Source organism: Moritella sp. Urea-trap-13 (genome assembly GCF_002836355.1).
Lineage (GTDB): Bacteria > Pseudomonadota > Gammaproteobacteria > Enterobacterales > Moritellaceae > Moritella.
In genome coordinates this window covers 115,344-1,038,089 of sequence record NZ_PJCA01000031.1, presented here as the reverse complement: position 1 = coordinate 1,038,089, position 922,746 = coordinate 115,344, and the positions used below count along the sequence as shown (strand labels likewise).

General features: G+C 40.3%; 805 protein-coding genes, 3 tRNA genes, 3 pseudogenes, 2 riboswitches and 1 other annotated feature (1 of these 814 cut by a window edge). Of the genes and pseudogenes, 496 read left to right on the top strand and 315 right to left on the bottom strand.

Annotated elements, in window-relative coordinates:
- The first annotated feature begins 3 nt into the window (after window positions 1-3).
- The 7 genes from CXF93_RS12675 (at window position 4) to CXF93_RS12645 (ending at window position 7,732) form a co-directional block, all read left to right on the top strand.
- Window positions 4-1,836: an ABC transporter ATP-binding protein gene (locus tag CXF93_RS12675; protein WP_101062856.1), complete on the top strand. Its 1,833-nt coding sequence runs from the start codon at window positions 4-6 to the stop codon at window positions 1,834-1,836.
- Between the two features lie 300 nt (window positions 1,837-2,136).
- On the top strand, window positions 2,137-2,364 hold the full coding sequence (locus tag CXF93_RS12670) for a FeoA family protein (protein WP_101062855.1): 228 nt from the start codon (window positions 2,137-2,139) through the stop codon (window positions 2,362-2,364).
- Window positions 2,364-4,676 (top strand): Fe(2+) transporter permease subunit FeoB, encoded by a 2,313-nt coding sequence (gene feoB / locus CXF93_RS12665; RefSeq protein WP_101062854.1) that lies wholly within the window; start codon window positions 2,364-2,366, stop codon window positions 4,674-4,676. The genes CXF93_RS12670 and feoB overlap by 1 nt, the downstream gene beginning before the upstream one ends.
- Window positions 4,639-4,875: a FeoC-like transcriptional regulator gene (locus CXF93_RS12660; protein WP_101062853.1), complete on the top strand. Its 237-nt coding sequence runs from the start codon at window positions 4,639-4,641 to the stop codon at window positions 4,873-4,875. The genes feoB and CXF93_RS12660 overlap by 38 nt, the downstream gene beginning before the upstream one ends.
- A gap of 185 nt (window positions 4,876-5,060) precedes the next feature.
- Window positions 5,061-6,263 carry an NnrS family protein gene (locus CXF93_RS12655; RefSeq protein WP_101062852.1) on the top strand — a complete coding sequence of 401 codons (1,203 nt, stop codon included), beginning with the start codon at window positions 5,061-5,063 and terminating at the stop codon, window positions 6,261-6,263.
- A 67-nt stretch (window positions 6,264-6,330) separates the two neighbouring features.
- Complete coding sequence (locus CXF93_RS12650; protein WP_101062851.1) at window positions 6,331-6,675, top strand: metalloregulator ArsR/SmtB family transcription factor; 345 nt, start codon at window positions 6,331-6,333, stop codon at window positions 6,673-6,675.
- A gap of 175 nt (window positions 6,676-6,850) precedes the next feature.
- Window positions 6,851-7,732 carry an RNA polymerase sigma factor RpoD/SigA gene (locus CXF93_RS12645; protein WP_101062850.1) on the top strand — a complete coding sequence of 294 codons (882 nt, stop codon included), beginning with the start codon at window positions 6,851-6,853 and terminating at the stop codon, window positions 7,730-7,732.
- 54 nt (window positions 7,733-7,786) lie between these two features.
- Here CXF93_RS12645 and CXF93_RS12640 read toward each other — a convergent pair whose 3' ends face one another.
- Window positions 7,787-8,686: a hypothetical protein gene (locus CXF93_RS12640; RefSeq protein ID WP_101062849.1), complete on the bottom strand. Its 900-nt coding sequence runs from the start codon at window positions 8,684-8,686 to the stop codon at window positions 7,787-7,789.
- Window positions 8,687-8,933: 247 nt separating this feature from the next.
- On the opposite strand from CXF93_RS12640, the gene CXF93_RS12635 reads away from it, so the two are divergent.
- Window positions 8,934-9,380, top strand: coding sequence for an AAA family ATPase (locus tag CXF93_RS12635; protein WP_101062848.1), 447 nt, complete (start codon window positions 8,934-8,936; stop codon window positions 9,378-9,380).
- 149 nt (window positions 9,381-9,529) lie between these two features.
- On the opposite strand, the gene CXF93_RS12630 is transcribed toward CXF93_RS12635, so the two are convergent.
- On the bottom strand, window positions 9,530-12,055 hold the full coding sequence (locus CXF93_RS12630; RefSeq protein ID WP_101062847.1) for a VolA/Pla-1 family phospholipase: 2,526 nt from the start codon (window positions 12,053-12,055) through the stop codon (window positions 9,530-9,532).
- 520 nt (window positions 12,056-12,575) lie between these two features.
- Here CXF93_RS12630 and chrA point away from each other — a divergent pair.
- The 5 genes from chrA (at window position 12,576) to CXF93_RS12605 (ending at window position 17,631) form a co-directional block, all read left to right on the top strand.
- Window positions 12,576-13,727 (top strand): chromate efflux transporter, encoded by a 1,152-nt coding sequence (gene chrA, locus CXF93_RS12625; RefSeq protein ID WP_101062846.1) that lies wholly within the window; start codon window positions 12,576-12,578, stop codon window positions 13,725-13,727.
- A 152-nt stretch (window positions 13,728-13,879) separates the two neighbouring features.
- Window positions 13,880-14,701 carry a cobalamin-binding protein gene (locus CXF93_RS12620; protein WP_101062845.1) on the top strand — a complete coding sequence of 274 codons (822 nt, stop codon included), beginning with the start codon at window positions 13,880-13,882 and terminating at the stop codon, window positions 14,699-14,701.
- Between the two features lie 16 nt (window positions 14,702-14,717).
- Window positions 14,718-15,158 carry a DUF5522 domain-containing protein gene (locus tag CXF93_RS12615; protein ID WP_232784194.1) on the top strand — a complete coding sequence of 147 codons (441 nt, stop codon included), beginning with the start codon at window positions 14,718-14,720 and terminating at the stop codon, window positions 15,156-15,158.
- Window positions 15,159-15,198: 40 nt separating this feature from the next.
- Window positions 15,199-15,870: an ATP-binding protein gene (locus CXF93_RS12610; RefSeq protein ID WP_101062843.1), complete on the top strand. Its 672-nt coding sequence runs from the start codon at window positions 15,199-15,201 to the stop codon at window positions 15,868-15,870.
- A gap of 201 nt (window positions 15,871-16,071) precedes the next feature.
- Window positions 16,072-17,631 carry a methyl-accepting chemotaxis protein gene (locus CXF93_RS12605; protein ID WP_101062842.1) on the top strand — a complete coding sequence of 520 codons (1,560 nt, stop codon included), beginning with the start codon at window positions 16,072-16,074 and terminating at the stop codon, window positions 17,629-17,631.
- Window positions 17,632-17,761: 130 nt separating this feature from the next.
- On the opposite strand, the gene CXF93_RS12600 is transcribed toward CXF93_RS12605, so the two are convergent.
- Entirely contained in the window at window positions 17,762-18,157 is a 396-nt protein-coding gene (locus CXF93_RS12600; protein ID WP_101062841.1) for a DUF1090 domain-containing protein, read from the bottom strand.
- A gap of 285 nt (window positions 18,158-18,442) precedes the next feature.
- On the opposite strand from CXF93_RS12600, the gene CXF93_RS12595 reads away from it, so the two are divergent.
- Window positions 18,443-18,985, top strand: a complete 543-nt coding sequence (locus CXF93_RS12595; RefSeq protein ID WP_101062840.1) for a DUF3332 family protein — start codon at window positions 18,443-18,445, stop codon at window positions 18,983-18,985.
- A 181-nt stretch (window positions 18,986-19,166) separates the two neighbouring features.
- On the opposite strand, the gene CXF93_RS12590 is transcribed toward CXF93_RS12595, so the two are convergent.
- Window positions 19,167-20,456: an O-acetylhomoserine aminocarboxypropyltransferase/cysteine synthase family protein gene (locus CXF93_RS12590; protein ID WP_101062839.1), complete on the bottom strand. Its 1,290-nt coding sequence runs from the start codon at window positions 20,454-20,456 to the stop codon at window positions 19,167-19,169.
- Between the two features lie 279 nt (window positions 20,457-20,735).
- On the opposite strand from CXF93_RS12590, the gene CXF93_RS12585 reads away from it, so the two are divergent.
- Window positions 20,736-20,930, top strand: coding sequence for a DUF6435 family protein (locus CXF93_RS12585; protein ID WP_101062838.1), 195 nt, complete (start codon window positions 20,736-20,738; stop codon window positions 20,928-20,930).
- Window positions 20,931-21,055: 125 nt separating this feature from the next.
- Here CXF93_RS12585 and CXF93_RS12580 read toward each other — a convergent pair whose 3' ends face one another.
- The 3 genes from CXF93_RS12580 to CXF93_RS12565 all read right to left on the bottom strand — a co-directional run bounded on the left by CXF93_RS12580 (window position 21,056) and on the right by CXF93_RS12565 (window position 24,601).
- Window positions 21,056-21,499: a phosphate-starvation-inducible PsiE family protein gene (locus CXF93_RS12580; protein WP_101063350.1), complete on the bottom strand. Its 444-nt coding sequence runs from the start codon at window positions 21,497-21,499 to the stop codon at window positions 21,056-21,058.
- Between the two features lie 85 nt (window positions 21,500-21,584).
- The gene (locus tag CXF93_RS12575; protein ID WP_101062837.1) at window positions 21,585-22,556 is read right to left on the bottom strand and encodes a universal stress protein; all 972 of its coding nucleotides are present in this window, start codon (window positions 22,554-22,556) and stop codon (window positions 21,585-21,587) included.
- Window positions 22,557-23,239: 683 nt separating this feature from the next.
- Window positions 23,240-24,601 carry a methyl-accepting chemotaxis protein gene (locus tag CXF93_RS12565; RefSeq protein WP_232784193.1) on the bottom strand — a complete coding sequence of 454 codons (1,362 nt, stop codon included), beginning with the start codon at window positions 24,599-24,601 and terminating at the stop codon, window positions 23,240-23,242.
- A gap of 294 nt (window positions 24,602-24,895) precedes the next feature.
- On the opposite strand from CXF93_RS12565, the gene CXF93_RS12560 reads away from it, so the two are divergent.
- Window positions 24,896-25,099 (top strand): cold-shock protein, encoded by a 204-nt coding sequence (locus CXF93_RS12560; RefSeq protein WP_017219859.1) that lies wholly within the window; start codon window positions 24,896-24,898, stop codon window positions 25,097-25,099.
- Between the two features lie 132 nt (window positions 25,100-25,231).
- Here the strand turns inward: CXF93_RS12560 and CXF93_RS12555 are convergent, their stop codons facing one another.
- The 3 genes from CXF93_RS12555 to CXF93_RS12545 form a co-directional block, all read right to left on the bottom strand.
- Window positions 25,232-26,590 (bottom strand): sigma-54 dependent transcriptional regulator, encoded by a 1,359-nt coding sequence (locus tag CXF93_RS12555; protein ID WP_101062835.1) that lies wholly within the window; start codon window positions 26,588-26,590, stop codon window positions 25,232-25,234.
- Window positions 26,583-29,129, bottom strand: a complete 2,547-nt coding sequence (locus tag CXF93_RS12550; RefSeq protein WP_101062834.1) for a PAS domain S-box protein — start codon at window positions 29,127-29,129, stop codon at window positions 26,583-26,585. Before CXF93_RS12550 ends, CXF93_RS12555 begins: the two co-directional genes overlap by 8 nt.
- 150 nt (window positions 29,130-29,279) lie before the next feature.
- Complete coding sequence (locus tag CXF93_RS12545) at window positions 29,280-31,601, bottom strand: HEAT repeat domain-containing protein (RefSeq protein WP_232784192.1); 2,322 nt, start codon at window positions 31,599-31,601, stop codon at window positions 29,280-29,282.
- A 349-nt stretch (window positions 31,602-31,950) separates the two neighbouring features.
- Here CXF93_RS12545 and CXF93_RS12540 point away from each other — a divergent pair, with 349 nt between their 5' ends.
- The 5 genes from CXF93_RS12540 (at window position 31,951) to CXF93_RS12520 (ending at window position 37,999) form a co-directional block, all read left to right on the top strand.
- Window positions 31,951-33,042, top strand: a complete 1,092-nt coding sequence (locus CXF93_RS12540; protein WP_101062832.1) for a cytochrome c peroxidase — start codon at window positions 31,951-31,953, stop codon at window positions 33,040-33,042.
- 10 nt (window positions 33,043-33,052) lie between these two features.
- On the top strand, window positions 33,053-34,303 hold the full coding sequence (locus CXF93_RS12535; protein ID WP_198551653.1) for a cytochrome-c peroxidase: 1,251 nt from the start codon (window positions 33,053-33,055) through the stop codon (window positions 34,301-34,303).
- The gene (locus tag CXF93_RS12530; protein WP_101062831.1) at window positions 34,300-34,920 is read left to right on the top strand and encodes an arsenate reductase (azurin) small subunit; all 621 of its coding nucleotides are present in this window, start codon (window positions 34,300-34,302) and stop codon (window positions 34,918-34,920) included. The genes CXF93_RS12535 and CXF93_RS12530 overlap by 4 nt, the downstream gene beginning before the upstream one ends.
- A 2-nt stretch (window positions 34,921-34,922) precedes the next feature.
- The gene (locus CXF93_RS12525; RefSeq protein ID WP_101062830.1) at window positions 34,923-37,619 is read left to right on the top strand and encodes an arsenate reductase (azurin) large subunit; all 2,697 of its coding nucleotides are present in this window, start codon (window positions 34,923-34,925) and stop codon (window positions 37,617-37,619) included.
- A gap of 83 nt (window positions 37,620-37,702) precedes the next feature.
- Entirely contained in the window at window positions 37,703-37,999 is a 297-nt protein-coding gene (locus CXF93_RS12520; protein WP_101062829.1) for a cytochrome c, read from the top strand.
- Window positions 38,000-38,038: 39 nt separating this feature from the next.
- On the opposite strand, the gene CXF93_RS12515 is transcribed toward CXF93_RS12520, so the two are convergent.
- Entirely contained in the window at window positions 38,039-38,512 is a 474-nt protein-coding gene (locus CXF93_RS12515; RefSeq protein ID WP_101062828.1) for a glycine zipper 2TM domain-containing protein, read from the bottom strand.
- A gap of 315 nt (window positions 38,513-38,827) precedes the next feature.
- Here CXF93_RS12515 and def point away from each other — a divergent pair, with 315 nt between their 5' ends.
- The 3 genes from def (at window position 38,828) to CXF93_RS12500 (ending at window position 41,063) form a co-directional block, all read left to right on the top strand.
- Complete coding sequence (def, locus tag CXF93_RS12510) at window positions 38,828-39,331, top strand: peptide deformylase (protein ID WP_101062827.1); 504 nt, start codon at window positions 38,828-38,830, stop codon at window positions 39,329-39,331.
- 34 nt (window positions 39,332-39,365) lie between these two features.
- Complete coding sequence (locus tag CXF93_RS12505) at window positions 39,366-40,028, top strand: cold-shock protein (RefSeq protein WP_101062826.1); 663 nt, start codon at window positions 39,366-39,368, stop codon at window positions 40,026-40,028.
- Window positions 40,029-40,253: 225 nt separating this feature from the next.
- Window positions 40,254-41,063 (top strand): Cof-type HAD-IIB family hydrolase, encoded by an 810-nt coding sequence (locus tag CXF93_RS12500; RefSeq protein ID WP_101062825.1) that lies wholly within the window; start codon window positions 40,254-40,256, stop codon window positions 41,061-41,063.
- A 192-nt stretch (window positions 41,064-41,255) separates the two neighbouring features.
- Here CXF93_RS12500 and CXF93_RS12495 read toward each other — a convergent pair whose 3' ends face one another.
- Window positions 41,256-41,435: a hypothetical protein gene (locus CXF93_RS12495; RefSeq protein ID WP_101062824.1), complete on the bottom strand. Its 180-nt coding sequence runs from the start codon at window positions 41,433-41,435 to the stop codon at window positions 41,256-41,258.
- Window positions 41,436-41,513: 78 nt separating this feature from the next.
- Here CXF93_RS12495 and CXF93_RS12490 point away from each other — a divergent pair, with 78 nt between their 5' ends.
- Window positions 41,514-42,212 carry a metal-dependent hydrolase gene (locus tag CXF93_RS12490; protein WP_101062823.1) on the top strand — a complete coding sequence of 233 codons (699 nt, stop codon included), beginning with the start codon at window positions 41,514-41,516 and terminating at the stop codon, window positions 42,210-42,212.
- A 66-nt stretch (window positions 42,213-42,278) separates the two neighbouring features.
- Here the strand turns inward: CXF93_RS12490 and CXF93_RS12485 are convergent, their stop codons facing one another.
- Window positions 42,279-42,638: a DUF2750 domain-containing protein gene (locus CXF93_RS12485; RefSeq protein WP_101062822.1), complete on the bottom strand. Its 360-nt coding sequence runs from the start codon at window positions 42,636-42,638 to the stop codon at window positions 42,279-42,281.
- A gap of 295 nt (window positions 42,639-42,933) precedes the next feature.
- Between CXF93_RS12485 and CXF93_RS12480 the strand changes: the two genes are divergently transcribed.
- The 3 genes from CXF93_RS12480 (at window position 42,934) to CXF93_RS12470 (ending at window position 45,971) form a co-directional block, all read left to right on the top strand.
- Window positions 42,934-43,024 (top strand) — tRNA-Ser (locus CXF93_RS12480).
- Window positions 43,025-43,146: 122 nt separating this feature from the next.
- The gene (locus CXF93_RS12475) at window positions 43,147-44,634 is read left to right on the top strand and encodes an MATE family efflux transporter (RefSeq protein ID WP_101062821.1); all 1,488 of its coding nucleotides are present in this window, start codon (window positions 43,147-43,149) and stop codon (window positions 44,632-44,634) included.
- A gap of 143 nt (window positions 44,635-44,777) precedes the next feature.
- Entirely contained in the window at window positions 44,778-45,971 is a 1,194-nt protein-coding gene (locus CXF93_RS12470) for an iron-containing alcohol dehydrogenase (RefSeq protein ID WP_101062820.1), read from the top strand.
- A gap of 142 nt (window positions 45,972-46,113) precedes the next feature.
- On the opposite strand, the gene CXF93_RS12465 is transcribed toward CXF93_RS12470, so the two are convergent.
- Window positions 46,114-46,452 (bottom strand): FKBP-type peptidyl-prolyl cis-trans isomerase, encoded by a 339-nt coding sequence (locus tag CXF93_RS12465; protein ID WP_101063348.1) that lies wholly within the window; start codon window positions 46,450-46,452, stop codon window positions 46,114-46,116.
- 243 nt (window positions 46,453-46,695) lie between these two features.
- Here CXF93_RS12465 and thpR point away from each other — a divergent pair, with 243 nt between their 5' ends.
- Entirely contained in the window at window positions 46,696-47,232 is a 537-nt protein-coding gene (thpR, locus tag CXF93_RS12460; protein WP_157824449.1) for an RNA 2',3'-cyclic phosphodiesterase, read from the top strand.
- Between the two features lie 93 nt (window positions 47,233-47,325).
- Entirely contained in the window at window positions 47,326-47,658 is a 333-nt protein-coding gene (hspQ, locus tag CXF93_RS12455; protein WP_101062818.1) for a heat shock protein HspQ, read from the top strand.
- Window positions 47,659-47,700: 42 nt separating this feature from the next.
- Here the strand turns inward: hspQ and murQ are convergent, their stop codons facing one another.
- Window positions 47,701-48,594 carry an N-acetylmuramic acid 6-phosphate etherase gene (gene murQ, locus CXF93_RS12450; protein WP_101062817.1) on the bottom strand — a complete coding sequence of 298 codons (894 nt, stop codon included), beginning with the start codon at window positions 48,592-48,594 and terminating at the stop codon, window positions 47,701-47,703.
- Between the two features lie 81 nt (window positions 48,595-48,675).
- Between murQ and CXF93_RS12445 the strand changes: the two genes are divergently transcribed.
- Both CXF93_RS12445 and CXF93_RS12440 read left to right on the top strand, forming a co-directional pair.
- The gene (locus tag CXF93_RS12445) at window positions 48,676-50,802 is read left to right on the top strand and encodes an ExeM/NucH family extracellular endonuclease (RefSeq protein ID WP_101062816.1); all 2,127 of its coding nucleotides are present in this window, start codon (window positions 48,676-48,678) and stop codon (window positions 50,800-50,802) included.
- Window positions 50,803-50,950: 148 nt separating this feature from the next.
- Window positions 50,951-51,988, top strand: coding sequence for a GGDEF domain-containing protein (locus CXF93_RS12440; protein ID WP_101062815.1), 1,038 nt, complete (start codon window positions 50,951-50,953; stop codon window positions 51,986-51,988).
- A gap of 55 nt (window positions 51,989-52,043) precedes the next feature.
- On the opposite strand, the gene CXF93_RS12435 is transcribed toward CXF93_RS12440, so the two are convergent.
- From CXF93_RS12435 to CXF93_RS12420, 4 genes are all read right to left on the bottom strand, one after another.
- Entirely contained in the window at window positions 52,044-53,687 is a 1,644-nt protein-coding gene (locus tag CXF93_RS12435; RefSeq protein ID WP_198551677.1) for an alkaline phosphatase, read from the bottom strand.
- 156 nt (window positions 53,688-53,843) lie between these two features.
- On the bottom strand, window positions 53,844-54,470 hold the full coding sequence (locus tag CXF93_RS12430; RefSeq protein WP_101062814.1) for a TetR family transcriptional regulator: 627 nt from the start codon (window positions 54,468-54,470) through the stop codon (window positions 53,844-53,846).
- Window positions 54,470-55,231 (bottom strand): SDR family oxidoreductase, encoded by a 762-nt coding sequence (locus CXF93_RS12425; RefSeq protein WP_101062813.1) that lies wholly within the window; start codon window positions 55,229-55,231, stop codon window positions 54,470-54,472. Before CXF93_RS12425 ends, CXF93_RS12430 begins: the two co-directional genes overlap by 1 nt.
- A 446-nt stretch (window positions 55,232-55,677) precedes the next feature.
- Window positions 55,678-56,706 (bottom strand): tyrosine-type recombinase/integrase, encoded by a 1,029-nt coding sequence (locus CXF93_RS12420; RefSeq protein ID WP_101062812.1) that lies wholly within the window; start codon window positions 56,704-56,706, stop codon window positions 55,678-55,680.
- Between the two features lie 480 nt (window positions 56,707-57,186).
- On the opposite strand from CXF93_RS12420, the gene CXF93_RS12415 reads away from it, so the two are divergent.
- The 7 genes from CXF93_RS12415 (at window position 57,187) to CXF93_RS12385 (ending at window position 62,713) form a co-directional block, all read left to right on the top strand.
- Window positions 57,187-57,447: a hypothetical protein gene (locus CXF93_RS12415; RefSeq protein WP_157824448.1), complete on the top strand. Its 261-nt coding sequence runs from the start codon at window positions 57,187-57,189 to the stop codon at window positions 57,445-57,447.
- A gap of 109 nt (window positions 57,448-57,556) precedes the next feature.
- Complete coding sequence (locus tag CXF93_RS12410; RefSeq protein ID WP_101062810.1) at window positions 57,557-57,979, top strand: hypothetical protein; 423 nt, start codon at window positions 57,557-57,559, stop codon at window positions 57,977-57,979.
- A 901-nt stretch (window positions 57,980-58,880) separates the two neighbouring features.
- Entirely contained in the window at window positions 58,881-60,023 is a 1,143-nt protein-coding gene (locus CXF93_RS12405; protein WP_101062809.1) for a DUF3800 domain-containing protein, read from the top strand.
- Window positions 60,024-60,068: 45 nt separating this feature from the next.
- Window positions 60,069-60,407, top strand: a complete 339-nt coding sequence (locus CXF93_RS12400) for a hypothetical protein (protein WP_101062808.1) — start codon at window positions 60,069-60,071, stop codon at window positions 60,405-60,407.
- A 109-nt stretch (window positions 60,408-60,516) separates the two neighbouring features.
- A complete protein-coding gene (locus tag CXF93_RS12395) occupies window positions 60,517-61,287 on the top strand; it encodes a HEPN domain-containing protein (protein WP_101062807.1) in 771 nt (256 codons plus the stop codon).
- A gap of 169 nt (window positions 61,288-61,456) precedes the next feature.
- Window positions 61,457-61,954 (top strand): DUF4236 domain-containing protein, encoded by a 498-nt coding sequence (locus CXF93_RS12390; RefSeq protein WP_101062806.1) that lies wholly within the window; start codon window positions 61,457-61,459, stop codon window positions 61,952-61,954.
- A 51-nt stretch (window positions 61,955-62,005) separates the two neighbouring features.
- Window positions 62,006-62,713: an ion transporter gene (locus CXF93_RS12385; RefSeq protein WP_101062805.1), complete on the top strand. Its 708-nt coding sequence runs from the start codon at window positions 62,006-62,008 to the stop codon at window positions 62,711-62,713.
- Between the two features lie 89 nt (window positions 62,714-62,802).
- Here the strand turns inward: CXF93_RS12385 and CXF93_RS12380 are convergent, their stop codons facing one another.
- Entirely contained in the window at window positions 62,803-63,405 is a 603-nt protein-coding gene (locus CXF93_RS12380; protein ID WP_101062804.1) for a helix-turn-helix domain-containing protein, read from the bottom strand.
- A gap of 85 nt (window positions 63,406-63,490) precedes the next feature.
- Here CXF93_RS12380 and CXF93_RS12375 point away from each other — a divergent pair, with 85 nt between their 5' ends.
- The 9 genes from CXF93_RS12375 (at window position 63,491) to CXF93_RS12340 (ending at window position 69,880) form a co-directional block, all read left to right on the top strand.
- The gene (locus CXF93_RS12375; RefSeq protein WP_101062803.1) at window positions 63,491-63,694 is read left to right on the top strand and encodes a Rha family transcriptional regulator; all 204 of its coding nucleotides are present in this window, start codon (window positions 63,491-63,493) and stop codon (window positions 63,692-63,694) included.
- Between the two features lie 197 nt (window positions 63,695-63,891).
- Entirely contained in the window at window positions 63,892-64,410 is a 519-nt protein-coding gene (locus CXF93_RS12370; protein ID WP_101062802.1) for a phage regulatory CII family protein, read from the top strand.
- 14 nt (window positions 64,411-64,424) lie between these two features.
- Window positions 64,425-64,688: a hypothetical protein gene (locus CXF93_RS12365; protein ID WP_101062801.1), complete on the top strand. Its 264-nt coding sequence runs from the start codon at window positions 64,425-64,427 to the stop codon at window positions 64,686-64,688.
- 9 nt (window positions 64,689-64,697) lie between these two features.
- A complete protein-coding gene (locus CXF93_RS12360; RefSeq protein ID WP_101062800.1) occupies window positions 64,698-64,988 on the top strand; it encodes a hypothetical protein in 291 nt (96 codons plus the stop codon).
- Window positions 64,985-65,371 carry a hypothetical protein gene (locus CXF93_RS12355; protein WP_101062799.1) on the top strand — a complete coding sequence of 129 codons (387 nt, stop codon included), beginning with the start codon at window positions 64,985-64,987 and terminating at the stop codon, window positions 65,369-65,371. The genes CXF93_RS12360 and CXF93_RS12355 overlap by 4 nt, the downstream gene beginning before the upstream one ends.
- On the top strand, window positions 65,368-65,595 hold the full coding sequence (locus CXF93_RS12350; RefSeq protein ID WP_101062798.1) for a hypothetical protein: 228 nt from the start codon (window positions 65,368-65,370) through the stop codon (window positions 65,593-65,595). The genes CXF93_RS12355 and CXF93_RS12350 overlap by 4 nt, the downstream gene beginning before the upstream one ends.
- Entirely contained in the window at window positions 65,592-68,018 is a 2,427-nt protein-coding gene (locus tag CXF93_RS12345; RefSeq protein ID WP_101062797.1) for a replication endonuclease, read from the top strand. The genes CXF93_RS12350 and CXF93_RS12345 overlap by 4 nt, the downstream gene beginning before the upstream one ends.
- Before the next feature lie 97 nt (window positions 68,019-68,115).
- Window positions 68,116-68,250: a hypothetical protein gene (locus CXF93_RS22370; protein ID WP_255418836.1), complete on the top strand. Its 135-nt coding sequence runs from the start codon at window positions 68,116-68,118 to the stop codon at window positions 68,248-68,250.
- Between the two features lie 457 nt (window positions 68,251-68,707).
- Complete coding sequence (locus CXF93_RS12340; RefSeq protein WP_157824447.1) at window positions 68,708-69,880, top strand: RelA/SpoT domain-containing protein; 1,173 nt, start codon at window positions 68,708-68,710, stop codon at window positions 69,878-69,880.
- A 101-nt stretch (window positions 69,881-69,981) separates the two neighbouring features.
- Here the strand turns inward: CXF93_RS12340 and CXF93_RS12335 are convergent, their stop codons facing one another.
- Window positions 69,982-70,233, bottom strand: a complete 252-nt coding sequence (locus CXF93_RS12335; RefSeq protein WP_101062795.1) for an ogr/Delta-like zinc finger family protein — start codon at window positions 70,231-70,233, stop codon at window positions 69,982-69,984.
- 759 nt (window positions 70,234-70,992) lie between these two features.
- Between CXF93_RS12335 and CXF93_RS12330 the strand changes: the two genes are divergently transcribed.
- Genes CXF93_RS12330 through CXF93_RS12320 form a run of 3 tightly spaced genes read left to right on the top strand, consistent with a single transcriptional unit; the run spans window position 70,993 to window position 72,599 of the window.
- Window positions 70,993-71,523 (top strand): DUF488 family protein, encoded by a 531-nt coding sequence (locus CXF93_RS12330; protein WP_101062794.1) that lies wholly within the window; start codon window positions 70,993-70,995, stop codon window positions 71,521-71,523.
- Window positions 71,524-71,526: 3 nt separating this feature from the next.
- Complete coding sequence (locus tag CXF93_RS12325) at window positions 71,527-72,003, top strand: DUF488 domain-containing protein (RefSeq protein ID WP_101062793.1); 477 nt, start codon at window positions 71,527-71,529, stop codon at window positions 72,001-72,003.
- Window positions 72,000-72,599, top strand: a complete 600-nt coding sequence (locus CXF93_RS12320; protein WP_157824446.1) for a hypothetical protein — start codon at window positions 72,000-72,002, stop codon at window positions 72,597-72,599. The genes CXF93_RS12325 and CXF93_RS12320 overlap by 4 nt, the downstream gene beginning before the upstream one ends.
- 127 nt (window positions 72,600-72,726) lie before the next feature.
- Here the strand turns inward: CXF93_RS12320 and CXF93_RS12315 are convergent, their stop codons facing one another.
- Genes CXF93_RS12315 through CXF93_RS12300 form a run of 4 tightly spaced genes read right to left on the bottom strand, consistent with a single transcriptional unit; the run spans window position 72,727 to window position 76,341 of the window.
- Window positions 72,727-73,176 carry a hypothetical protein gene (locus CXF93_RS12315; RefSeq protein ID WP_101062791.1) on the bottom strand — a complete coding sequence of 150 codons (450 nt, stop codon included), beginning with the start codon at window positions 73,174-73,176 and terminating at the stop codon, window positions 72,727-72,729.
- Window positions 73,173-73,496, bottom strand: coding sequence for a hypothetical protein (locus CXF93_RS12310; RefSeq protein WP_101062790.1), 324 nt, complete (start codon window positions 73,494-73,496; stop codon window positions 73,173-73,175). The genes CXF93_RS12315 and CXF93_RS12310 overlap by 4 nt, the downstream gene beginning before the upstream one ends.
- The gene (locus CXF93_RS12305; RefSeq protein WP_101062789.1) at window positions 73,496-74,536 is read right to left on the bottom strand and encodes a phage portal protein; all 1,041 of its coding nucleotides are present in this window, start codon (window positions 74,534-74,536) and stop codon (window positions 73,496-73,498) included. The genes CXF93_RS12310 and CXF93_RS12305 overlap by 1 nt, the downstream gene beginning before the upstream one ends.
- Complete coding sequence (locus tag CXF93_RS12300) at window positions 74,536-76,341, bottom strand: terminase large subunit domain-containing protein (RefSeq protein ID WP_101062788.1); 1,806 nt, start codon at window positions 76,339-76,341, stop codon at window positions 74,536-74,538. The genes CXF93_RS12305 and CXF93_RS12300 overlap by 1 nt, the downstream gene beginning before the upstream one ends.
- A gap of 190 nt (window positions 76,342-76,531) precedes the next feature.
- On the opposite strand from CXF93_RS12300, the gene CXF93_RS12295 reads away from it, so the two are divergent.
- The 26 genes from CXF93_RS12295 to CXF93_RS12165 all read left to right on the top strand — a co-directional run bounded on the left by CXF93_RS12295 (window position 76,532) and on the right by CXF93_RS12165 (window position 97,875).
- Window positions 76,532-77,482 (top strand): GPO family capsid scaffolding protein, encoded by a 951-nt coding sequence (locus CXF93_RS12295; RefSeq protein ID WP_101062787.1) that lies wholly within the window; start codon window positions 76,532-76,534, stop codon window positions 77,480-77,482.
- Window positions 77,483-77,499: 17 nt separating this feature from the next.
- Window positions 77,500-78,585 (top strand): phage major capsid protein, P2 family, encoded by a 1,086-nt coding sequence (locus CXF93_RS12290; protein ID WP_101062786.1) that lies wholly within the window; start codon window positions 77,500-77,502, stop codon window positions 78,583-78,585.
- Between the two features lie 95 nt (window positions 78,586-78,680).
- Entirely contained in the window at window positions 78,681-79,433 is a 753-nt protein-coding gene (gene gpM, locus CXF93_RS12285) for a phage terminase small subunit (protein WP_101062785.1), read from the top strand.
- A 135-nt stretch (window positions 79,434-79,568) separates the two neighbouring features.
- On the top strand, window positions 79,569-80,033 hold the full coding sequence (locus CXF93_RS12280; protein WP_101062784.1) for a head completion/stabilization protein: 465 nt from the start codon (window positions 79,569-79,571) through the stop codon (window positions 80,031-80,033).
- Window positions 80,030-80,545 (top strand): phage tail protein, encoded by a 516-nt coding sequence (locus CXF93_RS12275; RefSeq protein WP_101062783.1) that lies wholly within the window; start codon window positions 80,030-80,032, stop codon window positions 80,543-80,545. Before CXF93_RS12280 ends, CXF93_RS12275 begins: the two co-directional genes overlap by 4 nt.
- Window positions 80,542-81,192 (top strand): phage virion morphogenesis protein, encoded by a 651-nt coding sequence (locus CXF93_RS12270; protein ID WP_101062782.1) that lies wholly within the window; start codon window positions 80,542-80,544, stop codon window positions 81,190-81,192. Before CXF93_RS12275 ends, CXF93_RS12270 begins: the two co-directional genes overlap by 4 nt.
- 5 nt (window positions 81,193-81,197) lie before the next feature.
- Window positions 81,198-82,313 carry a DUF2586 domain-containing protein gene (locus CXF93_RS12265; protein ID WP_101062781.1) on the top strand — a complete coding sequence of 372 codons (1,116 nt, stop codon included), beginning with the start codon at window positions 81,198-81,200 and terminating at the stop codon, window positions 82,311-82,313.
- Entirely contained in the window at window positions 82,310-82,765 is a 456-nt protein-coding gene (locus CXF93_RS12260) for a phage protein (RefSeq protein WP_101062780.1), read from the top strand. The genes CXF93_RS12265 and CXF93_RS12260 overlap by 4 nt, the downstream gene beginning before the upstream one ends.
- 4 nt (window positions 82,766-82,769) lie before the next feature.
- Window positions 82,770-82,985: a TraR/DksA C4-type zinc finger protein gene (locus CXF93_RS22475; RefSeq protein WP_101062779.1), complete on the top strand. Its 216-nt coding sequence runs from the start codon at window positions 82,770-82,772 to the stop codon at window positions 82,983-82,985.
- Window positions 82,982-83,404: a DUF5675 family protein gene (locus CXF93_RS12250; RefSeq protein WP_101062778.1), complete on the top strand. Its 423-nt coding sequence runs from the start codon at window positions 82,982-82,984 to the stop codon at window positions 83,402-83,404. Before CXF93_RS22475 ends, CXF93_RS12250 begins: the two co-directional genes overlap by 4 nt.
- A gap of 2 nt (window positions 83,405-83,406) precedes the next feature.
- Window positions 83,407-83,925: a hypothetical protein gene (locus tag CXF93_RS12245; protein ID WP_101062777.1), complete on the top strand. Its 519-nt coding sequence runs from the start codon at window positions 83,407-83,409 to the stop codon at window positions 83,923-83,925.
- 11 nt (window positions 83,926-83,936) lie between these two features.
- Window positions 83,937-84,173, top strand: coding sequence for a hypothetical protein (locus tag CXF93_RS12240; protein ID WP_101062776.1), 237 nt, complete (start codon window positions 83,937-83,939; stop codon window positions 84,171-84,173).
- Complete coding sequence (locus CXF93_RS12235; RefSeq protein ID WP_101062775.1) at window positions 84,170-84,433, top strand: putative phage tail assembly chaperone; 264 nt, start codon at window positions 84,170-84,172, stop codon at window positions 84,431-84,433. Before CXF93_RS12240 ends, CXF93_RS12235 begins: the two co-directional genes overlap by 4 nt.
- A 194-nt stretch (window positions 84,434-84,627) precedes the next feature.
- Entirely contained in the window at window positions 84,628-86,961 is a 2,334-nt protein-coding gene (locus tag CXF93_RS22130) for a phage tail tape measure protein (RefSeq protein WP_232784191.1), read from the top strand.
- A complete protein-coding gene (locus CXF93_RS12225; protein ID WP_101062774.1) occupies window positions 86,958-87,287 on the top strand; it encodes a DUF2590 family protein in 330 nt (109 codons plus the stop codon). Before CXF93_RS22130 ends, CXF93_RS12225 begins: the two co-directional genes overlap by 4 nt.
- The gene (locus CXF93_RS12220; RefSeq protein WP_101062773.1) at window positions 87,284-88,465 is read left to right on the top strand and encodes a baseplate J/gp47 family protein; all 1,182 of its coding nucleotides are present in this window, start codon (window positions 87,284-87,286) and stop codon (window positions 88,463-88,465) included. Before CXF93_RS12225 ends, CXF93_RS12220 begins: the two co-directional genes overlap by 4 nt.
- Window positions 88,458-89,039: a phage tail protein gene (locus CXF93_RS12215; protein ID WP_101062772.1), complete on the top strand. Its 582-nt coding sequence runs from the start codon at window positions 88,458-88,460 to the stop codon at window positions 89,037-89,039. The genes CXF93_RS12220 and CXF93_RS12215 overlap by 8 nt, the downstream gene beginning before the upstream one ends.
- A 2-nt stretch (window positions 89,040-89,041) precedes the next feature.
- Complete coding sequence (locus CXF93_RS12210; RefSeq protein WP_198551652.1) at window positions 89,042-91,165, top strand: phage tail protein; 2,124 nt, start codon at window positions 89,042-89,044, stop codon at window positions 91,163-91,165.
- A 39-nt stretch (window positions 91,166-91,204) separates the two neighbouring features.
- On the top strand, window positions 91,205-92,098 hold the full coding sequence (locus tag CXF93_RS12205; protein WP_101062770.1) for a hypothetical protein: 894 nt from the start codon (window positions 91,205-91,207) through the stop codon (window positions 92,096-92,098).
- The gene (locus CXF93_RS12200) at window positions 92,095-92,649 is read left to right on the top strand and encodes a hypothetical protein (protein ID WP_101062769.1); all 555 of its coding nucleotides are present in this window, start codon (window positions 92,095-92,097) and stop codon (window positions 92,647-92,649) included. The genes CXF93_RS12205 and CXF93_RS12200 overlap by 4 nt, the downstream gene beginning before the upstream one ends.
- Window positions 92,646-94,283 carry a hypothetical protein gene (locus tag CXF93_RS12195; RefSeq protein ID WP_101062768.1) on the top strand — a complete coding sequence of 546 codons (1,638 nt, stop codon included), beginning with the start codon at window positions 92,646-92,648 and terminating at the stop codon, window positions 94,281-94,283. Before CXF93_RS12200 ends, CXF93_RS12195 begins: the two co-directional genes overlap by 4 nt.
- 1 nt (window position 94,284) lies before the next feature.
- Window positions 94,285-94,482 (top strand): hypothetical protein, encoded by a 198-nt coding sequence (locus CXF93_RS12190; protein WP_101062767.1) that lies wholly within the window; start codon window positions 94,285-94,287, stop codon window positions 94,480-94,482.
- 361 nt (window positions 94,483-94,843) lie between these two features.
- Window positions 94,844-95,059: a hypothetical protein gene (locus CXF93_RS12185; protein WP_101062766.1), complete on the top strand. Its 216-nt coding sequence runs from the start codon at window positions 94,844-94,846 to the stop codon at window positions 95,057-95,059.
- A 42-nt stretch (window positions 95,060-95,101) separates the two neighbouring features.
- On the top strand, window positions 95,102-95,749 hold the full coding sequence (locus CXF93_RS12180; protein WP_101062765.1) for a hypothetical protein: 648 nt from the start codon (window positions 95,102-95,104) through the stop codon (window positions 95,747-95,749).
- A 780-nt stretch (window positions 95,750-96,529) separates the two neighbouring features.
- Window positions 96,530-97,189, top strand: a complete 660-nt coding sequence (locus CXF93_RS12170; protein ID WP_101062764.1) for a hypothetical protein — start codon at window positions 96,530-96,532, stop codon at window positions 97,187-97,189.
- A gap of 110 nt (window positions 97,190-97,299) precedes the next feature.
- Window positions 97,300-97,875, top strand: a complete 576-nt coding sequence (locus CXF93_RS12165) for a hypothetical protein (RefSeq protein WP_101062763.1) — start codon at window positions 97,300-97,302, stop codon at window positions 97,873-97,875.
- 347 nt (window positions 97,876-98,222) lie between these two features.
- Here the strand turns inward: CXF93_RS12165 and CXF93_RS22285 are convergent, their stop codons facing one another.
- Window positions 98,223-98,492 (bottom strand): hypothetical protein, encoded by a 270-nt coding sequence (locus CXF93_RS22285; RefSeq protein ID WP_232784190.1) that lies wholly within the window; start codon window positions 98,490-98,492, stop codon window positions 98,223-98,225.
- Between the two features lie 298 nt (window positions 98,493-98,790).
- On the opposite strand from CXF93_RS22285, the gene CXF93_RS12150 reads away from it, so the two are divergent.
- Window positions 98,791-99,081 carry a hypothetical protein gene (locus CXF93_RS12150; protein ID WP_101062762.1) on the top strand — a complete coding sequence of 97 codons (291 nt, stop codon included), beginning with the start codon at window positions 98,791-98,793 and terminating at the stop codon, window positions 99,079-99,081.
- A gap of 349 nt (window positions 99,082-99,430) precedes the next feature.
- On the opposite strand, the gene CXF93_RS22280 is transcribed toward CXF93_RS12150, so the two are convergent.
- Window positions 99,431-99,607 (bottom strand): hypothetical protein, encoded by a 177-nt coding sequence (locus tag CXF93_RS22280; protein ID WP_232784189.1) that lies wholly within the window; start codon window positions 99,605-99,607, stop codon window positions 99,431-99,433.
- Between the two features lie 59 nt (window positions 99,608-99,666).
- Here CXF93_RS22280 and CXF93_RS12140 point away from each other — a divergent pair, with 59 nt between their 5' ends.
- The 7 genes from CXF93_RS12140 (at window position 99,667) to CXF93_RS12105 (ending at window position 103,590) form a co-directional block, all read left to right on the top strand.
- Window positions 99,667-100,083 carry a hypothetical protein gene (locus CXF93_RS12140; RefSeq protein WP_101062761.1) on the top strand — a complete coding sequence of 139 codons (417 nt, stop codon included), beginning with the start codon at window positions 99,667-99,669 and terminating at the stop codon, window positions 100,081-100,083.
- Between the two features lie 134 nt (window positions 100,084-100,217).
- On the top strand, window positions 100,218-100,790 hold the full coding sequence (locus CXF93_RS12135; protein ID WP_101062760.1) for a hypothetical protein: 573 nt from the start codon (window positions 100,218-100,220) through the stop codon (window positions 100,788-100,790).
- A gap of 378 nt (window positions 100,791-101,168) precedes the next feature.
- The gene (locus CXF93_RS12125; protein ID WP_101062758.1) at window positions 101,169-101,705 is read left to right on the top strand and encodes a nucleotidyltransferase family protein; all 537 of its coding nucleotides are present in this window, start codon (window positions 101,169-101,171) and stop codon (window positions 101,703-101,705) included.
- A gap of 109 nt (window positions 101,706-101,814) precedes the next feature.
- Window positions 101,815-102,120: a DUF2007 domain-containing protein gene (locus tag CXF93_RS12120; protein WP_101062757.1), complete on the top strand. Its 306-nt coding sequence runs from the start codon at window positions 101,815-101,817 to the stop codon at window positions 102,118-102,120.
- 270 nt (window positions 102,121-102,390) lie between these two features.
- A complete protein-coding gene (locus CXF93_RS12115) occupies window positions 102,391-102,762 on the top strand; it encodes a hypothetical protein (RefSeq protein ID WP_101062756.1) in 372 nt (123 codons plus the stop codon).
- A gap of 61 nt (window positions 102,763-102,823) precedes the next feature.
- The gene (locus CXF93_RS12110; protein WP_101062755.1) at window positions 102,824-103,171 is read left to right on the top strand and encodes a DUF6404 family protein; all 348 of its coding nucleotides are present in this window, start codon (window positions 102,824-102,826) and stop codon (window positions 103,169-103,171) included.
- Window positions 103,172-103,248: 77 nt separating this feature from the next.
- Window positions 103,249-103,590, top strand: a complete 342-nt coding sequence (locus tag CXF93_RS12105; protein ID WP_101062754.1) for a hypothetical protein — start codon at window positions 103,249-103,251, stop codon at window positions 103,588-103,590.
- Window positions 103,591-103,657: 67 nt separating this feature from the next.
- Here CXF93_RS12105 and CXF93_RS12100 read toward each other — a convergent pair whose 3' ends face one another.
- A complete protein-coding gene (locus tag CXF93_RS12100; RefSeq protein ID WP_101062753.1) occupies window positions 103,658-104,851 on the bottom strand; it encodes a DEAD/DEAH box helicase in 1,194 nt (397 codons plus the stop codon).
- Between the two features lie 352 nt (window positions 104,852-105,203).
- On the opposite strand from CXF93_RS12100, the gene CXF93_RS12095 reads away from it, so the two are divergent.
- The 4 genes and pseudogenes from CXF93_RS12095 (at window position 105,204) to CXF93_RS12080 (ending at window position 109,062) form a co-directional block, all read left to right on the top strand.
- Entirely contained in the window at window positions 105,204-107,012 is a 1,809-nt protein-coding gene (locus CXF93_RS12095; RefSeq protein WP_101062752.1) for a YdiU family protein, read from the top strand.
- 76 nt (window positions 107,013-107,088) lie between these two features.
- The gene (locus tag CXF93_RS12090; protein WP_101062751.1) at window positions 107,089-107,664 is read left to right on the top strand and encodes a YdeI family protein; all 576 of its coding nucleotides are present in this window, start codon (window positions 107,089-107,091) and stop codon (window positions 107,662-107,664) included.
- A 202-nt stretch (window positions 107,665-107,866) separates the two neighbouring features.
- A pseudogene (locus tag CXF93_RS12085) lies at window positions 107,867-108,004 on the top strand (IS3 family transposase); the annotation flags it as partial.
- 179 nt (window positions 108,005-108,183) lie between these two features.
- On the top strand, window positions 108,184-109,062 hold the full coding sequence (locus CXF93_RS12080; RefSeq protein ID WP_101063346.1) for an SDR family oxidoreductase: 879 nt from the start codon (window positions 108,184-108,186) through the stop codon (window positions 109,060-109,062).
- A 161-nt stretch (window positions 109,063-109,223) separates the two neighbouring features.
- On the opposite strand, the gene CXF93_RS12075 is transcribed toward CXF93_RS12080, so the two are convergent.
- Window positions 109,224-110,132: a LysR substrate-binding domain-containing protein gene (locus tag CXF93_RS12075; protein ID WP_101062750.1), complete on the bottom strand. Its 909-nt coding sequence runs from the start codon at window positions 110,130-110,132 to the stop codon at window positions 109,224-109,226.
- A gap of 122 nt (window positions 110,133-110,254) precedes the next feature.
- Between CXF93_RS12075 and CXF93_RS12070 the strand changes: the two genes are divergently transcribed.
- The 22 genes and pseudogenes from CXF93_RS12070 to CXF93_RS11955 all read left to right on the top strand — a co-directional run bounded on the left by CXF93_RS12070 (window position 110,255) and on the right by CXF93_RS11955 (window position 125,537).
- The gene (locus CXF93_RS12070) at window positions 110,255-110,701 is read left to right on the top strand and encodes a DoxX family protein (RefSeq protein WP_101062749.1); all 447 of its coding nucleotides are present in this window, start codon (window positions 110,255-110,257) and stop codon (window positions 110,699-110,701) included.
- A gap of 100 nt (window positions 110,702-110,801) precedes the next feature.
- Entirely contained in the window at window positions 110,802-111,497 is a 696-nt protein-coding gene (locus CXF93_RS12065) for a pirin family protein (RefSeq protein WP_101062748.1), read from the top strand.
- 1 nt (window position 111,498) lies between these two features.
- Window positions 111,499-112,229, top strand: a pseudogene (locus tag CXF93_RS12060) (sulfite exporter TauE/SafE family protein).
- Between the two features lie 344 nt (window positions 112,230-112,573).
- A complete protein-coding gene (locus CXF93_RS12055; RefSeq protein WP_101062747.1) occupies window positions 112,574-113,314 on the top strand; it encodes a pirin-like bicupin family protein in 741 nt (246 codons plus the stop codon).
- Between the two features lie 45 nt (window positions 113,315-113,359).
- Entirely contained in the window at window positions 113,360-113,983 is a 624-nt protein-coding gene (locus tag CXF93_RS12050; protein WP_101062746.1) for a malonic semialdehyde reductase, read from the top strand.
- A gap of 120 nt (window positions 113,984-114,103) precedes the next feature.
- Window positions 114,104-115,087, top strand: a complete 984-nt coding sequence (locus CXF93_RS12045; protein ID WP_101062745.1) for a glutathione S-transferase family protein — start codon at window positions 114,104-114,106, stop codon at window positions 115,085-115,087.
- 36 nt (window positions 115,088-115,123) lie between these two features.
- The gene (locus tag CXF93_RS12040) at window positions 115,124-115,615 is read left to right on the top strand and encodes a hypothetical protein (protein ID WP_101062744.1); all 492 of its coding nucleotides are present in this window, start codon (window positions 115,124-115,126) and stop codon (window positions 115,613-115,615) included.
- A 94-nt stretch (window positions 115,616-115,709) separates the two neighbouring features.
- A complete protein-coding gene (locus CXF93_RS12035) occupies window positions 115,710-116,117 on the top strand; it encodes a VOC family protein (protein ID WP_101062743.1) in 408 nt (135 codons plus the stop codon).
- A gap of 54 nt (window positions 116,118-116,171) precedes the next feature.
- Window positions 116,172-116,804 carry a type B chloramphenicol O-acetyltransferase gene (gene catB, locus CXF93_RS12030; protein ID WP_101062742.1) on the top strand — a complete coding sequence of 211 codons (633 nt, stop codon included), beginning with the start codon at window positions 116,172-116,174 and terminating at the stop codon, window positions 116,802-116,804.
- A gap of 114 nt (window positions 116,805-116,918) precedes the next feature.
- Window positions 116,919-117,479 carry an NnrU family protein gene (locus CXF93_RS12025; protein WP_101062741.1) on the top strand — a complete coding sequence of 187 codons (561 nt, stop codon included), beginning with the start codon at window positions 116,919-116,921 and terminating at the stop codon, window positions 117,477-117,479.
- A gap of 270 nt (window positions 117,480-117,749) precedes the next feature.
- Complete coding sequence (locus CXF93_RS12015; protein ID WP_198551651.1) at window positions 117,750-118,541, top strand: PhzF family phenazine biosynthesis protein; 792 nt, start codon at window positions 117,750-117,752, stop codon at window positions 118,539-118,541.
- Between the two features lie 59 nt (window positions 118,542-118,600).
- Complete coding sequence (locus tag CXF93_RS12010) at window positions 118,601-119,197, top strand: glutathione S-transferase family protein (RefSeq protein ID WP_101062739.1); 597 nt, start codon at window positions 118,601-118,603, stop codon at window positions 119,195-119,197.
- A gap of 83 nt (window positions 119,198-119,280) precedes the next feature.
- Window positions 119,281-119,688 (top strand): GFA family protein, encoded by a 408-nt coding sequence (locus CXF93_RS12005; protein ID WP_101062738.1) that lies wholly within the window; start codon window positions 119,281-119,283, stop codon window positions 119,686-119,688.
- A gap of 90 nt (window positions 119,689-119,778) precedes the next feature.
- Window positions 119,779-120,348 (top strand): class I SAM-dependent methyltransferase, encoded by a 570-nt coding sequence (locus tag CXF93_RS12000; RefSeq protein ID WP_101063345.1) that lies wholly within the window; start codon window positions 119,779-119,781, stop codon window positions 120,346-120,348.
- A gap of 81 nt (window positions 120,349-120,429) precedes the next feature.
- The gene (locus CXF93_RS11995; protein ID WP_101062737.1) at window positions 120,430-120,951 is read left to right on the top strand and encodes a DUF4823 domain-containing protein; all 522 of its coding nucleotides are present in this window, start codon (window positions 120,430-120,432) and stop codon (window positions 120,949-120,951) included.
- Window positions 120,952-121,070: 119 nt separating this feature from the next.
- On the top strand, window positions 121,071-121,631 hold the full coding sequence (locus CXF93_RS11990) for a sugar O-acetyltransferase (RefSeq protein WP_101062736.1): 561 nt from the start codon (window positions 121,071-121,073) through the stop codon (window positions 121,629-121,631).
- 517 nt (window positions 121,632-122,148) lie between these two features.
- A complete protein-coding gene (locus CXF93_RS11980) occupies window positions 122,149-122,487 on the top strand; it encodes a DUF805 domain-containing protein (protein ID WP_101062734.1) in 339 nt (112 codons plus the stop codon).
- Window positions 122,488-122,638: 151 nt separating this feature from the next.
- Window positions 122,639-122,926: a diguanylate cyclase gene (locus tag CXF93_RS11975; protein WP_101062733.1), complete on the top strand. Its 288-nt coding sequence runs from the start codon at window positions 122,639-122,641 to the stop codon at window positions 122,924-122,926.
- Window positions 122,927-122,928: 2 nt separating this feature from the next.
- Window positions 122,929-123,180 (top strand): type II toxin-antitoxin system Phd/YefM family antitoxin, encoded by a 252-nt coding sequence (locus CXF93_RS11970; RefSeq protein WP_101062732.1) that lies wholly within the window; start codon window positions 122,929-122,931, stop codon window positions 123,178-123,180.
- Window positions 123,177-123,437 (top strand): Txe/YoeB family addiction module toxin, encoded by a 261-nt coding sequence (locus CXF93_RS11965; RefSeq protein ID WP_101062731.1) that lies wholly within the window; start codon window positions 123,177-123,179, stop codon window positions 123,435-123,437. The genes CXF93_RS11970 and CXF93_RS11965 overlap by 4 nt, the downstream gene beginning before the upstream one ends.
- Before the next feature lie 260 nt (window positions 123,438-123,697).
- Complete coding sequence (locus tag CXF93_RS11960; protein WP_101062730.1) at window positions 123,698-125,200, top strand: NAD(P)/FAD-dependent oxidoreductase; 1,503 nt, start codon at window positions 123,698-123,700, stop codon at window positions 125,198-125,200.
- A gap of 139 nt (window positions 125,201-125,339) precedes the next feature.
- A complete protein-coding gene (locus tag CXF93_RS11955; RefSeq protein WP_101062729.1) occupies window positions 125,340-125,537 on the top strand; it encodes a CPXCG motif-containing cysteine-rich protein in 198 nt (65 codons plus the stop codon).
- A gap of 65 nt (window positions 125,538-125,602) precedes the next feature.
- Here the strand turns inward: CXF93_RS11955 and CXF93_RS11950 are convergent, their stop codons facing one another.
- The gene (locus tag CXF93_RS11950; protein ID WP_101062728.1) at window positions 125,603-126,028 is read right to left on the bottom strand and encodes a septal ring lytic transglycosylase RlpA family protein; all 426 of its coding nucleotides are present in this window, start codon (window positions 126,026-126,028) and stop codon (window positions 125,603-125,605) included.
- 280 nt (window positions 126,029-126,308) lie between these two features.
- Between CXF93_RS11950 and CXF93_RS11945 the strand changes: the two genes are divergently transcribed.
- Window positions 126,309-127,523, top strand: coding sequence for a GGDEF domain-containing protein (locus CXF93_RS11945; RefSeq protein ID WP_101062727.1), 1,215 nt, complete (start codon window positions 126,309-126,311; stop codon window positions 127,521-127,523).
- A gap of 69 nt (window positions 127,524-127,592) precedes the next feature.
- Entirely contained in the window at window positions 127,593-128,003 is a 411-nt protein-coding gene (locus CXF93_RS11940; RefSeq protein ID WP_101062726.1) for a GFA family protein, read from the top strand.
- A gap of 56 nt (window positions 128,004-128,059) precedes the next feature.
- Here the strand turns inward: CXF93_RS11940 and CXF93_RS11935 are convergent, their stop codons facing one another.
- Window positions 128,060-128,980, bottom strand: coding sequence for an MBL fold metallo-hydrolase (locus CXF93_RS11935; protein WP_101062725.1), 921 nt, complete (start codon window positions 128,978-128,980; stop codon window positions 128,060-128,062).
- A gap of 227 nt (window positions 128,981-129,207) precedes the next feature.
- On the opposite strand from CXF93_RS11935, the gene CXF93_RS11930 reads away from it, so the two are divergent.
- The 5 genes from CXF93_RS11930 (at window position 129,208) to CXF93_RS11910 (ending at window position 133,828) form a co-directional block, all read left to right on the top strand.
- The gene (locus CXF93_RS11930; RefSeq protein ID WP_101062724.1) at window positions 129,208-130,233 is read left to right on the top strand and encodes a DUF2157 domain-containing protein; all 1,026 of its coding nucleotides are present in this window, start codon (window positions 129,208-129,210) and stop codon (window positions 130,231-130,233) included.
- Between the two features lie 129 nt (window positions 130,234-130,362).
- Window positions 130,363-130,752: a YkgJ family cysteine cluster protein gene (locus CXF93_RS11925; RefSeq protein ID WP_101062723.1), complete on the top strand. Its 390-nt coding sequence runs from the start codon at window positions 130,363-130,365 to the stop codon at window positions 130,750-130,752.
- Window positions 130,753-130,897: 145 nt separating this feature from the next.
- Entirely contained in the window at window positions 130,898-131,722 is an 825-nt protein-coding gene (locus CXF93_RS11920; RefSeq protein ID WP_101062722.1) for a phytanoyl-CoA dioxygenase family protein, read from the top strand.
- A gap of 97 nt (window positions 131,723-131,819) precedes the next feature.
- On the top strand, window positions 131,820-132,281 hold the full coding sequence (locus tag CXF93_RS11915) for a cupredoxin domain-containing protein (protein ID WP_198551650.1): 462 nt from the start codon (window positions 131,820-131,822) through the stop codon (window positions 132,279-132,281).
- A 191-nt stretch (window positions 132,282-132,472) separates the two neighbouring features.
- Complete coding sequence (locus tag CXF93_RS11910; RefSeq protein ID WP_101062721.1) at window positions 132,473-133,828, top strand: hypothetical protein; 1,356 nt, start codon at window positions 132,473-132,475, stop codon at window positions 133,826-133,828.
- A gap of 62 nt (window positions 133,829-133,890) precedes the next feature.
- Here CXF93_RS11910 and CXF93_RS11905 read toward each other — a convergent pair whose 3' ends face one another.
- Window positions 133,891-135,561 (bottom strand): AMP-binding protein, encoded by a 1,671-nt coding sequence (locus tag CXF93_RS11905; protein WP_101062720.1) that lies wholly within the window; start codon window positions 135,559-135,561, stop codon window positions 133,891-133,893.
- Between the two features lie 233 nt (window positions 135,562-135,794).
- On the opposite strand from CXF93_RS11905, the gene CXF93_RS11900 reads away from it, so the two are divergent.
- Window positions 135,795-136,733: a LysR family transcriptional regulator gene (locus CXF93_RS11900; protein ID WP_101062719.1), complete on the top strand. Its 939-nt coding sequence runs from the start codon at window positions 135,795-135,797 to the stop codon at window positions 136,731-136,733.
- Window positions 136,734-136,950: 217 nt separating this feature from the next.
- Window positions 136,951-138,150 carry a NupC/NupG family nucleoside CNT transporter gene (locus tag CXF93_RS11890; RefSeq protein ID WP_101062718.1) on the top strand — a complete coding sequence of 400 codons (1,200 nt, stop codon included), beginning with the start codon at window positions 136,951-136,953 and terminating at the stop codon, window positions 138,148-138,150.
- 167 nt (window positions 138,151-138,317) lie between these two features.
- Here the strand turns inward: CXF93_RS11890 and purT are convergent, their stop codons facing one another.
- Window positions 138,318-139,499, bottom strand: coding sequence for a formate-dependent phosphoribosylglycinamide formyltransferase (purT, locus tag CXF93_RS11885; protein WP_101062717.1), 1,182 nt, complete (start codon window positions 139,497-139,499; stop codon window positions 138,318-138,320).
- A gap of 187 nt (window positions 139,500-139,686) precedes the next feature.
- The gene (locus CXF93_RS11880) at window positions 139,687-140,106 is read right to left on the bottom strand and encodes a 5'-phosphoribosylglycinamide transformylase (RefSeq protein ID WP_101062716.1); all 420 of its coding nucleotides are present in this window, start codon (window positions 140,104-140,106) and stop codon (window positions 139,687-139,689) included.
- A 175-nt stretch (window positions 140,107-140,281) separates the two neighbouring features.
- Here CXF93_RS11880 and pepT point away from each other — a divergent pair, with 175 nt between their 5' ends.
- Entirely contained in the window at window positions 140,282-141,508 is a 1,227-nt protein-coding gene (gene pepT / locus CXF93_RS11875; protein ID WP_101062715.1) for a peptidase T, read from the top strand.
- 30 nt (window positions 141,509-141,538) lie between these two features.
- Here the strand turns inward: pepT and CXF93_RS11870 are convergent, their stop codons facing one another.
- The 3 genes from CXF93_RS11870 to punR form a co-directional block, all read right to left on the bottom strand.
- Window positions 141,539-141,865 carry a hypothetical protein gene (locus CXF93_RS11870; protein ID WP_101062714.1) on the bottom strand — a complete coding sequence of 109 codons (327 nt, stop codon included), beginning with the start codon at window positions 141,863-141,865 and terminating at the stop codon, window positions 141,539-141,541.
- A gap of 301 nt (window positions 141,866-142,166) precedes the next feature.
- A complete protein-coding gene (locus tag CXF93_RS11865; protein WP_101062713.1) occupies window positions 142,167-145,364 on the bottom strand; it encodes a DUF748 domain-containing protein in 3,198 nt (1,065 codons plus the stop codon).
- 72 nt (window positions 145,365-145,436) lie between these two features.
- A complete protein-coding gene (gene punR, locus CXF93_RS11860) occupies window positions 145,437-146,339 on the bottom strand; it encodes a DNA-binding transcriptional activator PunR (protein WP_101063343.1) in 903 nt (300 codons plus the stop codon).
- Window positions 146,340-146,493: 154 nt separating this feature from the next.
- Between punR and punC the strand changes: the two genes are divergently transcribed.
- Window positions 146,494-147,687 (top strand): purine nucleoside transporter PunC, encoded by a 1,194-nt coding sequence (gene punC / locus CXF93_RS11855; protein WP_198551649.1) that lies wholly within the window; start codon window positions 146,494-146,496, stop codon window positions 147,685-147,687.
- Between the two features lie 136 nt (window positions 147,688-147,823).
- Here punC and ansA read toward each other — a convergent pair whose 3' ends face one another.
- Both ansA and sppA read right to left on the bottom strand, forming a co-directional pair.
- Window positions 147,824-148,834: an asparaginase gene (gene ansA / locus CXF93_RS11850; RefSeq protein WP_101062711.1), complete on the bottom strand. Its 1,011-nt coding sequence runs from the start codon at window positions 148,832-148,834 to the stop codon at window positions 147,824-147,826.
- A gap of 242 nt (window positions 148,835-149,076) precedes the next feature.
- Entirely contained in the window at window positions 149,077-150,939 is a 1,863-nt protein-coding gene (gene sppA / locus CXF93_RS11845) for a signal peptide peptidase SppA (protein ID WP_101062710.1), read from the bottom strand.
- A 387-nt stretch (window positions 150,940-151,326) separates the two neighbouring features.
- Here sppA and CXF93_RS11840 point away from each other — a divergent pair, with 387 nt between their 5' ends.
- From CXF93_RS11840 to CXF93_RS22125, 7 genes are all read left to right on the top strand, one after another.
- Window positions 151,327-153,357, top strand: coding sequence for an NADPH-dependent 2,4-dienoyl-CoA reductase (locus CXF93_RS11840; RefSeq protein ID WP_101062709.1), 2,031 nt, complete (start codon window positions 151,327-151,329; stop codon window positions 153,355-153,357).
- 239 nt (window positions 153,358-153,596) lie between these two features.
- Window positions 153,597-154,151, top strand: coding sequence for an NAD(P)H nitroreductase (locus CXF93_RS11835; RefSeq protein ID WP_101062708.1), 555 nt, complete (start codon window positions 153,597-153,599; stop codon window positions 154,149-154,151).
- A 33-nt stretch (window positions 154,152-154,184) separates the two neighbouring features.
- Complete coding sequence (locus CXF93_RS11830; protein WP_101062707.1) at window positions 154,185-154,718, top strand: lecithin retinol acyltransferase family protein; 534 nt, start codon at window positions 154,185-154,187, stop codon at window positions 154,716-154,718.
- A 138-nt stretch (window positions 154,719-154,856) separates the two neighbouring features.
- Window positions 154,857-155,153 (top strand): polyhydroxyalkanoic acid system family protein, encoded by a 297-nt coding sequence (locus CXF93_RS11825; protein WP_101062706.1) that lies wholly within the window; start codon window positions 154,857-154,859, stop codon window positions 155,151-155,153.
- 22 nt (window positions 155,154-155,175) lie between these two features.
- Window positions 155,176-156,570: a wax ester/triacylglycerol synthase domain-containing protein gene (locus CXF93_RS11820; protein WP_101062705.1), complete on the top strand. Its 1,395-nt coding sequence runs from the start codon at window positions 155,176-155,178 to the stop codon at window positions 156,568-156,570.
- A 194-nt stretch (window positions 156,571-156,764) separates the two neighbouring features.
- Complete coding sequence (locus CXF93_RS11815; protein WP_101062704.1) at window positions 156,765-157,676, top strand: alpha/beta hydrolase; 912 nt, start codon at window positions 156,765-156,767, stop codon at window positions 157,674-157,676.
- A gap of 255 nt (window positions 157,677-157,931) precedes the next feature.
- Window positions 157,932-158,081, top strand: a complete 150-nt coding sequence (locus CXF93_RS22125) for a hypothetical protein (RefSeq protein WP_198551648.1) — start codon at window positions 157,932-157,934, stop codon at window positions 158,079-158,081.
- A 175-nt stretch (window positions 158,082-158,256) separates the two neighbouring features.
- On the opposite strand, the gene asnS is transcribed toward CXF93_RS22125, so the two are convergent.
- The 3 genes from asnS to bioA form a co-directional block, all read right to left on the bottom strand.
- Window positions 158,257-159,657, bottom strand: coding sequence for an asparagine--tRNA ligase (asnS, locus tag CXF93_RS11810; protein ID WP_101062703.1), 1,401 nt, complete (start codon window positions 159,655-159,657; stop codon window positions 158,257-158,259).
- Window positions 159,658-159,826: 169 nt separating this feature from the next.
- Entirely contained in the window at window positions 159,827-160,189 is a 363-nt protein-coding gene (locus tag CXF93_RS11805; protein WP_101062702.1) for a hypothetical protein, read from the bottom strand.
- A 192-nt stretch (window positions 160,190-160,381) separates the two neighbouring features.
- Window positions 160,382-161,680 carry an adenosylmethionine--8-amino-7-oxononanoate transaminase gene (gene bioA, locus CXF93_RS11800; protein WP_101062701.1) on the bottom strand — a complete coding sequence of 433 codons (1,299 nt, stop codon included), beginning with the start codon at window positions 161,678-161,680 and terminating at the stop codon, window positions 160,382-160,384.
- 91 nt (window positions 161,681-161,771) lie between these two features.
- Between bioA and bioB the strand changes: the two genes are divergently transcribed.
- The 12 genes from bioB (at window position 161,772) to kdsB (ending at window position 175,908) form a co-directional block, all read left to right on the top strand.
- Window positions 161,772-162,839 (top strand): biotin synthase BioB, encoded by a 1,068-nt coding sequence (gene bioB, locus CXF93_RS11795; protein ID WP_101062700.1) that lies wholly within the window; start codon window positions 161,772-161,774, stop codon window positions 162,837-162,839.
- Window positions 162,839-163,966: an 8-amino-7-oxononanoate synthase gene (gene bioF / locus CXF93_RS11790; protein WP_101062699.1), complete on the top strand. Its 1,128-nt coding sequence runs from the start codon at window positions 162,839-162,841 to the stop codon at window positions 163,964-163,966. Before bioB ends, bioF begins: the two co-directional genes overlap by 1 nt.
- Entirely contained in the window at window positions 163,959-164,756 is a 798-nt protein-coding gene (gene bioC, locus CXF93_RS11785) for a malonyl-ACP O-methyltransferase BioC (protein WP_101062698.1), read from the top strand. The genes bioF and bioC overlap by 8 nt, the downstream gene beginning before the upstream one ends.
- Before the next feature lie 79 nt (window positions 164,757-164,835).
- Window positions 164,836-165,555, top strand: coding sequence for a dethiobiotin synthase (gene bioD / locus CXF93_RS11780; RefSeq protein ID WP_101062697.1), 720 nt, complete (start codon window positions 164,836-164,838; stop codon window positions 165,553-165,555).
- A 120-nt stretch (window positions 165,556-165,675) separates the two neighbouring features.
- The gene (locus tag CXF93_RS11775) at window positions 165,676-167,052 is read left to right on the top strand and encodes a hypothetical protein (protein WP_101062696.1); all 1,377 of its coding nucleotides are present in this window, start codon (window positions 165,676-165,678) and stop codon (window positions 167,050-167,052) included.
- Between the two features lie 249 nt (window positions 167,053-167,301).
- Entirely contained in the window at window positions 167,302-168,321 is a 1,020-nt protein-coding gene (locus tag CXF93_RS11770; RefSeq protein ID WP_101062695.1) for an AraC family transcriptional regulator, read from the top strand.
- A gap of 143 nt (window positions 168,322-168,464) precedes the next feature.
- Entirely contained in the window at window positions 168,465-169,658 is a 1,194-nt protein-coding gene (locus CXF93_RS11765; RefSeq protein ID WP_101063342.1) for a YCF48-related protein, read from the top strand.
- 1 nt (window position 169,659) lies between these two features.
- Window positions 169,660-172,026, top strand: coding sequence for an RND family transporter (locus tag CXF93_RS11760; protein ID WP_101062694.1), 2,367 nt, complete (start codon window positions 169,660-169,662; stop codon window positions 172,024-172,026).
- 170 nt (window positions 172,027-172,196) lie between these two features.
- Window positions 172,197-173,939, top strand: coding sequence for a lipid A export permease/ATP-binding protein MsbA (gene msbA / locus CXF93_RS11755; RefSeq protein ID WP_232784186.1), 1,743 nt, complete (start codon window positions 172,197-172,199; stop codon window positions 173,937-173,939).
- A gap of 49 nt (window positions 173,940-173,988) precedes the next feature.
- The gene (gene lpxK, locus CXF93_RS11750; RefSeq protein ID WP_101062692.1) at window positions 173,989-174,981 is read left to right on the top strand and encodes a tetraacyldisaccharide 4'-kinase; all 993 of its coding nucleotides are present in this window, start codon (window positions 173,989-173,991) and stop codon (window positions 174,979-174,981) included.
- Window positions 174,965-175,153, top strand: a complete 189-nt coding sequence (locus tag CXF93_RS11745) for a Trm112 family protein (protein ID WP_101062691.1) — start codon at window positions 174,965-174,967, stop codon at window positions 175,151-175,153. Before lpxK ends, CXF93_RS11745 begins: the two co-directional genes overlap by 17 nt.
- Window positions 175,150-175,908 (top strand): 3-deoxy-manno-octulosonate cytidylyltransferase, encoded by a 759-nt coding sequence (kdsB, locus tag CXF93_RS11740; RefSeq protein ID WP_101062690.1) that lies wholly within the window; start codon window positions 175,150-175,152, stop codon window positions 175,906-175,908. The genes CXF93_RS11745 and kdsB overlap by 4 nt, the downstream gene beginning before the upstream one ends.
- A 181-nt stretch (window positions 175,909-176,089) precedes the next feature.
- Here kdsB and CXF93_RS11735 read toward each other — a convergent pair whose 3' ends face one another.
- Window positions 176,090-177,826, bottom strand: coding sequence for a sodium:solute symporter family protein (locus CXF93_RS11735; protein ID WP_101062689.1), 1,737 nt, complete (start codon window positions 177,824-177,826; stop codon window positions 176,090-176,092).
- Window positions 177,827-178,078: a DUF4212 domain-containing protein gene (locus CXF93_RS11730; RefSeq protein ID WP_017222232.1), complete on the bottom strand. Its 252-nt coding sequence runs from the start codon at window positions 178,076-178,078 to the stop codon at window positions 177,827-177,829.
- 288 nt (window positions 178,079-178,366) lie between these two features.
- Here CXF93_RS11730 and CXF93_RS11725 point away from each other — a divergent pair, with 288 nt between their 5' ends.
- From CXF93_RS11725 to CXF93_RS11705, 5 genes are all read left to right on the top strand, one after another.
- Complete coding sequence (locus CXF93_RS11725) at window positions 178,367-180,223, top strand: DUF294 nucleotidyltransferase-like domain-containing protein (protein WP_101063341.1); 1,857 nt, start codon at window positions 178,367-178,369, stop codon at window positions 180,221-180,223.
- A gap of 98 nt (window positions 180,224-180,321) precedes the next feature.
- Complete coding sequence (locus CXF93_RS11720; protein WP_101062688.1) at window positions 180,322-181,026, top strand: exonuclease domain-containing protein; 705 nt, start codon at window positions 180,322-180,324, stop codon at window positions 181,024-181,026.
- Window positions 181,027-181,130: 104 nt separating this feature from the next.
- Window positions 181,131-181,793: a response regulator transcription factor gene (locus CXF93_RS11715; protein WP_101062687.1), complete on the top strand. Its 663-nt coding sequence runs from the start codon at window positions 181,131-181,133 to the stop codon at window positions 181,791-181,793.
- 4 nt (window positions 181,794-181,797) lie between these two features.
- Entirely contained in the window at window positions 181,798-182,235 is a 438-nt protein-coding gene (locus CXF93_RS11710; RefSeq protein ID WP_101062686.1) for a hypothetical protein, read from the top strand.
- Between the two features lie 131 nt (window positions 182,236-182,366).
- The gene (locus CXF93_RS11705) at window positions 182,367-185,807 is read left to right on the top strand and encodes a PAS domain-containing hybrid sensor histidine kinase/response regulator (RefSeq protein WP_101062685.1); all 3,441 of its coding nucleotides are present in this window, start codon (window positions 182,367-182,369) and stop codon (window positions 185,805-185,807) included.
- A gap of 243 nt (window positions 185,808-186,050) precedes the next feature.
- Here CXF93_RS11705 and CXF93_RS11700 read toward each other — a convergent pair whose 3' ends face one another.
- Entirely contained in the window at window positions 186,051-187,340 is a 1,290-nt protein-coding gene (locus tag CXF93_RS11700; RefSeq protein WP_101062684.1) for a citrate synthase, read from the bottom strand.
- Between the two features lie 383 nt (window positions 187,341-187,723).
- Between CXF93_RS11700 and sdhC the strand changes: the two genes are divergently transcribed.
- The 14 genes from sdhC to CXF93_RS11630 all read left to right on the top strand — a co-directional run bounded on the left by sdhC (window position 187,724) and on the right by CXF93_RS11630 (window position 203,596).
- Window positions 187,724-188,110: a succinate dehydrogenase cytochrome b556 subunit gene (gene sdhC, locus CXF93_RS11695; RefSeq protein WP_017222225.1), complete on the top strand. Its 387-nt coding sequence runs from the start codon at window positions 187,724-187,726 to the stop codon at window positions 188,108-188,110.
- The gene (gene sdhD / locus CXF93_RS11690) at window positions 188,104-188,448 is read left to right on the top strand and encodes a succinate dehydrogenase, hydrophobic membrane anchor protein (RefSeq protein ID WP_017222224.1); all 345 of its coding nucleotides are present in this window, start codon (window positions 188,104-188,106) and stop codon (window positions 188,446-188,448) included. Before sdhC ends, sdhD begins: the two co-directional genes overlap by 7 nt.
- A complete protein-coding gene (gene sdhA, locus CXF93_RS11685) occupies window positions 188,449-190,230 on the top strand; it encodes a succinate dehydrogenase flavoprotein subunit (protein ID WP_101062683.1) in 1,782 nt (593 codons plus the stop codon).
- Window positions 190,231-190,245: 15 nt separating this feature from the next.
- Window positions 190,246-190,962 carry a succinate dehydrogenase iron-sulfur subunit gene (locus tag CXF93_RS11680; protein ID WP_101062682.1) on the top strand — a complete coding sequence of 239 codons (717 nt, stop codon included), beginning with the start codon at window positions 190,246-190,248 and terminating at the stop codon, window positions 190,960-190,962.
- 116 nt (window positions 190,963-191,078) lie between these two features.
- Window positions 191,079-193,895, top strand: coding sequence for a 2-oxoglutarate dehydrogenase E1 component (gene sucA / locus CXF93_RS11675; RefSeq protein WP_101062681.1), 2,817 nt, complete (start codon window positions 191,079-191,081; stop codon window positions 193,893-193,895).
- Window positions 193,896-193,916: 21 nt separating this feature from the next.
- A complete protein-coding gene (gene odhB / locus CXF93_RS11670; RefSeq protein ID WP_101062680.1) occupies window positions 193,917-195,095 on the top strand; it encodes a 2-oxoglutarate dehydrogenase complex dihydrolipoyllysine-residue succinyltransferase in 1,179 nt (392 codons plus the stop codon).
- A 93-nt stretch (window positions 195,096-195,188) separates the two neighbouring features.
- Window positions 195,189-196,355 carry an ADP-forming succinate--CoA ligase subunit beta gene (sucC, locus tag CXF93_RS11665; RefSeq protein ID WP_101062679.1) on the top strand — a complete coding sequence of 389 codons (1,167 nt, stop codon included), beginning with the start codon at window positions 195,189-195,191 and terminating at the stop codon, window positions 196,353-196,355.
- Window positions 196,356-197,225 (top strand): succinate--CoA ligase subunit alpha, encoded by an 870-nt coding sequence (gene sucD / locus CXF93_RS11660; protein ID WP_101062678.1) that lies wholly within the window; start codon window positions 196,356-196,358, stop codon window positions 197,223-197,225. It abuts the gene before it with no gap.
- Window positions 197,226-197,389: 164 nt separating this feature from the next.
- A complete protein-coding gene (locus CXF93_RS11655; protein ID WP_101062677.1) occupies window positions 197,390-197,725 on the top strand; it encodes an STAS domain-containing protein in 336 nt (111 codons plus the stop codon).
- Window positions 197,726-197,747: 22 nt separating this feature from the next.
- Entirely contained in the window at window positions 197,748-198,881 is a 1,134-nt protein-coding gene (locus CXF93_RS11650) for a hypothetical protein (protein WP_101062676.1), read from the top strand.
- On the top strand, window positions 198,878-200,998 hold the full coding sequence (locus CXF93_RS11645) for an SLBB domain-containing protein (protein ID WP_101062675.1): 2,121 nt from the start codon (window positions 198,878-198,880) through the stop codon (window positions 200,996-200,998). The genes CXF93_RS11650 and CXF93_RS11645 overlap by 4 nt, the downstream gene beginning before the upstream one ends.
- Window positions 200,995-201,714, top strand: a complete 720-nt coding sequence (locus tag CXF93_RS11640) for a cellulose synthase operon protein YhjQ/BcsQ (protein WP_101062674.1) — start codon at window positions 200,995-200,997, stop codon at window positions 201,712-201,714. Before CXF93_RS11645 ends, CXF93_RS11640 begins: the two co-directional genes overlap by 4 nt.
- Window positions 201,714-203,204: a SpoIIE family protein phosphatase gene (locus tag CXF93_RS11635; RefSeq protein WP_101062673.1), complete on the top strand. Its 1,491-nt coding sequence runs from the start codon at window positions 201,714-201,716 to the stop codon at window positions 203,202-203,204. The genes CXF93_RS11640 and CXF93_RS11635 overlap by 1 nt, the downstream gene beginning before the upstream one ends.
- Before the next feature lie 47 nt (window positions 203,205-203,251).
- Window positions 203,252-203,596, top strand: coding sequence for an Hpt domain-containing protein (locus tag CXF93_RS11630; protein ID WP_101062672.1), 345 nt, complete (start codon window positions 203,252-203,254; stop codon window positions 203,594-203,596).
- Here the strand turns inward: CXF93_RS11630 and yvcK are convergent.
- The 4 genes from yvcK to narQ all read right to left on the bottom strand — a co-directional run bounded on the left by yvcK (window position 203,568) and on the right by narQ (window position 207,707).
- Window positions 203,568-204,479, bottom strand: a complete 912-nt coding sequence (yvcK, locus tag CXF93_RS11625) for a uridine diphosphate-N-acetylglucosamine-binding protein YvcK (protein WP_101063340.1) — start codon at window positions 204,477-204,479, stop codon at window positions 203,568-203,570. The two genes, CXF93_RS11630 and yvcK, sit on opposite strands and share 29 nt — an antisense overlap.
- A gap of 151 nt (window positions 204,480-204,630) precedes the next feature.
- Window positions 204,631-205,206 (bottom strand): LON peptidase substrate-binding domain-containing protein, encoded by a 576-nt coding sequence (locus tag CXF93_RS11620; protein WP_101062671.1) that lies wholly within the window; start codon window positions 205,204-205,206, stop codon window positions 204,631-204,633.
- A gap of 142 nt (window positions 205,207-205,348) precedes the next feature.
- On the bottom strand, window positions 205,349-205,996 hold the full coding sequence (gene narL, locus CXF93_RS11615; protein ID WP_101062670.1) for a two-component system response regulator NarL: 648 nt from the start codon (window positions 205,994-205,996) through the stop codon (window positions 205,349-205,351).
- Window positions 205,989-207,707: a nitrate/nitrite two-component system sensor histidine kinase NarQ gene (gene narQ / locus CXF93_RS11610; protein ID WP_101062669.1), complete on the bottom strand. Its 1,719-nt coding sequence runs from the start codon at window positions 207,705-207,707 to the stop codon at window positions 205,989-205,991. The genes narL and narQ overlap by 8 nt, the downstream gene beginning before the upstream one ends.
- Window positions 207,708-207,865: 158 nt before the next feature.
- Window positions 207,866-208,012, top strand: a riboswitch (molybdenum cofactor riboswitch).
- On the opposite strand from narQ, the gene moaA reads away from it, so the two are divergent.
- The 12 genes from moaA to moaE all read left to right on the top strand — a co-directional run bounded on the left by moaA (window position 208,000) and on the right by moaE (window position 216,434).
- A complete protein-coding gene (gene moaA, locus CXF93_RS11605; RefSeq protein WP_101062668.1) occupies window positions 208,000-208,977 on the top strand; it encodes a GTP 3',8-cyclase MoaA in 978 nt (325 codons plus the stop codon). (Overlaps the previous riboswitch by 13 nt.)
- Before the next feature lie 355 nt (window positions 208,978-209,332).
- On the top strand, window positions 209,333-209,815 hold the full coding sequence (napF, locus tag CXF93_RS11600; protein WP_101062667.1) for a ferredoxin-type protein NapF: 483 nt from the start codon (window positions 209,333-209,335) through the stop codon (window positions 209,813-209,815).
- Between the two features lie 46 nt (window positions 209,816-209,861).
- Window positions 209,862-210,134 carry a chaperone NapD gene (locus CXF93_RS11595; protein WP_101062666.1) on the top strand — a complete coding sequence of 91 codons (273 nt, stop codon included), beginning with the start codon at window positions 209,862-209,864 and terminating at the stop codon, window positions 210,132-210,134.
- Complete coding sequence (napA, locus tag CXF93_RS11590; RefSeq protein WP_101062665.1) at window positions 210,131-212,617, top strand: periplasmic nitrate reductase subunit alpha; 2,487 nt, start codon at window positions 210,131-210,133, stop codon at window positions 212,615-212,617. Before CXF93_RS11595 ends, napA begins: the two co-directional genes overlap by 4 nt.
- An 87-nt stretch (window positions 212,618-212,704) precedes the next feature.
- Window positions 212,705-213,172 carry a nitrate reductase cytochrome c-type subunit gene (locus tag CXF93_RS11585; RefSeq protein ID WP_101062664.1) on the top strand — a complete coding sequence of 156 codons (468 nt, stop codon included), beginning with the start codon at window positions 212,705-212,707 and terminating at the stop codon, window positions 213,170-213,172.
- An 18-nt stretch (window positions 213,173-213,190) separates the two neighbouring features.
- The gene (locus CXF93_RS11580) at window positions 213,191-213,763 is read left to right on the top strand and encodes a NapC/NirT family cytochrome c (protein ID WP_101062663.1); all 573 of its coding nucleotides are present in this window, start codon (window positions 213,191-213,193) and stop codon (window positions 213,761-213,763) included.
- A 21-nt stretch (window positions 213,764-213,784) separates the two neighbouring features.
- Window positions 213,785-213,922 carry a TIGR02808 family protein gene (locus tag CXF93_RS11575; RefSeq protein ID WP_101062662.1) on the top strand — a complete coding sequence of 46 codons (138 nt, stop codon included), beginning with the start codon at window positions 213,785-213,787 and terminating at the stop codon, window positions 213,920-213,922.
- Between the two features lie 205 nt (window positions 213,923-214,127).
- Window positions 214,128-214,637: an RNA methyltransferase gene (locus CXF93_RS11570; protein WP_101062661.1), complete on the top strand. Its 510-nt coding sequence runs from the start codon at window positions 214,128-214,130 to the stop codon at window positions 214,635-214,637.
- A 74-nt stretch (window positions 214,638-214,711) separates the two neighbouring features.
- Complete coding sequence (gene moaB, locus CXF93_RS11565; RefSeq protein WP_101062660.1) at window positions 214,712-215,218, top strand: molybdenum cofactor biosynthesis protein B; 507 nt, start codon at window positions 214,712-214,714, stop codon at window positions 215,216-215,218.
- A gap of 16 nt (window positions 215,219-215,234) precedes the next feature.
- Window positions 215,235-215,711, top strand: coding sequence for a cyclic pyranopterin monophosphate synthase MoaC (gene moaC / locus CXF93_RS11560; RefSeq protein WP_101062659.1), 477 nt, complete (start codon window positions 215,235-215,237; stop codon window positions 215,709-215,711).
- An 18-nt stretch (window positions 215,712-215,729) separates the two neighbouring features.
- Window positions 215,730-215,975, top strand: a complete 246-nt coding sequence (gene moaD, locus CXF93_RS11555; protein WP_101062658.1) for a molybdopterin synthase sulfur carrier subunit — start codon at window positions 215,730-215,732, stop codon at window positions 215,973-215,975.
- A gap of 3 nt (window positions 215,976-215,978) precedes the next feature.
- The gene (gene moaE / locus CXF93_RS11550; protein WP_101062657.1) at window positions 215,979-216,434 is read left to right on the top strand and encodes a molybdopterin synthase catalytic subunit MoaE; all 456 of its coding nucleotides are present in this window, start codon (window positions 215,979-215,981) and stop codon (window positions 216,432-216,434) included.
- A gap of 121 nt (window positions 216,435-216,555) precedes the next feature.
- Here the strand turns inward: moaE and CXF93_RS11545 are convergent, their stop codons facing one another.
- Both CXF93_RS11545 and gshB read right to left on the bottom strand, forming a co-directional pair.
- Entirely contained in the window at window positions 216,556-218,535 is a 1,980-nt protein-coding gene (locus tag CXF93_RS11545) for a flavohemoglobin expression-modulating QEGLA motif protein (RefSeq protein ID WP_101062656.1), read from the bottom strand.
- Entirely contained in the window at window positions 218,519-219,547 is a 1,029-nt protein-coding gene (gshB, locus tag CXF93_RS11540) for a glutathione synthase (protein ID WP_101062655.1), read from the bottom strand. The genes CXF93_RS11545 and gshB overlap by 17 nt, the downstream gene beginning before the upstream one ends.
- Window positions 219,548-219,716: 169 nt before the next feature.
- Here gshB and CXF93_RS11535 point away from each other — a divergent pair, with 169 nt between their 5' ends.
- Window positions 219,717-220,580 carry a LysR family transcriptional regulator gene (locus tag CXF93_RS11535; protein WP_101062654.1) on the top strand — a complete coding sequence of 288 codons (864 nt, stop codon included), beginning with the start codon at window positions 219,717-219,719 and terminating at the stop codon, window positions 220,578-220,580.
- Window positions 220,581-220,717: 137 nt separating this feature from the next.
- Here the strand turns inward: CXF93_RS11535 and CXF93_RS11530 are convergent, their stop codons facing one another.
- Window positions 220,718-222,058: a DEAD/DEAH box helicase gene (locus tag CXF93_RS11530; protein ID WP_101062653.1), complete on the bottom strand. Its 1,341-nt coding sequence runs from the start codon at window positions 222,056-222,058 to the stop codon at window positions 220,718-220,720.
- Between the two features lie 207 nt (window positions 222,059-222,265).
- Here CXF93_RS11530 and CXF93_RS11525 point away from each other — a divergent pair, with 207 nt between their 5' ends.
- From CXF93_RS11525 to CXF93_RS11515, 3 genes are all read left to right on the top strand, one after another.
- The gene (locus tag CXF93_RS11525) at window positions 222,266-222,904 is read left to right on the top strand and encodes a deoxynucleoside kinase (RefSeq protein ID WP_101062652.1); all 639 of its coding nucleotides are present in this window, start codon (window positions 222,266-222,268) and stop codon (window positions 222,902-222,904) included.
- Between the two features lie 135 nt (window positions 222,905-223,039).
- Window positions 223,040-224,773 (top strand): autotransporter assembly complex family protein, encoded by a 1,734-nt coding sequence (locus CXF93_RS11520; protein ID WP_101062651.1) that lies wholly within the window; start codon window positions 223,040-223,042, stop codon window positions 224,771-224,773.
- A complete protein-coding gene (locus CXF93_RS11515; protein ID WP_101062650.1) occupies window positions 224,773-228,558 on the top strand; it encodes a translocation/assembly module TamB domain-containing protein in 3,786 nt (1,261 codons plus the stop codon). The genes CXF93_RS11520 and CXF93_RS11515 overlap by 1 nt, the downstream gene beginning before the upstream one ends.
- A 103-nt stretch (window positions 228,559-228,661) precedes the next feature.
- Here CXF93_RS11515 and cspD read toward each other — a convergent pair whose 3' ends face one another.
- On the bottom strand, window positions 228,662-228,883 hold the full coding sequence (gene cspD, locus CXF93_RS11510; protein WP_101062649.1) for a cold shock domain-containing protein CspD: 222 nt from the start codon (window positions 228,881-228,883) through the stop codon (window positions 228,662-228,664).
- 264 nt (window positions 228,884-229,147) lie between these two features.
- On the opposite strand from cspD, the gene clpS reads away from it, so the two are divergent.
- The 3 genes from clpS (at window position 229,148) to CXF93_RS11495 (ending at window position 232,232) form a co-directional block, all read left to right on the top strand.
- Window positions 229,148-229,462 carry an ATP-dependent Clp protease adapter ClpS gene (clpS, locus tag CXF93_RS11505; RefSeq protein WP_101062648.1) on the top strand — a complete coding sequence of 105 codons (315 nt, stop codon included), beginning with the start codon at window positions 229,148-229,150 and terminating at the stop codon, window positions 229,460-229,462.
- Between the two features lie 48 nt (window positions 229,463-229,510).
- Window positions 229,511-231,787: an ATP-dependent Clp protease ATP-binding subunit ClpA gene (gene clpA / locus CXF93_RS11500; protein WP_101062647.1), complete on the top strand. Its 2,277-nt coding sequence runs from the start codon at window positions 229,511-229,513 to the stop codon at window positions 231,785-231,787.
- 79 nt (window positions 231,788-231,866) lie between these two features.
- A complete protein-coding gene (locus CXF93_RS11495; RefSeq protein ID WP_101062646.1) occupies window positions 231,867-232,232 on the top strand; it encodes a hypothetical protein in 366 nt (121 codons plus the stop codon).
- A 141-nt stretch (window positions 232,233-232,373) separates the two neighbouring features.
- On the opposite strand, the gene CXF93_RS11490 is transcribed toward CXF93_RS11495, so the two are convergent.
- Window positions 232,374-233,222, bottom strand: a complete 849-nt coding sequence (locus tag CXF93_RS11490) for a S1 RNA-binding domain-containing protein (protein ID WP_101062645.1) — start codon at window positions 233,220-233,222, stop codon at window positions 232,374-232,376.
- Window positions 233,223-233,483: 261 nt separating this feature from the next.
- Here CXF93_RS11490 and rluF point away from each other — a divergent pair, with 261 nt between their 5' ends.
- Window positions 233,484-234,674, top strand: coding sequence for a 23S rRNA pseudouridine(2604) synthase RluF (rluF, locus tag CXF93_RS11485; protein WP_101062644.1), 1,191 nt, complete (start codon window positions 233,484-233,486; stop codon window positions 234,672-234,674).
- A gap of 9 nt (window positions 234,675-234,683) precedes the next feature.
- Window positions 234,684-235,340 (top strand): hypothetical protein, encoded by a 657-nt coding sequence (locus tag CXF93_RS11480; protein ID WP_101062643.1) that lies wholly within the window; start codon window positions 234,684-234,686, stop codon window positions 235,338-235,340.
- Window positions 235,341-235,466: 126 nt separating this feature from the next.
- On the opposite strand, the gene CXF93_RS11475 is transcribed toward CXF93_RS11480, so the two are convergent.
- Complete coding sequence (locus CXF93_RS11475; RefSeq protein WP_101062642.1) at window positions 235,467-236,519, bottom strand: hypothetical protein; 1,053 nt, start codon at window positions 236,517-236,519, stop codon at window positions 235,467-235,469.
- Between the two features lie 3 nt (window positions 236,520-236,522).
- Entirely contained in the window at window positions 236,523-237,002 is a 480-nt protein-coding gene (locus CXF93_RS11470) for a hypothetical protein (protein ID WP_101062641.1), read from the bottom strand.
- 131 nt (window positions 237,003-237,133) lie between these two features.
- On the opposite strand from CXF93_RS11470, the gene CXF93_RS11465 reads away from it, so the two are divergent.
- The gene (locus CXF93_RS11465) at window positions 237,134-239,803 is read left to right on the top strand and encodes an ATP-binding protein (RefSeq protein ID WP_232784183.1); all 2,670 of its coding nucleotides are present in this window, start codon (window positions 237,134-237,136) and stop codon (window positions 239,801-239,803) included.
- Window positions 239,804-239,819: 16 nt separating this feature from the next.
- On the opposite strand, the gene CXF93_RS11460 is transcribed toward CXF93_RS11465, so the two are convergent.
- Window positions 239,820-240,611 carry an ion transporter gene (locus tag CXF93_RS11460; RefSeq protein WP_101062639.1) on the bottom strand — a complete coding sequence of 264 codons (792 nt, stop codon included), beginning with the start codon at window positions 240,609-240,611 and terminating at the stop codon, window positions 239,820-239,822.
- A 192-nt stretch (window positions 240,612-240,803) separates the two neighbouring features.
- Here CXF93_RS11460 and CXF93_RS11455 point away from each other — a divergent pair, with 192 nt between their 5' ends.
- Window positions 240,804-241,127 (top strand): NGG1p interacting factor NIF3, encoded by a 324-nt coding sequence (locus CXF93_RS11455; protein WP_101062638.1) that lies wholly within the window; start codon window positions 240,804-240,806, stop codon window positions 241,125-241,127.
- A 46-nt stretch (window positions 241,128-241,173) separates the two neighbouring features.
- Here the strand turns inward: CXF93_RS11455 and CXF93_RS11450 are convergent, their stop codons facing one another.
- Window positions 241,174-241,911 (bottom strand): copper homeostasis protein CutC, encoded by a 738-nt coding sequence (locus tag CXF93_RS11450; RefSeq protein ID WP_101062637.1) that lies wholly within the window; start codon window positions 241,909-241,911, stop codon window positions 241,174-241,176.
- A 156-nt stretch (window positions 241,912-242,067) separates the two neighbouring features.
- On the opposite strand from CXF93_RS11450, the gene CXF93_RS11445 reads away from it, so the two are divergent.
- Window positions 242,068-243,093 carry an AraC family transcriptional regulator gene (locus CXF93_RS11445; protein WP_232784182.1) on the top strand — a complete coding sequence of 342 codons (1,026 nt, stop codon included), beginning with the start codon at window positions 242,068-242,070 and terminating at the stop codon, window positions 243,091-243,093.
- Here the strand turns inward: CXF93_RS11445 and CXF93_RS11440 are convergent.
- A complete protein-coding gene (locus CXF93_RS11440; RefSeq protein ID WP_101062635.1) occupies window positions 243,090-244,505 on the bottom strand; it encodes a 3-oxoacyl-ACP reductase in 1,416 nt (471 codons plus the stop codon). The two genes, CXF93_RS11445 and CXF93_RS11440, sit on opposite strands and share 4 nt — an antisense overlap.
- A gap of 296 nt (window positions 244,506-244,801) precedes the next feature.
- Between CXF93_RS11440 and CXF93_RS11435 the strand changes: the two genes are divergently transcribed.
- Window positions 244,802-246,082: an acetyl-CoA C-acetyltransferase gene (locus tag CXF93_RS11435; protein ID WP_101062634.1), complete on the top strand. Its 1,281-nt coding sequence runs from the start codon at window positions 244,802-244,804 to the stop codon at window positions 246,080-246,082.
- Between the two features lie 313 nt (window positions 246,083-246,395).
- Here the strand turns inward: CXF93_RS11435 and asnB are convergent, their stop codons facing one another.
- Entirely contained in the window at window positions 246,396-248,063 is a 1,668-nt protein-coding gene (gene asnB, locus CXF93_RS11430; RefSeq protein WP_101062633.1) for an asparagine synthase B, read from the bottom strand.
- 553 nt (window positions 248,064-248,616) lie between these two features.
- On the opposite strand from asnB, the gene lpxM reads away from it, so the two are divergent.
- The 15 genes from lpxM (at window position 248,617) to CXF93_RS11345 (ending at window position 281,049) form a co-directional block, all read left to right on the top strand.
- Window positions 248,617-249,558 carry a lauroyl-Kdo(2)-lipid IV(A) myristoyltransferase gene (gene lpxM, locus CXF93_RS11425; RefSeq protein WP_101062632.1) on the top strand — a complete coding sequence of 314 codons (942 nt, stop codon included), beginning with the start codon at window positions 248,617-248,619 and terminating at the stop codon, window positions 249,556-249,558.
- A 393-nt stretch (window positions 249,559-249,951) separates the two neighbouring features.
- Window positions 249,952-251,364 carry a pyruvate kinase PykF gene (pykF, locus tag CXF93_RS11420; protein ID WP_101062631.1) on the top strand — a complete coding sequence of 471 codons (1,413 nt, stop codon included), beginning with the start codon at window positions 249,952-249,954 and terminating at the stop codon, window positions 251,362-251,364.
- A 104-nt stretch (window positions 251,365-251,468) separates the two neighbouring features.
- Window positions 251,469-252,326 (top strand): patatin-like phospholipase family protein, encoded by an 858-nt coding sequence (locus CXF93_RS11415; RefSeq protein ID WP_101062630.1) that lies wholly within the window; start codon window positions 251,469-251,471, stop codon window positions 252,324-252,326.
- 136 nt (window positions 252,327-252,462) lie between these two features.
- Window positions 252,463-252,681 carry a VF530 family DNA-binding protein gene (locus CXF93_RS11410; RefSeq protein ID WP_101062629.1) on the top strand — a complete coding sequence of 73 codons (219 nt, stop codon included), beginning with the start codon at window positions 252,463-252,465 and terminating at the stop codon, window positions 252,679-252,681.
- Between the two features lie 213 nt (window positions 252,682-252,894).
- Window positions 252,895-253,296 carry a thioesterase family protein gene (locus CXF93_RS11405; protein ID WP_101062628.1) on the top strand — a complete coding sequence of 134 codons (402 nt, stop codon included), beginning with the start codon at window positions 252,895-252,897 and terminating at the stop codon, window positions 253,294-253,296.
- 791 nt (window positions 253,297-254,087) lie between these two features.
- The gene (locus CXF93_RS11400; protein ID WP_101062627.1) at window positions 254,088-262,913 is read left to right on the top strand and encodes a type I polyketide synthase; all 8,826 of its coding nucleotides are present in this window, start codon (window positions 254,088-254,090) and stop codon (window positions 262,911-262,913) included.
- Window positions 262,914-263,122: 209 nt separating this feature from the next.
- On the top strand, window positions 263,123-265,804 hold the full coding sequence (locus CXF93_RS11395) for a PfaB family protein (RefSeq protein WP_101062626.1): 2,682 nt from the start codon (window positions 263,123-263,125) through the stop codon (window positions 265,802-265,804).
- An 86-nt stretch (window positions 265,805-265,890) separates the two neighbouring features.
- Complete coding sequence (locus CXF93_RS11390) at window positions 265,891-271,824, top strand: beta-ketoacyl synthase N-terminal-like domain-containing protein (RefSeq protein WP_101062625.1); 5,934 nt, start codon at window positions 265,891-265,893, stop codon at window positions 271,822-271,824.
- Between the two features lie 258 nt (window positions 271,825-272,082).
- Entirely contained in the window at window positions 272,083-273,711 is a 1,629-nt protein-coding gene (locus CXF93_RS11385; RefSeq protein ID WP_101062624.1) for a PfaD family polyunsaturated fatty acid/polyketide biosynthesis protein, read from the top strand.
- Window positions 273,712-274,122: 411 nt separating this feature from the next.
- Window positions 274,123-274,980, top strand: coding sequence for a hypothetical protein (locus tag CXF93_RS11380; protein ID WP_101062623.1), 858 nt, complete (start codon window positions 274,123-274,125; stop codon window positions 274,978-274,980).
- 106 nt (window positions 274,981-275,086) lie between these two features.
- Window positions 275,087-276,436 carry a toll/interleukin-1 receptor domain-containing protein gene (locus tag CXF93_RS11375; RefSeq protein ID WP_101062622.1) on the top strand — a complete coding sequence of 450 codons (1,350 nt, stop codon included), beginning with the start codon at window positions 275,087-275,089 and terminating at the stop codon, window positions 276,434-276,436.
- A gap of 804 nt (window positions 276,437-277,240) precedes the next feature.
- On the top strand, window positions 277,241-277,903 hold the full coding sequence (locus CXF93_RS11360) for a hypothetical protein (RefSeq protein WP_101062620.1): 663 nt from the start codon (window positions 277,241-277,243) through the stop codon (window positions 277,901-277,903).
- A gap of 289 nt (window positions 277,904-278,192) precedes the next feature.
- Window positions 278,193-278,546, top strand: coding sequence for a tRNA-binding protein (locus CXF93_RS11355; protein WP_101062619.1), 354 nt, complete (start codon window positions 278,193-278,195; stop codon window positions 278,544-278,546).
- Window positions 278,547-278,618: 72 nt separating this feature from the next.
- Complete coding sequence (locus CXF93_RS11350) at window positions 278,619-280,436, top strand: YdiU family protein (RefSeq protein WP_101062618.1); 1,818 nt, start codon at window positions 278,619-278,621, stop codon at window positions 280,434-280,436.
- Window positions 280,437-280,656: 220 nt separating this feature from the next.
- Window positions 280,657-281,049, top strand: a complete 393-nt coding sequence (locus CXF93_RS11345; protein ID WP_101062617.1) for a 3TM-type holin — start codon at window positions 280,657-280,659, stop codon at window positions 281,047-281,049.
- A 151-nt stretch (window positions 281,050-281,200) separates the two neighbouring features.
- Here CXF93_RS11345 and CXF93_RS11340 read toward each other — a convergent pair whose 3' ends face one another.
- The gene (locus CXF93_RS11340) at window positions 281,201-281,392 is read right to left on the bottom strand and encodes a hypothetical protein (RefSeq protein WP_101062616.1); all 192 of its coding nucleotides are present in this window, start codon (window positions 281,390-281,392) and stop codon (window positions 281,201-281,203) included.
- Between the two features lie 785 nt (window positions 281,393-282,177).
- On the opposite strand from CXF93_RS11340, the gene CXF93_RS11335 reads away from it, so the two are divergent.
- The gene (locus CXF93_RS11335; RefSeq protein ID WP_101062615.1) at window positions 282,178-282,927 is read left to right on the top strand and encodes an SDR family oxidoreductase; all 750 of its coding nucleotides are present in this window, start codon (window positions 282,178-282,180) and stop codon (window positions 282,925-282,927) included.
- 155 nt (window positions 282,928-283,082) lie between these two features.
- On the opposite strand, the gene CXF93_RS11330 is transcribed toward CXF93_RS11335, so the two are convergent.
- The gene (locus CXF93_RS11330) at window positions 283,083-283,676 is read right to left on the bottom strand and encodes an NADPH-dependent FMN reductase (RefSeq protein ID WP_101062614.1); all 594 of its coding nucleotides are present in this window, start codon (window positions 283,674-283,676) and stop codon (window positions 283,083-283,085) included.
- Between the two features lies 1 nt (window position 283,677).
- Window positions 283,678-284,583 (bottom strand): EamA family transporter, encoded by a 906-nt coding sequence (locus tag CXF93_RS11325; protein ID WP_101062613.1) that lies wholly within the window; start codon window positions 284,581-284,583, stop codon window positions 283,678-283,680.
- A 132-nt stretch (window positions 284,584-284,715) separates the two neighbouring features.
- Here CXF93_RS11325 and CXF93_RS11320 point away from each other — a divergent pair, with 132 nt between their 5' ends.
- The 9 genes from CXF93_RS11320 to yqfB all read left to right on the top strand — a co-directional run bounded on the left by CXF93_RS11320 (window position 284,716) and on the right by yqfB (window position 291,725).
- Window positions 284,716-285,201 (top strand): MarR family winged helix-turn-helix transcriptional regulator, encoded by a 486-nt coding sequence (locus tag CXF93_RS11320; RefSeq protein ID WP_101062612.1) that lies wholly within the window; start codon window positions 284,716-284,718, stop codon window positions 285,199-285,201.
- 149 nt (window positions 285,202-285,350) lie between these two features.
- Window positions 285,351-285,884: an AAA family ATPase gene (locus tag CXF93_RS11315; RefSeq protein WP_101062611.1), complete on the top strand. Its 534-nt coding sequence runs from the start codon at window positions 285,351-285,353 to the stop codon at window positions 285,882-285,884.
- A 431-nt stretch (window positions 285,885-286,315) separates the two neighbouring features.
- Complete coding sequence (locus CXF93_RS11310) at window positions 286,316-286,897, top strand: sugar O-acetyltransferase (protein ID WP_369832213.1); 582 nt, start codon at window positions 286,316-286,318, stop codon at window positions 286,895-286,897.
- Window positions 286,898-287,402: 505 nt separating this feature from the next.
- Complete coding sequence (locus CXF93_RS11305; protein WP_101062610.1) at window positions 287,403-287,663, top strand: hypothetical protein; 261 nt, start codon at window positions 287,403-287,405, stop codon at window positions 287,661-287,663.
- 304 nt (window positions 287,664-287,967) lie between these two features.
- A complete protein-coding gene (locus CXF93_RS11300) occupies window positions 287,968-288,450 on the top strand; it encodes a GNAT family N-acetyltransferase (RefSeq protein ID WP_232784181.1) in 483 nt (160 codons plus the stop codon).
- Between the two features lie 298 nt (window positions 288,451-288,748).
- Window positions 288,749-289,324, top strand: coding sequence for a helix-turn-helix transcriptional regulator (locus CXF93_RS11295; protein ID WP_232784180.1), 576 nt, complete (start codon window positions 288,749-288,751; stop codon window positions 289,322-289,324).
- Window positions 289,325-289,393: 69 nt separating this feature from the next.
- Window positions 289,394-290,125: a transglutaminase family protein gene (locus tag CXF93_RS11290; RefSeq protein WP_101062608.1), complete on the top strand. Its 732-nt coding sequence runs from the start codon at window positions 289,394-289,396 to the stop codon at window positions 290,123-290,125.
- 152 nt (window positions 290,126-290,277) lie between these two features.
- Window positions 290,278-291,123: an MBL fold metallo-hydrolase gene (locus tag CXF93_RS11285; protein ID WP_101062607.1), complete on the top strand. Its 846-nt coding sequence runs from the start codon at window positions 290,278-290,280 to the stop codon at window positions 291,121-291,123.
- Window positions 291,124-291,404: 281 nt separating this feature from the next.
- A complete protein-coding gene (yqfB, locus tag CXF93_RS11280; protein ID WP_101062606.1) occupies window positions 291,405-291,725 on the top strand; it encodes a N(4)-acetylcytidine aminohydrolase in 321 nt (106 codons plus the stop codon).
- A 322-nt stretch (window positions 291,726-292,047) separates the two neighbouring features.
- Here yqfB and CXF93_RS22425 read toward each other — a convergent pair whose 3' ends face one another.
- Window positions 292,048-292,536 (bottom strand): prepilin-type N-terminal cleavage/methylation domain-containing protein, encoded by a 489-nt coding sequence (locus tag CXF93_RS22425; protein ID WP_101062605.1) that lies wholly within the window; start codon window positions 292,534-292,536, stop codon window positions 292,048-292,050.
- A gap of 710 nt (window positions 292,537-293,246) precedes the next feature.
- Between CXF93_RS22425 and CXF93_RS21985 the strand changes: the two genes are divergently transcribed.
- From CXF93_RS21985 to CXF93_RS11210, 12 genes are all read left to right on the top strand, one after another.
- Window positions 293,247-293,429, top strand: a complete 183-nt coding sequence (locus CXF93_RS21985) for a hypothetical protein (protein ID WP_157824445.1) — start codon at window positions 293,247-293,249, stop codon at window positions 293,427-293,429.
- Between the two features lie 121 nt (window positions 293,430-293,550).
- A complete protein-coding gene (locus CXF93_RS21980) occupies window positions 293,551-293,889 on the top strand; it encodes a hypothetical protein (protein WP_157824444.1) in 339 nt (112 codons plus the stop codon).
- 303 nt (window positions 293,890-294,192) lie between these two features.
- Window positions 294,193-294,813: a hypothetical protein gene (locus tag CXF93_RS11255; protein WP_101062604.1), complete on the top strand. Its 621-nt coding sequence runs from the start codon at window positions 294,193-294,195 to the stop codon at window positions 294,811-294,813.
- A gap of 177 nt (window positions 294,814-294,990) precedes the next feature.
- Window positions 294,991-295,569 carry a tellurite resistance methyltransferase TehB gene (gene tehB, locus CXF93_RS11250; RefSeq protein ID WP_101062603.1) on the top strand — a complete coding sequence of 193 codons (579 nt, stop codon included), beginning with the start codon at window positions 294,991-294,993 and terminating at the stop codon, window positions 295,567-295,569.
- A 449-nt stretch (window positions 295,570-296,018) separates the two neighbouring features.
- A complete protein-coding gene (locus CXF93_RS11245) occupies window positions 296,019-296,348 on the top strand; it encodes a hypothetical protein (protein ID WP_101062602.1) in 330 nt (109 codons plus the stop codon).
- Window positions 296,349-296,782: 434 nt separating this feature from the next.
- A complete protein-coding gene (locus CXF93_RS11240; protein ID WP_101062601.1) occupies window positions 296,783-298,918 on the top strand; it encodes a peptidase domain-containing ABC transporter in 2,136 nt (711 codons plus the stop codon).
- Window positions 298,918-300,303 (top strand): HlyD family type I secretion periplasmic adaptor subunit, encoded by a 1,386-nt coding sequence (locus CXF93_RS11235; RefSeq protein WP_101062600.1) that lies wholly within the window; start codon window positions 298,918-298,920, stop codon window positions 300,301-300,303. Before CXF93_RS11240 ends, CXF93_RS11235 begins: the two co-directional genes overlap by 1 nt.
- Window positions 300,303-302,501 carry a type I secretion system permease/ATPase gene (locus CXF93_RS11230; RefSeq protein WP_198551647.1) on the top strand — a complete coding sequence of 733 codons (2,199 nt, stop codon included), beginning with the start codon at window positions 300,303-300,305 and terminating at the stop codon, window positions 302,499-302,501. Before CXF93_RS11235 ends, CXF93_RS11230 begins: the two co-directional genes overlap by 1 nt.
- A gap of 84 nt (window positions 302,502-302,585) precedes the next feature.
- Window positions 302,586-302,930, top strand: coding sequence for a peptide chain release factor 1 (locus tag CXF93_RS11225; RefSeq protein ID WP_101062599.1), 345 nt, complete (start codon window positions 302,586-302,588; stop codon window positions 302,928-302,930).
- Window positions 302,931-302,947: 17 nt separating this feature from the next.
- Complete coding sequence (gene rtxC, locus CXF93_RS11220; protein WP_101062598.1) at window positions 302,948-303,409, top strand: RTX toxin-activating lysine-acyltransferase RtxC; 462 nt, start codon at window positions 302,948-302,950, stop codon at window positions 303,407-303,409.
- A gap of 22 nt (window positions 303,410-303,431) precedes the next feature.
- Window positions 303,432-318,167, top strand: a complete 14,736-nt coding sequence (rtxA, locus tag CXF93_RS11215) for an MARTX multifunctional-autoprocessing repeats-in-toxin holotoxin RtxA (protein WP_101062597.1) — start codon at window positions 303,432-303,434, stop codon at window positions 318,165-318,167.
- Between the two features lie 349 nt (window positions 318,168-318,516).
- Window positions 318,517-319,401 (top strand): metal-dependent hydrolase, encoded by an 885-nt coding sequence (locus CXF93_RS11210; protein WP_101062596.1) that lies wholly within the window; start codon window positions 318,517-318,519, stop codon window positions 319,399-319,401.
- Window positions 319,402-319,516: 115 nt separating this feature from the next.
- Here the strand turns inward: CXF93_RS11210 and CXF93_RS11205 are convergent, their stop codons facing one another.
- Window positions 319,517-319,972: an L-alanine exporter AlaE gene (locus tag CXF93_RS11205; protein ID WP_101062595.1), complete on the bottom strand. Its 456-nt coding sequence runs from the start codon at window positions 319,970-319,972 to the stop codon at window positions 319,517-319,519.
- Window positions 319,973-320,280: 308 nt separating this feature from the next.
- Entirely contained in the window at window positions 320,281-321,105 is an 825-nt protein-coding gene (locus CXF93_RS11200) for a DUF2797 domain-containing protein (RefSeq protein WP_101062594.1), read from the bottom strand.
- A 354-nt stretch (window positions 321,106-321,459) separates the two neighbouring features.
- On the opposite strand from CXF93_RS11200, the gene thrS reads away from it, so the two are divergent.
- From thrS to ihfA, 8 genes are all read left to right on the top strand, one after another.
- Window positions 321,460-323,394 carry a threonine--tRNA ligase gene (thrS, locus tag CXF93_RS11195; RefSeq protein WP_101062593.1) on the top strand — a complete coding sequence of 645 codons (1,935 nt, stop codon included), beginning with the start codon at window positions 321,460-321,462 and terminating at the stop codon, window positions 323,392-323,394.
- Window positions 323,391-323,933: a translation initiation factor IF-3 gene (infC, locus tag CXF93_RS11190; RefSeq protein ID WP_101062592.1), complete on the top strand. Its 543-nt coding sequence runs from the start codon at window positions 323,391-323,393 to the stop codon at window positions 323,931-323,933. Before thrS ends, infC begins: the two co-directional genes overlap by 4 nt.
- Before the next feature lie 84 nt (window positions 323,934-324,017).
- On the top strand, window positions 324,018-324,212 hold the full coding sequence (gene rpmI / locus CXF93_RS11185) for a 50S ribosomal protein L35 (RefSeq protein ID WP_101062591.1): 195 nt from the start codon (window positions 324,018-324,020) through the stop codon (window positions 324,210-324,212).
- Window positions 324,213-324,239: 27 nt separating this feature from the next.
- Window positions 324,240-324,596, top strand: coding sequence for a 50S ribosomal protein L20 (gene rplT, locus CXF93_RS11180; protein WP_019439702.1), 357 nt, complete (start codon window positions 324,240-324,242; stop codon window positions 324,594-324,596).
- 264 nt (window positions 324,597-324,860) lie between these two features.
- Complete coding sequence (locus CXF93_RS11175; protein ID WP_101062590.1) at window positions 324,861-327,749, top strand: EAL domain-containing protein; 2,889 nt, start codon at window positions 324,861-324,863, stop codon at window positions 327,747-327,749.
- Between the two features lie 90 nt (window positions 327,750-327,839).
- The gene (gene pheS / locus CXF93_RS11170; protein ID WP_019439700.1) at window positions 327,840-328,823 is read left to right on the top strand and encodes a phenylalanine--tRNA ligase subunit alpha; all 984 of its coding nucleotides are present in this window, start codon (window positions 327,840-327,842) and stop codon (window positions 328,821-328,823) included.
- Window positions 328,824-328,837: 14 nt separating this feature from the next.
- Window positions 328,838-331,225, top strand: coding sequence for a phenylalanine--tRNA ligase subunit beta (gene pheT / locus CXF93_RS11165; protein ID WP_101062589.1), 2,388 nt, complete (start codon window positions 328,838-328,840; stop codon window positions 331,223-331,225).
- Window positions 331,226-331,228: 3 nt separating this feature from the next.
- Entirely contained in the window at window positions 331,229-331,522 is a 294-nt protein-coding gene (ihfA, locus tag CXF93_RS11160; RefSeq protein ID WP_017223241.1) for an integration host factor subunit alpha, read from the top strand.
- Between the two features lie 132 nt (window positions 331,523-331,654).
- Here the strand turns inward: ihfA and CXF93_RS11155 are convergent, their stop codons facing one another.
- Both CXF93_RS11155 and rne read right to left on the bottom strand, forming a co-directional pair.
- The gene (locus CXF93_RS11155) at window positions 331,655-333,214 is read right to left on the bottom strand and encodes a SulP family inorganic anion transporter (RefSeq protein WP_101062588.1); all 1,560 of its coding nucleotides are present in this window, start codon (window positions 333,212-333,214) and stop codon (window positions 331,655-331,657) included.
- A 158-nt stretch (window positions 333,215-333,372) separates the two neighbouring features.
- Window positions 333,373-336,861, bottom strand: a complete 3,489-nt coding sequence (rne, locus tag CXF93_RS11150) for a ribonuclease E (protein WP_232784179.1) — start codon at window positions 336,859-336,861, stop codon at window positions 333,373-333,375.
- Between the two features lie 542 nt (window positions 336,862-337,403).
- Here rne and rluC point away from each other — a divergent pair.
- Window positions 337,404-338,357, top strand: coding sequence for a 23S rRNA pseudouridine(955/2504/2580) synthase RluC (gene rluC / locus CXF93_RS11145; protein WP_101062587.1), 954 nt, complete (start codon window positions 337,404-337,406; stop codon window positions 338,355-338,357).
- Between the two features lie 92 nt (window positions 338,358-338,449).
- On the opposite strand, the gene CXF93_RS11140 is transcribed toward rluC, so the two are convergent.
- A complete protein-coding gene (locus CXF93_RS11140; protein ID WP_101062586.1) occupies window positions 338,450-339,037 on the bottom strand; it encodes a nucleoside triphosphate pyrophosphatase in 588 nt (195 codons plus the stop codon).
- A 104-nt stretch (window positions 339,038-339,141) separates the two neighbouring features.
- On the opposite strand from CXF93_RS11140, the gene yceD reads away from it, so the two are divergent.
- From yceD to CXF93_RS11080, 12 genes are all read left to right on the top strand, one after another.
- On the top strand, window positions 339,142-339,690 hold the full coding sequence (gene yceD, locus CXF93_RS11135; RefSeq protein WP_101063335.1) for a 23S rRNA accumulation protein YceD: 549 nt from the start codon (window positions 339,142-339,144) through the stop codon (window positions 339,688-339,690).
- A gap of 16 nt (window positions 339,691-339,706) precedes the next feature.
- Window positions 339,707-339,877, top strand: coding sequence for a 50S ribosomal protein L32 (gene rpmF / locus CXF93_RS11130; protein ID WP_006033904.1), 171 nt, complete (start codon window positions 339,707-339,709; stop codon window positions 339,875-339,877).
- 10 nt (window positions 339,878-339,887) lie between these two features.
- Window positions 339,888-340,901 carry a phosphate acyltransferase PlsX gene (plsX, locus tag CXF93_RS11125; RefSeq protein ID WP_101062585.1) on the top strand — a complete coding sequence of 338 codons (1,014 nt, stop codon included), beginning with the start codon at window positions 339,888-339,890 and terminating at the stop codon, window positions 340,899-340,901.
- 133 nt (window positions 340,902-341,034) lie between these two features.
- Complete coding sequence (gene fabD, locus CXF93_RS11120) at window positions 341,035-341,958, top strand: ACP S-malonyltransferase (protein WP_101062584.1); 924 nt, start codon at window positions 341,035-341,037, stop codon at window positions 341,956-341,958.
- Window positions 341,959-341,974: 16 nt separating this feature from the next.
- Window positions 341,975-342,709 carry a 3-oxoacyl-ACP reductase FabG gene (gene fabG, locus CXF93_RS11115; protein WP_101062583.1) on the top strand — a complete coding sequence of 245 codons (735 nt, stop codon included), beginning with the start codon at window positions 341,975-341,977 and terminating at the stop codon, window positions 342,707-342,709.
- 141 nt (window positions 342,710-342,850) lie between these two features.
- Window positions 342,851-343,087 (top strand): acyl carrier protein, encoded by a 237-nt coding sequence (gene acpP / locus CXF93_RS11110; protein WP_067049274.1) that lies wholly within the window; start codon window positions 342,851-342,853, stop codon window positions 343,085-343,087.
- A 118-nt stretch (window positions 343,088-343,205) separates the two neighbouring features.
- Window positions 343,206-344,450 (top strand): beta-ketoacyl-ACP synthase II, encoded by a 1,245-nt coding sequence (gene fabF / locus CXF93_RS11105; RefSeq protein WP_101062582.1) that lies wholly within the window; start codon window positions 343,206-343,208, stop codon window positions 344,448-344,450.
- Window positions 344,451-344,627: 177 nt separating this feature from the next.
- The gene (mltG, locus tag CXF93_RS11100) at window positions 344,628-345,626 is read left to right on the top strand and encodes an endolytic transglycosylase MltG (protein WP_101062581.1); all 999 of its coding nucleotides are present in this window, start codon (window positions 344,628-344,630) and stop codon (window positions 345,624-345,626) included.
- 16 nt (window positions 345,627-345,642) lie between these two features.
- Window positions 345,643-346,287 (top strand): dTMP kinase, encoded by a 645-nt coding sequence (gene tmk, locus CXF93_RS11095; RefSeq protein ID WP_101062580.1) that lies wholly within the window; start codon window positions 345,643-345,645, stop codon window positions 346,285-346,287.
- A gap of 4 nt (window positions 346,288-346,291) precedes the next feature.
- A complete protein-coding gene (gene holB / locus CXF93_RS11090; protein ID WP_101062579.1) occupies window positions 346,292-347,263 on the top strand; it encodes a DNA polymerase III subunit delta' in 972 nt (323 codons plus the stop codon).
- Window position 347,264: 1 nt separating this feature from the next.
- Window positions 347,265-348,038 carry a TatD family hydrolase gene (locus CXF93_RS11085; RefSeq protein WP_101062578.1) on the top strand — a complete coding sequence of 258 codons (774 nt, stop codon included), beginning with the start codon at window positions 347,265-347,267 and terminating at the stop codon, window positions 348,036-348,038.
- Window positions 348,039-348,253: 215 nt separating this feature from the next.
- A complete protein-coding gene (locus CXF93_RS11080) occupies window positions 348,254-348,505 on the top strand; it encodes a DUF2960 domain-containing protein (RefSeq protein WP_101062577.1) in 252 nt (83 codons plus the stop codon).
- Between the two features lie 58 nt (window positions 348,506-348,563).
- Here the strand turns inward: CXF93_RS11080 and CXF93_RS11075 are convergent, their stop codons facing one another.
- The 7 genes from CXF93_RS11075 to CXF93_RS11045 all read right to left on the bottom strand — a co-directional run bounded on the left by CXF93_RS11075 (window position 348,564) and on the right by CXF93_RS11045 (window position 359,710).
- Window positions 348,564-351,374, bottom strand: a complete 2,811-nt coding sequence (locus tag CXF93_RS11075) for an Hsp70 family protein (RefSeq protein WP_101062576.1) — start codon at window positions 351,372-351,374, stop codon at window positions 348,564-348,566.
- A 69-nt stretch (window positions 351,375-351,443) separates the two neighbouring features.
- A complete protein-coding gene (locus tag CXF93_RS11070) occupies window positions 351,444-353,273 on the bottom strand; it encodes an Hsp70 family protein (protein WP_198551646.1) in 1,830 nt (609 codons plus the stop codon).
- Window positions 353,270-353,914 carry a DUF2760 domain-containing protein gene (locus tag CXF93_RS11065; RefSeq protein ID WP_101062575.1) on the bottom strand — a complete coding sequence of 215 codons (645 nt, stop codon included), beginning with the start codon at window positions 353,912-353,914 and terminating at the stop codon, window positions 353,270-353,272. Before CXF93_RS11065 ends, CXF93_RS11070 begins: the two co-directional genes overlap by 4 nt.
- A 316-nt stretch (window positions 353,915-354,230) precedes the next feature.
- Complete coding sequence (gene rsmF / locus CXF93_RS11060) at window positions 354,231-355,691, bottom strand: 16S rRNA (cytosine(1407)-C(5))-methyltransferase RsmF (protein ID WP_101062574.1); 1,461 nt, start codon at window positions 355,689-355,691, stop codon at window positions 354,231-354,233.
- 93 nt (window positions 355,692-355,784) lie between these two features.
- Window positions 355,785-358,505: a PqiB family protein gene (locus tag CXF93_RS11055; protein ID WP_101062573.1), complete on the bottom strand. Its 2,721-nt coding sequence runs from the start codon at window positions 358,503-358,505 to the stop codon at window positions 355,785-355,787.
- Window positions 358,492-359,115 carry a paraquat-inducible protein A gene (locus tag CXF93_RS11050; RefSeq protein ID WP_101062572.1) on the bottom strand — a complete coding sequence of 208 codons (624 nt, stop codon included), beginning with the start codon at window positions 359,113-359,115 and terminating at the stop codon, window positions 358,492-358,494. Before CXF93_RS11050 ends, CXF93_RS11055 begins: the two co-directional genes overlap by 14 nt.
- Window positions 359,102-359,710 (bottom strand): paraquat-inducible protein A, encoded by a 609-nt coding sequence (locus CXF93_RS11045; protein WP_101062571.1) that lies wholly within the window; start codon window positions 359,708-359,710, stop codon window positions 359,102-359,104. The genes CXF93_RS11050 and CXF93_RS11045 overlap by 14 nt, the downstream gene beginning before the upstream one ends.
- Before the next feature lie 268 nt (window positions 359,711-359,978).
- Here CXF93_RS11045 and CXF93_RS11040 point away from each other — a divergent pair, with 268 nt between their 5' ends.
- From CXF93_RS11040 to rmf, 12 genes are all read left to right on the top strand, one after another.
- Window positions 359,979-360,290 (top strand): YebG family protein, encoded by a 312-nt coding sequence (locus tag CXF93_RS11040; RefSeq protein WP_101062570.1) that lies wholly within the window; start codon window positions 359,979-359,981, stop codon window positions 360,288-360,290.
- Window positions 360,291-360,494: 204 nt separating this feature from the next.
- Window positions 360,495-361,127, top strand: coding sequence for an RNA chaperone ProQ (gene proQ / locus CXF93_RS11035; protein WP_101062569.1), 633 nt, complete (start codon window positions 360,495-360,497; stop codon window positions 361,125-361,127).
- A 113-nt stretch (window positions 361,128-361,240) separates the two neighbouring features.
- Window positions 361,241-363,241, top strand: coding sequence for a carboxy terminal-processing peptidase (prc, locus tag CXF93_RS11030; protein ID WP_101062568.1), 2,001 nt, complete (start codon window positions 361,241-361,243; stop codon window positions 363,239-363,241).
- Window positions 363,242-363,332: 91 nt separating this feature from the next.
- Entirely contained in the window at window positions 363,333-365,945 is a 2,613-nt protein-coding gene (gene pepN / locus CXF93_RS11025; protein WP_101062567.1) for an aminopeptidase N, read from the top strand.
- 262 nt (window positions 365,946-366,207) lie between these two features.
- Window positions 366,208-371,058: an NAD-glutamate dehydrogenase gene (locus tag CXF93_RS11020; protein ID WP_101062566.1), complete on the top strand. Its 4,851-nt coding sequence runs from the start codon at window positions 366,208-366,210 to the stop codon at window positions 371,056-371,058.
- Window positions 371,059-371,148: 90 nt separating this feature from the next.
- Entirely contained in the window at window positions 371,149-372,159 is a 1,011-nt protein-coding gene (pyrD, locus tag CXF93_RS11015; RefSeq protein ID WP_101062565.1) for a quinone-dependent dihydroorotate dehydrogenase, read from the top strand.
- Window positions 372,160-372,259: 100 nt separating this feature from the next.
- Window positions 372,260-372,820, top strand: a complete 561-nt coding sequence (locus tag CXF93_RS11010; protein WP_101062564.1) for a cell division protein ZapC domain-containing protein — start codon at window positions 372,260-372,262, stop codon at window positions 372,818-372,820.
- 165 nt (window positions 372,821-372,985) lie between these two features.
- Window positions 372,986-375,118 (top strand): bifunctional 23S rRNA (guanine(2069)-N(7))-methyltransferase RlmK/23S rRNA (guanine(2445)-N(2))-methyltransferase RlmL, encoded by a 2,133-nt coding sequence (gene rlmKL, locus CXF93_RS11005; RefSeq protein WP_101062563.1) that lies wholly within the window; start codon window positions 372,986-372,988, stop codon window positions 375,116-375,118.
- Complete coding sequence (locus CXF93_RS11000; RefSeq protein ID WP_101062562.1) at window positions 375,118-375,354, top strand: glutaredoxin family protein; 237 nt, start codon at window positions 375,118-375,120, stop codon at window positions 375,352-375,354. The genes rlmKL and CXF93_RS11000 overlap by 1 nt, the downstream gene beginning before the upstream one ends.
- A gap of 161 nt (window positions 375,355-375,515) precedes the next feature.
- A complete protein-coding gene (locus CXF93_RS10995) occupies window positions 375,516-377,420 on the top strand; it encodes an ABC transporter ATP-binding protein (RefSeq protein WP_101062561.1) in 1,905 nt (634 codons plus the stop codon).
- Window positions 377,421-377,435: 15 nt separating this feature from the next.
- The gene (locus tag CXF93_RS10990) at window positions 377,436-379,211 is read left to right on the top strand and encodes a DUF3466 family protein (protein ID WP_101062560.1); all 1,776 of its coding nucleotides are present in this window, start codon (window positions 377,436-377,438) and stop codon (window positions 379,209-379,211) included.
- A gap of 154 nt (window positions 379,212-379,365) precedes the next feature.
- Window positions 379,366-379,542, top strand: coding sequence for a ribosome modulation factor (gene rmf / locus CXF93_RS10985; RefSeq protein ID WP_101062559.1), 177 nt, complete (start codon window positions 379,366-379,368; stop codon window positions 379,540-379,542).
- Between the two features lie 255 nt (window positions 379,543-379,797).
- Here the strand turns inward: rmf and CXF93_RS10980 are convergent, their stop codons facing one another.
- Window positions 379,798-380,766: a tyrosine-type recombinase/integrase gene (locus tag CXF93_RS10980; protein WP_101062558.1), complete on the bottom strand. Its 969-nt coding sequence runs from the start codon at window positions 380,764-380,766 to the stop codon at window positions 379,798-379,800.
- A 514-nt stretch (window positions 380,767-381,280) separates the two neighbouring features.
- On the opposite strand from CXF93_RS10980, the gene CXF93_RS10975 reads away from it, so the two are divergent.
- The 4 genes from CXF93_RS10975 (at window position 381,281) to CXF93_RS10960 (ending at window position 385,645) form a co-directional block, all read left to right on the top strand.
- Window positions 381,281-382,414, top strand: coding sequence for an alpha/beta hydrolase (locus CXF93_RS10975; protein WP_101062557.1), 1,134 nt, complete (start codon window positions 381,281-381,283; stop codon window positions 382,412-382,414).
- 107 nt (window positions 382,415-382,521) lie between these two features.
- The gene (locus tag CXF93_RS10970) at window positions 382,522-383,310 is read left to right on the top strand and encodes a hypothetical protein (protein WP_101062556.1); all 789 of its coding nucleotides are present in this window, start codon (window positions 382,522-382,524) and stop codon (window positions 383,308-383,310) included.
- 227 nt (window positions 383,311-383,537) lie between these two features.
- Window positions 383,538-384,896 carry an AAA family ATPase gene (locus CXF93_RS10965; protein ID WP_101062555.1) on the top strand — a complete coding sequence of 453 codons (1,359 nt, stop codon included), beginning with the start codon at window positions 383,538-383,540 and terminating at the stop codon, window positions 384,894-384,896.
- Window positions 384,893-385,645 (top strand): HNH endonuclease, encoded by a 753-nt coding sequence (locus CXF93_RS10960; RefSeq protein ID WP_101062554.1) that lies wholly within the window; start codon window positions 384,893-384,895, stop codon window positions 385,643-385,645. The genes CXF93_RS10965 and CXF93_RS10960 overlap by 4 nt, the downstream gene beginning before the upstream one ends.
- A 174-nt stretch (window positions 385,646-385,819) precedes the next feature.
- Here the strand turns inward: CXF93_RS10960 and CXF93_RS10955 are convergent, their stop codons facing one another.
- Window positions 385,820-386,545 carry a helix-turn-helix transcriptional regulator gene (locus tag CXF93_RS10955; RefSeq protein ID WP_101062553.1) on the bottom strand — a complete coding sequence of 242 codons (726 nt, stop codon included), beginning with the start codon at window positions 386,543-386,545 and terminating at the stop codon, window positions 385,820-385,822.
- Between the two features lie 128 nt (window positions 386,546-386,673).
- Here CXF93_RS10955 and CXF93_RS10950 point away from each other — a divergent pair, with 128 nt between their 5' ends.
- From CXF93_RS10950 to CXF93_RS10910, 9 genes are all read left to right on the top strand, one after another.
- Window positions 386,674-386,895 carry a hypothetical protein gene (locus tag CXF93_RS10950; protein ID WP_101062552.1) on the top strand — a complete coding sequence of 74 codons (222 nt, stop codon included), beginning with the start codon at window positions 386,674-386,676 and terminating at the stop codon, window positions 386,893-386,895.
- Between the two features lie 195 nt (window positions 386,896-387,090).
- Window positions 387,091-387,609, top strand: coding sequence for a phage regulatory CII family protein (locus CXF93_RS10945; RefSeq protein ID WP_101062551.1), 519 nt, complete (start codon window positions 387,091-387,093; stop codon window positions 387,607-387,609).
- 11 nt (window positions 387,610-387,620) lie between these two features.
- Window positions 387,621-387,914 carry a hypothetical protein gene (locus CXF93_RS10940; protein ID WP_101062550.1) on the top strand — a complete coding sequence of 98 codons (294 nt, stop codon included), beginning with the start codon at window positions 387,621-387,623 and terminating at the stop codon, window positions 387,912-387,914.
- Window positions 387,915-387,923: 9 nt separating this feature from the next.
- Window positions 387,924-388,214, top strand: a complete 291-nt coding sequence (locus tag CXF93_RS10935; protein ID WP_101062549.1) for a hypothetical protein — start codon at window positions 387,924-387,926, stop codon at window positions 388,212-388,214.
- Window positions 388,211-388,597, top strand: a complete 387-nt coding sequence (locus CXF93_RS10930; protein WP_101062548.1) for a hypothetical protein — start codon at window positions 388,211-388,213, stop codon at window positions 388,595-388,597. Before CXF93_RS10935 ends, CXF93_RS10930 begins: the two co-directional genes overlap by 4 nt.
- The gene (locus CXF93_RS10925; protein WP_101062547.1) at window positions 388,594-388,821 is read left to right on the top strand and encodes a hypothetical protein; all 228 of its coding nucleotides are present in this window, start codon (window positions 388,594-388,596) and stop codon (window positions 388,819-388,821) included. Before CXF93_RS10930 ends, CXF93_RS10925 begins: the two co-directional genes overlap by 4 nt.
- Entirely contained in the window at window positions 388,818-391,250 is a 2,433-nt protein-coding gene (locus CXF93_RS10920; protein ID WP_101062546.1) for a replication endonuclease, read from the top strand. The genes CXF93_RS10925 and CXF93_RS10920 overlap by 4 nt, the downstream gene beginning before the upstream one ends.
- A 185-nt stretch (window positions 391,251-391,435) precedes the next feature.
- Window positions 391,436-392,713 (top strand): nucleotidyltransferase, encoded by a 1,278-nt coding sequence (locus tag CXF93_RS10915; RefSeq protein ID WP_101062545.1) that lies wholly within the window; start codon window positions 391,436-391,438, stop codon window positions 392,711-392,713.
- A 2-nt stretch (window positions 392,714-392,715) separates the two neighbouring features.
- Entirely contained in the window at window positions 392,716-393,414 is a 699-nt protein-coding gene (locus tag CXF93_RS10910; RefSeq protein WP_157824443.1) for an SLATT domain-containing protein, read from the top strand.
- Window positions 393,415-393,462: 48 nt separating this feature from the next.
- On the opposite strand, the gene CXF93_RS22365 is transcribed toward CXF93_RS10910, so the two are convergent.
- From CXF93_RS22365 to CXF93_RS10890, 4 genes are all read right to left on the bottom strand, one after another.
- Complete coding sequence (locus CXF93_RS22365; RefSeq protein ID WP_101062543.1) at window positions 393,463-393,657, bottom strand: ogr/Delta-like zinc finger family protein; 195 nt, start codon at window positions 393,655-393,657, stop codon at window positions 393,463-393,465.
- 20 nt (window positions 393,658-393,677) lie between these two features.
- Window positions 393,678-394,748: a hypothetical protein gene (locus CXF93_RS10900; protein ID WP_101062542.1), complete on the bottom strand. Its 1,071-nt coding sequence runs from the start codon at window positions 394,746-394,748 to the stop codon at window positions 393,678-393,680.
- Window positions 394,749-395,029: 281 nt separating this feature from the next.
- On the bottom strand, window positions 395,030-395,323 hold the full coding sequence (locus tag CXF93_RS10895; RefSeq protein ID WP_101062541.1) for a hypothetical protein: 294 nt from the start codon (window positions 395,321-395,323) through the stop codon (window positions 395,030-395,032).
- Between the two features lie 76 nt (window positions 395,324-395,399).
- Window positions 395,400-395,651 carry an ogr/Delta-like zinc finger family protein gene (locus CXF93_RS10890; protein WP_101062540.1) on the bottom strand — a complete coding sequence of 84 codons (252 nt, stop codon included), beginning with the start codon at window positions 395,649-395,651 and terminating at the stop codon, window positions 395,400-395,402.
- 373 nt (window positions 395,652-396,024) lie between these two features.
- On the opposite strand from CXF93_RS10890, the gene CXF93_RS10885 reads away from it, so the two are divergent.
- Both CXF93_RS10885 and CXF93_RS10880 read left to right on the top strand, forming a co-directional pair.
- Entirely contained in the window at window positions 396,025-396,279 is a 255-nt protein-coding gene (locus CXF93_RS10885) for a hypothetical protein (protein ID WP_101062539.1), read from the top strand.
- Between the two features lie 171 nt (window positions 396,280-396,450).
- Window positions 396,451-396,852, top strand: coding sequence for a hypothetical protein (locus tag CXF93_RS10880; RefSeq protein WP_101062538.1), 402 nt, complete (start codon window positions 396,451-396,453; stop codon window positions 396,850-396,852).
- A 46-nt stretch (window positions 396,853-396,898) separates the two neighbouring features.
- On the opposite strand, the gene CXF93_RS10875 is transcribed toward CXF93_RS10880, so the two are convergent.
- Together CXF93_RS10875 and CXF93_RS10870 are read right to left on the bottom strand one after the other, a co-directional pair.
- The gene (locus tag CXF93_RS10875; protein ID WP_101062537.1) at window positions 396,899-397,933 is read right to left on the bottom strand and encodes a phage portal protein; all 1,035 of its coding nucleotides are present in this window, start codon (window positions 397,931-397,933) and stop codon (window positions 396,899-396,901) included.
- Window positions 397,933-399,738, bottom strand: a complete 1,806-nt coding sequence (locus tag CXF93_RS10870) for a terminase large subunit domain-containing protein (protein WP_101062536.1) — start codon at window positions 399,736-399,738, stop codon at window positions 397,933-397,935. The genes CXF93_RS10875 and CXF93_RS10870 overlap by 1 nt, the downstream gene beginning before the upstream one ends.
- A gap of 190 nt (window positions 399,739-399,928) precedes the next feature.
- On the opposite strand from CXF93_RS10870, the gene CXF93_RS10865 reads away from it, so the two are divergent.
- The 22 genes from CXF93_RS10865 (at window position 399,929) to CXF93_RS10760 (ending at window position 417,713) form a co-directional block, all read left to right on the top strand.
- The gene (locus CXF93_RS10865; RefSeq protein WP_101062535.1) at window positions 399,929-400,879 is read left to right on the top strand and encodes a GPO family capsid scaffolding protein; all 951 of its coding nucleotides are present in this window, start codon (window positions 399,929-399,931) and stop codon (window positions 400,877-400,879) included.
- A gap of 17 nt (window positions 400,880-400,896) precedes the next feature.
- Window positions 400,897-401,982: a phage major capsid protein, P2 family gene (locus CXF93_RS10860; RefSeq protein WP_101062534.1), complete on the top strand. Its 1,086-nt coding sequence runs from the start codon at window positions 400,897-400,899 to the stop codon at window positions 401,980-401,982.
- Window positions 401,983-402,018: 36 nt separating this feature from the next.
- Window positions 402,019-402,828, top strand: a complete 810-nt coding sequence (gpM, locus tag CXF93_RS10855) for a phage terminase small subunit (RefSeq protein WP_232784178.1) — start codon at window positions 402,019-402,021, stop codon at window positions 402,826-402,828.
- 87 nt (window positions 402,829-402,915) lie between these two features.
- The gene (locus tag CXF93_RS10850; protein ID WP_232784177.1) at window positions 402,916-403,416 is read left to right on the top strand and encodes a head completion/stabilization protein; all 501 of its coding nucleotides are present in this window, start codon (window positions 402,916-402,918) and stop codon (window positions 403,414-403,416) included.
- On the top strand, window positions 403,413-403,928 hold the full coding sequence (locus tag CXF93_RS10845) for a phage tail protein (protein WP_101062533.1): 516 nt from the start codon (window positions 403,413-403,415) through the stop codon (window positions 403,926-403,928). The genes CXF93_RS10850 and CXF93_RS10845 overlap by 4 nt, the downstream gene beginning before the upstream one ends.
- Before the next feature lie 11 nt (window positions 403,929-403,939).
- Window positions 403,940-404,563 carry a phage virion morphogenesis protein gene (locus CXF93_RS10840; protein ID WP_101062532.1) on the top strand — a complete coding sequence of 208 codons (624 nt, stop codon included), beginning with the start codon at window positions 403,940-403,942 and terminating at the stop codon, window positions 404,561-404,563.
- Window positions 404,563-405,675 carry a DUF2586 domain-containing protein gene (locus CXF93_RS10835; RefSeq protein ID WP_101062531.1) on the top strand — a complete coding sequence of 371 codons (1,113 nt, stop codon included), beginning with the start codon at window positions 404,563-404,565 and terminating at the stop codon, window positions 405,673-405,675. The genes CXF93_RS10840 and CXF93_RS10835 overlap by 1 nt, the downstream gene beginning before the upstream one ends.
- The gene (locus CXF93_RS10830) at window positions 405,672-406,127 is read left to right on the top strand and encodes a phage protein (RefSeq protein ID WP_101062530.1); all 456 of its coding nucleotides are present in this window, start codon (window positions 405,672-405,674) and stop codon (window positions 406,125-406,127) included. Before CXF93_RS10835 ends, CXF93_RS10830 begins: the two co-directional genes overlap by 4 nt.
- A 3-nt stretch (window positions 406,128-406,130) precedes the next feature.
- Window positions 406,131-406,346 (top strand): molecular chaperone DnaK, encoded by a 216-nt coding sequence (locus tag CXF93_RS10825; protein WP_101062529.1) that lies wholly within the window; start codon window positions 406,131-406,133, stop codon window positions 406,344-406,346.
- Window positions 406,343-406,765 (top strand): DUF5675 family protein, encoded by a 423-nt coding sequence (locus CXF93_RS10820; RefSeq protein ID WP_101062528.1) that lies wholly within the window; start codon window positions 406,343-406,345, stop codon window positions 406,763-406,765. The genes CXF93_RS10825 and CXF93_RS10820 overlap by 4 nt, the downstream gene beginning before the upstream one ends.
- A 2-nt stretch (window positions 406,766-406,767) precedes the next feature.
- Complete coding sequence (locus CXF93_RS10815) at window positions 406,768-407,286, top strand: hypothetical protein (protein ID WP_101062527.1); 519 nt, start codon at window positions 406,768-406,770, stop codon at window positions 407,284-407,286.
- A 12-nt stretch (window positions 407,287-407,298) separates the two neighbouring features.
- Window positions 407,299-407,535 (top strand): hypothetical protein, encoded by a 237-nt coding sequence (locus CXF93_RS10810; protein WP_101062526.1) that lies wholly within the window; start codon window positions 407,299-407,301, stop codon window positions 407,533-407,535.
- A complete protein-coding gene (locus CXF93_RS10805) occupies window positions 407,532-407,795 on the top strand; it encodes a putative phage tail assembly chaperone (RefSeq protein WP_101062525.1) in 264 nt (87 codons plus the stop codon). Before CXF93_RS10810 ends, CXF93_RS10805 begins: the two co-directional genes overlap by 4 nt.
- 195 nt (window positions 407,796-407,990) lie before the next feature.
- On the top strand, window positions 407,991-410,324 hold the full coding sequence (locus CXF93_RS10800; protein ID WP_232784176.1) for a phage tail tape measure protein: 2,334 nt from the start codon (window positions 407,991-407,993) through the stop codon (window positions 410,322-410,324).
- The gene (locus tag CXF93_RS10795) at window positions 410,321-410,650 is read left to right on the top strand and encodes a DUF2590 family protein (protein ID WP_101062523.1); all 330 of its coding nucleotides are present in this window, start codon (window positions 410,321-410,323) and stop codon (window positions 410,648-410,650) included. Before CXF93_RS10800 ends, CXF93_RS10795 begins: the two co-directional genes overlap by 4 nt.
- Window positions 410,647-411,828 carry a baseplate J/gp47 family protein gene (locus CXF93_RS10790; protein WP_101062522.1) on the top strand — a complete coding sequence of 394 codons (1,182 nt, stop codon included), beginning with the start codon at window positions 410,647-410,649 and terminating at the stop codon, window positions 411,826-411,828. The genes CXF93_RS10795 and CXF93_RS10790 overlap by 4 nt, the downstream gene beginning before the upstream one ends.
- Entirely contained in the window at window positions 411,821-412,405 is a 585-nt protein-coding gene (locus CXF93_RS10785; protein ID WP_101062521.1) for a phage tail protein, read from the top strand. The genes CXF93_RS10790 and CXF93_RS10785 overlap by 8 nt, the downstream gene beginning before the upstream one ends.
- Window positions 412,405-414,396, top strand: a complete 1,992-nt coding sequence (locus CXF93_RS10780; RefSeq protein ID WP_198551645.1) for a phage tail protein — start codon at window positions 412,405-412,407, stop codon at window positions 414,394-414,396. The genes CXF93_RS10785 and CXF93_RS10780 overlap by 1 nt, the downstream gene beginning before the upstream one ends.
- 39 nt (window positions 414,397-414,435) lie before the next feature.
- On the top strand, window positions 414,436-415,329 hold the full coding sequence (locus tag CXF93_RS10775) for a hypothetical protein (RefSeq protein ID WP_101062519.1): 894 nt from the start codon (window positions 414,436-414,438) through the stop codon (window positions 415,327-415,329).
- The gene (locus CXF93_RS10770) at window positions 415,326-415,880 is read left to right on the top strand and encodes a hypothetical protein (RefSeq protein ID WP_101062518.1); all 555 of its coding nucleotides are present in this window, start codon (window positions 415,326-415,328) and stop codon (window positions 415,878-415,880) included. The genes CXF93_RS10775 and CXF93_RS10770 overlap by 4 nt, the downstream gene beginning before the upstream one ends.
- Entirely contained in the window at window positions 415,877-417,514 is a 1,638-nt protein-coding gene (locus CXF93_RS10765; protein ID WP_101062517.1) for a hypothetical protein, read from the top strand. The genes CXF93_RS10770 and CXF93_RS10765 overlap by 4 nt, the downstream gene beginning before the upstream one ends.
- 1 nt (window position 417,515) lies before the next feature.
- The gene (locus CXF93_RS10760) at window positions 417,516-417,713 is read left to right on the top strand and encodes a hypothetical protein (protein WP_101062516.1); all 198 of its coding nucleotides are present in this window, start codon (window positions 417,516-417,518) and stop codon (window positions 417,711-417,713) included.
- Window positions 417,714-418,223: 510 nt separating this feature from the next.
- Here the strand turns inward: CXF93_RS10760 and fabA are convergent.
- The 4 genes from fabA to CXF93_RS10740 all read right to left on the bottom strand — a co-directional run bounded on the left by fabA (window position 418,224) and on the right by CXF93_RS10740 (window position 422,557).
- The gene (gene fabA, locus CXF93_RS10755) at window positions 418,224-418,742 is read right to left on the bottom strand and encodes a bifunctional 3-hydroxydecanoyl-ACP dehydratase/trans-2-decenoyl-ACP isomerase (RefSeq protein WP_198551672.1); all 519 of its coding nucleotides are present in this window, start codon (window positions 418,740-418,742) and stop codon (window positions 418,224-418,226) included.
- A gap of 94 nt (window positions 418,743-418,836) precedes the next feature.
- Window positions 418,837-420,807, bottom strand: a complete 1,971-nt coding sequence (locus tag CXF93_RS10750) for an AAA family ATPase (protein WP_232784175.1) — start codon at window positions 420,805-420,807, stop codon at window positions 418,837-418,839.
- A gap of 217 nt (window positions 420,808-421,024) precedes the next feature.
- Entirely contained in the window at window positions 421,025-421,564 is a 540-nt protein-coding gene (locus tag CXF93_RS10745) for a DUF2058 domain-containing protein (RefSeq protein WP_101062513.1), read from the bottom strand.
- Window positions 421,565-421,723: 159 nt separating this feature from the next.
- On the bottom strand, window positions 421,724-422,557 hold the full coding sequence (locus CXF93_RS10740) for a Tim44 domain-containing protein (RefSeq protein ID WP_101062512.1): 834 nt from the start codon (window positions 422,555-422,557) through the stop codon (window positions 421,724-421,726).
- Between the two features lie 316 nt (window positions 422,558-422,873).
- Between CXF93_RS10740 and CXF93_RS10735 the strand changes: the two genes are divergently transcribed.
- Both CXF93_RS10735 and CXF93_RS10730 read left to right on the top strand, forming a co-directional pair.
- Window positions 422,874-423,911 (top strand): trypsin-like serine protease, encoded by a 1,038-nt coding sequence (locus tag CXF93_RS10735; protein WP_232784174.1) that lies wholly within the window; start codon window positions 422,874-422,876, stop codon window positions 423,909-423,911.
- An 88-nt stretch (window positions 423,912-423,999) separates the two neighbouring features.
- Entirely contained in the window at window positions 424,000-424,917 is a 918-nt protein-coding gene (locus CXF93_RS10730) for a L,D-transpeptidase family protein (RefSeq protein WP_101062511.1), read from the top strand.
- A 116-nt stretch (window positions 424,918-425,033) separates the two neighbouring features.
- Here the strand turns inward: CXF93_RS10730 and CXF93_RS10725 are convergent, their stop codons facing one another.
- Window positions 425,034-425,318 carry an Lpp/OprI family alanine-zipper lipoprotein gene (locus CXF93_RS10725; RefSeq protein ID WP_101062510.1) on the bottom strand — a complete coding sequence of 95 codons (285 nt, stop codon included), beginning with the start codon at window positions 425,316-425,318 and terminating at the stop codon, window positions 425,034-425,036.
- 213 nt (window positions 425,319-425,531) lie between these two features.
- Window positions 425,532-425,900 carry a PilZ domain-containing protein gene (locus CXF93_RS10720; RefSeq protein ID WP_101062509.1) on the bottom strand — a complete coding sequence of 123 codons (369 nt, stop codon included), beginning with the start codon at window positions 425,898-425,900 and terminating at the stop codon, window positions 425,532-425,534.
- 347 nt (window positions 425,901-426,247) lie between these two features.
- On the opposite strand from CXF93_RS10720, the gene CXF93_RS10715 reads away from it, so the two are divergent.
- On the top strand, window positions 426,248-427,897 hold the full coding sequence (locus CXF93_RS10715) for a bifunctional diguanylate cyclase/phosphodiesterase (protein ID WP_101062508.1): 1,650 nt from the start codon (window positions 426,248-426,250) through the stop codon (window positions 427,895-427,897).
- A gap of 115 nt (window positions 427,898-428,012) precedes the next feature.
- On the top strand, window positions 428,013-428,714 hold the full coding sequence (locus CXF93_RS10710; RefSeq protein ID WP_101062507.1) for an oxidative stress defense protein: 702 nt from the start codon (window positions 428,013-428,015) through the stop codon (window positions 428,712-428,714).
- A 78-nt stretch (window positions 428,715-428,792) separates the two neighbouring features.
- Here the strand turns inward: CXF93_RS10710 and CXF93_RS10705 are convergent, their stop codons facing one another.
- The 4 genes from CXF93_RS10705 to CXF93_RS10685 form a co-directional block, all read right to left on the bottom strand.
- Window positions 428,793-429,857, bottom strand: coding sequence for a polysaccharide lyase (locus CXF93_RS10705; RefSeq protein WP_232784173.1), 1,065 nt, complete (start codon window positions 429,855-429,857; stop codon window positions 428,793-428,795).
- A gap of 131 nt (window positions 429,858-429,988) precedes the next feature.
- Complete coding sequence (locus CXF93_RS10695) at window positions 429,989-430,909, bottom strand: polysaccharide lyase (RefSeq protein WP_101062506.1); 921 nt, start codon at window positions 430,907-430,909, stop codon at window positions 429,989-429,991.
- Between the two features lie 513 nt (window positions 430,910-431,422).
- Window positions 431,423-432,007, bottom strand: a complete 585-nt coding sequence (locus CXF93_RS10690) for a porin family protein (protein WP_101062505.1) — start codon at window positions 432,005-432,007, stop codon at window positions 431,423-431,425.
- 136 nt (window positions 432,008-432,143) lie between these two features.
- Window positions 432,144-433,028, bottom strand: a complete 885-nt coding sequence (locus CXF93_RS10685) for a DMT family transporter (RefSeq protein ID WP_101062504.1) — start codon at window positions 433,026-433,028, stop codon at window positions 432,144-432,146.
- A gap of 1,064 nt (window positions 433,029-434,092) precedes the next feature.
- Here CXF93_RS10685 and CXF93_RS10680 point away from each other — a divergent pair.
- Window positions 434,093-434,488, top strand: coding sequence for a hypothetical protein (locus CXF93_RS10680; protein ID WP_101062503.1), 396 nt, complete (start codon window positions 434,093-434,095; stop codon window positions 434,486-434,488).
- Between the two features lie 209 nt (window positions 434,489-434,697).
- Here the strand turns inward: CXF93_RS10680 and CXF93_RS10675 are convergent, their stop codons facing one another.
- Window positions 434,698-435,783 carry a tyrosine-type recombinase/integrase gene (locus CXF93_RS10675; protein WP_101062502.1) on the bottom strand — a complete coding sequence of 362 codons (1,086 nt, stop codon included), beginning with the start codon at window positions 435,781-435,783 and terminating at the stop codon, window positions 434,698-434,700.
- A 314-nt stretch (window positions 435,784-436,097) separates the two neighbouring features.
- Between CXF93_RS10675 and CXF93_RS10670 the strand changes: the two genes are divergently transcribed.
- Together CXF93_RS10670 and CXF93_RS10665 are read left to right on the top strand one after the other, a co-directional pair.
- A complete protein-coding gene (locus CXF93_RS10670) occupies window positions 436,098-436,553 on the top strand; it encodes an MEKHLA domain-containing protein (protein WP_101062501.1) in 456 nt (151 codons plus the stop codon).
- A 76-nt stretch (window positions 436,554-436,629) separates the two neighbouring features.
- Window positions 436,630-436,729, top strand: a riboswitch (purine riboswitch).
- A gap of 71 nt (window positions 436,730-436,800) precedes the next feature.
- Window positions 436,801-437,808 (top strand): adenosine deaminase, encoded by a 1,008-nt coding sequence (locus CXF93_RS10665; protein ID WP_101062500.1) that lies wholly within the window; start codon window positions 436,801-436,803, stop codon window positions 437,806-437,808.
- 72 nt (window positions 437,809-437,880) lie between these two features.
- Here CXF93_RS10665 and CXF93_RS10660 read toward each other — a convergent pair whose 3' ends face one another.
- From CXF93_RS10660 to CXF93_RS10650, 3 genes are all read right to left on the bottom strand, one after another.
- Complete coding sequence (locus CXF93_RS10660) at window positions 437,881-438,120, bottom strand: plasmid replication protein RepB (RefSeq protein ID WP_101062499.1); 240 nt, start codon at window positions 438,118-438,120, stop codon at window positions 437,881-437,883.
- 234 nt (window positions 438,121-438,354) lie between these two features.
- Complete coding sequence (locus CXF93_RS10655; RefSeq protein ID WP_101062498.1) at window positions 438,355-439,902, bottom strand: sodium:alanine symporter family protein; 1,548 nt, start codon at window positions 439,900-439,902, stop codon at window positions 438,355-438,357.
- A 479-nt stretch (window positions 439,903-440,381) separates the two neighbouring features.
- Window positions 440,382-440,963 (bottom strand): TetR/AcrR family transcriptional regulator, encoded by a 582-nt coding sequence (locus CXF93_RS10650; RefSeq protein WP_198551644.1) that lies wholly within the window; start codon window positions 440,961-440,963, stop codon window positions 440,382-440,384.
- Window positions 440,964-441,146: 183 nt separating this feature from the next.
- Between CXF93_RS10650 and CXF93_RS10645 the strand changes: the two genes are divergently transcribed.
- Window positions 441,147-442,199, top strand: coding sequence for an alkene reductase (locus CXF93_RS10645; RefSeq protein WP_101062497.1), 1,053 nt, complete (start codon window positions 441,147-441,149; stop codon window positions 442,197-442,199).
- An 87-nt stretch (window positions 442,200-442,286) separates the two neighbouring features.
- Here CXF93_RS10645 and CXF93_RS10640 read toward each other — a convergent pair whose 3' ends face one another.
- On the bottom strand, window positions 442,287-443,108 hold the full coding sequence (locus tag CXF93_RS10640; RefSeq protein ID WP_101062496.1) for an AraC family transcriptional regulator: 822 nt from the start codon (window positions 443,106-443,108) through the stop codon (window positions 442,287-442,289).
- 183 nt (window positions 443,109-443,291) lie between these two features.
- On the opposite strand from CXF93_RS10640, the gene CXF93_RS10635 reads away from it, so the two are divergent.
- The 9 genes from CXF93_RS10635 to CXF93_RS10595 all read left to right on the top strand — a co-directional run bounded on the left by CXF93_RS10635 (window position 443,292) and on the right by CXF93_RS10595 (window position 452,989).
- Window positions 443,292-443,777 (top strand): YHS domain-containing (seleno)protein, encoded by a 486-nt coding sequence (locus tag CXF93_RS10635; protein ID WP_101062495.1) that lies wholly within the window; start codon window positions 443,292-443,294, stop codon window positions 443,775-443,777.
- A gap of 9 nt (window positions 443,778-443,786) precedes the next feature.
- Window positions 443,787-444,065, top strand: coding sequence for a DUF2282 domain-containing protein (locus tag CXF93_RS10630; protein ID WP_101062494.1), 279 nt, complete (start codon window positions 443,787-443,789; stop codon window positions 444,063-444,065).
- 16 nt (window positions 444,066-444,081) lie between these two features.
- Window positions 444,082-445,050 carry a DUF692 family multinuclear iron-containing protein gene (locus tag CXF93_RS10625; RefSeq protein WP_232784172.1) on the top strand — a complete coding sequence of 323 codons (969 nt, stop codon included), beginning with the start codon at window positions 444,082-444,084 and terminating at the stop codon, window positions 445,048-445,050.
- Window positions 445,043-445,903 carry a DNA-binding domain-containing protein gene (locus CXF93_RS10620; RefSeq protein WP_232784171.1) on the top strand — a complete coding sequence of 287 codons (861 nt, stop codon included), beginning with the start codon at window positions 445,043-445,045 and terminating at the stop codon, window positions 445,901-445,903. The genes CXF93_RS10625 and CXF93_RS10620 overlap by 8 nt, the downstream gene beginning before the upstream one ends.
- A complete protein-coding gene (locus tag CXF93_RS10615) occupies window positions 445,900-446,409 on the top strand; it encodes a DoxX family protein (RefSeq protein ID WP_101062492.1) in 510 nt (169 codons plus the stop codon). Before CXF93_RS10620 ends, CXF93_RS10615 begins: the two co-directional genes overlap by 4 nt.
- A gap of 118 nt (window positions 446,410-446,527) precedes the next feature.
- The gene (locus CXF93_RS10610; RefSeq protein ID WP_101062491.1) at window positions 446,528-448,153 is read left to right on the top strand and encodes a methyl-accepting chemotaxis protein; all 1,626 of its coding nucleotides are present in this window, start codon (window positions 446,528-446,530) and stop codon (window positions 448,151-448,153) included.
- 146 nt (window positions 448,154-448,299) lie between these two features.
- Complete coding sequence (locus tag CXF93_RS10605; RefSeq protein ID WP_101062490.1) at window positions 448,300-450,381, top strand: alpha-amylase; 2,082 nt, start codon at window positions 448,300-448,302, stop codon at window positions 450,379-450,381.
- A 266-nt stretch (window positions 450,382-450,647) separates the two neighbouring features.
- Window positions 450,648-452,327: a methyl-accepting chemotaxis protein gene (locus CXF93_RS10600; RefSeq protein ID WP_101062489.1), complete on the top strand. Its 1,680-nt coding sequence runs from the start codon at window positions 450,648-450,650 to the stop codon at window positions 452,325-452,327.
- A gap of 77 nt (window positions 452,328-452,404) precedes the next feature.
- The gene (locus CXF93_RS10595) at window positions 452,405-452,989 is read left to right on the top strand and encodes a TetR/AcrR family transcriptional regulator (protein WP_101062488.1); all 585 of its coding nucleotides are present in this window, start codon (window positions 452,405-452,407) and stop codon (window positions 452,987-452,989) included.
- Window positions 452,990-453,231: 242 nt separating this feature from the next.
- On the opposite strand, the gene CXF93_RS10590 is transcribed toward CXF93_RS10595, so the two are convergent.
- A complete protein-coding gene (locus CXF93_RS10590) occupies window positions 453,232-453,774 on the bottom strand; it encodes a carboxymuconolactone decarboxylase family protein (protein WP_101062487.1) in 543 nt (180 codons plus the stop codon).
- Window positions 453,775-454,035: 261 nt separating this feature from the next.
- Between CXF93_RS10590 and CXF93_RS10585 the strand changes: the two genes are divergently transcribed.
- Window positions 454,036-454,305, top strand: a complete 270-nt coding sequence (locus CXF93_RS10585) for a DUF3081 domain-containing protein (protein ID WP_101062486.1) — start codon at window positions 454,036-454,038, stop codon at window positions 454,303-454,305.
- A gap of 13 nt (window positions 454,306-454,318) precedes the next feature.
- Entirely contained in the window at window positions 454,319-454,534 is a 216-nt protein-coding gene (locus CXF93_RS10580) for a TIGR02450 family Trp-rich protein (RefSeq protein WP_101062485.1), read from the top strand.
- A 36-nt stretch (window positions 454,535-454,570) separates the two neighbouring features.
- Here CXF93_RS10580 and CXF93_RS10575 read toward each other — a convergent pair whose 3' ends face one another.
- Window positions 454,571-455,014: a DMT family transporter gene (locus CXF93_RS10575; RefSeq protein ID WP_101062484.1), complete on the bottom strand. Its 444-nt coding sequence runs from the start codon at window positions 455,012-455,014 to the stop codon at window positions 454,571-454,573.
- 2 nt (window positions 455,015-455,016) lie between these two features.
- Window positions 455,017-455,484 carry a DMT family transporter gene (locus CXF93_RS10570; protein ID WP_101062483.1) on the bottom strand — a complete coding sequence of 156 codons (468 nt, stop codon included), beginning with the start codon at window positions 455,482-455,484 and terminating at the stop codon, window positions 455,017-455,019.
- Between the two features lie 95 nt (window positions 455,485-455,579).
- Here CXF93_RS10570 and CXF93_RS10565 point away from each other — a divergent pair, with 95 nt between their 5' ends.
- The 5 genes from CXF93_RS10565 to CXF93_RS10545 all read left to right on the top strand — a co-directional run bounded on the left by CXF93_RS10565 (window position 455,580) and on the right by CXF93_RS10545 (window position 461,098).
- On the top strand, window positions 455,580-456,494 hold the full coding sequence (locus CXF93_RS10565) for a LysR family transcriptional regulator (protein ID WP_101062482.1): 915 nt from the start codon (window positions 455,580-455,582) through the stop codon (window positions 456,492-456,494).
- A gap of 154 nt (window positions 456,495-456,648) precedes the next feature.
- A complete protein-coding gene (locus tag CXF93_RS10560; protein WP_101062481.1) occupies window positions 456,649-457,923 on the top strand; it encodes a DEAD/DEAH box helicase in 1,275 nt (424 codons plus the stop codon).
- Between the two features lie 192 nt (window positions 457,924-458,115).
- The gene (locus tag CXF93_RS10555) at window positions 458,116-458,469 is read left to right on the top strand and encodes a tRNA-binding protein (RefSeq protein ID WP_101062480.1); all 354 of its coding nucleotides are present in this window, start codon (window positions 458,116-458,118) and stop codon (window positions 458,467-458,469) included.
- A 57-nt stretch (window positions 458,470-458,526) separates the two neighbouring features.
- Window positions 458,527-458,931 carry a GNAT family N-acetyltransferase gene (locus CXF93_RS10550; RefSeq protein ID WP_101062479.1) on the top strand — a complete coding sequence of 135 codons (405 nt, stop codon included), beginning with the start codon at window positions 458,527-458,529 and terminating at the stop codon, window positions 458,929-458,931.
- 214 nt (window positions 458,932-459,145) lie between these two features.
- Complete coding sequence (locus CXF93_RS10545) at window positions 459,146-461,098, top strand: transglycosylase SLT domain-containing protein (RefSeq protein ID WP_101062478.1); 1,953 nt, start codon at window positions 459,146-459,148, stop codon at window positions 461,096-461,098.
- A 19-nt stretch (window positions 461,099-461,117) separates the two neighbouring features.
- On the opposite strand, the gene CXF93_RS10540 is transcribed toward CXF93_RS10545, so the two are convergent.
- Entirely contained in the window at window positions 461,118-462,128 is a 1,011-nt protein-coding gene (locus CXF93_RS10540) for a hypothetical protein (protein WP_101062477.1), read from the bottom strand.
- A gap of 341 nt (window positions 462,129-462,469) precedes the next feature.
- On the opposite strand from CXF93_RS10540, the gene CXF93_RS10535 reads away from it, so the two are divergent.
- Complete coding sequence (locus tag CXF93_RS10535) at window positions 462,470-463,783, top strand: MATE family Na+-driven efflux transporter (protein ID WP_101062476.1); 1,314 nt, start codon at window positions 462,470-462,472, stop codon at window positions 463,781-463,783.
- 187 nt (window positions 463,784-463,970) lie between these two features.
- Here CXF93_RS10535 and CXF93_RS10530 read toward each other — a convergent pair whose 3' ends face one another.
- Window positions 463,971-464,471, bottom strand: a complete 501-nt coding sequence (locus CXF93_RS10530) for a Spy/CpxP family protein refolding chaperone (RefSeq protein ID WP_232784170.1) — start codon at window positions 464,469-464,471, stop codon at window positions 463,971-463,973.
- Window positions 464,472-464,994: 523 nt separating this feature from the next.
- Here CXF93_RS10530 and CXF93_RS10525 point away from each other — a divergent pair.
- Window positions 464,995-465,246, top strand: coding sequence for a hypothetical protein (locus CXF93_RS10525; protein WP_101062474.1), 252 nt, complete (start codon window positions 464,995-464,997; stop codon window positions 465,244-465,246).
- Between the two features lies 1 nt (window position 465,247).
- Complete coding sequence (locus tag CXF93_RS10520; protein WP_101062473.1) at window positions 465,248-465,526, top strand: hypothetical protein; 279 nt, start codon at window positions 465,248-465,250, stop codon at window positions 465,524-465,526.
- Between the two features lie 393 nt (window positions 465,527-465,919).
- Here the strand turns inward: CXF93_RS10520 and CXF93_RS10515 are convergent, their stop codons facing one another.
- Complete coding sequence (locus tag CXF93_RS10515) at window positions 465,920-466,375, bottom strand: TerB family tellurite resistance protein (RefSeq protein ID WP_101062472.1); 456 nt, start codon at window positions 466,373-466,375, stop codon at window positions 465,920-465,922.
- A gap of 367 nt (window positions 466,376-466,742) precedes the next feature.
- Here CXF93_RS10515 and CXF93_RS10510 point away from each other — a divergent pair, with 367 nt between their 5' ends.
- From CXF93_RS10510 to CXF93_RS22120, 3 genes are all read left to right on the top strand, one after another.
- Window positions 466,743-468,470 (top strand): diguanylate cyclase, encoded by a 1,728-nt coding sequence (locus tag CXF93_RS10510; protein WP_232784169.1) that lies wholly within the window; start codon window positions 466,743-466,745, stop codon window positions 468,468-468,470.
- 61 nt (window positions 468,471-468,531) lie between these two features.
- Complete coding sequence (locus tag CXF93_RS10505) at window positions 468,532-470,328, top strand: ABC transporter transmembrane domain-containing protein (protein WP_101063327.1); 1,797 nt, start codon at window positions 468,532-468,534, stop codon at window positions 470,326-470,328.
- A gap of 128 nt (window positions 470,329-470,456) precedes the next feature.
- On the top strand, window positions 470,457-470,630 hold the full coding sequence (locus CXF93_RS22120) for a hypothetical protein (protein ID WP_198551643.1): 174 nt from the start codon (window positions 470,457-470,459) through the stop codon (window positions 470,628-470,630).
- A gap of 70 nt (window positions 470,631-470,700) precedes the next feature.
- On the opposite strand, the gene CXF93_RS10500 is transcribed toward CXF93_RS22120, so the two are convergent.
- Both CXF93_RS10500 and CXF93_RS10495 read right to left on the bottom strand, forming a co-directional pair.
- Window positions 470,701-471,261 (bottom strand): hypothetical protein, encoded by a 561-nt coding sequence (locus tag CXF93_RS10500; RefSeq protein ID WP_101062470.1) that lies wholly within the window; start codon window positions 471,259-471,261, stop codon window positions 470,701-470,703.
- A gap of 132 nt (window positions 471,262-471,393) precedes the next feature.
- The gene (locus tag CXF93_RS10495; RefSeq protein ID WP_101062469.1) at window positions 471,394-474,051 is read right to left on the bottom strand and encodes a beta-N-acetylhexosaminidase; all 2,658 of its coding nucleotides are present in this window, start codon (window positions 474,049-474,051) and stop codon (window positions 471,394-471,396) included.
- Window positions 474,052-474,679: 628 nt separating this feature from the next.
- Here CXF93_RS10495 and CXF93_RS10490 point away from each other — a divergent pair.
- Window positions 474,680-475,813: a porin gene (locus CXF93_RS10490; protein ID WP_101062468.1), complete on the top strand. Its 1,134-nt coding sequence runs from the start codon at window positions 474,680-474,682 to the stop codon at window positions 475,811-475,813.
- A 165-nt stretch (window positions 475,814-475,978) separates the two neighbouring features.
- Complete coding sequence (locus CXF93_RS10485) at window positions 475,979-476,203, top strand: hypothetical protein (protein ID WP_157824442.1); 225 nt, start codon at window positions 475,979-475,981, stop codon at window positions 476,201-476,203.
- Window positions 476,204-476,333: 130 nt separating this feature from the next.
- Here the strand turns inward: CXF93_RS10485 and CXF93_RS22255 are convergent, their stop codons facing one another.
- Entirely contained in the window at window positions 476,334-476,543 is a 210-nt protein-coding gene (locus CXF93_RS22255; protein ID WP_304442118.1) for a helix-turn-helix transcriptional regulator, read from the bottom strand.
- 384 nt (window positions 476,544-476,927) lie between these two features.
- Here CXF93_RS22255 and CXF93_RS10475 point away from each other — a divergent pair, with 384 nt between their 5' ends.
- Both CXF93_RS10475 and CXF93_RS10470 read left to right on the top strand, forming a co-directional pair.
- Window positions 476,928-478,310, top strand: coding sequence for an MATE family efflux transporter (locus CXF93_RS10475; protein WP_101062466.1), 1,383 nt, complete (start codon window positions 476,928-476,930; stop codon window positions 478,308-478,310).
- Between the two features lie 188 nt (window positions 478,311-478,498).
- Window positions 478,499-480,109 (top strand): glycoside hydrolase family 16 protein, encoded by a 1,611-nt coding sequence (locus CXF93_RS10470; RefSeq protein ID WP_101062465.1) that lies wholly within the window; start codon window positions 478,499-478,501, stop codon window positions 480,107-480,109.
- Window positions 480,110-480,234: 125 nt separating this feature from the next.
- On the opposite strand, the gene CXF93_RS10465 is transcribed toward CXF93_RS10470, so the two are convergent.
- The 3 genes from CXF93_RS10465 to CXF93_RS10455 all read right to left on the bottom strand — a co-directional run bounded on the left by CXF93_RS10465 (window position 480,235) and on the right by CXF93_RS10455 (window position 484,650).
- Window positions 480,235-482,241 carry a methyl-accepting chemotaxis protein gene (locus tag CXF93_RS10465; protein ID WP_198551642.1) on the bottom strand — a complete coding sequence of 669 codons (2,007 nt, stop codon included), beginning with the start codon at window positions 482,239-482,241 and terminating at the stop codon, window positions 480,235-480,237.
- A gap of 164 nt (window positions 482,242-482,405) precedes the next feature.
- Entirely contained in the window at window positions 482,406-483,293 is an 888-nt protein-coding gene (locus CXF93_RS10460; protein WP_157824441.1) for a MalM family protein, read from the bottom strand.
- 94 nt (window positions 483,294-483,387) lie between these two features.
- Window positions 483,388-484,650, bottom strand: a complete 1,263-nt coding sequence (locus tag CXF93_RS10455; RefSeq protein WP_101062463.1) for a carbohydrate porin — start codon at window positions 484,648-484,650, stop codon at window positions 483,388-483,390.
- Window positions 484,651-485,098: 448 nt separating this feature from the next.
- Between CXF93_RS10455 and CXF93_RS10450 the strand changes: the two genes are divergently transcribed.
- Window positions 485,099-486,100 (top strand): LacI family DNA-binding transcriptional regulator, encoded by a 1,002-nt coding sequence (locus CXF93_RS10450; RefSeq protein WP_198551641.1) that lies wholly within the window; start codon window positions 485,099-485,101, stop codon window positions 486,098-486,100.
- Window positions 486,101-486,191: 91 nt separating this feature from the next.
- Here CXF93_RS10450 and CXF93_RS10445 read toward each other — a convergent pair whose 3' ends face one another.
- The 10 genes from CXF93_RS10445 to ppiC form a co-directional block, all read right to left on the bottom strand.
- Window positions 486,192-486,617, bottom strand: a complete 426-nt coding sequence (locus CXF93_RS10445; RefSeq protein WP_101062462.1) for a hypothetical protein — start codon at window positions 486,615-486,617, stop codon at window positions 486,192-486,194.
- An 8-nt stretch (window positions 486,618-486,625) separates the two neighbouring features.
- Window positions 486,626-490,069, bottom strand: coding sequence for a hypothetical protein (locus tag CXF93_RS10440; RefSeq protein WP_101062461.1), 3,444 nt, complete (start codon window positions 490,067-490,069; stop codon window positions 486,626-486,628).
- Window positions 490,070-490,176: 107 nt separating this feature from the next.
- Entirely contained in the window at window positions 490,177-491,163 is a 987-nt protein-coding gene (locus CXF93_RS10435) for an ABC transporter ATP-binding protein (RefSeq protein WP_198551640.1), read from the bottom strand.
- Between the two features lie 7 nt (window positions 491,164-491,170).
- Window positions 491,171-492,127, bottom strand: a complete 957-nt coding sequence (locus CXF93_RS10430; RefSeq protein WP_101062459.1) for an ABC transporter ATP-binding protein — start codon at window positions 492,125-492,127, stop codon at window positions 491,171-491,173.
- Window positions 492,124-493,104, bottom strand: coding sequence for an ABC transporter permease (locus CXF93_RS10425; RefSeq protein ID WP_101062458.1), 981 nt, complete (start codon window positions 493,102-493,104; stop codon window positions 492,124-492,126). Before CXF93_RS10425 ends, CXF93_RS10430 begins: the two co-directional genes overlap by 4 nt.
- Before the next feature lie 9 nt (window positions 493,105-493,113).
- Window positions 493,114-494,088: an ABC transporter permease gene (locus CXF93_RS10420; RefSeq protein ID WP_101062457.1), complete on the bottom strand. Its 975-nt coding sequence runs from the start codon at window positions 494,086-494,088 to the stop codon at window positions 493,114-493,116.
- A gap of 52 nt (window positions 494,089-494,140) precedes the next feature.
- Complete coding sequence (locus CXF93_RS10415) at window positions 494,141-495,784, bottom strand: ABC transporter substrate-binding protein (protein ID WP_101062456.1); 1,644 nt, start codon at window positions 495,782-495,784, stop codon at window positions 494,141-494,143.
- Between the two features lie 381 nt (window positions 495,785-496,165).
- The gene (locus CXF93_RS22470; protein ID WP_157824440.1) at window positions 496,166-496,387 is read right to left on the bottom strand and encodes a glycoside hydrolase family 30 beta sandwich domain-containing protein; all 222 of its coding nucleotides are present in this window, start codon (window positions 496,385-496,387) and stop codon (window positions 496,166-496,168) included.
- A 24-nt stretch (window positions 496,388-496,411) separates the two neighbouring features.
- Complete coding sequence (locus tag CXF93_RS10405; protein ID WP_101062454.1) at window positions 496,412-497,401, bottom strand: glucosylceramidase; 990 nt, start codon at window positions 497,399-497,401, stop codon at window positions 496,412-496,414.
- Window positions 497,402-497,700: 299 nt separating this feature from the next.
- Entirely contained in the window at window positions 497,701-497,982 is a 282-nt protein-coding gene (gene ppiC / locus CXF93_RS10400) for a peptidylprolyl isomerase PpiC (RefSeq protein WP_101062453.1), read from the bottom strand.
- A 250-nt stretch (window positions 497,983-498,232) separates the two neighbouring features.
- Here ppiC and pgm point away from each other — a divergent pair, with 250 nt between their 5' ends.
- The 12 genes from pgm to ttcA all read left to right on the top strand — a co-directional run bounded on the left by pgm (window position 498,233) and on the right by ttcA (window position 510,289).
- On the top strand, window positions 498,233-499,870 hold the full coding sequence (gene pgm, locus CXF93_RS10395; protein WP_101062452.1) for a phosphoglucomutase (alpha-D-glucose-1,6-bisphosphate-dependent): 1,638 nt from the start codon (window positions 498,233-498,235) through the stop codon (window positions 499,868-499,870).
- A 455-nt stretch (window positions 499,871-500,325) separates the two neighbouring features.
- Entirely contained in the window at window positions 500,326-501,753 is a 1,428-nt protein-coding gene (gene ccoN, locus CXF93_RS10390; protein ID WP_101062451.1) for a cytochrome-c oxidase, cbb3-type subunit I, read from the top strand.
- Between the two features lie 13 nt (window positions 501,754-501,766).
- Window positions 501,767-502,369 (top strand): cytochrome-c oxidase, cbb3-type subunit II, encoded by a 603-nt coding sequence (ccoO, locus tag CXF93_RS10385; RefSeq protein WP_101062450.1) that lies wholly within the window; start codon window positions 501,767-501,769, stop codon window positions 502,367-502,369.
- A 10-nt stretch (window positions 502,370-502,379) separates the two neighbouring features.
- Entirely contained in the window at window positions 502,380-502,559 is a 180-nt protein-coding gene (locus CXF93_RS10380; protein WP_101062449.1) for a CcoQ/FixQ family Cbb3-type cytochrome c oxidase assembly chaperone, read from the top strand.
- A gap of 12 nt (window positions 502,560-502,571) precedes the next feature.
- On the top strand, window positions 502,572-503,483 hold the full coding sequence (gene ccoP, locus CXF93_RS10375; RefSeq protein WP_198551639.1) for a cytochrome-c oxidase, cbb3-type subunit III: 912 nt from the start codon (window positions 502,572-502,574) through the stop codon (window positions 503,481-503,483).
- A gap of 96 nt (window positions 503,484-503,579) precedes the next feature.
- Entirely contained in the window at window positions 503,580-504,071 is a 492-nt protein-coding gene (locus tag CXF93_RS10370; protein ID WP_101062447.1) for a FixH family protein, read from the top strand.
- Window positions 504,071-506,464, top strand: a complete 2,394-nt coding sequence (locus CXF93_RS10365; protein WP_101062446.1) for a heavy metal translocating P-type ATPase — start codon at window positions 504,071-504,073, stop codon at window positions 506,462-506,464. The genes CXF93_RS10370 and CXF93_RS10365 overlap by 1 nt, the downstream gene beginning before the upstream one ends.
- The gene (ccoS, locus tag CXF93_RS10360) at window positions 506,464-506,652 is read left to right on the top strand and encodes a cbb3-type cytochrome oxidase assembly protein CcoS (RefSeq protein ID WP_101062445.1); all 189 of its coding nucleotides are present in this window, start codon (window positions 506,464-506,466) and stop codon (window positions 506,650-506,652) included. Before CXF93_RS10365 ends, ccoS begins: the two co-directional genes overlap by 1 nt.
- Window positions 506,642-507,328: a sulfite exporter TauE/SafE family protein gene (locus CXF93_RS10355; protein WP_101062444.1), complete on the top strand. Its 687-nt coding sequence runs from the start codon at window positions 506,642-506,644 to the stop codon at window positions 507,326-507,328. Before ccoS ends, CXF93_RS10355 begins: the two co-directional genes overlap by 11 nt.
- Before the next feature lie 44 nt (window positions 507,329-507,372).
- Window positions 507,373-508,119 (top strand): FNR family transcription factor, encoded by a 747-nt coding sequence (locus tag CXF93_RS10350; RefSeq protein WP_101062443.1) that lies wholly within the window; start codon window positions 507,373-507,375, stop codon window positions 508,117-508,119.
- Between the two features lie 209 nt (window positions 508,120-508,328).
- The gene (gene uspE, locus CXF93_RS10345) at window positions 508,329-509,240 is read left to right on the top strand and encodes a universal stress protein UspE (protein ID WP_101062442.1); all 912 of its coding nucleotides are present in this window, start codon (window positions 508,329-508,331) and stop codon (window positions 509,238-509,240) included.
- A 119-nt stretch (window positions 509,241-509,359) separates the two neighbouring features.
- Window positions 509,360-510,289, top strand: a complete 930-nt coding sequence (ttcA, locus tag CXF93_RS10340; RefSeq protein ID WP_101062441.1) for a tRNA 2-thiocytidine(32) synthetase TtcA — start codon at window positions 509,360-509,362, stop codon at window positions 510,287-510,289.
- Window positions 510,290-510,401: 112 nt separating this feature from the next.
- On the opposite strand, the gene CXF93_RS10335 is transcribed toward ttcA, so the two are convergent.
- A complete protein-coding gene (locus CXF93_RS10335) occupies window positions 510,402-511,052 on the bottom strand; it encodes a DUF2987 domain-containing protein (RefSeq protein WP_101062440.1) in 651 nt (216 codons plus the stop codon).
- Between the two features lie 265 nt (window positions 511,053-511,317).
- On the opposite strand from CXF93_RS10335, the gene potA reads away from it, so the two are divergent.
- The 4 genes from potA to CXF93_RS10315 all read left to right on the top strand — a co-directional run bounded on the left by potA (window position 511,318) and on the right by CXF93_RS10315 (window position 515,171).
- Window positions 511,318-512,421 (top strand): spermidine/putrescine ABC transporter ATP-binding protein PotA, encoded by a 1,104-nt coding sequence (gene potA, locus CXF93_RS10330; RefSeq protein ID WP_101062439.1) that lies wholly within the window; start codon window positions 511,318-511,320, stop codon window positions 512,419-512,421.
- Window positions 512,414-513,271, top strand: a complete 858-nt coding sequence (gene potB / locus CXF93_RS10325) for a spermidine/putrescine ABC transporter permease PotB (protein WP_101062438.1) — start codon at window positions 512,414-512,416, stop codon at window positions 513,269-513,271. The genes potA and potB overlap by 8 nt, the downstream gene beginning before the upstream one ends.
- Window positions 513,264-514,040, top strand: a complete 777-nt coding sequence (gene potC, locus CXF93_RS10320) for a spermidine/putrescine ABC transporter permease PotC (protein WP_101062437.1) — start codon at window positions 513,264-513,266, stop codon at window positions 514,038-514,040. Before potB ends, potC begins: the two co-directional genes overlap by 8 nt.
- A gap of 96 nt (window positions 514,041-514,136) precedes the next feature.
- Window positions 514,137-515,171 carry an extracellular solute-binding protein gene (locus CXF93_RS10315; RefSeq protein ID WP_101062436.1) on the top strand — a complete coding sequence of 345 codons (1,035 nt, stop codon included), beginning with the start codon at window positions 514,137-514,139 and terminating at the stop codon, window positions 515,169-515,171.
- Window positions 515,172-515,275: 104 nt separating this feature from the next.
- On the opposite strand, the gene CXF93_RS10310 is transcribed toward CXF93_RS10315, so the two are convergent.
- The gene (locus CXF93_RS10310) at window positions 515,276-516,001 is read right to left on the bottom strand and encodes an NAD-dependent deacylase (protein ID WP_101062435.1); all 726 of its coding nucleotides are present in this window, start codon (window positions 515,999-516,001) and stop codon (window positions 515,276-515,278) included.
- Window positions 516,002-516,338: 337 nt separating this feature from the next.
- A complete protein-coding gene (locus CXF93_RS10305; RefSeq protein WP_101062434.1) occupies window positions 516,339-516,998 on the bottom strand; it encodes a phasin family protein in 660 nt (219 codons plus the stop codon).
- 243 nt (window positions 516,999-517,241) lie between these two features.
- Between CXF93_RS10305 and CXF93_RS10300 the strand changes: the two genes are divergently transcribed.
- Together CXF93_RS10300 and radA are read left to right on the top strand one after the other, a co-directional pair.
- The gene (locus tag CXF93_RS10300) at window positions 517,242-518,468 is read left to right on the top strand and encodes a threonine/serine exporter ThrE family protein (protein ID WP_101062433.1); all 1,227 of its coding nucleotides are present in this window, start codon (window positions 517,242-517,244) and stop codon (window positions 518,466-518,468) included.
- Window positions 518,469-518,553: 85 nt separating this feature from the next.
- Window positions 518,554-519,948, top strand: coding sequence for a DNA repair protein RadA (gene radA, locus CXF93_RS10295; RefSeq protein ID WP_101062432.1), 1,395 nt, complete (start codon window positions 518,554-518,556; stop codon window positions 519,946-519,948).
- A gap of 151 nt (window positions 519,949-520,099) precedes the next feature.
- Here radA and CXF93_RS10290 read toward each other — a convergent pair whose 3' ends face one another.
- Genes CXF93_RS10290 through CXF93_RS10270 form a run of 5 tightly spaced genes read right to left on the bottom strand, consistent with a single transcriptional unit; the run spans window position 520,100 to window position 522,751 of the window.
- Window positions 520,100-520,342 carry a DUF2492 family protein gene (locus CXF93_RS10290; RefSeq protein WP_101062431.1) on the bottom strand — a complete coding sequence of 81 codons (243 nt, stop codon included), beginning with the start codon at window positions 520,340-520,342 and terminating at the stop codon, window positions 520,100-520,102.
- A gap of 14 nt (window positions 520,343-520,356) precedes the next feature.
- The gene (locus CXF93_RS10285) at window positions 520,357-520,791 is read right to left on the bottom strand and encodes a YcgN family cysteine cluster protein (protein ID WP_101062430.1); all 435 of its coding nucleotides are present in this window, start codon (window positions 520,789-520,791) and stop codon (window positions 520,357-520,359) included.
- An 11-nt stretch (window positions 520,792-520,802) separates the two neighbouring features.
- Window positions 520,803-521,474, bottom strand: a complete 672-nt coding sequence (locus tag CXF93_RS10280; protein ID WP_101062429.1) for a fumarylacetoacetate hydrolase family protein — start codon at window positions 521,472-521,474, stop codon at window positions 520,803-520,805.
- Window position 521,475: 1 nt separating this feature from the next.
- Window positions 521,476-522,438 carry a lytic transglycosylase domain-containing protein gene (locus CXF93_RS10275; protein ID WP_101062428.1) on the bottom strand — a complete coding sequence of 321 codons (963 nt, stop codon included), beginning with the start codon at window positions 522,436-522,438 and terminating at the stop codon, window positions 521,476-521,478.
- Window positions 522,439-522,472: 34 nt separating this feature from the next.
- Window positions 522,473-522,751: a YcgL domain-containing protein gene (locus tag CXF93_RS10270; RefSeq protein ID WP_101062427.1), complete on the bottom strand. Its 279-nt coding sequence runs from the start codon at window positions 522,749-522,751 to the stop codon at window positions 522,473-522,475.
- Window positions 522,752-522,879: 128 nt separating this feature from the next.
- Here CXF93_RS10270 and minC point away from each other — a divergent pair, with 128 nt between their 5' ends.
- From minC to minE, 3 genes are read left to right on the top strand one after another with little or no spacing between them, the layout of a single operon-like run.
- Window positions 522,880-523,596 (top strand): septum site-determining protein MinC, encoded by a 717-nt coding sequence (gene minC / locus CXF93_RS10265; RefSeq protein WP_101062426.1) that lies wholly within the window; start codon window positions 522,880-522,882, stop codon window positions 523,594-523,596.
- Between the two features lie 15 nt (window positions 523,597-523,611).
- Window positions 523,612-524,421: a septum site-determining protein MinD gene (gene minD / locus CXF93_RS10260; RefSeq protein ID WP_101062425.1), complete on the top strand. Its 810-nt coding sequence runs from the start codon at window positions 523,612-523,614 to the stop codon at window positions 524,419-524,421.
- 1 nt (window position 524,422) lies between these two features.
- The gene (minE, locus tag CXF93_RS10255) at window positions 524,423-524,686 is read left to right on the top strand and encodes a cell division topological specificity factor MinE (RefSeq protein ID WP_101062424.1); all 264 of its coding nucleotides are present in this window, start codon (window positions 524,423-524,425) and stop codon (window positions 524,684-524,686) included.
- A gap of 57 nt (window positions 524,687-524,743) precedes the next feature.
- On the opposite strand, the gene rnd is transcribed toward minE, so the two are convergent.
- From rnd to CXF93_RS10230, 5 genes are all read right to left on the bottom strand, one after another.
- A complete protein-coding gene (rnd, locus tag CXF93_RS10250) occupies window positions 524,744-525,871 on the bottom strand; it encodes a ribonuclease D (protein ID WP_101062423.1) in 1,128 nt (375 codons plus the stop codon).
- A 108-nt stretch (window positions 525,872-525,979) separates the two neighbouring features.
- Window positions 525,980-527,635 carry a long-chain-fatty-acid--CoA ligase FadD gene (fadD, locus tag CXF93_RS10245; protein ID WP_101062422.1) on the bottom strand — a complete coding sequence of 552 codons (1,656 nt, stop codon included), beginning with the start codon at window positions 527,633-527,635 and terminating at the stop codon, window positions 525,980-525,982.
- A 228-nt stretch (window positions 527,636-527,863) separates the two neighbouring features.
- Window positions 527,864-528,751: an alpha/beta hydrolase gene (locus CXF93_RS10240; protein WP_101062421.1), complete on the bottom strand. Its 888-nt coding sequence runs from the start codon at window positions 528,749-528,751 to the stop codon at window positions 527,864-527,866.
- A gap of 6 nt (window positions 528,752-528,757) precedes the next feature.
- Window positions 528,758-529,462 (bottom strand): tRNA (adenosine(37)-N6)-threonylcarbamoyltransferase complex dimerization subunit type 1 TsaB, encoded by a 705-nt coding sequence (tsaB, locus tag CXF93_RS10235; RefSeq protein WP_101062420.1) that lies wholly within the window; start codon window positions 529,460-529,462, stop codon window positions 528,758-528,760.
- A 12-nt stretch (window positions 529,463-529,474) separates the two neighbouring features.
- Complete coding sequence (locus CXF93_RS10230) at window positions 529,475-531,385, bottom strand: ATP-dependent DNA helicase (RefSeq protein WP_101063324.1); 1,911 nt, start codon at window positions 531,383-531,385, stop codon at window positions 529,475-529,477.
- Window positions 531,386-531,989: 604 nt separating this feature from the next.
- On the opposite strand from CXF93_RS10230, the gene CXF93_RS10225 reads away from it, so the two are divergent.
- On the top strand, window positions 531,990-533,093 hold the full coding sequence (locus CXF93_RS10225) for a phosphoribosylaminoimidazolesuccinocarboxamide synthase (RefSeq protein WP_101062419.1): 1,104 nt from the start codon (window positions 531,990-531,992) through the stop codon (window positions 533,091-533,093).
- 120 nt (window positions 533,094-533,213) lie between these two features.
- Here CXF93_RS10225 and CXF93_RS10220 read toward each other — a convergent pair whose 3' ends face one another.
- On the bottom strand, window positions 533,214-534,830 hold the full coding sequence (locus CXF93_RS10220; RefSeq protein WP_101062418.1) for an NAD(P)/FAD-dependent oxidoreductase: 1,617 nt from the start codon (window positions 534,828-534,830) through the stop codon (window positions 533,214-533,216).
- A 223-nt stretch (window positions 534,831-535,053) separates the two neighbouring features.
- Between CXF93_RS10220 and fdxA the strand changes: the two genes are divergently transcribed.
- The 23 genes from fdxA (at window position 535,054) to hisIE (ending at window position 556,891) form a co-directional block, all read left to right on the top strand.
- On the top strand, window positions 535,054-535,377 hold the full coding sequence (gene fdxA, locus CXF93_RS10215) for a ferredoxin FdxA (protein ID WP_101062417.1): 324 nt from the start codon (window positions 535,054-535,056) through the stop codon (window positions 535,375-535,377).
- Window positions 535,378-535,635: 258 nt separating this feature from the next.
- Complete coding sequence (locus CXF93_RS10210; RefSeq protein WP_101062416.1) at window positions 535,636-537,120, top strand: L,D-transpeptidase family protein; 1,485 nt, start codon at window positions 535,636-535,638, stop codon at window positions 537,118-537,120.
- Window positions 537,121-537,295: 175 nt separating this feature from the next.
- Window positions 537,296-537,493 (top strand): Flp family type IVb pilin, encoded by a 198-nt coding sequence (locus CXF93_RS10205; protein ID WP_101062415.1) that lies wholly within the window; start codon window positions 537,296-537,298, stop codon window positions 537,491-537,493.
- A 72-nt stretch (window positions 537,494-537,565) separates the two neighbouring features.
- A complete protein-coding gene (locus tag CXF93_RS10200; RefSeq protein ID WP_369832211.1) occupies window positions 537,566-538,159 on the top strand; it encodes a prepilin peptidase in 594 nt (197 codons plus the stop codon).
- 37 nt (window positions 538,160-538,196) lie between these two features.
- Window positions 538,197-539,582 carry an AAA family ATPase gene (locus CXF93_RS10195; protein ID WP_101062413.1) on the top strand — a complete coding sequence of 462 codons (1,386 nt, stop codon included), beginning with the start codon at window positions 538,197-538,199 and terminating at the stop codon, window positions 539,580-539,582.
- Window positions 539,583-539,602: 20 nt separating this feature from the next.
- A complete protein-coding gene (gene cpaB, locus CXF93_RS10190; protein WP_101062412.1) occupies window positions 539,603-540,421 on the top strand; it encodes a Flp pilus assembly protein CpaB in 819 nt (272 codons plus the stop codon).
- Between the two features lie 27 nt (window positions 540,422-540,448).
- Window positions 540,449-541,930: a type II and III secretion system protein family protein gene (locus CXF93_RS10185; protein WP_101062411.1), complete on the top strand. Its 1,482-nt coding sequence runs from the start codon at window positions 540,449-540,451 to the stop codon at window positions 541,928-541,930.
- Window positions 541,931-541,978: 48 nt separating this feature from the next.
- Window positions 541,979-542,242 carry a hypothetical protein gene (locus CXF93_RS10180; protein WP_101062410.1) on the top strand — a complete coding sequence of 88 codons (264 nt, stop codon included), beginning with the start codon at window positions 541,979-541,981 and terminating at the stop codon, window positions 542,240-542,242.
- A 12-nt stretch (window positions 542,243-542,254) separates the two neighbouring features.
- A complete protein-coding gene (locus CXF93_RS10175) occupies window positions 542,255-543,607 on the top strand; it encodes a pilus assembly protein TadG-related protein (protein WP_101062409.1) in 1,353 nt (450 codons plus the stop codon).
- 8 nt (window positions 543,608-543,615) lie between these two features.
- Window positions 543,616-544,086 (top strand): TadE/TadG family type IV pilus assembly protein, encoded by a 471-nt coding sequence (locus tag CXF93_RS10170; protein ID WP_101062408.1) that lies wholly within the window; start codon window positions 543,616-543,618, stop codon window positions 544,084-544,086.
- On the top strand, window positions 544,086-544,574 hold the full coding sequence (locus CXF93_RS10165; RefSeq protein WP_101062407.1) for a TadE/TadG family type IV pilus assembly protein: 489 nt from the start codon (window positions 544,086-544,088) through the stop codon (window positions 544,572-544,574). The genes CXF93_RS10170 and CXF93_RS10165 overlap by 1 nt, the downstream gene beginning before the upstream one ends.
- A gap of 43 nt (window positions 544,575-544,617) precedes the next feature.
- Window positions 544,618-545,844, top strand: a complete 1,227-nt coding sequence (locus tag CXF93_RS10160) for a hypothetical protein (protein ID WP_101062406.1) — start codon at window positions 544,618-544,620, stop codon at window positions 545,842-545,844.
- Window positions 545,844-547,169, top strand: coding sequence for a CpaF family protein (locus CXF93_RS10155; RefSeq protein ID WP_101062405.1), 1,326 nt, complete (start codon window positions 545,844-545,846; stop codon window positions 547,167-547,169). Before CXF93_RS10160 ends, CXF93_RS10155 begins: the two co-directional genes overlap by 1 nt.
- 11 nt (window positions 547,170-547,180) lie before the next feature.
- Complete coding sequence (locus CXF93_RS10150) at window positions 547,181-548,149, top strand: type II secretion system F family protein (protein WP_101062404.1); 969 nt, start codon at window positions 547,181-547,183, stop codon at window positions 548,147-548,149.
- Window positions 548,150-548,151: 2 nt separating this feature from the next.
- Window positions 548,152-549,129, top strand: a complete 978-nt coding sequence (locus CXF93_RS10145) for a type II secretion system F family protein (RefSeq protein WP_101062403.1) — start codon at window positions 548,152-548,154, stop codon at window positions 549,127-549,129.
- On the top strand, window positions 549,126-550,121 hold the full coding sequence (locus tag CXF93_RS10140) for a lipopolysaccharide assembly protein LapB (RefSeq protein WP_101062402.1): 996 nt from the start codon (window positions 549,126-549,128) through the stop codon (window positions 550,119-550,121). The genes CXF93_RS10145 and CXF93_RS10140 overlap by 4 nt, the downstream gene beginning before the upstream one ends.
- Before the next feature lie 180 nt (window positions 550,122-550,301).
- Window positions 550,302-550,421 (top strand) — a sequence feature (His leader region).
- A gap of 37 nt (window positions 550,422-550,458) precedes the next feature.
- Window positions 550,459-551,370, top strand: coding sequence for an ATP phosphoribosyltransferase (gene hisG / locus CXF93_RS10135; protein WP_101063323.1), 912 nt, complete (start codon window positions 550,459-550,461; stop codon window positions 551,368-551,370).
- 39 nt (window positions 551,371-551,409) lie between these two features.
- Complete coding sequence (hisD, locus tag CXF93_RS10130) at window positions 551,410-552,705, top strand: histidinol dehydrogenase (protein WP_101062401.1); 1,296 nt, start codon at window positions 551,410-551,412, stop codon at window positions 552,703-552,705.
- Window positions 552,702-553,769, top strand: coding sequence for a histidinol-phosphate transaminase (hisC, locus tag CXF93_RS10125; protein ID WP_101062400.1), 1,068 nt, complete (start codon window positions 552,702-552,704; stop codon window positions 553,767-553,769). Before hisD ends, hisC begins: the two co-directional genes overlap by 4 nt.
- 42 nt (window positions 553,770-553,811) lie before the next feature.
- Window positions 553,812-554,885 (top strand): bifunctional histidinol-phosphatase/imidazoleglycerol-phosphate dehydratase HisB, encoded by a 1,074-nt coding sequence (hisB, locus tag CXF93_RS10120; RefSeq protein ID WP_101062399.1) that lies wholly within the window; start codon window positions 553,812-553,814, stop codon window positions 554,883-554,885.
- Window positions 554,885-555,505, top strand: coding sequence for an imidazole glycerol phosphate synthase subunit HisH (hisH, locus tag CXF93_RS10115; RefSeq protein ID WP_101062398.1), 621 nt, complete (start codon window positions 554,885-554,887; stop codon window positions 555,503-555,505). The genes hisB and hisH overlap by 1 nt, the downstream gene beginning before the upstream one ends.
- Before the next feature lies 1 nt (window position 555,506).
- Window positions 555,507-556,280, top strand: a complete 774-nt coding sequence (hisF, locus tag CXF93_RS10110; protein WP_101062397.1) for an imidazole glycerol phosphate synthase subunit HisF — start codon at window positions 555,507-555,509, stop codon at window positions 556,278-556,280.
- Window positions 556,277-556,891, top strand: coding sequence for a bifunctional phosphoribosyl-AMP cyclohydrolase/phosphoribosyl-ATP diphosphatase HisIE (gene hisIE / locus CXF93_RS10105; protein ID WP_101062396.1), 615 nt, complete (start codon window positions 556,277-556,279; stop codon window positions 556,889-556,891). The genes hisF and hisIE overlap by 4 nt, the downstream gene beginning before the upstream one ends.
- 153 nt (window positions 556,892-557,044) lie before the next feature.
- Here hisIE and CXF93_RS10100 read toward each other — a convergent pair whose 3' ends face one another.
- Window positions 557,045-557,692, bottom strand: coding sequence for a lysophospholipid acyltransferase family protein (locus tag CXF93_RS10100; protein WP_198551638.1), 648 nt, complete (start codon window positions 557,690-557,692; stop codon window positions 557,045-557,047).
- Window positions 557,693-558,039: 347 nt separating this feature from the next.
- On the opposite strand from CXF93_RS10100, the gene CXF93_RS10095 reads away from it, so the two are divergent.
- The 6 genes from CXF93_RS10095 (at window position 558,040) to cydC (ending at window position 565,156) form a co-directional block, all read left to right on the top strand.
- A complete protein-coding gene (locus CXF93_RS10095) occupies window positions 558,040-558,603 on the top strand; it encodes a GbsR/MarR family transcriptional regulator (RefSeq protein ID WP_101062395.1) in 564 nt (187 codons plus the stop codon).
- A 20-nt stretch (window positions 558,604-558,623) separates the two neighbouring features.
- The gene (locus CXF93_RS10090; protein WP_101062394.1) at window positions 558,624-560,213 is read left to right on the top strand and encodes a cytochrome ubiquinol oxidase subunit I; all 1,590 of its coding nucleotides are present in this window, start codon (window positions 558,624-558,626) and stop codon (window positions 560,211-560,213) included.
- Between the two features lie 11 nt (window positions 560,214-560,224).
- Complete coding sequence (gene cydB / locus CXF93_RS10085) at window positions 560,225-561,364, top strand: cytochrome d ubiquinol oxidase subunit II (RefSeq protein WP_101062393.1); 1,140 nt, start codon at window positions 560,225-560,227, stop codon at window positions 561,362-561,364.
- Window positions 561,365-561,374: 10 nt separating this feature from the next.
- The gene (cydX, locus tag CXF93_RS10080) at window positions 561,375-561,497 is read left to right on the top strand and encodes a cytochrome bd-I oxidase subunit CydX (protein ID WP_101062392.1); all 123 of its coding nucleotides are present in this window, start codon (window positions 561,375-561,377) and stop codon (window positions 561,495-561,497) included.
- A gap of 147 nt (window positions 561,498-561,644) precedes the next feature.
- Window positions 561,645-563,396, top strand: a complete 1,752-nt coding sequence (cydD, locus tag CXF93_RS10075) for a thiol reductant ABC exporter subunit CydD (RefSeq protein ID WP_101062391.1) — start codon at window positions 561,645-561,647, stop codon at window positions 563,394-563,396.
- Complete coding sequence (gene cydC, locus CXF93_RS10070) at window positions 563,393-565,156, top strand: thiol reductant ABC exporter subunit CydC (RefSeq protein ID WP_101062390.1); 1,764 nt, start codon at window positions 563,393-563,395, stop codon at window positions 565,154-565,156. The genes cydD and cydC overlap by 4 nt, the downstream gene beginning before the upstream one ends.
- 144 nt (window positions 565,157-565,300) lie before the next feature.
- On the opposite strand, the gene CXF93_RS10065 is transcribed toward cydC, so the two are convergent.
- The 5 genes from CXF93_RS10065 to CXF93_RS10045 form a co-directional block, all read right to left on the bottom strand.
- Window positions 565,301-565,780 carry a DUF1499 domain-containing protein gene (locus CXF93_RS10065; protein WP_101062389.1) on the bottom strand — a complete coding sequence of 160 codons (480 nt, stop codon included), beginning with the start codon at window positions 565,778-565,780 and terminating at the stop codon, window positions 565,301-565,303.
- Window positions 565,781-565,882: 102 nt separating this feature from the next.
- Window positions 565,883-568,183 (bottom strand): polysaccharide biosynthesis tyrosine autokinase, encoded by a 2,301-nt coding sequence (locus CXF93_RS10060; protein ID WP_101062388.1) that lies wholly within the window; start codon window positions 568,181-568,183, stop codon window positions 565,883-565,885.
- Complete coding sequence (locus CXF93_RS10055) at window positions 568,183-568,701, bottom strand: polysaccharide biosynthesis/export family protein (protein WP_101062387.1); 519 nt, start codon at window positions 568,699-568,701, stop codon at window positions 568,183-568,185. The genes CXF93_RS10060 and CXF93_RS10055 overlap by 1 nt, the downstream gene beginning before the upstream one ends.
- Window positions 568,702-568,710: 9 nt before the next feature.
- Complete coding sequence (locus tag CXF93_RS10050; protein WP_101062386.1) at window positions 568,711-569,901, bottom strand: outer membrane beta-barrel protein; 1,191 nt, start codon at window positions 569,899-569,901, stop codon at window positions 568,711-568,713.
- A 59-nt stretch (window positions 569,902-569,960) separates the two neighbouring features.
- On the bottom strand, window positions 569,961-571,355 hold the full coding sequence (locus tag CXF93_RS10045; protein WP_101062385.1) for an undecaprenyl-phosphate glucose phosphotransferase: 1,395 nt from the start codon (window positions 571,353-571,355) through the stop codon (window positions 569,961-569,963).
- A gap of 282 nt (window positions 571,356-571,637) precedes the next feature.
- Here CXF93_RS10045 and CXF93_RS10040 point away from each other — a divergent pair, with 282 nt between their 5' ends.
- Complete coding sequence (locus CXF93_RS10040) at window positions 571,638-572,654, top strand: acyltransferase (protein ID WP_157824439.1); 1,017 nt, start codon at window positions 571,638-571,640, stop codon at window positions 572,652-572,654.
- 51 nt (window positions 572,655-572,705) lie between these two features.
- On the opposite strand, the gene CXF93_RS10035 is transcribed toward CXF93_RS10040, so the two are convergent.
- Window positions 572,706-574,145: a lipopolysaccharide biosynthesis protein gene (locus CXF93_RS10035; protein WP_101062383.1), complete on the bottom strand. Its 1,440-nt coding sequence runs from the start codon at window positions 574,143-574,145 to the stop codon at window positions 572,706-572,708.
- A 29-nt stretch (window positions 574,146-574,174) separates the two neighbouring features.
- Window positions 574,175-575,425, bottom strand: a complete 1,251-nt coding sequence (locus tag CXF93_RS10030) for an O-antigen ligase family protein (RefSeq protein WP_101062382.1) — start codon at window positions 575,423-575,425, stop codon at window positions 574,175-574,177.
- A 189-nt stretch (window positions 575,426-575,614) separates the two neighbouring features.
- On the opposite strand from CXF93_RS10030, the gene CXF93_RS10025 reads away from it, so the two are divergent.
- Window positions 575,615-576,718 carry a right-handed parallel beta-helix repeat-containing protein gene (locus tag CXF93_RS10025; protein ID WP_198551637.1) on the top strand — a complete coding sequence of 368 codons (1,104 nt, stop codon included), beginning with the start codon at window positions 575,615-575,617 and terminating at the stop codon, window positions 576,716-576,718.
- Between the two features lie 39 nt (window positions 576,719-576,757).
- Here the strand turns inward: CXF93_RS10025 and CXF93_RS10020 are convergent, their stop codons facing one another.
- A complete protein-coding gene (locus CXF93_RS10020) occupies window positions 576,758-577,300 on the bottom strand; it encodes a DUF882 domain-containing protein (RefSeq protein ID WP_198551636.1) in 543 nt (180 codons plus the stop codon).
- A 70-nt stretch (window positions 577,301-577,370) separates the two neighbouring features.
- Complete coding sequence (locus tag CXF93_RS10015) at window positions 577,371-578,684, bottom strand: L,D-transpeptidase family protein (RefSeq protein WP_198551635.1); 1,314 nt, start codon at window positions 578,682-578,684, stop codon at window positions 577,371-577,373.
- Window positions 578,685-578,806: 122 nt separating this feature from the next.
- Here CXF93_RS10015 and CXF93_RS10010 point away from each other — a divergent pair, with 122 nt between their 5' ends.
- The 3 genes from CXF93_RS10010 to CXF93_RS10000 all read left to right on the top strand — a co-directional run bounded on the left by CXF93_RS10010 (window position 578,807) and on the right by CXF93_RS10000 (window position 580,333).
- Window positions 578,807-579,262: a YaiI/YqxD family protein gene (locus CXF93_RS10010; RefSeq protein ID WP_198551671.1), complete on the top strand. Its 456-nt coding sequence runs from the start codon at window positions 578,807-578,809 to the stop codon at window positions 579,260-579,262.
- 51 nt (window positions 579,263-579,313) lie between these two features.
- Complete coding sequence (locus CXF93_RS10005; protein ID WP_101062379.1) at window positions 579,314-579,787, top strand: NYN domain-containing protein; 474 nt, start codon at window positions 579,314-579,316, stop codon at window positions 579,785-579,787.
- A gap of 144 nt (window positions 579,788-579,931) precedes the next feature.
- Window positions 579,932-580,333 carry a GtrA family protein gene (locus CXF93_RS10000; RefSeq protein ID WP_101062378.1) on the top strand — a complete coding sequence of 134 codons (402 nt, stop codon included), beginning with the start codon at window positions 579,932-579,934 and terminating at the stop codon, window positions 580,331-580,333.
- A gap of 9 nt (window positions 580,334-580,342) precedes the next feature.
- Here CXF93_RS10000 and CXF93_RS09995 read toward each other — a convergent pair whose 3' ends face one another.
- Both CXF93_RS09995 and CXF93_RS09990 read right to left on the bottom strand, forming a co-directional pair.
- On the bottom strand, window positions 580,343-581,596 hold the full coding sequence (locus CXF93_RS09995; RefSeq protein ID WP_101062377.1) for a HAMP domain-containing sensor histidine kinase: 1,254 nt from the start codon (window positions 581,594-581,596) through the stop codon (window positions 580,343-580,345).
- A gap of 18 nt (window positions 581,597-581,614) precedes the next feature.
- Window positions 581,615-582,289, bottom strand: a complete 675-nt coding sequence (locus CXF93_RS09990; RefSeq protein ID WP_101062376.1) for a response regulator transcription factor — start codon at window positions 582,287-582,289, stop codon at window positions 581,615-581,617.
- A gap of 148 nt (window positions 582,290-582,437) precedes the next feature.
- Here CXF93_RS09990 and CXF93_RS09985 point away from each other — a divergent pair, with 148 nt between their 5' ends.
- From CXF93_RS09985 to CXF93_RS09975, 3 genes are all read left to right on the top strand, one after another.
- Window positions 582,438-583,517: a glycosyltransferase family 2 protein gene (locus CXF93_RS09985; protein ID WP_101062375.1), complete on the top strand. Its 1,080-nt coding sequence runs from the start codon at window positions 582,438-582,440 to the stop codon at window positions 583,515-583,517.
- A 7-nt stretch (window positions 583,518-583,524) separates the two neighbouring features.
- A complete protein-coding gene (locus CXF93_RS09980) occupies window positions 583,525-585,006 on the top strand; it encodes a glycosyltransferase family 39 protein (protein ID WP_101062374.1) in 1,482 nt (493 codons plus the stop codon).
- A gap of 169 nt (window positions 585,007-585,175) precedes the next feature.
- Complete coding sequence (locus tag CXF93_RS09975) at window positions 585,176-586,087, top strand: TIGR01777 family oxidoreductase (protein WP_101062373.1); 912 nt, start codon at window positions 585,176-585,178, stop codon at window positions 586,085-586,087.
- Between the two features lie 51 nt (window positions 586,088-586,138).
- On the opposite strand, the gene CXF93_RS09970 is transcribed toward CXF93_RS09975, so the two are convergent.
- Window positions 586,139-586,480, bottom strand: a complete 342-nt coding sequence (locus tag CXF93_RS09970; protein WP_101062372.1) for a hypothetical protein — start codon at window positions 586,478-586,480, stop codon at window positions 586,139-586,141.
- A gap of 13 nt (window positions 586,481-586,493) precedes the next feature.
- Entirely contained in the window at window positions 586,494-588,086 is a 1,593-nt protein-coding gene (locus tag CXF93_RS09965; protein WP_232784168.1) for a ComEC/Rec2 family competence protein, read from the bottom strand.
- Between the two features lie 28 nt (window positions 588,087-588,114).
- Here CXF93_RS09965 and CXF93_RS09960 point away from each other — a divergent pair, with 28 nt between their 5' ends.
- Window positions 588,115-588,633 carry a DUF2062 domain-containing protein gene (locus CXF93_RS09960; protein WP_101062371.1) on the top strand — a complete coding sequence of 173 codons (519 nt, stop codon included), beginning with the start codon at window positions 588,115-588,117 and terminating at the stop codon, window positions 588,631-588,633.
- A gap of 80 nt (window positions 588,634-588,713) precedes the next feature.
- Here CXF93_RS09960 and lolE read toward each other — a convergent pair whose 3' ends face one another.
- Genes lolE through CXF93_RS09945 form a run of 3 tightly spaced genes read right to left on the bottom strand, consistent with a single transcriptional unit; the run spans window position 588,714 to window position 591,899 of the window.
- Window positions 588,714-589,961 carry a lipoprotein-releasing ABC transporter permease subunit LolE gene (gene lolE / locus CXF93_RS09955; protein WP_101062370.1) on the bottom strand — a complete coding sequence of 416 codons (1,248 nt, stop codon included), beginning with the start codon at window positions 589,959-589,961 and terminating at the stop codon, window positions 588,714-588,716.
- The gene (lolD, locus tag CXF93_RS09950) at window positions 589,961-590,680 is read right to left on the bottom strand and encodes a lipoprotein-releasing ABC transporter ATP-binding protein LolD (RefSeq protein WP_101062369.1); all 720 of its coding nucleotides are present in this window, start codon (window positions 590,678-590,680) and stop codon (window positions 589,961-589,963) included. Before lolD ends, lolE begins: the two co-directional genes overlap by 1 nt.
- Window positions 590,673-591,899, bottom strand: a complete 1,227-nt coding sequence (locus CXF93_RS09945) for a lipoprotein-releasing ABC transporter permease subunit (protein WP_101062368.1) — start codon at window positions 591,897-591,899, stop codon at window positions 590,673-590,675. Before CXF93_RS09945 ends, lolD begins: the two co-directional genes overlap by 8 nt.
- Window positions 591,900-592,117: 218 nt before the next feature.
- On the opposite strand from CXF93_RS09945, the gene CXF93_RS09940 reads away from it, so the two are divergent.
- From CXF93_RS09940 to CXF93_RS09930, 3 genes are read left to right on the top strand one after another with little or no spacing between them, the layout of a single operon-like run.
- Complete coding sequence (locus CXF93_RS09940) at window positions 592,118-592,708, top strand: hypothetical protein (RefSeq protein ID WP_101062367.1); 591 nt, start codon at window positions 592,118-592,120, stop codon at window positions 592,706-592,708.
- A gap of 37 nt (window positions 592,709-592,745) precedes the next feature.
- On the top strand, window positions 592,746-596,222 hold the full coding sequence (gene mfd / locus CXF93_RS09935) for a transcription-repair coupling factor (protein ID WP_101062366.1): 3,477 nt from the start codon (window positions 592,746-592,748) through the stop codon (window positions 596,220-596,222).
- Window positions 596,219-597,622 (top strand): CsiV family protein, encoded by a 1,404-nt coding sequence (locus CXF93_RS09930; RefSeq protein WP_101062365.1) that lies wholly within the window; start codon window positions 596,219-596,221, stop codon window positions 597,620-597,622. The genes mfd and CXF93_RS09930 overlap by 4 nt, the downstream gene beginning before the upstream one ends.
- Window positions 597,623-597,630: 8 nt before the next feature.
- Here CXF93_RS09930 and CXF93_RS09925 read toward each other — a convergent pair whose 3' ends face one another.
- From CXF93_RS09925 to CXF93_RS22250, 6 genes are read right to left on the bottom strand one after another with little or no spacing between them, the layout of a single operon-like run.
- A complete protein-coding gene (locus CXF93_RS09925; RefSeq protein ID WP_101062364.1) occupies window positions 597,631-599,487 on the bottom strand; it encodes a sugar transferase in 1,857 nt (618 codons plus the stop codon).
- A 2-nt stretch (window positions 599,488-599,489) separates the two neighbouring features.
- Window positions 599,490-600,551, bottom strand: coding sequence for a glycosyltransferase (locus CXF93_RS09920; RefSeq protein WP_101062363.1), 1,062 nt, complete (start codon window positions 600,549-600,551; stop codon window positions 599,490-599,492).
- A gap of 1 nt (window position 600,552) precedes the next feature.
- Window positions 600,553-602,004: a GNVR domain-containing protein gene (locus CXF93_RS09915; protein WP_101062362.1), complete on the bottom strand. Its 1,452-nt coding sequence runs from the start codon at window positions 602,002-602,004 to the stop codon at window positions 600,553-600,555.
- Window positions 602,005-602,006: 2 nt separating this feature from the next.
- The gene (locus tag CXF93_RS09910; RefSeq protein WP_101062361.1) at window positions 602,007-602,498 is read right to left on the bottom strand and encodes a hypothetical protein; all 492 of its coding nucleotides are present in this window, start codon (window positions 602,496-602,498) and stop codon (window positions 602,007-602,009) included.
- A 30-nt stretch (window positions 602,499-602,528) separates the two neighbouring features.
- Complete coding sequence (locus CXF93_RS09905) at window positions 602,529-603,746, bottom strand: glycosyltransferase (RefSeq protein WP_101062360.1); 1,218 nt, start codon at window positions 603,744-603,746, stop codon at window positions 602,529-602,531.
- Window positions 603,743-604,447: an acyltransferase gene (locus CXF93_RS22250; RefSeq protein ID WP_232784167.1), complete on the bottom strand. Its 705-nt coding sequence runs from the start codon at window positions 604,445-604,447 to the stop codon at window positions 603,743-603,745. The genes CXF93_RS09905 and CXF93_RS22250 overlap by 4 nt, the downstream gene beginning before the upstream one ends.
- A 195-nt stretch (window positions 604,448-604,642) precedes the next feature.
- Here CXF93_RS22250 and CXF93_RS09895 point away from each other — a divergent pair, with 195 nt between their 5' ends.
- The gene (locus CXF93_RS09895; protein ID WP_101062359.1) at window positions 604,643-605,593 is read left to right on the top strand and encodes a glycosyltransferase family A protein; all 951 of its coding nucleotides are present in this window, start codon (window positions 604,643-604,645) and stop codon (window positions 605,591-605,593) included.
- A 152-nt stretch (window positions 605,594-605,745) separates the two neighbouring features.
- On the opposite strand, the gene CXF93_RS09890 is transcribed toward CXF93_RS09895, so the two are convergent.
- Window positions 605,746-606,507, bottom strand: coding sequence for a Nif3-like dinuclear metal center hexameric protein (locus tag CXF93_RS09890; RefSeq protein WP_101062358.1), 762 nt, complete (start codon window positions 606,505-606,507; stop codon window positions 605,746-605,748).
- 183 nt (window positions 606,508-606,690) lie between these two features.
- Window positions 606,691-607,896: an enoyl-ACP reductase FabV gene (gene fabV, locus CXF93_RS09885; protein WP_101063317.1), complete on the bottom strand. Its 1,206-nt coding sequence runs from the start codon at window positions 607,894-607,896 to the stop codon at window positions 606,691-606,693.
- Between the two features lie 216 nt (window positions 607,897-608,112).
- On the opposite strand from fabV, the gene CXF93_RS09880 reads away from it, so the two are divergent.
- From CXF93_RS09880 to CXF93_RS09860, 5 genes are all read left to right on the top strand, one after another.
- Window positions 608,113-608,769 (top strand): pyrimidine 5'-nucleotidase, encoded by a 657-nt coding sequence (locus CXF93_RS09880; RefSeq protein ID WP_101062357.1) that lies wholly within the window; start codon window positions 608,113-608,115, stop codon window positions 608,767-608,769.
- Between the two features lie 155 nt (window positions 608,770-608,924).
- Window positions 608,925-611,366 (top strand): YgiQ family radical SAM protein, encoded by a 2,442-nt coding sequence (locus CXF93_RS09875; protein ID WP_101062356.1) that lies wholly within the window; start codon window positions 608,925-608,927, stop codon window positions 611,364-611,366.
- Between the two features lie 222 nt (window positions 611,367-611,588).
- On the top strand, window positions 611,589-612,101 hold the full coding sequence (locus tag CXF93_RS09870; protein WP_101062355.1) for an aminoacyl-tRNA deacylase: 513 nt from the start codon (window positions 611,589-611,591) through the stop codon (window positions 612,099-612,101).
- Window positions 612,102-612,145: 44 nt separating this feature from the next.
- Window positions 612,146-612,427 carry a hypothetical protein gene (locus CXF93_RS09865; protein WP_101062354.1) on the top strand — a complete coding sequence of 94 codons (282 nt, stop codon included), beginning with the start codon at window positions 612,146-612,148 and terminating at the stop codon, window positions 612,425-612,427.
- Between the two features lie 21 nt (window positions 612,428-612,448).
- Window positions 612,449-612,970, top strand: a complete 522-nt coding sequence (locus tag CXF93_RS09860; RefSeq protein ID WP_232784166.1) for a YbaK/EbsC family protein — start codon at window positions 612,449-612,451, stop codon at window positions 612,968-612,970.
- A 90-nt stretch (window positions 612,971-613,060) separates the two neighbouring features.
- On the opposite strand, the gene mog is transcribed toward CXF93_RS09860, so the two are convergent.
- Entirely contained in the window at window positions 613,061-613,594 is a 534-nt protein-coding gene (mog, locus tag CXF93_RS09855; RefSeq protein WP_101062352.1) for a molybdopterin adenylyltransferase, read from the bottom strand.
- Window positions 613,595-613,839: 245 nt separating this feature from the next.
- On the opposite strand from mog, the gene dcuC reads away from it, so the two are divergent.
- The 3 genes from dcuC (at window position 613,840) to CXF93_RS22115 (ending at window position 616,361) form a co-directional block, all read left to right on the top strand.
- Window positions 613,840-615,207, top strand: coding sequence for an anaerobic C4-dicarboxylate transporter DcuC (dcuC, locus tag CXF93_RS09850; protein ID WP_101062351.1), 1,368 nt, complete (start codon window positions 613,840-613,842; stop codon window positions 615,205-615,207).
- Between the two features lie 196 nt (window positions 615,208-615,403).
- The gene (locus CXF93_RS09845) at window positions 615,404-616,072 is read left to right on the top strand and encodes an HAD family phosphatase (RefSeq protein WP_101062350.1); all 669 of its coding nucleotides are present in this window, start codon (window positions 615,404-615,406) and stop codon (window positions 616,070-616,072) included.
- A gap of 127 nt (window positions 616,073-616,199) precedes the next feature.
- Window positions 616,200-616,361: a hypothetical protein gene (locus CXF93_RS22115; protein WP_198551634.1), complete on the top strand. Its 162-nt coding sequence runs from the start codon at window positions 616,200-616,202 to the stop codon at window positions 616,359-616,361.
- Between the two features lie 24 nt (window positions 616,362-616,385).
- Here CXF93_RS22115 and CXF93_RS09840 read toward each other — a convergent pair whose 3' ends face one another.
- The 3 genes from CXF93_RS09840 to CXF93_RS09830 form a co-directional block, all read right to left on the bottom strand.
- The gene (locus tag CXF93_RS09840; protein ID WP_101062349.1) at window positions 616,386-616,679 is read right to left on the bottom strand and encodes a hypothetical protein; all 294 of its coding nucleotides are present in this window, start codon (window positions 616,677-616,679) and stop codon (window positions 616,386-616,388) included.
- Between the two features lie 227 nt (window positions 616,680-616,906).
- Entirely contained in the window at window positions 616,907-618,064 is a 1,158-nt protein-coding gene (locus CXF93_RS09835; protein WP_101062348.1) for an iron-containing alcohol dehydrogenase, read from the bottom strand.
- 15 nt (window positions 618,065-618,079) lie between these two features.
- A complete protein-coding gene (locus CXF93_RS09830) occupies window positions 618,080-618,760 on the bottom strand; it encodes a type 1 glutamine amidotransferase domain-containing protein (RefSeq protein ID WP_101062347.1) in 681 nt (226 codons plus the stop codon).
- Window positions 618,761-618,962: 202 nt separating this feature from the next.
- Here CXF93_RS09830 and CXF93_RS09825 point away from each other — a divergent pair, with 202 nt between their 5' ends.
- Entirely contained in the window at window positions 618,963-619,868 is a 906-nt protein-coding gene (locus CXF93_RS09825) for a LysR family transcriptional regulator (protein WP_101062346.1), read from the top strand.
- Between the two features lie 109 nt (window positions 619,869-619,977).
- Window positions 619,978-620,361 carry a hypothetical protein gene (locus tag CXF93_RS09820; protein ID WP_101062345.1) on the top strand — a complete coding sequence of 128 codons (384 nt, stop codon included), beginning with the start codon at window positions 619,978-619,980 and terminating at the stop codon, window positions 620,359-620,361.
- Between the two features lie 137 nt (window positions 620,362-620,498).
- Here CXF93_RS09820 and CXF93_RS09815 read toward each other — a convergent pair whose 3' ends face one another.
- From CXF93_RS09815 to CXF93_RS09800, 4 genes are all read right to left on the bottom strand, one after another.
- Window positions 620,499-621,356 (bottom strand): PA4780 family RIO1-like protein kinase, encoded by an 858-nt coding sequence (locus CXF93_RS09815; RefSeq protein WP_101062344.1) that lies wholly within the window; start codon window positions 621,354-621,356, stop codon window positions 620,499-620,501.
- Window positions 621,357-621,460: 104 nt separating this feature from the next.
- A complete protein-coding gene (locus CXF93_RS09810) occupies window positions 621,461-621,694 on the bottom strand; it encodes a hypothetical protein (protein WP_101062343.1) in 234 nt (77 codons plus the stop codon).
- Between the two features lie 111 nt (window positions 621,695-621,805).
- Complete coding sequence (locus CXF93_RS09805; protein WP_101062342.1) at window positions 621,806-623,941, bottom strand: 3-hydroxyacyl-CoA dehydrogenase NAD-binding domain-containing protein; 2,136 nt, start codon at window positions 623,939-623,941, stop codon at window positions 621,806-621,808.
- A gap of 2 nt (window positions 623,942-623,943) precedes the next feature.
- Window positions 623,944-625,158 (bottom strand): acetyl-CoA C-acetyltransferase, encoded by a 1,215-nt coding sequence (locus CXF93_RS09800; RefSeq protein ID WP_101062341.1) that lies wholly within the window; start codon window positions 625,156-625,158, stop codon window positions 623,944-623,946.
- Window positions 625,159-625,356: 198 nt separating this feature from the next.
- Here CXF93_RS09800 and CXF93_RS09795 point away from each other — a divergent pair, with 198 nt between their 5' ends.
- From CXF93_RS09795 to mobB, 4 genes are all read left to right on the top strand, one after another.
- Window positions 625,357-627,072 carry a DEAD/DEAH box helicase gene (locus CXF93_RS09795; protein ID WP_101062340.1) on the top strand — a complete coding sequence of 572 codons (1,716 nt, stop codon included), beginning with the start codon at window positions 625,357-625,359 and terminating at the stop codon, window positions 627,070-627,072.
- Between the two features lie 314 nt (window positions 627,073-627,386).
- Window positions 627,387-628,496 (top strand): efflux RND transporter periplasmic adaptor subunit, encoded by a 1,110-nt coding sequence (locus tag CXF93_RS09790; protein WP_101062339.1) that lies wholly within the window; start codon window positions 627,387-627,389, stop codon window positions 628,494-628,496.
- 11 nt (window positions 628,497-628,507) lie between these two features.
- Window positions 628,508-631,636 carry a multidrug efflux RND transporter permease subunit gene (locus CXF93_RS09785; protein ID WP_101062338.1) on the top strand — a complete coding sequence of 1,043 codons (3,129 nt, stop codon included), beginning with the start codon at window positions 628,508-628,510 and terminating at the stop codon, window positions 631,634-631,636.
- A gap of 165 nt (window positions 631,637-631,801) precedes the next feature.
- On the top strand, window positions 631,802-632,344 hold the full coding sequence (mobB, locus tag CXF93_RS09780) for a molybdopterin-guanine dinucleotide biosynthesis protein B (RefSeq protein ID WP_101062337.1): 543 nt from the start codon (window positions 631,802-631,804) through the stop codon (window positions 632,342-632,344).
- 27 nt (window positions 632,345-632,371) lie between these two features.
- Here the strand turns inward: mobB and CXF93_RS09775 are convergent, their stop codons facing one another.
- Window positions 632,372-632,830, bottom strand: coding sequence for a MerR family DNA-binding protein (locus CXF93_RS09775; RefSeq protein WP_101062336.1), 459 nt, complete (start codon window positions 632,828-632,830; stop codon window positions 632,372-632,374).
- Window positions 632,831-632,993: 163 nt separating this feature from the next.
- Between CXF93_RS09775 and CXF93_RS09770 the strand changes: the two genes are divergently transcribed.
- Entirely contained in the window at window positions 632,994-633,521 is a 528-nt protein-coding gene (locus CXF93_RS09770; protein ID WP_101062335.1) for a carboxymuconolactone decarboxylase family protein, read from the top strand.
- 135 nt (window positions 633,522-633,656) lie between these two features.
- Here CXF93_RS09770 and CXF93_RS09765 read toward each other — a convergent pair whose 3' ends face one another.
- From CXF93_RS09765 to queE, 4 genes are all read right to left on the bottom strand, one after another.
- Window positions 633,657-635,033 (bottom strand): DUF1329 domain-containing protein, encoded by a 1,377-nt coding sequence (locus CXF93_RS09765; protein WP_101062334.1) that lies wholly within the window; start codon window positions 635,031-635,033, stop codon window positions 633,657-633,659.
- A gap of 75 nt (window positions 635,034-635,108) precedes the next feature.
- A complete protein-coding gene (locus tag CXF93_RS09760) occupies window positions 635,109-636,929 on the bottom strand; it encodes a DUF1302 domain-containing protein (protein WP_101063316.1) in 1,821 nt (606 codons plus the stop codon).
- 285 nt (window positions 636,930-637,214) lie between these two features.
- Window positions 637,215-637,598 carry a DUF4440 domain-containing protein gene (locus CXF93_RS09755; protein ID WP_101062333.1) on the bottom strand — a complete coding sequence of 128 codons (384 nt, stop codon included), beginning with the start codon at window positions 637,596-637,598 and terminating at the stop codon, window positions 637,215-637,217.
- A 112-nt stretch (window positions 637,599-637,710) separates the two neighbouring features.
- Window positions 637,711-638,379, bottom strand: a complete 669-nt coding sequence (queE, locus tag CXF93_RS09750; RefSeq protein ID WP_101062332.1) for a 7-carboxy-7-deazaguanine synthase QueE — start codon at window positions 638,377-638,379, stop codon at window positions 637,711-637,713.
- 132 nt (window positions 638,380-638,511) lie between these two features.
- Here queE and CXF93_RS09745 point away from each other — a divergent pair, with 132 nt between their 5' ends.
- From CXF93_RS09745 to CXF93_RS09735, 3 genes are all read left to right on the top strand, one after another.
- Window positions 638,512-638,907 carry a CidA/LrgA family protein gene (locus CXF93_RS09745; RefSeq protein WP_101062331.1) on the top strand — a complete coding sequence of 132 codons (396 nt, stop codon included), beginning with the start codon at window positions 638,512-638,514 and terminating at the stop codon, window positions 638,905-638,907.
- The gene (locus tag CXF93_RS09740; protein ID WP_101062330.1) at window positions 638,904-639,593 is read left to right on the top strand and encodes an LrgB family protein; all 690 of its coding nucleotides are present in this window, start codon (window positions 638,904-638,906) and stop codon (window positions 639,591-639,593) included. The genes CXF93_RS09745 and CXF93_RS09740 overlap by 4 nt, the downstream gene beginning before the upstream one ends.
- 100 nt (window positions 639,594-639,693) lie before the next feature.
- Window positions 639,694-639,897, top strand: coding sequence for a CPXCG motif-containing cysteine-rich protein (locus tag CXF93_RS09735; protein WP_101062329.1), 204 nt, complete (start codon window positions 639,694-639,696; stop codon window positions 639,895-639,897).
- A 138-nt stretch (window positions 639,898-640,035) separates the two neighbouring features.
- Here the strand turns inward: CXF93_RS09735 and CXF93_RS09730 are convergent, their stop codons facing one another.
- Window positions 640,036-640,641 (bottom strand): riboflavin synthase subunit alpha, encoded by a 606-nt coding sequence (locus CXF93_RS09730; RefSeq protein ID WP_101062328.1) that lies wholly within the window; start codon window positions 640,639-640,641, stop codon window positions 640,036-640,038.
- A gap of 273 nt (window positions 640,642-640,914) precedes the next feature.
- Here CXF93_RS09730 and CXF93_RS09725 point away from each other — a divergent pair, with 273 nt between their 5' ends.
- On the top strand, window positions 640,915-642,291 hold the full coding sequence (locus CXF93_RS09725; protein WP_101062327.1) for an MATE family efflux transporter: 1,377 nt from the start codon (window positions 640,915-640,917) through the stop codon (window positions 642,289-642,291).
- Window positions 642,292-642,470: 179 nt separating this feature from the next.
- On the opposite strand, the gene norR is transcribed toward CXF93_RS09725, so the two are convergent.
- Window positions 642,471-644,114, bottom strand: coding sequence for a nitric oxide reductase transcriptional regulator NorR (norR, locus tag CXF93_RS09720; protein WP_101062326.1), 1,644 nt, complete (start codon window positions 644,112-644,114; stop codon window positions 642,471-642,473).
- A gap of 286 nt (window positions 644,115-644,400) precedes the next feature.
- Between norR and CXF93_RS09715 the strand changes: the two genes are divergently transcribed.
- Window positions 644,401-645,633 (top strand): NAD(P)/FAD-dependent oxidoreductase, encoded by a 1,233-nt coding sequence (locus CXF93_RS09715; RefSeq protein ID WP_101062325.1) that lies wholly within the window; start codon window positions 644,401-644,403, stop codon window positions 645,631-645,633.
- A gap of 66 nt (window positions 645,634-645,699) precedes the next feature.
- On the opposite strand, the gene CXF93_RS09710 is transcribed toward CXF93_RS09715, so the two are convergent.
- The 3 genes from CXF93_RS09710 to CXF93_RS09700 all read right to left on the bottom strand — a co-directional run bounded on the left by CXF93_RS09710 (window position 645,700) and on the right by CXF93_RS09700 (window position 647,390).
- Window positions 645,700-646,203, bottom strand: a complete 504-nt coding sequence (locus CXF93_RS09710) for a YgjV family protein (protein ID WP_101062323.1) — start codon at window positions 646,201-646,203, stop codon at window positions 645,700-645,702.
- A 139-nt stretch (window positions 646,204-646,342) separates the two neighbouring features.
- Window positions 646,343-646,801 (bottom strand): DUF3291 domain-containing protein, encoded by a 459-nt coding sequence (locus CXF93_RS09705; protein ID WP_101062321.1) that lies wholly within the window; start codon window positions 646,799-646,801, stop codon window positions 646,343-646,345.
- A gap of 88 nt (window positions 646,802-646,889) precedes the next feature.
- On the bottom strand, window positions 646,890-647,390 hold the full coding sequence (locus CXF93_RS09700; RefSeq protein WP_101062319.1) for a GNAT family N-acetyltransferase: 501 nt from the start codon (window positions 647,388-647,390) through the stop codon (window positions 646,890-646,892).
- A gap of 384 nt (window positions 647,391-647,774) precedes the next feature.
- Between CXF93_RS09700 and hmpA the strand changes: the two genes are divergently transcribed.
- The 3 genes from hmpA (at window position 647,775) to CXF93_RS09685 (ending at window position 649,218) form a co-directional block, all read left to right on the top strand.
- Window positions 647,775-648,965, top strand: a complete 1,191-nt coding sequence (hmpA, locus tag CXF93_RS09695; protein WP_101062318.1) for an NO-inducible flavohemoprotein — start codon at window positions 647,775-647,777, stop codon at window positions 648,963-648,965.
- Window positions 648,966-649,060: 95 nt separating this feature from the next.
- Window positions 649,061-649,136, top strand: a tRNA-Val gene (locus CXF93_RS09690).
- A gap of 6 nt (window positions 649,137-649,142) precedes the next feature.
- Window positions 649,143-649,218, top strand: a tRNA-Val gene (locus CXF93_RS09685).
- A gap of 175 nt (window positions 649,219-649,393) precedes the next feature.
- On the opposite strand, the gene CXF93_RS09680 is transcribed toward CXF93_RS09685, so the two are convergent.
- Window positions 649,394-650,449 (bottom strand): hypothetical protein, encoded by a 1,056-nt coding sequence (locus CXF93_RS09680; protein ID WP_101062316.1) that lies wholly within the window; start codon window positions 650,447-650,449, stop codon window positions 649,394-649,396.
- A 195-nt stretch (window positions 650,450-650,644) separates the two neighbouring features.
- On the opposite strand from CXF93_RS09680, the gene CXF93_RS09675 reads away from it, so the two are divergent.
- Both CXF93_RS09675 and CXF93_RS09670 read left to right on the top strand, forming a co-directional pair.
- Entirely contained in the window at window positions 650,645-652,024 is a 1,380-nt protein-coding gene (locus CXF93_RS09675; RefSeq protein ID WP_101062314.1) for a lyase family protein, read from the top strand.
- A 144-nt stretch (window positions 652,025-652,168) separates the two neighbouring features.
- The gene (locus tag CXF93_RS09670) at window positions 652,169-653,107 is read left to right on the top strand and encodes a hypothetical protein (protein ID WP_101062312.1); all 939 of its coding nucleotides are present in this window, start codon (window positions 652,169-652,171) and stop codon (window positions 653,105-653,107) included.
- Between the two features lie 6 nt (window positions 653,108-653,113).
- Here CXF93_RS09670 and CXF93_RS09665 read toward each other — a convergent pair whose 3' ends face one another.
- From CXF93_RS09665 to CXF93_RS09650, 4 genes are all read right to left on the bottom strand, one after another.
- Window positions 653,114-654,514, bottom strand: coding sequence for a DASS family sodium-coupled anion symporter (locus CXF93_RS09665; protein WP_369832221.1), 1,401 nt, complete (start codon window positions 654,512-654,514; stop codon window positions 653,114-653,116).
- A 379-nt stretch (window positions 654,515-654,893) separates the two neighbouring features.
- A complete protein-coding gene (htpX, locus tag CXF93_RS09660) occupies window positions 654,894-655,772 on the bottom strand; it encodes a protease HtpX (RefSeq protein ID WP_101062308.1) in 879 nt (292 codons plus the stop codon).
- A gap of 230 nt (window positions 655,773-656,002) precedes the next feature.
- A complete protein-coding gene (locus CXF93_RS09655) occupies window positions 656,003-656,188 on the bottom strand; it encodes a hypothetical protein (protein WP_101062306.1) in 186 nt (61 codons plus the stop codon).
- A 270-nt stretch (window positions 656,189-656,458) separates the two neighbouring features.
- Window positions 656,459-657,025 carry a CDP-alcohol phosphatidyltransferase family protein gene (locus CXF93_RS09650; RefSeq protein WP_101062304.1) on the bottom strand — a complete coding sequence of 189 codons (567 nt, stop codon included), beginning with the start codon at window positions 657,023-657,025 and terminating at the stop codon, window positions 656,459-656,461.
- A gap of 279 nt (window positions 657,026-657,304) precedes the next feature.
- Here CXF93_RS09650 and CXF93_RS09645 point away from each other — a divergent pair, with 279 nt between their 5' ends.
- Together CXF93_RS09645 and CXF93_RS09640 are read left to right on the top strand one after the other, a co-directional pair.
- On the top strand, window positions 657,305-657,763 hold the full coding sequence (locus CXF93_RS09645) for a cytochrome C (RefSeq protein ID WP_101062302.1): 459 nt from the start codon (window positions 657,305-657,307) through the stop codon (window positions 657,761-657,763).
- A 17-nt stretch (window positions 657,764-657,780) separates the two neighbouring features.
- A complete protein-coding gene (locus CXF93_RS09640; protein ID WP_101062301.1) occupies window positions 657,781-658,239 on the top strand; it encodes an ATPase in 459 nt (152 codons plus the stop codon).
- A gap of 5 nt (window positions 658,240-658,244) precedes the next feature.
- Here CXF93_RS09640 and CXF93_RS09635 read toward each other — a convergent pair whose 3' ends face one another.
- Window positions 658,245-660,908, bottom strand: coding sequence for an HAD-IC family P-type ATPase (locus CXF93_RS09635; protein WP_101062299.1), 2,664 nt, complete (start codon window positions 660,906-660,908; stop codon window positions 658,245-658,247).
- A complete protein-coding gene (locus CXF93_RS09630; RefSeq protein ID WP_101062297.1) occupies window positions 660,905-661,729 on the bottom strand; it encodes a formate/nitrite transporter family protein in 825 nt (274 codons plus the stop codon). Before CXF93_RS09630 ends, CXF93_RS09635 begins: the two co-directional genes overlap by 4 nt.
- A gap of 85 nt (window positions 661,730-661,814) precedes the next feature.
- Here CXF93_RS09630 and fdhF point away from each other — a divergent pair, with 85 nt between their 5' ends.
- Genes fdhF through CXF93_RS09615 form a run of 3 tightly spaced genes read left to right on the top strand, consistent with a single transcriptional unit; the run spans window position 661,815 to window position 665,921 of the window.
- A complete protein-coding gene (gene fdhF / locus CXF93_RS09625; RefSeq protein ID WP_369832210.1) occupies window positions 661,815-664,061 on the top strand; it encodes a formate dehydrogenase subunit alpha in 2,247 nt (748 codons plus the stop codon).
- The gene (locus tag CXF93_RS09620) at window positions 664,058-665,083 is read left to right on the top strand and encodes a 4Fe-4S dicluster domain-containing protein (protein WP_101062293.1); all 1,026 of its coding nucleotides are present in this window, start codon (window positions 664,058-664,060) and stop codon (window positions 665,081-665,083) included. The genes fdhF and CXF93_RS09620 overlap by 4 nt, the downstream gene beginning before the upstream one ends.
- Window positions 665,076-665,921 (top strand): FAD/NAD(P)-binding protein, encoded by an 846-nt coding sequence (locus CXF93_RS09615; RefSeq protein ID WP_101062291.1) that lies wholly within the window; start codon window positions 665,076-665,078, stop codon window positions 665,919-665,921. Before CXF93_RS09620 ends, CXF93_RS09615 begins: the two co-directional genes overlap by 8 nt.
- Before the next feature lie 16 nt (window positions 665,922-665,937).
- Here the strand turns inward: CXF93_RS09615 and ppsA are convergent, their stop codons facing one another.
- The 7 genes from ppsA to CXF93_RS09580 all read right to left on the bottom strand — a co-directional run bounded on the left by ppsA (window position 665,938) and on the right by CXF93_RS09580 (window position 674,919).
- The gene (ppsA, locus tag CXF93_RS09610) at window positions 665,938-668,436 is read right to left on the bottom strand and encodes a phosphoenolpyruvate synthase (protein ID WP_101062289.1); all 2,499 of its coding nucleotides are present in this window, start codon (window positions 668,434-668,436) and stop codon (window positions 665,938-665,940) included.
- A gap of 40 nt (window positions 668,437-668,476) precedes the next feature.
- Window positions 668,477-668,722, bottom strand: a complete 246-nt coding sequence (locus CXF93_RS09605) for an acyl carrier protein (RefSeq protein ID WP_101062287.1) — start codon at window positions 668,720-668,722, stop codon at window positions 668,477-668,479.
- Complete coding sequence (locus CXF93_RS09600) at window positions 668,719-669,939, bottom strand: dihydrolipoamide acetyltransferase family protein (protein ID WP_232784164.1); 1,221 nt, start codon at window positions 669,937-669,939, stop codon at window positions 668,719-668,721. Before CXF93_RS09600 ends, CXF93_RS09605 begins: the two co-directional genes overlap by 4 nt.
- Complete coding sequence (locus CXF93_RS09595) at window positions 669,936-670,922, bottom strand: alpha-ketoacid dehydrogenase subunit beta (protein ID WP_101062285.1); 987 nt, start codon at window positions 670,920-670,922, stop codon at window positions 669,936-669,938. The genes CXF93_RS09600 and CXF93_RS09595 overlap by 4 nt, the downstream gene beginning before the upstream one ends.
- Entirely contained in the window at window positions 670,922-671,944 is a 1,023-nt protein-coding gene (pdhA, locus tag CXF93_RS09590; protein WP_101062283.1) for a pyruvate dehydrogenase (acetyl-transferring) E1 component subunit alpha, read from the bottom strand. The genes CXF93_RS09595 and pdhA overlap by 1 nt, the downstream gene beginning before the upstream one ends.
- Window positions 671,941-673,698 (bottom strand): acetate--CoA ligase, encoded by a 1,758-nt coding sequence (gene acsA / locus CXF93_RS09585; RefSeq protein ID WP_101062281.1) that lies wholly within the window; start codon window positions 673,696-673,698, stop codon window positions 671,941-671,943. Before acsA ends, pdhA begins: the two co-directional genes overlap by 4 nt.
- 231 nt (window positions 673,699-673,929) lie before the next feature.
- Window positions 673,930-674,919, bottom strand: a complete 990-nt coding sequence (locus CXF93_RS09580; protein WP_101063314.1) for a 2-hydroxyacid dehydrogenase — start codon at window positions 674,917-674,919, stop codon at window positions 673,930-673,932.
- Between the two features lie 232 nt (window positions 674,920-675,151).
- Between CXF93_RS09580 and CXF93_RS09575 the strand changes: the two genes are divergently transcribed.
- A complete protein-coding gene (locus CXF93_RS09575; protein ID WP_232784163.1) occupies window positions 675,152-676,435 on the top strand; it encodes an MgtC/SapB family protein in 1,284 nt (427 codons plus the stop codon).
- On the opposite strand, the gene CXF93_RS21975 is transcribed toward CXF93_RS09575, so the two are convergent.
- The 3 genes from CXF93_RS21975 to CXF93_RS09560 all read right to left on the bottom strand — a co-directional run bounded on the left by CXF93_RS21975 (window position 676,436) and on the right by CXF93_RS09560 (window position 679,979).
- On the bottom strand, window positions 676,436-676,609 hold the full coding sequence (locus tag CXF93_RS21975; protein ID WP_157824438.1) for a hypothetical protein: 174 nt from the start codon (window positions 676,607-676,609) through the stop codon (window positions 676,436-676,438).
- A 330-nt stretch (window positions 676,610-676,939) separates the two neighbouring features.
- Window positions 676,940-679,201: a mechanosensitive ion channel family protein gene (locus tag CXF93_RS09565; RefSeq protein WP_101062278.1), complete on the bottom strand. Its 2,262-nt coding sequence runs from the start codon at window positions 679,199-679,201 to the stop codon at window positions 676,940-676,942.
- Between the two features lie 124 nt (window positions 679,202-679,325).
- On the bottom strand, window positions 679,326-679,979 hold the full coding sequence (locus CXF93_RS09560; protein WP_101062276.1) for a DUF3047 domain-containing protein: 654 nt from the start codon (window positions 679,977-679,979) through the stop codon (window positions 679,326-679,328).
- A gap of 526 nt (window positions 679,980-680,505) precedes the next feature.
- Here CXF93_RS09560 and CXF93_RS09555 point away from each other — a divergent pair.
- Together CXF93_RS09555 and CXF93_RS09550 are read left to right on the top strand one after the other, a co-directional pair.
- A complete protein-coding gene (locus CXF93_RS09555) occupies window positions 680,506-681,180 on the top strand; it encodes a heavy metal response regulator transcription factor (RefSeq protein WP_101062275.1) in 675 nt (224 codons plus the stop codon).
- Window positions 681,177-682,532 (top strand): heavy metal sensor histidine kinase, encoded by a 1,356-nt coding sequence (locus CXF93_RS09550; RefSeq protein WP_157824437.1) that lies wholly within the window; start codon window positions 681,177-681,179, stop codon window positions 682,530-682,532. The genes CXF93_RS09555 and CXF93_RS09550 overlap by 4 nt, the downstream gene beginning before the upstream one ends.
- A 33-nt stretch (window positions 682,533-682,565) precedes the next feature.
- On the opposite strand, the gene CXF93_RS09545 is transcribed toward CXF93_RS09550, so the two are convergent.
- Complete coding sequence (locus CXF93_RS09545) at window positions 682,566-683,183, bottom strand: plastocyanin/azurin family copper-binding protein (RefSeq protein WP_101062271.1); 618 nt, start codon at window positions 683,181-683,183, stop codon at window positions 682,566-682,568.
- A gap of 294 nt (window positions 683,184-683,477) precedes the next feature.
- Here CXF93_RS09545 and CXF93_RS09540 point away from each other — a divergent pair, with 294 nt between their 5' ends.
- The 7 genes from CXF93_RS09540 (at window position 683,478) to CXF93_RS09510 (ending at window position 688,741) form a co-directional block, all read left to right on the top strand.
- Window positions 683,478-683,891, top strand: a complete 414-nt coding sequence (locus CXF93_RS09540) for a hypothetical protein (RefSeq protein WP_101062270.1) — start codon at window positions 683,478-683,480, stop codon at window positions 683,889-683,891.
- Between the two features lie 373 nt (window positions 683,892-684,264).
- A complete protein-coding gene (locus tag CXF93_RS09535; protein WP_101062269.1) occupies window positions 684,265-686,529 on the top strand; it encodes a heavy metal translocating P-type ATPase in 2,265 nt (754 codons plus the stop codon).
- A 31-nt stretch (window positions 686,530-686,560) separates the two neighbouring features.
- A complete protein-coding gene (locus tag CXF93_RS09530; RefSeq protein ID WP_101062267.1) occupies window positions 686,561-686,914 on the top strand; it encodes a cupredoxin domain-containing protein in 354 nt (117 codons plus the stop codon).
- An 8-nt stretch (window positions 686,915-686,922) separates the two neighbouring features.
- On the top strand, window positions 686,923-687,273 hold the full coding sequence (locus CXF93_RS09525; RefSeq protein WP_101062265.1) for a P-II family nitrogen regulator: 351 nt from the start codon (window positions 686,923-686,925) through the stop codon (window positions 687,271-687,273).
- Complete coding sequence (locus CXF93_RS09520; protein ID WP_101062262.1) at window positions 687,266-687,610, top strand: DUF2933 domain-containing protein; 345 nt, start codon at window positions 687,266-687,268, stop codon at window positions 687,608-687,610. The genes CXF93_RS09525 and CXF93_RS09520 overlap by 8 nt, the downstream gene beginning before the upstream one ends.
- Window positions 687,600-688,259 carry an isoprenylcysteine carboxylmethyltransferase family protein gene (locus CXF93_RS09515; RefSeq protein WP_101062261.1) on the top strand — a complete coding sequence of 220 codons (660 nt, stop codon included), beginning with the start codon at window positions 687,600-687,602 and terminating at the stop codon, window positions 688,257-688,259. Before CXF93_RS09520 ends, CXF93_RS09515 begins: the two co-directional genes overlap by 11 nt.
- Window positions 688,260-688,363: 104 nt before the next feature.
- Window positions 688,364-688,741: a hypothetical protein gene (locus CXF93_RS09510; RefSeq protein WP_101062259.1), complete on the top strand. Its 378-nt coding sequence runs from the start codon at window positions 688,364-688,366 to the stop codon at window positions 688,739-688,741.
- A 910-nt stretch (window positions 688,742-689,651) separates the two neighbouring features.
- Here CXF93_RS09510 and CXF93_RS09505 read toward each other — a convergent pair.
- The 15 genes and pseudogenes from CXF93_RS09505 to CXF93_RS09440 all read right to left on the bottom strand — a co-directional run.
- Window positions 689,652-692,342, bottom strand: a pseudogene (locus tag CXF93_RS09505) (thrombospondin type 3 repeat-containing protein); the annotation flags it as partial.
- A gap of 1,460 nt (window positions 692,343-693,802) precedes the next feature.
- Entirely contained in the window at window positions 693,803-694,150 is a 348-nt protein-coding gene (locus CXF93_RS09500) for a DUF2956 domain-containing protein (RefSeq protein ID WP_101062256.1), read from the bottom strand.
- 168 nt (window positions 694,151-694,318) lie between these two features.
- Window positions 694,319-694,552, bottom strand: a complete 234-nt coding sequence (locus tag CXF93_RS09495) for a zinc ribbon domain-containing protein (protein ID WP_101062254.1) — start codon at window positions 694,550-694,552, stop codon at window positions 694,319-694,321.
- Between the two features lie 208 nt (window positions 694,553-694,760).
- On the bottom strand, window positions 694,761-695,720 hold the full coding sequence (locus tag CXF93_RS09490; RefSeq protein ID WP_101062252.1) for an HlyD family secretion protein: 960 nt from the start codon (window positions 695,718-695,720) through the stop codon (window positions 694,761-694,763).
- Window positions 695,720-696,046 carry a DUF3302 domain-containing protein gene (locus CXF93_RS09485; RefSeq protein WP_101062251.1) on the bottom strand — a complete coding sequence of 109 codons (327 nt, stop codon included), beginning with the start codon at window positions 696,044-696,046 and terminating at the stop codon, window positions 695,720-695,722. The genes CXF93_RS09490 and CXF93_RS09485 overlap by 1 nt, the downstream gene beginning before the upstream one ends.
- A gap of 215 nt (window positions 696,047-696,261) precedes the next feature.
- Window positions 696,262-697,290 carry a TIGR01620 family protein gene (locus CXF93_RS09480; RefSeq protein ID WP_232784162.1) on the bottom strand — a complete coding sequence of 343 codons (1,029 nt, stop codon included), beginning with the start codon at window positions 697,288-697,290 and terminating at the stop codon, window positions 696,262-696,264.
- On the bottom strand, window positions 697,281-698,738 hold the full coding sequence (locus CXF93_RS09475; protein ID WP_232784161.1) for a YcjX family protein: 1,458 nt from the start codon (window positions 698,736-698,738) through the stop codon (window positions 697,281-697,283). Before CXF93_RS09475 ends, CXF93_RS09480 begins: the two co-directional genes overlap by 10 nt.
- A gap of 139 nt (window positions 698,739-698,877) precedes the next feature.
- The gene (locus CXF93_RS09470; RefSeq protein ID WP_232784160.1) at window positions 698,878-699,519 is read right to left on the bottom strand and encodes a metal-dependent hydrolase; all 642 of its coding nucleotides are present in this window, start codon (window positions 699,517-699,519) and stop codon (window positions 698,878-698,880) included.
- An 8-nt stretch (window positions 699,520-699,527) separates the two neighbouring features.
- The gene (locus tag CXF93_RS22245) at window positions 699,528-699,839 is read right to left on the bottom strand and encodes a metal-dependent hydrolase (RefSeq protein ID WP_232784159.1); all 312 of its coding nucleotides are present in this window, start codon (window positions 699,837-699,839) and stop codon (window positions 699,528-699,530) included.
- A 263-nt stretch (window positions 699,840-700,102) separates the two neighbouring features.
- Window positions 700,103-701,410, bottom strand: a complete 1,308-nt coding sequence (locus tag CXF93_RS09465) for a DEAD/DEAH box helicase (RefSeq protein ID WP_101062249.1) — start codon at window positions 701,408-701,410, stop codon at window positions 700,103-700,105.
- A 246-nt stretch (window positions 701,411-701,656) separates the two neighbouring features.
- Window positions 701,657-702,484: a nitrite transporter NirC gene (gene nirC / locus CXF93_RS09460; RefSeq protein ID WP_101062247.1), complete on the bottom strand. Its 828-nt coding sequence runs from the start codon at window positions 702,482-702,484 to the stop codon at window positions 701,657-701,659.
- A gap of 203 nt (window positions 702,485-702,687) precedes the next feature.
- Window positions 702,688-703,014 carry a nitrite reductase small subunit NirD gene (gene nirD, locus CXF93_RS09455; protein WP_101062245.1) on the bottom strand — a complete coding sequence of 109 codons (327 nt, stop codon included), beginning with the start codon at window positions 703,012-703,014 and terminating at the stop codon, window positions 702,688-702,690.
- Complete coding sequence (gene nirB, locus CXF93_RS09450) at window positions 703,011-705,560, bottom strand: nitrite reductase large subunit NirB (protein WP_101062243.1); 2,550 nt, start codon at window positions 705,558-705,560, stop codon at window positions 703,011-703,013. Before nirB ends, nirD begins: the two co-directional genes overlap by 4 nt.
- Before the next feature lie 296 nt (window positions 705,561-705,856).
- Window positions 705,857-708,625 (bottom strand): HD domain-containing phosphohydrolase, encoded by a 2,769-nt coding sequence (locus tag CXF93_RS09445; RefSeq protein WP_304442117.1) that lies wholly within the window; start codon window positions 708,623-708,625, stop codon window positions 705,857-705,859.
- 261 nt (window positions 708,626-708,886) lie between these two features.
- A complete protein-coding gene (locus CXF93_RS09440; RefSeq protein WP_232784158.1) occupies window positions 708,887-711,718 on the bottom strand; it encodes an HD domain-containing phosphohydrolase in 2,832 nt (943 codons plus the stop codon).
- 518 nt (window positions 711,719-712,236) lie between these two features.
- Here CXF93_RS09440 and CXF93_RS09435 point away from each other — a divergent pair.
- The 5 genes from CXF93_RS09435 to CXF93_RS09415 all read left to right on the top strand — a co-directional run bounded on the left by CXF93_RS09435 (window position 712,237) and on the right by CXF93_RS09415 (window position 720,580).
- Window positions 712,237-712,557 carry an isoamylase early set domain-containing protein gene (locus CXF93_RS09435; RefSeq protein ID WP_101062237.1) on the top strand — a complete coding sequence of 107 codons (321 nt, stop codon included), beginning with the start codon at window positions 712,237-712,239 and terminating at the stop codon, window positions 712,555-712,557.
- A gap of 32 nt (window positions 712,558-712,589) precedes the next feature.
- Window positions 712,590-714,839 (top strand): 1,4-alpha-glucan branching protein GlgB, encoded by a 2,250-nt coding sequence (glgB, locus tag CXF93_RS09430; RefSeq protein ID WP_101062235.1) that lies wholly within the window; start codon window positions 712,590-712,592, stop codon window positions 714,837-714,839.
- A 54-nt stretch (window positions 714,840-714,893) separates the two neighbouring features.
- Window positions 714,894-717,392, top strand: coding sequence for a glycogen/starch/alpha-glucan phosphorylase (locus tag CXF93_RS09425; RefSeq protein WP_101062233.1), 2,499 nt, complete (start codon window positions 714,894-714,896; stop codon window positions 717,390-717,392).
- A 148-nt stretch (window positions 717,393-717,540) separates the two neighbouring features.
- Entirely contained in the window at window positions 717,541-718,857 is a 1,317-nt protein-coding gene (gene glgC / locus CXF93_RS09420; protein ID WP_101062232.1) for a glucose-1-phosphate adenylyltransferase, read from the top strand.
- Window positions 718,858-719,014: 157 nt separating this feature from the next.
- On the top strand, window positions 719,015-720,580 hold the full coding sequence (locus CXF93_RS09415) for a glycogen synthase (protein ID WP_101062230.1): 1,566 nt from the start codon (window positions 719,015-719,017) through the stop codon (window positions 720,578-720,580).
- Window positions 720,581-720,818: 238 nt separating this feature from the next.
- Here the strand turns inward: CXF93_RS09415 and CXF93_RS09410 are convergent, their stop codons facing one another.
- Together CXF93_RS09410 and aspA are read right to left on the bottom strand one after the other, a co-directional pair.
- Window positions 720,819-722,120 carry an anaerobic C4-dicarboxylate transporter gene (locus CXF93_RS09410; RefSeq protein WP_101062228.1) on the bottom strand — a complete coding sequence of 434 codons (1,302 nt, stop codon included), beginning with the start codon at window positions 722,118-722,120 and terminating at the stop codon, window positions 720,819-720,821.
- 246 nt (window positions 722,121-722,366) lie between these two features.
- Window positions 722,367-723,818 (bottom strand): aspartate ammonia-lyase, encoded by a 1,452-nt coding sequence (gene aspA / locus CXF93_RS09405; RefSeq protein WP_101062226.1) that lies wholly within the window; start codon window positions 723,816-723,818, stop codon window positions 722,367-722,369.
- A gap of 345 nt (window positions 723,819-724,163) precedes the next feature.
- On the opposite strand from aspA, the gene CXF93_RS09400 reads away from it, so the two are divergent.
- On the top strand, window positions 724,164-724,844 hold the full coding sequence (locus tag CXF93_RS09400; RefSeq protein WP_369832220.1) for a glutathione S-transferase family protein: 681 nt from the start codon (window positions 724,164-724,166) through the stop codon (window positions 724,842-724,844).
- 299 nt (window positions 724,845-725,143) lie between these two features.
- On the opposite strand, the gene CXF93_RS09395 is transcribed toward CXF93_RS09400, so the two are convergent.
- Complete coding sequence (locus CXF93_RS09395; protein WP_101062222.1) at window positions 725,144-726,031, bottom strand: cation diffusion facilitator family transporter; 888 nt, start codon at window positions 726,029-726,031, stop codon at window positions 725,144-725,146.
- A gap of 812 nt (window positions 726,032-726,843) precedes the next feature.
- On the opposite strand from CXF93_RS09395, the gene CXF93_RS09390 reads away from it, so the two are divergent.
- The 3 genes from CXF93_RS09390 (at window position 726,844) to CXF93_RS09380 (ending at window position 731,413) form a co-directional block, all read left to right on the top strand.
- The gene (locus tag CXF93_RS09390) at window positions 726,844-728,544 is read left to right on the top strand and encodes a bifunctional UDP-sugar hydrolase/5'-nucleotidase (protein ID WP_101062221.1); all 1,701 of its coding nucleotides are present in this window, start codon (window positions 726,844-726,846) and stop codon (window positions 728,542-728,544) included.
- A 156-nt stretch (window positions 728,545-728,700) separates the two neighbouring features.
- On the top strand, window positions 728,701-730,107 hold the full coding sequence (locus tag CXF93_RS09385) for an amidohydrolase family protein (RefSeq protein ID WP_101062219.1): 1,407 nt from the start codon (window positions 728,701-728,703) through the stop codon (window positions 730,105-730,107).
- A 106-nt stretch (window positions 730,108-730,213) separates the two neighbouring features.
- Window positions 730,214-731,413: a carbohydrate porin gene (locus CXF93_RS09380; protein ID WP_101062217.1), complete on the top strand. Its 1,200-nt coding sequence runs from the start codon at window positions 730,214-730,216 to the stop codon at window positions 731,411-731,413.
- Window positions 731,414-731,472: 59 nt separating this feature from the next.
- Here CXF93_RS09380 and CXF93_RS09375 read toward each other — a convergent pair whose 3' ends face one another.
- Both CXF93_RS09375 and CXF93_RS09370 read right to left on the bottom strand, forming a co-directional pair.
- Window positions 731,473-732,237 carry a hypothetical protein gene (locus CXF93_RS09375; protein WP_101062215.1) on the bottom strand — a complete coding sequence of 255 codons (765 nt, stop codon included), beginning with the start codon at window positions 732,235-732,237 and terminating at the stop codon, window positions 731,473-731,475.
- 73 nt (window positions 732,238-732,310) lie between these two features.
- Complete coding sequence (locus tag CXF93_RS09370) at window positions 732,311-733,258, bottom strand: hypothetical protein (protein WP_232784157.1); 948 nt, start codon at window positions 733,256-733,258, stop codon at window positions 732,311-732,313.
- A gap of 456 nt (window positions 733,259-733,714) precedes the next feature.
- Between CXF93_RS09370 and CXF93_RS09365 the strand changes: the two genes are divergently transcribed.
- Window positions 733,715-734,800 carry an alcohol dehydrogenase family protein gene (locus tag CXF93_RS09365; RefSeq protein WP_101062213.1) on the top strand — a complete coding sequence of 362 codons (1,086 nt, stop codon included), beginning with the start codon at window positions 733,715-733,717 and terminating at the stop codon, window positions 734,798-734,800.
- A 339-nt stretch (window positions 734,801-735,139) separates the two neighbouring features.
- Here the strand turns inward: CXF93_RS09365 and CXF93_RS09360 are convergent, their stop codons facing one another.
- Both CXF93_RS09360 and CXF93_RS09355 read right to left on the bottom strand, forming a co-directional pair.
- The gene (locus tag CXF93_RS09360) at window positions 735,140-735,499 is read right to left on the bottom strand and encodes an Imm51 family immunity protein (protein WP_101062211.1); all 360 of its coding nucleotides are present in this window, start codon (window positions 735,497-735,499) and stop codon (window positions 735,140-735,142) included.
- A 210-nt stretch (window positions 735,500-735,709) separates the two neighbouring features.
- Window positions 735,710-736,930 (bottom strand): HDOD domain-containing protein, encoded by a 1,221-nt coding sequence (locus CXF93_RS09355; protein WP_101062209.1) that lies wholly within the window; start codon window positions 736,928-736,930, stop codon window positions 735,710-735,712.
- Between the two features lie 564 nt (window positions 736,931-737,494).
- Between CXF93_RS09355 and CXF93_RS09350 the strand changes: the two genes are divergently transcribed.
- Entirely contained in the window at window positions 737,495-738,361 is an 867-nt protein-coding gene (locus tag CXF93_RS09350) for a DNA replication terminus site-binding protein (protein ID WP_101062208.1), read from the top strand.
- Window positions 738,362-738,372: 11 nt separating this feature from the next.
- Here the strand turns inward: CXF93_RS09350 and CXF93_RS22110 are convergent, their stop codons facing one another.
- Window positions 738,373-738,807 (bottom strand): TM2 domain-containing protein, encoded by a 435-nt coding sequence (locus CXF93_RS22110; RefSeq protein ID WP_198551631.1) that lies wholly within the window; start codon window positions 738,805-738,807, stop codon window positions 738,373-738,375.
- A gap of 420 nt (window positions 738,808-739,227) precedes the next feature.
- On the opposite strand from CXF93_RS22110, the gene CXF93_RS09340 reads away from it, so the two are divergent.
- Window positions 739,228-739,647, top strand: a complete 420-nt coding sequence (locus tag CXF93_RS09340; protein WP_198551630.1) for an HPP family protein — start codon at window positions 739,228-739,230, stop codon at window positions 739,645-739,647.
- Window positions 739,648-739,789: 142 nt separating this feature from the next.
- Here the strand turns inward: CXF93_RS09340 and CXF93_RS09335 are convergent, their stop codons facing one another.
- A complete protein-coding gene (locus CXF93_RS09335) occupies window positions 739,790-741,088 on the bottom strand; it encodes a multidrug effflux MFS transporter (protein ID WP_101062205.1) in 1,299 nt (432 codons plus the stop codon).
- A 124-nt stretch (window positions 741,089-741,212) separates the two neighbouring features.
- On the opposite strand from CXF93_RS09335, the gene CXF93_RS09330 reads away from it, so the two are divergent.
- Window positions 741,213-741,698, top strand: coding sequence for a MarR family winged helix-turn-helix transcriptional regulator (locus CXF93_RS09330; protein ID WP_101062203.1), 486 nt, complete (start codon window positions 741,213-741,215; stop codon window positions 741,696-741,698).
- Between the two features lie 61 nt (window positions 741,699-741,759).
- Here CXF93_RS09330 and CXF93_RS09325 read toward each other — a convergent pair whose 3' ends face one another.
- The 4 genes from CXF93_RS09325 to CXF93_RS09310 all read right to left on the bottom strand — a co-directional run bounded on the left by CXF93_RS09325 (window position 741,760) and on the right by CXF93_RS09310 (window position 745,391).
- Window positions 741,760-742,284 (bottom strand): hypothetical protein, encoded by a 525-nt coding sequence (locus CXF93_RS09325; protein ID WP_101062201.1) that lies wholly within the window; start codon window positions 742,282-742,284, stop codon window positions 741,760-741,762.
- Between the two features lie 478 nt (window positions 742,285-742,762).
- The gene (locus tag CXF93_RS09320; RefSeq protein WP_101062199.1) at window positions 742,763-743,755 is read right to left on the bottom strand and encodes a Gfo/Idh/MocA family protein; all 993 of its coding nucleotides are present in this window, start codon (window positions 743,753-743,755) and stop codon (window positions 742,763-742,765) included.
- A gap of 198 nt (window positions 743,756-743,953) precedes the next feature.
- Complete coding sequence (locus tag CXF93_RS09315) at window positions 743,954-744,673, bottom strand: tRNA-uridine aminocarboxypropyltransferase (protein WP_101062197.1); 720 nt, start codon at window positions 744,671-744,673, stop codon at window positions 743,954-743,956.
- A gap of 133 nt (window positions 744,674-744,806) precedes the next feature.
- On the bottom strand, window positions 744,807-745,391 hold the full coding sequence (locus CXF93_RS09310; protein WP_101062196.1) for a hypothetical protein: 585 nt from the start codon (window positions 745,389-745,391) through the stop codon (window positions 744,807-744,809).
- A gap of 402 nt (window positions 745,392-745,793) precedes the next feature.
- Between CXF93_RS09310 and CXF93_RS09305 the strand changes: the two genes are divergently transcribed.
- Complete coding sequence (locus CXF93_RS09305; RefSeq protein ID WP_101062194.1) at window positions 745,794-746,510, top strand: MOSC domain-containing protein; 717 nt, start codon at window positions 745,794-745,796, stop codon at window positions 746,508-746,510.
- 44 nt (window positions 746,511-746,554) lie between these two features.
- On the opposite strand, the gene CXF93_RS22105 is transcribed toward CXF93_RS09305, so the two are convergent.
- From CXF93_RS22105 to CXF93_RS09250, 12 genes are all read right to left on the bottom strand, one after another.
- On the bottom strand, window positions 746,555-746,707 hold the full coding sequence (locus CXF93_RS22105) for a hypothetical protein (protein WP_019439826.1): 153 nt from the start codon (window positions 746,705-746,707) through the stop codon (window positions 746,555-746,557).
- Between the two features lie 219 nt (window positions 746,708-746,926).
- Entirely contained in the window at window positions 746,927-748,294 is a 1,368-nt protein-coding gene (locus CXF93_RS09300; protein WP_101062192.1) for a BatD family protein, read from the bottom strand.
- Window positions 748,287-749,048 carry a hypothetical protein gene (locus CXF93_RS09295; protein ID WP_101062190.1) on the bottom strand — a complete coding sequence of 254 codons (762 nt, stop codon included), beginning with the start codon at window positions 749,046-749,048 and terminating at the stop codon, window positions 748,287-748,289. The genes CXF93_RS09300 and CXF93_RS09295 overlap by 8 nt, the downstream gene beginning before the upstream one ends.
- Window positions 749,042-750,034 carry a VWA domain-containing protein gene (locus CXF93_RS09290; protein WP_101062188.1) on the bottom strand — a complete coding sequence of 331 codons (993 nt, stop codon included), beginning with the start codon at window positions 750,032-750,034 and terminating at the stop codon, window positions 749,042-749,044. Before CXF93_RS09290 ends, CXF93_RS09295 begins: the two co-directional genes overlap by 7 nt.
- Entirely contained in the window at window positions 750,034-751,023 is a 990-nt protein-coding gene (locus CXF93_RS09285) for a VWA domain-containing protein (RefSeq protein WP_101062186.1), read from the bottom strand. The genes CXF93_RS09290 and CXF93_RS09285 overlap by 1 nt, the downstream gene beginning before the upstream one ends.
- Window positions 751,016-751,522: a DUF4381 domain-containing protein gene (locus CXF93_RS09280; RefSeq protein WP_101062185.1), complete on the bottom strand. Its 507-nt coding sequence runs from the start codon at window positions 751,520-751,522 to the stop codon at window positions 751,016-751,018. Before CXF93_RS09280 ends, CXF93_RS09285 begins: the two co-directional genes overlap by 8 nt.
- Complete coding sequence (locus CXF93_RS09275; RefSeq protein ID WP_101062183.1) at window positions 751,519-752,460, bottom strand: DUF58 domain-containing protein; 942 nt, start codon at window positions 752,458-752,460, stop codon at window positions 751,519-751,521. The genes CXF93_RS09280 and CXF93_RS09275 overlap by 4 nt, the downstream gene beginning before the upstream one ends.
- A gap of 7 nt (window positions 752,461-752,467) precedes the next feature.
- A complete protein-coding gene (locus tag CXF93_RS09270; RefSeq protein ID WP_101062181.1) occupies window positions 752,468-753,436 on the bottom strand; it encodes a MoxR family ATPase in 969 nt (322 codons plus the stop codon).
- Window positions 753,437-753,450: 14 nt separating this feature from the next.
- Window positions 753,451-755,718, bottom strand: a complete 2,268-nt coding sequence (locus CXF93_RS09265) for a cytochrome c3 family protein (RefSeq protein ID WP_101062179.1) — start codon at window positions 755,716-755,718, stop codon at window positions 753,451-753,453.
- Window position 755,719: 1 nt separating this feature from the next.
- Window positions 755,720-756,700 carry an SUMF1/EgtB/PvdO family nonheme iron enzyme gene (locus tag CXF93_RS09260; RefSeq protein ID WP_232784156.1) on the bottom strand — a complete coding sequence of 327 codons (981 nt, stop codon included), beginning with the start codon at window positions 756,698-756,700 and terminating at the stop codon, window positions 755,720-755,722.
- Entirely contained in the window at window positions 756,701-758,410 is a 1,710-nt protein-coding gene (locus tag CXF93_RS09255; RefSeq protein WP_101062178.1) for an alkaline phosphatase family protein, read from the bottom strand.
- Between the two features lie 114 nt (window positions 758,411-758,524).
- The gene (locus CXF93_RS09250; RefSeq protein WP_101062177.1) at window positions 758,525-760,024 is read right to left on the bottom strand and encodes an arylsulfatase; all 1,500 of its coding nucleotides are present in this window, start codon (window positions 760,022-760,024) and stop codon (window positions 758,525-758,527) included.
- Between the two features lie 585 nt (window positions 760,025-760,609).
- Between CXF93_RS09250 and sbcB the strand changes: the two genes are divergently transcribed.
- Window positions 760,610-762,064 carry an exodeoxyribonuclease I gene (sbcB, locus tag CXF93_RS09245; protein ID WP_369832207.1) on the top strand — a complete coding sequence of 485 codons (1,455 nt, stop codon included), beginning with the start codon at window positions 760,610-760,612 and terminating at the stop codon, window positions 762,062-762,064.
- Between the two features lie 129 nt (window positions 762,065-762,193).
- Here the strand turns inward: sbcB and CXF93_RS09240 are convergent, their stop codons facing one another.
- Entirely contained in the window at window positions 762,194-764,119 is a 1,926-nt protein-coding gene (locus CXF93_RS09240) for an AsmA family protein (protein WP_101062176.1), read from the bottom strand.
- A 745-nt stretch (window positions 764,120-764,864) separates the two neighbouring features.
- Between CXF93_RS09240 and CXF93_RS09235 the strand changes: the two genes are divergently transcribed.
- The gene (locus CXF93_RS09235) at window positions 764,865-766,256 is read left to right on the top strand and encodes a YjiH family protein (RefSeq protein ID WP_101062175.1); all 1,392 of its coding nucleotides are present in this window, start codon (window positions 764,865-764,867) and stop codon (window positions 766,254-766,256) included.
- Window positions 766,257-766,416: 160 nt separating this feature from the next.
- On the opposite strand, the gene dcd is transcribed toward CXF93_RS09235, so the two are convergent.
- From dcd to apbC, 3 genes are all read right to left on the bottom strand, one after another.
- A complete protein-coding gene (gene dcd / locus CXF93_RS09230; RefSeq protein WP_101062174.1) occupies window positions 766,417-767,019 on the bottom strand; it encodes a dCTP deaminase in 603 nt (200 codons plus the stop codon).
- Window positions 767,020-767,134: 115 nt separating this feature from the next.
- Window positions 767,135-767,779, bottom strand: a complete 645-nt coding sequence (udk, locus tag CXF93_RS09225; protein ID WP_017221396.1) for a uridine kinase — start codon at window positions 767,777-767,779, stop codon at window positions 767,135-767,137.
- A gap of 151 nt (window positions 767,780-767,930) precedes the next feature.
- Window positions 767,931-769,007: an iron-sulfur cluster carrier protein ApbC gene (apbC, locus tag CXF93_RS09220; RefSeq protein ID WP_101062173.1), complete on the bottom strand. Its 1,077-nt coding sequence runs from the start codon at window positions 769,005-769,007 to the stop codon at window positions 767,931-767,933.
- A 202-nt stretch (window positions 769,008-769,209) separates the two neighbouring features.
- Between apbC and metG the strand changes: the two genes are divergently transcribed.
- From metG to cdd, 3 genes are all read left to right on the top strand, one after another.
- A complete protein-coding gene (metG, locus tag CXF93_RS09215; protein ID WP_101062172.1) occupies window positions 769,210-771,276 on the top strand; it encodes a methionine--tRNA ligase in 2,067 nt (688 codons plus the stop codon).
- A 129-nt stretch (window positions 771,277-771,405) separates the two neighbouring features.
- Window positions 771,406-772,596, top strand: a complete 1,191-nt coding sequence (locus CXF93_RS09210; RefSeq protein WP_101062171.1) for a class I SAM-dependent methyltransferase — start codon at window positions 771,406-771,408, stop codon at window positions 772,594-772,596.
- A gap of 101 nt (window positions 772,597-772,697) precedes the next feature.
- The gene (cdd, locus tag CXF93_RS09205; protein WP_101062170.1) at window positions 772,698-773,591 is read left to right on the top strand and encodes a cytidine deaminase; all 894 of its coding nucleotides are present in this window, start codon (window positions 772,698-772,700) and stop codon (window positions 773,589-773,591) included.
- 81 nt (window positions 773,592-773,672) lie between these two features.
- On the opposite strand, the gene CXF93_RS09200 is transcribed toward cdd, so the two are convergent.
- The gene (locus tag CXF93_RS09200; RefSeq protein WP_101062169.1) at window positions 773,673-774,668 is read right to left on the bottom strand and encodes a GGDEF domain-containing protein; all 996 of its coding nucleotides are present in this window, start codon (window positions 774,666-774,668) and stop codon (window positions 773,673-773,675) included.
- Between the two features lie 463 nt (window positions 774,669-775,131).
- On the opposite strand from CXF93_RS09200, the gene CXF93_RS09195 reads away from it, so the two are divergent.
- The gene (locus CXF93_RS09195) at window positions 775,132-777,660 is read left to right on the top strand and encodes a VolA/Pla-1 family phospholipase (protein ID WP_157824436.1); all 2,529 of its coding nucleotides are present in this window, start codon (window positions 775,132-775,134) and stop codon (window positions 777,658-777,660) included.
- Window positions 777,661-777,836: 176 nt separating this feature from the next.
- On the opposite strand, the gene CXF93_RS09190 is transcribed toward CXF93_RS09195, so the two are convergent.
- Window positions 777,837-778,676 carry an isopenicillin N synthase family oxygenase gene (locus CXF93_RS09190; protein WP_101063307.1) on the bottom strand — a complete coding sequence of 280 codons (840 nt, stop codon included), beginning with the start codon at window positions 778,674-778,676 and terminating at the stop codon, window positions 777,837-777,839.
- A 256-nt stretch (window positions 778,677-778,932) separates the two neighbouring features.
- Entirely contained in the window at window positions 778,933-779,610 is a 678-nt protein-coding gene (locus CXF93_RS09185) for a peptide permease (RefSeq protein ID WP_101062167.1), read from the bottom strand.
- 706 nt (window positions 779,611-780,316) lie between these two features.
- Here CXF93_RS09185 and CXF93_RS09180 point away from each other — a divergent pair.
- Both CXF93_RS09180 and CXF93_RS09175 read left to right on the top strand, forming a co-directional pair.
- Window positions 780,317-782,233, top strand: a complete 1,917-nt coding sequence (locus CXF93_RS09180) for a methyl-accepting chemotaxis protein (RefSeq protein WP_101062166.1) — start codon at window positions 780,317-780,319, stop codon at window positions 782,231-782,233.
- A 376-nt stretch (window positions 782,234-782,609) separates the two neighbouring features.
- Window positions 782,610-784,523 carry a methyl-accepting chemotaxis protein gene (locus CXF93_RS09175; RefSeq protein WP_101062165.1) on the top strand — a complete coding sequence of 638 codons (1,914 nt, stop codon included), beginning with the start codon at window positions 782,610-782,612 and terminating at the stop codon, window positions 784,521-784,523.
- Between the two features lie 26 nt (window positions 784,524-784,549).
- Here the strand turns inward: CXF93_RS09175 and CXF93_RS09170 are convergent, their stop codons facing one another.
- The 7 genes from CXF93_RS09170 to CXF93_RS09140 form a co-directional block, all read right to left on the bottom strand.
- A complete protein-coding gene (locus tag CXF93_RS09170; RefSeq protein WP_101063306.1) occupies window positions 784,550-785,323 on the bottom strand; it encodes an EAL domain-containing protein in 774 nt (257 codons plus the stop codon).
- Between the two features lie 211 nt (window positions 785,324-785,534).
- The gene (locus CXF93_RS09165) at window positions 785,535-786,998 is read right to left on the bottom strand and encodes a diaminobutyrate--2-oxoglutarate transaminase family protein (RefSeq protein ID WP_101062164.1); all 1,464 of its coding nucleotides are present in this window, start codon (window positions 786,996-786,998) and stop codon (window positions 785,535-785,537) included.
- A gap of 53 nt (window positions 786,999-787,051) precedes the next feature.
- Window positions 787,052-788,221 (bottom strand): carboxynorspermidine decarboxylase, encoded by a 1,170-nt coding sequence (gene nspC, locus CXF93_RS09160; RefSeq protein ID WP_101062163.1) that lies wholly within the window; start codon window positions 788,219-788,221, stop codon window positions 787,052-787,054.
- Window positions 788,221-789,441, bottom strand: a complete 1,221-nt coding sequence (locus CXF93_RS09155) for a carboxynorspermidine synthase (RefSeq protein ID WP_101062162.1) — start codon at window positions 789,439-789,441, stop codon at window positions 788,221-788,223. Before CXF93_RS09155 ends, nspC begins: the two co-directional genes overlap by 1 nt.
- A 113-nt stretch (window positions 789,442-789,554) precedes the next feature.
- Window positions 789,555-791,102: an aspartate aminotransferase family protein gene (locus CXF93_RS09150; protein ID WP_101062161.1), complete on the bottom strand. Its 1,548-nt coding sequence runs from the start codon at window positions 791,100-791,102 to the stop codon at window positions 789,555-789,557.
- A 430-nt stretch (window positions 791,103-791,532) separates the two neighbouring features.
- Window positions 791,533-792,807, bottom strand: coding sequence for a hypothetical protein (locus tag CXF93_RS09145; RefSeq protein WP_101062160.1), 1,275 nt, complete (start codon window positions 792,805-792,807; stop codon window positions 791,533-791,535).
- Window positions 792,808-793,160: 353 nt separating this feature from the next.
- Complete coding sequence (locus CXF93_RS09140) at window positions 793,161-794,285, bottom strand: DNA alkylation repair protein (protein WP_101062159.1); 1,125 nt, start codon at window positions 794,283-794,285, stop codon at window positions 793,161-793,163.
- A gap of 348 nt (window positions 794,286-794,633) precedes the next feature.
- Between CXF93_RS09140 and CXF93_RS09135 the strand changes: the two genes are divergently transcribed.
- The 4 genes from CXF93_RS09135 to CXF93_RS09120 all read left to right on the top strand — a co-directional run bounded on the left by CXF93_RS09135 (window position 794,634) and on the right by CXF93_RS09120 (window position 800,256).
- Window positions 794,634-795,083 (top strand): SMI1/KNR4 family protein, encoded by a 450-nt coding sequence (locus CXF93_RS09135; protein ID WP_101062158.1) that lies wholly within the window; start codon window positions 794,634-794,636, stop codon window positions 795,081-795,083.
- 62 nt (window positions 795,084-795,145) lie between these two features.
- Window positions 795,146-796,018, top strand: a complete 873-nt coding sequence (locus tag CXF93_RS09130) for an MYG1 family protein (protein ID WP_101062157.1) — start codon at window positions 795,146-795,148, stop codon at window positions 796,016-796,018.
- Between the two features lie 78 nt (window positions 796,019-796,096).
- Window positions 796,097-799,201, top strand: a complete 3,105-nt coding sequence (locus CXF93_RS09125) for an ABC transporter transmembrane domain-containing protein (RefSeq protein ID WP_101062156.1) — start codon at window positions 796,097-796,099, stop codon at window positions 799,199-799,201.
- Between the two features lie 131 nt (window positions 799,202-799,332).
- A complete protein-coding gene (locus CXF93_RS09120) occupies window positions 799,333-800,256 on the top strand; it encodes a DUF368 domain-containing protein (RefSeq protein WP_101062155.1) in 924 nt (307 codons plus the stop codon).
- 84 nt (window positions 800,257-800,340) lie between these two features.
- Here CXF93_RS09120 and CXF93_RS09115 read toward each other — a convergent pair whose 3' ends face one another.
- The 6 genes from CXF93_RS09115 to nrfB form a co-directional block, all read right to left on the bottom strand.
- Window positions 800,341-800,787: a cytochrome c-type biogenesis protein CcmH gene (locus CXF93_RS09115; RefSeq protein WP_101062154.1), complete on the bottom strand. Its 447-nt coding sequence runs from the start codon at window positions 800,785-800,787 to the stop codon at window positions 800,341-800,343.
- Between the two features lie 10 nt (window positions 800,788-800,797).
- On the bottom strand, window positions 800,798-801,355 hold the full coding sequence (locus tag CXF93_RS09110; protein ID WP_101062153.1) for a DsbE family thiol:disulfide interchange protein: 558 nt from the start codon (window positions 801,353-801,355) through the stop codon (window positions 800,798-800,800).
- The gene (locus tag CXF93_RS09105) at window positions 801,342-803,219 is read right to left on the bottom strand and encodes a heme lyase CcmF/NrfE family subunit (protein WP_101062151.1); all 1,878 of its coding nucleotides are present in this window, start codon (window positions 803,217-803,219) and stop codon (window positions 801,342-801,344) included. The genes CXF93_RS09110 and CXF93_RS09105 overlap by 14 nt, the downstream gene beginning before the upstream one ends.
- A gap of 91 nt (window positions 803,220-803,310) precedes the next feature.
- A complete protein-coding gene (nrfD, locus tag CXF93_RS09100) occupies window positions 803,311-804,279 on the bottom strand; it encodes a cytochrome c nitrite reductase subunit NrfD (RefSeq protein ID WP_101062149.1) in 969 nt (322 codons plus the stop codon).
- The gene (gene nrfC / locus CXF93_RS09095) at window positions 804,276-804,962 is read right to left on the bottom strand and encodes a cytochrome c nitrite reductase Fe-S protein (protein WP_101062147.1); all 687 of its coding nucleotides are present in this window, start codon (window positions 804,960-804,962) and stop codon (window positions 804,276-804,278) included. The genes nrfD and nrfC overlap by 4 nt, the downstream gene beginning before the upstream one ends.
- Before the next feature lies 1 nt (window position 804,963).
- Entirely contained in the window at window positions 804,964-805,569 is a 606-nt protein-coding gene (gene nrfB, locus CXF93_RS09090) for a cytochrome c nitrite reductase pentaheme subunit (RefSeq protein WP_101062145.1), read from the bottom strand.
- Window positions 805,570-806,208: 639 nt separating this feature from the next.
- On the opposite strand from nrfB, the gene nrfA reads away from it, so the two are divergent.
- A complete protein-coding gene (gene nrfA, locus CXF93_RS09085) occupies window positions 806,209-807,645 on the top strand; it encodes an ammonia-forming nitrite reductase cytochrome c552 subunit (RefSeq protein WP_101062143.1) in 1,437 nt (478 codons plus the stop codon).
- 136 nt (window positions 807,646-807,781) lie between these two features.
- On the opposite strand, the gene CXF93_RS09080 is transcribed toward nrfA, so the two are convergent.
- Together CXF93_RS09080 and CXF93_RS09075 are read right to left on the bottom strand one after the other, a co-directional pair.
- On the bottom strand, window positions 807,782-808,363 hold the full coding sequence (locus CXF93_RS09080) for a tetratricopeptide repeat protein (RefSeq protein ID WP_101063305.1): 582 nt from the start codon (window positions 808,361-808,363) through the stop codon (window positions 807,782-807,784).
- Between the two features lie 59 nt (window positions 808,364-808,422).
- Entirely contained in the window at window positions 808,423-810,663 is a 2,241-nt protein-coding gene (locus CXF93_RS09075; protein ID WP_101062141.1) for an acetyl-CoA hydrolase/transferase C-terminal domain-containing protein, read from the bottom strand.
- A gap of 541 nt (window positions 810,664-811,204) precedes the next feature.
- On the opposite strand from CXF93_RS09075, the gene CXF93_RS09070 reads away from it, so the two are divergent.
- Complete coding sequence (locus CXF93_RS09070; RefSeq protein WP_101062139.1) at window positions 811,205-812,224, top strand: NAD-binding protein; 1,020 nt, start codon at window positions 811,205-811,207, stop codon at window positions 812,222-812,224.
- Between the two features lie 2 nt (window positions 812,225-812,226).
- On the opposite strand, the gene CXF93_RS09065 is transcribed toward CXF93_RS09070, so the two are convergent.
- Window positions 812,227-813,663 (bottom strand): PLP-dependent aminotransferase family protein, encoded by a 1,437-nt coding sequence (locus CXF93_RS09065; RefSeq protein WP_232784155.1) that lies wholly within the window; start codon window positions 813,661-813,663, stop codon window positions 812,227-812,229.
- Window positions 813,664-813,797: 134 nt separating this feature from the next.
- Here CXF93_RS09065 and CXF93_RS09060 point away from each other — a divergent pair, with 134 nt between their 5' ends.
- On the top strand, window positions 813,798-814,763 hold the full coding sequence (locus tag CXF93_RS09060; RefSeq protein WP_101062135.1) for an EamA family transporter: 966 nt from the start codon (window positions 813,798-813,800) through the stop codon (window positions 814,761-814,763).
- 15 nt (window positions 814,764-814,778) lie between these two features.
- Here CXF93_RS09060 and CXF93_RS09055 read toward each other — a convergent pair whose 3' ends face one another.
- The 3 genes from CXF93_RS09055 to CXF93_RS09045 form a co-directional block, all read right to left on the bottom strand.
- On the bottom strand, window positions 814,779-815,042 hold the full coding sequence (locus CXF93_RS09055) for a hypothetical protein (RefSeq protein WP_101062133.1): 264 nt from the start codon (window positions 815,040-815,042) through the stop codon (window positions 814,779-814,781).
- A 173-nt stretch (window positions 815,043-815,215) separates the two neighbouring features.
- Window positions 815,216-815,761, bottom strand: coding sequence for an inosine/xanthosine triphosphatase (gene yjjX, locus CXF93_RS09050; RefSeq protein ID WP_101062132.1), 546 nt, complete (start codon window positions 815,759-815,761; stop codon window positions 815,216-815,218).
- A complete protein-coding gene (locus CXF93_RS09045; protein WP_101062131.1) occupies window positions 815,762-816,253 on the bottom strand; it encodes an NlpC/P60 family protein in 492 nt (163 codons plus the stop codon).
- Window positions 816,254-816,791: 538 nt separating this feature from the next.
- Here CXF93_RS09045 and CXF93_RS09040 point away from each other — a divergent pair.
- Both CXF93_RS09040 and CXF93_RS09035 read left to right on the top strand, forming a co-directional pair.
- The gene (locus CXF93_RS09040) at window positions 816,792-818,396 is read left to right on the top strand and encodes a wax ester/triacylglycerol synthase family O-acyltransferase (RefSeq protein ID WP_101062129.1); all 1,605 of its coding nucleotides are present in this window, start codon (window positions 816,792-816,794) and stop codon (window positions 818,394-818,396) included.
- Between the two features lie 9 nt (window positions 818,397-818,405).
- Window positions 818,406-819,047, top strand: a complete 642-nt coding sequence (locus tag CXF93_RS09035) for a TetR/AcrR family transcriptional regulator (RefSeq protein ID WP_101062128.1) — start codon at window positions 818,406-818,408, stop codon at window positions 819,045-819,047.
- A gap of 49 nt (window positions 819,048-819,096) precedes the next feature.
- Here the strand turns inward: CXF93_RS09035 and CXF93_RS09030 are convergent, their stop codons facing one another.
- From CXF93_RS09030 to CXF93_RS09000, 7 genes are all read right to left on the bottom strand, one after another.
- On the bottom strand, window positions 819,097-822,192 hold the full coding sequence (locus CXF93_RS09030; RefSeq protein ID WP_101062126.1) for an efflux RND transporter permease subunit: 3,096 nt from the start codon (window positions 822,190-822,192) through the stop codon (window positions 819,097-819,099).
- Window positions 822,193-822,221: 29 nt separating this feature from the next.
- A complete protein-coding gene (locus CXF93_RS09025; RefSeq protein ID WP_101062125.1) occupies window positions 822,222-823,301 on the bottom strand; it encodes an efflux RND transporter periplasmic adaptor subunit in 1,080 nt (359 codons plus the stop codon).
- A gap of 81 nt (window positions 823,302-823,382) precedes the next feature.
- Window positions 823,383-824,105 (bottom strand): hypothetical protein, encoded by a 723-nt coding sequence (locus CXF93_RS09020; protein WP_101062124.1) that lies wholly within the window; start codon window positions 824,103-824,105, stop codon window positions 823,383-823,385.
- A 35-nt stretch (window positions 824,106-824,140) separates the two neighbouring features.
- The gene (locus tag CXF93_RS09015; RefSeq protein WP_101062123.1) at window positions 824,141-825,187 is read right to left on the bottom strand and encodes an ethylbenzene dehydrogenase-related protein; all 1,047 of its coding nucleotides are present in this window, start codon (window positions 825,185-825,187) and stop codon (window positions 824,141-824,143) included.
- 147 nt (window positions 825,188-825,334) lie between these two features.
- The gene (locus tag CXF93_RS09010; RefSeq protein WP_101062122.1) at window positions 825,335-826,222 is read right to left on the bottom strand and encodes a hypothetical protein; all 888 of its coding nucleotides are present in this window, start codon (window positions 826,220-826,222) and stop codon (window positions 825,335-825,337) included.
- A 13-nt stretch (window positions 826,223-826,235) separates the two neighbouring features.
- Window positions 826,236-827,363, bottom strand: coding sequence for a methyl-accepting chemotaxis protein (locus CXF93_RS09005; RefSeq protein WP_101062121.1), 1,128 nt, complete (start codon window positions 827,361-827,363; stop codon window positions 826,236-826,238).
- A gap of 408 nt (window positions 827,364-827,771) precedes the next feature.
- A complete protein-coding gene (locus CXF93_RS09000; RefSeq protein WP_101062120.1) occupies window positions 827,772-828,230 on the bottom strand; it encodes a c-type cytochrome in 459 nt (152 codons plus the stop codon).
- A 273-nt stretch (window positions 828,231-828,503) separates the two neighbouring features.
- Here CXF93_RS09000 and CXF93_RS08995 point away from each other — a divergent pair, with 273 nt between their 5' ends.
- Complete coding sequence (locus CXF93_RS08995; RefSeq protein ID WP_101062119.1) at window positions 828,504-829,850, top strand: magnesium transporter; 1,347 nt, start codon at window positions 828,504-828,506, stop codon at window positions 829,848-829,850.
- Window positions 829,851-830,005: 155 nt separating this feature from the next.
- Here CXF93_RS08995 and CXF93_RS08990 read toward each other — a convergent pair whose 3' ends face one another.
- On the bottom strand, window positions 830,006-831,046 hold the full coding sequence (locus tag CXF93_RS08990; RefSeq protein WP_101062117.1) for an oxidoreductase: 1,041 nt from the start codon (window positions 831,044-831,046) through the stop codon (window positions 830,006-830,008).
- 241 nt (window positions 831,047-831,287) lie between these two features.
- On the opposite strand from CXF93_RS08990, the gene CXF93_RS08985 reads away from it, so the two are divergent.
- From CXF93_RS08985 to CXF93_RS08965, 5 genes are all read left to right on the top strand, one after another.
- Window positions 831,288-831,836 (top strand): ECF-type riboflavin transporter substrate-binding protein, encoded by a 549-nt coding sequence (locus tag CXF93_RS08985; protein WP_101062114.1) that lies wholly within the window; start codon window positions 831,288-831,290, stop codon window positions 831,834-831,836.
- A 6-nt stretch (window positions 831,837-831,842) separates the two neighbouring features.
- On the top strand, window positions 831,843-833,537 hold the full coding sequence (locus tag CXF93_RS08980; RefSeq protein WP_101062112.1) for an ABC transporter ATP-binding protein: 1,695 nt from the start codon (window positions 831,843-831,845) through the stop codon (window positions 833,535-833,537).
- Window positions 833,537-834,502: an energy-coupling factor transporter transmembrane protein EcfT gene (locus tag CXF93_RS08975; protein ID WP_198551629.1), complete on the top strand. Its 966-nt coding sequence runs from the start codon at window positions 833,537-833,539 to the stop codon at window positions 834,500-834,502. Before CXF93_RS08980 ends, CXF93_RS08975 begins: the two co-directional genes overlap by 1 nt.
- A 2-nt stretch (window positions 834,503-834,504) precedes the next feature.
- Entirely contained in the window at window positions 834,505-835,338 is an 834-nt protein-coding gene (locus CXF93_RS08970) for a 4'-phosphopantetheinyl transferase superfamily protein (RefSeq protein WP_101062108.1), read from the top strand.
- A 408-nt stretch (window positions 835,339-835,746) separates the two neighbouring features.
- Window positions 835,747-837,288 carry a wax ester/triacylglycerol synthase family O-acyltransferase gene (locus CXF93_RS08965; protein ID WP_101062107.1) on the top strand — a complete coding sequence of 514 codons (1,542 nt, stop codon included), beginning with the start codon at window positions 835,747-835,749 and terminating at the stop codon, window positions 837,286-837,288.
- 121 nt (window positions 837,289-837,409) lie between these two features.
- Here the strand turns inward: CXF93_RS08965 and CXF93_RS08960 are convergent, their stop codons facing one another.
- The 5 genes from CXF93_RS08960 to CXF93_RS08940 form a co-directional block, all read right to left on the bottom strand.
- Window positions 837,410-837,646: a TIGR02647 family protein gene (locus CXF93_RS08960; RefSeq protein ID WP_101062103.1), complete on the bottom strand. Its 237-nt coding sequence runs from the start codon at window positions 837,644-837,646 to the stop codon at window positions 837,410-837,412.
- Window positions 837,647-837,855: 209 nt separating this feature from the next.
- A complete protein-coding gene (locus tag CXF93_RS08955; RefSeq protein ID WP_101062102.1) occupies window positions 837,856-838,473 on the bottom strand; it encodes a GDSL-type esterase/lipase family protein in 618 nt (205 codons plus the stop codon).
- An 85-nt stretch (window positions 838,474-838,558) separates the two neighbouring features.
- A complete protein-coding gene (locus tag CXF93_RS08950) occupies window positions 838,559-840,544 on the bottom strand; it encodes a diguanylate cyclase (RefSeq protein ID WP_101062101.1) in 1,986 nt (661 codons plus the stop codon).
- Window positions 840,545-840,777: 233 nt separating this feature from the next.
- Window positions 840,778-841,365 (bottom strand): YceI family protein, encoded by a 588-nt coding sequence (locus CXF93_RS08945; RefSeq protein ID WP_101063303.1) that lies wholly within the window; start codon window positions 841,363-841,365, stop codon window positions 840,778-840,780.
- A gap of 92 nt (window positions 841,366-841,457) precedes the next feature.
- Window positions 841,458-842,009 (bottom strand): cytochrome b, encoded by a 552-nt coding sequence (locus tag CXF93_RS08940; RefSeq protein WP_101062099.1) that lies wholly within the window; start codon window positions 842,007-842,009, stop codon window positions 841,458-841,460.
- A gap of 199 nt (window positions 842,010-842,208) precedes the next feature.
- Between CXF93_RS08940 and CXF93_RS08935 the strand changes: the two genes are divergently transcribed.
- Window positions 842,209-843,099, top strand: coding sequence for a LysR family transcriptional regulator (locus CXF93_RS08935; RefSeq protein WP_101062097.1), 891 nt, complete (start codon window positions 842,209-842,211; stop codon window positions 843,097-843,099).
- Window positions 843,100-843,250: 151 nt separating this feature from the next.
- Here the strand turns inward: CXF93_RS08935 and CXF93_RS08930 are convergent, their stop codons facing one another.
- A complete protein-coding gene (locus CXF93_RS08930) occupies window positions 843,251-843,790 on the bottom strand; it encodes an NADPH-dependent FMN reductase (RefSeq protein WP_101062095.1) in 540 nt (179 codons plus the stop codon).
- 178 nt (window positions 843,791-843,968) lie between these two features.
- On the opposite strand from CXF93_RS08930, the gene CXF93_RS08925 reads away from it, so the two are divergent.
- A complete protein-coding gene (locus CXF93_RS08925) occupies window positions 843,969-844,871 on the top strand; it encodes a LysR family transcriptional regulator (RefSeq protein ID WP_101062093.1) in 903 nt (300 codons plus the stop codon).
- A 111-nt stretch (window positions 844,872-844,982) separates the two neighbouring features.
- Here the strand turns inward: CXF93_RS08925 and CXF93_RS08920 are convergent, their stop codons facing one another.
- From CXF93_RS08920 to CXF93_RS08835, 17 genes are all read right to left on the bottom strand, one after another.
- The gene (locus tag CXF93_RS08920; RefSeq protein ID WP_101062091.1) at window positions 844,983-848,057 is read right to left on the bottom strand and encodes an efflux RND transporter permease subunit; all 3,075 of its coding nucleotides are present in this window, start codon (window positions 848,055-848,057) and stop codon (window positions 844,983-844,985) included.
- Window positions 848,057-849,172 (bottom strand): efflux RND transporter periplasmic adaptor subunit, encoded by a 1,116-nt coding sequence (locus CXF93_RS08915; RefSeq protein WP_101062089.1) that lies wholly within the window; start codon window positions 849,170-849,172, stop codon window positions 848,057-848,059. Before CXF93_RS08915 ends, CXF93_RS08920 begins: the two co-directional genes overlap by 1 nt.
- Window position 849,173: 1 nt before the next feature.
- Complete coding sequence (locus CXF93_RS08910; protein WP_101062081.1) at window positions 849,174-850,208, bottom strand: efflux RND transporter periplasmic adaptor subunit; 1,035 nt, start codon at window positions 850,206-850,208, stop codon at window positions 849,174-849,176.
- A 286-nt stretch (window positions 850,209-850,494) separates the two neighbouring features.
- Window positions 850,495-850,959 (bottom strand): GNAT family N-acetyltransferase, encoded by a 465-nt coding sequence (locus tag CXF93_RS08905; protein WP_101062079.1) that lies wholly within the window; start codon window positions 850,957-850,959, stop codon window positions 850,495-850,497.
- Window positions 850,960-851,061: 102 nt separating this feature from the next.
- The gene (locus CXF93_RS08900; protein ID WP_101062078.1) at window positions 851,062-852,627 is read right to left on the bottom strand and encodes an aldehyde dehydrogenase family protein; all 1,566 of its coding nucleotides are present in this window, start codon (window positions 852,625-852,627) and stop codon (window positions 851,062-851,064) included.
- Window positions 852,628-852,649: 22 nt separating this feature from the next.
- Complete coding sequence (locus CXF93_RS08895) at window positions 852,650-853,747, bottom strand: saccharopine dehydrogenase family protein (RefSeq protein WP_101062076.1); 1,098 nt, start codon at window positions 853,745-853,747, stop codon at window positions 852,650-852,652.
- 26 nt (window positions 853,748-853,773) lie between these two features.
- Window positions 853,774-854,637 carry a DUF1338 domain-containing protein gene (locus CXF93_RS08890; RefSeq protein ID WP_101062075.1) on the bottom strand — a complete coding sequence of 288 codons (864 nt, stop codon included), beginning with the start codon at window positions 854,635-854,637 and terminating at the stop codon, window positions 853,774-853,776.
- Between the two features lie 106 nt (window positions 854,638-854,743).
- Window positions 854,744-855,340 (bottom strand): diguanylate cyclase domain-containing protein, encoded by a 597-nt coding sequence (locus tag CXF93_RS22360; protein ID WP_255418840.1) that lies wholly within the window; start codon window positions 855,338-855,340, stop codon window positions 854,744-854,746.
- A gap of 120 nt (window positions 855,341-855,460) precedes the next feature.
- Entirely contained in the window at window positions 855,461-856,249 is a 789-nt protein-coding gene (locus CXF93_RS08880) for an alpha/beta hydrolase (protein WP_232784154.1), read from the bottom strand.
- A gap of 489 nt (window positions 856,250-856,738) precedes the next feature.
- On the bottom strand, window positions 856,739-857,095 hold the full coding sequence (locus CXF93_RS08870) for a hypothetical protein (RefSeq protein WP_101063302.1): 357 nt from the start codon (window positions 857,093-857,095) through the stop codon (window positions 856,739-856,741).
- A gap of 97 nt (window positions 857,096-857,192) precedes the next feature.
- Window positions 857,193-857,750, bottom strand: coding sequence for a GNAT family N-acetyltransferase (locus CXF93_RS08865; RefSeq protein ID WP_232784153.1), 558 nt, complete (start codon window positions 857,748-857,750; stop codon window positions 857,193-857,195).
- The gene (locus CXF93_RS08860; RefSeq protein WP_101062062.1) at window positions 857,710-858,033 is read right to left on the bottom strand and encodes a hypothetical protein; all 324 of its coding nucleotides are present in this window, start codon (window positions 858,031-858,033) and stop codon (window positions 857,710-857,712) included. The genes CXF93_RS08865 and CXF93_RS08860 overlap by 41 nt, the downstream gene beginning before the upstream one ends.
- Before the next feature lie 80 nt (window positions 858,034-858,113).
- Complete coding sequence (locus CXF93_RS08855; protein ID WP_101062061.1) at window positions 858,114-858,569, bottom strand: DUF302 domain-containing protein; 456 nt, start codon at window positions 858,567-858,569, stop codon at window positions 858,114-858,116.
- A 169-nt stretch (window positions 858,570-858,738) separates the two neighbouring features.
- A complete protein-coding gene (locus CXF93_RS08850) occupies window positions 858,739-859,614 on the bottom strand; it encodes a DMT family transporter (protein ID WP_101062060.1) in 876 nt (291 codons plus the stop codon).
- Window positions 859,615-859,701: 87 nt separating this feature from the next.
- The gene (locus CXF93_RS08845; RefSeq protein ID WP_101062059.1) at window positions 859,702-860,046 is read right to left on the bottom strand and encodes a ribonuclease E inhibitor RraB; all 345 of its coding nucleotides are present in this window, start codon (window positions 860,044-860,046) and stop codon (window positions 859,702-859,704) included.
- A gap of 121 nt (window positions 860,047-860,167) precedes the next feature.
- Entirely contained in the window at window positions 860,168-860,638 is a 471-nt protein-coding gene (locus tag CXF93_RS08840) for a GFA family protein (RefSeq protein ID WP_101062058.1), read from the bottom strand.
- A 131-nt stretch (window positions 860,639-860,769) separates the two neighbouring features.
- On the bottom strand, window positions 860,770-861,201 hold the full coding sequence (locus CXF93_RS08835) for a TerB family tellurite resistance protein (protein WP_101062057.1): 432 nt from the start codon (window positions 861,199-861,201) through the stop codon (window positions 860,770-860,772).
- 443 nt (window positions 861,202-861,644) lie between these two features.
- Here CXF93_RS08835 and CXF93_RS08830 point away from each other — a divergent pair, with 443 nt between their 5' ends.
- A complete protein-coding gene (locus CXF93_RS08830; RefSeq protein ID WP_157824435.1) occupies window positions 861,645-862,187 on the top strand; it encodes a hypothetical protein in 543 nt (180 codons plus the stop codon).
- 187 nt (window positions 862,188-862,374) lie between these two features.
- Window positions 862,375-862,971 (top strand): hypothetical protein, encoded by a 597-nt coding sequence (locus CXF93_RS08825; protein WP_157824434.1) that lies wholly within the window; start codon window positions 862,375-862,377, stop codon window positions 862,969-862,971.
- Between the two features lie 148 nt (window positions 862,972-863,119).
- On the opposite strand, the gene gyrA is transcribed toward CXF93_RS08825, so the two are convergent.
- Window positions 863,120-865,834, bottom strand: a complete 2,715-nt coding sequence (gene gyrA, locus CXF93_RS08820) for a DNA topoisomerase (ATP-hydrolyzing) subunit A (RefSeq protein WP_101062054.1) — start codon at window positions 865,832-865,834, stop codon at window positions 863,120-863,122.
- A 235-nt stretch (window positions 865,835-866,069) separates the two neighbouring features.
- Here gyrA and ubiG point away from each other — a divergent pair, with 235 nt between their 5' ends.
- The 5 genes from ubiG to CXF93_RS08795 all read left to right on the top strand — a co-directional run bounded on the left by ubiG (window position 866,070) and on the right by CXF93_RS08795 (window position 872,252).
- Complete coding sequence (gene ubiG, locus CXF93_RS08815) at window positions 866,070-866,768, top strand: bifunctional 2-polyprenyl-6-hydroxyphenol methylase/3-demethylubiquinol 3-O-methyltransferase UbiG (protein ID WP_101062053.1); 699 nt, start codon at window positions 866,070-866,072, stop codon at window positions 866,766-866,768.
- Window positions 866,769-867,346: 578 nt separating this feature from the next.
- Entirely contained in the window at window positions 867,347-869,620 is a 2,274-nt protein-coding gene (nrdA, locus tag CXF93_RS08810) for a class 1a ribonucleoside-diphosphate reductase subunit alpha (protein ID WP_101062052.1), read from the top strand.
- A gap of 89 nt (window positions 869,621-869,709) precedes the next feature.
- Window positions 869,710-870,840 (top strand): class Ia ribonucleoside-diphosphate reductase subunit beta, encoded by a 1,131-nt coding sequence (gene nrdB, locus CXF93_RS08805; RefSeq protein ID WP_017221643.1) that lies wholly within the window; start codon window positions 869,710-869,712, stop codon window positions 870,838-870,840.
- Window positions 870,840-871,115 carry a class I ribonucleotide reductase maintenance protein YfaE gene (yfaE, locus tag CXF93_RS08800; protein WP_101062051.1) on the top strand — a complete coding sequence of 92 codons (276 nt, stop codon included), beginning with the start codon at window positions 870,840-870,842 and terminating at the stop codon, window positions 871,113-871,115. Before nrdB ends, yfaE begins: the two co-directional genes overlap by 1 nt.
- A 294-nt stretch (window positions 871,116-871,409) precedes the next feature.
- Entirely contained in the window at window positions 871,410-872,252 is an 843-nt protein-coding gene (locus tag CXF93_RS08795; protein WP_101062050.1) for a DUF692 family multinuclear iron-containing protein, read from the top strand.
- A 47-nt stretch (window positions 872,253-872,299) separates the two neighbouring features.
- Here the strand turns inward: CXF93_RS08795 and CXF93_RS08790 are convergent, their stop codons facing one another.
- Window positions 872,300-872,482 carry a hypothetical protein gene (locus CXF93_RS08790; protein ID WP_101062049.1) on the bottom strand — a complete coding sequence of 61 codons (183 nt, stop codon included), beginning with the start codon at window positions 872,480-872,482 and terminating at the stop codon, window positions 872,300-872,302.
- A 64-nt stretch (window positions 872,483-872,546) separates the two neighbouring features.
- Window positions 872,547-872,753 (bottom strand): DUF3565 domain-containing protein, encoded by a 207-nt coding sequence (locus CXF93_RS08785; RefSeq protein WP_101062048.1) that lies wholly within the window; start codon window positions 872,751-872,753, stop codon window positions 872,547-872,549.
- Between the two features lie 262 nt (window positions 872,754-873,015).
- On the opposite strand from CXF93_RS08785, the gene CXF93_RS08780 reads away from it, so the two are divergent.
- A complete protein-coding gene (locus CXF93_RS08780) occupies window positions 873,016-873,759 on the top strand; it encodes a sulfite exporter TauE/SafE family protein (RefSeq protein WP_101062047.1) in 744 nt (247 codons plus the stop codon).
- A 217-nt stretch (window positions 873,760-873,976) separates the two neighbouring features.
- Complete coding sequence (locus CXF93_RS08775) at window positions 873,977-874,465, top strand: murein L,D-transpeptidase family protein (protein WP_101062046.1); 489 nt, start codon at window positions 873,977-873,979, stop codon at window positions 874,463-874,465.
- A 20-nt stretch (window positions 874,466-874,485) separates the two neighbouring features.
- On the opposite strand, the gene CXF93_RS08770 is transcribed toward CXF93_RS08775, so the two are convergent.
- Window positions 874,486-875,421, bottom strand: coding sequence for a LysR family transcriptional regulator (locus CXF93_RS08770; RefSeq protein WP_101062045.1), 936 nt, complete (start codon window positions 875,419-875,421; stop codon window positions 874,486-874,488).
- 160 nt (window positions 875,422-875,581) lie between these two features.
- Here CXF93_RS08770 and CXF93_RS08765 point away from each other — a divergent pair, with 160 nt between their 5' ends.
- Together CXF93_RS08765 and CXF93_RS08760 are read left to right on the top strand one after the other, a co-directional pair.
- Window positions 875,582-876,658, top strand: a complete 1,077-nt coding sequence (locus CXF93_RS08765; protein ID WP_101062044.1) for an efflux RND transporter periplasmic adaptor subunit — start codon at window positions 875,582-875,584, stop codon at window positions 876,656-876,658.
- Window positions 876,659-876,661: 3 nt separating this feature from the next.
- Complete coding sequence (locus tag CXF93_RS08760; RefSeq protein ID WP_101062043.1) at window positions 876,662-879,730, top strand: efflux RND transporter permease subunit; 3,069 nt, start codon at window positions 876,662-876,664, stop codon at window positions 879,728-879,730.
- Window positions 879,731-879,825: 95 nt separating this feature from the next.
- Here CXF93_RS08760 and CXF93_RS08755 read toward each other — a convergent pair whose 3' ends face one another.
- Entirely contained in the window at window positions 879,826-880,254 is a 429-nt protein-coding gene (locus tag CXF93_RS08755; protein WP_101062042.1) for a DUF4399 domain-containing protein, read from the bottom strand.
- 252 nt (window positions 880,255-880,506) lie between these two features.
- On the opposite strand from CXF93_RS08755, the gene CXF93_RS08750 reads away from it, so the two are divergent.
- Together CXF93_RS08750 and CXF93_RS08745 are read left to right on the top strand one after the other, a co-directional pair.
- Window positions 880,507-881,829, top strand: coding sequence for a BamA/TamA family outer membrane protein (locus CXF93_RS08750; protein WP_101062041.1), 1,323 nt, complete (start codon window positions 880,507-880,509; stop codon window positions 881,827-881,829).
- A gap of 106 nt (window positions 881,830-881,935) precedes the next feature.
- Entirely contained in the window at window positions 881,936-883,051 is a 1,116-nt protein-coding gene (locus CXF93_RS08745; RefSeq protein WP_101062040.1) for a hypothetical protein, read from the top strand.
- Between the two features lie 156 nt (window positions 883,052-883,207).
- Here CXF93_RS08745 and CXF93_RS08740 read toward each other — a convergent pair whose 3' ends face one another.
- Window positions 883,208-884,212, bottom strand: a complete 1,005-nt coding sequence (locus tag CXF93_RS08740) for a rhodanese-related sulfurtransferase (RefSeq protein WP_101062039.1) — start codon at window positions 884,210-884,212, stop codon at window positions 883,208-883,210.
- 220 nt (window positions 884,213-884,432) lie between these two features.
- On the opposite strand from CXF93_RS08740, the gene CXF93_RS08735 reads away from it, so the two are divergent.
- The 7 genes from CXF93_RS08735 (at window position 884,433) to CXF93_RS08705 (ending at window position 892,961) form a co-directional block, all read left to right on the top strand.
- The gene (locus CXF93_RS08735; protein WP_101062038.1) at window positions 884,433-886,259 is read left to right on the top strand and encodes an HAD-IIB family hydrolase; all 1,827 of its coding nucleotides are present in this window, start codon (window positions 884,433-884,435) and stop codon (window positions 886,257-886,259) included.
- Between the two features lie 54 nt (window positions 886,260-886,313).
- Window positions 886,314-887,543: a glycosyl transferase gene (locus tag CXF93_RS08730; RefSeq protein ID WP_101062037.1), complete on the top strand. Its 1,230-nt coding sequence runs from the start codon at window positions 886,314-886,316 to the stop codon at window positions 887,541-887,543.
- Window positions 887,544-887,572: 29 nt separating this feature from the next.
- Window positions 887,573-889,426: a sugar phosphorylase gene (locus CXF93_RS08725; protein ID WP_101062036.1), complete on the top strand. Its 1,854-nt coding sequence runs from the start codon at window positions 887,573-887,575 to the stop codon at window positions 889,424-889,426.
- 85 nt (window positions 889,427-889,511) lie between these two features.
- A complete protein-coding gene (locus tag CXF93_RS08720) occupies window positions 889,512-890,051 on the top strand; it encodes a hypothetical protein (RefSeq protein ID WP_101062035.1) in 540 nt (179 codons plus the stop codon).
- Window positions 890,052-890,447: 396 nt separating this feature from the next.
- Window positions 890,448-891,197: a glycerophosphoryl diester phosphodiesterase gene (locus tag CXF93_RS08715; protein ID WP_101062034.1), complete on the top strand. Its 750-nt coding sequence runs from the start codon at window positions 890,448-890,450 to the stop codon at window positions 891,195-891,197.
- Window positions 891,197-892,492, top strand: a complete 1,296-nt coding sequence (locus tag CXF93_RS08710) for an MFS transporter (protein ID WP_101062033.1) — start codon at window positions 891,197-891,199, stop codon at window positions 892,490-892,492. Before CXF93_RS08715 ends, CXF93_RS08710 begins: the two co-directional genes overlap by 1 nt.
- Before the next feature lie 121 nt (window positions 892,493-892,613).
- Window positions 892,614-892,961: a DUF4156 domain-containing protein gene (locus tag CXF93_RS08705; protein ID WP_101062032.1), complete on the top strand. Its 348-nt coding sequence runs from the start codon at window positions 892,614-892,616 to the stop codon at window positions 892,959-892,961.
- Between the two features lie 12 nt (window positions 892,962-892,973).
- On the opposite strand, the gene CXF93_RS08700 is transcribed toward CXF93_RS08705, so the two are convergent.
- The 4 genes from CXF93_RS08700 to CXF93_RS08685 all read right to left on the bottom strand — a co-directional run bounded on the left by CXF93_RS08700 (window position 892,974) and on the right by CXF93_RS08685 (window position 898,038).
- Window positions 892,974-893,903 (bottom strand): hypothetical protein, encoded by a 930-nt coding sequence (locus CXF93_RS08700; protein ID WP_101063300.1) that lies wholly within the window; start codon window positions 893,901-893,903, stop codon window positions 892,974-892,976.
- 152 nt (window positions 893,904-894,055) lie between these two features.
- Window positions 894,056-895,135, bottom strand: a complete 1,080-nt coding sequence (locus CXF93_RS08695) for an alpha/beta fold hydrolase (RefSeq protein ID WP_101062031.1) — start codon at window positions 895,133-895,135, stop codon at window positions 894,056-894,058.
- Window positions 895,136-895,278: 143 nt separating this feature from the next.
- Complete coding sequence (locus tag CXF93_RS08690; RefSeq protein ID WP_101062030.1) at window positions 895,279-897,114, bottom strand: alkyl sulfatase dimerization domain-containing protein; 1,836 nt, start codon at window positions 897,112-897,114, stop codon at window positions 895,279-895,281.
- A gap of 222 nt (window positions 897,115-897,336) precedes the next feature.
- Window positions 897,337-898,038: a hypothetical protein gene (locus CXF93_RS08685; protein ID WP_101062029.1), complete on the bottom strand. Its 702-nt coding sequence runs from the start codon at window positions 898,036-898,038 to the stop codon at window positions 897,337-897,339.
- Window positions 898,039-898,344: 306 nt separating this feature from the next.
- Here CXF93_RS08685 and CXF93_RS08680 point away from each other — a divergent pair, with 306 nt between their 5' ends.
- Window positions 898,345-899,808 carry a DUF3943 domain-containing protein gene (locus CXF93_RS08680; RefSeq protein ID WP_101062028.1) on the top strand — a complete coding sequence of 488 codons (1,464 nt, stop codon included), beginning with the start codon at window positions 898,345-898,347 and terminating at the stop codon, window positions 899,806-899,808.
- A gap of 11 nt (window positions 899,809-899,819) precedes the next feature.
- On the opposite strand, the gene CXF93_RS08675 is transcribed toward CXF93_RS08680, so the two are convergent.
- The 3 genes from CXF93_RS08675 to CXF93_RS08665 form a co-directional block, all read right to left on the bottom strand.
- A complete protein-coding gene (locus CXF93_RS08675; RefSeq protein ID WP_101062027.1) occupies window positions 899,820-900,203 on the bottom strand; it encodes a two-component system response regulator in 384 nt (127 codons plus the stop codon).
- Between the two features lie 71 nt (window positions 900,204-900,274).
- Window positions 900,275-903,862 carry an AAA-like domain-containing protein gene (locus CXF93_RS08670; RefSeq protein WP_101062026.1) on the bottom strand — a complete coding sequence of 1,196 codons (3,588 nt, stop codon included), beginning with the start codon at window positions 903,860-903,862 and terminating at the stop codon, window positions 900,275-900,277.
- Complete coding sequence (locus CXF93_RS08665) at window positions 903,862-905,172, bottom strand: AAA-like domain-containing protein (RefSeq protein WP_101062025.1); 1,311 nt, start codon at window positions 905,170-905,172, stop codon at window positions 903,862-903,864. Before CXF93_RS08665 ends, CXF93_RS08670 begins: the two co-directional genes overlap by 1 nt.
- A 168-nt stretch (window positions 905,173-905,340) precedes the next feature.
- On the opposite strand from CXF93_RS08665, the gene CXF93_RS08660 reads away from it, so the two are divergent.
- Window positions 905,341-909,891 carry a response regulator gene (locus CXF93_RS08660; RefSeq protein WP_101062024.1) on the top strand — a complete coding sequence of 1,517 codons (4,551 nt, stop codon included), beginning with the start codon at window positions 905,341-905,343 and terminating at the stop codon, window positions 909,889-909,891.
- 102 nt (window positions 909,892-909,993) lie between these two features.
- On the opposite strand, the gene CXF93_RS08655 is transcribed toward CXF93_RS08660, so the two are convergent.
- The 3 genes from CXF93_RS08655 to CXF93_RS08645 all read right to left on the bottom strand — a co-directional run bounded on the left by CXF93_RS08655 (window position 909,994) and on the right by CXF93_RS08645 (window position 911,810).
- Window positions 909,994-910,416, bottom strand: a complete 423-nt coding sequence (locus CXF93_RS08655) for an MAPEG family protein (RefSeq protein WP_101062023.1) — start codon at window positions 910,414-910,416, stop codon at window positions 909,994-909,996.
- 296 nt (window positions 910,417-910,712) lie between these two features.
- Window positions 910,713-911,099, bottom strand: coding sequence for an autonomous glycyl radical cofactor GrcA (grcA, locus tag CXF93_RS08650; protein WP_198551628.1), 387 nt, complete (start codon window positions 911,097-911,099; stop codon window positions 910,713-910,715).
- A 153-nt stretch (window positions 911,100-911,252) separates the two neighbouring features.
- Window positions 911,253-911,810, bottom strand: coding sequence for an NAD/FAD-utilizing enzyme (locus CXF93_RS08645; RefSeq protein ID WP_101062021.1), 558 nt, complete (start codon window positions 911,808-911,810; stop codon window positions 911,253-911,255).
- A gap of 328 nt (window positions 911,811-912,138) precedes the next feature.
- On the opposite strand from CXF93_RS08645, the gene CXF93_RS08640 reads away from it, so the two are divergent.
- Window positions 912,139-912,900 carry an enoyl-CoA hydratase/isomerase family protein gene (locus CXF93_RS08640; protein WP_101062020.1) on the top strand — a complete coding sequence of 254 codons (762 nt, stop codon included), beginning with the start codon at window positions 912,139-912,141 and terminating at the stop codon, window positions 912,898-912,900.
- A 39-nt stretch (window positions 912,901-912,939) separates the two neighbouring features.
- On the opposite strand, the gene gcvA is transcribed toward CXF93_RS08640, so the two are convergent.
- Window positions 912,940-913,866 (bottom strand): transcriptional regulator GcvA, encoded by a 927-nt coding sequence (gene gcvA, locus CXF93_RS08635; RefSeq protein ID WP_101062019.1) that lies wholly within the window; start codon window positions 913,864-913,866, stop codon window positions 912,940-912,942.
- A 142-nt stretch (window positions 913,867-914,008) separates the two neighbouring features.
- On the opposite strand from gcvA, the gene CXF93_RS08630 reads away from it, so the two are divergent.
- Together CXF93_RS08630 and CXF93_RS08625 are read left to right on the top strand one after the other, a co-directional pair.
- Window positions 914,009-914,686 (top strand): cupin domain-containing protein, encoded by a 678-nt coding sequence (locus CXF93_RS08630; RefSeq protein ID WP_101062018.1) that lies wholly within the window; start codon window positions 914,009-914,011, stop codon window positions 914,684-914,686.
- An 80-nt stretch (window positions 914,687-914,766) separates the two neighbouring features.
- Complete coding sequence (locus CXF93_RS08625) at window positions 914,767-915,888, top strand: FAD-dependent oxidoreductase (protein WP_101062017.1); 1,122 nt, start codon at window positions 914,767-914,769, stop codon at window positions 915,886-915,888.
- A gap of 90 nt (window positions 915,889-915,978) precedes the next feature.
- Here CXF93_RS08625 and CXF93_RS08620 read toward each other — a convergent pair whose 3' ends face one another.
- From CXF93_RS08620 to CXF93_RS08605, 4 genes are all read right to left on the bottom strand, one after another.
- Window positions 915,979-917,022 (bottom strand): serine hydrolase, encoded by a 1,044-nt coding sequence (locus CXF93_RS08620; RefSeq protein ID WP_157824433.1) that lies wholly within the window; start codon window positions 917,020-917,022, stop codon window positions 915,979-915,981.
- 265 nt (window positions 917,023-917,287) lie between these two features.
- Window positions 917,288-918,595: an NCS2 family permease gene (locus CXF93_RS08615; RefSeq protein WP_101062015.1), complete on the bottom strand. Its 1,308-nt coding sequence runs from the start codon at window positions 918,593-918,595 to the stop codon at window positions 917,288-917,290.
- A 117-nt stretch (window positions 918,596-918,712) separates the two neighbouring features.
- The gene (locus CXF93_RS08610; RefSeq protein ID WP_101062014.1) at window positions 918,713-919,846 is read right to left on the bottom strand and encodes a hypothetical protein; all 1,134 of its coding nucleotides are present in this window, start codon (window positions 919,844-919,846) and stop codon (window positions 918,713-918,715) included.
- Window positions 919,847-919,983: 137 nt separating this feature from the next.
- Window positions 919,984-920,904, bottom strand: coding sequence for a LysR family transcriptional regulator (locus CXF93_RS08605; protein ID WP_101062013.1), 921 nt, complete (start codon window positions 920,902-920,904; stop codon window positions 919,984-919,986).
- A gap of 97 nt (window positions 920,905-921,001) precedes the next feature.
- On the opposite strand from CXF93_RS08605, the gene CXF93_RS08600 reads away from it, so the two are divergent.
- Window positions 921,002-921,898 (top strand): glycosyltransferase family 2 protein, encoded by an 897-nt coding sequence (locus CXF93_RS08600; RefSeq protein WP_232784152.1) that lies wholly within the window; start codon window positions 921,002-921,004, stop codon window positions 921,896-921,898.
- A 118-nt stretch (window positions 921,899-922,016) separates the two neighbouring features.
- Here CXF93_RS08600 and CXF93_RS08595 read toward each other — a convergent pair whose 3' ends face one another.
- Window positions 922,017-922,746, bottom strand: partial view of an SAF domain-containing protein gene (locus tag CXF93_RS08595; RefSeq protein ID WP_101062012.1) — the 3' portion only. It continues 542 nt past the right edge of the window; the window shows 730 of its 1,272 coding nt (coding positions 543-1,272); the start codon falls outside the window, past its right edge; its stop codon occupies window positions 922,017-922,019.

The following is a 922,746-nucleotide window of genomic DNA, read 5'->3' as shown; positions in this document are numbered from 1 at the left end:
TCTATGTTTAAGTTTTTCGAAAAAATGTCCTCGGCGTTCCCTAAGCATCAGCCAGAACAGCCGCCGCAAGATCTAGTGGCTTTTTGCCGTTACTATACGCGTGGCTTTGAGTCACCTTTATTAGCGATGGCAATATTAAGTGCGATGATCGCGATATTAGAAGTATCGTTATTTGGCTTTATGGGGCAGTTGGTGGATTGGTTATCAACCCATGAACCACAAAGTTTCTTAAACGATGAAAGTGCTAACCTTATTGGCTTAAGTGCATTGATACTGGTGGGGATGCCATTATTGGTATTACTGCACTCGTTAATCATGCACCAGACATTATTGGGTAATTACCCTATGTCTATTCGTTGGTTAGCCCACCGTTATTTATTACGTCAAAGTGTGTCTTTTTTCCAAAGTGACTTTGCCGGACGTATTGCTACCAAGGTAATGCAAACAGCCTTATCAGTACGTGAAACCGTGATGAAACTGCTGGATGTATTGGTTTATATCTCAGTGTACTTCCTCGCGATGCTGGTCATGATTGGTCAAGCAGACATGCGTCTGATGCTGCCTATGCTGGCGTGGTTTGTTGGTTTTATTGCCATTCAGTTATATTTTGTACCTAAGCTTAAGAAGATCTCGACAGAGCAAGCTAATGCGCGTTCTATGATGACCGGCCGATTAGTTGATAGTTATACCAACATCACTACGGTGAAATTGTTCTCGCATAACTCCCGCGAAATGGTGTATGCCGAAGAAGGTATGGACGAATTTTTGGTGACGGTACATAAACAAATGCGTTTGGTTACGGGTTTCACCTTCTGCGTTGAATTATTGAATTACTTATTATTGTTCGGTGTCGGTGCGATATCGATCATGTTGTGGTTAGACGCTAGCTTAAGTGTCGGTATTATTGCTGTGGCGATTAGTTTAGCGCTACGTCTAAACAGTATGTCGAAATGGATCATGTGGGAAATCGGTGGCCTGTTTGAAAATATGGGTACTGTGATTGACGGCATGAACACTTTGGCTAAGCCGATTGAGATTGAAGATAAAGCCAATGCTAAACCATTAACAGTATCTGCAGGTGAAATCGAATTTGATAACATCAGTTTCCATTACGGGGAATCTGCTGGTGTGATTGATAACTTAAATCTGAAGATAAAAGCGGGTGAGAAAGTCGGTCTAGTGGGGCGTTCTGGTGCCGGTAAATCGACCTTGGTTAACTTGTTAATGCGTTTTCACGATGTTGAATCGGGTGCGATCAAAATTGATGGCCAAAATATCAGTGATGTTCAGCAAGACAGTCTACGTGGTCAAATCGGTATGGTGACGCAAGATACGTCATTATTACACCGTACTATTCGCGACAATATTATGTATGGCGATCCAGATGCGAGCGAAGCGCAATTGCTTCAAGCCACCAAGCAAGCTTGCGCGCATGAATTTATTAGCACGCTGACAGATACCTTTGGTAATAAGGGTTATGATGCGCAAGTTGGTGAACGCGGCGTTAAGCTCTCGGGTGGTCAACGCCAGCGTATCGCTATTTCTCGGGTATTATTAAAAGATGCACCCATTCTAGTATTAGATGAAGCGACATCAGCGTTAGATTCTGAAGTTGAATCAGCAATTCAAGATAGCCTAAATGAATTGATGGATGGCAAAACCGTGATTGCGATTGCTCACCGTTTATCAACCATTGCGGCGATGGACCGTTTGATTATTTTAGATGAAGGCCGAGTGATAGAGCAGGGTTCACACCAAGAACTGCTAGAACAAAAGGGTATTTATGCCAAACTTTGGGCACATCAAACCGGTGGTTTTATCGGTGAAAATGCGTAATACCTATGATCTAAAAAAATAGCGCTTAACAGGTCTTTAAATAGCACTCAAAGGCGTTCTTATAATAGTCCTCGAAAATATGCAGCTCACAAAATCGTCATAGTGGTGAGCTGCATATATTATTTTGTTTTATACCCCTCCTATATTAAATCCTCCAGTTATATAAAAATACTACTTTATGACTAATTGTAAGCCATTTTGACGATTTTATTTATACTGTATTGATTCATATCAAGAGTTATTTATACTGCCTGCGTAGAATGTTAATAATAATAGTTATCATTAGGATTAGGTGTGGATATGAAGTTAGCGTTATTAAATGATGGTGTTGTCGCTACAATTACCGATATGTCAGCTTTACCTGCTGACACACGCAAAAAATTAATGGTGATGGGCGTATTACCACAGACTGAAGTAACGTTGATGCGTCGAGCTCCTATGGGCGATCCTTTGCAAATATCTGTACGTGGCGTCTCTGTTGCCATTCGTAAGCAACTTGCGCAACAAATTGAAGTTGAGACCGTTTAATGTTGTATCAAATCCTAACCATTGGTAACCCGAATAGCGGTAAAACCACCTTATTTAATGCCTTAACCGGTGCCAATCAACGCGTTGGTAACTGGGCTGGTGTAACTGTTGATAAAAAAACAGGGCGTTATGGCCACGCCGGAGATGAGTTCTTATTAACGGACTTACCTGGTATTTATGCCTTGGACAGCAGTAATGAAGTGAACAGTGTTGATGAGATGATCGCATCGAAAGCGGCATTAAATCATGCTGCAGACCTGATCATTAATGTTGTTGATGCCTCATGTTTAGAGCGCAGTTTATACATGACACTGCAATTGCGTGAACTCGGTCGTCCCATGGTTGTGGTATTAAACAAGATGGACGTATTAGCCCGTCAACGCCAAGTCCTCGATATTAAAAAATTAGAAAAAGCCCTTGGATGCCCAGTATTGGCCTTGTCTGCAAATGCAAAAGGTGAAGTTAATAGCTTTAAACAAGATCTGCATTCGTTAGTACAAAAAGGCGTTACAACAACACCGCTAACGATGAACTATGGTCCAGAGATCGAAGCGGCGATCAGCGAATTAGACATTCATTTTTATGAGCATAATGTCGCACCACGATCGTTGGCAGTTCGTGCATTAGAAAATGACAGCTTGGTGAGTGATTTACTCAGTCTTGATATCCTTATCCAGGTATCAGAGGTTAAGAATAAAGTCGCGGAATCAGTCGAAACAGATTTCCATATTGCCAATGTGCGTTACACCTTTTTACACCAGTTATGCAATAAAGTACGTCGTCAGGAAGGTAAGTTAAGCCGTTCATTCAGTGATAAAGTCGACCAAGTAGTATTGAATAAATACATCGGTATCCCGTTCTTCTTCGCGGTAATGTATTTGATGTTTATGTTCTCGATAAACATCGGTGGCGCATTTATCGATTTCTTTGATATTAGCTTTGGTAGCGTACTGGTTGATGGCGGACATTATCTGCTGGATGGGGTATTACCAGTGTGGCTGGTGACTATTATTGCCAATGGTATTGGTGGTGGTATTCAAACCGTGGCGACATTCATACCCGTGATTGGTTGCTTGTACTTATTCCTTTCATTACTTGAAAGCTCAGGTTACATGGCGCGTGCTGCGTTTGTACTTGATAAAGTAATGCAAAAAATCGGCCTACCAGGTAAAGCTTTTGTGCCACTGGTGCTGGGTTTCGGCTGTAATGTACCGGCTATTATGGCAACGCGTACCTTAGAGCATGAACGTGAACGTCGATTAGCAGCAGCAATGGCGCCGTTTATGTCATGCGGTGCGCGATTACCTGTTTATGCCTTATTCTCTGCGGCATTCTTCCCTGAACATGGTCAGAATATTGTCTTTGCCTTATACATTATTGGTATTTTGGTGGCGGTATTCACCGGGCTATTATTACGCTGGAGCCTATATCCAGGTCGCAGTGATAGTTTTATCATGGAAATGCCTGATTACGAATTACCAACAATGCAAAACATGCTGATCATTACGTGGCAAAAACTAAAACGTTTCGTCTTTGGTGCGGGTAAAACCATTGTCTTAGTGGTGGCATTCTTAAGCTTCTTTAATTCACTGGGCACTGATGGTAGCTTTGGCAACGAAGAAACAGAAAGCTCGGTACTGTCGCAAGTAGCGCAAGTGGCAACGCCATTACTTGCGCCGATTGGTATTCAAGCAGATAACTGGCAAGCAACCGTGGGTATTATCACGGGGATCTTTGCTAAAGAAGCGGTAATTGGTACCTTGAATAGCTTGTACTCAAGCGCAGAAGGTGATGATGCTGAATTTGATTTATTAGCCAGCTTAGAAGAAGCGGTATTATCAATTCCTGCGAATCTCGCTGACTTAAGTTATTCTGACCCATTGGGTGTTGATGTCGGCGATTTGAGCGATATGAGTGCCGTTGCTGATGATCAAGAAGTTGATGTGACGCTTTTTGGTAACTTAAAAGACAGCTTCGGCTCTGATGCAGCAGCCTTTTCATTCTTACTATTTATTCTATTATACACGCCTTGTGCTGCGGCAATGGGTGCTTATGTACGTGAATTTGGTCGTCCATTTGCGGTATTCATCGCTAGCTGGACTATGTTTTTAGGTTACTTTGTGTCGACTATGTACTATCAAATTGCTGAGTTCGCATCCCACCCGGCATCAAGCATGGGCTGGATAGGTTTGTTCAGTGTGTTAATGTTGATTGTTGTTGCGCTGTTGAAAAAACAAGGTAACAAAGTAAAACTACAAGAGGAGCAGGGCCAATATGATTTTAACGCGCCTGAAAGATCATCTTGTTGCTAACGGCAAGACCAGCCGCGCTGAATTAGCCAAAAAGTTTGCTATTAGCGAAGACGGTATTGATGCCATGCTAGCGCTGTGGATAGCGAAAGGCAAAATATCGACAACCATCAGTCAGCGTCCACGACTTGGACAATTAAACTGCGATGTTTGGTATCGTTGGAACGATGACAACCAACTGGCGATTACAGTGTTGAACTGATTTGTTATTAGTAACATTTTTATGAGTAAACATTGTCCTTAGTAAAATGGTTATCAGTAAACTTTAATAGCATCAATCAAAAGGCAAATACTTGACTAATTAAGTGGGGTATTTGCCTTTTGTCAATTACAGCCCCTGTTTTTACTCATATACTTTAGTTAATTCTTATTTTAAAGGTCAAATCAATGCAAATTACTGACTTAGCTGAGGAACAAAAAATCCTCCCTGTGTTACGTCTTGGCTTCCGCCCATTCTTCTTAGCTGGCGCTTTGTTTAGTGTCATCGCTTTATTGCTTTGGGGCGCAATGTTATCCGGTTACATCACCTTTCAGCCTTATGGTGGCGGACTGTGGTGGCATATACATGAAATGCTATTTGGTTTTGGCTGCGCTATTGTTGCTGGTTTTTTGTTAACCGCGATCCAAAACTGGACGGGGATGCGCGGTATTTCCGGTTTACCTTTGCTGGGACTATTTATGCTGTGGTTAGCGGGGCGTGTGGCGCTACTGTTACCAACACTGTTGAATGACTATGTTATTATCTTGCTTGATTTGAGCTTCCTACCTGCCGTTGCTTATATCTTAGCTAAACCGTTAGTGAAAATTAAACAGTACCGTAATTTGTTTTTTGTGCCGTTATTAGTATTATTTACGGTTGCCAATATTGAAATGCATTTAGCTAAATTAGGCTTAGCTAACATGACCGTCAACCAAGCGGCTTATGCATCGGTTACCTTGATGGCGGTGTTAATGTCGGTGATGGCGGGGCGTGTTGTGCCTATGTTTACGGCGAACGGCACTAAAACGACAAAAGTATTACCTTTACCTTGGTTAGAGAAACTGGCGACGGGTAGTCTTGCTATCATCACCGCCTTGTTATTACTACAGCCGTTAATTACTGTGCCTGCAGCGGTATTTGGTACTTTGTTTATGCTCTCTGGTATATGCCAAGCAATTCGCTGGTGTCGTTGGAAACCTTGGATCACTTTTGGTGTGCCGCTGTTATGGTCAATCCACGGATCGTTGTTCTTTATCTGGGTAGGACTATTCACCGTAGGCATGAGTTACTTTATTGCAGTACCATTTGTTAGTCATTTATGGCATTTGATTACGGTTGGAGGCATGGGGGGATTAATTCTAGCGATGATATCTCGAGTGTCATTGGGTCACACGGGTCGAATGCTACAACAACCTAAAGCGATGTTTTGGGGCTTCTTAAGCATATTTATTGCTGCGACGATTCGAGTTATCGGCCCCATTTTCTGGATGCAGCATTATATTACCTTTATTAACGTGAGTATTGCATTCTGGTTAATTGCTTTTGGATTGTTCGTTTATCATTATGTACCGATGTTGTTCAAAGCGCGTGTAGACGGCCGACCAGGTTAGAACCGTTTGACAGCGAATCAAGGTTTATATACAGTGGCGACATGTGCCACCTAAAATGAACGGATTTATGGAATTACTTCAGTTTTACAAGTGCTTAGCGGATGAAACTAGGCTTAAAAGTTTATTATTAATACAACACGAACACGAGCTGTGCGTGTGTGAATTAACACACGCACTAGCCCAAAGCCAGCCGAAAGTATCTCGTCATCTGGCCTTATTACGCCAAAATAAAGTTGTTATCGACAGACGTAAGGGCCAGTGGGTACATTATAAAATTAACCCAGAGTTACCAAAATGGGCACTACAAATACTATCACTCACCTTAATAGACAATAAGGGTTGTATTACACATGAATTAGAGCGCTTGATTGAGATGTCATCGCGTCCTAACCGTGAAACAATATGTTGCTAATCCCCGCGTTATAACAGCGTTCAGAGCTATTTTTTATAATCTCTTTAAGTATTTCCCTGCCAGGTTAACTTTCTGTTTTTTTGATTTTATATTTAGTGATATTAACCACAATAAACGAGACTATGTGTCACCTTGCTGTGCTACTATGAAGTTAGTTCATAAACAGGGATGATTAATGAGTAATATTACAAGCAACGCACTTGACGTGTATTTTGATGAATTACAGCGGTTTAGTCAGTTATTGTCTAAACAGGAAGAATACGATACAGCGGTTGCTGCAGCAAATGGAGATAAGGCTGCACGAGATACTATGATCCAATCTAATCTGAGGTTGGTGCTTATGGTGGCAAAGAAATACCAGAACTACTCACTTGATTGGGACGAGATCATCCAAGAAGGTAATACCGGTTTAATGCATGCAGTAGATAAGTTCGATCCCGAACGAGGTTGTCGCTTCTCAACGTATGCAGTTTGGTGGATAAGAAATAACATCGAACAGTATATTATGAATCACGCCCGCACGATCCGGATCCCCATTCATGTTACCCGTGTTTATAAACAGATTCTCAAAGCGTCTTCTGAACTCGGTCTTGATCTTGATACCAATGAAGGTATTACTAAGATCTCGCAAGAGTTAAAGATTTCTCCCCGTAAAGTACTGAATATATTAGGTCACTATTTCAATGAAGGATCGTTGGATAAAGAGATCATCAGTGGTGACAATTTATTAGCGAGTTTAAAAGATTTGGTTGCCGCAGAGGTTAATTGTCAGCCGGATATTCGTTATGAAAAATGTGATTATTACGAATACATGGATGCGTTATTAGAATACTTACCAGTACGCAGCCAGAATATCATTCGCTTACGCTTTGGCTTTAAAGGCCAAGATCCAATGAGTTTAGAAGCAATTGCGCAATTGATGGATATTTCTCGCGAACGTGTGCGACAAATCATTCGTAATGGTCTGAGTCAAGTGAGAGAGCAATTGTGTGCGAATGACTTGGTAAAAGAAGATTTTGATTTTGAAGCTGACTCAATCTGTACGACAGGTGTGTGATCAGTGTGATGTCAGCTAGATATAACACGCGCTGACATCACTACTATTCATAGACTAAGCTTTAAACGCCATGTTCAGTAAGGAAATTAACTTAGCTGGATCATTTTGTGTTTGTGTTATCTCACCCAATGTTACCGCTTGTTCTGGGTTAACAGAAATAGTGATACTTTTAGGATCGTTGATAAACTTAATAAATGCTTCAGTGGCACTGCTCGCCAGTTTGATTTGCTCTTCACTTAATTCGTTATTCTTATTCTCAATATCTGCAGCAAGTAACGCGCTAATCTTATCTGACATATGTTGCTTTAACTCTTCAACACTAATATCTGACGATTGAGCTTCTTGCTTAAATAAACGCTCAACAAATGACTTATCTGTATAGGTAAATTCAGCTGCGTTAAGTTGGAAATTAGGGTAAGCAAATAACAGTGATACTGGCTGTTGCGGATCAAATTCAAAATTAGCGATATTCAATGAATATTCCATTTTACCCATGTCTTGTGCGCTAAGATTAAACTGCCAATCCATTACGTTATTCACGTAAGTATATTTAGTCGCTAAACTGATCAACATATTATCTTTGTAGCCGAGCTCTTGCAGCAGCATTGCTGTTTGTGGTTCGATATCATCAATGCTGATGGAAATACCGTTTAAGGCAAGGTCTAACGCGGCAGGAAAGTCTGATGAGGTATCAAATTTATTCACTGTAATTTCATTAATTGTAATCGGACTTTCACTGCCATCTGCAGGGCTGAGTACAACATCACGTAATTGAATTTTTTGAGTGATAGGTTCAACACTGATATCGCCATATTTAATATCAATCATTGGCTGAATTTCGATGATCTTGGCATCAAGTTGGGTTGCTACTTTGTCTGTCATGTAGATTTTGCCGCCAGCATAGCTTGCTGCAAGACCGGCGATTACTACGCCTGATATTAATTTAATATTCATGGTGTCACTTATTTGTTGAGATGGATTTTATTCGTGTTAAATAAAAATAGTTTATTGAATTTATTATGTATTGGATATTAAAGGATTGGAATAGTTCAGAGAGATTTAAGCAAAAAATTAAACAAAAAACTAAGGTTTATCACTAAACTGGCGTTTTTACTCGTTAAGTACTAATTCTATTGCATGCAAAGTATGAAGCCTTATACTTACACGCTTCATACTTTTCTAGTTGTTATAGCAGTCTCTTATGCCAGCATCATTACCACTAATACCTTCTTCACCTTGCTTGATTATCATCCGTGGTATCCCTGGTTCGGGTAAATCGACACTCGCGCAACACTACATGCAATCTATGCCTAATGCAGTGCACTGTGAAGCCGACCATTATTTTATCAATAAACAAGGTCAGTATTGCTATGATGGGCGTAAAATAAAAAACGCGCACGAATCTTGTCAGCAAAATATGCACAACGCATTAAGCGAAGGGCTGTCGGTGGTGGTGAGTAATACCACCATTAAACTCTGGGAACTAATCACCTTATTAGATATTGCCGCTGGTTATAATGTCGAAGCACATATCATTCATTGCTGCGGTCAGTTCACTAGCTCCCATAACGTACCTGCTGATATCGTCGCGAGAATGGCGCTGAGTTATGAACCTCATCCTGATGAAAGCCACTATATTCCAAGCTAAGTACTTTGTCTTCATCATACTGCAGTATCGGCTGTGGCATATTTACTGTGTCAGTCTTTTAAATAGGGTTCATGATTTAGCAACCAAGGTTTATCACTAAACCTTGGTTTGTGATGAGTAAGTACTCATTTTATTGTTTGATTATTGGGTTAATCAAGTAGGGTAGGGTCAATAATTTGAGTGCTAGAGCCGTCACCAGCTAAGAAGCTTGAGATTTGGCGTTGTAATTCCTCGGTTGCAATTTTTTTAGCACCTGGCGTCAACCTGTTATATGCAATTGCAGAGCTATGTTCACCGACGTTGACTAATGCCACTTTCTTGATTGTAGAATTGTCTGTAGCAATATTATCCAGACCCAGTTGTTTTATTAGTGGTGTCGTACCTGCTACAGGTGAAAAAGGCGCTGCATTTTTATTATCTGTATTCTCCCCTGTGTTCGTCGTCACAATATTGGGGATGACCATATCGCCTTTAACTTGAGCGAGGTAAATGGGTGTCGAAGCATCGATATTTCGTGCAAGTGAAAATGGGTCAACTGTCTCAAGAACCGTTTGAGCTACAGCTGCAAAGCTTTGTAATGTAGCGTCGACTGTTGCTTGAGCTCCTGGTGTATCGGCTGCGCGTTTGTAGAATTTGTTAAAACAACCCATTTCTTTACGACATGACTTATCTGCAAAGGTTTGGTAATCAGTACTTACTCCCATCATCAAGCTATGTTTAAGCGTTCCAGCAAAGATGTCTGAATTCAGCAGTAAGTATGGAATACTACCGCCTGGGTTGGCAAATACGGCTTTATCAATGGTGAAGCTATCATTAACTAACATATCATTAACTAACATATCATTAACTAACATATCATTAACTAACATATCATTACCTAATATATCATTACCTAATATATTACTGCCTAAGATAGGGCGATCAATTGTTGCTTGCAAGCCAATGCCTGTCATTGCGCCAAGTGAATGGCCGAAGAAACTGACGTGTTTTGTATCAAGAAGAGCAAATGCTGTATTTTCTATGCTTGTTGTGTTGCTTTCCTGTGCCGACCCTATCATCGCTATACCTGCACGTAAACCGAGCAGGTCAACGACGGCTTGGCGCATGTTATCACGACCCACAGGGAGATATTCAAAGTTCAGGAACACCTCTGGCTCATTAGGGGTTGTTACAATATCACCTTTAAGCGCACGTTCACCATGGAGTGGTAAATCAATGGCCAGTATTGCATAGCCCTTAGTAAGCGCCTCAGCAGAGGCTAAGATATTTTCTTTAACAGAAGTAATACCATGTTGATAGATGACCACTGGCACTTTATTTTCAGCTGTAACGGGTTCTCCATCTTTATCTGTTGTTGGTGTAATTAATAAAAAATTAACATCTTCAACGACTTTAACTTGTGGCAATGGGCTGTATTTCGTGATTAAACGCTCGCGATCAAGTGGCTTTCCATTAAGCGTGAACGATTGACCAACCAGTTTGAATTGTTCCTCGGTATCCGCAAAATTTGCTGGATTAATCCCTGCTGCAGCTAACTGTCTGCCGAGTTCTAATTTTTCTGCATCAGAGCCTGAATTTAATACGTCAGAAATAATAGCAAGACTTGGCATCGCACTTTGCCATGGCGTATTCTTCCATTTGTCATTGGCTATATCACGTTCTAGGAACGAAGGAAGCTTAATTTTACCTTTGTAAACTTTAATACCAGTCGACTCTAGCATCATTGACGCAGGTGTTACCGCCGTTAGTCCTGATATCGTAGGATCATATAAGCCTGTCAAATCTAAATTATTTGGATTTGCACTGTTAGGCAGAAGTGAATCATCTTCCAAAGGCCATATTTTATTTGCAGTTGCTTCTGTACTGATTGATTGCAGGGTTAAGGCTGTCGCTAACTTTGTAAAATATAGCGCTTCACCAGCAGAAGACGTGGTAAACCAACTGGAGTAAATAATGTTTTTATAATCGGCGATGCCGTAACGATCCATCAAGCCTTCAGCCTGCCAGACTACTTTTTGTGGTATTTCAAAGGCGTTACCAGTTTGCGCTATCCTGGTATTTTTCAATGACGCATAGTTGCTGGACATGCCGAGTTGGTCTCCAGCGCTATCGACGAGTGTATCTGTGATGGCATAAATATAGTCACTGCCGGGTTCCAGACTCCCATTAAGCGGTAATACGGTTAATGATGTACCGTCTGAAATCACCTCATAATCGACACCTGCTGTTAATATATCTACAGATGGATCTTGAATACTAAATATTTTAGCGCTTGATACGTTAATTTTAGCCACTTTAACGGCAGATTCTAATAATTCGATATCTGTTGTTAGGGTAACCTCGGCCGGTAAATTAAGTTCAATGACGAAAGGTTGCGTTGGACTCCAACCATCGGTATCACCCATCGCTACCGCTGGATTACGGCGGTCGGCAGGATCATCTTCAACGTTAAGTGGAATGTTTAACGTACCATCTGAGCTATCCATCAATAAATAAGTGGGTATCGACACGGTTTTTTTCGACGAGATTAAATCAAACGCGATACTTGATTGGCGATTAAGAGAATCTTTAATAATGTCATCGTTATTGTTGCTTAGATTTGTTTTGTCATTTCCGCAGGCTGTTAATCCAAGTACGCTTGCAATCGTAATCGCAAGCATTTTTTTATTTGTCATTTATAATCTCGATTTTTGAATGTAGAAAATTAACACTTCAGCGTTAACGAAGTGCTATATATTGGTATTGTTAAGTAGACTGGCTATGATTAATCTATAATTTAAAGTGCCACTTTTGAGGTATTCTTTGTTATATTGTTCTGGATTGAAAGGATGTTTTCATTTGTTTACAATTCACGACATTGCGTCATATAAGATCTTTTGGTTAACATTTATGTCGTGTTCGTTTCTATTTTATGTTGCGATAATCTTATTTGTGAGAGCGAAGGTTGATGTATACAGCGAGTCGACATGAGCGTAACCATTTTGGTATGTTTATCGGCTCCAGGCTCTTGATATAACGTTAATTATCTCATTATTAAGCTACTTGTTTTAAAAGAGACCAAGATAAGTGTTTCTTACGATATAACTTGCTACAAAGCATCGCTTTTGTCATATAACTGTCATAAAACTGTCATAAAACTGTCATACAATAGTGACGCGAAATTGGTATCGCATAACAGCTATAAAAGGCAACGTAATGAAGCAAGTTTTAGAAGTATTTTGGCAGTTTTTTACATTGGGGTGGATCAGTTTTGGTGGCCCAGCTGCACATATCGGTTATTTCGAAAAAACATTCGTGCAAAAACTAAAATGGATAGATAGCGAAAGCTATGCAAGGTTAATTTCGTTAAGCCAGTTTTTACCTGGTCCAGGTTCAAGTCAGATCGGTTTTGCTATCGGTTTACGTCGCGCCGGTGTTATTGGTGGTTTCACTGCCTTTATCGCATTCACATTTCCTTCGGTATTATTGCTGTATATCTTAGCAACGACCAACGCCACACAAGACGCAGCATGGTTAGTGAGTATTACCCATGGACTAAAATTGTTAGCGGTTGTGGTGGTTGCTGATGCAACGTTGAATATGTACAAAGGCTTTTGTAAAGAGCGCACGACAGTAACGATTTGTGTTGTTACGGCAGCCGTGCTGTTGCTTGTGCCAAGTCTATTAACCCAAATGCTGGTATTGATTGCAGCGGCCATCGTGGGTATGAAACTTAAACAGCCAAGTGCAATAACGTCAGTAGTCACATCAAAAGGCGGCGTTAATTACTTACCGCTTGCGATCTTTGCAGTGTTGTTTGCTGGCCTACCGTTATTAACGAACTCACCTGCATGGTTAACTATTTTTACAGACTTCTTCCAGTCGGGCAGTTTAGTATTTGGTGGCGGCCATGTGGTATTACCTATGCTGCAACAAGCCTTAGGTGACGCTATTGATACTGACCGCTTCTTAATGGGTTATGCTGCGGCACAAGCTGTACCGGGTCCGATGTTTTCACTGTCTGCATTTTTAGGTGCTGATCTCTTAGTTAACTCGCCGTTAATGGGCGCGTTGATTGCAACCGTAGCTATCTTCTTACCGGGTTTCTTACTGGTATTGGGTTTCCATGGTGCTTGGGAGTCGTTAGCGGCCAAACCGAAAGTGGCGGGTGCTGTTTGGGGTATTAATGCCGCGGTTGTTGGTTTGCTGATGTCTGCGCTTTACAGCCCGGTATTTACTTCTGCGATCATTAATCCAGTCGACATGGCTGCGGTGATTGTTGGTTTCTTTGCGCTACGCACATTGAAATTACCGATTATGGCGGTGGTTGCTGGCTTTATTGCATTTGGTTATGTACTGGGCCTGTAAGACTACGTACAGAATATAAAGTCGGTCTGTATAACGTTACCCAGCAATGAAAGCACGAATAAAGGTAGTATAACCTTATAATTGCTGGGTATTTAGTTTGTTATAAACAAGATATACTTTCGCAAATAGAATCAAATTGCGGATTAAATAAAATGAAGGACTACTACCCGAAACGGATTGTGTGTTTAACAGAAGAAACCACAGAAATGCTGTATATATTGGGCGAAGAGTCTCGTATCGCCGGTATTTCAGGTTTTACTGTTCGTCCTCCGCACGCGCGACAAGCGCACCCAAAAGTATCTGCATTTACGTCTGCAAAGATAGATAAGATCCTCGATTTAAAACCTGACCTAGTGCTTGGATTTTCTGATATTCAAGCTGATATCGCTGGCGCATTAATCAAGCAGGGTATTGCTGTGCATATCTTTAATCAGCGTTCTGTTGATGAAGTATTTAGTATGATCATGATGCTAGCCAGTCTGGTCGGCGCCAGTGATAAAGCGGCTATTTGGTTAGCTGATATTGAAAGTAAAATTGCCCGCATTAAACTCAATGCTGCTAAATACCGTAAACGTCCGAAAGTCTACTTTGAACTATGGAATGATCCATTAATGTCGGGGATCCAATGGGTTTCAGAACTTATTGAGATAGCTGGGGGAGACGAGTGTTTCCCTGATCTTGCCAAAGAGTCATTAGCGAAGAATCGTATTATTGCCGATCCAAGTATCGTGGTCGATGCTAATCCTGACATCATTATTGGCTCATGGTGTGGACGTAAGTTTCAGCCTGAGCAGGTTGCAGAACGCGATGGCTGGGATGCGATCAGCGCAGTGCAAAATAAACAATTATTTGAAGTTAAATCGGCAAATATATTACAACCGGGTCCTGCAGCTTTAACGGATGGTTTAGACCAACTTGTTGCTATTATCGAAGCATGGCAACAGCAGTACTTAAACGAAAATGAGAATGTATAACTTGGATATTGAAAGTATGACGAAATCAGTTGTTGAAGACAAAATAGTAAACATAGAAGAGAATACAGAGCAAGTGTCATCAACCGTGATTGCGCCAGTTGCGAAGCAATGTTCAGAATGCCAAGCAGAGTTTGGTTGTGGCGTCGCCTCGGCAAGCGAGCAGGGTAGTTGTTGGTGTCAAGATTTACCGGCAATAATGCCATTAGGTACACTCAGTGATTGTTTGTGTAAAACCTGTTTAGCCAAGGCTATCGGTGCTGAAATCATCAAACAGCTGAATGCAGCTGGTTCACCTAAGGCGCGCCTTGCGATTGCGGAACCGTATCGTCATCAAACCGAATTGGTCGAGAATATTGACTTTACCATTGAAGATGGCCGTTATGTTTTTAGCGAGTGGTACCATTTAAAACGTGCCCGCTGTTGTGGTAATGGTTGTCGTCATTGCGCTTATAAATAAGCGTTGAGTAGTTAATGGATAGTTGTTGGATGAGTAAATTATGGAAAAGCAAAAGACATTAATTTCATGGAGCACCGGCAAAGACGCCGCCTGGACTTGCCTGCAATTGGCGCAAGATCCAACTATCGAAGTAGTCGGTATCTTTTGTTCGGTCAATGCCCTGTATCAACGCACTGCAGTACACTCTGTGCGTATTGAGTTATTACAACGTCAGGCTGCAGCAATGAACTTGCCTTTGGATGTTATTGAAATCCCTTATCCGTGTAGTAATATTGAATACGAAGCGATAATGGATGCGTTCGTTGAACAGGCCAAACAGCGAAAAGTTGTGAATTTTGCTTATGGAGATTTGTTTTTGGCCGATATAAAAAACTACCGGGTGAATAATCTTGTTGGTACTGGTATTAACGCGATCTTCCCGTTGTGGGAATTGGATACCCAACAGCTAGCCAATGATATGGTAGCTGGTGGCCAGAAAGCGATGGTGACTTGTGTTGATCCACGCCGATTATCTGCTGATTTTGTCGGTAAAGTGTTTGATAGCGCGTTTATCGCTAGTTTACCTGAAGGCATTGACCCTTGCGGTGAGAATGGTGAATTTCATACCTTTGTGTTTGATAGTCCGCTGTTTTCAAAACCCATTGATATTAAAACCGGTGAGCTGAATAGTGAAGGGCACTATACCTGGATAGATTTGGAACTGGTTGGATAGCAAAATAAAAATAAAAATAAAAATAAAAGTAAAAGCGCTTTACCGTTGCGCTTATAATTGATTAGATTTAAATAAAATAATAGCATCGCGATCTTAAATTGAACGCTAATGTCTGTTCGAACACAGGCGTGACAGTTATACTATTTTAATTAATGCCTTCATTAGTTAAAGGGATTATTAATAACATCAAGGACGTACATAATGAAAAGAATAATACTAATAGTAGTCTTCGCAATGTTTGTCATTGCTGCGATAACGAGCATTGTGTCAACATCTTATATTTCTCATCAAGAAATAGATAAAATAATTCTAAAAAAATCACAAGAGCAAGCCTCTTTACTCGCTACAAATGTTGAATATGTGCTAGAAAAATCATCACAGCCAATCATTGATTTACAACAATTAGTTACCGAGCTGAAAGTACGTCCAGATATTTCCTATGCGATTGTTATTAACAAAGAAGTTAAAGCAGTTGCGCACAGTGATAAAGAAAAAATCAATAAAGTCTATGATGACAGTTATAGCGTAGCAGGAGCAAGCCAAGGCGTTTCACAACATTCAAAATGGTATGCCGATGTACAAGAAGTATGGGTTTACGACATCATGTCACCGATCTACGTTAATGGTGAATTGTATGGTACGGTCGATATTGGTATTCCGATTACTGAAGTAAGTGAAGCGGCAGCTGATATTTTAATCACGCAGTTAATTGCAATCTCGGGTATATTTTTCATTTGCATATGTGTCCTTATTTGGCTGATGGGCCGTCTTTTCAAACCGCTTTCTGGTTTACAATTGGCGTTGGAAGATATATCGAAAGGTGATGGCGATTTAACCGTAAGACTGCCTATAAAAGGCAATGATGAAATTGCTAATATATCTAAAGCATTCAACGCATTTGCCGGAAACATTAATGAGATCATCACACAAGTCGTTAAAACGGGCTTGGAATTAGGTCATTCAGCAACAGATGTAAGAAACCAAGCATTACGTTCTTTATCTCGCGGTGAAATGCAAAGTGAACAATCTTTATTGGTGGTAACGTCGATGAATGAAATGATCGCCACCATTAATGAGATATCTTCAAATGCATCGGGCGCCGCTGACGCCGCTAAAAATGTGAATAATGAAACGCAAGAGGGTAACAATGTATTGCAAGAGGCGGCTGGCACAATTCGTAATCTGTCCGAAGAAATTAACAGCACCTCTCTCGTCATTACTTCTTTAGCAGAAAGAACTCAATCTATCGGTTCGATACTTGAAGTGATTAATGGTATTTCAGAACAAACTAACCTGCTTGCTTTAAATGCGGCCATTGAAGCTGCTCGTGCTGGTGAAGCTGGTAGAGGCTTTGCAGTTGTTGCTGATGAAGTGAGAACGTTGGCGACTAAAACCGCTAAATCTACAGGTGAAATTCAGAATATGATTGATCAACTGCAACGTGAAGCAAAAAGCGCTGTGGACGCGATGAGTTGTAGTAAGTCTTTAACGGTTGAAGGTTCGAAGGCTACTGAAGAAGCGCAGGAAGCATTGACGAGAATATCAAATCAGGTTATCGCAATTCTTGATTTGAATACGCAAGTCGCCACGGCGACCGAAGAGCAATCTAGCGTATCTAATGAGATTAACATCAATATGGATACTGTGAATCACTCAATAGTTGAAGGCGCTGCTGCGAGTAAGGAATTAGAAGTGACGAGTAGAAATTTAACTGAACTTGCATACACTTTGGATCAACATGTAGGTTCTTTTAAAATATAGCATTTAGTTTAGATATGAACTGCTGTTGTCATGGTAGTCAGTTTATTTTGGTAATCCCCTGCTAGCTATTACATCTAGCAGGGGATTAAAATAGCAGTCTGGTAATTGATCGTATAAAGGCGCTTGCACTTTATTCCAAATCGGCTAACTCAAGCTTAAGCATTGATATCTTGTCATTTTCTTGTTTAATTTTACGTTCGTACTTTTGAACTTTATTCATTTTATTTTCTGATTCCGCCTCACTGAGGTCTGATTTATAGTCCTCAATATCCTCCATCGCATCATCTATTTTATCTTGTATATCATCACGTAAACCGCCGACTGTGCAATATTCAGTGGTATATTTTAACGCTTTATTTAAGCCATCAACCTTATGTTGATTATTATCAGATTTAGCCATCGACAATTGTTTATTAATCTCACAAACCTTTTTATCACATGCTTTTAAAGCACTGCAATCAGCGGCAAAGGCATTGGTCGATATACCGAGTAGTACACACAGAGCTAGTTTAAAGCTGGTTTTCATATAAATATCCCTCTTAATTATCATGTAACGATTTTACCAAGGTCAAATGAACTGAATATGAATAATATTCATTCTAAGACTAAGGGAGTCGCGTTGTGGATGGCTCGTAAGCGTATGTTTTTAGATAAAGAACAGTCATAAGTCTTTAGTTATTGCACTTTAGTCTTTAGTTATTGCCCTTTTAGCTAAAGTGTACATAAATATAAGAGTACTTTGAAAATATTCATCTTTAATTTATAGAAAGACTTAGGTTTATAGCAATACTTTAATTATTAGGGAATGATAATGCATAACAAATATAAAAAAATCATAATCGCGACGGCTTTGGCTTCTTCTCTTACCGGTATTACGGGTTGCGTCGGCAGTAACGCTGTCACTGCCAAGGTAATGCAATTCAATGTCGAAGTGGTTGATAATCGCTATGCTCGAGGTGGCTTGAATATCTTAATGGCCCCTGTTTATGGGATATCGGTGGCAGTCGATTACTTGATCTTTAATTCACTCGGATTTTGGACTGGCACAAACCCGCTTAATGATAAACCACACATATTTGATACTAAAGTAGATGCCACATTTAAAATAAATGACGACTTAGATCCAGCGCTGAAAGACGCACCAATTAAACCACTCGCTAATCTACGTATTATCGAAACAGGCGTGATGACGCAAGTGGACGATAATACCTTACGGATGGACATAACCTACAATAATGGCGATAAAGCAGTATTAACTGGGGTTAAGCAAGGTCAGTTAGTGACGTATTACATCGACGGTGTTGTTGTTAGCGAAACATCGATGGAACAATTACAAGCCTTTACAACGTCATAAACTTATCATCACGTTCTATTATCAATATTGCCGATGTAACTGTCGGCTTTTTCTATTTTCTTCTATTTCTTATAAAGCAAAAAGTAAAAAGTAAAAATCATAATATCGAACGAGACATGAACTGAAGATGAATACGCATAGTAGACATCAACAGATCATTATAGAATGAAGAATAGCGTTATTAACCGACTTGATCTAATGCTTGGCTCACATCAGCAATAATATCGTCTATATGTTCAATACCTACCGAAATACGAATAAGGTCTTCTGACACACCTGCTTTGGCTAGTTCTGCAGCATCAAGCTGTCTGTGCGTGGTTGACGCCGGATGACAGGCTAATGATTTCGCATCACCAATATTAACTAATCGTAAAATCATTTGCAGCGCATCAATGAAATGTCCGCCGGCTTCTTTACCGCCGCCAGCTAATGCTGATTTGATACCAAAACTGATGATACCGGACGCTTTACCACCGGTGATCTTATGGCAGTTATCTTGGTAAGGGCTATTCTCGAGTGCGGCATAATTCACCCAATTTACTTTCGGGTGCTGCTCAAGATATTTAGCTAAGGTTAATGCGTTACTGCAGTGGCGTTCCATTCTAAGCGCCAGTGTTTCGAGTCCTTGCATTAACAAAAATGCACTTTGTGGGGCAAGCGCTGCGCCGGTATTTCGCAGTGGACCTACACGACAACGACCAATAAAGGCGGCTGGACCAAATGCTTCGGTATAAACAACACCATGGTAAGACACGTCAGGTTCATTGAGTAATGCGAAACGCTTAGGCTGTGCAGCCCAATCAAATTTACCTGAATCAATGATTACGCCGCCAATGGTTGTACCGTGACCACCGATATATTTGGTTAAAGAGTGGATCACAACGTCGGCACCATGTTCAAACGGTCGGCATAACACAGGTGTCGCGACTGTATTATCAACCATTAATGGTACGCCATGTTTATGCGCAATTTCTGCTAATCGCTGCAAATCGACAATGTTGCCGGCAGGGTTACCAATTGATTCACAAAATAGCGCTTTGGTATTCTCATCAATAAGTGCTTCCAAGCCTGCAAAATCGTCAAATGCCGCCATGCGAACATCGACACCTTGACGCGGTAACGTGTGGGCAAATAAGTTGTATGTGCCACCGTAAAGTTGGCTGGTACTGACAATGTTATCGCCAACTTGTGTTAGCGCTTGAATGGCATAAGTAATTGCCGCCATGCCGGATGCGACGGCTAATGCACCAATACCACCTTCGATCGCGGCTAAGCGCTGTTCTAGTACATCGGTAGTAGGATTCATGATACGAGTATAAATATTGCCTGGCACTTTTAAATCAAACAAATCAGCACCATGCTGGGTATTATCGAAAGTATATGAGGTTGTTTGATAGATAGGTACAGCAGCTGCTTTCGTCGTTGCTTCAGATTCATATCCGTGATGAAGTGCCAATGATTCAAGTTTCATATCGATTAATCCTAATTCCTTTTGAATGAAATATAAACATATCAAACAGCCATCTAAATGTCTAAAACTATTTTAACAACTATGCAACTCTCGTTGCAGCTGTGTGATTCTATTCACATATGGTAAAGGTTTAGTACAGAAAAGTAATTGGTCATTCGCAAGGTTTTATAAAGGAGAGCAGGGGGGGCTTATCATTTAAAATGACTTAACGTGTAAATAAATGAAACTAAAATCCATTTTCATACGTATAGGTTAAGTAACTAACTGAGGAGTACGACCATGTATTCAATATTTAAACGAGATCCAGTCAAAAAACTAACTAAACTCTATAGCGCTAAACTTGAACAAGCGATGTATGCACAGCGAAATGGCGATATTAGAGCATATTCAATGCTCACTGTTGAGGCTGAAAAATTAGCCAGTGAAATCGATGCGTTAGATAGTTCAATTAAAAATAGTCCAATGAAAAAATAGTTATAATTGATAGTCCTAGATAATTATTTTAAACGATCGTGTTTAAATAACGAATCACATAATCGTTGGCTAAAATAGGTGCTTAGTACAATGCGGCCAACAATTATGCGTTATTATTTTTCATATCAGTCCTCTGGAGGAGGTGGTTTAGTGCTACTAAGTTGAACACTAAGTCCTTTTGTCGATACCACAAAATAACCTGCTACCAGGGAGAAAATAATGACCCCGATCCCGATGAGTGCGAGACCGTCATGTTTCTCAGGTTCTAAAATAATGATTTTTCGGCCAATTGCGATCAGAGCGACAGTGAAAATAACTTTCAGATCGATCCTGCCTTCAACATAATAACATTTGATGGTATCTAACAATTCAACACCGATTAGTACAAGTAGAAAAAGACCGAATATTTCCAATAAATCTTCGACTTCGAGAATTAATATTGGTGGCTTTAATATGTCTTTAGTCAAGATCCAGCCAAGTTCTATCAATGCTAAAACAACCACAATAGCCAGCATTACGATTAACGTTCCTGTAATGATACGCTCAAAGGTCTTTAGATAACCAATCATTTTCTGCTTCCTTTTAGGACCGTGAATTGAAAAGTGGTGACTGAACATCATCACTGCCTAGCACTGCAATACTTTCCATCTTGATTCAGTCTTCTAGTTCAACCGGAGTTATAAAACCAGGCGGTTTGATCGCGAGTACGGAACAATCAAGCTGATTGAGAATTGTTTCTGCGGTATTACCCATGATGAAACCGGGAATTCCGATCCGAGCGACTGTGCCCATTACGACCATGTCCGCTTCGATTCGCTTCGCCAATGCAGGGATTTCTTTGCGTGCTAATCCTTTCAGCAGATGGGTTTGTGGGGCAAGATAATCGAGGATATCATTTTGATGTTCGTGCAGGAGTGCACTCAGACTGTCAGCATGTTTTTGTCTAGTCTGCTCGACATAGGCATTAATTTCTTCCTCAGGGGTTCTTGAAAATGCACTATGGCGCAAGGTGCTTTCTCCCATGACATTCCAAGCATTTGCCACATGTAGCTCTGCAAATTCCGACAGCGCTAAAGACCCTGCCATTTGTAAAATGTGTTGATTTATGGATTGCTGTGTTTGCTGATCAACCGAAGATGACATTTCATCGATATCCACCGCGGCAAGAATACGCCCATAAGATTTTGGGGCTTCTTGTTTGATGAGCCAAACAGGGCATGGGCATTTACGTAACAGGTGCATATCATCACTGCCAAAAAACCGAGCGAATCGCTCCTGTTGTTCTGGCGTCTTAATCAGTAGGTCATGGCCATTACGCAAAACGTCGCGAATGATCATAAGAAAAGGCGTTCCAACCAACACTTTGGATTCTATTTTTATCTGCTTACGATAAGGCTCGATGAGCATTTCTAATTCTTGTGTGCGACTGTTGACCATCTCAGCTTCAAGGTTGGCTAAAAACGAGCTTCCCTTTGGCATTCTAATCCCACCCTTGACGTGCGGCATCACGCTGATAACGGTCAAGCTGGATTGATTGTTTTCCGCCAGAGCAACTGCGCGAGTCAGCACTACTTTACAGTCCTCACCTGATTCCACCACACACAAAATATCTTTAAATCGCTTCATCTTACTTACCTCCATCATTCACATTCAAAAACACGCTAACTATCTGTGTCATGTGTACTTCAATCACGACGAGTGCTACAAGTCCCAAAGTGCGGATGATGTCTAGATCCAGATTGATGCCAAGGATAATGAACTGAAGGGGGCCCTCAATTTACTTAGCAAATTGCTCTGATCGTTAACATTCACCATTCCATGCATCGAGGGTGAAAAAAATATGCAGCAAGGTAATTATAAGTATAGGAAGAATAAAAGCTTCTGGCTAACAAGGTTATTTTGAAGGGTGATCGCGTTTAATGTCTGTTTAATGATTTCTTTGGCTGTCTGAGGTTGTACGCTATATCGCTAGCCGTACGATTTGAAACTACAAGTTCGCTTAATTGAACGCAGTACACTGTGGTGAGATGGCTTTAAAGGCGGCCTTATCAAGGATTGGTTTTGCTATCCTTTCTCGTGCAGCTTACTACTCACATATAAAAGATGGCAGTCTCGTTGAATTAGCATTACCCTGCGATGCAGCGCCGTTTATATGAAATTAAGTTTCGATATTAGAACTGCTGAATAGGGCTGTGAAGAGTGTAATGAAGAGTGTAGTTAAAAGTGTCGTTAAAAGAATGATAGCTGGAATGCGTTGAACTAGTGATTCGGAGTCATTAGTTCAACACATTGTTCATCTTAACTATTTTTTAAGTGTGGTATTTCTCAAAGATACAGCCTAATGACTCAGATGCACTGACAAGCTCTTGGATCCCAGTAACTGATAGCTGCGTTGCAGTAAGTAGCACGCTTGACTGTGAGCGAATATCACTAAGGTCTGATGCAATACTATTTGCCACTGACGTTTGCTGTTCGGCGGCGGTTGCAATCTGAGTGCTCATATCCATTACTGACTGCGCTGATTCCGCAATTTCATTCACATCAGTACCAATTTCTGTAATTATCTCTCGGCTTTTATTGGCTTGATCTAAGGTTTCAGCCGTGATTTTTGAGATACCCTGAGTTTCAGCTTGTAACTTGTCAATCATATCTCGTATTTCAACAGTTGCCTGTTGTGTTCGACCTGCAAGGGTTCGGACTTCATCTGCCACGACAGCAAAGCCACGACCTTGTTCACCGGCTCTCGCAGCTTCAATTGCAGCATTCAACGCTAACAGATTGGTCTGGTCAGAAATCCCATTAATCGTGACAATCACATTATCAATTTCAGTCATTCTCTCATTCAAATTAACGACAGATACTGAAGCAGCATTGGTGTTCTCAGATAATTCGGTCACCATGAGGATAGCATCTTGGATCCTTTCGTTACTCTGGCGAATCTTAGTTGTTTCGTTATCTGCTTGGTGGGAAGCTTGTAACCCAAAACCGGCAATTTCTTTCGCAGTCGCAGACATTTCTTCCATTGCGGTCGCGACAGAATCAACAGAAGCATATTGCTGATTAACTTGTTGTTCTGAATCTTGGGCATCTTTTTCAAATGTCGTTGTCGTTCGATGAAAAGTAACTGTACTGGTTTTAACTGTTTCGACTAATTCACTAATCGTATCCATTGAGCGATCAAGCTCGAAACCGATTACTCCAAACTCGTCACGGCCAACATGAAAGCCAAGGCGTGAACTCAAATCGCCATTAGAAATACGGCAGGTCGCTTGATGTATAACCCATAGGGCACCGCTTAAATGTGTCGCGAACCAGTAGATAAATAGCCCAATTAAAGGTAACGGTAATAAAGAAAGTAAGAAACTAAGGAACGCCTGACTCTGTGCTTCAGTGTTATCCACAGAATGAGTCAGTACCGCGTAACCCTTGCCTAAAGACTGTGACACGGTTATTTCAGTGTCGCGTGTCGTCGTCGTTGGTTGGCTAAACACGCGAATATTTTGCTGTAGAAGTGCTTTTTTTAATTCACTGTTGTCTAAACCAGCGCCTTTTAGCGCATCGACTGTAGACGTTAGACGGGTTTGTGCCTGTTGGTGGTTTGCTACATCAATTCTCGCCATTTCCGCGTAATAATTACTGCCAGAGAGGCCAATGAAAGCTATTGATATCATAATGAAAAGTAGCCTAAATTTATCAGTAATGTTCATTTTGATAAACAGCTTATCTATGGTTCTGAAGTTAACTTCTCTCATTATTACGCCCCTGATATAACAAAACACTACATCATGTAATGAATTTAGCTATTAATCGTAATGCTCACATAAAGAGCCGCTAAAATAAGATTTTCCATCTAGTAAGTAGATGTAAAGCTCATTTTCATTGTCTTGTTGCTTACAAACTGGACAATAAGGCGACCTCTACTATGCTTAATTCAGTTACTAAAGTCAGTTGAGGAATAAAGCGTTATGAGTCGAGGTACAGTTAAGTGGTTTAATGCAGACAAAGGTTTTGGATTTATCACCCCAGACGAAGGCGGTAATGATTTGTTTGTGCATCATTCTGAAATCAAAACATCTGGTTATGCAACATTAGAAGATGGCCAGAAAGTTGAATTTGAAGAGGGTACAGGCCAGAAAGGGCCTTGCGCTACTAATGTAACAGCTATTTAAGTTAACCATTAGCTAAAAGGATTAATCACCACTATTTATAGTAAATTAAAGTGGGGGTTAATCCTTTTTTATTGACTTGATTTATTATAGCCCGGTATTATCTACGGGTATTATGACTGAGAACATCAACATTTAAGCTTCAATACGATCAAGTATACGTTGCAATTTAGGCCGACTTATTTTCAAAATATCACAGGCTTTACCTTTATGACCTGCGACGCGTTCGAGTACTTCGACTGTGTACTGTAATTCAAGATCTTGCAGGCTTAATTCAGCAATCCCCTGCTGTGCTAACAAGCCTAAATTGGTTGAGCTAGTATGATCAAGACCTGTCGATTGTGGCGTAATGCCTTCAAACAGATCTTGGGTTAATATTTTACCCGGGCATAAAGCCATGGCCTTGGTAAGTAAGTTCTCTAACTCTCGGACATTACCCGGCCAATCATAAGCACAAAGCGCTTCCATTGCATCTCGAGCTACCTGATTAATTTGGGTATCCAAATCACGGTTGATACGTGCTAACAGGGCAGGGATCAGTATGGGTAAATCTTCCTTACGTTCTCGCAGTGGCGGAATATGAATACGCACCACCTGTAAGCGATAAAACAGATCTTCACGAAAGGTTTTATCTTTAATTGCTTGTTTAAAATCGATATTAGTGGCGCAGATTATCCGTGCATTGGTAGTTTTCGACATCTTGCCACCAACAGACGTGAACTCCTTTTCTTGCAGCACGCGTAATAACTTAGCTTGAATAGCTCCCGCTAATTCACCCACTTCGTCCAAAAACAATGTCCCATCTTGCGCCAGTTCGAACTTCCCCATTTGGTCGTTAATAGCGCCCGTGAACGAGCCTTTCTTATGACCGAACATTTCCGACTCAAGCAAGGTCTCGACCAAGGCAGCACAGTTGATCGCCACAAAAGGTTGGGCGGTCTTATTGCCAGCATTATGGATGGCTTTAGCGACCATTTCTTTACCTGTGCCTGACTCACCAGTGATCATCACAGAGGCGTTGGTCATTGCCACTCGACCAATGTTTTTGAATATTTCTTTCATGGCTTTAGAGCAACCCACAATAGAATTACCACTGCTGTCTGGAATCGAAATTGCATCAAGAGTACTGCTATTTTGATATTGTAAAGCCGAACTCACCGCGCCATCAATTTCATCCAGATCTAACGGTTTGTGAATATATTCATCTGCGCCATTTTGCATCGCTTCAATGGTACTCTGCATGTCATGAAACGCGGTGATCATGATAATGCGGGCGTTCGGACATAACTGTTTGAATTCACTAATGCCTTCTAAACCTGATTTACCTTCCATTCTAATGTCGAGGATGATGATATTGGGCATGAAAACTTGCGCGATAGCGAGGCCATCATCAACGCTGTTTGCCGTTTTAACGTCATGGTCTTGGGTTTGAAAATGTAATTCGAGCGTACGACTGATACCTTTGTCATCGTCGACGATAAGCAATTTACACATATTCGTTAACTACGTCCTTATTCGGTGAAATCGGTTCACTGTTGTGGATAGATAACGGTAATTGTATCTGCGCTAACGTACCAACTGGATTAATGGGTTTTAACCGTACACTGCCTTTGTGGCTTTCAATGATCTTTTGTACGATAGCAAGTCCTAAGCCTGTGCCTTTTGCCTTGGTAGTATAAAAAGGTTCAAATACTTTGCTGACCATACAAGGGTCGATAGATTTTCCATTATTAGTGATATCAATTAAGATCATCGAATTGGAATCAGTAAGTAAGATGTTAGTCGTCACTGTCACTAAAGGGCAAGCCTGCTCACTGGTTTCTGCTGCCTGTAGCGCATTAACAATCAAATTCTGTAATGCTTGGCGCAATTTAATCGGGTCTGCGTACACCGTCGGTAAGTTATGCGGATAACTAAACTCAATCGCCACATCTTTTTCTTTGGCGAAACGGCGTTGACTATTCACGGCAAGCTCAACCAGTTTATTTAAATCAAGCCACTCGGGTTTAAACTGTTCCGGTCTAGAGTAGGACAGTAAATCTTCTAAAATAGCTTCCATGTAACGCACTTGCTCAAGTGAAATATCAAACAATTCATCTTGCTCTTTACGGGCATAAATCTGCAACGCCATTTTGATCGAGCTCAGTGGGTTTCTTAAATCGTGGGCGATCATATTTACCACTTTACCTACCGCGGCCAGTTTGTCTTGTTTAGCATGTAAGGCTTCTTGTTCCTGCATTTCACGGGCAAGTTGTTTCTCTTTGGTAATATCTTGTTTGACCGCAACGAAATACAGGGCATTGCCCGCGCTGTCTTTCACTGGTGATATACGCGCACGTTCCCAGAACAAATCACCGTTCTTTTTCTTATTATGGAATTCACCGCGCCATTCATCACCGCGTTTAATAGTTTGCCACAGACTGTCGTAGCCGACCTCAGGCATCTCACCTGATTGTAGAAACTTAGGGGTAATGCCTATTACTTCCTGTTTTTGATAGCCAGTAAGCTCACAGAACACCGGGTTTACATAGATAATTTCACCTGATATTTCGGTGATCATAACTGAGTTATGACTTTGTTCTACGGCGTGACTTAAGCGCTGCAGTTGATCTTGTTCCATCTTGTGTTCGGTAATATCCTCACCAATAAAGGTGGCAGTGGCTAGCTGTTTACCGTGAGCTTGAGAATAGGTACTGCTCCATGAAACCAACACTACCTCACCTGAATTTGTTTGTACTACGGTTTCAACTTTGGTTTGATCCAGCTCTTGTACTAATGCTTGCTTCAACGCTTCCGCTGCTTGCTGTTGTAGTTTCTGCGGAATAAAAGTATCAACCCAGCGCTTGCCAATGACTTGGTGTTTTTGATAGCCAACCAAGTTTAAGAAAAAGTCATTACAAAAAGTAATGATGCCGTCACTGTTAATCGATACTGCAATATACTGGATGTTCTCTAAGGTTAATCTGAACTGTTTATCGTATGCCTGTTGTTTACGTAAGATGTTGGTTTGTTGGCGATGATAGCGGAAAAGACACACGAAAAAACTGATTACTAAGGTCAGTGTTATGTACAACAACATGAATTGTTCGGTAAACGCGCTACGGGCTAAATTAAACCGTTGTTGGGGAAATACCGACACGATTGTCCAGCTGCTACTGCGATTTGAAAACGCTTGAGTGAAGGTAATGTAATTGTCTTGAAACAACAGCTGGCCTTGATGTTGGCGACTCATCAGCGCTAGTAATTCGGTACTTAATTCTTTGCTGGTATTGAATTGGAATTCTTGCGTTACAGCTGACAATTTATTTGGCGCAGCAGGCTGAGATGGCACCGCTTTTACGGGTTGAATAATCGCCACACCTTCAGCGTTGAGTATGTATAAATGCTCAATAAAATTAGGTGAGATATGTAATAAACGATTGATTAGTTTGCGGCCTTTGTAATTTAATATGATCGCGCCTATTTTTTCATCTTGGGCATTGAATACCGGTACCCCAATACGGATCGTGGGATTCAGCGGCTGTTGGATCTGACCGGCTTCGATGTTTAGGTCCATCGGCGAAATATAGACATTTCCTTGACTTAGTTGCATGGTCTTTTGGAAGTAATAACGTTTTGATTTATTCTGTAAATTTTGACTATCAACGGTATATATCTTGTTGGCGATATTATTAATACGAATACGTTCATAGCCTTGCATATCGATAAAACGTATCTGCTCATAATTGTCATCATTTTTACTTAATTCAGCAAAATAATGAGTTAAAGGCAAGTAACTGTCGTTATTGAGGGTTAATTGTTTGGCGGTATAAGACAACATCAGGGCATCAGATGTCATGCTGTTAAAGCTGTCATTCAGTAGTTTTTCGATTAACTCCACAATCACTTGTTCGTTGTGTAATGAGTATTGCTTGTCCTTTGTAATGTTTAGCGAATAGTGAATCGTCATGATAATAAAAATGACTAACCAGCAAGGTATCAGCCAATACGTGAGATCTTTGTATAATTTTTTACGATTTGTCGATATATCCATATTATTACCTATGTATTCACTGCGCTCAGTTTCCGACTTAATGAGTGTAACAAAAAATGACACCGTATCTCGATGCCATTTATTCTTGTCATGTTAAATCAATATATTAGTTGTGCTATATCATGCGAAACGACATTAAGGTCGGTTTATTTATGCAGACATTGCTAGCAACCGACCCGTTAACTGGATAGCCAGTGGTTGGCGATGATCGTCATAGTTAGCGATATTGTCCGCTAGAATTTTTAGCGTGTCTTGTTGTAGAGCAAAGAACAGTGGGGCGGCAATAATATTACTTTCTTGATCGCTGACCGCTAATTCTACCAGCACAGGTAAGTGGCTGGCCAAATCGATCTTGGCGAGTAGTTGCAAAGCTAATTTACGCACGCCGCCCGCAGGATCGTGTATTTTTCGGACCAATAGTTCGCTGGTTTGTTGCTGGTGGCGTTGTAACAAACGTTTGGTTTCTAACTGCACATTGAGCGCGGCGAGACAGCACACGCGCACGTGTTCATTTTCGTCTTCTGCACCAACGAGTAAAATTGGTAGCGCTTTGCTCAGAGGCATGTGACTTAAGAATTGTGCGGCGGATTGCTTACATAATGGATCACCATAATGCAAGGTATAACCCGCAGCGCCAATGCCATTACGTAATACTTTATAGTCGTGCCGTTTGGCAATGTGGGTGAGGGCTTGAAATAGCTCATGCTGTTCTTTTGGTGTCGCGCCGAGCATGGCTTCTATTAATAATGTTGCCGCCGCTTCTGTTTTAGTGTGGCCGAGCGCTCTAATCGCTAACGTCTTGTTATCGGTTTGCGGTAAACGGGCAATCTTTTTACGATTTAATGCGAGGTTCTCGCCAGTATCAAGATGGTCCCGGACAATATTGCGATAAGTGATAAATTCATCATCCAGACCATCCATCATTTCCATTAAGGTCTGATCATCAGGTTTATCATCCGCCGATAACAGCGTTGCTTCGACGTTAGATTGCTGAATGGCCGCCAGTGTTGATACTGGTGCATTATCAAACCCTTGGTCTTCTGGAAACTTATCGCCATGCTCAGCTAATAGTGCTTCTAGCTTAATGCGACCTGCTGTTTTTTCAGGCTGGCTATTATTTTCAACGTCAGCAGCATCAACTTGGGTAACGGCGATAGTGTCGGCTTGTGAGGCAAGGCCAAGTAACAGTTGTTTTAGCCATTGTTGATTTTCATCATTGGTTTCGCTAGTGATTGCTTCCAATGCCGATTGGCGTAGAGCAGTCTCGGTATCTTCATTCTCCAGCAATGCTTTTAATACCGGGAATGAAAGACTGGCATGCTGATCAAATTGACTTAATAGTCGCAGTAATTGTGCGCGTTGATATAGGGGTAAATGACGATCCTGTATGGCGGTTAAACAGCTACTTAATGCCGTTAAATAGACCTCTGAGTAATACAATACCTGTGCTTCTGGCAATTGTGAAAAACAGCTAATAACCGCTATTTTAATCTCGATATCACTATGTGTGAGTAATGCTTCCAGCCAATGAATATCGGCGGTATTTAATTGATTAATATGACCAGAGACGAGGTGAATGAGGCTCGGTAAACTCGACTCTGGTGCGTCTTTAGTAAACTGCATCAAGGTAGTTGTTTGTAACGCGTCTAGCTGATCAAGCTGATTGAGTGCCGATGTTGCCGCTGCTTGTACACTTGGCTCACCATCGCTAAGGCAGGTAATGATACCTGCGATGTAAGCTTGAACATCGTGTGTTTTACCGTGAGTAGCAAAGGCTTTAAGGGCAATTTTTTTAATTTCTACATCGTCACACTCTAAGCAAACCGCCATATGATCTAGTGCGGTTGTTGTTACGCTGGAGGCAAAGGCGCGGGCAAGTCTGCGCTGCTTCATTTTCCGTGCGCAGGTCCAGTGCTGTAATAATAACTGTGGGTGAAAATCGACTAACGCACGATACAGCGCCAGTTCAAGCTCAGGTTCTGGATCTTGACTTAATAATTCAATAAACAGGGTCGCAAATACATCACGGTTATGTGTTGCTTGAATTGCACTGAGTAATTGCACTGCGGTTAATTGTAGATCCCACCAATCATCCCAACCACCGCTGAGTCCCCAATCATCTTCTGCAGTGCGACCCGTTGCAAAGCGGGTGAGCGTATCGACAACACGTTGTGGTGCATTGTTATGTTGTTTCGCGATTGCTGATAACGCCGCTAATCGCGCATCGCTATCAGGATGGTTGATTACTACATCTTCTAAGCTTTCTAAATCGCCCGCACATGCCGTGGCGAGCGCCGTTGCTGCATCAGTCACAACATCAGGGTCCTGATGATATAAACAGGCATTGAGTTGCGGGGTTACTGTGGTTATTTTAGCGACACTTATCGCACGGGCTGAATGGCAACGCTGCGCTTCATCCCCGGTTTCCAGTAATTTACTTAATTCATTAATAGCTGCATTCGTCTGTGTCATGTTAGGTGTCATTCGATTCACTCTCTCTGCATTTATCTATACAAAGCCTAAAGCATAAAGCATGCCTAAATAGGTAAATTGCTGTGCAGCCTGTCTATACCTGCTCCCACCACCAATCGTGTGATTTTAACGTTTTCTTTATAAGCAGAAGAATTTAACGATCCATGCAACTAATATTTTTATTATTTAATAAAACGTTACAAAAACAGGGATGTTAACTCGATCACGCTTTAACGTAAGCCTCTGTAAATTAGCTTTTTATTTTGTTTTGTTAGTTTGGCTCAGTTTATGCAATTACCCCATTGTGATTAATGTTATTTCAATTAATAGGAAGCAAAGGAGCTTTATAATGAAAAAAATGCTGATCCTTACTGCTGCGATTTCGTTATCATTTTCAGGTTGGGCTGCAAGCAGTACCAGTGAGTTTGGTTCATTACCAACATTGAAAGTGAATGCCGCAAAAGCAGAGTTAGGTAAACGTCTATTTTATGATACGCGTTTATCGGGCGATGGCGCGTTGTCTTGCGCATCGTGCCACCAACCAGACAATGGATTTTCACACCCAGATGCGCTAGCACCTGCATACCCTGGTAGCAAGGGGTTCCGGAATGTACCAACACTGATCAATACCGCTTATAAACAAGTGTGGTTTCATGATGGTCGCCTAGGGACCAACTTAAACGATGTAACACGTGAAATGTTAACCGAAGATTGGTTAATGAATATGGATATGCGCTTGATGCAAGAGCGAGTTAAACAAGATCCTATCTACGTGAGTATGTTTAAAGCCGCAGGTTATGGCGAACCGTCTAATGGCTCCATTCGTAAAGCAATTCCTGAATTCCTGAAAACATTAACTTCCAATACTACGCCATTTGATAAAGGTGAAATGTCAGCACTGGCAAGTAAAGGCCAAGCGTTATTCACCGGTAAAGCGGGTTGTGTGCAATGCCACAATGGTTCGCTGTTAAGTGACGGCAAACCGCACAATACCGGTGTTGAAGAAAACTTCGATATCTTCCGCGACCCCCTGCGTCATCAAACCTTTATCGCTTTTAATATGTTCATGGGTAATGAAAATTACATGAATCTAAAACGCGATGTTGGCGCACATGTGCAAACGCATAAAGCAGATGGCAGTGATATGGGGAAATTTATGACTCCGACACTACGTGAATTACAACAAACAGCACCTTATATGCACAACGGTGTGATGGAAACACTTGAAGATGTGGTCGCGTTTTATAATACCGGTGGTGGTACGGACAGCAACAAAGACAGCCGTTTAAAACCATTGAATCTGACATGGCAAGAACAAAAAGCCTTAGTCGCTTTCTTGAAATCACTATCAAGTGAGCCTTTAACGACTGAACAGCATGTTTGGACTCAGTCTGATTATAACTATGCACCTATTGCCGATTGGCAAAATGCTAAAAACTAAGGAGGACGAGATGAGCAATAAAATCAACTTGTCTACAATGGCCGCGTTATTGTTGACCATCACCACTGTGCCAGCTTGTGCGCAGCAGGATGATAAGAAAAGTCAGGCAGACAAAAATGTTATCACCGCAGAGATAGTCGCTGCATCATTAAAACCAATTACCTTAAATGGCATGACATTACCTGCGTTAGCGCCATTGGGTGCAGTACCTATTCCAGCTGATAACCCAATGACAGATGAAAAAATTGCATTAGGTAAAAAGCTGTTCTTTGATGGTCGCGTTGGTGGTGATGGTTCAACACCTTGTGTCGCTTGTCATCTTCCCGATTTAGGCTGGGATGTACCGACCGATCTATCTATCGGTTACCCAGGCACAGTGCATTGGCGTAACAGTCAAACCATTATTAACTCTGCTTATTACGGTAATTTATTCTGGGCAGGTTCAAGCAAATCACTCGAAGGCCAAGCGAAGAGCGCGGCAAAAGGCGCGGTTGCGGGTAATGGCGAAGACGACATCATGGAAGCGCGATTGGCTCTTATTCCTGAATACGTGACTGGTTTTAACCAAGTATTCGGCGATAATTATCCGAAGATCAGTAATGCCTGGAAAGCTATCGCAGCATTTGAACGTACCTTAGTACAAACAGATACGCCATTAGATAACTACTTGATGGGTGATGCAACGGCGTTAACAGCACAGCAACTCCAAGGTAAAATCTTATTTGAAGGCAAAGCCCAGTGTATCGCTTGTCATAACAGTGCGTTAGCCAGTGACCAGAAATATTACAATATCGGAGTGCCAACTAACTTGCGTTGGGATTCAGAGGCACTTGCGCAGATCACGTTCCGTTATGAACTGTATGGCAAAGGCTCTAACGAGAAAATGTACCGTAAAACCAAAGCCGATCCTGGTGTATATTTCCGCGGAAAACGGAAAGAAATGAAAGGTAAGTTCCGTACTCCGAGTTTACGTTATAGCAAATATACCGCCCCTTATATGCACAATGGTACGTTAGCAACACTGAGTGATGTGATTGATTTCTATGATCGCGGTGGTATTGCTGCTGATGGTCGTTCAACTGGTTATCCTGCAACTAAGAGTCCGTTAATTAAGCCTCTGGGTCTAACCGCGGTTGAAAAATTAGACTTGTTAGCATTCCTCGATGCGTTCTCTGGCGAACGTATCACCATGGATTATCCAACATTACCCCCTTATCAGCGTCTATTCACCGAGCAACAACTTGCGGAGGCGACAAAATGATCTTTGACAGAAAAAAACGCAATGCAGAGCATAAAGATAAAATGAAGACCGAAAGTGCAGAAGAACATCAAAAATGCATGGTCTCACGTCGTGACTTCCTCATGTATACCGGTGCGCTAGCAAGTACCGCCAGTGTGGTGTCTTTGTCGTTATTCCCAGGTACCGCCCAAGCGCAAAATGTGCAGGCGCGAATAGTCGGTTATCCAAGACAGCTAATTGCCAAAGTGAGCGAGCTGAAACTCAATCAACCAGTTAACTTTAACTACCCTGATAATGGCCCTAACTCACGCGCGATTATTACCCAGATGGGCGTAAAAGCAGGTGGTGGTCTAGGTAACAAACAAGACATCGTGGCGTTTTCATTGATGTGTACTCACCAAGGTGGTCCGCTTGATGGTCAATATAAAGTGGTTGGCGAACATCGTGTATTAGGCCAATGTCCTTTCCATTTATCGACCTTCGATCTACGTCGTCACGGCATCATTGTATCGGGTCAAGCTTATGAAAGTTTGCCACAAGTATTGCTTGAACAAGATGGTGATGACATTTATGCCGTGGGCATTATGGGGCTGTTGTTTGGCCGTACCGATAATATTATTGCCATGCAAGGGGCGTAATTATGACTACTAATTTTTATATTCCAGAAGACCATGCACCATTACCACCTGCAAACGCAGAGATCATCACCACAGCATGTGATTATTGTATTGTTGCCTGTGGTTACAAGGTTTACCGTTGGCCGTTAGAAAAAGCCAATGGTGGCCAAAAAGCCAGCGAAAATGCCTTTGGTATTGATTTTCCTAGTGCGCCACTGCAAGCCTGGGTGGCACCATCGCAACATAATGTGGTGATGCACCTAGGCAAGCCGCACCATATTGTTGTCGTGCCTGATAAAGACAGCACAGTAGTGAACAAAATGGGTGACTCGTCAATGCGCGGCGGTCTATTAGCGCAAAAAGTCTATAACCCATCAACGGGTACGCGCGATCGCTTAACCCAACCGTTAGTGCGTATCGGTGGTAGCTTACAGCCTGTGCCCTGGGATTTTGCCTTGGATATTGCCGCTGAAGTCGGTAGTTACGTGATTGATAAGCATGGTACTAATGCTTATGGCGTGAAAACATTCTCGTATCAATATATTGAAAATACCTATGCCATTACTAAATATGCCCTGCGCCATATTAATACCGCGAACTTTAGTTTTCATGATACGCCATCAGATGTAACGTCTACACCGGGTTTCCGTGATGCTGGTTTTGATAACTTTGGTCCTAGTTATGATGATTGGGGCGCTGCGGATACCTTAATGGTTTGTGGTACTGACCCGTATGAAACCAAAACTATTCTGTTTACGCAGTTTATGATGCCTGCTATTCAACGAGGTATGAAAACGGTGATCTTGAATCCAAGAGAAACCGCCGGTATTGCTTACATGAAGAAACATGGCGGCTTGCATATCGATCTGAATCCGGGTTCTGACAACTTGGTGGTTGGCGCGATATTACGTGTGATCATGGACAATGGTTGGCAGGATGATGAATGGATTGATAAATGGGTAAATAACAAATGGGAATCTAACTCTGGTTTTGGTCAAGGTACCCGTAATACGCCTTGGCAGTGGCGTACCACTTGGGGAAAATTCCAAACTGATGGCTTTGACGATTATAAAAAATGGAACAAGGCCCAGTCAGAGTTCGATCCGCAATATGCCGCTAAAATGGCCGGTATTGATGTTGCTAAGATCTACAAAGCCGCTGAAATGATGGCTAAGCCAGTGAATGGCGTACGTCCAAAAACATCGATTGGCATTGAGAAAGGTTTTTATTGGTCAAACAATACCGCCAATACGAATGCCATCTCAACATTAGCAACCGTTGTCGGTGCTGGTGGTCGAGAAGGGCAGGTTGTTGGTCGTTTTGGTGGTCACCAACGTGGTGGTCAATCAGGCGGTAAATTACCGCGTAACAAGTCACCAGAGAAAGTACCGGGTCGTCGCCGCAGAGCGCTTGATACTGACCGTTATTTATATTCAGGTCATACGCGTTTTGCCCATGTTATTGGTACCACGTGGATCCAATCTATGTGTGGTAGCCAAGGCCTGCAGAAGAAGTTCTGGGAACTAGTTACGTCGAACCCGCATCAGGTCTATAGCTACGACAAACAAGAGATCATCGATACCTTGAAGAAGCGTGCTGACTCGGGTGGCATGGTGGTGATTAACCAAGACATATATCTGCGTGATCCGATTGGTGCCAAGTTTGCTGATATTGTCTTTCCTGCTGCGACGTGGGGAGAGGTGGACTTTATGCGTGCCAATGGCGAGCGCCGTCTACGCCTTTATCAAAAATTTAATGATGCCCCAGGACAAGCAAAACCCGATTGGTGGATTGTCGGGCAATTGGCTAAACGTATGGGCTTTGATGGTTTTGATTGGGAAAATTCTAACGATGTTGCAGAAGAAGCATCACGCTTTAGTCGCGGCAGTCGTAAAGATTTCAATATGATCAAAGTGGCTGCCCATGCCGAAGGTAAAACCTTACATCAGAAACTAAAAGAGTACGGTACCACAGGTATTCAAGGGCCGGTGTTCTATAACTACGATACCAAAGAGTTAGTGGGCACAAAACGTTTGCATGATACTGAAATGACGGCTGAAACATTAGCTGAAAAAGGTTTAACTAATGGTCCACAAGGTCAAAACGTATTGAAGAAACAACTTACCGCGTTTAATAGTCAAACCGGTAAGATCAATCTGCAGAAACACCCTTGGGATCTGTTCAGTGATTTTTATGCTTGGTTACAACCAAGAGAAGATGAACTGTGGTTCTCTAATGGTCGTGTAAACGAAATTTGGCAATCAGGTTTTGATGATGTTGAACGTCGTGCTTATACAGCACAACGCTGGCCTGAAAACTGGGTTGAGATCCACCCTGAAGATGCCAAGCAACGCGGTATTGAATCAGGTGATCAAGTGATGATGTATTCTGATCGTGTGGCTAATTTCAAAGATACTATTTTGGGTGTGAAAGGTGATGACTTCCAATTCAGCAGTTTGCTGAAAAACGGTCATATCCAACTGGATAAAGCCGCGGTGACGGCGGTAGCCATTGTGACATCAGCCACTAAGAAAGGGGCGCTGTATGCCAATATGATTGATATGCGCCAGCCATCGAATTCACTGACCACACGCGTAGTTGACCAGATCAGTGGTAACTACAACTTTAAGATGGGTGTATCGAAAATCAGGAAGATCGGCGAATCTAAATACAAACATGAATTCCGTGCGTTCTCTTTTGCACCGCGAAATATTGTTTAACTTTATTGCGGTTTTGGATTAAGCGTATTTGGGCTGGCAACGGCCCTTTAAAATACATGAAAATAGTAATAAGGATGATTAAAATGAAAAAACTGTCTCTCGCTATGTTATTGAGTATGTTGGCTATTCCAGTGTCCGCAGCAGACATTGATGCAGGTAAAGCGAAATCGGGCATGTGTGCAGCTTGCCATGGTGGTGCGGGGATCTCTGCGGTACCTATGTATCCGAACCTTGCAGGGCAGAAAGCAATGTACCTGACCAAGCAGCTGAAAGATTTTAAATCCGGTAAACGCCAAGACCCAACAATGAAAGGCATGTCCATGGCATTGTCTGATAGCGATATTGCTAACGTTTCTGCCTATTATGCCAGTCTTAAGTAGTTTGTAATAGGTAATAAGTAGCTAGGTGGTATTGCGTGATCAATTCAGCGGTACAACGCGCGCCGTATCACCTTGTTGGTTTACTTGAACCTGCTGGTCGACTCTAAATAGCATGTTAGGGTCGACTTCTTGTACCACTGAAATAATCTTTCCTGAATCAAGCCTAATGGTTAAATTAACCCCGTGACGTTTGGTTATGCCTTGTGCGGCTTTGTTACCTGCCACGCCGCCGATGATGGCACCCCCGATAGCTGCAATATCAGATCCAGAACCGCCACCGACTTTAGACCCCAAGATCCCCCCGACAGCGCCGCCTGCAATTGTCCCCACAGTACGACTGCCTTTATCACCTTCAATGTTCACTGGCGCGGTACTAATCACCACCCCATAATAAACTGTCTGCACTTTTCGCGTATCAGCAACATCGTAGCTGTCGCCATAAGGATTACTTGAACAGCCAAGATTAATCGTGTTTATTGCCAACAAAGGTATGAGTAGATAATATGCTTTCATCACATGTCCTATTCCGTTTATCGTATTCTAAGCGCTTTATGCTATTTAAATAATGGCTATTAATAATCCAATACGATATTGAGGTAATAATACTAAGTGTAGTTAAAAAGACATGACAGATAATGTTAATAGTTAAAAAACATGCTGTTAAGGCATAGATTTGCCATCAATATGAAACAAATATGTATAAGTTTCATATATCTCTATGTAATCGGTATTTATAAACTAGAAACTACACCCAATTGTAGGCTATAATGTGGCGCTTAAAATATGCACGTTTGTAATAAATAAACAAGAACCGGGATTTAAAAACATATGGCAGTATTAACTATTCTTACGGCACCAAACAAAAAATTAGAGATACCAGCTGAACAAGTAGCAGATGTAAGTACAGTTCAAACATTGATTGATGACATGCTTGATACAATGTACAAAACAGACGACGGTATTGGTCTTGCTTCAACGCAAGTAGGTCGTAAAGAAGCCGTTGTTGTTATTGATATTTCAGAGGGTCGTAATGAACCTATGGTATTAATCAACCCTGTTGTTGTTGAAGGTGAGAACATCGAATCAGGTCAAGAAGGCTGTTTATCTATTCCTGGTTTCTATGCTGATGTTGCACGTTATACGAAAGTGAAAGTAACGGCATTGGATCGTGAAGGTAACGCAGTTGAAATTAATGACGATGGCTTCTTAGCGATTGCAATGCAACACGAAATTGATCATCTGAAAGGTACGCTTTTTATTGATTACTTATCGCCGTTGAAAAAGAAAATGGCATTAAAGAAAGTTAAAAAAGCAATTAAAGAAATGGACTAATAAGGTCTGAGAAAGACTGAAGGAGCTAAGTTAAGTGAAAGGAAAAATTATATCGTACATTTCTGCAAAGAAGTTTGGTTTTATTTGTGGCGATGATGGCGAGAGTTATTTCTTACATGTGTCGAGCTTGCTCGATAAAGCCAATGAATCTAAATTGGTGAAGGATGTTGTCGTTGAGTTTGAACCAACAGATACACCAAAAGGCCTTGCCGCAAAACAAGTACACGTACCGGATGTTAACTTTAAAAAACAGTTAGTTGCTTTTTTTACAGCTAAAAGCAATCAACCAAGATACGGGCATGTTGTTGCAAGACATACACTGAGCACACGTTTCTTTAAAGATCAAAACGAAGGTCGTAGCCATATTAAAAAATTGGCGGCAGACATAGGTTGTAATGCTATTTTAAATACAAATGTAGAAAAGGTTACCTTCCCTGAAGGTGGCGAAGATCTTACTATGTATTCATTTAGCGGTGACTTTGCATTAGTGACAGAAGATGTTCCGTGTAATAACGATACGGAATGTAATGAGTCTGTCGCTATCATTGAAACCAATGTTGCAGCCGTAGCAGGGCAGTTCCAACGTGTAAGTAATACTGAAATTAAAGCGAAAGCGAAGCAATTACGTAAATTTAACCCGCTGCTATTAGTAGGTGCGGTTGTTATTCTAGGTGCTGTTTTCGCCATTTCTATCTAGCACGTTAATACAGAAATAGCTTAATGTTATTGAGCTAAACCTGTCTTTTGACATGATTTGAATATCAAGCGGTGGTATTGAGTTAACTCGATACCACCGTTTTTTTATGTGTATTAATTACAATAAAGTGTGACGCGCCAGCTGTATTTTGTATTTACTGCTGAACCCTCTACCCCTTTGTTGTAATATAACTACAATATGTTGTTGGTAATTTCCTGAGGTTGTATGTATAAATTAATCGCGTTAGATATGGATGGTACTTTACTTAATTCTCAAGGTGCTATTTCACCGCGTAATAAACAAGCTATTCTTGCTGCAATAGCGCAGGGTACACGTGTAGTACTGGCTTCAGGTCGACCACTTGAAGGGATGAGTTGGGCACTCGAAGAATTAGGTATGACAGGTAAAGATGATTATGTAGCTTGTTACAATGGCAGCTTAGTGTATCAAGTCGAAGATAAGACATTGTTACGCAGCCAGACGGTAACGGGCGCAGATGCCAAAAGACTTGCTGAGTTAGCGACTGAGCTAGGCGTACATGTGCATGCGTTTTCATTAAAAGCCGGTCTGATCACCCCGAAACATAATTATTATACAGATCATGAAGCTAAAATTAATGGTCTGTCGATCACTGAAGTGGACTTTAGTACCTTAAGTGATGATGAAGCAATGCTAAAAGTAATGATGATTGATGAGCCTGAAAAGCTATCAGCCGCTATTGCGCAGCTACCTGCCTCAATTTATCAGCAATATAATATTTTGCAAAGCGCACCGTTCTTTTTAGAATTCTTGCATACCGACAGTCACAAAGGTATCGGTGTTAAAGCCATTGCAGACCAGTTTGGTATCCACGCAGATAACGTGATTTGTATGGGTGATGCGGGTAACGATAAGCAAATGTTGGAATACGCCGGACTAGGTGTGGCAATGGATAATGCCAGTGATGACATTAAAGCCATCGCGGATCATATTACCGCAGGTCATAACGACGACGGTGTGGCACTGGTTATTGAAGCGTTTGTGTTAAATAAATAGCGCCTAATGAGTATCGAGCGCCAATAGCATTTAATGGGTCATGTTAGTGTAACGCGGCCGATTTACTATTAGCTCTCGATTAACTGCTCGCTAACTATGCAGTAATCATTCACTGATCACTCAGTAATCATACTGTCACTGTCCAATCGCGAGATGCAGCATGTATTGGACAGTCGCTAACTAAACCTTTAGTTAGCCTTTAATTTCTTCGAATTTTTCTATGATAGCGTCTTTATTTTCAAAAAGATCTCCAAGCTTTTCCTGTACTTGCTCGAATCCATCACTTTCTACGATACTATTTATTTCGTCAGTGTAGTTAATGCCGATATAAATACCCAGACCGATTAAAGCGATAGCGATAAGTTTAAACATAATAATTCCATTGTGATGATTAATTAATTCTTATTTATCATATAATAGCAGCATTAAACTCTATTTTAAAAGACAACAATGGCAAATTTTAATACACACCTTAATGTAGCCGCATTGATAACAGGTGTTTGTTCTGCAAGTTTAGTTGCGGCTGGCCACATTGAACTTGATACCGCTGTTTGGCTGTGGTTTCTTGGTACGATAGGTGGATTATTACCTGATATTGACTCGGACAACTCAACTTCTCTCGATACCATATTTAACCTCTTTGCGTTTGCCATCATCCTTATTATTATGCGTTATATGACCAGTGACGATTTTGATGACTTGAGTTTTGCCGAGGTTATCGTGGTACCAGTGCTGACTTATGCGGTAATGAAGTACGGATTAAGGACTATTTTTGAGCGTTTGACTGTACATAGAGGTAGTTGCCATACCTTGCTGTTTTTAGCCTTGTGTGGCTTAGCGACAACGCAGCTGATTGCTAATGTTGATGGTATTGATACTGATAAGGCGGATAGGCTAGCTTGGTTATCTGGTGGCTTTGTATTTTTAGGTGGATTAGTACATTTAATGTTAGATGAAATCTACAGCGTTGATCTCCGTAACATTCGGATTAAACGTTCATTTGGTACTGCGTTGAAATTAGTCGACTTGGACAGCAAATTATTGATGTTAGTAATGATGCTAGCGGTGGCGGCTCTTTGGAATATGACGCCTGAAGTAGGCAGTACATTGGCGATGTTGAGCGATTGGTCGATGTTTATTTTGTTTTAAACGGGGCATAAGTGCTTAACAGGTTAAGCTAAGCACTTTATTTACAGTATTAACCGATTTGGCGAATTAAAGCTTTTCGATTGCTACAACTGATTCTGTGAATGCATTGAGTTCAAGTTCTGCACATTCGCCTTCAGATTCCCAGTTAAGACCAACAATAACGTTATCTTCGTTTAGGTCTTCAATCCAAAATTCAAGTAGGTCTGAAACAGGGATAGCTGTTGGTTTGAATTCGTTCCATTCATCGCAGCAATGTACTTGTGCTAGCGCTTCAGTAGACCAAATTGGCATAGCATCTGTATTTTCGAAGTTAACCGAATCACATACAACCCAATCTTCACCTGTTTTGTCTTGTAAGCCCCAAACCTGTTGGCTTGGTTTAACGTCAGCAAAGAATTTAGTTATTATTGGATTTGTTTCTGTCATGAGATTCTCTTTGTATTGGGATAATTTGAATTACTATTATTTGTAAATAGCAGTACTGCGGGCAGTATACGGATAACAGCGCCAATAGTCAGTAAATATACTGAACCGTGGAGATTGGTAAGTTGAAGGGGCTGGCTAGAATGTTTCTGCAGGGGATGTGCGTTTAATTAATCAACACTTTGACCTAATTACAACGTGCTTAGGCTTAAAATACAACGTAAAGCGAACTGTTTGAGTTAATTAGGCTTTTGATATTTACAATGTATGCAAGCTTCTATATTATTCGAACTGCTGCGGAGGGGTGGCAGAGTGGCCGAATGCACTGGTCTTGAAAACCAGCAGGGGTTAATAGCTCCTCGAGAGTTCAAATCTCTCCTCCTCCGCCATCTAATTAGAGAAGCCGGAACTTATTCATTTAAGTTCCGGCTTTTTGCTTTCTGTATTGCGCTATGTAATACACAATGTTACTAATAGTAATTCTATTCCCCATTTATTATTCAGACTTCTTATGACCACAGCTAAGTTTACCCAAGGCTCTACTTTGTCTCATATTATTTATATGAGCTCGACAGGTGCTATCGGTTTAACCTGCCTATTTCTAGTCGATTTACTGGATCTGTTTTATCTCAGTTTACTTGGCGAACAACACTTAGCCGCCGCGGTTGGTTATGCGGGGACAGTGGCATTCTTTACCACGTCAATATCTATTGGCTTGTCTATTGCGATGGGGGCATTAGTGTCTAAAGCCTTGGGGCAGGGCAAGCGTGAGAGCGCGCGCTCTTATGTCACCAATATCAGTATCGTGACCATTTTTGTTTCCTTGCTCATCATGGTGCTAACTTGGCTTAATATTGAAACGCTATTGAGTTTACTGGGGGCAAAGGGCGAAACTTTACGTTTAGGCACAATGTATTTACAAATCTTGGTGCCTTCGATGCCACTGATGTCGGTGGCTATGTCACTGGGCGCAAGTTTACGTGCTGTCGGTGATGGTAAGTTATCTATGCTATCAACCATAGGTGGTGGTTTGGTTAACGCGGTATTAGATCCGATCTTCATTTTTACCTTAAGCATGGGCATTGAAGGCGCGGCGATTGCCAGTGTCTTAGCCCGTTGTGCGGTATTTGCCTTGTCATTTTATGGGGTCTATTCCAAGCATAAACTGCTCGGCAGTTGGTACATTGATAGTTTTAAAAAACAACTCCCCTTTATCATGGCTATCGCTTTACCGGCGATGCTCACCAATGTGGCAACCCCCATAGGTAATGCCTTTGTTACTCGTAGTATTGCCGAATTTGGTGATAGTTTCATGGCGGGTTATGCCACCATTAACCGTATTCTACCGGTTGCCTTTGGCATGATCTTCGCGTTGTCGGGGGCAATTGGTCCAATCTTAGGGCAAAACTACGGCGCTAAATTAATGCCTAGGGTACGTAAAAGCCTCAAAGACGCACTCTGGTTCTGTACCGGTTATGTGGTGATGGTTTCTTTAATTTTATTTTTAATTGAAGATTACTTGATCAGTGGTTTTAACCTGACTGGTGATGCGGTTGAAGTGGTGACCTTGTTCTGCCGTTTATTAGCGCTGACGTTTATTTTTAATGGCATGATGTTTATTGCTAACGCCAGCTTTAACAACCTCGGGAAACCGAAATACTCAACCTGGTTTAACATGGGTAAAGCGACATTGGGTACTATCCCATTTGTGCTTGTCGGTGCCGAACTTGCTGGGGTAAAAGGTATCTTAATCGGCCAAGCGCTAGGCTCGGTATTCTTCGGTATTGCTTCTATCCTGCTGGCATTTAAGTTAATCAAACAAAAAGAAGGTAAGACCGACCGCGATCAAGAATTTGCAGATAAACTGACAGAAGTGACAACGACATCGATGGTTAACCCGTTATCCTCAGGATGCTCACAGTTGGCTATGTACAGCGAAGAATATGACAGTAAAGGTTGTAATCTATTGTTGGCGGATAATGATAACAAAGCAAAATAGTAAGTATGTATACTATAAATTAGACCTGTTTAAAGCGAAGTCATTAAAAGCGGTTATCGAGCTGAATTAGGGTAATAACTTTAATCAACTGCTGTAAACTATCGTGTTACTTCGCATGACGTATTAATTAAAATGGAAAATTTATGTTGCATCAAACTGTTATAAAAATTCGCGAACAAGCAAATAAACTGGTGCCAATCCCATTACCTAAGCTGATTGAAGGCGAGGGTGCTATTACCCAAACGGCGCAGGCGTTAACAGAGCTCGGTGGTATTAAACCACTGATCGTAACAGATGCGATGTTAGTGAAGTTAGGTATCGCCAAACACTTAACGGATGTCTTGGATGCGGCCAATATTAACTATGCACTGTTTGACCAAGTGACACCCGATCCAACCTTACAATTGATTGCGAATGGCTTGCAAGAGTACAAACAACAGGGTTGTGACAGTGTAATTGCCTTAGGTGGCGGTTCACCAATGGATTGCGCCAAAGCGATAGCTGCTGCTGCGGTGAAAAATGTCGATGCCAGAAAACTAGTTGGTATGTTACGTGTGCGTAAAGCACTGCCGCCATTTATTGCTATTCCGACGACTGCAGGTACAGGCTCAGAAGCGACTGTTGTTGCTGTGGTGACAGACCCAGATAAAAAGCAAAAATTTACTATTGTGGATCCAAGTTTAGTGCCTGCTGTGGCGATCCTTGATCCGCTATTAATGCTCGGACTGCCGGTTAAGATCACCGCTGAAACGGGTATCGATGCGTTAACCCACGCAGTTGAGTCTTATATTGGTTGTCATGCCTCTGAGCAAACTAAAGCCTATGGTTATGATGCGGTAAAACGTATTTTCGCTAATCTACCAATCGCCTATGCAGATGGCAGTAATATCGAAGCACGACGTCAAATGTCAATTGCCAGCTTTAATGCTGGTGTGGCGTTTACCCGAGCATCGATTGGTTATGTGCATGCTATTGCCCATCAAATGGGCGGTTATTATCATATACCCCATGGTCTGGCTAATGCGGTTATCTTACCGCATGTACTGGAATTCTCGTTTGAAAACGCATTATGTCGTTATGCTGAATTGGCTATCGCGGCAGGGCTAGCGACCAGTGACGACTCGCAAGTTGCAGCGGCGCATAAGTTTGTTGCGGGTGTGAAAGTCTTGAACAAAACTTTGAATATTCAAGCTGATTTCCCTGAGCTTAAACAGCAGGACATTGCGGCACTGGCTAAACGCGCAGTCAGAGAAGCGTATTGTGAGTACCCTGTGCCGAAGTTGATGAACACAGCACAATGTGAGAGCTTGTTGAAGAAGTTATTACCGGTGAGTTAACTGCGCTGGGATAGATGATGCTTAATGCTATTAATTAATGTCGCGACGTAGTGATGTAGTGTGCAATACAAGGGTGATAATTACTGATTATATGAAGACATTCATCACGATATATTTATCGGTATGAATGTCTTTTTTTGTATTAGTCGTCGCGAGTTAGTACTTCAAGTAATTCAATTTCAAAACTTAAGTCTGAATGGGCAGGGATCACCGACCCCATTTGACGTTCGCCATAAGCCAACTCTGATGGTACGAACAGTTTACGTTTACCGCCCACTTTCATACCCATAATACCTTGATCCCAACCTTTAATAACACGGCCAGTACCAATCACACATTGAAACGGTTTACCTTTGTCGTAAGACGAATCAAATTGGGTACCGTCATTTAAAAATCCACGGTATTGCGTCATGATCAAAGCACCTTTCACGGCTTCTTTACCTTCGCCAATTTTGATGTCTGTTATTTGTAATTCTGTCATATAGTTCATCTCATTAAAGTGAATCTCATTAAAGTTCATCGAGGTAGATTAGAACTTTATGATGCTGGAATGAAGAGAGCTTATCATTAAATGCTTTCAGGTGTATTTAGAAATGCGCTTTCGAGATGAAAACAGACAGTCAGTTATAATTAATAGATAAGCTCCTTGTTAATTGTGAGTCTAATGATAACGCTATGTGCTATGTGCTATGTGCTATGTGCTATGTGCTATGTGGAGGGAAATATGCCAAGATTATTTACTGCGATAGAAGTCTCGAGTGATGTCGGTCATGAGTTGAATAAGCTTTTTTCTAAGACAGAGCAGATCCCTGTTCAGACTGTAAAACACATAACACTGAGATTTATCGGTAACGTCACTGAGGCAGAGGCGTCAGCTATTGAGCTCGAATTAATATCTGTAAATGTTAAACCGTTCAACTTGATGCTGACTGGTTGTCAATTTTTCAAATCTCGTGGCGCTAAGGTCATTTTCGTTACTAGTGTAATGCAAACCGAGGCACTTACTGAGCTTCATCAACTCATCTCTAGGGTATTGCTGCATCGCGGAATAAAAGTAGAGGAACGTAAATTCGTGCCACATATTACACTCGCGCGCATTAATAGACCGAGTGAGGCCTTGATTGATTTACTATTAGAAAAGGGAAAACGTGTGTCAACTGAGTTATCAGTGACTGGATTTGTATTATATTGTTCTGAGCTCGAGCCCAGACCATCATATATTAAGCGTAGGGAATATATATTCACTAAACTTAATACATGATATGTAATTAAGCCCGTATTGTTCATGATGAGATCAACATGATTGCAGCTGCGGCCATCTCACGATTCGTTTCGTTGAACTAGGGAGCAGAAAATGACAAATTCGAAATGCAATATTGTTATGACTAAGTACTCTATTGGTGATTTAGTTCATCACAAATTATTTGACTACCGCGGGGTCGTTATTGACGTAGACCCGTATTTTCAATTACCTGAAGAATGGTACGAAACGGTTGCTCGCAGTCGACCGCCGAAAGATAAACCTTGGTATCATGTACTTGTTGATGATTCGACAAGTTTGACTTACGTAGCAGAGACAAATTTGGAAGTTGACCTGAGTGGAACCAAAATAAATCACCCAATGGTTAATGAACTATTTACTGATTTACAAAATGGGCACTACATAGGTGTGAACAAAGCTAACTGATTATAGAAGATAGGACTGAGCATCATCAGTCCTATCTTGTGTTTATGACGTTAAAGCCTGGCGTAAGAAGCCCTGATTTTCTGCTAACTGTTGCGTTGCCGTCACATAATCAACCCCGTTCAGTTCCATTAAAATGGCGGATTTTACATGTTGCTTGCCTTGTACCAATAAGGCCTGCGCACGCTCGCGATCGACGCCAGTGACATCCATGATGATGTTTTCACTGCGGGTGATTAACTTTTCATTCGAGGTTTTCACATCGACCATCAAGTTTTGATAAACCTTACCAGTACGTACCATAGCGCCAGTGCTGAGCATGTTCAGCACCAATTTTTGTGCTGTGCCAGCTTTCATACGGCTTGAACCAGTTAATACTTCCGCACCGACAACTGGGGTGATGGCAATTTTAGCCAGAGTAGATATTGGCGAGTTATCATTACAGCTGATGGCGATAGTGTCACAACCGAATTTATTGGCAAAGCTTAAACCGCCAATCACATAAGGTGTGCGACCTGATGCGGCGATACCCACGACAACATCTTGCGGGGTTAATTGGATTTTCTCTAAGTCGACTTGCGCCGCGTTAATATCATCTTCTGCGCCTTCCTGGGCTTTAAACATCGCAGCTTCACCACCGGCGATAATACCTTGCACTTGCTGGTGGCCAACACCAAAGGTCGGTGGACATTCAGATGCATCTAATACTCCTAGGCGACCAGATGTACCAGCGCCAATATAAATCAAGCGTCCGTTTTGTTGAAAAGCATGGGCGATCATGTCAATTGCAGCGGCAATAAGCGGGAGTTCAAGCTTAATGGCTTGTGTGACTTTGTCATCTTCACTGTTGAATAGCTTAACAAGTTCTAATGTTGAAAGTTGATCTAGGTTAGCACTTGCTGAATTTCTTTGTTCAGAAGTAAGCGATTTTATATCCATAGTAACTACACTCATACAGCACGAGACGCAGGGTCTAATGAAAGGATTGATGGTGATGATTCTAAAACAGAAGTGTAGAGAATGCTAGGGGGTTTATTGCGCGGTGCGATCAGCATTATATTGACCATGAATGCTGCCTTAGCCGATGAGTTATTGCATAAACAGCAGCCTGTTTTATGTGTTGGTGAGAACAGCTCGATTAGTCAATTACAGGGCGAGGGCAAGCGTTCACCTTTTGTAAATAAAAACAGTAAAAAGTCCTATCGCAGTGACAAGGTATTTACTGTGCAAGGGGTGGTGACTAAATTAAAGCTGGGGCGAGAAGCGGGCTTTTTTATCCAGCAAACCACGAACACGCCACTTAGTCTGGCTTCAACAGGGATTTTTGTTAGCACGGACACGTTCAGCAATATTAAACTGGATACTAGCGTTTGTGTCAGCGGGTTTGTTGAAGAATACTATGGCATGACGCGGTTACAACCGACTGCTGACGTTCAAACCCTCGCCAGTGCGGTGAGCGTAAAGCCGACCAATATCATGGTGGCGACAGCGGATACTGACTTTAGCCAAACGCTAGAGCGTTATGAAGGCATGAAAGTACGCTTGGTCAATGCTACCGATATGCGGGTAACTAAACCGTTACATTATATTCACCGCTGGCAGCGTTACAGCATTATCCTTAGCCATCAACGGATTAATCTGCATCCCAATACCACGGCTTGGCCTGGTAGTATCGCTGCTGACCAACAAGCGTTAGCGAATAAACAGCGGCGCTTATATTTACAGCTAGCATCTGGGGAATCACTGACCTCAAGTCTAGATTACATGCGGGTTAATGACAGGGTATCGGGTATTGTCGGTGTGATCACCTTTAGTTATGGCGAGTTTAGATTACTGGTCGATGACGGATTATCGCAAGCGCGGTTTCAACATATCAGCGACAGAGAAACCTTAGCGCCACGCACTGATAATCATTTGCGTATCGCCAGTTTCAATTTATTAAATTATTTCAATAGCGCCGCGGGTGGTGGCATTAACCCATTAAGGCAAAATCGTGGCGCCAGGACTTTGTCTGCGCTGCGTAAACAAGAAGTGCAATTGCGGGATGCCATAGTGGCGCTTGATGCTGATTTTATTGGTTTGATGGAAATGGAGAATAATGGCTTTGCTAAGCAGTCGGCGATAAGGCGCTTGCTAGGGTTGGTGAATCAAGCGATAACCGAGCCAAGTAAACATTATGCCGTGCTAAAACCGCCTAAATCAACCTTACATCAAGGGCGGTTTTTGGGTACTGGCGCGATCACGGTGGCTGGGTTTTATCGTCCCACTAAGCTAAAAATGATTAATACGCGCGTTATTGAATTACCGATACAACGCAGTCACTTAGGCAATGCCTATCATCGACCAGCCCTGACCGCGACATTTATGCGTTTAAATTATGGTGTTGGTATCGATGGAGATAGAGAAGATGATCAGGAGCGAAATAGGCTGCTAACTAAGCAGAAAGGTAAACGCCTGACCATAAGTGTGAACCATTTCAAATCTAAAGGCTCTAAATGTTTCGAGGATAGGCAACGAGCGGCCATTACCAAGAAGTTAAAGCGTAACCGCAATATATATAAGCAATCATTAGACCTATGGCAACGGGCTGAGCGCGAGGTCGATAGGCAAGGACATTGCGCGCAGTTTAGAGCGACAGCGGCGAGTGTATTGGCACAAGCGTTAGCTAACGAGTCTGGTAGTAAGATTATTCTTGGTGACCTGAATAGCTATCCTCAAGAAGATCCACTGTTGCTATTAACGGACTATGATCCTGCGCGTTATGGCTATTATAATATCGCCCACAGTGAATATAATTACTCAGGAAAAAGGCTACTGACAGCTGAATCGTTAGTTGGATCTAAAGCCGTCACGGGGTTTGGTTATCATGATCCATTCGTTAATCATCCGAATGACAGTTGGACATATTCTTTCAATGCTTTGGGGCGTTTAGACTATATCTTATTAAGCCCTGATCTGGTGTCGAGCTTAGTGACTAAAAAGGTGTGGCACATCAATGCGGCGGAAAGTCGCTTGCTGAGTGATCGAGAAGTACTAAAGCAAGGTCGTTCGTGGGATAATCGTCGCGCTGGTTTAGATAGCATGATAAATATAAAACCAGTTTTTTCCTCTTCAGATCACGAACCTTTGTTTATTGAACTGAAATAAATCTGACGATATGACACGATGTTGATGATTTATAACTATAAAACTAGTTATAACCTTGTATAATGCAACTACCTACATAGGGGTGGTTAGCTATTAACTTTTAGCGAATCATTTTTAGTACTTTATTTTACTTTTTATTTGGTGTTCGATGAGCAAAAAATTAACCTATCAAGAATTAGAAGCACAAGTTACCGAGCTTAAAGCACAGAGCGTTGTTTTACAGCAGCAACTTGGGGTAGCTAACCAAATAAAAACTAAATCACTGCAAACCACGAAATTACTGCAAAGCTTAGTCGACACCATCCCTAGTCCGCTGTTTTATAAGGATGTAGACGGTATCTACCAGCAATGCAATGACGCTTTTTCGCAGACTATTTTAGGCATAGATAAAGACAAAATCATCAACAAGTCTTTGTTCGATTTAGGTGAATATATACCGCATGAACTGGCTGTAATCTATCATGCGAAAGATTTGTTGTTAATGAAAAATCCGGGTAAACAAGTCTATGAAACATCGGTGAAATGTGCCGACGGTGCAATCCGCATATTCTCGTTTCATAAAGCATCAGTACTTGATGATGATGGCGAGATCTTGGGTGTTGTTGGCGTTATGCTTGATGTGACAGAGCTGAAAAATAAAACCCGTGAATTGAAAGAAAAGAACCGCTGTTTAGAAACTTACTCCACCACTGATCCACTGACAGGACTGTATAACCGCCGTAAATTTAACACGGTATTCCCAGATAGTTTACGTGTGGCTAAACGCAGTAAGCGCTTGTTAAACTTTGCCATTATTGATATCGATAATTTCAAAAAATACAATGATAACTACGGCCACGTAGCAGGGGATAATGCCTTAGTCACTATCTCAAACTTATTACAGGGCAAGCTACTTCGTGCAGATGATTATATATTCCGCTTAGGCGGCGAAGAGTTTGGCTTATTATTTTATGCTGACGATGAAATTATGGCCTCAGAATTTGCCAGTGATATCCGTCTTGCAGTACAAGAACTAGCTATTCCACACAAAGCCAATGAGACCTACCGATATATTACTATTTCATTAGGCTTGGTGACCATTAAGCGTAACAATAAGGATATGCTTGATTTGTATAAGATGGCAGATGATTTGTTGTATAGAGTGAAACGTTCAGGCAAGAATCAGATATTAGCCAAGATTGTTTAAGGTCTAATTTACATAAACCTTAAACAAGCTTAGTTGGTGTTTACTCGATTTATGCTTATAAGAACGCATTCACCATTTTCTGGTTTAATTCTACATGATGTTGCATGGTCGAAAATTGTTTCGTGATGTTATCAGGGCCAAATGCATAGACAGGCAGTGGCGCTGCTGTATGTGTACCCGTTCCCCAAACTACATTTTGCGACGCACCTAATACACGACCAATTAAATTCGCATGGATCTCATCGCCATAAACAAAGAACTCTTTAAAGTCATTCACTTTTGGAAATTCTTTCGCGCTGAGGTATTTGTGCCCTTCAACGTAATACTCATTTTCTTCACGCAGAGTAACTGGTTTCGCTTGTTCTGGCGTTACTTTAAATTCACTGTAGTTGTTGATGGCATCTGCCCATTGCTGACCTGTGGTGTTAGTAAAGTCCCAGTCTGCGTTTACTTGATCCATCATGGCGTAGAAGGTACCGCTTTGAGCGTAAAGCTTATCGAGTTGTGACAGTTCACCAAAGTTAAAGTTTGGTTTGTATTCCTTACCCTGCATACCATTACCCGTCAGCTGTTGCGCTTCTGGTAAGTTATTACGAGAATAACTGAATCCGAAACTGCCGGTTTCATGGTCTGCGGTGATAACAACAAGTGTATCGTCACGATCTTTAACCCACTCATATACTGCCTCGACCGCTTCATCGAATTTAACTAATTCATGTAGCATCCAACCAGCGTCGTTGACATGACCAGCCCAATCGATTTGGCCACCCTCAATCATTAAGAAGAACCCGTCTTCATCCTTAGACAGTACGTCTAATGCTTTGATCGTCATATCGCGTAATGAAGGCTGTGTGCAGCTGTTGTCTTTTTTACAAGCGGTGTAAGCGATGCCGTCAGCCATACCTGAATTGGCAAATAAACCCAGCAGTTTAGTGCTGTCTGATGCTGCCAGTTGCGCTTTATCAAACGCGAGGCTGTAACCGTATTGATCTTTCGCTTCTAATACTAAGTTACGTTGATCTTTACGTTTTGATTTTTTGTAAACGCTATCTGGCGCACCTAAAGCCGCCATTTGTGCTCGACTATCTTGGTTGGTCTTTATATCCGAAGGTAAGAATACGCGCGCGCCGCCTGATAACATCACATCGACACTGCCTGAGGCAATGAGTTGTTCGGCAATCTTGGCTTCGTATGAACGATGTGGCTGGTGGGCTGCGAACGCGGCTGGTGTGGCGTGAGTAATACGCGTATCAGAAACCAGTCCTGTCGCTTTACCTTGTGCTTTGGCTTTTTCTAAAATGGTTTCAACGATATTACCTTGGTCATCTAAACCGATCATTTCAGAGCCAGCTGCGACACCTGTTGCTAGCTGCGTTGCAGAACAAGCTGAATCAACCACTAAGCTGCCATTACTGCCGTAAGGCGCGCCTAATGAAAGTCCCATTTGTCCAGCGTCGGCAAACGTTGATAATGCCGTTTTGTTGTTTTTATCGTTGTAGATAGAGTGCGGGGCACGTTGTGCGTACTCTTCTAATAAGCCGACTTGTTGTGGTCCCATACCATCACCAATCATTAAAATTACATTTTTAACTTTGCTGATTTCTGGGGTTGGTTCTGGCGCGGTGACTACTGAAGAACTATTGCAAGCACTAAGTAATACACTTGAAACGGCAAGCATTAATACACTATGTTTAATCATCATAAATCCCTGTAAATGGTTAATCTAGTTGTTTTATTGACGCTAGAGTATAAGGGAAATGTTACATTTATGTGAATTTAATAATGATATATAAATTATATTAATAATATTGTGAATTATCATTATTAATAATAGTGTTAACTTACCTTTAGATTATTACTGATAACTCCTAACAAGTCGCGTGACGTGGCGGTGTAATATATCCGCAAAGTTAAGCTCAAATATTTGTAATGGCCCTTCTTTAATTACTTCTGCGACCGCGCCAACCGAATGACTCATGTGCCAACAACCAATAATCACCTGTTGTACCTGCAATAACAACTCCGTCGCTTGCTCGATACTCAATGCGTAATGCTCGCTGAGCATGGCCGCGTATTGCTGAATAAAGTGCAATAGCGTGGTCTTGAACTCGCGCGCTTCTTCAAGGGTTAAGTTGCATTGTAGTGCGGTATGCATGATGGCACTGAGTTTACAGAATAACGGATGTTTAATGAGGGTATTGCAGATTGAATCCGTCAGCAGCGCTTGCCCCATTTCAGTTTTAGCTGTCTGTGCCAAACTCTCGAATTCTTGGGTATAGACCGCAAGGAATAAGGTTTCTTTGTTTCTGAAATAGCGATACAAGGCGGCCTTGGTAATACCAACATCGGCAGCGATATGTTTTAAGTTAACGTCTTCATAACTGAGGGTGCTGAAACGTGCCGCGGTTACGTCCATTATCTGCGTCAAGCGCAGCGCTTTTTGCTCTGGGGTAGTGGCGCGGCATTTAATAATACATTGCATTATGCTTGTAACCATCCAGCAATTTTACGGGTTACAAAACGTGGTGAAACTTTACCAAACAATACACCGACTTGGTTTTTAATACCGGTCACGACAATGGCACTGTTACGGTTGGCAAGGGCTTGTTTTGCCACCTCTGCAGATGTCATTGCGCCAGCTTTAAATAGGTTCGAGTCGGTAATGTTGGCTTCTGCGGCAAACTCAGACAGCGTTGGGCCAGGGCAGAGTGCACTAACTGCAATACCTTGAGGGCGAAGTTCTTCGTGTAATGCTTCAGAGAAAGACAGTACAAAGGCTTTAGTAGCGTAGTATACCGCCATGTTCGGGCCAGCTTGGAACGCTGCGGTTGATGCCACATTAATGATGAAGGGTTTAACCTGTTCACGCATGTTCGGTGCTAAACGGTGAGTCAGCTCGACTAAAGTGGTGACGTTTAATTGGATCATCTGCATTTGGCGTTCGAGCGGTAAATCAAGGAAGTTACCACGGTCGCCAAAACCTGCGTTGTTAATCAGGCCGTTGATAGCAAGGTTGTTAATGCTTATCTCCGTCGCTAATATTTCACTGCCTTTTGGATCGGCAAGATCCACTGCAAAGCAAACCACATTGATGCCTTGCTCCACTTGTAATGTATTTGCCAGTTCTTCTAATTTGTCTTTACGGCGAGCGACTAAAATCAAATCCTGACCTGTTTCCGCTAACTGCTTCGCGAACTCGCTACCAATACCTGCACTTGCGCCTGTGATGACTGTATAACTCATTGTAATTCCTTTTATCTGGGGGAAGAGTAATCAAAGTCAATTAAGTGACCCTGAGTTACTTAGGTTATACGGTGTTGTTTGTTTTGTAAATAACCTTGGGTTATTTAAGTTGGGTGACGCACATTAAAATGAACATCATCAGATGTGATTAATTTGATAGAGTGGTTGCTGGAAATAGAGTTTTTATAAACAACCTAAATGAAACTTTAACTTCATAAGCTACTGATTATAAGGTGTTAATTATTTTTGATTATTGTTTGGGTATTAATCAAATATGGTATCGAGGAGGGGAGTGTTTTCAAGGCTGGTTAATCCATAAAATTAACCAGTTTTTAAATAATTCTGAATAATATTGTATATTAATATTATTCGTCGCCACTTTATCGCCATCTTATTACAAAGGATTATTCGATATAGATGCTGCTTATCGCCATTTTACCGCCATTCTATAGCGCTAAATTCACCAGTGGATTGAAGGTTACCGCATCTTGTAAATGGCTTGGAGAAAAATGAGAGTATCTCATTGTTTGTGTTATGTCTGCGTGTCCTAATATCTTTTGTAATACTAAAATATTACCACCGTTTATCATGAAATAACTGGCAAAGGTGTGTCGTAAAATATGCGTTGCTTGCCCCTTTGGTAGATCGGTAAAACAATCTGAAACACCTTTCCTTATTGCTCCGTAGTTACAAGTAAATAGCTTATCAGTATTGTCCTGGTAAATTTCATTGTAAAGCTCTTCTGATATCGGAACAGTTCTGTTTTTTCGGCTTTTTGTATTTGAGAATGTGATCTTATATTTAGATAGTTGTGACCCTTTTAGATTCATCGCTTCACTGACACGGGCACCGGTGGCTAAGCAAATCTTAATTATCTGCGTTAATTGCTTCGCGTGGAACTCGTTCTGGATAGAGCTAAACAATTTTATTATTTGTTCTTGGCTTAAATAACTTAATTCTAACTCTGATTTTTGAATCAGTTTAATGCTGGTAAGTGGGTTAGGGTAGCTCCATTCATTTAATCTGATTAACTCATTGAACATTGCTCGCATACACTTCAAATCATAGTTTTGTGATGCTGGAGACAGCTCAACGACTCCATTTCGCTTACTAGCACCGACCATTCGTCTATTGGCTCTGTAGTGGGCATAATCTTTGGCGGTGATGCTAACAGCCATAGGGTTATCAAGGTGTTCACAGATTATAATCATACGTCTGTGTGCATGAGTACCACTTTTCAGGTTTTTAGCATGTAACTGCCACCACAGCTCAATCAAGTCTGATAATTTTCGTGTGTCAGGCTTATCACCTAACCAGGGCTTATCGACAACCTCGTTCATCGTGTAGCGCTCGAATGCTGTCGCTTCACCTTTTGTCGCAAAGCGTTTGCGAATACGCTTGCCGGCACTACCTTGCGGGTAGCATTCACAAAGCCAAGGTTTCTTGTGGCCATCTTTGAGATTGCGAACAGACATGCTGGGTTTCCTTATAACTCGTAAAAAGGTGTATTTGGTATTATAAAATAACAAACACTGTTTTTATATACAGTTATAAAGCAATTGTAGCAATAATCTATGTTTTATCATGCGGGCTTAAACATAGATTATTACTGTTCGAGTCTCGCATTTGATCCTGAACTTATTTTATTGCTGGTTTTTTAATCATCACCTTAGTTTTATATTATGTTATTTCTCTATTCCTTAGTTACATCACGGTTTACCACTAAAGAGTAGTTATTTTCTTTGCCGTAAGTAAAAATAGTAATAAAATCAGCCCCGTACTTACTTTTTTTTAAAATTAAAGTCTGCATATTTTTCAGCGTCGATTTTAATATCAGATTGGGATCTGATCTTAATTTTCATTCGATTAGTTGCTATTTAATCGGGTGAACAGATTTGGGGGATGGAGACGTCCTACATATAAATGTTAGGTGGTTATTTTTAAGGAGGAATATTATGAATTTTACAATTTGCCCAGATGGAAGTTTCGTTGGAGGCAGTAGCTTTACAATTTGCCCAGATGGAAGTTTTGTTGGAGGCAGTAGTTTTACAATTTGCCCAGATGGAAGTTTTGTTGGAGGCAGTAGTTTTACAATTTGCCCAGATGGAAGTTTTGTTGGAGGCCGTAGCTTTACAATTTGCCCAGATGGAAGTTTTGTTGGAGGCAGTAGCTTTACAATATGTCCAGATGGAAGTTTCGTCGGTGTAAACATCTAACAAGTCGTTTCTAACGGATAAAAAACAGTTTTTTTATTCGTTCCTCGCTAATTTTAGCTAACAATTGTATTGCCGCTTAGCAAAGCGTTAATACAATAAGGAGATTTAAGTGAAAGTTAAAATAGATTACGTAATCAAAAACTTATTAACATTAGATAGCATGGTTCAGAGTGAATCTGAAGAAATAAAGAAAGCCTTTGGACAAGGAGAACTCGGTTTAGAATATGGTTCAGAAGAATCCGTAAACATGAAGTTTGAACCTCGTCCAGTGGAGCAAGCTTATAAATACTTTTTGAGTGAGCTTCCATTAGAGAGACTATATACTGTTGTAACAGTCTACTATTTTGGACGTAATGGAACTAATAGCCCACTACTTGAGTGGGAGGAGTTAAATAGCCCAGATTTTTCACAGGAAAAGGCTTTAACGATATTACTGGGTTTAGTGAGTATTCGTGAACATTTTGAGCATGGTTTGTCTCAATTACCAATGGCTATTGAAACGCTCGAAGAAAAAATAAGAAACGAGCTCTAAAAATCGTACTAGCAAAGCAATCAAAACGATGAAAATTACACTCGGAGCTTGTGGTTCAGAGTGTAATTGGCTTTGTAAATTTAGTGTTTGCACGTTTTATTGCGGCGTTAATACCATTTATTTTCAAAAAAGTTAAATCCCCCCTTTCCCGCGTGGAGAAAGAGGGTCTTACCCCCTAAATAAACCTGCCGATACGGTATTGGATAACAAATTAATATCGATATCCCAGATATTAAGAAAAAATAAAGAATGCTGCGACCACGGATAGTAAAGAGCTGGTTGGTGGTGAGTTGCGCTCCTTTCTTAAAGGGATACTTCAGATGTACGGGGTAAAATACAGCTGTAATGTATAACGATATTAGAATGAAATTGGGACTTATGAAGTCTAGCAATGGGGGATATTTCATTGGTTATGAGGCATACAGTAAAGCTAGCAACAAAGTAAATTTAGACATACTGGTTAAGGGATTTACTTGTGAAGTTGTGAGTTTACTTACCGTTATAAATGTTAAGCCGTGATACTCCTTTATTTAATCAGGTACTAACCCTCTGATGCTTGCCCTCCGTTTTTTTAATCAAAAATCATAGTTTTATACTGTGTTATTTGTCTATTCTTTTGTTGCATCACGGATTACCACTAAAGAGTAGTTATTTTCTTTGCAGTAAGTGAAAATGGTAATAGAATCAGATGTATATTAAGTATGTCTAATAATTTACAGTATTTTAAAATAGATAATAAGAATAACACTTTCTCAAAATATATTTAAATGTCTGATTGGCTTTATCTTATTTTACATTTAATTATTCGCTATTGAGTAAGGTGAATAAGTTTGGGTGAATCGAAACATTACACTATACAAATGTTATTTCTAGCTACGCAAAATTTGGAGCGTTATATAGTATGAAATCAGAAGCAAATATATATTTTGATGAATCAGGGTTTACTGGGAATAAATTACTTGATAAACAACAGAAATATTTCAGTTATGCATCGGTAGTGAGTGATGATATTGAAGCAAAGGGGTTAGTTGAACATATAATCAGTAAATACAAAATTCAGAGCGGTGAAATTAAAGGTGGTAGTTTAGTTAAAAACCGCAAAGGACGACGAGCAATTGACGAAATAATCAAGACTATGTCAGGGCGAATAAAAGTGTCTATTTCTGATAAAAAGTATGCGCTAGCAGGAAAATTCTTTGAGTATATATTTGAGCCTTCTCTTCAAAGAAATAGTATGCTTTTCTATAATGCTAATTTTCACAAATTTGTAAGTACGATTTTATATGTCGAATTAACATCACGTGGTGCAATGGCTGAAGAAATATTTGAAGATTTTGAGAATCTAATGCGTAGCGGTGATTTTGGTGGTCTAAAGGCTTTGTTTTCAGCAACTAAAAATCCTGATATATCACCAGTTTTAGAATTGATCTTGGATTTTGCAGTAATGAATAAAAAATCAATTGTCGAAGAGTTAGAAGGTTATGCAGGCGAAGGCGCTGGGAAATGGGTTCTTGATCTAACTAATACCGCTTTATTTAGTATTCTTGCTCAATGGGGATTAGAATATGATGAATTAACTGCATATTGTGATAATTCTAAACCTTTAGATCACGATCAAGAGCTGTTTAATGCAATGGTCGGCAATACATCCAAAAAATTTACGAGTGTAGCTGGTTTTGATAGTCCAATTACATTCAATCTTAAAGAACCGATCAATTTAGTTGATTCAAAAAATGCTTATGGAGTCCAGTTAGCTGATGCTGTGGCCGCTGCATTTGTATATGCATGCGATAGCAAAAATCAGGATGAATATGCGACTAAGTGGCGTTCAATAATTGAAGACGTCGTAATTTATGGCAGTGTATTTCCAGACTTTGATCATATAGATCTAAGTCGATTAGAAGTACAGACTAATTTTGTCGTACTTAAGGAGTTGGTGGCGCGAAGTAAGAATAAGCAGTGCTTACTCGAAGGTATGCCTGATTTTATGGCTTACATGACACACGTATTACAAGCTAATCCAATGATTAAAAGAAAGGCGTAGCAAGTTGTTAATTAGCGTTAAGTTTACTTGAATTTAAGGATTTTTATGAGAATTAAAGAAAGAGTTTTACAAAGCAGATTTAACTTTTCAGAGTTTGTCGATATCTTGACCAGAGATGGCTATGTTACAGAGTATGACCAACCAGAATGTTGTTCGCTGGCTTCATCTGTTATGGAAAAAACATCAGTTCTTCAGAGTGATTTTGATGAGTTATTTGAATTTTTCTATCATGGTGAAAAAAATGAAGTGAATCTTAATTGTATTGCTACAAACACTGGGTTTCACACTCGAGGAGTATATGCATATGCTCTTTACAACGATAATGTTATTTCTTGTAAAGAAGTAGAAAAAGAGCTAATTAAACAGATTAAGCGAAGAGTGTAGACCTAACAAAGTAAATCAATCAGATGTATTACGGCTGTGATACTTTTCCCAAAAGAAGACCGACGAAAACACCGCTAACCTATAGTGTTATGCAGTGTTAGGAGTTAACGTGAGTTCTACTACAGATTATATAATAGATTTACAAGAGGAACGGGCAAGGAAGTGGATAGTTAAACAATTAGGTGATGAATCGATTTCTGATAATTCACTTGAGTGGAAAGAAGTTGAGGCTGACTATTGGTACATGATAGAGCAAAATCAGGAAGACGCTGAATGGGAAGCTGAAACGGAATGGTTATTAAAAAGTGGAACGTCGCATCTTCATAAACATTTTATTAAGCAGCTCGATGCTTTAATGGAAATGGCGGAATTAAACTTAACCGAACAGAATAAAATGCCTTTTTTATTAAATTCACATTTAGTTATCAACATGACTTATGCTTATTCTGTTACTTTGTTAGAAGCATTTCTTGGTGATACAATAAAAGCTTTAATTAATGAAAACTCGAAAGTATTAAAAAATGCTATTTCAAATGTTGAGCAATTAAAAAAGGCAAAATATAGCTTAAATGATTTTTTTTCAGAATCTGTATCTGTTGCTTCATTAGCCACCAGGAAAATTTCGGAAGAAATATTATTTCATAATATTCCTAAAGTCATGACTGTTTATGAGCAAGCAATAGGAAAAAAGTTAAATATTGATTTTTCTTCTGTAAACCAGATAACAAATATTCGGCATGACATTGTACATCGTAATGGGTATAAAATTGATGGTAGTTCGATATTTATTAGTCCTGATGATCTTAAAAAAGCTATAGAAAGCATTAAAGTTTTTGCGAATGACCTTCAGGTAGAGGTTAACAATAAACTTTCTCTATAGTTTAGCTCTTTCTGCATGGTAATTTAAAATATCTTCTTTGCTTGTTCTACATACCATATAGATAGCTGATATAGAGTCAATTAACAGCGAATGAAAAATAGTCACGTTATTTCAGACTTTATAGTTTCTTCGTGAAAACAAAAAAATAATAAATTACATAGGAAAAATTATGGGTTTTAAATTTAGAAAAAGAATAAAAATTGCTCCGGGTATTAATATAAACCTCAGTAAAAGTGGGGTAAGTACGTCTATTGGGAAACCAGGTGCGACCATTAATATAGGTAAAAAAGGTGTTAAGGCTACTGTTGGAATTCCTGGTTCAGGACTGTCATATAGCCAAAACTTGTCTGAAGGTGGCTCTCAACCATCAACACCTAAACAAGGAAGTTCGCTTTTAACTAAAATATTGATTGGGCTTAGTGTTATTTTTATGCTTTCAGTTTTATCAAATAGTGATAAAAATAATATCAAATTTGACAACAAAACAGTAATAGCCAAAAGCTTACGCGTTCGTTCTGCGCCATCAGCTGATTCAAATATTGTTAACCAACTTATTCGTGGTGATAGTGTCACTGTAGAGAAAAGTCAAAATGGTTGGTCTTTGATTGATGATGGAAAAGTTAAGGGGTGGGTAGCTTCTCGGTATTTAGCTGATGAAACTTTATAGCGTAAGCACCTTAATTTTAAAATTCGAAGTTAATTTTTAGGATAAATAATTTTGGTTACAATATTAAAAAGCACTATCGAATGTAATGATACTCGTCTTGGAAAATCCTTTGATATTTTCATCCAAGTAATGATTGTATTATCTTTGGTTAGTTTCTCTGTAGAAACTTTACCTAATATAAGTGATGAACTGAGGACGTATTTATATCGATTTGAAGTATTTAGTGTTTCTATATTTACGTTTGAATATATAGCTAGAATAATTAGTGCTGATGATAAAAAGAAGTTTATTTTTTCATTTTTTGGCATTGTGGATTTATTTGCAATATTACCTTTTTATCTATCAACGGGTCTTGATTTAAGAACGTTACGTACATTTAGGCTACTGCGTTTGGTTCGTATTCTTAAGTTAGCTAGATACAGTGCTGCTGCAAAACGTTTTCATCGAGCTTTTATTATAGCTAAAGAAGAGTTAGCTTTATTTCTATTTGCGGCCTTGATCATTCTATACCTTGCTGGAGTCGGGATATATTACTTTGAGTTCCCAGCTCAACCAGAGGTGTTCAGTTCTGTATTTCACAGTTTATGGTGGGCTGTTGCAACACTTACAACTGTTGGCTACGGTGATATTTATCCAATTACTGTTGGGGGTAAAATATTTACATTTTTCATTTTGATTCTAGGACTTGGTGTGGTTTCAATTCCGGCAGGGATGGTTGCATCAGCGCTATCAAAAGCAAGAGAAATGGAAGACGATTGATGCAAAATTCTGATATTTAATAAATGACTTAAATACCAACGAGGCCCTGAATGGGTCTCATTGGTACGGTCAATTAGGAACATTAATTACTACTCTTTTCCCATTACCAACACGACACGTCCCAGTACAACAATATCTGCTTCGGCCACTTCAACTGACGTATTGCCATAACTCATCGCTAATTTTTTACCTGGTAGACGCTGTAAATGATTTATGGAAATCGAACCGTCAATATCCAATAAATAACGTCCAGAACTAGGTGTTGTCTCTTCTGTATTAACAAACAACAAAGAACCATCAAGATCGATAACGCGAGTGATAGCTGCTGTTAGGCCATATCGCATCATAGTTATCGTATCTAAGCTCATATCGTCAGTGTTATCTAATGCGCCATTAGTGATTCTTTCAATGGTTAACTTTTCTTTTGATATAGCCACAGACGTTTCAAAAGCATCACCTTCATCAAGTAATAGCCATCTTAAAGACACTCCTTTAGATAAATGAACTCTCACTGCAATCTCAAAAGGCGATATTTCTCGTTGGTGCCAAGTCGCAATAGTCGACTTTGGGATTCCAAATGTAGTTGTGAGTCCTTGGAAGTTGACTGAATCGGTTATTGAAACCAACTTTTCAGTTACTTTTTTGCCACCTTGGTACTCAAAAGGTGGGATTAATGCTTGTAATTGTCTCATTTGCGATCTATTATCCAGTTAATGTTTAGTTATGCGATTAAATATTAACAAATACGATTTCTATTCAACTCATAAGGATACCATTATGTCGACAATTACAATACAACTTGACGTGCCTTACTGCACAAAAAAGAAATATGCCGCAGCGACAGGGCAATCAATAAGCACTATTGATCAAGCTGTTGCGAATGGAAAGCTACCTATCTGGCCAAAAGAGAATAGCAGAGGTGCTGTTCTTATTAATCTGGTCGCACTGTTTAAAAAAGCAGATGCGCAACCTTTTGTCTAATCAACCTTATACCAAACCTGAGATCACTATAAACGCCCATCAACAAGGGTTTATAGAGATTTCGACAGGTGAATTCATCGAACCAAGCATGAATAAGAAAAAGCATCGCTTCTCTTTAATCGTTAAAACAGAAGCGATCATATTCATTTGCGTACTTGGTTTGTTACTTAATCATTGCATATAAGGAGATATTCGCAATGTATGAGTCAAATGAGAGTAAACAGAGTTCAATCGAGTCTGCATGTGTTCGGTTTGCAGATATTGAAAACATAGAACAGATTGCAAACGAGTGCGGTATGCGTGGGCAGGTACTGCGCAACAAGTTAAACCCTAATCAACCACATCAATTAACGGTAAGTGAGCTAATTCGAATCACGACCGCAACTGATAATCACGACATTATCAACAGCGCGATCCTTGAGGTCGGATTAACAGCCGTTCGCTTACCGAAACAAGGTGACTCAAAACCTTTAACACTGAGTGCGATGAGTGTTGCTAGTTATACCGGTGAAATCAACCGACACATCTTAGAAGCAGAATCCGATCGCCGGCTAACCCGCACGAATAAAGACGCAATTGTTAAGAAAGCTCAAGAGGCTGTTCGTGAACTGGTCTTTCTTATGTCAGATGTTGAAAACCGCTGCGGTGGTGCAGGGCCGTTCGTGTCGATGTGCGCCGATGCCGTGATTAATGGATTGCCAATACCAGGAATGTAACAAGGAGATTATTTATGGAACAAGTACAAGCAGCTGCCGAGTCAATAGCTCAAATTCACGCGTTATTTGGTAATAGCCGTATTGGGTCTGTTTATGACAGCTTAGATTTTGATATGCGTAAAACACTCTGTTTTGCTGCTGGATTAAAGCAACGCAATATCGATATGAAACTTAGCCAATTCGATCATATCGAAAAAGTGAAGTTACACCATGCGATTAACTCGCTTGAACCAGTGATAGGCAAACTAGCCGGCCATCCAATTAACGAATTTAAGTAAGGGAATACCATGATTAAACCAAATTCAACAATGAATGATGTGATCAACGAATTGATGTTTATTGCCATTGCTAAGCCTGAAAAGGTGAGTGTATCAGTTCGTTATATTGGTCATGCCGATGCACTAGAGATTACCGCCGTTGATAAGGCCTATTTTAACTGTGCGAAAACCCCTAATACTTTGGCTACCCACAAACTGATGGACCAAACGATTTACCTAGATGGACTAACCGCATTCAAACAAGTCACTTCTGCGTATAACGAACTAAGCAATCTAATTAAAAGCGAGGTAGCGGCATGAAACGTATTTTAGCACCTGTTGAAGATGTTCGTCTGGCGCTGCACTCGCTTGGTATCAATGAAGATAAAGCGGATTGGATTATCGATTTGTTTGAATGTGTTGATGCCGGTCGCAATGACGCCCTTGCTATGCCTAGCTTTCATTTCAACCTTTACGCAACGCTAAAGCAAGAAGAGGTATTAATCACTGTATTTGCATTTTGGCAAAGCGTGGTGACTTGTTCTGAAACTAATTCAACTGAAGAACAAATTGCGCTAGGTGCTATCCGTTCTGTGTACTTTATGGCGCAAGGTTTTGCCTTAACCAAGCTCGTTGCCTGCATTGAATTGTGGTGGGAACAAACACTCGAGATCCACAATACAACTATCTGGATGGTCGCATGATGTATATAGCAATCGAACTTGGTCCTGATGGTGGTATGCGGACATTCCCTAAAACAGTTGAATATCGAACTGTAGAAATAGGCGAGTTTGATAATAAAGCTGACGCAGTGAGTAATGCGTGTCACCAGCTGAATTGTCGTCAGATTTTCCGTGGTGTGATCCGTCGCTTAAAAGGTCAGGGCGGTTACATGGTTTTGAATACACAGGACTATGCAGAAGTATGAAAGCTACTATAAAGCATTCATCTTCAGGCCCTAAAACTATTATTGGAATGATAGAAAGTGGGGAGGACTGCAGTCGCAAGCCTTCCCGTACTCCTGTGCAAGGCAAAGAATTCCAACAACCTGAAATGTCGCTTATTGAAAATGCGATGTTTCAGGTTAACCCTGAGATTGATGATCATGAATGGCGTAAACAGTTCTTTGGTGACATGCCACATTACCTTAGCCGTTATTTTGCTGAACGATATAATAAAACCTTTAAGCAACAAGGCCGCTCAGCTGCCAACTTGTACCTACTGAAAACAGTTGGTGAGAAGATAAACCCACGCTTACAGAAAGTGCTTGCTCAATATAAACGCCAATTCAAATTCAGAAATGCCTATGTGCACAACAATGACTTGTCACGCGAAAAGCTATTAGCTGAAATGGATAAGAGTGAAATTAAAAAACTAAGTCAGCAATTCGCTGATTTTTTTACAGGTAAATTAGAATCGTTAATTGAAAGCGAAAAAGCCAACCATAAAGATTATGCCAACGTGATTGTTGCTGTGTTTGAGAGTCTACAAGACGAATGCAGATCATTTGGTTATACACCTCCTTACAACAGAAACGATGGTTTGCATCAGTCTGAAGCTGAATGTGGCATTTTACGTTTAGCATGCCAACGTGCTTGGGAAAACAAGTTAAACAAAAAGCGCATGGCTATGCGAGAACATCTTGCTATTGCCGTTGGGCAAGTGCAGAAAGCGGCAAGCCCGTATTGTTCGCGTGACTGCATGCATGAATGGAAAAACCAAAAGCAACGCAACAGAGATTTCATCAAAGGTATGTCTATCTTTGATGAAGATTCTGGTGAAGAAATTGCCCTCTATGACATGTTCTATAAATCGACCGCTAACCCTGCAATTAGACGTTGTGAGTTAATGGTTCGTATGGCTGGGTATCAAGGTATTGCAACCGCAATGGGTTGTGATGGGTTGTTTCTAACGCTTACTGCACCTTCTAAATACCATAACACTCGTAAGCAAGGGGGTTTTGTTGATCAATGGTTGGGTAACAGCCCGAAAGAGGCACAACGTTATTTATGCCAAATATGGGCAAGAATACGTGCGCAACTAAAACGCGAGGAGTTGCCTGTTTTTGGTATGCGTGTTGCTGAACCTCATCATGATGGCACACCACATTGGCATTTACTGATGTTCATGCAACCAGAGCATGTTGATCGTATCCGTGAGATTTTCATTGGTTATGCAATTAATGAAGAAGTAACGGAGCTATTCCCAAAGGTTTACCGAAAACCAATTGTTGGTCCATTAGATTATCGCCCTCGCTGTGATGTGAAAATGATGGATCCAAGCAAAGGTACTGCAACGGGCTATATAGCTAAATACATCAGTAAAAACATTGATGGTTATGGCATGGATGGTGAGCTGGATGATGAAACAGGCCGTGACCAAAGAGAAATGGCCGCGCACGTTACCGCCTGGGCGAGTCGCTGGCGTATCCGTCAATTTCAACCTATTGGTGGTGCACCGGTTACCACTTACCGTGAATTACGCCGTTATGCTAATAACGATAAAAATGCCTTCAAAAGCTTTGTAACTACGTTAAGTAGTAAGCAACTGCACAACTTATTCAACGAACTATTCCCTGACCAAGACCCAACCTTTATGGGTCCTCAGTTAAATTTCCACGGCCCGCGTTTAAATTATGAAGCTATGGGCTCATTACAACGATGGGAAGTGATCACTGATAAGTACAAACCTGAATTAAAAACCAATGCAGCTGCCGCATCCGATGCAATGAAAGCGGCAGATAAAGGTGACTTCGCTGGATATGTCATGGCGCAAGGTGGGCCATTTGTATCACGTAAAGATTTACTGATCCGTAATGATTATGACACTGCCGAAATGGGCAACGAATATGGTGAATTAGTTTCTAAGCTCAAAGGCTTTCAAGTCGTCGGTGATGATGCTGTTAACACCCGTACACGTAAATGGAAGATACAACCGAAGTCACAAGCATTGCTCGATAGTGAAGCGAGCACAAGTAGCACCGAAGGTGCTGAGGTTTTGACTGGTCTTGACCTGCCTTCTCGGAGTTCTGTCAATAACTGTACGCCCTCCCAGAGCGGCAGATTAAATACTGGAATTAAAGCGCTTTTGAAAAGGCGCGGTATTCATTTAGATGATCACCTGGTCAATGTTATGGGCCAAGGTGCACAAATCAGAGTTGATAAAGACCACATCGTGAAATTGAAGCAGAGCTATTATGCTGAGAATCAATATCACCCGCCCGAACTGGTCGATATAAGGCCTGAAGAAACAGAAGTCTGGGATGGCTGGGATACTACAGGGCCTAAGACGGATAATACTGTTGATTTTGTACCTGGTTGGGAGAGCTGGGAAAGTTGGGACTGGGGCTAACCTATTGTATATATGACTACATAGTGTGAAATGCATCTGTTTACAACCGTAAATAACCACTGTATTCTTATACAGTAGTTTTTTGTTGAGGTCCGTTATGAAAGCGTTACAGGAACGTGCTAGAGATTTTGTCGTTATCGCGGCTGCACAGGATACATTGAGTGATAATACTGATGTTGTGCTGTATTTGTTGATGTTGATATCTGAAATACAAAACGAAGACGACAGTTAGCGATACCAGGAACAGCGACTATTGGAAATGTACTTTATGAACAGGCTGGATAAGCGCCATCAAATGATTGCTGGCGCAAGTCTAGAATAATACGTTTACTATTTTGAATCATGACGTATCAATCTAGAATAAATAACACCCATATCAAATTGATTTTTAGCATTTTCTGTATCTATATACAACTTTAGTTCCATACAGAATAATATTATAGTTTCATATCACAGATAAATGTTAAGTTATTGGTTAGGTTAGCTTTATCAGAGTAATATTACGATGTTAAATATTACATTGGATGTTTATTAGTTGCATAGTGAACAACTATTAAATTCTAAACAATCGAAGATCAATAATGATGAATTAAGTCATTAAGGTGATGCTTTAGATCTGGACGTTTTAGTATGGTGCTTTGTTGGATTAATGGGGTGCGTTAGGCTTTTTAATTAATATGGGTATAAAAATGAATTTAGAAGAATTTTTACATAAAAATAGGATTTCGAAAGAAAATTGGGAACTAGCTGATATCAGCGTCGAGGAACTCTCTGAAATTGAAGCCGACTATCTGGATAGCGTTCCTCACTTGAATGAAGCTGCTGAGTTTCTAGCTAAAGTGTTGCAAAAATGTAAACACGTACACTCTGTTAGATGGCGAGTAAAAGATGCCCAACATTTACTTGAAAAAATAGTTAGAAAACGATCTCAAAAAAATCCAAAGTATAAAGATATTTCCGTAGTCAATTACTCTGAAATTATAACTGATTTAGTTGGTGTTAGAGTCCTACACTTATTTAAATATGAGTGGTTTGAAATTAATCAATATATTCTTGGTTGCTGGAAACCACTTGAAACCGTTACGGCTTATATTCGTGAAGGCGATCAAGGGAGCATCATCGATAGCTATAAGGAACACAAATGTGACGTTCAAGTTCATCCAGCTGGATATCGTTCTATTCATTATATAATATCAACTCAGCCTACATTGAAAAAGATTGTTTCTGAAATTCAAATGAGAACAATTTTTGAAGAAGGTTGGAGTGAGATTGATCATAAAGTAAGATACCCCAATTTTTCTAATAATGAATTAGTATCATATTTCCTTACGATATTTAACCGGATGGCAGGTAGTGCTGATGAAATGGGAACATTCGTTAATGATTTAGTTTCTGATATATCACTTAAAGAAGTAGAACTTGGACGTAAAAATAAAGAACAAGAAGATCATATTTCTAGAATAGAAGAGTTAGCTAAAGAATTATCAAAAGAGAAAAATAAAAACAAAAATGTAGAAAGCACGGTTTTAGAATTAAATGCTGAGATTGAAAAGTTAAGAAATAGTTCATCTAATGCAACCAAAGTAAATGTACCGATAACATGGAGTGAGATTGAAAGGTTATCATCAGCTAAGCGAGAAGTATTAAAGGATGCAAGTATTGAAGCGTTCAAAAATGACATTACACTATTAAGTGTAGATAAATTTCGTAATTCACAATTAAATACAATGTCATTGACAGAGTCTATTATTTGGGGGGACAGCGCAGGTGTAGCCAGAAATTCACTTACTGATGCTGCAACTACGTTAAAAAATAAAGATACTGAAGTTAAAAAAGCAAAACCGCCTACCAAAAAAAAATAATTTAATTAATAAAGTAGTTATGTTGTTGGCTACACATAATAATTTTTTGATGGAGTACTGTGTGTTTGGTAGATTCATCGTGGCAGACCTCATTGAATGCGTTACAAAATCGAAAGCTGTAGCTGTAGTTCTTGGCGCTGTTCGGGCGCCAAACCTTTCATTAGACTAATTGCCATCTGAGTTGTTGTTTTAGCTGAAGGGCTTAACGTATGACTAAAACTAAGATTCATCACAAACGAATGACCACACTCCGCATTATTACAACTGCAATATAAATCTGTATAGCTATTCGAAATTCTATTCGTTTTTTGTATACGGCTTTTAACGCCGCACTCAGGGCAAACTACTCGCATAAACATCCACTTAATTCAAATACTGACCTATAAATTATACGATACTTAACTGTTGTTTTATACAGTTGTATGACATGTTCGTTATAATACATAGACATTGCAGATGGTTGAGTAAAATGTTTAATCATGCGCGTGAGCCCACGATAAATTCACTCCTCTTCGCCTACCGCATTTTCGCAATTTTTTTGCGTTTTTGACACAACGATGGACACGCTGATATTGCCTAAGCCTTACTTACAAAGGATCTCAACGATCATTTAAAGATCGCTAATGTCAAAGTTGTGACAGGTTTTGACACAAAGTGACAAGGCATCAAGCAAAACCTTTAGTAGAAAGTGACCTAGTTGATATACAGGAATTATAGGTTTGCTCTTTTTTACGAAATATAGATGATTTATAATGCCAAATTATCTTTATTTTACATATATGTGAAATGCAGGTAGTTGAAATTTAATGGTTTTTCTTCTTGTTTTTGTGTTTATATAGGTCAATATAAATACAATTCTTGTTTCTGCCTAAGTTTTATATGATTAGAACCGCTATTTACCACTATCTGTTTGTAATTAATAGTATATTTGGTATTGTTTGTAATAATGAAATTAAACCGGAATTCCGTATAACAAACTGTTGGACGTGGCAGCAGCCAAGTCCAACAAGCGATTGAGCTTTGCAAAGAACGCAAAGCACAATTACTAAGACGTTAGATTTACTGCATCACTATAGCGTGGTATTGTGAAAATTGAATAATTAGGAGTATTTATGTCAATTATTTCCATTGGTTATAGTCGCAGAGATATCGAGCAATTTACACAAACATTGGTGGAACATGGCGTTAAATATTTAATTGACGTAAGAACCAAACCATTTTCGAAGTATAGCCCCGACTTTAATAAAGAAAATTTACAAGCTTTTCTAAGAGATCATGGCATTAGATATGTCTTTATGGGTGACTCCGTTGGAGGACTGCCAAGTGATCCTCGCTGTTATACCGATGGTAAAGTAGATTACCGAAAGACCGCAATTAGTGATTTGTTTCAAGCTGGTTTAGAAAGGTTGATAAAAGCTAACTCTTTGCCTGTTAATGTGTCAATTATGTGTGCTGAAATGAAGCCTGAACAATGCCACCGTTCTAAGTTAATAGGGAAAGAACTAGCTAATAAAAACATCGAAATAAAGCACTTAGATGAAAAAAATGTAGTTAGAAACCAAAAAGAAATAATAGACCGAATAACAAAAGGTCAATACTCGATGTTTGATGATGAGTTTACATCAGTAAAAAGATATAGGTGATTAATGAAAATTTATACAATAGGGGTTTATGGTAAATCTGAAGAGGAGTTTTTCAGTTCTCTTATTAACAATGGGATTACATGTTTCTTTGATATAAGGCAAAGAAGGGGTGTAAGAGGGGCTAAGTATAAATTTGTAAATAGCAATTATTTACAAAAAAAACTAATTGATATAAATATTGATTACAAGCATTTAAAGCATTTAGCTCCTACTTCAGCTATTCGAGAAGTTCAAAAAAACCAAGATATTAGCTCAAATATAAAAAAAAGAGACAGAGGTTTATTAAGTAATGATTTTTGTTGTCTTTATCAAAAAGAGATTTTAGATGACTATAATTTTTCTGAAGAGTTTACAGCCATAGAACAAGGGGAATCCATTGCTTTCTTCTGTGTTGAACAAGAACATCATGCTTGTCATCGATCTCTGGTAACAAAGAATCTTATTGGTATAGATTCGTCATTGGAGGTAGTCCATCTGTGAAAAAGGTTGTTATAACGTCGAAAACTCGAATGTCGAAAGGATATTGCGTTGGAGGGTATGATGTTTCTTCTGGTAAATATGTTCGCCTTTTAACAAGTAATGGTAATAATCAGGGATATGACACTCAATTTGAAATAGGTGAATCGTGGAGAATTAGGTATGAATCTCGTCAAAATGTCACTCCGCCACACATTGAAGACGTCATGGTTAAAAAACAAATTTTTATTAAACGCATTCCAGATTTATCTACTTATATTCAAAAACGCGTAGCGCCTTTTAAAGGTTGTATTACTGGTTTATTCAACAATAAACTCGGTTTTACGAGAAATGGTTCACCTTATATAAATCAAAGTAATGGATTGCCAGATAATAGTGTTGGTTTTTGGCTCACCACAAAAGAACTATGTTTAGTCGAAGGAAAATCTCGTTATAAAGTTAAAGGTGAATATTACGAGGTGAAATATGTTGGGTTACAGCCTGCGGTTGAATCTATCCCAGTAGGGACACTCGTTCGTGTGTCTTTAGCTCGTTGGTGGAGCCCTGCCCCTGAAGAGTTTGAAGAGCGTTGTTATATGCAATTATCTGGTTGGTACTAAAATCTAACATATAAGTTGCTTAAACGGAAAAATAACAGTAGGCCATCGCTTCGCGATTATAGCCAAACATTAATTCCGCTTAGCAGGCGTTGATCGTTAAATCATCTTGAGCAGGCCAACTAAGGGGCTAACCAGCCCCTTTCGTATTCTTACTTCCCCAGAATGCCCTAAACAACCGCATCAATCCCAACGTTGAAACCGCAATACCTACAATCACAAATTCAAAGTACCAGGGCGCACCTTTATAACCCATAGCTTGCCAACCATCCGCCATATACGGCTGCAGTTGTGGTACAAAGTGCGCAATGAACAAACCTAAAAACACCGTAATAATAACTTCATCCATTATCGATTCGCGCCGGTTCTTCAACACCTGCAGATCATAATCAGCGTCGTTACCTTCCTGGTTCGCCAAGCGCTTAGCTTCTGCGTCCAACTTGGCCAGTTTAAGGTTACCTTCTGCAGTCGCAATCGATGCGGCCATCTCAGCAGCAATACGTTTACGCTCGCGATAGCTACCCGATAAATCGGCAATCGGGGCCGAAATAAAACTAAACAGAGACGTTATCCAACTCATGATTTGTTCCTCATAATAATATCTAAAAAGTGTCTAGGGTCTTTTGATACGGCTTTCGCAAGTGCATTCAACCCAGTTAAAAAATGCGGGGCGACATACGCCGCAATGCCGATAATCCCTGTTTTCAAACCATCATTAAGGCCAAGCCAAATACAAAAACTTTCCGCTATATACGCAGACAGAATTGCCATCAGCACCGACATAAAATAATGAAAAAAAGTAATACGGGTACCGGACATATACATTTGTGTTGCTGCGGCCAGTAGTGACAACAAACACAGCTGTCCCCATTGGCGAACAAATACAATCAATTCTTCCATTAATCTTCACTCCCTGGGTTTAAATCTGAATACGCTGGCACTGAAAATTCAATGTGCAGCGCGGCAGGTAAATACTCGTTAATCTCCATCATGTCCTGCTGCATCGGCACCACTTCATTGTTGTAATACGCGCGGGTGATTTTATCCAGGTCACCAAAGCCCGGACTCTCACCCGAGGTTTGCCCGCTTAATGCCTCTTGGGCGCGATGCATACTCAGCATGTCGTTTAACGTCATCTTCTTAATACGTTCAAATTCATCCTTGGTCGATATATCACCCACCGGAATAATCTTGATTGCCTTCTCGGCGTCAGCCTTACCACTGCGGTTATTAATAAACAGACTGCGGAAGTTACCCACACCGCGAGAATCTTTGATCGCCGTTTTCAAATCGGCTTCATCATCTGTCGACAAATTAGGATCTGCCATCGAAAAGATAAAACCCATGTGTGCGCCGTTTTTGTAGTACTTACGGCGGAATAGGGTGGCATCTTCATTCAATAACGCCGATTGAATACCACCATAATATTGGGGAATACCATAGATACCCTGATTCGGATCGTATTCTTTCAGGTGGATAACTTCGCCCTTATTAAACCGCAGCACTTTGCCATTACTTAAGCGCTGGGCATAAACACCTGGCGTGGATGTATAGCGCATCGAAAGTGCCGGTAAATGCCGTAATTTAATCACACTACCGAAGGCATTTTTAATCACCTGCAGGTAGGCATTCGCCGCCCAACAATAATCAAAAGCAAACTTCTTAAAGGTACGCTGGGTTAATAACGCATTCGGCTGGAACCATTTCATGATCATATTGCGTTTAAAATATAAAATAGGGCCATGCTGCGCATTCACACGCAGCAACTTAACCAGCCCAGGCAAGCTCACTGGCGGTGAATATAACCCGTCCATGTCAGCGTAAAGGCCGACATATTCAGTCATGTGGTTATCTAAACACGGCTCGGGGTCGCCAAAGCTAAAGGTATCGATAGATTTGCTTTTAGCCGGTTCAGTGGTCGTACTCTTCGTTGAAGTCATTATGCTGCATCTAATCCTATTGATGTTCTGGTACTTGAGCAGTCACCAGATAATGGTTCGTAAATCATGGCGTGCATGATTGCCCAGGCTATATCTGCATGGCCTGTGGCGGCGGTGCGGTTGGTGGCATAACTGATTTGGTCACCAACGACTTTCTTACGGATATTAATAAAGCTGCTGGCAACCATGACTGAGCCTTCGTCAAATTCAAAACGGCCCTTACCGATCACGTTTAATGCTTTAATGACCATCTTGTTTTTGTTGTGCGGGTTGTAATGAATCGGCATTGCCAGCGGGAAGAATTTTTGTATTAACTCAAATACACCTAAGCCCATGCCGGTGGTATCAACCCCGATATGCACAACATGGTATTTAAGCGTGAGTTCTTTGATTTCACTGGCCATGGTTTCAAAATCGTTACCACTTAAATTCAGTGATTCCAACAAGCGAAATTTATCATCGGGACCAAGCGGTAAACTCAACACCACAACGGATGCAATGTCGCGCGTTCGCGCTGGGTCAAAACCAATCACCACCGGCTTCATAGCATAAGGGCGTGACCAAGTAGGGTCGAAGTCAGGCCATTTTTTGCTATTACCGACGCAAGCCATTAGCTGTTTAAGGCTAAACGCACTGTGGGCATCATCAATAAACTTGCACATAAAGAGATTATCAAACTCTTCTTTGGAGTATTCATTCTCCAGCATGCTGATATCAATGCGGTCAAAACCTTGTTTCACCACATCATAAACATCGAGTTTTTGACGCCAGATACCATCATCACAAAGCCGACCATTCTTTAAGGCCTTATGGCTAACATCGATGGCAAACTCGGGATCATTACAGGCTTTGGTTTTTCGGTACCAGCGACCATTCCACAAGTCATAGGCTTCATGACTGGTTACCGATGGCGTACTGAAATAGGTAATACGAAAATCTTTATGGGTGGCCATTGCCTGAGCAAGACCGCGTAACTCTTTAAACTTGGGGATCCAAAACACTTCATCAATATACAAATCACCGGATGCCGATTGTGCTGTGCGGGCATTGGTTGATTTGAAATACAGTGTGGTGGTCTTGCCTTTGTTACGCATCGTCAGTGGTGAGCCGCTTAGCTCAATACCAAACTGTTCACGGCACAAGGCAATAATATTGGCTTTGAATATCTCCGCCTGGTCCCGCGATGCTGAAATGAAGATCTTGTTACGGCCATTCACTACCGCATCATAAAATGCTTCAAAGGCAAAGTAGAAAGTCGCACCAATCTGACGCGGCTTTAATATGAACCGGCTACGGTAATCTTGATGTTCAAACCAGTGTAATTGGTGCGGGTAGAGCAGGTTGTCTTTGAGTGTATCGAGCATTTCCTTGGTGATACTCGACACATCATTTTTAATCTTCTTCTGACGTTTCTTACTTTTACTGGTGCGCTCGCTTGTTTGTTCATTTTGAGCCGTCGCAGCTGCAGGCGTATTGCCATATTTTTTCGTGATGCCGGCACTGGGTAAGCGAGATTGATTTAACGCGCATTGCTGTTTGGTCAGAAAATCCAGTTCTTTATAGTCTGCTTCATTTTTATTGTCACGATCGGCCAATAACACAATGCGTCGTGCAATCGCTGTCTCGGCATTTAATGACGGGCACAGTTCATTCCAGCTGCCATCATCCGCCCAACGTCGTAACGAGCGTGCGCTTGGCATACCGTCCATTTCTGCAATTTCATCAAACGTCAGCCCACCAAAAACATAATGGTCACGCGCCGTTTTAATGATTTCGGGTGTATATCGGGGAGTCCTCGGTTTCATAACTGGCCTGTTGGTAAGAACAAGACCTAAGTTTATAGCCCTAAAACCCGCAATTCTTTAAGAAGATTTCCGCGTTATTCCGCTTTCGCCAAAATCGGAATAACGCGGATTTAATGTGATGGATTAAGGCCTGTTCAACGGGCAAAATTGATTCCACTTAGACTTACTTCGACATTAAACAGGAAACAACATGGCTCAATTACGCACTATTCCACTTGCCATTGCTGCCATGGGGTTAACGGTAGATGGTCGCGAAATATCAGAAAAAGATATCGACGATATTGTTGCTACTTATAACTATAAAAAGTACGGCGCTCGTATCAATTTAGACCACGAATTTAATTGGTCAGGCTGGGCAGCGAAGAACCTTTTAAACGTTGATATTAACGGCGGCATGCTCGGTGATGTGATTGAACTGAGCACGGCGAAAAATGATGAAGGCATTAAAGTTTTATACGCGGTGTTATCGCCTAATGCGTCATTTGTGCAGTTGAACCAAGCCGACCAAGCTGTGTATTTCAGTATTGAAATTAACCGTGATTTTATGAAGTCAGGGCAAACCTATTTAACTGGATTAGCCGTGACGGATTATCCCGCGAGTACCTACACCGACCGTATTCACTTTAGCCAAAATGACAACGCTGATAATACGCATGAAGCGGACCTTAATGTAAATAGCACACCCTCAGATACTGACCTATTAAAGGTGTCATTAGCATTAGCAGAAGCGGCCAAACCAACCAAGAGCCTGTTTAAAAAACTCTTTCATTTTAATAAGGATGATGACGACATGAAACGCGAAGAATTTGCCGCCGCAATGACCGACGCACTCGGTGGCCCCTTGCTGCAATTTAGCCAAGCACTGGAAGCCAATACCCAAGCAACGCAAGCCTTATTGGCTAAACAAGGCACGACAACAGCCCCGGTCGATGATGCGAATACCGACAACTTAACCGATACCAGTACGGATAAACCAACGGCTGAATTCTCGGCGATTGATGGCAAGGTTAATGGTTTGGTTGAGCAAATTGAAGCGCTGACTAAAACCGTGGCTGATGCAATCAAAGACCCTGCATCAACGACCACTGACGGTGAAGAAGAACACCTGGGTGAAAACGCTAAATACCACAACCTTCTTTAGTAACAGGAACCAAATTAATGAAGCTTAAAACAACACAGATTTTTGCCGCGGTTGTGTCTGCATTAGCGGTCAATTATGGGGTCGCTTCTGTCTCTGAACAGTTCAGTGTCGAGCCGTCGATTGAACAAACCTTGTATGACCAGGTATATCAAAGTGCTGAATTCTTACAGCGCATCGATACGCAAATGGTTGATGATTTAGTCGGTAGCTCTATCACTGCCGGTATTAGTGGTGGCGTCACTGGTCGCGCTGGTGTTGAAACGGATGAAACTAAAAGCCGTAGCACCAAAGACCCGTTAGGTTTAACCGACCGTGAATATCGTTGTTACGCGGTTGAATGTGATACCCACATTACGTGGCAACGCATGGATATGTGGGCGAAATTCCCAGATTTTCACAATCGCTTTCGTGCCCATGTTCGCCAAGCCATTGCACTGGATATAATCAAAATTGGTTGGAACGGTACCAGCGCGGCTAAGTTCACGGATATTGCGACTTATCCAATGATGGAAGATGTGAATATCGGCTGGCTGCAGCTGGTTCGCCGTGACAATGCCGCTAATGTCTTTGCTGATGGTGAGCAAAAAGACGGTGAGATCCGTATTGGCGCCGGCGGTGATTATGAAAACCTTGATCAAGCCGTGCATGATTTACTGCAAGCTATCCCTGCGCATAAACGCATTGGCTTAGTGGCGATTATTGGTGACGAGCTGTTATCCAAAGAGAAGAACAAGCTCTATGCCAAACAAGCGCATACCCCCAGTGAAAAAGACAAAATTGAACTTGAGCAGATCATTGAAACATTCGGTGGTTTGAAGGCGTATAAGGTCCCGTTCTTTGCTGAGCGTGGCATCTTGATCACCTCGTTCGACAATCTTTGCCATTACGTGCAGTCGGGTTCAACACGTACATCGATTGAAAATAACGCCAAGAAGAAACGCGTTGAAGATTACCAATCACGTAATGATTGTTACTACATCAACGACATGGAAAAGATCGCCTTTTTTGAAGCGACTAGCGTGAAGCTGGATAAAAAGAAAGATCCAGCTGTTGCAGCGGGTGACTTTGATGCCGCTAACCCTGCGCATTGGGTTTGGTCTTAGTCAGTTTTAAATTAGTAACTTGAATAAGCAGAATTAAATGTCGTACTGGCTTATCACGGTAAGCCAGTAATTTACTAAACAGAGAGTTTTTTAACATGAGCATAGTCAAACGAAATCAGTGTAAAACCCGTGCCGCGATTATCGGTGTGGATATGGCAAACGGTCCTGATCAATCTGTCTCAGTGATAGTGAAGCATGGCAAGGTCGAAGTAATCCAACCAAGTCGTAGCGAGCGCATTATGGATGAATTTGATTTTTTCAAAGCGGCCATGGATTCCGACCTTACTCAACTTAAAAAGTTTTCTCATATGGAAGACAAACTTGCATACAAGGCGCAGGCGATTGAGAACCATCAATACCTGGATTACTTACGCCGTTATCAAGCGCAAGGCACCAACCATCAGAACATGGTACTGGCTTGGGTGGTGATTTGGCTTGTTGACCTTGGACATTGGCAAACGGCCTTTGAATTTGTGCCTTTGTTAGTCGCTCAAAATCAGCGGTTACCTGGTCGTTTTAGTACGCAAGATTGGCCAACCTTTTTGATAGACCAGCTTTATGACGAAGGGGCTAAACACTTAAGTCAAGGCCGTGACGCGGTGGAACGTAGCCAAGTGATTAACTTATTCATCCAGTTTATCCAGTTGCGAGGTACGCATAAATGGCCGTTAAGCGAATTGATTGGCGGCAAGCTATACGCCATGACCGCTAAGTTAGAGCAAGTCGTTTTTAACTTCGGTAATGCTTATACCTATGGCGTGAAAGCCACCGCGTTAAACGATAAAGCGGGCGTTAAAAAAATGGTCAGAGAAATCGCAACAGTTATCGGAAAAGAAACCGAGATTTAGTTTATTGACCGTATTTGTAAAAAGAATTGTAACGACTCTCGCGCCACCGGCTCGGCTGCGTTGGTCTTATTCACAGTAGTGAAATAGGTACCTTATCGCAGTGGCTAGAGCCGACCCATTGAAAGTGAGTGACATATGTTTAGTGGCAAGACGGATACAGAGCAACAAGATACTTGCATTACCAATGATGGTTTTTGGCCGAACATTAATGCCGGTGATTTTGAAAAACGTCGCAGTGTACCGGTGGACATGGACAAAGAGACGATCGCAACTTCGGTTGTATCTGCCATTGCCCAAATCAACATTGAACTGGTTAGCGTTAAATCTGATTATGAGAGTAACGATATTAACCGCGCGGTTGATGTGGTGGGCGGTCCGAGTATCTCGGATAAGAACATGCTCGTTATTTTGTATGAAAAAGCCGTGTATGCGCGCGCTAAAGCAGAATTGTTACCCGAGTTTTCCACAACGCAAATGCGTGATGCCGGAGAGAACGTAACTCAAACTGAATCAGAAACCAAAGACAGTTTATTAGCTGAAAGTTTACAGCATATTCGCACCATTAAAGGTAAACGCAGTGCGGGAGTTGAATTGTTATGAGTGAAGAGAGCCAATACTCAGCAGGTTATTACTTAAAAGGCTTAACCCAGTGCATTAATAAAGTTGTGCCTAAACCATTGCACAAGCACTTTGATTCATGGATGGAAGATGTCGAACTGATTTTAGCGCCAAAAGAGTATGGTAATGGCCGTGATATCGGTCATTTATCTTATAAAGCGGTACTGAGCTTTGAGCGTTTTCCCTTTAAAAAATGTGCGCCTGAAATTGTGCTGGCATCAATCATGGCGTGGTTGATGGATTGTGATACCCACCGTGAAAAATTCAAATTACCAGACCCGACGGCAGACATTGAGCCAGAAAGTGAAGACTGCGTGGAAATGGTCATTGAAGTCGAGTTTCGAGAGCCGTTCATGGTTGTTGAGTCCCTTGATGGACCGATTGAGTGGGATGGTAAAAAGTGGAAAGTCGCGCCGTATGAAATATGGGTTGCTGAACATGGCGATATTATTTCGGGGAATAATCCCTCATCACCTATCGGAAGTGATACGTGATCAGAGTATCGATATTAGAGCGTGAAATATTAAGCGTTCAACAGCAATTAAAACTCATGACCTTACCGGCTGAAAAGCGGCTCAAAATATTACGGAAGTTAAGCCGGCACTTAGCCAAGCAGAATAGAAAAAATATACGAGAAAATAAAGACCCAGATGGTCGACGTTGGAAACACCGCAGTGCTGGTGATAAAAAAATGATGCGCAAAATGGGCAAACAATTAAAAACAAAAACGACCGCCAATCATGCCACGTTATTTTTCCCTGGTGTCGCGGGCAAGATAGCCAGTCAGCATCAATACGGTACAACGGAAAAGTGGAACGCAGCCAAGGCAAGAAGGGTATACGGCAGACCGAGTTATGGTGATAAGCCAACACGATTGCAGGCTAAACGCTTAAGGGAACTGGGCTACTCCATTGCCGCTAAACGCCAAGGTAAGCGTAAAGGTAAAAGCAAACGTAAAAAGCCCACGATTAAATGGATTGTTGAGAATCTAACAACCGGGCAGGCAGGATTGATAATCAGAGCACTTAAAGATAAAACCGCGCAATCGAGTTGGGAAATTAAGCTGCCTGAGCGCCAACTTTTAGGTGCCAATGTAGAAGATATTACAAATTTCATCACCGCAGAATTAGAGAAGGAATAGCGCTAATGTGGCCGACAGTTCAAGTTAATACACTCAATCAAAAGCAAGGTCCGGTAACTGAAGTGGAGCGCCACTTTTTGTTCATCGGCCTGGGCGTGACGAATACCGGTAAATTATTGTCGGTCAATACCGACAGTGATTTTGAATCGCTGCTTGGCGTAGTTGACTCCGCTCTGAAACGTAATGTAAAAGCGGCCATGGAGAATGCTGGCCAGAATTGGAGCGCCGCCGTGTATGTCATGGCGGCGGCTGAAAAATGGAATGAAGCAGCGCTTAAAGCGCAAGAAACCCAAAGCTTTGAAGCGATTGTATTGTGCGAACCCACATCAGACAAAGCCACTATTACCGCCGCGCAGACGTTATACCATACCCTGATTGCCAAATATGGCCGCTGGCAGTTCGTGGCGTTGTGTACCCCTGAAATTGATAAAGATACACAAGTCTGGTCAGATTATGAAGCCGCAACCGTGGCCATTCAAGACACGGTCGCCGCTGACGGCGTCATGCTCATCGCGCAAGTGTTCCCTGATGCCCTGGGTAAATTAATGGGGCGTTTGTGCAATCGCAGCGTATCAATTGCTGATTCACCGTGCCGCGTTAAAACGGGTGCCTTAATCGGTAGCGTTAAACTGCCCGTTGATAAAGATGGCGTTACGTTGGGCTCGGCCACACTGCAAACCCTAGAGAAAAACCGCTTGTCAGTACCGTGCTGGTATCCCGATGTTGATGGTGTTTATTGGGCTGATGGCCGCATGTTAGATGCTGAAGGGGGCGATTACCAGGTGGTTGAAAACCGCCGCGTTATCGACAAGGTAGCACGTCGAGTGCGGGTGTTATGCATTGCTGATTTGGGCGACCGTTCATTTAACAGTACCCCGTTTAGCACTAAATCAGCGCAAAACCGTTACGCCCGCCCACTGCGTGAAATGTCAAAAAGCACCACGGTTGGCGTGCAGATGTTCCCAGGTGAAATACAACCACCATCAGATGATGCAATTGTTATCACGTGGGTTAGTCGCAATAAGGTGACCATTTATATTAAGGCCAAGCCTTATGATTGCCCTAAAAACATTGTCGCTAACTTGATGTTAGACCTTAGCAATCCAGGAGATGCAGCATGAGCAAACGTTTAAGTGGCATGAATTTCGATATTGATATTTTCGGTACCGTTATCCATGTTGAAAAAGCATCGGTATCCATATCGGATGATTCCGCTGTTTCAACCACGCGCGGTGTACCCGATGGTTATACCGATGGAGCCGTCAGCGCCGACCTTGAATATGAACTTGATACCAAGAATTTTAAACTGTTGGGTCAAGCCGCAAAAAGTGCAGGCAGTTGGCGCGGGATTGAAACCCATGATTGCCTATTTTATGGCAATGCGGGCGGCGAAGAGCTCACTATTGAAGTGTTCGGCGTTAAGATCTTACTCGAAAGTATCTTAGATATTGACCCGTCATCATCCGACAAGACAACGCACAAAGTAAAAGCCTTGGTGACGAGTCCTGATTTTATCAACATTGACGGCGTACCTTATTTGAGTAAAGAAGATACGCGCGACCTGAGAGGCTAGGTGGATGGATATTTTTGATAGTGCTAGCGCATTGGAAATAAAACAAACCGCCATGGCATTGACGAACCACTTTAAAAATCAGCCTAAGCAGACTCAGTTACAGAGCGCCGAGGTATGCAATGAATGTGGTTCTGACATTCCCAAAGCACGACAAGACGCCGTCAAAGGTTGTCAATTTTGTACTCACTGCCAAGCGTTGGCAGATAAGGGAAAGCGATGAAACATTTTTCATTAAAACGCCGTTACTTTGAGCATGGCACCTATTCAATATTGCACCGCGAAGATGGCAGCAAAGTGTGTTGCTTCGCCGAGCGGCCGATGCTGAATAACAAGGCATCGAGCTCTTGCATTGTGGAAGGGACTTATATGGCCATGGTGCATGAGTCACCAAAGTTCGGTACTTGTTATGCACTTGAAGCGCCGGAACTTGGTGTTAGTCGTTATGGCCCAAGTTTGCGCACGCATATTTTGATACACAAAGCTAATTCACCGCAGGATTTAGAAGGCTGCTTGGCACCGGGTGTTGAGTTTGGTTTTGTGCATGGCGAATGGGCTGTATTGAATTCAACCGCGGCCTTTTCTGCCCTGATGGCTGAATTCGCTGGTGAGATTGTCAGTATTTCAATAACGAAGGATTAACCATGTGGGAAAATATTAAAGCATTAATCGGTAGCGCCGCGCCATTAGTGGGCACCTTAATCGGTGGGCCTGCTGGAGCGGCGGTTGGCGGGTTACTTGCCAATGCCTTAGGGGTAGAAAATACACCGGCTGCGATTGAACAAGCCATTAAACAAAACCCTGAAGCACTCGTTGCTATTCGTCGACTTGAAAGTGAAGAGCGGGTATCACTGAAAAAATTAGCATTGCAAGCATCAGCCGTTGCATTGGATGAGCGTAAAGCTGAATTGGCAGACACGCAGAATGCGCGCGTAGAGCATAAAGACCATTGGATGCCAAGCGTGATGACAATCATGCTTGCGCTGATGGTGTCAGGCATGTTTATCGCGTTGTTTGCCTTTGAACCCCCTAAGGCATATGACCAGGTGATCATCATGACGGCGGGCTCGGTATTGGGGGCATTTGGTACTGCGGTGGCATTTTGGTTAGGGAGCAGTCGCAGCAGCGCGGATAAATCCAAACAGTTAGAACTGAAGAAATAAGCGAGGTTTGAATGTCAACTTGGGTCGCTGCAATTGCCGCAGTAGCAATGTTGGTGGTGGTTATTAGTGGCGCCGTTATCACCTGGTTATCGAAGGTATCAGCTGATTTAGCCGACCATAAAACACACGTTGCTGAAACCTATGCAACGAAAGATGACGTTAAAGAATTAGGCGACCGTGTTGAACGCAACATGGACTCGGGATTCGATCGAATTTACAACTTACTTAAAGGAAATAATGCAGCATGACAAATAAAGTGATCACATTAGGTGTAGCGGGTAAAGAACTACGTTTTGAACCTTCACTGGCCGCGTACAACAAGTACATTAATGAAATGCTACCTAACGACAAAGTGGCACCAGCAACCAATTATCTGCGCCGCGTGGTGCATAAAGAAGATAAATCGGCACTGGATGAAGTGTTACAGCTGCCTGGCGCAGTGATGCGTGTTTTGCATAAAGTAAATGAGCACTTTGAAAGTGGTTTAGAAATTGAAGTAAAAAACTAATAAACCGTGCCAAGGCCATTGAGCGTAACGAGTTAGAGCAAATATTTACCTTAAAGGCTTTTTATTTGCCGCACGCGCCTGATGATACTGAAAGTTATGCCAGGGCGCTTTGGCTCGATAAATCCCAAACTGAAAAACACACCATTGCAGTTGCCAATGGTATCGCAAAAGCATTGAACGGAGAGTAGTTATTCATGAGTGCCCATATGGACAGTTTAATGATGACGGTTGGCTTGATTGACCAGGCTACTAGCCCATTGCACAGTATTGAAAATACCATTACTCAAACGGCGGATGCAGGGCGTATTGGTTGGGACAAAATGGCGGGCGGCACTGCGGGATTGGTCGCTGCTGGTTTTGCTGTACAAAGTGCATTGATGCCGGCGATTGAAATGGACCGTGTGCTTGGTGAAGTTAAATCACTCGGCGTTGTGGATGCTGACTTACAAAAATTACAGCAAACGGCGCTAGGGTTTTCTGCCGAATACGGTAAATCTGCGACTGAAGTTGTTGAGGCTGCTTATGATATCAAGTCAGCCTTTGGCAATATTAGCGGTGATGAACTGGCGGATATTACCAAAAGCTCGGCGGTGCTCGCCGCTGCAACCAAAGCAGATACCGCGACCATCACTAGCTACATGGGCACGATGTACGGCGTGTTTAAAAACCAAGCTGACATGATGGGCACGGGTATTTGGTCTAAACAAGTGGCAGGCATGACCGCTCAATCAGTGGAGATGTTTAAAACCACAGGTAAGGGCATGAGTGATGCATTTACGAGTATCGGCGCGAATGCGACGGCGTCTGGTATTGGCATGAATGAGCAAATGGCTATCCTTGGCACGTTGCAATCGACAATGTCTGGTAGCCAAGCGGGTACGCAATATAAAGCGTTTCTAGCAGGGGTGGGCAAAGCGCAAGACGAGTTGAATTTATCGTTCACTGATAGCCAGGGCGCGATGTTGCCAATGTATGACATCTTAGGCAAATTAAAAGGTCGGTTTGGCGAAACTTTTGATGTCGCTGAAAGTGACTCCTTGAAAAAAGCATTTGGTAGTGATGAAGCGGTAAGCATGATCAAGTTATTAATGGCCGACACGGATGGCCTTGCAAGTAGTATCGAAACGCTTGGTGATGTTAAAGGCATGGGAAAAGCTGAAAGCATGGCTGGCGCGATGACGGACCAATGGGAAAGGCTTGATGCCAGTTGGTATGCCATCCGCGCGGGTGTGTTTGGCCTCATATTACCATCCATTAATGGGGTTGTTGGCGCGATGGCTAATGGCATCGGCACGTTACTGGAATGGACACAGATGTTCCCTCATATAACGACCTACTTAGGGTATGCCGCGCTGGCGATTATCGGTGGCGCTGGCGCATTAGCCGCTTGGAATCTGATAGTTGGTTTATCGACATTGGTGACTGCAGGTTGGGGCTCAGCAGTGGTGATAATGAGTAGCGTCATGGCAGTCGCAAGCACGGGGTTAACGTGGATGAAAGGCGCGTTTCTTGGCTTGAACATGATGATGACAGCGAATCCTGTCTTGCTGATTGTTGCCGGTATTATCGCATTAGGTGTCGCCATTATTGGCATCATCGTTTATTGGGATGAGCTGATAGCCGCACTAAATAAAATTTGGATATTTAACCAAATCGGGCAACTGTTCACGGCCGTGGGTGAGGTGGTTATGTCGGTATTTAATGATCTAGTGTTTGCCTGGAACATATTCACGTTAGCTTTGTTAAACACCGAGTTCATGAAAGGCATTATGAGTGGTTTCAATGTGCTTTCCACTTTCTTTTCAGGTCTGTTCGCTGGTTATGTGTCTATTGCATCCGGCGCGTGGGCATTGATTGGCGCTGGCGTGAGTGCGTTATTGCTGCCATTTCAGATGGTGTTCACCAGTATCAAAGCATTCTTTAGCTTGTTGGTTGATGGACCCGCTGCAGCGCTTACCGTTCTGGGCACTATCCCTGCGTTATTTACAGGTATTACTGATTCTGTGATGAGCGGCTGGCAGCAAATTGCAACGGGTGTGTCGACTGTCATATCTCACTTGTTCACCGCCATTTTATTTTTAGCGCAGCCATTCATCCTTGTTGGACAGCAAGCCATGATGGTGTTTGGTTTAATGGCGCAAGGCTGGGCCGATTTTACGGGTTATTTAGGTGATTTATCGGTGTTTGATTTACTCGGTGACGGCCTTGATTGGTTGATTGATAAAATCAATATGATACCTGGTATTGAAATTGAATCGCGGATAAAAGAACCGTTAATGCCAGATGTTGAATCATTAAACATCGGTAATCAAAAGGCGAACCGCGAAAGAATTAACCGACCGATTAGCCGCTATTTACAAGGTGGCCAAACGGCGCAGGTGCCATCGCAGGGTTACATGCCGGTCATGGCAAAAGCCATGCAGGGTAATGGCAGTAAATCGACACATACGGGTGATATTCACATTAAACAAGAGCAGCCGTTTACCCGCGCGCAGTTGCAAGAATGGGATGAAATGGACACGCAATGACCGATAAATATTATATAGACCTGTTAGTTAACCAGGGCGGTGTTGATTTTGATGCAGGCCAGCAGCCACGTTATACCAACGATATTATGAGCATTGCCCAAGATGTGAAGCATGCGGTGTTAGAAAGTGGGTTAGTGCGTCTGCTGCAAGCCGAACGTAACCGCACCTTGCGCGAGGACGTGTTGACACGCATTGAAATGTTAATCGAAATAGACCTGCGTATTGAGCCTGGTTCAGCGTCAGCGTTAGAGCAAAGTGCCGGTGCGATCATGTTACGCGCCACAACCGTTAAATTTGGTGAATTAGCACTCGGGGTAACGTTATGAATGAACGTCCACAAGTTGATTTCCAACGCTTAATTGCAGCAGAAGGTATACCTACAACGGAAACAGCACTGGCACTTGAATTGGAAAAAGAGGTTGAAGCGGCGGGCAGTAAAGTCAGTAACGATAGCCGCATGTCACCATTTTGGCGGGTGATTAATGCGGTGGTGATTGCGCCGTCATTGTGGCTCATTAACAATTTATTGGCTAATTACGTATTACCGAACGCTTTTACCGCCACGGCTAAAAATATTTATTTGGATTTAAAAGCGTGGGAAGTCGATTTAGATCGCAAACCTGCCACGTTCACCCGAGGTGGCGTGACTTTCTTTAAAGAAAAGCCTGAGAACCCAGTGATTATTGTGGCCGGAACGGTGATAGAAACGGACCGTATTGAAAATACTGTCTATCAATTACGGGTGATTGCAGATGTATTGATCCCCGCAGGGCAAGCCAGTGGTTTGGTGCTTTGTGATGCGGTTAATGCCGGCAACGCTTTTAATCTGCCTGCGGGTTACTTTTCAATTTTGCCCAAAAGCATCAGTGGTATCACCCATGTCAGTAATCCGGTGGATTGGATCACCTCCCTTGGCGCTAATACTGAAATGGATGATGAACTGGCGTTGCGCATTCGTAATCAGTTTAGTTCAGTTGGCCGTTTTCATATCGATTCTATCTATCGCGCTATGCTGGCGAGTGTCGCGGGCATTCGTACTGATTTAATTTACTTTGAACATGACGCGCCGCGTGGACCTGCAACGGCCAATGCGTATATTTTAATGGCCGTGGGAAGCACGCCTAGTCAGCTAATCAGACAGCTAAATGATTATGTGATGAAAGAGGGTAATCACGGCCATGGTGATGATTTATTGTGTTTGGTTATGCCTGAAACACAGCATGCGATACAGGCAACGATTAAGGCGGCGCCGAATTTAAGCCCAGCACGGCAAACTGCATTAGCAAGTGATGTCGAAGATATGATACGGGCCGCGTTTCGTGAAACGGCGGATTATGCAAAGGTGACTCGAACTCTGCCATTATCGATTTTTTCATTCAGTTTACTCATCAAAGAAATACATCAGCAATTGCCTGATTTAGCGACCATTAAATTTAATGTCGACGAGATAGACAACTTGCTGGTTACTCCGCGCTTAACGGCTGTGGTGATTATCCATGATTGAACACGATAAACAGGCTGCGCCGTTACCTGCTCACAAAGTGCCTTGGTGGATGGACGGTCATACCTTAGCGGCAACATTAAAAGAACCGTACTTTCTTGCCAATGGGGTGATGAATTACTGGCAAAAAATACGTTTATGGTTGCTGTGGCCATTGGCTCAGTTAGACCCTTTAACCTGCGCTGAAAGTATTTTACCTACGCTTGCCTGGGGCCGTGATATAACGCGCTTTAATGCAGAGCCAATAGCGCTATTTCGTAAGCGTATTAAGTTTGCGTTTATTAACGCAAAAGATTCTGGCGACACAGCGGGGTTTATTCGCATATTTCAACGTTTGGGTATTGGCCATGTTGAAATTGATGAACGGGCTCAGGGGCGAGATTGGGACATTGTGACCATTCGCTTAACCGACGCGCAGTTATCAGAAAACTATGACTTGCTGACGGCCTTGCTTCAGCATTATGGGCGAACTTGTCGGCGCTATGAATTTCAAGTGATAAGCCCTGTTGAATTAAATTTAGTTGTATCGCCATTGGATTGGGACCACCAATGTTTGGCGGCAATGTTAGAGGAATAATAATGGCTCAAATGACAATTACCTTGGCGTTTGAAACGCTAAAAGCGCAGCTTGCATTAGCGGGTAAATCAATCGTACTCGATGAATTTGTGCTGGCAAATGTACCAGGGCTCGACCCGAGTACACCGATAGATAGAGCGGAAACATTGCCCCCAACGGCGCAAGTTGTGTTTACGGGTGATGTCACTCAATCGGGTTTTGTGAGTCCGAACGGTGTTATCTACTCGCTTATCATGGACACGGGTATTGGTGATTTTTCGTTTAACTGGATTGGTCTGCGCAATAAAGAGCAAAACGTACTGGCGGCTATCAGTCACATTCCGGCTATCAATAAAATCAAATCGGTTGCGGGTGTTAAAAATGGTAATTCTGTTACCCGCTCAATGATGATGAGTTATATCGGCGCGCAACAGGCCACGGGGATAACCGTTAATGCGGCCACTTGGCAGATTGATTTCACGGCGCGCTTAACGGGCATTGATAACACTGAGCGTTTAGCGAATGTTGACCACTACGGCAAGGCATCATTTTTGAATGCTGGTTACCAGGTATTTCAATCGGGTAGCAGCTATAAAACCAAAGCTGGGACTGGTTATGTTGGTGGCTTGCGCTGTCATGCGTCTGCAGAGCAGGTTATCAGTAATGTGGCTAATGGCATGGGGATTTACCTTGATGCCAGTTTGCAAGGTGGGTTAACCAGTCAGTGGCAAGCGGTTGTAAGCATTAAAGCGTCAGCGCAGGTATTAACTGACTATGTAGATAGCACGGGTCTGCAGCATTATTTAACAAAACTCGCTGATATTAACAGTGCTGGTCATGTGATTGACCAACGTTTATTAGGCGGAACGCCTGCGCTCGAGCGTAAAGATAATGCGGCCTCTAATGTCGAAATCGACAGTGAAAGTAGCGCAAATAAACACGTCAAATTAACGCAATTCTGGCGGGGTATCAGTAAAAAAATAACAGCCGCATTTGCTAATCGCACAATCAGTACAACGGGACCATTAAAGGGCGGCGGTAATTTATCGGCTAACCGTACCTTTAGTATTGATAATGCCAGCACAACAGCCACGGGGGTCGTGCAGCTATCAACCAGTACCACATCAATAGCCACCACATTAGCGGCCACGCCCTCGGCAGTTAAAGCGGCGATGGATAAAGCGAACAGCAAGTGGACGTATGTGACGGCAACCACATCACGCTACGGCGCTGTGCAATTGGAAAATGGTGTTACCTCCACATCAATCACAAAAGCGGCTACGTCTAACGCGGTTAAAAATGCCTATGACCGCGCGGTTAAAGCGGAAAGTAATGCCAATACACACACAGATAACCGCGTGGCGCAATTACTTGGCGGCGCGCCAGCTGCTGCACTTGATACGATTAAGGAGCTCGGTGATGCACTGCAAGGTAATGACAGTGAAATCGCTGCCATTAACGCCACTATTTCCACCAAGGCAGCAAAAAGCGCGTTAGCTGCCCATGTTGGTGATAAAGGCAATCCACATGGTGTAACGAAAACACATGTGGGTTTAGGGCATGTAAATAACTGGCCCGCCACAAGCGCAACGAATGATGCTAGTACCACTAAATATGCGGTTGCCGCCGCTGTTAAAACCGCGATGGATAAAGCCATCGCAGCCCTAGATAGGGCGAATGCGTCCGTGAATCAAAGTGTGATTGAGACGTTATTTCCTGTCGGCCACTTACTTATCACGGTTAACGTAGCGAACCCTACTACCTATGGATACCCTGGTGTATGGGTGATGCAGGGGGCAGACATGACCTTACTTAGTACCAAAACGGCGAGTGGTGTCAATAAAATTACAGGTACGAATACACCAGCTGTACCAGTTCCTAGGCATAGGCATACTGCCTCATTTAGTGGTAATCAATTACCAAACCATTCACATGGTATTGACGCATACGGTGGTTGGAACAATCTCACGCCTAGTTATATATCAGGTAATGTTGCGCCTAGTGGTCATAGAGTTGTTAACTCTAAACCTGCATCTGCAGGTAGACCTTCGGGCTCAGTTTCGGTCTCTGATACAGGCGTGGCTAATGCGACGTTAGATGTGAGAGGTAAGCACTTAACGGTTTATATGTGGCTGCGCACGGCATGATGACGTTCAATTATTTAATGCACTATTTCGGGGGCAAGTATGACTTGGGAAACACAACATTTTAGCTGGTCTGCGAGTGGGCAAACTATCCAGGATAAAAGTGAACAAGTATTGGGGCAAGTGGCTGGTATTATGGCGCAGGCCGCTCATCGTTTAACGCCACTTGCAGGCAAGGTGAACTTTAATCGTCATGCATTAAGCGTTGAGGCTGAAAATCTGCTGGCGTTACGTGGCCAGTTGGATAATTTGTTATGCCAGGGACAGGTGTTAAGTGTGCATCCCTATTTATTTTTAACTGATAATGTCGCCAATGCGGCCTATCACTTAACGCCGGCTAATGCAGTTCAGCATCTGGCGGATAAATTACTTGATAGCAGTGATGAGAACAGACCAACTGGACCTTGTTATGCATTAGGACTAATGATTGCAGAGCAAAATCTACCTGCGTTCGCTGCCACTACTAAAGCAGTATTTGAAGTGTTAGCGCTGCCTGAATTGGGGATGGTTTCACGCCGAGCTATGCGAGGGCTGACATTAGATAAAGATAAATTCACTCAGCCATTAACCGCCAAACAACCGCTATTTAAACCTGCCAGTGCATTAAACCCAGCGCCATTGCGCCAGGTACTCAACTGGCAAGGGGCGCAGATTGCGCAACTGGGCAGTATCGCTGCAGATAGACAAACCCCGATTGTTAAACTCCAAGCGCTAGCGATGAAACGCACCGCGCATTTAACGCAGTTACATGATGCGATTGAAAATCTAAAGCAAAGCGCCATCCAGGTTCGGGTATTTTCAACTAACGGCTCACCCGAGGCATTAAATGTAATGCTGCAGCAATCAACACCGCCAGGTTATGAACATACCCATACCTTTGCGGCCTTGTTGCTTAGCCAAACACCGTTAACCTTTATTTCGGAGCTATTCTCATGACTCAGATTGCACTTGATGGTGAGCTACTGACCTTAAAATCATCGCGCATCAATCTATCAATGGATATTAAAGATGCGGATATGAGCGGGCAGACTGCGAATACCGATAGCGCCGAGCAAGGTATTAAAGGCAAGGAAATGGCTGTTATCGGGCTGGTATCGTTTAAAAATCCAGAGATATTAAATCGGTTATTGTTATTGGCGCAGCAAACTCAAGACGGTAAACGTAAAATTTACCGTATCAGTAACGAGCTGGCCAAAGCCATGAAAATTCGCCAGGTGCGCTTCACTGGCCGCGTGAAATCGGATGAACAAGAAAACCTGATGGCATGGCGAGTCAGTTTCACATTACGTGAGTATTTGTCGGTACCGGAAGTGAAAGCCCAACGTGACGCGGAAAATCAGCCCCAAGGCAAAACCGAAACGACCGAGAATACCGCAAAGGTAACGCCAAAAGCACACCCTGCGGCGGTCAGTGATAGCCAGGCACAAACGCCGGAAGTCACCGGCTTTGCCAAAACGCTAAAATCGATTGATACGTGGTTAGCATGAAGTTAGATAAACGTTTACTCATCGATGATGAGCCGCGAATACTCAGTGATGAACATATCATTTTAGAACTTAATGCCGGTGGTCGAGCGACCTTTGTGGTGCAGGGCGCGGTAGCAAAGAAACAGTTCGTTAAGTTTGATATCGGTTATCAAGGTGACATGCGCCAATACTTTTATGGTGTTGTGACCAAGGCGCAAGTTGCTCAAACGGGTTATACCCGCATTGTGGTGCGGGAGTTATCAGGGTTACTCGCCATGCGCTGGCCTATCAGTATTCAGCATGCGAGCGTTGCGAAAGTGGTTGCTCAGTTAAGCTATGACACGGGCCTTAATTTCGTGCTGCCTGAAAAGGCAGAATACACGGACACCGTGGTTCCGCATTTCGTTTCCCAGGGCAGTGGTTACCAGGTACTTGAGAATATAGGGCATGCGTTTTCTATCGCTGATTTTTGTTGGTATCAGCAAACGGACGGTGATATTTACTTGGGCAGTTACGGTGAGAGTCGTTGGCCAAGTCGGCCAATCGAGATACCTGCTGCATTAAGTGTTGAGCAGCGCGGCGGTAATAGCATGAAGCTGGCGGTTATCCCTGCTATTCGCCCAGGTGTTATTGCCAATGGCCACCGATTAATAAAAGTTGAATTTAGCGGTCATGAAATGACGCTCTATTGGGTAAATGGTGATAATACGCCGGCTAAAAAAAGGCAGATGAATTATCTGTTTCCTGAACTTGCTGCTGGCCTGCATTTACCGCAGCTGGGTAAAGTCATGGCCATTACTGATAACGCCACGCAGGGCGATGAGAACAATGCTTTTCGTCCACGCTTTGCCGTTGATGTGCAATTGCTGAATGAACAAGGTGAATATGATACTCAGGTGCCGGTCTATAAAGCGGTGCCACTGCCCGTGCATTTTGGTGGTGCAGAGCAAGGATTATTAAGCACACCGGCTGCAGGCACTATGGTTGAAATTGCTTTTGCTTATGGGCGCAGTGACCGACCTTTTATCCGCACCATTTTAGGCTGTGACTGGTCACTACCTGATTTTAAACCGGGTGAACAATTACAGCAGCAACGGGCTGAAGTATTCGACCGTATCGATGCCGCTGGTAATAAAACCGATACTACAGACCAAAAAAAAGAAAGCCGCGCATTTGAAGAACATCAGCAAGCCGACCGCTATTTAGGGGCGTTCGGTAGTCATGAACTCAATGTTGAGCAACACAGTAAAGAAAACATCGCAGGTCAAAAGTTAATTGAAACGTTAGGCGGCTTTGAAGTGATGGCGGGTGATGATATTACCCTGGGCTCATTAGCCAATATGCATTTAATAAGTGGTGGCGACCAGGTGCAAATCATCGGGCAGTTACGCGATATTGTGATCGGTCTAAATGATCAGCTAACCGTATTGAAAGACCGCCTCCACACCATTGAACAAAACGACACGCTAACTATCAACGGCCAGCAAACTATCACCATTAAAAAAGACCAGGTCATTAAAGCCAAGAATATAACGCAAGATGCAGACACGATTAAATTAAATGGCGGTACTGGCGTGATCACCTGTGCAAGCATTTGCCCGTTCACAGGTAAGCCGCATGTCGATGGCTCCACTACTGTTTTTGCAGGGAAATAATATGGCATTAAGTAAGTCAGCATTAAAAAGTAAGATTGAAGCAGAGATGGTGAAGGGCGGTATTGTTATCACTGGAGAGCATGCCCAAGCATCGGTATTAGCACAAGCTATTGCTAACGCGGTTGTTGATGAGATACAAGTTAACGCTGAAGTCGCTGTAATAGGTGGTAGTTCGGCAGGGAAGTATAAGGTGATTTAGAGGGTAATATAAACCATCGCCACTTAATCGCCATAATTTAACTGTTAAGGTTTAAGTGGTTGATTTTAAATGATTTAAGTTGTGGGTTATATATCCTTGGGTTATTTAAGTTGTTTTTCGTTTTTTTGAGTGTCGTACATATACGTTTTAATAATTTATTTAGGGCATGTTTATTGCTTGGTTGTTTGAAAATGCATATACCTATAGTTGGATACTTACACTGGCGATGCGTTTGTAAAGTATTGATTTTTAAAGATTGGTTTTATATGTTAGAGTTTGTTTTTTGATTGGCGTTGAAAGAACTTTATTGGACGTCAGTATAATGAGTTTTAATAAAGTAATCACTAGCTAGGAGAGTAAAATGAGCCAAACTGAACTTACTTTAAATATTAACCCGTTGAAGCATCAAGAGGTTGATAATATACAAATGGGGGTTTTGCCAACAGGTGAAACATATATGTCATTACGAGGCTTATCGCGGTTTTGTGGTGTGAGTCATTCGGTAATTCAAACGTTAGCAAAAGAATGGATAGAAGGCACTCTATTCACCAAAACTCGTGGTAAAAAGATTTTATAGACCTTTGACCGAGTTACAAATGGCAAAGCCCCTCCGAATTCAATGTATGCAGTAATCGAAACAAGTAATAAACTATTCCCTATAATTCATGCTGTCCCAGAGCCTATATGCGTATCAGTTCTTCAATATTATGCACTACATGCCAAGTTAGAAGATAATTCTATAGCTATAGCTAATTTCGAACATGCCGCAGCATTCGGTTTAAGAAAATATATTTATGGTCGACTAGATTTTGATTTTGATGGAATAAAAGATCGTTGCTGGAATTTGCTAAAAGAACGAATTTTATATAATGCTGATCCTGTTGGGTATTTTACTACATTCTCTCAATCTACAAGTATTATTGCGAACTTTGTCAAACACAATATTATTGTTGACGAGAGAACCATGGTTGATGGAAGTGTTGGAATAACATGGGGGAAATATTGGACTAGCAATAAATTAGAATCCCAATATGGTGATAGAATAAAAATTACTCATAAGTTTCCTGATTCATATCCTCAAAGAGACCCTATGGTTAATGCTTACCCAACAGAGGCACTACCTGAATTTTTAAAATGGTTTAATGATGTTTACTTGACGGAAAAGTTTGGTAAGTATCTGATGGGTAAAGTTAAAAAAGGTGATATCGAGAAAGAACGTCTTCCTACGTTAGTAGAGGCTGTTCAACCTTTACGTCTAACTAATTAGTCCGACGTCTGAATTTATAAAAAATAAGAATAGGTGTCGCGCAGCAGACACCTATTCGGGGTTGAACAAGCCTGAACCCTTCTTCATATAGTAAATTACGTGTTTGATCTTGATGGGTACTTAGTCTTGGGATTAAACTCAAGACGAGCAAAATAGAGATAAATAACAGACCTGTTATTTATCAATTAACTAGGTAGTTGTACCATAAATTTAATATCTCCAATCTGTAATGTTAATGCCGTTATTCCTATTATGTTCGCCTTTCGGCTAGGTCGATCGTGTAATGCCAACGCACCTAATTTCATGCTGGCAGCAAGGACAAATACGGATTGCTTTTTGTGCTCGTAGCAACGAGCTCAGGCATACTCCAATTAAACAGATGCAGTAATAAGATTTGAATACGCAGTAGCAGTCACTTGGTATTACCGTGTAAGAAAGCATAATCAGGCACTCTCTGTAATGTGTTGAATAGAACAAGTATAGCCATCAACGGTCGCTTCCCGTTTACCTTGTAGTCTTAAATTGATAAAGTGTTGTTCATAAAGAAAATTAAATTTTTGCTGTTGTGAATAATTCATACTGAATACTTCAATAAGGCATCGCCGTAATGATCATGTTATTGGTTAGTATGAACAATGGCTTATTTACTCTGCCGCGTAGCGGCTTCGTTCAACAAGAGCTTTAAGCGGAACAAAACAGTTGGCTACCTTCCCTTAGCTCCACAATTTGAGCCAACTATTTTTGTCCGCTTAAGTGAGCGTTATACCACAAGAGAGTTATATGTCGTTAATTGAGTCTGCAAAGTTCTCCGAACGCATGAAAGGCGCTGTTTCCATCTGTTGGGAAATGTTTTCCCGAAAGGTGGGTAGCGGCCTGATTTTAGTTAATAAAGAAGCATCAATGCAGCTTCAATACGCATACTTGTTAAAGCAGATAATCCCATTAATAACAATTCATAAAAATGAATCATTTGAAGTAGAACTAGAAACTGGTGTGAAAATTGGCGACGGAACTAGAGAAATTGACTTAATGTTTCGTGGTTCATCGGGCAGCGAAAAATACTCAATAGCAATCGAAATGAAGTGCTATAAAACTCTTGCTTCATCAGGAAAACCGCGAGGAGCAACAGACATTTTCATGAAAGATGTATATTTAGATTTCTATCTACTCGAACAATACATTAATGAAAATCATGCTAATGAAGCTATTGCTCTTGTAATGAATGATATGAAAAGATTAGTACATCCTGTAAAAAAGGACGCCAAGTGCTGGGATTATGATACCTCACATGGAACCAAATTTAGTGCCAAAGAATTTGACACACCAATTGGTGGCAAGCCTGTAAACTTCTTCTTAGAGTCGAGCTATGAGCTTAACTGGTCAAAGCATGGTGACTTTTGGTTTATGGCGGCTCAAGGTGTAGAGTCAAATATGGTATAATGAGAACCTCAAGCAGACGGCTAACAGTGTCGCATTTTTAGCAAAATAGACGCAAAAAACTGCGTCAGCACGCCGCTGGTTAGGTTGGCGTTATGAGTTTTGGAGTATCCATGTACAAAATTGCCGATATTGAAATTGATATGCGTGATAGTGTTTCTAGTTTTGTCGCAGATAAACTCGAAGGACTTGTATTCGATATAACGGTCAAGGAGACTAATAGTCGTCAACTTGATTCCAATATCGATCATGTAGTGGAGCAAAAACTGTCAGAAATTGCCTCAAGAATTTTCCAAAAAAAAGATCGTTTAATAACGACAAACTCGGAAAAAGTAGGTGAACTAGACATAGCATTTGATGCGAATAATGGCCATACTTACTTCATTGAAATCGAAAAAAGTAATAAGAAAACAATTTGGTTTGATTACGTTAAATTGCTAACACTGATTCAAGAACATGATGATTCTTATGGCATTATTATTTGTCCCAAAAATTACGCACATAAGGTTGGTACTTGGGATCTTTTTAAAGAAGCCAAAGCTTATAAATCGCACTTGACTCGCGTTTTCCAATCATCTTCATTGGATCGTGTATATGTCATTGGCTATACGCAATATGCCTTCCTAGATAATAATTGGGTCAAGTTTTCACCTGAAACTGTTTTGCGGATAAAAACTCATAACATATAAGAATAGGTGCCGTGCAGTCGACACCTTATTCGGGTATTGAACAAGCCTGACACCTTCTTTATATAGTAAATAACGTGTTTTATCTTGGCGGGCACTTCGTCTTGGGATTAAACCCAAGACGAGCGAAATTGAGATACATAACAGACCTTTTATGTATCAATTAACTAGCTAGTTGAACCATAAATTTAATATCTCCAACCTGTCATGTTAATGCCATTATCCCTATTATCCCTATTATCCCTATTATCCCTATTATTCCTATTATTCCTATTATTCCTATTATTCCTATTATTTTCGCCTTTCGGCTAGGTCGTTTGCGTAATGCCAACGCACCTCATTTCATGCTGTCAGCAAGGACAAATACGGATTGCTTTTGCTGTGCTCGTTGCATTGAGCTTAGGCATGCTCCAATTAAATAGATGCAGTAAGATGACTTGAATACGTATTCGTAGCCGCTTGGCATTACCGTGTAAAACCCATAATTCCGCACTCTCTGTAATGCGTCGAATAGAACAAGTATCGCCAGCAACGGTCGCTTCCCGTTTACCTTGCAATCTTAAATTGATAAAGTGTTGTTCATAAAGAAAATTAAATCGTTGCTGTTGTGAATTATTCATACAGAATACTCCAATAAGGCACCACCAAATAGTGATGCTATTGGCTAGTATGACTGGTAGGGCAAAGACTCTGCCACGCAGCGGCTTCGTTCAACAAGCCGCTTAAGAGGGAACATTTACAGTTGGTTATTTTCACTCCGTTCAATATTTTAGCCAACACTAAATTTCCCCTTAACGGGCGGGCTATGTTCTATCGGCAATCAATGTGATTTAGGCACATGATATTGGGCTTGAATCTAGAAAGTTACGAGTATGTTCGACATAACATGCTGTTTATATTTTAAATGAGGATCTTAGTATGTTTAAATTAACCAATCGAATGACTCTAGTGGCTTTATGTATATTAAGTTTCAACGCTCAAGCCAATACATCACAGAAATCAATGGAGAGTTGCTCTAAGTTGTTACCAGAAGGACATAACTACGAAATATCAATTACTGCAAGTGTTGATAAAACCGCAGATACTCCTAATTTTACAGGTGAATTTTCTGTAACTGGAGGAACTGATGACGTTATAAATTTTGATATCACGGATTTTGTAGAGTGCGTTGGTCCATTAATAAAAAATGTAGATAAACCAGTTCAATAGAGTGAATATAACAAATAAGAATAGGTGTCGCGCCGCCGACACTTTATTCCGGTGTTGAACAAGCCTGAACCCTTCTTTATACAGTAAATTACGTGTTTGACCTTGGTAGGCACTTCGTCTTGGGATTAAACCCAAGACTAGTTATCAATTAATTAGCTAGTTGTACCATAAATTTAATATCTCCAACCTATAATGTTAATGCCATTATTCCTATTATGTTCGCCTTTCGGCTAGATCGTTCGTGTAATGCCAATGCACCTCATTTTATGCTGGCAGCAAGGACAATACGGATTGCTTTTGCTGTGCTCGTTGTAACGAGCTCTGGCGTACTCCAATTAAACAGATGCAGTCAGATGACTTGAATACGCATTCGTAGCCGCTTGGCATTACCGTGTAAAAAGCCATAATCCCGCACTATCTGTAATGCGCCGAATAGACAAGTATCGCCATCAACGGCCGCTTCCCGTTTACCTTGCAGCCTTAAATTGATAAAGTGTTGTTCATAAAGAAAATTAAATCGCTGCACAATTTTAACCAACCATTACTTAGCCTGTTATTTGGGCGTTATATTTTTAGAGAGGATTTATGAGTTCTTATATTGTAGGGCATCTCCCAGAAGAACAAGGTCCTGTAACAAGTATCTATAAAGAAGTTCGGAAAGTGCCATTCTCGTACACCAGCAAAAAGAATGAAGCAGAATTGGCATCAGAAGGTTCGAATATTTACGTAATTGTAAAAGAAAAGGTGGGTCGAAAAAATATTATCAAACTCGCTTATAGCTACAAGTGTACTGAATGCTATCGAAAAGCAGGTGGTAAATGGCTCGGAACATTTGATTTTAAAAACACAGTGAAATATGAAGCGGATGGCGAACTAAAATTATTAGATCCCCCATTAGAAATAACTGATCCTGATTTTATTAGTTGGTATAAAACTAAAGCTTTAGGAATGCGTGTAATTCCTACTGAATATGAATCCGTGTTAAAAGCTATGTTTGTGTAGCTATTGGTTCAAATATAATAAAAATAGGTGTCACGCAGCTGGCACCTTTTTTATATAGTAAATTACGTGTTTGATCTTGGTGGGCCTTCACCTTGGGATTAAATCCAAGCGTAGATATCTTAAAAGGAACGACAGTGAACCACATTTTCCCAAAACTACTTCTATTATCAACATTACTGCTTAGTGGCTGCTCTGTAATTACTTACGAATTACGTGATGAGTTGCCTGAATCTAAGCAAGTCGCGACGTGTGATATCGCATTTACTTTATCACTGCAAAGCGAAGCGAACACTAATACGTTTGGTGATGTCGAGCATGCAGATGAAGAGCGTAACAGCTTAAAGCAGAACTACATTGCTTCAACGCTAAATACCTTAGAGGAACTTGGCTGCGCAGCTACACTTGCGCCAAATACAGCAGAGAGTAACTTCTCAATTGTGGTATCACGCGAGCTGCAACTAAGCGCGCTGCCGCAAGAGTTTCTAACGGGACTGTCGCTGGGTATTATTCCAAGTTGGGGCACTAAGTATGGTCAGTACAAATATACATTCACTCGCAATAGCGGTGAGCATTATAGCTACAACATAGACCAAGACAACTATAACCACCTTGTATTGTTTCCGGTATTTTGGGTGTCGTACTTCACTGCTAATGAACAAGATATTTATAACGATGCGTTAATCAATTTCATTCGTAGCGCTCCGTAGATAGCTAGATTTCAACTTAATGCTCCAATAAGGCACACTTGTTTGTCGCACCTTAACGCGACGTTATACACTAATGGAATAGAAGCATGCATATAGTCAAATGTACTCAAGCTCACTTGGATAAGTTCGTTGATGTTTTTGAAGAATATCGACAGTTTTGTGGTTTTGGGCGAAGCCCAAATGAGACTAATGCAATACGCATAGAGCTGAAAACTGATTTAAAAAACACTACAGCTAGAAACCTTTATAAATCGATGGGTTTTATCGAGGATTCAGATTATGTTTACTATAGAGTTCCTTGCTAATTCGCGTATAACAAGACGCTAAAGCTTAGGACGCAGTAAACTGATTAGCTTAGCGTTATAACGCAGGGTGGATATGGATAGAATTATCACATTAATTGAGAAAGATGAATTAAGAGTTAAGGCTCTTGATTGTGTTCAGCAGTTCAATTTACCTCATTGTTATTTAGCTGCTGGTTTCGTTCGAAATTTGGTTTGGGATCACTTGCACCAAAAATCAGTATCAACACCTTTGAATGACGTTGACGTTATTTATTTCGATGAAACTGAACCTAACCCTGAAAACGACAAGTTAATCGAATCTAAGCTTTCAGCATTGATGCCAGAATTAAATTGGGAAGTACGTAATCAAGCTATTATGCATAAAAGAAATGGTGATAAGCCATATTTAAGTATTATCGACGCAATGAGTTATTGGCCAGAAAAAGAAACGGCGATAGCAATACGAAAATTAAATAATGATAAATACGAATGTATTTCTGCATTTGGCTTTGAATCATTGTTCAATCTACAAGTTACACATAATCCGAAACGTTCTTTGGACATCTTCAGTGACCGTGTAACGTCAAAAGGTTGGTTGGAGCATTGGTCTAAATTGATAACTGCGTTATAACAAAGCAATCAACACGATGCTTATAACATTCGGCGTTTTTAGTTTAGAGTAATTGGTTTGGAAAATTAGTCGTCAGCACGTGTTATGGCGGCGTTATGAGTATTCAATCATGAAGATGGTATATACCAACGAAAATCACTTTATCGCGAACAATGTAAAGAACCTCATTGAGGCGCAAGGAATTAATACATTTATCAAAAATGAATTTTCACAAGGTGCTGTCGGTGAAATATCTGCTTTTGATTCTTGGCCTGAAATTTGGGTTTTTGATGACTCTGATTTTGAGCGTGCAGACGAAATTGCTAAAGCATCACAAAGTAGTGGTTCAGATGTTGATTGGGTTTGTAATAATTGCTCAGAGAAGAATGATCCTTCATTTGAAATATGTTGGAATTGTCAGAGTGGAAACTCATAACAAGCTGTTCAAGTGGGAAAAATAACAGTTAGCTAAGTTCCTCCCCACATTACAAATAGCGCTAAAGATATTCCAACGCGAGCAGACCGTCGCCGACTTACGGCAATCAAATTGTTTATGCTGTGGATTATTCATACTGATAGCCCCAATTCGGCACCACAACATGGTGATGCTATTGGCTCGTATGGCCGGTAGGGTAAAAAAACTGCCAATCCAAAGCGCCGTTGTTGTAGCGTTAGCCTTTTTTACGTAACTTTTAGAATTTGGAAAATGAAAATTAAATTAAAATTTATACTCGCAATGTGTTCTCTCATGATTGGGTGTTCATCAAATTACTCTATTGAGCCAAACGAAGTTGTTCTAACTTATGGTGAGTCATCGATTTCAGCGGTAATTCAAGAAGACAATGTGTTTGAAGGGATCCATGATACGGACAAGGAAACTGTAGAGTTTTCAGGTACAGTTACAAAGCAAGATACTTGCTATTTAGTGGATGTTGTAGTCATAAGAGAAGCTAAAGCTCGCAAAGCAAGTCAAAACTTAAATACAGTTATTATGTTGCAAAGTGGGGAACCTGTGGTTATTGGCGGTATCAATAATTACTTGTTCAGCATTATGCTAAAGAAACAGATCAAGAGCTAACAAATATTTTCAAGCGGGTCATTTACAGCTTAAAATGGCGTTAGCTACAAGGAGTCATCGCGTGTCATATATTTCTAAACTAGAGAGTGCGCAAGCTGAATTGTCAAAGACTGAAATATGGAAGTCTAATTCTAATCCGCCTATTTTTAAATTATTAAGGAAATTAGGTTTTAGTGTACGCCCATCTCATTACAGCTCATTTGTGATTAATTTCATATCGTCTTCAATTTGGTTTGGTTCTGTATGGGGATTGTTAATGTGGTTTACTATCTGGAGTGAGCAACAGATTTCTACTGATCAAGCTGTGGCTAATAGTTTAATTGCTGGTTTTTTTTATGGTCTATTTATGGCTTTATATTATAAATATAGTTCTTCGAAAAATGGACTAAGTAACTGGAACGATTTGTAGCTAAAAAATAAGAATAGGTGTCGCCTATGGCGCACCTGATTTAGGCGTTATGTGAATAGCAGAAATAAGGAAATTAAATGAAAGTTATAGTTAAGGAAGCTCATAAATCAGATTACCCAAACCCCATTTCTTTTAACGAAGGTGAATCTCTAATTCTCGGCCATCTTGATACAGAGTTTATTGGTTGGATCAGAACGACCACTAGAGATGGAAATGAAGGCTGGGCACCAGTTGATTATATTGCAATGAACCAATGTAAAACCAAAGGAATAGCCAAGTGTAATTACAACGCCTTTGAACTTGATACAGAAATAAATGAACAGTTAAAGGTTCTAGCTGAATTAAATGAATGGTTTCTTGTGGTCAATACTCATGGTCAGAAAGGCTGGGTTCCGGTACAAACTGTAGTTATCGTATGAAAATAAGGTAAGGTGTCGCGCAGAAGACACCTTACTCAATCAATGCTCGTTGACCGACATCTATATCCTACCTTCTATTTCTTTTTGTAACCTTTTTCTTGGCTTTTTTAGGCGCTTCTGCAAATTCTTTATGGAAAGGCTGTTCTGTAATAACAGGGATGACTTGCCCTATGCTTTTTTCAATACTCTTTAATAGCGTTATATCATTTTCGACAGCAAATGAAATAGCCATGCCACTTTTCCCTGCTCGAGCTGTTCGCCCTATACGGTGTATGTAGTTTCTTGGATCTTCAGGCAGGTTATAGTTAATGACTAAAGTAATATTATCAACATCAATGCCACGAGCAGCCACATCAGTCGCCACTAACACTCTTAAGTTAGTATCTTTAAACTGTTGTAATGCGCTCTCTCTCGCTGCTTGTGTTTTACCACTGTGAAGGCTAGCGGCAGTTATTGATGCTTCTTCTAGAGCGTCAACAATGATGTCAGCGCCAGGCTTTGTTTTACAAAAGATGAGCACTTTTTTACAGTCAGATTCTTTCAGGATATCAAACAGCAAAGGTACTTTATTCGATTTTTCAAGATGGTATACACTTTGATTAATCAAGTCGACTGTAACCGTTTCAGCCGTAATTTGAACTTTTATTGGGTTCGTTAATATTGCTTGTGCAAGTATCTCTATTTCAGCAGGCATAGTCGCTGAAAACAATAGCGTTTGTCGGTGCTTTGGCAGTTTAGATATGATGCGTTGAACATCCTTAAAGAACCCCATATCCAACATTGTATCTGCTTCATCTAACACGAATACTTCTAACGCGTTAAAATCTATATCGCCCGTTTTAATTAAATCCAATAACCTGCCAGGGGTGGCGACTAAAATATCAAGTCCAAGTGCGATAGAGTCAACTTGCTCTTGTCTTCCTACACCACCATAAACCACCTTAGTTTTAAGCCCTAAACCATCAGCGTAGTCATCAATGTTTTGCATTATTTGCGAGGCAAGCTCTCTCGTGGGCGTTAGTATGAGGGAACGCGTGTTCTTAGCTTTGATATCAATTTTATTTCGTCCAAAATTATTGATAATAGGCAATGAAAAGGCCGCTGTTTTTCCTGTTCCCGTTTGCGCTATACCCAGAAGATCATGGCCATTAATAAGCGCTGGGATACATTCTTTTTGGATCGGAGTAGGCTGCTTGTAGCCTTTAAGGCTAACGCGGTCAATAATTGACTCTAAAAGTGAAAATTCTTTAAATTCTGACATGCTGGCTCGGTATTCTTTAATCAATAGCCTATTATTCTAACAGAATGCTTTAACATATTTAAGACGTATTCAAGGTGGTAAAAGTGAGTCTTAGTTCGTCATCAATGTGCAATGAAAATAAGATAGGGTGTCGCGCAGAAGACACCTTGTTCAAGTATTAAATCAGTCTTAATCCCTCTCGGAAATACCATCCTCTAATAACCCTGAAGTATCTGTATTAGCAGAATTAATCGAGGCACACACGTATTGGCATAAATGATCGCTGGTAGTTTACCTTATAGTCTTAAATTGATAAGGTGTTGTGTATAAAGAAAATTAAATTTTATCTTTAAGAGCCTTGGTATAAACAACTATGACAAATCGACTGCCTCAGAAAACCTCCTCGACCATCGCGACGCTCAACGAACTTGCGAAGTTGGCAAACTATTCACTCATGGACACGCTCAACTGTGATCCTGATGCGACAGAAAACGGTGCCGACCACGCGCCGCGACAAGTATTCACGGGCCATTATGTCCCCGTCAATCCTACTCCAATCAAAGATCCTGAGTATGTAGCGCACAGCAAAAACTTTTTTTCTGAGCTTGGCTTCGCCGAAAGTATGGCTGAGTCCTCCGATTTCGTCCGTATGTTCTCCGGCGACCTTTCTCAGGTGCCAGAGCCGATGCGCAAGGTCGGTTGGGCGAGTGGGTACGCACTTTCTATCTACGGTACTGAATACATCCAGCAGTGCCCGTTCCGAACTGGTAACGGATATGGAGATGGTCGTGCAATTTCTGTGCTTGAGGCCGTCATCAACGGTAGACGCTGGGAAATGCAGCTGAAAGGTGGCGGTCGCACGCCATATTGTCGCGGCGCAGACGGTCGCGCTGTCTTACGGTCTAGTATCCGCGAGTTCTTGGCTCAGGAACACATGCACGCACTGGGCGTACCCACATCACGGTCTTTAAGTTTGTACGTTTCAAAAACAGAGAAGGTGAAGCGACCGTGGTACTCACAGGGCTCGCGCTCAGAGAATCCCGACATGCTTATATCTGAAGCCGTCGCCATCTCGACACGTGTCGCACCGTCGTTCATCCGCGTCGGCCAACTCGAACTTTTCGCTCGCCGTACCCGTAAAAATGAACACCCGAAAGCGATGGAAGAACTCGAGAAGATTGTGCTGCACTTGATTGATCGTGAGTACGCTGACGTTGTCGATAGGCAACTCACCACCCCAGAAAAAGTGGTGTTGCTGGCACGCGAGTTTCGTAGCCGCCTCACGTCACTTGTGGCGAACTGGATCCGCGTCGGCTTTTGCCAGGGTAACTTCAACAGCGACAACTGCGCAGTCGGTGGCTTTACACTTGATTATGGTCCCTTTGGCTTTTGCGATGTATTTAACCCGCATTATCAGCCTTGGACGGGTGGCGGTCATCACTTCTCGTTCATGAACCAACCAAACGCAGCGCAAAGCAACTTCGGCATGTTTTGTTCGGCGTTACGGCCGTTGCTGGTATCAAATCAGGACTATTTGCTAGCGCTCGACGAGATTCAAAGTGGATTTTCGAAAGTAATGCACACGCAAATGAACAAGATGTGGGCAGCCAAGCTGGGGCTGGATCTAGATCTGGATACAGGCACTTTGAACACCGAGTCTCACCAGACACGTTGTAACGAACTGATCCGCGAGCTAGAAACACTGATGATGCAAGCGCCTATCGATTACACTATTTTCTTCCGCGAGTTGTCGTCGATACCCGACGACATTGGCCCACTCAAGAAAAGTTTCTACAATAGCTTATACGATAACTTATACAATGATGTGGCGGATGATACAGACAGCAAAGAGTTGGACAAGTACTGGGCAGAGTGGCTCGAAAAATGGAAAATGCTCCTCAACAGTTCTAGTGACGCGAATGCTACGTCGCCCCGAACCAGTGAGGAAATATCTAGGCAGATGAAGCTCGTCAACCCAAAGTACATTTTGCGAGAGTGGTTTGTTATGCCGGCTTATCAGCAAGCAACTGCGGGTAATTACTCTTTAATTCGAGAGCTGCAGGATGTGATGACACAGCCATATGCAGAGCAGTCGAAGGAGCTAGAGGATAAATACTATAGGTTGAAACCGCCTGAGTTCTTTGAGGTGGGGGGATTGTCCCATCTTAGTTGTTCGTCGTGATTCTTTGGACTAAAAAAGTAGTGCCAGAAACACCTTAATAGTGAATGCGGCGTTATGCCGAAGAGGATCTAATTAGATGCCTGAACCAGACCCATTGAGAATCATGTCATTTGCAACACCGAAAGATCTCTGCAAGTGGCTAAAGGTGAATCACGCCATTGAAAGTGAGTTGTGGGTAAAGATATTTAAGAAAAACTCTGGGATCCAAAGTGTCACTTGGAATGATGTCGTGATAGAGGTTTTGTGCTGGGGCTGGATTGACGGTGTGAAAAAGTCAATTGATGATCAAGCCTACCTTCAGCGCTTAACTCCCAGAACAAAACGAAGTAACTGGTCCAAAAGGAATACAGAGCATGTCGAACGTTTGATAAACGCAGACCGAATGCAGGCATCTGGATTTGTGCATGTTCATGCCGCAAAAGCTGACGGTCGTTGGGAAAACGCCTATGTGGTAAGTGAAATGGAAGTGCCCGCAGATTTCATTGCAGCACTAGAAAATCAGCCGATAGTAAAACAGTTTTTTGAAACGCTCAATAAATCGAGCCGTTATGTTATCGCGTACGGATTGATAAGTGCGAAGAAACCCGAAACCAGACTAAGGCGGTTTGAAAAATTCATGGACATGCTTGTTCACGAAGAAAAGCCTAAATAAGTGGGATTACAACGCCTTTGAACGTGATACCGTAAATGCTCAATTTAGTTTTAGCCTCTCTTAGAAATACCATCCTTTAATAATCTTGAAGTCTTTGTGTTAGTCGAATCGCAAGTATCGTCATCAATAGTCGTTGACCGTTTACCTTGCTGCGCAGCCGACACCTTATTCGGGTGTTGAACAAGCCCGAGCCTTTCTCTAATTTGAGTTCAGAGGTAAGCCAAAAGGCGTGATGTTCCATTCTGAGCAGGGTTGCCATTATACAAGCAGGCAGTTCTGTCAAAACCTTTGGCGACATCAGATAATGCAGAGCATGAGTCGACGCGGAAATTACTACGACGTTGTGCTGGGCGTTAGCTATACATTAACTTCAAATATTTTGAATCTATTCGTCAAATTGTTGCGTTATTTTTTATTTCATTTTTATTTTAAGATACATCCATCAACTAGATACTACTTAAAAAAAGGCGAACAGCCTTTAGGATGAATTAAATGTTAGATAAACTTTGGAGAAAAATTATGAACAATCAAACAACTTTAATTATTGGTGCTGCGGGAAATAACGGTGTTGCGACTATCGAATCTTTAGTTAAAAAACAAGATGCTAAAAATACAATTCGCGCTGCTGTACGTAGTGCTGATAAAACAGCAGAGTTAAAGAAAAAATTTCCATCAATCGAAACCGTTATTATTGACCTTGATAAGCCAGAGACGTTAACGGCCGCTTATGAAGGTGTGACTAAAGTATTTATGATACCGGGTAATGTTGAAGAAAGGGAGCAACATGCTAAAAACGCTATTGATGCAGCAGTACAAGCAGGTACAGTTCAGCAATTTTTATTCTACTCGGTTGTTGGCGCTGAATATGAAGCGATTTTATTTGCTAAGCAATTTAGAGCAGGTGAAAAATATTTAGAGCAATCAGGTCTTAATTGGACTCATCTACGTACTATTTTCTTCCAAGATAACTTTTTTGGTTGGGCAGACGGTGTTAAACAAGGAGGCTTATACTTTGGCGTTCGTGACGGTAACTTCGCCCCTTTAAATGTTGCCGATATTGGTGAAATGGCTGCAAATGTATTAACCACATCAGGACATGACAACAAAGCTTATAATGTTACAGGCCCAGAACTATTAACAGGTAAAGACATGGCAAAAGTATTTACTGATGTTACGGGTAAAGACGTGGCGTATGTTTCACCAACACCAGAGCAAACATTAGAGTCACTTTTATCGACAGGCTGGCCACAATGGCAAGCTGAAGGCATGTTAGAATTATTTGAAGTATTTGCAACGAATCAGGCGGCAGTAGTCAGCCCTGATGGAGAACAATTATTAGGACGTCCATTAACGCAATTAAAAGATTTTATTGCAGCCAACAAAGCGGCGTTTGTATAAATCACTAAAGAGTTTAGGTATTAACTGAATCCTTTATGGATAAAAAATCCAGTCTATTCACATAGACTGGATTTTTCAGTTCCAGACAAAACCTATGTACCTCCTTCCATGGAGGTAATGTCATGAACACATAGGTGTGAACAAATGGTGATTATATTATTTTACGATGGTTCGATTAACTCAGCAGCCATTTCTTGAATACTGTTAACAAACCATGCCAGCGCTTTACCTTGATTGTCTTTTCGCCAAGCCATGCTTAATTCACTGTTTCTACTCTCATCATTGGCGAGTGGTATGGTAACTAGTTCTCCTGATTCGAGTTGCGCTTCAATTCGGAAAAGTGGCAAATATCCCACACCTAAACCAAGTAAGTGAGCCTCTATCTTTTTCTCAACCGTAGGTACCGTAATACGTGATTGCCCATCAAGTAAACCAGCCGAACGACCTGGTAAATTGCGTGAGCTATCAGCCACCACGATAGAGGGATATTCTTTTATCGTTTTATTTGAAACAGGTGGCTGCTCGTTAACTAATGGATGATCATTTGCTACAGCAAAAACAAAATCAATGTCACCTAGGGGATGAACTGCAAAGTCACTATTATATGGATCGCCTGTGGCACCAATAATCAGATCAGAGCGGTCAGCCACCAATGAATCCCACGTACCACCAAAAACTTCTTCAGATACGCGAATATTAATCCATGGATATTCCTTCTGAAATTGTGCAATTAGCGTATAAATAGGCTGAAACAGTAAGACACTATCGATACAAATACGTAATTCAGACTCCCAGCCATCAGCAGATTGTTTTGCCATATGCGTTAACTCGTCAGTGGCTTTTAATATCAGCCGACCTTGCTCTATGATCATCTTTCCAACCGTCGTGAGTTCTGCTTTTCGCTTACTCCGGTCAAATAATGCGATACCCAGATCGTCCTCAAGTTTATTTACTGTATAGGAAATGGCTGATGGCACGCGAAATAATTCATCGGCAGCGGCAGCAAAACTCTTTTTCCGCTCAATGGCATCAAGCACCTTTAAAGCATCCAATGTTATTGGGGAACTCATACATCAATCCTTTTGAACTAAATGGTCAAATTTAACCGTTATTATTCATTGTTCTCTTTAAATATAATAGCTTCATTGAACAAATACAACGAACTTTAACCACAAGCTTAGGAAGACATATCATGAACATTACATTAATCAAAAAATTAGTATCAACAAACGCGGGTTATTCAACATTAGCATTGAGATTACCTATCGCAATCATTTTTATGGCACATGGCGCGCAAAAACTATTTGGCTTATTCGGTGGTTATGGTTTAGAAGGAACGGGTCAATGGATGGCATCAATTGGTTTAGAACCTGGGTATTACATGGCTTTATTAGCTGGTGGTGCGGAATTCTTAGGTGGCATCGCATTATTAATTGGTTTACTCGTTCGTCCAGCGGCTTTGATGCTAAGCATTACCATGTTAGTGGCCATCTTTAGTGTTCATTTTGCCAATGGCTTGTTTATGAGCAATAACGGTTACGAATTTGGTCTTGCGTTATTAGCGGCATCAGTTTCATTGATGTTTAGTGGCGCAGGCAAGGTAGCACTGGATAACGTATTAAAACAGCGTTTAGGCTAAACACTGAATTAACTACATAAGCCTAACAAAACTAATTTACCTCGGTCGATGTTCATCATCGGTCGATAGAATACAACAAATTTAAAGTAGAGAAATCATCATGAAATATATCAGAAATTCTGAGGATAGAGGCGTAGCCAACCATGGCTGGTTAGACAGTAAACATAGTTTTTCATTTGCTAATTATTATGATCCAAAACACATGGGCGTATCTGTATTACGTGTTATTAATGACGATACCGTTGCACCGGGGGAAGGTTTTGGTGCACACAGTCATCGCGATATGGAAATTATTTCTTATGTTACTCAAGGTTCGTTGAAGCATAAAGACAGCGAAGGTAATGAACATATAGTATCAGTAGGGGAAATTCAGCGTATGAGCGCAGGCACGGGTGTTGTGCATTCAGAATATAATGCTTCAAATACAGAAGATGTTAAATTTTTTCAGATTTGGATCGAACCCAATAAAATGGGTATTAAACCTCGCTATGAACAAAAAAATATCCCACAAAAAGGCGCTTTAACTCCGCTGATCACGGCTAATGGAAAAGACGGCTCGATTTCAATTCAACAAGAGGCAAGTTTATCTCGTTTAGTTTTACAGGAAAAAGAAATTTTCAAATTAGACTCTGGTAAACACCTTGGGTATTTACATATTATTAAGGGCGAATTAACCGTAGATGGTGAAAAGTTTGCCGCTGGAGATGCGTTTTCAGTAGAGCCGTCTGAAACACTTAAGATTGAAGCAATATCAACGCTTGAAGCAATGTGGTTTGAATTACCGACGCAACATTAATATGGACATAATAACGATTGTATTAATCGCAACCGTTGTTGTGCTGATAGGAGTTTCAAAATCAGCTTTTGCAGGGGCTCTTGGCGTTTTAGCTGTGCCTCTTTTAATGATCAAATTACCCGCAACTGAAGCCATTGCATTAATGTTGCCTTTACTCATTGTTGGCGACATATTAAGTGTAAGAAGTTATTGGAAAAATGGGACCATCGCTTATTAATGTCGCTTATTCCTGGCGCTATTCTTGGAGTAGGGGTTGCTTATCTGATCATAGATTTTATTAATGCTGAACAGCTTCAATTCATTATTGGCATCATCTGTATTGTTTTTTCACTCAAAAATATAATGTTCAAACAAGTAACACTCACCGCTTTGAATAATAAAGTGGGTGCTTTGATGATGTCGATTTTTTCAGCTATCACCAGCAGTTTAGTTCATGCAGGTGGGCCGCCTATTATTATTTATTTTAGTGCTATCGGGTTATCGCCTGCAGAATTCATTGCTACCGCTTCGGCATTCTTTGCCTTGATGAATGTTTTCAAACTCATTGGAGTAAGCGCTTTGGGGATGTTAACAGGGGAAGTTATTTTAACGGCAATGGCATTTATTCCACTGGCTTTATTTGGTAATTGGCTTGGCGTAAAAATTAACACCAAATTAAACAAACAGCTATTTTTAACCATAATGAATTATTTACTTTTACTCTTAGGTTTTTGGTTAATCATAATGAAGTAGCTTGTGCTATTGATCGTTATACCTAAAAGAAACAGCCTATTATTATAGGGTGTCATCAATTCAAATGTTTTGAACTGAATGATCATATTTTACCGTTATTATTTATTATTGCCTTTAAATATAATAACTCCATTGAACAAATACAACGAGCTTAAACACCGAACTTTAATAAAAAACTAGCTTTATTAGCCAGTCGTGGTGGCATCGCGTTATTAATTGGTTTATTGATTCGCCCAGCTGCTTTTATGCTAAGTACTTAATCAACATAATACACAATATAGTCAATCGGCCGATGTTCACCATTGGTCGATAAAGGACAACCTATTTACCCTAGAGTAATTGCCATGAAGACAACTCATCAAAAAATTAATGCTTCAGAATTATATTCTTTGTCTAGCAGTCATATGCACCCAGCAAATTCACGCTTTCATTTTTCATTTGCGAATTATCACGATCAATCACGAATGGGGTTTGGCGCATTACGTGTTTTAAACGATGATGATGTAAAACCTCGCAGTGGCTTTGGCCGTCATCCTCATAAAGATATGGAAATTATCAGTTATGTGGTTAAAGGTAAGTTAACGCATTGGGATAGTGTTTCTAAAAAAGAAGAAACTATTGGACGAGGCCACGTGCAAGCCATTTCAGCTGGCAATGGCGTGCTGCATTCAGAAATGAATAAGCAAGGTGACTGGTGTCGTTTTTTACAAATTTGGATCATGCCTCCAAAAAGAGGTGGTGCCGTTCGCTATAGTCATAAAGGGTTTACGTTAGCAGATAGAGAAAATAAATTATTACACATTGTCGGTAATCCCAAAAATAAAGGCACATCACCTTTATACATTAATACTGATGTTAATGTATATGCTTCTGAAATTACAGATTCGTGTTCTACCGTTGAATTTGAATTAAAGCCCAGTAGACAGGCTTACATTACTTGTGTTGAAGGCCGTATGCATGTTGAAGGTTACCCAGCATTGAATGAAAGAGATTCTTTGGAGTTAACGTCAGCTGGAAAAGTGAACTTTTCTTTAAAAGGCAATCATGCCCATTTCATTATTATTGAAATGAAAAAAACTGGCTAATATCAAACCATTAACCATAATTAGTATACTTTTTAGGAAATGAAAATGTCGACATTATTAGCAAGTAAATCATTAAACAACAATATTTTAGGGAATGACGCATTAGAGCAAACATTTATTAATGCACGCACTTTTAATACCTTTACCCAAGCACAAGTATCAGATGAATTATTAGCTCAGCTTTATGAATTGATGAAATGGGGGCCAACGTCAATGAACAGCCAACCAGGACATTTTGTTTTTTTGAAAACGGCTGAAGCTAAAAAGCGTTTAAACTCAACGCTTTTACCTGGTAATCAAGAAAAAAGCTTAGTAGCTCCTGTTACGGTTATTATTGCTTCAGATATGGAGTTTTTTAATCACCTGCCTGAGCAGTTTCCTGCATTACCCGATGCGAAAGGAATGTTTGAAAGCAATGAGTCTTTTACTAAAGCAACGGCAGAACGAAATAGTTCAATGCAAGGGGCTTATTTAATTATCGCAGCGCGTATGTTGGGCTTAGATTGTGGACCTATGAGCGGTTTTGATAATAATGCTGTTGATGCCGAGTTTTTTCCAGAAGGGCGATACAAGTCTAACTTCTTAATTAATCTTGGCTATGGTGACAGCACCGGAAATTACCCTCGTGGACCAAGACTTACTTTTGAAGAAGCTGTACATATTATTTGATCGTAACAGACATAACAGCGTTTATTCGTCAAAATGAAACAACATTAACGTAATCATCGTATCTCTTTATTTATATTCAATAAAGAGATACAACAACGAAATAAACTAATAGGCATTATAATGAAATCAGTAAAAAATAGCTGGGGCAGCAGCATAAAAGATGGTGAATACCAGCGTAAAGAATCACAATTTAGAAATTGGATCACCGCCGATGGCAGTGCGGGTATAACAGGACGTGAAGGTTTTCAAGCCGAAGCGGGTCGTTATCATTTATATGTATCATTGGCTTGTCCTTGGGCACATCGCACCTTGATTTTCCGCCAATTAAAAGGATTAGAAGATTTGATTACCGTTAGTGTGGTTCATCCTGTTATGCATGAAAATGGTTGGAGCTTTAAGCATGATGAAGAATCAGCAAAACTTTACGGTACAACAGGTGATGATTTATACGGTGATAACTTTATTGCTGAAAAGTACTTATCTCAAGACCCCGATTACAGTGGAGTCAATAGCGTACCTATTTTATGGGACAAAAAAGATAAAGTGATTGTAAATAATGAATCTTCTGAAATTATTCGCATGTTTAATAGCGCTTTTAACGCCATTACTGGAAATACAGAAGATTTTTACCCTGAGCAGTTAAGAGAAAAAATCGACCAAGAAAATGAGTTGGTTTATCACAAAATTAACAATGGTGTTTATAAAACAGGTTTTGCCACTACCCAAGAAGCGTATGACAAAAATGTTAAAGCGCTTTTTATCGCGCTAGAAGGTCTTGACGAAAAGTTTTCAAAACAGCGCTATTTAACGGGAGATGAAATTACCGAGGCTGATTGGCGTTTATGGGCCACATTAGTGCGTTTTGATTCTGTGTATCATACCCATTTCAAGTGTAATTTGAAGTTGATCAAAGAATTTAGCAACATCTACAACTATATGTTGGAATTGTATCAAGTACCGAATGTCGCTAAAACCGTTAATGAAGCGCATATTAAGTGTCATTATTATGCGAGCCATTTAGCGATTAACCCTTACGGCATTATTCCTGTTTCGCATAAGCAAGATTGGACTGCACCTCATAATCGCGATAAACAGTTTAGCTAACTATTTGCCGCCGCTTAATAAGGCGTTAGGTTTTATATGAAGCAAGTACTGAAATACATTTTATTATTAATAATTACCTTTTCCTTATCTGCCCATGCTGACGAGAACGAAGCATATATAGATATTGAAGAGGTTGAGTGTGAAATTAATAATGAATCAGGTATTTTAGTCGAAAACCATATATACAGCGACGGAGATACCATGGTTTCTTTTTATTTCCCTTTAATTGAACATGCCAAATTAAAAAGAGTCGAACTGCGATATGGTAACTTATCAAGTTCAAATCAATATGATATTTACACACAATTAAGTTTTGAAGAGAGCTTCCGAGAAGATTCAACTGGTTACGATACAGATATCATTTTAGCTAAAAACCACAAGCCGCTTCATATCACTGCAATTTATCACTTTGAAAAATGTCACAGCAAATTCGTCATAGATATTAAAAATAAGCAGCAAACAGACACTTTAAAATCACCTGACATGGTAACGCTGCAAATTCCTAATATGTCACATTTTTCAGAGTAAAAAAGGCACCATATTAGTTCGCCGATGTTTACGGTGTTCCCGACTATGTAAATAGGTAAATAGGTAAATAGGTAAATAGGTAAATAAGGAAATTATGACATTACGAGTAGTTCCAGAGCTTTACTGTTTCGATATAAATGTGAGTAAATCGTTCTTCGTTAATGTATTGGGGTTCGCTGTAAAATACGAACGACCGAAAGAAGAGTTCGCATATCTCACGCTTGATGGTGTTGATTTGATGCTTGAAGGAATTAACGGTAATAGCCGAAAGTGGATCTCAGATAAGCTTGAGGCTCCTTTAGGGCGTGGTGTTAATTTCCAGTGGGACGTTGAAGATATCGAAGCTTTATATCGTAATGTTAAATCACTCGCTTCAGATGCGATATATTTACACTTAGAGTCTAAGTCATATAAATGTGGTAATCATATAGAGGTTCAACAGCAATTTATCGTCCAACCCCCCGATGGTTACTTATTTCGATTTTGTCAGGACACACTTTAAAATTAAATTGCTAGCCCTTTAGTGGTATCACCTAGGCTTTAAAAAGGATTTAAGTTGAACAATTATTTCGAAAGCCCTTTTGTGGGTAAATCATTGAAAGAACAAGTGACGAACCCTAATATCATCGTGGGTGAGCACAGTTACTATTCTGGCTATTATCATAACCATAGTTTTGATGATTGCGCTCGCTATTTACTGCCTGATAGAACTGACATTGATAAGTTAATTATTGGTAGTTATTGCTCAATTGGCTCGGGTGCTGTGTTTATGATGGCGGGTAATCAAGGGCATCAAAATAATTGGGTCAGTACCTTCCCATTTTTCTACCAAGACGATGAAAATTTCTCAGATGCTAAAGATGGATTTGAACGTTCTGGCGATACGGTAATTGGTAACGATGTTTGGATTGGCACTGAAGCGATGATTATGAGCGGGGTAACGGTTGGTGACGGCGCAATTATCGCAAGCCGTGCTGTCGTAACCAAAGATGTCGCACCTTATTCAATTGTTGGTTCAAACCCAGCAAAACATATCCGTTATCGTTTTACTGAAAGTGAAATTGCGCAGTTATTAGAAATGAAATGGTGGCAATGGAGTGATGAGAAAATTAAGGGTGCAATGAGTTTAATGTGTTCGTCAGATATCAATGGTCTTTATGATTATTGGCAAAATCAGAATTGTTTATAGTAAATGCATCAACGCGATTTATTATACTCAGCATTGTTCATTTCTTGATTATAGCTAGCTATTAATTTCCGCTTAGCAAGGCGCTATGTATATTAAATTTAACAAGGAGTTCCTATGATTTATCTGTTTTCTGGACTGATGCTTTGGTCTGTCGTTCACTTTTTCCCATCAGTTTTTGCATCGAGTAAAGCTGCATTTGTTAATAGTGTAGGACAACTAATTTATATGGCTGTGTTTGTGGCTATGATTGTCTTATCGTTAGTACTCATCGTAACGGGTTGGGGTAGTTCTGTTCCAACATATTTGTATATGTTGCCTGGATTTGTCCGACCGTTGTCAGTCATTTTAATGGCGATTGCATTTATTCTATTTGTAGCCTCTAAATTGCCAACAAAAATAAAGCAGTTTATTCGCCATCCTCAATTATTAAGTGTTGTAATTTGGGCGGTGGCTCATTTACTCGTAAACGGGGATTCTCGCTCGATTTTGCTCTTCAGCTGGCTTGGTTTGTGGGCAGTGATAGAGATAGTATTAATCAATAAAAGAGAAGGGAAATGGGTCAAACCTCCTCGTGCAAGTTGGCTTCAAGACTTAGTATGTTTTGTGGTTGGTGTCGTCGTGTTTTCATCGGTGATCTTTTTGCATCCACACTTGTCAGGTGTACCGCTGCGATAATGGCAAAATCAGAATCGTTTATAGTAAATGAATCAACGCGATTTATTACAATCAGCATCAGGGACGTTGAAATATGAGTGGATATATAATTTATCACTACAATATTATCGATAGGGTGCGAATCAATGAACTTGGACCATTATCCTTACCTATCATAGAAAATACGGCGGTGAGTTGATTGTTGCTTCTACTGTGACCAGCCTTGAAAACTCGCCATATACCCAAGTTGGTTGAGTGTTTTTCAGTTATAAAGCAAAAGGAGTTCATACATTGAAAATGGATATATTCGTTGTTGATGCGTTTACAGATCAACAGTTCAAAGGTAATTCAGCAGCTGTCATTCCAGTGGATAATTGGTTAACCGCTGAATTGATGCAAAGTATCGCAGCAGAGAACAACCTATCGGAAACTGCGTTTATCAGGCTGGTTGATGGTAACCAGTACGAAATTCGTTGGTTCTCACCCCTGACAGAAATTGATTTTTGTGGTCATGCGACATTGGCGTCTGCTTTCGTGCTATTTCATGAGTTTGGTGTTGAAAACGAAATTGAGTTTATCACCTCTGAAGTTGGTACTTTAAGAGTCGTACTTAATCAGGACGATGAAATCGAAATGACTTTCCCTGCTCAAATGCCGGAGCCTATTGCTGATATACCAGAGCCGCTACTCTTAGGGCTTTCTAAAACACCAACGCAGGTGCTGAGGAATAGACAGGCCTACTTTGCTATTTTAAACAGTGAACAAGACGTATTAGATGTCACTTATGATTCAGAACAATTGAAGCAGCTTGCCCCTTATGACGTTGTCGTCACTTCAGCATCTACTCAATATGATTTCATTTCGCGTTATTTCTGGCCAGCAAACGGTGGCGATGAAGATCCTGTTACAGGCTCTATTCATGCGGGCTTGGCGCCTTATTGGGCAGATAAATTAAACAAAACTAACTTGTTGGCATACCAAGCCTCTCGCCGAGGTGGTATTTTAAATTGTCAGGTTTCAAATCAGCATGTCATTGTGTCTGGTCAAGGGGTGCTATACCTGAAAGGTACTATAAACGTTTAATATCAACGTTTAGTATAAATCTAAACTTAGTATAAGCCGAATCGTCAAGGAGGGCGAAAATGAAAGTATATGGTGATCTACAATCAGGAAATTGCTTAAAAGTGAAGATGTTATTATCGTTTTTAAGTATTGAACATGAATGGATTGATGTGAATATTTTAGCCGGTGAAACGAAAACTGATGCGTTCCGCTCTAAAAATCCAAATGGCAAGATCCCCGCTGTCGAATTAGATGATGGTCGTTACCTATGTGAATCTAACGCAATATTAGGGTATTTTGCCGAGAATACAGCTCTGCTACCAACCGATATTTACCTGAAGGCTAAGGTGTATGAATGGCTTTTCTTCGAACAATATAGCCATGAACCTTTTATTGCTGTCGCCCGTTTTATTCAAAAATATTTAGGTATGCCTAAAGAAAGGGAAGATGAATATTTTTCCCTTCAAGAGGGCGGTAATAAAGCGCTGCAATTAATGGAAAACCAGTTGGCTCAAACTAAGTTTTTAGTGGGTAATGAAATGACGATTGCTGATATTTCACTTTATGCTTATAGCCATGTTGCTGATGAGGGTGGTTTTGATTTAAACCATTATCCTGAGATTAAAAAGTGGTGCCATCGAATTCAATCAACACCTAGTTACGTCGGTATGATGTAACTGATTACATTTTTATTCTAATTTTGTTTTTGTAATTGTGGCGTTAGGCTAATTACAATCTTGGTTAATATTAAGGGGTTTAAATGTATACTGGAAGTTGTTTGTGCGGATCTATTCAGTTTGAATTGAATGGCGCAATTTCAGATCCGATTTATTGCCATTGTTCTCGCTGTCGTAAAGCAAGTGGGAGTGTCTACGCTACAAATGGATTTGTGAATGCGTCTGAACTTCACATTACCGATATTAAGAATGCACTTAAATACTATGAAAGCAGTGAGGGAAAGCGAAAGTATTTCTGCTCTACGTGTGGTTCTCCAATCTATAGCTCAAACTCGGAGAAGCCTGAAAAATTGAGAATACGTTTAGGTGTGATCGACAGTGATATCGTTGAGCGACCAATTTCCCATAATTTCATTACCTCGAAGGGAAACTGGGAGGAACTCGATGTTAAATTACCAATGCATGAAAAGCATGAGCCTTCAAGAAAGTAGTGCTCAGTAGCAAACAAGGCGAATTTGAAAATGAACATAGAGTCAAATGTATCGACTCTCTTAATTCACTCCAGATTTAAGGAACTAGGTTTGAGTAATTGGAATGATGTTGCTTATAAAGTTGAATTCAACCTTGAAATAATCAATGAACTACTGACCGATAGGCTTCCTTCTTCTAGCCAAGTGCTCGATTTTGGTTGTGGATATGGACGCATCACTAATCAGCTTCATGGCTTAGGCTTTAAAAATATCACTGGTGTTGATTCCTCATTAGAAATGATTAATCGAGGGACTAATGAATTTCCTTACCTTGAGTTGAATCACGTAATGGGGACACCTCTGCCGTTCCCTGATGAATCATTTGACGCAGTCATTAGTTGTGCTGTTTTTACCTGTATTCGAGACCAGAAAATTAGAGCAAATGTTGTTTCCGAACTATTGCGGATCTTAAAGCCAAATGGGGTGATTTATTTGGCTGAGTTTTGTGCTGATGAAAGCGTATTGTTCACGTCAGGTGTTGGTGTTCCCATGTGGCATGGCACTCAGGCAGACATTAAGAGCATAGTGAGTGAATTCAAAATAGAAAAGTCTTTGGTTATTAACAACCAAACAATGACTGGCCATAATAGTAAAGCTTGTCATGTTGTGGCTAGAAAATAATGTAACAAGTCAGCGTAGCCGCTTTGTTCAACAACCATTTGCCGCTTAATAGGGCGTTATCTGTATCACAGGAGTAAATCTATGAACCGTAATATTGTCATGTTTGGTACTGCAATTATTTTTCTTTCGGGGTGCAGTTCTTCATATAAACATAATGAATACCAGTCACCAGAAGTGAAATTAGATCAAAATTCAGGGGTTTTAATTTCAACCCCTGAAAATGGTTGGTATGACCAAACTGAATATAGAAACTCAGGGCGTATGACGGCTAATGCAATACGGAGTGCATTTTCCAAAAATACCAATAAAGTAGCTATTACTACTGACTGCAAAGATAAAAATTGTTTAGATTCTATCGACTCTAGTAAATATGGCTATTATGTAGAACCGATTATTTTACATTGGGAGGATAGGGCAACAGAGTGGTCTGGAAAAGTTGATAAAATAGAAATTCAAATTATTACTTACGACTCTAAAACAAAAACAGAAATTGGTAACATTACATATTCAGGTAAAAGCAAGTGGTTAACATTCGGAGGTGATCATCCTCAAGACCTTCTTGAAGAACCAACTCATAAGTATGTTGAAACCCTGTATAAATAACGGTGAATAAAAATACTTGCCAAGTAGATAATGTTTAATTGTCCTATATCAATACTTTGAACGTGAAATGGACGATATTGAGACTTTGGCATTCACAAACAAAATGTATTAGGAATGAAATGAGTGAATTTGAAAAGATGTGCTTAGGTATCGAATATGATGCTGATAGCCCAGAGTTTGATCTGTTGAGAAATACTGCATTTGATTTGCTGCAAAACATTAATAAACGCCAGTTTAAGGCGGCTAAACCTTACGTTGCTCAGCTATTGAATCATATCGGTGAAAATAGTGTTGTATGTTCTCCTTTCTTATGTGAATACGGTAAAACCATTTCAATAGGTAATGATACGTTTATCAATATGGGCGTTACTATGCTAGATAATGCCCCTATAACCATAGGTAATAACGTCTTAATTGGCCCAAGCACACAGTTTTATACACCAACACACCCCCTTGATTACCAACGACGCAGAAAATGGGAAGTGCAGTGCTTACCAATTGTTGTGCAAGATGATGTTTGGATTGGCGGCAATGTTGTTATTTGTCAGGGTGTTACTATTGGCGCTCGTTCTATTGTTGCTGCGGGTTCAGTGGTTACCAAAGATGTAGCACCTGATACTCTTGTTGGTGGTATGCCAGCTAAATTGATTAAAATGCTCAATATGACGGAGAGCAGTTAACAAATAAGAATAGGTGTTGCGCATCAGATACCTATTTTTATCAATAATTTAGCCAGTTTTAGTCATTAATCACTTATCCTCCCATTATTTTTAGCTCTATTGTCCTACGATTTTCAGGTTCAACCTGGGTGCTCGCCTTTCGCCTAAGTCGTTGGCGTGCTCCTCCCAATACATGTCATCTCATATTGTCAGCAAGGACAAATACGTCTAGTTTTAGCTGCCCTTTGCAATAGCGTATCCCAATTGCATAGTGGCATCAGTGCTAGTTGAATTCGCCGTACCACACGAAAATAACCATAAATGGTTATAGATCGTTTACCTTGCAGCTTTAGGTTGGTAAGATATTGTTCGTAAAGAAAATTAATTAGTGCTGTTGTGAATAATGCATACGAAATACTCCAATAAGGCATAACTATAATGGTAGTGCTATTGGTTAGTATGAACGCTGGATTGTGTACTCTGCCGCGTAGCACGACGTTAAGTTTTAAAAGTTTTATCAATAACAAGGAAAGTCTAAATGGATGATTTTATAGGCGCACTAAAAAAATATGCTGATTTCACTGGTCGAGCACGCAGAAAAGAATATTGGATGTTCATACTTATTTATTTGATTATCAATATTGTCCTAAGTGTACTTGGTTTGGATATCATTTCAGGGCTAGTAGCTCTTGGATTACTTATTCCAAGTATTAGTATTGCTGCAAGAAGGTTACATGATACTGGCCGTTCAGGATGGTGGCAGTTAATCGTATTAATACCTGTTATTGGCATCATTGTTTTAGTTTTTTTCTTAGCTCAAGATGGCCATGAAGCAAATGATTATGGTGTTAACCCTAAATCTGGTGTACCAGCATAAAATCTAATAAATCAGAGTAGGTGTCGCGCAGTCGGCACCTACTTTTGTTCTAAATCCAGGGTGTCGAACAAGTCAGATATCCATTTTGTATAGTTAATTACAATTCATAATCAATAGCTTAACGTAGTTTTGGGCTTATCTTAGCGCCATTGTGATAGCGTTATACATCATTATTGCGCGTTTTGGTGGTGAAGAGTTTTTAGTTGTACTGCCGTATTTAGAACTAGAGCAGGCGACTCGAGTTGCATCACGTGTTGATGATCTACTTTATCAAGCGAAAGCGCAGGGCAGAGCAGAGATAGGGTTGAAAATAGTCTTGTGTAGTCTTACGGACACCAAAGGTATAAACGCATTAGCATTACCTGTGCAATATATTGTACATCTTGTTTTTTATGAGTTAGACTTGTGCAATATTAAGTACAACTCAACAAAGAGGTAATTATGCGTATAGTTTCTTTTACTGAAGCCCGAAATGGTCTTAAATCTGTTCTTGATGGCGTGGTTAATGATGCAGATTGCACAGTTATCACTCGTCGAGATGCTGAAGATGCCGTAGTAATGTCTATGGACTATTACAATAGTTTAATGGAAACGATTTATTTATCTCGCTCTCCAGCTAATGCTACTCATTTAAACAAATCAATCGCTCAATACAACGCAGGACAAACTACGGAAAGAGGCTTACTTGAATGAGTCGAATGCTAGCTTGGACTGATGATGCGTGGCATGACTACTTGTATTGGCAAGGGCAGGACAAGAAGACGCTTAAACGAATTAATAAGTTAATCACCGATGCCAAGCGTTCTCCATTTGAAGGTATTGGTAAACCTGAACCATTGAAAGAAAATTTAGCTGGTTTTTGGTCACGTAGAATCGACGATACGAACCGGTTAGTTTATACGGTTAATGACGTGCATTTAACTGTAATTTCCTGTCGCTATCACTATTAATTTGAAGCGCCGTTAACAAATAAGAATAACTGTCGTGCAGCCAACACCTAATTAGGGTATTGGGCAAGTCCGAAGCCTTCCTTATATAGTAAGCTTGTAGCGGTTATTCTTCATCCGTGCCTCGTTAAAAAACCGCCGCAAATACAAACTGTATCAATAAAAAACTAAGTTTCCTCGAGTTAAACACTCATAGACCGTAATGAACGTTATAATCACAGCTTAACGATTATTCTTAAGCGGGTTAAGGGCAGGTAGCAAAGTTGAAAATTGAAGAGAACCAGTGGCACATTTGTTCAAATTGTCAGGGCCGCGGAAAAGTCAGTAAGCGTCTGCGCAAGAAAGTAAGACTCAGTTATCAGCGTGAGTTGGAACAATTTGAAAAGAATAATAGCGAAGGTATTGCGCCTGTTCGCCCTAAGCCGCACCTTGATGCCTGCTCGAACTGCAAAGGTTCAGGACTGATCCGTTCTGCTATCAAGCCTACCTCTGAGAAAGAACCTAATACAAAAAATTACCCACACCTTGCTATTATTGGCGGTGGTATCGGTGGTGTCGCGCTTGCCGTGGCTTGCCTGCACCGTGGCATTCCTTTTACCCTTTATGAGCGCGATAGCGGCTTCGAAGCACGATCTCAAGGTTATGGACTGACGTTGCAACAAGCGAGTCGAGCGATTGAAGGATTAGGTGTTGTCTCGTTAGAGGATGGTATCGTGTCAACCCGACATGTGGTGCATACCACCGAAGGTAAAGTGATTGGTGAATGGGGTATCAGAAAGTGGGTTCCTTCAGACGAGCGTAAATTACCCAAGCGTACCAATGTCCATATCGCTAGGCAGTCGTTACGTTTAGCCTTGCTTGAACAGCTAGGCGGACATGATGCAGTGCAGTGGGGACATCAGTTAGTCGATTTTAAACAATCTGCGGCTGAAGGTGTTGATTTGAGCTTTCAGGTTGATGGTGAAATACAACACGCCCATGCTGACCTTATCGTTGGCGCCGATGGTATTCGTAGTTCGGTGCGGAAATTGTTGATAGGTGATGAGGCTTCACCATTAAATTATTTAGGCTGTATCGCGATTTTGGGCATTTGCCCTCTGTCTGCTATAGGGAGTGCTATCCAAAGTTTAGGTGGTGACGAGACGCTTGACCGGACTTTACTAGACTCGGCAACTGTATTCCAAACCGCTAACGGCCATGAGCGCATCTACATCATGCCTTATGACGCAGATTCAGTGATGTGGCAGCTGAGCTTTCCAATGTCAGAAGGCGAAGCTAAAGCACTGAGTGCGCAAGGCCCTAAAGCGCTGAAAGAAGAAGCGATCCGTCGATGTCAGTGGCATGCACCTATTCCGCAGATATTAACGGCGACACCGGAAGCGCTGGTTTCTGGTTATCCGGTGTATGACCGAGCGCTACTCAAGGCTGAATTGTTAGAAAAGGGCTCGAATGCAACCTTGATCGGCGATGCTGCTCACCCTATGAGTCCATTCAAAGGTCAGGGCGCAAACCAAGCATTACTGGATGCTCTGTCGCTAGCAAGGGAAATTACCAAAGAATGTAGACCCTTATCGAAATGGCGAGATGCAGGCGTGAGGGCAAGTGTGTTAAACACTTTTGAAGCCGAAATGTTAGCGCGCAGCGCTAAGAAAGTGAAAGAGTCTGCCGAGGCTGCTGAGTTTTTGCATACCGATGTTGTGCTGCACGAGGGCAACGAACCAAGAGGTCGCTGCCTGAATAGAACTGAGGAAAAGCAAGAGCAGTAAAAACAAGTTCATAAAAACAGTACAGTAAAAATAACGCGCAACGTCACATTACTTCGCAGCATCCTTCGTTATGCTGCGAAGAGTGATTTACGCCAGCTGAGCATCATGTATTTCAGCAAACTAGGGGAGTTGTAAACAATTGAATCAATTAACCGAGACATCGATAGCATGCCCTTATTGTGGCGAGACACTTGAAGTGCTCATTGATCCTGCCGACTTGGGTCAGCAATATATTGAAGATTGCCAAGTATGTTGTAAACCGATTAACTTTTTAGTTTCTGAAAGTGCAGATGATGAGCTTGCCGTTACTGTTTATACTGACGATGAAGCGTTTTAACTAGGTTCGGACTGTTAATCGTGAATAGAAAATAGAAAAGGTGCCTCGCCACAGACACCTACCTTTTAGTGTTTGTATCTAAAGGTATTACTATCATCCAGAATGTCTATTCTGACCGGCACTACGCCTTTACTAGTATTGCCTATTTGCTCAAATGCTTTTTGAGAAAGGTCTATTATTCTGCCTCTAACAAATGGTCCTCGATCATTAATTTTCACATCAACAGATTTATTGTTCGCTGTATTAGTCACCCTCACGACTGTACCAAATGGCAGTGTTTTATGCGCTGCAGTGTATGCTCTCATATTGTATGTCTCGCCACTGGCAGTACGCTTGCCATGATATTTACTACCATACCAAGATGCTTGGCCAACAAGATCATGAGATTTTGAGTACGCTATGGTTTTCGGTGAACCGGTTGTCAATGTAGATGAACAACCTGTCAGCATGGCAAGGACGAAAATTGTGATAGTAAGACTTAATTTTTTCATGTTATGTTAATACCGCTTTTAAGTAATGTTTCATATGGTTTATGCGTCTCTTAAACTCTTTAAGGATTCATCGCGGGTGAGACATCAATATTTCAATTTTGTTCGTGATTAAATTAAAATGTTGTTCGCGGTTAAGTCAGAGCGTCGTGGTGACTAACTCGTTTTCCCCCCGTTACCTTACCTAGCCACTGTTTTTTTATTGCAGTAGATCAAAACTAGAAATACACTTTGGATTTATTATTACGGCATATAATTGGTTCGTAATATCAAGGAAGAAGTAATGCCAAACTCATCGTACTCAGAAAATGATGATCGTCGCCAGCATGTAAATAAGCCACAAAAATTGCTCAATTCAGGCAAGTCATTCTTCGCAAGCAACAGTACTATTGAAGACGTCATTTCCACAAGTCATCATTCAAAAGACTTTATTCAAACGCGTAACCAATATATTGTCGAACGTCTTAAATTAGTCTGCTTATTTTTTGCTATTAGCGTGCCACTATCATCTTTATTTGATTTTATAGCCTTTGAAAATGTGCAGGCTGAATTATTATTAGTTAATCGGTTAATACTCTCTTGTGCTCTAATCGGCCTATGCCAACTCATTCGACGTTCCAACACCGTTAATATGACTCGATTGGTATTAACACTATCATTTTTATTTCCGGTGTTATTCTATACGGCAACGGAGCTATCGTTGACTCAAACAATGGCCTACAGAGATATACCATTGAGCTTTACCCTTATACCGTACTTAATTGTTGCAATGCTAGGCTTGTTTCCGTTGACTCTCATCGGAGGCATTGCGCTTTTAAGTGTTATATCATTACCATTAACAATACTTGAGTATATTCAATACTCAGGAAACTATGCTGCAGTTATCGACAAACTATGGTTGCTAGTGTTGTTTGGCGGTATTAGTTTATGGCTACAATCTGGACAGATGGTAATGCTAATGAAACTTTATCGCGAATCTACCATCGATTCATTAACAGGATTGATCAACCGTCGAGTATTAATTCGTCAAATCGAAGCTATATCAAAAAACAGTAATGCTGTGCAAAAATCATTTAGTATAATGATGTTTGATTTAGACCACTTTAAACGTGTTAATGATACTTACGGTCACATGGTTGGTGATCAGGTTTTAGTAAAAATATCTTCACTGCTAAAATGGGAGTTAAGAAATTCCGACGTAATTGCTCGTTTTGGCGGCGAAGAATTTCTGGTTGTGATGCCGCATCTGGAATTAGAGCAAGCCACTCATGTTGCGTTGCGTGTGGCAGACGTTATCCGTAAATCGTCAGTGATGACAGATCAACAACAAGAAGTCACATTTACCACCAGCATCGGGGTCACCCAATATATTGTCGATGAGCCTATCGCTAAATTGTTTAAACGGGTTGATGATTTACTCTATCAAGCAAAAAATCAGGGAAGAGATCGGGTTGAAAATACCCCTGTGTTAGAACCTGTTGAGTTAGTCGCTAGTTAGTAAAGGTCATTTACCTTATAGCCTTAGCTTGTTTATTCTGCGGTGATTAAAACAAAGGGAATTTAAAGTATGTTGAAGCAAGTAGGGAAAACTAAGATCCAAGCTAAACATAAAGCAACCTGCCATTGTGGTTTAGTTGAGCTTGAATTATCACTACCAAATGGTATAGAAAATCCTCGCCGTTGTGATTGTTCTATTTGCCGTCGCAAAGGGGCAATTGTTGGCTCCGTTAATCTAGATGGTATTCGCATTGTAAAAGGCAGTGAATATCTAAAGTTATATGAATTTAATACTGCTACAGCGAAACATTATTTTTGTTCTAATTGTGGTATTTATACGCATCATCAGCGACGTTCCAATCCAAATGAATATGGTTTCAATATAGGCTGTTTACAAGGCGTAAATCCATTTGATTTAAGTGATGTTGTCACTAATGATGGGGTTAATCACCCTGCTGATAGGCAGCACAAATTCAATTGAATTTATGGGAGCTGAAAGCCATTATCGTTAAGTTAATGGCTTTCTATAACGAGTCGCTACTTAGCTGTATCCTGAGTTTGTAGTGATGCGGTTAAGCTGCTGTGTATAATGCCTATCCACACTTTTTCATTCAAGAAGCCATTCCCCCAGACTTTCCATTGTTCACTCAAGCCTTTTTCCTGCATCGCTTCAAGGCTCATATTTTGTTGCATCATCATTTCAACTTCGTTGCTGGTACCGACTAACATGTCTCTAAACGCGAGCAACTCTTCTTTGTTCGATATAGCACCATGGCCTGGTACGACTATGGTATCGTCAGCTATGTGATCAAGTATGCCATCAATATTTGTCACCATGCCACGGACACTGCCATTGGTACCAACATCAACAAACGGGAACATGCCATTAAATAAATGGTCACCCATATGCACTATATTGGCTTTTTCAAAAAAGATAATACTGTCGCCGTCGGTGTGACCGTTGGGTAGATGCAGCGCTTTAATGGTTTCATCGTTGAAGCGTAACGTCAGCGAGTGATCAAAGGTAATATCTGGCAATGCATCAGCTGGATAAGGTTTTGACACCATGTTGAACAGTTTCACTTCTTGATGACTATTTAGACGTTGGTAGACATTGTCATGGGCAATTATCTCTGCGCTTTTACCTAGTTCTTTATTACCTTGAGTGTGATCGCCATGCCAGTGGGTATTAAGCACATACTTTAACTCGCTTTTATACTTGGCTAGGGTTTCCAGCAACGCTGGTGTCATCTCACTGTAGTCACTGTCAACAATAAGCAGACCATCCTTACCTTCAGACAATAAGATATTACCGCCTTTGCCTTGCAGGAATTGAAACCCAGGTTTGAGCTCAGTGACTTTAAAGCTTTTCTTTTCTGAGTGGTGCTCTTCGGCTAGTGCGACGTTAGTAAAAAAAAATAATGTAGCCATAATAAATGCGGAAAATAGTTTGTTCATAGTCGAATTCCTTCCTTGAGTTAGATCGTAAACAGGTGTCTATACGGTACTCAATGAGTCTAGCAGAGTTCTGTTTATTCGAATTAGTTGACCCTCTATAAACAAGCGCTTAAGTGGGTATTGTGACAAGTGGGGGCGATAGGATACTATTCTTTAATAGCTATACTATATGGAATTGGATCAATCCAAGGGTGTTTGGATCTCCAAGCCATTGAAAGGAGTCTGAATTGAATCTAACGAAGAAAAATCTTGAAGACGCGGTAAAAGAGAATATTTTATCACTTGAACAGTCTGAGAAGTTAATTGCATTCATCAATAACCAGCCGAGTACAGGGCCTAAGTTTGATTTCACCCATGTTCTCTATTATGTGGGTGGTTTGATTGCCATCGGTGCGATGACGCTTTTTATGAATTTAGGCTGGGAGTCATTTGGTGGTGTCGGTATTGTGTTTATCTCGCTATTTTATGCGGTGATTGGACTTACATTGACCAATACATTTCAAACTAAAGGTTATGCAATACCTGCTGGAATATGTGGCACATTTGTTATTGCGTTGACCCCATTAGCAGTCTATGGATTACAACATGCATTAGGGATTTGGCCTGATGACACTGTATATCGAGATTATCATCGCTATATCAAATGGCATTGGTTGTATATGGAACTGAGCACCTTAGCCGTTGGCGCTATTCTGGTGTGGAAATATAAGTATCCATTTTTAATGATGCCAATTGCTGTGACGCTCTGGTATTTAACCATGGATCTGACGTCGATGATTTCTGGTGGTGATTTTGATTGGACGCTTAGAAAATTGGTATCTATGTACAGTGGACTACTCATGATTGCGTTAGCTTTTTGGATTGATATTCGATCTCGTAACAAAGCAGATTATGCATTTTGGATATATTTATTTGGGGTGTTCGCTTTCTGGGGCGGCATGTCGTTACAGTATTCGGATAGCGAATTAGCTAAATTTATTTACTTTACTATCAATCTATTCATGATCGCGGTTGGCGTATTACTGGTGCGGAGAGTGTTTGTTATTTTCGGTGCGCTCGGTTGTACTGGTTATATCGGCTATCTTGCGGCAGATATATTTAAAGACAGTTGGTTATTTCCAATAACATTAACAGTTCTGGGTTTATTGATTATTTATCTTGGGATCCTTTGGCAAAAACATGAACAAAGTATTACCAGTAAAGCCCGAAAAATATTACCAACACCATTACGTGAGCTACTCGATTCAAAGTAAGCTGAAAATAGACGCGAAGTAAGGTGAAAAGAGGTGGTAAATCAAGGCACGGTACTATTACAAATGTTAACATACGCAATAAATTTACAGGCATTGTCATCTTCGAGTGAAGTTAGGTAGAGAACTATCATGGTTTCGGAATACGAAAAAATAAAATTGTTATTACAGAACAATAATAAAGAAGATCTCGCTCGACTGCGAAAGCAGATCCCGACATTTGAATGTACGCCAGGTTGCCATGATTGCTGTGGACCAGTAACGACATCGGCAGAGGAAATGTCGCGCCTGCCATATAAAACAGATGCTGAGCATGAAGCCGCATTAAATGAATATAACTGCGTACATCTTGGCCCTAAAGGCTGCACTGTCTACGAAGAACGCCCGTTAATCTGCCGACTGTTTGGTACCACGCCGAAAATGCCTTGTCCAAACGATCGCCGACCAGATGAAATGATTGACGTTAAAGTCGAAGGCCAGATCCATCACTACATCAAGAACACACGACAAGTGTTGGTGTAACTAAACCAATTAAACGTTATGGAGAAGAAATGGAATTTATTCTTGAAAAACGAACGCACAACGAACTCGGCTTAATCCATAAATCTTGTCAGGTATCGAATCAAGAATAGGCAGTCGAGTTGTTATAATAAAACAGAGGTAATGGGTGTTAAAGGTAGAAAAGCAAACGCAGTTAAACAGCGAATATGACGAGCAAGGTTACTTTGTCATTAGAAATTATTTCAGTGCAGCAGAGATCTCAGCACTGAGAGAAGTAGTATCGAAATTTCATGAAGCGTGGAAAGAAGACAACATACAATTCTATCGTTCAGAAGCGTTCAATTCTTCGGTCATTACCGGTATTGACTACTTAGAATGCGACGACCGACTCAAGCTTTTCAATTTTATCAGTTCCCAAAAAATGATGGATGCTGTTGAGTCGGTGATACCTGCTAATGCTGCATTCATGAATACCCAACTATTCTTTAATCCTGTTAATCCTAAGCAAAGAGACTTCTGGCATCGAGATTGTCAGTATGACCATGAAGTTGAGCAGCAAAAAATAGCCGTTCAAGAGACGCAAGTAGTGCATCTTCGCGTGCCTTTATTTGATGAGCTCGGCATGGAATTAATCCCTGGTACGCACAAGCGCTGGGATAATGAAGAAGAATTTAATGTGCGACAGGAAATTAAAGGTAAAGTGAGTAGTGACAGTCTCTCTGATGGTAAAGTTATAAACTTAGCTGCGGGTGACTTACTGGTGTTCTCTGCTGATATGATCCACCGTGGCCTTTATGGTATGGACAGATTAGCGCTCGATATCTTAGTGTTTGATCCAGATGCTGACTTTGCCGATTATGTTGATGACGAATGTCTACCGAGTATGGCAATGATGGATAAGATTGATGATCCGAGATTATTCATGAGTACGCTCGACTTAAAGTCGGGACTTAGCTCCATCACTACATCAACAACACTCGATAAGTACTGAAGCCTAAAAAGAGTTTCTTGAGAAAAAGCATGTCTATTCTATCCTATACTCAAAGTCGTTATCGAGATTAAACTCATGACCGAAAAGAGGATAAGATATGCTTTTAAATAAGAAGATTATCGCATTGTTAGCGGGTATGCTGGCTTTGATCGCCAATACGATATCAGCGGCTGATTATATAACCGACGCTGGCGCGATTGTGAAAAAAGCCGATTGGAAAACCATGCAGACAATCACAGTCACAATGGATGAGTTTGCCTATGAACCCGACGGCCTCAAACTAAACGCGGGCCAGCCATACAAAATAGTGATTAAAAATAAAGGCAAAGTAAAGCACTACTTCACGGCACCTGAATTTTTCAAAGCTATCGCAACCCGGAAGATTCAATCAAACAAAGATGGCGAAATCAAGGCACCTTATTTTACTGCCATTGAACTTATGGTAGATGGCCAACTTGATCTGTATTTTGTCCCAGTAAAAAAAGGCTCTTACCCGGTGTTCTGTACGGTTGATGGTCACCGTGATCAGGGTATGGAAGGTATGTTGACAATCAAATAACGTGACGATATATCAAGACAGGTACGCTTTAATTCTAGTTTTTTTTAAATAGTACCTGCTTTTCATTTTAAATAATGGGTATTGAACAAGCTTATCTCCCCCACAAACTTACACTCCATACAACAATTTGACAAAAGATCATTTATAATCAGACATTAATAAATATCTATTGCCGATTTCAAAGGAATGTTATGTTTACCCCGACCTTGTTTAAAAGCCAGATTAAAACCACTTTAGGTGCACTCTTGTGTAGCAGTATGATGGTGAGTAACGCCAATGCCTGGTCTGAACACAGCCTTATTAGCTATCCAATATTAAACACTATGCCAGAAGTGGCAGAGCAAGCGCCGATTAAGGTCGAAACCTTAGCTGAGTTTGTCATTGCAGAAGCCAAAGGATTAGAAAAGCTATTAGCAAGTAATGAAACCTGGTTACGTGAAAACTTCGCCCATTATAAACCCCGTCCGGATGCATTAGCATTTGATGCTGTGAACCAAGATTTACAAACCAGCTTCATTCATGCCATACGTATCAACCCGAATGCGCGCGTTAACCCGTACATTCAGTTGTTACCTGGGCAGGATGAACAAGGCCGTCGTCGCATGGATTCGTCTGAAGTTGCGGTTTTTACTAACTTAGCCCATTACAACACCATGACTTTTGTTGAAGTCAAAAGTGGTGACATGGTCACGCCAATGGAAGTGTTAGTATCAGCCAATGATGATCCCGATAACGGCCTTGATATCGGCCTGTTTGAAGACAGTAATACCGAAGCCGGTAAGCTATATGGCTTTGGTAAACAAGCCTTTGGTAATCCCGCGTTGGAATACAGCTCGCAAGCCCCGTTTCATATGGGCTTTTATCATGAGTCGAGCATCTTATTCACCTTAGCGCCGTTTTTACGTGAGACTTTCCCTGACTATCGTGTGCATATGTACAAAGCCTTGTCTGAATATGCCTTTAGTACTGGCCATGATTATTGGGGTTGGCGCTTTATGGGGTGGGGCATGCATTACATCGGTGATATAGCGCAATCGTATCACTCAACCTTGCAACCAGGTGTGAGTACCGCATCGAGTATCTGGACTAATGCCAAAGACATCATGGGTTATCCGCAAGCTAAGATTGATGCGATCCAATTGCTGTCTAATCGCCATTTAGTATTGGAAGAGTTCCAAGAAATTATCACTAAAAAAGCCTATGAAGATAACGACTTTAGCAGTGCATTGTTTACCGCGTTAACGCAAGAGACTGCTGTGGTTGAATATAACGACAATACCTTTGTTGAAGTGTTTGCCAAAAATTCATATGACAAATCAGACAAGCTTGCCGGTTACCTTGAACGTTGGGTACCAGAGCAGCTAGTAAGCGATCCAAGTTTTGAAGTCGATGGCAGCAAAGAAATAAAAATGATTGTGCAGTTGATACGTGAGCAGCACGGTGAAGAGGGCATTACTAAGATGACGAATCTACTGGCTGAGTTTATGTTAGATCATAACGCCAATACCCGCAGTTATGTGCGTGCCATCTTAAGCCACAAATCTTAATGTAATCGAGTAGTAAACCAAAGCACGACTACATATTTGTAGTCGTGCTTTGCTGCGCAGCGCTAATCTTTTGCTGGTGTTAACAGTTCACGTTTAAGTACCTTGCCTACCGGACTCTTAGGCAGCGTATCGCGAAATTCAATATCACGTGGCACTTTATAAGCGGTTAAGTAACGGCGACAGTGGGTTTGCACATCTTTGCTGGTCAGCGCTTTATTGCTGCTACAAATGAAGGCTTTAACTTGTTCGCCTGTCACTTGATGTGGCAGGCCAATCACCGCGGCTTCTTCAATATCCGGGTGTAATCGCAGTACCTCTTCAATTTCGACCGAATAAACATTAAAGCCAGACACTAAAATCATGTCTTTTTTACGGTCAACGATAAAGAAGCAACCATCGTTGTCCATCCGCGCCATATCACCCGTCGAGAACCAGCCATCTGCATCAATAGATTCAGCGGTGGCTTGTGCTTGCTTCCAATAGCCAGCCATTACTTGTGGACCACGAACTTGTAATTCACCAACGATATTGATGCCTAATGCTTGGTTATCATCATTAACCACGCGCATTTCTGTAGATGGCAAAGGTACACCAATACCCGCGGTGTATTCTTGTTGGGTGTGAATACCACTGCAAACAACGGGTGAACACTCTGTTAGTCCATAACCTTCAACTACCGGCATGCCGGTGACTGCTTGCCATTCTTTGGCAACGTCTTCTTGGGTGGACATACCGCCAGCGATGGTGAAACGGGCATTGCTGAAATCTAACTCGCGGAATTTATCATTTTTTAACATACCGCTGAACAAGGTATTTAAGCCGAAAAAGATCGTGAAAGGGTAACCTTTTAGCTCTTTGATAAAGCCATCCATATCTCTTGGATTGGTAATTAATAAATTACGCCCGCCGATCATCATAATAAACATCAGACTGACGGAATTAGCAAAGATATGATAAAGCGGTAACGGGGTAACAACATGGTCTTCTGATAACAGGGTACGCGGTGAAAACTGTCCGTAAACTTGCAGCACGTTAGCGACAATATTACGGTGGGTTAACATGGCACCTTTGGCAACACCGGTAGTGCCACCTGTGTATTGTAGGTAGGCAATGTCTTCTGGTTTACAGTCTGGACGGTTATAAGCTAATTTACGCCCAGCGCTTAGTACCTTGCGCATGGAGATGGCATTTGCAATGTGAAAATCAGGGATCATTTTTTTCACGTATTTTATCGCGAAATTCACCATAGTACGTTTAGGCTGGTGTAATTGGTCGCCTATGTTGGTCATGATCACGTGTTCAATACTGGTTTGCGGTAATACTTTTTCGAGATTCGCGCCAAAGTTACTAATGGCGACAATCATCTTGGCACCAGAATCGGTCAGTTGATGCTGTAATTCGCGTTGGGTATACAGCGGGTTAACATTAACAGCAATTAGCCCTGCGCGCAGTATGCCAAATAGCGCAATTGGGTATTGTAATAAATTCGGCATCATAATGGCGCAACGATCGCCTGGTTGCATCTTCAGATCGTGCTGTAAATAAGCGGCAAATGCCCGGCTTTGTTGTTCAAGCTGGCGAAAGGTCAGTGTTGCACCCATGTTTAAAAAGGCGATGGAGTCAGCGTGCTTCTCGCAGCTTTGTTCGATGATATCTAAAATGCTGTTATATTGGGATAAATCAATGAACTCTGGCACATCGCTAGGATAGTTTTTTAACCAAGTTTTTTCCATGTTAAAATTCTCTGTAGGGTCATGTGTAGCATATTATCTTATAATAGGTGTGTGGAATAGTTGATAATAATCATCGGAATATCAATTTATATCACTTGTACTGATGTTTTTTAAGCCACAAACTTTATTGCATATCTATTTTTGTATACACTGCCCCCATTAAGCATCAATAACGCTGTTTATTGTTATTATTACGTAGTCACACGGACCGGACGTTACTAGGTACTTCTCATTTGATTCAAGATCGCGCTAGCCAAATGGCCCTCTTTCATACTTTAGTGCAAACAGGTAGCTTTACCGCTGCAGCGCATACCCTAAGTGTGTCAGTTTCTCATGTCAGTAAACAACTCAAATGCTTAGAAGCTGATTTAAACGTCAAGCTGGTACAGCGTTCTACCCGCAGTTTCACCTTAACCGATGCTGGTCAACAGTTTGCAGGCTATTGCGCCGAAGTGGTAAGCAGTGTGCAAGACGCTGATGTGATGATGGCGAATCTACAAGATGAAGTGGTTGGAATTCTGCGCTTGGGTGTATCGCAGTCATTTGGCACTATCCATATTATTCCCGCGATTGAACAATTTCGTAAACTGTATCCTGACCTGCATGTAGAAGTGAGTTTGTTCGATTACAAAGCTAACATGATAGATGATGGTTTGGATTTGTGGTTGACCAACATTGAAGATATTCCCGAAGGTTATGTCGCGCAGCACTTAGCCGACACGCGTTTTGTGGTGGCAGCGTCGCCCGATTATTTAATGCATCACACTGCGCCTTTACATCCCAACGAGCTTGAAAAGCATAATTGCCTTATCTACCGAAGCCGTGAACGTAACTATGGGTTGTGGTCGTTTAAACAAGGCTCGGAGTCGTTATACATTAACGTCGATGGTAATTACCGTGTTGATTTAGCCGAAGCTATTCGTGATGCGGCGATATCAGGGTGGGGGATTGCTTACTTGGCGACGTATTTACTCACCGATGAGTTTAGAACCGGCAAGTTAATCCAATTATTACCCGAATGGCAGGCGAGTCAGGTTATGCGTTTTTATGCTGTATACCCAAGCCGTAAGCATTTACCGAAGAAGATTAGTGCGGCAATTGCCTTTTTTAAAGAATATATTGGTCAACCTTCATACTGGGATCAGCAATTAAAGTCGCAGATTAAAATCTAATTTCAACAACTTATCTCCTGATGCGGAAATATCTTTTCCATATGGAAATAATACCCTAAGTATCATTATGGAATCGTTATAAAACAATAAACTAGCTAACACGACAATACCGTTGAATTTAATTGTAACAAGCAGGTAACTTACTGGACTTGCTGTAAAAGTGGCGCGTACTACAATACGCATCTTTATAATTTTAATCATTCAACAGGTTTGTTCCATGATATCTATTTTAGGCATAATAGTGATCCTATTAACGGCGTATTTTTTCTCTAACGATCGCCGTAATATCCCCCTCAGAACTGTCTCGCTCGCGTTTGCATTACAGATTACTTTTGCTTTCATCGTACTATATTTTCCTGCAGGCAAAGATGCGTTAAATGCTTTTAGTGCGGGCGTATCAAACGTGATTGATTATGGTCAGGAAGGTATCTCGTTCTTATTTGGCAGTTTAGTGGAAGGCACCTTTGTATTCGCTATTAACGTACTGGGTATTATTGTGTTCTTCTCGGCGTTAATTTCCGCGCTGTACCATATTGGTTTCATGCCTAAAGTGATTAACATTGTCGGTGGTGGTTTACAAAAACTATTAGGCACAGGTCGTGCGGAATCATTAGCGGCAACGGCAAATATCTTCGTCGGTATGGTTGAAGCGCCGTTAGTGGTTAAACCGTATTTGAAAGGCATGAGTGATTCACAGTTTTTTGCTGTGATGACGTGTGGTCTGGCTTCGGTTGCTGGTGGCACCTTAGTCGGTTACGCCATGATTGGTGTGGAAATTAAGTTTTTAGTGGCGGCATCATTTATGTCGGCACCTGCTGGTTTGTTAATGGCGAAGTTCTTGTTCCCACCATCAAAAAATGAGAACCACGCAGACGAAATTACCAAAGTAGAATTACATCGTGCAACCAACGTGGTAGAAGCACTTGCAGATGGTGCTATGGCGGGTTTAAGCATGGCAACTGCGATTGGTGCAACCTTGTTAGCCTTTGTCGGTGTTATCGCGTTACTTAATGGCATGTTAGGCGGTATCGGCAATTGGTTTGATCTGACATTAAGTTTTGAAATCATTTTAGGTTACGTGTTTGCGCCTGTTGCTTGGTTGATTGGTGTGCCGTGGAATGAAGCTATTGTAGCTGGTTCGTTGATTGGTAATAAAATTGTGGTGAATGAGTTTGTGGCGTTTATTCAGTTGATGGAAGTGAAAGATCAGCTAAGTGAACATTCTCAAGCGATCATTACCTTTGCGTTATGTGGTTTTGCTAATATCAGTACCATGGCTATCTTAATTGGTGGTTTAGGTAGCATGATCCCAGAGCGTCGTCAATTCATCGCTAAGCATGGTTTCCGCGCTATTTTCGCTGGTGTACTGGCTAACTTGATGAGTGCCGCAATTGCCGGTGTGATTTTAAGTTTGTAGCTGATAGCTCATCCTTGATCGTTAAGCGTTAATGATTGAAGGTATCGATACAGTCATTAACAGCAATAACTGATGCAAAAAAGGCTAACAAGATTAACTTGTTAGCCTTTTTTATCGCTGTAATTTATGTCTTACAGTTATCTAGCTATTGCTGAAGTTGCTTGGTATTAGTCAAAAGTCACTTCAATTGTTTTTGCTACTTCCTTGGCTTTATCAATTGCATCAATGGTATTAATACCACGAGCCAGTGCCACTCCTAAGCGACGTTGACCTGCGATCTCCGGCTTACCGAATAAACGGATTTGACTGCCAGATACACAAGCCAGTGCTGGTGCTAATTGACTAAAACCAATATTAGTTGAATGGCCTTCTGCTAGGATAACTGCAGAGGCAGACGGACCATATTGTTGAATTTGAGTGATAGGTAGACCTAATACAGCGCGTACATGCAAGGCAAATTCAGACAGGTCTTGCGATATTAATGTCACCATTCCCGTATCATGTGGACGCGGTGAAACTTCACTAAAGAACACGTCATTACCACGAATGAAGAGTTCGACGCCAAACAGACCATAACCGCCTAATTCCTTGACTACCTTAGCTGATATTTCTTGCGCTTTAGCAAGTACATCATCGCACATTACTTGTGGCTGCCATGACTCACGGTAGTCGCCATCTTGTTGACGGTGGCCAATTGGGTCGCAGAAATGAATGCCGTCGGCAGCACTGATAGTCAGTAACGTGATTTCAAAATCGAACTTAACAAAACCTTCAATAATGATACGACCTGCGCCAGCACGACCACCTTCCTGTGCATAGTCCCAAGCTTGGTCTATATCGTCTTCATCTCGAATAATACTTTGACCTTTACCTGATGAACTCATGACCGGTTTGATCACGCAAGGAATGCCTATCTGCTCGACCGCCGCAAGGTATTCAGTTTTATTATCGGTAAAGATATAAGGCGAGGTAGGTAACTGCAGGGTTTCAGCGGCAAGAAGGCGGATACCTTCGCGATCCATGGTTAATTTGGTTGCGCGTGCCGTCGGTACAATATTGACACCTTCTTGCTCTAATTCAAGCAGGGTATCGGTTGCGATAGCTTCGATTTCTGGAATAACATAGTGGGGTTTTTCAAGCTCAATAACACGTCTTAACGCCTCTCCATCAAGCATGTTGATCGTATGGCTGCGATGGGCTACTTGCATTGCTGGTGCGTTGTCATAACGATCAACGGCAATCACTTCGACACCTAAACGCTGAAACTCAATAGCGACTTCTTTCCCCAGTTCACCTGAGCCTAATAGTAATACACGTGTTGCATTTTTGCTGTTGGCAGTACCTAACATAACAGTTCCCTATTAATTGATTATAAATTTGGTGGTCAAACAAATGATAATTCACTAACTTGTTGTATTTTAAGTACTATAGTTTTTTTAACTACGTTATATAGCAGCATGATATAGCGATTTTGGTGGAAATGGAAGTTTTAACTTGTAATTAGGCTGTGACAACCAAAAGGTAGGGTTTCAATGTTTAGGTTACAATTTCACTCATGGCAAAGATTGACGTGTATAAACCAGTCAAGAGAACGATCGAAATAACACAGCGACGGCGGTGAGTGAGACCCGCTTGGGTGAGTAAACTGGGTCGAAATAAAAAGTTAATCGGGTTGAATAAGGTCTGATAACAAAACAAGGAGATACCTTCCTTTCTACCATGCGTCACTAATTGGTAAAAGTAATAGCAAAAACGCACGATTAACAGTGGAAAGGCAATGTAAATCACCGCTATAAATGCCAGCTTAATCGCTATGATTTGTACATTAAGGTCAAATATAACCCGCCAATCACGGGTGAAAGAAAGTAGCAGTATGGCACTAATAAATACGGAAACAAAAACAAACAAAAGACTGTAGCGGAATAATTTAGGCCATTCTAAGGTGGTGTATCTCATTCTAAACCTCTTCGCTGTTGCTGAAACGCATGCAGGGTTTTGTGCTTTATAAATAACATCCTTGAAGTAAAATTTAATAGCCATTAATGATTAAGGACAATCTATCGTCACTTTTTATGATGCATAATATCCTTACATCATAACTACTTACTTTTTTATTCATTAAGGCTTTATTATGACAACATTGATTGAACGTTTTTTACGTTATGTAAGTTTTGATACCCAATCTGATCATACCCTTGCTACTTGTCCCAGTACCCCAGGGCAAACTGTGTTTGCGAAACAATTACAGCAAGAGTTAATTGCACTGAATTTAGATGACGTAAAACTCGATAGCAATGGTTACTTAACGGCACGTCTACCGAGTAATATTAGCACAACTGTACCAACTATTGGTTTTATTGCCCATATGGATACCGCGCCAGATGCATCTGGTCAGCATGTTAAACCACAAATTGTCGAAAATTATCAAGGTGGTGATATTCGTTTAAGCGACACTGAAAAACTGTCACCAGCCATGTATCCAGAACTCGAGCAATTACAGGGTCAGACCCTCATCACCACCGATGGGTCGACATTGCTTGGTGGCGATAACAAAGCCGGGATTGCGGAAATTATAACGGCTATCGCGTATTTGCAAGCCAACCCTGAAATTGAACACGGCGACATTTGTATTGGGTTTACCCCCGATGAAGAGATTGGTCGTGGCGCAGACCTGTTTGATGTAAAAGGCTTTAATGCGCAGTGGGCTTACACCATTGATGGTGGTCCCGTTGGTGAATTAGAGTATGAAAATTTTAATGCTAGCTCCGCAGATGTTATTTGTCGCGGTGTTAACGTACACCCTGGGTCAGCAAAAGGTAAGATGGTTAACAGCATGGGTATGGCGGCGAAATTCCAAATGCTAATGCCTGCCGATGAAACGCCAGAGTGTACCGGAGGTTACCAAGGTTTCTATCACTTAAATGCCATGCAAACGAGTGTCGCTAAAACCACGCTAAGTTATATTATTCGTGATTTTGATCAAACTGGATTAGCGCATCGTAAAGCATTTATGCAGCAAAAAGTCGCTGAACTAAATAACGAACTTGGTTGTGAACGCATAGAGATTAAAATAAGCGACAGTTATAACAATATGCGTGAAATGGTAGAACCTCATGTACATATCATTGAACTGGCTACGCATGCGATGATTGAGTGTGATATACAGCCGGACATTAAACCTATTCGTGGAGGCACTGATGGGGCGCGATTATCCTTTATGGGCTTACCTTGCCCAAATATCTTCACTGGCGGTTATAACTTTCATGGTATCCATGAGTTTATCACGGTAGAAGGGATGGAAAAATCAGTGCAGGTGATTGTTAAACTAGCGGCGTTAACGGCAAAGAAATACCAGTAGTACTCTAATTAAAAACTCGAGTTAACTACGCTAATTAGGCCTGATGCCAATGCAGTCGTCAGGCATATCAAGTTGTCCTTGTAAAAACTGTATGCAATGATCTAGTTTGCGATTCAGCTCTTTATCATGCAATAACGCGACTTCATCTTGAATTTGCAGCTCGAAGACTAAGTACCAAAATATTTGTTCTCTTGAGCTCGCAATCTTACTATCGACTATGTTTAAACGCTGCCAATCTTGTAATATCTCCCAACTGTAATCCATGAGTATGTTGTAGCTGAGCTTGTTGTGCATAAATTGATGAATGTGCCTTATTAGCAGCTCAGACTTTACTGTGATGAAATTGCCTTCAAGCATAAATCGACCTCCAATTACTTATCACTGAAGTTTTATTCATCAGTAAATTGTAAACAGCTTGGCATTCAAATTTGCTTTGCTTTTTTTAACTCAAACATAGTGACATATTTTGTAAAGCATGGTGCAAATATTTGTAAATATAGTGTAAGCATAAGTCATGATCTGGGATTTGTATATTTATCGGCGGTAGGCTTGATAGGGCAATATGAGGGTGGGGTACAGACCTCATTGATTTTAATAGTACAAATCAACGAGGTCTATTTTTCAGCTTACTTTGTAATTCATTCTGTGATTTATTTAGCTATTTAACTACCATAGTCAGTGTTGTCTGGGTCGTTGTTGATGGTACATTGCTTTGATGACTTAACACAAAGACACGCCCCGCCTCGACTTTACTGACATCACGCAAATGTGACTTAATAATGTTTGCGCGTGATTTTGCCAATCTTCTTAATTGTTTATCAGTAACGACCTGCTGCTTGCTGGTCTCGGTATACAAACTATGCAACCAAACTTGTTCCAACTCTGCCTCAGCAAGTGCTGGCTGCTGTGTCGCAATCAGAGTGCGTAATGCATCCGCTTTGCCTTTGGTTTCTAATTCATACAAGCTAACCAGTGCACCGGTCATATTTGCCGATACGGCTAGCTCTGCAGTATTGCTATCGTCCGCAATGACGATGCCAGTTGCTTGACTCAACTTAGCGTTTAATGTGCTATTTTGCAGCGCTTGTTTATCCAAGTTGGCGTCATAACTGCCTTTGATATTGAGTTTTATTTCTGGGCGTTGTGCTAATGCTTTGGCTAATGTATCTAGTTTACTTTGTTCTGTTAGTGCTAGCGTTGTTGAACCATTGGCAAAACTCACCTTATCTAAATCTTCAGTGGTATCCACTAGGCTAGCTAATAACGTAAAGGGTGATGTTACTGCTTTCATAATAATGTTACTTAATGATTTCAGTACAATCTCGCCAACATTAAAGCTTGGGTCATCAATATTACCGGATACGTTAACGCCTAAATCAATTGCACCACTGCTATCTTTTAATAATGGGATAGCTAGGGTAATAGGCAGTATGCTGCCTGCGTCACTGTCTTTAGTATCATTCATATCTAATTGATCAATTAAAATATGGTTACTGCCTTCTAGGTGACTTTTTTCTAGTTTGTATTTAAGCGCAAGAGAAAGTTGGCCTTCATCAATATCTAAACCAGCATAGGTACCAGAGTAGGGTGTCATTGAGGGTAACTCAAAGTTATTAAATACAAATTCAACATTAATAAAAGGTTCTGGGATTAACGGATTAACCACACCTTTTAAGGTCATCGGCGCGTATTTGTTGACGATAGCTTTGATATCGATTTCTGCATTTTTGGTTGTTGTTGATGATAATTTACCAACATGACCTTCTATATTTTCGATGACTGCTTCAAAGCTTGGTTTAAGTACGTCATCGGTATAGTCCACCTTACCTGCGACTAGCGTGAACTTGTTTAATTCAATCAACATGGCATCTGCACTTGCTGTTGTTGTTGCTGATTGTGCTTTTTCTTTTTCTGCTGCAGCCGTTACTTCGGTGCTTTCATTAGCCGATTTCTGCTCAATCACTAAGTCAGATAGGTTGGAGCTTTTATCTGCTGCCACGATAACTTGTGCATAAGGTTGGGTTAATTCGATGTGATCGATGAGTAAGCTATTAGCTTGTTGATCGAGTGCAATATTGTTAATGGTAAAGTCTTGCCATTTAAGCAGCGATTTATTGAGCTTCTTGTCATTGATCGCCAGTTTTTCAACTTGAACTTCACCGTTGAAACGCGCAGTACCTTTGCTATCAGCAACAAGGTCGCCTTTGGTGGTGAAAAGGCCACTCTCCATGGTGATATTCAGATAAGGAGTAATATAAGGCTGAAATTGAGTCAAATTCAGTTTTTCTAGACTGATGTGGGCATCAATTGATTGCTGTTTAATGTCGATGCTGCCCTGTGAAGCAAAGCTACCGTTATCATTAATACTTAGCGCTAGCTCATAGTCGATAGGGGCATCATAGCTACTTGATATTGCTTTGGTACTGAAGTTCAGTGGTGCGATGCGCCATTTTGTCGCCTTCGTTATCCACGAGTCAACGATGTTGATATCATAATTGGTTAAATTGAATTCCCCAAGATTCACCACCCATACTCGTGCGTCTGCTCTGGCTTCAATTGCGGCCACTTGTTCAACGACTGTTTCCACTTCTATTTCAGCGACAGTCTCGATGACATCGACGACTGAACTTACTACGGAATCTTTTTCTGCTGTGGCTTGCTCAGTTACCGTTGGAACGACAACTACGACGCTAGGAGCTTGTTCGCTAGCTAATGCTTGCTGGTTAGTTATTGATTGTGGGGTTAATAATGCGGCTAAATCTACTTCGCCTTTATTAATGCTGGCATGGAGTTGCAAGCCATCGGTACTGACGTTATCGATACCCACGAGTTGCTGTTGTAAATCTAGCGTTATACCTGCAGCGGTAAACAAGGGCAAGTTGATGAGTTCGTTATCGACAGCAGAAAATATCAGTGAACGTAATGCAAACTCGCCGGTGTCGGTAATGAATTGTGGTGTCGGCGTATCTGTTGTCGGGGTCGTATCGCTAATAAAGCGGTAGTTTGTGGCTAAATCAATAGTACCAGATTCTAACTCTGCACGAATCTCTTTGGCAATAAATGGCCAGAATGTGGTGAGTTTAATGTGCTTAAGTGCGAGTTCACCTTGCGCTTCCAATGGTGTTAACTGGAATCGACCTGCAGTTGTAACAGCACTTTCATCGCTACCTTCAATACTTAGATCGAAACTGTTGTAAGTTGGTGTCGGGGCATTGCTCTGCTGTTTATTCTCTAACATGGCAATACTATTGAATTTAGTCAGTGAAACATTGATTGCTGGATAGTCGAGTTCAGAGCCTGTTGGACGGTCTTTAAAATTAAACGCGGTATTAGTGATACTTATATTAGCAATTTGCATATGCGGCAAGTCGGTGCCTTGATCCGTTTCTTCTACGATTGCGTCTACGGTAACAAAACGTTTAGCTTGTTCTTCCATATATTCTGGAATATCGGAGAAGCTATAGCGAATTTGATCTAATTTTTCGATATTTATATTAGCCTGATCGATCTCTACCGTTTCAAGGTTAATACTGCCATTGAACAAACTCTTCCAGAGGTTGGCTTGCAATGTTATACGACCAAGGCTGATGAATTCTTGTTGTTCATGGGTCAGGATCTCAAAACCTTTAATTTCAAATTTGAGGGTAAAAGGATTAATGGATACATCTTCTAGCAAAACTGGGCGATTAATTAACGCGCTGGCTTTTTCGGGGGCGATGCTTTTGACCAAGTAAGGGACGAGTAAGCCTAACAGTAAGGCATACAAGAAATAGGCAACGAGTGCATAACTACAGAGGCGTTGATAGCGCGGTGCACGTGAAAAGCGTAGACGAAAATTTGCGAATGAAGTTGCCATTGGAAATGTAAATCCTTTTAAATACAATCAATAGAATTAATTATAGAATATCAATGGCAAGCATAACAGCTATTATTCCAACCATTGTTGATGTAATTGGTCACTATCACCTAAATAATCTAATAACCATGTCACGGCAGGGCTCATGCGTTTGGTATTCCAGGCTAAGCAACAATCGCTAACTGGTAGGGCTGTAATAACTTCCTTTTCTATTAGATCCCCTGTTAGGATTAATTTATTGGCCATATGTGCGGGCATAATGGCAATGCCTAAACCGCCTTTGAGTAGCTGTGTTGCACTGTGCCAGTTAGGAACGACAAGCCGGCGTTGATTATCAAGTAACCAAGTTGTGCGCTTGGGAAGCTTGCGGGCGGTGTCTTCCAAACAAATTACTGGGTATTGTGCGAGCGCTTCATTACTGATTGGTTGCTGAACTTGGGCGAGCGGGTGATTGGGACTGATCACAAACGTCCACTTTAATTCACCCATACCACGGTAATCAAAGCCGCCACTGACTGGAATAGTTGCTGTCGCGCCAATGGCTATATCAGCACGTGAATCAACCAGTGCATCCCAAACCCCGTTATAGACTTCCATGGTTAATAACAGTTCCACATCCGGAAAGGCAGTATAGAAGTCACCGACCATGGTATTGATACGACCTTCATGCACTACGTTGTCTAACGCGAGGGACACGCTTTCGTTCCAGCCATGGGCCACTCGCTGGGTTTGAAACTTCATATGGGCCATTTGCTTGAGTAATTTACGCGATTCAATGACAAAGTATTCACCGGCAGGGGTAAGTTCTACCTTGCGGTGTAAACGAATAAATAACGCCACGGCTAACCGCTCTTCAATATTACGTACCGTATAGCTAATGGCACTGGGTACTTTACATAATTCATCTGCTGCAGCGGTGAAACTTCCACGTCGGGCAACAGCGTCGATAACCTGCAGATCTTGTTGGGAAAACATACACATCAAATTTTTTGAAAGCAATGATGAAATATTAGCGTTTCTCAAACGCGAACGCCAGTATTAAACTGTCAACATCATCATTAGTCTATGTAGTTAAGCAATGAACAATATTAAAAGCAATAGCACTATCAATACAAAAAAGAACGCGTCAATGAGTACTATGATCTGGTTTTCTGGATTAAGTATGTTGGGTTTTCTCGCCACTGACATGTATTTACCTGCATTCGAAACCATTCGCTCTGAGTTTGGTACCACGCAAACATTAATTAGCTTGTCACTGAGTATCTTTTTACTCGGCATGGCACTTGGTCAATTAGTGTATGGCCCTTTATCTGATCGTATCGGCCGCAAGAAAATGTTGTTTGTTGGTATGACTATTTTTGTTATATCGACGGCTGTGATCTCAGTGTCTAACAGTATTGAACTGTTTCTACTGGCTCGATTTGGCCAAGCGTTAGGTGCGTGTTGTGGTACTGTTATTTGGCAGGCGGTGGTTATTGACCGTTATCAAGGTAAAGCATCAGAGCGTATTTTTGCGACTATTATGCCACTCGTTGCCTTGTCTCCAGCATTAGCACCACTATTGGGTGCTGGCCTTGAAGAATATTTCGGCTGGCGCAGTATTTTTGTGGTACTAGTGGTGATTGGTCTCGCCCTAATGTTCGCAACAACAGGCGAACAAGAAAGTGCACCGCTGGATAAAAAACAAGAAAAAATATCAACGCAATTGACTCGTGATTATAAGCAGATTATAAAATCAAAAATATTCATGGGTAACATGTTAATATTTGCGGCGTGCTCCGCTGCTTTCTTCGCCTATTTAACCGGTTCACCTTTTATTATGACTGCGATGGGCTATTCCGGCGCGGATATTGGTCTGAGTTACTTGCCACAGACAGTTGCTTTCCTTGTGGGTGGTTATGGTTGTCGTAGCTTGTTAACCCGCTTGAGTGCCAAACAATTACTGCCTTGGTTAATCACCCTGTTTATCACGACAGTGGTAACTATGTTTGTGATTACATTTGTGACAGCACCAACGACTATTTGGCCTATCTTGATCCCATTCTGTTTCTTAGCAGTGGCTAATGGTGCAATTTATCCGTTGGTGATTAATGCTGCATTGGCTGATTTTAAAAATTGCAGTGCGACAGCGGCAGGGTTACTTAACTTCTTACAGACGATGTTTTGTTTCTTAGCAAGTAGTGTGGTTTCAGCGTTCTCTGACCAGGGTCTTTACGCAGTGACGGCAGTGATGTTGTTCCAAGGTGTGTTGATTGTAGTGGGTTATACGTTAGCTAAGCACAAGCAGGTTGCAGATGTTGTAACTGAAGCAGCAGTGGCTTAAAGCTTTATCTAGTTAGTTACTTTACAGTTATAAATGGCAGATAAAAAACGGGAAAGACAGTGACTGTCTTTCCCGTTTTTATTTGTCTGTTTTATAGCGACTAGCTAATGTAACTCTAACGCCACATTAATCGAGTTTAATGGCTTAATTCACCACGGATATTTTTCTGCATTAGTACTTTGATTTCTTCGCTTGGTAAATTCTTACTAATGAGATAATGCAGTTTGGTTAATGCTGCTTCAGTCGTCATATCAAAACCTGAGATAACGCCCACTTGTGCTAACGCATCGCCTGTTGCATAACCGCCCATGTTTACTTTACCTTTAATACACTGGGTAAGGTTAACAACTACGATACCGCGTTTGTTAGCGGCTTCCAATGCATCTAAGATATCTGCGCTTTGTGGTGCATTACCGACACCATAGCTTAGCAAGATAAGTGCTTTCACTGGTTGTAATAGGATGTTACCAATTACTTCGGTTGAGATACCAGGGTAAAGCGTTACGATCGCAATTGGTTGCGGCGTAATATTGCTCACCGTCAGGGTTTTTTCTGCAATTGGTTTTACGTCACCTAATAGTACTTCGATATTAATACCGACTTTTAATAAGGTTTCGCAATTTGGCGTTGCAAAGGCGCTGAAACCATCGGCATGAACTTTAGTTGTTCTGTTGCCACGTAATAATTGATTATTAAAGAATAAGCATACTTCGTGAACTGGGTAGTTTGCGGCAAGGTAAAGTGAGTTAAGTAAGTTACTTTGTCCGTCAGAACGAATTTCGGCTAGTGGGATTTGTGAACCAGTCACGATAACTGGTTTGCCAAGGTCTTCTAACATAAATGCTAATGCTGATGCAGTATAGGCCATGGTATCTGTACCATGTAAGATCACAAAACCATCATATTCGTCATAATTGGTTTGGATATCTTCTGCAATTTGTTGCCAATCAGACGGGGCCATATTAGAAGAGTCGATTAACGGCGAATATTCATGCAGTGTGAAATCAGGCATTTCTTCGCGGTGGAATTCAGGTAGACGCGCTAAGCAATCTGTCATGAATCCTTCCATCGGTACATAACCGTGCTCTGAATGTTGCATACCGATCGTGCCACCAGTATATGCAATGTAGATTGATTTCTTAGCCATTAATAAATTCCCTGTGCGTTTTTAAAGGGGATTATAGTGCTGAAATCAATTAATGGAATAGCTTGCTGCTAAATTACTGAATAAAACTGCAATTAAATAGGGTAATTAACGGCGGGACTAGATTTGTGCGGTAAATCGTCAATTTACCGCACAATAGGGCTACTACTTATTTAATACTGATTATTTCTTACGTATTTACTTTATTGCTTTATAACTTATTTATAAATCAGTTATAAAGGTTATTACTTAACTTCACACACTAAACATTGCACATACAGACCTTGTGGGTCCGAATAGTTGTTAAGTTGTGCAGCTTGTTGACTCATAGTCGCTAACCACGTTGCCACATGACCATCCGCGCTGATATTAAGTTGTGTTAACACTTGCGTGGCGATTGATTGTGTAAACATCGACAGTAATCGTTCACGCTCACTGCGCGGTGTTTGAATTAAGATCAATGAGTCACTTGCTACATTGGCTTGTTTGGCCGCCGCGGCAATGGCGTCATCAAGATTACCTAGGTTATCAACTAAGCCTAAACGCAATGCATCACTACCAGTCCAAACACGGCCTTGGGCGATCTCATCCACTTGCTCTGTGGTCATGTCTCGACCTTCAGCAACCACATTTAAAAAGTTACTGTAACCATTTTCAACGGTCATTTGAATGATTTGAGCCATATGCTCTGGTAACTTTCGATTAACGGATAGGCCGGTGTAATCCGTTGTGCCAACACCATCACTGTATATACCGAGTTTCGCTAGCAGTTTTTCTGTCGTTGCAAACATACCAAAAATACCAATTGAACCGGTTATTGTGGTTGGTTTAGCCCAGATTTCATCCGCAGCAGAAGCTATCCAATAACCACCTGACGCGGCAACACTGCCCATAGACACAATGACGGGCTTACCAGCTTGTTTTACTTCTAATAACGCGGTACGGATCTGTTCAGACGCAAATGCGCTGCCACCAGGGCTGTCGATACGCAGTACCAGTGCCTTAATCTGTTCATCATCTTTGGCTTCTAGCAATAGTTTACTCAGCGACTTTCCACCGATCGCACCGGCAGGCTGATTGCCATCTAAGATTTGGCCGCTTGCGAAAATGATGCCGACACCTGGCTTGTTAGCAAAACCTTGTTGCTCAAAAGGGGTTGGCTGCAGGGCAAGGTAATCTAAAAATTCAACTTTGTCGTATTTAGCCGATTCGCTGTTGAGCTTTTTAGCCAGATAACGCGAAATCTGTTCACGTGTTAATAATTGGTCGACCAACTTCTGTTGCAAAGCATATTCGGCGATATTGCCATTGACTGATTGCAGTTTGGCAATAAATACGTCTGCTTTAGGCGCTACGTCATCAGCGTTAATTGAACGGTTACTTGCCACAACACTGGTATAGGTATTCCAAAGTTGATTTAGCCAGTTTAATTTGGCTTCTTTGCTCTCTGCAGACATATCGCTACGTGTAAAGGGTTCAACAAATGACTTATAAGTACCAACACGGAACACATGTGATGACAGGTTTAATTTGTCGATCGCATCTTTGAAGTAAAGACTGTAACTACCGTAACCTTGTAATAACACACCGCCAGCTGGATTAAGTAAAATCTCATCAGCAAATGAAGCAAGGAAATATTGCTCTTGGCTAAAATAATCGCCATAAGCATAAACTGGCTTATTACTCTTTTTAAATTCCACTAAAGCATCTGAAATATCAGTGAGCTTAGTTAAACTTGCAGGTTTTAGCAGGGCCAAATCTAAGATCAGCGCGTTAATTGCATTGTCAGTCTTAGCGTTGTTAATGACGTTAACCACATCTGAAATCGCAATTTCATTAACGACGTTTTTAGAATCAACAAATTCGCTAATCACTTGATCGAATGGATCTACTAGTTTTGGTTGATCAACCAAAACACCGTTTAAGTTAAGCACTAACGCGGCGTTATCTGCGAATGTGACTGGTACTTCTTTTGTCTGCTGCAACGCGATAATAATGATTGCGATAAAAGAAATAAAAAACAGGTTCAAGATTAAATTACGGGTAAAGGTAATCGAACTGCCTATTTTAGAAAGAATGAATCCGAGTATTGAGAATAATTTTCTCATTATATATTCCTAGTAAATCCGATGGGATTAAACTGTTACAGATGTGAGAACAGATGTTGTTTGGTGTATTAAGCCATAAATATAGTTTAGATTAAAGCACTTAGAGTGTAGGGCTAAGACCGCGCATAGCGGATCTAGTTCTCATTAATTACAAATAATACTGTGTTTAGCTTAGTTTAAACAAGACTAAATGTATTGTTAATGATTGAAATGCAACGAAATCATTTGTTTATGGCTACACTTGTACGCTGCACTCGTTAAAATAGCGTTTGAAATGAACGATTAAATTAATTACTCTAAATGTTAAATAGATAACAACTGCACATCAAATAGATAGCAAATAAATATCAATCAAGTAGCAATTGTGTAACCACTGGGAGTGGAGTTATGTCTGCAAGCAATTATCCGAATATGTTAGCACCGTTAGACCTAGGTTTTACTACATTGAAAAACCGAGTATTAATGGGCTCAATGCATACAGGCTTAGAAGAAGAAAAAAATGGATTTGAAAAACTGGCCGCATTTTATGCCGAACGTGCAAAAGGCGGTGTTGGTTTAATTGTTACTGGTGGTATTTCGCCAAATTTACGTGGCCGTTTGATGCCCCATGGTATGCAGCTATCTTATAAGTGGCAGGCCAAGAAACACCAAGTTGTTACACAGGCAGTGCATGATAATGGTAGTAAGATCGCATTACAGATTTTACATGCGGGACGTTATGCCTACCATCCATTTAGCGTGAGCGCGAGTAAGAGCAAATCGCCGATTAACCCGTTTACACCAAGAGCGATGTCAAAACGTTCTATTCGCTGCACTATTGCTGACTTTGCTAAAACGGCCGAACTGGCTCAGTTTGCCGGTTATGACGGTGTTGAAGTGATGGGTTCTGAAGGTTATCTGATTAACCAATTTATTTGTCACCGCAGTAATAAGCGTACCGATGAATGGGGTGGTAGCTATCAAAACCGTATGCGCTTTCCGATTGAGATTGTTAAATCAATTCGTCAGCGTGTCGGTAATGATTTTATTATTATCTTCCGCCTATCAATGCTGGATCTGGTTGAAGACGGCAGCACCTTTGAAGAAGCGGTTGAACTAGCGCAAGCACTTGAAAAAGCGGGTGTGACTATTATTAATACCGGTATTGGCTGGCATGAAGCGCGTGTACCTACGATTGTAACCAGTGTACCGCGTGCGGCATTTAGCTGGGTAACTGAAAAAATGAAAGCCCATGTTAATGTGCCTTTAATTACCACTAACCGTATTAATACCCCTGAAGTGGCTGAACAAATTTTATCTTCAGGGCAAGCGGACATGGTATCGATGGCTCGTCCTATGTTAGCCGACCCATACTTTGTTGCAAAAGCGACAGCAGGTAAAGCAGATGAGATCAATACCTGTATCGCCTGTAACCAAGCCTGCTTAGATCATGTATTTAAAGCCAAACGCGCCTCTTGCTTGGTCAATCCACAAGCGTGTTTTGAAACTGAATTGACGTTTGAAACAGTTGCGAAATCTAAACGTATTGCGGTTGTTGGTGCGGGACCCGCTGGTTTAGCATTTGCTTGTTATGCCGCTGGACGTGGCCATCAAATTGATATTTTTGATAGTCGCTCGGAGATTGGTGGTCAGTTTAACTATGCTAAACAAATTCCCGGCAAAGAAGAGTTTTACGAGACGCTGCGCTATTATGCAAAACAGATTGAAGTACTTGGCATTAACTTACATTTAAATCAGTTAGTGACAGTGAAGACTTTGGAGGGCAAGGGTTATGATGATGTTGTTGTGGCAACAGGTATCACGCCAAGAACACCGCCTATTCCAGGGATTAAACATGAGAAAGTACTCAGTTATATTGAAGTATTACGTGATCATAAACCTGTGGGTAAACGTGTTGCCGTGATCGGTGCCGGTGGTATCGGCTTTGATGTGTCAGAGTTCTTGGTTGAAGAGCAAGGTGCTTCACCATCGACCAATACTAAGCAGTGGTTAAGCGAGTGGGGCGTAACAGAAGACAGCCAAACTGTGGGTGGTCTTGTTGCGGCCAAGGATACAGCACCTGCGCGTGAAGTATTTTTGTTACAACGTAAAGATACCAAAGTCGGCGCGGGCTTAGGTAAAACCAGTGGTTGGGTACACAGAGCCACATTACAGAAGAAAAATGTGGAAATGATCAAAGGCGCTTCTTATGACCTGATTGATGATCAAGGTTTGCATATTACTGTTGATGGCGTTAAAAAAGTACTCGACGTTGATAATGTAATTTTGTGTGCAGGACAAGAACCATTTAAAGAGTTGTTTGAGCAGTTAAAATCTGAGAAAGTGACTACTCACTTGATTGGTGGTGCATTTGAAGCGGGTGAATTGGATGCAAAACGTGCTATTCGTCAAGGCGCTGAATTGGCCGCGATGATTTAATACTAATCTAATGCAATAACATCAACCGTTATTGCTACAGTAGCTATGATTCTTGTAGTGGCTGCTACTTGTTACAGTTGGTTGATGATCGCGATGACTTCTTGTTGTAACCCGTTATTGTAAATATATATAGCCCATATTATCTATGGGCTTTTTTGATCTTAATAAATTTATCACTTGATATTTTATGGCCTACATTTAATACTTTAACTATCACTCATTGTTCAAAGTAGTAAGTAATGAACGCAATTGACCTATTAATAAATCGCCATTCTTGTAATCAGCTTTCAGCCCCAGCCCCGAGTGGTGAGGCATTGGATAATATTATTAATGCTGGATTACGCGCACCTGATCACGGCGGCTTAACCCCTTGGCGTTTTATTATTACCGAAGGTGACGGTTTAAATACTTTGTCACGCTATTTTCAAGATGCCGCATTTAACCTTGGCAAAGCAGAAAAAGATGTATTAAAAGCGGCAAATGCGCCGTTTCGAGCACCACAAATTATTACTGTTATTGCCAGAATAGAAGCGCACCCGAAGATCCCCGAAACGGAACAGTTAATGTCGGCGGGTTGTGTAGTCATGGCCATGCAAATGGCGGCGCAAGCTCAAGGTTTTAACGGTATTTGGCGAACCGGTTGGTTTGCTTACAATGACTATATAAAACAAAAGCTTGAACTTGAAGGTAAAGATGAAATAGTGGGCTTTTTATATTTAGGCACACCGGATGTATCTTGCAAGAAAATTCGTCAGTTAGATACCGAAAATTTTATAACTCGCATGGATAGCTAACGCTTTGCACGTGAATAGAGAGTAGGAATTAAGATGACAACCCAGTATCCAAAAGGACATTTACTCAGTGTACAATTTCCACTTTACCATCATGTTGGTATCTCGGATGGGTGTGGTCATGTTTTTGAGAATTCCAGAGCACGTGCTGGTCGAGGCTTAGTGACTCTACAAGATTTCTCTGACGATAAAGACATTATCGACCATGGTTTTTTACCCGGTAGTTTACCTGCCGAAGATATTATCGATAACGCGGCGCAACTGGTCGCAGACAAAAAGCGTTATCATTTGTTGAAAAATAACTGTGAGCATTTTGTCCATGAGGTGTGCGGCGTCAAAGTCACCAGTCCGCAGTTACGACGGGCGTTAATTTTAATCTCAGCGATATTAGTCAATCATTATACCAGTGGCCGGTTTCGAACGGCTTTACTGTGGAGCATTGCGTCGCAATTATCACATTTAAATGCCGCGACACTGTCTTGGTGGAAGCATGCTATTTTTACTTCCGCAGGATTTTGGTTGGTACTTTTAAGTAATACTAATCAAGATGTTGAAGATGAAAATCTGTAGCTAATACCTCTTTATTCCCCATTTCTTTTCTTCTATAGCGCTTATTGGTTTAGTAAGCGCTTTCTAGTTATTTTCCTTATAATAGTGGCCATTAGATTAACACCTCGCCAACCTTGTATTGAGCGAGTGGAGTAAATTATGGGTAGTATTGAAATTTTTCGCGATCATAGTTTGCCGCATCATCAGATTATTAGTATCGCAGATAAAGTAATGGTTGATATAGCAGAAGAATATGACCTTAAATTAGAATGGCAGGGTGATAAACTGCATATTCAGCATGCGCATACCAGAGGGTATTTACATGCTGATTCAGAAAGTATCAGAATCAAATTGAAATTAGGGATCCTGCTGTTTCCAGTCAGTTTTGTATTAAAGCAAAGCATTGAAGAAACCCTGGATGAACTGCTTCCAAGTGCAGCATGTTCGTATAGATAAAGTATGATTAAGGCTTGATATTATGGAACAATTATCACTGGTTGAAACCTCATTTTTATTAAGTGAGAGTACTGCAAGTCCTAAACATTTTTCAGGGTTGCAAATTTTTGAACCGCCCAAGGACTATGTTGGCAACTTTGCCCGCGATCTGTTCCAAAAGTTAATCATGGATCCTGCTGTAGCGACCCCATTTAACTTTAAATTGAAAAAAAGCTTCGGCGGTTTGTATTATTGGGTACATGATAGCCAGTTTGATTTTAATTATCATATTCGCATGTCGATGCTACCCGGTGAAGGTTCTGATGAGCAGCTACGTGACTTAGTTGAACGTTTACATTCGCATTTAATCGATAGAACGCGTCCGTTATGGGAAGTGTATTTGATTGAAGGTTTATCAGAAGGTCGTTTTGCTATTTTCACTAAAATTCATTATGCGATGGCTGACGGTAAAATGGCAAATAGTTGGTTGTCAGGGTATCTACAAAGTGATCAGTCAGTTAATGATTATCGCCCATTTTGGCAGCTCCCATCTTTCCGCCCTGGTTATAAAGAATCAGCTGGTGTCATCGAAAACGTATTGTCGACGTACATGAGTGGTTTAAAGCAGCTTAAATCTATTCCTGGTCTGGTCCAATTAGGGGCTCGAATGGGGCTTAAATTCCTAAATTTACGGGATAAAGGACCGGCATTACCATTTTGTGCTCCAAGAACACCATTTTCTGTACCAGCAACGCGTTCTCGTATCGTTTCTTTTGGTCGTTTACCGTTTGAAAAAATGCGTTCAATTAGCAAGATAACGGGCGTTACCTTCAATGATGTGATTTTATGTTGTGTTGATATTGGCCTAAATCGTTATTTGAAAGAAAAAGGTATTTTATTACGCAAGCCATTAGTTGCTCAGGTACCCGTTAGGATCGGCAACGGCCGTCGAAATGCATTAACCGGGGTCGAACTCGGTAATGTTGATGCAGCTCCTTTAGATCATTTAGAAACAATTTTTAAACGTACCAGCAGCGTTAAAGAAGATTTGTTTAGTTTATCGGCAGAGTCGGTGGTTAACTTTTCATTATTGCTGCAAGCAAGTGCGTCAATCTCTGAATGGTTAGGTATATCGAAGTTCTTACCGCCATTAGGCTCTGTGATTGTTTCTAATGTGCGTGGACAGCAAGAATTTGCTTACCTTGCGGGAGCGAAGCTGACCGAAGTCTATCCGGTATCAGTACTCTCCGCTGGTACAGCATTAAATATTACCTTGTACAGTTATCACGAAGAAGTGTTTTTCGGTTTAGTGGGGTGTAAAAATGAACTCCCTGATTTAGATATATTATCTCGTCATGTCGAGGCCGCTTGTGAGATCCTCTCAAATGACATTCTGGATAATGCGAAACAACATTCAGTACTAATCTCTTCACGTTAAACTAAAGGCAGCAGCTTAAGCTGCTGCCTTTATCTATGCCTTCTGTATATTTCATGCTACCTTTGATAGGTTACGTATTTGTTAAACCCTAGAGGCTTAGAAATGTGTACATAGGATTAGTATTATGTCTTAGGGCAAGGGTCTGAGTTGTATTGCTAGCATTTCTGCTATACGTATAAAAATTCGAGGTTATTTTGATTAGTTGGCAAGCCAAGGCGCTAAATTTATTTCTGAAGCAAACAGTAAAGCGCTCGATTGAAAATACTAAAGATGCAAATAAACTGCGTCTTCAGATGCGCGCGTTGGATAAATTTTCATTTGGTACTAGCTCAAAGATAGCGCGCTCTCAATCTATGCGCGCAGGTATCTTGTGCGATGACATAAAACTTAAATTTTCAAACAGCAAAACAAAATTACTGTATTTACACGGTGGCGCATTTGTATTTAAAACCCCGGCGATGCATAATAATTTCATTGCTCGTTTAGCTGAACCATTAGATTTACATGCTATCGTACCCGATTATCCCCTTGCACCTGAACATCCTTTCCCTGCAGCACTCGATTGCTGTTATATTATTTATAAGTCATTACTCGATTCTGGTACTGCGGCTGAAGATATAATATTGGCGGGTGACTCTGCGGGTGGCAATTTGGTTTTAGCTTTATTACATAGAGCGAAGCGCGATGGTCTGCCTATGCCTAAATGTGGGGTATTATTATCACCTAATGCCGATATGACACAAAGTGGCATGTCTGCTGTTGAGAATCGTTATAGTGACGCACTGTTTAGTTTAGAAGTGATGTTACATTGCCGAAACTTATATTTAGCTGGCGGTAATAACGATTTACATAATGATGAGATATCACCTTTGTTTGGTGACTTTACTGGTTTCCCGCCGTTTATGTTCCATGCCGGTAGTACCGAGTTAATGCGCGATGATTCAACCCGACTTGCGGCGTTTATGCAGGAAAAAGGTGTCGATGCTCATGTACAAATATGGCGCGAAATGCCACATGTATTTCCCTTGTTTGAGCAGCTTCCAGAAAGTAAGGCTGCGTTGATTCAGATCGTCGACTTTATAAAGAAACATCAAAACAAGCCTTAAGTAGGATTGTTTTAGTTTTTTCTATGTTTTTAGTAAGTCAGTTTATAATTAACCATAAAGATGTCAGTTTAAATGATGGGGTTTTTGCATGTTTGGTATTGTTTTATGCTGCATTTGCAGTTAAACATAATAAAATATAAATAATCATATAAAATATGTCATCTTCGGTAATTTTTCTGAAAATGATATATGTTGTTTTATAAAATTCTTTATTATAGCCACATAAACCAAGCGAAGCACAATACAGAGGCTATTATGAACAAAGAACAAGTATTACAAACAATCGAATTATTAAAAGCAGGTCACTCTTTAACGAACGTAACTAAGATTGCTAATATCAATGTTATGTACGTAAGTGTAATTCGTAAATTGATGGTGATGAACTTGATTAATATTGAAGGTTAATCGCTATAGCGCTTAACTTATTGATGACTGACTGATTAGCAATGCCATAAGCGTTGAACAAATATCACAGTCAAAAAAAAGGCTGGTAAGATAAATAATTATCTCACCAGCCTTTTTGTTTTAAGCTACTTTTTTAAATTAGACATAAATGCTAAATTAAAAATAAATACTTAAATTAGAATTCCGCCGTGCGTGGTGCACGTGGGAAAGGAATTACGTCACGGATATTTTGCATACCAGTTACATAAGACACTAAACGCTCGAAGCCTAGACCGAAACCAGAATGTGGCACTGTACCAAAACGACGTAGGTCGCGGTACCACCAGTAATCTTCTTTGTTTAGACCCATTTCTTCCATACGCTTATCAAGCATATCTAAACGTTCTTCACGTTGACTACCGCCGATGATCTCGCCGATGCCTGGTGCAAGTACGTCCATTGCAGCAACTGTTTTACCGTCTTCATTCATACGCATGTAGAATGATTTAATATCTTTCGGGTAGTTTTTAACAACAACAGGTGCTTTAAAGTGTACTTCAGCAAGGTAACGTTCGTGCTCAGAAGACATATCGATACCCCAAGAAACTGGGAATTCGAATTCTTTACCACATTCTTCTAAGATCTTAATTGCGTCAGTGTAATCAATTTGCGCAAAGTCAGATTCCACAAAGCTTTCTAAACGCGTAATCGCTTCTTTGTTGATACGTTGTGCAAAGAACTGCATGTCATCCATACGCTCTTCTAGTACAGCTTTAAAGCAATACTTAAGCATATCTTCAGCTAGTTTTGCTGCATCATCAAGATCTGCAAATGCAATCTCAGGTTCAACCATCCAGAATTCTGCAAGGTGACGCGTTGTGTTTGAGTTTTCAGCACGGAAAGTTGGGCCGAATGTATAAACTTTACCAATCGCACAAGCATAAGTTTCAGCGTTAAGTTGACCAGATACCGTTAGAAAGGTTTCTTTACCAAAGAAGTCTTCTTTGTAATCAACTTCACCTTTATCAGTTAAAGGCAGGTTATTCATATCCAGTGTACTTACACGGAACATTTCACCAGCACCTTCACAATCACTACCAGTGATAAGTGGTGTGCTTAACCAGTTATAACCATTTTCATGGTAAAAACGGTGAATAGCTTGTGATAAACAGTTACGAACACGCATAACCGCACCCATAACGTTAGTACGACCACGTAGGTGAGCGTGTTCACGAAGGTACTCGATGCTGTGACGTTTAGCTGACATCGGGTAAGTATCAGGGTCTTCTACTAAACCAAGCACAATTACTTCTGTTGCTTGGATTTCGAATGATTGACCTTTACCTGGTGATTCAACAACTACACCAGTAACTTCAACAGAACAACTAGCAGTAAGATTTAATACATCTGCTTCGTAGTTCGGTAAATCTTTGCTTACAACTGCTTGAATAGGATCGAAACACGAACCATCGTAAATAGCTAAGAAAGAAATACCAGCTTTAGAATCACGACGTGTGCGGATCCAGCCTTTCGTTGTAACTGTGCTACCTACCGGGAATTTACCGGCAAAAATATCTTTAACTGACGAATGCGTCATAGGATTATTGCTCTCCAGCATAAAAAGCTCTTGCTGAGCGAATGATGATTATTTAAGTAAGGTTATATTACCTTTGCAGTTGCAGTATACAAGTAAAAACAACGAAAAATCATTTTGTTTGCTTAATATTTAGTAAATTATCACTGATATCCAAGAATAATTAAGGATCCTAATGGTAATTAATTTGTTTTTTCTTTTGTTGTAGTAACCGTGTTTGATTTAAAAAACTACTGCTGGGTTTTATTGCGGCATTATTTGTGGGGTTTATTGTGCGTTGTTTTAAACTCTGCTCTAGTTTTTCAAAATAATTAGATTCACTAATATTGTTGTCGAGCATTAAATTGTAGCGTTCAGATAAGCCATGAGTGTCTGTTGCATGTTCGAGTTTATTGATGATGTCATGCTCAAATTTAGCTTCCTGAATATAATCTGTGATACTGCTAAGCGGTGCAATTATTTTAATATAAACAATATACGAGATCGCGGAAAAACTGATTATACTTAAACCAAAAATCAATAAATTATTGAGCATAGATGACTCCATAAACTAAGGTTGAATGAATGTAACAAGTTGGTGATGAAGCTTGTTACATTCATTATTATTAAGTTTCCATGTCACAATTGTAGACGTGGATACCTTAGCTTAGCAAAGACCATTTTGATGATATTGCAAGTCAAAACCAGAGAAAGCTAAATTGACTTTTGTTATTAATCAAAAATAGTGTTATTTAGCCCAGATGTCGGCATCAAGTACTTGCTTGATCACATTGCATAATGTATCGAGTTCTGTTGCTGAAATAATATACGGAGGCATGATATACAGCAGCTTGCCAAAAGGTCTGATCCATACGCCTAATTCAACAAATAATACCTGCGCTTTAGCTAGATCGATAGATTTCGACGTTTCAATTACGCCAATACTGCCCAGTACACGAGCATCAGTGACATTGTCATGTTCAATCAATGGTAACAATGCTTGTTGCATTTGCTGCTCAATGCCCGCGACTTGTTGTTGCCAGTCACTGGTCATTAATAAATCAATACTGGCGTTGGCGACTGCGCAGGCTAGGGGATTACCCATAAACGTGGGACCGTGCATTAACACACCGCTGGGCCCGTTGCTGATCGTTTCTGCTACGTGTCGGGTTGTTAACGTCGCGGCCAAGGTCATGTAACCACCCGTGATCCCTTTACCTAGGCACATAATGTCTGGGGTGATGTCAGCATGTTCACTGGCAAATAACTTACCGGTACGACCAAATCCGGTGGCGATCTCATCAGCAATCAGCAACACCTCATAACGTTCACAGAGTAATTTGGCTTGGCGTAAAAACTCTGGATGATAGAACTTCATGCCGCCTGCGCCTTGTACAATTGGCTCTAAAATAAACGCAGCGATATGCTGATGATTTTCAGCTAATGTGCTGGCTAAATCTTGCATCGCACTGTCTTGCCATTGTTCATCAAACTTGATGCTCGGCGCGCTAATAAAATACTGCGGAGCCAAGAAACCGGTGAATAATTCGTGCATGCCATTATCTGGGTCACAAACCGACATCGCGCCAAAGGTATCACCGTGATAACCGTTACGTATAGTGACAAACTTTTTCTTGCTCGGTTGTTGATGATGCCAATATTGGATCGCCATTTTCATGGCGACTTCGACACTCACTGAGCCTGAATCTGACAAGAACACACACTCTAAACCTGCTGGGGTGATATCAACCAATTTCTGGCATAGATTTATCGCTGGTGTATGAGTGATACCACCAAACATGACATGGGACATTTTACTTGCTTGCACCTGCATCGCTTGATTTAACGCCGGTACGTTGTAGCCATGAATCGATGCCCACCAAGAAGACATGCCATCGATGAGCTGGGTGCCGTCATTTAATGTTAAGTAAACACCACAGGCGCTATCAACGTGATAACAAGGCAAAGGTTTGGTCATTGAAGTATAAGGGTGCCAGATGTGTTGCTGGTCGAACTTCATTAAGTTATCGTGTGTTTTTTGAGTCATTGTAAACCTTGGTTTTAGCATTTGGTTGACCTTGCGGCTATGCTGGATAGACTAATCGAGTTTACGCACAAATTCAAATAAAGGATTTTAGATGACTAACCGTGTTCGCCATGATTGGCATATTGATGAGATTGAAGCACTTTTTAACCAACCGTTTAATGATTTGATGTTTCAGGCTCAAACGGCACACCGTCAACATTTTGATCCAAACAGTGTGCAGATTAGTACACTGCTATCAATCAAAACCGGCGCTTGTCCGGAAGATTGCAAGTACTGCCCGCAGAGCGCGCGTTATACCACGGGTATTGAAAAAGAACGTTTGATGCAAGTTGAAACAGTACTCACACGTGCAGCTGAAGCAAAAGAAAATGGCGCGAGTCGTTTTTGTATGGGCGCAGCGTGGAAAAACCCGCATAAACGCGATATGCCGTATTTAATCGATATGGTTAAAGGTGTTAAAGCCATGGGTCTGGAAACGTGTATGACGTTAGGTATGTTAGCACCCGACCAAGCGCAGTCATTGTCTGAAGCGGGTTTAGATTATTATAACCATAACTTAGATACGTCTGAAGAGTATTACGAACAGATTATTACGACACGTACTTATCAAGACCGTTTAGATACCTTAAGTCACGTGCGTGAAGCTGGTATGAAAGTCTGCTCTGGCGGTATCGTTGGTATGGGTGAGCAACAACAGGACCGTTTTGGTCTGCTTAAGTCACTGGCGAACTTACCGCATCATCCTGAAAGTGTACCGATTAATATGTTGGTTAAAGTGGCCGGTACACCACTTGAAGATGCGCCTGATTTAGATGCATTCGAGTTTGTCCGCACCATTGCTGTAGCACGGATCATCATGCCTAAATCGTATGTACGTTTATCGGCGGGTCGTGAGGCGATGAGTGAACAAACGCAAGCGCTGTGTTTCATGGCGGGTGCTAACTCGATTTTCTACGGTTGTAAGTTGCTAACCACAGATAATCCAGATGAAGACAGTGATAAACGTTTATTTAAAAAGTTAGGCCTACACCCTGCACGTATTCGTGAAGCGAGTGATGAAGCGCAATCTGCACAATTGCTTGATGAAATTGCCGAGCAAGCATCGCCGTCGCTGTTTTACGACGCGAGTGCTGTTGGTGAGAAGAGCGCGGCACTTTAATGGCGTTTGAATTCATTAGCCAAGCATTACGGCAGCAAGAATCTGAGTCGTTGTTACGCACGCGAGCAATCAATCATGGCGCCATTAATTTTTCTGCCAATGATTATCTGGGCCTTTCAACACACCCTGAATTAATTGCAGCATGGCAACGTGGTGCAACTGAGTATGGTGTTGGCAGTGGTGGCTCATTTCTTGTTACAGGCTATACCCATGCGCATGCGGTACTCGAAGAAAAGTTAGCTGAAATAACCGGCTATGAATCAAGTTTATTATTTAACTCGGGTTACAGTGCTAACCAAGCCCTAATTAAAGTCTTGCTGAATAAAAATGATTTACTGGTACAGGATAAGCTTAACCATGCCTCACTCATTGAGGCGGGGATGTATTCACCTGCGACGATGAAACGCTTTAAGCATAATGACAGTGTTCATCTTGCTCAGACCCTAGAGCAATATCGCGCCACACATGCTAATTCACTGGTTGTTACCGAAGGTGTGTTTAGTATGGATGGTGATATGGCCGATTTACAGGAAATTAGTCAACAATGTAAAGCCCATGACAGTTGGTTATTAGTCGATGATGCCCATGGTTTCGGGGTATTACCACAGGGCCAAAATAGTCTTAACCAACACGGTTTATTAGCTCATGATGTTGATTTGTACATGGCGACATTTGGTAAAGCCGTTGGTGTGTCAGGGGCGTTTGTCGCGGCGTCGAAAGATGTTATCGACTATTTAGTTAACTTTTCTAAGCCTTATATTTATTCGACGGCAATGCCTGCTGCGATGGCGTTGTGTATAGATAAAGCGTTAACGATCATGCTGACTGAGACATGGCGGGTAACACATTTAAACCAGCTTATTTGTTATTTCAAACAACAGTGTTCTTTACGCAATATTACCTTGATGCCATCTGATACGGCTATTCAACCTTTGCTTATTGGTGATGCCGGTAAGGCGATGAAAATAAGTCAACAGCTTGCTAGTCAAGGGCTATTAGTAAAAGCGATAAGACCGCCGACTGTGCCACCAGGTACCTCACGATTACGGATTACCTTATCTGCGAATCATAGTATTGAAGACATTGATTTATTACTGACTCGTTTACAGGAGGCGTTGCATGATTGATAAAAATGCGGTCGCCCGTTGTTTTGGTAAAGCCGCTGCCAGTTATGATCAACATGCGATATTACAGCGCTTGTCCTGTGATCGACTTTTACAGACCCTACCCAATAAAGGCAACGCGGAACGATATAACACCACTGTTGATCTGGGTTGTGGTAGCGGGGCATTATTACCGGTATTGGCGAACTGTAGTAAGCAGTTAATCGCGGTTGATTTATCCTTTGGTATGCTTACTCACGCCAAGCAGCAGCGCGAGCAACAAGATAAATTAACGCCACCTATTTATTGGTTGAACGCTGATGCCGAGGCATTACCTTTACTGTCGAGCTGTGTCGACTTGTGTGTCTCAAATTTAGCATTGCAATGGTGCGATGACTTAGCGACGCCCTTGATTGAAGCCTCACGGTGTTTAAATCAAGGTGGCTTGATGCTTTTTAGCACGCTGGTAGCTGGTAGCCTTGATGAGTTAACGCAGTCATGGTCGACGGTCAATGAGCATCGCCATGTAAATCGTTTTTTGTCTGAAGGTGAAATTAAAACCGCGTTATTAAAATCTGGTTTAAGCGTTGAAATATTTCAAGTTGAAATCCAAACCATGTACTACTCAAGCGTGAAAGAGGTAATGCAAAGCCTGAAGGGAATTGGTGCTAATCATGTCCATGACAAAGACGCTAAACCGACAACGCAAGGTGAGCTAAGGGCATTTAAAGCCAACTACGAAATGTTACGTGATAATCAAGGCTTATTACCGCTTAGCTACAAACTCGCTTACTGCTTATTGCGCAAGTGCTAACCAGCACATTTAAGACGATATTTTAAGATGAGATGAAGACTTAAGACGACATTTAAGACAATAGAAACTAAGGTCACCGATGACAATAAATTGTAAAAAAGTATTTATTACCGGCACAGATACCGATGTGGGTAAAACTGTGGTTAGCTGTGCGGTACTTGATTACGCTAACAAATTAGGCCTTAAAACGGTAGGTTTGAAGCCTATTTCAGCAGGTTGTGAATTAACACCAGGGGGTTTACGTAATGAAGATGCGGTATTATTACAACAGCATGCGTCGTATAAATTAGATTATAAAATTGTTAACCCCATTGCTTATCAAGCGCCAATCGCCCCGCATATAGCTGCGCACAATAATGGCGAGTCTATTGATTTGGCGTTAGTGGACGATTCCCTCGCTCAACTGCCTGATGATATTGATTTTGCCGTGATCGAAGGTGCTGGTGGTTGGCATCTACCGATTAGTATGAATAAAAACAATGCTGATAACAGTAACTTATTTTCATCTTGGGTAGCTGAAAATAAGTTAGATGTTATTCTTGTAGTAGGGGTTAAGTTAGGTTGTTTAAATCATGCGATATTATCAGCACAAGCCATAGCTCATTCTGGCGCGAACCTTGTAGGTTGGATCGCGAACAGTCCCACCACTGATATTGCTAATTATGATGGCATGATTGCCACCTTAAGCATGGAATTATCAGCACCATTGATGGGTGAAATGCCTTATTTTTCATCAATCGAAGATAAAAATGAAAATTCAGCTGACTATTTGGATTTAACTTCTTATTTGTCGTTGTAAAGGATAATATACTTAGCCATAAAATGCCCCTTGGTACGCAAATACATGCTCTATAATCACTAGTAGGTATTTATGACTAAGAGGTGAGAGTAAGTGTAATAACGAAAGGACAAACAAGGCGTGGCTAAGATTGTTTTAAAGCAAGAAGATAAATTATCATTTAAACTTAACCACCTTATTCCACAGGGTGATTATCGTCGTGTGGACGTGTATTTTTTATTACCTAACGAGATGGGTATTAATCCTCGAACATTAACAGAAGATGATTATTTTTACCGTGGCATTCAAGGTAAGCGTGCGTATTATTCTGAGGGTTTACACCTGCCGTTAGTGCAAAGCCGTTTTGCTAGTCGAATGAAACGTTCTCCAGACGAATATCGCGTTAACTTAAACCTCTTTGCTTACCAATTTGCTAAAGCTTTCGAAAAAGATATCCGAAATATTGAAGATCAAATTGATCCGCAATTGTTTTATGCTGCGTTAATTGAACTTAATGAGGTCGCTAAGTCGATTATTAAGAAGTTTCGTCGTAATGCCCCAAAAGATGAAAAATTAAAAGCTTATTTTAATAATGTTGATAATTACCTTTCATGGTTCAGTGAGCAATGCTGCTATAAGGCATTGTCCAAACGTAAAAAGAGTAATGAGTTTCTTGATGAACGTGCGGAAATTATTGGCTTTTGTCGAGGCGAAGCTAAGTATCGCTTCGAAAATGGTTATAACTCCGCGAATACCTTGTTAGATCCGAATCGTATAGCCAATAAAATGCGCTTGTTACGTCGTTTGATCGAACATGGCGTGATCTTTAAAGAAGAAACTCAAGCGCTCGGGGCTCATCAGAAAAAGATAGTGAAAGGCACCGCGACATCGTTAGTGATGGTGATTGTATTAAGTCTTATCTTTTTTGCTCAAGGTGAATTAAAAGGACTGACGTATGCTTTGATTGCGGTATTGTCGGTTATTTACGGTTTCAGGGAGATCTTTAAAGATGAATTTAATAACACCTTATGGCGTTGGATCCGTAAAGGGCGACCAAAATGGTCAAGACAGCTGATTGATACATCAAATAAACAAATCATTTGTAAGCAACGTATCTGGCTAGACTATATAAAACAAACTAAGTTACCAAAAGTAGTACGTGACGTTTTATATCGCCGTCGACCGCAGAACAAGCAAGAGTCAATACTCTTGCATTATCGGTTAGATACCAAGGTCAGTAGTAAAGGCTTTCAACCAGGTTATGACCGTATTCAAGAACAGGTTTATTTTAGTGTTAGACCGCTGATTCGGTATTTAGAGCGTGGTACTGGTGCTGTATATGCAGAAAATGAAAGTAAGATAACTAAAGAATCGATTGAAAGGCGCTACCAAGTTAATGTGGTTGTCGGTCTAAAGGATGACAGTGCTAAAGTCGTTTATCAACGCCATAAAATAACAGTTAACCGTTCTGGTATCCTTGATATTGAAGCTGCGGATGTTTTTAGTGAAATTTTGTAGTTAATTAGCTACGCCGATTATACAAACATAGGTATTAAATCTATGTTTAATCTAATACCTTTATAATAATTTAATCAAACGTTTGAATTATTATGATACTAAGCTCCTATTTTTGCACTAATGTTGTTGCGCAAATGTTGCCTATGTGAAATATTCGTTGTATGTCTTCTGGTTGAATTGAGATAGATATTGTCTTTTCAGCTATGATGTAATGAAGCAACGAGTAATACGAGCAAAGGAGTGCTGATAATGAATGTTCAAGGAGATGTTATTGGAGGCTGGTTAGTTGCCTTATATAAAGCGCTATTATGGAAAGGAATAGAACCTTTCGAGCTGCTATCAAAATCAGATGTAAGCATTGATGAAATAACGAATGTAGGCAGTCGCGTTCCCGTGCACCTGTGTAATAAACTCTTCGAACAATCAGTAACACTGACGGATGATCCACTTTTACCGATTAAAGTGAGTCAATGCATTGTTGCGACAACATTTCATGCATTAGGTTGTGCACTGCAAGCCTCATCATCATTACAAGACGCATTTACCCGGTTAGTGCATTATGACCGTGTATTGAGTAGTACCTGTCGTATTCATTTAACGCAAGACGAAACGCATTGTTATCTGCAGTTAAACTTAAATGAGACCGAAGACTGCATTAATCGCATTGGCGATACACTTGAATTAACCATGTTACTTTCCATCATCAAAATTTGTCGCGACCTGTCTAATCCTGGTTTTTCCCCAGTCAAGATATATACCACTGCCAATGCTCGGTGTGTCGAGCAATTTGAAACTCATACAGGCTGCAGCGTTGAGTTTAACTCAAGTAAATCTATGTTAGTGATGGATCGTAATCTGCTAGCAAAACGGCTGCCCAATTTTGCGCCAGATCTTATTTCTTTCAGTGATAAAGCGGTTGATGATTATCTTGCTGGCCTTGATTGTAATAATGTTGTCAGCCAAGTACGTTCTGAAGTTGTCTCTTTGATGGCGACCGGTGTACCAAATATTGACTTTGTCGCCGATAAATTGAACTTTAGTCAGCGTAGTTTACAGCGAAAACTCAATGATTCCGGTACCAGTTATAAAGATCTAGTTGAAAATATTCGCCAAACAACCGCTGAACAACATTTAAATCAAAACCGTTTATCGTTGGGGGAAATAAGCTACCTGTTGGGCTTTTCTAATGTGGCTAATTTTTCTCGGGCATTTAAACGTTGGAAAGGCGTGACGCCCGGTGTTTATCGAGGAGAACATTGCCATTCATAAATAGTGGTTAATACCAAAAATAGCATTGTTAATGCCAAGAGTAATATTGCTTATATCAAGCGGAAAATGGATTGCCATTTGATGACAACATTTAGGTCTTAGTGAGAAGACCTTCGTAAACTTAAGGGATTATGGTGATACAAATGCCAAGTATGGATAAAAAATCGCTTGCGCTGTTATGTGTATTAAGTTTACCAGTATACAGTGCCAGTGAAGAACAGACGTTAAAGAAAGCAAGCAGTTATGTCGGCAATAATGTGTTACAGGTTGCGGCAGAAATGAATAGCCTTGTTGAGAATAGCGTTTTTTTAGAAATTGATAATTTCCAACAGCGTCAGATAATGGTTGGAGAGTACGGACGTATTTTAGTGCGTGATAATGCGGATTCAACTTGGCTTCAGGCTAACGTACCTGTACAAACGACAATCACAGCTGTGGACTTTATTGATGATAAAGTTGCTTGGGCGGTGGGTCATCAAGGCGTGATATTAAAAACCACGGACGGCGGTCGTAACTGGATTAAAATTTTTGATGGTTTGCAGCTAACGGGGTTGTTAAAAACCAGCTTAGAACAACAAATCGTGGCGTTAACGGTTCAGTTTGAACGTGCTGAAGTCGATGGTACTCTTGATAACGACAGTATTGATGAAGATCGTCTTGATGAGTTAGAGATGCAACTCGATGATGCGACTTATAAACTTGAAGATTTAACAGTTAATGCGGGCATTGAAATTTCATTTTTTGATGTGCTATTCACCACGCCCGATTATGGCCTTGTAATTGGTGCTTATGGCGCAATGCTAGAAACCAACGATGGTGGTAATAATTGGCAATATATCGGCTATCAAGTACCTAATCCTGAAGGCTTCCATCTTAATGCATTAACGACAGATGCGGATAATAATATCTATGTGGTCGGCGAAGCGGGCCTTGGCATGGCGACCTCAGATCAAGGTAACAGCTGGCGTGCTCTGGAAATTGACTACATGGGTTCACTGTTTGGTATCGATGTTAATGGCTCGTCACTCTATAGTTACGGATTACGCGGCAATATGTTCGCTTCACAAGACCAAGGCGAGACTTGGCAGCACCTAGATACTGGGGTGACTAACCATATTTTCTCAGCTGATTGGCTAAATAACACCGAGCTGTTACTCGTTGGCGCTGGTGGATTAAAGCTAGTCTATAACGGTCATACCTTCAATAATATCTCCAAAATAACTCAACGTATTGATATCACCTCAGTCAAAATTATCGGTGATGATGTGATCACGACAGGATTACGTGGTTGGCAAAAAAATAGTCAAAATGAACTCGTACAGGGAGGTCTGAAGTAATATGGAAAAGCTTACTATTTGGATCGAAAAACAGTTATTTGGTTTTAAATATATCGTATTTGCAGTGATCGTGTTACTGACCGCTTTTTTGGGGTATAACGCCAGTCTAGTCAGGCCCAGTGCGTCATTTGAGAAAATGATCCCAGTGCAACATGAGTATGTGCAAAACTACTTAAATTACAAACAAGAGCTAGCCAGCTTAGGCAATAGCGTACGCGTTGTTATTGAAAACCAAAATGGCGATATTTTTAATGCTGAATTTCAAGATCAGATGCGTACCTTAAATGATGAACTATTTTTCATTTCCGGCGTTGACCGCTCGGGTATGAAATCAATTTGGACCGCGAATGTAACCTGGGCTGAAGTAACCGAAGACGGTTTTGTCGGTGGTACTGTGATCCCGAGTGATTATGATGGCAGTCAGCGTACCCTTGATAGATTACGTCGCAATGTGATGCTATCTGGCCAAGTCGGCTATTTAGTCGGTGATGATTTTAAATCTGCAGTATTCTTATTACCATTAATGAGTATCAACCCAGATACCGGTAAACCATTAGATTACAATCAACTGTCTACAACGTTAGAAGAAATTCGCAGTAAGTATGAAGTTAATGGCGTTAAGGTTCACATTACCGGTTTTGCTAAAGTGGTGGGTGATCTGATTGCTGGCGCGGCGCAAGTGGTGATCTTTTTCTTAACGGCCATTGTCATTACGTTTGCATTGTTGTATCTGTATAGCCGTTGTTTAAGAAGTACATTTGTGACAGTGACTTGTGCACTCGTTGCAGTTATTTGGCAATTAGGTTTACTGAATCTGTTGGGTCAGGGACTTGATCCTTACTCTATGTTGGTGCCATTTTTAGTGTTTGCGATTGCCGTGAGTCATGGTGTGCAACTTATTAGTGCGATTGGCCAGCATATGGCCGCGGGCAATAAAGCCGAGCAAGCTGCACGTCTTGGATTCAGAGCGTTAGCTATTCCTGGTTTGATTGCATTGTTAAGTGATGGACTTGGTTTTATTACCTTAAACGTGATTGAAATTGAGGTTATTCAAGATCTTGCCACTGCAGCCAGCGTGGGTGTTGCGGTTATCTTGTTAACTAACTTGATATTGTTACCTATTTTAATGTCTTGGACTGGGGTATCTCCAGCGGGTATCAAATATTTGCTAGCCGAACAATCGAAAACGCCGTTAATTGTGACGGTATTTAGTCGTTTTGCTGATGCGAAATGGGCTAAGTCGGCGCTAATATTTGGTGTGGTTTGCCTTGCGGTCGGTTTATACCAAGGCCAATCGCTGAAAATTGGTGATCTTGATGCGGGCGCCCCTGAGTTACGTGCGGACAGTCGCTATAATCTAGACAATGCTTATATGGTGAACAATTACCAAGCCAGTACCGACATCATGGTATTGATGGTGGAGACACCAGCAGAGCAGTGCAGTAGTTACCATACCTTGAATGCGGTGAATCAGTTGCAATCACATGTTGAGGGGATCGCTGGCGTACAGTCGACATTATCTGTCGCGACCATCGCTAAAAAAGCCATTGTTGGTATGAATGAAGGTAATCCTAAGTGGCAAGGTTTAAGCCCTAATCAACTGGTGCTTAACGCTGCTGTCGGCCGCGCACCTGCTGCGTTTATGAATAATACTTGCAGTATGTTGCCGTTGATTATTTATCTTGATGATCATAAAGCCAATACACTGGAAACCGTGATCGCTGATATTACCGCTTATACTGCAGCGAATAAAACCGAGGGTGTGAACTTTGCACTTGCGGCGGGTAATGCCGGAATTGAAGCCGCTACTAACAGCGTGATTGAAAAAGCCCAATACCAAATGCTGATGTGGGTATACGGTGTTGTGGCGATATTATGTTTCCTTACATTCCGCTCGGTTAAAACACTGATATGTATTATTTTACCGTTAGCATTGACCTCTATTTTGGGACAAGCGTTAATGGCGACATTAGGTATAGGCGTGAAAGTAGCAACCTTGCCTGTGATCGCGTTAGGTGTGGGTATTGGTGTCGATTATGGTATTTATATCTACAGTCAATTATCAGCTCGTTTAAAAATGGGTGATAACTTACAAGATGCTTATCAATATGCACTATCGAGTACCGGTAAAGCGGTTGCGTTTACTGGTATTACCTTAGCGATAGGGGTGTGTACTTGGGTATTATCGCCAATTAAATTTCAAGCTGATATGGGGTTGATGCTTACCTTCATGTTTATTTGGAATATGTTGGGGGCATTGTGTTTCTTACCCGCACTCGCATGGCTATTAAATATTGGTGGTAATAGGCAAGCTGTAGCGTCATCTCCGCAGACTAAAATAGAGCAAGATAATAGTAATGCGGCATAAATCGAATATATAGGTGTGTTGTTATTAAAAGGGTTGATCCATTTGGGTCAGCCCTTTTGCGTTAATATGGTTAAAAAACAGTTATTATGAGGTTCTGAGCATGGAAAGTTTGGAGTTTTGCCTAACCTAGGTTTAAAATGATCGCCTATCTCAATAACAAGACAGTTTTCATGGATCAACAGCGTACAGCTTGGCAGACGGTCAAGCGATTTTCTATTTATGTTCTCGACTTAAAAACTACCTTAGCCTTAGGTGTTCTCGCTATGCTTGGTTACGGTATTGTCGATGCAACGCTACTTAATATTTTACAGCCACTTGTCGATGATGGCTTTAACGCTGAAACTTCAGCATTCTTGAAATGGATGCCATTGTTTGTGGTCGGCATGGTGACCTTACGTGGTTTAGCGTCGTTTGGTTCAAGTTATTGCATGGCGAAAGCCGGTAATACCGTAGTAATGCGTTTACAGCGTCAGTTATTTGATCATCTTATGCATTTACCTGTGAGCTTTTTTGATAAAACTCCATCGGGTGAATTAGTATCAAAAATTATCTATGATTCCACCCAAGTATCAGGTGCAGCATCTAAAACCATTGTGAATGTATTCCGTAGTGGTGCGTTTATTCTTGGTCTGCTTATTTGGATGTTCTATCAAAGCTGGCAGTTATCTCTGGTGTTATTATTTATTGCGCCACTGGTCGGTATCATTATTGGTTCTGTGAGTCGTCGTTTTCGTGTCATCAGTCGCCGCTTACAACAAGCTATGGGTAACGTGTCATCAACAGCGCAGCAAATGCTCCATGGTCATAAAGACGTATTAATGTCTGCAGGACATGAAACAGAGCGTGAACGTTTTGGTTCTGTCAGTAATCATATTCGTCAGCAACAGATGAAAATGGCAACAACAAGTGCAGCGAGTAATGCGCTAGTACAGATTGTGGCTTCATTTGCACTCGGTGTGGTTTTATATCTTGCGTCTTTCGAATCCATTCGTGCGGAACTTACGCCAGGTAAATTCGTGGCTATTGTCGGTTCTATGATGGCGTTATTACGTCCATTACGTGACATCACTAACGTCAACTCTGAAATCCAAAAAGCAATTTCTGCGTGTAACAGCTTGTTTGATATTCTTGATCTTCAAGCAGAGAAAAATACTGGTACCTATATACCGGAACGTGTTGCAGGTAAAATTACCTTCTCAAATGTTGATTTTACTTACCCAACTGCGAGTGCACGCTTGATTGAAAATATGAACTTTACCGCGCAACCCGGTGAGATGATCGCACTTGTTGGTCGCTCAGGGAGTGGTAAATCAACATTGGCTAGTTTGATTACCCGTTTTTATGAAATAGAGAAAGGCGAGATTAGTATTGATGATGTGCCTCTTCACGACTATGAATTAAAATCGTTACGTAACCAAATTGCCTTAGTATCACAAAATGTGCATCTGTTTAATGATACGATCGCGGCAAATATTGCTTATGGTCGTATTAACGAAGTGACACGTGAAGATATTATTGAAGCCGCGACTAAAGCCAATGCATTAGAATTTATTGAAGGCTTTGATAATGGCTTTGATACTGTGGTGGGTGAAAACGGCGCTATGCTATCGGGTGGCCAACGTCAACGTCTGGCCATTGCACGTGCGTTGATACAAGATGCGCCAATCTTAATCCTCGATGAAGCTACGTCGGCACTGGATGCAGAATCAGAGAAGAAGGTTCAGCAAGCACTTGAGACATTACAAAAAGATAGAACCTCGTTAGTGATTGCTCATCGTTTAACGACGATTGAAGCGGCAGATCGTATCTTAGTTATCGAAGCGGGTTCTATTCTTGAAAGTGGTTCGCATTCAGAGCTACTTGCAAAAGGCGAGCACTACGCACAATTACACCGTTTACAACTTGGCGGTTAACCTAGTGCTTGGCGTGAAAAATAAGAACTAGCGTAAAATAGGATATAGCGTGAAAATAGAAGAGGATATTTGGTATGGTAACCATTGGTCTAAATGGTTGCTGGCACCGTTAAGTATAACGTTTGCTGCAATTACCTGTAGCCGTCGTAAACTATTTGAGCTTGGTATTAAAGCCAGTGTTAAACCCGCTGTGCCGACCATAGTTGTCGGTAATATTACGGTGGGGGGCACAGGTAAAACCCCCTTGGTTGTTTACTTATGTGAACAGCTAACGGCTGCTGGTTATAAACCAGGTATTATCAGCCGTGGTTATGGTTCGAAAGCACCACAATATCCTTATATTGTTAATAACGATTCGCCTGTTGCACACAGCGGCGACGAACCGTTTATGTTACATAAACGCACGCAATGTCCATTAGTCATTAGTCCAATTCGCACTACTGCAGCGGCACACTTATTAGCTCACTTTGATGTAGACGTGATTATCACTGATGATGGTTTACAACATTACGCAATGCAAAGAGATATTGAGCTTATCGTGATCGATGGTAAACGCCGCCTTGGTAATGGTCACTTGTTACCAATGGGCCCTTTACGTGAAGGCGCTTGGCGTTTAAAGACAGCTGACTTTGTTATTTGCAATGGTGGTAACGCTTTAGCTGGTGAGGCTAACATGCGTTTGGTTGCGGCGCCATTACGTAAAGTAAGTAATAATGCAGTAGCGACTCCGAACACCGAGTTTACCAGTGTTGCTATTGCCGGAATTGGTAACCCACAGCGTTTTTATAACACCTTAGAAAAACACGATTATGTGATTGAAGAACACCTTTCATTTCCCGATCATCATGCTTTTACTGCCGCTGATATTACTCAGTTTGCAGCAGGGCGAACCGTTATTATGACTGAAAAAGATGCTGTTAAGTGTCAGTCTTTCGCTCAGGATAATTGGTACTATTTACCGGTAAACGCAAGTTTAGATAGCGATTTTTTACCGCAGTTATTATTAACATTAAAGGAATTAAACCATGACTCTGGATCATAACTTACTTGAAATTATTGCTTGCCCTGTCTGTAAAGGTAAATTACATTTTGACAAAAGCAATAATGAACTTATCTGTAATGCAGACCGTCTTGCTTATCCTATCACAGAAGGTATTCCGGTATTACTTGAAGTGAAAGCGCGTCAGTTAACGTCTGAAGAACTAGCTAAATGAGTTTTATTGTTATTATCCCATCACGCTATCAGTCAAGCCGTTTACCCGGTAAGCCGTTAGTTGATATTTGTGGTAAAACAATGATCCAACGTGTTGCTGAGCAAGCATTGCAAAGTGGCGCGTCACGCGTTGTCATTGCGACCGATGATGCTCGAATTGAACAAGCGGTGACGGCATTAGGCTATGAAGTATGCATGACTTCACCGGACCATAATTCGGGTACCGAACGTTTAGCGGAAGTATGCAGTAAGCTCGGTTTTAATGATGATGATATCATTGTGAATGTCCAAGGTGATGAGCCTTTAATTCCACCGCGAATTATTGAGCAAGTTGCGACAAATCTGGGTAAACAAAGCGAAGCACGTATGGCGACATTATCAGTTGCTATAACTGATGTGGAAGAGGTCTTTAACCCGAACGCGGTTAAAGTTGTGACGGATAAACAGGGTTATGCTTTGTATTTTAGCCGAGCTCCGATCCCTTATCACCGTGATAACTTTATGCACCAGCCTGTGACTGAGATTAAACCTGTTTATCAACGTCATATTGGTATCTACGCATACCGCGCTGGTTTTATTCGTGATTATGTTAAGTGGCAAGAAACTGAACTGGAACAGATCGAATCACTAGAGCAGCTACGTGTACTTTGGCATGGTGAGAAAATTCATGTTGAAGAAGCGCTTGAAGCACCCGCTGCTGGTGTTGATACGCCTGAAGATTTGGTTGTGGTACGCAATATTGTCAGTGCGCAATAGTTAATACGGACTGTACTAGCTTATACAAATCTTATATCAAGAGTTGTAATAAGTGGGTAAATTGTAAATACAAAAATGCCGTTCATCAATTGATGAACGGCATTTTTATTACCTAATTTATGATCTAACTTATTACAGCAATAGCGCGATTGGATTATTTCAATCGCGCTATTGCTGGTTATTAATGGTCGGCTGCTGCGCCTGCACCGCGTGGGTAACGTAAATTTTCAACTAATTGCTGGATATGCAGTGGCGCATCACCGGTGACTTTGGTGACAGCAAATGCCACAGTAAAGTTAACAAGTGCACCTACTGAACCAAATGCGTTAGGTGAAATACCAAAGAACCAGTTTTCTTCCATGCCACCAAGGAACGAAGTACCCGGGATAAACATGATGCCTTTATGTTGGAATACATACAGCATAGTGATGCCTAAACCTGCACACATACCTGATACAGCTGCGGTGCCATTAATTTTCTTCGAGAAGATACCCATCATTAACGCTGGGAATAGCGATGAACCAGCTAAACCAAAGGCGAGGGCAACGGTACCAGCGGCGAATCCAGGCGGGTTTAAACCAAGGTAACCGGCGATGATAATAGAAATTGTCATCACGATACGACCAGCTTTTAACTCGGCTTTCTCGGTCATCTGTGGTGTTAATATCCCTTTCATTAAATCATGCGAGATGGCAGATGAAATGGCCAGTAGTAAACCTGCGGCTGTAGAGAGAGCAGCGGCTAAACCACCTGCAGCAACCAGTGCTATTACCCAGTTCGGTAAGTTTGCAATGGCTGGGTTAGCTAATACCATGATGTCACGGTCAACTTTAACCATTTCGTTTTTCACTGGGTCAGCAACATATTGAATTTTGCCATCGCCATTTTTGTCTTCAAATTTTAATAGACCGGTTTTTTCCCAATCTTTAAACCACTGTGGACGTTTTTCATATTCAAGTGGTTGACCCGCTGTTGGTTCAATGGTGTTCATTAGATTGAAACGAGCCATTGCACCGACCGCTGGTGCGACAGTATAAAGTAAGGCGATAAATACTAATGCGTAACCAGCTGATGCTCGTGCTGCTTTCACTGTAGGCACGGTGAAGAAACGCATAATTACGTGTGGTAAACCCGCTGTACCAATCATCAATGACAGGGTATAAGCGAACATATTTAACGTGCCACCCATGTTATCAGTGGTGTATTGGTTAAAGCCAAGGTCTGTTACAACCATGTCGATTTTATCCAGCAGATAAACACCGCTACCATCAGCAAGGGTACTACCTAAACCGAGTTGTGGGATTGGATTACCAGTGAGTTGTAATGAAATGAATACGGCTGGAATAGTATAAGCAAAGATAAGCACGCAATATTGTGCGATTTGCGTATAAGTAATACCTTTCATACCACCTAATACGGCATATACCCAAACGACAACCATACCTATGCCTAAGCCTAGGTCGTAATCAACTTCTAAGAAGCGAGAGAAAGCAACACCAACCCCCTTCATTTGACCGATAATATAAGTAACCGACGCGACGATTAAGCAGACAATCGCCACGACACGCGCGGTTTTAGAGTCATAGCGGTCAGCAATAAATTCTGGCACGGTAAACTTACCGTGTTTACGCATATAAGGAGCCAGTAAGGTCGCAAGCAGTACGAAACCACCCGTCCAACCCATTAAGAATACTGAGCCACCGTAACCGAGAAAGGCAATCAGACCTGCCATTGATAAGAACGACGCGGCACTCATCCAATCGGCGCCGATCGCCATACCATTTTGTAATGGGGTAATACCACCGCCTGCGGCATAGAAATCACTGGTTGTTTTAGCGCGAGCAAACCAAGCAATGGCAAAATATAAGGTAAACGAGCCGAATACGGCGATATAGGTATAGAGTTTTAATTCGGTCATTTATTCTTCCTCAACATTGTGTTTTTTGTCCAGCTTATTCATCTGTACGGCATACCAAAAAACTAAACCAACGAAGGTATAAATAGACCCTTGTTGTGCGAACCAGAAACCAAGCTTATATCCACCGAGTCTAAATTCATTCAATTGCTCGACGAATAAAATGCCACAGCCAAAAGACACCACAAACCAAATTACTAAACAGGTTAATATGAGTCGTATATTGGTTTGCCAATAGGCGTTTTCTTGTTCCATATCCTTTCTCCCAAAAAAAACGATTAAATCTTAATATATAAAATTAGATAGTTATTGATCACCTGAATAAGTTGTCCTTAACTTGAATAACAAATCGTAGGTGTTCGCACTAGCATGTTGTAAATTTAGCAATCTTTAAAAAATAACCCTATACAACTTTCGTCTATATATTATTTTAGGATGTTGACGATTTAGAGGTATAGGGTTAAAACTTAACGTACACATTAAATTGTAATGTCATTGCAATTACATATGCAGATACAAATACAAAGAGGCGAGAGTGAACATATGAACGCAGCGCTAAATGATATTGTTGATTTTATTAAAGTCATTCCGCCTTTTAATTTATTAAATGTGGCGGATTGTCATCTTATTGCGAAACGCACTTCTATCGGTTATTACCGCAATGAAACCCTATTGAATGATCATCAGAATAATCAGCTGAACGGCCAAGTCATGCTGTATATCGTTAAAAAAGGCGTGCTTGCTTATTATGATGATGCGAGTGAATTACAGGGCAAATTCTCAGAAGGTGATTTGTGCAGTGTACTATGCCGTCCAGATGCTCAAAGGTTACAGATAAGTTTACGTGCAGAAGAAGACTGCTTGTTATATGCGATTGATTTTAATGAATTGAAAGTGCTACTTGCTGAGCAGCCCAAAGCGTTACAGTTTCTATTACAGACCGCGCAGCAGCGACTACAGAACACCATGGGGGCGATAACTGAATCGGCATTAATCGCCTCGAGTTTAACCAACGCACCTATAACGGATTATTACAATAGCCCTGCTATCACGATCACAACGCAAGCCAGTATTCGAGATGCGGCTAAATACATGACTGAAAAAGGTGTATCGTGCCTCGTTATCATGGCTGATAAGCAACCTGTTGGTATTGTCACGGATAAGGATATTAGGCGACGCTGTGTCGCTGAAGGATTAAATACCCAACAAGCAGTAACAGATATTATGACTGCTAATATGGCGACTATTGATATCAACCTGTGTGGTCATGATGCATTAGCGTTAATGATAAGTCAGCGTATACATCATCTTCCAGTGACTAAACATGGGGCTCTGATTGGTATGTTAACTGCGACGGACTTAATGAATCAAGAGGGTCATCATGCGGTTAATTTAAGTTCTGTGATCCATAAAGCCAATTCTGTCGACGCCTTGGTTGAATTGAGTTTGATGTTACCTAAACTGCAAGTGAGTATGGCTAAGTTGGGTGCCAGTGCTGATTATTTAGGTAAAAATATTAGTGCACTAACAATGGCATTTACTATTCGGTTAATTGAGTTAGCAGAGTTACAACTTGGTAAAGCCCCAGTTGCTTATGCTTGGTTATGTGCAGGTTCACAAGCGCGGCAAGAGCAGTTAGTTTATTCAGATCAAGATAATGCGCTGATTATTGATGATAGTGCGACACCGCAGCAAGAAGCGTGGTTCGAAGCATTTGCGCATTTTGTCTGTGATGGACTGGCAGCCTGTGGTTATATTTATTGTCCCGGTAATATTATGGCTACTAACACCAAATGGCGACAGAAACAGCGGGTATGGCAAGGCTACTTTACTGATTGGGTAATAAAGCCAGACCCTCAAGCATTATTAAATAGCAGCGTGTTTTTTGACCTTGCTACCGTCTATGGTGACAGTACCTTGTTACAAGATGTTCGTCGTAATATGTTAGAGAAAACGCAGAAAAACACCTTGTTTCAAGCCCATCTATCGCGTAATGCGTTGTTACAGAAACCGCCGTTAGGTTTCTTTCGTGATTTTGTGCTGATTCATGATGGTAAGAATAAAAAAGGCTTGGATCTTAAGCATAATGGTTTAGCACCTATTATTAACCTGGCGCGTATTTATGCATTGGCTGAAGGTATTGAGGATGTAAATACCATCATGCGCTTAAGACTAGCGGCAGGAACGCCATCATTGAGTCGTACCGAATCGGCTAATTTGATTGATGCATTTGAGCTGTTAGGTATGCTACGTGCAGAGCATCAGGCCAAGCAATTAGCCAATGGTGAAGCGGCGGATAGTTATTTGTTACCAAAAGAGATATCTCGATTGGAACGTGAACATTTAAAAGATGCTTTCAAGGTAATTAAAGCCATGCAAAGTTATCGCCAGATGGTGTAGCGGGTAGTTATAATTTGGTAGTCGGAAGTTAGACGTTGTAAGTTGCCAGTAGCTACTGGCAGTTTGACACCGGCTACACTGATTAATAAGGACATATAATGAATCTAATACAATCATTCTTTAGTTTAGAAACACAGCGTAAACGTCTGCTGGCGAAAGCGCCAGAAGGGGCGTTGAAGCAATACTTAAGTGTGCCAATTATCGATCTTGAACAACCTATCATGGCCAGTGATATTTTAGCCGTGGATTTTGAAACAACCGGCTTGAATGCTAAACAAGATAATATTCTGAGTATTGGTTACGTGACACTGGCTGATAACCAAATTAGATTAGATAGTTGTTATCATCAAATTATCGCGGCGCACTGCCAACTACAAGATGAAAATGTGACTATTCACACCATCACAGATCAAGAAAAAGCCAGCGGACGTCCATTGGCAAGTGTAATAGAAGACTTGTTAACGGCATTAGCTGGAAAAACCATGTTGGTTCATTATGCCCAGATAGAGAAAAACTTTCTCGAACAAGCCTGTATTAAGCTATATGGCATGGCACCGGTATTTCCCATTATTGATACATTAGCATTGGCTAAAAAACGCCACGACAGGTGCAGCCAAGCTTATGCACCATCTACGTTGCATTTGACTAGTTTACGTGATGAGTATGGATTACCACATTATCCAGCACACAATGCCTTAAACGATGCTATTGCGACTGCAGAACTGTTTATGGCGAAAGTGCAACATTCAGAATTAAAGGGTAATACCAAGCTTAAGTCTTTGATCACAAGTGCTTTCGGCTAGCTAAGTCGCATGTAACGAGCGCAGCAAGTTAACTTGGTCACAGTTTGGTAACATGGTGTCATGTATAGTGGGGGTTAATTATTTGTAGTGATACATGGATGAGTATGCACGTAATGCCAGAAAAAATCATCATCGCTGATGATCACCCCCTTTTTCGCCAAGCATTGTTGATTGCCTTAAAAGAACAATTTAATACCACGCAATGGCTTGAGGCTGAAACGGTCGAAAGCATTAGTGAGTGTTTAGTCAAGAATGCCGATGCTGACCTGTTATTATTGGATCTGAACATTCCCGGTGCGCATGGGTTTGATCACCTGATCCGTATTCGTAAACAATATCCAAATATTCCTGTTGTGGTGATCTCTGCTTACAGTGATGAAACTATCATAGGTAAAGCAATGCAACACGGCGCGTCCGGTTTTGTACCTAAGTCGGAATCTGTGCCGACAATCATTACCGCTATTACGAAGGTATTATCTGGACAGTTATGGGTACCGGGAACGTTTGAAAAAGCGCAAGAAGAAGTGAGTAATATTGCTGACGAAGCTATAGCTAAGTTAACGGCACAAGAATATCGCATTCTAATGATGTTTTCTGAAGGACTGCTCAACAAACAAATTGGTGATAAACTTTGTGTTGCTGAAGCGACGGTTAAAGCCCATGCGAGTGCTATTTTTCGTAAGCTGAATGTGCGTAACAGAACGCAAGCTGCAATGATGTTGGGGCAACTCGATGTAGCGGACTACAGTGATAATTTAAAGGAATAAATTAATGAATAAACATACTAAAGTGGCGGTACTTGTAGCGCCGTTATTAGCCGTACTCGGCTATGTGGCATCGGATTATTTTATTGAAAATGATGCGGATGAGACAAAATTAATCACATTAGTGCCAGAATCTTCTTGTGCAGTACTTGCGGGAGAGTGCGTATTGATAAGCGGTGACTTTAAAGTCAACGTATTTGATAAAGCCGGTTCCACCGTTATTAACTCTACTTTCCCGTTAGATGAAGCGGTACTATTTTTGGTTGACGTAAATAATATCGCGACTGCATATCCTTTGACTCAGGTACAAAGTAATTATTATTGGCAAGCGCAAACACCCCTGCGTGAGTTGGCCGCGAACAATAATACGACAAGTTATAAATTAAGATTAATAGCCTCAATTAAAGGTGGTAATTACATTAGCGAGTTTGAAACCTTGCTGTAGTTATTTAGGATCTCTACCAAGCTACTTTACTTATAACCCCCAGCCTTTCGATAGGTTGTTTGCCGATCTTAAGTAGCTTGGATATCGATATTATTTGTTGTTGAATTTAGTCGTAGTTAGTAGGTTATGTTATGTTCGAAAATTGGCAGTTGATGCTATTAAGTTTTTTTTATATCGTATTATTATTTTTGATTGCTTATTTAGGCGATAAATATCGTCATCTGATCCAAGGGAAACGGCAAGCGTTAATTTATGCCTTTGCTGTGTCTGTTTATTGTACCTCGTGGAGTTTTCTCGGCACCACAGGGCAAGCTGCAAGCAACGTTTACTCATACTTACCTATTTATTTAGGCCCGATCTTATTACTTGTTTTCGCATGGCCGTTTTTACAACGTATTATTCAAACTAGCATTAGTTTTAATTTAACTTCTATTGCGGATTTACTCGCCGCGCGTTTTGGTAAATCCCATGCATTAGCGATTTTGGTGACGACAGTATCCCTACTTGGGACTATGCCTTATATCGCCTTACAAATTAAAGCGATTGTCTATTCCTTCCAGCAATTACAAATCCAACAAGACTTTATGCCATGGCAGCTTGGTTTAGTGACCAGTTTTGTACTGGCAGGTTTTAGTATTTTATTTGGTATTCGTAATATTGATGTAACAGAGCGTCATCCCGGTATTATGTTGGCAATCGCGTTTGAGGCGTTGGTTAAGATTATCGCTTTTGCCAGTGTCGGTATTTTTATTTGTTACATAGTCTTTGATTCACCACAAGACATTTGGCAACAAGCGAGTGCCAATGCTGACTTAGTAAGTGCATTACAATTTCCAGATTTAAGCGCTATGTTTGGCATGATCATTATTGTGATGGCAGCATTTTTTGTGTTGCCGCGCCAATTTCACGTCATGATTGTGGAGTTACGTGACGAGCAAGATGCCTGGTTGAGCCGCCGTATCTTCCCCTTGTACCTGTTGGTGTTTGCGTTTTTCTCTGCGCCACTGGGACTAGCGGGTTACTTGCTACTCGGTAATAGTGTACCTGCGGATATGTATGTATTGGTGCTACCTTGGTATCAAGATCAAACTTGGTTAACTTTGTTTGCATTTTTAGGTGCTATTTCAGCTGCCAGTTCTATGGTGATCGTATCAACGATTGCTCTGAGTACAATGCTCAGTAATGAAATCGTATTCCCGTTTCTGTTTAAAAAGAATAAGCACCCCACGCAGTACCATGCATTTAGATTAAAGCTGCTTAACATTCGCAAAGTGTTAGTGCTGTTTGTTATTTTGCTGAGTTATCTGGTTTTTCTGTTTATTCCACCAACGGCATTAGCTAGCTTAGGCGCGACAGCATTGGGCGCTTTGGCGCAACTCACGCCAGCATTGGTTGCGGCTTTTTATTGGCGTCGTGCAACATTAAAAGGTGTGTTTACAGGGATCAGTCTGGGTTTTTCATTATGGACACTGCTTAACTTTTTACCGCAGCTGGGTTTATATCAAGGGCCACTCGAAGGCACTGTATTTGCAAGTTCAACGGCGATTAACTTACTCTGCCTGACGGTTAATGTGGTAATGATGATCCTGATATCATTAGTGACCAGAACCAGTATTCAAGAACGGATCCAAGGGGCGTTGTTTTTAAAGCGACAACTATCGCCATCATTAGTTGAAAGTAAACGCAAAGCTAAGTCAAAAAGACAGGCTATATCAATCGATGAATTATTGTTACTGACCGCGCAATTTGTGGGAGACGATAAAGCTTCTAAAAGTTTTCAGGAATTTGAGCAGATCGCGATCACTTTAGGTTATACCGCCAAGGAAAAATCTGAGCATGCACTTGAACATGCCGAGAAAGTATTATCGAGTGTGATGGGATCGTCGTCGGCACGCTTAGTACTCAATTCTGCATTAGATGGGCATGATTTTGCCTTGGATGAACTGGCTACTTTAGTCGGTAACGCCTCCAGTCATCGACAAGAATTTAGTCAGAATTTGTTAAAAAGCGCGATAGAAAATACCCGAGAGGGGATCTCGATTGTCAATGATGAACTCGAACTGGTGGCTTGGAATAAGCAGTATGCGATGTTGTTTGATTATCCTGACGATATTCTGAGTGTTGGTTGTTCGGTTGAGTCATTAATTCGCTTTAATGCCGAGCGCGGGTTGTGTGGTGCAGGTGATATTGAGTCTCATGTAAAAAAACGTCTCGATTTTCTACGTTTAAGACAGTCGCATAACTCCGAACGCTTACGTGAAGACGGTAAGGTCATTAGAATCGAAGGTAACCCATTACCTGATGGTGGCTTCTTGATGGTTTTTTCCGATATTACCGTCTTTAGGCAAGCAGAGCAGGTATTAAAAGAAGCCAATCAAGATCTAGAAACAAGAGTTGCTGAGCGAACCAATAAACTTGAAAAAGCCAATAAAGAGTTAGCTAAGGCGAGGGTTGTTGCTGATGAAGCGCTAAGTAAGAAAAGTCATTATTTACAAGTATGTAGTCATGATTTATTGCAGCCACTAGAAGCGGCACGTTTGTTCACATCGGCACTAGCAAGTCAGTCGACGTTAAATGCACATCAGCAGCGCCAAGTGAAGAGTATCGACTTGTCGCTAAAAGTCGCGAATGAAATGATTGTTAATTTAGCCGAAGTTGCTCGTATCGAGAGCGGCAGTATTAAACCCCATATCGAAACATTTGCATTAAATGATCTATTTAGTCAGCTTGCGAACGAATTTTCCGCTGCGGCGAAGCAACATGGCGTCAGTTTTACTATTATGCCGACAAAGCATTGGGTTAATACCGATAAACACTTGCTACGTCGCATATTGCAAAATTTAATTGGCAATGCATTTCGCTATGCGAGTCCTGGACGAGTATTACTCGGTTGTCGCCGGAAAAGTGCTCAGCTAAGCATTCAATTATTAGACAATGGCCCAGGAATTGCGGCAAAAGATCAAGCTAAAGTATTCGAACAGTTTAGCCAATTAGAGGACAATAATGGCTCGAATGATGGGTTAGGATTAGGGCTTAGTATTTGTAACAGCTTATCGGTTTTACTGCAGCACCAGCTCAGACTTGATTCTATTGAAGGCAGAGGATGTTGCTTTAGCTTACAGTTGTGTGAGGCTACCGCATTACAACAAGAGTATGTCGCGCCTATTCTTGCTCCCACAGATCTTACTGGGACTGCAGTACTGTGTATTGATAACAACCCGGCTATTTTGGAGGGCATGCTAGAGCTCATGAGCAGTTGGGATTGTGAGGTTTACGGTGCTAATTCAATAGCCAGTGCGAAGGCGTTATTTAAGCAATGTGATTTTGATATTTTGTTGGTGGATTACCAATTAGACAATGGTGAGGATGGACTCACCTTAATCTCGGAATTAAGAGCCATAAATCCAACTACGCCTGCGATCCTTATTACCGCGACGACAGAGGCTGGCATTGCTGATAAGGCTGCAGCGGCTAAAGTTGGATTATTACGTAAACTGGTTAAGCCTGCTGCGTTAAGAGCGATGATGAGTGCGCAATTAACCGAATCACTACAAACACAGTTTATTCGATAGTAGTTTATTCGATAGCAGTTAATGGTTAGTGAGGAGTAGGGAAGTATTCCTATTCCTTCTCTATGCCTATCTTGAAATAGCCGTAATTGCCTAGCATGTTTAAACTGTTGTAGTGATTGTAGTGATTGTAGTGATTGTAGTGATTGTAGTTATGTAGGGGGCAATTGGCATGGTAATAATAAAAAAGGCTTCTGAATAAATCCAGAAGCCTTTTACATATTAGTTTAATGTATAACGTCTATATCAGTCGCGTTTAGCAAGTGATTCAAATGGACGGTGTGCTTCACCAGTATATAACTGACGAGGACGACCAATTTTCTGTCCAGGTTGACTTAACATTTCGTTCCAGTGTGCGATCCAGCCTACTGTACGGCCTAATGCAAAAATAACCGTGAACATAGAAACTGGGATACCAATTGCACGTAACGTAATGCCTGAGTAGAAATCTACATTTGGATATAGTTTCTTCTCGATGAAGTAAGGGTCTTCAAGCGCAATACGCTCAAGTTCCATTGCTACATCTAATAGTGGATCATCAATGTTTAATTCACTAAGCACTTCGTGACAGCTCTTACGCATTACTGTCGCACGTGGATCTTTGTTTTTGTAAACACGATGGCCAAAGCCCATTAGGCGGAACGGATCATCTTTGTCTTTCGCACGAGCTATAAACTCAGGAATACGATCAACGCTGCCGATTTCTTCAAGCATTGTTAGACAAGCTTCGTTGGCACCACCGTGAGCAGGTCCCCAAAGTGACGCAATACCCGCAGCAATACATGCAAATGGGTTAGCACCTGATGAACCAGCAAGTCGAACTGTAGAGGTCGATGCATTTTGTTCGTGGTCAGCGTGCAGTGTAAAGATACGGTCCATCGCTGTTTCAACAATAGGATTAACAACATATTCTTCACATGGTACTGAGAACATCATTTTTAAGAAGTTACCAGCATACGAAAGGCTGTTGTCTGGATATACAAAAGGCTGACCGATTGAATATTTGTAACACATAGCAGCAATTGTTGGCATTTTAGATAATAAACGGAATGCCGATATTTCACGGTGACGTTGGTTAGTTACGTCAAGTGAATCATGATAAAACGCTGCAAGTGCGCCAGATACACCACATAGAATAGACATTGGGTGAGAATCGCGGCGGAAACCTTTAAAGAATGACGCGAATTGCTCATGTACCATTGTATGCTTGTGTACAGTTGCTTTGAATTGCTCGTATTGTTCTTTAGTTGGTGCATCACCGTAAAGAATAATATAACAAACTTCTAAATAATCAGCATTAAATGCTAAATCATCAATAGCGTAACCGCGATGTAGTAGGATACCTTCTACACCATCAATATAAGTAATTTTAGACTCACACGATGACGTTGCCATAAAACCTGGATCATGGGTGAAATATCCTTTACTACCTAGGGTACGAATGTCGATAACATCGTGACCAGCTGTACCAGATAAAATTGGAAGTTCAACTGGCTCTTGGCCGGGTAGGTTTAACGTGGCCTTTTGATTAGCCATAGCACGTCTCCTTTGCTTATTTATAGTTAGATTTCTTCATGAAATTCGGAGTCAAAGCTACCTTTAATAATTACCAATGTCAATTTTGTTACAGAATAATCAAAGAAAAAAGACTAAAAGGTTAACCTATGTTTCAATTTTAACGTAAATGTTGCGAGAAGCCCTTTTATAATTGTAAATAAATTGTGATATAGGTATACTTATACGCGGATTAAGAGTCCTTGTTTTAATTTTGTTCTGATGATGTAAGTGCTTATAAACGTTATTTTATTTGCAGTTTGAACAAGAAATAAACAAGGGCTTTCATTTGAAAGGAATTTGTTATGAAAATAATACAATTCTGTGATCCGAATCATAATAATAATAATGCTCAATGGAGCTGAGTGAGCGATATAGTGAAAAAGCAAAGACCTGTAAATTTAGATCTGCAGACTATAAACATGCCAATCACAGCAATCGCATCGATTCTACACCGTATTTCTGGTGTAATAATGCTGTTTGCTGTGGGTATCCTTTTGTGGTTACTAGCAGAATCATTATCTTCTGAACAAGGTTTCCAAAATGCACAAGAAATTGTGTCTGGTTTCTTTGGTACATTCATTCTTTGGGGAATCCTAACTGCACTGGCATATCATATTGCTGGCGGTATCCGTCATCTATTGATGGACATGGGGTATTTTGAAGAGCTTGAATCGGGTGCATTAAGTGCGAAAGTATCTTTTGTTGCAACCGTTGTTTTATCAATTCTAGCGGGGATAATGGTATGGTAACTAACGCAGCAAGTTATGGCCGCAGTGGTACACATGATTTTATCATGATCCGTGCAACCGCCATCATCATGGCACTTTATACATTTTATTTTGTTGGTTTTGTTGCATTTAATGATCTTACATATCAAGTATGGACAGATTTTTTTGCAAGCACTGGCAATAAAGTATTCACCCTTCTTACCCTTATCGCTCTCGTCATCCACGCGTGGATTGGTGTATGGCAGGTATTAACTGACTATGTTAAATCAACCGGTTTACGTGGTGCATTACAGTTTGTTCTAACAACCACTGCATTTATTTATGCGCTTGTTGGTTTTGTTGTTCTTTGGGGGTTATAAGTGAGTATTCCAGTTCGCGAATTTGATGCAGTAGTTATTGGTGCCGGTGGTGCCGGTATGCGTGCTGCGCTATCAATATCTAAGTCAGGTAAAAGTTGTGCACTTTTATCTAAAGTTTTTCCAACTCGTTCACATACCGTATCTGCTCAAGGTGGTATTACCGTTGCTTTAGGTAATTCACATGAAGATGATTGGACATGGCACATGTACGATACTGTTAAAGGTTCTGATTATATCGGTGACCAAGACGCTATCGAATTTATGTGTAAAACGGGTCCAGAAGCAATTTTAGAACTTGAGCATATGGGTCTACCATTCTCACGTTTTGAAGATGGTACTATTTACCAACGTCCATTTGGTGGTCAGTCTTTAGCATACGGCGGCGCACAAGCGGCTCGTACAGCTGCAGCAGCCGATCGTACCGGGCATGCATTACTTCATCTTCTTTATCAACAAAACATTAAGAATGAAACGAAAGTTTTCTCTGAATGGTATGCGTTAGACCTCGTTAAAAATGACGAAGGTATCATCACTGGTTGTACAGCGATGGACATTGAAACAGGTGAAATCTGTTACTTCAAGTCAAAAGCGACTGTATTTGCTACAGGTGGCGCAGGTCGTATTTATTCTTCTACAACCAATGCACACATTAATACTGGTGACGGTGTTGGTATGGCTATTCGTGCTGGTATTCCAGTACAAGATATGGAAATGTGGCAGTTCCACCCGACCGGTATTGCAGGTGCAGGTGTACTTGTAACTGAAGGTTGTCGTGGTGAAGGCGGTTACCTACTCAATAAAGATGGCGAACGTTTCATGGAACGTTATGCGCCAAACGCAAAAGATCTTGCTGGTCGTGACGTTGTTGCTCGTTCAATGATGACTGAGATCCGTGAAGGTCGTGCGTGTGATGGTCCTTGGGGTCCACACCTTAAATTGAAACTCGATCACCTTGGCGAAGACGTACTTGAATCACGCCTACCAGGTATTTGTGAGCTATCTCGTACGTTCGCTCACGTAGATCCAGTTAAAGAACCAATTCCAGTAATCCCAACGTGTCACTATATGATGGGCGGTTTACCTGCGAATGTTAACGGTGAAGTACTAACACGCAATGAAGAAGGCAACATGGAAGTTGTTGCTGGTTTATTTGCTGTTGGTGAAATCGCTTGCGTATCAGTACATGGTGCCAACCGTTTAGGTGGTAACTCACTGCTCGACTTAGTTGTATTTGGTCGTGCTGCAGGTAACTACCTTGGTACTGCACTGGATACTATTCCAGAGCCAATGGAAGCAACTGACGCAAACGTAGATGCATCGCTTGAACGTTTAAATCGTTGGGAAAATAATCAAGACGGTGAAGATCCAGCGCAAATCCGTAAAGATTTACAACAATGTATGCAACTTAACTTCTCGGTATTCCGTGAAGGTGAATCAATGGCCGAAGGTCTTGAAGAGTTACGTACAATTCGTAAACGTTTACAAAATGCACGCTTAGATGACACATCTACAGAATTCAATACCCAACGTATTGAATGTCTAGAGCTGGATAACTTGATGGAAACTGCATATGCCACTGCGCATGCTGCAAACTTCCGTACAGAAAGTCGTGGTGCACACAGTCGTTTTGATTACCCAGATCGTGATGATGTGAACTGGTTATGCCATTCACTGTATCAACCTGAATCAGAAACAATGGTTACGCGTGAAGTGAACTTATCACCTAACTTATTGACTGAAGAACAGTTGAAACACTTTGTGCCGAAAGCACGCGTTTATTAAACATAAGGGATACCTATGCAAGTTAAATTTTCAATTTATCGCTATAACCCTGATGTTGATAGCAAACCTAAAATGAAAGAAATGAGCCTTGAAGTACCTGAAGGTTCTGACATGATGGTTCTTGATGCGCTAATTCTGTTAAAAGAAAAAGATGCGTCACTATCTTTCCGTCGCTCTTGTCGTGAAGGTGTGTGTGGCTCTGACGGTGTTAACATGAATGGCAAGAATGGCCTAGCATGTATCACGCCTTTGTCTGATTTAAATATGAACAACACGATTGTTATTCGTCCACTACCTGGTTTACCAGTGGTCCGAGATCTCGTGATTGATATGTCGCAGTTTTATGATAACTACGCACGTATTAAACCGTTCTTAATTACAGACGAAAGTGCTATTCCACCGTCTCGCGAAAACCTTCAGTCACCTGAAGAACGTGCGAAGTTGGATGGTTTATATGAGTGTATCTTATGTGCATGTTGTTCAACATCATGCCCATCATTCTGGTGGAACCCTGATAAGTTCGTGGGTCCTGCTGGTTTATTAGCGGCTTATCGTTTCTTAGTCGATAGTCGTGACTCAGCAACAGACCAACGTTTATCGGAATTAGATGATGCGTTTAGTGTATTCCGTTGTCACGGTATTATGAACTGTGTAAACGTGTGTCCTAAAGGCCTAAATCCTACAAAAGCAATCGGTAATATTAAATCTATGTTACTACAACGTGCGGTGTAGCAATGTTTTTTGTTAGTTTTTAGTTACAATGGTCATTCCGTTGGGAATGGCCAGTAATTAGAAATCTTTGCTACCATCTCTGGCGCGATGGTCATTTAAAGTAAAAAGGGCAGAGAATGCAGAATAACGTCATGAAAGCCTGGTTAGAATCCTCTCATCTAGCCGGTGCGAACCAGACATATATTGAAGATTTATATGAGCAATTTTTAGCAGATCCTGATTCAGTTGGCGAAGAATGGCAAACTGTATTTTTAGGTCTACCTAAAGTTGATAATGCGACTAAAGAAGTTCCACATGGTCCTGTGAAAGATTATTTCATTCGCCTTGCGAAAGATACCTCTCGATATGCGACTCAAGTAAGCGATCCCCATAATGATGCGAAACAAGTTAAAGTATTGCAGCTAATTAATGCTTTCCGTTTTCGTGGACATCAACATGCTAACTTAGATCCGCTAGGTATTTGGACACGTGAACGTGTACAAGATTTAGACCCTGCATATCACTCACTTTCTGATGCCGATTTTGATGCTAACTTTAATGTTGGTTCATACGCGATTGGTCAAGAAAGTATGAAGTTAAGTGACCTTTATGCTTCGCTACAAAAAACTTACTGTGGTTCAATTGCTGCTGAATATATGCACATTGTATCAACAGAAGAAAAGCGTTGGATTCAAAGTCGTTTAGAGTCTGTTGAAAGCAGCCCTGAATTTGAAAAACAAGATAAATTACGATTTTTGGAAAGCTTAACGGCTGCCGAAGGTCTAGAAAAATACTTAGGTGCTAAGTTCCCTGGTGCAAAACGTTTCTCCCTCGAGGGTGGTGATGCACTAATTCCAATGATGAAAGAATTAATTCGTCGTAGTGGTGAACAAGGTATCAAAGAAGCAGTTATTGGTATGGCGCATCGCGGCAGACTGAATATGCTGGTTAACGTACTTGGTAAAAAACCAACTGATCTGTTTGATGAATTTGCTGGTAAACACAGTGACGTATGGGGAGCGGGTGACGTTAAATATCACCAAGGTTTCAGCTCAGATTTTAATACCCCAGGCGGTAATGTTCATTTAGCACTTGCATTTAACCCATCGCATTTAGAAATTGTAAACCCAGTAGTTATGGGATCTGTTCGTGCACGTCAAGAACGTCTTGGTAGCACAAATGGTGACGAAGTACTGGCGATTACAATTCATGGTGATTCTGCAATTGCTGGTCAAGGTGTTGTGGCTGAGACATTTAATATGTCGCAAACACGTGCTTATGGCATCGGAGGTACGGTACGTATTGTTGTTAATAACCAAGTTGGTTTTACAACATCGAATCCAAAAGATATGCGCTCTACAGAATACTGTACGGATATCGCCAAAATGGTGCAAGCACCCATCTTCCATGTAAATGCAGATGATCCTGAAGCCGTTGTTCTCGTCACACAAATTGCGCTTGATTACCGTAATACATTCAAACGTGATGTTGTGATTGATTTAGTTTGTTATCGCCGCCACGGTCATAATGAAGCTGATGAGCCGAGTGCAACGCAGCCATTAATGTATAAAAAAATCAAACAGCACCCAACGCCACGTAAGATCTATGCCGATCAACTTGTTAATGAAGCTGTCATTGATGCTGCTGAAGCGACAGGTTTAATTAACGAATATCGTGATCAACTTGATCATGGTGACTGTGTTGTTAAAGAATGGCGCCCAATGCAACAACATTCAGTTGATTGGAACCCATACTTAAAACACGAATGGGATATGCCTTATCAATCTCAAGTAGCTCAAGATAAATTAACTGAGCTTGCATTGAAAATGACGGCAGTACCTGAAGGGCACCAGATCCAATCTCGCGTTCAGAAGATATATACAGATCGTGTATCAATGGCAAATGGTGATAAACCATGTGATTGGGGTTTTGCTGAAACATTAGCATATGCAACATTGCTTGATGAGCAGTATAAAGTACGTATTACTGGACAAGATGTTGGCCGTGGTACTTTCTTCCATCGTCATGCTGTTGTACACAATCAAGATAACGCAAGTACGTATACACCATTAGCTAATTTAAAACCTGAGCAAGGTGAGCTAACTATCCATGATTCAGTATTATCTGAAGAAGCGGTATTAGCATTTGAATATGGTTATGCGACAACTGAGCCAAGTGGTTTAACTATTTGGGAAGCTCAATTTGGTGATTTCGCCAATGGTGCACAAGTTGTATTCGATCAATTCCTTTCTTCTGGTGAACAGAAATGGGGTCGTATGTGTGGCCTAACAGTAATGTTACCACATGGCTATGAAGGACAAGGTCCTGAGCATTCATCTGCACGTTTAGAACGTTATATGCAAATGTGTGCTGAGCATAACTGGCAAGTATGTGTACCGAGTACACCTGCGCAAGTTTATCATATGCTTCGTCGTCAAACAGTACGTCCTATGCGTCGACCACTCATAGTGATGACACCTAAATCATTGTTACGTCACCCATTAGCTATTTCTAGTTTGTCTGAGCTAGCTGAAGGAACGTTCCAAAATATCATAGGTGAAATTGATGTGCTTGACCCAACGCAAGTTAAACGTGTTGTGATGTGTAGTGGTAAAGTGTATTTCGATTTACTCGAAACACGTCGTAAAGCGGGTCAGACTGATGTTGCGATTGTACGTATCGAACAGCTTTATCCTTTCCCACATGCGGAAATTGCAGCTGTCTTTGCTGAATATCAACATGTAGAACAGTTTGTTTGGTGTCAGGAAGAGCCTCAGAATCAGGGTGCTTGGTATTCAAGTCAGCATCACTTCTGGGAAGCAATCCCACAAGGCGCGAAGCTAAGTTACGCTGGACGTGCTGCATCAGCATCACCAGCAGTCGGTTACATGTCTGTACATACAAAACAACAGCTAGCTCTTGTTGAAGATGCTTTAACTGTTGCGCAGAAATAGTTTATTAAAGGAATTATGAAAATGACAATTGAAATTGTAGTACCTGTACTACCTGAATCTGTAGCGGACGCAGCGGTAGCGACTTGGCATAAACGCCCTGGCGATGCAGTTGAACGTGACGAAGTAATTGTAGAGATTGAAACCGACAAAGTTATTCTCGAAGTTCCAGCAGTAGAATCTGGTGTTCTTGTTGAAATTCTTGAAGATGAAGGTGCAACTGTGCTTGGTCAGCAAGTAATTGGTCGCTTAAAAGTAGGCGCTGTCGCTGGTGAAGAAACAACAGATAAACCAGCTGAAGCAAGTCAAGAATCAGTTGACGCTAGTCCCGCTGTTCGTCGTCTTATTGCTGAGAAAGGCTTAGATGCTGCTAAGATCACTGGCACAGGTAAGAATGGCTTAATTACTAAAGAAGATGTTGAAAAAGCATTAGCTCCGGCGCCAGCTCCAGTGGCAAAAGCCGCAGCACCTGCACCAATTGTTGAAGTTGCACTGCAAGCCGGTCGTACCGAAAAACGTGTTGCGATGACTCGTCTTCGTAAGCGTATCGCTGAACGTCTGCTTGAAGCTAAAAACTCAACGGCAATGTTAACAACGTTTAACGAAATCAACATGAAACCTATCATGGATATTCGTAAACAGTATAAAGACATATTTGAAGAGCGTCATGGCATCCGTTTAGGTTTCATGTCTTTCTACGTGAAAGCGGTTGTTGAAGCGCTAAAACGTTACCCTGAAGTGAACGCTTCAATCGATGGCACTGACATCGTGTATCACAACTACTTTGATGTGAGCATCGCGATTTCAACGCCGCGTGGTCTAGTAACGCCGGTATTACGCGATTGCGATACGATGAGTCTTGCTGATATTGAGAAGAACATTCGTCAATTAGCACTTAAAGGTCGTGACGGTAAACTGTCAATTGAAGATCTTACTGGCGGTAACTTCACCGTTACAAACGGTGGTGTATTCGGTTCATTGATGTCTACACCTATCATCAACCCACCGCAAAGCGCAATCTTGGGTATGCATAAAATCCAAGATCGCCCAATGGCTGTTGATGGTCAAGTTGTTATTCAACCTATGATGTACCTAGCACTTTCTTACGATCACCGTCTAGTTGATGGTAAAGAATCTGTTGGTTTCTTAGTAACAATTAAAGATTTATTAGAAGACCCAACTCGTCTTCTTTTAGATGTGTAATAGTTAGTTTAAATTTTTAAGTTGCTTGCGCCTTATGTTGAGGCGTAAGTTCCCGGGACAAGCCCTAGTGGCTATTAACATGGATATACGAGCATGAATCTGCATGAGTATCAGGCAAAACAACTTTTTGCTGAATATGGTTTGCCAGTTCCAGAAGGTTACGCAACAAACGTACCTCATGAAGCTGCAGCTTTCGCTGACAAAATTGGTGGCGATAAATGGGTTGTTAAGTGTCAAGTGCACGCGGGTGGCCGTGGTAAAGCAGGTGGCGTTAAGCTTGTAACATCGAAAGATGAAATTACTGCATTTGCTGAACATTGGTTAGGTAAGAATTTAGTTACTTTTCAGACTGATGAACACGGTCAGCCGGTTTCACAAATTTTAGTTGAAGCTGCGGGTGATATCGCCAATGAACTTTACCTTGGCGCGGTTATTGACCGTGGTTCACGTAAAGTTGTATTTATGGCATCAACTGAAGGTGGTGTTGATATTGAGACTGTTGCTGAAGAAACGCCTGAGTTAATTCACAAAGCAGCGATTGATCCACTTGTTGGTGCTCAACCTTATCAAGCTCGTGAACTTGCATTCAAACTTGGTTTACACGGTGCTCAAATCAAACAGTTTACCCAGATCTTTATGGGTCTAGCTAAAATGTTTACTGATTCAGATATGGCGCTGCTTGAAATCAACCCACTGATTGTTACTGGTGCGGGTGATCTTGTTTGTTTAGATGGTAAAATTACTATCGATTCAAATGCACTTTATCGCCAACCTAAACTACGTTTAATGCAAGATATTACTCAAGAAGATGCACGTGAAGCTCACGCTGCTAAATTTGAGTTAAACTATGTTGCTTTAGACGGTAGCATTGGTTGCATGGTAAACGGCGCTGGTCTAGCAATGGGCACCATGGATATTGTTAACATCCATGGTGGCAAACCTGCTAACTTCCTAGATGTGGGCGGCGGTGCAACAAAAGAACGTGTAGCTGAAGCATTTAAAATCATTCTTTCTGATGACAATGTGAAAGCCGTACTGGTAAACATCTTTGGTGGTATTGTTCGTTGTGACATGATCGCAGAAGGTATTATTGGTGCAGTACAAGAAGTTGGTGTAAAAGTGCCAGTTGTTGTACGTCTTGAAGGTAACAATGCAGAATTAGGCCGTGAAGTTTTAGCTAAATCTGACTTAAATATTATTGCAGCATCTAGCCTAACTGATGCAGCGCAGCAAGTTGTTGCAGCAGCGGAGGGCAAGTAAATGAGCGTTTTAATTAATAAAGATACGAAAGTGATCTGTCAAGGTTTCACCGGTGGTCAAGGTACTTTCCACTCAGAACAAGCTATTGATTATGGAACGCAAATGGTTGGCGGTGTTTCTCCTGGTAAAGGCGGCACTGTACATTTAGGTCTTCCTGTATTTAACACAGTACGTGATGCAGTAGAAACAACAGGCGCAACTGCTTCTGTTATCTATGTACCTGCTCCGTTTTGTAAAGATGCGATCTTAGAAGCAATTGATGCTGGTATCGAACTTATCGTTTGTATCACGGAAGGTATCCCGACGATTGATATGATCGAAGTTAAAGTTAAACTTGATCAACAAAACGTACGTATGATCGGTCCTAACTGTCCAGGTGTTATCACTCCAGGCGAATGTAAGATTGGTATCATGCCTGGTCACATTCACAAGCCAGGTAAAATTGGTATTGTTTCACGCTCTGGTACACTAACATATGAAGCAGTAAAACAAACTACGGATGAAGGCTACGGTCAATCAACTTGTGTTGGTATCGGTGGTGATCCAATCCCAGGTACTAACTTTATTGACGTACTTGAACTGTTTGAAAAAGACCCACAAACTGAAGCAATCGTTATGATTGGTGAAATTGGTGGTACAGCAGAAGAAGAAGCTGCCGCTTATATTAAAGCGCATGTAACTAAACCTGTTGTTTCTTACATTGCCGGTGTTACAGCTCCAGCAGGTAAGCGTATGGGTCATGCTGGTGCAATTATTGCTGGCGGTAAAGGTACTGCAGATGAGAAATTTGCAGCACTTGAAGATGCAGGCGTAGCAACTGTACGTTCATTAGCTGATATTGGCGCGGCATTACGTGCTAAATTAGGTTAACACCTGTTTTTATTATAATAAACCACCTTCGGGTGGTTTTTTTATTTGTGCATTTTCTGCTTTTAACGTCTATATTTTTAACTACGAGATTGAAAAAAATTAATGTTTATTTAACGTTAATATTTACCTCAGAGTTAACTTTGTATTCTTTAGGAGAATTTATAATGGACATAATACGGCCTTATGATGGAATCATAATTTTACCTATAGCTACAGACCTCGATACCGAACATGTCATGAGTATTCAGCCTAGCTTAGAGGCGTTGGTTGATGATCATGCTGAAAACATTATCTTAGACTTTAGCAAGGTTACCTTTATTGACTCAACGGGTATTGGCGCTATTGTATTTTTATTCAAAAGGCTGACCTCACAACGTCGCACTCTTTCTCTTCTTAAAGTCTCCGGCCAACCGCATAAATTGATGACGATGTTACGAGTCGAAAACGCAATTCCTTTTATTGAAAATATTCCTGAATATAGAGTAGATCACCCGGCATAATCAAAGAGCCGTAAGGTATTGAATGAATAGATTATTGCTATGGACAGCTATATGCGTTTTCCTTTCTAGTTGTACAAACTGGCCTAGCGAAGGCTATTTTGAAAATACCACAATCCATACTGAAGAACGAATTCAATTTAAGCAGCATTATGACTATCTGAATTTACATTTTTCAGTGGCTAATCTACGAGGTGCTAAAACGTGTACACCGGCCTATGTAAAAACAGTTGAGAATATCAATAGCCGTGTTGAAAAGGCCATTTTTGTTGAAGACCCGCAAGATATCAAAGTCGAAATAGCTATCCTAGAAAAAAATATTACTAATTTAATTGTCTATCTGAATCGAATCTCAAGTCACACCAATTGTGCACAACCACCACGTTTACTCACGGCTAATTTTGTCCACCCGTTAATTTATCAGCTCGATCTCTTGTTGTACTGCAGCCCGCAATTTGAAGTGGGTAGTGCTATTTTGACGGAAGAGTACAAGGTGTGTCTTCGCCAAGTGAGTTTTTTACTGTTAGATAATCCCGACATTGTCATTGAATACACTAAATACCAGTTGTTTGAAAATAGCGCAAGTGCAAAAGTTGGACAATCAAACATCAATTACAGCAAGGCTATTGTTACTCATAACGTTACCACTGTGGTAGTTAAAACTAGCGAAATCATGGCTGTTACAGATAACCGACGTGATGACGATTATAATGAAATAATGCGTCAGTATTTACTCTTTGACCAAGTCCCCAGCGTGAATGTGCAACAAGTATCCAGACTACAATTAAACATAGAAAAAGAGCATACACCAGTTCAAATTCATGAAACGGTTACAGCTAATGAGTCTCTTCGTAATACTAATCAATTGGCTGAAAATGATTACGCGACAAGTTTAGATGATGTTGAGTTACTTAATTTACGCACTGATGTGATCTTGAATTATGTATCTAGTATCACAGCAGACCCACAGCGGTATAAAGTTATTTATGAAGACCTAAGACTCGGTACTGTAACCTCACTAACGCCAGTGATTAGCACGCTCATGTGGCAATCACAGGGTAATAAAGACGCAGACCATAAAGTAAAACATTGGCGATTTTTACTCAGCGAAGGTGAATTGTTTAGTGATGCGGCGCTGCCGAAAGGAGTCGCTTTATGAAACGTTTATTATTGTGTTTAACTTTTTTTTTAACTCTGTGTTTTACTTTTTTATCTACTTCGTCAATTGCTTATGCTGAGGGTGACGTTATCGATTCCGGTGATCAACTGTTTATTTTTATGCCCGGTGAAAAAGATTTCGAAGAACCGTTTCAAGTCGACGCAAGTGGATTTATTCAATTACCCGAAGTAGGGCGAGTTCAAGTAAAAGGCAAAACCTTAGCGGTAGTATTACAAGAATTGAAAACGTCGTTAAGTGTTGTATTTCGAGATATATCTAAGCTGTATGTCGAATTTAGAGCGCGAGAGAAACTCGTGACCGTATTAGGTTATGTCAATAACCCACATGAAGTCGTGCTACCTGAACTTGGTAATGTTCAGATGGCATTGAATAAAGCCGGCGGCATGTTAGCGGGCGCTCAACTTGATAACATGCAGTTACAACGTGGTGCCAAGGTTATCATTTTTAACTTTAAGCGTTATTTGGAAACGGGTGATGAAAGTGTATTGCCGATGCTTAAATCTGGTGATGTAATTTTTGTGCCGTCATCCCCATTGACTGGTAATGTGCAGATGACTTTCGACGCTACTTCATTAAAATCAGGTGGTGACGCAAGTGACACGCAAAAGGCGGTGACAGTTTTTGGTGAGGTTAATGCACCGGGTACATTTTCTTATGTACCGGGTATGACGGTTATTGAAAGCTTAATGAAAGCAAACGGTGTGACTCGTTATGCTAATGTTAGCAAAATCAGAGTAATGGGGACTCAGGAACCACAATCTTTTGATTTGAAATTATATCTGGATACGGGGGATGTAGCTAAACTACCGAAAATAAAGCCCGGGACGACTATTTTTGTACCTATTCAAGTTGAAGATATCAAAGTTGGTTTGCAAGTTGTTTATGTTATGGGTCAAGTCAATAAACCGGGGGCTTACGAAGGTCGGGAAGGCATAACCTTTATGGATATGCTTGCAAATGCAGGCGGTCCCAACCGTTATGCTGATACACAGCAAATTAGAGTACTTAAAGTCAATGGTGAAACATTCCGTTTTGATTTAAAGAAATATTCAGATGATCCCGAAAATAATCCTTTTCCTGATATTGCCGGTGGTGATGTTATTTTCTTACCCGAAAAGGCCGACATGATTGAGAAATCTTGGTTAATTGAAGCGCATAATGAAGCGATTAAAATCATTGGTGCAGTTAAAAATCCTGGTCGTTATCAGTGGGATGATGATATGACATTCCTTGATCTATTGGGGCATGCCGAAGGCCCTACTGAAAAAGCAGATTTAGCTAAAATAATTATTGTTGGTAATGATGGTTTAGGGGAACGTAAATTTTTTGATTTAGAAAATTTCATGAAAGTGGGTGGCGATTACTTAACACTACCGCAGCTATCTGCTGGTGATACCGTTATGTTTAATGAATTACCTGATGACCCAACAGATAATAAATCTAAATGGATTAAACAAGAGTCCGAGTCTTCAATTTATATGCTCGGAGCTGTTGGCTCCCCAGGACGTTATGCTTTCAACAGTCGGTTAGACTTTTTAGACTTATTATCTGCTGCAGACGGGCCGACGAACGATGCTGATATTAAACATATTAAAGTGACACATCGTAATAGACGTTATGCGAAAACGTCAACACTTGACCTTGATATGTACTTTGAGACGGGTGATGAAAATCTGTTACCGCAAATATTACCCGGTGATACGATTTATATTCCAGCCAAGACTGATCAAGGGGTATTAAATAATACGGCTAATATCGTGCAAGTATTAGGAGCGGTTCACAACCCTGGCCGATACAAATATGATTCATCACTTGATGTGGTGGGGATATTGACAATGGCCGGAGGCCCAACGTCAGAGGCTTACATAGACCGGATTGTCATAGTGACTAAACGTGGTGAAATGCAACACACTGCGCGCACGTTTAATATGAAGCATTATTTTACCCAACCAGACTATCGTGATATTCCGATTATACATGCCGGCGATACCATTTATGTTCCTAACGACAAAGAATCTAATTGGAGTCAGTTAATGGATATATTAGGCAGTGCATTGAGTGTTGTTACACTCTTTATTGTAGGTTCGTCACTATGAATATATTACCGGAAACATTTATAGAAATAGAACAAATCTATCAGCTAATGATGAATGAGAATATTAAGTCGTTAGCGATAAATTGCGCCCAAGGAGGCGAGGGTACTACGGAATTGGTTTTAGCGCTTGCTCGGCGTCATAAAGCGGCTGGAAGTAGAGTCCTAATTGTAGATCTCAATACATTCAAACCTGCAATTACCAATGAATATGTTCAGGAAAAACAGTCATGGTCCCTTGATGATACTGATTTACAAACAGCCTGCATCACGGAGTTTTCTGCAATGATTGACATTTTACCTGCTCCACAAGGTGAGCAAGATCAAAATATTACCTTTCGAGACGAAAAGAAGATCAATAATGCGATCGAATTTTGGCTACAACACTATAATTTTATTATATTTGATACATGTGCAATTACTCGAACAAATTTTTCAAATATACCCGGTGAAGTTATAGCGCGGGGTTGTGATGCTAGTTTACTTGTTGTCGCACCGGGGGTTTCACTAGAGAGTCGGGTTTTAAAGACGCTCGAGATGCTGAGGCATAATAATGTGAGATTACTTGGAACCGTAATCAATGATGTTAAGTGCCCGCCGCTCGATATGCAGCTTAGAAATTCAGTGCGCAGGCGACTAAAACGCTTTCCAATACTGAAACAATGGTTACTTAATCGGATCTCTAATATTGAACTATTAAAAGGGAAAATTGGCCGCTGATGAAAACCCAACTTTTCGCCAAGCAATACCCATTAAAGCTCGATTCCATTAGCAAGGTTCGGCGTCTACTGACTGGATTGTGCTATCAATTAGCGCTTGATCAAGCTGAAATAGATCGTGTTACGTTAGTGTTGGCAGAATATCTGTCTAACCTGTATTTTCATAATCCGGACTCTGTTCACTGGTTCAGTATTGAACTCGCTGGTAGGAATGGTAATTGGTATTTTTCCGTGTGCGATAATGGAGATAGTTTCAATCCCTATCAATTTGATACTAAAGATATATTTAATGGAGAGCTACTTACTGGTGGTATGGGATTAGCGTTAATTCAAACCAATAATCCTGATGGTTGTTACGTCACTGAAAACGGCATTAATCAGCTAACCTGTCCATTGCAGCAACAGGATAAAAAACTCAAAGTTGTAATTGTTGATGATGATCGCATTTTATTATCAGCGCATCATGCTTATCTTCACAATGATTTTATCGTACACACTTTTGCTGATGCAGGTTTGGCGCTTAAATTTATAGCTCACGAAGGTTGCGATCTTATTATTGCCGACATACATATGCCAGAGATGTCTGGATTTGAATTCAGACAAAAGGTCGAAGACTTTGATAAAGGCGCATTAACACCGTTCGTATTCTTAACGGGGGATGAGAATTTATCGGTTCAAGAACAAGCCGCTGAAGTGTCTATTGACGGTTACTTAATTAAACCTATCACCAAAACGTCATTACTTGCTGTTTGTAACCGAGTAATACGGAGAACAAATCAATTAGCGTTACATTATCAACAGCGCGTTGTAGAGTCTCTAAGCAGACCTTTTAAGCCTTCACTCCCCGCATATTGTGGGCAATGGAATCTCGCCTTAGCGCATACACCTGCGACTGAAGGGGGGGGGGACTTTGTATTTTTCCATGATTTCGGAGGCTGTCAAATTATCGTGTTGGGCGACATTATGGGGCATGGTCCGGTCGCTAAATTTCATAGTTTTGCCATCATGGGATATTTGGAGGGGGTTGTAACCTCGGTTGAAACATCACCGACGGCTTTACTTGCGGGTTTATCTAATAGACTGTTTTTAAATCAGTTGCTAGAAACCAGTATGCTCACTTGTGTGGTGATCAAACTGACCGATAAGCAATGCGAAATAGCATCGGCAGGCCATCCTCAACCTTACCTACTACATGGTTCTGGTTACGAAGCCATCGACTGTAAAGGAACCGTGTTAGGCTTGTTACCTGACGAGCAATATTCATCCGTGACAGTGCAATTAGCACCAGAAGATAAACTTTTTTTCTATTCAGACGGTATTTTTGAAAACATTGACAGAAATTGTGACTGTATTGATAATATACTGGTTGATATTAAAGGGAAAACAGCTCAAAGTACATTAGATAAACTCTGGTTACGCTTTGAATCACTTTCCCCGGAACAGTTACAAGACGATGTTACTGCACTGGTGATTGAACTCAATACACTATGAGTAATGAGTAGCAACTAAAGTGATAATTTACAGTAAGAGGTAATGAAATGGAAAACACAGTTATTAATGAAACGGTATTCACCCAATTACTTGTTGATGTTGGTGAAGATATGCTACCAGCGTTAGTTGATGTTTTTAAAGAAGAAACAACAGAGCGTATTGCTGATCTACGAGCGTTAATGGCTAGCGTTGATAATGATAAAGTCGCGCAGAGCTGCCATAGCATAAAAAGTAGTGCAGGCACATATGGTGCGCTAATAGTACAACAACACGCAGAGGAGTTGGAGGTAATGGCAAAGTCAAATAGCACTGCTGAAGTGCAAGTGAAATTACCATTATTAATTAAAAGTTTAGAAGACGCGATTAGTGCGCTGACGTTAAAATGTGATTAACGACAGATTCTATCGCCGCTTTTAATTTTTGTCTATCGTGATAGTTTTTATTCACTTCTTCACGTAAATCATGGGTATAGGTCGGATAAGTCAGCTCAGATTGTTTATCTACATCCTGTATCACGGCATTTATCAACGGAAAACCGAGCGTATCTTCGCACCATTTTAAACGTTTTTGCAATGAAATCGTTGATGCAGGACCTATCTCATGCTGTAAATTACCTAAATAAATTACTTTTGCGTTTGTTCTGCGTAAGGCTTTTTGTATATCTTTAAGCAGCAGAGGTGGCATGATACTGGTGAGGAATGAACCTGGGCCTAATAATATCAACTCTGCTTTTTCAATTGCTTCTACAGCTTCAAATGTGGCAGCAACATTCGGTTGAACAGTTAATTGATGCGGAAATTCTTGCATTTTATCGACAGATACTTCGCCGTGTACATCGCTACCACAAGGCGTTACTGCGATTAAGTCACTGGGCTGTTCTGACATCGGAATAAGTTGGCATTCGACATGCAACATATTACGAATAAGGTTGACCGCATCTAACGGCCGCACACAAAGATTATCTAATGCCACAAGCATGAGATTACCTAAGTTATGGTTCTTCAGCTCCCCTTCATTTTGAAAACGATATTCAAACAATAAAGAGCCAATGTCTGGTTGAGTGACTAACTGATTAATACAATTGCGAATATCACCCCAAGCAATACAATTCTCAGAATTCCTGAGCCGACCTGTTGAACCACCATTATCAGTTGTTGTGACAATACCCGTTAATCTAGGCCCTAAAAAGGAAAGAGAAGACAGCACACGGCCGAGTCCATGACCACCGCCAATAGCGACAACCTTATTCAGATCTGAAAGTGATTTTTGCAACATATGATCAGTCAAAGTTAAATAAATTAGATAATGCATCATATCTTGAAATAAATTGTTTTGATAATTAAGTTGGATTTTTTTGACGCATTAATAAGCAAATTTTAAATGATTTAGCTATTTTGAGTTATCTGACCGTTATTTATCAACATATTTAAATTGGCATCAACTTTTTAAGTATAGCTACAGTGCTATTGCAATCTGGCTGCTGCAATAAAAGTTGTTTTTCTGTGACTGAAAGAGGCAGAAGTTCTATCCATCGTTGCGATACCCAACTTATATTAGTCATTTGTTTTAATGCATAAAGTTGGTTTATATCCGCGTGTTGAACATATATTTCTTCTAGCTTTTCAGCTAAATAAATGTCTTCTGATGTTATTTTTTGATCTGGCCAGTTGGTGATGTAGTGGACTTTTGCCATTTTCAACCCATCAGCTTCAGTGGTGATATCATCAATAATAAACCGTTGACGACCTTCAACATTAATACCTAGAAAGCCATCATCTAGAGTATAAAAATCAATTGTTTCAACATGAGTGCCAATTGTGGATATACGTCCAAAGGGGCCTGTCTGGTTAGGATCTATCATTACCACTCCAAATCCATTCATTGCTTTGGCGCTATCTTTTATCATGCGAATATAGCGTTCTTCTATGATGCGTAAAGGAAGTCTACCGTGAGGTAAAATATGTGATGTTAATGGCAGTAAAGCGAGTTGGGTCGTTTGCAAGAGCAAGCCTTAGTCAGTGGAATATAACTAATGATAGTCTTGTTTAAAGAGTCTGCATTGGGGATGGAAGTTAGCGTGAATATTGATTGGAAAATAGAAGTAAAAATATAATGAGATCTATATTTTTACTTCTATTATTTGATTATGCGCTTGTTTTATTGAACTCAAGATACATAACAGCAGCTTCAACACGTGAACTTGCTTCTAATTTTTTCAATAAACTTTTAACGTGAACTTTTACTGTGCCTTCTGAAATGTGTAGATTACTTGCAACATGTTTGTTGCTGTAACCTTTCGAAATTTCAAGCAAGATTTGATTTTCACGTTTAGTTAGCTTAGCTAACTTTTCTGCAAAATTATTATCTTCATGTAGACAATCTAAATAACCAAGTAAGCTTTCAGACAGCGCTTGTTGGCCAGATAATACATCTTGAAGTTGTGCTAATAATAGATCAGGTTCTGAATCTTTTAATAAGTAACCGTCAGCACCTGCGTTGATTAAACGGATCACATCTTGTTTGTTATCAGAAACTGTTAGAATAACCACTCGAGAGCTTAATTCTTCTGCTCGTAGTGCTTTTAAAGTATCTAACCCTGACATACCTTTCATGTTCAAATCAAGTAATACAAGATCTGGTTCATGCTGTTTGGCAAGGGTGATAGCTTCCACACCATCGCAGGCTTCACCAATCACATTGAACTTTTCTTCTAATGAAAGTAGTTGAACAATGCCTTTACGCATTAGGGGGTGATCATCAACAACTAATATTGTGTAACTATTCTCATGCATGTTTATTTTCCCTGTCGAAGGTGAGTAATACTAAGGTGCCTTTTGTTATATTATTTTTTATTTCTAGTTTAGCACCTAGTTTTGAAGCGCGTTCTCCCATTATGTTTAAACCATAATGGTTGGATTTAGCTGGATTGGCTGGTATGCCGTTCCCATTATCCGAAATTGATACTTCGATAGTACCATTTTTATTTGTGCCACAGTCAATTATTATTTCATCCGAATCGGCATGTTTGATGGAATTTAGTACAGCTTCACGAATGATTTGGAGAATATGTATATGTTGGTTCGGTTTAAATAAATGTTCTTCTAATTCATAGCTTAGGTGAATTTTGGTTGCTGTGCGCTGACGTAACTGGGCAAGCATGATAGAAATTGCTTCAGATAAGTTGGCATCGTCGAGTGTTAACCTAAATGTATTCAGTAATTCTCTTAATTGGGTATAAGACAATCTTAGATTGGTATCTATTTCTTCGACAATTTCATTGGTTGTCGTGGAGATCTCTTGATTCTTTAAATGACGCTTCAATAATGCCACTTGAATTTTTAAATAGGACAGGGCTTGGGCGAGTGAATCATGTAATTCACGTGCAATAACCGCGCGTTCTTCCATTAATAGTGAGCGCTGTGCTTCTAAATTACTTTGAGAACGATGTTGGGCACGTGAAATAATACGGCAATAACTGCGTAAATGCTCTTGGTCGGTCGCTTCGCGTTGTAAGACAGTTAAAGTACCAAAAGATTGTTCTTCGAGTTCTAATCTTAAGTCCAGTGTTTGTTCACCGTTATCTGCGCCAGCATTGAGGTAGATAGTCTCTACTTCTGAGCCCGTTAGTACCAGTTTGTAGAAACTAAGGCCATTGAGCTCAGAGACACTCTGTAGTGTTTGTTCGAGCATATCAGCATTAAGATGTGTGACATGTAATTTTTGCGATGTTGTATATAAAAAATTGATTTTATCTTTCGCTTCTTTCAACTGCTTAGTTTTAGCATCTACTTGTTGTTCTAGGGTGCTGTATAGTTGATTTAAATCATTAGCCATGTGGGAAATATTACTCGCCAATGAGCCAATTTCATTCTCATAAACAAAATCAAACGACACATCAAATTCACCACGGCGAATTTGATTAGACGCGGTGAATATTTGCTGTAACGGTTTTAATACCTGCACTTGCATTAGGCGAATAGTAATAATACAGACGGCAAAAATAAGACCGATCCCCAGCCCTTTAATAAGGGTGATGATTTTTACTTTATATTCGGAGTGATTTTGTAGGTTTTGTACAAAAGTATCAATTTGTAATACAAATTCATCTACATTTCCCAAGAACTGGCCTGGATTATCACTATGTAGAATATCTGACTGTATTTGCCATTGAGTTTCAACAGCCATGAACTCTTGTTTTAATTTTGATGTGATATCCCAATTATCAACAATGTTGTTTTTAATATGGGCAAGGGATTGATTAAAAGTATCAATATGAACTTGACGTTTGACCTCCGACTCATCTCTGGATAAATTATAAGCTATTTGATAACTTTGCATTCTTAATGCACCAGCTTTATTGATTGATGATGCATCGGACAGGCTGAGTGATAATGCCACTAAGGAAATAAAAGTGAGCAAGGAGGCAAGTGCTAGTATACTAAACATACCGCGGCCGATTAAAATGATAATAGACTGATGGGAAGGAATTATATTTTTTATCATAAGAAGTTTACTATTTAGTTAATTAAGCCGTGAATAAGACTATAATTTACAGGGCAATTTAATTTCGATCAATGATTTATCATTTTCTACTATAATTACCTGTAGCTATCCCTTTAAGTTTACTAAAAAATAGTTTAAGTTTAACGACCATAAAATTTAATATAATCAAACTCCGATCCTTAATGATCTAAATTTATAAATTTAAATATGATCTTAAGGACTCATAGCATACGCAATTGCTATAAGGGTTTAATCAGAAATGGTTAGGCCTCCCGTATTTGGAAAGGTGTTTATGCAACTTCAAGATCAGTTTTCGCGTAAATTTTATTATTTACGCTTATCAATTACCGACGTTTGTAATTTCAAATGTAACTACTGCTTACCAGATGGCTATAAAGCTGAAGGTAAACCTGAATTTTTAGGGCGTGATGAGTTACGCCGTATAGTGACAGGATTTGCTGAAATGGGCACTGAAAAAGTCCGTATTACTGGTGGTGAACCTTCATTAAGAAAAGACTTCACGGATATAATCTCAGACATTGCTGCGATCCCAAAAATTAATAAGGTCGCAACAACCACCAACGGTTTTAATCTAGAAAAGTATGCACAACAATGGCGTGATGCTGGACTTGATGCATTAAATGTCAGTATTGACAGTTTAGACGCGCGCATGTTTCGCCAGATAACCGGTAAGAATATGTTCCATAAAGTAATGGCTGGCCTTGATGCTGCTTTTACTGCTGGATTTGAAACCGTTAAAGTTAATACGGTATTGATGCGTAACTTAAATGATGTGGAACTGGATGATTTTTTAAATTGGATCAAAACCAGACCAATTCAATTACGTTTTATTGAGTTAATGCAGACGGGTGATAATCAAGCTTTGTTTGATAAACACCATGTATCTGGCGTGAGTATTCGTGACAAGTTAATATTGCAAGGCTGGGTAAGTAAAGTCAGAGGTAAGGCGGATGGACCTGCACAAGTGTTTATTCACCCTGACTATGTTGGTGAAATTGGTTTGATTATGCCCTACGAAAAGAACTTTTGTTCAACTTGTAACCGTTTACGTGTATCAACTAAAGGGCGCTTACATTTATGTTTATTTGGTGAGGCGGGGGTTGAATTACGTGATTTACTTCAAGATGATAACCAACAACAAGCGTTGATCGGTCGTGTTGTAGAACATATGTCAGAGAAAAAATCGACACATTTTCTTCAAGATGGTTTTACTGCTAACACACCTCATTTAGCGTCTATTGGCGGCTAAAAATCCTCATGTATACTGATTTACCCTTATAAGTGTTTCTATCTTCATATTCTTAAATATAGCGTAATACAAGTTTACGCTATATTTAATCCTCATAATAAAGGCGAATATTACAACTGTTAGCTATAATTTTAAGCATTTGCTGTCACAAATTGTCATAAGTTGTATTAACTTGCCTTAAATTGTCTTAAATTTGCCTATAATTATTGATCTAAATTAAGTTTTGTTCATCTTACCCACTAGTGAGTATTTGAGGCTGGAACTATATGTATCATCATGAAACAAATATCTTTATAGGCTGATGTGCGCTTTTAAACGTCACATTTAAAGATGAATTATTTTACAAGGTAGTTTTATGAGTATTAATCTAGCGCGACGTTCACTATTCCGTCGTAAAGAACAAAATAATGTTGTACGCCTACCTTGGTTAAAAGCAGATTTAGACTTTACAGAAATGTGCACTCGTTGTGGTGATTGCACCGCTGCTTGTCCTGAACAAATCATAGTAGTCGGTGACGGTGGGTTTCCTGAAATTGATTTTAGCGTATCAGAATGCAGTTTTTGTAAAGAATGTGTAAATCACTGTAAAGAAGATTTGTTTGATTTAACACAAGCACAACCTTGGGCGAATAAAGCTACTATTTCAAATAGCTGCTTGAACCTCGAGTCAGTATATTGTCGTAGTTGTGCTGAATCATGCGAGACAGAAGCTTTAGCATTTAACTTTACCAATACAACGTTCGTGAGCCCGGATGTTGTGTTAGATGCTTGTAACGGTTGTGGTGCATGTGTATCTATTTGCCCAGTAAATGCAATATTAGTTAAGCCTAACCGCTAGATTAAGTGATTAAGAATACGTTTTATAATAATTATAAGGTCATAAAATGGCAGAACAAGAAGTACATATCTCAAGTTTAATTATTCACGTGAAGCCAGAACACTTGGTTGCAGTGAAGAATAAAATTACAGCACTTCCAGATGCTGAAATTTACGGCGATAGTGAAGAGGGTAAAATTATCGTCGTATTAGAAACTACGAATCAAAAATTTGTTACTGATATTATTGATAAAATTAATAATTTCGAACATGTCTTAAGTACTTCTCTTGTTTTTCATCAAATTGAAACTATCGATCCATCATGTGAGGATGATCTATGAAATTAACCAGACGTGCGTTTGTTAAAGCAAATGCTGCAGTTTCTGCTGCCGCGATTGCTGGCGTTACTCTTCCTGCTAGTGCAACAAATCTTATTGCTGTTAGCGATGAAACAAAAATCAAATGGGATAAAGCCCCATGTCGTTTCTGTGGTACAGGTTGCTCTGTATTAGTCGGAACACAAGGCGGTAAAGTTGTTGCGACTCAAGGTGATCCTGAAGCACCGGTGAACAAAGGCCTTAACTGCGTTAAAGGCTATTTCTTGTCTAAAATCATGTACGGTAAAGATCGTCTTACGACACCTTTATTGCGAATGAGAGATGGTAAGTTTGCTAAAGATGGTGAATTTGCGCCAATTTCATGGGATCAAGCTTTTGATATCATGGCCGAGAAGTGGAAAGCCGCATTAAAAGAAAAAGGTCCCACATCTGTTGGTATGTTTGGTTCTGGCCAGTGGACTGTAATGGAAGGTTATGCAGCGGTTAAATTGATGAAAGCTGGTTTCCGTTCAAACAATATTGATCCTAATGCGCGTCACTGTATGGCTTCTGCTGTAGGTGGTTTCATGCGTACGTTTGGTATTGATGAGCCAATGGGTTGTTATGATGACTTCGAAGAGTCAGATGCGTTTGTACTTTGGGGTTCAAACATGGCTGAAATGCATCCAATTCTATGGACGCGTATCACTGACCGCCGTTTAAGTAATCCACACGTTAGAGTAAACGTATTATCAACGTATAAGCATCGTTCTTTTGAACTAGCTGATACCGGTGTTATTTTCAATCCGCAATCAGATCTAGCAATGGCTAACTTTATTGCTAACTACATCATCCAAAACGATGCTGTAAACTGGGATTTCGTTAATAAGCACACACACTTCAAACGTACAGCAACGGATATCGGTTACGGTTTACGTGACGAACATCCAATGCAAGCTAAAGCTAAAAACCCTAACTCGGGCAAAATGACAGCAATGACATTTGAAGAGTATAAGGCATCGGTTGCTGAGTATACTGTTGAGAAAGCATCTGAAATATCAGGTGTATCAGCAGAAAAGCTGATTATTCTTGCTAAACAATATGCAGATCCAAACATCAAAGTAATGTCGTTATGGACTATGGGTATGAATCAACATACTCGTGGTGTGTGGATGAACAGCCTTGTATATAACATTCACTTACTTGTGGGCAAAATCTCACAACCAGGTAATGGCCCATTCTCGCTAACGGGTCAACCATCAGCTTGTGGTACTGCACGTGAAGTGGGTACATTCTCACACCGTCTACCTGCAGATATGGTTGTTGCGAATCCAAAACATCGCGCCATTGCTGAAAAAATCTGGAAACTACCTGAAGGTACAATTCCGCCTAAACCAGGTCTACATGCTGTTGCACAAAACCGTGCACTAAAAGACGGTACATTGAACGCGTACTGGACTATGTGTAATAACAACATGCAAGCGGCGCCAAACATGATGGAAGAGGGCTTACCGGGTTACCGTAACCCAGCTAACTTCATTGTTTGTTCTGACCCGTACCCGACAGTAACTGCACAAGCATCTGATCTTATTTTACCAACTGCAATGTGGGTAGAAAAAGAAGGCGCTTATGGTAATGCTGAACGTCGTACCCAAGCTTGGTATCAACAAGTTAAATCTGTTGAAGGTGCAAAATCAGATTTATGGCAGTTAATGGAATTCGCTAAACGCTTCAAAATTGAAGAGGTTTGGGGTGAAGATCTATTAGCTAAAATGCCTGAGCATCGCGGCAAGACTATGTACGACGTACTGTACAAAAATGGTAATGTTGACGCATTCCCACTAAGCGAAGCTCAAGAGCTAAATGATGATGCACAAGATCAAGGCTTCTACGTACAAAAAGGTCTATTCGAAGAATACGCAACCTTTGGACGTGGCCATGGTCATGATTTAGCACCATATGATGTTTACCACACAGTGCGTGGTTTACGTTGGCCTGTAGTGAACGGCGTTGAAACGAAATGGCGTTTTGCAGAAGGCAGTGATCCTTACGTAGGTAAAGGCAAAGGTTTTGAGTTCTATGGTAAGCCAGATGGTAAAGCAAACATCATCTTTGCACCATATGAAGCGCCACCTGAAGTGCCAAATGAAGAATATGACATGTGGTTATGTACCGGCCGTGTTCTTGAGCATTGGCATTCAGGTTCGATGACAGCGCGTGTTCCAGAGCTATATCGTGCAATGCCGGATGCGCTTTGTTATATCCATCCTGATGATGCGAAAAAACGTAACGTGCGTCGTGGTGATGAAGTTCTTATTGAATCTCTTCGTGGTGAAGTACGCTGTCGTGTGGAAACACGTGGCCGTAACCGCCCACCGGTTGGTTTAGTATTTGTACCTTGGTTTGATGCGCGCGTATTAATTAACAAGGTATGTCTAGATGCTACCGATCCGTTATCAAAACAAACGGATTATAAAAAGTGTGCGATTAAAATTACCAAAGTGTAATTCTAACGAATATCTTTTTAATTGATTTTGCCAGCCAATTGCGCTGGCAAATAACGGATTTATTTGCCAATAGGTGGAGAACATAATATGAGAAAATTATTGGCTGTGCTGCTAGCTGCAGGGACTTTATTCTCTGTATCAGCACAAAGTACAGAAACGGCTGTTATTGAAAATGTAAATAACGGTGGTGTTGCATCATTACGTGGTATTACGGAATTAGATATAACGCGTAAAGCAGATGAACTGAAACGCGTGATCAAAGATCGTAGTCCAATCGATCGTGACTATGTATATCAACCACCACTGATCCCGCATCAAACACGCCATTATGAAGTGTCTTTAAATGCGAACAAATGTTTATCATGTCATAGTTGGAAGTACGCTGGTGAAATGGGCGCAACGAAGATTAGTGTGACGCATTACCAAGGTCGTGATGGTGAAGTATTATCGGATGTGTCACCACGTCGTTATTTCTGCCTACAGTGCCATGTAACGCAAGCTGATGCATCACCGTTAATCGACAATGACTTTAAACGTGTAGATTCATTACGCTAACGAAAAAGAGGCGATAAAATGAAATTTATTTTAAATTTTTGGCGAAAATTAACGGCACCAAGTAAAGCCGCTGTAGGTACTGTACTTGCAATGGGTTTCCTTGGCGGCATTATTTTCTGGGGTGCCTTTAACATGGGGATGGAAGCGACAAATACAGAAGAGTTTTGTTCTGCTTGTCACGCACCTATCGTTAAAGAATTAAAAGAAACAATTCACTATTCGAATCGTTCTGGTGTGCGTGCAATCTGTTCTGATTGTCATGTACCGCATAACTGGACTGATAAAATTGTACGTAAAGTACAAGCGAGTAATGAAATTGTGGCTTTCTTGATGGGTAAGATTTCGACTCAAGAAAAGTTTGAAGCGCGTCGTAAGCATTTAGCTGTGCGAGAATGGCAACGTATGAAAGAAAATGATTCACAGGAATGTCGTAACTGTCATAACTTTGAGTACATGGATTTTTCAGAACAAGGCCCACGTAGTAGAAAACAACATTCTACAGCTTTAGCATCTGGCGATAAAACATGTGTTGATTGTCATAAAGGTATTGCCCATCAACTACCAGATATGTCTGACGTACCTGGTTGGTAGATAGAAAAAGGAATCACGATTATGAGTACGTTAGAATACGTTATTTGGCATATCTTAGGATACGCAGCTATACCAACTATTTTACTCGCAGGATTTGTGGCAGTCGCTGGATTCTCAGTATTTGCTTTATCACTTACTGCAGATAAAAATAAAGCGTAATAGTCATTACGTAAAAAGATAATACTAAGGCCGTGTTCATGTAACACGGCCTTTTTTTCTCTTTTTTACGACCTTGAGCTAGCCTCGATATCCCTGTATTATAAAGCCTCTTAATATCCCGCTTGTTTTAATAAATGAATAGTTAATAAATAAAATTTAACGAATAAACATTTATAAAAATAGCGTTAACGAAATAAAGCATTGAATGAAAAATAAAAATGTATCAATTGGTTTAACCAATCCTAAAAGTCCTACTAATGTCGGTGCGGTAATGCGTGCAGCTGGTTGCTACCAAGCTGATGCGGTTTATTACACTGGTAAAAGATACGATCGCGCTTCTGCTTTTCAAACCGATACTAAAAATGTAGCGGCTACAACACCATTAACGGGTGTTGATAATTGGCTAGAGAGTATTCCTGAATCAACAAATATTGTTTGTGTCGAACTCGCAGAAGGGGCAATCCCATTACCGGTGTTTGAACATCCAGACAATGTTATCTACATTTTCGGACCTGAAGACGGCACTATAGATCAAAAAGTGATTGATCGCGCTGCTGCCGTTGTCTATGTACCGACTGTCGGTTGCATGAATCTGGCTGCGACAGTGAATGTATTGCTCTATGATCGCCTTGCCAAATCTGTGGATACCATCGCCAATGATGCGTTAATCCGTGAAAGTCGTGATAACAACAATAAAGTGAAAGTCACAAGCTGATCAAGATCAACGACCGACAAGCGTAATCTTTTATAATTACTGCGCTTACATGACCGAATTTAAAAGGAAAAATAATGAGCCATGCTGAATCAGGGTTTAAAGCTGCGAAACTGGCAGTATTGACCGTATCCGATACCCGTAATGAAGAAACAGATACTTCAGGGCGCTTTCTTGCAGAAGCGCTTGTTGCTGACGGTCATATCTTAATGGATAAACAAATCGTTATTGATGATAAATATAAGATCCGTGCCATCGTCTCGCAGTGGATTGCAGATGAAGATATTCAAGGCGTACTTATTACAGGCGGTACTGGTTTTACTGCACGTGATATGACGCCTGAAGCGGTGCAGCCATTATTTGATAAAGCAATTGAAGGTTTTGGCGAATTATTTCGCGCTGTGTCATACGACGAGATTGGTACATCAACAATTCAAAGTCGCGCTGTTGGCGGATTTGCAAATAAAACAGTTATTTTCTGTATGCCTGGTTCAACAGGCGCCTGTAAAACGGGTTGGAATAAGATCTTACGTGAGCAGCTCAATAGTTCACATCGTCCATGCAACTTTATGCCACATATCTAAGCAATAGGAATTATAAATGTCTCAACAATTTACTCATGTGAACGCTTCTGGTGAAGCTAATATGGTTGATGTAACAGAAAAAACCATCACTCAACGTGAAGCCAGAGCTGAAGCTATTGTGCGTATGTCAGCGGAAACACTGGCCTTAATTATGTCTGGTGATCATCATAAAGGCGATGTATTTGCTACCGCTCGAATTGCCGGTATCCAAGCTGCAAAGAAAACATCTGATATCATTCCGCTTTGTCATCCGTTGATGTTGACCAAGGTAACGGTTGAATTAACGCCAGAACCAGAAAATAACCTTGTTCGCATCGAAACATGTTGCAAGTTGTCGGGTAAGACAGGTGTTGAAATGGAAGCGTTAACAGCTGCATCAGTCGCAGCATTAACAATTTATGATATGTGTAAAGCGGTTCAAAAAGACATTATCATTGATGGTGTTAAGCTACTCGAAAAAACTGGTGGCAAGTCAGGTCATTTTAAAGTTTAAATTGCGCAGGGTATTATGATGATTAAAGTATTATTTTTTGCACAAATTAGAGAATTGGTTGATTGCGCAGAGTTAGAAGTGACTGGGCCGTTTGAATCAGTTAATGCTTTACGTGCAGAACTAGCCACTAAAGGCGGGAAGTGGGCTTTAGCACTGGATTCAGACAAGTTGTTAGTGGCTGTTAATCAAGAGATCTGTAGCCTAGATTCACCGGTAGAAGATGGTGTTGAAGTTGCATTTTTCCCACCTGTAACTGGGGGGTAAGTTATGTCTGCTGATGCAATTCAAATCCAAACTGAAGACTTTGATCTGGCGACTGAATATGCAGCGTTAGGTAAAAGCCATAGTACAGGTGCCGTTGTTACTTTTATTGGTAAAGTGCGCGATTTTAACCAAGGCGATAACGTGTCGGGTTTAACTCTTGAACATTATCCCGGTATGACCGAAAAATTATTAGCTAAAATCTTAGTTGAGGCTGAAACACGTTGGTCAATTCAAGGTGTTAAAGTGATTCATCGCATTGGTGAATTAGCGTTAGGTGATCAGATCGTTTTTGTTGGTGTGGCAAGTATGCACCGCGGAGATGCTTTTCAAGCATGCGAATTCATTATGGATTACTTGAAAACTCAAGCACCATTCTGGAAAAAAGAAGCGACTGAAGACGGTTCACATTGGGTTGATGCCCGTGAAACCGATACTACAGCTGCAGATCGCTGGAAATAACATTTTCTGTAAGCGAATTAATTAACATCGCCGCCAAAATATAGATATTATCAGTATATTGGCGGGATATTTGTCGTGATCAGTAGACTCGTTTGATCATAGACCCTAATGCGAAAGTTAACTAAATAGAGTCAAGAATGAATGTCATAATTGCATCTTCTTTACTTTCCATATCCAGCGCTTTTGGTACATAGAGCGGCGCTTTCAATATTCCTCTCGCAATCAATTCATCTAGTAAGCCTTTTGACTCAAAACCGGTTTTACCGATAAACAAACTAGAGATGTCACCTTGTTTGTAAATTTGCAGAGCTTCTTTTAATCCACGTAAATATAAATAATCTTTGGTAAAACCGCCACCGCGATATGCTCTTAACGTAATGGTAAAGGCATCATCAATTACGACGCTATAATCATTGATTAAATCAAGATAACATTGATTAAATGACTCACCGGCCGCCATTTTAGACACCGCAATAACGCGCAATGCGAGTGTCTTTAAACGATGTAGCGGCAAGTTACCCGATAAATATTCACATAAAATAGCTAGACCTTCTTGGGCATGCGTATTTCCTGGCAAGCCTAGCTTAAAGATGTGTAATGGCTGGACTTCTGCGTTGGCAGTCGTTAATAAATGTACCCCCAGTTCATGATGAATCAGTGCATTAAGATCTGTTTCATTAAATGAACACTCGCTATTAACCTTGATTGTACGACCACTTACCATTGCTCTGGCAATCATATTTTTAGCTTCGACCACCTTACATTTCACCCCGTATTCAACCGCGGCTTGTTGAAATGCAGTGACAGCACCAGCAGCATCAATACTGGTATTAATCACTGGCAGGTATTCGCACGCGTGTAAAATGAACTTGGCGTTACTAATATCTTCTTTGTTTGGCTCACCATAATAACGCAACGAATTATACAAGAATTGCTCGGTGCCAATGCTGGCTAACAAATCAATACGCATTGCTAACTGCTCAATGACGGTACGGTACATTTTTTGAATATCAGCATCTAAAATCGTTTCAACAGATAGCCTATATAAGTTTTCTTTAAACTTGTAGGGATCGATATCTAACTGTCGATAGGTAAAATTAGGCTGATAGGAAAATGGGTTATGTAAGAATCGTCTCTTTTCCTGCTTCAAATTTTTTGGCGTAATATAATTAAGCGTATTAATTCCACGGGCTAGGGCATATAACTCTTTATCTAATTTAACGACTTCAGTCGGTAAGCTAGAAGATAATACATGCCGTAACGGTTTTTGTTTGCCTTTACTGTAGTGTGTAATTGCTGCTGCAGCATGTTCATTTATAGCTGTTTTCATGCCTTCTTTTAGCTTTTCAATGACCAGCGGAAAGCACTCTCCACCCACTTCATTCATGTATACTTTTTTAACTTCAATCGGCATGATCAAGGTATTACGAAAGTGCTCGGTAACAAAACTTGCTTGGTAGCCGAGTCCTTTAAATACATCATTTTCAGCGACTGACACGGTGATATTAGGTAGCTCAATCTGTTTTAATTTACGTTGTAAGTTATCCAACACCTTACGCCAATGGCGACTATTGAGTTGCTGTGTACCTATGTTAAATGTCGGCGTTTTAGTGTCAATACGCTGATAATTATAAGCGTGAATATCATAAAGCAGGCATAAGCCAAACTTTGCTTCTAAGGTGCTAATCAGGCACTTTAAAATACGATAGTAGCGGCTATGCTTGGCTTTGCTTAATGCTATTTCACTTGGCGGTAAAGCGTCTGACCAGACATCTTTACCCCAGGCTGTTTTGTACACACAATCAGTTAACGGTCTATTCAGATCATATTCATAGCGCGAGTCTTCAACTTGCAAGACTATCGGCTGTGAAGAGATAAAATCACCGGTAAATGGATCTTCTTCATAATAACGCTCTTGCTCGGTCAGCAATATATGCGGACTTAATGATTCGCGTATTTGATGACCGTGATGAATCGCTGTTGCTATGTGTGGCTGATACTCACTGATCCGTAATGTTAAACTGCCATCTTCTAGCTGCGCTGTGAATGGGATCTGCTTACGGATGTTATTGAGTATCGCCTTCTCAGTAAGCCGCTGCATCTGCAATCACCTTACGGAATTCATTTTTACGGGCAATACCGATGTTCTTTGCGTTTACAACACTTTCAACAAAATCAATAATGTCTACTTGTAACTTAGTGCGGTTTAAACGGTTAATACGAGTAATACCACCTGGGCTTAATACATTTACTTCGACTAATTTACCGTTGATGACATCAAGACCAACAAGGTATAAACCATCTCTGACTAACTTAGGGCCAATGTGTTTACACAAACGTAACTCTTGTTTTGTTAGTACATGTTTTACTTCTTTACCGCCAGCGTGAATATTCGAACGCACATCACCTTCTGCTGGTACACGTTTCATTGCACCAATAGGTTGTCCGTTTAACATCATAATACGAACGTCACCTTCTTCTGCACCTTCAATATAGTCTTGCAGAATGACGTAGTTTTGATTGTCACCAATATAAAAATCAAGCAAGGATTTAACACTCGATTTAGCTTTCTTATCTAATAAGATCACACCTGAACCGCCGTAGCCATTTAATGGCTTAAGGATCATGCAGTCTTTTGTGTTTTCGGCTAGCACTGATTCGAGGTAATCACGTTGCTTTGATACATGCGTCACTGGAATAAATTCTTTATTCAAATCAGACATTGATGCCGTATACAATTTATTGTTCGCTACACGTAAACCATCAATGTCATTCATGATAAAAGTATCATCACGCACTGAATCTAAAAAGTTCAACGCCATGGTATCGAGAGGCGGATTAGAGCGCATAATAATGGCGTCAAAGCCTGCTAAAGGTAACTGTGCTTCTCTAAATTCTGCTTTACGATAAAATCCTGGAATATTTGCTGATACAGACCCTTTCTTAAGCACCTTACAAAAAGCGATCGACATGCTGTCACGCATGGTTAAATTATTCGGTGTTGTGATCGCAACAGTGTGACCGCGGCTCGCAACTTCATGGATCATGCGGAGTGTCGAATCATTTTCTGGCTCGACATTTTCCCAAGGGTACATAACAAAACAAATTTTCATAGCATTCTACCAAACTGTATAGGGGTTATTTTTCGGCGATGGTAGGGCGAGAATAGGTTTGTGTAAAACGAACAATTTTGCTGCTGACGATAAGAATATTTTGTTATTGAAAATCTCAACTATATTGTATTATGTGGTTATTTATTTTTATCGGATGAAGGCTAAACCCTTGGATACAGAGCTACTTAAAACATTTTTGGAAGTCACTAGAACAAGACATTTTGGTCGTGCGGCAGATAATTTATTTTTAACGCAATCTGCGGTAAGTTTTAGGATCCGTCATTTAGAGTCACAATTAGGCAATCCGCTATTTTCACGTCAGCGTGGGAACTTACAGTTAACAAGCGCAGGTGATCGTTTGCTGCCGTACGCCGAATCAATTTTACAAATGTGGGGGCGAGCGAAGCATGATATTGCGTTATCAGAAGAGTTATCGGTCCAAATCACATTAGGTGCCTCGGCAATGTTTTGGGAGTTTGATGGTATTTCCGATTGGATTAATCGTATTTCTAGCGCGGATCCTAGTCTTGCTCTACGATTGGAATCTGTTCCGCGGCAGCATATGTCCAAGCGCTTGCTTGATAAGAGTATTGATCTATCAATTACCAGCGAACCGCCTGTTAACGACGATTTTAATATTGTTAAAGTGCGTGATTATCAGTTGCAACTTGTTACTCATAAGCCGCATTGTGATATGAATAATATTAGTGAATTACCTTTGGTGTATTTGGATTGGAGTACACGTTTTTCTATTCTTCACAATAAAATAGAAGCGCTACAACGGACTGCGGTTGTCCATACGGACTCATGTCGTGTTGCATTAGATCATATTATAGGTAACGGCGGGGTTGGCTATTTACCCTCTCCGGTGATAGCACAGAGTGTGGATGCGGGTTTATTACATTTAGTGCTGGATGCGCCTGTAATGGACCAAGCGTTATATCTTGTGTGTCGTGCTGACCATGAAAAACAAAGCATTATTGATAATTTACTTGCGGTGCCGCTTAACAAAATAATCGAAAGTATCGATTAATTTTTAATGGTAAAAAAAAGGCCTTATTAAACTAACCAAGTGCGGTTATTTAATAAGGCCTCATTTTTTGTAACTAATCGTCTTTAACGCATTATCTTTAAAGAACTCTCTTTAAAGAATCGTCGCTACGCTGATTGTTACTTTTGTTTTGGTGCTGCCACATTACCTTTACGGTGTAGTTTAGCACTTGTTTTACGGTGCTTACCTTGGCTTGCTTTTTTCGATGGTGCAGTTGTTTTTGGCTTGTGCTCAACTTTCTCTTCACCAACCGCTTTATTACGACGAGGTTGACGACGTTCGTGTGATGCACGACCACTAATATCGGCAATTAGACGGTCACGGTTACTTACTTCATAACCCTTAACTACTTGACGTTCAATCTTATGGCCAATCATTGCTTCGATATCTGCAAGACCGTGTTCTTCTTCACGACATACGAACGATACAGCATTACCTGTTTCGCCAGCACGGCCAGTACGACCGATACGGTGAATGTAATCTTCCGCTAGGAAGGGTAAGTCGAAGTTAACAACGAATTTAAGACCTTGAACATCAAGACCACGTGCAGCAACATCGGTAGCAACTAATGCACGGATTTTGCCTTCTTTAAATTCAGTTAAAGCACGACGACGAGCGCCTTGGCCTTTATCACCATGACAAACGTCAGCGCGGATACCGTCAAGTTTTAATTCTTTAACGATGTTATTAGCTGCTTCTTTAGTGTTAACGAATACTAAAACTTGCTTCCAGTTTTTAGTACCGATTAATTCAGAAAGTAATTCTTGTTTACGACGTTGTTCAACAGGGTGGATAACATGTTTAATTGTTGTCGCTGTTGAGTTTTCTTTTGATGCAGAAACGATTACTGGTTGTGACAGTAATTCATTTGCTAAATGCTTCATCTGTTGCGATAACGTCGCAGAGAAAAGCATTGTTTGGTAATTAGTTGTCATGCATTCTAAGATCTTACGGATATCAGTGATGAAACCCATATCTAACATACGGTCAGCTTCATCTAGCACTAGGTGCTCAACGTTAGCAAGGTTAGTATTGTTAAGTTGTAAGTGCTCTAGTAAACGACCTGGAGTCGCTACTAATACATCAACACCAGCTTTAAGCTGTTTAGTTTGTGTTTCCATTTTAACGCCGCCATACACACTTATAACATTAAGTGTCATGAATTGGCTGTACGCTTTAATGTTGTCTGTTACTTGCGCTGCAAGCTCACGTGTAGGCACTAAAATAAGAGCTCGTACGTGAGACGAGTGGATTTCTTTAGGTGTGTCAGCAATCTGTTGCAATATAGGTAAAGCAAACGCGGCTGTTTTACCAGTACCTGTTTGTGCATTTGCTAGAATATCTTTACCGCGACCAGCTGCTGGAATAGCTTGCTGTTGTACAGGCGTCATTTGGTCATAATTACAAGCATCTAGCGCGCGTAAAATTTCGGGAGTAAAACTATATGATGAAAATTTCATTGAATATCCTAGCAGTTAGGCAATATGCCTCATTAGGCGGCATATTATACAGGAATAAATAACTTAGGTGAATGTATGATTTACGTTAACAGATAAAATTTTCCCGATAAATCGAATAAATTGTTTAGATGTTAAACAAGGTTGAGCTTGGAACACACTATCAATATGCTATAATCCGGCGCTTATACTAGCATCATAGGTTTTATAATGAGTAATGAGCAAACGTTTAAACTAGTCGCAATTGAAGGTAATATAGGTGTTGGTAAGTCAACATTACTGCCTTTACTGGCTAAAGAATTAACAGAAAATGACAACGCTAACTGGCAGTTAATTTTAGAAGATGTTGATTCAGACCCTGAATTCCAACGCTTACTACAAGCGTTTACGGTTGATGCTACACGCCGTATTGAATTTCAGCGCTACATTACCAATAAAAGATCGGATATCTGTAAAGACTTAGATCCTACGTTCAATTACATTATTGAGCGCTCATTATTTTCTGATCTGGTTTTCTGCCAAGCGAATCTAGCAGAAGCTTGTCGCCCTGATGGCAAAGATCTTGATTATTATTATGACATTCAAACTAAATTGAAAGATTACCCGCGTGTATCTGCTGTGGTATATCTACGCTGTGAAGCTGAAACCGCTTATAGCCGTATGCTTTCACGTGCGCGTGATGCCGAGCAAGGTACGCCACGTGATTATCTTCAGTTAATTTCTGATTGCCATGATACATTCTTACCGCATATCTGCCGTAAATATGACACCGTTTTACTGACTGAAGATTGGACAGATTTTGGTTGCCCAACTACGCTAGCTAAACGCATTATTAGCGAGGGCATTTAGTTGAAATACAATGGTGTAGTCAATACTACGCCATTGTTTTTTTATATTAATTAGACTAATCTGTAATTCATCATTTTCCTTTACGTGGAAAGTACGATTCTTTATTTGAACTGTGCTAAGTTAAGGTCTCAGTTAGTGAAATTATCAACGCTATTTGCATTGTTTCTTGTTTTATATTCTTCGGTTTTTTCTCCTGTTGTGTTCGCTGTCTCAAGTGTTGATTTTGATCTTAAAGGTGTCTCTGGCGATATCGAAGACAACGTCAATTCTTATCTGTCGACAATTTCTATTCCCAAAGGTAATAACTACAGTTATTTTGAATCTAAAGTTCGAAAAAACATCATTGAATCCATTCAAGTATACGGCTTTTATGCTCCCAAAATAGCGATTAACCTTACGCTGGATGACGATGATCTGCTCGTGTTTGTCGATATTAAGCTTGGTCAAAGGGTGAAACTTGCCAACGTTAACATTCAGGTTAACGGGGACGCGAGTGCTGATCCCATGTTCTTAAAATTACTCAATACCATGCCGCTTACCTCCGGTGGCAATTTATCCCATCAAAATTATGACAAATTTAAAGCGGATATAACTAAGCTTGCCCTCGCACGGGGTTACTTTGATGGTAAATGGCAAAAAAGTGAAGTCCGAGTCAGTATTAAAAAGAATCTAGCAGATATTGATCTTATCTTTGATAGTAAACAACGCTATGTATTTGGTGAATCCGTGTTATCTAACCAAACTAAATCAGCGTCAATTGTCTCTGAGTTAGCAACCTTTAAAGTAGGGCAAGAATTTGAGTCACATTTGGTTGCCGAATACAGCTTAGCCTTGTTTAACAGTCGTTATTTTCAGTCAGCATCGGTAGCGCCTGACTTAAATTCTAGAAAAGACGGTCAAGTCCCAATAATTATTACGGTGATTAACCACCCGAGTAATACCTATGAGGTCGGTGTTGGTTATTTGAGTGACGTTGGTGTTAGGGGCTCATTAGGTTGGAAAAAACCTTGGATTAATAGCCGTGGTGATAGTATTTCTGCTGATGTTGAATACTCGACAGTGCAGCAAGAGTTTACATTAAACTATAATATACCGATTGAAGATCCAATTACCAACATCGCCAAAGTGCAGTTTGGTTTTCAGCGTAAGGACAATAAAGATACCAAAAGTAAATTATTTACTTTTCAATTACAACGCCAATTTGAGCTCGAATCAAAGTGGTTACGAACTTGGTTTGTTAAAGTAGAACAAGAAGATTTTACTCAGGCTAGTCAAACCGATAGTAGTATTATGATACTACCGGGTGTCAGTTTTGCGAGAACTAAGCAACGCGGCGGCGTTGACCCTTATTGGGGAAATCAGCAATTGTTTAGTTTTGAAGTGGCGAGCCCTATTTGGGGCGCTGACACTGAAATGATTAAAGTACAAAGTAGAACTAAATATTTACGCTCTATTAATAGAACGCATTTCTTTACCTCGCGTGTGGATCTTGGTGCTATTTATGTCGATGAAATAGAAAGTGTACCTGCTTCAATGCGTTTCTTTGCTGGTGGTAGCCAGAGTATTCGTGGTTATGACTATGAAACTGTTACCCCTGTGGATGACGCAGATGCCTACATTGGTGGGCGTTATTTAACGGTTGGTTCGCTTGAATACGGCTATCAGTTTGCCGAGAAATGGCGTATTGGTTTTTTTGCTGACGCAGGGACTTCAACGAATGATTTCTCAGAACCAATGAGCCTAGGTATCGGTACCGGAATTCGTTGGATGACACCTATCGGGCCGGTTAAACTTGATTTTGCAGTGCCTATGAATACAGTTACTGATACCAAGTACACTTTTCACTTATACATTGGACCGGAATTGTAATGCGTGTTCTGCAATTATTTATTATTTTAATGGTATTCATCATTGGCTGCGTGATGGCTTTGTTTGGTACTCATACCGGTAACCAATACATTATTGCGAAGTTAAATAAAACCGCGTTACCGCTTCATCTGGTACTCGAAAGTGGGTCTTTATTTAATCAGGCACATTGGCAAGAGATAGACTGGCAAGGCGAGCTGCTTCAGCTTACCATCACAGATTTAGATTACGATATCGATTTATCCTGTTTGTTTGGTGCTGAGGTCTGTGTTAATTCGATTAATGCGGACTCTGTAAGTTACTTTATGCCTCTTGAAGAAGAACCTAGCACACAGTTCGGTATTGCCCTCGATGACGCTTTAACACGTATTGCGGAGCTTGATGGACAGATCAAAAACAATGATTGGCAATTATATATTCCGCTGTTAATTAGTGTCTCAAACATCGATATTCACAATATTGATGTTGATATAGCCACGACTAAAGTTCGTGCAGACCGTTTGCAAGGTTCGGTCAATCTATCTGGTAGGGATATCTCAGTTACCGAGCTGAAAACCGCCAATGTCTTTGTCCAAGTATTAACTGAGTCAGCAAATAACGATACTGGCGTTACTGATGAGTCGAAAGCTGCAGAGACAAACAATGAACAATTAACCGCCGTTTCTGCACTCCTCAACGAATTTTCGCTGTATCAAGTTGCGATTCCGTTACGTGTCGATGTTTTTGATGCTCAATTGACTCAATCTAAACTGCAAGTTAATGATCTATTCTTAGATTTCAATTCAATCGACTTAATTGGTTTTATTGATGCCGGTGAAGTTCAGATAGATAAACTTATTGTAGATATGCCGCAGGCTGATACAAATATTAAAGGCAGTATCGTATTACAACGTGATTACCCTTTATATCTCAGTGCTAAGGCGACACTCAAACAACCTGAATTATTGAAGCAACTTGTTGTGGATGCAACCGCGGTTGGTAGCCTTGATAACATCAAGCTTACTCTCAACACGGAAGGCACGATCAATACCAATGTTGTTGCTGTGTTAGCGCCATTACAACCTAGTTTACCGTTTACGATTGATGTTAATTGGCGTCATTTAAACTGGCCGTTACTGGCCCCAGCATATATGCAAACCACGGATGGAAAATTATCAGTAACAGGTGATCTCGACGCTTACGATATGACCATCTCAGGATTGTTAGACATTGATAATGCGCCAGCTTTGGATATTGAGGCAATAGCTAAAGGCAACTTGCAAGGGTTAACTTTTTCACAAATAAAAGCCAAAACCTTGGGCGGAATTGCTTCTGCTTCCGGACGCGTGAATTGGACGGATGGCTTTACGGTTAATAGTAAAATAACCACTAAAGGTGTGCATTTAGATAAGTATTGGTCAGAGGTCAAGTTACAGCCAAGTGGCTATGCAAGCGTTGATTTTAAACTTGATCCTGAAGCGAATAATGATTGGCTGGTTGATGTCCATGATATTAATCTTGACGCCGAGGTGGAAGGTTATCCAGTAACATTGCAAGGGCAACTCACGTTTAATCAAGATCTCGATTGGCATTTAAATAGCTTTTCACTTTCCCGTGGCGAGGACTCAATAAGGCTCGACGGGATTATCAATGAGCAATTTAAGTTAGGGGGAGAGGTCGATATAAAATCGTTTACACCTTATCTAACTGGCAGTAAAGGGAGTGGATTTGGTTATTTTACCGTCATAGGTAATAAAACACTGCCTTGGCTAAATTTCGATTTGTTTACCGATAACGTATCATTTGCGGCTGATACATTAAAGCGTGCTGATTTTACTGGGCGAATGAGCTTAACGGCGCGTCCAGAAGGTGTTATTTCCTTGTCGGCTGAAGAGTTAATCATTGCTGAACAAGTGATAGATAAAATTGCGTTAGATTATACTGCAAATAAAAATAGCAATGCAATCAGCCTCAATGTTGAAAATGATAACAACAATGCGTTGATTAAGTTAATTGGTGCTTGGCAGGGGGATACTTGGCTAGGCAAGGTCAGTCAGGGACGTATTAATACTGAATATGGTGACTGGATAATAGATCCCAATGTACAACTTTCTTATGTAAATACAGATAATTACCTTTCTGTTGCACAACATTGCTGGAATGAAAAACAAGCCACCCTCTGTTTGGGTTTTGATGGCAAACTTGAGAAAACCGATAAATTTGAATTTCAGTTACACGACTATGACATTAATAAATTGGGCTTAGAAACGGCGAATAATCTTGAGGTTGAAGGTTTACTTAACATTGCGAGTAGAGTGTCATGGGGTAAAGATCTACCGTTACAATTAAATTCTGAATTGAGCATCATTAATGGTTCAGCGCTTATTTATAATCAAGGAAAAAGTAATGCTGCCAATTTTGAAACACTAACAATGAAAGTCGGCTTAGATGAGTCTAGCTTGTCAGTAAAAGCGAATATTAAATCCCGTGAGTTGGGGGGCGTGACTGCTGACCTTCGTATTGATGATATATTCACTAAACGAGAGTTGAGCGGTGATATAAATATCATTGATATTGATCTGGCCTTTATTGAACCCTTGATTTACCAGATAGACGTACTTAATGGTGTTGTTTCTGGTGCAGGTATTATCGGTGGCACGCTAGATAAACCTGAAGTTATTGGTCAGTTTAATGTTAACAATGGCTATTTAGCGGGTGACGAATTACCTGTCACACTCGAAAGTTTTCAATTTAATATTGAGTCGAGTGGTCAAAACGCAAGTATTACCGGTACTACGAACTCAGGACGCGGTGTTGCGAAGATCGTTGGTAGCCTTGCTTGGGGAGAGTCGCTCAGCTATGAAGTGCTGCTCCACGGTGATAATTTTGAGTTTGATGACAATAAGGGTGTGAAATTACATTTCAGTCCTAAAATTAAAATCGAAGGAAATGACGCTGGCGCTAAAATTACGGGTGATATTGTCATACCGTATGCATTAATCAAAGTCGAGAAATTACCGCAAAGTGCTATCCAAGTTTCTAGTGATGTCATTATTATTGATGCCGATAACGTTATTGATTACCAATCTTATCCACTTGATATTAAAGTGAATATAAAGCTGTTAGACGACGTGAAAATCAATTCTTTTGGTCTTCAATCTAATATAACGGGCGCTGTAAGCATAGTGCTTGATAAAGATGGCAACTTGTTTTCTGACGGTATGTTGCAGTTTGAAAATGGCCGTTATCGTTCGTTTGGACAAGATCTTTATATTCGTCAGGGCCAAGTTGTGTTCTCTGGCTCGGTAGATAATCCGCTCATTAATGTTGAAGCGATACGGAATACCGAATTGACTGAAGATAATGTTATTGTTGGGGTGCGCCTTATTGGTCCCGCTAAAAAACCGATATTTACTATATTTTCAGAACCAGAAATGGAACAGACACGCATGATTTCGTATTTATTACGTGGGCGCGATATCGGTTCTGAAGATGAGACCAGTCAAGATGACGTGATTAAGACATTGCTTATTAGCTCAAGTCTTGGTCAAGGTGAGGGGGTTATCGGGTTTGTCGGTGATACGTTAGGGGTTAAAGATTTTGCCATTGATACGCAAGGGCAAGGAAGTGATACTCGCGTTGAAATGAGTGGTTACGTATTACCTGGCGTCCAAATCCGCTACGGAATCGGCATATTCTCAGCACTGAGTGAAGTTATTGTACGATACGAGATCTTACCAAAGCTTTATATCGAGTTGGTGAGTGGTGTCGATAGTGCTGTGGATATCTATTACAAATTTAGCCGTTAGCTATTTATAGTTGTTATTTATATTAGCTGTACGCATTAATTATTTATATAAACAACGGGGAAAATAAAAGCAGCCAAGCTGCTTTTTATCCAAAGAGAATAGGTTATTTTATTTCGCTTGCCTCATGTGCTGAAATCGAAATAGCGTGGGAGCCTTTTGGCCCTTCGTCTATTTCATAATCTACCATTTGTCCCGCCTTTAATGTGCGGTATCCATCCATCTGTATGATTGAAAAATGTGCGAACACATCATCACCTCCAGACTCAGGGCAAATGAAACCGAATCCTTTTGCATTATTGAACCACTTAACCGTACCGGTTGCCATACCTCTGCATCCTTTCTGTAATTGCAAATTGTTTGATTACTGAACTGTATCTCCCCTTTTAAGTCTAAGAGGTTATAGATGTATATAACGAACAACATACCTAGTTGCATAAATGTTAACTATATTGCACATCTTGTTAATAAATTTAGTTTATTCGCTGCTATAGTCAAGTTAATATTCCTAAAAATGATTAAAATGGGGTAAACTTAGTCGAAAGGTTGAAAGTTATTAGCCCAAATCTGTGATAGGTACTAAGATAGAATTATGAGTAAGTTAGATGAACTGATTGATTTCAAAACAAGTATAGAAAGTGAGCTCGAACTCAAACCACCTTCATTTTACAAAGTGTTTTTGATTAATGATGACTATACTCCAATGGATTTCGTTGTAGATGTACTGCAAAAGTTTTTTTCTATGGATATAGATAAGGCTAACCAAATCATGTTAACTGTGCATTATCGGGGCAGGGGGGTTTGTGGTGTATTTACTGCTGAGATAGCCGAGACAAAAGTATCACAGGTGATGCAATATGCGAAAGACAGCGAACAGTCCTTATTATGTACCATGGAACAAGCATAAGCGTAATGCTGGCAATATTACGCAACACGTAGTTATAGGGAGATGCCTATGTTAAGCAAAGATCTAGAAATTACGCTAAATGAAGCGTTTAAAACTGCACGTGAAAATCGTCATGAATTTATGACGGTCGAACACTTATTGGTTTCACTATTAAGTAATAAATCTGCCTGCGAAGCAATTAAAGGCTGTTCTGGTGATATCGATGCTATTCGTGATGAATTACTTCTTTTTTTAGAACAGACAACACCTATTTTACCTGAGTCAGACGATGACAGAGAAACGCAGCCTACGCTGGGTTTTCAGCGAGTATTACAGCGTGCGGTATTCCATGTTCAATCTTCAGGTAACAATGAAGTAACAGGCGCAAATGTACTTGTTGCTATCTTCAGTGAACAAGAATCTCAAGCCGCTTATATTTTGAAAAAATCAGGTATGAGTCGTCTCGATGTGATTAACTTTATTTCCCACGGTATCCGTAAAAACGATGAAGAGCCGGGTATTGAAGATAATAATGATGCAGCGGAACAAGCGGTTAATGACAGTGAAGATCAATCGACACAACTTGAAAACTTTTCTTCTAACTTAAATAAATTAGTAGTCGAAGGGCGAATTGATCCACTTATTGGACGTGACGAAGAGCTTAACCGTACGATTCAAATTTTGTGTCGCCGCCGTAAGAATAATCCATTATTAGTTGGTGAGGCAGGGGTAGGTAAAACCGCGATTGCCGAAGGCCTTGCATATCGAATCGTGAACGAAGAAGTGCCTGATGTGATGAAAAATACTCAAGTATTCTCCCTCGATCTTGGTGCTTTACTTGCTGGTACTAAATATCGTGGTGATTTTGAAAAACGCTTTAAGTCGTTACTTAAGCAGTTACAAAAACACGATGATGCCATTTTATTTATTGATGAGATCCATACCATCATTGGTGCGGGCGCTGCGTCAGGCGGGCAACTTGATGCCGCTAACTTAATTAAGCCGCTACTCAGTAATGGTACATTACGTTGTATTGGTTCAACGACGTATTCGGAATACAGTCAAATCTTTGAAAAAGATAGTGCTTTAGCACGACGTTTCCAAAAAGTAGACGTTGTAGAGCCATCGATCGATGATACGGTGAAGATCCTACAAGGGTTAAAATCACGTTACGAAGAGCATCATGATGTACGCTATACCGCGAAAGCGTTGCGCGCAGCCACTGAACTATCTGCTAAGTATATTAATGAACGTCAATTGCCAGATAAAGCTATTGATGTGATGGATGAAGCGGGTGCTAAACAGCGTTTGCTACCATTGGACAAACGTAAGAAAACTATTGGTGTCGGTGAAATTGAGTCGATTGTGGCGAAAATGGCACGTATACCAGAAAAATCAGTATCTTCAAATGACCGCGATGTGCTTAAGAACTTAGAGCGTAATCTGAAAATGGTTGTCTTTGGTCAAGATCCTGCTATTGAAGTACTGACTGATGCAATACGTTTATCTCGTTCTGGCCTAGGCGCAGAGAGAAAACCAATTGGTTCATTCTTATTTGCTGGTCCGACTGGTGTTGGTAAAACAGAGGTTACCCAACGTTTAGCGAAGATCATGGGTGTTGAGTTAATTCGTTTTGATATGTCTGAGTATATGGAACGTCATACCGTATCACGCTTGATTGGTGCGCCTCCTGGTTATGTTGGTTATGATCAAGGCGGCTTGCTAACGGATGCGGTTATCAAGCAACCACATGCTGTTGTACTACTTGATGAAATCGAAAAAGCGCATCCAGATGTATTTAACTTGTTATTACAAGTGATGGATAACGGTACATTAACGGATAATAATGGTCGTAAAGCTGACTTCCGTAATATTATTCTAGTGATGACGACCAATGCTGGTGCAACTGAAACGGTTCGTCAATCGATTGGCTTTAAAGAGCAAGATAATAATAGTGATGCATTAGGGGAAGTAAACAAACTGTTTGCACCTGAGTTCCGTAATCGCCTTGATAATATTATTTGGTTTAATCACCTGGATATGGATGTTATCCATATGGTTGTGGATAAATTCTTAGTTGAATTGGAAGCACAGTTAGATGATAAACAAGTTGCCTTGAATGTGTCTAATGACGCGCGTAAATGGTTAGCGAATAAAGGTTATGATAAAACCATGGGCGCAAGGCCAATGGCACGTGTTATTCAAGATAAAATTAAGCGCAACTTGGCTAATGAAATCTTGTTTGGCAAACTGTCTAATGGAGGCGCTGTTGATATTCAGTTGAAAGATGATGAGTTAACTTTTACCTATACTGATGTCAAGGTAACAGCAACAGAAACAGAATAACAGAATGTTTCTATAGGCTTGTTTTTTTTCGAATTAGTGTTACTTTGTAACTATGCTTGACTTAAAAAGGGAATGCAATATGGATATTTCCGCATTAACTAGAGTCGAAATTAGTATCCCTGAGGGGATTAGTTTTGATTCATTAGGACTCGAACTTGATGATGACGGTAGTATTTCCTTTGATATAGAAACATTGGAAGCTGTGGCATTAGAAAGTGGTATTGACGTAGCGTTACTAGATGAAGACTATGTATTACAAGTATTGTTGATTAGTTTTTATCAGTGGCACCGAGGACATGACGGCGAATTAAATAGTGTTATGGAAGATATTATTGAACAAGCTAACGACTTATCGGCTTACACTGATGATGAATTGATTATGATTCTCGGTTCAGCTGAGATGGATAAACAAGCTAATGTTGCTATCTCGCAAATTGTGCATTAATTCATTATTAATAAGCATAAAATGGCAGTAACGTAGAACGAAAAATGGAAGCCAATTGGCTTCCATTTTTATTACGACTAATTTAATTGTAGTTTTAGTACTCTCTAGTTTACTGAAAATACCTTAACTCTCTAGCCTATATTATTCGCTGTCTTTAACTTGTAAGCCTACGTTACCAGTCTTAACGATATCAATGATACCTTTCTTGAATAATTGACCTACAGCGCTTTTAAACGTTTTCTTACTCACGCCAAATAAACGCGAGATAGTTTCAGGGTCAGTTTTATCTGTCACTGGCATGAAACCACCATGTTTATTCAGTTCTGACAATAACACGTCGCTAAAGTCTGATACTTTACCGTGGCCAGGTTCATTCAGTAAGATATCAATTTTACCGTCTTCACGTACTTTTTTGATGTAGGCTTTTTGTTTCTCACCACGGTTTAATTTCTTAAACATTTCGTTTTTATAAACAACACCCCAATGGTTGTTGTTTATAATCACTTTATAACCCAATTCAGTTGGGTCAACAGGCGTGATTTCAACTTCTTCGTGTATTTTGTAACGTGCAGGCACATTATCTACGTGACGGTCTAATTTTGTTGTCGCAGTGATTCGACCGTGGATACGATCTAAATAAATAGCAACAAGGTATTCACGACCTACTTGTAATGGAGTGCGCTGTTCACTGTAAGGAACTAACAAATCTTTGTCTAAACCCCAATCAAGGAAAGCACCAACATTGTTTACTTGTTTTACTTTTAGCATGACGAATTCGCCAACTGCACCAAGTACTTTTTGTGTTGTTGCAATGATACGGTCTTCTGAATCAAGGTAGATAAATACCTCAAGCTCATCACCGATATCAATATCCAATGGTGAGTTTGTAAAAGGTAATAGTATTTCACCTAATACGCCGCCGTCCAGGTAGAAACCCGATCCAGTTTCTCTCATAATTTTTAAGGTATTTAACTTACCTAACTCTGCCATAGTTCTTTGCTCTGTCTTGAAATAATGAGGGTTATTATAGATCACCCAATAATGAGGGCAATGTACCACGAAGCGTGAAAAAAACCCAATATTTGCGGATGAATTAATATTAATTACTAGAAAGGTTAAATATATGCACTAATATTGCTTGATAATAATGCCTTCTGTTATACTTCGCGCACTTAATTGCGTTTTTCTGAAGTACAAATTCTCAAAACTTTTTCGCAATTCCCAATTCCCTTAATATTAGTATAAATTATCATGACGCAACAAGACATTAAACTAACACGACTTAATAAATATATCAGTGACACGGGTTACTGCTCTCGCCGTGAGGCAGACCGCTTAATTGAACAAGGTCGCGTAACCATCAATGGTGTCATTCCAGAGATGGGAACGAAAGTGTCAGATAGTGATGTGGTATCTGTAAATGGTAAGCCAGTAAAAGAGAAGCAAAAGCGTATCTATATTGCCTTAAACAAACCAGAAGGCATCACGTGTACAACTGAGCGCCATATTCAAGGTAATGTGATTGACTTCATTGACTACAGTACCCGTATTTTTCCAATCGGTCGTCTTGATAAACCATCTGAAGGTCTTATCTTCCTAACGAATGACGGTGATATCGTTAACAAAATTTTGCGTGCCGGTAATGCCCACGAAAAAGAGTACACAGTTAAAGTTGATAGTACGGTGACAGATAAGTTCTTAACGGATATGGCGCGTGGTGTACCAATCTTAGATACTATCACTAAGCCATGTAAAGTGACCCGTGAAAGTCGTTTTGAATTTAAAATAATTTTAACGCAAGGTCTTAATCAGCAGATTCGTCGTATGTGTGAATACTTTGGTTTTCAAGTTAAATCGCTAACACGTACACGTATTATGAACATTGATATGAAAGGCTTGAGTACTGGCCAGTGGCGTCTGCTTACTGATAAAGAAATGGCTGAAATAAACAGCATGGTTGAAAGCTCAAGCAGTACTGAAGAAGCTTCTGACTACGGACAGGAAAAGCCTAAAACAAAAGGTTTGCATTCAAAACGTGGTGTTAATAGTGCGGCGCGTCAAAAACGATTTGGTTATGGTGATTATGCACCGACAGCTGGTCAAGTTTTGAATGAAGAATCAACGTCTGATTTCTGGAGTCAAGATGAAGCAAACTCTGATCTCGATGAGCAAGCTGAACCGGTTGCGGACTTTTGGGCTCAAAATGCAGTAAAGACTGCAGTTGATAGCCAAGATGAGTCGACAGCTGATGTTTGGAAACAGGCCAAAGCGACGTCTTACTCAGATGAGCAGATTGCATCAAAAGCACGTTTTAATAAGAAAGAAAAACCAAAATCTCGTTTTTCTGATATAGCTGAAACCGAAAAAGCCAAGCAGGACTCGAATAAATCGACGCCTGTAGCGCCTCGTGTTAAAGGCACACTCTCGTTGAAAAAGAAGTAGTCCGATATAATGTCAGTCACTAATTATCCGCAGATAGATATTCCGTTTAATGCTCGCTACACATGTTTATTTTGTGGCGAGCCATCTAACGATGCTGTTAATATCCCATTTTCTGCCGACGATATACATAGCGCGCCGCATGAGCCTTTATCTGTACCTGTGTGTACCGAGTGTATAGTGGTCGTTAAAAAAGCCCGTTGTCAGTCTATTTATCAATATCGTAATGCCGTAAAAGCAGCGTTAACACGTAAATACCAAAAAGCGTTAGGCATAGGTTCAAACTGGACTGAGCAAGAGCTGGAAGAATCTGAATTTGAAGGTGCTGCATTTGAAGGTTTCAAACGCAGCGCATGGATGATGTATACAATGGCAAAGGAAAGAGTTAACTACTCTGGATGGCCACTGTGTCTTGACGGTATTCCGCTTGCTGCAGATGATGATGCTGATGGGTTTAGCTTTGATGGCACCGATTTTGTTAGTATCGAGCATGCTATAGAGCATTACATCAAAACATTCCATCTAGATGCTGTGTTGTTACCTGAACTTGTTAAGTTATTAGGTAAAGATAAGTTTGGTTATTCGGTACGTGTTAGTCGTCTATATCTGAGAATAACGGCAGCTGAACGAACGCAAATTATTGCTGATATCGTAGAGAATCAGCAATAATTTGTTATATGGATAACAGCTAATTTGAATAGCGCCACGTGGGGATGTTAAGTCATCACTACGTGGCGTTTTTAGTTGTAGTCTCAAACAATGAAACTATTATTTTCAAAATAATGAAACAAACAATTAGAAGATAAAATTAAGCATCACTGTATACAATTGCGCATCAAAATCGCCATCAGCAGGATCTGCGATTAATTCACCGTTATCCCCGCCATTCCCGTCCGTATATTTCCACTCTGCATTTAACGACACTGTTGTTGTCAAGTCATAGCGAACACCGAGTAACAGCGAATTATTTTTTTGGTAATGATGTGACTCAGCATAAGTAATATAAGGTGTAAATTTATCAATATTATACGCTAAGCTTGAATACCAATTAAAATGCAGACTATCAATGAGTACTTCAGTTGTTAACATCAATTGGTCCCATGAATGCTCAATACCTAAGGTATAAATATTGATACTATCTGCAGTGTATGGTTGTGACAATCCTTGATAATTTGACTCTACGGCATATTTAAAATGTGAATAATTAAACATGATTCGGTAATCAAAACCACTTAACTCACTGTATAAACCTACCGTCTTTTCAATGTTAAAATCATATCTCATTGGCCCAATATATACTTCGTCATCACTTTCAATGCCGATGTAAGGTGTCAGCGTTAAATAATTTTCATCGTTTAGTTCTATATCCCAGCTTCCAGAAATACCGTTATAAGACGTAATGCCTAAGACCGAGTTGTATATCTCTTGCGGTGGGCGGGCAGAAGTATAAGCTTGCCCTACATAGTAATACTCTGAGCTTAAGTATAATGGCAACCGTAGTCGGCCAACTTTTAAATTAAAATTGGATACGCTATAACCAATATATGCCCACTCTAATTCGGGTGATGACCATTCATCTTGAGGGCGTTTAACCACTTGAATTGACACATTGAAGCTATTATTAAAACGGATATTACCTTGTAATCCCAGCGTCGTATCACAATCGAAACAAGTGTCGTCTGTGATTTCATGGTTTATATATAAGGGTGTTGCATTGTCAGATTGAGTGATTGATGTCGAGCCAAAGCCACTCAATGAAATGTCATCGGTTAGATTAATTGTTGCGTTTGCTGCGAATGTTGCGAGTGATAGTGCTGTTGCCATAAAGCAAAATTTAGATATTTTCATGCTTTATTCCTCCGGGTCTAAAACGAATAAAACATTAACATTTTTTGGTAATGACTTTATGGTGGCGTAAGCAATACCATTGGGATGGTCTTCTAACCAATCAATAATGGATGCAATATCATTATTTGATATTGTCACGGGTAAGTTGCCTTTGCCTGAGAATGCTAAACTTGCTCGGTAGCCATTCATTTGAGATAGCGATTTGCCAAGTAGGTTTTGATAAAAATGAGCTTTATCATTACTTTCTTCTGTTAAATCAACAAGATCAATATGTTCCTTGTTGATTCGTTTTACTTTTCCTTTATAGATCATCCTTACTTTACTTTTACTTAGCGCTGGAAAAGAATTATTTAATGAAAACACGGCGAAATGTCTTCGCTGATCTTCAGCAATTTCTTCTTTCGCGGAGACTGAAAGTGGTGGCGAGAGCAAAATAATGAGTAGTCCGACGCAAAAATGGTGAAAGTTTAATCCTTTAAACATGTTTACCTGCTAATTTCAGTTCTGTTATCTATCATTTAAGTTAGTAAGAAAAAGAGTAAATAACAAATTAATTTTTACATGGAAGTCAAAAACTTATGCTTAATACGCTGTCGATCAAAAAACGGCTGATAATGTTATTATTATGCCCATTATTATTGCTCACGTTGTTGATTGGCGATCGAGTCAGTGAGTCAGTCTCTACGTTAAAAGAGCTTAATACGTTGCAGTCCAGAATAGAGTTGTTAACTGAATCTTTAGAGTTGAACGCATTACTGCATACTTTAAGAGTGGCTAAGCTATCTGATGATAATGCCAGTAAACAAGGCAATCTAGATGCATTCTCATCATCTATCACCAAATTGATAAAATTAGCGCCACTTGCATTACAAGATGGCAGTGATGCGATTGAATTATTATCTGACTTAGAAGGTGTTGAGGAAGAGTTTACTTATTTAGCTGCTGAAGATGTTAATGATTGGTCAAGTTGGATATCCGACTCAACAAGCCAGTTACTGCTTATATTAGAAAAAAATCACCTAGAATTTAATGATAAAGAAATAGAGGCTAACCTTGAAGTTTTATATCAACTACAGTGGCTCTATTTTTGGGCAAATGAAGAAAACTGGTATATCAATCTTATCGTCAGAGGAATTGGGGACGATGCAAAAGTATTGCTTCCCGCGATTGTAGAAAGACAACAACTTTTTATTGAACGCTTCATCGCTATAAGTGCTGATAATAATCAGATTTCTCTGCTACAGAATACTTTTTCTGATCAGGCCTTCATCGATAGTTATGCATTACGTAATTTAATCCAGAATGGCCATTTTAAAACTAATGCGAGTCATTATGATATATCTGCGTTAGATAAACGCTTAGCACTTATTAGTCAGGTTGTTTCTAATGTGGGGGTGAACTTATCAGTTAAAATTAAAGCTAAAGTTGTAGAAGCCAAAATGCATGTTGTTGCTTTTTCTATTTTTATTACTGCGCTATTACTTTGTGGCGGTTACTTAGGTTGGATGCTAATAGAGCGTATTCTTGGCAACCTAAAAGTAATTATAACCACGCTTACGCAGATCGAAGAAAAGCATGATTATTCATTAAAACTTAAAATCGATGGTGATGATGAGTTTAGTGCGTTTGCAAAAATGCTCAATAACCTTATCGAAGAGCGTTACGCCAACGAAAAACAAATCATTCAAGCTAAGGAATCAGCAGAACAAGCAAATGTTGCCAAAAGTTCATTTTTAGCGAATATGTCGCATGAGATCCGCACTCCGCTAAATGGCGTGATAGGCATGTCTAGCATTTTAGCAAATACCAAATTGACGCCAACTCAGCAGGATCACCTGGCTACGATTGAAAACTCATCGCAGACATTACTTATGTTGATTAATGATATTTTAGATTTTTCTAAAATTGAATCTGGGCACCTTGCTATTACTCGCCATAGCTGCAATTTACGCGAAGTCATTTACGATACGGTTGCGATCGTAACCCCGAGTGCCGCGGCCAAGCATCTCGATTTTATTGTTAACATTGCCGCCGAACTGCCGAATGATTTATTACTCGATGAACATCGGTTACGTCAGGTATTAATGAACTTATTGTCTAATGCCGTTAAATTTACTGATAGTGGGAAAGTTAGCTTAACACTCGGCTGCAAAGTGGTTGAAAATTCGCAAATTCAGTTGTGCTTTTCTGTTGCTGACACCGGTACTGGTATCGAAGAAGATAAGCAACAGGCTATTTTTGAACCATTTACTCAAGAAGACGGTTCTATTACGCGTGAATTTGGCGGGACAGGCTTAGGTTTAGCTATTAGCACACAGTTAGTTGAATTGATGGGAGGGGAAATCGGTATTGATTCAGTTAAAGGTCAGGGGAGTAATTTTTATTTCACGATTGAAGCAGTGTTTGTAGCTGACGATCGCGTGCAGAAAATAGTACCAACCAATACCAAAGTGACAGTTATTGCTAATGAGATGGCCTTTTGCGACGAGATATGTGCAAACCTTACACGTAATCATATTATAGATATCAACAGGGTGGCATATACACAAGATTTAGCCAGCAATTTAACGATAAATAACGCGAACGAGAAAGATGATAATCACTTGATAATATATTGTCAAAACAGTATTAAGTTGACTTTAAAGGACATAGATTTTTTAAATAAGCAGGTTATCAAATATAGCTTTGTTTTGGTGCAATCTCATACTGATGATAAGTACGATTTTGATCATAGGATTGACGGTTTGGTTACCATGCCTCTGCTTGGAAATCGCTTATTAAAAGCGATTAACTCTGCGCTGGTACATCAGGTTATACCAGTGAGTGTTGAAACTAACTCTGCCAGCGAGCACGGGACTGAGCAAGCTCAGCCGATTGAAAAGGCTAATGGTAAAACGGATAATTCGCTGATCCTGATTGTTGAAGATAACTTAATTAATCAAAAAGTAGCGTCATTACTGCTTAAACAGTGTGGCTATGATAGCCACATTGCTAACAACGGCAAAGAGGCTGTTGAGATGGTATCTTCTGGTCAGTATAAATATAAAGCTATCTTGATGGATTGTATGATGCCGATAATGGATGGCTTTACGGCGACAGAACAAATTCGACAGTGGGAAAAATTGTCTTCCCTCCCGCAAACACCGATTATAGCTTTAACGGCCAGTGTATTGGATGCAGATATTCAACGCTGCTTTGATGTCGGCATGAATGACTATGTAGCGAAGCCTTTTAAGAAAGATGTACTCGTAGAAAAAATTGAGCGGCTAGCCAGCGCCGCTTAATGAAGATGTATTGTTGTTATTTAGATTTTAAAGTATGGGATTGCTGAGTAATTAATAGCTTGAGATCAGCAATATCCTGCTTCAATTCAGTGATTTCGCTATGTAATGCGCTATCAGTTAGCGCTTGTTGTTTTGTGGCCTGATCGCCACCATCCACAAACCATGAAGAGATGAACCCGGTAAATGTCCCGAACAAACCGACACCGGCTGTCATTAGCAATGCTGCAATGATACGTCCACCAGTTGTCACTGGGTAATGATCGCCGTAACCGACCGTTGTAATCGTCACGAATGACCACCAAAGTGCATCGATACCGTTGTTGATGTTACTGCCAATTTGATCTTGTTCTAATAATAAAATACCAATAGCACCAAAGGTGACAAGGATAAATGAGATTGCAGATACCAATGAGAAGGTGGCTTTAAAACGATGTTCAAATATCATTTTAAAGAGAATCTTTGATGAGCGGATATGCTGGATAGATCTCAATACTCTGGCAATTCGGATTATGCGAATGAATTGTAGTTGCTCGACCATTGGGATACTCGATAATAAGTCAATCCAACCCCATTTCATAAACTGTAGCTTATTATCAGCTTGATAAAAACGAATGACAAAGTCAGTGAAAAAGAATAAACAAATAGTATTATCTACACTTGTTAATATTTCGGTTACGCTACTTGAAAAGGTAAAGGTAAGTTGCAGTAGCGATGAGACCACAACATGCAGAGATAAGATCAGCATGAAGATTTGAAAAGGGTTTACATCACTATTACTTTTAACATCAGTTTGGATTTTGGTTCGCACAAGTTAACTGCCTTGGTTCATTGATTTTATTAATATAAACCTTAGTACGTAGCAAAACAAAATATTTTTACAATCGTGGTAGAATCGGTATGGTCACAGTGTGGTGAATCGCTATGTTGCGAGTGTGCTGAATTGGTATAGTGCGAGTGTGGTTAATAACTATCGTGCCAGTGTAATGTGGAGAGATAATATATGTTCGTGATTATTTTTTATGTGCCGCAAGTAAATACGGAAAGGGTTAAACAAGCGCTATTTAAAGCGGGAGCGGGGACTATTGGCGATTATGACAGCTGTGCATGGCAATGTTTAGGCACGGGTCAGTTTAAACCTTTACAGGGTAGCCAACCGTATATCGGCAGGTTAGATGAAATTACGCTAGTCGACGAGTTTAGAGTTGAAATGGTCTGTCCTGCAGATAACCTAAGGGTTGCAATTAATGCGCTAATAGCTGCTCACCCTTACGAAGAACCGGCTTATCATATCCTGCAAACATTTAATCTTGATGCTTTACCTTAGGATATGATTGATCATTATTGAATGACCTTGTGCCATTGACCGTGTGTTAACCATTCACCAAGTTAACCAAGTCTGAAATCGTTTTTTTGCAAGTGATTGCTATTAAACTATCGGCTTCAGCTTCAGTGCCCATTTGCACTGTTGCATTGGGTTTCATTGTGCTTTTTCTGGTGGTTTTACCAGAAAGGTGCAATTCACTAACCCGAGTAAGTTTAATTATTTTCTTTGCATTTTCGGGATTTACGCCTGCACCGGGCATAATACTAATTCGATCACCAGCTTGGGCCACTAATGCTGTAATTAAATCGCAACCTTGTTCTGCAGTGGCCTGTTGTCCTGAGGTTAATACACGTTCGCAACCTGCGTCTATCAAGATCTCGAGTGCTGTCTGAGGATCATTACATAGATCAAATGCGCGATGGAAAGTAACGCCAATATCACGCGATGCAGTCATGAGTCGTTTTAATGCGGCTTTATCGATATCACCTTCAGGTGTTAATGCACCGATAACCACACCTTGGATGCCGAGTAATGTCATGAATTTAATATCAGAAACCATGATGTCTATTTCTTGCTCGCTATAGATAAAGTCACCTGCGCGAGGGCGAATAATGGCATAAAGGGGAACAGTGGCTAGATCAAGCGCTTTTTGCACAAAGCCTGCGTTGGCCGTTAACCCGCCTAACGGCAATGCTGAACACAACTCAATACGGTCTGCACCAGCTTGTTGAGCGGTAAGCAGCGACTCTATATTATCGACACATACCTCTATCGTAATCGTCATATGTTTCTCTTTTTCAAAAATAATAAAACTAGCATAGGTCGTTTTATTCAATATGGAAGAGTAAAAGCTAACTAAGCTCGCTTAGATCAATGATTAAGGTAAAATACTTCAACTAAACTGTGTTACTCAAACGTTTGATAATGTTAAAGTGGCTAATTGAATAAAGATTTCAGTGGAATAAATATGCAAGATGCGGGTATGTTGTTACGCATTGCTTATGAGGCAATGAAAGAGTTAGATATTGATGTGTCTGAAGTGCTCTCTCGTTGTCACATCAGCGAAGATGTATTGAATGATAAAGATTTGCGCACCCCTAATGATGCGCAGACGCATTTCTGGCAGGTCCTTGAAGATGTAACAAAAGATCCTGATATTGGTATTTCACTTGGTAAGCACATGCCTGTATTTACAGGTCAGGTTTTACAGTATCTGTTTTTGAGTAGTCCAACATTTGGTACTGGCTGGGAACGAGCAACAAAATACTTTAGGTTGATTAGTGATGCGGCAAGTGTCTCTATTCATATTGAAGGTGATATTGCGAGGTTGTCGGTGAATTTAGACGGTGTAACTGAAGCTGCTAATCGTCATTTGAATGACAGCTTGGTGATCGGCGCATTTAAGTTTTGTCAGTATGTGACTGAAGGCGAATTTAAGGCAATTAAAATAGCATTTGCTCATCCTAGTCCGAAAGATATAACTGCTTATACGACGGTATTTACCTGTCCGATTGATTTCTCAGCCGCTGATAATTACATTTATTTCGATGCTGATTTACTTGCGCGCCCTTCTTCACATGCAGAACCTGAATTATTCGCCTTACATGATCAACTTGCTAGTCGTAAAATAGCTAAGTTAGAGCTGCAAGATTTAGTTTATAAAGTGCGAACCGTTATTGCACAGCAACTTGAATCAGGTATCGTGACATTAGAAAGTATTGCCACAGAACTGGATATGAAGCCACGAATGTTAAGAGCAAAATTAGCTGATATTGATTATAATTTTAATCAAATTTTAGCTGATTTCCGTTGTGAATTGTCAAAAAAACTATTGGCGAATACCAATGAAACAATCGATCAGATCGTCTATCTCACTGGCTTTTCAGAGCCAAGTACTTTTTATCGTGCGTTTAAACGCTGGATGCAGATGACTCCTATCGAATACCGTCGTAGCAAGCGTCGCTAAGCGCCAAGTAATGATTGACCACAAATTCGAATGGTATTACCCGTGACTCCTGCAGCTTGTGGTTGCGCAAAAAAAGCAATGGCTTCGGCTACATCAATTGGCTTACCACCCTGTTTTAATGAATTCATGCGACGACCAGCTTCACGAACGGTAAAGGGAATGGCAGCGGTCATCTTCGTTTCGATAAAACCAGGGGCGACCGCATTGATGGTTATATGTTTTTCAGCTAGTGGTTTCTGCATTGCATCGACATAACCAATAACTGCAGCTTTAGAAGTAGCATAATTAGTCTGACCAAAGTTACCTGCAATCCCACTCATCGAAGACACACAAATAATGCGCCCATATTCGTTTAATAGATTCTCATTTAATAGTTGCTGATTAATTCTTTCCATTGCCGACAAATTAATATCCATCAATACATCCCAATGATTGTTGGTCATGCGAGCGAGCGTTTTATCTTTTGTTACCCCGGCATTATGGACAATAATATCGAGTGATGTTTCATGCACAAATTCAGCAATTTTGATTGGTGCATCATCAGCGGTAATATCTATCACGATGGAACTACCACCTAAGCGATGTGCTATCTTTTCAAGGTCCTGTTTTAATGCTGGAATATCTAAGCATATAACATGTGCGCCATCACGAGCCAGGGTTTCGGCTATCGCAGCGCCAATGCCACGGGATGCACCAGTGACAAGTGCTGTCTTTCCTTGCAATGGTTTGGCGAGGTTGATTGAGCCCTGGATCACGCCTGGTTTTACATGAATAACTTGTGCTGATATATAGGCCGATTTTGCCGATGTTAAGAAGCGCAGCGGGGCTTGCAACAAGGCTTCACACCCGGGTTGTACGTAGATGAGTTGGCAAGTACTGCCATTCTTGCCTATTTCCTTGGCGACACTGCGACAAAACCCTTCTAAAGATCGTTGTACAGTCGCGTAGCTTACATCGTCAAGATGTTCACTAGGGTGACCTAACACTATCACTCTGCTACATGACGAGAGTTGTTTAATCACAGGTTGAAAAAAACGGTGTAAAGCACTCAATTGCTTACTGGTCTTAATTCCTGACGCGTCGAATATAATACCGTTAAATCGATCTGATTTAGCGATTGCATTAAGGCTGATTGGCGTCGCGATTAGAGAGGTTTGGTTAAACTCAGTGTTAAGGTCAGCAAGCTGTGATGTGCTATTCGGATAAGAAATAGTGACTTCAGCATCTTTAAATGTATCAAGAATGGGCTTAATTAACTTGCTGTTGCTGGCAGCGCCGATGAGTAAGTTGCCTGAGATGAGGTCGGTTCCCTGAGCGTAGCGTGTCAACGTGACCGGTTGTGGGAGATTAAGCGCTTTAAATAAACCTGATGTCCACTTGCCATTGGCTAGCTTTGCGTATGTATCCGTCATTTTTTGATCCTTGTTATAGTGAACAGCCTTAATATCGAAGATGAGCTTGTGTTAAAAATTATCTGATGGCTATGATTTATCTGCCAACACGTAATAATAAATAGACCAGTTCATTACATCGTAAATTCGGTATAGTATAACTAAATAGTAAGTAAATTATAACGATAACACTATGATCAACAAATAACCAAATTAGAGTTTTTATTTTAAAATTGTATCAACAATGTTACATTAATGTATCTAAAGTCTAATGTGCTGCGGGCATATATAAGTCATCTTAATTAAAGGAATAAATCATGACAGGTCAAACAATAAGAAGAGTAGCAATTATCGGCGGTAACCGTATCCCGTTTGCACGTTCAAATACAGCCTATTCGAAACTAAGTAACCAAGACATGTTGACGGAATGTATTCGTGGTTTAGTGGTTAAATATGACCTCCGCGGTGAACAGCTTGGTGAAGTTGTTGCAGGTGCAGTAATTAAACACTCTCGTGATTTTAACTTAACACGTGAAGCAGTACTAAGTGCAGGTCTCGCACCTGAAACGCCTTGTTACGATATTCAACAAGCATGCGGTACCGGTCTCGCTGCAGCGATTCAAGTGGCGAACAAAATTGCCCTTGGTCAAATTGAAACGGGTATTGCTGGTGGTTCTGATACCACATCTGATGCTCCAATTGCGGTAAGTGAAGGCATGCGTAGCGTATTACTTGAGCTTAATCGTGCTAAAACAGGTAAGCAACGTTTGAAAGCGATTTCTCGCCTACGTCCTAAGCATTTCGTTCCGTTAACACCTGCAAACAAAGAACCACGAACTAAAATGGCAATGGGCGATCACTGCCAAGTAACAGCGAAAGAGTGGAATATCTCACGTGAAGCACAAGATGCATTGGCCTGTGCAAGTCATCAAAAATTAGCCGCAGCATATGAAGAAGGTTTCTTTGATACGCTAGTTTCACCTATGGCTGGTCTAACGAAAGATAATGTATTACGTGCAGACACAACTGTTGAGAAACTGGCTAAATTAAAGCCTTGTTTTGATAAAGTTAACGGCACGATGACGGCGGGTAACAGTACCAATCTTACTGATGGCGCATCTGCTGTATTACTGGCAAGTGAAGAGTGGGCCGCGGCACATAATTTACCAGTGCAAGCTTATTTAACATTTGGTGAAACAGCAGCTGTTGACTTCGTTGATAAAAAAGAAGGTCTGTTAATGGCGCCAGCATACGCAGTGCCGAAAATGCTTAAGCGTGCAGGTCTTACTCTACAAGATTTCGACTTCTATGAAATTCATGAAGCGTTCGCAGCACAAGTTTTAGCAACGTTAGCGGCTTGGGAAGACGAAAAATTCTGTAAAGAAAAACTAGGGCTTGATGCGCCGCTTGGTTCAATTGATATGACGAAGTTGAATGTGAAGGGCAGTAGTTTAGCGACTGGTCACCCATTTGCAGCTACTGGCGGTCGTGTGATCGCTACGTTAGCACAACTGCTTGACCAGAAAGGTTCAGGTCGTGGTTTAATCTCTATTTGTGCAGCTGGTGGTCAAGGTATCACGGCAATTCTAGAAAAGTAAGTTATCAGCTATAGCTAGGTAAACAGAAAATAAAAATAAACGCTAATACTGCAGAGTATTGGCGTTTTTTTATGTTCGTGTATTAATGTATTCATTTTAATCGGATAACGGCATAACTTAGATACAGCAAGCTAGAATAGGTGGTTATCTTGTGACAGTTGTGTTGAGCTTGATTGGGAAGGGTAATGCATAATGAACAATATATAGAAGTACTTGATAATATCTATATTGTGGTTCTAGTATATGGATAATAAAAAACAGCACCGAAGTGCTGTTTTGATTGAAGCTAATTTAACTCACATTTTAAGCTAGATTAATCTTCGTATGCTTCGTTATGTACACCCGCTGCACGACCTGATGGATCGGCATTGTTTTGGAAGCTTGCATCCCATGCTAATGCTTCTACAGTTGAACAGGCTACAGACTTACCAAACGGTACACATTTAGCTGCTGAGTCACCAGGGAAGTGATCTTCAAAGATTGCACGGTAGTAATAACCTTCTTTGGTATCTGGTGTATTGATCGGGAACTTGAATGCCGCACTTGCTAGCATTTGATCTGATACCGCGTCTTCAACGTGCACTTTAAGCTGGTCAATCCAAGAGTAACCAACACCATCAGAGAACTGCTCTTTTTGACGCCATACAATCTCTTCTGGTAATAAGTCTTCAAACGCTTCACGAATGATGTTTTTCTCGATGCGATCGCCCGTGATCATCTTCAATTCAGGGTTTATACGCATTGCAGTATCGACAAACTCTTTGTCTAGGAAAGGTACACGTGCTTCGATACCCCAAGCCGCCATAGATTTGTTTGCGCGTAGGCAGTCAAACATATGCAGTTTAGATACTTTACGAACAGTTTCTTCATGGAACTCTTTCGCATTAGGTGCTTTATGGAAGTACAAGTAACCACCAAACAACTCATCGGCACCTTCACCAGAAAGTACCATTTTGATGCCCATGGCTTTAATTTTACGCGCCATCAAATACATAGGTGTTGACGCACGAATAGTCGTTACATCATATGTTTCAATATGGTAAATAACATCACGTAATGCATCGATACCGTCTTGTACTGTAAACTCAATCGAGTGATGGATAGTACCCAAATGGTCTGCTACTTTTTGTGCAGCCGCTAAATCTGGAGAGCCGTTCAAGCCTACCGAGAAAGAGTGTAGTTGTGGCCACCAAGCTTCAGATTTACCACCATCTTCAATACGACGTTTTGCATACAGTTGAGTTACAGCTGAAATAACAGATGAATCTAAACCACCAGATAATAATACGCCATAAGGAACATCACACATTAGCTGACGTTTAATTGCTTGTTCTAAGCCTTTTTTAACTACCTCTTTGCTACCGCCGTTTTGTGCAACAGCATCAAACTCTTTCCAATCACGTTGGTAATAAGGTGTTACTTGACCATCTTTACTCCACAGGTAATGGCCTGCAGGGAATTCTTCAATTTGCGTACAAACAGGTACTAATGCTTTCATTTCTGATGCAACGTAGAAGTTACCGTGTTCGTCATAGCCAGTATATAGTGGAATAATACCGAGATGATCGCGACCAATCAGGTAAGCATCCTCAGTTTCGTCATATAATGCGAAAGCAAAAATACCATTTAGGTCGTCCAAGAACTGCGTACCTTTTTCTTTATATAGCGCAAGGATAATTTCACAATCCGATTCTGTTTGAAATTCAAAATCTACATTTAATGTTTTCTTTAAATCTTTATGGTTATAAATTTCACCATTAACAGCAAGTACGTGCGTCTTTTCTTCATTGTATAACGGTTGTGCACCATTATTAACATCAACAATTGCAAGGCGTTCATGAACTAAAATAGCATTATCATTAGTATAGATACCTGACCAATCTGGGCCACGGTGACGTAACAGTTTTGATAGCTCTAATGCTTTTTCACGAAGAGGTTTAATGTCTGACTTGATGTCTAAAATTCCGAATATTGAGCACATAGCTAATTCCTTCTGATGCTGCGTTTGCAGCTAACTTTCTAAATAGTGTGTCTAATTTGCCACATTCTAATTTTAATGCAATTAAAATTGATAAAACTTTTATGAAAGTTCTATTTCAATGTGGAATCGATAATTAACGAGTGCGTAAAATGACAATTCGATAATGTGGGTGCGGGAATAGACTAATGTAAGACTTAATGAGTAAAGTAAGCACGATTGAATCCATTCAACGCAATGTGGTACTAAGTAATTAACGCTAATACCTTAATAATCCACTGAAGTTAAATTTATCACGATAGATAGCTTTATCTCAATGGCAATAAGGCATAACTGTAAAATATATTTGAAATTAATGGTTTAATAGACAATTTTCGCAGCCGAAAAGGGTGAACAGGTTAATTAAGATTATATACATTGATTAATAATTTATGAAAAGTGTTCAAATAGCAGGGTAAATATAAAAAATAGTTGGATTCCAAGGCATAACTGCATAAACTAATTGGCTTGTTGTTTTGTAATACTTTTGTAATCTAAACAGGTTTGATAAAATTTTATGTCTGATAAATATAAACCGTACGACCTTTCTTTCAAAAAAACGTTTTTACTACCTAAGTTTTGGCCTGTGTGGTTTGGTGTTTTTACAATATACTTATTAGCTTTTATGCCAGTGAAACCACGCGATAAATTTGCCCGGTTTATTGCGAGTCAATTATTTAATCTAAAAACGATGGCCAAGCGTAAGAAGGTAGCAAAGATCAATTTGTCGATGTGCTTTCCTGAGATGGATGATGCAGAGCAAGACCGTATTATCATGGTCAACCTAGTTACTTTTTGTCAAACAATCTTAAGTTATGCAGAACCGAGTGCCCGTAGTCGTGCCTATAATCGTAATCGTATGATTGTTCATGGTGGCGAGAATTTGTTCCCATTACTTGAACAAGGTAAAGCTTGTATCTTATTAGTGCCACACAGTTTTGCGATTGATTTTGCAGGCTTACACATCGCTTCTTATGGCGCGCCATTTTGTACTATGTTTAATAATTCTGATAATGAACTGTTTGATTGGTTGATGACACGCCAACGCGCTATGTTTGGTGGCACTGTTTATCATCGTAAGGCAGGGTTAGGGGCTTTGGTTAAATCACTTAAAAGTGGTGAAAGCTGTTATTACTTACCTGATGAAGACCATGGACCGAAGCGTAGTGTGTTCGCACCTTTATTTGCTACACAAAAAGCCACATTACCTGTGATGGGAAAATTGGCGGAAAAAACAAATGCTGTGGTTGTTCCTGTATATGCCGCTTATAATGAGAAATTGGGTAAATTTGAAACCTTCATTCGCCCACCGATGCAAAATTTCCCATCTGAAAGCCCAGAACAAGACGCGGTCATGATGAATAAAGAGATTGAAGCCTTGATTGAATGTGGTGTTGATCAATATATGTGGACGCTAAGATTGTTAAGAACTCGTCCGGATGGTAAAAAAATCTATTAAATGCTGCTCTAAACACCATAGACTTAACTGGATATGGTGTTTACCTGCTCTTTAATACCCCTTAATTGATACTGAAAATACGCATTTATGTAACATCTAACGCTGTTTTCGCCTGAATTTGCTTTGTTTTTAGTCTAAAGAGTTAAACAAACTTGATCTAGGTACAGATTCTGTCTTTCTTTGTGTAAAGCTCTCTATTTTTTTCAATCGATACTTGTTACAATTACCTTTCATATGAAAGCGATATCGCTTCAGTAAAAGCTATATCGTTTAAATAAATAAATAAATTATTTATAGTCGCATTCTCAGTTATAACAATAACTATCTCATCTAGACTATAAGTAAGAACACGAATCTTACAAGAATATAAAATATCCCAACGGAGCTATAAGAATGAAAAAGACTAAAATTGTTTGTACAATTGGTCCAAAAACTGAATCAGTAGAGAAACTTACAGAGCTTGTTAATGCAGGCATGAACGTTATGCGTTTAAACTTCTCTCATGGTAACTTTGCTGAACACTCAGTTCGTATTCAAAATATCCGTAAAGTAAGTGAAAATCTAAATAAAAAAATCGCGGTATTACTGGATACGAAAGGTCCTGAAATCCGTACGATTAAATTAGAAAATGGCGAAGATGTAATATTGACAGTCGGTCAGTCATTCACATTTACAACAGATATTAACGTTGTCGGTAATAAAGACAGTGTTGCAGTAACGTATGCTGGCTTTGCTAAAGATCTTAATCCTGGCGCAATCATTCTTGTTGATGATGGCCTGATTGAAATGAAAGTTGTGGAAACAACTGATACCGAAGTTAAGTGTACAGTACTTAATACTGGCGCACTTGGTGAAAACAAAGGTGTTAACTTACCTAACATCAGCGTAGGTCTACCTGCATTGTCTGAAAAAGATAAAGCGGATCTTGCGTTTGGTTGTGAACAAGAAGTTGATTTTGTTGCTGCGTCATTTATTCGTAAAGCGGATGATGTAAGAGAAATTCGTGAAGTATTATTTAATCACGGCGGCGAAAACATTCAGATTATTTCTAAAATTGAAAACCAAGAAGGCGTTGATAATTTCGACGAAATTCTTGCAGAATCTGACGGTATCATGGTTGCTCGTGGTGATCTAGGTGTTGAGATCCCAGTTGAAGAAGTGATCATGGCTCAGAAAATGATGATCAAAAAATGTAATAAAGCAGGTAAAGTTGTTATTACAGCAACTCAAATGCTTGATTCAATGATCAGTAACCCACGTCCAACACGTGCAGAAGCGGGCGATGTTGCCAATGCTGTACTTGATGGTACCGATGCGGTAATGCTTTCTGGCGAAACTGCTAAAGGTAAATACCCAGTTGAAGCTGTTTCTATTATGGCTAACATCTGTGAACGTACTGATAACTCAATGACTTCGGATCTAGGTGCGAACATTGTTGCTAAAAGTATGCGTATTACAGAAGCAGTATGTAAAGGTGCGGTAGAAACAACTGAAAAATTATGTGCTCCGCTAATCGTTGTTGCTACTCGTGGTGGTAAATCAGCTAAGTCAGTACGTAAGTACTTCCCGAAAGCAAATATCTTAGCGATTACAACTAACGAAAAAACAGCACAACAATTATGCCTTACTAAAGGTGTAAGCAGCTGTATCGTTGAACAGATTGATAGCACTGATGAGTTCTACCGTAAAGGTAAAGAACTTGCGCTAGCAACTGGCCTTGCTAAAGAAGGCGATATTGTGGTTATGGTTTCAGGTGCGCTTGTACCATCTGGCACAACAAACACGGCATCAGTTCACCAACTTTAAGTTGCTATATTGATATTATAAAAAAGAGAGCGTATGCTCTCTTTTTTTATATCTACATTTTATGAACAGTTCATAAAATGTGCATGAAAAGGTTAAAGAAATCGATGGATAGTGCTAAACATAAAATTGGCTTAGTCCTTTCTGGCGGCGGCGCGAAAGGGATTGCTCATCTTGGGGTATTGAAGTACCTATTAGAGCAAGATGTAAGACCGAATGTAATCGCCGGAACAAGTGCAGGCTCTATGGTTGGCGCACTTTATTGTTCTGGATTAGAAATTGATGAAATCTTACAATTTTTTATTGATGTTAAGCCCTTCTCTTGGAAGTTTACCCGCGCCCGTGCAGGTTTTATAGACCCGGCAAAGTTATATCCTGAAGTGTTAAAGTATATCCCTGAGGATAGTTTTGAGTACCTTAATCCCGAATTACGCATTGTTGCTACCAATATGTTGCTCGGCAAAGAGCATATATTTAAAGATGGCTCCGTTATTAATGCATTACTCGCGTCGGCAAGTTATCCTTTGGTTTTTTCGCCTATGATTATTGATGAGCAAGTGTATTCAGATGGTGGTATTGTCAATCATTTCCCTGTGAGTGTAATTGAAGACGACTGCGACAAAATAATTGGCGTTTATGTATCACCTATTCGTCAGGTTGAAGCTGAAGAACTCTCGAGTATCAAAGACGTGGTATTACGTGCATTTACGCTGCAGGGCAGTGGCGCTGAGTTAGAAAAGCTATCGCAATGTGATGTGCAGATTTACCCTGAGGCGTTATTGAATTACAACACCTTTGCAACCGATGAAAAATCATTACGTGAGATCTATCAGATTGGTTATGATGCGGCAAAAGAGCAACATGACAGTATCATTGAATTAAAACAAAGTATCACTAGTAGCGATGTCAAAAAGAACGTATTTAGCAAATGGTTTGGTAACAAATTCGCTAGCAACGGCGGCTAATGACCGAGGGAACACGGATTTATACACTAGGATAGTAAGTGAAAATAGCCTCGCTGTCGTTGTGTGATGGCTAATTTTAACTAACTCTTGTGTTATACTCTTTCCTATTAACTATAAATAACTTATCACGGTACACATGACTCAAATAAATAACCCGCTTCACGGCATTACTCTCGAAAACGTAATTAACAGCCTTGTTGCTAAATATGGTTGGGACGGTCTTGGATACTACATCAATGTTCGTTGTTTTACTGAAGATCCAAGTGTTAAGTCTAGCCTTAAGTTTTTACGTAAAACCCCTTGGGCACGTGATAAAGTAGAAGCGCTATATATCAAAATGGTGACTGAAGACTAAATGTCTCCACACTAACGAGCCTCTGTTTATAGTCAATGTAGTACTATAAACAGAAACTCGTTAATTCTGCATGTGATTTTAACCTCGAGTATCTTCCACTAGTCTCAAAGCAACAGTCTCAACATAACATCCGATGACATGGCACTGTTATTTTTCACATTTATCTATATGCTATGTATTTCAAACATGTGACCATATGAGCTAATTCCTGTCATGACCAAGATATACCATCATCCAGTACAAATTTATTATGAAGATACCGATCATTCAGGTGTTGTTTATCATCCTAACTTTTTAAAATACTTTGAACGTGCGCGTGAGCATGTGATTAACAGTGATTTATTGGCTACATTGTGGAATGAACGCGGTTTAGGTTTTGCGGTGTATAAAGCCAACATGACTTTTCAGGATGGCGTTGAATTTGCTGAAATTTGCGATATCCGTACTTCTTTTGTGCTCGATGGTAAATATAAAACGGTTTGGCGTCAGGAAGTATGGCGTGCGAACGCGACTAAGCCAGCCGTTATCGGCGATATTGAAATGGTGTGTTTAGACAAAGAAAAACGCTTACAGCCTATTCCAGATGACGTATTAGCCGCAATGATAGGGGCATAATATCTTGCAGTGAACGTGCTTAATGACGGGTGAAATACAAGTCAATTACCCGCTTTTTAGCCGTTTTTTAGGCGTAAGCGCAAAGCTATAAAGAGATGTTTGTTGGTTTTATATGACCAGTTGTCACAATATTATCATCGTAAACCTATGCTGTGATTGCTTATGACAGGATTAAATAGCGTTTTTAGCCATGTTTATATCTGAGCATTTATTCTATAAATCCTTAATTTAGCCGAAATTAAAACAGTTATGTAATTGAGTGTAAATTTTTGCCTGTTTATAACTAAATAAAAATGTATAAATTTAGCCTTAAAATGAGATGTCATACAAATTTAAGCTTAATTATTTGTGATAGTTTTATATTTAATATAAGCAAAAATTAGTTGGAAGATGAGCTAATATAGTGAAAATGTAGTGAAATGATGACTAAAATTCTTAAAATGGCAGATTGGCATAACGGCTAATTTGTTATATTCAGTTATTTCCTGGTCTGACTTGTCTGAGTAGTAGGTCGAATCGCTTGTTTGTAGTGGTTTTTAAAGCTGTGTATATTATTACCAATATATATTTAAGGTATTTTGGCTTTGGCTGTACATTCCATGCTGAGTATCGAAATAAAATTTGAAACAATTAACTCTACCGAACTTATTTTGTGTGACATGAAATGACGGTAGATTTTTTTCGCACTTTAAGAGTACACTTGTACGCTCAGTTTTAACTTTGAGTACCAGTGAATATTTTAATGAGTAATGTTTTTAGTGCAATAAAGATCCTTTAGGAGCAATAACACAATGGCTAAAAAGAACACCACATCGGTTAAGCACGCCAAGGATGTGTTAAGTAGTGATGATCAGCAGTTAAATTCTCGCTTGCAAGAATGCCCGATTGCAATCATCGGTATGGCATCGGTTTTTGCTGACGCTAAAAATCTGGATCAATTCTGGGATAACATTGTCGACTCTGTGGACGCTATTATTGATGTGCCTAGCGATCGCTGGAACATTGACGACCATTACTCGGCAGATAAAAAAGCAGCAGACAAGACATACTGCAAACGCGGTGGTTTCATTCCTGAACTTGACTTTGACCCAATGGAGTTTGGTTTACCGCCAAATATCCTCGAGTTAACTGACATCGCTCAACTGTTGTCATTAATTGTTGCACGTGATGTATTAAGTGATGCTGGCATTGGCAGTGATTATGACCATGATAAAATTGGTATCACGCTAGGTGTTGGTGGTGGTCAGAAACAAATTTCGCCATTAACGTCGCGCCTACAAGGTCCAGTATTAGAGAAAGTATTAAAAGCCGCAGGTATTGATGAAGATGATCGTGGCATGATCATCGAGAAATTCAAAAAAGCTTACATCGGCTGGGAAGAGAACTCATTCCCGGGCATGCTAGGTAACGTTATTGCTGGTCGTATCGCTAATCGTTTTGATTTTGGTGGTACTAACTGTGTGGTTGATGCGGCATGCGCCGGCTCCCTTGCAGCAGTTAAAATGGCGATCTCAGACTTATTAGAATACCGCTCTGAAGTAATGATCTCGGGTGGCGTATGTTGTGATAACTCGCCATTCATGTATATGTCATTCTCAAAAACCCCCGCATTTACCACTAACGATGATATTCGTCCGTTTGATGACGACTCAAAAGGTATGCTGGTTGGTGAAGGTATCGGCATGATGGCGTTTAAGCGTTTAGAAGATGCTGAACGTGATGGCGACCGAATCTATTCTGTATTAAAAGGAATTGGCACGTCTTCTGACGGTCGTTTCAAATCTATTTATGCACCACGCCCAGATGGTCAAGCGAAGGCGCTTAAACGTGCTTATGAAGATGCTGGTTTTGCACCTGAAACATGTGGTCTAATTGAAGGCCATGGTACGGGTACTAAAGCTGGTGATGCCGCGGAATTTGCCGGTTTAACCAAACACTTTGGCGCTGCCAGTGATGAGAAACAGCATATCGCCTTAGGCTCAGTTAAATCACAAATTGGTCATACTAAATCTGCGGCTGGCTCTGCGGGCATGATCAAGGCCGCATTAGCACTACATCATAAAATTCTACCTGCCACGATTCATATCGATAAGCCAAGCGAAGCCTTGGATATCAAAAATAGCCCGTTATACCTAAACAGCGAAACGCGTCCTTGGATGCCACGTGAAGATGGTATTCCACGTCGTGCTGGTATTAGCTCATTTGGTTTTGGTGGTACTAACTTCCACATTATTCTAGAAGAGTACCGTCCGAGCCATGATAACGCTTATCGCTTAAACTCAGTGAACCAAACTGTGTTGATCTCTGCAAACGATCAACAAGGTATTATTGCCGAGTTAAATAATTGGCGTAGTAAGTTGGCAGTAGATGCCGACCATCAAGCATTTGTGTTTAACGACTTAGTGACAACGTGGCCATTAAAAACCCCATCAGTTAATCAAGCTCGTTTAGGTTTTGTTGCGCGTAATGCCAACGAAGCGATTGCGATGATTGATACGGCATTAAAACAATTTAACGCGAATACAGATAAAACGACATGGTCAGTGCCTACCGGGGTTTACTATCGTCAAGCCGGTATTGATGCAACGGGTAAAGTCGTGGCGCTATTCTCTGGACAAGGTTCGCAATATGTGAACATGGGCCGAGAATTAACCTGTAATTTCCCAAGCATGATGCACAGTGCAGCGGCAATGGATAAAGAATTCAGCGCGGCTGGCTTAGGTCAGTTGTCTGCCGTTACTTTTCCAATCCCTGTTTACACTGATGCCGAGCGTAAGTTACAAGAAGAGCAACTCCGTTTAACTCAACATGCACAACCTGCGATTGGTAGCTTGAGTGTTGGCCTGTTCAAAACTTTCCAACAAGCTGGCTTTAAGGCTGACTTTACTGCTGGTCATAGTTTCGGTGAGTTAACCGCATTATGGGCTGCTGATGTATTAAGCGAAAGCGATTACATGATGCTAGCACGTAGTCGTGGTCAAGCCATGGCAGCGCCAGAGCAACAAGATTTTGATGCGGGTAAGATGGCCGCTGTCGTAGGCGACCCACAGCAAGTAGCAGTAATCATAGCTACAATTGATGATGTCTCTATTGCTAACTACAATTCTAACAACCAAGTCGTTATTGCCGGTACTACTGCACAGGTTGCTGTTGCAGTTACTGCCTTGAGTAATGCTGGTTTCAAAGTTGTGCCACTGCCTGTATCAGCTGCCTTCCATACTCCATTGGTTGGTCATGCCCAAAAACCATTTGCTAAAGCGGTTGATAGCGCTAAATTTAAAGCGCCGAGCATACCTGTATTTGCTAATGGCACAGGTTTAGTGCATTCAACTAAACCAAATGAAATTAAGAAAAACTTGAAAAAGCATATGCTGGAGTCTGTCCATTTCAATCAAGAAATTGACAATATCTATGCAGATGGCGGTCGCGTATTTATCGAATTTGGACCGAAGAATGTATTAACTAAACTGGTTGAAAATATTCTCGATGATAAATCTGATGCTGTTGCGATTGCAGTGAATGCCAATCCAAAACAACCTGCGGATGTACAAATGCGTCAAGCTGCTCTGCAAATGGCAGTACTTGGTGTCGCATTAGGCAATATTGACCCGTACGATGCAGTTAAGCGCCCATTAATCGCGCCGAAAGCATCGCCTATGTTGATGAAACTCACTGGTGCAGCGTATGTGAGCCCGAAAACTAAAAAAGCGTTTGCAGATGCACTAACCGATGGTTGGACTGTGAAACAAGCTAAAGCGGCTCCAGTTGCAGTACCACAGCCGCAAGTGATTGAGACTATTGTTGAAAAGATAGTTGAAGTAGAACGCATTGTCGAAGTAGAACGTATCGTTGAAGTTGAAAAAATTGTCTACGTTAATGCTGACGGCTCTCCAGTTGTAACAAGTACTAGCGTTAACAATGCAGACGTAAATAGCGCTGATGCTGACCTCGTTGCTTCAATCGAACGTAGTGTCGGTCAGTTTGTTGCCCACCAGCAGCAATTATTGAACGTACATGAGCAGTTTATGCAGGGTCCTCAAGACTATGCTAAAACAGTGCAGAGCGTACTTGCTGCGCAAACTAACAATGAATTACCTGAAAGTTTAGACCGTACTCTGTCTATGTATAACGAGTTCCAATCTGAAACTTTACGTGTACATGAAACTTATCTGAACAATCAGACTAGTAATATGAATACAATGCTTACAGATAATGGACGTAACGACATCGTTGCATCAGCGCCGCAAACGATCACACTCGCTCGCTCGCCAGCAACATCGGCGGCGGTTAATGATAGTGTGGTAAAACCTGCTGTTACTCATAATGTAACTCATACCGCTAGCAATGCGGCTGTTGCTGTACAGACTGTGGCATTAGCGCCTACGCCGGTGATCGCACCTGTTGTCGCTTCACCAGCCCCTGTGTTAGCTGCGGTTGTTGCTGAACAAGTTGCAACAATTGTTGTTCCTGAGGTTGTTATTCAAGCGGCTATCGATATCAGCACAATTAGTAAAGTGATGTTAGACGTAGTTGCTGATAAAACTGGTTATCCAACTGATATGCTTGAACTGAGCATGGATATGGAAGCTGACCTAGGCATTGATTCTATCAAACGAGTGGAAATTTTAGGTTCTGTACAGGAGTTGATCCCTGATCTTCCTGAACTTAACCCTGAAGGCCTTGCTGAATTGCGTACCTTGGGTGAAATTGTCGATTACATGAAATCCAAAGCGCAAGCTGTGGCATCTACATCTACATCTACAACTACAACTACAACTACAGCAAGCGCACCTTCGCAAACAAATAGTGCTCCTGTTGTAACTGCTGGCATCGACTTAACCTACATCCAAAACGTGATGTTGGAAGTGGTTGCAGATAAAACCGGTTATCCGACTGACATGCTAGAACTTGGCATGGACATGGAAGCCGACTTAGGTATTGATTCAATCAAACGTGTGGAAATCTTAGGTGCAGTGCAGGAGATCATTACTGATTTACCTGAGCTAAACCCAGAAGACCTAGCTGAACTACGTACTCTAGGTGAAATTGTTAGTTACATGCAGAGTAAAGCACCTGCGGTAGCTGCTGTTGTAGAAAATACACCTGCAGTTGCAAGCTCAGCACCGTCTATCGATTTAAACCACATCCAAACAGTGATGATGGATGTAGTTGCAGATAAGACCGGTTATCCAACCGACATGCTAGAACTTGGCATGGACATGGAAGCCGACTTAGGTATTGATTCAATCAAACGTGTGGAAATCTTAGGTGCAGTGCAGGAGATCATTACTGATTTACCTGAGCTAAACCCAGAAGACCTAGCTGAACTACGTACTCTAGGTGAAATTGTTAGTTACATGCAGAGTAAAGCACCTGCGGTAGCTGCTGTTGTAGAAAATACACCTGCAGTTGCAAGCTCAGCACCGTCTATCGATTTAAACCACATCCAAACAGTGATGATGGATGTAGTTGCAGATAAGACCGGTTATCCAACCGACATGCTAGAACTTGGCATGGACATGGAAGCCGACTTAGGTATTGATTCAATCAAACGTGTGGAAATCTTAGGTGCAGTGCAGGAGATCATTACTGATTTACCTGAGCTAAACCCAGAAGACCTAGCTGAACTACGTACTCTAGGTGAAATTGTTAGTTACATGCAGAGTAAAGCACCTGCGGTAGCTGCTGTTGTAGAAAATACACCTGCAGTTGCAAGCTCAGCACCGTCTATCGATTTAAACCACATCCAAACAGTGATGATGGATGTAGTTGCAGATAAGACCGGTTATCCAACCGACATGCTAGAACTTGGCATGGACATGGAAGCCGACTTAGGTATTGATTCAATCAAACGTGTGGAAATCTTAGGTGCAGTGCAGGAGATCATTACTGATTTACCTGAGCTAAACCCAGAAGACCTAGCTGAACTACGTACTCTAGGTGAAATTGTTAGTTACATGCAGAGTAAAGCACCTGCGGTAGCTGCTGTTGTAGAAAATACACCTGCAGTTGCAAGCTCAGCACCGTCTATCGATTTAAACCACATCCAAACAGTGATGATGGATGTAGTTGCAGATAAGACCGGTTATCCAACCGACATGCTAGAACTTGGCATGGACATGGAAGCCGACTTAGGTATTGATTCAATCAAACGTGTGGAAATCTTAGGTGCAGTGCAGGAGATCATTACTGATTTACCTGAGCTAAACCCAGAAGACCTAGCTGAACTACGTACGTTAGGCGAAATCGTTAGCTACATGCAGAGCAAGGCTCCAGTAATGGAGACTGTGACAGCAACAGATGTTGTAGCTGATGTTGTAGTTATAAGCTCAGCACCGTCTATCGATTTAAACCACATTCAAACAGTGATGATGGATGTAGTTGCAGATAAGACCGGTTATCCAACCGACATGCTAGAACTTGGCATGGACATGGAAGCCGACTTAGGTATCGATTCAATCAAACGTGTTGAAATCTTAGGTGCAGTGCAGGAGATCATTACTGACTTACCTGAGCTAAACCCAGAAGATCTTGCTGAACTACGTACGTTAGGCGAAATCGTTAGCTACATGCAGAGCAAGGCTCCAGTAGCGGAGACTGTGACAGCAACAGACGTTGTAGCTGATGTTGTAGTTATAAGCTCAGCACCGTCTATCGATTTAAACCATATCCAAACAGTAATGATGGATGTAGTTGCAGATAAGACTGGTTATCCTGCCAATATGCTAGAACTAGCAATGGACATGGAAGCTGACCTAGGTATTGATTCAATCAAGCGTGTGGAAATTTTAGGTGCAGTACAGGAGATCATTACTGATTTACCTGAACTAAACCCAGAAGATTTAGCTGAGCTGCGTACGTTAGAAGAAATTGTACTTTATATGCAAAGCAAGGCGAGTGGTGTTATTACTAACCCTGAACAAAACGCTGTGTCAGATGCATTTATGCAAAGTAATGTTGCAACCATTACGGCTGCCGCAGAACACAAAGCGGAATTTCAACCAGCGCCTAGCGCAACAGTTGCAATTTCACGTCTAAGCTCAATCAGTAAAATCAGTCAAGATTGCCAAGGTGCTAATGCCTTAATCGTGGCAGATGGTAGTGATAACGCTGTGTTACTAGCAGAACAGTTAATTCAAACTGGCTGGAATGTAACTGCATTGCAACCAAGTTGGGTCGTAGTAACGAGTGCGAAAGCATTTAATAAGTCAGTGAACCTAGTGACTCTCAATGGCGTTGATGAAACTGAAATCAACAACATTATTACTGCTAACGCGCAACTTGATGCGGTTATCTATCTGCATGCGAGTAGCGAAATCAACCATATCGAATACCCACAAGCATCTAAGCAAGGCCTAATGTTAGCCTTCTTATTAGCGAAATTGAGTAAAGTGACTCAAGCAGCTAAAGTGCGTGGTTCTTTCATGGTGGTTACTCAGCAGGGCGGCTCACTTGGCTTTAGCAATGACGTACAAGCAGACCTAGTACAGACTGATCTAGTACAAAGCGGCTTAAACGGTTTAGTTAAAACACTGTCACACGAATGGGATAACGTATTCTGTCGTGCGGTAGATATGCCAACATCATTAGCTGCAGCGCAAGTTGCCAGTCTTGTTAGTGATGAACTGCTTGATGCTGATAGCGTGTTAACTGAAGTGGGTTATCAACAAGCAGAGCAAAATGGTGTTGTCCGCATTACTTTAACCGGTGTTACGACTGACAGTTATGCACTTACTGTTGGTAATAACATTGATGCTAATTCGGTATTCTTAGTCAGTGGCGGCGCGAAAGGCGTAACAGCGCATTGCGTAGTACGTATCGCTAAAGAGTATCAAGCTAAGTTTATCTTATTAGGACGCTCAACATTCTCAAATGATGAGCCGAGCTGGGCAAAGGGTATTAACGATGAAGCGGCATTAAAGAAAGCAGCAATGCAGGTTTTGATTGCAGCAGGTGATAAACCGACACCCGTTAAGATCGTACAGTTGATAAAACCAATCCAAGCAAATCGTGAAATTGCGCAAACCTTGTCTGCAATTACCGCTGCTGGTGGCCAAGCTGAATATGTCACTGCTGATGTGACCAATGCTGCAAGCGTACAAACTGCAGTAACTCCGGCAATCACTAAGTTCGGTGCCATCACTGGCATCATTCATGGCGCTGGCGTTTTAGCTGACCAATTCATTGAGCAAAAAACACTAAGCGATTTTGAATCTGTTTACAGCACTAAAATCGATGGTTTGTTATCGCTGTTATCAGTAACTGAAGCAAGCAACATCAAGCAATTGGTATTGTTCTCGTCAGCGGCTGGTTTTTACGGTAATCCTGGTCAATCTGATTACTCGATTGCTAATGAAATCTTAAACAAAACTGCATATCGTTTTAAATCATTGCACCCACAAGCTCAAGTATTGAGTTTTAACTGGGGTCCTTGGGACGGTGGCATGGTAACGCCAGAGCTGAAGCGTATGTTTGATCAACGTGGTGTTTACATTATTCCACTTGATGCAGGTGCGCAGTTGCTACTCAATGAACTAGCCGCTAATGATAACCGTTGTCCACAAATCCTCGTGGGTAATGATTTATCTAAAGATACCGCTAGTGATCAAAAGTCTGATGAAAAGAGTACTGCTGTAAAAAAGCCACAAGTTAGTCGTTTATCAGATGCTTTAGTAATTAAAAGCATCAAAGCGACTAACAGTGACTCTTTGCTTAACAGCGGCTCTTTACCTAATAGTGATGAGTCTGAGGTTAACGACCTTATTTTTCAAGTGAACGACAATCGCTTTTTAGCTGACCACATGATCAAAGGCAATCAGGTATTACCAACGGTATGCGCGATTGCCTGGATGAGTGATGCAGCACAAGCAACTTATAGTAACCGAGACTGTGCATTGAAATATGTCGGTTTCGAAGACTATAAATTGTTTAAAGGCGTGGTTTTTGATGGTAATGAGGCGGCGGATTATCAAATCCAACTGTTTCCTGTGACTGCTGTTTCAGAACAGGAAACAGTAATCCGTATTGCCGCTAAAGTGTTTAGCTTGAAAAGTGATGGTAAACCGGTATTTCATTATGCAGCGACGATATTGTTAGCTCCTCAGCCTCTTGATGCGGTGACGGTTCAATTACCGGTATTAGCTGCAGATATTAACAATCTGGTTAGCGATGAAGCACAAGCGTTATACAGCAATGGCACCTTGTTCCACGGTGAAAGTCTGCAGGGTATTAAGCAGATATTAGCTTGTGACGACAAGGGCCTGCTATTGGCTTGTAAGATAACCGATGTTGCAGCAGCTAAGCAGGGGACATTCCCGTTAGCTGTTAACAATATTTTTGCTAATGATTTGGTTTATCAGGCGATGTTGGTCTGGGTGCGCAAGCAATTTGGCTTAGGTAGTTTACCTTCGGTGACTGCTGCTTGGACTGTGTATCGTGAAGTGGCTGTTGATGAAGTATTTTATCTGCAACTCAATGTTGTTGAACATGATCTATTGGGTTCACGCGGCAGTAAAGCCCGTTGTGATATTCAATTGATAGCTGCAGATATGCAGATACTTGCAGAAGTTAAATCAGCGCAAGTCAGTGTCAGTGACATTTTGAACGATATGTCTTAAGCCTGTTGTTAATGAGCACTAGTCATGAGTAATGAATAAATAAAAACGGTAGGCGTCATGGTCATCATGGCGTCTATTTTTCTTAATCAGTAGTGATTAAAAAATTAACAATACTAATAGCTAAAAGTGCTGAGCTTAATTTTAGATTTAAATTTAGGGCTGTCAGCGTTTTTAGCCATTACTATTCGAAATAGGATATTAAAGAGAATATGACGGAATTAGCTGTTATTGGTATGGATGCTAAATTTAGCGGACAAGACGATATTGACCGTGTGGAACGTGCTTTCTATTTAGGCGCAAGTATCGGCACTAAAGCCAGTATTGGCACCGATGGCATTGATACTGCTGAGCAAGCTAGTGCTTCGACGACAGTATTAACCTTTTTATTAAACTCGGTGGCGTTATTAGCTGAAACGAATCAGTTGAACATAGCTGATATCGCGGTATTGCTTATTGCTGATATGAGCAGTGATGTTGATAATCAGCTTGTAGCACAAGTGGCACAACAGTGTGTGAGCTGTGTTGTTATTACTGATTTAGGCCAAGCATTAAAGCAAGCAACAGATTTAGTCGATAACCAAGACTGTGCAGTGGCTGTTATTGGTATGAATAACTCGGTTAATGTACCTAGTCATGATATTGAAGCTGCGGCGACTGCAACTGCAACTGCAACAATCAGCTTTGATGAAACCTTCAATGGTTATAACAGTGTGACTGGGTTCGCTAGTTTACTTATCGCTTCAACTGCGTTTGCCAATGCTAACCAATGTTATATATATGCCAACATTAAAGGTTTCGCTCAGTCTGATTTAAGCAGCGAGCTTAATGTTGAAAATGGTGTTGAAAATAAGGCTGCAAACATTGCTAAAACTGCAAGCATCGCATTACAGCAAGCTAACATCATAGCAGAGCAGGTTGGTTTGTTAGAAGTTTCAGCAGTCGCTGATTCGGCAATCGCATTATCTGAAAGTCAGGGCTTAATGTCTGCTTATAATCATACACAAACTTTACATACAGCTTTAAGCTGTGCGCGTAGTGTGACTGGTGAAGGCGGGGGTTTCTCGCAGGTCGCAGGGTTATTAAAATGTGTGATCAGTTTGCACCAACGTTATATCCCGGCGATTAAAGATTGGCAACAGCCGAGTGATGCTCAAATGTCGCAATGGCAGCACTCACCATTTTATATGCCTGTAGATGCTCGACCTTGGTTTCCACATGTCGATGGCTCTGCACACGTTGCGGCTTATAGTTGTGTTACGCAAGGCTCTTTATCAGAACATTTATCAGAGCAGAGCTATTGCCACATTGTCTTACAAGAAAACAAGCTTCAAACTCCTGAACAAAACCATCCAGTAGCTGATATGCGCACTAATGGTTACTTTGCATCGAGCGAGTTAGCACTAGTCATAGTACAAGGTAATAGCGAAGCACAATTACGCAGTGAATTAGAAATTATTGCTGGGCAGCTAAGTATTACCGGCATAAGTACTATCGATATTAAACAGATCGCGGCTGATTGTTATGCGCATAATGATGCTGACAAGTTATACAGTGTAGTACTTATTGCCGAAACGACTGAAGAGTTAAGCAAAGAGATAACCTTGGCATTTGCTGGTATTGCTAGCGTGTTTAATGACGATGCTAAAGAATGGAAAACCCCGAAGGGCAGTTACTTTACCGCGCTTCCTGCAAACAAAGAAGCTGCTAATAAAGACGTTGTAAATAGCGGCTCTGGTAACAATGCACAGAATGGCGTTACCTTCATGTACCCTGGTATTGGCGCCACGTATGTTGGTTTAGGTCGTGATCTATTTCACCTATTCCCGCAGATTTACCAACCTGTTGCGGCTTTAGCCGATGACATTGCTGCCACTCTAAAAGATACCTTACTTAACCCTCGCAGTATTAGTCGTTATAGCTTTAAAGAACTCAAACAGTTGGATCTAGATCTACGCGGCAACTTAGCCAATATAGCCGAAGCCGGTGTGGGTTTTGCTTGCGTGTTTACCAAGGTATTTGAAGAGGTCTTTGCCGTTAAAGCCGACTTTGCTACAGGTTATAGCATGGGTGAAGTGAGTATGTATGCGGCGTTAGGCTGCTGGCAGCAACCGGGATTGATGAGTGCACGTTTAGCGCAATCGAATACCTTTAATCACCAACTTTGTGGTGAGTTAAGAACCTTGCGTCAGCATTGGGGCATGGATGATGTTGCTAACGGCACGTTTGAGCAGATCTGGGAAACGTATACCATTAAGGCGACGATTGAACAGGTCGAGATAGCGGCAGCAGATGAAGACCGAGTGTATTGCACCATTATCAATACGCCTGATAGTTTATTGTTAGCGGGTTATCCAGAAGCGTGTCAGCGAGTCATTAACAATTTAGGCGTGCGAGCGATGGCATTAAATATGGGCAACGCCATTCACAGTGCGCCAGCTTATGCCGAATATGATCATATGGTTGAGTTATATCATATGGACGTTACACAGCGCATTAATACCAAAATGTATTCAAGCTCATGTTATTTACCTATCCCGCAGCGCAGCAAAGCCATTTCACACAGTATTGCTAAATGCTTGTGTGATGTGGTGGATTTCCCTCGTTTGGTAAATACCTTACATGACAAAGGCGCGCGGGTATTTATTGAAATGGGCCCAGGTCGTTCATTATGCAGCTGGGTAGATAAGATCCTCGCTAATGGTGATAACGGAAATCAAAAGCAAAGCCAACATGTCTCTGTACCTGTGAATGCCAAAGGCACCAGTGATGAACTTACTTATATTCGTGCGATAGCTAAGTTAATTAGCCATGGCGTGAATTTGAATTTAGATAGCTTGTTTAACGGGTCAATCCTAGTTAAAGCAGGTCATATCGCAGACGCGAACTATTAATAAATACAGATAAATAGTCAACACCGATATCTAGTCCGGATGAGTTATACCTCATCAGTTGGAATATGGATTTAAAGAGAGTAATTATGGAAAATATTGCAGTAGTAGGTATTGCTAATTTGTTCCCCGGCTCACAAGCGCCGGATCAATTTTGGCAACAATTGCTTGAACAACAAGATTGCCGCAGTAAGGCGACGGCTGTTCAAATGGGCGTTGATCCTGCTAAATATACCGCTAACAAAGGTGATACAGATAAGTTTTACTGTGTGCACGGCGGTTACATCAGTGATTTCAATTTTGATGCTTCAGGTTATCAACTCGATAATGATTATTTAGCAGGTTTGGATGATCTTAATCAGTGGGGGCTTTATGTAACGAAACAAGCGCTTACAGATGCGGGTTATTGGGGCAGTGCTGCGCTGGAAAACTGTGGTGTAATTTTAGGTAATTTGTCATTCCCAACCAAGTCATCTAATCAGCTGTTTATGCCTTTGTATCATCAAGTTGTTGATAATGCATTAAAGGCAGTATTACACCCTGATTTTCAATTGACGCATTATACAACGGCTAAAAAAACCCATGCAGATAATGCATTAGTAGCAGGCTATCCAGCTGCATTGATCGCGCAAGCTGCGGGTCTCGGTGGTTCACACTTTGCACTGGATGCGGCTTGTGCTTCATCTTGTTATAGCGTTAAGTTAGCCTGTGATTACCTGCATACGGGTAAAGCAGACATGATGCTGGCGGGTGCGGTATCAGCAGCAGACCCAATGTTCGTTAATATGGGTTTCTCGATATTCCAAGCTTACCCTGCTAATAATGTTCACGCCCCGTTTGATAAAAATTCACAAGGCCTATATGCCGGTGAAGGTGCGGGCATGATGGTATTGAAACGTCACAGTGATGCAGTGCGTGATGGTGATAATATCTACGCCATTATTAAAGGCGGCGCATTATCTAATGACGGTAAAGGCGAGTTTGTATTAAGCCCTAATACCAAGGGGCAAGTATTAGTATATGAACGTGCTTATGCCGATGCGGATGTTGACCCGAGCACGGTTGACTACATCGAGTGTCATGCAACGGGCACACCTAAGGGTGATAATGTTGAATTACGTTCGATGGAAACCTTCTTCAGTCGAGTAAATAACAAACCATTGTTGGGCTCAGTTAAATCTAACCTTGGCCATTTGTTAACAGCCGCTGGTATGCCGGGCATGACGAAAGCCATGTTAGCGCTAGGTAAAGGTCTTATTCCCGCAACGATTAATTTAAAACAACCGCTGCAATCTAAAAATGGTTATTTTACTGGCGAGCAGATGCCAACGACGACAGTGCCTTGGCCGACGACTCAGGGTGCAAAGGCAGATCGACCGCGTACCGCTGGTGTGAGTGTATTTGGTTTTGGTGGCAGTAATGCCCATTTGGTATTACAACAGCCAACACAAGTACTCGAGTCTGATGCTAGTGTGGCTAAACCACGTGAACCTCTGGCTATTATTGGTATGGACAGCCATTTTGGTAGTACTAGTAATTTAGCCCAGTTCAAAACCTTATTAAATAATAATCAAAATACCTTCCGTGAGTTACCAGAGCAACGCTGGAAAGGCATGGAAAGTAACGCTAACGTCATGCAGTCGTTACAATTACACAAAGCGCCTAAAGGCAGTTATGTTGAGCAGCTGGATATTGATTTCTTGCGTTTTAAAGTACCGCCTAATGAAAAAGATTGCTTGATCCCACAACAGCTAATGATGATGCAAGTGGCAGACAATGCCGCTAAAGATGCTGGTCTGGTTGAAGGCCGTAATGTTGCTGTATTAGTGGCGATGGGTATGGAGTTAGAATTACATCAGTATCGTGGCCGTGTTAATTTGACAACACAGATCGAAGACAGTTTATTACAACAAGGCATTAACCTTACGGTTGAGCAACGTGAAGAGCTGACTAATATTGCCAAAGACGGTGTAGCTTCGGCTGCTCAGTTAAATCAGTATACCAGTTTCATTGGTAATATTATGGCGTCACGTATTTCGGCGTTATGGGATTTCTCTGGCCCTGCTATTACGGTATCTGCTGAAGAAAACTCGGTTTATCGTTGTGTTGAATTAGCTGAAAATCTATTTCAAACCAGTGATGTTGAAGCTGTTATTATTGCTGCTGTTGACTTGTCTGGCTCAATCGAAAATATTACCTTACGTCAACACTATGGACCTGTAAGTGAAAGCAGCTCAGTAACTAACAATATTCTTGATCAGCAACAATGGCTGGTGGGTGAAGGCGCAGCGGCGATTGTCGTTAAACCGTCATCGCAAGTGACAGCTCAACAAGTTTATGCGCGTATTGACGCAGTTAGTTTTGCGCCGGGTAACGATGCTAAAGCAATTGCGATTGCGGCTGACAAAGCGCTAACGTTAGCGGGTATCATTGCTGGTGATGTAGTAAGTGTCGAAGCGCACGCAAGTGGTTTTAGTGCAGAAAATAGAGCTGAAAAAACAGCATTACCAACATTATACCCAAGTGCAAATATCAGTTCGGTGAAAGCCAATATTGGTCATACGTTTAATGCATCTGGTATCGCTAGTATTATTAAAACGGCGCTGCTCTTAGATCAACAAACGAGTCAAGCTCAACAAATGAGCTTATCGCCAGCGTCAAAAGGCAAGCATATTGCCATTAACGGTCTTGGTCGTGATAACAGCTGTGCACACCTTATTTTGTCGAGTTCAGAGCAAGCACATCAAGCAGCACCTGCGCCAGTTGGCAAGCAACGTCCGCAGCTTGTTAAAACCATTAAACTTGGTGGTCAGCTAATTAGCAACGCTATCGTCAATAGTGCGAGTGCGTCATTGGATGTTATCAAACAGCAGTTTGCAGGGAAAACCTTAGCTAAAGTGAACCAGCCTGTGGTGATGGACAACTTGGTACCTCAAGGTATTCGTGTCCGTTCAAGCAGTGAACCTGAGAGGGCCGTTATACCAGTAACTAGTCCACTCACTAATAAAGCGTCAGTAACGTCAACCATTTCTCAACATCAACATACAGCGCAGCCCTTAGCGGCCTCTAGCGTTGTTGGAGTGACAGTGAAAAGTAAAGCCAGTAACCAAATTCATCAGCAAGCGTCTACGCATAAAGCATTCTTAGAAAGCCGCTTAGCTGCACAGAAAAACCTATCACAACTTGTTGAACTGCAAGCTAAACTATCGGCGCAAACTGTAGGTGATCATACGCCTAAAAATACTGTGTTAACAACGCATGCTCCAGCGACGCCATTAACACTGGTATCTAATGTTGTTTCAAATAATGTAGTAGCGACGAATCTAACCAGTACAGAAGCAAAAGCGCAAGCAGCAGCAACACAAGCTGGTTTTCAGATAAAAGGACCTGTTGGTTACAACTATCCACCACTGCAGTTAATTGAACGTTATAACAAACCTGAAAAAGTGATTTACGATCAAGCTGATTTGGTTGAGTTCGCTGAAGGTGATATTGGTAAGGTATTCGGTGCTGAATACAATATTATTGATGGTTATTCGCGTCGTGTACGTCTGCCAACCTCAGATTATTTGTTAGTAACGCGTGTTACTGAACTTGATGCCAAGGTTCATGAATACAAGAAATCATACATGTGTACGGAATATGATGTACCTGTCGATGCACCGTTTTTAATTGATGGTCAGATCCCTTGGTCTGTTGCAGTAGAATCAGGCCAATGTGATTTGATGTTGATCTCATATATCGGTATTGATTTTCAAGCTAAAGGTGAGCGCGTTTACCGTTTACTTGATTGTGAATTAACTTTCCTTGAAGAGATGGCTTTCGGTGGCGATACTTTACGTTACGAGATCCACATTGATTCGTATGCACGTAACGGCGAGCAATTATTATTCTTCTTCCATTATGATTGTTACGTGGGTGATAAGAAGGTACTTATCATGCGTAATGGTTGTGCTGGTTTCTTTACTGACGAAGAGCTTTCTGATGGTAAAGGTGTTATTCATAACGACAAAGATAAAGCCGAATTTAGCAATGCAGTGAAATCATCATTCACGCCGTTGTTACAGCATAACCGTGGTCAATATGACTACAGTGATATGATGAAACTGGTTAATGGCGACGTTGCGAGTTGTTTTGGTCCGCAATATGATCAAGGTGGTCGTAATCCATCGTTGAAATTCTCATCTGAGAAGTTCTTGATGATTGAACGTATTACCAAGATAGATCCTACCGGTGGTCATTGGGGCTTAGGGCTGTTAGAAGGCCAGAAAGATTTAGACCCTGAGCACTGGTATTTCCCTTGTCACTTTAAAGGTGATCAAGTGATGGCGGGTTCATTGATGTCGGAAGGTTGTGGCCAGATGGCGATGTTCTTCATGCTGTCTCTTGGTATGCATACCAATGTTAACAATGCGCGTTTCCAACCGCTACCAGGTGAGTCGCAAACGGTACGTTGTCGTGGGCAAGTATTACCACAACGCAATACCTTAACTTACCGTATGGAAGTTACTGCGATGGGCATGACGCCACAGCCATTCATGAAAGCCAATATTGATATTTTGCTTGATGGTAAAGTGGTTGTTGATTTCAAAAACTTGAGCGTGATGATCAGCGAACAAGATGAGCATTCAGATTATCCAGTAACATTGCCGGGTAATGTGCAGCTTAAAACAATCTCGTCTGCTGCTGTAACGTCGAGCCCTGTTGCTTTGGCTACGACGAACAATGCTGATTTGGATGAACGTGGTGTTGAACCGTTTAAGTTTCCTGAACGTCCGTTAATGCGCGTAGAGTCAGACTTGTCTGCACAGAAAAGTAAAGGTGTGACACCGATTAAGCATTTTGAAGCGCCTGCTGTTACTGGTCACCATAGAGTACCTAACCAAGCACCGTTTACACCTTGGCATATGTTTGAGTTTGCGACGGGTAATATTTCTAACTGTTTCGGTCCTGACTTTGATGTTTATGCAGGTCGCATTCCACCTCGTACACCTTGTGGTGATTTACAAGTTGTTACTCAGGTTGTGGAAGTGCAGGGCGAACGTCTTGACTTGAAGAATCCATCAAGCTGTGTAGCTGAATACTATGTACCTGAAGATGCTTGGTACTTTACTAAAAACAGCCATGAAAACTGGATGCCATATTCATTAATCATGGAAATTGCACTGCAACCAAATGGTTTTATTTCTGGTTACATGGGTACGACGCTTAAATACCCTGAAAAAGATCTGTTCTTCCGTAACCTTGATGGCAGCGGCACGTTATTAAAACAGCTGGATTTACGCGGTAAAACGATTGTTAATAAATCAGTCTTGGTTAGTACGGCCATTGCTGGTGGCGCGATTATTCAAAGTTTCACGTTTGATATGTCAGTAGATGGCGAATTATTTTATACTGGTAAAGCGGTATTTGGTTACTTTAGTGGTGAATCGTTGACTAACCAACTGGGCATTGATAACGGTAAAACGACTAATGCTTGGTTTGTTGATAACAATACACCTGCTGCCAATATTGATGTGTTCGATTTAACGGATCAGTCTTTAGCGTTATACAAAGCGCCTGCAGGTAAACCGCATTATAAATTAGCGGGTGGCCAGATGAACTTCATCGATACTGTGTCTGTTGTTGAAGGCGGTGGTAAAGCGGATGTTGCTTATGTTTATGGTGAACGTACGATTGATGCTGATGATTGGTTCTTCCGTTATCACTTCCATCAAGATCCGGTTATGCCTGGTTCATTAGGTGTTGAAGCTATTATTGAATTGATGCAGACTTACGCGCTTAAAAATGATTTAGGTGCGCAGTTTACTAGTCCTCGCTTTGTTGCGCCGATGACGAAAGTTGATTGGAAATACCGTGGTCAAATTACGCCGCTGAATAAGCAAATGTCTCTGGACGTGCATATCACCGAGATCATTACTGAATCAGGTGAAGTAAGACTCGTTGGTGATGCGAACCTGTCTAAAGATGGCCTGCGTATTTATGAAGTTAAAAACATCGTGCTGAGTATTGTTGAAGCGTAAAGGGTCAAGTGTAACGGGGCTTAAGTTTAACGTGCTTAAGCGCCGCATTGGTTAAAGACGCTCTGCTCGCCGTGAATCCATCCATGGAGGCTTCAGGTTGGCATCCATGCCAACAAGAGCAGGCTTACTTTAATCAATACGGCTTAACAGGTTATGCGATCGCTTTAGATTATAAATGGAATAATTCAGTTGTTGAATTTAGTTATTAATTCAAATTTGAATAAAGAAGTCAGCAGCTGCAAAAAATAGGAAATAAGAATGTCGAGTTTAGGTTTTAACAATAGTAATGCGATTAATTGGGCGTGGAAAGTTGATCCAGCGTCAGTTCATACACAAGATGCAGAAATTAAAGCAGCTTTAATGGATCTGTCTAAGCCGCTTTACGTGGCGAATCGAGTTGCAAACAATGCTGCTGTAATGGGGATCGCTAACCATACGTCAATAGCAGGTACTATCAGCAATAATATCGATGTTGATGTATTAGCGTTTGCACAGAAGCTAACACCTGAAGATCTGGGTGATGATGCGTATAAAAAACAACATGGGGTTAAATATGCCTACCATGGTGGAGCAATGGCTAACGGTATTGCGTCGGTTGAACTTGTTGTCGCGTTAGGTAAAGCAGGGCTGTTATGTTCGTTCGGCGCGGCAGGTTTAGTCCCTGACGCTGTTGAAGATGCAATTCGTCGTATTCAAGCTGAATTACCAAATGGTCCTTATGCGGTTAACTTGATTCATGCGCCAGCAGAGGAAGCATTAGAGCGTGGTGCTGTTGAACGTTTCCTTAAACTTGGTGTTAAGACGGTAGAGGCTTCGGCTTACCTTGGTTTAACTGAGCATATTGTTTGGTATCGTGTTGCTGGTTTATCTAAAAACAGTGATGGGTCGGTTAATATCGGTAACAAGGTTATCGCTAAAGTATCGCGTACTGAAGTTGGTCGCCGCTTTATGGAACCTGCACCGCAAAAGTTACTGGATAAGTTATTAGCACAAAACAAGATCACCCCTGAACAAGCTGCTCTAGCACTTCTTGTGCCTATGGCTGATGACATTACCGCTGAAGCCGATTCTGGTGGTCATACTGACAACAGACCGTTTTTAACCTTGCTGCCGACTATCATTGGTCTGCGTGATGAAGTGCAAGCGAAGTATAACTTCTCTCCTGCATTACGTGTTGGTGCTGGTGGTGGTATCGGAACGCCTGAAGCAGCACTCGCTGCATTTAATATGGGCGCGGCTTATATAGTTCTGGGTTCTGTGAATCAGGCTTGTGTTGAAGCTGGCGCATCTGAATATACCCGTAAACTGTTATCTACGGTTGAAATGGCCGATGTGACTATGGCACCTGCTGCTGATATGTTTGAAATGGGCGTAAAGCTACAGGTATTAAAACGCGGTTCTATGTTCGCGATGCGTGCGAAGAAACTGTATGACCTGTATGTTACTTATGACTCGATTGAAGATATTCCAGCTGCAGAACGTGAGAAGATTGAAAAACAAATCTTCCGTTCAAACCTTGATGATATCTGGGATGGCACTATCGCTTTCTTCACTGAACGCGATCCTGAAATGTTAGCCCGTGCAATGAGCAGCCCTAAACGTAAAATGGCACTTATCTTCCGTTGGTATCTAGGTTTGTCTTCACGCTGGTCAAACACAGGTGAGAAGGGACGTGAAATGGATTATCAGATTTGGGCTGGTCCAAGTTTGGGTGCATTCAACAGCTGGGTGAAAGGTTCTTACCTTGAAGACTACACTCGCCGTGGCGCTGTAGATGTTGCTTTGCATATGCTTAAAGGTGCCGCGTATTTACAACGTGTAAACCAGCTGAAACTGCAAGGTGTTAGCTTGAGTACAGAATTGGCAAGTTATCGTACGAGTGATTAATATTGCTTGATGACACATGAACTAATGAAGCGCCTGAGGGCGCTTTTTTTATAAGTAAATTTTAAGAATTAATGTCACTGGTTTTATATACAGTTGTAATGGTCGTCGCCATAATTCATGAGTTTTTTCTGATTTATACTGCCAAATTATCTTTATTTCATATCTATAAAGAGTTTAATCGGTTGAAATATAGTGATTTATTTTCTTACCAATGGGTCTATATAAATATAATTCTGCTTTATACCTAGGTTTTACTTGATCTAGAATGGTTATTTTCGATTATCTAATTGTAATTAAAGATAAATTTGATATCGTTTGCAGTAATTTAAGTTATATGGGGTTCACATTATACAGAATTCCGTATAGTTAACTGTTATGTGCAGTACATCATCGAAAATTCGGAGTGTTCGGTTGGAATCCAAAAGCATTAAGAAATTCAAAGCAGATTTGATAAAAACCATTCCATTTTTCCCAAACAACAAGGAAACTTTGGAGGAGCTTTCTGCGCAATCTATTTCATCGATTCTTTTCCATTACATACATTGGGCATCTAGATTTATCCCTCAGAGAAAAAGAAAGATCATTATTGATCCACACCTGACCAGAGATAGGCGTTGGAAAGAGTTGAAGGGAAAAATCGAAAACGTTCTATCCGTTGTAAGGAACGGGGAAGATCTTACTCCATATTTGTCATTAAAAGCACACAAAAAAGGATACACACCAGCAGAACGAGTCAGAAACGGAGAAGCTGACAGCTGGGACGACAAAGACATGCTTTTAAGTACAATGGGCTTTCACCATTTACATCTGGGAGAAAAAATAAAAGAGGGTATCGCCGACAGAACAAATGAAGTGATTTTTGCTCATATCTCAAGAGAAGAATTCCGAGTCATGGCAATTTTTGATCACTCAGTATTTGACTCTACACAAGATGAAAATGGAAAGATGAATGCGGAACGAAGCCGCTTATGGGACATATACACAGAATACTCTTCAAGAGGAATCGATCCTGGTTCCGTATTTATCTCGAATCCAATAACGACTTCTGGGCACCCTATACATATTCATGGGATTACAAATCAATATACTCATGTGCTTAATGAAATTGATCCCAAAATTACTGATAGAGACTTTGAAAATGAAACTTATACAGAAACAAAGTTAGAAAAGCCAAAAAACAATAAGTTTATCTGGATGATGAACAATTTGGACTTAGGCATTCTCGATAAAAATAATAATTACTTTGTATTTCGCTATGGCCCAATATAAACCAAACAAGCACATAACGCCTAATTCCAGGTGACGCCTACGGCGCACCTGAATTAGGCGTTATGTTCAAAAAAGTTATTGTAAATTATTCTCGTGTGGAGTTTTTATGAAAAAGAAGTCGACTATTTTTATTTCATATAATCATCAAGATAGAAAAATTGTTGATGATATTGAGATTTTTTTCAAAGATGTTGGAGTTGAGTTATTCCGAGATATTAGACGTTTAGAATACAAAGACTCCTTAAAACAATATATGGATTCTGCCATTGAGAAAGATTATTTAATGGTAATTGTAAGTTCTGATTACTTTAGATCTGAAAACTGTCTTTATGAATTTAATCTATTGTTTGATGAAAAGCATAAAATATTGCCAATTGTTAAGGACTCAGAAACATACTCAAAAATTGTGATCACAGAAATTGCTAAATTTTGGAATGAAAAGTTCAAACAAATTGAGATGGATATTCGAGGTGTTGATGATTTAAGAATGGTCAGTCAGCTAGAGGAACAAAGAAGTAAGATTGAAAAAATAAAAAACAATATAATACCCATTGTTAAGTTTATAAAAGATACAAACTCTAAAACATATGAAGATTTTACTATGGAAGGTTTTAAATCATTATTAGAGTTTATTAAACTGCCAGAGTTATATGTGGCTAAATCCATACAAGTCATTAACAATAGAGATCCTAAAAAAGCAGCTTTTGATCAAAGTACTTTAGTTGAAATAGAAAGGGTACTAAAAAGCTCAAGTGATAAAAAAATTATACCCGAACATCTCTTTAAAAAAGCTGCGATACTTCAGCAGTATTCATATAATGATGACGCAAAAGTTGTTTATGAGCAAATTTTGAATATGCCGATGTTAGGTGTTGAGCGATTTGCTACGCTATCGAATTACGGGGCTTTACTAACAACTATGTATGCTAAATCGCATGACACAGAAATATTAACACACGCAAAAGGTATTTATGAAAAGCTTGTGAGTGAATTTCCTTCATATAAAGAAGTTAATGGTAATTACGCAGGATTTGTTCTCTTTCATTTTAATGATTATGGTACAGCAAAAATATATTATGAAAAAGAATTAAGGATTAACCCAACACACGTTGGAGCTTTACATGATTATGCCATGTTGCTATCTATGAGATTAAATAATCCTGAATTGGCAAGGGAACTTTTAGAAAAAGCCTTACAGATTAAACCTAATGACAATAAGTTAATATGTAGTTATGCATTTCTACTTTCTAATAATATAACAAACAATTTGGATGTTAATGCTGCCTCGCAAGCCTTCGAGAAGATATTAAAAACTGAAAAAATTGATAATGGCTTATTGTATGCTGCATATAAAAATTATGGAATATTTTTAAAGAATGTTCTTGGAGATTCAAAATTAGCAGAAGAGTGTGAAAAAAAAGCTCTTGTTTTAGAAGCGAAAATTCAAGGATTATAGCGAAAATTGAACAAGCCCGAGCCTTTCTTATTATAGTAAATAACGTGTTTGATCTTGATGGGTACTTAGTCTTGGGGAAGAGCAGTTGATTGTGGCGATTTAATATAGAGAGGGATTCGAACCAACGCACCAATTTTGTAACTGATTGTTTCGTTATCGTATTTTTCCCTTGGTAAATTGCTTTGACGCCCCGCACATCTTCAATATAAGCGACCTCAATAAATGATCTGTGGGTGTCCATGCTAATGAAAACTATGTTATGTTTACTCATGCTAGTCCCCACTAATATTTTCTTAACAAATATATATGGCTCTGGTTTTTAAAACTAACCCACGAAGTTGGAGGCTAGCACCTAGTGGGGACTCATTATGTCTATGTTTTGGGAGAGAACCGTGGTTTGTTCATGTTGTGAAAAAGGCATATCTAAAGATCGCCCCAGAATCTGTCCTGAATGTACGCATATATTCAAGGGTAATGGTTGGGATGGTATTGATGCTCATTGGAGAGCTAAGCATGAAGACGTAATGCCTTATAAAGAATTCTGGTACTCTTTGTGTAAAGAGCATAAAAATAGAGAATGTATTATGAGCCGAGAAAAAAGTTAGAAGAATTTGAAGCTAAGTTAGCTAAAACCATAAAATGAAGGGATGCCTCACAAGGTAAAAACAGATCAAATTATGCTATGGCAAGCACGATGATTGATTAGATAAGAAAACAAAAACAGTCACTTTAAGCGACAAAAAATAACAAACGCCTGCAATCTGACCTTCGTCTACTTGCGGGTGTTATGTCGAAAAGGAAGTTATGAACTATTGGATTATATGTGGTGCGGTTGTAACATTTATAGGCGGAGCTCTCTCTACCTATGGGTTATTTATCCAGCAACGTAGTGATTTAATGAAAGATCAGCAAATTGAAAAATTTCAGAATGAAGCAAAAAGAAGCCTCTTAGGTCTATCGGAAACAAGTACTAGCACATTAGAAACCACTAAAGCAATTAGCGATAAAATTTCTAAGTCAAGTAACCCTGAGGTTTTACTTACCGGCATTGGTATTGACAAGGAAAATAGTCAATACGTTTTTCATATAGAAAATGTAGGAGGTTCAACTGCTGAAACAGTTGAACTTCATTTGGATTACTCTGTTCCTGGCGGGAAAGGTAGAACCATAAGTAAAAATCAAGTGATATCAGGAAGGGAAACAATTATAAAAAGTGAAGTGTTACCACATTATTCCATGTTAATTAACGCGGCGGAAGGGCGATATGTTCAGTGGAAAAAGGAATATGATGACCACATTAATCAATTTAAAGCAGGTGAAAAGGCATTTGTTACTCACATTGAATTAGTTTATTTTTGGGGTGAGAAGAATACAAAATCCGAAAAATATGGTTTGGTTCATACGAGAGATGGTATTGAGTGGTATAATGACTGTTGTGGTGACACACTCAAAAAATATCAGCATTAGTGTCGACTTTGAAGTACAACATAACATGTAAGAATCGGTGTCGAGCAGGCGACTCCTATTCGAGTATTAAGCAAGCCCAGCTGATCGAAATTGAGCTAACTAACAGACCTGTTATTAGTCATGAACTAGCCAATCTTCACCATAAATCCTATATATCCATTCAACTTGTTAGAAGACTTATAGCAAGCCTCTGAATTAAAACTATCAAGGCTGTCATGCCATTTACTGCTAATCGCCTGCTAGTATATGGTTAACTAATTAGAGGGCGTTAGACTTATAAGGAGTTACTGTGAATCCAGCACCGATTAAAGAACTTATTACTTTTGATGATTTCGCTAAGTTAGACATCAGAGTTGGTCGAATTACTCTGGTTTCGGAAGTAGAAAAATCAAATAAACTAATGAAATTAACCGTCGACTTTGGTGATCATACTCGTTCAATACTTACAGGTATTAAACAGGAACGACAGGATCCTCGTGAAATTGAAGGTAAACAAGCGTTGTTCGTGGTGAATCTGCCAGAAAGAAAAATGGCGGGTGAATTATCGCAAGGAATGTTATTTGATATTGGCTATGAAGATAAGCTTACTCCTTGTTTAGCTATGCCTGAAACCGAAATGCCTAATGGTAGTCGAGCTGGTTAATATAAGCCCGACAAGTTATTAATCACACCTATGTATTTAAACTTATCTTTACGAGTCTTGGTATAAACAATTATGACAAATCGACAGCCTCAGAAAATATCAACGACCGTATTGACGCTCAATGATCTTGCTGAGTTGGCAAACTATTCTCTCATGGACACACTCAACTGTGATCCTGATGCCACAGAAAACGGTGTCGACCACCAGCCGCGACAAGTATTCTCCGGCCATTACGTGCCCGTTAATCCGACACCAATCAAAGACCCTGAGTATGTAGCGCACAGCAAAAGCTTTTTTTCCGAGCTTGGCTTTGCCGATAGTATGGCTGAGTCCTCTGACTTCGTCCGTATGTTCTCTGGCGATATGTCACAGGCTCCAGAACCGATGCGCAAGGTCGGTTGGGCTACTGGCTATGCACTATCTATCTACGGCACTGAATACATACAGCAATGCCCATTCCGAACCGGTAACGGATATGGAGACGGTCGTGCAGTTTCTGTGCTTGAGTCCGTTATTAAAGGTCAACGCTGGGAAATGCAGCTGAAAGGTGGCGGTCGCACGCCATATTGTCGAGGCGCAGACGGTCGCGCTGTCTTACGTTCTAGTATTCGCGAGTTCTTGGCTCAGGATCATATGCATGCACTGGGAGTACCTACAACACGGTCTTTAAGTTTGTACGTTTCAAAAACGGAGACAGTACAGCGACCATGGTATTCGGAGGGGTCGCGTTCGGAAAATCCTGACATGATGATATCTGAAGCTGTCGCTATCTCGACACGTGTCGCACCGTCGTTCATCCGTGTCGGCCAACTCGAACTTTTCGCTCGCCGTGGCCGTAGCAACCAACACCCGAAAGCGATGGAAGAACTCGAGAAGATTATACTGCACTTGATTGATCGTGAGTACGCTGATGTTGTCGATAAGCATCTCAGCACTTCAGAAAAAGTGGTGTTGCTGGCGCGTGAGTTTCAACGCCGCCTCACATCACTGATGGCGAACTGGATCCGTGTCGGCTTTTGTCAGGGTAATTTCAATAGCGACAACTGCGCTGCTGGTGGTTTTACACTTGATTATGGTCCTTTCGGTTTTTGCGATGTGTTTAACCCGCATTATCAGCCTTGGACGGGTGGCGGTCGTCACTTCTCGTTCATGAACCAACCAAACGCCGCGCAAAGCAACTTCGACATGTTTTGTTCTGCTTTACGGCCATTATTGTTATCGCATCAAGATTCGATGCTAGAGCTCGACGAGATCCAAAGCGGATTTTCGCAAGTCATGCAGACTAAAATGAAAACGATGTGGGCTGCCAAACTCGGGCTGGAACTGGATATAGCTGTAGAGCTAGAAATAAACAGTGGCACTTTGAATACAGCATCTCACCAGGCAAGTTGTAACGAACTCATCAGTGAGCTAGAAACTTTGATGATGCAAACGCCTGTTGATTACACTATTTTCTTCCGTGAGTTGTCGTCAATACCCGACGACATTGGTCCGCTCAAGAAAAGCTTTTACAACCCTTTATATAACTCTAACGATAGAGATGTCAAAGAGATGGATAAGCGCTGGACAGAGTGGTTGGAAAAATGGAAATCTCTGCTCAATATTTCTAGTGATACTAATGACGCGAATACTGCTTCGCCAAGAACCAGTGAGGACATCTCTAGGCAGATGAAGCTCGTCAACCCTAAATACATTTTGCGAGAGTGGTTTGTTAAGCCGGCTTATCAGCAAGCAACGGCGGGAAATTATGCTCTAATTCGAGAACTGCAGGACGTGATGACACAACCATATGCAGAGCTGTCCAAGGAGATGGAGGATAAATACTATAGGTTGAAACCAGCTGAGTTTTTTGCGGTGGGTGGCTTGTCCCATCTTAGTTGTTCGTCGTGATTCATTAGTGAATGTGGCGTTATGTAAATCAAACGGTTCTTTTGCGCTTAGCGAGGCGCGATAGACCAATCGTATCGTTAATACCATTATCCTTACTATATTCAGCCATTTCTAATACCTACCTTTTTGTAAAATAACTCAAACGAAGCGCTGTGTTGAATGGGTGTTTATATTGAATAAGCAGTGACGGTTATACTTTAATATGGAAGTTAGGTGGACTATGAGTTTTTGGACAAAAGCATTTGGTGGCGTGGCTGCAGAACCAATTGATGCATTGGGTTCTGCAGTGGATAAAATATTCACTAATGATGAAGAACGAATGCAGGCACAAGCGATGCTCGATAAAATCGCGCAGCAACCAGCCATTCTACAGACCGAGATTAATAAGATTGAAGCTCAGCATCGTTCACTATTTGTCGCCGGTTGGCGTCCTGCAATTGGTTGGGTATGCGCTATTGGTCTAGCTTTTCCATTCATCTTAAATCCGTTAATAGAGTGGGCTGGTGGCACTGGTCCTAAAATCCCAATGGATCAACTCATGGAGTTAGTCGTGGCACTACTTGGGCTTGGCACATTGCGAACATTTGAAAAGCTGGCGGGCAGGGCAAAATAACAGGCATGCGTTTACTTTGTAGCCTTTAATCGCGAGATCAAAAACGGTATCGACAATAGGTAAAAATCTAATCTCTGGCGGTTAACATTTATTAATATTAGAAACAAAAAACGCCAGCAAATGCTGGCGTTTTAAAGATTAATGTCAATTATTACATCATACCGATATCACGTAGTAGATGCGGCGATAAGCCTTTTAATTGAATATCTAATGATGTTTCTTTTTTATCACTAAATAAAATGTCTTTAGTGTGTTTAATCAGTCCTTTGATAGAAACAGCATAAGCTTTTTTATCTAAAGCCAAATCTTGTGGGATCATATTGATGTGTGCTGCGTGTGCCATATTAGCCTCTACCTGAATTTAATAATTTATGTTTTAACTGGGTGATGTATTTGCTCATCTGGTGAACATAGTAGCGCATTAAATAACCATGCAATAATGATAAAAATTATTACTAAGCATTAGTTTTACTTATGTATGTGACGCCGCCAGTAGCTTAATAAATAATCATTCACTTTAATTGCATATAAATTGGATTACTTACTCCAAAGGTAGTTAAATTAAGCACTTGTTACATTAGCGTAACAATTTTACGTTATTAAAATAGCCATAATATAGCAATAAAAAATAATTATGAGTCTTTAATATTCAACATAGATGAATTTAATTCATTAGATATACTATTGCTTTGAATTGCGGTTTACATACGTATTTCGTATATTTTTTAGTGAATTGAAATTATTTGGTCGATTTTATTAACATATAAAAGAAATAAGTGACTTGTACTTAAGTAAACGTTAATTTAGTGACATAAAATTCAGCGGAATATTCATCAATTATATGTTCACATCAGTTCGCCATACCACAACTGCTCACGTGAAGACGATTTATAGTCTGATATGAAATCATCTGTTAATGGGGTCGGTAATAATCAGATAATTAATTATCGTGATAGCTTACTGTTAAACCAAGTTCAGCATCAAGGGTAGCGATGAGATCACTATCGATATTTTATAAGTTTTAGCGCACAAAACAGAACTATTTAAAGCTCTCAAGAAGGCGATAATTTGATAATGAATTATCGCCTTGTTACTATTATGAGACTTTAAATGACTGAGATATAAGATATGACACGGAAGAACATATTGATCACAGGCGCAAGTTCAGGGTTGGGCCGAGGTATGGCCATCGAATTTGCAAAATCAGGTCATAACTTAGCACTTTGTGCACGTAGACTTGATAATTTAGTTGCACTGAAAGCAGAACTCTTAGCCCTCAATCCCCACATCAAAATTGAAATTAAAGCTCTTGATGTCAACGAACATGAACAAGTCTTCACTGTTTTCCATGAATTCAAAGCTGAATTTGGTACGCTTGATCGTATTATTGTTAATGCTGGATTAGGCAAGGGCGGATCCGTCGGTACAGGTTTTTTCAAAGCTAATCTGCAAACAGCACAAACTAATTTTATTGCGGCGCTCGCACAGTGTGAAGCGGCGCTCGAAATCTTTAGGGGGCAAAATGCTGGGCACTTAGTGACTATTTCTTCTATCAGTGCAGTACGAGGATTCCGCCGTGCGTTAACTGTGTATGCAGCCACTAAAGCAGCACTAACATCATTAACTGAAGGCATTAGGATTGACGTGATGGATACGCCAATAAAAGTGAGTTGTGTCCATCCTGGATTTATTCGCACTGAGATGAATGAAAAAGTAAAAACAGCCCCATTCATGATAGATGCTGAAGCGGGTTGCAAAGCGATAGTGAAAGCAATTAATAAAGAAAAAGCGAATAGCTATGTACCAAGTTACCCTTGGGCTATTATGCATTTACTGCTACGTGTGGCACCTACGAGTTTGATTCGAAAAATGAGTTAACACGCTATGGTTACTGCTTCAAAGGTTAATCTGGCTTCAACTCCCACCAACACATAACAGAACTAATACGAAGATGCATAGGGTACTGCGATACCCTTATCCCAATACTGAGCTAGAACCACCTGCTTGGCAGGTGACTCTAGTATTGCTAGCTGTTACATCCCATAGCGGAATGTTTTGCCGGCATTAACCATATCGCGATGTACAGGAGCGAGTGCATTGGCGTAGGCGGCGAGCAGTCGTATAGTATATTCGCTACGAGCATGCAGATGCTGGTCGGTACATTTATACTCAGCTGTCAGAATATCTTCGCAGTCACGAAAAATCAGATGATCCGGTAGAAAACACGCATGATTATTCTTGTTACCAGTCATACGTAACTCACTGATCGGATAGACACCATTGATACTGGCTGAAACGCTCACCAAAAGTGTTGCTTTGTGAGCCAGTTCCTCATCGGATGTCAGCATTAAAAAGTTCTTCAGTGCAGGCGTCGCCATTCCATGCCATTCTGGGGTAATAAAAATGAAGGCGTCTGATTGCTTAAGAATTTGAGCAACAGGTTTCCATTGATCCCACTCCTCAGTGCCTTGCCATACACCCTCATTCCAAAGCGGTAGATTCAGTTGGTGTAAGTCGAGCACCGTAGCCTTGTCAAAATGAGGTTCAGCGAGCGTTTGTAGGTAATTGGCGACATTCAAGCTTTGGGAATGCGCTCTTTGACTTCCTGATACGATAGTAATGTTCATATTAATTCCTTTTTATGGTTTGAAGTTGTAGTAAATGATTGGCTTGTGGGGATGAACGAGGCGCAGCCAGCACAATTGAAAATAAAATAACTAAAGCGCCAAGTAATTGAGGCCAAGTCAGCGTTTGATCTAGGATTAGATATCCAAGAAAGCAGGCTGAAACACTGCTTAGAAATCCGAGAAAAGAGACCGTCACCGGAGGCAGTTTTTCGATACCGCGAAACCAGAGAAAGTAACCTAAAATGGCACCAATCAGGCTCAGATATCCATAACCAAAATAGTTGATAGGCGTAAGTTGGGTTGGAACGCCTTCTAGCCAAATTGAGACCGGTAACAACATTATGCCGCCAAATAACAATTGCCAACCTGTGAATCCAAGCATTGTCATGCCTGTAGGACGGCCCCATTTTTTTGTTAGTACCACGCCTGAACCCATGCTCAACGCGCCGAGTATCGCGATCAATACGCCTTCGATATTAAGTTCAGCTGAGCTGTTTAGCACCAGTAATCCAATGCCGAGAATACCTAATCCACTCGCTGCCAACTGTTGTGGTGTGAAGTTGGTATTCAGCAGGTATCTACTCATGGTCATTACAATAAGAGGCTGGATCGACATCACCATCGATGCCATTCCACCTGGCAGATAGGTGGCTGCGAAAAATAAACAATAGAAAAATAACCCGATGTTTAGAAAACCTAGCACTGCCATACGACGCCACCATAATCCAGTAGGACATGCTCGGCTAATAAGCACCAGTAACACACCAGCTGGTAGCGCTCGTATTGTTGAAGCAATAAGCGGACTGTCTGGTGGGAGCGCTTCTGTTGTCACTATATAAGTACTGCCCCAGACAATAGGCGCAATTGCGGTTAACCCTATAGTCTTAATTTGCTGGATCCTGTTCATAATTCGCCCTGACTAATTAGTTTGTTGTCTTTAAGTAAAGTGTCTTTTGCAAAAGTTACTTTCTATAAAGTAATTGAGTTTTCATCTTTAATCAAGTATCTTTTTGAAAAGATATTTATTTGAGAGATAAAAATGTCATCAGACAAAGTAGATAAAATCCTCGCTCAATGGCTCACGGTTAGGCCTGACCTAGATTGTTCTGCAATGGGTGTTGTCGGGCGATTACGTAAAACCAGCGGTGTATGGAAGAGTAAGTTGGATCCTGTTTTTCAAGAGCATGGGCTGAGCAATATTGAATTTGATATTTTGGCTACGATGCGCCGCAGTGGTACTTCACCTGTCACACCGACTGAGTTGTATCAGACTCTGATGCTCTCCTCTGGTGCAGTCAGTACGCGTATCGAAAAGTTGGTGAAAAGTGGTTTTGTGCAGCGTATTGCCAGTGAACATGACAGACGTAGCTGTAAAGTGACACTGACCAAAGAGGGCATTGAGTTGGTGGACACAGCGTTGAATGCGCATGTTGCTAATATGGATAATATATTGGAGGTACTTAGCCACCAAGAACAGGAACAGTTGGCAAACTTGTTAAGAAAAATACTGTTGGCAGAGCAATAACGAACAGTAGCTTTTCCTTATATTTTCTAATATTAGAAATCTATTTTCGTATAACATGATTTACAGGGATGAATCGAAAACGGTGGTCAGTATTGCTTAGCCAATACAACTCGAACATAACAAGTCCATTACTAGCATGTAGAGGTAATATGAAAAAGGTTCTCATCATTGGAAACTCTGGTTCGGGTAAGAGCTGGCTGTCGGGACAGTTATCGCAGAAGCTACAGTTAAAAGAAGTCAATTTGGATGCGATTGTATGGGAGCCGGGTGGCTACAACCAAAAGCGAACTCCAGAAGTAATTGAAAATGAACTTGCTAGTTTAAGTTCGGAGCATTCTTGGGTTGTTGAAGGGGTATTTGGTGCTTTAGCTGAACAACTCATTTCCTCCGCTGATACGCTATTATTCTTGGACTTAGATTGGTCAGTGTGTGAGAGCTCTCTGCGCGCCCGAGGTTCAGAAAGCTCCAAGCAATTCAATGCCAATCAAGCTGAAAATAACTTTACTGAGCTATTAATCTGGGCTTTCGAATACTCAAATAGAACATCAAAAAGCTCACGGCAATTCCATAATCATCTTTTTAGTCATTTTTCTGGTGTCAAGGTACGCTTTACTAGACGCTCAGAGGTCAACGCCTTTATTGCGGGAACAACAACTATTCTGTCCATCAATGGCTTAGGCTGACATGGCTAAGCCGAATTTTCCCCAAAGTGGCTTAGAGTAACAGCTCACCCACAATATATTCATATCGATTTACCATACATTTTATCATGCAAAATTTACCAACTGAGTTGATCATATTTATGCATAAAGAAAACGGTTAGATAGGATGATTTTATACAGTGTTATTCGCATTTTGGTGAACGTAATCTCGAATTGTCGAAAGACAACCTGGTTTATCTTGCCAGTGAAAATTAATACCAATATAATCAGTGGTATAGCTAGTCTTGTTTATAACTTACAAGACTAAAAAATAATTTATAGGACGGAACGATTGCCGAGAAGTAATAATACTATGTTCAATATAGTATTATATTTCAGTTGCTTAATTTCATTTTTGATGGTGAATGGATTTGGGGATACGAGACGTCCTACTATATAAAGGCTATATTTTAATGAGTTTTAGCGGTAATTTTGGAAGTGAAATGAGTGAGTTAAATAAGATGATTTCGGGTGAGATTTACGATCCGAGTGATGAAACGTTGTCACAAATGCGTGCCAACGCGAGAGAGATTACTGCTAGATATAATGTAACAAACCGAGACCAAAAATCTGAAAGGGATGAACTTCTTAAAGGGTTATTTGGTCGTACAGGCAATGACATTAAAATAGAACCAAATTTCAACTGTGATTATGGGCAAAACATAATAGTCGGTGAAAATTTTTATGTGAACTTTGGCTGTGTGATATTGGATTGTGCAGAAATTACAATTGGTGACAATTGTATGATAGGACCTCAAGTTGGTATCTATACGGCTTGTCATCCCATAGATCCAATTGAGCGAATAAGTGGGATCGAGTTTGCGAAGCCAATAACCATTGGTGATAACTGCTGGATTGGCGGTCATGCGACAATAAATCCAGGTGTTATATTAGGTGATAATGTCGTTGTTGCCTCAGGTGCAGTGGTGACTAAAAGTTTTCCTGATAATGTCGTTATCGGTGGTAATCCAGCCCGAGTATTGAAAGATATATAACAAATAGCTCCAGCGGACAATTTAAAACGGCACTCGTTTTGCTTGCGTAAAAACGCGCAACTTTAAATTGCCGCTGAGCAAGGCGTTAATCTCAGTTTCGCCATACTTTTTATTATGCATCAGTTTTGTGAATGAATTGAAAACAAGCCCTGTGCTATTGCTGCTTCCATGCCCGCATATCAGATAGTCCAAGGTATTGTGACAAATACGCGATTACAGCACTCTCGTATTTAATTCGTTTAGCTTCATACTCCTTCATATTCTTTCTTGAAACTAAATGCTATTGATTTATAACAATAAAATATATTTCACTGCTCGTCGATTGTGATACAAATCCTCATAATTAGGTTACAGTGGAATAGAATAAGTAATTTTCATTGATTTCATTACTGTCGTTAAACATGTTGGCCGGTTGTGCATCGATGAATGAACCTTCTGCCGTGGCTAAATCTGGGAGTTCGTTGGGAATTTATCAGCAAGGTGTTAGCTAATACAAAGGATCTTTATGAATAAGAATGAATCAACATTGGTGTCAAGGTATTGCAAGAAATGTAAAGCTGATACAAATCATCACTTACTTATGATTTCGAATTCAGCAGTTAGACCTCAAAGCAAAAAAGAGCGTAGAAAAGCGTTTATGACCGCTTTTTTTGCAGGTTGGGGCGCTGGAAGGGCAGCTGCATTTATGGATATCCGTGATAAGCATCTAATATGTGACGTTTGTGGTACCAAAATAATAGAGAGTTTTGGTGATCAAACTGAATAGATGTATAAACCGCATAACTCAGTTATGCTCCTTTTCGTGTTAGAGCCATTGATCATTCTGAATGTGCTCATATAGGTTTCCCCATACATTTTGTTATGTTTAACTTTTGATAAGTAGAGTGTGACAGACCAACTTTATGATGAATTAAAATAGTGTAATGAGAGGTTTTTATATCGTGTGATCAATCTTTGGTAAAGCAGTCGTTTTACCTTGAACCTGTATTATAACATCAATATAATCAGTTAGGTATGTAGTATTAAATGTAATTAAAAGGGCTGTTTTTTCTCTAAAATAGGTAAAGTAAATGATGAACCTCATACAACTAGATGACATTCAGCTTAAAATGCTTATTCAGTCTGGTGATAGGCCTAAAAATCTTACATTTATTGAACATTCTATTCCGCCTATACATGTTTTGGTTCGCTCAATGGATCTTCGTCATAATTTAGTCGACGTAATTTGGGCATTTCCTTACTTCATCCAAAAAAACGATAAAATTATGGGTTGCTGTGGCTTTAAGGAATCCCCAAAAAACAGCCGTATTGAAATTGGCTATAATGTGGCTCCTGATGCCCGAGGTTTGGGAATCGCAACTGCCGCGATTAAGCAACTCAGCCAAATTGCATTTGGTTCTACTTTAGTGAATACGGTTTATGCGCTGATTGCTTCAGATAATAAAGCGTCGCTAAATGTCGTTCACAAAAATGGATTTTCATATAAAGAATTGGTCGTTGACTCAGATGGTGAACAATTAGAATGCTGGGAATTAAATAAAGGTTTCAGTTAATTAAGTTAATCCTAATTTATCTCCATTAGCCCATCATTAATTCTTATCTAGAATAATCTTAAAAAGGTAAATACTGTAGAATGCTTGCACAAAGTTTCAATGTTTCAAGTTCTAAAGGTTCGAAAAATTGATGAAGTCTAATATTTGGATCAAGGCAGGTATAGTCATCATATATGGTTCATCTATAGATGCCTCTCCTCATCGCCATCATGCAATTCAGTTGACTTGGCCCCGAGATGGTTATTGTTGCAAACTCGATAATAAGGCGATATCGACGCCTTTAATAATTGGTTCTAACGTGGAGCATCAATTAGAAATTGATGCGGGTTGGATATTGCTGGTGGAACCTACTAGTGAGCTAGGGCTGGCACTCGCTGATAAATTGTTAGACCAGCCATCAAAAACACTCAAGGTTTCCTCATCTACTTTTAACAATTCAGAACCAACCGATGACTTAACTGTATTGCTTTCCCCTTTATTCGAAGCATTAGGGCTATCAAATCAATTCCCTCTGATAAATGAAAGCAAAGTTGTGGACCATCGAATTAAGGCGTTATTGCGCGAACTTGATCAATGCCTAGATGGTGAGTGCATCAAGCCGAGTAATTGGCGTGCTTCTGAAGTTGCTGAAAACCTAGCTTTGTCGGAAAGTCGTTTTCTGCATTTGTTTAGTCAAGAACTGGGTGTTTCTTGGCGACCATATCTGTTGTGGTGTCGCATGACATGCGCAGTTAGGGCTATATTAAATGGTCATTCAGCAACAGATGCTGCGCATTTAGCTGGGTTCTCCGATAGCGCACATTTAAGTCGAACTTTTCGAAATACTTTCGGAATGACAATTCGCCAAGCAAAGGCTATTTTCCGAAAAGGTTAGCCAGTTTATTCAATTTTTTCATTAACGCTTTGGTTATGCTCCTTACATATTAAATAAAAGGAGTTAGCCATGAGCGATTTATCAAAAGAATATCGACAAGAAACCCCAATGCTGGATTTTAACCACCCGCATATACAAAGCCTGGTCGAGCAAAGAAAATGGGCAAACCTGTCTCAATATGATGCCATTGGCGCGATCTATAATTTTGTTCGAGATGAGACTCGCTTTGGCTATAACAAGGATGATCGTTTAACGGCAAGCCAAGTATTAAAAGACGGTTACGGACAATGTAATACCAAAGGTACATTATTAATGGCATTGCTTCGCGCTGTAGGCATTTCTACCCGCTTTCACGGTTTTACTATTTATAATGATCTACAGCGAGGGGCTATCCCGAACTATCTTTTCAGGGTTGCACCACCTCGTATTATCCATAGCTGGGTGGAAGTTTATCAAGATGGACGTTGGATTAACTTAGAAGGTTATATTTTAGATAAGGATTACTTAAAACAAGTTCAAAGCAATTTTTCTAATCAAAGTAAGTCATTTTCAGGTTACGGTATTGCGACGAAATGTTTATCTAATCCTGAAGTCGATTGGCAAGGCCAAGATACCTATATTCAGAATGAAGGTATTGCCGATGACTTTGGTATATACACCCAGCCTGATGATTTTTATTCAAACTATGGCAGTAATCTCTCTGGTATTAAAAAGGTGATGTTTCGTTATGTACTTCGCCACTTGATGAATTTTAATGTAAATAAAATTCGTACCAAGGGGATCAGTAATAAAAGAAAATGATGAGCACTCTTGGCTTGACTATGTACCAGTACAAGTTAGCTAACTTGAAATTACTGTTAAGTCGTTAGTCACGTTAATAAATTAGTGTAAATAGTGGTACCTTGAAATGCAGGTACAGTAGACTCGACTAAACAGTGATTTAGGACGTAGATATGATACTGACAGCGTTAATTGATAATACTCGATTAGATGATAGAACAGACCTTGCGGTTGAAAGAGGGCTATCTTTTCACATAAAAACGATGGGGCAAGAAATTCTGTTTGATGCTGGTAGCAGCAAAGCTTTTTGTGATAATGCCATTTTATTAGGTATCAAGATGGAAGATGTTGATGTTGCAATTATTTCGCATCGTCATCATGATCACTGTAATGGCGTAACTCATTTCCTCGACCGCAATTCTAAGGCTCAGGTCTATTTCCGCGAATGCACAGAAACTGATTATAGTTTCAAGGCGTTTGGCTTCAAAAGTAATGTGGGTATTGATAAAACATTATTAGACAAAGACAGTGGGCGATTCAGCTTCATTAATAAAACCACTGAGATACGTCCAAATATTTTCATCATTACAAGTTTGAGTCGTAAGCATGAGCAGCCAAAAGGTAATAAATATCTCTTTACTGATTCGGGTGATGGCTGTAAACCAGACACATTTGACCATGAGCTACTCTTAGTTATTAAAGAAGATGATGGTCTTATTGTATTTACTGGTTGTGCTCATAGCGGGGTGCTCAATATGATTGAAACCGCGATTGAATTGTTCCCGAACACGAGAATTAAAGCTGTTGTCGGTGGATTTCATTTGGTCGGATTACCTTTGTTTAATAGCATTGGCGGAACCAAGAGAGACATTGAAGCTATTGGTGAAAGCATGCTCACTTATCCAATAGATAAGCTCTATACTGGCCATTGTACTGGCATGAAAGCCTATGAAATATTAAAAGGCGTACTTGGTGATTCCCTTGAGTACTTCCCAACAGGGCGCCGCGTAATAATTTGATTTAAAATAGACTTAAATCTTTGATAGTATTGATAAGGCTTAACTTCCCCCATTCATATCATGTTATCTGTATTTTCCCTTAAAGAAGCAGGTAAAGACCTCACTCTACAAGCAATCATTTTTCATGGTATGAAATATTATTTCAAACGACATATAAAGAGTAGGTCATATTGAACCACTGTTATTGAACATGTAAGCGATTGATTTGCTCGTGTAATTTACCTGTAGACATAAGCAATTATATACTTAAGGGTAGTTCAAAATGAAGCTAGGTGTAAATGATGTATAGTTGTATTACATTTTTTCAACGATTGAAACGTTCTATTCTATCGGGTAGTAAGACGGCGACGATCCGCGATAAGTCCGATAGTCATTATGCAGTTGGTCAGATATTAGATGCCTGCACTCACGAAGATAATCGTAAAATGTGTCAAATAGAAATATTGAATATTGAGTCTGTGAAGTTTAGTGAATTAAATCGGACACATGCCAAAGCTGAAAACTTACCGTTTGTGTTTATTCTTAAGTGGATTGTTCGAAAGATATATCCGACTGAAGATGATTTATTTTTTATAAGTTTTAGAGTTTTAAGTATCGGATGAATTTTCATGTTTGTTGCGCCACCGCTCTAAGCTTTGTGAACTCCAAAGTGTATATGGAAACCTATAAACTAATAACCAGATTTACTTACCAACTTCAATATCACTGATTTAATCATTCAACATAAACTATGTTGCTATAATAAAACTAATGTTGCCTTAGATTATTAACAATGAAAAATAACAGAAAGTCTCATCAGAAGAGTTTAAAAAAGCGCATATTAGGCTATGTAGTGATTACTTTCTCCAGCTTGTTTATGGCTAGTATCATGTTGACCCTACCTTTGCGTTGGTTAAATCCTTTTACCACCACCTTTAATTCTGATTAACATTCCTCATATACCTTTGTGATAGAAAAGTAATCAGGCTTATTACCAAGAATATTTGCGTACTCGCTTTTTATTTCCAGGTAACACTTCTTGCCATAGACGACTTCTTGGTTATATTGAAAACCGTCTACTGACACATAGACAGTGTTATTAACAGGAAATCCAGCTTCTGTTAAATTAAACTCGCCTATATCCATTGCATTATTTATATTTTTAACAGTTATATCCATGTTTCCACTTTTAACGGTAATGTCAGAATCATTTAATTTCTGTGAATCATGAGAGAATTTTATCCCGTCAATTGCAGCCTTGCTCATTACAACTGTGTTAGCACTAAGGAACGCGCCTGCAAAGCCATCTAGCGTGGCCTTTCTTGCATCTGAATGTATATTCATGAACTTGGGCACTGCCGTTGCTGACAAGATGCCGAGGACAATAATTACAATAACTAATTCAACTAAGGTAAAACCATTACTTTTTTTCACTGTATTCTCGTTTTCTGATATATCCTTATTGAGTTAAGCCCTAGAGATCCGAAGCCAGGGCTTTAAAATTATATAGTGTTACGTTTTTTCTCTTCTAATACATCAAATTCTTTATATACAGTTGAGTCATTATTTGATACCCGCATGATCAGCTTCAGCGCTGATGGCAGTATAGTAATTTCTAAAGTGTTGGATACAAAAACACTCGATGCCTTGAATACTGATCTATCTGCGCGATTATATACAATAAGCAGCAAAAATAAAGAGTATTTGAAATACCCTCGAGAATTCATTTTTCAAGGTGAGTAACGTGCTAGAGAGGGGTTTAAACGAAACTAAAACAATGATTTTCGCTTCAAGAGATGCCATTGGCAATGACATAAGCAACGCCACAGAGAGTATTCACCCTGTAGGATCGCCCAGATTAAACAGGCGGAGAGTAAAAAACTAGGCCATAACCGCCATTGTTTTAATTGTTCCCACAACATTGGGATCCTTCCTACTATGATTAAACCCAATATCATAATGACGGAACCCCACAAAACATAATGGAGATTACCATCGGCTAGTACCATGATTTTAAGACATTACTCATTCACGTTCTATGAATTTAGATTTGCCATATATTTTATTATGCATCAGTTTTGTGAGTGTTTTGAAAACAAGTCCTTGTTAGTTAACCAAAGCAATATTTTAATCGATAGATTCATGTGTCAATCTTTGGTGAAAAGCTTAATGGGAATTATACATATGTAATTTATTCTTGGGATTTAAGTGAATATGATTATATAGGTGAAGGTTTTTGGTCTTGTACTGGCAGTGGCGGAACATATTCAGATTTATCTACCGTAAAATCTGAGGCTAAAAGAGAATTAGGCTTGGTAAGTAATTAAAACATAACAAGAAATTAAACAAGGAGAAAAATAGTTGGCTTTTGCTCCTTCGTCGCCATTTTAGCCAACAATTCTTTGCCTGTTAATTGGGCGTCATATGGCATAGGTAAAGGATAGTAAAATGAGAAAGTTTATATTATTCATATTCGTATCGAATCTTCTGTCTTTTAGCGCTGTTTATGTGTTTGAGTTTACTTCTGGCGACTTGAATATCTTATTTGTAAGTGATTATGCATTTTATTCGATGCTGCTACTCATTGGATTGGGAACAGTCTTTTCATTCTCAGGTCATAAGGTCGGGTATAGTGATTCGAGTAATGTCGCTGGAGTAGTTGCTAGTAGTTTAATAGAAAATAATTCACCTAAAACAACAACTATTAGCAAGTTGGAAAGTACAAATTTAGGTCATAGATTCTTCATAGCTAGTTTGTTGCCTTTAGCTTTTTGTTTCTTTGCATAAGTTGTGAAAAACCACATAACTACATGTTATTAAATTGAAGTTACCGTTTATAAGTTCAAGGGAGTTAAGGTATCAGTTGATTCGTCACCATCTTAGTGGTGAATAAATTTGGGGAGTTAAGACGTTCCACCATACTTTCTGTAATGCTATCTGTACCATTTAAAATTTAACTCTAATCCATTACTTTAATAGCCTTATTATTCTTTGCAATCGGGGTTAGCTGCGGAACATCTTTGTGATTAATGGCTTAGTCTGCCAATTCAATGCTACCTTTATAGTAAACAAACACATAAGGACATTGAAATGGATTTTGATTGGGTAGAGTGGTTTGGTTATCTGGCATCGTTAGTCGTTCTTGTTTCTCTGACAATGACGTCAATTATAAAGCTGAGGGTAATTAACTTCATTGGTTGTATTTTGTTTGCGGTGTTCGCCTATTTTATTGACTCTTACCCGACGATGATTATGAATCTGGGGATTGCCGGGATCAATGTTTACTTTTTATGGCAAATTCATTCGACTGAGGAGCAGTTCAAGTTAATTGTTGCATCGATTGATTCTGAATATTTTGAGCATTTTATTTCGACAAATCAGGCGGAAATAGAACGGCAGACATCTGTAGATGAACTGAGAGAAGCCAATATGGTGTTTTATATGCTGAGGAATAACAGCATAGCGGGTGTATTAGTGGGGAATAATAATGAACAAGGTGTGTTGTCTGTGCTATTGGACTATGTCACACCGGAATACCGTGATTTTAAATTGGCGAATTACTATTATGAGTCACACCCTGATGAACTCAAACACAGGGGCGTTAATACTCTGATGGCGAAAGCAACGACGCAGGAACACAGAGCGTACTTGCTCAAAGTGGGTTTTCAGGTTGTTGATGGAACTGAGGGGATTTATCGGAAACAACTATAACTCCGCACATTTGAAAAATTGACAGGCAGAGCGAAATAAAATTTATCAATCACAAGCACATTACCTATGTTCAGGATAACTAGTCAGAAAAAACGATGTAAATGACTATTCTCAATTTCATTGGGCAATATCAGTAGTAAGATAATAACCCTCATTTAAAATATTAAAGTGGTTACCATGACAATTGATCTAAATAGTCGTTACGGCTTAAATCCTGCGCATAGTGAAGTAGTCGAGGCGTGTAAAATTATTGAGCCGTGCGATACATTAGATATGGGCTGTTCGAATGGGCGTAATGCCTTGTATCTCGGCCAGCTTGGATTTAACGTTACCGCCATTGATATAAACCCAAGTGCAATTGATACGCTGCAAAGAATTATTGAGCAAGAAGGGATAAATAATATCAAAGCTCAGGTGCTCGACATTAACAGCGCAAGCCTAGGTAATGGCGAAGCTCAAAAATATGGTTTTATCTCTTGTACCGTAACTTTAATGTTTATCAACCCAGCGAATGTCGATGCTATTATTGCTGATATGCACAAGCGTACTCTGCCCGGCGGTTATAACCTGATTGTTTGCGCCATGAGCACGGAAGAGCACCCGTGCCCAGTTCCGTTTCCTTTTACCCTAAATACCGGACAGTTGCCTGAGGCTTATGCAGGGTGGGAACTGATTAAGTACAATGAAGATGTTGGTACTATGCACAATGGTGCGAATTTACAGTTTGCGACCATGTTGGCACGTAAACCTAGCTAAAAAAATAAGACATTAATTGTTACAGTCTATTCTGTAGATAAATCAGTAGCATCCTATAAATATGTCGATGTAAGCTAGAACACTTCTCAAAAAAGACCTCAACACTGAGGTCTTTTAGTTTTCAGATTTAAGCAGATGTATCTTCCCCATAGCGACTTATATCGGGTATTTATAAAACGTTGAAAGTTATCATTTAATCGAATTTGCCTTCGGCGTTACAAAACGTTACAAAGCGATACAAAAAGTCAGTAATTATTATCTCGTTCATGTCAGTTAGCTTCTGTATAAGCGCTCCCACCTCAATAAACCGTGATACAAACACCTGATTTCTATAATTGTAGTGTGCAATTCGATCGATTAGCGGACGGGTTGTCACCACTAAGTATTTTATAGAATATTAGCTCAACAATACTCCGTGGTAGGTTGTCAAAAAATAAAAGGAAGAAACAATGATAATCTTTACTACTGAATCAACTGATTTAATTTTTAATATTCTAAAACAAACAAACAAACAAACAAACGATTTCGAAAATGCAGAGATCTTTTTTGATGACAGTAAAACACTAAGAAAAGTGACTAACTTTGAATCCATAACAGAGCTTTTTGAATGCAATGGAACCTTAGAAGAGCATGTTACAAAGTATCTACTGACATTAAGCGACAATGTAAAACTAACCATAAGAACAGATGGAAAATCAATGTCTGTTGATAACATCAATATTGAAACTAAACGAAAAGATTATGGTATCAATATCGCAGCGTCTAAATACATGTTTTAACTAACGCAAACTGAATCTGGGATTCAGAGTCGTGGTCAATTAGATGGCAACAATAACTTCTCCATTAATGATACACGCCAGTTCTTCAACACTTGCAGTGCATAATCTGAGTCGCTACCTTCCTCACTACCCATAAATAAGTAATGATGAATTTTAAAATTAAAACCTAATAAAAACATATAGTTCAAATGTTGAGCGTTACTTGGGCGGCACATCTACGAAGTGTGATTTAAATCACACTTACGTGACTGGGTGTCATACTTATCAATGGGATATGTAGCTGAAAAGAGATCTTTACGATACTTTACGCGCCCTTACAGTATTTTATTAAACTTTATTGTTTTTTATTAATGTTTATGGGTATTTACGTTTAATTGTAATTATTTTTAGTTTTGTAATGGTTTATAGACATTCAGTGGGCGAATATTAATTTTATGCAAAATCTTACCTGTAGCGACCTTAATTCATCTGTGAAATATACAACGACAGCTTCGGCACTAGCATGCTCAGCATTGTTGTTGCAGTTGTCGGGAGCGAAGGCAAAGCCCTGTGAAAAATTTGATGATCGCTTATCTCTTAAAAAAATCATTAAGCAGTTTGCTAAAACCAACGATGTTAATTTAGGCGTTTCTAAATTAAAGCTAGCCAAAATATCAGCAAAAATGTTGCCTTTGGCTTTTAAGAATAGTGATGGTTTATATGTGGTGCTGGCGAAAATATCTGCTGACCAGGCTTTAATTCAGTCTCCAGAAGCTTCTGGCCCGACATTGTTAAGTATCGATGAATTACAGGCTCAGTGGGGAGGTGTGGTGATCACGTTACAAGGAGAAGCTCTGCGTTTCGATATATCTTGGTTCATTCCTGAGTTTGTCCGCCACCGTAAGTTACTTGCCGAAGTCCTGCTATTTTCATTGATGTTACAGTTACTCGCTTTAGCAACGCCGCTATTTTTTCAAGTAGTTATGGATAAGGTGCTCGTCCATAACGCTTTATCTACTCTTGACGTGCTGGTGGTGGTGCTGGTTATTGTTGGTATTTTTGAAGTTGTGTTGAAGGGGATGCGAGAATACTTGTTTGCGCATACCTCTAACCGTATTGATATCGAGCTGGGCATTAAGTTGTTTCGTCATCTGCTTGGCCTACCGCTCCTTTATTTCAAACATCGCCAAGTCGGCGCGATTATTACCCGAGTGCAGGAACTTGACAGTATTCGTGACTTTTTGACTGGTTCGATGCTTACCCTTTGCGTCGATGTTATGTTTACCTTTGTGTTCTTCGGTGTCATGGCTTGGTTATCGCCGCTATTGACCTGCATTGTGCTAGCAAGTCTGCCTTTTTATTTTGTACTGGCCTGGCTAAGTACCCGCCCTTTGCAAGAACGTATTGAACGCCAGTTTCAGACTTCGGCGATGAATACTTCATTTTTAAATGAGTCGGTCAGCGGTGTTGAGACGATCAAAAGCTTAGCGGTAGAGCCGAGCATGCAGCGACGCTGGGAATTGCAAACTCAAGAAATGGTCGACGCTGGCTTTCAGACGCAGACATTAAACGGGGTGATCAGCCATATTGTCACCTTGTTGCAGAAAGTCACGGGGGTGGCAGTTATCTGGGTTGGGGCAAATGAAGTGATGTCATTAGAGCTGACTATTGGTCAGTTGATTGCATTTAATATGATGACCTCGCATGTTAGCCAACCGATCGCCAAACTGGTTGAACTTTGGCAACAATTTATACAGACCCGCGTTGCTGTGGACAAGTTGGGGGACATGCTGAACCTGCCAGTAGAGCAGGACCAGGGCACTGAAGTCCCGACTGCTGTACTTTGTGGTGAGTTACAGATGCAGAATATTTCATTTAAATATCAACCTAATCTTGACCCTGTACTGTGTGATATCAATCTCCATATCCAAGCGGGTGAAAGCTTAGGTATTGTTGGTCCCTCGGGCTCTGGCAAGTCGACGTTAACACGTCTGTTGCAGAAGCTTTATACCCCACAAAGCGGCAGTATTCTCATCGATGGTATACCGCTGCACAGTCTAGCGCCAGATTACCTGCGCAGCCAAATAGGTGTTGTGTTACAGGACAATTACTTGTTCAACCGTAGCGTGCGTAACAACATCGCGATAAAAGATCCCAGTGCTTGTTTAGAAGATGTAGTGGCTGCTGCGAAGTTAGCTGGCGCGCATGACTTCATTTTACAACTTCCACTTGGTTACGACACTATTTTAGCGGAAGCCGGAAGTTCATTATCAGGTGGACAGCGACAGCGAGTCGCGATTGCTCGGGCATTAATGGCCAATCCTAAAATTCTAATTTTTGATGAAGCAACGAGTGCGCTTGACGATCAGTCACAGGCGATCATTCAGGAGAATATGCAAGCAATATCCCGCAGTCGAACCGTTATTATTGTCGCTCATCGGTTATCAACAGTGCGCCATTGCGACCGCATCATAACCCTAGAAAAAGGTCATATTACTGAATCTGGTAGTCATCAACAGTTATTAGCGCTGCAGGGATGTTATGCCCGTTTATGGCGCTTACAGCAGGAATTACGTAAGGAAACAGACTGATGTTTATCAAACACTTAAGAACAATTCGTCAAGCGTTGAAAGCACAGCGTAATGAGGCTGCAGATATTAAGCGCTCTCGTGATGAATATGAGTTTCAACCTGGCTATTTAGAAATTGTAGAACGTCCGCCAGCACCTTGGACACGACGTACGGCGCTAGCATTGACCTTGCTTCTGCTGTTGACTCTGATTTGGTCGGTGATCGGTAGGTTAGATATCCATGCTAGTGCTGCCGGACGTTTATTGGTGTCCAGCCATTCTAAAGTGATCCAATCAATTGAACCGGGAGAGGTGGTTGCTATTAATGTCCGTGATGGTCAGCAGGTCAAAAAAGGCGATGTGTTGATTGAACTGAATCCTATTGGTATTAAAGCGGGGATCCAGGAGATCCAAGAACAGTTAAATTTTAAAAAACTAGAGCAAGCCCGTTTGCAGGCGTTGTTGAGTGACGATCCGTTAAATAGCTTTGTTGTGCCAACAGGTATTAGCCCACTACAAGTAAGTGTTGCGCGTGCGCATTTACGCAGTGAATGGGCAGAAATCGAAGCCAATGTAGAGAGTATCAACGGTGAGATGAAGGTTAATTTAGCGAATCAACAGGCGCGTAAAAAAGACATCATAGGCTTGGGTGAATTGGCTGAAAATATTGACAACCGTTTAGATGCTCAGCGTACCTTAGCAAAAAACAATTTGATCCCGCGGGTGGTATTGCTGGAACAAGAAAAAGAAAAGTTAGAAATAGATCGCTCGCTGTCGCAGCAATACACCGGGATTGATGTTCTTCAAGCTGAATATAGCAGCAAACAGGAACAGCGTAACGGTTATTTGGCGAAAGTCCGTCGTGAGTATTATGACAAGCTTAATCAGGTGCAAGCTTCAATTGCGGTAATGAGACAACAATTGATTAAATTACAGGAAAAATTCCGCCTGCAAAGTCTGCTCGCCCCGGTTAGCGGTGTTATACAGCAGTTGGCTGTGCACACTCTCGGTGGTGTTGTAGAGGCTGCTAAGCCGTTGATGATTATCGTGCCTGATGATGCGGTATTAGAAATTGAAGTGAAGATCCTCAACAAGGATGTCGGGTTTGTGCATAGCGGACAAAATGTTGAAATTAAGGTCGACTCTTTCCCTTATACACGGTACGGGACCATCGCTGGCAAGGTGGCGTATGTGTCTAGAGATTCCGTGAAGGATGAGAAACTTGGTTTAGTTTTTCCAGCGCGCGTAAGGATCGCACAGCGCACTATTCTAGTTGAAGATAAAGAGGTGCCGCTGCAGGCAGGAATGAGTGTTAATGCCGAGATCCGTACTGGTGATAGGCGAGTGATTGACTACCTGCTTAGCCCTCTGCAGCAGTATCAGTCTGAAGCGATGAAGGAACGATAATGGCTGCTATCGAAACATTGGTGCCAGTAGCGGATACACCTGTAGACCATACACCTGTACAAAATGCTGCTGCATACCATATGCCAGCTAACGATGCTGTCGAAGATCCTGGTCTGGTTGCGCTAAGTAGAGCCGCTGGTCACTTTAAATTATCTGTGGATGTTGGGCAATTGACTCATCAACTGGGACGTAGGGAAGGGGTCGCAGACAGTATCGATTTATGTCGTTGTGCACTTTGGCTGGGATTACGGGCTCGTCAAACAAACTCGACTATAGACCGACTATCTGCGTTACCTTTACCAGCATTAATGCTGACAACGCAAGGTTGGATGGTATTGGAACGGGTTGAGGGCGATACGCTTACGGTATTTATACCGGGCCAAGCCGATCGTTGTGAGTATTCACGGCAGGAGTTCAATGAGTGCTGGCTGGGAGAGTTAATACTGCTGGCGGAAGCGTTGGATATTCCTAAAAAAACAAAATTTGGTTTTGCTTGGTTTGTGCCGTCTATTCGTAAGCATGCTTCGCAGTTCCGCTATGTGCTGTTGGTGTCTTTAATGCTGCAGTTAATAGCCTTGGTGACGCCGTTATTGTTTCAAAATGTTATTGATAAAGTGCTGGTCAGCCGTAGCCTTTCCAGTTTACAGGTGCTCGGAATTGCGATGCTGGTACTGGCAGTATTTGAACCTGTTTACGGTTTTCTTCGTGCTTGGCTGTTTGCCAATCTAGCCAGTAAGACTAATTCTGAATTATCCAGTCGGCTTTACCAGCATCTGATTACTTTACCGCTTAATTATTTTCAGCAACGTCAGACGGGTGAAATTATTGCGCGAGTTCGGGAAATGAGTCAAATCCGTCAGTTTTTAACGGGTTCCGCATTGAGCATGGTATTGGATTTAGCCTTTGTTGGGCTGTTTTTAGCTGTCATGTTTACGTATGCCGCTAAGCTAACTTGGCTCGTTATCGGCTCTTTGGTGCTGTATTTTATTTTTTGGCTGCTTGTCGGGCCGGCACTTCGCGCTAGGGTAACAAGAGAATATGAATTAAGTGCAGATAATACCGCCTTTTTGATTGAATCGGTTACCGGTATTGAAACCATCAAAACGACGGCTACCGAATCGGCTTTTTCACGCCAATGGGAGCGTCAATTAGCCAGTTTCGTACGCGCTTCTTTTCGCGCCAAAGTGATCGGAATATTGGCGGGGCAAGGAATTGGCTTGATTCAAAAATTGACCTCGGCATTAGTGTTGTGGTGGGGCGTTACGCTAGTGATGCAAGGCTTATTAACGCCTGGAGAACTTGTTGCATTCAATATGTTGGCAGGCAATGTGACACAGCCGATCCTACGCCTTGCCCAGATCTGGCAGGACTTTCAACATACTTTGATTTCACTGCGCCGTATTGGTGACATTCTTGATGAAGATACGGAGCAAGGCAGTGGCGGTCTAGCATCTGTACCTAAGCTGGCTGGTGGCGTGAGATTCAGTGGTGTGCGATTTCGTTATCATGCTGACGGTCAGGAAGTGTTACGCAACCTTAATCTTGATATTAAACCCGGTGAGTTTATCGGCATTACCGGACCCTCGGGTTCTGGTAAGTCAACGCTGACCCGATTGTTGCAACGTCTCTATATTCCTCAGCACGGACAGGTGCTGGTTGATGGTATCGATTTAGCGATTGCCGATCCCGTGGCACTGCGCTGTAATATGAGCGTGGTGTTACAAGAGAGCCTGCTTTTTTCCGGCACTATTGCTGAAAACATCCGCCTTTGCTGTCCCTTAGCCAGCGATGCACAAGTTCTGCAGGCTGCCACACTGGCTGGCGCCGATGAGTTTATTCGCGAACAGCCAGAAGGCTTTGACGCACAAGTAGGGGAAAAAGGCGGTCGTTTATCTGGCGGGCAACGTCAACGGGTTGCACTGGCTCGAGCGCTGCTTACAAATCCTGGTATTTTACTGCTTGATGAAGCAACTAGCGCTTTAGATTACGAGTCTGAAGCTGCGGTGATGGCAAATATGGACGCTATTTCCCAAGGGCGTACCGTGATCAGTATTGCTCACCGTCTGAATACACTGCGCTATGCGGACCGAATACTGGTAATAGATAAAGGAGAGATAGTGGAGCAAGGAACGCACCAGCAGCTACTTGATCAGGATGGCACCTACGCCAATCTGTGGAATCTGCAAGTAGCATCGTAGCCTTTTATAGGCTGTAAGTATGCCAATGACTGACTTCAAAAAGTAGTCCGCGGTAATTTTTAATTTTAAAAAGAGAGTAAATTTATGACTGAGAACTTCGTACAAACAGTATCAAGTGTTAATTACAATAAAGGTATTTTTTCATTGTATTTCGTTGGACAGAATCAACAAAATATGTCCAATGGTGTGATGGCTGAGAATGATACTGATCTGGAATTGAAACAAGTGGTACATATGCCAGCTTCTGGCTTTATGTATATGGTTTCTATGGTTAAAAACATGCTTGAGGATCCGCGTATGGCAGCTGAATTTGACAAGCTAGTTGCGGCTGGTTTTTTACCCGCAGAGCCGACGCAAGAACAACCTGCTTCTAAACCTGTAACCGTGTCAGCAGCACCAAAAAAGCCAATTGCGCGCAGCAAAAAATAACATTAAGGGGTTGATATATGAAGATTAACTATCAACCAGCAAAGCTTGATTATTCAAAAATACAGTCAATGATTGGTGGGGTGATGGTACTTAGCCAGCACTCTCCTTTGCACCGCTTTTACGTTGTTGCTGAATGGCAACAACGTATTATGCCGGCTTTTGAATTGAATCAATTTTGCTATTACGAAGATGACCAAGGCCGCCCAATTGCTTTTTGTAATTGGGCGTTTTTATCTGAGAAAAATAGAGATGAGCTACTTTCTGGTTCAAGAGATCTCTTGCCTTCGGATTGGAATTCTGGCGAGCATATCTATATCCCAGAAATGATTGCGCCATTCGGTCATGGACGCAAGATTATAAACGATCTTCGTCGTCGTGTGTTCTTGCCGTGGAAAGGACAAAAAGTGTGTACTGTCCGCGGTAAGTTAGATACACAAACCAATCTCTGCACTCGAAGTGTGCAGTGGTTTTCTATTTAAATAAACATTAAAGAGATTTGCTATGGGTAAACCATTTTGGAGAAGTGTTGAGTACTTCTTTACGGGAAATTATTCTGCTGATGATGGTAACAATAACATTGTTGCGATTGGATTTGGCGGAGAAATAAAGGCTTATGGGGGCGATGATACTATCACTGTTGGTTCTATCGGAGCCACAGTGTATACGGGTAGCGGCAATGATAACGTATATGCAGGCGCTGCTTATCTAAAAGTTGAAGACACTACAGGTAATCTAGGTGTTTATGGTGCAGCAGGCTATGCAGACATAAATAAAAATGGCGATGGTAACGTGTCTTTTGCGGGAGCCGCTGGTGGGGTATCTATTGACCATACCGGTAATCATGGCGATGTTAAGTATGGTGGTATTGCCGCTTATAATGGTCTGACTCGTAAGGGTTTGAGCGGTAATGTCACATTTGAGGGGGCTGGTGGTTATAACAGTCTTTGGCATGAAACCAATCAAGGTAATCTGTATTTCGCGGGCGCTGGTGCCGGTAATAAGCTGGACCGTACCTGGTTCAATCGTTATCAAGGCTCTCGCGGTGATGTCAGTTTTAATGGGATCGGTGCAGCAAACAGCATCAGCTCGCGAGTAGAAACCGGTAATATTTCTTTTAAAGGTGCAGGTGCCGATAACCATCTAGTGCGTAAAGGCAAGGTGGGTGATATTACTTTACAAGGTGCTGGTGCATCGAACCGTATCGAGCGTACCCGTCAGGCTGATGATGTCTACAGTGAAACCCGAGGTGATATTCGCTTTGAAGGGATCGGTGGTTACAACAGTATTTATTCGGATGTCGCTCACGGTAATATCAATTTCTCAGGTGCTGGTGCATATAATGAGATCACCCGTAAGGGCGTTAAAAATGATTTCGCAGGGGAAGGCTTAGAAAATGCTAACGCCGATGAAATTGTACTAACTAGTGCGGATTTAGGTGGTCGCTGGATCCAAGAAAGCCAAGCCGTAAGCGGTGTTAAATCAACGACAGAGGATAACACCTACCTGTTTGCTTTTGCCGACTCTACGTATACCAAAATTAGTAAAGTTAGATTGCATAATGACCCGATTACCGGAAAGCTCGGTTACTACGCAACGTCTTGGTATAAAGAGGGCAATCACTTAACAAATTTAGCAGATCAACAGATTTCATCTGCGAACGGTTTTGTGAACCTTAATATCAACGGTGCTTATACCCTTTCTAAGCTGAAAGTTGAGCATCAGCAATCGGTAACCGTTCACGCGATAGAAAAAAATCTGACGGAATACGAATGGATCACTTACGCAGGCGGTACTTCCATTGATGCAGCTGATGTTACCTTGTCTGATAGTAAAATGGGCGGCCCCTCTATTTCTACTGTTGGTACGAAGATTGATGTACAGGCCGTTAAGTCCAACAGTAAAGCAAATACTTATATTTATGCTTCATTACAGGGTCCATACACCAAAATAGTGGTGGTAGAGCTGGCTAATGATCCAAAGAGCGGAGAACTGAAATACCGAGCAACACCTTGGTATAAAACCGGCGACTATACGGCGAACCTTGCGAACGAAGATATCTCTGCGGGTAATGGCTATAGGCATGCTGGATATTCGCTCAGCGATCTGCAGTACCGTGTTGATTCTGTGAGGGTCACTTCCGATCAAGTCGCTGATATGGAGGAGTATAGTGAAAAACCATTGATTGATGCTTCGACAGACAGTGGTGAGAGTTCTGGAGATGTACGCTTTATTGGCGCAGGTGGCGGTAATGTCATCAAGTCTAATGTGACGCGTGGCAACGTGTATTTTGACGGTGCAGGTATTGCCAATGTGATAACCCACAGCTCTGACTTCGGTAATACCGAATTTAATGGTGTCGGTGCGGCAAATGTGATTGTTAAGAGCGGCCAACAAGGCGATCTAACGTTTCATGGTGCAGGTCTAGGTAATGTACTCGTCCATCAAAGTAAACAAGGTAAGATGGATGTTTGGGCTGGCGGTTTAGTCAATGTGCTGGTTCGTGTTGGCGATGGTGAATATCTAGTTCATTTACTTGCTTACGGTAATATTTCTGTACAGCAAGGCAATGGCGATAGCCGAGTCGTTATGTTCGGTGGTTATAATACGCATACGCAAATCGGTAATGGCAGCGGAACATGGGTTGCAGCTGGTGGTTTTAATGTGATGACTCAAGTAGGCGATGGTGATATTACCTCTGTTTTAGTTGGTGGTGCTAATGTACTTACTAAAATTGGGGATGGTGATTTGACTTCCGGTATGATCGGTGGCGCTAACATCATTACTCACATTAGTGGCGATGAGCAATCCTCTGATACAACTTCAGTTGCGCTTGGCGGCTTAAATGTGTTGACCAAAAAAGGTAAGGGTAATGCACTTGCGGTTATGGCTGGAGGAGGTAATGTTCTGACCCATATCGGTGATGGCAGCACTACTGGTGTAATGATTGGTGGCGCTAACGTTTTGACTAAAGTTGGTGACGGTAATACTACCGGGATCATGCTTGGTCTGGGTAACGTATTAACCCATATCGGTAATGGTCAGACTCTCGGCGTGATGGGCGCAGTTGGTAATGTATTTACTAAAGTGGGTGATGGAACCGCCATTGCCGCTATGGTCGGTGCTGCCAATATCTTTACGCATGTCGGTGAAGGTTATTCTTGGGCACTGATGGGCGGTTTGGGTAATGTATTTACCAAAATAGGCGATGGTAATGCACTAGCGCTGATGATCGCAGAAGTGAATGTGTTTACTCACATTGGTAACGGCACTACCGTTGCGCTGATGTTAGCTAAAGGCAATATTGCGACTAAAGTTGGTAATGGTATGACCATGGCAGCGATGGTGGGCAATGCCAATATTTTCACTCATGTTGGTGACGGTGATACATTTGCAGCTATGATTGGCCAGGCCAATATTTTGACCAAAGTGGGTAATGACTTAACCGCAGCGTTGATGGTAGGTCAGGCTAATGTTTACACCCATGTCGGCGATGGCACGAGTATCGGCATTTTAGCTGGTGAAGCGAATATCATGACCAAAGTGGGTGATGGTACGACGCTTGCTGCGATGTTTGGTAAAGCCAATATCATGACTCATGTAGGTGATGGTCTGAGCGGCGTTCTTGCACTTGGTCAAGCAAATATCGTTACTAAAGTGGGTGACGGCTTTATGGGGGTAGTTGCTGCTGCTAAGGCGAATGTGGTAACGCATGTCGGCGATGGTACTACAGCTGCTGTAATGCTTGGTGAAGGGAATATCTTAACCAAAGTCGGTGATGGTACGACAGTTGGTCTACTGATTTCTAAGATCGGTAACATCATGACCCACGTTGGTGATGGTATGACCATTGGCGTTGCGAAAGGCAAGGCCAACATCATTACTAAAGTCGGTGATGGACTTGGCCTTAATGTAGCCTGGGGCGAGGCAAATATACTGACGCATGTTGGTGATGGCGATCGCTATAACTTTGCCAAAGGTAAAGCCAATATCATTACCAAAGTGGGTAACGGACAAGAGGTTTCTGTTGTTCATGGTAAAGCCAATATTATTACTCATGTCGGTAATGGTGATGATTACACTGGTGCTTGGGGCGAAGCGAATATTATCACCAAAATCGGTGACGGGCGTAATGTTGTCTTAGCTAAAGGTAAAGCTAATATTGTTACGCAAATTGGTGATGGTGACAGCTTCAATGCCTTATGGAGTAAAGGTAATATTGTTACGAAAGTGGGTGACGGTATGCAAGTCACAGCGGCGAAAGGCAAGGCGAATATCGTTACGACTATTGGTAATGGCTTAAGCGTAACGGCAACCTATGGTGATTTGAATATCAATACCAAAGTCGGTGATGGTATTTCTGTCAATGTTGCTTGGGGTAAATACAACATCAACACTAAAGTGGGTGATGGCCTCAATGTTGCGGTGATGAAAGGTAAAGCTAATGCGAATATTCAAGTCGGTGACGGTTTAGGTATTAATGCCTCTTATGCCCAAAATAATGTTGCCATTAAAATTGGTAACGGCGATTTCTATAGCTTGTCTGTAGCATCAAGTAATACTAAGAGTAATAAACTGTCTTCGCTATTCGATAATATCAAACAGACGGTATTAGGCATGGCAGGCAGCCAGGGCATCAATTTCTTGGTGCAGGGTGATGATGCTTCTACATCGGCTTCCCGTAAAGGCCGCGGAGCAATTGCTACTCCGGAGATAACTAAACTCAATGGCTTCCAAATGGAAGAAATTGCAGAGGTTGGCAGTGAACTTGGTGATAGCATGTCAGGCGGTGTTACAGATGTCGAAACGCCAGATGTTGCGGCGATGAAAAGCGAATTAAATGTCGACGAAGATGCGCAATCAACAGAAAATCCAAACTTGATCGCTAACGGAGATTTTGAACAAGGTGCTCAAGGTTGGCTGTCGACCAATGGTATTGAAGCGTCGTATTCAGGCAGTGTTTACGGTGTCGATAATACAGGTCATGGTGCTATTGTTAATGAACTTGCTAGCAACGTTAATACCACTATTTATCAAGATATTCAAAGTTTGGAAAGTGGCGAAGTACTTTTACTGAGTTTTGATTTCGTTCAACGCGCAGGCCTTTCTGCTGGGCATGGTATGCAGGTTCTATGGAATGGCAGCATAGTATTCTCAGCCTCTGGTGATGAAAGTACCTGGCAGCAGCAAACATTGCAACTGACGGCTCAGACCGGTAATAACAGAATCGAATTTAAAGGCACAGGCGAAAGTAATGGCCTTGGCTATATTTTGGATAACGTGGTTGCGAAATCAGAGAAGATAGCGGCAACCAGTGCAGTCAGTGACAACGCACAGCAAAATAAAGCCGCAGCGAATGCCCAGAATGACAAAGAAAAAGCGGAAGCCGATGCGCAACGTTTACAGCAAGAGAAAGATCAACAATTAGCGGCTGTATCCGGTTCTCAAAAGCAGCTCGAAGCGACCGATCAAAACGCATTGAAAACCAATGGTCAAGCAGAACGTGAAGCGCTTGCTGTAGAACAACGAGACATAACCAAAGAACTGACAGATCTGACCCAAGGGCTTGATGCGCTTGATGGTCAAGATAATTACCAAGGTGAATCCGGTGATAGTTGGAGAGATAACTTTGCTGGTGGAATTTTAGATAACGTCCAAAGCAAACTTGATGATGCCAAGTCGAATTCAAATGAGCAGCTTGATAAAGCGGCTCAGCAAAATATACAAAATCAGCAAGATACACAAGCTGCTGTAGCTAAGTCTGAATCGGGTGTCGCTAAAGGTGAAGAAAACCAAGCTAATGCAAAGCATGACATTAATGATGCTAAAGCCAATGCCAATTCACGACAAGATGAAGCTTTAGTTAACCAGCAAGACGCGCTGCAGGCTAAAACGAACGCCAATGCTGACAGTAATCAAGCGCAGCAACGCGGAGAACAAGATAGTTCAGCCGCGCAAAATAAATCTTCGCAAGCCCAAGCTGATGCGAAAGGTACAAAGCAAGATGAAGATGACAAACCGGATCGTAATGGCGCTTCAGGAAGCGGTCTTTCTGGTAAAGCATATGAAGCGCAAGCTGCGGCTGAAAATACAAGTCATGTTGACGCGCATTCTGAAGTTGCTGCTGATGGGCGATATAGTGAAGGCTTGACGGAGCAAGAGTTAGAAGCGTTGGAGGGTGCTAAGGAAGCTGTTAACCGCCTACAAATTAATACTGGTATTCGCCCGAATAATACAGGTTCCGCAGTGACGGAGATGTTTACTCATACTGGTAGTCGTGATGTTACGGTGGAAACCGTAGTAGGTGATAGAGGCCACATAACACGCGAGACAATTGATTACGCAAAAGTTAATCTTGATGGTCTTAGCGGCGAACAAGATAACCAGCGTTTACAGCAATCAAGATCTAAGGTTGTGCCTGAGTTTAATAGCCATTTTGATACAACTTCAATCGGTATTGAAAATGAGTTGTCCGGCTTAGTTGTTGTTTTACCGAAAAATTCGACACAAAAATTTGGCTATGTACATGACGCTGAAGGTAACCCTCTATTTATGTTAACTAAAGACATGAATCAGGGCGGTTATAGTAATCCGGCGGGCATCTCAGATATTAAAGATGTCAGCAATTGGCAGACTCATACCATTGAGTTAGTTACTTACCCAAGCGAAACTAGTGATAAAAAAGCGGTTGAAAGTCGTAAAGAGGCAATGCTTTGGTTAGCCAAAGAATTTACTAGCCATATTAACGATTCAAACCACAAGAGTTTGTCTAACATTGTCAGTCAAGATAACCGTTTTACATTGGTTATTTCGAACTCTAATCATTTGGTTGCTGCTGGTAATGGTACTGCTTTGGAAGCTCATGGCCAAACTATTGGTATGACTCCTAGCGGGCAGCAAGCGACAATGGCGGTGAATGCTAAAGCGTTTGGTATGAGTTCATCACCTGAATTGAAGCTTCTGGAATCAGCTAGTTGGTATAAGTCGGGCTTACAAGATGAGTTCTCTGAGATTGCTAATAATGTGACCCTAGATGACCCGATGACAGCAAAAAATGTGTTTGCTTATCTAACCTCAATCTATTCAAAGACCGCTGATTTAGCAAAAGAGTATGGACTTTATATTAACGATTGGGACCCAGTAGCGGAAGGATTTACGCCTAATGCACAGGGACTGACTGATCCTAAAGTTAAAAATGCATGGGAAATACTACCTAGAACCAGACCTGCGAAAATGTTGGATCTTCTTAGTAAGCAAGATTCAATGTATGTCAGACAGCAGATTTCAGCAAAGTTAAAGTCGACTCATTCTGACACCCTTGCAAAGAATGTTTTTGAGTACTTTCAGTATGGTGGTGAGGTTGCAGGACACGCTATTAATAATGCCACAACCGGCAGCGCTCAATCTCCAGAACCAGCGATCTTATTTGAATTTCGTGCCGTACCAAATGAGTTAAGTGACTATGTTCCAAAGACTCAATCAACGGCAAAACTTGACGTGAAAGTGCTTGATCAGTTTGATTCGATCAACCGAAGAGCCATTATTGCAAAGGTCAACGAATTGGTTAACGGCAATGACGACTTCGATATCTGGTATCAAGCCTATCGTGAGAGTGAAGGTCTACCACCAGTGAAGAATCCTCAGCGTAGTGCTTCAGCTAATCACAAGGCTGAGTGGGTAAGATCACAAGTTCCGGAACAGTGGACAATCATAACAACGCAACATGTCAGTGATGACGCTCATTCGAAAGCGGGCGTGCCTCTGGGTACAACGACTATGCCCACAGAAGAATTGGAATCTCTGGGTTCAGGAGATAATAAAGAGGTTACACTCGATACTGAAAGCGTGTCGCAAGATAAACCTAAAACAGAGCTGATGTCTGTAGCGGATCTGCTTGAGGCGGCTTACGTCAAGGGCAAAATCCGAGGTGAGAGTTACCAAAAAGTGATTGATGCACTTGCTCATTACCATGCGGATTCAGGCGAAAACGTCGATTCTGAACTGGATGCGATGGTTAATCTGCGTCAACAAGTTGAAGGCTATTTGCTAGGGCATCCTGATTCAGGACGAGTGCCAGCTCTTAACGTGCTGTTATCTCAGGTGAGTCAAAACATTGAAGTAGATGATAACACTGTCTATCAGGATGCATTCAGCAAGCTCTATGCTCAACTTGATAATGCAAATGTTAACGATAGCAAACACCTGTATATAGATGTTAATGGTGGCTTTGTTACCAAGGGTAAAGAAAACATTACTGATGCTGAAAAGCTTGCAAGTGGTAAATTAGCGGCAGATAAGCTTAAAGTTACGGTTGCTAAGGAATATGGTCAGGCTGTTGCTGATGCTGTCTTTAATGATTTGCACAAAAATGATCTTGCTAAAGATAGTAAGGGTGTTGATGTCGCAGGACTGAAAAAAATACACCGTGCTATTGAACAACAAATATCTCCAGTTAGCGCAACTCTATTTATCTGGAAGCCGAGTGATCACAGTTCTCTTGGTCATGCAGCAATGCAGATCGGACAAGGCCGGGTTCAAGTAGATGCGCAAGATGCTCCTGATTTTAATCAGAAAAACTATGTGAGCTGGTGGCCGCTGGGCAGCAAGTCTTCGAAGATTAGCGATATTTTCAATATAGCCACATCTGAACACCCAGACCTGAAAATTCGTAAGAGTGATTTTAGTCAACCAGCACACCAAAACGACACTCTTGAGCATGACATGGTGTCTGAAGAAAATGATAACTTCGGTATGGAAGATGGAGATCGCAAACTCGAACGTTTTATAGAAAAACTGAATATTGCTAAAGGCATTGATGCCCAGTTTAAGGATATCTCTGAAGCATTTACGATGGTTGCCTTGATGAACCCTGATATGTTGGAGACATCTGGTATTCCAGAGCATGTTTCTCGACGGTTTGTCGATGAGTGGAATGATACTAGTTATGACATGATGGACGTAGCTAAACGTTTTGCTGAGGAACTGCAAAAACAAGCTCAAGCAAGCAGTGATACGGTATTAATGGAAAAACGTATTGGCAATGTGGTCCGCCAGTTTGCTGATCGTGCACTAGAAGATATTAATAACTTTAAAACTCAAGAAGCTGATTTGGGACGCGTATTCCGAATTAATTTAGAGGGTTTGGACGTTGCGGCAATGCAGGCTGAATGGAATACGATCAGCAATGACCCAGATACCCGCTATCAGCTGCTGACCAAGAACTGTTCAACTACTGTTGCAAAAGTGCTGAAAGCCGGTGGCGCGGATAAGTTGATTGGTCATACTTGGACGCCGAATGTTGGTGTCTGGACGCCAACAGCGCTGTTTAATTACGGTCAGGCGCTGCAGGAAGCTCAACTGGAAATCGCAGCGAAGAAGCAAAGTCGTCATTCAATTGATGATTTTGACGCGTTGTCCGGTAAAGATAATGTGCTGGAATCCGTCGTCATGGAAAATGATGGGAAACCACCACGTGAGAAAACATCACTTAGTCCGTTGACTCGTTTCTTCAATAATGAATTGTACGGAAGTAAAGATGCTCGCCGAAAAATTGGCGACATCACCCAAACCCTGCTTGATCACGCCGTAACTGATGGGAAGTCAGACAAGGTGACGCTGAAAGGTGAGTCAGGCCGATTGAGTGGTTATTATCATCATGGCAACACGCTTGAAGATACTGTGCAGGCTCAAGATGCTTCTCAGAAGGTGGTTTTGTTTGTACATGGTTCGGGTTCTTCAGCTGAAGAGCAGGCGAGTGCAATCCGTCAGCATTATCAGAAGCAAGGCATTGATATGCTGGCTGTTAATATGCGTGGCTACGGTGCAAGTGATGGTGGCCCTAATGAAAAAGGCCTTTACCAAGATGCTCGTACGATGTTCAGCTATTTGGTTAATGACAAAAGTATCGATCCTAGTAATATCATTATTCATGGTTACTCGCTCGGAGGACCGATTGCGGCTGATTTAGCTCGTTTTGCAGCACAGAATAATCAGGCTGTTTCCGGCTTGTTACTAGATCGTCCAATGCCAAGCATGACGAAGGCGATCACGGCACATGAGGTGGTAAACCCCGCGGGTATCGTCGGAGCATTGTCTAAAATAGTTAATGGTCAGTTTTCGGTAGAGAAGAACCTAAAAGGTTTACCGAAAGAGACGCCGATCATGTTGCTAACGGATAATGAAGGCTTGGGTAACGAAGGTGAAAAACTACGTGCCAAGCTTGCTGCGGATGGTTATCAGATATCAGGTGAAAACACCTTCTATGGACATGAAGCAAGTAATCGCTTGATGAGTCAGTATGCTAAGGAAATTGTATCTGGTTTATTTGATGCTAAACCTCAAACAGTAGAAGAGCTTGAGTCATTAGGTAATAAAGCTAAGCATTCTGCGGATTTATCAGAGGTATTCACAAAGGATCAGCTTAAGAAAAATGCCAAGGTATTTGCTAAACCTATCGGTGTGTCTTACCAGAGAATTCTGGATCAAGTTGGTCTTGTGCATCGCACTACGGGCCGTGACCAAATTGCGGCTAGTTTTGAACTGAATAAACAAATTGACGCTTATGTTGAAGCGAATCCGGCATCAGGCCGAAATCAAGCATTTAATCAGCTGAAAGGGCAGATAACGAATGCGTTATTTAACGGTGATATACAGGTAGCTAAAGAGGGTATCAGCGAAATCGCTCAGACTCGTCCTGAGCTTGCTGCGCGTATCTATATCATTGCTCAAGAAGAAGCAAACGGTAAGAATTTGGGATTGACGGACTTGATGGTTCGTTGGGCGAAGGAAGACCCGTATTTGTCTGCTAAAAATGGCTATCAGGGTGATATACCATCTGATCTTGGCTTTGAAGCAAAATTCCATGTTGAACTTGGTTCTCAGTATGCTGATTTTAAGCAGACTCTAGAGAAAGCACAAGCTGAAGGTCTACTCACTAAAGCTGTTATTGATGAGAGCACAAAGACGGTGCACTTGGGTTACACCTATCAAGAACTGCAAGATCAGACTGGTACTGAATCGGTACAAATGGCTGCTTACTTCCTGAAGGAAGCGGCTAAAAAATCCGATCCGACATCAGCAGGCTCTGCTGAAATGATCTTATTGAATAAGTTTGCGGATAAAAATTATATCGCTGAACTTGAACGTCAGCGTATGGATCAAATAGAATCAATTTATCGCAGCAGCCATGATACTGATATTGCAGGTTGGGATAAGCGTTATTCTGGTACCGCTTTGAATGAGTTAAACAGTCAGCTTGGAGCTGCAACCAGTGTGGAAGCACAACTAGCACTGTTGTTGGAAAAACGTAATGGCCTGTTGATTGGCGAAAGCCATGGTAGCGACGTCAATGGTTTACGTTTTGTCAACGAGCAGATGGATGCCCTTAAAGCACAAGGGGTTTCTGTTATTGGCCTAGAGCATTTACGTGCGGATCTTGCTCAGCCATTAATTGATAGTTACCTGTCAAGTGGTGATATGTCTTCTGAGCTACGCATCATGCTGAAAACTAAGCATCTTGATATCTCGTTATTTGAAAATGCGCGTGCGAAAGGGTTGCGTATTGTTGCACTTGATGCAAACAGTACCACTCGTCCGACTATCCAAGGTACAGAACATGGTTTGATGTATCGTGCTGGTGCGGCTAATAATGTTGCTGTAGATACGCTTTCAGGTTTACCGACTGGTGAGAAATTCGTCGCTATCTACGGTAATGCTCATTTGCAATCGCATAAAGGTATTGAAGGTTTTGTTCCTGGTATTACACACCGTCTTGATTTACCTGGTTTGAAGATCAGTGAGACGAACCAGTTCAAAGCGCAGGCTGACGATTTAAGTCAGCGTGTTATTTATGGTGATGTACTCAATAAAGCTAAAATTGAATTTACCAACAGTCTGAATTCAGATGATGGTAAGGTGCAAAAAAATAATGTTGAAAGTTGGGATAAAGTTACCGTAACACCACAGAATGACGGTGGTGATACTCGCTTTGATGGTCAACTTATTATTCAGACTGAAAACGATCCGACAGCAGCAAAAGCCGCGGCTAATTTAGCGGGTAAACATCCTGATTCAAGTGTTGTTGTACAGCTTGATGCTGACGGTAAGTATCGTGTTGTTTATGGTGATCCGTCACAACTATCGGGCAAACTACGCTGGCAAATTGTCGGCCATGGCAGAGATACAAGCGACAATAACAATACGCGATTAAGCGGTTATAGTGCAAATGAACTGGCGGCTAATCTGGTACAGTTTAGCGATGATTTTAGTCAGGCGAAAAAAATCAACAGCAAACCTGAATATATCAGTATTGTCGGTTGTTCGTTGATCAGTACAGATAAGCAGAAAGGTTTCGCTAAAACGTTTATTACTGCGATGGCAGAAAGCGACATTCGTACTGATGTTTCTGCGCGCAGTAGCGAAGTCGCTATTGATTCAACTGGCCATAAGCATACGCGTGATGCAGATGATCAATGGGCAAAGAAACTGGTCGACAACAAAGTTGTTCTTAGCTGGAATGATCAGGGTGACGTTACTGTTCGAGAAGAAACGGTGCGTAACACTATTGCTGAAGGTGATATTGATCTTAGTCGCGTTGGTTTAAATGAAAACGATGGTGTTACTCGTGGTGCGATTGCCGATAATGACGATGTCTTTACTGCGCCAGAAAAGCGCAAAGATAAAATTGAAACGAGTAGCTCGAATAAATCGGATAATAAAGTGAGTTATTCTGGCAACATCCAAGTGAACGTCGGTGATGGAGAATTTACAGCGCTCAATTGGGGCACATCAAACGTCGGTATTAAAGTCGGTACTGGTGGTTTCAAGTCGCTGGCCTTTGGTGATAATAACGTGATGGTGCATATCGGTAACGGTGATAGCAAACATAGCGTCGACATGGGCGGTTACCAAGCACTGGAAGGTGCGCAAATGTTTATCGGTAACCGTAATGTGAGCTTCAATATGGGACGCAGTAATGATTTGATCGTGATGATGGACAAATCAATCCCAACTCCGCCATTGGTTAATCCTTTTGATGGTGCAGCGCGTATTTCAGGTGTACTTCAGAGTATTTCTGCATCAGGGAAAGATCAGGATTGGTTGGCCGCTCAGGGCAGTCAATGGACATTATCGGGTGTGAGTAAATACGTTAAAGATATGTCAGGTCTGGACCAAACCAGCAGTGTTGATTATACAACTTTAGTTAATCTGGATTCTCAGCACGAACGTAGTAGCCGTGGTCTGAAAAGTGATACTGAAGCAACATTGAACAAGAAGTATAACGAATGGTTAGGCGGTAATAAGAGTTCAGACAGTAGTAAGATGAGCCGTTCAGATAAGCTCCGTCAGAAAAATGAAGAGCTGGCATTTAACCTAGCTGTAGGTGGCAGAGGCGCTGATATTCAAGTAACGACTGGTAACTGGAACTTTATGTTCGGTGATAATATTCAGTCCATTCTCGATACTAACCTCGGTTCGTTATTCGGCCTGATGACTCAGCAGTTCTCTGCAACAGGAAAAGCGGGAACAACCTTCACTTATAACCCTCAAGACTTACCTCGTCAGTTACAAAATAAGCTGTTGGGTAAACTTGCTGGCGTCGGCGCTGATACTACATTGGCTGATATTTTTGCGGTTGATTATACTGCTGATGGTCAAATAGTTGCACGTAATGGCGAGGCTGTAGATGGCGTCGCTATACTGACTGAAATGGTGGAAGTGGTTGCTGAATTTGGTGGCGAACAACTGAAATCATTCATTGATCCGTCGACATTGTTAGATAGCTTGAAATCAAGCTTAGATATGGGTAAGGATGGCCTCAACTCGTTTGTTGAAAGTCATGGTTTAAAAGACAAAGCACCGGAAGAACTGGAAAATAAAGCAACGGTCAGTGTTAATGCTGAAACAGATTCTCAGGCTAAAGCTGTAACAACAGATGAAGTTGCAGGGAAAGAAGAGCGTCCGTTTGGATTCAATGCGCTTAATTTACCTAACTTATTTGCCACTATTTTTAGTGCAGATAAACAGTCTGAAATGAAATCTCTGGTGACCAATCTGAAAGGTAACCTGACTGCAGATCTGCTTAATATGAAGGAGGCAACGTTTGATTTCCTTCGTAATAGCGGACATCTGCAAGGTGATGGTGATGTGAATGTATCTCTGGGTAATTATAATTTCAACTGGGGTGGCGACGGTAAAGATCTCGGCGCTTATCTCGGTGACAATAATAATTTCTGGGGTGGTCGCGGTGATGATGTTTATTACGCAACTGGTACGTCAAATATTTTCACTGGTGGTGAAGGTAATGATATGGGCGTGCTAATGGGCCGTGAAAATACGATGTTCGGTGGTGATGGTGATGATACTGCTGTTGTTGCTGGTCGTATTAATCATGTGTTTATGGGAGATGGTAATGACCAAGCCTTTGTCTTCGGCGAAGGAGGGACTATTGAATCCGGTTCAGGCCGAGATTATGTTGTAACATCAGGTAATTATAATTCTGTACAGGCTGGTGATGGTCAAGACTATGTGGTTACGATTGGTAATAATAATCAGATCGACTTAGGTAATGGTGATGACTTCTCGAACGTGTTCGGTAATTATAATCGGATTGACGGTAAAGCGGGCAACGATGTTATCAAATTGATGGGTTACCACGCAGTGATTGACGCTGGCGCTGATGATGATCACTTAATCGCAGCATCTATCTCTAAATTTAGTGAGATAGATGGTGGCGAAGGTAATGATCTACTCGTTCTTGGTGGTTATAGTAATAACTTCCAAGGCGGCGCCGGAATTGACAGCTTTATGGTCAATGTTAATGTAATCGACAATCAGGTTACAGACATTTCTGCAGATGATTTCATTGTCTTTAATAACGTGAACTGGAGTGATTTGTGGCTGCAGCGCAGCGGTGAGGATTTACAGATCAAGATAAACCGTAAGGCTGATTATACTTCGGCACAGGCTAAATTTGAAAGCCTCGGCTTGGTTACCTTCACTGACTACTTCGCGGATAACCGAGCTAAATTAGTGATCAGCATGGATGCCAAGCAAGAATCAGGGGAACGTGATTATACTGCGTTGTCGAATGGTGCTGTAGATAATTTAGTACAGGCCATGAGTGGTTTTGAACCATCAGCTGGTGATGCTGGGTTTATGGACCAATTAGATAACGGTGCAAAACACAACATTGCGTTAGCGTGGGGTAATGTGAATAAAGGGACTGGCAATATAGCGTAACTTTATATTATTAGCAGTGTAATTTATTGCGCTGCTAAGCATCAAATCTTTTAAATATTATACAGAGACATCCCCATTTTTGAGGTTGTCTCTTTTTTATGTCCCCATTTAAATTAAATTGCATTACAGAAACGTTCTTCACTATCAACTCATTTTATTCACCTCGCTGGTGGCGATTTAGTCAATGCTCAAAACCTCTATATTTTAGACCATCATGCATAAGTGTTAATAAATGGTGGCAAACTTTAAATCTGCATATAACTTCGCCACTATCTAATGCATCAGCAAATATTGAGTGTAAGTGGTATTATTCCCGTTATTAGTATTCTACTGTTTGAAAGGAATTTAAATGTCTGAAGTTTTAACTCATCAAGTACTCCCTACCAAGGTACTTTTTACCCAAGAAATCACCCAATCTTTAACTCAAGTTCAATGGGTTGAACAAACAGACACAGGTTCTTATGTCGTAACTGAAAATACACCTTTCCACCCAGTTAGCCATATTTGGCCAGATCATCCTGCAGACAAAGGTTTCTTAGTATTGGCTGGTACTAAATACGCTGTGATTGATTGTCTTACTGGTGCGTTTGATATTGAAAATAACAAATTACACGTAGGCGCAGATATTCCAGTGAAACGTGGTGAAGCAGGTTGGCATTTTGTTGTTGTGCACGAGTTAGCGCTTGATGCAGTGATAAACCTTAGTGATGACGTTGAATTGATTGTTGATGCAAACTATCAAGGCGCATTAAGCCGCGGCCATAGTGCAGGGCACTTAGCTTCTTTTGCATTAAACAAAGTACTTGAGCAAGCTTATTGGCGCAAAGATGCATCGCGTAAAGATGCGTTAAACAACCGTGATTTTCATTCGTATGCACAAGAATTAAGTCTAGTTTCTGAAAACCAATCAACAGACACTTACCGTTTAGGTAAAACGTTGAAAAAACGCGGGCTTAATGTCGCTGAGATGTTGACTGATCTAGCTGAGATTGAAGCTAGAGTTAATGACGTACTGGCAACTTGGCTTGCGACTAAAGCACCTGTGGTAATGAAGTGTGAAGGTGATGCGCTTACAGACTCGCGCTTTTGGTGTTGTGATTTAGGTATAGGGGAAAGTATTACGATGCCCTGTGGTGGTTCACACGTACAAAGTTTGGCTGAATATAACGCGATTAAGATTGTATTAACACTAAAGTCAGAACAAGACTTAGAGATGATCACAACGGCAAGTTAGTTGTTTGTGTTAGTTAGTATTATCGTTATATAGAAGCATAAAAATAATAAAGGCGCATTATCTGCGCCTTTGTTGATTTATTTTTTGCTGTTACTGAAGTAATAGCTAGCACTTATTAAGCACTAATACTGGCGTTGTAACCTGGTACGCGAAATAGCTTGCGACATAAATCAAGGAACTGGCCATAAAACACACCAACAAAACAAGATACAACCGCATTACTTGATACCGCTGTTACGATCTGAGCGAAGTCAGCACCGACAGATAATAAAATTAATGCGTAAACAGGTGATTGGAAAGAGACATACGCAAACGTATCACCAAACTGCTTGGTTAGTTTATTCTTAACTAATCTAGCACCGGTCTTAATAATATAGTCGCGATACAAACCATAAGGGTATGCGATCGCGATGTTCACCGGGATTGAAACTACACGAGAAGCTAAAGATCGTTCAAACGACATCCCAGAGACAAAAATCTCAATCAACATTCCCACAACAAAACTAAATACTACCATTGCGAATGTATCAGCTGCGGCATTACGTACGCAGAAAGGGGTTTTAACTTGCACTTGCTTATCTCCAATTAGGTTAATGTATCATTATAATCAACTAATCCATCACCTATAAACTGGATGTTTAACTATAAGCGGGATATGTGGGTATTAAATCACGTATTAAGCAGTTTTAATCGCTATAGTTTTGTTTGTTTTTGAGTTTTTTATATATTAAATACTGGGAATGAATGAAAAATTGAGAGTTAATGCTGGGGGCTACAAAAGACGATGTGAATTAATGTGATAAGGTTCAAATTACTGGCCGAAGTTGGTGGCCAGTATCTCGTAAGTTGGAATTACTTATTGACAGGTGGGTCAGGTAATTAAGCTGTTAAGGTAATTTCATAGCTGCTGAATTTACGGATATTGATAACACCCGTATCAAAAAACAGGTATTGGCCTTTAATGCCTTGCAATATACCTGATACAACCGGCTCTTTATCAAAGTTGTGCGACACAATTTTGATTGGATGCTGCGTGACAGGGTAATTAATAGTCACTATTTCTTCTTCAAGCTCTTCAATTGCATCCAAACCATACATCATTTCGATATTACCTAATTGCTCTTCTATTAAAGGCATTAAGCGAGCAGCTTCGGCTTTTAAATCAAGGTCTGCATTTTCACCTTTAAGCATGGTACGCCAATTAGTTTTATCACCAATGAATTCAGCTAATGCAGTTTCAACTAACCCTGATATCAGGCGAGTCTTAACTTTGAATATAGGTAGGCCCTGTGTGGCTCCTTGATCAATCCAACGTGTTGGCAGTTGTGTGTGGCGCGTAATACCGACCTTTAATGCTGATGTATTTGAAAGGTACACATAATGGTCAGTCATACAGAAATCATCAGCCCACTCTGGTTGACGGCACGTACCGTGCTCATAATGGCATGTTTCTGGCTTCATGATGCACATGTCACAACTCGCTAGCTTGCGTGTACAAACAAAGCAGTGACCCTGTGAATAGCTTTTCTTGGTTTTCTTACCGCAATTTGAGCAATGTATATTGCCGGTGTGCGTCAGAGTCAGTGATTTACCGATAAATTCGTTTAACGAAATGAGCGTATCGTCGAGTGGTAACTGGTAACTCACACTGCTATCTGCATTAAGAGTTGAAACCATTTTACTGATATGGCCTGTGTATGACATTTTGAGTATTCCATTGCTGGTGAAATTATTGGGCTTAGTCGCGATGTTAATTTACGGATTTATTCTTATTTAACCGGATAAATTCATGCAAGTTCAACAAAAGCCGTGTAATTATAATGTAATTCTATATAATACTGGGTCTGAAATTTCTTTCTAGTTATAGTTTTACTTTTGATCATTCGCTGACAATTTTGTTTTTCGATGACAGAACGTTTAACTCAAATTTCAGTTTATTAGTGGGTGTTAGTTATTTGTACTTAACACTTCACTGAACATTATCACTTGGTGTGCTACTCACACCATAATTTATGCAAACGCTGCATCGTAGGCAGCATCACTGCACAAGGATATAAAATGCCTGTTATTACTCTTCCAGATGGCGCTCAGCGTCAATTTGACAATCCAGTATCGATTATGGAAGTTGCCGCAGATATCAGTTCTGGTCTTGCTAAAGCGTGTATCGCTGGCCGCATTAATGGTGAACGTGTTGACGCATGTGACCTGATCACTGAAGACGCTGCAATTGAAATCATTACTTCTAAAGATGCCGATGGTCTAGAGATCTTACGTCACTCTTGTGCGCATTTACTTGGTCATGCTATTAAGCAATTATGGCCAAACACCAAGATGGCTATTGGTCCTACCATTGATAAAGGCTTCTATTATGACGTCGAAATGGAAGAACCAATTAGTGAAGCTGATTTAGCTAAACTAGAAAAGCACATGACTAAACTGGTTAAGACCAACTATCAAGTAATTAAGAAAGTTGTATCTTGGCAAGAAGCGCGTGATACGTTTGAAGCACGTGGTGAAACTTATAAAGTAGCTATCTTAGACGAGAACATCGGTCGAGATGAAACGCCTGCTTTATATCACCATGAAGAATACATCGATATGTGTCGTGGTCCACACGTACCAGTAATGAAGCATTGCCAGCATTTTAAATTAATGTCTGTTGCTGGTGCATACTGGCGCGGAAACTCTGACAACAAGATGTTACAACGTGTTTATGGTACAGCTTGGACAGATAAGAAAGAGCTTAAAGAATACCTACAACGCCTTGTTGAAGCAGAGAAACGTGATCACCGTAAAATTGGTAAGCAACTTGATCTTTACCATATGCAAGAAGATGCACCAGGTATGGTGTTCTGGCATAACGATGGTTGGACGATTTTCCGTGAGTTAGAAACCTTCATTCGTGAAAAGCTTCGTGACTTTAATTACCAAGAAGTGAAAGGTCCACAAATTATGGACCGTAGCTTATGGGAAAAATCAGGTCACTGGGACAAATATGCAGACGGTATGTTCTGTACTCATTCGGAAAACCGCGAATACGCGATTAAACCAATGAACTGTCCTGGTCACGTACAGATTTATAACCAAGGTTTAAAATCTTACCGTGATTTACCATTACGTATGGCTGAGTTTGGCTCATGTCACCGTAATGAACCATCAGGCTCGTTACATGGTTTGATGCGCGTACGTGGCTTTACACAGGATGATGCACACATCTTCTGTACTGAAGACCAAATACAACAAGAAGTATCTGACTGTATCAAGATGGTTTTCGAAACGTATGCAACATTTGGTTTCAAAGATATCGAAATTAAGCTGTCAACACGCCCTGAAAATCGTGTAGGTAGTGACGAAACTTGGGACAAATCAGAAAAAGCACTTGCTGATGCATTAACGGCAAGTGGCCTAAGCTATGATATACAAGAAGGCGAGGGTGCGTTTTACGGACCTAAAATTGAATTTACCCTACATGACTGTTTAGATCGTGCATGGCAATGTGGTACAATTCAGCTAGACTTCTCAATGCCTGAGAAATTAGGTGCTGAATATGTGTGTGAAAATAACGGTCGTGATACGCCTGTTATGATTCACCGAGCGATTTTAGGGTCTCTTGAGCGCTTCATCGGTATTCTAATTGAAGAATATGCCGGTCTTTTCCCTACTTGGATATCACCTGTTCAAGCTGTTGTAATGAACATTACAGACAAACAGGCTGTTTTTGCTACAGAATTTGTAGAAAAAATGAAGAAAATAGGCATTAGAGCAAAATTAGACTTGAGAAATGAGAAGATAGGCTTTAAAATCCGCGAACATACTTTGAAACGTGTGCCTTATCTTTTGGTTATCGGCGATAAAGAAGTCGAGTCAGGAGAAATTGCAGTACGTACTCGTAAGGGCGTTGATTTAGGTACTATGAAGTTAGATGACTTTATTAGTAAATTACAAACCGAAATCAATAGCCGCGGTAAAACAACTTTGGAGGATTCGTTATAAAAGGCGGAAAAAAAGGTCAACAACAGACGACCAGACAACATCGTATAAATGAAGAAATTCGTATACCTGAATGTCGCTTAAACGGTGCTGACGGTGAAGTAATTGGAATCGTATCTATAGGTGACGCTCTTGCTAAAGCAGAAGAACTAAGTCTAGATCTTGTAGAGATTAGCCCGAATGCCGAGCCTCCTGTTTGCCGTATAATGGATTACGGTAAATTTATATACGAGAAAAGTAAGTCTGTTAAAGAGCAGAAGAAAAAGCAAATTCGGGTTCAGGTTAAGGAAATAAAATTCCGTCCTGGAACTGACACTGGCGATTATCAGGTAAAACTACGCAACCTGACTCGCTTCCTCGAAGAAGGTAACAAAGCAAAAATTACGCTGCGTTTCCGAGGTCGAGAAATGGCGCACCAGAGCTTAGGCTTTGATCTTTTGAATCGTATTAAAGACGATCTAAAAGAAATTGCAGTCGTGGAGGCTTTCCCGAAAATGGAAGGTCGTCAAGCTGTAATGGTGTTAGCCCCAAAAAAGAAATAGTAGGTGCTTCCAAGTAGTATGAGTGTGTAAACACTTGTGCTCGCCTTATTATTATTCATTAATATTCAACAATGCGGAGTTATAATGCCTAAGTTGAAATCGAATAAAGGCGCTGCAAAGCGCTTTAAAAAAACCGCTAATGGTTTTAAACGCAAACAGTCTCACCTACGTCATATTTTGACCAAGAAGAGCACTAAACGTAAACGTCACCTTCGTGGTACGCAAATGGTTGCAGCATCTGATGTAGCATCTGTTAAACGTATGCTTCCATACGCTTAATTTTAGATATAAAAGAGGAAATTAGTTATGCCTAGAGTTAAACGCGGTGTTGTTGCACGTGCTCGTCACAAGAAAGTCTTAAAACAAGCTAAAGGTTATTACGGAGCTCGTTCACGAGTTTATCGTGTTGCCTTCCAAGCAGTTACTAAAGCTGGTCAATATGCTTACCGTGACCGTCGTCAACGTAAACGTCAATTCCGTCAATTATGGATTACACGTATTAACGCTGCTGCACGTCAAAATGGTATGTCTTACAGCCGTTTCATTAATGGCCTTAAACACGCCTCTATTGAAATCGATCGTAAGATCTTAGCAGACATTGCTGTATTCGATAAAGCGGCATTTACTGTACTAGTAAATAAAGCAAAAGAAGCAGTTGCTTAATTTTTTAATTAAGTAGCAGTTATCAAAAGGAGACCTCGGTCTCCTTTTTTAGCATCTGGCATCTGAACTTCATACCAACTATCTACCACGAACTAGTACTAATACCACAACTAGCCAATACGACTACCTATAAATAATTAATACGAGCGAGCTATAAAATAGCGATAACTACCTGTCTACAAAGCCTTCTATATACTTGCATAATGCTTTTCTGTAATATCAATTTACCAATTTAAAATAATTTTTAGATAGATATTCAAATTCATGCATTATTTATTATCTTTACTCCTGATCACCGTTCTTAGTTTAAATACTACGTTTGCAAAAGCAGAAGGAATCGTCATCGATTCTAATTTTGAAGTTGGTCGCCTTGGCTTAACATCAAAATACGTTGAAGATAAAACCAATTCATATAGTTTTGATTATTTGTCACAGAGACCGTCTGCTGTCCCGTGGGTTAACAGTAATCAAGCTCATTTTAACTTTGGATTCTCAGAGAGTGCTTTTTGGTTTAAAGGCGAGGTCATAAATAAAGCGGGCATTGAGAAATACCTCATTATCGATTTTGGTGATTCGTTATTAGATAACATAGATCTATATTTGATTGCTGATGATGGTAGTACGATTGCAAAAAGCCTAGGTACTCGTCGTCAAGATAACGATAATATGTCTAATGTAACATTCGCGACAGGGTTTAAGATCGGTGCTGGTGAAACCATGCATTACTTTATACGTCTTAAAACAAGTGCATTCTTACAAACACCGTTAACAATTTGGAACGCTAACGATTTTATCGATGAACAATCTCAACATAAATTAATGGTTGGTATGTTTATTGGCTTATTCTTGATGATGATATGTTACTTGACGTTTTTGTATATTCATCTTCACGAAGCCCGATTGATTCAATATATCGCATTTATAATTTGTTATTTATCAGTTGTATGGATAATAGAAGGTTTTGGGTTTGCCTATAAAGTCGATGTTATAGCGCAACATTATGATTCGATAATTGTGGTGTTAATGGGGGTTATTGGATTAAATCTGAGTTTATTTGCACAACAACTGCTGAAATTAAGATACCGTGCTTGGTTCTCACTATCTATTAAAACATTAATTGTTTACTCCGTTATTGTTATTTTAAGTCCGTTATTCTTTTCATTTAAAGCGGGTATTATATTAGTGTCTGTTTTGGCGTTGGGCATTACATTATTATCGATCGTATGTGGCTTATTTTTTATTCGTGACGAATCTAAAGATGTCCGTTTCTATGTACTGTCGTTGGTATATTTTATACTCGGTATCGATATACACATTTTAACGCGTTTCGGTGTCCTCGGCGACTTTGAGTTTGTTGATTATATTTCAGCATGTTCAGCATTAATCATATTGGTTTATTTATGCTGGAATTTCGCCAAGCAAATGGCACATGACAGAGTCGTAAAAAAAGACATTGAGAAGCAAATTACATCGGTTAATGAGCGTTATTACAGCGTGTTTCAAAATGCCGCAGAAGGTATGTTTACTACATCAATTGAAGGCAATATTTTAGCGATTAATCAGTCGATGTGTCGAATGTTAGGGTTTATTAATCTTGAAGACATGAATAAATCGGGTCATTTCAAAGCTGATGAATTCTATTCAGACCCTTGCCAGCGTGAAAAAATAATCGAGACTTTACGTATTGAAGGCGAGGTTAACAGCATAGAGATGTCTGGATATGACCGCTATGGCGAAGTATTTCATGGTGAAATTAATATGCGTTTTAATGTCCAACCAGACATCACTGTTATTGATGGCTCATTTGTTAATACGACGAAGCGCAAACAGCATGAAATAAAACTTGAGTCTATCGCTAAATATGATCAGCTCACAGGATTAGTTAATCGTATACACTTTGAGAATCTGGTTGGCGAGTCATTGGAAAGTAATCGCTCGGTACTTGAAGATAATATATTACTGTATATGGACCTTGACCAGTTCAAATTGGTTAATGATATATGTGGTCATGATATTGGTGATTCATTACTGAAGAAAATAACGCTCATTGTAAAATCATTCCTTGACGAAAATGCCATATTGGCTCGTCTTGGTGGTGATGAGTTTGGTATTCTGCTTAATCACACTAACTTTGATGATGCACTCGAAGTCGCAGATAGTATCCGTTGTGGCATTGAAAATTTTAGGTTTACACACAAAGGTCGTCACTTTGTGCTGGGTGTAAGTATTGGTATCGTGATCCTAGATGAGTCAATTGAGAACTTTGCACAAGCATTAAGTCTCGCTGATACAGCTTGTTTTACGGCAAAAGAACAAGGACGTAACCGTATTCATGTATATAGTAAATGCAATGATGTCATGTTGGGCCATCAACGTGAAATGCGTTGGATTGGGGTATTACGTGAAGCGTTAGATGAAGATAGATTTGAATTAGCATATCAAACGATAATGCCATTATCAATTGATATCAAAGAAGGTTATCGTTATGAAATATTACTTCGCTTAAGAGATGCAGAAGGTAATTTACAGTCGCCGAGTGAATTTATTGCCGCCGCTGAAAACTATAACTTTATGACACAGTTAGATCGTTGGGTTGTTAAAACATACTGTCAGTGGCTATCGTCTAATCCAACACATCTGGTCAACCTTAGCTCTGCGTCAATTAATTTATGTGGCCAATCTTTAGTAGATAGCAGTATGCACACATACATTGAAAATACGATATTAAGATACGGTATTCCACCTGAAAAATTGTGTTTTGAAATAACAGAAAGCCAAGCAATTATGGATTTTGATCAAACGATTTTGTTCATGAATAAATTTAAAGCGTTAGGATGTCGTTTTAGCCTGGATGATTTTGGTAGTGGTTTTTCTTCATATAGTTACATTAAACGATTACCCATTGATCAACTTAAAATTGATGGGGCATTTGTCGAAAATATCGAAACAGATCACATTGATTACACTATGGTTAAGTCATTTAATGATATCGCTAGGGCGGTTAATATTAAGACTGTCGCCGAATATGTTGAAAATGAAAACATCAAAAATATCTTATCAGAAATCGGCATTGATTACGTGCAAGGCTATTTAATAGCCAAACCTCGACTTTTAGTCGATTTTGTTGATAATGAACAACTTGATTCCGTTTAAGTACTAGCGCTTAAGCTTAATTTTGAGTAAAATCATCCATTACTGAATGAATCTATTCACTTTTCCTGCCAACAGGGTGATAAGAAAAACATGCAACACCTCAAAGAAATAATAGTACAGGCCGTAGAAGCCGTAGCAAACGCAACTGATCTAGCAACATTGGACACTGTTCGTGTTGAGTACCTCGGTAAAAAGGGTATTTTGACTGAACAGATGAAAACATTAGGTAAACTGCCTCCAGCAGAAAAACCTAAAGCTGGTCAAGCGATCAACATTGCTAAACAAGAAGTTCAAAAAGTCATTAACGAGAAACGTGATGCATTCCAACAAGCAGTTCTAGATGCTAAATTAGCGGAAGAAATGATTGATGTTACTGCACCAGGTCGTACCAACCTAAACGGTGGTCTACATCCTGTAACACGTACTATCGAACGTATTGAATCATTTTTTGGTGAATTAGGTTTCGCTGTTAAATCTGGTCCTGAAGTTGAAGATGATTATCACAACTTTGATGCATTGAATATCCCTGAGCACCATCCTGCTCGTGCTGATCACGATACATTTTACTTTAATCCGAAATTAGTACTTAGAACACAAACGTCTGGTGTACAGATCCGTACGATGGAAGTTGAAAAACCACCTATTCGTATCATCTCTCCAGGCCGTGTTTACCGTAATGATTACGATCAAACACACACACCAATGTTCCATCAAGTAGAAGGTCTATTTGTCGATGAAAAAGTAAGCTTTAGCGAGCTGAAAGGTGTGTTACACGATTTCCTAAACAACTTCTTTGAAGAAGATTTAGAAATTCGTTTCCGTCCTTCTTATTTCCCATTCACAGAAACTTCTGCTGAAGTAGATGTTATGGGCAAAAACGGTAAATGGTTAGAAGTACTAGGCTGCGGCATGGTTCACCCTAACGTATTAACGTCTGTTGGAATCGACCCTGAGAAATACTCTGGCTTTGCCTTTGGTATGGGTGTTGAACGTTTAGCGATGCTTCGCTATGGCGTTAACGATTTACGTTCATTTTTCGAAAATGATTTACGTTTCCTCAAGCAGTTTAAATAAGATAGGACACTATAATGAAATTCAGTAATGAATGGTTACAAACTTGGGTTAAACCAGGTCTAACAAATGAAGAGCTAGCGCATCAAATTACGATGGCTGGCCTTGAAGTAGACGGCATTGATGCTGTTGCTGGTGATTTTACGGGTATCGTTGTAGGGCACGTTGTAGAATGTGGCCAGCACCCAGATGCAGATAAATTACAAGTAACTAAAATCGATATCGGTGCTGAAGAGTTAATCGACATCGTTTGCGGAGCATCTAACTGTCGTGCAGGCCTTAAAGTTGCAGTTGCAACTGTTGGTGCTGTATTGCCAGGCGACTTCAAAATTAAGAAAGCAAAACTACGTGGTCAACCATCATTCGGTATGCTTTGCTCTGAATCTGAAATGGGTATGGCTGAATCAGCAGACGGTATCATTGAATTACCGGCTGATGCAGTTCCAGGTACTTGTATTCGTGAATTCCTTGGTCTTGATGATGTTACTATCGAAGTTGATCTAACGCCTAACCGCGCAGATTGCTTAAGTATTGCTGGTATTGCTCGTGAAGTGGGTGTGTTAAATAACATCGCTGTAACGGCTCCAGAATGGATCAATGCGACAGAAACTAGTACTGAAACTGTCAGTGTTTCTGTTGAAGCGACAGAGCAGTGTCCTCGTTACCTTGGTCGTGTGATCAGTAACTTAGATATGAACGCAACTACACCTTTATGGATGGTTGAACGTCTACGTCGTTGCGGCACTCGTTCTATTGATCCAATTGTTGACGTGACTAACTACGTATTGTTAGAACTTGGTCAACCTATGCATGCATTTGACCTTGCTACATTGACTGGTGGGATTAATGTTCGTCTTGCAAACCAAGATGAAAAATTAACCTTGCTTGATGGTAACGAAGTTAAGTTAAATGATAATACACTTGTTATTGCTGATGACAGTGGCGCTATTGCAATCGCTGGTATTTTCGGTGGTCAAAAGACAGGCGTAACGGGAGCAACAAACTCTATCTTACTTGAGTCTGCTTTCTTTAGCCCGTTAGCTATCACTGGTCGCGCTCGTTCGTACGGCTTGCATACAGACTCTTCACATCGTTTTGAACGTGGTGTTGATTCTGAACTGCAGTACCAAGCAATGGAACGTGCTACACAGTTGATCGTTGAAATTTGTGGTGGCGATGTAGCACCTGTTGTTGATGTAACAACTGAAGCTACGTTACCGACACACGCGCCAATCAATTTACGTCGTCATCAATTAGATAAAGTAATTGGTTTCCACGTTGAAGATGCGAAAGTAACTGACATTTTAAACACATTAGGTCTAGCACCTACGTTTGAAAATGATACATGGACTGTGACTTCTCCATCATTCCGTTTCGACATCGAAGTTGAAGTAGATTTGATTGAAGAAGTAGCCCGTGTATTTGGTTACAACAACATCCCAAATGTTGCACCTGTTGCACCATTGAAGATGACTGACCATAACGAAGCAATATTACCTGTTCGTCGTATTCGTGACCTAATGGTTGACCGTGGATTCCAAGAAGCAATTACATATAGCTTTGTAGATCCTAAACGTCAATTCTTACTTCACCCTGAAGCAGACCACCTAACATTACCGCACCCAATTTCGATTGAGATGTCTGTAATGCGTGTAAGTATGTTTACAGGTTTGGTTGAAGCTGTTGTAGCTAACCAAAAACGTCAACAACAACGTATTCGTTTATTTGAAACTGGTCTGACTTTTATTAAAGATGAATCAGTTGAAAACGGTGTACTACAAGTTCCTATGCTTGGAGCTATTATTGCTGGTACAGCGAATGCTGAATCTTGGGCTCAAGAAAGTAAAGCTGTAGACTATTTCGACCTTAAAGGTGATTTAGATGCATTATTAGACCAAACCTGTAATACCGATGAGTTTGTGCTTAAACGTGCAAGTCATCCTGGTTTACATCCTGGTCAAAGTGCTGAAATCTTCTATGCTGGTCGTTCTGTTGGTCATATTGGTGCTATCCATCCTTCATTAGAGAAGAAGTTAGGCCTTAATGGCTCAACTATTATTCTAGAGATCGAACTTGATACATTAACATCGCGCAAGTTACCGCAAGCTGTTGAAGTTTCTAAGTTTCCTGCTAACCGTCGTGACATCGCTATGATCGTTAAAGACGCAGTTAATGCTGGTGACGTTCTGAACTTTATCAAAAAAGTTGGCGGGAATCAGTTAGTTGGCATAAACTTGTTTGATGTATACCAAGGTACAGGTGTTGTGGAAGGTCATAAGAGCCTCGCTATCAGCTTAACCTTACAAGATATATCACGCACCTTGGAAGAAAAAGAGATATCTGAAGCAGTTAATAATATTGTTGAAGCTATTTCATCTGAATTCAATGCATCCTTGAGGGATTAATTTATGGCACTAACCAAAGCTGATATTGCAGAAACATTATTTAACGATGTTGGTCTGAGTAAACGTGAATCTAAAGAAATGGTAGAAGCTTTCTTTGAAGAGATTCGTTTATCTTTAGAAGTTAACGAACAAGTTAAAATATCTGGTTTTGGTAATTTTGACCTACGTGATAAAGGGGAACGACCAGGTCGTAATCCTAAAACAGGTGAAGATATACCAATTACAGCTCGTCGCGTTGTGACTTTTAAACCAGGTCAGAAATTAAAAGCGAAAGTAGAAACTATCGTAAAAGATTAGAGTTTCATCAGATAATAAAAAACCGGCTAATGCCGGTTTTTTTATACCTGCTATAAAATAATATTCATAACATTGATAGATATTTTCCGCCCTACAACATAATTACAAGTAGTAGGGCGGATGTGAGAGGAATTAACCGTCTAGTTTATCTGATGCAATATGGTACTCAGGATCGTCAATTAAGTTAACTTCAATCATATCGCCTGCACGCTTCATTAATTGCTTACACTCTAATGAAAGGTGACGAAGGTGTAACACTTTACCTGCAGCAACATAACGCTCAGCAAGCGTATCGATCGCTTCAATTGCAGAATGGTCACATACACGTGAGTTAGCAAAATCAATGATCACATCTCGTGGGTCACCAGCAGTATCAAATAGGTCTAAGAAGTGGCTAACAGAACCGAAGAATAATGGACCGTTAACTTTATATACTTTACTACCTGACTCTTCAGTTGAAGTCTCAGTATTGATGTGTGATGCGTGCTCCCATGCAAAACGTAACGCAGAAACGATAACACCGATGATAACTGCAACCGCTAAATCGGTGAACACAGTAACAACCGTCACCAGCACAATAACAAAGGTATCTGCTTTAGGAATTTTACGGATCACACGGAAGGTTGCCCATTCAAATGTACCAATCACAACCATGAACATAACACCAACAAGTGCAGCTAGTGGGATAACTTCAATAAGTGATGAGAGGAATAGGATGAATAGTAATAGTGAAATAGCGGCTGTAATACCCGATAAACGACCACGGCCACCTGAATTAATGTTGATCATTGATTGACCAATCATTGCACAACCACCCATAGCACCAAAGAAACCGTTTACGATGTTTGATGCGCCTTGCGCAACACATTCTTTGTTACCTTTACCACGTGTACCGGTCATTTCATCAATAACGGTTAGTGTCAGTAGTGATTCAATAAGACCAACAGCAGCAAGGATTAATGAGTAAGGCAGGATGATATAGAGTGTTTCAAGGGTAAATGGCACACTTGGAATACTGAACGTTGGTAGTGAGCCAGAGATCGTTGCATTGTCATCGCCAGTCATAGAACGAACAAAATCAACAACGGTACGGGTATCTAAGCCCATGTAATAAACAATTAGTGTTACTGCCACGATAGCAACAAGCGAAGATGGCACTGCTTTTGTTAACTTAGGTAGGAAATGAATGATTGCCATTGTCAGCGCAACGAGACCAAGCATTAAATATAGCTGTGATCCTTGTAACCAAGTAAGATCGCCGTTAGCGTCAATAAATTTGAATTGACCTAATTGTGCTAAGAAGATAACAATGGCAAGGCCGTTTACAAAGCCCATCATCACAGGGTGCGGTACAATACGAATGAATTTACCGAGTTTGAATACGCCAGCAAGTACTTGCAGTAAACCAGCAAGAACAACGGCAGCAAATAAGTATTGTACGCCATTGTCTGCGACGAGCGATACCATGACAACTGCCATTGCACCCGTTGCACCAGAGATCATACCTGGGCGGCCACCAAAGATAGCGGTAATTAAACCAACCATAAAGGCAGCATACAAGCCTACTAGAGGCTCAACACCTGCTACAAAAGCAAATGCAACCGCTTCAGGCACAAGTGCCAGTGCAACGGTTAGACCAGATAAAACATCATTCTTAACTGATGCCATGGAATATTTTGGAAATTCAAACATAAATTATAAGTTACCGAGTTGTCATTAATGAATAAAAAATAACAGGATGATGCCAATTGACATCATCCTGTTATTAAAAAATATTAAAATAAATACTAAAAAAGCCGCATTTTATGCGGCTTTTAATTTAGCTAATAGTTATTGTTTAATAATAGTTATTATTTAGCTAATGTGGTTGGCGATTTACTCTGAGATGAAGCAAATTGACTACCACCAGGTCCTGCCGCTACATCAACAGATGGGCGTTGAACAACACCAACTTTAGCAACAAAGTTACTTGTTGATGGTGCAACCTGTTGAGGTTTCGCCATTGCAACGGTGAAGTTTGTTTTCTTAGACGTCGTACCTTGTGCTTGTAGTGCAGCAACTGATGTTACGTCGATAGCTTTGTAAGCAACTGGCGTTTCAGCAACAACTGGCGTTTCAGCAACAACTGGTGTTTCAGCAACAACTGGTGTTTCAGCAACAACTGGTGTTTCAGTAACAACAGGCGTTTCAGCAACAACAGGCGTTTCAGCAACAACAGGCGTTTCAACAACAACTGGTGTTTCAGCAACAACAGGCGTTTCAACAACAACTGGCGTTTCAGCAACAACTGGTGTTTCAGTAACAACAGGCGTTTCAGCAACAACAGGCGTTTCAACAACAACTGGTGTTTCAGCAACAACAGGCGTTTCAACAACAACTGGTGTTTCAGCAACAACAGGTGTTTCAGCAACAACAGGCGTTTCAGCAACAACTGGTGTTTCAACAACTACTGGTGTTTCAGCAACAACGGGTGTTGCAACAACTACTGGTGCAGAGCCTGGACGTGTTGCTGGTGCCGTATGCATTTGACGCGTTACAGATTTAGTTTCAATCTTTACGCGTTCTGCAGATGCTTTAGCTGTTGGCGCTACGACTACTGCTGTATCTTCAACTACTGCTGCAGGTTTAGCTGCAGCAGCTGTATGCATTACAGGTCTAGCTGCTTTAGCCGTAACAGTAACAGGTTTAGCTGTTTCAGTAATAACAGGTTTAGCTACTTCAGTCGTAACAGGTTTAGCTGCTTCAGCAGTAGCAGGTCTAGTTGCTTCAGCAGTAACAGGTCTAGTTGCTTCAGCAGTAACAGGTCTAGCGGCTTTAGCCGTAACAGGTCGAGCGGCTTTAGCCGTAACAGGTTTAGCTACTTCAGCAGTAACAGGTCTAGCTACTTCAGCAGTAACAGGTTTAGCTACTTCAGCAGTAACAGGTTTAGCTGCTTCAGCCGTAACAGGTTTAGCTACTTCAGCAGTAACAGGTTTAGCTACTTCAGCAGTAACAGGTTTAGCTGCTTCAGCCGTAACAGGTTTAGCTACTTCAGCAGTAACAGGTTTAGCGGCTTCAACAGTAACAGGTTTAGCTTCTTCTACGTGCTCAGTTTTTTGAACATCAGTAGTTTTGGCATGTCTAGGGCTACGACGAGTACGCTTAGGCGATGGTGTATTTTCATCATGCTTAGGCTTATCCGAAACATCTGCCACTACAGCAACCTGTTCTGACTCTACTTTTGTTTGCTCTTCGTTATGCACTCGCACTTGTTTGCGCATATTACGGCGTTGACGACGTTCAGTTAACATAGCCTGATTTTGCGGGCTAGTCTCTTCTTTTACATCTTTAGCCGGAGCAATAGGAGTCACTTGACTTGGTTTTACATCTTTTACATCTTTTGCTTCGAACTTAGTATGCTGTTTTACTTCAACATCGACTTTTTTATTCACGTCTTGCTGTTTATTCTCAACATTTTCTGGATTACGAGGCTTACGATTACGACGATTACGTGGTTTACGCTGTTCTTCGCTATTACGGTTACTCGGCGTTTTATCCGCTACCGGTTTTTTAGGTGCTTCTTTAACAACTTCTTTAACGACAACTTTTTCTTCGCTGCTAAAGAATCCTGTAATTGCTTTACCAAGACGACTAAATACAGATTCCTTATCTATAGCAGGCTTAGCTGATTTAGCTTTTGCAGGCGTTTGAGGTTTTGTATTTGGTGTTGTTTTTTGAACAACAGGACTTGGTTTAACCGTTTTCGCTTCAGGTGTATTAATTTGTTGCACAAGCGGCTGAACTGTTTCGGTATTTACTTTTGGTTCATAACGGATAAATTCGCGAGGTTGTGCTAAATCAGTACTTGCTAAGTCGGAGTTATCATCATCCGCTTTAACACGAGAAACTTCAAAATGAGGTGTTTGTAGATTTTCATTTGGAATGATGAAACTTTTAACTTTATAGCGTTTTTCTAAACGAAGAATTGAATTACGTTTTTCATTTAGTAAGTAAGCAGCAACTGGCACTGGTACTTGCGCTACAATGTGATTGGTATTTTCTTTAAGCGATTCTTCTTCGATTAAACGTAGAATAGAAAGTGCTAAAGATTCATTATCACGGATAGTACCTTGGCCATCACAGCGTGGGCAAACATGCGTGCTTGATTCACCAAGAGAAGGGCGGATACGTTGACGAGACATTTCCATCAAACCAAATCGAGAGATACGGCCTAATTGAATGCGAGCGCGATCTTGACGTACTGCATCACGTAAGCAATTTTCTACTTCACGTTGGTTTTTAACTGGACCCATATCGATAAAGTCGATAACAACAAGACCACCAAGGTCACGAAGACGTAGTTGACGTGCAACTTCATCAGCAGCTTCTAGGTTGGTCGTAAGCGCTGTCTCTTCAATATCACTACCGCGTGTAGCACGAGCAGAGTTAATATCAATTGAAGTTAAGGCTTCAGTTGGATCAATTACGATTGAGCCACCTGAAGGTAAGCGAACTTCGCGTTGGAACGCTGATTCGATTTGAGTTTCAATTTGATAATGATTGAATAAAGGCACATCACCTTGATACAATTTAATACGGTCGATAAAGTCTGGACGTATTAATTTGATGCGGTTTTTTGCTTCTTCAAATGCTTTTGGATGATCAATTAGGATTTCGCCAATATCACGACGAAGATAGTCACGGATCGCACGTGCAATCACATTACTTTCTTGATGAATTAAGAAGGTACCTTGACGGTCTTTTGCACTATCTTGGATTGCACCCCAATGATTTAAAAGTACTTTAAGATCCCACTCTAGTTCTTCAGCAGATTTACCAACACCAGCAGTACGAACAATCAGTCCCATGCCTTCTGGTAATTCTAATGTAGAAAGTGCAGATTTTAATTCAGTACGTTCATCACCTTCAATGCGACGAGAAATACCGCCAGCGCGAGGGTTGTTTGGCATAAGAACAAGGTAACTACCAGCTAAACTAACGAATGTAGTTAATGCTGCACCTTTATTGCCACGTTCTTCTTTTTCAATCTGTACAATAACTTCAGTGCCTTCAGCAACAACATCCTTAATGCTTGGACGTCCACGTTGCTTACCAGAACCTGGCTTGAAGTAAGAGCGAGAGATTTCTTTAAGAGGAAGGAAACCGTGACGGTCTGCACCATAATCAACAAAAGCAGCTTCTAAACTTGGTTCTACACGAGTAATTTTACCTTTGTAGATGTTAGCTTTCTTTTGTTCGTGACCTGGGCTTTCAATATCTAAATCGTAAAGGCGTTGTCCATCAACTAGCGCAACGCGCAACTCTTCTTTTTGAGTTGCATTAATTAACATTCTTTTCATTTTATTATTCTTATAAATTAATTTTCATGCTTGGATAAATTAGTTAGATGTACATCAGGCCTTGTGTCTGTAAGATAATCAACCTCTCGGCTGTTTAAATTAAGGCGCTGTCAGATGCTCTAAATGTGATCAAGTGTCTTACGATTATTTCTGCACTTATTAGATTCCATCAATAACTAACGTGTATAATTGCATTGGAAAAGGTGATTTATATAGAAGTTGATATAGTGGGAGGCGGTATCCTGCTGGATAAATGAAACTCCCTATCAACGTACACCTTATATACAAAATGTATGCTAAAAATCCGCAGCAAGAATAACGACATCCTGGTTATTCTGTAATTATTGATATAAATAAATGATTATTTACCTCAATTAGCAGATATACTAAAGCCATTATCACTCTTGGCTGTATTTTTTTAGCAGTACAGAGGGTATTATCCCACTGCCTGTATTAATATAGCAAGTTAACTTTCCATTCAATTTAGAAATATGTTTCAAATTGATACCTAAACGCATTTTGAGTTAGACAATAGAATAATTATGACCGATAAAATTTCACCTAAAGTAGAATTTGTAACTATTACTGAAGATTATCAAGGCCAACGCATTGATAACTTTTTACGCACCAAATTAAAAGGTGTGCCAAAAAGTATGATTTACCGCATCATTCGTAAAGGTGAGGTGAGAGTGAACAAAGGAAGAATTAAGCCTGAGTATAAACTGCAACCAAATGATATTGTACGTGTACCGCCAGTACGTGTATCTGAAACTGAAGCTATTTCACCATCAGCGAATTTAGATTCTGTGCGTGCGCTAGAAACACAAATCATCTATGAAGATAACTATTTAATTGTTATCAACAAGCCATCTGGCATGGCTGTACACGGCGGTAGTGGATTAAGCTTTGGTCTTATTGAAGGATTACGAGCGATCCGTCCTGATAGTAAATTCTTAGAATTAGTTCACCGTTTAGATCGTGATACGTCAGGTTGTTTACTTGTCGCTAAGAAACGTAGCACGCTGAAAGCGTTACATGAGCAACTGCGTTTAAAAACAATGAGAAAAGATTACCAAGCACTTGTTGCTGGAGCATGGCCACGCAGTTCTCGAATTGTAAATGCACCACTATTAAAGAACACAGTAAGCTCAGGTGAACGACTTGTACGTGTTGACAGCGAAGGTAAGGAATCTCAAACTCGTTTCAGCATCATACAGCGTTATGAACATGGCACGCTAGTGCAAGCAAGTCCTATTACAGGTCGTACGCATCAAATTCGTGTTCACGCATTACATGCGGGCCATCCGATTGCCTGTGACGATAAATATGGCGATAAAGGCTTCACGCAACACATGAATGGCTTAGGCTTGAAGCGCTTGTTCCTGCATGCTGCACGCTTACAGTTCTTTAACCCTGGCACAGAAGAAACACAAGAAGTTGAAGCACCATTAGATATGGCACTTGTTAGAGCGTTAGAAAAAATGAAAAAGTGCTAAATATAGACATCATTAATATGTGTTAATACGTTAGCTAAAAAACAAAGCCAGTATCCTTGATACTGGCTTTGTTGTATTCGTCATATATTATTTTAATTTGATAGTACGTCGTAACCTTGTTCTTGTAGAATTTCCACTAAACTAATCAAAGGTAATCCGATCAAGGTATTCGGATCTTTGCCTTCTAATTTAGAAAATAAAGCGATACCAAGCCCTTCACACATAAAGCTGCCAGCACAATTATAAGGCTGCTCCGTCTCAAGATAGTAACTAATTTGGCTATCGGTCAACGATCTAAAGTGTACAACAAACTCTTCAACTATCGTATTTGTACGACCTGTGCATTGATTTACAACAGAAAGCCCTGTGTAAAAAGTTATATTTTGTGCAGAAACGGCAGATAATTGTGCAAAAGCTGTTTCATAATTACCAGGTTTACCTATTATTTTGTTATTTATGACACAAACCTGATCCGATCCGATGGATATTGAGTTACTATACGCTCGACTGGCAGATTGAGCTTTTTCTAGTGCTAGGCGTGATACAAGCATTTCAGCCGTTTCGTTTGGCTTGACGGTTTCATCAACTTTTGGGTTGAAGGTATCGAAAGGGCAGTTTAGTTTTTCTAAAATCTGTTTACGAAATGGCGATGTTGAAGCAAGGATTAGTTTAGGTTTCATGGTTTATCTATCATCAATTATTTAATTATTTGATGATTTTAACGGCAACTGACCTATTTTTGTAGGAAATTTTGATTTTTTTTCATTTTCCTTTTGACTCTAACATGATGAATCTATATTATCCGCAACCTATGAAAAAGGTAAAACTACCAGTAACTGTTGATCCTTATCGTACTGCTCAACAAAGATTGGATTTCAACACTCGTGTTGAAGGCAGTCTGTTGAAACGTATTACGGATGCAACGGCAGGTGAACCAAGTGATGCAGATGTATCAATATCGTTCAGCAAAGATGAACAAGGTCTTATAGTGATACAGGGTAGCGTATCATTAACTGTTAACCTTGAATGTCAGCGCTGTGGCGAGATATTTACGCAAGCTTGTGCAACCGAATTTAGATATAGTCCTGTGAAAAATGATTCCCAGGTCGACGATCTGCCAGATGCTTATGAGCCCATTGAATTGGATGCAAATGGCGAAATAAATCAAATATCATTGATTGAAGATGAAGTGATTATCAATTTACCACTTGTTGCTTTGCACGAAGTGGAAGATTGTTCAGTGAATCCAAATGACATGAGTTTTGGTGAAATCGAGCCTGCTGATGAGCAGCCCAACCCATTTGCCGCTTTATCTGAATTAAAGCGCAAGTAATCAGGAGTATAGGCCAATGGCTGTACAAAAAAGTAAAGTAACTCGCTCTCGCCGCGGTCAACGTCGTTCACATGACGCTCTAACTGCAGCAGCTACAACTGTTGACGTGACTTCAGGTGAAACTCACCTACGTCACAACGTAACAGCTGATGGTTACTACAAAGGCGTTAAAGTAATTAACAAATAAGTTATTTACTTTGCCTAATCTAACAATTGCGTTAGATGCCATGGGGGGCGATTTCGGTCCCCATGTCACTATCCCCGCCGCAATCAATATACTGAAAAAGTATAAAAACCTCTCTATTTACCTTGTCGGTAACGAAACTGAAATAATCCCATTATTGCAGAATACCTCTACGTCTATTAAATCTCGTTATACAATAATTCCTAGTCTCGATGATATACCCATGGACCTTGCTCCAGCATTAGCGCTGCGAAATTTCAAGCAATCATCTATGCGTATGGCATTGAACCTTGTTCGTGAGGGCAAAGCACAAGCGTGTGTCAGTGCTGGTAACACCGGAGCACTGATGGTGCTTTCACGACATTTACTTAAAGTCCTTCCTTTTGTTGATCGACCCGCACTTGTTTCTACATTACCCTCTGTGACTATGCAGCCTGTGTATATGCTTGATTTAGGTGTCAATGTGAGTTGTGATGCCGATGCATTACTGCAATTTGCATTGATGGGCTCTGCACTCGCGGAACATGTTGGTAATATACCAGCTCCTCGAGTGGCATTGCTTAATGTTGGCCAAGAAGACATTAAAGGTAATGATCTTGTCAAACATGCAGCTCAATTACTTTCTAAACATCATAATTTAAACTATATTGGTTTCATTGAAGGTAACGATATTTTCTCAGGTAAAGCCGATGTTATTGTCTGTGATGGTTTTACAGGCAATGTTGCACTTAAGACAAGTGAAGGTGTTGTTGACTTGGTTATTTCTCAGTTAACATCTGTATCAAATAAGAACATATTAACCAAATTGTTATCATTATTGGTCAAACCACTGATAATGAACAGTCTAAGACGTTTGAAACCCGACCAGTATAACGGAGCAACTTTGTTAGGATTACCGGGTATTGTAATTAAGAGTCATGGTAATGCTGAACAGGTTGCCTTTGAGTTTGCAATTGAACAGGCTGTAAAAGAAGTTGAAAGCGGTTTAGTAAATAAAATATCCGCAAGTCTTGATGTTATTGATTAAGATTCAATTTTTATAATTTTATTTGCCTCCTCTCTTGAAAAATTCAATCGATATCCTCATATTACTTTTTAGTTAGATAAGTTCATTTTCAAATTGATGCATGAATCTTTATTAAATTTTTTATAGGTAATTTATGTCAAAGTATGCAGTAGTATTCCCAGGTCAAGGTTCACAAACAATCGGTATGCTTGCAGACCTTGCTTCAGACCATCCAGTTGTCGAGCAGACGTTTGCCCAAGCAAGTGAAATTCTTGGTTATGATCTATGGGATTTAGTGCAAAATGGAACAGTGGAAGAATTAAGCCAAACTCATATTACGCAACCTGCATTATTGGCTACCTCTGTTGCATTGTGGCGAATCGCCGCTGCGAAAGAAAGTTTTAAACCAACATTGGTTGCTGGTCATAGCTTAGGTGAGTACTCAGCCTTGGTATGTGCTGGGGTAATTAAATTCGAAGATGCTATCGCACTTGTTGAATTGCGTGGACAATTAATGCAGCAAGCGGTACCGCAAGGTATTGGTGCTATGGCAGCTGTTATTGGATTAGATAACGATGCGATCATTGCGGCTTGTAAAAGTGCAGCTGAAGACGAAGTTGTCTCAGCTGTAAACTTTAATTCACCTGGTCAGGTGGTGATTGCGGGTAATAAAGCTGCAGTTGCTCGTGCATCTGCATTATGTGTAGAGGCGGGTGCTCGACGTGTTATGCCTTTACCAGTAAGTGTGCCTTCGCATTGCTCATTGATGAAGCCAGCTGCAGATGAATTAAAATTAGCATTAGAAAAAGTAACGTTTAATGTACCTGTCATCAAACTCATTAATAATGTGGACGTTGCAGCGCCTACTGATGCAGAAAGCATTAAAGATGCGCTTGTTCGTCAACTTTATATGCCAGTGCGCTGGACTGAAGTGATTGAAACAATCGCACAAGAAGACATTAGCGAATTATATGAATTTGGCCCAGGTAAAGTATTAACAGGCCTTGTTAAACGTATTGATAAAACTATCAAAGGTAGTGCAGTAAATAATCAAGCAACAATTGCTGATTTTGCATAACAATAGGAATAAATAAATGAGTTTTTCAGGTAAGACAGTACTTATTACAGGTGCAAGCCGTGGTATTGGTCGCGCAATCGCGGAACATTTTGCAAAGTTAGGTGCCAAAGTCATTGGTACTGCAACTTCTGCTCAAGGTGCTGAACGTATTGGTGCTTATTTAGGTGAGGCAGGTTTTGGTTTAGAACTTAACGTGACAAATCAAGATTCAGTAGATGCATTGTATGCTGAAATCAAAACCCAAGTTGGGCACATTGATATTCTAGTGAATAACGCTGGTATTACAGCCGATAATCTCTTCTTACGTATGAAAGAAGATGAATGGTGTAATGTTATTGATACTAACTTGACCTCTTTATATCGTTTATGTAAGCCTTGCTTACGTGGCATGATGAAGCAACGTTTTGGTCGTATCATTAATATCGGTTCGGTTGTTGGTACTACAGGTAATGGCGGTCAAGCAAACTATGCGGCTGCTAAGTCAGGATTGTTAGGTTTTACTAAGTCTCTTGCAAGTGAAGTTGCGTCTCGCGGCATTACTGTTAATGCAGTTGCACCTGGTTTTATCGAAACTGATATGACAGCTGAATTAACCGAAGCACAAAAACAAACAATATTAGCTCAAGTACCAACCAGTCGTCTTGGTAGTACTACAGAGATAGCTGAAACTGTTGGATTTTTAGCATCTGATGGTGCAAGCTATATCACGGGTGAAACTATCCATGTAAATGGCGGAATGTACATGGCATAGCCATTTATATTTGATTTTGTTTGTAAATTTGCGATCTTTTTCACCAATCGTGGTTTGACCACCGAGTTAAGGGTTGCAAGTTTATAAGTAATCAATAAACTACTAATCAAAAGCTTTATATTTTTTTAAAGGAAAGTAAAAATGAGTAACTTCGAAGAACGCGTAAAAAAAATCATTATTGAACAACTTGGTGTTAAAGAAGAAGAAGTTAAAAACGAAGCTTCTTTCGTTGATGACCTAGGTGCTGATTCTCTAGATACAGTTGAACTTGTAATGGCTCTAGAAGAAGAATTCGATACTGATATCCCAGATGATGAAGCAGAGAAAATCACTACTGTTCAAGCTGCAATCGACTTCGTTGTTTCTAGCGCTGAATAATTCGGCTGATTAGTTTCTCAATGAGAGATTATCAAAATAAAGTTGTTTCACAATAACTTTATAAATATATAAAAGCGGTCGCAAGACCGCTTTTTTTTTGCCTATTTGGAGAACGAGTGTGGCTAATAGAAGAGTTGTAATTACAGGATTAGGAATTGTTTCACCGGTTGGCAACACTGTTGCAGCATCATGGGAAGCGATTAAATCTGGTATCAGCGGCATTGAAAATATTGAGCACTTTGATACCACTAATTTTTCGACAAAGTTTGCTGGTCTAGTAAATGATTTCGATGCTGAAGCTGTCGGTATTAACCGTAAAGATTGCCGTAAAATGGATTTATTTATTCAATACGGTATTGCAGCTGCAGAACAAGCACTGGCAGACTCAGGTCTTGTCATTACCGATCTTAATGCAACCCGAATTGGTACTGCAATTGGTTCTGGTATCGGTGGACTTGGACTCATAGAACAAAACGTACAAAGTTTCGCTAAAGGTGGCGCGCGTAAAGTTAGCCCATTCTTCGTACCATCAACAATTGTTAATATGGTCGCTGGTCACGTTTCTATTCGAAATAATCTTAAAGGTCCTAACATTGCTATTGCTACGGCATGTACCTCTGGTACGCATTGTATTGGTCAATCAGCACGTATGATTGCATACGGCGATGCTGATGTTATGGTCGCCGGTGGTGCTGAAAAAGCATCTACTGAGATGGGCATGGCTGGTTTTGGTTCTGCGAAAGCGCTCTCTACTCGAAATGATGAACCACAGAAAGCAAGTCGACCTTGGGATAAAGATCGTGACGGTTTTGTACTTGGCGATGGCGCAGGTATATTAGTGATGGAAGAGTATGAGCAGGCCGTTGCTCGTGGCGCGACTATTTATGCTGAATTAGTGGGTTTTGGTATGAGTGGCGATGCATTTCACATGACGTCTCCACCTGAAGACGGTGCCGGTGCCGCTTTATCAATGAATAATGCTATTGCTGATGCAGGTATTACTGCTGATCAAGTTGGTTATGTAAATGCCCATGGCACATCAACACCTGCTGGCGATAAAGCTGAAACTGCTGCCGTTAAATCTGTGTTTGGTGAGCATGCTTATAAACTTGCTGTTAGTTCAACAAAATCAATGACAGGTCATCTGTTAGGTGCTGCTGGTGCTATTGAAGCGATTTTCACAATCCTGGCATTAAAAGACCAAATATTACCACCTACAATTAACTTGGAGAATCCAAGTGAAGGTTGTGATCTTGACTATGTGACTGACGGTGCTCGTCCTGTCACTATGGAATACGCGTTATCCAATTCATTTGGTTTTGGTGGCACGAACGGTTCTCTGCTATTCAAAAAAGCGGACTAATATATCAAAGACCTAACGTGAGATGCTTAATTACTCATTTTGTAATAACAAATATAATAAATAAGTGTTTTTGGTTATTTGATATTCACATGCAAGGCGATTAAAGCCGCCTTGCATGTATCAAACAATTTTTCATTGGTGTAAAATGTGCGCTGGATTTCATTTACGCATCGAGCTATGAAAAAGATAATTACTGCTATTTCCTTACTGTTTACCATCCTATTAATTGCATGCGTACTTTTCTACTCACGCTATCAATCTTTTGTGTCAGTTGAACGCGTTCAAACGGAACATATTTTAACTGTTGCTTCCGGTGATACTGCACAATCAATTGCCAATACGATGCTTGTAAAGCAGGATGTTGAATCAAAAGTGTTTTTGCGTTTATTCTTTAAACAGCATCCGTCTATAACTAATATCAAACTTGGTTCTTACAAAGTAGCTGCTGGTTGGGATTTTAAAACATTATTCGAACATCTTGTCTCTGGCGATGAATTCCAACACAAAATCACTTTCATTGAAGGCTCCACATTCAAAGAATGGCGTAAGCAATTATCAAATGCTTCAGGCGTCATTGATGATACTGCCGATTTATCTGAACAAGAGATTGCACAGTTATTAAATATAGATAATCCTAAGCTTGAAGGTTTGATGCTGCCTGAGACCTATTTTTATCCTGAAGGTACGTTAGTTTCTGCGCTGTATCTTCAGTCACATAAAAAACTCCAAGCCTATTTAAATGAAGTGTGGGAAACAAGAGACAAAAAATTACCGCTTAAAAGCCCTTATGAAGCATTGATCCTTGCCTCTATCATCGAAAAAGAGACGGGCTTAGAAAGTGAAAGAACAACTGTAGGCTCAGTATTTATCAATCGTCTGAATAAAAGAATGCGTTTACAAACAGATCCAACGGTTATTTATGGAATGGGTGATGACTACAACGGTAATATTCGTCGTAAAGATTTACGCCAAAAAACAGATTACAACACCTATGTTATTAGAGGGTTACCGCCAACGCCAATCGCTATGGTCGGTAAAACATCGATTGATGCGGCTTTACATCCAGCAAAGACAAGTTATTTGTATTTTGTTGCCAGTGGCGATGGCGGCCACTATTTTTCAAAGAATTTGAAAGAACACAATCGTGCCGTTCGTAAGTACATTTTAAAGAAATAAATTGAAGAGAGTTATTGTGCAAGCAAAATTTTTAGTAATCGAAGGCCTTGAAGGCGCTGGTAAAAGTACCGCAGTTAGTACTGTGATTCATTGGCTTGCAGAGCAGGGCATCACTGATGTGATCACCACGCGTGAACCTGGCGGCACAAAATTAGCCGAGAAGATGCGTGCTATTGTTAAAGACGTTGATAGCGAAGAACCCTTGACTGAATCAGCAGAGTTAATGTTGATGTATGCCGCTCGCGCTCAACTAGTTGAAAATGTCATTAAGCCAGCATTAGCTAAAGGTCAGTGGGTTGTTGGCGATCGCCATGACCTTTCCTCTATTGCTTATCAAGGTGGTGGCCGCGGTTTCGATATTGATGTACTGAACACTTTACGTCATGTTGCTATAGGTGATTTTAAGCCTGATTTGACGTTATTATTAGATATCGATCCTGCTGTTGGTTTAGAGCGTGCAAAAGTACGCGGTGAGTTAGATCGCATTGAATTAGAACAGCTGTCTTTCTTCCAGCGTATTGGTGCTAAATATCAAGAGCTTGCTGCCGCAGATGACAGTATCTATAGTGTTGATGCCGGTCAGAATATTGATAATGTGCAATTACAAATTCGTGATGTATTAACTGCTAATGTTGATTGTCATAACAAAAATGTAGATTGATTAGATGCTATATCCTTGGTTATTACCGCATTGGGAAAAACAGCAAATACAAATGACAGCAGGTCGTTTGCATCATGCTTTGTTTATTACCAGTGCGAGCGGCATGGGCAAATTATCTTATGCACAGACACTTGCGCAGACATTACTATGCAAAGAACCCATCGGTTGGGAACCTTGTCATCAATGTCATCCTTGCCAATTATTTGAAACAAGTGTGCACCCCGATTACTATCTGGTTGCAACTGAACCCGGTAAAATTATCGGTGTTGATCAAATAAGACAGATCAGTCAGAAGTTGAATGAATATTCACAACTGGGTGGTAATAAAGTGGTGATTATTGAGCACGCTGAAAGTTTTAATTTAGCATCTGCTAACGCTTTACTGAAAACATTAGAAGAGCCGAGTGACGGTAGTTATATCATTTTGCTTGCGGAGAATAAATCTCAGGTACTGCCAACTATTTATAGCCGCTGTCAGAAGATGCACCTACCTGCACCTCCCGAACAGGAGTCGCTTGCGTGGTTACAGCAACAGTTTCCGATAGAAAGTCCAACACTGACGGCTATCCGTATTAATCATGGCGCACCCTTACACACATTAAGTTATTTAAATAACGGTGATGACGATTTACGTAAAGAGATATTTGCTAATATTACGCTGTTAACACAGCAGCCAGCTGCTATCACACGATTATGTGAGATCATTTCGGACCGTACTTTAGAAAAGTTATCTTGGTTACAATTTATCTTACTTGATTTACAAAAAGTGGCTCGAGGGGTAGGCATTGATTATATTGTTAATACCGATCAGCTTGAATGGTTAACACATTTTTCAACGCAATTATCACCAGATAAAATTACTCAACTACAATCAGAATTAACAGAGCTTCGTCAGTTATTAATGCAGAATAATAATTTAACCGCTGAAACCTTAGTACTGTCCTTTTTAATTAAACTTAAAAGATTCATAAATTAATATGCTAGTAGATTCTCATTGCCATTTAGATGGTCTAAATTACGATACCATTCATACCGATCTTACTGACGTTGTTAACAAAGCAACAGAGCGCGGCGTGTCACATTTATTAAGTGTGTCTGTGACATTAGCGCGCTTTAAAACCATGATTGAGTTGATTGCTGACTTTGATAATATTCATGCGTCATGTGGTGTTCATCCGCTAAATCTTGAAGATGAATACCAAAAATCAGAGTTATTGGCGCTAGCACGTAATGAAAAAGTTGTGGCGATTGGTGAAACAGGTTTAGATTATTTCTATTCACCTGAAAATAAAGATATCCAGCAAGCGTCATTTCGAAATCATATTCAAGTGGCTATCGAGCTAAAAAAACCACTAATTATTCATACGCGTGGTGCAGTTGACGATACGATCCGTATCTTAAAGGAAGAAGGCGCAGAAAAAATTGGTGGTGTGATCCATTGTTTTACTGAATCTGATGCAATGGCTGCTGCTGTATTGGAAATGGGCTTCTATATTTCAATATCTGGTATTGTGACGTTCAAATCAGCAAAAGACTTGCAAGCCGTGGTTAAAACCATTCCAGCTGATAGATTGTTAGTTGAAACTGATTCACCTTACTTAGCACCTGTGCCGTATCGTGGAAAAGAAAACCAACCGGCTTATGTGCGCGCTGTCGCCGAGTTTGTTGCAGATCTACGCGGCGTGACCTTTGCTGAGCTTGCGGCAACAACAACGGACAATTACTTTAAGCTGTTTAACGCTAAAAAGTAATGTCGACTAGATATTGATATCACACTCGCTTTTGACGAACACACTCTACTTTTGACGAAAGAGTGGAGTGTGTTATTATCTTCTCAAATTTATGGATCTGCTTGATAATTTAATACGACACGTCGATAAATTAACAGTACAAGTTCGATAAACAACAGCACTATCTCGATACTCGTTTAACGAGCTATCGAATTCAATTATTATTTGGAGGCATTTTGGCCCACCTAGTTACTTATACTTATAAAAAAGAAGATAAGAAAATTCCATTTTCATACCGACAGTTTCACCATATCTATGAAGCGGTAGCTGCAGAAGAAGGCATCGACTTAACGCAATATATGATGATGGAAAAACAAGTTGAAGATGTATCGAAAGGTACTAAATCAGTAAGAGAGTTCCGTAAAAATCATTTTACTCAATTAGGTTTTACTAACGTTTGGTTTATTAAAGACGGTATTGAAGACTAGTTAAACTCAATAATAGGTGGTCAACGAAGACCACCTATTATTTAAGTATGAGTACCGATTACGACAGTAAGGTTAAACCTGTCGGTAAGCTGTCACCAAAGATACGCTTCATTACCGTTTCATCAGACGTTTGTACTTCCCGTACTAATTCTACCCAAGATCCCGATAATTTATTCTGTGTTAATTTTGCTATCACAGCCTCCCTTACCTTATCTTGCACGTCCATTTCTCTGTCACCGGTCTTTCTCGCGATCATGACGGCTGCAAAGGCAACGTGCGGTTCTTTCTGCCAATTAGCGTCAAGTAACGTATTCAGCCATGTTTCAACGATATGACGTGGAATAACATTATGCTGGCTACCATAAAAAGCCACGCGAGATGCGATACGGCCTAATGCCCACCAATGTAATTGCTGGTTTTGTGGTTTGTTTAATTTAGCCAATAAGTATTCACCAAATTCAACTTTCAGTGCCACTGGAATGTGCTCTAGTGACGCTGCAAGTCGGATAATATCATCATAACTGCGTAGTTTAGCTTGATTGATAATTTTAGCGTTTTTATTACTGTCTTCAACAAAATAGATTGAAATTGTTTCGTATATTTCGATCTGTTGCTGTTCATTCAGGCCACCAGCGATACGGCGCCATAGGTTCCACCAATCACTCCATGACTGTGTTGATTTATTGTATTGGATCGCCGATTTAAATAGCGGCCAAATTTGTTCAATACGCCAATCATCAGCAGGGTAACCAAAACCAGGACGAAGCAGGAAGCTGGTTAGTTTTAACCAATTACGTTCATGCTGTTCGGTGCGACGACGGTTTTTAGCAAATTGTAAACAAGGCGCTGCAAGCTCTCGTAATAAATCAGTATCCCAAGTATCACGTTTGCCCAGGCGTTTATCCAGATCGTTACGCAGTGATTTAACTAATTTAGGATCACTCTTTTTACTACTCGCTCCATATACAGCTTCAATTAATTGAATTGCATCGGGTAGGTTAGGGTGGCGCTGTTTAATATCATTGATATTCTTGCTGTCATCATTAGATTGTTTTTTTGCTAAACTTGGACGCACAGAGAACTCTAATGCCCAACGTTGTTTACTGTTGGTTTCGCTCACACATTCTAACTGTAAGGTACCAATACTGCTTAGCTTGCAAGACAGGTAAACAGACTCAAAACGTTTATGGTCTTTATGTTCAGGGATGGTTACCACAAAAGGTGGTAACGGGGTTTTACCTTTAAGCTCTGTTGCAAATTCGGTTTCAATAATGTCACCGGGTTTGAAATTACTTTCATGACTGGTGGTTGCAAGATTAAACCGAATTGGTTCACCGATCGTTAACGAGAATAAACGGCTATCTAGATTGATAACTTGTTCTTCTTCTGTGCCTTTAGGTAATAGACAAATAGATTGCGATTTTCCTGAGCGATCTGTTATTTCAATGAAGTAGTTACGTGGACTACCACCGCCAATTTTTTTTTGCTTACCCAGCTTAGCAAAGCCAAATTCAACGGCGCCATAAGCAACGGACAGATCAGGATTACCATTGTGCAGCATCTGAACTTTTTGTTGCTTCCAACCGGACAATACTTTTTCGATTTGCAGTTTTACTTGTTGGCTATTAAAAATGCCACCATTAACAAGTATTGCCGCTGGGACGACAGCAGGGTCGTAATCGTCTGTTGCGTCTACATCGTAATAAGTATGAATGAATTCAGCAATGTGTTTTGAAATAGCGGGATCTGACGTATAAGGTAAACCAAATTCTACAACCGCATTTTTTCTGTGTGTTGGTAATTGGTTAAAGCTGCTGTTTGGTAAGAAACCATTAAACACCATGTCGATAACTTCATTTTTTGTCAGTTCACACTTTTTCGATTGAGCTATCAGTTTTGAACCACGACCAAGTAATGTAATTGATGTGGTACTTGGCGGTTGTTCTGATAAAAACAGTTCTTTAGCTTGGCGCGTTTGCTGGATCAACTGGCCTAATGCCGCAGATTGTAAACGCTGATCAGGTGATATTCTTGATTCAACAACATGCGCTAACGCTAAATCGATGTTATCACCACCGAGCATTAAGTGGTCACCAACAGCGACACGGTTTAAATTTAATTCCCCGTGTTCTAATGACATTTCGATTAAGCTTAAATCTGTTGTACCGCCACCTATATCACAAACAAGCATGGTTTTATCTTGTTCGATCAAATCAGTTTTAGCTTGTTTATTACGGTGATACCAATCGTAACAAACAGCTTGTGGCTCTTCTAATAAGGTGACCTTAGTTAAGCCAACAAGATCTGCAGCAGCGAGTGTTAAAGCGCGAGCTGTGTCGTTAAATGAGGCTGGTACTGTGAGGGTAATGTTCTGATCGGCAAGTAAGTGCTCGGGATTGTGATAATTCCAAGCTGCCTGAAAATGAGCAAGGTAACTGGCACTGGCAATAACAGGCGATACTTTTTCAATATTATCTTCAACCGCCCAAGGTAAAATTGCAGCTTGGGCATCGATACTTGGGTGGGATAACCAACTTTTGGCACTCGATACTAAGCGCCCTTTGGTTTTAGTACCTAAATCTCTCGCCCATTGGCCGACAATGACATTATTGATTTCACCATCAAATCGCGTTGACTGCCAAGGTAACACACAATCTGTTGGGGCGATTTCATAGTCATTAAAGTGATAGCGGAATGAAGGGAGCATGGGTTTTCTTGAAACTTCGCCAGGACCAATTAATTGGTCAACGAGAAATACAGACGCACTAGATTGATAATCATCGATACTTTTGTAAGAAAGAACACTGTGGGTGGTGCCAAGATCGATGCCAATTACATATTGCGCTGTTTTGGAAACAGGTGAGGGCATTAAAAACTCCATATAATAAAACTCAGGGCTAAGTGCCCTGAGTTAAGTACATATTCATAAATTTAATATTTATTGGCGAACAGTTAGTTCAATTTCCCAAGTTTCATCACTATCATTTGCAATAGCTTCAACTTTCAGTGTACCTACTTCAGTCACAGTGACAGACAGTGATACTGGCACAACATCACCACTATTACGGTTAGCAGAGTCAAGCGTCACTTCGATGTCTGGTAGTTGTTCAAGATCATCTGGTTGCCAGAAATCAAGATGGGTACCAACAACGTCTTCACGGCGTACTGTTGAACCGAAGAATTTGAATTTAACCGGTTGACCAACAACTAAACCAAATAGATGCGTTGATACGTTGAAGTTAGTGCCTTCTTCAAGACCAAATGGGGCGATACAGACAGCTTCCAGTGGCGCTTCAAATCCTGGAATTGCTGGCATTGAGCTCTCAACACCGACATAGTATGCACTAGCGAGGCCGCCTTTAATTCGTACGCCTTTACCTTGTTTCGCATAACCGTGATAACAAGCACCATTAGCAACAGCAAGGTCTAGATCAATACCTGTTAGTAGTTTTGCTTCTTGCTCAACGTCAGCTTCAATCAACCAGTCGTTAATAATCCCGATTAACTTAGCACTGATAGCATCAGACTTAAACACGCCGCCATTAAACAATACCGCTGTTGGTTTAATGAAGTCACCGGCATCCGACGCGATAGCATCGTGCTGTTTATTCAAGAAATGGGCGATGTGTTTAGTGATCGCAGCATCTTGGGCATACGGCAAGCCAATCTGTGTTAATGCAGTACGGGTATTTTGTTGTGGCATCTCGGTCACTGCAGTCGCAGGGAAGAAACCATCTAAAATAATTTGTTTAACTTCATCGCGCGTTAGCTCTGTTTGCATTGTGCCTGCAATCAACTTAGACCCACGACTTGGAATAACAATTGGCATTGAATCAACGTCACTGTCTGATAACAGTTGTTCTTTGGCATCACGACATGCATGGGTGATGGCTTGAATTTGCCAAGGTTGTAATTGCTTACCTTCTTGCATTAATTTCATTTTTAGACGATACGCAAGCGCAAGATCCATATTGTCACCGCCAAGTAGGATATGCTCACCTACTGCAACGCGTGACAATGTCAAATTACCTTCTAATTCTTCAACAGAAATTAATGATAAATCGGTTGTACCACCACCTATGTCTACCACAAGGATGGTATCACCTACATTAACTTGGTCACGCCATTCATCACCACAGGCTTGTAACCAGCTATATACTGCCGCTTGTGGTTCTTCAAGTAGATTTAAATGCTTAAGGTTTAAATCTTGCGCCGCTTGAGCCGTTAAGTTACGTGCTGCAGGGTCAAACGATGCTGGGATGGTGATTGTTACATCTTGTTCTGAGATTGGTGCATCTGGGTGTGCATAGTTCCAAGCTTCAGCTAAGTGGCTTAAATACTGACTCGTTGCTGTGACGGGTGAGATTTTTTCAACTTCATCAGGGCTTGAGAAAGGTAAGATCGCATCATGTGGACTTACTGTGGCATGGCTTAACCAGCTTTTAGCACTAGAAACTAAACGGATAGGCGTTTTAAGGCCAAGGTTACGTGCCACATCACCAACAAGCGCAGTATTCTCGCTATTCCAAGGTAATGGCGTTTGATCTTTACTGATCTCATCTTCGTGTGCTTGATAGACAAAAGAAGGCAGTTGATATTTCTCAGTGACAGAACCGGGTGCCGATAGCTGCGGGATTGCAAATAGTTGCTTGGCTACTTGATCACCTTCTTGCTCTAAATCGATATATGATAATACGCAGTGTGTAGTACCTAAATCGATACCAATACTGTATTTTACCGCTATTTCGCTCATAGTTATGTCGCTCATAGTTCCACCTCTGCTGCAGCAACGATATTGGCGTTGTGGCCTTGTGCTAGTTTAGGTAGGTTAACGTTAGTTATTTTCCAGCCCGCGTGTACTAAGATACCACGGTAAGGCGCTGAGCCTAATACGTTACCAATTAGCTTAACTTCTGATGGATTAAAGCCTTCAGCAACGATCACTTGGCTTTCTTCTTCTTCACTACGGATTGCTGTGAAGCTAAAGTATTCATTGATTACTTTTTTGCTACCAGTATGAATAATACGTGCCGCGGCGCCGATTTGTTCATCAGTAGCGCCGGTTAGGTCTTCTTGGATAAAGTCGACGAAACGCGCTTCATTTTGTAATAAAGATAAAAGCTGACAAGCGGCTGCAGGACTAGCTTCTTGTAATGGTGCTTTGATTTCGACAATCTTTTCCACTTCAACGATTTTCTCAACGTCGACGTGTTTGATCACCTCTACAATTTTTTCAACCTCCACTTTAACTTCTACTTCTTTTTCAACAATCTTTTCTATTTCAATTGTTTTTTTACCACCTCTAACGAGTGTAATTAATAGCAGAATGAGGGTAAGAGCGAATAATGCAATATGCGCTGCATCAGGGCCAGTCGGTAGTTCAGAGATATTTGTAAGGTCGAAGTCCATATATTTTACTCAAGTTTGTATAAATTAATATTATCGGCGATTTTACCATAGTTATTAATGCTACGGCGTATAATGTGATTTTTTAGCTTATTTAGCCTGTAGTTAGGAACAAATGATTCGTACTTAGGAACAAAGAATAGCCATTTTAGCGGGAATAATTAGAAACGTATTTTTAAGCTTAGTGGTTTTTTAAAATAAATAAAAAAAAGCCCATTACAAATCCATGTAATGAGCTTAGGGAAATTGGTAACGCTGTAATATTAAATATAGTAAATTATTTACGTATATCAAATTCGCGTTATATTATTGTGCGCACTTAGTCGGTAAATAAGTTGTTATCACGCACTAGATCACGTGGGTAGTTATTTTTTAAACGTTGATTTACGCGTTTACCTAAACCCAGCACACTGCCTTCAAGCAGTACAACAAGCTCACCTTGTAGCGCATCTAGATCATCAATCTCGATATCAGAGAAGCTAATATCACGACCCATGATGTACTGTTTTGCTTGTTCAATGTTCAGTGATACCGTGTTTTTATCGCATTGATGACCAAAAGTACGCGCCCATTCATGTTGCGCTCGGAAGCCTTTCTTGAATTTCTCCGCTATTTTGATACCGATACGATCGAATTTAAATTTGCCAATGAAAGCAGGGAACTCTTTCGGGAACAACCAGATCTCACTATCACGATGATAGAACACGCCACTTTCAAATTCAAAGCTAAATGCATCACGGAAATAATCACGAATGGCGTCATTTTCGTCACGGCTAACAGGGCTGAATGGAAAGATTAAACGTTTTTTCTTTTTAATTGGACGTAAACCCTGCGATTCTTTTTTAGTGAACTTAGCAACAAAGAAACCTTCACTATCATAAATCTGTGGCCAAACGTGTAAGAAACCTTCCGCGGTTAGACTATCATTCGCAGTTGGGAATAAATCGTTTAGCGGAATAACTTCGGCATGGTCTGGATAAAGGTCGAGTAAATGCTGACAAACGGCTTGGTTTTCAGTCGTGTTTAATGTGCAGGTCGAATAGATTAACGTGCCACCGGGTTTTAATGCTTTAAATGCGCTGTCAATTAACTCTTTCTGAATGTCGGCAATGTCATTAATACTTTTTAACGACCAATTAAGCATGGCTTTGTCGTCTTTGCGGATCGCGCCTTCACCAGAACAGGGCGCATCAAGTAATACCGCATCAAACATTTCAGGTAACCAAGTGCCAAATACATTGGCGTCATAGTGGCTAAGAGCGATGTTTTTAATGCCGCAACGCTGAATATTCGCACTGAGGACTTTCAAACGGCTTGATGACAGCTCATTAGCAACGATGAAGTTGTTGTTATGACATAATGCGGCAATTTGGCTGGTCTTCGAACCTGGTGCTGATGCGCAATCAAGAATCGTGTCATATTGCGCTGCAACATCTGTTACTTGTGCTTTGAACAAGGCAGTAACAGGTAACATCGAGCTTGCTTCTTGAATGTAGAATAAGCCCGCGATGTGTTCCCAGCTATTACCTAATTTAGTCTCAGTGTTTTCTTGTTCTAACCAAAACCCTTCTAAACACCAAGGGATAGGGGTTAATAACCACTGTTTTGTTTTCGCTAACTGTTGAAATTCTTCAACAGAGATTTTCAGTGTATTAACACGAACACTGGTTTTTAATGGTGTTTTACAACAAGCAATAAAGTCATCCATAGATAGATGTTCGGGGATAATGTTACCCATTAATGTGAGGTAATCTTCAGGCAGTTTTATATTGGAATGCACTTTATAAGCTCAATTGAAAAATTAAAGGAGCATTTTATCATATACCCCAGCTACTTCAAGGTTGGGATTGGTGAAGTAGCTGGGGTGGACGGTTTACTTCGCTGGTTTATCTATCTTAGTATTCCATTTAAGCCAGTCAGGATTAACTTCTTGGGCTAAATTGAATTGCGTAAAGGGTGCGGCTAATTGGCTGCTGTTCGTTGAGTGGCTACTTGACTGCGGTGTTGCAAACGCAATACCACCAGCTAAAATCGTTTTTAATGATTCAGCTTTTAGTGTTGCGCCGGTTAGACCGATATCAACATTAAATCCAGATACAGCCCAAAACTGGCTATTATTACGTACTAAGTGCTGGAACTTAGGCTCGATGTTAAGTGTGATCAGTACTGTATCACTTTGCGGTGATAACTCTGAATGGGTGACTGAGCCGACTTCGAGCTGACGGAAATAGACCGGTGTTCCGGCAGTTAAGCCCATTAACCGCTGGCTAATGACAGTGACGGACAAACCTACATTCTCAGCGGCGATTTCAGGTGCCCCGTTTAGGACTTTAAAGCGATTGACTTTGTTGCCTTGGCCTTTCGTTACATTGATATAAGCACCTGAAAGTAGAGTGTTAGCGTTTTTAATGCCGTCTAGACCCACTTCAATCCTTTCTAACCAGTACTGACTACCTTGTTGCACGAAGTATTCTGCATAATCAGTTTCTAATTTCGCCGTTGCTTCGATATAACCTTGTGCTACTTTGAGTTTGATAGCGCTAATCTCACCAACCTTAATACCCTTGTGCTTAATCTCGGTACCGACATGAATGTCAGTCCCTGAGGTAAAGGTTAATGTTACTGTTGGGCGGTTATCAGTTGCGGCGGCAAAGCTACGGAATAATTTATAATGGCTGGCTTTAGATTTAGCTAAGCTAACTTTGTTGTTATTCACAGGTTTTATATTATCGAAGTTAATACCACCTGCGGCAATAGTCAGTAATGATTCGGTTCGTACTTTTAAATTACTCAAGCTACCAGAGATATCAATACCGGATACATCCCAAAATACACTGTTACTGTTAATTAAGTGTGCATACTGACTAAAAATATCTAAGGTGATAATAATATGCTCATTGTCAGCCGCCAAACGGAAATCTGCTACTGAACCAACGGCGAGTTTACGGTAATAAACCGGCGCACCATTGGCAATGACGTGACTAGGTTTACTCAAGAGGGTAATGGTCTTATTGGTTTTAAACGCATTACTGCCTAATTTTGCCAGCGCCAGAGAAGGGTAGAGTTGATATTGCTGATGACGACTTTTTGATTTAAATACCTTGTCATTAACCAGTTCGATACCACCACTGATCAATGCCGCAATCGGTGATGACTTGATATTAAGACCAGATACACTTGCATCTACAGACACTCCACTGATATTAATAAAACGTGTCGAGCGTTTAAGTAAATGGGCATAATCTTGGTAGATGTTAACGTTTAAATCGATGCGGTTGGTTTTAGTATTAAACGTCACGCGGCTGATGTGACCAACTGGGTAGTTTTTGTAATAGATTTTATTGCCTACTGCTAACCCGTTTGCATCATTAGCCGAAATAGCAATCTGCTGGTGTGGAATAAGATCATCGACGTTCGATACTAAATCAAATGTTGTTTGTGGTTCACCTTGACCGGGAGTGAAGAGAATGTAATTACCGGTGACAAGATTAGCCACATTTTTAGTCTCAGAAACAGAGAGTGTCGCTTTTTCAACCCAGAATTGGGTGCCTGTACGTAATAACTCAACAACGTCAGGGTCAACGTCGGCAAATGCTTTTGCCGTTGTTTGTTGTGTGTCAGGCTCAATAGATTGGGTGATGACATGGGTTACTTCACCGACCTGTTGACCGTTTAAGTAGATGTTGTTACCAATTTTAATGTCATTGGAGTTACTTAAATTAAATTCAATCTGCACCGCGCGCTCAGCATCGCTGATACTGCTATAAAGTGTATAGGCTTGGTTATCTTGTACTTGAATACCGTCAGCGGGTGAATCAAATGCCAATGCACCACTGATAATAGCTGTAAGGCTCTCTGTTTCGATTTTGACACCATCAAAACCAAACTCGGCATTGATACCACTGGCATTCCAAAAACGTGAGTTGTCTTTGACTAGATAGCTATATTGTTGATTGATTACGGCTTCAATTAATATATTGTCTGTTTCTTTATCTAGTTTAAAACTGTGCACTTGACCAACGGGGATCTTTTTATAAAAAATCTCTGAGCCAGGGCGAACGGAAGCGAGTTTATCTGCTGTTAACCGTACGATCAAACCTTGATCATCGGGTAAGTTATTCGGCGCGGTTTGTACCGCATCAAACTCAATACTGTATTCGCCATCGCCGGGTGCTAAGTCGATATAATTACCCGTAACCAGTGCATCAAGACCAGAAATTCCAGCAATTGATGCTTTCGGCGCGACTAACCAAAACTGCGTGTTTTCACGTAATATTGGTTCTGCTTTACTGTCGACTTCTGCTGTGACATAGACACTTTTAAGATCGTCATCTAAGGCAATTTTTTTCACCTTACCGACGACCAAACCTTGATACTTGATCAGGGTTTTTCCTTCAACAATACCGTTGGCATTGGAAAAATGAATACGAAATTCAATACCGGCTTGGGCAATGCTTTGATACATGAGGTAGAGCCCAAGCAAGATTGCGACAATCGGTAATAGCCAGATAGGCGACATCACATTCGGTTTATGTAATACCGGTTCAGGGGCATTACAATTTTCAGGCATTTCTGGTTCGTTATTTTCTTTCATTTTTATGGTTTAAATCCCAAATTAAACGTGTATCAAAACTTTCAGCAGCTAAGATTGTTAATACAACAACCAAACCAAAGCAAGTTGCTCCATATCCAGGATCAACTGAGAGTAAATTACCTCGGTTGATCACCGCGACCATAATCGATATAACAAACAAATCCATAATGGACCATTTACCGATCCAATGAATTGCATTAAATAATAATAACTTCCGTTTTGGGGGAATAAATATCTTATTTTGAACGGATAACAAAATAAGTATTAGCCCTATTATTTTAAATAAAGGGACTAGAATAGAAGCAACAAAAATAATGATCGCTATGCCCAGATCGTTACTTTTTGCAAGGGCGATGGTACCTGACATAATAGTGTCCGGCGTCGCCTTGCCTGTGCTTGTTAATGTGCTTATAGGTAAGAAGTTTGCCGGTATCATCATGAATGCCGCGGCAAGCAAGTAAGCCCATGTTTTTTGGATACTACTCGGAATACGAAAATGGACTTGGGTAAAGCAACGAGGACAACGTTGGCGTTTAGTATCCTCTTTAACGCTGATGAGTAGATTACACTCATGGCACTGGGCTATCTGATTTTCTTTAGCGTTTTGCATTTTTTTCCATTTTTTGCCAGAAGATTTCAAGATTTAACCTATACATGATAAGGCTAGAGACGAACATCAGAGAAACAAAACTGAGTAAACCAAATTGTAATTCGATATCTGCAATGTCTGAAAGTTTAAACACCGCGATTAAAAAGCTAACGAGGTAAACTTCTAACATACTCCATTCGGTAAAAAATTTAACGAGCTTGAGTAATAGGATAAGTTGCGGTGTATTACGTTTGGTCAGCAATAATAAGCAAGCTTGAGCGAGGCAAGATAAAAATAGAAAGGGCGCTATGAAGCTACAAAAAATAACCAATAGGCCAACGAAATAAAACTTTTTTTCAAATAATGCCCAAGCACCTTGAATCAGTGTTGCAGATTCTTCGACACCTAACATGGTGATGGTAAACATGGGGAATAGATTGGCGATAACAACAAGTATGAGGCCTGTTATTGAAAGTGCCAATATACTACTAATAGAAAAATCATTGTTTTTATAGAGTAAAGTATTACAGCGTGGGCAGTGTGCATGTCTATTTTTTGCTATAGGTACGTGTTCGACAATAAGGTCGCATTTTTTACACACGTTAATATTTGACATTCAGCCCCGCTAATTACTCATTATTTATGTTTGTAGATATGCTCTATATTATTCATTAAATGTAGCACGTTTCATAATGCGTTCATTAATAGCATTGTTTTATTGTAAATATCAACATTATCACAGATTTATGCCTCATGATTATATAAACAATATGATAATTCTGTTTTACGGGGCAGAATCAAGCATATTTATGAGTAGTGACTTGAATTAATAACGAATACTAAATACACTGTCATAATATACAGTGTATTTAGGGGATTGGTTCATGGCCGTAATAGTAAAGTATGTAGTTGAACGAAATGGTGTGGAAAAAATGACGTCTACAAGTAAAAAAGAAGCTGATGCATATGACAAGATGTTAGATGTTGCCGAAGGTCTTACCGACTTTATCAGTACATCATCTCTTGAAATCGATGATCGCCTTACGGAAGAGTTAGCATTATACCTGGCACAAAATAGCACATCGTTACAGCACATTTTAAAAGGCGGTAAGTTAAAAGAGCCAGAAGAGAAAGAACAAAAGGCACCTAAAGCTAAAAAGGCGTCAAAAACCACGGCAGAAAAAGAAGCCGCTTAATCTTTCAAACGGTTAATTATTGTTTGTGAAAGCATAAAAAATCGCCGGAATAGTTATTTTTTAACACCTTTTTGGGTTATGACGGCGGATTAAAGATAGCATTTAATTGCAATCGCTCTATAATAGCGATAAATTTTATACATGCGATATAACAAGATTACGTTTTGTTATATCTGAACAATTAGAAGTAATTTAAGGTCATTCATGGAAAACATTGAAAAGCTAAAAAATAGCAAAGAAGTTATCGCTTATTTGGTAGAAATATTCCCAAAATGTTTCACTGCAAAAGGCGAAGCTAAACCGCTAAAAATTGGCATTTTTCAAGATCTGGCTGAGCGTCTAAAAGAAGACTCTAAAGTTAGTAAAACATTGTTACGTACGGCACTTCGTCAGTATACTGCAAGCTGGCGTTACCTTCACGGCGCTAAAAAAGATGCTGTACGAGTTGACTTAGATGGCAACGAAGCAGGTGTTTTAGATGCAGAGCATATCGAGCATGCACAAAAAACACTTGAAGAAAGCAAAACTAAATTCTTCGCTGAACGTAATAAGAAAAATGCAGAACAGAAGGCTAAAGCTGAAAAGGACAAGCCTGCTGTTAAAAGAGCACCTAAAAAAGTAGTGAAAAAATCTGCACCTAAAGTAGATTCAAAACCTACAATTAAAGTTGAACGCCCAGTAAATGAAGCGGAACTTAAATCAGGCCAAGCTGTCAAAGTTGTAATTGGTAAAGCACCGGTACAAGCAACTATCGTTGAAGTATCTAAAGATGGTGTTCAAGTTCAATTACTATCAGGACTTTCTCTAAAAGTAAAAAGAGAGCACCTTTTTGTATAAAGCAATAAGAGTGTTCTGAATTTTTAGTAGTCGAGTGTCAGTTAAATATATGAAAATTAGCTGATACTTGACTATTATTAATTTAGCGTTACTTATTCTCAAAAGGATTTTTAATGAAAAAAGTTTTAAAAAGAACTTTTATCAGTGCTTCGGTACTATTAGCCACACATGCATATGCATTTGAACCTGCTATTTCAATTCAAGAACTCCCCACATTAAAGCAAGAAGCTCAGCATTCTGAAGCAAGTAAACGTCTCGTAAACCTATTCACACGCTCTCACTATAAATCAGTCGATTTTGATGACACTTTTGCTGTTGAAGTTTTCGATCGTTATTTAAAACACCTTGATGCCTATCGCACAATTTTCTTACAGAGTGATATAGATAGCTTTAATAAATACGCGCTTTCATTTAAGAATGATTTTCGTCAAGGCCGTCTTGCACCTGCTTATGATATTTATACTGTCGGTTTACAACGTCGTTATGAACGCTTTGCCTATGCATTAACCTTGCTTGACACTGAAATTAAATTCGACGCCGATGACGAGTACTATTTCGACACATCTGAATCAGAGTGGGCGAAAACGACAGCACAACTGGATGAGTTATGGCGTCAAAAAGTTAAGTATGAAGCACTTAATTTAAAATTAACCGGTAAAGACTGGCCTGAGATAAAGAAATTACTGCATAAGCGTTACGATACTGCTATCAAACGTTTGAAACAGACACAAAGTGAAGATGTTTTCCAAACATTGATGAACTCGTATGCACGTAGTATTGAGCCACACACTTCTTATTTATCCCCACGTAACGCCGACCGTTTCAAAACAGAAATGAACCTGTCACTGGAAGGTATTGGCGCGGTATTACAAACGATTGATGATTATACCGTTATTCGTTCGTTAGTTTCTGGTGGACCTGCTGATTCAACCAAACAATTAAAAGCTGAAGATAAAATCGTTGGTGTTGCCCAAGATGACAAGACCATCGTTGATATTGTAGGCTGGCGCTTAGATGACGTCGTGGACAAAATTAAAGGCCCTAAAGGTACTAAAGTTCGTCTTGAAATCGTACGCGGCGAAGGTGCAAGTGAAAAGCACAAAATTGTCGAAATCATTCGTGACAAAGTACGTTTAGAAGATCGCGCAGCAAAATCGAAAGTTATCGATGTTGACGGTGAGAAGGTTGGTGTTATCGAGATCCCAAGCTTCTACGATGGTTTAACTAAAAATGTACTGACTGAATTAACCAAGTTAAAAGAAGACAAGGTTAGCTCTATTATTGTCGACTTACGCGATAATGGTGGCGGTGCACTAAAAGAAGCAAACCTACTTTCAGGTATCTTTTTTGATTCTGGCCCGACAGTGCAAGTGCGTGATGCTCGCAATAAAGTGAATGTACTTGAAGACCGTGATGGCAAAACTTACTACGACGGCCCGCTTGTGGTATTAGTTAACCGTTATAGTGCGTCGGCATCAGAGATTTTTGCTGCCGCATTACAAGATTATGGTCGTGCATTAGTCGTTGGTGAACAAACATTTGGTAAAGGTACTGTGCAACAGCACAGAACACTCGCGCGTTTGTATGACCTCTATGACAAGCCAATTGGCAGCGTACAATATACTATTTCAAAATTCTACCGCATTAATGGTGGCAGTACCCAACTACATGGTGTATTACCAGACATTGCTTTTCCGTCTGCTGTAAAACCAGAAGATACGGGTGAGTCAATTGAAGATAATGCGTTAGATTGGGATCAGATCCGTAAAGCAAGTTATCAACAATCACTGGCTTTACAAGCAAGTGTTAGTTCGCTAACGGAAGGTCATAACAAGCGCGTTGCAATTAATCCTGAATTTAGTTATATCCAAGAAGATATTATTAAATATAAACAGGAACTTGATAGTAAAACAATTTCTTTAAAAGAGTCTGTGCGTATTAAAGAGCGTGAAGAAAACGAAGTACTTCGTTTGAAACGTTTAAATGAACGCTTAGTTCGTAAGGAATTACCAGAGGTAAAATCATTTGATGATAAACCTGAGGACTTTGAGTTTGACGATGCCTTCCTATTAGAAGCCGCGAATATTGCGATTGACTTAAGTAAATCAAGCTAAACCACTTCTATTTCTACCTCAAGTGCAGCAGGATGCTGCACTTTTTTTTCTTTATTTTACGTCTCTATCCGTCGATAGATTAGGATTATAAATGACCGTTAAGCCTAATGCTAAGCATTTAAAAGACTACACAGCCCCAAATTATTTCATTGATAATATCGATCTCGACTTTGATCTTGATGATAGCAAAACTAAAGTAGTTGCTATCAATAAAGTTCGCCGTAGTGGTAGCCATAACGATCCGCTTATCTTAGATGGCGTTGATCTTACCTTGCTAGCAGTATCTATTGATGGTCATCCAATTGATAATTACTTGGTGAAAGATAATCAGCTTATCATTTCTGATTTACCGTCTGAATGTGTACTGATCATTGAGACAGAAGTAAACCCACTGGAAAATACCAGTTTAGAAGGGTTATATAAATCAGCCGACGCTTTCTGTACGCAATGTGAATCTGAAGGTTTCCGAAAAATTACCTATTATCTTGACCGCCCGGATGTACTTGCTGTTTTTAGTACCAAGATCACAGCTGATAAAGCGGCTTTTCCATATCTTTTATCTAACGGTAACTGTGTCGATAGTGGCGAACTCGAGAGTGGTCGTCACTGGGTGCAATGGCGTGACCCATACCCGAAACCAGCCTATTTATTTGCACTTGTTGCTGGTGACTTTGATGTATTAAGAGATAAGTATATTACGACGTCAGGTCGCGATGTAAAATTAGAACTATTTGTTGATAAAGGTAATTTATCTCGTGGACATCATGCGATTGAATCACTGAAAAAATCAATGAAGTGGGATGAAGACCGTTTCGGTTTAGAATACGATCTTGATGTTTACATGATAGTGGCTGTTGATTTCTTCAATATGGGCGCAATGGAAAATAAAGGCCTAAATGTATTCAATTCTAAATACGTATTAGCGGATGCGGCTAGTGCGACAGATGTTGATTATCTCGGCATTGAAGCGGTTATTGGTCATGAATATTTCCATAATTGGACAGGTAATCGAATTACTTGTCGCGATTGGTTCCAGTTAAGTTTGAAAGAAGGTCTAACGGTATTCCGCGATCAAGAATTCAGCTCTGATCTTGGTTCGCGTGCCGTGAATCGTATTCAAAACGTGAAAGTGTTACGTTCTGCGCAATTTCCTGAAGATGCTGGTCCAATGGCGCACCCAATCCGTCCGGCTTCTGTTATCGAAATGAATAACTTCTATACCGCGACGGTTTATAATAAAGGTGCTGAAGTTATCCGTATGATCCACACGTTATTAGGTGAAGCTAATTTCCGTGCTGGTATGGATTTATACTTTAAGCGTCATGATGGTCAAGCTGTTACCTGCGATGATTTTGTTGCATCAATGCAAGATGCCTCAGGTGTTGATCTTACCTTGTTTAAGCATTGGTATTCACAATCAGGTACACCACAAGTAACCGTTACTGATCATTACAATGCCGAAACTCAAACGTATACTTTATCAATCCAGCAGCATACACCAAGTACAGCGGATCAAAAAGTTAAGCAGGTATTACATATCCCAGTTGATATTGAATTACTTGACGAGCAGGGTAATAATATCGCGTTAACCTATGCGGGAAAACCTGTTCACCATGTGTTGAACCTGACTGAAAAACAACAAGACTTTGTATTTGACAATGTAACGTCAGCACCCGTACCGAGTTTATTCAGAGAATTTTCTGCACCGGTTAAGCTTAATTATGCTTATACCAATGAGCAACTTGCGATGCTGATGGTCTATGCAACGAATGATTTTGCCCGTTGGGATGCTTCGCAGTTATTAATTAATAAACACGTGGTTGAAAATGTTGCCCGTCTTGGTGATAAGCAGGCGCTTGAGTTACCGGCTGTATTTGGCCAGGCATTCCGTGACTTAGTTGCCAATGATCAGCTTGATCCTGCGTTAAAAGCAGAGATGCTACAGTTCCCATCAACGAATAGCTTAATGGGCTTGTTTACTGAAGTGAATGTTGATGCATTGTTAACTGTTACCGGTTTTATTAAGGCGCAGATTGCGGCTAATGTTGCGACGACATGTGCGGCTATTTATGCTGCTATGCCACAACGAAAATACCAAGTAGAGCACGATCATATCGCCATGCGTTCATTAAAGAATGTATGCCTAGAATATATCGCGTTAGAGAATGTAACTGATGTTAATGAGTTGGTATTGGCGCAATTCGAGCAGTCAGATAATATGACTGATACCATGGGGGCAATCAGTGCGGCAAATAAAGCGCAGTTACCTTGCCTTAAAACGATGATGTCTGCATTTGAATCGACTTGGTCGCATGACGGTTTAGTGATGGACAAATGGTTTGTGCAAATTGGTCTTAGCCCGAGTGAAAATTGTCTAGCTGTAGTTAAAGAAACCCTGAACCATGACAGTTTTTCTTTAGTTAATCCGAATAGAACACGTTCATTAATAGGTAGTTTTTCTGCACTCAATACCAAAGCCTTCCATGCGATTGACGGCAGTGGTTATGTTTTCTTAACGGATATTCTATGTCAGTTAAACAGCAGTAACCCGCAAGTTGCTTCGCGATTAATCACACCGCTTATTGAATTTAAGAAATTTGATCCCGTTCGCCAAGGCTTAATGAAAGCACAATTGATTATATTAAGTAATATTGATGCTTTAGCAGCCGATTTGTTTGAAAAGATTGATCGTGCTTTAGCGTAATCGCACTTCAAAATAACAAATTTAACATTTAGTTAAACGCTTGTTTTATAAAAAATGGGTATATCGACCGATTTTGGCGTCATATACCCACCTTTAGTAATTTCTCAATGTTTTATTCTTAAAAACTTCCATTTATCTTTCTATCTTGTTGCCTTTGTAGCATTTTTATTACAATTATTAATGTTAGAATGCCCGCTGAATTACCGTCATAAGTTACTTTTTTAGCTAGACTTAATAAACCAAGATTTAAAGGATTGCTAGTATGTTGAATAAAACGCCTATTCCTGTGTTACTGGAAAACGTAATCAGCCTTGTAAAGACCAAAGTAGATGCGAAAAGCAATACATTAGTCGAGCAGTTTGTAACTGCATTATATGCTGGAATGAGGCAGGAAGATCTCTCTTCGCGTAGTGATAGTGATCTGTATTGTGCGGCAATTAGTTTGTGGAACCGACTAAATAGCAGTAATAATAGCGGCCCGGATATTTGTGTTTATAATCCAGAAATTAGCCTTAATGGTTGGCAATCAACACATACGATTGTTGAAATAATTGTACCGGATTCACCTTTTCTGACTGAATCTGTAATGATGGCATTATCTCGACTTGGCGTGATCTCACATTTGATGTTACATCAGCCAATTGCTTTGAAACGAGATGATAATGGCCGTGTAAACAAAATTCTAACAAATCCTAAAAATGCCAAGAATTTTACCTCTGAAACCGTATTTTTAATTGAAATCGATCGTCAAACAGAAAACAGCAAATTAGATGCTATTAGTGCTGAATTAGCTTCTGTATTAAATGAGATTGCGTTGGCTGTTAATGATTGGTCGCCAATGCATGATAAGTTACTTGCTGTTATTGAACAATTATCTGCAAAGCCAAAGAAAAAAGGTATCGACTATGCTGATACACTTAAGTTCTTAACATGGTTAGCTGATCACAACTTCACCTTGCTCGGTTACCGTCATTACGATATTGAACCGGTAAAGGGTGATTATGTGATCACGCCTGATTGTGATTCAAGCTTAGGTATCATGAAAAATTCGGTCAATAACAAAGGTTATGGCTTATCTAATTTATCAGCAGACGCCAAACGTGAAGTATTATCACAAAACACCCTAATTTTAACCAAGAGTGATGCTAAATCTCGCGTACACAGACCTGCAAATATCGATTACGTTGGTATTAAATTATTTGACGAAAATAACAATGTTATTGGTGAAGAGCGTTTTATTGGTTTATACGCGTCAGCAATTTATAATAGCAGCGCCATTGATATCCCGCTAATCAGCGATAAAATAAAGCGCGTGCTAGACGCGTCTGGTTACAACCCTGTAAATCATTCATATAAAGCATTGTTAAATATATTAGAAACCTATCCTCGAGATGAGTTGATCCAATCTAGCGAAGCAGATATTTTGCATTGCGCCTTGGGTGTCCTACACATGCAAGACCGCGACCAGATTAAACTGTTTGTGCGTAAAGACCTATTCGGTCGTTATTATTCTTGTATGGTCTACGTAACTAAAGAGCGTTACAACACGCAATTACGTGAAAAAACACAACAAGTATTGGCAGACCACTTAGGCAGTGATAAAGAAGTTGAATTTAATACCTATTTCTCTGAAGGTAATATGGCTAGAACACAATATCTTGTGCACGTTGATCAGAATGAAAAAGAAGTTAAAGTAAATCTAGCTGAGATTGAGCAGAACCTAACTGAAGCCGCTAAATCGTGGAATGATAAGCTTAAAACAGCAATCGTTAGTCATTATGGTGAAGAAAAAGGTCGTTCTCTATCCGAGAAATACATTCATGCTTTCCCTCAGTCATATAAAGAGTATGTGTTACCTAACTCTGCAGTAGCAGATATCATTAAATTAGAAACACTGTCGACTGAACATAAACTTGAAATGATTTTCTACCGGGCGCAAGAAGAGCAGCATGACTCTAATCACGTACGCCTAAAATTATTCCATAAAGATCAACCGATTCATTTGTCCGATGTACTTCCTATGTTAGAAAATATGGGCTTAAAAGTACTTGGCGAAACCCCGTTTAAAGTTAAAACAGCAGACGGAACGGTATATTGGGTACTCGATTTCACCATGCTTTATACCGGTGATAATCTACTTGATACCACTGAGCGTAGCGCGGACTTTATGTCAACGTTCCATCAAGTATGGGAAAATCGTTTAGAGAATGATGGGTTTAATAAACTAGTACTTAAAACTAATTTATCAGGTCGCCAAATTTCGGTATTGAGATCGTACGCTAAATACATGCGCCAAATTGGTAACAACTTTAGCCAAGCATATATCGAGAATACATTAGCGTCATTACCCGAATTGGCAAATAGCTTGTATTGCTACTTCCATCAAAAATTTGCAATTGATCAAGGTGAAATTGATAGCCTAGACATCATTGCTAATTTTGAAACTAAGTTAGAGCAAGTGAATAACTTGGATGATGACCGTATTATTCGTCGTTTTATTGACCTTATCACGGCAACATCGCGTACTAACTTCTACCAAGTTGATTCAAGATTAAAAACAGCAGATAAAAGTAAAGCTTATATCTCATTTAAGTTTGAGTCATCACTGATCCCTGACATGCCATTGCCTCTGCCAAAATTTGAAGTGTTTGTGTATTCACCGCAAGTTGAAGGTGTACATTTACGTGGTGGTAAAGTTGCACGTGGTGGTTTACGTTGGTCGGATCGTCGTGAAGATTTCCGTACTGAAGTACTTGGCCTAGTAAAAGCACAGCAAGTTAAAAATACCGTAATTGTCCCAGTTGGCGCGAAAGGTGGCTTTGTTTGTAAACAAATTCAACCTAATCACAGCCGTGATGAAGCATTCAATATTGGTAAAGAATGTTACCGCACGTTCATCCGTGGTTTACTTGATATCACCGATAATATTGTTGATGGTGAACTGGTTCATCCAAAAAATGTACGTTTCTATGATGAAGCCGATTCGTATTTGGTTGTAGCTGCGGATAAAGGTACTGCGACTTTCTCTGATATCGCTAATGAGATCAGTGATGAATACAACTTCTGGCTAGGTGATGCATTTGCATCAGGTGGTTCCGTGGGTTATGACCATAAGAAAATGGGTATTACTGCAAAAGGTGCGTGGGAATCTGTTAAGCGTCACTTCCGTGAAATGGGCATTAACTGTCAAGAAGAAGAGTTTACTTGTATTGCTGTTGGTGACATGGCTGGTGATGTATTTGGTAACGGCATGCTGTTATCAAAAAGCACTAAGTTAATTGCCGCCTTTAACCACATGCATATCTTCATCGATCCAAATCCGGACTGTGCAACAAGCTATGCTGAACGTGACCGCTTATTTAAGCTACCGCGTTCAAGCTGGTCTGATTATGATCGTTCTATTATGTCTAAAGGCAGTGGCATCTTCCTACGTTCAGCAAAAGCGATCACGCTAACGCCTGAAATTAAGAAAATGTTGGGTACGAAAGTATCACTAATGACCCCGACAGATTTAATTAAGGCGATCTTAACCTCACAAGCCGACTTACTGTGGAATGGCGGTATCGGTACTTATGTTAAAGCGGCAACAGAAACGAACAATGATGTTGGTGATCGTGCCAATGATCACGTGCGCATTAACGGTAGTGAACTTAACGTTAAGATTGTTGGTGAAGGTGGTAACTTAGGTTGTACACAGCTGGGTCGTATTGAATACGGGAGGAATGGCGGTCGTATTAACAGTGACTTCATTGATAACGTGGGTGGTGTAGATTGCTCTGATAATGAAGTTAATATTAAGATCCTACTGAATAGTATTGTTAGTAGCGGTGACTTGACACGTAAGCAACGTAACGAGTTATTGTACTCAATGACAGATGAAGTATCTGAAATTGTATTGAATAACGCGTACAAGCAAACGCTGTCTGTTTCTGTTACTCAAACTCGCGCAGCAGAACAGTTAAAAGAACAAATTCGTTTCATACAAATGCTTGAGCGTAGCGGTAAACTAAATCGTCAGCTTGAGTTCCTACCAAGTGAAGATGAACTAGCTGACCGTCTAGCTAAAAATGAAGGGTTAACACGCCCTGAGTTGGCGGTGTTACTGGCATACGCAAAAATGCAGTTGAAAGAACAGCTTAATTGTCCTGAAGTATTTAAAGATGAATTCTTGTCGGAATTGCTTATCACTGCTTTCCCGCAGTTGTTGCAAGATAAGTACAAAGCACAGATGCAAGATCACCCATTAAGAAATGAAATCATTGCCACCCAACTTGCCAATGAAATCATTAATGACATGGGGCTGAATTTTGTTGGCCGTATGCAAGATGAAACGGGTTCGACTATTGTTGAGATTGCCAAATGTTTTGTTATTGCTAAGCATGTTATTGGTATGGAAAACATGTGGGATATCGTGACAGGGTTAGATAACAAGGTTGATTCTGCAACACAGCTTGATATGTTATTTGAAAGTCGCCGCTATATTCGTCGTGCTTCATGTTGGTTAGTGCGTTATCGTGACCGCAACATGAGTATTTCTGATACGATTGCTTTCTATAAACCTATCTATAACGGTATGAAAGAAAATACCGAACAAGTACTTGTTGATGCGGATAAAGAAAAACAAAGCAAACGTATTAATGCATTGATTGAAAAATTAGTACCTGCAGATATCGCCGGTGAGATTGTTCATCAGAATACCTTGTTCTCGGTATTCGACATTGCAGACGTGTGTAAACAGCATCAAGTACCAATGTCGTTAGTACAATCTGTGTTCTTCTCGTTAGGGAACAAACTACAGTTGCATGACTTTATGCATCAAATTAACTTGCAACCTGTTGCTAACCATTGGCAAGCACTTGCAAGAGCTGCATTTCGTGAAGAACTTGCGCTACAACAACGTAGCTTAACATCAGTGGTGTTATCTACTTGTTCATCAACAGGTAAGTGCGATATAATCATTGACGAATGGTTATCAGACAACGACGCGCTTGTTGTTCGTTGGCTGCAAATGTTGGCTGATTTTAATATGAGCTCTTCGCATGAGTTTGCTAAATTCTCAGTAGCATTACGAGAATTGAATTTACTTCACTTAAGCTGCCGTAATGCCAGCTAATGAGTAAGTTAATGTTTGCGTAGGCACTCAATTAAAATGATTTAATTATGAAGCACTGTTGATACAGTGCTTTTTTATGAGGAATAGAAAATGTTATATCGTATTGCACGTGAATTTTTCTTTATGCAAGATCCAGAAGTAGTGCATGAAATGACAATCAAAGGGCTAAAATTAACGGGTTCTACTCCTTTAAGTTGCTTATATTCGCAGAAATTACCAAGTAAACCAGTCACTGTAATGGGACTGACGTTTGATAACCCTGTTGGCTTAGCTGCTGGCCTTGATAAAAATGGTGAATGTATTGACGCATTTGCGGCAATGGGTTTCGGTTTTATTGAAGTCGGTACTGTGACTCCGCGTCCACAAGCGGGTAATGAAAAACCACGCATATTCCGTATCACAGAAGCGGAAGCGATTATTAACCGTATGGGTTTTAATAACGAAGGTGTAGACGCGCTTGTTGAGAATGTTAAGAATGCTAAATACAAAGGTATTTTAGGTATCAACATTGGTAAAAACAAAGATACACCTATCGAAAAGGGTAACGACGATTACCTTATTTGTATGGACAAGGTTTACCAACACGCTTCTTATATTGCTATTAATATTTCGTCGCCCAATACGCCGGGGTTACGTACGCTGCAGTATGGTGAAGCATTAGATAGTTTATTAAGCTGTCTTAAAGATCGCCAATCTGAATTGACAAAAATACATGAAAAATATGTACCGTTAGCCGTTAAAATTGCCCCTGATTTAACCGATGATGAGTTAGCGCAAGTTGCTGAGTCATTAGTTAAGTATAAAATGGATGGTGTTATTGCGACTAACACAACGTTAGATAGAACATTAGTTCATGATATGCCGCATGCGTGTGAAGCCGGTGGCCTAAGTGGTCGTCCCGTTCAACATGCAAGTACAGAAATTGTGCGTAAACTTGCGGTATTGCTTGATGGCCAATTACCTATTATCGGGGTAGGCGGTATCGATTCTGTTGTGTCGGCAAAAGAAAAATTTGTTGCAGGTGCAGAATTAGTACAGGTGTACAGTGGATTTATCTACAAAGGTCCTAAATTAGTTAAAAATATTGTAAAAAGTTTGTAACTTTACCCTTGGTTTTAGTCTATATTTCTGATAAGGGTATTTACATATGGATGGGGTGTAGTTAAACTAGCGGATAGTTAATTACATTACTGGTATCAGGATGTTACTAGAACCAAGCAATAAGTGGTATTGGCAATATGACTGCGCAAGTCAAAGCATCGTGATTCAATTATCCGATGGACTTGCAATGTCTTGTCATCTAAACAAACGGAATATGAATAATCTGTGCAAAGGCCGTGTTAACTTTTGTGCAGAAGATTCAAGCTATTATTACTATTTCTTAGAAACGCTTAAAGATTTAGCTTTTAGTGTGCCTGAAAAAGTGCAAATAGCATTAAATGCAGTGACAAATTTACGTTTTCAAAAAGTAAAAATGCCGCAAAGTTGGTTTTTTGATTATCATAATTCTGCAGTTGCCTTTAGTACTGGCGACATTATTACCTTGTCTTTAAAAGGCGATAATGTGCAATTTGTGATCCTTGAAGCTGATGAACGTGTGTCCATGTGTATGTTGTTAGAAGACGCGGTACAACTTTCTGATTCTAAAGCACTAGCCAAATTTGATGTTATCCGCGTAATGAACGACCGCGTGCAGCTGCAAAAGACTGTATCAAAAGTACTAACAGATGATTCATTTTCCTACGTTCAGATCATGGCATAGCTTAATCCCTCAATAATCTTTCAATAATTCTCCGTTTATCTAATAATTTCCTCAACATGACTATGCGACTATAATGCCGCGTGGTATAGTTCGCCCCCACTAATAATCACATTGCTTACTTTCTTTTTTATTAGGAAGTATCTCGAAATAATATAGGCTTTCAAATTGACTACACTCAACACTTATTTTGCTTCTTCTCCTAAGGGTTTAGAACTTCTACTTAAAGAAGAACTAATTGAACTTGGCGCACAAGACTGCCGTGAAACAATGGCTGGTGTCGCATTTAAATCTACTCAATTAACAGCGTATAAAATTTGTTTGTGGAGCCGCTTAGCATCTCGAGTGACCTTGCAATTAAAAACATTTAAAATTTTCGATGTATTAGACCTTTACCTTGCGGTAACTGGCATGCATTGGGATAAAATCTTTGATATTGATAAGACCTTTGCAGTTTCTTGTTCTGGTACTAACGACAGCATCCGTGATACTCAATTTGGCGCGCTGAAAGTAAAAGATGGTATTGTTGACCGCTTTAGCAAATCGATGGGCGACCGTCCAAACGTAGCTAAAAACGATCCGGATGTACGCATTCATCTACACATCCGCCGTGAAGACGCGACACTGTCTCTTGATTTGTGTGGCAATGGCTTGCATCAACGTGGTTACCGTCAAGGTACGGGCGCTGCACCATTGAAAGAAAACTTAGCAGCCGCAATCATCAAACGTAGTGGTTATACTGATGGTCTATTAGTTGATCCTATGTGTGGTTCTGCAACCTTACTTATCGAAGCGGCATTAATGGCACTTAAAGTACCTGCTGGTATCTTACGTTCACGTTACTGCTTCCAACAACTGAATGATTATGATCAATCAGGTTGGGAAGAGTTAGTTGCACAAGCTAAATATCAAGCGCGTAAAAATATCGCGAATACGGATCTTAAAGTATACGGCTTTGATAAAAGCTGGCGTGTACTTGACCAAGCTAAAGCCAACGTGCGCGCAGCTGGTCTAGAGCATATTATTGAATTAGAAACCGGTGATGCTAAAAACCTCGTTAACGATTTCACCAGTGAAGGTACATTAATTTGTAACCCTCCATATGGTGAGCGTATGGGTGAACAACCTGAATTGATCGTATTACACCAAGTATTAGGTGAACGATTAAAGAGTGAGTTCTCTGGCTGGAATGTTGCGTTCTTCTCATCAAACCCTGATTTACTTTCTCGCTTAGGCATGCGTGCTAACAAGCAATATAAATTGTTTAATGGTGGACTTGAATGTTTCCTTAAACTTTACCAGATCTCATCAGTTGCACGCCAAGTTAAAGCACATATTGAAACACAGATGACTCCAGGCTTTGCGGAAGAATTCCGTAATCGCCTGAAGAAAAACATCAAACTGTTATCAAAATGGGCTAAAAAAGAGAACGTTAACTGCTACCGTTTATATGACGCTGATTTACCTAACTACAATGCTGCAATCGATTTGTATGACGATTGGATCGTAGTGCAAGAATACCAAGCACCAAAAGATGTACCTGAGCAAAAAGCCAAACAACGTATCATGGATATTGTTGCTGTTACGCTAGATGTAACCGGAATCGATCCTAACAAGTTAGTATTGAAAGTACGTCAAAAGCAGAAAGGTAGTAATCAATACGAAAAACTACAACAAGTTAAGTCGGTATTTACTGTAAGTGAATACGGCGCTCAATTTGAAGTAAACATGAAAGACTATTTAGACACGGGTCTATTTATCGATCACCGTTTAACCCGTCGTATGCTGGGTGAAATGAGCGCCGGTAAGCGTTTCTTAAACTTGTTCTCATATACAGGTAGTGCAAGTGTGCATGCTATCTTAGGTGGCGCTGAATCATCTGTAACGGTAGATATGTCTAATACTTACCTTGATTGGGCTAAACGTAACTTTGAATTAAACAATATTAGTATGCGTAAGCACGAAGTTGTGCAAGCAGATTGTTTAGCTTGGTTAGCACGTTGTGAAGACAAGTTTGACCTTATCTTTATTGATCCACCAACATTCTCGAACTCAAAGCGTATGGAAGATAGCTTTGATGTTGAACGTGATCATATCCAACTATTCACTTGGTTAGAAAATATTCTTTCTGCTCGTGGTGAAATTGTTTTCTCTAATAACAAACGTAACTTTAAATTAGATACTGAAGCGTTAGATAAACTAGGCTTGAAAGCGACAAATATCACAGAACAAAATCGTTCTAAAGATTTCGCTCGTAACAAGAACATCAATAACTGCTGGCTTGTAAAACGAGCAGACTAATGACTAAGTTTGCATTCTACACAACAGAAGGTTGTCATTTGTGTGAACAAGCTTGGGCACTTATTATTGCTCAAGACTTAGTAACCGCAATGACACAAGTTGAAATTATTCACGATGAAGCGGATGTTGCACGTTATGGCATTCGTATTCCGGTGATCAAGAACAACGACACTGGTAAGGACATCGGTTGGCCATTTGATGCTGCAGAATTAGCCGACTTTATCAAAAAATACTGATTTATTTGATTAAATCCGGGTTATTGGCAATTACAACGTGATTGTTAAGGCTCGGATTTTTTCTATTTTACAACTTTATGTTAGAATCTCACTAACTGCTTGTTTCTTCGTATATGAATTTTTAGCGAAGCAACAATACATTATTTTATTAAGGAATTACCGTGGCTGTTATCACGTTACAAAATGCTTGTCTTGCCTTTGGCGACCTGCCGTTATTAAATCATGCTGATGCTGTATTTGAACGCAAAGAACGCGTATGTCTTGTCGGTCGTAATGGTGCAGGCAAATCGACAATGATGAAAGTTATTGGTGGTGAAATTCAACTTGACGATGGTGTTCTTAGAGTAGAACAAGATGCAGTTGTTTCTCGTTTAGAGCAAGATCCACCAAAAGTAAGTGGCGTGACCATTTTTGATTTTGTTGCGGGTGGTCTAGCTGACATCGGCCAAGTGCTAAAAGACTACCATCACCAAGCGATCCTTGTGGGTGAAGATTACAGCGAAAAAGCATTAAATAAATTGATGCGTTTACAAGAAGAACTTGATAACCGTAACGGTTGGGAGTTTGAGCAAAATATTGAACAAGTACTGACACGTTTAGATTTAGACGCTGATATGATGCTTGATGATTTGTCGGGCGGTTGGTTACGCCGTGCAGCATTAGCACGTGCACTAGCAAGCAAGCCTGATATTTTATTACTTGATGAACCAACCAACCACTTGGATATTGAATCTATCTTGTGGTTAGAAGAGTTCTTAAAAGATTTCGCCGGTACTATTATCTTCGTAAGCCATGATAGAAGTTTCATTCGTTCTATGGCAACACGTATTATTGATATCGACCGCGGTAACTTAATGTCTTTCCCTGGTAACTACGATGAATACATCGTTGGTAAAGAAGAAGCACTACGTGTTGAAGACGAACAAAACGCATTATTTGATAAGCGTTTAGCACAAGAAGAAGTGTGGATCCGTCAAGGTGTTAAAGCCCGTCGTACACGTAACGAAGGTCGCGTTAAAGCACTGAAAGAAATGCGTAACGAACGTAGTGATCGTTTGAACGTACAAGGTAAAGCAAAAATTAGCGTTGATGAAACATCACGTTCAGGTAAACGTATCTTTGAAGGCGAAGACGTATCTTACGGTTTCGAGAACAAGCAAATTGTTAAAGACTTTACCTTTAACATCATGCGTGGCGATAAAATTGCATTCGTTGGTCCAAACGGTTGTGGTAAGAGTACATTAATCAAGTTATTGCTTGAAGAGTTACAACCACAAGCTGGTATCATCAAATGTGGTACTAAATTAGAAGTATCTTACTTCGATCAACATCGTACAGAGCTCGATCTTGAAAAAACAGTAATCGACAATCTGGCTGACGGTAAACAAGAAGTAGTTGTTAATGGTAAACCGCGTCATGCACTTGGTTACTTACAAGACTTCTTATTCCACCCACAACGTGCTCGTACACCGGTAAAAGTATTGTCTGGTGGTGAACGTAATCGTCTATTATTAGCTAAATTATTCCTAAAACCATCTAATCTTTTGATTATGGATGAACCAACCAATGATTTAGATATCGAAACATTGGAACTTTTAGAAGAATTACTTGCCAATTATCAGGGTACATTATTATTAGTAAGCCATGATCGTAACTTTATCGATAACACAGTAGAAAGTTGCTGGATGTTTGATGGCGAAGGTAACATCACTAACTTTGTTGGTGGTTACCATGATGCTAAGAATCAACAAGCAAATACAATATCTATGTCAGCAACACCAAAAGCTGCTGTCGTTGAAAAATCAGTAAAAAAAGAGAAACCAGCTAAAGCAGTTAAGACAAAAAAACTGCCGTATAACATACAAGTTGAACTCGAAAAACTGCCTGCAAAAATGGAGCAACTAGAAGCATTAGTTGAAACAATGCAAGCTGAAATCAATCAACCTGAATTCTTCAATAAGCCAGCTGATGAATCGAAAGCAATGCTTGAAAAACTTGCGAGTAAAGAGCAAGAACTTGAGATCGCTTTCGCTCGTTGGGAAGAGCTTGAAGAAATGAAAGGCTAAGGAAATTTAAACATAATGCTTTTAAAAAAGACTAAATTAGCAGGGATTATTAGTCTCTTATTCTGCTCGAATGCAATGGCGGTTGACATTAGTGATCCGCCTATTGCAGTTCTAGAAGACAGCAGTAGGTTTGGACCATTTGTATCAGCTATGGATACATCTAGTGCAGCAGTCGCTACTACAAACGTAGCGACTTATACGAATACTTATGCACAGTCATTTACCTATGATATAGGTGCACCTTGGACATATAACGAATATTGTGTATATGACTCTGATGTTTGTGAAATGTTTTGGGATGGCTCAAAGACAGATGGTAGTGATGGCCTTTATATTTGGCGTCGTAATATTCTAAATACGTATGGCGGCAGTTATGTATCGGATAGTACAACGTCTATTATTAATGCCGCTGCAGCTGACCCTGTAGAGTTAACTCAATCACGTAAAATAACCGCCATGGATGCTGATGTTCCAGTTGGTTATGGAACTACTAACGCTCAGTTTGTTCGACGTGGTTTTTATGGCGATGATTCATTAACCCCTTTATTCAAAGATAACGGTGGTTTTAGCTCTGCGCATGATGCAACTCAAGTCTTAGTTGAATCTACAGATGTATCTTTAGCTGGCGTTGAATTTAATAAAAAGTTAATTGTTGGTCAATCAAGTGTCGACTGGCCTAATGCTAATGGGTCTTCTGGTCGTTTTAATGCATGTTTTAATGCAGGACCTGATGATGATCGTTTTGACTATGACGATTTGTATTATTGCCCTGGCTTTAATTTACAAGCTTCTTATTGGACCGCTGATGATACTGTCACAGCTAAAATATTTACGACTAAGTGGATCAATGGTTTATCTGGCAGTGAAAGTGATGCTACTTACATTGCTAATGCTTATGCGATAAACACATCTGGTTTTGCTGTAGGATTTTCAACTCAAAATATTTTCAGTGGTGATAGTGGTGGTCGTGCTCGTGCGACTATATTTGTGCCTAAAGTTACTGGTGATGTAGCAACACCAACACTGTCTTATAGTATGTCTGAAATATTGAAGCCTAAGACTGATACTGGTAGTGATTATAACGATATTATTCGTGATACCGTTGCAATTGATATTACTGATAATACCTATAACGCTGGAGTGTTCACAAAGTTAGTTACAAATGTCGACACGCCAGAGCAAGCCTTTATCGTTGTCGGCAACCGTACGTATAACCAACCACAAAACAGAAGTTATGCAACTGAGTTTTATACTTATGATGTAAAAACTGGTGAGACGCGTTACCCATTTCAAGCTAATCCTATTAAAGGTGCTAACTCACAAGTTAGTAAAATTAATAATGATGGTTTAGTTATTGGTTGGCGTGATGCTAGAGGACAAACAAGCCCAACAGCAGAAGGCTCAGCACGTTTCCAAAGTGCATTCATCTATGATTATAAGAATAAAAAATCTGCTTATTTAGATGATTTATATTGTAACGATATCGAGGATAGTGAAGTTAAGTATCGTTTTACTAACGCAATCAGCATTACTGACAATAATAATAGTGACTCGTACACTATCGTCGCTAATGGTTTTGATTATAAAAACGTTGAAAACTATAAGAACAGAGTTGGTTCAACTCCAGTTGTATTATCAATGACTGTCACTAAAGCCGAATTGGATGCTTTTGATAATTCATCGCAATGCCCAATTAAAGCGAATGAAGACTACGAACGAAGTGGGGGAGGCATGGGTTGGTTTGTATTACTACCAACTATGATGCTTTTATTCCGCCGTTTCAAACGTTAATCATTAAGCGTTAAACAGCAATTTTGTCTCTTAAAGGCACAGTAATTTAATTACTGTGCCTTTTTTATTTGATTTGTCGAATATCTTAAACTATTACTTAACTGAGGCTTGGAAAGTCTCAGCTTTAAGTTATACATTTTTTGAGGAATCTAGAATGAAGAGACAGAAACGAGATCGTTTGGAAAGAGCATATTCGAAAGGCTATCAGGCTGGCACAGCAGGTCGCTCGAATGAAGTTTGTCCATTTCAAAGCGCAGATTCGCGAGGACAATGGTTAGGTGGGTGGCGTGAAGCACAAGAGAGCCGAGGAACAGGACTCTTCATCAAATAGTTATTGACGAATACAACAAAGCCCTAAAAATAGGACTTGTATACTAAAGTGTGATTAGCTGTATTTTTTTATTAGGTGTGGTCTATAAGTGGCCACTCCTAATTTTAAATTGTTTAATTTCAGTAACTTAATGTTGTAAAAAAGCCCCAAATAATGGGGCTAATAGAACCCCGTCACAACAGGCCTCGCCCCTGTTTACGGGGTTCTGTGCGTTTAATGAGTAGCAGTAAATGGCACTGAATAGTACTAATTTGGTCACAATGTGGACACTGGATTGTACTTCATCGCCTCATTTAAATAGTCCGGTGCAAGGTGTGAATAGGTCATTGTTTGCATTATTGTGGAGTGACCCAAAATCTTCTGTAACGTTAATATATTGCCACCGTTCATCATAAAGTGACTCGCAAACGAGTGTCGTAAAACATGCGAAGCTTGACCTTTAGGTATATCAAATTGTTGTTGTTTAAGTATGGCAAGGAATAGGGTATATGACCCATTAAATAGTCGGCCACTTTTTCCATGCGAAATCTCATTTAAAAGTTCATCAGTGATTGGAACTGTTCTGTTTCTACCATTCTTAGTATCACCAAATATCACTCGTCCGTGCACAATATCACTACTTTTCAATTCTGCTGATTCACTCCAACGCGCACCGGTGGATAAACATAACTTAGCAATATGCAATTCGTCACCACTCAAACTCGCCAATAATTGCTTTATCTCAGCTTTAGTTAAGAGCCCCATTTCTGGTGCTCGTACCTTTAATGGCCCCATGCCTTTGAAGGGATGTTCATTATGGAATTCTTCGGCTTTAATCAATGCCGTGAAAACACTACTCAACCGTGTTTGATTACGGTTGATTGATGCGGGCTTCATACCTCCTGCCATTTTATCTGCTCGATATTGCATGAAACGTTGTCGTGTTAGCTGGTCAGCTTTAAGGTTGCCTAAATCAGCGTTAATCGTGATTAAGTGTTTAAGCTCTCTAGGACCAGTCTTTAACTGTTGACCATGATAATGGTACCAAAGATGGATTAAGTCGATGAGAGGGCGTTTATCAGCGGTTTTCTCAACCCAATCCTTTTGATTTTGAGTTGATAACAGCCAACGCTCGTATTTTTGCGCTTCACCTTTGGTCGTAAACTTCTTTCTGTAGCGCTTACCGTTTCGACCTTGTGGACGGCAATCAACTTCATAGCCGTTGGTAATGGATTTTATAGACATAGTAGCTCCCAATTTAACTGGTTTTTTATACAGTGAACGGATGTATCATAAAGTTGAAAAAGTGAATGTTCAATGTTTGTTTATCGTCGGCTGATACTCTGTCTAAAAAGTGTATATTCTCAAGTATGGAGAAGTAAAAGTTAATGGTTATTTGAGTCGTTTATACGCGACCTGGGCGGGCAATATTTATGTTTAATTAAAGTGTTGTAATGGTATCGTTTTATAAAATACCATTTGTATTTTAGCTGTTTGCCAATACGCACTAGCCACAAGTAGGTGGGTTTATCTTGTAGCTGAAAATTAATATCCATATACTCAGTCACATAACTGGTCTTATATAACTAACAAGACTAAAAATCTAATTTACAGTGCTGCTCGATTTTCCTGAAACAGGTAAGGAAGTTATTTGGGATGTAATCTTATGTTCAGTTGATTGATGGCTATCTTTGATTGTGGTGAATCTTGAAAACCGAGACGTTCTACTATCACAATATTATATTTTTAAGGGGATGTTTTGTACGAGCTTTTTGAAAGAGAAAAAATAATTTTAGATTCTGCCATTTGTTATAAATGGAAAGAAGCAGAAACTAATGCCTGTATTATTTTTGTTCATGGTTTGGGTGGAGACGCAGAAGCTACATGGGGTCATTTACCTAATCTAATAATGGGAACTGCTTTTTCTCGTCATACGGACTTGATTGCTTATTCATACAATAGTAGCGCTTTTAAACCTGGAGGCCCTAAAGTTTCAGCCTTAACTGATAATTTGGTAACTTTTTGTGAAACTTTAATTGAGAGATATGAAAGAGTTTACTTTATATCTCATAGCCTTGGGTCTGTTTTAATTATAAACTCGATTCCGGAACTTTATAATAGAAATAAACGGTGGCAACAGAAAATCCGCGGGCATATTTTATTAGCTCCAGCGCTTTGGGGATCTTTGTTGGGATGGTTCCCTTTAAGTAAAACATCGTGGCAACTTCGATTTGGTTCCAAGGTTTTGGAAGATGTTCGAACCAAGTGGATAGAATATTCAAAAGAGTCAAAAATTAAGTCTTATGTGATATTTGGTACTGAAGATAAGGTAATAAAAAAGAAATCCTCTGAACTTCAATCATTAAACATAATACCTAAAAGTACCGAAAGAGATCATGTTTCAATTTCAAAAATGAGTTCAATTAATGAGGTTTCCTATAGAACGATCATGAATTGTTTGTATACATTTGACGATAGTAATCATTATGATAGTAGAAAATATATTTTACGAACTGTATTTGACTCTATTAAAAGTGATTGGGAATATGATGATCATTTATCGGAATTTATTTATGTTCCTAATTTTAAGTTAAGGATTGTTGAGTTCACTGAACGAGGTACAGGTCGAGATTTTACTGAGGGGTGGATGAAGGACTTCCCTAACAAAAAAGGGATGATGCACAATTATGCTATCTATTACCTAAATCTAAGGATCTATGATTTCACTATGATATTTTGTGATGGATATAGGTATTTAATACCAATGCCTAAATCAGTGAAAAATTTAGTAATTACAAAAGAACAATATAGTCTTGGTAAAATAATGGAAAAATCTGGTATGTATGAAAACCTTGATAGAGGCCTTAAAATCGCTGGAATTACAGTTCAATAAATCATTTCAAAGGATTAAAAATAGCTAATTCTTTTGCTCCAGCCTATTTTAGTCCACAATTTTTAGTCTCTTTAATGAGGCGTTATAAGTACAGGAAACATTCGAGTATGAAAAAGATTCCCTGGGGGCCTATAAGGTCTTCGCTAGTTAATAACTTTTCGTTTGGTAATATTAAAGAAATAGTTGGATATGCTGATATTGATATGTCTAAACTAGCTCACCTTGAACAAAAATCCCAAGGCGGAGCATCTAAGTCGCAACTATTGAGTGCCATTGATTTACAAGTTGGTAGATTTTCTGAAGAGCGCGTGAGTCAGGTTGCTTCCATATGTTGTGAAGAAATGCTTATTCGAAAATCAGATCTAGAATCTGAATTAGAAAGAGTTCTCTCAAGGGTTGGATGGAAGTTCCAGAGTAATCGTTTATTACCTGTTGATGTCTTTGATATTTCAGAGCTAAAAGATATCCCAGAGCAAGCCCATGAGGACTTACTAAAATCTGCAACGAGACTTCGTGATGGTGACTTAAGTGGTTCTTTGTCTGCGTCATGCGGGGCTATAGACTCAGTCACTTTATCAATCTATAGTGAATTCAACTTAGGCAACCCTCACAACGCGTCATTCCAAGAGCGAATAAATCAATCTTTAAAAGCGATTGGTGCAAAAGACTGTCTAGATAACGAACTACAAGCAATTAATTGGCCAGAATCAGATATAAAGCCGTTTAGTCATAATTTCAGTGGTTCTCTAAATCAAGCTGCATTTATCATGCAGAAATTACGGTCCTCTATGGGGGACGTACATGGTTCAAAACCTGTCATTACAGCGCTTGTGTATGATTCTATCAAGTGGTCTTCACTAATTTTAAGAATTTTAGTCACGAGAAAAAACGTCTAACAAGTAAATTCAGGTGACGTCTACGGCGCACCTGGTTTAGGTGTTATTCACAGTAGGCTAACCCATTACATTTAAGCTCATATACGCTCTATTTAGGAACATATTCAGCCTTGAAAAACGAGTCAAATCGCATGATTTCCAACCTAGAATAATCAGTTATGGTGGAGTTCTTTTAAGGTTAAAGTTATGGTATAGTCGTAGCAATTTTATTACTCTAATAGTGTGCAATGATTACTAGTATTGAATTAGAAAACTTTAAGCTGTTTTCCGAACAAACATACGAGTTTAACCCTGAGTTCAATCTAATAGCGGGTGTTAATGGTAGCGGTAAAAGCTCTCTTCTGAAAGCTTTAGCCATCTCCTTAGCTGGCTGGGCACATGCTTATATAAAAAGCGAAAACAATCTCCGACCAATCGAGGATAATGAGATTCGCGAAATCGAGAAAGATGGACGATTCGATTTGACTAAAAAAACGTCAATTCGCGCGAGAGGGATATTCCCTATTATCAATCGATTTGGTAATTTAATTAACGGAAAGGTAAATTGGGTTCGTTATCGAGAAGAAGGGAACTCAACCACCTATTTAGGTGGTGGCATTCGATATGAGAGTCGATATGATGGCTCATACTCGCCAACTGAATATAATCTTAATTTATCCACTCTTGGTCGTGATGTACTGCATTTCATTGAGAATGACAAGCAATTTGATTTACCAGTTATTGCATTTTATGAGTGTGATAGGTTATGGATTTCAAAGGGAAATATTGATGTAGAGAGCTCTGCTCAAAAGCAATTTTCACGATTTGATCCTTATCTAGATTGCTTTCATACAGGAGCGGATGACAAAGCAATTGGTGAATGGTTATTAAAGTTAGAATTGGCCGAGTTGCAGAAGAAAATTAAGAGTCCAATGAAATCTGCAATCGAGTTCGCAGCTAAAGCCGCAATGGAAAATTGTGTAGGATTTGGTTTTGACTTCGAAGAATCGAGAGTTATGGTACGTTTTGAGGATGGTAGTTCTACCCCTTTCGAACATCTAAGTGACGGACAAAGAACAATATTAGGGTTATTTTGTGACATAGCTCGAAGAGCTGCCATTTTAAACCCTCACTTGAAAGAAAATATTTGTTCAGAAACAAAGGGGGTCATTCTAATTGATGAGCTTGATCTTCACCTACATCCTAAATGGCAAAGAAGGGTTATTGAAGATCTTAGAAAAATATTCCCTAAAATGCAATTTATATGTACTACTCATTCTACGTTTTTAATCCAATCTTTACGCAGTAGTAGTGAGTTAATAATGATGGATGGTGAGCCATTACTAGACTATAACAATAAAGGAATTGAAGAAATTGCTCGTAATATGGGAGTATCTAGCCCAGAAGTATCGCAGTTGTATAACGATATGAAAAGTATCGCTCATGACTTTTTAAATACTTTGGATGATGAGGACTTATCACCAGAAGAGTTTCATGAACGCTTCAATGAGCAATTAGCTAGCTTAATTGCACCATATGCGAATAACCCCGCCTATCAAGCATTCTTGGAACGAAAGTATGCTTTAAAAACAGGGGAAGAGTTATGAGACCTGTATCCAAGGGGGATACACCTTTAGTTGCTGGCTTTGCAAATTATCGAGAATCATTCGATTATTTACTCGATAGAATCGGAATCGGAGAGTACCAGCAAATCCCTCTTGCTCAGTATTGCAGTTATTGTGAACGAGTAATGCATACGAACCTTGCAGTTGAGCACATCGAACCTAAGAAAGGGCTTTATGCGAAACCACTGTTGAAAAATACTTGGAGTAATTTTTTACTAGCATGTGTAAATTGTAACTCTAAAAAAGGTTCAAAAAGAATCCAATTTAATGAACTATATTTTCCTGATAGAGATAATACATTTTATGCGTTCGAGTACAGCCATACTGGTACTGTGAATCCGAGACCATCACTGAATCAAGCTCAAAAAGATATCGCGCAGAATACAATTGATTTAGTGGGATTAAACGATTCTATTTATGCAGATTTGACTGAAGTCGCTAAAGATAGACGAACGCAACGTTTAAATGTATATGCTTTGGCTTTAAATTCACTAGAGGATTTAAAAAGCGCGCCTCAGAATCAAGCTATACATAACCTTATTGTAAAGGGGATGCTGACTAGTGGTTATTTTAGTATTTGGATGAAAGTATTTCAGGGATACCCTAATATTAAAAATATGTTTATAGATTCTATTCGTGGGACACGACAGAGTGGCTGTTTTGATAACAATGCTAATCCTATATTCCCTCACCCAAATAATGATAATCTTCAATTGGGAGGTAAAATATAATTTACTTCAAGTAGTTACATGATTATTTTTTAGCTACGTTAATGACGCTAGCTGGTCTTGCATCTTATCATTCTATCTCGCATATTTACCTAAACTATTATTATGCCTTTAACGCTTTTGTGTCCAAAGGTAAAACAGACTAATTCAAATAATCGAATTATTCTGTTTTATAAATCACATCTTTTGCCCAGTCCAAACAACACGCCCAATAAGCGCTAGTTCTTCACCATCCAATTGAGATTTTGTGATCTCCCAAGGGTCATACATCGTATTATCAGACTTAACGCGAATAATGCCGCCTGGTAACATCTGAAGTCGCTTCACTAATAAGTTATTGTCATGACGCATGACATAAACCCCATCAGATAAATTATCCACATCACGATTAACCATGATCATAGAGCCGTTCTTTAATGTTGGTTGCATGCTGTCGCCGTCTACTAACATCAAAAATACATTGCTCGGACATACACCAACTTCACTACGTAACCAGTTTGGTTCAAAGCTAATTGATTTTGGACGCTCTTCAACTTCAGCCAATAAACCAACACCCGCAGATGCTGATATTTCGTAGAAAGGGAGCTGGATATGTTGGTCGTTCAAGGACTCCAATGTGGGCTTTCTATTTATGGATGTTGAGCTGAGTGTTTCCATATTGGAGTTTTCATCTGGTGTGAACTGTCCATTTTCAGGTGCGTCAACATTCTTCATTAACCAAAGTGTATACATTTCAAATTGAGGGAGACTAATTATTTTGTCAATAACAGGTAGCCCAGCATTAGAGTGGTTACTTTCTATTTTTGTCAATGTACTCAATGCTATACCTGTTATTTCAGAGAAGCTTTTCTGAGTGATCCCCAAGTTTGTTCTTAATGTTTTTATTTGCTTTCCATAATTCATGTTGACAGCTACTCATATTTGGATCTATCATCGCATTAACTACTCATAAGTGAGTTGTTGCTACCAGCAAGTAGCGATAAGGCGTACTAAGTGTGTATAACCCTAAATAATCCCATAAGGAAGTAATTATGTCGACAACAATTGTGATTCAAATGAACGATGTACCTACCATGGCGGTCGAGTTGTTCGCAGAAAGAACTGGCCAAACGGTCTGTGCTGTTACCAGTCAAATGGACAGCGGAGCCTTACCGTTTACGCAGCATAAGCCTCGTGCTACTCGTCATGTCAATATCGCGAAGCTAACTGTTATGTGTTTGGAATCAAACTCAGATAAGCCATGGTTAGCTTAAAGGTATTCAACATGCTTAAACGAATAAAATTAAGCAGCAAAGGTAAATGCACAAGACGGTGTAGTCAGTGTGAAATCAAACACGAATTCATATGCCCAGTAATCATCGTATCTGAAGTTGTCTTTGTAGTATTCATATTAACCTTCGCTGCTTTGTCAGCGTAGTTTGATCATCGCAAATAGGGAGATTTGTTCAATGTATGAAATTAATGATAGCAAACAAACCGTAATTGACGCGGCCTGTATCCGCTTTGCAGATATTGAAAACGTAGAGTCAATTGCAAAGACATGTGGTATGCGTGGCCAGATGCTACGCAACAAGTTAAACCCAAACCAACCACACCAATTAACCGTTAGTGAGTTAATCAAGATTACCAAAGCAACGGACAATCACGACATTATCAACAGTGCGATACTCGAAGTCGGTTTAACCGCCGTTCGCCTACCAAAGCAAGGTGAGTCCAAGCCACTAACCGTAAGCGCAATGAGCGTAGCAATTCATACCGGTGATATTAGTCGCCATATCTTAGAAGCAGAATCAGACCGCCGTCTTACACGCCATAAGAAAGACGCAATTATTAAAAAGGCACAATCAGCAGTCCGTGAATTGGTCTTTCTTATGTCAGACGTTGAAAACCGCTGCGGTGGTGCAGGGCCGTTCGTGTCTATGTGTGCTGATGCAGTCATTAATGGAATGCCGATACCAGGCATGTAAAGGAGATAACCATGGGACAAGTCCAATTTATACCTGAACAAAAAGTAAAAATGACAGCTGCTGAAGCCATCACCCAAGTCCGAACCATGTTTAACCGTAACCGCGTTGCCGTTATCTATAACAAATTAGGCGAAGAACCAAAGCGTATTATCTGTTTTGCTGCTGGTCTTCAGGAACGGGATAAAGAAGACCAGTTTGAAAAATATAATAAAATTCAACGAGCTTCAATTCATCTAGCTATCAAACAATTTGCTCCTGTTTTTACAGCGTTATCGCAATTTTCATTAACCGAATTTAACAAGTAAGGGAATACAGTGATTAAACTAAATCCAACAATCAATGATGTGATTAACGAGTTGATATTTATTGCCATTGCTAAGCCTGAAAAGGTGAGTGTGTCTGTTCGTTATATTGGCCATGCTGATGCGCTCGAAGTTATCGCAATTGATAAAGCTTACTTTAGCGGAGTGCAAAACCCGAATACCTGGTCTGAACACAAATTAATGGATCAAACGATTTACCTAGATGGACTAACCGCATTTAAACAAGTCACTTCTGCGTATAACGAACTAAGCAATTTAATTAAAAACGAGGTAGCAGCATGAAACGTATTTTAGCCCCTGTTGAAGATGTGCGTTCAGCGCTGCATTCGCTTGGCATCAACGAAGAAAAAACAGATTGGATCATCGATTTGTTTGAGTGTGTTGATGCTGGTCGTAATGACGCCCTTGCTATGCCGAGTTTTCATTTCAACCTTTACGCTACGCTGAAGCCCGAAGAGGTATTGATTACTGTATTTGCATTTTGGCAAAGCGTAGTGACTTGTTCTGACATTAATTCAACTGAAGAACAACTTGCACTAGGTGCTATTCGCTCTGTGTATTTTATGGCGCAAGGCTTGGCCTTAACCAAATTAGTTAGCTGCATTGAATTGTGGTGGGAAAAAACACTCGAGATCCACAATACAACAATTTGGATGGTCGCATGATGTATTTAGCAATCGAAATTGGCCCCAATGGTGGCATGCGTACACATCCTCATACGGCTGAATATAGAACGGTCGAAATCGGTGAATTTAATACTAAAGCTGATGCTGTTCGTAATGCATGTCATCAACTTAACTGCCGTCAGATTTTCCGAGGTGTGATCCGTTGTTTAACAGGTCAGGGCGGTTACGTGGTTTTGAATACACAGGACTATGCGCAAGTATGACCGCTACCATAAAGCACTTATCTTCAGGTCCTAAAACTATTATTGGAATGATAGAAAGGGGGGAGGACAGCAGTCGTAAGCCTTCCCGTACTCCAACGCAAGGCAAAGAATTCCAACAACCTGAAATGTCGCTTATTGAAAATGCGATGTTTCAGGTTAATCCTGAAATTGATGATCATGAATGGCGTAAGCAGTTCTTTGGTGACATGCCTCATTACCTTAGCAGGTACTTTGCCGAGCGATATAATAAAACCTTTAAGCAAAAAGGTCGTTCTGCTGCCAATTTGTACCTTCTAAAAACAGTCGGTGAGAAGATAAACCCACGCCTACAAAAAGTGCTTGATCAATACAGACGACAATTCAAATTCAGAAATGCCTATGTTCATAACAATGACTTGTCACGCGAAAAACTATTAGCTGAAATGGACAAGAGTGAAATAAAAAAACTAAGTCAGCAATTTGCTGATTTTTTTGTAAGTAAATTAGAACCTTTAATTGAAATCGAAAAAGCCAACCATAAAGATTATGCAGACGTAATTATCGCTGTGTTTGAAAACATGCAAGTCGAATGCAGGGAGTTTGGTTACACACCGCCGTATAACAGAAACGATGGATTGCATCAGTCTGAAGCTGAATGTGGCATTTTACGTTTAGTTTGCCAGCGTGCCTGGGAAAATAAGTTAAATAAAAAACGTATGGCTATGCGAGAACATCTTGCTATTGCTGTTGGTCAAGTGCAAAAAGCGGCAAGCCCGTATTGCTCGCGCGACTGCATGCACGAATGGAAAAACCAAAAACAACGCAACAGAGATTTTATCAAAGGTATGTCTATCTTTGATGAAGATTCTGGTGAAGAAATTGCCCTATATGACATGTTCTACAAATCGACCGCTAACCCTGCAATTAGACGTTGTGAGTTAATGGTTCGTATGGCTGGATATCAAAGTATTGCAACCGCAATGGGCTGTGATGGGTTATTTCTAACGCTGACTGCACCATCAAAATATCATAACACCCGCAAGCAAGGGGGTTTTGTTGACCAATGGCTGGGAAACAGTCCGAAAGAGGCGCAGCGTTATTTATGCCAAATATGGGCAAGAATACGTGCGCAGCTAAAACGTGAAGAATTACCTGTTTTTGGTATGCGTGTTGCTGAACCGCATCATGATGGCACACCACATTGGCATTTACTCATGTTCATGCAACCTGAGCATGTTGATCGTATCCGTGAAATTTTCATTAGTTATGCAATTAATGAAGAAGTAACGGAGCTATTCCCAAAAGTTTACCGAAAAACCATTGTTGGCCCGTTAGATTATCGCCCACGTTGTGATGTGAAAATGATGGATCCAAGTAAGGGTACTGCAACGGGTTACATTGCTAAATACATAAGTAAAAACATTGATGGTTATGGCATGAAAGGCGAACTTGATGATGAAACAGGCCGCGACCAAAGAGAAATGGCTGCACACGTTACCGCCTGGGCAAGTCGCTGGCGTATTCGTCAATTTCAACCTATTGGTGGTGCACCGGTTACGACTTATCGTGAATTACGTCGTTATGCTAATAATGATAAAAATGCCTTCAAAAGCTTTGTAACTACGTTAAGTAGTAAGCAACTGCACAATTTATTCAACGAACAATTCCCTGACCAAGACCCAACATTTATGGGTCCTCAGTTAAATTTCCACGGCCCACGTTTAAATTATGAAGCTATGGGGTCATTACAGCGATGGGAAGTGATCACTGATAAGTACAAGCCTGAATTGAAAAGCAACGCAGCTGCAGCATCCGATGCAATGAAAGCGGCAGATAAAGGCGACTTCGCCGCTTATGTGATGGCGCAAGGTGGACCGTTTGTATCTCGTAAAGATTTACTGATCCGTAATGATTATAACACTGCAGAAATGGGCAATGAATATGGTGAATTCGTTTCTAAGCTCCAAGGTTTTCAAGTCGTCGGTGGTGATGCTGTTAACACGCGTACACGTAAATGGAAGATACAACCGAAGTCACAAGCATTGCTCGATAGTGAAGCGAGCACAAGTAGCACCGAAGGTGCTGAGGTTTTGAACTTGCCCGAAGGGTCTTCTCGGAGTTCTGTCAATAACTGTACGCCCTCCAAGAACGACAGGTTAAACGCTGGAATTAAAGCGCTGTTGAAAAGGCGGGGTATTCATTTAGATGATCACCTTACCAACGTTATGAGGGAAGGTGCTCAAATCAAAGTTGGTAAAGACCTCGTTGTGAAATTGAGGCAAGGATATTACGTCGAGGGTTCTGATAAGTATCATCCGCCCGAAGTGGTCGATGTTACACCCGAAGTACAAAATATTTGGGATGGTTGGAACAGTCCTGAAATTGAAATTAAAGATACATCCAATTACACGCTTGGTTGGGAAACTTGGGAATCGTGGGATTGGGGTTAACCTATAACGCGTAAAGGATTGTAATTACGGCAGTGAGGGGTTGGTTATATAGAACAAACTAAAGGGTAGACTAAAACTCTAAGCCTACTAGTTTCACTAATTAAATCGCATTTAAACTGCTGGTGACATTGAAAAATAATAATTATCCCCCACCTTAACTTTAGGCAATTAACTAGTGGTGATGTATGACTATTCAAGCAGACTTTCAATCCTTTTTAAACAACCTTCAGATCAAGAATGCAGGTCAAATTAGTAAGCGTTATGGAAGTATAACGCGAAGACTTAATATGTTTTTTCGCAATGGAAGCGAAAATAGAACTGCAAATAGTTTACAGGTCGGTTCATATGGTCGATATACTGGTATTAGTGGTATCAGTGACTTGGATATGCTTTATATTTTGCCTGATAGCTTCTTGGTTACCTATAAAGATAATCCTTATCTAGCTTTAAAACACTGCAAAGAGCAGATCCAGCTTGTTTATGGAACGTCTAAAGTTAAGGTAGATCGAAATGTTGTCGTTGTTACTTTCAAGAATTACGTTATTGAAGTTGTGCCAACATTTAAGACTTTCGATGGTCGATACTTGTTCCCAGACACTTACGGTGATGGTAGTTGGCCGATTTGTAACCCCAGTGCTGAACTTCGCTCATTTAAAGATAAAAATGAACAGCGTAATAATAACTTAAGACGTTTGGCAAAAATGGTACGAGCGTGGCGAGCACGCGCTGGCATAAACATGAGTGGTTTCCTGATTGATACCCTATGTTATCGCTTCCTTGATAATAATACAGACTTTGACAATAAGAGTTTTGGTAGTTACGACATTTTGGTAAGAGACTTCTTTTCATTCCTTGAGAATGAGCCGGATAAAGCTTATTACCGTGCATTTGGTAGCTTTTCTCAGGTGAATGTCTATGCCAAATTTCAACTAAAAGCTAAAGAGGCAAGAGAGAATTGTGAATCCGCTATGCAGGCACGTGTTGTAGGTAAAGAGAGTAAGTGCAATCTAAAGTACAAGGCTGTATTTGGTAAGAAATTTCCGGTTATTGATAATGAAGGTGTGGCTAAAACTACCGAAGAGTTTATTCAAACCAAGCATCCAGTGAAACTTACAAACAATATAACACTTGATTGTGAGGTTAAAAAAGACGCTATGTTTGAATTTTTATCAAAGCTCCATGACCAAGGTTTACCTATTCTAACAAATAGAAAGTTGAAGTTCTCGATTGCAGACTCTGACATATTTGGCCCTTACGAACTTAAGTGGAAAGTACTTAACCGAGGTGAGGAGGCTGAACGAAGAAAAGTGATTCGAGGTCAAATTATGGATGATAAAGGTTCAAAAACCCTTGAAGAGTCAGCCGATTTCTCTGGGGATCATTATGTCGAGTGTTACGCTATACAAAATGGTGTTGTTGTGGCTCGAGATCGAATGGATGTACCAATCATAGGAGAGCTATGATTATGTCAGAACAAACAATTAAAAAGCAGATCGCAAGGGAGTTCTATAACGTAATTTATGGCGCAAAGTTGAATTTTTCATCTTTTGATATTTGTGAAAAACTGCCTAGCATTATTAGTCTGCTTTCATTGTCTATTGGTGTTTTTGGTTTAGGCTTTAAGGCATTTAACAGTACTGCTCTGTCAGTATTCCTACTGATAGTCGGTATTATAGGTATAATGCTAAAGCCGCGAGAGCTCCAGAAAGAAGCCTATTGTGAAGTAGGTGTAAAGCTCACAGGCATAAGTAAAAAGCTTGAATTGCTTCATTCAAACGTTAATGAAGCGGACGAAGAGTCCGTCATTAAAACTAGAGCTGATTTGAGCCAACTACAAGATCAACATCTTGCAATATCACAACCAGCGCCAGTATTTCTTTCTTCGTGGTTTGCTCATTACAAGGTGTTTAGTGAGCATAATAACAAGTGGATGTGTGAAGAACTAAACCTTGGGATTAAAGATAAGATACCTTTAAGTTTACGATTACCCATCATAGGATTGTTCATTGTAGGGCTTATCTATCTAAATCCTTTCTGCTTTTTCTCAAAAACTTGGGTGTGGGTCACTGAGCCATGTCCAGCTGGATGCTTTGTGGAAGAAAAGGCACCAGCTGATTTAAAGCCGTTAGCATTACCTAAAAAACTTAGCGGAGCAAGCGACTAAACAGTTCCTCATTTTTACTAATGGATTTCCTGATAGTTATGCTGGTATTTATAAAATAGAAAGTTGCTGCTGTAATTCTTGGCGTTGTTCTAGCTGCAATGCTCTCACCAAATCGATTGCTAATTGAGTTGAGCTTTTCGCCGATGGGCTCAGCGTATGACTAAAACTAAGATTCATCACAAAAGAGTGGTCACATAGCGGGCCACTACAGCTGCAATATAAATCGGTATAACTATTAGAAATCCGATCCGTTTTTTAATTCATTATGTCCGTTTTACATTTTTCATTAGCTTAGCAATTTGGTCCATACCGTCAAAAGCACTTGGTAATTTCTCTGAGTTCGAAATAATGCCACTGAAAATAATATTTTCGAATTTTTCTAGAGACACACTATCATTTTTTTTCATTTGAGCGGAATACTCTGTATAGCTTTGTATAAACTGGCAGAGTGTTTGACGTAGCTCTAGCTGCATAAGTTGTGCCTTCACTGAACGATGATTATTCAATAAGACCCTAAAAAAATAGATCAAAATCACCTCAATAGATAGTAAAGGCACAAGTATAAACATACGGTCAATACCTATGCTCTTGTTCTCATTCAAAGCCAGCCAATTTAATAAGACTTCGAGGCAAAGTGGGGCGATGATTAATAAAGCCATTACAAAAAGAGCCCAGAAACTATATTTTGCTTCTGATTCTTTTTGTGTTGATAAACTTTTAAAACCATCATTTAACCCGACAAAATTAAAAGCTGTTTTGTATTCATCTAGTTTATCTTTTAAGGCGGTAACCTCAACCTTTTTGGCATTTATTTCAACATCCCAGGTTTCTTTTAGTTTATTTGCACGATCAGCTGTTGATTCGAAATTTTCAAAGTAACTTAACTTCGGATTATTGAGGCATTCTTTAAATATATTTATAGGCATCATGTAAGATGCGTAAATCATCTGAGAATTAAATGAATGAGAAGCGTCATCGGAGTCATATATTAACTCTGATTCCATATATCTTTGTGCGTGTTCAAGATCGACGTGTAAATATGATGAAAGATCTAATTCACGTAGGAATCTGTATAATATTATATATATATCATTAATTAAATTTGACTCATTTTTGGTAAATGTCCTTAATCTTCCAATTAATTGATCTCCGATATGTTTAATATTAAATTTGCATTTTTCATCCCAAATCATTGGTAGCGTTACCATATGATTCAGTATTACAAGAGTAGATTTTAATCTATTTGAAGCTATCTCGTCATTAATTTCAATATGTTCAACTCTTTGTATAAATTGCACAATTATAGTTTTATTTTGTTCATTGGAAAAAAACATCTTTTTCTCTTTTTATGATACGGTAAGTCAGCGATATTGAAAGGTTACTCCCCATAACTCGTTGATTCAATGTTTATTACCAACTAACTATTTGAAGACTCCAATGCTTACTGTATTTATCAAAATAGGCACTTATCAATACCTACTCTTTTTTAACTTAGCAGTTATTGGGTTTGTAGAAAGAGGGTTTTGGTAAGGTTGGGCTGCTGGGTAGAGTGATTTTGGTGGGTAGTAAGATCTTGTTTCTAAAGTAGTGATCAAGTATTACATGAATTTCTGTATTACTTTAATGATGATAAGCGCCATTCAGCAGCCCTTAGCTCTTCTTTAGTGAATAACGAGCAAAAATCTGATTCAAGCATTATTGATTCAAAAGATAAATCAATACGGCCAAGACCTGATAGCTTTTTAAATCCACTCTGTATAGTACCTGATTTTATGAGTTTTTTGGCTACAGAGACTGCATCATAAGACCTCAGTATTGTAGTGATTACAGTTGGGCTATAGCCGATACGGTTCGACTCTTGAATGGCGTTGTATACCTTTAATGAAAAGTCATTAGCTAAATCTGGCATAAATTTCCTTATAATAAGTTAGGTGACTGAACTAAGTGTGCCATTCTACGCATACTCTTTACGAGTTTTTTGTTATCTACAAAATTGAAAGTTGTAGCTGTAATTCTTGGCGCTGTTCAGGCGCTAAGGTTCTCAACAACTCAAAAGCTAATTGACTTGAGCTTTTCGCTGATGGGCTCAGCGTATGGCTAAAGCTAAGATTCATTACAAATGAATGGCCACACTCCGGGCTATTACAACTGCAATATAAATCTGTATAGCTATTCGAAATTCTATTCGTTTTCTGGATACGGCTTTTAACACCGCACTCCGGGCAAAGTACTCGCATAAACATCCACTCAATTCAAATACTGACCTGTAAATTATACGATGTTTAACTGTCTTTTTATACAGTTGTATGACGTGTTAGTTATAATACATAGCTATTGCTGACGGGTGGGGGAAACATTTAATCATGCGGGCGTGCTCACGATAAATTCACTCCTCTTCGCCTACCGCGTTTTCGCGATTTTTTGACGATTTTGACACGACCATGGACACGCTTATATAGCTCATGCCTTATTGCTAAAGGATCTTGAGGATCTATAAAAGATTGCCTATGTCAAAGTTGAGACACGTTTTGACAGCAGATGACAAGCTATACGGTTTTATCGAAGCGATAAATCACCATTTACCCAAATCAGTTAAGTGATGTTAATTTTATGAAGTTTTTAACGAAAAGTTTAGAGTCAGAACAACGAGTCAATCTACTTTTACAATTCACCAAGATTGGCAGTGAGAATATCAAACGCGCTTTAATCGATCACCTTACCAAAGGTTTAACAGAAAATGATTCCGCCATGCTGAATGACGTATCACAGCAGAATTTCAACCGAGCGTTGAAGCGATTGAACATAGTGGCAGGGATCATTGAGCAGATTAAAAATCTGGATGAAGAACCATTTATTAAATATTAATACGTTATTCTATATTACGATCATTTTAGATGGTCAAATGCATGTTAAAACAATAATATTAAAGTCTTTTTTGGCTTTTTAGTTGTTGTGATCAAGCATTTTAAGAATTACTTATGCTATCGTTAACCTTCAAATTCAGAATGCTATTTTATTTTAAAATAAGGAAAGTAAATGAAAACTTGGCTCAAATTTCTACTTATTCCAATTATCACCATGTGGGTTCTTGAATTAGTTGTTGCCCTTATAGTTGGTGGTGTTTTCGGGTATGCTTCAGATACCTTTTTAGGCTTGACATCATCCTTTATAATTTACTTTTTTGGCGGTGTAGTTGTATATATGCTGGCACCTGAATCAAATAAAATTATGTATTCAATGATATTCTCAGTTATTTATATTGGAATTGGCTTGTACTTTGGAATCATCACTGACGGTAATGTTGTAGATCTAATGGGAGAAAGAGTTGTTCAAGAATTTTTTATATTCCCAGAAATAGTGAAAGCAGCAGGAATATTAATAGCAGTTTATGGTGCACATCAAAATGAGAATGATGAAAGCAACAAAGAGACTGCATAATAATTTATAGAAATTAATTCTATAAATTATTAGACCTTGTAATATACTATTTATCCATTCCCAAATCCGAATACTCAGGCACTGCAAACCCTATATGCAGTGCCTTGGGTAAATACTCGTTAATCTCCATCATATCCTGCTGCATCGGCACGACTTCATTGTTGTAATAAGCGCGAGTGATTTTATCCAAATCACCAAAGCCAGGACTGTCACCCGATGTTTGCCCACTTAATGCTTCTTGGGCGCGGTGCATACTCAACATATCGTTTAACGTCATTTTCTTGATGCGCTCAAATTCATCCTTAGTCGAGATATCACCCACCGGAATAATCTTAATTGCCTTCTCTGCGTCAGCCTTACCACTGCGGTTATTAATAAACAGGCTGCGAAAGTTACCCACACCGCGAGAATCTTTGATTGCTGTTTTTAAATCATCTTCATCATCAGTCGACAAATTGGGATCAGCCATTGAAAAGATAAACCCCATATGGGCGCCGTTCTTGTAATACTTACGGCGAAACAGGGTGGCATCTTCATTCAATAATGCCGACTGAATACCGCCATAATATTGCGGGATACCATAGATGCCCTGATTCGGATCGTATTCTTTCAGGTGTATCACTTCGCCTTTTTTAAAGCGCAGCACTTTACCATTACTTAAGCGCTGGGCATACACACCAGGCGTGGATGTATAGCGCATCGATAATGCAGGTAAATGCCGTAATTTGATCACGCTACCGAAGGCATTTTTAATCACCTGCAGGTAAGCATTCGCTGCCCAGCAATAATCAAATGCAAACTTTTTAAAGGTACGCTGTGTTAATGCCGTATTGGGTTGAAACCATTTCATGATCATATTGCGTTTAAAATATAAAATGGGACCGTGCTGCGCATTCACGCGCAGTAATTTCACCAGCCCCGGTAAACTCACGGGCGGTGAATATAACCCGTCCATGTCAGCGTAAAGGCCGACATATTCAGTCATGTGGTTATCTAAACACGGCTCAGGGTCGCCAAAACTAAATGTATCGATAGATTTACTTTTAGCCGGTTCAGTGGTCGTACTTTTGGTTGAATTCATTATGCTGCATCTAATCCTATTGATGTTCTGGTACTTGAGCAGTCACCAGATAATGGTTCGTAAATCATGGCGTGCATGATTGCCCAGGCTATATCTGCATGGCCAGTGGCGGCGGTGCGGTTGGTTGCATAACTGATTTGATCACCAACCACCTTTTTGCGAATATTAATAAAGCTGCTGGCAACCATGACTGAGCCTTCGTCAAATTCAAAACGGCCCTTACCAATTACGTTTAAGGCTTTAATGACCATCTTGTTTTTGTTGTGCGGGTTGTAATGAATTGGCATGGCCAACGGGAAGAACTTTTGTATTAACTCAAACACACCTAAGCCCATGCCGGTTGTGTCAACACCGATATGCACAACATGGTATTTAAGTGTGAGCTCTTTGATTTCACTGGCCATGGTTTCAAAATCGTTACCACTTAGATTCAGTGATTCCAACAAGCGAAATTTATCATCAGGGCCAAGCGGTAAACTCAACACAACAACAGAAGCAATGTCGCGCGTTCGGGCAGGGTCAAAACCAATAACCACCGGCTTCATGGCATAAGGGCGTGACCACGTTGGATCGAAGTCCGTCCATTTTTTGCTATTACCCACGCAAGCCATCAACTGCTTAAGGCTAAAGGCACTGTGGGCATCATCAATAAACTTGCACATAAAGAGATTATCAAACTCTTCTTTGGAGTATTCATTCTCCAGCATACTGATATCAATGCGGTCAAAGCCTTGTTTCACCACATCGTAAACATCGAGTTTTTGACGCCAGATACCATCATCACAAAGCCGACCATTCTTTAAGGCCTTATGGCTAACATCGATGGCAAACTCGGGATCATTACAGGCTTTGGTTTTTCGGTACCAGCGACCATTCCACAAGTCATAAGCTTCATGGCTGGTCACCGATGGCGTACTGAAATAGGTAATACGAAAGTCTTTATGGGTGGCCATCGCCTGGGCAAGACCGCGTAACTCTTTAAACTTCGGGATCCAAAACACTTCATCGATATACAAATCACCGGATGCCGATTGTGCTGTGCGGGCATTGGTTGATTTGAAATACAGTGTGGTTGTCTTGCCTTTGTTACGCATGGTTAGCGGTGAGCCGCTTAACTCAATACCAAATTGTTCACGACACAAGGCAATAATGTTGGCTTTGAATATCTCCGCCTGGTCCCGTGATGCTGAAATGAAGATCTTGTTACGACCATTCACTATCGCATCATAAAAGGCTTCAAAGGCAAAGTAGAAAGTCGCGCCAATCTGACGCGGTTTTAATATGAACCGGCTGCGGTAATCTTGATGTTCAAACCAGTGTAATTGGTGCGGGTAGAGCAGGTTGTCTTTGAGTGTATCGAGCATTTCTTTGGTGATACTGGACACATCATTTTTAATCTTCTTCTGACGTTTCTTACTTTTACTGCTTCGCTCACTGGTTTGTTCATTTTCGGGCGCGGCAGCTGCAGGCGTATTACCGTATTTTTTAGTGATGCCGACACTGGGTAAACGAGATTGATTTAACGCGCATTGCTGTTTGGTCAGAAAATCCAGTTCTTTGTAATCTGCTTCGCTTTTATCTTCACGGTCTGCCAATAACACAATGCGTCTTGCAATCGCTGTCTCGGCATTCAGTGACGGGCACAGTTCATTCCAGCTGCCATCATCCGCCCAACGTCGTAAAGAACGGGCACTCGGCATACCGTCCATTTCTGCAATTTCATCAAACGTCAGCCCACCAAACACATAATGGTCACGCGCCGTTTTAATGATTTCGGGTGTATATCGGGGAGTCCTCGGTTTCATAACTGGCCTGTTGGTAAGAACGAGCATCAAGTTTATAACCCTAAAACCCGTAATTCTTTAAGAAGATTTCCGCGTTATTCCGCTTTCGCCAAAATCGGAATAACGCGGATTTAATGTGATGGATTAAGCCCTGTTCAACGGGCAAAATTGGTTTCACTTAGACTTACTTCGACATTAAACAGGAAACAACATGGCTCAATTACGCACTATTCCACTTGCCATTGCTGCCATGGGGTTAACGGTAGATGGCCGTGAAATATCAGAAAAAGATATCGACGATATTGTCACGACTTACAACTATAAAAAATACGGTGCACGCATCAATTTAGACCACGAATTTAATTGGTCTGGTTGGGCAGCGAAGAACCTTTTAAACGTAGATATTAACGGCGGCATGCTCGGTGATGTGATTGAACTGACAACCGCTAAAAATGATGAAGGCATTAAAGTCTTGTATGCGGTGTTATCACCGAATGCGTCGTTTGTTCAACTAAACCAAGCCGATCAAGCGGTGTATTTCAGTATTGAAATTGACCGTGATTTTATGAAGTCAGGGCAAACCTATTTAACGGGGCTGGCCGTAACCGATTATCCGGCGAGTACCTACACCGACCGTATTCACTTTAGTCAAAATGACAACGCTGATAATACGCATGAAGCGGACCTTAATGTAAATAGCACACCCTCAGATACTGACCTATTAAAGGTGTCATTAGCATTAGACGAAGCGGCCAAACCAACCAAGAGCCTGTTTAAAAAACTCTTTAATTTTAATAAGGATGATGACGACATGAAACGCGAAGAATTTGCCGCCGCAATGACCGACGCACTCGGTGGACCCTTGCTGCAGTTTAGCCAAGCACTGGAAGCCAATACCCTCGCAACGCAAGCTTTATTGGCTAAGCAAGACACGACAACAGCACCGGTTGATGATGCGAATACCGACAACTTAACCGACACAAGTACGGATAAACCAACGGCTGAATTCTCGGCGATTGATGGCAAGGTTAATGGTTTGGTTGAGCAAATTGAAGCGCTCACTAAAACCGTGGCTGATGCAATCAAAGACCCTGCATCAACGACCACTGACGGTGAAGAAGAACACCTTGGTGACAATGCCAAATACCACAACCTTCTTTAGTAACAGGAACCAAATTAATGAAGCTTAAAACAACACAGATTTTTGCCGCGGTGGTGTCTGCATTGGCTGTTAATTACGGGGTTGCCTCCGTATCTGAACAGTTTAGTGTCGAGCCGTCGATTGAACAGACGCTGTATGACCAGGTATATCAAAGTGCTGAATTCTTACAGCGTATCGATACGCAAATGGTTGATGATTTAGTCGGCAGTTCAATTACAGCCGGTATTAGTGGTGGCGTCACTGGTCGCGCTGGTGTGGAAACGGATGAGACTAAAAGCCGTAGCACCAAAGACCCGTTAGGTTTAACCGACCGTGAATACCGTTGTTATGCGGTTGAATGTGATACCCACATTACGTGGCAGCGCATGGATATGTGGGCGAAGTTCCCTGATTTTCACAGCCGTTTTCGCGCCCATGTACGTCAAGCCATTGCACTGGATATCATCAAGATTGGTTGGAACGGTACCAGCGCCGCTAAGTTCACGGATATTGCAACGTATCCAATGATGGAAGATGTGAATATCGGCTGGCTGCAATTGGTTCGCCGTGATAATGCCGCCAATGTCTTTGCTGACGGTGAGCAAAAGGCTGGTGAAATCCGTATCGGCGCGGGCGGTGATTATGAAAATCTTGATCAAGCCGTGCATGATTTACTGCAAGCTATCCCTGCGCATAAACGCATTGGTTTAGTGGCGATTATTGGTGACGAGCTGTTATCGAAAGAAAAGAACAAGCTCTATGCCAAACAAGCGCATACCCCCAGTGAAAAAGACAAGATTGAACTTGAACAGATCATTGAAACATTCGGTGGTTTGAAGGCGTATAAGATCCCGTTCTTTCCTGACCGTGGAATTTTAATTACCTCGTTCGATAACTTGAGTCACTACGTGCAATCGGGTTCAACACGTACCTCTATTGAAAATAACGCCAAGAAGAAACGCGTCGAAGATTATCAATCACGTAATGATTGTTACTACATCAACGACATGGAAAAGATCGCTTTCTTTGAAGCGGACAGCGTGAAGCTGGACAAAGCCAAGGATCCTGCGGTTGATGCTGGTGACTTTGATGCTGATAACCCTGCGCACTGGGTTTGGTCTTAGTCGGTTTTAACTCAGTAACTGAATAAGCAGTATTAAATGAATAACGGGCTTATCACGGTAAGTTCGTTATTCCCAAACAGAGAGTTTTTTGAAATGAGCATAGTCAAACGAAATCAACGTAAAACCCATGCCGCTATTATCGGTGTTGATATGGCCAGCGGTCCTGATCAATCAGTCTCAGTAAAAGTGAAGCAGGGCAAGGTTATTGAAGTAGAGCCAAGCCGCGCCCAGGGCATTATGGAAGAGTTTGATTTTTTCAAAGCGGCCATGGATTCCGACCTTGCTCAACTTAAAAAGTTTTCTCATATGGAAGACAAAATAGCATACAAAGCGCAGGCGATTGAGAACCACGAGTATCTGGATTATTTACGCCGTTATCAAGCGCAAGGCACTAACCATCAGAACATGGTGTTGGCTTGGGTGGTGATTTGGCTTGTTGACCTTGGACACTGGAAAACTGCCTTTGATTTTCTACCTTTGTTAATGACGCAAAACCAACGTTTACCTGGTCGCTTTAGTACGCAAGATTGGCCGACGTTTTTGATTGATCAACTCTATGACGAAGGCGCTAAACACTTAAGCCAAGGGCGTGACGCAGTCGAGCGTAGCCAAGTGATCCACTTATTCACTCAGTTTATCCACTTGCTCGATACGTACCAATGGCGGTTAAGCGAATTGATTGGCGGCAAGCTATACGCTATGGCAGCCAAGTTAGAACAAAGCGTATTTAACCTGGGTAATGCCTATTCCTACGGGGTGAAAGCCACCGCGTTAAACGACAAAGCAGGCGTTAAAAAAATGGTCAGAGAAATAGCCAAGACCATTGGTAAAGAAACGGACCTTTAGTTTCTCTCATAAATTGTAACGACTCTCGCGCCACCGGCTCGGCTGCGTTGGTCTTATTCGCAATAGCGAAATAGGTACCTTATCGCAGTGGCTAGAGCCGACCCATTGAAAGTGAGTATCAATATGTTTAGTGGCAAGACGGATACAGAGCAGCAAGATACTTGTATTACAAATGATGGTTTTTGGCCGGACATTAACGCCGGTGATTTTGAAAAACGTCGCAGTGTACCGGTTGATATGGATAAAGATACGATCGCAACATCGGTTGTATCTGCCATTGCCCAAATCAACATAGAGCTAATTAGCGTTAAGTCTGGTTATGAGAGCAACGGTATTCATCGCGCGGTTGATGTGGTGGGCAGTCCGAGTATCGCCGGTAAAAACATGCTCGTTATTTTGTATGAAAAAGCCGTATATGCTCGCGCTAAAGCTGAATTGTTACCTGAATTTGCCACAACTCAAATGCGTGATGCTGGTGAGAACGTAACTCAAACTGAATCGGAAACGAAAGACTGTTTATTTGCTGAAAGTTTGCAGCACATTCGCACCATCAGAGGCAAACGCAGTACGGGAGTTGAATTGTTATGAGCACTGAGAGCCAATATTCAGCAGGTTATTACCTAAAGGGGCTAACAAGTCGTGTTAATGGTGTTGTACCCAAGGCACTGCATAAACATTTTGATTCTTGGATGGAAGATGTAGAGCTGATTTTAGCGCCGAAAGACTATGGTACTGGCCGTGATATTGGTCAGCTGTCTTATAAAGCAGTACTGAGCTTTGAGCGTTTTCCTTTTAAGAAGTGCGCCCCTGAAATTGTGCTTGCGTCAGTCATGGCCTGGTTAATGGACGTTGATGAACATCGCAACAAGTTTAACTTACCAGACCCAACTGCAGACATTGAACCGGAAAGTGAAGATTGCGTTGAAATGATCATTGAAGTGGAATTTCGAGAACCCTTCATGGTGGTTGCAGATCCAAGCGGGCTGATTGAGTGGGAAGGGAAAAAATGGAAAGTGGCGCCATATGAAATATGGATTGCTGAACACGGCGATATTATATCGGGGAATAATCCAGCATCACCTATTGGAAGCGATAAGTGATTAGGGTATCGATGTTAGAGCCTGAAATGTTAAGCGTTCAGCAGCAATTAAAGCTAATGACGCTAAACCCGAAAAAACGTACTCGGATACTCGGTAAGTTAAGCCGGCACTTAGCTAAGCAAAACAAAAAGAACATGCGGGAAAACAAAGACCCTAATGGTCGCAGTTGGCAAGGCAGAGCATCAGGCAGCAAGAAAATGATGCGCAAAATGAGTAAGCAGCTAAAGACTAAAGCTAACTCAAATGAAGCCACGTTATATTTCCCTGGTCTTGCGGGCACCATCGCCAGTAAGCATCAACACGGTGCGACTGAAAAGTGGAATGCAGTCAAAGCAAGAAAGGTATATGGCAAGCCTAACTATGATGATAAGCCAACGCGCTTGCAGGCTAAACGACTAAGAGAGCTTGGTTATACCATCGCCGCAAAACGTAAAGGCAAACGTAAAAAGCCAAGTATTAAATGGATCCTTGAAAGTTTAACCACAGGTCAAGCTGGGCTGATTATCAGGGAACTGAAGAACAAAGATGCGCAATCGAGTTGGGAAGTTAAATTACCAGAACGCCAGCTCTTAGGTGCAAAGTCAAAAGACATAACCAATTTTATTGCAGCAAAACTAGAAAAGGAACAACGCTAATGTGGCCAGTAGTTCAAGTAAACACACTTAACCAAATGCAGGGCCCAGTAACAGAAGTGGAACGCCATTTCTTGTTTATCGGTCTGGGCAGTACCAATACGGGCAAGTTATTGTCAGTTAATACTGATACCGATTTTGATCAGCAGCTCGGCGCGGATGATTCAGCACTGAAACGCAATGTGAACGCCGCCATGCTTAACGCTGGCCAGAATTGGAGTGCCGCGGTTTATGTAATGGCAGGTGCTGAAAAATGGGATGAAGCAGCACTCAAAGCCCAAGAAACCCAAAGCTTTGAAGCCGTGATCTTGTGTGACCCAACATCAGACCAAGCAACCGTGACAGCAGCGCAAGCGCTTTACCATACCTTGATTGCCAAGTATGGCCGTTGGCAGTTCATGGCGTTATGTACCCCTGAAATTGGTGAACTTCAATCATGGTCTGAGTATGAGGCTACCACCGTGGCTATCCAAGATACGATTGCCGCTGATGGTGTCATGCTTATCCCGCAAGTATTCCCGGATGCACTGGGTAAATTAATGGGGCGCTTATGTAATCGCAGCGTCTCTATTGCTGATTCACCATGCCGCGTTAAAACAGGGGCGTTAATTGGTGATGTGACACTGCCGATTGATAAAGATGGGGTAGCACTTAGCACTGCAACGTTAAAGACATTAGAACAAAACCGTTTATCGGTACCTTGTTGGTATCCAGATTATGACGGTATCTATTGGGCTGATGGGCGCATGTTAGATGTTGAAGGCGGTGATTACCAGGTGGTTGAAAATCGCCGTGTTATCGACAAAGTTGCTCGCCGAGTGCGCCTGTTATGTATTGCGGATTTAGGTGACCGGTCATTTAACAGCACACCGTTTAGTACTAAATCAGCACAAAGCCGTTACGCCCGACCACTGCGTGAAATGTCAAAAACCATCACCATAGGTAAACAGATGTTCCCTGGTGATATTCAACCACCATCAGCGGATGCCATCACTATCAATTGGGTTAATCGCAACAAGGTGGAAATTTACATTAAAGCTAAACCTTACGATTGCCCGAAAGAGATTGTTGCCAATCTGATGTTAGACCTTAGTAACCCAGGAGACGCAGCATGAGTAAACGTTTAGCTGGCATGAATTTCGATGTTGATATTTTCGGTACCGTTATTCATGTGGAAAAAGCCTCAGTATCTATTTCTGATGATTCAGCAGTATCAACAACCCGCGGTGTACCTGATGGGCATACCGACGGTGCGGTAAGTGCTGATGTTGAATATGAACTTGATACTCAAAATTTCAAGTTATTGGCTCAAGCAGCAAAAAGTGCAGGCAGTTGGCGTGGTATTGAGCCGCATGATTGTCTATTTTACGGCAATGCCGGTGGTGAAGAGCTCACCATTGAAGTGTTCGGTGTAAAACTATTACTGGAAAGCATCTTAGATGTGGATCCATCGTCATCAGATAAAACCAAACACAAAGTTAAAGGTTTGGTAACTAGTCCTGATTTTATCCATATCGACGGTATTCCTTACTTGAGTAAAGAAGATACCCGCGATTTAGTGGGGTAAGCGATGGATGTATTAGATAGTGCCTGTGCACTTGAAGCAAAGCAAACCGCGATGGCATTGTCGAACCACTTTGCTGCGCAGCCTAAGCAGACTCAATTAAAGAGCGCTGATGAATGTTATGAATGTAGTGCTGATATTCCCAAAGCACGGCAAGACGCGGTTAAAGGCTGTCAATTTTGTATCGTCTGCCAAGACCTCATCGACAAAGGAAAGCTATGAAACATTTTTCATTAAGACGTCGTTACTTTGAACAAGGTACCTATTCTACGCTACACCGTGAAGATGGCAGCAAAGTATGTTGTTTCGTTGAACGCCCAATGCTGAATAACAAAGCGTCTGAATCTTGCATTGTAGAGGGTACTTACAATGCCATGCCGCATCAGTCGCCTAAGTTCGGTGCTTGTTATGCACTTGAAGCGCCAGCACTGGGCGTCACGCGAAATGGTCCGAGTTTGCGTACGCATATTCTGATCCACAAAGCCAATTCACCGCAAGATTTACTTGGTTGCTTAGCACCTGGTGTGGCGTTTGGTTTTGTTCATAACGAGTGGGCAGTACTGAATTCAACCGCTGCTTTTAATGCCCTAATAGCTGAATTCGCTGGTGAGATTATCAGCCTTTCAATAAGTAAGGATTAACCATGTGGGACAACATTAAATCCTTGATTGGTAGTGCAGCGCCATTGGTTGGCACCTTAATCGGTGGCCCAGCGGGTGCCGCGGTTGGTGGATTACTTGCTAATGCCTTAGGTGTCGAAAATACACCTGCAGCGATTGAGCAAGCCATTAAACAAAATCCTGAAGCACTGGTTGCTATCCGTCAGTTAGAAAGTGAAGAACGGGTATCACTTAAAAAATTAGCCTTACAAGCATCGGCCATTGCATTAGATGAACGCAAAGTTGAACTGGCAGACACCCAAAACGCGCGCGCTGAACATAAAGACCATTGGATGCCGAGTGTGATGACACTCATTCTTGCGCTGATGGTGTCGGGGATGTTTATCGCTTTGTTCGCCTTTGAACCACCGAAAGCTTATGACCAGGTGATCATCATGACAGCGGGTGCGGTGTTAGGTGCGTTTGGTACCGCCGTCGCGTTTTGGCTTGGTAGTAGCCGTAGCAGTGTTGATAAATCCAAGCAATTAGGCTTGAAGAAATAAAGAGAGGTTTGAATGGCGAGTTGGGTAGCTGCGATTGCCGCAGTAGCAATGTTGGTTGTGGTTATTGGTGGCGCCGTTATCACCTGGTTATCAAAAGTTTCAGCTGATTTAGCAGAGCACAAAACACACGTTGCAGAAACCTATGCGACAAAAGATGACGTTAAAGAATTAGGCGACCGTGTTGAACGCAACATGGTCTCTGGGTTCGATCGAATTTACAACTTACTTCAAGGAAATAATGCAGCATGACAAAGAAAGCAATCGTATTAGTAATCGCGGGTAAAGAACTCCGTTTTGAACCATCACTCACAGCTTATAACAAATACATTAATGAAATGATGCCGCACGACAAAGTGGCGCCAGCAACCAATTACTTGCGTCGTGTTGTCAACAAAGATGATAAATCGGCGTTAGATGAAGTGTTGCAGTTACCTGGTGCGGTGATGCGTTTACTGCACAAAGTGAATGAACATTTTGAAGACGGTTTGGAAATTGAAGTAAAAAACTAATACGCCACGCCCAGGCTATTGAGCGTAATGAGTTAGAGCAAATCTTTACCTTAAAGGCATTTTATTTACCTCATGCGCCAGATAACACCGAAAGTTATGCCAGGGCGCTTTGGCTGGATAAATCCCAAACTGAAAAACACGCCATCGCTGTTGCCAATGGCATCGCAAAAGCATTTAACGGGGAGTAATGATTAGATGAGTTCTCATATGGATAGTTTAATGATGACGATTGGCTTGATTGATCAAGCCTCTGCGCCATTACAAGGTATTCAGAGCTCTATTACTCAAACGGCGGATGCTGGGCGTATTGGTTGGGACAAGATGGCGGGTGGTACTGCGGGATTCGTAGCCGCTGGTTTTGCGGTGCAAAGTGCATTGATGCCGGCGATTGAAATGGACCGTGTGCTCGGTGAAGTTAAATCATTGGGCGTTGTGGATGCTGACTTGCAGAAATTACAGCAAACCGCATTAGGCTTTTCTGCTGAATACGGTAAATCTGCGACTGAAGTGGTTGAAGCGGCTTATGATATCAAGTCAGCCTTTGGCAATATTAACGGTGATGAGCTTGCTGATATTACCAAGAGTTCTGCGGTCCTTGCTGCTGCAACGAAAGCAGATACCGCCACCATCACGGATTACATGGGCACTATGTACGGCGTGTTTAAAAATCAGGCCGACATGATGGGTACTGGCATTTGGTCTAAGCAAGTGGCAGGCATGACCGCGCAATCAGTGGAAATGTTTAAAACCACGGGTAAAGGCATGAGTGATGCGTTTACTTCTGTTGGCGCCAATGCAACGTCTGCCGGTATTAGTATGAATGAGCAGATGGCGATCCTCGGTACCTTGCAATCCACCATGTCGGGCAGCGAGGCCGGTACTAAATATAAATCATTCTTAGACGGTGTGGGTAAAGCGCAAGATAAGTTGAACATGAAGTTCACCGATAGTCAGGGCGCGATGCTGCCAATGCATGACATTCTAGGAAAGCTAAAAAATGAGTTTGGCGATACCTTGGATGTGGCAGAAAGCGATGCATTAAAGAATGCGTTCGGCAGTGCTGAAGCGGTGAGTATGATTAAATTACTCATGGCTGATACCGATGGCCTTGCTGCGAGTATTGAAACCCTTGGTGATGTAAAAGGCATGGGTAAAGCTGAAAGCATGGCTGGCGCAATGACTGACCAATGGGAGCGATTAGATGCAAGTTGGTATGCCATCCGAGCCGGTGTATTTGGTTTAGTGCTACCTGCGATCAATGGTCTTGTTGGTAGTATGGCTGACGGCATTGGTTCAATACTGGAGTGGACACAGATGTTCCCTCATATTACTGAGTATCTTGGCTATGCAGCATTAGCCATTATCGGTGGCGCTGGCGCCATATCGGCGTGGAACTTAATCGTCGGTTTATCAACATTGGTGACTGTAGGTTGGGGCTCCGCCGTTGTGATAATGAGTAGCGTTATGGCCGTTGCAAGTACGGGTTTAACGTGGATGAAAGGTGCGTTTCTTGGCTTAAACATGATCATGGCAGCTAACCCTGTTTTATTGATTGTAGCGGGTATTCTTGCTCTTGGTATCGCCGTTATCGGGACCATTGTTTATTGGGATGAGTTAACCGCAGCATTAAACAAAATCTGGATGTTTAACCAAATTGGCCAGATGTTCAAAGCCGTTGGCGGCAGTGTTATGTCAGTGATTAATGATCTGGTATTAGCCTGGGACATGTTTACTTTAGCCTTGTTAAATACTGGGTTCATGCAAGGCATCATGTCTGGTTTTAATACGCTGTCTAACTTCTTTTCAGGCTTATTCGCTGGTTATGTGTCTATTGCATCCGGTGCATGGGAATTAATCGGGGCAGGTGTCAGTGCATTATTGCTGCCGTTCCAGGTGGTGTTCACCAGCATTAAAGCATTCTTCAGCTTACTGATTGATGGGCCAGCTGCCGCGCTTAGCGTTCTGGGCACTATTCCTGCGTTATTTACAGGTATTGCTGATTCCGTGATGAGTGGTTGGCAGCTCATTGCATCAGGTGTGTCGACTGTCGTATCTCACTTATTTAGCGCAATTCTATTTTTAGCACAGCCATTCATCCTCGTCGGTCAGCAAGCCATGATGGTGTTCGGTTTAATGGCGCAAGGCTGGGCTGATTTCACTAATTATTTAGGGGATTTATCGGTGTTTGATTTATTGGGTGAGGGCATCGATTGGTTGATAGACAAAATCAATATGATCCCGGGCATTGAAATTGAACCATTGATTAAAGAACCATTAATACCCGATGTTGAATCATTGAATATAGGCAATCAAAAGGCCAGCAGGGAAAGAATTAACCAACCAATTAGTCGCTATTTACAAGGCACGCAGACCGCGCAAGTGCCATCGTATGGTTACATGCCTCAGATGGCAAAAGCGATGCAGGGCAATGGCAGTAAATCGACGCATACGGGTGATATTCACATTAAACAAGAGCAGCCGTTTACCCAAGCGCAACTACATGAATGGGATGAAATGAACACACCATGACCGATAAATATTATATAGATCTGTTAGTCAATCAAGGCGGTGTCGATTTTGATGCTGGCCAGCAGCCGTTTTATACCAACGACATTATGAGTATTGCTCAAGATGTAAAGCATGCTGTGTTAGAAAGTGGTCTCGTGCGTCAGCTGCAGGCTGAGCGTAACCGCACGTTGCGCGCAGATGTGTTAACGCGCATCGAAATGTTAATTGAAACCGACCTGCGTATTGAGCCTGGTTCAGCATCCGCGTTAGCGCAAAGTGCCAGTGTGATTATGCTACTTGCTACGACCGTTAAGTTTGGTGAATTAGCACTTGGGGTACAGTTATGAGTGAACGTCCATACGTCGATTTTCAACGCTTAATTGCGGCTGAAGGTATACCCACCACGGAAACCGCGCTTGCTATTGAGCTAGAAAAAGAAGTCGAAGCGGCGGGCAGTAAAGTCAGTAATGATAGCCGCATGTCGCCATTTTGGCGGGTGATCAATGCAGTGGTTATCGCACCGTCATTATGGTTGATTAATAACTTACTGGCTAACTACGTATTACCTAATGCGTTTACCGCCACGGCGAAAAATATTTATTTGGATTTAAAAGCGTGGGAAGTCGATTTAGAGCGTAAACCCGCCACGTTCACCCGAGGTGGTGTGACGTTTTTTAAAGAAAAACCTGAAAATCCGGTGATCATCGTTGCTGGGACGTTGATAGAAACAGACCGTATTGAAAATACTGTCTATCAATTACGGGTGATTGCAGATGTATTGATCCCTGCAGGGCAAGCTAGCGGTCTCGTGCTTTGCGATGCAGTTAATGCCGGCAACGCTTTTAATCTACCTGCGGGCTATTTTTCAATTTTGCCCAAAAGCATCAGTGGTATCACGCATGTCAGTAATCCGGTGGATTGGATCACATCTCTTGGTGCTAATACTGAAATGGATGATGAATTGGCTTTGCGTATTCGTAATCAGTTTAGTTCGGTGGGACGTTTTCATATTGATTCTATCTATCGCGCCATGCTGGCGAGTGTAGCGGGTATTCGTACTGATTTAATTTATTTTGAACATGATGCGCCGCGTGGACCCGCAACGGCCAATGCGTATATTTTGATGGAAGTGGGCAGTACGCCAAGTCAGCTAATCAAGCAGTTGAATGATTATGTGATGAAAGAGGGCAATCACGGCCATGGCGATGATTTATTGTGTTTGCTGATGCCGGAAACACAGCACCCGATACAGGCGACCATCAAGGGAAACCCTAATTTGAGCCAAGCAAGGCAAGGCGTGTTAGCAAGTGATGTGGAAGATATGATCCGTGCTGCATTTCGGGAAACTGCTGATTATGCTTCGGTCACTCGTACCCTGCCGTTATCTATTTTTTCATTCAGTCTACTCATCAAAGAAATACATCAACAATTACCTGATTTGGCGACAATTAAATTTAACGTAGAAGAGATAGACAGTTTGCTGGCAATCCCGCGTTTAACGTCAGTGGTGATTATTCATGATTGAACATGATAAACATGCCGCGCCGTTACCTGACCATAAAGTGCCCTGGTGGATGGACGGTGACACCTTAGCTGAAACGTTAAAAGAACCGTATTTTCTCGCGAATGGGGTTAGGAATTACTGGCAAAAAATACGTTTATGGTTGTTGTGGCCATTGGCCCAATTAGATCCACTAACCTGCGTCGAAAGTATTTTACCTACGCTTGCTTGGGGCCGAGATATCACACGTTTTAATGGCGAGCCAGTTGCGTTGTTTCGTAAGCGTATTAAGTTCGCCTTTATTAATGCTAAGGACTCCGGCGAGACGGCGGGTTTTATTCGCATATTCCAACGTTTAGGCATTGGCCATGTTGAAATTGATGAGCGGACTGAAGGGCGAAACTGGGACATTGTGACGATCCGCTTAACCGACGCGCAGTTATCAGAGAACTATGACCTGCTTACGGCCTTACTTCAGCATTATGGCCGCACTTGTCGACGTTATGAATTTCAGGTGATAAGCCCTGTTGAATTAAATTTACTTGTATCGCCACTGGATTGGGACCACCAATGTCTGGCGGCAATATTAGAGGAAATATAATGGCTCAAATGACAATTACCTTGGCGTTTGAAACGCTAAAAGCGCAGCTCGCATTAGCGGGTCAATCAATCGTACTTGATGAATTTGTGTTGGCTAATGTCCCAGGGCTCGATCCGAACACACCGATAGACAGAGCCGAAACGCTACCGCCTGCGTCGCAAATTGTATTTACTGGTGATGTGACTCAATCTGGATTTGTTAGTCCGAATGCCGTTATCTATTCGCTTATTATGGATACGGGTGTCGGTGACTTTTCATTTAACTGGATTGGTTTACGCAATAAAGAACAAGATGTGCTGGCGGCTATCAGTCATATTCCGACAATCAATAAAATAAAATCGGTCGCGGGCGTTAAAAACGGTAACTCAGTGACTCGCTCTTTGATGATGAGTTATATCGGCGCGCAAAATGCGACGGGTATGACCGTTGATGCTGCCACTTGGCAGATTGATTTCACAGCGCGCTTAACTGGCATTGATAGCACTGAGCGATTAAGTAATTTGGATCACTACGGTGATGCGGCATTTTTAGAGGATGGTTACCAAGTATTCAAATCGGCCAGCAGCTATAAAACCAAACTTGGCAGTGGTTATGTTGGCGGATTGCGCTGCGAGGCGACTGTTGAAACGGTTATCAGTAACGCGGCTAATGATATGGGGATTTATCTTGATGCAAGTTGGCAGGGAGGGTTAACCAGTCAATGGCAAACCATGGTGAGTATTAAAGCCTCTGCACAAGTATTAACGGATCATGTGGATAACACTGGCTTACAGCATTACGTGACAAAACTGGCTGATATCGACAGTGCTGGCAATGTAATTGATTGCCGAGTCTTAGGCGGTATGCCAGCCTTAGAGCGCAAAGACAACGCGGCCACAAACAGTGAGATTGATAGCAGCAGCGTGGCAGACAAGCACATTAAATTGACTCAGTTTTGGCGTGGGATAAGTAATAAAATCATGGCTGCGTTCAACGCGCGCTCAATCAATACTGCCGGTGCATTACAAGGCGGTGGGACGCTGGGTGCTAACCGCACCCTTAATATTAAAGATGCAACGATAGACCAAAAAGGGGCTGTGCAGTTGGCCGATAGTGTTGTATCCACATCCACTTCAATGGCCGCTACACCTAACTCGGTGAGGGCTGCCCATGTTCGTGCGGTTGACGCTGAGAAAAATGCCAATACACATACGGACAATCGCGTGTCGGAATTACTTGGCGGCGCGCCAGCTGAGGCTCTGGATACAATAAAAGAATTAGGGGATGCACTGCAAGAAAATGACAGTGAAATTGCCGCCATTAATGCCACCATCGCAACGAAAGCAACAAAGACTGAGTTAGCTGGCCATGTTGGGAATAACGCCAATCCACATGGGGTGACTAAAACGCAGGTCGGTTTACAACATGTAAATAATTGGCCTGCAACTAGCGCGACTGATGATGCAAGTAGCAGTAAATACGCTGTTGCTGCCGCCGTAAAAATCTCAATGGATAAAGCCATTGAGGCGCTAAACAGGGCGAACGCTTCCGTTAATCAGAGTGTGATTGATGCGTTATTTCCTGTCGGACATTTACTCATCACAGTGAATGTTGCTAGCCCTAATACCTACGGATACCCTGGTATATGGGTAATGCAGGGTGCAGACATGACCTTGCTTAGTACCAAAACGGCGGGCGGTGTCAATAAAATTACAGGTACGAATACGCCCGCTGTACCAGTTCCTATGCATAGGCATACCGCCTCATTTAGTGGTAATCAATTACCAAACCATTCACATGGTATTGACGCATATGGTGGTTGGAACAATACAACGCCTGGTTATATATCAGGTAATATTGCGCCTAATGGTCATAGCGTTGTTTACTCTAAACCTGCATCTGCAGGTAGACCGTCGGGCTCTGTCTCGGTATCTGATACTGGCGTGGCTAATGCGACGTTAGATGTGCGAGGTAAGCACTTAACGGTTTATATGTGGCTGCGGACAGGATGATGGTACTTCGCTATTTAATGCACTATTTCGGGGGCGAGTATGACTTGGCAAGTACAACATTTTAACTGGTCGGCGAGCGCGCAAACCATCCAGGGAAAAAGTGAACAAGTATTAGGGAAAATGGCTGGTATTATTGAGCAGGCGGCTCATCGTTTAACGCCTCTTGCGGATAAAGTGAGTTTTAACCGCCATGCATTAAGCGCGGAAGCTGCAAATTTGCTCGCGTTACGTGGCGAGTTAGATGATTTGTTATGCCAGGGACATGTGTTAAGTGCGCATCCTTATTTATTTTTGGCTGATAATGTTGCCAATGCGGCCTATCACTTAACGCCGGCGAATGCAGTTCAACATCTGGCGGATAAATTACTTGATAGCAGTGATGATAACAGGCCAACGGGACCATGTTACGCATTAGGTTTAATGATAGCGGAGCAAAATTTACCCGCGTTCGGGGCCAGTACCAAGGCGGTATTTGATGTATTGGCCCTGCCTGAACTGGGGATGGTCGCGCGCAGAGCGGGGCAAGGGCTTACATTAGAGCAAGATAAATTTACTCAACCATTAGCGGCTAAAAAACCGCTATTTAGACCTGCCAGCGCATTAAACTCAGCACCGCTGCGTCAGGTACTTAACTGGCAGGGGGCGCAGGTTGCGCAACTCGAAAGTATTGCCGCAGACAGACAAACCCCGATTGTTAAACTCCAAGCGCTATCGATGAAACGCACCGCGCATTTAACGCTGTTACATGATGCGATTGAAAGTCTAAAGCAAAGCGCCATCCAAGTGCGGGTGTTTTCAGCTGAAGGTTCACCCGAGGTATTAAATGCAATGCTACAGCAATCAATACCCCCGGGTTATGAACATACCCACACCTTTGCGGCCTTGCTGCTTAGTCAAACACCGTTAACCTTTATTTCGGAGCTATTCGTATGACCCAGATTGCACTTGATGGTGAGCTACTTGCCTTAAAATCATCGCGCATCAATTTATCAATGGACATTAAAGATGCGGATATGAGCGGGCAAACTGCGAATACAGACATCGCCGAACAAGGCATTAAAGGTAAAGAAATGGCGGTTAGCGCGCTGGTGTCGTTTAAAAATCCAGAAATATTAAATCGTCTGTTGTTATTGGCGCAGCAAACTGAATACGGTAAACGTAAGATTTACCGTATCAGTAACGAGTTGGCCAAAGCCATGAAGATCCGCCAGGTGCGCTTTACCGGTCGAGTGCAATCGGATGAACAAGAAAACCTGATGGCATGGCGAGTGAGCTTCACATTACGCGAATATTTGTCGGTACCGGAAGTGAAAGCGCAACGTGAAGCGGAAAATCAGCCACAGGCAAAAACTGAAACTACCGATAATACCGCTAGGGTAACGCCGAAAGCGCACCCTGCTGCGGTCAGTGATAGTCAATCACAAGCGCCTGAAGAAACTGGCTTTGTGAAAACGCTAAAATCGATTGATACGTGGTTAGCATGAAATTAGATAAACGTTTACTCATCGATGATGAGCCTCGCATAGTCAGTGAAGAGCATATCATTTTAGAACTTAATGCCGGTGGTCGAGCGACCTTTGTGGTGAAGGGCGTGGTAGCAAAGAAGCAATTCGTTAAGTTTGATATCGGTTATCAGGGGGATATGCGTCAGTATTTTTATGGGGTCGTGACTAAGGCTCAAGCAGCACAAACGGGTTATACCCGCATTATGGTGCGGGAGCTATCAGGGTTATTAGCCATGCGCTGGCCTATCAGTATGCAGCATGCGAGCGTATCTAAAGTGGTTGCCCAGTTAAGCCATGATACTGGCCTTAATTTCGTGCTGCCTGAAAATGTAGAATACACGGACACCGTGGTTCCGCATTTCGTTTCCCAGGGCAGTGGTTACCAGGTACTTGAGAATATAGGCTATGCCTTTTCTATCGCTGATTTCTGTTGGTATCAGCAAACGAACAGTGATATTTACCTGGGCAGTTACGGTGATAGTCGTTGGCCAAGTCGACCTATCACCATCCCTGATGCATTAGGTGTTGAACAGTGGGGTGGTAATAGTATGAAGCTGGCGGTTATCCCCGCTATTCGCCCAGGTGTTATTGCCAATGGCCACCGGTTAATTAAAGTTGAATTTAGCGGCCATGAAATGACACTGTACTGGCAAAATGGTGAAAATACGCCGGCTAAAAAACGGCAGATGAATTATCTGTTTCCTGAACTGGCAGCAGGTTTGCATTTACCGCAGTTGGGTAAGGTCATGGTTATCACTGATAATGCCACGCAGGGTGATGAGAATAATGCTTTTCGTCCACGCTTTGCCGCGGATGTGCAACTTCTAAATGAACAAGGTGAATATGATACTCAGGTGCCGGTTTATAAAGCGGTGCCGCTACCCGTGCATTTTGGTGGTGCAGAGCAAGGATTATTAAGTACACCGGCAGCAGGTACTATGGTTGAAATTGCATTTGCCTATGGTCGCAGTGACCGGCCTTTTATCCGCACCATTTTAGGCTGTGACTGGTCATTACCTGATTTTAAACCGGGTGAACAATTACAGCAGCAACGGGCTGAAGTATTCGATCGTATCGATGCCGCCGGTAATAAAACAGATACCACAGACCAGAAGAAAGAAAGTCGCGCATTTGAAGAACACCAGCAAGCGAACCGTTATTTAGGGGAGTTCGGTAGCCATGAACTCAATATTGAGCAGCACAGTAAAGAAAACATCGCAGGGCAAAAGCTCATTGAAACATTAGGCAGCTTTGAAGTGATGGCCGGTGATGATATTACCCTGGGCTCATTAGCTAATATGCATTTTGTGAATAGTGGCAACCATGTGCAAATCATCGGGCAGTTACGCGATATTGTGATCGGGTTAAATGACCAGCTAACCGTATTGAAAGACCGTATCCATACGATTGAACAAAACGACACGCTAACCATCAACGGTCAGCAAACTATTACGATAAAAAAAGATCAGGTAATTAAGGCAAAAAATATCAAACAAGATGCCGACACGATTAAATTAAATGGCGGCAGTGGCGTGATCACTTGTGCAAGCATTTGCCCATTCACCGGTAAGCCGCATGTCGATGGCTCCACTACCGTTTTTGCAGGGAAATAATATGGCGTTAAGCAAATCAGCACTAAAAAGTAAGATTGAAGCAGAGATGGTTAAGGGCGGTATTGTTATCGCTGGTGATTATGCTCAAGCCTCGGTATTGGCTCAAGCGATTGCTAATGCTGTTGTTGATGAGATACAAGCTAATGCCGAAGTCGGCGTGACAGGTGGGAGTTCGGCAGGGAAGTATAAGGTGGTATAATGTATATTGGATATGCTAGCGCTAACGCTCTAGTCTATGGTTTTTGATTAAACTAAAAGCTAATTAGCTTTTAGTTTAATGCTTTGTCCACAGTTATTACATTTATAAATACTGCTATAAAGTAATTTTTCAAACCATTTTCTATTCACTTTCTTCATCATTGAGTCTTTACAGCACTTCATTATTTTCCCCGTAGAATATATCTAAACACACAAAGCCAAATATTATGGTTAACATTTTACACAATGCAAATGAAAATAAGAAGTATTATCAAGTAAGGCTTTGTAAGAAAATGTTTAATTATGAAGGGCGGAAAACATTAAATAAGCTGATATGAAGGAATTGCAGATTAGTGCCATGAACATTAGGTGTGGTCAGTATGTGGACTTGAAAAAAGTAAAATTATTTAATTTCATTTACTTTCAGCTACTTATAGATACAACAAAGCCCTAAAAATAGGGCTTTGTTAATTATTCTTTTGCAATATTAATAAACTTTATTAATCAAAGTTTAAAATACAGTAGTATCTTGGAACAAGCCTACTTTTAGATCTTTAGCCGTATAGATTACTTTACCATCTACAAGCATTTCAGCGTCTGCAATACCCATCACTAAACGACGAAGTACAACACGCTTCATTACAATTCTGTAAGTCACTTTTTTATTGGTTGGTAATACTTGGCCTGTGAATTTAACTTCACCCACACCCAGAGCACGACCTTTACCTTTAGCGCCATTCCAACCTAGGAAGAAGCCAACTAATTGCCACATAGCATCTAAGCCTAAGCAGCCAGGCATAACAGGATCACTGTCGAAGTGACAGTCAAAAAACCATAAATCAGGTGTAATATCTAGTTCAGCAATGATTTCGCCTTTACCGAATTCACCGCTTGTGCTGTCAATGCTTAGAATGCGATCCATCATCAGCATATTGTCTTTTGGAAGACGGATATCAGAATCAAATAATTCGCCGTTACCACATTTAACTAAGTCTTCTTTATCGAAGCTATTGCGTTCTGTTGCTGACATAGGTACCACTTCAACCTCTAATTCATTTATCATAATAATATCCCTTTTTTCTTGAAGTCATCTTAGCGTACATCTGTACGCCTAACAAGTCCAATCAGTTGTTACTTCCCTGTTTACCCATGATTTTAGAGCATAATTGTTTAAGTTTGTTTACCAAACTATTCTCATCATCATCTAATTTGTCATTTTCTTCAGCAAGTTGATTGATGACATTGTAGAGGCTTTTGTCTTCGTCAATATTACCGGCTTTAATGTCCATCAACAGCTCAATAGCTTGGTCTATATGGGTAATCGGGTAGATAGCTAGCTGTCCGTTGTTCACCGCGGCAATGATTTTATCACTTAAATTTAAGTTGATAATATTCGCTGCTGGAATTAAAACGCCCATATCTGTTTGTTCATTTAATTCGCAGATACGTAGGAAACCTTCAAGTTTCTCATTAATACCACCGACGGCAAGCACTGTACCAAATTGGTCGATAGCGCCGGTAACCGCGAGATTTTGCGCTATTGGTCGGTGCGCGAGTACAGATAGCAAGGCACATGTCCCTGCTAATGCGGCACTATCACCATCAATTTCGCCATATGATTGCTCAAATACCAAATTTGCACTGATCGGTAAAGGTAATGGTTTTGCAAACGTATGGGTGAAGAAACCCTGAATAATCATCATCGACTTGGCGTGAATGTTACCCGCTAATTCAGCTTTACGTTCGACATCAGAGATATCACCATCACCATTTAAGTGACCCGTAGCGGTAATGCGCACTGGCTCACCAAAGCTCTCTGGATGACCATGGATTTCAAGTACTGATAATCCATTTATTTGGCCAATTTTTTTACCGTGAGTTTCCAAGATAATTTGTTTTTCTATAATACCTTCATTACTCAGACGAATATGACCATTAAGTGCTTCATGTTGCAGTGCTAACACGGTATTAATAGTGTCACTGTCAATACAATCTAACGTGTTTGTTGATGCAATTTGATGGCAATAGCTTAACAAGGTTAATAATTTAGCTTCGTTAAGACTCAGGTAGTTATTATGCTCACACCAACGACTACTTAACCGTAGTAAACGTTTTAGACCGCAGCTTGAAAGGGGAAGTAAATTAGCATCTGTAATGAGTAATTTAATATAACCGATATAGTTAGCTATATTTTTTTCGCTGATATTAAACTCAGAAGAAAAATCAATGAATGAACTCGCAATACTTGATATTTCTCTGTCACCTTCAGCAAGTTGGCTAATCGCTAGTCGATCGCCAACTAAGATAACTTTAACGTCAATGGGTGCTGGATCTGGTTTTAGCTCTGTTTGAACCGTTTTGTTACTCGACTGCCAGTTCAACGTGCCTTGTCTCAGTACTGACTTTAATTGATACCACAAGGCTGAGTTATTAATAAACTCATCTATCTTGATAACAATGTAACCGCCATGGGCTTGATGTAGTAGACCTGGAATTAACTGAGCCACACTACTGGTATAACTGCTGTTTTTATACAGCTTGTCTAAGTTACCAAACAGGGTCGTCTCATCTAAGTTTACCGCATCGACCAGACTGACAGTAGGGGATTGCTCATCCGCTAATACTTTGAAGGCTTGCTCAACATTAAATTCGTTAAGGTTGAGTAATAGCGGGACAAGGTTAGCGTATGGCTTAATAAGGCATGAACTAAGCTGTTCATCAGAAAACTCACCAGTCGCAATAATTTGTTCAATGAGTTGCTTAAACAGTACTGTTTGATCGCGCCATATTTCAAATGCATGGGCACGTCCAACTTTTGTTACATCTTCAACATAACAAATGGATTTAGCACGTTTATTTGGCATGTTTTGCAACATATCTGAGAATGATTTTATGTGGTCAAAACCGTCAAAGTCTGTTGCTACAAGTAACTTAGCAGCTGAAGTCTCATGAAATAGTGAAAATAGTTCATTATTTTCAGGAAACAATTGATCACGCGTTACTGTATCAAACTCTTCAAGTTTGCTGCGTGGGCCAAGGTTAAAGACAGGAGCAAGTTTATCAGCAGTAATTTTCTCAGTTAGCAAGGCTATCACTCATTGTAAGGTAGATAGATAAATTATATGAGATTGTCTTATAAACAGATAGGTTTATTCGCTGCATGAACCAAATAGTCTGGTTTTGAGGGGGATTAATAACCAGATTTGATACGGTTAACAAAAATAGTAAGGCTAAAATTAATTGGCATCCCTCTTGAAGATTAACACTCAGGTTACTTTAAGAGAGATGACAGAGATTAACTCATGTTGGTGATTACCACATTAAGTCATCTGGAATTTCGAAATCTGCGTACGGGTCGTCTTCGTCAACTTCTGTGGCAGTATTTTCGTTTAATACCAGCACATAGGCTTCATCAACAGCTCTAATCTTGTCTATTGCAATACCTGGCATTACATAAGATTTACCATCAAGCACACATAAACCGATTTGACCTTTGGTTAATGCATTATAGCTTGGTTGATCAACTGACAATGTTTTAACTTTATTATCAAGCACGTAGTTAAATGAAAGTTCACCGGCGAAATCAGTGATATGAAGCTGTTGAATCATTTGCTTCACTTTACCATGCTCAGATTTTAGCTCAATTTGTTCTTGAATCGCTTTATTACGCTCTGCATCTAATTGTGCTTGGGCATTTTTTTTTGCTTTGATCTCATCTTGCAAAGTCGTGTCGACATTTTGCTGGTTTTTACGCACCGCTTTATTGGTTTTATTCTTTTCTTTACGAATTTTTTTTGCTTTTTTTTCATCGCCTAAACCGGCTTTTAAAAGCTGTTCTTGTAATGATGCCATGTTTTTGAATTCCTATGATTTTCGTTTATGCGCGGATCATAGCAGTGTTAACTTTAATTCGCCAGATCCAAACAATGATAGCTATATTCATTGATTTTTAAGATCAAAAAAGGCGGTAATTAACCGCCTTTTTAACATTAATTTAGCTAATAAGCGTGATTATTGCTCAATGCCTGTAATTAACCATGGTGCGCTCGCTTGGGTTAAATCACGTTCTAAATGCCACACTTCATTGATGTCGGCTTCTACATCTTCATGACTATCACGATAGCGACCGTTAAACTTAACACTTACCTGTGAAAGTGATGCTGTTGATTCTGCACGTACTAACTCAGCGTCAAGGAACATAACCTCTGTATATTGCTCACCTTCAAGCTCTTTACGTTGAACACGGAGTTCATTGTATAGTTCGATAGACACATATTCTTGGATTGTTTCTAAATCGTTTTCATTCCAAGCTTTCTGTAACGTCTTGTAATGGCTACGAGCGCCAGTTAAGAAGTTAGTTAAATCAAAATCAGCGGGTAAGTTGAATGGTACGTCATTGCTTGAACCTGCAAAACCACCTTGCTTAGCTGAATTAAATGTTGCTTCAGGTTGTGCTTCTTGTCTAAACGCAGGACCAGATGCGGGCTGCGGTCCACCTTGCTGTGATGCCGCTTTAGCACGCATCATTCCCTTAAATAAGCGGAATAATAAGAAGGCAACACCGGCCATGATAATCATATCCATGAATTGGAAACCTTCAAAAGCGCCGCCGAACATAGATGCAATCAAACCACCCATAAGCAAACCACCAAGCATACCGCCTAGCATCCCTTTTTTGCTCATACCTGGTTTAGCAGGTGTCGCAGCTGCAGGTGTTTGTTTTTGTGGCGCTGTTTTATAGCTCTTACCAAAAGATTTACTACCACCAAATTTTTTCGCGTGAACTTCAGGTGCCGCTAATGAGAAAGCGAATACCATCATTAGAACAGTCAAAATATTTTTCATTATATCCCTTTAATTAATACATATGTCATATACATTTTTACGTAATGAGTATCATAGCAACGGTGTACTGTGCGTCAATTGCATTGGTTATTTTTTACATTAGTTGACATAAAATGTCCGATAGTTTGTTTTTTTTGATCAATAAAGTGTCCTACGCACAATTTGTTCCCATTAAATAATCGGATTAAAGGAAATGTAGTCGTTTGGATTTATTTTATGGTTATGGTTGCTGTTGTTAGCGCTATACTTATGTTTATAGAAATGATGACAGGTGACGCTTAGCCATCACTGTAATAACAAACTTGAGAGGTTCATCTTGATATTAACTAAAGTGATTACAATCTCCGCGATCATATCACTCTCATTAAGTGCTTATGCCAATGATGCTATTACACCTTATGTTGTGGGTGGTGTTGACAGTAAATCGTTAGAATTACCTTGGCAGGTATATTTAGAAATTAATAAAAATGGTGCTACATATGCGTGTGGGGGCACTCTGATCACAGATGATTGGGTTGTTACAGCTGCGCATTGTTTAAATGAAAGTGATAGTAGAACAGTATTTTCTCCCGTTAACATTAACCAAGTTACAGTTTACTCTGGCGGTATTGATAGAACGAGTAGTGGCAATATGTCAGGTAATGTAGTGACTGAGTTAATTGCTCATCCCGATTATGGACGAGTCGATGTTATCGGTGATATTGCATTGTTAAAATTATCCTTACCAGTGTCTTTACCGGCTCTTCCGATAAAACTAATGGATGATGACTCTCAAATTGATGCAGATATAGAATTTAATGCTGGGACAAGTAATAACCTTGTTGTTTCTGGATGGGGGAGAACATCTGCAGACCGAACACAAACAACTAATATTCTACAAAAAACGGTTGTGAATGGTGTAGATGATGATACCTGTGCATTGAATTGGCGTTTATTTGGCGTTGAATCGAAGTTTATTTGTGCTAACGCATATGATCGCGGTTCTTGTAACGGCGATTCCGGCGGTCCACTGATATGGCAAAATAAAAGTGCTCGAAGTGATAATGATCGCGGTTATCGGTTGGCTGGCGTTGTCAGTTTTGGTCTTTTAGATCAATGTGCAGATTACCAATATCCAGATGTTTACACTGAGGTAAATCATTACAGTGCCTGGATCAAAGCCAAGATTGAAGAAGTTGATATGCCTGGTACTTATCAATCGCCTGACTCTTCATTCACTCAAGATATCTTCTTGATGGAAGAAAGTACTCCGCCATCAGAAAGTACTCCGCCATCAGAAAGCAGTGGCGGGGGAATAAGTTATTCATTTGTGGTTTTATTAGCAGGATTCTTACTGCACCGCCGTAAGAATTGAAATAGAACGTCACCATATGTTTTATAAGGAAAGTAATATCATTAAGCCTATACTTACCCTATGAGGCATTATATATGGAGGGGTGAGTATGCTCATAAAGTCTAAACTTAAGTTCTTATCAAAACCGCTCGTGATCCTATCCTTGTTATTCGTTGAAGCTGTTAATGCTCAGCAATATACTTTACCAAGCGCTGGTTCGCGGCTGATAGGCGAACGTGTTCAGCATAAAGTACAAGTCGGTGATTATTTTCATTCTGTTTCAAAGCAATATAATATTGGACTGATAGCATTAATGGCGTCTAATCCAAGCGTAGATCCATTTTTACCATTACCAGGGACTAAATTAGACCTTCCGACGGTGATGCTATTGCCAGAAGTTGAACATAAAGGCATTGTCATTAATCTACCAGAACTGAGATTATATTACTTCCCTAAGAATACTAACAAAGTACATGTGTTTCCTGTTGGTATTGGTCGAGAAGGACGTGAAACCCCGCAGATGAAAAGTGTTGTTAAATTAAAGCTTAAAGATCCCGTTTGGACCCCCACACAAACAACGCGAGCCGAATATTTAGATAAACACAAAATGGTCCTACCGCGGGTTGTGCCTGCAGGAAAACATAATCCTTTGGGTAACTTTGCTTTGCAATTAGCTTACGGAAAAAGTAATTACCTGATTCATGGGACTAACTCAGATTTTGGTATAGGGATGCGTGTCAGTGCGGGCTGTATTCGAATGAACCCGGATGATATTGAGTGGTTATATAATAATGTTAAGGTTAATGAATCTGTAAGAATCATTAACCGACCGATAAAATTTACATTAGAACCAAATGGTGAACATTTATTGGAAGTACACTCTCCCTTGTCTTCAAAAACATTGAATAGGGACGTTGATGGAAGCAAGGTGATTAATTCGCTTAAAGATAATAATCGCGTGGATAGCAATACAGTTAAAGAAACGGTGTTACTACACTACGGCTTACCTATTAATGTCAGTATTTAACACTGTGTAGAATAACAATAAAAAGAAGGATTAAAGAAGATAGTCGATTTGAAGCAGATTCATTTAAGATAGATTAACAATAGCGATTGTTAATCTATCTTACGTTATATAAGTACTTATTTACTGTAGGATGCGGCTATATTGTCTATACGCGAATTAGCACGCTGCGCTTCTTCTTGGGCTTGCAGGGCTGCATCCGTCGCGGATTGTAGCTGTGATGCCATACCAGCATGTTCAGATTCTAAAGTTTGTACTTGAGCCGATAATTCACTGACTTCAGAGGTCAGGCTACCAACGCTCTTTTGTAGATCAGTTTTTTGTGCTTCAGCTTCGTTGCCGGCACAACCTCCAAGTAGTACTGATGTTGTAATAACACCTGCAATTAGTAATTTATTTTTCATTGAAATACCTCTTTTTTCTGTTAGTTCTTCAATATTCAAATATTTACCCGTATCGCAGTTAAGTATGTCAGAGATTTATCAATTTGCCACTTTGCTACACTATTAATCACTTACAGTTGCCTTTGTACAAAATTTTAGGCTCTCGTCGATCGGAAAAACAACCACCTCAATGTTCATCTGTCACACCGTAATAATACCAATTTTTCCTTAGGCTTAAAATTTAGGTGGTGACTGCGCAAGATGTTCTATGTCCCGGTGTAAAAGCGCTTCGTCGGCTAAATTTAACTGCACTAACCGGCGTAATTCTGAAATACTATTAATGTCAATGCGCGTACAGCGCATACCCAATACACATTCTTCATCATGAATAAGTTCGGCTTCCATAATGATCACTTGTTCAGGAGAAAGTTTAATTGATAATGTCATTAGTTGATTAATATCAAAAATGACATTTTTGGGTTTAGTACAAGAAAGTCCCCGTAAAGATAAATCGATTACATTTGTTGACCATTGATGCTCATTACATGTTAATGAAGCATCGTGGTTAAATAACACACGTTGAAATTGACGCTTATTTTTCATATTTGCACCTATAATTTAACTATATAACTTAATATTTTAGGCTAAAAAACAGCATTTTGCTGGTGGTTATATCGCAGAATTCAACTACTGTGGCGGTTATTATTTAGGCGAGTTTAGATTAATTCACAATAATGCAATATAATTGACCATACTAGTATAAATTAAAATAGAATATTCAAGTCGTAAATCATTGTTTAATTTGATTTATACCTGTTTATATTACTATTCATTGTAAATTATAATCCTTTAAAGTAGAGCTAGTTAGGTTAAACGGTATTGTTGCAAAAAAGTGCATAGTGTAAAGTGTCATAAACCAATAGTTGGTGCAGACTGACGAGTAATCCAAAATGCAGATTGAAGATTCATTTTTACCTATTTTAATTATCCGTAATGGACAAGTTAAGTCTTGTAATAAAGTGTTTTCAACATTGACTGGTCAGACCTCTACTGAGGTTGTTGACATGGAATTCAATGACTTATTGCATCTCGATGATAACGAAAACAGTATAAATACAAGTCAGTTATTTGATAATACTCGCGCAAGTGAAGCGGGGGTATTTGCTACTGGTGAGCTTGTAGATTGTAATTTTTATCATTTAAAGATCGAATTACATTGTAAAAAGCTAGACCATAACGAATTTAAGATCTGTTTTAAAGTCCTCGAAAATAAAGCCATTGATCCAATTTCTGGACTGCCTAATGGCTGGGCTATGACCGCTAGAGCGACACATTTGTTCAATACAGTTAACTCAGCGACGGCAAAAATGCGATTACTTGTCTTAAGTGTAGATAATTTTTCTACCATCAACTTTCGATATGGGTTTGATGCGGGCGATAATTACCTTGCTGTATTAGGCGGAAAATTAAAATCTGCAGTCGAGAATGATGGATTAGTCGTCCGTTTCTCTAATGCTCGCTACGGTATTTTACTTGAAAACCGACAGCATCTAGCGCTCGCCGATTTCAATGCGTATATCACCATGTTTTGCCAGGCATTGTGTGATTTATCTCGTAGTCCATTAATACTCAGCAATGGTATTACTGTGAATAAGTCCTTTAGTATCGGTATAAGCGGCGAGCACAGTGCATATGAAAGCTTTTTTGCGATGGAGATTGCAGCAGAAACAGCAATGAGAGAATCTGAACGTCACAGTAACTCTTATTACTCTTTTGCTAAGCCTGAACTGAAACCTAAATTGATGACCGATAAGCTCATTATTGATGAATTTCCGAATGCTATTGAGCAATCCTTAATTAAAATTCATTATCAACCACAATATGATCTCAGTAATAATAAATTGGTTGGATTTGAGGCGTTATCACGTTGGATACACAAAGACTTAGGCTATATTGCACCTGACGTGTTTATTCGGATTGCGGAGGAAATTGGTCTACACTTTGAATTGGATTTATGGGTATTTACCCAAGTTTGTAATCAGATCGTTAAATGGCAAGCAGAGTCTGTTTACCCGCCAAGGATAGCGATTAACATATCCTTCAAAACACTTGAAATGAATAATTTTGTGTCACGTCTTGCTGATATCATTGAATATTCAGGTTGTCCTAAACACTTACTTGAAATTGAAGTGACCGAAACAGCCTCTATCAGTAACATGATAACGTTAATCGATAATGTGAGAGCGGTAAAAGCACTGGGTATATACATCGCAATTGATGATTTTGGCACCGGTTATTCATCACTAAGTTTAGTTAGAACACTACGTTCATCCCTTGATACTTTAAAAATTGATCGTTCATTAGTTGCTGATATATGTTATTCAAAACTGGACCGTGAATTTGCGCGTAAAGTGATTGGTTTGGGTGAGGTATTGGAGGTAAAAGTACTTGCCGAAGGTGTTGAAACGCTAGCACAGCGCGACCTTTTACAACAACTGGGTTGTGATTACGCACAAGGTTATTATTTTGATAAAGCATTATCTAAACAAGATGCTGAAATTCTAATCATCAAACAAACCTGCGAGCAATCACACTATTAATAAACCCTGATATTTCCCGTTATTTATAAATATTAAGCAATGTTAGGATAATTTTCGATTTGTTACTGTCTGACTATAACAGCTAGATAAACAATGATTATTAGAGGTTATTCCTATGAACAGATATTTACTCGCCACCGTATTAACTACTAGTGCTTTAATTTCTCCAAGCCTTATGGCTGCAGACGTCAGTTTCCCTCATTTAGAAACAACAGGGATAGGGGAAATTATAACTTCGCCTGATATGGCTGTATTTTCAGTGCAAGTATCTGAAATTCGTAAATCGGCTAAAGAGGCCAAATCTGCAGTTGACGATGTCATTGCGGCTTTTAATAAACGCTTAGAAGATGAAGGTGTTGCACGAACTGATATTGAAAGTGCGAATATTATATTACGTCCAGAGTACCAGTATAAGAAAGACAGCAAACCTGAGCTTATAGGTTATCGAGCAAATCGTATCGTCAATGTTACCGTACGCGATTTAGATAAATTAAATAACTATTTAGATAGTGCGCTTGGTGATGGCATTAATAGTATTACCAATATTCAATTAAAAGTAAGTGATGAATCCAAATTTATTGAGCAAGCAAGACAAGCTGCTATAACAGACGCTAAAGAAAAAGCAGCATCGCTGGCAAAAGGTTTTGACGAAAAAGTAGAAGGTGTATGGAAGATAACATACAGAAACGCATCCCATCGACCTATGTTAATGCGCTCGATGGCAATGGATTCTACCGCTAATATTGAATCAACTTATCAAGATGCTCAAATTATTATGCGTGACCAGGTAGATGTTGTTTTTCGTCTTGAAGATTAACAATTAAAAATCAGCTATTACAAAAATGCCACACTCCTAGAGCGTGGCGTTTATTTTTATTATTTCATACTCATCTAATTAAGTTTTATAGCTTAATGGTTTAGTACTAATCGCTACATTGTCAAAGAAAGCTGTTGAATCACGATCTACAGCCCAATCGCTGCTGTTACCACCATGCCACAGCTGGAAGTATTGATAATTGATTGCGTATTTTCCGTTTTCTGAAAATGTCATATCTTTTTTATCAAGTACTTTAAAACCGTTTACGTAAATTGTCACAATACCATTCGCTTGATTCGCATCGTTCATTTTCACGTATTGCTCAATTAAATATGTTTTATCTCGTTGAAATGAAAAGTTTTTACCTTCATGTTGATAATCAATTTCATCACCACATGACTTTGTCTTATCTTGGTGATAGAAATAACCAATGGCACGGCCATCTTCACGGAACATCGAACGTAAGCTGAAACCTTCGTCTTCACCTATCGTTTTACAACCGTCTGGTTTAGCACTTACGTTTGGGTTTAATCCGGCTAAGCCAGGCATTTTACCACCCATAGAGAAGTCATAATCTTTACCAAATGTAATTTGATATGAGAAATATAACTCTTTAAATTCATTTAATTTTTTGCCTGCTGAAATCCCTTTTTTGTAATGGTCTTTAGGGTGAGTTATCGCTAACACCTTTGAACCATCTTTATCTAAAATATTGGCGCTACCAGTGATACTTTCCCATTCATTATTAAAGTCTGTGTCGAACATGTCTTCGGTGTATTCACCATTTGACCTGTGATCAAAATCAACATAGTCAAAAATTGCCGAGCTATTATAATCGATGCTTGGTACTACATCATGGATATTAGCTGGGTCTACAGGTTCAACTGGGTCTACAGGTTCAACTGGGTCTACGGGTTCAACTGGGTCTACAGGTTCAACTGGGTCTACAGGTTCAACGGGGTCTACGGGTTCAACTGGGTCTACAGGTTCAACTGGGTCTACAGGTTCAACTGGGTCTACAGGTACAACTGGAACTTCAGGTTCTACTGGTCCCGTTTGCGGTTCATCATTGCTACCACTACCACTACCACCACATGCAGTTAAAGCTAAGCTAGTAAGAATACACAGGAATATCTTTTTCAAATCTAAATTTCTCATTAATATATAAGTTACGGTAAAAGTGTTAGTTACTATCTTTTCACTTAATACTTTTACACAGGTAAAAAAATTGACCTTGTATAAACAAGGTCAATTTTAGATGATTATTTTGAAGTCTATTTTGTATAGCTAAGTGGTTGTGTACTTAGCGTAAAGTTGTCTAAATAAGCCGTTGAATTTCGGTCTACAGCCCAATCATTGCTGTTACCACCATGCCATAGCTGGGTATATTGATAATTGATTGCATATATACCATTTTCAGAAAATGTCATGTTTTTACGTTCAAGAACTTTAAAGCCATTTACGTAGATCGTTACAATGCCATTTGCTTGGTTCGCATCGTTCATTTTTACGTATTGCTCAATTAAATAAGTCTTTTCACGTTTGAACGAAAAGTTCTTACCTTCATGCTGATAATCAATTTCATCACCACATTTATTGGTTTTATCTTGATGGTAGAAGTAACCGATTGCACGGCCGTCTTCACGGAACATCGAACGTAAACTAAAACCATCGTCTTCACCGACAGAATCACAACCGTCAGGTTTAGCGCTTACATTAGAATTTAAGCCTGCTAAGCCAGGCATTTTTCCACCCATAGAGAAGTCGTAATCTTTACCGAACGTTATTTCATATGAGAAGTACAGTTCGTTAAATTCATTTAAATCCTTACCACCGGAAATGCCTTTTTTGTAATTATCTTTTGGATGAGTTACCGCTAACTGATTTGAGCCGTTTTTGTCAACGACATTAGCCTTACCTGTAACACTTCCCCATTCATTGTTAAAATCAGCATTAAACATACCGGAGGTATATTCGCCGTTTTGTTGGTTATCAAAATTTATATTATCGATAATACCCGGTGCGCTTTCATAATTGACGTATGGTACAACATCATGAATATTAGCTGGTTCTGTGGGTACGTCAGGTATCTCTGGTATTATAGGACCAGTCTGAGGACTATCATCGCTGCCACCACTACCACCACATGCAATTAAAAATGTACCAGTAAAAACGCAAAGTAATAATTTTTTCAAATGAACTCCAAACTCGTCGTTGTTTAATTTTCAAGCATACTAGCGGTAATAATCGTACAGTACAAGGTCACTTAGTCACCAGTACTGTAGCCTTAAAGTCGTAAGTCATTGGTTTGAATTTCTAAGTATTTGAAGATAAAGGGAGGAAATTATTTTAAAAATAAGTACAAATAAAAGTGTAAAATTCTATTTATGTGCTACCGAAAGGGTTTTATCTAGATATGATACTTATGTTAGCGGTAAACGCTGTTGCAGATAATGAATAGCTATTAGGGAGTAATTGCCAGTGTTGAACTAAATACGGGTTAATTTATAACGCGGAAAAAGGTGCCTTTTTATTTATTAGAAACATAGTGAGTTGGTATGATCGTTATAGATGGCTGTGTCATGATCGTTGGCGGAGGCTATAAAATGATGGGAGCAATTAATTGTAAATTAGCTTAACAAGGCTGGTGTATTAATTTATTAGAATAAATGACAACGGCAAGAACACCGTTATCATTCCTGAATATTTTAGAATTTGTAACTTGCAGCTACATATAAAGACCCTAAAACAACAGTGGTATCTGAGTAACTAAGGCCATTATCGATTTCAAATGCGTCACCTTCATAACCAGCTCGGAAGCTTACGCCAGCTAAAGCAGGTGGGGTATATTCTAAACCGGCACCAAAGCGAAGTGCTGTTGCATTGCTGTCATCAAGTGCTTTCATAGACTCATCTAGATCCAATGATGAAAGACCAATTGTAGCAAAAGGGCGTAGGCCATTTTCAAATGTGTAACCAAGATTAGCAGCTAAAGATACAGTTGTTGGAGACCACTCATATCCTTTTGTAAAATTATAAGCTAAAGGAGTCACATCACCATATTTTGTATATTGAGCTTCAATAGCTACAATACGATTAAATTGGTAACCAGCTAAAAATTTTACTGTACCGCCATCGGTATCGCTGTTAAATGAATAGCCATTAGTATCAGTGCTAATTTCAGTTGAACCAACACCAGCACCAATGTAGAAACCAGAAACGTCTTGATTTGCTTGAACATTTACAGATAATGCGATTGCAGTTAGCGCGCCTAATAGAGTTATAGTTTTCATGATTAACCTTTGTTTAATAATATATTTTATAGCGATAATTATAAAGCTAATGAAATATAAAACAATGAAACGAGTTGTTAGTCTTGTAAGTGAATGTAAGTAAGTGTAAACCTTTTTACTATAGGACAATTCCGGCTTATTTTTTATTAGTTCTAATTAATGAATATATTTTACCACTGCCACGATAAATCAATAACGACAATAGAATTAAACTGCAGCCAACGAATTTTGTTAATCCCATACTTTCGTCATACCAAAGCATACTTAAAATAACAGTCCATACAGGTTCCAAGATCATAATGATTGCTGCATTCGCGGTTGTGGTATTTTTCTGTCCCGCAGTTTGTAACGCATAACGTAAACTTGTCGCAATCAATACACTCATCGCTAACCATCCCCAAGTTTCCATGCCAATTGTTGCAGGCCAAGTTTCTGTAAATAATGAAATGAATACACCCAATACACCGGTGACAAATAACTGAATACAAGTAAGGACTAATGTTGGTATCTTTTGGGAAAAATGACTATTTAAATTGAAATGTATCGCCAGCATAAGTGCTGCAAGTACGAACCAAATTTGACTGCCTGACAATGACCAAGTGCTACCTTGAGATAAATATATCAACCCTATAATTGCGAATGGCAATGAAAACCAAAATATGCGAGGAGGACGGTTTTTAAAAAACAGCCAAGTAACGATAGGAGCGAAAAGCATAGAAAGGCTCATGATAAATGCACCTTCGCCTAATGAGTCACTTTGTGAAATAGCATAGATCCAAAGTAATATTGCAGAGCCGAGAAAGCAGCCAACACTAGAAGCTCCAATTAAAGAACGACGATCTATTGATAAAAGTCCATGGTAACAAAATGGCAGCAGTATTAACGAAGCAAGGATAAACCTTAGCCCTATAAAACCCGAGCTGGGTAAAACTTGAATTGCTTCTCTGGAAAATATCCAACCTGCAGAAGCAAGAAGTGTCGTGATCACTAATATAAAATCGGCTCTGTGATTGTTGCTCATTTTATCCCTAAAAACATGTTTTGAATTACCTAATTAAGTAATAAGTATTCTATCGCTATTTCCGTCATGTTCCCATTAAAGCTCTTAGTTAATAGTTAAATAATAAGTTTCTAAATGTCGTATTTATATCGGGAATACAAAGTCATAAGTACTGTCTTATTCTCTATTTTTACAAAGTAGTAATAATCAATGTCGTCATTACGCTATTGTTTAGTGTTTAATTGAGGAAATAGCCGACATTTAATCGATAATGGATATCACAAGGTTAACTATAACTAATTGTAATTAAAGGGTATTTATATATTTTGATAAAGTAGAGTCATATTTTTACGAGGGGGGAATAAAGGCTGTATTTATGTACAGTATTTATTGTTTTACAGATACACACCTAATGCCAAGGAATATAGCATGATTCTGGCTTATTTATGCGTCATTCAATATTAACTAATTAGGTGTTATCCCATTGATAATAAAGTGTTATATCTGTTTTGTTTGAAATATAAACGTGCGCTGTGTGAAATGTAAATTTTAGTATGGATAATGACAGCTAAAATTTAAAATAAGGGCCTAAAAGTAGGGTGTTTCCAAGAGCTTAAAATTTAACGTAGATAGCCACTTATCTGTTAATTCATAATGAAATTAATTTTGGGGACTTATTTACTAACCTTAATAAGCTTGTTGAAACTCAATTTAGAATTTTTTTGGATCAACTTTTGAATTCATTTATACATTAAATTCACCTTTAAATATAATCAATCTGGGGATGCCTGTATTTCTTTATTTCGTATAATGACCGTTAAACGAAATAAAGTACTTGATATAATAGGTTTTTCATGGTGAATATTAAGTGGGTTAACTATTACATGACAAATTTAACTATTTATAAAATTTATTAGTTAAGTTTTAATTCCACTGTGACACTATAATGATCAAGTTGGTCGGTGTCTTCTTTGATTCATTTTCTGAATTTTTAATGAGTAAGTAATTATGCTATTATGTATTCAATTTATTCCTATTTTAAAATAAATAGGTTTTTGTTAACTCATAGACTCAATGGTAAAAACATGAAGATTAAACCGGATGCAACCAGAAAGAACAGCACGATAAGAATGTACGAAGACTTGCTAGAAAAACTAGAGACCATAAGCGACCAATGTAATGTTTCAAAAAGTCAGTTTGTCGAAGGTATGCTTGCAGATGTTTTTGAGCATGGCATGAATAATCTATTGCTGGGGACGGGGATTATTACCGTACACCTAAGTAATAAGATCACGCGAAAGCATGCTGAAAATGTGTTATTGGAAAACTATCCCAAAATTAAAAACACACTGTATGTCGAGACGGATAATGATGATACTGAAATCACTGTTAACTTAAATGGTAATGAGTTTAGTCATGATGATGTAAGCTGTATGTTTCATGCCACGCTAAACGAAATGGTTTTGCTAATAGATGGCTAATGACTAGATTTGTAATTGAATATTTGATTTATAGATTGCTAATAACTTTAGAGCAGTTGTTAGCAACAATGTTATTGAGCAGCTGGGAATTGTAAAGGCGAGCTGTATTGCGATGCCCAGTCTCGAAGAATATGTAATTAACTATACGTGTTGTTTATATTATTTTTCCTTATCGAAATGACTACAGCAATAGCTACTATATCCAATCATTATGTATTGGTCATGGTTTCTAATCTTTCTCTGAATTCTCTTACTGTCGCAAATTTATTATTTACACCACGAGTATAGAGCTCGACCATTCTTAATGTTTTCCATCTACCAGCGCGCATCACTAATGAGTCATCAAAACCGGCACTAATAAGATCGCAAGATGCACCAACTCGAGCTGAGTGACCACTAAATGGTCGTTCGGGTAAATCGATATGCTGTTCGAAACTGATAGACTGATTATAGGCAGTTATTGAATGCCAGGTATTAGCAAACACCAGTTCAACAGTTTTGGTTGATATCGGTTTGTCGTATGGATTCGGACTATATTCACTTGGTTTTAACGTTTCTAATTTACCGCCGCGGGGGGTAACGCGCTTAAACAAATATTGACCGCTATGTACTGATACCTTTTGTAAATACAAAGGCAGTAATTTAGAGGTGAATTTGCTTAAATGTACAATAGAACCATCTAATGATTTATCTGTTTTAGAGTTAGTAATGTTGATGTTATACAGGCCATTCACTTTTTGGATTTGGTCGATAAATAGATTACAGGCTTCACTTTCACGTAATAAACCGTCATAACAAAAATTCAGTAATAACGCATTGCGTATAGAGATCAGCGAATTTGTATCGAGTTGGTCATTTACAAATTTCAAATGATCATAAGAAAATGCAACGGCTTGTTTACGCTTTACACCAAGTTTTACCTCTTGTTTCGATATTATCTTCAATCGAGCGGTAATAATCGTTTTGAAATAAGGGATCTCTAAACCGGCTAAACTGTGTATTTTTGAAACCGCCCAAGCATAAATGCGTAGTGTTTGGGCTTTGCATCCACGTTCATTTTCTTTTATTAGAAAAGATTCGAGTACTGTCGCGTCTTGAAGGGGTAAGGGGATCACGTTATGAGTAAGGCAATAATCATTAAATTTACTTACATGGAAATGTAACGACTTTAAGGTATTTTCTTCTAACTGTTCCTTACGATCACTAAACCTAATCAGGTTTTCAATGTGTTCTTCGTTTAGATGTCTAGACGAAACTATCGAGTTATTACTTATATTTATCAATGCTTTAGGCATTATCCATCCAAGTCTGTAAAATGATCTTAATGATTAACAGAGTAATTATAACATTAACAACTGTATATGCAAACAGTATTAATTACTTGTTTTATCGTGCGCTACGTGAAATCTGAGCGGGTGTTGTGAATCCTAGCTAGTATATTTCACGTAGCGTCACCTAAATCATTAATTCATAACCTTATTATCGAACAAAAAATAGCCAGAAGAGAGCATTGTGGAGTTAATAACGGTTTTAGCATAACAGCCAGATAATCATAGTTATGTTAGAGTAGAGTTCAACGGACATTTTTATCGTAAAGGAAAACAACATTGTGAATGATGCCAGTGTAGAAAATAACGTTATTGATGAACATGCGAAGCTTTTGGTCTCAAGCTATTATAAGTTAACCGGTAAAAACTTGATTGAAGATAACCCGTTAAAAATCGGTATCGCTGAAGCTTTGTTTAATACTAATTTAGTTGTTGTGTCGCATGGTAACGAATTAGATCCTATATTTAATTATGGGAATAAATCCGCATTACAGGCATTTGAATTGAGTTGGTCTGACTTTACTTCATTACCATCACGGCTGTCGGCTAAACCACTAGATCGGAATGAAAGAGAGGATTTACTCGCACGAGTCACCAAGTTTGGTTTTATTGATGATTATCGTGGTTTACGTATTTCCTCGACAGGCAGAATATTTTGGATCGAAGGCGCAACAGTCTGGAATGTGATTGATGAAGATGGTGTAAATCACGGCCAAGCAGCAATGTTTAACCTATAGACTTATTAAATAAGACCCTGTAATATCTATGCAAATTCAGGCGTAGTATGTAAATTTAGTGTCTAAAAGTAGACCTAATACTGTTCTGTTTTCCCTTCGTATAACCCCAATGATATGGATTGGGGGTCTCTACCAGGAACCATTAATTCCTGATTACGAAGAGTTTAGTACATCAGTACTTTTCTCTTTGTAGCATTTTTTTCTTATTAAAGAGAAGTACTTAATAACATTTATTAGGAACTTAATCATGAAACAATTTATCCAATTTTTGCCAAAAGTAGAGCTTCACTTACATATCGAAGGTACCCTTGAACCTGAATTAATGTTTGAACTTGCTGCACGTAATAATATTGAAATCCCATTCAACTCATTTGCCGAAGTGAAAGACGCATACAGTTTCCATAACCTCCAGTCGTTTTTAGATATTTACTACCAAGGAGCCAACGTACTCATCACCGAACAAGACTTTTTTGATCTTACTTGGGCTTACTTACTGCGCTGTAAAAACGATAATGTTGTGCATACTGAAGTATTCTTCGATCCGCAAACACACACCGATCGTGGCATTAGTTTTGATACCGTCGTTAATGGTATTGATAAAGCATTAACTAAAGCGGCAAAAGAACTCGATATTAGCAGTCAGTTAATCATGTGTTTTTTACGTCATCTGGATGAAGAGTCGGCATTTATTACTTTAGATCAGGCCCTTGGACATAAGGACAAGATTATTGCTGTCGGTTTAGATTCGTCAGAAAATGGTAATCCAGCCAGTAAGTTCGAGCGTGTATTTGAAAAGTCATTGAGTGAAGGTTTTTTAACTGTCGCTCATGCAGGTGAAGAAGGGTCTGCGAGTAGTATTCGCGATGCTTTAGAACTGTTGAAAATAACCCGAATCGATCATGGTGTACGCTGTTCAGATGATGATGATTTTGTAAGCGAGTTAGCTAAACTAAGAATGCCACTGACTGTTTGCCCGCTATCTAACATTAAGTTAAAAGTGTTTAAACATATGACCGAACATAATATTGTTGAGCTTTTGCGTAAAGGTGTATGCGTCACGATCAATTCTGATGATCCTGCATACTTTGGTGGTTATATGACTGACAACTTTATGGCTGTTGGGGAGGCGCATATTATGACTAAATCTGAAATTGCCCAATTTACTTTCAATGCTATTGAAGCCAGTTTCATTTCAGACCTTGAAAAAGAACGATTAATTGCGATGAATAAAGCCTATTTAGCACTAAATATGTAATCTTACCCCGTAAAAGTGCCGTTTTTACGGGGTAGGAGTTAAAGCTGTATGTATATACAGTATTAACTGTAGTTACGTGAAATCGATACTTATCTTCTTAAAACCAATCTTTTGTGCGTTTGCAGCTGCAGAATCAATCGTCTTGAATGCCCGTGGTGTGTTTGATTCTTCACGCTGAGAGGTCATCACATGCACATTTTTATTGGTTGTTTGTGCAATGAGGATATAGCCATTCATTAAAGGGGCTCGTCTTACTGTTATCTTTTTAAGACCGCCATTATCAAACAAAACCTTTAATTCTTTAAGTTCCAAGCTAATTAACCTCTATAAATGCCGTTAAATTACAGGTCATATTGTACAATCAAAACCCCATTTTTAACAATCAAATTCGTAATTTGATTGCATAAACATGTTCAGTTTTAGTAGTTTTTAAGGATATTTTTGGCATGTAAGTATTAGTTTTTAGAAAATAAAAAAAGCCCAATCAATATTATTGACTGGGCTTTTTATCTTTAAAATTATATTTTTAAAGATAAGTTGTAAACATTAGTCGTTTAACTGCTTAGTTACTAATACAGCTTCTTTACTGTAATCTTTTATTTCACCAGATTGAACGCGAGCAATAAAAGATTGTAGCTCTTTTTTCACCACCGGCATTAAGAAATACAAACCGATAATATTGAAGATAGACATTGCAAAGATAGCGGCATCAGAGAAGTCGATAACAGCACCAAAGCTAACACTTGCGCCGACTACAACAAAACAACAGAACATAATTTTGTATACAAGCTCTGTCGTTTTACCTTCGCCGAACAGGTAAGTCCATGCTTTAAGTCCATAATAAGACCATGAAATCATAGTAGAAAAAGCAAACATAACCACAGCTACAGCGAGTACGTATTGGAATATATCTGCTGTTTCGGTAAATGCAGCGGCAGTTAGTGTCACACCACTAAGTTCGCCATTATTCATACCTGAAATTGTGATAACTAAGGCTGTCATTGTACAAATAACAACAGTATCAATAAATGGTTCGAGTACAGAAACCAAACCTTCAGTGATTGGTTCTTTGGTTTTTACTGCCGCATGGGCAATCGCAGCAGAACCTACACCGGCCTCATTTGAGAATGTCGCACGCTTCATTCCTTGGATTAATGCACCAACAAAACCACCTGCAACACCGGCACCGGTAAAGGCACCATCAATGATTTGACCAAATGCATCACCAATCATAGAGGCGTTAGATATCAGCACAATAACTGACATACCGACATATAATAGCGCCATCGTAGGAACAAGCTTACCAGTCACTTTTGCAATGGATGGCATGCCACCGATAATAACAGATGCAACCATACACGCTAGAATAACACCCGTTACCCAACCATAACCCTCAGGTAGACCTAAAGTTTGCACTATCATCGCATTCGCTTGGTTACCTTGGAACATGTTGCCACCACCAAGCGCGCCTAGAATCGTCATGATAGCAAAACCTACAGCGAGAAATTTACCTAAATTTGTAAAACCACGTTCTTTTAAGCCTTTGCTCAGGTAATACATTGGACCACCTGATACGTCACCATTGGGTAGTTGATTACGATACTTAACACCAAGGGTACATTCACAAAACTTAGACGCCATACCTAACAGACCGCAAAGGATCATCCAGAAAGTTGCACCGGGACCACCAATAGCTAGGGCAGCACCAACACCGGCGATATTACCCAGTCCGACGGTACCAGACAGTGCCGTAGTTAATGCTTGGAAATGGGTAACCTGTCCTGGTTCATCTTTGTTCGGGTCTGTGAAGTCACCTTTAACGATCTTAACCGCTAAACCAAAGCGTTTGAATTGCACAAAACCGAAGTAGAATGTGAAAATAATAGCGGCGATGAATAACCAGCCAACGATGATGGGGAAGTTTGTCCCATTAACAGGGACTGATGTGAAAATTGTATTTGCGAACCAGCTGAGGTTTTCGTTAAAAAACTGATCCACAGCTTTATCAAATCCAACTTGTTCACTGGCGGCAAAAGCCGAAGAGGTAAACATGCTTAACATTACGACAATGTAGCGACTAATCTTTGTGATCATATTCAATTCCATCCATGATTTATCTAATATAAGCGACACACAATAGAATAATTCACTATTCAGCACTGTATTTCCCGCTCCATGGCAAAATAAATTAACAATATATTAAGATTAACTCAACAACCACTAAGGTGTTTATTTAGTGGTTTATATTTCTAATGTTTTATAGTTAAGTAAATTGAACTGATTTAACTGAGTAGATTAGGTTTAATATGTCGATAAAGTGTCTTTTGTCGGATTATATGTGATTAATATTTATCATTAACGATCTGTTAACGTTATCACCTTTTATCAGCATAATACTCTATAGGAGTTAGCTATTTTAGTGGTAGATACTTAGTAAGGGGTAGGTGCGAAATGCGATTTTTTAGCCTTGAATATGAATAATGTAGCTGAGAATGTAGCGTTCGTAGAAGGCCCTGTCGCTAAGTTCGCATCTGTAGGGCCAATTGAATCTGTGTACTTTTTGGATTTAGAAGCTATCGGCACACATCTTGATAAAGCTGATCCGCTAGCTGTTTGATGGTATTTCCTTTTGCGTGCGTATGCGCGAATGTACGTAAACCATATATACCCATCATCAGATAGTGCGCGCGTAAATCCGCATTTCGTTCGCTGACAATTTCTTTTTGATCAATAGCCTGTTGTAAGACGTGAGTAATAGCCAACTGCCAGTTAGCTAGGTGTTGTGTGATAATGCTATGTACTTCTTCATCTTGTTCCGCAATTTCATTCAGCGCCTTAGTCAGTAAGCAAGCACGAGAAGTATCGCAGCTCTGACATTCTAAAACGAGATTATCCAAATAGGCTTTAAGCTCAGTTAGCACTGGTCGTTTACCGGTAAAGATAGCGGTGAATTCAGCATTTCTATCTAGGCGATATTGCTCTAAAGCGGCGAGAAGTAGGCCTCGTTTATTTTCGAAAGCGCAATAGATAGAACCAGGGTGTAAACCTGTAGCCAGTTTCAGATCTTGCATACTGGTCTTGCCGTAACCTTTATCCATGAAGGAGGTCATTGCAGATCTCAGTACTTTTTCTCTATCAAATTCTGCAATACGCATGGCTAGTCATTCACTCTTATTAAGACTCTTGGTATCTGAGTCATGTTGTGCAATATGATTATTATAATCAATTTTGAACGTTTATTCAAAAATAGTTCTTGAATGATCATTCAAGAAAGGCTATCTTGAACGTGCATTCAATAATGATTGTCTATTATCCGTAACACATATACAGAGGCCGCTATGACAGCTAACTTATTCCAAACTTATGTACTTAATAAGACTTTATCTTTGAAAAATCGCATTCTCATGGCGCCGCTGACTCGTTGTATGGCTGATGATGAATTAGTCCCGACACAAGATATGGCTGACTATTATGGTCGTCGAGGTGAAGCTGGCTTAATTATTTCTGAAGCAGTGATCATTCGACCTGATGGTCAAGGTTATCCAAATACCCCTGGTATTTTTTCGCCAGCACAGATTGACGGCTGGAAAACGGTTACGGATGCGGTTCATAAAAACGGCGGCAAAATTTTTGCACAGCTTTGGCACACAGGCCGTGTAGCACATCCACACTTTTATCAAGCAACTGGTAGCCAAGATGTCATGGCGCCTTCAGCTGTAGCTGTTGAAGGCACTGTACCTAGAATGCGTGAGCTGACTTATAAGATACCTAAAGCTGTAACGGTTGAAGATATAGCACAGCTAGTAAGTGATTATTCTCAAGCTGCTGCTAACGCTATCGATGCCGGTTTTGATGGTGTTGAGATCCACGGCGCTAACGGTTATTTAATCGACCAATTCTTACATCATGACAGTAACCGTCGTAGTGATGAATATGGCGAGACACCTGAAAACATGTCGCGTTTTGCACTTGAAGTGATTGATGCTGTCGTTGCCCGTATTGGTAATGACAGAACGGCACTACGTGTATCACCTGGCGCATACTTTAATATGGCTGGTGACAGTCGTGACCGTGCTGTATTCGATTATCTTGTACCTGAGCTTGAAAAACGTGATTTAGCTTTCCTACATATTGGTGTTTTCGATGACGCAATGGAATTTGACTATTTAGATGGCCGCGCTTCAAGTTATGTACGTAGCATATATAACAAGACGCTAGTGGGTGTGGGTAGTTTTACCGCTGAAGCGGGTAGTAAAGCAATTGCAGATGACAAATTTGATCTGCTTGCGATAGGCCGACCGTTTATTGCCAACCCTGATTATGTTGAACGTGTTCGCGATGGTAAAGAGCTAATTGAATACTCAGATACTATGTTGACTAGTTTGGTTTAAGGTTAAGCACTTTTATTGTAGATAGTAATAACTGTAACTTTAGATATAAACAAAAAAAGGGTTAGCATTGTACTAGCCCTTTTTGTATTAAAGCGTTTGTTCGAGCCATTGTTTAGGTGATATACCCAGTTTCTTCTTAAATACTCTCGCTAGCGCGGAGCCATTTTCATAACCCACGGCATTCGCGACAATCGCCACCGGCTTGTTTTGTTGTAATAGCCCTTTGGCAACAATAATACGCCAATCAATTATATAGTCGCCTGGACTTTGACCTACCGTCCGCTTAAATACATCGGCAAACTTTGATCGAGACATAAGCGCGAGCGCAGCCATGTCCTCTAACCCCCATTGCCTTTCTGGCGCGTCGTGTATAGCTAACAATACCTTCGATACTTGTGGGTGGGCTAAGCCTGCCAGCAGACCATGCTGCATGATGTTGTTATCAATAACATGTCGCAGCACGTAAATAATAAAGATGTCCGTCAGGGAGTTAATCATCGGCAGGCGACCGCTATCTTCATTAAATGCCTCTTCAAACAACCACTGCGCCGTTTTCATTAACGCTGCGTTTTCACTGAGTTTGAAGCACAGTAATCTTGGCAATGCATCGGCAATCGGATTCGATGTATTTTCATTATAAATGATGTTGGCACAAACCAATTTCGGGGGATTATCTTTGCTGGCAATCACACGGTGCGCATGCTGCGTAGGAAAAAACATCACGGTTGGCTCGTCAATTAAATGCGAAACGCCTTGTTCATCAACGATAGTGATCTCGCCACTCTGCAGTAAATGCAAATGACCTTTGTTGGGCTCGCGATTGAAATTAGAAATGCCACATAGATTACCGGTAAAAAATACGTCGGTATTCATTGAGAAGCGCTGAAGAATGACTGATAACGGATCCATTATGACCTCATATAAACGGTTTGGACGATTGGGTTCAATATTAGGACTATGTCATCCCTTTAGGTTTATTGAAAGCAGTATATTTATATCCAAGGAAGACAGCCTTCAAAGACGTAGATAGATAACACTGCGCTTTTGATAAATTATTTGATTACTTATTAAAAATAATAAACGGAGAATATTATGAAGCTTTCAACATTTGTAAAATCAACATTCATGACTACAGCACTGCTAGCAAGTAGCCTCACTTTTGCAGCAAACATCGAAGTTAACGCCAACAGTAACGATATCGCAATTAGTGGTTACGATACTGTGTCTTACTTTACAAAAGGTATGCCAACGAAAGGGTCTAACGATTTCACCGCCGCTTATAATGGCGCTATTTATCAATTTTCATCTGCAAGTAACCGTGATTTATTCAAAGCTGACCCAAGTAAATACGCACCTCAATACGGCGGGTTTTGCGCTATGGGTGTCGCATTGAATCAGAAATTAGATACAGATCCGACTGCTTGGCATATTCGTGGCGATAAATTGTATTTGAACTACAACAAGACTGTGCAGAAAAAATGGAACACAGATATCCCTGGTTATATCGAAACAGCACAAGTTAATTGGATTGATATTAAAGGCTTAACGGAAGAACAAATCGAAATCGTATACGACTAAGGAAGTATCATGAATAACAAATTATTAGTAAGCGCTGCATTGGCGGCTGTTATGTCTACTGGCGTTATCGCATCGGCTGAAGCGGCAAGTAAAAAAGAAAAGTGTTATGGGGTCGCGAAAGCAGGTCAAAACGATTGTGCCAACTTGGCTGGTACACATTCATGTGCGGGGCAATCAAGCCTGAGTGATGATAAAGGTGAATGGAAACTGGTGACCAAAGGCACTTGTTCAACACTGGGTGGATTATCAAAGAAAGAAGCCAAGAAAATATATTTAGCTTCTAAATAAGAGCGTGGAGAATATTATGTCGGTAAAGAGTGCGGTACTTAGCTCGGAACATGGTTCTAAACAGAGTCCCAAACATAGCGAAGATATATTGGTAAACAATAGCGATATATTAGTGGGTGTTGGATTAAGGCATCCACACTTTACCGACATACTTACTTCTCCTAAGGAAATTGACTTTGTGGAAGTCCATTCAGAGAATTTTTTCGGCCAAGGGGGCGCTGCATTATCTGTGCTTCAACAGGTAAGAGCAACATACCCTGTTAGTTTACATTCAACATCGATGGGACTTGGTTCATTTGCTGATATCCCTGCTAGCTATTTAGCACGTTTAAAGCAATTAACTCAAACGATTGACCCTTTTCTAATGTCCGAACATGCTTGCTTTACGTGGGGGCACTTGCAAGGGCAATTGATACATAGCGGTGACTTATTAGCCATCGCACACACGCACGACAATCTAAAGCGTATGTGTGAACAGGTTGACAAAGTCCAAACCTACTTGGGACGTCAACTGATTATTGAAAATGTGTCAGCTTATGTGCAATTTGATGAAAGTGATCTATCAGAGGCTGCGTTCTTAACACAATTGTGTAAACAAACAGGCGCTAAAATACTGTTAGATATTAATAACATTGCAGTTAATAGCTTAAATTTTGAAGGTGGAGATATTCAAACATCTGTCGCGGATTATATAAATGAATTACCAGTAGATAGCGTAGCGCAAATACATCTTGCTGGTTGCAGCGCTGTAGCTGATGGTCAAATGGTCATTGACGATCACGCACGTCCTGTTTCTGATGACGTTTGGCAAGGCTATCGTCAAGCATTAACACGTTTTGGTGCTGTGCCAACATTGATTGAATGGGACTCGGATTTACCAACATGGTCAGTATTAGTTGGCGAAGCAAAAAAGGCACGTGATATAGCTAATGCTGTATTAGGTACTAATGCACAAGAGCATGTGTTGGGAGTTAATTATGAATGATATATTTGCAATAAAATCGCCTAGTAATGAACAGCAACAACTATTGGATGTTATTTGGAATGACGATCTTTCAACTGAGCTGTTTTCAACTAAAAAGCATAGATTTAACGCACAAGGCATAAACATTTATCGTCGTAACTTACTCGCTAATGCTCAGCGCGCACTCTCTATTACTTTTCCAACGGTGTTTGAATTACTTGATAGTGATGTAAGCGCAGCTTTGGTTAAACAGTTTTTGCAAACATCACCTCCAAAGCAAGGTGATTGGGCGCAATGGGGAAGTGAGTTTGCTAATTTTATCACTGCAAGCTATGTATGTGAGGATTATCCATATCTTACTGATTGTACTTCTTTGGATTGGTCTGTTCACTGTGCGCTACACGGCAGTGATCAAACTTTCAATCAAGGTTCGTTAGAGATACTAGGGCGCTGTGAACCCGAACATATATTTATAGCGTTTAATCACAATGTGCAATTGATTAAAACGTCTTTTCCAATTGCTGAAATTTTTGATGCTCATCATCATGAAAATGAAAACCAACGTAAAGCTGCATTGAATAATGCCAATCAATACTTATCGTCAGCGCTGGTGGATCATCTAGTCATGATCTATCGACCTGAATTTCAACCTCACGTAGCCAGGTTAACCAGTAGTGAAGGGCGTTTTACTCAGTCTTTAATAGACGGGTATTCACTTGCTCAGTCACTTGATGCCATAAATGGCAACGATGGTAAAGAATATGGAGAAGAACATGTTCCTGATTTTTCATTTCAGCCTTTTCCGTTTCAAGATTGGCTACTTAACGCGATAGAAAACAATTTAATTCATTATTTCAAAGAGAGTCACTCATGAACAATTCAAATTCACTATTGTCATCAGCTCATCAAGTCTATCGACGTGCAGCTGCAAAGGTGAGTATGCTAGAACCTATCACGTTATTGGCTGCTCGTGTCTATGTTGGTTGGGCATTCTTCTCATCGGGGTTAACAAAGTTAAAAAATTGGGACAGCACGTTATTTTTGTTTGAAGAAGAATATAACGTGCCATTATTACCTTATGAACTGGCAGCTTATTTAGGCACTGCTGCCGAGATAATTTTACCTTTATTGTTAATGGCCGGACTGGCGAGTCGCTTCTCTGCGTTAGGCTTATTTTTCGTTAATATTGTTGCTGTTATCAGCTTAGAAGACATCGCGGCGGCTGCATATGCTCAGCATGTATTGTGGGGAACGTTATTGTTACAAGTCGTGACCTTTAGCGGAGGACGTTTTGCATTGGATCATGTTATTAAGAGCAAGCTAGTCAAAGGTGAAATGCTGCAACAGAAATCAGTTGATACAAAAATACCAACAACCTAGCTAATAGTTTTAGCGTAATCGTCACTAAACAGTCCTTGTAACTGACTACAGAGCGTTTATACGATTATGCTATTGCATTGTGCTGGCAGTTAATTATTGTCTAAAATAGAAGTATGTCATGTCCATTTTATCTAATACTCGTATCGGTGTTCGTTTAGGCGCTAGTTTTTTAGCTATTTTATTATTACTGGCACTTATCAGCAGTGTTGCCTTGTCGCGTATGAATTCACAATCTTTAGCGTCTGCGCAGATGGTCAATCGCGATGTTTCCCGTGTAATCCAAACTAATCAAATTAAAGCCCACGCTCAAAGTGCTGCATTGATCCTATTACAAATATTGCCCACCTCAGATCGTAATGAACGCGTTAAGCTGTATAAAGAAATGGATCTGGAAAACAATAAACTAGATCAATTAATCGCGGATATTACGCTATCTTACGGTAATAACCCGCCAGCACAATTAAGCGTCTTTAATGATATGCGTGCTCACTATTTCGAGACGTTCATTGAAACTGTTGAATATATTGAAATAGATCCCGATTTTGCAATTACTCATTATCATCAGGAGACTCGTCCTGCTTTAGAAGGTCTGCTCAACGCGATTAATAAATTTCAAGAATTCGAACAACAGCGTATGAAGCATGAGCAGCATATTTCTGAAGAAGCGAATGAAATGGCCTTTAACTTAGTGATATCACTTTCTATTTCAGCCTTCGTATTAGGGGCTGTATTAGCTATTACGGTTAGTCGTAGTATTGCTCAACCAATAGCACAAGCGGTAAGTTTTGCCCGTGAAATAGCCAAAGGGAATCTACAACATCAAAAGATTGAAGACCGTCGAGATGAGATCGGTGAATTAAATGATGCGTTAGGTGAAATGCGTAATGGACTATTTAGCTTAATTTCATCGATTAGAGAGTCTTCTGAGCAGATCCAATCTTCGGCAGCCAAATTATCTGAGCCAGTTAATTCAGTAAGTCATGGTTCACTGCAACAAGTAGATTCGGTGAGGGAAATAAGCAACGCTATACTTCAATTTTCTAAGCAAAGTAATCAGTCATCGGGCGCCGCACAGAAAGCCAAAATCCAATCATCTATAGCCCGTGATCTTGCCCATGAAGGTAAAACGATGATTGAAAAAGCGTCTAGCGAGTTTGCGAATATCTCTTATACAGTAAGCCTCTCAGTTAAAGCGGTAGAGGTTTTGCAAGAGCGAGCCGAATCAGTCAGAGAGTTGGTTGTTATTGTCAGTGATATTGCAAAGCAAACGAACCTTTTAGCGTTAAATGCTGCGATTGAAGCTGCTCGTGCGGGTGAAAGTGGTCGTGGATTCTCGGTTGTGGCTGATGAGGTGCGTGCATTAGCTGGCCGTACTGCAAATGCAACCACAGAGATAAATGACGTGATAGATGCAATGGAACAAGAAACCGAAAATGTGGTAGCAAAAATAAGTGTCGGTAAGACAGAAATTGAGCAGGGTGTTTTGATGCTGCAACAAATGGTTGAGCCTTTGGCTAATTTAAATGTAGGCGCGCAGTTATCATTAGAGAGTTTGCAAATGTTAGAGGCGTCGGTGGCTGACCAAGCGAGTGAAAGTAAGCAAATAGAGCTTAATGTTAAATACATCAGTATCAAAGCCAATGAAAATCAAACCGCGATAGATATCGTCACTGATACGACACTCAATTTAAGTGCAATGGCGGATAGCTTATCTGCTCAAGTTCAGCAGTTTAAGTTAGCGTAAGTTTTGACGAAACTAAAACTTTGATCTAGTTAACAATTTGGGGCGTAGTTTGCTAGGAGGATGTTCGACCTGTGATTCCGTTTTATGATGATATTAACTAATAGAATAGCTAATAGAATAGCTAATGGAATAACTAAGGTCGGCATATGAAATTCAATAAGATAAGCCTTGTACTCTTGCTTGCTAGCCCAAGCTTGTTTGCCTCACCCAATCTCACTATTTCAACCAGTACTAATAGTCGAGACTTTCCTCTTAGTAGTGAGTCGCCGCTGGTGGTGCCCCTAACCAAAGCAAGCTACACCTTAAAAGTGACCGGTATTGAAGGAAATTGCATTGCGCAAACAGAGCAAAAGGTAAAGTTTAACCAACCTCTGAGCTTGAATTGCGCTTCTATGACTGAGCTACCGATTAAAATCAGATTTAATGGTGATTACGCCTTTACATTTGATGCAGACAATAAAACACTGTTGATAAAACGCCAGCCCAAAAAATCCACTAAGAAAGCATTCAAACGGCCTTTGCCGCAAGTGCAATGTGACAGTTATGATGGCGGCGAAGTTACTGTTCATCTTGCCGATACTTATAAAGACGGTACGCAATTAAAAGACAAATTAAGCGGACAAGTCGTTACCGTTACCAAGCAGCAAGTGATCCTAACGCCAGCAGTCAATAGTGGCGGATTAATATTATTGGAACCGTTGCATAAACCAGTCAAAGAGGCTGAATTTAACTGGCGTAATGCAAATATTTATTTTGTCATGATTGACCGGTTCAATAATGCCGATACAAGTAACGATAATAGCTATGGACGACGTAAAGACGGTAAGGACGAGATTGGTACCTTTCATGGCGGTGATTTAAAAGGCGTCATAGAGAAACTTGATTATATTAAGAGCCTAGGCACCAATGCTATTTGGCTGTCACCTATTGTAGAGCAGGTACAAGGGTTTGTGGGAGGTGGTAACGCGGGATCGTTTCCATTTTATAGTTATCATGGCTATTGGGCTCGTGATTTTACTAAAATAGATAATAACTTTGGCAATGAAGATGATCTTAAACGTCTGGTTGAAGAAGCACATAAACGCGGTATTAAAGTATTGCTCGATGTCGTTATCAATCACTCGGGATATGCAACCTTAGCGGATCTACAGGGGGATGATATACCTGTGGTTAATCCATCCTCAGATTGGCCTGCACAATGGAGTGATTGGCAGCCGAGCACTGGTCAAAGTTGGCACAGCTTCAATGACAATATCGATTATAACAACGTTGAATGGAGTCGCTGGTGGGGCGGTGATTGGGTTCGTACTGGCTTACCTAATTACCCTAAACCCGGCACTAACGATCGCACCCTGTCTCTGGCTGGTTTACCGGATTTTATAACTGAATCGAGCAAATCTGTCACACCGCCTGAATGGCTATTAAACAATCCCGGTACGCGCGTGATTAGCCGTGACAATTATACCGTTGCCGATTATCTGATTGAATGGCAAACAGACTGGGTAAGGCGTTTTGGTATTGATGGTTACCGAGTTGATACTGTCAAACACGTGTCTGGTGATGTATGGACGCGTTTAAAACAAGCGGCGACAACAAGTTTAGATGACTGGCGTGAAGAGAATGGTAAAACAGGTCAACCGTTTTGGATGATGGGTGAAGTATGGGGACATAGCGCTTACCGCAGTCCTTATTATGATGACGGTTTTGATGCCCTGATCAATTTTGATATGCAGAAAAAGATGGATCAAGGGGCTAGTTGTTTTAGTCAGATGGCTGATACTTACCAAAGTTATGCCGATACACTCAAACAAGAGCCTGATTTTAATCCTGTTAGTTATATGTCATCTCATGATACAGAACTTTTCTTTGGCCGATTTAAGTCTTTTGAAATGCAACGTAACGCAGCTAGTGCACTACTGCTCAGTCCGGGGGCGATACAAGTTTACTATGGTGATGAAGTCGCCAGAAATATTGGTCCTTATGGCGATGATTTCCATCAGGGTACGCGTTCTGATATGAATTGGTCACTCGATGCTAATCGTCAACAGTTACTCAAGCATTGGCAAATACTCGGGCAGTTTAGACAGGAACACCCGGCTATTGGCGCAGGCGAGCACCATGAGATTAAGCAACAAAAAGGTTATGCGTTTTCTCGTACGTTAGGTGCTGATAGGGTTGTCGTGGCATTTGCAGGTAATGTAACTAGTGCAGATAATACAAGCAAATAGCAATAGTTTATATGCTCTACTTCAGTGATTTAAGCTAGCGTAACATGTTGCTCAGCTAACAAATCATGGTAAAAATGTATTTAAATGGGAGTATGACAAGCGCTAAATCCTATTCAACCAAGCATTTTTTGGTGAAACGGCTTCTATTCTTCGTATACGTGATGTAGGGTTTGAAAAGTGTTAACAAAATGAGAGGTTGTTAACACTTGATTAACCATTGCCTAACCGTCATTTTTCGACAGAATTTATTAAAGCAGGGATTTAGCTTGAATTTACTTAAAAACGTAACGCTATCATTTAAAATATCTAGTCTTGTCATGGTCTTACTTTGTTCATTGCTGTTTATCTCTGTCAATCTAATCGTCAATAGTCGAGCCGTTGTCGACAATATTGTCCTCGATTCTGAAATTAGGCAATTTTATTCAAACATCAACAATAAGTGGAAGGACATTCTTAAAGCCTATCAATTCTCAGAAGATGTAGGCATGAAGTTTTCAGCCAGAGCGGTAGAACAAGAAGAACTGGAAGAAGCCACTGATAAAGTTGAAATGCTGATTAATGATTACGTAGCTAGCTTGATGACTGCGAGCAATACCCTCGAAAATGAATGGAATTCGGTACTAGCACTTAGCCAAGCGGACGGCGTATTTTATAGTCGAGACCAACTTGTTGAACAAGCTAAACACCTTAATGCCTCGTTATCAACATTAACCAATGTTTGGCTAACCAAAGCTACTTTTGTCGTGCGTAAAAAAGCGGAAAAGGCGGCTCATCAAGCTTTCCCTCCGGTTGTTGCTACTATTGACGCGATAAATAAAATGCATGATGAATTGGCTAGCATACGCTCAGAACAAATCATCGCAGCTCAAAATAAAATTGTTATCCAATCTATGATCCTCGCAGCCAGTATATTCTTTATCGTCATTATCATGTCTTTATTAATGCTCCGCAGACTGAAGAAAGATTTACAGTCTATTGTGTCTGTCACACATTCCTTAGCCGAAGGGGATCTAAGTCGTTCGATTGAAGCGGGTGATAACCGAGATGAAATTAGTGAAATCAAACGTTCCGTATTTAGCATGACTGATAATCTAAATAGCATTTTTAAATCAGTGACGTCACTGGCTAATAATTTGAATGCCTCGACAGACGGTTTGCTTAATGACAATAAGCAAAGAATTGATGACGCAGAGTTTCAACACTCACAAATGACCAAACTTTCAGGATCCGTCGATGCGCTGTATAGCGTTTCAACCCAAGTGTCTGAACATGCCGACGGCGCACTGACTAAGTCAGATGATGCGATTGAATCTGCTATAAAAGGGAAAGTCATTGTTAATGAAACAATTGCGTCTATTGAAAGCCTAGCGGGAGAAATTGAAAACTCGGTATCAGCCATTCAACAGCTGGATACTGAAGCTGACAACATTACCAGTATTCTCGAGGTCATCAAGAGTATTGCTGAACAAACCAATCTGCTGGCATTGAATGCCGCTATTGAAGCGGCGCGTGCAGGTGAGCAAGGTCGTGGTTTTGCAGTTGTGGCTGATGAGGTTAGAAACTTAGCCAAACGGACACAAGACGCGACAGCAGAAATTCAAGTCACACTCGAAACACTTAAGCGGAGTACGCTGGTGGCTGTATCAACCATTAATAACAGCCATACCAAATCACTGGAAAGTGTTAAGCATGTATCCAATGCGGGTAATGTGATCGATGAGATTAATATGTCTGTTAGCCAAATTAAAGACATTGCTAAAGATACATCGGCGGCGTCACTACTGCAGACAAATACACTTGATGAGATCCAAACCAATGTTAACGATGTGAATCAAGTCACCGCAGAAAACACCACGCGTGCTCAAGTATCAATGACCTCGGCGTCTTCATTATCAGACCTAAGCAAAGAGTTACTGAGTTCGATTAGTTACTTCAAATTAAAGTAGCGGCAAACACTTTCTTTTAACGTCTAAAATCGTTATTATTGAACATGTGTTCAAAGCTGATTGTTGAGTAACTAATTATGGCTAAAACTGCAAAATTTGATCGACAAGATGTGATTGAAAAAGCAACCAATTTGTATTGGGAAAAAGGCTTTCATGCCACGTCAATGAGAAACCTACAAGACGTAATTGATATGCGTCCGGGTAGTATTTATGCGGCATTTGGTAGTAAAGAAGGGCTATTTAAAGAAGTATTAAACAGATATACCGAGATGGGTATCGCGCAAATTGCTGAATGCAAAGCAAATACACCTTCTGCACTTGACGCATTAAAACACTTTATCACTTTGATAGTGGTAGATAGTCAGACATCTGCACCTAGCGGTATGTGTATGTTGGCTAAAACCGTGGCAGAACTGACAACCGAGAATGCAGAGTTACTCGCTGAAGCTAAGAAAATGCTCGGCATTATGGAAGCGCAGTTTGTTACCTTAATTGAAGAAGCACAACAGCAAGGTGAGTTGAGCAAAACGAAAGATCCCGCTCAGCTAGCGCGTTTTGTGCAAGTACAAATTATGGGTTTCAGATCTTATGCCATTGCCAGTAACGGGACCGCGCCACTTGTTGAGATGATTGATGAGATGTTCATTACGCTAAAAAGCTAAGCTGACGCCAATCATTAATAATGATAAATAGCAGACGCTAAAGCAAAAAAAGCCAATGATTCGTCATTGGCTTTTTTGTTGGTTGCAGTTTACTTGTGGTTATAATTCAGCGGCAAGTTCTAACAATGCTTGTTTGTACGTTCCAACTGGCTGTGTAGCGGTTAATACACTTGTACGATTAAATACACAGTCGGAACAGTTGATACCTTAAGCGCTACAACAGTGCTTCTTGATCTGTGATATTACCAAGCAAACTTTTCAAATACTTGATCTACCGGTGTTTGAGCAAGGTGGTTAGTGTAGTTGCTCATTACTTTTTGTGCCAAACCTAACACAATTTCTAACAGTTGCTGTTGGCTGTAACCCGCAGCAAAGAATGGCTGCATTTCTGCTTGAGAAATAACACCACGATTACGCACCATTAATAATGTTGTGTCGTGCAGCACTTGCAGTTTTTGTGTCGGCATTGGCTCTTGATTACGCAAGGCTTCTGTTAACTCTGGTGCTACTTTCATCATATGAGCAATACCAGTATGAGCAGGCACACAATAAGTACAGCCGTGCTCAACGTTGATTGTTTGCCATACTACGGTTAGCTCTTCTGCATTGAATGATGATTCGATGAATAGTTTGTGCAGTACTTGGTAGCCCTCAAGCAGACCTGGTGCTTCGGCCATAACAGCATGGAGGTTAGGAACTATGCCGTTAGCTTTCAGTGATTTTTCTAGGTTCGAGCGGCTTTTTTCTGGCGCTGATTCAATAGAATGAATTGTAAATGCAGTCATGGTGTATTCCTCAATTATTTAAGTGGTTTAGTACGACTCTGTGCCGATAAGAATAACTATAATTGAATTGGAACGAACGTTCAATATCTTTATTGAGCGTTCGTTCAATTTTAATTCATCCATCGAATCAAAATTTTTGTATAGATTGATCCTTTTGCCTTTTTAGTTCGTATATAACAGTGGCAATAGGTAAATAGAATCATCGATACGTGACTAAAAATTAATAAAGCCAGTGCTAAATTTCTATAAATAGGAGTAGTTATGGATGTGAACCGACTAGAAAAGCGAAATCTATTACAAGTATTTAATTTAATCACCGCTAAAGGCTGCAAGTCTGATGGCGCTTATGAGTATTCAGGTATCCGCGCATCCCATGATTTCGACGGCTATACGTGTTGGTTAACGTATAAAGATTTGACTATCACCTTGTTATTTCACGGGCCATACGATTTTGACTATAAAGACAAAGATACCGTAGACATATTTTTTAGAAAGATATCAAAGTTGTTGTCTGACCAAGACAACCTATAAAAAGGATCCAAATATGAACAGTATTAATCCTAAAGCTTTAATGCTCAGTAAATGGACCAAGGTTGATGTGAACAACAAAGAAAAGCATTTTATCGTTACGTTAGTTAAATTTGATGAACATAAAAAGGTGATTGAATGCGTGATAGAAGCGGTGATAAGTAAAAACGAGTACCCAATAGACTGGCGTGAATTGAAATTGAGTGATAAATGGCTTATTGGTTGGCAATAGTTGTCATCTAACCATTTACCAACCACTTAACTTAGGTTACGACGCAAGACTTGTGCGCTTGTGTTGTATCATTTGCTTTAAATATACCCCGATGACAATAGACATAACACTCAGTACTTTGATGAGTAACTCGCTGGGTGAGTTTGTCGATGAATCCAAAAATAATCCGAAGCACATTTGGCCACCAATAACCAAAACCATTGTATTAGTTGAGCCTAGATGACTCATGGCAAGACTGTTAATGGCCACATAAATAGCACCAATAAACCCACCGAGATAAACCCACATGTTTTGACCATCTGAAAGTTGCGGAGGTTCAAATAATAAAATCATCACAATTGAAAGGAATATAAAACCTGTAATATGATTTACATATGAAGCCTTAAATGCACCAGAATAGCTGGCTAACTGTCCGTTCCATATACGACTTATCGCGATACAAAATCCATTCAATAATGCCAGTAAAATAAAGAGAGTCATCTTTAATACCTCAGTGAAATGATTAGTATTGAACCGAAAACAACCAACGAAATAGGAAGTAGTTCTAAAAGAGTAAATGTTCTTTTTTCTAGACCAAATAGTCCCAATGTTTCACAAAATATAGAGCAGACTAATTGTCCGATTAATCCCAATGCCAGCGTTCCTGATAAACCGATAACGCTATTAACGGTTACCGAAGCTAAAATGACGGTAAATGCCCCAGGTAAACCACCTAAGTAGTATAACTTAGGTGGCTTACCTTGCATTTTAGTCAGTGGTGACCCAACAGCTTCCTTAGCTATTTGATAAAGTCCGAATGCCACAACACTCCCTAGACCATGTGCAACCCATGACGCGTTGATTGCCGATGTTTCTAACGCGAGTTGGCTGTTGATATTAATCATTAGAGCCAATAAGCCCCCTCCGGCGATAGCCAATATTGAATATCTGTTAATCTTTATTTTTTTCATTTTTTACTCTCCCTTGTTTGTTAGCACTTTAATTGATTGGCAAATGAATGATAATATCTAGTTTAGATAATCATTGGTGAGCAAAGGTTGACAATATGAAAGAGAATTTTTCGGCGATACCAGTGTTTGTTGCTGTAGTAGAGAGAGGCAACTTCTCGTTAGCAGCGGAAACGTTGGGTATGACAAAATCAGCGGTAAGTAAAAGGATATCGGTTTTAGAAGATAATCTTGGCGTGCGGTTATTTAATCGAACAACCAGAAGCATCGCTCTAACTGAAGCTGGCGAACGATTTTCGGATTATGCGAGGAATGCTGTCGTTATTGCAAACGAAGGTTTTGCTGCGTTGAATAATCTGCAAGGGATACCTAAAGGAACTTTAAAAATAAACGCCCCGATGACTTTTACACGCTTGCATATCGTACCTTACATAAAAGAATTCTTAGATTCATACCCTGATGTGAAGATTGTCTTAAGTATGGATGATCGAGTCGTAAGCTTAGTTGATGGTGGTTATGATGTCGGGATTCGAATTGGTGAACTTGAAGATTCGTCGTTGGTTGCCAAAAAACTTACTGATTGTAAAAGTGTGCTTTGTGCATCGCCAGCATATCTCGATCAACACGGTACACCATCAAAACCAGATGATTTATCTCATCATAATTGCATCAATTACAGCCTATTTCAGGCAGGCGCGGAATGGACTTTTTACAAAGATAATAAAAAGCTAAAGGTAGAACCTAAAGGCAATTTTATCGTGAATAATAGTGATGCTATATCAGAGGTATTACTGAATGGATTAGGTATTTGCCAAATGCCAACCTTTATCGTTGCAGAACACTTGAAATCAAAAAAACTTATTACATTCATGGATGAATACGCGCTGCCAAAACATGCCATATATGCTGTTTACCCAGAGAGAAAGCACCTTCCTGAAAAAGTAAGAGTATTCATTGAGTTTATTAGCCATAAATTAGGTCATGGGGTCGGTTATTGGGATGACCCTGATTAAATACCGCGACACTTGGGTACTACATCGTTTCAAACTCGGTTTATTAACTGATTGAATGACATTACGGCAGGCTTTGAACGATTTCACTAACTGAATAGGGCATAAATGCGCTAAAATACTGGGCTATTATCTTATTCTTGAGTCTTTTATATTAATGACAACTGCAACAGCACCAACTAACTTCACTGAACTGGGTCTTATTTCGCCTTTATTAACGCGATTAACTGAGCTGGAATATCAGCAACCTACACCAATTCAAGCACAAGCTATCCCAAGTGTATTAGCTGGACGTGATTTAATTGCAGGGGCTAATACTGGTTCAGGTAAGACAGCTGCTTTTGCACTGCCTATGCTGCAAGACTTATTTACAGAAAAGCAAAACAGTACTAAATCAAAAGGTAACTATGTAGCTGGACTTGTTTTGGTTCCAACTCGTGAACTTGCGATGCAGGTTGCTGACAGTATCAAATCTTATGCGTCACATTTAAACGGCGAAATTAAAACGGTTGCTGTGTTTGGTGGTGTTTCTGTTAATACCCAGATGCTTGCATTACGTGGCGGCACAGATATTTTGGTTGCAACACCAGGTCGTTTACTTGATTTGATTTCAAGCAATGCCATTAAACTAGACATGGTTAAAACCTTAGTGCTAGATGAAGCTGATCGCATGTTAAGCCTAGGCTTTACCGAAGAGCTATCTGCATTGATGGCGTTAATGCCAAAACAAAAACAGATTTTATTGTTCTCAGCTACTTTCCCTGAACAAGTAAAAGCGTTAACTGAAGAATTGCTTAACGATCCACTTGAAATTCAATTGCAAAGTGCAGACGCGAGTACGTTAGTTCAACGTGCATTTAGCGTTAACCAAGGCGAGAAAACTGCCTTATTAGCGCATTTAATCAAGAAGAACGAATGGCGCCAAGTGCTTATCTTCGTTAACTCTAAACACAGCTGTAATCACTTAGCGGAAAAACTGGCTAAACGTGGTGTTACTTCACAAGTATTCCATGGTGATAAAGGACAGAGCGCACGTATTCGAACGCTTGACGGATTTAAAGCTGGCCAGATCCACGTATTAATCGCGACAGATATTGCCGCTCGTGGTATCGATATCGACAAACTACCAGTCGTGATCAACTTTGACTTACCAAGAAGTCCAGCAGACTACATGCACCGTATTGGTCGTAGTGGCCGTGCTGGTGAAGTTGGTTTAGCATTATCACTTATCGACCATGTGGATGCGCACCATTTCAGCATCATCGAAAAGAAAAACAAAATCAAACTTGAGCGTGAACAAGAAGCTGGTTTTGAAGTCGATGAAGCTGTTGAAGCATACGTTCCTATGGCACCACCAGAAGGTAGCGGTAAGAAAAAGCGTAAAAACAAAGCGCCTATCAACGCTGACATCTGGTCAAGAGATTCAGAGTAGCGTAAAATAGAATAGAGCATCACCCTGAATATTTTGACAATCGACAGTTAAAATAGAATAGGGCGTTTGCATTAAAATCAAAAAGCCCCGTTAAAATTCATTGTTTTAACGGGGCTTTTTAGTTTTATAATAATCTCTATCAATAATTACGTATACTGTTAGGCTAAACGCCTAAACAATAAGGAATTACATATGAATCCAGCCCCTATAAAGGAATTAATTACCTTCGACGACTTTGCTAAATTAGATATACGAGTTGGTACTATCACCAAGGTTTCGGAAGTTGCTAAATCAAATAAACTGATGAAGCTAACAGTTGATTTTGGCGATCATACACGTTCTATCCTTTCAGGGATTAAACAAGAGCGAGAAAACCCTCAGGAACTTGAAGGTAAACAAGCATTATTTGTTGTTAACCTACCAGAGCGAAAAATGGCTGGAGAACTATCACAAGGCATGTTGTTTGATATTGGTTATGAAGATAAGATCACGCCATGTTTAGCGATGCCAGAGAATACAATACCGAATGGCTCGAGAGCCGGTTAGGTTAAACTTATTATCATGTAATAAATGGTCTAATTCCTTATAGAGTCTGAAACTAATATGGATATTCGCATAATTTCTTGGCAACAAGCAATCCCACTTCGCCATCAGGTATTGTGGCCAAGTAAACCACCAGAGTATTGCCATGTCGATGGCGATGTTAAGGGCTTACACTTTGGTGTTTTTATCGACGAGACCATTATTTGTGTCGCATCTGTTTATTTAGATCAAAACAAAGCGCGTTTACGTAAATTTGCGACGGATGCTAATTATCAAAATCAAGGCATTGGTTCTAAAATGTTAGCGCATATCATTCATTATCTGAAAAGCACTAAAACAGATTTTTTCTGGTGTGATGCTAGAGAATCTGCAGTCGGTTTTTATGAACGATTTGATATGAATAAATCTAGCGAACGTTTTTATAAAGCTGACGTTGCTTATTTCAAAATGGAAATAGCTTTATAAACCAGTGCAAGAGCATGCAACAAGCTTGGTTGGCAAATGAGGACATTGGTATTCAACCTATTTACTTATAAGGTACGCGGCCTGAATTAATAGCGCCATAATAACGTCTGTGTTAAGTTAATACATTGTAATTTTAGTTAGCTGCGTTTTAAGTATAATGCTTTAACAGCTATCCCTCTCTGAGTGAAAGCACAGAGTATCAGGCGGAAACACGATGAAAATATTTGTTATATCCTTGTTTTTATTTTCATTCTCAAGTGTTGCGACTTCACTTACGTGGGATCAGCAAAGAGGCCTATATACGCAAGCTGTGGATTTACAATCACAGGATATGTGGTTAGAAGCGTTACAAAAAGCAAAGCTTATCCCTGGGTATCCATTAACTTACCTCCTTGAATATAAACAGCTTAAAGCGCACTTTAGCCGCGAAAGTTTGTTTGCAGTACAATCTTTTATAAAGGATAACCTTGATCGTCGTGCCAGTTATGACCTGCAGCGAAGTTATTTATATTACTTAGCAGAAAACCAATATTGGGATGAGTATCTGTCTTTTTATCCGCGGATCCCCAACTCAGTCGACTTGAAGTGTTTTCATTTTCAGGCTCGACTAGCGAGTGACCAAGCTGATGAAATTTGGACTGATGTACAAAAAACCTGGTTAACGGGCTCTTCCTTGCCAAATGCTTGTGATAGTGTTTTGGAGTATTACCTTGATAGTAAGCAAATATCTCAGTCATTAATTTTGCAGCGTTTTCATTTAGCTTATGTGAATAATAAAACAGCCCTGATGTCCTATTTGATCACCTTGATGGACAAGAAAAATGAGCAACTGGCTGAGCAGCTATATGCACTGCATAAAACACCGGCTACTTTATTGAATAACCCTCTATTTACTAGCACTTTGTTTAAGGACTCTTTATTCAATAACAAAAAACATCCTAGCAATGACTTTTTAGCTGCAAGTATTAAACGTCTTGCTAAAAAGGATATTGAATTAGGATTAAGTGCATATCTTGCTTACGAACCTGAACTTTCTTTAACATCGGTAGAACAAGACAATTTAAAAAAGTATCTTATATCGCGCATTATGAGTCGTGATGCAATAACCTTGTTTCCTTGGTTAGATAAAACGCTTTCGGCTCTAGGGGATGTAAAACTAACGGAGCGCAGGATCCGTTATGCGATTAGATTAAATAATTGGCCCGATATAGAATATTGGCTAGCGCAACTAGGCGAGACCAAACCACTGGATAGTAAATGGCTGTATTGGCAAGCACGGGTATTGGAAAATAAACAACAACAAAGTCAGGCCGATAAACTTTATCAAGACATCGCGACGGAGCGTAATTACTACGGCTTTTTGGCCGCGCAGAAATTAGGTTTGGATTACCAATTTAATCCCAATATCGTCAGTGAACAGCAACAAGACTTAGATCACCTGAAAACACAGCTGGCACATATTGATGAACTGTATTTCCATCAACATATGTATTTACTTAAACGTGAGTGGCGAGTCTTAATTAGCAATCAAAGTATCAATTTGCAAAGGCAGTTAGGCTTATTTGCCTTTCAAAAAGGGTGGGCTCATCTTTCGGTCGTTGCAAGCATCCTTTCTAAAAGTTGGAGTGCTTTGAATATTCGTTTCCCTGCAGCTAACCCTCAGTTGTTTTATGCTAATGCTGAAAGATATGAACTCGATTCAAGCTATATTTACGCTATTACGCGCCAAGAAAGTTCTTTTGACGAGTATGCTAATTCTCCGGTCGGGGCTCGGGGTTATATGCAGCTGATGCCACAAACGGCAAAAGAGACAGCACGTAAAATCGGCTTGAAAGATTATAAGAAGAGATCACAATTAACCGATGGGGATATCAATGTACAGTTAGGCACAGCCTATTTTGATGGCCTACTTAAGCGTTATGAAGGGAATAGGGTACTTGCAACTGCGGCATATAATGCAGGTCCAAATCGAGTTGATCGCTGGCAAGGCAGTGAAGAAGGTAGGGCAGAGAAAGGCTTAACCATGGATAGTTGGATTGAAGCCATTCCCTATAAAGAAACCCGACGTTATGTCAAAAATGTTTTAGTCTATAACGTCATTTATCAGCATATTTTAGATAAACCGCTTGAGTTTCTTAAGCCTAAAGAGATCAACGCTCGGTTTTAATTTTGTATATTCGTTTCAATCATTCGCCTTTTATATCAGGTACATCCATTGTATAACTTGCGAGTCTAGTACGGCTATTACTAACAAATGAATATACGGTTCCATCGTAGTAAATTACACTTGGGAAGCTCGATTGTTCTCCCCATAATGTATATGGCGTACTATGGAATATCTTGTAAAGGCTGCGGCCAAATTGTGTTTCACTTAGTTCATTACGAACATGGACCCACTTTTTGTCATTCTTCGTATTGAAAAGTTTAACACTGCCATCTTCTTCTTTACTTAAATCGCCAGCATAGAAATGAATACGATAGGAGTCGGTACCTTTAGTCTGCCATGCGATGTCTTTATCAACTAATGCTCTTACTGGTGAGTTAACTGATACCGGAGCAAATCCGTTATTAAAGCTAACTAAGGCTACAAACTCGTCGGGTTGATAGATATAAGTTTGATTTAAGGTTGTCTGATGCGGTTTTTTGAAGTGGTGTAGTGAACGGGTTGTTTCACATCCATCGATACATTTAACGTCCCATTTCAAAGTATCGGCTAAGGCATTGATACGTTTCTGAGTCTGTTTTATCAGTGCTATTTTGGCTTCTTCTTTAGTGGTTATTGGTTCACCTTCGAAAGAGCCTTTGATCCATGCTTTGCCTGTATACTCTGAACTTCCATCAGAAAATTCACCAAAGATAAGACTTGTGGCAATGACGGCAGCTTGAACCACGTGGCCCGATTGTGAATGAAGATCTCCAGCAATAAGATGAGTAGTTGTTCCTGCAATTGATCCTTGTGTAACCGCGTTGAAACCAGTATAAATTTTGGATTTCGTAATTTTCTCTATTATTTCAGCTCGGTTGTCATCCTCCATAAGAGCTCGAGATAGATAACTTACTTTATCTATCTCATCAGAACGACTTTCATCTTCTATGCGCTCTCTTTCTGGATATGCTCTAGTGTCTTGCCTAAATGGTGTTTTAGCTGCGCAACCTGAAAGTAATATGCTTGTTGCTAATATACTGATTAAAAACAATTATTCATGAAAACCTTAAGGAATATGTATTATCAAAAATGGTTTATACCTTAAGTTAAAGTTAATTGCATGCTAAATTACTACTAATGAGGTGGTCGTCATGTTTTACCTCGAAATAGCTCATAAGTGGTTGAAAGTGGACATTAAACTGATGATTTTTTTATTATTTACGATCAAAGAATAAGCTGTTAGTTTGATACGCATATCTATAGCTCTTTGTAATCAAAAGTAAATTTTATACTGTTTATATTTATAGTAAAATTCAATAACCGTATCGATGTAAACTCATCACCAGCGGTTACATTATTTATAATTGGAAACTAATAACCTAGGGACGAAGAGTGTTTTTAAACCGAAACAAAACGATCAACTATAAACTGCTGTTGGTTCTAATACTGACTAGCTTGATCCCCTTAGTTTATTCCACAACGAGAATACATTTTCTAGGTAGTTTACCTGATGCGTGGGCGTTCAGTATCGCATCGCAAGTGGCATGGCTGAATGTCAGTTATGAAGTGTTGAGAGAAGCACTACTACTGCCACTTATGTACATTCTTGGGCAATCTATTGCGGAGGATAACTCCTACCAAAAAAGGGTATCAACTTCTTTAAGCGTTTTCGTTTTATCATATTTAGTTATGACACTGATCGTTGTTTTTTTTACTCCCGCATTAGTTAAGGCAATGCAACAGCAGGACGTTATATTCGAACAAACGGTTAACTACATCCGGTTAGAGTCCATTGCGATATTTGTTTCTAGTCTCTTTGCCTTTTTTAATCTTGTTCTTGTTTTAAAGAATAATCAAAAAGCGCTTTGTGGGCTGCTTTTTATCCAAACGGTACTGATTATTATATGTGACACAGTTTTCGTTAGTCAGTTATCGTTTTCATTGCAGCTTGGTGTAAATGGTATCGCAATGACCAACATCTGCGTAAACCTTGTCTTAGGAATCGTTTCCTATGGCTATCTTAAGAAGAGCGGCGTTAGCGTTCATAGTGTTACCTTTCTGAATCAGTCGTGGTTAAAGGAATGGCTAAAGATAGGTTCAAAGTCAGGTTTAGAGTCATTAGTTCGTAATACTGCGTTTATTGTCATGGTGCTTCAGTTGATAAACCAAGTACAACAGTCAGGTCCATTTTGGGTGACAAATAATTTTATTTGGGGATGGTTGTTATTACCTGTTCTTGCTCTAGGGCAACTGATTAAACAAGATGCGGCAACAAATAATGGTATGACAGAGCAGCGAGTTAATCACTATTTAATACTAACAGGTGGGATAGTCGTCATATGGCTTGTTACAATTCCTGCTTGGGAGAGCTTTATCCGGAATATTATGGGGGTAGGTAATTCAGAAGAAATCATGCGGATTGCTTTGTTGATGATTGGTTTCTATGTAATATTTGCATTGAATAACGTTATTGATAGCTACTTTTATGGTATTGGCCGTACGGATTTAATGCTTTATCAATCTCTGTTAGTTAACAGTCTATTCTATGGCGGAGCATTTATTGCTTATCAAGTCGGATGGTTTGAACCTACGTTAGATCGAATTGCAGTCATGTTTGGTTTGGGTATGACGATTGATGCCATAATCACATTTTTCTTATATTTCTGGTTAAGAAAGCAATCAAATAAAGTTTATGCTGTTGCTTAGCCATGCTTTTTCTGACGTCACATTCCTTTGCTAGCAGTGATAAATGTGTGCATTATCGTTTTATGTTTAATAGGCCTGCTTTGTCCTGAGATCAAAAAAGCCTCCAATGAGGAGGCCAATTTTAATAAACTACTGCAACTACACAAATTAATAACTGTGGTGATATTATTTTGTGGGTTAACAATTATTAGTTACTTTCAAATATCAATGACTTCAACGAAGATTTAAACTTAGTTTTCTGACCTTCTGTTAGTACATTATAAATATTATTTTTTAGTCGCATCTCATCCATCAGAAGCTGTTTTTGCTTACCTTGAATCATATCGATTATTGACTCTAATTTAGGTTCATCGAGTTTAGTCTGAGTAATTAAGCGTAGTTGCTCTTTTTTTAGTTCTATCACTTTTTCCACATCAATAACTGGACGAGACTCTTGATACTTATCAATAAATGAAGATATTTCATTTTTTTGATCTTCCGTTAACTCCAGAGAATCAACGATTTCCTGTAACGGAGTTTGGTTTACTTGCTGCGAGGGTGAAGCACTGACCAGTGGCACTGCAACTAAACTGGCTGAAAAAATTACTATAGAAAACATCTTATTTAAAGATCTCATTTTTATTTTCCCTTTATTATATGTTGCTACCATGAATATAAGAGGAGCATTGATAGCTTGACCGTTTAACAAATAATCCGATTATTCACAATAATTATAGAAGCATATTATTAATATGCTTCCAGGATTGTAGTGATATATGAAGTGGTAGAGTAAGTTTTGCCATAAACTAAGAGGCTAAAACCACATCGTATTACGACACGATATGACATTTAGCGTACTAACTCCTACCAAATATGATTTCAAGTGTATGGCGGCCTAGGAGTATAAAAAATAGAATAGGGCGCTTGCGTCAAAATTTCATCCATCCTCGTTAAATCATTCATTTACGGCCTATTAGCATGCTCTATATAAAAGACTTTCAGCGCTATTAACAACAAGCTCAATAAAGGTCATATTTACGATACTCTACGTGAAATCAGATCTCACGTAGCGCACGGTTTTTTGATATCAGAATGAAGTATTACAACGTTACTTTTAAACTTTTATAATGTTAAAAGTAACGTTATGATTTACTGGCGGTTCTTTAGCTGGTCACGTTGAAGAAAATGTAAATACTAGATTACTAGCACCAAGAATTGAAAATCAGACGGGCATGTGGATTCGAGAAAATGATGATGGTTCAGCACAAATAATGTCACATGGTCAGCCAGATTCTCATTGGAATTACTTTAAAGTTGAGATCTACGAGAAACAAGAACGGCTTAGTGAACAAGAGCCATTTACTTATAAATACGTTGGCCAAGAAGAAGTTTCACGATGTGAATCTAAAACTAAATTAGGTAAGCGTTGTAAGAATCGAGCCGTTACAGCTCAGGAAAATTGTCCAACACATACGGTGAAATAATATGACTGAACATGAATTAATTATCGCAAATGATCATCTATCAGACAGTGCTTTATTTTACCGTTCTGGTGAACAATGTTATCCAGTGAGCAAAGAAATTTCTATCGAGTTCGATGACATTAAAGAATCAATTTTATTCCTGCATGAAGAATTACTATCACAAGATTTTACCGATGGTGATGAACAAAACTTCATTGGTTATGCAAAAACATTCGCATGCTTGAAAGAACTAGAATACTTGAAGTCAGATAAAAACATTACTAATCAAACAGCTAAATAGAAAACGCGCTGTGTGAAATCTACAATAACTATACTGGCAAAACATTTCAGATTTCACGTCGCGCACAGGTTTTTGATATCAGAATGAAGTACCAGGGACAATATTTTGCTATCAATACCAATAATCTCAAACCGGACATCTCTATCTGGGTTTATACAACACTGCGCATAATGTATATTATGTTAAATAAGCATGACCTAGCAATAACTTCACGAACACCATTTGATTGATCTATCCTAATTTAGCCTTTCATATTTAACACTTGGTTATTTACCATAAAGTATATGATATGCATCTAAATGATTACATCATATTTTATCCAAAATATGATGTAATCAAATAGCTTCAAACATATAAAACCAAACACCGGGTTGAGATTGGTTTTATAACTGCTTATGATTGATCTGGATTCGCGACTAACTTGGCTTTTATATAATCTGTCTGTGTGACGTAAATAAGATCTGCGACTTGTCTGATTAATGATTCTTCATTTGGATCAATAACGCCATCTGCATAAGCCACACACCACATTGATTCAATGAGCTCATACCTTTGCTTGTATTCAACATTTCTTAGCTTTGATGTAAATTCATAAATAGATACTGAGTCGTCACTTTTCTTACTCGCGATAACTAGCAGCTCGTTTGCTCTGTCATTATCGATATCAAGTAACAATGACAGTTGATGTGCTTTAGCTACGGTTTCTTTGTCGTTAATATCACTATCTACGCTAGCAACTTCACATAACAATGCCGCCATAGATAACTCAAATTCATGTTTATCTATAACATTCGGTAAAGATGCGTCATCTGATAATTGCTTAAACAAATTGTGTAATGCTTTAAACATACATGTATCACTCTTATTAATAGAAGGAATTGTTGCTGTGCATTATTTTAAGACAACAAGATGTATAAAAAGTTGTGATCTATTCCCTACTTTGATTTACCACTTATTGATAGCAAGCATTGTTATATGATTGTTTGTATTCATTAATGATAAAGTGTTATTTATGCGACTAAACAACTGTTTTTTATATAAAATAATCAAATGCAGGTCATTGTTTGTTATTATTCATAACTCATTGATGGTTTATTTATAAAGTATCAATCCAATAGAGTTTGATATGGATAAATCTTCTTAGGTGAATATGTTGCATTTAAAACTACAACCCAAACTCTTCATTTCGATGATTTATCCACTTTTGGCATTGACTATGATCAGCTTAATATATGTTGGTTATTCTGATTATAAGTACATTAAAAAAAGTACTTACCAACAAGCTGAAAACAATTTAGATATTGCTAACGAATACCTGAACCAACATTTTAATGCAGTGAACAATCAGCTGTACCTGCTTGGAGAGACATATAAGTATAACTATAATCTAACCGAGTTTTTATTAAGTGCTCAACACTTACTTGATAATGAAACCAAATACTTAGAGATTGGATTGTTCACATCTAAAGGTGAGTATTACGCGACGAATTATGTTTATAACCCTGACGCTGATGATAACCGTTCTCGCGCTTGGTTTAGTGATGAAATGGATTATGACAAGTCATTTATCTCAAATCTTTATCAAAGTGAACAGACAAATAAATGGACTGTGGCAATTGTCCGTTTATTGAAGCTCAATAACGGTGGATCAGTGAGAATTGTCCTAGAACTCGATATCCTCGGTCTCTATGACAAGTTATCGCTGCTTAAGACATTGATGCACGGTTATGTTTATGCTGTTGATACTAAAACAGGAAGCATTGTCATGCACCCTGACCCATCGCGAATCTCGACCAGATCAGTCAGCGTTACCCCCGCTGTACTCGATAGTATCGTCAGCAATTCAATGTCAAAAAATACCATTAACTATACTTATCAAGGCGAAGATAAATTCAGTATTTATGGGGCGGAAAATCAATTTGGTTGGGTACTGCTGTCAAATTCAAGCAACACCTATATGACTTATAAAGCATTAAACATCGGTGCGGTATCTTTTGCCTTGTTCGCCATTTTAATGGTGATCTTAATTAGCTTCTTTATTTCTAATCGAATACACAGCAAAGGACAAGTACTGTCAGGTTCAACCAGGCTAGAAGATATTTATGTTGTCTTGTCACAAATGGCAAGTGAACTGATTCACTTTGATAACATGTTTTTCTTTATACACAACCCTTATAGCCAAGAATTTGAAGAACCAATTCAAAATATTAGGCTCAATGAAAACGATGTATTTAGTGAGGTTACTGATGACAAAGTTAACGTCTCAAAAATGGTTAATCCATTAATACCTGATATTTTATCGACACAACGTTGTGTCCGTATTCCACTTTATAATAAAGGCAATCTTGTCGGTGTTATCTACCTGACTAACAGTAATTTAAAAACGCTGCATTTCATGAATATTTTTCGTAACTACGCGCAAAGTGCACTGATCAATATGTTACTGACTCAAAAAATACGCAGTGAAGATTCAATGACACAATTGACAAATAAGGCATATCTAAGACAGCAAATGGGCACGAAGATTAAATCTAAGACTGCTGATACCTACCTAGCAATGATCGACTTAGATGATTTTAAAATAATCAATGATACCAACGGTCATCTGTTTGGTGATCTCGTCATTATTAAAACCGCCGATATGCTTAAACATTACTTTAATCATAAAACCGTTACATCTCGATATGGTGGTGAAGAGTTCGCGGTACTTTTTCATGCTGACGATGAAGATCAGGCATACAAAAAATTAGATGAATTTCGTTATGGCATTGAAACTATGATTGTCAGTTCTGAAGATAAACAATGCCAGTTCACCGTTAGTATTGGCTTTGTAAAACTACGTACAAGTGTCGACATGACTATTTATGATGCTGACAAGGCCTTGTATTTAGCCAAAAACAATAGTAAAAATAAGGTCTACCAATCAATTGAGCTTACTAATTAATTGGAGGAGCATTAATAATGCCATAGTTGATAACAGAAGCATTGATAAAAAAGGCCAAACAATGAGTTCATCATTTACCGATAAGATCAATCAAAAGCAATCGTTCATGAGTCTGCTACCGATATTCGCTTTTATCAAACCCTATAAGTTAATGGTGTTTTACGCCCTACTCGCATTATTAGTTACCGCCGCCGTGAACTTGTCGCTTGGCCAAGGCGTTAAGTTCGTTATTGATAATGGTTTTATCGCTGGCTCGGAAACTCAATTAAAAACAGCCATCTTTGCGTTGGTAATCCTTATCACTTTACTTGCCATTGGTACCTTCAGTCGTTTCTATCTAATGTCTTGGCTGGGTGAACGTGTTAGTGCAGATATAAGAAAAGCGGTGTTTAATCAGGTGATAAAATTACACCCGAGCTATTTTGAAGAAAACCGCAGTGGTGAAATTATGTCACGATTAACGACAGATACCACATTGTTACAGTCCATCATTGGTTCCTCTTTTTCAATGGCACTTCGCAGTGCTTTAATGCTGATTGGTGGCTTGGTCATGCTACTTATCACCAATATAAACCTGACACTTTGGGTTGTCGGTTTCGTGCCTTTCATCCTTATTCCTATCTTAATTTACGGTAAAAAGGTGCGGTTATTAGCTGCTAACAGTCAAGATGCTATCGCAGATATCGGTACTTACGCCGGTGAAATAATACAGAATATCAAAGTAGTACAAAGCTATACTCACGAAGAAACAGAGACAGTGGCCTTTGCTGGTGAAGTTGAAAAAGCATTTGCTGTGGCTAAGAATAGAATCAAACAACGTTCGCTATTAATCGCAATTGTCATCTTTCTTACCTTCGGTGCTATCAGTATCATGTTATGGGTTGGTGGCATGGATGTACTTAGCGGTAAGATGACTGGTGGCGAGTTAGGTGCATTTGTCTTCTATGCCATCATGGTCGCCATGTCTGTTGCCACTATTTCTGAAGTTTATGGTGAACTACAACGCGCAGCCGGTTCTGCCACGCGATTATTAGAGTTACTCGAGATAACCAGTAAAATACAAACACCAGAACAACCTAAAGATATGATCAATAATCACCGTAATATCATCGAATTCAAAAATTTGGACTTTTATTATCCATCACGCCCAAACACCGCAGCGTTAAAAAGCCTTAATTTAGTCATACCAAAAGGTAAAGTGATTGCGTTGGTTGGTCCATCTGGCGCAGGTAAAACAACTTTGTTTGAGTTACTGCAACGATTCTACGACCCGCAAGTGGGCTCAGTGCTATTTAACAATCAAAATATCAACGAATTAGCACTGAATGAAGTGCGTCAGCGAATGGGCATGGTGCCGCAGCATCCGGTATTATTCAGCTCAGACGTTTGGCACAATATCCGTTATGGCGATCCAACGGCCTCTGATGAAGCGGTAATTAAAGCCGCTAAGCTTGCTCATGCACATGAATTTATTCAACAATTACCTGAGGGTTATAATAGTTTCTTAGGTGAACAAGGGGTTCGTTTATCTGGTGGTCAAAAGCAACGTATTGCCCTCGCCCGTGCGATTTTGAAAGACCCCGAAGTATTGTTATTAGATGAAGCAACCAGTGCCCTTGATGCCGAGAGTGAACATCATGTGCAAGCTGCGCTGGAAGAGTTAATGCTAAATAGAACCACGCTTATCATTGCCCATCGATTATCAACTGTCATTAATGCCGACCTTATTTTGTTAATGGAACAAGGTCAAATCATAGCCCAAGGTACACATAACCAGTTGATTGAGTCATCGACCTTGTATCGACGCCTTTGTGAATTACAGTTTGATAATGCGGGACATAGAGCTGAAGTTAGCTAGATCTTAATTTGTATAATGAATTAATTTGGGAAACTTGTGGTTTGTTAATCACTGTCTACTATTAGGGTGTAAGACATAATACAGATAGATAAATCCCTGTATCCACTTATAAAAATAGTAGGATAAGTATGAACAAATTAATTTTAATGATCACGTTTATCATCGCTTCAGCTACATTCAGTGTGAGCGCAACTGAAGGACAAGGTTCTGGTGTATTAGGACCAGAAGTAAAATGCAAACTACAGAATGGCGATGTAATTAAAACCTATGCGCAAATATGCGTGGCACGTAAAGGCAGTTAGTTGTCAAAGCAATCACACACCAGAATGTTATAAAGCGTCAATTAGTACAAGCGTACTGCTCTTGTACTAATTACTGAGCTTGTTTAGCATCGTTTTCAATTTGACTTTGAACTTGCTCATAACCCGTCATATAAGTACCTGGCAATGTGATAACTGGGCCATGTTTACTGTTTGCTTTCTCTTGTAATTTGATCACAAGGTCATCGTTACTGTTCATTGAATCAGGAATAGAGAACGAAAACATTTGGTCAAAAATACACAATTCGTCACATGTTCTAAATGTGCCACGCTCTTGTTTTATCTTTACCGACTCCAACCCATTGATTGACACAAAACCATATTCAAAGCCAAAGTCTGTGTGCTTAACCAATAGATTAACGCGTGTATCTATTTGGTGTTTTTCGTTACTGCTTTCTCTGCCATACAGGTAAGCGTCAGCTTTAAACAACGCTTTTGTTGTCCCAGCTTCTGGCGCTAGTGTAATTGTAGGCCCTGTTATACGCTTACCTTCCCAAGTCTGTTTTACTGAAACCATGTCTTTAAATTGTGCTGAACTCGCATCTTCATAGGTATTTGAACAAGCTGCGAGAGCAAGTGGTAATAATAGTGGCGCTAAAAATTTTAATTTCATCTTAATCGTCTCTCGTTATAAATCTGAAGTTTTAATCATACGATTTTGTAATTTAATACAGCTAAGTAATATAGCAATAAAGGTGATTGAATTAATATCCAATCACCTTTTATTTTAAGTCTTTGTAAAAACTTATTTAACTGCGGTGATACGGCTGAAGCGCTTACCATCTGGTGACACTGTTCTTAATTCAGCAGACGTGACAGAAACTGGTTTTGTCCATGTTGTCCACGTTGAACCAGCATCCGTACTGTATTGTACTTCTAGTCCAGGGAAAGCGACGTTAGTTAGTAGCTTACCAGATTCAATCTTACCACCCGGTACTGGTAGACGATATTGAACGCCGGTCTTGTCTATTTTTGCAAGTTCACGTTGACCAACGATGTTTGCAAATTGGCTCCACTCTGTCTGTTGTTTATTGGCATCAACAAACGTTGTGTCGCCGCCTTTGAATTCGCGATCTTTCACGTAATCAAGTTCCCATGACGCTTTATGCCATGCTCGCTCTGCTAATGGCAAGATACGAGGGTAAACCATGTATTCAAATTGTGAATCGGTACGCACTGATTCACTCCAAAGTTGACCAGAAATACCATTGTAACCACGGTTTTCAGTATCGCCTTTTATGTTGAAGTTATTACCGTCACGGTCTTTTGATGTTTCAGCGTTCTGAGGCAAATTATTCGGTGAGAATTTAAATACCTTTTTGCTGTCGGTATAACGTGTTGCCCAGTAGTAACCGCGTTCTTTTGAGTTCACTTCATATGGGAAATCGAAATACAGGTAATCAGGATGCGATTGTACGACTTCAAAGCCTTTTTCGGTCATGTGGTTAGACGTGTTTGCCCCACCCCAATATAAGGTTTCCCATACATTAGCGACAGCTGTCAAAGGCAGATCTTTAGCGTCAACGTCTTTAAGTCCATCTTGCCATAACTGAGTTTTTTCAATACCGGCAGCGGCAATAATGTTTGCTACTTTTTTAACAAACATAGGACCAAGATCGTGTGGTGTTTCTAAGCTATCATCCGCAGCGACTTGTGCTACACACTGTGGCGATTTAGCCCAAGGCATTGATTCTTTGGTTAAGTCTTTATCACCTTTCCAGCCTGTTGTACCACCAGTCTGTTCGTAACCGTTACCGAGGTGAATGTTCTTCGCCTCATCACCACCCATGTGCCATGTTTTTAATGGCTGGCCTGCTTCTTGATGCATAGCTTGAACTTCTGCGATCACTTTGCCGATGAAGTTATAAGTCGAATCCATACAAGGGTTTAAGATACCGTCATTGTAGAATTGAATTGTGGTATAAACAGATTTGTCATCTGGATCGGCTAAACGGTATTCTTCTGCTTTTTGTAAATCTGAATCTTTGTATTTGTTATATCGCGCTTCCATTGCGACAACACCTGCACGGGCATGGGCTGGCATATCAATTTCTGGAATCACTTCAATGTTACGAGCCTGCGCATATTGTACTAACTCAATATAGTCAGCTTTGGTTAAATAACCGGTACCGCGATTGTCCGTTGTTGGCCCTGAGCCGAGTTGAGGTAATAAGCAGGTGTTCTCCTCTAAATCATGGCAACGTTTTCCACCGATATCAGTTAACTCCGGTAATCCAGGGATAGCTAAACGCCAGCCTTCATCATCGGTTAGATGTAAGTGGAATTTATTCATTTTATACGCACTCATTTGGTCGAGTAAGCGCAACAGCGATTCTTTACTGTGGAAGTTACGAGCAATATCGACTTCCATACCACGGTAATCAAAGTTCGGTGCATCTTTTACACTAACTTGTGGAATGTTTTTGTTCACAGCAAAATCAGACGGGACTAATGAAGCGATTGATTGTAGCGCATAGAGTGCACCAGCATTATCAAACGCTAACACTTCTGTGCTATCAGCTGATACGTCAAGTGTGTAACCACCTGATTTAGCGAATTCATTTTCTAGTTGTTGTGGTGCAATTGTGATATTAACTGGGTAACTACCTGCTACATTCACACCAAAATTTTCGAATCGTTGCGTAACAGCATCCAGTGAACTTTGTTTCATTGCTGGTGCATTAATGCTGATGCCTGCGCTTAAGTCCGCAAAGCCTTGCACTTTATCATCTTGCCACACTGGTGTTGGGATGATTTTGTTCGCTATTGAGGCGGCAGATAATTGTGCTGTTGCTTCATTGGCCTCAAAGCGCGTATTTGCGTTCATTACTATATTGTTATCACCGGCATGTCTTTTCAGGTTTTCACCGGTTAATGGTGTAATGATTTCTGACATGTCTTCAGTGTCAGTATTACTGATCACTTTCGGCTGTGCATTTTCTGCAGTTACATAATAACGCGGCATTACGTCAGTTTCGAATAATGACCAATATTCAGCAATGAAGTTAACATCTACAGTTGCGTTCGCGTTAAAGCCTTTAAATTCTGCTGTTGGTGTGAGTTTGTGTAAATCACCGTTGATATGCTCAATGGTAAACTCTGGAGATTTCACTTCTAGGATACGTCGAATACTGTGGAAATATATTTCCCAATCGGCTGATTCAATCGCTGAACCACTGTTGGTCAGTTGAATTGTTGCATCTTGGCAAGCCGCCCATTCTGCGCCTAGCGTCTTACATGTTGCAGCTGCATCGCCTTCAAGTTTTTGATTTACGACATAAGTTACTTGAACAGATGTAGAAATGGCGTCGACGACACTTTGTGTTGTAGCTACTGGTGATGTAGTACTACTACAACCTACTAATGCAATACTTAACCCCAGTGCAATTGCTGTTCTTTTCATATCCGACCTTCCTTTGAATGAAATCAATTAATCTAAAACTTAATACGCACTGTAAAGTAACCTGCGTATTTTACTATATTGAAATTCATTCAATGTGACAATTATCACTAATATAAGGTTCTTTATAGGAACTTGCGTGATTAATGTCATTTTAAACAAAATATTAAAATAAGATAAGTATTACAAAATGATTTAAAATTCACATCCCCTTCTATCATCGATATTGTTGTTAACCTTTACGCAACTAATTTTTTCATTTCTTTTAGATGAGTTAACAAGTAAGCGTCAAGGTATGCAATATAATGATTTAATATCAGCGCTTTAAATATCCATGAAAAATTCATTGGAATTATTTGTATCACTAATGTAAATCTTAAGTATCAGCTGCACTTTGATTTACCCTGTAAATTATTAGCGTAAATTAATCCTTTAAATTGTGGATAAATGCGATCTTTATCGTTATTTATTGTTTTATATTGAAAATATTGTGATTTTTATCACGACTGAGAACAACTTAATTTGTTTAGTGAATTAATATGGGTAGACTTCGATTCATCAAGTTTTTAAGTTCAATATAAATTTACGAAATACACCAATTAGCATTTACATCTACAAAAAGGATTTTAAAATGAACAAATTAAGTTTATCAATGGTAGCGGCAGCGGTTTCAACTGCTTTATTATCAACAGCAGCTAATGCATACGTATTAGGCACAGAAAATACAGGTAACATCGAAGTGTATGGTGTTGTCGCTGTTTCTGCTTATGGCCACACTGGTGATAAAGCCAACGGTGAATCAAACATCACAGATTACAATATTGAGAATGAAACTCGTGTTGGCTTCCGCGGCAGCAAACAAATGACCGACGGAATCAATGTAATATTCCAAGTTGAATCTGGCTATACAGATACAGATGACTGGTCTGGCGGTGGTTTAGGTTTTCGTGATACGTTCGTAGGTGTCGAAGGTGATTACGGTAAAGTAACTGTCGGTCGTCAGTTAACACCAATGTATGAAGTAGTTGATTGGCCTTTTACAAATCCAGGCCTAGGTCGTGTATTTGATCCAGCAGCAACCGGTGATATTGCTTACATGTACGATCGTACCGAATCAATTCGCTATTTTGCTCCTGCTATGGGCAACTTGAACATCAACGTTGCTACTGGCCGTGCTGGCAGTGGTGACAATGCACAATGGGTTGGTGGTGCTGCGAAGTATAAGGCATTTGATGCAATCACATTCCATGCGACTTTCGAATATGGTAATAACAGACAAAAATCAGCTGCTGTAGCAGCTGGTGTATATTCGATTGATAATGATAAAACTTCACCTACTTATGGTCAAAATGTTGCAAGCGTAGAAAAATCTGAAGTAACCGCTGATACTTTTACGTATCTCGTTGGTTTTGAAGCACCTATTGCAAGTACAGGTATCAGCATTGCTGGTGCATATAAATATGGTCAATCTGAAGATAACGCAACTAAAAGCACTGACTCACAAGGTTCTTACTCTCTAATCGCTCAATATTGGAATGGACCGCTGGGTATTAAATTAGGTTACGCAGCGACTGAAGATGTTGATTCAGATGATAATTCCAACAAGAGAGAAGGTTCTTCTGTAACATCATTACAAGTAATGGGTGTGGTTAACGGCTTTGTACCTTACGTTCGTGTTGGTATGACAGATAAACTTGGTTGGGGTGCAGTCACTTCAGAGAGCCAAGAAACATTCGCACGTGTAGGTCTTGAATACGGTTTCTAAGAATTAACAATATATAGAAGCCGGCATGCATGTCGGCTTTCTTTAAGCATGTAATTAGAGACGATCATTCTCTTCTGTTTTTGTTATCCCCCATCAGCTTTGAACTATACTGATCGATACGCAGGTTGTAATTTAACTTGTATTTTACAAATGGGAGAAATTGAAATGAAAAAAATACAGACAGCGTTAGGTGTTGGCTTATTTGTTTTTTCTATGAATATCAATGCGGCAGGAGAATCTCAATCATTGCAACAATTAAACAAAGCCTGTGAACTGAAACAAGTGGGCTATAGCTGCATAGTACCTGGTATACAAGCTAAAAATGGCGTGTGTATTGATGCAAAATGGCATGGCTATATATGTTCTGCTAAACAATCCCCTAAATTCTAGAAATTATTATTCGTTCGAATATTAAGAGAGAAGTGCACTAAAAATATGTGAGCGATCATTCACGGTAGCTCACCACTATGGTTACATCGGACTTAAAATTCATCAGCAACGTTGTTTCCAAGCACTAGCATCAACTGAATATAGCTAATACGCAGAGAATGATAATACCTTGCTGTTCAGGGTGTTCCCTATAACGACTTGGTGAACAACCAAAGCACTTCCTAAAATGGTGAGTAAAATTGTAAGGGTCTTTATAGCCCAAGCGTAGAGCAATCATAGAAATAGTCCACTCACGATATTGAAGTAAATTAGCCGCTTTTTCCATACGTAAATGAATCAACCCACTCTTGGGGACATGCTGTATAAATTTTTTGAAATCCGATTCAGTTGTTCTTCACTAATAAAGTACAATTAATTCAACACGATCTGCCCTTGTTAAAATGCCTCCCTTCTAAGGTGAAAATTAAAAAATGAACTGCAAGATCATGTCGCTCTACATGATAGCCATCAACAAGTTCGGCCATCCCAGCCATAAAAACCTCTTACTGAAATCAGACGTTGTAAGAAATCGCTCTTTGCACATATCCGATAGATAGACATCGTCATGCCATTCTGATTTAGGTTCCACTGACTAATGACGGATTTGCACAGGTTTTCTCTATTTTCGCACATTCTATTTATAGTGCTCGACACTTATAATCTGCTGCTAAAATAAGGAACAAATATGAATTTTAAAAACACCTTAATTTCGAACCAAAACACTACATCTGCCTCGATGTTAGTCAAGGTAATTAAGCTTGGATTTCCTGTGGCAATTCAAAGTGCATTACTTGCAATATTAGCACTTGCAGATGTGTTAATGGTAAGCGATCTTGGTCAAGAAGCAACTGCGTCTGTGGGAATCGCCTCAAAATGGCTTTTTGTTGCGGCCATGATAATGGGAGGAATGGCGTCTGCTAATGGTATATTAGTAGCACAATATTGGGGACGAAATGATAGACGGTCTGCTAAAACAGTCACCTTGCTAGCAATGATCAGCGGCGCAAAAATATTAGTGTTGGTTAGCTTAGTCATCACATTTTTTTCTGGCTACATAATGATGCTGCAAACAAATGATGCCACGGTTATTGAATTAGGCTCAACTTACCTCTGGTATAGCGTCCCAATATTGATTCTAACTCATTTACTCGTGATTACAGAATCTGCTTTGCGAGGGTCTGGTGATACCATGACTCCTTTATATTTTGGATCAATAACAATTGTCGTCAATATTACACTGAACTTCTGGCTTATTAAGGGTGGATTAGGTGTTCCTGCCATGGGGGTTGCAGGTGCAGCTTTAGCAACAACAATCTCACGTTTATTGCAAGTTGTGCTTACCTTTTGTGTTTTATACTCGCGCAAGCATTGGTTGTTCACCACTCAGATATTGACTGAATCCGATAAGCTGTGGTCATCTTACAAACACATTGCAATCCCCTCTACTCTCAGCGCATTAACATGGGCTGCTGGCGTGCTAGGATATCAAGTTATTTTCGGGCATATGGGAACAACGGAACTTGCAGTATTCAGTATGATTGGTCCATTTGAATCATTATGTTACTCGTTATTTTTCGGTATATCAGTTGCATGTTCAGTACTGCTTGGGCAATCACTCGGACGAGATGAATTTACCAATGCCCATGAAATATCTAAATTCTTTGTCAAAGCAGTATTTACACTTGGTTTATGTACTGGGTTGTTACTCTTTTTTGCTAAAGAAGCAATTCTGTCTTGGTTAAACCTAACAAGTGAGGAACTGTATCCATTAGCCTCTCCTGCATTAACTGTTCTGTTCTGCTTTATCTGGTTACGAATGCTCAACGCAGTCATTATCAACGGTATTTTACGTGCAGGCGGTGACAATCACTTTTGCTTACGTATGGATTTCTTTTCCGCGTGGATGGTCGGCGTACCACTTACTGCATTTGCAGCCTTTGTATTAAAATTGGATTTTCAATACATATATATGTTGATGTTAACTGAAGAATTAGTGAAATTTGCTCTTTGTTTCCACCGTTACTTAAAATGTTATTGGATGAAAAATTTAACGGTTACAACGATATAGATGAAGGCTCTTACACGCAGTTATAACAAAAAATGAAAAATTATTTTCAAATCGTTGTGGATATAAATATCTTCTTGTGATCAAAATATAACTTCCATATAAAACATCTTGTTATCAACATTTTTATCACATAGCATGAAAAGAAAGCGCTTACATTTTATATGTCATCACTATGAAGGAAAGAATAAATGATAAAAAACGCACCACTCTCAATATTCAAGCTCACTGCTGTAACATTGGCCTTGGCGCTGGCAGGTTGTTCCTCTCACAGCACAGCCTTAATGATAGATAACACGCTTGAGAAAACCTCCACCCCCAAAGCGTTGGTTCTGACTGCGGAGGAGATAACACCGAGTGCAAAATGGAAATTACTTTGGAGTGATGAATTCGATGGCAGCGAAATTGATAAAAAGAAATGGGAAACGATAGAGAACTGTTGGGGTGGAGGTAACAATGAGCAACAATGTTATACCCATCGTAAAAGTAATGCTTTTGTTAAAGATGGTAAACTGAATATCATCGCCCAAAAAGGCAACTTTACCGGACCTGATAACGCAGATGGTAATATAAGCAGCACAAAGATCTTACCTTACACCTCAGCGAAATTACGCTCGATAAGAAAAGGTAACTGGAAATATGGCCGTTTTGAAGTTCGCGCAAAACTACCTCAAGGTCAAGGTACTTGGCCTGCGATTTGGATGTTGCCAACAGATTGGGTTTACGGCGGCTGGGCGGCGTCCGGTGAAATCGATATTATGGAAGCGGTTAACCTGAAAACACCTTCTACAGAAAAAGGGGCTGCCAAGGGTGAGCTTGAGTCACGCGTTTTTGGCACCTTGCATTATGGTAAACCTTGGCCGGACAATAAATTCACAGGTCAAGCTACGCATCTGCCTGGTGATGTAAACCCTGCCGATAATTTCCATACTTATGCTATTGAATGGGAAGAAGGAGAAATCCGCTGGTATGTTGATAATGTTCATTTTGCGACTCAAAAAAAAGACGGCTGGTATAGCCAACATATGGAAGATGGCGTTTTTGTCAGTGGCGGTAAAAATGCCCCATTTAATCAGAAGTTTCATATGCTGCTGAATATTGCTGTTGGTGGTAACTGGGCTGCTAATGCCAATAATGGTGGTATTGATGAGTCCGTATTCCCGCAAACATTAGCCGTTGACTATGTACGAGTTTACCGTTGTTCAGCGGATCGTTGGAAAGGTAAAGGCTGCTCAGCAGTGTCTGATAAAGCTAAGTTAGTTGAAGGGACTCCTGAACCGGAAATTCTAATCGGTAATGGTAACTTTGGTAAAGGCCCTATTTTTGATGTTTACAAAGATGAACTGAGTGCAGGCATAGCCTTTGATGGCTACAACCCAGAGAAAGCTGTAACTCAAGAACAAGTTCAAGAAGCTGGTCGCGGCAACGTGTGGAAAATAACTAAAACAGGAAAAGTTGGCAATGTATATTTACGAGCGCCGAAAACTGATCTCAGTCACTGGATGGAGGGAGGTCAACTAGTATTTGATCTGAATGTAGAAAGTAAAGAAGATGAGACTGAACTATTAGTTAAAATGGACAGCGGCTGGCCTAATGCGAGCGATATTACCGTTACTCAACCAGCGGTAGGTACATGGCGCGAAGTACGTATTAATATCGCTGATTTAATTGCGGGTGGAAACAGATTTGCGCCGGGCAACCAGGCTGACATCAAGGCCATTGGCAATGTACTGGTTATAGAACCTTTAGGTGAAATGACCTTAAAAGTTGATAATATTCGTTTTGAATATGGGCCTAAGTAAGCAGTTAGTAAACTAAAATTTAACTTGAATGTGGTTGAATTCAACAATGAGTCAACCACATTATTTACAGAAATAAACGCTTATTCATTATTACTCCACAGGTAAGCCTACATTAAACAATCAAACTAGACGTTAAATTGATGGACCAGCTCATTCTGTTGATGTGCTAATTCATCAAGTGTGTCACTGACTTGCGCAATTTTCTCCATCGATAAATTGTTATCGTCGGCTATATTACTAATATCTTCCAGACTACGTGCAATCGAGTTGCTTGTTGAACGCTGCTCTTCTGCGGCATGCGTTATATGGTAACTCATTTTGCTGATCTCAATAATATTCGCCTGAATTTGCTCCATCGCATTATTAGCATCCGATGTTTGCGTTACGCTCTTATTCATTTCGTTTACGCAAGTTTGCATTACCGATGATGCTTGCCCTGATTTCTGTTGTAAATTTTGAATCATACCTTCAATTTCACCTGTAGATTGTGTAGTGCGTTCAGCCAGCACCCTTACCTCATCAGCGACAACAGCAAATCCCCGCCCCTGCTCACCGGCACGTGCAGCCTCGATAGCAGCATTCAATGCTAATAAATTGGTTTGGTCCGCAATATGGCGAATAACATCTAAAATAGACCCTATATCACTGCTCATCTCCTGAACTGTCGAGACTACTTTCACTGATTCATCAAGATTCTCCGATAACAGTTGAATGGTCGAGATATTATCACTCATTACATCTCGCCCCGTTTGCACTGCAGCTTCAACATCACGGACTTTATCCATCGAGCTCTGTGCACTTGCAGCAACATCTTTAACTGAATGCTCCATCTCGACCATCGCAGTGGCAACTGAAGCCGTTTGTTGACGTTGGTCATCCAGTCTAGCTCTAGATTTAGTCATCGTAGATTGGTTTTGTGCTGCTGCTTGCGCTAAATTACCAGAGGTTGTACTTAACTTTTGTAAAATATCTTGTAGGTTAGATGCTAACGTATTGATATGTTTACTAAGCTGGTTGAATTCTATAAATGTATTGCCAATAACCCGTTGCGTCATATCGCCTGCGGTTAACTCTTCAAGCGCTTTGAGAATAGAAACTAAAGGCTTGCGCACATTTTGTGCCAATAACCAGCCAAGAAATACTAGAAAAACGGTCACGCCGCCGCCCATCAAGATTGCCTGGGTATAACCCTCCGCATAGATCTGATCAGCGTTGTCAATCGCGTTATCCATCGCTTGTTCTGCTTCACTACGGAACGTTTCAAGAATCGCCATCGCTTGATCTACTTCAACCACCAGTACTGTGATATTTGCATATAAAACATGACTCGCGTTAACATACTTAAAATGCTGATCCAGTACGCCACTTTTTTTACCTACATCCTGTATGAACTGTTTAACAGGACCATCAAATGCCTCTTTAAGTGACGGTAACTGAGCAGTTAGACCACCATAAGCAAAATTAAGCCGGGTTACACTCCGCTTGTTGTCTTTCATTGCTTTGCTGATGGCTGCTATTTTATTACTAGCCAACGCATCAGAAGTAATGATTTCGGTTTTTTTAAGTTGGGTAAAATAACTTTTCGCCATTAGCTTTACAGCAATATTATCTTGACCGTTGATATATTCTTTCATACCAATTTGCAACTCGGTTTGCAGTTTTTGAAAGTGGCGAATCGCCTTTTGTCTCTCTTTCCGCATAGTAAGTTGGATTTTATAATTACTCATCGCTTTACTCGACTCAGAGAAGTAACGATCTTCTAGGGCCTCTAGCGCACTTAAATGACTATTTAATGATGTGTTATCAGCAGAGATGTGAGCTAACTTACCAAGAGCCTCGCTAAAATCTTGATGTGCCAGTGCAAATTTATTTTCATAGTCCTGCATCCGTTGCGGATCTTGAGTTGTGAGAAAATCTTTGAAAATTTTATCTGCAATCAGTAAGTTAACGCTGGTTTGATTGGCATGAGCAAGCAGTGGTAAAGCATCTTCATTCACAGATTCAAGCTGATTGTAAATACGACTTGTACCGTTCAACATTAAAGTGACAGTCGCGACAAACAATATTATCATCACCGCAAACCCCGCATACATACGTTTAATTATCGAGGTTTGCTTATTTTTTTTGAGCATGTCCTTCATTTCCATTCTGAGAGAAAACAACATTTATACTTAACTTAACAAACATTTTTTAACTGGATCTCGATCCCCCTACGGTTTAGCGCATTCTGAACCACGACTATCCAAAGCTTGAACATGGCGTTGCTTGGCATTAAAAAATGTATACAAACCAATTCTTACAGTTGTTTATCAAGCTCTTGAATATAATGTGATTTTGCTTTTGTTGAACCTGCACGCTCTGCTTCTTCAACTAAACTCTTAGCGCGCAAACCATTACCCTCTTTTATCGCTTTGCTAATCTGCTGTAAGTAAAATACTTCTGTATCACTTAATATTGTCGGGGGTTTGACAAGGGGTGCAGATTTAACCATCGTTACTTTATTCTGTTTAGTGCCTTGGTTATTAATCGCCTGCGCACTAAAAAAAACATCTTTAAATTGGATATTAAGATGCCCGATTGGAGAATGTTTAGTGTAAAGCTTAGGGAAGGATTGTTCTGAGAGCTCTCGTCCCTTGCTTAATTCATATTCACGAGCAGGATCAACAAGCTCACTTCTACCATCGAGATCACTATTCTTGCTGTAAACCAAAATATAACGGATAGCTTGTGCACTCTCGGCAGTAAACGTTCTTTCTATAGAGAAGAAACCCTTAGCGTTAAACTGCGCATTATCGATGCGTGCGATTTGCTGGTTATTTTCATTTAGAAAAACCACACTCGGTACAAAGACTGTGCGGCCAGCTTTACTTTCTAAGACAAAGGTAAAGCGATTGATAGACTCGGGCAGAAATAAAGCTGCAACAAAAGAGTTTCCTTCTGGAAAATTAATAACAGGCGAACTTGCTGTTATATCGATTTTATTATTACTATCGAGTGATGCAATTTGAAATGATAAGTTATTCAGGGAAACGGGTTTTACTTGATCGGATCTTAATTGCGCGCTGAGATGCGCAACATCGGAAAATTGGGTATCCAAAGTTCGAAAGGCGTTAGTAACAATATTGTCACTTGACGAGCAAGCAGCCAATAAACTTGTCAGCAGTACAACACATAATTTTTTCAATATTCTATCCTCTAAAAAAGGCGACAACCTTATGATCGCAGCCTTTTGGAGTGTATCACTCTATAATAATAAGTGACTGACTTAAGTTATCGGCCTACCACCAAGCTTCGAACGCTGCACCAGCGATTACTGGATGCTCTGTAACACCATTATTTGTCTCTTCACCCGCAGTCACATAGAAACGTAGCTGTGGACGAGACCAAGCTACGCCGCCAATTGCAATGTTTTGCGATAAGGTTACTTTATATGCTTCATTTTCCTCTTGATCACCGTCAAAATCGACTACTGAATAACCCGCTTCTAACCAAGTAGAGTGAATATCGTTCCATTGATACATTGGACGGACAATTGCATTAGCGGCATTCGTATCTGCAGTAGTAGCATCATCAAAATCAGTGGCAGTATAACCAAGTAGATAATCAACTGACAGGCTATCACCTAATGCCCGACCGCCTTCTAAACTAACGTAAGTTCTTGAACCATGTAGATATCCATATTGTCGATTTAGAACGTCACTAGTTGCATTATCAGAATAACGAACAAGTAGTTTTTGATTCCAAGCTTTGACTACCGCAGCAAGTATGTAAGCATCCTCTACTTCACCCGCATCACCTGGTCGTGTTGCACCAGCTGCTACAGCGTCTTGATGAGCAAAAGTATTGTCAGTTGCACCGTTGTCCCAAGCAGTTTGAGCATCAGCAGCAGCAGCTTTCGCATTATCATCAACAGAATTATTGGTAAAACCATAATGCGCGATGAGATCCAAACTAACATCATCTGATAATTTGATATCACTTAGTTTTGACGTTCCAGCAAAAAAGCCACTATTAGTATTATTAATACCATCTTGACCCGTTTGAACAAAACTTAAATCAAGATTAGCAAAACCAAGGTCTACACCGCTAACGCCAGCGCCTTGACCATCTGCCCAAATAGCTTTGTAGTCATTTAGATTCTGTAGATAACGTGCATTAAATCGTCGTCCTGCCCAAACATAAGCATTTGGTTGTGATTCAAACACATTTGAAGCACCAGCCCAAGCCTGTTTCAAGCCTGTTCCCCAGCCCCAGTTTTCATACATAACACCAATATCCCACTTAGTGCCGTTTTCGCCTTCAAGCTTTTTAAGAAAAAGAAACTCACCACCGCTCGCTTGGTTGCCTAATTTACCTACTTCATATATGTCATCATCGCTAACTCCATCCTTAGCATCAATTACTTCATTATTATCTTTCTCATAGTTAACACCAAATATAGCGTAACCGTGGAATTCAAAACTGTCATCCGCAAATGCGATTTGTGGTGCTGCTATGCCAGTTGCGACTAAGCATGTTAAAGCGATTTTTGTTAATTTCATTTTAGCTCCATTAAAAATTAATTTTCAGTCAATTGATATAGAAGAAAGAAAGCGCTTTCTTTACCTGTTAAAAAAAATGGCTCATATGAACCATGACAAACAGTAAAAACCCCTTCAGCCGACTTCTGAGACAAGTATAAAACTAAAATGGAGGTGTTAAAGTGAGCCGTATCACTAATGTAAGCGCTTTCTTTGCGTAGTGTTGAGAGTGTGAAGTATGTCTACTTAACTGATTTTATCGCTTAAAATTAATTACAGTGTTCCATTATTAACTAAAACACTGTAATTAGTTAATTTTGTCACTTGCCTGAGTATGTGAGACCTCATATAATGGCAGAATATAGATAACGTAACATAACGTAACGTAACCCAAAGTAACGTAAATAGATGTTACGAAAGCGCTTGCACCTAAAGTTCAAAATTAAAACATAAATATGATCTGGAGAGTATGTTGATCACCATTAAGGAAGTATCGGAACTCGCCAAAGTTTCTCAAGCAACAGTTTCAAGAGTGTTAAATAACCATTCGACGGTCAAAGAAGCCAATAAAATAAAGGTGTTTGAAGCAATAGAAAAATTGGGCTACAAACCAAATGCTTTTGCTCAAGCACTGGCATCTAGTCGTTCAAATAGTATCGGCATGCTGGTGGGTTCACTAGATGGACCTTTCTACGGGCCTTTGATGCATCACGCTGAAGATACCGTTCGCCAAAAGAATATGCATTTAATTGTAACCAGTGGTCAGGAATCAAAAGAAAAAGAAAAAGACTCGATTCGATTTCTTCAGTCTAGACAAGTTGATGGTTTAATTATTCATTCTGATATGTTATCAGATGAGGAGTTACTCAATATAGCCAAAGAAACACCCGCGACAATTATTCTAAATCGTTATATACCTGAGTTATCGAAACAATGTATCCGTATTGATAATGAGCTTGGCGGATATCTTGCTACCTTGTACTTACTTGAATCAGGCCATCGCAAGATTGCTTGTGTCACTGGACAACTCGGGAAAATTGACAGCCGAGATCGCCTGCAGGGATATCGAAATGCACTTGCTGAGTATGGTATTCCGTACGATGCTAACTTGGTTGAAGAAGGACGCTTTGATCATACAGGCAACCACGAAAAGCTCAGACGTTTACTCGATCGTGCGAATGAAATTACGGCTATCTTCTGCCAAAACGACAATATAGCATTAGCAGCCTATGATATATGTAATGAAAAAAATGTAATCATTGGTGAAGATATCTCGATTGTCGGTTTCGATAATGATAGTTACAGCCAACATATTAGACCTGGGCTCACTACTATTAACTTTCCTGTCAAGGATATGGGTATTGAAGCCGCGAACGGGATCTTATCTTTAATCAATAATAAAGCCTATGATCTGAAAAATAAATTATCACCAGCGTTAGTCATCCGAAAATCAGTAAAAATATTAAACTGATGGTTTTGGGAAGCATAGCTCCCTAACTTCCTCGTATTACAGTCGAAAAAAAAGGCAGATTATCTGCCTTTTTTCTTTATTCAATCAACTATTATGACCATTTTTCAGTGGTAATCTCTACCAATTGTTGACGAACACGTTTGTCGATCATTATTTTTGGCGAATTGTTATCATCAGTATCACTATTCTCCACAATTAAAACCTTAGCACCTTCACTCAGTGTATGGGTATGGTATACACCTCGTTTAATATTATAAGTTTGATTAATTTGCATATCCCAACTGACAATATCAATAATATTTTCTTTATCATCAACTTGCGCACAAAATAAAATACATTTTCCTGACAATAAGACAAATACCTCATCGGTTTCACTATGACACTGAAAGTTATCTATTTTATCTGCCTCCAGTTCATCAATGTAATTGAGCATTGCTACTCGCCATGTCTGGAAGTCAACGACGGGCGCATAGCCCACCGCATCAAATCCTGACACCTCTAATAGGTGACTTTTCACAATGACTCCTAACGTTCTTTCAATAACATAGTAACTGGGATAGAAACGTTAACCTGTTTAATACTACCGCTACGAGCAAATATTGAACTGCTTAGCTGTGAATCTAGCGCTAAGGTATTTGATTGCACAGTTTCACCATTTACCATTGTCACCACTACATTACCTACATCTGCTTCAGTAATTTCATAAACAAAGGCAACTTGACAATAAGTGAATGCTAGCGTTTTTGGTGCTAATGAGATTGTTTCATATTCACGATTGAGATTAATGAACTTAAATTCATCATTCACAGCTAAAAATTCAGTTTCTTTAAGCAGAGATGGTTGGAAATTGATTTGTCCATCTCTAACAATCAGGCCTAATTCACCAAAGCGCGTCAATATTTCCTCTTTTACTTGACCTGTCATACCAGGTTGTTGTGCTCCAGCTTGCTTAGGTGTATGCGAATATGGGTCAGTCGGGAACGCACCATACACATCAGGTGTTTTGTTAAAGCCGATACCAGCACGTACTTTGTAGTAATATTCAGCTAGTTTTTGCGTTGCTTGAGATTCTGGCGCTAGTTCCAATGCTGAAAAATAGTTTTCCTGAACTGCAAGTAATAACTTTGATACCATATGCCAATAGATGGAACCTAAGCCTTCATAACCAAACATAGTACCTGAACGGCCTGTAAATGACTGATGATTAAACACTTCTTCATAAATTTCTAGTATGTCAGCTATTGCCGCATGATCCTTAGAAGCAACGCCTTCAAGTGCAGAGGCTAAGACTCCCGCATTTTCAAAGTTCGCATTAAAGTGATAAGCACCTTGTGCATCCATTTCAATAATACGGCGATCGCCTTTTTCAACCATCTCTTTTAGCAGCTCATTACTGTTTACACGGTCAGCACTAATGTCGTTTTTATTTTCGAAACGTGTTAAATCACGATCCGGATAAAGCATAAATGTATTCTGATCTTCACGGAACATTTCGCTAGCATATAGATTATCCAGCAATGAAACCGCGTTCTCCGGTGACAGCACGCCAGCAGACAAGGCTGCTACCTGCCCTTCGAGCATAGGATATAGCAAATCAACGTTTACGCTATTGGCAGTATAATTAATAATGTTATAAGCGTTGTACAAACCATCTTTACGTTGATTACTGGCTATACTTTTATCAATAACGTCCTGACTGGCTTCAAGCATCTCTACAATTGACGCTGTATCCACAGTTACCTTGCCTGAAAAACCGTTTTTATAAACAGTTGCGCGGTAGTCAGCAGCTGTAGCGGTGAGTTGACGTAGTACGTTATTGCGAGCTTCGCTGCTCATAACGCCCTGATTAAGAATCGCATTTATTTCATTAAAAATTTTCGCAGTCGCAGCAACCCATTCAGCCAATTCAACTGAAAGCTGCACATTACCCGCATTGCCTTTTAGTAAATCTTTTAAGAAAGCAACATAACGGCGCATGTAGTACAAGGTCACCATGGAAAGGCCGGTACCAACAATTGCATTATTCGCATCATTCCACTCAGGCCGTTGCGTGTTTAACCAGATACCACCATCAACCACTAAGTTGCCGAGTTTAGCAAGCAGAGGAACCAGCAGTTTTTCGGTCAAGTTCACCATGTAGACGCTATTATCTGCATTTAACAGTAGTCGACCATCACTTCCTAACTGTGCCACACGTGATTCAATAAGCGCTTGCTTATCATTGTTGAAAATAACGGTGTTTTTAGGGTCTGAAAATAGTTTATCAACCCCTTCAATTTCATAAGGAACATTAGCATAGCTAAAAATTTCAGCGTTCAATAGCGTTTTAAGCTCTTGCGGCTGGTATTTTTTAGATAACTCGAGGAACTTTTGCAGGTAAATGATCTGATGATCACCCCAGTAGCCTATGTTGCTCCAAGCATCATTTTCCTCTAACATTTCCCAGTCAATGCCCGCTTTAGTAATGCGGTATGGATTATAACCATCGACAGTCGATGCATTAACAAACTTAGAAATAAACGACTTGATGAAGTTCGGATAGCTTAGACCTAGTGCTTCCCAATTCTGGAAGATATCACGCCAATTTCCTTGGTAAGATAGCAGACGTTCACCGTTTTCATCTTTAAGTTTGATTTCAAAATGATTCCACGGACGACTTGGATCTCCATGACGACGACCAAACGTTAACGGCAGGTATTCATGACAAAGACGCATAAGCTGCGCATCGTTTTCTTTTGATGCTAAAGTGATGAGCTGCTGGTAGTCGATACGCTCAGGCAGTTTCACAAAAAACGCGTCATTTTTTTCTGCCACAATTTTATTTGCATATGTCAGCGTTTTTACAAAATCTTGTTTTTCTACCCAATATTGATCAACAACAACACCTCCACGCATGTTGTTAAACAATACGTTAGCATAGTGATGAACTGTCGTCTCTTCTTCAGCTGTTTTCTGGTAAGCATCACTACCCGCCATCAGCATGATAAGTTCCTGATGATTCAATTCAATTGATTGTCTAATATTATTTGCAATCGCATCTTTAGCGCTTAAATTCTGCTGCAATGCAGCAATATCACTATGCGTCTTGTCAATATCAGCAACAATCTGCCAGCTGTCTTCCTGACCAGCGGCAAGCTGACAATTTTTATGTATAAAATATGCACCACGTAAACCGCGGCGTAAGGTTTCATTGCTGATTTTTTTGCCTTGACGGAAAGCACCAAGTTGTTCGCTTGAAAGTAAGATTGACTGACAGTCGTCGACAACACTAAATACCATTGTTGCACGTAATGATTCAGCCGGATCTGCGCGATCACTTAATCTGGCATATAAGCTGTAGCTTGCTAGTGACGAATCAGGTAATAATTCATTCCATTTGTAAGCGTCAAGCAGCGCGCTACTTGTTTGCATAAGTGCAAGCGGTGCATTTGGCGGTAAAATATTTTGAATACCGTCAACAATTTCGAATTCAACTGCTTGTGGAGCATTGTTTTTTACTGTCGATGTACGTACAAAACCGAATTGCTCGCTAGTCGCCCATTGATATTTAAAGGTCAGTCCCAGATCAAGGTTAATTTCTTCAAAAATAATCTGATCGCCAGCTACATTTTTATAAAGATTGCGTTGAACTTGATAAAGACTATTGTGCTGAAGATTGAATGGTTCCCATTGTCTGCAACCGTTTTCAGTCTGCACTTTAACAATGGTTTTACTGCCTGTGTTCTCTGCACTTTCGTGAATGTAATCCACAGATTTATAAGGGAATAAAGCGTTTTCAGGTCTAATTCTTCCCGCAGATAAGCTACCAGTAGATGAGATAAATAACCAATGGTCACTTGCTGATACAACACTGATAAAAAATGGCTTCATCTGATCCGCATTACTGATCTGATAGTATTTATCGCCATCTATAGACACAAATTTTCCCAACACATCATTTGATGAAGAGTTTATATTTTCGTTTTTCATGGTAAACCCGTGTAAGTAAGCGCTTTCTTTTTTGCGCGTGATATAAAAGTACTTGAATTATCAGCAAAGGCTGGCGTCAAAAGCACGTAGTAACAATAACTTGTTGCTTAAATATTGTGGCAACGGATAAAATGATCTTCCGCAATTTTAGTAATAGCGGGGAAACTACCAGTACATTTATCTAAAATACGAGGACAACGCGCAGCAAATGGGCAACCTTTACTTGTCGGTCTCCATAATGGTATTTCACCTTTTTTAGCACCCAGATCACGACGACCACTTTTACCCGCTTCAGGAACAGCTGAAAGTAATAATTGCGTATAAGGATGTTGCGGTGTTTGCGTTACTTTGTCACTATTACCCCATTCCACCATATGCCCGACATACATAACTGCAGTTTTTTCTGCAAAATATCTTGCCGTAGCAATATCATGGGTAATGTACATAAACGAAATGCCGTGTTTATCTTTAAGATCAGCCATTAAGTTTAAAATGCCAAGACGAACAGATACATCCAGCATCGAAATCGGCTCATCGGCTAAAATAACTTCAGGGTCTACAGCTAAGGCTCGGGCAATAGCAACACGTTGTCTTTGCCCGCCACTTAACTCAAATGGATATTTTTCTGCTGTTTCAACGGCAGGAAACAAACCAACCAGCTCAAGAAGCTCATAAACCAACGTCTTAACCGTTTCTTTATCTCCGCGTTTATGAATAAGCAGAGGGCGCGCAATATGATGAAAAATAGAATGCACTGGATTAAGTGATCCAAACGGGTCTTGGAAAATCATCTGCACTTGGCGTGCATATTCAAGCGTGCCATGTTCCTTAACGTACTCATCTAAAGGTTGTCCTTTAAAAATAATATCGCCACCCGTTTTATCATAAATACGCGTTAGAATTCGAGCACCCGTACTTTTACCTGAACCAGACTCGCCAACAATAGCCAGCGCTTCGCCTTTACACAAATCAAATGACACATCATTTACCGCACGCATCAAGTTCTTTTTACTATTTGATTGACCGATAGGAAAATCTTTTATCATATTTTTTACTGAAAGTACCACTTCAGGACTTTTTAACGTATCCATCATCCATTCCTTATAATTTGTGACAAGCGGCTTTGTAATCGACACTCAATTCAATTAACTGAGGTTCATCTTTTTTACAAATATCCATGCAATCATCACAACGCGGATTAAAATTACAACCTTCTGGCAAACGTAACAAATTCACCGGATCACCAGGAATGCCGTAGAGGCGCTCCTTCGGCCCATGAATCGTCGGGAATGAAGAGATCAAACCTTTGGTATAAGGATGAGATGGGTTAGTAAATACTGTCTTCGCATCACCAATTTCAATCAGATTACCGGCATACATAACGCCAATACGATCTGCAATTTCTCCCATCAAACTTAAATCATGGCTGATAAATAAAATTGAAAAACCAAATTTTTCTTTTAAATCATAAAGTTCATTTAAGATTTCGCGTTCGACCACTACATCTAATGCCGTTGTAGGCTCATCCATAATAATAAGCTTAGGTTCAAGCGCTAATGCAATCGCAATCACAACACGCTGCCTCATACCACCACTAAGTTGGTGCGGGAAGCTTTTGAGACGATCGCCAGGAAGCCCAACAATAGCAAGTAATTCAACCGCCTTCTCTGTGGCCGCTTTAACCGTAATTTTTTTATGCGCAAGAATCACATCAATAAGCTGCTCGCCGATGGTAATAACCGGGTTTAATGAATTCATCGCACTTTGGAAAACAACAGACACATCGTTCCAACGGAAACCACGTAATTCTTTATCAGACATTTTTAAAACATCTTTGCCGTTGTAAAGAATTTCCCCTTCAGGTATTAACCCCGGGGCCCTATGCAAACGTGCAATGGCAAATGCTAATGTACTTTTTCCGCAACCTGATTCCCCTGCTATTCCAAGCGTTTCACCGGGTTTAATCGATAAACTGACATTATTAACCGCTCTTGCGATACCATTTGGGGATACATAATCAACACAAAGGTTATTTATTTCTAACAGTGGCTTTTTCATACTAGACCTCTACGTTTATTTGCTTCTTTATTCAACTTTTTCCATAATTTCAGATGTGGGCCAGTTTTAAGTTTCGGATTACTAACTTGATCAATCGACATATTGATAAGTGCCAATGCACCGCCCGTTAATGCTAAAGCAATTGCCGGAACAAGCATCTCCCACCAAGCGCCAGTATATAAAGAAGAAGATACTTGCGCCCAGTACAACATTGAACCCCAGCTTACTTCAGTGGCGTCACCTAAACCGAGGAAACCAAGAGCCGCTTCAGCGCCCATTGCGTAGATAACGGTGCCAAGAAAACCACCAAATACAATCGAGATTAGATTAGGCAGAATTTCCACAAGAATAATTCGTATTTTAGACTCGCCCATCACTTCTGCTGAAATAATAAATTCTTTGCTTCTGATTGCCATCGTCTGTGAGCGTATTACCCTCGCCCCCCAAGGCCAAGACGTGACGCCGAGCAGCACGGCTATCGCTATCGAACTAACCTGTCCCAAAAAGGCTGCAAGTACAATCAATAAGGGCAGTTGTGGAAATACCAGGAATACATTAGTCGCAAAGTTCATCCATTCATCAATTCTCCCACCAAAATAACCAGAGGTAACCCCAACAGAAACAGCTATTACCGTGGCAATAACTCCAGCAAAAAGAGCAACGCTTAGCGTTTTTCTTGCGCCTTGAAGTACTTGACTAAATACATCTCGGCCATTTCGCGTTGAGCCCAAAATATGATCAGCACTTGGTGCCTCATGCGGTCTAGCGACACGCTTATCTGGATTATGCGTGGATAATACTGGCGCGAATAAAGCACCAAGCAGAATAACTGTCATTAAAAAACCACCAATAATAGCGGGCGGATTACCATGGAAAAACGCTTTGATTTTCATCCATGCAGCGCTAAATTTCTGGCCAAACTCACTGTCATGATGAATATCGGATGCATTAACATCTGGAGATATTGAATTGTTCATATCTATACCTTATTTAGAAATACGAGGGTCGAGCCATACATAAAGCAGATCGGCAATAAAGTTAGCGGTCAGCACCGCTGATACAAGAATCAGTAGTATCGCCTGAATAAGAGGATAGTCTCGCGCCATAATAGCTTTCAGTAGAATGTTACCCAAACCCTGATAGTTAAACACTACCTCTGTCATAATTGAACCTGCAAAAGAGAAACCAATCGCCATCGCGATGGCTGTTGCAACCGGCAAGATTGCATTTCGTCCTGCATATCGGTACATCACACGGAAACTGCTTAAGCCTTTTGCTTCAGCCATTGTGACGTAGTCTTCACCAAGCACATTGATCATCGCATTACGCATATTAAACACCCAAGTGGCGATACCCACTAAAATCATTGAGCCCATTGGTAAAATCGCATGTTTTGCCACACTACCGATAAATTCCCATGTAAATCCAGGATCGAGTGAAGGGTCATAGGTATATGCGAGTGGTAAAACTTCAAGCTTTAAGCCGAAGAAATAAAACAGCAATAGCGCGGTTACAATGTATGGAAAATTACTGAGAAAAGCTAAAAATGGCGGCACAAATTGTCCGAAGAAACCTTCTCGGCGATATGATGCATAGGTTCCTATCGAAACCCCAATAATTAAAGCGATAATCAATGAGCCTAATGCTAAAAACATAGTCCATGGCAACGCCATGCCGACCACTGTTGTCACATCAATAGGAAACATTAATACTGAAGGCCCAAGATCGAGTGTGAAAACACTTAGCATATATGAGATGTACTGCTCAAAAACAGAACCATCCATAAAGCCATACATCTCTCTTACTGCATCCATCTGCGCGATATCCATTTTACCCTGCGCTGCAGCAAACATCGCCTCAATCGGATCGCCCGGCATCATTCTTGGCAGCATAAAGTTAAATGAAATTGCTATCAGGAAAGCAGTGAAATAAAAACTAAGTCTACGTAGTATAAAACTCATAATTTTTCCAATAATTAAAGAGCCACAAAGTGGCTCTTTTGCTATCTCTCTGTTATTTAAGGTGAAGGTTGTTGATAATCAAGTTACGATTTCCACTACTATAAAAAACAGGTTGAACATACGGATTTTTCTCATTTGGCCAGCCAATAAATTTAGCTGTACTGTACTGGAACCATGTCGCATTTGAAAATAGTGGAATAAACGGCATATTTTCGGCTGTAAATTCTTGTAGTTGGTCCAGTATATCTTGTTGCTTCTTAGCATCGTTAGTCAGGCCGAAGCTCTTAATCAGGTTTTCAATTTCAGGTGAACGTACACCATGACCTGCATGCCAGCTTTTACCAATCTGTGAGCTTAAGAAATAGGTCTGGTAAGCCTCAATCGGATTAGTCGCAACCATTGACCAGTTAATTGACATCTTGTATTTACTGTCTTTCAAGCCACTGTCATAAACAGACCAGTCAACTGTTTTCACGTTTGCTTTGATACCAATCTCTTCATAATACTCAGTAACCATCTGGACTACTTGTATCCAGTCAGTCCAACCGTTAACAACATTGATGTCAAATTCAATGTTTTCGCCATTAGCGATCTCTCTGAACCCATCACCATCACTATCTTTATAACCAGATTGATCAAGCAGCTCATTCGCTTTTACCGGATTATAAGTTGTGATCTCTTTGTATTTTTCTGATATGTCTTTATTGATAAATTTACCATAAAGTTCACCAATACCACCCGCATTAAAGTTAGCAATCGGGTAACCATAAGCAGCGATATCAACAATTTCATCACGATTCAGCGCCATAGATAAGGCTTTACGCACATTCAAATCATCAAAAGGCTTCTCTTTAGTATTCACATAGAGATGAATTGCGTCATTTGCCGGATACCAGTAATGATTGTTTTTCGGATCTGCTGCTACGAAAGTATTGTCAATATCTGCAATAAAGTTAGATCCCCAATCAATGTCACCTTTCATTAATGCCGGTTGAATTTGTGAATTATCATTGTATGAACGGAATATCATACAATCAATATAGGGACGATTTTCAAGGTAGTAACTGTCATTACGACAAAGTTGTATCTGTTGTGCCTTAACATATTTAACATCAGTTAGCGGGCCACTGCCTACAGGATTTAGATTCATGAAGGTTGGTAAATCTTTAGCGGCAACCTTACCCCAAATATGCTCAGGTACGATATGGTACTTTGGTAGGCTCCAAATAAATGTCGAATCAGCCTTATTTAATTTAAAAACAACTGTCTTCTCATCAGTAGCTGTAACGCTTATTAAGTTACCAGTTGTCCAAATTGCTTTTTGGTCAAACGCAGGTGCAGTTTTAGTCATTGTATAACTGAATGCTACATCTTTTGCTGTCAACGGCTTACTGTCAGACCAGGTCAGTCCATCACGCAGTGTAATCGTGATTGTTTTCAGATCTTTTGAATATTCAGCGGATTTTGCTAAACGGTATTCAACTTTCCCCGTCATATTGTTAAACATCATTAATGGCTCAAACATGAGCCCATCATATAAACCAGCAGTTGTATACGGGTTGAAGTTCTCAACAAAACCTGTATTTATAATAGGTACAGTTAATGTCCCACCCTGTTTAATATCTTCAGCCATAACACCGTTGGCGGATATTAATAGGCCACATACAATCGACGCTAGAATTTTTTTACTATGCATTGAATAATCCTTTTAAATTCAAAAAAATCAGCAGAAAACAGTCACTTTTAAATGTATACGCAAATACTATACTGATGATAGATATTCCAATTCACATAAAGAAAGCGCTTTCTTTCCGTAAATACTATGCCACGATATTCACAGGTGCAACATGGTTTATTAGAAAACTGCACTTTGATCACACTTAAGCAATAGTCGACCATTATTAATGTGACCCTTAGTGGTTATAATCAGAATCAACTCACAAAGTTGATGCCTCCCCTCTGGGAATTTAATCCTTCGTAAACATGAATGATCTAACTCTAGGCAGGGTTTCACGAAGTCCACTGTAAGTTCGTAAAATCCCTTCTCCAGCCGCGTAACAACATCACTATGGATAGATTAAATTACCATGGTCTGGATAGACCTTGCAGGTATGGCGATATAGCCCCCTTTATCTATATTATGTAGTGCATACGTTAAACTTTTTTCTGAGTTATTACATACAACGATTATCTTTTCGCCATTAGGATTAATAAATCCGGTTGCTTCAATGACATCTGTTGTTGTACATACCGCGAAACGTTTTGCACCTTTCTTTATAAACTTAGAAAAGTGAGCCAAATAGTAAATTTAAATCATTAATCATTAATCATTAATCATTGAGTGTGCGTAACGTTCACCCACATTCCAATCACCAATATGCGGTCCATTTTCCTGGCAGCCCTCGGTAAACCATATTTTTTTATCCCGGTAGATATCATTGATCAATTTCAGGTTTTGGTAATTATCCCCCATATACCAGTGAATACCGATACCATAGACATATTTGCATGCAACTTCATCATCAAACATTTTCTGAGCGCGATCATAGGCCTCTGCACGATTATGATCCCAGCATACTAATTTGATATGCCCTTGGCCCCTCTTTGTCCAAAGTAGGGCCAAGGTAATCACGGACAAAATCACGTTCCTCTTCCGAAGTGATACACATGAATCCCATATTTGCGTAGCTGCTGGCTCATTCTGTATTGTTAATGCAGAGATTGTGATCCCTTCTGCATGCATCGCTTTAATATACTTACAATAATAAAGAGCCCATATTTGACGGTGTTCACCTTTTAACTTTCCGCCATGATTCATTTTCCCATTCGTTTTCATCCATGCAGGCGGACTCCAGGGTGAAGAAAAAAGAGTTATCTCTTCATTTGCTAATTCTTTAGCCCATTCAATCATCGGGATGATCTGTTGTTTATCTCGAGCAAGATTAAAATCTTTCAGTTCCGGATCTTCTGTTTCACAGCATGCCCAATTTTCCAACGAAAAATCACAGCTGTTGATATGGGTTCTGCAGAAGTTATATCCAATGCCTTTCTCAGGATGAAAATAAGCCTCCATCATTATTTTCTGCTTCTCAGGACTCATTCTATTAAACACATCTGCTGCGGACTCTGTAAAAGCACCACCAAATCCTTCCCACTCTTGAAATGTCTTAGACTCATCCATATAAATCTTATGCAGCTCACCAGCATCGGTATAGGTCGTTTCACCTTTTCGCTCATAATCTTTATGCAGATCATATAGATCCGTTTCACTTAAAAGTAAATCACTGTCTTTAACTGTTTGGTAAAGTTTCATTATTTCTCCATTAATCTATTTTATTGGAATTATAAAACAATATACTAAATACCAAAAGAAAGCGCTTACCTAGACCCTAGTTCACAATTCAAATAAAAATGAGGAGGCAATCAAATTAGGCTGATTATGGTTAGCTATCACGATATAGTAAGGCAAGAAAGCGAAAGATAAGAATGAGTAATAAAGGTTATATAATGAAAGAGGATTTTTAAGCTAGATTATGATAATTGAGGCGTTGACTAAATACGGCTCAACTGAGCCGTTCTTTAATTTGACATTTAAAAGAATTAAATGGTTTATCAAGTACGAAATAAAACCTTAATAATATGGTAACCGTGTTTTGTTTTAACTGGTCCTAGGTTCGCTAGGATTTCACCGTTAAATACTACTTTATCAAAAGCGGGAACCATAGCGCCCTTTCTAAATTCACCTAAGTTGCCACCATCTTTCTTTGATGGGCAAATAGAATGTGATTTAGCAAGTTTTTGAAAGTTGCCACCTTTTTCAAGTTTTTCTAAGATTTCATATGCTTTTTCTTCGTGCTTAACTAGGATATGCAATGCTGCAGCTGTACTCGCCATGACTAACTCTACTTTAAATAAATAATTTACAATCCCTTATTTTATCATAAGCTATCAGTCTCTGACTAGAGTCTTAATTAATCGTGTTAATTTACTGGTTATAGAAAGCGCAAAAATAACTGTTAAGACCAGTTTTTGACAAAAAAACAACCTTTCAAATGAAAGGATGTGCCAAAATTAACTTATAAGAGGTATACTGATAACAATTTAATTTATAACCGCTTTCATTTATTTAAGGACAAAATAACACATGGCAGTTCATCCAAGAGCCGGACAAAAGGCGCAAAATTCAGATCTTTGTAATATCCCCGCACTCGTGTCTAATTATTACATCAATAAACCTGATGTTACTAAGATTGCGCAGCGTGTTGCATTTGGTACTTCAGGCCATCGCGGTAATGCTTTTGCATCTTCTTTTAATGAAGACCATATTCTGGCAATTAGCCAAGCGATTGCAGAATACCGCCTAGAACGAGGTATTACCGGACCTTTATTCATCGGTAAAGATACTCATGCATTATCAGAACCTGCAAATATCTCAGTAATTGAAGTATTAGTTGCCAATGGTGTTGATGTACGTGTTCAAGCAGATGACGGTTTTACCCCTACGCCTGTTATCTCACATGCTATTTTAAGCCATAACAGTCACAGCAATATTCAAGCTGACGGTATTGTTATCACACCATCACATAATCCACCACAAGATGGCGGTATTAAATACAACCCACCACATGGCGGGCCTGCTGATGGCGATGTAACAAAAATCATTGAAAACCGTGCTAACGATATTATTGCTGAAGGGCTAGTGGCTGTTAAGCGTATTAGCTTTGCGATTGCTATCGAGTCTGCGCATTATCAAGAAATTGATTATGTAGCACCTTATGTTGCTGATTTAGAAAACGTGCTTAACCTAAAAGCCATTGCTGATGCAGGCATTAAGATCGGCGTTGATACCTTAGGCGGTTCAGGCTTTGCTTATTGGGATGTGATTGCAGCGAAATACAACTTAGATATTACTGTTGTGAATGATCGCGTTGACCCAAGCTTTTCATTTATGTGTCTAGATAAAGATGGCAAGATCCGTATGGATTGTTCATCACCGTATGCTATGGCAAGTCTGATCAGCTTGAAAGATGATTTTGATATCGCGATTGGTAATGATCCCGATTATGACCGCCACGGTATTGTTACTAAAAGCGGCTTGATGAATCCAAACCATTACCTTGCTGTTGCAATCCAATACTTATTTACCAACCGCACAAACTGGCCGGTAAATGCAAAAGTAGGTAAAACCCTAGTATCAAGCTCGATGATCGATCGCGTAGCCGCGAAGATTGAACGCCCACTTTGTGAAGTACCTGTTGGCTTTAAATGGTTTGTTGAAGGATTACACACAGCTGAATTTGCCTTTGGTGGTGAAGAAAGTGCTGGCGCATCGTTCTTACGTAAAGACGGCACAGTTTGGACGACAGATAAAGACGGCATTATTTTAGCCTTACTTTCTGCAGAGATCCTCGCAGTTACAGGTAAAGATCCAGCGCAACTGTATGCAGAGCTTACGACTGAATTCGGTTCACCTGTTTATAATCGTATCGATGCGCCAGCTTCATTTGAAGAAAAAGCGATCCTTTCTAACTTATCGCCAGAACTTGTTCAGGCAAACATGTTAGCAGGCGAAACGATTACAGCTAAATTAACAAATGCCCCAGGTAACGATGGCAAAATTGGTGGTTTAAAAGTAACAACTGAAAACGGTTGGTTTGCTGCGCGTCCATCAGGCACAGAAGCGATTTACAAAATCTATGCTGAAAGTTTCAAAAATGAAGCACATTTAGCGTTAATTTTGAGCGAAGCACAAGAAATTGTGTCAGCAGCGCTAAAAGCTTAAAAACATTACTAATAATGAATTGGAATAAATTTAAGCGTTAATAGAACTGAAAGACAGAATACTCAATTTATAGTGAGAGTGTTCTGTCTTTTTTTGCTTAACATCTGGTTAACCATACCTGAACAACATTATGTGTTTGTATGTTAATTTATACATATACAAATTGGTTTCAAAAATTCACTGCCATTTTTTGATTGATCATTATCAATTCACATGTCGAAATTCCATTTTTCACGCCCGTTTACTTGATCTAAATCAAACTAGCTTTAACGTACTATTTTTAGAACGTTTTTAACAATATAACAAACAAATTCCGCTGTTAATGTTACGAAAAATCGCGTAATATCCCCATCTGAGTATGACTGTCAATTTAGATTACCTATATTTACACATATTCATTTTGGGTATTCACGCATCGTAAGATGTTTAATAATTCGTAGCACCGGAAGCAAAATATGAGCTCTCATTCACCTATAAAAACTGACTATAACTATAAAGTTGTACGACAGTTTACTGTGATGGCTGTTATCTGGGGTATTGTTGGTATGTCAGTAGGTGTGCTAATCGCAGCACAGCTAATTTGGCCTGCACTAAACTTCGATACACCTTGGTTAACCTATAGCCGTCTTCGTCCCCTACATACCAATGCAGTAATCTTTGCATTTGGTACTTCGGCCCTAATGGCAACATCTTTTTATGTTGTTCAACGTACGTGTCAAGCGCGCTTATTCGGCGGTGTTTTACCTGCGATTGTATTTTGGGGTTGGCAACTTGTTATTCTTTCAGCGGTTATATCATTACCACTTGGGTATAACACATCAAAAGAATACGCTGAACTTGAATGGCCAATTAGTATCTTAATTGCTGTCGTTTGGGTTATCTATGCAATTGTATTCTTTGGTACCATTATTAAACGCCGTACGTCACATATTTATGTAGCGAACTGGTTCTTTGGTGCATTCATTTTAACTGTAGCTATATTACATATTGTAAACAATGCCGCTATCCCACTAAATATGATGAAGTCTTATTCTATTTACGGTGGCGCTATCGACGCAATGGTTCAGTGGTGGTACGGCCACAATGCAGTTGGCTTCCTTCTAACAGCTGGTTTCCTAGGTATGATGTACTATTTCGTGCCTAAACAAGCAAACCGCCCTGTTTACTCATACCGTTTATCGATTGTGCATTTCTGGGCATTAGTATCGCTGTACATTTGGGCTGGTCCTCACCACCTTCATTACACGGCACTACCTGATTGGACTCAATCAGTTGGTATGGTTATGTCGTTAATTTTATTTGCTCCATCATGGGGTGGTATGATCAACGGTATCATGACGCTTTCAGGCGCATGGCATAAACTTCGTTATGACCCTATCCTACGTTTCCTAATTGTATCTCTATCTTTCTACGGTATGTCTACGTTCGAAGGCCCGATGATGGCAATTAAGAGTGTAAACGCATTATCGCATTACACTGACTGGACAATTGGTCACGTACATTCAGGTGCACTAGGTTGGGTTGCAATGGTATCTATCGGTGCTATCTACCATTTAATCCCTGTGTTATTTAACCAAGGTCGTATGTATAGCATTAAGCTAATCAACGTTCACTTCTGGTTAGCAACTGTAGGTACTGTACTTTATATTGTCGCTATGTGGATTTCTGGTGTTATGCAAGGGCTGATGTGGAGAGCTGTAAATGCTGACGGTACATTAACGTATAGCTTTGTTGAGTCACTTCAAGCTTCATATCCATTCTACTTTGTGCGCTTTATTGGTGGTGTGTTCTTTGTTTTAGGTATGCTATTGATGGCATACAATGTCTTTAAGACAATCTCTGCTACAGATCACTCAATCAAAGCTGACGCTGAAGCTGCATAATTAGGAGAGAGTTATGAAACATGAATTAATTGAAAAGAACATCGGTTTACTAGCGATCTTCATCGTTATTGCTATCAGCTTTGGTGCAATGGTTGAAATTATGCCACTGTTCTGGCAAAAAGATACCACTCAACCTTTAGATACTCTACGCCCTTATACGGCACTAGAGATGGAAGGTCGTGATATCTATATCCGTGAGAACTGCTCTGTTTGCCATAGTCAAATGATCCGTCCTTTCCGTGCAGAAACAGAGCGCTACGGTGCGTATTCACTTGCTGGTGAATCTGTTTGGGAGCATCCATTCTTGTGGGGTTCTAAACGTACTGGTCCTGATCTAGCGCGTGTTGGTGGTCGTTATTCTGATGATTGGCAGCGTGCACATTTACTTGACCCACGTAGTGTTGTTCCTGAATCAAACATGCCTGCTTTCCCTTGGTTAGCTGAAAATGTATTAGATGGTTCAGAATCTGCTGCGAAACTAAGTATCTTTAAAGACTACTTTGACGTTCCTTACACAGATGCAGATATTGCTGGTGCAGAAGAAGCTGTTAAAGGTAAAACTGAACTAGACGCTTTGGTTGCTTACCTGCAATCATTAGGTCATGCATTAAAATAAGGATGTAATTATGTTTCAAGGGATTTACACCCTAGTACTGATGGCCATTTTTATCGCTATTATTGCTTGGGCTTACAGCAAACGACAAAAAAGTGCGTTTAATGAAGCTGCTAATTTAGTATTTGCTGATGAAGCCGCTCACAGTGATTCACTTCATGGAGAGCAGAAAAATAAATCTGCTCGTATTTAGGAGTTTATGATTATGAGTACTTTTTGGAGTATTTGGATCACAGTGATCACACTAGGCAGTATTTTTGCTTGCTTAGCCCTACTTTGGTACTGTAACAAAAATGATACAGGCGTTAAAGAAGGTGAATCAATGGGTCACTCTTTTGATGGTATAGAAGAGTTAAATAACCCATTGCCAACTTGGTGGAAATACTTATTTATTTTCACATGTATTGGCGGTTTTATCTATTTCGCACTTTACCCAGGTCTAGGCAGCTACAAAGGTTTACTTGGCTGGACTAGTACTAACGAGTATGAGCGTGAAGTTGAATCAGCAGATGCAAAATATGCTGCTGTTTTTAACAAGCTAGTTAAAACTGAAGAAAGCAACTTTACAGAATATCGTGAAATTGCTGACATCGCTAAAGATCCTGAAGCTGTAAAAGTAGGCCAACGCCTATTCTTACAAAACTGTTCACAGTGTCATGGTTCTGATGCACGTGGTGCTAAAGGCTTCCCTAACCTAACTGATAGTGATTGGTTATACGGCGGTACGACTGCTGATATCAAAACGACTATCATGCACGGCCGCGCTGGTGTAATGCCAGCTTGGTTACCTGTACTAGGTGATGAGAAAGTAGATCAAGTAACAACGTATGTTGTTGGTTTATCTGGCCGTAAAGTAAATGCACGTGAAGAAGCAGCAGGTAAAGAAGTATTCCTTCAAACTTGTTCAGCTTGTCACGGTGCTGATGCGAAAGGCATGACTATGCTAGGTGCACCAAACCTTACTGACAAAACTTGGTTATACGGTGGTTCAAGAAAAGCTATCGAAGAAACAATCAAGTATGGTCGTAATGGTGTAATGCCTGCATGGAGCCACATCCTTGGTGAAGATAAAGTAGTGCTATTAAGCAGTTATGTTTACAGCTTAAATGTAAAGTAACGTAATAGTGGTAATTTAAAGCTCCATTTATTGAATGGAGCTTTTTTTTTGGCTATAACTTTGTTAAATTCCACCTTTCCCTTCTTGGAGTTCATAATGAAATCTTATTGGTATAAAGAACCTTGGTTCTGGTTTGTAATCTTCTTCCCTACTGTATCCGTAATAGCGGGTGTTTCAACGTTCACTATTTTTCAAAACCATCAACCGGATATGGTATCTGAAGATTACTATAAAGATGGTAAAAAGATTAACCAAGATTTAACTAAATACCATGAAGCTTTAGCACGTAACATTACTTTTGAGCTTAAATTTGAAAATGGTAATGCGGTAATTTCTAGCGCAACTGGTGACATTACAGAGAATGAAGCATTACAAGTATCATTCTTTCATGTGACATTAGCAAAGCACGATATTTCAGTCCTCGCGACAGCGTCGGGAGATGGTAGTTATCGTGTCGAAATGCCGAAAGATATGCTAAAAGGTAAATGGCGTGTTCGTGTTGAACCTTTCGATAATGTATGGCGTGTGCAAGAATATGTTCAATATCCAAATACATCTATAATTAAGTTAGACGGCGAGCAAGACTAATGTTAAACGGTACTGATTGTTATCACTGTGGTGAAGTCGTTTTAACGGCAGATAAAAATAAATATAAAGTGTACATAGCACCTGAAGAACGTGACATGTGTTGTCCAGGTTGCCAGTCTGTCGCTGAAATGATTGTTGGATCTGGATTAAGTTCTTACTATGAACACAGGACCGATTTATCCCCCACTGCAAAGCAATTAGTACCAGATGAGTTACTTAGATTAGAAATTTATGATGATAACGAAATTCAAGATGAGTTTGTTTATCAAGATGGTCAAATAAAAGAAATAACTTTGACTGTTGAAGGTCTTTCTTGCGCTGCATGTGCTTGGTTAATCGAAAGAAGCTTTCGCAGTACTAAAGGTATCCATTTCATTAATGTGAACGCGACCAGTAACCGTATTTCGATTAAATGGGTTGATGATCAAATAAAACTCAGTGATATCTTAAAACGCATTAGTAACCTAGGCTATAGTGCATCCCCTTTTCAAGCCGACCAGCATGAACTGATGTATAACAAGCAACTTAAATCATATTTCAGGCGCTTAGGTTTAGCTGGATTAGCAACGATGCAAGTAATGATGTTTGCTGTTGCCTTATATTCAACTTGGTTCGGCGATATGGAAGATATGTACCGCGAATTTTTCCGTTGGGTAAGTTTAATCGTTGCTACGCCGGTATTACTGTATTCTGCACAACCTTTCTATTCTAACGCGCTGCGTAATTTACGGACTCGAACACTAGGTATGGACGTGCCAGTCTCGATAGCCCTACTCGGTGCTTATACCGCGTCAGCTTATGCAACAATGACGGGGACAGGTGAAGTTTATTTTGAATCTGTGTCGATGTTTACATTCTTCTTGTTGCTTGGTCGTTACTTGGAGTTAAGAGCACGGAAGAAAACTTCAGAGCTCAGTGCGAACATGGCAAAGCTTATCCCTAACATGGCACTACGTGTTAACGAGGATAAATCCGAACAACTTATTCCGACTAAACAACTTAAAATCAATGACTACGTTATTGTTAAAAGTGGTGAGGTCATCCCTTGTGACGGCATGATTATGAATGGCGAAACAAGTGTCGATGAATCTATGCTGACTGGTGAGTTTTTACCTATCGTTAAATTAGTTGATAGTGAAGTGTATACTGGTAGCCTTAATGTAGAACAAACTATTACTGTCTGTGTGACTAAAACACACAAGCATAATTTAATTTCAGAAATTATTCGCTTACAAAATACAGCACAGTCTTCTAAACCACAAATTGCTGTTTTGGCTGACCAAATATCACGTTACTTTGTACTGGCACTGTTGATCATTTCTGCAGGTACTTATTTGTTCTGGTTAGCCTACGAACCAGAGAAAGCCTTTTGGATAACCTTGTCCGTACTTGTTGCCACCTGCCCTTGTGCGTTATCACTGGCAACGCCAACAGCATTAACCTGTGCGACGAGTTTCTTATCGCAACGTGGCATTCTTATTCGCAAAGAGCATGTACTAGAATCACTCACCAAAATTGATGAAATCGCATTTGATAAAACCGGAACATTAACTAAAGGTACATTCACTCTCACCAATATTAAGTCAGATAGTGGGCTTTCAAAGGATGAGTTACTACACGTTGCGACTTCATTAGAACAGCATTCAACACATCCGATTGCAACTGCGTTTAAATCAGAAAAAGATAAAATACAATTTGATAAGACAGAAAATCACATCGGCTCAGGCATCTCGGCATTGATTGGTGATGATAGTTACAAAATTGGCTCTGCAAAATTCACACAACAAGTCAGCTTAGCGTCTGATGGTAAAGACATTGTCGTCTACCTCACTAAAAATGATGTACTTATCGCCCGTTTTTATATTCAAGATGAGATGCGCGATAACGTTGCAACGACATTAGACTACATTGCAGAATCTGGGTTAGCGGTTACCTTACTCACAGGTGATAGCGAAAACAATACCAATAAAGTCACCGAAGGCTTAGCTATCTCGAATAAAAGAACCAGTCAGTCACCAGAAAGTAAGTTAGCCTACATTAATGAACAGCAAGCCAACAACAAGATGATGTTGATGGTCGGAGATGGCGTTAACGATGCGCCGGTCTTGAGCGCCGCTACTGTATCTGTTGCTATGGGTGAAGGCTCTGATTTAGCCAAAAATAGTGCGGACGTCGTGTTATTAAGTACCGATTTTATCGCCATGAAATATATGCTGGCTACTGCCACAAAAACCTATAAAATAATCAAACAAAACTTAATGTGGGCGCTTGGTTATAATTCATTAATATTACCGTTAGCGATCTCAGGTAGTGTTCCTCCGTATATCGCAGTGATAGGCATGTCGCTTAGTTCACTGCTCGTCATTGGTAATTCATTAAGGCTGTTGAAGTAATGGAAGTTATTTTTATGTTAATCCCAATCGCGATGATTTTTGTCGCGATTGCAGTGGGTATTTTCTTTTGGGCAGTGAAGTCAGATCAATTCGAAGATTTAGAACGTGAAGGCAGTAATATATTGTTTGATGACGAAGGCAATAACGAAGCACCATTAAACAAAGATAGCAACAAACATGATAACTAGTCTTGTTGCCGCATTTATGATTGGTGTGTTAGGTGCTGGTCATTGTATTGCAATGTGTGGTGGTATTTCTGGTGCAATCGCACACGCCAACAAACAAACAACACAACCGAATACCCTCGCCCCGCTTTTTTATAATTTAGGTCGAATCACTAGCTATACTTTAATTGGGGCAATAGTCGGTTTTACTGCTCAAATAGGCTTAAATTTTGGTGCCGGTTATGATTTATTGCTGATTTTGCGTTTTGTTTCAGGTATTACACTAATACTTATTGGTTTATACATAGCACAGCTTAACTCTGCAATATTACAGCTTGAGAAAGTGGGACGCTTAGTTTGGCAGTATATTCAGCCACTTGCTCGACAATTTCTGCCATTAAAGACATCTTATCATGCCTTTCCTCTCGGTTTTCTATGGGGTTGGTTACCGTGCGGTTTAGTTTACTCGGCATTAACACTTGCGCTATCTACTGGCTCTACATTAAACGCGGCATTAACAATGTTTGCGTTTGGCTTAGGTACTTTCCCTATTATGTTTTTGGTTGGTAGTTTATCGACCAAATTCAATAGCTTAATACAAAACACCAAGTTCAAAAGGTTTAGTGGTTTACTACTGGTTTTATTCGGTTCACATGTTATTTATATAGCTTTAGTACAATTGAGTGCTTCTGGGATTTAAATTTGCTACAATATTGACATATATCAAAAGAGTTTATTGGAATTATGGCCTTAGATAAGAAGATACCAACACGAACTGCTGCAACAAAGAGTGAAATTCACTGTCAGAATTGCAGTATTAGCCAACTTTGCATACCATATTCTTTGAATGATTCAGAGCTAGATTCTCTCGACCAAATTATTGAACGCAAAAAACCTTTTCAAAAGCACGACGAAATTTTTAAAGCCGGTGATAAAGTTAAATCGCTTTATGCTATCCGTTCAGGTTCTGTTAAATCATACACAATTACTGAGCAAGGCGATGAACAAATCACAGGTTTCCATTTAGCGGGTGACTTAATCGGTTTTGATGGATTAAGTACAGGTATTCACCCAAGTTTTTCACAAGCACTTGAAACATCAATGGTATGTGAAATTCCGTATGACACACTGGATGACTTGATTGGTAAGATGCCCATGTTACGTCGTCAAGTTATGCGTTTAATGAGTGGCGAGATTGCAGCTGACCAAGAAATGATTTTATTGTTAAGTAAGAAGAATGCTGAACAGCGTCTTGCTGCTTTCTTAAATAATCTTTCTGTGCGTTTCTGTGAACGTGGTTTCTCGCCTAAAGAGTTCCGCTTAACGATGACACGTGGTGACATTGGTAACTATTTAGGCCTTACTGTTGAAACGATTAGCCGTTTACTTGGTCGTTTTCAAACCAGTGAAATGATTGAAGTAAAAGGTAAATACATCAGTATTATTGACCGTGATAGCCTGGCTTTACTTGCAGGTAAGAAAGAGTCTTAATTTGTAACTGTGAGTGAATTAAGTATTCTTACCTCACAGTTTTCTAATTTACGGCACTTGAACCACTGCTTTTGCTCTATAAATAAGAGTACATTTATGGCATCTATCACAAATTGAGATATAGTTAGATAAGTACAATTGTTGATTATGTATAATCAATATAATAAACATATACTTAATCTATATTCAATTTGTTATCAAGGTGCCTTATGAATAAATATAAAAATATTCTAGTGGTTGCAGATCCAGTCAATACACCACAAGTCGCACTATCCCGTGCTTTGTATCTCGCTTCTCAACAAGATAACGTTTCTATTTCACTTCTCCTTGTTATCTATGATCTTTCTTATGAGCTAACGTCACTATTTTCAAGTGATGAGCGTCAATCTATGCAAGATGCGATCGTTTTCGAAGAACAAAAATCGTTTACTAAGCAATTAGATCAAGACTACCCAGATGCTAAAATTAAGCTGAAATTAGTTTGGCACAAGCGCCCGTTCGAATCTATTTTAGAAGAAGCTACGCTTAATAAGCATGATTTAATCGTTAAAACTACCCACAATCACAACAAATTAAGTGCCGTCATGTTCACCCCTACTGATTGGCATTTATTACGTAAAAGCGTATGTCCGGTATTATTAGTAAAAGATCATGAGTGGCCAGTCGGTGGTAATATTGTCGCAGCTATTCAGGTACTTGAAAGCACAAGTTTAAGCTCTGAAGATGATGATTCAATTAATGAACGGATCACCCAAGAAGCATTGGAATTAAAAGACCTTTTGAATGCCAATATACATTTAGCGAATGCATATCCAAGTACTCCTGAGCATATTTCAATTGAGATACCTAACTTTGATGCTGTGGCTTATAATCAAGAGATCGAAACACATCACAAAACGGCTATGTATGCACACGCAGAAAAATTTAATGTCGCAAAAGAAAACGTGCATATACAATCAGGCGCGCCCGAAGATGTGATCGCTGATGTTGTTCAAGCCGTTGATGCTGAATTAGTCATACTTGGTGCACCAACCCGTAATGGTTTTTCTGCATTTCTGATCGGTAATACAGCTGAGATGGTTATTGATTCAATTAACTGTGACCTTTTAGCATTAAAATGATTAAAAAATAATAACCTAGATACTTAAGCGTAGCAGTACACACGGGCTCCGGAACTTGCTTTTCCGGTTTGCTTGGGTATACTGCGCTGCTTACAGCAATATTTATCCTGAGTGTCCGAATGAATCCTGAAAATCTTACCGCTTTAGAAAAAAAGCAATTTGCTAAACTGCAAAAAAAGCTGCGCCATGAAACAGGTAAAGCAATCGTTGATTATAATATGATTGAAGATGGTGACAGAGTCATGGTTTGTTTGTCTGGTGGTGCTGACAGCTTCACAATGCTCGACATTCTAATTCAACTACAAGCTGCTGCACCAATCACTTTTGATATTATCGCGGTTAACTTGGATCAAAAACAACCAGGTTTCCCTGAAGATATCTTGCCCCGCTACCTTGATAACCTAGGTATAGAATATAAGATAGTACAAAAAGATACTTACAGCATTGTTAAAGAAAAGATCCCTGAAGGCAAAACAACGTGTAGTCTTTGTTCACGTTTACGTCGTGGTATTCTTTATAACGCTGCTGTTGATCTGCGTGCGACAAAACTTGCACTGGGTCATCATGCCGACGACATCGTTGAAACATTATTCTTGAATATGTTTCATGGCGCGAAAATGAAAACAATGCCGCCGAAACTTATCTCTGATGATAAGCGCAACATTGTTATTCGCCCACTCGCGTACTGTCGTGAAGCCGATATTAAAGCTTACTCTGCTTTTAAAGCATTCCCGATTATTCCTTGTAACCTTTGTGGTTCACAAGAAAATTTACAACGCCAAGCAGTGAAAAAAATGTTAGCACAGTGGGATGAAGTTAATCCTGGTCGTGTAAATAATTGTTTCAACGCTATCCGCAGTATCGTACCTAGTCACCTTGCAGATACGAACGCATTTGATTTTGTAAATATGACTCTTGAACGTGCAGATGAATTAACTGAGTTCGATACAGCATTCGATACCGAAATTGAAATGGTACCAACTGAGCAATCTAAGTCTGGTGTTGAGAATTTCGATCCAAATGAAATGGTTACTATCATCGAATTATAATAACGCTAGAAGTTAGTTTTAGTTTTAGTTTGTAAAATAGTAAAGCACTGCGCGAAAGCAGTGCTTTTTTTTAACTAAAATATTGTTTTAGCTTATTAAATATCAATTAACGCTAATTGATTTCAGTTAGCGGAACGATGCGTAACGGCTGTTTACTGAATTTGATCCCGGCAATTTTATCGCGAATAATTTCATCTTGTGATATCGAAATTTGTTTACCACTTTTAAATAAAGTGCCACTGGTGGTATAAGCATCAACAGTGTCATCAAAAATAAACTGTACGCCCATCGTCGTTGGTAAATTCATACGGCCAAAATAACCAGCCATATTATTTAAGAACAGATCAAACTCTTCAATTTGCTTAACCAATGTTAACGATGAGTATTCAACCGTGTTATTTTCTGCCGTCATTATCTGAAAAGCGAGGTCACAACTGGCGGTATCTGTCACATTGACATGCAATTTTGCTTTGTCATCGCGTAATTGTTTGTTGTAAGGAAGTAGCAGCTCAGAATCAGCACCAACAGCTACATCTGTAATGGCACCTTCAAAATTAATAAAGGCATTTTCAATCTGACAATGTTTACCTGTCTGACTATTATTAAGAAAAACACCTATCTTTGTATTAACGTATTGTTCTTTTTTACTATTTTTGATTCTGTTATAAAAACCGTCATAACCAACGACTAATTCTTGGGCGCTTACAGAAGGAACAAGGAGACTGGAAAGCAGCACCACTTTAATGAAATGGTTATTGAACATGATCTGATCCTTAATTAATAAGTAAACGGTTAACTAAAATAAAAAGTTATATGCGCTGATTATACCTAAAATCAGCCGTAAGTTTGAGTACATATACCAATTTATTTACTTTTTAAGTTTCAAAAATGACCTGAATATGTTTTTAGTACATTTTTTTGATAGATGTGCAAATTTATGCTTCATTTATGTGAGCTATAGCATTAGAATTCATGCAAATTGTTCATCTTAATAGAATAGGTGAACCTCTTACCATTTAGGTTTATTGATGCTTAATAAAAATCAGAACTCAATCATTAGACTTGCTAACGCAAAAAAGTCATTTGATAACAAAGTTATTATTAATGACTTAACGTTAGATATTTACGATGGCGAATTCGTCACCATTTTAGGCCCTTCCGGTTGTGGTAAAACAACCGTATTACGTGTACTTGCTGGTTTAGAAACGCTAGACAGTGGTGACGTTTATCTTGATGATAAATGTATCACTCAGGTCCCTGCTGAAAAACGCAATACAAATACCGTATTTCAAGGTTATGCGCTATTCCCCCACATGACTGTATTCGAAAATATAGCCTTCGGTTTACGCATGCAGAAAATAGCCGAGCCCGAAATTAAACGACGCGTTGACGAAATGCTTGCGATTGTAAAGCTAACCGATTTTAAATATCGCCAACCGGCACAATTATCCGGTGGCCAGCAACAGCGTGTCGCAATTGCACGAGCTGTGGTTAATCAGCCAAAAGTATTACTACTGGATGAGTCGTTAAGTGCATTAGATTACAAACTGCGTAAAGAGATGCAGAACGAACTTAAGATGCTACAGCGTAAGTTAAATATTACTTTCATATTCGTGACACATGATCAAGAAGAAGCGCTGACGATGTCGGACCGTATTATTGTGATGAATAACGGTAATGTTGAACAGATTGGTACACCGCGCGAAATCTATGAAACACCGACTAATTTATTTGTCGCTAAGTTCATTGGTGAAATTAATATTTTCCCTGCGATAATTGATTCACATGTCGGTGAAGATAAGTACTTAGCCAATGTTCATGGCTGTCAGTACACGATTTCGACAGACCTTACATTAGAGAATAATCAGTCGGTTAACATCTTATTACGACCGGAAGATTTAAGAATTAAAGAAATTGATGACAAGGCAACCTCGGTACAAATTACCGGGCATATTGTTGAACGTAATTACAAAGGTATGACGTTGGACTCTGTTATCCGTTTAGATTCGGGTGAAAGAGTTCAGATTAGTGAGTTCTTTGATGAGGATGATCCTGACTTTGATCATAGTCTAGGACAGAAGGTAGCTGTATCTTGGGTTGAAAGCTGGGAGGTTATATTAACAAATGATTAATTCGTCATTGTTTAAGCGCTTTTCAATCGGGATCTTGCTCGTTTGGTTGAGTGTCTTTGTTTTAATACCTAACTTAATGATCATAGTCACGAGTTTTTTAACTCGTGACGACGCTAACTTAATTGAATTAACATTTACGTTAGACAATTATGTGCGTTTATTTGATCCGTTATATTTTAAAGTATTAACGCATTCGGTATATATGGCAAGTATCGCGACGTTCATTTGTTTGATCATCGGTTATCCGTTCGCTTATACGATCAGTCAACTACCTAAAAAAATGAGACCGATATTGTTATTTCTAATTATTGTGCCTTTTTGGACAAATTCATTAATTAGAACTTACGGCATCAAAATTTTGTTGGCTAAAAAAGGTCTGTTAAATGGCTTGTTACTCAATTTACATATTATTGATAAGCCATTGAAGATGATGTATACCGAGTTTGCGGTTATTTTTGCATTGGTATATATCTTGTTACCCTTTATGATTTTGCCTTTATATTCAAGTATTGAAAAAATTGACAAGAGTTTAATTGAAGCAGCTAAAGATTTGGGTGCATCGAAATTTACTACTTTTTTAAAGGTTGAATTACCGTTAACTATGCCAGGTATTATCGCGGGTATGTTATTGGTGTTTTTACCTGCTATGGGGATGTTTTATATTGCAGACCTTGTCGGTGGCGCTAAAAACTTACTGATTGGTAATACCATTAAAACGCAATTTTTGAATATTCGTGATTGGCCATTTGGTTCGGCAGCAAGTATTACCTTAACGGTGTTTATGGCTGGGTTACTATTTTTCTATTATAAGGTAGGAAAATCGATTAAGAATAGAGGTAATAATGCTTAAACGTCACATATCAAAAGTATTGTTATTACTGGTGTATATCTATTTATATACCCCTATTTTCATTTTGATTGGCAATTCATTTAACGCATCTAAATATGGCTTAAAATGGAATGGCTTTACCACCAAGTGGTATGAATTGCTGTGGAATAACGATACGTTATTACAGGCTGCTTTTAACTCAATTACCATCGCCGTTATAGCGTCGTCAATCGCTGTCGTTATTGGTACACTTGGCGCAGTCGCGTTGTTTAAGCACCAATTTAAAGGTAAAAAGTTTATATCTGGACTACTCTTTGTGGTGATGATGTCACCAGATATCGTGATGGCAATATCGTTATTAGCGTTATTTATTATACTAGGCTTAGATCTTGGTTTCGTTACTTTGCTTATCTCACACATTACCTTCTGTATCCCGTTTGTTGTTATCACGGTGTACAGTCGTTTAAGCAATTTTGACAATTCAATTTTAGAAGCAGGTAAAGACTTAGGCGCGACAGAGGCAACTATCTTTAAACGCATTATTTTACCGATTGCAAAACCGGCGATTATTGCGAGTTGGCTATTATCATTTACCTTATCGCTGGATGATGTAATTGTAAGCTCGTTTGTTACCGGTCCAAGTTTTGAAGTGCTACCACTGAAAATTTATTCAATGGTAAAAGTGGGTGTTTCGCCCGAGGTTAATGCATTAGCGACTATGATGATTTTAATATCAATATCGTTTGTTATTGCAGCGGCCCTAATCAATAAAAATGACAAGTCTGTTTAATTACTTTCTGTCATCGATTATGCAGTCTTGTATGTTGCTTTGTATTAAGTAATACAGTACTGCGATTGTTTACAACTAAATAGAAGAAGAATGATAATGTTTAAAACAACAGTAAAAAGCTTTGCAGTTGCCCTACTTTTTAGTAGCTCTGCTTATGCGACAACAATTAATTTTTATAACTGGTCTGAATATATCCCACCAGGTCTACTATCTCGCTTTACAGAAGAGACTGGTATTAAGGTTGTTTATTCAACTTATGAATCGAATGAATCTATGTATGCGAAATTAAAAACGTATGATAAAAACGGTTATGATTTAGTTGTACCTTCAACTTACTTCATTAGTAAAATGAAGAAAGAAGGCATGCTTCAAGAAATTGATCATAACAAGTTAACGAACTATAAAAATCTTGATCCTTCTTTATTGAATAAAGAATATGATCTAGGTAATCGCTATAGTATCCCGTATATCTGGGGTGCAACTGGCATCGGCGTTAATACTGCCGATATCGAATTAGCATCAGTAACAAGCTGGACAGATTTGTGGGATCCGAAATGGGAAGGTCAATTATTGTTAACTGATGACGCTCGTGAAATTTTCCACATGGCGTTAAAAATACAAGGTCATTCGGCAAACACGCAAGATGAAGCTGAATTAGCACAAGCTTACGAATTGTTAAAAAAATTAATGCCTAACGTGCTGGTATTTAACTCTGATACACCGGCTAACCCTTATATTGCTGGCGAAGTAGAGTTCGGCATGATCTGGAATGGCAGTACGTACATGGCGCAACAAGAAGACAGCGACATCACGATGGTTTATCCAAAAGAAGGCGCGGTATTCTGGATGGACAGCTTAGCTATCCCTAAAAATGCCAAGAACGTTGATGCTGTACATAAACTTATCGACTTCTTATTACGTCCAGAAGTCGCTGCTGAAGTGGCGCTTGAAATTGGTTACCCAACACCGAATCAAGCAGCTAAGAAACTGTTACCGAAAGAATTTACTGAAAACAAGATTGTATTTCCGGATGCAGAAACAATTGCCAATGGTGAGTTCCATTCTGATGTTGGTGAAGCGAATATCATTTACGAACGTTACTACGAAAAACTAAAAGCACAAAATCTGTAAGGTTAGTCGCTAATTAGCTGAATTTTAGATAATAAAAAGGTGCATCTTGTATGCACCTTTTTTGATCTTACTTGATCTTATTTAGTTAGACTCACATCATTAAATCAAAAAAACTGTTTATCTCGAGCCATTAACTCTTCAACCAACTCTCTCACTTCAGCCGTTGCTTTACCAACACGATGTTCTTTAAAATTATCCGATATATGAGTCGCATCAAGATTGATTTCAATTGTATGAGCGCGTGCTTTATTGGCTTCGTTAACAAAATCTGCAGCAGGATATACAGAACCTGACGTACCGATAGCAATGAACAAGTCTGCTTCGCTTAGCGTTTTGTAAATATCATTCATGAATAGCGGCATTTCATTAAACCAAACCACGTGAGGACGGAGGTTGCCTTGCTCTTTACAGCACGGACATTTTAATGATTTCGTTAGTTGCTTATATGGGAATAATTTTTGCGTCTTTTCACAGCGCGCTTTGACTAATTCACCATGCATATGAATGATGTCATTCGCCCCACCACGCTCATGTAAATTATCAATATTCTGAGTAACAATCGTCACACTACCAGTATAGTTTTTTTGTAGTTCTGCGAGTGCTACATGTGCATCATTCGGCTGGATACTTGGTAATGACAATTGATTAAATCTTTGATTATAAAAACTATAAACTAACTCAGGGTTGCGACGGTAGCCATCCAAAGTTGCTATGTCATCGATATGATGCTTAGCCCATAAACCATCACTTGCACGGAATGTTTCAATACCCGATTCAGCTGAAATACCAGAACCAGTGAGGATGACTATGTTGTTATAGGTGTCAAACATTTAACTTCTCTTTGTTATAAAACTTGTATTAACCATACCATTTTTGTGTCTTTCTCGCACGATGAAATAAGCATTTAAGATGATTTATTTGTGTAATGTGATATGAATTTACAACTTACTATTCAAATGATTACAAGTAATCTGTAACAAGTTGTTAAACTTTCAAGGCAAACATAGAATTGTATTTTTCTGGTATGATAAATTGATAAGATAGTCTAGAGGAAATGGAGTATGCCAGTGATAACGGTAGCAATAGCTGTAGTATCTATTTACTACCGTTTATCGATTTACGACTTTAAAAATCAATCAAAGTTAAGAGTAAATTAATCGATTTGTATTATTGCTTTTTTTTCGCTACGTTTTTTTTAACTCGGCGATTAGTTACTTTTTTTGCTGTTTGCTTAACCGCTGCAACTTGCTCAACGACTTCTTTTGCCACTTCCTTTACGATAGGTTGCGCAACAACAGGCGTTACTTGAGTCACAACTTCTGTTACAGCTTCGGCAACATTTTCTACAACAGCTGTCACTTCAGCTGCCACAGTTGCTACTTTCTCAGTTACTACCGCTTCAACTATGTCGATAGCTTCTTTTATAGCTTCAATTTCTGGCGCGGTATCTTGCACTTGCTCAGTTTTTGCTGCTGCAAGTGCTAATTCGATTTGCTCAATTTTATCAATAATGTTGTCGAAGGTACTTGCATCAATATTGGTTAAATTTGAAACTGCGCTATGCACTTTTCCTTGAATCGTGTCGGTTGCACTTTGGCTTACTGACGTCAGTTTATCTTTTTGGTTAAAGATAGTCTGAGTAGTATCAGATTCAAGCTTACGCCCGCGCTCGACTAGCTCATCAAAAATAGATTGGCTTTTAGTCACAGTGTTCGATGCAGATTCATAACCTTTATCATAGGCACCTAGACCAGCTAACCAGATGTTACGTGTGATTTGATCTTTTGCAGACCATACTTGTTTTGCTGCAGTAATTACTTTAGACATAAATAACCCTTTTTGAAGCCACTAATACAATATAATTCATATGTTACATATATTATCTAGGTAAATTAGAAGATACATTCCAAAGTGTTAAATCCTTAATAAGCGTCTCATTGTTTAAATTATTTTGCGATAAACATTGTTTTAACAAATTTCAACTAAATTGAAATTAATACACATTTTTGCTAACAAATTAAGTCAAATAGAACTAAAATAGACCTCTTTTGTTTCTTCCAGAATAAGACTATGCCCAGCCAAACCCATAAACTGAAAATAAATTTTATTATTAAGCTTGGACTTGCATTACATCGTTGTGGTGCAACAAGTTATCGAATTGAAAACCATTTATTGAATTTGGCAAAATTCTGGAATATTGAAGCTAGTTTTCTTGTTACGCCAACTGCTTTCACGTTTATATTTTCGAGTAACCCAGATGATCAACATACGCATATTGTTCGCGTTCAGCCGTCTGATAATGACCTTGGAAAGTTAGCTGTTATCGATGAGATTGTCGAAAAAGTGGTAGATTCACAAGTAACACTTGATGAAGCGATTGAGTTGTTAATTGAAGCAAAGCAACAACCGAGTTTTTATGGCGACAAAACCGAAGCTCTTGGCTGGTGTGTTACCGGCGGTGCATTTGCAATGCTGTTATCGTCTTCTAGCTTAGATATTATCAGTTCGTTTTTATTCTCATTTCTGGTTTTTATCTTATACAAATTATCCGCTCATTCACCACGTTTAGCATCAATTGTTGAGTTTTTTGCTCCGTTTATCTCTGCTATTTTAGCTTGTTTTATCGCCAGCCTTGGTATAACCATCAACGTGCCGTTTGTGATTTTATCATCGGTGATTATTTTTATTCCCGGCCTTGCTATCACAGTGGCGTTGAGTGAGATTGTAAATAAAGATTTGGTATCGGGCACATCAAAGCTAGTCGATGCCACGATGTTGCTGTTCAAACTGTATTTCGGTGCGTTACTCGGAATCACATTAGGTAACTTGATCTGGACTATCGATCCACAAATATTAGATATGAGCTATGCACTCCCAGACTGGAAAAACTATATTGCGGTAATGGCACTATCAACAGGTCTGGTTGTGGCCTTTAATGTGCACAAGTCAGATATGATTTGGGGGATCGCAGCTGGTTTAATCGCCTATGTTGTCAGTACGTTCGCAGCTCAGTATCTAGGCTTTACATTGGGTACCTTCGTTGGTTCGTTTACCGTTGGCTTGTTCAGTAATGTCTATGCGATCATCAAAAACAGACCTGCATCGATTGTATTAATTCAAGGTATTGTCTTGTTAGTCCCTGGTAGCCGAACCTATATGGATTTAAACACTTATATTTCAGGTCATGAAATAATAAACAACATTAATGACAGCGGTTTTGTGTTTATGATCTTCATTGCGATCCTTGCTGGTATGATCTTAGCGAATGCGGTATTACCTGCAAAGAAAAGTTTATGATGTAATCAGGTGGTCAGAATAACTGTATATACATCCATGTACTCATGCTATCATTATGGCATGAGTATTTTTTTGTAGCGAAATCATGGCCAAAACTCCCAAAACTAAAATAAGTTTCCTTTGTTCTGAATGTGGCGCTAATTTTCCACGCTGGCAAGGACAATGTAATGCCTGTAAAGCTTGGAACACGCTCGCTGAATTCAAAGAAGCGACCCTACCAAGTCAGCAGCGAAGTATTGCTTCTCAAGGTGGTTATGCCGGTACACTCGGCAACACCGTCAAAAAGATGTCTGAAGTATCACATGTTGAACTTAATAAGATTAATACCGGGATCGGTGAGCTAGACCGTGTTTTAGGTAATGGCCTTACTGTTGGTTCGATTGTATTGATTTCGGGTGATCCAGGTGCTGGTAAAACTACAATCCTAACGCAGCTATCAGCAAACCTAAGTAAGCAAATGGTGTCGATGTACTGCACAGCAGAAGAAAGCCTCGAGCAATTTAAAAGCCGGGCTATAGAGCGTTTGAAAATCGATTTCATTGAAGATAACTTATTACTCATGTCTGAGTATATCGTTTCTAATATTATGGAGCGTGCGCTCGAAGCAAAAGTTAAATTCCTTATTATTGACTCTATTCAGGCCCTTGAAAGTGAACATTGTAACGGTAGTGCGGGTTCTGTTAGCCAAGTAAAAGGTTGTGCGCAGGAGTTAAGTCGCTTTTCGAAACAGCATGGCATTACGTTAATTATTATTGGCCATGTAACTAAAGGCAGTGACTTAGCCGGACCGAAAACATTAGAACATATTGTTGATACCCTACTCCACATTGAAGTTAACGACAGTATTATACGCACCATTCGCGCGAGTAAAAACCGTTTTGGTGATGTGGACCAAGTTGGTATCTTCCAAATGCACAGTAAAGGCATGCTGTCTGTGGATAATCCGAGTAAATTGTTCCTATCTGGTGCCGATGAGACCGTAGCAGGCTCTGCTATCACTTGTATTCGCGATGGTAATCGTAATTTACTACTTGAAGTACAATGTTTAGTGTCTGAATGTGAAGCTGAGAATCAGCAACGTGTGAGTATTGGCCTGAGCTTCAACCGTTTGAAAATGATAACAGCGGTTCTACGTAAACACGGACGTATCAAACTCTTCCATGATATTTACGTTAACTTGGTTGGTGGTTTAAAATTACCAGAAACAGACACTAGTGCTGACTTAGCTATTGCAGCATCCCTTATTAGCTCACTGAATGATAAAGAGATGTCTCGTAAGCACTGCTTTATGGGTGAGATTTCGCTCAGTGGCGAAGTAAGACCAATTAACGGTGGTGTTCCCCGTGTCAACGAAGCGATCAAGCATGGTTTTGAAGTGATATATATCCCCAAAGCGAACTACCATAAGTCGATGGAGAGCAGTGGTGCTAAAATAATACAGATAGAGAAGATTGGTGATCTGTTAGAAGCTCTTAATTAACTCACCTGCTGATAAGATCATAATCTAATGTTTTGATGCGTTATGTCTAAGCGTTAGATTTAAAGTCTGTTGTTTTAAGTTACAGAAACAATTCTGCATGATGGTCTAAGTTTTTGCTAAAATATAAGGGACAAAACATGTCCCTTATATTTTATTTGTGTTTACAACCACAACTTGTTTGCGCAGTTAAGATACCATCCTGCTCTACAATACGACCTTTCGTCATCATGTTTGCTAATATTTGGTTTTTATCCATGCCTTTTACTTTGCATGTGTGGAATAAACCGACTGGAAACGTTTGCTCTACTAACGTCAGCAACACAGACTCATTCATTCCCGCTGGCTGCGCAGCTAATAATGCAACCACTTCTCTACCATGAACAGATTCAGACATAACACCCTCTAAAATTATAATTTAAACATAATAATGTGATCTTCTAGATCGCCAGCGTCAGATTCAGGCACCGCTTTACCACGAATCGAATAACCCAATTTGTGCATCTCTGATTGACTACCTGTTAGTAGTGGATGCCATTCAGGTAATTCCTTGCCTTCTAAAAGACGCTTGTAAGCACATGTTTCTGGTAACCAATGGAATGCATCAATATCATCGAGTGTGACTTTAAAACAATCAGATACGTACTTAAATCGCTTTTCATATTTTTTACAGCGACATGTTTTTGTGTTCAATAACTCACAAGCGACATTGGTAAAATGAATTTCTTCTGATTCATCTTCAATGATTTTATGTAAACAACACTTACCACATCCATCACAGAGTGATTCCCACTCTGTCTCTGTCATTTTAGCGAGTGTTTTAGTCTGCCAAAATTTTTCAACCATGTAATTAATCTCTAAATGAACTCGCAGCCGAATTTATAACGGTTTGTAAGGGTTAATGCAAGCTTATCGCCTGAATTAAGTACCCCGACTCCCGCTGGCGTGCCTGTTAATACAATATCACCGGGTAGCAAGGTAAAGCAGGTTGTTATCTCGACCAGTAATGACTCTATAGAACGCATCATATTCGCAGTGCATCCCTGTTGTCTTAACTGGTTATTCACCGCCAAAGTGAAATCGAGGTTATTAACATCTTCGAACTGACCCAGTGGGATAAAAGAGCTAATAGGGCAAGCCTTATCAAACGCTTTTGCCCTCTCCCACGGATGTCCTTGTGCTTTAAGTGATGATTGCAGATCACGTAAAGTCAAATCAAGCCCTAAACCAACACCCCAAATTAACTCAGAAAGCACGATTGGTGTGCCTTTCGTTATTGGAGACTTAATTAATAACGCCACTTCTAACTCATTGTGACATGCCCCTAAACCAACAGGTAGAGGCAACTGTTTATCAAGAGCAACTAATGAGGTAGCGGGTTTAATAAACAGTAATGCTTGTTCTGGAACGTCATTGCCAAGTTCACGAATATGATCGAGATAATTACGGCCAATACACACTACTTTGCCAACTGGCAGTCCGAGTTGTTCGTTATTTATTGTCTGGTGTTCGTAAAGAGAATCAATCATTTCAATCCCTGAATTTGATGGCATCTGATAAATGGGCAACTGATGTTGCGAAGTAATCTGAACGATTCCAACGCATGATACTTTTATAATTGTTGTACGCTAAATAAATTCGTCCCTTTTCACCATCGGGCATGATAAGTGACGCATCTAGCTCTACATTAGGTAATGCTTTACCTTCGAAGGTTCTGATACCTAATGCTTGCCATTCTGGTAACGTCTTAGTCAATTTTAATCCCGAAACGCTAGCATCATAGCCTTTTGGTAAGGTGACTTGTCGGCCCCAAGTGTAAGTATCATCCCAATTGGCTTGTTTCAGGTAATTGGCAGCAGAAGCTAATGCATCAGCTCGACTGTTCCAAATGTCCTTTTTACCATCGTTATTGTAATCGACCGCATAAGCGTTAAAAGATGAAGGCATAAATTGAACTTGGCCCATTGCGCCAGCCCAAGAGCCCTTCATATTATCGATAGAGATGTGTCCTTCATCGATAATTTTCAATGCCGCAAACAACTCTTTCTTAAAGAACGCTTCTCGTCGTCCATCATAAGCAAGTGTCGCGAGTGCGGATAAAGTAGAAAAATTACCAGTGTAATTACCGAAGTTGGTTTCAACACCCCACAACGCGATAATAAAACGAGGTTGTACACCATAGTCTTTACCAATACGCTCTAGTAATTCTATATTTTCATCATACAGCTTACGCGCTTTCGTGATCTTCCATGCTGGCACGGCTCTTGGGATATAAGCATCAAGCGTTATTTTTTTACGTTCAGGTTGAGCCTTGTCGTGAACAATGGTCTTTTCTCGATACTGCATTGAAGCAAAGGCGTCATCCAATGTTTGCTCACTCAAACCTAATGCTTGCGTCTCATTGCGTAAAGTCGATAAATACTCATCAAATGTTGGTTTAGCTGACACAGCTGTAGAGCTCAATGCAAATAATACCAATCCTGCTAATTTCATTTTATCTCCTTTAAAAGACGTTCAAACATAATAACTATTTAGTACTATCACGCCATTTTTTATATTCAACCAAGTGATCGACTGGCGGCGGTGGCATTTGTAAATAAAAGCCTTGTGACGTTAAATTTTCTAATACATTTTTTGTATCAGCAAACGCTAACGTACGCGTTTCGGTTAAATTCATTGTGACTACTAGCTTAGGTTGACCGAACATTGCTAATAAAGTTTCAGGAACCTTACTAAAATCGTCACGACGGGAAATAAATAAATACATCCCTTCTTTTTTATTTGTTTTATATATTGAACAAAGCATTGTATTTCTCTTAAGTTATAAACTTGCCTATTTTACGAGTAAAATATAACATGGCATAATGATTTATCTAAGTGCTATAACGATAAATGCTAAAACAGGCATAAAAACTAAGCAATCAGGAAAAAACCATGGCAGAACAGTCGATAAAATTTAAAGGGACAAGCTTTACACTTTCGGTAATTCATATCGAAAATGAGGCTGCAATGGCTAATCTTCACTCCTTTATTGCTGACAAAGTAGCCCAAGCGCCAGCATTCTTTAAATCTGCTCCAGTTGTCGTTAATGTTGCTAACCTTACAGGTGTCATCGATTTCAAAATGATTCAACAAGTCATTACCGATAATGGCATGAACCTTGTTGGTATCGAAGGATGTCAAACTGCTGAACAAAAACTAACAGTTCGCGAATCTGGTATTTCAGTCATTTCAAATACGGCTAAAAATACAGCAACTAAATTAGTGCCAGCTGTTGATATAAAACCTGAAATACAGACAGTTATAGTTGAAAAATCGATAACAAAGACCATAGTTCATAAAGGACAGATTCGATCTGGCCAGCAAATTTATGCTCAAGATGCATCATTAACAGTGCTTGGTAATATCAGTGCTGGGGCTGAGGTGATAGCGGATGGCTCTATTCATATATATGGCGCATTACGTGGTAGAGCAATTGCAGGCGCCAAAGGTGACGAAAGCGCACAAATATTTTGTAACAAATTAGACCCAGAATTGCTGTCAATAAATGGCACTTATATTTTAAGTGACGCAGTTCAGGGTGAGTTTATAAATGCTCAAACACAAATTAATTGTATCAATAACAAATTAGAAATTACAAAGTTCGATTAAATTCAAGGAATTAATATGGCTGAAATTATTGTCGTCACATCGGGTAAAGGTGGAGTAGGTAAAACAACTACCAGCGCTGCGATTGCTACTGGACTAGCACTAAGAGGGAAAAGAACTGTTGTTATCGATTTCGATATCGGTTTACGTAATTTAGATTTAATCATGGGCTGTGAACGCCGCGTGGTTTATGACTTTGTTAATGTAATCAATGGTGAAGCGAACCTATCTCAAGCACTAATCAAAGACAAGCGCGTTGCTAACCTCCATATCCTGCCTGCGTCGCAGACTCGAGATAAAGATGCACTGACAAAAGAAGGTGTAGGTAAAGTTTTAGACCAACTTGCTGAAAATCACGACTACATTGTGTGTGATTCTCCTGCAGGTATCGAAGCTGGCGCCATGATGGCACTATACTTCGCTGACATTGCCGTTATCACGACTAACCCAGAAGTCTCGTCTGTGCGCGACTCAGACCGTATTATAGGCATGTTACAAAGCCGCTCACGTCGTGCTGAACTTGGCCTTGAGCCAATTAAAGAACATCTACTTATTACACGTTATGTTCCAGAACGTGTAGAACGTGGTGATATGCTAAGTGTAGAAAGTATCACCGAGATTCTAGCGGTACCACTTGCAGGCGTTATTCCTGAATCAGGCGCTGTGCTTAAAGCATCTAACTGTGGCCAACCCGTCATATTAGATACAGAAAGCGATGCAGGACAAGCTTATGCTGATACCGTAGCAAGAATACTTGGTGAAGAACGCGAGTTTCGTTTTATTAATGTAGAAAAGAAAGGCTTTTTAAGCAGAATATTTGGAGGTTAAAATGGCGTTACTTGATTATTTCCGTACATCTAAACCCGATGTAAAGACAGCAAATCTAGCGAAGGATCGTTTACAGATTATCGTTGCTCATGAACGTAGTTTACGTAATAACACTCCAGATTATTTACCACAATTAAAATTAGATATTCTTGAAGTTATTAAAAAATATGTTGCAGTGACTTCAGACCAAGTAAGTGTTCAGCTTGATCAAAGAGATAACAATCTTTCAGTATTAGAGTTAAATGTTACTCTTCCTGAAGAGTAATATAAATCATAAAAAAGCGAGTGTGTAATATATTACACACTCGCTTTTTTTATATATTTATTTAGCCATTAAGCTTTCAAATATAGTATTACCAATCAGTTCCGCACGCCAATTAGATAGCATGATCGGCTTGTCCCCTACTTGTCGTTCTTCTTCTGTTAATTTCCAACACCAATTCAATAATTCGTTAATGATTTTCTTTGAACCAATTAATTCAGCAGGAATATTCGATTTTTCAGCCACAATCGCAATTTTATTACGTATGCTTTGCACTATTTTTTTATAACCAGGGTAATCAGAAATACGTGTCAATGGTTGTGGTAACTCATCGTCAGACAGTTGCTCGACCTGTTTTACAATTTCGATTATTTGTTTACCATGACGTTTTATTTCTATTGGTAACAACTCAAGCTTGTTTAAATCACGTAATGATTGAGGCTGCTGTTTTGCGACTTCAAGAATGTGAGCCTCTTTTACAACAAAGTTTACCGCCATATCACGATTTATAGCATTGTTTTCGCGCCATTCACCTAATGCTTGTAATGTGCCAAGTTGACGAGGAGACAAGAAAGATGCGTTCTTGAATTGCTTATAAACAGTACTCGGATTTTTCTTTGTCGACTTACGGCGGCGTAAATTATCTAACTCTTGTAGATAATACTCATAATAGCCTAGTTCTTTCAGCTTTGATTCCAGTTCGTTCCAGCAAGGTAACAAATGGTATACGTCGGCAGCAGCGTAGTTAAGCTGCATTTGCGTTAATGGACGTGCAAGCCAATTTGAACGCGATTCACCTTTATCCAATGTGATTTTTTGGAACTCGGAAACTAAACCACCGAAACCAAGGGAAGATCCGAGACCACAGAATGCAGCGGCGATTTGGGTATCATGGAAAAAGTCTGGAAATTTATTTGCTTCCGTCATAAATACGTCGAGGTCTTCAGAGCAAGCGTGAAGCACTACAGGATGACGGTCGAGAAGTTGCCATAATGAACTTAAGTCATCAACGGCAATTGGATCAACTAAATAAGTTTCAGTACCAGTATATAGCTGAAACAATCCAAGAATGGGGTAATAAGTACGCTGTCTGATGAATTCAGTGTCGATTGCTAAAACTTCGACGTCCGCACATTGCGCTATCATCTGCTGCAATGTTATTTGATCTTCAACTAAAATATATTCCACTTATAACCTCAAAAAAAAGCCACTTTCTTAAAATTTAGAAAGTGGCTTAATTTTAACGAAATATACGTCTAATTATAAGTGTTTTATGACTTTAAATTAGATTAATGCTTAATCACGCAATTCACGACGTAATATCTTACCAACATTACTCTTTGGTAATTCATCACGGAACTCGATAATACGTGGGATCTTATAAGCAGTAAGGTGTTCACGACAATGCGCAATAATTTCTTCTTTCGAAATTTCACCTTTCTTAACAACAAAGATTTTCACTGTTTCGCCTGATGATTCGTGAGGAACACCAATTGCTGCAGCTTCAAGAATGTTGTCATTCATTGTCAGTACATCTTCAATTTCATTAGGGAAAACGTTAAAGCCCGAAACAAGGATCATATCCTTCTTACGATCGACGATGTAGAAGAAGCCCTCTTCGTCCATACGTGCGATATCGCCGGTATTTAACCAACCATCTGTTATCACTTCTGCGGTGTCTTGTGGACGCTGCCAATAACCTTGCATCACCTGAGGACCACGTACTTGCATTTCACCAACTGCACCAGGTTTTGTTAATACGCCACCTTCGTCATCAATAATACGTACATCCGTTGATGATACAGGTAGACCAATAGAACCATTATATTCATGCAGATCGTACGGGTTTACTGTTACAAGTGGTGAACACTCCGTTAAACCATAACCTTCAAGTAAATGGCAACCTGTGATCTTCTTCCACTTCTCAGCGACTGAACGTTGAACAGCCATACCACCGCCAACAGATAGTTTCAAAGCAGAAAAATCAATTTTAGCAAAACTGTCATCATTAACCAGTGCATTAAACAGTGTATTAACACCTGTTATAGCTGTTGGTTTATGATCACTAATTTCTTTGATTAATGCAGGAAGGTCACGTGGGTTTGTAATAAGAATGTTCTTACCACCGCCCAAGAAGAATAATAAACCATTCACAGTCAGTGCAAATACATGATATAGCGGTAATGCCGTGATCACAGTTTCTGTGCCACGATCAATAATACTACCGTACGCACCTTCGGCTTGTAATACGTTAGCAAGCATATTCTTGTGCGTTAAGACTGCGCCTTTAGAAACACCTGTTGTACCACCGGTATACTGAAGAAAAGCAATATCATCGAAACCAGTTTCAACTTTAGTGAACGGCAATGAACGGCCTTTGTTCAGTACACGGTTAAATGATACTGCATTTGGCAGATTAAATTTAGGTACCATTTTCTTCACGTACTTAACAACTAAATTTGTGATAGCGCCTTTAACAGGAGAGAAAAGATCACCCAACTGCGTTAAGATAACGTGTTCAATAGGCGAATCTTTAATGACCTTTTCTAATACACTAGCGAAGTTGGAAATAATAACAATCGCTTTTGCACCTGAATCGTTTAGCTGGTGCTTCAACTCACGTGGTGTGTATAAAGGATTTACATTAACAATGACCATACCTGCACGTAATGCACCAAATAATGCTATCGGGTATTGCAGTAAGTTAGGCATCATTAACGCGACACGGTCGCCTTTAGTTAATTTAAGCTCGTTTTGAAGATAAGCTGCGAACGCTCGAGATTTCTCATCGATTTCGCCATAAGTTAATGAACAGCCCATATTTACATACGCAGGATTATCTGCATAGTTTTGAACTGTCTGATCGAATATATCGTTTAAAGAACGAAATGCACCAAAGTCAATCTCAGCGGGAACATTTTCCGGGTATCTCTTTAACCAAACCTTTTCCACCTTAACACTCCTTTTATTTAACTTTTTTAATTTAACAACACAATAGCTTTATTATTAATCCCTTAATAATTAGTTACTATTGATGAAATTATTTATTGTGAACGGATCTTAATTGATTAACACTCAATTAACAAATGAAATATCTACATTCGTCGTTTATTTAAACCTTCATAATTTAGAATTAGATAATAAAATCCTAATTTTTAGCGAAAGAATAAACTATTATATTTAATTATTAACAAATTTAACGACAGCCCTTGCGGTTTTAACGGCATTATCCATGTGGACGTGATGCCCGCCAGACAGTGTTAAAATTTTAAAGTTTTCTTTACAAAACAGTTCTAGATTTAAAGTTTGGGCAATTAAAGGAAATCCTTTATCCCCAATAATAATCAAGCAGGCTGTTGATATAGAAGATAAAATATCAATCACTTGCGATTCGCTCAAACGAACCAAAGAACCTGCTTTTAACTTAGGGTCAGAACAAAAACTAACTTCATCAGCATTAATCGTTAAGTTTCTGTTACAAATAAGTTTTGCATGTTCTTCATTCAAATCTGAGACAAAGCAACGCGCTTTCACAACCTTTTCCAACGTTAAAGCATTATCTTTACGATTCGTACTTTGGTTGATGTTTTGGTTGATACTTTTATTGTAAAGCGCTCTATTTTCAATACCTTTACGTAATTGGCTCACAGTTTGGTCAGCTTCAGCTGAAATAGCACCCAAACCTTCAATTAACACAATTCGACGTACGAGCTCAGGAAAAGTAGCAGCCAAAATAGAACTGATCATTGCTCCCATTGAATGACCAATAATACTCACTGGCCCCCAATGCTGGGTTTTAATAATTTGATATAAATCATCGACCCATTCGATAAAATTGTAATGACCTGCTTTATGATCGGAATAACCATGACCAGGTAGATCAATTGCAATCAACTGATAAGGTAGTGAACCATCTTCTAAATCATTTCGCAAAGCATTAGCAAGAGGTACAAAACTCGCGGCATTATCTAGCCAGCCATGAACAGCTAATAACACAGGTTTCGTGTTATCACCCCACTGCAAACCAGTAATAATACTACCGTTAACCTCTATACTAATGTTATTCATTAGAATTTACTCTCTACCCGGTAGTTTCTTCCAAGTAACAGTGTCTCGAACGTAAACAGGCATGGCATCTTCGACGGCAACGGCTTTACCATTGGCAAAGTCAGCAGCCGCAATCGCTAACATATCGTGTGACGTTGGGAACTGAATACCTTCACATGCAGTTAAATTTGCAACGTTTAATGCTGCAAGTTGCTCTGCATATGTAGCCCAACCAGTACCAAGTGTATAGAATTCTTGTTCGGGTTTGTTGAAATTAGCGACTAACTCATCTGCAGTAATAACCATTTCGTTACCAACTAATGTCATTACGCCAGCATTATTAAGCTGGTATTGCGCAAAGTATATTTCGCCCATACGCGCATCAATTGCGGGTAATACATCAGTAGCATTATGTAGTCGATGTGCACCTTGCGCCATTGCTGCCAATGTCGAGATTGGTAACATCGGTAAATCGGCACCAAAAGCGAGTCCTTGTGCAATACCAGTACCAATACGTACGCCAGTAAAACTGCCTGGTCCACGGCCAAATGCAAGCGCATCTAAGTCTTTCAACTTAATGCCAGCTTCAGCCAGCAGGCTATCCACCATAGGTAAAATACGCTTAGTGTGTTCACGCGGGCTTTCAAACTCTCTTACTAATATCTCACCGTTAATGCTCAGTGCGGCAGAACAATTTTCTGTTGATGTATCTAGTGCTAAAATATTACTCATAAAATTCACTTTCTAATTGTTAGTTTTCTTAATAAAAGATAAAACGCCATTTAAATCTCTGGTGCGTGGCATATCCGGTAAACTATTGATAAACGTAGCGCCATAGCCACGAGATACAATACGAGTATCACAAATAATGACACAGCCGGTGTCTTTAACGTCTCGAATTAAACGCCCGACACCTTGCTTCAAACTAATTACCGCTTTTGGGATTTGTAATTCAGCAAAAGGATCTTCGCCCTTACGCTGACAATCTTCAATACGTGCCTGTAACAGTGGATCATCTGGTGATGCAAACGGTAATTTATCAATAATAACACAACTTAAAGTTTGCCCGCGAACATCAATTCCTTCCCAAAATGAGTAAGTACCGATTAATAAAGCATTACCGTGTTCAATAAATTGATCGAGCAATACTTGTTTGTTGTCTTGACCTTGTACAAAGATGGGCATAGCCAATTGTTGCTGTAACAAACTAGCGACTTGCCTGATCATATAATGACTAGTACACAGGAAGAAACAGCGTCCTTTGTTAGCAACAATGACCGGGACTAACTTCTCAACCAAAATACGCGCTATATTAGGGTCATTAGGCTCCGGAATGTTACGTGGAACACACAACATAGCTTGGTTTTTATAATCAAACGGGCTGGCTAGAATAAGTTCTTTTGCGTTAGCCAATCCCATTTGTTGGCGATAGTGTGAAAAACAATGGTCAACAGCCAATGTTGCCGACGTAAAGATCCACGCGGCATTATTTTTTTGTTGTTCAGAACTAAAGCGTTCGGCAATATTAAGTGGCGTGATATTTAATGTAAAGTTTCGCTTAGTACATTCATACCAATAGCTCTCACCGGTATTATTTACCGCCATTATTTGTTGAAATATTGCTTTAATCTCAACCACACGGTCAAAACATTGATCGACAAGTTCTGTTCGCCCTAGCGCTAATTTAAGCACTTCATAGATAAAATCTAGTTGGTCTTGAAAACGCGTGACAGTTTTCATTACCGCTTGCTGATTAAGTAGATGACGCCAGTTGCCTCGGCCCGTTTCCATTGAAAAGCTTAAACGTAGATCTTGGGTCGCATTGGCTAAACCATTAGCGGCTTTGGTGACTTGGATCGTGTCTCTGAGATCGGTGCGGCCAAGATATTGCACATCCTTGCATAACGCTTGGATCAGTTTACTAGATAGGCTTTTACCAAAATACTCTGATGCGATATCGGGGATCTGATGGGCTTCATCAAAGACAATAACATCGGCATCAGGCAGTAAGCGTCCAAAGCCAGAATCTTTGACATTGAGATCAGCAAAATATAAATGGTGATTAACAACAACAATATCAGCATCCAAGGCTTTACGCCGTGCTTTAACTAAAAAACAATCTTCATAATCAGGGCAATCTCGCCCCAAACAGTTATCATTAGTTGATGTGACTAACGGTAAGATCTCTGCGTCGTCTTTAAGACCCGGTACCGAACTCATGTCACCGCTGATGGTAATATTAGACCAGCCCTTAATTTTAACGTAATCACTTAATATGGTTTGATTTTGATATTGTGTTTCTCGGCTTAAACGTGTTAAACGCTCTGTACAAAGGTAGTTATTTCGACCTTTTAATAATGCTGTTTTAGCTTTGCTATTTAATGCATCAATAATAAAAGGCAAATCACGGTTGAATAGCTGTTCTTGCAGGTTTTTACTACCGGTACTGATGATCGTAGTTTTGTCATTAACCAAAGCTGGAATGAGATAAGCGAACGTTTTACCTGTGCCCGTTTCTGCTTCTACAATTAAGTTGCCCTTGCTTGCGATCACATCATTAATGGCTTTCGCCATATCAATTTGCGGTTGACGAGCCGTATAGCCATCGATGACTTTGGCTAACGCGCCACCCGATAAAAAATATTGCTCTATCACAAACAAGTTCCCATTTAATATATTAGACGACATTTAATACCATCACTCATGCTAATAATCAAATTGATGTTGTATAAAGCTAAATTGATGGTTGTTTTTCAACCCTGTTAACAAAATACTATTACTTATAACTTGTTATTTTTAACAAAATTAGTCAGTAATAGTGGAATCACGCCCTACTTCTGCTAAAATCGCCCTCAAATCGACAGCAACACCTCGAATCTAGCTAAGTGAGTCCAAAGTAACTTGGAAGAGCCTTCAGGGAAATTGAAAGAAACTCTTCCAAGTTACTTAGGTACATACCCAAGCTACTTCAAGATGCACAATCAGCAAACCGAAAGGAGAGGATATTCAAGGCATGGATTCGAAGATTTAGTTATTCTAAATCAAGACTTCATAACGCCGAAAATACCACCATTCGGTTTGCCCTACGGGAGGCTAGCAGGAAAAACAGCATAGCGTTGCAATATTTGAAAATGGAATAACCATTATCTACATATTGCGCCTAATTCTGTTATCCCTGCTCGTCTCTGATATAGCATCTTGATGTAGTTTGGGTATAAAGTTTTATATAAACGATTAAACTCAATAAGGATAGTTAACAATGAGTCTTGCTGATAAAGTATTAGCCGTAAACAATGATTTACCAATCCGTACTGATAAGCCTGTACACAGTGGTAAAGTACGTTCTGTTTACTGGTTAACTGAAGCCGATAGTCGTCGTCTAATCGAAGAAAAAAGTTATGACGTAGCGGCAGATGCACCACTTGCAATTATGGTTATTAGTGATCGTATTTCTGCATTTGATTGTATTTGGCACGGTGAAGGCGGCATGCGTGGTGTACCTGGGAAAGGTGCTGCGTTAAACGCAATTTCAAACCATTGGTTTAAGTCTTTCCGTGATAACGGTTTAGCTGACAGCCATATTCTTGATATACCTCACCCATTCATTTGGATCGTTCAAAAAGCTAAGCCAGTCATGATTGAAGCGATTTGTCGCCAATACATCACAGGTTCTATGTGGCGTGCTTATAGCCAAGGTGAACGTAATTTCTGTGGTATCGAACTACCAGAAGGTCTTACTAAAGACCAGAAACTACCAGAATTACTTATCACCCCGTCGACTAAAGGTATTTTAGAAGGCATTCCAGGCGTACCTGCTGTTGATGATGTTAACATCACTCGCGAAAACATCTCTGACAACTACGAAGCATTCAATTTCAAATCACTTGACGATATTACTTATTACGAAAAACTGTTAAAAGAAGGTTTTGATGTAATTAGTGATGCACTTGCAGGTGTTGATCAAATGTTTGTTGATACTAAATTCGAATTTGGTTATGTCACAGACAGTAAAGGCCTAGACAAACTCATCTATATGGATGAAGTCGGTACGCCTGATTCATCACGTATTTGGGATGGTCCAGCATTCCGTGAAGGTAATGTTGTTGAGAATTCTAAAGAAGGTTTCCGTCAGCTATTACTTAACTACTTCCCTGAACCAGATATCTTACTTAATAAAAGCAGAATGGATGAGCGTTTAGCACTTGCTGAACATAATGCACTACCAACGTCTGTATTAATGTCTATTTCAGAAACTTACCTTAATATCGCAGAAAAAATTACCGGTAAGAAGATTGTCTTATCTGATAATCCGAAAGCTGAGATCATTGAGATATTACGTAAAGACTTTAATCTTATCGATTAATGCTACTGTGCATTAAATTAGACTGATTAAATCGTTATAATTAAAAAGGAGAGCTACTTATGATTAAAAGTAGACTCTCCTTTTTTGTATTCATGATTCACTATCAATCGTCAATCGTAATTAGTCTTCTTTTACCAGCATAGAAAGTGCCATTGCTTCTGCAACTTTAATACCGTCAATACCAGCAGATAAAATGCCACCAGCATAACCAGCACCTTCACCAGCAGGGTATAGGCCCTTAGTGCTAATACTCTGGAAGTCACGACCACGCTTAATGCTTACCGGTGATGACGTACGTGTTTCAACACCTGTTAATGTTGCATCTTTCGCTGAGAAACCTTTAATTTTCTTTTCAAAAGCAGGAATAGCTTCACGAATAGCGGCAATTGCAAAAGGAGGAAGCGTCTTGCTCAAATCAGTAAATTTAAGACCCGGTTTATATGAAGGTACTACATCACCAAATTCGCCTTCACCTTTACCAGAAAGGAAGTCACCGACTGTTTGTCCCGGTGCATCATAGTTACTACCACCGATAACGAACGCATTCTGTTCCCACTTACGTTGTAAGTCGATACCAGCTAATGGGTTACCTGGATAATCTTCTGGTGTAATACCAACAACGATAGCGCTGTTAGCATTCATTTCGTTACGTGAATACTGACTCATGCCGTTAGTTACAAGACAACCTTCTTCAGATGTTGCAGCAACAACCGTTCCGCCTGGACACATACAGAAGCTATAAACTGAACGACCACTTTTACAATGATGAACCAGCTTATAATCAGCGGCGCCTAAAAGAGGATTACCGGCATTCTTACCAAAACGTGCATCATCAATCGCAGCTTGTTTGTGCTCAATACGGAAACCAATAGAGAAAGGCTTCGCTTCTAGGTAAACACCGCGTTTTTGTAACATTTCAAATGTATCACGTGCACTATGACCAATTGCTAATGAAACATGATTCGTTTCGATAATTTCGCCACCAGCCAGTTCAACACCAGTTACTTGATCATTTTCAATTATAATATCATCTACACGGGCACTAAAACGAATTTCACCACCAAGTTCGATGATTTCTTTACGCATAGTCTCAATCATAGTAACGAGTTTAAACGTACCAATATGTGGCTTACTTAAATACATAATTTCTGCAGGCGCGCCAGCTTTAACAAATTCTGTTAAGATTTTACGAGCATGAAATTTAGGATCTTTAACTTGGCTATAAAGCTTACCGTCAGAGAATGTACCTGCGCCACCTTCACCAAATTGAACATTTGATTCTGGATTTAATATACGCTTACGCCAAAATCCGAATGTATCCTTAGTTCTTTCACGCACTTCTTTACCACGTTCTAGTACAATTGGTTTTAGTCCCATTTGTGCAAGAATTAATGCTGTAAATAAACCGCATGGACCAAAGCCAATAACAACAGGACGTTGCTCAATTTCTTCAGTCTTCTCAGCTACAAATTTGTATGACATATCAGGAGTCAAACGAACATGTTGATCTTTATCAAATTTAGCTAGAATAGCTTGTTCATCAACGCCACCAGCCAGTGTGACATCTAATGTATACATCAAGATAATTACATCACGTTTACGTGCATCATAACCACGGCGAAAAACAGTATATTCAGCTAATTGCTCAGGTTTAAGTGACAATCTCTCTAAAATATATGCATTGATTGCTTGATCGTCATGATCAAGTGGTAGTTTTACATCGGTTAAACGTAACATAGAAAATTATCCAAATATCAAAATGCTCAGCGCTGTTAGAGCACTAGCTTGTAAACTAAAATCTTAGGGCGGGTATTTTACGTTATTATGACGAAATATGCATTTTATTATTTAAAACTCGCTTGTTTTTCAAGCCGCTTTTGCCATCTTAATTGGATGTTAATTGCTTTTAGGACCTGCTTACGTATAATGCCAGCACTTTGAAATGTGAGGAACAAGCATCATGGCTTTTGTCGTAACCGAAAATTGTATTAAATGTAAACATGGTGATTGTGTTCCAGTATGCCCTGTCGACGCGTTTCATGAAGGACCTAACTTTTTAGTTATTAATCCTGAAGAATGTATTGATTGTGGGCTTTGTGAACCAGAGTGCCCTGTTAATGCGATCTTCCAAGAGGATGAAGTGCCTGAAGATCAAAAAATATTTATCGCAATTAATGAAGAGCTTGCTGAACTATGGCCTGTGATCACGGAAAAATGTGAGCCACCTGCAGATGCAGACGACTGGGCTGATGTAGAAAATAAACTGTCTTTATTAGAGCGCTAGTCATAAATCGCCAAATATTAACCCGTTTCAAATAAAGTTCCAGTACCGTAAGTAGAGAGTTCCCTATCTTCCCCAGATGGACTCTCACTTACCAGATTAACTCTAACTTAATAGCCAGAAAGTTCACCTTCTATAATCTACAACATGTTAACCCCAACCTTCCTCTCGTACTTCTCTCTCGTATAGTCAATTCACATCTAGACTTAAAAGATTAACTAATATTTAGTGCTACTTTAAAAGTAATCTAAGGATAGACTGATGCGTAATGAGAAAAATTCAATTACTAAATTAATGTTCAACATAATATCCATTACCTTAATTCTTATCACTTCCCATACATACACCTATGCAAACGATTCAAACAATGATGTATCAATCAAGACTGTGCCTATATATCCCTCCTCTCAAGATCAACAGCACCTATACGACGAGCTTAAAAGTACCAATAAAGATCAACGGCTGTTTTTTAATAATAATCGGCTAAATCTATCCGGTCTTACGCTATTGAGTTTATTAGCTGATCTAGGCATTAGAGATCACCCTATACTCACTAATGATGAAATAAGGAGTTTAGACGTAACGGATAAAGCACTTACCCTTGCGCTTTATCATATAGCTTCGCAATCACAGGGAAATCAATTAAAGTCTGCAGCAAATAAACCAGCTGATTTTAAAGCTGCGCTTAATAACGATACCCTTTCTGCCTATATTGACTCAGCAATGCCACAATTTAACGCTGTCATTCGATTAAGGCAGGCGATTAACAAATACAAGAGAATGAAGGATATAGACTGGCCACCGCTTACAGACACATTTAACCCGCAGTTAGGTCAAGGTCACGCGGAAGTTAAGATACTCAGGCATAAGTTAATGACCTTAGATGATTTGAACACTCTCCCCACGTCGAAACATAGATTAAACATATTTGACCAAAGCATCATTGACGGTATAAAGCATTTTCAGCGTCGTAATGGTTTTAAACTAACAGGTAAACTTAACGGCCATACAATTAACGTCTTAAACCAAAGCATAGATACCCGTATCAACAAGCTTCAAGTTAATTTATGGCGTTGGCTTTCTTTACCGCGTACTCCGCCAACCAAATACATCATGGTCAATATACCTGCGTTTGATTTAACGCTCATAGATAAAGGTGAGCCAGTTATGGAAATGAAAGTCATTGTCGGTAAGCCGAGTAATCAAACGCCAGTCATGATCACAGAGGTCAATTCAGTTACCCTCAATCCGACATGGACGCCTACGCGCAATATAATCAATAACGATTTGCTGCCTTTACATAACAAGAATAACACAGCGTTAAAAAGCCTTAATTTCCATCTAGCTACAGGCTATGGCGTTAATACCGTATACAAAGAGATTCCTGCTAACCTACAGGGGATGTTGAAACAATATCGTTTGGTGCAGAAATCAGGGAATAATAATGCTTTGGGCAAGGTGCGGTTTAACATTAAAAATAACAACGCTATTTTCTTACATGATACGCCAACTAAGCATCTGTTTAATAGACATAATAGAGCTTTGAGTCACGGCTGTATTCGCCTACAGAAACCTAATGACCTACTCGCCAGTTTACTCATCAGTAGCAGTAATAATAATAAACCTCAAACTAAACATGTGAGATTACCCAATTCACTGCCCGTATTTATCACTTATCAAACAGCATGGATTGATAACTTAGGGAAAATTAATTTTCGTAACGACCTGTATAAAAAGGATAAATAATAGCTGTCAACTATTATTTTAATAATTAATACAAGAAAACATAGCCGATAAGGTAATAGTGCTCTAGCTTTATGTATATGCTTCTAAAGCAAGGGAGCATTAAGAAGTTAAACTAATAAAATCAATGTATTAATCTATATTTGTGAATTTAAAGCAATTTATTGGAGTACTAAAAATGAATAAATTATCAATGTTTATCCAAGATTTTATCGAAGACGAAAGTGGTCTAACTGCGGTTGAGTATGCTATTGCCGGTGGTTTGGTTGTTGGCGGAATGGTCACAGCATTCAATACTTTAGGTACCAATGCAACAGCACAAATCAATACACTTTGTGGTGCCGCGAGTGGTAGTACGACAGCGTGTACACCTTAAGTACATTTATATAGCACAGTAAGTTGTCGTGCTACACAGTTGCATTTAAGTTTATCACTTAAAAAGGACTTTATGATGCCAAACTATGCGTTAGTAATGCCGATTATAACCGCACTATTAATTCTTTGTGTAGCTCTCTATTTTGATCTTCGCTACCAACGCATACCAAACAAACTTTGTTTATTGGCCCTATTATTCGGTATTCTGATTAATAGCTACTTTGATTCTTGGTCTGGCTTCATGGAGTCGATATTCGGGGCAAGCTTAGCATTAATACTACTTATTCCCGTTTACAAATTTAAAATGCTTGGTGCTGGTGATGTAAAATTAATGATTGGCATCGGCGCCCTTTCTGGTCCTTTAGTATTAACCTGGTCAATTGCATACGGTATTATTTTTGGTGCTTTCACAAGTATATTAATCGCAACTAAAACCGTAGGTTGGGTCGGTCTAAAAACCATGATTTCTCGTTACATCGATTGTTTATATTTAGGTGTATATTTTAAACCCGAAACAGGTGACGCAGGTGGAGTTAATGTGCCTTATGCGCCTGCATTAATGCTCGGCTGGATGTTAGCAACTTATATTAACTACGACATTTACGATTTAATGTGGACGGTAGAAGTAATGCTCAATGAAATAGGTACCAGCTTTAGCCTCATATAATTTTCTTTAATTCCCATATAAAATAACGGGTATGATTATGACGGACCAATCAATCAACGGGCTGCAAGAAAACGCACCGGAATTAAACGCTTATGACTCCCCCCTCTTTCCTGAAATAGTACCTGAACAACAAAATTATGGTACTCATGAGCACTTAGCTAAGCGCCCCACAACAATTAGCGAAACAGGCTTGCCCTCTCAACTTTTAACCGAATTATTAATTAAACATATCCATTCTATGCACGTAGCCACTATACGTGAACTAGCAGACGCTTTAGCCTTGTCTGGAGGCATAGTACAAGTACTTATCGACGTCGCAAAAGAGTCGGCTTTAATAGAAAATAGACAAAGCTTAGCGAGTGGACAAATGCGCTATGCCTTATCAAACATTGGTGAGATAGAAGCTGAGAAAGCTTTAAAATCCAGTGGCTATATTAGTGTTTCACCCGTTCCATTGACCCAGTACGTTGATATTGTGCTTAAGCAAACCAGTAGAAATACCCAAATTACGAAACAACGTATGCAAGCTAGATTTGCAGAACTCATGTTTTCAGAAGCATTAACATCTGCCATCGGCCCTGCGTTAAACTCCAATAAGCCGATATTAATTTATGGTATGCCTGGTGTAGGTAAAAGTTACCTCTGCCGTAACTTAAATTTATTATTTGGCGATGATGTATTAATCCCTTCGGCGATCGAAATAAGCGGTAATATAATTCAAGTATATGATCCGCAAGTACACATACTCAGCACTGAACAAGATAGCAAGTCACCAGCAGACGCATTATTCAGTCTAGACAGAGGCCATGACCCCCGCTGGCGGTTATGTCAACGCCCGTTAATCGTGACAGGCGGTGAGCTTACCGAAGATATGTTAGAGGTCAATTTTGACCCAAGTAGTCGCACCTATAAAGCACCTCTTCAGTTAAAAGCTAATAACGGCATCTTATTATTGGATGATCTAGGTCGTCAAAAAATGAGTCCGTTAGCTTTATTTAATCGCTGGATCATCCCACTCGAAGAACGTCGAGACTTTTTATTTTTGCCAAACGGTGTACATTTCGAAATACCTTTCGAACTTATTTTATTGTTCTCAACCAATCTCAACCCTGCAGAACTAGTCGATGAAGCCTTCCTACGTCGCTTAGGTTACAAAATTGAATTTCAACCATTAGAAGTCGATAGCTACAAGAAACTTTGGGGTAATGTATGCGAAAGTTTTAATTTAACTTGTGCAGATGTCACATTCGATTACCTTTTAAATACATATCATTATACGACTAACAAGCCATTTCTACCCTGCTATCCGCGTGATTTACTCAGTATCATCAGCGATCAAGTTAAATTTAATGAGCTCCCAAATGAAGTCGAAAAAAACTTAATAGACATTGCTTGGAAGCACTACTTTGTTAGTCAAAGCTAATAATATTAGAGGTAGCTAAAATGAATAAAAAGCCCGTAATCTCAGTCGCAATCTCCATTATGTTTGGGATTGGCGCAATTTTAATCGCGCAAAGTTGGTTAGATACCAATAAACAATCTGCACCAGAGAACCAAGTATATATTGCCTTTTCAACCATGGTGATCCCCATAGGGACGGTTATTACGCCTAAGCATGTAGAGTTGAAAGTTTTACCTGAATCTATGTCACCCGATAATACAATTGCTAATCCTGATGAGATCTATGGAATGATCGCAAAAGACACTATTTATATTGATGATATTATCAGATTAGAAAGGTTACTGGTTAAAGGTGAAGGTAGCACGCTAGCAAGTCTTATTTCGGAGAATATGCGGGCAGTGTCGATCCGTGTAGATGATGTCGTAGGTGTCGCGGGTTTCTTATTACCAGGTAACAGAGTTGATATTTTAAATACTAGTACCGGAAATTCAGGTACTGCAAATACAGAAGTAATTCTAAGAAATATTAAAATATTAGCAATTGATCAACGTGCAGCATCTACAACCGGTGAAAATAAACCGCAAATAGTACGCGCAATCACAGTTGAAGTTAATCTAGACCAAGCCGAAATATTGATGACCGCTCGTAACAAAGGTCGATTACAACTCGCACTACGTAACCCAACAGACAGTAATGCCATCGATTTTGCTAGTAATGAACAAATAAAAAGCAATAACGATGACATCATTGAAATCGCTCCTCCAGTATTTCAACCACGCCCCATTAAACAGAGAGCCAGTAAACATAAAGTCGAGATAATCCGCGGTACAGTTCAAGAATCAGTCCAACTTAAAATTTAGTTGTTCGACTATAAATAGGTGATAAATATGAATATTAACTCCCATTTTGATAAACCTGAGTCTTGGCCAAAGAATAATGTATGGACGTTAGCTATTTTAATTTTCATAACCAATTTATTCTTAGCCAGTGCAGTCTCTGCCGGCGGGCCAACAGCACTGGATGATGACAGCGTTAGGATCCCAATTTTCAAATCTAAGAATTTACAAATGGACCAACCAATACACCGTGTATCTGTAGGTAACCCAGCTATAGCGGATATCTTAATTTTGCGTAGTAGTGAGCTATATATTGTCGGTAAAAAACTCGGTACAACGAACATGATGGTATGGGATAAAGACGATAACTTGGTTGACGTACAAAACTTAGAAGTTACCCATGATTTAAATAGTCTTAGAAAGCGCCTACACAAATACTTGCCAAATGAAGATATAGGTGTAGAAACGTCACAAGGTCAATTAGTCGTTAGCGGACAGGCTACATCATTAATGAAAATGAGTACGGCAGTAGAAATAGCCCAAGGCTACGCAACTGCAGCTAATGTTGATGATAGTAATAGCACTGTTGTAAACATGATGTCAGTCGGTGGTGGCCAACAAGTAATGTTAGAAGTGACTGTCGCTGAAGTTAGCACTGAAATTGGCCGTAATTTGGACGGAAATACCGTTATAGGTGGATTCGGTTCCGATGGGTTTGGTGGCATAGGGACAGGGACAGGTAATGTACCTGCAAATATTTTAGGCGGTATCGATACTAATATTTTTGCACGTTATCTCACTGGTGACATGTTATTTAGTGTTGCTTTAGATGTAGCAAAGACTAAAGGTTTAGCTAAAGTGCTTGCAGAACCGAACCTAACAGCACTTAGTGGTCAGTCTGCCGAGTTCTTATCTGGTGGTGAGTATCCCGTGCCAGTTTCAACTGATGATGGTGTTACAATTGAATACCGCGACTTCGGTGTTGGTGTTAGCTTTGTACCAACAGTACTTGATTCTGGTAAAATAAACCTAAACCTTAAAGTGCTAGTAAGTGAAATAAGTAACGCTAATAGTGTAGCGATCTCAGCAATTGAAACTGGCTCAACGACAATCACTCCCTCTTTAGTCAAAAGATCAACTGCAACCACAGTAGAGCTTGGCGACGGCCAAACCATAGTTATAGGTGGGTTACTAAGTGATAACCTTCGTGAATCTGTCACTAAATTCCCAGGATTAGGTGATATTCCGATTCTAGGGCAGCTATTTACAAGCCAAGAGTATATTAGTGGTCAAACCGAACTCGTTATTATGGTTACACCACGCTTAGTTAGACCCTTTAATAAGGAAGGTATGATCTTACCTACTGACGGATTCGTACCCGTATCTGATATGGAATTTTATTTACTCGGGAAAATGACCCAGCAAGATAAAGATTCAGCCACAAAGAACCCAAATGACAATTCCGGCACACCATCAAGCATTGTCCCAAGCTCTGGGGGTACAGAACAACAATATGGTCATACTCTCAATTAACTTTGTATCCAAATATACTTATAGCGTAAGAAAGAATTAAGAGGAATTATGATGAAAAATTTAAGCTTAATGCTGCTCTGTAGCCTATTCTTATTCGGCTGTGTACAAGAACCAAATTACGAATTGTCTGCATCAACACAGTATATGAAAGATATACAAATCCTTGACCCAGATGCCCCTGTGAAAAATGACGGTATAACCAACGCGATTGAAGGTAAATACGGCGAAAAAGTGATCACGTCATACCATAAGAGTGCTTACGAAGCTAAATCAGCTCGTGATATTTCACAGCCATCTACCAGTAATAAATAGAAAGGCAACATTATGTGCAATAAAAAAATAACAACCTTAAAACGTAAACAGAACGGTAACGTACTCATTATGTTCACTCTGGGCTTATTTGCACTCATTTCTATGGCTTCGCTCGCTCTGGACGGTGGCCATTTATTACTAAACAAGGGGAAGTTACAAAATTTAGTCGACTCTGCAGCATTAAATGCTGCGACCGAATTAGATCAAGGCGCAACTCATGAACAAGCCAGAGCAGCTGTCGTTGCAATAATTCAGATGAACATATTGCATAACGATCACCATGAATTACAAGCTGCAATTGATCTATCTAGCGTCGATAATACGCTTGATCAAATGACTGCTCAGTTAAATGTTGAATTTTCACAACAGCCAGATCCTTTTATTATCGATAATGATGAAAGCGCCAAATATGTAAAAGTATCTTTAACAAATTTGGGACTTGATAATTTTCTCGCTGATGTTTTCAATTTCAATAAGCAGGTGTCCGCGTCAGCATTATCAGGTCCGAGCTCGGATATTAGCAATTGTTATCAAGATTTAGTTCCCATGGTTGTTTGTGCTGACACTGCAAACGCCAATGTTGACGGGGCTAATGAATATGGTTTGAAAGAATATAGCCTAAATTTGATGAAAATTGGTTCAAATGCAGACTCACCTATTGGCCCGGGTAATTTCCAATTACTTAGACTTGGCTCTAATTCCGGGGCCGCAGATATCCGAGCCGCAATGGCTGGTGAATCAAGCATAGGCACAACTTGCTTTACGCCCGGCATAAGTAACCAATCAGTACCAACAGAACCAGGGAATACAGTAGGCCCTGTAGCCCAAGGACTAAATACCCGAATGGGTGAATGGCATGGTCCTGTCAATTCAACGGTTCACCTACGAGACAGCAACATATGCGAAGGAGATACGATAGACCTTGGTGTAGACGGTTTAGACCTTGAAGCCAGTGCAGCTTCTAAATCATACACTTACAACGACTATGATTTAGACAGCGCACAGTTTTCTAGTGGAACCAACAGTTCATGTGATGCAGTTAACCCTATATCAAGTGGGGATATCATTACGGAAACTGATGCCGGATTGCAGAGGTCCAGTTATGGACGACGTATATTACAAGTCGTTATCGCAGAGTGTACTGGTACAACTAATGGCGCCAATAATCTTGATTTTCTTGATATTGGATGTTTCTTTATGACTCAAAAAGTGGGTAGTTCAGGGCCAACATCCTATGTTGTCGGTGAATTTATTAATAGCGGAGGTAACTGTACTGACAGTGGAACTCCTTCAATAACTCCAGTAGACAACGACGGTCCGTATAAAATTGTATTATTCCATGTACCAGGAAGCTCAGATTCTTAGGAGGGACTATGCATCAGTCCAGAAGCAACAATAAATGTACAAAAGGAAAGAATGAGCAAGGATTTGCAGCGATTGAATTTACTATGATTCTGCCTTTTCTATTACTGTTGATTTTCGCTACTGCTGAATTTGGTAGGTTGCTTTATCAATATAATGCCCTTAACAAGACTGTCCGTAACGCATCACGTTATCTGGCAGGCAATGCCAAACTCGGTACTGGTGTATACGAAATAAAACCTGGTATCGAAACTAAAGTCATCAGCTATATAAAATATGGTAGTCCAAACTCAGTAACCCCCCTACTACCTAACTTAACGGCTAGTACCATAGATTTAAGCTTATCAGGTGCGTTTGTCACCATAAATGTTTCTTATCCATGGCAGCCTTTATTTTCGGACATGTTCACCACTTTTGGCCTAGGTGACGATATAGATATTAGTTTTCCGCTCGTATCAACATATACAATGAGGGCGTTCTAATGATAAAAAGCAACCACAGTAAACAGCAAGGCTTATACGCTGTTGAGTTTGCGATTATAGGAAGCTTATTTTTCTTACTTTTATTTGCAGTTTTAGAGATTGGCCGATTATTCTTTGTTTGGAATGTGTTAACTGAAGTGACACGACGTGGGGCTAGATTAGCAACAGTGTGTTATTTAGATACTAGTAATATTGTCGCTTTTGATGACATGATTTCTACAGCGCTATTTAATGATAACGCAATAATTCCTAATCTATCGTCCTCTAATCTACAAATTCATTACCTAATGGATGACGGAACTCAAGTCCTAAGTTCTGTTGACGCTAATTTTATTAATTTTGTCAAAGTAGATATTATAAATTATCAACACCAACTATTAATTCCAGGACTGTTTCTCACATTAAATTCACCTTCATTCTCAACAACACTACCAAGTGAAAGTTTAGGTGTGACCCCCCATACGACAACGTTATGTACACCATCATAATTATAGTAACGACAATTAACTATTTATTGGTAAGGAATCATAAATGAATAACCAAAATTCAAATAATATAATTGGATTTAGTGAAAGTAACTCCGCCCCGATAGATCGAGATAAACTAGCGTTGCCTTTCCCACTAAATTGTTTAGTCATTTGTCAAAACCCAACAATGCGTCAGCATTTATCTACTTATCTTGCGACTGTGACAAATCTAAAAGTTGATTACTGTACAGTATTAGATAGCAATGTAAACAACCATAATTTAGTTATCTTTGTACTAGATAGTAACGACCTTAAAGCCAAAGATAATATAAAAGAAATTGCAAAACACGACATTAATTTTATTTTAGTCGCCGATAACATAAGTAACGATGTTATTCGTACTGCGGTCCACTTTAAAGTAAAAGACATTATTTCACAGCAAGATGTAGAGCAAGAATTGTTTAACTCACTACTAAACTCTGCCAATGAATTAATTCAAACAAGTAAAATAGCGCCTCTATACACGGTCATTAATGGCAAGCCTGGTTCTGGTGCCAGTTTTATTACCAGTTGCCTAGGTGAGATTAGCGCTAATATATCAAACGAAGAGATAGCTATCATAGATGCGGACCTAAATTATGGTTCGCTTGCTGACACGTTTAATTTTGATGCCAATTATTATTTAACCGATGCCTTAAATGAATTAGATAAATTAGATAATACAGCCATAAAATCAATGATGCAAAAAAGAGATAATCTAAGTCTATTGGCCAGCAAACCCTACACGCAATTAAACACAAATAGCCAAACTTTAGGGTATTTAGACCAACTTGTCTGGAAGGTTAAATTAAATCATGACCTGGTATTAGTTGACTTATCACGAGGTATTGAGCGTTTCACAATCCCATTATTGAATTTATCATCTAAAGTTCTGATTGTAGTACAACAAAATATTCTCAATCTGCGTGAAGCAAAAGTACTGATTCAACAATTAACCCAACACCTAGGGATAGATACAGATAAATTGCATATTATCGTTAATCGGTATTCAACTAAGAACAGCAATATATCTCTCGATGATATTAAGAAAGTATTAAACATCGATAAGCTATATGTCGTTAGTAACAATTATCAACTTGCCAATGCAGGCATTGATTCAGGTTCACCGTTATTAAAAGTAGCTGACCATAAAGTAATACAGGAAGAAGTATCACATATTATCGGGGAGTTATTCCCAATTGAGGTTCCAGTCAAAACGACCTTATTATCTAAAATTTTTCGGAGACTATAATGGAATTTGTCAACAGCAAAAATAATGACCCTTTCAGCATGTTAACTGCGAGCGATATGGAGACCAAACAAGAAATATTTGGTCTATTGCTAACTCAACTTGATCTCTCCGTTTTAGAAACCTTACCCGAAGAGGTTGCCAAAGAAAAAATTGCTAATTCTTGCTATCAGTTTCTGAATAAACAGACGAGACCAATTAGCCTCGAGGTTAGGCAAATTTTAATTAAATTAATCACTGACGAAATTTTAGGATTAGGTCCACTCGAAACCCTACTCGAAGATCCAACAATTGCGGATATCCTAGTCAACAGTTATGACCGAATATTTGTCGAGCGTGCAGGTAAATTAGAACAAGTATCGGTTCAATTTTATGACGATAAACATTTACTTAACATCATAGACCGCATCGTATCGGGTGTAGGCCGCAGAATCGATGAGTCATCACCTATGGTCGATGCCAGACTCAAAGACGGTAGTCGTATTAACGCTATCATTCCCCCACTTGCTCTCGATGGTCCGGCATTATCAATTCGTCGTTTTACAGTCGATAAACTTCAAGCACAACAACTTATCGACTACGGTTCGATGACACAACCAATGGCAGATCTAATTCAGGCAGCCGTATTAGGTAAGCTAAACATATTAATTTCTGGTGGTACAGGTAGTGGTAAAACCACACTGTTAAATATTTTATCAGGCTATATACCTAATGATGAAAGAATCATCACCATTGAAGATTCAGCCGAATTACAGCTACAGCAACCACATACGGTTAGATTAGAAACAAGACCGGCGAATATTGAAGGCAAAGGTGAAGTAGGTCAACGTGAGTTAGTCAAAAACTGCTTAAGAATGCGCCCAGATAGGATTGTGATCGGCGAAGTACGTGGCAGTGAAGCCATAGACATGTTGGCTGCAATGAACACGGGTCATGAAGGTTCCATGACGACACTCCACGCTAACACTCCACGTGATGGTTTAGGCCGATTAGAAAACATGGTTTGCATGGCCGGGTTTGATATGCCTGTGCATAACATTAGAACTCAAATATCCTCAGCCATTGATGTTGTAGTGCAATTACAGCGCCAAGAAGATGGTAAACGACGTATTACTAGCATCCAAGAAGTAACAGGTATGGAAGGTGACATGATCACAATGTCAGAAATATTTACTTTTAGACGCGAAGGGAAAAACGACGATGGCAGTATTAAGGGAAGATATGCTGCCACAGGAGTTGTACCGACCTTTGCTCGTAAACTCAAAGATAAAGGTATTAATATTCCTCACAGCCTATTCACTGTGGATATGCTGTCTAACGGATTTTAAGTGGTGAATTTATGAGTTCTCAAGTCATGTTTTTGCTCTTGGTATTTGTAGCTGTTGTACTGTTGTTCCAAGGTTTTTTTATCTCAGTCTATAGTCCACAACGAGCAAACTCCAAACATATACGTAAACATCTCGCCTCATTAGCTGGCGGTGATGAAGAAGCCCAAGCTGATATTTTAATTAATAAAAAAGTTGAAACACTACCCGCTTTTTTACAGTGGGTAGAATCATTACCTTTAGTTTACAGTTACACCTACAAGATGGAACTATCGGGTTCTAAAATGCTCGGCCATCAATACCTAATAATGACCATTTTATTATCTTTTGTGTTGGCCATAACAGCTTGGTTTGTGACTCTAGACATTGTATTTACGGTATTTTCTGTTATCACTGTTTTTACTATCATGCACTTAATATTAAACCGAAATATAAATAAACGCATGGAAAGGATTGAGCAACAATTCCCTGAAGCATTAGATGTATTAAAGCGCGGTTTACAAGCGGGTTATGCCTTTAGTGATTCATTGAAGCTTGTTTATGAAGAACTTGAAGGTGAATTATCTGATGAGTTTAAACTAATGTTTAACCGCATTAATTTCGGTAATGATGTACATACAGCCTTGCTAAGTTTTGTGAAACGCGTGCCTAGCACTTCAGCAATGGCCTTTTGCAGTTCAGTGTCGATCCATAAAGAGACTGGTGGTAACCTCGCAGAAAATATAGATAACTTATCGAGAATAATTAGGCAAAGATTTACCTTCAAACGTCGTGTAAAAACATTATCAGCTGAAGGTCGCCTTTCAGGCTGGGTGCTAGTTTTAACACCTTTCGTTTTATTTGCAGTACTTTATATGTCATCCCCTGATTACACCAGTATCCTAATTAATACCCCCGAGGGTTTAAACTTACTTAAATGGGGCGGAATTGGCATGTTGGTTGGAATATGGTGGATAAGCAAATTAATTAAGATTGAGGTATAATCATGAATCAAATTATACAGCTTTTTGAAACCACGTTTACCGACCCCGACATGATGAAATGGGCTATTTATCTGGTAGCTGGCGTAGCAGGTATCACACTAGCTATTGCACTGTCATCATTGATTTCGGGTTTATACTCACCAGTTAAAAAACAATTAAGCAAGCTCTCTAAGGAATCAACAGCGCATGATGATTTAGCCAAAGAATATGAGTCATCACTAGAGCATACTATTGATAAATTAAAACATATCCCCTTCATCAATAAGAATTATCAAGGTGATTCATCGACTAAAAAATTACTTATTCATGCAGGCTTCCACTCTCAAGATGCACTCAAAATATTCAACTCAATTAAACTATTATTATTATTAATTAGTGGCGGGATAGTTGTTGCCTTAATCAATAACATTTCAACTTATTCAACAACGACAGTTGTCTATATAATCGCCTTTGTACTGGGAACCGCTTACCTTCTACCCGGTATAATATTAAAGAAAATTGCCGAGCGTAGAATGACTGATTTAAAACGTTTCTTTCCCGATGCACTAGACTTACTTATCGTATGTTGTGAATCAGGACTAGGATTACTGGAATCATTTCAGCGTGTTGCAAAAGAATTACAGCTAGCCCACCCGACACTATCATTTGAGCTGAACCTAGTCTGTAGTAAAGTTAGATATGGGCTTACTCTACAGCAAGCGCTAAAAGAATTTAGCGACAGAACAGGTCTAGAAGATATTAGAGGACTAAATTCGGTTATAGTACAAAGTTTAAGACTAGGTACCGGTGTAGCGGCAACAATTCGTATTTATTCTGATGAATACCGTGAGAAAAGGTTACAGGCAGCAGAGGAAAATGCAGCAAAGTTAGGCGTTAAAATGATTTTTCCTATGATGTGCTGTATTTGGCCTTCGTTCTTTATTGTCGCTATCGGACCTGCAGTTTTAAAAGTCATGGCCGTTTGGGGAGAAGCATTTTGATAAAAAAATCATATGGAATTAATAATTGGTTATGTGCAATTATTGGCTTGACGATGTTATCTGGTTGTACAACCACCAGCAGTAATAATCAACTCGACTTTTCAGACATACCGCCTGACACAAGAGAAACCACGCTTACGCAGGCTGTCTCTGCTGAACAAAATAGCCAATTTGATAAAGCCATTGTACTCTATGCCAAAGCATTAGAAATTCAGCCGAGTGATGAAGAAAAACCAACAATAGCAATGACCAATACTGCAGTATTTTATAAAATTGGTTTACTCGAAGTAAAACAGGGAAATACCGAACTAGGCAGAAAAGCATTTAGACAAGTACTTAAAGTAGAACCATCGCATGTATTCGCTCAAACTCAACTTGGTATTATCTATTTAGCCCAAAGGAATAAACAAGATGCTTTGGTTTTATTAACTAAAGCGATAGCCACTGATCAACTGCGCCTTGCCAGCCAAGCCAACACCAAAAATACTTATTTCGCGCTTGATAAACAATCCCCAGTAAAAGCTTACATGGGACTAGCTGTTATTCATGATCTTAAGGGTGATCACGATAGAGCAATGGCATTGTTTAACTTAATAAAACCAATCACACCACAGGACCCGCTTTTATTCACGAACATCGGATACTCCCATTACCTAGTGGGTAATTTTGTTGAAGCGGAAATAAATTTTAAAAAAGCTATCGATCTTGATATGCAATTTTCAAGAGCCTGGGTAGATTTAGGCCTAGTTTATGTACGTAAAGGAATGTATAGCAAAGCACTGCAAACATTAAAACAAGTGATGCCAACTGAGCATGCTTATAATGACATCGGTTACTTCTTAATATTGGAAGGTCGTTATCGTGAAGCTGAGTACTTTCTTGAACGCGCAATCGAGCTTTCTCCAAGTTATTTTGTGAAAGCAAATATCAATCTTGAAAACCTTAAATTACACATGAACAAAGATATCGATCTTGCTTATTCAAATGAATAATCACTCTATGTTTGATTACTGTTGTGTTTAATATAAACATTTTATAAATAATAGTTATAACTAATAGTTAAAAAATCATTGCAATTTTATCCTAGATTGCTATTGTGAACTCAACCACACTTATTAGTAACAACATACTAACTGGATAAAATATATGAATAACAACCTGAAAGTAAACGTGCATCACCATCATCATATTTGATTAGCTTTCAGGCTGTTAACTGGAGGTGTATGCATGCAAACTTCCGGAACTCATTTAGAAAAACCCTCGGAAGATTTAACTTTCGGGGGTTTTTTCGTTTACAGACAATTATTTTGACAAGGTTTAAGGATGACTATGTTAGACACAAAAAATGACCAACCAAGACTAAGAATCGCGATTCAAAAATCAGGCCGTCTTAGCACTGAATCTCAAAATCTACTAAAAGCTATGGGGCTTAAAATTAACATGCGCGAACAACGTCTGATCGCACACTGTGAAAACATGCCAGTTGACCTACTTCGTGTACGTGACGATGACATTCCAGGTTTAGTTATGGATGGCGTTGCTGACCTTGGCTTCATTGGCGAAAACGAACTAGAAGAAAAAGAACTAGAGCGTCAACGTCTTGGAGAGCCTGCAGAATATAAACTGCTTAAGCGTATGACATTTGGTGGTTGCCGTTTATCTATCGCGGCGACGGAAGAGTTTGACTATCAAGGACCTCAATCACTTGAAGGCTTACGTATTGCAACGTCATACCCTGAACTACTGAAACGTTATTTAGATGAGCATGGTGTAAGCTTTAAATCAGTGATGCTTAATGGTTCCGTTGAAGTAGCGCCGCGTGCAGGCATTGCTGACGCAATCTGTGATTTGGTATCTACCGGTGCCACACTTGAAGCCAATGGCCTTAAAGAAGTACAAGATATCTTCCACTCTAAAGCTGTGTTAATTCAAGCGAAATCAGCATTATCAGCAGACAAACAAGCATTGGTTGACCGTCTAATGGTTCGTGCTCAAGGTGTAATGCAAGCAAAAGAAAGCAAATACATCATGTTACACGCACCTAAATCTCAACTAGATGCAGTCATAGCTCTTCTTCCAGGTGCAGAACACCCGACAGTATTACCGTTGGCATCAACTGACGATATAGTTGCGGTACATTTAGTCAGTACCGAGACTCTGTTCTGGGAAACCATGGAACAACTAAAACAGTTAGGCGCAAGTTCAATTTTAGTATTACCTATTGAAAAAATGCTAGGTTAGTAGCAAACATGCAAAAGCAATGTTAAGGGAGGATCAAGCATGAAAACAGTCGTATGGGATCAACTTAGTCAGGTACAGCAATCAGCATTATTAATGCGTCCTGCGATATCAAACTCAGCAAAGGTCGGTGACATTGTTACTGATATTATTGCGCAAGTTAGGAATGAAGGTGATAACGCTTTAAAAGCACTCACTGCAAAATTTGATAAAGTTGAAACGGATTGTTTACGTGTGACAGCAGCAGAAATAGCCGCAGCAAGTCAGCGCGTAGATAATGAAACCAAACAAGCTATCAAACAAGCACAACAACACATTCACCTTTTTCATGAAGCGCAAGTACAAGATACGATTCGTGTAGAAACAATGCCTGGTGTTATGTGTGAAATGCACACGGTTGCAATTGATGCTGTTGGTTTATATATCCCAGGCGGTACCGCCCCACTACCATCAACAGTGCTTATGCTTGCAACACCCGCTAACATTGCCAATTGTGAACGTATTGTATTAACGACGCCGCCACCGATTGCAGATGAAATTTTGTTTGCAGCCCAGTTATGTGGAGTCACTGAGATTTATACCCTTGGTGGTGCACAAGCAATCGCAGCCCTCGCTTATGGTTCTGAATCAATTGCCAAGGTTGATAAGATATTCGGTCCAGGTAATGCCTTTGTTACTGAAGCAAAACGCCAAGTGAGTACGGATATTAATGGCGCTGCGATTGATATGCCAGCTGGACCGTCAGAAGTACTGGTTATTGCTGATGGCGATGCTGATGCTGGTTTTATCGCGGCTGATTTATTATCTCAAGCGGAACATGGGCCTGATTCACAATCAATCTTAGTGGTGTCATCAAGCACGTTAGCAACTGAAGTGTCTGCGCAAGTTAAGCTGCAATTGGCTTGCCTTTCTCGCCAAGAGATTGCCGTACAGTCAATTGCATCAAGCTTGATTATTGTGACTAATGATACTGATACATCTATTGCCATAAGTAACTTGTATGCACCCGAACATTTAATTGTACAAACAGAAAACGCGCGTAGTTTATTACCGAAGCTTAAGCATGCTGGTTCGATCTTCTTGGGTGCTTGGTCTCCAGAGTCTGTGGGTGACTATGCAAGTGGTACCAATCATGTGCTACCAACCTATGGTTACACTAAAACATATTCAAGTTTAGGGCTTGCAGATTTCACCAAACGCTTCACGGTTCAGGAGTTAACCCAAGATGGTCTCAAAAGCTTGGCGAAGACGGTCACTTGTCTGGCTGATGCAGAAGGACTTGACGCACACAAACGTGCAGTCACAATCAGAATCGATCGTTTGGGAGAAATGCAATGAGCAGCAAGCTAACACTATTAGCAAGAAAGAGCGTGCAAGAGTTAACACCTTACCAGTCTGCGCGTAGGATTGGTGGGACAGGTGATATTTGGTTAAATGCCAATGAAGCACCTGATTCAGGTCACTACTCTCTAGATTGCAGCCGCTTAAATCGTTATCCGGAGTTCCAACCGACGTCTGTGATCAAAGGTTATGCCGCTTATGCTGGTGTAAAACCAGCGCAAGTGATAACCACCCGCGGTGCTGACGAAGCGATTGAACTGCTTATTCGGACATTCTGTGAACCGGGAGTAGATAGCATTCTAATCAACCCGCCCACTTACGGTATGTATGAGGTAAGCGCTGAAACCTGCGGCGTTAATATCATTAAGCAAGATCTTAATGCTAACTTCGACCCTGACTATGATGCGATAACAGCACAATTAGACGCGGTTAACATTGTATTTCTGTGTGCACCAAATAATCCGACTGGCAACCTGCTAAATACAGCCCGCTTAACAGAATTGTTAAGCGCAGCAAAAGACAAAGCTATTATCGTTTGTGATGAAGCTTACATTGAATTTTGTCCCGACGCATCACAAGTGTCGTTACTGCAAGATTTCGATAACTTAGTGATCTTAAGAACACTATCAAAAGCATTTGCACTGGCATCAATACGCTGTGGTTTTGCATTAGCCAGTGAAACCGTAATTGGTTTACTGTCAAAAGTAATCGCACCTTATCCTGTTCCTGAGCCGGTAGCTCAAATAGCTAGCCAAGCGTTAACAGAATCAGGGATACAGGTGATGACGGCCCGTGTTGAACAACTTAACGGTATGCGCAATGCGTTTATCGACGAACTGAATCAATTACAGGGTATCGAAAAAGTATTCCCTGCAACTGGGAATTATGTTTTAGCACAGTTTATTGATAGCCAAAAAGTGTTTAGCTTATTAGGCAAACAAGGTATTGTATTAAGAGATTTTAGTTCCAAAGCAAGATTAGAAAACTGTATTAGAATCACCTTAGGCAGCGCCACTGAAATGCACAGCACTTTAGTCGCTTTAAAGTCCGTACTCTCTTAATATAAGAGCATTAAAAGAATAATAAACAAGCAGGAGCCCGATGTGAGCAAGGAAAAATTCTTATTTATTGATCGCGATGGTACATTAATCGATGAACCGATTAGCGATAAACAAGTCGACACTTTAGAGAAACTGAAATTTGAACCATTAGTGATCCCAGCATTACTTAAGTTACAAAATGCAGGTTTCACCTTGGTCATCGTTTCTAATCAAGATGGACTCGGCAGTGATAGTTATCCACAAAGTGACTTTGACATTCCACAAAACGCTATGATGGAGTTATTTGCTTCACAAGGCGTTAACTTCGAGTCGGTGTTACTTTGCCCGCACTTTACCGAAGACAATTGTAGTTGCCGTAAACCGCATTTAGGTATGGTTAAAGAATATCTACAATCAGGTCGTATCGATTTTGCTAACTCGTATGTAATTGGTGATCGCATCACCGATATTCAGCTTGCTGAAAACATGGGTATTGAAGGCATCCTTTATAGCCGTAGCGCTCTAAACTGGCCAATGATTGAAGACAAGATCTTAGCTAAAGGCAACCGTGTTGCTAGTGTGACTCGTACGACAAAAGAAACAGACATTAAAGTAGATATTGATTTAGATAGCCAAGGTGGTAGCCAAATTGATACAGGCATGGGTTTCTTTGACCACATGCTTGACCAAATCGCGACTCATGCTGGTTTCAGATTAAAACTTAGCGTTGCTGGCGATTTACACATTGACGATCACCACACAGTGGAAGACACAGCGCTGGCGTTAGGTAATGCAATCAATCAAGCACTGGGCGATAAACGCGGCATCGGTCGTTTTGGTTTTGTATTGCCAATGGATGAATGTGAAGCCTCATGCTCACTAGATTTATCTGGTCGTGCTCACCTACAGTTTAATGCCGAATTCCCGCGTGATCACATTGGTGAATTCGCAACCGAAATGGTACCGCATTTCTTCCGTTCACTCAGTGACGGTATGGCGGCAACGTTACACCTTAAAGCCGAAGGTAAAAATACGCATCACTTAGTTGAGAGCTTATTTAAAAGCTTTGGTCGTACCCTTCGCCAATGTATTAAAGTTGAAGGTGACGAGCTTCCAAGCTCAAAAGGAGTGCTTTAATGAACCAAGTCAACGCTAAAGAAAAAGCAAACACAAATGTTGTCATTATCGATACTGGTTGTGCCAATCTTTCATCAGTCCGGTTTGCGATTGAACGTTTAGGTTATCCGGTGACAGTAAGCCGAGAACCAGCTGTATTGCGTAATGCGTCTAAATTATTCTTACCTGGCGTTGGTACTGCAAAAGAAGCAATGAAAAACTTAGCTGACCGTGAACTAATTGAATTAGTAAAAAGCCTAACTCAGCCAGTACTCGGTATTTGTCTTGGTATGCAGTTACTTGCTGAATTTTCGGCAGAAGGTAACGTTGCCACACTTGGATTAATAAGTGGCAGTATTGAGCCAATGCCAAGTGAAGGTGTTCGTTTACCTCATATGGGTTGGAACCAGATCGAACCACAACAAGATCATCCATTATTCAAGGATATTCCAAGTGGCAGTTATTTCTATTTTGTACACAGTTATGCTCTCGCTGTTGGCGATGACACGATTGCGACATGTACCCACGGCGCGCCATTTACAGCCGCTGTGAATAGAGACAATTTCTACGGCGTACAATTCCACCCTGAGCGTTCAAGTAAAGCGGGTGCGCAATTAATCAAGAATTTCTTGGAGATGTAATATGTTAGCAAAACGCATAATACCTTGTTTAGATGTTAAAGATGGTAAGGTCGTCAAAGGGGTTAAATTTCGCAATCATGAATTGATTGGTGACATAGTACCATTAGCAAAACGTTACGCTGAAGAAGGCGCTGATGAATTAGTATTTTATGATATTACAGCTAGTGCAGATGATCGTGTCGTTGATAAAAGTTGGGTAAGTCGCGTTGCAGAAGTCATTGATATTCCGTTCTGTGTTGCTGGTGGTATTAAAAGTGAAGAAGATGCCGCTCGTATTTTAGAATTTGGCGCAGACAAAGTATCAATCAACTCCCCTGCACTGGCAGATCCAAGCTTGATTAATCGCCTTGCGGCTAAATTTGGTGTGCAATGTATTGTGATTGGTATCGACAGTTATTTCGATGAAGATACCGAAGAATACAAAGTGTATCAATTCACCGGTGACGAAACACGTACACAAGTAACCAAGTGGACAACGTTTGAATGGATTAAAGAAGTTCAAAAACGTGGCGCAGGTGAAATCGTCCTCAATGTGATGAATCAAGATGGTGTGCGTGGTGGTTATGACACAGTACAATTATCCAAAGCCCGTAAAATTTGTAAAATACCATTAATCGCTTCTGGCGGTGCTGGTGAAATGAGTCACTTCAATACTGTATTTAAAGATGCAGACGTTGATGGCGCATTAGCCGCGAGTGTATTTCATAAACAAGTCATCAATATTGGTGAACTAAAAGAATATCTACGAGATCAAGATGTGGAGATCAGAAAATGATAACAAACGAACAAATTAGCCAACTTGATTGGGAAAAAGTAGATGGTTTAATGCCAGCAATCATTCAAGATTCAGTATCAGGTGAAGTACTGATGCTCGGATATATGAATGAAGAAGCCTTAACCACAACGCGTGAATTAGGTAAGGTGACTTTTTTTAGTCGTACTAAACAACGTTTATGGACCAAAGGTGAATCTTCAGAGAACTACTTGTTAGTTCAAGAAATCACTAAAGATTGTGATAACGATGCATTACTTATCACAGCTAAGCCATGTGGCCCGACTTGCCACCTTGGTACAGAAAGTTGCTTCGTCACTGAAAACAAACCAGCGCTTACTTTTATCGCTCAATTAGATAAAGTATTAGAAGAACGTAAAACGGCGGATCCAGAAGTAAGCTACACTGCGAGTTTATTTGCTCGCGGTACCAAGCGTTGTGCACAAAAAGTTGGTGAAGAAGGTGTTGAAGTAGCACTAGCTGCAGTAGCGAAAGATCGAGACGAATTAGTCAATGAAAGCTCAGATCTGCTTTATCACCTACTTGTTCTATTACAAAAAGAAGACGTGCCACTAACTGAAGTTGTACAGTGCCTTGAAAATCGCCACAAATAACTGTTTAGCTCCTTTAAGTAAGTGCTAAACATGTACTAAATAGGTATTAAACCAGTTAAAACTCAGGATTATATGGGGCCTGAGTTTTAACTGTATATATAAACAGTGTTTTTACTACCCCCGTAAAAAGCTAACCAAATAGCGTTATTTCACTTATTTTTTGAACTTAGCCAAGCAATATTTCTCTTTAAACTTCGGCTCGACATCTTTAAACACCATATCGATTGCCGCTAAATCTTTTTCAATATCCCCAGTCACATTAATCACATCACCAATAGTCACGCGCTTATTCTTATAATCTAATTGATACAAAATAATCGGCACGTTGGCTTCTAATGCAATATAGTAAAAACCTGAACGCCAAAAGTCTTGATACTTGCGCGTACCTTCTGGTGACATTGCATAAAGAAAGCGTTCTCGGTTATTAAAGATATTAACCACAGACTGCACCATATTCGTAGACTTAGAGCGTTCAATCGGCACTCCACCCAAAAATTTCAATGCATTTTTAAAAGGCCAACGAAACATTTCTGATTTACCCGCCCATTGCACATTTACTTTATTAGCGAATCGCGCGCCAATTAATAGCGGAAAGTCCCAATTAGATGTATGGGGCGCATAAGCAATAACAGCTTTGTTATATTTGGCAGGAATGGGTTCACAATACCAACCCGTTAAATCTAGAATTTTATTGGCACATGCGCTAAAAAATTCATTTTCAGAACTATCTTGGCTTTGCGTTCTATTGTTTTTGCTGTCTGCATCAATATTTGATGTCGCAGTTTCTTTCTCAACTGGCATTATTAATCCTTTCCGCGTAATTGATAAACTGACGACCGATACACATAGACTTGCTTGGTTTTTAACCAAGTTAATAGATTTTAACCTTATGTAAATTAACTTAATTTAAAATACTTTATTGAAATATTAAGTTAACTTCAATCACAATCGCCACATAACACCGCTATAGGGTGTCATTAAACTGTTTTTATAACAAGTCTTTGACTAATCAAACAAGTTATATAGCGTTTTGATATATATCAACGAATCTTTACACTCTGCGAGGTAATTCATCTCAATTTGACCTTGATCAATTACAGCCAGTGATTTAAACTTTCAGAAATTTCTGAAAGTTCGTTAGGTGGAATGTGAATATATCAACACAAAACCAATCGTTTGTTTATCACTTCGGTGAAATGGGCAGTCGATGGGGCTTCAATCGTACCGTTGGTCAGATGTATGCGCTTCTTGTAATAACAGAAGCACCCGTTTGTGCAAATGACCTTGCGAATGGTTTAAATATCTCGCGCGGTAATGTAAGTATGGGCATTAAAGAACTGCAATCATGGCAATTGATCCAAATGAGCCACATTCCTGGTGATCGTAAAGAATACTACAGCGCAATCGGTAGCATCTGGGATATGGCGAATACTGTATTCAAAGAGCGACGCAAGCGCGAAATTGATCCAACGCTGTCTTTACTGCGTACCTCTCTATTAGAGAAACCTACAGATGCAGGTGACGAGTACGCACAAAGTAAAATGCAAGAGATCCATGATCTGCTTGAAATGGTAACCGAATGGGCTGCGGAGTTACAACGTCTTAATCCAGAACAGCTGAGTAAATTAATGAAGCTAGGCGCTGGCGTTTCAAAAATGTTGTCTGTTAAAGATCAATTATTTCCAAATAAGAAAAATTCTGATGCAAATTAATCTCGAGGAGTATTCTAACAATGATTAATGAAACTTTAGTAGAGCTATCCCGTTGGCAGTTCGCCATCACAGCTCTATTCCACTTCCTATTTGTACCTTTAACAATTGGTATGACTTGGATCTTGTTTATCATGGAAGCGGTATACGTGATGACAGGACGTGTGATCTACCGTGATATGACCAAATTCTGGGGTAAACTCTTTGCGATTAACTTCGCTATCGGTGTTGCAACCGGTTTAACCATGGAGTTTGAGTTCGGTACCAACTGGTCTTATTACTCGCATTATGTCGGTGATGTTTTCGGTGCCCCACTGGCTATTGAAGGTTTGATGGCATTCTTCCTCGAATCAACCTTCGTCGGTATGTTCTTACTCGGTTGGGATAGGCTAAGTAAACGCCAGCATTTAGCGGCTACATTCTTAATGGCTTTAGGTACTAACCTGTCTGCAATGTGGATCTTAGTTGCTAACGGTTGGATGCAAAACCCTATCGGTAGTGAATTTAACTACGCCACTATGCGTATGGAAATGGTTAGCTTTTCTGAACTAGTTTTCAATCCTGTAGCACAAGTTAAATTCATTCATACGGTTGCTGCTGGCTATGTAGCTGGTGCGATGTTTGTAATGAGTATCAGTAGCTATTACTTATTAAAAGGTCGTGATGTTGCATTTGCTAAACGTTCTTTTTCTGTAGCCTCAGGTTTCGGTCTTGCCGCTATCTTTTGTGTATTACTGCTGGGTGATGAATCAGGTTATGAAGTTGGTGAAGTACAGCGCGTTAAACTTGCTGCAATTGAAGCTGAGTTTCATACCGAACCCGCACCAGCTGCGTTTACTTTAGTTGGCTTTCCAAACGAAGAAACAATGGAAACCGATTACGCAGTTAAAATTCCTTATGCGCTGGGTCTTATTGCGACACGTTCTTTAGATGGTCAAGTTACTGGTATCAGTGATTTGAAAAAAGAACATGAAGTACGTATTCGTGAAGGTATGATTGCCTACGATTACCTGCAGAAACTGCGCGGTGGTGAAGAAACACCTGAAAACATCGCGAGCTTTAACGAAGTTAAAGATGACTTAGGTTACGGTTTATTATTAAAACGTTATACCAATGATGTTATTAATGCCACTGAAGAGCAGATCCAGATGGCGGTTGATGATTCAATTCCACCTGTTGCACCTATCTTCTGGGCATTCCGCATCATGGTTGGTAGTGGTATCGTCATGTTAGGCCTATTTGTTTTAGCCTTCTACTTTAACGCTCGTCGTCAAATTCAGGATAAACGCTGGTTACTTAAAGCGATCTTATTTGCGCTACCGCTACCTTGGATTGCAATTGAAACTGGCTGGTTTGTTGCTGAAGTTGGTCGTCAGCCTTGGGCTATTAGTGAGATTTTGCCTACCTTTATGGCGACGTCAAATCATGAAGCAAGTTCGGTAGCCTTTACTATGATTGCTTTCATCCTTGTTTACGCAATTATGTTTGTTATCGAAATGTGGTTAATGATTAAATTTGCGAAAATCGGTCCAAGCTCATTACATACTGGTCGTTACCATTTTGAGCAAGAAGCTGAGCATGCATCTCCACAATTACGTCAAGACAAATACTAAGGGCTTAGATTATGTTTGATTATGAAAGCTTAAAACTTATCTGGTGGTTAGTCATCGGAATATTGCTTATCGGTTTTGCAGTTACCGATGGCATGGATATGGGCGTTGGTAGCTTACTGCCCTTCGTCGCAAAAGATGATACCGAGCGTCGTGTGGTGATTAACACAATTGCGGCGCACTGGGATGGTAACCAAGTATGGTTAATTACTGCTGGTGCATCATTATTTGCCGCTTGGCCAATGGTTTACGGTACTGCGTTTAGTGGTTTCTACTTTGCAATGATGCTAACACTGTTCTGCTTATTCTTGCGACCACTTGGTTTTGATTACCGCAGTAAAATCGATTCACCAAAATGGCGTTACAACTGGGATAAAGCATTATTTGTTGGCAGCATAGTGCCACCGTTAGTGTTTGGTATTGCGTTTGGTAATTTATTACAAGGGATTCCGTTTAACTTTGACGAGTTAATGCGTGTTTACACCACAGGTTCATTTTTCGCGCTATTTAATCCATTCGCACTATTGAGTGGTGTGGTTAGTGTTTCAATGATACTGATGCATGGCGGCACCTGGCTAAGCATGCGTACCGATGAACATGTTGCGGCACGCTCTGCAAAAGCAGCACAAATTTTTGCAGCTGTGCTTGTTGTTAGTTTTGCTCTTGCCGGTGTGATGATTGCAACTTCAATTGATGGTTATATTATTCAAAGTGCAATCGATACCAAAGGTTATGCTCAGCCAACGACTAAAATCGTGACAATGGTAACTGGCGCTTGGTTAAATAACTTTAACAGTATGCCTATACTTTGGTTATTACCTGTAACCGGTATTGTAATGGCGATAGTTGCAGGTCTACTTGCACGCTTTAAGCCAGGCGGTTTAGCGTTTACAGCAAGTGCACTATCAATTGCGGGTGTTATTTTGACTATGGGTGTATCTATGTTCCCATTCATCATGCCATCAAGCAGCACACCTAATCACAGCTTAACGCTTTGGGATTCTGTATCAAGTGAAGGCACGCTTAACTTGATGCTGATCGTGGTAGCGATATTCTTACCGATTATTCTTTGTTATACGATTTGGTGTTATAGCAAAATGTGGAGAACGGTTACGCGTTCTGAAATTGAAGAAAACACCCACTCGGCATATTAAGGAGTAAATTATGTGGTATTTCAGTTGGATTCTAGGTGTTTTGCTGGCAGTTTCTCTCGGTATCATTAATGTAATGTGGTACGAAATGGAACAGCACACGGATAACGTGGCAAAAGATCAAGATGATGAATAATAATAACAAGTAACTTTCGATAATTTAAATTATAGAAAGTTAGGATTAAGCTTTGCGCCCAAGGATGGGCGTCTGTTTTATAACCTCCAATTCCAGGTTTTATTCTTTCAATATTCTTTCAATATTCCTTCAATTTCAGGCTTACCAATGACAGAATCAGTAAATACAGAATACACTCAGAAAGAACGCTTAACTTGGCTCAAAAGCCAGCGTAGCAATGCCCAAGGCAAATTAAGTAAGGCAATTGCATTAGGCTCCCTCAATGGCATATTAATGATAGTACAAATGGCTATTCTAGCCGGCATCATCAATGAAGTCATATTCTCAAACAAAGCACTCGCAGAAATAACCCCGCTGTTATTTGGCTTAGGTGCCATCGTCATTTTTCGTACGGTATTCGGTTATATAAGTGAACGCTACAGCCGTCATGCCGCAATGTTGATTAAAGTGTCAATTAGACAACAATTATTACAACACTTATTTGCGATGGGCCCAGCTAAAACCCAAACAATTGGCAGCGCTAAAATTGCCCAGCTTCTTCATCAGGGTGTCGATTCATTAGAGGATTACTTCTCTGGTTACTTACCAATTGTGGCTTATTGCTCTGTGATCCCAAGTGCAGTGTTATTTGCAGTCTTCCCTATGGATTGGCGTTCAGGTTTAGTATTAATGCTAACAGCGCCTATGGTACCCATGTTTATGATCATTATAGGCCACAAAGCACATGATTTGAATCAACAGCATTGGACTAAACTACTACGCATGAGTAGCCATTTCCTTGATATTATTCAAGGCCTTACCCAACTTAAGATATTTAATGCATCGCGCCAAGAAATGGCGGCGGTCAAAACGATTAGTGAAGACTATGGTAATCAGACCATGGGGATCTTAAAGGTCGCTTTCCTCTCTTCATTCATGCTGGAATTTCTAGCCTCGATCGCTATTGCACTCGTTGCTGTTATCCTTGGCTTTAGACTTTATTATGGTGGTGTTGATTATTTATTAGCGCTATGGGTTCTATTGCTAGCACCAGAGTTCTACTTACCTTTCAGACAATTAGGCACTCAGTATCACGCCAAAATGGCAGGCGTCACAGCGGCTCAAGACATGCTTGAAATTCTGAACACTCCGGTTAAAGCAAGTCAAACTGAAACACAATTCAAAGCACCTTTCGACATCAGCTTAACTGATGTTAATTTTACCTATTCCGGCCGAAACAATACCCTTAGCAATATTAACCTTACCCTATCAAACCAAGGTCTGTATGCCGTTATTGGTGAAAGTGGTGCAGGTAAATCTACCTTGATTGATACCATTTTAGGCTTTAATACACCTGATAGTGGCACAATGACAATCAACGGTATTGAGCATAGCCCCACAGTGCGTGATGCTTGGTTAAATAACTGTGGTTGGATAGCTCAACAAGGTCATGTTTTCTATGGCAGTCTTGGTTTTAATATTGCTTTAACTGAAGATTATGATGCCGAAAAGATACAACAAGTATTAATCAGTGTTGGCCTAGCTGATTTTGTGTCACAACTAAAAGACGGACTCAACACCCATGTTGGTGAAGGTGGCGTGGGTATATCTGGCGGTCAATCTCAACGGTTAGCGTTAGCGCGAGCATTTTACCATCAGCCAGATGTATTGATTCTGGATGAACCAAGTAGCCATTTAGATAAAGATACCGAACAAGTGATCAGTGATTCTATCGCCGAATATGCTCAGCAGCATTTGGTTATTGTCATTGCCCATCGTTTACATACTGTGATCGATGCTAAACAGATCATTGTACTAGAACAAGGGAGCATTATCGAACAAGGTACGCATAGCGAATTACTCGCATTAAATGGAAGTTATGCCGACACCATTAATATCGATATGGAGACTAGTTTATGAATCCCTTAGTTAGATTGATGAAACTGCTTAAACCACAACTGCCCTTGATGTTGCTCGGTACCTTGTTATCTATTATTACCGTGATGGCTAATATTGGTTTACTTGCAGTATCAGGTTGGTTCATTACCATCATGGCCATTGGGGGGCTTTCAGGGGTGACCGTAAACTACTTCACGCCTGCTGCCATTATTCGTTTCCTTGCCATCGTAAGAACAGCTGGGCGATATGCCGAACGTCTACTTACTCACCGAGCAACGTTTAACACCCTTGCCGCATTGCGTTACTATTTTTATACCCGTTTAGAGCCCTTACTGCCCTACTACCGCGTCAACTTTAAGTCAGCGGATATTCTTGCGCGTTTGCAACAAGACATCGATGAGCTAGATAACTTTTATTTGCGAGTGCTACTCCCCACTTTAGTCGCTCTCTTTACTATTCCACTCGTTGGTTGGGGCGTGAGTTTCATTTCACCAGACCTTGCCCTTGTGATTGTTGGTGCGTTACTGATTGTCGGTTTTGTTTTACCAATATTAATATTATTGTTAAGTAAAAAACGCGCAAGACAACAAGCTAAGCTCTCGAGTGAATTAAAAATTGAATTAGTCGACGGCGTTGCATCGATGCGTGAATTATTGGTTTATCAAATTGCCAATCAATATCAACTGTCAATTAATCACGTATCAAAAAACTACCATCAAGCAGAACTACACTTACACCGCTTACATGCGTTAGCCACTGCGTTAACATTCTTAGCCATTAACGCGACAGTCTTTGCCAGCTTATATTTACTAGTACCCTTGGCACAAACAGGTGATTTAAAACCAGAGTTCGTTGCCAGTGCAGCGTTGCTTATTTTAGTCTGTTTTGAAACTGTAATTAATATGCCCCTTGCCTGTCAGATTTTACCTAAAGTGCATGACAGTGCCGCGCGTTTATTTGAAATTATTGACAAACCAATTCCAGATGTTGGCGGCGACACGTTAGTAACAACAGGTACAATTGAGTTTAATCATTTAAATTTCACTTATCCTGATGCCCATAGCAGTGTGTTAAACGATATTGACCTTACGATTGAGGCAGGACAGAAAGTGGCTATTATCGGTGCCAGTGGCGCAGGTAAATCAACCTTAGTTAATTTGTTAATGGGATTCTGGCCAATTCCTCAATCTAATCAGGGTTTAGGGTCAACTATCAGCGGTAACTTAAAACCTGGGATCACGATTAATAACATCGATTTAAATGACTTAAATATTGAATCGTTACGTCAACACATTGCCTTGATGAGTCAAAACAGCCATCTATTTCATGCCACGATTGCTGATAACCTGCGCTTAGCTAATCCAAATGCGACAGAGTTAGACATGCGAGAGGTTTGTACAGCAGCTGGTCTTATTGATTTCATTGATGAATTAGAAAATGGGTTGAATACTTGGTTAGGTGAGACAGGTTCGGGGTTATCTGGTGGTCAAAAACAACGTTTATGCTTAGCGCAAGTCTTGTTAAGAAAAGCTAAGGTGTTGGTATTAGATGAGCCAACCAAAGGCTTAGATCGTCGCAGCGAAAAAACCGTTATTAACAGTTTATTTGCACAGCTTGAGCAATCTCAGCAGAGCTTAGTACTCATTACGCATAAACCATTAATGTTACAGAAAATGGATAAGATCATTGTCATGGATGAAGGCACTATCGTAGCCCAAGGGGATCATAATACCTTAATAGAAACCAATGATTATTATCGTACGTTGCTTAATTATTTCTAGCCTTAGATTAAGTACTAACTTGTTATTAAGAGCCGTTATTAGGGCTCAATAACGTCAAGTTTATAGCTAAAATAAAAACGGGTAATACACAAAATGCATTACCCGTTTTTATTTTATATGGACCATTATTGATATTAACTTAAATCAACGAATCGCTTCACTCACTAAACCCTTCTCACTCAGGTATAAATATAAAGCGTCCACACGCTCTTTATTCACGCCAAAATCAGATTTTCCATATCGAGATGCTGATCTAACTGCAATAATACCGTTTTGTTCACGAAGATGAAGTTCGAAATCATCAACAAACCGCATAAACGTACTGGTACTTTCAACATACAAGTAATCGTCTAGCTCTCTGGCTATTTCCATATTACTTTGCGAGTCTAAATACAGCTTTATTTCAGACCATACCTGTGCAGAACTCGCTTCTAATTTGAATGCTGGTACATAATGACTTTCATCTAAGCTGTCACTTGATACGCAATTAGGTGTTTCAGGACAAGGCGCTAACATTGAATTAACAACCCCTAAATTATGCGGACGAGCGCCAGTACATGCAGTAAGCACTAGGCTACAAGTTAGTATTAATGTAGAACGGGTATATACACGAGACGTAAACATTTTAATCCTTTAAGCTATTAACCACTGAGTTGATTTAACCAAAAAACGCAATAAACAGCAAGTAGTTATCTCGCAATAAATACCCGTTTTTACCCCTGGCTATTATTTAGCAGGTTTCTCAGCGTATTCATCATCACTGTAATACCCATAGTAATAATCAGAGTCAGTAACACCATCAGTATTAACGTGGTTCATCACAATACCGACAAGATTGGCATCCACTTTAGCCAGACGGCGGACACCATTTTGGACTAGACGCACCCGTGTCATTTCACTTTTAATGACATAAATAATGGCATCTGTATGCAAGGATATAATCAATGAATCACTCACTGCCTGAATTGGTGGTGTATCAATAATAATGCGATCATACGACTGTCTTAAAGTTTCTAATAACTGCTTGAAACGTTTCGACGATAACAACTCTTGCGCATTTTTTGGCGTTGGACCACAGGCCATAATATGCGCACCAGATACCTTATCTACTGTAATACAATCTGATATATTCGCTTCTCCGGTGATCAATTGCGCTAGTCCAGGTTTGTCTTTTGCTATATGAAAGTTCTTTGCTAGACTAGGTTTTCGCATATCAGCATCGATAAGGATTGTTTTTTCAATTTGAGCCAACGAGAAAGCCATATTTGTCGCCGTTGTCGACTTACCTTCATTAGGTTGCGATGAAATAACGCCAATAACCTGGTTGACCCGCTGACCTTGGGCTAATAAAAAACTTGTTCGCAATGTTCTAATTGACTCTGAAAATTGACGTCCTTCTTCGTCAAAGAAATAATGCAAACCCAAATCTTGGTTACGTTTTCTTGCTATCTTAGGTAATACACCTAATACCGGCAATCCAAGTTTGGTCTCTATATCACCAACCGAGTTAAAGTTATCGGTGAAGTATTCTTTAACCAATAAATAAGTGATATGTAAAATAATAGATAATACAAATGCAATTATCACGAGTATTTTAGTACTTAAAGTAATAGGTTTATTTGGTGTATGTGCTCTGTCGGTAAAACGAGCGACTGCGGCATTAAAGTCACTGGTTAATGCAGTTTCTTTAGAACGCTCTAAAAACGTATTGAAAAGTTTTCGGTTACTTTCTACGTCGCGTACTAATTTTTGGTATTCATTATCCTTGCCAATGACGTCCTGAAATTGACCTTGAATTTTACTATATTCTCTTTCTAATGCAGCGACATTACTTTGTTTGGTTTTTAGATCTCTATTTATACCTGTTACGAGTTTAGATATCTGAGTGGTTAGATGTTTGTCGACAGTATAGAGTTCCGATTTAGCCGCAATAAGATCTGGGTGTTTACGACCATAGACTTGTGATAATTCAGATACTTTTAATTTAGCTTTCACTTTTAAAGTTTTGATATTTTGAATCACTGGATGAGAGGTTATCTCAGGTATTGATTCTAATTTACTCATGTCCTTAATGCCGTATTCCTCAACAGCTCGGACAATACTGCGTAATTGGTTCACCTCATTTTTGGCTTCAAGTAATTGGCGTGATGTCTGTTCAAGTTCATTACTGACCAATCCCGTTAATCCTCTGCCTCCACGATCTTGTAAATCAATAATATTTTGTTCTTTACGGTATATTTGTAATCGGGACTCTGATGCGTCTAGGCTAGTACGTAAATCTTCAAGTCTTGCTCTTAACCAGTGCGCAGCATTTTTATTGATTGACGATTTAACCTCAAGATCTTGGGCTATAAAAGCCTCACCAACAGCATTCGCGATCATTGCAGCCAAAGCAGGATCTTCATTGTCAAACGACAACTTAACAAGCTGTGTTTTTCTTATCGGTGTCACAACTAAGCTTTTTGAAAACTGTCTTAAACGGGCTCTCTTCTCTTTTTGGCTTTCCAACTCTTCGCGGCTGACCTCACTTCCTACTTGAGGAACACCATTGATATAACCTACACCTATATTTTCTGAAAATTCACTATCAACGTTGTCATCCATAACAAAGTAACTAAATAATGGCGTGAGTTCTAAAAGGTAGCTGAGCATCATATCTTTCCAGCTTTCACTTTTTTGGAATGATGGTTGCTGTTGTAGATTTAAGCGATCGTATACCGTTTCAGCGATTGAGTATGATTTAAGAATTTCAAACTGCGTTAAATAGTACTCTTTTCTATTAGAATCAAGTCCTTGTACTGAATCAAAGGCGACGGCTTGGACTTGGTCAGCTTCGATCAATAAAGTTGCTGAAGCACGGTATAACGGTGACTCATTTGATAGATATAATGCTGTGCATATAGACACTAGTACAGCTATAACAAGGATCCGCCATTTATATCGTTGGATAACGTGCCAGTGCGGTGAAGGTAACACAATGTCATTATTTACAGACGATTTATTGAGACTCTGTTCAAGTTTATCCATTAGAAAAACCTTTGCTTAATCAAAATGGTATCACCAGCATTAACTTTATACGTTAAGCTTGCATTTATTTGTTTTTTTTTGTTTTTGTCTTTAAATAGATATATCTTATCTTTCGATGCTCTTTCAGTTAATCCGCCCGCTAAAGCAATAGCTTGGTTTACAGTCAAGCCTGGCTGATAGGGATAACCTCCAGGCCGATTCACTTCTCCATGAATATAAAAAGGTCTGTATTCGACAACGTGGACATAGACATTAGGGTTAACCAAATAATTGCCTTTTAAGCCTTTATAAATCAATTTCTCAACTTGTTTAACCGTCAGCCCTGTTACTGTAATTTCACCAAAAAAAGGATAATTAATTTGGCCACTGTTACTTAATAAAGTTTCAACGGTAAGATCCTCTTGACCGAACACTTTAATTTCAACCTTATCGCCAGGTCCTAAAATATAAGAACTACTAGCTAAAACTGAAAATTGGATTACAACTAACAGCATACCAATAACGATTTTTTTAATCATGCTTGCCACCTAGAGCGTAAATTTGAAACTTACACCAACAACATTTTTGTCATATTCAAACACTGTATCGGTCGATTGGTTTCTATCCAATTCACCAAAAACAGCAACCGCAATATTCTGAGAAATGTCATAGTTAAATTTGACCGTCAACCCGTAAATATCGTCTTCCCGTGAAATACCGCTGTAATCATCTTTGTATTTATATATACCAACAGAAGTATAATAATACGACGCCCAATCATGCTTCCAGTCAACGTTATATTTCGTTTCGAGGACGTAATCACCATCAACATCAGGATCGTCAGTTGCCTGAGAAGTAGAAAATGTCAATTTAGAATAAGTAAGTGGGCGCCACACACCCCCAACATTCCAGCTAAAACCAGTAAAATCGTCACGGCCAGCATCATCAAACTCTTTTGCTTGTCCACCGATTTTAATGAAACCACGCACTATCGACGATGCTTCCCACTGCATACCCAAAAGTGCTGTATATACATCAGAATCTCGACGAAGCTCGCCGGGCGCATTGTAATCATAACCAATTTTTTCTGCGTTAACTTCTATGAAGGTATCTGTATGTGCTCTGGTTGCATAATAAAATGTAGAACCAAGTAACAATGAATCATAATTACTTCGTCTCGTTATATCTTCAAAATTACGATATTCTTTTTCGTAATATTTAAGGTCAAAAACAAGTCGACCTTTAGTCTGAAGCGCACCATACCCATAGGCTCCCACAAGCGTGTTTTTGCCGTATGTAATTGGCTCTTCTGTAAGTTCGAAATTCCCTTCAGATTTGCCAGTACCGCGTGATTCAGTTAACCATTCACGTTTTAGACTAAGATCAACACGATGGGTATCATTTGGCTCTATATGTGCTTTCAGCCCTAATTCTCCATCCGTGTAATTGTCATTACCTGTGGCTTCGTAAATCCCCTTTTCTGCATTCATGTCGAGACTATAATAATTGACGCCATTATCCATTTTAAAATTGACTGAAGGAATGACGGTCATGATAATGCTACCAGTACCATCGGTTTGTTCATTATGAATATTATCATCGTGAACAACGCCGATTTCCAAGGATGGTTTAACAAATAAACCGCCATCAGTAATGTGTGTATCTGGTATGTAAGCAAATGCACCTTCACTCAATAAAGCAAAACTAAAACAATAAATATTGACTTTAAATACTTTCATTTAGGCGCTCCATTTGTTTACTCATTTCAGCTTGCATCATGACTTACCCCTACGAATTGCTAATAAGTATTCTCACTTTTTAGACAGGTCAGTACAGTTAACATTAAAATTTTCAAATCAAACCAGATTGACCACTGCAAAATATAATAAAGATCAAATTCAATACGTTTTTGCATTTTATCTAATGTATCCGTTTCCCCTCGCCAACCACTTACCTGCGCCCAGCCGGTGATCCCAGGTTTTACATGATGGCGTAACATATAAAACTGAATAAGTTTACGATACTCTTCATTATGTGATACAGCATGGGGACGCGGACCCACAACAGACATGTCCCCCATCAACACATTAAAAAACTGCGGTAATTCGTCAAGAGAACTACGGCGTAGGAAACCGCCAAAAGGTGTGACACGTTTATCATCTCTCGTCACCTGAGTCACTTTCCCAACAGACTCCATGACTGTCATGCTACGAAACTTATATACAGATATTTTTTCACCACGTAATCCATATCGACTTTGTTTGAATAACACCGGTCCTGGTGATGTAAGCTTGAGCGTAATAGCAATTGACATGAACACAGGGGAAAGTAGTATTATCGCGATGAGACTAACCGTAATATCCTCGAATCGTTTTAACAAAATTTTGGAACCTAAATAAGGCGACTCAAAAATACTAAGTGCGTCGATCTTACCAATATGAGTGACCCGCCCTTGCATGACATCTGAAAGCATAAACGCTGGAACAACATATACATCGACTGTTGTGTCCGATAATAAGTTGATAATCTCAGCAATGCGCTTTTCTGCTGAAATCGGTAATGTAATAAACAAGACATCAATATCACCATTTTTGGCTTGATTGATACATTTTGATATATCACTGATAACCGTTAATCCTTCAGGTAAGCGGTCGGTCTGCCTATCGTCAAAAAAACCAACAAAATCATAACCAAATTCGTCACTATGGTGGATTTCATGATATAAGTTGGCGCCTGTTGAAGTCGCGCCTAATATAGCCATTTTTCGGAGATTTATACCCAGCTTACTGCGGACAACAGACCATTGATGTGAGGCTATTCGCCAAATTGAACAGCCCATAAATGCCAGAAAAAACCAAATATTTAAAATATGACTAGGAAAAATAAAAGCCGTTTTTAGCCATAGGCTAATACCCATCAGTATCAAAAATGAAGATGTGAATACTGCAACAACAGTCATCAGCACCATCATAAATCGACCAATCCGCCAAGCTTGATATAAATGTAGAGCTTCAGCGATATATAGAAACACCACCGAAGCTGTTAGCACCACGATGATATATTCCTGCGTCATTTCAAGATTATAGCTATTAATTACAATCACTAAAGAAAACGTGACACAACTTAAATCTAAAAGCCGATAAATAAATGAATAATTTGCGAAACTGACCTTAAATGTATTAACAGGTTTCAAAACACGATTCCTTAACAAATTTAAAGTAGACTCATTTTTAAATCAATGATCTACTGAGCCACATTACAACCAACTCGTCCGTTGAATATGTCATTGATAATCCGTTAATTAGTTTTATTTAAACACGATAGATGTATACCTTATTATTACTTATCAAATATTCCATTAACTATAGCAGCGATTTTTTATATGGCTGTAAACACATCGGCATAGCTACATACATTTAAAATATTCAAATAGTAAACTATGATATTACAATGTTGGTTAATAAAAAGAGTACGTATGTTTATTACTTCTTTTCACTATTTTCGTGGCATAGCTATACTAATAATTGTTGCTGCTCATGTTCATGTCGGTAGTGTCGAAATTGACAACCCTGTATTTACTAATTTGGTATCAGGCTCTACAGCATTATTTGTATTCATTAGTGGTTATTTATTCCAACATTTGCAAAAAAATGAATTTAACTATCCATTATATTTAACTCGGAAATTTAAATATGTAATTCTGCCCTATATTATTTGTTCAATACCTGCAATCATCAATATAGCTGCCAAGGGTAACTTTCATCCATTATTCGGAGATGTTACAGTTATGGAAGGTAGTTTGTTAAATATATTAACAGGACGGCATATCACCGCCTACTGGTATGTCCCCTGTGCAGTGTTGCTGTTCGTTAGTGCTCCGTTTATAGTACGTTTCTCTTCGTTAACCAATAGAACCCAACAGTCCATTTTATGCGCACTGTCTATCCTGGCAATGCTAGCTCACCGCCCAATTGCGGGATTGAATCCATTCCATTCTTTTATCTACTATATTGCATTTTATTTGTTAGGCGTGTATTGCGTTGTAAATAAAGATTTAATAAATAAAATAAAAAGCTATAACATATTGTTTCTACTTTTAGCCATATTACTTGCTTATATACAGGGGAATATAATAGGCACTGTTGGTAGTAGCCATAAAGATTTATTCGTTTTTTCTGGCATTGATATAATGTATATTCAAAAAGTATTATTATTACTTTTTTTCATCACATCAATCAACGCATTGGAAAACTTTAATATAAAACCTTTATCTTTTTTAGCTAAAATCTCATTCTCAATTTACTTCATTCATGGTTATGTTTTAATTCTGTTAACACGCGTATCAATTGACGAAACATTATTAAATGTCGGGTTTGGCGATACGACCGCAACATTAGTAAAGTTTATTTTAGTCATCGTAATTAGTTCATTGTTGTCAATGTGCGTAATTAAGGTTTTAGGAAAAAGAAGTCGTTATTTTATTGGTAGTTAAGGTAAGGAAAACCAATGCATATTGTGGATAGTGAGAACAATACGTAACGAATTAGCTTTTAACTTTACGCTTCATGTGAAATATAAATGCAGAAGCCGCAATAAGCATAAGAGGCAGAACTATATTGGCTATATTATAAAAACTAGTTAAATAGTTAAACGACTCGTGCGGCATGTCGTTACTTGATGTAAACAAAAGGTTAACTAAACAAAGCAAAACTAAAAAAGACAATACAATAAAATGTTTTATTTTTTTTATTTTAAATACACTATGATGTAAAACATAAAAACATTGGAAATAGTTAATGATAAAGGCGACAACCAGACTGGTACACAACACTGTCATTTCCCCCGTATAAACACCAAACATGATAGCGGAAACATTTACAATCGATGAAAAAACACCGCAGTAAAACATCTGCTTGGTCGCACCCATAGCTTGATACAACCCGCCTGTTGAACTTAAGACCATTTGGACCGGAATAGACAGTGCTAATATTTTAAGCAACTCACTCGCTGCCAACCACTGAGAACCAAATAATATAAAAATAATATCACCAGCATACCAAAACATGATGGTAGCAGTCAGTATTCCTAACACCCCTAATTTATAAGCCAATTGATAATAAGCAGTGAAAATCATATCAGGCTGACTTTTATAACGCGTTAATACAGGCTGCAGGGCTGGATTGATGGCAAAAGTAAACAATTGCAGTGGATAACGCATAAGTTGATACGTTTTTTCATAAAAACCTACAGTCGTCACCCCAAAATATTTAGCCACTAATAAAGTATCTAAATTTCTAGAGAAAAAATTAAGTATATTAAAACCAAGCTGAAATTTAGCTACCGCAAATAATGGTACGATGCTCGATATCTTAGTACCGAATTTTGCCTGGCCTAATTCAGTCAGTACTGAAAATCGATAATAAAATACAAACCGGCCTACCGGTGTGATTAACAGTTTAACTGCTAGTGCTACAACCCCAAAACCGAAAAAATAGAGTAGAATACAGACTATTAATGCAATGATTTCTGCAAATATCTCGGCTTTACCAATAATAATAAATTGGGTGTCTTTTTGTAACGAAGCCAATGGTAACATTGCAATTGCTGAAAAAAGCACATTCAAAGCTAATACATATGTTAACAAGCTAACGTGAGTTAAATTAAGCCAGTTCGCCAGTAACGGCGTAAGATAAATGAATAAAACAGATAGAGATATACCAATAATCAGTGTCGCAGTAAAGATACCATTACGCTGATCTATAGTGATTATTTCTTGGTGAATAATGGCAGGTGCGAGTCCTGATGTGGCTAACAACTGAAAAAAAAGAATAAGCACTTGTAACGCTGCTAAGGTACCAAAATCTTCTGGTGTGAATAACCGTGCTAAAATGGATAATGATGTTATTTGAAGTAGGTAAAGCGAATACTTTCCGATTAGACTATTAAGAATCCCTTTATTCAGTTCTTTATTTATTTTACTCATAAGTATATATACCAATCACGAGCCGATATTTAAATCACACTGTAGCGTTTACTTTTCACTTCGTTGCTAACGAGATAGATACCGGATGAAACAATAATCACAAGCATTAAAAACCATGCCATATTTGCATCTCTAAATATCGTTGATTCAGTTACATTATGAAAGATAGGTATAATGAGTGCCGCATGGAAGTATAGATTGTTAGATTTCAACATCGATAAAATGAAAAACATAAATATAAAACATGTTCCAACAACGCCAAATTGTAACAACAATTCTAAATAACCATTATGTGCCGATGATATATACTGTAAAAAACTATATTGATCATCTAATACGAACGGTATTATACCCACGCCAAAATAACTACCATAACCATAACCATATGTTATTTCATCAAAAAATGTAAGATCATAATATAATGCATCCCATATAACACCTCGTCCAGTAAAGAAATCGTCATCAACATATAATGCAATATGCTGATAATCATTTAAGTGATAACTAACCCCAGGTATAAAAACAAATATACTAAAAAAAACGACAGTAAAAAAAGACGTTATCACTTTAATTTTAAACAAACTAAGGTGGATCATTAAAAAATATATAATACAAAGTACAATACTTGTTTTACTTTGGGTTAAAATGAGTAAGAAAAACAGAAAGATTAACATTACATTTAAAAATTTACTGTTTATATCAAAGGATTTTACCCACATATGACTTATAATAATCAGTACCGCTAAGTTGATACCCATGGTATTTTTTGATTTTAAATAACCAGCCAATTGCATATTTTCATTAAATCCCGCGCCCTGAATAATGGCTAGCGATACCATAATTATACATATAATCACAGCCCCCTTTAGATTGAGTTCGATACTTTTATGATAATAAGAAAAGCAAAGTCCTAGCGCTACCGAAGTACAAAACAGAATCTGAAACATAGCCCGTTTCATTGAGATTATTGGATAATTTGACCAAGCAGCACTGAGTAAAGCAATAAAACAAATGGCAACTAAAATTAATATTTTATTTATTATTATTGGTTTTAATTTATTTATTTCTGTATTGATAAAGAATCTAAACGAAAAGAACATGAATACAAATACCCAAAAGACTTGTTTGAATGCATTGCTCTGGGCAAGGTTATCGGTAATCACATCTAATTCACGATCCATCATACTAATCTTATTACTAAAGTCAGGAGAGTAAACACCAAGACAAAACAATAACATAAGTAATAAACCATACTTTTCAAGCCAGATAACAACATTCATAAAGAATCCAACTGGGAGGTGATAAACCACTAAAAGACAAACATATCTAATTTAGATATTGATATAATATTAAGTAAGCATAAATATGATATTAGACGCTAGATAAGAATTTGGCATCGCACTAAATGTTAATGTGAGTCTAATGCACTATCATTAACACACTTGCATTACCCCGTTACAAGGTTCTGTATGATGTATAACCCTATAAATAGATATAAAAACAAAGTTATTTTAGTTATTTTAGTTTTACATATGGCTACATTTACAAATACAGCAAATGCTGAAGTAACAAATACAACCCAAGACTGCACAAAAATAATTTCAACCAGTAAGCACAAACCATCTCATTCAACTCCAACGTTTACCAAGTTGAGTCTTGCTTTAGAACGCTATATTGAAGGTGACGTGGTCTGTCTTGCTGATAGTTATCAGCCAGTAATTTTGATTGAAGACTTTAACAGCGGAAGTAAGCCGCTCATAATACGACCTTTACAATACCTCGGTACCACAATAAAAAGTAGGTACTACCAAGGAACAGGTTTAACAATAAAAAATTCAAACGGTATAATTATTGAAGGATTGATTATTACTGGTGGTTTAAGTGCCATATTGATACAAGATTCCTCGAACATATCAATTACATCAAACCGTGTATTTAATACTGGTAATCAAGCTATTTCAATTAAGCCTCGTCATTACGGTGGTAGTCACTACCTAATTAAAGACAACATTGTGTTTAATACTGGCATGCTGAACCCTCAATACGGAGAAGGTTTATACATTGGTGATGGGTCATACACTAAAGATAGATCTAGATTACGGATACAACATACGGTGAGAGATGTGACAATCATGAATAACATCATCCACCATACAGGCAACGAAGCCATTGATGTCAAAGCCAATGCCTATGACGTTAAAATACTGAATAACACCATCAACGATATTAACCTAAAATTCAATGCCGCGATCACAATTGCAACCGAGTCATCATTTGCAGAGTTTGGAGGCTACATAATCGAAGGTAACGTGCTCACCAATATCCATAATCGCTCAGGCTATCGCCCGATTGCGATTGCTGTTGGACATGGAGATACCGTCATCAAAGATAACATTATTGTAGATGAAGCAAAAAAGTTTGTCGCCATATGTCTCTTTACTACGTTCTTAAACCCGAAGCTGAATAAGGTTACCCTAGAACACAATATACTAATTGGCAGAGGCAGTCCTTTCTCGGCTAATTGTACTGGAGGAACGAAGGATAAAGCGAAAGCAGTGGTAACAGTAAAATGAGTGGGTTGCCTAAAGAAATTCGTTTTAGACAACCTAGTTCTACCAAAGCCTCACAGGCCCAGTATCAACATGGACAAAGCCTGACTTAGGATAATAACCAACCCCACCTAGTTTTAATGAAATAGCCGCATCGCGTAGATGAGATAGTTGCACATCAGGCATCGAAATATCAATCGCCATTCCGCGCATGTGATAGCTTTTCGTCGCTACAGCATGGCTTTTACTCGCTAACATCTGATTCGTTTTAGGCGAGCGATAGCCAGATATAACATGAAATTCTTCAGACACATTTAACGTTCTATTTAGCTGATACAATAACTCATATAAGCGGTTATCCATCGGCGCTGCTAAATTTTGTCTGTGATCTCGAAGTACATGACTAAAATTTTGGAGTGTATCGTCCTGATATAAACCATCCACCCAATAATTACCGTGCTCACGTTCTCGAGTATGGATATTGTAAAAACCAAGTTCTCTCAAACCTATTACACTTTGACTGGCGTGAACGGGTATAACTGAACATGCAGCTAATCCACCAAGACCTACTAACACCTTTCTACGTGTTGGACATACTGTTGACACTATACCACCATTGATCACTTTTTATACAGAAGCAGAGGAATGTATATGCAATCACCTATTTGATCAAGTTTTATTGCTGCAAAGCATATATGTCGTCACGGTATTGGCTTAATCCACGGTCATCAATCCAGGCAGTCCAATATACCAAATGTACTGGTAAAACATCATTTAACGGAAACCACTTAGTTGTTTTTCGTGTAAATTTAAGATGCGACCATAATTTTTTATTATCGACTAAACTATTTGCGATCCAATCTGCCAATTCATCTACTTTTTCAATACGAATACAACCAGAAGATAATGCTCTATTGGTATTATTGAATAAGTTCGTATTGGTTGTATCATGTAAATAAACACTAAAATCATTAGGAAAATAGAGTTTGTATCGTCCGAGTGCATTATTCGTACCCGGCATTTGTTCAAGACGATATGGGAATTGACCATTGGCGAGTTGCTGCCATTCTTCAGCAGATTTTTCAATTTTTTGGTTTTGGTAGTCAAATACCTTAAAATTACTCTGGGTAAAAAAATCGCCATTCTTTTGAACTTTCGGTAATAAATCGTCTTCTAAGATACTCCTTGGCACCCGCCAACTTGGGTTAATAACGATGCTTTTAATTTCACTGGTTAAAATCGGCGTTGGTTTTTTAGGTTTACCCACAATGACTCGGGATCGCAAGGCTATCTCACCGTGATCGCTAAGCAGTAGTTCATATGCAGGAATATTAACAAGTAGGTATCTGTCGCCCAAATTAGCCATAAAATGGATTTTTTCTTCCATATTTTGACTTAACAATTCAGCTCTACGTAGGGGATTAAGATTTAGCCATTTTAGCGTATCTGGACCGATGACAGCATCGGCAGTTAATCCATGTCGTCGCTGAAAATGCCGTACTGCTGTTGCTATTTCTGCAGTGTAAATATTTGATAAATGTAATTGCTCGTCGCTATCACCCAGTAATATTAACCGAGAATGAATTTCATGCACTATAGGATCTCGATCACCGATGCGTAATAACCCAGGAAATACTATATCCTCCCAGATATATTGCACAGATAGCCAGTTTAGATAACTAGCACGACTTGAAAACTGTAGCGTTTGCTTGGAAACTGTAACATCACTAACCAGATAATTTTTTGGTAAAAGATTATCTGGTTGTGTATTATTATGATTTACATATGCATAGTGTTCATTGTCGGCTGTACTGATATTACTTGTCACATTAGTCGTTCTTCCAAGTATCGAAACTTGATGAAGTGGTAGCGCGGAAACAGGATGACTAATAGGTGTTATCATGGCGATCAACAACATGAATTTTAACTTGTTGTTACAAGAGCATTTTCGTATAATTTTCAATCTCTTAAAAATATACTTTTTATACATAATAGTCTCCCTGTGAACTTAAATTAAGTATGGCTAATAAATAACAACTCACCAACATTTTTATCTTTTTATACGTTAAAATACCCCCTTTAAATAAGTATGAAGGTTATATGAAAAACAATATTACAATTTGGGTTGATGCAGATGCTTGTCCGACCCCAATGAAGGAAATTCTTTTTCGTGCTGCAGTACGTGTAAAAGTACCATTAGTGCTTGTCGCGAATCATTACATACGTGTACCAGCCTCGCCTTATATATCAATGACCCAAGTCCCTTCAGGTTTTGATGTTGCAGATGATCACATCGTATTAAAAATGTCGAAAGATGACCTCGTCATTACTTCAGATATCCCCTTAGCTGCTGAAGTGATCGAAAAAGGCGCGCACGTTATTACTTCGCGTGGCGAAAAGTACACACTAAGTAATATCCGTCAGCGTCTTAATATGCGTGATTTTATGGATACCATGCGAGCAAGTGGGGAAATGACAGGTGGGCCAGCGGCACTAGGCGTAAAAGATAAACAGGCATTTGGTAATGCGTTGGATCAGTACCTCGCTAAATACGCAAACAAAACATAATCCATTATCATGGTAATTGATAAATCTACCGCGGAAAAATAGGAATATATAGTGCAAAAAATCGCTGTGTTCGTTGACGTACAGAATATTTACTACACCACTCGCCAAACTTACGGGCGTCAGTTTAATTACCGCAAGCTCTGGCAGCATTTATTATTGCAAGGCGACGTAGTCACTGCGTATGCTTATGCGATTGACAGAAATGATGATCAGCAACGAAAGTTCCAAGATGCACTCAAACATATTGGTTTTGATGTAAAACTAAAACCCTTTATCCAACGCAGCGATGGCAGCGCAAAAGGTGATTGGGATGTTGGGATAACGATCGATGTGTTACAAGTCGCAGAGTCTGTCGATACTGTCATCCTACTCTCTGGTGATGGTGACTTTGCTATCTTGCTTGATACGATAAAAGCACGTCATCAAGTCAGAGCCGAAGTTTATGGCGTACCTGCGCTCACCGCGAATGCATTAATAAATAGTGCGACCGTATTTAACCCGATTTATGAAGATTTCTTATTGTAAGTTATTACATAATGTAAAACATAAAACTAAGTTTCGCTTTAGGTATCCAGCTCATGCACTAGCGCAACTGATTTTGTTATTCACGTTTTTTCTACATCTCAGATGTTAGGTTTACAATTTCAAACCTGTTAGCTAAGACTAAACATGAATAACAAATATATTAAATTTGCTTGTGTCGGTGGCATTGGCTTTATCGTCGATTTAAGCACTATGATATTATTCTCGACATTAATGCCTTTATTCGCTGCACGGTTACTGGCGTTTTTCTTTGCCGTAAATAGCAATTGGCTACTGAACCGTACTTTTACCTTTAAAGAGCAACAATTAGACAGTGATTCAGGATTACTTCAAGAGTGGAGTAAATTTCTATGCTCATCATGCTTCGGTGCGATCCCTAACCTACTTTGCTATTGGTTTTTAGTGTCAGCTTTATCTCTCACTGGAACTGCGGCAATCTTAGCAATCATCCCAGGTATTATATTCGGCATGCTAATTAACTATTTTTTAGCTGACCGGTGGGTATTTGCTAAACAGGTAAATCGGTAGTCAATCAATCTACAGCGATATAATCGCACTACAGCCACCAGCCTCATTATTTTTAAGCTCAAATTGCCAGTTATATTTACGACAAATATCTCTGGTAATTAACAGACCTAAACCATGCCCTTCATCATTACGTTGTTTATTATAAAGACCAATGCCAGTATCAATAACAGTAATTGAGTTGCAATCAACAACGACTTTCACTTCACCGGATTCAGTATACACAAAAGCATTTTTTAATAAATTACCCAGTAACAATTTTAACGCTACTTCAGGGATAGTCACTAGGGGCGCTTGCTTTATGATCACGTTAACAGCGACAGGTTTTGAGCTAAGTAAAGCACTGTGTGCATCCACACTCACCATGATTTCATCTTTAGTCAGCTCTCGTTTTGATAGCGCTAAGTCTTGTTCCGATTTAGTTAAAGACAGTAATGCATCAATAAAATCATTCATCTCATTTGCTGCACTTTGCAAGCGTACTTGTTGTTTTTTGATAAATTCAGGTTCATTACTATAACTCAATAAATTAGTCGCCCCTTTCATCACCATTAATGGCGTGCGTAACTCATGACTCGCCATACGATTAAAGGCGCGCTCTCGCTCAATTAACGCATTTTTCTGTTGTTGATTCTGATTATAACTATCAACAAGCTGTAATAATTCTTTAGTCGCAATGCCCGCAGGTAGTTCGATATCACTGGTATCATCCGGTGAGCGACGCGCAATCTGTTGAGCTAATACTGATATCGGTGCGGTTAGTCGGTCTGCAATACGCATAACAACTAATAAAGCGACAATGAGAAGAAACAATGAAGTCAACGACTGCCATGATTGTGTCCACATTATCTCCTCTTCGCCCATTTCAAAAGCAGGGTCACTATGGACAATGTAAATGAACGGATTGTCTTGATCCAATGTAGCAAGTTTCATCAAGAAAAATTCTGTACCTAAAGAATTATTTTGTCGAATTTCAACGGCTTCATCAATAGGAAGGTATAAATTCTCATCCACCAGCTCAGGTAAAGTGACACGGTCAATATAACCTCTTGTAAATTCATCAATCTTAAACGAACGAGCGTGTCCAGATGATTTTGATTTTTCAATAATCGATTCTTTTTGCAGTATTAATCTATTCTGAATACTTAATTGCTCAATACTTTCGAGTGTTGAATCAAGTACTGTTGCATGGATCATGATGATCGCGAACGCCACAATCGAAAAATAGATAAATGTGAGTTGTTTAGCCGAACGCACTTTCGCCATAATAATCTCTAAGCCTAACTATTTAACAGAAATAAGTTGATAACCAATTTTCGACAAGGTTTTAATGTAATGAGATTGAAAAGGCTTATCAACCTGGTTACGTAACTGATAAATGTGACTGCGTAAAATGTCACCTTCGGGTTCATCTTCACCCCAAATAGCATTTATAATTTCATTTTTCGTCACGATCTCAGGGCTGCGCATCATCAGCAATTTCAAAATCGTAAACTGAGTTGGGTTTAACTCAAAATTACAACCATTACGAGTGGCAATATGGGTTTTCAAGTCTAATGATAATTCATTAAAGGTTAATTTTTTGGCTGAATTTTTTCCACTACGACGGCGGTGTAATGCTTGCACACGGGCAGCTAGAATATCGAGATCAAAGGGTTTGATAAGGTAATCATCGGCACCACAATCGAATCCAGCCAACGTATCTTCACGGGTATCACGCGCTGTGAGCATTAAAATGGGGGTATCGTTGCCCTGCTCTCTTAACTTTTGACAAACGGTCAAACCATCCATACGCGGCATTTGAATATCTAAAATAATTAAATCATAATAATTATTACTAGCAAGTTCATAACCATGCACACCATCTTGCGCATAATCTAAGGTGTAACCTTTTATCTCAAAAAAATCAAAGATGATGCCTGCTATATCTTGATGATCTTCCACTAATAATATTTTCATTAACCGTTCAATCCAATAATTAAATACCATGTCATTATGACAAATTTGATGTCGAAATAATGTAAAAATGTCAAAAACATGTCGAAAACATTAATTCCACACAGCTTGATCTAGACTGCATGCATTGTTATCCATCTCGGAATTTACTATGCCAGCCAGTATCACATCCATTACCGAACACAGAGAGGCAAATAAAAGCACATTGCCGCCTTTATTGTCTATCGTGATCCCATTTTTTAATGAAGATGAAGTACTAACAGACTGTCACCAACGTGTTATAGCTGTCCTGAATACTCTACAGCAACCGTGCGAGATCATTTATGTCGATGACGGTAGTAATGATGATTCATGGTCACAAGTCATTGGTTTTACCGCTAACAATCATACCGTGCGTTGCATAAAGCTCAGTCGTAACTTTGGTAAAGAAGCGGCGATGACGGCGGGCATGGCAAATACAGTAGGTCGTGCGGTAATACTATTGGATGCCGACTTACAAGATCCACCCGAGTTAATTCCACAGATGATCAGCGAATGGGAAAATGGCTATGATGTCGTTAACATGCAGCGCAAAGAACGCCATGGTGAAAACTGGTTAAAACGGACAACAGCGCACCTATTTTATAAATTGATCAACCGTCTCGCTGATATTGAAATGCCGTGTAATGTTGGTGACTTCCGCTTACTTGATCGTAAAGTTGTCGACGTTATTAATAACTTACCAGAACGTAATCGTTTTATGAAAGGCTTACTCTCTTGGCCTGGCTTCAATACTTGCACGCTGCAATTTGACCGTGACGCACGTCAAGCTGGCACAACGAAGTGGAATTACACCAAACTTATCCACCTCGCTTTTGAAGGTATTACATCTTTCAGTATCAGACCCTTACGTATCGCAACTGCAGCAGGGGTGGTCACATCCATTATTTCGGTAATGATGGCAATAGTGCTGGTGAGTAAGACACTATTCTGGGGCGACCCAGTTGCTGGTTACCCTTCATTAATGACCGTCGTATTATTACTTGGCGGCATACAATTGTTGTCGATTGGTCTGATGGGTGAGTATGTCGGTCGCTTATTTATTGAATCAAAACAACGTCCCAACTTTATTGTAATGAATGAACAAACCGCAGAACCCAATATAGCTTTCAACCTAAGCAGGCATACCAATAACCCCCGACATACACACCAAGCACACCAAGCACACAATACTAATTTTAAACAAGGCTAGTCTTAACATGTCTAAAGCAGTAAACAATGTATCTTTAACCAAAATAGCGATAACACTTGTTATCGCCGCGATAGCAATAAGATTATTTACCCTTGGTTTTTTTCCTCTTATGGATACTACCGAAGCACGTTATGGTGAAATGGCTAGGATCATGGCAGAAACAGGCAACTGGATCACGCCGATGTTTGATTACAACGTACCATTTTGGGGCAAACCACCACTATTCACTTGGATGAGCGCCACAGGTATTACACTCTTTGGTTTAAATGAATTCGCAGTTAGAATACCGCACCTACTCGCTGGTGGTTTGGTGTTATTCATCGTCGCACTGCTTGCTTACAGCATCACCCCATCACATTCACGGTCAGAGCGTAAACAAGAGGCATGGCTAGCGGCAGGTATTCTGGCAACGACTGCAACATTTATCGTTGTCACAGGCGCAGTAATGACAGACACGGCACTGACACTCGGCATTACCTTAAGTATGGCTGCATTTTGGCTCAACTATAAAAACAAATCGGCATTATGGGGACATTTGTTTTTCATCGGTTTAACAATAGGTATGTTAGCGAAAGGTCCTTTATCATTAGTACTCATTGGTATGAGCTTGTTTATTTGGGCCTTGTTTAACAAAACCTGGATGAGCATGTTCCGTAGTTTACCGTGGAAAACTGGCATTCCGCTGTTCCTTGCGACGAGCCTGCCTTGGTACATTATCGCGGAGGACTCTTCACCGGGTTTCCTTAATTATTTTATTGTTGGCGAGCATATTAAACGTTTCTTAGTCAGTGGCTGGCAAGGTGATTTATACGGCACCGCACACAAAGAGATAAAAGGGACAATCTGGCTATTTGCGATTGCTTCAGCACTACCATGGACACCGTTATTTATTTATCAATGGGTTAAAAGCATACAAACGACAAAAAGAACAAAAGGTGAAACTAGAACACAACAAGACGAAGACACGGTAGAGCTAAACTACACCAGCTTCTTATGGGCTTGGTTATTAGCACCATTATTACTGTTCACATTTAGCGGTAACATTTTATCAAGTTATGTCATGCCTTGCCTACCGGCGTTCGCATTATTGATGGTGGTATATCAACGTAACAATCCCCTATCAACCAAGGTCTATAAAATAGGCTTAATAACACCGATATTAATTTTAATTGTCGCCATTTTACTACGCACGGAAATGGCGAGTAAACAATCTGAGAAAGGGTTGATGCAAACATGGTCAGCACAAGCTCAGAATAAAGAGTTAGTCTATATCGACAAACGTCCATTCTCAGCACAATTTTACTCACGTGGCGTGGCTGTTGAACGTAAAATAAAACTAGAAGTTGCAGTACAAGACATAACAAAAGACACCTATTTTGTTATACGAAAATCAAACGAGACTGAACTGCTGATCACCAGTTTACCTCAATGCAACGTCGTTGATCGTGCAAAGAAACGTGTACTGGTATTTTGTAACGCAAATTATTAATTTACAACACGTGAACATTCGCGTTATCAATGTATAAATCTGATAATAAAAAGCAAGTTAAGGTCATTATCTAACTTGCTTTTTATTACTTATAGTGACGATATTATTACTATTATAAATACCAAGTTGATCTATACTAAGCAGTAACATAACTTAAAATTTAAAACTCATGCATATATTGATAACGGGTGGCACCGGTTTCATCGGCCAAGCATTCATTAATACACACCATGAAGATTATAACTTTACGGTATTAACCCGTAATGTCAGTAATGCAAAGAAAACCTTTTCACATATCTCCACAAGTAATATTAAATTCATCTCCCAATTAGAGGAACTGCCAAGTGCCATCCATATTGATGCCGTTATCAATTTAGCGGGGTCACCTATTATGGATAAAATGTGGAGTGATAAACACAAACACATATTAGAGTCCAGTCGTTGGGAAATAACGCAGCAATTAGCCGACTTTATAGCAACAAAAACAATCACACCGGAAGTATTTATCAGTGGATCTGCGATTGGGGTTTACGGGCGTCAAGGTAGTGAGACAATTGATGAGACTCACGGTCGTCATTATCCTGAATACTCAAGTCATTTGTGTGAACACTGGGAAGAGATCGCTCGGACAGCCTGCCCTAACACACGCACTGCCATATTGCGAACTGGCATCGTGCTCGGTAAAAATAACGGTGCCTTACAAAAAATGGAATTACCCTTTAGATTAGGACTAGGTGGTCCCATAGGCAAAGGTGACCAATATATGTCTTGGATACATATCGATGATATGGTTGCCGCCATCCATTATTTAATACAGCATAAGACCTGCTCAGGAACCTTCAACCTTACATCGCCAAACCCAGTCACTAATCGTGAGTTTTCGGATAAATTAGCCGCAAGCTTTAATAACAAAGCACGTATCACTACCCCGAAGTTACTATTAAGGCTATTACTCGGTGAACGTGCCGATATTATTATATACGGTCAGCGGGTATTACCAACTCGATTACTTGATAGTGGTTTTGTGTTTCATTTTGAAACCTTAGAACGAGCACTTTCGGCCATTTATACTGACGAGTAAACAACGAATGTAGCACGTTTATGATGCGAGTTAACAAACATAAGGCTTTCTTTAATCCGCATGTTTTCTGGCAAGCTTAATAGCATCTAAAATATTGATAACCCAAACACAAAGTAACGCAAAAGTGGCAAACTGTACACCTTGCGTATCTATATTTACCATCTGCTGATTAACCAATGCAGCGATATTTTCTATGTCTAAATTACTTCGCGATCTCAATACCTTATCAACCATTAATTGTGTTTGGGTCATGGTTATATCCATTATGTAATATAACGGGATCCCAGCAGCAACCGCAAATATTGCCGCTCTTAAGTGTTTCTTTAGCAGCCATTGCCCCGCCCCCGGAAATAACAACGCAGATAGCAGTCCGGCTTTAACAGTCAGGTTCATAAACACTCCAAATTTAATTTAAATAGTTATAACCAATGATAGGTAACAATAACAAGGATAATGAATGAAATGTTACTCGCATTGGTTTAAAAATAACACTACAAATTAATAGGATAAACAAAAGCAATAAACTATTGAGCAATACCCCATTAGACACACCGCCAAACGCGACCCACACTACATCATTCGCGGTTAACCTTATCCATATACCTTGAATGTTATTTAAAAGATAATTAACAACGCCAATCAGTATCCTACTAACGCTTGGTGCAATAACAAGTAAGACCACCGCCATTAATAATACCGGTAATACGAATACACTAAAAATAGGAATGAAAATCAAATTAACCAACACAGACAGTAAACTAAATCCGGAGAAGACGGTGACTTGAATCGGCAACATCAGTAATGTGAGAAGTATCTGACTATGACAAAGATAAGCTACTTTATTCATCGAAATTTGCACAGCAAGCTTAACCCGATAAAGTAAGTCCACAACCTCCCCTTGGCCACTTACAATAATAATATGATTGAGAGTCTGCTGAGATTGTTTGTGGTTAAGCCAAACAACAACAAATACCGCCGCCATCGCTGAAAAACTTAACCAAAAACTAATTGCAAAGACAGTTAAGGGGTCAAGTACTAAAGTAACCAACAACATACTTGAAAACAGTTGCAACAAGGTAACCTTGAAATACTGGATACGATATAAACAATGAAGGCTCAACAAAATAATCGCCCGTAACGCGGGTAAAGAAAAACCCGCAATCCATGCATAAAATATTGCAGCTACCAGACTGATCGACAAACAAATAGCGAGATTATAGGGGGTTTTAAATAATCTTAACAATCGCTGTATACAGAGATAACAAAACCCAAATATAAGACCAATATGCAAACCTGAGATCGCAACAAGATGACCAATACCTAAAAGTTTAAACTGCGTCCAGAGTGCTGTACTGATATAACTTCGGTCACCAAAAGTTAATGCATACAACATAGGGTTGGGATTAGCGGGCAATACAGACTTGAATACTTGATACAAGTCGCCGCGTAAACTAAACTGAGGTTCTATTATCTCGCCTTTTGTTATTATACCGGCATAGCGTATATGGCGAGATAATAACGACGACCGCTTAGTGTTACTTAATCGTACTTTAAACCGCCAAACTTGACCAATACCAACTTCCCCCGAATAATCATAGTCTGGATTAAACCACTTTAGTTCAAGTTTAGGTTCAAGAAAGGAAGGTAAAGTATTATTGATTTTAACCACCTTTACATCAAACGAAAGTCGATTTTTTGTATTTACTAATGTTATTATTTCGGCTGTTATGATATGGTCTTGTGCTACTTTAATTGATGGTTGTTGGTGTTGGGACCTAGAATTGTAAAATAACGTATTAGCTTCATTTATCACGTTGTTTTTATACAAAATAGACCCACTTAATACGACAAAAATAAGTACCAATATAGGTGGTACTTTAGCGTAAACAAGGATGAATGCAGCGACTGTCATTATTGTGATAAATTGAATGCGTTCTATATCTACAAAGAACATACCTATTAATATGGTAATTGAAAGAATTACGGCCTTTAAGGTCATTCATTACCCCTGACATTTGATTAGAATTATGCCTAAGAATTTAATTAAAAAATATCTCCCCGATCCTGAATCAATCAAACAACATAAACACCTTAAGATATTCGGTGACCTATTACACAACGCTAATCTTTGGCACTTAAATCGCCGCTCTGCAGCAGGTGCTTTTGCGGTCGGTCTTTTTATGGCTTTTGTACCCGTGCCCTTCCAAATGTTGTTAGCCGCCGGTTTTGCTATTTTATTTCGCGTTAACTTACCTTTGTCTGTCGCATTAGTGTGGTTATCGAACCCTGTGACCATGCCCCCCATGTTTTATGCCACTTATGTTTTAGGTGCATGGATATTACAAGTTCCCGTTCACCCGTTCACTTTTGAATTGACGATGGAATGGTTAATACAGGCGATATCCTTATATGGCCCGGCATTCTTACTCGGCTGCTTTGTATCTGGTACATTCTTTTCTATTGTTGGTTATTTTAGTATTCGCTGGCTGTGGCGTTGGAAAATAATTAGCGCTTGGAAGAAGCGTTCAGCATCACGCACAAAATAAGTATTAAAAATGAGAAGGCCACATCACTTAATCAGTGATGTGGCCTTTTTTTACCGACAGAATATAAGGAGGATCGTGTATTATTTATTACCTAGCTCACGTGCAGGTTGCACTGAACAGGCTTTATTAGCTGGATAAATTGTCGCTACCACACTCATTAGCATAGCAACACCACCAACCACCAACACATCATTCAATGCCAACTGTGATGGTAAGAAGTCAATGAAATAAATATCACCAGACAAGAATTCATGACCGATCAAACCTTCGATAAACTTGATAATCACCGTTAAATTCTCGGAGATTAAAATACCCAAGATAGTACCTGATACCACACCAAGAATACCGTTAATACCACCGTGAACAATGAAGATCAGTCGCAGTAACGCATTTGAAGCGCCCATTGTTTTCAGAATCGCAATATCAGCACGCTTATCATTTACAGCCATAACCAGCGTAGTCACAATGTTAAAACACGCTACGGCAATCACTAATATCAAAATCACGTACATCAAGCTTTTAACCATCTGAATATCTTGATATAAGAATCCTTGACTAGTCATCCAACTACGAATGTAGAGGTAATGATTTAACTGATTCCCCGCTTCACGCACAATGCGGTTAGCCGCAAAGATGTCAGTAACCTTAATACTCATGCCATCAGCTTTAAACGCTTTGTCTTGAATATCTTGAGCGGCGCTCAACGGGACATAAGCGAGATTGTTATCTAATTGACCGCTAAGATGGATAATGCCGGAGACCGTAAAGTTAAAACGACGTGGCGCTTTAAAGGATTGGCCCGATTGCTGCGATAATAATACCGTGACAGAATCACCAAGCTCTAGACTCAACGCTTTCGCAATACCACGACCAATAACAACTTGTCTGTTATTAATCGGATCATCCAGGCTATCCCAGCTCCCTTGGGCAACATAACGATATACTTCAGATACTTGTTTTTCAGCCTCACGGTCAACAGCACGAAGTTGTACCGCTTTTAATTCATTACCTTTTTGTAATAAGCCATTGAGCTTAATAAAAGGCGCGGCACCGACAACTTCGGGATGCGCGAGCAGTTTATCCTGGGTGCTTTGCCAATCATTAAAGGGTTTATTTACCCCTTCCAGCTCACCATTTGGCACAACCGCTAAGATACGATTTTTGAGCTCATATTCAAAACCGTTCATTGCTGATAAACCAATGATCAATACCATCACACCGAGTGCAATACCAACTGTTGATGACGCAGAGATAAACGCAATAAAACCATTACGGCGCTTTGACGAGGTATATCTCAATCCGATATAAGCTGCTAACGGACGAAACATTACACGTCCTCCATCACAGCACTTACCTGCACCGATGCATTATCATGAGTCAAGACACCATCAGCCATGTGCAAAGTACGACCTAATCGGTTTGCAAGCTGTTCGTCATGAGTAACAATGATAAAAGCAGTATCACAAGTTTCATTTAACTCTTTAATTAAATTGAAAATAGTATCAGCACTGCTTTGATCTAAGTTTCCTGTCGGTTCATCTGCTAAGACAATATTCGGCTCGTTAATTAACGCACGTGCAATCGCAACACGTTGACGTTCACCACCAGAAAGCTCACTGGGTTTATGTTCAACACGATGCGATAAGCCGACGCGTTCTAACATAGCCAAGGCTTTTTGCTTCGCTAACGTCACCTTCATACCGCCAATTAATAACGGCATACAGACATTTTCTAACGCTGTAAATTCATTAAGCAGGTGATGAAATTGATACACAAAGCCCATATTCTGGTTGCGCATCGACGCTTGTTGTTTCTCTGACATGTTGTGAATATCGACACCGTTAAGATATACAGAACCAGACGTTGGCGTATCCAATGCCCCCATCAAATGCAACAAGGTACTCTTGCCTGAACCTGAACGGCCAACAATCGCAATCAGTTCGCCTTTTTCAACCGTCAATGACACTTGCTTTAATACATGAGTATCAAGATTACCTTCTTGGTAAATTTTTTCGAGATTATTGCAAACTAATAAAGAATTATTCATAACGTAATGCCTCGGCAGGTTTTATGTTTGCCGCTCTAAATGCAGGATAAAGTGTTGCGAGTAGACTTAATGCAATCGCACCGAAAATAATTGATGCGATCTGCGACCAATCAAATAAAACAGGTAATAGTCGTGCACCGCCAGATGCTTGCGCTAACAAGTTGAGGCCAATAAGCGACATAAACTCATTGAGGTTCGCGGCTAAAGCAATGCCCGCAAGACCACCAGCCATTGCACCCAATACACCTGTCCAAGCACCTTGGATAATAAAGATTTGTACTATGGTGGGTCTATTCATACCCAAAGTTTTCATGATAGCAACGTCCGTTTCTTTCTCTGTCACTAACATGACTAACGATGACAATATATTAAACACAGCGACGGTGATGATTAAGAACAATAATAAGCCGATCATGTTCTTTTCCATTTTTACCGCTTGGAATAATTCGCCCCGGGCAGTTTGCCAATCCAACGAATCAAAGTTACTGAAGAAATCTCGGCTGGCTAATTCATTCACTGAAAAAGGGTCGTGGACAAACACACGATGCTGCATCGGACTCGTCGGTGACAAACGCACCAACCTACCGGCATCGGTAATATTCACTAATACCTGAGTGGCTTCGACATCAGAACCGACAGAATAAATCCCAACCACGGTAAATTTACGTTGACTCGGTACACGTCCCATCGGGGTAAAAACACTACCTTTAGTAGAGATAAGTCTTATTTTATCGCCGAGTTTAGCATCCAATGATTTGGCCATGCTGCGGCCAATAATGATGTTGTACTTACCAGGTTGTAACAATGAGATATCACCAATAAGCATATTCTGGCGAATAACGTCCCATTGTGGATAAGAGGTAGGGTCGATTCCCTGTAGCTGCGCGCCTTGGATTTGGCTTTTGCTTTGCACCATGGCATCAGCTTGTAAAAAAGGCGTGACTGCCGCGACTAAAGGATCGTTTACCAATGCAGCTAAACTGTCATCGACATTGCCCGCGCCTACTTTAGGCGTCACGATGACGTGTGGAACAGCGCCAAGAATACGAACTTTTAAATCTTGCTCAAAACCATTCATTACCGATAACACAGTGATCAAGGCTAACACACCTATGGTGATACCAGCGGTCGAAAATAAGGTAATAAATGATACGAATCGGTTGTTGCGCTTCGAGCGAGTATAGCGCAACCCGATGAATAAACTCAGAGGGTAATACATAAATATAATTAAGAAGACCTTGCTAAAAACTGCTATTCATTCTAGAGACATGACTACTAATGAGCAAGTAAAATCATACCTTCAGATAAACTTGTGACCGATTAGTTATTCTGGTTTAAAACAGCGCCTTAAAAGCGCATAGCAATAAACTAATCAAGATAAATATAAATTAATATGCCACAATGACTGGTTAGCAATCTAGAAAAGGATGACAGCAAATGACGCAACAATATTTTTCTATTAAACACAGTTTATCTGTCAATATTGAACCGGTTTCGATTGATAAAGTCCCAACATCTCGATTAGCGTTGGAAAACGAAATGCCTACGCCCTTTAAAATGGCCAATGACGTTGCCGAAATCGATAGCAATGCGCTGCGATCCATCCGCAATATTGGTGAACAAGCTGATGCACTTGCTGATTTTCTACAGATGCAAAATAATAAAATCAACTTGATCATGGGTTATGTATTAGCGCAACAAGATCACCCTGAATCACGCTTTAACACCACAGTGTTTGGTGCTGGCGAAGTTAAATTTTTAGCCCATGGCGATTTAGCATTAGAACAAGCGGTACGCATTAAGATATTCTTACCCAATGATGCGTCTGCTGTTTACTGCTATGGCATCATCTCTTCGCGAGAAGTACTAGAAACTGATGATACTCTGATTGAGTACACAGCGTCGTATACACGCATCCGTGATATTGACCGCGAAATATTGATACGTGCTACATTACGTATTCAGCAGTTACAGCTTAAGCAACGCGCCGAGCAACGCCAGCAACTCGATCTGCAAGATGATCAATAACAAAATCCTCAACAATTACGATTAGATCACTTAACCTATGAAATCAAAAGCTATTCTTTCTTTACCGTTACCAAAAAAACAAGGCGACAAGATCGCCTATGGTAACCTTGTTGGCAGCAGCCTGGCATTCACGCTTGCAGAGCTGTGCACCCAAACCAGCTCCCCTATTCTTGTGGTTGTTGCAGACACTCCAAGTGCATTGAAACTCGAACAAGAAGTACGTCACTTTTTAGCCGATGACAAACCGCTAATTACGTTTCCTGATTGGGAAACACTGCCGTATGATAATTTCTCGCCACATCAAGATATTATCTCGCAACGTATTCATGCCCTACACCGCTTTCAGCAAACCACCAGTGGGCTGATTATTGTATCGGTAAATACCTTGATGCAGCGTATCGCTCCGGTTAGTTTTTTAGACCAGCACAGCTTAATTGTCAAAACTGGTGATAAGATTGATATGCATGCGATGCGCCAGCGCTTAGAAAACAGCGGTTATAATGCCGTTGACCAAGTATTAGAACACGGTGAATTTTCCGCCCGTGGCTCTATTCTTGACCTTTACCCGATGGGCAGTACCTCGCCGTTTCGCATCGACTTCTTTGATGATGAAGTGGAAGAGATCCGTGGTTTTAATACCGAGACCCAGCGCTCGGAAGAAACCCTTGAAGCGATTAACTTACTTCCCGCTCATGAATTCCCAACTGATGCTAAAGCCATTGAGCTATTCCGCCAGCAGTTTAGAGCATTGTTTACACCATCGCGTGAAGCGGAGTCGGTTTATCAGCAAGTCAGTAAAGGTTTCTTACCAACAGGTATTGAGTATTATCATCCATTATTCTTAACTGAAACGGCTACCTTATTTGATTATTTACCTAAGCAGCTAACCATCGCTCAAGTTGGTGAATTACATCAAGCATCAGAAGTATTCTTCCAAGATGTTGAAACACGCTACGAAGACCGTCGCCATGATATTCAACGTCCATTACTCGCGCCAAGTACACTTTACTTACCCGTTGCAGAATTATTCCGAGCACTTGGCCATTACAGTAAAGTCAGCTTAAGTAATACACTACTGAGTGAAAAATCTGGTAATACCAACCTGGGTTTTAGTAAATTACCAGAGATATCAGTTAATCATCAGAAGAAAGCCCCACTTGCCCCACTGCTTGAATTTATAGAAGGGTTTGACGGTAAAGTCATCTTTAGCGTTGAATCTGAAGGTCGTCGTGAAACATTATTGGAGTTACTTGAAAAAACCAAGTTAAAGCCAAAAGCGATCACCAGTATCGCCAAGTTCTTGAAAGCCAAACCTGTGATTGGTATTTGGGTTAGTCAGTGTGAAAACAGCTTTATTATTGATGAACTCAATGTCGCTATCATTTGTGAAAATGAATTACTTGGCCACAAAATCATCCAGCGTCGTCGCACCGACAAGAAAGTGCAAGCGAACAATGATGCATTAGTCAGAAACCTGACGGAGCTAAGCATAGGCCAACCTGTTGTGCATATCGAGCATGGTGTAGGCCGTTATCTGGGACTACAGATCATTACCAATGCCGGTATGGAAACTGAATTCTTAACCCTAGAATACGCCAATACAGCAAAACTTTACGTGCCAGTGTCAGCCTTACATCTTATCAGTCGTTATAGCGGTGCCGGTGAAGCATCAGCGCCGTTACATAAACTCGGTAGTGATAGCTGGGAGAAATCCAAAAGTAAAGCAATGGAGCGTGTTCGTGACGTTGCTGCAGAATTATTGGATATCTACGCACAGCGCGCCGCTAAAAGTGGTTTCCAATATAAATGCGATAAAGAATCGTACGCGGCCTTTGCTGATGGCTTTCCGTTTGAAGAAACGGACGATCAAAAAACCGCAATTCAAGATGTCATGGATGATATGCGCCAAGACAAAACCATGGACCGTCTGGTTTGTGGTGACGTAGGCTTTGGTAAAACAGAAGTTGCAATGCGTGCTGCATTCATGTCGATAATGAATGACAAACAAGTTGCCGTACTTGTGCCAACAACCTTACTTGCACAACAGCATTTTGAGAATTTCAAAGACCGTTTTGCTAACTGGCCAGTGCGTATTGAAGTTATTTCACGTTTTAAAACAGCTAAAGAACAGAAACTTATTCTAGAAGATGTTAAAAACGGTAAGGTTGATTTGCTGATTGGCACACATAAATTACTCAGTAATAAAATTGAGTTTTCTGACCTAGGATTACTGATCATTGATGAAGAGCATCGATTTGGTGTCCGTCAAAAAGAAAAAGTAAAAGCGCTGCGTGCTGACATTGATATATTAACGCTAACAGCAACACCAATCCCAAGAACGCTAAACATGGCGATGAATGGCATGCGTGATTTATCTATCATCGCCACACCACCCGCTAAGCGTTTAGCTGTTAAAACATTCGTACGCCAATATGATGACAACGTTGTAAAAGAAGCGATCATGCGTGAAATCATGCGTGGCGGCCAAGTTTACTTCTTACATAACAATGTAGATTCAATCGATAAAACGGTGGAAGCACTGGCGTTACAGATACCGGAAGCACGTATTGTTGCTGCGCACGGTCAAATGGCAGAGCGTGAATTAGAATCGGTCATGGCTGACTTTTATCATCAGCGCTTTAATGTATTAGTCTGCACCACCATTATTGAAACCGGTATCGACATTCCAAGTGCCAATACCATCATCATGGATCGCGCAGATAACCTGGGTTTAGCACAGTTACACCAATTGCGTGGTCGTGTCGGTCGTTCGCATCACCAAGCTTATGCTTATCTATTAACGCCGCATCCAAAACGTATCACCAGTGATGCTAAAAAGCGTCTTGAAGCGATAGCCTCGTTAGAAGATTTAGGTGCTGGTTTCACATTAGCCACACACGATCTTGAGATCCGTGGTGCCGGTGAGTTGTTAGGTGATGAACAAAGTGGTCAAATTAGCTCGATTGGGTTCTCGCTGTACATGGACATGCTCGACCAAGCAGTGAAAAGCATTAAAAACGGTAAGTCAGTATCACTTGAAGAAGCACTGAAAAACCAAACAGAAATTGAGTTGCGTGTACCAGCACTCATACCTGATGATTACATTCATGACGTTAATATTCGCTTATCATTGTATAAACGCATCGCCAGTTGTCAAAGTGAAGATCAGCTACGTGAGGTGCAAGTAGAGCTGATTGATCGTTTTGGTTTATTGCCTGATAACGCTAAAAATTTGATCCGTCAAACCGAGTTAAAGCTGAAAGCAGCGCCTTTAGGTATTAAACGACTTGAAATAGGCCCCGCTGGTGGCTATATTAGCTTTGGTGATGATAATCAGGTTGATGTAGGTTATCTTATCCGTCTTATCCAGCAACAACCTCGTGTTTATAGCATGGATGGACCATCAAAATTGAAGTTTGCAATCAAATCACCGGATGCAAAAGATCGCATTACACTAGTTGAAGCCATGTTAGTAGAATTTGCAAAAAATAAGATTGCAGGAGTTAAACGTTGAAAAAGTCGTTAATCAGTTTATTAGTAGGTTTATCCCTTGGTAGTTCATTTGCAGTTAATGCTGCAGATGAAGAACGTTGGTTTGAAGTTGAAGTTATTCTATTCGAACGGAATATCGATCCAGCTAAAGTGATAGAACATTGGGATCAATCTTCGTATCCAACTTATTCAAAACAGAATAAGGATCCGATGGCGTTATTTATCAATGATGATAATTTAATCACCTCGCATGGCAGTAATGACAACAATGAGCGAGGGTTAGCGAACGAAAGTAATGTCATTACTGGTGGTCAGCAGCCAACACTTATCGACGATAGTCAAACCTTACCTGTGTTTGGTAGTGATCGAGATGAATCTTTGGTACAAGATACTAATACCAATGTAGACATTATCAAAGCAACAAATGTTGTTATTGATGGTGCTAATTTAAAAGAGGATGCCAAAGATCCAACGCTACAAATTGTACCAGCAAGTGAATTGCAACTAACAGAACAATTTAATGCACTGAATAATCACGCCAATTATAATGTTGTCTTACACTCAGCATGGCGCATGCAACCACAAGATCGTAACGCAGCAATACCGATACGCTTATTTGCAGGTCAGAATTATCAACAACAGTATAAGCAAAATGGTGATGCGATTGTTCGTACACTAACACCTGCTGTATCTCCAATCATCGCAGCCGATACATCGCCAGAGTTAGCGGTCTCGGTTAGCAGTACTGTCGGTGAATCAAATATCATTGATTTGGATAACACAACAACCATAGATGATGGCGTGAGTGTACAAAAAACCAATACTCAAGCTGGTAATACGCTAGCAGGTTCAGTAGCTGTAACGCCTCCAGTACCAGCAACACCAGTGTGGAAGATTGATGGTGAGCTGACCATTTATTTGGAGCATTATCTTTATGCAAAAACAGATCTGTTTGTGCGTAAAGAAGGCACTAGAAGCATTACTGCTGAGGACATAATTGCAAGTGAGTCACAACCATCAGACCTAGCACCGAATGTTGAAAATATTGACCTATTAGAATTATTAGGGATTCATTTAGAACCGAAAGCAACTGGACATACCGAACTAACGCTCAATAATGCTAACGTTAACGTCGACCCAGCAAGTGAAGACTTTGAAATTGAAAATATCGCGGCAGCCAAAACTGAAGGTGACAATGCACTAACAGATGAAAATGGCAATCCGCTTACGGTTGAAGAAACTAATATTGTCGAACCTCAAGATAAAACGATACCTGTCTTAAATAGTTATCCGATGCAGCAACTTCGTGTTATTCGCAGTGGTGAAATTCATTATCTTGATCACCCGATGTTTGGCATGCTCATTCAAATACGCAAATATGAGCCGCCAATGTTAGAAGAAACGATAGAAACAGCGCAGTAAATACCCCATTAATTACCTTTAAACGTCACCATCGTTAAAAAAGTTCTTAATATGATCATCACATCTGCTTTGAGCCAGCGAGAAAAGCTCGTTAGGCTTAAAGCATATGAATGATCCCAGTACAGTTTATTCTGAACATCTTCTAGGCACGTATCTGCACCCTGCGATATTTGCGCTAACCCGGTGATACCCGGTCTAACACCATGCGTACGCTCTAAATAATAAGGTATTTTCTCTTCTAATTTGCCACAAAATACTGGTCGTTCAGGTCTTGGTCCTACAATCGCCATATCGCCTAGTAATACATTGATCAATTGCGGTAATTCATCAATTCTGGTTTTACGTAAGAAACGTCCTACCGATGTCACTCTGGTATCTTGTTTTTGTGCCCACACAGGTCCCGATTTAGATTCAGATTCAACACCCATGGTTCTAAACTTAATTAGCATAAACACTTCAACATATTCGTTTTTAATTTCACCCACTCGTAGCTGACGATAAAACACGGGTCCTTTAGAGTTTAATTTAATGGCCAGTGCAATCAGAGGAACAAATGGGGTAATAATAATGAGTGCTACAATCGAAATAAGGACATCGCTGAAACGCTTCGGAATGACAACACTTTTTTTCTGAAAATTAGATGTTGCTTGTTGATCTGAACTAATTTTAATCCAGGTGCCACGGTCTAAACCGAAAATGTAGCGGATACCACCATAAAAGCTAGCCATATACCCTACCGCAATATAATACAGTGATGCCCAAGGCTGTTTAACAGGCGCGGCATCAAACAATAAGCCTAGGGCTGAACCACCATACAAACAACATTGCCCTAGCCACAAAAACCAAGCTGTGTTGGCAACAACCATAGAATGACTATTAGTTAAAAAGAAAGTGCATACAAATAAAGCTAATAAATTGAATGGCATTAATGTACGCAAAAATTTACCACTGAAAAAATTAAAACCAGTCAAGCCGTTTTTCGATGAAAACAAACCGCGTAACCTCAGCACTTGCTGGACATTACCAGCACCAATACGCGTTCTGCGAGAAAAGTCATTGGTGGTATTTGTCGCTTCCATCTCGACAATCGAAATCCGTTCATCCATAACAGCCCGATAACCACGGCTCACTAGCAACATTGGAAAAACAAAATCGTCATTAATAGTATCAACCGGTATTTCTTCAAATAAGGATGCTTTGATCGCATATAAAGCACCTGGAGGGCCAATAATAGAACCCGTTATACTTTCTGCTTTACGAATATTACGTTGATAGTTCCAGTAATGTGCTTCACCTTTAGAACCATGCTCATAGAGCTGATAATCACCAGTGACAACGCCGACCCCTTCTTCGGCCATGCGATGGGCAAAGATTTGCATGGCATCAATCGAAATTAAGGCACTCACATCACTTAAGACTAAAATGTCCGATGCAGACTTATGCCGCATCAGTAATTTGTTAATCACATGAACCTTACCGTGATTATCTTCAGCAACATCTAGTTCAAGCGTTATGTTGTTTAATTGGAATTGGTCTACATATTGTCTTGCAAGGTCAACTGAATTATCGGTACAACCATCAAAACCAAGCACCACTTTAAGCTTATCTGCGGGATAATCGAGCATGAGTAAGTTGCTGAGTTTATCGCCTAAATGTTTAGCTTCGTTGTAAACAGGCATGACTATGGTGATTTTAGGCAGATCACAATCAACATCATTAGAGACATAATTACGAGATTCAAATGTATCAACCTTGTTATCTGTCTGTGTGTTTTTAGCATAATACTGCAAAAATTTAGGATACACCCAGTGATGATAAATGAACAAGTTAACCGATACGACAGAGCCAAACAGAAGCCAATCCATAGCTACTCCTTAATTAGTTGGTTATAAGCTTTAATCATCATTTTTATATCAAAGTTTTTAGTAATAAAATCACGCGGATAATACGCACTACTACGTTTCATCTGCGCTTGAATCGCAACGTGAAATTCATTAACGGTATTTAGTTTGATTAAATGCCCAGTTTGCTTACATACACCTTCATGTACTGCACCAACATCACTACAGAGGACTGGTACGTTGCAAGATTGCGCTTCTAAAATTGACAGAGGTAGCCCTTCATTAGACGAGGTTAATACAAATAAATCTAACTTATGATAAAATCCAACCATATCATCCGTATAGCCAATAAATTTAACTTTAGTTGATAGGTCTAATTCCTGCACTAAATTAGCCAAATTTTGCTTTTCAGGACCATCGCCAGCGATAGACAACTCCACGTTAGGAATATCTGCAATCGCTTTAATCAAAATATCTAATGATTTTTCCATGACTAATCTTGCCGCGCAACCTATCTTAAATACCCTTGTATTGTACTTGTATCGCTGATGACTTAAGCTCGGTGAAAATTTTTCAGTATCGATACCATTTAAGATGGTAACAGGGTCAACACCTTGACCAAGTACTCGGGACAATTGCATTCCAACAGTATCGGCATCAGCGACTAAAGTAATATGATTCAAGCGCAGCATTAGCTTTGTCATCTGTAATTGTTTATTATCGAGCAAATGCCATGCATCATGCTCTGTATGAATGTGCTGTATATTTGTTAATCTTAACGTTGCCATGACCCCATAAAGTAACGGCCCGATATGATGTGTATGTATAATTTCTGTATCCAATGTCGTTAAAACTTTACGTAACTGCTTAATCGTAGAAAGTTTAAACCCCGGTTGTTTATCCAAAAAAATCAACCGTTCTTGATAAGATTTTAGCACTGGCCATTGTGTCAAACAAACTGATTTCTCGCCTTCTAAAGCAACGATGTACACTTCGATATCGACTACTTGCAAGCGCATAATATCAAGTACTAATTTCTCGATACCACCCGGTTTTAGATGCTGAATTATTTCAACCATGATCTTCATTTTAGCTGTCCTTTTCATAATCAATGGAAGGTAATCGAGCCAGAATATTCATATCTCCAAACACACTGACTTTACTGATGTGCCACAGGGTATCGTCTAATAATTCAGCCGCCACCGTCAAACCGATACCACAGCCAATACCAGCAAACAGGCCAACAAGGATATATACCAATAAAGATGGATTGGTGGGATAACCAGGTGTGAAAGGCCTATCGATAACTTTGATTTTTTCAGGTTCTTCATGTCGACCTAACTCACCCGTCACTTTAGCCATTTCATGGCGGTTTAGCAGATCGTGATACAACTTAGTATTCACGCTCAAATCACGCTCTAGCGCACTAAGTTCTTTAGCAACATCAGCCTCCATGGCAACGTTCGAGGTTAAACGCTTAGATTGCTGCTGTAACATTGCAATTTCATTTTCCAATTGAATAACGTGTGATTGTGCTGCTTGCAGATTTTCTAACTGGGACAATAGTAGCGATGGGGTTTTGCCCTCACCATCACCATTATCAGCAACAGAAGCCAGATTCCATAATTGGTTTAACTGTGCCTCAGTTAATTCAACATTCTTACTCAGTAATCTACTTTGTTCGTTTTTTAGATTATTTAGCTGTAATTCTGCGGATTGCACTTTAGAGTGGCTGCGGGTATAACTGGCTTTTAATAATGACAGCTTTGCTTCTATTGATACTATTTGCTCTTCGACAATACCGATAACGGGATTAGTTTGCGCTAATTTTTTTTTCAAACTATTTAACTGGCCGTAGGCGCCTGAAAGTTCAATATCTTTGTTTCTAATATCACTATAAATAGAAAATAATGTCTGGTTGTTCTGAATAAATAACTCAGGTAAAACACCAATATGTTGACGACGGAAGGCGGCCATTTTTTCTTCTGAGAGCACTAATTTATCACGTCTTAACGCTAGTTGAGCAAGGAGAAACTGCTCAGATGAAATGATTGAAGCCCGACTTGGTGCCATTAAACTATCAATGAACAATTGACTAACAGAATTTAGAACTGACTTCATTTGACTTGGATCATCCCAATTCAACGTTATAATAACCAAGTCCGTACCAGATAAGGTTAATGTAATCGCAGCTGACAGTTTTTCAACAATCAAATCCCTTGCGCGATAATCACTGTTTTTATCTATGAGTGCATTTTGTTCTGCGACGGTAAATAGAATATGCCGGCTATGCACCAATACTCGTAACGCGACCATGCGGTCTTCAAGATTAAAAGACACTGATAAATCTTCTAAAAATGGATTAAGCAGTGAACTTTCCTGAACCAAAATAGAGGTATGTGAGGCATATCGTTTCGGTGTCACAATGCTAACAATTAACGCAATAGAAATACCCAATAGAACAGAGATCCCGAGGTAATAACGTCGGCGCCATATTATTTCGATAAACCTATAAATATTGCCCCAAATAATGGTACCCATATTTACAACCTAGCACTTTCAAGTACATCGATTGCTTTTTTTGTCGTTAACGCTCTATTTTCAGGTAACTTCTCTTCAATCAACACTGAGTCAAGGTCTAACAATGGATCAAAGTTAACCTGAATCACTTGTTGGTTTTTAGTCAACGCTTGCACTATGGATTGCACACGTTGATGACCAATAGATAATGCGGTGTAATCATTATCTGCTTTGGCTTTACCATAGCTAATGATCGCGCCATGCCGCCAGTCATACAGATAAAGCAAACGGTTACGTTGACCTTTGGTCAGTGCCACTTGCTTGTATTCAAATGCAAAGTTTAATTTTCTAGGTTCCACGACTGGTTTATCCGCCGAGTCGATTGGTGTAATTGCTGTCATCCCAGCCATTTGTAGCGACATATCAGCGGGAGCAGTTGCACACCCGTACAACAACAAAAACGGCATTAACAACAGTTGTACTCGGATACGTTTATAATGCTTAAGTCCGTTCATAACATTCTCCCTACGCACTTATTATTGATGCTACATGTTGCTTTTAATTGTCAATTTTTCGGCTAATCGTGCGGCCAGTAGCGTGGTAACAAGCTCACAACGAGCTTGCCAAGTTGCAGTTTTAACCATTTTTCGAGAGCGACTCTTTAGTTGCTCTAACGCCTGACTTGGCAATACCAGCGTTAGATTTAATTGGGCTAACATCTGATATTTATCATCAGCAACATAGATGCAATTTGTAAACGCTGTAACGGCAGGATAACGGGTACTTAAAATAGGATGTCCGATGGCGAGGTACTCTCTCAATTTTAATGGATTACATGCACGTATTTGCTCATTATCAACAAATGGAATAAGTGATACTTGCCAGTTAGCTGCGTATTGAATCAACTGCTCGTGGGGCATATCAGACAAATGAATAATGTTGTTATATTCAAAAATTACACAATCCGCAATCTCAATTTTACCGATAAATAAAAACGTTACATCAGGTCTAGATTGCGCAAGAAACGTGATTAACTCAAAATCGAGCCAACTGGTGATACTGCCATAATAACCAACGACCAAATCTGCATCAGGGTAATTACTAGGACGTTCAAAATTGCTGGAGAAGTGCTTTAAATCGACACCATGGGGGAGTAAATAGGTTTTCTCTTGTGGGAATTGACTCGCAATTATTTCACTTGCCGCAAAGATAACGTCAGCATGTTTAACGAGAGCCATTTCTTCAACACTCACTTGCTTATGATCAACACCATTTAATGCACTAAAATCATCTCCGGCATAATAGACTACCAAATCTTCTTCTAATGAACTAATAACGCAGCGACCCGTCGGCAATGATAACCATAATATTCTTGGTGCTTTGGTTCCGATCTCTTCGTCTTTAGTCTTATGCTTATGCTTAGCAAGTAATGCGCGCGTTTGATAGGTCAGTAACAAGCGATTAATCACATATGCAATATGACTGCCAGGCCAAGGAATTGCGACTGGAGCAAGAATACCCAAAGGTTGGGCGTCCGTCAGCAACTGAGTATCGTGCTGATTAAAATCATTACCTTTGGCATTATTTAGCTGTTTCAACTTCTCAAGAATACGTTTACCATCATGCAACCTTGGGCGTCTAAGTCCAATTGAGTTAACCCAGTAGACTTGATGTTGCGTTGCCATACACTTCATCAAGTGTTGTGTGCTACTTGGGTGACGCCCCCAATCTTCACCAAATACAATCCATTGCCAATTTATCATAATGATTTTATTACCTTAGCTGGAATACCGCCAGCAAGTACACCCGCAGGTAAATCATTAGTTACGATACTACCAGCGGCAACGATTGTGCCTTCACCGATAGTCACACCAGCCATAACACTCACGCCCGTGGCCAGCCACACATCGCGTTTGAGTATAATGTCACCGACTTGTGATTCATGATCTGCTAACCCAGCAGCACGTTCTTGAGGATCAATCGGATGACCAGGGTAACCAGCTAGAAAAACACGTCCAGATAACCTTACGTTATCTTCAATAATAATATTGCCTCCAACGGCGATATTATTCTGCCAGCTAATATCCACATTATTGCCAATTACTAAGCGCGATGGGTTACCATTCATACTTCGACCACTTAAGGTTGATATACCTGACACACGGCAGTTATCACCTAACTCAATGGTTAAATGACCAAGTACCAAGGGCATACCCGAATACAAATACAATTGACTGGATTTCGTCAGTAGTCGACTTTTAAATAATGGCGTCCAATAGGTAATTCTTAGGACATTAGCGAAGAACAGGGATATGAAGAGGTGAACTCTTAACATAAAAGGATGTAGAACAGGGATAACAGGGATCGAAAAGTGCATAACTCCTCGAATATAACGATGACAGGTTTTAGCGAGCTTACTGTCGTCATGCTTTAACCACAACTTTAATGAACCAAGCATATCCATATAATTACATTCCCTGCCATTGGTTAATCATCTAGCAAGAATAGACTATATAAAAACAATGGGTTAAATAAGATTAAAAAATGATAAGGATTAAAAATCATTAAATTTTGTAACATCTCTGCCGATATTAGTTAAATCTACTAAGCTCATTATTAATGCAAAGGATTTGTCATTTATAGATAAGTTGGGGCGAAGATGAAACCAATCGTGAGCGTCATAATTCCAAGTAAAAACTGCCTTTCCACCCTACCTCGCGCAATTGAGAGTGTTTGGCAGCAAGGTATTAACAAGATTGAAATCGTGATTGTTGATGATGGTTCAACGGATAAAAGCTGGGAATGGATATGCCAACTTTGTCGTAAACACAATAATATAATAGCCTTAAAATTAGACTCTGAAGGCAGCTCGACTGCTCGTAATCATGCAGCCCGAATTGCTAGCGGTACATATATTGCATTTCTAGATGCTGACACATTTTGGTATCAACATAAGTTACAACAACAAATAATGTTTATGGAAAAAAATCCACAAGTGGGAATTAGCTTTACTAATTGTGAGCTAATGAATGATAAAAGTGAAGTAACTCATGACCGTTTTACCAGTAGTGATTATTTCAAACAACAGACACTTCAGCATAACCAAGATGCATTTGTTATCCCTAAAGGTGCTGCCGCTATTTTCTCGGAGAATGTAATTGGTACATCTACCGTGCTTGTGAGACGAGATTTATATTTGGCACTCGATGGCTTTGATCATAATATAAAATTAGTATCAGATTGGGATCTGTGGCTAAAATTTGCATTACACACTGGTATTGGCTGTATTAAAAAACCATTAACCGCTAGCGTATGCAAAAAGATGCTGATGAGTAATCAAATAAAGCAATTAAAAGCCATGGAACAAATAATCAAACGCTATGAGAACAAGATAAAAACAATTGATCCTTACGCTGTGCATTCAGCTCATGCACACTTATCGGCGTCATATGCCAAATATTATCGCCAGAAACTATGTCCCGCCCAAGCGTTAGCTTGTGACTTCAGAGCATTGTGCGAACAACCTACACAACGTCATTTTTGCAATATATTAACCGACTTGAAACTCAGTATTCACATGACTAAAGACGATAACACCATGAATAGCTAGTTTAATAATGACAACACTGGCTTACTCATAAAGCTCTATCCCATTGCCATCACTATTAATAGAAATAATCAGTAATGACTTTATAAGTAAGCATTCATTTCAAACTGTCATCAAACTACTGCTGAGCATCATCAAACTAATGTTGAGTGTTGTTAAACTGGATTATCAATATCAATAAAGGTAACGTCTAGGCCCTTCTCTTGTGCTAACCATTCTCCTAATGCTTTAACACCATAGCGCTCTGTTGCATGATGACCAGCAGCAAAAAAACTCATACCGGCCTCACGAGCTAAATGGATTGTTTGTTCAGACGCTTCGCCACTAATAAAAGCATCAATACCCTGCTCTATCGCTAGTTCTATATAGCTTTGACCGCCACCAGTACACCAAGCTACAGATTTAATCGGCTTACCAGCATCAACGACGAGAGGCGCACGCTTGAGTTGAGTTTCAATACGTTGCGTAAGTTCTGCAGTTGAGATCTCGTCTTCAAACTTGCCCACCAAAGCAACACTGGCTTTATCCCATGGTTCTAGACCGCGGCGTACGGTAATGCCCAGTAATTTAGCTAACTCGACGTTATTACCTAATTCCGGATGAATGTCTAACGGCAAATGGTAAGCATATAAGTTGATATCATTTTTAATCAAGGTCTTAATGCGATTGTATTTAATACCGGTAATTGCTGGTGATTCATTTTTCCAGAAATAACCATGATGGACTAAAATTGCATCGGCTTGTTGTGCTACAGCAGCATCGATTAATGCTTGAGAAGCTGTGACACCCGTGATCACTTTTGTCACAGTGTCTTTACCCTGAACTTGCATACCGTTAACAGTGAAGTCACGTACGCGATGGGGTTGCATAAACTCAGTTAAGATGTTTTCTAGTTTTTTATTGTTAAGAGAGGCCATGCCCACTCCTCATATTGGTTGAATGCAGAAGATAAGGCTATAGATATACGGGAAGTTAAACAATGAAGCAAATATAAAAAAACCGCACCTATTGAATTAGATCAAAAATCTAATAACAGGCACGGTTTATACAAGTAAAGTTCAATTAATCGCTACAATCTATAACGACAATTAATCGCTAAGTTAAACTAGCGTAATTGGCTCAAAATCAACAATTGGATTAACATCAGCATCATAATCAACGCCTTCAATACCAAAGCCGAATAAAGCTAAGAACTCATCTTTGTAGTACTGATAATCTGTTGTTTCAAACAGGTTATCATCAGTCACTTCTTTCCATAACTTCACGCATGTAGCTTGAATGTCATCACGCAGTTCCCAGTCATCTAAGCGTAGACGATTTTTTTCGTCAACGATAGCGCTGCTTACACCTTGCGGATAAAGTGAACCACGGAATAAACGTGAAATTTGCTCTAAGCAACCCTCATGTAAACCATGTTCTTTCATCACGCGGAATGCAATGGCGATATATAGTGGCATCACTGGAATTGCAGCACTTGCTTGTGTTACAACACTTTTAAGTACAGCAACGTTAGCGCTGCCGCCTGTCGCTTTAAGATCTGCATCAATAGCGTGAGCAGCACGATCAAGATCTTGCTTCGCTTTACCTAATGAACCATCCCAATAGATAGGCCATGTAATTTCAGTACCGATATAACTATAGGCAACTGTTTTACAACCGTCCGCTAATACACCAGCATCAGCTAGTGCAGACATCCATAATTCCCAGTCTTCACCACCCATAACAGTGATAGTATCTTGAGTCTCTTGCTCTGTAGCCGCTTCAACACTTGCTTCAAATAAAGTGTTTTTATTGGTATCAACAGCTTTAGCCGTATATGTTTCACCAATTGGTTTTAAGCAAGAACGAACAACTTCACCTGTGCTTGGTAATTTACGTACTGGCGATGCCAACGAGTAAACAACTAGATCAATTTGACCTAAATCTTCTTTAATTAGGTTGATTGCAGTTTGCTTTGCTTGATCAGAAAAAGCATCGCCATTAATGCTCTTTGCATATAGACCTTCTTCTGCAGCATATTTTTCAAATGCAGCACTGTTATACCAACCAGCTGTACCCGGCTTTCTTTCTGTTGCCGGCTTTTCGAAAAATACACCAATCGTTGAAGCGCCACCACCGAATGCAGCAGTAATACGCGACGAAAGTCCGTAACCACTTGATGAGCCAACTACAAGAACACGTTTCGGTGCATTTTCAATTGCGCCTTGTTCTTTATTATACTGTATCTGTTCTTTAACATTAAAATCACAACCAGTAGGATGAGTAGTGGTACAGATGAAACCACGAGTTTTTGGTTTAATAATCATATTATCTTCACAATGTTGAGACACAGTAGACAGGATAAAAGTTTCTGGAAAATTAAGCACCTATTTTTTGCCATTTTTCATCTGGTTGGAGTTCTAACCACAAAAACTAGCTGGTATTTGAACAAAAAAACAAGGTGCAATATCTACTAACTAAGAGGACTATGCATGATTGTGCTTTTACACTACTATGCAGCATGATAAATAGAGAAGAGTCCTATGCAAAAAATTAATCAAGCTGAAACCTACCTATTCGATTTAGATGATACCCTTTACAATCCTTCGTTAGGCATACTAAAGCAAGTTGAATCGCGGATGCACCATTTTATTGCTAACGCCCTTTCTCTCCCATTACCAGAAGCAACGTTATTATCTAACCAATATTACAAGCAATATGGCGGCACAGTTAAAGGCTTAGTGAAGCACCACGATATTAGCCGCGATGATTTTATTCATTATTGTCACGATGTTGATATGGCGGCATTAAAAATACAGCCAAATATAATCAGTCAGATAGACCAATTATCCGGTCGTAAAATAATTTATACCAATTCACCAAAACATTACGCCACAAAGATTTTGACTAAATTAGCTTTAATAGATAGTTTTGATGCTATTTTTTCATTAGAAGATGCGAATTATGAGTTAAAACCACACAACGCTAGCTACCAACAACTTTGTGATACTCACGCGATTAATAGCCATAAAACAGTCTTCTTTGATGATCAATTGCGTAATCTAAAACCAGCTAAAGCCCTTGGTATGACTACGGTCTGGCTATCTGGTTCAGAACAAGTGGTGACGAACCTGGACTATAAAGCAGATTACGAAGCGAATAATTTAGACCAATTTTTCAACTTGTTACAAACAAGCTAAATATTTATTGCCACTTTTAATCGCAAAACAGCTTGTAAGTGGCTATAATCCGCCCTCAGTAACGACTGGCGTTCTCATTTTTGTATTTATCCCAGTCGTGAAAATAGCCTTCGCAATTAACTTTGCGCACTAAAATTAATACCCAAGAGTACTTTATGCAAACTGCCAAAGATCTTTTTTCATATCCAAAATTTCAGAATCGGGTGACAGAACCCGCACCATTTTTGCCAATGACACGCGCAGAGATGGACAAACTCGGTTGGGATAGCTGCGACGTTATTGTTGTTACAGGTGACGCGTATGTCGATCATCCAAGTTTTGGTATGGCTATTATTGGCAGAACCTTAGAAGCACAAGGTTTCCGCGTTGGTATCATTTCTCAACCAGATTGGGAAAGTGTAGAACCGTTTAAAGAGTTGGGTCGTCCAAACCTATTTTTTGGTGTTACGTCAGGTAACATGGACTCGATGATCAACCGTTATACATCAGACCTTAAATTACGTCACGATGATGCTTATACACCGGGTGATATTGGCGGTAAACGTCCTGATCGCGCCGTGTTAGTGTATACCCAACGTTGCAAGCAAGCATTTAAAGAAGTACCTGTTGTAATTGGTGGTATTGAAGCCAGTCTACGTCGTATTGCTCATTATGATTACTGGTCAGACAAAGTACGTGGCTCAGTACTACCCGATTCAAAAGCTGACATGCTTATTTATGGTAATGCCGAACGTCCGTTAATCCAAGTTGCACACCGTCTTGCTAACGGCGAATCAATTAAAGATATTCAAGATGTACGTGGTACAGGCGTGATGCTAAAAGAACCACTGCCGACTTGGAAAGGTATTGATTCACGTACATTAGACACTCCGGGCAAAATTGAACCAATTATCAGTCCATATACTGAAATTGACGAAACTTGTGCAAAACAAGATAATGACGACGTCATCGATAACTCGGATGCTGATGTAGCAAAACCAATCGTGATGCAAGCGCCTAAGCAAATGCCATGGCATGAAACTTATATTCGCCTACCAGACATGGAAACGGTGAAGAAAGATAAAATGTTATACGCGCATACTTCACGTGTATTTCATCAAGAAACCAACCCTATTTCATCACGTGCACTGATTCAAAAACACGGCGCACGGGAAGTATGGTTAAACCCACCAGCAACACCACTTGCTGAAGGTGAAATGGATGGCGTATTCGATTTAGAATATGCACGTGTTCCACACCCAAGTTATGGCGACCAAAAAATCCCAGCTTATGACATGATCAAAACATCGATTAACATTATGCGTGGTTGTTTTGGTGGTTGTTCTTTCTGCTCAATTACCGAACATGAAGGTCGCGTTATTCAAAGCCGCTCTCAAGATTCTATCGTTAAAGAAATGGAAGCGATTCGCGATAAAGTACCTGGATTTACCGGTGTCATTTCCGATCTTGGTGGCCCTACGGCTAACATGTACAAATTAGGCTGTATGAGTGCTAAAGCAGAAGCGACTTGTCGCCGCCTGTCTTGTATTTTCCCGTCAATTTGTGCACACATGGATACCGACCATACGCCAACAATTGACCTATATCGCCGTGCACGTAAAGTACCAGGCATTAAGAAGATCTTAATTGCATCAGGCGTACGTTATGATTTAGCGATTGAAGATCCGCGTTATGTGAAAGAGCTAGTAGAACATCACGTCGGTGGTTATTTGAAGATTGCGCCAGAGCATACTGAAAAATCGCCACTAGATATCATGATGAAGCCAGGCATGAGCACCTACGATAAGTTTAAAGAGATGTTTGATCGTTTCTCTGCTGAAGCAGGCAAGAAACAATATCTTATCCCTTACTTTATCTCTGCGCATCCGGGTACCAATGATGCAGACATGTTGACGTTAGCATTGTGGCTAAAACAAAATAAATTTAAGCTTGACCAAGTACAGAATTTTTATCCATCACCACTTGCTAATGCAACAGCCGTGTATCATACAGAGCTAAACTCATTGCATAAAGTACGTGAGACAGATGAAAAAGTAGTCGTACCAAAAGGTGCGCGTCAACGTCGCCTGCATAAAGCACTATTACGCTATCATGATCCAGCTAACTGGCCAATCATTCGCGAATACCTGCTTAAAACGGGTAATCGTAATTTGATTGGGCGTAGTCCACGTCACCTTGTGCCGCCAGAAAGCTTGGCAGAAAAACAAGCACAACTAAGTAATGCGAAACCGCATCTTGGTAAAGGTGGTGCTAATAGTAAGAATAAGCCAAACACCAGTAATAAAGGGGTTAAGCTACAACGTGCAGAACCAGGCACTAAGCAATTTACTAAAGCGTTAACAAAACATACCGGTCTTGCACCACAAGAAGGTGTCGGTATTAACGAAAACGGTAATAAAGCGGGTAATAAACCAAACCGTAAGAAACCTACTGTAGGTGGAAGTTCTACTAACAACACGGGTGCGAATAAAAATGCCAATGGTAGTACTAAAGGTGGTGGTTTTAAAAAACCATCAGCAAGTAGTCCAGGCGGTGCGAACAAGTCTGCAAATAATAGCGGTCAAGGCCAACAGGCTAAGCGCAGTAACAAACGCTAAGCATTAAGAAATTAATGTAACACCGAAGTATGAAACGGTTAAAGGGTAAAATGTGTATGCATTTTACCCTTTTTTTTATTCAAAAAAGTCGTTCTATTTTTCTTTCTATGAACCTTTGGTTTAATGCATCAATATAGTCATTAGCAACTATAATTAAAGCTCCTAGGTACCCCTATTGAATAAATGGGTTACTGTAATCAATACGGGAGATGGATTATGCTCATGCGAAAAATCACCCACTATTTAGATCAGGCTTATATAAACTACCAAAGTGACCATCACCCACCCGGTTATACTGCGCAACACATTGCTGAATTAAGTAAAACCAGTGGCATGTGTTTTGCAAAAACCGTCATTATCACTGCAGACACTCGGCTTGTAATGGTGGTGATGCCTGCACCCTATACCATTGATTTTGATAATATCGCGTTTTCAATTGGCGCTCGTCATGTCAATTTAGCCTATGAACATCAGTTCCGAAATATCTTCCCTGATTGTGAAACTGGTGCAATGCCGCCGTTTGGTCATCTATTTAACATGCCCGTTTTTATGTCTGATGCATTATTAGAACAAGAAGAAGTGAGTTTTAATGCCGGAGACCACAGCGAAACCATTAGAATGAAAAGCGCAGATTTAGTTGACCTAATTCAACCAACAATCATCAGCTGTGGCTTCAACAAAGCTGGTAGCGGCTATCACCATGAACACCCAAGACAAGGTAAATTGAGGCATTAAGACATGTTAAGTCCCCCTATTCACAGCCAAAGGAGCTTTAAATCATGAGGATTAGCAGCGCGTTACTAACAAGTTCAGAAAGTACATTAGCAAAAATAAAAGGTAAATCAGAATGGCGACAAGAGATAGATTCACTTGATTCAAACTCTGATGAGCAAGCTGTGATAGACATCATCACCGCAAATATAGTCCTTACAATTCAATGCAGCGGTATCACCATGATTGGCGAACTATACAAAAATATTGAAGTCTATGCTCAAGACGCAGCACAATATATTGAAGTTGATGTAGAGAATGTTATTCATAAAGTAATGCGCAATCTATAGGTTACATTTAGGAGTCACATTATGGCTATTGCAATCACACTAAAAGAATATTTCGAACACGAAAATATTCACTATGACACGATTAAACATCGCCGAGCATTCACATCACTAGATTCGTCTCGAACCGCTCACCTACCGGCAGGAAATGTCGCTAAAGCAGTTGTTCTTGAAAGTGTAACGGGTGATTACCTTATGGCATCATTACCCGCGAATAGCCGAGTCTCGTTGACTGACGTGAATGATATTATGGGTAAGTATTATTACTTAGCTAACGAACAGAAATTACAGGAATTATTTCCGGACTGTGCTAAAGGCGCAGTTCCTGCAATGGGGGCAGCATATAACATGAGTATGATTGTTGATGACAGTTTACTCACTGAAAATTCAGTTTATATAGAGTCTGGAGATCATCGAAATTTTATCAAGCTCAGTAATAATGAATACAAGGTCTTAGTTAAGGACATGTCACATGGAGACATTCGAGGTAGAAATATGGGCGCCCCAAGGATTTGGGAGCGAACCAATGTTAACTGGCGTATATGAGCGACTAATCATAAGCCATGTATTTTCATCCTAAACAATGAAAATACATGGCTTTCTAATTTATGCACATTATATTAAATATATGCTCAATTACTTCGCTTTTGGTCTGAACGGTTTAATCACCGACTCATCGCATTCAAGGAAAGGACCATCCATTAAATCAATGCAGTAAGGAATAGCAGGGAATACCGCATCTAAACATTCACGGATAGATTTAGGTTTACCCGGTAAATTCACAATTAATGAATCCGCACGTAAACCCGCAGTTTGGCGAGATAGAATAGCCGTTGGTACAAATTTTAATGACTCTGTACGCATTAACTCACCAAAACCAGGCATCATACGATCACACACAGCTTCTGTTGCTTCTGGTGTTACGTCACGCTTAGCAGGACCAGTCCCACCAGTTGTTACGATCAAACTACAATTTTGTTCATCTGCCATTTTGATCAAAGTTGCTTCAATCACATCTTGCTCGTCTGGAATAACTTCATAAACAGGTTCCCACTCAGAAGTCAGGTACTCGTTTAATACATCGATAATGGCTTTACCAGAAAGATCTTCATAAATGCCAGCACTGGCTCTATCACTTACTGTCACAATACCGATTTTAGCTTTAGTCATGTTTGTTCCATATAGCTTATTTGATTAATGCAGCAATTTTAACCGAACTGTTGTGATGTGTAAAACTAACGAGTTGATCTGCCTCAAACTATCAGGGGAGAGTTTATTAAATCCTGATTTAGATCATCATTAGTGGGGTTAGCTATCGCATAAACATCTCTTTATGGGTACATTCCTCTGTAATAAAACATTACTTTAAACGTTAAAATAATGTTAAATGCATTTAATACAATATAGAGGTCTCAATGTTAGAGTTATTCATTGGTTTAATCGTCACGGTTGCTGTTGGTTACTTCATCGTCAAGGAATATAAAGCCGCAGGTGTATTGCTCACCGCCGGTATTACACTGCTAATTATCACTGGATTACTTGGTAAGCAAATTCTTCCATCAAGTGTCGCAAGTACAGGGAATATCCTGACAGATTCCTTAGAATTTGTTAAATATATGCTGAAATATCGTGGCGGCGGTTTAGGCATGCAAATTATGTTGTTATGTGGTTTTGCTGCTTATATGACAAAAATTGATGCTAATAATGTCGTTGTTAAACAATTTTCTAAACCACTCTCATTTATAAAATCTCCTTACATCCTACTCGTTGCAGCCTATATCGTCGCTTGTTTAATGTCACTAGCGGTAAGCTCTGCGACTGGACTAGGCGTATTGCTGATGGCGACTTTATTCCCGATGATGACTGCGATGGGCATCTCTCGACCTGCTGCTGTGGCAGTTTGTGCGTCACCTGCTGCTATCATTCTATCTCCAACATCTGGTGATGTTGTTATCGCAGCCGAAAAATCAGGGTTATCGCTAGATGTATTTGCTGTTCAGACAGTACTACCTGTATCAATCTGCGCCATTATTGTAATGGCTGCCGCTGCATTTTTCTGGAATCGTTATTTAGATAAGAAAGAAAATACGCCAATGGAAAAAACGGATATATCAGAAATTGTAGTAACAGCACCAAATTATTACGCATTCCTGCCATTTTTACCTATTTTCGGTGTATTTATATTTAATGGCTCAACCATTGAAGGACTAACGCTCGATATTTATACCATTGTGGTGTTCTCTATCTTTATTAGTGCGATCGTCGATTTTATAACTAAACGCTTAAACGGCAGAGCTACATTAGAAGATTTAGAATCATGCTACGAAGGTATGGGCGATGCATTTAAAGGCGTCGTGATGCTGTTAGTTGCAGCGGGAGTATTTGCGCAAGGTCTAATGTCTCTTGGCGCCATTGATAATTTAATCGGTCTTGCTGAAGCAGCAGGTGCAGGTGGTTTTGCATTAATGCTCATGTTGACCGCTCTAACGGTTGCGGCAGCCATTGCGACCGGTTCAGGTAATGCACCATTTTACGCATTTGTTGAATTAGCCCCTGCCCTTGCAGGTAAAATGGGTCTAAATCCTGCATTCTTGATCATCCCAATGTTACAAGCATCGAACCTTGGCCGTACAATATCACCAGTTGCTGGCGTTATTGTTGCTACCAGTGGTATGGCCAAAATCAGTCCATTCGAAGTAGTTAAACGTACGTCAGTACCCGTTCTCGCTGGCTTGATAACCGTTATCGCAGGCACTATGGTACTGGTACCTATGTATGCTTAGTTTAAACGTGAACTTTACCGCTTAGGTTAAGTAAACGTAAATAGTAATAACGTCATAATTTAAAAGGCTAGGATTGAATCCCTAGCCTTTTATTTTTGGCGCTGAAAATCAAAGTAGATCTTAAATTAAATATACCGATGGGATTTGTTATACTCACCGATTAGATAAGTTAAAGCGGATAGAAGGTAAACAATAAGTGAATTATCAAGCAGCTATTTTTGATATGGATGGACTACTTCTCGACACTGAACGTGTATGCAAAGGTGTATTCGAAGAAGCATGTGCCTCATTATCAATTCCTTTTTTAGAAGATGTTTACTTAGATATTATCGGCCGTAATGCCCAAGGTATCGAGAAAGTGCTTCGCGCGGGTTACGGCAGCGACCTTGACTACCCTACTCTTCATGATGCATGGAAAGTCCGCTACAACGCAGTGGTTAAGCATCAGGCTATTCCGATAAAAGAGGGGGTTGTTGAACTATTAACCTGGCTAAAAGATAACAACATACCTACGGCTGTAGCAACGTCAACACAGAATGATGTGGCTAAAATAAAGTTGAAATTTGCAGGTCTCGATCACTTCTTTGATAACCTGACTACCGGATGTGAAGTGAAAAATGGTAAACCAGATCCTGAAATTTACTTACTTGCCGCTGACCGTTTAAATATTGAACCTGAGTATTGCTTAGCTTTTGAGGATTCCAATAACGGTGTGCTTGCAGCTGTCAGTGCCAATATGCAAACATTTCAAATACCTGATTTAGTCCAACCAAGTGCAGAAATATTAACATTAGGTCATACGGTAACCAGTTCTTTATCAAATGTCCTAGTAACACTAAAAGAAGTACAATCGACCACGACATAACAGCTTAATAATTATTACCTTTAAAATGATGATCTTAATAGTAATGACCTCAATAATTCCCCTCTAATAACACTTCTGCTTAAAATAAACTAAAATTATTAATAGCAGGTTATTAGAGGTGAATGCCATGTCTGTATTTAACGAAACCGTACGTCGTAAAGGTCAAGCCGAAGAAGATATATTCTTTGCAAAGTTAGATCTCGAACTTATTGCCGAACTACACAAAAAAAATGAAGATCCGCAACAAGCATCAGAGCAAATACCAAGTGATTCAGGTTACGAGCGTTAACGCTTAATTCACTAATGCGTTGTTCTAATCAAAAAATAAAGATACCAAATCTTTTAAAGCGCCGTTATCAACTAATGTAGCACTACCAACTGCAAAAATAATCATGCCCGCAATAAAATATTTGACTAATTGATGAAGTCCATCATCTAAGATCGTTTCTGGAGAGCTGCACTTTAATGTTTCCAAGTACAGCTGTTTATCAATATTCGTAGACACCTTTTTTTGCTGTAAATAGCGATGTAGATTGAACCTAGCGATCGCAGCAAATAAAAAACCAGACAACATGATTACACCCAACATCAATTCTAAATCAGCCATGACTCTTCCTTAAGCATAGATAACAACACGATAGATATTTAATAATTACAATATCATTAAGTTATAACATCTTTGAATTAAAAAAGTGTTAAGCAAGAGTTAATATTTAACTAATAATCATTTTATAATAAAAAAAAAAGCTGAAATGAATAATCATTCCAGCCTTTACTGTCAACCTGCTATTTACTGCTAGTTATCGCTTTAAATAAAGTCGTTACACTCAGTATTTACAGTGCAGTCTCTAAAATCTGACGGCTTACTTCCAAGGTGATATTTTTACGTTCACCCAGTGATACCATGCCGTGCTTCTCTAACTTAGCCATTAAATTGTCAATATCTGCAGATGTAATACCCGCATCAGTAAGCGTTGTAGGAACTTGCATTGCTTTAAAGAATGCTTCTGTTTTAGCTATCGCTAGATCGATTTTTTGATCTTCATCAGTAACTGCAATGTTCCAAACACGCTCTGCATATTGCAGTAATTTACTGCGTTTGTCTTCGCGCATTACTTTCATTACTGCAGGTAACACAATAGATAAACTACGCGCGTGATCAACACCATGTGCAGCAGTCAGTTCGTGACCAATCATGTGCGTAGCCCAATCATGTGGTACACCTGCACCGATAAGACCATTTAGCGCCATTGTTGCAGACCACATAATGTTACCGCGGATTTCTAGATCATCTTTAGTTTCCGGCTTTAATGCTTTTGGTCCTTCTTCAATAAGCGTCAATAATAGACCTTCAGAAAAACGGTCTTGTACTTTAGCGTTAATGCTATAAGTCATGTATTGTTCCATTGTATGAACAAACGCATCAACAACACCGTTACTGATTTGACGATCAGATAAACTCAAGCTAACAGCAGGGTCAAGGATCGCAAAACTAGGACGCACTAGTGGACTACCAAATGACAACTTACTGCCATCACGCGTAATAACAGCGCCGCCATTTGACTCAGAGCCAGTTGCAGGCAAGGTTAAAACAGCACCCAACGGCAATGCTTTAGTAATCGGCGCGTGTTTACTCAGGATATCCCAAGCATCATCACCTTCAAATACAGCCGCTGCAGCAATAAACTTGCTACCATCAACAACAGAACCACCACCGACAGCAAGAATGTAATCTACATTATGCTCATTAATAACATCGACAGCTTTAATTAGTTGGTCATATGTTGGGTTAGGTTCGATACCTGAAAATTCAACCCAATTATGCTCAGATAATGCCGCCACTACCTGATCATAAACGCCGTTTGATTTAATCGAGCCACCACCATAAGTCACTAGTACTTTAGCATCTAATGGAATTTCTTTGCTTATCGCTTTAATCTGATCATCACCGAAGTGGATCCGAGTTGGGTTTTGAAACGTGAAATTCAACATATTTATTTCCTAATATTAAGCGTGTGCGATTAGTTTTTCAGCCACTAAAGCTGAAGACGCTGGATTTTGACCTGTGATGATTAAACCATCTTGTACTGCAAACGGTGTCCAATCAGCAACTTTCTGATAGTCACCGCCACGTTTTACAAGCTCATCTTCTAATAAAAACGGTACGATATCAGTTAATTGTACCGCATCTTCTTCGGTATTTGAAAATCCTGTTACAGCTTTACCCTTAATTACATACTCACCTTCAGCGGTCTTCACGTTTAGTAGTGCCGCTGTTGCATGACAAACCGCTGATACAGGTTTGTTATTAGTAAGGAACGCAGAAATTAAATCAATTGATGTTTCATTATTCGTTAAATCCCAAAGTGGACCGTGACCGCCTGGGTAAAATACCGCATCAAAGTCTTGCTCTTTTACGTCAACAAGTTTAACCGTTGTAGCAAGCGCTTGCTGTGCAACTTTATCCGCATCAAAACGACGCGTAGCATCTGTTTGCATGCTTTCATCGGCACTTGCAGGATCAATTGGTGGCTGACCACCAGCAGGAGAAGCAAGCGTAACCTTCATGCCTGCATCAAGGAATACATAATAAGGTGCGGCTAGTTCTTCAACCCAAAAACCCGTTTTTTTGCCTGTATTACCCAAATCTGCATGTGATGTTAATACCACTAAAATATTCTTAATCATGATAATTCCTTTGACTTTAAGCGAGCTTGAATCTAGTTACTAGATAGTTGTGTAATTAAAACAAGTGCCGTTACTTGATAACAGCGAATGGAAACAGTCTATACCTCAACACAAAGCCTGACAATGCAGAGTAAACTGACTACACTGTTCAGTTTTTTGATACAATGGGTGTTCGTTATCTGCATCTATATGGCTTCTATCTATGAATGTTTCTTTTGAACAATTAAAAAGTATGGTTGTTTACGCTCAGATTGTCGAACAAGGTACGCTTTCAGCTGCTGCAAAGCATTTAAGCCTTTCTCGTGCAGTTGTCAGTTACCATCTTAAAAAGCTAGAAACCCAATTAGGGCTAAAGTTACTTAACCGAACCACACGCAGCTTTACCCTCACCGAAGCAGGCCAGCAGTATTATCAACACTGTCAAGAAATTGCCCTCCAGGCTGAAGCCGCAAATCAGCAAATAGAAAACTTTAAACACGAACCTGAAGGGTTATTAAAGATAACTTGTCCGGTCAATGTTGGATTACAGATCATTGTTCCGGCCTTAAACATGTTCAAGGTTCAATTTCCGAAGATTGAATTGGACATCATGCTTACGGATGATATCGTCAACATAATGCAAGAAGGGATTGATCTTGCGATCAGGGGGGCACCATTAGTTGACTCCGGCTTACAAGCACGAAAACTGATCTCAATGAAAACCTGTTTATGTGCATCGCCTGATTACTTAAACAAATACGGTAGACCAGTTTCCCCTACCGAACTGGTCGAACATAATTGGGTATTATATAAATTAAGCTCGAGTACCTTAACGCTTACCAAAGGGACTCGTGCTTATAGTGTTAAGCCAAAGGGTAACATCACTACCAACAATGCAGCAGCACGTACAGCATTTGTTGAGGGCGGTCATGGTATTGCACGAATTCCTCTTTACGACGCTGCGCCGAAGCTTGCCTCACACAAACTCGAGCGACTGCTGTCTGATTATGAATTAACAAACATTGACCTATACGGTGTTTTTCCGCCAGGAAGCGCAGGTTCGAAAAAACATCGTGTGTTATTGAGTTTCTTAAAGGAACATTTTAATCACTTAGCGAAAATTATGTGACCGAGATCGAACTATTACTTTTTAGGCATTATTAATCGAGTCTAAACCTCTCCAAACGAATGTTTGAGGCTAGACTTAAAATTAGTTTTAAACAAGTGGAGATAAACCAATGCAAGCAGTCGCATTTATTAATGAGAAATCAACCCTATTAACTGACAATGTGAATCAATTTCTCATGCATAAAATCAGTTACAATGTGTTAAGTAACTTGGTATGGGATGTTTTACAGGATTGGCAATCTCTGGATGTCGTTGACGAAAAAGTATCAAATGAAAAAGAACAGACATTTTGGTTTCTTATTTTTGAATTACATTATTGGGGACAGGAAAATCTAGAGAACGATACCGAGTTACGTAAAAATTTATATGCCTGTGCATTATATTTAGAACGTGGGCAAGAATTACCTAAGCATTGTATTGGTTTACGACCAAACAGATTAGTTTCAGAAGAAAACTCAACCAGCATGGAGCAAGATATAGTTACATCACGTTAGACCTTAAATTTATAGGTTACTAATAAACATGGATAATAATCAGATCCTTATTTCAATATTATAAAAAACCCCTTAGAAATTAATATCGCTAAGGGGTTCATTATTTATTTAATTCGTTGTTTTTTAGCTAACTATGACTATTCTATTTCATCAGCAAGTTGAATCCGCGCTAAACGGTCAAGTTCTTCCTCTCTTGCAGCATTAATCTCTTCTAAAATACCTTCTACATCTGCAGATTCAGTATCTTCAATAAACTCACCGGTCAACTTAACATCAATGGTTAGTTCACCTAATTCGTACAGCGCCCACATTTCTTTAGCATATTTTGTTTCAAGTAGCTCAGGTGCATATTGCCCATAATATTGAGTCATATTCTCAACGTCACGTTCGAGCATCCACTTGGCATTATTATTTGCTGATGCATCAACCGCTTGCGGTAAATCAATAATGACAGGCCCATGCTCATCAACAAGGACATTAAATTCTGATAAATCACCATGAATAAGGCCGTCGCAAAGCATTAATCTAACATAATGGATCACTTTATCATGGTCTATCACAGCTTGTTCTGGTGTTAATGAAACATCACCCAAACGCGGTGCAGCAAAACCGTTTACATCAGTCACTAGCTCCATAAGCAAAACGCCGTCAAAACAGCCATAAGGCTCTGGTACACGAACACCCGCATTATCTAAGCGATACAACGCGTCTACTTCCGCATTCTGCCATACTTTTTCTTGCTCATTTCGCCCAAAGCTAGAGCCTTTTTCCATTGCACGTGCACGTCGACTATTACGAACCTTTCGACCTTCACGATATTGTACCGCTTGTTTAAAACTACGTTGATCTGCGTCTTTATAAACTTTTGCGCAACGGATCTCTTCGCCACAACGCACAACATACACTGTTGCTTCTTTACCACTCATTAACTGACGTAATACTTCGTCAACAAGCCCGTCATCAACAAGAGGTTGTATTCTTTGAGGCACTTTCACTAATTGTTATCCCCTGATTAACCGTTACATGAATCTAGGATAATAACATTAAGTTAATTTGTTTTAAAACACCATCGCCTAATTTATACGCAGTATTCTCATGTTTACTCACTAACTCGCTCACATTTACCTTCATATACAGTACCTGTAGCTGAATTCGTCGATTTTTGCACCTGTACTTGGCTTAACTTTTGTTTCAGATTTTTAACTAGAAATGGTTTAGCAACAAAACCAACGATTAATAACATTGTAGTTAATACCAAACCGAAGCTGGTTAAAAATACGAAACTGATAAATCCAATAAAGAGTGTGATCACGTTTATAATGGTATTTTTCATCTGGAGTCCTATTGAGTCTCTGTCATTGATAACCACCATACTAATACACTTAATATGAATCAAACATGAACAAGCACAAAATACAGGCCGATAATTAGGTAATGCCTGTCACTACCACTTCGACAACACAGCTACCGATGAGAATTGTGGACCGAACTGCTCGCACAGTTGCTGTGCTCGACACTTGAAGTTATCCGCGCCATAATGCTCAACAAACTGTAAAACGCCGCCAGTCCAAGCTGGAAAACCTAACCCGAAAATAGAACCAATATTGGCATCACGAGTACTTGTTACAACGCCTTCTTCATAAGCTCGGAGTGCTTCTAAAGATTGCACAAACAACAAACGGTCTTTCACTGTTTCTATATCCCAGTTATCTTGAGTTGGAAATTCAGCAACTAAACCTGGCCATAGCTGTTTCTGCCCTTGCCTGCTGTAATCATAAAAACCTGCACCCGCTAACTTGCCAAGCCGTTTTAATGCTAAAAGCTTATCTAAAACAGTATCCGCAGGATTATCAAGTCGCTCTTTGCCTTCTGCTTTAAAATCTAATCTGGCTTGATTCCGTACATTATCAATAAGTGACAAACTCACTTCATCGATGATAGCTAAGGGACCCACAGGTAATCCAGCTTGAATTGCGGCATTCTCAATAACTTCAGCAGGAATACCCTCACTTAACATGCGCATACCTTCAGAAACATATGTAAAAAATACTCGCGAGGTAAAAAAACCGCGACAATCATTAACAACGATAGGTACTTTTCCTATTTGTAATACTAAATCATAAGCGGCAGCCAATGTCGCCGATGACGTTTTATCACCTTTTATGATCTCTACTAGCGGCATTTTATCCACCGGAGAAAAGAAGTGTAAACCAATAAAATTTTCGGGTTTTGTTGATGCCGTTGCTAAACTAGAAATTGGTAATGTCGATGTGTTTGATGCCATAATCAATCCATCACCCACTGTGGCTAATATCTCAGTGATAGCTTGAGACTTTACCTTACGATCTTCGAAAACCGCCTCAATAACCATATCGCAGCCAATTAAATCGGCGGGCTCTTTTGAGGGGATGATACGTTTTAAAATTGCGCCTTTTTCTTCGTCTGGAAGTTTACAATTAGCTAAGATCGAAGCTGTATATGACTTAGCAAAAACAGCCTTTTCGATACTGATATCTTTTAGTATCACAGTGATGCCATGACTTGCTAATGCATAAGCAATACCAGCCCCCATCATGCCCGCCCCTAATATGCCGACTTTACTGAATTGCGTCACCGCCAGATCGAGCGGCCGAGATGCACCCGCTTTGACTTCATTATATTGATGCCAAAACGTATTGATCATATTTTTAGCCACTTGACCGCGGATCACATGGAGAAAATAACGCGTTTCTAATCTTAACGCGGTTTCAACATCCACTTCAGCCGATTCAATCATGACTGATAAGATAGCTTCAGGTGCGGGTAGATTACCTTGTGTTTTTTGCTTTAGCATTGCCGGCGCTTGCACAAGCATACTAGCAATAGCAGGAGAATTAACATTACCACCGGGGAGTTGATAATCTTTTACATCAAAAGTTTGGGAAACAGCTAGTTGCTGCGATAAGATCCAGCTTGTAGCCTGCGCCATCATTTGCACATTTGATGTTGCTATTTTATCAATCAGGCCTATTTTGAAGCCCTCTTCACTGTCAAATTGCTTACCTTTAAGGAGATATGGTATTGCCGCTTTAAAACCTAATAGTCGTGTCATTCTGACAACACCACCAACACCCGGTATTAAACCTAATGTAACTTCAGGTAGACCTAGCGTTACTGCCAGCAAACCTAATTGCGCATTTTTCACCAGCGCTACGCGATAATGGCAGGCTAATGCTAATTCCCAGCCACTGCCAAGAGCAGCACCATTAATACAAGCAACAACCGGTTTCCCACACGTTTCTAGCCAGCGCATTGCCTCTTTCAACGACGACAATAACTGGAAGCTTGCTTCGATGTCTTGCTCTACGCTGTGACTTAGTTGCGTTATATCACCACCCGCAAAAAAACTGCTTTTCGCAGAACGCAGGACAACACCAGTAAACGTCATTTGTTTAAGTCTTTTAACTGTCGTCACATAGTCATCAATAAAACTGCGATCAAGTAAGTTCACCTTTGAGTCAGGTTTATCGAAAATTAAATGCACGATCCCTGCATCATCTTGCTTTACACGAATTGATGACGTACTACTAATTAATGGCATAGTTATCCCTCTACACGTTCAATAATTGTTGCTATCCCCATGCCTCCACCGACACACAAGGTTACAAGGCCACGTTTCAAATTACGTGCTTCTAATTCATCTAATAACGTCCCTAAAATAATCGCACCAGTTGCCCCCAACGGATGGCCCATAGCAATAGAGCCGCCGTTGACATTAACAATATCAGGCGAGATATTCAGTTCACTCATAAAACGCATGACAACAGCCGCAAACGCTTCATTTACCTCAAACAAATCAATATCGTTAATAGTTAGTCCTGCTAATGCTAATGCTTTTTGGGTTGCAGGCACTGGCCCAGTTAACATGATGGTAGGATCTGCGCCAACCACCGCAGTCGCGACGACTCGCGCCCTAGGTTTTAAACCCCATTGAACGCCAGCCTCAGCGCTACCCACCAGCACTAATGCTGCACCATCAACAATACCAGAAGCATTACCAGGGGTATGGACATGTTGAATTTGTCCGACTTGCGGATAACGCCGTTTAGCAACACTATCAAACACAGTCTGACCAAGATACGCAAACGCAGGTTTTAGTTTACCGAGAGAAGTAACAGAACAATCAGGTCTAACAAGCTGGTCTTTATCAAGTAATAACATACCGTTGCGATCGTGCACAGGGAGCACTGAGTTAGCGAATGCACCACGTTGCCAAGCAGCAGTGGCACGTTGGTGTGAGCGTGCTGCAAATGCGTCAACATCTTCACGGCTATAACCATCAAGTGTAGCGATTAAATCAGCACCTATACCTTGCGGCATGTAATCAGTCGCTAAACTGGTCTCAGGATCCATCGACCAAGCGCCACCATCAGCGCCCATTTTAACCCGAGACATAGATTCGATACCGCCAGCTATCACCAAATGTTCCCAGCCAGAGCGGATTTTCATCGCCGCCATATTGACTGATTCGAGTCCTGAAGCACAAAATCGATTTAAACTCACCCCCGCTACATTATCTTTCCAACCAGCAACAAGTGCCGCTGTTTTAGCTATGTCAGCACCTTGCTCACCTATCGGCGTGACACAACCTAATACGATGTCATCAACCGCATCCGTATCAAAACCGTTTCGTGCCTGTAAATGATTAAGTAAATCAGCTAAAAGATTAACCGGTTTGACTTCATGCAAAGCACCACTGGATTTTCCCAAACCGCGCGGCGTGCGAATTGCGTCATAAATGAAAGCTTGAGGGATCATGAATTACTCCTAAATACTTATTTAAGTCTCACTATACGCTTTAGCATTAACAATACGTTAGACCCACCTCAAAAATAGCACAATACTTTGCCAATTTCAGAACAAGCCATTAACATCATGAATTTTAGAACAAACATATTTACCTTTGCGCTATACTGTATGCACTTACTGTACTAACTTAATAATGACAAATTAGATATGCCTCTTCGCGATTACCAACAAGCTGCTGTCGATGCCGCTTTAGCTCACTTTAGAAAATCGGATCAACCTGCTGTTATTACACTGCCTACAGGCGCAGGTAAAAGTCATGTACTGGCGGAATTGGCCCGCCTAGCAAAACACCCGGTGCTGATCCTTGCGCATGTAAAAGAACTTGTGGAGCAAAATCACAGTAAATTTGAGCATGATGGTTTTGAAGCAGGTATCTTTGCCGCCGGATTAGGAAAAAAACAGCATGGTCTTAAAACCACCTTTGCCAGCGTGCAATCATTAAGCCGCAATCTGGATAAGTTTGATGGTTTCTTCTCCTTGCTGATTATTGATGAATGTCACCGCGTCAGCTTGAGTGAAGACAGCCAATATCAAAAAGTCATCAGCCATTTAAAAAAAACCAACCCAAAACTAAAAGTACTTGGCCTTACTGCCACACCTTACCGTTTAGACAAAGGCTGGATTTATAAAAAGCATTATCAAGGTTATGTCAGAACAGAAGACGAAACCCCCTTTGAAAGCTGTATTTTTGAATTACCACTGCGCTATTTAGTGCAAAAAGGGTTCTTAACGACACCAACCGTAATCGATGCACCTGTTGCCCGTTACCAATTCGATGACTTGCCACTGGAATATAATGAAGTACAACTGGATCAATTTTTAGCTAAGAGCCCCCGTGTAACCCATGCGATCTGTAAGCAATTAATCGAACTTGCAGCTAATCGTGAAGGCATTATGATCTTTGCCGCTAGCATTAAACATGCACAAGAAATATTTAAGCAATTACCTGATGAGCAAGCCGCGATAGTCACAGGTAAAACCACCATTAAAGAACGCGATGAACTGATCCGCCAATTCAAAGCCAAAGAAGTCAAATACTTGGTGAATGTATCGGTATTGACCACCGGGTTTGATGCCCCACATGTCGATGTGATTGCTATTTTACGCCGTACAGACTCGGTCAGTTTATATCAACAAATCGCGGGCCGTGGTTTACGTCTTGCTGAAGGTAAAACTGATTGTTTGATTATTGATTACGCGGGTAACGGATTTGATTTATACCAACCTGAGATCGGTTCAACCAAACCAAACAGCAACAGCGACCTAGTACAAGTCCCCTGCCCGAGTTGTGATTTCGCCAATCTGTTTTGGGGAATAACTGATGCCGATGGTGACATCATTGAGCATTATGGTCGCCGTTGCCAAGGATTAATCGAACTCAGTAATGGCAGTGAAGAACAATGCAATTACCGTTTCAAATATAAGCAATGCCCACAGTGTAATGCTGAAAATGATATTGCAGCGCGTGCCTGTCAGCAATGCCATGTAGATTTAATCGATCCAGACAATCAATTGAAAAAAGCACTGCAATTGAAAGATCGTAAAGTGCTGCGTTGTTCAGGGATTTCAGCACAAGCAGACGGTGATAAAGTCAAACTCAATTACCATGATGAAGACGGTGATGTCGTTAAAGAAAGCTTTTACTTCAGTAACAATAAGCAACGCCAACGTTTCTTCAGCATATTTTCAAGAACCGTGACTGGCGCACCTACCACAGCCACAACTGCAGAACAAATTGCAGTTCAAATACAAGGGTTTGTAGCACCAGATTTCGTGATAGCCAAAAAAGAAAAGTATTTCTGGAAAATTGAACATCGTATATTTGATTACAAAGGTAATTATAGAAAAGCCAATCAGCATTAGAATGTTAGCCCTAAAAAATAAAGTGCTAAAAACAGCCTTAAAAGACTAAAATTAAAGCAGTTGGCTGTCACGATTTCGACGCCATTGTCAATAAAAAAACAAGTAAAACTACCTATTTGGTAAATATACGTAAATAAATTATTTTAATAGACAAAATGCTTGATTGAGGCTGGTTAATATCTAAAATAGGTATAACAAACACACCTCTGAACGAGCTTTCAGCGAAAGTCATCTTTAACCGATACAGCGAAGACAGGCTCAGTTTCATATCAGAATTTATAATATATGTATAACACCCCGGAGTTAATCTAGTCATGAAAAAGTGGACCTTAGCCATGTTACTAATCGCACTCGCCTTGTTTGGCAGTGTGATTGGTTTTAATATTTTTAAACAGCAAAAAATTGCTGAATTTATGGCCAATAGACCTGAACCGGAATTTCCAGTTACCGTTGTTGATATCAAGACTTCAGACTGGATCCCAACTATTCAAGCTATTGGTTTTATCGAACCTAACCAAGGTGTAGAAATTTCTAACGAAATCGCGGGTAAAATCGATCGCATCTCATTTGATTCAGGTACCAAAGTAACCAAAGGTCAATTACTGGTTAATCTTGACTCTCGCGTAGAAAAAGCAAACCTAAAAAGTTCGCAAGCAAAACTAAACGCTTCTAAATCTAAATTCTTACGCTACGAAGCACTTTATAAGAAAAATGCGGTGTCAAAAGAAGCGTTGGATGAATCTGAAGCGGCTTACTCTTCACTACTTGCTGATATCGAAAGCCAAAAAGCAGTTATTGAGCGTCGCCAAATTACGGCACCGTTCGATGGCGAAGTTGGTTTACGTAATGTATTTTTAGGTGAATTTTTATCTGTAGGTACATCAATTGTACGTTTAGAAGATAGCAGTGTTATGCGTCTTCGATTCACTGTGCCACAAACTCAAATTTCAAAAGTTTATTTAGGTCAAGTGGTTGAGATTTTTGTTGATTCTTATCCTGAAACAGCATTCAGTGGTAAAATTAGTGCTATCGAGCCTGCTGTAAACTATCAAAGTGGTTTAATTCAAATCCAAGCCGATATTCCAAACAACGATTCACAACTTCGTTCAGGTATGTTTGCACGTGCAAATGTCATCTTACCAACAGTCGAAAAGCAAATTACGGTTCCACAAACAGCGATCACATTTACACTTTACGGTGACAATGTATACATCGTTCGTGAAGACGACAACGGCGACTTACGTGTAACACAATCGGTTGTCAAAGTTGGCGAACGTATTGATGCAATCGCTCATGTATTGAAAGGCGTTAAAGCCGGTGACAAAATCGTCACATCAGGTCAAGTACGTTTAAGTAATAACGCTAAAGTGCGTATTATTGAAAACGATACATTGAAAGTACCTGCTGAAACACCAATGCTTTAATCGGAGGATACATGCGCTTTACTGATATATTTATCAAGCGTCCTGTTCTAGCGGTATCTATCAGCTTTTTGATCGCATTGCTTGGTGTTCAAGCAATTTTCAAAATGCAGGTTCGAGAATACCCTGACATGACCAATACGGTTGTTACCGTAACAACTGGCTACTACGGTGCCAGCGCCGACTTGATCCAAGGCTTTATTACTCAGCCCTTAGAGCAAGCGGTAGCCCAAGCCGATAATATCGACTTTATGACGTCATCTAGTGTATTAGGTAGTTCAACAATTACCATTACGATGAAGTTAAATACCGATCCGAACGCAGCACTCTCTGATATTTTGGCCAAAACGAACTCTGTTCGTTCACAACTGCCAAAAGAAGCTGAAGATCCAACGGTGACGATGTCTACGGGTTCTACGACTGCGGTAATGTATATTGCCTTTAGCAGTGATGAACTATCTTCTAGTCAGGTAACCGATTATCTTGATCGTGTAATCAACCCTCAGCTGTTCACCATTAATGGTGTTTCTAAAGTAGACATGTACGGTGGTATTAAATACGCACTACGTGTTTGGTTAGATCCATTAAAAATGGCAGCTTATGACCTTACCGCAACCGAAATTATGGGTGTACTGAATAGTAATAACTACCAGTCTGCAACAGGTCAAGCCGTTGGTGAATTCGTGCTTTACAATGGTAATGCCGATACCCAAGTAAGCAGTGTTGAAGATCTTGAACGTCTTGTTGTTTCAACAGATAAAGGTGAAGTTATTCGCTTAAGTGACATTGCAAAAGTTACTTTAGAGAAGAGTCATGACGTTTATCGAGCATCAGCAAACGGTAAAGAAGCCGTTGTTGCCGCGGTTAATGCAGCACCAACAGCAAACCCAATTAATATCGCTGCTGACGTATTAGAATTACTACCTGAACTAGAACGTAACTTGCCAACAAACATCAACATGAACGTGATGTATGACTCAACGGTTGCGATCAATGAATCAATCAAAGAAGTAATTAAAACCATTATCGAAGCAGCACTTATCGTTATCGTGGTTATTACCTTATTTCTTGGTTCACTCCGTGCAGTAATCATTCCTATTGTAACGATTCCATTGTCACTTATTGGTGTTGCGATGGTTATGCAGATGTTTGGTTTCTCTTGGAACTTAATGACACTGCTGGCGATGGTACTGGCGATTGGTCTGGTTGTAGATGACGCGATTGTAGTATTAGAAAATATTGATCGCCATATTAAACTCGGCGAATCACCTTTCCGAGCCGCCGTAATCGGTACACGTGAAATAGCCGTACCAGTTATCGCAATGACATTAACACTGGGTGCAGTATATGCGCCGATTGCGTTAATGGGTGGTATTACAGGGGCATTATTTAAAGAGTTCGCGCTTACCTTAGCGGGTGCGGTATTCATCTCTGGTATTTTAGCACTGACATTGTCACCAATGATGTGTTCTAAAATATTGTTAGCAAACGCAAAACCAAACAGATTTGAAAAAACTGTACATGCTTTCCTTGAGCGTATGACTAATCGTTATGAGAAGATGATTAGTGCAGTAATGCACAAACGTCCAGTAATGATTGCATTTGCTCTTATCGTATTCGCAGCAATGCCAATGTTATTTAAATTTATTCCAAGCGAACTTGCACCGTCGGAAGACAAAGGTGTAATGATGATGATGGGTACTGCACCATCAAATGCTAACTTAGATTACATTGAAAACTCGATGAGTGAAGTTAACGCAAAGCTAAACGAACAACCTGAAATTGCTTATGCTCAGATCTTCTCTGGTGTACCTAGCTCAAACCAAGCATTAGGTATTGCATCGCTAGTTCCTTGGAGCCAGCGTGAAGCAAGCCAAGCTGAGGTTGTTAAACGTGTAACAGGTTTAGTTAAAGATGTACCGGGCATGTCGGTTATTGCTTTCCAAATGCCTGAATTACCAGGTGCAGGTTCAGGCCTACCCGTTCAATTTGTTATTACTACACCGAATAGTTTTGAAAGTCTATTCCAAGTAGCAACAGACGTATTGACGAAATTACAAGCTAACCCACTCTTCGTTTATTCTGATTTAGATCTTAACTACGACTCAGCAACAATGAAGATTAATATTGATAAAGACAAAGCCGGCGCTTACGGTATTACCATGCAAGACATTGGTATAACCTTAAGTACGATGATGTCTGACGGTTACGTTAACCGTATTGATTTAAATGGTCGTTCTTACGAGGTTATTCCTCAAGTTGAACGTAAATACCGTTTGAATCCGGAGTCAATGAATAGCTACTACGTACGTGCAGCTGATGGCCGCGCAGTACCACTAGGCAGCTTAATTACCATTGATGTAGTTGCAGAACCGCGTTCACTTCCTCACTTTAACCAACTTAACTCAGCAACAATTGGTGCTGTACCTAGCCCTGGTGTAGCGATGGGCGATGCAATTTCATGGTTCGAAAATACAGCTTCAACGATGCTTCCAAAAGGTTACCGTTATGACTTTATGGGTGAATCACGTCAGTTCGTAACTGAAGGTAGTGCTTTGTATATGACCTTTGCGCTTGCATTGGCTATCATTTACCTTGTACTTGCGATTCAATTTGAATCAGCGCGTGATCCTTTAGTTATCATGGTATCTGTACCACTTGCTGTATCTGGGGCGTTAGTATCTCTGGCTTGGGGTCTATCAACCATGAATATCTATTCTCAGGTTGGTTTGATTACCCTCGTCGGTTTGATTACTAAGCACGGTATCTTGATCTGTGAAGTAGCAAAAGAAGAACAGCTACATCACGGAAAGAACCGAACAGATGCTGTAATTGAAGCGGCTAAAGTACGTTTACGTCCAATTCTAATGACAACGGCAGCAATGATTGCGGGTCTTATTCCGTTAATGTATGCCACTGGTGCAGGTGCAGAACAGCGCTTTAGTATTGGTATTGTGATCGTATCTGGTCTTGCTATCGGTACATTGTTTACACTATTCATCTTACCGGTAATTTATTCATTCCTTGCGACTGAACATAAACCATTACCGACATTCGTTGAAGACGAAGAGTTGGAAGAAAGTGATAAGCAACATGCTATTGAATGTGCTAAATCCGCTGGTGAAGTAAAGCCAGCAATCTAATTTAATGATTAAAGATCATGTCTTAAGTAATTAAACTTAGATATTCATGTAAAGAGGTCGCTTATGCGGCCTCTTTTTTTATTCATACAACATAATGACTGTTATTTTTATTTCAACGTATACTTAATGTAAACAACATTATTCATACCGTTATCGAGTATTCATATGACTTCTTTAGAGCACTTCCCTATCCCACTACTTGGCTTTGCGGCGTTTAGTGGTACAGGTAAAACAACCTTAATTACGCAACTACTACCAAAATTAACCGCACATGGTTTACGTATCGGTATGGTCAAGCACAGTCATCATGATATCGAAATGGATAACCCTAACAAGGACAGTTATAAATTACGAAAAGCAGGTGCATGCCAAATGGTGTTAGCCTCACCCCATAGAACCATTCTATTTGCCGAACAAGCTGAAGCCGATGAACCTAAACTGATCACTCAGTTAAAGTGGCTGAACACAGATGAATTGGATTTGGTGTTAGTCGAAGGGTTTCGTCATGAGCCATTTACTAAAATAGAACTGCATCGCCCGAGCTTAGGTAAACCATTATTGGCTGTCGATGATCAGCACATTATCGCAATCGCCACGGATGCAGCGATTGATCAAAAGGAATTATTCGATAAAGGATTAACTTATTTAGATTTGAACGATATAAATGCAATCACTGATTTTATCATGCATTACAGTCACCAATCATAAACTCAAAAGACGATTGCTATATTATTGCTATGACTGAAGCTCAATAAACTCAAGTTTGTCGTGCTCGGTTAATTCGTCAAGGTAGTTTTGATAGCTTGATTCAATGTCGATATCGCAGGCGGTTAAGTCTTTCATCGCAATCTTTTCTAGCGTTTCAAGTTCAGTGATACTTTCTTGCAGGGCAAGTTGCTGTTCACGCAGTTCATCTAGTCGTGTTCGACTCTGATGTAGCATGTATAGCATACGAGGCGGACTATCAGGTTTATCATCATACAGGGCTAAATAATGCTTCGCAGACTCTAGACTAATGCCTAAACGCTTACTGCGTAAAATAATAATTAAACGAGCGCGTTGACGATAATCATAATACATAAACCGTCCTCGACGTTCAGATTGTAACAACCCTTTGGTCTCATAAAAACGGATAGCGCGTCGCGTGATCGAGAATTCTTCTGCAAGATCTGCCGCGGTATAATACGTCGTCATTTAGTGTGGCCCTTCTAACTCTTATTAAAATTTTATTAAACGCTGCTTTTACTTAGCAATGAATAATTTACCACAAATTTACGCTATTGCTTAATTTAAACCATAATTAGTGTTGCACTGCTTCGTCATTCGAACTGAACACAGCAAGGCATCGAGGTTAGATATGCGTATACCTAAATTACAATCAAGCCAATACTCATGGTTTATACGTCCGTTCCTATGGCTGCTAGAAAGGAAGCAAAACAAAACCTTAAAACCTGCACAACTACTGGGGCGTAGACCTAAATTATTTGCCGCTATATTTTTATTATACAAAACCATTAATAGAAAAAGTTCCCCTATTCCACCTTATATTCATGCCCTAATGAGTGTACGTGTTGCGCAGCTTAATCAATGTGAATTTACCATTGAACATGATTCTAAGGTATTGCGAAGTCTCAAAGAAAGATTAAATAAAGATAAACTATTAGATTGGCAGAATTGCAGTGATTTCAAACCACAAGAATGTGCAGTGCTGGCCTATACCGATGCGGTCACCAATACCTCTTTGCATGTCACCGACAGGCATATCGACCACTTACGTTGTTATTATAACGATGATGAAATTGTTGAATTGACTACGATTATTGTGTTCCAAAATATGACCACAAAATTTAACGCAGCACTTGATGTATGCAAAAAGACAGTTTAGGCGTCTACCACTACACATACTGCTCTTTAACCAATAAACGAAAAACGAGAGCTTTAATACTTATATTAAGTACTAAATCTCTCGTTGTCATTTCACTCTAGTGATTATCTGAGTTCAAATAATCAAATAAATAGATTAACGACCCATACGTTTTAATGCTGAAGTAGAAAAGTCTTTACGCTTCGCTTTTACATCAAACTGAATGCCTTTATTCTCTTCATTATTTAGACCCGTGACGAGGTAACGACCAGCAATAACATCATATAATGTTTCTGCAGCAAACCAGTTCACGTCGGCATTATAGTATTGTACGGAATGCGCTTCAGCAACACGCCACAGGTTTCCACGCGCGTCATAGTGATCAATAACACCTGCTTGCCAGCTATCTTCATCAATAAAGAAGTTACGTTGTGCATAAACATGACGTTGACCGTCTTTCACTTTTGCTTGCACTTCCCATACACGGTGTTTCTCGTAACGCGTGTACTCTTGGTTAATATGACCCGGCGTTACAATATCTTTGTATTCAAGATCGGTAGAAGAAAGGTTGTATGAGTTATATGGAATATAGAGCTCTTTTTTACCGACAAGCGTCCATTCATAACGGTCAGGCGCACCATTGTACATATCATAGTTATCTGACGTACGAGAACCTTCTACGCCAATACCTTCGCCATCATACGATACGTTAGGCGCACGACGAACACGACGTTGACCCGAGTTATAGATCCACGCTTTACGCGGTTCTTTTACCTGATCTACAGTTTCATGTACCAATGCAATTGTACCGGTTAAACGTGCTGGTGCAATAATACGTTGCATGTAATAGAACAAGATATTGTCATCTTTCTTGGCATCACGGCCACCCTTTAGGGCTTCTGGGATGTAGAATTTATCTTCTACTTTCACAGCAGTGTACGCGCCATTACGTTGTACTGGGATAGTCGTGATTACACGTTCTGCATGGCCACCACGGTAACGGGTAATATGGTTCCAGATAACTTCTAAGCCATTCTCTGGAATTGGAAACGGAATAGAAATATTGAAATTATCTAAGCCATTACCACCAGCCGATAACGTCGTATTTAACGCATTACCTTTAACCGTCTCATAGATATCATCTGACTGGGCGAAGCTACGACGCGTTTCATAAACAGGCATAGTGTAAGTGTCAGGGTATTTCTTAAACATAGCCAGTTGGCCAGGTGTTAAGTTGTCTTTGTACTGTTCAACATTCGCGGCAGTGATCACAAACTGTGGTTTATCTGCTGCATATGGGTTAGTAACACGATCATTTTTACCAATGTCAGTACCGAGAATGGCATTAGTAATACCACCCGTCCATGCTGGAATAGAGCCGTCAGCATTACCTGCAGCCTCCGCACCGAGTGGCGTTAATTCTTTACCTAATTTGGCCGCATCCGCTTCACTTACTTTCGCAAGAGTTGATGCCGAGAATGCCATTGCCACGGAAATGGCAGCTACGCTATATGCTTTATTGAACACTTTCATAATTAAAATCCTTTTCTAAACTTCTATTCGTTATATCCGTATTAATCATCTACAGCTTAATTTTCTTTCTAATCATTAGAATGAAATACCAACGGCAGCAGATACATAATCACGATCAGACAGTGGATTAAAATCACCACCGAATTGTGTATAGCTTACTGACATAGAATACATTTTTAAGTAATCAGCTTTCAACGCTAGATTGACACCAGTACGACCTTCTTGGAACGTACCTTGTGGTTCAGGGCTGTAACCATAGACATCATGTGACCACGCTACTGACGGTGCTAAATCTACACCAGCAAATACATTACGGTAATCAGCTTTAACAGCTAAACGATAACCGGCACTGTCTGTCGTAGTGAAACCGTCAGTATCATTACCAACGCCATCAAAACTAGTCCCGTAAACTGTAGCACGACCATATTTAATATCATCATCACCTTCTGGTAAATCCCAAACGTGGCCATAACCAAGTTCAGCAACCGTGGTAATACGATCGGTACCAAGGGCTTTATCAAAGAACTTAATTAATGTCAGTTGTGACTGGGTATAATCAAAACGATGGAAACCATCAACAGTCTCCCCTGCACCTGCTTGTGAATATTCTGGTGTTAATGGTGAATCAGGATCTGCACTTAATGCTGCAGCCAGTAAATCTGCGCCATTAATTTGTAACGGCATATCCAGACGATGACTGACTTCACCAGACACAGCCCATTCAGAAACTGTGGTATTAAAACTTAGACCAAACAACTGAATATCTTCAGGGTATGCAGTATGATATTTCGGATTATAAGCGGCTGAAAGTGGATTTGTAGCAGGTACAAATGGTGTGTTAGGTATTGCACCACTACCATTAAATTGACCCGTTTCAGGGCTAGCATAAGGAAGACGAGAGTGGTAATTCATGTAATATAAACCGAATTCAGTCGCATTCAGACTTTCAGCATAATATTTAAATGCTACACCAAATTGCCCATCATCCGACGCATCTTCATCGGTGCCTCGTTCAGCGTAAAAACCACCCGTATGCAGTTCACTATCAACTAAACTTGGAAAAGGAGCCCCTGGTTGAATAACTAATTTATCACAACCCTCGGCTAAATAATCGGCGGTAGAGAAGTAAGTCCCACAACTATCAATCACTGTTGGTTCAAATTCTAATTGATAGAATGCTTCTACACTTAAATTATCAGTCAAACCTATGTTAGCGAAAATCATGTTTACTGGTAATAAACCTTCTTTTACTTCAGCACCAGGACGACGGAAAGCGGCAGCATCAACTGGATTTACTGCGTTAATACCACCTTGGATGAATGAACTTTCACCCCAGTTAACCACTTGTTTACCAAGACGTAAGTCAACCGCAGTCTCGCCAAGGTAAAAACCAGTGAAGATATACGCATCAAGTAATGCGACACCTTGGGATTTTGTTAAGTCATTAAAATTATCATCATTAATTGGTTCATTGGCAACATAACCATTCGTCGCACTACCATGGTTCACATCATTCTGATCAAGTGCGTAATCGTACCAATATTTACCACGGACGAAAACACCAAAAGTCGACCCTTCTTCAGTCTCATACGTTAAGCCCAGATCGTGCAGTCCCTTAATCGTTTGAGTAAATGCATCACCTTTATCATAATTTAAATTACCATCATCACCAGTTGGAGTACTACCCGGTAAACCACCGTTACCGATGCCAACATTCTTAGCAGCCGCTTCTTCTACCCGCCAGCTTGAACCAGCTGTAATTTGAGAGTTGAATGAACCTTCAACATCCCCCCAATTAAACTCGATCGCTTGCGGTGCTGCGGTATAGCCTGAAACGATAAGTGCTAAAGCAATTGGCGTTGTTTTAAAAAATTTCTTCTGAGTTGTGTTTTTCATTATAGTATCCATTCTATACCCTTTAATTTGTTTTCATTCCATTAACAATTAGGTCGTAGGTATTATATTCACATAATACTTTCGTCACACAGTGTCAGATATAGGCCGAACGTGCCAAATGATTGTCTATTGAAGCCATAACGATATTTTATGCGAGCCATGTCATATATTTAGACTAATGCAAGAAACTTAATATTGGATAAGTAATCCCCCTAAAGAGGAGGTTAACAGAGTTGTAGTACTAGATAGGTAGGATAAATAAGAAGTGAGAAATGAATTTGAATGTTAGTTTTTTGTTGCTTGATGAAATTGAAGTCGCCATTGCTGATTATGATAACGCCAAATTGAACTACGTAAACTACCCGCTGCTTTTACTATGCCAGCATTAATCGAATTCGCTTGATAACAAACCAAGATGGTATCAGCAGCTAATTCTACAACTTTAAATTCCGACAACTGCCAGCGCTGTGTCGGTGACTTAGCTAATAACCAAGTTACAATTTCGTTGCGTGAGGTATAACTGCCAATTGGCGAGATTTCAAATAGCTCAGAGTGTAAGAAGTTATCTAACTGCTCTGGATATTTAGAAAAATCACTATGTAATAAGGTTTCTTCACGTTGTTTAAACTGTTCAATTAATTGCGCTGCTGATTTATTTACACTATCCATACCTGCTCCTCATTCATCTCGCTCGTCTGCTATTGTCAGGTTATCTCGCCATACCTCAGTTATGTCTCAACTATAAAAGTAAGAAAAGGTAGGCGGATATAATCGAATCAGCTTAGTCGATAAAGATATATTTATGCATCTGTACTGATAACTTCCAGTTACGCTCAATACACAGTTTAATCGCTAGCTCTGTTGCACGTTGCTGTTGCGAAATAGGCTGTAAGCACATGATCTTATTAGCAGTATCAATATCAGCGATTAGCGCATCTAGTTCATCAATGTGTTTTTCCATTGCGATCACATGCTTTATTTCATTAGCACGGCGCAATGCACTGGCTAAAACGGGTAGTTGCCCTTTCATTTGAATTTTTGGTGATACAGTTACCCAAGTCGAATCTGTGGCACGTACTTTTGATGTACCTGAGGTCTCAATTTGACAGAAATACCCTGCTTGCTCTAATTCACTTGTCAATTCAACAAGATCATATTGGCAAGGTTCACCGCCCGAGATCACAATATGTTTTGCAACAAAACCATTTTTTAGTATCATGGTAATGAATTCTTGTGCAGTAAAGTTCGCCCAATGAGGTTTATCATCGCAAGCTTTGTTCACAATCTGTTGTGATACCTCCATCTCAGGATCGACTTTCCAAGTTTGTTTGGTATCACACCAAGAGCAACCAACATCGCATCCTTGTAGGCGAATAAAGATGACGGGATAACCAGTAAAATGGCCTTCACCTTGGACTGTTTCAAAAATTTCATTAACCGGATACTGCATTTTTATAACCTAATAAACTTCAAGTAACGTTTATTGTATCATCTGCCCTATATATTTTTAACATTTTATATAGGACGCTTTCGATCGCGCAGTAATTGCTAAGCAATTGCATAATTAGTAGGTAGGTAATTAATGAAAATATGGCTGTACAATATTTTCACCATTTTTTGTTTCGTGGTTTTAGGGCGTGTCATCAGCATGTTATTACCCGTTGAATTTCCCTCAAGTATCATCGGGCTGTTATTACTCTTCGTCGCACTCAGTAGTGGCATGTTGAAACAAAAATACGTCGAAAAAGCCTGTGAGCAACTTAATCGTCACATAGGTATCTTATTTGTGCCCGCAGGTGTTGCGCTCATGGGTTATTTTGAGTTAGTACAACAAAATCTCGTCGCGCTTATTATGGCGGGACTGATTGGTACTGTCGCCATCTTCTTTGCCGTTGGCCACACCTATTGTTATTTGAACAGGGCCAGTGCAGGTAAACAAAAAGCAACGTTAACCAAGCAGCAAGGTGACGATAAATGATCTTATATTTAGCTATTCCATTAACGCTTGCAGTCTACTTTCTTGCACAATGGTTTTATAAAAAAACAGCACTGGCGATACTCAATCCTATTTTATTGTCGATTGCAGCATTAATTTGCATCATGTTGGTATTTGGATTTGAACTTGAGGAATACGAACAAGGCACAAACATCCTGACTCGTTTACTCGAACCAGCGGTGATTGCCCTTGCCTTTCCGTTATACCAACAGTTTGTGCATGTAAAAGCTAAAATTGTTCCGGTATTAGTGGCTTGCAGTGTTGGCGTGATTGTAGGTTTGGTCGTAACGACGTTTGTCGCGATAAGCTTTTCAGCATCCCCAGAGATCATAGCCTCACTTGCACCGAAGGCAGTAACCACGCCTATCGCCATGGCAATCAGCCACACTATAGGTGGTATCCCTGCGATCTCGGCCATTATGGTAATTATGGTCGGTATATTTGGTAACGTCTGCGCACCATTTCTGTTAAAACACCTACGTATTCGTACACCAGAAGCACAAGGCCTGGCAATCGGCGCAGGTTCGCATGTTATTGGTACATCAAAAGCAATGGAGTTAAGCCGCACACACGGTGCCTTCAGTACTACGGCCTTATTGATTAGCGCGGTATTGACCTCAATAATAGCCCCAGTACTCTATCCCTATCTACTAATTTGGATGCTATAACCACGATCAGTTAACACTCCATGACCTCCAAACAGGCAAAAATATAATCTTCAGCTAAAATAAGCTTAGAGGATGCGATATATAGCCTGTGGAGGTTATCATGAAACAGTTTTCTCATAGGACAGTTGTGTGTCCTCATTGTGGTCAATTTATCACCACGGATGTTGATGCCAGCAATGGCTCACAAGATTATTATGATGAATGTAGTTCCTGCTGTAACAGTATTCATTTTAAGCTATTACATGATCAGGTTAATGAGAAGTATGAATTATTTATTGATGCAGATGATGAGCAGATCTTTTAAATAGAAGATTTTAAATGCGATGCTACCAAAGATAGTGTTAAGTAGAGGTTAATCTGGAGCGATACGGCATGTTTGAATAAACATTTTAGCCTGACTATCGCTCTAATTATATTATTTTTTCATCAATAAAAACGCCTGTTACTTATTCAACATCATACGTTCGACCGTATCAACAATCGCTTGGGTCTGACTGTCAATTTCGATATTTACATATTGACCAACTTTGCGACCACCTAAATTTGTCACACCCAGTGTTTCTGGTATTAGATGTACCCAGAATTGTCCATCGGCAACATCGCCTAAGGTCAAACTGATACCATCAATCGAAATAAAGCCTTTTGGTAAAACGTATTTTTGCCATTCAGCGGCGATTTCAAAGCAGATGTCACAGTTAGTTTCTGTACGGTTAATCGTTACAATTTTAGCTTGCGTATGAACATGGCCTGATAATAAATGCCCGCCGATCTCATCACCAAACTTAGCCGCACGTTCTAGATTAACTTCATCGCCCACTTCAAGGTCAACAAGGTTCGTCACTTTCAGGGTTTCTTCAATTACATCAAAGCACACGCTGTTGTCATTGATCTTTACAACCGTTAGGCACGTTCCGTTGTTGGCGATACTTGCACCAATAACTAAACCGTCTTGATGTATTTTATCTAGCGTTACTTCCAGAGTATGTAACTGCGCTTTTTTGTCGATACTAATGATTTTTGCTTTTCTTTGTACAATGCCAGTAAACATAAATGACCTTTATTACTACTTGAACCAATATGCCTAACTATATCGTGTTAGTTTCGATAATTCATCTAGTTAATAAGCCAATATTAATATTGAATAAAATAATTCAAAATACATCTGTAAATACTAGCTATAAAGGATTATTATGCTTCTAGCTGGATCAGGTACGTCCTCACGAACTCGAATATCACTACATTCATAATCATTTCTTTCGTTTTCAGCAACATCAATTCTTAGAATACACAACATAACAACCCTAAAATATCCGGAGTACCAGTGCAGAAATATCGATCTGAGGTTTCTAACTTATTTAAATTAATGGTTCCAATTTTGATCGCTCAACTTGCGTTCACTGTCATGGGCTTTGTTGATACCGTAATGGCTGGTGCAGTAAGTGCTACAGACATGGCGGCTGTCGCAATTGCCAACAGTATTTGGTTCCCAGTGCTAATGTTTTTAGTTGGCATTTTAATGGCGATCACACCGATCGTAGCGCAGCTTTATGGCGCAAAAAGACAAAGTGAAATTGCGCAAGTTGTTCAACAAGGGATCTGGTTTGTATTAATCGTCTTCCTGCCAATGATGGCACTGCTTTATTACAGCCCAATGATCCTTGACTTTATGCACGTTGAAGATAGATTAGCCGAACTAACAACAGATTATTTACGTGTAATTTCATTAGCACTGCCGTTTGCTTGTGGTTATCAAGTATTCCGTAGTTACCATGAAGGTTTAGGTATTACTAAACCAACAATGGTAATCGGCTTAATCGGCATCATGGTCAATGTACCAGCAAACTACATCTTTATTAATGGTCACTTTGGTATGCCAGCACTCGGTGGTGTTGGTTGTGCTGTCGCGTCTGCATTAGTGTTTGTGGCTATGTGTATCTCGATGATTGCCTATAGCTATTTCCATAAAGACTTTAAAGACATCAAATTATTTGAGCAAGTTTATGCTATCAATAAAAAAGAAATGTCGCACATAATAGGTGTTGGTTTCCCAATTGCTGCATCTATGTTTTGTGAAGTAACCTTGTTTGCGGTTGTCTCTATTCTGTTAGCACCACTTGGCGCGATCACGGTAGCGGCCCATCAAGTTGCATTGAATTTCTCATCAATGGTCTTCATGCTACCGCTCAGTTTGGGCATTGCAGCGACCATTGTAGTTGGCCAATACGTAGGTGAGAAAAAGCCACTGCAGGCCAAGTTTGCCAGTATCACAGCAATGTGGATGGGTGTTGGTTTTTCTGTTATCACAGCGATCTTTACGATTTTACTGCGTAATGAAATCGCAGAAATCTATACCGATGACATTACCACAATTAACATTGCCACTGGCTTAATGCTGATTGCGGCTGTGTATCAAATCTCAGATGCGATACAAGTGATTGCGGCGGGTGCATTACGTGGTTATAAAGAAACCAAGATTATTTTTGCCATCACCCTATTCTCTTATTGGGCTGTGGGTATGACTATTGGTTATACGCTAGCATTAACAGACTTAATTGTACCTGCGATGGGTCCAGCTGGTTTCTGGATTGGCTTTATCTCAGGTTTAACCATGGCGGCAATATTGTTATCTATTAAACTTGCGAGTGTGTATAAGAAAACAACCTTAGATTATACACCAGAGCTAGCAGCGACTATCTAATAGTCGTTGATGTTTACCTAGCAGCTATAGTTTATCAAATATAGACTTAACTGATATGACTGGTAAAAAGGCGGTAGTGATTCACATCACTACCGCCTTTTTTATACGTTCTTAATTAACCTCCTCATCAACTAAGTTAAGATCCTCGATTACTGACGATTACTGACGATTACTGACGATTACTGAATGTTAAGTCGCTTCATTAACCGATGTAAGTTACTTCTATCAACCCCTATCGCACGTGCTGTTGCGGCAGAATTACTATTGTTTTCAGCTAGCATTTTACTGATAAACTGAGTTTGAAAATCATCGGTTATTTGCTTTAGGCTATTATCACGATTAAGGGTATTAATGACGATGTCGTTTTGGCTAGCATTGCGATTAACAGCGGCAGAGTCCGTACAGTCTGTTGATACTTGTGGTGATAGTAGTGGTGATAATGTACTGACATCACTTGAGGTTTGAATATCTAAATCACTACTTTCCAATACCACCACACGATCATCTTTGCGGTTACGTGCTGCAGCTCTTAATGAAGCTCGGCTTAATAGATGCTCAAGTTCTCGCACGTTCCCCGGCCATTCATATGCCAGTAATACTCGCTCTGCATCTTTTGATAGGGTTAAATTGTTGATCCCAACTTTACGTTGGATTTTAGCAAGAAAGTTACCCGCTAATAACAAAATGTCATTACCGCGTTCACGTAAACTCGGCACTTTTAATGGATACACTGTTAATCTGTGGTACAAGTCATCTCTAAAACGCCCCGCTTCGACTTCTTTAGCTAAATCGCGGTTGGTGGCGGTAATTAAGCGTACATCGACTTTATGCGGTTTATCACTGCCTAAACGTTGTAGCTCACCAAACTGAATAACCCGTAATAACTTGGCTTGAATAGACAAAGGTAGTTCACCGATTTCATCGAGAAATAAGGTGCCAGCATCCGCCAATTCAAATTTACCCAAGCGATTTTTAGTGGCGCCAGTAAAGGCCCCCGCTACATGTCCAAATAACTCACTTTCAACCATGGTTTCTGGCAAGGCCGCACAGTTTACTGTGATCAAGGCTTCCTTTGCACGTTTTGAAGCCATGTGAATTTTACGCGCTACCAGCTCTTTACCTGAGCCTGATTCACCGTATACCAAGGCAGCCAAGTCTGAGTCTGCCACTAAGTCTATTTCTAAATTCAGCATGTTCATCGCTGAACTTGTGCCGATCATTTCTTCACTGAACTTCTCGTTAATTAAGCTAGCGGTTACCTGCTCTTGTCGCTGTACTTTTTGGTCTAATGCAAAGATTAAGTTGGCGGTTTTTATCACCACTTCGGTTAAGCCAATCATTGAATTTAACATTGCGGGATCGAGTGAGTCAAAGCGTTGCGGATTAAGCGCATCCATAGTGACGATACCCCAGGGTTCATTATCAATCACTAATACCGCGCCCATGCAATCATGCACATTAAGCTGGCCATCTGGCGTTTGAATCAAACCATCATAAGGATCGGGTAATTCGCAGTCGGCATCAAAGCGGTGTACTTTTTTTTGCACTTCATTGTTACTGTCATCATCATAGTGCGCCAGTATTTGTTCTAAGCGCGGATGTTCTGCTACCGGAAAATGTCGACCCATAGCCTCGATTTGTAAGCCGTTCGCAGACTTAGGCACCAGGTTATCCCCCTCTAGCTTTAACAATACACATGCGTCACATGCAAACGTATCGCGCCATGCCTGTAACAAACGGTTGTAGCGTTGGTACTTTGGCAGCTCTCGAGATAGATCGTAAATAATAGTATCCATGCTTTCGATAAAGCGGGTGTTATCCATGGTAACAGATCCTTAAAACGGTCATTCAATGACTAACAGTTATAACACTGAGTAGTCATTGTGACAACGAGCAATCCGTCGACTACCTATATTCATACAAACCAATAGGTTAAATCATCACCTTTCAATAATAAGATCACCTATTAATATTGACTGATATCAATTAATTTTTTTGATTTACCGATAATTTTTAAACCACGATTAAACATGTGATAAAATCAGCCGATTAAATATATTACTATATAAATCTGCCGGGTCTAAACTCGACATAATAAAGGAATTCTTTGTGTCATTAACACATCCAGCTCACGTCGTTATTATCGGCGCAGGCCCTTCAGGTTCACTTGCTGCAGCACTGCTAAACAAGCAAGGCATTAATGCCACTATTATCGAAAAATCAATATTCCCACGCTTTTCCATTGGCGAAAGCTTGTTACCCGCGTGCATGGAATCGCTTAAAAAAGCTGATATGTTTGACGCTGTGAACGCGGCTGGTTTTCAGTTTAAAAATGGCGCCGCTTTTCACGCCAATGGTCAATATACTGAGTTTGATTTCACTGATAAATACACGGCTGGTGAAGGTACGACATTCCAAGTTCAACGTGGTCAGTTCGATAAGCTGCTTGCCGACTGTGCAGAACAACAAGGCGTCACGATCCATTATCAGCACGAAGTTAAAAGCATTGATATAGAAAGAGACAAACCGTTATTAACAGTCTTGGATGAAAATAAAAACAGCTATGAAATAGAAGCAGATTTCATCCTTGATGCCAGTGGTTTTGGTCGTGTTATTCCACGTCTATTAGGATTGGAAGAGCCTTCGACACTGCCACCAAGACGCGCCATTTTTACTCATATTGAAGATAACATTACTGCGGCGCATTATGACCGCAACAAGATCCTAGTTTCGGTACATCCTAAAAATAACAAAGTTTGGTATTGGTTAATTCCATTTAGTAACGGTACTTGTTCATTTGGTGTTGTTGGTGAACCAGCGTTCTTTGCTAACTACCCTGATGACCATCTTGCAGCGTTAAAACAGCTCGCGACTGAAGAAAGCAATCTTAAAACCTTACTTTCACAAGCGAGCTTTCCTAACCCTTGTGGGACGATCATGGGCTATTCTGCCAACGTGACCAAGCTATTTGATCGACACTTTGCTTTGCTGGGTAATGCGGGTGAGTTTTTAGATCCGGTATTTTCATCTGGCGTCACGATTGCGATGAAATCTGCAGAACTGGCCTCAGACTTGTTAGTGAAACAGTTCAATAATGAAACAGTTGATTGGCAAACTGAATATGCCGATACGCTGATGACAGGTGTTAACGCATTCCGTTGTTATGTTGAAGGTTGGTATACCGGTGAGTTTCAAGACGTGGTATTACATGATGATCCGAATCCGAAGATCAAACAAATGATCTGTTCGATTTTAGCGGGTTATGCGTGGGATGAAACCAATCCATTTGTGGCAGAGCCTGCACGCCGATTGAAAGCCGTTGCTGCTATTTGTAAGGCTTAATAGGCTTGAGAATCAACCCTGTAAATCAATTTATGAATTACAGGGTTTTAGCACCAATACGTTTGTTTATATCGCCACTTCTTTCTTGTAATAGTAACGATAATAACCCACCAAATTACTACAAATAAATAAGGCTTCCATGATCACCGCTGTCGGTGAACCTATTAAGTAATTGTGTACTAGCCAGAAACTTGTCCCCACGACCATCAATTCTCTTAAACGCTTGTCATCTTTATTGAACGCTGCCACGGTTTGAATGCTTGAAGCCAAGAAACTCAAAATACTAATCAGCCCAGAATAAGTTAGTACCGTCGCGATTAACGATGCAGAACCAAACAGGTACTTTAGTTTTGGTGAAGTCGAAAAAATACTGACTAAATAACGGATCGTGGCGATAACCATCAAGCTCGCCGCAGTCCATTGTTCAAGCAGAATAAAATGACTCGAAATAAGCACACCCGCACAGAATAAACAAGCGACAATCTTTTGTCTCTCTTTAAACTGAAAAGACATCAAATCGAAGCAAATCGCGATGGCGACTAATACTTGAGATATAAAAAATAACGACACTGAGGTCTCCTAAATCGTAGCCATAGTAACAATGGTATTGTCATTCCATTTTAGAGCCACAGTCTACAGTGTCATTCTTAGTGATGACAGTAAGTAACTATATCTATACTTATATTTACAAACGACTTAAGCACTACCTCTATAAACTATCCGCTATAAACTCTTCGCTACTGAAGTTACTTTTAAAGGTAAATGCAGATGGTGTGTCGCCATTATTACGCAAAAATTCTAACTTGCTAACCGCTTCTTCAATACTCGGAGTATGACCAACAGGAACCCACCACAGAACATAGCTGTCTTCTGGGATGATATCGAACCATTCCTTTTTACGACGTAGAAAGTCTCGGTGATGTGTTCTAAACATGAAGTTTTTAAGTGCATCGGGAGAATCCCAAACTGACATGTTCACAATGACATTCGGATCGAGAAAGGCTTGAATACTCGTCGCGTCACCGTTTTCGTCTTTTAAACGCCAAATAAAACCGTCACTTTTTTCTGCGGTATTATTCACCGATTCCAGATTATCAACGAACTCTTTAATCTCAGGCGCTTCTAATGCGTATTTTGCTTTAGCTATGTTCAATTGTGCTAGGTGCATATTATTCCTCCTTGATGCCTAACTGATTATTACGAATCAATTTATATACTAAACGTAATACGCCAATTAGAAAACAGGGAAAATAAATTTATAGCCACTTTTCGATTAACACTTCATCTACGTATTTACCGCAGATCTTAGCGTGTTTCTTGGCTATACCAATGATTTCGAACCCGTGCTTTAGATAAGTTTCGAGTGCATTTTTATTGTCATCACGAACATAAGCAAACAACTTCTCATAACCTTTAGACCTTGCAAGTTCAAACGTTGAATTAAACAAACTAGATGCAATGCCTTGCCTTCTATAGCTACCATCAACATATGTGCCGATAATTCCCACATGGTCAAAAGCGTGGGTATACGTCGCAAACGGTTCTACATTTTGAAAGCCAACAATGGTTGATTCTGCTGAATTTACTGCAACATTAAACACACCTCTGTCAGGGAAGTCTTGAATAAATTGCTCTTCCTCTTCGAGAGAAAATGTTGAGTCTAAAATAGTATAAAGGCCACCTTCGATGATAGGGTTCAATATATCCATGATGCCTTGCGCATCTGCTTTTTGAACATCTCTAATTATCAGTTTCATGTTTTTCCTTGAATGTCTAAGTTGTACCCTTCTGGGTGATTCGACCCCACATCTTCCTTGATCATAAAGTGGGTTTTGACTTTATTGACTTAACAATCAGGATCATAAACTATTTTATAGCGCATGCACGCCAATATAAACAAACAAATTGAGTAGATTGTAAACATCCAACTATTGCTTGTTATGTCTACTTAGTTGTTGTCATAATGACTCAAGTTGTGTTTATGACAACGCCAACCGTTGTCACAAACACAACATAACTAACAGTAAAAACATAAAGCACTTAAAATCAACAGCTTGAAAACTTGGCACGGCTACTGCAGTAGAGAATATAAATATTGATATAGATCAATTAATCTCACTAACCTATACAAGGTAGCTATTATGTTAACGCAACAAACTATAGATATTATCAAAGCGACTGTCCCTGCTGTTTCTGTTCATGCCAATGATATTACAGCGCATTTTTATCCTTTGATGTTCAGAGAATACCCAGAAGTAAAAAACTTCTTCAATCAAAGTAACCAAGCTGGTAACGCGCAACCAAAAGCACTAGCGAATGCACTTGTTGCATATGCAGGTAACATTGAAAACCTAGCTGTATTAGAAGCAGCTGTAAACCGTATTGTGAACAAGCACGTTTCGCTTAATATCCAGCCAGAACAATACGCGATTGTTGGCGAGTGTTTATTAAAATCAATCAAAGCCATACTGGGTGACGCAGCGACAGACGCTGTAATTGATGCCTGGGGACAAGCATACTGGCAGTTAGCTGATCTGCTAATCGCAGCAGAAGAAGCGACTTACGCTGCCAATGCAGAAAAAGAAGGCGGCTGGCGTGGTGAGCGTGAATTCGCTGTAACAACAAAAGTAGCTGAAAGCGACAACATCACATCGTTCTACCTAACGCCGACCGACAACAAACCTGTGACATCATTCACACCAGGTCAATTTATTGGTTTAGTATTAAGCATTGATGGTGAAGAAACACGTCGTCAATACAGCTTATCTGATTCACCAAATTCAGAATTCTTACGTATCAGTGTAAAACGTGAAGAAGGTGGTGCTGTATCTAACTACCTACACAACCGTGTTCAAGCGGGTGACACATTACGTGTACTAGCACCTGCTGGTGACTTCGTGTTAAAAGACAACAACAAACCTGTGGTGTTGGTAACTGGTGGCGTTGGTATTACACCTGCAATCAGCATGCTTAATAGCTTAAAAGCTACAAACCGCCCTATTCACTTTATTCATGCAGCAATGAACACCAAGGTTCACGCATTCCGTGACCATGTAACAAACCTTGCAGCGAATAACGCTAACATCAAACCTTACTTCGTTTACAGTGATGCAACGCCAGAATGTCAGCCAGATGCAACTGGTTTCATCAACCTAGCAATGCTTGAAGAGAAAATCGGTAATGACCGTGACGTAGAATTCTATTTCTTAGGTCCAAAACCCTTCATGCAAGCAATGAATAGCTTCGCACCGAAATTAGGTATTCCTGCTGAAAATGTACATTTTGAATTTTTTGGTCCTGCAGAAGATTTAAATATCGACCCAACTGCTTAGTTTTAAAGCAATGTACTGATATTGTTTAAAAAAGACTTGATGATAATAAGGATGCGGGATAGTATTTGATTCGTCTTAACGACATACCAAATTCTGCTCGCTTAGCTCAGTTGGTAGAGCGCTAGCTCGACATGCTAGATGTCACAAGTTCAAATCTTGTAGCGAGCACCACATTCCGCGTCCTTAGCTCAGTTGGTAGAGCGCTAGCTCGACATGCTAGATGTCACAAGTTCGAATCTTGTAGGACGCACCAAATAATGAAACCTTGCTCAATGAGCGAGGTTTTTTTATGCCTAAAATTCAGTGGTTATTATATTAGCTAACCACAACAAACTAATGTCCATGCTTTGCAGCTAACAGCAAGCTTACTAAGCCAATCGATACTCCAATATGGCCTAGCAAGGTTTCATTATTGTTTACAGCACGTATTACTCAGCGTTTAAATCCGGCATCTTTAGCAGCTCAGATAAGTAAGTATTACTATCTACCTCATTGTCCTTCAACACAGTTAACGCATCCAACAAAATAGACTTTAGCTCAGTAACTGCAGTCACGTAATCAACATCACCCTGCTGCAACGCTTGATAAGCTGGAAAGCTTAGTCTCAACTTATTCATCTTCTTATCTATGTTGTTAATCATCAACACTAAGCTGGCGTCATAGTCACTGACCAACTTATCCGCGACTTGTTTATCAATAACAGACAAACCCTGTAAGATCCCGTCTTCACCGACAAAGTGTTCGGTCATGGCAAACTCAACATCTTTATACCATTCACGCACGGCTAGTAATGGCGCAACATCAGTATTTAATCCCTGATGACAAGCAGACAAGATCGGCGCTTGTACAAACAACTCATCAAAGCATTCTTGGGCCGTCACGTATTTAATCATAGCCGGGAATAACATCTGGATGTCATCAAGCTTTAGCTGATCATTGGTTGCCAGCGTTAATGCTTGTTGCTTGGCATTACGCCATTTAGCTGAGAACCAACGAAACATCCCCGCATTACCCAAACAATGTTGAATTGAACGCAGTGTGGCCGTCGAATTAAGCGCATTAGTATTCACAAACGGCGCAAGTTTCTTCTTTAACGGCTTTAAAATGGTTAAATGCTGTTGTAATGCAGCTAAACGAAAATCCATTTCATAACAATTAAAACTATCATCCCTTAACGACCACAATGCTTGCGGTGCCCTCTGAATAAGTTGCACCAATGCGGCAAACTGCGCAGTACTTATTGCAGAGCTCTGTAAGCAAACATGTAATTCTGATGGTAAACTGGCTTTACGCTTTGCATAGCTAGCCTGTAATTGCTCACAGCTCACTAAAATAGCATTAAGCTCAAGGGTCAGGAATTCAATTGCTTCAAGTGTCATCAAACCCGAAATACCCAAGTTACTGAGCTGTTTAGCAGCACAAATACGGGTACCGTCGTTTAGAGTTTTATATTGTAGCAAACGATTCGATTCCAAAGATGACATTATTTTATCCTACTCAATTTTAGATTATGCAAATTAACCACATGTTTAGCTTAACATAATTGACTTTACATATTTAACTGACTTCAGCTTACCTTATTCCACAGACTTAATCGACCTACTTCATGTTAGCCACTATTCGCTATACTATTTAATGATATATCTTGATTTTATGACTCAAAGTAGCAGGTGACGATCATGGTTAATACTCGAATTGAACGCGATAGCATGGGTGAAGTGAATGTACCCACCAATGCCCTGTATGGCGCTCAAACCCAACGGGCGATAGATAACTTTCCTGTCAGCGGTCAAACTTTACCCGTTGATTTCATTAAATCACTGTTACTGATCAAATCTGCCGCTGCAGAAGCCAACCTAACGCTGGGATTGTTACCCGAAGATATCGCTAATGCGATCTGCACTGCGGTAAATCAATTGCTAGCCGATAAAAATATCATGCAACACTTCCCAGTTGATATTTACCAGACAGGTTCCGGTACCAGTTCAAACATGAATGCCAACGAAGTGATTGCCCATCTGGCTAGTATCTATAGTCAAACCAAAATTGATGCCAACGACCATGTAAATTATGGTCAAAGTAGCAATGACGTGATCCCCAGTGCTATCCACGTCAGTGCCGCAATCTTAGTCGACAAACAGTTATTGCCTGCACTGCATCACTTACATCAAACCATCGTAGACAAAGCGCTGAGCCTAAATCATTTAGTTAAAACTGGCCGTACCCATTTAATGGATGCCATGCCCGTGAGAATGAGCCAATCCTTATTCAGCTGGGCTGCTCAAATCGGTTACAACATTGATAATATTAAAATGCTACAAGCTAAATTACAGCGACTTGCACAAGGCGGTACTGCGGTGGGTACGGGGATCAATGCCCACCCCAATTTCGCCAGTCACTTTAATCAAAAGCTATCTGCGTTAACGGGCATCAATTTTAGCCAAGCTGATAACTTTTCATTTTTAATGGCCACACAAGATACAGCAGTGGCGCTATCCGGTCAGTTAAAGACAACCGCGGTCTCGTTAATGAAAATAAGCAATGATCTGCGTTGGATGAATTCAGGTCCATTAGCGGGATTAGGTGAAATCAGTTTACCGGCACTGCAACCGGGTTCGTCAATCATGCCAGGTAAAGTAAATCCTATCATACCGGAATCAACGGCGATGGTAGCTGCGCAAGTCATAGGCAACGATGCCGCGATCACCATAGGTGGGCAATCTGGTAACTTTGAGTTGAATGTCATGCTGCCAATGATTGCCACTAATCTAATTAACAGTATTAACCTACTTACATCCAGTTCACGGTTACTCGCCGACAAAGCAATTGCAGGTTTTGAGGTACACGAGCAACAGTTAACACAAGCACTCTATAAAAATCCGATATTGGTCACTGCACTGAACCCCATCATTGGTTACCTTAAAGCAGCGGAAATCGCCAAACAGGCTTATAAAGAGCAGCGACCAATTATCGACGTCGCAGAAGAAAATACAGTGTTAACCCGACAAGAACTAACTAAATTATTAGATCCTGGGCAATTAACACGTAATATAAAATAACCTTTCAAACGGGTATGTTAGTTGATTGCTAGTAATTAGATGTTTAAATGTTGATTAAAAACTGTTTAAATGTTGTAGCAATTATTAATAATTTTAAATTCAACACATTAATTCAAAAATTAATTCAAAGAAAAGTGGTGCTCTATGAAGACAATGCCAATGCTAGACCAGTTCATTCAACGTCACCAGTTGGATGAGGATTATTTAACGCATGCTTCAGAGTACTTTTCTAGTGCGCTGCTAAGTATCGTCGCGCACCAAAAACAAGCAAATAACACCTTTATCGTTGGTATCAACGGTTGTCAGGGATCAGGTAAATCAACCCTAGCCGATTATTTAGGTACTCGACTCAGTAGCGAATTTGATTTGAACGTGGCGGTGTTGTCTCTTGATGACTTTTACTACAGCAAAAAACAACGCAACGAACTTGCCAACCAAATTCACCCTTTATTACGTACCCGCGGTGTTCCTGGCACGCACGATATCGATCTTGCTAATGCGACATTAGAAAAACTATGCGCAGGCGCGACGGCAAGCGACCCAGTACTGCTACCACGATTTAATAAGTTTGCAGACAACCCTTACCCAAAATCACAATGGCCAATTGTCGATCGCCCTATTGATGTGATTGTCTTAGAAGGTTGGTGTTTGGGTGTGCAACCGCAACTGATGAAAGATCTGATTTATCCAATCAACAAATTAGAAGCCACAAAAGATAAATACGGTATTTGGCGCAGCTATGTAAACCAACAACTGAAACAAAATTATCAAGGGTTATATCAACGTGTTGATCATTTGTTGATGCTCAAAGCACCGAGCTTTGACAGTGTACAAGCATGGCGACTAGAACAAGAAAATAAACGTCAAGAACACTTAAAGAGTGAAGATAACACCCAAAAAGAAACCTTTATGAGCAGTGCTGAAGTACGTAATTTCACTGCTTATTTCCAACGTATTACCGAGCAATGTTTAGCGACGCTGCCCAACCGATGTGATTGGGTATATGAACTCGATAATACCCGAAATATTATTAATACCACGCAACCGGTTTTAACTAAGGAAGCCGCAATCGAAAACAATTAAAAACAGTTAAAACACGACTAGAATAACCCCATAAACCAGAGTTAAACCAGCAAGGCCCATGATAAGTCCAACTTTTGCCATATCCTTGCTGGCAACCAACCCCGTCGCATACGCCAACGAATTAGGCGGTGTTGATACGGGTAATATCATCCCGAGTGAAGCAGAACACGCCACCACCACTAACATCACCAGCAATGACAAGTCATCCATTGACATTGCCACAGCGGCCGCAATCGGCATTAACAAATTAGCTGTTGCCGTGTTGGAGATAAAGTTAGCCATCAGCCAACACACAAAAGACATCACTAACATCACTAACAAGGCTGGCAACACTGAATAATCAATCGCATTGGCCATGACTGCCGCTAGTCCTGTTTTATCTAGCGCAATACCAATGGCAATACCACCAGCAACCAGCCACAACACATCCCAGTTAATCAGTTTCAATTCTTCTTTACCTATGATGCCCGTTAGCGTAAATACCGCCAGCGGGATTATCGCCACCACATAAGTATTCATGCCGTGTAGACCCGTCGTCATCCACAGTATGATTGTTAGCGCGAAGGTAATATAAACCACTATCGCTTGCCAACTACGTTGAAAGTCACCACCAAGTTGTAAATGCAAACTGTCACCACTAAACGGGAACAACTTTTGTAACAGCCACCAAGCAAAGGCTAATAACACAACGACAAAAGGTAAACCAAGCATCATCCAATCAAGAAAGGTAACACTGTACAGGCTATCAAGATACTGCAGGGCAATCGCATTAGGTGGCGTACCAATCGGCGTCGCAATACCACCTAGGTTAGCGGCAATCGGCACACTCAAGACCAAGGCTTTAATACCCTTTTCTTCTTTCGGTACAGACATTAGAATGGGCCCTAACAAAGACAACATCATCACAGTCGTTGCCGTGTTAGACATAAACATAGAAAACAACGCAGTGATCATCATTAAGCCCAGCATGATAGAAGCCGGTTTAGTACCAAACGGCTTTAATAATACATTGGCCAGATTAGTATCAAGGGCATACTTGTTCGCGCCAATGGCTAAGGAAAATCCCCCGAGGAACAACACTATTATCGGTGACGAAAAGGCCGCGAAAATATCGTTGTAATGCATCAAGCCTTCAATACTCGTCGCGGGATCGACCCCATCATTAAACAACCGAAAGCTGTAAAGCCCTTGATCGGACAGCATGACGAGTTCAAGAGTAATGATCAAAATGGACGTCGCAAACACAGGCACAGGTTCAAGGATCCACAGCAGTGCAGCGAGCACAAAAATGGCGAGCAATCTATGCTGGATAATACTCAGGTCGTCAAAGGGTAATTGAGAGGTGGGAATTGATAGTAAAAATAACGGAATACCAAAGGCAATTAATAGCTTAACTAACCTCGCCATCAAAGATTGGCTATCCTCATGCACTGACTGTTTATTTTTACGCTCTTTTTTTATAAGTGATGCATCTATAATCTCTTTATTTTCTGGTATAGCTTCTTTATCTACTAGATCTTTGTCTACCGTTATATTCGTCATTAGCTTTCACCTCATAAGCCACTAATTCATAACATATAAAATACACTTTTTTGAAGATAATTATTCACTTGTCCATCACGTTTTTAGATTACCAATTCATTTAATTAACCATAAAGTAATAGCTAAATAAACTGGTATTATAGAAAGTAAAAAGCCCCAGAGATACAATCTTATGATGAATAAAAATTACAGTACCTATGAGGCTTTGTTCTTTAGACCATGATTTGTCTAAAACATTCGTAGTTTAAAGGTTACGTAATGCGTTAATACGGTTTTGCAGTGGTGGATGGCTCATTAATAGCTCCATCATGGTTTTCTTACCAGTAATACCAAACGCCATCATCGAACCTTCAAGCTGTGTTTCTTGGCTTGTCTTAAGACGCTCAAGTGCTGCAATCATCTTCTCTTTACCAACCAATTCTGCTGCGCCAGAGTCTGCTTTAAACTCACGTTGACGACTGAACCACATGGTTAAGAAGCTTGCTAAGAAACCGAATAGCATTTCTAACGCCATTGAGACAATGAAGTAAGTCATAAAGCTACCGCCGCCTTCACCCTCGCCTTCTTCATCATTTGATGTGAAACCACTGACTGCATTCGCAATAATACGAGATAAGAAGATAACAAAGGTATTCACCACACCTTGCATCAAGGCCATAGTGATCATGTCACCATTAGCAACGTGGTTGATTTCGTGGGCAACAACCGCTTCAGCTTCATCACGTGTCATTTGAGCTAATAAACCCGTTGATACCGCAATTAAGGCTGCATCACGTTTAGCACCAGTCGCAAAGGCATTCATCTCGGCAGCATCATAAATAGCAACATCAGGCATACCAATACCCGCTTGTTTTGCTTGTCGAGTAACAGTTTCTAATAACCAATGTTCATTAGCATTACGAGGTTGGGTGATGATCTCGCCGCCAATTGAACGGAGTGCCATTTTCTTCGACAGCATTAATGAGATTAATGAACCACCGAAACCAAACAATACCGCCATCACCAACAACCCAGACAGACTGCCTGATTGAATACCAGTAGTTGCATAGATAATGTTTAAAACAATACTAAAAACCACCATTACTGCTAGGTTGGTTGCAAGAAATAGCAAAATGCGTTTCATATATTTTTGTTCTCCAATAAAATAGAGTGACATAATATGACAAAATAAAGAAAACGCAAATAGGGAAATTGTAAAGAGAAGTAAAGAACAAAAAATGACCTTTAAACGCCCAGTGCATCTAAAGGTCAAAATCACTCTACCAGTATAAAAATATCAATGTCGCTGAGTGATGACATTGTATCTACTAAAAGAGGAGTAGCTATATCTAGTAATTAACTATCATTAGTATATTAATTAATGGCGGTTTGAATGAGATTAATTAGCTCATTTTCTGTTGCAGGCTCACGTGCTAAGTCGAGTTCAGGTCCTGCACCACCACTTAAAGAATAAACCTTCGAACCACAATGATCATAGTGATACCAAGTACCATCGATACATACGTCCGTGTAACATTTAGGATTGCGTAATAATTCCATCTTTACCACCTTAATCATGTGTTGAGTATTTTTACAACTTGTTCACATTAAATATAAACGCACATCCCTATTAACGCTATTGATGCAGATCAACGAATAACCTATTTAGTAATTCCTCACTCGTTTATTTCGCTAAATTGCAACATTGACACGAGTTATTTATTATCAAGGTAATCGAATTAAATGCAAAACGCTCATGAAAAAGAGTGTGTCTAAATTTAGATTGACGCCTATTGCCTTATTGACTTATTGACTTATTTAAGGTGCGGTTCAATCCATATGATTTTGTTGGGACAATGCCTTCGCACCCCAAATATAAACATAATGACAACCACTAATAATGACCATCAGAATGACTGACCATAACCCAATCTCAAAACTGAGTGCCGGAAGCACCGGATATACCTGCTGCGTTAATAACATCAACGCAAAAACAATCTGCACTGTAGTACTCGTTTTACCCCAGATGCTTGGTGCCACTTCATATCTTCCGAATAGTCCGTAATAGGCAAGCGCACCGCTGACAATAACCGCATCTCTCGCCACAATAACCACAGCAACCCACCAAGGCAGTAATCCCACTATGGCAAAAGCTAAATAACTACTCATCAACATAGCCTTGTCAGAAAGCGGATCGACGATTGACCCATAACGACTTTCTATATCAAGTTTACGCGCTAACCACCCATCAACAGCATCACTGACCCCCGCAATTAAAGCTATCCACAATACTGCTGAATAATTTTCATTTAAGATCAACAAACAGATAGGCACAGACAAAAGCAAACGTAACGTTGTTAGGGCATTCGGGATCTGCTTAATCACAACATTGGTCATAAAGATTATCACCCACTCTTAAATTACATGCTATACGAATATATGTAGTCAAAGTGTAGTTAATTAACCTTAGCTCGGGTTAATTAATTAAACTAAAAGCTAGCGTTGAAGATATTGATATCGATACTTTAGGTGCTATAAGGTTTTGTTTACACTCCATGATATTCCCGAACACATGTCATTAGTAAAAGTAAAAAGGAAAGCTATACTTTAGCTACTGTAGAGAGTGCTAAGTAGGATCAATCTACGCATAATCTGAATTCGAATGGGAGTATATATATGAAATATTTACAGTTATGTATGTTGACCGCCGTTGCGGCACTAATAACGGGCTGTGACAATGGCGTTGAATCACCAAGAGGATTTAGCCTGCCCGAAGGGGATGTAAACAATGGCAAATCTGTATTTATAAAGTATCAATGTTTGTCATGTCATCAGTTGGAAGGTATTGAACCGACAGGAGTAACAGATAACCCTGCGTTATCGGTTCAACTCGGCGGCAAAAGATCTGAGGTTAAAACCTACTCTGAACTTGTTACTTCTGTTATTAACCCATCACATAAAATTGCAAAGGGCTACCTAAAATCATTAGTTCAGGTTGATGGTATATCAACAATGAAAAACTATAATGATGTGATGACAGTAACTGAATTAGTTAATCTGGTGGTATTTTTGCAACCTCATTATCAGGTTTATCCAAATTTTAAATCGAAATATCCCTATTACCAAAACCCGTAAATACGAGGATGATGAGTATGCAAATTGAAACGTTAAGAGATGTCCTGCATTGGACACGTGAATTTCATCTGCAGATGGCAAACTGTTTACAGAATAGCGTTGATGAGAATGAGAGTGAGCGGGCAAAGCTGTTACTTAAGTACCTTGAGGAACATGAACAAAAGCTTGTTAATGTATTAGCTGGATTTGAAAAAGACACAAGCGAAAGCGTTCTCAATACATGGTGTTATGATTATCTTGATAAGACCCCAATTGAACGCCTACAGCAATGTGAGGTGCCATTTTCACAATTAAAATCGACTGATATTATCCCTGAAATCATCAAGCTTCATCAGCAGGTAATTGATCTTTATAACAACTTAAAGAGCAGAGCGGAATTACCTTCCACTAAGGAATTGTTAACCCAACTAGCCGACTTGGAACAGCACAAAATAATGGCAATGGTGCAAAGTGCAAACAGATTAGAAGATTTGTAAAGCCGCTAGTTTTTTTCATTCTCAGATAAACCGGGCTTATTACGTCTGCTATCAATCCACTTATGCAGTTCATCTACACCAATAAGCAGCAGCGCGATCCCCAACAGGCTTGACCATTGCGCAAATGATACCGGTTTAATTTGCAGTAACGTCTGAAGTCCCGGTGTATACATAGCAGCAATATGCACGCCTTGTGCGGCAAGCATACCAAACAGTAAAAGTTTATTACCAAAGAAATATTGCTTAAAGATCGACAATCTTTCAGAGCGACTATTTAACACATGTACGTTTTCAAATAACACCATCAGCAAAAGTGTCACATTACGGGCATCAAACTCAGATACCCCCTGATCTATCTGCCATTTAAAAAGCACAAAAGCCAGACTACCCATCACAATCGCGGTGACAACGACCCGTTCTATCATCCGGTGATTAAAAATAGCCTCATTGGGCGAACGTGCAGGCTGATCCAGCTCACTGCCTTCCTCCGGTTCAAATGCCAGAGCCTTGTCCTGAATACCATTAGTCACCAAATTAAGCCATAACAGCTGCAGTGGCAGCAGTGGTAGCGGTGTACCAAAAAGCAGTGAGAACATCACCAGTAATATTTCTGCCGCCCCGGTAGAAATTAATAGATAAATCACTTTGCGGATATTATTGTAAACAATGCGTCCCTGCAGGATACCCTGCACAATTGATGTAAAATGATCATCGGTAAGAATAATGTCAGCACTTTCCCGCGCCACATCTGTACCACGCAACCCCATCGCGATCCCCACATGGGCGTGTTTTAACGCCGGTGCATCATTAACGCCATCTCCTGTCACGGCAACAAAGTCGCCGTCATTCATAATCTGCTCAATAATTTGTTTTTTTTGATGGGGGGATACACGTGCAAATACGTTAGTACTGTGGACACATTCACTGAATTTATCTGGTCCCAACTCATAGGCGGCGTTTAATTGCAGTCCAGTGATCGCCGACATGCTTTTATCTGCAATGCCAGCCTGCACAGCCAGAGCTAATGCAGTTATAGGGTGGTCACCGGTGATCATCGCCACATTAATTCTGGCCGCTTTACACTTTTCTACCGCATTTTTAACATCAGGGCGCAAAGGATCTATCATGCCGACCATGCCAGCAAAGTTCAGATCATGCAGCGCATCTTCGGGCTTAACAGTGATCCCATTAACATCTTCGTCTATATAACCATAAGCGAGCCCAAGTACACGATAACCTTTACTCGCCAGTGTATTAGCTTGCTGCGCTATAGCAGGTTTAGTATCATCATTGCCACACATCTCCAGTAGTGTTTCGACACTGCCTTTGACAAATATACAGCTCTTACCTTGGTACCTGTTGATGCTGGCGCAGTAAGCCCGCTCGGATTCATAAGGGATCTGGGCAAGCTCAGGGTAAAGTGCCTGAGCCTCTTTGTAATCAATGCCGTATTTTGCTGCCAGTACCAAAAAGGCGACATCAACCATGTCACCCTGACCACTCCAACCAGATTCAGTTTTTTCAAGATAGGCTTCATTCGCCAGCAATCCAGCCAGCGTCAGCAATTCAACGGGTCGGTTATTATCCTGTCCATTGATCGCACGGATCTCCCCCTGCACATCAACGCCTTCACCGCTGACTTGATACTGGCAGCCGTCAGCTAACCAAATATGCTGAATAGTCATTTCATTAACCGTTAACGTGCCGGTTTTGTCTGAGGCAATGTAAGTACAAGAGCCCAGCGCCTCCACAGCCAGAAGGTTACGGATAATAACCTGCCGTTTTGCCATTCTCAGCATTCCGATGGCAAGCGCAACAGTGATAGCGGCGGGTAACCCTTCGGGGATCGCAGATACAGCTAGTGCAACCGCCAGCAAAAAGACACTGCCGAGTTCATCTCCCCGCAGCAAAGTAATAATGAAAATAAATGTGATCAAAATTAAAATGCCATAGGTTATACGCAAGGTAAACGCTTCAATACGCTGCAACAGTGGTGGCTTGGTCTGCTGGCCTTCCACATCAGTGGTTATCTTACCAATTTCAGTATTTATACCAGTAGCGGTTACGTGCCCGCTACCCCGCCCGCGCATGACGACAGTACCAGCAAAACAACACTGATTCTGACCAGTAATTGAATCGGCCTTTGCTAAACCGTTTTCAATACCCCTACCCAGGGGTTGCTTAACCGATTTATACGCGGCAACAGATTCACCGGTAAGCATTGATTCGTCAATCTGCAGACCATTATTAGTACATAAGAGGATATCTGCGGGCACCTTGTCACCAGGCACCAGCTGCACAAGATCATCAAGTACAACATCTTGGCTATGAATTTTAATCGGTTTATTGTTTCGAATTACTGTGGCATAAGAAGGCACCATTTTTTTTAGGGCGCTAGCCGCCCTTTCCGCTGAATACTCCTGAAACGTACCGATAACTGCATTAATAAATAAAACGACAAGAATAAAGAACGCATTGATTTTTTGCCCCAGAAAAAATGACAGCACAGCCGCAACTAGCAATACATAAATAAAGGGGCTTTTAAACTGGCGTAAAAATACAATGCCAATATTCGGCGGTTTGGATTCAGGTAATATGTTAGGCCCAAACTTGGTAAGATTTTTCTCCGCCTGCTCTCCAGTCAGATTGGGGGGATAAGACTGAGTCATGATTTACCAATATTTCGTCGATAAATGATGTGATAGACCAAACCCACCAGCAAACTGCCGCCAACCAGATTACCTAAGATAACCGGCACTAAATTACTTAAAAATCCGAACCAAGTAACTGCATCGGCACTGACGGCTGTGTTACCAAACGCTTTTTCCAACATCGCCAACGGGATGATATACATATTAGCAATACTATGTTCAAAACCCGCGGCGACAAAGGCTGAAATAGGAAAAATAATGGCCACTGCTTTATCTATTACGGTGCGGCCTGCAAATGCCATCCATACAGCCATACACACCAGTATATTACACAGGATGCCTTTATAAAAAGCGGTCCAAAATGGCATGCTGCATTTCAACTGTGCTATTTTTATATACTGCTCGGCAATAGCCCCATTGTTCATGTCGGTATGACCAGATAGAAAAACTAACAGGGCCAAACCTGCCGCACCAATGAAGTTGGCCAAACACACCAGCCCCCAATTTTTCAGCAGTTGTGAGGTGGTTATTTTGCCTTCCGCCCAAGCCATTGCCAGTAAATTATTACCGGTAAACAATTCAGCACCCGCTACAATAACCAGAATTAATCCTAACGAGAACGCCACTCCGCCAACTAACTGACCGGTAGCGAAACTCATCGATGCATCCGATTTTATCAACACAAAATAAAGTCCTCCCAACCCGATAAAGGCACCAGCAAGTATGCCTAACATCAAAACAGACAGCACTGGCAAATGCACCTTCGCCACCCCGACATTATTTACACGCTCAGCAATTTCTTTTGGTGAAAATGCATCTAATCCAAATAGTCCCGACATTGTAACTCCCTGATATTTGGTAACGATTATGTTTCGCATCGAAAATTAAGCATAGTCCAGTTTTTAATTTTACGAAAAACAATAAATGCCAGATTATCACCCGATATCCAGCTGCTATACTTTCAGTCTTAGCATAATGAATTTAACCGAATATTCACTCAGTTTAATACGAATAGGTTCTGCTATGACCGATACTACAATTACCGCTATGAACTTAGGGGCCGAGACAGCTCACACAACCGCGGATCTCATTAATACAATTTGTCCGTTTTGTGGTGTCGGTTGCGGCATCTGCCTAAAAATAAATATGCAGGGACAACTCATCGGCGTAGAGCCACAGCAAAATCATCCGGTTAGCCATGGTAAGTTATGTGAAAAAGGCTGGAGTACAGCTTACGCAATAGCGCCCGGTGATCGCATCACCCAACCCCTGAAGCGGATAACAAATAAATCAGGTAAAGAGCAGTTTATGCCCGTCAGTTGGTCTGAAGCACTGACAGACATTGCCAGTGAACTCAAATTGTTCATTGAAGAATCGGGCGCCAATTCTGTCGGTATTATCAGCAGTGCCAGAGCGAGTAACGAAGATAATTATGCCGCGCAAAAATTTGCCAGAGCGGTATTGAAAACCAATAACGTCGACCACTGCGCCCGAATCTGTCACAGTCCGACTGTGGCAGGTCTCTCACAATCTCTGGGGTCAGGCGCAATGACTAACAGCGCTAAAGATATTTTTGATACTGATCTCATCTTAATTTTTGGTGCTGATCCCACTGAAAATCACAGTATTTTAGGCGGCCACATCATCGAGGCCTGCCAGCAAGGTTGCGAACTTATTGTTGTTGATCCGCGAGTCACCCGCTTGGCAAAACTGACGCCCACCCATCTGCAACTTAAATTAGGCAGTAATATCGCGCTGATTAACGCCATGTTGAACGTCATAATTAAAGAACGCTGGTTTGACGAAGATTTTGTCACACAACGCTGTGTCGGTTTTGAACTATTAGCCCATCACGTCAAAGACATCACACCGGAATCGGTGGCAGCTATAACAGGAGTGGATGCCGGGTTAATTCGGTCAGCAGCAAGATCTTACAGCCAGGCAAAGCGTGCGATGATCTTTTATGGTATGGGCATTACCCAGTACATGAGTGGCACTAATAATGTGATATCGCTGGCTAATCTGGCGCTGATCTGCGGTCATATTGGTAAACTGGGCACCGGTGTCAATCCACTGCGCGGTCAGAACAATGTGCAGGGGGCCTGCGATATGGGCTGCTTACCCAACGTATATCCGGGTTATCAGGCAGTGGCAGATAGCGAAAATCAGGCAAAATTTTCTCAAGCTTGGGGCACTGACATCGCGACCAACCTCGGATTAACGTCGCTTGGTATGACCAAAGCTGCCCTAGCGACAGAATTTCGTGGATTGTTGCTGTTTGGGGAAGATCCCGTCGTTACCGATCCCGATCAAAATCACGTCAAAGCCTCACTGCATAATTTAGATCTGTTGGTTGTGGCTGAGTTAACCATGACCGAAACCGCCAAACTGGCTGACTTTATTTTACCTGCCGCTTCTTTTGCCGAAAAAGACGGCACTTTTACCAATTGTGAAAGGCGAGTACAACGCGTATCTCAGGCTTTACCGTCTCTAGGAGATGCCAAAGGTGACTGGCAATGGTTACAAGCACTAGCACAACAGATGGGCAGCCAGCTGTTAAACTGGCCAGACAGTGAAGCGGTGTTCAATGAAATGGCCTCGCTCACACCGGCTTATCAGGCGATGACCTACCAAAAAATCACTGACAACCAGGGTCTACAGTGGCCCTGTACTAAGGACAATCCAAACGGGACCAGCATTTTACATTGCTATAGTTTTCCCATCGGTAAAGCAAAACTGTTACCCGTCAACCATGTGGGAATTGATGAAGAACCAGATGAAGAATTTCCGCTTCAGCTCACCACGAACCGACTCAGTTTTCATTATGGTTGCGGTTCAATGAGCAGAAAGTCCCCTTTACTCGAACGGGAAACACCACCAGGGATCCTATTTATAAACCCCGTAGATGCAGAGCAACTTAATATTCGCCATCAGAGTCCGGTAGCTATCCGTTCACGACGGGGTTATGTCGAAACCCGCGCCATGCTCACCGATGACGTACCCGTCGGACTGGTCAGTATGCCTTATCACTTTAAAGAAGCTCCCTCTAACCAACTGACCAATACCGCGCAAGATCCGGTCACCAAAATGCCCGAGCTAAAGGCTTGTGCCGTTGCAGTCATTCCCATCGATACGGTGACGGCCAGTACGACCAGAGGAACCCCAAAATGACACCTGAAATTAAAGGTTATTTAATCGATAATCTCTGCATATTACAGCATCACCTAGCCGAGCATTACCAATTCAACCAGGTGATTAAAGACAGTAATCAACAGTGCTACTGGCAACAGATCGACAACGGAGCAACGGCACCACTACTGACGGACAAACCATTAAGCTCGCCCAAGGCATTTTTCTTTGCCGAGCGTGAGAATTTGTTGATATTTGACGGCCAATGTTTCAGAGAAACCCTACCAACACCGGCACCTTTTGTTTTATTTGGCGTGCAGAGCTGTGATCTGACTGCGATCAGTTATCAGGACCAGTTTTTTAAAGATGATCCCTATTATCAAGCAAGGCGTAACCAATGTTTATTAGTCGGTGTAGATTGTATTCACCCCTGTGAAAATGGTTTTTGCCCAACCGTTGATGCAGGCCCAGGCGTCAGAATCAATACCGCCGATCTTATTTTACATCCCTTGCCTGATGATAACTGGTTTCTGCTGGCTACCACAGATAAAGGTAAAGAGGCACTCCTTGGGCTAGAACTGGGACTCGAGCTTGCATACGGACACTATATGGCCCAACGCGAAGCCAGTCTGCAGCAGTGCGAGTCTGAATTTCCCAGCGATGTTCATATTACCGCTGGTATTAAACAATTAAACAGCAATACCATTACAGCGACTTTCTGGGACACTGTAGCAATTCAATGCCTCGCATGCTCGGGGTGTACTTCGTTGTGCCCGACCTGTTCCTGCTACAGCACTCGCGATATAGAAACGGCAGGCAAGGTTACCCAACAACGCTTCTGGGATTCTTGTCTGTACGAAGGTTTTCAACGCGAAGCCAGTTTTAACAACCCATCGGTTAATGCCGGAGCAAGAGTTCAGCGCTTTTGGAATCACAAATTCAGTGATGCCTTTGTGTCGGAATTTGGTCGTTATGGTTGTGTCGGTTGCGGTCGCTGTGAGCAGACCTGCCCAGGTGTAATTGGCGTTCATTCTATAATGAAAAGGATTGAAAAAAATGCCTAGCCATATACCCGATACCATCCAGTTAGTAGACCATGTAGAGGATAGCGAGCATACCCGCCACTATCGTTTCCGCTTTATTAACACCGATAATACTCACAACTGGCAACAGACTCTGCCGGGCCAGTTCTTTATGCTCAATGTACCTGGTGCTGGCGAAGCCCCGTTTAGTTTTACTGAGCCACCTAATGCTAATGGTGAATTTCGCGCTCTGATCCGGCGGATGGGAGTGCTAACATCAGCGCTTTTTAACATGCAGGCAGGTGACATATTGGGTGCCCGCGGTCCTTTTGGTGTGGGCTGGCCACTTGCAAAAATCCGCGATAAAAACCTGCTAATTGTTGCAGGCGGCTGTGGTCTAGCGCCTTTGGTCAGCCTGATCAACACAGTGAATTCTGGATCGAAAAAACAACCTGTCACCTTGGTATATGGCGCCAGAAATAGAACCACGCAGATGCTAAAACCAGAGCGCCTACTTTGGCAAAAAGAGGCCATTAACGTTGTTAATGTGCTGGAAGATCTATCGCCAAATGATAAGCATAGTATAAATGAATATAAAGGCACCCCAATGGATTTTCTGCCCAGCGCGGTAACGTCATTTGTTCAGGCCCCAACCATAGCGCTACTCTGTGGGCCAGAACAGATGATGCACAGCGTGGCGAATTATCTTCTCGGAGCTGGGTTTAGTGCCGATGCCATCTTTCTATCGGTCGAGCGGCGCATGCACTGTGCCCTTGGACTTTGTGGGCACTGTTATATTCATAACAAATATGCCTGTAAACAAGGGCCGACATTCAGTTGGCAAGATCTGCAGCAGCTGCGACAACAATCAATGGATTAAAAATTGACGAGCTAAATTAGCTGGTATCAGTCTCATCTTTTGCTTTAGACTGTTCAACTTTAGATGAGTCAGTTTGAGATAGCTCAGCTTTAGATAGCCCTACTTTTAATTCCTCTGCTTTCAATCCCTCAGCAGCAGCGATATGAATACTTGCAGTCGGTACGGAATCAGGGTTGAGTGAAATAGAGTCTATACCACATTCCACCAAAAACTCGGCGAATTCGGGGTGGTCAGACGGCGCCTGCCCACAGATACCGACCTTACATCCACATTCATGCGCGACCTTAATCACCTGAGCTATCATACTTTTCACTGCCGCATTTCGGGCATCGAACAGGGGTTTGAGTTCGTTTGAATCTCGGTCTATACCCAGCACCAATTGGGTCAAATCATTACTGCCGATAGAAAAACCGTCAAAACGCCGAGCAAACTCCTCTGCCAAAATAACATTCGAGGGGATTTCACACATCACATAAACCTGCAATCCATTTTCGCCCCGTATTAAACCGGCTTCGGCCATCACGGCCAGCACTTTATCCGCCTCGTCAGGTGTTCGACAAAAGGGGATCATCACGATGATGTTATCAAATCCTATCTGCTCGCGTGCGCGAATAATAGCCTGACATTCCAGTATAAATGCTTCCTTATAAAGTGGATGGTAATAACGCGATGCACCACGTAATCCCAGCATTGGATTTTCTTCTTCTATTTCAAAAAATACCCCTCCCAACAGACCGCGGTATTCGTTTGATTTAAAATCTGACATCCGCACTATCACTGGTTTCGGATATTGTGAGGCCGCTATTTTAGCTACGCCCAAAGCCAAATGAGTAACAAAGTAATCCGGTTGATGTGAATAACCACGAGTCAATTTTTGAATTTTATTCCGCACAACCGGATCGGTAACTTTCTCAGGATGCACCAATGCCATGGGGTGTACACGGATCTGACTGGAAATAATAAACTCGATTCGCGTTAAACCAATCCCAGCCACCGGCAATGACCACCAGTGAAAAATACTGTCCGGCAGAGCGGCATTAATCATGATCTCAGTCTGAGTTCTGGGGATATCAGCTAAATTAATAGCAGTGGTCTCATAAGCTAATTTACCCTCATAAACTTTACCTAGCGCGCCCTCGGCGCAGCTCAGAGTGACCTGTTGGTTATTTTTCAGCACGCTAGTTGCGTTTTCACAGCCGACAATGGTGGCAACTTTTAACTCCCGGCTGACAATGGCAGCATGGCTCGTCGGCCCACCAACATCCGTTATAATACCAGATGCCCTGCTCATTAACGGCACCCAGTCAGGATCGGTTTTTTGTGTAACCAAAATTGCACCATCAGGAAACTGGTCAATATCAGCCGGACTGGCAATGTTAAAGACAGGCCCCGTCGCGATGGCACTGCCGACGCTAGTCCCTTCAACCAGAACCTTCGATTGTTCTTTTAACTGGTAGTTTACCAGCACGCCGCTACTTTTTTGTGACTCCACCGTTTCTGGTCGAGCTTGTACCATATAAATCTTTTTCGTAACGCTGTCTTTGGCCCATTCCATATCCATTGGCCTGCAGTAATGGCGCTCAATTGCCACCGCCCATTTTGCCAGCGCCATCACTTCATCATCAGTGAGCACAAATGTAGTTCGTTCCGTGTCATCAGTCGCAACAGTCAAGGTTGACTCCGAAATGGAAGAGGAATACACCATTTTTTCCAGTTTACTGCCCTGCTTTTTTTCAATTATCGGCAACAATGCTTTATTAGTGAGCAGAGGTTTATAAACCATAAACCGATCTGGGGTAACACTGCCTTTCACTATGGTTTCACCCAGTCCCCAAGCGGCGTTAATAACAACCACATCAGGAAATCCAGTTTCAGTATCAAGGCTGAACATCACCCCGGCTGATTCGGCATTAATCATCTGTTGCACCCCGACAGAGAGCGCAACTTGCTGATGTGTAAAGCCCTGTTCTTGGCGATAGCTGATCGCCCTGTCCGTATACAGTGACGCAAAGCACTGCCTGCAGGCTTCCAGCAGATCTACTTCACCGGTAATATTCAGATAACTTTCTTGCTGACCAGCAAAACTGGCTTCAGGCAAATCTTCCGCTGTAGCTGAACTTCTTACTGCTACGCTAACATTATCACAGCCGATCTGATGACACAGTTGTCGATATGCAGAGCCGATCTGCTGTTGTTGCGATGGGCTAAATTGCCCCTCCGAGATCAGTTTTCTGATAGCAGCCCCGGCTGTCTGCAGATTTTCTGCGCCATCAGCCAGCGCCTGTATATGCTGTCCAATAGCCTGGTCAAGTGCATTTTTCTGAAGAAATTCACGAAACATATTGGCACTGGTTGCAAAACCAAAAGGCACGACAATACCCTCCAAAGCCATCTGGCTGATCATTTCTCCCAGACTGGCATTTTTACCACCAACCTGAGCAACATCTGCAATGCCGAGTTCATCAAACCAGTAGATGTCATTACCTGTTTCATGCTTTATTTTTGGGGACCGCATAGTTCGATTCCTTGTAAGATCACCAAGGTGGTAGATCTGATTATGGCAGCTTCTCAGCCAGATATTCGCACATGCTAGTGAGTGTATTGACTCTGGGGTAATCGACCTCTGCAATACTGACTCCAGTGGCATCTTTTAACGCAATGATAAAATTTAAAAAGTCTATCGAATCTAAATCACACGCTTCCCTGATATCAGCGTCTGGTTCAAGGTCATTTTTATCGATTTCTGGTGCCACCTGCTGAATAGCGGAGATAACCAGTTTTTGGATAGCATCATTGTTCATAAACATTCCGGTTGTTGTAATTGTGAGGAAAGCGCATTGAGAAACTTGCTAGCCAACATCCCATCGATAGCCCGGTGGTCGGCGCTTAAACATACGGTTATCTCATCGCCAGCAACAAGGTTACCCTCTTGTACCAGCGCTGTTTTACGCAGTTTACCAAAACCAAGAATAGCCACCTGCGGCGGATATATAATCCCATACACACAGTCTGCACCGCGGTCTCCCATATTGGTCACGGTAAAGGTCGCATCGGTAAGTTCTGAACTACGTAGATGGCCGCTACGGCTACGTGCACTAATGTCACTGACTGCCTGCATGATAGCGGTCACCGACAGCGTATCAACCTGATGGATTGCGGGCACAATTAAGCCCCCCTGCCGTAAGCTGATAACGTTACCGATATGAATATCATCAGCCAACTGTAACTGCTGATCGGTATAGAACCCATTTAACGACGGGAACTTGCGCAAAGCCATCGCGACAGCTTTCAATAATAAGGCAATCAATAACAGCCGCTGTTCCGGCGCTTTATCACTATTGACTTGCTGTAGCCAGCTCTGCGCTTTGGTCATATCTATATTTAGGCTCAGGTAAAAATGCGGTATCTTTTTTTTGGACTTTTCCATAGCAACAGCTATCGCCCTGCGCATATTAGGTAAGCCAGTGGCGGATTGCTGGGGCAGATCCTTTAACAGGATCGCACCGTGGGGGCCACTGCCGATAATATTGGTTAGATCCAACTGTTGTGCTGCCGCCATTTTTCGCACAATAGGTGACCCATTAACATTAGAATAAGCATCTACCGTTTCAACGACAGCAGGAATTATCGGCGATGGTACTGTTGATGATATTTCTGTAGGTGCTATTTCTGCTGTCAATGGTTCTGCTAGCAATGGTTCTGGTATGGACGATGCAGTTATTGACGGCACAACGTCAGGTAAAGGGAGATCGGCAGCATCGCTCATGGCTTCACACTGTAACCTTGCTAAAACGGTCCCCACTGGGGCTGCGGTAACCGGTTGCACCAGTATTTCGGCGATAGTGCCGGACTGGTAAACTTCCATATCAATGATCCCCTTATGGGTTTCTAGCTCTGCAATAATATCGCCGTTGTGGACAATGTCTCCCACTTTAACCAGCCATTTCACCAGCATTCCCTCAGTCATATCAGCACCCAACGATGGCATCGTGATATCAGTCAGTATTGGTTGAGTCATAAATGACCTGCCATTAGTGCCTGCGCCCTTGTCACAATTGTCTCGACCTGCGGTAGCGCTGCCAGCTCAAGATGACTCGGATAAGGAATTGGAACTTCAGCGGTACAAATACGCTGTACTGGCGCATCCAAACTCCAGAAGCTTTGTTCCATAATAACGGCACTCACTTCACCAGCCAAACTGCCGGTATACCAGCCCTCATCGATAATAATTACCCGATGGGTTTTTGCAACACTCGCCGTTATCGTACCTATGTCTAATGGCCGTAAACACCGCAGATCAAGTACTTCGGCGCTAATACCCAATACCGCCAATTGTTCTGCTGCCGATAATGCCTTATGCAGCGAGCCGCCATAAGTGATCAGGCTAACATCAGTTCCCTCTCTGCGTACCAACGCCTGTTCCATATCAGCTTCAGGTTTATCTAACACGTTACCTGCCTCGTTGAGCAGCATGACATGCTCAAAGATAATCACCGGATCCGGATCTCTCAACGCCTGCCCTAACATATATCGCGCATCGGTCTGCGTCGCGGGGCTGAGTACCTTTAATCCAGGAATATGAGCATACAAATTCTCCCAGCTGTGAGAGTGCTGCGCTGCTAACTGGCGCCCAGCACCGCAAGCCATTCGGATCACCAGAGGTACATTAAACTGTCCTCCGGACATGTGCCGCAAGGTAGCGGCGCTATTGACAATCTGATCCATCGCCAACAGGCTAAAATTAACGGTCATCACTTCGATAATAGGCCGCATTCCGCCCAGTGCAGCACCAATGCCTACACCAACAAAACCCGATTCACACAACGGCGTATCAATAATGCGTTCCGGACCATAACTGTCAATTAAGCCTTTGCTGACTGCGTAACAGCCGCCATAACGGCCGACATCTTCCCCCATCAAAAATACCCGTTCATCCTCCATCAGCGCCTGTTCGATACCACTGCGTAGCGCTTCTCTGTAACTCTGCTTCTGAGTAGTCATCACTGATCTTCCTTTGCTTGCTGAAGCGCTGGTACCGCATCCATTATTTTTGGGCTGTATACGTCTTTACACAGATCGGCGATCGGTTCCCATGCACCTTTGTTAGCAAAGTCGATGGCGACATCTATCTCCAGCTTGATCTCAGACTCAATGGCAGCAAGCTCTGCGTCCGTGAAATGATTGTATTGCCTTAACCACTGTTGCAATCGCTTAACCGGGCCTTTTTCTTCCCATTGTTTAACTTCTGCTTTATCACGATAAAGCTGGCCGTCAAAACTAGAATGACCGCGGAATCGATAAGTCTGGCATTCAAGAAAATAAGGTTCTCCGTTATCGCGAATGCTTGTAACGGCAGCCTGTGCAGCCACTTCCACATCCACCACATTCATGCCGTCAACCTGAGCAGAGGTCATGCCGTAGCTGTTGGCCTTTTTGGCAATATTCGTTTCGGATTCCGACAGTGCCAGCGGGGTTCCCATAGCGTAACGGTTGTTTTCACAGATAAACAATACTGGTAAATGCCATAATACCGCCAGATTCATAGCTTCATGAAACTCGCCTTCAGCAACCGCTCCCTCACCAAAAAAACAAACTGTAACAGTATTACGCTGTTGCTGTTTATTGGCCAGCGCTAACCCTGCAGCCAGCGGAAGTCCACCGCCAACAATCGCATTACCGCCATAGAAGTGCTGCTGTTTATCAAAAAGATGCATAGAGCCACCTCGGCCCCGACTGCAACCATTGGTACGACCGTACATTTCAGCTAACACACTATTCATTGACAGTCCTCGCGCTAGGGCATGACCGTGTTCGCGATAGGTAGCGACAATGTTATCCTCTGCATTCAGCGCAGCCATAACACCAACTGCGATAGCTTCTTCACCGATATAAAGGTGTAAAAATCCGCGTATTTTCTCCTGCGCATAAAGCTCAGCACATTTTTCCTCAAACCGGCGAATACGTAACATCTGTACTAACTGGTTTACAAGATGATTGCGATCGAGATGTAATTTATGCTTCATTGTTCATCACTCTCCAACGTTGAGATATCGCCTTCAGGCAAACCTAGTTCCCGTGCTTTTAATAAACGGCGCATTATTTTTCCGCTGCGGGTTTTAGGCAGGTTCTGGCGAAATGCGATTACTTTCGGAGCCACCGCGGCCCCCAAATTCTTGCGGGCAAAACCCTTTAACTCTTTTCGTAATTGTTCGGTAGCGACGACTCCCGGTTTTAAAGCGACAAAGGCTTTAACTATTTCTCCGGCGATGGGGTCAGGAATACCAATGACACCGACTTCAGCAACCGCAGCGTGTTCCATCAACGCACTTTCAACTTCGAACGGGCCAATTAAATGCCCGGAAGATTTAATCAGGTCATCAGCCCGTCCCACAAACCAGTAATAGCCATGCTCATCACGCATCGCCAAGTCACCAGTTAAATACCAGCCATTGTTAAAACATCCCTGATACTTATCCGCCTGATGTAAGTAACCGTGAAACATCGAAGGCCAGCCCTGTTTTAATGCCAGTTCACCAATCTGACCAATTTCAGATATCTCTATAACCAGCCCCTGTGCGTTTTTGCTAACGATAGCGGCGGTTATGCCAGGTAATGGCTGGCCCATTGAACCCGGTTTTATCGGCTGACTGGCATAATTGGCTATCATGATCCCGCCCGTTTCTGTCTGCCACCAATTATCGTGGAAAGGTAGTCCCAACACGGTTTCCCCCCAGATAACAGCCTCCGGATTAAGTGGTTCACCGACACTGGCAATAAAATTGAGAGCAGATAAATCATACTGATCGCGGATCTCACTACCTACTTTCATCAGCATACGAATAGCCGTGGGAGCGGTATACCAGACCGTAACCTTTTGCTCCTGTAAAATACGATACCAGCGCTCCGGATCAAATTCCGCTTCATCGACAATCATGGTGACGCCTAAACATAACGGCGCGATAATGCCGTAAGAAGTGCCCGTTACCCAGCCAGGATCTGCAGTGCACCAGTAGATATCTGAAGGATGTAGATCCAGCGCATAACGGGCTGATATTTTATGTACAACAACCGCCTGATGAACATGCATCACTCCTTTGGGTTTACCAGTGGTACCACTGGTAAAATGTAATAATGCCAGATCTTCGGGCTTGGTTTCGACACAGCTAAACTGTGGATCAGCGTTTGCCATTAACTCTGCCAACGCATAACAACCAGGATCTAATTCACCGCTACCGTCAATCAACAGTACGATCTTGAAGTTCGGTAGCGATAACTGCTTATCTTGCCACCATGGCGCTATTTTTTTCTGATATAAATGCTGTGTGGTAACAAGGACATTGGCCTCGCCTATCGCCATTCGGGAACGAATCGGTTCGGGCCCAAAAGCGGAAAATAACGGGGTAAAAACACATCCAGCTTTTAGTGTCCCAAGTGCAGCGATATATAGCTGCGGTAAGCGACCCGCAAGACTGAAGATACGAGCACCGCGTGGCATTCCCAGCATTTCAAGAGCACTGGCAAACCGACTACTTTGTTCAGCCAAATCACGATAAGTAAAATCCAGACATTGATTTTTTTTACCCAGCCAACGCAAGGCCAGCTTAGTTTCAGTAGGGGTATTGAGGTGACAATCGACCGCTTCATAGGCGATATTTATGCCTTTGGGTGATGCCAGTTCCGCCTCCTGCCAATGAAATTTCGCATAACATTGTGGATAATCAAGCAGATTCGGCAACGAATGTTCACCCTGTTTTTTTTTGATGATGATCTCGGTCATAATGAAGATGATCCCTACAGCGGTGCAAATTTATTGTCGGGTGTTAAACAGCATCCTAAGTATAGTTATCCACCTCATTTTGGCGAATGAGTTTACTGCCAAGCATTTAGCAAGAAACACCTTAAGTATCGTGATTAAAACTACAACCGTATTACCTTGTGCCATAAGAGTAGTATTCGCTGATTGGCAAGCGTAGAGCCTAACAATGACTCGTTAGGCTCTCATTCTAGATTACGTGATTACCTGATTAGCACAGATATTCCCTGCACTAATGTCGGTTAAATTATTGAGGGTCGTTTGGGCAATACTGATTAATGCTTCTTTGGTCAAAAAAGCTTGATGACCAGTAAAGATTACATTGTGACAAGCAGATAATCGTCGGAAAGTATCATCGGTAATAATTTCGCTGGAATGATCATTAAAGAATAAGTGTTCTTCCTCTTCATAAACGTCTAAACCTAACCCACCAATTCGGCCTGATTTTAACGCTTCAATAGCATCATCCGCATTTAACAAACCACCACGACTGGTATTAATAATCGTCACACCATCTTTCATTAATGCGAACGTTTTTTCATTTAATAGGTGCTTATTTTCAGTTGTTAATGGGCAATGTAAGCTGATCACATCACTGCTAGCAAACAGAGTATCTAAGTCAACATATTCAGCGCCTAACGCAATAGCATGCTCAGAAGGATAAGGGTCAAAGGCTAAAATGTTACAGCCAAAACCTCTAAAAATAGCCATGGTAGCGACACCTATTTTACCAGTACCAATAATACCAACTGTTTTACCGTGTAAATTAAACCCAACTAGGCCTTGTAACGAGAAGTTAGCGTCACGAGTGCGTTGATAAGCTTTATGAATACGACGGTTGAGCGTCATTAATAAAGCAATCGCATGCTCAGCAACAGCCTCTGGAGAATAGGCTGGAACACGTACTATGGTTATGCCAAGTGCCTTAGCACAATCTAAATCAATGTTATTAAAGCCTGCACAACGCATTGCAATGCACTTTATCCCCATTTCTTTAAGTTGATGTAACACAGGGGCACTTAAATCATCATTAACAAATGCACAAACGGCATCATATCCTCTAGCCAACATAGCTGTTTGTTGATTTAGCTGAGCATCAAAAAAATTAATACTGATCGGTTCGGAAATTAATGGTTCAAAATATTGGATATCATAACTGCGGGAACTAAACATAATCACTTTCATAAACGGTTCCGTTTCAAGATTGCTTGGGCTTAAAAACTTGGGCATAAAAAATAGTTTAGCAGTGGGCTACATATGTGACTACCTTGCTTTCAGATCGATCAAGCTCGGTTACGCCGACAGAAAACAAATAGATACATTTACACGAATTAGTAAATTGCAGAATATTTAGCATGGCCCGTAGCAACTCCGACCTCCTGTTTGAAGTGCGATTGGTAATAAGATGCTATACCTTATGACAAAACAACTTCGGACTGGAGCGATGGAAAGCAGCCTTTCTCAATTACTATTACTGGGTTCTGCTCTGGCCATCGGACTATTGGTGGGGTTGGAGCGTGGGTGGAGTAACCGTAAGCTTGCCGACGGAAAACGCGTTGCCGGACTGCGAACCTTTGGTCTGACTGGACTTCTTGGCGGTGTCTCAGGCCTGCTGGCTACGCATCTTGGCGGATTCATCCTTGGTATTATCTTTGCCGCCGTTGCCGCGCTGGTTATCGCTACTTATTTGATCAATCATCGTCACAGTTTGGATATTGGTGCCACCAGCCATGTTGCCATGCTAGTGACCTTTTTACTCGGAGCCTTGGCTGCTCTTGATCAAGTGGTCGTAGCTGCCGCTTGCGGAGTGGTCACCACACTGCTGCTGCGTTCTAAGCTTTTCCTGCACCGATTATTGCTTAAATTGTCACAACACGAATTAAATGCAGGACTAAACCTGCTTATCATTTCGCTGGTGCTGCTGCCAGCATTACCGAATAAAGGCTATGGTCCCTGGCAGGCTCTTAATCCCTATGAGATCTGGTGGATGGTAGTGCTGATCTCAGCGATATCTTTTGCTGGTTATTTTATGATCCGCATGCTGGGTGCCCAACGCGGCATTCTGATGACAGGTTTAGCCGGGGGAATGATCTCATCGACAGCACTGACTCTGCAACTATCGCGGCTCTCACGCGATCAACCGTCACTGCAACTGCTCTGTTCGGTGGGAATACTAGTGGCCTGTGGAGTGATGTTTCCGCGGATATTACTGGTGGCGGGACTTATCAATCCGGCACTAGTGGCTGATCTTTTCTTGCCTTTAGCCTTGATGCTCGGGGTTATCTTCGGCTGTACGGCGCTGATCTTTCACAACGATACTAGGCCGGTAGTTACCGATGAGGTGCGGCCGAAAAATCCACTGGAACTGAAACCGGCTCTATTGTTTGGACTCATGTTAGCGGCAGTAGCATTGCTTGTACGGGTGATGGTTGAATGGCTGGGCGAATCCGGTGTGCTGTTACTAGCCGTGGCATCGGGTATCGCCGATGTCGATGCCATCAATCTTACTCTATCCAGAATGGCGGGTGGGGATATCCCGCCTAATACAGCGGTGTTGGGCATTGTGCTAGCGAGTGTTTCCAATACCCTATTCAAGGCTTGTCTGGCAGTATTTTCCGGTGGTAAAGGGATGGTTCGCTGGGTAATGTTACCATTACTACTGGTCGCAGCGACTGGCTTGCTGACTATCTGGTTACAATGATTAAAGCAATTGAATTTGCTCAATACCAATCGATTTTAATTGTGACTCAAGTGCAATGATTGCCAATTTTCCATAACCATTATTACGGCTATTTGAGAAAATGAAAAAGTCATCAATGAAATAGTCACAACATGCAGGATATTCACTAGAAGTCATAGGTCTGAGTTGAATCATATTTAAAAACGCCTTTGTTGTTTGGAATATAACTAACTTTTGTCAAATCAAAAAATGTATGGCAAACCGAGATAGTTGATAAGTTGCAGCCTGTTCACACGGTTTTTTGTTATTCACAATGACTGAGTAGCAGCACTGGCAGTTTTGACTTAGAGCGACCACCCTAAGCCATTGATGGACAAAACCTTGTTAGAATACTTATTCTATTTATAGTTATTCAGATAAGGTTTTGTTCTGGAAAATGTCCTGCAACTATATAACTATCGATAACGGCCATGTTACAAGACTTTAACCGATTAGATATGCCGAACTTTTTTTAACAACATTTTGTCAGTCATAATCTGAATCTATTTTGTCATTCTTTTTGATCTCTGAAGATACACTTAATGCAGCAACAGCTCCCAACGTTTCAACTAATTCATCTTTTTGTTCGATGATATCTTTAAGGGGTTCTTTATTTTTATCACTATTCTGTGTCAATACATGTACAGAACGATGAGCAAACTCGATTCCATTGGTTTTTAATGATTCTTGTACGAGTCTGAATGCTTCACGACGAATAACCCACTGTTCGCCAGGTATACAAGTAAACTTCATGCGGAATATTAGTGCAGATTCTTCAACCCGGATCACCCCTTGTGATTTTAACGGCAATATAAAATGTTGTCCGTATTCAGGGTGTAATAGCATTTTTTGACCGACTTTCTTAATTAGCTTACGTACCTTTTCAACATCAGTCCGATAATCCAAACGGAACTCAAGCTTCTTCGTTATCCAGTCACGTGATAAGTTTCGCACTGTGGCAATTTCACTGAAAGGAATAGTCTGCACGGCACCAAGGTGATGACGTAATGTAATAGAACGAATAGAAATACGCTCAACTGTTCCGCGTAAACTTGCCGCTTCAATATACTCACCACTACGAAATGCATCATCAAGTAAAAAGAATATTCCCGAAATAACATCCTGTACTAACTTTTGCGCACCAAAACCGACCGCAATACCAACGATACCAGCACCAGCAAGCAGTGGCGCAATTTCAACACCAATAATATTCAGTATAAGTAGCAGCACACAAGAGAACAAAAGCATCAATAAAAATGAACGCACTAAAGGTAATAATGTTTCAGAACGAGAAGCTCCAGTCCCCCCCCCTTCGCCATCCAGCGTTGATGTACCATTATCATTACTTGGGTAAACCATATCATAAGGAAGGTGACGTTCTATAGCAGATTGAATAACTTCCCAAATCGCATAACCCAAAATAATGACAACAATAATATCAACAAACATTTGGATAAAGCCGCCAAGACTATTCCTGAATTTTTCCCACGCATGATGATCAAAGCCGGCATCAATGTGATAAAAAATAACAGCCACAAACAGAATTCTTAATGCAATCATCACTCGGCGGATAAATTTATCACAACGCATTTCATAAGAATGACTTTGTAACCAAGTGGTACGTTTTAATTGGCTTAGAATAACAAAGATTAATCGGTCTAACATTGGAACAGTAAAGGTCAGCCACCAGATTGGGGTAACGTGGTTAGCTTGCTCATAATAGCCCAAGAACTCGAATGTTGCCCAAAAGACCCAAGCGATAAATAACCAAATGGTGAAAATCATCGCCCAAGTTTGACGTAAAAAACGCGTGAATGCTGAGCTCGTTTCTTTTGCATCGATAAACATGGCTTCAATGGTTGAACGATTAAACCAAATAAAGGCAATCGATAAAACATTTAAGATCATACCAGTCGAAGGGATAATTAACGCAAATAAAATAGTATCGAGCGAAAGCAATACGAGAAAATGCCAAAATGTAGTAATAACAAGGTAGGTAGCCATGAAAATAAGGGTCGACCAATACAGACGGCTGGCAGATTCACAATTAATTTTAAACAACCGATTACCTTTAGCATAAGGCGCTAAAATCAATCGCAGTAAAATCATTAATGCACGTATTTTTACAATGAGCGCGAGTGCGTGGAGGCTTAATAAACGGAAAGGGTCCGTGTCACCGTAATGATAGAGAGAGATAAGCCCAGCAGTGACCGCAAAAATACAAATACCCACATACTTGAAAATACCACGCATCAATAAATAATCAAGATTATCCCTAAAGCTACTTCCCTTCTCTTCAGCTACCTGTTCTGAAAAAGTGTTCATTTTTACACTGGCAACACGCTCAACAACAATCCCAGAAACAAGCATTAATACAAAAATACTGAACAGTGAAGATAATCGTTCTAAACCTTGACCATTAGTTAAATTATTGATCAACTTGTCTTGATGTTCAGGCCAACGATCTAAGCTCGTTAGCAACTGATCCTTTCTATTTTTTGCATCTATTAAAAAAATGAACCTAGCCATATCAACATTTTTATATCTGTAATCACCATCTAAAGTATTAATATCGAGCTTGTTCACATTCAGACTAGCGTCACTGTGTACCACAGGACTTTGTTGCTTGAAAAAATCACCACCATACGCATAAGAAAAACTTGAATAACTCAGCATCAAACTCATAGAAATAAATAATGTGGCGAAAATTTTACGGCTAAAAACGTTTGAAAGAGCAACCTTGAGCATAGTAATAACCAACTATTGGTAGATAATTAGAGTATCAACATTTGATGATAGGCAGTGCCCATGATCATCGAAAAACATAACCATTGATATAGACAGATAAATATTTCAATTAAACTTATAAGGGTCATTTTTGAGTGAACGAGATATCGCCATAATAAGCAACCGCATTTCCTGAGCCGTTATCTGTATCTGTCATCAATGCAACAGCATCAATATATTTTATTTCTGTACCAAACATTTGTTTCAAATCTTCATAAACATTTCTTTTTTCTTCATACCAAGTATCGAGCTGGTCATCGAAAGAACGGACCGCGTACATTTGCGCATTACTGCCAGCAAAAGCATTCGGCCAAGACGTACCTTTGCGCAAGTTGCTTGACCACACGTAGTTTAGTGCTTTGGTATTCCAAAAAAAGAGCCCTCCCGAAACAATGATATATATTCTGGCCGCATAGTCATCACCTGACTTTTTCCTTTCATTCATAGGACCTAGCCTATTAGAGATTTTCCAACTCCATGTCAAATAGGGATATTTTTTAATATTAACTTTAATTTCCTTTCCTAAGCCCGAAGCGCTACCACGGCTATCCGCTTTAAGTACGAAAGTGCCGTCCTGCGGTACTAATGCATAACTCGTTTTGTCTTTGAAAATTTTAACTTCCCATCCGTCTAGATTTTTCGCTGAAAATCTGGCCACGCTAATATCATCAACTACTGCAGCCGGTGTCGCAGCGCTAAAAATAAGTAAAAATACGAACAAAAATGATTGTGTCGACATAACCGGACCTCTTAATATGTGGTTCTAAGTGCCGATACCCGCTTTGCCTGACAATCTAGTAATGGCGACGACTGACCTCGCTCCTTTGGCTATTTTTTACGGAATAAGACCATCAGTACTGTAACTTAGAATACAAAAAACCCGCAATGTTGTGGGCATATAATATAAATAGGCGTAGTGACCGTTGTATTCGTTGATTATCGATTACTGCCTTTTTCATATTATTCACTTTGATGTTGTTAAACGGTACGCCTTGAATACTAGCGTCCTAAACTGTCACAGGGATGTCGTCAATATTACAACTCTGTCAGCTTTAAATATTCTTAGTTCTCAAGGTGATTAACAACCTTTCAAGGTTAAAATGACAAAATGGTAATCCTCCTGTCAGTTTTCAGTAATGAATGTATTATACTCTTAACCAGTTTGTGATAATTAGCTCAACAAGAGTCTACGGTGTCAATGTAGTCTTACAGAAAACAATGAAATACCAATCTAACAACACAGTTACAGTTCGCATGGAAGGCTGATGAAAATTCTTATTGTCGAAGATGAAGTTAAACTAGGTAAATATCTAAAACAAGGGCTAGACGAGAGTGGTTTCAGCGTCGATCTAGTTGATAATGGTATTGGTGGTTTACATCAAACAGAAGAAGTCGATTATGATCTGGTTTTATTAGATGTAATGCTGCCGGGAATGAACGGCTGGGACGTATTAAAACGTTTACGCCTAAGAACGAAGTATTTACCCGTAATCATGCTGACGGCGCGTGACGATGTTGCCGATAGGGTCCAAGGACTAGAGCTTGGCGCAGATGATTACATGAGTAAACCTTTTTCTTTCTGTGAGTTATTAGCGCGGATCCGTAATCAGTTACGCGACAAAGGCTCAACAGACGGTTCAATCCTTACGGCCGGAGACTTAGAATTTAATTTATTAAAAAGAAAAGTAAAAAGAAGCGGTGATACCATAGATCTCACCGCGAAAGAATACGCTTTACTTGAATTTTTGCTTTCACGGCAGGGGCAAGTACTTTCTAAATCTCAAATTGCCAGTCAAGTGTGGGACATCAATTTTGATAGCGACACAAATATCATTGAAGTTGCGATCAAACGCTTGCGCAACAAAATCGATAATGGTTTTTCATCGCCACTGATTCATACGGTGAGGGGCATGGGGTATGTATTGGAACTCAGGTCGTGAAACGTTCTATTGCCACCACATTAACCGTCCATTTTACGCTCAGCTACTTTCTTATCATAGGCTCTGCGATTGCATCTTTTTGGTGGTTCAGTAACCAACACTTCAATGATATGGATAAGCAGTACATTTTCAATAAAAGTGACATGGTCATTACGGCTATAAATGATAGTGCTAGCAGTAAAGAACTCGTTTTAAGTACTATCCTTGACGATCATCCAGACACATCGGTTTTGGGCGTCGACAAAACCGGTCTATTAATCCCATCATCATCTCAGGGCATTGTTATTCCAGCTAAACTACGTAATGGTGTTCTAGGCCAGTTGGTGACTTGGCAGAATGGCATAGTTCATTATAAAGGTATCGCGAGCATAATAACAAAGACCGACGGTGAGTCGTTTCGTTTAATCGTGATAAGAGATGTCAGTAATCATGCCGAATTCTTAGGTCGTTCGACTAAAAATATGATCTTAAGCATGGGTCTGATGTGCTTTGTACTTAGCCTCATAGGGGCTTTTATTGCTTGGTATAGTTTGTCTCCGATCCGTAAATTCAGTGTTGAAACCAGCAAAATAGACGTGAACACCCTTTCAACTAGGCTTGATCCGGCTGAATATCCCCAAGAGATGCAACCATCGATTCAGGTCTTCAATCTGATGCTCAAGCGGTTAAAAAGCTCTTTCGATCAATTATCTTTTTATGCAGCAAATCTCGCCCATGAATTAAGAACGCCACTGGCATCAATGACGGTGAGGAATCAGTGTATGCTGCAAGGTGAAAGAAGTGCTCTTGAATACCAAGACACTCTTGAGTGCAACATTGAAGAATTAGAGTTCCTATCTAAGACGGTAACAGATGTCCTACTTATGGCAAAAGCAGAAAGCGAGCAGCTCACTATCAATAGTGAAATGGTCAATGTATACGAACTATCCTGTAAGCTTGCAGAATATTTTCAATTACTTGCAGATGAAAAAAATGTCGATATCGTGATCCACGGTCATGCTGAATTAGACACCGATAGTGCGCTATTACGCCGAGTTATAGGTAACTTACTATCAAATGCAGTCCGCCATGCGAATGACAATAGTAAGATAATGATCGACATTAGCGAGGAAAATGAAAATATCCAACTCTCCGTATCCAATGCCGGAAAAACGATTCCTGCAGATGACTGTAAACACTTATTCGAACGTAATTTCACCCGCAATGATAATTCAACCGTTAATATCGGGATCGGTTTAACCCTATCAAAGGCGTTAGTCAATGCACTTGGCGGTCAAATTTGGGTCGAGTCAACACAAGGTAATACACAATTTTTTATTCGTTTATCTAAAACAAGAGATATATCGTTATAGTGCTCATATAAAGACTTAACGATACACGACCTGCTAACTAGAAACATCAATCGAACTATACATCCCAGCTTGGTAATGCCCTGGGATATTACAGGCCGCTTCAATTTGCTCTGCATGCCCAAATTTCCATGTGAGCGTCATGGATTCGTTTGGCTGAATGGTAATTGAATTGCCTCCAGGTCCATGGTGCATAGCTGCGTTATTCATCATCATCTTACCATGTTTTTTCTGGTCATCTTTCGTTGCTATAGTGAATTCGTGTGTCGTTGTGCCGTTATTGGTAACAACAAACTTAATTGTTTCACCTTTTTTTACATTTAGTGGTTCATGAAAAAAGCGCATTGTATCATCTGCAATAACAGTGATAATTCGAGAAACATCACGATCTTTGCCAGGTTCACCAGCAAGGTTTCCCTCTGAACCATGTGCAGAAACGCCGGTTCCCTGCATTTTCCCATGATCCATCTCAGCCATGGAACTATGCTGTTCCTGCATTTCCCCATGGTCCATTCCAGCCATAGATTTATGTTGTTCCTGTAGAGTATTACTGTCATTACCATGTCCCATGTCTTTATGGTCCGGGGCTGCACTAACATAACCAACAGTGGTGAATGCACTACCGATAACAATGCTTAATAGTGTTTTATTCATCAATTTAGTCCTTTCATTATTTGAATTCTATAAGAATAGTTTAACGCTGCAATAAAATATTATCTAAATAGCAATTTAGCAGGCCAAACTGACAAAGAACTATCTTGAATATTACAATTCTGTAATCTCATAAAACATCTTAATAGCGCTATCAGTCATTGGCGGGAATTTATATCCTGTCCTACTATCTAGCTAGGCTCACACGACTCTCAGGCCTGCAAACGCAATCCGTAGTAACAATCGGTAATACGGCGACCAATCCATCAAGCAACTTAATATATTAAGGTGTCAAAAATGAAAAATAATCTTCTATTAGCCACTCTGTTTATTGGCTCTCTGACCAGCCTTTTCCCTATCGCTTGGGCTAATGATCACGGTCACCAGTCCAATAAAGAGGGCAATAAAATGAATTCAAGCATGATGGGGCAAGATCAGATGGCTGCTATGCAAAAAAATGTGCAAGCGATGAATCATACCATGGCAAAAATCAAGGAAACGAACGACCAAAGTCAACGTAACAAATTGATGCAAAAGCATATGGATGAAATGCAGAAAGGCATGCGTACGATGATGCATGGTGGCAAAAACACAGTAAATAGTACCCAAATGGAAATGCGTATGGATATGTTACAAAACCAGATGGGCATGATGGGACAGATGATGGACCAGATGATGCAACATCAAGCACAAATGCCTCACGCTAAGTAAGTTAAGTAATCGGTCCTTTGCAACATACTGTTGTTAACTAACCGTTCTCCTTTTGTGATACGGTTAGTGCTGTTAAGCACTCTCAAACACACCCTGCTACTTTACTCCTTGGACCGCCCTTCTGCGCCTGAATTTCACAGATAGACAGCGCTATAGCGCCAAAATGTCGGCGTGATGTATCACAATCTATTTTGGATGATATGGACTTTCAAATCACAACTCTCATTTGAAACTGTCATATTTGTCATAATCATGACACCTCGGTGACAGGTATAGAAGCTATGATTAAAGCGCAACTTCTCAATAGCACCAAGATTAAGCCAAACCTACATTGATAACGTCAACGAAACAGCAATCAATAAGGAAATGAGTAATGAAGCATAATGACTCAAAAACGATTCAGTTAATTATTGAAGGCGCCAGCTGTGCCAGCTGCGTTAGCAAAATTGAAACCGCGCTAACTCAAGTTACCGGGGTTACTACCGCAGAGATGAACTTTGCTGACAGAACGGTAATGGTAACCGCCAACACCGCTAATGACTTACTAGATTTTAACCGACAATTGATAAAAACGGTTGAAAGCGCTGGTTACCACGCCAAAGTACTGGAAGAAAGTTCTGCAGAGGATGCGCTGGATGAAAAAGAAAAAGCAGAGTGGGCCTATTATCAACGCCTGATACGGGATATGACCGTTGCCTTATTGCTGGGTGTGCCGTTGATGATTTACAGCCTGGTCGGTGGTGAAATGACAGTCACCACTACCGGCGAACGAATAGCCTGGTTGGTTGTCGGCCTATTGACGTTAGGCGTCATGTATTTTTCCGGTAAACATTTCTATGTGGGTGCTTGGCACAGTTTTAAAAATCATTCTGCCAACATGGATACGCTCATCGCTTTAGGGACAGGAACCGCCTGGTTATATTCCATGGTTGTGGTGTTTGCTCCCGATGCCATTCCCTTAATGGCGCGGCATGTTTATTTTGAAGCCACCGCGATGATCATCGGTTTAATCAACCTTGGCCTGGCGTTAGAGGTCAAAGCACGCGGAAAAACCTCCGAAGCTATCAAGCGGCTTATTGGCTTGCAGGCCAAAACCGCTAAAGTGATAAGAGACAACAAAGAAATTGATATCGAGATCGCCCAGGTCTTATTAAATGACCTTGTAAGAGTCCGCCCCGGCGAGAAAATACCGGTTGATGGTACTGTCGTCGAGGGACACACCGCGATTGATGAATCAATGCTGACAGGTGAACCCATGCCAGTGGAAAAATCCGAGCACGATGAGGTTGTGGCAGGCACAATAAACAAGAGCGGTTCCATTATTTTTAAAGCCACCCGGGTAGGTAAGGATACCGCGCTGGCACAGATCATTAATATGGTAAAACGGGCGCAAAACTCTAAACCGCCGATTGGCCGTTTAGCGGATGTAATTTCTGCTTACTTTGTGCCGACTGTCATGATAATAGCCATCGTGAGTGCGTTAGTCTGGCTTAACTTTGGCCCCGACCCTACGGTTGCATTCGCCATCGTGTCCGCTACCACTGTATTGATTATTGCCTGCCCCTGCGCACTTGGTTTGGCCACCCCGATGTCGGTCATGGTTGGTGTTGGTAAAGCCGCGGAAGCAGGTGTTTTGATCCGAAATGGCGAAGCGCTGCAAACAGCATCAAAGATCACCGCGATGGTTTTAGATAAGACAGGAACAATCACCAAAGGCGCGCCCACAGTGACCGACATCTGTTTGGCCAATGCTGACAACGAACAGACGGTGTTGCAATTGGCCGCCAGCCTAGAAGCAGGATCTGAACACCCGCTGGCCCAGGCCATTGTTGAATCTGCACTTGAGAAAGACATCGAACTAAAAAAAATTGACGGTTTTAACGCGATTGCCGGGCTCGGTGTCGAAGCCAGCTGTGAGGGTCAAGAGTTATTATTCGGTAACCAGAAACTGATGCAGGAGCGGAATATCGACATATCTGCATACCTTATAAAAGCGCAGACACTGGCAAAAGAAGCCAAAACCCCGATGTATTTTGCAGTCAATAACACATTAGCCGCCATCATTGCAGTCGCAGACCCGATCAAAGTAGATTCCATCGAAGCAATCAAACGCCTGCAGCGTAATAACATACGAGTCATCATGTTAACCGGTGACAACAGTGAAACTGCCGCAGCTGTTGCTAAAAAAGTTGGCATTACAGAGTTCTTTGCCGAAGTCCTGCCCGAAGACAAAGCCAAAAAAATTGCAGAGCTGCAGATGGAAAATGAAATCGTGGGCATGACCGGAGATGGCATTAATGATGCGCCAGCGCTCGCACTCGCCGATGTCGGTTTTGCCATTGGCACCGGCACTGATGTCGCCATTGAAAGTGCCGATATTACCTTGATGCGGGGGTCGTTACACGGACTCGCCGATGCGATTGCAGTAAGCAAGGCGACGCTCCGTAACATAAAACAAAACCTGTTTGGCGCCTTCATTTACAACGTTGCAGGCGTGCCCTTTGCTGCAGGGATCCTGTATCCGTTCTTCGGCTTGTTACTCAATCCTGTTATCGCGGGCGCTGCGATGGCCTTTTCGTCATTAACCGTAGTAACAAATGCCAACCGCTTACGTTTGTTTAAACCGACAGAACATTAACAGAACAACACCAAAACATAAGGAAATAATTATGATGTTAGTCAATATTGCAGGGTTCTTACTCATTGCAGCCATTGTTTGGTGGTTTTGGTTATACAAACCTAAGCAGGCAGCATTAGGCGAAGATGCATTGGTCATCATAGTAGAGAACGGTACATATCAACCTTCTCATATTCGGTTAAGCTCAGATCAGGCCGCAACATTAACATTCTTACGCAAAGATGAATCGCCCTGCGCGGCAACCCTGTTATTTCCAGATATGGAGATAAGTGAAAATTTACCGCTTAATCAGCCTGTAACTATCGCACTGCCGCCCATGCCAGCCGGGGAGTATCCTTTTCATTGCCAGATGCAGATGTATCGTGGCCAGCTAAAAATAGAGTGAGCTGAATTATGTCTATCAAAAAAGTAACTGCCATATTCGATGAACTACGTCTGCAAGAGGTAGAAAATGCACTGCAGCAGCACGGCATCACCGGGTTCACTATCCATAAAGCCCAGGGTCGCGGCGCTTATGTCGACAATTACAACCGAAACCAACTTTCATCTCATATTCAGATGGATATATATACAAACCAAAAGCTTGCGAAATTTATAGCCAAGCTCATCATTCGTGTTGCCCATGTCAATGCAGAAGGCGAAGGTCTGGTGAGTATAACGCCAATTGAGGCGTTGTACTGGATACACACCAAGCACGCTGTAGATGAAGCTGAATTTACCCTAAGAGGGAGCGATGATGAGTAAGCACAAAAAAAAATTCTGGTCGACTCCTACAGGTTGGTGTGCGCTGTTGTTAATCGCTGCGGTGAGCTATTTCCTGTTTATGGAACATAGAGAGCACGTATTTTCTTTTCTCCCTTTTTTAATAATTCTTTTATGCCCCCTGATGCATGTATTTATGCACGGAAAGCATGGACATGGCAAACATAACGAAGTTGATGAACCCGAACGTAAGAATGAAGATCCCGAAACATTCCAAGCATTAACGAAAAAAAATGATGCTTATCGTGAAGGTTACATTGAAGGTCTCAAAACAGCCCGACAAGGAAAAGAAGAAAAGGGGAAAAATGATGCAACATGATATTGCATATGGACTTTGGCCGCTCGTTATTATGAACTCCGCGATATTTATATTTTTCGCTTTCAGTTTTGTACGACCCAAGACCAAGACCGATTGGCGCAGCTTAGGGGCATTTTCCGCATTTATCGTCGCATTGTTTACCGAAATGTATGGTTTTCCACTTTCTATCTACCTCTTATCAGGCTGGTTAGCCGAGCAATACCCTGAGGTTAATTTTCTTGCACATGAAAATGGCCATTTATTACATACCTTATTTGGCTTTGAAGGTAATGCCCACTGGGACCCGCTGCACCTAGCCAGCAACATATTCATTATATTAGGCTTAGTGTTATTGTCTTCGGCCTGGAATGTACTTCACCAAGCTCAAAAAGCACACTGTTTAGCCTCTACCGGCTGGTACGCTCGCTGTCGTCATCCGCAATACATTGCGTTTATCATGATCATGTTTGGTTTTCTTTTACAATGGCCGACTATTCCGACTTTACTGATGTTTCCAATTTTGGTTGTTGTTTACATCAAGTTAGCCAAGCGGGAAGAAACCATTGCATTGGCAGAATTTGGGGATGAGTACCGCGACTATATGCACAAAACCCCCGCCTGGTTACCAAAGTTTAATAATCAGGCGTTAGAAAATAACAGCAAAAACTAATTAAACAAGCCAGGACAGTCAAAAGTAAACAACCTCCTGCGCCGCTCATTAGCTGTTAACCCGCATCAATAAAATAAGGGTTAACATGAAAAGAGGACGAGAACATGAATAATTTAAACCACAAAGTTGGCGTAAAAGAGCAAAATTTAGTTGTTCGAAACATAAAGCTAAGTAAATTAAATGAGCAAAATAAAACAGCCTTGTTAGAGGTTATTAACCAAACCTTCGGAGTTGATGCCGTTAATTTTAATCAAGAGAAAAGCACACTGCATCTTGCCTATGATGCAACGAATATAAATTTAGATGGCATTGAAGCCATCATCACACAACATGGGGCTGAAATTCATGATGATTGGTGGACACATATAAAAGAAGACTATTACAAGTTTATTGATCAGAACGTGAAAGACAATGCTGAACATAAACCATGGAGTTGCCACCAACCGCCCAAAAAACTAGGGCCCAAGTCAAGAACCAAGTGATAGATTAAATAACATTTGGTCGATCATAAACATAATGTTATTTCGTGCTGAAATCACGAATAAAAAACTTGAGATTCCCTTAAGTGTAATGCTTAAATTACATGAACTTTCATTAAAAGATTACTTTCATGCGTAACTTGGCTTTGGTTTTATTATTATTATTATTATTATTATTATTATTATTAATAAACTCATTTTCATTACCTCTTCAGGCAATGAATCGCCACGTTATGTCTGCAGATATCCCGTGTAACATGCAGATTGATGGCTGACATGGTGTGACGCTAACGCTGGCAACAGCTGTGAAATGAATGATATTGGCCAGTCAACACGCTGATGTAACTCAGTAAGTTAGCCCCCGGTATCACACCCGTTGTTAATATCCTGAATATCAGTGACTAGAGTGGATTCTAGTTATTTAGAACCACAAATCTCATATCCCATAAATTAACTAGACCTTGTTACATGTAACACGTGGTAATTGGTTGTTTTTTAAACATAATATCAATGTTACACTTTAAGCTATTTTTGAGTGTTAATTCAATCAATTTACTAACTTATTACACGATATTTACAGTGCCAGTAACTCACTATTGGACAAAACTGGCTTAGATCTATTGAACTAACCGATGGTAATACCGATTAGATTTTGTAAGGGGAGTAAAGGAATCGAACTGATCCCCTCACCCTATTGAATCATCAAATTCGGCACGCCACTACAATCTGCACATTTATAGGCAAGCTAAGAGTGGTGGCTCTAGTCTGAAGCTCCTGCAGCTAGATTAAGCGTAGGTGTTGCGTCAACTAATTCAAATCGCAACCGAAAACGGATCTTCACGATAAAAGAAAAACCCTACCGAAGTGGGGTTTTTCGCTCCTACCGTTCAGAAACTACGTTTCGAATCAGGTTTCACTTCTTCTTGTGAATTACAATCGAACCACCACCGACTGCTGTGGTGGGTTCTGCATCGTCAGCACCTCCCCGATTATTGTCGTAGACAACCTCGTCACCGTTGTCCTTGTCCCATATCTTGATGCGGAACATATCTACATCTGTTGACGGCGTCAGTTTTTCATCGATAGCAGATAGCATGAATCCATAGTTGCCGCTGCCATTGATCGTTCCAACCCCCTTGTATTTTGCTTGATGGCCTCCGATGATCAGCCAATCGTAGCTATCCGAGTTGAAATTCAAATCACCTGCCTTGAATTGGAACTCGGTATTGCCGCTCGGTGTCTGCTGGCCTTTCTTATACTTCGAGACGAAGCCGAAGTTGGCTTTGCCCGTCAGTCCCGGATCCGCGGTATAAGCGCCAGCTGGTGAATAGATCCAGCCGCCACCAGTAACAAATCCGCCATCCGGATCGTATACTGCGAGGAAGGTGCAGATCTCTTCGCCTACGTTGCCCGCCGCGTCCGTCCCCAAGACACACAGATTATGTACACCAGCTTCAGAAAATGCCGGAATCGGGGCTGTCACATCTTCTATGACCTCGTCGAACGTACCGTCCGCTGCCATTCCAACACTAGCGCCACCGTCTATGGTGTAATCCGCCGAGGTAATGTCGGACCCACCTGTAGCGGTGTCATCCACATTCGCAGTGAGCGTAATCACGGTGTTTATCTCAACCGGATTAGGTGTGGCAACGACATTGGATGTAATCGGAGGCTCGTCATCGCACACTCCGTTGATCACGATCCGGTTCTCACCCGCCTTGGTGAAGGTAATGCAACTCTGCTCGACCGGTCCCAGCACGGGCCCGTTGCGCGTGTAGGCGAACCCAACGTTGGACGATCCCTGTTGCCAGCTGTCCCAGTGCACATCGAAGTACTGGTTGGTGTCGATGTTATGCAGACACGTGTCATTCCCCGGCAGTAGTCTCAGATCCGGCAGTTGGCCATCGATTCGAAGATCACGGAGGTCGTTTCTGAATAAATTGGCTGTTGCACAGATTCCGCCCGCCCATTCCACCCGATCCTCGCCAAGATTGAAGACCGGACCTCTGAACGTACGGCTGATCTTCAGCTCTGGTGAGATTACGTCGAACAGCACTGGTTTAGTGAAGGTGACTGGTGCGCCTAGGCCCCCAACCTCGGTGCGAGTGTAAGAGAACTCCGGCGCACTGGAATTGGTGCAAGAGTTGGTGAATGATTGGCCATTACCGCACCCCCAGCTGTGCCAGAAGACGTCGTAGTCTACGCCTGTCGTAAGGTCGCGCAGGCAGGTATCACTTCCCGGCAGATTGTTCTCCACGCCAAACACACCGCCAACGTTTCGGAATTCATTACGGATCAAATCACGATGTGAGGAGTAAAATGTGCTCGTCGGTACCGCGCAGGTTCCTTCTGCCCATTGCGTCACATCAGACCCTATGTTGAAGACCGCATCAGACGTAGGTCGATCAAGCACGAGGTTAGCACTGATCACGTCCGTCTCCGGCGCTACCGTGTGCGTGTAACTGACCACCGCTGCGCCGCCCGTATCAATAGATTCGGTGGCCGTGACACAAAACTCGTACTCATCGTCGGCCAGCGCCGAAACATCAAGTTCTCCTGGAAGTTCCGAGTTTGCGTAGACTTCCGTCACCACTGGCGTTTGCGTCGGGCTAACCCGGGTGTAGGCGTATCCTCCCGCACCACGCGCCGACCAGCTGTCCCAGTGCACATCGTGATCTAAACCGGTCGTAAAGTTCCGCAAACAGGTGTCGCTGCCGGGCAGATTTCCCTCCACGCCAGGGGGTCGTGGGAACCGGAAGTGGGTTTGAAGGAAGCTGTTGAAATCGGTAATGAAACTGCTCGTAGGTGCCGCACACGCGCCCACGGCCCATCCAATAGAATCCGACTCGACATTCCGCACACCCTGGACGAATTCTCGGCGGATGTGCAGGTTCGGACTGATGATGTCGGTTTCACGAAGGACGAAATTGAACTCCTGTTGGGTGTAGATGACCGTCCCTCCGCCAGTATCGGTGCGCGTGTAGGAGAATCCGGCACCGCCAGCATTCGGGTCCGTGCAATTGCCACTGTTACCACAAGTCCAGCTATTCCAGAGGACGTCGTATTTATCACCGGTCGTATCATTGCTCAGACAGGTGGCGCTGCCTGGGAGGTTATATTGCACGCCAAACACAGGATTCGGTGGGCTATTCCGGAATACGTTTTGAAGCATGCTCTCGTGCGAAGAAAAGAACCCAGTGGTCGGTGCCGCGCACGTGCCCGCCGCCCATGAGACCATATCTGTACCGGCATTTTTAACGCCTCTAGGCGCGTCAGCTCTCCGGAAGAGTCTGAGTCCAGCTGAAATCGCATCGACACCTTCTGGCTGAACGAAGGTGACGGTTTCGATCGTGAGCTGCTCAACGCTGACATCGCCTTGTTGCGGCAGTGGGCTGATCAACTGAACTTGCGCCACCATGCAGACGCCCTCTGGTTCGGCCAGTGCGATACAAGCTGCAGTCTCGCCTTGCAAGGGATTGGCGATGCTCGGGCAGTTGTCGCAGACATCACCCACACCGTCACCATCACTGTCCTCCTGAAGGGGATTAGCAGTACGCGGACAGTTGTCATCGACATTGAGTATGCCGTCAGCGTCGAGGTCGGGGTCCGGATTCACCGCGATGCCATCGACCTGCGTCAAACCCGTAGAACCAAGCAGCGTGCAAGTTCCCGTGCCATCGTACGAGACCACACCATCGTTACGGTCTGTTGCGTAGAAGTTGCCTAAATTACCGATATCCATCCCGTTGATGCGTGAACTTGAGCTACAGCTCCCCCAATTGAGGGTACTCAGGCGGGCGCCGGTATCAGGGTCCAACTCATGGGCGTTCGGCTCGACGCTAACCAGAAAAAGCCGATCGTTGATAAGATCGAAGGCGATGCCACCTCCTTGGGTAGTCCCTGAGGAGAATCCGGCGAACGAGGCGGCCCCGGTCAATTTGTCGATTAAATAAAGTTGGGAGCTGCTCGTTGCGCGAGCATAGAGACGCCCGTCGGCCCGGAACGAGATATCCGAAATTCCATTAACGCCAGTTGCCCCCACTACTGTAGTAGCAGCTGTTAAATGGTCGATCGTGAATATTCTCGGTATACCAGGAGCGCCATTGGCCTCTACACCCCAAAGGATGCCCGTGGTAGGATCAAAAGCTATCCCTGTTAAGAAAACGCCAGTGGAGCCAACAGTGTTGATTACCACCCCGGTGTTCTCATCGATCTCGTACAGGTTTGAGCTATCGACCACGAAGACCTGTTCGGCTGTTGCCTCAATGGAAAAACACAGCGATAAAGCTACACTGGCGAATAAAATAGTTTTTTTCCTGAGAACTCTTCGGTAAGCATTTTTAATCAATGAAAGCATGACTGTCCCCACTTAATTACTAAAGAAGTTGCAGCACGGCGATCTTGGAGCATCCGAAGCGTCATTCATGACAACTCGGACGAAGCGAGGATCCGTGACTTTCCGCCCCTGACTTTGGTCCGGTCTGGTCTGGTTTGGTTTTTTTGTCTCCTAAGCGTAGTGGAAGTGTGAGAATTTACCATTCGGTTAACAAATTTTGACATTATTGAGTAATCAGGAATAACCGCTTGTGGACGCGGACATATTCCCCCCAAAAAAATTACTGTCATGACTCAGTGAATTTAGCTGCCTTGCAGGAGGCTTTCTTGCTCTTAAGGTAAAATAGTCCATATACAGCTTATTGAACATAAAGGTGATGTGGTTTAATTCTATCGGACACTTCTAAAAGCATTTAACAAGACAAAGCACGACTCGATTGAAATGCTTATTTCTAATGCTTTTAAATGTTGGTTACAAGTCGCTATGGGTGCGAAATTACTTTACATTATATTTACCTAGTTTAAGACTGGTTCACAATAGGGTTTGCGTGAGCAATTTTGATATGACTAATCACTCCCATTCTTTACATGAGAAAATGTATGGCGAACTGTCATGAACAAATTATGAATGAGTAAAAAATCTAACGAGAAAAGGGGCAGGAATAGCTTAGGGCAATCACCCTAAGCTATTGGTCGACGAGTGAATACTACGAAGCCGTTAAGTAATATTTAACCTATGACAAGCACGCCATTTTGTACAAGATAACCTGCAAAGCCAGCCCAGCTTAGCGCTAACAATGCCCAAGGTAGTCGGCTTGACCTTACTTGCTTTTGATCACTTTCAATCTCTACGTTATTGTCTTGTTCTGCAGCCGCTGCATTCGTTCTTATTTTTTGTTTTTTCTGTTTATCAAGCTGGCGAGATTTGGCTTTATGCTGTTTCTTGTACTCAGCGATGCCCTTCTCGATACCTGCTGCGATCAATTTAGTCTGTTCGCGGCTTTGACCTGGTTTTTTAATACCGTTAGCAATGCGTGTAGATTCAGCTTGCACTTCTGTTGATGCTTTCTGTGTCATGGATTTTACTCTTCATTCAGCACTATTATTCAGTACTATTAGCTCAGTTAACGTGATGATAAATAACTCAGGTCCATGTTGCAAGTTAGCAATATGAAATGGTAACGATTACCCAGCCACGACGCTGTACACACTAAACAATACAACGGCATTAGCATTACGCATCACTTAAGCAAGCTTGAACTGATGCGTTACACGGCTTTTCGATTTAAGTGAGTTGCAGGTATTACAAAAGTAATTGGTCGCACCACAGGCCTGTAACTTTTCTAGCTCTGCATTACAATCAGGGCAAAAACTAATCTTCTTATAATCTTGATTGCAGCTAACGCAATGATACAGCCCAGCTTTCCAAGCAAGCGGCTCATGGCATTGATTACAGTTATTTTCATTTGGGTTGGTCATATTTGAATTCCTAGTGATTTCCTAGTAATAGTCCTAACGATAGACGCACTGATCGTGAAACACCTTTCATTATACCCATAAAGATATAGCCTTAATACCAATACAGCTTTTAATATAAAAAAAGGGGCTGTAACCTAAGCTACAGCCCCCCTTTAAATCATCGTATTAGCTAGTACTATATTCCTAACTAAGCATCTATTACACAGCGTTAATGGAATGGGAAGAAGTAGTTCATCCAAGACGCCATACGTAACAATATTTTACGCATAATAGCCACATGTTCAAAATGGGTTGAATAGATAGCCGTTTGACCATACGCACCACCCATCATCACATCGCTGTATTGCTCAAAACGTGGATCATCAATTTCAAATAATACCGGAATCCGACCAGGAACACGTGCCGTTTGCACAGAGATTAACGTACCCGATGCTTGTATTTGTCCTTCAGGGATAGCAGGAATAGCACCAATCACTTTCGCACTGAATACTTTACCTGGTAGACCATCAAAGATCACTTCCGCTTTAGAGCCTTTTTCAAGACGTAGCATGCTGTTTTGGCGATACCAACCAACAAGAGTCTTATCATCTGTATGCTTGAATACCATCACTGGACGTAAAGGCAGACTCACCGCTCGCATACCAGGACGTAATGCTTGTTGCACAACATAACCATCGGTCGGCGCACGGACAATCGTACTATCAAGATCGAATAACGCCAGTTCGCGTTTAGCAGTTAAATCATCAACTTGACCACGGGTAAGATCAACATCTCGTTGTTTACCAATACCTTTAGTATACAGCTCTTTAGCACGTTTAAAGTCTGACGTCGCCACCACTAGATTTGCTTCAATTGAATCAAGCTTGTCTTCGAATGGTTTTGGGTCTAACTTGAAAAGCACGTCACCTTTCATCAATAATTGATTCGCTTTAACCGGCACTTCAATGACAGTCCCATTAACGGCAGGCACAATAGGGGTTGTCACATAGTATTCACGGCTAATTTCAGAAAATGGATGGTTATAATTCATGGTGAAAACCAGACCACCAATCAAAATGATACCACCGAGTACCGCAGTGGGTACACTCCATTTATTTAGCGGGATCTTAAATATTTTGAATATGGCGATACAAAAAGCGGTATACGTTAATATGAGTAATAAATCCATTATTCACTCCCTCCTTCTAACGCATTAAGACGTTGTTTGACTTCGGTTAGTTCAAGTTCTAACTTTTCGATGTGTTCTTTACTTGAATGGCCATCAGAGAAGCCCCAACCACGGTCTGTGCGGTATAAGGTTGCCCAAATCCACAGGAATGGCCAAAGTACATGTAAGGTAAAGAGACTTACCCAGCCAGCAACATGAATTGCATCTTGGTGTGGGTGATTTCGGTGAACTGCAATTTCGTAAGGAATATCATGTATAACAATGACACCATAAAACAGCACAATAGCAACAAACACCAGTATGACCAGCGCAACGTATTCCAACATAATTAACTCCTTTAATCGCTCAGAAACGTGCTTACTTCTTGTAAGACTTCTTGTAATAAGTGATAAGCCTATCATTAAACCTGTCATTAAACCTATCATTAAAGATAGGAAAAACAATAATATAAATAACCCTATAAGCTTCAATGATAGACTATTTCAAACGAAAATAAGGAAATTAACCGTTACAAGTACCGCCAGTCTTGGTTAGTGACGACTTAACCATTCATGCGTTGTAAGATTCGTTTGATAAAATCTTTCAATTTCGGTTTATTCTCAGCTGAAAAACTAATCGGTCGACATGCTGTCACAGCTGCTAAGCCAATACGCGCAGTATACACACCCGCACCAATACCTTGGCTTAAACGAGCGCCAGTGATACCCGCTAAGCTCGTAGTACCAAACTCTTGTAACATTTCATCCAGAGCTAACTCACTCACACCGATTAATGCTAAATAACGCAGTACACTTTTTAATAACTTGTAACGGTTCGCCAACGAAGGGCGCATACCGTATACCTGCCCTACCTCATCAATCATTTTCATGCTGCGCCATAAAGCCAGTAGCATATCAACAGCCGCCCACGGACTTGCTGCGACCACAACACCTGTTTGCACACTGTATTTCGACACCCGACGTAACGCTTCTTTATCTAATGGTGCTAAAAACACGTTTTCAAGATGCACCATAGCTTCTTTATCATTACTGTAATCAGGCATGGATTTGATACATTTAGCCAGTAACGGCGCTTGTGGTTTACCTTGATAGAACTGCGTTAACTTAGCAATAAGTCCTTTGGCTTGGCCAACATCATTGGTCGCTTTTAACTGCTCAGCTTTATCTTGTATGCCTGCTAGTGCCGCCATGTTGGCTTTATCAAATAAGAAGCTGAATACACTGCGTAATGCCAACACTGCAACGATTACAATCAAACCTGCAAAGCCTGTCGCGACAATCCAATGTAAGGCTAACGCACTTTGGAAGATGGTATATATTTGCCACAGTGACATGACCCCAAAGATACTCGCCACACCAATAACAAACGATTTTAAGCCTTTGATTGGCAATGCTTCCAGAGTCAGTCCACTGTATGTTTCATCAACACCATCGTCTGCAGTGATTGAAGCTGGTACTTGGCTTAAATCATTATCGAGATCGGGCATAAATACTTTGGCTTCACGCGTTGGCGTTACTACCACGTCATCAGCTTGCATATCGATGGTTTTACCTTGCTTAGTCATAGGCATTTGTCCCCTATTAATTCATTTAAAATACTATCAATTCGAATGTGTGGTAATACGTCTTGGTTGCTAAACGACAGTCCTTGCGGCGGATTTAATAAGGGAATCTGCCAATCTAAAAATGGCTGCCATTGTTCGCCTTCAGGAATACGGGTCGGAATAGTAGGATGAATGTAACCAATCGGCTTGCCATTCACCCCACAACCTGCAATACCACGATCGCCTTGATGTTTTATCTCTTTAGAAGATCGCACTGCTGCTGTCGCTTCACAAATCGGTTGCACGCCTTCATGCTGCGCACTCTTATAAGCCTGTTTCACAATTACGCCGAGCAGTTGTCTAACAGCATCATGATCTTCACTTAATACCTGATCTATCTTGGTTGCAGCAAATACCACTTTATCAATCTTAGGTTTAAATAATTGCACCAAGCGATTTTGATTACCATACGAAAAACTCTCGGTAATACTGGTTAATGCTTGACGCATATCATCTAAATATTCAGGGCCTGAATTTAAGGTATTCACCACATCCACCAGCACTAATTGGCGGTCGATACGACTAAAAAAATTCTTATAAAAAGGATCAACTAACTGCTTCACATAACCTTGATAATTACGCTGACAATGTTTGTAATAGCTGTTCTCAGCAGCGCCGTTGAGTTCTTCTTGGCTGTATTTCTGGCAACCCAGTAACGGCACAAAATTTAACAGTTCATTATTCTCTACCGAGCCAGGCAATAAGAAACGCCCAGGTTGGATCAGACTCAAACTGCTGTGTTTATATTTACAGTCATGCAGAAACTGCACAAATTTAGCATTCAGTGATGTTAATACTGTTTCATCAACCGCAGACATTAGGTCTAATTGACTTAATTCGTCATACAAATCGCCCATCAACTCACGTCGCGGTGATGCTTGATATTGCGCTTGGCATTGCTCACTCCAACGGGCAAAGCTCATTTCACGTAGCGGTAAATCGAGTAACCATTCACCTGGATAATCGCGGATCTCAAGGAATAAAGAAAACTGCTCGGCTTTTAACGGGTTTAAGCGTCGTCCAGCACGGGACAATCTTAATTCAAGTAAACAGCCGCTGCTATCAGTGGTTGATGCTGGCCACTTGGCTTGTGCTTGCGTTAGGCTCTGGTAGTTTTTTTCATATGGAAATACCGGAATATTAGTATCTGCTAACGGGTGCATTTTCACACCCAGCAGGCGTTCGCTCAATACCGGTGAAAAACCCGCTAAATTGGCATTCTCATGATGAATAAGTTGATTAATCAAGCTAGTGATAAAGGTCGATTTACCACTTTTACTCAACCCGGTAATACCAATACAAAAGTAACGGTTCTGCAGCTTAGCAATGCTCGCCAGCCCATCTTCTTTCAAGGATGTGGCTTTGCGGGACGCTTTATTGATTAACTTGGAAAATTTTTGGTTTGAGTCTCGCATATACCTACTTCAAGGTTAAAGGAAGGAGAACAATGATTACTATCATAATAGAACATACTTTTAGTATAAAAGTACCTTAGACAAAGTTTACTATAGATGTAGGTTAAACCAAACAATCTGAATAGAAGATGAATGGGTCTTACAGTCTTAATGGTGAAATGACTTTCCAGCCATCCGTTTCCTTCTCTGCTAATGCGAACTTGAAAGCATAACCAACATGACCGGTTTTGATTCTCAAGTCTGTCGCCACTAATTGCCCTTCAACTTCTTCTAAGCGAATAAAGCCATTGGTAAACCAATCAAGCGAGGTTAACGCAGGTGTAGTGACGTCTATCACGCCATAACCGAGGTTTTGTTTTTCCGATATATCGACAGTATTCATTAGCACATTCAAGGTCACATCATAATAAATACCGTCATCGACTACGATAGCAATCCACCAATTCAGGCTTGGATAAAGCGGCGAAAGGAATACTTTGTCGGCAGGTATACCATTACTTTTTAAAGCCAGTTCAACTTTACTCAGCATCTGAGTTTGAATTAATACACTCAGTAATAAATAACCACTACTGAGCGCTAAACCAATATGGTTTACGCGTCTTGCCTTTTGCTTACTCTCGTCGCTATTTTTACTGCGCCACAAGTAAACACAACCCACTAACAAAGGCAGTGTATACAAGGGATCAATAACAAAGATAGAAGCGATAGAAATAGGATTGCCAGCTAACGGCCAAAACAACTGTGTGCCATAACTAGTAAAAGCATCCGCAGAATACTCCATGATTCCTGTTAGTTTCCCAACGCAGAGTGAGTTAAACAACACAGCCAAAATAGCCGTTGATTGGAAATGACATCTGTTTTGAATTTCAATTTTAGTGCAGCAAAGCAAATAAACGCGAAGGGAAATAATACAAACAAAGAATGAGAGAAACTGCGGTGTTCCGTAAAGCTTGCTACGGCATCTGCGGCTGGCATAAACACATCTAAATCTGGAATTGTACCCAAGACACCACCGATAATGACAGCACTACGGCCAAGTTGTTTATGGGCTATAGCAGCTCCAATAGCACCACCTAATACAATTTGAGTTACTGAGTCCATGGATGTCCCTAACGTAAATAACCTTGAGTACTATCGTTAATTAATCTTAAATAATATAGTTAAATTAATCGCATTTTATCCACGACGCAAGCTTTGGGCTATTTTAATAAACGCGAGTAACAAATTCATCATGTTATAAAAAAAAGAATGGCCAAGGTTTCTCAACCTTGGCCATTCATATCAACTTGTCTATCTAACGCAGCTATTACCATCTAAATCTATTTATTACGATTTAAACTTACTACGTAAAGCTGCTAGCCAAATTAACGGCTTGGTTTTGACTCTTTCTTCGCACGGTTATTAGTTTTCTTACCGTAAGAGCGATTCGTCGCGCGACGTTTATCAGTAGTTCGGCTGTTGCCTTTATCTGATTTACCGCCACCCTTACCGCGACCGTCATCAACAGGTTTGCTTAGATCAGGTTCATAACCCGGTAACCATTGCGCCACTAAACGGGTATCAAGCAATGTTTCAATTTCTTCTAATAACCAGTTTTCACCGATGCTTACTAACGACGTAGCAGTACCAGATAAACCAGCACGGCCAGTACGACCAATACGGTGAATGTAGTCTTCTGCTTTAAACGGTAATTCAAAGTTGATTACATGCTTAAGCTGTTCGATATCAAGACCACGTGCAGCAACGTCTGTCGCCACTAATGCGCGTACGTTACCCGCTTTAAAATCTTCCAGACCACGTTCACGTGCGCCCTGTGATTTATCACCGTGTACAGCGATTGTCTTAATACCATCTTTACACATTTCTTTTGCTAGGCTATCTGCAGCCTGCTTAGTACGCGTAAAGATAAGTACTTGACGCCAGTTACGTGAACCAATCAAGTAAGACGTTAGTTCACGCTTACGATCAGTATCGACAGCATAAAATATTTGTTCTACTTGCTCAGCTGCTGCGTTACGCGTATCAACTTCAACTAATAATGGATCGTTTAACAAGCCTTTGCTTAGTTTAAAGATCGCATCATCAAATGTTGCCGAGAACAACATCGTCTGACGTTTTTTCGGTAGATGTTTTAAGATGCGGCGGATCTCTTCCATAAAGCCCATATCTAACATACGGTCAGCTTCATCGAATACAATCTTTTCAACAAACTCAAGTGTTAGCGTTTCACGATCTAATAGATCAAGTAAACGACCAGGTGTTGCTACTAAAATGTCAGCACCTTGAGCCAATGCTTTTACTTGTGGGTTAATGCTAACACCACCGTAAACAAGTTCAGCCGTTAGTTCGCTACCTTCGCTATACGCAACAAAGCTTTTGTGAACTTGCTGTGAAAGTTCACGCGTTGGCGTTAATACTAATGCTCGGATTTGTTTTTTAGCTGTTGTGTCATCGCTTGAGCTAGCAGTTAATTGCTGGGCCATTAACTGCTGAATGATCGGTAATGCAAACGCTGCCGTTTTACCGGTACCAGTTTGTGCACCACCCATAATGTCACGCCCTTCCAGAATAGCTGGAATAGCCTGCGCTTGAATTGGCGTAGGTGTTTCATAACCTAACTTGGTAACAGTATTAACTAAATTTTGATTAAGATTTAAAGCAGAAAAACCCATAATGACCTTACTAAACACAACAACAGAAAATATAGTCGCGCAGTGTACCAGAAGTATTACAAGATTACAGATAAAGTCGATAAAGCTATGATTTAAAGGATTAGACCAAACATGCTGCATATAAAAAAACCAAAAAAAACGCCCCCTACATTCATTACGAATACCAAGGAGGCGCTTATCAAAGTAAATCTAAACTTATCTATTGGCTCTAGACTGCTCTATTGCATAGAAAAATTAACAGACAGATTATACTTTAGCTGTGTTACCTGTCACTACTGTTACTTTATCAAGTTCTTGAGTTACTACAGGACGTTCTGCTTTTGGCGTTGAGTACCAGTAGCCTAGGCCCATGAATGCAGTACCAGAAATGATATTACCCAGTGAAACCCATAACAGGTTGTGACCAACACCAACAAGATTGAACGCTTCTTGGCTATCACCGAAGTAAGACATTGCAAAAATAGTCATGTTAGCAATTGAATGCTCGTAACCAGACGCGATGAACGCTAATAGACACCACCAGATAGCGATGAATTTACCAGTACCTTCAACACGTTGACACATCCAGATTGCTAGACATACTAACCAGTTACATAAGATACCTTTAAACAGTAGTACCATTGCTGGTGCCGTAGTTTTTGCTAACGCAACTTTATGTACCAAGCTTTCTGAATTACCTAATAATTTACCGCCACCAGCATAATAGAATAATGCTGCCACTGCGATTGAACCAATCAGGTTATATAACCATGTTTTTGGCAGAATACGTAAGTTATCACCCCAAGTAATAGCACCTGTTTTCGCGCCCAGAGCTAAAAACATAGTGTGACCAGTAAACAGTTCTGAACCAGCGATAATCACTAATGTTAATGCGATACCAAATGTCGCGCCCATCACTAATGGACGAATTGATGGATCAACCATATTACCCAAAGTGAAGATTAAAATAATGCCAAGACCTACATACGCACCAGCCATTGCACCGCTGATAAGGAAACTAATTGGATCAGTCTTGTCTAGTTTTACGATTCGCGCAGCATTAGCTGAACATTTTTTGATTGTATCTGCGTACATAAGGAATACCCTTTTTTATAATTGTTAAATTCGAAATTGATATACCAATAATGACTACACACTTGCTTACGTCATGGTGTAATTAATTATTCGTTATTGGGCTAGCAACTCACTAACTTTTTCCATATTTGAATGCCCCACTCACAACAAGTGAGGCATTATTTAATCTGTCATGATGCTATGTGAGATGTCATGCGTAATGTTTAAGCACTAATCTCGACAGCGTCTTTGTTCACTCGCACTTTATACGTAGCGAGTGATACCAGATCATTCTCTAAACACTGACCAGTGGTTAAATTGAAGCGCTGTTTCTTCAATGGGCTTGCGACCCAAAGTTGCTCGTCATGTTCACAGATGATACCGCGTGACAGCACGTTTGATTTTGCAAACGGGTCCATATTGTCGATAGCAAATAATTCTTCATTGTCACGTGGACGGAATATCGCAACTTGCTTACCATTAACCAGTGCACAAACGCCAGTTTTTGGGGTGATGTCGTTTAGCTGACAAACGTTAATCCATTTACTCATGCGTGTTCCTCCACAGTGATTGTATAAGTATCGGCTTTCTCTTCGATTGTAGCCGGACGATGTTGATCACGTGCAGCAACAAAGCGAACATTGCTGTCTTGCTCTTTAGAGTTAATAAAGTGAGCGAAACGTGTTTGCTGTTCTTCACTTTCTACCACTTCAGACCATTCACATTTGAATTCAGTGATCAGTTTGTTGATGTCTGTTTCTAGCTGTTCATTGATGCCCAGTTTATCGTTAACAACCACTTCACGTAGGTAATCAACACCACCTTCTAAGTTATCCATCCATACCGAAGTACGTTGTAACTTGTCTGCGGTACGTACATAAAACATCATGAAACGGTCTACATATTTAAGCAACGTAGCTTCGTCTAAGTCTGATGCCAATAAATCAGCGTGACGCGGGGTCATACCACCGTTACCACACACATACATATTCCAGCCTGCGTCTGTTGCGATAATACCTAAATCTTTACCCTGTGCTTCTGCACATTCACGTGTACAACCTGATACACCAAACTTCATTTTGTGTGGCGTACGAATACCTTTATAGCGGTTTTCAAGTAACACACCTAAAGCAACACTGTCTTGCACACCAAAACGACACCAGGTACTACCAACACATGTCTTCGCCATACGTAATGCTTTTGCATACGCTTGACCAGTTTCATAACCAGCAGCAATCAGTTTTTTCCAAATTGTGGGTAAATCACCTTTGTGTGCACCAAATAAACCAATACGCTGTGCACCGGTGATCTTGGTATAAAGGTTATACTCTGCAGCGACTTCAGCAAGTACCGCTAATGCTTGAGGTGTTACTTCACCACCCGCCATACGAGGGATAACTGAATAAGTACCGTCTTTTTGCATGTTACCAAGGAAGTTATCATGGGTATCTTGCAGGCCAACATTGTCGCGGCTTAATACATGGTCACCCCAGCAAGACGCTAAGATTGAACCTACAATTGGCTTACAGAATTCACAGCCGTAACCTTTACCGTATTTAGTTAATAGCTCTTCAAAGGTCTTGATGCCTTCGATACGAATAAGGTGGAATAGCTCTTGGCGAGAATATTCAAAATGACTACATAAGTGGTTTTTCACTTCGATGCCAGATTTAGCCAGTTCTGAATTCAGTACTTGAGTGATAAGCGGTACACAACCACCACAACCCGTACCCGCTTTCGTTACTGCTTTAATTTCGCCCATTGTGGTGTGACCATCAGCAACCGCTGCAGCGATCTTACCTTTGGTTACATCAAAACAAGAACACAGCACAGCTGAATCAGGTAATGAATCAACGCCCATTGCAGGCTTATCACCGCCCGCATGTGCGGGTAGAATCAAGCAGTCTGGATGTTCTGGTAAGTCCATGTCGTTTAGCTTAAGTTGTAACAAGCTACCGTAATCCGATGTGTCACCGATTAATACCGCACCTAATAACTTTTTACCGTCTTCTGAAACAATAATACGTTTGTATACTTCTTCTGTTTCATCAAGATAAACAAAGCTCTTACAACCAGGAGTACGACCATTGGCATCACCGATACTACCTACTTTCACACCAAGCAATTTCAGCTTAGCACTCATATCAGCGCCTTCGAATGCGTTGTCGTTACCTAATAGATGGTCAACAGCAACTTGTGCCATTTTGTAACCCGGAGCAACTAAACCAAAGAATTGTTCATTCCAAGATGCACATTCACCAATTGCGTAAACATCACTGTCGCTAGTAACACAATGGTCACTAATAGTGATACCACCACGACGACCCGTTGCTAAGCCTGATTGATGTGCAAGTTTGTCTTGCGGACGAATACCCGTTGAGAAGACAATGAAATCAACTTCAAGCGAGGTGCCATCGGCAAACATCATAGTGTTACGTGCAGTTTCACCTTCGGCAACAATTTCGAGAGTATTTTTACTGGTATGCACTTGCACGCCCAGTTTTTCAATTTTTTTACGGAGTTGCTCACCGCCCTCACGGTCTAGCTGCTCTGCCATCAATACTGGCGAGAACTCAATTACATGTGTTTCTACACCTAGTGCTTTCAATGCACCAGCAGCTTCAAGTCCTAATAAACCACCGCCGATAACAACACCGCTTTTACTGCGTTTGGCTGTCGCTTCAATGGTTTTTAAATCTTCGATAGTACGGTAAACAAAACAGTCTTTGCTTTCGTTACCTTTAATTGGCGGCACCCAAGGTTTTGAGCCTGTCGCCATAACCAACTTGTCGTATTTAATTTCACGACCTGAGTTTGAATAAATGATTTTCTGCGAACGGTTAATGTTGATCGCACGTTCACCAATCAATACATTGATATTATGCTTGTCGTAAAAACCTTCTTTTACTAACGATAATTCATCTGCAGTGTGGTGAGAGAAATAAGAAGAGAGGTGGACACGATCATAGGCAACGCGAGGTTCTTCACAAAACACGGTTACATCAAAATTTTCAATTTCTGCTTTTTCTACTAGATCTTCGATGTAACGGTGGCCAACCATACCATTACCGATAATAACCAGTCTGACTTTGCTCATAAGTATTCCTATATATTTATTATGTAGGTATTTTGAGGTATTACTTAAGGGATGAACATGACCTAGATCAATTCTGAATGACGATAAATGTGAACAAGATCAAAAGTGTGAAGTGAGACGTAATTTTATAACGAGAAATGGCATTATCAAGCGAATAGCCGCCTACATAATGCCATTAGTGTAATTTAAAAACAACAAAACCCGCAATAAAACTACTCATAAGTAGGTATTTACGCTATTTTTGTTATTTAATTACATTTATAACTGAGTGATAGGCAAGGTGATTGACTGAATAACTAACTAACTGCAGCTAGCGTTTTTAGATAGATAGACCTAAGCGCTGGAACATCAACAAAATCGAGTTGTTCAGCTGTTAAGTATTCGTCAGCATACTCTTGATAAACACCTTGAGTTAAAAACAAATCAAACACGTCGCCATCAAGGTGTTCATCTTTAACCATGAATGACATGATCTTCAATGAATGACTTAAGGTTTTTGCCGCTTTATAAGGGCGATCATTGGCTGTTAATGCTTCAAACACATCCGCAACCGCAATCATACGGCCACCAATAGGGATCTCTTCACCTTTTAACTGCAGCGGATAACCTTGACCATTCATTTTTTCATGATGACTACCAGCAATAAGCGGGACATTCTTAAGGTGTTCTGGGTATGGTAGCTGATCAAGCATGAGATAGGTTTGCACGATATGATCATTAATGTTGTAACGTTCTTCAGGCGTTAACGTACCACTTCTAATCATTAAATTATGCAGCTCACCGCGATTGTAACGGTGTTCAGGCTGGACCATTTTAAAGTCACGTTTACTGTTTGCTTGTAACTGTTTTTTCTCTTCCCAAACAAACAAATGCTCGGGCTTGTCGGCCAGGATTTTCTCAATCACTGGCAATGTCTTATTGGCATCACGCTTTTTCGCTAATTCTTGTTGCGACACACCAATATCATCAGGCAGTGTACGTAACCAAGTGCGCTCACCAATTTCAGCCAAACGTCGTTGCTTCTCTGGATCTAAAAATTCACTGCCCGGATTACAACTAGCAATAAAGGCAAACTCATCATCAAGCTCTTGTTTTAAATCATCGCAAATTTGTTGCGCTTGCGCTTCACTAATCCCCTCGGCAATCGATTGCCAATAGACAACGTCAGCATCACGTTTTAATACTTCATAACGCATACGAATTTCATGAATACGGTCGTAAATGGTTTCTAACTTAGTGGCCTTATCCATCACGTAATCAGGTGTCGTTACTTTACCGCAGTCATGTAACCATGCCGCGACCAACAATTCTTCCCAACCTTTTGTCGTTAATGAAAAATCAGCAAACTTATCGGTATCTGCTGCAGCCGCTTTGGCTAACATCTTGGTTATTTTAGGTACTCGCTGACAGTGTCCACCGGTATAAGGTGATTTAATATCAACAGCTGTCGCGGTCATTTCAACGAATGAATGGAATAATTCACGTTGCTCGTCTACTTTTTCTAAATGCTCTAATACGATCTCATTAAAGCCGATGAATTCACGCACAAAGCGTAAACGATTACGCGTATCATCAGTGATATCAAGGGTAAAGCCTATTAATAACGCCCCGGTATTATCATTATTACGATTGAATAACGGGATAATAAAACCTGAATGACACGACATATCCGTAAATATGTGATTCGCTTCATCCGCTGTTAGCTCATAGATAGACTGTTTAAAAGCCTTTGGATTGTGGTCATATAAACACTGTAAATTAAAATCTGCGGTGGTGCCCGACTTCGCTGACAGTGTAAACTCACCACGGCTATCGGGTGTATTAGTAAACAGCTGACAATCATCCGCCGACAAAATCTCTTTTACCTGCGTTACAATCGATTCCGATAGCTCTTCAGGTCGTGACGTGCGCGCTACACTGCGTAGGTTATTAAAGAAATCTAATAATACATTTTCCATCAAGCCCATCGCTTCATTAAGCTTATCAATTTCTTGAATATGTGAAGCTTGATAGCGTTTACGTTGAAAGCGGAAACGTTGAATATTTTCGATAGAGTCCGTTAAATAAGTCAGCGGACTAGCAATACGGCGAGCGATACACAATACAATCAGAAATGAGATAATGACGGAGATCAGCGAGATGATAATAAGATCATTACGCAGACTTGATGAGGCTTCAAACAAATCATCATGGGACACAAAGTTGACCACCCTCAACATGCTACTATCTGCAAGCGTCAACGGCGAAATCATTAATTCCCAGGTGTTGCCTTGCCAAACCACGGTTTTCGCTGACAGATTTGATTTATTTTCCGCTTCAAATTCCTTAACTAGCAGATCAAACTCAAGATCTTCAGCAGTAAATAACTCCTTACCCATCATCAGCGAGAAGAGCTGATTACTACCAATGATTTGCGCGTCAGTATTGAGTAAAAATATATTAGAGTTGGTTGAGAATTCAAAGTACTGCACTAATTTTGTCAATTTATCTAAGGTAAGATCTACCCCAATAATCGCATCGCCAGAGCGGGTTTTACGCGAAAAAGTAATGCCATCTTGTGCCGGGTTAGAGAAATTGTACGGCCCAGTCATGTAGATTTGGTCGTTATTTTTAACTTCGTTATACCAAAGTCGCTCACGAGGATCGTAATCACTGCTTATGTACTGTTCTTTCATCAATTTCATATCAGCGTCATAGAACTGAATACGCTGCGCACCGAGAGTATAATAACGCACCATTAGGCGTGCATCGACAGGCGCTGATAAGCTTTGTTTGACCTTTAGATCATAAAGAGGTTGAAACAGAAAAGCACTGCCATCATCTTTACCAAAATACATTGAATCGAGGTACTGATTTTTTTCCAGTATCGCCGTCATCGCCTCAAGCCAAGCGGGATCGGGAGTTCCCACATCGCGAGCGGTAAACCGCCCCATCGCCAAGGTGTTTAATAGCGTACTGAGTGGGGACGTCACTTTTTCAATTTTTACCGAGAGTTCTTGCGCGTAGTTAGTCACGATATCTTTCGATAAGGTTGTTGATATTTGTTGTGAGTGCTGCACACTCACATAGATTAACGCGCCACTCAGCAAAGAAATTATCGAGATAAATATACTTGCTATATATCGCCTAAATGACATCGACTTAATTATCAAACTACTACTCTTCCATCTACTAAAGTGCCGCTATAATAATGTTTCATTACCATGAAAGATATTAAATAACGGCTTAAAACCAAAGAAATATGCTTTCTATATTGCTCTTTATAAAACGATAATATTTCATTTGAAAATGCATCAAGTGTTATGTATAAATGACTACGTCTACGCTTAGCTAGACTGCAACAGCATTTTAATTGCGCATATATCAACCGTATCAAACTGTGATTTAAGTAAGTATTCATCGGCATATTGTTGATAAATACCCTGAGTAATAAACAACTCAAATAAGTTCGCATCTAAATCACCATCTGCAACCATGCTTGCCATAATCATCAGCGATTCATTTAGCGTCTTGTATGGTCGCTCTGCTGTCGTAAGCGCTTCAAACGTATCAGCAATCGCAATCATACGACCACCAAGGGGGATTTGTTCACCTTTTAATTTCAGTGGATAACCACTGCCGTTGATTTTCTCGTGATGCGAACCGGCAATAAGTGGTACATTTTTTAAATGTTCGGGGTATGGTAGTTGATCAAGCATTAAATACGTTTGAATCACGTGGTCATTGACGTTATAGCGTTCTTCTGCTGTTAATGTACCGCTGGTAACACGTAAATTATGTAATTCACCGCGATTGTATTGATGCTCAGGTTTTCTTAATTTGAATTCACGTTTGCTCTGCGATTCTAATCTTTTACTTTCCAACCAAGGATATAAATGCGTTTGCTTGTCTGCCAATATTTTTTCTGTGATCGGTAGTACTTGTATCTTTGTATCTGCTTTATCGAGTGCTTCTTGTGACAAGCCGATATTATCTGGTAATGTGCGCAGCCAAGTACGGTCTGCTATTTGCTCTAATCGCGCAATCGCTTCAGGCTGCAGTTCTTCATGGCCAGTATTACATTGGGCTATAAATTCAAACTCACTTTCTAATGCTCGCTTTTGTTCATCGCAGACTGCTTTGGCGATAATTTTATCTTGCCCTTGGGCAACAGCTTTCCAATAGATTATATCAGTGTCACGTTTTAGCACCTCATAACGCATTCTCACTTCATGGATACGGTCATAAATAGTTTCAAGTTTAGTTGCTTTGTCCATCACATAATCAGGTGTTGTCACTTTACCGCAGTCATGCAGCCATGCCGCTATCAGCAACTCCTCCCAGCCATCTTCTGTTAGTGAAAATTGTTTAAATATTTTGGTGTCTTGCTCAGCGGCTTTAGCAATCATTTTGGTGATTTTTGGCACTCGCTGGCAATGCGTTCCCGTGTAAGGAGACTTGATATCAACAGACGTCGCCATCATTTCCACAAATGCATGAAATAACGCGCGTTGCTCATGCTCTTGTTCAAGTTGTTCGAGTACAATTTCATTAAAGGCTAAAAACTCACGAACAAAATGGATTCGATTACGAGTATAGGATTTTATAAAACCTTCAACACCGACAACTAATGCACCTATATGTACATTCGCACGATTTAATAATGGAATGATAAAACCTGCCGTGCAGTGCGACCCCACAAATAAAACTTTACTATCTTTTTGTTCTAACTCGTAAATAGACTCTGAAAAAATCGTTTTGTTGCAGTCATAAAGCGATTGTAAATCAAAACACTCACCCGCTTCTGAATTTGCCGTAATTCTAAATGAATGGCGATCCATGGGTGAATTAACAAATAATTGGCATGCATCACAGGCCAGTATTTCTTTTGCTTGCGTTACGATAGACGTCGATAACTGTTCAGACTCTGTCGAACGGGCAATATCACTGAGGTTTTGAAAGAAATCTACCAGTACATTTTCCATCGAGCTCATGGCCACATTAAGATCATTTATATCGTTAATATTTGATTTTTTATAATTTTTACGCTTAAAATTAAAATGTTGAATATTTTCAAGCGATTTAGTCATATAAGTGAGTGGTTTAGCGATCTTTTCTGTCATAGTTAAAATAATCAGAAAAGAAATGAACACGGTGATTAAAGAAATAACGATCAGCTCATTGCGTAGTATTGCTGAACCATATAATAAGTCTTTATAAGCAACAAAGTTCACTAGATACAAAACATCTTCAGTGCTGATGGCTAATGGCGTGACCACCAACTCCCAATCTTGGTCTTGCCAAAATATGGTACTAAATAAGGTTTGATCTACTTTTATATTGTTGAAATCAGGTAAGAACTCCGCAATCTCAAGTTCTTCAGCAGTAAACAATTTCTCGCCATTAATTAATGCTATAGCTTGGTTACTGGAAATAATACGTTTTGATGCCGTCAGTAATAACACTTTGGAATTAGCTGAATACTCTAACTTCTGAATCATATTAGTGAGTGAATCCAAGGTAAAATCAACCGCTATAACACCTTGTTTATTCTTTAACATTCTCGAAAATGTAATACCTACTTTACGCGAAAAGTAAAATGCATAAGGTTCTGCCATGTGAATATCCATGTCATTTTTGGCGTTTTTAAACCAATCTCGCGTACGCGGATCATAATAGTTACTGTGCGAGCGTTTCGAACCAATACGACGCATTTTGTGATCGAAATAAAGAGCTTGTTGTTGGCCACTATTACGATTAATTTCGAGTATGAGCACGGTAGTATCGGGTGCAGAGTAACGCAACAGTTCAGTTTCGTTATGTATCGACCTAACAAGGTAAGAGTTACCATCGTTATTACCCACATAAAACGAGGCAATATGCTGATTTTTAGTTAACAGCATATTCATCGTTTCTAGCCATTGTGTCGGCTGTTCATTAAATTCTTTAGCAGTAAAACCAGAATTTGCCAAAGTATTAAGCATGGTAATAAGTGGGGTTGATAATTCTTCCAATTCAACTTTAAGCTCATTGGAATAATTTTTTACGATGTCTTGGGATAAAGAAACAGAAACGGTTTGAGAATGCTTCACACTCACATAGATCAGTACCGCACTCAGCAAGGATGCAATAGAAAGAAAGATACCTGAAATATACCAACGAAATGAAACCGAACGCATGCCTTGCCAACCCATAACTAAAAATACATATTAACAATTTGTTATAGAATAACCTTTAAATAACACTCGGCATATTACGTTCTGAGAATAAATGCCCAATCTACAAAGTTCCATGCGTATTTTTATATAATAATTAAGTTAATGACACTCCATGTTAATAATATCCGTGTCATGGTTAAAAAACATACCAACTATTCTTTAAAATTCCCATCTCACATGATTTTAGCTACAAGTATTTTACTCATCCGTCCAGGTATAAAGTATTACTAATTAGTTAATTTTTAATTAAAATAAATAAAAATGACTGTCCGTATATAAGAAATGACACTCAGTTACGAATGAAAGGCGATCATTGTGACGCAGATCACAAAACGCCGTTTAAAAACTTTAAACAAGCTCAGAAACCGATGATAATACCTCTATAGGAATACCCAATTAGGTTGATTATTTTGATTTGGGTACGTAAACGAAACTTGGCTTAAGTTATTAAAGCTACGACGTATAACAAGGAAGATAAAATGTTAAAAAAACGTTTTTTTAAAACCAAAACCGAAGCCGATGTAACGTTTGAATTCGCCTGTGACACAAATAACGCACTATTAAGTAGTGATACGGTTGAACTGTTTTGCGACTTTAATGACTGGCAAGCATTGCCAATGAAGTACATTAAGAAAGAAAAAGTATTTCGCGCCAAGGTTCGTTTACCAGAAAATAAGCAATTTCACTTCCGTTACTTAATTAATAGTAATGAATGGCATAACGATCATAAAGCAGACTTATATTTACCGAATACTTTCGGTACTGATAACAGCGTTGTATCTACATTACGTACAGCATAAAAGCTAACAATACGTTTAATCCAGGATGGATCATGAGTGACATTTCGACAACACCAGCAATAGCGACTCGCATTGAAGAGCGCTTTAACCATGAAATAGATGCCCTTAATCAAGGTAAACTCTATGACCCGTTTGCTTTTTTAGGTCCACACCAAGTAAGTAAAGATGAATACGAGCTTAAAGTATTCATTCCCGGTGCACAGCACGTTTATTATCAAGATAAAAGCCAGCAACGTCGTTACCAACGTGTTGGTAATAGTGATCTCTTTATCCTTAGCCTGTCAGCAAAACAATACAATGGCGATTATAAACTAACCATCGCTTATCCTTTTTCAACGGTTGTTGAGCAAGACCCTTATAAATTCTCATCGACACTTGATGCCGATGCGGTTTACTTGTTTAACGAAGGTACGTTAGAACAAGCACAACGTCATTTAGGCGCGCATTGGACTATCACCGATAATGTTGAAGGCGTCCGCTTTACTGTTTGGGCACCAAACGCCACTTCAGTAAGCTTAATTGGTAACTTTAACCATTGGAATACCACACGTCACCCGATGCGTAAGCACCTTGGTGCTGGCATTTGGGAAATATTCATTGCCGATATCGCTGACTCGGATCAGGATAACAATTACAAATTTAGTATTATCACCGAATGTGGTGAACGCTTAGAAAAAGCCGACCCTTTTGCTTCGTCAATGCAATTACGTCCGCAAACGGCCTCGTGCGTACCAACTAAAGCAACGTCTGCGACATGGCAGCAATCTCCCGCTAAAGCATGGGCGCAACGTGCTGAACGTAACGCCATAAATGCGCCAATCAGTATCTATGAAATCCATGCGGGTTCGTGGAAGCGTGACGAAAACAATCAATTTTTAAGTTACAAAGCGTTATCAGAACAGCTAGTACCTTATGTTAAAGAACTTGGTTTTACTCATATCCAGTTAATGCCAATTAGTGAGTTTCCGTTTGATGGTTCTTGGGGCTACCAACCCGTAGGATTGTTTGCGCCAACCAGTCGTTTCGGTAGCTTAGCTGACTTCCAATTCTTTGTTGATGCCTGTCACGCTGCCAACCTTGGTTTATTAATCGATTGGGTACCAGGACACTTCCCTGCCGATGCCCACGGTTTAGCTCAGTTTGATGGCTCACATCTGTTTGAACATGCGGATAAACGTCAAGGTTTCCATCCCGATTGGAATACTCACATCTTTAATTACGATCGTGCTGAAGTGCAGAGCTTCTTAATTTCCAATGCCCTTGCTTGGTTTGATAACTTTGCCATTGATGGCCTGCGTGTTGATGCGGTTGCCTCTATGTTGTATCTCGACTACAGCCGCAAAGAAGGTGAATGGATCCCGAATGAACACGGTGGTCGCGAAAACCTCGGCGCAATTGAATTATTGAAACAAGTGAACCAGCGTTGTTATAAAAATCACCCTGGTATCATGATGGTCGCTGAAGAATCAACAGCCTGGCCTGGTGTGACTAACTTTGTCGACCAAGGTGGGCTTGGTTTTGGTTACAAGTGGAACATGGGTTGGATGAATGACAGCTTAGAATACATGAGTTGTGACCCACTTTATCGTCAACATCACCACCATGAAATGACGTTCTCACTGGCTTATGCATTTAGTGAAAACTTTATCTTACCGCTAAGTCATGACGAAGTTGTGCACGGTAAAGGTTCATTGCTTAACAAGATGCCTGGCGATGATTGGCAGAAGTTTGCCAATTTACGTGCTTATTACGGCTTCATGTGGGCACACCCAGGTAAGAAATTATTGTTTATGGGGTGTGAATTTGGTCAACGAGCAGAATGGAATCATGACCAATCGCTAGACTGGCATTTACTTGAGCAACCAGAGCACCAAGGTGTGCAAGCGCTGATTAAATCACTCAATAACAGTTATTGTCATCAAACTGCCTTATTTGAGTTAGACACTGATCATCAAGGATTTGATTGGATCGACGCCAGTAACGCCGAACAGTCAGTGTTTAGTTTCTTACGTTATAACAAAAGCAAAGACCAACATGTGGTTGTGATATCGAACATGACACCCGCATGTCAGTCACACTATCGCATTGGTGTACCGAGTCTTGGTGAGTATGAAGTACTCGTCAATACCGATGATACTCAGTTTGGCGGCAGTGGTTTTGCAACACAGACAAGTTACATCGCGGAATATGTTGAGTGGCAAGGCTTTACCCAAAGTATTTGTATCCCACTACCACCACTATCAACGGTATATCTAGCGCCAAAAACGAATCGTGCTGAATAAATAGATAACGAAAAAATAACTAATTCGCCCAAATGTCATAATAAAGGAAGTTATATGTCATTAAAGAAACAAAAGTCTAAAGCAAACAAGGTTTGCACGTTAGAGACAAATAATGGGCCAGTGGTTAATGCCAGCACCTTGCCTGAAGATTTACAGCGTCATTTCCATTACACCTTAGGGCGTGATGAAGTTGGTGAGTCGCCGCAGTATTTATATCATGCGCTTGCATTAACAATCCGTGACCGCTTGATGGAAAAATCACGCGCGACCAAGAAACAACAGCAAGCACAACCTACCCGCCGCGCCGCTTACCTGTCGTTAGAATTTTTGATGGGTCGCGCACTGGGTAATGCAGTATTAAATCTTGATTTAGAAGACAGCGTACGCAAAGGCCTTAATCACTACAGTAGCGAATTAGAAACCATTGCCGAGTCAGAACACGATGCTGGTTTAGGTAACGGTGGTCTAGGTCGTCTAGCTGCCTGTTTCCTTGATAGTTGCGCAAGCTTAGCATTGCCAGTAACCGGTTATGGCATCCGTTATGAATACGGTATGTTTAACCAAAGCATTGAAAATGGTCATCAAATAGAACATCCAGATAACTGGCTACGTGACGGTCATCCTTGGGAAGTTGCCGCTCCAGAACATAACCGCAGAGTGAAGTTCTTTGGCCATGTAGAGACTTATCAAGACAAAGAAGGCCGTACTCAGCACCAATGGGTTGGTACTGAAGATGTGCTTGCCGTACCATATGATGTGCCAGTTCCCGGTTATCAAAACGGTATCGTTAATACATTACGTCTCTGGAAATCAGCGGCAACAGATGAATTTGATCTCGGAGAATTCAACGCTGGTAGTTATACCGAAGCCGTTGCCCGTAAAAACTTAGCTGAACAAATCACCATGGTACTGTATCCAAACGATGCCAGTGAAAATGGTAAAGAGCTACGTTTACGTCAGCAATACTTCCTGACTTCTGCCAGCTTACAAGACATTATTGCGGAGTGGGTAAAAGTACACGGTAGCGACTTCACTGACTTTGCTAAGTACCACGTATTCCAACTTAACGATACTCACCCAAGTGTGGCAGTTGCTGAGTTAATGCGTTTATTACTCGATGATCATGATTTAGATTGGGATGCTGCATGGCAGATCACCACATCGACTATGGCTTATACCAACCATACGTTATTGCCTGAAGCATTAGAAAAATGGTCTGTGCGCTTATTCTCACACCTACTGCCGCGTGTGCTTGAAATCATTTTTGAAATCAATGCCCGCTTCTTAACAGAAGTAGCTTGCCAATGGCCTGGTGATGTTGATAAGCAACGTGCATTATCAATTATTGAAGAAGGCGATGATCCACAAGTACGCATGGCTTATCTTGCCATTGTGGGTAGCTTCTCGGTAAACGGTGTTGCCGCATTGCATACCCAGTTATTGAGTGAAGGTTTGTTTAACGACTTCTATCAGTTGACGCCAAGCAAATTTAACAACAAAACCAATGGTGTTACCCCACGTCGTTGGTTAGCACATTGTAATCCCAAATTAAGCCAGCTGATTAGCGACAAGATCGGTAATGGTTGGACACGTGATTTAAGCGAGATCAGTAAGCTACGTCGTTACTATGACAACGAAAAGTTTCATGCTCAATGGCAAGACGTTAAACAACACAACAAACAACAACTTGCTGATTTAGTCAAAGAAGCTTGTGGTGTTGAATTCGATACCAACATGATGTTTGACGTACAAGTTAAACGTATGCACGAATACAAACGTCAGCTACTTAACATTATGCATGTTATCCATCTTTATGACCGCATTCGTCGCGGTGATACTGAAGGCATGACACCACGCTGCGTATTGATTGGTGGTAAAGCGGCGCCGGGTTACTTCATTGCTAAGTTAACGATTAAATTAATCAATAACGTGGCTGCAACGATCAATGCAGATCCGCTAGCACAACCTTGGTTACGCGTTGCCTTCTTACCAAACTACAACGTTACCGCGATGGAAACGATTTGTGCGGCAACCGACTTGTCAGAACAGATCTCGACTGCAGGTAAAGAAGCGTCTGGTACAGGTAATATGAAATTCATGATGAATGGTGCTGCAACTATCGGTACGTTAGATGGTGCCAACATCGAAATTCGTGATGCGGTTGGTGCAGATAACTTCTTCTTGTTTGGTGCGCGTAGCGAACAAGTAGCCGGTATCCGTGAACACTATAACCCAGCACAACTCATTGCCAACGACTGTAACTTAAATAACGTGATGGAATTACTTAATAGCGGTCACTTCAACTTGTTTGAAAATGGCTTATTCCAGCCGCTTATTGATTCTATTTTAAATGAACACGACCAGTGGTTAGTGGCACATGATTTCGCTGGTTACTGTAAAGCACAACAAGCTGCCGCCCTTGTCTATCAAGATAAACAAGCGTGGACACGATTAAGTATTTTGAATACTGCAGCAAGTGGCACGTTCTCAAGTGACCGTACCATTAATGAATACAACAACGACATTTGGAATCTAACACCACTGAGTGTTTAACTGACCTCAGTGTAAAAATTCATTTTAAATCAGGGCTGAAACAAGAGTTAATGCCCTGCACACTATTTATAATAGTGTTTTATTTCATCGATGATTTAAAGCACTTTATATAAACCGAATTCCGACACAAAGCTTATGGAGAAGTAATATGTCACAAGGTGCACATCGCTATATCAGTAACTTAACAAAAGATACTTACGCCCTTATCCTTGCAGGTGGCCGAGGTAGTCGTTTACATGAGTTAACTGATTGGCGCGCAAAACCAGCAGTATTTTTCGGCGGTAAATTCCGCATTATCGACTTCCCATTATCTAATTGCATTAACTCTGGGATCCGTCGTGTTGGTATTGCAACACAGTACAAATCACATTCATTAATCCGTCACGTAAACCGTGGTTGGGGACATTTCAAAAAAGAATTGTCTGAATCGGTAGAGATCTTACCGGCATCACAGCGTTACGGTAACGACTGGTATTCAGGTACTGCAGATGCCGTATTCCAAAACATGGATATTATCCGCGCTGAAAAGCCAAAATACGTAATGATCTTGTCTGGTGACCATGTATATCGTATGGATTACGGTGATCTGCTAGCCAAGCATTTGGAAAATGGCGCAGACATGACGGTGTGCTGCATTGAAGTACCAACGGAAGAAGCCGCTGGCCAATTTGGTGTAATGACAGTTGATACTGATAACCGTGTTAAACGTTTTGATGAAAAACCAGCACAGCCAAATGAGATTCCGGGTAAACCGGGTCAATGTTTAGCATCAATGGGTAACTATGTATTTAATACAGAATTCCTATTCGAACAGTTAGAAAAAGATGCCACTCGTGAAACTTCAGATCGTGATTTTGGTAATGACATCATTCCATCAATCATTGATGATCATCAAGTGTTTGCATTCCCATTCAGCGACCCTGATAGCGACAAACAACCGTACTGGCGCGATGTAGGTACACTGGATTCATTCTGGGAAGCGAATATGGAACTGGTTACACCAGAACCACAGCTTGACCTGTATGATTCAAGCTGGCCGATTTGGACGTACCAAGAACAACTACCGCCTGCTAAGTTTATTTTTGATAACGATGTACGTCGTGGTATGGCTGTTGACTCAACGGTTTCAGGTGGCTGTATTATTTCTGGATCAACGATCCGTAAATCACTATTATTCTCTAACGTACATGTGCACTCGTTCTCGACAGTTGAAGAGTCGGTGATACTACCGGGTGCTAATATCGGTGAAAACTGTCAATTACGTCGTACTATCGTTGACAGTAACTGCGAATTACCAGCAGGCTTAATCGTTGGTCATGATACAGAACAAGATATCGCTAATGGCTTCCGTGTTTCACCAAAAGGGATCACGCTAGTTACTTCAGATATGCTGAAACACATGGCAGCAAAACAAGCCAAAGCGGCATTAGAAAAAACCGCTGAACAAGCTGTAGCACTCGTTTAAAAAATAACGATGCTCAATACTTGATAAGCAATAAGCCACTTAACTAAGTGACTTATTGCTATTTTTGTTTTATAACTTTAGTTTCAAGAATACATCTAATTCTACAAGTACATCTAATAACACAACTTTACTATTCTGCTTTAAGGACAATTTATTCATGCACGTTTTAATGATAGCAGCCGAAAATGATTCGATACCTGGTGCTAAAGTTGGTGGCGTTGCTGACGTCGTTCGAGATTTACCAAAAGCCTTACCTCAACATGATGTAAGTGTCGATGTTGTGATCCCTGATTATGGCCATTACGCGGCAAAGTTTGAGTCACGTCAACTCGCTAGCGTTAATGTTGAGTTTGCAGGTCAAACAGAAACAGTCACCCTATTCGAACTTTTCTTGCCTACAAGTGCGGCTAAAGTCCGTCAATTTGTATTGCAACACCCACTATTTTCTCAAGGCGGCAGTGTTTACAGTCATGACGAAGGCAATCGCCCTTTTGCCACTGACGCAAGCAAGTACGCCTTGTTCAACCTTGCGGTATGCCAACTGCTTATCGAGTCTAAATTCACTCGTCCTGATGTATTACATTTACACGACTGGCACAGTGCAACTGTCGCAGTGTTAAGCAAATATGCGCCGCAATATGCAGAACTGGCAAACATTCATTCTGTCTACACAGTGCATAACATTGCCTTGCAAGGTATCCGCCCAATTACGGACGATGAATCAAGCTTACACCATTGGTTCCCTAGCCTTAATTTTGATCCAAGTGTTATTTGCGACCCACGTTATACCCATTGCTATAACCCAATGCGTGCTGGTATCAACTTGTGTAATAAAGTGCATGTGGTATCACCAACCTATGCAGAAGAAGTATTACACGCCAGCGATGCTGCGAATGGCTTCTTTGGTGGTGAAGGTCTAGAGCAAGACTTAGCAGCCGCAAAACAGCAAGGTCGCTTAGTTGGTATTTTAAATGGTTGTGAATACGCTGACACGGTAACTAAGAAACGCGCTAAAAAACCAGCACTCAGTACTTTCCTCGCGCCTGCACAGCAACAAGTTAAACGTTGGTTAGCACAGTCAGCACAATTGAAGACAGTACATTACCTTGCTAACGAGCAGATTAATAATTGGAACAGCCAAGCACCCTTCTCTGATTTCTTAGTGACGAGTATTGGTCGTTTAACCGATCAAAAAGCACTATTATTACGCCAGCCTTACCAAGGTAAAACGGTATTGTCGGTATTGCTTGATGATCTTGCGCGTGTGAATGGCAGGATGATTATTCTAGGCTCTGGTGATACTCAAATTGAATTTGAATTCATGCAGTTAATGGCAAGTCATGACAATTTTTTATTCTTGAACGGCTATGGCCAAGCATTATCAGATCAGATGTATCTACACGGCGATCTGTTCTTAATGCCAAGCTCGTTTGAACCTTGTGGCATCAGTCAAATGTTAGCAATGCGTGATGGTCAACCTTGCCTTGTGCATGCGGTTGGTGGTTTGAAAGATACGGTTCAGCATTTAGAAAATGGCTTTAGCTTTAATGGTTCATCACTACAAGCACAAAGTGATAACTTAATCGCTGCCTTTAATGATGCCATTAAGCTACATGCGAATAAGCCTAAGACATGGGCTAAGATTGCAGACAACGCAAAGTCAGCGCGTTTCAGTTGGCAAGAAAGTACTAAACAGTATCTAGAACTGCTTTATAAACACTAATAGACTGCGCGTTTAAACAGTTATCTGCAGCAGATATCTGTATAAAGCTCTCTACATAAAGCTTTATATATAAATAGACAAACCACCCAGCTCTACTTACATAGTTGCTGGGTGGTTTTTTATTGTCTTCAGTTTACCAAAAACGCAAAAGACGCCATTTACATTAAATGGCGTCTTTTGCGTTTAGTCTAATTTTTTTAGCTTTCGCTAACTCTCTTTTAGCTTAGGCTAGTGCCAATTAAATAATAAGCCCGCCAAACACAAAACCAAGTGCAACAGACGTTGAGATAGTCGCTACACCAGGAATAAAGAATGGGTGGTTAAAGACTAAATTACCAATACGTGTTGAGCCTGTATCATCCATTTCTACCGCGGCAAGCAATGTCGGGTAAGTTGGTAGTACAAACAGCGCACTTACAGCAGCAAAAGAAGCCACCGCCGTAATAGGTGCAACACCAATCGCAAGTGCCGCTGGCATCAGTGCTGTGGTTGTTGCGCCTTGAGAGTAAAGCAACATTGAAGCAAAGAATAACACCACCGCTAACATCCAAGGATATTGTTCAAGGATACTGGCTGAAAACTCTTTGATGTCACCGATATGAGCAGACACAAACGTATCACCAAGCCAGGCAACACCAAGCACACACACACAAGCACTCATGCCTGATTTGAATGTAGCTGCGTTAGCAATTTGCGACGCATCAATCTTAGTAAAAGTCACAATGCACGCTGCAGCAGTCAGCATTAACGCCATAATGGCTTCGTTACGACCAATTGTTGGATTTTCAATAAGACCCACACTACCACTAATCATCGTTGCATAAGCGACAACAGCAACAATAGCGGCGCAGAAAATATAAACGGATGTTTTGGCTGTCGGTAAAATTTCACGTTTACCTTCACCATTCATCTTAATCAGCCCTTTTGCGAGGCGGTCTTGATACACAGGATCGTCTTTTAGTTCACAGCCTAAAAAGTTTGCAACAAATGCACCGACCATACACGCTAAGAATGTAGATGGAATACATACCGCTAACAGCGTTAAATAATCCACACCGAGTGGCTCAAGAATACCTGAGAAGAATACGACTGCAGCTGATATTGGCGACGCAGTAATAGCAATTTGAGACGCCACAACAGCAATAGACAATGGACGCGATGGACGAATACCTTGTTCTTTTGCTACTTCTGCAATCACAGGTAACGTCGAGAACGCCGTGTGACCCGTACCCGCTAACACTGTCATGAAATAAGTCACGATAGGTGCATAGAAGGTAATGCGTTTTGGATTTTTACGTAGAAATTTTTCAGCTAAATCAACCAGCCAATCCATACCACCAGCCACTTGCATTGCTGCAATTGCCGTGATCACTGACATGATGATTAAAATAACATCGATAGGGATAGATCCCGCATCGAGACCTAAAATCATGGTTAAGACAAGTACGCCCGCACCGCCCGCAAACCCGATACCAATACCACCAATACGCGCACCTAAATAGATGAACAGCAGTACGACAAAAAGTTGTACAACAATCATAGAAAACTCCGATTAAGATTAAAAAATATGCGATAACTAAATCTGTATTTGTCGAAAACAGATTTCTACTCAGTTAACCGTTTTGTCCGTGTTCTTACACCAAGGTTTCCCGTTCAATCGCTTACGTATTTGGCCTATTCTACTTATTTCGCCTAGTAAAACGTCCGATTGAACGGTACTCCTATCATGGTTAAAATCGCGAACGGTCAATATATTTTCAACTTGATTGACTCAGTCCAACGCTGATTAAACCGTTTTCGCAAAACGTTGCCCAGTGTATTTTGGTTTCATTAGGTTTTCGATAGAGAAGATTTCATCTAACTCTGCTTCAGACAGTAACCCACGTTCCAACACCACTTCACGTACATTCTTACCTGTTTCGGCACAGATTCTACCGATAACATCACCTTCATGATGACCAATAAATGGATTTAGATAAGTGATAATACCAATTGAATTTAACACGAAGTCTTGGCATACCTTGCGATTAGCGGTAATGCCTTTAACGCATTTGTCTTGTAGCGTGAAACAGGCATTTTCTAATAACGATAATGATTCAAATAGGCATTGACCAATGACAGGTTCCATTACATTCAATTGTAATTGACCTGCTTCAGCAGCCATGGTGATGGTTAAATCGTTACCACATACTTTAAATGCAACTTGGTTAACCACTTCTGGAATAACAGGGTTTACTTTTGCTGGCATAATTGATGAACCGGCTTGCATTTCAGGTAGATTAATTTCATTTAAACCAGTACGAGGACCAGAAGAAAGCAGGCGTAAGTCGTTACAAATTTTAGATAGTTTTACCGCTAAGCGTTTTAAGCCACTCGACAACATGACATATGCGCCACAGTCAGACGTTGCTTCAACTAAATCTTCAGCAGGCACAAATGCATGACCGGTAATTTCAGCTAGTTTTTCAATCGCGAGTTCTGAATAACCAATTGGCGAGTTTAAGCCGGTACCGATTGCAGTCGCGCCGAGATTAATTTCAAGCAGTAATTCTTGGCAACGGTTAATACTTCTGATTTCTTCTTTTAACGTAATACCAAAGGCGTGGAACTCTTGACCTAATGTCATCGGTACTGCGTCTTGTAACTGAGTGCGACCCATTTTCAATACATCGTTAAATTCTTCAGCTTTGTCTAAAAAGGTTTCGCTTAATGACGTTAGCGCCACTAATACAGCATTACTGCGTTCAAACAAGGCAACGCGGAAGCCTGTAGGATAAGCATCATTGGTACTTTGACTTTTATTCACATGGTCATTTGGGTTGATGTGATTATAAGCACCTTTGGCATGGCCCATCTGCTCTAACGCGATATTGGCGATGACTTCATTGGTATTCATATTTACCGATGTACCCGCGCCACCTTGGAATGCATCAACGGGGAACTGATTGTAAAATTCGTCGCTTGCTAGCAATGTATTACACGCGTTAACAATTGCTTCACTGACTTCTTCTGGAATTGTACCGAGAATGCCGTTGGCTAATGCTGCTGCTTTTTTAGTTTTTACCATGCCGCGTACAAACTCAGGACAGTCGCCAATCTTCTCCTTACTGATTTTAAAATTTTCCATTGCTCTTAATGTGTGAATACCGTAGTAAGCGTGTGCAGGTATTTGTTTTACTCCGAGTAAATCAGTTTCTAGACGGGTTTCTAATGCGAAATCGGTTGCTAATACTGTCATGAATACACTCTGCTAATTGGATTATGTTTAAAGGATATATAAAGATTATGAGTGGATAATACGTTCTATTTTTTGTAATAAAGCGTGTTTCGATCACCTTTTAAAAACAAAAGCTTACGAAGATGAAGAATGTTTTTTTCGACCTCTGAATCAGCATGTTTTATGTATTTTTATAATTGATTCCGCCACAAACACCTACTTATGGCTAGTGAATCAATATATTTTTAAATAATCAAAAAATGGTAAGTGTTGAATTAATGTGTTTGTTTTATGAACTTTATGTTATTCGATAGGTTATTAGGCATGAAAAACAGCATTAAATACCGATGGTGATATAGTAGGTTCATTGCGCTGAACAAAAGGAGAGATATTATTTACACATTATATTGGGATCGCGGAGGGGCTAACATGGCCACTCACGCCGTATTGGAAGAATTGGGTGTGGCCTATGAATTAGTCGAGATCGACTTAGCTAAACAAATGCAACGTACTCCTGAGTATCTGGCGATCAACCCGAACGGTAAGGTGCCGACATTACAGCACCGAGGCGAGGTCATTTATGAATCAGCAGCGATCCTGATGTATATACTTGATCAGCACCCAGATAGTGGTTTGGCGCCCGCACTGCATTCACCGCAACGAGGTCACTATTACCAATTCCTCACCTGGATGTCGAACACGCTGCAAGAAGCAGCTAACCGCTGGGCTCATCCAGAGCACTATATTACTAGCGATGTCAGTGTCGGCGGCGATACTGATTTGAGCCAGGTGGTGGATAAGGCAACCCAAGACCTGAATCGCTGCTGGAGCATCATTGATGATGAACTAGGTAACAAAGGCCCGTGGCTTCTAGGCGACAACATAAGCGGCGCCGACTTTCACCTGTTTATGGTGGCCTATTGGAGCCGTCGATATGACAGTCGTGCGCAGGACTGGCCAAACTTATGTCGCCACCAGCAAGCTATGCTCCAGCGCAACTCTATTCAACAGATGATGTCTCAGGAAGGTTTAACATTCGAATGCTGACCCTAGGGTAAAATGCGCCTAAGCATCCAATAAAAATGGAAAGAACATTTACGTTTATAATTGAGTGGGGACAATTGTTATATGCAAAGTAGTGCTATTCTTCATATGCGCAATTGCATGGGAAGTCGATGAGGGATGTTGTAAGCGATATCTAACTCTGTTTGGAGAAAATTCGGCTTAGCTTTTTGCACTAAGCCAGAATTGGACAAGAGTGAGCCAGCAGTGATCCACTGACTCGGTACTAGGCCTGTGTAAATTAGCTTAGAAAAACTAAGTTAATATTAAAGCTTACAATTCGACTAAAGAGAATGATGTTCATCATTATATGGTTCTATATGAATTGTAATATCGGTTAAATTTGGCATTAAATGTAATATTTTACTTCTAAAGCCTTTAGCTATTTCATGCCCCTCTTTTACTGTTAAATGAGGCTCTACGAGCAAATGGAAATCTGCAATGACAGCGCTTCCCGAACATCGAGACCGAATAGCATGTACCTCTTTAACGTCATTGTCATTGCTCGCTAATTGCTGAATTGAATTCACGATGTCACTCCCTGCACTCTGCTCACAAAACTCAATAAATAAAGGCAAAACGATATCAAATGCCCCCTTGAGTATCATTACACTTACTAATATCGCAGCTACTTGGTCAAGATAAAAATAAGGTGGTAAAAACGGCGCCGCGATGACAGAAATTACAACGGGTATCGAGCTAAGCGCATCAGAGCGGTGATGCCATGCATTAGCTCGTAGTGCTGAAGAGCCTAGCTCTAACGAACGTTTTAGAGTCCAACGATAAAGAATTTCTTTCGCTAATATTGATATTAACGCAACCAACAAAGCTAAAAAATGTGGGTTCGTTGGATCATTAGCACCAATACGTGAGATAGAGTCGACTGTAATACCAACAGCGGTAATAATAAGCACAATTCCAATTACAAGATTAGTTACACTTTCAAACCGATGATGCCCATATGGGTGCTTATCATCTGCTGGTGCAGTCCAATAATGAGCGCCAATTAATATTGCGGCATCTGAAATCAGGTCTGAAAAGCTGTGTACTCCGTCCGCAATGAGTGCGGAGCTACTAGTTAGTATGCCTCCAATAATTTTGATAAAAGCGAGTATAATATTAACAAGTGCACCAACTAAGGTGACTTTCTTTATCGCATCTAATGTTGTCATAATTCGTCCTGAAAATATTTAAATTTAGATTAGCGCTTTGATAATTGACTAAGTGTCCGTGAAGCAACGCTTTTAGCTGTCCGCCCGAAGCTAAGCATTGGCCGGCTATTCTATGCCTGTATTCCCAGCTTGACATTTTGGGCACTTACGATGGAATACGTCAGTACCTTTTGTACCACGAGTTCTTTATCTGCGGATGACACTGTAACTCCTAACCACTCGATTGCAGTTTTTCCAGCTGATTCAAGTAACACCATATCTGCTTGCGTAAGTTTAAAACTGGGAATTGAGTTACATAGTAGTAAGATAATTGTTGAAGATTTATCGGCAAAGCTTATGAAATTATATATAGCTTAAATTCGATTGAATTATAAATAAACTTCAAACTAACAGTACAAAATTTACCCTTAATTACAATCAGATTGTGAACATATCATCACTTGAAATTACGTTGACGATTTAAATGATCCATAACAAAATATATGTCGAATCGACATGAGTATATTGTGGGTGAATAATGACTCTAAGCCACTTTGGGGCAAATTTTTTTCTACCCACTCAACAGAGAGTCGAATTGATGGGGTTGTATTAGCTGTCCGACCAGCGCTAATGCTTCAACGTCTACTAAGCCAAGTAAGTAACTGAAGAGAAACAAACATTTTCCTGTTTTTATCCGCTGAAAAATGAACATATCAGCTCTGTCACTCCAATCCCCCATTTTATTAAGCTAAATATATTCATGATAATGTCATCATTAATGCGTTACTATCAATTAAGGTATCGATTAAGCTATAGATAAAAATTGAAACATTATGATAAAGAATAATAAGCCCGTTAAAATAACACTCGCACATATAAATGATACGCACTCCTACTTTGAGCCTCAGTCACTGCAATTACAGCTTAATATTGACGGCAGAATGATATCGCCTTATGTCAGCAATGGCGGCTTTTCTCGTATCGCCACGCGCGCTAAACAGCTTAAAGCGACCGCACTGCAACATGATCGTGATTTTATATTTGTCCATGCTGGCGATTGCTTTCAAGGCACCCTCTATTTCTCGCTATTCAAAGGTAAAGCCAACTCCGATATGCTCAACGCATTAGGCATTGATGTCATGACCATTGGTAACCATGAACTCGATATGGGTAATGAGCCAGTGGCTGAATTTTTAGATCGTATTGAGTTTCCACTGCTCGCTGGCAACTGGGATCTGACTAACGAATTAACAACCAAGTCGCATTACTTAAAGGGTCGCCCTAACTTACTCTCTTATCAACCAGAGCAGCAGATTGCACGCTGGATGACGCGTGTTGTCGATGGCGAGTCCGTGGCAATATTCGGGGTATCACTGGATAAGATGGCCGATATAGCCAATGTCGATCCAGACACACCATTTGTTAATGCCATTGAAACGGCCAGAAATACCGTTCGTGCTATCCGAGAATCAGGGATTAATAAGATCATATTATTAAGTCACCTTGGTTTTACTGGGGATTGTGAGCTTGCAGAGAAAGTTGATGGCATCAGCTTGATTGTAGGTGGTCATAGCCACAACCTGCTGGGAGATTTCAGCGACTTAGGACTGAAAAAAGAAGCTGAATACGGGCATCAAGTAAATGATACTTATATTGTGCAAGCAGGATTCCACTCACAGGCGCTTGGTCACTGTGAAATTGATTTCGCTGCCGATGGTTCTGTTAGTACTTTTAAGGGCAAGAATGAACTGTTGATTGGTCGCCGACTCTGCACGGATGCAAGCTTGTTAACAGCCAATGACGATGAAATCCATGCACAGGCTAGCCTCTACCTCACGCAACATGAAAACGTAGTGATATGTAAAAAAGATCCGCAACTACAAAGTTTGCTACAGGATAAGTACATCCCGAGAGTGCGTGAGCTGCAAAGTACAGTTATTGCTAACTTAACAAAAGATATGCGTCATATCCGCGTTCCCGATCTGCAAGGCGGCAGTGAGATAGCCCCGCTAGTCGCTGAATCGTTTGCGCATATGATGAATAAAGACGGTCATCAAATAGACTTTGCCATTCATAATGCCGGTGGTGTAAGAACGTCTTTATTCCAAGGTAACATATCGATTTGTGATATCGCTGGTAAGCTACTACCCTTTGCCGTTCCCATCGGAGCTTATCGCATCAAAGGCAAATATATAGCACAGGCGCTCGAGGGTGCGATCAACAACGCTATCAATAACGGCGTTCTTGGTACTGGTTCGGGTAGTTACCCTTATACATACAACCTGGATTTTAACTATTACGCCGAACGGCCTCTGGGTAAGCGCATTGCTGAACTTATGATTAATACAGCACAAGGTGGCTGGATCAATATCGACCATGAAATGAGTTATTACGGCAGCTCTTCTGCGTATACCATGAAAGGTAAAGAAGGTTACGAAGCCTTAACAATGATGGAAGGTGACGGGGTTATTAGCCACTATTCGATGGCAGATTGCTTCATTGATTTTATTCAAAATGTTCCCTACAGGCTATAACTTAAGGGTTAAAGGCTAAGAGCTTAGCTCTTAGCCAAAATCTAAGATATTCGCGTTATTTTCATTTTTTACTACCCTTAATATTTAGTTAACTTATGCAATTAAAATAATCAAAATGCGATCAGACTGCATATTTTTAATACTTAAGGGACAAAAATGAAATTGACACATACGCTCATTAGTAAAGCCATTAGCAAAGTAGTCATGACTGCAGCTATTAGCTTATCACTCGCATCCGTAAGTATCGCCGCCGAGCAAACATTAATTAAAAACGTAAAAATTTGGGATGGTCTCTCAAAAAACCTCAGTAAAACTCAAGATGTATTAGTTGAGGGCGAATTAATTAAATCCATTGGTGCAGGCTTGAAAGTGGACGCCGATGTTGAGGTTATCGATGGTGGTGGTCGAACCTTGATGCCAGGACTTATTGAAGGACATGGGCATTTACAAATGAACGGGACTTCATTAGCCGATATCGAAAACAACAGAAACTGGGAAGAGTTAGCTGTCCGTTCAGCTGCCAAAGCTAAAATTGCGTTAATGAGTGGTTTTACAAGTTGGAGAGATGCAGGTGGTATGGGGGCTGGTCTCAAAAAAAGCATTGATACTGGTGTTGTTGATGGACCACGTATATACCCCGCGGGCGCTTTTATCGGCCCAACAGGTTCGCATGCTGATTTCAGAAATTTCACCACCCCGAACGAAACATTTTATGGTCCAAGCTCCTCAGGTGCTCGCCATGGCATGACAGTGACTGCTGATGGTGTTGATGCGATAAAAGCAGCGGCACGTCAAAACTTCATGCAAGGTGCAACACAAATTAAAATTATGTCTAGTGGTGGTGTGGCTTCGCAATTTGACCCTTGGCAATTAGATGCCTACTCAGCAGAAGAGATCCGTGCTGCAGTTGAAGTCGCGGATGCATATGGTTCTTATGTGATGTCCCATGCTTATAGCAAAAAATCGATTATACGCTGCCTTGAAAACGGCGTAAAAACCATTGAACACGGTTTTATGTTTGATGGCGACATTGCTAAGCTGATGAAAGAAAAAGGGGCGTATATGACAACAAATATGCACGCATTTTCCCCCTACTTAGGTGAGATAGAAGCAATTAAATCTAGTCCAGCATCCTCTAGAAAAGCAGCGTCAGCAACAAAGTCATTTAAAGATTACATTAAAAATGTGAATAAGTACCAGCCAAAGTTGGCATTCAATGCCGATTGTGTCGGTTTCGGCGATTCTTGTGTTAAACAGACTGATCATGAAATTTACTTAAGTGCTAAATTCTTTGGTAATCACTTTGCCCTCAAATCATTAACATCAGTAGCAGGTGAAATGGTTGCCCTTTCAGGGAGTACACTCAATCCCTATTTCAAAGGTCCTTTAGGCGTGGTAAAAGCGGGTGCTTATGCTGATTTACTACTTGTAGATGGTAATCCTCTTGAAGATATAACCGTTATCGGCGGTAATGAAAAATGGTTTGATGCACCGACACGCCAAGGTATTAAAACAATGCGTATCATAATGAAAGGCGGGGTTGTATACAAAAATACGCTATAAACCTATTTCCTTAGTAGAGACATTCAGTTACTAACTTGCAAAATATACACGTTAGTTTCCAACATGAAAAAAATTCAAACAATGTGTTTTATCTAAAGGAGAAAGCATGTTCACACAATCGTCCTTTTTGGCCCTAGCAATGATGAGTTTTTTCTCTTCATCACTCGTCTATGCAAGTGATAAAAAGGGCGTTAACTTTGGCAGCCCAGATGCGGTAGACAACCAAATAGCCGAGGATAATAAAAAATCAAAGTCTCACTTTAAAACACCATTAGAAAAAAACAACCTCAACCTAGGTGCTGATTACTCCGCTGTTTATCTTAGCTCTAATGATGTGTCGCCCGGCTCAGAAGACAATGCCGCAAGTGGTATGTTGCGTATTTACGGTAGTTGGAACCCTGTCGGTATTGGTACTAACAATACTGGCGGCTTGGTTTGGAAAGTTGAACACAGGCATTCTTATACCGACACTTCCGTAAAGAATTTTGAATTTGATACTGGTGGTCTAGGCTTAATTACACCGCCTTTTAGTGATGAAGGCACCCGTATAACCAACCTTTATTGGAAGCAACAACTGATGGACGGTAAAGCGACTGTGGTTGCGGGATTTCTAGACCTAACAGATTTTGTTGATGTGTTTGCGATGGCAAGCCCATGGACAGGGTTTATGAATTTTGCTTTTAGTACAGGGACAACGACGATTGCTCTGCCTGGAGACGCAGCGTTAGGGGTTGCTGGCGGCATGATGTTATCTGATGAGTATTATCTTATTGGTAGTTTTGCCGATATGAATTCAGATCCGACCAAAATAGCAGATGGTATTGACTCATTTTTCAATGACAGTAAATATTTTAAAAGTGTAGAACTCGGTTGGACAAAGTCTCAAGGACAAGTGTACGTTGATAATATTCACGTCACATTATGGCATGCAGATGAAAGTGAAAAACAAGGGTCAAACAAAGGTTACGGCAGTAATTTTTCAGCGTCTCGGTTAATGGATGGTCAGTGGCTGCCTTTTGTTCGTGCTGGTTATTCACAAGATGCTTGCACCTTAATGGAAAAATCCATTAGTACTGGCTTTGGGTACTATGGTCTAGGTGGTGAGTCTAACAACTTAGGCTTAGCAATAAACTGGGGAGAAGTTAAAGGCAGTGATGATCAATACACCACGGAAGTATTTTACATTATGAAACCTTTAGATTATTTGGAAGTCACTACTGATGTGCAATACATTGCTAACCCGGCATTGAATACCAATGAAAGTAGTGTATTAATATTTGGCTTGAGAATGAGACTCGCCATCTAGTATTCATTCATCGTTAAGCCGCGGCCCCTATATCAAGTCACTTTTTAACAGCTGAATTTTTAGAAATTGTAGCCATAAGCTATCGAAAATCCGCTTAAACTAAAGGTGTTTAAAATACTGTTATCTTTAAGGTGCCAAGCTAGATGGCGGTAAGTCAGTTCAACATCGCCCCAACCGCCTCCATAACCTACCCCGCCAATTAACTGGTAGGTCAAATCAGAATTGCCTGTACCAACATCGGCGTGATAAGGGATAAACCACTGATTCGTAATATTGTATTGACCCTTAAGCCCAATAACACCGTCCAAAAGTCCCTCATAAAATGTTCTTTTTCTCTGTTTAACAATATTATTTCGGTCGACTTCTACTTCAAATTCCATACTGAAATATCTTAACCCTGCAATAATATCCACAGTAAGCTCATCAGAACCAACTACAGCGTAGCCACCATAATAGGAAGACTGCCATCCCTCAAAACCAAGTTCCATTTCTCTTGAGGTGTTTAAGATGTTTACGCTTTTTGTATTGCTCATATCAAGGTAAGCAATATCGGTAAGAAATAGATATTTATCATATCTCACCTCAAAGGACCCCATCAAAGCAAGGTCTAAGGAATCAAGCACCTGATTAGGGTCAACAGGTAAAGGATCCTCTCCAGAGCCATCATTAGGTGGTACGTTAAGATTGCCACTCGCATCTATCGACGGCAGCCAAAAGTATAACGATGCACTACCACTCCATTCACTTGCATAAACTGGATTTGTAGCAAAAAGTAAAGCGCCTGAGATTAGTAACCTGCTGCACGCTGCTCTTTCATATCTCATATTCATACACCTTTAGTTGTGTCTTTATTGCGCAAGGTCTAAATCACTCTATACCACTACAACAAAACCTCAGCTAACCACCGATAGATAACACAGGGCCTATTGCGGCGTCACCGGAATCTGTCAGGCTGAGTAATATCTGTAAAACACCGAAGGTCCGTTTACTCATCAAGTCCCTGTCGTCTATATAAAACCAATAACCACGCTCGCGAATTGCCACGTAGGGCATTTCCGGCTCTTCGAGAGATGAATACACTTTTAACAAATGTCCACCGAGTCCGGTATCAACAAAAGTGGGAAAGGTTCTTCCCTCATCTATGTGTTGCTGAGGGACATCGACCAGACGCGCCAAATCGACCATCATGTCCAATATAGATAACGTCAATACGACAAGCGCATCGGGATCATTACTTATTAACCCGTACGACAACGTGAACTCCTTAGCACCCTTGCGCAAACCCAGAGTCTCCCGCAAGAAAGACAGATCTTCACGCGTCTGTTCATCAAGCTCGACATCATTAACGTACAACACAATTCTCGCCTTCTCATTCAGGTTACTACTGCGTCGCAGCGCTATAATCCGCGCTTCACGTAATCGGCTCCAAACAGACAACATTTCACGGAAACGGGGATCGGCCTGCAAAGGAGGGTTTGCATCTGCCACTCCGTTAATTTGGGCAACAGTCAGGCGAAACATAAGTTCAGTTGACCAGCCAGATTGCACCAACGCGAACAATGATTCCGGTGCAATGGGCGTTAACAAACTTTCAGAAAACTTTCTGCCGGAGATAGGACTGTAGGTGATCGTGGGGCGATCTTCCCAACGCCCACCAGCACCGAGACTACCGGTATTATTGCCGCTATTAAAACCAAGCCCCGCGTCGATGCTTCCAGATAAGGAGTACTGATTAATCACAGAAGCAACATCAACAAAGATAGGTGCCTCCATATATCGCAGGCGCACTATGTTACCGAGCAGTTGTTGCTTAATGGAAGTATTGAGGGAAAGCCCATAGTCCATACGATCCCGTTCGATGGTACTTGGGCCGAAACTAGTACAAGAGACCAGTAAAGCCGTCGACGTAATAAGTAAGGCCTGCAAACTGCGTTGTATTATCAATGCTATCCTCATTTTTATCCCTACTATTTAAACCAATGGGCTAATTTTTTTGATTCGCCTAATCCTCCTAACGATTCCCCATAACTGTCTAAGTATGTAGTGATTTAGTGAATTCGGCCTTCTTATTCGAGACTTTTTTGATCTTAAGATAAAATCATCTACATACAATCTAGATATGAGGGCGAAATGCCTTTGAAACATACCCAGGCTGAAGGATCACTCACAATAGGGTTGGCGTAAAAAATTTTTATTTACAAGTACCTCCCATTCTTCACATTAGCAAATGCATATCGTTTCCATCCTCTATCAAGTAACATAGATAAAAGTAAAAAGTATCAATAAAAGGAATTAATGAACATGCCTCAAAATTCAATGAAAGCTATCGTCACAACGGGTAACGGTGGTTATGACAAACTGGTCTGCAAAGACGTACCAATCCCAGAAGTAAATCAAGGTGAAGTGCTGATCAAAGTCCTAGCCGCTGGCGTAAACAACACTGAGATCAACACTAGACTGGGCTGGTATTCTTCAGCCGTTACCGAATCCACCAATACCACATCGGATCTGGAAGCTGCATCAACGACACAAAATTCCGACGGTGGTTGGAACAAACATACTCCTTTTCCTCTTATTCAAGGAACCGATTGTTGTGGACGAGTCGTCAGTGTTGGCAAAGATATTGACAGTAAGCTTATTGGTAAACGTGTGCTTATTCGTCCATGTATTAGCACAAACGGTTTTGACACCTTAGACAACATCTGGATGGGGTCTGATTTTGATGGCGCATTTGCCCAATATATAAAAATCCAAGCGAGCGAAGTGTTCCCAATAACATCTGACTGGTCGGATGCAGAACTTGGAACTATCCCATGTGCTTACGGCACGTCAGAGAATATGCTTCATAGAGCCGACCTTAAGGCTGGTGAAACGGTGTTGATAACGGGTGCATCTGGAGGTGTAGGATCTGCTAGTGTTCAACTTGCGAAGCGCAGAAAGGCAAAAGTTATAGCGATTGCTGGAGAGAGTAAACATAGTAAAGTTTCGCAACTGGGGGCTGATTTATTATTTGGAAGATCCGATGATCTATTAGCAGAATTAGGTGAACAATCTGTAGATGTTATCATTGATAACGTGGCTGGAGCTGGCTTTCCTACAATGCTAAAGCTGTTGAAGCGTGGTGGGAGACTTGTTTCCTCTGGTGCAATTGCAGGCCCTATTGTAGATTTAGATATGCGTGATATGTACTTAAAAGACATAACGTTAATAGGAACCACCGCTTGGGCAGAGCCTGTTTTCAACAACATTGTAAAATACATCGAACAGCAAGAAATTCAGCCAGTTTTAGCAAAGACCTTCCCACTATCTTCAATTGTGGAAGCGCAAGAAGAGTTTCTCAAGAAAATGCATGTAGGTAAGTTTGTGCTAATTCCACCAGAAAACTAAGCCCTGTCAGTTTTAACACTGCAGCTAACAGCGACAGGCAAACTGATGTGTTGATATTGTGAGTGAGTCGTAGCTTTAGCTCAAAAATAGACAAAACTAGGTTTGTCTATTTTTAATTACCTTTGTCTAATTTTGGACAAAGGTAAATATCAAAATTATTGCATATTTTCTAATAAATAAGCTTCGTTGCTCTATGAAATAATGCCCAACATGACATTGCTAGGAAAGAGCGTAACTAGACATGATGACTTAGCTCTTAAGGCTTCAAACGGAAAGGTTCGCATTACTGGAAGTATTGCTAAATTGAAATTAACGCTTAAATCAGGTACGTCTTGGATATCAGCTCGATTTACTTGTTAATTCTGGTTCAAATTCGTACTGAGCATAACGGGTGATACAAGCATCTAATAAAGCTTCATCATCATAAAATTCACTGACCATTTCAGCAATGGTATGCAATGCATCTCTATCTTCACTATGAATGGTAAACATCAGTGTTTCATCACCAAAAGTTAGTTTTTCTAATAAGCTTGGGTTCTTTTCTGAAAGCATATTTTCTATCAACAACGCCCAATCTTCACCATCGCCTAAAAAGTCATGAGATTCAAACGCTTTCCATTTTAAATCACTTAGCATCAGGCTAAGATCGCGTTTGAAAGTTGAAAACTGAAATGGGTGGAAAACATTTACTTGCTTCATAATATCTCTCTAATATGATTGGAATAGTCATTAAATAACTTCGCCTAAGAAAGCAAGAAGTTAGGATCCCTCCACCCTACTCTTTGTATTTTAATTAAATGATAGCTGCATCATGTTTTGCCTTATTGCTGTTAATAATGACACATTGAAACACCGTTATTTATGATATTTGTGAGCACCGTTATTTATGAGCAGAAAACGTTTTCTTCGTTAAAAGTCCAATTGACCGGGGTTTCTACTGCGTAAATTTTTAAAGGTACTCATCTCGATTTGATAGTGTGCTAACCAATAAGGTAAATGTTGTTTATCAAATACATTCGATTTATCCATCATATCAAAGACGGTAAAAGCCTTACCCTGCGCAAGTGCCGCGCCTAAGATACTTCGATCTAAAATAGCAACGTTATCAATATCTTCAAGAAGGGCATTTTTAATATGGATGGTATTCATATCCCAATTAAATGTTTCTATTATTTTTTTGGTTACTATGCCCTCAAACTTCTCAATGATTAACGGCATATACTCAAGTTTAGGGGTTACATCCGCACAAGAAAAATACTCATCTCTCATCTTTTTCTCTTTATAATCCATCATGACAAGCGTTAAAGCCTCGTCAAAACTCGATGTAAAGTTGTTTGCAATAATAAACAGACCTATCGATCTCATCATGCCGAGTAAAATACCGATATCCGGTTCTTTATACCCTACATCGGCCAATCTCATTCTGGTCACATTTGCAGTACTGACAGCACATTGCCAGATTTTAGGCACCATGATTTTGGTATTTTTATCTGACCATTTTAATAACTGTTTTGACATCATCACAGGGAAAATCATTCGGCAACTTTCAATGCCAATAAAACCAATCGCTGTTTTAGGATCACGAATATTCTTAACTTTTCGGCCTTTTTTTTCACAAAACTTATCGTTATTAACCAAATCCAAAATACTGTTAGATAACGAGTTACTTAAAGTACACAGGCTGCCAAGTTTGTTGAAATCAAGACTCGCACCATATGCAAAAGAAGCAAACTCTTCAAAATATGGCGTGCCAATAATGAGTTTTTTAGGATCTGAGTCATTTAACGTTTTAGATAATACGGCCTCAGCAGTCTTCATAACAACTTCAGAAACCTTTTTATAGCGTTCCTGCCGAGTCTGTGCATCAATTCTTTTTTCTTTAACACGGGCTTGCTCGCATTCCAACAGAAGCCTTTGTTGTTCGCCAACTCGTTCAGTCTCATCCAAAATAACTGAATCACAAAAATCAGATTCTCGACTTAATAAATGATCGACATCTTTCTGATGGACCAAATATCTCTGGCTAACAAGCCATTTTGTAAACCGTGATTTTACTTTGTCACTCACGCTTGCAGCATCGTCAAGTCCCGACTGTCTATAACGTTTTTCGGTATAAATCGACTTTTTCATTAAAACAAAATCCTATGTTCCAGTGAACCCTAAATTCATAATATTCTAAGTTGTCTATCTAAAGCGCAGATAACAACCCGCTATTTTAGCCTATCTATAACCCGTTAAGTAAGTTAAATAGGTCATGCCCTACCTTAGAACAATCGCTATCTAGAGAAACTCAGTGTAATGAACCGCCTGATTTAGGCACTGTGTTCATATTAAATTTTCACGTTATCGAACCAGCTTAATAATAATTATCAACGATGTAGCTCTTTCCTACGATTAAACTGACTCATCATTAATTGGCTCGATTATGGACAATGAAGTGTAAGTCACGATTGATTTTATCATTAAATAAATCAACTCAATCGAACAAAAAACAAACTAAGTGTATCTATTTTTAATTACCTTTGTCTAAATTTTAAATACTCGGCTACAACTCCCTTCAAACACCGACATTGATCAACGAATGATCGCAGTTGATCACATAGCGATCAACCAGTTAACTTGCCTATTGCATGATGGTCTACTCATTACTATGCTAGTTATCAATAACAGAGATAACTGACACTAGGATTAGACATGACTGATATTAAAAGCTTATTTGATCAACTTACCGCAAACTTGCAGCAACTAGAAAAACTATTAGCAACAACAAAACCAGTGCAAGCATTAGTCAGCCGGATCCCTGCGGTATTAAAAGGCCAAGAACAAGCGGTTATTAACCAAATCATTCCCGAGTTAGCCACCGATATGTTGGCCATGAAGTTGACTGCCGAAGCGTTTAAAGATATCCACATTAAACACCCTTTCTCGCAAAAATCAGCGCGTCGCTACGTGGGGATTATTCATTTACACCCAGAGCACAAGAATAGCGCGAAGATTGTGACGCAAATTAGCGCGATTAATACCATCAAAGCGAACATCGAACAGGCGGTTGTTAGCGAGAATGATACGCGTCAAACACGGTTCAGTGCTATTCATGATAATTGCCCTGGGGTCATGACAGTACACTTGTACCGCAAGATACATTGCTTAGAAAATGAAGGCGTTAAATCGGTACGTTTCAGTTGGCAGCGTAAAGATTCATTACACCAACCTGATAAGATAAAATTGTTAGGGGAAATAAACGCAGAGATAGACAGAGCAACGCCAGATAATCAATTGGCATTAACGCAGTTACATCAAAAAATAGCCACGACAGCAGAGCCTGAACTGCGCATACGCAGACCAGTGAAAGTGCAACCAGCGGCAAATATTGTAAGAGTAACAGGGTTAAAAACAGTAACCGCCCCATTGCCGATAATTGTGGTTCAAGAACAACCAATAGAAGCCAATGCAGTAGCTGAATTTATAGCGTCGCAAATGCGCAAGCAACGCTCAGACAAACGTAAGAATGTTATTTTAGGCACTTTTTCGGGTAAGACAATTGAAAAGGTGATGGCTTAAACAACTTGATGCTAGAACCAAGGACGGTTTTCTAGCACATAATCACGTTCAAATTCGACATCTGATTTACACACATAAATAAGGAATTCAACCATAGCAATTACCGCGATAACCATCGAAGGTAAACCCAGTAACACATAACCAAATACAAACAATAACAGCATACACAGGCCCTGTTTGTTATAGCCTAAATAGAACTTATGCGCGCCAACAGCACCAAAGAAAAAAGATAATAATACCGCCCATATTTTCTTGGATTTACCTAGAGTTGTCATCCTGATCTTAGCCAGTTGACCAGACTCTAACGTGCACTTCACTTTACTACCAACCCGAGGGCTGCTCTTATCGCGCCACTGATCCATAGTAAAGGTATAACGACATCCATCCTCATTGGAAATAATCCCTTTTTTACTTCCAATATTAAACTCCAGGATCGATCCCTTCATGACTAAAACTCCATTTATAATATATAAGTGACTAAATTATCACACAAATATCAACAATAACACCAAAATGACAGGGGGTTGTATTTTTGTTCTAAATCAATAAAGCATAATAAAAACAACAATAGTTATTCAATAAAATTTAAAATAAAGCACATCATTGTCGAATCAGTATATTTATATATTGTTTACAAACAATATATAAATACGTTTTATTTTATAAAAGCATAATTTTTGTAAGGTTTTATGATTAGTGGTTAGTTTATCGGCAGGACGCATTAAAACTTTGTTTAAAAAATAAATAAAAAGTTCTATTAACATATTGATTATTTTAAACAAAGCAATGTAGTTTTGGACTTGATTAAGTATACTTGTTATATTAGTGTGAATTGAATTAATAATAAAATAACACGGGGATAGTGTATGAAAGTAAGAGACATAATGGCGAACAATGTTATTTGTATCAGTCATAAAGCAAGTTTAAAAGACGCACATGAACTAATGCAAACTCGTGGCGTACGTCACTTACCTGTTATCTCCGAAACTGATGGTTCCTTGGTTGGTGTGCTAACCCATAAAAAGATGATCGGCGCAGTCATTTCAATGATCAACAAATACGGTACCGATTCACTTGCGAGAAAAGAACGTGGTCAGTTAATCGAAGACTTGATGGAGACAGATTTTCAAAAGCTAACTGAAGATGAACCATTGAAAGTTGTTGTTGAATACTTCATTGATAATAAGCTTGGTTGCCTACCGGTTATTGATAATGAAAATAACGTGATTGGTATTGTGACTTCATCTGATTTTGTTAAATTATGTGCGCATTTACTTAATAAATAAGTTCAAGAATACATAACTTCAAGTATAAGTACCGCGATTATTTATCATTAACCGTGGTTCATTATTCATAATAGGCTGGTCATCCTTTATCAGCCTATTACTCACTATCCGCATTAACGACAGTTAATTTATAAGTCTGAAACTACTGTGCTTGCGAGCTACGCGAATAACGAGCCGCAATTGTAGCCCCAGTCAATGCCGTGATTGATGAAATTAACATAATGATCACCACAGGTTGTACCGACCCCATACTAATAAATGCGGATAACGCACTCACAGTACCGCCCACGGTATATTGCGCTGCCCCTAATACTGCAGAAGCAGAGCCCGCATTACGACCAAAGCGCTTCATAAAACAGGCACTAGCATTGGATATAACCGCGCCGTTAGCTGAGATAGCAATAACAAAGCCAGCGACAGTCACATATAACGCGTCAGGAACCATAACAGAGGCCGTTACTAATATGATTCCACCAAGTACTTGTAAGCTCAAAAAGGCTTTTAATAACGCCTCAGGTTCAAATTTTGCTAATAAAAACGAATTGCCACGGTTAACAACAACCAAACCACAAATATTGGCAAAGAATAACACCGAAAATTGCTGTGGTGTTTGACCAAATACTTCCATGTACATCATCGAGGCATTGGTTAAAAAGATCATCATGACCGAATAAGCAAAGGCTTGGGCGACCATAAACCCTAACGCACGTTTTTCACTAAACACCGACAATAAACCAATCTTTTGCTTAATTTCACCTGGCTGCAGTGTAACTTCAACTTTATTAGTTGCCTTGGGCATGAAGCACATAACCAAAATAGCCACCAGCACAGCAATGATTGCTAATCCATAAAAGATCCAACGCCAATCCGCTACCGTCATGATAATAGTCCCCACTGTCGGGGCAATAGAAGGCGCGATCATCATAATAAGCGCGATCAATGAGAACAACTTCGCGGCTTCTTTACCACTGCAGGTATCGCGAATTGTTGCAGGTACGCCAACAACAGCCATACCACCACCAATCGCTTGCACTACTCGCCATAACCACAACACTTCTATCTGTGCTGCCGTCGTTAACAATAAACTGGCAATCGCGAATATAGCTAAACCAGTGATCATGGCAAAACCACGGCCTTTTTTGTCAGACAAAGGACCGCCAATTAACTGCCCTATCGCCAAACCAAAAATATATAAACTGACCGTAACTGACATCAAAGAGATATCAACACCCATTGCTTTTGCCATTGTCGGCATCGCAGGTAAGTAACTGTCAATCGTAAAAGGGGTTAATGCAAATACAGCAGCCAGCGTTAATATTAACGTCTTACTCATTTTTCCTGCAGTATCTGTGCTTTCAGTGTGTTCTTTATGGGTTGTATTAGTCTTGCTACCGCTAGTTACCTCATTCATGACGATTGAGGGTGTGTTGTTTTGTGTCATATCTGCACCTTTAATTTATCTTTCTGGAAAGATAATAACTAGACTTTACCTTCCTGGCAAGATATGTTGTTAATTATCTGACACAGGCAGGTATCTGTTACCGGTCCACATGGAGATATAAAACATGGCAAATGACATAAACGAGATTGTAAAAGCGATGGAAGATAACTGGCCCGAATGTGCTGAAACTGTATCACCGGCGTTATTACGCTTACTGCAAGTCAGCAACCTATGCAGTCAGCAGATGGAGACATTAGTAGGCAGTCATGAGTTACAACGTGCAGAGTTTGGGGTGTTGGCAACATTAAGACGTAGCTCTATTCCCTACTGTCTATCACCAACGGCATTGTATCAATCGATGATATTTAGCTCGGGTGGCCTCACTAAAGTATTGAATCGTTTAAGCCAGGCTGAGTTAATTGCAAGAATTGATAATCCAGAAGATAAGCGCAGCAAATTGGTGCTGCTCACCAGTAAAGGTAAGCAGTTAATTGAGACCGTTATGCCTGAGTTGCACCAAAAAGAAAGAAACACCTTAAGTGTATTATCGGCAGATGAGCTGCAACAACTCGATGCATTGATGCAGCGGGTATTAGCAAGCATCAACTAACTCCCTAATCATTAATCATTAATCAACGAGAAAACGAGTCATTACACTCAATATCCGTGGCTTAAAAAGAGTTGATAGTCATTGCTGCATTCGCATGACTTAATACCTGTAGCGCTGGCAATGATGGCATTGCCGTTGTGTCCACGTTGTTTTTAACAAACAAAGAAACTGGAAATTGTTTTGACGCGGCAAAATAAATCGACAGTAGGTGTAATCCATCATCTTGGTGTCGTGGCTGTGTTTCTAAGGCTAACGCTTCGAGTTTATCCGCGTTTTCTAACCAAGTCAGAAAGCCGTTAAAATCATCTTCAAGTACTTCATCACTGGCAAAACTAATTCTTAAAAAATCCAATTCAAGAAATGACCATAACGGCTCTATTTCTGATGCGTCACAGATATCAATCTCGATATGAATGCCATTAATACAATGGCCATAATCTGTGAGGTGACTGATCTGACTAATATCACAGGGCTGCTTCGTATTGGCAATATTAATTTTTGCATGCGGAGTTTGCTGTAATAGGGTTTCCACTTCTTGGGTGGTCGGCACGTATTCAAACATGACTTCTTTGAGGGGCGATTCCATTGCAATACCTTATTATCCATATGAACTATATTTTATTATCTGGACACTCTGTCTCATTTTTAGACTATTACATATATAAAATACGGGTAATATGTCGTTTTGAAGAAATATGAGCTAGATGACATAATAATGGAAATAAAGGGGTAGTTTTGTGATAAACCTTAGAAATTAAAATAGAAATGAAATTATTTAATTTCTCACGGTATAACATATATATAACAAGCTGGAGTAAATAAACCCTTTTACATACAGTTATTTACAGTTGTTCATAGAATATACATAAGAAATCACTTCGCTATTTGTCGCAGTACTGACCTCACAAATTGCGCTTTTAAAATACCAATTCAACCTTAATGATTTTTTAAGTTTCTCGCATTGATTACCCCCTGTTAAATGACATATTTTACTAAATAAGCAGGTATTAATTAACATCCTTAACGATGCCTATTTAGACGTCGCTAGTATGCGCTAAAAATCATTATTCTCCATGTAAGATCTGTGCCATTACCCAGCTGGTATGTAACGCCGTTTTGCCACTTGATGGATGCACTACATCATTCACCAGGTGTTCACGCATATTCTCGACATGATGTAATTGAATATTTTCGGGATTATCGATGATAAATTCTTGGCGTTCACTTAACGTTTGCAAAACAACGGCAGCCTCGTCAAACACAGAAAAACTGATTTCGCCTTTACTGCCGGTAATAACAACACGGTCTTCTCTTGTACAGCCACCAAAATTCCAGCTTCCAATGCCCGTCACGCCACTTTTATGCTGCCAGCACGCCGTTACCGCATCAAGTGATGAATACAGCCCTTGTTGATTCGTACCGAGCCCTTTAACGATATCGAAATCACCCAGCAAATAAGCAAACAAATCGAGACCATGGCTAGCAAGATCATCAAAATAGCCACCAGCAGCAACGGTTTTATCTGTTCGCCAGTTAAACTCACCCGATAAGTCTAATGCATTGGCGGGTTTATTTAAAAACGCATTAATCGTTCTTATTTGGCCAATCGCACCTGATTCAAGTAATGCTTTCACTTTGTTAAAACGCGGTAATGAACGGCGGTAATAAGCCACGAACAGCGGAATGTCTTTACCCTGAAAGGCATTAACAATTGCCAGACTGTCTGCGTAACTCGGCGCGAGCGGTTTTTCAATGCAGCAGGGTTTGCCTGCCGCGGCAACTTGTAAGGCATAAAATTTATGGCTGTCAGGTGGTGTGGCGATATACACGGCATCAATATTATCGTTGTTAATAATATCTGCCGCATCGCAAGAATACGCCTTTACCTGGTGGCGTAGTGCATAGTCTGCAGCGAGTCCAAGATCACGGCGCATCACAGCGGAGAGTTCAAAACCAGCTGTCTTTTGATAGGCAGGGCCACTTTTCAGTTCGGTTACCGAGCCACAGCCAATAATACCCCAGCGAATCGGTGCTGTTCGCGCGTTTTTTTTCTGCATATTCTATCCATCAACATTGTTTCATAAAAGCGAGATAGCAATATATGCCATTAATATAAATAAGAAAAGAACAGCAATGTTAAAAAATAGCAATAGTAAGATATATCGAGAGACAGAAAAGCGGATTGTTGAGAAATGGGTTGCACACAGATTTCGGGACAGGGCCCATGCATACAACCATAAGGTTTTTACTAACAACTAAACTGTTAACGTCTGCAAGCGTTTAAGCGCAGCGTCAACACCGACATCAATTTGCTTGGTGCCTGCCAGATAACGTTCACGAAAAACATCAAACCAGCAAGAAAGAATGTCCGCATTCAATGCTTCGCCGTGATATCCGAGTACCAGTGACGCAACTTCTGCTGTCGCCAGTTGGTTATCTTTTGCAGCCTTGCGGATCTGATACTGTGAAACCATATCAGGATCGAATGAGATCACCGGAATATCTTGCAACCAAGGGCTCTTCTTAAACATCTTCTTCGCTTCGCGCCAGCTACCATCCAATAAGATATATAACGGTCGTTTACCCTGCTCAAGCGTTAATGCACCAGTTTGCACACGTTCACGCTCAATCACGTACTCTTCCGGGAAGATAATGAATGGCTGCCAGCAATCGGTATTGATGATGTCGATCATCTCTTGACTAGGCGCTGTACGTGACCACTGATAAGCAAACGTGTCTTCAATAACATCGGCGATAAGACGGCCAGTATTACTTGGTTTAATCATTTCATAATCAAACATCACCAACATAAAACCAGCGGTTGATTTAACCAGTGGTCGATGCTCACAAATACAAAATTGCTTGCCCAACATGCAGTAATCACAACGAATTAATCGACCGCCACGGGCATTGAAAGGTTTGGTACTGTCAGCTAAACGCTGTATTGCTAATCGATGAACATTATGAATGCGCATATAGTGATACCACTTACAAATAAATACTAAATTACAGATAAAAAAATGACCCAGTACCAAGTATTATCACCACCGTCGTGGGACACACTTGCTACTGGGTCATTAACATATTTAGGTACGCGTCAAGCGTTACTTAATTATGATGCTTACGATCTTCCAATTCAGATTTAGTCGCACGAACCTGACGCATAAAGAAATTAGCCATTGACGCAGCAGCAGGTTTCTTTTCTGGCGCTGGCGCTTTTGACGTAATTACGCGTGGTTTTCTTGGTACAACTGGCGCAGCAACAACTGGCGCTACAGGTACAGCAGGTTTAACAGGCTGTGCTGCAGTTGCATGTACAGGACGAACCTGATTCGTCGCAAATTGTGACGATGCAACATGTTGTCTTTGTTGATGTGCTTGTTGTTGCACATCTGCTTGCGGACGAGTTCTAATCACTTCTATCGAGTAAAGTTTACTTGAGATAGAGTTTGTAGACTGTGAGACTTGCTCACGACGTAAGCGTTCACCCGTAGATTTGAATTCTTGGTATTGTACTGCTAACCAATTTTTCAAATGCATTAACATACCTGCTTCAACTAATTCTAGGCAAGTTCTGTTGTTATACTCAACCAATTTCGTTTCTGAAAAATATGTCTTGGCTTCTGCTTCTGAGCCGATGCGTTCGACTAGTTCGAACCATGTTGATAAACCTAATACTGTGTAATGACTCATTGTCTACCTTGCAGATAACCGGCTACATTTTAGTAGCTTTCTGTAAAAATTAGGAGGCGGATTCTATACCTTTGCCGCCGAAATTAAAAGCATATTTACGAAAAAAACATAAAAAGAATGTGTTAACTCATAAATATGCACTTTCAACTTCATTTAGACTAGACTAAATTAAATTTTTAGTGTTGCAAGTGATCAAAAAAATAACACTATTTTTTTGCCTTACTGACACGAATAAATGAGCAACGCTATTTCAGCCCTGTTTTTCAACGTAAATTGTGAATGAAGAATGGTGACTCTTAAGTAGAGAATATTGATTATTAAATAGAGAATCTTGATTGCGATTTAATATTGCTGATGTAAAATCCTGCAAACTAAATGCGTATCTATCAAGGAAATACCTATATGTCTGATTGTCTATCACCACTTACTCCGCAACACTACGCTGTTGAAATATATATAGGTCAAGTTAAGCAAAGTTATGGTTTCGTGACAGCTATTGATAAGCAGTCAGTGAGCAACAGTATCTACCTTTCTGAGCATGGGCTTAAAGATGACGAGAGTGCCGATGAAAAATACCACGGTGGCCTTGAGCGTGCTTTACACCAATACCCTGCCGAGCATTACACATTTTGGCAGCAAGTATTTACAGATAGAACAGACGAGCAACCTCGATTTGAAGCACCAGGTATGGGCGAAAATATAAGTGCGTTAGGCATGACGGAAGAAAATGTCTGTATTGGCGATCAATACCAATGGGGTGAGGCCATTATCGAAGTAAGCCAACCTCGCCTGCCTTGTTTTAATCTTAATACCCGTTGGGATGTCGCGGACATTTCAGTACAGATGCAAGATCTCAGTCGTTGCGGCTGGCTATATCGTGTAATCAAACCGGGTATGGTGAATCAAGGTGATGCACTAATCCACATTAAACGTTTAACCCCTGCGACAACGGTGAAACAAGTCTGTGAATTGTTCTTCAATGCGCCATTGGACAACGAAAACCTAACAACCTTGATTGAAATGCCTGCGTTGTCACCGTACTGGGGCGAAACAGCTAAGACTCGATTAGCCACCAACACGGTAGAGAATTGGAACTTTAGATTATTAGATCACGCTTAATCACGCTTAATCACGCGTTATCACGACTCATTTATGTCAGCATGCTATGAAGCATCCACTTTTAATAATTCCATGACCATTAATTTTCGGATTACGCTGACATACATTACATTAATACCTGCTAATTTTGCGACTGCTGTTAAGGCATGGCCTTCACGTAATAATTGTACTGTGTGCTCTACTTGTTCTTTTCTCATTATATTTCCTAACTCGGTTACGACTAAACTATATAAAATATGACCACATATTATTTGATATAAAATCACGCACTGTTTATATATAGTTTTATTGAATGACATTACCGACTAATATAAAGACCAATTAAAAATTAAACTGTCCACTATAGGACACTTGTATTCAATTTTTATAAATTGCGTGAAATAACAGCTATGGGTTAATACGGCCGTAAAACAGGTTTAAACATCATCATCCATCTGATTTAGTTGTATTTTATTTGGGTTTATAAGTAATGCTGAAACTTTACTGGTCTTTTGTTTTTTCTTTATTAATTTTTTGGCTTCGTGCATATTTAATTTTTCATCGCTGTTTTGATATGCCGCTTGTAATAGCTTATTCAGTAATACCGTATTTTCTACATCATCAAAAAAGTAGTCCTTTAAGCAAATAACGTTTTTTTGTTGGTATAACGCTGTACCAGCTTGACCAGACACCTTATTTGCATAAATAAAAAGGTAAAGCTGCTGACAAGCAATTTGCCATTGTTGATTATCAATGGCCTCTAAGAAGCTTTTTTTACAATCTCTCGATTTTTTATTGCTGACTTTTTCGTAAAAATTAACTAACCATTGTTTGTGTTTATAGCTTTGCCAGATAATAAAGCATAAAAATAGAACCATTAACAAGTTAACCATAACATTGACATTAAATGGCCAAAATGATGTGTTTCCAGGTAAATGCTGTATTGAAACAGCGTTACCTACAACCGTCCATTTACGTGCAGGTATGGTTTCACTTTCTAATTGCCCTGCTTCTGGATCCCACCAGTAAAGAGTTTGCTGGGGTAATTGATAACCCCCTGCTTGCTCAAAAATGTAAGTAACTGATTCCTCTCTTATTCCGGTGCTCGTCCCGCGGATATTTTTATCCGATATCTTTACTGGTTTTTGATAAATACTTATCCCCGCTAACTGTGTTTGTGCTAACGGCGCGATCATCATTGCGGGAACATCTTTAACCGTAAGGGTAACGGTTTCAGTTATTGCGTCACCTATTTGATACTCATTATTGATATCAAAAACACCATCAATGGCAATGGATAACGCTGGTGTCACTATATATTGCTCAATGTCTTTAAGCGCCGCAGGTTTTGATGTTTCAAACTCAATAGCCTTAGTTTGAATTGTGCCGCTCACAATACCGTCACTCTCAGTATTAATGGAAACATCTACCAGTATTGGTCCAACTTCATAAATGCCTACTTGCATTGGATAAATAACTATTTCGCGGGTTTGCACAGCCCATGTTGTGCCATTGATACGTTGAGTGCCATTTATTGCCAATTCATTGAGCGGTAAAATAACAGACTCGGCAAGCTCAACATCGTGGATCCTTGTTCCCTTAGCAAACCAACGGTTAGTTGCAACATCAATCACCAAGGTAACGGCTTGTTTGGCGACAATATTGTCTGAATCTACAATTTTTATAGTAATAGATAGCTCATTGTTTGCGATTAGCTCTTCAACCGATTTAGCAAAACTAGGCATTGAAAAGATTGACAATAAAATCAACATAAAACAGCTTAGTAACTGATTAAATTTAATCATTGCCACTGTCCTTTTGACTGTTAGTTTGCCTAATATTGTTCACCGGCAGTGGTTTCTCTTTTCGCTCATTTTGCATATAGAATTTTTGGGCTAGAAAACGTGCGGGATCTTTTTGTACTTGTCGCAACCACATTTCATTTAACTTAGGATCAAGTAACAACTGCTCTGCACTTAACTGTTCAGCCTCTTGCTTTCTAGCCTCTTTTTTATCTGCACCATCACCGGTTTGCGGTTCATCACCAAGTTCTTTTGATGAATCACCATTTTCTGCCTTTTGACTTTCAGATAATCGATTAACATCATCTATAATTGCTTGAACAATTTTTATATTATTCAATGCCGCTTTATTATTGCCATCTTTCTCCAAAATGCTTTGATATATGTTACGTGCTTTAACGTAGCGACGGTCATGGGCGAGTGCATTAGCGCGAGCTAAAACATCATCGGGCTTGGTATATTGATTATATAAAGTAGCTGATTGTTCAAACTGCTCAGCGCCATACATGCTATAAGCTTGCCAGCGGGTATCATCAAACGTCACCGACGCTTTTGCATAATAACCAAGGTTGAATAAAATTTGTCCTTGTTGATCTCGTGTTAGCCATAAATCTGCAAATTTTTGCGGTTTTAAATAAGTGAATACCGTGACAGCCAATACTAAAATAATAAAACATTTAACACGGTTTTTAATCGTCCAACTAAAGCCCTTTGATAGAAAAAGCGCAAGCTTTTTAGAAGATAAGTACGCTACCATTGCAACGTCCAGCCTTTTCTAAACCAGAGTAAAAATAATGCCGCGACTAAAAAGACAATAGGGTAACCGGCGTCATGCCATGGTCGACTTGCATCTTCAACAATCGTTAAATTGTTATTGATAAAACTATTCACTAAATAAACATCATCTTTATCATGGCTAATAGTAACTAAACGGCCATCGCTTTCACTGGCCATTAAATTCAATTGCGATAATTGTAGTGGAATAATCGTTGAATCAGCCTCCTGATTAACCACACGCTCAACATCGCCTATAGCCCAAACAACTAATTGATGAGAGGCTGATTGAAAGAACTGCTTAAACTTTTCGACGGTATCAGACGTGGCGCCATCTCCAACCAAAAGTACCGTCCCAGGCACTAATGTCGGCGCTAAAAGAGATTCAGCCAGAGGTAATATATTCTGTGGCAATTTACCAGCAGTAGGCATTAACTGTGGCTCTAGTACATCTAGAAAGTGACGGATCATTTCACTATCATTAGTAATTGGCATAACAATATGCGCCGTGCCCGAATAGGCAATCAGTGCCGTATTGGCATCTCCTCGCACGGCTAATAAATCAATTATTTTTTGTTTAGCTCTAATCAGTCGTGACGGTTGAAGGTCATTTTGTTGCATAGTTTTCGACACGTCGAGTGCAATGACCAATGCAGAATCGTCTTGGCTGAAGGGTGATGATTGCTGCTGCCAACTCGGTCCAGCCAGAACAATAACCAACAAAAAAGTAGTTAACCACGATACTCGTTTGGGTGAAATGAACCGACTGCTAGTCCCTTTTACCGTTAACTGTTCTAATATTTCATCAGACATATTCTTTCGCCAATGTGCTAAAGAGTCATCATGAGAAGCTAACGTCTGCAGTATGAACACCATAGGTACGATAAGCAGTAACCAATAAGGGCGAAGTAAATGAAAATGTTGTAATGAAGCAAAAAAAGTATATAGATCATTAGATACTAAATTCATTACCCCTCCTGCTTAGCACGACGACGAACACGAAGCGCCACAATTAATAATGCCCCGACATAACATAAGACAAACAATACAATAGGATAATGATGTGCACTGGTTCTAGGGCGAAAAGAGCGTGACTCAAACAACTCAGGCTCTAAGTTATCGATCTCTTGATAAACTTGCTGTAATTCTTGGCGATTAAGTGCGGTAAAACTTTGCCCTCCAGTGACGCTGGCTATTTCGTTTAGTACTTTTAAATCAACTAGTTCCTCACCTACCGCGAGAGGGTCACCAACAGCAATGGTGTAAATTTTTATATCATAAGCCGCCGCGACTTTTGCGGCATCAATAGGAGGTACTTTTGAAGCGGTATCATTGCCATCAGTTAAGACAATCAGTACTCGATTCTTAGATTGTGCATTTTCAAAAACATTAATAGATAGACCAATCGCATCGCCAAAAGCGGTACTTTGACCTGCCATACCGATTTCAGCTTCATTCAATAAAGCCAACCAAGTGGTTAAATCATCGGTAAAAGGGGCTTGCAAATAAGGTGCATCACCAAACAAAATCAGCCCTAAACGATCTCCTACTCTTCCTTGAACAAAGTCACTTAATACCTGTTTAACAGCCACTAATCGATTAACCACAGTACCATCAGGAGTAGTAAAGTCCTCAACTGACATTGACCCAGATAAATCAACGGTAATCATTAAATCTCGTGCTGATTTCTTTTGCATAATAGGCTCACCAACAATTTCTGGCTTTGCCATAGAAACCACCAAACAACACCAAGCAAATGCCACTAACAATCGTTGCATATTATGCCGATTAATCACTACGGCACCGCTTTGGGGAGCTTCTCCGGTAACATCAACCAAACGAGAAAAGTAAGGCACTTGAATAGATGCTTTTTTTTCTTTATAAATCGGTGAAAACCAATACACCAAAAATGGTAGAGCCAATAAAGTAAATGCCCAAGGGTATGCAAACTCAATCATGCAGCCCCCGGTGATATTTTATCCAAAGGGTTATTTCAGTCACTAAGTTATCCATCGTTTTAGCATCTATATCATAAGCTGGCACATAAGCTAATTGGTTGAGAGTAAAACTCGGTATTTTAGTAAAGCTTGTTTTTTCACATTGTTGGTCTAACCATTGCAACCATGATTTGTTCGATAATAGACATACTTCATCACGTTTATACCCAGATAAAGCCACTTTTCGTAATAAACTCGGTAACTGTCGGTAAATAGTATCTGGCTCGTTGATTCGGTAAGGAGGTAGCTTTTTCAGCCATGCTAAAGCTTCTCTTCGATAAGCATTGTTCTGATATTTTTTGATGGCGCGATAAACGTTAAACCCTATATAAACGAGCATGGCTACAAACAAAACTTGCCATGCAATTGTTTGTGGCCACCAATTGATAGCATTAGGTGCTGTTGTTTCAGCTAAATTTTTAAGTAAATAATTGCCCCAAGGCTCAGGAAACCTTATCATTTAGCCACCTGACCTAGTGCCTTTCGTAATTGCTGAACAACTGGTAAAACCGTAGTAATAGGGAGCAAGGGAATACGATATTGTCTTGCCATATGTTCATATCGACTGATTTGTTGTGCTACCGAGGATTGGTATTTCGAATGAATATTTTTGTCTTGCGATGAGAATTGAATTTGCAACTCTCCGTCACTGATCACCATTTGTGACATTTTAGGTAATGCTTGCTCAAGTGGGTCGAAAACATGACAAGCAATAATTTCATTATGCTGACTGATATTTTTAACTAATTGACTACTTTGCTCATTCCAACCATTGCCATCACCGATAAAAATAACCAACGCATTATTACGACAGAGATGATTAGCTTTTGTAAGCACTTTATTAAGCGATTCAGTAGGATGGATTGGCGTTTTACCGATTTTTAAATTTCGATTTTGCCTAACAATCTCGGTTAATACCTGGACCACATGCTGGCGACCGCGCTTCGCGGGGACAAGTTGTATCTTCTCATCACCATAAACAATAGCGCCGATACGATCTCCACTATCAACCACTTTCCAGGCTATTAATGCGGCAAGCTCTGCAGCAATCACTGACTTCATTTTATTCGTGCTACCAAAAAACATGGTTGAGCGTTGGTCCACCAGCAAATAAATATTCCGCTCTCGCTCTTCTGTGTAGACTTTTATATGCGGTTTACCTGTACGGCGAGTCGTCTTCCAGTCCATTGCACGAATATCATCGCCAGGACGATAATGGCGTAATTCTTCAAAGTTTAAACCTCGACCTCGCAGCTTAGAGCTATTTTTCCCCGACAGCAGGCTATTTACTGGTTGCTGAGGTAAAAAAGAAAAACCTTTAGCTAAATATTGTAAACGACGTAATTCATTAATATCTGCATAAATATTATGATTTAAAAGCGCTTTTGACGAAAACATACTTACGTTACGCCACGGCTACTTGACGAAGGATTTCATCAATCACTTGGTCGGCAGTAATGCCATCAGCCATAGCGTCATAACTTAAAATTAATCGATGGCGTAAAACGGAATGGACAATACTTCTAATATCTTCAGGATCAACAAAATCTTTATTATTAAGCCAAGCTTGTGCCCGCGCCGCTTTATCTAATGAAATGCTTGCTCGAGGGCTCGAACCAACACTTATCCATTGCTTTAACGGGGACTCTGGGTATCGCTCGGGTTTACGCGTTGCCATTACAATAGCAACGATATAGTCAACCATAGCATCACTGGTATGAATGTGATGCACTTCTTCTCTTGCTGCAAATATGTGTTCAGCATCGATTTGTTCACTATTTTGCTCTGCCCCCGTTTCTTCGCCACGTACTAACTTAATAATTTGGGCTTCAGCTTCATCATCTGGATACTCCAGATTTATTTTCATGATAAATCTGTCCATTTGCGCTTCGGGCAGCGGATAGGTCCCTTCTTGTTCAATCGGGTTTTGTGTTGCTAATACCATAAATAACTTCGGTAATTTATGGGTTTTACCGGCAACAGTAATTTGTCTTTCTTCCATCGCTTCAAGTAACGCAGCTTGAACTTTGGCTGGTGAACGGTTTATTTCATCCGCGAGTAATAAATTGTTAAAAACAGGGCCTTTTTGAAACGTTAATATCGGTTTCCCGTCAACTTCTTGGTAGATCTCAGTACCTGTAACATCTGAAGGTAATAAATCCGGGGTAAATTGCACGCGTCCTAAACTAGCCGATAATGTGTTAGCTAAACTTTTGATAGAACGGGTCTTTGCCGTACCAGGTAAACCTTCTAACAGCACGTTACCATTGGTAAGTAATGCAAGCAGCAATGCTTCAACAACATGCGTTTGTCCAATAACGGATTGCTCGATTTGTTTTTTAAGAGTTAAAACAGCTTGATAACTTTCACTCATGATTTATCCCGATGCTAATTTTGAATAACGCTTTGTCGTTGTTGCAATGTTGACTTTAATTGCTGGACCACATTTTCTGGCACGACTTGGCTAAGTTCATTAATACATTGATTTGCTTGAAAACTATTAAGCCGAATTTGTAATTCGCATAAGGCATATAAATGCTGTGGGTTGCCTCCAACTTGATAAGCCTTATTTAATGATTGTTGTGCTTCGTTGCTGTTAATGGATTCAATACTTAACGCATAGACATAATGATACTGAGCGTTGTTTGGTGCCTTGATGGCTGCTTGTTTTAAATTATCCACGGCTAACGATGTTTGTTTAGCGCGGATGTAGGCCAAGCCTAATTGATAATCTATACTGGCATTTTCAGGACTCGCCTTTTGTCCGGCTTTGAGTACTTCAATACTTTGATTATTCTGCTGTTGACGACGATATAACTCCGCTAAATTGGTATAAGAATTAGCAAAGTAAGGTTCTATTTTCATTCCGGTTTTGTAAGCCTTTTCTGCCGCTTGATAGTTAGCTTGATAAACAAAAACATTACCTTGATTATTATGGGCATAGCCTCTGTCGGCATTAAAATCTTGGATCTGCATATACTCATTTAAAGCGGGTGTTAAATAATTTTTATTATCTTCAGATAGCTCAAACCACAACGGCACAATAGCAAGTGCAGCTTGTGCTCTGACCGCTAATACTTCATCTTTCAATAAAGGCGCAATTACACGCCAACGCTCTGCACCGTTAAGGGCTGCTGAACCGCTGATCGCGCCTAAACGAATATTGCTATCGCTGTGTTTTGCACCACGCGCTACAGCAATAATAGTATTATTATCAGGAAAAGGCGCTAAACGATCGAGTGCTGACGCTCGTATTATATTGCTGTTAGCTTCATTTTGGGCAATATGTGATAACGCCGAAGCGACATTTGCATACCCTTGATCCGCGGCTGAGAACACTCGGGAAAAATGTCTTTCAGCGCGAGTACTTGATTGAGGAAACCATTGCTCAACCTTCTTACTACTCCACTCACTATTTTTATCTTCATGGCAGCTCAAACATGTATCAGGAGTACCCAACTGCTTAGCAATATCTGGACGAGGGATATGCCAACCATGATCAGCACGCTCATCAACTTGCATGTAAGTCGTTTCGGGCATATGGCAGTTTACACATTGAGCGCCGGCAGAATTATCTAGATGTTGGTGGTGCGTTTTCTGCGCATAAGTATCACTCTGGTGGCACTGTAAACACAGCTGTTCTTTAGGCATAATTAATTTTGTTGAATGTGGATCATGGCAATTACTACAAACCACACCATTTCTTTCCATTTTGCTTTGTAAAAATGAACCATAGACAAACGTTTCATCGTATATTTGCCCATCAGGGTAATAAAGCGGATTGTTGATCCGTGATAATAAATAACGCTCACCAAAATTATTACCTTTTACGTGGTCTTTCTCACTAATTTGTACTCGGCGGCTATGACACTGGGCACAGACTAACGTTTGTTGACTTGGATTAATGCTTTCAGCCGTAAGCGTTGCTTTATTTGCTTCTAAACGCCAATGAGAAACAGCCTTAGATAATTCGCGTTCAAAACCAGCATGCGCTTTTTTTATCGATTTTTGTTTTGTCCAGGTTATATGGTTACTGCCTGGGCCATGGCAAGATTCACAACCAACATTTATGTCACTAAACGTGGTCTTATATGTGTTACTTTTGGCATTAAAATTCTTTGCCACATTAGTCGAATGACAATCAGAGCACATGTAATTCCAATTTTGCCCAGTATTAGTCCAATAAAACTCTTGGTGTGTTTCAGTCTGATCGGGATAAAGGTCAAACCAACGCTGCCCACCCTCTTCTTGTTTTCGAGAGTCCCATGCAAATGGAATCAGTTGTACACGCCCATCATCAAACTCCACCATGTACTGCTGTAGGGGATGATAAGCAAAGGTATATTTTATTTGATAATCATTAAATTTACCGTCTGGACCAGCAATATTTACCCAAAATTGTTCGCCTTTTTTAAAAAATCGATTTTCCTTGCCCCTGAATACGAACGAAGCATCTTCAAAATTTCCAAGTACATATTCATCCGTTGCATGATTCATCGACATTTCATGGTCTGAGCCTTGCCATGCCGAGAATTGATTTTGATGGCAACTTATACATTGCTTAGTACCAACAAAATCAGCAGCCTTAATATTGGTACTATAAAATACACAAAAGCCTAAAAGTAATTTGCAACATAAAGCAGAAAAGTCACTCATTTTATTTTTTACTCATCGCTAAACGAAAGCCGATATCAGGCATGCGGACGTTATTTGTAGCACCATCACGACGGTAAACTTGTGACTCGTTAGCCGAAAATTCATAACCACCACCACGAAGTACTTTCATTGCTGGTCGGTTCATTTGTGTCATATTCCCAATTAAAGGATTAGTTCTCGTTTCTTTGCTATAAGCTTTACGGCTCATATCGTCTTGGCAAAACTCCCATACATTACCAGTCATGTCATATAGGCCAAGTTCATTAGGCATTTTTTGGCCAACATGATGACTTTTTTTATTAGCATTACCTGCATACCAGGCGACGTCGTCAATATTATTTGAGCCACTGAAGGTATAATTTTTTGATTGTTGGCCACCTTTAGCGGCGTATTCCCATTCAGCTTCAGTGGGAAAACGAAATGTTTTTCCCGTGGCATGATTCAGCTTTGCAATAAACAGCTGCATATTGAACCAACTAAGATTGTTCATCGCACATGCTGGACAAGGGTTATAGCTATAATTCCAGCCCATTAACTGCTCAAATAACGCTTGGGTAACTTCAGTTTTACCGATGTAAAATTCATCAAGCACTACGGTGTGCTCGGGCGTTTCTCGGGGGGAAGCTTCGGGTTGGTTTGATCCCATATTAAAGTCTCCGCCTTCTACCCAAATCATATCGTCTAATAATTGCTTCTTCATCTCTTCAGGTAATGAATAAACTTTATTGTGCTCTATGGCTTCTTTCTTGTTTGTTAGGTCATTATTTGTGAGATTCTGTTGAGTGGTTGCTGTGCTATCATTTTCAACTAATTCATTTTTAACCGCTTCGTGGTCAGCAAAAAGTTCAGCCATTAACTGCTCAATCTTTTTTAGTTCTTGCTGTTGTGTTGCAGTGAGTGTTTGCTCTTCCTCCTGAAAAGACGCTGCTGAATATACCGATGAGTTAAAACATAAAAGAAACAATAATAGTTTAATTTTCATTTAGTTAAATATTTCCTTTAGTATTTTCCCTTGTGATGCTGATGGCGATTTTATATTTAAAATAGCTGATAGCGTGGTTGATAAATCAACGGTTTCAACCGGACGATAAATATGTTGTGCGGGGATATTCTTGCCAGCAAGCATAACGGGAACAAAAGTATCATAAGTCCATGGAGACCCATGGGTAGAAGCGACTTTCAAACCATCCATGTCATTTATAAATTCTTGTGGTTTAAAAACGATATATATATCACCTGAACGACCGGGGTAATAGTTGTTGCTAACTAATCTATTAATGCGTGTATCAGCCAATTGACCACTGACAATTTTATTACTCGCAATCGTTGCATAAACGTCCTCTACAGAAGTTAATGCATCCGCTATTTTATTTTGGACGTCTGCTAACTCAAGTTTATGTTTAGCAATAACGTCTAAATCTAAATAGATATATGGATGGTAATATCCTTTGATTAGAGGTTCTTTAATCCCTAAAGATTTTTTAACCTTTGCCACAGGTACAGACTCATCCCACTGTTTCTTAGTTACATATTTCCCTTGTAAATTTTGCTCAGCTAAATAGCCTGGCGCTTCTGGGCTTCCATGATCAGATGCTAGTACAATAACAGTATTTTCCAACCCTATTTCTTTATCAATGAAGTTAAATAAATCAGCTAATGTCCTGTCCAAACGTAATAAATTATCTTCCATTTCTAAACTTGATACTCCAAAGAAATGACCGATATAATCAGTAGAAGACAAACTTATCGATAGATAATCGGTTATTTCGTCTTTACCAATGTTTTCATTAATGATTAACGACTTGGCAAAATCAACTGTTAATTCATCGCCTAACGGATTGAGCGTTAACAAAGTACTAAAATATTTAGACTCACCCAAAGGATGTGGAAATGTTTTACTATAACCAGCAAGATCCATTTCCCATTCATTATCATCTTTATCTTTTAAGCTGTATGTTTCTCTATTATTTAACAAATTCCATTTAGTGTTTTTATAGCTAGACGGAAGTTGCTTGGCGTTCCAATCATTAACCCACTGTGGATATTGATCATAATAATAATTACTACTAACAAATTCTTGTGTTGCTTTAGAAAACCATAATGCTTTGCCACCATGGCCAGCCATAGAAACAGCACCACGGTCTTTAATTGATACACCAAAAACTTTTGCCTGACCGGCAGTCGCAATTAAAAGCTCATCGCTAAATGTTGAAACACTAATGGTGTTTGGTGATCTACCGTCAACATTAGCCGCCTTTTGTGTTGGGTCTATTTCAGTAGATTTATCTACATCGGCGTCTTTAGATAACAAATAATAATCAGCGTCTTCAATATTATATACAGTGTTATTAATACTGCGGTCATACCAAATATTACCCACTAGACCATGTTCAGACGGATAAGCACCGGTTGCTAATGTCGCATGCCCCACAATCGTTTCGGTATTAGCATGTGCATGATGCGCGTCACGATAGACTGTGCCTTGGTTAATAAAGTAGTTAAAACCATTGTCAACAAAACGATCTTGATATCTAAAGGGTAAATCACCACGTAATTGATCTACGGTTATTTGTAATATCAACTTAGGCTTTTGAATATTAATGTTTTTTGCCGCAAGCGACAGGGGTGAATGTAACAAGCTAAGCAATGAAAAAATACAAGATAGAGTGGCAATAGTCTGGAGTTTATTCATCTGCTTTATAATCCTTTAATAAAGTAGTAAAAAATTAATCTATATACAACATGAAGTTAGTGGCCATTAATACGCTATTAATAGCCACTATTATGAATTACTGAATTTTAAGTTCTAAGGAACAAAACTACCTGGCTTTTGTCGTTGCGGGAAGTCTTTAAAAGTAGCTTTAAATTGTCCCACTTTAACCATTGATGGAGCCATTAAAAACATGTGTTCAGCCCACCATTGCGCATATCCAGCACCGTCATGATCCATACGTTCATAAGGGTCCATTCTTAAGTTAAATATTTTAGGGGCTCGTAATGTAGTCCAAGGGTCTTGCCATACTTCAATACCATGCGCGCGTTGCTCACGAAATATCATTTTATAATCACCATCACGTATAGCAACAATATCCCCTGTATCTGAAGCGTAGATAAATTCTTTACGCGGCCCTTTTATTGACGTGTCTAAAAAGTGAGGTAAAAAATTATAACCATCTAAATGAACTTTATATTTTTTACCATTAACCGTTTTACCTTTTTTCAACTCAGCAGTAACATCCTTTTGACCCGCTGCGGCTAATATAGTCGGCATCCAATCTTGCAATGAAATCATTTCATTAGATACTTGGTTAGGCTTAATTTTACCTGGCCATTTAACCATCATAGGAACACGGTAACCGCCTTCCCAATTGGTGTTTTTCTCACCTCTAAACTGCGTATAACCACCATCTGGCCATAACGCTAATTCAGCACCATTATCTGTGGTATACATAATAATGGTATTGTCAGCGATGCCTAAGTCATCAATCTTATCAAGCAATTGACCAACATGACTGTCATGTTCAACCATGCCGTCTGCATATAAACCTTGGCCAGTCACACCTTCTGATTCCGGTTTTAGACGAGTCCACACGTGCATACGAGTAGAGTTAAACCAAACAAAGAAGGGTTTTTTAGCCGCGTGCGCTTTATCGATAAACTTAAGCGCTGCACCTAAAAACTCTTCATCAACGGTTTCCATTCGTTTTTTAGTTACAGGGCCGGTATCTGTTATCTTGCCATCAGCAAAAGAATGAATTGCGCCACGCGGGCCAAAACGTTTTTTAAATGCTGGATCTTTTGGATAATCGGGATGCTCGGGTTCATCTTCGGCATTTAGATGATATAAATTACCAAAAAATTCATCAAAACCGTGGTTGGTTGGTAAATGCTCATCTTGGTCACCCAAATGATTTTTGCCAAATTGCCCCGTTACATAACCTAAGGGTTTAAGTAGCTCTGCGATGGTCGGATCTTTTTCACTTAACCCTTCTGCTGCACCAGGTAAACCTACTTTAGTTAATCCCGTTCGCATAGGGTGTTGCCCGGTAATAAAGCCTGCTCGACCTGCGGTACAGCTTTGATCGCCATAGGAATCAGTAAACAAAATCCCTTCATTGGCAATTCGGTCAATATTCGGTGTTTTATAACCCATCATACCGCGGTTATAAGCACTTATATTAAAGGGGCCTATATCATCCCCCCAAATAGCGAGAATGTTGGGTTTAGAAGTATCAGTTGTTGCTAAGACGCTTGAGGACAATACGAGTAAGCCTAATCCTAAAACTATTCTTTTACGTACGGGCATATTAATTCCTAATAAATTACGTGGTTAATTTACATTTAACCAACACCGTCAACAATGGCGATTAATACTTCGCCAGCATATTATCAACGATAGTAGTAAGGGGTTGGAAACACAATTATGTAACACCGTATTTATTTTGAAAAAAACTTACTTAAAATGAATCAAGTGAAAATATAATGGGATTAGGCATAGGCAGAATGATGGCGATATTATGACGCTAAACTAAATCCTTATTAGCCCTTGGCGCCAAATTATTAAACAAGGAATGCTCAGAATAAGTTTCACCAAGATATCTAAGGTCATCGCCGCCAAAAACAGATCTGCGAAACTTAATCACTTGCGCTCTAGCCTCGCTTAGCTTAACCTCAAGATATCGTCTGACAGACATTCACAGCTGTATTCTAAGCCGAAAAAATAAAAACTGCATGAGATGATAATCTTTCCAGAACAGGGCGCTTTAATGCTGTTTAGCTTAGTATCTGTAATACTAATAAGCCGCTCGGATGCAAAGTAAATTAAAACATGATGCACAATGAATTATCACCAGCATCTAATTAGATAAAACCATCAAAAACAAGACTTAAAATGACAAATAGCTTACATAAAACGACAACAGAAAAGATGAGTGACCAGCCGACTTTTTACTGGCACGATTATGAAACATTCGGCTTAAGTCCGTCACTGGATCGCCCTTCTCAGTTCGCAGGTATTCGCACCGACATGGACTTTAATGTCATCGGCGAACCAGATATGTTTTATTGCCGTCAATCAGATGATTACCTGCCTTCGCCTGAAGCTGCCATGATAACCGGTATTACGCCGCAGAAAACCCAAGCCGAAGGCGTCAATGAAGCTGAATTCAGTAAACGTATTGAAGCCCAGTTTAGCCAAAAAAACACCTGTATCATTGGATATAACAACATCCGTTTTGATGATGAAGTAACGCGTAATATCTTCTACCGTAACTTCTACGACCCATACGCACACACATGGAAAGACGGTAACTCGCGTTGGGATATAATCGACTTAATGCGCGCTTGCTATGCCCTGCGCCCAGAAGGTATCGTATGGCCAGAAAATGATGATGGCCTACCAAGCATGCGTCTTGAATTATTAACCAAAGCCAACGGTATTGAACATGCAAACGCGCATGATGCAACCTCTGATGTGTATGCAACCATTGCCATGGCTAAATTAGTCAAAGACAAACAGCCTAAATTATTTGATTTCCTATTTAACCTGCGTAACAAACGTAAAGTTGAATCGCTAATTGATATCATCAACATGACACCATTAGTACACGTGAGTGGCATGTTTGGTGCTGACCGCGGCTTTACTAGCTGGGTTGTGCCATTAGCTTGGCATCCGACCAACAACAATGCGGTGATCGTGGCTGACTTAGGCCAAGACATCACGCCGTTGTTAGAGCTAAGTGCTGATGAACTGCGTGAACGCTTATATACACCAAGAAAAGAACTCGGTGATCTAGCCCCTATCCCACTGAAACTTATTCATATCAATAAGTGCCCAGTGCTAGCGCCTGCTAAAACCTTGTTACCTGAAAATGCAGAACGCTTAGGCATAGATCGTAACGCTTGTTTAGCAAACCTAAAACGCTTAAAAGAAAGTAAAACGCTGCGTGAAAATGTGGTTGGTGTTTACCAAGTAGAACGAGAATATCCAAAGTCGAGCAATGTTGATGCTATGATTTATAACAGCTTCTTCAGTGCTGGCGATAAAGCCAATTTTGAAATACTACGTGAAACAGCGCCAGAGCAACTGGCTGGACTGAAACTTAAAATAAGTGATGAACGTTTCAATGAATTGTTCTTCCGCTATCGCGCCCGTAACTTCCCGCATTTACTGTCAATGCCTGAGCAACAAAAGTGGCTGAATCATTGCCGTACCGTGCTAGAAGATAGTGCTCCGCGCTATTTTGCACGATTAGATGCACTGGCAATTGAAAACAGTCATGACGAACGCAAGATGAAACTGCTGCAGCAATTGTACCTTTATGGTCAGAAGATCATTGGGGCGTAATCGCTAATTAAAGTAGCCAGTTAAAATAATGCTATTGAAATAAGGCTGTTTAAATACGCCAATAAAAAAGCCTGTTAGATTCTAATAAGAACACTAACAGGCTTTTTCTTTTAAGAGACTAATTTAACACTAGAAGAGTCTCTTAAACTCTTTAAATAGCTTGCCCTTAAGTTCATCTTTTTTCTCATCTGAACCAAGATACTTATCCATCAGCTTATCTTTTTCAAGCTCGAGTACTTGTTCAGTAATATCTCCAAAATCAAACTTAACGCTCGGCGCAGCGAAACTACCTGTTACATCAATTGGCAGACGTAAATCACGTACCGCTTTCATTGTTGAACTCGATTGACCACCAATATTCTCAGCCACAGAGGCATTGAAAGTAAAATCAAGCTTCTCACGCATCAAGTCTGCATAACCTTTACCATCGACCTTGATCGCAGGTGAAGCCAAGTCAATCTTAGTTGATGTTAACTTACCAGCACCCAGTTTAAAGTTTGCTACCATGGCGCTAAAGTCTGTTTGTTCAGCTTCATTAGTATTGTCCGCTGGCTTTTTGCTAAACATGGCAATGGCTTTACGCACTTCTTGCGCTACGTTAACCCCTAACACCGCGCCGTCGGTGAAGCTGGTATTAATTGTACCTTTGGTTGCAGATTTAAGTTTCGTCATGGTCAGGCCTTTACCGCTTACACGCACGTCAACATCAACTAACCCAGTTAACATTTTCTTACCCGCGGCGATGGTGACTAATTGCTCTGACTGTACTTTTTCTAGCGTGCTGTTCAAATTAAACGTCGCAGGTTTTTTGTTACTGTCTAACAACGCTTTAACCATTAACTTGCCTTCATATAGATCTGAAGATAACTTGGTTAACTGTAATACACCGTCTTTTAACTCACTTTGTAGCTTAATATTATCCAAGACATATTCGCCTTGCTTAATTTTAGTAATGGTTAACGTACCCTTTTGATTCACACTTGATAGCGCACTCAGGTCAGGTTCAACTTCAGGTGCAGATTTGGCTGCGCCCTTTTTAGCACTAGCCGTGCCTTTATTTGACCCTTTCACTGCACTGTTCTCATTTGTCGCAGCCGTCTTAGGTAGCCAGTCATCAACCACAAGGGTATTCATTGCTAGGTTGTATTCTAAGCTTGGTTTCGCAGACACATCGGCAGATAAATCACCGGTGATATTAAGTTCATCAACGTCTAATTTAAGTCCTGCTACTTTAATTGTCTTATCAGCATTATCGTATTTCACGTCAGCTTGCAGTGAGATATTCATTTCTGGTCGCGGTAATGACTTACCTGTTAATGCGAGTTTATTAACAAGCTGGGTTAATTTAATTTCATTAAACTGCTCATCAACCGTCAGTGTTAGGCTGGTATTTAATTTAGCCGTTAACTCATTAGTACGATAGTTCGCTGCTAACTTAACATCAACTGGCTTGTCAAAAGCAAACTCACCTACCGTTAAGCTACTATCAGACAATTTATGATAAGTACCATCTTGACGGTTGTTTAACGATAATTGTGCGTTAGTGATATTCACACCTTTAACTACAAACTTATATTCACTCTTCGCGGTCTCGCCTTCTGGCGTTACTTTAATCGCTTGAATATCTTCATTTGATAATGGCTTTTCTGCAGGCGCTAAAGTCGCTAACAATTCGTCCATGTTATTGCGGCCGTCTGCCAGTGTTTCTATATTAACGGTAAAACCATCAACTTCCACATTGGTAACCACAATAGTCTTAGTAAATAGTGACATCAGCTCAACAGCAGCTTGGATACTGCTGACTTCAATTTGTTTTGAGTCTGCATACTCATGCTTATTGAATAACGTTACTTTACCGAGCTCAAAGCCAATTTGCGGATAGAAGGTTATATTTAAGTCACCTTCAATTGAGACATCTTGTTGCGTAAATTGCTTCGCTTGTTCAATCAAATTATCTTTAATCAATTCTTCATTGACCAAAAATTTAACTGCCACAATTCCCACAACAATAATAATTGCAATGAGTCCACCTATACCAAGGAGTACTTTTTTCATCCTAAAACCACCTTATAACGATTCCTCATAACAATGACCTTAAACACCAAGGACACCACGTAGAGTATTAAATTTAGACCATCTACCTTAAGAATATCATGTAATTAGGATAAAGGCAGAAGATAAGCCAGAAAACACCTATCCTGTCGCTAAGCGACTCCAATATATAATCTGCGAACCTTAGAAAGGAGCTATTAAAATGAAATTATTTTTATATAAAATAGGTAACCACCTTGTCATCAAATCATAGCGGCTAAATGCTTATATTCTGCATGAAATCAATAATCAGCTTAAAAAGTCGGCGAAATCTAAATTCAACAACTTAATGATTATTCACTAATATAACCGAAAGGCGGAAGCTTAATCACAATTACTGCATATCTAGCATTTATCGATATATAAAACTATAAAAAACACGCCACTCAACATAAATACCCGCATTAAAAGTCTATTTTTGTGACCCTTCACACTTAAAATTCTATAAATTATTCTATTTTTATGACACTCGACACATGGTGTTAATAATATGTTTCTCACATGTATATTCACAGTTACTATCCCCAGCAATCGAGGTCATGGCAGCGTTTTCAATTGCCCTAAAATAAGATATCAGAATTTAATACATCGGATTAATGATGATTCGGTAGCTTATGACCTTAGCTAAGATTGAATATGGAATATTTAGTGATGAAGATCAGCATTCACTTGATGCTATTTCTCACACTATAAAAAAGGGAATAATTTAATGAAAGATAATAACGTTTGTGCAGAGTCACCACAAAATGCAAATCAAACCAGCTCAGGTAATAAATCGCTACTGCGATTTCTATTACCTTCGTTAATCGGCTTGTTTTTATTCATGACGCCGATGAGTTATGAAGGCCAAATGACGATCCCAGTGGCAATATTAGCCAAAGCCTTACTTGCGCTGTTGGACGGTTACTTACTCAATATCATCACAACTATCATTACGTTCATGGCTGTGGCATCCACATTGGCAGTCCTAATCAAGCCGGCATTTATAACTGAACGTGTATTTCTAAAAGAGTTATTCATGCCGACGCCACTTTGGCTAATCGTCAGACTTATCAGCTGCGTCTTTACTATCGCAACGGTTTTTCAAGTCGGTCCAGAATATATTTGGAATGAAAACACTGGTGGCCTCGTACTAAACGATTTATTACCAACGCTATTCGCGGTATTTATCTTCGCAGGCTTGCTACTACCACTACTACTTAACTTTGGTTTGTTGGAATTGTGTGGCGCGTTATGTACTAAAATCATGCGTCCTATCTTCAACCTTCCAGGACGCTCTGCGGTTGACTGTATTGCCTCTTGGTTAGGCGACGGCAGTGTGGGTATCTTATTAACGGATAAGCAATACCAAGAAAAGTTTTATACCCAACGTGAAGCAGCCGTTATTGGCACAACGTTCTCAGCTGTATCAATCACCTTTAGTCTGGTTGTTATTGCTCAGGTTAATTTAGAGCAATACTTCTTACCTTACTACATGGCGATTACATTATCAGGCATAGCTGCAGCAATCATCGTGCCTAAGCTTCCGCCTCTATGTTGGAAAAAAGATATCTATATTGATGGTACGCCAAAAAATCACGATTTAGAGTCAATCCCTGCAGAGCACTCCGTTTTTTCATGGGGTATTAACCAAGCCGTTGACCGTGCATCAAAAGTAACGTCATACCGCACTGTATTTATCGAAGGCCTAAAAAATGCGACGCATATGGTATTTGGCATCTTACCGGTAGTAATGGCAATCGGTACTATTGGTCTACTTATCGCTGAATACACATCGGTATTTGCCGTGCTTGGTAAACCGTTTATGTATTACCTTGATTTCATGAACGTACCAGAAGCTGCGCTTGCATCTGAATCGTTAGTCGTTGGTTTTGCCGATATGTTTGTACCGAGTATCCTTGCTACATCAATGGAAAGCGATATGACGCGATTCATTATTGCCGGTGTATCAGTATCCCAACTTATCTATATGTCTGAAGTGGGCGCATTATTATTGGGCAGTAAAATCCCAGTAAACATCGTCGATTTATTTATTATTTTTGTACTACGTACCATCATCACATTACCTATCATCACAGGTGTAGCACACCTTATCTTCTAAGCAGTACTGTAGATCTGCTAAGCATAAGAAAGAAATGAATAGGTAGGTAAATAGAAAACGTAAGATAAAAAAATGCCCATCACTATCACAGTGATGGGCATTTTTGTATTTGGATTAGCACGATATCAAGCATTCATTAAAGAACAATGCCTAGAGACGACTAAGAATTTTGATTTTCGTTATCATCTTGGTTAATACGACTTGAGTCAGCACCATGCTGGTTTTTATACTTGGCGTCTTTACGTTGATTGTAAGGACGTGCAGCAGGTGCAGTCAGTGTTTCAAAGTTTAACGCCGCAATCGTCATTTTAGGACGTAGTGCCAACGGTAATTTACCACTGTTATAAAATTCAAGTACGATACGACCAGACCAGCCAGGGTCAATACGATGCGCAGTTACATGCACCATAAGACCAAGACGTGCTAATGACGAACGTCCATCTAACCAACCAACGATATCTGCTGGTAAGGTTACTTTTTCAAACGTCACAGATAAAGCGAACTCACCTGGGTGTAAAATAAATGCTTCACCGTCAGGTATAACAATTTCATCACTCATAACTTTATCAAGTTGGATAGCCACTTCTTCTTTAGGGCCACTCAAATCAATATAAGGCGCATTATGTGCTTGGAATACTCGGAATTCATGGCCTAAGGTAACATCAACACTTACGCCGCTAATTTTACTTTGATCAGGCTTTGGTTCGATAGTAATTCGACCATCATCTAAATATCTTTCAATATCTGTATCGCACAGGCGCATTTTGTCTCTCTTTAATAGATGCTGTGTTCGTTATAATGCTTTAGCTTTGATACTTATATACTCAAGTTACTTCAAGATGCTATATCAGAGACTAGCTTGGGTATAAACTAATACATTAATCGTTTAATAACTGACAAATTTTTGCTTTTAATGTATCAATCGCAAAACGGTTCTTACCACCACGTGGCACAATAAGATCTGCATATTGTTTTGATGGTTCAATGAACTGTAGGAACATTGGACGTACCGTATCATTGTATTGTTCAATAACCGATTCCATTGTTCTGCCACGTTCTGCAACATCACGTTGTAAACGACGAACAAAACAAATGTCTAACGGGGTATCCATAAATATACTTGCGTGAATAATGTTACGAATAGTTGGATCTGTCAGTAATAAAATACCTTCTAAAATGATCACTTTCTTCGGCGTCAATTTAGTCGTTGTAGCCATACGCGTATGTTCTGTATAGCTGTAAGTTGGTATTTCAACTGCCTGGCCGTCACTCAAACCCTGTAAATGACTGCACAATAATTTATGGTCCATCGCTTGTGGATGGTCATAATTTGTTTTAACTCGGTCTTCCATCTCGAGGTGACTTTGATCACGGTAATAGCAATCTTCAGTAATTACTGCAATTTGAGATTCACCAAATTCTGCAACAAGTTCGCTATAGATTGTTGAAGAAAATAAGCTTTTACCAGATGCAGAAGCACCTGCGATTGCGATGATCACACAAGAGTTAGATGTATTATTCATTAATTAAATGATCCGTTAGGGCTTAAGACGCCGTTATTATAGAAATTTATAGGCCGTCATTCTAGAGTAAACCTAAAAATACCTATAATAAGTTAGAAAATACCTATAATAAGTTAGGAAACACCACTATTACGTTATAGAAATAGCAACATTAGGTTAGCTTAATTGGTATCTCTGTTGATATTGTGTGCGTTTGAAAAAACATCTTACTGACGATGTCGCTTGCAAGTTGCGCATACACAGCTGAAAACACAGAATCAGGTTGTGCTACTACCGTTGGTTTACCCGCGTCAACATCTGCACGTAAGTCAATATGAAGTGGTAACTGAGCAACGCATTCAGTATCAAAACGAGCCGCCATTTTCACTACCCCACCGGTACCAAAAATAGCTTCTTCGTGACCACAATTATTGCAGATATGGGTACTCATATTCTCGACAACACCCAATACCGGTACTTTTACTTGTCTAAACATGCTGATGCCTTTTGCTGCATCGGCAAGCGCCACATCTTGTGGAGTTGATACGATTAACGCACCTGTTACCGGAATGTTTTGGCTCAACGTCAATTGGATATCGCCCGTGCCTGGTGGCATGTCGATAAACAGATAATCGAGTTCGCCCCAATGGGTTTCGCCAAGTAACTGCATTAATGCTTTACTCGCCATTGGTCCACGCCAAATCATCGCTTGATCATTTAGTGCAATAAAACCTATGCTATTAACCGCTAAGCCATGGGCGTTAATCGCTTTCATGGTATTACCATCGTATGCTTCTGGGCGAGATTCGCTCACACCGAGCATAAGCGGGATTGATGGCCCGTAAATATCCGCATCCATAATGCCAACTTTGGCACCCATTTTAGCTAATGCCAATGCAGTATTAACGGTTGTAGTTGACTTACCTACGCCACCTTTACCCGATGCAACAGCAATTACATTCTTAACGCCAGGTATCGCAGCCGCGTCATTACAACGCGCCAATGTTGCAATATCAAGCTTGATGTTCCAATTAACTGCATCCACCCCTTTCATTAGCATCACTTTTGGCGCTAACTTGCTCTTGACTTCGTCTTCAAAATCTAAAGAAGGAAAAGGTAAGCGTAACTGAACCTCAACACAACCATCCTTGTTATTCACTGTTTCGAGTACATTACTGTCTGCTATATTTTTCAACCAACCTTTTGGCTGAAAAATACCAATAAGCTGAGTGATCTTTGTTATATCCATAACCGCCTCTTCATTTTTAGTTTTAAGTGTTTAGCTTTTAAGCATTTCGACTTTATTAATCTACTATATCAATGATAAAGCAAAGAATCACAAATAAATACGCTAAAAATAGCAGGGTTTTTAGCCTAACATCTATGCTTTATAAGCTGTATCAGGTAACATCGGATAACTTTATTTTTAACCACAAGATGAATCAGATTTCATGACATCAGAACGCAAAATCTTAGTAACAAGCGCATTACCCTATGCCAATGGTCCTATTCACTTAGGTCATATGCTTGAGTATATCCAGACTGACATCTGGGTTCGTTTCCAAAAGCAACGTGGCCACACATGTACTTATGTATGTGCGGATGACGCACACGGCACGCCAATCATGCTTAAAGCGCAAGAGCGTGGCATCACGCCGGAAGCAATGATCGCGCAAACTAAAATTGAGCATATGGCGGATTTTGCTGATTTCAATGTTGGTTTTGATAACTATCATTCAACGCACAGTGATGAAAACCGTGAACTTGCAAGCATGATCTATACGCGTCTACGCGACAATGGTCATATCAAAACACGTGTAATTTCACAGCTGTTTGATCCTGAAAAACAAATGTTCTTACCAGATCGCTTTGTCAAAGGTATCTGCCCAGAATGTAAGAGTGAAGATCAAAACGGTGATAACTGCGACAACTGTGGCGCAACTTATTCACCAACAGATTTAATCTCGCCAAAATCAGTTGTATCAGGTGCTGAACCAATTCTTAAAGATTCAGAGCATTACTTCTTCGACCTACCAGCATTCGGTGACATGTTAAAAGCATGGACACGTTCTGGTACATTGCAAGAAGAGATCGCCAACAAACTAGCAGAATGGTTTGAAGCTGGTTTGCAACAGTGGGACATCAGCCGTGATGCACCTTACTTTGGTTTCGAGATCCCTGATGCACCGGGTAAGTTCTTCTACGTTTGGTTAGACGCACCAATCGGCTACATGGGTAGCTTCAAAAACCTTTGTGATCGTCGTGATGACCTTGATTTTGATGAGTACTTCAAAAAAGATTCAACGACTGAACTTTATCACTTCATTGGTAAAGACATCGTTAACTTCCACAGCCTATTCTGGCCTGCAATGCTTGAAGGTACGGGTTTCCGTAAACCAACAGGCGTATTTGCACACGGTTTTGTTACTGTAAACGGTAAGAAAATGTCTAAGTCACGCGGTACATTTATCATGGCGCGTACTTACTTAGACAACTTAAACCCAGAATACCTACGTTATTACTACGCAGCAAAACTAAGCAACAAGATTGTTGATTTAGATTTAAATCTAGAAGATTTTGCCCAACGCGTAAACTCTGACGTTGTTGGTAAAGTAGTTAACCTTGCAAGTCGTACTGCTGGTTTCATCTACAAACGTTTTGATGCAAAACTAGCAAGCGAAATTTCAGAGCCTGAATTATTGGCTGAATTCGTTGCTGCTGGCGATACTATTGCCCAGTACTACGAAACGCGTGATTTCAGTAAAGCAATTAAAGAAATCATGGCACTGGCTGATAAAGCCAATGCTTACATTGCAGACAAAGCACCGTGGCAACTAGTCAAACAAGAAGGCTGTGAAGCAGAAGCGCATCTTGTTTGTACTATGGGCATCAACTTATTCCGTATCTTATCGGTTTATTTGAAACCTGTATTACCAGAAATGGTTGCTGAAGTTGAAACATTCTTAAATGATGAATTCAACTGGGATAGCTACAAAACAGTATTAACAGACCACGAAATCAACAAGTTCAAACCGTTAATGCAACGTGTTGAAATGGACAAAGTTGAAACTATGGTTGAAGCATCTAAGCAAAACTTAGTGGTTGCTGAAGAAGAGAAAGAAGAAGTTGTCGTTGAAGAAACGCCTGTTGATCTTGCTTCTGACAAGCACCTTAAAGAAGAGCCAATTGGTGAAATGATCGCATTTGATGATTTCGCAAAAGTTGACTTACGTATAGCTAAAATTGTTAAAGCTGAGCATGTTGAAGGCGCGAAGAAACTACTTAAGCTAACCTTAGATGTGGGCGGCGAAACGCGTCAAGTATTTGCTGGTATCAAGTCAGCTTACGAGCCAGAGCAACTGCAAGGTCGCTTAACGGTTATGGTTGCTAACTTAGCACCCCGTAAGATGAAATTTGGTATGTCAGAAGGTATGGTACTTGCTGCAGGCCCTGGCGGCAGCGATATCTTCGTACTAAATCCGGATGAAGGTTCTGAACCTGGCATGCGTGTAATGTAATTAAGCTCAGTTATCGAATGGCTATTTAAGCTATTTTCCAACTGACTTTTAAAGGGACTCACACTGAGTCCCTTTACTGTTATATAACGTATAGTTTATATATAAATATTAAAACGAAAAGAGATTTAAATGACAGCTCAAATTATCCTTGCTAAAGGCAAAGAAAAAGCACTTAAACGTAAACACCCGTGGATCTTCTCTGGCGCAGTACAGAAAGTAAAAGGCGAACCAGCAGTTGGTGAAACTGTGGACATCATGAGTGCGGGCGGCGAATGGCTAGCATCTGGTAGCTATTCACCTGAATCTCAAATTCGTGTACGCGTATGGGATTACGACCGTAGCGTAGCAATCGATCAAGCATTTTTTGAAAAACGCATCAAGCAAGCACAATCGCTACGTGATGAGTTAATCGAACAAAAAGGCTTAACTGGTTACCGTTTAATCGCAGCCGAATCAGATAGCCTTCCAGGTATCACGATCGACCGTTATAACGATTTCTTAGTATGTCAGCTATTATCAGCAGGTGCTGATTTTCACCGTGATACACTAGTTGCAGCATTAAGCGTACTTTACCCTGAATGCAGCATTTATGAACGTTCAGATGTAGCTGTACGTAAAAAAGAAGGTCTAGAACTAGTTAAAGGCGTTCTTAAAGGCGAAGAGCCACCTGAAACTGTGATTATCGAAGAAAACGGTATCAAAATTGAAGTTGATATTAAAGGTGGCCACAAAACTGGTTTCTATCTTGATCAACGTGACAACCGTAAAGCTGCTGCAAAATATGCAAAAGGCAAAGACGTACTTAACTGCTTCAGCTACACAGGTGGTTTCGGTGTTTACGCACTGCAAGCTGGCGCGAAATCAATTACTAACGTAGATTTGTCACAACCTGCGCTAGATATTGCAAAACGTAATTTAGAGCACAATGACCTAGATCTATCAAACGCTTCTTTCGAACGTGCTGACGTATTCAAAATTTTACGCCAATACCGTGAAGAAGGTCGTACGTTTGATACGATCATTCTTGATCCGCCTAAATTTGCAGAAAGTAAAGCGCAAATGAAAGGTGCTTGTCGTGGTTATAAAGACATTAACTTCGTAGCTATGCAAGTACTTAAGCCTGGTGGCACACTGTTAACATTCTCATGTTCAGGCCTAATGGAAGATGGTTTATTCCAAAAAATCGTTGCAGATGCAGCGCTAGATGCAGGCCGTGACGCTTACATCGTAGAGCGTTTATCACAAGCAGGTGATCACCCAACGGCTAGCTTCTATCCAGAAGGTTATTATCTAAACGGTTTAGTACTAAAAGTTCTATAATTGAGAGCTTTATCCTTGTAATAAGTCGGTTTTAGTTGCAAAGTGGTACTCAGATAGAATTTAATTCTCTATTCAGTGCCACTTTTAACAAGGCCAATTTTATGAAAGCAAACCTTCTTACTGCACTTTCGTGCTTACCTGAATCTCTTCAAAGCCATGTGCTACCTATTATCAGCCGTGCTGATTTTAAGGGTGTTATTAATGCTGACGATGTCGACCTATTACAGCTGCATTCCGCACTAGAAACACCTGAATTACTACTCAGTTTATTACCGTTAGCTGCAGCCTACTCTGTTGCCCCAATTTCTGATTTTAACGTCGGCGCAATAGCACGAGCAGGATCGGGAAACCTCTACTTTGGTGCCAATTACGAATTTACACATCAAGCATTATTCAACAGTGTTCATGCTGAACAAGCCGCTATTAATAATGCCTTTAGTCATCATGAATCATCTATTTTAGATATTACGGTTACCGACAGCCCTTGTGGTCACTGCCGTCAATTTATGAATGAGTTACACTGTGCACCAACGTTAAGTGTCAACTTAAAAGCAACAGGTGTTAAAACGCTCGCGACCTTACTGCCCGATTCTTTCGGTCCAATTGATCTCGGTATTAACGAATCGCTATTAGCCGCTAAACCAGTTAATTTAACCTTGCAGCAAGAAAACGCTTCATCGCTAGTACAAGCTGCACTACAAGCTGCAAATACCAGCTATGCACCTTACAGCCACTGCCATGCCGGTATTGCATTAAAAACAACAACGGGTACTGTCATCGCTGGTCGTTATATTGAAAATGCTGCCTTTAATCCGTCATTATCACCACTGCAATCAGTATTGATTAATTTAAATTTAGCAGGGTTTGCATTAACTGATATAGAGGCAATGATCTTGGTTGAAAAAGCAGAGACTAAGATGAGCCATGCACAAGCGACACAAGTGCTGGTATCAGAAATAGGTATTAACAATTACCAGCATATATATGCCAACTAAATGAAATTAATATGAAAATCAGAAGCATCCGTTGATTACTGTATACACATAATTAACCGATGCTTTCTTTTAATTTAAGCTTTATTTAAACAATTCGTGTTCATGCTCAACTACCTGCCCTGAATTATGTAAATGTTTAATTTGCCTAAAGTTTGTCACCTTATTTCGCCCTGTTCGTTTTGACTCATACAAGGCTAAATCAGCATGCTGTACAAGTGTAGATAAAATACTGCTACTTGCTAGTTCTGTAAAACCAATACTGATGGTTATCGTGCCTACTTGCGTGAAGATATGCTGCGCAATCGTCTTTCTTAAACGTTCTAATATTAATACTCCGGTATCTTCTTCTGCACATTTAAACAATACTGCAAATTCTTCACCGCCATAGCGGAAAATATAATCTTGATTACGGAAATTGGTTTTAATTAACCGCGCGATTAAGATTAACGCTTCATCACCAATGATATGGCCAAATTGGTCATTCACTTGCTTAAAATTATCTATATCTAGCATAGCCAAATACCAAGAACACTGCTTCTCGGTGTGATCACGACGTTCATTATGATCATGACCAGTGATCACTTCCATCAACTTAGTCTCAAAGGTTTGTCGGTTGAGTAGTTCAGTCAATGGATCAAGCCTATTTTTAAACAATACATGACGTTGGTTAGCATAAATATGCAGGACATTGGCGGCAGTCATAAATTGTTTAGTATCTAACGTCTCGCACTGCATATGGACAGCGACGACAAAGCCAATGACAGTATCACAGTGACAAATGGGGATATAACTCACCCTTGCCTGCTGCTGTTCAACGCAATGGATCTTGTTATCTTGTACTTTAAGATACAGTGCATCAACAGTTTCAGGCGTAAAATCTTGCTGGGTTAAGTTATCAGAAATTAAGCTAATGTTCTGTTCTTCGAGGGCATTTTCTCTGGCAAATACGGCAATTTTCTGCGTTTTTAAAATAGCTTGTAACGAGATAATAAGCCTTACGTCAAGTTGTGCTTCATCTTCCGATTCGGTTAATGAGATGAACCATTCATGTGCACAACTATTAACCGCGTTTCGCATTTACCACTACCTTTCAAGGCTATTAATACAGTGAGTTTAGTCAAAAAAACATAAAATTGAGAACAAAAAAAGCGCATAAATGCGCTTTTAACAGTATATATATTTATAACAAGAAGTTAATACCATCATTGGTTGCTCAAATTACTCCACTCATCCGACCCCTTAGGATAAAATTGTGATTAAACCGGTTTAGCACTAAGTATTATATCTACCCTTAACTAGTTATAAAATATGCATGATTTCGCTAATGTTATCATCATAAGCACATAATAATGAGATAATACCTGCTACTTTCGTCTAGCGTTATCATGAGCTAGATCACATAAAAGCTAGCATTCATGGTATTTTACGCCAATCAGTTAACATAAACGAAACAAGGTGTTCACTTTGTATGTACACGACCGCCTTGCTATTTCTATAATGTTGTCTCTTTATGTTGATTATAAAAACAAGGTTGGACAGGATGCCACGAAAAAAAATACTTGCCTCATTGATCATCTCAAGCTTTGCTCTCACTGCTTGTGATTCGGATACTGAAGTATTAGACGTTAAAGAAAATAAACTGTACACAAGTAGCCGTATACAGTTTAGTCCAGCAGATGGAATTGTGTCTTTACCTAATGATTTACTATTTAGCGGCACTACCGACGGTACATTAGAACTACCAGATGAATTAGCCGCAATCAAAGTAGCTTCGGCTGCTGGTACAACAATGACTTATGCTGATAGTACGTATGCCATTGGTGCACTTGACGGCTGGTCAACAACTCATCCTATCGTTATTGGTGTTGATTTATACGAAGATCGTACGTTAGATGTTTCAAGCATCGAACAACCTGGTGCTGTGCGAATTCTTAAAGTTTCACTTGGTGGTCCTCTATCAGCCTCTGATAATGCGAATTGTAAACTCCAAGACTCATTAACAGTTTGCGTACTTGACGGATTTGGAACCGAATTATCTTATGGTACTGACTTTATAACCACTGTTAATGGAAACTCTATAGCTGTAGTACCATTAAAACCGTTTGCTGCAAAAGCAAGTTACATGTATTTAACAACAAATTTAATTAAAGATAGTGAAGGCGAATCCGTTAACGGCAGTGTTACCTATCAACTGCTGAAAAAAGACTACGCAGAAAATCCTATCGGTGATCCCTCGAATCCGGCCGATGTATCTGCTGTGGGATTACAAAAATTAGTTAATCACTATGATAGTTTTATTCCTGCATTTGGTATTGATGCAAGTACAGTAACGCACGCTGGTGTATTCACCACACAATCAGTATTTGATGTTATTGATACCGTACAGAGCCAGATCACGTCAGCTGCTAATGCCACTTTTACTTTCACGCCTGTCGATAAAGGCTATGATACTCCTACTGCAAATGTCAGTATCCCTTCTTCAGGAGATGTATATAGTGCGTCTGCTACTCTCCCGTATTACCTCTCAAAAACATCATCAGATAGTTATTGGCAGGCTGCGGGGAGCAGTATTGCAGCCGTGGGGGTAGCTTTAGGAACACCTTATGATGACACCGACATCATGCCATTATCAGGCGCAGGTTTAGTCGGGCAAATAGCCGCTTGTCCTATCGCTGGACTAAATTCAATGGATGCAGCGGCTGTCGGCGCAATTGTAGCTGGTATCAAAACCAACCCGACTGCTGTAGCACAGTTATTACCTTACTGTGATATCAAATATGATACAGGTGCAAAAGCTGGCGACAGTATCGACCCTTTCAAACATCTTACTCGATTTAACCCATTACCAGCTGCAGGCTCACTACAAGCTCCTGTTACACAAAATATAGATATACAAATTACGTTACCTAAATCAGCAAGTGCTCCTTATCCAGTTAATATTTCTATTCATGGACTCGGCACATTAAAAGAGACAACGCTAGCAACGGCTGATGCATTTGCGCAGGCGGGTATTGCCACTATTGCTATTGATATGCCATTACACGGTAGCCGTGGTTTAAACGTCGGTACTGATGGTGTATATGAAATCAGTGCAACAGACGCTGCTGGTGCAGTTCTACTCCAAGACAGTCTATTACCAATCATTGCGGCATCGTATGCTAAGGGTAGTCCATTAGCCTTTGTTAATATCAATAGCGGTTTAACGGTGCGTGATAACTTCCGTCAAGCCATTGTAGACCTACTCACATTACGCGCTCAGCTTGGTAATTTCATCGATCCTATCGGCGGCAGTCAATTGTTCGATACAGACAAAGTCACTGTGCATGGTTTAAGCCTCGGTGCTATTACAGCCGCTTCTTTTACCACTTATGCTAATCGTGTTTCAAACACAACATTCAACGTAACCAAAGCGTCATTGGTTGCTCCAACAAGTGGTTTAGCCTGGGCCTTTGCTGAAAGCCCGTCGTTTAGACCTGCGGTTCTTGATGGTTTAGTTGCAGTCGTAGCTGAAGGGAAAAATGTTGAAAAACCGACACCTGGTTCATCGACTTATGCTGAATATTTACAGATTGCTATCGATACTTTAGAGCCAAGTCTTAAATTTGCTATACAAACGCTGGTTGATCCTATTGACCCTATTAACATGGCTTCAACATTAGTGGTAAACACACCAGCGTTGCATGTAATCGAAGTTGTGGGTGATGGATTTGATGGTGACATTTACACCCTCACTGAAGCAGGTCAACCTGCTTATGATATAAACGCCACTAATAAATCGGATCAAACCCTACCCAATTTTGGTGCAATACCAGTAACAGGTACTGAACGCTTAATCGCGAATCTAGGTTTACCTTGTGTAACAGCTACAACAGCTACTCGGGGTGCTGTAAGGTTTAAAAACGGTCATCACAGTTCATTAATTAGTACAAAGTCTGCAGCTGGCGCAACAACAGAACAAGCTGCTTATGCGACTGCTGAAATGCAAAGTCAAGTTGTGAAGTTTGCAGCATCTGGAACTATCGTTATTGATAATTCTAATGATGTGATTAATACTACATGCCCGCTTTAACCATCATAATATGTACATTTAATATGTACATTTAATATGTACAATTAAAAGCAATAATTTAACAACCAGCACTCCGGTGCTGGTTTTTTTGTACCTAAAACTTAACCTCGATATAAACGCATAAAAAAACCAACTCAATGAGTTGGTTTATAGTTTCTACATTAAGTCTTACCGAATTAAAGAACACCTAACTCACGTAATCGTTCCATTAAATACTCATCGGCAGTATAACGCTCTGATAATACAACTTCTGCTTTAGGGTGCAAGAATAGCGGTAATGATACACGCGCTTTCGTCATATCAGCACCTTTAGGATTAATAACACGGTGTGTTGTTGATGGGAAATAACCACCAGACGCTTCTTGCAGCATGTCACCAATATTAATAATGATGTTACCAAAATCACTTGGTACGTCTAACCAAGTACCATCTTGCTTAAGTACTTGTAAGCCAGGTTCGTTAGCCGCAGGAAGTACTGTAAGCATATTAATGTCTTCATGAGCAGCAGCACGGATAGCCCCTACTTCTTCATTACCTGTCATTGGCGGGTAATGTAAAACACGTAATAGTGTACGCGTGCTTGCTTCAACCATCTTTGATAGTGGCATGCTGTAGTTTGCTGATACATCCGCTGGAGAGAATTCTTCAACCCAGTCAAGTAGCTCAGCAGCAAGTGCATTAGCTTGCTCGTAATACGCGAGAATATTTTCTTTTAATGACTCAGGGATACGTCCCCAAGTGTATACATGGAAATACTCTTTAATATCTTTAACACTGTGACCTTTTGCTGTTTCAGACACTGTCGCAGGAAAGAAGCCATCTTGCGTTTCAGGTTTGAACAAAAATCCGTGTTTTTCTTCCGTTTCAAAGAATGCTTGCCATTCAGTGTAAATGGTTTGCACTAATTCTGGATTAATCGGGTGATTAGTTAATACACCAAAACCAGTTTCACGAAGCGATTTTACAAACGCTTCAGCGCTATTTTCAGCGCGGTAATCAATTGCTGCTAATGTCATTATGTATACTTCTTTATCGAAAATTGTAGCGATAATAAAATCCATTAGCGGTAATGTCTACTGTTATCAACTATTTCAACCCTATAATTTATCAATCAATCTACAAACATCCTCATTTAAGTTCACAAACGATACGATCGACTTTTGAATGAAAGTGGATATAAAAAAAGAGCTGTTGTGAATAATTCACAACAGCTCTTTAAGGATTAACACTATAGATGTATTAGCGCTTCTTCATATCAGCGACTTATCTAAATTATTTATCTAAATTGTTAAGATAAGTGATTGTTGCTGCTAAGTCTTCTAGTGTTTTATGGGCTGCAGAATTAACTAAGTATTTACCTTGAACTAAGAAAGCCGGTACAGAAGCAATGTCCGCATTAGTCACGATTGTTTCAGCTTTAACCATTTGTTGATAAACACTCTCATGTTGCGCTTCGCTTAAATCGATTGGGCTCTTCATGTTGTATTTATCAAAAATAGCGATCATCTCTGCTTTTTTCTCTGCAGGTGTCATTGCAGCAACAGGTTCTTCTTCCACTTGGCCTTCGCCATGGTCATGGTTATCTGCACCAGCACCACTTTGAGTATAAGTAAATAAGTCAGTCATCATTTCATGACTCGGTTTACCGCCATTTTGAATGGCCGCGGCATAATAAACATAGGCAGAACGTTGTGCGCTTTCATTAAAAGTTACGTGAGTTTTGGCGATATCTATTTTAGTCATATCTTCAATTGCAGGGATCATGCTTTCCATGTTTTTACAATTGCCGCACGCCAAAGAGAATATTTCAACAACATCGGGCAAATCAGACATCTGCGTCGGAATAACACTGTATTCATTGCCTTCCTTTGGACTATTGTCTTCGCTGCAACCAGCCAGCACAAACAAAGAAACAAAAACGAAGAACAGCGGTTTAAAGATAGATTTCATAAAATAGAAGACCATAAGTTGAAGATTGAAATGAAGGTTCAAAAGCCCAACAGCCTATAATGTATTAGCAGTCCTGTCGAATAAGATTACCTTGCTTTACTTTCATTATGATTTAGATCAAATTGAGCGAAAATATCCACATGACCAACTTAATATAGACATAAAACAGCGCCTTCAATAAACATGTATAAAGAGCTATTAAACCAAACATTTAAGCATTGGTGGTGATTAATGACGTCAGATACAAAATATAAGCGCCAAGTTGTAGGTAAGCCATTAGATTCCGCTAATGCCGCATTTACACCACTTAAAAACACGCAAAACTCTTAATAGTTCGCATGATCTGGCGAACAACAATACTGATTTAATGGCTATCGTAAGTCAGTTTAAGCTTAAGTAAAATTCTCACTTATAATAACGTTGGCCCTTGCTCTACTTAGGGTCAACACACTCTTCATTTCTGTATTAATCCGCATTAGTATAAAAACTTTAAATCGTATAATAGTCCGTCCGAGTCTGTATCAGAGTTTATTACTTAATGGTTATAATCGTTATATTTTTGTGACAAACATCACTCATTGATAACTTAAAATACGATATTACAATTTCCAGCCGATAAGCTAATAACAATGTAATTGCGATAGTGTTATCGCTGTTTAACGCGAGTATACGCTCTCGATTTTATTTATTATAAGGATGTACCCACGTGAATTTCTTATCAAGTTTTAAAGGCCGGATAATTACAGTAATTATGTTACTGCTCATCACGACGCTAGCAATATCGAATTTTCTTTCTTATCGCCAGCTATCTACCATGATGAAAAGCGATATCGATAACTATTCAACCCTGAAAGTCAGCAGTACATCCGATAAAGTTAACGCGTGGTTCCAAACGATCAAAGATGGTTTGGTTGGTACGGCGCCAGATTTTGCAGTTTCACGTAACGATGACCAGATTATTTTAATGGTGCAACAAATCAACGCATCAACAAAAGCATCAGACGTATTTGTGGGGTTTGAAGATGGCCGTTCATATAGTGCAAATAGCGGAGGAAAACATATTCTAGCCGAATACGACCCACGCACACGTGGTTGGTATAAAGACGCAAAACGCCAAGGTAAAACCATTATTACCCCTATGTATAAAGATGCATTTACCCAGAATTTACTGGTCAGTATCGCTGAACCCTTCTACAAGAATGGTCAATTTCAGGGTGTATTACTTGCCGACATCGAATTAAACATCCTCGAAGACATTGTAAAAGCATCAGCATTTGCACATGCAACTACGAGCTTATTTGACGAACTTGGTACTGCCATTGCGTCAACAGATAAAATTGACAAGCCAGGTGAATCAAAGCTCGCTGACAATGTTGCATTTAGCCAACTACAACAGCAGATGCTCGCTGAAGACAGCGGTAAACTAACTCTATCCGTTGATGGAAAAGAGAAGATCAGCTATTTTGAAGCGGTGAAGCTTGATGACCAATTAAGTTGGCACATATTAGTGACGTTGGACAAAGAAGCCCACCATGCCATTATTGCAGATAGCTTAGAAGACTCGTTAATCACAGCTATTATTTTGATTATTATGGTATCGCTGCTGATATATGTTGCTCTTAATAAACTTTACCAACCAATCATTGCATTAAAATCTACCATTCAAGATCTCGCACAAGGTAACGGTGATTTAACTCAACGATTGGAAGTAACAAGTAAAGATGATTTGGGCCAGATAGCCGAAGGCGTAAATACCTTTATTGCTAACCTGCAAACGATCATGATAGATATATCACAATCAACAACGCATATTTCGACAGGTATTGAACAGCTTCGTTCACAAACAGAACACAATAATACCGTGCTAATCGATCACGCCAGTGAAACAGATCAGGTTGTTGTTGCCGTTACAGAAATGAGTTCGACTGCTGATAGCGTTGCTCAAAGTGCAGCGCAAAGTGCAACTTATACACAGAAATCAACTGATGAAGCACACCAATCTAAGAGCGTTGTAGAAGGGGCTGTCAGAGGTGTTGCCGACTTAGTCAATGAAGTAGAAGCTATGGCACTCAACATTCAAACCATGAATGAAGATACTCATAAAATCAGCACGGTGTTAAGCGTCATTGGTGAGATTGCCGATCAAACGAATCTACTGGCATTAAACGCAGCAATTGAAGCGGCGCGTGCTGGCGAACAGGGCCGAGGTTTTGCGGTTGTTGCAGATGAAGTACGAACGCTTGCTGCAAGAACACAGCAAAGTACTTCTGAGATTAATGAAATGCTAACGCGCTTACGTGGCGGTGCTGATACTGTGGTGCGCGCAATGGATATCACCAAAGCAAGCTGCCAACAAACGGCTAATACCACTGCCAGTGTCAATGACAGCCTTGATTCGATGACCAGTTCAGTGATGCAGATTAATGACCTTGGTATTCAGATTGCTACCGCAGCTGAAGAGCAAAGCTCAGTCACCGAAGAAATAAACCGTAACATGACGATGATTCAGAATATGGTATCGCAATTAACTGAAAACGGTGAAAAAACCATGGACAGTACCCATACGCTTGCAAGTTCAAATCAACAGCTTGTTGCTATCGTTTCGCAATTTAAATTGAGCTAACCAACCCGGTTACCACTCTCATTGTCTTTGGCATTAGTTTAATGCCAAAGACAATTTTGCAACACGGTTTAAAACAATGATGAACTAGTGCTCATTATTATCCAATTCAAACTAAAATAAGCACTCAACGTCAACTAAATCATTAAATTAAATATCATACTTTATATTGTTTTATATCACTTTATAGGTGTAAAGTTTGGTTATTTGTTAATAAGCAAACACTTCCCGCCAAAATTTACGTTACAATCCCTTACAAAACTCTATTCCAACTTTCATATGAATGTTACGATATGCAAAAAATCGCCATAACGCTGAATATATATCCACAAATCAGCTAAATAGCAACATTCATAACCATTAAAGGGTACTTATTCACGTGAATTTTCTATCAAGTTTTAAAGGACGAATAATCTCGGTCGTTATTCTACTCTTAATAACAACCTTAACTATTTCTAACTTCTTTTCTTACCGCCAGTTGTCTTCTTCTATGTCGAGTAATATCAATGATTACTCTATAGTAAAAGTAGACACTACATCAGAAAAAATTAACACTTGGTTTCAAACCATTAAAGAAGGTTTGATGGCAACAGCGCCTGATTTTGCACAAGCGCGTGATGATGAGCAGTTACTTTTAATGGTTCGACAAATCACCGCCGCTACAAAGGCCAGTGATATTGTGGTGGGTTTTACTGATGGTCGCTCTTATGGCGCCGCAAGCGGTAAGCGAGATTTAGCAAGTTATGATCCTCGCACACGTGACTGGTATACCTTAGCAAAACAAAAGCGTAGCACTATTGTAACGGCAATGTATAAAGATGCATTAACCAAGCAACTGCTTATTAGTATTGCGGCGCCATTTTATAAAAATGGTCAATTAGAAGGTGTACTACTGGCAGATATCGAGCTAGGTGTGTTAAATGATATGGTGCGTGATTCGGCATTTGCGAATGCGGTTACCAGCTTACACGATAACCAAGGTACGACTATCGCATCAACGATGCAAATCAATAACCCAGGTCAAAGCAAGTTAGCTGATGATATGGGTTATGCGCAACTGCAACAAGAAATGTTAAGCAAAGATGAAGGTGTTACAAACTTCTCTGTTAATGGTGCTGATAAAGTGAGTTACTTTGAGAGCATTGAACTCGATGACTCTATGAACTGGCATCTATTGATTACCATCGATAAATCAGCGCATTACGCGAAATCGCAAGAGCTGTTAGAAGAAAGTCTATTTGGTGCACTGCTACTTATCATTACTGCATCTGCTATCGTTTATGTTGCACTTAACCAGCTATACCGCCCAATTCTTGCGTTAAAATCAACGGTTGTTGATCTTGCCCATGGTAACGCCGATTTAACTCAACGATTGGCAGTGAACAGCAATGATGACCTAGGTCAGATCGCTGAAGCAGTAAATCGATTCGTGATCAACTTGCAAGATATGATGCTGGAGATATCGCAATCAACAGATCATATTTCATCTGGTATTGAGCAATTAAGATCGCAAACTGAACACAACAATACAGTATTGATTGATCACGCAAGTGAGACGGACCAAGTTGTAGTTGCTGTCACTGAAATGAGTTCAACTGCGGACAGTGTTGCTCAAAATGCAGCACAATCAGCGACCTTTACACAGCAATCTGCAGATGAAGCACATCAATCAAAAACAGTGGTTGAAGGTGCAGTACACGGTGTTGCAGACTTAGTGAATGAAGTTGAAGCGATGGCTCTTAACATTCAAACCATGAATGAAGATACCCATAAGATCAGCACGGTATTAAGTGTGATAGGCGAAATCGCCGACCAAACTAACCTACTTGCATTGAATGCGGCCATTGAAGCAGCGCGCGCTGGTGAACAAGGTCGTGGTTTTGCGGTTGTTGCTGACGAAGTACGTACGCTTGCGGCACGCACACAGCAAAGTACCTCTGAGATTAACGAGATGTTAGCGCGTCTTCGTAATGGTGCAGATACAGTTGTACGAGCAATGGATATCACTAAGGCTAGCTGTCAAAAAACGGCAGCAACCACTGCAAGCGTCAATGATAACCTTGATTCGATGACTACCTCTGTGATGCAAATTAATGATCTTGGTATTCAGATTGCCACAGCTGCGGAAGAACAAAGTTCAGTAACGGAAGAAATCAACCGTAACATGACAATGATCCAAGGCATGGTTAATCAACTGACCCAAAATGGTGAAAAAACCATGGACAGTACGCGTGACCTAGCAAGTTCAAATGAACAGTTAGTTGCGATTGTTGGTCAGTTTAAATTAAGATAATGCAGCTTGCTCGGCTCTTGACTAGTTCAAGGGCCGACACTACGCATAGATATAAACTGCGGTTTAAATAGAAAACCTTGAACATAATCAATACTTAAAGCTTTTGCAAACGCTAAATCATCATCCGTTTCGACCCCCTCCAAAATCGTTTTCTTGCCTGCAGCTTTAGCATAAGCAATCAAGGCTCTAATCAATAATAAAAATTTTGCGTTATGCTTATTCAATACCACAAAACGATCAAATTTAATAAAATTAACTTGCTCTAATACTGCGGTTGAAAGCATCGACTGTTCGTTACAGACATCATCAATTGCAGTTCTTATATTGTATGACGCCATTAATTTGATCATGTTAAGACTCATTTTGGCATCGATTATCTCGGAGTTTTCAATTAGCTCTACAATTACCTCATTGTCTTTATGAGCTAAAAACAACTGAATGAAAGGATTCAATTCTTTCGCTGTTATCGACTGCTCTGCGATATCATCACCATAAGCAAAATAAGAATCTTGATCTAAGTTAACGAATAATTTAAAATTTTTCGGGGCATGCTGAAGCTGTAATTTTTTATGTGCGTATTCCACCTGAAATAAAGATAGCGGGTTGTGATGCAAAGCCTTATATACTTGGTCTGGGGCAATGGGATTATTTTTATCATCATAAAAACGTGATAAAGCTTCATAAGCAAATACTTCAAGCGTATCAAGCGCTACGATAGGTTGGTATTCAACACCATAATTCTTTGATTTTAAAATATATAATAGTAATTTAGGTGGTAGAACTGGCGCTATACTAGTCAAATCCGTTAACTCTAGCTTAAAGACAATCAAGTATACTAACACCAAATAGTAATGATTCTCAATATCATCATCTAATTCGAAATGTGTAAAAGAGTGATGACGGCCACAAAAAAGGCCTTTAGCATTGTTTTATACAGTACTAAAGGCCTTTTTATTAAACGCTGAATTGTTCGCAGTTAAGCAATTTTGTCATTAATTGAAACTTAACAGCCTAAGCAACAGAGTTAATCGCATCCGTTAAGATAGCCACAACCACATCAATCTCTGCAGGTTGAATGATCAGTGGTGGTAACATGCGGATAGTCGAACCAAAACGCCCGCCTAATTCGATAATCAAACCACGACGCAGCGCCGCTTGTTGAATCGCTTTTGCGCGAACGCCATCTTGTGGCAAGTTACCTAGCACATCACGTTCACCATTTGGATCAACAATCTCGATACCTAACATCAAACCACGGCCACGAATATCGCCAATAACAGCTGAATTAATCGCTTCTAAATCATGCTTTAACTTCGCGCCCATCGCACCTGCATGCAGATGTAATTGATTTTCAGCAAGGTGGCGCATAACCACCATGCCTGATGCCATTGCTAGCTGATTACCACGGAATGTTCCCGCGTGCGCACCTGGCTGCCATTTATCAAAATCACTGTGATACACAACTGCAGCTAGCGGTTGACCGCCGCCTAACGCTTTAGATACCACGATCACATCCGGTTCAATATCAGCGTGTTCAAATGCAAATACTTTACCCGTTCGACCCATGCCCGCTTGAATTTCATCAATAATAAGTACGATGCCGTGACGTTTAGTGATATCACGTAAACCGCGTAACCAAGTTGGATCTGCCGGTAATGAACCTGCTTCCCCCTGCACTGCTTCAACGATAATAGCCGCAGGTTTAGCAACGCCAGACTCTGGATCTGTTAGCATTGTTTCTAACTGGTAAAGACTGGCTTTAATACCTGTTTCACCTAAACCATATGGACAGCGAGGTGCATACGGGAATGGCATTATTTGTACATCCGCGCCCGTCATGCTTAATGCAGATTTAGGCCCTAAGTTACCCATCATCGCTAACGCGCCATGTGTCATGCCGTGATAAGCACCCGAGAATGCTAAAATAGAACGACGACCCGTGGCAATTTTAGCCAGCTTTAACGCCGCTTCAACTGCATCTGAACCACAAGGGCTACACATTTGAATGCGTGCATTTGCAGCCATATTACCCGGCAGTAGATCCAATAACTGCGTCATAAACTGATCTTTGACTGGCGTCATCAGATCTAACGTTTGCATTGGTACTTCTGACTGCACTGCTTCTATCAAAGCAGCTGTCACATCAGGGTGACTGTGACCCAGTGCCAACGTACCTGCAGCAGCTAAACAATCAATAAAGATCTGTTGCTGAGTATCTTCAACAAAGATACCTTGGCCGCGTTTTAACGCAAATGGCAAACGACGCGGATAGCTGCGAGCATTTGACTCACGCTGTTCTTGGCGTTGTAAATAGCTATTAGTCGCTAGCACACGTGCAGGCTGACTAAGAAACGAATCCAAGTTTAACGCGCTAGGCATTACTGCGCGCGTCACTGGTTTATCGTTATTCATTTCAGTCACATAATTTAAAACTTCGCTCACGTCGTTTTCAACCTTCTTTGATCTTTTATTCATAATTGCCACCTTGTGAAAGGTATCATTCATATTGTTGCTGACAATCGGCAAGATTAAGCTTTGCCCAAGGTCGCTTTGAAATCCTGATAATCAAATTGATTCAGGGTTTCTATTTTACCTTCAACACCGTCAATCGTCGCACGTTGAAAATAAATGCTTGGCATTTTTAGGCCGTTGAACCAGTTCAGTTTCACCATGGTGTAACCGGCTGAATCTTTAATCGTTAAACGATCACCGACTTGTAATGCCTGTGGGAAATTGGCTTCGCCAAATATATCTCCAGCCAAACATGAACAACTGCCAATAATGTAAGGATGCAAGCCATATTCAGTTGCTTCAGCAAAACTTGCCGGCTCGTTATAGATAAGGGTATCTAAACGGTGTGCTTCCGTTGCACTATCAACAATCGCTGTTTTCTTATCATTTTCAACGATGTCTAATACCGATACTACAAGGTCTGTGGTATCCGTGATAACCGCTTCACCTGGTTCAAGATACAGCTGTACTTGGTGTTTTTCAGCAAAGGCTTTCAGTGCTAATGCTAATTCAGCCACTGGATAACCAGGGTAAGTGAAGAACAACCCACCACCCAAACTCACCCAAGATACTTGATCTAAGTGCGCTGAAAACTGCTCTGAAATTGTGTTAAGGATGGTGTTATAAGCAACAAAATCCTTGTTTTCACAATTCATGTGGAACATCAAACCATCAAGTTTAGCGACAGTTTCAGCTGTTAGCCCCGCTTTTTTAACACCTAAGCGAGAATAAGCACGAGCAGGATCTGCAAGATCTTGCCCTGCGTAACTCACTTCAGGGTTAATGCGTAAACCGACACTGCTTGTAGCGTTCAACAAAGGTTGCATACGCTCAAGTTGTGAAACCGAGTTAAAAATAATCTTATCGGCAATATCACGTACCGCGATCACGTCATCTTCGCTGTAACCCACGCTGTAAGCATGTGTTTCACCGGGAAACGTCTCGTGGCCTAGCTGCACTTCATACGGACCACTGCTGGTTGTACCGTCTAAATATTTGCTGATGGTATCGAATGTTCCCCATGTAGAGAAACACTTCAACGCTAACACCAATTTCACATCCGATAGGTCTTTTAACTGCTTGCAGATCTCAAGATTACGCAACAGTTTATCTTCATGAATAATGAAATACGGGGTTTTCAGCGGCGCATTAAGCGCCCCTGCTACAGTTGTATTAACTGCCGACATTACTCGCAGTCCAGCTCTTGAACTTCCCATGTTAGACCAATGCGTGGCATCAATTCTAAGAAGTCATCTGGGTTAAGCTGTTCTACGTTGAACAAACCAACATCGCTCCACTTACCTTGGAAGTAAAGTAGTGCGGCCGTGATTGCAGGAACGCCCGTTGTGTAAGAAATCGCTTGATGCTCAACTTCTTTATATGCTTCTTCGTGGTCGCAGATGTTATATACGAATACGCTACGTGGCTTACCCGCTTTTGTACCACGAACCCATGTACCGATACATGTTTTGCCCGTGTAACCTTCTGCTAGTGACGTTGGATCTGGTAAGATCGCTTTTAATACTTTCAGTGGTTCAACCGTAATACCGTCAGTTGTTGTAACAGGTACTTGGCTTAATAAACCAATGTCGCGCATTACGTTGAAGTAGTTAAGGTAGTTATCAGAGAAACCCATCCAGAATTCAATACGTTTTGCAGGAATGAATTCTGCTAAAGAACGTACTTCATCGTGCGCCATTGAGTAAACTTTTTGCTGACCAACAACTGGGAAATCAAATTCCATTACGCGGCTGTGGCATGGAACTTGATGCCATTCTTTGTTTTCGTAGTAGAACGAGTCGCCTAAGATCTCTAACATGTTTGTTTCTGGATCAAAGTTAGTTGCAAAGCGTTGACCGTGATCACCCGCGTTTACATCCATTACGTCGATGCTGTCGATTTCATCGAATAAATGCTTGTATGCATACGTTGCGAATACGCTTACTACGCCTGGATCAAAACCAGCGCCTAGGATACCTGTGATACCCGCTTTTACGAAGTCTTCACGGAATGCCCATTGTGGATCATAAGCTTCAGGTACTTGCTGACCTTCGCTGCATAAATCCGTTGCTACCGATGTGTCTAGGTAAGCGGTTTTAGTCGCGACACACGCAGCCATGATTGCTACGTTAACCCACGGAGGACCGGCATTGATTACTAGGTCTGGATTTATTTCTTCGATAAGTGCGATTAGTTCATCTTTGTTATCAACGTTGATTTGACGAGAAACTAAGCTGCGGCTCTTGTCTTTTAAGTTGTCACGGTGGTGAACACTAGTGATGATTTTGTCACATTTAGCGATTGTGCGTGACGCAATGGTAATGTCACCAAACACGTCATTGTTTTGAGCACATTTATGCGCAATAACCCAACCAACACCACCAGCACCAATTTGTAATACAGACATATCTATTCCTTAAACTTATTCTTTTATAATTTAAATTAACCAATAAACACCGATGTTTATGGCTTAATATTGTTTTTGCTACTGCTATTAATTACTGCTATCAATTATTGCTATTAATTACAGGTATAAGCTTGCTGAGCAGCAAAGTCAGCGATTTTAGTAAACAGACTTTCAAAATCTGTTAGCTGTAAACATGGATTCAAAATTGTTAATTTAAGACAGGTATAACCATTAATTTTGGTTTCGCCTAGTACGGCTTGCCCTGCTGTTAACAGATCTAAACGCAAACGCTGATTGACCATGCTGATTTTTTCTTCATGTTCAGTACTTACGTCGCTGTTTATAGATAGATGATTGTATCTGAACAATACTGTGCTTAATTGCGGTTGTGCTAACAGTTCAAACTTATCCGTTGCAGTCACTAACGCGCCGACATCTTGCGTTAAGCTAATAAGGTGATCGTACATAGCACCAAATTTATCGGTACCCAACGCTTGCATAGACATCAGCAGTTTTAACGCATCAAAGCGTTTAGTCGTAGCAATTGATTTATCCACCAAGTTTGGCAACTCGTCAGTTTCACGATTTAAGTAATCAGCGTGATGCAGCAAGTATTTGAAGTTGTGGTTATCACGGATAAGTAATGCACCACAGCTAATCGGTTGGAAGAACAACTTGTGGAAATCGGTACTGATTGAATCAGCCAACTCAATACCAGCCAAACGATCTTTGTGTGAACTTAGGATCAATGCGCCGCCGTATGCACCATCAACATGGAACCACATATTATGTTGTTCACTAATAGCCGCAATCGCTTGCAAGTCATCAATCGCACCAAGGTCTGTGGTGCCGGCAGTACCAACAACACAGAATGGCATCAAGTCTTGTGACTGTAGATCAGCAATCGTGCTATTCAATGCGTTAATATCTAAGCAACCAAATTCATCAGTCGCGACAGTGATCACTGCACGTTCACCCAGTCCCATTAACGAGGCTGATTTTTGCACGGTAAAATGGCTGGTGTGTGAACATAGAATGCGTAGTTTTTTTGCGTAACTTGGTAAACCGTCTTTCTGAACGCTTTCACCTGAGATTTGCTCTACCGCGCGGTCACGTGCCAATAGCAGACCCATTAAGTTACTTTGCGTGCCACCACTGGTGAACACACCGTCAGCGCCATTGTTGGTCGCTGATTGCTTAAGGTCATAACCAAACAGTTCACACAACCAATCTGTCATTTTCTGTTCAACGTAAGTTGCAGAAGACGCTTGGTCCCATGAATCCATTGATTGATTTAGTGCCGAGATAATTGTTTCAGCAGCCAGCGCAGGGATTAACGGTGGCGTATGTAAATGCGCAATACAGTGCGGATGTTGCACGATAATGGCATTTTTACCGATCAGGTTAACATTGTTGGTGATAATGTCAGCTAACGGGGCAATCGGTGCTTTGCCAATTGGCATCGCCATAATTTGCTCGTTTAGCTGCGCAGGCTCAAGCCCTGAATACGGCGCTTCAACAGCGGTAAACATAGCTGATAATTCACGTGCAGAATGCTCGATAGCGTTAAGGTAATGTGGTTGTGCTTTAGGATCTAGCTGTACGAATACATCAGACCAATCACTGTTGTGATTTGAGTTTTGGTTTGGATTTTTCATCATTCTTCAAATTTTAAATAAAAAAATGCATATTCGAGAGCTAAGTCGCGCTAAAAGCGGAGGGTAAAACAAACGAACAGGTAAGTTGCGCAGAGCAACCGATAGAAAATGCTAGATTTTAGGCAAAGCGGTAAAGCGCTCGCGCTAATCAGAGATCAGAAGTACGGTAGGGAAATACGAAATGTGTGATTAATGACTTGTATCACTGTATTTTAGAGTCCATATAAAAATAAAATAATCGAGAAGCTCGATTTGATGACGGCAATTTAATTTAAATGTTATCGAGATGCAAGTTTTTTATGTTATCAGTGTGATGAATTAACCTATAAATACAAACGTGTTTGGTTATAACAACTACACCTATAACAAATAAAGCGCAGTAAGACTTTTCGCCTCGCTGCGCTTTTATGACTATTGCCGTTGATTGGTCGATTTATTCCGCAGCAGATATGACACTATTGTCTAAGGTAGTAGCTTCATCTTTAGCTTCTGCAATCACTTCTTCTGTCGCTTTTGCAATCACTTCTTCTGTGGCTTTTGCAATCGCTTCTTCTGCAGCTTTTGCAATCGCTTGTTCTGTCGCTTTTGCAATCGCTTCTTCTTTCGCTTTTGCAACCGCTTCTTCTGTGGCTTTTGCAATCGCTTCTTCTTTCGCTTTTTCAATCACTTCATTAGCTGTTTTTTCGGCTAAAACCGCTGTAGCTAGTTTTGCTTTCAGGCCGTTGATCTCGGTAGCTTGTTCAGCTAATTGGTCATTAATGTCACTTTCAAAACGTGTCATTTGCTGCGCATAAGAAAGACTTGAAACATCTTGTTCAATAACGCTAAGAGATAGCTTTTCAAAAGCGTTACGATAACGCAGTGCTATATTTTCACTGTCATCAGAATCGATACTGTTTATCCAGCTAACTTCTGCGCTGACATTGCTAGCTCTGGTCAGATCACTCTCAACAGTACTAACTAAGTTATTAATCACCTCACTGTTACGAGGTGCTAAGTTAATACTGTCATTTAATTTAACGAGAGCGCCTTTAACTTGCGCATAACTCTTAGGTATTAAGTCCTGATCTACCTTTTGTGATAGTGCTAACAGCGGTGCATAATGAGTGCTTTTAACCATTTTGATTTCAAGTTTTAACATTCTCGCTTGAATATTTGCACGGCGTGTTTCAAAACCACTTGTCTTGCCTTCATCTTCGATGTCTTCAATAATATCGTTAATGCTGTTATTAATGTTTTTAAGTTCGCTTTGCCATTGTGTCTGTATTTTTGATGATAAATAATCTGCATCCGCTAAAGATTTGGCTAAATAATTAGAAACGAGGCCTTTAATTCGACGAGCTTTGTCTAAAGATGCTTGCGTATTGTCAATCTGCGTGAGTACTTCACTCTCAGTTGGTCCACCAAAAAAACCTTGATCATTTGGATCGAATTCAGCGACAAGCGTTCGCATTTTTTTGATTGATTCATTAACGCTAGTCCAACTGGCTGGTGCGTAATAAGCGTAACGCTCATTTTGAGCTGATAAATAATTCTGTTCAACTTGCGTAGCAGACTTAGTCACTTTTTGACTAGAAAGTAACATTACGTCATTAGGCTCTATCTTATTTGTTACGCTTAAGTTTACTGATGTTTCTGGTGTTGTTGAAGCACACCCTGATAATCCCACAATGGCAATCACCGCTGTCGCTAGTATTGTCTTTTTCACTTTATATCCACATAAATTTATACACTAAGCCAAATACTACTCAATAAGCATTACCACCTCAACATATAAGTAACAGTGAATACGACAGAACTGCGATAAAAATATACCAAACAATTACAAACCAAATAATTAAGTTACAAAATGTTGATAATATAGTGTTTTAGTTTACTGTAACTGGTGAGGGAGAGTAAGAAGGCGAAATAGATAAAGTTCAATATCTTGGATCCAACAATAATAAAGCCAGTCACCCTTGCCTTGAAATCGGTTAAAAATCAAGCAGGTATTGGTAAAGCAATCTACCGATCAACTATCCCCCAAACGAGCTGATTCAATAAACTGAAGTTGAACATAAATTAATCCATTAATTCAAAACTATACAGTAGCTTTTCTTCTGAGCTAATGCCTGACTCTTGGCCATTAATGATGATAGTCAGTTTGTGTATGCCTAAATGAAATACACGAGTACTAATCACTTTAAAACTTTGATGACGGCTTAGTTGTTCTTGAGTATTCCCAGCGATTATACGTTCACTAATTTTAAATACTTTCCGCGCTAAGCTGCCATTTTTCTTGAGGTAATATAGGCCATATTCCAAACGTAATTTCTGGGGCTGATTATTGGTATTCTCAATCGTAAAATCAAAATGGAGCTTATCCCCTACTTTCACAACAGGGGTGGTTATCGCCATTGCGGTTAGCTTTATCAAGTCTTGTTGAAAACCGAACAATGCCATAATGTCTGGCTGAGCTTGTTTAAGTAAAGTGCGGCACGCATGTTTGACTAGTTTATCAGTCTCTTCGTTATGACCTAACCATTGCGTTGCAATCTGAACTACAACATCGCTGTTATCTTTAGCAATATCATTTAAGTTATTCGCCACACTGCGTCTAACCACTTCACATTCATCTTGTTTTAATGCCGTTAAAATCGGCAGTAAAGGCGAAGGGTTATTTTTTAATTCCGGCAATGCCATCGCCCAAGGCAATCGAGGTCGAGAGCCTTCACTGGCTAAGCGTCGTACATGGCGACTTTCGTGTGTCGTCCATGTTTGCATCTGTGCGAGCATTTCTGCTGAATAACGAATGATGAAAGGCCTTACAGCAAACTCACAACTGGTATATTGGGTTACAAATTCAAAACCATCAACAGCACGGTCATAATCGTCAATGCCATACATTTCGATATAAGCAGGTAGGAACATGTACTCTATACTTTGCTCTTTAATCCCCTGCTCGCGCAATTCCTCAATGATACTTTTAAGCACGCCTACTGCAATACTAAAATCAACCGGCATAAAATAATGCAGGACTTCAGCGGTATGATGCATGCGCTGTTTTAGCTCATAGTCTGCAAAGCACTCATTAAAGATCATCTGGTTAAATTTAACCGTATCAAACTCAGGTAAGACCTTGGTTAATACCCCCGAGAATTGATCATAAAATGCCGGACAATAAACGTCTTTAAATAACTCAGCCATAAGTAACTCTCATCCTAATGCTAATCAATGCGGCGATTTTCAAACTGTATAAGTAAAATCGTAGAGCTAAAACTATATAGGAAGTGTGCAATAATTAAAATATTTTAACGAGAGGGATAAGAATACAACGTAGTTTAATAGGCATAACAATCGACCGACATCCTTGAACATAACGCAATGTGGCGGTTTATAAAACGATAGCGAGATAACAGCATCCAAACTCTCGATAAATCAATAATTAATTGAATCGTATGGTTATCCTGTGTATCTTGTTTTCATTATAAAATTAAGGTGGTTTTTATCTTCAATCCCGATAATTACCTGTTAGTAGTCTTGGAGTATTCCTAAATGAATAGCATTGATCAATTTGTAAAAAACTGGGGCAGTAAAAATGCCATGGTACCAATAAATATTGATGATATTGCAGAGCTTGAACTAAAATTAAAAGGTGTTTTACCTGACTCATATAAATATTTAATATCTACCTATGGTTTGGTTCACACACCCAATGTACTAACTAAAATTTGCGATTTAAATTCAGATGTTTCTGACGTACAAGATTTCTTAAGCCTAGAAGATGTAGCGTCACTATCACAGTTATATGAAATGAGTGGCATGCCAAAGGGACACATTTTGTTTGCCTCGGATTGTAAGGGCAACATGTTTTGTTTCAAACTGAGTGATTGTGAGAGCAAGCAAACAGATGCTCCGGTATGGTTTTTTAACTATAGCGCTGGTACCGTTACCCACGTATCTTCGTCTTTCAGCGAATGGTTAGACCAATTCAATGAACTTTAATAAAATTTAATGTTGCATTTAACGAGCAGCGCCTCTTTCCCCTTTCTAAAATGACACTAAAAATGAATGATAAAACGATAGCAACTCACAACGGTAAGTTTCATGCAGATGATGTTTTCAGTATCGCAACACTGACACACATTTTCCCTTCTTTTAACCTCGTGCGTACACGTGATTTAAACGTGATTGGCGAAGCTGATATTGTGATCGATGTCGGTGGTGAATATGATCCCGAAACAGGTCGCTTTGATCATCATCAACGTGGTGGTGCAGGCCAACGCGAAAATGGTATTCCCTACTCTTCATTTGGTTTAATTTGGCAAAAATATGGCTTAGAAATATGCCAAGGGAACCAAGAGATCGCAGACGCTGTCGACGCAGGCTTAGTGTCTACGATTGATGCCATCGATTGTGGTCACGTTGAAGGTGTTGCTCAAGGTATAAGCCTTAGCCAAACGATTTCAATGTTTAACCCTACTTGGCAAGAAGATGGCGACTTTGATGCGTGTTTTGATGAAGCGGTTGCTTTTGCAGCGCGTATTCTAACCCGCTTCATCGCATCTGCTGCGGGTGGCATTAATGCAAAAGATATTGTCGCTGAAGCGATTGATAACGCCAGCGATCCAAAAGTGATTGTATTAGAGCAGTATACGCCGTGGAAAACAGCGGTTTTAACGTTAGCGCCTGAAGCTTTATTCATGGTTTATCCATCTCAGTCTGGTAAATGGACAATTCAAGCGGTACCTGTTGAACTCGGTTCATTCGAAGACAGAAAGTCACTGCCAAAACCATGGGCTGGTTTATCTGATAAGGCGTTCAAAGACATCACCGGTCTTGATGATGCTTTGTTCTGCCATAACGGTTTGTTTATTGCTGGTGCAGATTCATTTGCAAGTATCATGAAAATGGCTGCAATGGCACTGCAAGCAGAATAAAAAGTTCGATTAGTAATAGCGTCATCGTCATTAAAAGACCAGCATTGTCATAACTAACTCAGCAAGAGGACACGGAAAATGGAAAAGAGCCTTTTTCAGTTTATCTGGAAATATTCAAAACGAAATCAGCTGATTCTATCAGCTGTCACGCTCCTGACATTTCCGATCCTGTACATATCGCTAGAGCTGCCTAAGCGCATAATCAATGATGCTATTGGCGGCACTGGCGAAGATGTTTCAGTGCTTGGGGTGATATTAAGTCAGACCGAGTTCTTGATGGCGCTTTGTATTGGTTTTCTATTTGCCGTATTGGCCAATGGCTTATTGAAGATGAAGTTAAACACCATGAAAGGTGTTCTGGCGGAGCGATTATTAAGGCGCTTTCGTTTTCAACTTGTCACTCGGATTTTAAGATTTCCACGCTCATATTTCCGCACCACAAGCCAAGGTGAACTGGTGTCGATGGTGACGTCTGAAGCTGAGCCTATGGGCTCCTTAATGGGCGATATGCTGTCACGTCCTATCCTGCAAACAGGGCAGATGCTGACCATTCTAGCTTTCCTATTTGCCCAGAGCTTCTGGTTTGGCCTCGCATCTATCACGTTGATCCCATTACAGGCATGGATCATTCCCAAATTACAGCGTCAGATTAATTTGTTGAATAAAGCTCGAATACAGGAAATTCGCAAATTAGCTGCAGATATTGGCGAAACAGCTGCTGGCGTCAGCGATATTCGAATGAACGGCGGAATACGTCATCGACAGTCCTTATTTTCCAATCGTTTGGGCAACCTGTTCGGCATTCGCTTCGAGATTTATCAAAAGAAATTCTTCATGAAGTTCCTGAATAATTTCATCAATCAATTAACGCCATTCTTTTTCTACTCTGTTGGTGGTTATTTAGCGATTCAAGGAGAGATAACTGTCGGCGCACTGGTTGCCGCACTAGCCGCTTACAAAGACTTGTCATCGCCTTGGAAAGAGTTGCTGGCTTATTACAACCAAACCCAAGATATGGCGCTACGCTGGGAAGTCGTTACCGAACGCTTCTCATCAAAAACATTAGTAAACGATGCTTTATTTGATGGCGAGCCTGATACCAAAACCTGCCTTAATGGTGACATTGAACTGAAAAACGTAACGGTACGTGATGAAGATGGCCATGCCATATTAGAAGATATTAACCTGACCATCCCCAACGGTGCACGTGTTGCCATTAAGACAAATAATGAGGCTACGGCCCTCGCCTTTGCTGATTTGTTAACCCGCGAAGTTATCCCACAGCGAGGCTCCGTGACGATAGCGGGACATGAGATGAATGATTTGCATCAAACCGTCGTGGCTAATCGTATCGGCTATGCCAATTCCAAACCGTATATTTTTAAAGGTACGCTGGGTGAAAACCTGTTAATGCCATTTAATTATCAGCCTGTGCTTGGTTCGGACATTTCGGTTGATATCACCGATTGGCAACAAGAGTCTGCGCGCGCTGGTAATAGTATCGACCCATTCGAATCGAACTGGGTTGTTCCGCAAACGGCCGGTTTTCAATCATATGATGAGATCAAAGACTGGTGGTTCCAATTAGTTGAAGCTATGGGCACCGACGAGATAATCGTGCGCCGAGGATTACGTTCACGTCTTGATCCAAACACCCAAAACGAGCTGGTAGAAGCGATTGTGCAGTTGCGACCAGAAATTGCTAAGCGGTTAGCAAATGCTGGTCTCGATGATATCGTACATACCTTTCACCCTGATAAATTCAATCCAGTGACACCTTTGGGGAGCAACCTGCTGTATGCAGTTCCCACAAAGATGCTGACCCAAATAAGCTTGTCACAAGAAGATAATTTCGTACAAATGCTACAGGACGAAGGCATTGCGGACTATCTTGCACATATGTCTGCCAATCTAATCGAAGGGCTGACTGAAACCTTTGGCACCGATGGTACAGACCATCCATTATTTCGCCGTTTGAATATGGATGAAAACCTTTATCATCGTCTTAGAGTGATAGTAGCCAAACGCCGTTTAGTTGGTCAAAGTGGCTTGTCGTATGAAGATTTTGCATTGATGTTGACCGTACCTTTTGCGTTTTCTGCCGAGCAGATTGGGCCATCGTTCACTGAATTGTTCAAAGCACGGATTTTACAAATTCGTAAGAAGAGTGCGGCAGAGATGGTGGAAAAACTGGACGGTTTATTCAAGCCAATTGACCCACAACAATACTTTCCGGTTATGTCGGTACTTGGTAATGCCATTTTCGGACGAGTTTCAAGTTTGGCAGGAGCCCGAGAAAAATTAATTGAAGATACGGTTGTTGATGTTCTGAAGGAACACGGCTTAAGAAGATTGGTTGCGCAATCCTTATATGATGTTGCGACAACTCAGGGTGGAGAAAATCTGCCTGCGATTTTCAGAGAACGTCTAGCTTTCAGCCGTGCAGGGATAAAAAAACCCGATATTCTGATCCTTAGAAATGCATTAGCGAGCCACGAAGGTAATGCGCGTGCGCTAACGCGACAACGTATTAGTGAATTGATGCCTGAAACTACCCAAATTTTCATTGAAAATTACTTCCTCAGCCCAGAAAGTTTCGATTTATTCGTCGAAATTGTTGATGGACGTATTGATGGTATTGCTCGTCAAGATGAGCCTGAAGATGATGATGCGCGTCAGGATTTAAAACGCAAGTTACGCGTGGTTGCACAAACCGACTTATTTTCAGAACTGGATCTCAAACAACAACGCCTGCTGGCATTTAGTGCGCAATGGTACAAAGCAAAACCAGGACAAGTCATTTTTAGTGCGGGAGAAGAAGCGGATGCTTCTTATCTGTGTGTTAAGGGATCATCAGGTCTATATTGGCCAGCAAGTGCGGGTGAACAACGCTTGGTATCCGAAATTTTACCTGGGCGCTTAATCGGTGATTTGGCCGTTATTCATAACTCGCCACGGCTATTAGATTTAATTGCGATAGAAGACTGCGTATTTCTACGTATTGGCGCTAGTGAGTTGTTGGCCGTGATAGAAAATGACGCAATGGTGGCAGCAAACCTACTGCGTTCCGTTGCTGGGCACTTATCAGAGACAGCCACAAGCCTACGGGCAATGCGCGCATTTGCGATTGAACGTGGTGTCGATTTCACTGCATTAGATGAAAAGGATAATAACCACAATTGATAATTATCTAACTAACGCATGGTATTTGTAGTAAATACAAAAAAGTATCTACTGTTATGACATTTTTTTCACTCAAACAGTTTATAATGTTGTCAAACTTATCCCTTAATTAATAAAGCAGACGGAAAATAATGAGTAAAGTTTCTATCTTTCTAAAAGGCATGGCGATGGGTGCAGCAGACGTTGTACCAGGCGTATCGGGCGGTACTATTGCCTTCATTACCGGAATTTACGATACTCTGTTGGGTAGTATTAGTCGCATAACCCCACGTCTAATCGGTATGATCCGCAAGGACGGTTTAAAAGCAGCGTTTGATTACATCAATGGAACATTCTTGATTGTGTTATTAGCGGGTATCCTGACGAGTATTTTTACACTAGCGCGTATTATCACTTGGATGCTAAATACCCACCCCATTCCACTGTGGTCTTTCTTCTTCGGTTTAATCATCATCTCAGTCAACCACATGTTTAAGCAGGTTAAGTTCTGGAAAGTCAGCCGTATTGTGGCAGTACTTGCCGGTATTAGTTTTGCTTATAGCATTACCGTGCTGCAACCGCTTAACCTTGAACCAACATCAATCAATATCTTACTTGCAGGTTCAATTGCCATTTGTGCCATGATCTTACCGGGCATCTCAGGTAGCTTCATCTTACTGATGTTAGGTATGTATGCACCGGTCCTTGCTGCGGCAAAGTCTCTCGACATTATCACGCTAGGTACGTTTGCCGTAGGTTGTGTCATCGGTCTGCTGACATTCTCGCATGTACTTACATGGGTACTAAAACACTACCACGATATCGCGTTGACATTTTTAACCGGGTTAATGATAGGTACACTTGGAAAAGTATGGCCATGGAAAGAAACACTAACCTGGCGTACTAACTCCAGTGGTCTTGAAGTGCCGCTATTAGAGCGCAATCTTTCACCATTTAGCTTTGAACAAGTGACAGGCCAACCGGCATTATTAGCCTATGCGATTGTGGCGATGCTTATCGCGATTGGTCTTATTCTCTTACTTGAAAAAACGGCGAGTAAATCACTATCTAACTAGTTTAAATAGACGCTAAAATCATAACTAACAACCGAATAGTATTATAATTTGGTTGTTAGTTAAAAATATAAACGAAGACCCGTATCAAACCACTATCGACGCTTTTACTTTGCGGTATCCCAACCAAGCGAACAGGCCAATAAAGAACACAGGCCCAAGCCAGAGGATATAGGTTCTCGGTTCAAACTTAGGTTTATACAACACCATATCACCAAAACGACTCGTCATAAAATCAATCACTTGAGCGTCGGTCTCACCTTTATTAACCATCATATAGACCGCTAAACGTAAGTCTTTCGCTATCGGAGAATTAGACTCCATCAAGTTTTGGTTTTTACATTGCGGACAACGTAATTGGCGAGCCAAATGCATAGCCCGATTTTGTGTATCAATAGAATTAAACGCAAACACCTCGACCGATTGCGTTGCTTCAACACCCGAATCACGAGTATTACTCGCTAGTGGTTGTGCAGATAAAGGCAATGTGGTGAACATCGCTAGCATGAGCATATACGCTGATAATCGCTTCATTTAGACTCCCCTAACCTGCTTGTTGCGTTAGTAACGCTTGGATAAATGGTTGGAAATAACGTAGCCAAACTTTTTCATCCAATGCGCCAGAATAACGAAACAGCACAATACCTTGGCTATCTAACAGGTAAGTTTCCGGCGTAGCAATAACCCCCATATCCAAAGCAAGTTTGCCATCGGGATCAAAGATCGTGACCTCATAAGGATTACCCAACGTGTTTAGTACTTGATTCGCATCAGCGCGATCGTCACGATAATTTAAACCGACAATGCGTATGTCGTCTTTAACCACCAGCTGCATTAAAAAATCATGTTCACTTTGACAAACTGCGCACCAAGAAGCCCAGACATTTAATAAGGTGAACTTTTTATTCGTTTGGAACACGGTATTATTTATTAACTCCGTATTCGAACTTAAACTACTGGCGGTGAAAGTGGGGATCGATGCTCCAACCAAAACAGAAGGCGTCACTTGTTGTTCTTGGGACGTTAACGCAAACATCATCAAGGTAACAAATAGCAGCCCCAACAAACTCGGCAGTATTAACTTCAATTTATGATTTAGCATAACGCCGTCCTATCGCCAACATACCACCAAGCATCATCATCATACTCCCTGCCCATAACCAATTAATAAACGCTTTATTTTGTACTCGAATAGCATAAGCGTCGCGGTCAATCTTCTCACCCATGGTAATGTAGATATCCCGTAGCCAAGTTGAATGAATAGCAGGCTCGCTCATGTTCATCACCCGCACTGGATAATGACGTTTCTGCGGTTTCAACTGCACCCTATCTCCGTTGTTATCAACCACATCAATTACTGCTTGTTCAGCGGTATAATTAGCCGCAACCAACCATTGTGTTTCCACATAGCTAATAGTTAAATCACCTAGTTTAACAGTACTACCTGGACTCATTTTGGCACTCATCTCGGTCGAATTAAAACTCACCAGTAAGATACCTACAGCAGTAATAGCGACACCAATATGCGCGACAGTCATGGCTAAATTACCCATGCTTACACCAGCCAATAAAGTTGACATCACGATACCAACGCACAATATCAATACTAATAATACATACAGAGACAAGCTTTCATTAAACAAGTAGCTGGCGACAGAACCAATAATAACCGAGGCTAGCCACACTAATACCAGTTTAATCTTTGTGCCATTAAAATGCGTTTTTTGCCAATGAATGAAAGGCGCTATGCACATCAACATAAAACAAAGTAAAGCCAGAGGAACAAATACCGTGTTAAAGAAAGGTGCACCCACAGAAATACTCGCTAGGTTTAATACTTGAAAGATCATCGGGTAAAACGTGCCGAGCAATACCGATAATGTCGCTACGACTAGCAAACCATTCAGCACCAAAAACAGTACTTCCCGGCTAACAATGCTCTGTAATCGTAACGGTTTAATCTTACCACTTTGTAACATGAATAAGGTTAATGGCACTACAACACAAATAGCCAAGATAACTAACAGCACCAGCCCGCGCGTTGGATCGACTGCAAATGCATGTACTGACGTTAAGATCCCTGAACGAACGACAAATGTGCCCAATAAGCTTAAACTAAAGGTGAAAATAGACAGTAATAAGCTCCAGTTAATCAAAGCCTGACGCTTTTCACTGGCGATCAAGGAATGCAGCAATGCAGTACCGGTTAACCAAGGCAGTAAAGAAGCATTTTCAACGGGATCCCAGAACCACCAGCCGCCCCAACCCAGTTCATAATAAGCCCACCAAGAACCCAGCGCGACACCACCGGTTAGCATAACCCAAGCAGCAAGCGTCCAAGCCCGACTCCATTGTGGCCAAGGAATATTAATATCAGGCATGGTTAACGCTGCGACGGCAAAGGCAAAAGCGCCCGAAAATCCAACATAGCCTAAGTACAGTAAGGGCGGATGAAAAATAAGACCTACATCTTGCAACATCGGGTGCAAGTCTCGTCCTTGCATCGGTACAGGAAACAAGCGAGAAAAAGGATTCGAACCTAACAATGTAAATAAACCAAACGCAGCGGTTAATAGACTTAATACAATTAATACTCGGCTGATAAAAGCTTGGTTGTGATTGCGATTCACAAACGCAATCGCCGCCGACCATAATGACAGCGAGAATACCCAAAATAGCAGTGAGCCTTCATGCCCGCCCCATACGGCAGCGATCTTAAAAAATACCGGTAATTGAGAATTAGAATGTTGGGCAATATAATTAACAGAGAAGTCATCGACAGTGAAGCTATAAGCAAGCAGGCAGATAGAGGTAGTCACCGCGATAAACGCAGCATAACTTAATGACCATGAGTAACGGCTTAGCTGTGGTCGTTTCGTCACAATGCCAAACAATGGAATAGCGGCACCGAGAATAGCGCATAGCGTACCAAGAATAAGTGAAAATAATGCAATTTCGGGGATCATAAAGGGATCCATTGGTAATAAAAGAAAACAAAGAGAGCCCAAACGAACTCTCTTAACTTACAGTTAGCTAATCTTTTAACTAAATTTTTAACTAAACAACTGTCATCTGGCCTGCGTACAAAATAAATGTCCGCAGCATTAATACACCAACAAGGCTTAATGAGGTGACTAACAATACAAAGGCTTTGTTATGTTGCGCTTGAGTGGGTACAAAAAAGTTAAGTGCGAGTGGCACTAACATGCCTGCACCAACGACACCATACCAAAACCACGTTGCCCAGAATCCACCGCCAATTGCGGCCATTGCAGCTACTTCATTCTGACCACCACCAAAGATAAGGCCAGTAAAAAACGTCAGCAGTACAAACAGCTCGAATACCACAACCGGGCGTTCAATACTGTGGATCCATTGCACACTCTTGCTGTGGAATGACTCTTTGAAGCCAATAATACCAACTAACAAGCAGGCCGCAGCACCCGAAGACACACTCGAGAAGATAAACAGCACAGGTAGAACGGGGTTATTTAACATCGGATAAGTTTTCAATGCTGATAATAAAAAGCCAGTATAAGCCGCTAGCATCACAGCAAGCAGTGCTAAAAATAGCTCTAACGCATTCTCAAATTTAGCGATTTTGTCTACAATCGGATTAACGAAAGCTAGACGCCCTTTAAACAGCTTCTGTAGCAATACCGCTAGCTCATCTTTAAACATGATTGCGATCCAAGTAAATAAAATAATCATATAAACTTGGAATAAGATCACACCCATCGACATGACTGAGGTTGGGTTAAAGTAAACGAGGATCTTCCAAAATGCTAAAGGCTTCGTTAAGTGAAAAATCAAAATCGTTAAGCCTGATATGATCCCTAATGGCGCTAAGATTGCTGTTGCTTTGATAATACCGTTGGCAGACGCTTGACCTTCAATAACCTTACGTTTCAAATGAATAGCAATGAGTACCATACCCGCCGACATCCCAGTTAAAAACAGGTATATCGCAATGATCCAGTCCCAGACCAATGAATCAAACGTAAACGCACTTACAAATGTATTCATCGTTTTATCTCCCCTTTTGTATCCGCCACTTTGTACAGTTTTGGCTCGGTCCCTAACTCTACTTTCGAGCGGTAAACAGCATTGCTAGCAATCACTTTGTTTATCTCACTCGTCGGATCGTTAAGATCACCAAAGGTCAGTGCTTTGGTCGGACATGATTCTACACAAGCAGGTAATTTACCGGCTTTCAAATTGGTATCACGACAGAAATTACACTTATCTGCAGATTTTGTTTCTGGGTGGAAGAATCGGACTTTATATGGACAAGCTGCTAAGCAATAACCACAACCGACACACTTATCGCTATGTACATCGACAATGCCAGTTTTAAGATCAACATACGATGCGCCCGTCGGACAAACCGTTACACAGGGTGCATTATCACAATGCTGGCAAGACACACGCGTAAATGTGTAATCAACATCAGGATACTCTCCCATCGGCGCGCTACGTTCTATGGTTAGACGTGATACGCCTTCAGGTACATTGTTGGTTTCACGACATGCATCGGTACAAGCGGTACAACCAATACAAGCCGTTTCGTCAAAAACCATACCGTAGCGTTTATCACCGTCTTCTTGTGTTGCTACTAATGATTTTTTACCGAAGGCAACTTTAGAAACACCAGTAGTAAAAATTACCGCACCAGCACCGAGTAATAAATTTCGTCTAGAACAGGCCATGTCAGTCTCCCTTACCTTCTTGATTCAAGTTAAAGTCTTTATGACAATCGACGCACTGCGCAATTTGAGCCTTACGTTCTAGTGCTTGCATACCTTCTTTTTCACCATCGGCATGGATCACATGGCAAGACGAGCAAGTGGCTTTTTTAGCATGTACATCGTGTACCCAAGTTTTTTCTTGTAGTCGTTCAGGGGTATGACATTCAGTACAATTGTCCGTTGCTTTTAAGATAGCGTCAAAATCAAGCAGGGTTTTATGGGTGCCAATTTGAGATTGAGCTGCAGAGTACTTGGTAACTTGAGAGGCATTTTCGCGGTGGTTAGGACCAACTGTGTTATGGCATTCAACACATTTAAGGTCTCTACCAAGTTTAAGTGCGGTTTTTTCACCGTGCGTACCTTGGCGTGTTTCTTTCGAGTCTTTATGACATTGCGTACACGCATCATCACTATCACGAATAAACGTCACTTGGTGTCGACTATCAGTGCTTGCATTAACAGCCTGACGATCTGACGACTCCGCAGTAACACTGAAATTAAAACCATAGATACATATGAAGAGCAGAAAGCTAATCGTTGTACGTATGGTTAATTTTACATTACCCATTTTGCATCCTTCTATGAGAATTATAAAAATGTGTGTTAATTAAAAACACATTTTAATTTTCGTTAGTTTAATTATTCAGAATAAACAGATTATTAAATTAAAATTAATTCAACTTATCTATTATTTATTTTCCTGATTAACACTAATTCTTATTTATAATAATTCTTATTTATGATGCCAGCCACAACGCTTAACGAGACCACTATATTGTAAAACGCCAAAATAAAACACAAAAACAACATACCCATAATGAGTTGATTCAATATTTGAGATATACATCAACAAAGCTATAAACTTATGTTTTAAATAGATTATAGGTTAAACACGAATGTAAGTAAGTGTCAAGCACTGTAATCTAGTGTATAGATCACACTTTGTAGAGCCCATGTAATCACGTTTGCTTTAATAAAATACAGGCCGTTTTCATATCTTGATCAAAAACAATAAACGCGAGAGTAATGGCCGAATAATATATATACATAGATAGATATGAGATAGTTTAAATAAGGTATTTATATTGTTTAAACTAATCTATCTAACATAAAGATTAAATTAAAAAATATAATTACTTGCCAATTTTTATTTATTGCCTCTCTCACAACGCTTGGTCAATCTAAATAATTATAAATTGGAGACAACATGGTTAGTGTATATAAAACTCTTAAACCAACGTCAGGCGTAACAGCTCTATTAGCAACACTATTACTGAGTATGAGTACATCGGTGTTTGCTGCAGATCAAGTAACAGAAAAGTTAGAACCTCGTAATGAAAAGTTCCAACAAGCACATCCGGATCAATACAAAACCTGGAAAGCGACAAGTGAAAGTAAAGAATTAGAAGATGCATTACAAGGTGATCCAAATATGGTCATCATGTGGGCGGGTTATGGTTTCTCTAAAGACTATAACAAAGCCCGTGGGCATTTCTATGCCATTGATGACATCCGTAATACCTTGCGTACAGGTGGGCCCACGAATGCGAAGAATGGTCCGATGGTGATGTCTTGCTGGAGTTGTAAAAGTCCCGATGTAGCACGCTTTATTGAAGAAAATGGGGAAGATGCTTACTTCTCGGGTAAATGGGCTAAAGGTGGTGCTGAAGTCGTGAATGCTATTGGCTGTGCCGATTGTCACGATACCCGCAGCGACGCTTTTAAAAATGGTGAACCAGCACTTAAACTTACGCGTCCTCACGTAGAGCGTGCAATGGAAGCAATTGGTAAACCATTTGCTGAGCAAGGTCGTCTTGATCAACAAGCGCAAGTCTGTGCGCAATGCCATGTTGAATATTACTTCACTGGACCAACAAAAGCCGTTAAATTCCCTTGGGATAAAGGCACAACCGTTGATCAGATGGAAGAGTACTATGACGAGATTGGCTTTAAAGACTGGACGCATGCGGTTTCTAAAACGCCAATGCTAAAAGCACAACATCCCGGTTATGAAACATGGCGTGAAGGTATTCACGGTAAAAACAACGTGACGTGTGTTGATTGCCACATGCCGAAAGTTAAAAATGCAGACGGTACAGTGTTCACGGATCATAAAGTGGGTAACCCGTTTGATCGTTTCCAAGATACCTGTGCAAACTGTCATACACAAAGCAAAGAAATGCTCCAAGATGTGGTTAAAAGCCGTAAACAGCAAGTGACTGAAATGAAGCTATTGGCTGAAAAACAAATCATTGCAGCACATTTCGAAGCTAAAGCAGCATGGGATGCAGGCGCAACACAAGCTGAAATGGATGAGATCCAACTTAATATCCGTCATGCACAATGGCGTTGGGATTATGCTATTGCCTCTCATGGTGTGCACATGCATGCACCTGAAGTTGCCTTGCGTATATTAGGTACAGCCTTAGACCGTGCTACAGACGCGCGAACTCAGTTGATTCGTTTACTGGCTAAGAAAGGCATTACCGATCCAATCGAGATCCCTGATATCTCAACCAAAGAACTTGCACAACAAGCGCTTGGTATGGATATGGACAAGATGAAAAAAGAGAAAGCTGAATTCTTGAAAACACTTGTACCAAAATGGAAAGCTGAAGCAGAAAAACGTGAAGCGACTTATTAATCACTAACTGTGCGTAATGCGTAATGATAAAAATGCCGACATGATGTCGGCATTTTTTTTGTTTCATAAATAACGAGCTGGCTAATGGTTATTTGATAAAGTGTGCTAATAGCTATTTAATAAAGTGTACTGACCGTTATTTAATAAATTGTTTCGCTTGGTTTATTGAATTAATAATCGACACTCTATCTAATCCTTGCTGATCTGAATCGAGTAATTGCACCCAGAGATCAATTGCTTGTTGGTACCGTACATTCATAAACTCATTTGAAGCTAACATCATTAAGGCCGTTTGATTATTCGGTTCAAGCGCTAATGCTTGATCAAGCAATGCCTGTACTTCAGCTGTTAAATGCTGGCCACTTGCGTAATACAATGCAGAAGCCTGTGCTGAATAATGCATTGCCCCTGGAGTTGAGGTTAATCGGATTGAATAATCAAACACTAACAACGCATTATCATATTCACCGTTATACATGTAGGCATTGCCGAGCTGAAACCACAGTTTGGCATTTTGCTTGTCGTCATAAAGCTTGTCTTGAAGTGTAGAAATGCGCTTATCACTTATTTCAGAAGCCGAGAGCTGTTCAAAAGGTGCTGCCGCTATCACCGCTTGTTGGGTTTCTAGACGCTGATAATCGCTTAATAAATAGTAACTACCCGCACTGCCGGCAATCAGAGCTGAAACGATAATCGGCGTCCATAAAGATTTACTCATAGTCAATTTCATCTGTTGATAATGATTGTGAACAGTTTAACATTTCTACCTATTATTACTTAGTTGTTTTTTAATTCCTTACTCAGCAAATTATGGGTCATACGCTCGGAAAAATTAGCCGGGTTGGTTAGACCCATACGACTTAACAATTTTTCAATTTCAGCCGTTTTCCGTGTGGCAGTAAGACCTTGTAATAATAACTTAAGCTTTCCGTGCCTTGACGACCCCTTATTCTTCAACGATTTTAAGGCTTTCATCAATTTTAATTCAGAATCGGTAAAACTAGAACCTTGTGGGAACTCAGGGAATACGCCATGCAGCTTATGCTTGTTACAAATACCATTGATTGCCTCAGGTAAATTATTACAAAATGCGATGGGAATTTGGTAATCAGCAGCCACTTTGCCAGCGTCTTTTGCTTGTTGAAGCAATTGCGGCTGGAATCGAGAATCAGAAATTTTAATTAACTCGGTATAAACAATGTGATCGGGTTTGCTGCGTAGATTGGCAATACCATATTCAGTAATCACAATATCACGCAGCTGGCGAGGAATAGTATTATGCCCATAGTTGAACAATACGTTGGATTGAAGTTTACCATCTCTTACACACGTACTGCGTAATTTAAGAATCGATCGCGCGTCTTTCATCTGATGAGATTGGGCCACAAAATTATACTGGCCCCCTACACCACTAACCACCTGGCCATTTTCTAATCCATCGGATACGACTGAACCATCCAGTGTCACCATCATTGCAGAATTTAGAAAACGAGCTTCTTTACGTTGCATCGCTTTAATTTTTTGATCACCCAAGAAATGATCGTACAGATCATTCACATACTTGACACTTGTCATACAGAACTTAGCATGATCTTCTTCAGTCATTTCATTCAGTGCTTTATAAAATGCCTTAGGGCCAATAAAGAATGCGCCATGCATAACAATACCGCCTTTGAGCTTGTCTCCGAGGCAATGCTGTTCAATCCACAAAAGGGCATCTGCTTGACTCAAATCTGCAATACAACTTTCATCATTACTGTATAACCTGTTTTGATACAAAGTAACTGCCGATTTAAATATCCCTAATTCTTGTAGATAAGCGAGATCCTTCGTGGTTAGTTCGGTTGAAATGGCTTTATGCTTAAGTAATGTGGTAAGTGTATTTATGTTCACATCAGTCGTTATAGCGTTGTCATTCAGCAACGATTGTAATAAAACATCGGAGAAGACTTGACGAGTTAAGATCCCTGCTCGATACAAATGCATGAAACCATCGACCATTAACTCACTGCATCCATATAAACCTTGGCTGAAAATACTTCTATCGCCGACTTTAGCCACGACAGGAAATTTATCTTCAATTTTTAAATCATTGAAAATTTCATTATAACGTTCATTATTTTGGTGACGGAGTAACAAGCTATAGCTTAGTGCACTACAAAGTGAACCAATACCAAGCTGAAGTGTTCCACCATCTTTAATCAAACTACTCGCATAAAACCCAATCATATGATCTGCGTTTGAAATCGCATCTTCAGGGGTAGCAAATAATGCATAGTCTTTTTCTTGGCTTTCTAAAATAAAATTAAATGTATTAGCACTGACTTCAGCATCGTTGCGCATAAATGGCATATTAGAATTAACTTCACCTACGCAAACAAACTTTCTGCCCTCTGCCGCCTTTAACTCTTCTAACACAGGGATCATATCTAATGCTAAATCTGAGTTACTGCAAAGGCTATATGTCGTGACGTTATCAACTTGTCGCTCCGCAACAATTTGTGCAACCACGTTAACACCTTTATCTATTAAGTCTCGAACAGCATGAGTATAATTGGTACTTGTGTAATTGAGCTGCTGTGCGTTGTTTATAAAACTACCCGCTTTAAAAAAGAATTCAAAAACCGTAATATTATCTGGTAACGTTTTGTTTCGAATATCTTTCATATAATCTAGTTCTTGCACATCACTAAAATGGCGACTTACAAATGGGGCAAGAAATTTATTTTCAAGATCTGTTTTAGCACGGGGGATCTCCAACGATATAGCCGTTTCAATTTGTAACGTGATACTTGGATCGGCCTTCGCTCGTTGATATAACGCGTTGCTAAACGTAATAGCTTTACCAATTGCTATCGGCAGTCCCAAGACAATATGGTTTCCAACTTCAGCAAGTACGGCATCAACTAATTTCTCGACATCGTTTAACCTAACTGCTTCAGGTTTACTGCTGGTTTTCTTTGAATTAAAAACTTGTTTATCTGATATTGTTTTTGCTTCAATGTCTAATACAGGCATTATTATATCCTTTAATAAGCGGCAACATTAGGCTTCCACAAAATACCTAATTAATATGATGTTAGGACTAATTAAACATAACAGCAAGTCATATTTAGAGTAAAAACTTCACATTCATTTCCAAAACATTGATAACAGAATGTTACTCTTTGGTTAATTAATTATTAGTGTTTAAGGTGGTTTTTTGAGATGAAAGTGAGAGTAATACCTTCAAATGAGATAAAAATAAAACATTTATACAAACACGCTAAATTGTTAATTTAAATCAAATAATAGGAACATTCAAAGTGGTATCATATTGCAGATATGCGGGGGCAGCTCGCATTGATAACCTGAGTTAATCAACTGCCTAGATCACCTAATTTCTAAGAAATTTATTAAAAGCTATTTAAATTTAATTATGTAGCACACTTATCTATTATTGATAGTTCTAAAAGCATAATCATATTGCGACATGGATAACAAATAGCAAAAAAACACCTACAAATAGGTACTCCCAATGTGTTAAATTATTACTTTATTCGTGCTAACGAGAGTTGCTATGAAAGCAATAACACAACCACAGAAAGTCGATACGACAATAGTCCGAACTCACGCCCTGCTACATATAGCTAAATCGATTCACAGTATTCAAGGTGCAAGCGCACAAGGTATTAGCTTCTGTGAACCTACCATCGACCTTGCTGCCATCCAACATAAACTCGACCAGCTAGAATGTCTATATTACTTTAATAGTCAGTGTTATGTGGGCAGCCAAAATAGTGTAGTTAAAACAAATGAAAAAAAACAAGATAATAATGTTCTTAAACTAGCGACTAACAAGCTCGTTTGGCATTATAATGAAGCCATCGCCCTGCCCTTTATTCCTGCTAAACTGGCTGTTGTCGGTGCAGGTATTGCGGCGATTGAAATAGCCACTATCTATCAAGCCTTAGGCACAACTGTTGATATCATCATTACTGGTGATGAGGTTTTCCCTGAGCTCGATAAAGATATCAACAAAACCTTTCAACGTTATGTAAAACGCCTTTTCAAAATAAAACCCCAAGCAGAAATCAGCGCTTTTAATTTCATTGATAACCAAGTGCAGCTATCCGTCACCAGTAAAAACAAGCCATTACCAGATAGCATCTATGACGCGGTATTTATCGCCGACGCTGACGACTCACAGCATGATTTATTAACTCAGCCCTTCATGGCCACCAGCTTCCCGACCGTGACATGGTTAGGCTGGACAGAAAAGCAATTAGCAAGTAGTGAGTTAAATTATAAGGTCATCAACCTGCCTTGGCGTTCTCTCGGTCGTGCCAATACAGATGTGAACACCAACGGTTTAACCAAGCTGATCTTTAATAGCGATGACCACACCTTAATTGGTGGTGGCATGATAGGTAACAATGCCGATGAGATATTTGGTGAAGTGTGTTTAGCGATACACAATAAGTTCACCGCAAACAATATTGCTCATACTATACATGCGCATCCGACCTTGCATGAATCAATACTATTGGCGGCTGAAGTGTATCTCGGCACAGCAACAGATGTGCTGAACGAAGCATAAACTTACTTTATTACAACATTGGCGTTAATCAGCCCGCATAAAATAACAAGCTTTGCTCTTAACGCCAGTGCCTCTGCTTGTTTGTCAGCCGTGTCTTTTTCATTTGCCACAATTGTCCAGCCTATGTTTAACCTTAGGCAGTTTTGATAATACTCGAGCGTGGTAAATTCACTACCAGCACGAAATGGCACATCTTGTTTTAATGCTTCGCTAAGTACGCTTTGACTGTTCATATTTTCCAGTTGCAACCAGATAACCATACCGCCTTCGGCAACGCTGATCTTAGTATTGCTAGGCAGTAACTCCCGTAGCACGCTGTGATACTGACGCGCATGGGATGCCAAGGTCGTGGTTAACTTCTTCAAGTGTTTGGCATATTGACCAGTATTAATAAACTCGCTAACCGTATGCTGGACGATGTTATTCACCCCAAAAAACTGCACATTACGTAGTTGTAAATACGCATCAAAAAATCGGCCGGGTTCACACCAGCCTAAACGATACCCCGCGGCAATGGTTTTCGATACTGAGCTACACCACAATACCCAACCCGACTTGTCCCAGTATTTAATCGGTAACGGTGTGGTATTGGAATAACTTAATTCCAAGTAAATATCATCTTCAATCACAGGCACTTGGTAATATTCGGCAAGTTCGGCAATGCCTTGCTTCTGTTGATTACTCAGACAAAAACCTTGTGGATTAATATGGTTGGCACTGAATAGACAAGCAGCTATACGTTTGGCTTGAAGTAGTGCTTCAAGTTGTACTAAATCCAGCTGAGCGTTGAAACACGGGATCTCAATAACCAACCTTCCCATATTCTCCAGTAAGTTTAACAGACCACTGAAACAGGGCGATGATACGGCAATGGTATCACCTGGCTTAGTGGTAATCTCAATGGCACTACGAACAGCATCAATACAACCATTAGTGATAACTAGATTATCCGCTTTCAACGGAAAATGTTGCTGCGAAAAATGATCGGCCAATGCGGTGCGTAAGCGCATATCCCCTTGATAATCAGGGTAAGAAAACAGCTTAGCCCCCGCTCGCTGACTGGCGCGGCGTAAACAACGGTTCAAAGTATCTTGAGGTAACAAATCAGCAGGTAGCTGCGCGGTATAAAATGGCCCACGTAAACCTTGCTCAATGGATTTACTGGCTTTTGGCTTGCTAATATGGGCATTAAATTGTGGATATACTGGCGTACTTTGTTTATTCAGCGGCAGGGTAATAAAGTAACCAATTTGCGGCTTTGCATGTAACCAGCCCAAATCGAGTAAACGCTGGTAGCAGTTATTAGCCGTGGTCATGCTCACTTCATGTAGCTGAGTAAACTGTCTTAACGACGGCATGCGTTGGTCTACAACTAATAGACCGTTATCAATATCGCTAATAATAGAATCTGAAATTATGATATAACGTGCTGCCATCATGCTCTCCAACGATGATTATGAACTAATCCGACTCAACCCAATATACTGTACCCTAAAAATTAACACAAAGTGCATCTGTTTATTAATTATCAGCACGACATAATAGTCACACACTAAAACGACGGTATATAATTATGCACGGAAAATTAATAGCACCTATACACGGAAGAGCAATATCACCTATTCACTTAATCATTATTGTCGCAATTACTTGTCTGTGGGGATTTAACTTCTCGGTAATTAAAGCAGGTGTAGACAACATAGATCCCTTCATTTTAACCGGATTACGTTTCACCTTTGCAGCTTTTCCAGCGATCTTGTTTGTGCGTAAACCCGATGTCCGTTGGTGCTATATCGCGCTCTATGGCATCACGTTTGGTGTTGGTGTGTGGGGGATGATGTCTATGTCAATTCATTCGGGTTTATCGGCAGGCACTGCAAGTTTGATACTGGAATTCAGCGTATTTATTAGCGTGCTGATGGGCATAGTATTTTTAAAAGAGCGTATCACTAACAGCCTAAAAATAGGGCTTGTGTTATCCTTACTCGGACTGGTCTTTATTGCCAATATTACTGATGGTTCTGTTACACCGAGCGGCTTTGTGTTTGCACTCGTTGGCGCAATAAGTTTAAGCAGTATTAGTCTACTGGTTAAAAAGGTTGGCATTAAAGATATGTTTGCTTTTGTGGCCTGGTCTTGTGCATTTGCACCACTGCCGTTATTTGCAATGGCCTATCTAGTCAATGACGTCAGTCTTTATGACGAGTTAACCACACTCAATTCAACTGCCTTAGCCTCAGTATTATTTCAGGCCTATCCAACCACATTATTAGGTTATTGGGTGTGGAATAAAATGCTAAGTCAGTACCCGCTCAGTATCATGAGTCCGTTTAAGCTATTAGTGCCTATATTTGCATTATTAGGGTCTGTGATCTTTTATGATGAACAATTGGAAATAAACAAGATAATTGCGTTTTCATTGATTATGGCAGGCGTAGTCGTGCCACTGATCGTACCGTTAATTGCACCGTTAGTAATGCCATTCATCGCCCCCTTACTTAAGCCTTTTATAAAATCAACACAGTTAAAAATAAAGTAGTCGTGATACCGACTATTAGTCAGCATTAACTGCAATTAATGCTGACTCTTTACCAAGGTCAGCACGAGTTTCCACACCTTCACAATAACCACTATTGCATTGTTGTGTGCATGCTTTAGTGCAATGCACACGTTTATTACAGCTCCACAAACATAACTGCCAAACTTGCTGTTTCGACTCAGGGTCTAAACAGTTTAGATCCGCAGCGCAAAGATGACCGGCTCGGATCAACTCCGCTAATTTCTCACTCGATATACTTAAATTAACCTTATTAGCCATACTGTTATCCTTTATAAATCGACTGTAACTCCATGCTTCATCATAACCGTTATTACAAATAATTATCAATAGCGTTTATGGCTTTTATTTACACTAAATTACAAAGCGTTCAAATAACAGTCTAAAAACTAGCTACATCAAGGTTAGCGCCTATATAAGTCAGCCTATAAAGGTCATAAATTATAAAGATCAGGATATAAAAATGGCGCCATTGCTAATGTTAACGCTTGGGTATAATTGCTTTCGCGTGTTGCATGACCATTGGTTAACAAGCCAATCGCTCCACCTTTATGCTTAATATTTACTGTTTTAAATAGTTTATCCATCACCGGTCCCAATTCTTCACCATCAAGTAATGACTGATAAATAGGTGCAGGTAAAGGCAATGCAGCACTACGACCAACAGACTGCTGGTCTTTAGACGCAATAACAACGTAAGCGAATGTTGCGGGGCCATCATCGAGCAAATCTACCCCACCTTCGATAGCAATATAAAAATCCGCTTCTGCATGCTGTTGGCAATATTTCACCCGGTTAATCGCGCCATCACGGGTTTCGGCTGCATCCATTGGTTGATCCGCTACATTAGAAGGTGCGTTTAGTCCCTCACATTCTACAGTACAGTCAGGATACAATTGCGTAATTACAATACGTGACGCATTCACTTTAACCGGATTTTTAGACCCAACCACAACTTTAATTAATTTTTGTTCCATCATTTATAAATTAACTCTTCTTGATTGCCAGTAGTGGCTATGCCAATAAGGATTATCCAAACGAGATATGATCACGCCACGACTACTCGACGCATGAAAGAATTGAAATTCATCAACCATGATCCCCACGTGACGAACATTCACACCCGTTTTAAAAAACACTAAATCACCCGTGCGTAATTGCTGACGTTTAATCGAGTGTCCTACCTTAACTTGCTCTGCAGTTGTCCGCGGTAACGATAATGAGAACTGCTGCTCAAAAGTAAGTTTAACCAAACCTGAACAATCAACGCCGCGCTTACTCATACCACCCCATTTATGTGGGGTACCTCGCCAGTCCTTATATTGCGTTAACAACAGGCCCTGCACATAAGCAAGCTCGGCAGTTGGTACATTAATTTTTGGGTTGCTCTCAGGCTGTATTCTTGCAGTATGCTGGCTACAACCAGACATTAACAGCAATAATAAAGCACAACAAAGCGATTTAACTAGCATAATAGGTATCCGTTAGTATTTAACACTCTATATTTAATTATCGATATTCTACCTTTACGCTATAGTGTAAAACAACCTACTTATTGCAAGCTATCTACATTGTCATTCTGGATGGTTAAAACCTGCGCTCAATTAGCATTATTAAATAAAAGTTAAATAAAAAATTAAATAAAAATTAATCGATATGGCTATCAATCTGGTTCTGACTACTGTTACAAAACGCAGTTCAGTTACCGATAACATGAGGGCTTTCAATCGACCCAAACAGGTCAGACCTCTTTGTTTGTAAGGCTTTTTCTATAACCACATCAGATTTTTTAATTTAACAAATAATGCAAAAAAATCACCAAGTAACAACGCCTATAATATATTTAATACTATTTTCATACCCTTAAATGCAGAGTTAACACCTTGTCACTATTTACAAATGCAAAACAACAAACTAACATATACCCATATAGATATAGAAAAACTGAAAAGTAGAGCTTAGTATCTAAATACTTTATTTTATGGATTTACTGCATAGGGATTAGATAACATGCAAGCACTAACGATAGTTGATATGGGTTTCCTGTACACAGAAACAGTTGCCAGTCCTAAACATGTAGCCGGATTACAAATTTTCACTACGCCTGAGAATTACGAAGGTAACTTTACTCGTGATCTATTTGACACCTTAATGTCGCAGGATGAAATTAAACAACCATTTAATTTAAAACTCAAGAAACAACTTACTGGACAGTATCACTGGCAAGAAGATAACAATATCGATCTGTCTTACCATGTAAGATTTGCCATGCTACCGCAACCCGGCAATGAAAGTCAGCTACTGCATTTTGTTGAACATCAACATGAAACACTGCTAGATAGAAACCGACCGCTGTGGGAAATGATATTAATTGATGGCTTAGAAGATAACAAATTCGCCATTTATCTAAAAGCACACCACGCCTTCACTGACGGTGCAAAAGCCAACCAACTATTAATGTCTTATTTAAGTAAAAAGACTGATGCACCTATGACTGCATTTTGGAATATTGAACGCGAGCAAAAAGAAAAAGAGCTCGATAGCATGCTAACCTCAATTACCAAAACATCGAAAAAGCTATCAGATCAAGTTAAATCAATTCCATCGTTGACTAAATTGACAACTAAGTTGTTATTCCAAGCTGCAAATGTATATAAAGCAGATATGCCAACCCCGTTTATGGCACCAAAAACACCGTTCTCAGTTAGCCCTAAACGCGCTCGCCGTGCAGCGGTTTCTGCACTACCACTAGCACGTGTGAAACGTATTGGTAAGATGACTGGCGCGACGATTAATGATGTAGTTGTCACTATCTGTGATATGGCAATTCACAACTATCTTGCAAACAAAAATTTCAATCTTAAGAAACCACTTGTTGCGCAAATGCCAATGAGCTTACGTGAAGCTGGCGACACCGTAACCAACAACCAAGTTGCGATCAGTTTAGTTGAGTTAGCTTATCGTGGTGAGTCACCGCTTGAACGCTTAATGACCATTAAAGATTCGTGTGTCAAACTAAAAAATGAAACACGCTTACTAACCAAAGAAGCACTGACAAGCTATACCATGGCTAGTCAAGGCCTTGCTGTTGTTAGCGAGTTATTAAACTTAGACACAATATTACCGCCAATGGGTAACGTGCTTATTTCAAATATACCAGGTCCACATGAACCGTTATATATGATGGGCGCTAAAATGGATCAATGCTTCCCTATTTCGGTATTACCACCAGGAATGTCTCTGAACATTACTTTGTACAGTTATAACGGTCTAATTAATGTTGGTTTAGTATCATGTCGTTCTGCCCTACCTGATTTAACAGACCTCGCTGAATATGTAAACTGTGCGTTCACTGAACTTGAAAATGAAGTGCTAACAAGTGCAACAACATCTGTAACAGAACAAATAGCACTGCTCACTATGTCCAATGGTAACTCGGATATTAAACAAGAGAGTTTAGCTATTATTGAACAAATATTAGCGGATGCAGAAAAGCCAAAAGAAGTTAAAAAACCAGTCCTAGATTCAAAAATAACTCAGCCTGCAGAGAAAGTAGCAGCGGAAAACATAATCACCACTGATACAGCGAGTAAAACTGTACCAACATCAGCTTAGGGATAAACGATGAAAACACGTGACAGGATTTTACAGTGTAGTTTAGAGATGTTCAGCCAGTACGGACACGTAAAAGTGTCCACGGTTGAAATTGCTAATGCGTTAGAAATAAGCCCAGGCAATTTGTATTATCATTTTAATGGTAAAGACCAGTTATTAACTGAGCTGTTTTATGAGTATGAAGCGGCCATTAACAAGCTAATGTCATTCTATGAAGATGATGTGCAAGCGTTTGAAGATTACTGGGCATACCTGAATATATATGTCGGTTTAATTCAACAATATTCATTCTTCTATCGTGACATGAAAGTTATCTTCGATGAGAATAAGCTGTTGAAACGTCGCTTTATGCGTTTGGTCAATAATCATCATAGCTTTTTCTTAAAGATGCTAACGTCATTAAACGCCAGTAGTGAAATTAAGATGACAGAAGCGCAGCAAAGTTCGATGGCTGATACCATCTGCTTGATTGCGACAAATTCGTTGGACACCCAATTAGCTGAAGAAGATTACGATCTACAAGAAATAACCCAGCGCATTGTCTTGCGTATTATCATGTTAGTTGAACCTTATTTTTCTAGCGAAGCAAAAGAGAAATACCTACATGAAGTTGAGCAAAACCCGGTTGAAGCAACCAGTTTGTTTAGCTAATCAAAGCCCTAGTCAGTATCCACTCACGCTAGCTTTTTTGATAAAATAGCTAGCGTGTTTCCATGCGGATCACAAACACCAAAATGGCCGGAATAACAAAAATAGTAAATACAGTTGAAACAGCCAGGCCACCGAGAATAACACTGCCGAGGCCACGATAAAGCTCAGATCCCGGTCCAGGAAGCAGTACTAACGGTAACATGCCACAAATACTAGTGGTTGCACTCATGTAGATCGGACGCAGACGGCTACGGGTCGACTCAAGCACAGCTTGCTGATAGTCCATTCCCCCGGTGTGAAAATTGTTCAGCGCTTGATGGACGATCAAGATGGCATTGTTAACCACCACACCGACAAGAATAACGAAACCCAACATGGTTAACACGTCCATTGGTTGCGGTACGATGAAGATATTCAATAACTTGAGACCGATAAAACCACCAGCACTAGCCAACGGTACCGTCAGCATAATAATCAGCGGGTAAATAAAATTGCTGAACAACGACGCCATGAGTAAGTACGCAATAAAAATAGCCAATAAAAAATTCCACTGCAATACTTCACGAGTCTGTACTAATTTGTCTGCAGCACCGCTCATATTGACGAGCAAGCCATCGAGTAGGCTCATACTGTTCAGCTCAGGAATTATCTGTTGCTCGATGATTTCCATCGCTGTTTGTAGTGGCATTGATTTCGGCGGGGTGATTTGTAGCGTGACAGTTCTACTCCTTTCTAGATGGCGAATCAATGCCATGCCTGTGGTTTGCTGCAATCGCGCTAATGAAGAAACCGGAACGACCTTACCATTGGGTGTGGCTAAATTCGCCTGATAAAGCGCCTCCGGAGTAACAAATTCACGGTCATCAGCTTTCATGATCAGGTCTATCTTCTTTTTGCCTTCTTGTTTGTAATCACCGATAACTCTGCCATCCATGAGTACATCCAATGCAACTCCCAAATCACGAGTCGACATATCGTTAGCACGTAAACGATCATGGTCCGGCAAAATTTGCACTTCTGGATAAGTGAGTTCAATAGACGGTATAGGTCGTATCTGACTGCCTGCTAACTTAGTATTAATCATATTAAACATAGTCGCTGCTGCAGTAGCAATTTGGTTCAAATCATGGCCACTAATATTGAGTTTGATCGCTCGACCTTCACCGATTCCAGACTCAAACACTCCGGGTTGTAAACTCACGCCGTACATACCAGGAAGGCTGTAGATCAACTCGGTAAAAAAAGGCAGCAGTTCGCTGGCACGCTCCCAGTGTTCACTGATCGCCCCTGAAATGATAAATCCCTCGGCACCGACGTAAAACATATTCTTTATCGCTGGCACATCATCGACATCAGCCCCTATGTGCGGGAGGGCCATATCGAAAAAATGCTCGCCTATTTCAACCCGTTCTGCTGTCGATAATCCAGGTGGCGGTATCAATATATTAAGTACTAAATTACGATTTCCTTGTGGCAAGTACTCCATTTTCGGCGTTAATAACCAAACTGATGTGATTGCTAATCCGGTCAGTAAACAGATAGTCGAGAGCCGCGTTACCCAGTTACGTATCGCTAGCGTAACCACTACCATCACTCCGTTTGACAGCCATTGACCTAGCCTATCGAGTAATGAAGGCTTGTTGACTGTTACCTCCTTTTGACCACGAAACAACCTATAGGCAAACATCGGGATAACCGATATTGATACAAACAAACTTAACGAGACAGCGGCAACAACAGCAATAGCAATATCACGAAACAGCTGCCCAGCCTCTTCTTCAATAAAGACCACAGGTAAAAAAACGGCAACTGTAGTAATGGTTGAGGCTAGCACTGCCCCCCAGACCTCCTTGGTGCCATACAAGGCAGCATCGAATGCTGTTTTCCCCATCTGTCGGTGACGCACAATATTCTCGATAACGACAATGGCATTATCCACCAGCATACCAACGGCAAAAGCAATCCCGGCGAGACTGACAACATTGAGGTTACGTCCCAAAAAATCAAGAAAAATAAAAGTACCAATAATACTGATAGGGATAGCCGTAGCAACGACAACGGTGGCGCGGACACTGCGTAAAAAGAGCAACAACACCGCCACGGCAAGCAGTCCGCCAAACATGATATTTTGTTTGATCTGATCAATCGCGCCGTTAATGTAAAAACGCTGATCATAAACCCACTCGAGATAGAGCCCTTCTGATGCGAGGGTATTTGCATTCAACCATTGATAACGCCCTTCGACCAAATTTGTCATTTCAAGGATATTAGTGCCGGTTTCCGGACGAACACCAATGGCAATGCCCGGTATCGCATTGTGCAACACCACTGAATTTTTCTTGGCGTAGTCTTGACGGATCTCAGCTACATCACCCAGTAATACACGTTGCTGCCCAGTAGAGCGTAATACCACTGCCGCAATGTCTGCTGCCGATTTGAATTCACCTGTAGTACGAATGCGGAAATCACGCCGACCTACCCCCAACGTACCTGCTGATACGTTGGTATTTTCACTCTGGATCACCTCGATCACGCCATTGATTGTCAGCCCGTAAGCGGCGAGTTTTTCGGTACTGATGATAACGTGCATTTGCTCTTCGGTACCACTACCAATAAATAACTCAGATACCCCTTTAACCCGTTCAATATGCTGACGAACTTCATTCTCAAAAAAGGTCTTGTAGGTTTGGATCGGACGTCGATTACCGTCCTTCGTTTTCAGGATCATCCAGATCACTGGAGACGCAGTAGCACCAGAGGCATTCACCACAGGGTTATCGACTTCGGCAGGATAAGAGGCAACTTCGTTAATCTTGTTGGTAACGCGTAACAGCGCTTGCTCAACACTGGTGCCGACCTTAAAACGTAAAGTTACACTGCCTTGACCGTTGCGCGCTTCACTTTCCATCTCGATTAGGTCGGGCAAACCTTTGAGGGTGTTTTCCTGCTCTTCAATAATCTCACGCTCAATCTCGTAGGGCGTTGCACCACGCCAGTTGGTTTTTACCTGTATCTCTGGTTCGATCACCGTTGGACTCAGTTGATAAGGCAAGCGCGTCAGGCTAATGATGCCAAACATGAGCAACATGATAATACCAGCAAGAATGGTGACAGGTTTTAGAATTGAGAAGCGGATAATATCCATAAACGATCTCTGTGTGATGGGGGGTCAGCTTAAAAACGTATCGCTTGACCGTCGTGTATGCGTTCGTTACCTTTGCTAACCACTTGTTGGGATTCAGTAAGTTCAGGGCCTTGTATAGCAACGAACATGCCTTGATAACCGAGGATCTGAACGGTAACCATTTTGGCTTTTCCATCAACGGCCAGAAAAATAACCTGCTTACCAAACTGATTGATAACCGCATCCCTCGGCACTAGTAAGCTGTTGATTTTAGAACCACTGGGTAGACTAACGTACGCTTGCATACCGGCAATTAAGCCCCGCGCTTGCTCAAGCTTTAGTTTGACAGTGAAACTCCGTGTCGCGACATCACCTTGAGGCAGAAAATGCATAAACACACCGATATAATCTTGCCCAGCACTGCGAACTATAATTTGACGACCAGTATCTAAAAAATCGAGCAGGTGTCGCTGTACATCGACTTCAACCTCTAGCTGTTGATCATCAGCGATCACGGCAATTTGACCTCCGGCAGCAACCCACTCTCCTTGTTCAGTCAGTTTTGCTTGAACCAAGCCATTGAACGGTGCATTAATCTGGGTTTTTTGTATTTGTAACTGCTGATAGTCAAGAATGGCCTTGAGGGCTATGACGCGTTTCTTTTGCGCCAGAACGCGATAATAATTTTCGTCATAGAGGGATTCGGAAACAGATTTATCGGCGAATAACGCTTTGATACGGCGTAAATCCTTATCCGCACGCTCGAGTTCAAGCTGAGCCTGACGATAATTAGCACGCGTGCCTGCGAGCCTAGCTTCAAGTAAGTCTGAGCGCAATTTTACCAAAGGCTGCCCCGCTTTGACTCTAGCTCCGGCGGTAAAGTGGATGGTTTCGACAATACCTCCAATCTCAGCAGCGACCCGAGAGACTCGCGCATAACTAATACTGCCGACCAGTCCGACCATCGGCTCTGCAGTCCCGCGGGTAATTAGGCTGACTTCCACCAGCATAGGTGGTGGCCCTGAATTTTGGGATTCAGACTCTTTGTCAGGCGCGGCGTGGAGTATAACTGGGCTGAGTAATACTAATAATAAAACGTACAATGGTGACTTTAAAAAATAAAATCGCATTGCCACTCCTCTATCGCTCTAATTCGTCGCTAAACCAAAGCGAATATAACTCGAACACTCTTACATACTCGAGATACTAATTTAGCTGTTTTCACGTTTACTAATCCAAGGCACTCTGGTCCAACAATCCAATAACACCACAATCGACATAGCAGCTATCGTACTAATCAGTAACCCGCCAGTCAGTGGAATTAAGTAGCCAACAAAACTAACAAATTTAGCTAACGTCCAAAATAACACATCGCCCCACAGACCTAAGAATGCAGCACAAATCAACACATGTTTAATCCAAGTCAGAACGCCCGTCATCGATATTAAGATGCCAAGAATAAACGCCATCATACCAATAGAAAATAAATGAGTATGCGTTTCCACTGCTAACTTATTCCAAGGGATGCCTTTTTTGGTCAAGGTTTTGACTTCATCATAAGTCGTTAATGGCATTGATGTCATCGCATCCGTCATAGTGGAACTAGCGCTATGACAATCGCTACAGTCTTCACTCATAATCGGTTCTATATCTGTATCATAGTGTGCTTGAGTTGCTCCAGATTCAACCCAATCCTTCACAACTTCAATATAATCATCATCAGAAACATGATCATACATAGAGCCTCGCATTGCGCTAACAATAGCAATGCCAGCGTACTTTTGCTGCACAGTGGCCAGACTTGGAATTTGTGCGACCTGACCTGTGGTACTCAGCGATATCGTCATACCCGCATACAATATCCCGTATAAAACCGACAGGCACAGCGCAGAAATAGCCAATCGAGCGGCCGTATTCAACGATTTAATTTCCATATTAGAGCCTCGTTTCGATGATTAATTACCAGCGGCTATTTAAAGCGTAACTGTAATACACCGTCGTGATAAACATGGTTAATTTGCGAATTATCAAATACTGACACACCAAAATCATAGGCTTTAGAAAGATCGGTAAATTGAACATCTTGGATACTCGATTTATCACCTGTCGTCACCATAGCGCGGCGGATCTCTAACGTCCACATGCCATCGTTCCAAACCCCTTTCGCAGTTAAATCACCACGAGAACCAGTAAACGGCGCAGTGACAATACCGGGAATACGATTTGTCTGTTTCCAACTTGCATCAAGGGGCATTTTTTTAGCATCAAGCACCACAACTGAATCATTCGTTAGGTCGGTTTGTACAAACGCAGGCTGACCATCTTTAACATTATTACTATAACCACCGCCTGTTTTTGCATCACCAGAACGTCCCCAGTTCTTGTTGGTTTTCGGATTAATATTATCGTGAATATATTGATCGTCAGCTTGACCAACAGGGTTGGAGCGAACGCCTTTCCAATGCCACATATCAATCGTTGTACCTAATTTGGTATATTTACGTCCAGGCGCTTTATCAGCAAGGCCTTGTTGAATGCCATCTTTCGCCATATGACATGCTGCTGCACAGCCTTTTTTCTTAAAAGACTTTAGATTGATATTCCAGAGGATAGCCATTTTATCTTCATAATAAGTATTGTCATGACCAGTATCATCTTTATTCATCAGTTGTTGCCAACTGCCATCAGCTTGCTGCATCCATGGAAAGCGATTAACACTTTCTGTCGGATCCGCCCATTGAATAAGAAAGTAGATATCACCTTGCTTGCGCATCGACTGGATCGTATACGTGGTTTGCTTGATACCCTCGTAGCCGTTGTTAGGCTGATAAGGTGTTTTGTTGATATTAACCTTCAGCACAGGTGCTGCTGACCATGCTGGTTCGACAACACCATCGACAATAATCACAGTATTTGTTTCAATATTGTCGAGTGTGCCGACAACCTTGGCTAAGGCGGACGGTGTTAACAAAGCTGCGGAGATAGCAATAGATAAGAAAGAGAGTGGTAAGCGCATTGTGAATATCCTTATTATATCTAAACAAAATTATACTAAAAGCATAGTCCATAATAAGGGAATAAATAGCGGTTCCGTTTAAATCTGATTCATAATCAAATGCTTCTTGATATGAATCAAACTGCCACTATACCGAAACCAAAAAATCTAATGGCTGACAGCGGCACGATTTTCGTTTTCAGGCATTAATTTCTGTTCAAATTGTTGCAACTGTTTATCGAACTCTTGCAATATTTGCTCGACACAAGCACTCGCAAGATTAAAGAATTCTTCTGCTTTTATGCTCGGTACCGCGATAGTAATTTGCTGTACTACAACTTGTAATAACTGACGTATCTGCTCGCTGTTTTCTAGCATTAGTCCATCGTCTAAACTTTGCTGTAATGAATGGCACAAATAATTTAACCGAATACGTTCAACGCTCGTACATGAATTAGCCGCCGCAACACCGGTACCAATAGCTCTAATTTGACCTATATTTTCTGCTGTAAACAAAAGCTCCAACCACATATGGCGCATCGATTCACCTTGCGCATCGACAATTTTATATATTTGATGTTGTTCGGCAATATCATCAATAAAATATAAGATATTAAGGATCAATTTATTATGTTGCTGTAAATTATTCGCCGTCGTTAATTGATTCGCTTTTGTCGTTAACTGATCCGTTTTTATCGATAGTCGCGACCAATGCTCTGTAATCGATTCCCATCGTGGCAAAGGTTGTAATTGTTCGTCAACAGCCCCCGCTTTAAATTCTTTGTTAATACTCGCGATGCTATTACTTACTTTTAACGTTAACGGGGTTAATCTGCTTGTCAAACTCACATCACCGTTGAGTAAAGCGTTACTGATACCGCGATGTTGTTGTACATGCGTGAGTAATTCACGTAACCGAGTCACGATATTAAAGCCTGTTCTTTGTTGGATCCGCAATATATTACGTTGATGAGTTTTAACCAAATAAATGCTTATAGCAAGAAGCATAGAGCTGACGAATATAGTTAATCCGTAAACTAGAAAAGCATTGTTCATATTAATCTCCTTATTAAGTAATACTAGTGATGTGATGAAGGTGATTAGCAACATTAGCTTGCTCTGTCGACATATGGCTGTTTTGTGCGGAAAGTATCGTAAGTTGTTCAACCGCTTGAGTAATATCCTTAAGCGCATACATTTGTTGCTCTGTCGCAACAGCAACACCGTCAATATCAACCGCCATATTTTCGGTCATATTGACGATATTATTGAGATGTTCACAAGCCGACTCAACCCGAACACCACTTTGATCAATATGCCCAATAGCATCTTGCATATAGCTTTCTACAGCGTGCATATTTTCGGTTACTTCTTTGGTTTTATTGGTAATAGTCTGCGCTGATGTTTGACTACGCTGCGCTAACATTTTCATTTCACCGGCAACAACAGAAAAACCTCTACCGTATTCCCCTGCTTTTGCTGCTTCAATCGTGGCATTGATTGACAGTAAATTAGTTTGCGCGGCCATTTCGCTAATCACACTCGACATTAAAATTACCGTGTCTAATTTTTCTTTTAGTTGCTGCAAGCTCTGCTGCGTATTGATGATGACATCACTCACTTGCGAGACTTGCTGCTTACTATCAACTAGGGTTTTAAAGCTATGGTGGCAATTATCTTTAGCGTCGATCACGGCACGATTAATATCTTCAATTCGTCGTGATATATCCGTCAAACTCACATTAATCTGCGCTGTAGCAGTGGCTGTTGTTAAACAGTTCTGATGCTGAACATCCGATTGTTTCGCCGTTTCATCGGCATTATTTGCTAGCTCTTTAGCAGAATAACCAATTTCTAAATTTTGATTATTTACCTCATTGTAACCACGTTTGAACTGCTTATTAAACCCGATAATGGCAGTCAATACCGGTAATAACATGACGATATTATGTTCTACTAACAACTTATTGATGCCTGAATTCATTTTACTTTGTTGGCTAACCGCTAATATTTTCAACAAACCTTGTTGTTCTTGCTTAATTTGCTGTAACAACAAAACATAAATAAAAATTCCACCACCGAGTAATAAGCAGGCGGCAATAAAAAACTGATTACTTAATAACAACATTGCACCGATTAACAATGCAGTTAAAACAATCATGTTATTGGAGAACAATCCGGAAAATAAGAGTTTCATAGGGCGCCTTCTCAATATGATTTAATAGCAATAAATACACTATTAACACAGCAATATTGATACCAGTTTTGGAAAAATGTTTATACGATAAGGGAACGTAACCAAACAGTGATTAATAGCTTAACCTAAGCTTTAAAGGTATTTATAGGATGAATTAGTGAGATATACAGATTATTAGAATGACAATCTGTCACTTATATTGTGAGACATGCTGTCGCGCGAGCCATCGTGGTGCAACGGAAAACATTATAGTGCAAAACAATAGTGCAAGAAGATAATGCAAGAGAGCAGTACAAGAGATTAAATAACTATCCGGTCTAACGGGAATAACAGTCTGGTCGAGTCACCTAACTAGGCATACAATAACATCGCTAGTTAGGTGGGATATAAGCAAATCCCGATTCGACTTTACAGCGTTTCGTAATAACGATATTGAGTTCTCGGATAGGGAGTCAACTCATAGTTAGATTGCAGAAAAAACACCAAATCAGCCAATTCACCGACAGTCATCACATCGTTATAGTTTTTCATTTTTGAGACCCCATCCACCTGCAATAAGGATTTTGGATAACCCTTGGCGATTTTGTGTGACGGGTTAATAACAGAGGTAACGAGTTCCGCATAGGTTTTAATGCCACTTGTTTTACCACCTAACTTAACTGATAACTCAGGGTTGTTTACAACATCGGTCGGTGTAACGCCTTCCATTTGATGACATGATAAACACTGGTACTTTACAAATACTGCTTCCCCCTTGGTTACATCCCCTTCGGGTAGACTAAATCCACTTGGTGAGTCAACGCCTGATTCACAACCCGTTAGGATTAATGCAGCGGCAGTTAACATACTTAACAATAAATTTTTCATATTATAGTACTCCGATTCGAGTTCGATAACACAGACGTTACTGCTACATAACTCTGTTTATAGCAGCTAAAGTATAGCTTCCCTTGGCAAATTTAATAATTAAAACAGCCGCGACTTTGTTCTACTTGATAAATAGTACAGATATAATTCCTCAACATCGCGTATCAATCCCAGTAAAATTTCATATAAAATCTATTTACCTATAATCATTAAGGGTTGATAATCTCGTCTTACTCTTAAGATAAATATATCACAGACATATAAGGTCGGACGATGCCAGAAAATGACGTTCAAAATGCAGTTGAGGAACTACTAGCAAATAATCTTGATACATCAGCGCAGCAAGCTTTTATTGAAAAACTTGAACATGACACATCGCCTGTCGACATGGCCTTATTGTTAGAATCACTGCCCTTTTTAGAACGTTTAGAAACCTGGTCACAAATATCTGATGATATAAAGCTGCCTATATTAGTTGAAATGCGTGCAGATGCCGGTGAATCAATTGTAGATTCATTAGCGCATGCAGAATTACTGACACTTTTCACTGATATTGACGCCAACACATTAGTTGAATTACAAGATATTATTCCCGACCAGCACCTTGAAAATGTGCTGGCTAAAATGGATGAAACTCAGCTATCGCACTACTCGGCAGCGCAACAATTTAATGATGATGAAGTTGGACATTGGTGTGACCATCAACCGCTTGTGGTACCCGCAAAAACCAAAATAAAAGTGGTGTTGAGGTTAATTCGCCGTAGTAGCTCGCTACACTGTAATGTGGTATTCCTAGTCGATAACCGTGGTAACTGGCAAGGCGCTGTCCGTATTAATCAATTGTTTGGTGCAGACCCATTATTACGCGTGGCAGAGCTAATTGAAGAGGATTACCTCACTCTAAACGCCAATGAAGATATGTACATTGCCGCAGACAAAGTAGCCCAAAGCAATGAGTCCGCGTTACCTGTTATCACTACGGGCGGTTTACTCATCGGTCGCTTGGATATTGGCGCAGCTTATAAACTGCAAGCTGAACATGCTGAATCGCAAATAATGGCGACAGCGGGTCTCGATGAAAATGAAGATCTATTTTCACCGGTTCGCAAAAGTGCTAAGAATCGTGCTATTTGGCTAGGTATAAACTTGCTAACCGCATTTTTGGCATCTTGGTTTATTGGGATGTTTGAAGCGACAATTCAACAAGTTGTTGCACTAGCCGTATTAATGCCGGTGGTCGCATCCATGGGTGGCATTGCAGGAAGCCAAACGTTAACCTTGATTGTCAGGGGTTTAGCATTGGGTCATATCTCAATGGCCAACATTAGACCCTTGTTGTTCAAGGAACTAAAAGTGGCGATCCTTAATGGTATTTTATGGTCCATTGTGATTGGTTTAGTGACGGGTTATTGGTTTGACAATGTCATGCTAGGCATCGTTATCGGTTTGGCCATTGTGGCGAATATCATTACTGCGGCACTGGCGGGGGTTTTAGTGCCTGTTGCGTTAGATAAAATGAAGATTGACCCGGCATTATCAGGTTCTGTTATTTTAACAACAGTGACGGATATCATAGGGTTTGTGGTGTTCTTAGGACTCGGTACTATGCTGCTTATCTAGTTATGCTACTTATCTAACTATGTTGCTTCTCTAACTGAAGCGACTTATCTGCTCTAAGCTAAATAGCTAACGTAAAAACAGAAATCAAAAATGGCGAATAACAGTACACAATATACCGTTATTCGCCATAGTTAAAAGTACCGCTATCGTTAAGGTTATTGCGGTACCGCTAAGGTTTTACCTAAACGACTGCTTTCCATCGCCAGTACAATCAACTTAATACTCCACAACGCATCTTCAGCATTAACTGGTGCTTGGCCTTCGCTATTTATAGCCTCGGCCATCGCTTGGAAGTAATGCTGATAACCACCACGTTCAGTCGGAACGGTTTCAACTGTATCTAAAGTGTATAGATGGCCATACTGCTCAGGCGTTTCATCAGCCCAACTTGCATCAACAGGGACAACGCCTGCTTTTAAACGATCTTCTTGTGGATCTAAGCCGTATTTCTCATAACTCGCTTTATTACCTTTCACACTAAAACGTTTATTAGGTCCAGCACTGAATAAATCACAATGTAATGTGGCGACTTTATCAGGGTAATGCAGCACAAGGTTGAAGTAGTCTACGTTGGTGGAGCCTTCTCTCATGATTAAGCATTGCGCGGTGATCGCATTTGGTAATCCAAACAACTGCAATGTTTGGTCAAGTAGATGCGGCCCCAAATCAAACAGTATCCCGCCACCAGTGGCTGATTGTTCACGCCAGCGCTGACGAACTTCCGGTCTAAAGCGATCGAAATGGGATTCAAAACATTTAACCTCGCCTAAACTGCCGTCTTCTATTAGCTTTTTAACGGTGAGGAAGTCACCATCCCAGCGGCGATTATTATAGACACTTAAAATCAGTCCTTTCTCTGCCGCTAATGCAATCAAGGCTTCACCATCAGCAACGTCGATAACAAATGGCTTTTCGATAATAACGTGCTTATTTTGCTCTAATGCTGCTTTAGCTAAAGAAAAATGTACATCGTTTGGCGCTGTGATAATCACCAGTGCCGCATCTGACTGTTGTAATAAGGCTTCTGCTGTTAAGTAATGTTCTGCCTGAGGAAAACCGGTTGTCACAGCCTCACTTTGGCTGCTACTGATTGCAGTCAGCTCAAATTCAGCCAAGTGACTAATGAAAGGGATATGAAATGTTTTTGCCGAAAATCCATAACCGATAACAGCAGTTTTAATTGGTTTTAAGTTCATGCTTACTCTCTTAACAGATCCAGCTACAGCAGTTGAATATCATAGGCTTCAATCATAACCTGCTTATTCCAATTGTTAAATAACCAATGTTTAGGTTCCATTATTGCCGTATAACTAAACAGTACAGAAGGTTAAATACCGATAAATACTAAACCAACTCAAGTTTATTTCCTTAATAACCTGTATTCCGCTATAATTCGCACCTTTAATTTTTCGTATTAATTTACCCCCAAGGCTTATTATGAATCTTTCAGCTAAAACCGTTGTTGTGATTGCAATTGGTGCTGCTTTATATGGCATCGGTGGACTACCTATGTTTGGTATTCCTGTATTTGCAAACACTACACTTAAACCAGCGATGGCAGTACTTGCACTCTTCTCGGTATTATTTGGTCCATTAGTTGGTTTCTTAGTAGGTTTTATCGGTCATTGGGTGACAGATTTATTCTCTGGCTGGGGTGTTTGGTTAACGTGGGTATTAGGCTCAGGTATCGTTGGTCTTATCATCGGCTTATTCCCTAAACTGACACAAGGTCGTTTAGAGAAAGGCGAATTCTCGATGAAAGACATGGTCTTATTTATCGTGCTTGCGTTGATTGGTAATACGGTCGGCTATGGCGTATCAGCCTTACTCGATACAGTGCTGTATGCAGAACCGTTTACCAAGGTAATGACGCAACTAACCATCATTGCTGCAGGTAACACAATATTAATCGCTATCGTTGGCTATATCCTCCTGACTGCGTTTGCCAAACGCAAGAAACAAAGTCGCAACTTGACCGAGGGTTAATCAACAATGACCATCGAATTTTCTGACTTCTCTTTTAAATATGCTTCGCAGGATAAAGCGACACTACAAGGCATAAATCTAAGGATAGAGAAAGGAGAGAAAATCGTCATTATTGGTCCAAGTGGGAGTGGTAAATCGACCCTTGGACAATGCTTAAACGGCCTTATCCCGCATGCCATAAAAGGCGAACTGTCGGGAAGCTTAACCATCAATGATACGCCCGTATCTGGGTTGCGCATGCAAGACTATAGCGAATCGGTAGGCACTGTGTTGCAAGACACTGACAGCCAATTCGTTGGTTTAAGCATAGGTGAGGATATTGCGTTTGCGCTTGAGAATAACATGATTTCTCAAGCCGAAATGTTGCCTATCGTGCAGAAAACTGCCGCAATGGTTGATCTTGATGATTTACTGGATCATTCACCTTATGCATTATCAGGTGGTCAAAAGCAGCGCGTATCATTAGCAGGAATTTTAGTTGATGATACTGACATCTTATTGTTTGATGAACCACTGGCCAGCCTAGATCCAAAAACAGGCAAAGCAACAATCGAGATCATCGACCAATTGCATAAAGACACGGGCAAAACGGTTATCATTATTGAGCATCGTCTCGAAGACGTATTACATCGTCATGTCGACCGCGTGATCTTAATGGAACGCGGACAAATCATTGCCGATATGTCGCCTAATGAATTAATAGTGTCACCATTACTACAGGTGCATGGTATCCGCGAACCGCTATATATCTCAGCATTAAAAGCGGCGAACTGCCCTATTACCGTGACAGATAACCCAGCTTATATCGACAAGATGGACCTACTGCAATATCAAGCGCCATTAACTAATTGGTTTAATGCGCAAGCACCGATCATCCAACCACAAACAACAGAAACATTACTTGAGATTAACGATTTAACTTATTCTTATACTGGCGAGAAGAATGCGCTTGAAGATATTTCATTTAGTATCAATCGTGGTGAATTTGTTTCTATCTTAGGTAAAAATGGCTCGGGTAAATCAACCATCACTAAGCTGATCATGGGTGTTATAGCTCCTGATGCGGGTCAAATTAAGCTTAATGGTGAAGATATCGCTGACCTCTCTATCTTTGAGCGCGCTCAAAAAGTAGGAGTGGTGATGCAAAACCCAAATCACATGATCTCTAATCACATGATTTTTGATGAAGTCGCCTTTGGTCTACGTAACCGCGGACACGACGAAGCATTTGTTGAAGAGAAAGTACTGCACGTACTGGGTCTATGCGGTCTAATGAAATATCGTCACTGGCCAATTGAAGCGCTTAGCTACGGTCAGAAAAAACGCGTGACAATTGCTTCTATCTTAGCGTTAGAGCCTGAATTACTTATTTTAGACGAACCAACGGCGGGACAAGATCATCGTAACTACACCTCGATGCTGTCATTCATTAAGACGCTAAACAAAACACTGGGCATTACAGTGCTTATTATCTCTCATGATATGCACCTAGTATTAGAGTACACTACGCGTTCAATTGTGATCGCAGAAAGTAAATTGATAGCCAATGCGCCGGTTTCACAAGTGTTCAGCGATCCAGCTCTACTTGACCGTGCGAATTTAAAAATAACCAGTTTGTATACACTTGCCAATGCAGTTGGTATAAACAATACGGATGGTTTTATGCAGCAGTTTATTAAATCTGAAGTGGCACCGTCATAATGCAGAACAACATTAATCGCGAAAATACTCTTAATCAAAGTACTGTAAATAAAAGCAATATGAATAAAAACACGATAAAAAATACTGTTAATAACGACATTAAAAAGAGTAATAAAAGTAACGTTAATAAAACCAAGAAAATCGATTTTGGTATTAACTATGTCAATACCAACTCAGCCCTACATCAACTTAATGGTGTCACTAAGTTTGTGTTGTTTTTAGCTTGGGTAACTGTGGTATTAACAACCTTTGATTTACGCCTAATTCTTGCGCTTATTATTACTGGTTGTACGCTGCTTAAATTAACTAAAGTACCATTTCCAGTTTACCGACCTTTACTGATAGCCACGGCAAGTGTGTTAAGCATGAACGCCATATTTATGTTCTTGTTAGCACCACAGCAAGGCGTTGAATATATTGGCTCAAGCACGGTGTTATTGCCGTTATGGGGTGATTACTCCCTAACGCAAGAAACCTTATATTACTTACTGACAGTCACACTAAAATATTTCAGTATGTTCCCTATTGCGTTAGTCTTTGTGTTTACCACGCATCCGACTGAGTTTGCTGCAAGTTTAAATCGTCTCGGTGTACCCTACAAAATTGCCTACGCAGTTAGCTTAACATTACGTTATTTGCCTGATGTGAAGAACGACTTTGTTAACATCATGCATGCACAACAAGCACGAGGGGTAGATTTATCTAAGAATGTATCAGTACTGTCGCGTATTAAAAACGTCGCCAAGATCTTAGGGCCATTGATCTTCTCTAGTTTAGATCGCGCCGACGAGATCTCAAATGCTATGACGCTACGTGGTTTTGGTCATAACAAGATGCGTACTTGGTACAGCTTAAAACCAATGACCAAGCAGGATTACACTGTGATGGGGTTAATTACCTTGGTGGTAACCTTAGCTATTATCAAGCGTGTGATGGCAACCGAATTATTCTGGTATCCATTCTAGTTATGCACAGCGGCGTAAAAGATAAACTCACCCTCGCCACAAATGAAATCCATTTATGGTCGGTTGCTCCGCAAACGATCCAACAGCCTGAATTGTTAGGTGCTTATAGCCAGTTGTTATCGGCAGAAGAAATCGTAAAACAGCAACGCTTTCGGTTTGAAAAAGACCGCCATAGTGCGTTGGTTACTCGCGCTTTTGTCCGTGACTTATTATCACACTATGCTGATGTATCGCCAGTAGATTGGCAGTTTGTAAAAGGGGTGAAAGACAAACCTGAGATTGTTAATCCACCGCTAGCGCTACGCTTTAATATTAGCCATACCGATAATTTAATCATTTGTGCGGTCATGCTTAATGATGATATAGGTTGTGATGTAGAAAACATTCAGCGTAAAAGTGATGTATTGAGTATCGCTAAATATTCATTTTCGGACGTTGAGGTAAATGATTTACTTGCTCAACCTACAACGCAGCAAACTAGTCGGTTTTTTGATTACTGGACATTAAAAGAGTCCTACATCAAAGCGTGGGGGTTGGGTTTATCAATTCCGTTGAAAGACTTCAGTTTCACCCTACCCGCACGCCACCAGCCTGAACATCTACAAGAGCATCGGCACTGTATTGATGATATTAAATTAAGCTTTGCACCTCACCGTATTGATGATGCTAGTATTTGGCGTAATTGGCTGTTCTACCCCAATAACAACCATCGTGTTGCTCTGGCTGTGCGCGCGACAAGTAATAATCAACATACCGAGTATAAAATGCGCTTTTTCAATTCAACTCCACTCATTGGTATCACTGAAACAATTATTTTTAAGCCTGGTACTAAATAACTCGCGCTTTAGCGACTTATGCCCTATCTACTTTACTGTTACAGGCAGCATTAAAAACTAACCATTCATAACATTACCGATAACCGCCCCTCAATAACAAATTCATACAGTTGAATATCTTATTTTAATGCCAAAATCATGCTGCGCCAATTCTAAATATTAAATAAACATTTCAAATGTTAATTTAAACCTTTAAATTCAACTATTTAAAATTACGTCAGCAAGCCATATAAATATATCGTTTAGGTAAATTAATGTCAAAACGATATATTCCTTTGGGAGTACAAGTGTATTATGTACATAAATTCAACATCCGTGACAGTAAGTCATAACATCAAATGTGATGGTATGTGCGGTACGGCTCAATCGGACGCAAACTATCAATCTCATTAAAAATAGGAAATGACTATGGAAGCACTCACGTTAGTTGATATGGGTTTTTTATACACAGAAACAGTAACAAGCCCAAAACATGTCGCTGGATTACAAATATTCTCAACACCAGAAAACTATCAAGGCAATTTTAGTCGAGACCTATTTGATAATTTAATGTCGCAACAAGATGTTAAACAACCGTTCAACCAAAAATTAAAGAAGCAAATGACCGGGCAATACTTCTGGCAAGAAGATAACAATATAGACCTGTCATATCACGTACGTTTCGCCATGCTGCCACAACCGGGTAATGACAATCAATTGCTTAGCTTTGTTGAACACCAGCATGAAACCTTACTTGATCGTAACCGTCCATTGTGGGAAATGATCCTTATTGATGGTTTAGCAGATAACAAATTTGCTATTTACGTTAAGGTTCACCATGCATTTACTGACGGTGCCAAAGCAAATCAACTGCTAATGGCTTACTTAAGCAAAAATGCTGAATCACCAATGACAGCATTCTGGTCTGTAGAACGTCGACAAAAAGAACGCGTAGCGAAAAGTACATTAACACTGCTCACAGATACATCTAAGCTAGTCACTGGACATGTTAAATCCATACCATCATTGACTAAGTTAACAGCCAAATTACTGTTCCAAGCAACGAACATGTATAAAGCCGATATGCCGACACCATTCATGGCGCCTAAAACTCCGTTTTCAGTCAGCCCAAAACGTGCACGTCGCGCGGCAATGACATCACTACCTTTAGCACGTATAAAAACACTCGGTCGTGTTACAGGCGCAACGATTAACGACGTGATAGTCACCATTTGTGATATGGCGATACACAGCTACTTAGCAACCCATAACGTCGTACTTAAAAAACCACTAGTAGCACAAATGCCAATGAGTTTACGTGATGCCTCTGACACAGAGTCAAACAACCAAGTGGCGATTAGTTTAGTTGAATTAGCCTACGCAGGTGAGCGTCCATTAGAACGCTTAATGACAGTCAAAGAGTCATGCCAAAAGCTGAAAAGTGAAACGAAACTGTTAACCAAAGAAGCGTTAACCAGTTATACATTAGCAAGCCAAGGTTTAGCGGCTGCCAGTGAATTACTAAACTTAGATACCATCTTGCCACCAATGGGCAATGTATTAATCTCTAACGTCCCAGGGCCAAGTAAAGCCTTATACATGATGGGCGCGAAAATGGATAAGTGCTTCCCTATCTCGGTATTACCGCCAGGTATGTCACTCAACATTACCCTCTATAGCTACAACGGTTCAATTCACGTGGGACTTATTGCTTGTCGCTCCGCATTACCAGATTTAACCGAATTAGCGGATTACATTGAAGATGCTTTTACTGCACTTGAGAGTGAGGTGTTAGACAGCGCGATAGCGAGTGTTGCTGAGCATATTAATTTATTATCACCTTCAGACCTTGAGGAAGATATTAAGCAAGAAAGTATTAATAATATAACTGATATTGTTAATAACCTTGGGCAGCTAAATCCGCGTCCAGAAGTTGATATTGAAGACTCACGATTATGTGAAACAGCTTAGGTCAGTAGGTAAGTAGGTAAGTAGGTAGGTAGGTAGGTAGGTAGGTAGGTAGGGAAATAGAAAAGATTGCAGTTAGTCGACCATATCACAGCGACTAACTGCTTGAGCTAATCGCATTATTTTAGCTCAATGGTGCTAAAACTCTGTGTAGGTGATCTGCTATTTCAATACCGCTATCGGTTAAATACCCACCGTCGTCTCGTGTAATAAGACCTTTATCAAAAAGTGATTTCGCAGCACTGATGACAGAGGGGCCGGCTTCATTATGAACCTTAATGCCTTCTAAGTGAGATTTTGTTGGGAATTTAGCCAGTAATTTCATTTCTTCAAACAGTGTATCAGAATAGTTGTTAGTCATAATTGCTCGCTTTTCTTAAATAGGAGAAGTTTCATCATAGGGGCTTTAACTAAGATTGCAAAATTAATAATAGAGTTAATAGGGGTAGATCAAAAAAAACTCCAAGAAAACGAACACTTAAGTGTTATGTAGGTCAAAATTCATGCAATCATCTGTATTACACAACACTTACTGTTTATTTAATGCCTATCAACACTGACATAGTAAGATTACGACAACAAAGACAAGCTTATTACTTGATATAACAACTCGTGACCCGCACTATTTGGGTGTAAACCATCGGCCGTTAAATAGTCTTCTTTACGGTCATTGAATGGCGTGTAAACATCAATCAAATTGACACTATACTTCACCGACAAAGCCAATAATGCTTGGTTGTAGCGACGAATCGTTTCATCATTACGAATACGATTGTTTACATTCGGGATACCATCAAGGTGAGCAGCTATTGGCGTAACATTAATTAATACCACTGATGCTTCTTTCTCAAGTGCAAACTCAATACAGTGACTTAAGTTATCAATATAAGATTCGATGGTAACCAGAAATTTACCGTCTTGATTAGCAAGGTCGTTCGCACCATAACCAAACAGTACGGTATTTTTCTTATCGTCTGAAAGTCTAGTAACAAACTCATGTGGAAAACGTTGCATCAAACCATCAGTGGTTTCGCCGCTAATGCCCATATTGAAGACACTGACTCTCTCTTTAGCCGTTTCTAAAAACTGTTTAATTAAGCGAGTTTTAATGCGGTCAGCCCAACCACCATAGTCAGCGTCACTTTCACCACGAGTAATACTATCACCAAAACAAATTATGCTCGCCATATACCCTAGCTCCGAAAATATTCTTTAATTATTTGTGCAAGCAAAGTACTACAAAATCATAATAGTTAACAGTATATTCGGAGCTTTAATCTACTGCGATAATTTGATTACGGCCACTGTGCTTAGCTTTGTATAGCCGTTCATCTGCCCGCTTTATCAGCTCAGCGTGGTTCATCATTAACTGCGAAACTGAGACGTCAGTAACCGCGCCAATCGATATTGTAATATCGATATCACCAGCGACCGTGGCGACAGGCACGTCTTTTATTACCTTCCACACTTTGTGTAGCTGATCTAGACTCGAAATATCATCTTGATCTTCAATAACACAAATAAACTCTTCCCCACCCCAACGGATAATTAAACCTGACGACGGCAGCTGTAAAAGAAAACGTTTTGCGACGTTAATTAAAACGGCATCACCAACATCATGACCATAATTATCATTAATTTTTTTGAAATGATCCAAGTCCATTATAGCGATGGTGAAGTTTGAGTCTCGATACACGGAGTTATCTTGTTTTAAACTCAGTATAAACTGATCAAAATGACGGCGGTTATACAAACCAGTTAGTGCATCCCGCGTTGATAACTCAACTAAGTTGGTATTTGAATATTGCAGTAGTTGATTTTTATTCTCAATGTCGAGGTTCTTTTTAATCACATAACCTAGGGCTAGCAAGACACAAAATGTCACGCCTAAAATAACCCGAGTCACAAGCGTTTGCCCCTCTAACTCAAGGTCTTGTATTTCATTCTTGGTTTTTAACAGTGCGAATGCGTTACGTGCTGCTTCGGCATTAAATGACTCTTCAAGCAGGTATAATTCACTTTGGCGCTGATCAAATAGCACTTCCTTATCCCCTAGGTAATACAGCTTAAAATACTTCAGTGCATCGCTACTATTACCTAATTTCTCATACGCTTGTGATAACGATTTATAATTGCCAGTAATATAAGCGGTATGGGCTATTTTAATATTATCTTTAATCGAAGCATGTAAGTCTTCAATGGCAGCACTATAATTGCCCAAGGCCATATTACTGTGAGCTTTACTTTTATAACATAGCCCACGTTGCAGCGGTAATTTTTGTATACCGTCTAAACCAAGACAACGATTAGACTCAGCTATTGCAGATTCATATTGCTGCTCTAAATAAAGCACATTAGATAAGCTATTCAACACTACCGCTTGTAATCTGGCACTTGAATCTTTTTCTAGTGTCTGCCTGGCCTCAGCATAAGCCCTACGAGCTTGTAGAGTATTACCTAAACGAAAATAGACATTAGATTCATTGGTCAACAAGATCGTCATAATCGCAGGTTCTAACCGCTTATCTTGACCGTATATCTCCTTTGATTGAGCAATATATGCAATCGCCTTATTCCATTCTTCTAAGTAAATGTAAATAACAGCCAAGTTACCGATTATTTTACTGTGGTACAAATGCTTAGGATTGGTCTCAATCAGTTTTAAGCCTTGATGAAAATACTCTTGAGCTTTACTATAATCGCTCGAAAGAATACTAATCACACCCAATGAATTATAAGATTTGATTAATAGTCCTTCGTAATTAATCTCTTTTGCAATCCTTTCAGATTCATTTAAATAAGTCAGTGCAGTATCAAGGTCACCACGCTTGGTGCGTTCTATTGCCAATTCAGACAAGGCGCTTGCTTTTAGCCATTGCAATTGTTCTTGTTCAGCGAAATCAAGTAATTTTTTGGCATAAGTAGATGCATCGTCAATGCGACCTAAACGTAGCATGATGTTATTCATGGCCATGAAATAATAAGCTTGGTATAGAGGATGGTCTTTAAATGTGGGGAGCTCAGCCAACAGATTAATTTTGATTAACGCTTCATCGCCATCAAATCGGGAGAGATCGAGGATTTCAAGTAAAGCGTTGCCATGGGGTAACTTTACAAGTAACTCATCAGGGGAAAATACCACTGTGGTATCAGTTTCAACAGGCCGATCATTATCAAATAAACCAAATGGGCCCAGCATAAATAGCAATAGACTCACCCCTACGACTAAAATAATACTAACCGATTTAATTATCTTCATTATTTACGCCAAGCAATACCCAGAGCCTATATTCTATTGAATAAATAATACTATGCCAACCCAAATAAAATAAAACACGACTTAAATCTGCGTAAATATTAATGTAGCTATTTAAACAAATGTAATTTGAAAGGCTATTTAGATAAGGTCGTTGAATTTTAAAATTTTCAAACAATAAAGCCAGTAGCTACTTTATCAATTAAGTAGTTACTGGCTTATATTAATAGGCGATTTTACTGGCGTACACCTTCGAGATTCAACGTCATTTCAACATGAGTAGAGGCTGGACCAAGATTAGTCGTAATGCCGTAATCAGTTAATTTGAGGCTTGTTTGACCAGTAAAACCAACACGGTAACCACCCCAAGGATCAGAACCTTCACCGATTTTAGTCACAGGGAAAGTGATGGTTTTAGTGATACCTTTAAGGGTAAATTCACCTGTCACAGAACCATGATCAGCATCACTGAAATTCATGCTTTGACTTTGAAATGTTGCTTTCGGGAATTTTTTCACATCAAGAAAATCATCACTTTTTAAATGCTTATCACGCTCGGCATGGTTTGAATCTAAACTTGTGGTATCAATAACCATGTTGATTTGTGATTCATTTGGTGATTTAGCATCGTAAGAAAAACCACCGTCAAATGTATTAAAGCGTCCGAGTAACCAGCTGTAACCTAAATGTTTAATTTTAAACTGGACAGAAGCATGTGCGCCAGCTACATCTACTTTATAATCAGCAGCCTGAGCTACATTTGGCGCGACAGCAGCGAATAGTGAACTTGCTGCAATAGCTGCAGCTAAAATTTGTTTTTTCATTGTTTTTTCCATTTGGATTTACCTTTAATGTTTATTATTTACAGCTTTAATTACGTCTTAAAACCGATAAAGTCGCTGTTATTATTTGTTTTCTATTTTTTTACTTTCAGCATACGGACGAGCGTATTGTTCTTATTAATAAAATGATGCTTTATTGCAGCAAGCGCGTGTACACCAGCTAAGAGTACTAATGCCCATGCCAAAATTTCGTGTATCTGACCAGCAATATCCTCTTGGTTATCAACAGAGAATGGAATAGCCGGTATCGTAAAGAGCTCAAATACGCTAATACCACGGCCATCTGCTGTCGAGATCAAGTATCCAGATAGCATTAATGTAAACATAAGTAGATATAGGCCTAGATGTACTAAATGCGCACTCGTCACTTCAAACTTACTTGCATGCTGATCAGCACTGTCCGGATTGATATTTATCCCACGCCATAATGTGCGGAGTAACAATAAGCCAAGTAGTAAAATGCCGATGCTCTTGTGTAAATCGAGCGAGCCTTTATACCAGGCATCATAATAGGTCAGCTCAACCATATACAAACCTAAGCCAAACATGCCGAAAATAGCTAGCGCCATAACCCAGTGCAATAGAATTGCTATCCAACCATAAGCTGTTTTGGTATTTTTTAACATTCAAGTGTGTCCCCTACATCAGTAAGTTAATGATAATGGTATTTTGACTATTAAAAAATAGCTATTAATGCGAAACTATTGTGCATAAATGCACAGAACTTTTACATTAACTTAAATAACGCCATTTCGGTGACCTGACATAAGTGATTGTTTCATTTCAGCCTTCAATAATTAAAAACCTAATTAGAAGAATTTCCATATGAAAAATATATCTTGGGATGATTATAAAATAGCCTATCAAGTAGCCATAGATGGTAGCTTAAGCCAAGCAGGTAAATCGCTAAATATCAACCACGCGACGGTATTAAGGCGAATAAATCAGTTAGAAACAGCCTTAGAGGTTAAGCTATTCTTTCGTCATCAACGGGGCTATAAGCTCACAGATGCAGGTGCAATACTCCTTGCAGAGTTACCCGAACTGATTGCACGCTTTAGTAAACTTGAGCATCAGTTACAAAATGTAGAAAGTAATATTAGTGGCGAATTACGGATTTCCACAATCAGTTCGTATTCTTCACAACTCGCACCTGCATTAAAAGCATTTAGAGATATCTATCCAGCCATTCGTATTAAAGTGTTGTCTACTGATGATATCGTGCCATTAGAATCAGGCGCCGCTCACGTATCCTTGCGAGCTGGTCCTAAACCTAACGGCGCAGATTTAATAGTCAAAGAGTTGACGCGTTTTAAAACCAATTATTATGCTTCAAAGGATTATATAACAGAATTTGGTAAGCCAAGCACAGACAGCACCCTTAACGACCATTACTGGGTATTACCCACCGCAGATAAATATCGGATCCCCTTCGTCCGTCACATTGTTGATAACATTGATAAAGAGAGGATTGTATTTCAGAGCAATCACTTTCCTGATGTAAATCAAGCGGTGATCGAAGGGATGGGCATTGGTCCAATGGGCGAGCATCAAGCGAAACTTTATCCATCGCTAGTACAAGTGACATTAAACTCACCAGAGTCAGAAGAGGCTATGTGGTTTGTTTATCATAAAGATTCCAAGCACAGTGCCAGAGTGAAGTGTTTTTATGAGTTTTTACACTCGAGGTTAGAGCGACTATTTCATAACACTTAGATTGGCATAGTTATAAAATAAGCTATAAAAATAAGTTATTGAAGAATAAACTTTTGATATACAGAAAAGCGAGTACATGACTCGCTTTTACTCTGACAGTTAAAATCATTAGATTATCAAACACGGCAGTTACTAAATTATCGTTTGAATATTACTTCAATGTAGCAAGCGCATCTTCTAGTTGTGTCTGTATTTCTGCGTTACGTAATTGACCAGTTTCCATATCAAAGTTGTCATAAAAACTGCCAACTGAAAGAGAAGCTTTTACCTCTCCGGCAAAATAAGGTGCAGAGCCTGTTGCTGCCGCTAATACACTCCCTGCACCGCCTGGACCAGGTGAAGTAGATAACATGAGCATTTTTTTACCTTGATAAACTTTAGGGTCTATTCGCGAGGTCCAATCGAATAAGTTTTTAAATGCCGCGGTATACGAGCCATTATGCTCAGCATAAGAAATGATAATCGCATCAACACTACCAATCTTGTCGTAAAACGCTTGTGCTTGCTGTGGAATACCCGATTCTGACTCACGATCAACACTATACAGTGGCATTTCAAAGTCATTAATATCAATGACTTCAACTTCAGCGTTGGTGATTACCTTTGAAGTTAACACTTCACCGGCATAACTAACGAGTTGTTTATTAATTGATTGGCGGCTATTACTTGCTGCTAATGCTAAAACTTTCATATTGATTCCTTTTTAAACTCAATGAATAAACGACGTTTACGTCACCTAAACGGTATAGCCTCATAATAGAGTAACCACGATAAAAGATTAATAGCATGAATGGTAAATCATTATTTCCATATGACTCTTAATTGACTAAGATAGTAGTTATTCACACACTAATAGAAAAGGATTTAACTTGGCTTATAATGCGCAGTTGCTCAATGGCATGGTCACATTTGTGGAAGTCGTCAATACAGGCAGCTTTACCCTCGCAGCTCAAAGCAGTGGTCATTCGACTTCCTATATTAGTAAAGAGATTAACAAGCTAGAATCGAGACTTGGCGTGCGCCTAATGCACAGAACCACTCGATCACTACGTCTCACGCCCGAAGGTGAGATCTACTTTCTACAATGTCAGCAGATAATGAGTGATGCAGAACAAGCAGAAGAAACGCTAAACGGTCGTCAGCTAGAGCCCAAAGGTACGTTGCGCATCAGCTGCCCTACCAGCTTTGGTAACTCGCGTATGCAAGCCATTTTCTCACGGTTTCTAAGCCAATACCCACAGGTTAATCTCGAGTTAGATTTAGACAATCGTAAAGTCGATATGGTAACTGAAGGCTTTGATGTACTCATCCGCGGCTCGGCGCAGTTAGATGATTCGACCTTCATCAGCAAGAGAATATTCAGTTCTTACGGCGTAACCATCGCCTCACCAGATTATCTGCAACAACATGGTACACCACAAATACTAGCTGACCTTACTCAGCATAAAGTAATTAGTTACAGTAACCTAAAACAACCCAACATTTGGTCTTTGAAGCATAGTTCGGGACAACAACACCAGATCCAACTGACAAGCCGGGTACTGACGAATAGCTCTGAAATGGAGTTGGCTTTATGCCTTGCGGGGCACGGTATTACCAGAATGCCACGCTTTAATCTCGGTGACGAAATAGAATCCGGAAAGTTAATCGAATTATTTAGTGATTATCAACAGCAAGAAATCAATGTCTATTTGATTTATCCAAGTCGTAAATACGTCTCTTCAAAAGTAAGGCACTTCATTGATTTCGTCGCTGCAGAGTTAAAAAGCTAGGCTGCTTATATAAAAACAGGTGATATAAAATACTATATAAATAAAGTCTCACATAAAAAAACAAGCGCCATCTAGGCGCTTGTTTTTATTGCTTAATATAGATAATAAGTGTTATTTACCCACTACCTCAGGTACTTTTAAGCGATGTAACATACGATACAGTACCGGAACCACAAGTAAGGTTAATACCGTTGCAAACCCTAAACCAAACATAATGGTCACAGCCATTGGCTTAAAGAATACATCAGGTAGTAGCGGTACCATGCCTAATACCGTCGTGATAGCCGCCATACAAACTGGACGAACACGACTCACAGCAGCATCAACAACCGCTTGGTATCTTTCTTTACCACTGTGGATCTCAATCTCAATCTGATCAAGTAATACAATACCGTTTTTAACTAACATACCTGACAGACTTAAGAAACCAAGTAACGCCATGAAACCAAACGGCGTATTAAGGGCAAGTAACCCCATTGTCACACCAATAATGGCCAGAGGCACTGTCGCCCATACAATCACTGCATTTTTCACGTTGTTAAACAAGAAAATAGTGATTAAGAACATAAACAGATAACCCATTGGCATGGTCTGGAATAATGAGGCTTGTGCGTCAGCAGATGATTCATATTCGCCACCCCATTCGAGTGAATAACCCGGAGGGAAATCCATTGCTTCTACTAACGGCTGGATACGTTTTTGTAGCGTTGCAGCAGTTTCTTCACCTAATGGATCGGGATCAGCAAATATAGTCAGCATACGTTTACGGTTCTTACGCACGACAATAGGGTCTTCCCAACGCACATTAACCGCGAGTATCACTTGTTGTAACGGCACATAACCTTTGAGTACTGGACTCCAAATTTTCATGCCTTCAATGGTACTAATATCCACACGCTCATTTTCAGGTAAGCGGGCAATAATAGGCAACAAGCTAGTACCATCACGGTAAATACCAACAGTTAAGCCTGAAAATGCCATTTGCAGTAAATCATCAACATCTGACTTAGTAATACCATAGCGACGTGCCTGACTTTCGTTAAAGACAGGTTCAATCACCTTAGTTCGTTCACGCCAATCGTGACGCACATAAAATGCCCCAGGGTCTGCACGCATAATATCGATAGCTTGTTGTGCCAAGCCACGTAATACCGTTGGATCTGAGCCTACTAAACGAGCTTCAATTTTAGCGCCAGATGAAGGACCTAAGGCGATACGCTTAAGTTTATATTCAATATCCGGATGCAGAGAATCGAGGTTTTCGCTCACCTCTGCCATCATTGGCATGACGTCATCGTAGCTATCAACTCGAATAATTAACTCGCCATAAGATGCATAGCTTTTTTCTGGTGAGTAAGTCAGCATAAAGCGCTGAGAGCCTTTACCAGTGCTCGAAGATACATGCGCTACTTTTTCATTCGCACTAACCATCACTTCAAGTTCACGGAGTTTTTCGCTGGTGGCTCGAATATCAGTGCCTTCCGGTAACCAAACATCAACCATAAACATAGGCGTTGTTGATGACGGAAAGAATGATTGCTTTAACTGGGTGAAACCATACAAGCTCACTACTAACATTAAGATTAATGCAAACACGGTTGTCCACGCATATTTCATACACGTTTCTAATACACGTTTATAGGTAACAAACACTATGCCTTTATATGGGTCTACATCAGCGCTATCAGCGTCAACTTTCATACCTTTAAAGAACATATCAGCAAAGAAAGGCGTAATTGAAATGGCAGTAAACCAACTTAACATCAAGGAGATAAGTAACACTGTAAATAGCGTTCCAGTATATTCACCCGTTGAATCTTGAGATAAACCGATTGGGGCGAATGCTGTAACAGCAATAACCGTTGCACCTAACAAAGGCCATTTAGTCTGGGTGACAATATCGGTTGCGGCCTGCAGGCGAGTTCGGCCTTTTTGTACCCCAATTAAGATGCCTTCGACCACCACAATCGCGTTGTCCACCAGCATACCTAATGCGATCACCAATCCGCCAAGTGAAATACGTTGTAAATCAATGGCCATCAAGTTCATGAATACAAATGTACCCAATACCGTGAGTAATAAAATAAGGCCAATTAAGATACCAGAGCGCAAGCCCATAAATAACAGCAGCACAATGATAACAATACCAATGGCTTGGCCAAGACTCACGAGGAATCCTTTCACTGATTTATCAACTTCGTCCGGTTGGCTATAAACAGCATCAATATCAATACCGATTGGTTGCTGTTCTTTAAGTTCAGCTAAACGTTCGTAAACACCCTTGCCCATTTCAACAACATTTACGCCAGAAATAAACGACACACCGACATTAAGCGCAACCTTGCCATTAAAGGTAACAAGATTATCTGGTACTTCTTTAAAACCGCGGCTAATTGTTGCTACGTCACGTAAGTAAATGAGTCCTTGTGCCCCGGTTTCGGTAATAATCAAATCGCCGAGTGCGTCAACATCGGTAAACTCGCCTGTTGGATGAATACGGATATATTCAGAACCCACTCTCATTGCACCGGCACTTGATACTAAGTTTTGTGTTGCTAAGGTATTGTAAATAGTCGTCGGAGAAATACCTAAGCTACTTAAGCGCTGCATCGACATTTCAATAAAGACTTGTTCTTGCTGCACACCAGTCACAGATACTTTGCCGACACCGTCAACAAGTTCAATCTCTCGACGTAAATAGTCAACGTAATCGTTGAGCTCTTTATAAGAATAACCGTCACCCGTTATCGCCAGTAAAATACCGTAAACATCACCGAAGTCATCAATAATAGATGGTTCAGCCACACCAGGTGGCAGGTGTGATTTGATATCATTTACTTTACGACGTAATTCGTCCCAAATTTGTGGTAAATCATCAGGGCCATAATTGTTTTTCATCGTCACCGTGATCTGTGACAGTCCACGACTGGAAATCGAATTTACTTCATCAACATATGTTAACTGTTGTATGGCTTTTTCTAATGGGTACGTGACCTCTTCTTCTACTTGTAATGGCGTTGCTCCAGGATAAGCAGTAACAACCATTGCATCCTTAATGGTAAATTCAGGGTCTTCTAATTGGCCGAGACCGAAAAAGGCCATCGAGCCGCCAATTAAGAAGATGAGTGTGAGCATCCAACTGATCACTTTATTTTTAATAAAATAGGCTGCGATATCTTGTTTCATTATTGTCCAGCCTCTGTAGCGTTATTTGAATTAACCATTGATTCATCAAGTATCTTAATTGATTGACCTTCACGTAAGCGATTGCCACCAGCAATCACGATCTTTTCGCCAACAGCTAAACCAGAACTTAAACGCACCCCATTGTTAACCACTTTTTCTGTCACGATTTGGCGTTTACTCACTGTATTGTCACTATTCACAACCCAGACAAACTTTTGCGTCAAACTCAAGTCATCACCATCTTCATTTATGATCGCTTCAAATGGTATAAAGGGTTCATCTTTCTTATAGATGTTTAACTTTTGCGCATCAGCACGCACTTCAACAGCCATACCATCAAGAATAAATCGGTCTGTAGGCATAGGCATTGTGAGCGTAATAACGAATGAGCCAATATTAGGATCCGGTTCAGTAGTGAACTCTTTTAGATGGGCATTATATTCATGACCATCTGCGGTAACAACCTTAGCACCAGGTCTCGACTCTTCGATTTTAGTCGCAGAACTTTTCGAGTAAATAATGTCTGGCGCTTGTAATTGAATATCAACGGTCGTAGTACTATGGATATTCATCACCTGCTGGCCAATTTGCACATTTTCAAATTGTTGAACCGGCACATGAGAAATAATACCGGTGATTGGTGCTTTAAGTTCTGTAAAACTCAAGTTAAGTTTAGCGATATCCAGTCTTGCCTTGGCAATGCGACGCTGTGCTTTAAGCTCATCAAATTGTGATGGTGCAATATAACCTTGATCAACAAGTTTAGCCGAACGACGATATTGACTGTCTGCAATCGCGTACTCAGCTTTTGCATCATCGACTTCTAAACGGTAATAAGTTGGATCAAGTTGCGCAAGAACCTGACCAGCCACCACTTGGTCACCAGGTCGAACACTAACCGTTGTAACCTCGCCTTGTAAGCGAAAAGATAAGTTAGATTTATCCGCAGCAACGGTCACAGCAGGAAATGATAATCGCGCCGAGTCTTCAGCGAGCTGAACCGTGGCAATTTCAACTAGCTGTACTTTTTGTCTTGGCTCTACAATCGGTTTATCACAACCTTGTAGTATGGTCATCACACTAAGCGCCATCACGATAGAGGGTAATTTATGCATGTTACAGTCCTCGTTCCTTGATCCAAGATCGTACTTTCTGACCTTCACGTAATTCCTTAACGCCAGAGATCGCAACATTGTCACCATCATTCAGACCTTTAGACACACGTCCATGTTCATCTAATTCAATCTCTCGCTTGTGGGCAATGCCTTGATCGTCAATCTGCCATACATAATATGTATCGCCTTTTTTCATCAGCGCTTGCGGAGAGAGTGCGCCAGCATTACCTTTTGGCAGTGCAATACGGACCGCACCAGCCATGCCGGGAAGGATATTTTTACCTTCAGGGCGTTCCATAAATAAAGTTACTTTATAGCTGGAATTGGTGGCATTCGCTTCGGTATCGATTTCTTTAAATTGTGCAGGAAATTCTTCACCGGGAATTGTATCGAAAATAACGGTAGGACTACGGCTATAGTCATTGTTAAAACGCGCGAGTAGTTGTTCAGGCAGTTGGAATGTGACGTTAATAATACCGGCACGCTGAATGTGCACCACAGCTTCTTTGGCCATAACATATTCATGATTTTCTTTTAACGATAATGATAACGTACCATCATAAGGCGCTACTAAGGTCGCATAACTCAGATTAGATTCTTGTTTACTTAGCGTCGCTTGGGCTTGATTACGCTTGGCTTTAGAAGTATCGAATGCTAATTCTGAAACAACATTGGTTTTACGTAATTTCTCATCACGTTTAAATTGCACGGAAGCAAGTTCATAATTAGCTTGAGCTTGTTCAACCTGTAATGAAAACTCGTCTTGATTCAAGCTAGCAAGTTTTTGTCCTTTCACTACATTCTCACCGGGGTTCACATCCATCGACGATATAACGCCCGAAACGCGAAATGCAAGTACCGCTTTATCCCCCGCTTCTACAACACCTGGAAATGTTCGAAATGTATCTTTAATACCCACATCAACGGCTTGCAGCTTCACTGGCCGTGAATCTGGTTCGGGTATGACGACCTGTTCTTCGCTACAACCCGAAAGTAATAAGCCAGTAATAACGGCCGTTGCCATAATTCCCTTCATATAATCATCCTATTAATATCCTGTCTTATTAATGATGCTTTGCATACAAGCCAACTCGTCATAATAAACTATTACTCAACTATAGCCTTTAAAATAGTATTTACAATGACTTATCTATTATACGCATATATAACACCCAATAACCCACAATATGGAAATATCCAACATAAGCAGTACAGACCATTTTAATTACAGATAGTTCTCTGAGGATTAACTTTTTGAAGAATGAGGGAAAAGATAGGCACTAGTCTGACTAGCCCTATTGGTACTTTATTAATGCAAAACGTTATGACTCCGCATAAATTAATTCCATCGGCATATCTTTAACACCACATTTCTCACGAACGCCACTAACAGGTACAAATCCGAATTTTAGATATACATCAACTGCATTCAAGGCTGAGTTAACCGTAAACTTACCCGGATTACCCTGTTCTAAGCAGACGCTCTTCGCTTGTTCCCACAGTGTTCTTGATAATCCTTTTCCTTGCTGGCCGTCAGCAACAAATAAATGGTACAAATGCGTGTTTTCTTTCATACCGACGACAGCAATTATTTCGCCGTTTAACTCCGCAACATGGTATTCGTAACCAGCAGCTAAATAACCCGCAATACAACTTGGCGCCATAGAGTTCAAAATTAACTGCCCACCGTCTTCACTACAAGTCGGTAAAATATGCTTAATGACGAGCGTTGTGATTAGCTGACTAATCGCATCTATATCATCTAATTTGGCTTTTCTAATTATCACTAACTTTCCTTGGTGTGCTAACTGAACATTAGTCTCAAATTTACACGCTAAAAAATTGTTATTCAATAAATAAGAATAATATACCTGCTGCTAACATAACGCTTAATCACCTTTTGGCATATCAAAACTAATGCCTTGCGCCAAAGGTAACTCGTTGCCGTAATTAATGGTGTTAGTCATACGACGCATATAAGCTTTCCATGCATCGGAGCCACTTTCACGGCCACCACCGGTATCTTTTTCGCCACCAAAGGCACCTCCAATTTCGGCCCCTGAAGTACCAATATTGACATTGACGAGCCCACAATCAGAGCCTCTTACGCTGACGAAAATCTCTGCTTCAGTCATGTCTTTAGTAAAGATAGCTGAAGACAGCCCCTGGCTAACACCATTCTGTATTGCTATCGCCTGCTCAAGTGAGTCGTAAGTGTGTACATAAAGCAGAGGTGCAAAGGTCTCCTGCTGGACAACATCAGCCTTAGCATCTATATCGATAATAGCAGGCGTGATATAAAATCCGTGATCGCCTTTACCTTTATTACCTAAATTCGATACTTTTTCAGCGCCCGTAATTAGTTTTCCCCCCTGAGAAATAGCGGTTTTAATACTGGCTTTCATGGTATCGATGGCTTGCTGGTTAACCAGTGGACCCATTAAGTTATTGCCATCAAAGGGGTCGCCGATACTCACGGTTTTATAAATCGCCTCTAATTTGGTGAGTACTTGATGTTTTAGACTGCTATGCACAATCAATCGACGCAGTGTTGTACAGCGTTGACCGCTCGTGCCCAAAGCTGAGAAGGTGATCGCGCGAATAGCTAATTCAAGATCGGCACTCGGGCACACAATCATGGCATTGTTACCGCCCAGTTCTAATAGTGTACGTCCCATTCGCGCCGCAACACGACAATTAACCGCGCGTCCCATTGCACATGAACCTGTTGCTGAAACCAGAGCTATATCTTTATGATCGACTAATTGTTCGACTTGCGGTTTCTCACCGAAAACAATACTGCTAAGCGCAGGGTTAGCACCAAACTGTTTAATGGCTGATAATAGTAATTGATGGCAGGCTAATCCGCTGAGTGGTGTTTGGCTCGATGGTTTCCAAATAATACTGTTACCACAAATCAAGCTAATAGCTGCATTCCAAGCCCACACTGCCATGGGGAAGTTAAACGCGGTAATGATAACTACAGGACCAAGAGGATGCCATTGCTCCATCATTCTATGGTTAGGTCTTTCTGTCGCAATAGTTAACCCATACAGTTGTCGAGATAAACCCACTGCAAAATCACATACATCAATTAACTCTTGTACTTCACCCAAGCTTTCTTGAAAGGGCTTACCCGCTTCAATGCTAATAATAGTGGCTAATTGATGTTTCGCTACACGCGCTTTTTCCGCAAACAATCTGACTAACTCTCCACGCTGCGGGGCGGGAACACTACGCCAATGATAAAACTCGGTGGTTGCACTGCGGATCACTTTTGCAATGACATCGGGTTGTGCATGACTGATGGACACAAATTTTTGACCATCGTTAGGGCTAATCACATCCACTTTAGTATCGCTGTCAAAGCGTTGGTCACCAAGATACGCACTACCATAGTGTTTATCTTTAGCATAAAAGTCGCCAAGTACGGTTTTCAAAATTGCTTCATGCATGTGATTATCCTCGTTATTATAACTAGATACTTAATTCCGCATCACGATAGACTTGAGCAAAGTCGTTTGCTAAGAAGTCTTCGATATCTAACGTCTCTTGCTCAACAAACCCTTGTCGCTGTTCACAGCTATTTAAAATTAAATCGACTGTGGCGACTGCTGCACTGGCAGTGGCGATTTGAATGGCACTTTGCTCTGCAGTATGGCGGAGTAAGAAAGTACGACTGCATTGCCTTAATCTGTCATCGACATAGCCCGTGGCCACTACAGAGATCAGAACCAGATCTTGCATTGTCGTTGCGACTGAACTTTCAAATATCTCCATGAGCATATCTCGACGCTTACCCTCTTCACCTAGGCGTAAGTCATGAAACAAGAACTTCATTAACTTGCAATGGCCTGGATAACGGATAGTTTTATAAGTCAGTTCTCGCAGTTTTCCGTCCAAGCTATAACAAAGATTCGCCAAGCCACCTGAGGTATTAAATGCTTCGTACTCGACGCCCGAGATTGAGAATACTTCGCGACCTTCCAATGGCTCAGTTAACGTAAGAATATGATTTTTTATTGATTCACACGGATTAGCATATTCGTTGATTAAGCCTTCTGTAGACCAAGTCAGGTTGTACATCATTTGATTGGATGGGTATTCAGGTAACGCCCCAACGCGTAGTTTAAGACTATCAAGGCGGTCAAAATTATGCCTAAAGCTGTAACCCAAAATACCGATAAACCCGGGCGCTAAACCACATTGCGGCATAAATACCTGACCAAGCGCTGCTGCGATGGCTATTTCTTTAATTGCTTGCGTGCAACGGACATCTTCAGTTAAATCAAAATAGCTACAGCCATTAACTAGCGCGGCCTGTGCAACATAGGGGTTATCGTTGAATGTTAATGCTGATATAACCGCATCCTGGCCTGCCAGTAAATCATTATAATCTCGAGTATCTGCTGACGAGTTAGCTAATAACTTAGTGGTAAATTGATCACTAAAATGCGCAACGGCATTAGGGTTGATATCAGCGCCTGTGACATCATAACCATCGTGACTATTGAGGATTTGAGCAATTGCACCGCCAATGCGGCCAAGTCCTAAAACAACAATTCGTTTTGCCATTTATAACTCCCTAAGGCTGCTAACGCCTAACTTTCGTCGTCGGAGGTCGTACTACCAAGTATGGATTTCATGTTGGTCGATTCAAATATTTTATCCGCACTCATCGGTACAAACCCTTGATATAACGTCCCATCTTCTTGGTTAAAGCGCTGTGCAAATTCATAATAGCAACTGCTTATCGCTTGTTCGCCAGCATCGTGAAAATCTACCATGCAAGTATCAGCCATCGTAGCCGCTTGAATTAAGCAGTCCGATGGTGTGCCTTTGATCACACCGCCCGCCTCATTCAGCTGGTAACCTTGTTGCCGCAATAACGCCACGACTTGTGACAATTCGGGGGTGTTTTTTAAGTGATTTACGAATATGGTAAAATGGTTGGCGCGGAGCCCCCAGACCGATAGCCAAGCCGCGTATTCGGACTCTTCGGCTAAGGTTTGATAATCTGCGTAACTTGGTAATTTCCATAAGCGGCCAGCGCTTAACAATGGGCTGAGTCCCCGACTCGATTGCTCCAGTAAGGGGGATTTCAATGTCGATTTTGCCTGTTCTATAATGTCTTGAATAATAACCTGAGAGGCTTCAGATAAATACTTCCAGCGCAGCTCACTGATGAAGATTTTAGTCGGTGATTTATCATGCACATAACAGCGCGCATCCAGTTTCTTAACGTCAAACTTATAAGAGTCAAGATGTCGATAACCGAGCGCTAATACCTCATCTTCTAATATATCGATGCCAATATGAGAATCAGCGAAGGTGCGAAAAGCAACGTGATCATTCACTAGCTCTTCACCACTACTTTCAAATAATTGATGTATATCGACAGCTTGCGGACTAATGACACAGTATTGTTGCCAAAGTTTTGTGAAAAATGCATCTAACACAAGCATGGATTATCTCCTTAATTGCATTAATGTTATCAGAGGTGGTTAATACTAAGATAGGCGATGAAGTACTGTTTCGCTAGCGGGTAGGATGTTTCGCAGTGATAGTCAGTTACATTACTTCATTAACATTTAGTTCGCTAATTACGTCTGCGAACGCATAGTTATTTTTCCCTTGGCGTTTTATTTCATACATAGTTTGGTCTGCCAAGTTGACTAATTCCTGAGGACTGACCCCATGGTCAGGATATAAAGCAACACCTATGCTGGCGCCAATAGTTACCTGTTCGCCCTGTAATTTATACGGAGCAGCAACCGCTTCAATCAAATTTTCTGCGATAGCTATAATGCTACCTTTATCGGGCATATTCGTCAGTAAAATCCAGAATTCATCACCACCAACACGAGATACGGTATCAAACTCCCGAACACAAGAACAAAGCCGAACTGCAGTTTCCTTGAGAACATGGACGCCATTTTCTTGCATCGATTCGTAATCACGCCAAAAGTCATTGGTTTGCAGAAACAAAAATACGCGACCACCAGTTTGATTTCCGACTGATTTTGTCTGTTCTTCATTACTCGCTTGAGCTAAGAGTAAATTTGTTCCCGTTGAGTTCGGAGGTGATATCTGAACCCAACGCTTGCCACCACCTAAATCAGTATCTTCGATTAGCTCAAAGTTTAATTTCTTGGTATAAAATTCGATAGCATCATAATTTTAAACAACTAATGCAATATTGCCAATCTTTTGTTCAATCTGTTTTTTCATTTTAATCTCATTGTTAATTAAATATTGTTATTCTCATCCTTTCTCTCGTTACGACTCTCATTGCTCATTAAAATCAACTAGCCAGTCTTTAACTACAGCTTTAACTTGAGGTCCGACAACAACGCCCATGTGTGTCACATTAGGCAGTAGCGACACTTCTACGTCGGTGTATTGTGATATGACTGGCTCAAACTGTTCGGCAATAAAGGCATCATCAGCGCAACCACCAACAACCAATACTGGTTGGGTGATGGCGCTGAGATCTTTTTTATAATCCCGAGGGGCGTAAGCGGTATTTAGTCGATGAGAATACGCCAAGGTTTCGGTTCCATCGCGCACTGCTTTGGGCATATAAAACGAGATAGCAGTCAGTGAATCACACCAATGAATACCCATCATATTAAGCATGCTTAGTCCAACGATTCGACCTGTGTAAGGATTTGCCCAGCCACCTGAATTAGGACGCATCGTAGCCGCGTTGTATTTAAGAAAAGGCGAAAGTAACAGGTAGGCGTCTACTTGCTTGGCGTATCGACTGCCCGCAAAACGTATAGCTAATCCACCGCCAGATGAGTGACCACCGACAATCAATTTCGCGTTGGGACGAACTTTTCGAATGTGAGCAATAAGATCCGCCAGGTCATCTTCCAATTGGTCAATGTGTTCGACATCCCCGCGCCGCTCAGGTGTTGGTCCATGGCCCCGTAAATCTGGGGTATAAACCTCAGCCAGCCCACCTGCGCTGATAGACTCAGCCAAAGGCAGGAAATACTGACTATGCCAACCTGAACCATGCAGTAGGATGAGCACTATATTAGATTGAGACGGATAGTGTCGATACGTCAAGCCTTTGCCATCTCTGCTCTCGAACCTGTTCAATGGTGGCAGATTTGTATAATCGAAAGATAACTCAGTAAAGTCCAGCCCGGTTTTAGCTAGTGCAGATTTTTTTCCTTTACCAAAAACAATGAGCAGAGTGATAATACAAAATTGAACCACGACAAAGCTGGCGATAAAGTTAATGATGGTTAACAGAATATCCATAGCCTAATACTCACACTTATCTTGTTCATAGTTGAAACTACCGCTCGCATCAAGGCAAGAATCAACGAGCCAGAAAGTCGAACCGTCTAGCACAATAAAACCGGTTAAGCTGACAGTGAGCACTATAAATACCCTAACCCATTTGAGCTTATTTTTTCTAGTGTAATGCCAAACTGAAAGGATAAACGACAACATTACCACAATTCCTAAAAGGTACATTAAAACCATATTCCGTTTACCTTACCTAAATTTATCCGAACTGATTGTACTGATCACCATTTAAAGGCATAACTAATCTATTAGGCGCGGAAGTTCGTCACCTTCAACAAGATGAATATTTGTAGAATAGTAAGCAGGGCTGTATTCAATTGTGAGCGAAAAATATAAACTTTGCTTAAGATTATTTTTTATTGCGTGTTCAATTTGGTTACTTAGCTTATGCGTAAATGCATCATCTCGGTGTGGCTTAGTTAATAAAGAGATTGTCACGAGCATGTGGGGATATTTGTACTGAGAACAAGGATACGCTCTTGATTTACATTCGCCCGCACTCTTATCACTGTCAGTGATAATACCCTCTACAACATTAAATATTTTGTCGGTATCTATGTCCAAATTATCGGTATATTTGATTTCTACATGAAGCATTTCTGTATATTCCTTTGCGTATATAGCGCTGTTAAATTGAATTAATTCGTTTTTGTTGCACTTATTACTCGAATCCAGCTTCATTCACGTAATCATATTATGCGATTTTACCGTGCATAATATATTGAGGGCCAGCGGCACCGCCAAGATACTTTTCACCCGAGTCCTCAAAACCGCCTTTTTGATAGCAAATTCGGGCACCTGGATTTTTGCAATTAACAGTGAGATAAATCGATCCATAAGATGAATAATTCTGTTTTAGGTAAGGAAATAATGCTTTCACTGATGCAGATCCCAACCCCTTGCCTTGCTGATTTACATCAATAGCAAAAGCTCTCAATCCAATGCAATTTTCAATACCAAGTTCATTGCTTAATGAATACATAACGTCTATTTTGAAAAATCCAACAACGTCATCATCAAACTTGATCACGTGAAGATGTATCGTATCACTACCATCTGCAAGGAAATCTGCAGCTGTACCAGCAAACTTAACCTGCTCTTCCGCTAAAGTAACTTTAAGTACAGCTTCAGCACTCAAATTTGTAAGTTTTTCGATTGTGACCATTTGACGTCCTTTATGTCGAGTATGGATATGTTTTGTCAGGTTAAATTTATTCACCCCAGAATTTCCACCATTTATTTCTGGTTTCACTGCTGTCTTTACCTTTCTGTGAGCCTTTATCAAGCTCTTTTTGTTCTTGGTTCAATTTCTTGTCTTTTTGCTTTTCGCTGCCTTTTTCTTTATCTGTACGATCTTTCTTTTCCTTTGTTATTTTTGTACTGTCTTGCTCATCACTTTTTGCTTGCATCGCTGATTTGTGTGCTTCTTTTTGCTCTGAAGTGGGCTTCCCATTACCAGCCCACTCAGGTTTGTCTGCGAAAACAGGTAACGCTAAAGCAACAGCCAATAGTGATACTAACAATTTTATTTGCATAGATAAATTCCATTTAAGTTGATGGTCTAACGCCACAATAAACCTGTAAACGCTGCTATTACAAAACTGATATTACAATACTAATTGCTAGATATTGTGGCGATACTTAATTTACTGAGTACTGTTGAAATTTTATTGATGACTTTATCGCAGCCTTGGATATTATGACGTGCTTTAATGTATTCGGGGTTGTTATATGAAAGCCAAACCCTGTTCTCTGAATCTTCACTAATAAGTACCTTCTGAGGCAGGTCAATTGCCACATTTTGAGCACACAGCATTAACGGTGTTCCGACTTTAGGGTTGCCAAAAATAATTACTTCCGTTGCTCTTAGCTCCAAGTTCACATCAGCAGCATTTTTTTGATGATCAATCCTAGCGAACAAAGTTAAGCCTTTGTCTTTTAATATCGACTCAAACCTGTCAGCGGTTTCTTGGACGCTATAGTTACTTTCAAATGAGATAAGGCTTTCATCAGCAATGACGTAAGAAGAAGCGACCAAGGCAAAAACTGCAAAGAAAATATTTCGAATCATAAATTTACCTATTTGTTATGTTGATAGCTAATTGGCGAGATAAATGAGTAAGCGCCTAACTGTTAAGTATATGTCTATTATCTAAAAGTATGACTAGGTAAATGGAATGTTGAGCGAAACAGATTATTTCCGTCTAGGTGGCGTTTAATGATTCAAATCTGCTCGATTTTTATTTCGACTTGCTGAGAGTGAAATAATATTTTCCTGAAATCACCATTAATATACCACCAATGACGATGGCGGCTGAAATGATTAGGCGGGTTGTAATTATCTCGGACACAAATATAACCCCGCCTATTGCGGCGATCACTGGAACAGACAATTGAATAACGGCTGCTTGTGTTGAAGATAGGCCGGCAAGCGCGATATACCATATTGTGTAACCTACTCCAGATGTTATAGCACCTGATAACAACGCTAACATTATCCCTTCTGATGAATAATTTAGATTTTGTTGAGTAACAAAAGCTAATAACGTCACAAAAGGGATGGTTCTTAAAAAGTTATAAGTCGTATCCATCAGCGGATTTTTGGAGCTACGCCCTTTTAATGTATAAATACCCCATGAAATCCCAGAGACTGTCATCAGTATGAAACCGTTCACTGAAGGCGTGGTTATACTAGGCAGTATGAGATAAATAAACCCGGTGAAAGCGACGATAACACCAGCCCACTCACTAATATGCAATCGCGTACCAGAAATAAGCGACAGCAATATCATGGTAATTTGAACGGCACCAAATAGAATAAGTGCACCAGTACCGGTATCCACAGAAAGGTAAGCATATGAAAATGTTATTGCATAAAGGAACAGTATAAAACCAGCAGTCCAACTGCCTTTAGATGATACCCCTTTATTGCTTCCTCTAATGCTTAAAATAATGAACAAAGCAATAGCGCCTGATAACAATCGAATTACGGTAAAGCTTGATGCATCAATAGCACCATTACCCAAGGCTAAACGACATAGTACAGAGTTGGCTGCAAATGCAATTAACGCCGAGCCTGTAAGTAAGCTTGTTTTTAATAAAGACATATTGATCATTGATGGTGATTCTCGGACGGTTCGACAGGCTTCTATTTTTCTAAGAATAGGTGTCACCTGCGCGACACCTACTCTTACTCTTATAAATTAAGCATGGCCTAAACCAACTGCCCATGAATCACACCAACCGCCATATTGTTTCATTTGGTTTGTTACCGAGTTCTGAGTATTTACAATGAAATCGTGGTCTACTTTGCTCAATACATAAAATTGAACATAGCCAAATAAGTCACCATTATTTATGTCTGCTTCTTCAGGCTCGATCAATTCACAATTTGGATATAGTTTTTGTATTGCTTCTTTCTCATTATCAGTAAGAGGCCAATGCTTAAAATCTATATTAAACTCAACCTGAGTTTCATTGTCAAAATCAAAGCCATTTTCTTCTAGACTGCGCATTACATCGCCATCAATATCGTTTGGAAAGTTCATTGTATTCCTCATGTCCACACAACACTGCAAACAGCAGCGATTAAATTTTGCTTATATTTTTATAGCCGTTATTTTAGCAAAAATAGTGTCACCCGCAATGTGATTGATGACGTTATTGCAATTACTTTACTAAGTTTAACCTTTCATGCCATTGCGCTATGCTTTCTTCTGGATATTCTGAAAAACATTTATCATTAGCCTTAACATCAGCTTCTACCCAGCCCTTTTTACTTGATAGCATAAGATGTGTTCTTTCAGGAGGCACTGGTAATGTACTATCAATTGCTGATGCGAATGGATGTAGTAACTCTGGCCACCTAGGGTCGTAAACCCACAATGCACTGGCACAATTACGACAAAAATTTCTTTCCATCGGGCTAACCCCCCCATCCGTTTTAGCGTTGTAAATACCAATATATTCTTTGCCTTCTATTTTCAGGGATTCAGCATCGCCACTTAAATTGACCGCGTACCCACCACCACCAGCTGTTTTTCGACAAATGCTGCAATAACAAAAGTTAAACGGATAAGGATGTTTTGATTCAACTTGAAATTTAACTGATTGACAATGACATGAGCCTTTTAATAACATGATGTTTCCTTTTTGCTTACGCATAAATTTGATAGAACTAACGCAACGAACTAAGCCGTGTAATCGAATACCACGAGATATCGCGTGAACTTAGGTGAATGGCGATAATAGGTAATGAGGGCACAAATGATTTATAACGAAGTACTATCCTCACGAACGCCTAATATTTTAGCAAAACGGGTTTTCAATCTCTTTTCAAAAGAGACAAACTCATTATCTGCCCAAACAATTTCATTCATGATTTTTAACATACATTCTCTTTCTTCTGCTGATATATTTTGTTTAAGATATTCTGCAAAAGAGTCTTGAGATAAATTGTGTTCTGCTACATTTTTCGCTTTTTCAATTAATACATACGATTCGTCCAGCGTTATCTGAAAGTAACTGCACAGTTTATTTTTTATATATTTATGTTCATCATTACAGAAATCATTATCTATACATGCCAAATCGACAAGTATGACTGCCAGACTCATTCTGACATCTTCGCTGTATGTTACTTTACTGCCGAAAACATTATTAATTTGAGCTTTAATATCACTAATGACATTCCAGATATCCATCTCTTTCCCTTAAATCAATAGTTAGCATTGTCGGTATCATTGATATTCACATTTATATGATAAAACGCTATATTTACCAACTCTATCAGCTGTTACTAAGTCTAACAAAATCGCTATCTAACTGAGTATATTGGCATAAATAAAAATGACAAGTGAGACGATACTATTTACGACAAACCACGCATTAATAATAAAAATATGAATAACACTGTATACACTTAATGCTATTTTATTCACTGTACCGTTCGCCATTACCATGAAGACAAACTTCGATCTTCAGACACAGAAACAGGTAGGATCGCAGTAATACGCTCACCTTCTTATTTCATATTCTTAAGGTCTAACCCTCTCACCAACAGCCCCATAATACTAAGCAGTACATCTGCAATTAAATTAGCACCTGCTAAGATAATATAGAGTTCTATTTTAACGCAGAGGCGTATATGAAAAGATTTCTTTTAATTGTTATGAGTATTTTTTTTATCACTGCTTGCAGCTCCGGTGGCGATATAAGTAAAGAAACAGCGCCAGAGTTTGATGGCGATCCTGGTTTTATAAATCCAGGTGATCCTGAAAATCCTATTGAAAAAGATGATACCGGTTATACAGTAATTGATGATCAAATTTTTTATAATGGTGAGTTATTAGGTACCATTGAGGGTGCTCTTGAAGGTGATGGAACTAAAAATGTGACATCCCCTGACGGCAAAGTAATCGCGACGGTTCAAAATGAATATAGCGGAATATGGACTTTACATGTTATTGACCCTGAAAATCCCCACCAAGGTGGTGGAGATGTGTATAAAATCGACACTACTGGTGGCACGATTAAAATAGATTGGGCTAACTCGACAATTGATGGTCGCTACGGTGTCGATCCAGCACCTGTACCAAAACCAGATCCAGCCGTCACCAATTCTAAAATGCCCACAATTAGCAGCGATACAAAAGCTAATATAAAACCAAAAGTAAAACTAGAACGTTAACATTTCAATGAATACTTTAACTACGGTTAGCTCAAATGGCTACTTTAAATGCCACAGACTAACAAAAATATTTATAACATTTTTGTTAGTCGCTAGGTCCTGCATATCAATGCAAGGGTTTAAATTTATTAGAATCGTATTTTGTTCTTTATGCTATTTTAACTGTTCGTTCTTATGGGCAACAAGCTTGTCAACGGAAGTGAGCAGTTATAACGATAAATTAATTACAACTGTATTTGCTAGTACCGATATAACAGAGGAAGTTAATATTAATGCCGAACTGGATTCGACTGGTTATCTCGCGTTCGGCGGTAGTTATGGCATGATGCTAGGTTCATTTTATACTGAAGCCTACGGAAGTTATGGGCGTTCTGATAATGTTGATGTTTATAATTTGGGGGGGTTAATTGTTACTCAAGTAACTGAATCTTTAGTTATATATATAAATACTTCACATCAATGGCGTAAGACTAAAGGGTTCCCCATTTTAGAACTTGAAATTTTTGATAATAGAGAATGGAAAAACAGCCTCGGTGCTCGTTATGCTCTAGTACCATGGTGTGATATTGGCTACTCAGTTGGTTACGATAAGTTATTATCTGGTAATGAAGGTTGGAAAGAAGTCGAAAATGATAGTATTACCCATCAAGATTTCACCGTTACCTTTAAGCCAGTTTGGTTTGACACCTTTATTCGCTATACCACCGGAACCCATCGTGTCCGACCCGGTGAGCCCATAACTAAGCATGATTCAATTGAGCTTGGGTTTAGCAAACGGTTTTAATAAGCCATACCAACCTTCTTTTATAAATTACATGCGACCACTTGCAACTTTGTAGTAAACCGCAGCAAAAAGTAAAAAAGGCCTGTCACTCTAGGAGTAACAGGCCTTATGAAGTTAATCTAGTTCAGTACTTACGTACTAGCCTTAATTACTCTTCAGTAGCTTCTTCTGCGCTGTCTTCAGCATCAGTTGGCGTCGTTGGAACTTCTGTTGGTGCTTCTGCATTTTCTGCATCATCAACAACAATTGCGTTCTCATCAATTTCAACTTCATCGATACGTTGTAAACCAACAACTAGCTCATCTTCACCAGTACGGATCAAACGAACACCTTGTGTGTTACGACCAACCGTAGATACTTCAGAAGCACGTGTTCTTACTAGCGTGCCGCCATTAGTAATAAGCATAATCTCATCACCATCAAGTACCTGCGTTGCGCCAACAACTTTACCGTTACGTTCACTTACTTTAATTGAAACAACACCCTTAGTACCGCGACTCTTCGCTGGGTATTCTGCAAGTTCAGTTCGTTTACCGTAACCGTTTTCAGTTGCCGTTAAGATAGCACCATCGTTCTTCGGTACGATCAGAGACACAACTTTTTGACCTTCGTCAAGTTTGATACCACGAACACCCGTCGCTGTACGACCCATAGGACGCACACCTTTAAACTTGATTTCAGGCTTACCGTCTTCATCTAGAACCGGGTTACCATCTTCGTCAAGTACAGGCGTTTCTTCAAACTCGCAGAAACGTACTACTTTACCTTCATCAGAGAACAACATAATGTCGTTAGTACCATCAGTAATATCAACACCGATTAGTTCATTCCCTTCATTCAGGTTAACAGCAATGATACCGCCAGCACGAGGCTTGCTGTATGCACTTAATGCTGTTTTCTTCACTGTACCGTTCGCCGTTGCCATGAAGACAAACTTGTTATCTTCAAACTCAGACACAGGTAGGATCGCAGTAATACGCTCACCTTCTTCCAGTGGTAGTAAGTTAATAATTGGCTTACCACGGGCTTGACGACTAGCTAATGGTAATTGATATACCTTCATCCAGTACAAGCGACCACGGCTTGAGAAGCACAGAATATGATCATGTGTATTAGCAACCAACAGACGTTCAATGAAATCTTCTTCTTTCATCTTCGTTGCTGATTTACCTTTACCACCACGACGCTGAGCGTCATAATCAGTAAGAGGCTGATACTTAACATAACCTTCGTGAGACAGTGTTACTACAACATCTTCACGTTCAATTAAGTCTTCTAAATTAATATCTGCACTGCTTGCCGAGATCTCAGTACGACGTTCGTCACCAAAGTTATCTTTTGAAGCTTGTAGCTCTTCAGTGATCACTTCAAGTAAACGCGCTGGCGTATTAAGAATATGTAATAACTCAGCAATAACTTCGAGTAAATCTTTATATTCGTTAAGGATTTTCTCGTGTTCTAGACCTGTTAGTTTGTGTAAACGTAAGTCTAGGATTGCTTGTGCTTGTATCTCTGTTAAGAAATACGAACCTTCACGAATACCATACTCAGCTTCTAACCATTCAGGACGAGCAGCATTATCACCAGCACGTTCTAACATTGCAGCAACGCCGCCTAACTGCCAACCGCGGCTGATCAAGGCTTGCTTTGCTTCTGTCGATGTTGGTGATTGCTTAATTAAAGCAATAATGTCATCAATATTTGCTAGTGCAATCGCTAACGACTCAAGGATATGAGCACGTTCACGCGCTTTACGCAGTTCAAATACAGTACGACGTGTAACAACTTCACGGCGATGACGTAAAAATGCATCTAGCATTTCTTTTAACGTGAAAATCTTTGGTTGTTTGTCGATCAATGCAACCATGTTTATACCAAACACAATTTGCATTCGCGTTTGCGCATAAAGGTTGTTTAATACAACTTCACCAACAGCGTCACGCTTAACTTCAACAACCATACGCATACCATCTTTATCAGATTCGTCGCGTAAAGCACTAATGCCTTCAATTTTCTTATCTTTTACAAACTCAGCAATACTTTCAATCAAGCGTGCTTTGTTTACTTGGTACGGTAGTTCGTGAACAACGATTGTTTCTCTGCCACGTTCGTTGGTTTCAATATCTGCGCGAGCACGGATATGAATTTTACCACGACCAGTACGGTAAGCTTGCTCGATGCCAGCTTTACCATTAATGATACCGTGTGTTGGGAAATCTGGGCCTGGAATGTATTCCATTAATTCTTCAAGACTTAAGTCTGGATTTTTAATTAATGCTAAACAACCATTAATCACCTCGTTTAAACTATGAGGTGGGATATTGGTTGCCATACCTACAGCAATACCAGATGAGCCATTAACCAATAGATTAGGAATACGCGTTGGCATAACTTCCGGAATGAATTCAGTACCATCATAGTTAGGTACGTAATCAACCGTTTCCTTCTCTAAATCGGCAAGTAATTCATGCGCGATTTTTGACATTCTGATTTCGGTATAACGCATTGCGGCTGCAGAATCACCGTCAACAGAACCGAAGTTACCTTGACCATCTACCAGCATGTAGCGCAAAGAGAAAGGCTGCGCCATACGTACAATAGTGTCATAAACAGCTGTATCACCGTGTGGGTGATATTTACCGATTACATCACCAACAACACGTGCTGATTTTTTATATGGTTTGTTCCAATCATTCTTCAATTCGCTCATTGCGAATAAAACGCGGCGGTGAACTGGCTTCAAGCCATCGCGAACATCAGGAAGAGCACGACCAACAATAACGCTCATAGCGTAATCTAAATAGGAATTTTTTAATTCTTCTTCAATATTGATAGGTGTGATTTCTGTGGCTAAATTACTCATATAAGCCTTTACCCCTAAGTTTTAAAGTGCTTTCTATTATATTTTTTAGAGATTCATTCTAGCATAATATTTACCAGCAAATACAATATATAAGAAAATTAACTTACTTGTAATACGATTTTATTCACTATTTATTCACTCATCAATAAATAATACTTCTGAAATCATTTTCTCGTTATATACTGTGCCCATATTTATTATTATTCACCCTATTACTTTATCAAGAAGACTTTGTATGAATGTAGATAAACAGGAAATCGCTAAATTTGAAGCCATGGCAAGTCGTTGGTGGGATCCAGCAGGTGACTTCAAACCATTACATCAAATCAATCCATTACGCTTAGACTACATTGATGAGCGCAGTGGCGGTCTATTTGGCAAAAGAGTTCTAGATGTTGGCTGTGGTGGCGGTATCTTAACCGAAAGTATGGCTCGCCGCGGCGCACAAGCATTAGGCGTTGATATGGGTAAAGAACCCCTCAATGTGGCTAAATTGCACGCACTTGAATCAGGTACTGAAGTTGAATACCGTCAAGTATTAATAGAAGAGTTAGCAGAAGAACAGCCAAATAGCTTTGATGTCATTACGTGCATGGAAATGCTAGAGCACGTACCGGATCCCGGTTCTGTGGTTAATGCATGTATGCGTTTAGTTAAACCAGGTGGCCATGTATTTTTCTCAACGATCAATCGTAATTTAAAATCATACTTGTTCATGATTGTTGGTGCCGAGAAGATTATGAAGATGATGCCTAACGGTACCCATGACCATAAGAAGTTTATCCGCCCTTCTGAACTGCTACATTGGGTTGATCAATCAGGTCTATATTGTCATCACATGACAGGCCTGCATTACATTCCATTAGTTGACCAGTTCAAACTGGGCGAGAATGTTGACGTTAACTATATGCTGCACACACAGCTTATTGATTAATGTCATACTTAGTTCACCTGACAGCGCCTTGTTGTTAGGTGAATATATTGCCACTCCCTTATGCCTCTATTTTTCTTTTATACTTCTATATAGCATAGATACAACGCCATAAATTCAGCTCATCTCTACATCCCCATATAAGTAAACGTTTTCCACTTTGTAGGTAATATGAAACTTACTGCATACAAAATGACGTAATTGTTTGTTATAACAACCAGCTCGCATAATTATAATATAATACTTGCATGGTAGTTTTATAAACGGATTAGCTGTAAATATAATCAAAGTTTTTGAAGATCATCACATAAGCTTGGCAACACTTTTTTTTATTTTTTTTTTCACTTTAACTGTTGATTTTTGCTAACCGTAATTGATCACTGAGGCCAGAATGTAAGTCGCTACTAACTCACCAAATTATCCACATGTTATTCAGTTTACTGCTACTTGCCAAAAATCAATTATCACTCTATCTTGTATGCATGAATACAGGACAACACTACATCTTGTGTATTAACAAGAATATCAGTACTAGTGTTGGTAGACACATTCTTAACATTGTTTTAAGGTTAGTCAGCTAAATGAATAAGAATTTACTAGTTACAAAACGCAGCGGTAAGCAAGAAACGATCGATCTAGAAAAGATCCATCGTGTGATCAAATGGGCAGCTAAAGGGTTGAATAATGTATCGGTATCACTGGTTGAGTTAAAATCTCACATCCAGTTTTACGACGGTATTCGCACTGAAGATATACATGAAACCATGATCAAAGCTGCGGCGGATTTAATTAGTGAAGAGGCGCCAGATTATCAATATCTTTCAGCGCGTTTAGCTGTATTCCATTTACGTAAAAAAGCCTACGGTAAATTTGAACCGCCAGCGCTTTATGACCACGTAAAATTAAATGTTGATGCGCATCGCTATGATGCTCACCTACTTGCTGACTATACTGTTGAAGAATTTGCAGAAATGGACCTGTTCGTTGATCATTGGCGTGACATGAACTTCTCTTACGGTGCTATTAAGCAGCTAGAAGGTAAATACCTACTACAAAACCGTGTTTCTGGTGACATCTACGAAAGCCCACAGTTCTTATATATCTTAGTTGCAGCAAGCTTATTTGCGACTTACGATAAATCAGTGCGTATGGACTACATTCGTCGTTTCTACGAAGCAACATCAAGCTTTAAGATCTCACTACCAACACCAATTATGGCTGGTGTTCGTACCCCTACTCGTCAATTCAGCTCGTGTGTATTGATCGAGTGTGACGATAGCCTAGACTCTATTAATGCTGTATCTAACTCTATTGTTAAGTATGTATCGCAACGTGCTGGTATCGGCATCAATGCAGGTCGTATTCGTGCACTAGGTAGCTCAATCCGTGGTGGTGAAGCATTCCACACTGGTTGCATCCCATTCTACAAACACTTTCAGACAGCCGTTAAATCGTGCTCTCAAGGTGGTGTTCGTGGTGGTGCTGCAACATTATTCTACCCACTATGGCATTTAGAAGTTGAATCACTGTTAGTACTTAAAAACAACCGTGGTGTTGAAGAAAACCGTGTACGTCATCTTGACTACGGCGTGCAAATTAACCGTTTAATGTACCAACGTTTAATTGATAACAAAGACATTAGCTTGTTCAGCCCATCTGATGTAGATGGTTTGTATGATGCATTCTTCCAAGATCAGGATGAATTTGAGCGTCTATATAAGCTTTACGAACAAGATCCATCAATTCGTAAACAAACAATTAAAGCCAGCGAACTGTTCGGCTTAGTCATGCAAGAACGTGCAAGCACTGGTCGTATCTACATCCAAAACGTAGATCACTGTAATACCCACAGTCCATTCGACCCAGCTGTAGCACCGATTAGACAAAGTAATTTATGTCTTGAAATTGCATTACCAACAAAACCAATGCAACACCCAGGTGATGAAGAAGGTGAAATTGCACTTTGTACATTATCTGCATTCAACCTTGGTGCGATTAAAGATTTAAGTGAATTAGAAAACCTTGCAGACCTAGCAGTACGTGCACTTGATAGCTTACTTGATTACCAAGACTACCCGATGCCAGCGGCTGAAAAATCAACCATGGCGCGTCGTTCTTTAGGTATAGGCGTGATTAACTACGCATACTACCTCGCAAAAAACGGTGTTAAATACTCAGACGGTAGCGCAAACAACTTAACGCACAGAACATTTGAAGCGATTCAATTCTATCTATTGAAAGCGTCGATGAACCTGTCGAAAGAACGAGGTCCATGTTTAGCATTTAATGAAACGACTTACTCACAAGGTATCTTGCCAATTGATACTTATAAGTCAGCGCTAGATGAGATTTGTGATGAAGAATTGCACCTAGATTGGGAAACATTACGTGGCGAGATTCAAGAACACGGCTTACGTAACTCAACGCTAACAGCATTGATGCCATCAGAAACATCAAGTCAGATTTCAAATGCGACAAACGGTATTGAACCACCACGCGGTTTAATCAGTATTAAAGCAAGTAAAGACGGTATCTTGAAACAAGTTGTACCTGATTACGAGAATCTACGCGATAACTACGAGTTACTTTGGAATATTCCAAATAACACCGGTTATTTACAACTTGTTGGTTTGATGCAGAAGTTTGTTGACCAAGCTATTTCGTCAAATACTAACTATGATCCACAACGTTTCCCTGGCCAAAAAGTGCCAATGACAACGCTGTTAACGGACCTGATGTTAGCGTATAAATACGGCTTAAAAACGCTTTATTATCATAATACACGTGATGGCGCATCAGACGTTGATGTGATTAAAGAAGACGAAGGCTGTGAAGGCGGCGCATGTAAGATCTAAGTGATCGTTACATTCACCAAATAAACTGACACCTTTTCATTTGGCAGCTAATTAGGCTGCCTATTTAATGTATAAAACAGAGATAACCAATGAGCTACACTACTTTTAGCCAAACTAAAAATGATCAATTAAAAGAACCAATGTTTTTCGGCCAACCCGTTAACGTTGCTCGTTATGATCAACAAAAACATGAAATTTTTGAAAAACTGATTGAACGTCAGTTATCATTTTTCTGGCGTCCTGAAGAAGTAGATGTAAGTAAAGACCGCATTGATTATCAACAATTATCTGATCATGAAAAACACATTTTCATCAGTAATCTTAAATACCAAACATTGTTAGACAGTATTCAAGGTCGTTCTCCTAACGTGGCCTTTTTACCACTGGTTTCATTACCAGAAGTTGAAACATGGATTGAAACATGGTCATTCAGTGAAACGATTCACTCGCGCTCATACACACATATCATTCGTAATATCGTCAATGATCCAGCAGAAGTATTCGACGATATCGTTGCGAATGAAGAAATTTTAAAACGCGCCAAAGACATTGCAGGTTATTACGATAACTTAATCAATGCAACTCAGCAATTACATCAATTTGGTGAAGGCACACACGTCATCAACGGTGAAACAATTGTCGTTAGTCAACGTGCAGTGAAAAAGAAATTATACCTCGCAATGGTATCGGTAAACGTACTTGAAGCAGTTCGTTTCTATGTTAGTTTTGCTTGTTCTTTCGCTTTTGCCGAACGTGAATTAATGGAAGGTAATGCGAAAATCATCAAATTAATTGCCCGTGATGAAGCATTACACTTAACCAGCACACAGCACATTTTAAACTTGATGGCTGACGGTAAAGATGATCCTGAGATGCAAGAGATCTCAATTGAATGCTTCCAAGAAACACAACAAATCTTTATTGATGCAGCACAACAAGAAAAAGAATGGGCAGAATACTTGTTCAAAGACGGTTCAATGATTGGTTTGAATAAAGACATTCTTTGTGATTATGTTGAGTATATTACGAATACACGTATGGCTGCTGTTGGTTTGCCAATGGCGTTTGAAGTGCAAAGCAACCCTCTACCGTGGATCAATGCTTGGTTGGTATCTGATAACGTACAAGTTGCACCACAAGAATCAGAAATCAGTTCTTACTTAGTTGGTCAGATTAATGCTGAAATTAACCACGCAGATATTGGTACATTCGTTCTATAATGTCGATATCGCTGGCAACAAACTCAGGTAACTATCAGATTTCAGATCAAGATGGTTCCCTGCTCGATACGCTTGAGCGCACTGGTCATCAAATTGAATACCAGTGTCGGCAAGGCTATTGTGGCGCTTGTCGCACAACAATGACTTCCGGTTCGGTAACTTATACCACCGAACCACTAGCCACTGTCGCATCAGGTTCTATATTGCCTTGTTGCTGCAAAGCAGATAGTGATATTAAACTTGCCGTGATCGCGACAATCACTGTTGCAGCATAATCTACTCACATTTTATTAAATGGCGAGTATTAAAACCACAAAAAATATCAAGCCTTAACGAGATCCACTACGTTAAGGCTTTTTCATATCGTGACCAAGCATTCACTTTTCCACCTCATATAATGTAACTCTCAATACCTTACGAGATTGAGTGTGATTTACTTTGCAAAACCAGTAAACCTTACCCATACTCCTTTCAATAACGTATAAGCATTTTTATAGCGTACCGCACTTCAATGACGTACAAGCACTTCAATGACGTAAAGTACCACGACTTAAAAATAGGACCACTTTATGTTAGATGATTTAGTTGGGATCGGAATGCGTCCAGCGCATTATGAGCAACTCACCAATAGCCAAGTGGATATTGGTTGGCTAGAAGTACACAGTGAAAATCACTTCGAGATAAACTCAGAAGCGACTTATTACTTAGATAAAGCCAGTGACCGCTATCCTATCAGTTTACACGGAGTCGGCTTAGCACTCTCTTCTAACGAGTTGCTTGATACCACTCATATTCATCACATTAAAAAACTTGCCGACCGTTACCACCCATTTTGTATATCTGAGCATTTAGGTTGGAGTTCAATTGCTGGTCAACATTATAGCGATACATCTCCAGTACCTTATACAGAAGAGAACTTAAAACATGTAATAGGACGTATTGGGCAAGTTCAAGAAATTTTAGGTCAAGCAATTGCAATCGAAAATCCAGCCTGTTATAGCAAAAATAAAAACAACACCTTAACGGAAGCCGCTTTTTTAACCGAATTACAAGCAGCAACAAGCTGTAAAATATTACTCGATATAAACAATGTGCATATCAGTAGTCACCAGCTCGAATTTAACCCTTATGATTACTTAGCATCAATACCAAGCCATATTGTTAGCGAGATCCACCTCTCAGGTAGCAGTAAACTAATAAAAGATAACCGCATCACCTTCGACCAAGAACATGGCCAGAAAGTAACAGCGGAAGTATGGCAGCTATTTGAATATTACCTGCAACATTGCAACACAATCCCGACCTTAATTGAATGGGATACCAATATTCCAAAGCTAAGCGAACTACTACGTGAAGCATATACAGCCCAAAAAATGATACTGAAATCAAAACGCTTTAAAAACGCATGTTAGTTAGCATCGCAGCCAACAAATAGCCTAGAATCCAGCACTCACAAGATTCAACTTAATTTGCAGGGCCAATCAACTGTCGAGGCCTCAGGCAATACATCCATTAATAGCCCGCCAGTCAAATTACCCGTTGAGACGATATCTGCGTCATGCATACGTAAATCAACCGGTAATTGAATGGTACTTTTTAAATAGTAATCACAATGAGTTAACGCGTAACTATGACAAAGCATTAGTCACTACTATCGATCACACCATCGTCCACATTATCGAAATGTACGGAAATAGATTAATTCGCTAATCCTTGTCGCTAGGTGCACCCTCATCGCATTTTTTACAGTTAAGTTCATAACCTAACATCGATTCACGCCCTGCTATTGTGATAACCCAAGGACGACAAAACCAAGGCGGATTGTGACGAACATGCTGAAAATGATCACAGGCGAGTTCGGCGACCCAATCATCCTCTTCATCTTTATGATAACCAACAATTGGCTGCTGCATTATTCCCTCCTATAAAATACCCAATAAAGCCTTAAATAAAACCAGCAATAAAATCTGTAATAGTTCGAGCGATAACATCTCCATCAAATTTACACTAAATAACATCTTAAAGGATATAGAATAATTGAGTAATGGTCACATTCTCAGTACAATACAGACCACTTCGAAAATGTTAAGTAGTTACCCATAACAGCGCATTAATGCCAACTTTCATGCGTAAATACCACGAGTTCGTATCAATGACCACGATTAGGAATACATAATGCTCGTCGAAACCTTGCTGCCCTTTATGGCCATAATTGCTGTAGCGACCTACGTACAAAGTGTCGCTGGCTTTGCTTTAGGCATGATAGTCATGGGGACAGTGACCACCTTTAATTTAGTGCCTATTGCATTTACATCTGTGGTGATCAGTTTTGTAACCTTGATAAATAGCATTTTTATTCTGAAAGGCTGTTTTCAACAACTCAATCGACGCTTAGTGCTATTGACCGTTGCGGGGATGTTGCCAGGTTTAATGATCGGATTAACGTTACTTGAATACTTAAGCAATGAATATAACCAAATATTACAAAATATTCTTGGTATCGCGATTATTGGTGCTGGCATTAGCATGATTTTAAAATCACCCCACAAAGACCGTAAACAATCTCATGAAGGCATGTTCTTTGGGGCTGGTACTGCATCAGGTATTCTAACCGGACTGTTTAGCATGGGTGGGCCGCCACTGGTTTATATCTTCTATCGCCAACCTTTTACACTTAACCTTATTCGCTTATATCTATTGAGTATTTTCTTTGTTAGCTCAATTAGCCGGATTACCATGGTTGGTATCCAAGGTGGACTCACCAGCGACATGCTGCTGTTTTCATTTATTTGTATACCCGTAGTACTTAGCATGAGCTGGGTAGCGAAACATTACCCACCACCCATTAGTTTGGACACAATGCGTAAATTCGCGTTCTGTCTATTAATGGTTATCGGCACTAGCTTACTATTTGGTTAGTAAAGCCAACTGATATGATCGCACATAATAAGATATTGTATTATGTGCGATCATATAGGTATCAATCAGTTATATTCCATCAAAACTATCACTTACCACGAGTGTATTGAACCATGATCTAGATCACTCAAAACCGCGTAATAAAAATTGAACTACACGATTAAATACGGTCTAATCGCGCCAACTTTTGGCTAACTGCAAGACTATTTTTACTAAAATGATCAACTTTCTGTTCTTATCTACATTGCTTACATACTCACTCAACGGCGACGCTTCTCTACAGATCCAAGCTGATTATGTCTTGGTTAACAAATCAGCACGTACCCTGCTGCTGTTAAAAGATAACCAGATCATTAAATCTTACTTAATTTCGCTGGGTAAAAACCCAGTCGGCGCAAAAACGCAACGTGGTGATAAGAAAACCCCTGAAGGTATATACAATATTGATTTCAAAAATAGAAAAAGTAAATTCCATTTAAGCCTGCATATCAACTACCCCAATAAATTCGATAAGCAACGCTCATTCAAAGACAGTCTAGACCCAGGCGGCAGTATTTATATTCATGGTTTGCCAAATAAAAAACTCAATGCAGGGTTATTAATTGGCTCAGATTGGACCAATGGCTGCATTGCCGTCAGTAATAAAGAAATTCGCGATATCGCCAGATATGTACCGGACGGCACGCCGATAGAAATAACACCGTAGACTACACCCTAGATAAGACATTAATACCAAGCCTTACCTTTACTGCTTTTAGTACATATAGGCAGATCATTTAGCGTCAACAAGCTCAGCATATGATCAATCAAACGTTGGCTAGCCAAACTAACAAAACGGCGTGACGGATAAATTAAATAACACTTACCTTCATACGGCTGCACATCAGCAAACAATCTCACCAGCTTACCCGCTTTAATATACTCTTCACACAGCCGCTCTGGAATATAAGCAATACCACGACTAGCGAGCGCACTTTCTAATGCAAGTTGCACACTGTTAAGGCAAATATTGCCACTGACAGATAAGAATTCATTGTTACCTAAAGGCAGTTCATTAAATACTTGACCATTAGGGAAGCGGAACATTATCGAATTATGTTGGCTCATATCACTGAGTGCCGTTGGCGTTCCCGCTTTATCAAGATAGTCAGGGCTAGCCACAAAATGCAATACCTCGCTGATAATCGGACGAGCGACCATGTCGATATCAATGTGATTAAAAGCTTCATCAATCATAAACCCGATATCAATATTATGACGGATCATATCTAACGGTTCAGTGGTAACAATAAGCTCAACAGTTAACTTTGGATTAAGATCCATAAATTGATAAATACCGTTAACAATCAGCATTAAGTCTGGTACCGGAAATAGCAGAATACGTAAATGACCACTTACCTCCGCATTTTTATCTGTTATTTCGGTAATGGTTTCCTCCAGACTCGCCAGCAAAGATAAGGTTTTATCATAAAAGTGACTGCCAGCTGTGGTTAACGTCATCGCCCTATTTTGGCGGTGAAATAATTTCACTCCTAAATCATCCTCTAATCCTTGCAAGCGCCGACTGATTGTCGATTTAGGCAGGTATAATAATCCCGCAGCATCCACCAAACTGCCCGCTTCAACAATCCGGTGGAACAAGGCTATATCTTCTGTTTTCATCCAATTTCCTCTGAGAGCACAAATAAGTGTGCATTACACCACAAAATAGTTCCATTATATGCAACCGATAGTTTCATATAGATTCATTTTTATCAACCATATATGTTGTTATATTGCCCTCAATTGTATTATCAACGTCAATATGACTGGAATTAAGGTTATGAACCTCTACATAAAAACCATTGTACTATTCACCTTTGCGGCTGTTATCAGCGGCTGCAGCGCGGAATCAAAAGAACCTTTAGCGCCCTCAATAAGACCAGTTAAATTATTAACTATTGCCGACATGCAGACTGGCTCTATTCGTCGTTTTCCAGCCAAAGTAACCGCCACAGAACAAGCGAATCTGGCTTTTCGCTTACCGGGTCAGTTAGTTGAATTTTCATTAATTGAAGGTCAGCATGTTAACAAAGGTGCTGTACTTGCCCGCCTTGATGATAGAGACGCACGTAATACCTTGCTGCATCGAGAGGCCGAGCATGAACTTGCGGCGGCAGACTTTAAACGTAAAGGGAAACTGCGCGATACTCAGTTGCTCTCTCAAGCAGAATATGACCTCGCAAAAGCGCAGCTAAAATCGGCACAAGCGGCGCTTTTCACTGCCCGAGATCAACTCAGTTATACGGTATTAAATGCGCCTTACAGTGGCACGATCGCCAAGATATCAGCCGATAACTATCAGATGGTGCAAGCTAACCAAACGTTATTAGTATTACAACAAGATCGTAATATCGACATCGTCATTCAAGTATCCGAAACATTAGCGACCCGCGTGACGCAGCTGACCCCAGGTACGACCAATCAAGCGCAGGTTATATTTTCAGCGCAGCCGCATAAGTCTTATCCAGTGACATTAAAAGAATACGCCACACAAATCACCCCAGGTACACAAAGCTATGAAGTCGTATTTACCTTACCGCAACCGAGCAATAACCAGATCTTACCCGGTATGAGTGCAGAGCTGACCTTAAACATGGCCACAACAAAACAAACTGTCGCCATATTACCCACCAGCGCGGTGATGAAAAGGGATACCAACGGCCAAAGCATCATTTGGTTATACAACAGTGGAACACACACAGTAACACCGCAAACAGTAACCTTGGGCAAAGTTCGCTCACAAGGCATTGAGATAACATCGGGGATCAAAACCGGTGATCAAGTGGTCACAGCCGGTATTCAGCAATTATCTGCTGGACTCGTGGTGAAACCACTGCACTGGCAACGTGGAGTATAACCGATGAATTTCGCTCAATACTCAATCCAACATAAAGTCGTTAGCTGGATGTTCGCGTTGTTATTATTAGTTGGCGGCAGCATCTCATTTTTCGGTCTAGGGCAATTAGAGTTTCCTGAATTTACCATCAAACAAGCTTTAGTCGTCACCAGCTATCCAGGTGCATCACCGGAACAAGTCGAAGAAGAAGTAACTCTACCGTTAGAAGATGCGTTACAACAACTTGATGCCATCAAGCATATCACCTCGATTAACAGTGCTGGTTTATCACAAATCGAGATTGAGGTTAAAGAACAATATGGCGCCAACGAATTACCGCAGATATGGGATGAAGTACGCCGTAAGGTCAATGATGCCGTGAAACTATTACCTCCAGGGGTAGCGACACCCAATGTCATTGATGATTTTGGCGATGTATTTGGTATTTTAGTCAATATCACTGGCGATGGTTACAGCAATAGAGATCTACAAAATTACGCTAATTTCCTACGTCGAGAATTAGTGCTCGTGAGCGGCGTCAAAAAAATTGTTATTGCAGGTAAAGTTACCGAACAAGTCGTAGTGGAAATATCCCAACAAAAACTCTCGGCGTTGGGACTTAATCAAGATTACATTTATAGCCTTATTAACGCGCAAAACGTGGTATCGAACGCCGGTAGTATTCGCGTTGGTGATGATCGTATTCGTATTCATCCGACTGGTGAGTTTAGCGATGTAACACAAATGGAACGTCTGTTAGTCAGTGCGCCAGGCAGCACAAAACTGATTTACCTTGGTGATATTGCCAACATTTATAAAACCGCTGATGAAACACCTACAAGTCTTTATCATGGTCAGGGTGAAGCCGCCTTATCTGTCGGCATCTCTTTTTCCAGTGGCGTCAATGTTGTTGATGTCGGTGCCGCAGTAAATCAACGACTCGTGGAACTCGAAGGCGAACGTCCCATTGGTCTTGAGCTGACGACCGTTTATGACCAAAGTAAAATGGTTGATGATACCGTCAATGGTTTCTTGATTAATTTAGCCGAATCGATTGCGATTGTTATCGTGGTATTACTGGTCTTTATGGGGCTGCGTTCTGGCTTATTAATGGGGCTGGTATTACTGCTGACGATACTCGGTACCTTCATTGTCATGAACATACTCAACATTGAGTTACAAATCATCTCATTAGGTGCGCTGATTATCGCCCTAGGTATGTTAGTTGATAATGCGATTGTCGTCACCGAAGGTATTCTTATCGGGATCCAACGTGGTCAAACACGGCTAGAAACAGCTAAGCAAGTAATATCCCAAACCCAATGGCCACTACTCGGTGCTACCATTATTGCGATTATTGCTTTTGCACCGATTGGTCTTTCAGATAATGCCACGGGTGAATTTTGTGCCTCTTTATTTCAAGTCTTGTTGATCTCGCTGTTTATCAGTTGGATCACCGCGATGACACTCACTCCGTTCTTTTGCCACTTAATGTTTAAAGACGGTGATAACAAATCAACCCAAGATGATGACCCGTATAAAGGTATTATCTTTCAGTTTTATCGAAACGCTCTCACCCTCGCTATCCGTTTCCGTATTGTCACGGTTGCCATGGTAATCGCTGCGCTTATTGCCTCCGTTATCGGCTTTAGCCATATTAAAAATGTATTTTTCCCGCCCTCGAGTACACCTATATTTTTTGTCGATGTATGGATGCCTGAAGGGAGTGATATTAATGCCACTGAACAGCTTGTCGCTCGTATTGAACAAGACTTAATGCAACAGCAACAAACCAAGGATGTCGGTTTAGTTAACCTAACCAGTGTGATCGGCCAAGGTTCACAGCGCTTTGTATTATCTTATGTGCCAGAAAAAGGCTATAACGCTTATGCACAGCTACTGATTGAGATGACCAATCTCGATACCTTAAATACCTTTATGCGTAAACTAGAAATAGACCTGCTGCAGGATTATCCTGAAGCACAATTCCGCATTAAGTATATGGAAAATGGTCCCAGCCCAGCGGCTAAAATAGAGGCTCGTTTCTATGGTGAAAATCCACAAATACTACGTCAATTAGCGGCACAGGCAGAAGCCATACTAATCGCCGAACCAACTGCCACAGGTATCCGTCATAACTGGCGTAATCAAGTCACCTTAATCAGGCCACAACTGGCGTTAGCACAGGCTCGAGAAACTGGTATCAGTAAGCAAGATCTGGATAACGCCCTACTGACGAACTTTAGCGGTAAACAAGTCGGTATCTACCGTGAAAATAGCTATCTGATGCCAATCATTGCCCGCGCCCCTGCTACCGAACGGCTGGATGCCGATAGTATTTGGAAGCTCCAAGTGTGGAGCGCCGACAATAATCTGTTCGTACCTGTGACTCAGATTGTCAGCGATTTTAACTCTGAATGGGAAGATCCAATGATCATGCGTCGTGATCGTAAACGGGTATTGTCGGTATTAGCAGACCCGATTAATGGCACTGGTGAAACCGCAGATTCTGTATTTAATAAGATCCGCACTAAGGTTGAAGCGATCCCGTTACCTGCTGGTTATGATCTCGAATGGGGTGGTGAATTTGAAACGACGACAGAGGCGCAGACCTCGGTGTTTAGCTCAATTCCTTTAGGCTATTTGGCTATGTTTTTGATCACCGTCTTGCTGTTTAACTCTGTGCGTCAACCGCTGATCATTTGGTTTACTGTACCGCTAGCATTAATCGGAGTGGTATCAGGGCTATTACTTTTCGATGCCCCCTTCAGCTTTATGGCGTTATTAGGTTTACTCAGTCTGACTGGCATGATTATTAAGAATGGCATTGTACTCGTCGACCAAATAAATTTGGAGTTAAGCCAAGGTAAAGCACCTTATGCCGCAGTAGTCGATTCATCAGTAAGCCGAGTTAGGCCAGTTCTCATGGCAGCTATCACCACGATGTTAGGTATGATCCCATTACTGTCGAACGCCTTTTTCAGTTCAATGGCGATCACCATCATCTTTGGCTTAGGTTTCGCGTCGCTATTAACCTTGATAGTGTTACCCGTTACTTATACGTTAGTTTTCAAGATCCCTAATCAAGACTAAGCTGTTTTAAATTCAGCCGACACCAATTCAAAGCTTGTAGAATATGGTGTCGGCTATCCAAATAACACCTTAAATAGTGCTTTATTCTCACCCGACTACTTAACAATCACCGTTATTTTTTTCGACATAAGCGGTTGATCATGCGGTACATGCGCATAATTCCCTAACAGTAGCTGCAGAGTATGCTTACCCGGTTTTAGTGTTATTTGAGTTTCCGTTTGACCGCCACCAAAATGGCGTACTTTATCTGTCGCTTGTAGCGGTTTAGTCAAATCAGGTAACACCTTAGTATCGATAAGCAAGTGATGATGAGCGGTGTTAACACGATCGATTCCCGCCGGTGCAATGCCCATTCCACTTAAACCAAAGCGAACCGTAAATGTCGGTGAAACAGTTGCGCCATCAACCGGACTAATAATGTAAACATTAACCCCAGAAGGTGCTGAACTTGCCAGTTCCTGCTTTAATGCAAACGTATTTGAACTGATCATAAACATTATAAAAAACAATGATATTTTTAACATACTTAGCACCTCATTAATGAATATTTTCACTATCTCACATTAATTGTAGACCAAGGTTCGAAGATGCCCGACACGAATTTCTTATAAGCCACGTTAATCTAGCGCTCCTGCTTGAACATTTAATTAATAATCTTTTGATAAATCCCTAATCACTTGCATGCAAAAAAACACATGCCTAGAATACGCCCTCTTTGTGATATCCCAGTAGCAGCACAATCTTCTCGCCTATACTTGCCACTTTTTGGAGACTTCTTGTTTAAACGAATTTACTTACTTTTTCTTGTTTACGCTCCAATGATGGCGAATGCAGACCCACTCATTAAATATCAGCATTTACCTACAGATGCGACAGAGATGCCTTTTTTTTCAACAGAGCAACAAGCGCAACAACGCACCGTTGAATATAACAATGCGATTGATGAGATTGATACAGCACTCGAGCAGTGTGAATCAGCAGAATGTGACACCTTGAAACAACGCCAAAGTGATCTTGAATATGCCATTGATGATCACCAAGAAAAAAATGGTGCGTCAATCACGTCTTGGTTAGGCGGGCCTGCTTATACACCAGAAGTCGGTTTAATGGTTGCCGCAGGTGGGTTATTTTCATTTAGTACTGCTCGCGAGCAACAAGCACTGCAACGTTCAAGCGTATCTTTATTTGTTGTAGGTACTCAAGGTGATGCAGGGGTTGGTTACGGTATCCGCTCTAAGCAAAACTTGTTTTTCGACAATAATGATACGCGCTTTACAGGTACGCTGACATTCAGTGATGATGCCGAAAATTACTGGGGCGTTGGTTACGACAAGGGCAAAGCACAAGATGCGTCTGCGGATACCTTGATGCGTAATACCGCGTTAACTTATGACGCTAATCTAGCTTTTAAAAATGATTACGGTTTCTATTTTGGCCCCGCTTTAAGATTGAAATATTACCAAGCGGATGAAAACGACATTCCGCTGACAGCACAACAAGATGACGATTTTAACGAATTTAAAGACAAACCGTTATCCATAGGCCTAGGGATCACATTAAATTATGATAGCCGGGATGTGACAGTTAACGCATGGCAAGGTCAATACTTCAATTTTGAATACATTAATTATGGCTCGAATATCGGCAGCGACAATGATTATCAAAAAGTGCTGATCGATTATCGTTATTACCACAGCTTTAAGCCAGGTCGTGTCATCGCATTTTACAATGCACTACAGTGGAGTGATGGTGACGTGCCGTTTTACGATATGCCCACACTTGGTGGCAGCTTTTCACTTCGCGGCTTATACGCTGGTCGATTTAGAGATAACAACGCAATTGAACATACCGCTGAATATCGCCACACATTCTTACGTGATAACGGTAATTTATCTGCTCACGGCATGACGGTATGGACAGGTATAGGCTCTGTTGCAGGTGATACAGATACTGACAGTAACCGTTTGTATGAAGATTTATTGTATAGCTACGGGTTTGGCTATCGCTATGAATTACAGCCGAGAATGAATGTACGCATAGACTTCGGATTCAGTGCTGATGACAGTGGCTTTTTTCTGACTTTTACTGAAGCATTTTAATCACGACAGGCACTTTATACGACAGGCTTACCTGTGACAGCAGTGACTGGCTAATAACAATCAATATAGATATTTAAAATATTAATATTTTGGACTTTTCAATACGATGAAACGAATAATACTTACTTTATTAGCGGCTTTAACAGCTCCACTCACTTTTGCAAACAATACCAATTCTGTGGCACAAGCTGATACAGCAAGCAGTAATGCGTTATTCCCACCGTTATTTGAACTGCAAGATAACACTATATTTGGTTTACCGTCTCTTATGTCTCAATATATATCTCAAGAGCAAAATGCAGCATTCCTAACACAGGAGGACACTGAGAGCGAAATATCAAAATTAGAACTTTCAATAGCGGATAAAAAAACAACTTATCCAGCGAAGAAATGGGAACACGCTTTACCATTTTTTGCCGAAGACGTCATCATGAATGATTATGACTTACCATTGCCATTTGGTATCAGTATTATTTATGCCAATGTGCAACAGGATATGACTCTGACTGATTTATCGGTTGGTTACGGTGGAGGGCAAAAGTATGATATCGATTTCGTTTCGTTTGATAACACCGAGTCCAATACCCACACGCCACAGTTAAAGTTAGATGCTTGGGTATTACCATTCATGAATGTATTTGCCACAGTAGGTAAATTAACAGGAACGGTCGGCATTAACTTTGCCATTGACGGTAATCAAGCATTAGCACAATTAGGTTCGGATTGTTCATCAAAGCGAAAACCACCAGAATGCTACCTGCTGACAGATCAACGCCTTGAAGTCGAAGACATTGAAGCTAGCCTAACCGGGATGTCTTACGGTGCGGGTATGATGTTTGTCGGCGGCTGGAACAGTTATTTTATTTCCGTCCCAATCACTTTCACTTGGACCGATATGGACCGCAGTGACACCGATGGCTATGTCGTCAATGTTCTGCCGCGAGTTGGTAAACAATTTCAGTTTAATAACGGCTCAAGCTTATCACTATACGTCGGTACTAGTTATTTAAAAAGCCAGTTAACGCTGTCAGGTTCGCAGCCAATACCAACGACAGACTACAGTATTGATTATAAAGTAGAACAAGAGAACGTCGATAAATGGATGGGGCTGGTCGGCGGAAGTTATAACTTAAGTAAACACTGGATGCTAGCCTTTGAATATGGCGGTATAGGTGGTGCTAGTCGCCAGCAGTTTATTACCAACCTGTCTTATCGTTATTAACTGATTTTTCATTGTTAACTAAATATCAGCATCGACAGACGTAGTAACATGCACTTTTGAATAATAAAAAGCCGCTGTACTTCAACTGTTATTTCAAACTACAGCAAGTAACAGCGGCTTTTTAGTCTTAGCTAAACACTCAAATAAGTTTAAACCTTATTTTGAATTCTGCTCAGCTTTCTTCTTGGCTTTTTCAACACGACGTTCGTCAATGATGTGTTTAATCTCACCACCGATGTGTGACTCGCCACGTTTTTCAGCTAATTCCATTTGACGTTCACGTTCAGCAAAGCGGCTACGTTGCTCGTCTGTCACTTTATCGTGACAACGATGACAGCTAAGGCCCTTCACGTAATGTTCACTTTGCAATTCGTCTTGTGTTAACGGGTAACGACAAGCGAAACACTGGTCACATTCGCCTTGTTCTAAGTCGTGATTCACAGAAACACGGCCATCGAATACAAAGCACTCGCCTTCCCACATGGTTTCTTCTTTTGGCACTTCTTCAAGGTACTTAAGAATACCGCCTTCTAAGTGATAAACCTCGTCAAAACCTTGCTCTTTTAAATAAGCAGTCGATTTTTCACAACGAATACCACCGGTACAATACATAGCAACTTTCTTGTGTTTTTCTTTATCTAAGTTGTTTTTCACATACTCAGGAAATTCACGGAAAGTCGTTGTATTCGGGTTTACTGCGTTTTGGAATGTACCGATTTCAATTTCGTAATCGTTACGAGTATCAATCAAGATTACTTCCGGATCTGAAATAAGTGCATTCCAATCTTTCGGTTGCACATAAGTACCGACCACTTGGTTAGGGTCAATCCCTTCAACGCCCATAGTCACGATCTCTTTTTTCAACTTAACCTTAGTACGCAAGAACGGGTTCTCATCGTTATAAGATTGCTTGAAAGAGATTTCGCCCAGGCTTGGGTCTTGAGATAAAAAACTTAATACTGCATCAATACCAGCTTGTGGCCCAGCAATAGTACCGTTGATACCCTCGGCCGCTAATAACAGCGTACCGCGAACATCTTGGCTTTCCATTTTTGCTAATAAAGGCGCGCGTAATGCTTCGAAGTTTTCTAAACGTACGAATTTGTATAATGCACAAACTGTAATTTGAGCGGTATTATTGGTCGTAATTGGTGCTGACATTTGGTTATTCCCCATTGAGCTAACTGGAACGTAAATCCAGCGCTGTAGATTAAGGCGGCGATGGTAACAGAAATGCGATATTGCGACCAGTGAAATTGATCTAGGTCAAAATGTAATCCCAACACAACCGTTCAAAACAGTAAAACCTATACCTTAGAGGTATACATGGCACGGTTATTGAACAACTCATTATAAGATTCGCTCATTCAGGATGGTTTTTATGATGACAAACCCGCTATTAGCAGCATTCATTAAGCGTAATATGCTCGATACATCTTATTTAGCAAATGCGACAAAATGGTACACGACGCTCATATCGGCGATCAGAGCGCACCAATACAGTGCGAAAGACCACGCTATTACTAACATAGAAACTAGTCATCACAATCAAGCACCTGTTTTAGTTGGTATTAATGGTTGCCAGGGCTCTGGTAAATCAACGCTCGCTGATTATCTTGCGACCTATTTAACCAGCGAATATAAAATGAATGTCGCCGTACTGTCTTTGGATGATTTTTATTATAGCCACCAGCAACGTAAAAAATTGTCAGTACACGAGCACCATTTATTACAAACCCGTGGCGTACCCGGCACCCATAATTTATCGCTGGCACACGATATATTAGATAAACTGCAATCGGCGACTAACCTCTCATCGCCCGTTGCGTTGCCGCGGTTTGATAAAACCACCGATAACCCTTACCCAGAATCAGCATGGCCAGTGATTCACGGTATTGTCGATGTGATTATCTTAGAAGGTTGGTGTTTAGGCGTGCAGCCACAGACAGATGAAGCCCTGCTAGAGCCAGTCAATAACCTTGAAGCGACAAAAGATAAACACGGTATTTGGCGTCGTTATGTGAACGATCAAATAAAGTATCATTATGCTGATCTTTATAAACGGTTAGATATGTTAGTCATGCTAAAAGCACCTAGTTTTGATACTGTTTTTCAATGGCGATTAGAGCAAGAATTAAAATTAAAACAACAGGCGCTAACACTAAGTCCCCCGCTTCAGAGTGTTATGAGTGAATCTGAAGTAAAGTTGTTTACTGCTTATTTTCAACGTCTCACAGCGCATGGGTTAATCACACTACCAAATTTATGTAATTGGGTATTTGAGTTGGATGCTAAGCGTAATATGGTGCATTCATACACCCCGCAATCAATCGAACTTAATCGTTACCCTGCAATATTCACCGATCTTGATGGCACCTTGTTAGATCATGACGACTATAGTTTTACACCCGCTTTAAGTACGCTTGCCGAATTAAAAAACGCAGCAATCCCAGTGATCCCAAATACCAGTAAAACCTATGCTGAACTGCTAGAGCTAAGACATAAGCTTAATTTGAATGGGCCATTTATTGTTGAAAACGGCGCTGCTATTTACATCCCAGTTAACTATTTTAGCCATCAGCCTATCGGCACAATACAACAAGATGGCTACTGGGTTAAATCCCTTGTGCAGTCACGCGCACATTGGTTATCACTATTACAAACAGTGTCCCAACAGCAGTCTGAGTTGTTTACAGGTATGAGCATGATGACGTTTAACGACATCATTAACGCAACGGGGTTGGATGAGGCAAGTGCTGTCCTTGCAAGTCAAAGACAATATGGCGAACCCCTACTCTGGAAAGGTAATGCAGCCCAGAAACAAGTATTCATCCAGCAACTTAAAAAACAAGGCGCAACCATCTTAGAAGGCGGACGTTTCTTGCATGTCTGCGGTGATTGCAACAAAGGCAAAGCGATGGACTGGTTAATGCAGCAATTTAAATTCTTTAACCTACAACAAACGCCCTACTCTATTGCACTCGGCGACGGTAACAATGACATTGCCATGCTAGAAGCTGCGCAATACGCCGCGATTATCTTATCACCAGTACACACACCACCAAAATTAAAACGTAAACAGGGGTTAATCATCAGTAAGCATACCGGACCAACAGGCTGGGCAGAAGTATTATCGACGCTATTACCCAAGCTGTTATCTGAGCGGCTACCAACACGAGTACCAGCATTAAAACTAACAGGCGCTTAGTCAATTCAATACTTAGGCTAAATACTGCAATTCAAATATCAAGGAAGGTTTATCATGGCTGACTTCTATCAAAATGGTGTTATTACAACACTGCATAACCTAAATCAACGTCCATTAGCAGCAATGGAAGCAGAGCTCACTGAGTTTGCTAAATCACGTCCAATGTCGTTAATTCTACCCTCGTTATTCTCAGAGCTAGAAGGTGAAGCACTGCCTAACATCATTAACCATTTACAAGATGTACCGTATTTAAACGAGATTGTTATTGGTCTAGACCGTGCTAATGAAGATCAATATAAACACGCGTTAAAATTCTTTAGCGCTTTACCACAACATCATCGTATTTTATGGAATGACGGTCCTCGCCTGCAAGCTCTCGATGCTGAACTTGCCGAACTTGGTTTGGCGCCAAAAGAGTTAGGTAAAGGACGTAATGTTTGGTATTGCATGGGTTACACACTCGCCTCTGGAAAGTCTGAGTCAGTGGCATTACATGATTGTGACATTCTAACCTATGACAGATCACTGCTCGCACGCTTGATTTACCCTGTGGCAAATCCACAATTTAATTACGAATTCTGCAAAGGCTTTTATGCCCGCGTTGCTGACGGTAAGATCAATGGCCGTGTATCGCGGTTATTAATTACACCATTATTACGCTCACTAAAACGCGTTGTCGGTCATAACGATTACCTTGAATACATGGATAGTTTCCGTTATCCGCTCGCCGGTGAGTTTTCATTTCGCAAAGACGTACTCAACGACATTCGCATTCCCAGTGACTGGGGCTTAGAAATCGGGGTATTGTCCGAAATGCACCGTAACTATTCGCATAATCGATTATGCCAAGCGGATATCGCTGACGTATACGATCATAAACATCAAGACCTGTCGTTAGATAATGAAGATGGTGGTTTATCAAAAATGTCGATTGACATAACCAAGGCATTCTTCCGTAAATTAGCCACGCAAGGCCATACTTTCACCAACGAAAATTTCCGTACTATCAAAGCCACTTATTACCGTATCGCCTTAGATTTTGTTGAAACCTATTATAACGATGCGGTGATGAACGGCCTGACACTGGATATCCACGCCGAAGAAAAAGCGGTTGAAATGTTTGCCCAGAACATCATGACTGCCGGACAGAACTTCCTCGAGAACCCAATGGAAAAACCATTTATGCCCAGTTGGAACCGCGTTATCTCAGCAATGCCCGATGTATTGGAGCGCCTTAAAGAAGCCGTCGAGTTAGATAGAGCTGAATTTATCTCTCAATCATAGCGGATCAACTTATAAAATGGATGGTGACGATGTTAAATCCAAAAATTGACTTACAATTGCAGTTACAGCAACGCTTAGCACAACAGCTCAGTACTATTTATGCTGATATTAATTTGCCCATATCAATTGCCAGTTTAGTCGCAGAGTTAATGTCGACGATGCGACTAACAGAGCAGTTGCATACACCGACACCACAAGTGAATCATTGGTCAGAAAAAGACACCATCTTAATTACCTACGGCGACAGTATTGTTCATTCCGATGAAAAACCGTTACAAACACTGCATCACTTTCTCCAGCATTACTGTGCGGATACGATCAACAGTGTCCACATACTGCCTTTCTTTCCGTACAGCAGTGATGATGGTTTTTCGGTTATTGACTACGCCAGTGTTAACGAGGCCTTGGGTGATTGGAGTGATATAAAGCAGATAGCCCAAAGCCATCACCTTATGTCCGACTTAGTGATCAACCATTGCTCTAGCCGGAGTAAATGGTTTGATAATTTCATTCGCGGTGAAGGCACTGGTCATGATTATTTTTACACGGCTACCACCTATGCTAATTCGGCATATTCCAACGCCTGCGATACCATAACGCGTAGTGATGACAGTATAGAAGCCGTTGTCAGGCCGCGTACTTCGCCTTTGTTTCGGTCAACAACAACCGCCTCGGGAAAACAGCAAGTATGGTGCACATTTAGTCACGACCAAGTCGACCTTGATTTTACCAATCCCAAGGTACTCATCAACTTCGTGTCCATCATTCGTCAATACCTAGACAATGGTATCAAAATATTCCGCCTCGATGCTATTGCCTTTTTGTGGAAGAAAGCTGGCACACAGTGCATTAATCTGCCCGAAACCCACGAAATGGTGCGCCTGTTAAGAACGCTTATCGAGCACGCCCGTGCAGATGCCGTGATCATTACTGAAACCAATATACCGAACAAAGAAAACCTGACCTATTTTGGTAATGGTAACGAAGCACACTGCATCTACAATTTCGCCCTGCCGCCACTGCTGGTTAATACCTTGATCACCGGTAATTGCCAATATCTAAAACAGTGGATGATGAGTATGCCACCAGCACAAAATGGCACGGCTTACTTTAATTTTATCGCCTCGCACGATGGCATTGGTTTACGGCCCACAGAAGGTTTACTGTCTGAGCAAGAGATAAACCAGTTAGTCACTACCATGCAAGAATTTGGCGGTCGAATATCTTGGCGAACAGTCACCGTGAATGATAGCAGCACCGAAAATGCGCAAACGAAAGTTGTGCAAACTAAAAAAACACAACAACCTTACGAGTTAAACATCACCCTATACGATGCGTTGCAAGGAACAACAAAAGGCGTAGATGAATGGGGTCATGCGCGTTTCATCTGCGCACATGCCATCATGTTAGCACTGGAAGGGATCCCCGGTATTTACATTCACAGTTTACTCGGTACTAGCAATGATTATAAAAAGCTGGAACACACCAGTCATAACCGAGCCATCAATCGTCATCGATGGGATCTGGATACGCTGAGCTTAGAACTTGGTGATCCTAAAAGCCAACACGCTCGTGCATTACATGATATTAATCACCTGATCACATTACGCACTGCGCAACCGGCCTTTCATCCAAACGCGACGCAATTCACCTTACAGTTAGGCGAACAAGTCTTTGGATTTTGGCGACAAAGTATTGATCGTAGCCAAAGCGTATTTTGCATCAGTAATATTGCAGATACGCAACTTACATTACCGCTAGCCAGCGTGAACTTGATCAGCAGCGATTTTTGGTATGACTTAATTAGCGGTGATACCATTGAAGATATTAATCAAACATTAACCTTACAACCCTATCAAACCTTATGGCTAAGTAACCGTTAAAATCAGCAAACCAGATCAAAATAAAACGTGATTGAACTATACTGACAATACCTTTCCTGAACTTAATAAACAGGAGGATCGCGTGATGAAAATTACATCCTATCTCATAAGTTCAATATTACTTTGCACTACGTTTACTGTGGCTGCATATCAAGACGATAACTCAAAACACTTAATCCAAGATGCCTTAAGCGCTGCACCTATGGATATGCGTGACAAAGTGACAGTTGTTGATTGGAATAACAAGGTATTGAAAAAAGGAACCAATAACTATACTTGTTTCCCAACACCACCACATCTTACAGGTAAAGCACCTATGTGTATGGACGGTCCTTGGATGGCATGGGCTGATGCATGGATGAACAAAAAACCATTCCAAGCTAAAGCTATGGGTATCTCATACATGCTAGCGGGTGACGAAGGGGCAAGTAATATTGACGCTTATGCCAAAGCAAAAACAAGTGACAATCAATGGGTCAAAGAAGGACCACACTTAATGATTATCACCCCCGATAAAGCCCTACTCGATTCACTACCGACAGATCCACACAATGGTGGTCCCTATGTAATGTGGAAAGGCACGCCGTATGTTCATATTATGGTCCCTGTTGATACACAAAAATAAAGCAAATTTCATACTTGGGTTATCTTATGATAACCCTTATTATTGCTACAATTTAATGACATAATTGCAGCAATAATAAAAATTAACATGTCATATTAACGGCACCTAAAACATAATAATAACCGCACACTTAACGCCACATTATTTAACTTTGCCTTAACGCCTCTTACAAATACACCTATTTACACCTTCGAATGCAACCTCCAAACGAAAGTAGCGTGTTCCCTTACGTATTTGCACTAGCTAAAAAACGTTGTAATCGATTGCAAATCAACCAATTGAAACTTTTATTTGAACATTTAAACTTTCGAATGGTGATAATTGTATGCGTGTCACATTTCGTTTATATAATCTACCCTATTATCTCGCCATCATTTAGTTGCAAAAAGGTTAACAATGAAAAGATTGATTGCTCATCGTGGAATGTCATCACTGGCACCAGAAAATACATTAGCCGCATTTTCTTTATGTAAAGAACATCACATTCAATGGTTTGAGTGTGACGTCGATATTCTAAAAGACGGTACGATCATTGTTTCCCATGACGATACATTAGATCGTTGTACTGATAAGAGCGGTCAATTATGTAAAATCAGTCATGCCGATATCGACAATATTGATGCTGGTAGCTGGTTTGCAGATGAATTCATTGGTGAAAAATTGCCGACCCTGCAAGAGTTAATTGCATTAGCCAATAAGCTTGAGCTAAACATGAACATCGAACTTAAATCATGCGCGGCAAGTGCTGCCCTAAGTTATACCCTCATTGATAACTTAATTGCTGGTTTGAAAGATCTTAATCCTGAGCGTGAATTAATCGTATCAAGCTTTAACCACCTTGCGCTAACCGAATTCAAACGTCGTAGCCCAGAAACCCAAGTGGCTTGTTTATTTGAAAGCCATACCTTATGGGACGATTGGAACTCAATTCTAGATTGGTGTAACGCTGATTACATCCACCCTGAAGACAAAGGCTTAACCCAAGAAATGGTACACAAATTTAAAGCCGCTGGTTTTAAAGTAAACGTGTGGACGGTAAACGACCTTGCGCGTGCCAATCAATTATTCAACTGGGGCGTTGACGGTATTTGTACCGATATCGCTCATAAATTCCCATCAAAATACAAAATGTTAGGTAATAAATAATGAGTTTATTAAGCAAAATTGGTTTCGACTCAAAGAGCCGCTTTTACGGTTTCTTGTCTGTCGTACTATCAGGACAAATCATCTACTCTGCTTTCGAAGCATTTAAAGGTACGTTTTATAACTTACTACTGGAAGTTTTAAGCATCGACAATACACAGATGGGTGTATTATTTACCTTAATCGGTTCAGCGATGTTCTTCTACATTCCAGCAGGCTGGGTAAATAACCGTTTCTCTGTGCGCTCTATTTTGATGACCAGTATGTTCATCCGATTCTTGAGTATGATGGCCATTATCATCTTCCAACCAGAATTTACCTACTTGATCGTCATTGCCGGACTTTGGGGTCTAATTGACGCTATCTTCTGGCCTGCAGTTGTCAATGGCGTTAACTTAATGTCTGGTGATAACAACAAGGGTATGGCGTTTGGTTTATTAGAATCTATCCGCCGCGCGACAGAAATGAGTATGAACGCAATTATCGTCGGTATCATGGCGCTAGTAAGTGGTTCAATCTTAATTTTCCAAGGTGCGATCGTATTTTATACCTTACTTATCCTGCCAATGATCTTCTGTGTATGGAAATTCGTACCAGACAATCAATTAGAAGTTAAAGAAGGCGAAAGTAAAAACAAAGCGGCATTACAAGGCTTATTCTATGTATTGAAAATGCCAACAGTATGGTTAGCAGCACTTACGTCGCTAACGGTTTACTGGACTTACATTACGCTTATCTACACTGTACCGTACTTACAAGCAGTATTCGGTTTAACCACTGCTGAAGCCGCTATCTTCGGTATCATTAATACCGGTGCTATGGGTGTTGTTGCGGGTCTTGTTGCCGGTTCGATTGCTGACTTTGTGTTCAAGTCATCGATTAAAATGATGTTGTGTGCACTGGGCCTTACCGTTATCTGTTTAGGTATTACCATTATGCTACCAAAATCAGCAGAAATGTTGGTGATGAACATGGTTTTACTTATGTGTTTCTCGTTTAGTATCTTCTTAGCAAAAGGCATTATCTTAGCGCCGATTGCTGAAGCAGGTGTGCCGAAAGAATTCAGTGGCGCGGCGATGAGTGTTGGTTCATTTGCAGCTTATGCTTCAGTGTTCTGGGCTTACGCACTAAACGGTTGGATCATTGATACCTACCCTGCGATTGAAGCTTACCAAATGATCTTTGGTATCGGTTTAAGTGTGTCGGCATTTGGTATGTTCACTGCAATTTGTCTGCTGTTATTAAAACGCAAACAAGGTGATGGCGATATCTCTGCAGAAGACGCAACGCTAGCTTAATATTTGCATCTAAAAATAAAATAGCCGCAGCAATTGCGGCTATTTTTAAAGCGCTGTACACTTAATTATTAAAATAAAAATACTCTTAATTATTAAAATCAAAAAGCAGCGGCCAGACAACATGATATTCAATCATTTAAAAGTTATATTCATCTTTATTACTTGTTTAACACTTACCTCTTGTAGCTTATTCGATATCCAGCCACTAGATGACACAACCAACGTCATTAAAATTTATGATGCATACGAACATATCGCGCAATGTACATTCGTCAATGAGTTAGTCGGCTCTGAAGGTACTTGGTACAACTATTTATTCATTTCCAACACAGACCTCACGCTTGGCAGTATTCATGATTTAAAAAACCAAGCCAACGCAATGGGCGCTAACGCGATCCACATTCAATACAACTTGAGTTTTAATACATCGGTGACCTTTTTTGCTCAAGCCTATGCCTGTGCACAATAGTTCGCATTATGATTAATGACCGTAATAACTAATTAAGCTGAAGATAATACCAACTTCTGTTTTAAAGTCATTGGACTGATTAAATTCTGTAAATGGTTCTACTTCAAAGTACATCCAGGACTTATACATGAGGTTTCGATAACGAATCGAAATGAAATAATTTTCATTGGGAATATCTTCTGCATCATTACTTTTACTGTATTGAACACCACTAACGAGTAGCTGATTTTTGCCGGTAGGCTTGATGTGATAAAAACCTATCTTGCGTCTGGTGTTTGCTTCCGTCTGCAACTTTTGCCAACTGGCGGATAAAGACAAAGAACTGCTTTCCAGCGGATAAGCAGCAGCCGTTTTGATACTTGGTTCCCAACCGTCTTCTAGAAAATAAGCTAAACGAGGCTGCAAACTAAAATCAACATGCTGAACCTGCCAATTAAACTGTATTTCACTTCTTAGATATATCTGACTTCGACTAAAGCCAAGTCTATTTTTAACCTGTCTTTCTTGACCAAACCGCTTAATATATTGAAATGCAAAATTGATCCCCTCTTGCTCGTTATCAATATCCTTTGATTCATAATCTAATAAGAGTTCATCTTCATCATTATTATCAATAACCAAAGCAAACCTTTCATCCCACTTTGGTAAATTCAAAGACACTTTAAAATTAGCATCGACATCGCCTAAATCTGCGGTGCGGGGTAGCCAAGATAATTGTAAATAGCCATTAGCTGAGCCCTTGTTCCCGTTACTATCAGCGCTACCAATATCATCAACCCAAGCAGCGGTATCTTGCATCATGGTATTAAGCTGGCTTTGTAGCACATCAACCGTGGGTAAATTTTCTTCTGCCGAGGCTATTTCTTCTTCCCCTGCGGGTATCTCTTCTGACAAAGCTATAAAGGAGCTTAATAAAAAAATACTGGCAACAATTAATTTCATGTTAAGTGACATCATCCATATTTAGGCATTATCCTGATACGGTAAAGTGTATTAGCAACAAATTCGGATAGCTCCCAATTACCTATTTATGATTTTATATTTATTGTAGTAAATAAAAACGCCATAAGTGCAAAACACTCTGGCGTTTATTTTTATTTAACGTGCTTAAGAAAATCAATAAGCAGTTCATTTACTGCTTCTGGCGTTTCTTCTGGCGTTAAATGAGAAGCATCTGGGATCAAAACATTTTTATATAAATTAGGTACATTTTCTTCTAATTTATCATAAACCGCTTTACCGTATATGATGCCAGGGTCTTGTTCGCCCGCGATAAATAATGCAGGCTGTTGAATTTTGGCGCCCGCCAAAAATGACGTATTTTTCCAACCTTGATCAACGGCTCTATACCAGTTCAATGGGCCAGTAAAGCTGCTGAATTCTCCAACATAATAATCAAGTACCTGGGGGGTTAACCATTCAGGTAATTTTTTAGGTTCAACCATTTGATCTAGCATGGTTTCACCGGGCTTTAGAATAAACCCGCCACGTTCATCAGGTCCAGCCGAAGCGCTTAATGAATTAAGGGTGAAACGCATTGCGTACGCCGAATCTTTATAATCGCTGTCTTCTACACCTGGCGTTTGGAAGTAATCCTGATAGAAAACTGCACCATTAGCTCTAAATCTTTTTTCCCATACGTCAGAAGGTAGCTCATCACCACGAGGGCCATAAGGGCTACTGATCATGACCAAACCACTAATTAAATCAGGACGTACTAACGCCGTAGTCCATGCCACTGGGCTACCCCAGTCCCAACCAGCAATCACTGCATTATCAATTTTCAAGGTGTTTAACAAGCCAACAATATCACCGCTAAGTGTCGTTATATCGTAATCCTCGATGTTTTCAGGGGATTCTGTTTGTCCGTAACCACGCTGAGTTGGCACGATCACTCGATATCCTGCATCAACTAACGCAGGGATTTGATTTCGCCATGAATACCATGACAAAGGAAAACCGTGCAATAGCACAATAGCAGGGCCTTCACCTTCATCAACATAATGCATTTTAATGCCATTAACCTGAGCAAACTGGTGGTTAAATTGGCTAGGGTCATCAGGGTTAGTAATTTTTCTATCTAGCGCTTTAGCTGGACTGTTATTACCAGCTAAAGCCGATGTTGTGAACAATCCTATTAATAATATAGTTAAAAAATATTTTAATTTATTCATAGCCTAGTCCTTCCTATCTAGCGTTAAGTTTATTTAATAACTTAACTCTCTGTCAGAGCTATAATTATCTGTCAGAGGTATAAAAGGTTAAAAACATAAATACAAGAGCGTCACTTAAAGAAACGCCCTTGTTCTCATCGTGTTTATTGCAAAGTAGATGCAGGGATAAGCGCTGCTTTACTTGGATGTACTTGATCAAACATACCAAAGAAGCGTTTCACATCCGTTTTGTCGCTAGTCTTGACATCTTTGCGAACCAATAACTCATCAAGCGTAATATCACCAACAAAGTAACCAGCCCAAGCGTCCATAGACATCTTGATTGTCATATCAGGCTTTTGCGAGTATTGGCTAAGGTCTGTAATAAACTCAGCAACCCCACTTCGTACATGCATCCCCATTACGCCAGAGTTTTCATCACCCATTTCTATCGCTAATAGTTGATATTCACCATAACTCACCTTAGGGTCAAGACGAACTCGATACTGCTCAACCGTGGTTGCAGCAGGGAAGCCTAAAACAGATTCAGGACCGGTAAACATTATCGCAGGAATATGTATCTTCCCTTCCATTTCTAACGCCTTAGACAGATAATATGAACGCGGAATACTCGCTTCTGTGTTATAGCCCATTTGACGCATCGCATCCGCCAGCAATTGACGAGATTCTTGATCATTCGGCATGACTTTAACAAGATAGCCAGCTAATTCAGCCGACCAAGCATACTGTTTCGTTTCTAATGTATTTTTAAGTTCCGCTTTGACTGCTTTAGGGCCACCAAAACCTTCAATAATTTTCTGCGCTTGCTCATCAGGAGCTATGCGATTCAATACTTCGGTATCACGTCCAAACCAACCCAGCGCATAATTATAGATGTATGCTGGATAATAAGATAATTCGCCATAAGCCATTAAATTATTAGGCTGCTCAGCTAGATCTTTCGGCATTTGAACCCAATAACGTAACTCTTCAGGTGTTTTACCATGCAAAATTCCGCGTAGCGTTTGGTCATAGAGATACATAATGGCATCGTAATAACCCGACAGCGCTTGCTGGACATTTTCTTCACCACTAATGTTCACCGAGTGCGTATTAATAAGGTGCTTAGGATTAAGGTCTCGGATCAATTTGATACCACCAGCCCAATCAGTCGGGTCACGGTAAACTGAACCACGTAAGGTATAGACGTTAGGGAATGTCGGCCACAAGTGATTATTCAATACGGTTCTAGATTCAGGCAAATAAACAATCGTCTGATCATTTGTGTCACTGTCATAATCGGTATAAAAAACCATCTCAACACCATCAACCGTCATTGCTTGACCATGAGTCACTGGCGTATTAACAGGAACAAAACCTTTTGTTTTACCAACAGGCGTTGGTGCTTTAGCATCTGGCCCTTCTTCAGGTAACAGCATAGAGAACTGCTCTAAGGTTCTCGCTAATAGGGTTGGGCTTAGTTCTGGTATTGCAGCGCCTAAACCACCACTTTCGAGAATGTTCGCATTCAAAGCCGGGTGACCAATAACAGTAATGTCGTCGCCATAAGCATCGACGATAGCTTGTGTACCAAAGGCATAATGAGCATGGCTATAAATAACGGTTTTAATCGGTTTATCACTAAACGTTTTAATCAGCGTTATAATTTCTTCAGCTTCTTCGATATCGTCACCGGTATCGTAAATGATTAAGCCATTCTCACCTTCGATGACCGCTTTATAGCCCCAATGGTAGCCCACAATCGCCCATATACCATCGTCAACTTTGGTAACATAAGGTGCTTCTGGTTGCGTTAATGCTAATTTCTCAATGAGCTTTGCATTGACAATACCACCACTTTCATAAGTAGCATGGTTGACGACTTCCCCATTGTAGACACCTTGTGGGTAAGTAAAGTTAGATGCATTTTTTTCCTGTGCAATTGCTGCTGTTGCTGTTAATAAACTTGTTGTAACAACCGATAAAATAAATTTTTTCATAATATTTCCTATGTATGCGTTAACTGTTTTGTTTATTAAGGCACTAAGTTGTGTATGTGCCTTGATTGATATCCAGTATAAAGATAAGAGCATTAATTGATGTGTGTTAACGAGTGATGAATGTGTGATTTATATGTAGTGGCAACGACATTGACAACCTTGCCCCACAGAACACAGGCACATAGACGTGCCACCGCTAACACCTCATCACAAGCCTGCGAACTAAAAAGCGTAGGTATAGGCTGCCCACGTTTCTGTTTTGTTGTCTTCGTTATGGTTTAGGTGTAAACGAACATTTTGATTACCACTGAATCGATAGCCGGCAACAAATTCCATATCGAAGCTTTTGATGCGCTGGTTAGCCATGCCGTTCTTCATTTCCATATCGCTGAAACTATTCGTCCAGATGGGCGTAAAATTAGTCCAGATGTTATCGGTCCAATTATGGATAATCATCGATTGTGCCATCCAGATATTAGTGCTGCTACGAGCAAAATCATTGTTGGTATAACCTATACCAACAATAGGCACGAGCATCGTTTTTCCATCATTGAATGGCAAAACTTGCATTGCATTGATAACTAATGTTTCACTCTTACTGTCTTCAATATCGATGTGAAAATCGTTGTGCTTTATATAATCAAGCATAAAACCAGTACCAATATCATTCGCAACAGCCGCACCACGCACACGAAGCATATCGGTATTTTCACGTAATTCTAATTTGCTCAAAAATGCCCAATTGTCACTCAACTCCCCAGCCAACGTTAAACCTAATGCCACACCATCCGTGCCTGCATTCACATCAAAAGCGGAATAAACCGAGGTTGGGTTAGAAAAATCAATGTCTTCCTCTGAAACATCAGCTGAAACGTGCATAGGCAGTGACAACATAGCCAGAGATAACGTTATTTTATTAAACATGAGTTATTTACCTTTTAAATATTGAGTTAAGTTGCCAATGCTAACTGGCTATCTAAGTTGCCTTGTTAGGCTCACTAAGTTTGTTGGCGCTATCATAAAGAGCACGTGCGCTAACGTATGTGTGAATAGTGGTGGCGAATGTGTGAATCGAGGCCGAGAGTGTATGTTGCGTTTTGTGTAGCAGCCTTCTCCCCTGCCACCTTGTCAATAATGAATAAACACACATTCAAAAACAAAAAACACACATCAATGCTTATTAAATCCCTCTAGAATTAGCAACATAAAAACACTTTAGGGAAGAACAACATGAAATGTAACCGACTAAAATCCGCCATGCTTATAGCTATTATCCTCCTACCTATGCTTAGTTTTTCGCAAGATAAATACGATGAAAACACAGCAATTGATTCAATGGCGGATGATGCCAGTTGGTTTGTGCAGTCGGGCGCTTGGTTACCAGGCGTAATAAATACGACCATAGTCACCGAACAGGATGTACAACATTTGACTATTTACGCTGATGAAAAGGCAACGAACAGTGCTTGGGAAGAAGAACCACGAATGAAAAGCACTTACGATAATCCCTATCGTGTATCTCTTTTCTCACCTAAAAATGGTGAGGACAGTCAAAGGTTATGGTCTCAAACCAAGTCTATCGGTGCATATGGTTTAGGCGTAGCAGGCACCCTCGCCTTACTGCCTGAATCGGTTACACACTGGAAAAGTAATGGGGAACCGTTACATGAAAAATGGTGGGACAATGTACGCCAAGGGCCTGTATGGGACAGAGACCTTGCAGCAATTAACTATATTGGTCACCCGTATTTTGGCGGCGTGTATTACCAGTCTGCTCGTAAATCAGGTTATCGACAATGGGATGCATTTATGTACTCCACCTTGATGTCTACTTTCTATTGGGAGTATGGTGTTGAAGCCTTTGCTGAAACGCCGTCAATTCAAGATTTATTTGTAACGCCTATATTAGGCTGGGTATATGGGGAATGGGCGTACAACAAAGAACAAGAAATAAGATTAAGTGGCGGCACTGTTTGGGGGTCTTCAGCACTTGGCAACACAACGCTGTTTTTCCTCGACCCCGTCGACGGCCTTGGTAATGGGGTAAACCATCTCGCCGGAGCTCAAATATTTACCGCAGGTACTGGATTTATTGGTGTTGACGATGTTGCATTAGCCAACGGTGTATCTGAGCGTCACTACAAATTTCAAGTCCAATATGCAATAGGTGCGACATCAAGCTCATTGCAAAAGAAAACAAACTATTACTCTCATACTAACAACGATCCTGTTACTTATAGCATTGTCGGTATATCGGCAGGTATGAGTTATGTAGCACCATCAGAGTATTGGCAATTAGAGTCTGGTATGGGCGCTTCATTCTCACTTGGCTTGCACTTTTCACCCGCATTCTCAGGACACTTAACTTACACCCGAGCCGAGCTCACCGATACACAAAGCAGAGTCTCTACAACATACGAAAATTACAGCGTTAATGCGCTCTATTACTTTAATAGTGACACACCTTTAAGACCTTTCGTTACCGCTGGTATTGGTGAAAGCATGAAAGATATGGATCGTAAAAAGAAAGAGTTTCAGGTTAATTCAGGGCTAGGGTTACATTATCAAATCAACAGTAATTGGGCATTACAAGGCGACTGGCGTTACGCGATAGGCACGAGTTCAAGTACTAATGACCACGTGACGACAACTAAGCTTGTCTACCGTTTTGGTCAAGGCGAAAATCAAACCTGATGAGCAAACCGTCATTCACAGGCATGGTTATTAATACAATGGCGTATTCTGTTTTTTAACAACGTTGGGCTGATTGGCTTTAAAACAAAGTCATATGCCCCCAACGACAGGCCTTGTGCATAGTCTTGCTCACTATTAACACCTGTCACGAATATCACAGGAATATGCTGAGTTTCTTGGCACGATTTCAATTGTTTTAATACATCAAAACCGCTGATATCAGGCATAAACACGTCAAGTAATATGACAGCCGCGTCAGCGTGTTTTTTAGCTAAATCAATTGCCATGTTGCCCGTAATCGAAGCGATCACTGAGTAGTCATCTTTTAGCATTTGTACAATCATTTGTAGATTTTCGGCTTGGTCATCAATCGCGATTATTTTTATTTTCTTCATTACCTGTCTCTTATTGATTACAACGCTACAACCACCTGACTGGCTTAGGTTATAGGTCTTGGTGAATGGTCTTAGTCCGTTAACGTAGAGAGCCAATCACGACATAAAACTTTGACTTGTTCGGTATCAAAACAATTCATCGCGTCTTCAATAGCTACTGCTCTATTGTCTTCGGTCTCGACAAGCTTTTCACTTAAGTACATAGCTTCAGCATGATCTTCATCGATTGCAAAAAGCAACTCATGGAGTAACTTTTTGCATAACTCATTATACCTTTGGCTATTCATTTCAATGCTACTAGGTACTTGTTTCGTCTGTTCGTTAACCCTTGCCAAGATATTTTCACAAGTTATATGAAGGGTAGCATTAAAGGTTTTTAGCGTACTGTTATCGATCATACCAGTTGAATTGAGCTGCTGTTCAATATCACTCGCCTGTGCACTAAGCTGCACAGCACCTATGTTAGCGGAACTACCCTTGATACTATGAATAAACTGTTTCAGCGCTTTAATACTCTCGTATTGCATGCCAAATCCAGCGCTATATTGATGAGCAAATTGTTGCAGTATTTTCGTATATAAAACGGTATTGCCATTACAACGTACTAAGCCAGCGGGTATATCGATACCTGCAACAGCCATATTTGTGGCTTCGATAGTCATGTGTTCTGACGCGGTTGATGCCTGATTTAAACCATTTACAACACAGTCTTTCGGTGGCATATGCGGAGTATTTTCATGGGGTAACCACTGTCTCACCACGTTAACAAGCAAACTAGGTTCAACAGGTTTACCAATATAATCATTCATGCCTGCTAGCAGGTATTTCTTTTTGTCATCTAGCAGAGCGTGTGCGGTTAACGCAATAATAGGTAATGTATTAAGGTGTTGATATAACGGCTGCATGGCTAGTTTTTTAATTTCTTGTAAAGCTTGCTCACCACCCATCACTGGCATTTCAATATCCATGAGTACCAATTGATATGCTTTAGCTTTAATTGCGTTTAATGCCGCTAGACCATTATTCGCCACATCGACGTTTAGACCAATGCTGTGTAATAACTCGGTGACAATTTCTTGGTTAATCTCATCGTCATCCACAACAAGCACTGTCGCTGTTTGCTTATTTTTAACTGCTTGTGATTCGCTTTGAGAGTTTTGAATGAGCTGCTCAGGTTTATACAGTACCTTTAACGTCTGTGCTAAATGCCGAGCACTGCAAGGCAAGTTTAACCGCTGTTTATAACCTAAAACGCTCAGCCAGTGAGGATAACTATCACTGTGACGGAGTAAGGGAATGATCTGCAATTTCGGATGGATATGTAGCTGTTGTAATAATTCAGTTTGTGACTGTAGTTCAGCGGCACCAGCAATCAGTATATCAACATGAGTTAGCGTTTCGCAGGCTAACTCGGTTACCGAACAAACGGCAACATCGTGGCCTAATAACATTAACTGCTGCTTGATGGGCTGAATTAAAGGGCTATCTAGCAGCACTATTCTTTTAGGTTTAGACCGATATACATTTTTTATATTGTATTCTAGGTCTTGTGCTAGGACTGGCGAATCAAAGTCACATGAAAAATAAAAACAACAACCTTGTTGCGGAACACTCTTAATGTGCAGTTGCCCATGCATGATGTTTGCGAGCTTATGACAGAGTTTTAAACCAATACCCAAGGTTACCGATTGTGTAGATATACTATTAATTTCGCCTTCAAACGCGAATTCACCTATGCCCTCACCGCTGTCGCTCACCTCAAAGCCTAAGCTAAACTTTTGCCCCGCGTCATTGTTCAATGGTGCTGCATTAACAACGGGTTGCAATAACTTGATGGTTAAAGTAATGAGCCCGTGGCTGGTATATTTAATGGCATTAGTTAACAGGTTTGACAATAGTTGCGTTAATCGCAGTGGATCACCGATAACAGCAGGTAATAACACGGCAGGGTAATTCACCTGTAAAGTAAGGTTTTTATCTGCAATAGGTTGCGTGATAACCGTCACTAATTTATCAATAACATCATCAATATAAAAGGTTTCTTTGGTTAACACTAATTCATTTTTTTCGAGACGATCAATGTCGAGCATATCATTAACAATGCCATGCATATAATTGGCAACACGATTAATACGACTGACGGGGGTATTGCCATTTTGATTAAATTCTTGCTGTTGAGCAATATAACTGATGCCAAGAATACTATTTAAGTGGGTTCTTACTTCATGACTCACCCGCGCTAAAAATTCACTTTTAGCTTTATTGGCATTCTCTGCTTCGCGCTTTGCCTGTTCAACGGCTTGTAATGCCAGTTTAAGTGCCGTTTGCGCTGTTTTTCTTTGCTCTATTTCAGATTGTAATTGTTGATTCCAAACATGTACTTCTTGGCTGACTTTATCTTGGCTTGCAGAAAGGAATTGATAATCGACCTCAGATAAATGTTTGTCTTTACTCCATGTTTTCGCCGCCTCTAACGCGACACTTGGCAATAACCACTGCTCATCTGTTTGGTTCGACTGTTGCCAAAGACGCAATTTATGGCCATAGGGCCGGCTGTGGTCCAATTGCTTTTGTAACCATGTAGGATTAAAAATAGTTTGGTAAATTTGCGTTCGTGCACAGACTTTATTTCCGACATTGGCGACAAGTCCAGTGAGGTAAAGACGGTTAAAGCCATTAAGCGCTTTAACATCGACTTCACCTTCAGGCGCGGTCAGTATTTGCATCAATGTCGTTAAGTGCTGTACGCTGTTTGTTTCATCAAGCAATAATCTGTCACGAATAGTTTTTAAATGCTCAGGGTTATCATTACTTTCCCAGTTATCAATGATATTGACATGTACGAGTTCATCGACCCACAGCTGTTCATCTATGACGTTCCGATTTGGCGATTCCCGCGTCAGTAGCTGGCATATTTTTTGGGTTAGAAAAGGCTGACCATTACTCCAAAACAAAATACGCTGTAATATCTTTTTACTATCAAGATGCGTTGCAATCAGGCCTGCAGTAAAAGGAAGTGCCTCTTTATAATTAAACCCTTCTAATGCTATCGCTTTACCAATATTAAAAGGTGAACGCTTATTATCACAAATAAGATCTGAAGGCAGTGCGACACCAAAAAAAGCAAAGGTAAGGTGATTAAAACGTTTGTCATCAGCCCGCTTATTATAGAAGGCTCGGAGTAAAGAGAAAAAATCATCCGCAGCAAACGGTAAGCTAAGTATGCTGTCAATTTCGTCAAAGAAAATAGCAATTTTTTGTTCTGGGTATTGCAGCAATAATTGTTCTTCAATAAACAATGATAATTTTTGTGCGGGTGATAAATCACCTAGCGCTTGCCACCACTCAAACATCGCTCTGCCGCTGGCTAAACCAAAACCTCGCCATAATTCAGAAACAATGCCCGCGTACCATTGTTGCAGCGTAATGTTCACGCTACCAATACGACTTAAATCGATAAAACAACAAAGCACGCCATCTGCTTGCAAACGTTTTTTTACATTCAGTAATAAAGAGGACTTGCCCATTTGCCGCGAATTAAAGACATAACATAATTCGCCATCGTGGAGACTTTGATAAAGCTCATTATCTGCTGCACGTTCAACATAAATAGCGGTGTCAGCCGAAACAGTCCCCCCGACTTGATAGGCAGTGGTCATTATAAGTTGCCTCTTAAAAAATCAACCATCAGCTGACTGATTGCCACAGCCTGATCGTTTTTAATTTTAACCAGCCCCATTCGCTCAAGTAAATAGAGCTCAATACGGGTTAATGGCTGTTTGTCTAAGAACTTATTAAAAGCCTTTATCGCATTATCGTTATTGAGCATATCCAACAAAATCTGCTGTAAAAAATCACTAAATAAGCCATCCGGTTTACCCGCGGTGTCTAGCAGAGTCTTTAACGCTGATGATGGACTTTCAATGAAATCAAATTTTGTGGCGAGTTCATACAATGCCAATTGCACTAAATACGGATGACCACCCAATTTTTGTAATAACAGGGTGATGGGACTATTAGCCGTACCATCATGCGCGAAATTAAAACCATAAACACGGGTTAATTGTTCGAGTTGCTCACCTGTAAAAGGAGCAAGTTCTATCGGTAAACCGACGTTAAAAGGAGACAGGTTTATATCTAGCTGTACATAAATTTCGGTAGAGTAAATAAGTACTTGGCGTATCTTCGTCATCACCTGATTATGTTTTGACTCTTCATGCCACGAACGTAATAACGGTAAAAAATCACGGCTGACGTCATCAAAATCAAAAATGATATTGAGTTCGTTAAAAACCAATATAATCGGTTTTGATTGTTGCGTTAAAATATATTGCTGTAGATAGGTCGTGCAGCTTAACTTACTGCCGATAAGCTCATTCCAATAGTCATCAATCACCGAATCAATTCCAAGTTGACTGGTGATCTGAAAGCAAATCCAGCGCAGTAATGCGTCTAAATTACTCAGTGTACTGCGATCAGCCAATTGAAAATCGATAATGACTTTTTGATAATCTTCTACATCTGCTTGATCTAATACCCTTAACATCAACGAACTTTTGCCCATTTTCCTCGGACCTTTGATGCGAACAATACTGCCAGGGCGTTTTATTTCTTGATAAGCCAGCGCTTCTTCTTGGCTACGCTCAATATAAAATGGAGAACTAAAGGCCAATGCAGCACCAGGGTATTCAGGTGTGTCACAGTTTAACTTTCCTTCAGTGATAAGCATATCTTCAAGTAGAGGACGAAAATTACGCTTAGTAACCGAGCACGCTAGTGCTTTAGAGAGTTCTTTCCATAACTCCGAACCAGCTTTTCTCACATAGTCATGATCGTAACCAGTCTCCTCACCTATCACGTTATAGCCTTTACCCAGCCACGAAAGTCTGAAAACTTCGATTTTAATCAATGATAACGCTGATGGAGATAACTTACGTTGCAATATGTCTTTGGCTTCTTGATGATTCATTTATTTTCCAAAAAATAGCATACATAGAGTGAATAAAGTTCATTAATGGCAAAGAACGATATAATTCTTTATTGAACCTTGTCTAATAAGTTTATACCATGAAGCTATTAGGAAATGATTGATTAATTGATTATTTTTATCCAAATTAACTATTTAAGGTGTTATAGAATGCATTTTTTTTCCCCTATTCTGACCTTACGCCAACTGGTGAAATTGTTTGCAGTCCTCTCCATGCTGTTAGGCATCACTGTCATTTACGGTTGGTTAAGCCATAGCATCTCCCTCATTCAAATAAGTGCTGCTTTTGTGCCAATGCAATTTAATACCGCATTAGGTTTTTTATTGGTGGGCATTGGGTTATTTTTTCGCACAGGTAATATCACACGAATAACAGGGGCATTGACCTTGCTGTTAGGCTTGTTGACGCTATGCCAATACATTTTTGGTTTTGAATTAGCCATTGACCAATTGTTTATGGCTCATTACATCGACCATAGCGCTTCTCATCCCGGTCGTATGGCCCCGAACACCGCGCTATGCTTTATGCTATGCGGTATTATTCTGTTGGTTAACGCTATATCAACAAGCAATAACGGTAAGCAGGCTATTGTTGGTAATTTAGGTGCTGTGGTCACGTCACTTGCGATCGTGGCTTTAGGCGGTTATTTAACTGGGATAGAAACGGCCTACGGCTGGGGCGCGCTCACCCAAATGGCGTTGCATACTTCTATTGGTTTTATGTTACTCGGTATCGGTTTTATCGTACTGGCGCTACATCAAACACAACAAAGCCCGAGTTCCTCATTACATTGGCTGCCTTGGGCCGTTGCAATTACCGGTTTAACACTGACCATAGCAAGCTGGCAAGCCGTTGAGAGTTATGAAGGTTTGATTTCAAATACGCTGGGAAATGAAATTTCATTTTTGGCATCTGAAAGCTTAATGCTCATAGGCTTGTTAGCCACATTATTTTTGACACTATTAACCAAAAACACAACGCTAGATTCATCGAGTAATCAGCAACAACTGAGTGATTATAGAGTACCTTGGATCGTCGCTATTCTTGGTATTGCGTTATCATTTACGTTATTACAAATCATGCATGTAAACTTTAAAGCTAAAGTGAAATTAAACTTTGATGCGGCAGTATTAGATTACGGTAAATCACTCAAACTCAGTGTCAGTCCCTATATCGATGCATTACATGATATTCAAACCGCTCACACCGCATCAGAAAATATAACCCGCACAGAGTTTCAACAGCTAACATTAAGAGATACCCAACAACTGCCAGGTCTTATTTCATTAGAATGGGCACCAGCTACCTATCATCAAGATAGAGAAACCTTGGAAATAAAAGCATCTCAATCTTTAGACTTGCCTTTTAGCGTATCAGAGCTAAATAACGAAGGTGACTTAGTTATCTCAGCAAAGCGCGATGTCTATTATCCATTAGTGTATGTAGAGCCCTTCTCGAAGAATAAAAACACCTTAGGCTATGACATAGCATCGACCAGTACTCGCAGAGAAATACTCAAAGAAGCGGTTGATAACAATCAAATAAAAGCAACTGGTCGATTGAAGTTAATCCAGCCGAATGGCCAAGTCTTTAGTGTGGCACTTAATTTACCTATCTACAAAAAAGGTTTCCCCATTGAAAACGCGGCTCAAAGACAAGCGGCATTAAAAGGCTTTGCCATTGCAGTTATTGACGTTGGCCAATTTATTGAACATGTACTCAAGCAAAATGAAATTCGCTCCGGTATCAGTTTAAAGTTTGAAGACAGTAGCGCAGAAAAATCCGGCGAAGTGTTATACCACTATAAACCCTTCTCTAAAAAATTAACCTCCGACGAGCTCGACTTAACAGAAACGTCTGAGTTCAAATTTGCGGATCGTACTTGGCGTATTCTAGCCATCGCATCTGATAGTAAAGCGTATCCGACTTGGTCATGGAGCACTGCAATACTGCCCTTCTTTATTATAATTTTGGTGTTATTACTGTCCTTATATTTAAGGAAATCGGTACAAGGTAACCAAGAACGCGCCATATTATTAGAAGAAGTAAATCGTCAAAAACTGCATTTTAGTGCCTTAGTGGATACTATCCCAGGGACAGTGTATTCACACTTACTCGATGACAATAAAACCCTGAAATATGTCAGTGACGAGGTATTTAATTTAACTGGTTATCATCCTGAAGAGCTAATAAATAATCAACAGTTTAGCTTTAATAATTTCACCCACCCTGATGATGTTACCAGCACTTCAATCGCTGTAGAACAAGCCATTGTTGAACATAGTGATTATAAAATTGAGTTTCGAGTCGTACATAAAAATGGTGATATTCGCTGGGTAATGGCGCGAGGAAAAGCCATTTACAATAGCACTGGTGATCCAGAGATCATTCATGGTACAGCATTAGATATAACCGCAAGAAAGCACTTAGAAAACGAACTTATAGCAGAAAAATTAAATGCCGAAAAAGCGACCTCGGCAAAAAGTGAGTTTTTAGCGAATATGTCACACGAGATCCGTACGCCGATCAATTCCATCATGGGTATGTCTTATCTGGCGCTTAAAACGGCTCTAAATCCTAAACAGAAAAGCTATATAGAAAAAGTACATCGTTCAGCAGAGTCTTTACTGGGTATCATTAATGATATTTTAGATTTTTCCAAAATTGAAGCGGGAAAGTTGACGTTAGAAACCGTGGAATTTGAACTCGGTAATGTGCTTGAAGATTTAGCCAATGTTGTTGGTTTAAAAGCTGAAGAAAAAGGCATTGAGTTATTATTTGACGTAGATCCTGACGTACCGAATCTGTTAGTAGGCGATCCACTGCGTTTAAGCCAGATACTCATAAACCTTACAAATAATGCCATTAAATTCACAGAACAAGGTGAGGTTATTGTGACGATTAAAGGCCTTAAACAATGGGATGGTCTAATACAAGTCGCTTTTGCCATCAAAGATACTGGCATCGGTATATCCAAGTCGCAACAAGCCAAGTTATTTCAATCCTTTAATCAAGCGGATTCATCAACCACCCGTAAACATGGTGGTACCGGGTTAGGTCTGGCTATTTCTAAGCAATTGACTAAATTGATGGGTGGAGACATTAGCGTCACGTCTACTTTAGGGCAAGGATCCTGCTTTACCTTTGATAGTCAATTTGCTCTAGTCAGTGATGTTGCCTTACCTTCATATAAGCAAGAAACAAGCTTGGGTGCACTTAAAGTATTGGTCGTTGATGATAACGACGCTGCCAGAGAGATATTAAGCTCAATATTATTAAGTTTTGGCTTTGAAGTCGATAGTTGTAAAAGCAGTTCAACAGCAATACTAAATGTTGAACAAGCAAAAAAATCAAAGCCATACCAACTTGTGGTGATGGATTGGAAAATGCCTGATATGGATGGTATTGAAACCACCAGGCAGATCCAATCTTCGCCAGATAAAACTCAACTGCCGGTGTGCATCATGGTCACAGCACACGGCAAAGATGACGCAACAAAAGCGGCTGAAGGTCTAGATATTAAGAGCTTTTTAACCAAGCCAATCACACCATCGACATTATTTGACAGTATTATGCAGTCAATGGGTCAAAGCGTCTTGGTTCCAAATAGGCAGAATAAACTAAAGCAAGAAAACGCCGAATGGCAACAACAACTACAAGGCGCTAAAATTTTATTAGTTGAAGATAACAAGCTCAATCAAGAATTAGCCCTTGAGTTATTAGCAATGAATAATATTACCGCAGATATTGCTGAGAATGGTCAGCAAGCCATTGACATGATCCATAGTAATCATTACGACGGCGTTTTGATGGATTGTCAAATGCCGGTAATGGACGGTTATACCGCAACAGAAAAACTAAGGTCTGAGCTAAAATATAAAGACCTACCTATTCTTGCCATGACCGCAAATGCCATGGTTGGTGACCGTGAAAAAGCACTATCGTCAGGTATGAATGAGCACATCGCCAAGCCAATCGTACCAGAGCTCATGTTCAAAGCCATGGCGCGCTGGATTAACCCCGTGAAAAGATATAAATCCGATGACAGTGGTGATGTTTCAGAGGCCCAAAATTACGCCGAAGAAAATCAACCAACGTTAGCGAACTTACCTCACTTAAGTGAAGCAATAAATGTTAATCAAGGATTAATGCATTGCCATGGCAATCAGGATTTATATAAAAAATTACTGTTAAACTTCACTTATAGCCAAGCTGACTTCTACCAGGAGTTTATCAATTCCAGTATAAATAACGCTAATGCGCAAAGACTTTATTCACACAGCCTAAAAGGTAATGCCGGCAGCCTTGGTTTAACAAAAGTGTATCAAGGAGCCAATAATTTAGAGCTGGCCTGTATAGCGAATGCCAGCATCGACACTCTAGCAGACCTAGCAATGATTGTAAGTGACTCGATTAAAACAGTTATCTCTCAAATAAGTAAGCAACAAGTTATAACGCCTAAATCAAAAGCCGAGCAGCTTGAGATGAATCAACAACAAATAAATGCGCTGTTACACGATTTACAACAAGCTATTGTTGACTACGACAGTAACGCTTTATCACTGATAAAACAGTTACAGCAAGTGAAAGGCCTACAGTCGTTAAAAAGTCAGCTAACGGCTTTAGCGCTAACGCTCGACAGCTTCGATTTCAATAAAGCTGAACAACTGTTAGCTAATATTATGCAGGACTTATCTTAAGTTATATCACGACGCTATATCGTGAGCGTTTTTAAATACAGCATAATACAAATAAAAATAGCCGCATTTATTGCAGCTATTTTTATTTGCTCAAGATGTTTACTAGATATTCATCATGATATGCACCGACGTTTGAATTAACAACAGTAGCATTGCCACTAAAGACAGCGCAAACGCACGTAAACGATATGGAATATAGTTAGTACCGACATGCACATAAGCATGGATATATCTGAATACCACATACGCGGCCGACAACGCAATCGCAAAGCTATTCACTGCGCCAACCAACAGCGTAATAATGCATAAGGCATAAAACACCAAAGGAGATTCAAACTGGTTATCTAAGTTATTAGACACTTGAACGACGTCTTCTGGCCAAGCTTTGTTATTTAACGCGGTTTTATTAAAATCGACAGCCTTCGCCTTAATCGCTTTTGATTTACGCATTATCAACAAAATATACAGTGATATAACTAACAGCATATGCCCAAGTAGTGGATATAAAATCCCTATTCCATCCATTATGGTCTTCCCTTTGGTATATAAAATATGATTGTTCTATTAATTAGACATTAATTAGAGAACAAATAGATATAAAGTAAAAACCAGGCAATGGGAAATGATTAATCACAATTGAATTAAATAATGCAGGAAAGAGTGACAGGGTTAAAGAAATAGAAAGGCGGTGAAATAAAAAAGCCCCAGTTAAAACAGAGGCTTTAGGGACGTAATGAATCAATACTGTTAACCTATACGGCTAAGTAATACAACTAAGCAATACAATTAAACGGGTCTTTAAACTACGTCATAAAACAGCATTACATTGTTTTAGAGAATGTACGGCTGATAACATCTTGTTGCTGCTCAGATGTTAATGAGTTAAAACGCACAGCATAACCCGATACACGGATTGTTAACTGTGGGTAAGCACTCGGGTTTTTAATTGCATCTTCAAGTGTTTCACGTGTTAATACGTTCACGTTTAGATGTTGGCCACCTTCAATTTTAGCTGGCTCTTCAATTGCAATGTCACGCGACTCAAAGTCACCAAGTTCAGCTAAGCTAACAACTGCATCTTGCGCAATGAAATCATCAACAGTACCAATACATCTTGCTTGTTCTGCACTTTCATCAATGAGCCAAATTGAATTATTTAGACGCTGATCGTCAGCTTTAGTGATTTGAATACCTTTTAATTTACTCATTGTCTTACCTTCTTGTTGTATGGTTAAGGCCACCATACAACAAGAAACCTTAATAATACAAGGGTTAACATGAAATAAATTAATACTTTATGGGTAGTTTGAATTTATGTGTATATTAGGTTAAAAATGCGTTAACCCACGGACTTAACACTGTTAAAAAACACGTTTACTGACATGATGAAGAGCATCTTGACAGCTAACAACCCAGTGCGGTACAGCTGCCCCACAGCCTGCCGATTTAACTCGCGGGTGGGTTTTCATTATCATTCTAAAATTATGTTCTTGTACTGGGTCAACATCGACAAATAAGATGTGCTTGCCTTTTTTCAGTAACGCTTGAAATCGAGCAAAGCGTGAATTTGGTTTTTTGAAACCTAAAAAGCCACCTTCCCCAGTACAAAAAATAAAGCTGCACAATGCGATTAATATAAATATTTCCCAGCCAATGGCCGCTGTATGCCACCCTGAAAAGTAAGGTACTATTAATGTAATCAGTGCAATAAAGCCACCAATAACGGCGCCGAGACCAAGTCCTTGAAGCACGTTTTGTTTAAATACAGGCTCGACGTTATTCAATTTATATTCGGAAATACTGACATTATCTAAGCTTAATACGTGTATTTGAGGTTCAGTAAACCCCTCTTCTTCAAGTTCCTTTTCAACTAAAACCAACTCGTTTAGGTCATCCGCTATGTAATAGTGTCTTAACATATTATTCACCACCTAATACATCTGCAATAAATACCATAAAAAGGCATAAGCTTGCTAAACCTTAGTTCGCTTATTGCTATAAGTGAAGTACATAAGAGGAAATAATGCATTACGCTGTGTATATTGTATATACGTAATTGACTGAGTATAGTTGTGATCTAAGGTATAAATAGACAACATAATTAACGCCTTAGTTCACAAAATAAAACATCATTTAAGTCATAAAAAATACACGTGATTCATGTTACAAACCTGAAATTACAATTATGCTAAATTAAAACTTTAATGGATATTATATAAATCCCCACCTCACTTTAAGGTTTAGAACATGGATGATTTTATTACCTCAGTTGTGCAAGAGCATATTTTAACCCTGACCATCAATCGTCCTAAGGCGCGTAATGCCTTAAACCAAGAAATGTATTTATTACTCGCTCAAGGATTAGAGCACGCGCAACAAGATGAATTAATTCGCGTCGTATTAATCAAAGGCAGCAATGATATTTTTTGTGCCGGTAATGACATGCAAGATTTTCAAGCTATGTCAGAAGGTAAGCCAGATCAACATGGCGCTCGGTTTATGCGCGCCTTAATTAATTGTGATAAACCCATCGTAGCTGCCGTTAATGGCCCTGCAATCGGCATTGGTACGACCTTATTACAATTCGTCGACTTCCTATACCTATCATCTACAGCTATGTTCCAAACCCCTTTCATCGCCATGGGATTATGTCCAGAACTTGGTTCAAGTGAGTTACTCGCTCAGCATATTGGTATTCGTAAAGCCAAATCAATGTTACTTGCTGGCGAACGCATGTTAGCAGATGAAGCGGTGACACTTGGTTTTGCTAATGAGGTATGTAAATCTGCGGATGATACTGCGACAGCAAAGGCAGAGACTCTTGCTAAACTAGCGCCAATAGCCATGCGCACCAGTAAAGCGATGCTAATGAAAACATCTCGTCCTAACCTATTGGCGTTAATCGAATATGAAAATAAAAACCTCGCCTATTTAGTCACCCAACCAGAATCTCGTGAAGCTGTTAATGCTTTCATGGAAAAACGCCAACCGGACTTTAGTTTATATTGATAGAGCTTGTATTAATCAAGCTTGTATTGCTAGAGCTTATTAACAAGGCTGACTGGCAACCGTTTCTAATAACCACACCTTAAAGGCCTGTACTTTTTCTAACGAATCATGTTCAGGCCGCCAAACAATGTAATACGCTAACTCAGTGCTGCTATCAAGTGCTGGGAATGGCTTCACTAAACGCCCACAGGCAAGATCATCTTTCACCAATACACTACGGCCTAATGCAACGCCCTGCCCAGCCACAGCCGCCTGTATCACTGATGCCGAGTTATTAATTTTCAAGCCTTTATTGGTGTCTACGTTATCAACGTTATGTGCTGCTAACCAACTCGCCCAAGTCGTAAAACCCGAGCTTACTGGCATAGAATGATCATGTAATAATGGATAATCCGCTAAATCTGTTGGTATCGCTAATCCCTGGTTAGTCAGATCGGGCGAGCACACCGGAAAGATATCCTCATCCATCAGCAATGCTTGTGATAACCCAGGCCAATTACCTTTGCCATAACGCACGCCGATATCAATGTCTTCGGCAAAGTAATCAACAGAGCGTGAGTTGGTATTTAAACGCAGATCATAATCGGGGTGTTTAAATTGAAAATCATCAATGTGCATTAATAACCATTTCGCCGCAAACGCAGGGCTGACCGACACGGTAATGGTATTGTTGATAATCGGTTGTTGTAATAACGCTAGCCCTTGAGATATGTGCTCTAAGCCGATACTAATTTCCGGCAACGCTACTTTAGCCTGCGCCGTTAATGTAAGGCGTGAAGAGCCACTGCTCGCACGAATAAATAAGCTCACCTCGAGCCATTGTTCTAATAATCGTACTTGCTGGCCAATTGCCGCAGGCGTGACATTCAGCTCTTTTGCCGCCAAAGAAAAACTAAGGTGCCTTGCTGATGCTTCAAAAGCACGCACTGCATTTAAATGGGCTATATTATTCGTTTTTGATGTCATCTCGCTTCAACTAACCACTAAAGAAAAACTATACTGACAGTATAGAAGTAGTGCTTTGTCATATGCAAAGAATAACCCCATAATTAATGCATAAAGTAAGTGAATATAATTTCCCCCTATAACATGACTGTGGAATAACGATATGAACATTAATAGCGATCTAACCCAAGCTGCCAAGGTTTTCTTTAATGAATCAACTTGGGTTCCCTCTCCATTAAAAGGTGTATCACGTAAAATGTTAGAGCGTGATGGTGAAGAGTTTGCAGCAACACCAACAACACCAACAACACTGGTGGTTTATGACGCTGACAGCTATTTCACTAATCATATACATACTGGCGGCGAAGAATTTTTGGTATTAGCAGGTGTATTTGCCGACGAACACGGTGCCTATCCTGTCGGTACTTATAAGCGTAACCCCGTCGGTACTGAGCACGCGCCAATTGTCAAAGACGGCTGCATGATCATTGTTAAACTCGGTCAGTTCCAAGAGGGTGACGATCAAGATGTGACGATTAATACCGCCAGCCAAGCCTTTATCCAAGATGAACGCCGCGCGGCTGTACAATACCAAGCACTGCATGCTTTCAAACAAGAAACAGTACGCTTAGAACGTTGGGCGCGTGACTCACATGTTACTTTGGAAAACACTGGCGGTATTGAAGTGCTGGTTGTTGATGGTGAGTTAAATCATCAGGGTGATGTTTACAACAAATATGACTGGTTACGCCTACCGATTGGTGAAGCGCTAGATATCACTACAGGTGCTGACGACTGTACCGTTTGGATCAAAACGGGTCATCACACTTACCGTTTATAAAAGGTCGGTTATCGCGATTGATTTACAACAAACCGTTTATTAACGGCTGCTTTGATACTTAAAATCTGGATACTTAAAATATGAAAACTGAATTTGTTATTGTTGGCGGCGGATTAAGCGGTTTATATACGGCTTACTTATTAGAACAACAAGGTAAAGACTATATTTTACTCGAAGGTCGTCATAGACTTGGCGGGCGCATTTATACCGAAGACCAGTTTGATATGGGCCCATCGTGGTTTTGGCCTGAACTGCACCCGCGTATTACTCAGTTGATTGATAATCTACATTTACCAGTATTCCCACAGCATGATAAAGGCGCGTTCTTGTTTGATAAATACGAGAACAAAGCCCCGCTACGATATGAATCAGGTTATGCCGGGTCACCACAATCAATGCGTGTTGCAGGTGGTATGCAAACGGTTGTTGATGGGGTTATGAGCAAACTTTCAAGTGAGCATATTATCTGTAATGCAAAAGTCTCCCGCGTAGAAAATAATGCTGAGAAACAAGATAGTTATTCTATCGTTACAGCTGAAATATCCGGTGAACAACAAACAATACAAGCACGTCAGGTTATCTTTGCGATGCCACTGCGCTTACTTGCAAGCAGCATTAAATTTACACCTGCCTTACCGATTAAAGTGCATAAAAAGTTTGCAGCGACAGCGACATGGATGGCCGCGCATGCCAAGTTTTTTGCTGTTTACGATACCCCATTCTGGCGTGAAACAGGTTTGTCCGGCTCAGCCAGCAGCCAAGTAGGTCCGCTAGCAGAAATACACGATGCCAGTACGATTGATGCTGCTATTGATGCCACGAATAACGCGCCTACCAGTGGCAATGGTGCGCTATTTGGCTTTGTCGGGATTGATGCCTATTCCCGTCAATCGGCAGGTAATGAATTAATCAAATCGTTAGCGGTAAAACAGCTTGTACGGATTTATGGTGAACAAGCGGCAAAGCCAATTGATGTGAAGTTAGTGGACTGGAGTCAAGAAACACTGACAGCGACGGATGCCGATAAAAATGCACCGAATGCCCATCCACATTATGGATTACGTGATATTCAGTCAGCGTTAACATCAGTTAATCAACAAGGTTGGTTCTTTGCAGGAACAGAATCCGCAGAAGAAAATGGCGGTTATATCGAAGGTGCGTTAGAGGCAGCTGAAGCGGTAATCGCACAAGTAAAAATTTAAAGTCTTAAGCTTTAATTTTTAACCTTGAACCTGTTTACACTGACTTTCACTGTAAACAGGCTTATTCATCACGGCTACTGATTATCAGAACTAGTTATTATCAATAGCGGTTTTTAATAACTGCTTTCTCAGCTGATCATGATAATAAAATACCCGCGTCATATCTTTTGGATACCAAGATATATTTTCAAGTAAAACCATACTGGTATCTGATTCTGGATAATAACTTAGCGTTGAAATATAGCCCAGCACATAGCCACTGTGACTCCATTCTTGCACCGTACCACTACCTGATAACTGCAGGCCAAAACCATATCCGAGATCTCCCCAACGGTGCTTTCTTGTCGCTGCTTTCGATACCATTTGCAAGTGTGACTTAGCTGATAACAAATCACTATTATGTAAACACTGATTCCATGCAACCAAATCTTCGGCGGTAGAAATAATGCCAGCACTCGGCGTGAAACGAGCAGGTAAGTCTTTAGTCATCGCCACTAGTTCACCAACAGACTTTTCATGATAGCGCACTGCATTATCGGTATTACTTGATGCGTTCGTATTGTCCATACCACAGCGTTTAAACATCTCAGAGGCTAACAATTGATAATCTTTACCTGATGTCTTAACGACTATTTCACCTAATAGGTTATAACCGGTATTTGAATAAGCGAATACTTCACCTGGGATTGTTTTAAGTGGTTTATCGATAGCGATAATACCAGACAAGTGATTAAGCAATTGTCTAACAGTAATAACTGTATCCCACTTACCATTTAAGTATTCAAGATATTGAGTGATGGGGGCATCAAGATTAATTCTGCCTTGGTCAACCTCTCGCAGCACTAACGCCGCCGTCATTTGCTTGCTTAATGACGCAATGACAAATGGCGTTTGTAATATAAATTCCGCAGCGTCCAAGCCATCTACCACAGACTGGGATGCAGATGTATAGCTAAACGTAATGTCATTACCTTTTGCAATAACAGCAACGCCACTAAATGCTCTTGGTGCATCTGCATTGGTAAATATTGATTCTAGAACAGCCACATCATTTACAGCAGCAAGACTTATCATTGGCAACGTCATAGCCAAGCTATACACCAGACGACAGGCAAATACGTTCATTTTTATCATTTTATAAGTCCGTCTATAAAGTTGTGGGAGTATCATCTTGCGCAATAGCAAGTCGGTATGCAATATTCATCAGATCTACATTTTGATGTTTTAGAAGACGTTAATTTAATAACTAAAAAACGAAGGTTACCTATAAGTGATTAATATAACAAGTGTATTTTATTTCAATGCAGAAACAAAAAAGCCAACACAAACCTAAGTCTGTGTTAGCTTTTAATCACTCTAAATTAATAACCATGTTATCAACTTATCGTCACACTAAGTATTAGTGGCTAGCGACTACCGAGAAGTAGTAAATCATCGCTAGCGCAATAGCATACACCGACCAATGGTCTTCTTTCATGCGACCAGTAACGATCTTAAGGAAAGCATAAACAACCATGGCAGCAGCGATACCGTTACCTGAATTAAAGCTAAAGATAGTCATAGCAACACAGATAAAGGCTGGGAAGTATTCAGTAATATCGTCGTAGTTCACTTTCTTCATTGACGACATCATCGAGAAACCAATGTAGATAAGCACAGGTGCAGTGGCTACAGTTGGGATCATTGTCGCTAATGGCGATAAGAACAAGGTAAACAAGAACAAGATAGCTGTCACCACGGCTGTAAAACCAGTACGACCGCCCGCTTCAACACCCGCCGAACTTTCTAGATATGTCGTCAGTACTGGACATGAGAAGAATGAACCGAATGTCGTGGCACATGAATCAACATGGAAGTTCTTTTCGATACCAGGTAGGTTACCGTTTTTATCTAAATAACCCGCTTGTGAACCCACACCCAGCAACGTACCTAACGTCGAGAAGAAATCAGGAATAAAGAAAGCTAATAAGAAAGGTAAATATTTTGGGTCTAGTGCACCTAAAATATCAATTTCAAACAACATACCTTCCATACTCCCCGGCATAGCAAACAATGATTCTGGTACTTTAGCGAGACCAAACGGAATACTAATCGCCGTCGTAATCAAGATAGCTAAGATGATACCGCCACGGGTTTTCTGCGCGACAAAGAACATCACCAAGAAGAAACCAACCATCGACATCAGCGCTTTTGCAGACGATAAGTCACCTAAGTTAAGTACATTCTTCGATGGGTTAGCAATTACAATACCCGCTTGTTTCAAGCCCAGTAAGGCAATGAACAAACCAATACCCACGCCAACAGATACCTTGATGCTGTGCGGTATAACCCGAACAATAAAGTCACGAATACCTAAAAATGATACCGCCATAAAGATCGCACCACTGATAAACACAATACCCGAGGCGATGCTTAATGGCACGCCGTCACCTAACAAGGTAAACGAGAAGATAGCCACACTGCCTAAACCAGGACCAAGCACAAATGGACGGTTAGTATAAAAGGCCATTGCCAAGGTCGTCAGCACTGTCATCACAATCGTTACCGTCATCGCAGCAGAGAAAGGCAAGCCACCTTTACTCAACATGCCCGGTACCACAGCAATCAGATAAGCCATCGTTGCAAATGTTGTAAAACCAGCAATTACCTCAGTCCTTAAGTCCGTATTGTTCTTTTCGAACTCAAAGAACTCCTTTATTTTATTCATTACCGATTTCCTTTCCAATTAAGGTTTTATGCAAGATGTAAAAGTGTTTTATATGATCGTTACTATTACTCGTAGAACGTTACTATTGGTCGTAGAAAGTTGTAGTTATAGGTATAGTTAAGCTTTATTAACGTAAATCTTGTGCTTTGAAACTGGGTGGCGACGATACTCAATTAAGTGTTGCGGTGCTATCTCTGGTTCTTGATCAATTTGAGCGCGGAGTAAGTCAAACTCAGTGGTCCATTGTGAGACCAATTGCTTTTTAAGCTTTTTCGGTAACCAACTCGCACCTAGGCTGTTAAGCATAAAATGTTTCAAACTTTCGATATCAAAGCCAAAGTCTTCCACCATTACGCGGTAGCAATTAGTACTATCCGTCGCATGCATGTGCCAATCATCGGTACACGGTATGATATTGAGCCCGGCTTTGGCCATCGCTCTGATCGGGTGTTTAACTTGCCACTCAGCATGTTCAGGCCATTGGCTTAAGAAATAGGTGTTCGATGGCACCACTGTAAATGGGATACCTTGCTCAGCATATTGCGCGGTTAGTTTAGGGTTATCGATAATGCTGTAGCCGTGATCAATACGATCAACTTCCACCAGCTCAATACCAGCAACCACATTACGCCAATGTAAGCCAAACTCAGAACAGTGCGCGGTGAGCTTATAACCATTGTCTTGTGCTAAACGATAAGCTTGCCAGAACAGTTCTACCGAGGCGTTATGCTCTTTATAATCAATACCAATACCCAGTACATAAGGATGTGGGTGTTGTAACATCATCTCAACCATTTCTACAGCAAGTTCAGGAGACTTTTCACGATTGATAGAAGGAATAAGGCGAATAGTGATATTAAATTGCAGTAAAGATTTTTCGATGCCTCGAACGAGGGCTTGGTTCACATCGTCATAAGAGAGATGGGTATCTGAAGGGTTCCAGAAGGTTTCTATATAACGTACACCACAGGCGTGAGCGTCTTCTGCAACTTCCAAGAGTACGCGTTCGTAATCTTCGGCTTCTTGCATCAATTCATACAGGAAGGTTAACGCCGCAATACCGCCTTTGGTAGAACCGGTTTCAGCTTTATAAGCGCGGTAATAACTTTTGGCTTCGAGTTCCGATAATGGATAATCGTACTTTTTCGCAAAGGCCAGCATGGTTTCTAAGCGTACACCGCCAAGTAAATGATAATGTAAGTCGGCTTTAGGGAACTGACTTAAAAACTGATAAAATGATATTTTACTCACAACGGCCTTCTACGCAAAGTAACTAAGCCGTGAGTATCGCTGATTTAGACGCAAGAAAGAAATGCAAAAAATGGTATGGCAATGCAAAAACAGCATCACCAAAATGCAGGATCCATTACCGACACCTTGTCATCTTATTAAGCAGTATAAAACGCCTGCGCGATTTGCCAGTCTTCATCGGTTTTATCTCGCAGAGTACGCCAGAACTGCTCGGCCTCTACCGACAATCGTGCTCGATTACGATATAAGCGCACCTGAAAAGGAATACGGTAAACCTCAGGGTTAATCGGCACTAATTTACCCGCGCTTAACTCATCTTTAATCAAGCAATCAGGTAGCCATGCAATGCCCTTACCTCTTAATGCCATCTCTTTGTGTAACTGACATACCGATGATTCAAACACCGGGTGACAATTAAACGTCGGCTGTTGCATCTGCCCACTGCTAATAAGACGTGCGCTATAGCTTTCAGCAGAATAACGTAAATACGGCACCGACTCTTCACCCAGCTGATACATAGGCAAACCCACATCATCCGCCTTAGTCACCAGCAAAAAATCACCGCCACCTAAAAATAAGTTTTGGTACGGCGGCTGTAATAAGGATAAAATATCAAACGCGAACAGAAAGTCACACTCGCCATTGGCTAATGCTTTAACCGCTAAATCAACTCGTAAAATATCGACACTATAAGTCAAAGATTGTGGTGATTCAGCAATATCCATCAGTTCGATTAACGTCGGCGAAGAAAGGGAATGTGGTGAAGCAATACGCAAAGGATCAAGGATGGGCTGATCAATGCCATTGATTTGATCTAAGCCTTGGTTAAGCTGTTTCAACAAACTCTGTGCCAAGCTGCGAAATTGTTTACCTGCGGGCGTAAAACGGATCGGTTGTGAACTGCGATCAACCAACTGCTTGCCAACAGCCGCCTCAAGGGCTTTAATATGTCGCCCAAAAGCAGGTTGGGTAATATGCCTCAATTGCGCCGCTTTCGAGAAGTTGCGAGTTTCATTGAGGGTTAGAAAATCCTCCAACCATTTACTGTCAAAACTCATTATACAACGCCTCGCTAAATCGAAGCGCTATTGTAGCGAACCTCACCTTACATCACTACAATTATTACAAAGCCATCATTTTTAGGTGAAGACAGAAATGCTGATATCTATTTGTATGTGTACATACCAAAGAGATCATGTCGTCAATACACTCCAAAGTATTGCGGGATTACGCCTACCTGATTACGTCAATCTCGAAGTTATTGTGGTTGATAACGACGAACAAGGTTATGCCGAAAAGCTCGTCAAAGAGCAGGCAAAGCGTATGGATATACCGGTTCATTATCATCAAAAAATCGCCAAGAATATAGCCCTCGCGCGTAACTGCTCACTTAATAATACCCAAGGCGAATGGGTGGCATTTATTGACGATGATGAAGTTGCCGACCCTGATTGGTTAGCACAACTGCTATCAACCGCACAGACTTATCAAGCCGATGCTGTTTTCGGTCGTGTTAAATCAACCTACCCGAGTCATACGCCACAGTGGATCATTGAATCCGGCGTATTTGAGCGACCAGCGGTAACGAACGGCCAAGAAGTTACCAGTGGTGCGACGAATTCAACCTTAGTAAACCAAGCAGCAATTAACAAATACCAACTTAAGTTTGATGCCAACTATGGCTTAACTGGGGGGGAAGATGCTGACTTCTTTTATCGGTTATATCAGCATGGCGGTAAATTAGTGTGTTCGACGGAAGCGTTTGTCAGTGAAGAAGTGGCGAGTAACCGGTTAAACATCAATTACCTGTTGAGAAGAGCTAGACGCATTGGCGAAACGTATACTCGTTATCGTATGCAACAAGCACCGTTAGTAAATAAGTTCGCTTACTTTAGTGATCTATTATTAAAACTGATTGTATTGCTGTTTATCGTGTTAATTAAATTACCTTTTGGTCAATCTAAATACGCCAAACCGTTATTACAATTAGTTGATAAATATGGCAAGATAAAAGCCTTATTCAGTACAGACACAGTCAAACTATACAGTTAACGCGTGCTATTATTTATAAAAAAATATGTTACTACACATCAAAAAGCACGTCGTTATTAATCAAAAGCGAGTCACTGATAACAGTGACTCGCTTTTTGTAAAGCCTAGCCTAGCTTAATTAACCTAAGCTGGTGCGTTTAATCAGTGCTGATTCTAAGCGCTGCTTTTCCAGTACCATATCGCTAAATCGTTGTCGTAACTGACAACCGTCTTTATGACCTAATATCTCAACTTGATGGAACAAGATCGGCTCTCCCTTATTCACATCAACCAGTAATGTCGCCCCCGTCGCTAACCCTAGAGGTAGAGCATGATCGTTGACAGAGTGTTCCGCACTGGTCATCTCGCCATAATAATCATAACCACCAATACAATCGAGATTATCGCCTTTTTTTAAATCTCGCTTGGCACGAGTAATCACATCAGATACTGGCGCGCCCATTGGACGTACCACAGATTGATGCTCAACAACATTGACGTATAAACCGTACAGGGCTTCAATACCCGGCATATGATACGGTAAATACAGCAGGTAGTTGGGACCATCACCCATTTTATAATATGAAAGCGAGTCTAATATCTCCGGTTTATCAGTGGAAATAACCGCAAATACCCCACCACTGGGTTCAACCCCACAGACAACTTCAATCACGCCGGTTTGATTCAAAATACCGCCGTCTTCTTTTAACTTCAATAAACCAACAATATCTTCGAGTGTACCTTTGGCTAAATGCATGCCAGGTACATCGGCAACTAAGCCCGTTGCATTAGACACAATAGTCATTTCCATCGACATTTTCGAACCATCCGCAAAGGACGAAATCATAGTTGGTTTCTGGCCCGACTTT

Bases quoted from the DNA above. Each gene is read 5' to 3' on its own strand.
- CXF93_RS09790 (WP_101062339.1), top strand. From the start codon at position 627,387: ATGAAAAAGTGGACCTTAGCCATGTTACTAATCGCACTCGCCTTGTTT.
- pepN (WP_101062567.1), top strand. From the start codon at position 363,333: ATGACCGTTAAGCCTAATGCTAAGCATTTAAAAGACTACACAGCCCCA.
- CXF93_RS09190 (WP_101063307.1), bottom strand. From the start codon at position 778,676: ATGACATTAGCAGCAATTGATTACCGCGCTGAAAATAGCGCTGAAGCG.
- CXF93_RS08935 (WP_101062097.1), top strand. From the start codon at position 842,209: ATGAAAAATATATCTTGGGATGATTATAAAATAGCCTATCAAGTAGCC.
- CXF93_RS09030 (WP_101062126.1), bottom strand. From the start codon at position 822,192: ATGGATATTATCCGCTTCTCAATTCTAAAACCTGTCACCATTCTTGCT.
- CXF93_RS11235 (WP_101062600.1), top strand. From the start codon at position 298,918: ATGTTTATCAAACACTTAAGAACAATTCGTCAAGCGTTGAAAGCACAG.
- CXF93_RS12325 (WP_101062793.1), top strand. From the start codon at position 71,527: ATGAAAATTTATACAATAGGGGTTTATGGTAAATCTGAAGAGGAGTTT.
- CXF93_RS11140 (WP_101062586.1), bottom strand. From the start codon at position 339,037: ATGAAACCTAAACTAATCCTTGCTTCAACATCGCCATTTCGTAAACAG.
- CXF93_RS08995 (WP_101062119.1), top strand. From the start codon at position 828,504: ATGCCAGAAAATGACGTTCAAAATGCAGTTGAGGAACTACTAGCAAAT.
- gcvA (WP_101062019.1), bottom strand. From the start codon at position 913,866: ATGACATCAAAAACGAATAATATAGCCCATTTAAATGCAGTGCGTGCT.
- CXF93_RS10455 (WP_101062463.1), bottom strand. From the start codon at position 484,650: ATGAAATTAACAAAAATCGCTTTAACATGCTTAGTCGCAACTGGCATA.
- CXF93_RS10055 (WP_101062387.1), bottom strand. From the start codon at position 568,701: ATGATTAAAAAAATCGTTATTGGTATGCTGTTAGTTGTAATCCAATTT.
- CXF93_RS08705 (WP_101062032.1), top strand. From the start codon at position 892,614: ATGATATTCAATCATTTAAAAGTTATATTCATCTTTATTACTTGTTTA.
- CXF93_RS12615 (WP_232784194.1), top strand. From the start codon at position 14,718: ATGACGAAATCAGTTGTTGAAGACAAAATAGTAAACATAGAAGAGAAT.
- CXF93_RS10545 (WP_101062478.1), top strand. From the start codon at position 459,146: ATGAAAATATTTGTTATATCCTTGTTTTTATTTTCATTCTCAAGTGTT.
- CXF93_RS10465 (WP_198551642.1), bottom strand. From the start codon at position 482,241: ATGCTCAAAAAAAATAAGCAAACCTCGATAATTAAACGTATGTATGCG.
- CXF93_RS10505 (WP_101063327.1), top strand. From the start codon at position 468,532: ATGAGTTCATCATTTACCGATAAGATCAATCAAAAGCAATCGTTCATG.
- nspC (WP_101062163.1), bottom strand. From the start codon at position 788,221: ATGTCGGCAGTTAATACAACTGTAGCAGGGGCGCTTAATGCGCCGCTG.
- CXF93_RS09475 (WP_232784161.1), bottom strand. From the start codon at position 698,738: ATGCGAGACTCAAACCAAAAATTTTCCAAGTTAATCAATAAAGCGTCC.
- CXF93_RS10795 (WP_101062523.1), top strand. From the start codon at position 410,321: ATGACCGATAAATATTATATAGATCTGTTAGTCAATCAAGGCGGTGTC.
- CXF93_RS12485 (WP_101062822.1), bottom strand. From the start codon at position 42,638: ATGACAGAAACAAATCCAATAATAACTAAATTCTTTGCTGACGTTAAA.
- CXF93_RS09315 (WP_101062197.1), bottom strand. From the start codon at position 744,673: ATGCGCATTCATAATGTTCATCGATTAGCAATACAGCGTTTAGCTGAC.
- CXF93_RS10145 (WP_101062403.1), top strand. From the start codon at position 548,152: ATGAATCAAATTATACAGCTTTTTGAAACCACGTTTACCGACCCCGAC.
- CXF93_RS10630 (WP_101062494.1), top strand. From the start codon at position 443,787: ATGAATAACAAATTATTAGTAAGCGCTGCATTGGCGGCTGTTATGTCT.
- CXF93_RS09745 (WP_101062331.1), top strand. From the start codon at position 638,512: ATGAAAATATGGCTGTACAATATTTTCACCATTTTTTGTTTCGTGGTT.
- dcuC (WP_101062351.1), top strand. From the start codon at position 613,840: ATGTTAGAGTTATTCATTGGTTTAATCGTCACGGTTGCTGTTGGTTAC.
- CXF93_RS10225 (WP_101062419.1), top strand. From the start codon at position 531,990: ATGAGTCTTGCTGATAAAGTATTAGCCGTAAACAATGATTTACCAATC.
- CXF93_RS12190 (WP_101062767.1), top strand. From the start codon at position 94,285: ATGGCATTAAGTAAGTCAGCATTAAAAAGTAAGATTGAAGCAGAGATG.
- CXF93_RS09295 (WP_101062190.1), bottom strand. From the start codon at position 749,048: ATGGTAGCGTACTTATCTTCTAAAAAGCTTGCGCTTTTTCTATCAAAG.
- CXF93_RS10100 (WP_198551638.1), bottom strand. From the start codon at position 557,692: ATGCCAGTTGAGAAAGAAACTGCGACATCAAATATTGATGCAGACAGC.
- CXF93_RS12005 (WP_101062738.1), top strand. From the start codon at position 119,281: ATGTATACTGGAAGTTGTTTGTGCGGATCTATTCAGTTTGAATTGAAT.
- CXF93_RS10720 (WP_101062509.1), bottom strand. From the start codon at position 425,900: ATGAAAAATAAGCGTCAATTTCAACGTGTGTTATTTAACCACGATGCT.
- CXF93_RS10270 (WP_101062427.1), bottom strand. From the start codon at position 522,751: ATGCTTTGTTCAATATATAAAACAAATAAAAAAGAAGGGATGTATTTA.
- CXF93_RS11200 (WP_101062594.1), bottom strand. From the start codon at position 321,105: ATGTCATACACAGGCCATATCAGTAAAATGGTTTCAACTCTTAATGCA.
- CXF93_RS11630 (WP_101062672.1), top strand. From the start codon at position 203,252: ATGGAAAACACAGTTATTAATGAAACGGTATTCACCCAATTACTTGTT.
- CXF93_RS08790 (WP_101062049.1), bottom strand. From the start codon at position 872,482: ATGCTTTGTCATAGTTACGCGTTAACTCATTGTGATTACTATTTAAAA.
- CXF93_RS12650 (WP_101062851.1), top strand. From the start codon at position 6,331: ATGGAATTACTTCAGTTTTACAAGTGCTTAGCGGATGAAACTAGGCTT.
- CXF93_RS08855 (WP_101062061.1), bottom strand. From the start codon at position 858,569: ATGATTCGAAATATTTTCTTTGCAGTTTTTGCCTTGGTCGCTTCTTCT.
- rne (WP_232784179.1), bottom strand. From the start codon at position 336,861: ATGAAAAGAATGTTAATTAATGCAACTCAAAAAGAAGAGTTGCGCGTT.
- CXF93_RS22370 (WP_255418836.1), top strand. From the start codon at position 68,116: ATGAAAGCGTTACAGGAACGTGCTAGAGATTTTGTCGTTATCGCGGCT.
- CXF93_RS11585 (WP_101062664.1), top strand. From the start codon at position 212,705: ATGAGAAAATTATTGGCTGTGCTGCTAGCTGCAGGGACTTTATTCTCT.
- dcd (WP_101062174.1), bottom strand. From the start codon at position 767,019: ATGCGCCTGTGCGATACAGATATTGAAAGATATTTAGATGATGGTCGA.
- CXF93_RS08665 (WP_101062025.1), bottom strand. From the start codon at position 905,172: ATGAATCATCAAGAAGCCAAAGACATATTGCAACGTAAGTTATCTCCA.
- rpmI (WP_101062591.1), top strand. From the start codon at position 324,018: ATGCCTAAGTTGAAATCGAATAAAGGCGCTGCAAAGCGCTTTAAAAAA.
- CXF93_RS10475 (WP_101062466.1), top strand. From the start codon at position 476,928: ATGAATTTTAAAAACACCTTAATTTCGAACCAAAACACTACATCTGCC.
- CXF93_RS10575 (WP_101062484.1), bottom strand. From the start codon at position 455,014: ATGACTCTCTTTATTTTACTGGCATTATTGAATGGATTTTGTATCGCG.
- CXF93_RS11400 (WP_101062627.1), top strand. From the start codon at position 254,088: ATGGCTAAAAAGAACACCACATCGGTTAAGCACGCCAAGGATGTGTTA.
- apbC (WP_101062173.1), bottom strand. From the start codon at position 769,007: ATGGATATAACAAAGATCACTCAGCTTATTGGTATTTTTCAGCCAAAA.
- tehB (WP_101062603.1), top strand. From the start codon at position 294,991: ATGACAATTGATCTAAATAGTCGTTACGGCTTAAATCCTGCGCATAGT.
- CXF93_RS10310 (WP_101062435.1), bottom strand. From the start codon at position 516,001: ATGTTTGACACCTATAACAACATAGTCATCCTCACTGGTTCTGGTATT.
- ansA (WP_101062711.1), bottom strand. From the start codon at position 148,834: ATGGCTAAGAAATCAATCTACATTGCATATACTGGTGGCACGATCGGT.
- CXF93_RS11155 (WP_101062588.1), bottom strand. From the start codon at position 333,214: ATGTTTGAATTTCCAAAATATTCCATGGCATCAGTTAAGAATGATGTT.
- CXF93_RS12540 (WP_101062832.1), top strand. From the start codon at position 31,951: ATGAAAAAAATGCTGATCCTTACTGCTGCGATTTCGTTATCATTTTCA.
- CXF93_RS11705 (WP_101062685.1), top strand. From the start codon at position 182,367: ATGTTCGAAAATTGGCAGTTGATGCTATTAAGTTTTTTTTATATCGTA.
- CXF93_RS08975 (WP_198551629.1), top strand. From the start codon at position 833,537: ATGCAGAACAACATTAATCGCGAAAATACTCTTAATCAAAGTACTGTA.
- CXF93_RS11525 (WP_101062652.1), top strand. From the start codon at position 222,266: ATGAGTAATGAGCAAACGTTTAAACTAGTCGCAATTGAAGGTAATATA.
- CXF93_RS08735 (WP_101062038.1), top strand. From the start codon at position 884,433: ATGATGACAAACCCGCTATTAGCAGCATTCATTAAGCGTAATATGCTC.
- CXF93_RS08965 (WP_101062107.1), top strand. From the start codon at position 835,747: ATGGAAGCACTCACGTTAGTTGATATGGGTTTTTTATACACAGAAACA.
- CXF93_RS12360 (WP_101062800.1), top strand. From the start codon at position 64,698: ATGATTAAACCAAATTCAACAATGAATGATGTGATCAACGAATTGATG.
- CXF93_RS12415 (WP_157824448.1), top strand. From the start codon at position 57,187: ATGAATTTTACAATTTGCCCAGATGGAAGTTTCGTTGGAGGCAGTAGC.
- CXF93_RS11210 (WP_101062596.1), top strand. From the start codon at position 318,517: ATGTCTGAAGTTTTAACTCATCAAGTACTCCCTACCAAGGTACTTTTT.
- CXF93_RS11315 (WP_101062611.1), top strand. From the start codon at position 285,351: ATGAAAAAGGTTCTCATCATTGGAAACTCTGGTTCGGGTAAGAGCTGG.
- CXF93_RS10195 (WP_101062413.1), top strand. From the start codon at position 538,197: ATGACGGACCAATCAATCAACGGGCTGCAAGAAAACGCACCGGAATTA.
- CXF93_RS10915 (WP_101062545.1), top strand. From the start codon at position 391,436: ATGACTATTCAAGCAGACTTTCAATCCTTTTTAAACAACCTTCAGATC.
- CXF93_RS09895 (WP_101062359.1), top strand. From the start codon at position 604,643: ATGAAACCAATCGTGAGCGTCATAATTCCAAGTAAAAACTGCCTTTCC.
- CXF93_RS10370 (WP_101062447.1), top strand. From the start codon at position 503,580: ATGAAATCTTATTGGTATAAAGAACCTTGGTTCTGGTTTGTAATCTTC.
- CXF93_RS12065 (WP_101062748.1), top strand. From the start codon at position 110,802: ATGAAATATATCAGAAATTCTGAGGATAGAGGCGTAGCCAACCATGGC.
- CXF93_RS09525 (WP_101062265.1), top strand. From the start codon at position 686,923: ATGTCTATCAAAAAAGTAACTGCCATATTCGATGAACTACGTCTGCAA.
- CXF93_RS10015 (WP_198551635.1), bottom strand. From the start codon at position 578,684: ATGTATAAAAAGTATATTTTTAAGAGATTGAAAATTATACGAAAATGC.
- ccoO (WP_101062450.1), top strand. From the start codon at position 501,767: ATGAAACATGAATTAATTGAAAAGAACATCGGTTTACTAGCGATCTTC.
- cydB (WP_101062393.1), top strand. From the start codon at position 560,225: ATGTTTGATTATGAAAGCTTAAAACTTATCTGGTGGTTAGTCATCGGA.
- CXF93_RS09110 (WP_101062153.1), bottom strand. From the start codon at position 801,355: ATGCTAAATCATAAATTGAAGTTAATACTGCCGAGTTTGTTGGGGCTG.
- CXF93_RS08745 (WP_101062040.1), top strand. From the start codon at position 881,936: ATGAAACGAATAATACTTACTTTATTAGCGGCTTTAACAGCTCCACTC.
- CXF93_RS12195 (WP_101062768.1), top strand. From the start codon at position 92,646: ATGAAGTTAGATAAACGTTTACTCATCGATGATGAGCCGCGAATACTC.
- CXF93_RS10840 (WP_101062532.1), top strand. From the start codon at position 403,940: ATGTTAGAGCCTGAAATGTTAAGCGTTCAGCAGCAATTAAAGCTAATG.
- CXF93_RS11655 (WP_101062677.1), top strand. From the start codon at position 197,390: ATGGACATAATACGGCCTTATGATGGAATCATAATTTTACCTATAGCT.
- CXF93_RS12530 (WP_101062831.1), top strand. From the start codon at position 34,300: ATGATCTTTGACAGAAAAAAACGCAATGCAGAGCATAAAGATAAAATG.
- CXF93_RS09910 (WP_101062361.1), bottom strand. From the start codon at position 602,498: ATGAACGGACTTAAGCATTATAAACGTATCCGAGTACAACTGTTGTTA.
- CXF93_RS12635 (WP_101062848.1), top strand. From the start codon at position 8,934: ATGCCAGCATCATTACCACTAATACCTTCTTCACCTTGCTTGATTATC.
- CXF93_RS09320 (WP_101062199.1), bottom strand. From the start codon at position 743,755: ATGCAGAAAAAAAACGCGCGAACAGCACCGATTCGCTGGGGTATTATT.
- CXF93_RS09630 (WP_101062297.1), bottom strand. From the start codon at position 661,729: ATGTCGGGACTATTTGGATTAGATGCATTTTCACCAAAAGAAATTGCT.
- CXF93_RS09835 (WP_101062348.1), bottom strand. From the start codon at position 618,064: ATGTTGAATTTCACGTTTCAAAACCCAACTCGGATCCACTTCGGTGAT.
- CXF93_RS10635 (WP_101062495.1), top strand. From the start codon at position 443,292: ATGAAGCTTTCAACATTTGTAAAATCAACATTCATGACTACAGCACTG.
- CXF93_RS12400 (WP_101062808.1), top strand. From the start codon at position 60,069: ATGAGAATTAAAGAAAGAGTTTTACAAAGCAGATTTAACTTTTCAGAG.
- CXF93_RS10030 (WP_101062382.1), bottom strand. From the start codon at position 575,425: ATGAATGTTGTTATCTGGCTTGAAAAGTATGGTTTATTACTTATGTTA.
- CXF93_RS09755 (WP_101062333.1), bottom strand. From the start codon at position 637,598: ATGGATAGTGTAAATAAATCAGCAGCGCAATTAATTGAACAGTTTAAA.
- CXF93_RS12170 (WP_101062764.1), top strand. From the start codon at position 96,530: ATGTCGTTAATTGAGTCTGCAAAGTTCTCCGAACGCATGAAAGGCGCT.
- CXF93_RS10510 (WP_232784169.1), top strand. From the start codon at position 466,743: ATGATCAGCTTAATATATGTTGGTTATTCTGATTATAAGTACATTAAA.
- CXF93_RS09380 (WP_101062217.1), top strand. From the start codon at position 730,214: ATGTTCACACAATCGTCCTTTTTGGCCCTAGCAATGATGAGTTTTTTC.
- pheS (WP_019439700.1), top strand. From the start codon at position 327,840: ATGCAACACCTCAAAGAAATAATAGTACAGGCCGTAGAAGCCGTAGCA.
- CXF93_RS11715 (WP_101062687.1), top strand. From the start codon at position 181,131: ATGCACGTAATGCCAGAAAAAATCATCATCGCTGATGATCACCCCCTT.
- udk (WP_017221396.1), bottom strand. From the start codon at position 767,779: ATGAATAATACATCTAACTCTTGTGTGATCATCGCAATCGCAGGTGCT.
- CXF93_RS12525 (WP_101062830.1), top strand. From the start codon at position 34,923: ATGACTACTAATTTTTATATTCCAGAAGACCATGCACCATTACCACCT.
- CXF93_RS10615 (WP_101062492.1), top strand. From the start codon at position 445,900: ATGAACAATTCAAATTCACTATTGTCATCAGCTCATCAAGTCTATCGA.
- CXF93_RS11290 (WP_101062608.1), top strand. From the start codon at position 289,394: ATGAGCGATTTATCAAAAGAATATCGACAAGAAACCCCAATGCTGGAT.
- CXF93_RS09350 (WP_101062208.1), top strand. From the start codon at position 737,495: ATGACTGATATTAAAAGCTTATTTGATCAACTTACCGCAAACTTGCAG.
- CXF93_RS10210 (WP_101062416.1), top strand. From the start codon at position 535,636: ATGCGTAATGAGAAAAATTCAATTACTAAATTAATGTTCAACATAATA.
- CXF93_RS10000 (WP_101062378.1), top strand. From the start codon at position 579,932: ATGAATAACAAATATATTAAATTTGCTTGTGTCGGTGGCATTGGCTTT.
- CXF93_RS11435 (WP_101062634.1), top strand. From the start codon at position 244,802: ATGACAGGTCAAACAATAAGAAGAGTAGCAATTATCGGCGGTAACCGT.
- CXF93_RS09600 (WP_232784164.1), bottom strand. From the start codon at position 669,939: ATGACTCAACCAATACTGACTGATATCACGATGCCATCGTTGGGTGCT.
- odhB (WP_101062680.1), top strand. From the start codon at position 193,917: ATGACAATTGAAATTGTAGTACCTGTACTACCTGAATCTGTAGCGGAC.
- CXF93_RS11070 (WP_198551646.1), bottom strand. From the start codon at position 353,273: ATGAGCGACATAACTATGAGCGAAATAGCGGTAAAATACAGTATTGGT.
- CXF93_RS12565 (WP_232784193.1), bottom strand. From the start codon at position 24,601: ATGATATCAATAGCTTTCATTGGCCTCTCTGGCAGTAATTATTACGCG.
- CXF93_RS11830 (WP_101062707.1), top strand. From the start codon at position 154,185: ATGACAACCCAGTATCCAAAAGGACATTTACTCAGTGTACAATTTCCA.
- potB (WP_101062438.1), top strand. From the start codon at position 512,414: ATGATTAATTCGTCATTGTTTAAGCGCTTTTCAATCGGGATCTTGCTC.
- CXF93_RS09830 (WP_101062347.1), bottom strand. From the start codon at position 618,760: ATGATTAAGAATATTTTAGTGGTATTAACATCACATGCAGATTTGGGT.
- CXF93_RS10815 (WP_101062527.1), top strand. From the start codon at position 406,768: ATGTGGGACAACATTAAATCCTTGATTGGTAGTGCAGCGCCATTGGTT.
- CXF93_RS09185 (WP_101062167.1), bottom strand. From the start codon at position 779,610: ATGAAATCTATCTTTAAACCGCTGTTCTTCGTTTTTGTTTCTTTGTTT.
- CXF93_RS10900 (WP_101062542.1), bottom strand. From the start codon at position 394,748: ATGTTTTTTTCCAATGAACAAAATAAAACTATAATTGTGCAATTTATA.
- CXF93_RS09675 (WP_101062314.1), top strand. From the start codon at position 650,645: ATGGTTAATACTCGAATTGAACGCGATAGCATGGGTGAAGTGAATGTA.
- CXF93_RS09305 (WP_101062194.1), top strand. From the start codon at position 745,794: ATGTCTGATTGTCTATCACCACTTACTCCGCAACACTACGCTGTTGAA.
- CXF93_RS08670 (WP_101062026.1), bottom strand. From the start codon at position 903,862: ATGACCACTGCCTATCAAGTCGGGGGGACTGTTTCGGCTGACACCGCT.
- CXF93_RS12280 (WP_101062784.1), top strand. From the start codon at position 79,569: ATGTTTAGTGGCAAGACGGATACAGAGCAACAAGATACTTGCATTACC.
- CXF93_RS09125 (WP_101062156.1), top strand. From the start codon at position 796,097: ATGGAAAAGAGCCTTTTTCAGTTTATCTGGAAATATTCAAAACGAAAT.
- bioC (WP_101062698.1), top strand. From the start codon at position 163,959: ATGATTGATAAAAATGCGGTCGCCCGTTGTTTTGGTAAAGCCGCTGCC.
- CXF93_RS09565 (WP_101062278.1), bottom strand. From the start codon at position 679,201: ATGCTCAAGGTTGCTCTTTCAAACGTTTTTAGCCGTAAAATTTTCGCC.
- CXF93_RS09435 (WP_101062237.1), top strand. From the start codon at position 712,237: ATGTTAAAAAAACGTTTTTTTAAAACCAAAACCGAAGCCGATGTAACG.
- sucA (WP_101062681.1), top strand. From the start codon at position 191,079: ATGCAGAATAACGTCATGAAAGCCTGGTTAGAATCCTCTCATCTAGCC.
- CXF93_RS09640 (WP_101062301.1), top strand. From the start codon at position 657,781: ATGCAAATTGAAACGTTAAGAGATGTCCTGCATTGGACACGTGAATTT.
- CXF93_RS12645 (WP_101062850.1), top strand. From the start codon at position 6,851: ATGAGTAATATTACAAGCAACGCACTTGACGTGTATTTTGATGAATTA.
- CXF93_RS11045 (WP_101062571.1), bottom strand. From the start codon at position 359,710: ATGTCAAATATTAACGTGTGTAAAAAATGCGACCTTATTGTCGAACAC.
- nrdB (WP_017221643.1), top strand. From the start codon at position 869,710: ATGAGCTACACTACTTTTAGCCAAACTAAAAATGATCAATTAAAAGAA.
- nrdA (WP_101062052.1), top strand. From the start codon at position 867,347: ATGAATAAGAATTTACTAGTTACAAAACGCAGCGGTAAGCAAGAAACG.
- metG (WP_101062172.1), top strand. From the start codon at position 769,210: ATGACATCAGAACGCAAAATCTTAGTAACAAGCGCATTACCCTATGCC.
- CXF93_RS10830 (WP_101062530.1), top strand. From the start codon at position 405,672: ATGAGTAAACGTTTAGCTGGCATGAATTTCGATGTTGATATTTTCGGT.
- CXF93_RS22125 (WP_198551648.1), top strand. From the start codon at position 157,932: ATGAACAAAGAACAAGTATTACAAACAATCGAATTATTAAAAGCAGGT.
- CXF93_RS08715 (WP_101062034.1), top strand. From the start codon at position 890,448: ATGAAAAGATTGATTGCTCATCGTGGAATGTCATCACTGGCACCAGAA.
- CXF93_RS12140 (WP_101062761.1), top strand. From the start codon at position 99,667: ATGAGTTCTTATATTGTAGGGCATCTCCCAGAAGAACAAGGTCCTGTA.
- CXF93_RS09760 (WP_101063316.1), bottom strand. From the start codon at position 636,929: ATGAAAAACACAACTCAGAAGAAATTTTTTAAAACAACGCCAATTGCT.
- sbcB (WP_369832207.1), top strand. From the start codon at position 760,610: ATGACAAATAGCTTACATAAAACGACAACAGAAAAGATGAGTGACCAG.
- tsaB (WP_101062420.1), bottom strand. From the start codon at position 529,462: ATGAGTAATATTTTAGCACTAGATACATCAACAGAAAATTGTTCTGCC.
- CXF93_RS11645 (WP_101062675.1), top strand. From the start codon at position 198,878: ATGAAACGTTTATTATTGTGTTTAACTTTTTTTTTAACTCTGTGTTTT.
- CXF93_RS09655 (WP_101062306.1), bottom strand. From the start codon at position 656,188: ATGGAATTATTACGCAATCCTAAATGTTACACGGACGTATGTATCGAT.
- rplT (WP_019439702.1), top strand. From the start codon at position 324,240: ATGCCTAGAGTTAAACGCGGTGTTGTTGCACGTGCTCGTCACAAGAAA.
- CXF93_RS09635 (WP_101062299.1), bottom strand. From the start codon at position 660,908: ATGACTCAGTCTTATCCCCCCAATCTGACTGGAGAGCAGGCGGAGAAA.
- CXF93_RS09965 (WP_232784168.1), bottom strand. From the start codon at position 588,086: ATGACCTTAAAGGCCGTAATTCTTTCAATTACCATATTAATAGGTATG.
- CXF93_RS08690 (WP_101062030.1), bottom strand. From the start codon at position 897,114: ATGAAAAAATTTATTTTATCGGTTGTTACAACAAGTTTATTAACAGCA.
- CXF93_RS11880 (WP_101062716.1), bottom strand. From the start codon at position 140,106: ATGAGATACACCACCTTAGAATGGCCTAAATTATTCCGCTACAGTCTT.
- aspA (WP_101062226.1), bottom strand. From the start codon at position 723,818: ATGACAGTATTAGCAACCGATTTCGCATTAGAAACCCGTCTAGAAACT.
- CXF93_RS09705 (WP_101062321.1), bottom strand. From the start codon at position 646,801: ATGCACCTAGCACAATTGAACATAGCTAAAGCAAAATACGCATTAGAA.
- CXF93_RS12500 (WP_101062825.1), top strand. From the start codon at position 40,254: ATGTATAAATTAATCGCGTTAGATATGGATGGTACTTTACTTAATTCT.
- CXF93_RS08680 (WP_101062028.1), top strand. From the start codon at position 898,345: ATGAAATGTAACCGACTAAAATCCGCCATGCTTATAGCTATTATCCTC.
- CXF93_RS09140 (WP_101062159.1), bottom strand. From the start codon at position 794,285: ATGGCTGAGTTATTTAAAGACGTTTATTGTCCGGCATTTTATGATCAA.
- CXF93_RS12090 (WP_101062751.1), top strand. From the start codon at position 107,089: ATGCCTGAACCAGACCCATTGAGAATCATGTCATTTGCAACACCGAAA.
- CXF93_RS11375 (WP_101062622.1), top strand. From the start codon at position 275,087: ATGAAAAAGAAGTCGACTATTTTTATTTCATATAATCATCAAGATAGA.
- CXF93_RS10585 (WP_101062486.1), top strand. From the start codon at position 454,036: ATGGATGTGAACCGACTAGAAAAGCGAAATCTATTACAAGTATTTAAT.
- CXF93_RS12535 (WP_198551653.1), top strand. From the start codon at position 33,053: ATGAGCAATAAAATCAACTTGTCTACAATGGCCGCGTTATTGTTGACC.
- CXF93_RS12025 (WP_101062741.1), top strand. From the start codon at position 116,919: ATGATTTATCTGTTTTCTGGACTGATGCTTTGGTCTGTCGTTCACTTT.
- CXF93_RS10290 (WP_101062431.1), bottom strand. From the start codon at position 520,342: ATGTCTGAATCTGTTCATGGTAGAGAAGTGGTTGCATTATTAGCTGCG.
- asnB (WP_101062633.1), bottom strand. From the start codon at position 248,063: ATGTGCTCAATATTCGGAATTTTAGACATCAAGTCAGACATTAAACCT.
- CXF93_RS10950 (WP_101062552.1), top strand. From the start codon at position 386,674: ATGTCGACAACAATTGTGATTCAAATGAACGATGTACCTACCATGGCG.
- CXF93_RS09045 (WP_101062131.1), bottom strand. From the start codon at position 816,253: ATGCTAGTTAAATCGCTTTGTTGTGCTTTATTATTGCTGTTAATGTCT.
- clpS (WP_101062648.1), top strand. From the start codon at position 229,148: ATGAGTAAGTTAGATGAACTGATTGATTTCAAAACAAGTATAGAAAGT.
- moaA (WP_101062668.1), top strand. From the start codon at position 208,000: ATGCAACTTCAAGATCAGTTTTCGCGTAAATTTTATTATTTACGCTTA.
- CXF93_RS12115 (WP_101062756.1), top strand. From the start codon at position 102,391: ATGAAAATTAAATTAAAATTTATACTCGCAATGTGTTCTCTCATGATT.
- CXF93_RS08775 (WP_101062046.1), top strand. From the start codon at position 873,977: ATGATCAACTTTCTGTTCTTATCTACATTGCTTACATACTCACTCAAC.
- CXF93_RS10970 (WP_101062556.1), top strand. From the start codon at position 382,522: ATGAAAAAGATTCCCTGGGGGCCTATAAGGTCTTCGCTAGTTAATAAC.
- CXF93_RS12095 (WP_101062752.1), top strand. From the start codon at position 105,204: ATGACAAATCGACTGCCTCAGAAAACCTCCTCGACCATCGCGACGCTC.
- CXF93_RS10285 (WP_101062430.1), bottom strand. From the start codon at position 520,791: ATGGTTGAAAAATTTTGGCAGACTAAAACACTCGCTAAAATGACAGAG.
- CXF93_RS09880 (WP_101062357.1), top strand. From the start codon at position 608,113: ATGCAAAAAATTAATCAAGCTGAAACCTACCTATTCGATTTAGATGAT.
- CXF93_RS08895 (WP_101062076.1), bottom strand. From the start codon at position 853,747: ATGGCAAAACGAATTGTTGTTTTAGGACTTGGCCGCATTGGCGGTGCA.
- CXF93_RS12330 (WP_101062794.1), top strand. From the start codon at position 70,993: ATGTCAATTATTTCCATTGGTTATAGTCGCAGAGATATCGAGCAATTT.
- punR (WP_101063343.1), bottom strand. From the start codon at position 146,339: ATGTTTTCCCAACAAGATCTGCAGGTTATCGACGCTGTTGCCCGACGT.
- CXF93_RS11225 (WP_101062599.1), top strand. From the start codon at position 302,586: ATGACTGAGAACTTCGTACAAACAGTATCAAGTGTTAATTACAATAAA.
- CXF93_RS11940 (WP_101062726.1), top strand. From the start codon at position 127,593: ATGTTGAAGCAAGTAGGGAAAACTAAGATCCAAGCTAAACATAAAGCA.
- CXF93_RS11450 (WP_101062637.1), bottom strand. From the start codon at position 241,911: ATGACGATTACGATAGAGGTATGTGTCGATAATATAGAGTCGCTGCTT.
- gpM (WP_101062785.1), top strand. From the start codon at position 78,681: ATGAGCATAGTCAAACGAAATCAGTGTAAAACCCGTGCCGCGATTATC.
- CXF93_RS09000 (WP_101062120.1), bottom strand. From the start codon at position 828,230: ATGAAAAATTTATTGTTAAGTATGTTAACTGCCGCTGCATTAATCCTA.
- CXF93_RS11340 (WP_101062616.1), bottom strand. From the start codon at position 281,392: ATGGCACACGCAGCACACATCAATATGATCCCACAAGATTTGGCTTTA.
- CXF93_RS10495 (WP_101062469.1), bottom strand. From the start codon at position 474,051: ATGAAAAGAACAGCAATTGCACTGGGGTTAAGTATTGCATTAGTAGGT.
- CXF93_RS10820 (WP_101062528.1), top strand. From the start codon at position 406,343: ATGAAACATTTTTCATTAAGACGTCGTTACTTTGAACAAGGTACCTAT.
- def (WP_101062827.1), top strand. From the start codon at position 38,828: ATGGCAGTATTAACTATTCTTACGGCACCAAACAAAAAATTAGAGATA.
- CXF93_RS09075 (WP_101062141.1), bottom strand. From the start codon at position 810,663: ATGCCTGTATTAGACATTGAAGCAAAAACAATATCAGATAAACAAGTT.
- CXF93_RS10825 (WP_101062529.1), top strand. From the start codon at position 406,131: ATGGATGTATTAGATAGTGCCTGTGCACTTGAAGCAAAGCAAACCGCG.
- yjjX (WP_101062132.1), bottom strand. From the start codon at position 815,761: ATGATGGAACAAAAATTAATTAAAGTTGTGGTTGGGTCTAAAAATCCG.
- CXF93_RS10565 (WP_101062482.1), top strand. From the start codon at position 455,580: ATGAAAGAGAATTTTTCGGCGATACCAGTGTTTGTTGCTGTAGTAGAG.
- CXF93_RS09995 (WP_101062377.1), bottom strand. From the start codon at position 581,596: ATGGCGAAAGTGCGTTCGGCTAAACAACTCACATTTATCTATTTTTCG.
- CXF93_RS09960 (WP_101062371.1), top strand. From the start codon at position 588,115: ATGCCTAAGAATTTAATTAAAAAATATCTCCCCGATCCTGAATCAATC.
- CXF93_RS12435 (WP_198551677.1), bottom strand. From the start codon at position 53,687: ATGATTAAACATAGTGTATTAATGCTTGCCGTTTCAAGTGTATTACTT.
- CXF93_RS10910 (WP_157824443.1), top strand. From the start codon at position 392,716: ATGTCAGAACAAACAATTAAAAAGCAGATCGCAAGGGAGTTCTATAAC.
- CXF93_RS10300 (WP_101062433.1), top strand. From the start codon at position 517,242: ATGCCCAGCCAAACCCATAAACTGAAAATAAATTTTATTATTAAGCTT.
- CXF93_RS11545 (WP_101062656.1), bottom strand. From the start codon at position 218,535: ATGCAGCGGCTTACTGAGAAGGCGATACTCAATAACATCCGTAAGCAG.
- CXF93_RS12340 (WP_157824447.1), top strand. From the start codon at position 68,708: ATGAATTTAGAAGAATTTTTACATAAAAATAGGATTTCGAAAGAAAAT.
- CXF93_RS12075 (WP_101062750.1), bottom strand. From the start codon at position 110,132: ATGAGTTCCCCAATAACATTGGATGCTTTAAAGGTGCTTGATGCCATT.
- CXF93_RS09545 (WP_101062271.1), bottom strand. From the start codon at position 683,183: ATGAATAAAACACTATTAAGCATTGTTATCGGTAGTGCATTCACCACT.
- CXF93_RS08630 (WP_101062018.1), top strand. From the start codon at position 914,009: ATGAACATTAATAGCGATCTAACCCAAGCTGCCAAGGTTTTCTTTAAT.
- CXF93_RS12580 (WP_101063350.1), bottom strand. From the start codon at position 21,499: ATGATTGGTTATCTAAAGACCTTTGAGCGTATCATTACAGGAACGTTA.
- CXF93_RS09540 (WP_101062270.1), top strand. From the start codon at position 683,478: ATGAAAAATAATCTTCTATTAGCCACTCTGTTTATTGGCTCTCTGACC.
- CXF93_RS10870 (WP_101062536.1), bottom strand. From the start codon at position 399,738: ATGAAACCGAGGACTCCCCGATATACACCCGAAATCATTAAAACGGCG.
- CXF93_RS22105 (WP_019439826.1), bottom strand. From the start codon at position 746,707: ATGAGAAAAGAACAAGTAGAGCACACAGTACAATTATTACGTGAAGGC.
- CXF93_RS10940 (WP_101062550.1), top strand. From the start codon at position 387,621: ATGGGACAAGTCCAATTTATACCTGAACAAAAAGTAAAAATGACAGCT.
- CXF93_RS10165 (WP_101062407.1), top strand. From the start codon at position 544,086: ATGATAAAAAGCAACCACAGTAAACAGCAAGGCTTATACGCTGTTGAG.
- CXF93_RS11980 (WP_101062734.1), top strand. From the start codon at position 122,149: ATGGATGATTTTATAGGCGCACTAAAAAAATATGCTGATTTCACTGGT.
- CXF93_RS10980 (WP_101062558.1), bottom strand. From the start codon at position 380,766: ATGTCTATAAAATCCATTACCAACGGCTATGAAGTTGATTGCCGTCCA.
- lolE (WP_101062370.1), bottom strand. From the start codon at position 589,961: ATGTTTCGTCCGTTAGCAGCTTATATCGGATTGAGATATACCTCGTCA.
- CXF93_RS09040 (WP_101062129.1), top strand. From the start codon at position 816,792: ATGCAAGCACTAACGATAGTTGATATGGGTTTCCTGTACACAGAAACA.
- CXF93_RS22475 (WP_101062779.1), top strand. From the start codon at position 82,770: ATGGATATTTTTGATAGTGCTAGCGCATTGGAAATAAAACAAACCGCC.
- rluF (WP_101062644.1), top strand. From the start codon at position 233,484: ATGACGCAACAAGACATTAAACTAACACGACTTAATAAATATATCAGT.
- fdxA (WP_101062417.1), top strand. From the start codon at position 535,054: ATGGCTTTTGTCGTAACCGAAAATTGTATTAAATGTAAACATGGTGAT.
- murQ (WP_101062817.1), bottom strand. From the start codon at position 48,594: ATGGATATAAAATCGCTTACTTCTGAACAAAGAAATTCAGCAAGTGCT.
- CXF93_RS11530 (WP_101062653.1), bottom strand. From the start codon at position 222,058: ATGAAATTTTCATCATATAGTTTTACTCCCGAAATTTTACGCGCGCTA.
- CXF93_RS09500 (WP_101062256.1), bottom strand. From the start codon at position 694,150: ATGACACAGAAAGCATCAACAGAAGTGCAAGCTGAATCTACACGCATT.
- CXF93_RS09730 (WP_101062328.1), bottom strand. From the start codon at position 640,641: ATGTTTACTGGCATTGTACAAAGAAAAGCAAAAATCATTAGTATCGAC.
- CXF93_RS12125 (WP_101062758.1), top strand. From the start codon at position 101,169: ATGGATAGAATTATCACATTAATTGAGAAAGATGAATTAAGAGTTAAG.
- rmf (WP_101062559.1), top strand. From the start codon at position 379,366: ATGAAGAGACAGAAACGAGATCGTTTGGAAAGAGCATATTCGAAAGGC.
- CXF93_RS11475 (WP_101062642.1), bottom strand. From the start codon at position 236,519: ATGAAAATATCTAAATTTTGCTTTATGGCAACAGCACTATCACTCGCA.
- CXF93_RS11890 (WP_101062718.1), top strand. From the start codon at position 136,951: ATGATATCTATTTTAGGCATAATAGTGATCCTATTAACGGCGTATTTT.
- cspD (WP_101062649.1), bottom strand. From the start codon at position 228,883: ATGGCAACCGGTACGGTTAAGTGGTTCAATAATGCAAAAGGATTCGGT.
- CXF93_RS09270 (WP_101062181.1), bottom strand. From the start codon at position 753,436: ATGAGTGAAAGTTATCAAGCTGTTTTAACTCTTAAAAAACAAATCGAG.
- CXF93_RS10220 (WP_101062418.1), bottom strand. From the start codon at position 534,830: ATGTTACGTTTAACCGATGTAAAACTACCACTTGATCATGACGATCAA.
- norR (WP_101062326.1), bottom strand. From the start codon at position 644,114: ATGGATAACACCCGCTTTATCGAAAGCATGGATACTATTATTTACGAT.
- CXF93_RS09300 (WP_101062192.1), bottom strand. From the start codon at position 748,294: ATGATTAAATTTAATCAGTTACTAAGCTGTTTTATGTTGATTTTATTG.
- CXF93_RS08615 (WP_101062015.1), bottom strand. From the start codon at position 918,595: ATGAATAAAATAAAGGAGTTCTTTGAGTTCGAAAAGAACAATACGGAC.
- CXF93_RS12575 (WP_101062837.1), bottom strand. From the start codon at position 22,556: ATGAAGCGATTTAAAGATATTTTGTGTGTGGTGGAATCAGGTGAGGAC.
- CXF93_RS09150 (WP_101062161.1), bottom strand. From the start codon at position 791,102: ATGATGAAAAATCCAAACCAAAACTCAAATCACAACAGTGATTGGTCT.
- CXF93_RS09990 (WP_101062376.1), bottom strand. From the start codon at position 582,289: ATGAAAATATTATTAGTGGAAGATCATCAAGATATAGCAGGCATCATC.
- CXF93_RS09335 (WP_101062205.1), bottom strand. From the start codon at position 741,088: ATGACACAAAACAACACACCCTCAATCGTCATGAATGAGGTAACTAGC.
- CXF93_RS12370 (WP_101062802.1), top strand. From the start codon at position 63,892: ATGTATGAGTCAAATGAGAGTAAACAGAGTTCAATCGAGTCTGCATGT.
- acsA (WP_101062281.1), bottom strand. From the start codon at position 673,698: ATGACCGAGATCATCATCAAAAAAAAACAGGGTGAACATTCGTTGCCG.
- fabV (WP_101063317.1), bottom strand. From the start codon at position 607,896: ATGATTATTAAACCAAAAACTCGTGGTTTCATCTGTACCACTACTCAT.
- moaD (WP_101062658.1), top strand. From the start codon at position 215,730: ATGATTAAAGTATTATTTTTTGCACAAATTAGAGAATTGGTTGATTGC.
- CXF93_RS10305 (WP_101062434.1), bottom strand. From the start codon at position 516,998: ATGTCTAAAGTAATTACTGCAGCAAAACAAGTATGGTCTGCAAAAGAT.
- CXF93_RS09355 (WP_101062209.1), bottom strand. From the start codon at position 736,930: ATGAAAAAGTCGATTTATACCGAAAAACGTTATAGACAGTCGGGACTT.
- CXF93_RS11305 (WP_101062610.1), top strand. From the start codon at position 287,403: ATGAATAAGAATGAATCAACATTGGTGTCAAGGTATTGCAAGAAATGT.
- CXF93_RS11470 (WP_101062641.1), bottom strand. From the start codon at position 237,002: ATGTTTAAAGGATTAAACTTTCACCATTTTTGCGTCGGACTACTCATT.
- CXF93_RS09120 (WP_101062155.1), top strand. From the start codon at position 799,333: ATGAGTAAAGTTTCTATCTTTCTAAAAGGCATGGCGATGGGTGCAGCA.
- CXF93_RS12105 (WP_101062754.1), top strand. From the start codon at position 103,249: ATGAAAGTTATAGTTAAGGAAGCTCATAAATCAGATTACCCAAACCCC.
- CXF93_RS11410 (WP_101062629.1), top strand. From the start codon at position 252,463: ATGACTCAAATAAATAACCCGCTTCACGGCATTACTCTCGAAAACGTA.
- CXF93_RS08640 (WP_101062020.1), top strand. From the start codon at position 912,139: ATGGATGATTTTATTACCTCAGTTGTGCAAGAGCATATTTTAACCCTG.
- CXF93_RS12440 (WP_101062815.1), top strand. From the start codon at position 50,951: ATGAGCAAAAAATTAACCTATCAAGAATTAGAAGCACAAGTTACCGAG.
- CXF93_RS10610 (WP_101062491.1), top strand. From the start codon at position 446,528: ATGTCCATTTTATCTAATACTCGTATCGGTGTTCGTTTAGGCGCTAGT.
- ccoS (WP_101062445.1), top strand. From the start codon at position 506,464: ATGGAAGTTATTTTTATGTTAATCCCAATCGCGATGATTTTTGTCGCG.
- CXF93_RS12055 (WP_101062747.1), top strand. From the start codon at position 112,574: ATGAAGACAACTCATCAAAAAATTAATGCTTCAGAATTATATTCTTTG.
- CXF93_RS10690 (WP_101062505.1), bottom strand. From the start codon at position 432,007: ATGAAAACTATAACTCTATTAGGCGCGCTAACTGCAATCGCATTATCT.
- CXF93_RS12345 (WP_101062797.1), top strand. From the start codon at position 65,592: ATGAAAGCTACTATAAAGCATTCATCTTCAGGCCCTAAAACTATTATT.
- CXF93_RS09440 (WP_232784158.1), bottom strand. From the start codon at position 711,718: ATGCGTTCGGTTTCATTTCGTTGGTATATTTCAGGTATCTTTCTTTCT.
- CXF93_RS11405 (WP_101062628.1), top strand. From the start codon at position 252,895: ATGACCAAGATATACCATCATCCAGTACAAATTTATTATGAAGATACC.
- fabA (WP_198551672.1), bottom strand. From the start codon at position 418,742: ATGTCAGCAACAGAACGCAATAGCTTCGATAAAGAAGACTTAGTTAAA.
- hisH (WP_101062398.1), top strand. From the start codon at position 554,885: ATGAACCAAGTCAACGCTAAAGAAAAAGCAAACACAAATGTTGTCATT.
- CXF93_RS11595 (WP_101062666.1), top strand. From the start codon at position 209,862: ATGGCAGAACAAGAAGTACATATCTCAAGTTTAATTATTCACGTGAAG.
- rluC (WP_101062587.1), top strand. From the start codon at position 337,404: ATGACCGATAAAATTTCACCTAAAGTAGAATTTGTAACTATTACTGAA.
- CXF93_RS09020 (WP_101062124.1), bottom strand. From the start codon at position 824,105: ATGGAAATTAAATCGTTGAATACGGCCGCTCGATTGGCTATTTCTGCG.
- CXF93_RS09285 (WP_101062186.1), bottom strand. From the start codon at position 751,023: ATGATTGAGTTTGCATACCCTTGGGCATTTACTTTATTGGCTCTACCA.
- CXF93_RS21975 (WP_157824438.1), bottom strand. From the start codon at position 676,609: ATGATTCAACTCAGACCTATGACTTCTAGTGAATATCCTGCATGTTGT.
- hspQ (WP_101062818.1), top strand. From the start codon at position 47,326: ATGACAAATTCGAAATGCAATATTGTTATGACTAAGTACTCTATTGGT.
- CXF93_RS09875 (WP_101062356.1), top strand. From the start codon at position 608,925: ATGCAAACTGCCAAAGATCTTTTTTCATATCCAAAATTTCAGAATCGG.
- CXF93_RS12080 (WP_101063346.1), top strand. From the start codon at position 108,184: ATGAACAATCAAACAACTTTAATTATTGGTGCTGCGGGAAATAACGGT.
- CXF93_RS09080 (WP_101063305.1), bottom strand. From the start codon at position 808,363: ATGAGTAAATCTTTATGGACGCCGATTATCGTTTCAGCTCTGATTGCC.
- nirD (WP_101062245.1), bottom strand. From the start codon at position 703,014: ATGAGTAAATGGATTAACGTTTGTCAGCTAAACGACATCACCCCAAAA.
- pepT (WP_101062715.1), top strand. From the start codon at position 140,282: ATGACAACATTGATTGAACGTTTTTTACGTTATGTAAGTTTTGATACC.
- CXF93_RS12630 (WP_101062847.1), bottom strand. From the start codon at position 12,055: ATGACAAATAAAAAAATGCTTGCGATTACGATTGCAAGCGTACTTGGA.
- htpX (WP_101062308.1), bottom strand. From the start codon at position 655,772: ATGAAACGCATTTTGCTATTTCTTGCAACCAACCTAGCAGTAATGGTG.
- CXF93_RS09255 (WP_101062178.1), bottom strand. From the start codon at position 758,410: ATGAATAAACTCCAGACTATTGCCACTCTATCTTGTATTTTTTCATTG.
- CXF93_RS11965 (WP_101062731.1), top strand. From the start codon at position 123,177: ATGAGTCGAATGCTAGCTTGGACTGATGATGCGTGGCATGACTACTTG.
- CXF93_RS11075 (WP_101062576.1), bottom strand. From the start codon at position 351,374: ATGCCCTCACCTGTTTCCAAAACAGCGCAATATGTAATTGGCATCGAT.
- CXF93_RS10770 (WP_101062518.1), top strand. From the start codon at position 415,326: ATGACCCAGATTGCACTTGATGGTGAGCTACTTGCCTTAAAATCATCG.
- glgC (WP_101062232.1), top strand. From the start codon at position 717,541: ATGTCACAAGGTGCACATCGCTATATCAGTAACTTAACAAAAGATACT.
- CXF93_RS22115 (WP_198551634.1), top strand. From the start codon at position 616,200: ATGTCTGTATTTAACGAAACCGTACGTCGTAAAGGTCAAGCCGAAGAA.
- proQ (WP_101062569.1), top strand. From the start codon at position 360,495: ATGGAAAACATTGAAAAGCTAAAAAATAGCAAAGAAGTTATCGCTTAT.
- hmpA (WP_101062318.1), top strand. From the start codon at position 647,775: ATGTTAACGCAACAAACTATAGATATTATCAAAGCGACTGTCCCTGCT.
- yvcK (WP_101063340.1), bottom strand. From the start codon at position 204,479: ATGTTGCAAAAATCACTTTCAGATCTGAATAAGGTTGTCGCTATTGGC.
- CXF93_RS11680 (WP_101062682.1), top strand. From the start codon at position 190,246: ATGCAAGTTAAATTTTCAATTTATCGCTATAACCCTGATGTTGATAGC.
- CXF93_RS09470 (WP_232784160.1), bottom strand. From the start codon at position 699,519: ATGGAGTATTCTGCGGATGCTTTTACTAGTTATGGCACACAGTTGTTT.
- CXF93_RS08955 (WP_101062102.1), bottom strand. From the start codon at position 838,473: ATGGCGAGCATAATTTGTTTTGGTGATAGTATTACTCGTGGTGAAAGT.
- CXF93_RS12315 (WP_101062791.1), bottom strand. From the start codon at position 73,176: ATGAGTTGGATAACGTCTCTGTTTAGTTTTATTTCGGCCCCGATTGCC.
- CXF93_RS09680 (WP_101062316.1), bottom strand. From the start codon at position 650,449: ATGTCATCTTTGGAATCGAATCGTTTGCTACAATATAAAACTCTAAAC.
- yceD (WP_101063335.1), top strand. From the start codon at position 339,142: ATGATGAATCTATATTATCCGCAACCTATGAAAAAGGTAAAACTACCA.
- CXF93_RS08840 (WP_101062058.1), bottom strand. From the start codon at position 860,638: ATGTTATTAAAAGGCTCATGTCATTGTCAATCAGTTAAATTTCAAGTT.
- CXF93_RS11360 (WP_101062620.1), top strand. From the start codon at position 277,241: ATGAACTATTGGATTATATGTGGTGCGGTTGTAACATTTATAGGCGGA.
- cydX (WP_101062392.1), top strand. From the start codon at position 561,375: ATGTGGTATTTCAGTTGGATTCTAGGTGTTTTGCTGGCAGTTTCTCTC.
- cydD (WP_101062391.1), top strand. From the start codon at position 561,645: ATGACAGAATCAGTAAATACAGAATACACTCAGAAAGAACGCTTAACT.
- CXF93_RS11935 (WP_101062725.1), bottom strand. From the start codon at position 128,980: ATGAACAAACTATTTTCCGCATTTATTATGGCTACATTATTTTTTTTT.
- nrfC (WP_101062147.1), bottom strand. From the start codon at position 804,962: ATGGCCTGTTCTAGACGAAATTTATTACTCGGTGCTGGTGCGGTAATT.
- CXF93_RS12380 (WP_101062804.1), bottom strand. From the start codon at position 63,405: ATGAGACAATTACAAGCATTAATCCCACCTTTTGAGTACCAAGGTGGC.
- CXF93_RS11050 (WP_101062572.1), bottom strand. From the start codon at position 359,115: ATGCAAAACGCTAAAGAAAATCAGATAGCCCAGTGCCATGAGTGTAAT.
- CXF93_RS10180 (WP_101062410.1), top strand. From the start codon at position 541,979: ATGATGAAAAATTTAAGCTTAATGCTGCTCTGTAGCCTATTCTTATTC.
- CXF93_RS10625 (WP_232784172.1), top strand. From the start codon at position 444,082: ATGTCGGTAAAGAGTGCGGTACTTAGCTCGGAACATGGTTCTAAACAG.
- CXF93_RS09480 (WP_232784162.1), bottom strand. From the start codon at position 697,290: ATGCCTATGACTAAGCAAGGTAAAACCATCGATATGCAAGCTGATGAC.
- CXF93_RS10595 (WP_101062488.1), top strand. From the start codon at position 452,405: ATGGCTAAAACTGCAAAATTTGATCGACAAGATGTGATTGAAAAAGCA.
- CXF93_RS10760 (WP_101062516.1), top strand. From the start codon at position 417,516: ATGGCGTTAAGCAAATCAGCACTAAAAAGTAAGATTGAAGCAGAGATG.
- CXF93_RS11300 (WP_232784181.1), top strand. From the start codon at position 287,968: ATGATGAACCTCATACAACTAGATGACATTCAGCTTAAAATGCTTATT.
- pdhA (WP_101062283.1), bottom strand. From the start codon at position 671,944: ATGAAGCATAAATTACATCTCGATCGCAATCATCTTGTAAACCAGTTA.
- CXF93_RS10520 (WP_101062473.1), top strand. From the start codon at position 465,248: ATGACTGAACATGAATTAATTATCGCAAATGATCATCTATCAGACAGT.
- CXF93_RS12335 (WP_101062795.1), bottom strand. From the start codon at position 70,233: ATGCGAGTAGTTTGCCCTGAGTGCGGCGTTAAAAGCCGTATACAAAAA.
- CXF93_RS10185 (WP_101062411.1), top strand. From the start codon at position 540,449: ATGAATATTAACTCCCATTTTGATAAACCTGAGTCTTGGCCAAAGAAT.
- queE (WP_101062332.1), bottom strand. From the start codon at position 638,379: ATGCAGTATCCGGTTAATGAAATTTTTGAAACAGTCCAAGGTGAAGGC.
- CXF93_RS09860 (WP_232784166.1), top strand. From the start codon at position 612,449: ATGGCTATTGCAATCACACTAAAAGAATATTTCGAACACGAAAATATT.
- CXF93_RS11905 (WP_101062720.1), bottom strand. From the start codon at position 135,561: ATGGAAAAAACTTGGTTAAAAAACTATCCTAGCGATGTGCCAGAGTTC.
- CXF93_RS10200 (WP_369832211.1), top strand. From the start codon at position 537,566: ATGATGCCAAACTATGCGTTAGTAATGCCGATTATAACCGCACTATTA.
- CXF93_RS11465 (WP_232784183.1), top strand. From the start codon at position 237,134: ATGTTATTATTATGCCCATTATTATTGCTCACGTTGTTGATTGGCGAT.
- CXF93_RS10380 (WP_101062449.1), top strand. From the start codon at position 502,380: ATGTTTCAAGGGATTTACACCCTAGTACTGATGGCCATTTTTATCGCT.
- CXF93_RS12225 (WP_101062774.1), top strand. From the start codon at position 86,958: ATGACCGATAAATATTATATAGACCTGTTAGTTAACCAGGGCGGTGTT.
- CXF93_RS11735 (WP_101062689.1), bottom strand. From the start codon at position 177,826: ATGACCGAATTAAAACTCTATACCTATATCGCCGTATTCGGCTCGTTT.
- CXF93_RS08720 (WP_101062035.1), top strand. From the start codon at position 889,512: ATGAAAATTACATCCTATCTCATAAGTTCAATATTACTTTGCACTACG.
- CXF93_RS10640 (WP_101062496.1), bottom strand. From the start codon at position 443,108: ATGGATCCGTTATCAGTCATTCTTCAGCGCTTCTCAATGAATACCGAC.
- CXF93_RS11345 (WP_101062617.1), top strand. From the start codon at position 280,657: ATGAGTTTTTGGACAAAAGCATTTGGTGGCGTGGCTGCAGAACCAATT.
- CXF93_RS10800 (WP_232784176.1), top strand. From the start codon at position 407,991: ATGAGTTCTCATATGGATAGTTTAATGATGACGATTGGCTTGATTGAT.
- CXF93_RS10470 (WP_101062465.1), top strand. From the start codon at position 478,499: ATGATAAAAAACGCACCACTCTCAATATTCAAGCTCACTGCTGTAACA.
- CXF93_RS10845 (WP_101062533.1), top strand. From the start codon at position 403,413: ATGAGCACTGAGAGCCAATATTCAGCAGGTTATTACCTAAAGGGGCTA.
- CXF93_RS11570 (WP_101062661.1), top strand. From the start codon at position 214,128: ATGAAAAATAAAAATGTATCAATTGGTTTAACCAATCCTAAAAGTCCT.
- CXF93_RS09360 (WP_101062211.1), bottom strand. From the start codon at position 735,499: ATGAAGCAAGTAAATGTTTTCCACCCATTTCAGTTTTCAACTTTCAAA.
- CXF93_RS11385 (WP_101062624.1), top strand. From the start codon at position 272,083: ATGTCGAGTTTAGGTTTTAACAATAGTAATGCGATTAATTGGGCGTGG.
- cydC (WP_101062390.1), top strand. From the start codon at position 563,393: ATGAATCCCTTAGTTAGATTGATGAAACTGCTTAAACCACAACTGCCC.
- CXF93_RS12640 (WP_101062849.1), bottom strand. From the start codon at position 8,686: ATGAATATTAAATTAATATCAGGCGTAGTAATCGCCGGTCTTGCAGCA.
- CXF93_RS12390 (WP_101062806.1), top strand. From the start codon at position 61,457: ATGGGTTTTAAATTTAGAAAAAGAATAAAAATTGCTCCGGGTATTAAT.
- CXF93_RS11230 (WP_198551647.1), top strand. From the start codon at position 300,303: ATGGCTGCTATCGAAACATTGGTGCCAGTAGCGGATACACCTGTAGAC.
- CXF93_RS09390 (WP_101062221.1), top strand. From the start codon at position 726,844: ATGATAAAGAATAATAAGCCCGTTAAAATAACACTCGCACATATAAAT.
- CXF93_RS09325 (WP_101062201.1), bottom strand. From the start codon at position 742,284: ATGGAATCGCCCCTCAAAGAAGTCATGTTTGAATACGTGCCGACCACC.
- CXF93_RS10725 (WP_101062510.1), bottom strand. From the start codon at position 425,318: ATGAAAAATAAATTACTAATTGCAGGTGTTATTACAACATCAGTACTA.
- CXF93_RS08960 (WP_101062103.1), bottom strand. From the start codon at position 837,646: ATGACTAACAACTATTCTGATACACTGTTTGAAGAAATGAAATTACTG.
- CXF93_RS10515 (WP_101062472.1), bottom strand. From the start codon at position 466,375: ATGTTTAAAGCATTACACAATTTGTTTAAGCAATTATCAGATGACGCA.
- CXF93_RS09240 (WP_101062176.1), bottom strand. From the start codon at position 764,119: ATGAAAAAAGTACTCCTTGGTATAGGTGGACTCATTGCAATTATTATT.
- CXF93_RS10420 (WP_101062457.1), bottom strand. From the start codon at position 494,088: ATGAGTTTTATACTACGTAGACTTAGTTTTTATTTCACTGCTTTCCTG.
- rtxA (WP_101062597.1), top strand. From the start codon at position 303,432: ATGGGTAAACCATTTTGGAGAAGTGTTGAGTACTTCTTTACGGGAAAT.
- CXF93_RS09260 (WP_232784156.1), bottom strand. From the start codon at position 756,700: ATGAAAATTAAACTATTATTGTTTCTTTTATGTTTTAACTCATCGGTA.
- CXF93_RS10990 (WP_101062560.1), top strand. From the start codon at position 377,436: ATGCTTTTAAAAAAGACTAAATTAGCAGGGATTATTAGTCTCTTATTC.
- CXF93_RS10035 (WP_101062383.1), bottom strand. From the start codon at position 574,145: ATGAGTAAAATAAATAAAGAACTGAATAAAGGGATTCTTAATAGTCTA.
- CXF93_RS08860 (WP_101062062.1), bottom strand. From the start codon at position 858,033: ATGCAAATAAAATTGTTAGTATCACTATTGGCTGTTGCTTTAGCGTTA.
- CXF93_RS10920 (WP_101062546.1), top strand. From the start codon at position 388,818: ATGACCGCTACCATAAAGCACTTATCTTCAGGTCCTAAAACTATTATT.
- CXF93_RS12290 (WP_101062786.1), top strand. From the start codon at position 77,500: ATGAAGCTTAAAACAACACAGATTTTTGCCGCGGTTGTGTCTGCATTA.
- CXF93_RS09800 (WP_101062341.1), bottom strand. From the start codon at position 625,158: ATGATCCCTCAAGCTTTCATTTATGACGCAATTCGCACGCCGCGCGGT.
- CXF93_RS09605 (WP_101062287.1), bottom strand. From the start codon at position 668,722: ATGAACAATGATGCTATCCAAAAACTGGTTATCTCCGCTATTCAGCAG.
- CXF93_RS08760 (WP_101062043.1), top strand. From the start codon at position 876,662: ATGAATTTCGCTCAATACTCAATCCAACATAAAGTCGTTAGCTGGATG.
- CXF93_RS12350 (WP_101062798.1), top strand. From the start codon at position 65,368: ATGATGTATATAGCAATCGAACTTGGTCCTGATGGTGGTATGCGGACA.
- CXF93_RS11440 (WP_101062635.1), bottom strand. From the start codon at position 244,505: ATGACGGATACATACGCAAAGCTAGCCAATGGCAAGTGGACATCAGGT.
- CXF93_RS09650 (WP_101062304.1), bottom strand. From the start codon at position 657,025: ATGACCAATGTTGTGATTAAGCAGATCCCGAATGCCCTAACAACGTTA.
- CXF93_RS09155 (WP_101062162.1), bottom strand. From the start codon at position 789,441: ATGTCTGTATTACAAATTGGTGCTGGTGGTGTTGGTTGGGTTATTGCG.
- CXF93_RS10205 (WP_101062415.1), top strand. From the start codon at position 537,296: ATGAATAAATTATCAATGTTTATCCAAGATTTTATCGAAGACGAAAGT.
- CXF93_RS22250 (WP_232784167.1), bottom strand. From the start codon at position 604,447: ATGGATATGCTTGGTTCATTAAAGTTGTGGTTAAAGCATGACGACAGT.
- CXF93_RS10730 (WP_101062511.1), top strand. From the start codon at position 424,000: ATGCTCATAAAGTCTAAACTTAAGTTCTTATCAAAACCGCTCGTGATC.
- CXF93_RS12475 (WP_101062821.1), top strand. From the start codon at position 43,147: ATGACCACAGCTAAGTTTACCCAAGGCTCTACTTTGTCTCATATTATT.
- CXF93_RS11320 (WP_101062612.1), top strand. From the start codon at position 284,716: ATGTCATCAGACAAAGTAGATAAAATCCTCGCTCAATGGCTCACGGTT.
- minE (WP_101062424.1), top strand. From the start codon at position 524,423: ATGGCGTTACTTGATTATTTCCGTACATCTAAACCCGATGTAAAGACA.
- CXF93_RS12295 (WP_101062787.1), top strand. From the start codon at position 76,532: ATGGCTCAATTACGCACTATTCCACTTGCCATTGCTGCCATGGGGTTA.
- CXF93_RS12600 (WP_101062841.1), bottom strand. From the start codon at position 18,157: ATGAAAACCAGCTTTAAACTAGCTCTGTGTGTACTACTCGGTATATCG.
- CXF93_RS22245 (WP_232784159.1), bottom strand. From the start codon at position 699,839: ATGGACTCAGTAACTCAAATTGTATTAGGTGGTGCTATTGGAGCTGCT.
- CXF93_RS09735 (WP_101062329.1), top strand. From the start codon at position 639,694: ATGAAACAGTTTTCTCATAGGACAGTTGTGTGTCCTCATTGTGGTCAA.
- CXF93_RS09810 (WP_101062343.1), bottom strand. From the start codon at position 621,694: ATGAAAAATACCATTATAAACGTGATCACACTCTTTATTGGATTTATC.
- CXF93_RS22110 (WP_198551631.1), bottom strand. From the start codon at position 738,807: ATGAAGGGATCGATCCTGGAGTTTAATATTGGAAGTAAAAAAGGGATT.
- CXF93_RS11765 (WP_101063342.1), top strand. From the start codon at position 168,465: ATGCCAAGTATGGATAAAAAATCGCTTGCGCTGTTATGTGTATTAAGT.
- moaE (WP_101062657.1), top strand. From the start codon at position 215,979: ATGTCTGCTGATGCAATTCAAATCCAAACTGAAGACTTTGATCTGGCG.
- CXF93_RS09775 (WP_101062336.1), bottom strand. From the start codon at position 632,830: ATGACGACGTATTATACCGCGGCAGATCTTGCAGAAGAATTCTCGATC.
- CXF93_RS12590 (WP_101062839.1), bottom strand. From the start codon at position 20,456: ATGAAACTTGAATCATTGGCACTTCATCACGGATATGAATCTGAAGCA.
- glgB (WP_101062235.1), top strand. From the start codon at position 712,590: ATGAGTGACATTTCGACAACACCAGCAATAGCGACTCGCATTGAAGAG.
- CXF93_RS09670 (WP_101062312.1), top strand. From the start codon at position 652,169: ATGAAGACAATGCCAATGCTAGACCAGTTCATTCAACGTCACCAGTTG.
- CXF93_RS10425 (WP_101062458.1), bottom strand. From the start codon at position 493,104: ATGAACAATTCAATATCTCCAGATGTTAATGCATCCGATATTCATCAT.
- prc (WP_101062568.1), top strand. From the start codon at position 361,241: ATGAAAAAAGTTTTAAAAAGAACTTTTATCAGTGCTTCGGTACTATTA.
- CXF93_RS09890 (WP_101062358.1), bottom strand. From the start codon at position 606,507: ATGGCCTCTCTTAACAATAAAAAACTAGAAAACATCTTAACTGAGTTT.
- CXF93_RS09495 (WP_101062254.1), bottom strand. From the start codon at position 694,552: ATGACCAACCCAAATGAAAATAACTGTAATCAATGCCATGAGCCGCTT.
- CXF93_RS12250 (WP_101062778.1), top strand. From the start codon at position 82,982: ATGAAACATTTTTCATTAAAACGCCGTTACTTTGAGCATGGCACCTAT.
- ihfA (WP_017223241.1), top strand. From the start codon at position 331,229: ATGGCACTAACCAAAGCTGATATTGCAGAAACATTATTTAACGATGTT.
- CXF93_RS09510 (WP_101062259.1), top strand. From the start codon at position 688,364: ATGAATAATTTAAACCACAAAGTTGGCGTAAAAGAGCAAAATTTAGTT.
- CXF93_RS08600 (WP_232784152.1), top strand. From the start codon at position 921,002: ATGCTGATATCTATTTGTATGTGTACATACCAAAGAGATCATGTCGTC.
- CXF93_RS09805 (WP_101062342.1), bottom strand. From the start codon at position 623,941: ATGCCATTAATTAGTAGTACGTCATCAATTCGTGTAAAGCAAGATGAT.
- CXF93_RS12035 (WP_101062743.1), top strand. From the start codon at position 115,710: ATGACATTACGAGTAGTTCCAGAGCTTTACTGTTTCGATATAAATGTG.
- CXF93_RS10710 (WP_101062507.1), top strand. From the start codon at position 428,013: ATGAACAGATATTTACTCGCCACCGTATTAACTACTAGTGCTTTAATT.
- CXF93_RS12585 (WP_101062838.1), top strand. From the start codon at position 20,736: ATGTATTCAATATTTAAACGAGATCCAGTCAAAAAACTAACTAAACTC.
- CXF93_RS09520 (WP_101062262.1), top strand. From the start codon at position 687,266: ATGAGTAAGCACAAAAAAAAATTCTGGTCGACTCCTACAGGTTGGTGT.
- mobB (WP_101062337.1), top strand. From the start codon at position 631,802: ATGACTTCTTTAGAGCACTTCCCTATCCCACTACTTGGCTTTGCGGCG.
- yqfB (WP_101062606.1), top strand. From the start codon at position 291,405: ATGTATAGTTGTATTACATTTTTTCAACGATTGAAACGTTCTATTCTA.
- CXF93_RS10605 (WP_101062490.1), top strand. From the start codon at position 448,300: ATGAAATTCAATAAGATAAGCCTTGTACTCTTGCTTGCTAGCCCAAGC.
- CXF93_RS12265 (WP_101062781.1), top strand. From the start codon at position 81,198: ATGTGGCCGACAGTTCAAGTTAATACACTCAATCAAAAGCAAGGTCCG.
- nrfB (WP_101062145.1), bottom strand. From the start codon at position 805,569: ATGGGTAATGTAAAATTAACCATACGTACAACGATTAGCTTTCTGCTC.
- CXF93_RS11390 (WP_101062625.1), top strand. From the start codon at position 265,891: ATGGAAAATATTGCAGTAGTAGGTATTGCTAATTTGTTCCCCGGCTCA.
- CXF93_RS11915 (WP_198551650.1), top strand. From the start codon at position 131,820: ATGCTTTTAAATAAGAAGATTATCGCATTGTTAGCGGGTATGCTGGCT.
- acpP (WP_067049274.1), top strand. From the start codon at position 342,851: ATGAGTAACTTCGAAGAACGCGTAAAAAAAATCATTATTGAACAACTT.
- CXF93_RS09765 (WP_101062334.1), bottom strand. From the start codon at position 635,033: ATGAAAGTGTTCAATAAAGCATATAGCGTAGCTGCCATTTCCGTGGCA.
- lolD (WP_101062369.1), bottom strand. From the start codon at position 590,680: ATGAATAATTCTTTATTAGTTTGCAATAATCTCGAAAAAATTTACCAA.
- CXF93_RS11870 (WP_101062714.1), bottom strand. From the start codon at position 141,865: ATGCTTGAAGGCAATTTCATCACAGTAAAGTCTGAGCTGCTAATAAGG.
- CXF93_RS08740 (WP_101062039.1), bottom strand. From the start codon at position 884,212: ATGTCAGCACCAATTACGACCAATAATACCGCTCAAATTACAGTTTGT.
- CXF93_RS12555 (WP_101062835.1), bottom strand. From the start codon at position 26,590: ATGTGTAAATTGCTTATCGTCGACGATGACAAAGGTATCAGTCGTACG.
- CXF93_RS10065 (WP_101062389.1), bottom strand. From the start codon at position 565,780: ATGTTTACGTCTCGTGTATATACCCGTTCTACATTAATACTAACTTGT.
- CXF93_RS10060 (WP_101062388.1), bottom strand. From the start codon at position 568,183: ATGGATAAACTTGAACAGAGTCTCAATAAATCGTCTGTAAATAATGAC.
- CXF93_RS10365 (WP_101062446.1), top strand. From the start codon at position 504,071: ATGTTAAACGGTACTGATTGTTATCACTGTGGTGAAGTCGTTTTAACG.
- CXF93_RS09920 (WP_101062363.1), bottom strand. From the start codon at position 600,551: ATGAAGATCATGGTTGAAATAATTCAGCATCTAAAACCGGGTGGTATC.
- kdsB (WP_101062690.1), top strand. From the start codon at position 175,150: ATGAGTTTTATTGTTATTATCCCATCACGCTATCAGTCAAGCCGTTTA.
- CXF93_RS12655 (WP_101062852.1), top strand. From the start codon at position 5,061: ATGCAAATTACTGACTTAGCTGAGGAACAAAAAATCCTCCCTGTGTTA.
- CXF93_RS09105 (WP_101062151.1), bottom strand. From the start codon at position 803,219: ATGATCCCCGAAATTGCATTATTTTCACTTATTCTTGGTACGCTATGC.
- cdd (WP_101062170.1), top strand. From the start codon at position 772,698: ATGAAAGCAAACCTTCTTACTGCACTTTCGTGCTTACCTGAATCTCTT.
- CXF93_RS10550 (WP_101062479.1), top strand. From the start codon at position 458,527: ATGGATATTCGCATAATTTCTTGGCAACAAGCAATCCCACTTCGCCAT.
- CXF93_RS09385 (WP_101062219.1), top strand. From the start codon at position 728,701: ATGAAATTGACACATACGCTCATTAGTAAAGCCATTAGCAAAGTAGTC.
- yfaE (WP_101062051.1), top strand. From the start codon at position 870,840: ATGTCGATATCGCTGGCAACAAACTCAGGTAACTATCAGATTTCAGAT.
- CXF93_RS08920 (WP_101062091.1), bottom strand. From the start codon at position 848,057: ATGAAACAAGATATCGCAGCCTATTTTATTAAAAATAAAGTGATCAGT.
- CXF93_RS09575 (WP_232784163.1), top strand. From the start codon at position 675,152: ATGACAAAACAACTTCGGACTGGAGCGATGGAAAGCAGCCTTTCTCAA.
- msbA (WP_232784186.1), top strand. From the start codon at position 172,197: ATGGATCAACAGCGTACAGCTTGGCAGACGGTCAAGCGATTTTCTATT.
- CXF93_RS08730 (WP_101062037.1), top strand. From the start codon at position 886,314: ATGGCTGACTTCTATCAAAATGGTGTTATTACAACACTGCATAACCTA.
- CXF93_RS22120 (WP_198551643.1), top strand. From the start codon at position 470,457: ATGAACAAATTAATTTTAATGATCACGTTTATCATCGCTTCAGCTACA.
- CXF93_RS10040 (WP_157824439.1), top strand. From the start codon at position 571,638: ATGTTTATTACTTCTTTTCACTATTTTCGTGGCATAGCTATACTAATA.
- CXF93_RS09795 (WP_101062340.1), top strand. From the start codon at position 625,357: ATGCCTCTTCGCGATTACCAACAAGCTGCTGTCGATGCCGCTTTAGCT.
- CXF93_RS08625 (WP_101062017.1), top strand. From the start codon at position 914,767: ATGAAAACTGAATTTGTTATTGTTGGCGGCGGATTAAGCGGTTTATAT.
- mltG (WP_101062581.1), top strand. From the start codon at position 344,628: ATGAAAAAGATAATTACTGCTATTTCCTTACTGTTTACCATCCTATTA.
- CXF93_RS12310 (WP_101062790.1), bottom strand. From the start codon at position 73,496: ATGGAAGAATTGATTGTATTTGTTCGCCAATGGGGACAGCTGTGTTTG.
- bioD (WP_101062697.1), top strand. From the start codon at position 164,836: ATGACAATAAATTGTAAAAAAGTATTTATTACCGGCACAGATACCGAT.
- CXF93_RS10025 (WP_198551637.1), top strand. From the start codon at position 575,615: ATGATGTATAACCCTATAAATAGATATAAAAACAAAGTTATTTTAGTT.
- CXF93_RS09165 (WP_101062164.1), bottom strand. From the start codon at position 786,998: ATGAATAAAAGATCAAAGAAGGTTGAAAACGACGTGAGCGAAGTTTTA.
- CXF93_RS09560 (WP_101062276.1), bottom strand. From the start codon at position 679,979: ATGTCGACACAATCATTTTTGTTCGTATTTTTACTTATTTTTAGCGCT.
- CXF93_RS12545 (WP_232784192.1), bottom strand. From the start codon at position 31,601: ATGACACAGACGAATGCAGCTATTAATGAATTAAGTAAATTACTGGAA.
- CXF93_RS11240 (WP_101062601.1), top strand. From the start codon at position 296,783: ATGCAAAATCTTACCTGTAGCGACCTTAATTCATCTGTGAAATATACA.
- CXF93_RS09465 (WP_101062249.1), bottom strand. From the start codon at position 701,410: ATGGGTTTTTCTGCTTTAAATCTTAATCAAAATTTAGTTAATACTGTT.
- CXF93_RS09060 (WP_101062135.1), top strand. From the start codon at position 813,798: ATGCACGGAAAATTAATAGCACCTATACACGGAAGAGCAATATCACCT.
- CXF93_RS12520 (WP_101062829.1), top strand. From the start codon at position 37,703: ATGAAAAAACTGTCTCTCGCTATGTTATTGAGTATGTTGGCTATTCCA.
- CXF93_RS12470 (WP_101062820.1), top strand. From the start codon at position 44,778: ATGTTGCATCAAACTGTTATAAAAATTCGCGAACAAGCAAATAAACTG.
- CXF93_RS12120 (WP_101062757.1), top strand. From the start codon at position 101,815: ATGAAGATGGTATATACCAACGAAAATCACTTTATCGCGAACAATGTA.
- CXF93_RS10665 (WP_101062500.1), top strand. From the start codon at position 436,801: ATGAAACAATTTATCCAATTTTTGCCAAAAGTAGAGCTTCACTTACAT.
- CXF93_RS09515 (WP_101062261.1), top strand. From the start codon at position 687,600: ATGCAACATGATATTGCATATGGACTTTGGCCGCTCGTTATTATGAAC.
- CXF93_RS10960 (WP_101062554.1), top strand. From the start codon at position 384,893: ATGAGACCTGTATCCAAGGGGGATACACCTTTAGTTGCTGGCTTTGCA.
- punC (WP_198551649.1), top strand. From the start codon at position 146,494: ATGAGTACTATGATCTGGTTTTCTGGATTAAGTATGTTGGGTTTTCTC.
- CXF93_RS09555 (WP_101062275.1), top strand. From the start codon at position 680,506: ATGAAAATTCTTATTGTCGAAGATGAAGTTAAACTAGGTAAATATCTA.
- CXF93_RS09580 (WP_101063314.1), bottom strand. From the start codon at position 674,919: ATGAAAGTGATTATGTTTAGTTCCCGCAGTTATGATATCCAATATTTT.
- CXF93_RS11910 (WP_101062721.1), top strand. From the start codon at position 132,473: ATGTTTACCCCGACCTTGTTTAAAAGCCAGATTAAAACCACTTTAGGT.
- CXF93_RS08795 (WP_101062050.1), top strand. From the start codon at position 871,410: ATGTTAGATGATTTAGTTGGGATCGGAATGCGTCCAGCGCATTATGAG.
- CXF93_RS08645 (WP_101062021.1), bottom strand. From the start codon at position 911,810: ATGTTAAGACACTATTACATAGCGGATGACCTAAACGAGTTGGTTTTA.
- CXF93_RS09980 (WP_101062374.1), top strand. From the start codon at position 583,525: ATGTCTAAAGCAGTAAACAATGTATCTTTAACCAAAATAGCGATAACA.
- CXF93_RS09395 (WP_101062222.1), bottom strand. From the start codon at position 726,031: ATGACAACATTAGATGCGATAAAGAAAGTCACCTTAGTTGGTGCACTT.
- CXF93_RS10865 (WP_101062535.1), top strand. From the start codon at position 399,929: ATGGCTCAATTACGCACTATTCCACTTGCCATTGCTGCCATGGGGTTA.
- purT (WP_101062717.1), bottom strand. From the start codon at position 139,499: ATGTTAGGTACTGCCAACAGCAAAAATGCAACACGTGTATTACTATTA.
- nrfA (WP_101062143.1), top strand. From the start codon at position 806,209: ATGGTTAGTGTATATAAAACTCTTAAACCAACGTCAGGCGTAACAGCT.
- CXF93_RS10955 (WP_101062553.1), bottom strand. From the start codon at position 386,545: ATGAATTATGGAAAGCAAATAAAAACATTAAGAACAAACTTGGGGATC.
- bioB (WP_101062700.1), top strand. From the start codon at position 161,772: ATGACTAACCGTGTTCGCCATGATTGGCATATTGATGAGATTGAAGCA.
- CXF93_RS11310 (WP_369832213.1), top strand. From the start codon at position 286,316: ATGAGTTTTAGCGGTAATTTTGGAAGTGAAATGAGTGAGTTAAATAAG.
- CXF93_RS12185 (WP_101062766.1), top strand. From the start codon at position 94,844: ATGAGCCAAACTGAACTTACTTTAAATATTAACCCGTTGAAGCATCAA.
- cpaB (WP_101062412.1), top strand. From the start codon at position 539,603: ATGAATAAAAAGCCCGTAATCTCAGTCGCAATCTCCATTATGTTTGGG.
- CXF93_RS11640 (WP_101062674.1), top strand. From the start codon at position 200,995: ATGAATATATTACCGGAAACATTTATAGAAATAGAACAAATCTATCAG.
- CXF93_RS10500 (WP_101062470.1), bottom strand. From the start codon at position 471,261: ATGAAATTAAAATTTTTAGCGCCACTATTATTACCACTTGCTCTCGCA.
- radA (WP_101062432.1), top strand. From the start codon at position 518,554: ATGGCCAAAACTCCCAAAACTAAAATAAGTTTCCTTTGTTCTGAATGT.
- CXF93_RS12045 (WP_101062745.1), top strand. From the start codon at position 114,104: ATGAAATCAGTAAAAAATAGCTGGGGCAGCAGCATAAAAGATGGTGAA.
- CXF93_RS09055 (WP_101062133.1), bottom strand. From the start codon at position 815,042: ATGGCTAATAAGGTTAATTTAAGTATATCGAGTGAGAAATTAGCGGAG.
- CXF93_RS10560 (WP_101062481.1), top strand. From the start codon at position 456,649: ATGACAACTGCAACAGCACCAACTAACTTCACTGAACTGGGTCTTATT.
- CXF93_RS11710 (WP_101062686.1), top strand. From the start codon at position 181,798: ATGAATAAACATACTAAAGTGGCGGTACTTGTAGCGCCGTTATTAGCC.
- CXF93_RS12240 (WP_101062776.1), top strand. From the start codon at position 83,937: ATGTCAACTTGGGTCGCTGCAATTGCCGCAGTAGCAATGTTGGTGGTG.
- CXF93_RS09905 (WP_101062360.1), bottom strand. From the start codon at position 603,746: ATGATAAATTGGCAATGGATTGTATTTGGTGAAGATTGGGGGCGTCAC.
- CXF93_RS10240 (WP_101062421.1), bottom strand. From the start codon at position 528,751: ATGAATAACATTAGTATAGAGGTTAACGGTAGTATTATTACTGGTTTG.
- CXF93_RS09310 (WP_101062196.1), bottom strand. From the start codon at position 745,391: ATGAGTCATTACACAGTATTAGGTTTATCAACATGGTTCGAACTAGTC.
- CXF93_RS09115 (WP_101062154.1), bottom strand. From the start codon at position 800,787: ATGAAGCGATTATCAGCGTATATGCTCATGCTAGCGATGTTCACCACA.
- CXF93_RS11970 (WP_101062732.1), top strand. From the start codon at position 122,929: ATGCGTATAGTTTCTTTTACTGAAGCCCGAAATGGTCTTAAATCTGTT.
- CXF93_RS09485 (WP_101062251.1), bottom strand. From the start codon at position 696,046: ATGTTGGAATACGTTGCGCTGGTCATACTGGTGTTTGTTGCTATTGTG.
- CXF93_RS08950 (WP_101062101.1), bottom strand. From the start codon at position 840,544: ATGAAGATAATTAAATCGGTTAGTATTATTTTAGTCGTAGGGGTGAGT.
- CXF93_RS12420 (WP_101062812.1), bottom strand. From the start codon at position 56,706: ATGTCTGTTCGCAATCTCAAAGATGGCCACAAGAAACCTTGGCTTTGT.
- CXF93_RS10740 (WP_101062512.1), bottom strand. From the start codon at position 422,557: ATGAAAAATATTTTGACTGTTCTAATGATGGTATTCGCTTTCTCATTA.
- CXF93_RS10050 (WP_101062386.1), bottom strand. From the start codon at position 569,901: ATGAAAGTATTTAAAGTCAATATTTATTGTTTTAGTTTTGCTTTATTG.
- CXF93_RS12220 (WP_101062773.1), top strand. From the start codon at position 87,284: ATGAATGAACGTCCACAAGTTGATTTCCAACGCTTAATTGCAGCAGAA.
- CXF93_RS12550 (WP_101062834.1), bottom strand. From the start codon at position 29,129: ATGGATATATCGACAAATCGTAAAAAATTATACAAAGATCTCACGTAT.
- CXF93_RS08910 (WP_101062081.1), bottom strand. From the start codon at position 850,208: ATGAAGGGAATTATGGCAACGGCCGTTATTACTGGCTTATTACTTTCG.
- hisIE (WP_101062396.1), top strand. From the start codon at position 556,277: ATGATAACAAACGAACAAATTAGCCAACTTGATTGGGAAAAAGTAGAT.
- CXF93_RS09665 (WP_369832221.1), bottom strand. From the start codon at position 654,514: ATGGCGAGGTTAGTTAAGCTATTAATTGCCTTTGGTATTCCGTTATTT.
- CXF93_RS08655 (WP_101062023.1), bottom strand. From the start codon at position 910,416: ATGGATGGAATAGGGATTTTATATCCACTACTTGGGCATATGCTGTTA.
- CXF93_RS08930 (WP_101062095.1), bottom strand. From the start codon at position 843,790: ATGAAAGTTTTAGCATTAGCAGCAAGTAATAGCCGCCAATCAATTAAT.
- CXF93_RS09375 (WP_101062215.1), bottom strand. From the start codon at position 732,237: ATGAGATATGAAAGAGCAGCGTGCAGCAGGTTACTAATCTCAGGCGCT.
- CXF93_RS12430 (WP_101062814.1), bottom strand. From the start codon at position 54,470: ATGCAATGTATTATTAAATGCCGCGCCACTACCCCAGAGCAAAAAGCG.
- CXF93_RS08870 (WP_101063302.1), bottom strand. From the start codon at position 857,095: ATGCTTCATGTAGAAATCAAATATACCGATAATTTGGACATAGATACC.
- CXF93_RS12675 (WP_101062856.1), top strand. From the start codon at position 4: ATGTTTAAGTTTTTCGAAAAAATGTCCTCGGCGTTCCCTAAGCATCAG.
- CXF93_RS08695 (WP_101062031.1), bottom strand. From the start codon at position 895,135: ATGAATAAATTAAAATATTTTTTAACTATATTATTAATAGGATTGTTC.
- CXF93_RS10485 (WP_157824442.1), top strand. From the start codon at position 475,979: ATGAAAAAAATACAGACAGCGTTAGGTGTTGGCTTATTTGTTTTTTCT.
- CXF93_RS10450 (WP_198551641.1), top strand. From the start codon at position 485,099: ATGTTGATCACCATTAAGGAAGTATCGGAACTCGCCAAAGTTTCTCAA.
- CXF93_RS08660 (WP_101062024.1), top strand. From the start codon at position 905,341: ATGCATTTTTTTTCCCCTATTCTGACCTTACGCCAACTGGTGAAATTG.
- CXF93_RS11805 (WP_101062702.1), bottom strand. From the start codon at position 160,189: ATGCTCAATAATTTATTGATTTTTGGTTTAAGTATAATCAGTTTTTCC.
- CXF93_RS10275 (WP_101062428.1), bottom strand. From the start codon at position 522,438: ATGAAATTAGCAGGATTGGTATTATTTGCATTGAGCTCTACAGCTGTG.
- rtxC (WP_101062598.1), top strand. From the start codon at position 302,948: ATGAAGATTAACTATCAACCAGCAAAGCTTGATTATTCAAAAATACAG.
- ttcA (WP_101062441.1), top strand. From the start codon at position 509,360: ATGAATCCTGAAAATCTTACCGCTTTAGAAAAAAAGCAATTTGCTAAA.
- CXF93_RS09615 (WP_101062291.1), top strand. From the start codon at position 665,076: ATGCCTAGCCATATACCCGATACCATCCAGTTAGTAGACCATGTAGAG.
- CXF93_RS10805 (WP_101062525.1), top strand. From the start codon at position 407,532: ATGACAAAGAAAGCAATCGTATTAGTAATCGCGGGTAAAGAACTCCGT.
- CXF93_RS11285 (WP_101062607.1), top strand. From the start codon at position 290,278: ATGATACTGACAGCGTTAATTGATAATACTCGATTAGATGATAGAACA.
- CXF93_RS12355 (WP_101062799.1), top strand. From the start codon at position 64,985: ATGAAACGTATTTTAGCACCTGTTGAAGATGTTCGTCTGGCGCTGCAC.
- hisG (WP_101063323.1), top strand. From the start codon at position 550,459: ATGTTAGACACAAAAAATGACCAACCAAGACTAAGAATCGCGATTCAA.
- nrfD (WP_101062149.1), bottom strand. From the start codon at position 804,279: ATGAATACATTTGTAAGTGCGTTTACGTTTGATTCATTGGTCTGGGAC.
- CXF93_RS10775 (WP_101062519.1), top strand. From the start codon at position 414,436: ATGACTTGGCAAGTACAACATTTTAACTGGTCGGCGAGCGCGCAAACC.
- CXF93_RS10355 (WP_101062444.1), top strand. From the start codon at position 506,642: ATGATAACTAGTCTTGTTGCCGCATTTATGATTGGTGTGTTAGGTGCT.
- CXF93_RS09925 (WP_101062364.1), bottom strand. From the start codon at position 599,487: ATGGATTGGCTTCTGTTTGGCTCTGTCGTATCGGTTAACTTGTTCATT.
- CXF93_RS12465 (WP_101063348.1), bottom strand. From the start codon at position 46,452: ATGACAGAATTACAAATAACAGACATCAAAATTGGCGAAGGTAAAGAA.
- pheT (WP_101062589.1), top strand. From the start codon at position 328,838: ATGAAATTCAGTAATGAATGGTTACAAACTTGGGTTAAACCAGGTCTA.
- CXF93_RS09595 (WP_101062285.1), bottom strand. From the start codon at position 670,922: ATGACTACTCAGAAGCAGAGTTACAGAGAAGCGCTACGCAGTGGTATC.
- CXF93_RS08970 (WP_101062108.1), top strand. From the start codon at position 834,505: ATGCACAGCGGCGTAAAAGATAAACTCACCCTCGCCACAAATGAAATC.
- CXF93_RS09700 (WP_101062319.1), bottom strand. From the start codon at position 647,390: ATGAAACTGATAATTAGAGATGTTCAAAAAGCAGATGCGCAAGGCATC.
- CXF93_RS10655 (WP_101062498.1), bottom strand. From the start codon at position 439,902: ATGATCACAAAGATTAGTCGCTACATTGTCGTAATGTTAAGCATGTTT.
- CXF93_RS08830 (WP_157824435.1), top strand. From the start codon at position 861,645: ATGAAAAGATTTCTTTTAATTGTTATGAGTATTTTTTTTATCACTGCT.
- CXF93_RS12180 (WP_101062765.1), top strand. From the start codon at position 95,102: ATGTATGCAGTAATCGAAACAAGTAATAAACTATTCCCTATAATTCAT.
- CXF93_RS09740 (WP_101062330.1), top strand. From the start codon at position 638,904: ATGATCTTATATTTAGCTATTCCATTAACGCTTGCAGTCTACTTTCTT.
- CXF93_RS11175 (WP_101062590.1), top strand. From the start codon at position 324,861: ATGCATTATTTATTATCTTTACTCCTGATCACCGTTCTTAGTTTAAAT.
- CXF93_RS11350 (WP_101062618.1), top strand. From the start codon at position 278,619: ATGACAAATCGACAGCCTCAGAAAATATCAACGACCGTATTGACGCTC.
- uspE (WP_101062442.1), top strand. From the start codon at position 508,329: ATGAATAAATATAAAAATATTCTAGTGGTTGCAGATCCAGTCAATACA.
- CXF93_RS11825 (WP_101062706.1), top strand. From the start codon at position 154,857: ATGGGTAGTATTGAAATTTTTCGCGATCATAGTTTGCCGCATCATCAG.
- asnS (WP_101062703.1), bottom strand. From the start codon at position 159,657: ATGACGCATTCGTCAGTTAAAGATATTTTTGCCGGTAAATTCCCGGTA.
- CXF93_RS12305 (WP_101062789.1), bottom strand. From the start codon at position 74,536: ATGACTTCAACGAAGAGTACGACCACTGAACCGGCTAAAAGCAAATCT.
- nirB (WP_101062243.1), bottom strand. From the start codon at position 705,560: ATGAGCAAAGTCAGACTGGTTATTATCGGTAATGGTATGGTTGGCCAC.
- ccoN (WP_101062451.1), top strand. From the start codon at position 500,326: ATGAGCTCTCATTCACCTATAAAAACTGACTATAACTATAAAGTTGTA.
- CXF93_RS08835 (WP_101062057.1), bottom strand. From the start codon at position 861,201: ATGGATATCTGGAATGTCATTAGTGATATTAAAGCTCAAATTAATAAT.
- nirC (WP_101062247.1), bottom strand. From the start codon at position 702,484: ATGTACGCAGATACAATCAAAAAATGTTCAGCTAATGCTGCGCGAATC.
- CXF93_RS09840 (WP_101062349.1), bottom strand. From the start codon at position 616,679: ATGGCTGATTTAGAATTGATGTTGGGTGTAATCATGTTGTCTGGTTTT.
- CXF93_RS12660 (WP_101062853.1), top strand. From the start codon at position 4,639: ATGATTTTAACGCGCCTGAAAGATCATCTTGTTGCTAACGGCAAGACC.
- CXF93_RS11865 (WP_101062713.1), bottom strand. From the start codon at position 145,364: ATGGCAACTTCATTCGCAAATTTTCGTCTACGCTTTTCACGTGCACCG.
- CXF93_RS11820 (WP_101062705.1), top strand. From the start codon at position 155,176: ATGGAACAATTATCACTGGTTGAAACCTCATTTTTATTAAGTGAGAGT.
- CXF93_RS12215 (WP_101062772.1), top strand. From the start codon at position 88,458: ATGATTGAACACGATAAACAGGCTGCGCCGTTACCTGCTCACAAAGTG.
- CXF93_RS11835 (WP_101062708.1), top strand. From the start codon at position 153,597: ATGAACGCAATTGACCTATTAATAAATCGCCATTCTTGTAATCAGCTT.
- CXF93_RS09290 (WP_101062188.1), bottom strand. From the start codon at position 750,034: ATGAATTTAGTATCTAATGATCTATATACTTTTTTTGCTTCATTACAA.
- CXF93_RS09940 (WP_101062367.1), top strand. From the start codon at position 592,118: ATGACGCAACAATATTTTTCTATTAAACACAGTTTATCTGTCAATATT.
- CXF93_RS11010 (WP_101062564.1), top strand. From the start codon at position 372,260: ATGTTACTAGAACCAAGCAATAAGTGGTATTGGCAATATGACTGCGCA.
- CXF93_RS09265 (WP_101062179.1), bottom strand. From the start codon at position 755,718: ATGAGTGACTTTTCTGCTTTATGTTGCAAATTACTTTTAGGCTTTTGT.
- narL (WP_101062670.1), bottom strand. From the start codon at position 205,996: ATGCATGAGAATAGTTACACAATATTAGTTGTTGATGATCACCCCCTA.
- CXF93_RS08985 (WP_101062114.1), top strand. From the start codon at position 831,288: ATGAATCTTTCAGCTAAAACCGTTGTTGTGATTGCAATTGGTGCTGCT.
- CXF93_RS11055 (WP_101062573.1), bottom strand. From the start codon at position 358,505: ATGAAAGAAAATAACGAACCAGAAATGCCTGAAAATTGTAATGCCCCT.
- CXF93_RS09970 (WP_101062372.1), bottom strand. From the start codon at position 586,480: ATGAACCTGACTGTTAAAGCCGGACTGCTATCTGCGTTGTTATTTCCG.
- CXF93_RS10090 (WP_101062394.1), top strand. From the start codon at position 558,624: ATGATTAATGAAACTTTAGTAGAGCTATCCCGTTGGCAGTTCGCCATC.
- CXF93_RS10440 (WP_101062461.1), bottom strand. From the start codon at position 490,069: ATGAAAAACGAAAATATAAACTCTTCATCAAATGATGTGTTGGGAAAA.
- CXF93_RS12275 (WP_101062783.1), top strand. From the start codon at position 80,030: ATGAGTGAAGAGAGCCAATACTCAGCAGGTTATTACTTAAAAGGCTTA.
- CXF93_RS12375 (WP_101062803.1), top strand. From the start codon at position 63,491: ATGTCGACAATTACAATACAACTTGACGTGCCTTACTGCACAAAAAAG.
- gpM (WP_232784178.1), top strand. From the start codon at position 402,019: ATGAATAACGGGCTTATCACGGTAAGTTCGTTATTCCCAAACAGAGAG.
- CXF93_RS10890 (WP_101062540.1), bottom strand. From the start codon at position 395,651: ATGCGAGTACTTTGCCCGGAGTGCGGTGTTAAAAGCCGTATCCAGAAA.
- clpA (WP_101062647.1), top strand. From the start codon at position 229,511: ATGTTAAGCAAAGATCTAGAAATTACGCTAAATGAAGCGTTTAAAACT.
- CXF93_RS10415 (WP_101062456.1), bottom strand. From the start codon at position 495,784: ATGCATAGTAAAAAAATTCTAGCGTCGATTGTATGTGGCCTATTAATA.
- pyrD (WP_101062565.1), top strand. From the start codon at position 371,149: ATGTTATATCGTATTGCACGTGAATTTTTCTTTATGCAAGATCCAGAA.
- CXF93_RS10680 (WP_101062503.1), top strand. From the start codon at position 434,093: ATGAAGATTAAACCGGATGCAACCAGAAAGAACAGCACGATAAGAATG.
- CXF93_RS10685 (WP_101062504.1), bottom strand. From the start codon at position 433,028: ATGAGCAACAATCACAGAGCCGATTTTATATTAGTGATCACGACACTT.
- minC (WP_101062426.1), top strand. From the start codon at position 522,880: ATGGCAGAACAGTCGATAAAATTTAAAGGGACAAGCTTTACACTTTCG.
- holB (WP_101062579.1), top strand. From the start codon at position 346,292: ATGCTATATCCTTGGTTATTACCGCATTGGGAAAAACAGCAAATACAA.
- CXF93_RS11650 (WP_101062676.1), top strand. From the start codon at position 197,748: ATGAATAGATTATTGCTATGGACAGCTATATGCGTTTTCCTTTCTAGT.
- CXF93_RS09365 (WP_101062213.1), top strand. From the start codon at position 733,715: ATGCCTCAAAATTCAATGAAAGCTATCGTCACAACGGGTAACGGTGGT.
- CXF93_RS11580 (WP_101062663.1), top strand. From the start codon at position 213,191: ATGAAATTTATTTTAAATTTTTGGCGAAAATTAACGGCACCAAGTAAA.
- CXF93_RS09535 (WP_101062269.1), top strand. From the start codon at position 684,265: ATGAAGCATAATGACTCAAAAACGATTCAGTTAATTATTGAAGGCGCC.
- CXF93_RS11325 (WP_101062613.1), bottom strand. From the start codon at position 284,583: ATGAACAGGATCCAGCAAATTAAGACTATAGGGTTAACCGCAATTGCG.
- CXF93_RS12040 (WP_101062744.1), top strand. From the start codon at position 115,124: ATGAAGCAAGTACTGAAATACATTTTATTATTAATAATTACCTTTTCC.
- CXF93_RS09025 (WP_101062125.1), bottom strand. From the start codon at position 823,301: ATGCGATTTTATTTTTTAAAGTCACCATTGTACGTTTTATTATTAGTA.
- moaB (WP_101062660.1), top strand. From the start codon at position 214,712: ATGAGCCATGCTGAATCAGGGTTTAAAGCTGCGAAACTGGCAGTATTG.
- CXF93_RS10880 (WP_101062538.1), top strand. From the start codon at position 396,451: ATGAAAACTTGGCTCAAATTTCTACTTATTCCAATTATCACCATGTGG.
- CXF93_RS12495 (WP_101062824.1), bottom strand. From the start codon at position 41,435: ATGTTTAAACTTATCGCTATCGCTTTAATCGGTCTGGGTATTTATATC.
- CXF93_RS09135 (WP_101062158.1), top strand. From the start codon at position 794,634: ATGAATAGCATTGATCAATTTGTAAAAAACTGGGGCAGTAAAAATGCC.
- CXF93_RS10405 (WP_101062454.1), bottom strand. From the start codon at position 497,401: ATGAAACTTTACCAAACAGTTAAAGACAGTGATTTACTTTTAAGTGAA.
- CXF93_RS11415 (WP_101062630.1), top strand. From the start codon at position 251,469: ATGGATAGTGCTAAACATAAAATTGGCTTAGTCCTTTCTGGCGGCGGC.
- CXF93_RS10885 (WP_101062539.1), top strand. From the start codon at position 396,025: ATGAAGTTTTTAACGAAAAGTTTAGAGTCAGAACAACGAGTCAATCTA.
- fabD (WP_101062584.1), top strand. From the start codon at position 341,035: ATGTCAAAGTATGCAGTAGTATTCCCAGGTCAAGGTTCACAAACAATC.
- CXF93_RS08780 (WP_101062047.1), top strand. From the start codon at position 873,016: ATGCTCGTCGAAACCTTGCTGCCCTTTATGGCCATAATTGCTGTAGCG.
- hisC (WP_101062400.1), top strand. From the start codon at position 552,702: ATGAGCAGCAAGCTAACACTATTAGCAAGAAAGAGCGTGCAAGAGTTA.
- CXF93_RS09200 (WP_101062169.1), bottom strand. From the start codon at position 774,668: ATGCGAAACGCGGTTAATAGTTGTGCACATGAATGGTTCATCTCATTA.
- CXF93_RS11720 (WP_101062688.1), top strand. From the start codon at position 180,322: ATGAATCTAATACAATCATTCTTTAGTTTAGAAACACAGCGTAAACGT.
- napF (WP_101062667.1), top strand. From the start codon at position 209,333: ATGAGTATTAATCTAGCGCGACGTTCACTATTCCGTCGTAAAGAACAA.
- CXF93_RS10490 (WP_101062468.1), top strand. From the start codon at position 474,680: ATGAACAAATTAAGTTTATCAATGGTAGCGGCAGCGGTTTCAACTGCT.
- CXF93_RS10350 (WP_101062443.1), top strand. From the start codon at position 507,373: ATGGCCTTAGATAAGAAGATACCAACACGAACTGCTGCAACAAAGAGT.
- CXF93_RS09530 (WP_101062267.1), top strand. From the start codon at position 686,561: ATGATGTTAGTCAATATTGCAGGGTTCTTACTCATTGCAGCCATTGTT.
- CXF93_RS10965 (WP_101062555.1), top strand. From the start codon at position 383,538: ATGATTACTAGTATTGAATTAGAAAACTTTAAGCTGTTTTCCGAACAA.
- CXF93_RS10745 (WP_101062513.1), bottom strand. From the start codon at position 421,564: ATGGCATCATTACAAGAACAGCTTTTAAAAGCCGGTTTAGGCGATGAA.
- CXF93_RS09280 (WP_101062185.1), bottom strand. From the start codon at position 751,522: ATGATAAGGTTTCCTGAGCCTTGGGGCAATTATTTACTTAAAAATTTA.
- minD (WP_101062425.1), top strand. From the start codon at position 523,612: ATGGCTGAAATTATTGTCGTCACATCGGGTAAAGGTGGAGTAGGTAAA.
- CXF93_RS10925 (WP_101062547.1), top strand. From the start codon at position 388,594: ATGATGTATTTAGCAATCGAAATTGGCCCCAATGGTGGCATGCGTACA.
- CXF93_RS08685 (WP_101062029.1), bottom strand. From the start codon at position 898,038: ATGTTTAATAAAATAACGTTATCTCTGGCTATGTTGTCACTGCCTATG.
- narQ (WP_101062669.1), bottom strand. From the start codon at position 207,707: ATGATAAAAAATATAATTCCTTCCCATCAGTCTATTATCATTTTAATC.
- ccoP (WP_198551639.1), top strand. From the start codon at position 502,572: ATGAGTACTTTTTGGAGTATTTGGATCACAGTGATCACACTAGGCAGT.
- CXF93_RS12560 (WP_017219859.1), top strand. From the start codon at position 24,896: ATGAGTCGAGGTACAGTTAAGTGGTTTAATGCAGACAAAGGTTTTGGA.
- lpxM (WP_101062632.1), top strand. From the start codon at position 248,617: ATGTCTGATAAATATAAACCGTACGACCTTTCTTTCAAAAAAACGTTT.
- CXF93_RS12200 (WP_101062769.1), top strand. From the start codon at position 92,095: ATGACTCAGATTGCACTTGATGGTGAGCTACTGACCTTAAAATCATCG.
- CXF93_RS09340 (WP_198551630.1), top strand. From the start codon at position 739,228: ATGAAAGTAAGAGACATAATGGCGAACAATGTTATTTGTATCAGTCAT.
- CXF93_RS08900 (WP_101062078.1), bottom strand. From the start codon at position 852,627: ATGCATGAAGCAATTTTGAAAACCGTACTTGGCGACTTTTATGCTAAA.
- CXF93_RS09870 (WP_101062355.1), top strand. From the start codon at position 611,589: ATGCGAAAAATCACCCACTATTTAGATCAGGCTTATATAAACTACCAA.
- CXF93_RS08765 (WP_101062044.1), top strand. From the start codon at position 875,582: ATGAACCTCTACATAAAAACCATTGTACTATTCACCTTTGCGGCTGTT.
- CXF93_RS10715 (WP_101062508.1), top strand. From the start codon at position 426,248: ATGCAGATTGAAGATTCATTTTTACCTATTTTAATTATCCGTAATGGA.
- CXF93_RS11770 (WP_101062695.1), top strand. From the start codon at position 167,302: ATGAATGTTCAAGGAGATGTTATTGGAGGCTGGTTAGTTGCCTTATAT.
- CXF93_RS12205 (WP_101062770.1), top strand. From the start codon at position 91,205: ATGACTTGGGAAACACAACATTTTAGCTGGTCTGCGAGTGGGCAAACT.
- CXF93_RS11990 (WP_101062736.1), top strand. From the start codon at position 121,071: ATGAGTGAATTTGAAAAGATGTGCTTAGGTATCGAATATGATGCTGAT.
- CXF93_RS08940 (WP_101062099.1), bottom strand. From the start codon at position 842,009: ATGTTAAAAAATACCAAAACAGCTTATGGTTGGATAGCAATTCTATTG.
- CXF93_RS09130 (WP_101062157.1), top strand. From the start codon at position 795,146: ATGAATGATAAAACGATAGCAACTCACAACGGTAAGTTTCATGCAGAT.
- CXF93_RS11330 (WP_101062614.1), bottom strand. From the start codon at position 283,676: ATGAACATTACTATCGTATCAGGAAGTCAAAGAGCGCATTCCCAAAGC.
- CXF93_RS10335 (WP_101062440.1), bottom strand. From the start codon at position 511,052: ATGTTCAATAACCATTTCATTAAAGTGGTGCTGCTTTCCAGTCTCCTT.
- CXF93_RS10525 (WP_101062474.1), top strand. From the start codon at position 464,995: ATGTGGATTCGAGAAAATGATGATGGTTCAGCACAAATAATGTCACAT.
- CXF93_RS11730 (WP_017222232.1), bottom strand. From the start codon at position 178,078: ATGGAACAAGAAAACGCCTATTGGCAAACCAATATACGACTCATATTA.
- CXF93_RS11335 (WP_101062615.1), top strand. From the start codon at position 282,178: ATGACACGGAAGAACATATTGATCACAGGCGCAAGTTCAGGGTTGGGC.
- CXF93_RS09415 (WP_101062230.1), top strand. From the start codon at position 719,015: ATGCACGTTTTAATGATAGCAGCCGAAAATGATTCGATACCTGGTGCT.
- CXF93_RS08980 (WP_101062112.1), top strand. From the start codon at position 831,843: ATGACCATCGAATTTTCTGACTTCTCTTTTAAATATGCTTCGCAGGAT.
- sppA (WP_101062710.1), bottom strand. From the start codon at position 150,939: ATGAGAAAATTATTCTCAATACTCGGATTCATTCTTTCTAAAATAGGC.
- mfd (WP_101062366.1), top strand. From the start codon at position 592,746: ATGAAATCAAAAGCTATTCTTTCTTTACCGTTACCAAAAAAACAAGGC.
- moaC (WP_101062659.1), top strand. From the start codon at position 215,235: ATGTCTCAACAATTTACTCATGTGAACGCTTCTGGTGAAGCTAATATG.
- CXF93_RS10860 (WP_101062534.1), top strand. From the start codon at position 400,897: ATGAAGCTTAAAACAACACAGATTTTTGCCGCGGTGGTGTCTGCATTG.
- CXF93_RS09010 (WP_101062122.1), bottom strand. From the start codon at position 826,222: ATGAACAATGCTTTTCTAGTTTACGGATTAACTATATTCGTCAGCTCT.
- CXF93_RS12605 (WP_101062842.1), top strand. From the start codon at position 16,072: ATGAAAAGAATAATACTAATAGTAGTCTTCGCAATGTTTGTCATTGCT.
- CXF93_RS11575 (WP_101062662.1), top strand. From the start codon at position 213,785: ATGAGTACGTTAGAATACGTTATTTGGCATATCTTAGGATACGCAGCT.
- CXF93_RS08700 (WP_101063300.1), bottom strand. From the start codon at position 893,903: ATGAAATTAATTGTTGCCAGTATTTTTTTATTAAGCTCCTTTATAGCT.
- CXF93_RS22285 (WP_232784190.1), bottom strand. From the start codon at position 98,492: ATGAATAATTCACAACAGCAACGATTTAATTTTCTTTATGAACAACAC.
- CXF93_RS09865 (WP_101062354.1), top strand. From the start codon at position 612,146: ATGAGGATTAGCAGCGCGTTACTAACAAGTTCAGAAAGTACATTAGCA.
- CXF93_RS12235 (WP_101062775.1), top strand. From the start codon at position 84,170: ATGACAAATAAAGTGATCACATTAGGTGTAGCGGGTAAAGAACTACGT.
- CXF93_RS11000 (WP_101062562.1), top strand. From the start codon at position 375,118: ATGACTAAGTTTGCATTCTACACAACAGAAGGTTGTCATTTGTGTGAA.
- CXF93_RS09070 (WP_101062139.1), top strand. From the start codon at position 811,205: ATGAAAGCAATAACACAACCACAGAAAGTCGATACGACAATAGTCCGA.
- grcA (WP_198551628.1), bottom strand. From the start codon at position 911,099: ATGAGTAAATTAAAAGGTATTCAAATCACTAAAGCTGACGATCAGCGT.
- CXF93_RS08890 (WP_101062075.1), bottom strand. From the start codon at position 854,637: ATGCTTGTGTTAGATGCATTTTTCACAAAACTTTGGCAACAATACTGT.
- CXF93_RS11840 (WP_101062709.1), top strand. From the start codon at position 151,327: ATGTCTGCAAGCAATTATCCGAATATGTTAGCACCGTTAGACCTAGGT.
- CXF93_RS10580 (WP_101062485.1), top strand. From the start codon at position 454,319: ATGAACAGTATTAATCCTAAAGCTTTAATGCTCAGTAAATGGACCAAG.
- CXF93_RS10430 (WP_101062459.1), bottom strand. From the start codon at position 492,127: ATGAAAAAGCCACTGTTAGAAATAAATAACCTTTGTGTTGATTATGTA.
- CXF93_RS09250 (WP_101062177.1), bottom strand. From the start codon at position 760,024: ATGCCCGTACGTAAAAGAATAGTTTTAGGATTAGGCTTACTCGTATTG.
- CXF93_RS12300 (WP_101062788.1), bottom strand. From the start codon at position 76,341: ATGAAACCGAGGACTCCCCGATATACACCCGAAATCATTAAAACGGCG.
- ubiG (WP_101062053.1), top strand. From the start codon at position 866,070: ATGAATGTAGATAAACAGGAAATCGCTAAATTTGAAGCCATGGCAAGT.
- CXF93_RS08945 (WP_101063303.1), bottom strand. From the start codon at position 841,365: ATGAAAAAACAAATTTTAGCTGCAGCTATTGCAGCAAGTTCACTATTC.
- CXF93_RS09005 (WP_101062121.1), bottom strand. From the start codon at position 827,363: ATGAAACTCTTATTTTCCGGATTGTTCTCCAATAACATGATTGTTTTA.
- CXF93_RS10170 (WP_101062408.1), top strand. From the start codon at position 543,616: ATGCATCAGTCCAGAAGCAACAATAAATGTACAAAAGGAAAGAATGAG.
- CXF93_RS12210 (WP_198551652.1), top strand. From the start codon at position 89,042: ATGGCTCAAATGACAATTACCTTGGCGTTTGAAACGCTAAAAGCGCAG.
- CXF93_RS12670 (WP_101062855.1), top strand. From the start codon at position 2,137: ATGAAGTTAGCGTTATTAAATGATGGTGTTGTCGCTACAATTACCGAT.
- CXF93_RS10315 (WP_101062436.1), top strand. From the start codon at position 514,137: ATGTTTAAAACAACAGTAAAAAGCTTTGCAGTTGCCCTACTTTTTAGT.
- CXF93_RS10570 (WP_101062483.1), bottom strand. From the start codon at position 455,484: ATGAAAAAAATAAAGATTAACAGATATTCAATATTGGCTATCGCCGGA.
- CXF93_RS11995 (WP_101062737.1), top strand. From the start codon at position 120,430: ATGAACCGTAATATTGTCATGTTTGGTACTGCAATTATTTTTCTTTCG.
- CXF93_RS12490 (WP_101062823.1), top strand. From the start codon at position 41,514: ATGGCAAATTTTAATACACACCTTAATGTAGCCGCATTGATAACAGGT.
- CXF93_RS12010 (WP_101062739.1), top strand. From the start codon at position 118,601: ATGAAAGTATATGGTGATCTACAATCAGGAAATTGCTTAAAAGTGAAG.
- thpR (WP_157824449.1), top strand. From the start codon at position 46,696: ATGCCAAGATTATTTACTGCGATAGAAGTCTCGAGTGATGTCGGTCAT.
- CXF93_RS12425 (WP_101062813.1), bottom strand. From the start codon at position 55,231: ATGAGTTATACAGTCATCACAGGCGCAAGTGCAGGTATTGGTAGCGAG.
- CXF93_RS12445 (WP_101062816.1), top strand. From the start codon at position 48,676: ATGCTAGGGGGTTTATTGCGCGGTGCGATCAGCATTATATTGACCATG.
- ppiC (WP_101062453.1), bottom strand. From the start codon at position 497,982: ATGGCGAGTACAGCTGCAGCATTGCATATCCTAGTTAAGCACGAAGAA.
- CXF93_RS09065 (WP_232784155.1), bottom strand. From the start codon at position 813,663: ATGATGGCAGCACGTTATATCATAATTTCAGATTCTATTATTAGCGAT.
- CXF93_RS12610 (WP_101062843.1), top strand. From the start codon at position 15,199: ATGGAAAAGCAAAAGACATTAATTTCATGGAGCACCGGCAAAGACGCC.
- CXF93_RS09645 (WP_101062302.1), top strand. From the start codon at position 657,305: ATGAAATATTTACAGTTATGTATGTTGACCGCCGTTGCGGCACTAATA.
- CXF93_RS09425 (WP_101062233.1), top strand. From the start codon at position 714,894: ATGTCATTAAAGAAACAAAAGTCTAAAGCAAACAAGGTTTGCACGTTA.
- CXF93_RS10160 (WP_101062406.1), top strand. From the start codon at position 544,618: ATGAATAACCAAAATTCAAATAATATAATTGGATTTAGTGAAAGTAAC.
- CXF93_RS11065 (WP_101062575.1), bottom strand. From the start codon at position 353,914: ATGGACTTCGACCTTACAAATATCTCTGAACTACCGACTGGCCCTGAT.
- CXF93_RS11725 (WP_101063341.1), top strand. From the start codon at position 178,367: ATGAACGCAGCGCTAAATGATATTGTTGATTTTATTAAAGTCATTCCG.
- CXF93_RS12245 (WP_101062777.1), top strand. From the start codon at position 83,407: ATGTGGGAAAATATTAAAGCATTAATCGGTAGCGCCGCGCCATTAGTG.
- CXF93_RS10555 (WP_101062480.1), top strand. From the start codon at position 458,116: ATGAATCCAGCCCCTATAAAGGAATTAATTACCTTCGACGACTTTGCT.
- CXF93_RS09975 (WP_101062373.1), top strand. From the start codon at position 585,176: ATGCATATATTGATAACGGGTGGCACCGGTTTCATCGGCCAAGCATTC.
- CXF93_RS09820 (WP_101062345.1), top strand. From the start codon at position 619,978: ATGCAAGCAGTCGCATTTATTAATGAGAAATCAACCCTATTAACTGAC.
- CXF93_RS10765 (WP_101062517.1), top strand. From the start codon at position 415,877: ATGAAATTAGATAAACGTTTACTCATCGATGATGAGCCTCGCATAGTC.
- sucD (WP_101062678.1), top strand. From the start codon at position 196,356: ATGAGCGTTTTAATTAATAAAGATACGAAAGTGATCTGTCAAGGTTTC.
- CXF93_RS09330 (WP_101062203.1), top strand. From the start codon at position 741,213: ATGGCAAATGACATAAACGAGATTGTAAAAGCGATGGAAGATAACTGG.
- CXF93_RS11085 (WP_101062578.1), top strand. From the start codon at position 347,265: ATGCTAGTAGATTCTCATTGCCATTTAGATGGTCTAAATTACGATACC.
- CXF93_RS10895 (WP_101062541.1), bottom strand. From the start codon at position 395,323: ATGCCAGATTTAGCTAATGACTTTTCATTAAAGGTATACAACGCCATT.
- CXF93_RS12150 (WP_101062762.1), top strand. From the start codon at position 98,791: ATGTTTAAATTAACCAATCGAATGACTCTAGTGGCTTTATGTATATTA.
- CXF93_RS10590 (WP_101062487.1), bottom strand. From the start codon at position 453,774: ATGACTGCATTTACAATTCATTCTATTGAATCAGCGCCAGAAAAAAGC.
- CXF93_RS12070 (WP_101062749.1), top strand. From the start codon at position 110,255: ATGAACATTACATTAATCAAAAAATTAGTATCAACAAACGCGGGTTAT.
- thrS (WP_101062593.1), top strand. From the start codon at position 321,460: ATGCCTGTTATTACTCTTCCAGATGGCGCTCAGCGTCAATTTGACAAT.
- CXF93_RS11950 (WP_101062728.1), bottom strand. From the start codon at position 126,028: ATGAAAAAATTAAGTCTTACTATCACAATTTTCGTCCTTGCCATGCTG.
- CXF93_RS12100 (WP_101062753.1), bottom strand. From the start codon at position 104,851: ATGTCAGAATTTAAAGAATTTTCACTTTTAGAGTCAATTATTGACCGC.
- hisF (WP_101062397.1), top strand. From the start codon at position 555,507: ATGTTAGCAAAACGCATAATACCTTGTTTAGATGTTAAAGATGGTAAG.
- CXF93_RS11245 (WP_101062602.1), top strand. From the start codon at position 296,019: ATGATAATCTTTACTACTGAATCAACTGATTTAATTTTTAATATTCTA.
- sdhD (WP_017222224.1), top strand. From the start codon at position 188,104: ATGGTAACTAACGCAGCAAGTTATGGCCGCAGTGGTACACATGATTTT.
- CXF93_RS22130 (WP_232784191.1), top strand. From the start codon at position 84,628: ATGAGTGCCCATATGGACAGTTTAATGATGACGGTTGGCTTGATTGAC.
- fabG (WP_101062583.1), top strand. From the start codon at position 341,975: ATGAGTTTTTCAGGTAAGACAGTACTTATTACAGGTGCAAGCCGTGGT.
- CXF93_RS11040 (WP_101062570.1), top strand. From the start codon at position 359,979: ATGGCCGTAATAGTAAAGTATGTAGTTGAACGAAATGGTGTGGAAAAA.
- CXF93_RS11945 (WP_101062727.1), top strand. From the start codon at position 126,309: ATGCCAAACTCATCGTACTCAGAAAATGATGATCGTCGCCAGCATGTA.
- CXF93_RS11515 (WP_101062650.1), top strand. From the start codon at position 224,773: ATGCGTGTTCTGCAATTATTTATTATTTTAATGGTATTCATCATTGGC.
- CXF93_RS09785 (WP_101062338.1), top strand. From the start codon at position 628,508: ATGCGCTTTACTGATATATTTATCAAGCGTCCTGTTCTAGCGGTATCT.
- CXF93_RS08915 (WP_101062089.1), bottom strand. From the start codon at position 849,172: ATGCATAAATTACCCTCTATCGTGATGGCGCTTAGTGTGATGACCATA.
- feoB (WP_101062854.1), top strand. From the start codon at position 2,364: ATGTTGTATCAAATCCTAACCATTGGTAACCCGAATAGCGGTAAAACC.
- CXF93_RS09410 (WP_101062228.1), bottom strand. From the start codon at position 722,120: ATGATTGTTGTACAACTTTTTGTCGTACTGCTGTTCATCTATTTAGGT.
- CXF93_RS09210 (WP_101062171.1), top strand. From the start codon at position 771,406: ATGACAGCTCAAATTATCCTTGCTAAAGGCAAAGAAAAAGCACTTAAA.
- CXF93_RS08710 (WP_101062033.1), top strand. From the start codon at position 891,197: ATGAGTTTATTAAGCAAAATTGGTTTCGACTCAAAGAGCCGCTTTTAC.
- CXF93_RS10435 (WP_198551640.1), bottom strand. From the start codon at position 491,163: ATGATGGATACGTTAAAAAGTCCTGAAGTGGTACTTTCAGTAAAAAAT.
- CXF93_RS12165 (WP_101062763.1), top strand. From the start codon at position 97,300: ATGTACAAAATTGCCGATATTGAAATTGATATGCGTGATAGTGTTTCT.
- CXF93_RS09370 (WP_232784157.1), bottom strand. From the start codon at position 733,258: ATGGACTATGGGCTTTCCCTCAATACTTCCATTAAGCAACAACTGCTC.
- CXF93_RS08675 (WP_101062027.1), bottom strand. From the start codon at position 900,203: ATGAAGAAAATAAAAATAATCGCGATTGATGACCAAGCCGAAAATCTA.
- gyrA (WP_101062054.1), bottom strand. From the start codon at position 865,834: ATGAGTAATTTAGCCACAGAAATCACACCTATCAATATTGAAGAAGAA.
- CXF93_RS11490 (WP_101062645.1), bottom strand. From the start codon at position 233,222: ATGGCAGAGTTAGGTAAGTTAAATACCTTAAAAATTATGAGAGAAACT.
- rpmF (WP_006033904.1), top strand. From the start codon at position 339,707: ATGGCTGTACAAAAAAGTAAAGTAACTCGCTCTCGCCGCGGTCAACGT.
- CXF93_RS09015 (WP_101062123.1), bottom strand. From the start codon at position 825,187: ATGCGCTTACCACTCTCTTTCTTATCTATTGCTATCTCCGCAGCTTTG.
- CXF93_RS12405 (WP_101062809.1), top strand. From the start codon at position 58,881: ATGAAATCAGAAGCAAATATATATTTTGATGAATCAGGGTTTACTGGG.
- gshB (WP_101062655.1), bottom strand. From the start codon at position 219,547: ATGAAAATTTGTTTTGTTATGTACCCTTGGGAAAATGTCGAGCCAGAA.
- CXF93_RS10150 (WP_101062404.1), top strand. From the start codon at position 547,181: ATGAGTTCTCAAGTCATGTTTTTGCTCTTGGTATTTGTAGCTGTTGTA.
- CXF93_RS10875 (WP_101062537.1), bottom strand. From the start codon at position 397,933: ATGAATTCAACCAAAAGTACGACCACTGAACCGGCTAAAAGTAAATCT.
- CXF93_RS09275 (WP_101062183.1), bottom strand. From the start codon at position 752,460: ATGTTTTCGTCAAAAGCGCTTTTAAATCATAATATTTATGCAGATATT.
- CXF93_RS10675 (WP_101062502.1), bottom strand. From the start codon at position 435,783: ATGCCTAAAGCATTGATAAATATAAGTAATAACTCGATAGTTTCGTCT.
- bioF (WP_101062699.1), top strand. From the start codon at position 162,839: ATGGCGTTTGAATTCATTAGCCAAGCATTACGGCAGCAAGAATCTGAG.
- CXF93_RS08605 (WP_101062013.1), bottom strand. From the start codon at position 920,904: ATGAGTTTTGACAGTAAATGGTTGGAGGATTTTCTAACCCTCAATGAA.
- CXF93_RS08845 (WP_101062059.1), bottom strand. From the start codon at position 860,046: ATGAACTTTCCAAACGATATTGATGGCGATGTAATGCGCAGTCTAGAA.
- CXF93_RS10155 (WP_101062405.1), top strand. From the start codon at position 545,844: ATGGAATTTGTCAACAGCAAAAATAATGACCCTTTCAGCATGTTAACT.
- CXF93_RS11255 (WP_101062604.1), top strand. From the start codon at position 294,193: ATGGATTTTGATTGGGTAGAGTGGTTTGGTTATCTGGCATCGTTAGTC.
- ppsA (WP_101062289.1), bottom strand. From the start codon at position 668,436: ATGCGGTCCCCAAAAATAAAGCATGAAACAGGTAATGACATCTACTGG.
- potC (WP_101062437.1), top strand. From the start codon at position 513,264: ATGCTTAAACGTCACATATCAAAAGTATTGTTATTACTGGTGTATATC.
- chrA (WP_101062846.1), top strand. From the start codon at position 12,576: ATGAAGCAAGTTTTAGAAGTATTTTGGCAGTTTTTTACATTGGGGTGG.
- CXF93_RS11395 (WP_101062626.1), top strand. From the start codon at position 263,123: ATGACGGAATTAGCTGTTATTGGTATGGATGCTAAATTTAGCGGACAA.
- CXF93_RS09235 (WP_101062175.1), top strand. From the start codon at position 764,865: ATGAAAGATAATAACGTTTGTGCAGAGTCACCACAAAATGCAAATCAA.
- CXF93_RS11455 (WP_101062638.1), top strand. From the start codon at position 240,804: ATGTTCGTGATTATTTTTTATGTGCCGCAAGTAAATACGGAAAGGGTT.
- bioA (WP_101062701.1), bottom strand. From the start codon at position 161,680: ATGACTCAAAAAACACACGATAACTTAATGAAGTTCGACCAGCAACAC.
- CXF93_RS10790 (WP_101062522.1), top strand. From the start codon at position 410,647: ATGAGTGAACGTCCATACGTCGATTTTCAACGCTTAATTGCGGCTGAA.
- CXF93_RS08755 (WP_101062042.1), bottom strand. From the start codon at position 880,254: ATGTTAAAAATATCATTGTTTTTTATAATGTTTATGATCAGTTCAAAT.
- pykF (WP_101062631.1), top strand. From the start codon at position 249,952: ATGAAAAAGACTAAAATTGTTTGTACAATTGGTCCAAAAACTGAATCA.
- CXF93_RS12260 (WP_101062780.1), top strand. From the start codon at position 82,310: ATGAGCAAACGTTTAAGTGGCATGAATTTCGATATTGATATTTTCGGT.
- fdhF (WP_369832210.1), top strand. From the start codon at position 661,815: ATGCCAGATTATCACCCGATATCCAGCTGCTATACTTTCAGTCTTAGC.
- potA (WP_101062439.1), top strand. From the start codon at position 511,318: ATGCTTAATAAAAATCAGAACTCAATCATTAGACTTGCTAACGCAAAA.
- CXF93_RS11635 (WP_101062673.1), top strand. From the start codon at position 201,714: ATGAAAACCCAACTTTTCGCCAAGCAATACCCATTAAAGCTCGATTCC.
- sucC (WP_101062679.1), top strand. From the start codon at position 195,189: ATGAATCTGCATGAGTATCAGGCAAAACAACTTTTTGCTGAATATGGT.
- CXF93_RS10650 (WP_198551644.1), bottom strand. From the start codon at position 440,963: ATGCGTATTGCAGAATTTGATAGAGAAAAAGTACTGAGATCTGCAATG.
- CXF93_RS09825 (WP_101062346.1), top strand. From the start codon at position 618,963: ATGAATGTTTCTTTTGAACAATTAAAAAGTATGGTTGTTTACGCTCAG.
- CXF93_RS11480 (WP_101062643.1), top strand. From the start codon at position 234,684: ATGTCAGTCACTAATTATCCGCAGATAGATATTCCGTTTAATGCTCGC.
- CXF93_RS11700 (WP_101062684.1), bottom strand. From the start codon at position 187,340: ATGGCTAATCAAAAGGCCACGTTAAACCTACCCGGCCAAGAGCCAGTT.
- CXF93_RS10620 (WP_232784171.1), top strand. From the start codon at position 445,043: ATGAATGATATATTTGCAATAAAATCGCCTAGTAATGAACAGCAACAA.
- CXF93_RS10810 (WP_101062526.1), top strand. From the start codon at position 407,299: ATGGCGAGTTGGGTAGCTGCGATTGCCGCAGTAGCAATGTTGGTTGTG.
- CXF93_RS12595 (WP_101062840.1), top strand. From the start codon at position 18,443: ATGCATAACAAATATAAAAAAATCATAATCGCGACGGCTTTGGCTTCT.
- CXF93_RS11745 (WP_101062691.1), top strand. From the start codon at position 174,965: ATGACTCTGGATCATAACTTACTTGAAATTATTGCTTGCCCTGTCTGT.
- CXF93_RS10785 (WP_101062521.1), top strand. From the start codon at position 411,821: ATGATTGAACATGATAAACATGCCGCGCCGTTACCTGACCATAAAGTG.
- CXF93_RS11760 (WP_101062694.1), top strand. From the start codon at position 169,660: ATGGAAAAGCTTACTATTTGGATCGAAAAACAGTTATTTGGTTTTAAA.
- CXF93_RS09490 (WP_101062252.1), bottom strand. From the start codon at position 695,720: ATGGATTTATTACTCATATTAACGTATACCGCTTTTTGTATCGCCATA.
- napA (WP_101062665.1), top strand. From the start codon at position 210,131: ATGAAATTAACCAGACGTGCGTTTGTTAAAGCAAATGCTGCAGTTTCT.
- hisD (WP_101062401.1), top strand. From the start codon at position 551,410: ATGAAAACAGTCGTATGGGATCAACTTAGTCAGGTACAGCAATCAGCA.
- pgm (WP_101062452.1), top strand. From the start codon at position 498,233: ATGGCAGTTCATCCAAGAGCCGGACAAAAGGCGCAAAATTCAGATCTT.
- CXF93_RS09195 (WP_157824436.1), top strand. From the start codon at position 775,132: ATGCCACGAAAAAAAATACTTGCCTCATTGATCATCTCAAGCTTTGCT.
- CXF93_RS12365 (WP_101062801.1), top strand. From the start codon at position 64,425: ATGGAACAAGTACAAGCAGCTGCCGAGTCAATAGCTCAAATTCACGCG.
- CXF93_RS09985 (WP_101062375.1), top strand. From the start codon at position 582,438: ATGCCAGCCAGTATCACATCCATTACCGAACACAGAGAGGCAAATAAA.
- CXF93_RS09945 (WP_101062368.1), bottom strand. From the start codon at position 591,899: ATGTATTACCCTCTGAGTTTATTCATCGGGTTGCGCTATACTCGCTCG.
- CXF93_RS08990 (WP_101062117.1), bottom strand. From the start codon at position 831,046: ATGAACTTAAAACCAATTAAAACTGCTGTTATCGGTTATGGATTTTCG.
- CXF93_RS11925 (WP_101062723.1), top strand. From the start codon at position 130,363: ATGGTTTCGGAATACGAAAAAATAAAATTGTTATTACAGAACAATAAT.
- CXF93_RS11495 (WP_101062646.1), top strand. From the start codon at position 231,867: ATGGATATTTCCGCATTAACTAGAGTCGAAATTAGTATCCCTGAGGGG.
- CXF93_RS10945 (WP_101062551.1), top strand. From the start codon at position 387,091: ATGTATGAAATTAATGATAGCAAACAAACCGTAATTGACGCGGCCTGT.
- mog (WP_101062352.1), bottom strand. From the start codon at position 613,594: ATGACTAAAGCTAAAATCGGTATTGTGACAGTAAGTGATAGAGCCAGT.
- CXF93_RS11020 (WP_101062566.1), top strand. From the start codon at position 366,208: ATGTTGAATAAAACGCCTATTCCTGTGTTACTGGAAAACGTAATCAGC.
- CXF93_RS09620 (WP_101062293.1), top strand. From the start codon at position 664,058: ATGACACCTGAAATTAAAGGTTATTTAATCGATAATCTCTGCATATTA.
- CXF93_RS08785 (WP_101062048.1), bottom strand. From the start codon at position 872,753: ATGCAGCAGCCAATTGTTGGTTATCATAAAGATGAAGAGGATGATTGG.
- CXF93_RS08725 (WP_101062036.1), top strand. From the start codon at position 887,573: ATGTTAAATCCAAAAATTGACTTACAATTGCAGTTACAGCAACGCTTA.
- CXF93_RS09035 (WP_101062128.1), top strand. From the start codon at position 818,406: ATGAAAACACGTGACAGGATTTTACAGTGTAGTTTAGAGATGTTCAGC.
- CXF93_RS12050 (WP_101062746.1), top strand. From the start codon at position 113,360: ATGTCGACATTATTAGCAAGTAAATCATTAAACAACAATATTTTAGGG.
- CXF93_RS10930 (WP_101062548.1), top strand. From the start codon at position 388,211: ATGAAACGTATTTTAGCCCCTGTTGAAGATGTGCGTTCAGCGCTGCAT.
- CXF93_RS12515 (WP_101062828.1), bottom strand. From the start codon at position 38,512: ATGAAAGCATATTATCTACTCATACCTTTGTTGGCAATAAACACGATT.
- CXF93_RS10175 (WP_101062409.1), top strand. From the start codon at position 542,255: ATGTGCAATAAAAAAATAACAACCTTAAAACGTAAACAGAACGGTAAC.
- CXF93_RS10780 (WP_198551645.1), top strand. From the start codon at position 412,405: ATGGCTCAAATGACAATTACCTTGGCGTTTGAAACGCTAAAAGCGCAG.
- CXF93_RS08850 (WP_101062060.1), bottom strand. From the start codon at position 859,614: ATGATCAATATGTCTTTATTAAAAACAAGCTTACTTACAGGCTCGGCG.
- CXF93_RS10280 (WP_101062429.1), bottom strand. From the start codon at position 521,474: ATGATTGATTCTCTTTACGAACACCAGACAATAAATAACGAACAACTC.
- CXF93_RS09770 (WP_101062335.1), top strand. From the start codon at position 632,994: ATGCGTATACCTAAATTACAATCAAGCCAATACTCATGGTTTATACGT.
- CXF93_RS10835 (WP_101062531.1), top strand. From the start codon at position 404,563: ATGTGGCCAGTAGTTCAAGTAAACACACTTAACCAAATGCAGGGCCCA.
- CXF93_RS21980 (WP_157824444.1), top strand. From the start codon at position 293,551: ATGAGAAAGTTTATATTATTCATATTCGTATCGAATCTTCTGTCTTTT.
- CXF93_RS12620 (WP_101062845.1), top strand. From the start codon at position 13,880: ATGAAGGACTACTACCCGAAACGGATTGTGTGTTTAACAGAAGAAACC.
- CXF93_RS09915 (WP_101062362.1), bottom strand. From the start codon at position 602,004: ATGGGTACCATTATTTGGGGCAATATTTATAGGTTTATCGAAATAATA.
- CXF93_RS10645 (WP_101062497.1), top strand. From the start codon at position 441,147: ATGACAGCTAACTTATTCCAAACTTATGTACTTAATAAGACTTTATCT.
- CXF93_RS08770 (WP_101062045.1), bottom strand. From the start codon at position 875,421: ATGAAAACAGAAGATATAGCCTTGTTCCACCGGATTGTTGAAGCGGGC.
- CXF93_RS08620 (WP_157824433.1), bottom strand. From the start codon at position 917,022: ATGATAAAAATGAACGTATTTGCCTGTCGTCTGGTGTATAGCTTGGCT.